The sequence below is a fragment of the Micromonospora sp. WMMD987 genome (assembly GCF_029581435.1).
Taxonomy (GTDB): domain Bacteria; phylum Actinomycetota; class Actinomycetes; order Mycobacteriales; family Micromonosporaceae; genus Micromonospora; species Micromonospora rifamycinica.
Genome location: NZ_CP120861.1, coordinates 115,343 through 1,038,088 on the forward strand (window position 1 = coordinate 115,343; position 922,746 = coordinate 1,038,088).

At 72.5% G+C, this 922,746-nt stretch carries 812 protein-coding genes, 9 tRNA genes, 13 pseudogenes and 2 riboswitches (2 of these 836 only partly in view); of the genes and pseudogenes, 451 read left to right on the forward strand and 383 right to left on the reverse strand.

The genetic code is table 11. The annotated features are described in order from the left end of the window. The 7 genes from O7612_RS00395 to O7612_RS00425 all read right to left on the reverse strand — a co-directional run. A protein-coding gene (locus tag O7612_RS00395; RefSeq protein WP_282269402.1) for a carbamoyltransferase C-terminal domain-containing protein crosses the window boundary here: on the reverse strand, positions 1-977 show its 5' portion. It extends 730 nt beyond the left edge of the window; only the first 977 of its 1,707 coding nucleotides appear in the window; it begins with the start codon at positions 975-977; the stop codon falls past the left edge of the window. Positions 978-981: 4 nt separating this feature from the next. Continuing rightward, positions 982-2,112, reverse strand: coding sequence for an arginine deiminase family protein (locus tag O7612_RS00400; RefSeq protein WP_282269404.1), 1,131 nt, complete (start codon positions 2,110-2,112; stop codon positions 982-984). 5 nt (positions 2,113-2,117) lie between these two features. Then, positions 2,118-3,302: an acyl-CoA dehydrogenase family protein gene (locus tag O7612_RS00405; protein WP_282269406.1), complete on the reverse strand. Its 1,185-nt coding sequence runs from the start codon at positions 3,300-3,302 to the stop codon at positions 2,118-2,120. Continuing rightward, on the reverse strand, positions 3,299-4,516 hold the full coding sequence (locus O7612_RS00410; protein WP_282269408.1) for a hypothetical protein: 1,218 nt from the start codon (positions 4,514-4,516) through the stop codon (positions 3,299-3,301). The genes O7612_RS00405 and O7612_RS00410 overlap by 4 nt, the downstream gene beginning before the upstream one ends. After that, the gene (locus O7612_RS00415) at positions 4,513-4,746 is read right to left on the reverse strand and encodes a phosphopantetheine-binding protein (protein WP_282269410.1); all 234 of its coding nucleotides are present in this window, start codon (positions 4,744-4,746) and stop codon (positions 4,513-4,515) included. Before O7612_RS00415 ends, O7612_RS00410 begins: the two co-directional genes overlap by 4 nt. Positions 4,747-4,867: 121 nt before the next feature. Further along, complete coding sequence (locus O7612_RS00420; protein WP_282269412.1) at positions 4,868-6,661, reverse strand: 2-isopropylmalate synthase; 1,794 nt, start codon at positions 6,659-6,661, stop codon at positions 4,868-4,870. Continuing rightward, positions 6,648-9,731, reverse strand: a complete 3,084-nt coding sequence (locus O7612_RS00425) for a non-ribosomal peptide synthetase (protein WP_282269414.1) — start codon at positions 9,729-9,731, stop codon at positions 6,648-6,650. The genes O7612_RS00420 and O7612_RS00425 overlap by 14 nt, the downstream gene beginning before the upstream one ends. Positions 9,732-10,227: 496 nt before the next feature. Here O7612_RS00425 and O7612_RS00430 point away from each other — a divergent pair, with 496 nt between their 5' ends. Then, the gene (locus O7612_RS00430; protein ID WP_282269418.1) at positions 10,228-11,010 is read left to right on the forward strand and encodes an alpha/beta fold hydrolase; all 783 of its coding nucleotides are present in this window, start codon (positions 10,228-10,230) and stop codon (positions 11,008-11,010) included. A gap of 45 nt (positions 11,011-11,055) precedes the next feature. On the opposite strand, the gene O7612_RS00435 is transcribed toward O7612_RS00430, so the two are convergent. The 4 genes from O7612_RS00435 to queC form a co-directional block, all read right to left on the reverse strand. Next, on the reverse strand, positions 11,056-12,378 hold the full coding sequence (locus O7612_RS00435) for an ATP-grasp domain-containing protein (protein WP_282269420.1): 1,323 nt from the start codon (positions 12,376-12,378) through the stop codon (positions 11,056-11,058). Positions 12,379-12,655: 277 nt separating this feature from the next. Continuing rightward, a complete protein-coding gene (gene queD / locus O7612_RS00440) occupies positions 12,656-13,012 on the reverse strand; it encodes a 6-carboxytetrahydropterin synthase QueD (RefSeq protein ID WP_282269422.1) in 357 nt (118 codons plus the stop codon). Next, positions 13,012-13,659, reverse strand: coding sequence for a 7-carboxy-7-deazaguanine synthase (gene queE, locus O7612_RS00445; protein WP_282269424.1), 648 nt, complete (start codon positions 13,657-13,659; stop codon positions 13,012-13,014). Before queE ends, queD begins: the two co-directional genes overlap by 1 nt. Continuing rightward, entirely contained in the window at positions 13,656-14,360 is a 705-nt protein-coding gene (queC, locus tag O7612_RS00450; protein ID WP_282269427.1) for a 7-cyano-7-deazaguanine synthase QueC, read from the reverse strand. Before queC ends, queE begins: the two co-directional genes overlap by 4 nt. A gap of 151 nt (positions 14,361-14,511) precedes the next feature. Between queC and O7612_RS00455 the strand changes: the two genes are divergently transcribed. The 12 genes from O7612_RS00455 to O7612_RS00510 all read left to right on the forward strand — a co-directional run bounded on the left by O7612_RS00455 (position 14,512) and on the right by O7612_RS00510 (position 26,923). Then, the gene (locus tag O7612_RS00455) at positions 14,512-15,171 is read left to right on the forward strand and encodes a flavin reductase family protein (RefSeq protein ID WP_282269429.1); all 660 of its coding nucleotides are present in this window, start codon (positions 14,512-14,514) and stop codon (positions 15,169-15,171) included. A gap of 245 nt (positions 15,172-15,416) precedes the next feature. Further along, a complete protein-coding gene (locus O7612_RS00460) occupies positions 15,417-15,788 on the forward strand; it encodes a DUF485 domain-containing protein (protein WP_282269430.1) in 372 nt (123 codons plus the stop codon). Next, positions 15,766-17,439: a cation acetate symporter gene (locus tag O7612_RS00465; RefSeq protein WP_282269433.1), complete on the forward strand. Its 1,674-nt coding sequence runs from the start codon at positions 15,766-15,768 to the stop codon at positions 17,437-17,439. The genes O7612_RS00460 and O7612_RS00465 overlap by 23 nt, the downstream gene beginning before the upstream one ends. 73 nt (positions 17,440-17,512) lie before the next feature. Continuing rightward, a complete protein-coding gene (locus O7612_RS00470) occupies positions 17,513-18,490 on the forward strand; it encodes an NAD-dependent epimerase/dehydratase family protein (RefSeq protein WP_282269435.1) in 978 nt (325 codons plus the stop codon). Positions 18,491-18,567: 77 nt separating this feature from the next. Then, complete coding sequence (locus tag O7612_RS00475; RefSeq protein WP_282269437.1) at positions 18,568-19,803, forward strand: LCP family protein; 1,236 nt, start codon at positions 18,568-18,570, stop codon at positions 19,801-19,803. 299 nt (positions 19,804-20,102) lie between these two features. After that, the gene (locus tag O7612_RS00480) at positions 20,103-21,311 is read left to right on the forward strand and encodes an LCP family protein (RefSeq protein WP_282269439.1); all 1,209 of its coding nucleotides are present in this window, start codon (positions 20,103-20,105) and stop codon (positions 21,309-21,311) included. Between the two features lie 202 nt (positions 21,312-21,513). Beyond that, on the forward strand, positions 21,514-22,455 hold the full coding sequence (locus O7612_RS00485; protein WP_282274098.1) for an LCP family protein: 942 nt from the start codon (positions 21,514-21,516) through the stop codon (positions 22,453-22,455). A gap of 203 nt (positions 22,456-22,658) precedes the next feature. Beyond that, on the forward strand, positions 22,659-22,994 hold the full coding sequence (locus tag O7612_RS00490; protein WP_282274099.1) for a rhodanese-like domain-containing protein: 336 nt from the start codon (positions 22,659-22,661) through the stop codon (positions 22,992-22,994). A 10-nt stretch (positions 22,995-23,004) separates the two neighbouring features. Then, positions 23,005-23,796 carry a glycerophosphodiester phosphodiesterase family protein gene (locus O7612_RS00495; RefSeq protein ID WP_282269440.1) on the forward strand — a complete coding sequence of 264 codons (792 nt, stop codon included), beginning with the start codon at positions 23,005-23,007 and terminating at the stop codon, positions 23,794-23,796. Positions 23,797-23,909: 113 nt separating this feature from the next. Beyond that, a complete protein-coding gene (locus O7612_RS00500; RefSeq protein ID WP_282269442.1) occupies positions 23,910-25,367 on the forward strand; it encodes an ATP-binding protein in 1,458 nt (485 codons plus the stop codon). A gap of 89 nt (positions 25,368-25,456) precedes the next feature. Continuing rightward, the gene (locus tag O7612_RS00505) at positions 25,457-25,870 is read left to right on the forward strand and encodes an ATP-binding protein (protein ID WP_282274100.1); all 414 of its coding nucleotides are present in this window, start codon (positions 25,457-25,459) and stop codon (positions 25,868-25,870) included. Between the two features lie 171 nt (positions 25,871-26,041). After that, entirely contained in the window at positions 26,042-26,923 is an 882-nt protein-coding gene (locus O7612_RS00510) for a DUF5926 family protein (RefSeq protein ID WP_282269444.1), read from the forward strand. Between the two features lie 8 nt (positions 26,924-26,931). Here the strand turns inward: O7612_RS00510 and O7612_RS00515 are convergent, their stop codons facing one another. Continuing rightward, positions 26,932-28,149: an arginine deiminase gene (locus tag O7612_RS00515; protein ID WP_282269446.1), complete on the reverse strand. Its 1,218-nt coding sequence runs from the start codon at positions 28,147-28,149 to the stop codon at positions 26,932-26,934. Between the two features lie 164 nt (positions 28,150-28,313). On the opposite strand from O7612_RS00515, the gene O7612_RS00520 reads away from it, so the two are divergent. From O7612_RS00520 to pheA, 4 genes are all read left to right on the forward strand, one after another. Then, positions 28,314-29,051, forward strand: coding sequence for a hypothetical protein (locus O7612_RS00520; RefSeq protein WP_282269448.1), 738 nt, complete (start codon positions 28,314-28,316; stop codon positions 29,049-29,051). 175 nt (positions 29,052-29,226) lie between these two features. After that, a complete protein-coding gene (locus O7612_RS00525) occupies positions 29,227-29,685 on the forward strand; it encodes a hypothetical protein (RefSeq protein WP_282269450.1) in 459 nt (152 codons plus the stop codon). A 29-nt stretch (positions 29,686-29,714) separates the two neighbouring features. Beyond that, positions 29,715-30,266: a hypothetical protein gene (locus tag O7612_RS00530; RefSeq protein ID WP_282269452.1), complete on the forward strand. Its 552-nt coding sequence runs from the start codon at positions 29,715-29,717 to the stop codon at positions 30,264-30,266. Positions 30,267-30,276: 10 nt separating this feature from the next. Next, on the forward strand, positions 30,277-31,233 hold the full coding sequence (gene pheA, locus O7612_RS00535) for a prephenate dehydratase (RefSeq protein WP_282269454.1): 957 nt from the start codon (positions 30,277-30,279) through the stop codon (positions 31,231-31,233). 82 nt (positions 31,234-31,315) lie between these two features. Here the strand turns inward: pheA and O7612_RS00540 are convergent, their stop codons facing one another. The 3 genes from O7612_RS00540 to O7612_RS00550 form a co-directional block, all read right to left on the reverse strand. After that, on the reverse strand, positions 31,316-32,035 hold the full coding sequence (locus O7612_RS00540) for an AIM24 family protein (protein WP_088643597.1): 720 nt from the start codon (positions 32,033-32,035) through the stop codon (positions 31,316-31,318). A 151-nt stretch (positions 32,036-32,186) separates the two neighbouring features. Then, positions 32,187-32,531: a metallopeptidase family protein gene (locus O7612_RS00545; protein WP_282274101.1), complete on the reverse strand. Its 345-nt coding sequence runs from the start codon at positions 32,529-32,531 to the stop codon at positions 32,187-32,189. A gap of 244 nt (positions 32,532-32,775) precedes the next feature. Then, a complete protein-coding gene (locus O7612_RS00550) occupies positions 32,776-33,207 on the reverse strand; it encodes an OsmC family protein (RefSeq protein WP_282269456.1) in 432 nt (143 codons plus the stop codon). Between the two features lie 252 nt (positions 33,208-33,459). Between O7612_RS00550 and O7612_RS00555 the strand changes: the two genes are divergently transcribed. The 3 genes from O7612_RS00555 (at position 33,460) to O7612_RS00565 (ending at position 36,039) form a co-directional block, all read left to right on the forward strand. Further along, on the forward strand, positions 33,460-34,167 hold the full coding sequence (locus tag O7612_RS00555; protein WP_282269458.1) for a hypothetical protein: 708 nt from the start codon (positions 33,460-33,462) through the stop codon (positions 34,165-34,167). Between the two features lie 238 nt (positions 34,168-34,405). Beyond that, positions 34,406-35,227 carry an HAD-IIB family hydrolase gene (locus O7612_RS00560; protein ID WP_282269460.1) on the forward strand — a complete coding sequence of 274 codons (822 nt, stop codon included), beginning with the start codon at positions 34,406-34,408 and terminating at the stop codon, positions 35,225-35,227. After that, on the forward strand, positions 35,227-36,039 hold the full coding sequence (locus tag O7612_RS00565; protein ID WP_282269462.1) for an HAD family hydrolase: 813 nt from the start codon (positions 35,227-35,229) through the stop codon (positions 36,037-36,039). The genes O7612_RS00560 and O7612_RS00565 overlap by 1 nt, the downstream gene beginning before the upstream one ends. A gap of 138 nt (positions 36,040-36,177) precedes the next feature. On the opposite strand, the gene O7612_RS00570 is transcribed toward O7612_RS00565, so the two are convergent. Beyond that, positions 36,178-36,777 carry a bacterial proteasome activator family protein gene (locus tag O7612_RS00570; RefSeq protein WP_282269464.1) on the reverse strand — a complete coding sequence of 200 codons (600 nt, stop codon included), beginning with the start codon at positions 36,775-36,777 and terminating at the stop codon, positions 36,178-36,180. A gap of 178 nt (positions 36,778-36,955) precedes the next feature. On the opposite strand from O7612_RS00570, the gene O7612_RS00575 reads away from it, so the two are divergent. Both O7612_RS00575 and O7612_RS00580 read left to right on the forward strand, forming a co-directional pair. Next, positions 36,956-37,801 carry an alpha/beta hydrolase gene (locus O7612_RS00575; protein WP_282269466.1) on the forward strand — a complete coding sequence of 282 codons (846 nt, stop codon included), beginning with the start codon at positions 36,956-36,958 and terminating at the stop codon, positions 37,799-37,801. Positions 37,802-37,831: 30 nt separating this feature from the next. Further along, complete coding sequence (locus O7612_RS00580; RefSeq protein WP_282269468.1) at positions 37,832-39,046, forward strand: ABC transporter substrate-binding protein; 1,215 nt, start codon at positions 37,832-37,834, stop codon at positions 39,044-39,046. A gap of 70 nt (positions 39,047-39,116) precedes the next feature. On the opposite strand, the gene ddaH is transcribed toward O7612_RS00580, so the two are convergent. After that, on the reverse strand, positions 39,117-39,950 hold the full coding sequence (gene ddaH, locus O7612_RS00585; RefSeq protein ID WP_348774256.1) for a dimethylargininase: 834 nt from the start codon (positions 39,948-39,950) through the stop codon (positions 39,117-39,119). A 59-nt stretch (positions 39,951-40,009) separates the two neighbouring features. Between ddaH and O7612_RS00590 the strand changes: the two genes are divergently transcribed. Beyond that, positions 40,010-40,468 (forward strand): Lrp/AsnC family transcriptional regulator, encoded by a 459-nt coding sequence (locus tag O7612_RS00590; protein WP_067301170.1) that lies wholly within the window; start codon positions 40,010-40,012, stop codon positions 40,466-40,468. An 18-nt stretch (positions 40,469-40,486) separates the two neighbouring features. Here O7612_RS00590 and O7612_RS00595 read toward each other — a convergent pair whose 3' ends face one another. The 3 genes from O7612_RS00595 to O7612_RS00605 form a co-directional block, all read right to left on the reverse strand. Continuing rightward, the gene (locus O7612_RS00595) at positions 40,487-41,599 is read right to left on the reverse strand and encodes a hypothetical protein (protein ID WP_282269476.1); all 1,113 of its coding nucleotides are present in this window, start codon (positions 41,597-41,599) and stop codon (positions 40,487-40,489) included. Positions 41,600-41,856: 257 nt separating this feature from the next. Then, on the reverse strand, positions 41,857-42,126 hold the full coding sequence (locus O7612_RS00600; RefSeq protein WP_282269477.1) for a DUF6457 domain-containing protein: 270 nt from the start codon (positions 42,124-42,126) through the stop codon (positions 41,857-41,859). Next, entirely contained in the window at positions 42,123-42,878 is a 756-nt protein-coding gene (locus O7612_RS00605; protein WP_282269480.1) for an NTP transferase domain-containing protein, read from the reverse strand. Before O7612_RS00605 ends, O7612_RS00600 begins: the two co-directional genes overlap by 4 nt. A gap of 219 nt (positions 42,879-43,097) precedes the next feature. Here O7612_RS00605 and fdhD point away from each other — a divergent pair, with 219 nt between their 5' ends. After that, positions 43,098-43,952 carry a formate dehydrogenase accessory sulfurtransferase FdhD gene (gene fdhD, locus O7612_RS00610; protein WP_282269482.1) on the forward strand — a complete coding sequence of 285 codons (855 nt, stop codon included), beginning with the start codon at positions 43,098-43,100 and terminating at the stop codon, positions 43,950-43,952. 277 nt (positions 43,953-44,229) lie between these two features. Here the strand turns inward: fdhD and O7612_RS00615 are convergent, their stop codons facing one another. After that, positions 44,230-44,403, reverse strand: a complete 174-nt coding sequence (locus tag O7612_RS00615; RefSeq protein WP_282269484.1) for a hypothetical protein — start codon at positions 44,401-44,403, stop codon at positions 44,230-44,232. Between the two features lie 113 nt (positions 44,404-44,516). Continuing rightward, entirely contained in the window at positions 44,517-44,906 is a 390-nt protein-coding gene (locus tag O7612_RS00620) for a hypothetical protein (protein WP_348774315.1), read from the reverse strand. Between the two features lie 481 nt (positions 44,907-45,387). On the opposite strand from O7612_RS00620, the gene O7612_RS00625 reads away from it, so the two are divergent. Together O7612_RS00625 and O7612_RS00630 are read left to right on the forward strand one after the other, a co-directional pair. Continuing rightward, positions 45,388-46,182, forward strand: a complete 795-nt coding sequence (locus O7612_RS00625) for a helix-turn-helix transcriptional regulator (RefSeq protein WP_282274102.1) — start codon at positions 45,388-45,390, stop codon at positions 46,180-46,182. Continuing rightward, a complete protein-coding gene (locus O7612_RS00630; protein WP_282269488.1) occupies positions 46,179-46,370 on the forward strand; it encodes a DUF397 domain-containing protein in 192 nt (63 codons plus the stop codon). The genes O7612_RS00625 and O7612_RS00630 overlap by 4 nt, the downstream gene beginning before the upstream one ends. Before the next feature lie 543 nt (positions 46,371-46,913). On the opposite strand, the gene O7612_RS00635 is transcribed toward O7612_RS00630, so the two are convergent. Beyond that, a complete protein-coding gene (locus tag O7612_RS00635; protein WP_282269490.1) occupies positions 46,914-47,960 on the reverse strand; it encodes a DUF4192 domain-containing protein in 1,047 nt (348 codons plus the stop codon). Positions 47,961-48,113: 153 nt separating this feature from the next. On the opposite strand from O7612_RS00635, the gene O7612_RS00640 reads away from it, so the two are divergent. From O7612_RS00640 to O7612_RS00660, 5 genes are all read left to right on the forward strand, one after another. Further along, positions 48,114-49,028, forward strand: coding sequence for a fructosamine kinase family protein (locus O7612_RS00640; RefSeq protein ID WP_282274103.1), 915 nt, complete (start codon positions 48,114-48,116; stop codon positions 49,026-49,028). Then, positions 49,025-50,038, forward strand: coding sequence for a GTP 3',8-cyclase MoaA (gene moaA / locus O7612_RS00645; protein ID WP_282269492.1), 1,014 nt, complete (start codon positions 49,025-49,027; stop codon positions 50,036-50,038). The genes O7612_RS00640 and moaA overlap by 4 nt, the downstream gene beginning before the upstream one ends. A gap of 1 nt (position 50,039) precedes the next feature. Then, positions 50,040-50,285 (forward strand): MoaD/ThiS family protein, encoded by a 246-nt coding sequence (locus O7612_RS00650; RefSeq protein ID WP_282269494.1) that lies wholly within the window; start codon positions 50,040-50,042, stop codon positions 50,283-50,285. Between the two features lie 11 nt (positions 50,286-50,296). Next, on the forward strand, positions 50,297-51,544 hold the full coding sequence (locus O7612_RS00655) for a metallophosphoesterase (RefSeq protein ID WP_282269496.1): 1,248 nt from the start codon (positions 50,297-50,299) through the stop codon (positions 51,542-51,544). Between the two features lie 127 nt (positions 51,545-51,671). After that, on the forward strand, positions 51,672-54,866 hold the full coding sequence (locus O7612_RS00660; RefSeq protein WP_282269499.1) for a UvrD-helicase domain-containing protein: 3,195 nt from the start codon (positions 51,672-51,674) through the stop codon (positions 54,864-54,866). A gap of 143 nt (positions 54,867-55,009) precedes the next feature. On the opposite strand, the gene O7612_RS00665 is transcribed toward O7612_RS00660, so the two are convergent. Next, the gene (locus O7612_RS00665; protein WP_282269501.1) at positions 55,010-55,747 is read right to left on the reverse strand and encodes an A24 family peptidase; all 738 of its coding nucleotides are present in this window, start codon (positions 55,745-55,747) and stop codon (positions 55,010-55,012) included. Positions 55,748-55,784: 37 nt separating this feature from the next. Then, a complete protein-coding gene (locus O7612_RS00670) occupies positions 55,785-56,759 on the reverse strand; it encodes an EamA family transporter (protein WP_282269503.1) in 975 nt (324 codons plus the stop codon). Between the two features lie 76 nt (positions 56,760-56,835). On the opposite strand from O7612_RS00670, the gene O7612_RS00675 reads away from it, so the two are divergent. The 3 genes from O7612_RS00675 to O7612_RS00685 all read left to right on the forward strand — a co-directional run bounded on the left by O7612_RS00675 (position 56,836) and on the right by O7612_RS00685 (position 60,909). Continuing rightward, entirely contained in the window at positions 56,836-57,435 is a 600-nt protein-coding gene (locus tag O7612_RS00675; RefSeq protein ID WP_282269505.1) for a hypothetical protein, read from the forward strand. Positions 57,436-57,571: 136 nt separating this feature from the next. Continuing rightward, positions 57,572-59,401, forward strand: coding sequence for a hypothetical protein (locus tag O7612_RS00680; protein WP_282269507.1), 1,830 nt, complete (start codon positions 57,572-57,574; stop codon positions 59,399-59,401). A gap of 263 nt (positions 59,402-59,664) precedes the next feature. Beyond that, positions 59,665-60,909, forward strand: a complete 1,245-nt coding sequence (locus O7612_RS00685; RefSeq protein ID WP_282269509.1) for an ATP-binding protein — start codon at positions 59,665-59,667, stop codon at positions 60,907-60,909. 8 nt (positions 60,910-60,917) lie between these two features. Here O7612_RS00685 and O7612_RS00690 read toward each other — a convergent pair whose 3' ends face one another. Further along, the gene (locus O7612_RS00690) at positions 60,918-61,463 is read right to left on the reverse strand and encodes an N-acetyltransferase (RefSeq protein ID WP_282269511.1); all 546 of its coding nucleotides are present in this window, start codon (positions 61,461-61,463) and stop codon (positions 60,918-60,920) included. 204 nt (positions 61,464-61,667) lie between these two features. On the opposite strand from O7612_RS00690, the gene O7612_RS00695 reads away from it, so the two are divergent. Together O7612_RS00695 and O7612_RS00700 are read left to right on the forward strand one after the other, a co-directional pair. Continuing rightward, positions 61,668-62,213 carry a DoxX family protein gene (locus O7612_RS00695; protein ID WP_282269512.1) on the forward strand — a complete coding sequence of 182 codons (546 nt, stop codon included), beginning with the start codon at positions 61,668-61,670 and terminating at the stop codon, positions 62,211-62,213. A gap of 204 nt (positions 62,214-62,417) precedes the next feature. Continuing rightward, the gene (locus O7612_RS00700) at positions 62,418-63,857 is read left to right on the forward strand and encodes a glycosyltransferase 87 family protein (protein WP_282269513.1); all 1,440 of its coding nucleotides are present in this window, start codon (positions 62,418-62,420) and stop codon (positions 63,855-63,857) included. Between the two features lie 124 nt (positions 63,858-63,981). Here the strand turns inward: O7612_RS00700 and O7612_RS00705 are convergent, their stop codons facing one another. The 4 genes from O7612_RS00705 to moaC form a co-directional block, all read right to left on the reverse strand. After that, positions 63,982-64,413, reverse strand: a complete 432-nt coding sequence (locus tag O7612_RS00705; RefSeq protein WP_282269515.1) for a molybdenum cofactor biosynthesis protein MoaE — start codon at positions 64,411-64,413, stop codon at positions 63,982-63,984. Next, on the reverse strand, positions 64,410-65,651 hold the full coding sequence (locus tag O7612_RS00710) for a molybdopterin molybdotransferase MoeA (RefSeq protein WP_282269517.1): 1,242 nt from the start codon (positions 65,649-65,651) through the stop codon (positions 64,410-64,412). Before O7612_RS00710 ends, O7612_RS00705 begins: the two co-directional genes overlap by 4 nt. A 146-nt stretch (positions 65,652-65,797) precedes the next feature. Continuing rightward, entirely contained in the window at positions 65,798-66,268 is a 471-nt protein-coding gene (locus O7612_RS00715; RefSeq protein WP_282269520.1) for a MogA/MoaB family molybdenum cofactor biosynthesis protein, read from the reverse strand. Beyond that, a complete protein-coding gene (moaC, locus tag O7612_RS00720; RefSeq protein WP_282269522.1) occupies positions 66,265-66,756 on the reverse strand; it encodes a cyclic pyranopterin monophosphate synthase MoaC in 492 nt (163 codons plus the stop codon). The genes O7612_RS00715 and moaC overlap by 4 nt, the downstream gene beginning before the upstream one ends. A gap of 708 nt (positions 66,757-67,464) precedes the next feature. Here moaC and O7612_RS00725 point away from each other — a divergent pair. The 5 genes and pseudogenes from O7612_RS00725 (at position 67,465) to O7612_RS00745 (ending at position 73,254) form a co-directional block, all read left to right on the forward strand. Further along, a complete protein-coding gene (locus O7612_RS00725) occupies positions 67,465-69,993 on the forward strand; it encodes a bifunctional diguanylate cyclase/phosphodiesterase (protein ID WP_282269524.1) in 2,529 nt (842 codons plus the stop codon). After that, positions 69,990-71,237 (forward strand): annotated as a pseudogene (locus tag O7612_RS00730) (glycosyltransferase 87 family protein); the annotation flags it as partial. The gene O7612_RS00725 and the pseudogene O7612_RS00730, both read left to right, overlap by 4 nt. Before the next feature lie 66 nt (positions 71,238-71,303). Continuing rightward, on the forward strand, positions 71,304-71,936 hold the full coding sequence (locus O7612_RS00735) for a phosphoribosyltransferase family protein (protein ID WP_282274104.1): 633 nt from the start codon (positions 71,304-71,306) through the stop codon (positions 71,934-71,936). Positions 71,937-71,965: 29 nt separating this feature from the next. Beyond that, positions 71,966-72,394, forward strand: coding sequence for a zf-TFIIB domain-containing protein (locus tag O7612_RS00740; protein WP_282269526.1), 429 nt, complete (start codon positions 71,966-71,968; stop codon positions 72,392-72,394). A 176-nt stretch (positions 72,395-72,570) separates the two neighbouring features. Then, complete coding sequence (locus O7612_RS00745; RefSeq protein WP_282269528.1) at positions 72,571-73,254, forward strand: maleylpyruvate isomerase N-terminal domain-containing protein; 684 nt, start codon at positions 72,571-72,573, stop codon at positions 73,252-73,254. Positions 73,255-73,275: 21 nt separating this feature from the next. On the opposite strand, the gene dnaB is transcribed toward O7612_RS00745, so the two are convergent. Next, complete coding sequence (gene dnaB / locus O7612_RS00750; protein ID WP_282269529.1) at positions 73,276-75,645, reverse strand: replicative DNA helicase; 2,370 nt, start codon at positions 75,643-75,645, stop codon at positions 73,276-73,278. Positions 75,646-76,043: 398 nt separating this feature from the next. On the opposite strand from dnaB, the gene O7612_RS00755 reads away from it, so the two are divergent. Next, positions 76,044-77,693 (forward strand): hypothetical protein, encoded by a 1,650-nt coding sequence (locus O7612_RS00755; RefSeq protein WP_282269531.1) that lies wholly within the window; start codon positions 76,044-76,046, stop codon positions 77,691-77,693. Positions 77,694-77,767: 74 nt separating this feature from the next. Here O7612_RS00755 and rplI read toward each other — a convergent pair whose 3' ends face one another. The 4 genes from rplI to rpsF form a co-directional block, all read right to left on the reverse strand. Continuing rightward, positions 77,768-78,214 carry a 50S ribosomal protein L9 gene (gene rplI, locus O7612_RS00760; RefSeq protein WP_282269533.1) on the reverse strand — a complete coding sequence of 149 codons (447 nt, stop codon included), beginning with the start codon at positions 78,212-78,214 and terminating at the stop codon, positions 77,768-77,770. 14 nt (positions 78,215-78,228) lie between these two features. Beyond that, a complete protein-coding gene (gene rpsR, locus O7612_RS00765) occupies positions 78,229-78,468 on the reverse strand; it encodes a 30S ribosomal protein S18 (protein WP_007073789.1) in 240 nt (79 codons plus the stop codon). Positions 78,469-78,509: 41 nt separating this feature from the next. Further along, positions 78,510-79,046: a single-stranded DNA-binding protein gene (locus O7612_RS00770; RefSeq protein ID WP_172898421.1), complete on the reverse strand. Its 537-nt coding sequence runs from the start codon at positions 79,044-79,046 to the stop codon at positions 78,510-78,512. A gap of 79 nt (positions 79,047-79,125) precedes the next feature. Continuing rightward, complete coding sequence (rpsF, locus tag O7612_RS00775; protein WP_067301247.1) at positions 79,126-79,416, reverse strand: 30S ribosomal protein S6; 291 nt, start codon at positions 79,414-79,416, stop codon at positions 79,126-79,128. A 593-nt stretch (positions 79,417-80,009) separates the two neighbouring features. On the opposite strand from rpsF, the gene O7612_RS00780 reads away from it, so the two are divergent. Together O7612_RS00780 and O7612_RS00785 are read left to right on the forward strand one after the other, a co-directional pair. Further along, positions 80,010-80,792 carry a deoxyribonuclease IV gene (locus O7612_RS00780; RefSeq protein WP_282269539.1) on the forward strand — a complete coding sequence of 261 codons (783 nt, stop codon included), beginning with the start codon at positions 80,010-80,012 and terminating at the stop codon, positions 80,790-80,792. 6 nt (positions 80,793-80,798) lie between these two features. Next, the gene (locus O7612_RS00785; protein WP_282269542.1) at positions 80,799-83,048 is read left to right on the forward strand and encodes a hypothetical protein; all 2,250 of its coding nucleotides are present in this window, start codon (positions 80,799-80,801) and stop codon (positions 83,046-83,048) included. 207 nt (positions 83,049-83,255) lie between these two features. Here the strand turns inward: O7612_RS00785 and O7612_RS00790 are convergent, their stop codons facing one another. The 3 genes from O7612_RS00790 to O7612_RS00800 form a co-directional block, all read right to left on the reverse strand. Next, positions 83,256-84,758, reverse strand: a complete 1,503-nt coding sequence (locus O7612_RS00790) for a glycosyltransferase 87 family protein (RefSeq protein ID WP_282269544.1) — start codon at positions 84,756-84,758, stop codon at positions 83,256-83,258. Positions 84,759-84,935: 177 nt separating this feature from the next. Next, on the reverse strand, positions 84,936-87,860 hold the full coding sequence (locus O7612_RS00795; protein ID WP_282269546.1) for a transglycosylase domain-containing protein: 2,925 nt from the start codon (positions 87,858-87,860) through the stop codon (positions 84,936-84,938). A gap of 197 nt (positions 87,861-88,057) precedes the next feature. After that, positions 88,058-88,504 (reverse strand): DUF5318 domain-containing protein, encoded by a 447-nt coding sequence (locus O7612_RS00800; RefSeq protein WP_282269549.1) that lies wholly within the window; start codon positions 88,502-88,504, stop codon positions 88,058-88,060. A 175-nt stretch (positions 88,505-88,679) separates the two neighbouring features. On the opposite strand from O7612_RS00800, the gene O7612_RS00805 reads away from it, so the two are divergent. Continuing rightward, the gene (locus tag O7612_RS00805) at positions 88,680-89,318 is read left to right on the forward strand and encodes a PadR family transcriptional regulator (RefSeq protein ID WP_089004113.1); all 639 of its coding nucleotides are present in this window, start codon (positions 88,680-88,682) and stop codon (positions 89,316-89,318) included. A 23-nt stretch (positions 89,319-89,341) separates the two neighbouring features. Beyond that, positions 89,342-90,421: an inositol-3-phosphate synthase gene (locus O7612_RS00810; RefSeq protein WP_067310760.1), complete on the forward strand. Its 1,080-nt coding sequence runs from the start codon at positions 89,342-89,344 to the stop codon at positions 90,419-90,421. 56 nt (positions 90,422-90,477) lie between these two features. On the opposite strand, the gene O7612_RS00815 is transcribed toward O7612_RS00810, so the two are convergent. From O7612_RS00815 to O7612_RS00825, 4 genes are read right to left on the reverse strand one after another with little or no spacing between them, the layout of a single operon-like run. Then, complete coding sequence (locus tag O7612_RS00815; RefSeq protein ID WP_067310757.1) at positions 90,478-90,864, reverse strand: hypothetical protein; 387 nt, start codon at positions 90,862-90,864, stop codon at positions 90,478-90,480. Next, positions 90,861-91,067 (reverse strand): ribbon-helix-helix protein, CopG family, encoded by a 207-nt coding sequence (locus O7612_RS00820; RefSeq protein WP_067310753.1) that lies wholly within the window; start codon positions 91,065-91,067, stop codon positions 90,861-90,863. Before O7612_RS00820 ends, O7612_RS00815 begins: the two co-directional genes overlap by 4 nt. 47 nt (positions 91,068-91,114) lie before the next feature. Then, positions 91,115-91,450, reverse strand: coding sequence for a hypothetical protein (locus O7612_RS29455; protein ID WP_084261413.1), 336 nt, complete (start codon positions 91,448-91,450; stop codon positions 91,115-91,117). Beyond that, entirely contained in the window at positions 91,450-91,752 is a 303-nt protein-coding gene (locus tag O7612_RS00825) for a hypothetical protein (RefSeq protein WP_067310750.1), read from the reverse strand. Before O7612_RS00825 ends, O7612_RS29455 begins: the two co-directional genes overlap by 1 nt. A 455-nt stretch (positions 91,753-92,207) precedes the next feature. Between O7612_RS00825 and O7612_RS00830 the strand changes: the two genes are divergently transcribed. After that, positions 92,208-93,062 carry a helix-turn-helix transcriptional regulator gene (locus O7612_RS00830; RefSeq protein WP_282269556.1) on the forward strand — a complete coding sequence of 285 codons (855 nt, stop codon included), beginning with the start codon at positions 92,208-92,210 and terminating at the stop codon, positions 93,060-93,062. Positions 93,063-93,066: 4 nt separating this feature from the next. Further along, positions 93,067-93,303 carry a DUF397 domain-containing protein gene (locus O7612_RS00835; protein WP_282269557.1) on the forward strand — a complete coding sequence of 79 codons (237 nt, stop codon included), beginning with the start codon at positions 93,067-93,069 and terminating at the stop codon, positions 93,301-93,303. A 122-nt stretch (positions 93,304-93,425) separates the two neighbouring features. Here O7612_RS00835 and O7612_RS00840 read toward each other — a convergent pair whose 3' ends face one another. Continuing rightward, complete coding sequence (locus tag O7612_RS00840) at positions 93,426-93,905, reverse strand: methylated-DNA--[protein]-cysteine S-methyltransferase (protein WP_067310772.1); 480 nt, start codon at positions 93,903-93,905, stop codon at positions 93,426-93,428. A gap of 71 nt (positions 93,906-93,976) precedes the next feature. Beyond that, positions 93,977-94,735 carry a hypothetical protein gene (locus O7612_RS00845; protein ID WP_282269560.1) on the reverse strand — a complete coding sequence of 253 codons (759 nt, stop codon included), beginning with the start codon at positions 94,733-94,735 and terminating at the stop codon, positions 93,977-93,979. Positions 94,736-95,083: 348 nt separating this feature from the next. Between O7612_RS00845 and O7612_RS00850 the strand changes: the two genes are divergently transcribed. After that, positions 95,084-95,605 carry a hypothetical protein gene (locus O7612_RS00850; protein WP_282269562.1) on the forward strand — a complete coding sequence of 174 codons (522 nt, stop codon included), beginning with the start codon at positions 95,084-95,086 and terminating at the stop codon, positions 95,603-95,605. A 27-nt stretch (positions 95,606-95,632) separates the two neighbouring features. Beyond that, on the forward strand, positions 95,633-97,153 hold the full coding sequence (locus O7612_RS00855) for a flotillin family protein (protein WP_282269564.1): 1,521 nt from the start codon (positions 95,633-95,635) through the stop codon (positions 97,151-97,153). A 55-nt stretch (positions 97,154-97,208) separates the two neighbouring features. Here the strand turns inward: O7612_RS00855 and O7612_RS00860 are convergent, their stop codons facing one another. After that, positions 97,209-98,666, reverse strand: a complete 1,458-nt coding sequence (locus tag O7612_RS00860) for a CCA tRNA nucleotidyltransferase (protein WP_282269565.1) — start codon at positions 98,664-98,666, stop codon at positions 97,209-97,211. A gap of 126 nt (positions 98,667-98,792) precedes the next feature. Here O7612_RS00860 and murJ point away from each other — a divergent pair, with 126 nt between their 5' ends. From murJ to O7612_RS00895, 7 genes are all read left to right on the forward strand, one after another. Next, positions 98,793-100,544 (forward strand): murein biosynthesis integral membrane protein MurJ, encoded by a 1,752-nt coding sequence (murJ, locus tag O7612_RS00865; protein ID WP_282269566.1) that lies wholly within the window; start codon positions 98,793-98,795, stop codon positions 100,542-100,544. A 461-nt stretch (positions 100,545-101,005) separates the two neighbouring features. After that, the gene (locus O7612_RS00870; protein WP_282269567.1) at positions 101,006-102,598 is read left to right on the forward strand and encodes a protein kinase family protein; all 1,593 of its coding nucleotides are present in this window, start codon (positions 101,006-101,008) and stop codon (positions 102,596-102,598) included. Positions 102,599-102,695: 97 nt separating this feature from the next. Next, positions 102,696-103,448, forward strand: a complete 753-nt coding sequence (gene sigM / locus O7612_RS00875) for an RNA polymerase sigma factor SigM (RefSeq protein ID WP_282269568.1) — start codon at positions 102,696-102,698, stop codon at positions 103,446-103,448. After that, positions 103,445-104,509 (forward strand): hypothetical protein, encoded by a 1,065-nt coding sequence (locus O7612_RS00880; RefSeq protein ID WP_282269570.1) that lies wholly within the window; start codon positions 103,445-103,447, stop codon positions 104,507-104,509. The genes sigM and O7612_RS00880 overlap by 4 nt, the downstream gene beginning before the upstream one ends. Before the next feature lie 176 nt (positions 104,510-104,685). Beyond that, the gene (gene trxB / locus O7612_RS00885; RefSeq protein WP_282269572.1) at positions 104,686-105,636 is read left to right on the forward strand and encodes a thioredoxin-disulfide reductase; all 951 of its coding nucleotides are present in this window, start codon (positions 104,686-104,688) and stop codon (positions 105,634-105,636) included. Positions 105,637-105,674: 38 nt separating this feature from the next. Next, positions 105,675-105,998 (forward strand): thioredoxin, encoded by a 324-nt coding sequence (gene trxA / locus O7612_RS00890; protein ID WP_067310719.1) that lies wholly within the window; start codon positions 105,675-105,677, stop codon positions 105,996-105,998. Positions 105,999-106,188: 190 nt separating this feature from the next. Next, complete coding sequence (locus tag O7612_RS00895) at positions 106,189-107,346, forward strand: N-acetylmuramoyl-L-alanine amidase (RefSeq protein ID WP_282269574.1); 1,158 nt, start codon at positions 106,189-106,191, stop codon at positions 107,344-107,346. 128 nt (positions 107,347-107,474) lie between these two features. On the opposite strand, the gene O7612_RS00900 is transcribed toward O7612_RS00895, so the two are convergent. Beyond that, on the reverse strand, positions 107,475-108,143 hold the full coding sequence (locus O7612_RS00900) for a GNAT family N-acetyltransferase (protein WP_067310713.1): 669 nt from the start codon (positions 108,141-108,143) through the stop codon (positions 107,475-107,477). Positions 108,144-108,443: 300 nt separating this feature from the next. Here O7612_RS00900 and O7612_RS00905 point away from each other — a divergent pair, with 300 nt between their 5' ends. Beyond that, entirely contained in the window at positions 108,444-109,751 is a 1,308-nt protein-coding gene (locus O7612_RS00905; protein ID WP_282269575.1) for a PLP-dependent aminotransferase family protein, read from the forward strand. Between the two features lie 7 nt (positions 109,752-109,758). Beyond that, positions 109,759-110,784 carry a D-alanine--D-alanine ligase gene (locus tag O7612_RS00910; protein ID WP_282269576.1) on the forward strand — a complete coding sequence of 342 codons (1,026 nt, stop codon included), beginning with the start codon at positions 109,759-109,761 and terminating at the stop codon, positions 110,782-110,784. Between the two features lie 70 nt (positions 110,785-110,854). Here the strand turns inward: O7612_RS00910 and O7612_RS00915 are convergent, their stop codons facing one another. From O7612_RS00915 to rpmH, 9 genes are all read right to left on the reverse strand, one after another. Next, entirely contained in the window at positions 110,855-111,628 is a 774-nt protein-coding gene (locus O7612_RS00915; protein ID WP_282274105.1) for a hypothetical protein, read from the reverse strand. Between the two features lie 2,140 nt (positions 111,629-113,768). Further along, positions 113,769-114,815 carry a ParB/RepB/Spo0J family partition protein gene (locus O7612_RS00920; protein ID WP_282269577.1) on the reverse strand — a complete coding sequence of 349 codons (1,047 nt, stop codon included), beginning with the start codon at positions 114,813-114,815 and terminating at the stop codon, positions 113,769-113,771. 27 nt (positions 114,816-114,842) lie between these two features. Next, complete coding sequence (locus O7612_RS00925) at positions 114,843-115,877, reverse strand: ParA family protein (protein WP_348774316.1); 1,035 nt, start codon at positions 115,875-115,877, stop codon at positions 114,843-114,845. Positions 115,878-116,923: 1,046 nt separating this feature from the next. Continuing rightward, complete coding sequence (gene rsmG / locus O7612_RS00930; protein WP_282274106.1) at positions 116,924-117,625, reverse strand: 16S rRNA (guanine(527)-N(7))-methyltransferase RsmG; 702 nt, start codon at positions 117,623-117,625, stop codon at positions 116,924-116,926. Positions 117,626-117,743: 118 nt separating this feature from the next. Further along, entirely contained in the window at positions 117,744-118,322 is a 579-nt protein-coding gene (locus tag O7612_RS00935) for a R3H domain-containing nucleic acid-binding protein (protein WP_282269583.1), read from the reverse strand. A 215-nt stretch (positions 118,323-118,537) separates the two neighbouring features. Beyond that, complete coding sequence (gene yidC, locus O7612_RS00940; RefSeq protein ID WP_282269585.1) at positions 118,538-119,533, reverse strand: membrane protein insertase YidC; 996 nt, start codon at positions 119,531-119,533, stop codon at positions 118,538-118,540. Between the two features lie 3 nt (positions 119,534-119,536). After that, a complete protein-coding gene (gene yidD, locus O7612_RS00945) occupies positions 119,537-119,788 on the reverse strand; it encodes a membrane protein insertion efficiency factor YidD (protein WP_231932846.1) in 252 nt (83 codons plus the stop codon). Positions 119,789-119,817: 29 nt separating this feature from the next. Continuing rightward, positions 119,818-120,249, reverse strand: a complete 432-nt coding sequence (rnpA, locus tag O7612_RS00950) for a ribonuclease P protein component (protein WP_282269587.1) — start codon at positions 120,247-120,249, stop codon at positions 119,818-119,820. A gap of 33 nt (positions 120,250-120,282) precedes the next feature. After that, entirely contained in the window at positions 120,283-120,420 is a 138-nt protein-coding gene (gene rpmH / locus O7612_RS00955) for a 50S ribosomal protein L34 (protein WP_007073824.1), read from the reverse strand. Positions 120,421-121,055: 635 nt separating this feature from the next. Between rpmH and dnaA the strand changes: the two genes are divergently transcribed. The 5 genes from dnaA (at position 121,056) to O7612_RS00980 (ending at position 127,572) form a co-directional block, all read left to right on the forward strand. Next, positions 121,056-122,867, forward strand: coding sequence for a chromosomal replication initiator protein DnaA (dnaA, locus tag O7612_RS00960; RefSeq protein WP_282269589.1), 1,812 nt, complete (start codon positions 121,056-121,058; stop codon positions 122,865-122,867). An 804-nt stretch (positions 122,868-123,671) separates the two neighbouring features. After that, complete coding sequence (gene dnaN, locus O7612_RS00965) at positions 123,672-124,805, forward strand: DNA polymerase III subunit beta (protein ID WP_282269591.1); 1,134 nt, start codon at positions 123,672-123,674, stop codon at positions 124,803-124,805. Between the two features lie 41 nt (positions 124,806-124,846). Next, a complete protein-coding gene (gnd, locus tag O7612_RS00970) occupies positions 124,847-125,719 on the forward strand; it encodes a phosphogluconate dehydrogenase (NAD(+)-dependent, decarboxylating) (protein WP_282269593.1) in 873 nt (290 codons plus the stop codon). Between the two features lie 16 nt (positions 125,720-125,735). Continuing rightward, on the forward strand, positions 125,736-126,869 hold the full coding sequence (recF, locus tag O7612_RS00975; RefSeq protein ID WP_282269595.1) for a DNA replication/repair protein RecF: 1,134 nt from the start codon (positions 125,736-125,738) through the stop codon (positions 126,867-126,869). 148 nt (positions 126,870-127,017) lie between these two features. After that, positions 127,018-127,572, forward strand: coding sequence for a DciA family protein (locus tag O7612_RS00980; RefSeq protein ID WP_282274107.1), 555 nt, complete (start codon positions 127,018-127,020; stop codon positions 127,570-127,572). 3 nt (positions 127,573-127,575) lie between these two features. On the opposite strand, the gene O7612_RS00985 is transcribed toward O7612_RS00980, so the two are convergent. Further along, positions 127,576-127,803, reverse strand: a complete 228-nt coding sequence (locus tag O7612_RS00985; RefSeq protein ID WP_282269597.1) for a hypothetical protein — start codon at positions 127,801-127,803, stop codon at positions 127,576-127,578. Between the two features lie 89 nt (positions 127,804-127,892). On the opposite strand from O7612_RS00985, the gene O7612_RS00990 reads away from it, so the two are divergent. Continuing rightward, positions 127,893-128,384, forward strand: a complete 492-nt coding sequence (locus tag O7612_RS00990) for a MarR family transcriptional regulator (protein WP_282269599.1) — start codon at positions 127,893-127,895, stop codon at positions 128,382-128,384. 41 nt (positions 128,385-128,425) lie between these two features. Here the strand turns inward: O7612_RS00990 and O7612_RS00995 are convergent, their stop codons facing one another. After that, complete coding sequence (locus tag O7612_RS00995) at positions 128,426-129,010, reverse strand: hypothetical protein (protein ID WP_282269601.1); 585 nt, start codon at positions 129,008-129,010, stop codon at positions 128,426-128,428. 526 nt (positions 129,011-129,536) lie between these two features. On the opposite strand from O7612_RS00995, the gene gyrB reads away from it, so the two are divergent. The 6 genes from gyrB to O7612_RS01025 all read left to right on the forward strand — a co-directional run bounded on the left by gyrB (position 129,537) and on the right by O7612_RS01025 (position 136,795). After that, complete coding sequence (gene gyrB, locus O7612_RS01000) at positions 129,537-131,483, forward strand: DNA topoisomerase (ATP-hydrolyzing) subunit B (RefSeq protein ID WP_282269603.1); 1,947 nt, start codon at positions 129,537-129,539, stop codon at positions 131,481-131,483. A 121-nt stretch (positions 131,484-131,604) separates the two neighbouring features. Continuing rightward, positions 131,605-135,387, forward strand: coding sequence for an intein-containing DNA gyrase subunit A (gene gyrA, locus O7612_RS01005; protein ID WP_282269606.1), 3,783 nt, complete (start codon positions 131,605-131,607; stop codon positions 135,385-135,387). Positions 135,388-135,391: 4 nt separating this feature from the next. Then, the gene (locus O7612_RS01010) at positions 135,392-136,291 is read left to right on the forward strand and encodes a DUF3566 domain-containing protein (protein ID WP_282269608.1); all 900 of its coding nucleotides are present in this window, start codon (positions 135,392-135,394) and stop codon (positions 136,289-136,291) included. A 142-nt stretch (positions 136,292-136,433) separates the two neighbouring features. After that, positions 136,434-136,507 (forward strand) — tRNA-Ile (locus O7612_RS01015). 50 nt (positions 136,508-136,557) lie between these two features. Then, entirely contained in the window at positions 136,558-136,686 is a 129-nt protein-coding gene (locus O7612_RS01020; protein ID WP_282269610.1) for a DLW-39 family protein, read from the forward strand. 36 nt (positions 136,687-136,722) lie between these two features. Further along, a tRNA-Ala gene (locus O7612_RS01025) sits at positions 136,723-136,795 on the forward strand. A 450-nt stretch (positions 136,796-137,245) separates the two neighbouring features. On the opposite strand, the gene O7612_RS01030 is transcribed toward O7612_RS01025, so the two are convergent. After that, positions 137,246-137,374 carry a hypothetical protein gene (locus O7612_RS01030; RefSeq protein ID WP_269458962.1) on the reverse strand — a complete coding sequence of 43 codons (129 nt, stop codon included), beginning with the start codon at positions 137,372-137,374 and terminating at the stop codon, positions 137,246-137,248. Positions 137,375-137,897: 523 nt separating this feature from the next. On the opposite strand from O7612_RS01030, the gene O7612_RS01035 reads away from it, so the two are divergent. The 4 genes from O7612_RS01035 (at position 137,898) to O7612_RS01050 (ending at position 141,473) form a co-directional block, all read left to right on the forward strand. Further along, positions 137,898-138,863, forward strand: a complete 966-nt coding sequence (locus O7612_RS01035; RefSeq protein ID WP_282269614.1) for an ABC transporter substrate-binding protein — start codon at positions 137,898-137,900, stop codon at positions 138,861-138,863. A 68-nt stretch (positions 138,864-138,931) separates the two neighbouring features. Further along, positions 138,932-139,765, forward strand: coding sequence for an ABC transporter permease (locus O7612_RS01040; RefSeq protein WP_282269615.1), 834 nt, complete (start codon positions 138,932-138,934; stop codon positions 139,763-139,765). After that, a complete protein-coding gene (locus tag O7612_RS01045; RefSeq protein ID WP_282269616.1) occupies positions 139,762-140,604 on the forward strand; it encodes an ABC transporter permease in 843 nt (280 codons plus the stop codon). Before O7612_RS01040 ends, O7612_RS01045 begins: the two co-directional genes overlap by 4 nt. Before the next feature lie 23 nt (positions 140,605-140,627). Beyond that, positions 140,628-141,473, forward strand: coding sequence for an ABC transporter ATP-binding protein (locus O7612_RS01050; protein ID WP_282269617.1), 846 nt, complete (start codon positions 140,628-140,630; stop codon positions 141,471-141,473). Between the two features lie 160 nt (positions 141,474-141,633). On the opposite strand, the gene O7612_RS01055 is transcribed toward O7612_RS01050, so the two are convergent. From O7612_RS01055 to O7612_RS01080, 6 genes are all read right to left on the reverse strand, one after another. Next, positions 141,634-142,431: an ABC transporter ATP-binding protein gene (locus O7612_RS01055; RefSeq protein ID WP_282274108.1), complete on the reverse strand. Its 798-nt coding sequence runs from the start codon at positions 142,429-142,431 to the stop codon at positions 141,634-141,636. Then, the gene (locus O7612_RS01060) at positions 142,428-143,492 is read right to left on the reverse strand and encodes an iron chelate uptake ABC transporter family permease subunit (protein WP_282269618.1); all 1,065 of its coding nucleotides are present in this window, start codon (positions 143,490-143,492) and stop codon (positions 142,428-142,430) included. The genes O7612_RS01055 and O7612_RS01060 overlap by 4 nt, the downstream gene beginning before the upstream one ends. Continuing rightward, positions 143,489-144,538 (reverse strand): iron chelate uptake ABC transporter family permease subunit, encoded by a 1,050-nt coding sequence (locus tag O7612_RS01065; RefSeq protein WP_282269619.1) that lies wholly within the window; start codon positions 144,536-144,538, stop codon positions 143,489-143,491. Before O7612_RS01065 ends, O7612_RS01060 begins: the two co-directional genes overlap by 4 nt. Next, complete coding sequence (locus O7612_RS01070; protein WP_282269620.1) at positions 144,535-145,479, reverse strand: iron-siderophore ABC transporter substrate-binding protein; 945 nt, start codon at positions 145,477-145,479, stop codon at positions 144,535-144,537. The genes O7612_RS01065 and O7612_RS01070 overlap by 4 nt, the downstream gene beginning before the upstream one ends. Positions 145,480-145,543: 64 nt before the next feature. After that, positions 145,544-146,395, reverse strand: a complete 852-nt coding sequence (locus tag O7612_RS01075; RefSeq protein ID WP_282269622.1) for a siderophore-interacting protein — start codon at positions 146,393-146,395, stop codon at positions 145,544-145,546. A 188-nt stretch (positions 146,396-146,583) separates the two neighbouring features. Next, positions 146,584-147,207, reverse strand: coding sequence for an NAD(P)H-binding protein (locus O7612_RS01080; protein WP_282269624.1), 624 nt, complete (start codon positions 147,205-147,207; stop codon positions 146,584-146,586). Positions 147,208-147,309: 102 nt separating this feature from the next. Here O7612_RS01080 and O7612_RS01085 point away from each other — a divergent pair, with 102 nt between their 5' ends. Further along, the gene (locus tag O7612_RS01085) at positions 147,310-147,735 is read left to right on the forward strand and encodes a helix-turn-helix domain-containing protein (protein ID WP_282269626.1); all 426 of its coding nucleotides are present in this window, start codon (positions 147,310-147,312) and stop codon (positions 147,733-147,735) included. A gap of 33 nt (positions 147,736-147,768) precedes the next feature. Beyond that, on the forward strand, positions 147,769-148,731 hold the full coding sequence (locus tag O7612_RS01090; RefSeq protein ID WP_282274109.1) for an L-threonylcarbamoyladenylate synthase: 963 nt from the start codon (positions 147,769-147,771) through the stop codon (positions 148,729-148,731). A 268-nt stretch (positions 148,732-148,999) separates the two neighbouring features. Here the strand turns inward: O7612_RS01090 and O7612_RS01095 are convergent, their stop codons facing one another. Next, positions 149,000-153,415, reverse strand: a complete 4,416-nt coding sequence (locus O7612_RS01095; RefSeq protein WP_282269628.1) for an HAD-IC family P-type ATPase — start codon at positions 153,413-153,415, stop codon at positions 149,000-149,002. 200 nt (positions 153,416-153,615) lie between these two features. Between O7612_RS01095 and O7612_RS01100 the strand changes: the two genes are divergently transcribed. The 6 genes from O7612_RS01100 to O7612_RS01125 all read left to right on the forward strand — a co-directional run bounded on the left by O7612_RS01100 (position 153,616) and on the right by O7612_RS01125 (position 157,775). After that, positions 153,616-153,876 carry a hypothetical protein gene (locus tag O7612_RS01100; RefSeq protein ID WP_067300884.1) on the forward strand — a complete coding sequence of 87 codons (261 nt, stop codon included), beginning with the start codon at positions 153,616-153,618 and terminating at the stop codon, positions 153,874-153,876. Positions 153,877-153,964: 88 nt separating this feature from the next. Continuing rightward, the gene (locus tag O7612_RS01105) at positions 153,965-155,335 is read left to right on the forward strand and encodes an MFS transporter (protein WP_282269634.1); all 1,371 of its coding nucleotides are present in this window, start codon (positions 153,965-153,967) and stop codon (positions 155,333-155,335) included. Positions 155,336-155,386: 51 nt separating this feature from the next. Next, entirely contained in the window at positions 155,387-156,022 is a 636-nt protein-coding gene (locus O7612_RS01110) for a GAP family protein (RefSeq protein WP_282269636.1), read from the forward strand. An 85-nt stretch (positions 156,023-156,107) separates the two neighbouring features. Further along, positions 156,108-156,893: an NAD(P)H-binding protein gene (locus O7612_RS01115; protein WP_282269638.1), complete on the forward strand. Its 786-nt coding sequence runs from the start codon at positions 156,108-156,110 to the stop codon at positions 156,891-156,893. A 37-nt stretch (positions 156,894-156,930) separates the two neighbouring features. Continuing rightward, the gene (locus O7612_RS01120) at positions 156,931-157,125 is read left to right on the forward strand and encodes a hypothetical protein (protein ID WP_067300874.1); all 195 of its coding nucleotides are present in this window, start codon (positions 156,931-156,933) and stop codon (positions 157,123-157,125) included. A gap of 101 nt (positions 157,126-157,226) precedes the next feature. Further along, positions 157,227-157,775 (forward strand): YbaK/EbsC family protein, encoded by a 549-nt coding sequence (locus O7612_RS01125; protein WP_282269640.1) that lies wholly within the window; start codon positions 157,227-157,229, stop codon positions 157,773-157,775. A gap of 90 nt (positions 157,776-157,865) precedes the next feature. Here O7612_RS01125 and O7612_RS01130 read toward each other — a convergent pair whose 3' ends face one another. From O7612_RS01130 to O7612_RS01140, 3 genes are all read right to left on the reverse strand, one after another. Further along, positions 157,866-158,498 carry a DsbA family oxidoreductase gene (locus tag O7612_RS01130; RefSeq protein WP_282269642.1) on the reverse strand — a complete coding sequence of 211 codons (633 nt, stop codon included), beginning with the start codon at positions 158,496-158,498 and terminating at the stop codon, positions 157,866-157,868. A 20-nt stretch (positions 158,499-158,518) separates the two neighbouring features. Next, positions 158,519-158,944, reverse strand: coding sequence for a SufE family protein (locus O7612_RS01135; protein ID WP_282269644.1), 426 nt, complete (start codon positions 158,942-158,944; stop codon positions 158,519-158,521). Positions 158,945-159,019: 75 nt separating this feature from the next. Continuing rightward, positions 159,020-159,439 carry a CBS domain-containing protein gene (locus O7612_RS01140; protein WP_067300861.1) on the reverse strand — a complete coding sequence of 140 codons (420 nt, stop codon included), beginning with the start codon at positions 159,437-159,439 and terminating at the stop codon, positions 159,020-159,022. A 173-nt stretch (positions 159,440-159,612) separates the two neighbouring features. Here O7612_RS01140 and O7612_RS01145 point away from each other — a divergent pair, with 173 nt between their 5' ends. Then, positions 159,613-160,347: a class I SAM-dependent methyltransferase gene (locus tag O7612_RS01145; RefSeq protein ID WP_282269649.1), complete on the forward strand. Its 735-nt coding sequence runs from the start codon at positions 159,613-159,615 to the stop codon at positions 160,345-160,347. 47 nt (positions 160,348-160,394) lie between these two features. Here the strand turns inward: O7612_RS01145 and O7612_RS01150 are convergent, their stop codons facing one another. Both O7612_RS01150 and O7612_RS01155 read right to left on the reverse strand, forming a co-directional pair. Beyond that, positions 160,395-160,589 carry a DUF397 domain-containing protein gene (locus O7612_RS01150; RefSeq protein ID WP_067300854.1) on the reverse strand — a complete coding sequence of 65 codons (195 nt, stop codon included), beginning with the start codon at positions 160,587-160,589 and terminating at the stop codon, positions 160,395-160,397. Next, positions 160,580-161,383, reverse strand: a complete 804-nt coding sequence (locus O7612_RS01155) for a helix-turn-helix transcriptional regulator (RefSeq protein WP_282269651.1) — start codon at positions 161,381-161,383, stop codon at positions 160,580-160,582. The genes O7612_RS01150 and O7612_RS01155 overlap by 10 nt, the downstream gene beginning before the upstream one ends. A gap of 221 nt (positions 161,384-161,604) precedes the next feature. On the opposite strand from O7612_RS01155, the gene O7612_RS01160 reads away from it, so the two are divergent. From O7612_RS01160 to O7612_RS01180, 5 genes are all read left to right on the forward strand, one after another. Beyond that, positions 161,605-161,949, forward strand: coding sequence for a hypothetical protein (locus O7612_RS01160; RefSeq protein ID WP_282269652.1), 345 nt, complete (start codon positions 161,605-161,607; stop codon positions 161,947-161,949). A 202-nt stretch (positions 161,950-162,151) separates the two neighbouring features. Continuing rightward, the gene (locus O7612_RS01165; protein WP_282269653.1) at positions 162,152-162,922 is read left to right on the forward strand and encodes an SGNH/GDSL hydrolase family protein; all 771 of its coding nucleotides are present in this window, start codon (positions 162,152-162,154) and stop codon (positions 162,920-162,922) included. A gap of 2 nt (positions 162,923-162,924) precedes the next feature. Beyond that, the gene (locus tag O7612_RS01170; protein ID WP_282269654.1) at positions 162,925-163,374 is read left to right on the forward strand and encodes a hypothetical protein; all 450 of its coding nucleotides are present in this window, start codon (positions 162,925-162,927) and stop codon (positions 163,372-163,374) included. Between the two features lie 167 nt (positions 163,375-163,541). Further along, positions 163,542-164,444 (forward strand): sulfurtransferase, encoded by a 903-nt coding sequence (locus O7612_RS01175; protein WP_067300838.1) that lies wholly within the window; start codon positions 163,542-163,544, stop codon positions 164,442-164,444. Between the two features lie 175 nt (positions 164,445-164,619). After that, on the forward strand, positions 164,620-166,251 hold the full coding sequence (locus tag O7612_RS01180) for a hypothetical protein (protein ID WP_282269655.1): 1,632 nt from the start codon (positions 164,620-164,622) through the stop codon (positions 166,249-166,251). Here the strand turns inward: O7612_RS01180 and O7612_RS01185 are convergent. Further along, complete coding sequence (locus O7612_RS01185) at positions 166,223-166,645, reverse strand: hypothetical protein (RefSeq protein ID WP_282269657.1); 423 nt, start codon at positions 166,643-166,645, stop codon at positions 166,223-166,225. The two genes, O7612_RS01180 and O7612_RS01185, sit on opposite strands and share 29 nt — an antisense overlap. A gap of 160 nt (positions 166,646-166,805) precedes the next feature. Here O7612_RS01185 and O7612_RS01190 point away from each other — a divergent pair, with 160 nt between their 5' ends. Further along, positions 166,806-167,420, forward strand: a complete 615-nt coding sequence (locus tag O7612_RS01190) for a TetR/AcrR family transcriptional regulator (RefSeq protein ID WP_282269659.1) — start codon at positions 166,806-166,808, stop codon at positions 167,418-167,420. A 172-nt stretch (positions 167,421-167,592) separates the two neighbouring features. Next, positions 167,593-168,930 (forward strand): biotin carboxylase N-terminal domain-containing protein, encoded by a 1,338-nt coding sequence (locus O7612_RS01195; protein WP_282269661.1) that lies wholly within the window; start codon positions 167,593-167,595, stop codon positions 168,928-168,930. Positions 168,931-168,963: 33 nt separating this feature from the next. On the opposite strand, the gene O7612_RS01200 is transcribed toward O7612_RS01195, so the two are convergent. Then, positions 168,964-169,890: a hypothetical protein gene (locus tag O7612_RS01200; RefSeq protein ID WP_282269663.1), complete on the reverse strand. Its 927-nt coding sequence runs from the start codon at positions 169,888-169,890 to the stop codon at positions 168,964-168,966. Positions 169,891-170,232: 342 nt separating this feature from the next. On the opposite strand from O7612_RS01200, the gene O7612_RS01205 reads away from it, so the two are divergent. Both O7612_RS01205 and O7612_RS01210 read left to right on the forward strand, forming a co-directional pair. After that, entirely contained in the window at positions 170,233-170,439 is a 207-nt protein-coding gene (locus O7612_RS01205; RefSeq protein WP_282269664.1) for a hypothetical protein, read from the forward strand. A gap of 183 nt (positions 170,440-170,622) precedes the next feature. Next, entirely contained in the window at positions 170,623-171,528 is a 906-nt protein-coding gene (locus O7612_RS01210) for a hydroxymethylglutaryl-CoA lyase (protein WP_282274110.1), read from the forward strand. 172 nt (positions 171,529-171,700) lie between these two features. Here the strand turns inward: O7612_RS01210 and O7612_RS01215 are convergent, their stop codons facing one another. Further along, positions 171,701-172,270 (reverse strand): snapalysin family zinc-dependent metalloprotease, encoded by a 570-nt coding sequence (locus tag O7612_RS01215; protein WP_282269667.1) that lies wholly within the window; start codon positions 172,268-172,270, stop codon positions 171,701-171,703. 201 nt (positions 172,271-172,471) lie between these two features. Here O7612_RS01215 and O7612_RS01220 point away from each other — a divergent pair, with 201 nt between their 5' ends. The 3 genes from O7612_RS01220 (at position 172,472) to O7612_RS01230 (ending at position 177,994) form a co-directional block, all read left to right on the forward strand. Continuing rightward, positions 172,472-174,004 (forward strand): acyl-CoA carboxylase subunit beta, encoded by a 1,533-nt coding sequence (locus tag O7612_RS01220; protein ID WP_282269669.1) that lies wholly within the window; start codon positions 172,472-172,474, stop codon positions 174,002-174,004. A gap of 71 nt (positions 174,005-174,075) precedes the next feature. Beyond that, positions 174,076-175,224: an acyl-CoA dehydrogenase family protein gene (locus tag O7612_RS01225; protein ID WP_282269671.1), complete on the forward strand. Its 1,149-nt coding sequence runs from the start codon at positions 174,076-174,078 to the stop codon at positions 175,222-175,224. A gap of 124 nt (positions 175,225-175,348) precedes the next feature. After that, complete coding sequence (locus tag O7612_RS01230; RefSeq protein WP_282269673.1) at positions 175,349-177,994, forward strand: helix-turn-helix domain-containing protein; 2,646 nt, start codon at positions 175,349-175,351, stop codon at positions 177,992-177,994. Between the two features lie 221 nt (positions 177,995-178,215). Here the strand turns inward: O7612_RS01230 and O7612_RS01235 are convergent, their stop codons facing one another. Further along, entirely contained in the window at positions 178,216-178,722 is a 507-nt protein-coding gene (locus O7612_RS01235; RefSeq protein ID WP_282269674.1) for a MarR family transcriptional regulator, read from the reverse strand. A 98-nt stretch (positions 178,723-178,820) separates the two neighbouring features. Between O7612_RS01235 and O7612_RS01240 the strand changes: the two genes are divergently transcribed. Together O7612_RS01240 and O7612_RS01245 are read left to right on the forward strand one after the other, a co-directional pair. Continuing rightward, positions 178,821-179,399, forward strand: coding sequence for a YceI family protein (locus O7612_RS01240; protein WP_067300802.1), 579 nt, complete (start codon positions 178,821-178,823; stop codon positions 179,397-179,399). A 235-nt stretch (positions 179,400-179,634) separates the two neighbouring features. Further along, positions 179,635-181,113 (forward strand): glutamate-cysteine ligase family protein, encoded by a 1,479-nt coding sequence (locus tag O7612_RS01245; RefSeq protein WP_282269679.1) that lies wholly within the window; start codon positions 179,635-179,637, stop codon positions 181,111-181,113. Between the two features lie 69 nt (positions 181,114-181,182). Here O7612_RS01245 and O7612_RS01250 read toward each other — a convergent pair whose 3' ends face one another. After that, the gene (locus O7612_RS01250) at positions 181,183-182,502 is read right to left on the reverse strand and encodes a hypothetical protein (protein WP_282269680.1); all 1,320 of its coding nucleotides are present in this window, start codon (positions 182,500-182,502) and stop codon (positions 181,183-181,185) included. A gap of 114 nt (positions 182,503-182,616) precedes the next feature. Between O7612_RS01250 and O7612_RS01255 the strand changes: the two genes are divergently transcribed. Together O7612_RS01255 and O7612_RS01260 are read left to right on the forward strand one after the other, a co-directional pair. Continuing rightward, on the forward strand, positions 182,617-183,300 hold the full coding sequence (locus tag O7612_RS01255) for a PASTA domain-containing protein (RefSeq protein WP_282269682.1): 684 nt from the start codon (positions 182,617-182,619) through the stop codon (positions 183,298-183,300). Positions 183,301-183,486: 186 nt separating this feature from the next. After that, on the forward strand, positions 183,487-184,227 hold the full coding sequence (locus O7612_RS01260) for a PASTA domain-containing protein (RefSeq protein ID WP_282269684.1): 741 nt from the start codon (positions 183,487-183,489) through the stop codon (positions 184,225-184,227). A 27-nt stretch (positions 184,228-184,254) separates the two neighbouring features. Here the strand turns inward: O7612_RS01260 and O7612_RS01265 are convergent, their stop codons facing one another. Continuing rightward, positions 184,255-184,803: a hypothetical protein gene (locus tag O7612_RS01265; RefSeq protein ID WP_282269686.1), complete on the reverse strand. Its 549-nt coding sequence runs from the start codon at positions 184,801-184,803 to the stop codon at positions 184,255-184,257. Positions 184,804-184,901: 98 nt separating this feature from the next. Continuing rightward, positions 184,902-185,186 carry a hypothetical protein gene (locus O7612_RS01270; protein WP_282269688.1) on the reverse strand — a complete coding sequence of 95 codons (285 nt, stop codon included), beginning with the start codon at positions 185,184-185,186 and terminating at the stop codon, positions 184,902-184,904. A 632-nt stretch (positions 185,187-185,818) separates the two neighbouring features. Between O7612_RS01270 and O7612_RS01275 the strand changes: the two genes are divergently transcribed. The 3 genes from O7612_RS01275 to O7612_RS01285 all read left to right on the forward strand — a co-directional run bounded on the left by O7612_RS01275 (position 185,819) and on the right by O7612_RS01285 (position 187,445). Next, positions 185,819-186,700, forward strand: coding sequence for a helix-turn-helix transcriptional regulator (locus tag O7612_RS01275; protein WP_282269690.1), 882 nt, complete (start codon positions 185,819-185,821; stop codon positions 186,698-186,700). Then, positions 186,670-186,891, forward strand: a complete 222-nt coding sequence (locus O7612_RS01280; RefSeq protein WP_282269692.1) for a DUF397 domain-containing protein — start codon at positions 186,670-186,672, stop codon at positions 186,889-186,891. Before O7612_RS01275 ends, O7612_RS01280 begins: the two co-directional genes overlap by 31 nt. Before the next feature lie 152 nt (positions 186,892-187,043). After that, entirely contained in the window at positions 187,044-187,445 is a 402-nt protein-coding gene (locus O7612_RS01285; RefSeq protein ID WP_282269694.1) for a hypothetical protein, read from the forward strand. On the opposite strand, the gene O7612_RS01290 is transcribed toward O7612_RS01285, so the two are convergent. From O7612_RS01290 to O7612_RS01305, 4 genes are all read right to left on the reverse strand, one after another. Next, positions 187,413-188,024, reverse strand: coding sequence for a hypothetical protein (locus O7612_RS01290; protein ID WP_282269696.1), 612 nt, complete (start codon positions 188,022-188,024; stop codon positions 187,413-187,415). The two genes, O7612_RS01285 and O7612_RS01290, sit on opposite strands and share 33 nt — an antisense overlap. A gap of 219 nt (positions 188,025-188,243) precedes the next feature. Next, entirely contained in the window at positions 188,244-189,050 is an 807-nt protein-coding gene (locus tag O7612_RS01295) for a WecB/TagA/CpsF family glycosyltransferase (protein WP_282269698.1), read from the reverse strand. Beyond that, complete coding sequence (locus O7612_RS01300; RefSeq protein WP_282269699.1) at positions 189,047-190,168, reverse strand: NAD-dependent epimerase/dehydratase family protein; 1,122 nt, start codon at positions 190,166-190,168, stop codon at positions 189,047-189,049. Before O7612_RS01300 ends, O7612_RS01295 begins: the two co-directional genes overlap by 4 nt. A 68-nt stretch (positions 190,169-190,236) precedes the next feature. Beyond that, positions 190,237-190,322: transfer RNA gene (locus O7612_RS01305), tRNA-Leu, on the reverse strand. A 227-nt stretch (positions 190,323-190,549) separates the two neighbouring features. Between O7612_RS01305 and O7612_RS01310 the strand changes: the two genes are divergently transcribed. The 7 genes from O7612_RS01310 to pknB all read left to right on the forward strand — a co-directional run bounded on the left by O7612_RS01310 (position 190,550) and on the right by pknB (position 199,627). Beyond that, the gene (locus O7612_RS01310) at positions 190,550-191,344 is read left to right on the forward strand and encodes a DUF3662 and FHA domain-containing protein (RefSeq protein WP_282269700.1); all 795 of its coding nucleotides are present in this window, start codon (positions 190,550-190,552) and stop codon (positions 191,342-191,344) included. A 6-nt stretch (positions 191,345-191,350) separates the two neighbouring features. Next, a complete protein-coding gene (locus O7612_RS01315; protein ID WP_282269702.1) occupies positions 191,351-191,839 on the forward strand; it encodes an FHA domain-containing protein in 489 nt (162 codons plus the stop codon). Then, the gene (locus tag O7612_RS01320; RefSeq protein WP_282269704.1) at positions 191,836-193,290 is read left to right on the forward strand and encodes a PP2C family serine/threonine-protein phosphatase; all 1,455 of its coding nucleotides are present in this window, start codon (positions 191,836-191,838) and stop codon (positions 193,288-193,290) included. Before O7612_RS01315 ends, O7612_RS01320 begins: the two co-directional genes overlap by 4 nt. A gap of 140 nt (positions 193,291-193,430) precedes the next feature. Continuing rightward, positions 193,431-194,810, forward strand: coding sequence for an FtsW/RodA/SpoVE family cell cycle protein (locus tag O7612_RS01325; RefSeq protein ID WP_282274111.1), 1,380 nt, complete (start codon positions 193,431-193,433; stop codon positions 194,808-194,810). Then, positions 194,807-196,312, forward strand: a complete 1,506-nt coding sequence (locus O7612_RS01330) for a penicillin-binding protein 2 (RefSeq protein WP_282269706.1) — start codon at positions 194,807-194,809, stop codon at positions 196,310-196,312. Before O7612_RS01325 ends, O7612_RS01330 begins: the two co-directional genes overlap by 4 nt. Before the next feature lies 1 nt (position 196,313). Continuing rightward, the gene (locus O7612_RS01335) at positions 196,314-197,825 is read left to right on the forward strand and encodes a serine/threonine protein kinase (RefSeq protein ID WP_282274112.1); all 1,512 of its coding nucleotides are present in this window, start codon (positions 196,314-196,316) and stop codon (positions 197,823-197,825) included. Further along, on the forward strand, positions 197,822-199,627 hold the full coding sequence (pknB, locus tag O7612_RS01340; RefSeq protein WP_282269708.1) for a Stk1 family PASTA domain-containing Ser/Thr kinase: 1,806 nt from the start codon (positions 197,822-197,824) through the stop codon (positions 199,625-199,627). Before O7612_RS01335 ends, pknB begins: the two co-directional genes overlap by 4 nt. Before the next feature lie 129 nt (positions 199,628-199,756). Here the strand turns inward: pknB and O7612_RS01345 are convergent, their stop codons facing one another. The 4 genes from O7612_RS01345 to O7612_RS01360 are packed head-to-tail and all read right to left on the reverse strand — an operon-like array spanning position 199,757 to position 202,935. Next, positions 199,757-200,407 carry an aminodeoxychorismate/anthranilate synthase component II gene (locus O7612_RS01345; RefSeq protein WP_282269710.1) on the reverse strand — a complete coding sequence of 217 codons (651 nt, stop codon included), beginning with the start codon at positions 200,405-200,407 and terminating at the stop codon, positions 199,757-199,759. 4 nt (positions 200,408-200,411) lie between these two features. Next, positions 200,412-200,690 carry a hypothetical protein gene (locus O7612_RS01350; RefSeq protein WP_282269712.1) on the reverse strand — a complete coding sequence of 93 codons (279 nt, stop codon included), beginning with the start codon at positions 200,688-200,690 and terminating at the stop codon, positions 200,412-200,414. A gap of 5 nt (positions 200,691-200,695) precedes the next feature. Then, the gene (locus O7612_RS01355) at positions 200,696-202,132 is read right to left on the reverse strand and encodes a class E sortase (protein ID WP_282269714.1); all 1,437 of its coding nucleotides are present in this window, start codon (positions 202,130-202,132) and stop codon (positions 200,696-200,698) included. Next, positions 202,129-202,935 (reverse strand): DUF881 domain-containing protein, encoded by an 807-nt coding sequence (locus O7612_RS01360; RefSeq protein WP_282269716.1) that lies wholly within the window; start codon positions 202,933-202,935, stop codon positions 202,129-202,131. The genes O7612_RS01355 and O7612_RS01360 overlap by 4 nt, the downstream gene beginning before the upstream one ends. A gap of 227 nt (positions 202,936-203,162) precedes the next feature. On the opposite strand from O7612_RS01360, the gene O7612_RS01365 reads away from it, so the two are divergent. After that, positions 203,163-203,426 carry a cell division protein CrgA gene (locus tag O7612_RS01365; RefSeq protein ID WP_282269718.1) on the forward strand — a complete coding sequence of 88 codons (264 nt, stop codon included), beginning with the start codon at positions 203,163-203,165 and terminating at the stop codon, positions 203,424-203,426. 288 nt (positions 203,427-203,714) lie between these two features. Next, entirely contained in the window at positions 203,715-205,934 is a 2,220-nt protein-coding gene (locus O7612_RS01370; RefSeq protein ID WP_282269720.1) for a (Fe-S)-binding protein, read from the forward strand. Between the two features lie 86 nt (positions 205,935-206,020). On the opposite strand, the gene O7612_RS01375 is transcribed toward O7612_RS01370, so the two are convergent. After that, a complete protein-coding gene (locus O7612_RS01375) occupies positions 206,021-206,701 on the reverse strand; it encodes a GPP34 family phosphoprotein (RefSeq protein WP_282269722.1) in 681 nt (226 codons plus the stop codon). A gap of 112 nt (positions 206,702-206,813) precedes the next feature. On the opposite strand from O7612_RS01375, the gene O7612_RS01380 reads away from it, so the two are divergent. The 4 genes from O7612_RS01380 (at position 206,814) to O7612_RS01395 (ending at position 211,672) form a co-directional block, all read left to right on the forward strand. Next, positions 206,814-208,154 carry a hemolysin family protein gene (locus O7612_RS01380; protein ID WP_282269724.1) on the forward strand — a complete coding sequence of 447 codons (1,341 nt, stop codon included), beginning with the start codon at positions 206,814-206,816 and terminating at the stop codon, positions 208,152-208,154. Further along, a complete protein-coding gene (locus O7612_RS01385) occupies positions 208,147-209,151 on the forward strand; it encodes a hemolysin family protein (protein WP_067300724.1) in 1,005 nt (334 codons plus the stop codon). Before O7612_RS01380 ends, O7612_RS01385 begins: the two co-directional genes overlap by 8 nt. 288 nt (positions 209,152-209,439) lie before the next feature. Then, on the forward strand, positions 209,440-210,327 hold the full coding sequence (locus O7612_RS01390) for a C40 family peptidase (protein WP_282274113.1): 888 nt from the start codon (positions 209,440-209,442) through the stop codon (positions 210,325-210,327). A gap of 155 nt (positions 210,328-210,482) precedes the next feature. Then, positions 210,483-210,619: riboswitch (cyclic di-AMP (ydaO/yuaA leader) on the forward strand. Between the two features lie 12 nt (positions 210,620-210,631). After that, positions 210,632-211,672 carry a C40 family peptidase gene (locus O7612_RS01395; RefSeq protein ID WP_282269728.1) on the forward strand — a complete coding sequence of 347 codons (1,041 nt, stop codon included), beginning with the start codon at positions 210,632-210,634 and terminating at the stop codon, positions 211,670-211,672. A gap of 82 nt (positions 211,673-211,754) precedes the next feature. Here O7612_RS01395 and dcd read toward each other — a convergent pair whose 3' ends face one another. Further along, complete coding sequence (gene dcd, locus O7612_RS01400) at positions 211,755-212,333, reverse strand: dCTP deaminase (RefSeq protein WP_282269730.1); 579 nt, start codon at positions 212,331-212,333, stop codon at positions 211,755-211,757. A 180-nt stretch (positions 212,334-212,513) separates the two neighbouring features. Between dcd and O7612_RS01405 the strand changes: the two genes are divergently transcribed. Beyond that, complete coding sequence (locus O7612_RS01405; protein ID WP_282269732.1) at positions 212,514-213,068, forward strand: pyridoxamine 5'-phosphate oxidase family protein; 555 nt, start codon at positions 212,514-212,516, stop codon at positions 213,066-213,068. Positions 213,069-213,140: 72 nt separating this feature from the next. On the opposite strand, the gene O7612_RS01410 is transcribed toward O7612_RS01405, so the two are convergent. Continuing rightward, entirely contained in the window at positions 213,141-214,178 is a 1,038-nt protein-coding gene (locus O7612_RS01410; protein ID WP_282269735.1) for a zinc metalloprotease, read from the reverse strand. 234 nt (positions 214,179-214,412) lie between these two features. Between O7612_RS01410 and O7612_RS01415 the strand changes: the two genes are divergently transcribed. Beyond that, a tRNA-Gly gene (locus O7612_RS01415) sits at positions 214,413-214,486 on the forward strand. A gap of 91 nt (positions 214,487-214,577) precedes the next feature. On the opposite strand, the gene O7612_RS01420 is transcribed toward O7612_RS01415, so the two are convergent. From O7612_RS01420 to O7612_RS01460, 9 genes are all read right to left on the reverse strand, one after another. Next, positions 214,578-214,925: a hypothetical protein gene (locus tag O7612_RS01420; RefSeq protein ID WP_282269737.1), complete on the reverse strand. Its 348-nt coding sequence runs from the start codon at positions 214,923-214,925 to the stop codon at positions 214,578-214,580. Positions 214,926-215,237: 312 nt separating this feature from the next. Then, entirely contained in the window at positions 215,238-216,401 is a 1,164-nt protein-coding gene (locus O7612_RS01425) for a site-specific integrase (protein ID WP_282269739.1), read from the reverse strand. Next, on the reverse strand, positions 216,401-216,571 hold the full coding sequence (locus O7612_RS01430; protein WP_255598827.1) for a helix-turn-helix domain-containing protein: 171 nt from the start codon (positions 216,569-216,571) through the stop codon (positions 216,401-216,403). The genes O7612_RS01425 and O7612_RS01430 overlap by 1 nt, the downstream gene beginning before the upstream one ends. Beyond that, a complete protein-coding gene (locus tag O7612_RS01435) occupies positions 216,564-218,408 on the reverse strand; it encodes a replication initiator (RefSeq protein WP_282269740.1) in 1,845 nt (614 codons plus the stop codon). Before O7612_RS01435 ends, O7612_RS01430 begins: the two co-directional genes overlap by 8 nt. Continuing rightward, entirely contained in the window at positions 218,405-218,974 is a 570-nt protein-coding gene (locus O7612_RS01440; RefSeq protein WP_282269742.1) for a DUF2637 domain-containing protein, read from the reverse strand. The genes O7612_RS01435 and O7612_RS01440 overlap by 4 nt, the downstream gene beginning before the upstream one ends. Further along, a complete protein-coding gene (locus tag O7612_RS01445; protein ID WP_282269744.1) occupies positions 218,971-219,162 on the reverse strand; it encodes a hypothetical protein in 192 nt (63 codons plus the stop codon). Before O7612_RS01445 ends, O7612_RS01440 begins: the two co-directional genes overlap by 4 nt. 5 nt (positions 219,163-219,167) lie before the next feature. Then, a complete protein-coding gene (locus tag O7612_RS01450; protein WP_067305988.1) occupies positions 219,168-219,422 on the reverse strand; it encodes a hypothetical protein in 255 nt (84 codons plus the stop codon). Beyond that, positions 219,419-221,035 carry an FtsK/SpoIIIE domain-containing protein gene (locus O7612_RS01455; RefSeq protein ID WP_348774291.1) on the reverse strand — a complete coding sequence of 539 codons (1,617 nt, stop codon included), beginning with the start codon at positions 221,033-221,035 and terminating at the stop codon, positions 219,419-219,421. The genes O7612_RS01450 and O7612_RS01455 overlap by 4 nt, the downstream gene beginning before the upstream one ends. Before the next feature lie 279 nt (positions 221,036-221,314). Further along, positions 221,315-221,710: a transcriptional regulator gene (locus tag O7612_RS01460; protein ID WP_104113758.1), complete on the reverse strand. Its 396-nt coding sequence runs from the start codon at positions 221,708-221,710 to the stop codon at positions 221,315-221,317. 225 nt (positions 221,711-221,935) lie between these two features. Between O7612_RS01460 and O7612_RS01465 the strand changes: the two genes are divergently transcribed. After that, positions 221,936-222,793 (forward strand): DUF4231 domain-containing protein, encoded by an 858-nt coding sequence (locus O7612_RS01465; protein ID WP_282269753.1) that lies wholly within the window; start codon positions 221,936-221,938, stop codon positions 222,791-222,793. 99 nt (positions 222,794-222,892) lie between these two features. Here O7612_RS01465 and O7612_RS01470 read toward each other — a convergent pair whose 3' ends face one another. From O7612_RS01470 to O7612_RS01485, 4 genes are all read right to left on the reverse strand, one after another. Then, entirely contained in the window at positions 222,893-223,660 is a 768-nt protein-coding gene (locus O7612_RS01470; protein ID WP_282269754.1) for a glycosyltransferase, read from the reverse strand. Next, entirely contained in the window at positions 223,657-224,478 is an 822-nt protein-coding gene (locus O7612_RS01475) for a GntR family transcriptional regulator (protein ID WP_282269756.1), read from the reverse strand. The genes O7612_RS01470 and O7612_RS01475 overlap by 4 nt, the downstream gene beginning before the upstream one ends. A 149-nt stretch (positions 224,479-224,627) precedes the next feature. Beyond that, positions 224,628-224,825 carry a precorrin-4 C11-methyltransferase gene (locus O7612_RS01480; RefSeq protein WP_282269758.1) on the reverse strand — a complete coding sequence of 66 codons (198 nt, stop codon included), beginning with the start codon at positions 224,823-224,825 and terminating at the stop codon, positions 224,628-224,630. A 139-nt stretch (positions 224,826-224,964) separates the two neighbouring features. After that, positions 224,965-225,270, reverse strand: coding sequence for a hypothetical protein (locus O7612_RS01485; RefSeq protein WP_282269760.1), 306 nt, complete (start codon positions 225,268-225,270; stop codon positions 224,965-224,967). A gap of 581 nt (positions 225,271-225,851) precedes the next feature. On the opposite strand from O7612_RS01485, the gene O7612_RS01490 reads away from it, so the two are divergent. Beyond that, complete coding sequence (locus tag O7612_RS01490; protein ID WP_282269762.1) at positions 225,852-226,274, forward strand: GntR family transcriptional regulator; 423 nt, start codon at positions 225,852-225,854, stop codon at positions 226,272-226,274. A 445-nt stretch (positions 226,275-226,719) separates the two neighbouring features. On the opposite strand, the gene O7612_RS01495 is transcribed toward O7612_RS01490, so the two are convergent. The 3 genes from O7612_RS01495 to O7612_RS01505 form a co-directional block, all read right to left on the reverse strand. Continuing rightward, positions 226,720-227,292, reverse strand: coding sequence for a protein-export chaperone SecB (locus O7612_RS01495; protein ID WP_282269764.1), 573 nt, complete (start codon positions 227,290-227,292; stop codon positions 226,720-226,722). Next, positions 227,289-227,804, reverse strand: coding sequence for a helix-turn-helix transcriptional regulator (locus O7612_RS01500; RefSeq protein ID WP_282269766.1), 516 nt, complete (start codon positions 227,802-227,804; stop codon positions 227,289-227,291). The genes O7612_RS01495 and O7612_RS01500 overlap by 4 nt, the downstream gene beginning before the upstream one ends. 137 nt (positions 227,805-227,941) lie before the next feature. Continuing rightward, entirely contained in the window at positions 227,942-228,301 is a 360-nt protein-coding gene (locus O7612_RS01505; RefSeq protein WP_282269768.1) for a type II toxin-antitoxin system RelE/ParE family toxin, read from the reverse strand. A 1,090-nt stretch (positions 228,302-229,391) separates the two neighbouring features. Here O7612_RS01505 and O7612_RS01510 point away from each other — a divergent pair. Together O7612_RS01510 and O7612_RS01515 are read left to right on the forward strand one after the other, a co-directional pair. Then, positions 229,392-229,532, forward strand: coding sequence for a hypothetical protein (locus tag O7612_RS01510; protein WP_282269770.1), 141 nt, complete (start codon positions 229,392-229,394; stop codon positions 229,530-229,532). 272 nt (positions 229,533-229,804) lie between these two features. Further along, positions 229,805-230,692: an LLM class flavin-dependent oxidoreductase gene (locus O7612_RS01515; protein WP_282269772.1), complete on the forward strand. Its 888-nt coding sequence runs from the start codon at positions 229,805-229,807 to the stop codon at positions 230,690-230,692. A 113-nt stretch (positions 230,693-230,805) separates the two neighbouring features. Here the strand turns inward: O7612_RS01515 and O7612_RS01520 are convergent, their stop codons facing one another. Next, on the reverse strand, positions 230,806-231,357 hold the full coding sequence (locus tag O7612_RS01520; RefSeq protein WP_282269774.1) for a phosphoribosyltransferase: 552 nt from the start codon (positions 231,355-231,357) through the stop codon (positions 230,806-230,808). Positions 231,358-231,564: 207 nt separating this feature from the next. Here O7612_RS01520 and O7612_RS01525 point away from each other — a divergent pair, with 207 nt between their 5' ends. From O7612_RS01525 to O7612_RS01540, 4 genes are all read left to right on the forward strand, one after another. Further along, a complete protein-coding gene (locus tag O7612_RS01525) occupies positions 231,565-232,206 on the forward strand; it encodes a septal ring lytic transglycosylase RlpA family protein (RefSeq protein WP_282273753.1) in 642 nt (213 codons plus the stop codon). A 91-nt stretch (positions 232,207-232,297) separates the two neighbouring features. Continuing rightward, positions 232,298-233,419, forward strand: a complete 1,122-nt coding sequence (locus O7612_RS01530; RefSeq protein ID WP_282269776.1) for a PP2C family protein-serine/threonine phosphatase — start codon at positions 232,298-232,300, stop codon at positions 233,417-233,419. A gap of 115 nt (positions 233,420-233,534) precedes the next feature. Continuing rightward, complete coding sequence (locus O7612_RS01535; protein ID WP_282269778.1) at positions 233,535-235,391, forward strand: acyl-CoA dehydrogenase; 1,857 nt, start codon at positions 233,535-233,537, stop codon at positions 235,389-235,391. A gap of 326 nt (positions 235,392-235,717) precedes the next feature. Further along, complete coding sequence (locus O7612_RS01540; protein WP_067300694.1) at positions 235,718-235,987, forward strand: DUF6458 family protein; 270 nt, start codon at positions 235,718-235,720, stop codon at positions 235,985-235,987. 17 nt (positions 235,988-236,004) lie between these two features. On the opposite strand, the gene O7612_RS01545 is transcribed toward O7612_RS01540, so the two are convergent. Further along, entirely contained in the window at positions 236,005-236,541 is a 537-nt protein-coding gene (locus O7612_RS01545) for a histidine phosphatase family protein (protein ID WP_282269782.1), read from the reverse strand. A gap of 123 nt (positions 236,542-236,664) precedes the next feature. On the opposite strand from O7612_RS01545, the gene O7612_RS01550 reads away from it, so the two are divergent. Continuing rightward, positions 236,665-236,955, forward strand: coding sequence for a DUF6458 family protein (locus O7612_RS01550; RefSeq protein ID WP_282269784.1), 291 nt, complete (start codon positions 236,665-236,667; stop codon positions 236,953-236,955). 101 nt (positions 236,956-237,056) lie between these two features. Here O7612_RS01550 and O7612_RS01555 read toward each other — a convergent pair whose 3' ends face one another. Beyond that, complete coding sequence (locus O7612_RS01555) at positions 237,057-237,734, reverse strand: hemolysin III family protein (protein WP_282269786.1); 678 nt, start codon at positions 237,732-237,734, stop codon at positions 237,057-237,059. 107 nt (positions 237,735-237,841) lie between these two features. Between O7612_RS01555 and O7612_RS01560 the strand changes: the two genes are divergently transcribed. From O7612_RS01560 to O7612_RS01570, 3 genes are read left to right on the forward strand one after another with little or no spacing between them, the layout of a single operon-like run. Continuing rightward, the gene (locus tag O7612_RS01560; protein ID WP_282269788.1) at positions 237,842-238,453 is read left to right on the forward strand and encodes an allophanate hydrolase subunit 1; all 612 of its coding nucleotides are present in this window, start codon (positions 237,842-237,844) and stop codon (positions 238,451-238,453) included. Then, entirely contained in the window at positions 238,450-239,298 is an 849-nt protein-coding gene (locus tag O7612_RS01565; RefSeq protein ID WP_282269790.1) for a biotin-dependent carboxyltransferase family protein, read from the forward strand. Before O7612_RS01560 ends, O7612_RS01565 begins: the two co-directional genes overlap by 4 nt. Next, a complete protein-coding gene (locus O7612_RS01570) occupies positions 239,282-240,031 on the forward strand; it encodes a 5-oxoprolinase subunit PxpA (RefSeq protein WP_282269792.1) in 750 nt (249 codons plus the stop codon). Before O7612_RS01565 ends, O7612_RS01570 begins: the two co-directional genes overlap by 17 nt. Positions 240,032-240,041: 10 nt before the next feature. Here the strand turns inward: O7612_RS01570 and O7612_RS01575 are convergent, their stop codons facing one another. From O7612_RS01575 to O7612_RS01600, 6 genes are all read right to left on the reverse strand, one after another. Beyond that, entirely contained in the window at positions 240,042-241,880 is a 1,839-nt protein-coding gene (locus O7612_RS01575) for an NHL domain-containing thioredoxin family protein (protein ID WP_282269793.1), read from the reverse strand. Between the two features lie 69 nt (positions 241,881-241,949). Beyond that, complete coding sequence (locus tag O7612_RS01580) at positions 241,950-242,132, reverse strand: hypothetical protein (protein ID WP_282269794.1); 183 nt, start codon at positions 242,130-242,132, stop codon at positions 241,950-241,952. Positions 242,133-242,787: 655 nt separating this feature from the next. Continuing rightward, positions 242,788-246,588 carry a HEAT repeat domain-containing protein gene (locus tag O7612_RS01585; RefSeq protein ID WP_282269797.1) on the reverse strand — a complete coding sequence of 1,267 codons (3,801 nt, stop codon included), beginning with the start codon at positions 246,586-246,588 and terminating at the stop codon, positions 242,788-242,790. 60 nt (positions 246,589-246,648) lie between these two features. Further along, a complete protein-coding gene (locus O7612_RS01590; protein ID WP_282269799.1) occupies positions 246,649-247,002 on the reverse strand; it encodes a hypothetical protein in 354 nt (117 codons plus the stop codon). 393 nt (positions 247,003-247,395) lie between these two features. Continuing rightward, entirely contained in the window at positions 247,396-248,268 is an 873-nt protein-coding gene (locus O7612_RS01595; RefSeq protein WP_282269802.1) for a transglycosylase SLT domain-containing protein, read from the reverse strand. Positions 248,269-248,318: 50 nt separating this feature from the next. Continuing rightward, positions 248,319-249,134: a hypothetical protein gene (locus O7612_RS01600; protein WP_282269804.1), complete on the reverse strand. Its 816-nt coding sequence runs from the start codon at positions 249,132-249,134 to the stop codon at positions 248,319-248,321. A gap of 267 nt (positions 249,135-249,401) precedes the next feature. Between O7612_RS01600 and O7612_RS01605 the strand changes: the two genes are divergently transcribed. Beyond that, positions 249,402-250,427 (forward strand): DUF2690 domain-containing protein, encoded by a 1,026-nt coding sequence (locus tag O7612_RS01605; protein ID WP_282269805.1) that lies wholly within the window; start codon positions 249,402-249,404, stop codon positions 250,425-250,427. Between the two features lie 44 nt (positions 250,428-250,471). Here O7612_RS01605 and O7612_RS01610 read toward each other — a convergent pair whose 3' ends face one another. From O7612_RS01610 to O7612_RS01645, 8 genes are all read right to left on the reverse strand, one after another. Beyond that, on the reverse strand, positions 250,472-250,684 hold the full coding sequence (locus tag O7612_RS01610; RefSeq protein ID WP_282269807.1) for a hypothetical protein: 213 nt from the start codon (positions 250,682-250,684) through the stop codon (positions 250,472-250,474). Positions 250,685-250,794: 110 nt separating this feature from the next. Beyond that, the gene (locus tag O7612_RS01615) at positions 250,795-253,602 is read right to left on the reverse strand and encodes a hypothetical protein (protein ID WP_282269809.1); all 2,808 of its coding nucleotides are present in this window, start codon (positions 253,600-253,602) and stop codon (positions 250,795-250,797) included. A gap of 410 nt (positions 253,603-254,012) precedes the next feature. Then, the gene (locus tag O7612_RS01620) at positions 254,013-255,398 is read right to left on the reverse strand and encodes a hypothetical protein (protein WP_282267338.1); all 1,386 of its coding nucleotides are present in this window, start codon (positions 255,396-255,398) and stop codon (positions 254,013-254,015) included. Positions 255,399-255,576: 178 nt separating this feature from the next. After that, the gene (locus tag O7612_RS01625; protein WP_172898419.1) at positions 255,577-255,714 is read right to left on the reverse strand and encodes a hypothetical protein; all 138 of its coding nucleotides are present in this window, start codon (positions 255,712-255,714) and stop codon (positions 255,577-255,579) included. A 220-nt stretch (positions 255,715-255,934) separates the two neighbouring features. After that, on the reverse strand, positions 255,935-257,530 hold the full coding sequence (locus O7612_RS01630) for a dihydrolipoamide acetyltransferase family protein (RefSeq protein ID WP_282273754.1): 1,596 nt from the start codon (positions 257,528-257,530) through the stop codon (positions 255,935-255,937). Positions 257,531-257,535: 5 nt separating this feature from the next. After that, complete coding sequence (locus O7612_RS01635; protein WP_282269812.1) at positions 257,536-258,525, reverse strand: alpha-ketoacid dehydrogenase subunit beta; 990 nt, start codon at positions 258,523-258,525, stop codon at positions 257,536-257,538. Next, positions 258,525-259,703 (reverse strand): pyruvate dehydrogenase (acetyl-transferring) E1 component subunit alpha, encoded by a 1,179-nt coding sequence (gene pdhA / locus O7612_RS01640; RefSeq protein ID WP_282269814.1) that lies wholly within the window; start codon positions 259,701-259,703, stop codon positions 258,525-258,527. The genes O7612_RS01635 and pdhA overlap by 1 nt, the downstream gene beginning before the upstream one ends. A 613-nt stretch (positions 259,704-260,316) precedes the next feature. Then, positions 260,317-260,880 (reverse strand): hypothetical protein, encoded by a 564-nt coding sequence (locus O7612_RS01645; protein ID WP_282269816.1) that lies wholly within the window; start codon positions 260,878-260,880, stop codon positions 260,317-260,319. 330 nt (positions 260,881-261,210) lie between these two features. Here O7612_RS01645 and O7612_RS01650 point away from each other — a divergent pair, with 330 nt between their 5' ends. Further along, positions 261,211-261,762 carry a phosphatase PAP2 family protein gene (locus O7612_RS01650; protein ID WP_282269818.1) on the forward strand — a complete coding sequence of 184 codons (552 nt, stop codon included), beginning with the start codon at positions 261,211-261,213 and terminating at the stop codon, positions 261,760-261,762. Positions 261,763-261,847: 85 nt separating this feature from the next. Here O7612_RS01650 and O7612_RS01655 read toward each other — a convergent pair whose 3' ends face one another. Continuing rightward, positions 261,848-262,534: an NUDIX domain-containing protein gene (locus tag O7612_RS01655; protein WP_282269820.1), complete on the reverse strand. Its 687-nt coding sequence runs from the start codon at positions 262,532-262,534 to the stop codon at positions 261,848-261,850. A gap of 76 nt (positions 262,535-262,610) precedes the next feature. Here O7612_RS01655 and O7612_RS01660 point away from each other — a divergent pair, with 76 nt between their 5' ends. Both O7612_RS01660 and O7612_RS01665 read left to right on the forward strand, forming a co-directional pair. Next, on the forward strand, positions 262,611-263,720 hold the full coding sequence (locus O7612_RS01660) for an SPFH domain-containing protein (RefSeq protein ID WP_282269822.1): 1,110 nt from the start codon (positions 262,611-262,613) through the stop codon (positions 263,718-263,720). Next, complete coding sequence (locus tag O7612_RS01665) at positions 263,717-264,628, forward strand: hypothetical protein (RefSeq protein WP_282269825.1); 912 nt, start codon at positions 263,717-263,719, stop codon at positions 264,626-264,628. Before O7612_RS01660 ends, O7612_RS01665 begins: the two co-directional genes overlap by 4 nt. Before the next feature lie 16 nt (positions 264,629-264,644). Here O7612_RS01665 and O7612_RS01670 read toward each other — a convergent pair whose 3' ends face one another. The 3 genes from O7612_RS01670 to O7612_RS01680 all read right to left on the reverse strand — a co-directional run bounded on the left by O7612_RS01670 (position 264,645) and on the right by O7612_RS01680 (position 269,525). Next, positions 264,645-265,871: a hypothetical protein gene (locus O7612_RS01670; protein WP_282269827.1), complete on the reverse strand. Its 1,227-nt coding sequence runs from the start codon at positions 265,869-265,871 to the stop codon at positions 264,645-264,647. A gap of 121 nt (positions 265,872-265,992) precedes the next feature. Further along, positions 265,993-267,654 (reverse strand): GTPase, encoded by a 1,662-nt coding sequence (locus tag O7612_RS01675; protein WP_282273755.1) that lies wholly within the window; start codon positions 267,652-267,654, stop codon positions 265,993-265,995. 17 nt (positions 267,655-267,671) lie between these two features. Next, on the reverse strand, positions 267,672-269,525 hold the full coding sequence (locus O7612_RS01680) for an ABC transporter (RefSeq protein ID WP_282269829.1): 1,854 nt from the start codon (positions 269,523-269,525) through the stop codon (positions 267,672-267,674). A gap of 208 nt (positions 269,526-269,733) precedes the next feature. Here O7612_RS01680 and dnaK point away from each other — a divergent pair, with 208 nt between their 5' ends. The 5 genes from dnaK (at position 269,734) to O7612_RS01705 (ending at position 274,529) form a co-directional block, all read left to right on the forward strand. Next, positions 269,734-271,611: a molecular chaperone DnaK gene (gene dnaK, locus O7612_RS01685; RefSeq protein WP_282269832.1), complete on the forward strand. Its 1,878-nt coding sequence runs from the start codon at positions 269,734-269,736 to the stop codon at positions 271,609-271,611. Positions 271,612-271,650: 39 nt separating this feature from the next. Next, a complete protein-coding gene (gene grpE / locus O7612_RS01690; protein WP_282269834.1) occupies positions 271,651-272,394 on the forward strand; it encodes a nucleotide exchange factor GrpE in 744 nt (247 codons plus the stop codon). Positions 272,395-272,475: 81 nt separating this feature from the next. After that, complete coding sequence (gene dnaJ / locus O7612_RS01695; protein ID WP_282269836.1) at positions 272,476-273,651, forward strand: molecular chaperone DnaJ; 1,176 nt, start codon at positions 272,476-272,478, stop codon at positions 273,649-273,651. A gap of 28 nt (positions 273,652-273,679) precedes the next feature. Beyond that, the gene (locus O7612_RS01700) at positions 273,680-274,123 is read left to right on the forward strand and encodes a MerR family transcriptional regulator (RefSeq protein WP_282269838.1); all 444 of its coding nucleotides are present in this window, start codon (positions 273,680-273,682) and stop codon (positions 274,121-274,123) included. Between the two features lie 196 nt (positions 274,124-274,319). Beyond that, positions 274,320-274,529: a hypothetical protein gene (locus O7612_RS01705; RefSeq protein ID WP_282273756.1), complete on the forward strand. Its 210-nt coding sequence runs from the start codon at positions 274,320-274,322 to the stop codon at positions 274,527-274,529. Positions 274,530-275,070: 541 nt separating this feature from the next. Here O7612_RS01705 and O7612_RS01710 read toward each other — a convergent pair. The 4 genes from O7612_RS01710 to O7612_RS01725 all read right to left on the reverse strand — a co-directional run bounded on the left by O7612_RS01710 (position 275,071) and on the right by O7612_RS01725 (position 277,924). Further along, positions 275,071-275,502 (reverse strand): hypothetical protein, encoded by a 432-nt coding sequence (locus O7612_RS01710; RefSeq protein WP_067307642.1) that lies wholly within the window; start codon positions 275,500-275,502, stop codon positions 275,071-275,073. A 173-nt stretch (positions 275,503-275,675) separates the two neighbouring features. Continuing rightward, positions 275,676-276,881, reverse strand: a complete 1,206-nt coding sequence (locus tag O7612_RS01715; RefSeq protein ID WP_282269843.1) for a cation:proton antiporter — start codon at positions 276,879-276,881, stop codon at positions 275,676-275,678. A gap of 5 nt (positions 276,882-276,886) precedes the next feature. Then, a complete protein-coding gene (locus tag O7612_RS01720) occupies positions 276,887-277,387 on the reverse strand; it encodes a TrkA C-terminal domain-containing protein (RefSeq protein ID WP_067307640.1) in 501 nt (166 codons plus the stop codon). 306 nt (positions 277,388-277,693) lie between these two features. Continuing rightward, on the reverse strand, positions 277,694-277,924 hold the full coding sequence (locus tag O7612_RS01725) for a winged helix-turn-helix domain-containing protein (protein ID WP_282269845.1): 231 nt from the start codon (positions 277,922-277,924) through the stop codon (positions 277,694-277,696). A gap of 584 nt (positions 277,925-278,508) precedes the next feature. Here O7612_RS01725 and O7612_RS01730 point away from each other — a divergent pair. Beyond that, the gene (locus O7612_RS01730; RefSeq protein WP_282269847.1) at positions 278,509-278,760 is read left to right on the forward strand and encodes a hypothetical protein; all 252 of its coding nucleotides are present in this window, start codon (positions 278,509-278,511) and stop codon (positions 278,758-278,760) included. Between the two features lie 62 nt (positions 278,761-278,822). On the opposite strand, the gene O7612_RS01735 is transcribed toward O7612_RS01730, so the two are convergent. Then, entirely contained in the window at positions 278,823-279,875 is a 1,053-nt protein-coding gene (locus tag O7612_RS01735) for a Fic family protein (protein ID WP_282269849.1), read from the reverse strand. A gap of 194 nt (positions 279,876-280,069) precedes the next feature. Here O7612_RS01735 and clpB point away from each other — a divergent pair, with 194 nt between their 5' ends. The 14 genes from clpB to O7612_RS01805 all read left to right on the forward strand — a co-directional run bounded on the left by clpB (position 280,070) and on the right by O7612_RS01805 (position 292,631). Further along, positions 280,070-282,661 (forward strand): ATP-dependent chaperone ClpB, encoded by a 2,592-nt coding sequence (clpB, locus tag O7612_RS01740; RefSeq protein ID WP_282269851.1) that lies wholly within the window; start codon positions 280,070-280,072, stop codon positions 282,659-282,661. A 168-nt stretch (positions 282,662-282,829) separates the two neighbouring features. Then, entirely contained in the window at positions 282,830-283,234 is a 405-nt protein-coding gene (locus O7612_RS01745) for a hypothetical protein (RefSeq protein ID WP_282269853.1), read from the forward strand. Between the two features lie 96 nt (positions 283,235-283,330). Beyond that, on the forward strand, positions 283,331-283,960 hold the full coding sequence (locus O7612_RS01750) for a DUF4178 domain-containing protein (RefSeq protein ID WP_282269855.1): 630 nt from the start codon (positions 283,331-283,333) through the stop codon (positions 283,958-283,960). Between the two features lie 2 nt (positions 283,961-283,962). Continuing rightward, a complete protein-coding gene (locus O7612_RS01755) occupies positions 283,963-284,553 on the forward strand; it encodes a DUF2617 family protein (protein ID WP_282269857.1) in 591 nt (196 codons plus the stop codon). Then, positions 284,550-284,975, forward strand: coding sequence for a DUF4247 domain-containing protein (locus O7612_RS01760; RefSeq protein ID WP_282269859.1), 426 nt, complete (start codon positions 284,550-284,552; stop codon positions 284,973-284,975). Before O7612_RS01755 ends, O7612_RS01760 begins: the two co-directional genes overlap by 4 nt. A gap of 41 nt (positions 284,976-285,016) precedes the next feature. Then, positions 285,017-285,439 carry a DUF350 domain-containing protein gene (locus O7612_RS01765; RefSeq protein ID WP_067309980.1) on the forward strand — a complete coding sequence of 141 codons (423 nt, stop codon included), beginning with the start codon at positions 285,017-285,019 and terminating at the stop codon, positions 285,437-285,439. After that, positions 285,439-286,218 (forward strand): hypothetical protein, encoded by a 780-nt coding sequence (locus O7612_RS01770; RefSeq protein WP_282269862.1) that lies wholly within the window; start codon positions 285,439-285,441, stop codon positions 286,216-286,218. The genes O7612_RS01765 and O7612_RS01770 overlap by 1 nt, the downstream gene beginning before the upstream one ends. Next, on the forward strand, positions 286,215-287,792 hold the full coding sequence (locus O7612_RS01775; RefSeq protein ID WP_282269864.1) for a polyamine aminopropyltransferase: 1,578 nt from the start codon (positions 286,215-286,217) through the stop codon (positions 287,790-287,792). The genes O7612_RS01770 and O7612_RS01775 overlap by 4 nt, the downstream gene beginning before the upstream one ends. A 35-nt stretch (positions 287,793-287,827) precedes the next feature. Beyond that, a complete protein-coding gene (locus O7612_RS01780) occupies positions 287,828-288,811 on the forward strand; it encodes a hypothetical protein (protein WP_282273757.1) in 984 nt (327 codons plus the stop codon). Positions 288,812-289,004: 193 nt separating this feature from the next. Then, a complete protein-coding gene (locus O7612_RS01785; RefSeq protein ID WP_282269866.1) occupies positions 289,005-289,883 on the forward strand; it encodes a hypothetical protein in 879 nt (292 codons plus the stop codon). A gap of 73 nt (positions 289,884-289,956) precedes the next feature. Then, complete coding sequence (locus tag O7612_RS01790; RefSeq protein ID WP_282269869.1) at positions 289,957-290,670, forward strand: hypothetical protein; 714 nt, start codon at positions 289,957-289,959, stop codon at positions 290,668-290,670. A 9-nt stretch (positions 290,671-290,679) separates the two neighbouring features. Continuing rightward, entirely contained in the window at positions 290,680-291,489 is an 810-nt protein-coding gene (locus tag O7612_RS01795; RefSeq protein WP_282269871.1) for an SDR family oxidoreductase, read from the forward strand. A gap of 167 nt (positions 291,490-291,656) precedes the next feature. Continuing rightward, the gene (gene pyrE / locus O7612_RS01800; RefSeq protein WP_067309992.1) at positions 291,657-292,196 is read left to right on the forward strand and encodes an orotate phosphoribosyltransferase; all 540 of its coding nucleotides are present in this window, start codon (positions 291,657-291,659) and stop codon (positions 292,194-292,196) included. Positions 292,197-292,253: 57 nt separating this feature from the next. Next, positions 292,254-292,631 (forward strand): metalloregulator ArsR/SmtB family transcription factor, encoded by a 378-nt coding sequence (locus O7612_RS01805; protein WP_007454255.1) that lies wholly within the window; start codon positions 292,254-292,256, stop codon positions 292,629-292,631. Positions 292,632-293,040: 409 nt separating this feature from the next. Here O7612_RS01805 and O7612_RS01810 read toward each other — a convergent pair. From O7612_RS01810 to O7612_RS01835, 6 genes and pseudogenes are all read right to left on the reverse strand, one after another. Further along, positions 293,041-293,814, reverse strand: a pseudogene (locus O7612_RS01810) (DedA family protein); the annotation flags it as partial. A gap of 228 nt (positions 293,815-294,042) precedes the next feature. Further along, on the reverse strand, positions 294,043-295,602 hold the full coding sequence (locus O7612_RS01815; RefSeq protein ID WP_282269876.1) for an LPXTG cell wall anchor domain-containing protein: 1,560 nt from the start codon (positions 295,600-295,602) through the stop codon (positions 294,043-294,045). A 188-nt stretch (positions 295,603-295,790) separates the two neighbouring features. Further along, a complete protein-coding gene (locus O7612_RS01820) occupies positions 295,791-298,304 on the reverse strand; it encodes a polynucleotide kinase-phosphatase (RefSeq protein ID WP_282269878.1) in 2,514 nt (837 codons plus the stop codon). Next, positions 298,301-299,740: a 3' terminal RNA ribose 2'-O-methyltransferase Hen1 gene (locus tag O7612_RS01825; protein ID WP_282269879.1), complete on the reverse strand. Its 1,440-nt coding sequence runs from the start codon at positions 299,738-299,740 to the stop codon at positions 298,301-298,303. Before O7612_RS01825 ends, O7612_RS01820 begins: the two co-directional genes overlap by 4 nt. Before the next feature lie 178 nt (positions 299,741-299,918). Next, the gene (locus O7612_RS01830; protein WP_282269881.1) at positions 299,919-301,451 is read right to left on the reverse strand and encodes an LPXTG cell wall anchor domain-containing protein; all 1,533 of its coding nucleotides are present in this window, start codon (positions 301,449-301,451) and stop codon (positions 299,919-299,921) included. Between the two features lie 133 nt (positions 301,452-301,584). Further along, positions 301,585-301,797 (reverse strand): hypothetical protein, encoded by a 213-nt coding sequence (locus tag O7612_RS01835; protein WP_067310009.1) that lies wholly within the window; start codon positions 301,795-301,797, stop codon positions 301,585-301,587. A gap of 122 nt (positions 301,798-301,919) precedes the next feature. On the opposite strand from O7612_RS01835, the gene O7612_RS01840 reads away from it, so the two are divergent. Both O7612_RS01840 and fbaA read left to right on the forward strand, forming a co-directional pair. Further along, positions 301,920-302,303, forward strand: coding sequence for a phage holin family protein (locus O7612_RS01840; RefSeq protein WP_282269884.1), 384 nt, complete (start codon positions 301,920-301,922; stop codon positions 302,301-302,303). 145 nt (positions 302,304-302,448) lie between these two features. Then, positions 302,449-303,471, forward strand: coding sequence for a class II fructose-bisphosphate aldolase (gene fbaA / locus O7612_RS01845; RefSeq protein ID WP_282269886.1), 1,023 nt, complete (start codon positions 302,449-302,451; stop codon positions 303,469-303,471). A gap of 137 nt (positions 303,472-303,608) precedes the next feature. On the opposite strand, the gene O7612_RS01850 is transcribed toward fbaA, so the two are convergent. Then, complete coding sequence (locus tag O7612_RS01850; protein ID WP_282269888.1) at positions 303,609-304,814, reverse strand: hypothetical protein; 1,206 nt, start codon at positions 304,812-304,814, stop codon at positions 303,609-303,611. Between the two features lie 372 nt (positions 304,815-305,186). On the opposite strand from O7612_RS01850, the gene O7612_RS01855 reads away from it, so the two are divergent. Continuing rightward, the gene (locus O7612_RS01855; protein ID WP_282269890.1) at positions 305,187-305,615 is read left to right on the forward strand and encodes a DUF3151 domain-containing protein; all 429 of its coding nucleotides are present in this window, start codon (positions 305,187-305,189) and stop codon (positions 305,613-305,615) included. A 75-nt stretch (positions 305,616-305,690) separates the two neighbouring features. Here O7612_RS01855 and O7612_RS01860 read toward each other — a convergent pair whose 3' ends face one another. Together O7612_RS01860 and O7612_RS01865 are read right to left on the reverse strand one after the other, a co-directional pair. Beyond that, complete coding sequence (locus O7612_RS01860) at positions 305,691-307,532, reverse strand: chromosome partitioning protein (protein ID WP_282273758.1); 1,842 nt, start codon at positions 307,530-307,532, stop codon at positions 305,691-305,693. Positions 307,533-308,124: 592 nt separating this feature from the next. Further along, a pseudogene (locus tag O7612_RS01865) lies at positions 308,125-309,009 on the reverse strand (hypothetical protein); the annotation flags it as partial. A gap of 386 nt (positions 309,010-309,395) precedes the next feature. On the opposite strand from O7612_RS01865, the gene O7612_RS01870 reads away from it, so the two are divergent. Then, entirely contained in the window at positions 309,396-310,685 is a 1,290-nt protein-coding gene (locus O7612_RS01870; protein ID WP_282269894.1) for an adenylosuccinate synthase, read from the forward strand. Between the two features lie 428 nt (positions 310,686-311,113). Next, the gene (gene purD / locus O7612_RS01875; protein WP_282269896.1) at positions 311,114-312,364 is read left to right on the forward strand and encodes a phosphoribosylamine--glycine ligase; all 1,251 of its coding nucleotides are present in this window, start codon (positions 311,114-311,116) and stop codon (positions 312,362-312,364) included. A gap of 106 nt (positions 312,365-312,470) precedes the next feature. Here the strand turns inward: purD and O7612_RS01880 are convergent, their stop codons facing one another. From O7612_RS01880 to O7612_RS01890, 3 genes are all read right to left on the reverse strand, one after another. Then, positions 312,471-314,036, reverse strand: coding sequence for an AMP-binding protein (locus O7612_RS01880; protein ID WP_282269898.1), 1,566 nt, complete (start codon positions 314,034-314,036; stop codon positions 312,471-312,473). A gap of 161 nt (positions 314,037-314,197) precedes the next feature. Then, a complete protein-coding gene (locus O7612_RS01885; protein ID WP_282269900.1) occupies positions 314,198-315,412 on the reverse strand; it encodes an acyl-CoA dehydrogenase family protein in 1,215 nt (404 codons plus the stop codon). Positions 315,413-315,414: 2 nt separating this feature from the next. Next, positions 315,415-315,867: an SCP2 sterol-binding domain-containing protein gene (locus O7612_RS01890; protein ID WP_282269903.1), complete on the reverse strand. Its 453-nt coding sequence runs from the start codon at positions 315,865-315,867 to the stop codon at positions 315,415-315,417. A gap of 77 nt (positions 315,868-315,944) precedes the next feature. Here O7612_RS01890 and O7612_RS01895 point away from each other — a divergent pair, with 77 nt between their 5' ends. Further along, a complete protein-coding gene (locus O7612_RS01895; RefSeq protein ID WP_282269905.1) occupies positions 315,945-316,586 on the forward strand; it encodes a TetR/AcrR family transcriptional regulator in 642 nt (213 codons plus the stop codon). Positions 316,587-316,753: 167 nt separating this feature from the next. Here O7612_RS01895 and O7612_RS01900 read toward each other — a convergent pair whose 3' ends face one another. The 7 genes from O7612_RS01900 to O7612_RS01930 all read right to left on the reverse strand — a co-directional run bounded on the left by O7612_RS01900 (position 316,754) and on the right by O7612_RS01930 (position 324,133). Then, the gene (locus tag O7612_RS01900; RefSeq protein ID WP_282269907.1) at positions 316,754-317,359 is read right to left on the reverse strand and encodes a DedA family protein; all 606 of its coding nucleotides are present in this window, start codon (positions 317,357-317,359) and stop codon (positions 316,754-316,756) included. A 48-nt stretch (positions 317,360-317,407) separates the two neighbouring features. Further along, positions 317,408-318,706 carry an adenylosuccinate synthetase gene (locus tag O7612_RS01905; RefSeq protein ID WP_282269909.1) on the reverse strand — a complete coding sequence of 433 codons (1,299 nt, stop codon included), beginning with the start codon at positions 318,704-318,706 and terminating at the stop codon, positions 317,408-317,410. Beyond that, positions 318,703-319,668 carry a hypothetical protein gene (locus O7612_RS01910; RefSeq protein WP_282269911.1) on the reverse strand — a complete coding sequence of 322 codons (966 nt, stop codon included), beginning with the start codon at positions 319,666-319,668 and terminating at the stop codon, positions 318,703-318,705. The genes O7612_RS01905 and O7612_RS01910 overlap by 4 nt, the downstream gene beginning before the upstream one ends. Positions 319,669-319,678: 10 nt before the next feature. Then, a complete protein-coding gene (locus O7612_RS01915) occupies positions 319,679-320,749 on the reverse strand; it encodes a serine/threonine protein kinase (protein WP_282269913.1) in 1,071 nt (356 codons plus the stop codon). Next, positions 320,746-321,498 (reverse strand): NUDIX domain-containing protein, encoded by a 753-nt coding sequence (locus O7612_RS01920; RefSeq protein WP_067303273.1) that lies wholly within the window; start codon positions 321,496-321,498, stop codon positions 320,746-320,748. The genes O7612_RS01915 and O7612_RS01920 overlap by 4 nt, the downstream gene beginning before the upstream one ends. A 146-nt stretch (positions 321,499-321,644) precedes the next feature. Next, positions 321,645-322,757: a MaoC/PaaZ C-terminal domain-containing protein gene (locus tag O7612_RS01925; RefSeq protein ID WP_282269917.1), complete on the reverse strand. Its 1,113-nt coding sequence runs from the start codon at positions 322,755-322,757 to the stop codon at positions 321,645-321,647. Beyond that, positions 322,757-324,133 (reverse strand): 3-oxoacyl-ACP reductase, encoded by a 1,377-nt coding sequence (locus O7612_RS01930; protein ID WP_282269919.1) that lies wholly within the window; start codon positions 324,131-324,133, stop codon positions 322,757-322,759. Before O7612_RS01930 ends, O7612_RS01925 begins: the two co-directional genes overlap by 1 nt. A 56-nt stretch (positions 324,134-324,189) precedes the next feature. On the opposite strand from O7612_RS01930, the gene O7612_RS01935 reads away from it, so the two are divergent. From O7612_RS01935 to purB, 5 genes are all read left to right on the forward strand, one after another. Next, on the forward strand, positions 324,190-325,482 hold the full coding sequence (locus O7612_RS01935; RefSeq protein WP_282269921.1) for an acetyl-CoA C-acetyltransferase: 1,293 nt from the start codon (positions 324,190-324,192) through the stop codon (positions 325,480-325,482). Positions 325,483-325,523: 41 nt separating this feature from the next. Next, on the forward strand, positions 325,524-325,745 hold the full coding sequence (locus tag O7612_RS01940) for a UTRA domain-containing protein (RefSeq protein WP_282273759.1): 222 nt from the start codon (positions 325,524-325,526) through the stop codon (positions 325,743-325,745). A gap of 19 nt (positions 325,746-325,764) precedes the next feature. Next, complete coding sequence (locus O7612_RS01945) at positions 325,765-326,478, forward strand: GntR family transcriptional regulator (protein WP_282269923.1); 714 nt, start codon at positions 325,765-325,767, stop codon at positions 326,476-326,478. A 360-nt stretch (positions 326,479-326,838) separates the two neighbouring features. Beyond that, on the forward strand, positions 326,839-327,237 hold the full coding sequence (locus tag O7612_RS01950) for a hypothetical protein (protein ID WP_282269924.1): 399 nt from the start codon (positions 326,839-326,841) through the stop codon (positions 327,235-327,237). A gap of 132 nt (positions 327,238-327,369) precedes the next feature. Beyond that, complete coding sequence (gene purB / locus O7612_RS01955) at positions 327,370-328,794, forward strand: adenylosuccinate lyase (RefSeq protein ID WP_282269925.1); 1,425 nt, start codon at positions 327,370-327,372, stop codon at positions 328,792-328,794. 51 nt (positions 328,795-328,845) lie between these two features. On the opposite strand, the pseudogene O7612_RS01960 reads toward purB, so the two are convergent. Together O7612_RS01960 and O7612_RS01965 are read right to left on the reverse strand one after the other, a co-directional pair. Next, a pseudogene (locus O7612_RS01960) lies at positions 328,846-329,411 on the reverse strand (YbjQ family protein). A 114-nt stretch (positions 329,412-329,525) separates the two neighbouring features. Continuing rightward, positions 329,526-330,209 carry a DUF1986 domain-containing protein gene (locus tag O7612_RS01965; protein ID WP_282269929.1) on the reverse strand — a complete coding sequence of 228 codons (684 nt, stop codon included), beginning with the start codon at positions 330,207-330,209 and terminating at the stop codon, positions 329,526-329,528. A gap of 466 nt (positions 330,210-330,675) precedes the next feature. Here O7612_RS01965 and purS point away from each other — a divergent pair, with 466 nt between their 5' ends. From purS to O7612_RS01985, 4 genes are all read left to right on the forward strand, one after another. Then, entirely contained in the window at positions 330,676-330,936 is a 261-nt protein-coding gene (gene purS / locus O7612_RS01970; protein ID WP_282273760.1) for a phosphoribosylformylglycinamidine synthase subunit PurS, read from the forward strand. Further along, on the forward strand, positions 330,933-331,616 hold the full coding sequence (gene purQ, locus O7612_RS01975; RefSeq protein WP_282269931.1) for a phosphoribosylformylglycinamidine synthase subunit PurQ: 684 nt from the start codon (positions 330,933-330,935) through the stop codon (positions 331,614-331,616). Before purS ends, purQ begins: the two co-directional genes overlap by 4 nt. A 67-nt stretch (positions 331,617-331,683) precedes the next feature. After that, complete coding sequence (gene purL / locus O7612_RS01980) at positions 331,684-334,539, forward strand: phosphoribosylformylglycinamidine synthase subunit PurL (RefSeq protein ID WP_282269933.1); 2,856 nt, start codon at positions 331,684-331,686, stop codon at positions 334,537-334,539. 4 nt (positions 334,540-334,543) lie between these two features. Further along, a complete protein-coding gene (locus O7612_RS01985; protein ID WP_282269935.1) occupies positions 334,544-335,299 on the forward strand; it encodes a 2-phosphosulfolactate phosphatase in 756 nt (251 codons plus the stop codon). A 138-nt stretch (positions 335,300-335,437) separates the two neighbouring features. Here the strand turns inward: O7612_RS01985 and O7612_RS01990 are convergent, their stop codons facing one another. Beyond that, positions 335,438-337,600, reverse strand: a complete 2,163-nt coding sequence (locus O7612_RS01990) for a carboxypeptidase regulatory-like domain-containing protein (RefSeq protein ID WP_282269937.1) — start codon at positions 337,598-337,600, stop codon at positions 335,438-335,440. A 150-nt stretch (positions 337,601-337,750) separates the two neighbouring features. On the opposite strand from O7612_RS01990, the gene O7612_RS01995 reads away from it, so the two are divergent. From O7612_RS01995 to amcA, 5 genes are all read left to right on the forward strand, one after another. Further along, positions 337,751-338,104: a sterol carrier family protein gene (locus O7612_RS01995; protein WP_282269938.1), complete on the forward strand. Its 354-nt coding sequence runs from the start codon at positions 337,751-337,753 to the stop codon at positions 338,102-338,104. Between the two features lie 168 nt (positions 338,105-338,272). Further along, positions 338,273-339,799, forward strand: coding sequence for an amidophosphoribosyltransferase (gene purF / locus O7612_RS02000; RefSeq protein WP_282269939.1), 1,527 nt, complete (start codon positions 338,273-338,275; stop codon positions 339,797-339,799). 59 nt (positions 339,800-339,858) lie between these two features. Continuing rightward, positions 339,859-341,013, forward strand: coding sequence for a phosphoribosylformylglycinamidine cyclo-ligase (gene purM / locus O7612_RS02005; RefSeq protein ID WP_282269941.1), 1,155 nt, complete (start codon positions 339,859-339,861; stop codon positions 341,011-341,013). A gap of 134 nt (positions 341,014-341,147) precedes the next feature. Beyond that, a complete protein-coding gene (gene amcB / locus O7612_RS02010) occupies positions 341,148-342,251 on the forward strand; it encodes a cyclophane-forming radical SAM peptide maturase AmcB (RefSeq protein WP_348774257.1) in 1,104 nt (367 codons plus the stop codon). Beyond that, entirely contained in the window at positions 342,220-342,453 is a 234-nt protein-coding gene (amcA, locus tag O7612_RS02015; RefSeq protein WP_282269944.1) for a multiple cyclophane-containing RiPP AmcA, read from the forward strand. Before amcB ends, amcA begins: the two co-directional genes overlap by 32 nt. Before the next feature lie 213 nt (positions 342,454-342,666). On the opposite strand, the gene O7612_RS02020 is transcribed toward amcA, so the two are convergent. Next, positions 342,667-342,882, reverse strand: a complete 216-nt coding sequence (locus tag O7612_RS02020) for a DUF3073 domain-containing protein (protein WP_282269945.1) — start codon at positions 342,880-342,882, stop codon at positions 342,667-342,669. 391 nt (positions 342,883-343,273) lie between these two features. Further along, positions 343,274-344,356 carry a Glu/Leu/Phe/Val dehydrogenase gene (locus tag O7612_RS02025; RefSeq protein WP_282269946.1) on the reverse strand — a complete coding sequence of 361 codons (1,083 nt, stop codon included), beginning with the start codon at positions 344,354-344,356 and terminating at the stop codon, positions 343,274-343,276. A 210-nt stretch (positions 344,357-344,566) separates the two neighbouring features. Here O7612_RS02025 and O7612_RS02030 point away from each other — a divergent pair, with 210 nt between their 5' ends. Together O7612_RS02030 and O7612_RS02035 are read left to right on the forward strand one after the other, a co-directional pair. After that, a complete protein-coding gene (locus O7612_RS02030) occupies positions 344,567-345,406 on the forward strand; it encodes a hypothetical protein (protein ID WP_282269948.1) in 840 nt (279 codons plus the stop codon). 251 nt (positions 345,407-345,657) lie between these two features. Beyond that, positions 345,658-345,867: a BldC family transcriptional regulator gene (locus O7612_RS02035; protein WP_007073996.1), complete on the forward strand. Its 210-nt coding sequence runs from the start codon at positions 345,658-345,660 to the stop codon at positions 345,865-345,867. Positions 345,868-346,013: 146 nt separating this feature from the next. Here the strand turns inward: O7612_RS02035 and O7612_RS02040 are convergent, their stop codons facing one another. After that, positions 346,014-346,394: a PPOX class F420-dependent oxidoreductase gene (locus O7612_RS02040; protein WP_282269950.1), complete on the reverse strand. Its 381-nt coding sequence runs from the start codon at positions 346,392-346,394 to the stop codon at positions 346,014-346,016. Between the two features lie 43 nt (positions 346,395-346,437). On the opposite strand from O7612_RS02040, the gene O7612_RS02045 reads away from it, so the two are divergent. Beyond that, positions 346,438-347,229: a methyltransferase domain-containing protein gene (locus O7612_RS02045; RefSeq protein ID WP_282269951.1), complete on the forward strand. Its 792-nt coding sequence runs from the start codon at positions 346,438-346,440 to the stop codon at positions 347,227-347,229. 32 nt (positions 347,230-347,261) lie between these two features. Here O7612_RS02045 and O7612_RS02050 read toward each other — a convergent pair whose 3' ends face one another. Continuing rightward, on the reverse strand, positions 347,262-347,567 hold the full coding sequence (locus O7612_RS02050; RefSeq protein WP_282269953.1) for a hypothetical protein: 306 nt from the start codon (positions 347,565-347,567) through the stop codon (positions 347,262-347,264). 166 nt (positions 347,568-347,733) lie between these two features. Between O7612_RS02050 and O7612_RS02055 the strand changes: the two genes are divergently transcribed. Together O7612_RS02055 and O7612_RS02060 are read left to right on the forward strand one after the other, a co-directional pair. Next, positions 347,734-348,591 carry a 3-hydroxyacyl-CoA dehydrogenase family protein gene (locus O7612_RS02055; protein WP_282269955.1) on the forward strand — a complete coding sequence of 286 codons (858 nt, stop codon included), beginning with the start codon at positions 347,734-347,736 and terminating at the stop codon, positions 348,589-348,591. Then, on the forward strand, positions 348,588-349,331 hold the full coding sequence (locus O7612_RS02060; protein WP_282269956.1) for an enoyl-CoA hydratase/isomerase family protein: 744 nt from the start codon (positions 348,588-348,590) through the stop codon (positions 349,329-349,331). The genes O7612_RS02055 and O7612_RS02060 overlap by 4 nt, the downstream gene beginning before the upstream one ends. 50 nt (positions 349,332-349,381) lie before the next feature. Here the strand turns inward: O7612_RS02060 and O7612_RS02065 are convergent, their stop codons facing one another. After that, complete coding sequence (locus O7612_RS02065; protein WP_282269958.1) at positions 349,382-350,734, reverse strand: ABC transporter substrate-binding protein; 1,353 nt, start codon at positions 350,732-350,734, stop codon at positions 349,382-349,384. Positions 350,735-350,917: 183 nt separating this feature from the next. On the opposite strand from O7612_RS02065, the gene O7612_RS02070 reads away from it, so the two are divergent. After that, positions 350,918-351,307: a hypothetical protein gene (locus tag O7612_RS02070; protein WP_282269959.1), complete on the forward strand. Its 390-nt coding sequence runs from the start codon at positions 350,918-350,920 to the stop codon at positions 351,305-351,307. A 162-nt stretch (positions 351,308-351,469) separates the two neighbouring features. Here the strand turns inward: O7612_RS02070 and O7612_RS02075 are convergent, their stop codons facing one another. After that, a complete protein-coding gene (locus O7612_RS02075) occupies positions 351,470-351,883 on the reverse strand; it encodes a hypothetical protein (protein ID WP_282269960.1) in 414 nt (137 codons plus the stop codon). Positions 351,884-352,007: 124 nt separating this feature from the next. Here O7612_RS02075 and O7612_RS02080 point away from each other — a divergent pair, with 124 nt between their 5' ends. After that, complete coding sequence (locus O7612_RS02080) at positions 352,008-352,736, forward strand: DUF2786 domain-containing protein (RefSeq protein ID WP_282269962.1); 729 nt, start codon at positions 352,008-352,010, stop codon at positions 352,734-352,736. Between the two features lie 60 nt (positions 352,737-352,796). Here O7612_RS02080 and O7612_RS02085 read toward each other — a convergent pair whose 3' ends face one another. The 9 genes and pseudogenes from O7612_RS02085 to O7612_RS02125 form a co-directional block, all read right to left on the reverse strand. Beyond that, a complete protein-coding gene (locus O7612_RS02085) occupies positions 352,797-353,321 on the reverse strand; it encodes an SRPBCC family protein (protein WP_067303349.1) in 525 nt (174 codons plus the stop codon). A gap of 251 nt (positions 353,322-353,572) precedes the next feature. Further along, a tRNA-Phe gene (locus O7612_RS02090) sits at positions 353,573-353,646 on the reverse strand. 102 nt (positions 353,647-353,748) lie between these two features. After that, positions 353,749-353,825, reverse strand: a tRNA-Asp gene (locus tag O7612_RS02095). 32 nt (positions 353,826-353,857) lie between these two features. After that, positions 353,858-353,930, reverse strand: a tRNA-Glu gene (locus O7612_RS02100). A gap of 143 nt (positions 353,931-354,073) precedes the next feature. Then, positions 354,074-354,862, reverse strand: coding sequence for a polysaccharide deacetylase family protein (locus O7612_RS02105; protein ID WP_282269964.1), 789 nt, complete (start codon positions 354,860-354,862; stop codon positions 354,074-354,076). Between the two features lie 64 nt (positions 354,863-354,926). Then, entirely contained in the window at positions 354,927-355,871 is a 945-nt protein-coding gene (locus O7612_RS02110) for a MerR family transcriptional regulator (protein ID WP_282269966.1), read from the reverse strand. Positions 355,872-356,073: 202 nt separating this feature from the next. After that, positions 356,074-356,604 (reverse strand): annotated as a pseudogene (gene idi, locus O7612_RS02115) (isopentenyl-diphosphate Delta-isomerase); the annotation flags it as partial. Positions 356,605-356,608: 4 nt separating this feature from the next. After that, on the reverse strand, positions 356,609-358,090 hold the full coding sequence (crtI, locus tag O7612_RS02120) for a phytoene desaturase family protein (protein ID WP_282269968.1): 1,482 nt from the start codon (positions 358,088-358,090) through the stop codon (positions 356,609-356,611). A 28-nt stretch (positions 358,091-358,118) separates the two neighbouring features. Next, on the reverse strand, positions 358,119-359,273 hold the full coding sequence (locus O7612_RS02125; RefSeq protein WP_282269970.1) for a polyprenyl synthetase family protein: 1,155 nt from the start codon (positions 359,271-359,273) through the stop codon (positions 358,119-358,121). A gap of 66 nt (positions 359,274-359,339) precedes the next feature. Between O7612_RS02125 and O7612_RS02130 the strand changes: the two genes are divergently transcribed. From O7612_RS02130 to O7612_RS02140, 3 genes are all read left to right on the forward strand, one after another. Then, complete coding sequence (locus O7612_RS02130) at positions 359,340-360,251, forward strand: phytoene/squalene synthase family protein (protein WP_282269972.1); 912 nt, start codon at positions 359,340-359,342, stop codon at positions 360,249-360,251. Next, positions 360,248-361,570 (forward strand): deoxyribodipyrimidine photo-lyase, encoded by a 1,323-nt coding sequence (locus O7612_RS02135; protein ID WP_282269974.1) that lies wholly within the window; start codon positions 360,248-360,250, stop codon positions 361,568-361,570. Before O7612_RS02130 ends, O7612_RS02135 begins: the two co-directional genes overlap by 4 nt. A gap of 115 nt (positions 361,571-361,685) precedes the next feature. Further along, positions 361,686-363,170 carry an FAD-dependent oxidoreductase gene (locus O7612_RS02140; protein ID WP_282269977.1) on the forward strand — a complete coding sequence of 495 codons (1,485 nt, stop codon included), beginning with the start codon at positions 361,686-361,688 and terminating at the stop codon, positions 363,168-363,170. 51 nt (positions 363,171-363,221) lie between these two features. On the opposite strand, the gene O7612_RS02145 is transcribed toward O7612_RS02140, so the two are convergent. From O7612_RS02145 to O7612_RS02155, 3 genes are all read right to left on the reverse strand, one after another. Beyond that, positions 363,222-363,977, reverse strand: a complete 756-nt coding sequence (locus O7612_RS02145; protein ID WP_282269979.1) for a crotonase/enoyl-CoA hydratase family protein — start codon at positions 363,975-363,977, stop codon at positions 363,222-363,224. 135 nt (positions 363,978-364,112) lie between these two features. Further along, the gene (locus tag O7612_RS02150) at positions 364,113-364,304 is read right to left on the reverse strand and encodes a DUF397 domain-containing protein (protein ID WP_282269981.1); all 192 of its coding nucleotides are present in this window, start codon (positions 364,302-364,304) and stop codon (positions 364,113-364,115) included. Then, positions 364,295-365,062 (reverse strand): helix-turn-helix transcriptional regulator, encoded by a 768-nt coding sequence (locus tag O7612_RS02155; protein WP_282269984.1) that lies wholly within the window; start codon positions 365,060-365,062, stop codon positions 364,295-364,297. The genes O7612_RS02150 and O7612_RS02155 overlap by 10 nt, the downstream gene beginning before the upstream one ends. A 296-nt stretch (positions 365,063-365,358) precedes the next feature. Here O7612_RS02155 and O7612_RS02160 point away from each other — a divergent pair, with 296 nt between their 5' ends. Continuing rightward, positions 365,359-366,198 (forward strand): Rieske (2Fe-2S) protein, encoded by an 840-nt coding sequence (locus O7612_RS02160; protein ID WP_282269987.1) that lies wholly within the window; start codon positions 365,359-365,361, stop codon positions 366,196-366,198. 147 nt (positions 366,199-366,345) lie between these two features. Here the strand turns inward: O7612_RS02160 and O7612_RS02165 are convergent, their stop codons facing one another. From O7612_RS02165 to O7612_RS02220, 12 genes are all read right to left on the reverse strand, one after another. Then, complete coding sequence (locus O7612_RS02165; protein ID WP_282269989.1) at positions 366,346-367,641, reverse strand: LysM peptidoglycan-binding domain-containing protein; 1,296 nt, start codon at positions 367,639-367,641, stop codon at positions 366,346-366,348. Between the two features lie 144 nt (positions 367,642-367,785). Further along, a complete protein-coding gene (locus O7612_RS02170; protein WP_067306433.1) occupies positions 367,786-368,217 on the reverse strand; it encodes a hypothetical protein in 432 nt (143 codons plus the stop codon). Beyond that, entirely contained in the window at positions 368,214-368,678 is a 465-nt protein-coding gene (locus O7612_RS02175; protein ID WP_282273761.1) for a TadE/TadG family type IV pilus assembly protein, read from the reverse strand. The genes O7612_RS02170 and O7612_RS02175 overlap by 4 nt, the downstream gene beginning before the upstream one ends. Positions 368,679-368,788: 110 nt before the next feature. Beyond that, complete coding sequence (locus O7612_RS02180) at positions 368,789-369,199, reverse strand: TadE family protein (RefSeq protein ID WP_282273762.1); 411 nt, start codon at positions 369,197-369,199, stop codon at positions 368,789-368,791. A gap of 98 nt (positions 369,200-369,297) precedes the next feature. Next, entirely contained in the window at positions 369,298-369,489 is a 192-nt protein-coding gene (locus O7612_RS02185; RefSeq protein WP_282269993.1) for a hypothetical protein, read from the reverse strand. A gap of 29 nt (positions 369,490-369,518) precedes the next feature. Further along, the gene (locus O7612_RS02190) at positions 369,519-370,382 is read right to left on the reverse strand and encodes a type II secretion system F family protein (protein WP_282269994.1); all 864 of its coding nucleotides are present in this window, start codon (positions 370,380-370,382) and stop codon (positions 369,519-369,521) included. After that, a complete protein-coding gene (locus tag O7612_RS02195; protein ID WP_282269996.1) occupies positions 370,379-371,278 on the reverse strand; it encodes a type II secretion system F family protein in 900 nt (299 codons plus the stop codon). Before O7612_RS02195 ends, O7612_RS02190 begins: the two co-directional genes overlap by 4 nt. Beyond that, entirely contained in the window at positions 371,275-372,831 is a 1,557-nt protein-coding gene (locus tag O7612_RS02200) for a CpaF/VirB11 family protein (RefSeq protein ID WP_282269998.1), read from the reverse strand. Before O7612_RS02200 ends, O7612_RS02195 begins: the two co-directional genes overlap by 4 nt. Next, positions 372,821-373,624, reverse strand: coding sequence for a ParA family protein (locus tag O7612_RS02205; protein WP_282270000.1), 804 nt, complete (start codon positions 373,622-373,624; stop codon positions 372,821-372,823). Before O7612_RS02205 ends, O7612_RS02200 begins: the two co-directional genes overlap by 11 nt. A gap of 2 nt (positions 373,625-373,626) precedes the next feature. Then, positions 373,627-374,277, reverse strand: coding sequence for an SAF domain-containing protein (locus tag O7612_RS02210; protein ID WP_282270002.1), 651 nt, complete (start codon positions 374,275-374,277; stop codon positions 373,627-373,629). Positions 374,278-374,371: 94 nt separating this feature from the next. Further along, entirely contained in the window at positions 374,372-375,241 is an 870-nt protein-coding gene (locus O7612_RS02215) for a hypothetical protein (protein WP_282273763.1), read from the reverse strand. Between the two features lie 245 nt (positions 375,242-375,486). Then, positions 375,487-376,050: a hypothetical protein gene (locus tag O7612_RS02220; RefSeq protein WP_282270004.1), complete on the reverse strand. Its 564-nt coding sequence runs from the start codon at positions 376,048-376,050 to the stop codon at positions 375,487-375,489. Positions 376,051-376,593: 543 nt separating this feature from the next. Here O7612_RS02220 and O7612_RS02225 point away from each other — a divergent pair. Next, positions 376,594-377,322 (forward strand): A24 family peptidase, encoded by a 729-nt coding sequence (locus O7612_RS02225; RefSeq protein ID WP_282270006.1) that lies wholly within the window; start codon positions 376,594-376,596, stop codon positions 377,320-377,322. 166 nt (positions 377,323-377,488) lie between these two features. Here the strand turns inward: O7612_RS02225 and O7612_RS02230 are convergent, their stop codons facing one another. Then, complete coding sequence (locus tag O7612_RS02230; protein WP_282270008.1) at positions 377,489-378,061, reverse strand: phosphatase PAP2 family protein; 573 nt, start codon at positions 378,059-378,061, stop codon at positions 377,489-377,491. Positions 378,062-378,291: 230 nt separating this feature from the next. Here O7612_RS02230 and O7612_RS02235 point away from each other — a divergent pair, with 230 nt between their 5' ends. Beyond that, positions 378,292-380,637: a glycosyl hydrolase family 65 protein gene (locus O7612_RS02235; protein ID WP_282273764.1), complete on the forward strand. Its 2,346-nt coding sequence runs from the start codon at positions 378,292-378,294 to the stop codon at positions 380,635-380,637. Here O7612_RS02235 and O7612_RS02240 read toward each other — a convergent pair. Next, the gene (locus O7612_RS02240) at positions 380,602-381,147 is read right to left on the reverse strand and encodes a hypothetical protein (protein WP_282270010.1); all 546 of its coding nucleotides are present in this window, start codon (positions 381,145-381,147) and stop codon (positions 380,602-380,604) included. The genes O7612_RS02235 and O7612_RS02240 overlap by 36 nt on opposite strands. A gap of 163 nt (positions 381,148-381,310) precedes the next feature. On the opposite strand from O7612_RS02240, the gene O7612_RS02245 reads away from it, so the two are divergent. Next, positions 381,311-382,093 carry an SAM-dependent methyltransferase gene (locus O7612_RS02245; protein WP_282270011.1) on the forward strand — a complete coding sequence of 261 codons (783 nt, stop codon included), beginning with the start codon at positions 381,311-381,313 and terminating at the stop codon, positions 382,091-382,093. A 25-nt stretch (positions 382,094-382,118) separates the two neighbouring features. On the opposite strand, the gene O7612_RS02250 is transcribed toward O7612_RS02245, so the two are convergent. Together O7612_RS02250 and O7612_RS02255 are read right to left on the reverse strand one after the other, a co-directional pair. After that, positions 382,119-383,345, reverse strand: coding sequence for an MFS transporter (locus O7612_RS02250; protein WP_282270013.1), 1,227 nt, complete (start codon positions 383,343-383,345; stop codon positions 382,119-382,121). Between the two features lie 4 nt (positions 383,346-383,349). Then, complete coding sequence (locus O7612_RS02255) at positions 383,350-383,823, reverse strand: Rrf2 family transcriptional regulator (protein ID WP_282270015.1); 474 nt, start codon at positions 383,821-383,823, stop codon at positions 383,350-383,352. Between the two features lie 200 nt (positions 383,824-384,023). Here O7612_RS02255 and O7612_RS02260 point away from each other — a divergent pair, with 200 nt between their 5' ends. Together O7612_RS02260 and O7612_RS02265 are read left to right on the forward strand one after the other, a co-directional pair. Then, complete coding sequence (locus O7612_RS02260) at positions 384,024-384,419, forward strand: transcriptional repressor (protein WP_282270017.1); 396 nt, start codon at positions 384,024-384,026, stop codon at positions 384,417-384,419. 435 nt (positions 384,420-384,854) lie between these two features. Next, positions 384,855-385,346: a hypothetical protein gene (locus O7612_RS02265; RefSeq protein ID WP_282270020.1), complete on the forward strand. Its 492-nt coding sequence runs from the start codon at positions 384,855-384,857 to the stop codon at positions 385,344-385,346. A gap of 106 nt (positions 385,347-385,452) precedes the next feature. On the opposite strand, the gene O7612_RS02270 is transcribed toward O7612_RS02265, so the two are convergent. The 6 genes from O7612_RS02270 to O7612_RS02295 form a co-directional block, all read right to left on the reverse strand. Then, positions 385,453-386,352 (reverse strand): hypothetical protein, encoded by a 900-nt coding sequence (locus O7612_RS02270; protein ID WP_282270022.1) that lies wholly within the window; start codon positions 386,350-386,352, stop codon positions 385,453-385,455. Further along, complete coding sequence (locus O7612_RS02275) at positions 386,349-387,347, reverse strand: hypothetical protein (RefSeq protein ID WP_282270024.1); 999 nt, start codon at positions 387,345-387,347, stop codon at positions 386,349-386,351. The genes O7612_RS02270 and O7612_RS02275 overlap by 4 nt, the downstream gene beginning before the upstream one ends. Positions 387,348-387,423: 76 nt before the next feature. Continuing rightward, positions 387,424-388,977 carry an aminotransferase class I/II-fold pyridoxal phosphate-dependent enzyme gene (locus O7612_RS02280; protein WP_282270026.1) on the reverse strand — a complete coding sequence of 518 codons (1,554 nt, stop codon included), beginning with the start codon at positions 388,975-388,977 and terminating at the stop codon, positions 387,424-387,426. Positions 388,978-388,997: 20 nt separating this feature from the next. After that, positions 388,998-390,326 carry an NAD(P)/FAD-dependent oxidoreductase gene (locus tag O7612_RS02285; RefSeq protein WP_282273765.1) on the reverse strand — a complete coding sequence of 443 codons (1,329 nt, stop codon included), beginning with the start codon at positions 390,324-390,326 and terminating at the stop codon, positions 388,998-389,000. Between the two features lie 264 nt (positions 390,327-390,590). Beyond that, complete coding sequence (locus O7612_RS02290; RefSeq protein WP_282270028.1) at positions 390,591-391,127, reverse strand: RloB family protein; 537 nt, start codon at positions 391,125-391,127, stop codon at positions 390,591-390,593. Positions 391,128-391,209: 82 nt separating this feature from the next. After that, positions 391,210-392,538: an ATP-binding protein gene (locus O7612_RS02295; protein WP_282270030.1), complete on the reverse strand. Its 1,329-nt coding sequence runs from the start codon at positions 392,536-392,538 to the stop codon at positions 391,210-391,212. Between the two features lie 341 nt (positions 392,539-392,879). On the opposite strand from O7612_RS02295, the gene O7612_RS02300 reads away from it, so the two are divergent. The 3 genes from O7612_RS02300 (at position 392,880) to O7612_RS02310 (ending at position 395,912) form a co-directional block, all read left to right on the forward strand. Continuing rightward, complete coding sequence (locus O7612_RS02300) at positions 392,880-394,181, forward strand: hypothetical protein (RefSeq protein WP_282270033.1); 1,302 nt, start codon at positions 392,880-392,882, stop codon at positions 394,179-394,181. A gap of 186 nt (positions 394,182-394,367) precedes the next feature. Continuing rightward, positions 394,368-394,862 (forward strand): hypothetical protein, encoded by a 495-nt coding sequence (locus tag O7612_RS02305; protein WP_282270035.1) that lies wholly within the window; start codon positions 394,368-394,370, stop codon positions 394,860-394,862. A gap of 159 nt (positions 394,863-395,021) precedes the next feature. Then, on the forward strand, positions 395,022-395,912 hold the full coding sequence (locus O7612_RS02310; RefSeq protein ID WP_282270037.1) for a MerR family transcriptional regulator: 891 nt from the start codon (positions 395,022-395,024) through the stop codon (positions 395,910-395,912). Between the two features lie 256 nt (positions 395,913-396,168). Here the strand turns inward: O7612_RS02310 and O7612_RS02315 are convergent, their stop codons facing one another. Beyond that, entirely contained in the window at positions 396,169-396,846 is a 678-nt protein-coding gene (locus O7612_RS02315) for a hypothetical protein (RefSeq protein WP_282270038.1), read from the reverse strand. Between the two features lie 355 nt (positions 396,847-397,201). On the opposite strand from O7612_RS02315, the gene O7612_RS02320 reads away from it, so the two are divergent. Together O7612_RS02320 and O7612_RS02325 are read left to right on the forward strand one after the other, a co-directional pair. Beyond that, positions 397,202-397,813 carry an RNA polymerase sigma factor gene (locus O7612_RS02320; RefSeq protein WP_348774258.1) on the forward strand — a complete coding sequence of 204 codons (612 nt, stop codon included), beginning with the start codon at positions 397,202-397,204 and terminating at the stop codon, positions 397,811-397,813. Then, complete coding sequence (locus O7612_RS02325) at positions 397,810-398,757, forward strand: CU044_5270 family protein (RefSeq protein WP_282270040.1); 948 nt, start codon at positions 397,810-397,812, stop codon at positions 398,755-398,757. The genes O7612_RS02320 and O7612_RS02325 overlap by 4 nt, the downstream gene beginning before the upstream one ends. Positions 398,758-398,915: 158 nt before the next feature. Here O7612_RS02325 and O7612_RS02330 read toward each other — a convergent pair whose 3' ends face one another. Together O7612_RS02330 and O7612_RS02335 are read right to left on the reverse strand one after the other, a co-directional pair. Continuing rightward, positions 398,916-399,098: a DUF397 domain-containing protein gene (locus tag O7612_RS02330; protein ID WP_282270041.1), complete on the reverse strand. Its 183-nt coding sequence runs from the start codon at positions 399,096-399,098 to the stop codon at positions 398,916-398,918. 10 nt (positions 399,099-399,108) lie between these two features. Further along, positions 399,109-399,990, reverse strand: coding sequence for a helix-turn-helix transcriptional regulator (locus tag O7612_RS02335; protein ID WP_282270043.1), 882 nt, complete (start codon positions 399,988-399,990; stop codon positions 399,109-399,111). A gap of 139 nt (positions 399,991-400,129) precedes the next feature. Here O7612_RS02335 and O7612_RS02340 point away from each other — a divergent pair, with 139 nt between their 5' ends. Genes O7612_RS02340 through O7612_RS02350 form a run of 3 tightly spaced genes read left to right on the forward strand, consistent with a single transcriptional unit; the run spans position 400,130 to position 401,725 of the window. Continuing rightward, positions 400,130-400,372, forward strand: a complete 243-nt coding sequence (locus O7612_RS02340; RefSeq protein WP_067306496.1) for a hypothetical protein — start codon at positions 400,130-400,132, stop codon at positions 400,370-400,372. Continuing rightward, a complete protein-coding gene (locus tag O7612_RS02345; protein ID WP_282270045.1) occupies positions 400,369-400,539 on the forward strand; it encodes a hypothetical protein in 171 nt (56 codons plus the stop codon). The genes O7612_RS02340 and O7612_RS02345 overlap by 4 nt, the downstream gene beginning before the upstream one ends. Continuing rightward, entirely contained in the window at positions 400,526-401,725 is a 1,200-nt protein-coding gene (locus O7612_RS02350) for a helix-turn-helix domain-containing protein (RefSeq protein WP_282270047.1), read from the forward strand. The genes O7612_RS02345 and O7612_RS02350 overlap by 14 nt, the downstream gene beginning before the upstream one ends. A 51-nt stretch (positions 401,726-401,776) precedes the next feature. Here the strand turns inward: O7612_RS02350 and O7612_RS02355 are convergent, their stop codons facing one another. From O7612_RS02355 to O7612_RS02365, 3 genes are read right to left on the reverse strand one after another with little or no spacing between them, the layout of a single operon-like run. Continuing rightward, on the reverse strand, positions 401,777-402,304 hold the full coding sequence (locus O7612_RS02355) for a hypothetical protein (RefSeq protein WP_282270049.1): 528 nt from the start codon (positions 402,302-402,304) through the stop codon (positions 401,777-401,779). Then, on the reverse strand, positions 402,298-402,669 hold the full coding sequence (locus tag O7612_RS02360; protein WP_282270051.1) for a hypothetical protein: 372 nt from the start codon (positions 402,667-402,669) through the stop codon (positions 402,298-402,300). The genes O7612_RS02355 and O7612_RS02360 overlap by 7 nt, the downstream gene beginning before the upstream one ends. After that, a complete protein-coding gene (locus tag O7612_RS02365; RefSeq protein ID WP_282270053.1) occupies positions 402,666-405,074 on the reverse strand; it encodes an AAA family ATPase in 2,409 nt (802 codons plus the stop codon). Before O7612_RS02365 ends, O7612_RS02360 begins: the two co-directional genes overlap by 4 nt. Positions 405,075-405,222: 148 nt before the next feature. Between O7612_RS02365 and O7612_RS02370 the strand changes: the two genes are divergently transcribed. Genes O7612_RS02370 through O7612_RS02385 form a run of 4 tightly spaced genes read left to right on the forward strand, consistent with a single transcriptional unit; the run spans position 405,223 to position 413,310 of the window. Further along, positions 405,223-407,259, forward strand: coding sequence for an SAM-dependent DNA methyltransferase (locus O7612_RS02370; protein ID WP_282270055.1), 2,037 nt, complete (start codon positions 405,223-405,225; stop codon positions 407,257-407,259). A 20-nt stretch (positions 407,260-407,279) separates the two neighbouring features. Further along, positions 407,280-408,896 (forward strand): class I SAM-dependent DNA methyltransferase, encoded by a 1,617-nt coding sequence (locus tag O7612_RS02375; protein ID WP_282270058.1) that lies wholly within the window; start codon positions 407,280-407,282, stop codon positions 408,894-408,896. Beyond that, the gene (locus tag O7612_RS02380; protein ID WP_282270060.1) at positions 408,889-410,064 is read left to right on the forward strand and encodes a restriction endonuclease subunit S; all 1,176 of its coding nucleotides are present in this window, start codon (positions 408,889-408,891) and stop codon (positions 410,062-410,064) included. Before O7612_RS02375 ends, O7612_RS02380 begins: the two co-directional genes overlap by 8 nt. A gap of 48 nt (positions 410,065-410,112) precedes the next feature. Then, positions 410,113-413,310, forward strand: a complete 3,198-nt coding sequence (locus tag O7612_RS02385) for a type I restriction endonuclease subunit R (RefSeq protein ID WP_282270061.1) — start codon at positions 410,113-410,115, stop codon at positions 413,308-413,310. 87 nt (positions 413,311-413,397) lie between these two features. Here O7612_RS02385 and O7612_RS02390 read toward each other — a convergent pair whose 3' ends face one another. Next, on the reverse strand, positions 413,398-413,607 hold the full coding sequence (locus O7612_RS02390) for a hypothetical protein (RefSeq protein ID WP_282270062.1): 210 nt from the start codon (positions 413,605-413,607) through the stop codon (positions 413,398-413,400). A gap of 314 nt (positions 413,608-413,921) precedes the next feature. Continuing rightward, positions 413,922-415,196 (reverse strand): glycosyltransferase, encoded by a 1,275-nt coding sequence (locus O7612_RS02395; protein ID WP_282270063.1) that lies wholly within the window; start codon positions 415,194-415,196, stop codon positions 413,922-413,924. 24 nt (positions 415,197-415,220) lie between these two features. On the opposite strand from O7612_RS02395, the gene O7612_RS02400 reads away from it, so the two are divergent. The 4 genes from O7612_RS02400 to O7612_RS02415 all read left to right on the forward strand — a co-directional run bounded on the left by O7612_RS02400 (position 415,221) and on the right by O7612_RS02415 (position 419,966). Then, positions 415,221-416,081, forward strand: a complete 861-nt coding sequence (locus O7612_RS02400) for a DNA-formamidopyrimidine glycosylase family protein (protein ID WP_282270065.1) — start codon at positions 415,221-415,223, stop codon at positions 416,079-416,081. 330 nt (positions 416,082-416,411) lie between these two features. Further along, a complete protein-coding gene (locus O7612_RS02405; protein ID WP_282270067.1) occupies positions 416,412-417,923 on the forward strand; it encodes a sugar transferase in 1,512 nt (503 codons plus the stop codon). Positions 417,924-417,963: 40 nt separating this feature from the next. Further along, the gene (locus O7612_RS02410) at positions 417,964-419,187 is read left to right on the forward strand and encodes a histidine kinase (RefSeq protein ID WP_282270069.1); all 1,224 of its coding nucleotides are present in this window, start codon (positions 417,964-417,966) and stop codon (positions 419,185-419,187) included. A gap of 17 nt (positions 419,188-419,204) precedes the next feature. After that, complete coding sequence (locus O7612_RS02415) at positions 419,205-419,966, forward strand: LytTR family DNA-binding domain-containing protein (RefSeq protein WP_282273767.1); 762 nt, start codon at positions 419,205-419,207, stop codon at positions 419,964-419,966. 130 nt (positions 419,967-420,096) lie between these two features. Here the strand turns inward: O7612_RS02415 and O7612_RS02420 are convergent, their stop codons facing one another. Together O7612_RS02420 and O7612_RS02425 are read right to left on the reverse strand one after the other, a co-directional pair. Next, positions 420,097-422,190, reverse strand: a complete 2,094-nt coding sequence (locus tag O7612_RS02420; RefSeq protein WP_282270071.1) for a choice-of-anchor D domain-containing protein — start codon at positions 422,188-422,190, stop codon at positions 420,097-420,099. A 146-nt stretch (positions 422,191-422,336) separates the two neighbouring features. Further along, positions 422,337-423,653, reverse strand: coding sequence for a hypothetical protein (locus O7612_RS02425; protein ID WP_282270073.1), 1,317 nt, complete (start codon positions 423,651-423,653; stop codon positions 422,337-422,339). Positions 423,654-424,027: 374 nt separating this feature from the next. Here O7612_RS02425 and O7612_RS02430 point away from each other — a divergent pair, with 374 nt between their 5' ends. The 4 genes from O7612_RS02430 (at position 424,028) to O7612_RS02445 (ending at position 428,606) form a co-directional block, all read left to right on the forward strand. Then, complete coding sequence (locus tag O7612_RS02430) at positions 424,028-424,384, forward strand: hypothetical protein (RefSeq protein WP_282273768.1); 357 nt, start codon at positions 424,028-424,030, stop codon at positions 424,382-424,384. Then, entirely contained in the window at positions 424,384-426,024 is a 1,641-nt protein-coding gene (locus O7612_RS02435) for a cation acetate symporter (RefSeq protein WP_282270075.1), read from the forward strand. Before O7612_RS02430 ends, O7612_RS02435 begins: the two co-directional genes overlap by 1 nt. A gap of 147 nt (positions 426,025-426,171) precedes the next feature. After that, positions 426,172-426,936, forward strand: coding sequence for an ABC transporter ATP-binding protein (locus O7612_RS02440; protein ID WP_067310440.1), 765 nt, complete (start codon positions 426,172-426,174; stop codon positions 426,934-426,936). After that, positions 426,921-428,606, forward strand: coding sequence for an ABC transporter permease (locus tag O7612_RS02445; protein WP_282270078.1), 1,686 nt, complete (start codon positions 426,921-426,923; stop codon positions 428,604-428,606). The genes O7612_RS02440 and O7612_RS02445 overlap by 16 nt, the downstream gene beginning before the upstream one ends. Here O7612_RS02445 and O7612_RS02450 read toward each other — a convergent pair. Continuing rightward, the gene (locus O7612_RS02450; protein WP_282270079.1) at positions 428,590-429,609 is read right to left on the reverse strand and encodes an EamA family transporter; all 1,020 of its coding nucleotides are present in this window, start codon (positions 429,607-429,609) and stop codon (positions 428,590-428,592) included. The two genes, O7612_RS02445 and O7612_RS02450, sit on opposite strands and share 17 nt — an antisense overlap. A gap of 364 nt (positions 429,610-429,973) precedes the next feature. On the opposite strand from O7612_RS02450, the gene O7612_RS02455 reads away from it, so the two are divergent. Next, entirely contained in the window at positions 429,974-431,113 is a 1,140-nt protein-coding gene (locus O7612_RS02455; RefSeq protein WP_282270081.1) for a tryptophan dimethylallyltransferase family protein, read from the forward strand. A gap of 19 nt (positions 431,114-431,132) precedes the next feature. Next, positions 431,133-432,530 (forward strand): tryptophanase, encoded by a 1,398-nt coding sequence (locus O7612_RS02460; protein ID WP_282270083.1) that lies wholly within the window; start codon positions 431,133-431,135, stop codon positions 432,528-432,530. A gap of 110 nt (positions 432,531-432,640) precedes the next feature. Here O7612_RS02460 and O7612_RS02465 read toward each other — a convergent pair whose 3' ends face one another. The 7 genes from O7612_RS02465 to O7612_RS02495 all read right to left on the reverse strand — a co-directional run bounded on the left by O7612_RS02465 (position 432,641) and on the right by O7612_RS02495 (position 439,621). Continuing rightward, on the reverse strand, positions 432,641-433,180 hold the full coding sequence (locus tag O7612_RS02465) for an ATP/GTP-binding protein (RefSeq protein WP_282270087.1): 540 nt from the start codon (positions 433,178-433,180) through the stop codon (positions 432,641-432,643). A gap of 35 nt (positions 433,181-433,215) precedes the next feature. Next, positions 433,216-433,581 (reverse strand): DUF742 domain-containing protein, encoded by a 366-nt coding sequence (locus O7612_RS02470; RefSeq protein WP_067310453.1) that lies wholly within the window; start codon positions 433,579-433,581, stop codon positions 433,216-433,218. After that, the gene (locus tag O7612_RS02475; RefSeq protein ID WP_282270088.1) at positions 433,578-434,009 is read right to left on the reverse strand and encodes a roadblock/LC7 domain-containing protein; all 432 of its coding nucleotides are present in this window, start codon (positions 434,007-434,009) and stop codon (positions 433,578-433,580) included. The genes O7612_RS02470 and O7612_RS02475 overlap by 4 nt, the downstream gene beginning before the upstream one ends. Beyond that, positions 434,006-436,399 (reverse strand): nitrate- and nitrite sensing domain-containing protein, encoded by a 2,394-nt coding sequence (locus tag O7612_RS02480; protein ID WP_282270089.1) that lies wholly within the window; start codon positions 436,397-436,399, stop codon positions 434,006-434,008. The genes O7612_RS02475 and O7612_RS02480 overlap by 4 nt, the downstream gene beginning before the upstream one ends. A gap of 408 nt (positions 436,400-436,807) precedes the next feature. After that, positions 436,808-438,721, reverse strand: a complete 1,914-nt coding sequence (locus O7612_RS02485; protein ID WP_282270090.1) for a GGDEF domain-containing phosphodiesterase — start codon at positions 438,719-438,721, stop codon at positions 436,808-436,810. After that, positions 438,708-439,331: a sigma-70 family RNA polymerase sigma factor gene (locus O7612_RS02490; protein ID WP_282270092.1), complete on the reverse strand. Its 624-nt coding sequence runs from the start codon at positions 439,329-439,331 to the stop codon at positions 438,708-438,710. The genes O7612_RS02485 and O7612_RS02490 overlap by 14 nt, the downstream gene beginning before the upstream one ends. Further along, positions 439,328-439,621 carry a hypothetical protein gene (locus tag O7612_RS02495; protein WP_282270094.1) on the reverse strand — a complete coding sequence of 98 codons (294 nt, stop codon included), beginning with the start codon at positions 439,619-439,621 and terminating at the stop codon, positions 439,328-439,330. Before O7612_RS02495 ends, O7612_RS02490 begins: the two co-directional genes overlap by 4 nt. A gap of 429 nt (positions 439,622-440,050) precedes the next feature. Between O7612_RS02495 and O7612_RS02500 the strand changes: the two genes are divergently transcribed. Then, positions 440,051-440,749 carry a hypothetical protein gene (locus O7612_RS02500; RefSeq protein WP_282270096.1) on the forward strand — a complete coding sequence of 233 codons (699 nt, stop codon included), beginning with the start codon at positions 440,051-440,053 and terminating at the stop codon, positions 440,747-440,749. A gap of 283 nt (positions 440,750-441,032) precedes the next feature. Beyond that, a complete protein-coding gene (locus tag O7612_RS02505) occupies positions 441,033-442,115 on the forward strand; it encodes an NAD-dependent epimerase/dehydratase family protein (RefSeq protein WP_282270098.1) in 1,083 nt (360 codons plus the stop codon). A gap of 437 nt (positions 442,116-442,552) precedes the next feature. On the opposite strand, the gene O7612_RS02510 is transcribed toward O7612_RS02505, so the two are convergent. The 3 genes from O7612_RS02510 to O7612_RS02520 all read right to left on the reverse strand — a co-directional run bounded on the left by O7612_RS02510 (position 442,553) and on the right by O7612_RS02520 (position 445,823). Beyond that, positions 442,553-443,302: a ZIP family zinc transporter gene (locus O7612_RS02510; protein WP_282270100.1), complete on the reverse strand. Its 750-nt coding sequence runs from the start codon at positions 443,300-443,302 to the stop codon at positions 442,553-442,555. A 542-nt stretch (positions 443,303-443,844) separates the two neighbouring features. Continuing rightward, positions 443,845-445,053, reverse strand: a complete 1,209-nt coding sequence (locus O7612_RS02515) for a GNAT family N-acetyltransferase (RefSeq protein WP_282270102.1) — start codon at positions 445,051-445,053, stop codon at positions 443,845-443,847. A gap of 50 nt (positions 445,054-445,103) precedes the next feature. Beyond that, positions 445,104-445,823: a protein phosphatase 2C domain-containing protein gene (locus O7612_RS02520; protein WP_282270104.1), complete on the reverse strand. Its 720-nt coding sequence runs from the start codon at positions 445,821-445,823 to the stop codon at positions 445,104-445,106. A gap of 63 nt (positions 445,824-445,886) precedes the next feature. On the opposite strand from O7612_RS02520, the gene O7612_RS02525 reads away from it, so the two are divergent. Next, positions 445,887-446,918 carry an AAA family ATPase gene (locus tag O7612_RS02525; protein ID WP_282270105.1) on the forward strand — a complete coding sequence of 344 codons (1,032 nt, stop codon included), beginning with the start codon at positions 445,887-445,889 and terminating at the stop codon, positions 446,916-446,918. Here the strand turns inward: O7612_RS02525 and O7612_RS02530 are convergent. After that, positions 446,903-447,469 (reverse strand): helix-turn-helix domain-containing protein, encoded by a 567-nt coding sequence (locus O7612_RS02530; protein WP_282270107.1) that lies wholly within the window; start codon positions 447,467-447,469, stop codon positions 446,903-446,905. The genes O7612_RS02525 and O7612_RS02530 overlap by 16 nt on opposite strands. 169 nt (positions 447,470-447,638) lie before the next feature. Between O7612_RS02530 and O7612_RS02535 the strand changes: the two genes are divergently transcribed. Continuing rightward, complete coding sequence (locus tag O7612_RS02535) at positions 447,639-449,045, forward strand: benzoate/H(+) symporter BenE family transporter (RefSeq protein WP_282270109.1); 1,407 nt, start codon at positions 447,639-447,641, stop codon at positions 449,043-449,045. Here O7612_RS02535 and O7612_RS02540 read toward each other — a convergent pair. The 4 genes from O7612_RS02540 to O7612_RS02555 form a co-directional block, all read right to left on the reverse strand. Next, a complete protein-coding gene (locus O7612_RS02540; RefSeq protein WP_282270111.1) occupies positions 449,028-449,387 on the reverse strand; it encodes a hypothetical protein in 360 nt (119 codons plus the stop codon). The two genes, O7612_RS02535 and O7612_RS02540, sit on opposite strands and share 18 nt — an antisense overlap. A gap of 44 nt (positions 449,388-449,431) precedes the next feature. Continuing rightward, on the reverse strand, positions 449,432-449,680 hold the full coding sequence (locus tag O7612_RS02545; protein WP_282270113.1) for a hypothetical protein: 249 nt from the start codon (positions 449,678-449,680) through the stop codon (positions 449,432-449,434). A gap of 79 nt (positions 449,681-449,759) precedes the next feature. Beyond that, entirely contained in the window at positions 449,760-450,230 is a 471-nt protein-coding gene (mscL, locus tag O7612_RS02550; RefSeq protein WP_067310153.1) for a large conductance mechanosensitive channel protein MscL, read from the reverse strand. 41 nt (positions 450,231-450,271) lie between these two features. Further along, positions 450,272-450,958 (reverse strand): FadR/GntR family transcriptional regulator, encoded by a 687-nt coding sequence (locus tag O7612_RS02555; protein ID WP_282270114.1) that lies wholly within the window; start codon positions 450,956-450,958, stop codon positions 450,272-450,274. Positions 450,959-451,178: 220 nt separating this feature from the next. Between O7612_RS02555 and O7612_RS02560 the strand changes: the two genes are divergently transcribed. Further along, positions 451,179-452,333: an MFS transporter gene (locus O7612_RS02560; RefSeq protein ID WP_282273769.1), complete on the forward strand. Its 1,155-nt coding sequence runs from the start codon at positions 451,179-451,181 to the stop codon at positions 452,331-452,333. Positions 452,334-452,342: 9 nt separating this feature from the next. Here O7612_RS02560 and O7612_RS02565 read toward each other — a convergent pair whose 3' ends face one another. Beyond that, positions 452,343-452,699, reverse strand: a complete 357-nt coding sequence (locus O7612_RS02565) for an STAS domain-containing protein (RefSeq protein WP_067310147.1) — start codon at positions 452,697-452,699, stop codon at positions 452,343-452,345. A gap of 158 nt (positions 452,700-452,857) precedes the next feature. On the opposite strand from O7612_RS02565, the gene O7612_RS02570 reads away from it, so the two are divergent. The 6 genes from O7612_RS02570 to O7612_RS02595 are packed head-to-tail and all read left to right on the forward strand — an operon-like array spanning position 452,858 to position 458,440. Next, positions 452,858-453,718 (forward strand): STAS domain-containing protein, encoded by an 861-nt coding sequence (locus O7612_RS02570; protein WP_282270115.1) that lies wholly within the window; start codon positions 452,858-452,860, stop codon positions 453,716-453,718. Continuing rightward, on the forward strand, positions 453,718-454,137 hold the full coding sequence (locus tag O7612_RS02575) for an STAS domain-containing protein (RefSeq protein WP_282270116.1): 420 nt from the start codon (positions 453,718-453,720) through the stop codon (positions 454,135-454,137). Before O7612_RS02570 ends, O7612_RS02575 begins: the two co-directional genes overlap by 1 nt. After that, entirely contained in the window at positions 454,134-454,550 is a 417-nt protein-coding gene (locus O7612_RS02580; RefSeq protein ID WP_282270117.1) for an ATP-binding protein, read from the forward strand. The genes O7612_RS02575 and O7612_RS02580 overlap by 4 nt, the downstream gene beginning before the upstream one ends. After that, positions 454,547-455,563, forward strand: a complete 1,017-nt coding sequence (locus O7612_RS02585) for a SpoIIE family protein phosphatase (RefSeq protein ID WP_282270119.1) — start codon at positions 454,547-454,549, stop codon at positions 455,561-455,563. The genes O7612_RS02580 and O7612_RS02585 overlap by 4 nt, the downstream gene beginning before the upstream one ends. Positions 455,564-455,586: 23 nt before the next feature. Next, positions 455,587-456,900 (forward strand): sensor histidine kinase, encoded by a 1,314-nt coding sequence (locus O7612_RS02590; RefSeq protein ID WP_282273770.1) that lies wholly within the window; start codon positions 455,587-455,589, stop codon positions 456,898-456,900. Between the two features lies 1 nt (position 456,901). Next, positions 456,902-458,440 carry a SpoIIE family protein phosphatase gene (locus O7612_RS02595; RefSeq protein ID WP_282270121.1) on the forward strand — a complete coding sequence of 513 codons (1,539 nt, stop codon included), beginning with the start codon at positions 456,902-456,904 and terminating at the stop codon, positions 458,438-458,440. A 386-nt stretch (positions 458,441-458,826) separates the two neighbouring features. On the opposite strand, the gene O7612_RS02600 is transcribed toward O7612_RS02595, so the two are convergent. Both O7612_RS02600 and O7612_RS02605 read right to left on the reverse strand, forming a co-directional pair. Next, the gene (locus O7612_RS02600; RefSeq protein WP_282270123.1) at positions 458,827-459,024 is read right to left on the reverse strand and encodes a hypothetical protein; all 198 of its coding nucleotides are present in this window, start codon (positions 459,022-459,024) and stop codon (positions 458,827-458,829) included. Positions 459,025-459,569: 545 nt separating this feature from the next. After that, positions 459,570-460,439 (reverse strand): AraC family transcriptional regulator, encoded by an 870-nt coding sequence (locus O7612_RS02605; protein ID WP_282270124.1) that lies wholly within the window; start codon positions 460,437-460,439, stop codon positions 459,570-459,572. A 31-nt stretch (positions 460,440-460,470) separates the two neighbouring features. Here O7612_RS02605 and O7612_RS02610 point away from each other — a divergent pair, with 31 nt between their 5' ends. Continuing rightward, entirely contained in the window at positions 460,471-461,040 is a 570-nt protein-coding gene (locus O7612_RS02610) for a TIGR03086 family metal-binding protein (RefSeq protein ID WP_282270125.1), read from the forward strand. Positions 461,041-461,128: 88 nt separating this feature from the next. On the opposite strand, the gene O7612_RS02615 is transcribed toward O7612_RS02610, so the two are convergent. Further along, positions 461,129-463,225 (reverse strand): S9 family peptidase, encoded by a 2,097-nt coding sequence (locus O7612_RS02615; protein WP_282270127.1) that lies wholly within the window; start codon positions 463,223-463,225, stop codon positions 461,129-461,131. An 83-nt stretch (positions 463,226-463,308) separates the two neighbouring features. Here O7612_RS02615 and O7612_RS02620 point away from each other — a divergent pair, with 83 nt between their 5' ends. Next, the gene (locus O7612_RS02620) at positions 463,309-464,736 is read left to right on the forward strand and encodes an FAD-binding oxidoreductase (protein ID WP_348774259.1); all 1,428 of its coding nucleotides are present in this window, start codon (positions 463,309-463,311) and stop codon (positions 464,734-464,736) included. Between the two features lie 33 nt (positions 464,737-464,769). On the opposite strand, the gene O7612_RS02625 is transcribed toward O7612_RS02620, so the two are convergent. Continuing rightward, positions 464,770-466,833: a SpoIIE family protein phosphatase gene (locus tag O7612_RS02625; protein WP_282270131.1), complete on the reverse strand. Its 2,064-nt coding sequence runs from the start codon at positions 466,831-466,833 to the stop codon at positions 464,770-464,772. 356 nt (positions 466,834-467,189) lie between these two features. Here O7612_RS02625 and O7612_RS02630 point away from each other — a divergent pair, with 356 nt between their 5' ends. Next, positions 467,190-471,554 carry a HAMP domain-containing protein gene (locus O7612_RS02630; protein ID WP_282270133.1) on the forward strand — a complete coding sequence of 1,455 codons (4,365 nt, stop codon included), beginning with the start codon at positions 467,190-467,192 and terminating at the stop codon, positions 471,552-471,554. Beyond that, positions 471,551-472,108, forward strand: coding sequence for a response regulator (locus tag O7612_RS02635; protein ID WP_282270135.1), 558 nt, complete (start codon positions 471,551-471,553; stop codon positions 472,106-472,108). The genes O7612_RS02630 and O7612_RS02635 overlap by 4 nt, the downstream gene beginning before the upstream one ends. Before the next feature lie 60 nt (positions 472,109-472,168). On the opposite strand, the gene O7612_RS02640 is transcribed toward O7612_RS02635, so the two are convergent. Further along, positions 472,169-472,675: a MarR family transcriptional regulator gene (locus O7612_RS02640; protein WP_282270137.1), complete on the reverse strand. Its 507-nt coding sequence runs from the start codon at positions 472,673-472,675 to the stop codon at positions 472,169-472,171. Positions 472,676-472,771: 96 nt separating this feature from the next. On the opposite strand from O7612_RS02640, the gene O7612_RS02645 reads away from it, so the two are divergent. Beyond that, positions 472,772-473,824: an ABC transporter ATP-binding protein gene (locus O7612_RS02645; protein ID WP_282270139.1), complete on the forward strand. Its 1,053-nt coding sequence runs from the start codon at positions 472,772-472,774 to the stop codon at positions 473,822-473,824. Next, complete coding sequence (locus O7612_RS02650; protein ID WP_282270141.1) at positions 473,821-475,413, forward strand: ABC transporter permease; 1,593 nt, start codon at positions 473,821-473,823, stop codon at positions 475,411-475,413. The genes O7612_RS02645 and O7612_RS02650 overlap by 4 nt, the downstream gene beginning before the upstream one ends. A 109-nt stretch (positions 475,414-475,522) precedes the next feature. Here the strand turns inward: O7612_RS02650 and O7612_RS02655 are convergent, their stop codons facing one another. Next, the gene (locus O7612_RS02655) at positions 475,523-475,855 is read right to left on the reverse strand and encodes an STAS domain-containing protein (protein WP_282270143.1); all 333 of its coding nucleotides are present in this window, start codon (positions 475,853-475,855) and stop codon (positions 475,523-475,525) included. A 168-nt stretch (positions 475,856-476,023) separates the two neighbouring features. Here O7612_RS02655 and hemL point away from each other — a divergent pair, with 168 nt between their 5' ends. The 6 genes from hemL to ccsB all read left to right on the forward strand — a co-directional run bounded on the left by hemL (position 476,024) and on the right by ccsB (position 482,181). Continuing rightward, positions 476,024-477,361: a glutamate-1-semialdehyde 2,1-aminomutase gene (gene hemL / locus O7612_RS02660; protein ID WP_282270145.1), complete on the forward strand. Its 1,338-nt coding sequence runs from the start codon at positions 476,024-476,026 to the stop codon at positions 477,359-477,361. A 64-nt stretch (positions 477,362-477,425) separates the two neighbouring features. Further along, positions 477,426-478,073, forward strand: coding sequence for a histidine phosphatase family protein (locus O7612_RS02665; RefSeq protein ID WP_067312243.1), 648 nt, complete (start codon positions 477,426-477,428; stop codon positions 478,071-478,073). Position 478,074: 1 nt separating this feature from the next. Then, positions 478,075-478,650, forward strand: a complete 576-nt coding sequence (locus O7612_RS02670; RefSeq protein WP_282270147.1) for a TlpA disulfide reductase family protein — start codon at positions 478,075-478,077, stop codon at positions 478,648-478,650. Next, positions 478,650-479,555: a cytochrome c biogenesis protein CcdA gene (locus O7612_RS02675; RefSeq protein ID WP_282270149.1), complete on the forward strand. Its 906-nt coding sequence runs from the start codon at positions 478,650-478,652 to the stop codon at positions 479,553-479,555. The genes O7612_RS02670 and O7612_RS02675 overlap by 1 nt, the downstream gene beginning before the upstream one ends. Then, entirely contained in the window at positions 479,555-481,171 is a 1,617-nt protein-coding gene (locus O7612_RS02680) for a cytochrome c biogenesis protein ResB (protein WP_282270151.1), read from the forward strand. The genes O7612_RS02675 and O7612_RS02680 overlap by 1 nt, the downstream gene beginning before the upstream one ends. Further along, complete coding sequence (gene ccsB, locus O7612_RS02685) at positions 481,171-482,181, forward strand: c-type cytochrome biogenesis protein CcsB (protein WP_282270153.1); 1,011 nt, start codon at positions 481,171-481,173, stop codon at positions 482,179-482,181. The genes O7612_RS02680 and ccsB overlap by 1 nt, the downstream gene beginning before the upstream one ends. On the opposite strand, the gene O7612_RS02690 is transcribed toward ccsB, so the two are convergent. Beyond that, positions 482,147-482,368, reverse strand: coding sequence for a hypothetical protein (locus O7612_RS02690; protein WP_067312258.1), 222 nt, complete (start codon positions 482,366-482,368; stop codon positions 482,147-482,149). The genes ccsB and O7612_RS02690 overlap by 35 nt on opposite strands. 151 nt (positions 482,369-482,519) lie before the next feature. Then, positions 482,520-482,996, reverse strand: coding sequence for a MarR family winged helix-turn-helix transcriptional regulator (locus tag O7612_RS02695; protein WP_282270155.1), 477 nt, complete (start codon positions 482,994-482,996; stop codon positions 482,520-482,522). Positions 482,997-483,059: 63 nt separating this feature from the next. On the opposite strand from O7612_RS02695, the gene O7612_RS02700 reads away from it, so the two are divergent. From O7612_RS02700 to mqnP, 3 genes are all read left to right on the forward strand, one after another. Next, positions 483,060-483,620 (forward strand): carboxymuconolactone decarboxylase family protein, encoded by a 561-nt coding sequence (locus tag O7612_RS02700; protein ID WP_282270156.1) that lies wholly within the window; start codon positions 483,060-483,062, stop codon positions 483,618-483,620. A gap of 567 nt (positions 483,621-484,187) precedes the next feature. Further along, on the forward strand, positions 484,188-485,648 hold the full coding sequence (locus O7612_RS02705; protein ID WP_282270157.1) for a menaquinone biosynthesis decarboxylase: 1,461 nt from the start codon (positions 484,188-484,190) through the stop codon (positions 485,646-485,648). Further along, positions 485,648-486,559 (forward strand): menaquinone biosynthesis prenyltransferase MqnP, encoded by a 912-nt coding sequence (gene mqnP / locus O7612_RS02710; protein WP_282270158.1) that lies wholly within the window; start codon positions 485,648-485,650, stop codon positions 486,557-486,559. Before O7612_RS02705 ends, mqnP begins: the two co-directional genes overlap by 1 nt. A 54-nt stretch (positions 486,560-486,613) precedes the next feature. On the opposite strand, the gene O7612_RS02715 is transcribed toward mqnP, so the two are convergent. Then, complete coding sequence (locus O7612_RS02715; RefSeq protein ID WP_282270159.1) at positions 486,614-487,573, reverse strand: terpene synthase; 960 nt, start codon at positions 487,571-487,573, stop codon at positions 486,614-486,616. A 228-nt stretch (positions 487,574-487,801) separates the two neighbouring features. Here O7612_RS02715 and O7612_RS02720 point away from each other — a divergent pair, with 228 nt between their 5' ends. Then, entirely contained in the window at positions 487,802-488,428 is a 627-nt protein-coding gene (locus tag O7612_RS02720; protein ID WP_282270160.1) for a UbiX family flavin prenyltransferase, read from the forward strand. Positions 488,429-488,499: 71 nt separating this feature from the next. Here O7612_RS02720 and O7612_RS02725 read toward each other — a convergent pair whose 3' ends face one another. After that, positions 488,500-488,766, reverse strand: coding sequence for a BldC family transcriptional regulator (locus O7612_RS02725; RefSeq protein WP_084261470.1), 267 nt, complete (start codon positions 488,764-488,766; stop codon positions 488,500-488,502). Positions 488,767-489,034: 268 nt separating this feature from the next. Here O7612_RS02725 and O7612_RS02730 point away from each other — a divergent pair, with 268 nt between their 5' ends. After that, positions 489,035-489,493 (forward strand): Lrp/AsnC family transcriptional regulator, encoded by a 459-nt coding sequence (locus tag O7612_RS02730; RefSeq protein ID WP_282270162.1) that lies wholly within the window; start codon positions 489,035-489,037, stop codon positions 489,491-489,493. Between the two features lie 189 nt (positions 489,494-489,682). After that, positions 489,683-490,774, forward strand: a complete 1,092-nt coding sequence (locus tag O7612_RS02735; protein WP_282270164.1) for a PLP-dependent cysteine synthase family protein — start codon at positions 489,683-489,685, stop codon at positions 490,772-490,774. A 145-nt stretch (positions 490,775-490,919) separates the two neighbouring features. On the opposite strand, the gene O7612_RS02740 is transcribed toward O7612_RS02735, so the two are convergent. The 4 genes from O7612_RS02740 to O7612_RS02755 form a co-directional block, all read right to left on the reverse strand. After that, positions 490,920-491,537: a putative glycolipid-binding domain-containing protein gene (locus O7612_RS02740; protein WP_282270166.1), complete on the reverse strand. Its 618-nt coding sequence runs from the start codon at positions 491,535-491,537 to the stop codon at positions 490,920-490,922. Positions 491,538-491,633: 96 nt separating this feature from the next. Continuing rightward, positions 491,634-493,475 carry a DEAD/DEAH box helicase gene (locus O7612_RS02745; RefSeq protein WP_282273771.1) on the reverse strand — a complete coding sequence of 614 codons (1,842 nt, stop codon included), beginning with the start codon at positions 493,473-493,475 and terminating at the stop codon, positions 491,634-491,636. 357 nt (positions 493,476-493,832) lie between these two features. Continuing rightward, the gene (locus tag O7612_RS02750; protein WP_282270168.1) at positions 493,833-494,225 is read right to left on the reverse strand and encodes a hypothetical protein; all 393 of its coding nucleotides are present in this window, start codon (positions 494,223-494,225) and stop codon (positions 493,833-493,835) included. A gap of 1,678 nt (positions 494,226-495,903) precedes the next feature. Beyond that, positions 495,904-497,472 carry a C40 family peptidase gene (locus tag O7612_RS02755; RefSeq protein ID WP_282270173.1) on the reverse strand — a complete coding sequence of 523 codons (1,569 nt, stop codon included), beginning with the start codon at positions 497,470-497,472 and terminating at the stop codon, positions 495,904-495,906. 242 nt (positions 497,473-497,714) lie between these two features. Here O7612_RS02755 and mqnE point away from each other — a divergent pair, with 242 nt between their 5' ends. The 3 genes from mqnE (at position 497,715) to O7612_RS02770 (ending at position 499,884) form a co-directional block, all read left to right on the forward strand. After that, positions 497,715-498,884: an aminofutalosine synthase MqnE gene (gene mqnE / locus O7612_RS02760; protein WP_282270175.1), complete on the forward strand. Its 1,170-nt coding sequence runs from the start codon at positions 497,715-497,717 to the stop codon at positions 498,882-498,884. 23 nt (positions 498,885-498,907) lie between these two features. Next, a complete protein-coding gene (locus O7612_RS02765) occupies positions 498,908-499,345 on the forward strand; it encodes a hypothetical protein (protein ID WP_282270176.1) in 438 nt (145 codons plus the stop codon). 230 nt (positions 499,346-499,575) lie between these two features. Further along, complete coding sequence (locus tag O7612_RS02770; RefSeq protein ID WP_282270177.1) at positions 499,576-499,884, forward strand: DUF4229 domain-containing protein; 309 nt, start codon at positions 499,576-499,578, stop codon at positions 499,882-499,884. 45 nt (positions 499,885-499,929) lie between these two features. Here O7612_RS02770 and O7612_RS02775 read toward each other — a convergent pair whose 3' ends face one another. Further along, entirely contained in the window at positions 499,930-501,303 is a 1,374-nt protein-coding gene (locus O7612_RS02775) for a peptidase C39 family protein (protein ID WP_282270179.1), read from the reverse strand. A 204-nt stretch (positions 501,304-501,507) separates the two neighbouring features. On the opposite strand from O7612_RS02775, the pseudogene O7612_RS02780 reads away from it, so the two are divergent. The 4 genes and pseudogenes from O7612_RS02780 to O7612_RS02795 all read left to right on the forward strand — a co-directional run. After that, positions 501,508-502,803, forward strand: a pseudogene (locus tag O7612_RS02780) (M14 family metallopeptidase); the annotation flags it as partial. 368 nt (positions 502,804-503,171) lie between these two features. Continuing rightward, on the forward strand, positions 503,172-504,110 hold the full coding sequence (locus O7612_RS02785) for an ABC transporter substrate-binding protein (RefSeq protein WP_282270180.1): 939 nt from the start codon (positions 503,172-503,174) through the stop codon (positions 504,108-504,110). 37 nt (positions 504,111-504,147) lie between these two features. Further along, positions 504,148-505,239 carry an iron ABC transporter permease gene (locus O7612_RS02790; protein ID WP_282273772.1) on the forward strand — a complete coding sequence of 364 codons (1,092 nt, stop codon included), beginning with the start codon at positions 504,148-504,150 and terminating at the stop codon, positions 505,237-505,239. Beyond that, positions 505,236-506,027: an ABC transporter ATP-binding protein gene (locus tag O7612_RS02795; RefSeq protein ID WP_282270181.1), complete on the forward strand. Its 792-nt coding sequence runs from the start codon at positions 505,236-505,238 to the stop codon at positions 506,025-506,027. The genes O7612_RS02790 and O7612_RS02795 overlap by 4 nt, the downstream gene beginning before the upstream one ends. Here O7612_RS02795 and O7612_RS02800 read toward each other — a convergent pair. From O7612_RS02800 to O7612_RS02825, 6 genes are all read right to left on the reverse strand, one after another. Then, on the reverse strand, positions 506,022-506,804 hold the full coding sequence (locus O7612_RS02800; RefSeq protein WP_282270183.1) for a VOC family protein: 783 nt from the start codon (positions 506,802-506,804) through the stop codon (positions 506,022-506,024). The genes O7612_RS02795 and O7612_RS02800 overlap by 6 nt on opposite strands. A 92-nt stretch (positions 506,805-506,896) precedes the next feature. Continuing rightward, on the reverse strand, positions 506,897-507,634 hold the full coding sequence (locus tag O7612_RS02805) for an ABC transporter permease (RefSeq protein WP_282270185.1): 738 nt from the start codon (positions 507,632-507,634) through the stop codon (positions 506,897-506,899). A 12-nt stretch (positions 507,635-507,646) separates the two neighbouring features. Then, positions 507,647-508,606: an ABC transporter ATP-binding protein gene (locus O7612_RS02810; RefSeq protein WP_282270187.1), complete on the reverse strand. Its 960-nt coding sequence runs from the start codon at positions 508,604-508,606 to the stop codon at positions 507,647-507,649. Further along, complete coding sequence (locus O7612_RS02815; protein ID WP_282270189.1) at positions 508,603-508,914, reverse strand: transcriptional regulator; 312 nt, start codon at positions 508,912-508,914, stop codon at positions 508,603-508,605. Before O7612_RS02815 ends, O7612_RS02810 begins: the two co-directional genes overlap by 4 nt. Beyond that, entirely contained in the window at positions 508,911-509,540 is a 630-nt protein-coding gene (locus tag O7612_RS02820) for a transporter (RefSeq protein ID WP_282270191.1), read from the reverse strand. Before O7612_RS02820 ends, O7612_RS02815 begins: the two co-directional genes overlap by 4 nt. Before the next feature lie 163 nt (positions 509,541-509,703). Further along, positions 509,704-511,665, reverse strand: a complete 1,962-nt coding sequence (locus O7612_RS02825) for an AAA family ATPase (RefSeq protein ID WP_282273773.1) — start codon at positions 511,663-511,665, stop codon at positions 509,704-509,706. 460 nt (positions 511,666-512,125) lie between these two features. Here O7612_RS02825 and O7612_RS02830 point away from each other — a divergent pair, with 460 nt between their 5' ends. Beyond that, complete coding sequence (locus O7612_RS02830; protein WP_282270193.1) at positions 512,126-512,977, forward strand: menaquinone biosynthesis protein; 852 nt, start codon at positions 512,126-512,128, stop codon at positions 512,975-512,977. A 131-nt stretch (positions 512,978-513,108) separates the two neighbouring features. Here the strand turns inward: O7612_RS02830 and O7612_RS02835 are convergent, their stop codons facing one another. Next, positions 513,109-514,062: a hypothetical protein gene (locus O7612_RS02835; RefSeq protein WP_282270195.1), complete on the reverse strand. Its 954-nt coding sequence runs from the start codon at positions 514,060-514,062 to the stop codon at positions 513,109-513,111. Then, a complete protein-coding gene (locus tag O7612_RS02840) occupies positions 514,062-515,045 on the reverse strand; it encodes a hypothetical protein (RefSeq protein ID WP_282270196.1) in 984 nt (327 codons plus the stop codon). Before O7612_RS02840 ends, O7612_RS02835 begins: the two co-directional genes overlap by 1 nt. 385 nt (positions 515,046-515,430) lie before the next feature. Here O7612_RS02840 and paaA point away from each other — a divergent pair, with 385 nt between their 5' ends. The 6 genes and pseudogenes from paaA to O7612_RS02865 form a co-directional block, all read left to right on the forward strand. After that, positions 515,431-516,501 carry a 1,2-phenylacetyl-CoA epoxidase subunit PaaA gene (paaA, locus tag O7612_RS02845; RefSeq protein WP_282270197.1) on the forward strand — a complete coding sequence of 357 codons (1,071 nt, stop codon included), beginning with the start codon at positions 515,431-515,433 and terminating at the stop codon, positions 516,499-516,501. Continuing rightward, a complete protein-coding gene (gene paaB / locus O7612_RS02850; RefSeq protein WP_282270198.1) occupies positions 516,498-516,809 on the forward strand; it encodes a 1,2-phenylacetyl-CoA epoxidase subunit PaaB in 312 nt (103 codons plus the stop codon). The genes paaA and paaB overlap by 4 nt, the downstream gene beginning before the upstream one ends. Before the next feature lie 55 nt (positions 516,810-516,864). Next, the gene (gene paaC / locus O7612_RS02855) at positions 516,865-517,590 is read left to right on the forward strand and encodes a 1,2-phenylacetyl-CoA epoxidase subunit PaaC (protein WP_282270200.1); all 726 of its coding nucleotides are present in this window, start codon (positions 516,865-516,867) and stop codon (positions 517,588-517,590) included. A 13-nt stretch (positions 517,591-517,603) separates the two neighbouring features. Next, positions 517,604-518,080 carry a 1,2-phenylacetyl-CoA epoxidase subunit PaaD gene (gene paaD, locus O7612_RS02860; protein WP_282270202.1) on the forward strand — a complete coding sequence of 159 codons (477 nt, stop codon included), beginning with the start codon at positions 517,604-517,606 and terminating at the stop codon, positions 518,078-518,080. Beyond that, positions 518,077-518,244: pseudogene (locus O7612_RS29460) on the forward strand (phenylacetic acid degradation protein); the annotation flags it as partial. The gene paaD and the pseudogene O7612_RS29460, both read left to right, overlap by 4 nt. Before the next feature lie 168 nt (positions 518,245-518,412). Continuing rightward, a pseudogene (locus tag O7612_RS02865) lies at positions 518,413-519,330 on the forward strand (2Fe-2S iron-sulfur cluster-binding protein); the annotation flags it as partial. A gap of 192 nt (positions 519,331-519,522) precedes the next feature. On the opposite strand, the gene O7612_RS02870 reads toward O7612_RS02865, so the two are convergent. Further along, a complete protein-coding gene (locus O7612_RS02870) occupies positions 519,523-519,900 on the reverse strand; it encodes a hypothetical protein (protein ID WP_282270207.1) in 378 nt (125 codons plus the stop codon). Positions 519,901-520,008: 108 nt separating this feature from the next. On the opposite strand from O7612_RS02870, the gene O7612_RS02875 reads away from it, so the two are divergent. The 23 genes from O7612_RS02875 (at position 520,009) to O7612_RS02985 (ending at position 546,457) form a co-directional block, all read left to right on the forward strand. After that, entirely contained in the window at positions 520,009-520,860 is an 852-nt protein-coding gene (locus tag O7612_RS02875; protein ID WP_282270210.1) for a helix-turn-helix transcriptional regulator, read from the forward strand. A 6-nt stretch (positions 520,861-520,866) separates the two neighbouring features. Continuing rightward, a complete protein-coding gene (locus tag O7612_RS02880) occupies positions 520,867-521,067 on the forward strand; it encodes a DUF397 domain-containing protein (RefSeq protein WP_282270212.1) in 201 nt (66 codons plus the stop codon). A 177-nt stretch (positions 521,068-521,244) separates the two neighbouring features. Further along, on the forward strand, positions 521,245-523,005 hold the full coding sequence (locus tag O7612_RS02885; RefSeq protein WP_282270214.1) for an ATP-binding protein: 1,761 nt from the start codon (positions 521,245-521,247) through the stop codon (positions 523,003-523,005). Between the two features lie 158 nt (positions 523,006-523,163). Beyond that, positions 523,164-524,354 carry a cyclic dehypoxanthinyl futalosine synthase gene (mqnC, locus tag O7612_RS02890; RefSeq protein ID WP_282270216.1) on the forward strand — a complete coding sequence of 397 codons (1,191 nt, stop codon included), beginning with the start codon at positions 523,164-523,166 and terminating at the stop codon, positions 524,352-524,354. Positions 524,355-524,841: 487 nt separating this feature from the next. Beyond that, positions 524,842-526,077, forward strand: coding sequence for an LPXTG cell wall anchor domain-containing protein (locus tag O7612_RS02895; protein WP_282270219.1), 1,236 nt, complete (start codon positions 524,842-524,844; stop codon positions 526,075-526,077). A gap of 220 nt (positions 526,078-526,297) precedes the next feature. After that, positions 526,298-527,008 carry a demethylmenaquinone methyltransferase gene (locus O7612_RS02900; protein ID WP_282270221.1) on the forward strand — a complete coding sequence of 237 codons (711 nt, stop codon included), beginning with the start codon at positions 526,298-526,300 and terminating at the stop codon, positions 527,006-527,008. A gap of 67 nt (positions 527,009-527,075) precedes the next feature. Next, positions 527,076-527,297 (forward strand): hypothetical protein, encoded by a 222-nt coding sequence (locus O7612_RS02905; RefSeq protein ID WP_282270222.1) that lies wholly within the window; start codon positions 527,076-527,078, stop codon positions 527,295-527,297. Positions 527,298-527,431: 134 nt separating this feature from the next. Beyond that, entirely contained in the window at positions 527,432-528,706 is a 1,275-nt protein-coding gene (locus tag O7612_RS02910; protein ID WP_282270224.1) for a geranylgeranyl reductase family protein, read from the forward strand. A gap of 136 nt (positions 528,707-528,842) precedes the next feature. Continuing rightward, positions 528,843-529,208, forward strand: a complete 366-nt coding sequence (locus tag O7612_RS02915) for an NADH-quinone oxidoreductase subunit A (protein ID WP_067300536.1) — start codon at positions 528,843-528,845, stop codon at positions 529,206-529,208. Between the two features lie 14 nt (positions 529,209-529,222). Further along, positions 529,223-529,900 (forward strand): NADH-quinone oxidoreductase subunit B, encoded by a 678-nt coding sequence (locus O7612_RS02920; protein ID WP_067300532.1) that lies wholly within the window; start codon positions 529,223-529,225, stop codon positions 529,898-529,900. Next, positions 529,897-530,628 carry an NADH-quinone oxidoreductase subunit C gene (locus O7612_RS02925; protein ID WP_282270227.1) on the forward strand — a complete coding sequence of 244 codons (732 nt, stop codon included), beginning with the start codon at positions 529,897-529,899 and terminating at the stop codon, positions 530,626-530,628. Before O7612_RS02920 ends, O7612_RS02925 begins: the two co-directional genes overlap by 4 nt. Next, a complete protein-coding gene (locus tag O7612_RS02930) occupies positions 530,625-531,950 on the forward strand; it encodes an NADH-quinone oxidoreductase subunit D (protein ID WP_282270229.1) in 1,326 nt (441 codons plus the stop codon). The genes O7612_RS02925 and O7612_RS02930 overlap by 4 nt, the downstream gene beginning before the upstream one ends. Positions 531,951-532,005: 55 nt before the next feature. After that, the gene (gene nuoE / locus O7612_RS02935) at positions 532,006-533,136 is read left to right on the forward strand and encodes an NADH-quinone oxidoreductase subunit NuoE (RefSeq protein WP_282270231.1); all 1,131 of its coding nucleotides are present in this window, start codon (positions 532,006-532,008) and stop codon (positions 533,134-533,136) included. Beyond that, a complete protein-coding gene (gene nuoF / locus O7612_RS02940; RefSeq protein ID WP_282270233.1) occupies positions 533,133-534,449 on the forward strand; it encodes an NADH-quinone oxidoreductase subunit NuoF in 1,317 nt (438 codons plus the stop codon). Before nuoE ends, nuoF begins: the two co-directional genes overlap by 4 nt. 55 nt (positions 534,450-534,504) lie before the next feature. Continuing rightward, positions 534,505-536,931, forward strand: coding sequence for an NADH-quinone oxidoreductase subunit G (locus O7612_RS02945; RefSeq protein ID WP_282270235.1), 2,427 nt, complete (start codon positions 534,505-534,507; stop codon positions 536,929-536,931). Further along, entirely contained in the window at positions 536,928-538,277 is a 1,350-nt protein-coding gene (gene nuoH, locus O7612_RS02950) for an NADH-quinone oxidoreductase subunit NuoH (RefSeq protein WP_282270237.1), read from the forward strand. Before O7612_RS02945 ends, nuoH begins: the two co-directional genes overlap by 4 nt. Position 538,278: 1 nt before the next feature. Next, the gene (nuoI, locus tag O7612_RS02955) at positions 538,279-538,917 is read left to right on the forward strand and encodes an NADH-quinone oxidoreductase subunit NuoI (RefSeq protein ID WP_067300509.1); all 639 of its coding nucleotides are present in this window, start codon (positions 538,279-538,281) and stop codon (positions 538,915-538,917) included. Then, the gene (locus tag O7612_RS02960) at positions 538,914-539,684 is read left to right on the forward strand and encodes an NADH-quinone oxidoreductase subunit J (RefSeq protein ID WP_282270239.1); all 771 of its coding nucleotides are present in this window, start codon (positions 538,914-538,916) and stop codon (positions 539,682-539,684) included. Before nuoI ends, O7612_RS02960 begins: the two co-directional genes overlap by 4 nt. A 114-nt stretch (positions 539,685-539,798) precedes the next feature. Continuing rightward, entirely contained in the window at positions 539,799-540,098 is a 300-nt protein-coding gene (gene nuoK, locus O7612_RS02965) for an NADH-quinone oxidoreductase subunit NuoK (protein WP_088959269.1), read from the forward strand. Between the two features lie 12 nt (positions 540,099-540,110). After that, positions 540,111-542,069 (forward strand): NADH-quinone oxidoreductase subunit L, encoded by a 1,959-nt coding sequence (gene nuoL / locus O7612_RS02970; protein ID WP_282270243.1) that lies wholly within the window; start codon positions 540,111-540,113, stop codon positions 542,067-542,069. Positions 542,070-542,133: 64 nt separating this feature from the next. Further along, positions 542,134-543,666 carry an NADH-quinone oxidoreductase subunit M gene (locus tag O7612_RS02975; protein WP_282270244.1) on the forward strand — a complete coding sequence of 511 codons (1,533 nt, stop codon included), beginning with the start codon at positions 542,134-542,136 and terminating at the stop codon, positions 543,664-543,666. A gap of 64 nt (positions 543,667-543,730) precedes the next feature. Further along, positions 543,731-545,284 (forward strand): NADH-quinone oxidoreductase subunit NuoN, encoded by a 1,554-nt coding sequence (gene nuoN, locus O7612_RS02980; RefSeq protein ID WP_282270245.1) that lies wholly within the window; start codon positions 543,731-543,733, stop codon positions 545,282-545,284. 90 nt (positions 545,285-545,374) lie between these two features. Then, positions 545,375-546,457: a polyprenyl synthetase family protein gene (locus O7612_RS02985; protein ID WP_282270246.1), complete on the forward strand. Its 1,083-nt coding sequence runs from the start codon at positions 545,375-545,377 to the stop codon at positions 546,455-546,457. 132 nt (positions 546,458-546,589) lie between these two features. Here the strand turns inward: O7612_RS02985 and O7612_RS02990 are convergent, their stop codons facing one another. Then, positions 546,590-547,780, reverse strand: coding sequence for an MFS transporter (locus tag O7612_RS02990; protein ID WP_282270247.1), 1,191 nt, complete (start codon positions 547,778-547,780; stop codon positions 546,590-546,592). Positions 547,781-547,936: 156 nt separating this feature from the next. Here O7612_RS02990 and O7612_RS02995 point away from each other — a divergent pair, with 156 nt between their 5' ends. After that, entirely contained in the window at positions 547,937-548,719 is a 783-nt protein-coding gene (locus O7612_RS02995) for an IclR family transcriptional regulator C-terminal domain-containing protein (RefSeq protein ID WP_282270248.1), read from the forward strand. A gap of 192 nt (positions 548,720-548,911) precedes the next feature. On the opposite strand, the gene O7612_RS03000 is transcribed toward O7612_RS02995, so the two are convergent. Continuing rightward, a complete protein-coding gene (locus tag O7612_RS03000) occupies positions 548,912-551,026 on the reverse strand; it encodes a PhoX family phosphatase (protein WP_282270249.1) in 2,115 nt (704 codons plus the stop codon). A gap of 235 nt (positions 551,027-551,261) precedes the next feature. Between O7612_RS03000 and O7612_RS03005 the strand changes: the two genes are divergently transcribed. Both O7612_RS03005 and O7612_RS03010 read left to right on the forward strand, forming a co-directional pair. After that, the gene (locus O7612_RS03005; RefSeq protein WP_282273774.1) at positions 551,262-551,756 is read left to right on the forward strand and encodes a sigma-70 family RNA polymerase sigma factor; all 495 of its coding nucleotides are present in this window, start codon (positions 551,262-551,264) and stop codon (positions 551,754-551,756) included. Continuing rightward, positions 551,753-552,454 carry a zf-HC2 domain-containing protein gene (locus O7612_RS03010; protein WP_282270250.1) on the forward strand — a complete coding sequence of 234 codons (702 nt, stop codon included), beginning with the start codon at positions 551,753-551,755 and terminating at the stop codon, positions 552,452-552,454. Before O7612_RS03005 ends, O7612_RS03010 begins: the two co-directional genes overlap by 4 nt. An 85-nt stretch (positions 552,455-552,539) precedes the next feature. On the opposite strand, the gene rarD is transcribed toward O7612_RS03010, so the two are convergent. The 4 genes and pseudogenes from rarD to eccE all read right to left on the reverse strand — a co-directional run bounded on the left by rarD (position 552,540) and on the right by eccE (position 556,010). Next, on the reverse strand, positions 552,540-553,463 hold the full coding sequence (gene rarD, locus O7612_RS03015; protein WP_282270251.1) for an EamA family transporter RarD: 924 nt from the start codon (positions 553,461-553,463) through the stop codon (positions 552,540-552,542). After that, positions 553,460-553,773, reverse strand: a pseudogene (locus tag O7612_RS03020) (hypothetical protein). The gene rarD and the pseudogene O7612_RS03020 overlap by 4 nt, the downstream one beginning before the upstream one ends. A 10-nt stretch (positions 553,774-553,783) precedes the next feature. After that, positions 553,784-554,170 carry a phage holin family protein gene (locus O7612_RS03025; RefSeq protein WP_282270252.1) on the reverse strand — a complete coding sequence of 129 codons (387 nt, stop codon included), beginning with the start codon at positions 554,168-554,170 and terminating at the stop codon, positions 553,784-553,786. A 79-nt stretch (positions 554,171-554,249) separates the two neighbouring features. Continuing rightward, positions 554,250-556,010 carry a type VII secretion protein EccE gene (gene eccE / locus O7612_RS03030; RefSeq protein ID WP_282273775.1) on the reverse strand — a complete coding sequence of 587 codons (1,761 nt, stop codon included), beginning with the start codon at positions 556,008-556,010 and terminating at the stop codon, positions 554,250-554,252. Positions 556,011-556,348: 338 nt separating this feature from the next. Here eccE and O7612_RS03035 point away from each other — a divergent pair, with 338 nt between their 5' ends. After that, a complete protein-coding gene (locus tag O7612_RS03035; RefSeq protein ID WP_282270253.1) occupies positions 556,349-556,666 on the forward strand; it encodes a WXG100 family type VII secretion target in 318 nt (105 codons plus the stop codon). 24 nt (positions 556,667-556,690) lie between these two features. Then, on the forward strand, positions 556,691-556,984 hold the full coding sequence (locus O7612_RS03040) for a WXG100 family type VII secretion target (RefSeq protein ID WP_282270255.1): 294 nt from the start codon (positions 556,691-556,693) through the stop codon (positions 556,982-556,984). Between the two features lie 64 nt (positions 556,985-557,048). Here O7612_RS03040 and mycP read toward each other — a convergent pair whose 3' ends face one another. Then, the gene (gene mycP / locus O7612_RS03045; RefSeq protein WP_282270256.1) at positions 557,049-558,299 is read right to left on the reverse strand and encodes a type VII secretion-associated serine protease mycosin; all 1,251 of its coding nucleotides are present in this window, start codon (positions 558,297-558,299) and stop codon (positions 557,049-557,051) included. A gap of 153 nt (positions 558,300-558,452) precedes the next feature. Here mycP and O7612_RS03050 point away from each other — a divergent pair, with 153 nt between their 5' ends. Beyond that, positions 558,453-561,674 carry an SseB family protein gene (locus O7612_RS03050; protein WP_282270257.1) on the forward strand — a complete coding sequence of 1,074 codons (3,222 nt, stop codon included), beginning with the start codon at positions 558,453-558,455 and terminating at the stop codon, positions 561,672-561,674. After that, positions 561,671-562,036 carry a hypothetical protein gene (locus O7612_RS03055; protein WP_282270258.1) on the forward strand — a complete coding sequence of 122 codons (366 nt, stop codon included), beginning with the start codon at positions 561,671-561,673 and terminating at the stop codon, positions 562,034-562,036. Before O7612_RS03050 ends, O7612_RS03055 begins: the two co-directional genes overlap by 4 nt. Before the next feature lie 19 nt (positions 562,037-562,055). Here the strand turns inward: O7612_RS03055 and O7612_RS03060 are convergent, their stop codons facing one another. From O7612_RS03060 to acs, 5 genes are all read right to left on the reverse strand, one after another. Next, positions 562,056-562,988, reverse strand: a complete 933-nt coding sequence (locus tag O7612_RS03060; protein WP_282270260.1) for an alpha/beta hydrolase — start codon at positions 562,986-562,988, stop codon at positions 562,056-562,058. Between the two features lie 135 nt (positions 562,989-563,123). Continuing rightward, a complete protein-coding gene (locus O7612_RS03065; RefSeq protein WP_282270261.1) occupies positions 563,124-563,525 on the reverse strand; it encodes a hypothetical protein in 402 nt (133 codons plus the stop codon). Between the two features lie 84 nt (positions 563,526-563,609). Next, on the reverse strand, positions 563,610-566,000 hold the full coding sequence (locus tag O7612_RS03070; protein ID WP_282273776.1) for an immune inhibitor A domain-containing protein: 2,391 nt from the start codon (positions 565,998-566,000) through the stop codon (positions 563,610-563,612). Positions 566,001-566,370: 370 nt separating this feature from the next. Then, complete coding sequence (locus tag O7612_RS03075; RefSeq protein ID WP_282270263.1) at positions 566,371-569,166, reverse strand: immune inhibitor A domain-containing protein; 2,796 nt, start codon at positions 569,164-569,166, stop codon at positions 566,371-566,373. Positions 569,167-569,396: 230 nt separating this feature from the next. Continuing rightward, positions 569,397-571,361 (reverse strand): acetate--CoA ligase, encoded by a 1,965-nt coding sequence (gene acs, locus O7612_RS03080; RefSeq protein ID WP_282270265.1) that lies wholly within the window; start codon positions 571,359-571,361, stop codon positions 569,397-569,399. 216 nt (positions 571,362-571,577) lie between these two features. Here acs and O7612_RS03085 point away from each other — a divergent pair, with 216 nt between their 5' ends. Further along, a complete protein-coding gene (locus O7612_RS03085) occupies positions 571,578-572,324 on the forward strand; it encodes an oxidoreductase (protein ID WP_282270267.1) in 747 nt (248 codons plus the stop codon). 184 nt (positions 572,325-572,508) lie between these two features. Here O7612_RS03085 and O7612_RS03090 read toward each other — a convergent pair. Then, positions 572,509-572,823 (reverse strand): annotated as a pseudogene (locus O7612_RS03090) (TetR/AcrR family transcriptional regulator); the annotation flags it as partial. 17 nt (positions 572,824-572,840) lie between these two features. Beyond that, on the reverse strand, positions 572,841-573,653 hold the full coding sequence (locus O7612_RS03095) for an HAD-IB family hydrolase (protein WP_172898412.1): 813 nt from the start codon (positions 573,651-573,653) through the stop codon (positions 572,841-572,843). A 1,072-nt stretch (positions 573,654-574,725) separates the two neighbouring features. Between O7612_RS03095 and O7612_RS03100 the strand changes: the two genes are divergently transcribed. Further along, positions 574,726-575,586, forward strand: a complete 861-nt coding sequence (locus O7612_RS03100; RefSeq protein ID WP_282270269.1) for a PmeII family type II restriction endonuclease — start codon at positions 574,726-574,728, stop codon at positions 575,584-575,586. Here the strand turns inward: O7612_RS03100 and O7612_RS03105 are convergent, their stop codons facing one another. Together O7612_RS03105 and O7612_RS03110 are read right to left on the reverse strand one after the other, a co-directional pair. Continuing rightward, positions 575,587-576,819 carry a DNA cytosine methyltransferase gene (locus O7612_RS03105; RefSeq protein ID WP_282270270.1) on the reverse strand — a complete coding sequence of 411 codons (1,233 nt, stop codon included), beginning with the start codon at positions 576,817-576,819 and terminating at the stop codon, positions 575,587-575,589. A gap of 435 nt (positions 576,820-577,254) precedes the next feature. After that, entirely contained in the window at positions 577,255-577,551 is a 297-nt protein-coding gene (locus O7612_RS03110; protein WP_282270272.1) for a hypothetical protein, read from the reverse strand. A gap of 305 nt (positions 577,552-577,856) precedes the next feature. On the opposite strand from O7612_RS03110, the gene O7612_RS03115 reads away from it, so the two are divergent. After that, on the forward strand, positions 577,857-578,621 hold the full coding sequence (locus tag O7612_RS03115) for a GntR family transcriptional regulator (protein ID WP_282270273.1): 765 nt from the start codon (positions 577,857-577,859) through the stop codon (positions 578,619-578,621). Positions 578,622-578,633: 12 nt separating this feature from the next. Beyond that, positions 578,634-579,296, forward strand: a complete 663-nt coding sequence (locus tag O7612_RS03120; RefSeq protein WP_282270274.1) for a YdcF family protein — start codon at positions 578,634-578,636, stop codon at positions 579,294-579,296. Between the two features lie 746 nt (positions 579,297-580,042). Here the strand turns inward: O7612_RS03120 and O7612_RS03125 are convergent. The 4 genes from O7612_RS03125 to O7612_RS03140 form a co-directional block, all read right to left on the reverse strand. Further along, positions 580,043-580,321 (reverse strand): hypothetical protein, encoded by a 279-nt coding sequence (locus O7612_RS03125; protein ID WP_282270275.1) that lies wholly within the window; start codon positions 580,319-580,321, stop codon positions 580,043-580,045. Continuing rightward, entirely contained in the window at positions 580,321-580,782 is a 462-nt protein-coding gene (locus O7612_RS03130) for a hypothetical protein (protein ID WP_282270276.1), read from the reverse strand. Before O7612_RS03130 ends, O7612_RS03125 begins: the two co-directional genes overlap by 1 nt. A gap of 347 nt (positions 580,783-581,129) precedes the next feature. Continuing rightward, entirely contained in the window at positions 581,130-581,999 is an 870-nt protein-coding gene (locus O7612_RS03135) for a Dam family site-specific DNA-(adenine-N6)-methyltransferase (RefSeq protein ID WP_282270277.1), read from the reverse strand. A gap of 86 nt (positions 582,000-582,085) precedes the next feature. Continuing rightward, the gene (locus tag O7612_RS03140) at positions 582,086-582,922 is read right to left on the reverse strand and encodes a hypothetical protein (protein WP_282270278.1); all 837 of its coding nucleotides are present in this window, start codon (positions 582,920-582,922) and stop codon (positions 582,086-582,088) included. Positions 582,923-583,344: 422 nt separating this feature from the next. Between O7612_RS03140 and ssd the strand changes: the two genes are divergently transcribed. The 7 genes and pseudogenes from ssd to O7612_RS03175 form a co-directional block, all read left to right on the forward strand. Beyond that, positions 583,345-584,448 (forward strand): septum site-determining protein Ssd, encoded by a 1,104-nt coding sequence (ssd, locus tag O7612_RS03145; RefSeq protein ID WP_282270279.1) that lies wholly within the window; start codon positions 583,345-583,347, stop codon positions 584,446-584,448. Continuing rightward, positions 584,445-585,650, forward strand: coding sequence for a TadA family conjugal transfer-associated ATPase (locus tag O7612_RS03150; protein WP_282270280.1), 1,206 nt, complete (start codon positions 584,445-584,447; stop codon positions 585,648-585,650). Before ssd ends, O7612_RS03150 begins: the two co-directional genes overlap by 4 nt. After that, positions 585,647-586,768 (forward strand): hypothetical protein, encoded by a 1,122-nt coding sequence (locus O7612_RS29465; RefSeq protein ID WP_348774260.1) that lies wholly within the window; start codon positions 585,647-585,649, stop codon positions 586,766-586,768. Before O7612_RS03150 ends, O7612_RS29465 begins: the two co-directional genes overlap by 4 nt. Continuing rightward, entirely contained in the window at positions 586,768-587,493 is a 726-nt protein-coding gene (locus O7612_RS03160) for a type II secretion system F family protein (RefSeq protein WP_282270281.1), read from the forward strand. The genes O7612_RS29465 and O7612_RS03160 overlap by 1 nt, the downstream gene beginning before the upstream one ends. A gap of 24 nt (positions 587,494-587,517) precedes the next feature. Then, positions 587,518-587,685: a DUF4244 domain-containing protein gene (locus O7612_RS03165; RefSeq protein ID WP_013283643.1), complete on the forward strand. Its 168-nt coding sequence runs from the start codon at positions 587,518-587,520 to the stop codon at positions 587,683-587,685. Beyond that, a complete protein-coding gene (locus tag O7612_RS03170; protein ID WP_282270282.1) occupies positions 587,685-588,050 on the forward strand; it encodes a TadE family type IV pilus minor pilin in 366 nt (121 codons plus the stop codon). Before O7612_RS03165 ends, O7612_RS03170 begins: the two co-directional genes overlap by 1 nt. Before the next feature lie 221 nt (positions 588,051-588,271). Beyond that, positions 588,272-588,634 (forward strand): annotated as a pseudogene (locus O7612_RS03175) (Rv3654c family TadE-like protein); the annotation flags it as partial. Between the two features lie 88 nt (positions 588,635-588,722). On the opposite strand, the gene O7612_RS03180 reads toward O7612_RS03175, so the two are convergent. From O7612_RS03180 to O7612_RS03190, 3 genes are all read right to left on the reverse strand, one after another. Then, positions 588,723-589,301 (reverse strand): hypothetical protein, encoded by a 579-nt coding sequence (locus O7612_RS03180; RefSeq protein WP_282270284.1) that lies wholly within the window; start codon positions 589,299-589,301, stop codon positions 588,723-588,725. 203 nt (positions 589,302-589,504) lie between these two features. Next, entirely contained in the window at positions 589,505-589,711 is a 207-nt protein-coding gene (locus tag O7612_RS03185; RefSeq protein ID WP_282270286.1) for a hypothetical protein, read from the reverse strand. 104 nt (positions 589,712-589,815) lie between these two features. After that, positions 589,816-592,194 (reverse strand): DEAD/DEAH box helicase, encoded by a 2,379-nt coding sequence (locus O7612_RS03190; protein WP_282273777.1) that lies wholly within the window; start codon positions 592,192-592,194, stop codon positions 589,816-589,818. Between the two features lie 197 nt (positions 592,195-592,391). On the opposite strand from O7612_RS03190, the gene O7612_RS03195 reads away from it, so the two are divergent. The 7 genes from O7612_RS03195 to O7612_RS03225 all read left to right on the forward strand — a co-directional run bounded on the left by O7612_RS03195 (position 592,392) and on the right by O7612_RS03225 (position 601,772). Next, positions 592,392-592,748 (forward strand): STAS domain-containing protein, encoded by a 357-nt coding sequence (locus O7612_RS03195; RefSeq protein WP_067300370.1) that lies wholly within the window; start codon positions 592,392-592,394, stop codon positions 592,746-592,748. Continuing rightward, positions 592,748-593,182 carry an ATP-binding protein gene (locus O7612_RS03200; protein WP_282273778.1) on the forward strand — a complete coding sequence of 145 codons (435 nt, stop codon included), beginning with the start codon at positions 592,748-592,750 and terminating at the stop codon, positions 593,180-593,182. The genes O7612_RS03195 and O7612_RS03200 overlap by 1 nt, the downstream gene beginning before the upstream one ends. Positions 593,183-593,495: 313 nt before the next feature. Further along, a complete protein-coding gene (locus O7612_RS03205) occupies positions 593,496-595,856 on the forward strand; it encodes a sodium-translocating pyrophosphatase (RefSeq protein ID WP_282270288.1) in 2,361 nt (786 codons plus the stop codon). Positions 595,857-595,962: 106 nt separating this feature from the next. Next, complete coding sequence (locus O7612_RS03210; protein ID WP_282270290.1) at positions 595,963-596,505, forward strand: hypothetical protein; 543 nt, start codon at positions 595,963-595,965, stop codon at positions 596,503-596,505. After that, complete coding sequence (locus O7612_RS03215) at positions 596,496-597,098, forward strand: hypothetical protein (RefSeq protein ID WP_282270292.1); 603 nt, start codon at positions 596,496-596,498, stop codon at positions 597,096-597,098. Before O7612_RS03210 ends, O7612_RS03215 begins: the two co-directional genes overlap by 10 nt. 407 nt (positions 597,099-597,505) lie before the next feature. After that, positions 597,506-600,343, forward strand: coding sequence for a type I DNA topoisomerase (gene topA, locus O7612_RS03220; RefSeq protein ID WP_282270294.1), 2,838 nt, complete (start codon positions 597,506-597,508; stop codon positions 600,341-600,343). Between the two features lie 655 nt (positions 600,344-600,998). Beyond that, positions 600,999-601,772: a DUF559 domain-containing protein gene (locus O7612_RS03225; protein ID WP_282270296.1), complete on the forward strand. Its 774-nt coding sequence runs from the start codon at positions 600,999-601,001 to the stop codon at positions 601,770-601,772. A gap of 796 nt (positions 601,773-602,568) precedes the next feature. On the opposite strand, the gene O7612_RS03230 is transcribed toward O7612_RS03225, so the two are convergent. Next, on the reverse strand, positions 602,569-603,876 hold the full coding sequence (locus O7612_RS03230; protein ID WP_282270298.1) for a D-arabinono-1,4-lactone oxidase: 1,308 nt from the start codon (positions 603,874-603,876) through the stop codon (positions 602,569-602,571). Positions 603,877-604,101: 225 nt separating this feature from the next. Between O7612_RS03230 and O7612_RS03235 the strand changes: the two genes are divergently transcribed. Further along, positions 604,102-604,677, forward strand: coding sequence for a TetR family transcriptional regulator (locus O7612_RS03235; protein ID WP_282270300.1), 576 nt, complete (start codon positions 604,102-604,104; stop codon positions 604,675-604,677). A gap of 108 nt (positions 604,678-604,785) precedes the next feature. Here O7612_RS03235 and O7612_RS03240 read toward each other — a convergent pair whose 3' ends face one another. Continuing rightward, positions 604,786-605,994 (reverse strand): amino acid deaminase/aldolase, encoded by a 1,209-nt coding sequence (locus O7612_RS03240; RefSeq protein ID WP_282270302.1) that lies wholly within the window; start codon positions 605,992-605,994, stop codon positions 604,786-604,788. 298 nt (positions 605,995-606,292) lie between these two features. On the opposite strand from O7612_RS03240, the gene tmk reads away from it, so the two are divergent. The 6 genes from tmk to ricT all read left to right on the forward strand — a co-directional run bounded on the left by tmk (position 606,293) and on the right by ricT (position 612,015). Further along, the gene (tmk, locus tag O7612_RS03245; protein WP_282273779.1) at positions 606,293-608,386 is read left to right on the forward strand and encodes a dTMP kinase; all 2,094 of its coding nucleotides are present in this window, start codon (positions 606,293-606,295) and stop codon (positions 608,384-608,386) included. Further along, positions 608,386-609,675 (forward strand): DNA polymerase III subunit delta', encoded by a 1,290-nt coding sequence (locus O7612_RS03250; protein WP_282270304.1) that lies wholly within the window; start codon positions 608,386-608,388, stop codon positions 609,673-609,675. Before tmk ends, O7612_RS03250 begins: the two co-directional genes overlap by 1 nt. A 108-nt stretch (positions 609,676-609,783) precedes the next feature. Beyond that, on the forward strand, positions 609,784-610,113 hold the full coding sequence (locus O7612_RS03255; RefSeq protein WP_067300639.1) for a YbaB/EbfC family nucleoid-associated protein: 330 nt from the start codon (positions 609,784-609,786) through the stop codon (positions 610,111-610,113). A 1-nt stretch (position 610,114) separates the two neighbouring features. After that, on the forward strand, positions 610,115-610,420 hold the full coding sequence (locus O7612_RS03260) for a hypothetical protein (protein ID WP_282270306.1): 306 nt from the start codon (positions 610,115-610,117) through the stop codon (positions 610,418-610,420). Beyond that, on the forward strand, positions 610,420-611,079 hold the full coding sequence (locus O7612_RS03265; protein ID WP_282270308.1) for a hypothetical protein: 660 nt from the start codon (positions 610,420-610,422) through the stop codon (positions 611,077-611,079). Before O7612_RS03260 ends, O7612_RS03265 begins: the two co-directional genes overlap by 1 nt. 75 nt (positions 611,080-611,154) lie before the next feature. Continuing rightward, positions 611,155-612,015, forward strand: a complete 861-nt coding sequence (ricT, locus tag O7612_RS03270) for a regulatory iron-sulfur-containing complex subunit RicT (protein ID WP_282270310.1) — start codon at positions 611,155-611,157, stop codon at positions 612,013-612,015. 150 nt (positions 612,016-612,165) lie between these two features. On the opposite strand, the gene O7612_RS03275 is transcribed toward ricT, so the two are convergent. Then, a complete protein-coding gene (locus O7612_RS03275) occupies positions 612,166-613,890 on the reverse strand; it encodes a metallophosphoesterase (RefSeq protein WP_282270312.1) in 1,725 nt (574 codons plus the stop codon). Positions 613,891-614,007: 117 nt separating this feature from the next. Here O7612_RS03275 and O7612_RS03280 point away from each other — a divergent pair. Continuing rightward, positions 614,008-614,081 (forward strand) — tRNA-Thr (locus O7612_RS03280). Positions 614,082-614,235: 154 nt separating this feature from the next. On the opposite strand, the gene O7612_RS03285 is transcribed toward O7612_RS03280, so the two are convergent. From O7612_RS03285 to O7612_RS03295, 3 genes are all read right to left on the reverse strand, one after another. Then, positions 614,236-615,153: a hypothetical protein gene (locus tag O7612_RS03285; protein WP_282270313.1), complete on the reverse strand. Its 918-nt coding sequence runs from the start codon at positions 615,151-615,153 to the stop codon at positions 614,236-614,238. Between the two features lie 3 nt (positions 615,154-615,156). Continuing rightward, positions 615,157-615,963 (reverse strand): MerR family transcriptional regulator, encoded by an 807-nt coding sequence (locus tag O7612_RS03290; protein WP_282270315.1) that lies wholly within the window; start codon positions 615,961-615,963, stop codon positions 615,157-615,159. Positions 615,964-616,701: 738 nt separating this feature from the next. Beyond that, entirely contained in the window at positions 616,702-617,037 is a 336-nt protein-coding gene (locus O7612_RS03295) for a hypothetical protein (protein ID WP_282270317.1), read from the reverse strand. Positions 617,038-617,278: 241 nt separating this feature from the next. On the opposite strand from O7612_RS03295, the gene O7612_RS03300 reads away from it, so the two are divergent. The 7 genes from O7612_RS03300 (at position 617,279) to O7612_RS03330 (ending at position 626,481) form a co-directional block, all read left to right on the forward strand. Further along, positions 617,279-619,294, forward strand: a complete 2,016-nt coding sequence (locus tag O7612_RS03300; protein WP_282270319.1) for a hypothetical protein — start codon at positions 617,279-617,281, stop codon at positions 619,292-619,294. Further along, positions 619,291-622,149 carry an ATP-binding protein gene (locus O7612_RS03305; protein WP_282270321.1) on the forward strand — a complete coding sequence of 953 codons (2,859 nt, stop codon included), beginning with the start codon at positions 619,291-619,293 and terminating at the stop codon, positions 622,147-622,149. The genes O7612_RS03300 and O7612_RS03305 overlap by 4 nt, the downstream gene beginning before the upstream one ends. Before the next feature lie 48 nt (positions 622,150-622,197). Next, on the forward strand, positions 622,198-623,595 hold the full coding sequence (locus tag O7612_RS03310; RefSeq protein ID WP_282270323.1) for a hypothetical protein: 1,398 nt from the start codon (positions 622,198-622,200) through the stop codon (positions 623,593-623,595). A gap of 11 nt (positions 623,596-623,606) precedes the next feature. After that, on the forward strand, positions 623,607-623,822 hold the full coding sequence (locus tag O7612_RS03315) for a hypothetical protein (protein WP_282270325.1): 216 nt from the start codon (positions 623,607-623,609) through the stop codon (positions 623,820-623,822). A 449-nt stretch (positions 623,823-624,271) separates the two neighbouring features. Then, positions 624,272-625,450: a PKD domain-containing protein gene (locus O7612_RS03320; RefSeq protein WP_282270327.1), complete on the forward strand. Its 1,179-nt coding sequence runs from the start codon at positions 624,272-624,274 to the stop codon at positions 625,448-625,450. A gap of 302 nt (positions 625,451-625,752) precedes the next feature. Then, on the forward strand, positions 625,753-626,298 hold the full coding sequence (locus O7612_RS03325) for a DUF6883 domain-containing protein (RefSeq protein WP_282270329.1): 546 nt from the start codon (positions 625,753-625,755) through the stop codon (positions 626,296-626,298). A gap of 15 nt (positions 626,299-626,313) precedes the next feature. Further along, positions 626,314-626,481: a DUF4926 domain-containing protein gene (locus O7612_RS03330; RefSeq protein WP_282273780.1), complete on the forward strand. Its 168-nt coding sequence runs from the start codon at positions 626,314-626,316 to the stop codon at positions 626,479-626,481. Positions 626,482-626,582: 101 nt separating this feature from the next. Here the strand turns inward: O7612_RS03330 and O7612_RS03335 are convergent, their stop codons facing one another. Next, positions 626,583-627,137: an SRPBCC family protein gene (locus tag O7612_RS03335; RefSeq protein WP_282270331.1), complete on the reverse strand. Its 555-nt coding sequence runs from the start codon at positions 627,135-627,137 to the stop codon at positions 626,583-626,585. Positions 627,138-627,256: 119 nt separating this feature from the next. Between O7612_RS03335 and O7612_RS03340 the strand changes: the two genes are divergently transcribed. Both O7612_RS03340 and O7612_RS03345 read left to right on the forward strand, forming a co-directional pair. Beyond that, positions 627,257-627,901 carry a TetR/AcrR family transcriptional regulator gene (locus O7612_RS03340; protein ID WP_282270333.1) on the forward strand — a complete coding sequence of 215 codons (645 nt, stop codon included), beginning with the start codon at positions 627,257-627,259 and terminating at the stop codon, positions 627,899-627,901. Between the two features lie 53 nt (positions 627,902-627,954). Next, positions 627,955-628,545, forward strand: a complete 591-nt coding sequence (locus tag O7612_RS03345) for an HAD family phosphatase (protein ID WP_282270334.1) — start codon at positions 627,955-627,957, stop codon at positions 628,543-628,545. Positions 628,546-628,712: 167 nt separating this feature from the next. Here O7612_RS03345 and O7612_RS03350 read toward each other — a convergent pair whose 3' ends face one another. The 3 genes from O7612_RS03350 to O7612_RS03360 all read right to left on the reverse strand — a co-directional run bounded on the left by O7612_RS03350 (position 628,713) and on the right by O7612_RS03360 (position 632,059). Then, entirely contained in the window at positions 628,713-630,968 is a 2,256-nt protein-coding gene (locus O7612_RS03350; protein WP_282270335.1) for a protein kinase, read from the reverse strand. Continuing rightward, entirely contained in the window at positions 630,965-631,354 is a 390-nt protein-coding gene (locus O7612_RS03355; RefSeq protein ID WP_282270336.1) for a hypothetical protein, read from the reverse strand. Before O7612_RS03355 ends, O7612_RS03350 begins: the two co-directional genes overlap by 4 nt. Before the next feature lie 84 nt (positions 631,355-631,438). After that, positions 631,439-632,059: a pyridoxamine 5'-phosphate oxidase family protein gene (locus tag O7612_RS03360; protein ID WP_282270337.1), complete on the reverse strand. Its 621-nt coding sequence runs from the start codon at positions 632,057-632,059 to the stop codon at positions 631,439-631,441. Between the two features lie 145 nt (positions 632,060-632,204). Here O7612_RS03360 and O7612_RS03365 point away from each other — a divergent pair, with 145 nt between their 5' ends. The 3 genes from O7612_RS03365 to O7612_RS03375 are packed head-to-tail and all read left to right on the forward strand — an operon-like array spanning position 632,205 to position 634,384. Beyond that, on the forward strand, positions 632,205-632,711 hold the full coding sequence (locus O7612_RS03365; protein WP_282270340.1) for a DUF2231 domain-containing protein: 507 nt from the start codon (positions 632,205-632,207) through the stop codon (positions 632,709-632,711). Next, on the forward strand, positions 632,708-633,247 hold the full coding sequence (locus tag O7612_RS03370; RefSeq protein ID WP_282270342.1) for an Hsp20/alpha crystallin family protein: 540 nt from the start codon (positions 632,708-632,710) through the stop codon (positions 633,245-633,247). The genes O7612_RS03365 and O7612_RS03370 overlap by 4 nt, the downstream gene beginning before the upstream one ends. A 6-nt stretch (positions 633,248-633,253) precedes the next feature. Further along, positions 633,254-634,384: a glycosyltransferase family 9 protein gene (locus tag O7612_RS03375; protein ID WP_282270344.1), complete on the forward strand. Its 1,131-nt coding sequence runs from the start codon at positions 633,254-633,256 to the stop codon at positions 634,382-634,384. A gap of 229 nt (positions 634,385-634,613) precedes the next feature. Here O7612_RS03375 and O7612_RS03380 read toward each other — a convergent pair. Further along, positions 634,614-635,459 (reverse strand): annotated as a pseudogene (locus O7612_RS03380) (glycosyltransferase family A protein); the annotation flags it as partial. Next, positions 635,456-637,414 carry a D-glycero-beta-D-manno-heptose 1-phosphate adenylyltransferase gene (gene rfaE2 / locus O7612_RS03385; RefSeq protein ID WP_282270345.1) on the reverse strand — a complete coding sequence of 653 codons (1,959 nt, stop codon included), beginning with the start codon at positions 637,412-637,414 and terminating at the stop codon, positions 635,456-635,458. The gene rfaE2 and the pseudogene O7612_RS03380, both read right to left, overlap by 4 nt. A gap of 157 nt (positions 637,415-637,571) precedes the next feature. On the opposite strand from rfaE2, the gene O7612_RS03390 reads away from it, so the two are divergent. After that, positions 637,572-638,117, forward strand: a complete 546-nt coding sequence (locus O7612_RS03390; RefSeq protein ID WP_282270347.1) for a type 1 glutamine amidotransferase domain-containing protein — start codon at positions 637,572-637,574, stop codon at positions 638,115-638,117. A gap of 174 nt (positions 638,118-638,291) precedes the next feature. Beyond that, positions 638,292-639,968 (forward strand): MDR family MFS transporter, encoded by a 1,677-nt coding sequence (locus tag O7612_RS03395; protein WP_282270349.1) that lies wholly within the window; start codon positions 638,292-638,294, stop codon positions 639,966-639,968. 64 nt (positions 639,969-640,032) lie between these two features. On the opposite strand, the gene O7612_RS03400 is transcribed toward O7612_RS03395, so the two are convergent. After that, positions 640,033-640,524, reverse strand: a complete 492-nt coding sequence (locus O7612_RS03400; RefSeq protein WP_282270351.1) for an NUDIX domain-containing protein — start codon at positions 640,522-640,524, stop codon at positions 640,033-640,035. A gap of 84 nt (positions 640,525-640,608) precedes the next feature. On the opposite strand from O7612_RS03400, the gene O7612_RS03405 reads away from it, so the two are divergent. Further along, positions 640,609-642,258, forward strand: coding sequence for a fatty acid--CoA ligase (locus tag O7612_RS03405; RefSeq protein ID WP_282270354.1), 1,650 nt, complete (start codon positions 640,609-640,611; stop codon positions 642,256-642,258). A gap of 201 nt (positions 642,259-642,459) precedes the next feature. On the opposite strand, the gene O7612_RS03410 is transcribed toward O7612_RS03405, so the two are convergent. The 10 genes from O7612_RS03410 to O7612_RS03455 form a co-directional block, all read right to left on the reverse strand. After that, the gene (locus O7612_RS03410; protein ID WP_282270356.1) at positions 642,460-643,473 is read right to left on the reverse strand and encodes an NADPH:quinone reductase; all 1,014 of its coding nucleotides are present in this window, start codon (positions 643,471-643,473) and stop codon (positions 642,460-642,462) included. A 10-nt stretch (positions 643,474-643,483) separates the two neighbouring features. Continuing rightward, the gene (locus O7612_RS03415) at positions 643,484-644,620 is read right to left on the reverse strand and encodes a glutathione-independent formaldehyde dehydrogenase (RefSeq protein WP_282270358.1); all 1,137 of its coding nucleotides are present in this window, start codon (positions 644,618-644,620) and stop codon (positions 643,484-643,486) included. Positions 644,621-644,662: 42 nt separating this feature from the next. Beyond that, positions 644,663-645,319: an HAD family phosphatase gene (locus tag O7612_RS03420; RefSeq protein ID WP_282270360.1), complete on the reverse strand. Its 657-nt coding sequence runs from the start codon at positions 645,317-645,319 to the stop codon at positions 644,663-644,665. Between the two features lie 618 nt (positions 645,320-645,937). Continuing rightward, a complete protein-coding gene (locus O7612_RS03425) occupies positions 645,938-647,725 on the reverse strand; it encodes an ABC transporter ATP-binding protein (RefSeq protein ID WP_282270362.1) in 1,788 nt (595 codons plus the stop codon). A 4-nt stretch (positions 647,726-647,729) separates the two neighbouring features. After that, a complete protein-coding gene (locus tag O7612_RS03430) occupies positions 647,730-649,673 on the reverse strand; it encodes an ABC transporter ATP-binding protein (protein WP_282270364.1) in 1,944 nt (647 codons plus the stop codon). Between the two features lie 5 nt (positions 649,674-649,678). Then, positions 649,679-650,653, reverse strand: coding sequence for a hypothetical protein (locus tag O7612_RS03435; RefSeq protein ID WP_282270366.1), 975 nt, complete (start codon positions 650,651-650,653; stop codon positions 649,679-649,681). Between the two features lie 28 nt (positions 650,654-650,681). Beyond that, a complete protein-coding gene (locus O7612_RS03440; RefSeq protein ID WP_282270368.1) occupies positions 650,682-654,170 on the reverse strand; it encodes an AMP-binding protein in 3,489 nt (1,162 codons plus the stop codon). After that, entirely contained in the window at positions 654,167-655,942 is a 1,776-nt protein-coding gene (locus O7612_RS03445) for a hypothetical protein (protein WP_282270370.1), read from the reverse strand. The genes O7612_RS03440 and O7612_RS03445 overlap by 4 nt, the downstream gene beginning before the upstream one ends. Positions 655,943-656,258: 316 nt before the next feature. After that, positions 656,259-657,083, reverse strand: a complete 825-nt coding sequence (locus O7612_RS03450; RefSeq protein WP_067300618.1) for a hypothetical protein — start codon at positions 657,081-657,083, stop codon at positions 656,259-656,261. 140 nt (positions 657,084-657,223) lie between these two features. Further along, positions 657,224-657,871: an FKBP-type peptidyl-prolyl cis-trans isomerase gene (locus O7612_RS03455; protein ID WP_067300252.1), complete on the reverse strand. Its 648-nt coding sequence runs from the start codon at positions 657,869-657,871 to the stop codon at positions 657,224-657,226. Between the two features lie 190 nt (positions 657,872-658,061). Between O7612_RS03455 and O7612_RS03460 the strand changes: the two genes are divergently transcribed. Then, positions 658,062-658,454, forward strand: a complete 393-nt coding sequence (locus tag O7612_RS03460) for a PPOX class F420-dependent oxidoreductase (RefSeq protein WP_282270378.1) — start codon at positions 658,062-658,064, stop codon at positions 658,452-658,454. 68 nt (positions 658,455-658,522) lie between these two features. Here the strand turns inward: O7612_RS03460 and O7612_RS03465 are convergent, their stop codons facing one another. Continuing rightward, positions 658,523-659,539 carry a Ku protein gene (locus O7612_RS03465; RefSeq protein ID WP_282270380.1) on the reverse strand — a complete coding sequence of 339 codons (1,017 nt, stop codon included), beginning with the start codon at positions 659,537-659,539 and terminating at the stop codon, positions 658,523-658,525. 83 nt (positions 659,540-659,622) lie between these two features. On the opposite strand from O7612_RS03465, the gene ligD (O7612_RS03470) reads away from it, so the two are divergent. Both ligD (O7612_RS03470) and ligD (O7612_RS03475) read left to right on the forward strand, forming a co-directional pair. Continuing rightward, entirely contained in the window at positions 659,623-660,561 is a 939-nt protein-coding gene (ligD, locus tag O7612_RS03470) for a non-homologous end-joining DNA ligase (protein WP_282270382.1), read from the forward strand. After that, positions 660,554-661,465, forward strand: coding sequence for a non-homologous end-joining DNA ligase (gene ligD / locus O7612_RS03475; RefSeq protein WP_282270384.1), 912 nt, complete (start codon positions 660,554-660,556; stop codon positions 661,463-661,465). The genes ligD (O7612_RS03470) and ligD (O7612_RS03475) overlap by 8 nt, the downstream gene beginning before the upstream one ends. 95 nt (positions 661,466-661,560) lie before the next feature. On the opposite strand, the gene O7612_RS03480 is transcribed toward ligD (O7612_RS03475), so the two are convergent. Beyond that, positions 661,561-661,842, reverse strand: a complete 282-nt coding sequence (locus tag O7612_RS03480; RefSeq protein ID WP_282270386.1) for a hypothetical protein — start codon at positions 661,840-661,842, stop codon at positions 661,561-661,563. 181 nt (positions 661,843-662,023) lie between these two features. Here O7612_RS03480 and O7612_RS03485 point away from each other — a divergent pair, with 181 nt between their 5' ends. Next, complete coding sequence (locus O7612_RS03485; protein ID WP_282270388.1) at positions 662,024-662,779, forward strand: TIGR03089 family protein; 756 nt, start codon at positions 662,024-662,026, stop codon at positions 662,777-662,779. 57 nt (positions 662,780-662,836) lie between these two features. Here O7612_RS03485 and O7612_RS03490 read toward each other — a convergent pair whose 3' ends face one another. Next, the gene (locus tag O7612_RS03490; RefSeq protein WP_282270390.1) at positions 662,837-663,094 is read right to left on the reverse strand and encodes a hypothetical protein; all 258 of its coding nucleotides are present in this window, start codon (positions 663,092-663,094) and stop codon (positions 662,837-662,839) included. Beyond that, positions 663,091-663,357 carry a DivIVA domain-containing protein gene (locus O7612_RS03495; protein ID WP_348774292.1) on the reverse strand — a complete coding sequence of 89 codons (267 nt, stop codon included), beginning with the start codon at positions 663,355-663,357 and terminating at the stop codon, positions 663,091-663,093. The genes O7612_RS03490 and O7612_RS03495 overlap by 4 nt, the downstream gene beginning before the upstream one ends. Positions 663,358-663,876: 519 nt before the next feature. Between O7612_RS03495 and O7612_RS03500 the strand changes: the two genes are divergently transcribed. Beyond that, positions 663,877-664,086 carry a winged helix-turn-helix domain-containing protein gene (locus O7612_RS03500; protein WP_282273781.1) on the forward strand — a complete coding sequence of 70 codons (210 nt, stop codon included), beginning with the start codon at positions 663,877-663,879 and terminating at the stop codon, positions 664,084-664,086. A 216-nt stretch (positions 664,087-664,302) separates the two neighbouring features. Here the strand turns inward: O7612_RS03500 and O7612_RS03505 are convergent, their stop codons facing one another. Beyond that, positions 664,303-664,599, reverse strand: a complete 297-nt coding sequence (locus O7612_RS03505; RefSeq protein ID WP_282270392.1) for a hypothetical protein — start codon at positions 664,597-664,599, stop codon at positions 664,303-664,305. A gap of 434 nt (positions 664,600-665,033) precedes the next feature. Beyond that, complete coding sequence (locus O7612_RS03510; RefSeq protein ID WP_282270394.1) at positions 665,034-666,713, reverse strand: DNA repair helicase XPB; 1,680 nt, start codon at positions 666,711-666,713, stop codon at positions 665,034-665,036. Between the two features lie 167 nt (positions 666,714-666,880). On the opposite strand from O7612_RS03510, the gene O7612_RS03515 reads away from it, so the two are divergent. Together O7612_RS03515 and O7612_RS03520 are read left to right on the forward strand one after the other, a co-directional pair. After that, positions 666,881-667,783, forward strand: coding sequence for a L,D-transpeptidase family protein (locus tag O7612_RS03515; RefSeq protein ID WP_282273782.1), 903 nt, complete (start codon positions 666,881-666,883; stop codon positions 667,781-667,783). Positions 667,784-667,925: 142 nt separating this feature from the next. Then, the gene (locus tag O7612_RS03520; protein WP_282270396.1) at positions 667,926-668,174 is read left to right on the forward strand and encodes a hypothetical protein; all 249 of its coding nucleotides are present in this window, start codon (positions 667,926-667,928) and stop codon (positions 668,172-668,174) included. Positions 668,175-668,189: 15 nt separating this feature from the next. On the opposite strand, the gene O7612_RS03525 is transcribed toward O7612_RS03520, so the two are convergent. After that, positions 668,190-670,655, reverse strand: coding sequence for a helicase-associated domain-containing protein (locus tag O7612_RS03525; protein ID WP_282270397.1), 2,466 nt, complete (start codon positions 670,653-670,655; stop codon positions 668,190-668,192). Positions 670,656-670,739: 84 nt separating this feature from the next. Here O7612_RS03525 and O7612_RS03530 point away from each other — a divergent pair, with 84 nt between their 5' ends. Further along, on the forward strand, positions 670,740-671,363 hold the full coding sequence (locus O7612_RS03530) for an HAD hydrolase-like protein (RefSeq protein WP_282270399.1): 624 nt from the start codon (positions 670,740-670,742) through the stop codon (positions 671,361-671,363). Between the two features lie 28 nt (positions 671,364-671,391). After that, the gene (locus tag O7612_RS03535; protein ID WP_282270401.1) at positions 671,392-671,778 is read left to right on the forward strand and encodes a cold shock domain-containing protein; all 387 of its coding nucleotides are present in this window, start codon (positions 671,392-671,394) and stop codon (positions 671,776-671,778) included. Here the strand turns inward: O7612_RS03535 and O7612_RS03540 are convergent. Further along, complete coding sequence (locus O7612_RS03540) at positions 671,739-672,626, reverse strand: 1,4-dihydroxy-6-naphthoate synthase (RefSeq protein WP_282270403.1); 888 nt, start codon at positions 672,624-672,626, stop codon at positions 671,739-671,741. The genes O7612_RS03535 and O7612_RS03540 overlap by 40 nt on opposite strands. Before the next feature lie 294 nt (positions 672,627-672,920). Between O7612_RS03540 and O7612_RS03545 the strand changes: the two genes are divergently transcribed. After that, positions 672,921-674,156 carry a hypothetical protein gene (locus O7612_RS03545; RefSeq protein ID WP_282270405.1) on the forward strand — a complete coding sequence of 412 codons (1,236 nt, stop codon included), beginning with the start codon at positions 672,921-672,923 and terminating at the stop codon, positions 674,154-674,156. A gap of 107 nt (positions 674,157-674,263) precedes the next feature. Here the strand turns inward: O7612_RS03545 and O7612_RS03550 are convergent, their stop codons facing one another. Both O7612_RS03550 and O7612_RS03555 read right to left on the reverse strand, forming a co-directional pair. Continuing rightward, the gene (locus O7612_RS03550) at positions 674,264-674,914 is read right to left on the reverse strand and encodes a futalosine hydrolase (protein ID WP_282270406.1); all 651 of its coding nucleotides are present in this window, start codon (positions 674,912-674,914) and stop codon (positions 674,264-674,266) included. Continuing rightward, positions 674,911-676,614 (reverse strand): MFS transporter, encoded by a 1,704-nt coding sequence (locus O7612_RS03555; protein WP_282270408.1) that lies wholly within the window; start codon positions 676,612-676,614, stop codon positions 674,911-674,913. Before O7612_RS03555 ends, O7612_RS03550 begins: the two co-directional genes overlap by 4 nt. 86 nt (positions 676,615-676,700) lie before the next feature. Here O7612_RS03555 and O7612_RS03560 point away from each other — a divergent pair, with 86 nt between their 5' ends. Continuing rightward, positions 676,701-677,576: a DUF3027 domain-containing protein gene (locus tag O7612_RS03560; protein WP_282270410.1), complete on the forward strand. Its 876-nt coding sequence runs from the start codon at positions 676,701-676,703 to the stop codon at positions 677,574-677,576. A 66-nt stretch (positions 677,577-677,642) separates the two neighbouring features. On the opposite strand, the gene O7612_RS03565 is transcribed toward O7612_RS03560, so the two are convergent. Then, a complete protein-coding gene (locus tag O7612_RS03565; protein ID WP_282270412.1) occupies positions 677,643-677,900 on the reverse strand; it encodes a DUF2530 domain-containing protein in 258 nt (85 codons plus the stop codon). Positions 677,901-677,989: 89 nt separating this feature from the next. Between O7612_RS03565 and O7612_RS03570 the strand changes: the two genes are divergently transcribed. From O7612_RS03570 to O7612_RS03585, 4 genes are all read left to right on the forward strand, one after another. Then, positions 677,990-679,468: an NCS2 family permease gene (locus O7612_RS03570; RefSeq protein ID WP_282270415.1), complete on the forward strand. Its 1,479-nt coding sequence runs from the start codon at positions 677,990-677,992 to the stop codon at positions 679,466-679,468. A gap of 123 nt (positions 679,469-679,591) precedes the next feature. Then, complete coding sequence (locus tag O7612_RS03575; protein WP_282270416.1) at positions 679,592-680,041, forward strand: MarR family transcriptional regulator; 450 nt, start codon at positions 679,592-679,594, stop codon at positions 680,039-680,041. Positions 680,042-680,107: 66 nt separating this feature from the next. Continuing rightward, entirely contained in the window at positions 680,108-681,412 is a 1,305-nt protein-coding gene (locus tag O7612_RS03580; RefSeq protein ID WP_282270417.1) for an MFS transporter, read from the forward strand. A 108-nt stretch (positions 681,413-681,520) separates the two neighbouring features. Next, positions 681,521-682,033 carry a hypothetical protein gene (locus tag O7612_RS03585; RefSeq protein ID WP_282270418.1) on the forward strand — a complete coding sequence of 171 codons (513 nt, stop codon included), beginning with the start codon at positions 681,521-681,523 and terminating at the stop codon, positions 682,031-682,033. Positions 682,034-682,189: 156 nt separating this feature from the next. Here O7612_RS03585 and O7612_RS03590 read toward each other — a convergent pair whose 3' ends face one another. From O7612_RS03590 to O7612_RS03605, 4 genes are all read right to left on the reverse strand, one after another. Then, positions 682,190-683,176 carry an aldo/keto reductase gene (locus tag O7612_RS03590; RefSeq protein WP_282270419.1) on the reverse strand — a complete coding sequence of 329 codons (987 nt, stop codon included), beginning with the start codon at positions 683,174-683,176 and terminating at the stop codon, positions 682,190-682,192. A gap of 59 nt (positions 683,177-683,235) precedes the next feature. Beyond that, positions 683,236-684,315: a septation protein SepH gene (sepH, locus tag O7612_RS03595; protein WP_282270420.1), complete on the reverse strand. Its 1,080-nt coding sequence runs from the start codon at positions 684,313-684,315 to the stop codon at positions 683,236-683,238. Between the two features lie 189 nt (positions 684,316-684,504). Beyond that, the gene (serC, locus tag O7612_RS03600) at positions 684,505-685,632 is read right to left on the reverse strand and encodes a phosphoserine transaminase (protein WP_067312524.1); all 1,128 of its coding nucleotides are present in this window, start codon (positions 685,630-685,632) and stop codon (positions 684,505-684,507) included. A gap of 263 nt (positions 685,633-685,895) precedes the next feature. Beyond that, positions 685,896-687,002 carry a citrate synthase 2 gene (locus O7612_RS03605; RefSeq protein ID WP_089004080.1) on the reverse strand — a complete coding sequence of 369 codons (1,107 nt, stop codon included), beginning with the start codon at positions 687,000-687,002 and terminating at the stop codon, positions 685,896-685,898. A gap of 272 nt (positions 687,003-687,274) precedes the next feature. On the opposite strand from O7612_RS03605, the gene pdxH reads away from it, so the two are divergent. From pdxH to O7612_RS03640, 7 genes are all read left to right on the forward strand, one after another. Next, positions 687,275-687,904: a pyridoxamine 5'-phosphate oxidase gene (gene pdxH / locus O7612_RS03610; protein ID WP_282273783.1), complete on the forward strand. Its 630-nt coding sequence runs from the start codon at positions 687,275-687,277 to the stop codon at positions 687,902-687,904. Further along, positions 687,901-689,196, forward strand: coding sequence for an MFS transporter (locus O7612_RS03615; protein ID WP_282270423.1), 1,296 nt, complete (start codon positions 687,901-687,903; stop codon positions 689,194-689,196). The genes pdxH and O7612_RS03615 overlap by 4 nt, the downstream gene beginning before the upstream one ends. A gap of 66 nt (positions 689,197-689,262) precedes the next feature. Continuing rightward, positions 689,263-690,192 carry an aldose 1-epimerase family protein gene (locus O7612_RS03620; protein WP_282270425.1) on the forward strand — a complete coding sequence of 310 codons (930 nt, stop codon included), beginning with the start codon at positions 689,263-689,265 and terminating at the stop codon, positions 690,190-690,192. A gap of 2 nt (positions 690,193-690,194) precedes the next feature. Then, the gene (locus tag O7612_RS03625; RefSeq protein WP_282270427.1) at positions 690,195-690,797 is read left to right on the forward strand and encodes a nitroreductase family protein; all 603 of its coding nucleotides are present in this window, start codon (positions 690,195-690,197) and stop codon (positions 690,795-690,797) included. Between the two features lie 180 nt (positions 690,798-690,977). Continuing rightward, the gene (locus tag O7612_RS03630; RefSeq protein ID WP_282270429.1) at positions 690,978-691,292 is read left to right on the forward strand and encodes a type II toxin-antitoxin system VapB family antitoxin; all 315 of its coding nucleotides are present in this window, start codon (positions 690,978-690,980) and stop codon (positions 691,290-691,292) included. A gap of 21 nt (positions 691,293-691,313) precedes the next feature. Further along, positions 691,314-692,477, forward strand: coding sequence for an acyl-CoA dehydrogenase family protein (locus tag O7612_RS03635; RefSeq protein WP_282270431.1), 1,164 nt, complete (start codon positions 691,314-691,316; stop codon positions 692,475-692,477). Positions 692,478-692,577: 100 nt separating this feature from the next. Further along, the gene (locus O7612_RS03640) at positions 692,578-693,345 is read left to right on the forward strand and encodes a DUF4230 domain-containing protein (protein ID WP_282270433.1); all 768 of its coding nucleotides are present in this window, start codon (positions 692,578-692,580) and stop codon (positions 693,343-693,345) included. Positions 693,346-693,738: 393 nt separating this feature from the next. Here O7612_RS03640 and O7612_RS03645 read toward each other — a convergent pair whose 3' ends face one another. Continuing rightward, complete coding sequence (locus O7612_RS03645; RefSeq protein WP_282270435.1) at positions 693,739-693,945, reverse strand: PspC domain-containing protein; 207 nt, start codon at positions 693,943-693,945, stop codon at positions 693,739-693,741. 809 nt (positions 693,946-694,754) lie between these two features. On the opposite strand from O7612_RS03645, the gene O7612_RS03650 reads away from it, so the two are divergent. From O7612_RS03650 to O7612_RS03695, 10 genes are all read left to right on the forward strand, one after another. After that, positions 694,755-696,125 (forward strand): L-serine ammonia-lyase, encoded by a 1,371-nt coding sequence (locus O7612_RS03650; protein ID WP_282270437.1) that lies wholly within the window; start codon positions 694,755-694,757, stop codon positions 696,123-696,125. Between the two features lie 59 nt (positions 696,126-696,184). After that, complete coding sequence (locus O7612_RS03655) at positions 696,185-697,012, forward strand: ABC transporter permease (protein WP_282270439.1); 828 nt, start codon at positions 696,185-696,187, stop codon at positions 697,010-697,012. Then, on the forward strand, positions 697,013-697,756 hold the full coding sequence (locus O7612_RS03660; RefSeq protein WP_067315695.1) for an ABC transporter ATP-binding protein: 744 nt from the start codon (positions 697,013-697,015) through the stop codon (positions 697,754-697,756). 41 nt (positions 697,757-697,797) lie between these two features. Next, positions 697,798-699,717, forward strand: coding sequence for a DUF5941 domain-containing protein (locus O7612_RS03665; RefSeq protein WP_282273784.1), 1,920 nt, complete (start codon positions 697,798-697,800; stop codon positions 699,715-699,717). 15 nt (positions 699,718-699,732) lie between these two features. Continuing rightward, positions 699,733-701,907: a bifunctional glycosyltransferase family 2 protein/CDP-glycerol:glycerophosphate glycerophosphotransferase gene (locus tag O7612_RS03670; protein WP_282270443.1), complete on the forward strand. Its 2,175-nt coding sequence runs from the start codon at positions 699,733-699,735 to the stop codon at positions 701,905-701,907. A 131-nt stretch (positions 701,908-702,038) separates the two neighbouring features. Beyond that, a complete protein-coding gene (locus O7612_RS03675) occupies positions 702,039-703,346 on the forward strand; it encodes an ABC transporter ATP-binding protein (protein WP_282270445.1) in 1,308 nt (435 codons plus the stop codon). 148 nt (positions 703,347-703,494) lie between these two features. After that, the gene (locus tag O7612_RS03680; protein WP_282270447.1) at positions 703,495-703,797 is read left to right on the forward strand and encodes a hypothetical protein; all 303 of its coding nucleotides are present in this window, start codon (positions 703,495-703,497) and stop codon (positions 703,795-703,797) included. Positions 703,798-703,934: 137 nt separating this feature from the next. After that, complete coding sequence (locus O7612_RS03685) at positions 703,935-704,402, forward strand: DUF4442 domain-containing protein (RefSeq protein ID WP_282270449.1); 468 nt, start codon at positions 703,935-703,937, stop codon at positions 704,400-704,402. A 49-nt stretch (positions 704,403-704,451) separates the two neighbouring features. Beyond that, entirely contained in the window at positions 704,452-705,201 is a 750-nt protein-coding gene (locus tag O7612_RS03690) for a beta-phosphoglucomutase family hydrolase (RefSeq protein WP_282270451.1), read from the forward strand. Next, positions 705,198-707,570: a glycoside hydrolase family 65 protein gene (locus O7612_RS03695; protein ID WP_282270453.1), complete on the forward strand. Its 2,373-nt coding sequence runs from the start codon at positions 705,198-705,200 to the stop codon at positions 707,568-707,570. The genes O7612_RS03690 and O7612_RS03695 overlap by 4 nt, the downstream gene beginning before the upstream one ends. Before the next feature lie 130 nt (positions 707,571-707,700). On the opposite strand, the gene O7612_RS03700 is transcribed toward O7612_RS03695, so the two are convergent. The 3 genes from O7612_RS03700 to O7612_RS03710 all read right to left on the reverse strand — a co-directional run bounded on the left by O7612_RS03700 (position 707,701) and on the right by O7612_RS03710 (position 708,679). Further along, entirely contained in the window at positions 707,701-707,880 is a 180-nt protein-coding gene (locus O7612_RS03700; protein ID WP_282270455.1) for a hypothetical protein, read from the reverse strand. Between the two features lie 89 nt (positions 707,881-707,969). Beyond that, positions 707,970-708,317, reverse strand: coding sequence for a thioredoxin domain-containing protein (locus tag O7612_RS03705; protein WP_282270458.1), 348 nt, complete (start codon positions 708,315-708,317; stop codon positions 707,970-707,972). Beyond that, on the reverse strand, positions 708,287-708,679 hold the full coding sequence (locus tag O7612_RS03710) for a MerR family transcriptional regulator (protein ID WP_282270460.1): 393 nt from the start codon (positions 708,677-708,679) through the stop codon (positions 708,287-708,289). Before O7612_RS03710 ends, O7612_RS03705 begins: the two co-directional genes overlap by 31 nt. A 122-nt stretch (positions 708,680-708,801) precedes the next feature. On the opposite strand from O7612_RS03710, the gene O7612_RS03715 reads away from it, so the two are divergent. After that, the gene (locus tag O7612_RS03715; protein WP_282270463.1) at positions 708,802-709,458 is read left to right on the forward strand and encodes a dienelactone hydrolase family protein; all 657 of its coding nucleotides are present in this window, start codon (positions 708,802-708,804) and stop codon (positions 709,456-709,458) included. Positions 709,459-709,574: 116 nt separating this feature from the next. On the opposite strand, the gene O7612_RS03720 is transcribed toward O7612_RS03715, so the two are convergent. Then, positions 709,575-710,741, reverse strand: coding sequence for an AI-2E family transporter (locus O7612_RS03720; RefSeq protein ID WP_282270465.1), 1,167 nt, complete (start codon positions 710,739-710,741; stop codon positions 709,575-709,577). Positions 710,742-711,032: 291 nt separating this feature from the next. Here O7612_RS03720 and O7612_RS03725 point away from each other — a divergent pair, with 291 nt between their 5' ends. Beyond that, positions 711,033-712,241, forward strand: a complete 1,209-nt coding sequence (locus O7612_RS03725; RefSeq protein WP_282270467.1) for a cytochrome P450 — start codon at positions 711,033-711,035, stop codon at positions 712,239-712,241. A gap of 19 nt (positions 712,242-712,260) precedes the next feature. Continuing rightward, positions 712,261-712,491 carry a ferredoxin gene (locus tag O7612_RS03730; protein ID WP_282270469.1) on the forward strand — a complete coding sequence of 77 codons (231 nt, stop codon included), beginning with the start codon at positions 712,261-712,263 and terminating at the stop codon, positions 712,489-712,491. Between the two features lie 51 nt (positions 712,492-712,542). Here O7612_RS03730 and O7612_RS03735 read toward each other — a convergent pair whose 3' ends face one another. The 5 genes from O7612_RS03735 to O7612_RS03755 all read right to left on the reverse strand — a co-directional run bounded on the left by O7612_RS03735 (position 712,543) and on the right by O7612_RS03755 (position 715,657). Beyond that, complete coding sequence (locus tag O7612_RS03735) at positions 712,543-713,145, reverse strand: hemerythrin domain-containing protein (RefSeq protein ID WP_282270471.1); 603 nt, start codon at positions 713,143-713,145, stop codon at positions 712,543-712,545. Between the two features lie 166 nt (positions 713,146-713,311). Further along, on the reverse strand, positions 713,312-713,731 hold the full coding sequence (locus tag O7612_RS03740; RefSeq protein WP_282270473.1) for a TIGR03618 family F420-dependent PPOX class oxidoreductase: 420 nt from the start codon (positions 713,729-713,731) through the stop codon (positions 713,312-713,314). 46 nt (positions 713,732-713,777) lie between these two features. Beyond that, positions 713,778-714,137 (reverse strand): YkvA family protein, encoded by a 360-nt coding sequence (locus O7612_RS03745; RefSeq protein WP_282270474.1) that lies wholly within the window; start codon positions 714,135-714,137, stop codon positions 713,778-713,780. A gap of 78 nt (positions 714,138-714,215) precedes the next feature. Next, positions 714,216-715,013 (reverse strand): hypothetical protein, encoded by a 798-nt coding sequence (locus O7612_RS03750; RefSeq protein ID WP_282270475.1) that lies wholly within the window; start codon positions 715,011-715,013, stop codon positions 714,216-714,218. A 251-nt stretch (positions 715,014-715,264) separates the two neighbouring features. Next, positions 715,265-715,657: a hypothetical protein gene (locus O7612_RS03755; RefSeq protein ID WP_282270476.1), complete on the reverse strand. Its 393-nt coding sequence runs from the start codon at positions 715,655-715,657 to the stop codon at positions 715,265-715,267. 240 nt (positions 715,658-715,897) lie between these two features. Between O7612_RS03755 and O7612_RS03760 the strand changes: the two genes are divergently transcribed. After that, on the forward strand, positions 715,898-716,524 hold the full coding sequence (locus tag O7612_RS03760; protein ID WP_282270478.1) for a lipocalin family protein: 627 nt from the start codon (positions 715,898-715,900) through the stop codon (positions 716,522-716,524). Between the two features lie 53 nt (positions 716,525-716,577). Here the strand turns inward: O7612_RS03760 and O7612_RS03765 are convergent, their stop codons facing one another. After that, complete coding sequence (locus O7612_RS03765; protein WP_282270480.1) at positions 716,578-716,901, reverse strand: MarR family winged helix-turn-helix transcriptional regulator; 324 nt, start codon at positions 716,899-716,901, stop codon at positions 716,578-716,580. Between the two features lie 222 nt (positions 716,902-717,123). On the opposite strand from O7612_RS03765, the gene O7612_RS03770 reads away from it, so the two are divergent. After that, entirely contained in the window at positions 717,124-717,825 is a 702-nt protein-coding gene (locus O7612_RS03770) for a carbonic anhydrase (RefSeq protein ID WP_282270481.1), read from the forward strand. A gap of 172 nt (positions 717,826-717,997) precedes the next feature. Here the strand turns inward: O7612_RS03770 and O7612_RS03775 are convergent, their stop codons facing one another. The 3 genes from O7612_RS03775 to O7612_RS03785 all read right to left on the reverse strand — a co-directional run bounded on the left by O7612_RS03775 (position 717,998) and on the right by O7612_RS03785 (position 721,140). After that, the gene (locus O7612_RS03775; protein ID WP_282270483.1) at positions 717,998-719,023 is read right to left on the reverse strand and encodes a hypothetical protein; all 1,026 of its coding nucleotides are present in this window, start codon (positions 719,021-719,023) and stop codon (positions 717,998-718,000) included. Between the two features lie 3 nt (positions 719,024-719,026). Next, positions 719,027-719,158, reverse strand: a riboswitch (cyclic di-AMP (ydaO/yuaA leader). Positions 719,159-719,324: 166 nt separating this feature from the next. After that, positions 719,325-720,668 (reverse strand): YibE/F family protein, encoded by a 1,344-nt coding sequence (locus tag O7612_RS03780; protein ID WP_282270485.1) that lies wholly within the window; start codon positions 720,666-720,668, stop codon positions 719,325-719,327. A 172-nt stretch (positions 720,669-720,840) separates the two neighbouring features. Continuing rightward, positions 720,841-721,140 (reverse strand): metal-sensitive transcriptional regulator, encoded by a 300-nt coding sequence (locus O7612_RS03785; protein WP_282270487.1) that lies wholly within the window; start codon positions 721,138-721,140, stop codon positions 720,841-720,843. A gap of 94 nt (positions 721,141-721,234) precedes the next feature. On the opposite strand from O7612_RS03785, the gene O7612_RS03790 reads away from it, so the two are divergent. The 5 genes from O7612_RS03790 to O7612_RS03810 all read left to right on the forward strand — a co-directional run bounded on the left by O7612_RS03790 (position 721,235) and on the right by O7612_RS03810 (position 724,944). After that, positions 721,235-721,441 carry a cation transporter gene (locus tag O7612_RS03790; RefSeq protein ID WP_282270489.1) on the forward strand — a complete coding sequence of 69 codons (207 nt, stop codon included), beginning with the start codon at positions 721,235-721,237 and terminating at the stop codon, positions 721,439-721,441. 34 nt (positions 721,442-721,475) lie between these two features. Then, positions 721,476-721,703 (forward strand): hypothetical protein, encoded by a 228-nt coding sequence (locus O7612_RS03795; RefSeq protein WP_282270490.1) that lies wholly within the window; start codon positions 721,476-721,478, stop codon positions 721,701-721,703. Then, positions 721,700-723,961 carry a heavy metal translocating P-type ATPase gene (locus tag O7612_RS03800; RefSeq protein WP_282270491.1) on the forward strand — a complete coding sequence of 754 codons (2,262 nt, stop codon included), beginning with the start codon at positions 721,700-721,702 and terminating at the stop codon, positions 723,959-723,961. The genes O7612_RS03795 and O7612_RS03800 overlap by 4 nt, the downstream gene beginning before the upstream one ends. Positions 723,962-724,127: 166 nt before the next feature. After that, positions 724,128-724,301 carry a CsbD family protein gene (locus O7612_RS03805; RefSeq protein ID WP_067315243.1) on the forward strand — a complete coding sequence of 58 codons (174 nt, stop codon included), beginning with the start codon at positions 724,128-724,130 and terminating at the stop codon, positions 724,299-724,301. A 130-nt stretch (positions 724,302-724,431) separates the two neighbouring features. Beyond that, positions 724,432-724,944 (forward strand): hypothetical protein, encoded by a 513-nt coding sequence (locus tag O7612_RS03810; protein WP_282270492.1) that lies wholly within the window; start codon positions 724,432-724,434, stop codon positions 724,942-724,944. A 25-nt stretch (positions 724,945-724,969) separates the two neighbouring features. Here the strand turns inward: O7612_RS03810 and O7612_RS03815 are convergent, their stop codons facing one another. Further along, the gene (locus O7612_RS03815) at positions 724,970-726,226 is read right to left on the reverse strand and encodes a DUF2786 domain-containing protein (protein WP_282270493.1); all 1,257 of its coding nucleotides are present in this window, start codon (positions 726,224-726,226) and stop codon (positions 724,970-724,972) included. A 166-nt stretch (positions 726,227-726,392) separates the two neighbouring features. On the opposite strand from O7612_RS03815, the gene O7612_RS03820 reads away from it, so the two are divergent. Beyond that, positions 726,393-727,271, forward strand: a complete 879-nt coding sequence (locus O7612_RS03820) for a DUF3152 domain-containing protein (protein ID WP_282270494.1) — start codon at positions 726,393-726,395, stop codon at positions 727,269-727,271. A 73-nt stretch (positions 727,272-727,344) separates the two neighbouring features. On the opposite strand, the gene O7612_RS03825 is transcribed toward O7612_RS03820, so the two are convergent. Beyond that, positions 727,345-727,773: an ATP-binding protein gene (locus O7612_RS03825; RefSeq protein ID WP_282270496.1), complete on the reverse strand. Its 429-nt coding sequence runs from the start codon at positions 727,771-727,773 to the stop codon at positions 727,345-727,347. A gap of 383 nt (positions 727,774-728,156) precedes the next feature. Between O7612_RS03825 and O7612_RS03830 the strand changes: the two genes are divergently transcribed. The 7 genes from O7612_RS03830 (at position 728,157) to O7612_RS03860 (ending at position 738,337) form a co-directional block, all read left to right on the forward strand. Beyond that, complete coding sequence (locus O7612_RS03830; protein ID WP_282270498.1) at positions 728,157-729,692, forward strand: glycosyltransferase family A protein; 1,536 nt, start codon at positions 728,157-728,159, stop codon at positions 729,690-729,692. A 445-nt stretch (positions 729,693-730,137) separates the two neighbouring features. Beyond that, positions 730,138-730,227 carry a K(+)-transporting ATPase subunit F gene (kdpF, locus tag O7612_RS03835; RefSeq protein WP_067312053.1) on the forward strand — a complete coding sequence of 30 codons (90 nt, stop codon included), beginning with the start codon at positions 730,138-730,140 and terminating at the stop codon, positions 730,225-730,227. Beyond that, positions 730,227-731,882, forward strand: coding sequence for a potassium-transporting ATPase subunit KdpA (kdpA, locus tag O7612_RS03840; RefSeq protein ID WP_282270502.1), 1,656 nt, complete (start codon positions 730,227-730,229; stop codon positions 731,880-731,882). The genes kdpF and kdpA overlap by 1 nt, the downstream gene beginning before the upstream one ends. Positions 731,883-731,905: 23 nt before the next feature. Then, positions 731,906-734,092, forward strand: coding sequence for a potassium-transporting ATPase subunit KdpB (gene kdpB, locus O7612_RS03845; protein WP_282270504.1), 2,187 nt, complete (start codon positions 731,906-731,908; stop codon positions 734,090-734,092). Then, complete coding sequence (locus O7612_RS03850; protein ID WP_282270506.1) at positions 734,092-734,973, forward strand: potassium-transporting ATPase subunit C; 882 nt, start codon at positions 734,092-734,094, stop codon at positions 734,971-734,973. The genes kdpB and O7612_RS03850 overlap by 1 nt, the downstream gene beginning before the upstream one ends. Before the next feature lie 143 nt (positions 734,974-735,116). Further along, on the forward strand, positions 735,117-737,657 hold the full coding sequence (locus O7612_RS03855) for a DUF4118 domain-containing protein (protein ID WP_282270508.1): 2,541 nt from the start codon (positions 735,117-735,119) through the stop codon (positions 737,655-737,657). Next, complete coding sequence (locus O7612_RS03860; protein ID WP_282270511.1) at positions 737,654-738,337, forward strand: response regulator; 684 nt, start codon at positions 737,654-737,656, stop codon at positions 738,335-738,337. The genes O7612_RS03855 and O7612_RS03860 overlap by 4 nt, the downstream gene beginning before the upstream one ends. 15 nt (positions 738,338-738,352) lie before the next feature. Here the strand turns inward: O7612_RS03860 and O7612_RS03865 are convergent, their stop codons facing one another. Continuing rightward, positions 738,353-739,069 carry a hypothetical protein gene (locus O7612_RS03865; protein WP_282270513.1) on the reverse strand — a complete coding sequence of 239 codons (717 nt, stop codon included), beginning with the start codon at positions 739,067-739,069 and terminating at the stop codon, positions 738,353-738,355. 66 nt (positions 739,070-739,135) lie between these two features. After that, entirely contained in the window at positions 739,136-739,525 is a 390-nt protein-coding gene (locus tag O7612_RS03870; RefSeq protein WP_282270515.1) for a DUF1304 domain-containing protein, read from the reverse strand. 136 nt (positions 739,526-739,661) lie between these two features. Between O7612_RS03870 and O7612_RS03875 the strand changes: the two genes are divergently transcribed. Next, positions 739,662-740,879 (forward strand): PP2C family protein-serine/threonine phosphatase, encoded by a 1,218-nt coding sequence (locus tag O7612_RS03875; protein WP_282270517.1) that lies wholly within the window; start codon positions 739,662-739,664, stop codon positions 740,877-740,879. A gap of 31 nt (positions 740,880-740,910) precedes the next feature. Here the strand turns inward: O7612_RS03875 and O7612_RS03880 are convergent, their stop codons facing one another. Together O7612_RS03880 and O7612_RS03885 are read right to left on the reverse strand one after the other, a co-directional pair. Beyond that, entirely contained in the window at positions 740,911-742,050 is a 1,140-nt protein-coding gene (locus tag O7612_RS03880) for a hypothetical protein (RefSeq protein WP_282270519.1), read from the reverse strand. A 246-nt stretch (positions 742,051-742,296) separates the two neighbouring features. After that, positions 742,297-745,302: a family 16 glycoside hydrolase gene (locus O7612_RS03885; protein WP_282270521.1), complete on the reverse strand. Its 3,006-nt coding sequence runs from the start codon at positions 745,300-745,302 to the stop codon at positions 742,297-742,299. Positions 745,303-745,563: 261 nt separating this feature from the next. Between O7612_RS03885 and O7612_RS03890 the strand changes: the two genes are divergently transcribed. Continuing rightward, entirely contained in the window at positions 745,564-746,235 is a 672-nt protein-coding gene (locus tag O7612_RS03890; protein WP_282270523.1) for a DUF305 domain-containing protein, read from the forward strand. Positions 746,236-746,300: 65 nt separating this feature from the next. On the opposite strand, the gene O7612_RS03895 is transcribed toward O7612_RS03890, so the two are convergent. Then, a complete protein-coding gene (locus O7612_RS03895) occupies positions 746,301-748,850 on the reverse strand; it encodes a hypothetical protein (protein ID WP_282270525.1) in 2,550 nt (849 codons plus the stop codon). Between the two features lie 417 nt (positions 748,851-749,267). On the opposite strand from O7612_RS03895, the gene O7612_RS03900 reads away from it, so the two are divergent. Next, positions 749,268-749,615, forward strand: a complete 348-nt coding sequence (locus O7612_RS03900) for an STAS domain-containing protein (RefSeq protein ID WP_282270527.1) — start codon at positions 749,268-749,270, stop codon at positions 749,613-749,615. A gap of 7 nt (positions 749,616-749,622) precedes the next feature. Here O7612_RS03900 and O7612_RS03905 read toward each other — a convergent pair whose 3' ends face one another. From O7612_RS03905 to O7612_RS03915, 3 genes are read right to left on the reverse strand one after another with little or no spacing between them, the layout of a single operon-like run. Then, positions 749,623-750,870 carry a PP2C family protein-serine/threonine phosphatase gene (locus tag O7612_RS03905; protein WP_282270529.1) on the reverse strand — a complete coding sequence of 416 codons (1,248 nt, stop codon included), beginning with the start codon at positions 750,868-750,870 and terminating at the stop codon, positions 749,623-749,625. A gap of 45 nt (positions 750,871-750,915) precedes the next feature. Further along, positions 750,916-751,467, reverse strand: coding sequence for a hypothetical protein (locus tag O7612_RS03910; protein ID WP_282270533.1), 552 nt, complete (start codon positions 751,465-751,467; stop codon positions 750,916-750,918). Between the two features lie 49 nt (positions 751,468-751,516). Continuing rightward, positions 751,517-752,101 (reverse strand): hypothetical protein, encoded by a 585-nt coding sequence (locus O7612_RS03915; protein WP_282270535.1) that lies wholly within the window; start codon positions 752,099-752,101, stop codon positions 751,517-751,519. Between the two features lie 259 nt (positions 752,102-752,360). On the opposite strand from O7612_RS03915, the gene O7612_RS03920 reads away from it, so the two are divergent. From O7612_RS03920 to O7612_RS03980, 13 genes are all read left to right on the forward strand, one after another. Then, positions 752,361-753,506 carry an efflux RND transporter periplasmic adaptor subunit gene (locus O7612_RS03920; protein WP_282270537.1) on the forward strand — a complete coding sequence of 382 codons (1,146 nt, stop codon included), beginning with the start codon at positions 752,361-752,363 and terminating at the stop codon, positions 753,504-753,506. Between the two features lie 26 nt (positions 753,507-753,532). Then, positions 753,533-754,189, forward strand: coding sequence for an ABC transporter ATP-binding protein (locus O7612_RS03925; protein ID WP_282273785.1), 657 nt, complete (start codon positions 753,533-753,535; stop codon positions 754,187-754,189). Continuing rightward, positions 754,186-755,439, forward strand: coding sequence for an ABC transporter permease (locus O7612_RS03930; RefSeq protein WP_282270539.1), 1,254 nt, complete (start codon positions 754,186-754,188; stop codon positions 755,437-755,439). Before O7612_RS03925 ends, O7612_RS03930 begins: the two co-directional genes overlap by 4 nt. A 558-nt stretch (positions 755,440-755,997) precedes the next feature. Continuing rightward, positions 755,998-757,317, forward strand: coding sequence for a cellulose binding domain-containing protein (locus O7612_RS03935; protein WP_282270541.1), 1,320 nt, complete (start codon positions 755,998-756,000; stop codon positions 757,315-757,317). Positions 757,318-757,551: 234 nt separating this feature from the next. Continuing rightward, positions 757,552-758,166 (forward strand): superoxide dismutase, encoded by a 615-nt coding sequence (locus O7612_RS03940; protein WP_348774293.1) that lies wholly within the window; start codon positions 757,552-757,554, stop codon positions 758,164-758,166. A 4-nt stretch (positions 758,167-758,170) separates the two neighbouring features. Next, the gene (locus O7612_RS03945; protein WP_282270544.1) at positions 758,171-758,431 is read left to right on the forward strand and encodes a superoxide dismutase; all 261 of its coding nucleotides are present in this window, start codon (positions 758,171-758,173) and stop codon (positions 758,429-758,431) included. A gap of 96 nt (positions 758,432-758,527) precedes the next feature. Beyond that, positions 758,528-760,120 (forward strand): ABC transporter substrate-binding protein, encoded by a 1,593-nt coding sequence (locus O7612_RS03950; RefSeq protein WP_282270545.1) that lies wholly within the window; start codon positions 758,528-758,530, stop codon positions 760,118-760,120. Next, the gene (locus O7612_RS03955) at positions 760,117-761,127 is read left to right on the forward strand and encodes an ABC transporter permease (protein WP_282270546.1); all 1,011 of its coding nucleotides are present in this window, start codon (positions 760,117-760,119) and stop codon (positions 761,125-761,127) included. The genes O7612_RS03950 and O7612_RS03955 overlap by 4 nt, the downstream gene beginning before the upstream one ends. After that, a complete protein-coding gene (locus tag O7612_RS03960) occupies positions 761,120-762,019 on the forward strand; it encodes an ABC transporter permease (RefSeq protein WP_282270547.1) in 900 nt (299 codons plus the stop codon). The genes O7612_RS03955 and O7612_RS03960 overlap by 8 nt, the downstream gene beginning before the upstream one ends. After that, positions 762,016-763,023, forward strand: a complete 1,008-nt coding sequence (locus O7612_RS03965; protein ID WP_282270548.1) for an ABC transporter ATP-binding protein — start codon at positions 762,016-762,018, stop codon at positions 763,021-763,023. Before O7612_RS03960 ends, O7612_RS03965 begins: the two co-directional genes overlap by 4 nt. Beyond that, positions 763,020-763,742: a dipeptide/oligopeptide/nickel ABC transporter ATP-binding protein gene (locus O7612_RS03970; RefSeq protein WP_282270550.1), complete on the forward strand. Its 723-nt coding sequence runs from the start codon at positions 763,020-763,022 to the stop codon at positions 763,740-763,742. The genes O7612_RS03965 and O7612_RS03970 overlap by 4 nt, the downstream gene beginning before the upstream one ends. 138 nt (positions 763,743-763,880) lie before the next feature. Beyond that, positions 763,881-764,414, forward strand: a complete 534-nt coding sequence (locus O7612_RS03975) for a SigE family RNA polymerase sigma factor (RefSeq protein ID WP_282270553.1) — start codon at positions 763,881-763,883, stop codon at positions 764,412-764,414. After that, positions 764,401-765,645, forward strand: a complete 1,245-nt coding sequence (locus O7612_RS03980; RefSeq protein WP_282270555.1) for a hypothetical protein — start codon at positions 764,401-764,403, stop codon at positions 765,643-765,645. The genes O7612_RS03975 and O7612_RS03980 overlap by 14 nt, the downstream gene beginning before the upstream one ends. 120 nt (positions 765,646-765,765) lie before the next feature. Here O7612_RS03980 and O7612_RS03985 read toward each other — a convergent pair whose 3' ends face one another. The 3 genes from O7612_RS03985 to O7612_RS03995 form a co-directional block, all read right to left on the reverse strand. Continuing rightward, positions 765,766-766,794 (reverse strand): ketoacyl-ACP synthase III family protein, encoded by a 1,029-nt coding sequence (locus tag O7612_RS03985; RefSeq protein WP_282270557.1) that lies wholly within the window; start codon positions 766,792-766,794, stop codon positions 765,766-765,768. Positions 766,795-767,024: 230 nt separating this feature from the next. Continuing rightward, the gene (locus tag O7612_RS03990; RefSeq protein ID WP_282270559.1) at positions 767,025-767,255 is read right to left on the reverse strand and encodes a hypothetical protein; all 231 of its coding nucleotides are present in this window, start codon (positions 767,253-767,255) and stop codon (positions 767,025-767,027) included. Positions 767,256-767,378: 123 nt separating this feature from the next. Beyond that, positions 767,379-767,738, reverse strand: coding sequence for a hypothetical protein (locus O7612_RS03995; RefSeq protein WP_282270561.1), 360 nt, complete (start codon positions 767,736-767,738; stop codon positions 767,379-767,381). Between the two features lie 231 nt (positions 767,739-767,969). Here O7612_RS03995 and O7612_RS04000 point away from each other — a divergent pair, with 231 nt between their 5' ends. Next, positions 767,970-769,463, forward strand: a complete 1,494-nt coding sequence (locus O7612_RS04000; protein WP_282270563.1) for an MFS transporter — start codon at positions 767,970-767,972, stop codon at positions 769,461-769,463. 73 nt (positions 769,464-769,536) lie between these two features. Here O7612_RS04000 and O7612_RS04005 read toward each other — a convergent pair whose 3' ends face one another. The 4 genes from O7612_RS04005 to O7612_RS04020 all read right to left on the reverse strand — a co-directional run bounded on the left by O7612_RS04005 (position 769,537) and on the right by O7612_RS04020 (position 774,482). Beyond that, positions 769,537-770,142, reverse strand: coding sequence for a response regulator transcription factor (locus O7612_RS04005; RefSeq protein WP_282270564.1), 606 nt, complete (start codon positions 770,140-770,142; stop codon positions 769,537-769,539). A 220-nt stretch (positions 770,143-770,362) separates the two neighbouring features. Then, entirely contained in the window at positions 770,363-771,151 is a 789-nt protein-coding gene (locus tag O7612_RS04010; protein ID WP_348774263.1) for an AfsR/SARP family transcriptional regulator, read from the reverse strand. 125 nt (positions 771,152-771,276) lie between these two features. After that, positions 771,277-772,005, reverse strand: a complete 729-nt coding sequence (locus O7612_RS04015; RefSeq protein WP_282270566.1) for an alpha/beta fold hydrolase — start codon at positions 772,003-772,005, stop codon at positions 771,277-771,279. A gap of 38 nt (positions 772,006-772,043) precedes the next feature. Beyond that, positions 772,044-774,482 carry a type I polyketide synthase gene (locus tag O7612_RS04020; RefSeq protein WP_282270568.1) on the reverse strand — a complete coding sequence of 813 codons (2,439 nt, stop codon included), beginning with the start codon at positions 774,480-774,482 and terminating at the stop codon, positions 772,044-772,046. A gap of 169 nt (positions 774,483-774,651) precedes the next feature. On the opposite strand from O7612_RS04020, the gene sbnA reads away from it, so the two are divergent. The 13 genes from sbnA (at position 774,652) to O7612_RS04085 (ending at position 800,473) form a co-directional block, all read left to right on the forward strand. Then, the gene (sbnA, locus tag O7612_RS04025; protein WP_067303214.1) at positions 774,652-775,662 is read left to right on the forward strand and encodes a 2,3-diaminopropionate biosynthesis protein SbnA; all 1,011 of its coding nucleotides are present in this window, start codon (positions 774,652-774,654) and stop codon (positions 775,660-775,662) included. Positions 775,663-775,694: 32 nt separating this feature from the next. Further along, positions 775,695-776,651, forward strand: a complete 957-nt coding sequence (locus tag O7612_RS04030; protein WP_282273787.1) for a TauD/TfdA family dioxygenase — start codon at positions 775,695-775,697, stop codon at positions 776,649-776,651. Further along, entirely contained in the window at positions 776,648-777,160 is a 513-nt protein-coding gene (locus O7612_RS04035) for a GNAT family N-acetyltransferase (RefSeq protein WP_282270572.1), read from the forward strand. Before O7612_RS04030 ends, O7612_RS04035 begins: the two co-directional genes overlap by 4 nt. 2 nt (positions 777,161-777,162) lie before the next feature. Then, positions 777,163-777,672: a nuclear transport factor 2 family protein gene (locus tag O7612_RS04040; protein ID WP_282270573.1), complete on the forward strand. Its 510-nt coding sequence runs from the start codon at positions 777,163-777,165 to the stop codon at positions 777,670-777,672. After that, positions 777,669-779,525, forward strand: a complete 1,857-nt coding sequence (locus tag O7612_RS04045) for a non-ribosomal peptide synthetase (RefSeq protein WP_282270575.1) — start codon at positions 777,669-777,671, stop codon at positions 779,523-779,525. The genes O7612_RS04040 and O7612_RS04045 overlap by 4 nt, the downstream gene beginning before the upstream one ends. Further along, positions 779,522-779,719, forward strand: a complete 198-nt coding sequence (locus O7612_RS04050) for an MbtH family NRPS accessory protein (RefSeq protein ID WP_282270577.1) — start codon at positions 779,522-779,524, stop codon at positions 779,717-779,719. The genes O7612_RS04045 and O7612_RS04050 overlap by 4 nt, the downstream gene beginning before the upstream one ends. Before the next feature lie 63 nt (positions 779,720-779,782). Further along, positions 779,783-780,814, forward strand: a complete 1,032-nt coding sequence (sbnB, locus tag O7612_RS04055; RefSeq protein WP_282270580.1) for a 2,3-diaminopropionate biosynthesis protein SbnB — start codon at positions 779,783-779,785, stop codon at positions 780,812-780,814. Between the two features lie 41 nt (positions 780,815-780,855). Further along, positions 780,856-781,923 (forward strand): 3-oxoacyl-ACP synthase III family protein, encoded by a 1,068-nt coding sequence (locus O7612_RS04060; RefSeq protein WP_282270583.1) that lies wholly within the window; start codon positions 780,856-780,858, stop codon positions 781,921-781,923. Further along, the gene (locus tag O7612_RS04065) at positions 781,913-783,820 is read left to right on the forward strand and encodes an HAD-IIIC family phosphatase (RefSeq protein WP_282270585.1); all 1,908 of its coding nucleotides are present in this window, start codon (positions 781,913-781,915) and stop codon (positions 783,818-783,820) included. The genes O7612_RS04060 and O7612_RS04065 overlap by 11 nt, the downstream gene beginning before the upstream one ends. Continuing rightward, positions 783,813-784,052 carry an acyl carrier protein gene (locus tag O7612_RS04070; protein WP_282270587.1) on the forward strand — a complete coding sequence of 80 codons (240 nt, stop codon included), beginning with the start codon at positions 783,813-783,815 and terminating at the stop codon, positions 784,050-784,052. The genes O7612_RS04065 and O7612_RS04070 overlap by 8 nt, the downstream gene beginning before the upstream one ends. Next, entirely contained in the window at positions 784,049-785,299 is a 1,251-nt protein-coding gene (locus O7612_RS04075) for an FAD-dependent monooxygenase (protein ID WP_282270589.1), read from the forward strand. Before O7612_RS04070 ends, O7612_RS04075 begins: the two co-directional genes overlap by 4 nt. A gap of 55 nt (positions 785,300-785,354) precedes the next feature. Then, entirely contained in the window at positions 785,355-791,525 is a 6,171-nt protein-coding gene (locus O7612_RS04080; RefSeq protein ID WP_282270591.1) for a type I polyketide synthase, read from the forward strand. Then, positions 791,522-800,473: a type I polyketide synthase gene (locus O7612_RS04085; RefSeq protein WP_282270593.1), complete on the forward strand. Its 8,952-nt coding sequence runs from the start codon at positions 791,522-791,524 to the stop codon at positions 800,471-800,473. Before O7612_RS04080 ends, O7612_RS04085 begins: the two co-directional genes overlap by 4 nt. Before the next feature lie 55 nt (positions 800,474-800,528). Here O7612_RS04085 and O7612_RS04090 read toward each other — a convergent pair whose 3' ends face one another. Beyond that, positions 800,529-801,449 (reverse strand): alpha/beta hydrolase, encoded by a 921-nt coding sequence (locus O7612_RS04090; protein WP_282270595.1) that lies wholly within the window; start codon positions 801,447-801,449, stop codon positions 800,529-800,531. 115 nt (positions 801,450-801,564) lie between these two features. On the opposite strand from O7612_RS04090, the gene O7612_RS04095 reads away from it, so the two are divergent. Further along, positions 801,565-801,774 carry a DUF5988 family protein gene (locus O7612_RS04095; protein WP_282270597.1) on the forward strand — a complete coding sequence of 70 codons (210 nt, stop codon included), beginning with the start codon at positions 801,565-801,567 and terminating at the stop codon, positions 801,772-801,774. Here the strand turns inward: O7612_RS04095 and O7612_RS04100 are convergent. Together O7612_RS04100 and O7612_RS04105 are read right to left on the reverse strand one after the other, a co-directional pair. After that, positions 801,740-802,855, reverse strand: a complete 1,116-nt coding sequence (locus O7612_RS04100; protein WP_282270599.1) for a sensor histidine kinase — start codon at positions 802,853-802,855, stop codon at positions 801,740-801,742. The two genes, O7612_RS04095 and O7612_RS04100, sit on opposite strands and share 35 nt — an antisense overlap. 320 nt (positions 802,856-803,175) lie before the next feature. Then, positions 803,176-803,859 carry a TetR/AcrR family transcriptional regulator gene (locus O7612_RS04105; RefSeq protein ID WP_282270601.1) on the reverse strand — a complete coding sequence of 228 codons (684 nt, stop codon included), beginning with the start codon at positions 803,857-803,859 and terminating at the stop codon, positions 803,176-803,178. A 228-nt stretch (positions 803,860-804,087) separates the two neighbouring features. On the opposite strand from O7612_RS04105, the gene O7612_RS04110 reads away from it, so the two are divergent. The 3 genes from O7612_RS04110 to O7612_RS04120 all read left to right on the forward strand — a co-directional run bounded on the left by O7612_RS04110 (position 804,088) and on the right by O7612_RS04120 (position 807,510). Next, a complete protein-coding gene (locus O7612_RS04110; RefSeq protein ID WP_282270603.1) occupies positions 804,088-805,449 on the forward strand; it encodes a glycoside hydrolase family 6 protein in 1,362 nt (453 codons plus the stop codon). Positions 805,450-805,558: 109 nt separating this feature from the next. Then, positions 805,559-805,945 (forward strand): nuclear transport factor 2 family protein, encoded by a 387-nt coding sequence (locus O7612_RS04115; RefSeq protein WP_282270605.1) that lies wholly within the window; start codon positions 805,559-805,561, stop codon positions 805,943-805,945. Positions 805,946-806,202: 257 nt separating this feature from the next. After that, the gene (locus tag O7612_RS04120; protein ID WP_282270608.1) at positions 806,203-807,510 is read left to right on the forward strand and encodes a hypothetical protein; all 1,308 of its coding nucleotides are present in this window, start codon (positions 806,203-806,205) and stop codon (positions 807,508-807,510) included. 77 nt (positions 807,511-807,587) lie between these two features. Here O7612_RS04120 and O7612_RS04125 read toward each other — a convergent pair whose 3' ends face one another. The 7 genes from O7612_RS04125 to O7612_RS04155 form a co-directional block, all read right to left on the reverse strand. After that, positions 807,588-808,232: a response regulator transcription factor gene (locus tag O7612_RS04125; protein WP_282270610.1), complete on the reverse strand. Its 645-nt coding sequence runs from the start codon at positions 808,230-808,232 to the stop codon at positions 807,588-807,590. 14 nt (positions 808,233-808,246) lie between these two features. Further along, positions 808,247-809,572 carry a sensor domain-containing protein gene (locus tag O7612_RS04130; protein WP_282270611.1) on the reverse strand — a complete coding sequence of 442 codons (1,326 nt, stop codon included), beginning with the start codon at positions 809,570-809,572 and terminating at the stop codon, positions 808,247-808,249. Between the two features lie 140 nt (positions 809,573-809,712). Beyond that, positions 809,713-810,483: an ABC transporter permease gene (locus O7612_RS04135; RefSeq protein ID WP_282270614.1), complete on the reverse strand. Its 771-nt coding sequence runs from the start codon at positions 810,481-810,483 to the stop codon at positions 809,713-809,715. Further along, on the reverse strand, positions 810,480-811,205 hold the full coding sequence (locus tag O7612_RS04140) for an ATP-binding cassette domain-containing protein (protein WP_282270616.1): 726 nt from the start codon (positions 811,203-811,205) through the stop codon (positions 810,480-810,482). Before O7612_RS04140 ends, O7612_RS04135 begins: the two co-directional genes overlap by 4 nt. A gap of 132 nt (positions 811,206-811,337) precedes the next feature. After that, positions 811,338-813,155 carry a hypothetical protein gene (locus tag O7612_RS04145; protein WP_282270618.1) on the reverse strand — a complete coding sequence of 606 codons (1,818 nt, stop codon included), beginning with the start codon at positions 813,153-813,155 and terminating at the stop codon, positions 811,338-811,340. Beyond that, positions 813,152-814,198, reverse strand: a complete 1,047-nt coding sequence (locus O7612_RS04150; RefSeq protein WP_067303160.1) for a macro domain-containing protein — start codon at positions 814,196-814,198, stop codon at positions 813,152-813,154. The genes O7612_RS04145 and O7612_RS04150 overlap by 4 nt, the downstream gene beginning before the upstream one ends. Beyond that, a complete protein-coding gene (locus O7612_RS04155) occupies positions 814,195-814,806 on the reverse strand; it encodes an NUDIX hydrolase (protein ID WP_282270625.1) in 612 nt (203 codons plus the stop codon). The genes O7612_RS04150 and O7612_RS04155 overlap by 4 nt, the downstream gene beginning before the upstream one ends. Before the next feature lie 131 nt (positions 814,807-814,937). Between O7612_RS04155 and O7612_RS04160 the strand changes: the two genes are divergently transcribed. Continuing rightward, the gene (locus O7612_RS04160; protein ID WP_282270627.1) at positions 814,938-817,064 is read left to right on the forward strand and encodes a toll/interleukin-1 receptor domain-containing protein; all 2,127 of its coding nucleotides are present in this window, start codon (positions 814,938-814,940) and stop codon (positions 817,062-817,064) included. A 28-nt stretch (positions 817,065-817,092) separates the two neighbouring features. Next, a complete protein-coding gene (locus tag O7612_RS04165; protein WP_282270630.1) occupies positions 817,093-817,344 on the forward strand; it encodes a RyR domain-containing protein in 252 nt (83 codons plus the stop codon). A gap of 25 nt (positions 817,345-817,369) precedes the next feature. Here O7612_RS04165 and O7612_RS04170 read toward each other — a convergent pair whose 3' ends face one another. The 11 genes from O7612_RS04170 to O7612_RS04220 form a co-directional block, all read right to left on the reverse strand. Continuing rightward, on the reverse strand, positions 817,370-819,829 hold the full coding sequence (locus tag O7612_RS04170) for a BTAD domain-containing putative transcriptional regulator (protein ID WP_282270632.1): 2,460 nt from the start codon (positions 819,827-819,829) through the stop codon (positions 817,370-817,372). 143 nt (positions 819,830-819,972) lie between these two features. Continuing rightward, on the reverse strand, positions 819,973-821,244 hold the full coding sequence (locus O7612_RS04175) for an MFS transporter (protein ID WP_282270634.1): 1,272 nt from the start codon (positions 821,242-821,244) through the stop codon (positions 819,973-819,975). Positions 821,245-821,272: 28 nt separating this feature from the next. Beyond that, complete coding sequence (locus tag O7612_RS04180) at positions 821,273-821,854, reverse strand: PadR family transcriptional regulator (RefSeq protein ID WP_282270636.1); 582 nt, start codon at positions 821,852-821,854, stop codon at positions 821,273-821,275. Between the two features lie 133 nt (positions 821,855-821,987). Beyond that, a complete protein-coding gene (gene dpgC, locus O7612_RS04185; protein ID WP_282270638.1) occupies positions 821,988-823,313 on the reverse strand; it encodes a (3,5-dihydroxyphenyl)acetyl-CoA 1,2-dioxygenase DpgC in 1,326 nt (441 codons plus the stop codon). Next, the gene (dpgB, locus tag O7612_RS04190) at positions 823,294-823,959 is read right to left on the reverse strand and encodes an enoyl-CoA-hydratase DpgB (RefSeq protein ID WP_282270640.1); all 666 of its coding nucleotides are present in this window, start codon (positions 823,957-823,959) and stop codon (positions 823,294-823,296) included. Before dpgB ends, dpgC begins: the two co-directional genes overlap by 20 nt. Before the next feature lie 56 nt (positions 823,960-824,015). Then, entirely contained in the window at positions 824,016-825,167 is a 1,152-nt protein-coding gene (dpgA, locus tag O7612_RS04195; protein ID WP_282270641.1) for a 3,5-dihydroxyphenylacetyl-CoA synthase DpgA, read from the reverse strand. 49 nt (positions 825,168-825,216) lie between these two features. Next, entirely contained in the window at positions 825,217-829,122 is a 3,906-nt protein-coding gene (locus O7612_RS04200; protein WP_282270643.1) for a non-ribosomal peptide synthetase, read from the reverse strand. Then, positions 829,119-829,934, reverse strand: coding sequence for a methyltransferase domain-containing protein (locus O7612_RS04205; protein ID WP_067303128.1), 816 nt, complete (start codon positions 829,932-829,934; stop codon positions 829,119-829,121). The genes O7612_RS04200 and O7612_RS04205 overlap by 4 nt, the downstream gene beginning before the upstream one ends. Beyond that, positions 829,934-836,236, reverse strand: a complete 6,303-nt coding sequence (locus O7612_RS04210; protein ID WP_282273788.1) for a non-ribosomal peptide synthetase — start codon at positions 836,234-836,236, stop codon at positions 829,934-829,936. The genes O7612_RS04205 and O7612_RS04210 overlap by 1 nt, the downstream gene beginning before the upstream one ends. Before the next feature lie 403 nt (positions 836,237-836,639). Beyond that, entirely contained in the window at positions 836,640-836,876 is a 237-nt protein-coding gene (locus tag O7612_RS04215) for an MbtH family protein (protein WP_197699983.1), read from the reverse strand. 295 nt (positions 836,877-837,171) lie between these two features. Further along, on the reverse strand, positions 837,172-838,005 hold the full coding sequence (locus O7612_RS04220) for a helix-turn-helix transcriptional regulator (protein ID WP_282270648.1): 834 nt from the start codon (positions 838,003-838,005) through the stop codon (positions 837,172-837,174). A 143-nt stretch (positions 838,006-838,148) separates the two neighbouring features. On the opposite strand from O7612_RS04220, the gene O7612_RS04225 reads away from it, so the two are divergent. Then, positions 838,149-838,928: an NAD(P)H-dependent oxidoreductase gene (locus O7612_RS04225; RefSeq protein WP_282270650.1), complete on the forward strand. Its 780-nt coding sequence runs from the start codon at positions 838,149-838,151 to the stop codon at positions 838,926-838,928. 14 nt (positions 838,929-838,942) lie between these two features. On the opposite strand, the gene O7612_RS04230 is transcribed toward O7612_RS04225, so the two are convergent. Beyond that, positions 838,943-839,491 carry a hypothetical protein gene (locus tag O7612_RS04230; protein WP_282270652.1) on the reverse strand — a complete coding sequence of 183 codons (549 nt, stop codon included), beginning with the start codon at positions 839,489-839,491 and terminating at the stop codon, positions 838,943-838,945. A 133-nt stretch (positions 839,492-839,624) separates the two neighbouring features. Between O7612_RS04230 and O7612_RS04235 the strand changes: the two genes are divergently transcribed. Beyond that, complete coding sequence (locus O7612_RS04235) at positions 839,625-840,800, forward strand: metallophosphoesterase (protein WP_282270654.1); 1,176 nt, start codon at positions 839,625-839,627, stop codon at positions 840,798-840,800. A gap of 280 nt (positions 840,801-841,080) precedes the next feature. Here O7612_RS04235 and O7612_RS04240 read toward each other — a convergent pair whose 3' ends face one another. From O7612_RS04240 to O7612_RS04260, 5 genes are read right to left on the reverse strand one after another with little or no spacing between them, the layout of a single operon-like run. Further along, entirely contained in the window at positions 841,081-842,043 is a 963-nt protein-coding gene (locus tag O7612_RS04240; protein ID WP_282270656.1) for an ABC transporter permease subunit, read from the reverse strand. Further along, positions 842,040-842,930 carry an ABC transporter ATP-binding protein gene (locus O7612_RS04245; protein WP_282270658.1) on the reverse strand — a complete coding sequence of 297 codons (891 nt, stop codon included), beginning with the start codon at positions 842,928-842,930 and terminating at the stop codon, positions 842,040-842,042. The genes O7612_RS04240 and O7612_RS04245 overlap by 4 nt, the downstream gene beginning before the upstream one ends. Next, positions 842,927-843,325 carry a winged helix-turn-helix domain-containing protein gene (locus tag O7612_RS04250; RefSeq protein ID WP_282270660.1) on the reverse strand — a complete coding sequence of 133 codons (399 nt, stop codon included), beginning with the start codon at positions 843,323-843,325 and terminating at the stop codon, positions 842,927-842,929. Before O7612_RS04250 ends, O7612_RS04245 begins: the two co-directional genes overlap by 4 nt. A 53-nt stretch (positions 843,326-843,378) precedes the next feature. Beyond that, complete coding sequence (locus O7612_RS04255; RefSeq protein WP_282270662.1) at positions 843,379-845,262, reverse strand: HAMP domain-containing sensor histidine kinase; 1,884 nt, start codon at positions 845,260-845,262, stop codon at positions 843,379-843,381. After that, positions 845,255-845,956 (reverse strand): response regulator transcription factor, encoded by a 702-nt coding sequence (locus O7612_RS04260; protein WP_282270664.1) that lies wholly within the window; start codon positions 845,954-845,956, stop codon positions 845,255-845,257. Before O7612_RS04260 ends, O7612_RS04255 begins: the two co-directional genes overlap by 8 nt. 104 nt (positions 845,957-846,060) lie before the next feature. On the opposite strand from O7612_RS04260, the gene O7612_RS04265 reads away from it, so the two are divergent. Continuing rightward, the gene (locus O7612_RS04265; protein WP_282270666.1) at positions 846,061-847,470 is read left to right on the forward strand and encodes a hypothetical protein; all 1,410 of its coding nucleotides are present in this window, start codon (positions 846,061-846,063) and stop codon (positions 847,468-847,470) included. Between the two features lie 626 nt (positions 847,471-848,096). Here O7612_RS04265 and O7612_RS04270 read toward each other — a convergent pair. After that, positions 848,097-849,359, reverse strand: a complete 1,263-nt coding sequence (locus O7612_RS04270; protein ID WP_282270668.1) for an ATP-binding protein — start codon at positions 849,357-849,359, stop codon at positions 848,097-848,099. Positions 849,360-849,447: 88 nt separating this feature from the next. On the opposite strand from O7612_RS04270, the gene O7612_RS04275 reads away from it, so the two are divergent. Beyond that, entirely contained in the window at positions 849,448-849,921 is a 474-nt protein-coding gene (locus O7612_RS04275) for a transposase (protein ID WP_282270670.1), read from the forward strand. A 238-nt stretch (positions 849,922-850,159) separates the two neighbouring features. On the opposite strand, the gene O7612_RS04280 is transcribed toward O7612_RS04275, so the two are convergent. The 3 genes from O7612_RS04280 to O7612_RS04290 all read right to left on the reverse strand — a co-directional run bounded on the left by O7612_RS04280 (position 850,160) and on the right by O7612_RS04290 (position 853,821). After that, entirely contained in the window at positions 850,160-850,807 is a 648-nt protein-coding gene (locus tag O7612_RS04280; protein WP_282270672.1) for a nucleotidyl transferase AbiEii/AbiGii toxin family protein, read from the reverse strand. Positions 850,808-850,809: 2 nt separating this feature from the next. Further along, complete coding sequence (locus O7612_RS04285) at positions 850,810-851,376, reverse strand: hypothetical protein (RefSeq protein WP_282270673.1); 567 nt, start codon at positions 851,374-851,376, stop codon at positions 850,810-850,812. A gap of 96 nt (positions 851,377-851,472) precedes the next feature. After that, positions 851,473-853,821 carry a DEAD/DEAH box helicase gene (locus O7612_RS04290; protein ID WP_282270674.1) on the reverse strand — a complete coding sequence of 783 codons (2,349 nt, stop codon included), beginning with the start codon at positions 853,819-853,821 and terminating at the stop codon, positions 851,473-851,475. A 61-nt stretch (positions 853,822-853,882) separates the two neighbouring features. Here O7612_RS04290 and O7612_RS04295 point away from each other — a divergent pair, with 61 nt between their 5' ends. The 4 genes from O7612_RS04295 (at position 853,883) to O7612_RS04310 (ending at position 856,902) form a co-directional block, all read left to right on the forward strand. Then, the gene (locus O7612_RS04295) at positions 853,883-854,194 is read left to right on the forward strand and encodes a hypothetical protein (protein WP_282270675.1); all 312 of its coding nucleotides are present in this window, start codon (positions 853,883-853,885) and stop codon (positions 854,192-854,194) included. Positions 854,195-854,200: 6 nt separating this feature from the next. Continuing rightward, a complete protein-coding gene (locus O7612_RS04300) occupies positions 854,201-855,352 on the forward strand; it encodes a hypothetical protein (protein WP_282270677.1) in 1,152 nt (383 codons plus the stop codon). Between the two features lie 126 nt (positions 855,353-855,478). Continuing rightward, positions 855,479-856,060, forward strand: coding sequence for an RNA polymerase sigma factor (locus O7612_RS04305; protein ID WP_282270679.1), 582 nt, complete (start codon positions 855,479-855,481; stop codon positions 856,058-856,060). Then, positions 856,057-856,902 (forward strand): hypothetical protein, encoded by an 846-nt coding sequence (locus tag O7612_RS04310; RefSeq protein WP_282270682.1) that lies wholly within the window; start codon positions 856,057-856,059, stop codon positions 856,900-856,902. The genes O7612_RS04305 and O7612_RS04310 overlap by 4 nt, the downstream gene beginning before the upstream one ends. 41 nt (positions 856,903-856,943) lie before the next feature. Here O7612_RS04310 and O7612_RS04315 read toward each other — a convergent pair whose 3' ends face one another. Continuing rightward, positions 856,944-857,228 (reverse strand): hypothetical protein, encoded by a 285-nt coding sequence (locus O7612_RS04315; protein ID WP_194821814.1) that lies wholly within the window; start codon positions 857,226-857,228, stop codon positions 856,944-856,946. Between the two features lie 717 nt (positions 857,229-857,945). On the opposite strand from O7612_RS04315, the gene O7612_RS04320 reads away from it, so the two are divergent. Together O7612_RS04320 and O7612_RS04325 are read left to right on the forward strand one after the other, a co-directional pair. After that, positions 857,946-859,241: an IS110 family transposase gene (locus O7612_RS04320; RefSeq protein WP_282270684.1), complete on the forward strand. Its 1,296-nt coding sequence runs from the start codon at positions 857,946-857,948 to the stop codon at positions 859,239-859,241. 194 nt (positions 859,242-859,435) lie between these two features. Beyond that, positions 859,436-859,511, forward strand: a tRNA-Arg gene (locus tag O7612_RS04325). Between the two features lie 162 nt (positions 859,512-859,673). Here the strand turns inward: O7612_RS04325 and O7612_RS04330 are convergent. Continuing rightward, positions 859,674-859,925: pseudogene (locus tag O7612_RS04330) on the reverse strand (transposase family protein); the annotation flags it as partial. Positions 859,926-860,237: 312 nt separating this feature from the next. Between O7612_RS04330 and O7612_RS04335 the strand changes: the two are divergent. After that, a complete protein-coding gene (locus O7612_RS04335) occupies positions 860,238-861,488 on the forward strand; it encodes an IS110 family transposase (protein ID WP_282273789.1) in 1,251 nt (416 codons plus the stop codon). Here the strand turns inward: O7612_RS04335 and O7612_RS04340 are convergent. The 5 genes from O7612_RS04340 to O7612_RS04360 form a co-directional block, all read right to left on the reverse strand. Continuing rightward, positions 861,434-862,039 (reverse strand): transposase family protein, encoded by a 606-nt coding sequence (locus O7612_RS04340; RefSeq protein ID WP_282273790.1) that lies wholly within the window; start codon positions 862,037-862,039, stop codon positions 861,434-861,436. The genes O7612_RS04335 and O7612_RS04340 overlap by 55 nt on opposite strands. A gap of 910 nt (positions 862,040-862,949) precedes the next feature. Next, on the reverse strand, positions 862,950-863,618 hold the full coding sequence (locus O7612_RS04345) for a spermidine synthase (protein WP_282270685.1): 669 nt from the start codon (positions 863,616-863,618) through the stop codon (positions 862,950-862,952). Positions 863,619-863,773: 155 nt separating this feature from the next. Then, on the reverse strand, positions 863,774-865,063 hold the full coding sequence (locus O7612_RS04350; protein WP_282270686.1) for a hypothetical protein: 1,290 nt from the start codon (positions 865,061-865,063) through the stop codon (positions 863,774-863,776). Between the two features lies 1 nt (position 865,064). Then, entirely contained in the window at positions 865,065-866,726 is a 1,662-nt protein-coding gene (locus O7612_RS04355) for a condensation domain-containing protein (protein WP_282270687.1), read from the reverse strand. 129 nt (positions 866,727-866,855) lie between these two features. Then, entirely contained in the window at positions 866,856-868,145 is a 1,290-nt protein-coding gene (locus tag O7612_RS04360) for an MFS transporter (protein ID WP_282270688.1), read from the reverse strand. A 612-nt stretch (positions 868,146-868,757) separates the two neighbouring features. Here O7612_RS04360 and O7612_RS04365 point away from each other — a divergent pair. The 8 genes from O7612_RS04365 to O7612_RS04400 all read left to right on the forward strand — a co-directional run bounded on the left by O7612_RS04365 (position 868,758) and on the right by O7612_RS04400 (position 884,184). Next, positions 868,758-871,091: a non-ribosomal peptide synthetase gene (locus O7612_RS04365; protein ID WP_282270690.1), complete on the forward strand. Its 2,334-nt coding sequence runs from the start codon at positions 868,758-868,760 to the stop codon at positions 871,089-871,091. After that, complete coding sequence (locus O7612_RS04370) at positions 871,088-875,200, forward strand: non-ribosomal peptide synthetase (RefSeq protein ID WP_282270691.1); 4,113 nt, start codon at positions 871,088-871,090, stop codon at positions 875,198-875,200. Before O7612_RS04365 ends, O7612_RS04370 begins: the two co-directional genes overlap by 4 nt. After that, a complete protein-coding gene (locus O7612_RS04375) occupies positions 875,197-876,600 on the forward strand; it encodes an FAD-binding oxidoreductase (protein WP_282270693.1) in 1,404 nt (467 codons plus the stop codon). Before O7612_RS04370 ends, O7612_RS04375 begins: the two co-directional genes overlap by 4 nt. A gap of 23 nt (positions 876,601-876,623) precedes the next feature. Beyond that, on the forward strand, positions 876,624-877,682 hold the full coding sequence (locus O7612_RS04380; protein WP_282270695.1) for an amino acid--tRNA ligase-related protein: 1,059 nt from the start codon (positions 876,624-876,626) through the stop codon (positions 877,680-877,682). A gap of 15 nt (positions 877,683-877,697) precedes the next feature. After that, positions 877,698-878,447: an alpha/beta fold hydrolase gene (locus tag O7612_RS04385; RefSeq protein WP_282270697.1), complete on the forward strand. Its 750-nt coding sequence runs from the start codon at positions 877,698-877,700 to the stop codon at positions 878,445-878,447. Beyond that, entirely contained in the window at positions 878,438-879,262 is an 825-nt protein-coding gene (locus tag O7612_RS04390; RefSeq protein WP_282270699.1) for an SDR family oxidoreductase, read from the forward strand. Before O7612_RS04385 ends, O7612_RS04390 begins: the two co-directional genes overlap by 10 nt. A 63-nt stretch (positions 879,263-879,325) precedes the next feature. Further along, positions 879,326-882,235 carry an amino acid adenylation domain-containing protein gene (locus O7612_RS04395; RefSeq protein ID WP_282270701.1) on the forward strand — a complete coding sequence of 970 codons (2,910 nt, stop codon included), beginning with the start codon at positions 879,326-879,328 and terminating at the stop codon, positions 882,233-882,235. A gap of 647 nt (positions 882,236-882,882) precedes the next feature. Then, positions 882,883-884,184 carry a helix-turn-helix domain-containing protein gene (locus tag O7612_RS04400; RefSeq protein ID WP_282270703.1) on the forward strand — a complete coding sequence of 434 codons (1,302 nt, stop codon included), beginning with the start codon at positions 882,883-882,885 and terminating at the stop codon, positions 884,182-884,184. 86 nt (positions 884,185-884,270) lie between these two features. Here the strand turns inward: O7612_RS04400 and O7612_RS04405 are convergent, their stop codons facing one another. After that, positions 884,271-885,131, reverse strand: a complete 861-nt coding sequence (locus O7612_RS04405; protein WP_348774265.1) for a sugar phosphate isomerase/epimerase family protein — start codon at positions 885,129-885,131, stop codon at positions 884,271-884,273. A 1,161-nt stretch (positions 885,132-886,292) separates the two neighbouring features. Further along, a complete protein-coding gene (locus O7612_RS04410; RefSeq protein ID WP_282270705.1) occupies positions 886,293-886,868 on the reverse strand; it encodes a hypothetical protein in 576 nt (191 codons plus the stop codon). 251 nt (positions 886,869-887,119) lie between these two features. On the opposite strand from O7612_RS04410, the gene O7612_RS04415 reads away from it, so the two are divergent. Next, on the forward strand, positions 887,120-888,358 hold the full coding sequence (locus O7612_RS04415; RefSeq protein ID WP_282270707.1) for a hypothetical protein: 1,239 nt from the start codon (positions 887,120-887,122) through the stop codon (positions 888,356-888,358). A gap of 105 nt (positions 888,359-888,463) precedes the next feature. After that, the gene (locus O7612_RS04420) at positions 888,464-890,155 is read left to right on the forward strand and encodes a choice-of-anchor D domain-containing protein (RefSeq protein WP_282270710.1); all 1,692 of its coding nucleotides are present in this window, start codon (positions 888,464-888,466) and stop codon (positions 890,153-890,155) included. A gap of 184 nt (positions 890,156-890,339) precedes the next feature. On the opposite strand, the gene O7612_RS04425 is transcribed toward O7612_RS04420, so the two are convergent. From O7612_RS04425 to O7612_RS04440, 4 genes are all read right to left on the reverse strand, one after another. Continuing rightward, positions 890,340-890,732 carry a PAAR domain-containing protein gene (locus O7612_RS04425; protein ID WP_067313414.1) on the reverse strand — a complete coding sequence of 131 codons (393 nt, stop codon included), beginning with the start codon at positions 890,730-890,732 and terminating at the stop codon, positions 890,340-890,342. 30 nt (positions 890,733-890,762) lie between these two features. Continuing rightward, positions 890,763-891,578 (reverse strand): response regulator transcription factor, encoded by an 816-nt coding sequence (locus O7612_RS04430; RefSeq protein WP_282270714.1) that lies wholly within the window; start codon positions 891,576-891,578, stop codon positions 890,763-890,765. Beyond that, entirely contained in the window at positions 891,575-892,921 is a 1,347-nt protein-coding gene (locus O7612_RS04435; RefSeq protein WP_282270717.1) for a hypothetical protein, read from the reverse strand. Before O7612_RS04435 ends, O7612_RS04430 begins: the two co-directional genes overlap by 4 nt. Before the next feature lie 112 nt (positions 892,922-893,033). Then, a complete protein-coding gene (locus tag O7612_RS04440; protein ID WP_282270719.1) occupies positions 893,034-893,654 on the reverse strand; it encodes a Pvc16 family protein in 621 nt (206 codons plus the stop codon). 178 nt (positions 893,655-893,832) lie between these two features. On the opposite strand from O7612_RS04440, the gene O7612_RS04445 reads away from it, so the two are divergent. From O7612_RS04445 to O7612_RS04515, 15 genes are all read left to right on the forward strand, one after another. Beyond that, the gene (locus O7612_RS04445) at positions 893,833-895,395 is read left to right on the forward strand and encodes a phage tail sheath subtilisin-like domain-containing protein (RefSeq protein ID WP_282270721.1); all 1,563 of its coding nucleotides are present in this window, start codon (positions 893,833-893,835) and stop codon (positions 895,393-895,395) included. Positions 895,396-895,451: 56 nt separating this feature from the next. Next, positions 895,452-895,934 carry a phage tail protein gene (locus O7612_RS04450; RefSeq protein WP_067313403.1) on the forward strand — a complete coding sequence of 161 codons (483 nt, stop codon included), beginning with the start codon at positions 895,452-895,454 and terminating at the stop codon, positions 895,932-895,934. Next, positions 895,921-896,337: a hypothetical protein gene (locus O7612_RS04455; protein WP_282270724.1), complete on the forward strand. Its 417-nt coding sequence runs from the start codon at positions 895,921-895,923 to the stop codon at positions 896,335-896,337. Before O7612_RS04450 ends, O7612_RS04455 begins: the two co-directional genes overlap by 14 nt. Positions 896,338-897,480: 1,143 nt before the next feature. Further along, entirely contained in the window at positions 897,481-899,907 is a 2,427-nt protein-coding gene (locus O7612_RS04460) for a DUF4157 domain-containing protein (protein ID WP_282270726.1), read from the forward strand. 64 nt (positions 899,908-899,971) lie between these two features. Continuing rightward, positions 899,972-900,457: a phage tail protein gene (locus O7612_RS04465; RefSeq protein ID WP_084261583.1), complete on the forward strand. Its 486-nt coding sequence runs from the start codon at positions 899,972-899,974 to the stop codon at positions 900,455-900,457. Further along, a complete protein-coding gene (locus tag O7612_RS04470) occupies positions 900,457-901,587 on the forward strand; it encodes a phage tail protein (protein WP_282270730.1) in 1,131 nt (376 codons plus the stop codon). The genes O7612_RS04465 and O7612_RS04470 overlap by 1 nt, the downstream gene beginning before the upstream one ends. A 13-nt stretch (positions 901,588-901,600) precedes the next feature. Beyond that, positions 901,601-903,538 (forward strand): phage baseplate assembly protein V, encoded by a 1,938-nt coding sequence (locus O7612_RS04475; protein ID WP_282270732.1) that lies wholly within the window; start codon positions 901,601-901,603, stop codon positions 903,536-903,538. 8 nt (positions 903,539-903,546) lie between these two features. Continuing rightward, positions 903,547-903,975 carry a GPW/gp25 family protein gene (locus O7612_RS04480; protein ID WP_282270734.1) on the forward strand — a complete coding sequence of 143 codons (429 nt, stop codon included), beginning with the start codon at positions 903,547-903,549 and terminating at the stop codon, positions 903,973-903,975. Further along, positions 903,975-905,915, forward strand: a complete 1,941-nt coding sequence (locus O7612_RS04485; RefSeq protein WP_282270736.1) for a putative baseplate assembly protein — start codon at positions 903,975-903,977, stop codon at positions 905,913-905,915. Before O7612_RS04480 ends, O7612_RS04485 begins: the two co-directional genes overlap by 1 nt. Then, positions 905,915-906,463: a phage tail protein gene (locus O7612_RS04490; protein WP_282270737.1), complete on the forward strand. Its 549-nt coding sequence runs from the start codon at positions 905,915-905,917 to the stop codon at positions 906,461-906,463. Before O7612_RS04485 ends, O7612_RS04490 begins: the two co-directional genes overlap by 1 nt. Further along, entirely contained in the window at positions 906,447-908,537 is a 2,091-nt protein-coding gene (locus O7612_RS04495) for a hypothetical protein (RefSeq protein WP_282270739.1), read from the forward strand. Before O7612_RS04490 ends, O7612_RS04495 begins: the two co-directional genes overlap by 17 nt. Positions 908,538-908,646: 109 nt before the next feature. Further along, positions 908,647-910,071 (forward strand): hypothetical protein, encoded by a 1,425-nt coding sequence (locus tag O7612_RS04500; protein ID WP_282270741.1) that lies wholly within the window; start codon positions 908,647-908,649, stop codon positions 910,069-910,071. A gap of 14 nt (positions 910,072-910,085) precedes the next feature. Beyond that, positions 910,086-910,856 carry a hypothetical protein gene (locus O7612_RS04505; protein WP_282270743.1) on the forward strand — a complete coding sequence of 257 codons (771 nt, stop codon included), beginning with the start codon at positions 910,086-910,088 and terminating at the stop codon, positions 910,854-910,856. A 114-nt stretch (positions 910,857-910,970) separates the two neighbouring features. Then, on the forward strand, positions 910,971-912,317 hold the full coding sequence (locus tag O7612_RS04510) for a hypothetical protein (protein WP_282270745.1): 1,347 nt from the start codon (positions 910,971-910,973) through the stop codon (positions 912,315-912,317). 11 nt (positions 912,318-912,328) lie between these two features. Then, positions 912,329-913,765, forward strand: a complete 1,437-nt coding sequence (locus tag O7612_RS04515) for a hypothetical protein (protein ID WP_282270747.1) — start codon at positions 912,329-912,331, stop codon at positions 913,763-913,765. Here O7612_RS04515 and O7612_RS04520 read toward each other — a convergent pair. Next, the gene (locus O7612_RS04520; RefSeq protein WP_282270749.1) at positions 913,755-917,291 is read right to left on the reverse strand and encodes a BTAD domain-containing putative transcriptional regulator; all 3,537 of its coding nucleotides are present in this window, start codon (positions 917,289-917,291) and stop codon (positions 913,755-913,757) included. The genes O7612_RS04515 and O7612_RS04520 overlap by 11 nt on opposite strands. A 480-nt stretch (positions 917,292-917,771) precedes the next feature. Between O7612_RS04520 and O7612_RS04525 the strand changes: the two genes are divergently transcribed. Together O7612_RS04525 and O7612_RS04530 are read left to right on the forward strand one after the other, a co-directional pair. Then, positions 917,772-918,398 carry a response regulator transcription factor gene (locus tag O7612_RS04525; protein ID WP_282270751.1) on the forward strand — a complete coding sequence of 209 codons (627 nt, stop codon included), beginning with the start codon at positions 917,772-917,774 and terminating at the stop codon, positions 918,396-918,398. 19 nt (positions 918,399-918,417) lie between these two features. Next, on the forward strand, positions 918,418-918,966 hold the full coding sequence (locus O7612_RS04530; RefSeq protein WP_282270753.1) for a hypothetical protein: 549 nt from the start codon (positions 918,418-918,420) through the stop codon (positions 918,964-918,966). Positions 918,967-919,073: 107 nt separating this feature from the next. On the opposite strand, the gene O7612_RS04535 is transcribed toward O7612_RS04530, so the two are convergent. After that, positions 919,074-919,670, reverse strand: coding sequence for an ATP-dependent Clp protease proteolytic subunit (locus O7612_RS04535; RefSeq protein WP_282270754.1), 597 nt, complete (start codon positions 919,668-919,670; stop codon positions 919,074-919,076). Positions 919,671-919,805: 135 nt separating this feature from the next. Then, the gene (locus tag O7612_RS04540) at positions 919,806-920,432 is read right to left on the reverse strand and encodes a helix-turn-helix transcriptional regulator (RefSeq protein ID WP_282270755.1); all 627 of its coding nucleotides are present in this window, start codon (positions 920,430-920,432) and stop codon (positions 919,806-919,808) included. A gap of 215 nt (positions 920,433-920,647) precedes the next feature. Between O7612_RS04540 and O7612_RS04545 the strand changes: the two genes are divergently transcribed. Next, entirely contained in the window at positions 920,648-921,664 is a 1,017-nt protein-coding gene (locus O7612_RS04545; protein WP_282270758.1) for a potassium channel family protein, read from the forward strand. Positions 921,665-921,748: 84 nt separating this feature from the next. On the opposite strand, the gene O7612_RS04550 is transcribed toward O7612_RS04545, so the two are convergent. Further along, positions 921,749-922,746 carry the 3' portion of a 2-oxoacid:ferredoxin oxidoreductase subunit beta gene (locus tag O7612_RS04550; protein WP_282270759.1) on the reverse strand. The gene runs 37 nt beyond the window's last position, so only the last 998 of its 1,035 coding nucleotides appear in the window; its start codon lies off the right edge, out of view; it ends in the stop codon at positions 921,749-921,751.

Here is a 922,746-nt window from a genome sequence, read left to right on the forward strand (position 1 = left end):
TCGAACCCGGACTCGGCCAGCAGCAGGGTGTTGGTCACGCAGTTGAGCGCCACCCCGCCGGCCAGGCAGAGGTTCGCCGAACCGGTGCGTCGCCGCAGGTTGTCGGCGAGGTGCAGCATGATCTCGTTGGTCTTGGCCTGGAGCGCCGCCGCGATGTGCTCGTGCACCGGCTCGATGTCGTCGCCCGGCCGCCGCGGCGGGATCCCGAACAGCTCGACCAGCCGGTCGTGGTAGGCGCTCGGCGGGTAGTACATGATCTCGGCGAAGCGGAGCGCATCGGCGTCCATGTCGAACCCGCCGTCCGGCGTCGGCCAGGCCAGCCGGTCGAAGGCCGCCCGGAACACGGCGGGGTCGCCGTACGCGGCCAGCCCCATAACCTTCGCGGCGTCGTACACCCCGAAGCCGAGCAACACCGAGATGGTCTCCCACAGGTAGCCCAGCGAGGCGGGGTACCGCACGTCGAGCAGCGACTCCAGGGACCGGTCCCGCCCGTGGTACAGCCGGGTCGACCAGGCGTCGTCGCCCAGCGCGTCCACCACCAGGACGGCCGCGTCCCGGTACGGCGAGGCGAGGAACGTCGAGGCGGCGTGCGCGGTGTGGTGCGGCACCCAGCGGAAGTCGCCCCGGAACCCGTGCTCGGCCAGCACCTGCGGGATCTTCGGCACGTTCGCCAGGAACCGGGCCCGGTCGCCGGCGTCGTTCCACGCCGAGGGCAGCCCCTCGGCGTGGACCCGCCGCATCTCGTCCAGGTCGGCCGCGCAGGTCGCCATGTCGACGTCGGCCAGGGTGATGCCGGCGTGGCCGAGGACGTAACCGATGGCCTGCATCGGCAGCTCGTGCGGGTTGTCCGAGCGGGCCTGCTTGCCGTGCTTGACCCGGTTGAAACGCTCCTCCTCGGCGGTGGCCAGCAGCACGCCATCCTTCAGCAGCGCCGCGGACGACTCGTGGTAGACGCTGTTGACACCGAGTATGTACACGGTCTCACCCCTTCAGGTTCGGGAAGTAGTCCTCGGCCCCGCCGGTGCGCCGCACGTCCCAGGTCGCGCAGTGCAGCGAGCCGCCGTACTCGTAGACCTTGCGGAACGGCACCTTGACCACCTCGAAGCCGCGTTCCTCCAGCAGGTCGTGCATGGGCTTCTCCTGCTCCTCGCACACCACCACGTCCGGCGCGATGCTCAGCACGTTCATCGACAACCACTTCGACGACTGGCAGTACAGCGGCATCTCGTGGTTGTCGGTGCTCGGCGTGGGGGCGTCCAGCAGCTCCCAGCCGTTGTCGAGGAACAGCCGCTCCTCGCCCTCGCGCAGCGGGCGGTCCGGGTTGGTCAGGATCAGGCCGGGCCGCAGCGGCACGAAGGTGCAGTCGATGTGCGACGGGAAGAAGTCCAGCGGGAAGTGGACGGTGTGCACCCGCAGGCCCTTGGGCTCCAGGTGCCGGCGGAGCCAGTTGATGCCCTGCCGGTTGGTCGTCATCGACTCCTGGACGATCACGTCCCGGCCGAACCGGCTCATGTCCGCGGCGTCGAAGACGACCTCGTCCTGGGTGACGCAGAACTCGAAGTTGTGCATCTCGGCGTGCCGCTTCTCCAGCGGCCAGTCCCAGAACTCCTGCCGGTACATGTCGTCGGCCATCGACGGCTTCGGCGCCGCCGTCCACACCATCTTCGGGTCGTTGTTCCAGTAGTGGTAGATGAGCGGCCGGTACGGCAGGTACTCGAAGAACCGTGCCCGGCGGGACATGGTGGCCTCGATGATCTCGTTGCCGATGGTGATCAGCACGTCCCGGGGGCAGACCCCGCAGTACTGGTTCGACACCTCGAAGGTCGGCGCCTTCACGGAGGTGGTGTAGTCGAACGCCTCGGGACGGCGGACCGTGACGCCGTACCCCTTGAGCACCTCGGCCAGGTGGTCGAGTTCCTCGTTCGCGCCCTTGACCATGTCGTCGGGCTTCGGCCCGGTGGGGAAGGGACCACCCGAACCGTCCCGCAGCTGGGGACGGGAACCGGGCTCCACGGGCTCGAAGGCAGCCCCGTCGGCGCGACCGACGATGATCTCCTCCAGCGGATCCCACTCGTTCCAGGCGTTCACCAGCGGGGGAACTGCTGTGGTCATGACTGTCACCTTCCGTTGTCCGAGGGCCCCGGGGCTTCCGATCGGCGCTGGGCGGCCCGCCAGGACGTCAGTGTCAGCTGGCTGATCTGTGTCTCCTGAATCTGCGAGGTGCCCTCGATGACGCACTGGATCTTGGCGTCCCGGAGGTGCCGCTCGACGCTGCTCTGCGCCGAGCACCCGTAGGCACCGTGCACCTGCACCGCGTCCGAGGCCACCGCGAAGGCGTTCTCCGACGCGACGTACTTGGCGATCAACGTCCGGCGCACCGCGTCCCGGTCCCCCGAACTCCGCGCCCGGGTCGCCGCCTCGCACTGCATGCGGGCGGCGTCGACCGCGCACACCATCCGGGTGACCATCCGGGCGACGAGCTGGTGGTCCCCGATGGGCGTGCCGAACTGTCGACGCGTGACCGCCCGGTCGAGGGAGGCGTCGAGGCAGGCCGCCGCCAGGCCGACACTGCCCCAGGCCGTGCTGAACCGGCCGTGGTCCAGCGCGGCGGTCGCCACCGCGTCGAAGGCGAGCGGCCCCTGGGCGACGACGTGCTCGGCCGGCACCGCACAGTCGTCGAAGCGGACGGCCGCGAGGTGGGAGGCGCGCAGGCCGAGCAGGTCCGCCTGCGGCGTGACGTGGACCCCGGGGGTGTCGCGTTCCACCACGATCGCCGCCACGTGCCCGTCCAGCCGGGCGAAGACCAGGAAGACGCCGGCCCGGGCGGCGAAGCTGATCCACGACTTCTCCCCGTTGAGCACCACGGATCCGCCCCGCCGTTCGGCGACCGTGGCCGCCGCGCGGGCGTCGCTGCCGGAGTGCGGCTCGGTGAGCGCGAACGACCCGTAGACGTCACCGGCGGCCAGCCGCGGCACCCAGCGGTCCCGCACCGGCGGTTTCGCCCACCGGTGCAGGGCGTGCGCCACCATGCCCTGCACGCCGATCAGGTTGCGGACGGAGCCGCACGCGCGACCCGCCTGCTCGTTGAACCGCCCGAGCAGGTCGGCGTCGAAGCCCCGGCCACCGGCCTGCTCCGGCAGCGAGGGCACGAGCAGCCCCTGGGCACCGAGCAGCCCGGCGACCTTCTCGTCCATCTCCTGCGCCCGGTCCCACGCCCCGGCGTTCGGCGTCACCACCCGGTCCAGCAGGTCCCGGCTCTGCCGCAGCACGTCGGCCCGCGACCCGTCCACGTCGACACTCACTGCGTCACCCCCACCCGGACCGCCTCCGGCCAGTTCCGCGGCTCGAGCCCGTGCTGCGTGACGAACGCGTACGCCAGGCGTTCCAGGCCGAAGCCGACGCAGCCGGTGTGCCCGGGGCCGCCCGCGTCGGCCCGGGTGATGTCGAACACCTCGCCGAAGTGGCTGCCGTGCAGGTTGAACGAGCCCACCGCGATGCTGCGCCCGTCGGCGACGTCGGCCACCAGCTCGTACTTGAGTTCCATCAGCCGCTGCGAGAGCACGCTGTCCTTGGAGGCGTCGCCGAAGAAGTGGTCGTTGGCGACCTCGCAGCGGGCGGCGAGCCCCAACTGGTCCACCAGCGCGAACGCCGCCTCCAGGAACCGCCGCCGGGACTCGACGACGTACTCCTCGGGGCCGAGGAACACCGTCTCCCGGATGGTGAAGTCCCAGAGCCGGTCCAGGCCCGACTCGTAGCGGGACTCGAACCGGAAGCTCTTGCCGCGCGAGGTCACCACCCGCCGGTCCACCGAGGTGCCGGCGAGCTGGTTGAAGGTGTGGTAGCACATGGTCGGCGGGAGGCAGTACCGGTCGTCCCGGCACAGGCTGAAGATCTCCGGCGTGATGCGCCGCCCGGCCTCGCGGTAGCGGCGCAGGAACGTCTCGTAGTTGTCCGCGTCGTTGTGCAGGCGCGTGACGAACATGACGAAGTGCGGGAACGACTCGAAGTAGCTCTGCCGTTCGAGCACCTCCAACGGGAGCAGCGTCGGGTACCGGTACTCGGTGCTGTCCGGCATGCCCAGCGCGATGGCCCGTACCTGCCGGTCCAGGTGGTCGACCAGCCTGATCATCAGGTCACCGAAGGTCATCGTGCCGGGGCCGGGCGCGTGCACGAGGCCGGCCCGCACCATCTCCGGCAGCGGATCCGGCCACTGTTCGCCGCGTCGCGCGGAGGTCCACAGCACCTTGGGCCGCCAGCTGCGCTGGACCCGCACCTCCCGCTCCACCACCCGGTTGATCTTGTCGGTGAGGTGCGCGACGGTGTCCGTGGGATCAGGGACGAGCGTCAGCTCCAGCGCCTCAACCCCCTCGTCGCCGCGCACGAACGCGAAGTCCCGGACGTCCGGACTGATGAAGTGGATCCGCTTGCCCAACTCGGCCTCGAGCCGCACCGGCAGTGGCCGGGACAGCGGAACGCGGACGGTCGGGGCCGTCAGGGCGGGTGGCGTCACGGTCACGGCCCGGTCAGCCGGAGCACGAGGGCGTCGATGTCCTTCACCGACCGGAAGTTCTCGAACACGAGGTCCTCACCGTCGATCTGGAGGTCGAAGGTCTCCTCGAGGAACGCCACGAGCTGGACGACGAACATCGAGTTCACCAGCCCCAGGGCGAAGATGTCGTCCTCGTCGGCCACCGGCTCGGCGATGTGCTCGGCCAGGAACTGGCGAATCTGGGCTGTGCGATCCACGCATCTCTCCCGATGTGGAATCCGGCGGCAACCCGCAGGCGCACCTGCGGGTTCGCCTCTGACAGTTCGTACCCGTGGCGGTACCCGGCGGGCGGCTCCACCGTCGCCGGTCCCGGGCGGCTCAGCTCCGGCCCGGGTGTCGGCGCAACGCTGCGACCACCACCTCGGCACCGCCGCCCGCCGTGTCCGTCGCCCGTCGCAGCGACCGGTGCGCGGCGAGCACGGCCAGGAAGATCGACTGTACGGAGTCCCCGCTGGTGGCGCACCCCCAGCCGGTACGGTCACCGACCGCGACCTCGGCGTAACACGCCTGCACGGTCCGGCCCGCCACCTCGGCGACCTGCTGCGCGGTCCGCCGGACCAGGCCCGTGGCACCGGTGGTCCGGGCGATCAGCTCGACGGCGTCGGTCGCCGGGTCGGTGGCGGACACCCGCGTGGTGACCGGGACGCCACCGAGCCGCAGCCGGGCCTCGTAGGCCCCGTCGTCGCCCGCGACCCACTCCTCGACCCGGTTGTCCGGCTCGTCGAAGAAGTACAGCTCCCGGAAGGCCGTCCACAGCACCGGCGGCGGGATCTCGCCGTGCGCCTCGGCCACCACCTGCACCGCCGCGGCGAAGTCCCGCTGGAGATCGGGCGGGGGGAACAGCCCGCTGACCGAACGGAGCACGTGCGCGATCCCGGACTTGCCCGACTGGCTGTTGACCCGGATCAACCGGTCGTACGGTCGGCCCAGGTCGGCCGGGTCGACCGGCACGTACGGCACCTGCCACCGCTTGACCTGCCCCGGCTCGGCCGGTGTCAACTGGACGTCGAGGCCCTTGCGGATCGCGTCCTGGTGGGTGCCGGAGAACGCGGTGAAGACGAGGTCGCCGCCGTACGGGTGCCGCGGGTGCACCGGCAGACCGGTGCACTCCTCGACGACCCGCCGCGCGTGGTCCAGCTCCGAAAAGTCGATCATCGGATCGACGCCCCGGGAGAAGAGGTTGAGCGCCAGGGTGACCAGACAGACGTTGCCGGTCCGCTCGCCGTTGCCGAAGAGGCAGCCCTCCACCCGCTGGGCACCGGCGAGGAGGCCCAGCTCCGCGGCGGCGACGCCGGTGCCCCGGTCGTTGTGCGGGTGCAGGGAGAGGATCACCCCGTCCCGCCGGTCGAGCGCGCGGTGCACGTACTCGATCCGGTCGGCGAAGTGGTGCGGCCCGGTGACCTCCACCGTCGCGGGCAGGTTCAGCACGACCGGCCGCTCCGGCGACGCCTCCCAGATGCCGGTCACCAGGTTGCACACCTCGACCGCGAAGTCGACCTCGGTGGAGGTGAACGCCTCGGGCGAGAACTGGAACCGGTACCGGCCCTGCGACTGCTTCTCCACCTGCCGCGCCGAAGCGGCGATCAGTTCGAGCAGTTCCTCACGGTCCCGGCGCAGCACGATCTCCCGCCACAGTGGCGCGGTCGCCACGCAGAGGTGCACGACCGCCGACCGGACCCCCTCCAGCGAGTCGATCGTCCGTTCGATGGCCTCCTCCCGCGCGGGCGTGAACACCACGATCGTGACGTCGTCCGGAACGAGGTCCCGCTCCGCCAGCATCCGGACGAACCGGAAGTCGAGTTCACTCGCGGCGGGGTAGCCGACCTCGATCTCCTTGTAGCCCATCCGGACCATCAGCTCGAACATCCGGAGCTTGCGCTCCGGCGTCATCGGCTCGACGAGGGCCTGGTTGCCGTCGCGCAGATCGACCGGCACCCACAGCGGCGCCTCGGTGATCTCGCGGTCCGGCCAGGACCGACCGACCCCCAGCCGCACCCCGGGGTCGCCGCTGGGCCGGTACTTCTCGTGGGGCATGCCGCTGGGCTGCTGGCGCTGCCAGAACGGCCGCCCGGTCACGGTCGCCCCGGTGTCTACCGCCTCACCGCTGCCCATCGTCCGCTCCCATCGTCGAGGCCTGCTCAGCAATGCTCGGACAGCGGAAGAAGTCGGCGAGCGACAGCGGGTAGCCGGCGGCGGAGAGCTGGCCGACGATCCGCAACGCCGCCAGCGAGTCCCCGCCCAGCTCGAAGAAGTCCGCCTCCGGTGGCAGGTTGGCCAGCCCGAGGACGCTCTCCCAGGCCTGGGTGACCGCGGCGAGCGCCGCCGTCGACGACCCCACCGGCACCGCCGCCGGGGCCTCGTCCCCGACCCGTCGGGGCCGGACCACCACGCCGGGGCGGTCGGGCGTGGTGTCGGCCTGGTGGGCGAGCTGCGCCAGGAAGGCCGCGACCATCCCCCGCACCTCCGCCGCGTCGACGCAGCCCCGGCCGAACTGGGCGAACACGTTCACCTCGTCGCCGCTGAGCGGATCGGCGAAGACACTCAACGGGTACGGGCACGAGTCGAGCCGCGGCTGCATCCGGGTGGCCCGGTCGCCGATGCCCAGCCGCAGCGGCAGCTCCAGGCTGAAGGTGCTGTTCACGATGTCGAACGCGAGCGGCGACGCGCTGCGTCCGGCGCGGGCGATCACGCTGAACGGCGCGTGGTGCTCGTCGGTCACCGCCAGCTCGGCCTCGACCGCCGCCAGGACGTCGGCGAAGTCCAGGTCCCGCAGCGGCACGGTCACCGGCAACGTGTTGACGTACATGCCGACCGACGAGGCGTCGCTGCTGGACCGTCCGTGTGCGGGCACGCCCACGGTCAGCGCGTCCTGACCGGTCCACCGCCCGGCCGCGATCATCCAGGCCGTCAGCATGAGGCGGAACGGCGTGGTGTGCGCGCGGACCGCCGCCTCCCGGAGCCGCTCGCCCAGCCGACCGGTGCTGCGGACCTCGATGGCGCTGCCGTCGGCCAGCTCGGGATCGAACTCGCGGCGCAGCCGGAGCGGCCGGTACGTGTCGCGCCGGCCCTCCCAGAACGCCACCACCTCGGCCGGGGTGTCGACAGTGGAGGGCTGCTCGTCGACCCGCGCCGGCCGTGCGGGCAGGACCCGGCCGTGGTAGCTCTCGGTGATCTTCTCCAGCAGACCCTGGATCGACACGCCGTCGGCGACCGTGTGGTGCAGGACGAGTTGCAGGACGGCGGTGTCCGTCTGCGCCACCGGAACCAACGCCACCCGCATCAGCGGCCCGGTGAGCAGGTCGAACGGCTCGTTGTACTGCTCGTCCGCGGTACGCATCGCGGCGGCGAGAGTGGCCACCGGGTCGAAGACCTGCACCAGGTCCCCGCCGGCGTGGCGGGCCTTGGCCTCGGCGACCAGCTCCAGTGTGCCGTCCCGGCCCTCCCGGAACGACGCGACGACCGAGGGGTGCGCCCGCACCACGGATCCGACGGCCACCCGCAGCCGCGCCTCGTCGAGGGCGCCCTCGACCACGAACGCGGCCGTGACGTTGTACCGGGGCGACCTCGGCGCGACGTGCCAGAGGAACCACAGGCTGCGTTGTTCCTGGTTGACGGGGAAGACGTAGGCGTGGTCGTCGGTGTCGGTGTCGACCACCTCGTCGACCGTCGCCACCGCGTCCCTGAGGGCGGCCTCGTGCTCGGCGCGCAACGCACGCATGTCCGTCTTGCCGTTGTGCGTCAGCGGCATCCGGTCGCGGAACAGCACCGAGGCGGGAACCGCAGCCCGGGGCAGCCGCGCCGCCACCCAGTCCTTGATCTCCCGGGCCGTGGTCCCGGCGCCGGCCACCACGGTGGCCGCGACCCGTAGGTTTCCCGACCTGGGGTGGGTCACCGTCAGCGCCACGGCGCGGTCCACCGCCGGGTGGGCGGTGAGCGCGGCCTCGATCTCGCCGATCTCCAGCCGGACGCCGCCGACCTTGATCTGACCGTCGGTACGACCGTGGAACTGGAGGGTGCCGTCCGGGTTCTCGGTGACCTGGTCACCGGTGCAGTAGTACCTGCGGGTCACGCCGTCGGGCCCGACGAGCCGGCGGAACTTCTCGGCGGTCAACTCGTCGTCGTGGAGGTACCCGCGGGTCACCTGCGGCCCTCCGATGCACAACTGACCCCGGGTGCCCGCCGGCACCGGCCGCAGTTCGTCGTCGACCACGGCGATGGACAGGCCGGGCAGCCCGACCCCGATGTCCGGGTAGGTGTCGGCGTTCGTCTCGTCGGCGGGCCGCACCACACCGCCGGTCGAGATCACCGTGCACTCGGTCGGCCCGTACAGGTTGACCAGGGGGAACGGGAGGGTGGCCGGGGGCCGCTTGCGGAGCCGGTCCCCGCCCGCGTACAGCTCGCGCAGGCTGGTCGGCTGCCCGGTCCAGTCCAGGGCGATGAGTTCCTCGGCCAACTGCGGGGACACGAAGGAGTGCGTCACGTCGTACCGCGCCCACGCCGTGCGCAGCGCCTGCGGGTCGAGCCGGAGCTCGTCGTCGACCACGTGCAGCGAGGCGTCCGCGGCGAACGCCACGAAGTGCTCCCAGATGGAGACGTCGAACCCGGGCGAGACGGTCACCGAGATCCGCGCGCCGTCGCCGAAGTCGTGGTCGTCGAGGCTCCAGCGCAGCAGGTGTTCGAGGTTCGCCGCGGTGCAGACGACCCCCTTCGGCACCCCCGTGGTGCCCGACGTGAAGATCATGTAGAGGGCGCGGTCGTCGGGTGCCGGAACGTCCAGCGCGGACCGGGCGGCCTCGACGTCCGTCGCGGTCACCCCCGACCAGGCGTCCGGCGCGAGGACCGCGCAGTCGACGGCGAAGGCGTCCGCCACGGTCGGCGCGGCGATCGCGAACGCCGGCCGCAACTGGCGCAGGATGTCGCGTCGGCGCAGCTCGGGAAGGGTCGGGTCGATCGGGGCGATGACACCGCCGGCCATCGCGACCGCCAGATAGGCGACCACCAGGTCGGCCGACCGGGGCAGGCAGACGGCCACCGGCGACTCGGCGGACGGATCCAGCCCCCGCGCGAGCAACGTGCTGGCCAGTGCCCTGGCCCGCCGACGGGCCTCGACCATGTCGAGGCGGACCGCGCCACTGACGACATCGGCGTTCGATTCCGGACGGCCCCACACGGCGCCGTCCACGAGAGGCGTTCCCCCGTACCTCAAAGTGGAGACTCCTCCAATTCACCCCGTGGGGTTTCGAGAGGTACCCACCGCAACGGCTGTGGAACCACGACGGCGGCTTGACGACCAGCTATACGTGGACAAGATCGTTCCTCGGCGAACCAGTTGGACCATGCCACAGCCGTCAGATGAGTGTCAATCACGTCCGGAGGGCCGGTCCGGCGGTCCGACGGCCGGCGTCGATCCGGTCGGCGCGGACGGACCCCGCCCAGGTCACAGGCCTCACCGGCGGCCCGCCGACCGGGCTGGGATCGGTTGCAGCACCTGCCGTGGCGCTGTACGTTCGAGCGGCGTCGGCTGTGGTGCGGCGGCGGCGCGGTGGAGCCTCGTCCCCACCGTCGGCGACGGCATCTGTGCGATCGGCGGGTCTCACATCGGGTCCGCAGACTCACCCGGGGGTGGCGATGTTCCTGTCCATGGTGTGGCCCGCGCCTTCGCCAGGTCGGGCACGGCCGTGACCGCGTTCGTCAGGACCCCCGCCGGCAAATGGCTGCGGCGCTACCACGCCGCGTCCGACAACCCGACCTGTCGACTGCTGCTCCTGCCCCACGCGGGCGGGTCGGCGAGTTACTTCTTCGGCTTCGCCCAGCTCCTCGCGGGCGACATCGACGTGCTCACCGTGCAGTACCCGGGCCGGATGGAACGGCACACCGAGCCGCTCGTCGGGGACATCGAGGAGTTGGCCAGGCAGTTGACCACGGCACTGGTCGAGCACGAGCTGACCGACCTGCCGCTGGCGTTCTTCGGCCACAGCATGGGCTCGCTCGTCGGCTACGAGACCGCGAGCCTGCTGGCGGGGAAGGCACACCCGGCGCGGCACCTGTTCGCGTCGTCCTGCCGGGCACCCAGCACCCTGCACGGCACAGCCGCCGTACGGACCACCGACGACACCATCATCGCCGACCTGAAGTCGTTGGGCGGCACCGACGCTGCCCTGCTCGACGACCCGGGGATGCGGGAACTCCTGCTGCCGATCCTCCGCTCGGACAGCCGGGCCGTGGAGCTCTACCGGGAACGCCCCCGCACACCGCTGCGGATCCCGGTGACCGCCATCCACGGCACCGACGACCACTGGGTCGACCAGCCGGCCGCCCAGGCGTGGTCGGAGGTGACCTCCGGTCCCTTCGAACTGCACCGGATGCCGGGCGGGCACTTCTACTTCTCGGAGCCGGACCACCAGGCGCAGATCGCCGACCTCGTCCGGGGCCGCCTGCTCGGCGTACCCCCGACGACCTGACGACCCGGCCCGGTGGCCCGCACCGACCGCCCTCGCGGTGGTCGGTCAGCCGGCGTCGGCGAACCGCAACCGGACCCGGCGCAGCGTCTCCTCGTAGAGGTAGGGGATCTCGGCCCGGTCGTTGCAGTGGTAGAAGACGTCGTAGCAGAACAGCCAACGCTCCCGGCCACTCTTGACGTCACGCGGCGGCACGATCGTGCCGGGCTGGAGGTACTCCAGGTCGAACGAGAACTCCGGCCGCTCCCGGCCCCACTCCAGGCCCTCGAAGCCGACGAACTCGCCCGCCTCGTGCGCGTTGACGAACACACCGAGCAGGAAGCCGCCCTTGCGCGGGTACTCGGTCGGCAGCGTCTCGCCCAGCGCGAGCTTGAGCGTCATCTCCCGCGGGTCGATCCCGAGGAACAGGTTCAGCATCTTCGGCACGCTGCCCCCGCCGATGCGGGAGTTCACCTCGATGATCTGGACCCGCTCCCCGTCCCACTTGCACTCGACGTGGACGAACGTGTCGTCCACCTCCAGCTTCGTCATAGCCTCCTGGAGCTGGCGATGGATCTCCGTCTCCTCCTCGGCGGACACGAACGGGGTGGGGCACAGGTTCGCCGTCTCGAAGTGGAAGTTGCCCTCCCGGTTGAACTTGTACTTCTCCTGGATCAGCAGGGGCACCAGCCGGCCGTGCTGGACGAACGCCTCGTACGACAGCTCCCGTCCATCGGTGATGAACTCCTCGACCAGGATCTGCCGCCTCGGATCCCATACCTGGTCGCCGTCGTCGACGGGGTTGAGGTCCTGGTCCTCGGCGAGCGCCGCGAAGGTGTCGCCGATCACCTCGTGCGCGGACTCCCGGTCCTGGACGAACCCGACGTAGCTGCTGGCCGCACCCCAGATCGGCTTCACCACGAAGGGCAGACCGATCTCCGCCACCAGCTCGTCGATCCGTTCCGGCGTGGCCTCGTCCGCGGAGAACACCGTGGCCCGCAACGGCATGGTGTCGGCCAGGACCCGGCGCAGCCTCGGCTTGATGCGGCAGTTCAGCTGGCCCACCATCCCGGGGAACGGCAGACCCAGCCGCTGCGCGGCACCGAACTGCGAGGACCACGTCCGGTCCCCGATGATGGAGAAGCGCAGACCGTCCGCGGCGTACGGCGCGAGTGCCGCGGCGAGCGCGTCCGCGGAGAAGACGTCCTCGCAGACCACCACCTCGTCCGCCGCGTCGGCGAGCAGGGGCGCGGCCTCGGCGGTCGAGAGCACCAGGATCCGGTGCCCCAGCCTGCGCATCTGCTGCATCCGTAGGTGGAGCTCCGGCCACATCTCCAGACCGGGCAGGGTGAGTTCGACGTAGTAGCGCGGAGCGCTGGTACCCGCAGGCATTGAGGTCACCTCTCAACGGACAGTCACGGACCCGCCCGCCGGACACATGCGGCCGGGGCTCGGCGGCGTGGGGTGAACGAGTCGTCGGCGGCGGCGCGCAGGTGTGTGGGAGACAGGGCGTGAGGAGAGGTCGGTGCCGACCTCGACGCGGCACTGCCGCCGTTCCCCGTTCGGCGCCGAGCCTACCCCGCCCGCCCCGGGGCGGCATCCTCGATGCACGTCGGGCGGCCGGGCCGGGTGGCCGGGTCGGCGAACACCGCACCGCAGCGGGCCAGCGTCACCGCTCTCCCCGGTAGACGCAGCCGGAGGTGCAGGTCTCGCGGACCATCACCGCCGAGAGCGGGACCTGGTCGACCAGCCGGTCCCAGATCCAGCGGGCCAGCACCTCGCTGGTGGGGTTCTCCAGACCGGGCACCTCGTTGAGGTAGTAGTGGTCGAGCTGGTCGCGCAGGGGCGCGAAGGCCTTCTTGAGATCGCCGAAGTCCATCACCCACCCCGCCGCCGGGTCGACGTCGCCCTCGACGTGCACCTGCACCCGGTACGAGTGGCCGTGCAGCCGGGCGCACTTGTGCCCGGCGGGCACGTGCGGGAGGCGGTGCGCGGCCTCGAAGGTGAACTCCCGGAAGATTTCCATCAGGCGATTCCTAGGTACTTGTGCGTCTGCAGACTCAACTGCCACTGCGGATGGTCGAGGCAGTACCGCACCGTGGCCTCGGTGTTGGCCACCCGGTCCGGACCGTCCATGGGCTGCAACAGGAAGTGCGCGAAGTCCAACCCCTCGAACCGGGTCGGTTCGGCACCGACCTGCGGATACACCAACTTGAGGTCGTGCCCACGGGTGAGCACGAGGTCGGCTCCCGCCTTGGGGCTCACGCAGATCCAGTCGAGTCCGGCCGGGGCCGGTCGGGTGCCGTTGGTCTCCACCGCGACCTCGAAACCCTCGGCGTGCAGGGCCTGCACGGCCGCCTCGTCGAGTTGCAGCAACGGCTCACCGCCGGTGCACACCACGTACGGCCGGCTGCGCGGGTGCCGCTGACCCTGCCACGCCGCCGCCACCGCGGCCGCCAGCTCGGCCGCCGAACGGAAACGGCCCCCGCCGGGGCCGTCCGTGCCGACGAAGTCGGTGTCGCAGAACCGGCAGACGGCCCGGTGCCGGTCCTCCTCCCGCCCCGTCCAGAGATTGCAGCTGGTGAACCGGCAGAACACCGCCGGCCGACCGGCGTGGGTGCCCTCACCCTGCAGGGTGTAGAAGATCTCCTTGACCCGGTACACCGGGCTCACCCGCCCGCCGAGGTCAGCGCCGGATCGTGGAGACCGAGCTCGGCGAAGCCCCGGGCACGCAGCAGGCACGAGTCGCACGTCCCGCACGCGCGACCCTCGACCGGGTCGTAGCAGCTGTGCGTCCAGGCGTAGTCCACGCCCAGCTCCAGGCCCCGACGGATCGTCTCGGCCTTGGTCAGCTGGATCAGCGGGGTGTGCACCCGCAGCCGCTGGCGGCCCTCGACGCCCGCCTTCGTCGCCAGGTTGGCCATCTGCTCGTAGGCGGCGATGTACTCCGGCCGGCAGTCGGGGTAGCCGCTGTAGTCGAGCGCGCTCACCCCGATGAACACGTCCGAGGCGTCCAGGGTCTCCGCCCACGCCAGGGCGAAGGAGAGGAAGATGGTGTTCCGCGCCGGCACGTAGGTGATCGGGATGTCCGTGCCGAGATCGTCCGCGGTGTCGTGGTGCGGCACCGCGAGCGCGTCGTCGGTCAACGCCGAGCCGCCGAACACGCGCAGGTCGATGTCGGCGATCACGTGCCGCGCCGCGCCGAGCCCCTCCGCCACCCGCCGGGCGGCATCGAGTTCCACCGTGTGTCGCTGACCGTAACGGAAGCTCAACGCGTAGGCCTCGTAACCCTCGTGCACCGCCATCGCGAGCACCGTCGCGGAGTCGAGCCCTCCGCTGAGCAGCACCACAGCCTTGCGCTTCGCCGCAGACATCTGCCGGCCTCCGCCTTCCCACTCGCGTCGGCGACACCGTGCCGCCCCACCCCGAAGCCCCGTCACGGGGTAGCGCCCCGGAACCCGGCTACTCTACGCAACCGGCCACGGGCAAGGGTACTGGGCTCGACCCCGTACGACCGTGCCGACCGTGGCCCACGGTCGGGACCGTCGGGCGCGACCCCGGGCCGGGACCGTCGGGCGCGACCACCGGGACCGCCGGCGCGACCCCGCCCCGGTCGGGAGGACCTGCCGCACCCTGCGGGGCGGCGGAGCCACAATGTTTCACGTGAATCCAAACCCGGGCGCCGAGATCCATCACACCGACCCGTTCGCGGTGCCGGCCGACCAGCGTTCACCGGTACGCCGACTGCGGGGCCGGCTGGCCGCGCCGGTGACGCTCTGGACGGCTCCCGGACCGGCCGGGCTGACCGTGTCGTCCACCCTGGTCGCCGAGGGGGAGCCGGACCGCCTGCTCGGACTGGTCGACCCGGAGTCGGAGCTGTGGGCCGCGGCCGAGGAGGCCGGCCGGTTCGCGGTGGCCCCGCTGGGTCCGCCCCACCGGCAGCTCGCCGACCGGTTCGCCGGCCTCTTCCCCTCCCCGGGTGGCCTCTTCGCCACCGACCGGTGGACCGAGACCGGCTACGGTCCGGTGCCCGCCGATGCCGGGAGCTGGGCCGGCTGCCGGCTGGACGCCGCCCGGGAGTACGGCTGGGCGCTGCTGGTCGAGGCCACCATCGAGACGGTGGAGATCGTCACCGACCTGCCACCGCTGCTGCACCACCGGGGTCGCTACCACCAGCTGCCCTGACCGGCCCCCACCGCGGAAGCCGGCGCGAGGGCCGGTGAGCGGGAGCCGGTGAGCGGGAGCCGGCGCGCAGGCCCGTGAACGAGAGTCGACGCGGGCCGGTGAGCGGGGTGACGCGGGTCACTGGGCGCAGATGGGGGACCGTTCGGCGCAGCTGTCTGCCGGGATCGATCTCGACCTTTCCCGGCAGGCAGTGGGCTATCTACGGTGCGCGAAACCCCAACGCCTGTGAAGGTGGTGATCCACAGATGTCCACGGACACACCCCCGCCCGCCCCCGCCGAGTCGGTGGCGGAGCGTTACCTGGCCGTACAACGGTCGGACGAGTTCGCCGGGTTGCGTCGCGCGCTACGCAGCTTCGTCTTCCCGATGACCGTCGCGTTCTTCCTGTGGTACGCGCTCTACGTGATCCTCTCCGCCTACGCGCGGGACTTCATGGGCACGAAGCTCTTCGGCAGCAACATCAACGTGGCGCTGGTCTTCGGCCTGCTCCAGTTCGTCTCGACGTTCCTCATCGCCTGGTTCTACTCGCGGTACGCCGACCGCAAGCTCGACCCGGTCGCCGACCGGATCCGCGCCGAGATCGGGGAGGTGACCCATGAATCCGGTCCTCGCGGTTGAGGCGGGTGGCGGCACCGCCCGCAACCTGACCATCACGCTGTTCCTGGTCTTCGTCGCGGTGACCCTGGCGATCACGATCTGGGCCAGCCGGCAGACCAAGACGGCCACCGACTTCTACGCCGGCGGCCGGTCCTTCTCGGGTTTCCAGAACGGCATGGCGATCGGCGGCGACTACATGTCGGCCGCGTCGTTCCTCGGTATCGCCGGCATCATCGCGCTGTACGGCTACGACGGCTTCCTCTACTCGATCGGCTTCCTGGTCGCCTGGCTGGTGGCGTTGCTGCTGGTCGCGGAGCTGCTGCGCAACTCGGGCCGGTACACGATGGCCGACGTGCTGGCGTTCCGGATGCGTCAGCGTCCGGTGCGTACGGCGGCGGCGGTCTCCACCATCACCGTGTCGATCTTCTACCTGCTGGCCCAGATGGTCGGCGCGGGCGCCCTGGTCGCGCTGCTGCTCGGGATCAAGCCGGGCACCACCTTCCTGGGCATGGACGCCGACACCGCCAAGGTGGCCACCATCATCATGGTCGGCGCCCTGATGATCATCTACGTGACCGTGGGTGGCATGAAGGGCACCACGTACGTCCAGATCGTCAAGGCGTTCCTGCTGATGTCCGGCGCGCTGGTGATGACCGTGCTGGTGCTGGCGAAGTACAACTTCAACCTGTCGGCGCTGCTCGGTGACGCCGCCGCGACGTCGGGCAAGGGCAGCGCGTTCCTCGAACCCGGGCTCCGGTACGGCGTCGAGGTGGCCGGCAACTCGACCCAGACCTTCTACAACAAGATGGACCTGCTGTCGCTCGGCATCGCCCTGGTGCTCGGCACCGCCGGCCTGCCGCACATCCTGATCCGCTTCTACACCGTGCCGACCGCCAAGGCGGCCCGCAAGAGTGTGCTCTGGGCGATCGGCATCATCGGCACCTTCTACCTGTTGACGCTGGCCCTGGGCTTCGGTGCGGCGGCACTGGTCGGCGGCAAGGAGATCATCGCGCAGGACAAGGCCGGCAACACCGCCGCGCCGCAGCTCGCCGAGGAGCTGGGCAAGTCCTTCCTCGGCGGCGACCTGGGCGGGGCGACCCTGTTGGCGATCATCGCGGCGGTGGCGTTCGCCACCATCCTGGCGGTGGTCGCCGGCCTGACCCTGGCCTCGTCGTCCAGCCTCGCGCACGACTTCTACGCCAACGTGATCAAGAGGGGGCAGACCTCCGAACGCCAGGAGGTGCGGGTGGCCCGGATCTCGGCCCTGGTCATCGGCGCGGTCTCGATCGCCCTGTCGATCTACGCGCAGAGCCTGAACGTGGCCTTCCTGGTGGCGCTCGCGTTCGCGGTGGCCGCCTCGGGCAACCTGCCGGCGATCCTCTACAGCCTGTTCTGGAAGCGCTTCAACACCTCGGGCGCGGTCTGGGCCATCTACGGCGGCCTGGTCTCCGCCGTGTTCCTGGTGTTCTTCTCGCCGGTCGTCTCCGGCGCACCGACCTCGATGTTCCCGGACCATGACTGGCAGTGGTTCCCGCTGTCGAACCCGGGCCTGCTCTCCATCCCGTTCGGGTTCCTCTGCGGTTGGATCGGCACGGTCATCTCCAAGGAGCACGACGAGGACAAGTACGCCGAGTTGGAGGTGCGCGCCCTCACCGGCGCGGGAGCGCACTGACCCGCCGGCACCAGGAGGCCCCCGCCGCGACCTGTCGCGGCGGGGGCCTCCGCCGCTGGGTAGGCTGGCCGCCATGAAGGTTGCCCAGCGGTTCGGAAGCGGTCACCGCGTCCTCGTCACCGGCGGTGCCGGGTTCGTGCCGTCGCACCTGGTCGACGCCCTGATCGGGCGCGGGTGCACGGTGGTCGTGCTGGACAACTTCGTCACCGGCTCCAAGGACAACGTCGCCCACCTGGCGGAGCACCCGCGCTTCACCCTGGTCGAGGCGGACATCTCCGAGGGCCTGCCGACCCACCACCCGGCGTTGGCCGCCCGGTTCGACGCGATCCTGCACATGGCGTCCCCGGCCAGCCCGACCGACTTCGCGAAACTGCCGGTGGAGATCCTCCGGGTCGGGTCGGTGGGCACCCTGCACCTGCTCGACCGGGCGACGGCCGACGCGGCCCGCTTCCTGATGGCCTCCACCTCCGAGGCGTACGGGGATCCGAAGGAGCACCCGCAGCGGGAGACGTACTGGGGCAACGTCAACCCGATCGGGGTACGCAGCGTCTACGACGAGGCGAAGCGCTTCTCCGAGGCGGCCACCATGGCGTACCACCGCAGCCGGGGGTTGGACGCGGCGATCGTCCGGATCTTCAACACCTACGGTCCACGGATGCGCCCGGACGACGGCCGGGCCATCCCGACCTTCATCTCCCAGGCGTTGCGCGGCGAGCCGATCACCGTGCACGGCACCGGTGAGCAGACCCGGTCGATCTGCTACGTCGACGATCTGGTGCGCGGCATCCTGCTGCTGCTCGACTCGACCGAGACCGGCCCGATCAACTGCGGCACCGAACACGAAATGACCATGCGGCAACTCGCCGAGACGATCGTGTCACTCTCCGGCAGCACCTCACAGGTGACGTACGTCACCCGCAGCTCGGACGACCCGGAGATGCGCCGCCCCGACCTGACCCTCGCCCAGGACCTGCTGGGATACCAGCCGACGGTCTCGCCCGAGGACGGCCTGCGACGCACCATCGACCATTTCCGCGACCAGCTAGGGTAGCTCCTCCACGCCACGCGGGGCACCGGACGAGCTTCACGTTCAGCGAACGCTCGACCCGCCTACGTACGCTGAAACGCATGTCAGCGACCTCGTCAGCCGGCGCTTCGCTCCCGTACCTGCACCGCAGCGCGGGCCGTGCCCCGGTGCCCGGCTCCGACCGGGGCGCCACCGGGCGCACCCGTCAGTCCGACGCGCAGTGGTACCCGTCGTACCAGGACGACCAGCCCCGGTCGGGCGGACCGGGCGGCCCCGGCACACCCGCCGGGCCGGGCGGGCCGGGGAACTACGGCCGGCGCGGGCCGCGACCGCGCTGGGGCCGGATCGCCCTGGTGGCCGGCGTAACCGTGCTGGTGGTGGCGTTGCTCGGGGGGATCGGGGCCTGGTTCTACACCCGCAACCTCAACGAGGACCTGGCCCGCACCGATCCGTTCTCGGAGATCACCGGTGGCCGACCCGCGAAGCCGGTCGAGGGGGCGCTCAACATCCTGCTGGTCGGCACGGACTCGCGGGATCCGGACGCCGCGGTCGACAAGCCGGGTGAGTGGCGGGCGGACACGCTGATCGTCATGCACATCCCGGCCGACCACAAGGAGGCCTACCTGGTCTCCGTCCCGCGCGACCTGTACGTGCCGATTCCGGAGAGCGCGGGCGCGGCCTGCGACACCGGTCGGCGTGCCAAGATCAATGCCGCGTTCGCCTTCGGTGGCCTGCCACTGGCGGTACGGACCGTGGAGTGCTTCACCGACGTCCGGATCGACAACGTGATGGCGATCGACTTCGGCGGTTTCAAGGAGGTCACCGACGCGGTCGGCGGGGTCGACCTGAAGGTGGAGCAGAGCATAACCTCGATCCACAAGCCGTACCGGAAGTTCACCAAGGGCACCATGCACATGGACGGCGCCACCGCGCTGGACTGGATCCGGCAGCGCAAGCAGTTCCCCCAGGGCGACTTCGCCCGGATGCGGCACCAGCAGGAGTTCCTGCGGGCGCTGCTGGACAAGGCGGCGAGCACGGGCACCCTGACCAATCCCAAGAAGCTGAACGCGTTCCTCCAGTCGGTGACCGACGCGGTGACCGTGGACAACGACTTCTCCCTCGGCGACATGGCCATCCAGTTCCGCAACCTGCGCGGCGAGAACCTGACGTTCCTCACCAGTCCGAACACCGGCAGCGACACCATCAACGGCGAGTCGGTGGTGGTGTCCGACCGGGAGAAGGCGTTGGCGATGTACAAGGCGATGTCCGCCGACACCATGGCGGACTGGGTGGCGGCCAACAACCAGAAGAAGGGTGCGACGGGCACCGGGAACTGACCGCCCGCGGTGGGGCGGCCCGTCGGGGCCGCCCCGTCACTGCACCCCCATGTCCCTGAGACGGGTCGGAGTCGATGCCGATGTGTCGGGCAGATGTCGACGAGCGTCATCGGAGGTCATTTCGCGACCACTTGATCATCGAGCGCCAACGGCTGTCCGGATGGATGACCTGACCCGAAAGGATGAATTCCGAAGGTAAAGGTCGGTTTCTCTGGGATTTGTGCGTGTGACGACCTCGCCTTGCCGGGAAGCGGTACGTAAAGTGGTTCCGCCCCCCGATCACGCGAGCTGGAGCACGCATGCCGGTTCAGACCAGCCCCCGCCCCACGTCGCTGAGCGCCGACCCCTACCGGGCGTCGGCCGCCGTCCCCTCACCGGGCGGTCGCGGCGGTCGGCCCTCCGGTACGGCCCGCAAGCGCACCCGGCGCAAGGACCCGCTGTGGGCCCGGTTGACCGTGGTCTTCGGCGCGGTGCTGATGCTGACCAGCGGTGTCGCGATCGTCGGCAGCAAGGCGCTGATCAGCCAGGCCACCGGCAACATCGCCCAGCGCAACCTGCTCGGCGGGGCGGGCAAGACCGAGGCCGAGGGCGGCGCCAACCTGGACGGCCCGATCGACATGCTGCTGCTCGGCGTGGACGCCCGGGAGCGCTGGGCCGCCGACGACGTCCGCTCGGACAGCATCATCGTGCTGCACATCCCGGCCAGCCACGACCAGGCGTACCTGATCTCGATCCCCCGGGACACCGAGGCGCAGATCCCGGCGTTCAAGAAGAGCGGGTTCAAGGGCGGCACCGACAAGATCAACGCAGCGTTCCAGGCCGGCGCCCGCAACGGCGGTGGCTGGGAGGGCGGCGCGCAGCTGATGGCCCAGACCATCAAGAACATGACCGGGGTCAGCTTCGACGGTGCCGCGATCATCAACTTCGGCGGCTTCAAGAACGTCATCGACACCCTCGGCACGGTGCGCATCTGCGTCAGCCACGAGGTGAAGTCGCACCACATGATGATCGTGGACGGCAAGCAGATGTGGAACGCCGACGCCAAGAAGACCGGCCGGCCGATGACCCCGGTGGTCTACAAGAAGGGCTGCCGGGAGATGAACGGCCTCCAGGCGCTCGACTACTCACGGCAGCGCTACGGCCTGCCGAACAGCGACTACGACCGGCAGCAGAACCAGCAGCAGCTGATCAAGGCGATGGCCCGCAAGGCGACCGACAAGGGCATGCTGACCAACCCGGTGAAGGTCAACCAGCTGATCAAGGCGGCGGGCAAGGCGTTCATCCTGGACACCGGCGGCGTGCCGGTCGCGGACCTGGTCTTCACCATGCGCGGGGTGACCGCCAACGAGTTGACCATGCTGCGCACCAACGGCGGCACGTTCAACGGCAACGCCAACAACCGCGAGGCGCTCAGCCAGCAGACCCTGGACATGTTCCAGGCGATCAAGGAAGACAAGCTGGCCGAGTTCGTCTACGCCAACCCGAGCGTGCTGTCCACCCGCAAGTGACCCGCCGGTAGTCCCGGCGAACCGGCCCGGCGGTCCACCGTCCCCCCGTAGCCTGACGTGAGAAGTATTCACGTTGAGCCACGGGGAGGACGCCACGGCCAGGTCAGCACGGTCCGACCGGGGGCGGGGCACCCCGTCCCCCGGCCGACGCGGGGTCCGCCCCCGCTGGTCGCGGGTGCTACTCGGCGTCGGCCTGGCCCTGGTGCTGCTCGCCGGCCTCGCCGTGGTCGGGGTACGGCTACTCGCCCACCGCTACGACCGGACGGTCAGCAGGGAGCAACTGCTCGCCCCGGACTCCCGGCAGTCCCGCACCGAACTGGACGCCGGCCTGAACTACCTGGTTGTCGGCTCCGACCGACGCGCCGGAGCGCAGCAGGCGGACCAGCGCTCCGACACCATCCTCATCGTGCACCTCCCGCCCGGCCTGCGGCAGGCGTACCTCATCTCCGTTCCCCGCGACCTGCTGGTCGCGATCCCGCCCGACGGCGCCGGCTGGGGCGGGGGACAAGACAAGATCAACGCAGCGTACGAGCACGGCGGCGGCGGGGAGGGCGGTACCCGGCTGCTCTCGGCCACCCTGACCCGGCTCACCGGCATCCGCTTCGACGGTGCCGCGCTCGTCGACTTCGCCGGCTTCCGGAAGGTCATCGACCTGCTGGGCGGGGTCCGGATGTGCGTCGACACCGAGGTCCGGTCGATCCACACCAACACCCACTTCCCAGTCGGCTGCCAGCAGATGGACGGCGCGACGGCGCTGGACTACGCCCGACAGCGCTACGACCTCCCGAACGGCGACTACGACCGGCAACGGCACCAGCAGCAGATGCTGCGCGCGATGCTGGACCGGGCCGCCCAGTCCCACCTGCGCAGCGATCCGGTGCGGCTGGACCGGGTGCTGCGGGCGGTCGGCGACTCGCTCACCGTCGACACCAACGGCGTACCCCTGGACGAGCTGGTCTTCGCGCTGCGCTCGCTGCCCGCCGACGCGCTGCACGGGGTACAGCTGCCGTCCTACCCGCAGACCATCGACGGCATCTCGTACGTGGTGCTGGACCACGGCGGCGGCGGGCTCTTCGACGCCGTCCGCACCGACCGGCTACCCGACTGGTCCCGGGCCAACCCCCGCTGGGTCAACCGGCTGTGACCGTCACCCCGGCCGCCGTCCCGGCCATCACCGGCCAACCGCCGACCCGGTCCACCGACCCACCGGCCCACCGCCGACCCGTCCCACCGACCCACCGCCGACCCGTCCCACCGGCCTGCCCGGCCCACCGCCGGCACCTCCACCGCCGCCACGCCGACCGCCGAGGTGCCGTTGCCGGCACCGAGGATCTAGGCTTGGTGACCGTGTTCGGATCCCAGGTTCCCAGCGTCCCCGTGACCGCGATCGACGACGACACCTACCTGCTCGACGTCCGCGAGGACGACGAGTGGGCGGCGGGCCACGCGCCCGGCGCCCATCACGTGCCGATGATGGAACTGCCGTCCCGGCTCGCCGAGGTGCCCACCGACCGCGACGTCGCGGTGATCTGCCGCTCCGGCGGGCGCTCCGCCCAGGTGGTCGGCTACCTGCTCGGCAACGGCTGGGAGCAGGTGCGCAACGCCGACGGCGGAATGCGGCAGTGGGTGGCCGTCGGCCGGCCGGTGGTCACCGGGGACGGGCAGCCCGGCCAGGTCATCTGAGCGTCGACGGATGGGCGATCCCCTGGTCTTCGCGCACCGTGGCGCGTCGGCCGACCTTCCCGAGCACACCCTGGCGGCCTACCTGCGGGCCCTCGACGAGGGCGCCGACGGGCTGGAGTGCGACGTCCGGCTGACCCGCGACGGACACCTGGTCTGCGTACACGACCGGCGCTTGAACCGGACCAGCAACGGTCACGGCCTGGTCAGCGCCCGCACCCTGGCCGAGCTGGAGACGTTGGACTTCGGTTCCTGGCACCCCGGGTGCACGCCGGCCGACGGCGACACGGCGCTGGACGACGCGCACACCCGGCTGCTCACCCTGGACCGGCTGCTGACCGCCGTCCGGGCCGCCGGCCGCCCGGTCCGGCTGCTGGTGGAGACCAAGCACCCGTCCCGCTACCGGGGGGACGTCGAGCGCCGGCTGGTCGCCCTGCTGCGCCGGCACGGACTGGCCGAGCCGGCCCCCGACGAGCCGGTCCAGGTCACCGTGATGTCGTTCTCCCCGCTGGCGGTGCGCCGGGTCCGCGAGCTGGCCCCGGCGCTGCCGACGGTGCTGCTGCTGGAGGTGCTGCCCCGCTGGCTGCCGCTCGGTCGGCTGCCGTTCGGGGCACGGATCGCCGGGCCGGGCATCGGCCTGGTGCGGTCCCGGCCGGAGCTGGTCCCCGCGCTGCGGGCCGCCGGCCACCAGGTGTACGTCTGGACGGTCAACGACCCGGCCGACCTGGCGCTGGTCCTCGACGCCGGGGTGGACGGGGTGATCACCGACCGGCCCGCGCACACCCTGGCCCGGCTCGGCCGGTGACGTCCGCCCCCCGGCCGGACCGGGCCGCCGACCGGTCGGGGCGGCACCGGATGCCGGAGCGGACCGACCTGCGGGGGGTGCCCGAAAGGTGTCGCACGGGGCACACTCGGGACATGCCGGAGCGCTCCGATCTCGCCGCCCTCATCGCCGACCACGGCGCGGTGATCGAGATGATCAACTCGGGCGAGGCCGGGCTGCCGGTGCTCACCGCACTGCTGGAGGCGGCCCGACCCGCGCTCGGCGCGGCCTGCGTGGCGTTCGTCGAGTTCACCCCCACCGGCGGCCAGGTGATCGCGGCCAGCGGCTGCGCCGAATGGGCCGTCGGCCGCCCGCTGCCCGCCTCCGACCCGGCCACCGTCTGCCTGCTCACCGGCCCCCGGATCCGGCAGACCAGGCTGGACCTCCTGGACGGCCAGCTCGCCGAGGAACTGGCCGCCCGCGGCCTGCGCCGCATGATCGTCGCCCGCGCCGAACTCAACGGGCTCACCGTCGGCAGCCTGCACGCCCTCTATCCCGACGACGACGAGTCCGAGAACCGGGTCCAGCACGCCACCCTCGGCTATCTCGCCTCCTGCATCGCCCACATGTACGGCGACCAGAGCGGCCTGCCGGTGCACGGCGACGGGCCGGTGGTCGCGGCGCTCGCCGACGGTCTGGCCGTGGTCGACCGGGACGGCCGGGTCCGGCTGTGGAACCCCGCCGCCGTCGAGGTCACCGGCCGCACCGCCGGCGAGGCGATGAACCGGCCGCTGCCGTTCCCGCTCCCCGCCGCCGGCCAGGTGCTCGACCACCAGCTCGCGGACGGGCAGTGGCTGCGGATCACCGCCGGTGAGCTGGCCGGTCCGGGCATGCTCCGGGTGGTCACCTTCCGCGACATCACCGACCAGCAGCGCCGCGACTCCGACCGCGATCTCTTCGTCGCGGTCACCAGCCACGAGCTGCGTACCCCGGTCACCGTCATCAAGGGGTACGCGGACACCCTCACCGACCACTGGGAGTCGCTGACCGACCACGACCGGCGGCAGGCGGCCCGGGTGATCGGTCAACGGGCCAACGAACTGGCCCGGCTGGTCGACCGGCTGCTCACCTCGGCCACCGACGTCCGCCCCGGCGACGGGCCGGCCGTCCCGTTCGATCTCGGCGAGGCGCTCCGGGCGGCGGTCCTGGACCTCCCCGGCGACCTGCGTCGCCGGCTGCTGCTGCGCGTCCCGGCCGACCTGCCCAAGACCGTCGGGGACCGGCACCGGCTGACCACCGTGCTGACCGAACTGTGCACCAACGCGGGAAAGTGGTCGCCGACGGACTCCCCCATCGAGGTGTCGGCGACGGCCGACAGCCGGACCGTGGCGTTCCGGGTGGCCGACCGGGGGGTGGGGATCCGGCCGGAACACGTGGAACGCGCCTTCGACCGGTTCTGGCAGGGCGAGTCCGGGGACCGTCGGGGTTATCCGGGTGCCGGACTCGGCCTCTTTCTCGTCCGCCGGATCGTTGAACAGCAAAATGGATGGGTATCCCTACGTCCACGAGACGGTGGCGGTACCGTCGCAGAGGTGCGGCTGCCGCGCCGGTGACCTGCCCACGGTGGGCCGGTGACACGCCGACGGACACAGGCCGAGAAGGAGCCGGGGTGTCGACGGGACGAGTCGATCGTTCGTGGTGCGTGGTGGTCCCCCACCACGCCACCGGAGCGCGGCTGGCCCGGCACCGGCTCGCCGACGAGCTGGCCGGGCTGGTCCCACCGGCGCTCCTCGCCGACCTGGTGGCCGTCCTGGCCGAGCTGGTCGGCAACGCGGTCCGGCACGCCGACCCGCTGCCCGGCGGGGTGGTCCGGGTCGCCTGGCGGTTGCGGCCCGGCCGCACCGGTCCACTGCTGTCCGTCCGGGTGACCGACGGCGGCGCCGAGGCCGGACCACGGATGCGGGCCGCTGGAACGGACGCGGTCGACGGCCGCGGACTGCACATCGTCGCCGGGCTGGCCAGCCGCTGGGGAGTCGACCGGGACGGTCTGGGGCAGAGTGTCTGGGCCGAGTTCGACCCGGCCGACTGTCGGCCGGACCTGATCTCCGCCGGCTGACCGCAGGCCGGGCCTGGTCCCGCCTCAGCCGGGCCTGATCCCGCTCAGCCCGACCTGGTTCCACTCGGGGTCCGGGTGGTCCCGCTCGGGGGTCTGATCCGGCCCGCCGGCCGGGCGGCGGGGGCGGGTCCTGCCCCCACGGCCGTCGGTCGGGCTCTAGGCTGTCTCGCCGTGAGCAAGCGTCGAAAGAACCAGCGCGTCGAGGCCGCTCCCCGCCGGGAGAAGATCCGGGACGTCTTCGTCCCCCGTCCGTTCGAAGGGTTGGCGGACGAACCGGAGTGGATCGCCCTGCGCGAACTCGTGCCGGCCGCCTCCGCGCCGCTGCGGCTCACCCCCGGACTGGTCGAGGAGCACGGCGACCGGCCGGTCACCCTGGCCACCGTGCTGCCGATGGCCGCCCCGGCGATGACCAAGCCGGACGGTCGGGTGTTCATCGGTCTCCAGCGGCACCAGCAGTCCGGGGACGTCTCCCGGGACCTGGCCGAGGCGCTGCTCTGCGCCCTGCGGACCGAGCCGGGCGGGCAGGTGACGGTGCCGCCGCTGCCCGGCCCCGGCCCCCGGCTCCAGGACATCCTGGTGGACGCCCCGCTGGACATCACCATGCACGAGGGTTTCGACTTCTGGCTCGATCCCGGCGCGGCCGACGACCCGACCGTGCAGGCGTCCCTGGAGCGGGCGAACGCGGCCGTCTACCCGACCGTCCGGCTCGCCGCGGCGCGGGCCGCGTACTGGTGCCGGGTGCCGGAGAAGGCACACGTGCGCTGGGTGCTCGGTGACGACGAGGACGCCGCGTTGGACACCCTCTCCCGGCTCTCCGCCTCGGGTGCCCTCACCCTGGGCGAGGGCACCAAGTTCGCCGGCATGTTCCGGGCGCACGGCCGGCTGGTGCCGGTCTGGGACCTCCCGGAGGACGTCCCGGCCGCCGAATGGGAGGAACCGGTGGCCGCGTTCGCCGGACGGTACGCCGACGCGCTGGCGGAGAAGGAGCCGCTGGACGCCGCCGGACGCCGGGCCCGGCAGGGGCTGCTGGGCCGCCAGCTCACCCTCCGCTGAGCACCCGCTCAGGCGCCCGGTGGGCGCAGCGGCTCGCGGACCAGCGGGCAGGACATGCAGCGGGGGCCGCCCCGACCGGAGCCCAGCTCCGAACCCGCGATCGGGACGACCTCGATGCCGGCGCGTTCGAGCTGGGCGTTGGTCTCCACGTTGCGTTCGTAGCCGACGCAGAGCCGGGGGGCCAGGGCGAGGGTGTTGTTGCCGTCGTCCCACTGCTCACGTTCGGCGGTCACCGGGTCCAGCCCGGTGTCGATGACCCGGAGCTGGTCGAGGTCCATCGCGTCGGCCGCCGCGCGCAGGAACGGCGCGGGGCCGTCCACCCGGGGCTCGCCGTCCGGGCCGGCGACCACCGTGTACGCCGACAGCGTGCTGGCCACGTTGGGGTACATCAGCACCGCGTCGACGTCGACCATGGTGCAGACGGTGTCGAGGTGCATGGTGGCCCGTTCCTGGGCGATGGGCACCACCAGCATGGTGTGGACGAGGCCGGCGGCAAAGACCTGCCGGGCCAGCCGTTCGGCGCCGGCCGGGGTGGTCCGCTCGCCCACCCCCACGGCGAGCACCCCGGGGGCGAGCAGCAGCACGTCGCCGCCTTCGAGGTGCTCCAGACCCGGGTGGTAGACGGCCCGGGTGCCGGCGAAGCGCGGGTGGTAACGGTAGATCGCGTCGGTCAGCGTGGTCTCCCGGCGGCGGGCCGGCATGGCGAGGCTGGTCACCCCGACCCGGTCGCCGATCCACAGTGACGAGTCCCGGGTGAAGAGCAGGTTGGGCAGCGGGTCGATGACGAAGTCGTGCCGGTCCATCATCGTCCAGACCAGACCGCCCGGGCGCTCGGCGCTGATCCGCAGCTCCTCATGGGCCAGGCCGGCGGTGAGCACGTCGGCGAGGGCGGCGGGATCGAGGTAGGCGAGGTGGTCGGCGACCCGCCGGCGCAGGGTGTCGCCCAGCCGGGGCGAGCTGAGCACCTGCTCGGTGAGCGCGGCGCGGGCCTCCGCGACGGCGAGCGTCTCGGCCAGCAGGGTGGCCAGGTAGAGCACCTCCACGCCCCGGCTGCGCAGCTCGGCGGCGAAGGCGTCGTGCTCCTCCTGTGCCCGGCCGACCCATGGGATAGCGTCGAAGAGCAACGAGTCGTTGTTGCGGGGGGTGAGGCGGGCAAGTTCCGGGCCCGGTCGGTGCAGCAGCACCGTGCCGAGTCGACCGACCTCGCTGTCCACGTAGTGGGTCACCCCCGCAGCGTAGGGCAGTGGTGAAGGGTGTTCAGCGGAAGAACTGAGGATGAATATGGCATTCATCCACACTCATTCCGGCGCTCCAACTTGCCGAACCCCCACAGTGGCGACGTAGGGTAGTGAGAACATAACTTTCGAGGGACCTTTTGCCGGAGGTCGCGATGACTGTCTTTCCCGCTCGTCGAGCCGTACCCACCCGGGCACTGCCGCCCGTGGCGGTGCCGCACCCCCGTCCCGACGGGTCGGCGACACTCGACCCGGCCCGGCCGACCCCGCTGGAGTGGGCCCGTCGTCGTCGGGCCGAGCGGGGTGCCCGCCGGTTGGAGGCCGCCGGTGCGCGGGCGCTCGGTCAGCTCGACCACCTCGGTCCCGCGTGGCACGTGGTCGAGTGGCCCCGCACCGACGTCTCGGACATGCTGCGTGACCACGGGCAGGAGGAACGCGCCGGTTTCCTCGCCATCGGTCCCAGCGGCCTCTTCGCGGTCAGCATCGCCGACCACGGCCGGGCCCGGGTCCTGGTCGCCGGGGACGTGGTGCAGATCAACGGCAAGCGCCCGCCCTACGTGGCCGAGGCCCGGCGGGACGCCAAGCGGGCGAGCAAGGCCCTCACCGAGGCGGTCGGGCTGCCGATCCCGGTGACCCCCGTGCTGACCTTCGTCGGCTCCGGCGTCATCAGCGTCTACGGCCTGCCGAAGGACTGCATGATGGCGACCCACCGGGAGCTGGACCGGCTCCTCGTCGCCGGCGGCAACCGGATCAGCCCGGCCACCGCCGAGAAGCTCTCCCGGGTCGCCCAGGCACCACAGACCTGGCACAACGGCACCTACCGTCCCGCCGGCGACTACCGGTGGTACGACGAGGGCCGAACGGCCGCTGACAAGCAGGCGGGTCGCCGGTAACGTCACCGGCGACGCCCCGCGGCACCGGTCCCCGCGACACTCCGGTCCGCGCCGTCGCCGGCCGCCCACCCGGGCACCCGCACCACCCACCGGCGGCTGGTGACTCCAGCGCGGTCGGCGACCGTCACGAAGACCGGCTAGCGTGGACAGACCGTCGGTGTACCTAGGAGGCGCGGTGGCCCACGTCGAACTCTCGCTCTCGGACGTGTTCGTGCCGGCCGCACGGACGCCGACAGAGTCGGGGTGCGACAACGTCGGGAAGTGGTCGGCCACCGTCTCGCACGCCGACGAGCCCTGCCTCCTCATCGACGCCGGCACCCGGGTGGTGGCCATCTCGGCCGCCGGCTGCGAACTGCTCTGTCTCGGCGCTCCCGAGGCCGTGGTCGGGCTGCCGCTGCTCGAAGGGGGCCTCCGGCTGCTCGACTTCACCGCCGCCCGGCACGAGCTGCCGGAGCAGGAGACCGACAAGATCCCCCCGCTGCTCGCCCTGCACTCCGGTCGGCTGGCCCGGGGGCTGCTCAGGGTCCAGCCCGCCGGGGACGACAGCACCTACGCGACCGTGGACGCCATCTCCACGCCGGTGCTCACCGAGGGGTCGGTCTCCGGCTCACTCACCTTCTTCTCCGCGATCTGACCACGCCCGAATCCCCCGAGGACCGGCCCGTGCCGCCCACTCCCGCGCCCCGTCCGCCGTGCCGCCGGTCGGTCACCGCCCGGCTCACCGTGGCGCTCCTCACCGTGCTGCCGTTCGCCGGGTGCGCCGCCCCGCCGGAACGCCGGGTGGCGGTCCCCGTCGCCCCGCCGGCACCGGTCGTGCCGCCGACCACGCCGCCCACCGCCCTGGCGGTGCTCCCCACCCTGTCGTCGACCGCCGTGCCGACCACCCCCGGCCCCACCGCCGCCGCGGTCGCGGTGGCCTGCGCCGGCCGCCCCTCGACCGACCGGGTGATCGGTCTGCTCCGCGGCGACGTGCTGCCCCGCAGCGTGTCGGTGCGCGCCGTGACGGGGCCGCTCTGCGCCGACGGCTGGCAGTACACCGTGCTGGCGGTCAGCGGGCACGAGGAGTTGCAGGCGGTCACCCGGGGGGAGCCGGGCGCGCTGGTGCTGGTCACCGCCGGTACGGACGTCTGCTCGATCGAGGTGAAGGCCACCGCGCCGCCCGCCATCCGGACGTTGGCCTGCGAGGCCGGGGCCGGAGCGCCACCGGGTGCGTAGGCTGGGCGACATGCCCGGAACCCCGCCGACCCGCTACGTCTACCTGGGCCCCGAGGGCACCTTCGCCGAACAGGCGTTGCGTACCCTCCCGGCCGCCGAACGCGGCAGCCGTACGCCCGCCCGCAGTGTCGGCGAGGCGCTGGAGAGCGTCCGGGCCGCCGAGGCGGACGCCGCGCTGGTGCCGCTGGAGAACTCCATCGGCGGCGCGGTCGGGGTGACCCTGGACGAACTGGCCGAGGGGGATCCGTTGGTGATCACCCGGGAGGTGATCCTGCCGGTGGAGTTCGTGCTCGGCGCCCGGCCCGGCACCCACCTCGACGGGGTACGCAGCGTGGCCGCCCACCCGCAGGCGTCCACCCAGTGCCGCAACTGGCTGCGCGCCCACCTCCCCGACGCGACGGTGATCGACGTGCTCTCCAACGGTGCGGCGGCGGCGGGTGCGGCGAACGGCGAGTACGACGCGGCGATCTGCGCCCCGATCGGCGCCGCCCGGCACCGGCTGACGCTGCTCTCCGACAAGATCGCCGACCATCCGGACGCGGTGACCCGCTTCGCGCTGCTGTCCCGCCCCGGTCCGCCGCCGCCGCCCACCGGGGACGACGTCACCTCGCTGGTCGTCTACATCGCCCACGACCGGGTGGGTGCCCTGCTGTCGGTGCTGATGGAGCTGGCCGTGCGCGGGGTCAACCTGACCCGGATCGAGTCCCGCCCCACCGGGGAGGCGCTCGGCCGGTACGTCTTCTTCCTCGACTGCACCGGTCACGTCGCGGACGCCCGGCTGGGCGAGGCGTTGCAGGGGCTGCGCCGGGTCTGCGCAGAGGTGCGGTTCCTCGGGTCGTACCCCCGGCACCGGTGGGCCGACGCGGCGGGTGACCGGCCGGTCCCGGCCCCCGCCGGCCTGTCGGACACCGACTACACCGACGCGGCGGCCTGGCTGGCCCGGCTGCGCTCCGGCGAACTGAGCTGACCCGGCCCGCCCGGGTCTCGACGGGCGGCGCGGCACGCGGTGGGGACGGCCCCGACCGGGACCACCCCCACCCCGGCGAAGATCAGCTGAGCAGGCCGCCGAGCAGGCCCTGTTGCTGCTGCTGGCCGCCGCTGCCCTGGACCGGCGGCTCCTCCGACGGCTGGACCACGACGAAACCCTGGCCGGCGAAGCTCATGGTGAACGCCTCACCGGTGCTGCGACCGAGCAGGGTGCCCAGGCCGAGCTGCTCCGCCCGGTGGTAGCCGGTCTGGAGGTTGGCCGACCAGCAGACGGCGGCCTGCGGGTCGACGTAGGTGGGCGCGTCGACGTTGAGCACGACCGGGGTGCCCTTGGTGGTGATGGCGATCCGGCCGTAACCGCTGAACACACAGTTGAACAGGCCGGACGAGGCCATCCCCGCGCCGCCGACCATCTTGATGTCGTACGACAGGGTGGAGTCGAAGGCCAGCACGCTGGACCCGTTGATCGACAGGGCGTCGCCCGGCTCCAGATCGATGATGTGCACGTCCTTGGCCAGCTCGGCGAGGAAGACGTCGCCGTGACCGCTGAGCTTCATCAGCGGCACTCCCTCGCCGGTGAGCCGCTGCTTGATGAACTTGCCGATGCCGCCCGAGCCGAGCGCCTGGAACTGCACCTGCCCCTGGTAGGCGACCATCGACCCGACCCGGGCCATCGCCTCGCCGTTGAGTTCGATCTTCAGCATCTTGGAGTTCTGCAGCCGCATGCCGGGCTGGGCGGACTCCTTCTCCAGGTTTTCTGCGGAGAACAGCGCGCTGCGCATTGGGTTTTCCTCCTGATTAGGGGTGTGCTCCCACAACGGTAGGCAGCCCCCGCAACAGGCCGCATCGGCCGAGCGGAGCGCAGGCCCGGCTGCACGCACGGAACCGGTCAGGGGTACCGGGACGTCCGGCCCGACAAGGCGGACGGCGCGCTCAGCCCCAGCCCAACGCGTGCAGCCGCTCGTCGTCGATGCCGAAGTGGTGGGCGATCTCGTGCACCACGGTCACCGCCACCTCGTCGACCACGTCGTCCTCGGTGGCGCAGATCCGCAGGATGGGCCGGCGGTAGATGAAGATCCGGTCGGGGAGCACGCCCGAGTAGCTCCAGCCGCGTTCGGTCAGCGCGTGCCCCTCGTAGAGGCCGAGCAGGTCCTCGCCGGCAGGTGGGTCGTCCTCGACCAGGATGACCACGTTGCTCATCAGCCGGAGCAACTCCTCGGGCACCTCGTCGAGGGCCTCGCCGACCAGCTCCTCGAAGCGTTCACGGCTCATCTCCACAGGCACCTAGCCCATTGTGCCCGACCCGCCGCCCGTCATCCGTCCCGTACGCCGACCGGCCCGGAACGCCCGACCGGCCCGGCATGTCAGTCCGGCCCGGCCGGAAAGGCCAGCACGGCCGGAAAGGCCAGCACGGCCGGAAAGGCCAGCACGGCCGGAAAGGCCGGCGCCCCGACGGGCTGCTGCGGAGCCGCAGCGGGCCGTCGGGGCGGTGCGGGTGAGCGGGGTCAGCGGGCGGAACGGGTCAGGAGGCGAGGCGGGCGGTGAGGCTGATCTGCGCGCCGGGGGAGAGCAGCCGCGAGATCGGGCAGTTCTCCTTGGCGGCCTCGGCCAGCTTGGCGAACTCGGCCTCGTCCAGGCTGGGCGCCCGGCCGACGGTCTCCAGCTCGATCCGGGTGACGGTCATCCCCGCGTCGGTCTTGTCGAAGTGCACCTTGGCGGTGGTCTCCACCGAGGTGTCGGTCGCGCCGGCGTCGGCGAGCTGCTTGGACAGCGCCATCGAGAAGCAGCCCGCGTGGGCGGCACCGATGAGCTCCTCCGGGTTCGTCCCCTCGCCCTCCTCGAAGCGCGACTTGAAGGAGTAGTTCCCCTCCAGGCCACCCTTGCCGGTGCGGACGGTCCCGGCACCCTCGGTGAGGTTGCCCTGCCAGCGTGCGGAAGCGGTACGGATAGGCATACCCCGAACGCTAGTCGAAACCACGGCCCGCGGCGACCGACCCGGGCGAGGCGACCGGCGGCGGATCCCGGCCCCCGCGCACCGTCGGCGGCGGGGCAGTTCGTCGATACGTCGCCCTCCCCCGACGCCGCAGGTCGTCGACACGGGAGCACTGACCTGCCCGGTACGCCGCTTCCGGGTGCCGGCGTTACCGGTCGGGACCGGACCGCCGTGGGATGATGCGGGTCAGGCCCGCGACGCGGAAGGTGGCCGATGTCCCAGGATCTCCCCATCCCGAGACAGGACGACCGCTCGGACGACACCTCCGTGCCGGGGTGGGGTGCCGCCGGACGGTCGACGAACCGACGGTTCGGGCAGTGGCCCACCGCGCTGCGTCGGGACCGACGCCTGCCCCCGGTGCTGGTCCTGCTCGGGGCGGTCGCCGCCACGGCGTCGATGGCCGGGGAGTGGCTGGTGATGACCGTGCCGAACGGCGGCCCCGAGGGCAGCAGCACCATCCGGGTACCCGGCGGGGTGGCCGAGGTGGGCGCCTTCGGTGTCGCGTACCTGGTGGGGCTGCTGCTGCTCAGTGTCACGGTGGCGCTGGCCCTGCGCGGGCGTCCGGCCAGCGGGCACGACGCCCGGGTGGCCGGTCTGGCGGTGGCGGGTGCCCTGCTGGTCCTGCTCACCGTCACCGCCTTCTCGTTGGACGACTCCGGGCAACGGGCGCTGTTCTACTCCCCGGAGGACGGCTTCCGGGTGGACCACGGCCGCGGGCTGGTGATGGCCTTCGTCGCCGTGGCGCTGGTCGGGGCGGCACTACTCGGCAGCGGCCGGCAACCGGACGACCGGCCGGGGGAGGCTGCCGGGGCCGGGCCGGTCGGGGTCGATCCCGGTCGGGACGATGACCGGCCGGACGCGCCCACCGACCTGACCGTCACCCCGACCGTCCCGTTCGCCCGCCGCGAACCCGACGCCTGAGCGCCCCGGCCGACCGGGCGTGCGGCCGCCGGGTCACCGGGCACCGGTCGCCGTCACCGGGCATTCGGCCGCCGGTCGCCCGTCACCGGGCATTCGGCCGCCGGTCGCCCGTCACCGGGCGTTGGCGGCCGGTTCGTCGGGAAGCCATGGTTGCGACCTGTCGGGCGAGGTACGGTTGCTGCCCGCCGTCACACCGGGTCGGACGACCGGTACGGACGGCGGCGGGCAAGGAGGAACGATGACCCGCCCGGGACTGCCCAAGCTCATCGCCACCGACCTCGACGGCACGCTGGTCCGCAGCGACGACACCGTCTCGGCGTACACCCACGGGGTGCTCGACCGGGTGCGGGCCGCCGGTATCCCGGTGGTCGGCGCCACCGGTCGTGGCCCCCGGTTGAAGGAACTCACCCGCAACGACATCCGGGCCGCCGACTATCTGGTGATGGCCGGTGGCGGCTGCGTGGTGGACCAGAGCGACCCGGCCGGCCCGGTGGTGCTGCGCGACGAGCGGCTGTCCGCCGAGGTGCTGGCCGCCCTGCTGACCGACCTGGAGGCCGTGGTCGGTCCACTGACCGTCATGGTCGAGGGGTCCGACGAACACGACGCGCCGCTGTGGGGGGACTACCACCCGGCCTGGCCCTACCAGGACCGGTTCGAGGCGCGCAGCCGCGCAGAATGTCTCTCCCACGACGTGATCAAGGCGTTCGTCCGGACCGCCGACCACCACGTGGACGAGCTGCTGGAGACCGCCCGACAGCTCGTCGGGCCGCAGGTGGCCAGCCTCACCCAGGCCGGCCTCGGCTTCGTCGAGATCTGCCCGCCGGGGGTGGACAAGGCCAGCGGCCTGAGCGTTGTCGCCGAGCGGCTCGGCGTCGACCCGGCCGACGTGCTGGTCTTCGGGGACATGCCCAACGACCTGCCGATGTTCGCCTGGGCCGGCTGGTCCCGGGTGGCCGTGTCCAACGCGCACCCGCTGGTGCGCTCGGCCGCCGACGAGGTGACCCTGCGCAACGACGACGACGGGGTGGCGGTCTACCTGGACCGACTACTCTCCCGGTGATGGGAGAGACACCACGGCTGGTCGCCACCGACATCGACGGCACCCTGCTCGGCGACGACCGACGGCTCAGCGCCCGCACCGCGGCGGTGCTGGAGCGGATCGCCGCGGCGGACATCCCGGTCGTGCTGGTCACCGGTCGCCCGATCCGCTGGCTCCAGCTGGTGTACGACCAGCTCTCCACGCCGCTGCCGGCGGTCTGCGCCAACGGCGCGGTGGTCTACGACCCGCACACCGACCAGGTGCTGCGAGCCGACCCGCTCGCCCCGGAACTGCTCGCCGAGGTGGCCCGGCGGCTGCGGGCGGCGGTGCCGGAGGTCAGTTTCGCGGTGGAGATCGTGGACAGCCGCCAGATGCGTCACGAGGCGCACTACCCGCTGCGCTGGGACGCCGACCACGAGGCCATCCGAGCCGTCGAGTCGCCGGAGGAGCTGGCCTCGGTGCCGGCGGTGAAGCTGCTGGCCCGCGCCGGCACCCAGGACCCGGACGCCTTCGTGCAGGTGGTGGCCGGGGCGCTGGAAGGGCTGGCCGAGGCGACCCACTCGTCGTACAGCGGGCTGGTGGAGATCTCCGCCGCCGGGGTGACCAAGGCGGCCGGGCTGGCCTGGTACGCGGACCGGATCGGCGTACGGCAGTCCGACGTGCTCGCCTTCGGTGACATGCCCAACGACGTACCGATGCTGACCTGGGCCGGGCGGGCGGTGGCGGTGGCCAACGCGCACCCCGCCGTCCTGGAGATCGCCGACGAGGTGACCGGGGCGAACACCGCCGACGGGGTGGCGGCGTACCTGGAGAAGGTCTTCGGGGTGGGCTGACCGGCCCGGGGCGTCGCCGCGGGCCGACGCTCCCGGGGCACGGCGGTCGGATCCCGGGTCGGACCGGCCGGCCGACCCGCTCCCCTGTCCGCGGATCGGGTCAGCGCGGCCGGGTGACCCGCTCACCCGTCCGCACGGTCAGAGGTACTGGCCGGTGTTGTGGCCCTCGCCGCCGGGCTGCTGACCCATGCCGGGCATGCCGGGGATCATCGCGCCCGGGCCGCTGGGCAGCGCGGGGCGGCCACCGGAGCGCATCTGCTCCAGTTGCATCCGGGCGGCCATCTGCTGGGCCACCAGGGTGGCCTGGATGCCGTGGAACAGCCCCTCCAGCCAGCCGACCAGCTGGGCGTGGGCGATCCGCAGCTCACCCTCGCTGGGTGCCTGGTCCTCGGTGAACGGCAGCGAGAGCCGTTCCAGCTCCTCGCGCAGCTCGGGGGCGAGACCGTCCTTCAGCTCGACGATCGACCGCTCGTGGATCTCCCGCATCCGGTGCCGGCTGGCGTCGTCGAGCGGGGCGGCCTTGACCTCCTCCAGCAGCTGCTTGATCATGCTGCCGATCCGCATCACCTTGGCGGGCTGCTCGACCAGTCGGGTCGGGTCCTCGCCGGCCTCGTCGGTCTGCATGGTGCCGACCGGACGGCCGTCCGGTCCGACCACCACCACGGTGCCCGACTGCCCGTCCGCGCGGCCCGGTTCGTCTTCTTGTCCAGTGGAGTGCGCTTCGGTCATGGCACCCATCTTTACCCACCCGCTCCGGGCGCACGCGCCCGGACCACCGCTGGTACGGGCACCGACGGGGCGGACCACCACCGGGCCGGACCACCACCCGGCCGGACCACCGCTGCTCCGGCACACCACCGGACCGGACCACCGCTGGGCCGACCGTCGCCGCCCCGGTCGCGCTACCGTCGCCGGCATGACCGTCGACCCGCGTGCGGTGCTCACCCGGCCCGCTCCACCGCCGGACCTGACCCTCCGCTACGGCGGACAGCCGGAACAGCTCGTCGACCTGCGCCGACCGGTCGGGGACGGGCCGGCCCGTCCGCTGGTGGCGGTGCTGCACGGCGGTTTCTGGCGGGCCGGGTACGACCGCACCCACACCGGCCCGCTCGCCGCCGCGCTGGCCGACCTGGGTTGGCCGGTGGCCCAGCTGGAGTACCGGCGTACCGGTCAGCCCGGCGGGGGCTGGCCGAACACCCTCGCCGACGTCCGGGCGGGGGTGGCGGCGCTGCCCGGGCTGGTGGCGGAGGCTCTGCCGGGACAGGTCGCCCCGGGGCCGCCGGTGCTGCTGGGGCACTCGGCGGGCGGGCAGCTCGCCCTGCACGTCGCGGCCCACGCTCCGCAGGACGTGGCGGGGGTGCTGGCGCTGGCGCCGGTCGCCGACCTCGCCGAGGCGTACCGGCTGGATCTGGACTCGGGGGCGGTGGCCGCGTTGCTCGGCGGCGGCCCTTCCGACCACCCGGACCGGTATGCGGTGGCCGATCCACGCAGATCGGTGTCGGCACGGACACGGACGGTCATCGTGCACGGTGGGAGGGACCGGCAGGTCCCGCTGTCCCTGAGCAGGTCATATGCTGCCACCGCACAGGCCGCCGGAGCCCCGGTCACCCTCGTTGAGCTGCCGGAATGCGAACACTTCGGGTTGATCGATCCGCTCTCGGCGGCCTGGCCGCAGGTAAGGGCTGCGTTGCAGTCGCTGCTTGAAGATCAAGATCCATTGACGCAGCGTCGCCCACCAGGTAGAACGCCGGAGGGGCGGTGACGCCCGGCAATGCTCCCGGAAGGATTTTCGGTGTCGCAGATGAACCGCAGGCGGGCCCTCCAGCTGCTGGCCGCGCTCGGTACCACCGGACTGGCCGCCGCCTGCGGCACGGACGACACCGAGACGCCGCCGGTGGGCAGCCCCGTCAAGATCGGCCTGATCAGACCGGAGAACGGTGACGGCAAGGCGATCGGCGAGGACATCGAGAACGGCTTCCAGCTCTTCCTGGCGATGAACGGGCAGCAGCTCGGTGGGCACCCGGCGACCGTGGTGACCGTCGACGAGGGCGACAACGCCAAGAGCGGGCAGGCCGCCGTCGACAAGCTGCTCAGCCAGAACGTGCTCGCCATGACCGGCGTGGTCAACTCGACCGTGATGTCCGGCATCCGGGACGCGGTGGAGAAGGCCCGGGTGCCGCTGATCGGCTCCAACGCCTCGCCGCCCAGCCTGCAGAGCGTCGTCTACATCTGGCGGACGTCGTACGTGCTGGACGAGCCGGGCCGGGCGCTCGGGTCGTACCTGCGGCGGACGCTGCCCGCCGACAGCCGGCTCGCCATCGTCGCCCCGGAGGGCACCGCCAGCCTCGACGTGATCAAGGGGTTCCGCGACGGCTTCGGCACCGACGACCCGCGGATCATCGGCGAGCCGATCCTCACCACCGCCAACCCCGCCCCGGGCGAGAACGAGTTCGGCGCGCAGATCAGCGAGGCGCTCAGCCGCCAGCCGGACGGGATCTTCTGCTTCTACTCCGGCACCGCGGGCGAACAGTTCATCCGGCAACTGCGCCGCAGCCGCTGGTTCGGCGACATCTACGCGCCCGGCTTCCTGACCGAGGGCAACATCCTCTCCGACCTGCGCTCGACCCTGGTCAACGCGGACGACAGCCTCAAGGCCGGCACCATCCAGACCGCGTTGAACTACTCGGCCGACCTCAACAACAACGCCAACCGGACCTTCGCCTCGGCGTACCGCAAGACCTACAACGTCTCCCCCAGCACCTACGCGATGGCCTCCTACGACGCCGCGCAGGTGCTCGACAAGGCGATCCGGCTTGCCGGCGCGGAGCCCAACCCGCAGCAGGTCAACCTGGCGCTGGGCAAGATCGGCCAGATCGACAGCCCGCGCGGGCCGTGGCAGTTCAACCAGCCACGTACCCCGCAACAGAAGTGGTACCTGCGCAAGGTGCAGTTCGACGGCCGGCTGCTCTCCAACGTCCTGATCAACGAGATCGCCACCCTCGGCTGAGCGGCACACCACGGCGGCCGGGCACCCCTCGTGGCGGGGTACCCGTCCCCTCGTGGCGGCTCCGGGTCGGTCAGGGGCGCAGCTCGGCGACGCAGCACTTGACGCTGCCGCCGCCCTTCTTCAGCTCGGCCAGCTCCACCGGCACCGGGGTGTACCCGGCCGCCTTCAGCTTCCCGGCCAGCCGGGTAGCGTCGCTGTTGAGCACCACGTTCGCCCCGTCGCTGACCAGGTTCAGGCCGAAGGCCAGCGCGTCCTCGTCGTCGGCGAGCACCGCGTCCGGGAAGAGCTGGGTGAGCACCCGCTGGCTGGCCGCCGAGAACGCCCCGGGGAAGTACGCGACGTTGCCGTCGTCGATCGAGGCGAGCGCCACGTCCAGGTGGTAAAAGCGCGGGTCGACCAGGCGCAGCGACACCACCGGGCGGCCCAGGGCCTCCTGCGCCTCGGCGTGCGCCGGCAGCTCGGTCCGGAAGCCGTACCCGGCCAGGATCAGCCCACCGTGCGCCTCCGGCAGGTAGGCGAAGTCGCCCTCACCCTCGTTGGTCTCGCCCGGCGCGATGAAGTGCCAACCGTGTTCCCGGTAGAACGCCCGGTGCGCGGCGGCCTCGGCGGACCGCTGCTCGTGCTTGAACTGCGCGCCGTAGACCGTCCCGTCCACCACGAAGGCCCCGTTGGCCGCGAAGACCATGTCCGGCAGCCCCGCCGCCGGGGTCAGCAGGTGCACCTCGTGGCCGAGACCCACCAACGTGTCCCGCAGCCGGTCCCACTGCTTGACCGCCAACGCCGCGTCGACGGCGGTGCTGACGTCCATCCACGGGTTGATGGCGTACTCGACCGCGAAGTGCTCCGGGGAACACATGAGATATGTCCGCTTTCGCGGCAAGCGCTGCTGCTCCACGGAGACCAAGGGTAGGTAGCGTAGAACTTTGGTAACAGCCAGAAGTATTGCTTCCCAGAGGCGGATCGTTGCAGATAGACGCGGTAGACCAGCGAATCATTGCGCTGCTCGTGGCGGACGCCCGGACCTCGTACGCCGACATCGGCTCCCGGGTGTCACTGTCCGCGCCGGCGGTCAAACGACGGGTGGACCGGCTCCGGGCCACCGGGGTGATCCGGGGCTTCACCGCCGTGGTGGACCCGGCCGCCGTCGGCTGGACCACCGAAGCGTTCGTGGAGCTGTTCTGCGCCGGCCGGACCACGCCCACCCAACTGGCGCTGGCCGCCCGGCGGCACCCCGAGGTAGTCGGCGCCTACACCGTCTCCGGGGAGGCCGACGCGCTCGTACACCTGCGCGCGGCCGACATCTCCCACCTGGAGGAGGCGCTGGAACGGCTCCGCGCGGAACCGTTCGTCACCTCCAGCCGGAGCACCATCGTGCTCTCCCGGCTGGTCGAGTCGCCCGGCGTCGGCCCGTCCACCCCCTGACGGCACCGGGACGGTGGATCAGAGGTACATGCCGGTGCGGTGCCCGCTGTCGCCCCGGCCCGGCTTGTCGCCCTCGCCGAAGAACCGCTTCCCGCCGAACTCGCCGTGCAACCGGTCGTCCAACTCGTCGGCGAGCCCGGTCATCACCTGCACCGCCAGCATCAGGTGGGTGGCCTGGAAGTTGCGGCCGAAGACCGGAATGGACGCCCAGACGGTGTCGTCGGCACAGTACAACCGGCCGATCGGCATCCGGTTGGTCAGCTCGGAGAGCTTCACGTACAACCGCTCCGTCGGTTCGACCTCGGTCAACACCGGCGAGAACACGTCGACCAGCGGCGGATTGTCCCGGACCCGGACGAAGACCATCGCCGACCCGGCCCGGATGTTGATGTCCCCGTCGGAGTCGATCTGGAGGTGGTCGGAGGTCGACTTCAGCATGGTCGACACCACCGTCCGGACCCGTTCCGGCAGGTCCAGCACCTCCTGGTCGCCGTTCTGGGCGCTCGCCGCCGCAGCCAGCGCCTCGTCCAGGTCGGCCTCGACGTCCCGGTCGGGGCCGAACTCGCTACGCGCGGTGCCGAGCGCCTCGATCGGCAACGACTCACCCTCGGCGTCCTGGCTGAGGTAGACCAGGAAGGCCGGGTGCGGGGCGCCGTACACGTCCCGCAGGGTGCGGGAGAACAGCCCGGCGAGCCTGCTGGCGTCGTCGACCGACCCGTCCAGCCCGAAGTCCTCGCCGGACCCCGTCACCACGCCGGGCGGCGACCAGCCGAGCGCGATCATGTCGGCCACCGCGGCGCGGTCCAGCCGGAAGCCCGGCGGCAGGGTGGCGTTGCCGACCGCCCGCGCGGAGATCCGGCCCTGCTCGCCCACGGCCACGTTGATCGAGTAGACCGCGTCACCCGTGCCGGAGGCGGTCGGGTCCAGGGTCAGTTCGAGCTGCGCCCCGGTGGGCAGCTCCCGCAGCCGGGCGGCCAGCGCCCGCGCGAACTCCCGCCACGCCTCGGTGACCTTGGCCCGCAGGTCGGCTGTGCTCGGCTCGTCCAGCAGGACCGAGTCGTGGTGATCGTGGTGCGCCGGCGAGGTGCCGGGCTGATCACCGGTCGGCTTCGAGGGGTGGTCCGCCGTCATGATCGCCTCCGTCCGTCAAGGTCACCCTACCCAGGCGGGCCGGAGTGCGAATCCACCACGACCGGCATCGGACACCGTGGCGGGGCCGGACTGTCGACGGGCCGATCCGGTCGGCCGTGGCGGGGCCGGACGGGCGACGGGCCGATCCGGTCGGCCGTGCCGGGGCCGGACGGGCGACGGGCCGATCCGGTCGGCCGTGCCGGGGCCGGACGGGCGACGGGCCGATCCGATCGGCCGTCCCGCGACGGACCGGCCGATCAGGGGGCGGCGGGGCCGTCGGGACGCCCACCGCCCAGCTCGACGGGCCATTCGGCGGCCAGCCCGCTGAGCCTTGCCGCCGCCGCGGCCGGGTCCGCGCCCCGTCCGACCGCCACCCCCAGCAGGTACGCGGTGACCGGCGCACCCGGTCGCAGCACCTGGTGGGCGACGTCCCGGGCCAGGTCCAGCACGGTCGGCACCGACACGTCGGCCGGATCGAGGCCCAACTCGGCGCAGGCCGCCGTCACCCAGTCGTCCAGCACGGTCATCGCTTCCACTCCTCCGCCCGGCGTACGTCAGCGTCAGTGTCGCAGTCGAACCACGGTGGCGGGCCGGCAGCCGACCAGACCAGCTCGCGCACGTTCAGCTCGCCCAGGAGTTCCCGCATCGACGCCCCGGCCAGCGCCCCGACCCGCCCGGCCCCCTCGCCTGTCCCGACAGGTCCGGCCCCCTCGCCCGTCCCGACCGTTCCGCTCCGGTCGCCTGTCCCGACAGGTCCGGCCCCGTCGACCGGCACAGCCTGCCCGGTGCATCCAGCTCGTTCGATCTCCTCGGCCCGGCGGGCGGCCACCCGGTCCAGCGCGGCGCGCAACGGCGACACCCGCCACACCCCGCACAACGGCTGCCGCCGCCCCCGGTCGTCGAGGAGGCAGACGCCGTCCGCCGCCCCCGGGCCGGACCCGGCGGCGAGCGCGTCGAGCAGCACACCGACGGCCGGTCGGCTGAGCAACGGCAGGTCGGCGGCGAGCAGGGCGACGACGGTCGTATCAGGGCCGAGCAGAGCCAGCCCGGCCGCCGTGGCGGCCACCGGCCCACCACCGGCCGGCTCCTCCCGGGTCACCAGCACGTCGGCCGGGAGCGAACCGCCCGATCCGACCAGCACCCGGGGTACGGCGTCGGCGACGGCGGCGAGCACCCGGTCCCGCATCGGCCGCCCGTGCACCGGCACCGCCGGCTTGTCCCGCCCGCCCATCCGGCGGGCCGCCCCACCGGCCAGCACCACCGCCGCGTACGCCGTCATCCGGTCACGGTAGCCGGCCGGTCCCTCCGGGCGGGGCCGTCAACCGGCCGGGCCGGGCATCGCCGCGCCCCGGTCACGCCCGGTCCCCACGTGCGGGAAGCGGACGGGCCGGGCCGTCGCCGTGCGGGAAGCGGACGGGCCGGGCCGTCGCCGTGCGGGAAGCGGACGGGCCGGGCCGTCGCCGTGCGGAGGATCGGGCGGGCGGGGCAGGATGGCGGGATGGGACGGGCCACTGACCGGCGGAGCGTGCTCCGGATCGATCTCGACGCGGCGGACGACGCCCGGATGGCGCTGCGCCGGCCGGACACCCTCGCCGTCGAGGAGCCGTTGGAGATCCGGGTCGGGCCGGGCGGCCCGGGTCGACGCCGGCCGCTGGCGGTGACCATGCGTACCCCCGGTGACGACCTCGACCTGGCCATCGGCTTCCTGCTGACCGAGGGGCTGATCCGCGGCGACGCCGACGTGCAGACCGCCCAGCTCTGTTCCGGGGCGGAGACACCCAACACGTACAACGTGGTCGACGTGGTGCTCGCACCCGGCGTGCCGGCACCGGCGGTCGACCCGGCACGCAACTTCTACACCACCAGCTCCTGCGGGGTGTGCGGCAAGGCCAGCATCGACGCGGTGCGTACCCGGTCCCGCTTCACCGTCGCGGACGACCCGCTCACCGTACCGGCGAAGCTGCTGGCCGAGCTACCCGACCGGCTGCGCGTCGCGCAGCGCGCCTTCGACCGCACCGGCGGCCTGCACGCGGCGGGCCTGTTCACCCCGGACGGCGAACTGGTGGTGCTGCGCGAGGACGTCGGCCGGCACAACGCGGTGGACAAGGTGATCGGCTGGGCGGTCCGGCAACGACGGCTGCCGCTTGCGGGTCACCTGCTGCTGGTGTCCGGTCGGGCGAGCTTCGAGCTGACCCAGAAGGCGTGGATGGCCGGGCTGCCGCTGCTGGCGGCGGTCTCCGCACCGAGCACCCTCGCCGCCGACCTGGCCGACGAGGCGGGGATGACCCTGGTCGGGTTCCTCCGTGGCCGCACCATGAACGTCTACACCCGCCCGCAGCGCGTCACCTCCTGACCCCGCAGACCGGTCTGACCCCGCACCCCGGTCCTGACGCCGGACCGTCGGCGTGGATGGTGGAGACCACGTCGGCCCAGACCGGCAACGTCGGCGTCGACGGTGGAGACACCTCGGCCCGGGACCGGCAACGTCGGCGTCGATGGTGAAGACCACGCCCGCCGGGAGAGTCGGCGTGGATTGTGGAGAGTTGTTGCCGCCCTGACGACAACAACTCTCCACAATCCACCGGCAGGCACTGCCACGCCAGCGGGGACACGTCGGCCGGGCCGGGAGGTCAGTGATCCGGCGGGCGGACCCAGGCCAGGAAGCGGTCGGTCACGTCGATCCGACGACCGTTGGCGAGCTGCGTCAGGTGTTCGGTCGCCTCCGCGCAGGCCCGGCACACCCACAGCGGTCGCAGCGGCAGCGGACAACCCGGCCAGCAGGCCGAGCAGGCCCGGCCGATCACCGTCGTACCTGGCGAGGAGGGCGAGTTTCGCCTCCCCGCACGGCCACGGGTTCGCGTCGACCCGGCCAGCCAGATCGGCCGCAGCGGCGTGTGCCGGCCGGGCAGCGGCACGGTCACCGCGTCCCCGCCGACCTGCACGCCCGCCCCCGACCGGACCGAACGCCCAGCGGGACGACCGCCTCCCGCGGTGGGATCGTCGCCCCACCCTGCCCGGCCGGGCCAGCCGGGACGGCCCGGGTGGCGACGCGTTCCGGCGGCGGCGGGGCTCGCCGGGTGGCGACGCGTTCCGGCGGCGGGGCGGGCCGGCGCACACCCGCCGGCATCAGGAAGAGGGTCCGCCGCCGGAACGCGTCGCCGGCAGCATTCAGCTGGTACGCGTCGATCCACACCCACCCGTCGTACGTGTGCCAGTCGGTCAGCACCCGGATGACCCGGACCGTGATCGGCCGGATGAACTGCACGCTGGCGGCACGCGACAGGTGAAGTACCTCTCCCGACCTGATCTGCGGGGCGGTCACCGTGGCCCCTGGTTCCGGCTGGACGACCACCGGTGCGTCGGCACGACGCCGAACATCCGACCCGGCCCCCGGTACGGCGGAACAAGCGGCCCGATCGGCCCGGGCACGATCGGGCGCGCGGGTCGCCCGGGGTCGGGTGCGGGCTCCGGGCCGGGCGCGGGCTCGGGGCTCCTGTCTGGCTCGGGGCTCTTCTCGGGCTTCGGCTTCTCCTTGGGCACGGCGTCTTCTCTGCGTCGGTGCGTCCCGCGTCGGTGTGGAGGAGGGGCCGGCCGCCCTTCCACGGACGGCCCCTCCGGCAGACGCCGCCGCCAGCTCTCGACCACTACCGACAGCGCCGCCCCGGTGACACTCTGATGTGGAGGTCACTACGCTCGGAAGGTGCGACGCAGGTTCGGGCTGAGCCGGATGAGGAGCTGCCGACGAGGTGGCGACATGAATGGTCGATCTTCAGATTGGGGCACCGTGCATGGCTGACGTACCAGATCCGCTCGCCGATTTCGTCGTTGCCGAGATTCGCCGCGCCCGGGGTGCCGCCGGGATGACGCAGGAGACGTTCGGGCGGGGTGCCGGGTTCAGCGCCTCGCACGTCAGTGCTGTCGAGGGGGGCACCCGGGCGCTGACCATTGATTTCATCAAGGGAGCTGACCGGGCGCTCAGCACCGGTGGGCTCTTCGAGCGGCTGGTGAGCAAGCTCGGCACACCGTCGTGGTTCCTGCCGTGGCTCGACGCCGAACGCAACGCGACCCAACTCAGATATTTCGAGCCGAACCTGATCCCCGGCCTACTACAAACCGAGTCCTACGCCCGCGCAGTGCTGAGACTCGATCCGCGTTTGACCGATAGCGAAGTAGATCGCCGAGTGGCGGCACGCCTGGAGCGACAACATGTCCTGGACCGAGCCGACCCACCCCAGCTCGTCGCAGTGATCGACGAAGGCGCAGTCCAGCGCGCCGGTAAGGGATTCGAGAAACTAATGGCCGAGCAACTCGACCACCTTGTAGCTTGTGCGGAACGACCGAATATCAGCATCCACATCGTGCCCATCGATGTTGTTCTCCATGCAGGTCTTTCCGGCCCCCTGTCGCTCGCGCATTTGGGTGATGGCGGTTGGGTTGGACACCTCGAAAACCAGTTGGGCGGCGATGTCGTAAGCCAGCCGGCAGACCTGGCTACGCTCTTCGAGCGGTGGGAGAGCATCCGGAACGAGGCGCTACCACGACGGCAGTCGTTAGACCTGATCATGGGAGTTGCAGGCCAATGAACCTGACTGATGCGCGGTGGCGGAAGTCCACCCGAAGTGGCACCAGCGGCGGAAACTGTGTCGAGGTTGCCGACAACCTTCCCGGCGCGGTCGCCGTACGGGACTCCAAGGACCCGGACGGGCCGGCCCTGACGTTCGCCCCGACCTCGTGGCGCACGTTCGTCGCCGGGTTGGCAGCTCGCGCCTGACCGAAGGCCCCGACGAAGCGCCTGTCCCGGTTCGGGGCAGGCGCTTCGCGTTGAGGATGCGTCGCCGGGTCGACCTGACATACATTCCGCGACAGCCTTATGCCTGCCAGGCATGAATATGACTGCTGGGCATACTCACCTCGGGGAACACATACCCCCGACCCTTTACCGACCGTGACCGACTGTCACCCCTCGCACGGTGGCTCTCCTCACCGACCGATCGCTGCGTCCCGGCCAGCGGAAGCCGCAGCCCGCAAGCCGCAGCCCGCAGCCCGGGGCCGTAAGCCACAAGTGCAGCCTCAAGCCGTCAGGCACAAGCGCAGCCCCGGACAGCAAGCCCACAAGCACAGCCCCGGGCCGCAGCCCGCAAGCGCAGCCCACAGCCCACAGCCCACAGCCCACGCAACGACGCAGCCCACGCAACGACGCGGCGCTCGAAACGCAGCCGGTCAGCGACGGCGCAGCCGGGCGTGCGACAGACCCGGGCCGGCCGGAACGCATCGGTTCAGAACACAGAGCAGATCAAAAGGCCAGCACAGCCGGTCAGCGGGGCCGGCGGGGCCGGCGACGACGGCGGCGCAGCACCCGCGGGTCGGTCACCGTCGGCCAGCCGTCCAGGTCGGACGGCGGCACCCCACGCCGCAACAGGTCGTCGAGGATGAGGGCGAGGGTGTAGTCGGGGCGGAGGGTCAGCGCCCGTTCCAGCGCCACGGCGGCGAGCGCGCCCTGACCGGCCCGCCAGGCGGCGAAGGCGAGCAGGCAGGCCGGGGCGGGGACCAACTCGTCCTCGGCGCGGCGCAGCACCTCGCCCCACAGGGCGATGTCCTCCTCCCGCCCGTCGGTGTGCTCCCACGCGTGGTCGCGTACCGGTAGGTGGGTCAGGAGCAGGGTCAGCCAGGCCACCTCGTCGTCGGTGAGCCGTTCGCCGTGTCGGTGCCGACGCTGGGACCGGCGTACCGCTGCCACGCCGGCCCGGCGGATCGTCCGCTCGCCGAACTCGTCGCTGGCGGGGGCCGCTTCCAGCAGTTCCAGCAGGCGTCGTTCGGCCCGGTCGCCGGCCCGGCGCAGCGCAGCCCGGTCGATGCCCTCGGCCGGAGCGACCTGGGCGGTGAGTGCCGCCCGGTCGGGCAGTGCCACCTGACCGGCGTAGACGGCGGCGGCGGCGACCTGGCTGGCGTCCGGGTCGTACGGGGTGCCGTCGGGCGGGCAGCAGTCCGGCGCTTCGCAGAGGTACGACCAGTAGCGGCGACCGGTGACCCGCAGCGCGTCGAGCACGGGCAGGCCGAGGTCCGCCAGCGCCGAACGGACGGCGTCCAACGTCGGGGTGACCCGTTCGGGCGGGCCGAACCCGATGACGGTGGCGGCGTCGGCGTGCTGCCGGGCGATGACGTCACCGAGATGTCCCGCCGGCAGCAGCGGGTCGGTGCCCGGGTCGGGCAGGTCGGCGCGGGCGGCGAAGACGATCCGCCGGCCCCGCATCGCCACCACCACGATGCTGTCGACCGGGTGGAACCCGAGCAGGTACGGAACGGCGGCGATCAGGTCGGCGGGAGAGCGGACGGTGAGCCGGGGGCGGTCGGTCGCGTTCATGTCCGGCAGCCTGCGGCCGGGCGGGACACCCAGGACAGGCCCTGTGGACGACACGCGACTTATCCACAGATACGGACGGTAGTCGTGCAGCTCACCGCGAACCGGGAGGCGACGCGGGCCACCGGGGTCGGTCCGAGGGGCTACCTTGCGCTGATGGACCTGGCGTACCTGCGGGCGCACCCGGAGCACCTGCCCACCTTCCTGACCCACCAGCGCATCCGGGAGACCCCGGTGGCGGGCGGGGACAGCTGCGTGGCCTCCCGGTTGACCCTGGACGACGGCCACTCGGTCTTCACCAAGACCTGGCCGGGGCGGGCCGGCCGACCGGTGCCGGAGGACTTCTTCGTCACCGAGGCCGCCGGGCTGCGCTGGCTGCGGGAGGCCGGCGCGGTAGCCGTACCGGGGGTGGTGGTGGCGTTGCCCGGGCTGCTGGCGCTCGACTGGGTGGAGCCGGGCGAGCCGACGCCGGAGGCGGCCGAGCGGTTCGGTCGGGAACTGGCCGGCACGCACCGGGCCGGCGCGGACCGGTTCGGGGCGGCCTGGCCCGGGTTCATCGGCACTCTCGCGCAGGACAACACCCCCGACGACGGGCCGTGGCCGGACTGGTTCGCCCGGCGGCGGCTCCTGCCGTACCTGCGGATGTCGGTCGACGGCGGCGCGCTCGACGGCGCGGACGCCACGCTGGTCGAGCAGGTGGTCGCGCGGATCGACGAGTTCGGCGGCGACGAGCCGGCGGCCCGGCTGCACGGCGACCTGTGGCCGGGCAACCTGCTCTGGGGTGCGGACGAGCGGGTGTGGCTGGTGGACCCGGCGGCACACGGCGGTCACCGGGAGACCGACCTGGCCCAGTTGGCCCTCTTCGGCGGCCCCCCGCACCACGACCGGATCACGGCCGGCTACCGGGAGGCCTGGCCACTGGCCGACGGCTGGCGGGAGCGGGTGCCGCTGCACCAGCTCCCGTTGCTGCTCGTGCACACCGCCCTGTTCGGTGGGGCGTACCGCGATGCGGTCGTCGGTGCCGCCCGAGCGGCACTGCGGGGTGTCGGCCGCGCTACGGTCGACGGGTGACCGCCGCCCCGACGACCGCCGGCGTCCTCGTCGACCGGTACGGCCGGATCGCCCGGGACCTGCGTGTGTCGCTGACCGACAAGTGCAACCTGCGCTGCACCTACTGCATGCCGGCGGAGGGGCTGCCCTGGCTGGCCGGGCCGCAACTGCTCACCGACGCGGAGATCATCCGGCTGGTCCGGGTCGCGGTGCAGCGACTCGGGGTGACCGAGGTGCGGTTCACCGGTGGCGAGCCGCTGATCCGGCCGGGGCTGGTCGGCATCGTCGCCGCCGTGGCCGCGCTCACCCCCCGGCCCCGGATCTCGGTGACCACCAACGGTCTCGGCCTGGACCGGCTCGCCCCGGCGCTGCGCGACGCCGGGCTGGACCGGGTGAACGTGTCGCTGGACACCCTGGACCCGGCCCGGTTCGCCGCGTTGACCCGGCGGGACCGGCTCGCCGACGTGCTCTCCGGGCTGGCCGGGGCCGCCGCCGCCGGACTCACCCCGGTCAAGGTCAACGCGGTGCTGATGCGCGGCGTGAACGACGACGAGGCACCGGCGTTGCTGCGGTTCGCCCTCGACCACGGTTACGAGTTGCGGTTCATCGAGCAGATGCCGCTGGACGCCCAACACGGTTGGGACCGGGCCACGATGGTCACCGCCGACGAGATCCTGGCGTCGCTGGCCGCCCAGTTCCCGCTCACCCCCGACCCGGTCGAGCGGGGGGCCGCCCCGGCCGAGACCTGGCTGGTCGACGGCGGCCCGGCCCGGGTCGGGGTGATCGGCACGGTGACCCGGCCGTTCTGCGGCGACTGCGACCGGACCCGGCTCACCGCCGACGGCCAGGTCCGCAACTGCCTGTTCGCCACCGAGGAGTCCGACCTGCGCGGCGCGCTGCGGGCCGGCGCGGACGACACCGAACTCGCCCGGCGCTGGCAGGCCGCCACGGTGGTCAAGCGGGCCGGGCACGGCATCGACGACCCGACGTTCCTGCAACCGGTCCGGCCCATGTCGGCGATCGGAGGCTGAGGTGCACCTCACCGTCCGGTACTTCGCCGGGGCGCGGGCCGCCGCCGGCCGCAGCGAGGAGACCGCAGCCGCCGGTCGCCCGCTGGACGAACTCCTCGGCGAACTCGCGCACCGGCACGGCCCCCGGCTGGCCGCGGTGCTCCAGGTGGCGAGTTTCCTGGTCGACGGGGTGGCCTGCCATGATCGTCAGACACCGTTGCCGGCCGGGGCCACGATCGACGTGCTGCCTCCCTTCGCGGGCGGCTGAGGGAGGCTGCCGTGTTGGCGATTCTGGGGTTCGTGGGCACGCTCGCGCTGATCACCGGGCTGATCCACTTCTACCTGTGGAAGCGGCTGGTCAAGGACACCACCGGCCCGGGCCGGTGGCGGCGGGTCGGCACGGTCGTCGCGCTGGTGCTGGCGGTGCTCGTCCCGGCGACGATGACCGGCACCCAGGTCGCCGGGGCGTTCTGGCTGGCCTGGCCCGGTTACCTCTGGCTCGCGGTGATGTTCTACCTGCTGATCGTGCTGGTGGTGCTGGAAGTGCCGATGGCGGTGACCCGGCTGGTGCTGCGTCGCCGCAGCGCCACCGCCGAGGCCACCGCCGCCGCCCCGGAACCGGCGCTGGTCGGTGCGGCCGGCAGCGCCGACCCGCCGGCCGCCGAGGCCGTGGACCGGCCCGACCACGACGAGTCCCGCCGGTTGCTGCTCGCCCGGGGGGCCGCGATCTTCGCCGGGCTCACCGCCACCGGCATCACCGGGTACGGGGTCCGCACCGCGCTGGGGCCGCCACAGCTCGACCGGGTACGCATCCCGCTGGCCAAGCTCCCCCGCAGCATGGACGGCCTGCGCATCGCCACTGTCTCGGACATCCACCTCGGCCCGCTGCGCGGTCGGGTGCACACCGAGCGGATCGTCGCGATGATCAACCGGTTGGACGCCGACCTGGTGGCCGTCGTCGGTGACCTGGTCGACGGCTCGGTCGCCGAGTTGGGCGAGGCCGCCGAGCCGTTGCGTGACCTGCGGTCCCGGTACGGCAGCTTCTTCGTCACCGGCAACCACGAGTACTACTCCGGCGTGGAGGAGTGGGTCCGCGAGGTCGACCGGCTCGGCCTGCGGGTGCTCCAGAACGAACGGCAGGAGATCCGGGCCCGGGGCGGGGTGCTCGACCTGGCCGGGATCAACGACGTCACCGCCGACGGCACCGGCGTCGCCGGCCCCGCCGACTTCACCGCCGCGCTCGGCGGCCGGGACGTCAGCCGCCCGGTGGTGCTGCTCGCCCACCAGCCGATCGCCGCCCGCGAGGCGGCGACGTTCGGCGTCGACCTGCAACTGTCCGGGCACACCCACGGCGGTCAGATCGCCCCGTTCAACCTGGCCGTCAAGCTCCAGCAGCCGGTGGTCTCCGGGCTCGGCGAGGTCGACGGCACCAAGGTCTACGTGACCAACGGGGCCGGCTTCTGGGGGCCGCCGGTCCGTGTCGGCGCACCGCCGCAGGTGACCCTGGTCGAGCTGCGCGCCCCGTGACCTGTCCGAACGGGTGGAGAGCCCGACTTATAGCGCGTCCGGCGGGTGGAGTCCAGCACCGGATTGCCCTCCTCACGCGTACGCGTGGCGGCAGGCGGGTAGTGGACCGGCCGTGACAGGATGCGGCGTGCCTCCGTTCAACGCCGCTCCCCCTGGTGGCGTCCCGCCGTTCGTCGCGGACCTGCACATCCACTCGAAGTACTCCCGCGCGTGCAGCCGCGATCTCACCCTGCCCAATCTCGGTTGGTGGGCCAGACGCAAGGGCATCGGGGTGCTCGGCACCGGGGACTTCACCCATCCCGCCTGGTACGACCACCTGCGGGAGACCCTGCAACCCGCCGAGCCCGGCCTGTACCGGCTCGGCCCGGAGGCCGAGGCGGACATCGCCCGGCGGCTGCCGCCCCGGCTGGCCGACGCCGCGGAGGCCGACCCGGTCCGGTTCATGCTGAGCGTGGAGATCTCCACCATCTACAAGCGGGACGACCGGACCCGCAAGGTGCACCACCTGATCTACCTGCCCGACCTGGACGCGGTGGCCCGGTTCAACACCGCGCTGGGCAGGATCGGCAACCTCGGCTCGGACGGCCGGCCGATCCTCGGCCTGGACTCCCGGGACCTGCTGGAGATCACCCTCGACGCCAGCGAAGACGGCTACCTGGTGCCGGCGCACATCTGGACGCCGTGGTTCTCCGCGCTCGGCTCGAAGTCCGGCTTCGACGCGATCGCCGACTGCTACGCCGACCTGGCCGGGCACGTCTTCGCGGTGGAGACCGGGCTCTCCTCCGACCCGGCGATGAACTGGCGGGTCGGCAGCCTGGACCGTTACCGGCTGGTCTCCAACTCCGACGCGCACTCCCCGCCGGCCCTGGCCCGGGAGGCCACCGTCTTCTCGTCGGCCCGTGACTACTTCGCCATCCGGGACGCGCTGCGGACCGGGGACGGGCTGGCCGGGACGATCGAGTTCTTCCCCGAGGAGGGCAAGTACCACGCCGACGGGCACCGGCTCTGCGGCGTCAACTGGTCGCCGGAGCGGACCCGGGCGGCCGGCGGACGCTGCCCGGAGTGCGGCAAGCCGCTGACCGTGGGGGTGCTCAGCCGGGTCGAGGAGCTGGCCGACCGGCCCGACGGGCACCGCCCGGAGCACGCCCGCGAGGTGACCCACCTGGTGCCGCTGGCCGAGATCCTCGGTGAGATCAACAAGGTGGGGCCCCGGTCCAAGAAGGTCGAGGGGAAGCTCAACGAGCTGGTCGCCGCGCTCGGCCCGGAGCTGGAGATCCTCACCCGTACCCCGGTCGACGAGATCGGCCGGGTCGGCGGGGAGCTGCTCGCCGAGGGCATCGGCCGACTGCGCCGGGGCGACGTGCGCCGGGTGCCCGGCTACGACGGCGAGTACGGCGTGATCACCCTCTTCGACCCGGCCGAGCTGGGCGGGGCCGCCGGCTCGGGGCAGGAGACGCTGTTCGACGTACCGGTGCCGGCGCAGCGCAGGCCGACGGAGCCGGCGGCGAAACCGAAGACCCGGCGACCGGCGGCGGCGAAGGCCGACCCGAAGCCGAAGCCCGCACCGGCCCCGCCGCCCCCACCGATCGCCTCGACCCCCTCGCCGCACGAGCCGTTCGAGCCGATGCTCGCCGGGATGGAGGAGGTCGGCACCGGCCTGCTGGATCGGTTGGACGCGATGCAGCGGGTGGCCGCCTCCGCGCCGGGCGGCCCGTTGCTGATCGTGGCCGGGCCCGGTACCGGCAAGACCCGGACGCTGACCCACCGGATCGCCTACCTCTGTGCCGAGCTGAACGTCTTCCCCGAACAGTGCCTGGCGATCACCTTCACCCGGCGGGCCGCCGAGGAACTGCGGCACCGGCTCGACGGGCTGCTCGGCCCGGTCGCCGAGGACGTCACCGTCGGCACCTTCCACGCGCTCGGGCTGAGCATCCTGCGGGAGAACGCCGGAGCGGCCGGCCTGCCGGAGGGTTTCCGGATCGCCGACGACGCCGAGCGGGCGGCGGCCCGGTCGGAGGCCGGCGACGACCCGGCCCGCTACACGGCGCTGCTGCGCAAGCAGGACCTGGTCGACCTGGACGAGCTGCTCACCCTGCCGGTCGCGTTGCTCCAGGGCGACAAGAAGCTGGTCCGGGAGTACCGGGAACGCTGGCGGTGGATCTTCGTCGACGAGTACCAGGACGTCGACCCCGTCCAGTACGACCTGCTGCGGCTGCTCAGCCCCGCCGACGGCAACCTCTGCGCGATCGGCGACCCGGACCAGGCGATCTACTCGTTCCGGGGTGCCGACGTCGGCTACTTCCTGCGGTTCTCCGAGGACTTCACCGACGCCCGGCTGGTCCGGCTCAACCGCAACTACCGCTCGTCCGCGCCGATCCTGGCCGCCGCCGTACAGGCCATCGCGCCGTCGTCGCTGGTCCGGGGCCGCCGGCTCGACCCGGCCCGGCTCGACCCGGAGGCCCCGCTGGTCGGCCGCTACCCGGCGGCGTCCGTCGCCGACGAGGCCGACTTCGTGGTACGCACCGTCGACGACATGGTCGGCGGCCTCTCCCACCGGTCGTTGGACTCGGGGCGCATCGACGGCCGGGCCACCACCCTGTCCTTCTCCGACATCGCGGTGCTCTACCGCACCGACGCGCAGGCCGCCCCGATCGTGGACGCCCTGGCCAGGGCCAACATCCCCGTGCAGAAGCGGTCCCACGACCGGCTCCGGGACCGGCCCGGTGTCCTCGCGATCGCCCGGGAACTGCGGCACGCCGACGGTCTGGCCGGTGGGTTGCCCGCCCGGGTCCGGCTCGCCGGCCAGGTGCTCGCCGAACGGTTCGCCGCACCCACCCTGGACGCCGCCGGCACGGTCCGCCCCGAGGACGTCCGCACCGCCGTCGACCTGCTCACCCCGCTGGCCCGACGCTGCGGCGACGACCTGGAACTCTTCCTCGCCCAGCTCGCCACCGGGGCCGAGGTGGACGCGCTGGACCCGCGCGCCGAGGCGGTCACCCTGCTCACCCTGCACGCCGCGAAGGGGCTGGAGTTCCCGGTGGTCTTCCTGGTCGGCGTCGAGGACGGCCTGCTGCCGCTGCGCTGGCCCGGATCGACACCCGACGACGACGCGATCGCCGAGGAACGGCGGTTGTTCTTCGTCGGGCTGACCCGCGCCCAGGACCGCCTCTACGTCAGTCACGCCGCCCGCCGGGTACGCCACGGCACGGAACGCGACTGTCGACCGTCACCGTTCCTGGACGTCGTCGACCCGGGGCTGTTCGAACGGTTCGGCGAGGCCGAGCCGCGCCGGCCGAAGGACCGCCAGCTCCGCCTGATCTGACACCCCCGCGTCGGGATGGCCCGCTGGTAGATCTTGGTGGGAAACGGCCCCCGGGAGGGCCGAAATCTTCCAAGATCCACCTTGCCTCCCTCGGGCGCGGCAGAGCCGGGCCGGAGTGGAGGGTCCGGCGGCGGGGGCGCCGGTCAGGTGAGGAGGACGGCGAGCCAGGCGCCGGCGAGCAGGGCGGGGCCGAAGGGCAGCGCGGTGTCCCGGCGTACCCGCCCGGCGGCCAGCAGCGCCAGCACCAGCACCCCGTTGAGCAGGTGCGGCAGGAACAGGCCGAGCCAGACGGTGGGCCAGCCCAGCCAGCCCAGCGGCAGGCCGAGCGCCGCCGCCAGCTTCACGTCCCCGAAGCCGAGCCGGGACCGGGGCAGCAGCGCCAACACCACGTACAGCAGGCCGGAGAGCGCGGCCCCGACCAGCGCGAGGAGCAGGCGGCCCGGGGTGCCGGCGGCGACGGCCGCACCGGCCAGGGCGACACCGCCGCCGAGGGCCGCCGCGCCGACCAGCGGGTCGGGTAGCCGCAGGCTGGTCACGTCCACCACCGCCAGCACCAGGCCCACGGCTGCCACCAGCAGGAACGCCGGTAGGGCCGGCTCGGCCCCCCGCACGGCGGCCAACCCGCCGAAGACCACCGCCCCCACCACCGCCACCCCGACCGGTACGACGCGGAGCGACCCGGCGGGGACAGCCGGGACGGCAGCGGCAGGCGCGACGGTGACGTGCGCGGTCGGTGGCGGGGTGGGATCCGGCGGGGCGGAAGGAGGGAAGGCGCGGGCGGTCCGGGGCGCGGCGAGGCCGACCAGGGCACCGAGCGTCGCCACGGCCGCCACCAGACCGGCAGGTGCCGCGGCTGCGGTCACCAGGATGGCGTACGTCACGGGGGAGTCTCCGGGCCGACGGGCACGGCACCCGACGCTACCGGCGCGACGACACGGTGACCGCCCCGCGACCGGTCACCCGGCGGGGCCGTTCGGTGGTCACCACCAGCGCCACGCCGGCCACGATCACCGCACCGCCGAACAGCACCTGGCCGGTGATCGGCTCGGCCACCAGCAGCGCGCCCAGGGCCACCGCCACCACCGGGTTCACGTAGGCGTAGGTGGAGGCCAGCGAGATGGGGGCGTGGGCCAGCAACCAGACGTACGCGGTGAAGGCCACCAGCGAGCCGGCCACCGTCAGGTACGCCAGGGCGAGCCAGGAACGGGTCGTCACCTGGCCCGGGGAGAATCCCCGCAGTTCGCCGCGAGCCAGGGCCAGCACGACGAGCACCACCGCCCCGGCGAACATCTCGTAGACGGTGGCGACGAACGGGTCGGCGGGCATCCGCAGCCGGTTGGACAGGAACGACCCCACCGACCAGCAGGTGGCCGCCGCGACCACGGTGAGCGCCCCGACCAACGGCACCGCACCGGAACCGCCCCGGGGCAGCACCAGCAGCACCAGTCCGAGGAAACCCAGCGTCACCCCGGCGAAGGTCCATCCCGGCGGGCGGTCCCCGGTGACCGTACGCAACAGCACCACCAGGAGCGGGACGGTGGCCACCAGCAGCGCGGCGATCCCCGACGGCACCGCCACGCCGGGCGGCCCGGACTCGGCCAGCACCACCAGGCCGTTACCCCCGGCGAGCAGCAGCACCCCGACCAGCGCGGCGGAGCCGAACTGTCGACGGTCGACCCGCAGCGCGCCCGGACCCCGGCGGAGCCGGAGGACGACCGCCAGTACCAGCGCGGCAGTGCCGAAGCGGGCCGCGGCGGAACCGAGCGAGGGCACCGACTCCACCACGACCCGGATCCCGAGGTAGGTGGAACCCCACAGGACGTAGACCAGGATCAGTGCGATCCAGATCAGGGCGGGCCGGGCGGGTGTCGCGGCCGAGGAAGGTGAGGTCATCGCGGGACCACGCTACGGTGACCACGTCGACGGCGTCCTTCGGATGGTCGGCATCTCGGCACGCGGGAGGACGGGCATGGCGAACTACGGACCACCGGGTGGTTCCCCGGAGCCGTGGGGTGGGCGACGCCCGGACGACCGGTGGGGGCCACCCGGGCCGGGGGAGTACGCGTCCACCGAGCGGTACCCGCCGGGTGCGTCCGGGGCGCACCCGGGCGACCCGACGTCGGGGCGCGGGCGCGGTTCGCTGATCACGGTGCTGGTCGTGCTCGCGGTGCTGGTTGTCGGCGGCGGCGCCCTGTGGTACCTGTACGGAAGCGGTGACGAGTCGCCGACCCCGACCGACGCCGTGCTGCCGACCTCACCCGTCGAGCCCGACCCGGCGACCACCGGTCCGGCAGCCACCACCCCCGCCCCCGCCTCGTCGGCCGATCCGCGTTTCGTCGAGGCGGGTCAGTGCGTCCGCAACGAGGGTGTGGTCGGCGGCAAACCGAAGCTGATGATCACCGAGTGTGTCCCGAAGACGTACGAGGTACTACGCCGTTTCGACGGGGCGACCAGTGGTGAAAGGGATGCCGAGGCGAAGTGCGCCAAGGTTGAGGGCTACACCAACTGGTACTTCTTCGACAGCGAGCTGGACACCCTCGACTTCGTCCTCTGCCTGAAGCAGCGCTGAGCCCACCCCTGGGGGAAAAATGTCAACCTTCGGCCCATCCACCTCCGGCCGCCCCGACGGGGATCCCCGGCCGCCGGCTCCCGACCCAGAGCCACCCACCGCGCCCCTCCCGCCCGCCGACCCGGAGCCGCCCACGATGCCTGTCGTCCCTTCCGGGTCGGAGCAGCCCACCGAGGGAATCCCGGCCGACCCGGAGCCACCGACGGCTCCGATCTCCCACGACCCGGCCGAGCCTCCGACCGCCCCCCTCGCCGGTAAGCAGGACGAGCCCCCGACCGCTCCGATCTCCGCACCGCCGCCGCACCCCGGCGACGAGCCGGAGACCGCCGTCATCCCGGGCGAGCCGGAGACCGTCGTCATCCCGCCGGGTTCGCCGGCCACCGCCGACGAGACGCCGACCACTGCGATGCCGCCGTCTCCCCCGGACCCGGCCGACGAACCGGCCACCGCAGCGATTCCTGGTGCCACGGACGACCAACCGACCGAACCCGTGGCCACCACGGCGGCCGGGGCGACGACCGGCCCCGGGTCCGGCTCGGCCGAGGCGGTGACGGCACCGATCCGGTCAGCGGAGGCGGAGGCACCGACCGTGCCCGGGTTGCGGGAGGCGGACGAGCCGCCCACGACCCTCCTCCCGGGTACGGAAGAGCCGCCGACCACGGCGTTGGCCGCGTCGTCGCCGGAACCGGCGACGACGCCCTTCTCGGCCAACCCGCCGGAACCCCCGACCGCACCCCTCTCCGCTACGCCACCGGAGCCACCGACCGCACCCCTCTCCGCTACGCCACCGGAGCCACCGACGGCACCGATCTGGGCTGGTCCGGCCGAACCACCCACCGCACCGATCTCGACTCCACCGGAACCACCGACGGCTCCCCTCGCCGCCGAACCCCCCACCGCACCCATCGCCGCCGAACCCCCCACCGCACCGATCTCAGCTCCACCGGAGCCTCCGACCACCCGGCTGCCGGTGTCCGGGGCCGGGCAGCCGGCCACCACCCAGATGCCCACGTCAGGAGCCGGGTACCCGCCCACCAGCCAACTACCGTCCTCCGGAGCCGGCTACCCCCCACCGTCCTCCGGGGCCGGCTACCCGCCACCTACCTCCGGAGCCGGCTACCCGCCACCTACCTCCGGGGCCGGATACCCGCCGCCGGACACCTATCTGCCCCCGACCGGCCAGCCGGCGGCTCCCTCGGGAGCCGGCTATCCGCCGCCGGGGCCGTTCCCGCCCGCCGGGCCGACCGCCGCACCGGCAGCCGGGGCGTTCGGCGCACCGCCCGCCGGGACATTCGGCGCGGCGGCGTCCCCGCCGCCGGCCGGCTTCCCCCAGCAGTCGTCCCCGCCGGGCTTCCCGGGACAGGCCGCACCCTCATCCGGCTTCCCGGGACAGGCCGCACCCCCGCCCGGCTTCCCGGGACAGGCCCCGCCCCCGCCCAACTTCCCGGGACAGGCCATGCCGGGCTTCCCGCCGCCGAGCGGGCCACCGGCGAAGGGCCGGGGTGGTCGGATCGCGTTGATCATCGGCCTGGTGGTGTTCCTGCTGCTCTGCCCGTGCCTGGGGGTTGCCGGCTGGTTCTTCCTGGCGTCCGATGACAACGCCGACCCGGCACCGGTGGCGAGCACGTCCACCGCGCCGACCGAGAACGGGCCGACAGAGGGGCCGACGGACGGGCCGACGGAACCGAGCGCCGAACCGACGACCGCCGAGCCGACCCCGGCCCAGACCCGGGCAGCGGACCAGATCACCAAGGGTGACTGTGTCGTCAACGACGGCACGGCCAACGACGCCGACCTGCGCAAGGTGCCGTGCGGTCCGGACACCTACGAGGTGCTGCTGCGGATCCCGGCCTCCACCAACGGGGAGCGGTGCCGGTCGTTGGCACCGGGATCGAACGCCAACTACGTGCACGACAACTCGGTGGACCTCTTCGATTACGTGCTCTGCCTGCGCAAAAAGAGCTGAACAGGCGAATCTGCGGCTGTCTAGCGTGGATGCTAGACAGCCGCAGATTCGCTTCGAGACCGGCATCGCACCGGTGCCGGGGCAGACCACAGGCGGACCAGCGGGCCGGGCCGACACCGGCGGGGGCGGACGGGCCGGGCGGTGGACGGCCCGGGTGGGCCACCCGGGTCGACAACGTCAGCGGTCGCGGTCCGCAGACACGCCGGTAGCCCCGTCTACGCACGTCTAGGCCGACGGCTAGACCGCCCGATACTGTGCGAGGCGTGGATCCGGTCCGCAACCCGTACGCCCCGGGTGCCGGTCAGCGCCCGCCCGAACTCGCCGGGCGGGGGCGGGAGCTGGACGTCTTCGACGTGGTGCTGGAACGGATCGCCCGAGGTCGCCCCGAACGCAGCCTGATGCTCACCGGCCTGCGGGGTGTCGGCAAGACGGTCCTGTTGAACACGTTGCGCTCGCAGGCGATCAACAAGCTCTGGGGCACCGGCAAGATCGAGGCCCGGCCGGACCAGTCCCTGCGCCGGCCGATCGCCGCCGCGCTGCACATGGCGGTCCGCGAGCTGGCCCCCCGGCACCGCGCGCCGGACCGGATCGACACCTTCCTCGGCGTGCTCAAGGCGTTCGGGCAACGTGGTGCGCCGGCCACCGGGCGGGCCGGCGCGGCCCCCCGGCTGCGGGACCGCTGGCAGCCCGGCATCGACGTGCCGGCCAGCAGCGGTCGGGCCGACTCGGGCGACATCGAGATCGACCTGGTGGAGCTGCTCACCGACGCGGCGGCGATCGCCGGGGACGTGGGCACCGGGGTCGCCGTGTTCATCGACGAGATGCAGGACCTCGGCGCGGAGGACGTCTCGGCGCTCTGCGCGGCCTGTCACGAGCTGTCCCAGCTCGGTGCCCCGCTGATCGTGGTCGGCGCGGGGCTGCCGCACCTGCCGGCGGTGCTCAGCGCCGCCAAGTCGTACTCGGAGCGGCTGTTCCGCTATCTGCGGATCGACCGGCTGGACCGGATCGCCGCCGACCGGGCGCTCTGCGCACCGGCCGGACGGGAACAGGTCGAGTACGAGCAGAAGGCCCTCGACCTGCTCTACGAGGCCTCCGGCGGCTACCCGTACTTCGTCCAGGCGTACGGGAAGGCGACCTGGGACCATGCTCCCCGGTCACCGGTCACGGACGCGGACGTCCGGGTCGCCGCGCCCGAGGCGGAGGCAGAGCTGGCGGTCGGTTTCTTCGGATCCCGGTTCGAGCGGGCCACCCCGGCCGAACGCGAGTACATGCGGGCGATGGCGGTCCTCTCCCCGGTGGCGGGTGAGGTCGACGGCGGTGGGCGGGACGACATGGACGCCGCCGTGTCGACCGCCGAGATCGCCCGCGCGCTGGGGCGCAAGCCGGCCAGCCTCTCCCCGGCGCGGGACGCGCTGATCAAGAAGGGGCTGATCTACTCCGGGGAACGCGGCACGGTCGCCTTCACCGTCCCGCACTTCGGCCGCTACCTGCGTACCCAACCGGCCTGACGGGGCGGTCAGACCCGGGACCAGGGCGGGGGGAAGACCACCTCACCGCGCGGTGGCGGCGGCGCGTGGCTGACCTCGGGCGGCAGCACCAACGCCTGCCACGGTTCCCCCAGCCCCGACCAGGGGCTGACCAGCCCCATCCGGTCCGCCCGGCTGAAGCCGAAACGCCGGTAGTACGCCGGGTCGCCGAGCACCACCACCAGCCGTTCGCCCAACTCGGTGGCGGCTTCCAGAGCGGCCTGCACCACCGCGGTACCGTGCCCGGCCCGCTGCCGGTGCGGCGCCACCGCCACCGGGCCGAGCACCAGCGCGTCGACCCGCGCCCGGTCGGCCTCGACCCGGACCCGGGTGAGCAGCGCGTACCCCACCACCTCGCCGCCGTACTCGGCGACCATCGCCAGCTCCGGCAGCCACGACGCGCTGCCGCGCAGCTCGTCCACCAGCGTGACCTCACCGGGGGTGGTGCCGTCGGGACGGGCGAAGGCGGCAGCCAGCACCCGGCGGACCGGGCCGGCGTCGGCCGTGCCCTCGGGGCGCAACCGCAGGGTCGTCATCCGCGCGACGTTACCGGTCGGGGCCGGTCCATCAGCGACGGTCGCGCCGCTCGGCGTGGCGGGCCGATCGCGTCCACCGGCCCGGATCCGCGACCCGACCGGGTGGGGATCGACGACGCGGACCGGTCCGGACCAGCGGTAACCGGACGCTCCGGATCAGCCGTTGCCCGGATAGCAGGGGTGCCGACGGGGTATGACTGAGCCATGAAACCCGTGCGCTCCCTCGCCCGTGTCATGTTGAGCGGCATCTTCGTGGTCAGCGGCGCCCGCAACTTCCAACACCCCCAGCGGCTCGTCCCGGCGGCCAGGCCGGTCACCGACCGGGTCGCCCCGCTGATCCAGCGGGCCGCACCGCAGTTGCCCACCGACACCGAAACGTTGATCCGCGCCAACGCCGCCGTGCAGTTCGCCGCCGGCCTGATGCTGGCCACCGGAAAGTTCACCCGGCCCGCCGCGCTGGTGCTCGCCGGCACGCTGGTGCCCACCACCGCCGCCGGTCACCCGTTCTGGGACGACGACGACCCGGCGAGGCGGAACAACAACCAGGTCCACTTCCTGAAGAACCTCGGGCTCTTCGGGGGCCTGCTGCTCGCCGCCGCCGACACCGAGGGGAAGCCGGGCCTGCGTTGGCGGGCCGGGCACCGCATCGGCCACTCCCGACGTTCGGTCGGTCGTGCGGTGCGTACCGCGCGGCGGGAGGCCCGGATCGCCGTCCGGTCCGCTGCCGCCGCCCGTCGACTTCCCGGCTGACCTGCGTCGATTCGGTCGCCACCCCCCGCAAGGCCACGAATTACCTGAACCGCCCGACACCCGTTAACGCGGTGGAAATGTCAAAAACTGGTGTGGGATCGGACACGGTCGGATAACGCGGGAGGCAGCAACGTGAGGCGCCGTTCTAGGCTCCCTACCGGACCTGGACGGGTAGGACGACCTTGGTACGGGGGTGGCCACGGTATGCCGACGACCGTCGGTAGACGTGCGGACCGCCTCGCCCCAGTCCGTCGCGCAACGCGTGGGATCGATCGTAGGACAGTCGTACGGACCGGCATCGTGGCCGCCGTCGCCTATGCCGCATGGCTCGCCATCGGTGCTTTCGGGCGGCCGTACAACTTCTTCGACATGAAGATCTACCACGGCGCGGTGGTGTGGTGGGCGAGCGGGCACGAGTTGTACGAGTTCATCGCGCCCACCACCACCCTGGGCTTCACCTACCCACCCTTCGCCGCACTGGCCATGCTGCCGATGGCCCGCCTGCCGATCGAGGCGGCCGGGTGGATCAACGCGGCCGGCAGCATCGCCGCGCTGGCGGTGGTCCTCGCCGCGCTGCTGCGGCCGATCGTCGACCGGCTCGGCTGGCCGCTCTGGTTCACCGTGGCCATCGCCACCCCGATGGCCACGGCCATCGAACCGGTCCGGGAGACCCTGGGGTACGGCCAGGTCAACCTGCTCCTGTTCGCATTGATCATGGCCGACCTGGTGGGGCTGCGCTGGCGTTCCCGGCGGGGCACCCACGGGCGTGACACCGACGGCCCGTTCCTGCGGCTGCTCTACAGCGGGTCCTGGGCGGGCGTGGGCATCGGCCTGGCCACCGCCGTCAAGCTCACCCCGGCGCTGTTCATCGCCTACCTGCTGATCACCCGGCAGTGGCGGGTCGCCGCCACCGCCGTCGGCACCACCATCGGCGTCACCCTGGGCAGCTTCGCCCTGGTGGGCACCGAGTCGCGGGCCTACTTCGGCGGGGTGCTGTGGCAGACCGAACGGGTCGGTGCCGCCGACATGACCCCCAACCAGTCGCTGGCCGGTCTGCTGGCCCGGCTCTACGACTCGATCGAGACGCCCGGCCTGCTCTGGCTGGCCTTCTCGGTGCTGGTCCTGGCCCTCGGGCTGTCCCGGGCCGCCAACGCCCGCGCCGACGGCGACGAGTTGACCGCGTTCACCCTGGTCGGGCTGACCGCCAACGTGATCAGCCCGATCTCCTGGTCGCACCACCTGGTCTGGGTCATCCCGGCGATCATCGTGCTCGCCGACGCCGCCGTACGCCGCCGCGAGGCGAGCCGGGGGCTGTCCCTGCGCACCGGCCAGCAGTCTTTCGGCGGGCCGCCCGGGGTGAACGGCCTGCGTCCGCCGATCTGGTACCCGACGCTGACCGGGCTGCGGCACGGGGCAGCGGCGGTCGGGTTGTACCTGCTCTTCCTGATCTCGCCGATCTGGCCGTACGAGCACAAGCTGCCCGAGGTGTCCCACTACCAGAACGGCCTGTTCGGCGCGCTGATGGAGAACTCGCTGGCGTTGGCGTTGATCGTCCTGGTCGCCGCCCTGCCCTGGCGTCCCGGTGCCGAGCCCGCCTTCTACGCCGACCGGCCGGCCCGCGCCGCCGTGACTGGTCGCCGCTGACCCCACCCGCCGCCACCGCCACAGCCGGTAGCCCGCAAAACCGCCACAGCCGGTGGCCCGCCGACACCGCCGTGGCCGGTCGCCGCTGACACCGCCCGCGCTGCCGGGCGTCGTCATGCCGCGGTCAGGGGCAGTTGACCCACTCCTCGGTGCCGTCGGCGAAGACCTGCCGCTTCCAGATCGGCAGTCGCGCCTTCACCTCGTCGACCAGCCGGGCACAGGCCGCGAAGGCCGCCGCCCGGTGTGCCGTGCTGACCGCCGCCACCAGCGCCACGTCACCGATGTCGAGCCGGCCGATCCGGTGCGACACCGCCACCGCGTAGACCTCGGGGTCGGCGGCGATCTCGGCGGCCACCGCGCGCAGCGTCTCGACGGCGCTCGGGTGCCCCTCGTATTCCAGCAGGGTGACCGGCCGACCGTGGTCGTGGTCGCGGACCACACCCTGGAAGGAGACCACCGCGCCGGCCCGGCGGTCGGCGACCGCGGCCTCGTGCGCGGCCAGGTCCAGCGGCTGGTCGGTGACGGTGAGCAGCTCCGTCGACGGTCCGGCGCTCACCACGTACGCTCCCCGGGCAGCAACGGCAGCGGCACCACCGGCACCCGGGATCCGACCTCGCCGGAGGTGCCCGGCCGGATCACCGCGAACCCGTCCGCGCCGGCCAGTCCGCGCAGCATCGCCGACCCGACGTGCCGGACCGGGTGCGCGGTGCCGGCGGCCCGGTCCAGCCGCACCAGGGCCAGGTGCGTGTAGTCCCCCCGACCGGGCACCGGCCCGGCGAGAGTCGCCTGCGGTAGCGCCGGCAGCGCCCGACCCTGGAGGCCGGCGAGCAGGGGCGCGACCAGCGACACCAGCGCGACGATCGCGGACTGCGGGTTGCCCGGCAGCCCGGCGACGAAACGCACCCGCCCGTCGGCGTCGACCAGCCGGGCCAGCAGCATCGGGAAGCCGGGCCGGACGGCGACCGTGTTGACCACGTGGTCGGCGCCGAGCGCCTCCAACGCGGGATGCAGGTGATCGACCGGGCCGTGCATGGTGCCGCCGGTGGTGCAGACCAGGTCGGCCCCGGCCAGCGCCCCGCGCAGGGCGGCCACGTGGGCGGGCAGGGTGTCCGCCACCGGGCCGACCACGTCGGAGGGCCGCACCTGGCAGCCGTAGCGGCGCAGCCAGGAGGGTACGGCGGGACCGAGCGCGTCGCGGACCCGCCCCGAACCGGGCGGGCCGGCGGTGAGCAGCTCGTCGCCGAAGACCAGCAGCGCGGCACGGGGCTGGCGGCGGACCCGGAGCTGGTCGTGGCCGCAGGAGGCGGCCAGCCCGATCAACGCCGGGTCGACCGGGGTGCCGGCCGGCAGCAGCTCCTCGCCGGCTACCGCCTCCTCACCCGGCTCACGCCACTCCGGACTGGGGCGGGGCGTGCCGGTCACCCGCCCGTCCGGGGTACGCGTCGAATCCTCGATCCGCAGGATGGCGGTCGTCCCGGCGGGGACCATCGCGCCGGTGGCGATCTCGACGGTGGTGCCGTCGGCGGTCAGCCCGGTCGGGGTGTGCCCGGCGAGCACCCGCCCGAGGACGTCCCACGGACCGGCCCCGCGCACCGCCCAGCCGTCCACGCTGGAGGTGGGGAAGGCGGGCAGGTCGGTCCGGGTGGTCAACGGCTCGGCCAGGGTGTACCCGTCGGCGTCGGCCAGTGCCCGGCCCACCGTGGGCAGGGCGGCGGCCAGGCCGACCGCGTACACCCGGGAACGGGCCTCGTCCCAGCCGGCCGGCGGCGGTGCGGCGACGGTTTCCGTGCTCACCGGGTCGGCCTCCGTTCGGACGGGACGCGGTGCTCCGCGTTCACCCCCGCGAGCCTATCGCCGCCGCCTCCCACCGCGGTCAGTGGTCGCCGCGCAGTTGGTCAGGGCTGCCGCCACCCGCGGCAGGTCGCCGCCGGGGCGGCCGGTCAGTGGTCGCCGCCGCGCAGCTGGTCCACCGCGTGGCCGAGGATCGGCCCGAGCACGGCCAACCCGTCCTGCGCGCCGCCCCGCGACCCGGGCAGGTTGACCACCAGCATCCGGCCCAGCACCCCGGCCAGCCCCCGGGACAGTGCCGAGGTGGGCACCCGGTCCCGGCTGTACGCGCGGATCGCCTCGGCGATGCCGGGGATCTCGTGGTCGAGCAGCGCCCGGGTCACCTCCGGGGTCCGGTCGGTGGGGGTTATGCCGGTGCCGCCGCTGGTCAGCACCACGTCGATCCCGTCGGCGTGGGCGGCCCGCAGTGCCTCGGCGACCGGTTCGCCGTCGGGCACCACCACCGGCTCGTCGACCTGGCAGCCCAGCTCGCGCAGGCCGGTGACGAGCAGCGGGCCGCTGGTGTCGGCGTACACCCCGGCGGCGGCCCGGTTGGACGCCACGACGACCCGGGCGCGGATCACGGCCGGTCCCGCGGGCGTACCCACTCGCCGGTCTTGCCGCCGGTCTTGCGCACCACCCGGACCGCGTCCACGGCGGCGGCCGGGTCGACCGCCTTGACCATGTCGATCAGGGCCAGCCCGGCGACGGCGACGGCGGTCAGCGCCTCCATCTCCACCCCGGTGCGGTCGGCGGTGCGCGCCGTGGCGGTGATCTCGACGGTGTCGTCGGTGAGCCGTAGGTCGACGGTGACGCCGTGCAGGGCGATCGGATGGCAGAGCGGGATCAGGTCGGGGGTGCGCTTGGCGCCCATGATGCCGGCGATCCGGCCGACGGCCAGCGCGTCGCCCTTGGGCAGCCCGTCGCGGCGCAGCAGCTCCACCACCTCGACGGTGGTGCGCAGCCGCCCGGCGGCCACGGCTACCCGACCGGACACCGGCTTGGCGGAGACGTCGACCATGCGGGCCGCACCCGCGGCGTCCACGTGGCTGAGCTGCGCGGGATCGGTCACGCTCGCCAGCCTAACGGTCGGGTCCGACCGGGGCGTACGTCCGGTTCGGGAGGATCGCACCGGGCGATGGGGAGCAAAAGGGTCGACGCCCTGCCGGACGATTCTTGATCCATCGTTCATCGTCGATTTCATCGGTCGCCACTAATAGGTTCTCCGCAGCCGGGGAGAGGGGGAAACACCATCACATCGGGGACCGGACACGGGAACGTCACCGCCGAGAAACCCTACGTCGCGCCCTGACCGCGAATCGCCGACCTCCACGTCGATGGCCGGTGGCACCATAGCGCCGACACGACTACCCTGCGTTCCGCAATCGGGTGATCCGTCGCACTCCCACGCCGGCCACCTCGAAGGAACCGAAACCGCCACCCCTCGCCCGATGTCGCAAAGCCGGTCGCTGCACCATTATCTAGCGTTAACGAGAACCGTCCGGAGCACTCAGCAGTCCGTTTCCCCACGGAAACAGAAAGTCACCAAGCTCCACTCAATTCTCATCTATCGCTCATAGTTACATTTATACCTCCAAAATCGGCCTAACCGCCCTTAGGCTGTCCCCTGTCAGATCCCGACCGCAAGGGTCGGCGCGACGATCAGGGGAGGTCGAACGCGATGTCCGCACACGAGTGGCTGTAGACGATTGTGGCGACGGCGTGACCACACGTAGCCTTGGCCCCTACTCAGCGACGCCGAGTGGTTGTCGAGGACGCGATGGCACGACCGGACGACGGCAAGACGGAGGCCGAGCGGCAGCTGACGCTGCACGTCGGCCTCGTCTGCGTGGTGGCCGCCACGGCGGCGACCGTCGCCCTCTACCAACTGGTCCACCTCGACCTGCGCGGTGACGACCTCACCCGATCCGTCGCCCTGGCCTTCATGGCCGCGCTCGGAGTCCGGATCAACTGGCAGATCCGCATCCGGGCCACCGTCCACGCGGTGTCCTGGAGCGAGACGGCGATCGTCCTCGGCCTGGCCGTCGCCCCGGCCCCGCTGGTCGTCCTGACCACCGGCATCGGCGTCGCGGTCGCCCTGCTCTCGATGAAACGCTCGCCGGTGAAGACCGCCTTCGGCATCGCCAAGAGCATGCTGCTGGCGGCGGGTGGGGGCCTCGCCCTGCACACCCTCGGCTGGTCGCCGCAGGACACCGACCTCCAGAACGTCATCGGCATGATCGGGCTCGCCTACGTCGTCGCGGTGGTCCTCGACGAGGCGCTGACCCTGCCGGTCATCGCGATGGCCACCGGCACCCCGCTGCGCAGGCTCTTCGCCGACGACCTCGGGCTCCGCCTGACCAGTGCGCTGGCCCGGTTCGTCCTCATCGCCGTCACCCTGGTCATCCTCCACGCCGACCCCCGGCTCCTGCTGGCCGTGCCGCCCCTGGTGCTCAGCCTCCACCTGTTCTATTCCCACCAGGCCAAATCCCGGACCGAGCAGCAGGCCTGGCAGCGTCTCGCCCGCACCACCGACGCGCTCAACGTGGTCGACCTGGACAAGGTCCTCACCACCGCCGTCACCCAGGCGACCGAGCTCTTCTCCGCCGACGAGGTCGAGATCGAGCTGCGCGACGCGGGTCGTACCGTGCGCGGTGCCAGCGGCACCATCACCTACGACGGTCCCACCGGCCCACCGAGCGAGATCGCGGGCACCGTGCTGCCCGCCCGCCTCGAAGGCCACGACCGGACCGCCGACGTCGGCATGCTGCGCCTACGGTTCCGCGGCCCGGTACGGCTCAACGAACGTGAGCAGTACACCCTGCGCACCTTCGCCTCCGCCCTGTGCACCGCCGTCCGCAACGCCCAGGCGTACGCCGAACTGGCCCGGGTGGCCGACGAACACGCCCACGCGGCCAGCCACGACGCGCTCACCGGCCTGGCCAACCGTCGGCAACTGCTGGACCGGGGCACCGAGCAGCTCGGCGCCCGGCACGCCGAGGGGGTGACCGCGCTCGTCCTGATCGACCTCAACCACTTCAAGGAGGTCAACGACACCCTCGGCCACGCCGCCGGTGACCAGGTGCTGATCCAGGTCGCCGACCGGCTGCGCGCCGCCGCCCACGACGAGGACCTGGTGGCCCGGCTCGGCGGCGACGAGTTCGCCGTGCTGCTGCGCGCCCTGCCCGCGCCCGCCGTCGCCGCCCACCGGGCCGAGATCCTGCTCGGCGCCCTGCACGAGCCGCTCGACGTGGACGGCATGCGGATCAGCGTGGAGGCCAGCGGCGGCATCGCGGCGGCCCCCGCCAGTGGCGGCATGCCGGAACTGCTGCGCCGCGCCGACGTCGCCATGTACCAGGCGAAACGGGCCGGTCAGCGGATCGCCACCTACGCGCCGACCCGGGACACCGCCGACCTGCGCCGGCTCACCCTCGGCGGGGAGTTGCCCCGGGCGGTGGCCGACCACGAGTTCACCGTCAACTTCCAGCCGATCGTCGACCTCGGCAGCGGCCAGGTGACCGGGGCCGAGGCGCTGGCCCGCTGGCACCACCCCCGGCACGGCACGATCGATCCGCTGCGCTTCATCGAGGCGGTGGAACGCTCCGGCATGCTGCCCGCGTTCGCCGAGGCCATCCTCGACCAGGCGCTCGTGGCCGCGGTCAGCTGGCGGACCGCCGGCTTCGACCTGCCCGTCTCGGTGAACGTCTCCCCCCGCAGCCTGCTCGACGCCCGCTTCCCCGGCGCGGTGCTGGCCCGGCTCCAGGCCCACGACTTCCCCCCGGACCGGCTGGTGCTGGAGCTGACCGAGACGCTCACCCTCAGTCAGCTCGACGTGGTCGACCGGGTGCTCAGCAGGCTGCGGGACTCCGGCGTCCGGCTCGCCCTGGACGACTTCGGCACCGGCTACTCCTCACTCTCCCTGCTCTCCCGCATCCCGGTCCACGAGCTGAAGATCGACCGCAGCTTCGTCACCGCGATGGAGGGCTCCGCGGAGGCGGCGGCCGTCATCCGCTCCACCCTCGACCTCGGCCGCAGCCTCGACCTGACGGTCGTCGCCGAGGGTGTGGAGAGCGAACCGCAGCGCCGGTCCCTGTGGTCCCTGGGCTGCGCCGCCGGCCAGGGACACCTCTTCGCCCGCCCCCTGCCGGCCGGGGTGCTCCTGGCCGCCCTCCAGCGCGGCTCCGGCGGCCGACCCGGCACCCTCGCCGCCCCGCTGCACGACACCGGCGCGGTCATCCGGCTGAGCACCCCCGGCCGCCGACAGCCCGCCCGGAACCGCCCGACGGGTCTGCCACACTTGCCGGCGTGACCCCCGCCGACCGAGCCGCCCGCAGCTGGCGGGCCGTCGACACCGCCGCCGGTGGGCTCGCCCTCGACCTCGGTCTCTACGCGCTCTCCGCCGCCTTCGCCGCGGTCACCGCCGTCACCTCCACCCTGACCCCGCACCGGGCCTGGGGGAGCGTCGCCGCCGTCGGCTACCTCGCCGCGACCCTCCTGGTCGCCGCCCAGTTCGTCATCCGACGCCGGTATCCCGGGCTGGCCGCCACCGCCGGCCGCGCCACGGTCACCGGCCTCGCCTGGGCCGGCACCGCCCTGCTCCCCCTGGTCGTCCAGGCCGGGCAGCGGGCGGCCGGGCGGACCGACCGGGCACAGGAGGAGGTGGTGGTGGTCGAGCAGGCCGGTAGCCGGCTCGCCGCACACGGCACCCCCTACCTGGGGCCGGACGCCATCGCCGCGCTACCCGCCGACGAGCGGCTGCTCGGCTACACCCCGTACCAGCCGGGGATGGCGTTGTTCGGGCTGCCCCGGGCCGCCGTCGACGCCTGGTGGACCGACTCCCGCGTCTGGTTCGCGCTGGTCACCGCCGCAGCCCTGGCCTGGGCCGTGGTCGCCCTGCGACGGTCCGACCGGCCTGCCGGGGGACGGGCCGGGGCACCGGCGGTGCTGCGTGGCGTGCAGGCGGCGACCGTACTGCCGATCTGTGCGCTCACCCTCGCCACCGGCGGCGACGACCTGCCCGTCCTCGCGCTCTGCCTGCTGGCGTTGGCCCTCGCCGCCGGCGGCCGGCCCGGACCGGTCGGGGTGGCCGTCGGGCTGGCCGGCGCCCTGAAACTCTTCGCCTGGCCGGTCGCGCTGGTCCTGATCTTCTGGGGGACGACCCGGCGGGCCGGCCTGCGGGTCGCCGCCGGGGCGCTCGGCCTGCCCGCCCTGGCCCTGCTCCCCGCCCTGCTGGTGGACCGGGACGCGCTGGTGGAGAACGTGTTCCGGTTCCCGCTCGGCCACGGCCAGGTCACCAGCCCCGCCCAGTCCCCGTTCCCCGGGCACCTGATCGCGACCGCCCTGCCCGGTGGCCGGTTCGTCGCCGCCGGGCTGCTGGTCGCCGTCGGCGGCGTGATCGCCGTCCGGCTCGTCCGCCGCCCGCCGCACCGGGCCGCCACCGCCGCGCTGATCTGCGGGTACGGCCTGCTCGCCGCGATCATGCTGATGCCCACCACCCGGTTCGGCTACCTGCTCTACCCGCTCGCCCTGCTGAGCTGGGTGCCCGCCCTGGCCACGCACCGGGCACCGGTTCCGCCGAGTCCCCGGCACGCCCCGCCCGCACGGCGTAGACCTGAGGACATGAGCAGCTACCGCGATCGTGCCGACGCCGGTCGGCAACTCGCCGAACGGCTCACCGCGCTGGTCGGCCGACCCGACGTCGTCGTGCTCGGCCTGGTCCGCGGTGGTGTCCCGGTGGCCCGGGTGGTCGCCGACCGGCTGGGCGCACCGCTCGACGTGCTGGTGGTCCGCAAGCTCGGCCTGCCCTGGGCACCCGAGGTGGCCTTCGGCGCGCTCGGTCCCGGCGGCGTCCGGGTCCTCAACGACCCGGTGACCGCCCGGCTCGACCCCGCCGAGGGTGCCGACGTGCAACGCCGTGAGCAGGCCGAGCTGGACCGCCGGGAGGCCCGCTACCGCGCCGGGAGGCCCGCACTCGACCTGACCGGACGGACCGCCCTGATCGTCGACGACGGCCTGGCCACCGGTGCCACCGCACGGGTCGCCGTACGGGTCGCCCGCCGGCTCGGTGCCCGACGGGTCGTCGTCGCCGCGCCGGTCGGTGCGCAGGAGGCGTACGAGATGCTGGCCGCCGAGGCGGACGAGGTGGTCTGTGCCCGACGCCCCGTCGACTTCGGCGCGGTCAGCGCCTACTACGACGACTTCCACGAGGTCGACGACGACGAGGTGACCGCGGCGCTGATCGCCACCGCCTGAATGCCGCCCCGACCGGGTACCGTCGAGCGATGCAGCTCACCTGTCCCAAGTGTCGCGGAGACATGCGCCAGTACGAGCGCAGCGGAGTCGTCATCGACCAGTGCGGCGAGTGCCGGGGGATCTTCCTGGACCGCGGCGAACTCGAGAAACTGTTCGAGGCCGAGGCGAACTGGCACCAGCAGCGCGGCACCCCCGCGCCCGGTCAGCCGGGGTCCGTCCCCGGCCAACAGCACGTCCAGACGCCCGGCGGGTATCCGCCGCCGCCTCCGCCGCCACCCGCCCCGAGTCACCAGCCGGGCTACGGCGCCGTACCGCCGCCCCCGCCCCCGCCGGGTTACCCGCCACAGCCGGCGTACGGCGGCCACAGCGGCTACGGCCACCCGCAGCAGCACCACGGCTACCACGGTCACTACAAGCGCAAGAAGCACAAGGGCTTCCTCGACGAGATGTTCGGCTGAGCGGTCCGGTCGGCGACCGGGCCGGCGGTTCGCCCGTCCGGCCCGGTCCCCTCGACGCGGCCCGCCCTGCGGCATCCCGGCCGGCAGCCGACGGTCGTCGACGCGGCCCGCACCACGCCGCCGTAGGTCCGGCGACCGCCGTGCCGTGCGGCGTCACGCGTGCGACGCTGCACGACATGACGTTCGTCGGGCAGCACACCGCGTTGGCACAGGCCTACGACGGCATCACCACGGTGGTCGCCGGTCTCGACGACGACGCCCTGCAACGGCCCACCCGGTGTCGCGGCTGGCTCGTCGCCGACCTGCTCTTCCACCTGCTCGGCGACGCCCAACGCGCCCTGGTCACGCTGGCCAGCCCCGCCGACGGTCCACCCGACACCGACGACGTCAGTTACTGGCGTTCGTTCCCGCCGGCCGGGTCGGCCGCCGAGACCACCCGGCACGCGTGGCACGTCCGCCGCTCGGCCGCCGCCTTCGACCGGCCCTCCGGCGTGGTCCGGATCTGGGCGGACACCGCACCGGCCGCCGTCCACGCGGCGGGCGTCGCCGACCCGCAGGGCTGCGTCACCACCCAGGGGCACGTGCTGCGGGTGTCCGACTTCCTGGCCACGCTGACCACCGAGGCTGTCGTGCACCACCTCGACCTGGTGCCCCACCTGCCCGACGCGCCGCCGCCCGGTCCGTCGGCCGTCGACGTCGCGGTCACCACCATGAACGGCCTGCTCAGCGACGACGCCGTCCGACCCGCCGACTGGGACGACCTGACGTACCTGCTCAAGGCCACCGGTCGGGAGCCGCTGACCGACCGGGACCGGGTGGCGCTGGGCGAGGCCGCCGGCTGGTTCCCGCTGCTCGGCTGAGTCACCGGCCCCGGCACCGGGTCACCCGATGGCCATATCGACGAATCGAGAGAGATGGAGCTGGGCCGCGACCGTTATGCTGTCGGTCGGACCATTCCTGTGCTTGGCAACTATGAAATCCGCCTCCCCGGCGCGCGGCGACTCCTTGTCGTAGTAGTCGTCGCGGTGCAACAGGATGACGACGTCAGCATCTTGTTCGATCGAGCCGGATTCGCGCAGATCAGACAATTGGGGTCGCTTGTCGGTACGTTGCTCGGGGCCACGGTTGAGCTGGCTCACCGCGATCACCGGGCACTCGACCTCCTTGGCCAGCAGCTTCAGGCCCCGGGACAGGTCCGCGACCTCCTGCTGACGGCTCTCGGTGCGCTTCGGGGAGGTCATCAGCTGGAGATAGTCGACCACGATCATCTTGAGGTCGTGCTTCTGCTTGAGCCGACGGGCCTTCGCCCGGATCTCCATCAGATTCATGCTCGGGGTGTCGTCCACGAACAGCGGCGCCTCGCTGATCTCGCCCATGCAGCGGGCCAGCTTGGTCCAGTCGTCGTCGGAGAGCTGACCGCTGCGCAGCACGTGCAGCGGAACCCGTGCCTCGGCCGAGAGCAGACGCATGACGATCTCGACCTTGCTCATCTCCAGCGAGAAGATGGCGGCGGCCTGGTTGGCCCGGATGGCGGCGTTGCGGGCGAAGTCCATGCTGGCCGTGCTGTTGTGGGTCGGGATCATCGACCGGCCGGCCAGGTAGAGGTGCTCCGGGTCGTCCACCGTCACGCACCGCACCGGCACGCTGGCCACCGGTCGGACGTCCACCACGTACCGGACGCCGGCCCGCACGTCGGCACCGGGCCGGCGGTGGGCGGCGTGCGCGGCGACCCTGTCCGCCCGCCGGAACACGGCGTCCGCGGTGGCGAAGTCGATCGTGTACGTCGTCGCCGACCGTTCGGTACGCCCGGGCACCGGCCGCGCGGTGACCGTGCAGTGGTGGCCGAGGCTCACCACGAGTTCCCGGACGTTCTCCGCCAGTCGCCGGGAGGTGCAGGAGTACCGGACACCGCCGGTCGGGGTGACCGTGCCGGCGGCGTCCAGCAGACCGGCGAGGAGCGCCCGCCGCTGCGCCTCGGAACCCCGCAGGTAGTCCCCGGGGATGTGCTCCTGCGGGTACCCGACCGGGTGGAGGGCACGCGGGAGGGAACCGGTGGGACGGCCCTCGTCGCCGAGCCGGCGGCCCAGGACGTAGGGCGGGACCGGCAGGTCCCGGGCGGGCAGCCGCAGCGGGGCGCAGGTGGCGACCGCGTGGCCGGGGCGCGCGTCCGGGCCGGTACGCAGCGTCGCGGCGATCTCCGCGGTGGTGAGCACGCCCTCGCGTCGGGCCGGGACCACGGCGGGGGCCGGACACCCGTCCCCGCCCGTCGGGCCGACCGCGGCCAGGACCCGTGCCGGTTCCCGCTCCGGGACCGCCGGGTGGGTGGTCTGCCACAGGTGCTCGGCGTCGGCGACGATCACACTGCCGTCGGAGAACTCGACCTCGTAGCAGGGTCGACCGACCAGCACGTCGAAGGCGGCGGTGACCGTGGTCGGCGTACCGTCCGCGGCGAGCAGCCGGTCACCGACCCCGACCTCGCCCATGGTGGTCCAGCCGTCCGGGGTGGGCAGCGGGGTGTCCAGCGCGAGCGCCTTGCCGAGACCGGGTCGCCCGGCCACGATGATGAGCTGCCCGGGGTGCAGTCCGTTGAGCAGCCGGTCCAGGTCGGTGAAGCCGGTCGGCACCCCGGTCATCACGCCGCCCTGCGCGCCGACCGCCTCGATCTCGTCCAGGGTCGGCTGGAGCATGTCGGCGAGTACCGCGAAGTCCTCGCTGACCCGCCGTTCGGTGATCTCGTAGACCGCCTGCTGGGCCAGGTCGACGACGTCGTCGACGTCCCGGCTGCCGCCCGCTGCGGTGCCGTAGCCGAGCTGCACGATCCGGGTGCCCGCCTCGACCAGCCGGCGCAGCACCGCGCGTTCGCCCACGATCCGGGCGTAGTAGGAGGCGTTCGCCGCCGTCGGCACGGCAGCCATGCAGGTGTGCAGGTAGGGAGCGCCGCCGACCCGGGCGAGGTCACCGGAGTCGGCCAGGGCCGCCGCGACCGTGATCCCGTCGGCCGGTTCACCGCGACCGTAGATGTCGAGGATGGCGTCGAAGATGGTGGCGTGGACGGGCCGGTAGAAGTCGGTGGACTTGAGGATCTCGACGACGTCGGCGATGGCGTCCTTGGAGAGCAGCATGCCGCCGAGGACGCACTGCTCGGCGGCGACGTCCTGGGGCGGGGTCTTGTCGAACTGGCCGTCGCGGGGCGGCGGGGCGGACTGTCCCGCGGTCCGGGGCTCCGCCCGCATGTCGTCGGTGACCGACACGGTTCCCCCTCCACGACCTCGATCTGGCTACGGCAGTACGGCGGCGGTGCGACACCTCCCGACCTGACCGGCCGGGTCGATCGGGGGCCATCACGCGACCGGTCGGTGCCCCACGATACGGACCCCGAGCTCAGCCCCTCAACCGGCGCGGTGGACGAGCCTCGGGACAACCTGTGGACGCGCGTGGACAACCATGTGCGCAGCGTGTGCACAGCCTGTGGAAAACTCGGCGGGAATTCTGCGGATCAAGGCGCTGACCTGCATCTTCACTATCCACACCCTGTGGACGAGAAATTTCCGGTAAGGCTGTTGGGTCGGTCTTCCCGTACTATCTCTGCGAAACGGCTACACCTGGACAGCGGATTGCACTTTCGGTTGAGAAGGGTCACGCTCCGGCCGTGAGTTACCGGGACTGGGAGCGCGGGGAGGGCAACCCGCGCGAGCGTCAGCCGATCGCCCCGTGGGACGACCTCGGCGACCCGGTTCCGTCAGATTCATCCACCTCGACGGACCGCTACCGTACGCCGAGCCGCCGACGGGCGGTCGAGCGTGGCCAGCGGGAGCCCGTCGACGCCTACCTGCCCCGCTGGGCGGTCGAGTCCGGGATCGCGCACGCCGACGGCCGGGGACGGCACGCCGCTCCGGACGACGACGAGGACGACGCCCGTCCGGTCTCCGGCCTGGGCCGCCGCGCGGCCCGGCGGCGGCGGGAGAGCGAACGGTGGGAGTCCCGGACGGTCGACGCGCCCTCCGGGGCCGACCACACCCGGGAGTGGACCTTCGACCGTCCCCAGGAGCAGGGGTACGTCGGCAGCCGACGGGCGGACTCCGGCGAGGACGAGCCGGTCTCCGGGGCGGCTCCGCCGGCCCGCCCGCGCCGCTCCCCGACCCGCCGCCCGGAGGTGGTCTGGTCCGGGGGCGACGACTCCGACCTGCCGGTGGAGGCCGCGCCCGAGCCGCCGCCCCGGCGGAGGCGACGCAACACCGACGCGTCCTGGGCGCGACCGTTGACCGACCCGGAGCGCCGTCCGGCGAGTGACCCGTGGAGCCGGCTCGCCGAGCCGGAGCCCGAGTACCGGCCGGCGGTCGATCCCTGGGACGCCTCCGGCCTGCACACCTGGCAGGGTCCGGCCGTCGACGACCGGTGGGACCGCCTCGGCGGGAGCTCGCGGTGGGAGCAGGGCGACAGCACCGGCCAGTGGGACCGGTTCACCGACACCGCGCAGTGGGACCGGACGGACGTCGGCCGGTGGGGTCCGGCGACGGGTCGGGCCGAGACGGACCGCCGGGACACCGGTGGCGTCGTCCGACCGGAACGCGACGAGGCCGGCCGGTGGGACCGGGACGGCCTCGACCAGCGGGACCGGGACGACGCCGGCCGGTGGGAGCGGTCGGTGCCGCCCCGGTCGGCGCAGCCGGTGACCGGGGGTGAGAGCTGGCCGTGGGGTACACAGCCGGAGGGGTTCTGGTCGGGCACCCGGCTGGCGGGGGACGATCCCCGCTGGATGGATCCGCCGGCCTCGGCGCCCCGGTCCCCGGTGGTGGGGTACACCGCGCCCAGGCCACGGGCGGCCCCCCGGCGTCGGGCCGAGCCGGTGTCCGGCCGGGCGGTCGCCGCGTCCTCGCTACGGGACCGGCTCGGCTCGGTGGGCGGCGGGTCCTGGAACCGTCGCCTGGAGGACGACCTGCTGGATCCGGACCCGGGTGGTCCGCTGCGTCCGCTGGTCTACACCGCCGCCTGCTACCTGGTGCCGGCGGTGCTGGTGTTCCTGTGGCTGTTGACGCTGGACGGCCAGCCCCCGGCCGGTTGTGTCACGGACATCAGCGGGGGTGGCTGCGAACCGCCCCGGGCGCACGCCTTCGGCTCCCTGGTCGCGGGTGCGCCCCGGTTCGGGCTGGCGCTGCTGAGCAGTCTGGTGGTGGCGGTGCTGCTGCGCCGGGTCGGAACGACCTGGCGGTCGGCGACGGTGGCGGTGGCGGCGTCGGTGGTCGGCGGCGGTCTCTCCACCGTGATGATCAGCGCGGTCACCGGTCAGCCGATCGGCTGACCGGCGCGACGTCCGCACAGGAAAGGCCCGCACCGGGTTCCGGTGCGGGCCTTTCCTGTGGCCGTGCCGCGGGGTCAGCCCTGGACGACGTTGAGGTCGAACGTGGCGGACACCTCGGGGTGCAGCTTGACCCGCACCGGGTAGGAGCCGGTCGACTTGATGTGACCGGGCATCTCCAGCCGACGACGGTCGAGGGCCGGGCCGCCGGCCGTCTTGACGGCGTCGACGACCTCGGCCGGGGTGACCGAGCCGAAGAGCCGACCACCGTCACCGGCGCGGACCTTCAGGCTGACCTTCAGACCCTCGAGCTGGTCCTTGACCTCGGTGGCGTGGCCCAGGTCCCGGATCTCACGGGCGGAACGCGCCCGCTTGATGACCGTGACCTGCTTCTCCGCACCCTTGGTCCAGCTGATCGCGAAGCCCTGCGGCAGCAGGTAGTTACGGCCGTAGCCGTTCTTGACCTCGACGATGTCGCCGGGGGCACCGAGACCGGAAACTTCCTGGGTCAGGATGATCTTCATGTCGGTGCCTCCTCTCAGCGGGCCGTGGCGGTGTACGGCAGGAGCGCCATCTCACGGGCGTTCTTGACCGCACGGGCGATCTGCCGCTGCTGCTGCGAGGTGACGCCGGTCACCCGCCGAGCGCGGATCTTGCCGCGGTCGGAGATGAACTTGCGCAGCAGCGCGGTGTCCTTGTAGTCGATGTAGGTGATCCCGTCCTTGTCGAGCGGGTTCACCTTCTTCTTTGGTTTGCGAAGTGCCGCAGCCTTGGCCATTGCACGTGCTCCTGGTTTGCGATCGCGGGCGCTCGGCGCCATTAGAACGGTGGCTCCTCATCAAAATTGGCGCCCGAACCACCGCGCGAGGAGGGGGCCGGCGCAGCCGAGGCCCAGGGGTCGTCGAAGTTGCCTCCGCCGCCGCCCTGGTTGCCACCGCCACCGGAGCCGAAGCCACCGCCGCCGCCACCGGAGCGCGACATCTTCTGCACCTTCGCCGTGGCGTAGCGCAGCGACGGGCCGATCTCGTCGACCTCGAGCTCGATGACGGTGCGCTTCTCGCCCTCGCGGGTCTCGTACGACCGCTGACGCAGCCGACCCGAGACGATCACGCGGGCGCCGCGCTGGAGCGACTCGGCGACGTGCTCCGCCGCCTGCCGCCACACGGTGCAGGCCAGGAAGAGCGGCTCGCCGTCCTTCCATTCGTTGGTGGTCTTGTCCATGAACCGGGGCGTCGAAGCGACCCGGAACTTGGCGACCGCCGCACCGGACGGGGTGAACCGCAACTCGGGGTCATCGGTCAGATTGCCGATGACCGTGATGGTGGTGTCTCCTGCCATGACCATCTCCTCGCACACTCATCGTTGCGTCGTACAGGCTCTCAGGACCCTCTGACAGCATCGACGAGGCTGATCCGGGCGAACCGGGGTTGAATGCTTAGCGCATCTCCGGACGGATGACCTTGGTGCGCAGCACGGACTCGTTGAGCCGCAGCTGGCGGTCGAGTTCGGCCACCGCCTCCGGCGTCGCCTGAAGGTCGATGACGGCGTAGATGCCCTCGGCCTTCTTGTTGATCTCGTACGCGAGGCGCCGGCGGCCCCACACGTCGGTCTTCTCGACCGAGCCACCCGCGGTCCGGATCACGTTCAGGTACGTGTCGAGCGAGGGTGCGACGGTGCGTTCCTCGAGGCTGGAGTCGAGGATCACCATGACTTCGTAATGACGCAAGACGTGCTCACCTCCTGTGGGCTAGGCGGCCACGGTCCTTCCGTGGCAGGAGGTCGTGCGTCGTGCCCGCCCGGTGTCGGGGGAACCCGACCGGACGCGGACAACCGGACCAGGATACCCGGTCGCGACGATCACGCCCGCGCAGGTCGCCCCGGCGGGCCGGGGACGGGCGACAGGGGCCGCCGCGACGCCCGAAGGCCGGCGGCGGCCCCTGTCCACGGGGCCGCGGGGCGTCCCGTCCGCATTCCTTGGGTGGGACCTGGGGAGGAACGACCACACCGATGAGGTTGGATCGAGGACACCCCGCGGAGCTTCATCCTGTTGTTATCCGACGATACAACGGCAGTCGTCACGAGATAGCCGAATTCAAACTATTCGTCCGGGATCCCGCTGTCGGCGGTTCGACCGGTCCCGGCGATTCCACCCGGCTCAACGAGCACCGGTGCCGGCGGGTGACGCGGCGACGACGACGGCCTGCCCGAGGACCACCGTGGCGTCGCGCGCCGGACCGTGCGCCCCCGCGTGGTCACCGGAGCCGACTTGCCCGCGACCGTCACCTGTCGGAGTCGGCGGTGGGACGTAGGCTCGCCTGCATGCGTATCGGAGCCCACGTCGACCAGGCCGACCCGCTGGCCGAGGCAACCAGCCGCGCCGCCGAGGCGGTGCAGTTCTTCCTCTCCGACCCGCAGGGCTGGAAGGCCCCGAAACCCCGGGAGGACGCCGACCGGTTGCGCGCCGCCGACGTCGACCTCTACGTCCACGCCCCCTACGTCATCAACGTGGCCACCCTGAACAACCGGATCCGCATCCCCAGCCGCAAGCTGCTGCTCGGCCACGCCACCGCGGCGGCCCAGCTCGACGCCCGGGGGCTGATCGTGCACGGCGGTCACGTCAACGCCGGTGACGACCTCGCGGTCGGCTTCGACAACTGGCGCAAGACCTTCGCGTACGCGGCGGACTCCGGCGGCTTCCCCGTCCCGGTCCTGATCGAGAACACGGCCGGCGGCGACAACGCCTGCGCCCGCCGGCTCGACGCGCTGGCCCGGCTCTGGGACGCGCTCGGCGACTACGAGGTGGGCTTCTGCCTCGACACCTGTCACGCGTACGCCGGTGGCGAGGAACTGCTCGACCTGGTCGACCGGGTGAAGGCGGTCACCGGCCGGATCGACCTGGTGCACGCGAACAACTCCAAGGGCGGGTTCAACTCCGGACAGGACCGGCACGACAACTTCGACAGCGGGGTCATCGACCCGGAGCTGCTGGTGGCGGTGATCCGGGCGGCCGACGCCCCGGTCATCGTGGAGACTCCCGGCGGACCGGACGGTCAGGGGGCGGACATCGCCTTCCTCCGCGAGCAGCTCGGCACGGGGGCCTGAGCGCCGATGACCACCAACGCGACCGGCGGCGGCCAGCCGCCACGGCAGACCGACGGGGCCACCCCCGGCCCGTCGGGCGCGGCGAGGCCGCAGCGGGACGACCGGACCGCGGCAACGGACGCCCCCCACAGCGCCGAGCCGGACACGGCGGACGATCCCGAGGCCGCCAGGACCGGGACCGGCAACGCCGAGCTCGACGGGACCACGGCGGACAGGCCCGAGGCCGCCAGGACCGGGACCGGCAAGGCCAAGCTCGACGGGACCACGGCCGACGAGCCCGCAGTCGGCAAGCCCGAGACCGGCACGACCACCACGGGCAAGCCCGCAGTTGCCAAGCCCGGGGTCGGCAAGACCGAACTCGACGAGACCAAGGTGGACACCCCCCGGGTCGGCAGTGCCCGGGTCGACGAGGCCAAGGACGCAAAGACCGCCGAGGCGGGTGCGACCGGCGGCGGGAGCGAGCCGGACCGGAAGGACCCCGCCGCCGAGGCCGACCCGTGGACCTCGTTCGCGCCGGAGCCGGAGCCGGTACCCGGTCGTCCCCGCCGGGCGGCCCGCGCCACCGGCCGGTTCCTGGTCCACGAGTGGACGCTCGCCGTCCTCGCCTCGCTCGCCCTCGCCGTGGGGATGACCTGGCCGACCCTGCGCTACCCGCTCTACACGCTCCCCCAGGACTACTGGGATCCGAGTCTCCAGGCCTGGCAGATGGCCTGGTCGGGGCATGCCCTGCGGACGAACCCGGGGCAGCTGTTCCAGTCCAACACGTTCTTCCCGGAACCCTGGAGCTTCGCCTTCTCCGACATGCTGCTCGGCTACGCACCGGCCGGCATGCTCGGCACCGGACCGGACGCCGCCGTGCTCCGCTACAACATCATGTTCGTGCTGGCGCACGCGATGGCCACCTTCGGGGCGTACGTGCTCGCCCGGCAGTTGGGCTCGGGACGGATCGGCGCGGCGGTCGCCGGGGTCAGCTACACCTACGCGCCGTGGCTGCTGGCCCAGGCCGGCCACCTGCACATCGTCTCCAACGGCGGCATTCCGCTGGCGCTGGCCATGCTGGCCCGGGGGCACGGTTGGTCGCTACGGCACGGTTACCGTCCGGAACGCCGCCGGGTCGGCTGGGCGTACGCCGGGTGGGTGGTGGCCGCCTGGCAGCTCAGCCTGGGCTTCGGCATCGGTCTGGTGTTCGCCTACGTCCTCGCGGTGACGCTGCTGGTCTCGGCGGTGGTGTGGTTCTGGCGGCGGCGGCGCGTACGACGGCCCTTCGGTCGGCGGCTGCTCGTCGCCGACCTGGCCGGCGGGCTGCTCTTCGCCGCCGTCGGCGCGCTGCTGGCGGTGCCGTACTTCAAGGTGGCCGAGCTGCACCCGAACGCGGAACGGACGCTCGGCGACATCGGCGTCTACTCGCCGCCGGCCAGTGGCTTCTTCACCGCGCCCGCCGAGTCGTGGATCTGGGGCGGGCTGCACGAGGGGGCACGAGCGACGCTGCCCTGGCACCCGGAGATGACCCTGCTGCCGGGCTTCGTGCTGTACGCGCTGGCGGCCGGCGGGCTGTTCTTCTCGGTGTGGCGGCTGCGCCACCGGCTGCTGCTGCTCGCCGGGGTACTGGTCACCATGGTGCTGGCGATGGGCACCGAGTTCTTCGGTGGCACCTTCACCTACGCGCCGCTCTTCGAGCACCTGCCGGGTTTCAACGGGCTGCGCACGCCCGGCCGGATGATGCTCTGGACGACGCTGCTGCTCGGCCTGCTGGCGGCCGGTACGGTGACCGCCTTCGCCCAGCGGGTCCGCGAACTCGGCGGTGGACGGGTGCCCGACCGGCCGGCACCGTGGTTGCGGCTGGCCACCCTGCTGCCGCTGCTGCTGGTCGTAGTGGAGGGGCTCAACGACACCCCGCACCCGGTGGTGCCGGAACAACCGGTGGCGATGCGCACGGTGGACGGTCCGCTGCTGGTGCTGCCCAGCGGTCAGAACCAGGACCAGCCGGTGATGCTCTGGTCGACCAGCCGCTTCCAGCAGGTGGTCAACGGCGGCAGCGGGTTCACCCCGAAGCAGCTCGACGACGTACGTCGGGTGACGGCGGCCTTCCCCGACCAGACCAGCGTCGACTACCTGCGCACCCTCGGCGTGCGCGACGTGGTGGTGCTGCGGGACCAGATCGCCGGCACCCCGTGGGAGGTGACCGTGGACGCCCCGGTCGACCAGTTGGGCATCACCCGCCAGCAGGTCGGCAATGCCGTGGTGTTTCGTCTCTGAGCTGGTTGCGGTGGGGCGGGCGGGGGGAGCCCAGCCGCTGGGTTGCGGTGGGGCGGGCGGGGGAGCCCAGCCGGCTCCGGGCGGTCAGGCTTGATCCCTGCGCCGGCTGGGCTCCCCCGCCCGCCTGACGGGCGCAGTGCCGTCTTGGACTTGCGCGTCCGGGGTGGTGGGGGTGGGGAGTTGGCGGGTCGGTGGGTGGGGTGGGGTTCAGGCGGGGGTTGGGTCGGGTTCGGGGGTGGGGGCCTTGCGGCGGAGTTTGGCCAGCCAGGGGGCGTCGGGGGCACCGTCCAGGACGCCGCCGTCCGGGTCGTCGGCGTAGGTCCAGCGGACCGCGTCGCGCTCCGGGTGCAGGATGTCCTTGACGATCAGGACGCAGAGCACCACCACCGTGCCGAGCCGCAGCGACGAGGCGAGCACGAAGACCCCCTCGGGGAAGACCGGGCGGCTGGTGGCCGAGCCGAGCAGTTCGCCGTAGAAGGCGGTGAAGTAGCACACCTCGGCGAGTTGCCAGGCGAGGAAGGCCCCCCACCGCGGTCGGGCGAGCACCGCCAGTGGCAGCAGCCAGAGCACGAACTGCTGGGACCAGACCTTGCTGAAGATCAGGAAGGCCGCCACCACCAGGAAGGCGAGCTGGGCCAGCCGGGGCCGGCGGGGTGCCCGCAGGGCCAGTACGGCCACGCCGACGCACGCCAGCCCGAACAGGGCGTACGACAGGTTGTTGAGGGTCGGGATGTTGGCGTTCAGCCACTGGAACGGACCCTGGTCGCCGGGGCCGCCGGTGTTCACCTTCCCGTCCAGGTACCGCCCGATGTACCACAGCGTGCCCCAGTCGATGGGCCGGGTGGTGTTCAGCTCGAAGAACCGCCCCCAGTTGTCCGGGTAGCGGATCGCGGTGGGCAGGTTCACCGCGACCAGCGCGACCGCGCCGGTCGCGGTGGCGGTCAGCGCGGCCCGCAGCCGGCCCGCGCGCAGAGCGAGGATCAGGATCGGGCCGAACAGGAACAGCGGCCACATCTTCGCCGCGCCGCCCAGGCCGAGCAGGAGCCCGGCCAGGACGGGTTGTCGTTTCGCCCAGGCAGCCAGCCCGAGCGCGGCCAGCCCGATGGCGAGGAAGTCCCAGTTGACGGTGGCGGTGAGGAACAGCGCCGGGGCCAGGGCGAAGAGTGCGGCGTCCCAGGGTCGTCGGCGGCGCAGGGCGAGGATCACCGCGGCGGTGGCGACGGCGAGCGCGCTGAGCGTCAACGCGTTGGCGTTGTAGAACCACCGCCCCTGGTTGATCGTCGGGTCGTCGACGCCGAGAGCGTGCACCGGCAGACCGAGCGCACCCATCATGTAGCCGGTGAGCACCGGATACTCGACCGGGTGGTCCCGGTAGGGGACCTTGCCCTCGTGCAGGCCCTCGGCGTAGTAGAGGGCCAGCACGTCGGTGTAGCACATCCGGGTGTACTGGATGTTGTTCTGCCAGGCGCCGTTCTGGCAGGGCGCCTTCTGCACCCAGTGCAGGGCCAGGGTCAGACAGGCCAGGGCCAGCACGATCCGGGCCGCCGTCCAGAACCGGCTCTCCCGACCGGCGGGCCGGTCCAGGGCGACGGCGTGGTCGCCGAGCGGGCCGCCGATCGCCTCGGCGGCGCCCCGGACGAAGCCGTCCGATCGGGACGGATGGTCACTGGTCCCGGCGTCGTCGATGCCGGCCGTGGGCTGGTTGCTCATGAGAATGCATCCTGCCCTATGAATGGCTCGTGGACGAGGAGCATGTTCCGGTCGAACGCCCCCGCGCGACGACAGCGGCAGTCCGGCCACCGGGTCGACCGGGAAACGCCGCTGCCGGCCACCGCGGATTCGCGGTGGCCGGCAGCGGTATCGACGGTCGTCAGCGCCGAGTTCGGGTCACTCCCGGGTGCGTGGGGTGGGCAGGATGCCGCCGCCGTTCCCCCCGTTCTGGCCGGGGAGATTCTGGTTGGGCGGGAGCGGCGGATTGCCACCCTGGTTGCCGCCTTGGTTTCCACCCTGGTTGCCGCCTTGGTTTCCACCCTGGTTGCCGCCCTGGTTTCCACCCTGGTTGCCGCCACCGAGTTGGCAGAGCAGGTCGGCGGGGGCGCAGTTCTGCCCGTTCTGGTTCGGCGGCGGGGGCGGGGGCGGCGGCGGGGTGCCGTTGCCGGACTCCGGGTCGCCGACCTTCGCTGCCGGCGGGAAGTCCAGCTTGTCCTCGCCCTTGAGCGCGCCGTTCATGACCCGTTCCCAGATCTCGCCGGGCATGGAGGAACCGGTCATGTTGGCGCCGTTGTTCAGCTTGATCGCTTCCCGCTTGCCCTTGTTGCCCACCCAGACGGCGGTGGCGAGCTGCGGGGTGTACCCGACGGTCCAGGCGTCACCGTTCTGGTCGGTGCCCTCCTTGAGCTCCCAGGTGCCGGTCTTGGCGGTCGCCTTCCGGCCGTCCGCCAGGGTGTGGTTGATCCGGCCCGGGTAGGCCTCCAACACGTCGGTCACGTCGGCGACCACGTCCGGGTTGATCCTCTTCTGCGGCTTGAGCTGCTCGCCGCCGAGCTTCTCCCACTTGCCCGTCTCCTTGTTCTGCTTCTCGGCGGAGATCAGGAAGTGCGCCTTGTTGTAGATGCCCTTGTTGGCGAAGGTGGCGAGGCCGTTGGCGTGGTCGAGCACGGTGATCGGGTACTGGCCGTAGGCGACCACGTGGTAGAAGGGGTCGGGTGCCAGGTCGGTGGCCTTCTCCTTGGTCAGGTCGTGCCCCTTGGGCGGGCTCACGTTGGTCTGCCACATCATGCCGACGCCGGCCTTGGCCGCCATGTCGACGATCTTGTCGGGGCCGATGTCCAGGCTGACGTGGTAGAACGGCACGTTCAACGACTTCAGCGTGGACTCCCGCAGCGTGCAGGAGTCACCACAGCTGGGATTGTCGGTGCCGGCGTTGCTGACCCGGAACTTCACGCCCTCCGGGGTGAAGGCCCGCCCCTTCCAGCGGGACTCGACGGACTTGCCGGCCTCCAGCGCCGCCGCCAACGTGTAGATCTTGAAACTGGAGCCGGGCGAGTGACCGCCGGTGACGTTGCCGTTCGTGTCGGTGTTCGTGCCGGCGTAGTCGGTGCCGGTGCCGTCGTCCCCGCCGTAGTAGCCGAGCACCCGGCCGTTGCGCGGGTCGATGGAGACCACCGCGGCCATCAGGTTCTTGCGGGCGCCGTCCAGCTCGGAACCCTTGGTGCTGCGCTGGGCGGCGCTGGTGACGGCCTTCTGCACCTTGGTGTCGATGGTGGTCCGGATCCGGTAACCACCCTCGCGGAGCATCGCCGAACAGCGCGGCTTGCGCTCGGTCACCTCGGCGTCGTTGTCGGTGCAGAGCTTCTTCTCCCGCATCTCCGCCGACACGTAGTTGATCACGTTGCCGATCGGGGTGTTGACCCCGAACTTGACGCCGGAGCGGGACTCCTTGGGGGTCTGCAGGGTCTTGGTGGGGTACTCCGTCGGATGCGCCGGTCGGCCGGGGGCGTCGACCCAGCGCATCTCGATCATGTTCTTGATGACGTAGTCCCACCGGTCCTTGGCGTCCGTCGGGTTGAGCGCCGGGTCGAACCCCTTGTGGGTGTTGCTCGGCTCCGGCTGCTTGATCAGCGCGGCGAGCACGGCGGCCTCGGCCACGTCGACCTTCGAGACCGACTTGCCGAAGTACGTCTGCGCCGCCGCCTCGATGCCGTACGCGTTGCGACCGAAGTAGATGGTGTTGAGGTAGTGCTCCATGATCTGTTCCTTGCTGAACTGATCATTGAGCTTGGAGGCGACGATCGCCTCCTTCACCTTCCGCGCATACGAGTCGTCCTGGAGGTTCTCGTAGGCGTTGCGGGCGTACTGCTGGGTGATCGTCGAGGCACCCTGCTTGTCGCCGTTGGAGAGGTTGTTCCAGGCGGCGCGGGCGATGCCCTTGTAGTCGACACCGGCGTGCTCGTAGAAGTTCTTGTCCTCCGCCGCCGCCACCGCGTCCCGCATGTGCTGCGGGATCTGGTTGATCGAGACGAAGGTGCGGTTCTGCTCGCCGACCTTGGCGATCACCGTCTTGTTGTCGCTGGCGTAGATCGTGGTGGCGAGCGGCAGCTTGATCTGGTTGGGCAGCACCACGGTGGTGGAGTAGTAGGTGAAGCCGACCACACCGAGACCGGCGAGCATGATGAAGACCGCGAAGCCGGCGATCAGCAGGTTGATCCGCTTACGCCGCTTGGCCCGCGCCAGCGCGTCCGGGTCACCCGGCCCGCGCCCACGCCCACCGCCGGCACCGCCACCGTGACCACGACCCGGCCCGTTCGGGCCGCCCGGCCCACCCGGCCCGCCGCCGACCTGCGCGACGCCGGCCCGCGCCACCGAGGCCCGACCCGCGGACCCGACCGACGCCGCGCCGACGCTGGCCCGGCCGGCCGAAGCCGTCCCGACACTGGCCCGGCCGGCCGGTCCACCCGCCGGGGAGACCGGCACCGAGGCCCGGCCACCGCCGCCCCATCCCGACGCCGGGGAGACCGGCACGGAGGCCCGGCCCGGCCCGGCCGGGGACACCGGCACCGAGGCCCGACCCGAGCCGGCCCGGCCGACCGAGGCCGAGCCGGCCGCACCGCCCGTCGCGCGCGGCGGGGGCACCGCCGCCGAGGCCCGCCCGCTGGACGCGGCACCGCCGACCGAGGCCCGGCCGGCCGGGGCCGCGCCCCGGGCCGCACCGGAGTGCCGGGGGTACGCGTCGTCCGCCCCCGGTCCGGGGCCGTTCGAACCCGGCACCTGGGCCCGCGCACGCGGGGAACTGGGATCGCCGTACGAGTTCATTCCTCACACCCTGCCGGTCGCGGTGGGACGCGGGGGCGCCACCACCGGGTTGCCGTGAGTTGACACACGCGCCCTGGGGCCGGGGAGAGCCCGGTGGCGCACTGAAATTTCTGCATCAATCGGGTCATTCGGGTCAACGAGCCGCCGGTCGCGGTGTCTGTGTCGTACGACACCGGGTTCGACCGGATCAGCAGGCTTCACCGTTGCGCCTCTCGCCTTCGTCCCTGGGTGGCAGCGGTGGCGGCGTCCGCCGCCCCCTGCTCCGGGCCGCCCTCGACCAGCCCGTCCCGGCCGAGCAGGAACTGCTCGACGAGGTGGTTCCAGTCACAGCCGAGGCACACCTCGACCACGAAGACCTGGAACTCACCCAACGTCATCGCCAGCACGGACAGTTCGGCCAGGGCCCGGGCCTGACCGGCGGACTGCCGGAGTTCGTCCCCGTAAATGTAGTGGACGTGGATCAGGTTCTCGCTCCGGCAGATCGGACACCGCTGGTCTGTCGGTTCCCCGTGGAAACGGGCCGCGCTCTTCAGGTACGGCGAAGCGTCGCAGACGTCGTGCGTGCCGACCCGCCCGGCGAGCAGCTCACGCAGCACTGCCCGCTTCTGGAGCGAGTAGTCGACCACCTGGCGAGACGTGCGCATGCGGCAAAGGGTACGCGCTCCGACCGGGCGGGGCGACCACCGTCACGATCCGTGAACGGGTTGCCGCGAAACGGGGGTTTGCCCGGATGGCCGGTGAGGTACTAGCGTGCGATGTATCGGTCCGATACATCGAGGCGGTTTACGGTCCGCTCCGAGGGTAAGGAAAGGGTGGCCCGTGCTGGAACTCGCCATCCTCGGCCTCCTCCAGGAGGCCCCGATGCACGGCTACGAACTCCGCAAGGAGCTCACCGCCAAGCTCGGCGCCATCCGGGCGGCGATCAGCTACGGCTCGCTCTACCCGACCCTGCGCAGGTTGCAGGCGGCGGGGTGGATCACCGAAGCCGCCGGGACACCGGCCACCGCCGAGGAGGTGCCCGCGCTGACCAGCCGCCGCGGCCGGGTGGTCTACAAGATCACCGCGGAGGGCAAGGAACGCTTCGCCCAGCTGATCGCGCAGGCCGGACCCGAGACGTACGACGACACGGGCTTCGGCGTGCACTTCGCGTTCTTCGCCCGCACCGACCAGGCGACCCGCCTGCGCATCCTGGAGGGTCGCCGGCGCACGATCGAGGAACGTCGCGAAGGCCTTCGGGACGTGCTGGGCCGGGCAGCCGAGCGCCTCGACGCGTACACCCTGGAACTGCAACGCCACGGGCTCGACGCCTGCGAGCGTGAGGTCCGCTGGCTGGAGGAGCTCATCGCCAACGAGCGCTCCGGCCGTGCCCCGGTCGTCCCGCGATCCGGAACGACCGACGGTCCACGAGACAACAACAGCCCGCCTCCGCCTGGAGCGTCCAGGAATGAGCGGCCGTGATGAAGAAGAAGGAGGCAGACGCTATGGGCTCCGTCCGCGTCGCCATCGTCGGTGTGGGTAACTGCGCCTCGTCCCTCGTGCAGGGCGTGGAGTACTACCGCAACGCCGACCCGAACGACCGCGTCCCGGGTCTCATGCACGTCACCTTCGGCGACTACCACGTATCGGACGTGGACTTTGTCGCGGCGTTCGACGTGGACGCCAAGAAGGTCGGCATGGACCTCGCCGAGGCGATCGTCGCCAGTGAGAACAACACCATCAAGCTCTGCGACGTGGCGCCGACCGGCATCACCGTCCAGCGCGGCCCGACCTTCGACGGCCTGGGCCAGTACTACCGCGAGATCATCGAGGAGTCCGACGCCGAGTCGGTCGACGTGGTCAAGGCGCTGCGCGACGCGCAGGTCGACGTGGTCGTCTGCTACCTGCCGGTCGGCTCCGAGCAGGCGGCGAAGTTCTATGCCCAGGCCGCGATCGACGCCGGCTGCGCCTTCGTCAACGCGCTGCCGGTCTTCATCGCCTCCGACCCCCAGTGGGCGCAGAAGTTCACCGACGCCGGTCTGCCGATCGTCGGTGACGACATCAAGAGCCAGGTCGGCGCCACCATCGTGCACCGCGCGCTGGCGAAGCTGTTCGAGGACCGCGGTGTCGAGCTGCTGCGCACCTACCAGCTCAACTTCGGCGGCAACATGGACTTCATGAACATGTTGGAGCGCAACCGGCTGGTCTCGAAGAAGATCTCGAAGACCCAGTCGGTGACCTCCCAGATCCCGCACGAGATGGTCAAGAGCGACGTGCACATCGGCCCGTCGGACCACGTGCCGTGGCTGGACGACCGCAAGTGGGCGTACATCCGCCTGGAGGGCCGTTCCTTCGGTGACACCCCGCTCAACGCCGAGCTGAAGCTCGAGGTGTGGGACTCGCCGAACTCGGCCGGCGTCATCATCGACGCGGTCCGGGCCGCCAAGATCGCCCTGGACCGCAAGATCGGCGGCCCGATCCTCTCGGCCTCCTCGTACTTCATGAAGTCCCCGCCGGTGCAGTACGCCGACCACGACGCGCACGCCGCCGTCGAGGGCTTCATCACCGGCGACGTCGAGCGCTGACGCACCGGCACCGCACCGCCGAGGGCCGGGTCCGCACGGACCCGGCCCTCGCGCGTTCAGTCCGCCATCTCCAGGTACGGCGACAGCCGCAGCGCCAACTCCTCGACCGAGTCGACCTCGCCACTGGTCAACGCCTCGGTCAACGCCATCCGGTCCTTGGCCGGCATGGTGAGACGCAGGCCGGAACGGGACAGCAGGATACGCACCGCGGCCCAGGCGAGCCCGGCGTTCCACAGGTCGAGGGGACGCCAGATCATCAACCCGTGCAGCAGCGCCGCCGCCTTGTCCAGGGCGGTCGGGTAGGCGGGCTGCCCGATCAACCGCGCGTGCGGTCGGACGGTCGCCGCCACCAGGATCCCGGCGTCGCGTACCTGACTCCGGGGGCCGGTGTGCTCGGCGAGCAGGGTCAGCAGGTCCTCGGCGTCCGGCCAGGGGTGGGTCATCTGTCCCCCAGCATCTCGAAGAACTCCGCGTCCTCCTCGAACACCCGGCGGGCGGCCTGGCGGGTCCACTCGTCCCGGTCGTGCCGGTCCAGGTAGGCCTGCACCGCCACCTCGACCGTCTTGTGCATCGACCGGTGCTCCGCCTCGGCGAGCTCCTTGAGTCGCTGCTCGACCTCGGGCTTCAGGTTCAGGGTGAAGGCCATACCAGATTTGTATAACTCGTCCGTGGGTTGGTCAACCACGCTCGGCGTCACGTCTCCTCCTTACCGGGTAGTCCGGGACGATGGTGGCGAGAATCGCTCGGATCAGGGCGGACGGGCTGTGCGTTCAAGCTGTTCTCGGCGGTGAGCCGGTCGAGCAGGTCCTGTCGGCTCGCCGCCCCGACGCCCAACCCGAGCGCCGCTAGGAAACCGCGCTCCACGAGCCGCCGCGACCGACAGGGGAACGGTTCACCACAGGTGCACCCGCCGTCGTCCGCGAGAAGATGACAGCGGTGCAGCCGGTGACTCAACCGCCAGATGGTCGGTGACACGCACTCGGCCGGCGGATCGGCCGGCGGCTCCTCCGGATCGAAGCTGAGCCGCATCAGCCCACCGCCGACCCGAGTCGCCACCGCCAGGCCCGACTGAGTAGCGGTGCCGGCCCGGTTCGCCCCCGCCGGTGTGGGGCGAGCCAGCGCCGCAGCGCGGAACGCCGCTGCGGCGGGACCGGGTCGAGCACCGGCAGACCCAACTCCACCAGGCGGTTCGCTGCCGCGTTGGCCGACGGACACGGTACGACGGTCAGGCAGACCCGGCACTGCTGGCTCTCGGGATCGGCGACGTGCGCGGCGATGATCTCGTGTGCGGCGCGGCTCTCCACCCGCGCCCGGGTTTCGTACAGGCCCACTGGCATCCCTTCGCCAAGGGGCGGACGCGCGGTCCCGGGGTCACCACCGCGAGGGGGATTCGCGGCGGGGTTCCGCACGTCCGCCCGGCTCGGGGCCGGTGGTGCGCCATCAGGTCAGCGCGTCACCGGCCCAGGAAACCGAGGGGGTACGCACCGCGAAGCGCGTCGGCACCCGCTTCGTGCGGGTACGACGTGGTAGACAGTCGGGGAGTCGTTCCCCGGGACGCCGACCATCGCGTTGCGCCTCCCGTTCGGCTCGTTCCCGGACCGGGGTGGGCATGCCGCCAAGCCGTCCCATCCCGGTCCGTCCTCGTCTCGACCGTCGATCACCTTCAGTAATCGCAGCCACACGCAGCATGCACGCAGCCAAGCTAATAAGCAAGATTGCGTATCAGCGATTCCTACTCCATGCTGTTCTGGCGTGACAGCGGTAGCTCGGCGGGCAGGGGTGCGAAATGATCAATGAACAGGCGGCGACGCTACGGGCGCAGTGGATCGGCCAGCAGCTTCGCGCGATGCGGGAGGGTGCCCGGCTGACCCTCAAGGACGTGGGCGACTTCATCAACCGCAACGCCTCCACCGTGAGCCGGATGGAGTCCGGGATCATTCCGCCCCGGGTGCCCGAGGTCCTCGCCTACCTCGACCTGTGCGGCGTCGACGACCCGCGCCGCCGTGACGACCTCAAGACCATGGCCCAGGACGCCTGGCAGAAGGGCTGGTGGGACGGGTTCAGCGCCAACGTCGCCGGCTCGCTGATCGACTGGATCTGGCTGGAGAGCCGAACCACCGAGATCAAGTCTTTCGAGGCGCTGGTCATCCCCGGCCTGCTTCAGACCAAGGCCTACGCCGAGGCCCTGATCCGGGCCTGGGACGACACGGCCACAGACGATGAGGTCGCCCGATACGTCGAGGTCCGGATGCAACGGCAGAGACGGCTGGAGGAACCCGACCCCGTCCGGTTCTCCACCGTCATTGACGAGGGTGCTCTCCGACGTGTCGTCGGCGGACCGGAGGTCATGCGCGCCCAACTCGCCCACCTCCGCATGGTGGCCGGCTGGCCGAACATCGAGGTCATGATCCTGCCGGCCAGCGCTGGAGCCCACCCGAGCCCGGACGGGACCTTCGATGTCTTCCGGATGCGCCGGCCCTACCCACCGACCGGCTGCATCTCCACCGCCGTGGGCACGGTGGTGGTGGAAGGGGCAAAGGCCGATTCGCTGCACCAGCGCTACGATCGGCTACGCCGGGCGGCGCTGCGCAACGGTGCCGTGCAGCGGGTTCTCTTCGATCTGGAAGCACATCTGGAGTGAGCGAATGGCGACCGTCGACCAACCAGCCGATACAGGGCTTCCGGTGGCCTGGCATGTCAGCACCCGCAGCGGTAGTGGTGGCGGTAACTGTGTCGAGGCCGGGCCGGTGCTGGACGGCAGTGGTCGCTTCGCCGTACGCGACAGCAAGGACCGTGGCGGACCGCTTCTGCTCTACCCCGCCGCCGGCTGGGCCGCCTTCGTCACGGACCTCCGCGCAGGTCGCCTCGCCCCACTCTCCTGACCCACCGGCCGCCGCACCTCCATGGTCAACTCCCTTGGGCCGATACTGCGGTAACCGCTCACCGCCGACACCGCTACATCGGCCCAAGGGCGAGGGCATGGGCGGGGCTGACCCGGAAACGATCAGGACCAGGCGCGGCGCAGGGCCACCCCCGCCTCCAACTCCAGCAGGGTCACCTTGCGGGGCAGCCCGCCACCGAAGCCGACCAGCTTGCCGCCCGCGCCGACGATCCGGTGGCAGGGCACGATCACCGGCACCGGGTTGCGGTTGCAGGCCACCCCGACCGCCCGCGCCGCGCCCGGGTCGCCGACCCGCCGGGCCACCTCGCCGTAGGTGAGCGTCTCCCCGTACGGGATCCGGGTCATCTCCTGCCACACGGCGCGCTCGAATTCGGAGCCGCGCGGGGCAGCTACCGGCACGGTGAACCCGGTCAGCTCACCGGCGAAGTACGCCCGCAGCTCGGCGACCGCCCGACCGGCCAGCGCGTCGCCGGGCCGGTCGGCCGCCGACGTGACCCGGCCGAAGTGCGCGCCGCAGACCGCTGCGTCGTCGGTGGCGACGGAGAACTCCCCGATCGGCGAGTCGAGCACGGTCCAACGCATGCCGGCCATTCTTCCCGCTCCGACCGGCACCGAAGGCGGCGGGCCGGTCGGGCGGCGGGCCGGAGGCTGCGCTAGCTGCTGTAGGAGATGGTCCATCCCTTGCCGTCGAAGACGGCCTTCGCGCTGGTCATGCCGGCGGGGTACAACACCTGTGCGGGCGTGGTGAGTTCGGAGACGTCCATCACCTCGCTGCTCTCGAAGCTGCCGAAGGCGACCCAGTAGGTGGGCTTCGGGTCGAACTCGACTCCGGCGTTCGTCAGGGTCGGCACGACGAAGGTGCCGGCCCCCGACATGCCGATGCCCACACTTCCCTGGTCCTGGTCCCCTGCCCCCGGGACCGTGCCGTCCTCCTTGATTATCAGGCTGCCATTCTTCCCGGAGGAGCTGGTCGGCCCGAATTCAAAACCGCCGCCGACGTAGGAGAGGGTGACCAGGTTGTTCTGGGTCAGGTCTGCGGAGAGGGTCTGACCGGCCACGAACTGCGTTCCGGGGACGAGTGTCCCGACCTGACCCCAGACGAAGTTGTAGTCGATGCTCCACTGGTATTCGACGGTCGTCGACGGGTGGCACATCTTCGACATCCAGGCAAGCGTGACCGCGTCGCTCGGGAGGACGGGCATCTCCTGGAAGAGGATGGCGTTCATGTCGTCCAGCGCCGAATTGTTCAGGATCGTAATGCTGTAACCGACCGGGGCCGCGCCGACCCGGGCGGCCCCCTCGCGCGCCCCGGCTGCTGCCCGGCTGGCCGGACCGGCACCGAGCAGTGCCGCACCCAGTCCTGCGCCCAGCGCGACCAGGCCGTCCCGTCGACTGATTCTGAATTCCTTCATGAACCCTCCTCGCTCGCGAGAACGCCCCTGCTGGCGCCCCCTGGAGAGGAGAGGTGCGCGTCAAGGTCAGAGTTTCCTGGATCTTCACCTCGTAATCAGCAATTCGGCGTTATCAATATGTTATGTATTCACCCCCCACCAGGGCAAGGGGTCTACCTATTATGCGGGGCAACCGATTCCCGCCCGCCAGAAATTGCGTGTACAAAAGTATCGGTTTTCGCACTGCACCGGGGAAGGTGCGGTGGGTGCGGTGTCGACCCGCCGGGCCGCCGGGGCGGGCCGATGGGCCGAACGGACGGTGCCGTCGCGCCGGAATGATCACGTCGGACGTTGCGTCCGGTCGCTACCGTGCAGGTCGTGGCCACGGGGACGCTCATCTTTCTGATCATCGGTGGCGTGGGCGTCGGTGTGCTGGCGCTGGCCCTGCTCGGCGGCGAAATCCTGCATTTCGGTCATCCTGACATCGACGGTCCGGTCTCCGTCGAGGCGGTCGCCGGCTTCCTCGGCGCGTTCGGCTTCGGCGCGGCCATCGTCAACGAACTGCTCGGTGGGCGTACCCCGGCGATGATCGCGGCGGCGGTCGGTGGCGGCGCGCTCGCCGCCGTGCCCACCGCGTGGCTGGCCGGGCGACTGAGCCGGGCGGCGCGGAACATGCGCACCGACGCCACCCCCACCCGGGACGACCTGGTGGGCGCACTCGGCCTGGTGGTCACCCCGATCCCGACCGACGGCTACGGCGAGGTGCGGGTACGCGTCGCCGGCCAGCCGGTGAAACTCAACGCCCGCGCCGACCGGCCCATCCCGCTCGGCGCGCAGATCTTCGTGGTGCAGTCGCTGAGCGAGACCAGCGTGCACGTCGAGACCTACTGACCCTCTTCTCGCAGAGACGGAACCACCATGCCTCTCCTCATCGCCATCGTCGGCGCGGTCGTCCTGGCCCTCGTCCTCGTGTTGTTCGTGCTCTCCCGGATCAAGGTGGCCGGCCCCAACGAGGCGTTCATCGTCACCGGTCGCAAGGGACGGACCACGCAGACCGCCGACGGCGGCCGGTCCACCGACAACTCCGGCCAGAAGGTCGTCCTCGGCGCGTCGGTCTTCGTGCTGCCGGTGGTGCAGAAACTCCAGTCCCTCGACCTGTCCAGCCGTCGCATCGACGTCGGCATCCGGGGCGCGGTCAGCAAGCAGGGCATCCGGGCCGACCTGCACGGCGTCGCCATCGTCAAGGTCGGCGGCACCGAGGACGCGATCCGGGCCGCCGCCCAGCGCTTCCTGCACCAGCAGGACGAGATCGACAACTTCACCCGGGAGGTGCTGGCCGGCGCGCTGCGCTCGATCGTCGGTCGGCTCACCGTCGAGGAGGTCATCCGGGACCGGGCCGCGTTCGCCAACGCGGTCGCCGAGGAGGCCGAGCACTCGATGACCAACCAGGGTCTGGTGCTGGACACCTTCCAACTCCAGGACATCCTGGCCGAGGGGTCGTACCTGCAGGACCTCGGCCGGCCGGAGGCGGCCCGGGTGCTCAAGGACGCGGCCATCGCCGAGGCCCGCGCCCGGCAGCAGGCCGAGCAGGAGCGGCTGCTGGCCGAGGAGGCGATCGCCGAGGCGAACCGGAACCTGTCGCTGAAGCAGGCCGGCATCCAGGCCGAGATCGACGCGGCGAAGGCCAAGTCGGCGGCGGCCGGGCCGCTCGCCCAGGCCGAGCGGGACCAGGCGATCCTCTCCGAGCAGCAGAAGGTGGCCGAGCGCAACGCCGAACTGAAGCAGCGTCAGCTCGACACCGAGGTGCGCAAGCCGGCCGACGCGGCCCGGTACAAGGTGGAGCAGGAGGCCGAGGCGGCCCGCAACGCGGCGGTGCTGAACGCCGACGCCCAGCGGCAGGCCACCATCGCCGCCGCCCAGGCCGCCGCCGAGCAGGCCCGGCTCACCGGTGAGGGCGAGCGGGCCCGCCGGGCCGCGCTGGCCGAGGCGAACGCCATCGAGGGCGCCAAGGAGGGCGAGGCCGAGCAGCGCCGCCGGTCCGCCATCGCCGAGGCGGTCGAGCGGGAGGGTCAGGCCGAGGCCACGGCCATCCTGGCTCGCGGTCAGGCCGAGGCCGACGCGATGGCCCGCAAGGCCGAGGCGTTCGCCGCGTACGGTGAGGCGGCCGTGCTCGATCTGCTGGTCAAGATGTTGCCGCAGGTGGTCGAGGCGGCCAGCGCCCCGATCGGCGCGATCGACAAGCTGACGGTGATCTCCACCGACGGGGCGTCCTCGCTGACCAAGTCGGTGGCCGGCAACGTGGCCCAGGGCCTCCAGCTCGGATCCGACCTCACCGGCATCGACCTGTCGGCCCTGCTGGCCAAGCTGGGCGCGGCGTCGGCCGGTTCCCCGGCCAACGGCAAGTCGCCGGTCGAGGGCAGCGCGGTCGAGACCCGCTGACCGTACGACGAAGAGGGGCCGTCCGGCACGCCGGGCGGCCCCGCTGTCGTTCAGCTCAGCGCAGGCCCTGCTCCCCGGCCCAGCGGAGCAGCTCCGCCTCGGCCTCGTCGCGGTCGAGCGGGCCGCGTTCCAGGCGCAGCTCCTTGAGGTGCTGCCAGGCCCGGCCGACCACCGGCCCCGGCGGCACGCCGAGCAACTCCATGATCGCGTTGCCGTCCAGGTCGGGCCGGACCCGGGCCAGGTCCTCCTCGGCGGCGATCCGGGTGATCCGCTCCTCCAGCGCGTCGTAGTCGGCGGCGAGCTGGGCCGCCTTGCGCCGGTTGCGGGTGGTGCAGTCGGAACGGGTCAGCTTGTGCAGCCGGTCCACCAGGTCACCGGCGTCGGTGACGTACCGGCGGACGGCCGAGTCGGTCCACTCGCCCCGGCCGTAGCCGTAGAACCGCAGGTGCAGGCCGACCAGCTTGGTGACCTGGGCTGTGACGTCCTTGGGGTAGCGCATCGCCTTCATCCGGGCCTTGGTCAGCCGGGCACCGACCACCTCGTGGTGGTGGAAGCTGACCCGGCCGTCCGACCCGACCGCCTTGGTCGCCGGCTTGCCCACGTCGTGCATGAGCGCGGCCATCCGCAGCACGAAGTCACAGCCGTCGGTCTCGTACGACACCGCGTTACTCACCACGGTCAGGGTGTGCTCGTAGACGTCCTTGTGCTGGGCGTGCTCGTCGATGGTCAGCTTGAGACCGGTCAGCTCGGGCAGGAACCGGTCGGCCAGCCCGGTGTCGACCAGCAGCCGCAGTCCGGTCACCGGGTCGGTGCCGCAGAGCAGCTTGGTGAACTCGTCGCGGATCCGCTCGGCGGTGATCCGGTCCAGGTCGGCGGCCATCGCGGTCATCGCCGTCCGCACGTCGGGGTGGACGGCGAAGCAGAGCTGGGCGGCGAACCGGGCGGCCCGCAGCATCCGTAGCGGGTCGTCACCGAAGGACTCGGCCGGGGTGCCGGGGGTACGGATGATCTTCGCGGCGAGGTCGTCCAGCCCGCCGTGCGGGTCGGTGAACCGGTGGTCGGGAAGGCTGACCGCCATCGCGTTGACAGTGAAGTCCCGCCGCCGCAGGTCGTCGGTGAGGCTGTCGCCGTACTCGACGACCGGGTTGCGGCTGACCTGGTCGTACGCCTCGGCACGGAAGGTGGTGACCTCCAGCCGGAGGCCGTCGCGCTGGCAGCCGATGGTGCCGAACTCCCGACCGGTCTCCCAGATCGACTCGGCCCAGCCCTTGACGATCCGCAGCGTCTGCTCGGGACGGGCATCGGTGCAGAAGTCCAGGTCGTCGCCGAGCCGACCGAGCAGGGCGTCGCGCACCGAACCGCCCACCAGGTGCAGCTCGTGGCCGGCCCGGGCGAACCGGCGGCCCAGCTCGTCGGCGACCGGGGAGACACGCAGCAGCTCGGCGACGGCGTTGCGCTGCGCGGTGGTCAGCTCACGGCGCTCGGCGGTGTGGGGTGCGGAGGCTTCGGACATGGGATCGCCAGCCTATCGGGCGGGGACCGGAACCGATCCGCCGGGCGTGGGTGTCGGGTGTGGGTTGACTATGGTCATGGGCGTGCGGACCGGTGCCGGCTCCGACGGATCCCTGGGAGGCTGGAGATGAGCGGCGGGCTCTACCGCAGCGCGAACGCCGCGCAGGGTGGCGACGGGCCCCGGCCGTACGACGGGGCGACGTTCATCTCCGCCGAGCCGTTGAACCAGCCGGGGGTGGCGGCGACCGAGCCGCCGCAGGAGGTGGTCGCCGAGACCAGCGCCGCGGCGAACAGCGCGGTGATGGCGGTCGGCAGCCTGGTCAGCCGGGGCACCGGCTTCGTCCGCAACCTGATGATCGGGGCCGCGCTGGGCAGCGCGGTCGGCGACGCGTTCACCACCGCCCAGTTCCTGCCCAACCAGGTGTACGAGTTCCTGCTCGGCGGCGTGCTGACCAGCGTGCTGATCCCGGTGCTGGTCCGCCGGAGCAAGGCCGACCCGGACCGGGGCGAGGCGTACGCCCAGCGGCTGCTGACCCTCGCGGTGCTGGCCCTCGCCGCCACCGTGGTGATCGCCCTGTTGCTGGCCTCGACCCTGACCACGCTCTACGCCGGTGGCAAGAACCGGGACTACACGGACCTGGTCACCAACCTGTCGTACCTGATGCTGCCGATGCTGTTCTTCACCGGCGTCAGCGCGTTGATCGCGGCGGTGCTGAACACCCGGGGGCACTTCGCCGCCCCGATGTGGGCGCCGATCCTGAACAACCTGGTGGTCATCGGCACCTTCGGCCTCTACATCGTGGTGTACGGCGCGCAGGCGCTCGGGCCGGAGGACATCGGCTGGGACCGGATCCTGCTGGTCGGCGGGGGCACCCTGCTCGGCGTGGCGGTGCAGGCGGCCGGGCTGCTGCCGGCACTGCGCAAGGTGGGCTTCCGGTGGAAGCTGCGGTTTGACTTCCGGGAGCTGGGCCTGCGCGAGCTGGCCCGGCTCGGCGGCTGGATGTTCTGCTACGTCGCGGTCAACCAGCTCGGCCTGTTCGTGGTGGTCAACCTGCTCACCCGGGCCGCCGGTGGCGACGAGGACAACGCCGGCCTGCTGATCTACAACAACGTCTTCCTGCTGCTGATGATGGCGCACGGGATCATCGCCGTCTCGATCATCACGGCGCTGATGCCCCGGATGAGCGCCGCCGCCGCCGAGGGCCGGTTCGCCGACGTCACCGCCGACCTGTCCCGGGGCACCCGGATGGTGACGGCGGTGCTCGCCCCGATCGCGGTCTGCTACGCGGTGCTGGCCGGCCCGGTCTCCGTGGTGGTCTTCCGGTACGGCGCGTTCACCGGCGACAACGCGCTGGCGACTTCGTTGGTGCTGCTGGTCGCCGCGCTGGGTCTGGTGCCGTTCGCGATCAGCCAGCTGTTCACCTTCGCCTTCTACGCCCTGCCGGACACCCGTACCCCCGCGCTGGTCAACATCCCGGTGGTGATCCTGCGGGTGGCCGTGCAGATCGGGGTCTTCGTCGCCTTCTCGGCCACCTTCGCGGCGGCCGGCATGATGCTCGGCAACGCCGTCTCGTACGTGGCGGCGGCGGTGTTCTCGGCGCTGCTGCTCCGGCCCCGGGTCGGCCGGATCGGGCTGGGCCGGATCATGCGGACCATGGGCAAGGTGCTGGTGGCCGCGCTCGGCGCGGCGCTGGTCGGCCTGCTGGTGGTGGGCCTGCTCCCGGGCGACCCGGGCAACCTGAGCTGGACGGCGGCGGCGGTGCGGCTGGTCGGCGGCGGGGTGGTGATCGGCGGGACGTACCTGGGCCTGGCGATGGTGCTGCGGATCGGCGAGATCACCGAGGTGGTCACGATGGTCCGCCGCCGCCTCGGCCGCTGACCCGCCGTTCCCGGCCTGCCGCCCGCCGGGCCGTCCCGGGCAGGGGACACGCAGGGTGAACGAGGATCACCAGCCTGGGGACACGCCTGTGGATAACGTGGTGAGCCCCCGGTCAGTCGCCGTTAAGGCCTGTGGATAACCAACCGTACGGCTGAGCATGTACGGCCGTTCGGGGGGAACCTGACATGCTGCCACCGGGTTGTCACCGGTGGGTCGGCCCGGGGACGGACCGTTTGCGACCAGCGTCTAGATTGGCGGGTACCGGTGCCGGCAAGGCGGACGAGAGCGATCGTAAACGGACATGGTCCCTCAAATGCGACAGCCCGTCGAGCGCGGCGGGAAGATGACATGTCGGGATGACGGGCGGTCCGGGTAAGGTCGCTTTCGACGGACACGGCAGGTGGCCGACGCCCGCGTCGACGCCGCCGGCCGGTTCCATCGACGGCGGAGCGGGAAGCCACATGCCCAGCAGCGCGGGTCCATCGATCGACACGATCACCGAGGGAGGACGGGTGACCCAGGTCGGCGAGGGTCAGGAGGCGGAGGAAACTGCTCCTCCCATCATGACCTTCGGTGCTCCCACAGCCGGTGAGATCCTCGCCGAGCGGTACGAGCTGGTCGAGCACATCAACAACGACAGTGCCGGACGCCTGGTCTGGCGGGGGGTCGACGTCGTCCTACGCCGGCCCGTGGCGGTCGTGCTCCGCTACCCCGGGGGCGACTCCGCCACCGAGATGCTCCAGGCCGCGGTCGCCGCCAGCCGGGTCATCCACCCCAACCTGGTCGGCGTCTACGACGCCATCGACGAGGACGTCCGGGCGTACGTCGTCCGGGAGTGGGTCGACGGTCGGTCCCTGCGGGAGCTGGTCGCCGACGGGCCGCTGGACCCGGCCCGGGCCACCGCCATCGGCAACGCGGTCGCCAGCGCCATCGCCGCCGTGCACGCCACCGGGATGGTGCACGGCAACGTGCACCCGGGCACCGTGATGATCAGCGACGACGGCCGGGTGGTGCTGGCCGACGCCCGTACCGACGGTGACGACAGCCAGGAAGCCGACATCCGCGCGGTGGGCGGCATCCTCTACCACGCCCTCACCGGGCACTGGCCGCACGCCGAGGCCCCGCTGCGCGGCGCGACCGCCGGGCACGGTCGGGCCGCCATTCCGGACGCCGTGCGCGACGCCAGCGGCGCCATCGCCGCCCCCCGGCAGGTCCGGGCCGGTGTCCCGGCGTACCTCGACGACCTGACCATGGACCTGCTCGACGCCGAGATCGCCCCGCCGTCGTCGGACGTGCTCTCGGCCGAACTGAGCCGCCTCGACATCCCCGCCGAGGACCACTTCCTCGACCAGACCGGCACCATCCGGTTCACCGCCGACGGGGTGGAGGACCGCTCGCCGCTGGCCGCCGCCGGTGGCCGGAAGGTCGCGATCGGCATCGCGGGTCTGCTGGTGGTCGCCCTGGTCGGCCTGCTCATCGGCATCAACACGCTGGGCGGCGAGGAAACCCCGGTGACCGAGCCGGTGGCCCGCCCCTCCACCAGCGCCCCGGTCGACGCCACCCCGGCGCCCGCCGTGCGCAAGCTGACCATCCAGGACATCCGGATCATCGACCCGGACAGCCGGCAGCGCAACGAGCTGGGCGACGCCGAGAAGATGATGGACGGCGACGAGAACAAGGGTTGGGAGACCGACACCTACTACTCGGCCAACTTCAGCAACTACAAGAAGGGCATGGGGGTCTGGATCGACCTCGGTGCCCCGCACACCGTCAAGTCGCTCACCGCGACCCTGTCGGACTCCGGCGTCTCCGCCGCGCTGTTCACCGGCACCGGCGACTTCCCGTCCACCTCCCAGGGCGACAAGGACCTGGTCAAGGGCTTCAAGACGCGGATCGGTCAGCCGTTCGAGCAGCACGACGGCACCAAGATGGCCTTCGACGGCTTCGACCCGGAGCAGAAGTACCAGTACCTGCTCTTCTGGATCACCGAGCTGCCGTCGACCGAACGTGGTTTCAAGGTGGGCGTCCAGGAGATCTCGGTCCAGGGATCGTGATCCACCGGCCGTCCCCCCGTCACCGCCGTCGGACGTGCTGATGGTCGGCCCCGGTGGGCACCCAACCGACCCGGCAGCCGGCGGGTCGGCGTCGGTCGTGCTCCCCCACACCGACACCGCCGACCTGGACCTGCTCCGCGCTCACGTGGCCGGCGACCGGGACGCCTTCACCGAGCTGTTCCACCGCCACCGCGACCGGCTCTGGGCGGTGGCCCTGCGGACCGTCGGCGACCGGGAGGAGGCGGCGGACGCCCTCCAGGACGCGTTGCTCTCCGCCCACCGCGCCGCCGCGCGGTTCCGGGGTGACTCCGCCGTCACCACCTGGCTGCACCGGATCGTGGTCAACGCCTGCCTGGACCGGATCCGTCGCCGGCAGGCGCATCCCACCCTCCCGCTGCCGGACGGCAACCACACCGACGGTTCCGGCCGGGTCGTCGGCGTCGAACCGGCCGCTCCGGCCACCGACCACGACACCGCCCTGGTGGTACGCCAGGCCCTGGCCGGGCTGCCGGTCGAGCAGCGGGCCGCGCTGATCCTGGTGGACGTGCAGGGCTACCCGGTGGCCGAGGTCGCCCGGATCCTCGGCGTGGCCGAGGGGACGGTGAAGAGCCGTTGCGCCCGGGGCCGGGCCCGCCTGGCCGGGGTGCTCGGGCACCTACGGACCGGCGACGACACGCCGACGTCCCGTCCCGCCGGCACCGGTCCGGCCGGGGCGGGCGGCACCGCTGACGGCTCTTCCCGGACGGGTCGGGACGTTTCCGACGTCACACCCGGGAACCGGCAGCCGGCCCACGGCGTCCGACCAGGGTCGGGGCAGACCCGGCGGGGCGCCATCCAGGAGGAGACGTGACGGGCCGGAAGCACGGTGCGGTCGACCACGACCTGCTCGCCGACTATGTGGGCGGGGCGCTGGACGGCACCCCGGAGCAGCTCGTCGTCGCCCGACTGCTGACCGAGGACCCGGCCTGGGCGCAGGCGTACGCCGTGCTCGCCCCTGCCGTGGCCCGGGTGCACGACGACCTGACGGGCTGGGGCGCCACCCTGCCGGAGATGCCACCGGTGGTGGTGGAGCGGCTCACCGCGGCGCTCGCCGGTGCCGGCCCGGCCACCACCGAAGCCACCGAAGCCACCCAGGCCACCCAGGCCACCCAGGCCGAAGCAACCACCGGAACCGGAGGGACCGAACGGACCGGAGGGGTCGTCGAGGCGGGCGACCGGCCGGGCCGGGCCGGTACGCCGGTGCCGGCGCAGCCGGGCGGTCGGCGTACCCCGGGCACCCGGGCCGGTGACGGACGGACCGATCCGTCCGGTCCCGGCCGGCGGCGGCGCTGGACCCGGCTCGCCGGGCCGGTCGGCCTCGCCGCGGCGGCCCTGGCCGCGGTCGGATTCGGCGTGGCGCAGCTGGTCGACGGCACCACCGGCCGGGAGTCCCCCGCCTCGACGATGGCCGGGCCGGCACAGGACAGCGCGGAGAACGCGGGACGCGGGTTCCGGTTCACCGGTGAGCCCCAGCGCAGCGGCGTCGACTGGTCCCCGGAGACGCTGGGCGGCAGCACGGCCGAGCCGCTGTCCCGGCTCGGCACCCCCCCGGCCCTCCAGCCCGGCGCCACCACCTGGGCCAGGCCGAACGCCCCGGAGAGCCCGCAGGACAAGCGCCGGTCGACCCCCGGCGGACTGGACCGGCTGACCGCACGGGCGGCCCTCGACACCTGCCTCGCCGAGATCTCGACCGAGCACGGGCGTGGACCGGTCACCGTCGAGGTGGTCGACTACGCCACCTTCAACGGCGAGCCGGCGCTGGTGGTCCGGTTCGCCGACCCCGGCGGCGACCGGTGGGCGTGGGTGAGCGGCGCGGAGTGCGGAGTGCCGGGATCCGGCGCGGACACCCGCTACCGGACGCGGGTAGGGTGAGGGCGCGGTCACCGCTCGTCCCGCATCGCGTGACGTGACCCACCGGACGAGGGGTCCGGGAATCTCCGGTTCGTACGATGACGTTCTGCAAGTCAGCCGCCGACGTCCTCAGCCGTCGGCGCTCGGATCGACGTCGGTACGCCGCCGATGTCGTACACACACATCGGGAGACGGCAGTGGACGAGGTCCGCAACCTGATCATCATCGGCTCCGGGCCGGCCGGGTACACGGCGGCGGTCTACGCCGCGCGTGCCAACCTCAAGCCACTCGTGATCGAGGGTGTCCAGTCCGGCGGTGCGCTGATGACCACGACCGAGGTGGAGAACTTCCCCGGTTTCGCCGACGGCATCCTCGGCCCCGAGCTGATGGACAACATGCGCAAGCAGGCCGAGCGGTTCGGCGCGGAGTTCCTGACCGACGACGTCACCCGGGTGGAGCTGAAGGACACCGGCGACACCGGTGCCGGCGCGCTGAGCACGGTGTGGGTCGGGCAGACCGCCTACCGGGCGAAGGCCGTCATCCTCTCCACCGGCTCGGCCTGGCGTCCGCTGGGCGTACCGGGCGAGCAGGAGTACCTGGGGCACGGCGTGTCGTCCTGCGCCACCTGTGACGGGTTCTTCTTCCGCAACCAGCACATCGTGGTGGTCGGCGGCGGTGACTCCGCGATGGAGGAGGCCAGCTTCCTGACCCGGTTCGCCGAGTCGGTCACCATCATCCACCGGCGCGACTCGTTCCGGGCCAGCAAGATCATGGCCGACCGCGCGCTGGGCAACGACAAGATCAGGGTCGAGTGGAACAGCACCGTCGAGGAGGTGCTCGGCGACGACGGCAAGGTGACCGGCGTCCGGATCCGCAACGTGCACACCGGCGACGTCAAGGTGCTCGACGTGACCGGCGTCTTCGTGGCGATCGGCCACGACCCGCGCAGTGAACTCTTCCGCGACCAGGTCGAGCTGGACGACGAGGGTTACGTGAAGGTGCAGGCGCCGAGCACCCGGACCAGCGTGCCGGGCGTCTTCGCCGCCGGTGACGTGGTCGACCACACCTACCGGCAGGCGATCACCGCCGCCGGCACGGGCTGTGCCGCCGCGCTCGACGCCGAGCGGTTCATCGCCACCCTGAGCTGAACGACCGCAACGCCAACAAACCGAGCAGGAGGGTCATAGTGGGAGCAACGAAGGTCGTCACCGACGCCAGCTTCACCGCCGACGTACTGAAGTCCGACAAGCCGGTCCTGGTGGACTTCTGGGCCGAGTGGTGCGGGCCGTGCCGCAAGGTGTCGCCGCTGCTGGAGGAGATCGCGGGCGAGATGGCCGGGCAGGTCACCATCGTCAAGCTCAACATCGACGAGAACCCGGAGACGGCCCGCGCCTACCGGATCATGTCGGTGCCGACCCTCACCATCTTCAAGAACGGCGAGCCGGTGCAGTCGATCGCCGGGGCCAAGCCGAAGGGCGAACTCGTCCGGCTGATCGAGTCCGCGCTGTAACCACCCCCGTACCACCGGAACCCCGCGACCCCCACCGGGTGCGGGGTTTCGTCGTCCCCCCGCTCGACCTGCGCGAACGTCGACCCCGCACGGTCCCGCCACGGTACGCTCCGTAAGCGCCAGTCCGACCGGACGCGCAGCGTGGCCGTCAGCGAAGGTGCCCGGCAGCCAACCTCCGAGGGGGTCCTGCGTGCGTCCGATCCGACCTGGTGACCGCGGACCGGCAGTGGCCGAGATCCGCGCCGTCCTGACCGGCCTGGACCTCCTGCGGGCCGTTCCGGGCGACGAGTTCGACAGCGCCACCGAACGCGCCGTCCGGGCCTTCCAGCAGTCCCGGGGGCTCAGCGCCGACGGCCGGGTCGGCGCGGAGACCTGGCGGGCGCTGGACGCCGCCCGCTGGCGGCTCGGCGCCCGCACCCTCTACCACGCGGTCCCCGAGCCCCTCACCGGCGAGGACGTCCGCTCGTTGCAGGAGCGGCTGCTGGAGATGGGGTACGACACCGGTCGCGCCGATGCCATCTACGGGATCCGCACCTCACGGGCGGTGGCGCAGTTCCAACGCGAGGTGGGGCTGAAGCCGGACGGCTCCTGTGGCCCGTACACGATGGGCGCGCTGCGGCGGCTCGGCCGCAAGGTGGTCGGCGGACGCCCCCAGTGGCTCCGCGAGTCCGACGCGATCCGGCAGTCCGGCCCGACGCTGGTCGGACGGACCGTGGTCATCGACCCCGGGCACGGCGGCGCCGACCCGGGGGTGGTGGTGCCCGACGGCGACCTGCGCTGGACCGAGGCGGACCTGGTGCACGACCTGGCCAGCCGACTGGAGGGCCGGCTCGCCGCGGTCGGGGTACGGGTGCAGCTGACCCGGGGTCCGGCGTCCCGCGCCTGCCTGCCGGACACCGACCGGGCGGAGCTGGCCAACTCGCTCGGCGCGGACGTGTTCATCTCGCTGCACACCGACGGACACCCGAATCCGGCCGCCGACGGGGTGGCGACCTACCACTACGGCACCGACAACGGCGTCACCTCGGCCACCGGCGAACGACTCGCCGGGCTGGTGCAACGGGAGATCGTCGCACGGACCGGGCTGCGGGACTGTCGTACCCACGCCAAGGCGTGGGACCTGCTCCGGCTGACCAGGATGCCCGCCGTCCGGGTCGAGGTGGGTTACCTGACCTCCCCGCAGGACCGCTCCCGGCTGGTCGACCCGCGGTTCCGGGACCGGCTCGTCGAGGCGATCGTGGCCGCCGTGCAACGGATGTTCTTTCCGGTGGAGCGGGACGTGCCGACCGGCTCGATCGACGTGAGCGAGCTGCGGGCCGTGGTCGCCGCGGGAGCGGCCCGCCGCTGAGCAGCCGCCGGAGCGGTCCGCCGCTGAGCAGCCGCCGGACACGGGCGGCGGCGCGACCGGCTCCGCACCGCCCCGGCGCTCCATCCGGTCGGGAACGGCCGGGCTCCGCGCAGCCCGGGGCGGTTGGCTCAGCCGGCGCTGGACCGGGTCGCCGGGGCGGGACGGACCGGGCGGAGCAGGCTCTCCGGACTCATCGAGCCGAGCAGCTTCTCCAACGCGTACTCGACGTCGGACTTCCAGCTCAGCGCGGTGCGCAGCTCCAGTCGCAGGCGTGGGTAGCGCGGGTGCGGGCGGACCGTCTTGAAGCCCACCGAGAGGAAGAAGTCGGTCGGTGCCACACAGGCCCGGACGGAGTCGTCCGGCTCGTCACCGAACTTCGCGTCGCCGAACGCCTCGATGGCCTTGATGCCCCGCTTGGTCAGGTCCCGGGCGACGCCCTGCACCAGCATCCGACCCAACCCGCCACCGGCGAACGCCGGCACCACGCTGGCGGTCATCAGCAGCGCCGCGTCCGCCGAGACCGGCGAGGTCGGAAACGCCATCGACCGGGGTACGTAGGCCGGCGGCGCGAACATCACGAAACCCGCGGGCATCCCGTCGACGTACGCCAACTTGCCGCAGGAACCCCACTCCAGCAGTGTCTGGGAGACCCATGCCTCCTTCTCCAGCCCCGGATCGCCGTTGGCGCAGGCCCGCTCGGCGGAGACCGGATCCAACTCCCAGTAGACGCACTCCCGGCACGGCCGGGGCAGGTCTTCCAGGGTGTCGAGGGTCAGACTGACCAGACGTCGCGACATCAGAGCATCCCCACACTTAGGCTCGGAGGCGAGACGGCCCACCACGCGTCCCCGAGTCGCCCGCTGCGTCCCCGACGAGCGATCGTACGCCGCCTGCCGACCGTACGGGAGGGGACGCGCGAATGGCCACCTGAGCGGGCGACGGCCGTCCGGGATGTGGACGGGCACCACATCGTGACCGTTGACCGGTCCACCGGGGACTACGATCGACCGACCGGCGTCCCCGCGCCGCCATGGTCGCCGGCACTGCGGGTACCCCAGCGGGCGGGAGCCCGACCGACACCCGATCGAGGTGATGTCATGACCGGAACGACGCTCGACGACTACACCGACCGGTACGCCCGACGGGTCCGGGGCATGACCGCCTCGGAGATCCGGGCACTATTCGCGGTCGCCAGCCGGCCCGAGGTCGTCTCGCTCGCCGGTGGCGCACCCTACATCGCCGCGCTGCCGCTGGACGCGGTCGGCGAGATGCTCGGCAAGCTCGGCTCCGAACACGGCGTCACCACCCTCCAGTACGGCATCGGCCAGGGCAGCCTGGAACTGCGCGAACGGATCTGCGAGGTGATGGCGTTCTCCGGCATCGACGCCTCCTGCGGCGCCTCCCCGGACGACGTGGTGGTCACCGTCGGCGGGCAGCAGGCGCTCGACCTGGTGGCCCGGCTCTTCCTCGACCCGGGTGACGTGGTGCTCGCCGAGGGTCCGACCTACGTCGGCGCACTCGGGGTGTTCCAGGCCGCCCAGGCACAGGTCGTGCACGTGCCGATGGACGACGACGGGCTGGTGCCGGAGGCGCTGGAGGTGGCGATCGCCGACCAGGCCCGCGCCGGCCGGCGGGTGAAGTTCCTCTACACCATCCCCACCTACCAGAACCCGGCCGGCGTGACGTTGAGCGAGGAGCGGCGGGAACGGGTGCTCGACATCTGCGAGCGCGCCGGCCTGCTGGTGGTCGAGGACGACCCGTACGGTCAGCTCGGTTTCGAGGGCGAGGCCCCCGCGCCGCTGCGGGCCCGCCGCCGGGACGGGGTGTTCTACCTGAGCACCTTCTCCAAGACCTTCGCCCCCGGGCTGCGGGTCGGCTGGATCCTGGCCCCGCACGCGGTACGCGACAAGCTGGTCATCGCCAGCGAGGCGCAGATCCTCTGCCCCAGCGCCTACGCGCAGGCCGCCGTCTCGACGTACCTGTCGACGATGCCGTGGCGCGAACAGCTCAAGGTCTACCGCGAGGTCTACCGCGAGCGGCGCGACGCGCTGCTCGGCGCGCTGCACGACCTGATGCCCGAGGGCACCACCTGGACCAGGCCCACCGGTGGCCTGTTCGTCTGGGCCAGCCTGCCCGACGGGCTGGACGCCAAGGCGATGGTGCCGCGTTCCATCGCCGCCCGGGTCGCCTACGTGCCGGGCACCGGTTTCTACGCCGACGGCACCGGCACCGGCAACATGCGGCTCAACTTCTCCTTCCCCACCCCCGAACGGATCCGGGAGGGGGTGCGCCGGCTGGCCCGGGTGATGGAGCAGGAGATCGCCATGCGGCAGGTCTTCGGCGCGGTCACCCCGACCGGGAGCCGGCGGGGCGGCCCGGACGTCCCGGGCCCCGACTTGGCATGATTCCCGCATGGCTGCCACTCCCGTCGAGCGTTCCCTCGTGACCGATCCCGCCGCCGTAGCATCCCCGGGCACCGGCCCGGCCGCCGCCGAGTTGCGCGTGCTGGTGCTCGCCGGTGGCCTGTCGTACGAGCGGGACGTCTCGCTGCGGTCGGGCCGGCGGGTGCTCGACGCGCTGCGCGGCACCGGGGTGGAGGCGGAACAGCGGGACGCCGACGTGGCACTGCTGCCCGCGCTGGCCGCCGACCCGCCGGACGCCGTGGTGATCGCCCTGCACGGCGCCACCGGTGAGGACGGCTCACTGCGCGGGGTGCTCGACCTCTGCGACGTGCCCTACGTCGGCTGCGACGCGCGGGCCTCCCGGCTCGCCTGGGACAAGCCGTCGGCCAAGGCGGTGCTCCGGGAGAACGGCATTCCCACCCCCGACTGGGTGGCCCTGCCGCACGACCGGTTCTCCGAGCTGGGTGCGGTGGCGGTGCTCGACCGGATCGTCCAGCGGTTGGGGCTGCCCCTGATGGTCAAGCCGACGCAGGGTGGCTCCGGCCTGGGCGCCGCCGTGGTCAGGGACGAGGCGGCGCTCCCGGCCGCGATGGTGGGTTGCTTCGCGTACGACTCGACGGCGCTGGTCGAACGGTACGTGCCCGGCATGGACGTGGCGGTTTCCGTGGTCGACCTGGGTGACGGGCCACAGGCGCTACCGCCGGTGGAGATCGTCCCCCGCAACGGTGTCTACGACTACGCGGCCCGTTACACCGCCGGCCGGACCACCTGGCACGCCCCGGCCCGACTCGACCCGGCCGTGGCGGGCGAGGTGGCCGAGGTGGCGTTGGCCGCGCACACCGCGCTCGGGCTGCGCGACCTCTCCCGCGTCGACCTGATCGTCGACCGGGACGGTCGGCCCCACGTGCTGGAGGTCAACGTGTCGCCCGGCATGACGGAGACCTCGCTGCTGCCGTTGGCGATCCAGGCGGCCGGACTGGACTTCGGTCAGGTTCTCGGCACCCTGGTCCGCCGGGCCGCAGCCCGCCGCAGCTGATCCTTCCGCCGTCGGTATCCGGCCGTTCGTCAGTGCCGGTCGGGGTGTTCTCCGCCGCTCCCGGCCCGGGTCACGTCGTGGTTCCGGTGGTCCGTTCCGGCTGCGTCCGTCCAACCGACTCCGAGGTGTCTTCGGGGTCCGCGCCGACACCGGCGTCGGTCCGGTTGGAACCGGTGTCGCCGGTCCGGTCGGGGCCGCTCCGGTCGGAACCGGTGGCGTCGGCGAGGTCGTGGGCGTCGGTCTCCGGGACACTGCCGGCCCCGGTGTGCCAGGTGCCGCCGGTTTCGGGGTCGCGGTTGACACCGCTTGGAGCGCCGGGCGAGGGCTCCTCCGCCCGACCGACCGGGATGCCCTCCGGCCCGGGATCCGTTGCGGCCTCCGCCGGCCCGGGCAGGGGGATCTCCTCCGCCGACTCGATCACCGAGACCGCTTCTCCGGCGGCAGCCGCAGCAGCCTCGGCCGACGACTGCGCGGCGATACTGGAGGGAGCCTGCCACTGGATGCGGGGCGGCTCGGCGAGGGGACGCCCTCCGAACTCGGCCAGCCAGGCCGCGACGTGGGCCAGGTTTTCCCGCCACTGGGATTCGGAGATGGGTGGCAGGATCGAGTCCCAGAGCGACAGGAACGTGCCGCGGAGCTGAAGCCGGCCGTAGGGCCGCGCCAGGAACCACATGTGCAGGTGGGCGGAACCGTCGCCCCAACGGTTGACGTGCACCCGGGCCACGCCGTCCAGCGAACGGATGGCGCGTTCCAGGCGGACCGTCATCACCCCGAGTTCGGCAGCGAGCAGGTTGGGTAGATCGCCCAGGTCGAGATGCGACCGCGACTCCAGGATCAACACCATCGGCAGACCGGTGGGACGGTCCATGGCCCGGACCCGCCACCGCTCGCCGACCCAGATGTACGCATCGTCCGGCGCATTGCAGGCGATGCACTCCCGCAGCCCCTCGCCCTTACGGGGTGGCTCGACCTCGACCGGCGCGTCGAGGGGCTTGACGCGAAGATCACCCTCGAAGGGGAACGACGGCCACTGGGTGAAGTCGGGAACCGAGGGGGAAGGGGTGGTGTCGTGCACGACGCTGACCCTAACCGAGACAGGGGACCGGTGTCCCTACCCCGAACGCCGCTGATCATGAGGGTATTTCGGTCAAGGACGCCGGCCGGCGAGCGCCGACGGCGGGGCGTCGGACCGGTTGTCCACAGGCTGATGAGATCACCACCACACCCCGTCATCCACAGGCTGAGGCGGCTCTGACGCGCTGTTTCACGTGAAACCGGTGCCGCCTGTGGAAAACTTCTGTGGATAACTTCGGCCGTCGTCCACAGCACTGTTCACAGGTGTCGGGGGTCCGATTTCCTCAACGACCGAGCGGCCGATCGGGCTGCTGGATGGGGGAGCATTTCTTCGCCCGGTCCGTCGATCCGGAGACCGGGCTCCTCCGTCCGGGCTCCTCCGTCCGGGCTTACTGACGGCCACGGGCCGGTCGAGCGCGACGGCGAACGATGGTCCGCTCCCTCGGGAGACGGCGCGATCAGGTGATGGGGTGGACTCGGCCGAATATCTCCGGTCACCGCCCCACTCCCTGGCTGGGCTCGGTTTCACGTGGAACCACCCGACTGCGGGTTCCTGTTCGAGGGGTCGGTCAGGTAGAAAAGCGGTCCGCCATCTCTTGCACGCGGTGGAGAGGTGCGGCCGGTTTCACGTGAAACGCCTGGGGTGGCTGGTCTCGCTGGGGAACCGACTCCGAGAGGATGGCCAACAACGCACGCTGTCCACCCCATCGAGTGGTTGACCCGGGGAGGCGGCAAGCACAGTTCGTTGGACCTGTCGCGCGCGGCGCCAAGGCGGCGGGCGGCGGGCGGCGGGCGGCGGGCGGCGGGCGGCGGGCGGCGGGCGGCGGGCGGATATTGCCACCTGTCGAGCCGGTGGTGTCGTGCCCCCGTCGGCGCTTCCCTTCGCTCGCGATCGACCGGCATCCCATCCGTCCCGCCGGTTGACTTCCCGCGAGTGCCTGCTGGACCTCCACCGGCCGCAGCCACACCTTCCTTCCCCGTATGTCGCCGGTCCGGCAACGAAGAACCCTGGCGTTACGGGGGTGCGGTGCTCGGCGAGACGCGACGATCGATGGACAGTCCGAGCGCATCGAGGATCGGGGTCTGCCGTATCACTGTCCCCCGTCCTGATCGGCATTCGACCCTGGTATTCCGCCGACAGGTCATCGGACCTGTGCCCCGCCGCCCCCGTGGTCGTGTGCAGTCCCGGTCCTGAATCAGCTCCAGGGCCGGCTCGGGGCGTCATGTTTCACGTGGAACGAAGACGTCGCCCTCCTGTCGGGAACACCGGGCCGCTTCGGGTGGGCCACTCCCGCATCCGTGGCATCGTCGAGCCGGTGGGGGGGCGGATCTTCCCGTTCAGAAGGCCGGTGAAGGCCAGGGCGGTGCTCCCAGAGCCGGAGCGGTCCGGGCGGCATGGTCTGGTTCCCCCTCAACGGCGGTACCTCCCCGTAGGAGGTCGAGAGGGACCGGGATTCGAGGCGTGCCCGTCGTCCACCCGTGGATCGGTCCCGATCCGACCGTCGTCACAGCCGACCGGCGCGAGCCTTCCGATCCACCCCTACCGGATGCCGGCAGTCCCCAGCGGCCTCAGATCAACGCAGCGGGCTCTTGTCGCCTTACGCCACCTCTCCACCAGGGGGCGATGAGTCAGGTGATCCAGGCGGATCTGAGCGGTCCGGGCGCTCACTGACAGCCTGGGTACTTCATCACCTCGCTGCGGGACGATGGGGTCGTCGCGTTCCAGCGCCGGGAAACCGGAGCGGACGGATCTGACCACGGGGCGTCCCTGCTCCGTCAGTCGGCCCGGCCGGTGCGAACACACCCTGGCGGTCCGCCTGGATGCGGGCCGGGGCCGCTTCGACATCCCCGACACGACGAAAGGGCCGCGCACCCGAGGCGGGTACGCGGCCAAGGACGACAGGACGGGGTCAGTCCTCGGACTCCGGCTGGCCCTCCTCGCCGACCCCGATGATGCCGACGATCCGCTCCAGATCGTCCACCGTGGCGAACTCGATGGTGATCTTTCCTTTGCTCCGGCCGATGTCCACCTTCACCCGGGTGTCGAACCGGTCGGAAAGCCGGTCCGCCAGGTCGGTCAACGCCGGCGCGTGCGGCTTCGCACGACGCTTGGCCGCCGGTGTCTTGGCCGGGCCGTCGTTGAGCGCCAGGGCCACGATCTCCTCGGTGGCCCGCACCGAGAGCCCTTCGGCGACGATGCGGAGTGCCAGCTGCTCCTGTGCCTCCGCCTCGTCGAGGCTGAGCAGCGCGCGGGCGTGCCCGGCGGACAGCACACCGGCCGCCACCCGGCGCTGGACCTGCGGGGGGAGGTTCAGCAGGCGGATCGTGTTGGAGATCTGCGGGCGGCTCCGGCCGATTCGGCGGGCCAGCTCCTCGTGGGTGGCGCCGAACTCCTCCAACAGCTGCTGGTAGGCAGCGGCCTCTTCCAGCGGGTTGAGGTTGGCGCGGTGGATGTTCTCCAGGAGGGCGTCCCGGAGCATCGCGTCGTCCTTGGTTTCCCGCACGATCGCGGGGATGCTCTCCCGGCCCACCGCCTGGGCGGCCCGCCAGCGCCGCTCACCCATGACGAGTTCGTACTTCTCGCCGTCGAGCTGCCGGACCACGATCGGCTGGAGGAAGCCGACCTCCTGGATGGAGGTCTTCAGCTCTTCCAGTGCCTCCTCGTCGAAGACGTACCGGGGCTGCTTGGGGTTCGGCACGATCGCGTCGACGGAGATCTCGGCGAATCGTGCGCCGGGCACCGGGCTGAGTTCAGGCTCGTCGGGCGGCGGTGGCGCGGCAGCCACCGGCGTCGGCACCACGATGCCCGGGTCGACCGGCTCGGCGGACGTCTCGATCACCGGGCGCACCGGGTCGACCTCCGTGGGCATGGTCGCCGTCGTGCTCTCCTGCACCGGCCCGGTCGGGATCAGCGCACCGAGCCCTCTACCCAGACCGCCCCGGGGACGGTTCTTCATACGACGCCTCCCAGCGACTCGTCCGCACTACGCATTCCGGCTCACCGGCTCCTTGGCACCACGCTCGGCGATCTCCTGGGCGGCCTCGAAGTAACTCGTGGCCCCCCGCGATCCGGGATCGTAGGTCATCACGGACTGGCCATAGCTGGGGGCCTCCGACACGCGGACGTTGCGGGGAATGACAGCCTGGAGCACCTTGTCGCCGAAGTGGTTCCGGACGTCCTGTTCCACCGCGTCGGCCAGCCGGGTGCGACGGTCGTACATCGTGAGCAGGATCGTGGACACCTCCAGCTTCGGGTTCAGGTGCTGGCGTACCAGATTGATGTTGTTGATCAGTTGGTTGAGCCCCTCCAACGCGTAGTACTCGCACTGGATCGGGATCAGCACCTCCTGGGCGGCCACCAGGGCGTTCACCGTCAACAGCCCGAGCGACGGCGGGCAGTCGATGAAGACGTAGTCGAAGTGCCCCGGATACGCCTCGATGGCCCGGTTCAGCCGGGACTCCCGGGCGACCACAGAAACCAGTTCGATCTCGGCACCGGCCAGATCGATGGTCGCCGGTACGCACCAGAGGTTGGGGATACCCTCGACCTCCTGCGCCACCTCTGCCAGCGGCACACTGTCGATCAGGCAGTCGTAGACGTCCGGAACCCCGGTGTGGTGCGGAACGTTCAGCCCGGTGGAAGCGTTGCCCTGCGGATCGAGGTCGACCACCAGCACCCGGTTGCCGTGCAGGGCCAGCGCCACCGCCAGGTTCACCGTGGTCGTGGTCTTACCCACGCCGCCCTTCTGATTGGCAACGCACATCACCCGGGTCCGCTCAGGACGGGGCATGGTCACCTCGCCACTCGGATTTAGGATCTGCACGGCGCGCATCGCCTCCATAGCCAACGGTGGATCATCCTCTTCGCGCGTCGGGGTTTCACGTGAAACGTACGCGGCATCCGGTGCGGGGACACCAACGACCCCCACTCCGGTTACCCCGGCGTCCACGACGGGGGCTGCGTCGGGCACCGACCCGGGGTGGGGCTGGGTGGGCACCGTCGGCGGGTTGCCGGTCACCGGTGCCTCGAACCGCGAGGGTGCCCCCGCGTTCCGGCGCACCGAGGCGGTCGCCCGCCCGTCCGGGGCATTGGGCGGCCGACCATCGGGGGCGGGCTGTATCACGGGCGGTGGCACGTACGAGTCGGGGGCGGGACGTGCCGCTCCCACCGCCGGCGGCTCGCGCCGCTCTCCGGGATCGCGGTCCGGCGGACGGATCGTCGGTTGTCCGCCGGTCGTCCACATCCGAGGGCCGGTTTCACGTGAAACAGGGTCCGGATCAGGGTCGGTCCGCTCGGGGCGGTTCACCCGTGGATCGTCGTATCTGCCGTCGTCATGCACCTGTCATCCCTACCCGCTCCGGATAGTCGGTCCACACCCCGTCTCGATGGCCGTACCCCCCGCACCGCGGAACGTACGGCCCGGCGGGGGCGATCGGGACCGGTGCGCCCGACGTCCGCCCGCCCCACACTATCGACGCGCGGCCAGCCTACGGGGGACGGGCACGGCGGGTCCATCGTGGTTCTCGACGGCATCGCGACCGATCGGATGGGCGCTGGTCAACCCGGGTGTTCCGGATGCGATCCGTTCCGGTGCTATCCCGCACGCGCGGGCGCTACCTTCAGGCGCTGTCCGGTGAACAGCTCGATACCGGTGCTCTCCCGCACGCGCGGGCGCCGCCCACGCGAAGGCGGACAGCGGCGGCGACCCGGGCTTCAGCCGGTTCATCCCGCACTCACGATGTGGCACCCGTCCAGTGGCGGGAGCGATCCGACGCCGGGCCTGCCCGAAGCTTGTCCGGCGGCGGGAGCGACCCGCGACCCGGCCTGTGCCCAGCACCCGCGGAGCACTACCCCGCTCGGCGGCGCTCGCGACCGATCCTCAGCCCGGGCTCCCACCCGAGCACTACCGGGTGTCGCCGGTCCGGCGGGGGCGATCCGTCGGACCCGGCGACACCACCGCCTCTGGCCGGACCCTCCTCTGACCCATTACCCGACGATCCATCGGCCGTGCGGGCTCGCGGACCGATCCGTGGAAGCAAGCGGACGGTCCGGAAGGGGGAAGATTCAGCGGGCGCGCTGCTGACCGCTCCGCGACCGTTTCGCCGTCTTCTTCACCGACGGTGGCCGGATCACCCGCTCCCGCACGATCTCTACCACCGTGGTCGGCGGGTCGAGCAGGCCCGCCCCGCAGAGGCGTACCGTCGGCTCGCTCCCGCCCAGCTTCGCCACCGCCCCGGTGTGCTCGGCGACCTCCTCGGCCGCGGAAGCGCCCTTGAGTGCGAGCAACCGGCCACCGCGGGATGCCAGCGGCAGGCTCCAGGCGGCGAGCCGGTCCAGCGGTGCCACCGCACGGGCGGTCACCACGTCGGCCGTGAACGGACCGACACCGCCCGCTCCGGAGGCCGCCTCGTCGGCCCGGCCCCGGAACACCCGGACCGTTCTGGCCAACCCGAGCCGCTCCACCGTCTCGACCAGGAACGAGGTACGCCGGGCCAACGGCTCGACCAGGACGACGGTCAGGTCCGGACGAGCGATCGCCAGTACCAGGCCGGGAAGCCCGGCTCCGGAGCCGACGTCGATCACACTGGCGTCCTGCGGTATCAGCTCGGCGACGGCCGCGCAGTTGAGCAGGTGCCGGTCCCAGATCCGGGGTGCCTCCCGGGGGCCGATCAGGCCGCGTATCACCCCGTCGGTGGCGAGCAGTTCGGCGTACCCGGCGGCCAGGTCGAGTCGCTCGCCGAAGAGTTCCCGCGCGGCGGTGGCCAACCCGGCCGGGAGCGTCGCGTCCTGCGCGGTCGGGGCGGGGCGCTCGGGCGGCGGCCCGGATGGCACGCCATCCGGGCCGGGAGCGGTGTCGGTCGTGACGTCCTCGGAGGTCACCAGTTCAGTCCGCCGGCCGGACGACGATGCGCCGGGTCGGCTCGACACCCTCGGACTCGCTCTCCACCCCGCTCATCGCGTTGACCACGTCGTGCACACACTTGCGCTCGAAGGCCGACATCGGCTCCAGCCGTACCGCCTCGCCGTGCTCCTTGACCTTCTCCACCGCGTTCTTGGCGACCGCGGCGAGTTCCTTGCGCCGGGTGGCGCGGTAGCCGCCCACGTCGAGCAGGAGCCGGCTCGGCGAGCCGGTCTGCCGGAACACGGCCAGCCGGGCCAGTTCCTGAAGCGCCTCCAGGGTGGCGCCCCGCTGGCCGACCAGGTTCTGCAACCGGCCGCCGACCACCTCGACCACCGGACGACCACCGGAGACCAGCTCGTCGATGTCGCCGTCGTAGTCGAGGATGTCGAGCAGCCCCTCGATGTAGTCGGCGGCGATCTCGCTCTGCGCGAACAGCTCGCCCTCGCCGGCGGACTTCTTCTCCTTGCCGCTTCCCTCGGTCTCACCCTCACCGGTCGCGGCGGTCGGGACGGTCTCCTCGTCGAGCGAGGCGTCCGCGCTGGGGATGCTGGTGTCGGTCACGGTGTCATCTCCGTACTAGCTCGGCCGGACCGTCGGGTCCGCTGGTTTCCCGGGCGACCGGCGGAAGGGGCCGGTTCGGTCACGGGCACGTCTGGTACGGGCGGGCTCGCCCGTCTCCGCGCTGGGCGCGGTGGGTTCCGGACCGGCGCCGGCCGGAACGGCGGCTGCGCGGTGCCGGAGGGCCGCCGTCGGTCCTGCGACGGCGGCCCGGTGGGTCAGCCCTGGCGCTTGGCCGGCCCCTTCTTCGGGTTGGCGGGCTTGGCACCCGGCTTCGGGCCGGCGACCTTGGGCGCGGCCGGCTTGGCCGGCACCTGCGCGGTGGGCTTGCTCCGGTTGAAGAGGCCGCCGGACTTGGCCGGCTGCACCGGCCCCCGGCCGGGGGTGGTCGCCGGCTTGTTGCCGGTGACCCCCTTGTTGGTCACCAGCGGCGGGAACTTGCGGAGCACCCACTGCTGCTGGCCGAGGGTGAACAGGTTGTTGGTCACCCAGTAGATGATCACGCCGATCGGGAAGATCGCGCCGGAGATCAGCAGGGAGAGCGGGATGCCGTAGAGCATCAACCGCTGCACCATCCGCTGCTGCGGGTCCTCCGCCCAGCCGGTCTTGAGGATCATCTGGCGGCTGGTCAGGTAGGTGGTACCCATCATGACCAGGACCAGGATGCCGGCGATGACCTTCACGGTGGTGCCGTTGGCACCGAGCCGGGCCAGCTCGTCGGCGGTGGAGCCGAACTTGCCGGCGATCGGGGCGGTGAAGATGGTGGCGCTGGAGGCGCTGTCGAACTGCTCGGCCGTCCAGCCGTAGAGGGTCTTGGCGTCCTTGGCCGGGTCGAGCCGGCGCAGCACGTGGAAGAGCCCCAGGAAGACCGGGATCTGGAGGAACATCGGAAGGCAGCCCATCAGCGGGTTGGCCTTTTCCTTCCGGTAGAGCTCCATCATCTCCTTCTGGAGCGTCTCCCGGTCACCCTTGTGCTTCTCCTGGAGCTCCTTGACCTTCGGCTGGAGCGCCTGCATCGCCCGCTGCGACTTGATCTGCTTGACGAAGACCGGGAACAGGATCACCCGAACGGTGACCACCAGGAAGACGATGGCGAGAATCCACGACCAGTTCGTGCCGAGGACCGCGGCGACCGGCACCCCGATGGCGTCCCACGCCGAGTGCCAGGTCAGCAGGATCCACGAGATCGCGTAGTAGATCCAGTCGAGACTCAATTCTCAGACTCCAGTCACGTCGGCGCGTCGGCGGCCGCCCGGCTCCGGTACCGGGTCGTGTCCACCAGGGTGGAAAGGGTGGCAGCGCGACAGCCGCCGGACGGTCAGGCCTGCTCCCCGGAGCGCGCCGTGGCGGGTCACCGCCTCCAGGGCGTAGGCACTGCACGACGGATAGAACCGACAGCGGGCGGGCAGCGCCGGGCTTATCCAACGACGGTACGCGATGATAGGGCCACTGAGCACCCGGGCACCCATGCTCCGGTGCGGCGCGACGGGTGCCCCGCTCACCGTGACCGCCGTCCCCGGGGCGACCGGGCGGCGGCGATCGCCGCGTCCAGGTCGCCACCCAGCCGGGCGTACGGCGTGCCGGCGGCGGCGGGCAGGGCGCGTACCACCAGGGTGCTGCCGGCCGGTAGCGCGGCCAGCCGGTCGCGCACCAGGTGCCGCAACCGGCGGCGGACCTTGTTGCGGACGACGGCGGGGCCGACGGCCTTGGACACGACAAAGCCGGCGCGGCTCGATCCGGAGATCATCTCCGGGTCGGTGCTCCGCGCCGGCTCCGACGAGGCTGCCCCGAGGGGTGTGCTCACGAGGGGTGTGGAGATCGCCGGCACCGTCAGGTGGACGACCACGGCACCACGACCGACACGTCGACCACCCCGGACCGCTGCGGCGAAGTCGTTGCTACGCCGCAGGCGTTGTGCGGCCGTCAGCACGACTGTCCACGTCCCCGGACCGGACCTGTCGGCTCAGGCCGACAGGCGGGCGCGGCCCTTGGCGCGGCGGGTCGACAGGATGGCGCGGCCGGCCCGGGTGCGCATGCGCAGCCGGAAGCCGTGGGTCTTCGCGCGCCGGCGGTTGTTCGGCTGGTAGGTGCGCTTGCTCACGTCAGGCTCTCCGTTTTCGTACGTCCCCGGCACGGGTTCGCCCGGGGTCGTGTGGTGGACCAGACCACCTCGGCGGTGGCCTCCGATCGGCACTGCCCGGTGGCGCGGAACCTCGGCGATGCGGGGTGGCGACCACGGACAGCAAGCACCCATCACCCTAGCAGAGGGCGACAGAGCAGCTGTTCCAGGCTACGCAGGGGGGCAATGACCGTCAAACTGCCCGGGGCCGGCGCGGCGGCCGCCCGGAGCCCCACCGGTCAGGCGTTCTGTCCCGGTGCCGGTGGGTGCGTCGGGGTGGTGGCGGTTGATGGCGGCCCGCCGTCGCTGTTACCGTGCGCGTTTGCGGTCAGCTTCCGGTGCGGGTTGTGGGCCGGCAGGCAAGACCGGACCCGGCAGTGGATCGTTCGGCACGGTGAACCCGCTTCAACGCCCTCCTCCGGCAGGGGGCAGGTCCGACCCGCGTCCGGCGGGCGGCCACAATCGGTCGGTACACAGGCTGTGGATAACTTGTGGATGCCGGTCGGTCAGCCGTCCGGTGGATGAGGGGCACCACCCGCTCGAACGCGGTGGCAGGCCCGGCACGACCGCTGGACCACAGCGGCGGCCGGGAGCAGAGGCGAGGGGGTGGCACGACGGTGGCCGGAACGATCGACCTTGCCGCGGTGTGGACCGCGGCGACGGACGAACTCGCCGACGAGATCATCTCCGCCCAGCAGCGCGCCTACCTCCGGCTGACCCGGTTGCGGGCGATCGTCGAGGACACCGCGTTGCTCTCCGTGCCGGACGCCTTCACCCGGGACGTGATCGAGACGCGGCTACGGCCGGCCATCACCGAGGCGCTCACCCGCCGGCTGGGTCGGCCGATACAGGTCGCGGTCACCGTGCGGATCCCCGAGGACGCCGCCGGGCGGCCCGCCGGCACCGTCTACCGCAGCGGGCCGGAGGTCGCCCCGACGGAGGTCGTCCCGGCCCTGGACGACTACCCGGGGTTCCGGCCGCCGGACTACGGCGAGCCGGATCCGCCCTACCAGCGGGAGGCGGACCCGTCGGAGCAGCCCGGGGAGCGGCCCGCCCCGGCCGACCCGCCGGAGCACGACGGGCACCGCCCGGCCCGGGTGCCGACCAGTCGGGACGGCGGCCAGGACACCCTCTTCGGTGCCGGTTTCGCCGAGCCGATGCGGGTGTCCCACCCCGGCCGGCCGCCCGAGCAGCGCGGCTTCACCGACTCCGGCCGCCCCGGACCGGACCCCGACCTGCGCGGCTACGAGCCCGCGTACCGGGACCAGGGCCGACCGCCGCGTGAGCAGCAGGGTCCGCGCGGGCTGCCCCGCGACGGCGCCACCGACAGCGGTCCCGGCCGCGCGGTCGACCACCGCCCGGGTGGCGGCGACCGACGCCCCGGCGGTACGGAGAGCAGCGGCAACCGGCTCAACCCGAAGTACATGTTCGAGACGTTCGTCATCGGCTCGTCCAACCGGTTCGCCCACGCCGCCAGCGTCGCGGTGGCCGAGTCACCGGCGAAGGCGTACAACCCGCTGTTCATCTACGGCAGCTCCGGGCTGGGCAAGACCCACCTGCTGCACGCCATCGGGCACTACGCCCAGACGCTCGGCAACGCCCGCTCGGTCCGGTACGTCTCGACCGAGGAGTTCACCAACGACTTCATCAACTCGCTGCGGGACGACAAGACCAGCGCGTTCCAGCGCCGCTACCGCGACGTCGACATCCTGCTGATCGACGACATCCAGTTCCTGGAGAACCGCGAGCGGACCCAGGAGGAGTTCTTCCACACCTTCAACACGCTGCACAACGCCAACAAGCAGATCGTGATCACCTCCGACCGCTCGCCGAAGCAGCTGGCGACGCTGGAGGACCGGCTGCGGACCCGGTTCGAGTGGGGGCTGCTGGCCGACATCCAGCCGCCCGACCTGGAGACCCGGATCGCGATCCTGCAGAAGAAGGCCGCCCAGGAGCGGCTCTACGCCCCGCCGGACGTGCTGGAGTTCATCGCCTCCCGGGTGTCGAACTCGATCCGGGAACTGGAGGGGGCGCTGATCCGGGTCACCGCGTTCGCCAGCCTCACCCGGTCCAACGTCGAACTGTCGCTGGCCGAGGAGGTGCTGCGGGACTTCATCCCGGACGGTGCCGGCCCGGAGATCACCGCCGACCAGATCATGGTCTCCACCTCCGAGTACTTCGGGGTGAGCCTGGAGGACCTGCGCGGACACTCGCGCTCCCGGGTGCTGGTGAACGCCCGTCAGGTGGCGATGTACCTGTGCCGGGAGCTGACCGACCTGTCGCTGCCCCGGATCGGGCAGGCGTTCGGCGGTCGGGACCACACCACCGTGATGCACGCCGACCGGAAGATCCGCCAGCAAATGGCGGAGCGCCGCTCGCTCTACAACCAGATCGCCGAGCTGACCAACCGGATCAAGCAGAACACCTGAGACGTACGCCACTTCTGCTCCGCCCCCCACGCCCGGCCGACCATCTCGGCCGGGCGTTTCCGTGTCGGTCCGACGGTGGCGACCGGCCGTCGGGAGGGTCGACGACCGGCACCGCGCGGGTCGCCGGGGGCGAAACGGTGGAATTTCCACGCCATCTTTGTCCACAGGACGATGCGGTTGTCCACACCCCCTGTGTCACAGCCGGTGGATAACCACGCTGTGTCCGGCGCCGGTTACCCACAGACTGTGGATAAACCCTGGGGACGGTGCTGTGGACGGCTGGGGACAACCCGCGCCCCGTCCACAGCCGACGGTCCGGCTGTGGGGAACCTGTTGAAGGTTCTGGGGACAACCCCGCTCCGGGTCGTCGTCGTCGTCCACAACCCTGGGGGTAAACCCGGTGGATAACCGGTGGATAACCGGTGGACGGCGGTGGACAACGGTGGGGACGCGGGGTGCCTGTGGACCACCGACCGGGTTTACCCCCGGGTTCTCCACAGCCAACCCACCGGTGGATAACCTGTCTGAGCTGCGAGGACGCGAGTTACCCACAGTTTGCACAGGTGCGATGAAGACGATGAGTTATCTCTTCTAAAGAATCAAAAACCAATCATCACCGTTGGACTTCCTGTGGACAGGGCCGCTGCGCCGTCGTCGACGGTCGCTCCGGCCGCAGCAACGGGGTCGGGCGCACAGCCGATGCCCACGCGCCCTAAGGTGCGAGGGGTACCCGCACGGTCGGGCGGGACGGTGGGCAGCGGTCGGCATGAGAGAGTTGGCGCTGACGTCGACGCGGAGGCATTGATGAAGTTCCGAGTGGAGCGCGACGCGCTCGCCGAAGCGGTGGCGTGGACCGCGAAGAGCCTGCCCAGCCGGCCGTCCGTACCGGTGCTCGCCGGGGTGATGCTCCGGGTCACCGACGGCAACCTCCAGGTCTCCGGCTTCGACTACGAGGTCTCCAGCCAGGTGACCGTCGAGGTGCAGGGGGACGCCGACGGCGCCGCCCTGGTCTCCGGCCGGCTGCTTGCCGAGATCACCAAGGCGCTGCCGGCCAAGCCGGTGGACATCGCCGCGGTCGGTGCCCACCTGGAGCTGGTCTGCGGCAGTGCCCGGTTCACCCTGCCGACCATGCCGGTCGAGGACTACCCCGCCCTGCCGGAGATGCCGGAGAGCGCCGGGACCGTGGAGGCCGCGGCCTTCGCCGCCGCCGTCGCCCAGGTGGCCATCGCGGCCGGCCGGGACGAGACGCTGCCGATGATGACCGGTGTCCGGCTGGAACTCTCCGGTGGCACCCTGGCGATGCTCGCCACCGACCGCTACCGGCTCGCCCTGCGGGAGATGGACTGGACCCCGGACGACCCGGAGATCAGCATCAACGCCCTGGTCCCCGCCCGCACCCTGAACGACACCGCGAAGGCGCTCGGCCCGCTCGGTGGTCAGGTGACCATGGCGCTGTCCCAGGGCGGTGCCGGCGAAGGGATGATCGGCTTCTCCGGTGGCACCCGCCGGACCACCAGCCGGCTGCTCGACGGCGCGAACTACCCGCCGGTCCGCTCACTCTTCCCGGCCACCAGCAACGCCGAGGCACGGGTTCCGGTCAGCACCCTGATCGAGGTGGTCAAGCGGGTCGCCCTGGTCGCCGAGCGGACCACCCCGGTGCTGCTCAGCTTCAGCTCCGACGGCCTGGTCGTCGAGGCCGGCGGCACCGAGGAGGCGCGGGCCAGCGAGGCGATGGAGGCCACCTTCACCGGCGAGCCGCTGACCATCGGCTTCAACCCGCAGTACCTGATCGACGGCCTGGCCAACCTGGGTGCCCAGTACGCCCTGCTGCGCTTCGTGGACGCCTTCAAGCCGGCGGTGATTTCCCCGGCCGCCGAGGATGGCGAGGCGATCTCCGGGTACCGGTACCTCATCATGCCGATTCGCGTCTCCCGCTGACCGCGCACCGGCACCACCCAGACGCACGGAGGTAGGGGCAGATGCAGCTCGGCCTGGTAGGACTCGGCCGGATGGGCGGCAACATGCGCGAGCGGTTGCGCGCCGCCGGGCAGGAGGTGGTCGGCTACGACCGTAACGCCGACCGCAGTGACGTCACGAGCCTCGCCGAGCTGGCCGACAGGTTGGCCTCACCCCGGGCGGTCTGGGTGATGGTGCCCGCCGTCGCCACCGACGAGACCATCGACGCCCTGGCCGAGGTGCTCGGCGAGGGCGACATCGTCATCGACGGCGGCAACTCCCGGTTCAGCGACGATGCCCCCCGGGCCGAACGGCTCGCCGCGCGGGGCATCGGCTACGTCGACGTCGGGGTCTCCGGCGGCGTGTGGGGCAACGTCAACGGCTACGCGCTGATGGTCGGCGGCGCACAGGAGCACGTCGACCACCTGATGCCGATCTTCGAGGCGTTGAAGCCGGCCGGGGACCACGGCTTCGTGCACGCCGGCCCGGTCGGCGCCGGCCACTACGCCAAGATGGTGCACAACGGCATCGAGTACGGCCTGATGCACGCCTACGCCGAGGGCTTCGAGCTGCTGTCAGCCGCCGAGATGGTGACCAACGTGCCGGGCATCATCAAGTCCTGGCGGGAGGGGACCGTCGTCCAGTCCTGGCTGCTCGATCTGCTGGACCGGGCACTGGACGAGGACCCGGCGCTGGCCTCGCTGACCGGGTACACCGACGACACCGGCGAGGGACGCTGGACGGTCGACGAGGCGATCCGGCTGGCCGTGCCGCTGAACGTCATCACCGCCGCCCTGTACGCCCGGTTCTCCTCCCGGCAGGACGACTCCCCCGCGATGAAGGCGGTCGCCGCGCTGCGCCAGCAGTTCGGCGGGCACGCCGTGCACAAGCGCTGAACGGCAGCCGCAGGCTGTGTACGTCCGCCGGCTCGAACTGGTCGACTTCCGCTCGTACGAGCAGGTCGGCGTCGATCTGGAGCCGGGGCCGAACGTCCTGACCGGCGCGAACGGCGTCGGCAAGACCAACCTGGCCGAGGCGCTGGGCTACGTGGCGACCCTGGACTCGCACCGGGTCGCCACCGACGCCCCGCTGGTCCGGCTGGGCGCCAGCTCGGCGGTGATCCGCTGCGCGGTGGTGCACGAGGGCCGGGAACTCCTGGTCGAGCTGGAGATCGTCCCCGGTAAGGCCAACCGGGCGCGGCTGGGGCGTTCCCCGGCCCGTCGCGCCCGGGACGTGATCGGCGCGCTGCGGCTGGTGCTCTTCGCCCCGGAGGACCTGGAGCTCGTCCGGGGCGACCCGGCCGAACGTCGCCGCTACCTCGACGACCTGCTGGTGCTCCGGCAGCCCCGGTACGCCGGGGTACGCGCCGACTACGAACGGGTGGTCAAGCAGCGCAACGCCCTGCTACGGACGGCGTACCTGGCCCGTAAGACGGGCGGGTCACGGGGCGGGGACCTGTCCACCCTGGCGGTCTGGGACGCCCATCTCGCGCAGCACGGGGCCGAGCTGCTCGCCGGCCGGCTGGAACTGGTCGCCGCGCTCACCCCGCACGTGGCGAAGGCGTACGACGCGGTGGCGGCCGGGGCGGGGACGGCGGGGATCACGTACCGGCCGTCGGTGGAGCTGGCCGGGGCGACCGTCGACCGGGCGGCGCTGGCCGGGGCGTTGACCGCGGCGCTGGCCGAGTCCCGGTCGGCCGAGATCGAGCGGGGCACCACGCTGGTCGGGCCGCACCGCGACGACCTCGTCCTCACCCTCGGCCCGCTGCCCGCCAAGGGGTACGCCAGTCACGGCGAGTCCTGGTCGTACGCGCTGGCCCTGCGGCTGGCCGGGTACGACCTGCTGCGCGCCGACGGGATCGAACCGGTGCTGGTGCTCGACGACGTCTTCGCCGAGTTGGACGCGGGCCGCCGGGAACGGCTGGCCGGGCTGGTCGGCGGGGCCGGTCAGCTGCTGGTGACCTGTGCGGTGGACGACGACGTCCCGGTGGCCCTGCGGGGTGCCCGGTACGCGGTGGGCGGCGGGACGGTGCGCCGTGTCGACTGAGCCGGAGCAGCCGGGCGGGACACCGGGCCGGTCGACCGGCCAGGCCCGGGGCGGGGCGCGCGGTGCGCGTACCCCCGGCGGCGGCGGGGGCGCGGACGCCGCGCGGGGCGGTCCGACCGGTGGCGGCGCGGACGCCGCGCCCGGTCCCGTGGTGTCGCCCGGTGCGGCCGGGCCGGGCGGGGCCGGCGACGGTCCGGCGGCGAGCGGGCCGGAACTGGCGCGGGCGGTCCTGGACGCGGCGCGGGCCCGCCGGGAGTCGGCGGCCCGTAACCGTCGGCCGGGGGTGACCGGCGCGGCCGACGGGGGCGGTCGGCGGCTGCGGGGCTACTCCGGCCCGGGGCCGGATCCGCGCGACCCGCAGCCGCTGGGGGCGGTGCTGGAGCGGCTGATGAAGGCCCGCGGCTGGCAGCAGCCGGCGGCCGAGGCGACCGTCTTCGGGGCCTGGGAGAGGGTGGTCGGGCCGGAGATCGCCCAGCACAGCCGCCCGGTCAAGCTGGAGGACGGCGAGCTGACCGTGGAGGCCCGGTCGACCGCGTGGGCCACCCAGTTGCGGCTGCTCGCCGCGTCGTTGCTGAAGCGGATCGCCGGCGAGGTGGGTCACAACGTGGTCCGCAAGCTGCACATCCACGGGCCGGCGGCACCGTCCTGGTCGCGCGGGCCGCGCCGGGTCCGGGGCCGGGGGCCGCGCGACACCTACGGCTGAGGCTCACCGCTCGGCGCGGCGGGCCTCCCGTTCGGCACGCTTGCGTTCCCGCTGCTCGCGGCTCCACTGCTTGCGCCGTTCCAGGTCGGCCTTCCAGGCGTCACGGGCCTGCCGGGAGCCGCCCTGCACCGCGCCGGCCACCTCCGGCGGGCCGGCCAGGTTCTTGAAGGCCCAGGCCAGGAGCCGGCCGCCCTCGCCGGGGGCCTTCGTCGCCGGCTTGTCCTCGCTCATCGGCACCGACCTCTCGTCAAGCATTGGTGTACAAACCATTGGTACACCAATTATTGGTACGCTCGCAACGGCGACGAGGAGGTGCACGGGTGGACGGCGAACCCGACGGGGATCCGCTGGCGTTGGAGGAACAGGTCTGCTTCGCGCTCTCGGTGGCCGCGCGCGGCGTCGTCGCGGTCTACCGGCCGCTGCTGGAACCGATGGGCCTGACCCACCCGCAGTACCTGGTCATGCTGGCGCTCTGGCAGCACGCGCCACTGTCGGTCCGTGAGCTGAGCCGGCTGCTCCAACTCGACCCCGGCACCCTGTCGCCACTGCTCAAGCGCCTGGAGGCGACCGGCTACCTGCGCCGCGAGCGGGATCCGGCCGACGAACGCAGCCTCGCCGTCTCGCTCACCACGAGCGGACGGGCGCTGCGGGCCCGCGCCGAGCAGATCCCCCCGGCGGTCGTCGCCCGCCTCGGCCTGCCGCTGTCCGAGCTCCGCGACCTGCACCGGGCGCTGACCCGGGTGATCGCCGCGGCCAACGGCGCGGTGCCGGCCGGGCCCCCACCCGCCGGGCCGGCGACGCCGGGCAGCTAGCCCTCGCGCACCGCGCGACCAGGAGCGTCAGCGAGGTGCGGTCAGGGCTGCACACCCGGTCGCCGGCCGGGCTCGGCGTCGGCGTAGACGGCGAAGCCCCGGTCGGCGCAGCGCCGGTAGAAGGCGGCCAGCACACCCAGCTCGGCGCAGGTGAAGTCCCACTGCGGCGGGTCGCCGCGCTCGTCGCGCAGCCGGTCGAGCCGGCTGCCCAGCCAGCGCAGCTGCTGCTCGGCGAGCCGGCCGTCACCGAGCAACGCGCGGAGCACCTCGCTGACCGACTCGAAGGTCACCGTCTCGCCGTGCGGCCGGTGCTGGACGACGAACTTCTCCACCCCGCCGGCGATCCAGGCGCAGCCGTCCGGGTCGATGACCGGGTCCTCGTCCTCGGCGGCGGCGTCGGTGGCGTAGAGCACGTTCTCCAGCCCGAGGATCAGGTCGACCAGCTCGGTGTACGCCGTGGCCCGGACCGTGCCGGTCTTGGCGATGTGCTCGGCGAGCGCGGCGGTCGGCGCGGAGATCCGGGGGATGTCCACGATCTCGCCGAAGTCGACGAACTCGGCCGGCGCGACCGGGTCGTAGAAGCGGCCGGTCCGCGGCCAGTGCACCGCGACATTGTCCAGCCCCATCTGGTGTCACCTCTCGAGAGCACGTGTCGGATCGATCGGGTCCATCGTCCCGGTTGCGGGTGGAAAAGATCAAGACGGGCAGCTTTGCCGCGCGCCGCAAAGCTACGGTACGGCCACCCCCGGGCGCGACCCCCGGGGTGGCCCGGCGGACCGGTCGATCCGGAGCGACGGGCACGGAAGGCGGACCCGGGCGTGTAGGGGGAGTAGCGGACAGCGAGATTCGGCCCGCTACGGGGGTCTCAGCCGCCTTCAAGGGGTGCCGAGTGGCGGTTATGTCGTGTGCGCACAGTAAGATTGAGAGCGAGACGACGACCTGACACGGAGCACCGGACAGGGGCACTCACCGGCCCTTGATCAACGTCCCGGGTCGGGTCTGGCCGATCGCGATCCGCGGGCAACCGCGGCGACCGTGTGCACGATCCGCGACCGCCCTCCGGGCGTCGTCCGTGCGCGCCGACGTCGCGTCCTGTCCGCCGAACCCGCGCTCCCGTGCCCCGGCGCGGATGGTGCGAGAAAGTGGCCGAGGGTGGCAGCGCAGGACAAGCAGGAGTACGGCGCAGAGTCGATCACCGTCCTCGAAGGGCTGGAGGCGGTCCGTAAGCGGCCCGGCATGTACATCGGGTCCACCGGCGAGCGTGGCCTGCACCACCTGGTGTGGGAGGTCGTGGACAACGCGGTGGACGAGGCGCTCGCCGGCCACTGCGACACCATCGACGTGGTGCTGCTCGCCGACGGTGGGGTCCGGGTCACCGACAACGGCCGTGGCTTCCCGGTCGACCTGCACCCGAAGCTCAAGAAGCCGGGCGTCGAGGTCGCGCTGACCGTGCTGCACGCGGGTGGCAAGTTCGACGGCAAGGCGTACGCGGTCTCCGGCGGTCTGCACGGCGTCGGCGTCTCCGTGGTGAACGCCCTGTCCACCCGGATGGCCGTCGAGATCCACAAGTCCGGCTTCGTCTGGCGGCAGCAGTACCACAACTCCAAGCCCGACCCGCTGGACAAGGGCGAGACCACCGACCGCACCGGCTCGGCGGTCTCCTTCTGGCCGGACCCGGACGTCTTCGAGACGGTCGACTTCGACTTCCAGACCATCTACCGCCGTCTCCAGGAGATGGCCTTCCTCAACCGGGCGCTCTCCATCCACCTGCTCGACGAGCGGGTCGCCGAGGGCGAGGAGGGCAAGCCCCGCGAGGTCACCTTCTACTACGAGGGCGGCATCGCCGACTTCGTCCGGCACCTCAACGCCTCGAAGAACGCCATGCACAAGACGGTGGTCGAGTTCGCCGCCGAGGAAGAGGGCATGTCGGTCGAGATCGCCATGCAGTGGAACGAGTCGTACGGCGAGTCGGTCTACACCTTCGCCAACACCATCAACACGCACGAGGGCGGCACCCACGAGGAGGGGTTCCGGGCCGCGCTGACCAGCGTGGTCAACCGCTACGGCAGCGAGCGCAAGCTGCTCAAGGGCGACGAGAAGCTCTCCGGCGAGGACATCCGCGAGGGCCTGGCCGCGATCATCTCGGTCAAGCTGGCCAACCCGCAGTTCGAGGGCCAGACCAAGACCAAGCTGGGCAACACCCCGGTCAAGAGCTTCGTGCAGCGGGTCTGCAACGACCGGCTGGTCGACTGGTTCGACCGCAACCCGGCCGAGGCCAAGACGATCATCCAGAAGGCGTCCCAGGCGGCCCGCGCCCGGATCGCCGCCCAGCAGGCGCGCAAGCTGGCCCGGCGCAAGTCGCTGCTGGAGTCCGGCTCGATGCCGGGCAAGCTGGCCGACTGCCAGTCCACCGACCCGCGCGAGTCCGAGGTCTTCATCGTCGAGGGCGACTCGGCCGGCGGTTCGGCCAAGCAGGGCCGCGACCCGCGTACCCAGGCGATCCTGCCGATCCGCGGCAAGATCCTCAACGTGGAGAAGGCCCGGATCGACCGGGTGCTCAAGAACAACGAGGTCCAGGCGCTGATCACCGCGCTGGGCACCGGGATCCACGACGACTTCGACATGGAGAAGCTGCGGTACCACAAGGTGGTGCTGATGGCCGACGCCGACGTCGACGGCCAGCACATCCAGACCCTCCTGCTCACCCTGCTGTTCCGCTTCATGCGCCCGCTGGTCGAACTGGGCCACGTCTACCTGGCCGCCCCGCCGCTCTACAAGATCAAGTGGAACAAGAAGGGCGACGACGCCCAGTACGCGTACTCCGACCGGGAACGCGACGGGCTGATCGCGCTGCGCCAGCAGAAGAAGCCCAACGCCAAGCCGGACGACATCCAGCGGTTCAAGGGTCTCGGCGAGATGAACTATCCCGAGCTGTGGGAGACCACGATGAACCCGGCCACCCGGACGCTGCGTCAGGTCACCCTCGACGACGCCGCCACCGCCGACGAGCTGTTCAGCGTGCTGATGGGCGAGGACGTCGAGGCCCGCCGCTCGTTCATCCAGCGCAACGCCAAGGACGTGCGGTTCCTCGACATCTGACCGGACGGTCGGCCGGTGGGACACCGGCCGACCGTCGTCCACCGGGTTATCCACAGCCTGGCCGGTTTCCACAGCGTTATCCACAGCACGAAAACGACTCTGAGTCTGATAAGGGTTAACAGTGACCGATACTCCCGAGTCCACCCCGAACGAGCCGGAGACCACCGAGACACCACTCGCGGCGGTCGTCCAGCACGACCGGATCGAGCCGGTCGGGCTCGAGGTCGAGATGCAGCGCTCGTACCTCGACTACGCGATGAGCGTGATCGTCGGGCGGGCACTGCCGGACGTCCGGGACGGGCTCAAGCCGGTCCACCGCAAGATCCTCTACGCCATGTACGACTCGGGTTACCGGCCGGACCGGGGCTACGTGAAGTGCTCCCGGGTCGTCGGCGACGTGATGGGGCAGTTCCACCCGCACGGCGACTCGGCCATCTACGACGCGCTGGTCCGGATGGCCCAGCCCTGGGCACTGCGCTACCCCCTGGTCGACGGCAACGGCAACTTCGGTTCGCCGGGTAACGACCCGGCTGCGGCCATGAGATATTGTCTGACAGCAGATGTCCGTGTTCGTACTGCCGGCGGCAGCGTCCGGATCGGCGACGTGGTGCCGGGCGCCGCGCCGAGCAGCGAGACCGATGTCGACCTCAAGGTCCGCGACCGCAACGGCGACCTGGTCCGTGCGTCGAAGTTCTTCCACTCCGGCGAGCACCCGACGCTGCGGCTGCGCACCCGCGAGGGGTACGAGCTGACCGGCACCCACAACCACCCGGTGCTCTGCCTGGTGGACGTGGCCGGGGTGCCGACCCTGCTCTGGAAGCTGCTCGCCGAGATCTCCCCTGGCGACCGGGTGGTGCTCCAGCGGACGGTGCCGGACGAGATCGGCTACCCGATGCTGGAGCACGTCGAGGCGGCCGTGCTGGCCGGCGCGTTCGTGTCGGAGGGCTGGGTCTCGGCGGGCCGCGCGGGCTTCAACAACGTGGACCGGGACTACTTCCTGCGCGTCGTCGCCGCCTACGACCTGGCCGTCGGTGGCCCCCGGTACGTCAGCGAGCGGGTGATCGCCTCGGGCAGCACCCTGCACGAGCTGGACGTGCAGGACCTGTCGGCGCTGCGCGCCAGCGTCCTCGGCGAGCTGACCGGTGCGCGTAGCGCCGCGAAGTTCGTGCCCGAGTTCGTCTGGCAGGGGCCGGCTGCGATCAAGCGGGCGTTCCTCCAGGCGCTCTTCGAGGGCGACGGGTCGTCCTCGCTGCTGCCCCGCAACACCATCCAGGTCTCGTACTCGACCCGCAGCGAGCGGCTCGCCCGCGAGGTGCAGCAGCTCCTGCTGGAGTTCGGCGTCGTCAGTCGCCAGTGCCGGTACGACGACGGCGAGATCAAGGTCGTGGTGACCAACCGCCGCGACGCCCGGATCTTCGCCGCCCATGTCGGCTTCCTCGGCCGCAAGCAGGCCAAGCTGGAGTCCGAGCTGGCTCAGGTGCCGGCGAGCAGCACGGCGCTGTCCAGCGACCACGTGCCGCTGGTAGGTGACTTCATCCGGGCGCACGGCGCGACCCGGTGGACCGAGCGCGACTGGCTGCGCCGGCACAACGTCGACCGGGTCGAGCGGTGGGAGCGGGACCGCGACGAGATCGCCGCCCGGATCACCGAGGCCGAGGTGCTCGACGTGGTCGAGCCGCTGGTCGACGGGCGGTTCTACTACGCCGAGGTCGCTGAGGTCGCCGATGCGGGCGTGCAGCCGGTCTACAGCGTCCGGGTGGACACCGAGGACCACTCCTTCGTCTCCGACGGCTTCGTCAGCCACAACACCGAATGCAAGCTGGACCCGCTGGCGATGGAGATGCTGCGGGACATCGACGAGGACACCGTCGACCTCCAGGACAACTACGACGGCCGGGCCAAGGAGCCCACCATCCTGCCGTCGCGCATCCCCAACCTGCTGGTCAACGGCTCCGAGGGCATCGCGGTCGGGATGGCCACCAAGATCCCGCCGCACAACCTGCGCGAGATCGGCGCGGCGGTGCAGTGGTGCCTGGAGAACCCGGACGCCGACGAGGCGACCACCCTCGAAGCGCTGCTGGAGATCGTCAAGGGTCCGGACTTCCCCACCCACGGGCTGATCGTCGGTCAGTCCGCCATCCAGGACGCGTACCGGACCGGTCGCGGGTCGATCCGGATGCGCGCCGTGGTGGAGGTCGAGGAGGACAAGCGGGGCCGGCCGGCACTGGTCGTCAGCGAGCTGCCCTACCAGGTCAACCCGGACAACCTGGCCGAGCGGATCGCCGAGCTGATCAAGGAAGGCAAGCTCGGCGGCATCGCCGACATCCGGGACGAGTCGTCCGGGCGTACCGGCATGCGGATCGTGCTGGTGCTCAAGCGCGACGCGGTCGCCAAGGTGGTGCTGAACAACCTCTACAAGCACACCCAGCTCCAGGAGACCTTCGGCGCCAACATGCTGGCCCTGGTCGACGGGGTGCCGCGCACGCTCAACCTGGCCCAGTTCATCCGGTACTACGTCGAGCACCAGATCGAGGTGATCCGCCGGCGGACCGCGTTCCGGCTGCGCAAGGCCGAGGAGCGGGCGCACATCCTGCGCGGTCTGGCCAAGGCGCTGGACGCGCTGGACGAGGTGATCGCCCTGATCCGGCGTTCGCCCACCGTCGACGACGCCCGGCAGGGCCTGATCCGGCTGCTGGAGATCGACGAGATCCAGGCGACCGCGATCCTGGACATGCAGCTGCGCCGGCTGGCCGCCCTGGAGCGGCAGCGGATCCTGGACGACCTGGCCAAGCTCGAGATCGAGATCGCCGATCTCAAGGACATCCTCGCCAAGCCGGAGCGGCAGCGGAAGATCGTCTCCGAGGAACTGAGCGAGATCGTCGCGAAGTGGGGCGACGAGCGGCGCACGAAGATCGTCCCGTTCGACGGCGAGGTCTCGATGGAGGACCTCATCGCCCGCGAGGACGTGGTGGTGACCATCACCCGTACCGGGTACGCCAAGCGCACCAAGGTCGACCTCTACCGCTCGCAGCGACGCGGCGGCAAGGGCGTGAGCGGCGCGACGCTGCGGCAGGACGACATCGTCAGCCACTTCTTCGTATGCTCCACCCACGACTGGATCCTGTTCTTCACCAACAAGGGCCGCGTGTACCGGGCCAAGGCGTACGAGTTGCCGGAGGCCAGTAGGGTGGCCAAGGGCCAGCACGTGGCCAACCTGCTCGCCTTCCAGCCGGACGAGCAGATCGCGCAGATCATCGAAATCCCGAACTACCAGGTGGCCCCCTACCTGGTACTGGCCACGAGAAACGGCCTGGTGAAGAAGACCCGACTCGAGGAGTTCGACTCCAACCGGTCCGGCGGCGTCATCGCGATCAACCTGCGCGATGAGGACGAGCTGGTCGGTGCCGTCCTCGCGGCACCGGAGCAGGACCTGCTGCTCGTCTCGAAGAAGGCGCAGGCGATCCGGTTCAACGCCTCCGACGAGGCGCTGCGCCCGATGGGCCGGGCCACCTCGGGCGTGATCGGCATGCGCTTCACCGACGACGACGTCCTGCTGGCCATGGAGGTCGTCCGGGAGGGCCTGGACGTCCTGGTGGCCACCAACGGGGGGTACGCGAAACGCACCCCCATCGAGGAATACCCGGTGCAGGGTCGGGGAGGTAAGGGCGTGTTGACTGCGAAGATCACCGAGCGCCGCGGTGGTCTGGTCGGCGCGGTCGTGATCGACCCGGACGACGAGCTGTTCGCGATCACCAGCAACGGCGGCGTCATCCGGACTCCGGTGAAGCCTGTACGCCGTACGCGTGACCGGAACACAATGGGGGTCAAGCTGATGGACCTCCCGGACGGCGTGACTATCGTGGCGATTGCTCGCAATGCCGACGAGCCTGACGAACAGGACTAGTTGAATGACGGAGACACAGGCGAAGTCGGGGAACAAGGGGACCTCGGCCAAACCGGTCGACGAGGAGGCCGCCAAGAGCGGTACCACCCCCGCCGGCCGCGCCGCCGTGGGTCGGGCGACCGTCCCCGCCGACGCGCCTGCCCCGAAGTTCACCCGGGCACCCGGCATGGCACCGCCGCCGGACAAGCCCGGTGAGGATTCGGGGACGACCGAGAAGCCCTCGACAGCGGGCACCGACGCGCCCTCCTCCGCCACCCAGCCGTTGGCTGCCGCGGCCAGGTCGAGCAACACCACACAGCCGATCTCACTCGGGGTCGCCGCCTCTCCGTCCACCACCGGCACCCAGCCGAAGGTCGGCGGCGGGTCGCGGCCGTCCCCCGAGGGCGGGCGTCCCGCCGGGGGCACCGCCGGCCGGCCGGCCAACGGCGGTGGCCTGCCCCCCGGCATCGGCGGCCAGGCTGCCGTCGGCGCCGCCCGGGTGGGCGACGCGGTGCGCGCCGCGCGCACCTCGGTCAGCTCGGCGGCCTCCCGGGGTCCGCGCCGGGCGCGGCTGAACCTCAAGCGGATCGACCCGTGGTCCGTGATGAAGTTCGCCTTCGCCGTCTCCGTGGTCCTGTTCATCGTGGTGGTCGTGGCGACCTCGGTGCTCTATCTCGCGCTGGACGCGATGGGGGTCTTCCAGAGCGTCAACGACAGCCTGACCGACCTGGTCAGCGCCAGCGGCGGGCAGGGCACCAGCGGTGGCTTCCAGATCACCGCCAAGGGCGTCATCCTGACCTCCGCCCTGATCGGGCTGGTCAACGTGGTGCTGTTCACCGCACTGGCCACGCTCGGCGCGTTCGTCTACAACGTCTGCGCCGACCTGGTCGGCGGGATCGAGCTGACGCTCGCCGAGCGCGACTGATCCGACCGCGCCCGACGGGCGCGACCGATCGGCCGGACGCCGGGGCACCGCGGCAGCGGTCGCCCCGGCGTCGTGCTCTGTCACCCGCCACCCCGATTTGGGAGCGGACGACGCGATGGGTTAATCTTGCTCGTCGCCACGCGGGGCTATAGCTCAGTCGGTTAGAGCGCAGAGCTGATAACTCTGAGGTCGCTGGTTCGATTCCAGCTAGCCCCACCGCAACACCGTTCCGCCGAGCAGTCGAGTCGAGCGCGAGGGGTCGCCCCATGTTCAAGAAGCTTCTGATCCTGGTCGGGATCGTCGGCGTCGCTGCGGTGGTGGCCCGGAAGGTCAAGGCGTCCAACGACGAGCGTGCCCTCTGGCACGAGGCGACCACCGCGCCCGATCTGCGCTGATCGGGCCGGCACCTGGCGGCGTCGTCGTCCGCCTTCGGGGCCCTAGCTCAACTGGCAGAGCACTGCCTTTGCAAGGCAGGGGTTAGGGGTTCGAGTCCCCTGGGCTCCACCCTTGAGACAACAGGTCAGCGGCCTGGTCGAGCATCATCGGCCGGGCCGCTTTTCGGTTTCCCGTCCCGGTCGGCGCTGCGGCCCGGGTCGGGCGGACGGAGCCGGCGGCATGCTTCGCCGGCAGGGGTCGCCGAGGTTCGGTGACGTCCGCGACACGCGTCCTGCCGTGGGGCTCGCGCCCGGGTGACCCCGTGCGCGCTGGGGTGTGGAGACCGCGCCACCTGCCCGGCTGGGGTTGCGGGTGGTGGAGTCGGGTCTCCCGCGCCGGGGCCGGTTCGGGCCGAGGGGGCGGAAGGTCGTCGCGGGTACGGGGCACATGCTGCCGCAGCTTCCGGCGGGTCTGGGGTGATCGACTACCGGCCCGTCCACCACGCGGTGGAGTCGAGTGGCCGGTGCGGTCGACGCTGCCGGATCTGGGCAGGGGGGTGCCCGGGGTGCGGGATCCCGATCAGAACGGGCAGAGCGCCTTGCCCGCGCCGGTGCCGGGACGGATGGCGGGGAACTCCGGTCCCTTCCAGTGGCCGATCGGCGCGCGGGTGATGGCGGGAACAGCCGCGAGGGGCTTCTCCACGCTCATGTCCACTCCCGGGGCCGACGGCATCTGGTGGAGAAGTTAGCCGCCGCTGCCGGCCGGGTCAACCGGGGAGACGTATCGTTATCTGCCCGCCGACCTGCCCGTTCGTCAGTTCGGCCAGCTTCTCGCCGTCCCTCCATATGGCGCAATGCGAGATAACATTCCGCATCTTGACAGGGGTTTTTGTGCCCCGTACCTTCGCTGCAAGTCGGCGAGGCGTCAGGGTGCTGCTGGGGTGCAGCCCGACCGCCCGAACCGACCGTGACCAGCGTTGCCCGGCCATGCCGTGACGCCGTCAGCGGTTCTCGCGGCCCTGATTGAGCACTTTCAATCTGGCAGTTCAGGCATTCAGCACCATCACCGAGTCGATGCAGCTCGCGTCGGACCGCGCCGCAGCAGTCAGGTGGCCGTCTCCCTCGCAGCGGAGCCGTCCCTTCGTATCCACCGAACGCCCTCCTCCCGACCCCGCCGGCACCGGCGGTGGAAGACGTCGAGGGCACGCGCGAAGTACCTGAGGAGCATCACGATGAACCCACGACGTACCGGTGCGATGGTCGCCCTCGCCGCGCTGCTCTTCACGAGCGCCTGCGGCGGGGCCGAAGGCGCCGCGGACAGCCCGGACGGCACCACGAAGGTCTCCGTCACGACGTTCGGCTGCGAGATCTGGAACACCTGGGCGATCGGGAAGGGCGTCTACGGCAAGCACCGGCTCGACGTCGAACTGGTCCGGTCCGGCGGCGGCTCGGCGGCGGTCGCCGCGGTCCTGTCCGGGGCGGCGGACTTCGGCTACGTCAACGGCTACACCGCGATCAACGCCTACAACACCGGCTTCCCCATCCAGATGGTGTCCGGCGTCAACGTCAACGCGTTGCCGCCGGCCAAGCCCGCGCAGGGCGTCTTCGTCGGCAAGGACTCCCCGATCAAGGCGGCCACCGACCTCGCCGGCAAGAAGATCGCGGTCAACGAGATCAACGGCATCAACCAGATCGTGACCGCGAGCTGGCTGAAGGCCAACGGGGTCGAGCCGGAGAGCGTCAGCTTCGTGGCGCTGCCCTTCGCCGAGCAGATCCCCGCCGTGCTCAGTGGACGGGTCGACGCCGCGCAACTGGGTTACTCGCTGCTGGGCAACAACAACGACAACGTACGCAGCCTGGCCGACCCCTTCGCCAGCAGCGACAAGATCTACATCGCGACCTACGTCGCCGCCAAGAGCTTCGTCGGCAAGGGCGACGCCGCCAAGCGCTTCCACGAGGCGATCACCGAGACCGCGCAGCAGCTCAGCGACCCGGCCAACACCGACGAGGCGTTCCGGTTGCTCTCCGAGTGCCAGAAGGTGCCGGCGGCGACCCTCGCCGCCCAACCCCAGAACGCCCTCGAAGCGGACGTCGACGTCGCCGCACTCGACCGGATGGCCCAGCAGATGGTCGACCTCAAGATGCTCCAGAAGAAGCCCGACCTGGCCCCCTTCGTCACCGACTTCGCGCGGTCCTGACCTGTCCGTCGTCGCGGTAGGCGGGCCACCATGAGGGGAGAGGACGGGACATGGCGTCGGACGTCCGTGTGATTGACCAGGTCGAGGCGGACGCCCGGCCCACCGGCGGGCCGGTCGCGGCCCGCCGGTGGGGCCCCACACCCGACTGGGTGCTGGGGGTGGCGGGCGTGGTGACCATGTTCGTGCTGTGGGACCTGGTGGTCCGGGCCGGGGCGGTCTCGGTGGACTCCCTGCCGTACCCGGCGGCCACCCTGCGACGGGCCGGCGAGCTGCTCGTCGACGCGACGTTCCTGACCGAGGTGGTGCAGACGCTGTGGGCATGGTTGCTCGCCATGCTCGCGGCCAGTGCGGTCGGTATTCCGCTGGGGCTGGTCCTGGGCTACTTCTCCGCCCTCTACCGGCCGTCGTCCTCGGTGGTGCACGCCGGCCGGTCGATTCCCTCGTCGGCGTTCCTGCCGATCGCCATCCTGATGTTCGGGCTGGGCACCCAGATGAAGGTGTCGCTGGCGATCTACGCGATCTTCTGGCCGATCCTGCTCAACGCGATGTACGGCGTGCGCGACACCGAGCCGCTCATGCTGGCCACGGGACGGAGCATGGGGTGGACGCGGACCCGGCTGCTGACCAGGGTGGTGCTGCCGTCGGCGGCCCCGTCCATCGCCACCGGGCTGCGGGTGGCCAGTTCGACGGCGCTCATCGTGGTGCTCTCGGCCGAGCTGCTCGGCGCCACCAACGGGGTGGGAACCGTGATCACCACCTACCAGCAGGCGCAGCGACCCGACTTCGTCTACGCGGGGATCCTGCTCGTCGGCCTGCTCGGGATGGGCCTCTACTACGGCTTCAACCTGGTCGAGCGCCTGGTGGTGCCGTGGGGCCAGGCACAGCGGGAGGGTGGGCGATGAGCGGGCAGGGGTTGCGTAGGCCGGTGGTCACGTCGGCACTGGCGGCGGGACGCGGAGTGCGGTCGCTGTGGCTGCTCGCCCTGCTGCTGGTGGTGTGGGAGGTCGCCGCCCGGATGGCGGGCTCCCTGTTCGTCCCGCCGGTGTCGCAGATCTTCGGAGCGTTCGTCGACACCTGGCTCTCCGCCTCGCCGTCGTCGCTGTTCCTCAGCTCCCAGTTCCGGGCCGACGTCCTGCCGAGTCTCGCGCGGCTCGGCCTGGGCTACGGCGCGGCGACGGTGCTCGGCGTCGGCGCCGGCATCCTGATCGGGGTGTGGCGGCCGGCCGGCGCGTTCTTCAACCCGCTGATCCGGCTGGGCATGTCGGTGCCGGTGACCGCACTGCTGCCCATCGCCATCGTGCTGTTCGGCATCACCAGCGGGATGAACGTCTTCCTCATCGCGCTCGGCTGCCTGTGGCCGATCCTGATCAACACCTACGACGGCGTCCGGGGCCTCGACCGGACGGTGGTCACCGCTGCCCGGAGCCTGCGGCTGACCCGGCGGCGCTACTTCCTGCGGGTCCTGCTGCCCGGTGCCAGTCCCGCGATCTTCGCGGGCATGCGGATCAGCATCGGGATCGCCCTGGTCCTCATGGTGATCTCCGAGCTGTACGCCGCCACGGCCGGCCTCGGGTTCTACATCGTGAGCCAGCAGCGGCTGTTCAACTTCCCGGAACTGTGGTCGGCGATCGTCCTGCTGGCACTGCTGGGCATCCTCTTCAACGCCATCTTCGCCCTGGTCGAGCGGGTGCTGCTCAGGTGGCACCGCAACGTACGCCCCGACGGCGCGGAAAGCCACTGACCGACACCACGTAGGAGCCCCGGATGAACCCCGTGACGACCCGACCGCACCAGCCCGGTGCCGCCCTCGACACCCCCGTGCTCAACGTACGCGAGTTGAGCAAGTCCTACCGGTCCCGCAAGGGCGACGTGCCCGCCGTACGCAGCATCGAGTTCGCCGTCCACACCGGCCAGTTCGTGTCGGTGGTGGGGCCCTCCGGCTGCGGCAAGACCACCCTGATGATGTGCATCGCCGGGCTGCTGCCCATCTCCGGCGGCGCGGTCATGTTCCGGGGGGAGCGCATGTCCGGTCCCCGCGACGGCGTGGCGGTCGTCTTCCAGGACTACAGCCGCTCGCTGTTCCCCTGGTTGACCGTCGAGAAGAACGTCGCCCTCCCGCTGCGCGACCGGGGCCTGCCCCGCGCCGAGATCCGACAGCGGGTGCAGGAGGCGCTGGAGATGGTGGGCCTGGCCCACGCCGCCGGGCTGCACCCGTGGCAGCTCTCCGGCGGCATGCAGCAGCGGGTCGCCATCGCCCGGGGCCTCGCCGTACGACCGGAAATGCTGATCATGGACGAGCCGTTCGCCTCGGTGGACGCCCAGACCCGGGCCAGCCTGGAGGACCTGCTGCTCAAGGTCTGGGCGGAGACCGGTACGACGGTGCTGTTCGTGACCCACGACATCGACGAGGCGGTCTACCTGTCCGACCGGGTGGTCGTGCTGTCGCAGGGGCCGTCCGTCGTCGTGGCGGACCTGCCGGTCACCCTCGACCGGCCCCGCGACCAGATCGCGACCAAGCAGACGGCCCTCTTCGGTGAACTCCGCGAGCACGTCTACTCCCTGGTCATGTCCTCCCAGCGGCGGACCTCCCTGTCGGGGGAGCCGAGCTGACCGGATGACGCCGGGCCGGCCCCGGATCGGCCCCGGATCGGCCCCGGATCGGCCCCGGGTCGGCTCAGCCCGGGGCAGCTCCGGACCGGCTCAGCCGGTAAGCGCCCGGGTTCGACTCGGCCGGTGGGCGGAACCGAGGTCGGCTCAGCCCGGGGTCGGCTCAGCCGGTGGCCGGTTCCCGGGTGTCGGCCGGTACGACCAGCGGGGATCCGGTGACCGGGTCGGGCACCACCTGGTTGGGCATCCCGAAGACCTCGGCGACCAGCCCGGCGCTGACCGTCGAGGCGGGATCCCCGGCGGCCACGATCCGGCCGTCGCGCATCGCGACCAGATGGGTGGCGTACCGGGCCGCGTGGTTGAGGTCGTGCAGCACGGCCACGACGGTGCGCCCCCGGGTGACCAGGCGGTGCAGCACGTTGAGCACGTCGATCTGGTGGGCGACGTCCAGGTAGGTGGTGGGCTCGTCGAGCAGGACGAGGGGCGTCTCCTGGGCCAGCACCATCGCGATCCACGCCCGTTGGCGCTGCCCGCCGGAGAGTTCGTCGACCCGACGGTCGGCCAGGTCGGTGGTACCGGTCGAGACCAGGGCGGCCTCGACGGCCGCCTCGTCGGCGTGGGAGAAACGGCGTAGCACCCGCTGGTGGGCGTAGCGGCCCCGGCCGACCAACTCCCGCACGCTGATCCCCTCGGGCGCGGTCATCGCCTGCGGCAGCAGCGCGAGCCGGCGGGCGCGTTCCTTGGCCGGTAGGCCGCCGAGGTCCGATCCGTCGAGCAGCACCCGGCCCGCGGCGGGACGCAGCAGTCCGGCGAGGGCCCGCAGCAGCGTCGACTTGCCGCAGGCGTTCGGTCCGATGAGCACGGTGAACGAGCCGTCCGGCACCGTGATCGACAGGTTCTCGCTGACGATCCGTTGGTCGTAGCGCAGGGTGACGCCCTCCGCCCGGAGCCGCCCGTTCAGCTGGTCGACCATCCGGTCCTCCTGATCTCGTGGACGAGCAGCCAGAGCAGGTACCCCCCGCCGAGAGTCACCGTGACCACCCCCACCGGCACGGTCAGCGGGATCACGTGTTGGGCGACCAGGTCGGAGCCGAGCAGCAGGACCGCCCCCACCACGGCGGTGGCGGCGAGGGGCAGTCCCGGTGCCCGGACGAGCCGGCGGGCGATCTGCGGGGCGGCCAGGGCGACGAAGACGATCGGGCCGGCGACGGTGGTGACCGCGCTGACCAGGGCGACCGCGACCAGGACGAGGGCGGCGCGGTGCCGGTCGACCGCGACTCCGCTGGCCGCTGCCACGTCGTCGCCGAGTTCGAGTTGGGCCAGGGCCGCCGCCCCCAGCGGGGTGACCGCCAGCAGCACCAGGACGACTCCGGCGGCGGGCCAGACCACGTCGGCGGTGGCGGTGTTCAGGGTGCCGGCACCCCAGGCGGCGGCGAAGAGGGCGGTCTCCAGGTCGGCGCGGAGCAGCATCCAGGTGTTGGCGGCGGCGAGCATCGAGGAGACGCCGACGCCCACCACGATGAACCGGAACCCGGAGAGCCCGTCGCGGTAGGCGAGCAGGTAGATCGCCAGCGCGGCCAGCAGGCCACCGGCGAGCGAGCCGAGCATCAGCAGGTGCCAGCCGCCACCGAGCAGCAGCAGGGCGACCAGCATGCCGGAGAACGAGCCGTTCGCCAGGCCGATGACGTCCGGGCTGGCGAGCGGGTTGCGGGTGATGGTCTGGAAGATCGCCCCGGCGACGCCGAGGGCCGCGCCGAAGGTGACGGCGGCGGCGACCCGGGGCAGTCGCCACTCCAGCACGACGGTGCGGGTCAGCCCGCCGATCCGGCCGCCGAGCACGCCGAGCACCTCGTCGAAGCGGAGGGGGAAGTCGCCCCGCCAGAGGCCGACCACCGCCAGCACCACGACGACGAGCGCGGCGGCGGCGCAGACGACGGCCTCGCGTACGCCGACGGTCACGTGCCGGCGGTCGGTGCCGAGCAGCAGCCGCCGCCCGGCGGTGCGGCGGACCGGGCGGCTCACAACGCGGTCGCCCGTCGGCGTCGGGCCAGGGCGATCAGCACCGGGGCACCCACGAACGCGGTGACGACACCGACCGGCATCTCGCTGGGCAGGACGGCGATCCGGCCGAGCACGTCGGCCAGCAGCACCAGCATCCCGCCGGCCAGCAGCGACCCGGCGAGGATGCGGCGCTGGTCGGTGCCGACGCCCCAGCGCACCAGGTGCGGCACCACGAGCCCGACGAACGAGATGGGGCCGGCGATGGCGCTCGCCCCGCCGGCGAGCAGGGTCACCGCGCCCAGCACGAGCAGCCGGGTCCGCACGAGGCTGACGCCCTGCGCCGCTGCCAGGTCCGGGCCGAGCGCGAGCGCGTTCAGGCTGCGGGCCGCGACCAGCGCGGTGACCAGCCCGACGGCGATCAGCGGCAGCACCGGCAGCACCACGGCGGTGTCGCGTTCGAGCAGGCTGCCGGCGTTCCAGCCGCGCATCCGGTCGAAGGTGTCGGGGTGGGTGAGGGTGATGCCGGTGGTCAGGCCGGCGAGCACGGCACCGGTCGCCACCCCGGTCACCAGCAGCCGGGTGGGGGTGGCCCGCAGGTCGGCGGCACCGCCGACGGCGTACACGGCGGTGGCGACCAGGAGCGCGCCGAGCAGGGCGAGCCACATGTAGCCGACCGGCGAGGTGATCCCGAGGAAGGCGATGCCCGCCGCGACGAAGGCGGCGGCCCCGGCGTTGACGCCGAGGATGCCCGGGTCGGCGAGCGCGTTGCGGGTGAACGCCTGCATCAGCGCTCCCGCTACGCCGAGGCCGGCACCGACCAGCAGACCGGCGAGGGTGCGGGGCAGGCGTTGCCCCCAGACCACGTACTGCGCGGTGTCGGTGCCGGCGCCCCGCAGCGCCGCCCAGACGTCCGCCGGGGGCACCGGGTTCGCGCCCACGAAGACCGACAACACCATCGACACCACGAGGACGACGACCGCACCGGCCAGCCAGCGTCGGGTGGTACGGCGACGCGCGGCACGGCCGGTGGTCGGCCGTACCGCGCGGTCGGGTGTGGTGGCGGTCAACTCGACGCGGTGAGGATGCGTTCGAGATCGTCGAGGACGGCCTGCCCGCCGACGGTGCCCACCCCGGTGATCCAGAACGACTGGTCGACCAGGTGCAGTCGGGGGAAGGCGGCGGCGTTGGCGGTGACCGAGGCGGGGATGGTGCTGCGGTCGTTGACGTCGACGGTGGTGACGAAGACGTGGTCGGCCTTGGCCTCCAGCACCCGCTCGGGGGAGACGTCGACCGAGATGGAGTTCTCCCAGTCGCGCTCGGGGGTCTTGAAGCCGACGCACTCCAGCGCGCTGCCCGCGAACGAGGTGGGGCCGTAGAGGGTGAGGACGCCGTCGCGGGGACGGATGAGCTGCGCGGTCTTCCCGGCGGTGCCGAACTTCTTGGCGATGTCCGCGCACCGCTGCCGGAAGCCGGCGAGGAGCTTGTCGGCGGAGTCCGCGCCACCGAGCGTGGTGGCGGTGAACTTCACGTTGTCCTGCCACGGGTCGGCCTGGGAGGCCATGAACACGGTCGGGGCGACGTCGGTGAGTTGCTGGTAGAGGGCGGAGTGCCGGGACTCGGTGCCGATGATCAGGTCGGGCTTGAGGGCCGCGATCTTCTGCACGTTGGGTTCCTGGACGGTGCCGACGGTGGTGATGCCGGCCGCCTTGTCGCCGAGGTACTTGGGCACGCCGGCGGCCTCGTTGAGCACGGCCGCGCCGACCGGGGTGATCTCCAGGGCGATGGCGGTGTCGAGCTGGACCGGTTCGAGCACGACGACCCGGGTCGGCGTGGCCGGTACGGCGGTCTTGCCGCGGGCGTGCTCGACGGTTCTGGTGTCGCCGCCGTCGCCGCCGTCGGCCGGGTCGGCGTCGGCGGAGCCGCAGCCGGCCACGACGAGCGCCGCCGCCGTGGCGGCGGTGAGGGCGAGGAGGCGTCGGCGGAGTGTTCGGGGGGCTGGCGTACGCATGGTGCGAGGTTCCCGTCTGGCTACTTACCGTAATTACCGACTAACATTTTTAGGTTAGCATTACCTAATCATCGATCTCGTCGCGGGTCGGCCGATCGTGCCAATATCCCTGAGTGTGGACCTGCTTCGGGTCGATCTGCGCCTCGGCACAGAGCATTCGCACCTGCGCAATCTTGCTACTCTCCGTAGCTATCCAGGCGTAAAAGTGCGCCCCGGACGCCGCTGCGGCCGGACCGTGCTCGGCCAACCAGTCGCCCACCATGGCGGTCAGCACCGCCCCACCCCGGGCTCCGGCACGCAACCGGACCTCGACCGGGTGGCCGGCGGTCACGTCGTCGAGCGTGGCGGCGTCCGCCGCGAGACCCGCCTCCAGCAGGACCGTGGCCCGCACCTGCGGCCCGAGGCCGGACAGGATGCCGCGTACCGCCGGATACGCCGTCTCGTCCGCCGCGATCAGCACCCGCGTCGCCGGCCCCGGCTCCCACTGCACGCCGTACCCGGGCTGACCGGCGCGGACGTGCGGGCCGGACAGCAGCAGCCGGTCCCCCGGCCGGGCCGTCGACGCCCAGCCGCTCGCCGGGCCGTGCGGCTGGTGCAGATAGAAGTCCAGGTCCAGCTCACCCATCGCCGGCCGGGTCCGGTACGCGGTATAACTGCGCAGCCTCGGGCGTTCACCGGCGGGAACGGCCCGCCACACCCGCCGCCACTCCCGCTCGGGCAGCCCCGCCCGCAACCCCGCCGGGTGGTCACCACCGACCGGCAGCAGGATCTTGATCCGTTGATCCAGGTGGTACGGGGCCATTTCCCGCAGCCCCTCGTCGCCGAGCGTGACCCTGACGAACCCGGGCGACAGCCGACGGGTCGCCGTCACCACCGTCCCGAACAGGATGTTGGGCGAGTTGCCGAATGCTGACATGCCGGCAGAGGTTAGCGGGTCCGACCTGGTCAGAGCATCGCCCCGGTGCGCGGGGTGACCCAGCCGCCGCTGCGGAGGAAGCCCGGGGCCAACGGCGGACACCTCCCCGGCGGGGGGGGTGTCACCCCGGGTCGCGTCGATCTCCAGGAGCCTGTCGCCGGCCGGGAGCGGACCCGCACCGGGGACCGTCACCCCTCCCGGACGATCACCGCCGCGCGGTGGTGATCGGGCTGGGCGACCACGTCGAGCAGCGCGACCGCGAAGTCCGGGTAGCTGATCCGGCTGCCCGGGTCACCGTGTCCGGCGAGCCGGTAGCGGCCGGAGCGGACGCCGTCACGGTCGAAGTCACCGGCGGGCGCGAGGTAGGTCCAGTCCAGCCCGGCGGTCCGCAGCTCGGCGAGACCGGCGGCGTGGCCCAGGTAGAAGGAGCGGTACTCGTTCGGGAAACCCGGCTCGTCCATCAGGGCCGCACCGGACGCCCCGGGCATGACCGCGGAGAGGCCGACCACCACCAGACGGCGTACGCCCGCCTGGGCGAGACCGTCGACCAGTGCCCGGGACGACGCGGTGAAGAAGTCGTGCGGTGGCACGGACAGGTCCACCGCGGCACTGACGGCGGCGTCCTGCCCGAGGGCCGCCCGCTCCACGTCCAACGGATCCGTCACGTCCCCGGCCACCACCCGTACGTCCCCCAGGTCCCGGTGACGTGCGGGGTCGCGTACCACGGCGGTGACCTGGTGGCCGCGTCGCCGCGCCTCGGCGACGACCTGCCATCCGGCCCGGCCGCCCGCGCCGAAGACCACGATCCGCATGGGTGAGCACCCTTCCTCAGGGCCGGTCCGGTGTGGTCCGGCCGAGGACCCGACGCTATCGAGGGACATGGTTACCACCCGGATACCGGCTATCGTGAGGCGATGAGGCCGCCCCTGCCCGCCGACATGTTCGACGAGTTGTGCCCGTCCTCGCTCAACCCGATCCGGTTCGGCGACAAGTGGGCGGCGCTCGTCATCCGCTGCCTCGAACACGGACCCCGCCGCTTCTCCGAGCTGCGCGTGCCACTGCACCGGGTCACCGCCACGGTGCTCACCCGGTCGCTGCGGTCCCTCGAACGCGACGGCCTGGTCCGGCGCACCGTCCAGCCGCCGCACGTCGAGTACGAGCTGACCCCGGTGGGCCGCAGCCTGCTCGAACCGATCGCGGTGGCGTGTGCCTGGACCGAACGGCACTGGGACGCGCTGCTCGACGCCCGGGAGTCGTACGACGCCGCCACCGGTCGCGCCACCGGGCGGCGGGTCGCGTCCCCGTCGGCCGGATCGCGGGCCTGGGAGGCGGCAGGCTAGCGTCGGGGCGTGACCATCGGATCTCCCCGCGTCCTGCCCGCCGAGCGTGGCCTCGCCGAGGCCGCCGCCGTGCTGCGGGCCGGCGGGCTGGTCGCCTTCCCCACCGAGACGGTCTACGGGCTCGGCGCGAACGCGCTGGACTCCCGGGCCGCGGCGCGGATCTTTGCGGCGAAGGCCCGACCGACCTTCGATCCGCTGATCACCCACCTGGCCGACGCCGCCGACCTGCCGGCCCTCGTCGGTGCGCTGCCCCCGGCGGTCGCCGCACTGGCCGAGCGGTTCTGGCCCGGCCCGCTCACCCTGCTCGTGGACCGGCCCGCCGCGATCCCCCCGATCGTCACCTCCGGCCTCGACACGATGGCCGTCCGGGTGCCCGACGAGGCGTCCGCCCGCGCGCTGATCAGGGCCGCCGGGGTGCCGGTCGCCGCGCCGAGCGCCAACCGCTTCGGGCAGCTCAGCCCCACCCGGGCCGAGCACGTCGTCCGGGGGCTGGGCGCGGCGGTCGACCTGGTGCTCGACGGTGGCCCCACCCGGTGCGGGATCGAGTCGACCATCGTGGACGCCCGCGGCCCGCACCCGGTGGTGCTGCGGCTGGGGGCGCTCGCCGTGGAGGACCTCGTCGCGGCGATCGGCCCGGTGACGGTCCGGCCGGGCAGCTCCGGGCAGCCGGTGGCCCCGGGTGCGTTGGCCGCGCACTACGCGCCGCGTACCCCGCTGCGTCTGCTGGGAGATGCCGGGCCGCCGCCGGCCGACGGAATCCGCCGGGGATTCCTGGCCTTTCGACATCCCCCGGCGGACTACGCGGCGGTCGAGGTGCTCTCGCCCGCCGGTGACGTGACCGAGGCCGCCGCCCGGCTCTTCGACGCGCTGCACCGGCTGGACGCGGCCGGGGTGACCGAGATCCTCGCCGAACCGGCCCCCGACGAGGGGGTCGGACAGGCGATCAACGACCGGCTGGGCCGCGCCGCCGCCACCTGGTCCCCGGCCGCCCCCTGATCCCCGCCGCGCGCCGTCCCGCCGTGCGCCGTCCCGCCGTGCGCCGTCCCGCCGTGCGCCGTCCCGCCGTGCGCTAACCCGCCGCGCAGCAACCCGCCGCGCAGCAACCCGCCGCGCAGCAACCCGCCGTGCGCCAACCCGCCGCGCAAGAACAAGGAAGTAGTGGTCATTCGGCCGCAGGACGCCACTACATCATGGTTCGGGCACGATCTTGCGGTGTCGGCGGCGGGGGTGGCGGCGGCGGGGGTGGTGGCGGCGGGGGTGGCGGTCAGCGGGTGGGCGGACCCGGCAGGTGCTCCACCAGGCGGGTCAGCGCGCCGTTGGCGAAGGTCGCGCCGAGCGCCGAACCGGCGGCGATGCCCCAGCCCACCGGGCCGAGCGGGGTGCAGCCGAAGAACTGGCTCACCCCGGGTGTCTGCACCACGGCGGCGAGCACCCCGACCGAGGCGGCGGTCGACGCGAGCACCGTCGGGCTGGTGCCGCCGGCCAGGACGGTCTGCCCCAGCTGGGTGCCGACCAGCGAGACCAGGGCCACCGTGCCGGCCCGCCGTTCCCGGCCGGTCCACCGGGCCACCGTCCAGCCGGCGGTCGCGCCGAGGGTGGTGGCGGCGGCACGCAACCCGATCTCCCTGTTCATGGTGTCGCCGAGGGAGGCGTCCGGCCCCTCGCGGAGCAGCCCGTCGGCATGGTCGGCGTCGGGTGGCCGAACCGCGATGGCCAGGGCCGGCGCCAGGTCGGTGAGCAGGTTGACCAGGAGCAGCTGCCGGCCGTTGAGCGCCGACCGGCCGGCGACGGCGGCGCTGAGCACGCTGAACCCGATCTCGCCGAGGTTGCCGCCGACCAGGATGCTCAGCGCGTGACGTACCGACGACCACATCGCCCGTCCCTCGACCAGGGTGGCGATGATGGTCTCCAGCCGGTCGTCGGTGACCACCAGGTCGGCGGCGGCGCGGGCGGCCGGGGTGCCCCGCTGGCCGAGGGCGATGCCCACGTCGGCCAGCCGGATCGCCGGGGCGTCGTTGGCGCCGTCACCGGTCATCGCCACGGTACGACCGCAGCGCTGCAACGCCTGGATGATCCGCACCTTGTGCGCCGGGGTGCACCGGGCCACCACGTCGGTGCGGCCCAGTCGCTCACCGAGCGCGGCGTCGTCCAACTCGTCCAGCTCGGTGGCGGTGACCACCCGCTGACCGTCGGCCTCCGGACTGATCGTCGCCGCGATCGCCGCGGCGGTGGCCGGATGGTCCCCGGTGATCATGATGGTGTGCACGCCGGCCTGCCGGATCCGGCGGACCGCCGGGGCGGCGCTCTCCCGCACCCCGTCGGCGAGGGCGAGGAAACCGACGAAGACCAGCCCGCGCACCTGCTCGTCGGTGACCTCCCCGGTGCCGGCCCGGCACTCCGCCACGGCCAGGATCCGGTGACCCGCACCGGCCCGGTCGGCGAGCGCGGTGTGCAGCCGGTTCCGGCGCGCGGCGTCCAGCGGCTCGTCCCGACCGCCCGGCAGCCGCCACGAACCACACCGGGGCAGCACCGTCTCCGGGGCGCCCTTCACGCTGAGCAGCAGTCCGTCGGCCGTCCGGCCGACCGTCGCGTGGTATCCCCGGGACGGCTCGAACGGCAGCCCACCGGCCGCCGACCAGTCGGACGCGCCGGTCTGCTCGGTCACCCCGGCCTGCCGTGCGCCGTACCGGACCGCCCGGTCGGTGTGCTGCGGCAGCTCCTGCGGATCGGCCGCGTACGGGGTGGCGCGCAGCCCGGCGGCGAGGACCCGGCGCAGTTCGTCGTCGAGCCGGTCGACGGGGGCGAACCGGTCGCCGTCGCCGACCCCGGCGAGCAGCAGCCTGCCCTCGGTGAGGGTGCCGGTCTTGTCGAAACACAGCACGTCCACCCGGCCCAGCGCCTCGATGGTGCGCGGATTGCGGACCAGCGCGCCGTGTTCGGCCAGCCGCCGGGCAGCGGCCAGCTGTGCCGCGCTGACCAGGAACGGCAGCCCTTCCGGCACCGACGCCACGGCCAGGTTCGCGGCGGTCGCCGCCGTCTGCCCCAGCGGTACGCCCCGCAGCAGCCCCGCCCCGGCCACCGCGACGGCCGACGCGACGGCCAGCGGGACCGCCGACCGGGTGAGCCGGCCGAGCCGGGCCTCCACGCCGCTCTCCGGCGGGGCCTGCCGGGCCAGCGCGAGGCTCCGGCCGGACTCGGTCCGTGCCCCGGTCGCCACCACCACCGCGGTACCCCGGCCGGTGGCGATGGTGGTGCCCTCGTAGAGCATCGAGGTGCGGTCGGCCAGGGCGGCGGCGACCACCGGGGCAGCCCCCTTGCCGACCGGCAGCGACTCGCCGGTCAACGACGACTCGTCGGCCTCCAACCCGTCGGCGGTGAGCACCCGGCAGTCGGCCGGCACCGCGTCCCCCGGCCGTACGGTCAGCACGTCGCCGCAGACCAGGTCCTCGGCGGCGATCACCCGTTCGGCTCCGTCCCGCAGCACCCGGGCGGTGACCGCCGACCGGGACAGCAGATCGGCCAGTGCCCGGTCGGTGTTGCGCTGGTGCACCGCCCCGACCAGCGCCGAGCCGCCGACCACGCCGCCGACCAGGGCCGCGTCGACCAGCGAGCCGAACGCCGCGGAGAGGACCGCGCCGGCGGCCAGCACCGGTGTGAGCGGGTTGGCCAGCTCGTCGACGAAGGCCCGGAGCAGTCCGACGGTGCCGGCCGTCGTCGCCGGGTCGGCGCGGTGCCGGCGCTGCGCCTCGGCGTCGGTCAGGCCCTCCGGGCCGGTGTCGAGCTGGCGCAGCACCGTCGCCACCGGCATCAGGTGCCAGGCGGTGCCGGCCGGTACCGGCGCGTCGGTCGGATCGGGCAGCCGGCGGGCCCGCCACACACCGTTGGCGAAGGCCAGCGCCGCCGCGCCGTTGACGGCGGCGAGGCTGCGGCCGGGCAGTTGCGGGGCCGGGGCGGTGAACGCGCCCAACGCGCCGAGCCCGGTGCCGGCCATGGCCAGACGGATGTTCTGCCCGGTCATCCGGCGGGCCACGCCGGCCGCCTCGATCAGCAGCGCGGGAATCCGCAGGTCGGTGCCGACGAGCAGATGGGCACCCCAGGGCGGCAGATCCTCGGGGGCGGCCACGCCGAGCCCGCAGTCGGAGCCGGCCAGCGCCACCCGGTCCCCGGAGACCAGCATCACCACCGCGCCGTCGCGTTGCAGGGTGCGGACGGACTCGGCGAGCCGGTCCCCGCCGGGCAGCACCGCGTCGGCGAAGCCGTACCGCTGCGCGTCGGCACCGGCGACCACCAGGCGCAGGCCGGCGTGCCGGGCGGCGGTGGGCAGCGCGTCGACGCCGGGAGCCGGTTCGGGGGCGACCCGGACGACGGCGGCGAGGCGGCCACCGTGGACGAGACCGAGCAGCGGGCCGCCCGCCGCACGCAGCCGTGCGCTGTCCGGGGTGTCCCCCGGGTCGGCGACGTCGAGGTCCGCCAGGGGACCGAGCCGCCAGCCCGCCGCCTCGTGGACGTCGTCCGGGTGGTCGGGGTCGAAGAGGGCGAACGCCCGCCCGGCCACCTCACCGGTGTCCGCGCCGGCCAGCGGGGCCAGGTCGGCGAGGACGCCACGGGCCGAGCCGAGCACGGCCGTGTCCAGCACCACCGTGTCGATCCGGTCGAGTTCCCGCAGCACGCTGCGGTCCATGGCGATCACGCCACGCCGGGCGAGCATCCGGCCGAGCTGGGCGGCGTACCCTTCGCGGCCACTGCCGGGGGCCTTGGGCAGGGCGGCGAGGCCGAGAGCGGCGGCCCGCTTCGGCCCGGCGACGGGCCACGCGGCGACCCCGGCGGCGGCCCCGGTGGCGAGCATCGTCGAGACGTACCGCTCGACCGGGCCGTCGGGGCGGGGGCAGGGCCGGTGGACCCCGGGCGAGCGGGCGACGGCCCGGTCCGGGTCACCGGTCAGCCCCGGCTCGGCCCGGGTCCAGGTGGCGAGCTGGGCGCGGGCCTCGCCCCACTGGACGATCCGCTGCGCGCCGTCCAGGACGATGCCGGCCCAGCCGCCGGTCAGGCCCTGCACGACCGCCTCGGCGAGCGGGAACAGCACCTCGGCGCGCGGGTCGGCACGCAACCCCCGGCCGGCGAGGTCGTGCAGCTTCGGGTGCAGGTCGACGGCGGTGAGCAGGCCGGCAACCTCCCCCGGCACCGGGGTGAACGGCAGGATCCGGGTGGCGGCGGAGATGGTCAGTCCCAGCGCGTCGGAGGCGAGCGCGCCGAGGGTCCGGGGGGTACGCGGCCCGTCCTCCGGCGGCTGCGGCGGTGGGATCTCCGGATCCGGCTCGTGCGGGCAGACCCGTTCGACCCGGGCCACCGTGTCGATCAGGTCGCGCAGTCTCGGCTTCGGCTCCGCGACGGCCACCACCACCCGGCCGGACGGGGCGTTCACCCGGGCCCAGGCCACCCCGGGGAGCCGTTGCAGCGCCACCTCGACCTGCCGGGCCAGCCGGTCGCCGCCGTCCTGGCAGACGCCGTGCACCTCGATGTGGTGCCGGCCGTCGCGGGACCAGACCCGGCGACGGGTCAACCCGGCCACCCGGGCCAGCCGGCCGGCGGCCGAGCCGACGCCACGGGACACCCCGCCGACCAGCGGCGGCACCGGCACCGACGGAAGGATCCGGCCGGTGACCCGACCCAGCGTGGTCATCGAGCGGTACGGCCGACTCGCCGGTCCTGCCCCCTGCCGCCGTACGCCATCTCGCCTCCCGCGTTCGTCAGGCGGCATGGCTTCCCGGCAGGGCGTCCGTTATGCCCCCCGGGTGGGGGAAGTTTCCGCCGGTGGCGGGGCATGGACGGCGGTGCCCGTGGAATCCGGCTGACGATCCGACGAGTCGGCGGGAGGCCGCGATGAGCACGATCACGAAGAACCTCAGTGGCAGCCGGGAGACGGTCCACGCGTACACCCGACGGGTGGAGGTGCCGATGCTGGGCGAGGTGGCGGTGCCACCACCGGACAAGATCGCCTACTACGCGGGGCTGGGGGTGCTCGCCGCCCTCCAGGTCATCGAGTGGCCGCTCGCCCTGGTGATCACCGCCGGTCACCTGCTCGCCGACCAGCACCTGTCGGGGTTGGTCAAGGGGATCGGGGAGGCGCTGGAATCGGCGTGACGAGATCGGTCGGCCCTTGACCTCAACCAGGGTGCAGGTCGCAGGCTGGGTCCATGCCTGTCGTACCGTCCCGGGCCGGGGTCGTCCGGTGACCGCCACCCTCGCCCCGGCGGCCCGCCTCTACGACCCGCGGCTGCGGGCGATGACGGTGGGCAGCGTCGCCCTGGTGTCGTTGCTCGCCTTCGAGGCGTTGGCGGTGGGCACCGCGATGCCCACGGTGGCCCGTGCGTTGGACGGGCTGGGGTTGTACGCGCTCGCCTTCGGCGGTTCGTTCGCCGCCGGGGTGCTCGCCATGGTGCTCTCCGGCATCTGGTGCGACGCCCGGGGGCCACGTGCCCCGATGTGGGGCGGGGTCGGGTTGTTCGTCGTCGGGCTGTTCGTCGCCGGGAGCGCCGACGCGATGGGCACGCTGGTGGTCGGCCGGGCGGTGCAGGGGTTCGGTTCCGGGCTGCTCTCCGTCGCGCTGTACGTGGTGGTCGGGCAGGCGTACCCGGAGGAACTGCGACGGCGGGTCTTCGCCGCGTTCGCGGCGGCGTGGGTCGTACCGTCGCTGGTCGGGCCGGCGGTGGCCGGGCTGATCGTCGAGCACCTGGGCTGGCGGTGGGTCTTCCTCGCCGTGCCGGTGGTGGCGCTGCCGGCGGTGCTGCTGGTCGAGTCGGGCCTGCGCACGCTCGACCGGCCGAAGCCGTCCGGGCCACCGGCGGGCGCGGTCGCCCGGATCGGCTGGGCGGCCGGAGCGGGGGTGAGCGCCGCACTGCTGCACCACGGGGGGCAGCAGCGCGGCGCGTCCGCCATGATCCTGGTGGCGGTGAGCCTGGCCGGCCTGGGGGTGTGCGCGCCCCGACTGTTGCCGGCGGGGTTCCTGCGCGCGGCCCGGGGCCTGCCCACGGTGGTGGGACTGCGCGGGTTGGCGGCGGCGGCGTTCGCGGGTGCGGAGGTGGTCATCCCGCTGATGCTGTCCCGGCAGCGGGGTTTCTCGCCGACCGCCGCCGGCCTGGTGCTCACCGTCGGGGCGTTGTCCTGGGCGGTGGGCTCCTGGACCCAGGGGCGACTGCCGGCGCCGCGCTCCTCGGCGACCCTGCCCCGAGCCGGCCTGGCCTGCGTGGCGGCGGGCACGGCCACGGTCGCCCTGGCCGTCTGGCCGACCGTGCCGGTGGCGGTCGGGGTGGCCGGCTGGGCGGTCGCCGGCCTCGGGATGGGCCTGGCCTACCCGTCGCTGTCGGTGCTGACCCTGGCCCTGTCGGCCCCCGGGGAACAGGGGCGCAACAGCTCGTCGCTGCAACTGGCCGACTCGTTGTTCACTGCCACCGTGCTGGCGTTGACCGGGGCGGTGCTCGCCGCCGGGACGACGCCCGGCCCGGCCGGTTACGCGGGGACGCTCGCCGTGGCGGTGGCCTGTGCGCTGCTCGGCGCGCTGCTCGCCGGCCGGGTGGTGCCGACCCGGGGGCGGACCGCCTGATCCGGGCGAATCCCGCCTGGCCGACCGGGGTGACCGGGAGGATGGGGAGCGATGAGCTTCCTGACGATCCTGCCGATGGCCGTGGTGATGGTGGCCGGTACGCAGCTGGTGGCGGCGGTCTTCCTCGCCTCCGGCGACCGGCCCCGCCAGGCGTCGTTGGGCTTCCTGTCCGGCGCGGCGATCGTGGTGTCCGCCGGGACCACCCTCGCCTGGCTGGTTTTCCGGGTGGTCAAGGGTACGGCCGGTGGGGGCGGCCACGGCAGGGTCGAGCGGGTCATCGACTGGCTGGTGCTGGGGCTGCTCGTGGTGCTGGCGGTGGTGGTGTTCGTCCGACGGCACTCGTCCGGCGAGCCGAGGTGGATGGGCCACCTCCAGCACGCCGGCTTCGGGTACGCGCTCCGGCTGGGCCTGCTGCTGTTCCTGGTGATGCCCTCCGACGACCTCACCATGGTGGCGGTGGGGGCGACGGCCGCCCGGCACGACCTGTCGTGGTGGCACCTGCTGCCGTTCATGCTGCTGACCCTGCTGTTGCTGGCCCTGCCGTTGCTGGCGTTGCTGCTGCTCGGTGACCGGGCGGACCGGGTGCTGCCCCGGATGCGCGACTGGGCGGACCGGCACTCGTGGATCATCAGCGAGGTGGTGGTCGCCTTCTTCCTCGTGCTGACCGTGGTCGACCTGCTCACCTGAGACCGTGGCCTTTCTCTGTCACGTTCCGGGTGGTCGGCTCGTCGGTCTGGTGGTCGGCTCTTCGGGCGCGAGGGAGGGGGACGGGATGCGGGTGCTGGTGACGGGTGCCGGCGGGACACTGGGGCGGGCGGTGCTGCCCCGGCTGCGTACCGACGGATTCACCGTGCGGGCGATGAGCCGGCGGCCCCGGCACGATCCGGCGGCGGACTGGGTGGTCGCCGACCTGGCCACCGGCGCCGGGTTGGCCGGGGCGGTCGCCGGGATGGACGCGGTGCTGCACCTGGCGTCCCATGCCGGTGGCGGTGCCCGGACGCACCGGGTCGACGTGCTGGGCACCCGCCGGCTGGCGTTGGCCGCCGCGGGCGCCGGGGTGGGCCACCTGCTGTACGTCTCGATCGTCGGCGTCGACCGGGTGCCGATCCCGTACTACCGGCACAAGGTGGCGGCGGAGCAGGTGCTGGCGGCCGGCCCGGTGCCGTGGACGGTGCTGCGGGCCACCCAGTTCCCGGCGTTCCTGGACCGGCTGTTGCGGACCACCAGCCGGCTCGGTCCGGTGCCGGGTGACCCGGCGGTGCTGGCCCAGCCGGTCGACCCGCGGGAGGTGGCCACCCGCCTCGCGGAGCGGCTGACCACCGGACCGCGCAACGGGATCGAGGAGTACGGCGGCCCGGAGGTGCTCCGCTTCGACGAGGCGGTACGGGCCTGGCGCGCGGCCCGACGGTCCCACCGTCCACTGCTGCCGGTGCGCCTGCCGGGGCGGTTGGGCCGGGAACTGCGGGCGGGTGGCCTGACCACGGGCGCCACCCCGACCGGACGGCGGACCTGGGCCGAATACCTGGCCGACACGTACGGGGGACCGGACCGAAGATGAGCCGGGCGCGGATTCGGTCCCCGCCTACCGTGACGCCATGCTGCTCTTCGTCGCCACCGTGCTGCTCTACGTCTTCGGCCTGGTCTTCCTCTACGGCGTGATCCGTCTCGCCGTGCGACACGGCATGGAGGACCTGGAGGCCCGCCGCCCGCAGTCGCTGCGGGTGGCCCGGTCCGCGTCGGCCGACGACCGGGCCTTCCTGCGGGAGAACTCCTTCCTCGGTGGCAACTGACGCGCCGGACCGGGTGGTCCGCAGGTGATGACTCACGACCCGGCCTGTGGACGCGGCCCGGTGGGCGGCGTGCGGTCCGGGGTGCGAGGATCGCTGCCGTGATGGGAACGTTGCAGACCGAGCCCGCCCGGACCCGCGTCGACCTGCTGGCTCCGCCGGTGACCGCCGCGCTGGCGCAGTGGCCGGCAGAGGCCCCGGTCGACGTCGACGAGGTGCTGGTCGCGCCGATCGACGCCACCCTCGCCGACACGGCGGCCTTCTGCGCGGCGTACGAGGTGGGGCTGGACGTGTCGGCGAACTGCGTGGTGATCGCCGGCAAGCGGGAGGGCGGGATCCGGTACGCCGCCTGTGTGGTGCTCGCCACCACCCGGGTCGACGTCAACGGGGTGGCCCGCCGGGCGCTGGACGTCCGCAAGGCGAGCTTCGCCCCGATGGCTGAGGCGGTCGAGTCGACCGGGATGGAGTACGGCGGGATCACCCCGATCGGGCTGCCGGAGTCCTGGCCGATCCTGGTCGATGCCCGGGTGATCGCCGCCCCGCACGTGATCATCGGCTCCGGCGTACGGCACAGCAAGATCGCCCTTCCCGGGCCGGCGCTCGGCGCGCTGCCGGGCGCACGGGTGATGGAGGGTCTGGCCCGGCCGGTCTAGTCAGCGACATTCATGGATGTTGTTGCACGTGAAACATGGCATCTGTCGATGCCTGCCTGCTCGCCGGCTGCCGATCGGGGTCGTCCGGCGTCAGGGGGTGGACTCGCGCTGGGCCACCTCGGTCAGGGCGGCGAGCAGGGTCTCCGGCTCCTGCGCCCCGGTGACGCCGTACCTGCCGGCGAGCACGAAGGTAGGCACGCTGCTCACCCCGAGCCGGTGGGCGGCGGCCAGATCGGCGGCCACCTCGCGCCGGCCCGCGTCGGACGCCAGGTGGTCGCGTACCTCGGTCTCGTCCAGCCCGACCGAGGTGGCCAGCGCGACCAGCGCCGACGGCGATCCGACGTCCACCCCGTCGGTGAAGTGCGCCCGGTAGAGCGCCTCGACCAGCTCGCCCGCCCGGCCGTGACCGTCGGCGAAGCGGACCAGCCGGTGCGCGTCGAAGGTGTTGGCGCTCACCGCCCGGTCGAAGTTGAGGGTCAGCCCCACCCCGGCGGCGACCCGGGTCACCTGGTCGGCCATCTGTTCCGCCCGTTCCCGACCGCCGAACTTCGCGGCCAGCGCGTCGAGTAGTGGCTGCGGCGCGGCCACCGGCGTCGGGTCGAGCTGGAACGGCCGGTACCGGACGGTCACCTCACCGTCGTACGACGCCAGGGCCTGTTCGAAGCGGCGCTTGCCGATGTAGCACCAGGGGCAGACCACGTCGGCGTAGATGTCGATCTCCATGATCGGAGACAACCCGCAGCTCAGCCGGCTTGTTCCCGAACCTGCCGCTTGAGTCGGGTCAGGATCGCCGTGCCGCCGCGCACCCGCAGTGGGCTGATCGCCTGGGCCAGCCCCATCCGTTGGTAGAGATCGTCCGGGACGCCCAGCACCTGCTCGGCGCTCGCTCCGGCCAGCCCTTCGGCGAGGATGCCGGCGAAGGCCCGGGTGGTGGGTGCCTCCGGCGGGCAGTCGAACACGGCGGTCACCGTGCGGTCCGGATTGACCTCGGCCCGCAGGAAGAACGCCGTCTGGCACTCGGGGACCTGTTCCAGATCGTCGCGGTCCACCCCGGCGGGCAGCGGCGGGATCACGTCGGCGTACTCCAGCAGCATCTCCAGCACCACGTCGCGGGGGGCGTCGGCGAACTCCTCGACGATCTCGGCCAGTCTGGTCGGCATCTCGGACATCCCGCCAGGCTACCGCCGCCCCGGCGCGGCCTACGGCCCATGCCGCCGCTCTCCGCGTCGGGGCGGCCACGCCGCTCAGCTGTTGGGGGCGGCTTCGCTGATGTCGGCGAGCGCCGAACTGGGGTCGAGCTGCATCGCCAGGTCGCCCAGGGAGACGATGCCGACGAGCTTGCGCTCGTTGTCACAGACCAGGATCCGACGGATGTTGCGCTCGCGCATCAACGCCACCGCCTCACCCGCCGTGGCGTGCTGCTCGATCATCACCACCTCCCGGGTGATGATGGAACCGATGGTGGTGGTGGTCGGATCACTGCACTCGGCGACCGCCCGGACCACGATGTCCCGGTCGGTCAGCAGGCCCGCCAGCGTCGAGCCGTCGGTGACCACCACGTCCCCGATGTCGGCCTCCTTCATCACCCTGGCCGCCTCGTCCAGGGTGGTCTCCACCGCGAGGTAGACCACCTGCTTCGTCATCACGTCACTGACCCGGTACATGGCAGCCCTCCGTACAACACCCGTGGTCGATCCCACTCCGGTACCCCGTGGCGCGCGCGCTACACCCCGTTCCCACGACCCGAACCGGCACCCACCACCCTGACCATCCCCGGGGCCGGGGTGGGGCGGGAAATCGGTGGACAGGGGGTTCCGGATTGCTGAGCATCGATGGCATGCGGCAGGACGAGATCTGGGACGCCGAGGCTGCTCGGCACTACGACACGCCGGGCACCGGGATGTTCGCGGCCGAGGTGCTGGGGCCGACGGTGGACCGGCTCGCCGCCCTCGCGGGGGACGGGCCGGCGCTGGAGTTCGCCATCGGCACCGGCCGGGTGGCCGTTCCGCTCGCCGCCCGGGGGGTGCCGGTGACCGGGATCGAACTGTCCGCCCCGATGATCGCGCAGCTCCGCACCAAGGTGGACGCACAGACCATCCCGGTGGTCGCCGGTGACATGGCCACCGCTGTAGCCCCGGGCGAATACTCACTGGTCTATCTGGTCTACAACACGGTCGCCAACCTGCTCACCCAGGCCGAGCAGGTGGCGTGCTTCCGCAACGCCGCCCGGCACCTCGGCGAGGGTGGCCGGTTCGTCATCGAGCTGTGGGTGCCCGAGCTGCGCAAACTTCCACCCGGGCAGCAGGCGGTGGTCTGGCACTCCGAACCCGGCTACCTCGGGGTGGACACCTACGACGTGCTGAACCAGCACCTGGTGTCGCACCACTTCCGGTTCGCCGACAGCCGGCAGGCGGAGCTGTTCCGTACCCCGCACCGCTACGTCTGGCCCGCCGAGCTGGACCTGATGGCGCAGCTCGCCGGGTTCACGCTGGAGAGCCGGCACGCGGACTGGGCCGGGAGCGAGTTCACCGCCGAATCCCGCTCCCACGTCTCCGTCTACCGCCTGCCCTAGCCGCACGCTCCCGACGTGGCGGGCCGCCCTCGGCGGGCCGGGGTGGGTCAGCGGGTGCCGACACCGTTGCCGGTGGCGGCGACGAAGGACCGCCAGGCCCGGCGGTCGAAGGTGAGGACGGGACCGGTCGGGTCCTTGCTGTCACGCACCCCGACGACGCCGGGTAGACCGTCGGCGACCTCGACGCACTCGCTGTTGCCGCTGCGGGTGGACTTGCGCCAGGTGGCACCGGTCAGCTCCATGACGTCATCACTTCCTTCATCAGCAGTGCCGACTGGTTGTGCGGCAGGGCCTCGCTGCGGACGCTCTCCCACCGAGCGATCAGGATAGTCAGCTCACCGTCCTTGTCGATCGTGGTGCCATCGAGCTGATTCTCCAGATAACCCACCCAACCGCTGTCGTTGCCGAGCGCCAGGGTGAACGGGCCGGCGAGACCGACGTGGGTGCTGACCTCGGCAGGTATCACGTGGATGCTGACGTTCGGCTGGTCGATGCACTCCAGCAGGTGGGCGATCTGCTGCACCATCAGGCCCCGGAAGCTCTCGTCCGCGCGCCGGAGCACCGCCTCCTCCACCACCGCGATCAGCTTCGGCGGCTGCGAACGAGTGAGCACGTTCTGCCGGTCCAGTCGGACCGCGAGCCGTCGCTCCACCTCGTCGTCACTGAGCATGTCGTCGGCCCGGATCACCGCACGGGCGTAGTTCTCCGTCTGCAACAGACCCGGGACGAGCGTCGGGTGGTAGCACCAGAGCTGCTGTGCCTGGCGTTCGGCCTCCAGCCAGGGCCGGAACCAGTTCGGTTGCGAGTAGCGCTCGGCCAGCCTGAGCAGCGAGGTGAGCAGCCCGCCGGTCGTCAGGACCTCGTCCGCCCGCTTCAGGAACAGCCTGTCGAACGGGCGTTGGCCCAGCTCGATGGCCGAGATCTGGGAGCCGGAGAAGTGGACCAGCTTGCCGAACTCCTCCTGGCTCAGCTCCGCGTGCAGCCGCAGTCTGCGCAGTTGTGCCCGGATCAGCTCGGCGGTCGGTTCACTTTCCACACGTCCTCCACGGTTGTCCCGGCCGCCTCCCCGGTCCGACCGGGCGGCCCTCCCCGTCGACCCGACCTCACCCGGGCCGGCGTCGATGCCTTCCGACAGTAGTGGTGCCATCACCAGAATGTCACCAGCGGGTCGCCTTCCGTCCGGCCCGCTGCGGGGCCGCCCGTGACCCCCCGTGCAGGGGCGGCCCCGTCCCCACCGCCATCAGGAGGTCGAGACCGGTGAACTCCCGTCGCTTTCCGGTGCCCCGCCTCGGCCCGTATGCCGACCGGCCCCGCTCCCACCCGCCGGGCTGCCCACCGCACCTGCCGCTGCGACCGCTGTGGGTGTGCCGGGCCTGCGGCGGCCCGTGGCCGTGCGCCGAGGCCCGGCTCCTGCTCCGCATCGAGTACGACACACACCTCGTCGACCTGGCCGTCTATCTGTCGGGGCTCTATCACGAGGCGAGCCACGACCTGTTCCGGCTGAACCCGCAGGACGGGCCGACGCCCCGTGACCTGTTCGAGCGCTTCGTCGCCTGGGTGCCCTACCGTCGGCGACCGGCCACCCCACCCCCGCCGGACTGAGCTGGCCGGGCCGGTCGGGGTGGCCGGGCCGGGCCGGGATCGACATCGCCCGTGGGTGGATCAACGGTGCGGCAGGTGAGTGGATCAAGGGTGCGGCGGGCGTCGATGACCTGGGCCACGTTCGGGTGGTGGGCGGCGGTGGCCCGGGACCGGCCGGTGACAGACTGGTCGCCGCAGGAAACGAAGGCATGAGGGGGGCGGCGTGCGCTGGCGGAGCTTCGTGGCGGTCGGGGACAGCTTCACCGAGGGCATGGACGACGCGTACCCCGACGGCACCTACCGGGGCTGGGCGGACCTGGTGGCGACCCGGCTGGCCGCCGAGGTCGGCCCGGACTTCGGCTACGCGAACCTGGCGATCCGGGGTCGGCTCTTCCCGAGTGTCGTCGCCGAGCAGGTGCCCGCCGCGCTCGCCATGAAGCCCGACCTGATCAGCTTCGCGGCCGGCGGGAACGACGTGCTGCGACGCACCTTCGACCCGGACGCGCTGGCCACCCGCTTCGACGAGGTGGTGGGCCGGTTGCGGTCCGTCGGCGCCGACGTGATCCTCTTCCGGTTCGCCGACGTGTTGGCCCGGCTGCCCGGCCAGCGCCTCGTCTCCCCCCGGATCGCGCTGATCAACCGGATCATCGGTGAGATCGCCGAGCGGCACGGCGCGATCCTGATCGACCTGTTCACCGACGACACGTACCGGCTCAACCCGGTGCTCTGGAGCCCCGACCGGCTGCACCTGTCCGCCGCCGGGCACCGGCGGGTCGCCGCCCAGGTGCTGACCACGCTCGGCGTGGGCTGTGACGAGGAGTGGCTGATGGTGCCGGAGCACCCGGCCGCCACCCCCTGGCTCAGCGCCCGCGCGGCCGACCTGAGCTGGGTCGGCCGGCACCTGGCCCCGTGGATCACCCGTCGGCTCACCGGCCGGTCCTCCGGCGACACGGTCACCGCCAAGCGCCCGATCCTCGGCCCGGTGGTCGACTGACCGTGCGCACCCTCCACACCGCCCCGCTGCTGCGCCGCACCGTCGACGACGGCGGACCGTTGCCGGGCTGGGCGGTGCTGGTCGACGGCGACCGGATCGAGGCGCTCGGCTCGGTCGAGGAGCTGACGCAGGCGTACCCGATGGTGCGGGTGCGGCGGTGGCCCGGCACGCTCGGGCCGGCACTGGTGCACGACGGGCCGCTGCCGCCGGCCCCCAGCCCGCGCGAACGGGTGCACGCCCTGCTCCGGGTCGGCGTCGGCGCGGTGCTCGCCGGGCATGTCACCGACCCGGCGGTACGGGCGGCGGTGGCCCGTACCGACGTCGCCGTCCTCGACGCGGCCCGGCCTCCCGTGCTGGCCGCCGGTGACCGGGCCGACCTGGCCGTCTTCGCCGACGACGGCCGCTGTCTCGCCACCATCGTCGCCGGTCGCCTGGTGCACCGCCGGGCCTGACCGTCCCGGCGGCGCGGTGCCGGTGCCGCGCCGAGCGGACCGGGGCCGGGGCCGGGGCCAAGGCGGGCCAAGGCGGGCCGGGGACCGGGGCGATCGGGACGCGACCGGGGGCCGGGGCGGGCCCGTTGGGCGGTCGGTGCCACGGATACCGGCGTAACTTGGGGATCATGTCTGTGCCGAGTGATCCGCATCCCCGCCTCCAGTCCTACGCCGACCCGCAGCGGCTGGTCACCACCGAGTGGCTGGCCGAGCACCTCGGCGACGAGGGTCTCGTCGTGGTCGAATCCGACGAGGACGTGCTGCTCTACGACACCGGTCACCTCCCGGGGGCCGTCAAGGTCGACTGGCACACCGAGCTGAACGACCAGGTCACCCGGGACTACCTGGACGCGGAGAGCTTCGCCGAGCTGTGCGCGGCCAAGGGCATCGGCCGGGACGACACGGTCGTCTTCTACGGCGACAACTTCAACTGGTGGGCCGCGTACGCGCTGTGGGTGTTCACCCTGTTCGGTCACGCCGACGTCCGGCTGCTCGACGGCGGCCGGCAGAAGTGGATCGCCGAGGGGCGTGAGCTGACCCGGGAGAAGACGGTCCGGCCGCGCGCCGACTATCCGGTGCCGCAGCGCAACGACGCGCCGGTCCGGGCGTACCGGGAGCAGGTGATGGCGCACGTGGCGGCGGGCCGGCCGCTGGTCGACGTGCGGTCGCCGGGCGAGTACACCGGCGAGATGCTGCACATGCCGGACTACCCGCAGGAGGGGGCGCTGCGCGGCGGGCACATCCCGGGCGCGGTGAGCAAGCCGTGGAAGTCCGCCGCGAACGACGACGGCACCTTCAAGTCGGCCGACGAGCTGCGGGCGATCTACACCGACCAGCTCGGGCTGAGCCCGGCCGACGACGTGGTGGCGTACTGCCGGATCGGTGAGCGGTCCAGCCACACCTGGTTCGTCCTGCACCACCTGCTGGGCTTCCCCCAGGTGCGCAACTACGACGGCTCGTGGACCGAGTGGGGCAACCTGGTCCGCGCTCCCGTGGTCCGGGGCGACCAGCCCGGCGGCCTGGCCGGCTGACCGCCCGCCGTCGCCGGTCCGGCGTTCCGACCCCGGGACGCCGCACCAGGGCGTCGGGGGCGTGGCACGGTCCGTCGGGTGGATGGCCGGCGGGAGATCGGCGGTATCACCGACACGCGGTCGCCGGGCGGGGGAACCTGCTGGTGGAACCCTGGTCACCCGGTGAGGAGACGGCGTGCACCGACCGCGACCCCGGCTGACGGCGCTGTGCGCCCTGGCCGCCGTGCCACCGGCTATCGAGGCGGTGGTGCTGGTCCGCCTCGGGTTCGTCGCCGCCCAGGGACTCTCCTCCCAGGTCACCGCCGTCTGGCCGTACGACACCTATCACGACCTGCGCTGGCTGTACGTCTACCACGACTCGTGGCCCGCATTCCTGGCCGGGCTGCTGCTGTTGGTCGGGTTCCGTGGGGTGCTCACCACCGGACTGGTCGCGCTCGCCTGGCCCGCCGAGGTGGCCCGTCCCGGCCTGCGCCGGCTGCTCCGGCGCAACCTCGGGCTGTCCGCGGTGGTCACCGTGCTGGTCGCGCCGTGGGCGCTGATCTCGGTGGCCGCGTCGGTGGTCGCGCTCTCCTGGGTGCTGCTCGCCTCGCTGCTGCCGATGTTCCTGCTCGCGCCGTTCCTGCAACGGGCTGCGGTGGCCGCGTCCTGGTGGCGTGGGCTGCCGTCGATCGCCCTGGTCGGCTGGTCCCTGCTGAACCTCGTGGTGATCACCGTGGCCGGCGCGCTGTGCTGGAGCGTCCCCGGCTGGTGGACGGTGCCGGTCGCGCTGCTCGCCGGGGTGGCCAACGGGCTGCTCTGGGAACGCACCGTGCACGTGGCCGTGCGGACGTCCCGGGTGCGGTGGAGCCGGGTGCCGGCCACCCCGATCGCGGTTCTGCTGGCCCTCGCCGTGCCGCTGGCCATCCCGGCACTGGTGCAGGTCGTCCCGGGCGGGGTGACGGTCGAACAGGTGGTGCTCGGGCAGCGGCTGCCACCGGACGTCGGGCACGCGGTGATCGTCCTCGCCGGGCACGGTTCCGCCTACGACGGGACGCCACCGGTCGACCCGAACGTGGAACGGTTCTCCTACCGGGGGCTGGCCGGGGACGGTCGGCCGCTGCCGTACCGGCCGAGGGAGACCACCCGGTCGCTGGAGAGCAGCGCCGCCCTGCTGGAGAACCAGGTGGACCGGCTGCACCGGCGTACCGGTCGGCCGGTCGCCCTGATCGGGGAGAGCGAGGGGGCGATGCTGGCCCGTACCTACCTCGCGCAGCGTCCGCACCCGACGGTCGACACCCTGGTCATGTTCAGCCCGTTGATCAACGCGGGTCGGGCGTACTACCCGCCGCCCGGCGCGGACCGGGGCTGGGGCGTGGTCACCGGCTGGCAGCTCCGCGCCCTGCTCGGAGCGATCAGGCTGGTCGGGGTCGACGACACCGGCCCGGACGACCCGTTCATCCGGTCGCTGCTGGACAACGCGCCCTTCTACCGCAACCAGTTGATGTGCCCGGTGCCGGGTGTCCGGATGTTGGCCTTCCTGCCGACCACCACGGCCACCGAGGCCCCTCCCGGCGACTACACCGGTATCCCGGTCTTCCAGATGCCCGGGGTGCACGGCGGGCTGCTGGGCCGGTCGCTGGTCCAGGACCGGCTGGTCCACTTTCTCGCCGGGCTGCCGGAGAGTCGGCAACGCCGGGAGTATCCGCTGCTCCAGCAGCTCGGTGCGGGCTGGCAGGCACCCCCGCTGGCCATCCGGGTCAACCCGGCGTGGAACGACCGGCGGCAACCGGACCCGTCCTTCACCGGGAGGGTCTGCCAGCCGTCCTGACCGGCGGATCCCGCCGCCCGGCGCGGCGGTGCCGGACGACCAGCCGCGCGGCGGCCAGGGTCAGGCCCACCACGATCAACGCCTCGACCGGGTGGTAGGGCGCGAACAACAGGTGGACGACGACGACCACCGCACCGACCACCAGGGCGGCCGTGACCCACCGGTGTCGGCCGGACGCGACGGCCAGACCGGTCGCCACCAGCAGCACCCCGCTCGCCACGTGCAGCCAGGCCCAACTGGTGAGGTCGTAGAAGACCAACCCGTCGGCGTGCAGCGAGGCGTACACGTCGCCGCTGTCGACGTCGCCGATCCCGGCCAGCAGGTCGAACATCCCGGCGCCGAGCAGCAGACCTCCGGCGAGCGGTAACGACCGGTCCCGTTGCCGCACCGTCATCCCGCCCTTCGTCGCGTGGACCGCTCCCCTCCAGGCTAGGGGTGGCGGGCCGTGCCGTCCGGCGATCGATGCCGTCGGACGTCGACCCGGCACCGTCCGCCTGGTGAACCGGCGGGTAACCGTGGCCCCCGCTGTCCGGGTCGAGGTCTACGCTTGCCGGGTGACGGTGGGGCAGCAGGCGAGGGGCAGCGTGGGCGGTGCGGGCCGGCGCCGGTCGAGGCGCGACGAGATCCTGGAGATCGCGGTCGGGCTCTTCGCCGCCCGCGGCTACCACGGGGTCTCCATGGACGACATCGGCGCGGCGGCCGGGGTGACCGGTCCCGCCCTCTACCACCACTTCGCCGGCAAGGAGGCGATGCTGGCCGCCGCGCTGATCCCGGTCAGCGAGGGGTTGCTCGACGGCGGGCGGGACCGGGCCGCCAGCCGTCCCGGCGACCCGCGCGGCGCGCTGGAGTCGCTGATCGACTTCCACGTCGACTTCGCGCTGGCCAACCCGGCGGTCATCGCTCTGCACCTGCACGAACTCGACCGTCTCCCGGACGAGCCGCGGCGGCGTATCCGCAGGCTCCAGCGGTTGTACGTCGAGGAGTGGGTGACCGTGTTGACCGCCCTGCACCCGGGGCTGCCCGACGGGGAGGCGCGGGTGCTGGCGCATGCCGCGTTCGGCCTGATGAACTCCACCCCCTTCCTCGGCGGCGAGGTCGACCGGCGGCGACGGGCGGCCCTGCTGCGGGCCGCCGCGCTGGCCGCCCTACTGGCCGAGACCGGCCCCTGACCGTGCCGCCCGGCCCCTGACCGTGCCGCCCGGCCCCTGACCGTGCCGCCCGGCCCCTGACCGTGCCGCCCGGCTGCCCGGGTGGTTCGTCGACACTCCGGCCCGACTCGTGGTCGCCGGCCCGATCGTGGTTCCCTGGCATCCGTCCCCACCCCTGGACGCTGGAGGAAACATGATCGAGTCGCTGTTGGTCGCCAACCGGGGCGAGATCGCCCGCCGGATCATCCGTACCGCGAAGCGGCTCGGTGTCCGTGCGGTCGCGGTGCACTCGGAGGCCGACACCGACCTGCCGTTCGTGGTCGAGGCCGACGAGGCGGTGTGCGTGGGACCGGCGAACCCGGCCCAGAGCTACCGCAACGTGGCGGCGATCCTGGCCGCCGCCGAGGCCACCGGCGCGCGGGCGATCCACCCCGGTTACGGCTTCCTGTCGGAGAACGCCGACTTCGCCCGTACCGTGCAGGACCGTGGGTTGGTCTGGGTCGGACCCGGCGCGGAGGCGATCACCGCGATGGGCGACAAGATCAACGCGCGGAACCTGATGGCGGCGGCCGGAGTGCCGGTCGCGCCCGGCACCACCGAGCCGGCCGCCGACCTGACCGTGGCGGTCGACGCCGCCGCCGGGATCGGCTACCCGGTGATGGTCAAGGCCGCCGCCGGTGGCGGCGGGATGGGCATGGCGGTGGCCGGCGACGAGGCCGCGCTGCGCACCGAGTACGACAGGGTCCGCGCGTTCGCCGAGCGGATGTTCGGCGACGGCTCCGTACTGATCGAGCGGTACTTCCCCCGGGTACGCCACGTCGAGGTGCAGATCCTCGGCCTGGCCGACGGCCGGGTGGTGGCGCTCGGCGAGCGGGAGTGTTCGGTGCAGCGGCGTAACCAGAAGCTGGTCGAGGAGTCGCCCTCCCCGGCGGTCTCGCCGGAGCTGCGGGCGCGGTTGCTGGCCGCCGCGGTGCGGGCCGGCGAGGCGGTCGGCTACCGCAACGCGGGCACCGTCGAGTGTCTGCTCGACCCGGCCACGCAGGAGTTCTTCTTCCTCGAGATGAACACCCGGCTCCAGGTGGAGCACCCGGTGACCGAGCTGGTCTACGGCGTGGACCTGGTGGAGGAGCAGTTGCGGGTGGCCGCCGGCCTGCCGCCGACCTTCGACCCGGACGCGCTGACCCCGCGCGGGCACGCGATCGAGCTGCGGATCAACGCGGAGGACCCGAAGCGTTTCCTGCCCGGCCCCGGTGTGGTCAGCACCTGGGTGGAGCCGACCGGCGAGGGGGTCCGGGTCGACTCCGGGTACGTCGCCGGCAACACCGTGACCCCGTTCTACGACAGCCTGCTCGCCAAGCTGGTGGTGAGCGGCGCGGACCGGGCCGAGGCGCTGTCCCGGGCGCGGACGGCGGTCGCCGGCTTCGCGCTGGCCGGTCCGAAGAACAACCTGCCCTTCTTCGCCGAACTGCTGGACAACGAGGAGTTCGTCTCCGGCGACTACGACACCGGCATCGTCGGCCGGATGCGCTGACCCGTACGGGCCTGACCACGCGGGGCCGCGTGGTCAGGCCCGCCGGACCCCGCCCGGCGGGTACGGCAGGGGCGTCGGTCGGTACGCCGGCGGGCCGACGCCGTCGACCCGGGGCGGCGGCGACACGACGTCGATCCGGGCTGGCAGTGACACGGTGTCGATCCGGGGCGGGCGGTGGTGCCGGCCGGCCGGAGCGTCGTTGGTCGGGATCGGGCCGGCCGGGAAGTGTCCGGGGTTGCGGTCCTTGCGGGCCGGCCCGTCCAGCAGGCTGGCCTCCCGTGCTGGCGACGTGCCCGCCGGTCGCCCGCCGCCGTCGAGCGGCCGGTCGTGGGGCCGCCCTCCGCGGGTCTCCCGGTCCCGGGTCTCGATGGCGGCGCGCAGCAGGTCGTTCTGTGCCTTCCGGACGGCGAGCGCGCGTCGGAGCGAGGCGTTCTCCGCACGGAGCCGGGAAATGATCTGGTGAGCGTCCTGCCCGGTGGGGTCCGTCCCGTCGGGGGCGGTCGCCGACGGGTCGACGCCCTCGGGTCCGGTCGGGCCGCCGACGGTCGGCAGGCGTCTCGTCGGCGGTTCACCCCGGGCCGCCTCGTAGAGCCGTTCGAGACGACGCAGGGTCGCCGCCCGGTCCGCCTCGGCGACCGTGTGCTCGACCACCAGCATGACGGTCTGCCACGGCGGCCCCTTCGTCTCCGTGGTGAAGTGCCGGGACAGCCGCTTTCGCCAGGTGGCCCAGGCGCGGCCGGACCGCTTGTCGCAGATCCGGGCGGCCAGCCGGCTCCAGGTGTCGACCGCGCCGATCTCCGGGGACAGCTCGACGAGGTCGCGGACGGCCAGCGCGTACGCGGGCACCGCCGTCGAGCCGTACCGGGACGCGTAGTCGGCGGCCAACCGCTCGCGCGGGACGAGACAGTGCCGCTGGTGCCGTCCCGTCGACGGGGTCGGCGTGCCGGTGTCGGAGGTCATCCGCGGACCTCTCGCGGAGCTGCCGGACCGGGGTTCGTTCGTATCCGCATCCCGCCATGATGACCGCCTTCTTCAATACCCGTGGCCGGTTTCTGGCCGGGTGGTTGTCCGGGTAGGACGCCGCGGTCGTGGTCGCGGTATCCGTTGCCCCTCAAGCGCCCGGCCACACTCCACTTTGGCCGGGTAGGGCCGGGTGCTGCCCGGCCAGAAGGGCGTGCTGGGCGGTCCGACCGGTCGTTGTGCCTGTCGTGCCGGGGCTGCCGTCGACGGGTGGGGCGGCCGGCCGGCACACCTCGGCCGGTGGGTTCCATCGGCGGGTACCGCGTCGCAGAGGTGGAGAAGATGGGAAGCGGAAGACCGATCGGGGGCGCGCGCCCGCGTCCGGACCGTCGTCGGGTGGGCCGGTGCCTGCGGTCGACGGCGCTCTTCGCGGAGGGGGCGGTGGCGATGGCGCTGGTGCTGGGCCGCGAGGACGCGGCCGGCTGGGCGGGTGCCGTCGCGGCGGCCCTGCGCAGCGCCGCCGAGCTGGTGGAGGGGCCACCGCGTTGATCACCCGGTGCCGGGCCGGCCCCGGCCCGGCACCGGGTCGGCGTGGCGGTCGTGGCCGGCGGAGTGGTTCCCTGGGGGGACCACCGGTCGTCCGGCGTCCTGCGTCGTCGTCACCCACGAGGGACGACGGCGGAGGACGACCCCCCGGCGACCCGATGTCACAGTGAGGTGACCATGAGTCAGATGCCAGCGGCGGTGTCGATCCGGGAGGTCGGACCGCGCGACGGTCTCCAGAACGAGGAGCCGGTCCCCACCGGGGCCAAGGTGCGCCTGCTCGACGCCCTCTCCGGCACGGGGGTGCGCCGGATCGAGGCGGTGTCGTTCGTGCATCCGAAGGCGATTCCGCAGATGGCCGACGCCGACGAGGTGTGGCGGCGGGCCGACCGGGTCGAGGGGGTCCGCTACTCGGCGCTGGTGCCCAACACCCGGGGTGCGCAGCGGGCACTGGCCGCCGGTTTCACCGAGATCGAGGTGGTGGTGTCGGCCAGCGACACGCACAACCGGCGCAACGTCAACCGGTCCACCGCCGAGTCGCTGGACGACATCGCCGGGCTGATCGACCTGCTGCACGTGGCGGGCGCGCGGGCCGAGGTGATCGTGGCGACCAGTTTCGGCTGCCCCTACGAGGGGGACGTCGACCCGGGGCGGGTCGCCGGGATCGTCGAGCGGGTGGTCCGCGACGGCGCCGACCGGGTCGCGTTCGGCGACACCACCGGCATGGGTACGCCCCGACGGGTCCGGGAACTGGTCACCGCCGTCCGTGACCGTGAGCCCGACGTGCCGGTGCTGCTGCACTTCCACAACACCCGGGGTACCGCGTTGGCGAACCTGCTGACCGCCCTGGAGCTGGGGATCACCGAGTTCGACGCCAGCGTCGGCGGCCTGGGTGGCTGCCCGTACGCGCCGGGGGCGAGCGGGAACCTGGCCACCGAGGAGGCGGTGCACATGCTGCACGACATGGGCATCGACACCGGCATCGACCTGGACGCCCTGATCGCGGTCGCCGAGTCGGCCGAGGAGATGCTGGGCAAGCGGTTGCCGTCCGGGGTGCTGCGGGCCGGGCCGCGTACCCGGCTGACCGCCCACTGAACGACGGTCGCCGTCGACCGGTCCTGACCGGCTCCGGTGTGTCGTCGTGGTGCGGTGGCCGCACAGGGGCGGGCTGGCCCGCGACCGGCGTGACCGGCGGGAGACGCGGGAGGCGCGACAGGCGCGGGAGGGGCCGGCGCGGTGCCGGCCCCTCCGTCGGATCGCCGGTGGGTCAGCCCACGGTGAGCAGGGCCGGCCAGCTGTCCTTGAAGACCTGGCTGCCGGTGCTGCTGCGGCGCTCGTTGGCGCTGAGGGTGCCGGCGAACAGGCTGCTGACCCGGTTCGCCTCGGTGGTGCTCGGGTACGGGTTGGTGCAGCTGGTGCCGGCGCTGCCGCCGGACATCAGGATCGCGCAGTTGCCGTTGTAGTTGTCGGGCAGGCCGAGGATGTGCCCGATCTCGTGGGTCATGATCCGCAGCGGGCTGTACTGGGCGGCCTGCTGGGTGTCGATGTAGACCCGGCCGTTGCCGAGGCTGGTGCGCTGGGCGTACGAGCCGCCGCCGGTGATCTGGTAGATCCGCAGGTTGGTGCCGCAGTTCGCGGTCAGCGTCAGGTTGGTGGTGGCGTTGTTCCAGATCGAGGCGGCCTGGTTGGCGATGCCCGCGTAGCTCGGTGCCTGGCTGGTGTTGTAGCAGATGGTCATCGCGGCGGAGGCGGGCGCGGGGTTGGCGACCGTGAGGCCGAGGGTCGCGGTGGCCGTCGCCAGGGCGGCGACGGCGAGGCGCTTGACGCGTGAGTTCATGGCTCACTCCAATCCGGAGGGGGTGTCAGGAGCGTAGCCACATCGATAGTTCACTATCAATATCTTGGCGGGAAGTCGGTCGGGTGGTGGGGTGGGCTCCGGATGCGCTAGCCTAACGATCGTTCAGGTCGGTTGGCGTGGCGACGACGACGCCGTACGGCGGTCGGGCGCGTCCACGGGGCGCGGGGCGAGGGGGTCGGCGTGACGCTCGACGGTGCGGCACTGGAGCAGCTACGCGAGCGGGCCCGCTCCGGCGGCGCCGACAAGTACCACGCGGCCAACGCCGGCAAGGGCAAGCTCTTCGCCCGCGAGCGGGTCGCCCTCCTGGTCGACGAGGGCTCCTTCGTCGAGGACGGCCTCTACGCCAACGCGCTGGCCGAGGGGCTGCCCGCCGACGGCGTGGTCACCGGCACCGCCACCATCGACGGCCGACCGGTCTGCCTGATGGCCAACGACTCCACGGTCAAGGCCGGCAGCTGGGGCGCACGCACCGTCGAGAAGATCATCCGGATCATCGAGCGGGCCTACTCGACCGGTGTGCCGATGGTCTACCTGGTCGACTCGGCCGGTGCGCGGATCACCGACCAGGTCGACCTCTTCCCCGGCCCCCGCGGCGCCGGCAGGATCTTCTGGAACCAGGTCCGCGCCTCGGGCGCGATCCCGCAGGTCTGCGCGCTGTTCGGGCCGAGCGCCGCCGGTGGGGCGTACATCCCGGCGTTCTGCGACGTGGTGGCCATGGTCGAGGGCAACGCCAGCATGTACCTCGGCTCCGACCGGATGGTCGAGATGGTCACCGGCGAGAAGACCACCCTGGAGGCGATGGGCGGGGCCCGGGTGCACTGCGCCGAGTCCGGCGTGGGCCACTTCCTGTGCAGGACCGAGGCCGACGCGCTGAACGTGGTGCGGGACTACCTCTCCTACCTGCCGTCGAACTGGCGGCAGCAGCCACCGGCCGCGCCGGCCGTCGCCGCGCCGGCCAGGGCCGATCTCGCCGCGCTGGTGCCGGCCAGCGAGCGGCAGGCGTTCGACATGCGCCGGTACGTCAAGGGTCTGCTCGACGAGGATTCGTTCTTCGAGATCCAGGCCCTCTGGGCCAGGGAGCTGACCATCGGTTTCGGCCGGCTGGACGGTCAGGTCGTCGGTGTGGTCGGCAACAACTCGATGTTCAAGGGCGGGGTGCTCTTCGTCGACTCGGCCGACAAGGCGACCCGGTTCGTGCAGCTCTGCGACGCGTTCAACGTGCCGCTGCTGTTCCTGAGCGACGTGCCCGGGTTCATGGTCGGCAGCGCGGTGGAGAAGCAGGGCATCATCCGGCACGGGGCCAAGATGATCACCGCGATCTCCGAGGCGACCGTACCCAAGATCTGTGTGGTGGTCCGCAAGGCGTACGGCGCGGGCCTGTACGCGATGGCCGGTCCCGGCTTCGAGCCGGACGCGACGATCGCCCTGCCCACCGCGAAGATCGCGGTGATGGGGGCCGAGGCCGCCGTCAACGCCGTCTACGCCAACAAGATCGCGGCGATCGCCGACGAGGCCGAGCGGGCCGCCTTCGTGGCCGCCAGGCGGGCCGAGTACGAGCGGGACATCGACGTGGTCCGGCTCGCCAGCGAGCTGGTGATCGACGCGATCGTCGAACCGCACGAGCTGCGGGCCGAACTGGTCCGCCGGTTCGCCGCCGCGCGGAGCAAGGACCGGCACTTCTCCCGTCGCCGGCACGGCGTCACCCCGGTCTGACCGGCCGCGCAACCCCACCCGCCGCCCCGGCGTCACGACCGCCCGGGGAGGCACCCGGACAGGAGGAACCGATGGACTTCCGGCTCAGCGAGGAGCAGGCGGCGCTGCGGGAGAGCGTGCGGGACTTCGCCCGCGAGGCGGTCGCCCCGGTGATCGCCGAACACTACGAACGGCACACCTTCCCGTACGAGATCGTCCGGCAGATGGGCAAGATGGGGCTGTTCGGCCTGCCCTTCCCCGAGGAGCACGGCGGCATGGGCGGCGACTACTTCGCGCTCTGCCTGGCCCTGGAGGAACTGGCCCGGGTCGACTCCAGCGTGGCGATCACCCTGGAGGCGGCGGTCTCCCTCGGCGCGATGCCGATCTTCCGCTTCGGCACCGCCGAGCAGCAGGCCCGCTGGCTGCCGAAGCTGCTCAGCGGCGAGGCCCTCGCGGGCTTCGGGCTCACCGAGCCGGGCACCGGATCGGACGCGGGCGGCACCCGGACGCGGGCCGTCCTGGACGGCGACGAGTGGGTGATCAACGGGTCGAAGGCGTTCATCACCAACTCGGGCACCGACATCACCGCCCTGGTCACCGTCACCGCGGTCACCGGCACCAATCCGGACGGCTCCAAGGAGTTGTCCACCATCATCGTGCCGTCCGGCACGCCCGGGTTCACCGTCGCGCCGGCGTACTCGAAGGTGGGGTGGAACGCCTCGGACACCCACGAGCTGACCTTCGACGACTGCCGGGTTCCGGCGGAGAACCTGCTCGGCGCGCGGGGCCGGGGCTTCGCGCAGTTCCTGCGGATCCTCGACGAGGGGCGGATCGCCATCGCGGCGCTGGCCGTCGGCCTCGCCCAGGGCTGCGTCGACGAGTCGCTGAGGTACGCCAAGGAGCGTCAGGCGTTCGGTCAGCCGATCGGCAGCTACCAGGCCATCCAGTTCAAGATCGCCGACATGGAGCTCAAGGCGCACACCGCCCGGCTGGCCTACTACGACGCCGCCGCTCGGATGCTCGCCGGTGAGCCGTTCAAGCGGCAGGCGGCCATCGCCAAGCTGCACGCCAGCACCGTCGCGGTGGACAACGCGCGGGAGGCGACCCAGATCCACGGCGGCTACGGCTTCATGAACGAGTACCCGGTGGCCCGGTTCTGGCGGGACGCCAAGATCCTGGAGATCGGCGAGGGTACCTCCGAGGTGCAGCGCATGATCATCGCCCGCGACCTGGGCCTGTGACCCTACCGACCGAGCGGGCCGGGCGCAGCGCGACGGCGGTGGTGTGTCGGGTATCCGCAGCCCTTCGTCAGTAGGCCGACGAAGGGCTGCTCGGCGTCGTATCCCGTCCGTACCCTTCCTGCCCATGACTCCGGATCATGATCACTCGGCGGACACGGGTGGTCCCACCCCGATCGGGGAGCTGTTGCGGTCCCACCGGCTGGCCGCCGGTCTCACCCAGGCCGACCTGGCGCAGCGGGCCGGGGTCGGCGTGCGGACGATCCGTGACCTGGAACGCGGCCGGTCCCACCGGCCGCAGCGGACCACCGTCGAGCTGGTCGCCGGGGCGCTCGGCCTGACCGGCGCGGCCCGGGCCGGTTTCCTCGCCAGCGCCCGCGGCACCGCCGCCGTCGACCCGGCCGTGCCGGCCACCACCGGGCTCCCGCACCGCCCGGCCCCCGCCGGCACCGCCCGCCGCGACCTGGACCTTCCGGGTACGCCGATCGCGCTCCCCCCGGCCGTCGAGCTGATCGGCCGGGAACGGGAACTGGACGAACTGACCGGGCTGCTGACCGGTGACGGCTGGCCGCCGGTGCTGAGCCTGGTCGGCCTGGCCGGGGTCGGTAAGACCGCCCTCGCCCTGGCGGTGGCGCACGCGGTGGCCGACGCCCATCCCGGCGGGGTGGCCGGGGTGCTGATCGGCGTCGGATCCGACGCCAACGACGTGCTCGCCGCGGCCTGCGCGGTGCTCGGCGCGGCCCGGCTCGCCGAGTTGGCCACCCGGCTCCGGGGCAGACCGGCGCTGCTGCTGGTGGACGCCGTCGAGCGGGCCCCCGATCCGGTGGCCGAGGTGCTGCACCTGCTCGTCACGGCGGTACCCACCCTGCGGGTGGTGGTGACCGGCCGGCATCCGGTCGGCATCCCGGGGGAACTCGTCCGCCCGGTCGCCCCGCTGGAGGTGCCCCCGGCCGGTGTGGTCGACCCGGACGAGCTGGCCCGCTGGCCGGCGGCGGCCCTGTTCACCGCCCGACTGACCCGCGTCCGCCCGGAGCCACCCGGCCCGGACGAGCTGCCCGCCCTCACCGCCCTGGTCCGTCGACTCGACGGGCTGCCACTGGCGATCGAGTTGATGGCGGCCCGGGGGCGCATCCTCGACCTGCCCGAACTGCTCGGCCGGTACGGCGACCGGGTGCTCGACCTGGCCGGCCCGGACCTGGGCGGGCGGGGCTGGGAGGCCGCGCCGCCGGGCCGTACCGCCGAACCGGCCCGGACGGCGGTGGCGGTGACCCTGCGGGAGGCGGTGGCCACCAGTTACCGGCTCCTCGACGCCGGGGAGCAGACCGCCCTGCGCCGACTCTCCGTCTTCGCCAACCGCTGGTCGGTGGAGCTGGCCGAGGAGTTGCTCGTCGACGAGGCCGACCGGGATCCGGCGTCGCCGGTCGATCCGGTGCCCCTGCTGGACCGGTTGGTCGAGTTGGGCCTGGCCAGTGTCCGGGGTGCCGGGCCGCTGCGGTTCCGCCTGCTCGACGCGGTCCGCGAGTACGCCATCGAGCAGGCCGCGGGCCGGGGCGAGCTGACCGCCGCCCGCCGCCGGCACGCGGTGGTGATCACCCGGCTGGTGACCCGTACCGCACCGGATCTGGTCGGGGCGCGACACTCCACCGCCGTACGGCGGCTCGACGAGGCGACCGGTGACATCGGCGCGGCGCTGGCGCACGCCGCCCGGGACGATCCGGACACGGCCCTGCGGCTGGCCGCCGCGTTGCCCCGCTGGTGGCGGATACGGGGGCGGGACGTCAGCGGCCGGCAGTGGCTGCGCCGGTTGCTCGCCGACCCCCGTACCGCGCACGCCGATCCGGTGCTGCGGGCGTGGGCGGCGCTCGGGGTGGCCCGGCTCGCCACGGGACGCGACGCGGCGGCGCAGGAGCTGCCTGCCGTGCGGGCCGCGCTCGCGGTGCTGGCCGGACGGGCCGACGTGTCCGGTGAGCTGGCCGCGCGGACCGTCCTCGGTACCCTGCTGGTCGCCACCGGCGGGTACGACGAGGCGGCCGAGCAGGCCCGGTCGGTGCTGACCCTGGCCACCCGGCACGGTCGGACCCGGGACATGGCGGTCGCCCAGCACCATCTGGCCTGGCACGAGATCCGTCTCGGTGACCTGCCGGCGGCCCGGCGTCGGCTCGCCGCGGTGGACCGGCTGGCGGCCCATTCCGGGGAGTCCCGGCTGCGCCTGCTGGCCCGCGCCGACCTGGCCGAGGTCGCCCGGCTGGCGGGCCGCTACGGCGACGCGGTGGAGCAGGGGCGGCGGGTGGTCGCGGCGCTGGCCGGGGCCAGTGATCCGGGGCACCGGCGGCAGGTGCTGGGCACGGTCGGGCTGGCGTTGGCCCGGTCGGGCCGGCTGGAGGAGGCCGCCGAGATCCTGGCCGAGCTGCGTTGCGACGGCCGGGCGGTGTCGTCCGTGTCCAGGGCCACCGTGGAGGTGGGGACGGCCGGGGAGGCGCTGCTGCCCGGGGGCCGTCCGGTCGGCGACGGGCCGGTCCGGGCGGAGGAGGGGGTGTGTGCGTTGATCGAGGCCACCATGGCGCAGCACCGGGGGGACCGGGAGCTGGCGGCCGAGTGGTTCGCCGTGGCGGTGGCCACCGGGGCGGCCGGGCAGGACCGGCGGGACGTGATCGAGGCACTGGTCGGGCTGGCCGCGAGCACCGGCTCCGCCGAGGCGCGCGAGCGGTTGGCGCTGGCCTGCCGGCACGCCGGCATCCGGTTGCTGCCGGCGGAGGAGCGGCTGCTGGGATAACTGCCGCACGGGTGGACGCGGGGGTGGCGCGAGCGAAGAAGCCCCCTGGTCAAACCCCTCGCTCAATCGCTCGCGCCGGCACCCCCCGGTGCTCCCCCCGCGCGATGAAGGCTAGTCAGCCGGGCCGTCCGTTTTGTGGTTATCAGCGCGCGTGCGTCCGGTGGCTCCGGCGGGTTCTGCCGCTTTTTCTGCCGGTGCGGTCGCGGCTTTCCGACAGTGGGTCAGCAGTCGGGTGGCGGCTCGTCGGTGGGTGCCCGGTCGGTGCTGCCGGCGGTGGCCCCCGGGTGGACCGCGTCGCGTACCTGACGCAGGCCGTCCAGCATGGCGGCGAGGGTCTCGGGGGCGAGCTGGCCGGTGAACCACTGCTCGATGATCCGTAGGTGGCCGGGCAGGGTCTCGTCCAGCCGCTTCAGGCCGGCGGGCGTGACCACGGCGTACGAGCTGCGTCGGTCGGAGGGGCACGCCCGGCGGCGGAGCAGGCCGTCGCGCTCCATCCGGTCCACCACCCGGGTGACCCCGCTGGTGGACAGCGAGGTCTGCGCGGCCAGGTCGGTCATCCGCAGTTGGTTGCCGGGCGACCGGGTCAGGCGCATCAGCACCTCGAACTCGACGGCGGAGACGCCGTGTTCCTCGTACTGCGCGGCGAACCGGGCGGTCAGGCCGGCGTGCGCCTCGACCAGGAGGCCGACGGCGGTGATCCGGGGATCGTCGAACACATTCTCGTCCACGTGGACATCCTAGCAGTGGTTGACACGGGGAATATTGCTGCGGTTATAGTTGCTCAAGCAGTCGTTGGGCTAGCAAACAATCTCCGGAGGGCAGTTACATGACCAGCACCGAGTCGGTTACCCGCGACTGGGACGGCCTCACCATCCCCGCCGCCGGCACCTACCTGCTGGATGCCGCGCACAAGCGGGTGGGCTTCGTCGCCCGACACATGATGGTCAGCAAGGTACGCGGTGAGTTCGCCGACGCGACCGCCACCATCACCGTCGCCGAGGACCCGTTGCAGTCCGCGGTCTCCGCCACCATCCAGGCGGCCAGCATCAACACCGCCCAGGCGGACCGGGACGGTCACCTGCGCAGCCCCGAGTTCCTCGACGTCGAGCAGTTCCCGACGCTGGAGTACCGCAGCACCGCCGTGAAGTCCCGTGACGGCAACGAGTTCGTCCTGCTCGGTGACCTGACCATCAAGGGCGTCACCCGCCAGGTCGAGCTGGAGGTCGAGTTCGAGGGCGTCGGCCGCACCCCGTTCGGCACCGACGTGTTCGGCTTCACCGCCAGCACCGAGATCGACCGCGAGGACTTCGGCCTGACCTGGAACGTCGCCCTGGAGACCGGCGGCGTGCTGGTCGGCAAGAAGATCAAGATCGAGATCGAGGGTGAGGCCGTCCGGCAGGCCTGATCCACCCGTCGTCCGAGGCCCCCGTTCACCGCGAGCGGGGGCCTCGACGCGTACGGGTGCGGATTGTCACTGTCCGGCCACGACGCCACCCGGTGCTGGTGGACGTCGGCTGGGTAGAGAAGCGGTAAGCGCATACCCGGTGGGCACTGGCCCCGGCGCGTGGGCGCTCCTATGGTGGTTCACACTGCGCGCCGGGACGCTCACCGTCCCGCGCGTCTCACGCCTGGAGGAAACAGTGGGTAGGGACGTCGAGCAGGGCGCGTTCTCCCGGGAGGACCGGGTCCGCTACCGGCAGAAGGTACGGCGTTGTCTGGACGTCTTCGCGCTGATGCTCGACGACTTCGGCTTCGACGCCGACCGGCCGATGACCGGCCTGGAGATCGAACTCAACCTGATGGATCCGGACGCCGAGCCGGCGATGCGCAACGAGGAGATCCTCGCGGCGATCGCCGACCCGCTGTTCCAGACCGAGCTGGGTCAGTTCAACCTGGAGCTCAACGCCGCGCCCCGCCTGATCGAGGGGGACGGCTTCGCCCGCTACGAGGACGACCTGTGCGGCAGCCTGACCCGGGCCGACGAGCGGGCGGCCAAGTCGGACACCCGGATCGTCATGGTCGGCATCCTGCCCACCCTCACCGAGCGGCACCTGGTGGCCGACAACCTCTCCACCAACGAGCGGTACCGGGTGCTCAACGACCAGATCGTCGGTGCCCGGGGTGAGGACATCGAGCTGGACATCCGGGGGGTGGAGCGGCTGCGGACGCACACCGACTCGATCGTGCCCGAGGCCGCCTGCACCAGCCTCCAGTTCCACATCCAGGTGGCGCCGGACAGCTTCGCCGACTACTGGAACGCCTCCCAGGCCATCGCCGGCGTCCAGGTCGCCGTCGGCGCGAACTCCCCCTTCCTGTACGGCCGGCAGCTCTGGGCCGAGACCCGGATCGCCCTGTTCCAGCAGGCCACCGACACCCGCCCGGACGAGCTGAAGGCCCAGGGGGTACGCCCCCGGGTGTGGTTCGGCGAGCGCTGGATCACCTCGATCTTCGACCTGTTCGAGGAGAACGTCCGGTACTTCCCGCCGCTGCTACCGATCTGCGCCGACGAGGACCCGGTCGAGGTGCTGCACGGCGGTGGCGTCCCGGAGCTGTCCGAGCTGCGGTTGCACAACGGCACCGTCTACCGGTGGAACCGCCCGGTGTACGACATCATGAACGGCCGTCCGCACCTGCGGGTGGAGAACCGGGTGCTGCCGGCCGGCCCGACCGTGGTCGACATGCTGGCCAACGCCGCCTTCTACTTCGGGCTGGCGCGCGGGCTGGCCGAGTCGGACCGGCCGATCTGGAGCCAGCTCAACTTCAGCTCCGCCGAGGAGAACTTCCACACCGCCGCCCGACGGGGCCTGGACGCGGTGCTGCACTGGCCCCGGCTGGGCGAGGTGCCGGTCGTCAAGCTGATCCTGGACACCCTGCTGCCGGCGGCGGCGACCGGGCTGGACCGGTTCGGTGTCGCCCCCGCCGAACGGGACCGGCTGCTCGGCATCATCGAGCAGCGCTGTAGTACCGGTCGCAACGGCGCGGTCTGGCAGACCGAGACGGTGCTGGCCGCCGAGCGGCACCGTCACCTGGACCGGGACGCGGCGCTGCACCACATGGCCAACCGGTACGCCGAACTCCAGCGCAGCAATGAACCGGTGCACACCTGGCCGGTCGACTGATCCACTCCGGGCCGGCACCCGCCCGCCGGGCCACGCGTCCCCGGGCGGGGCCGGTGCTTTCCGGGTCGGTCAGGGGGTGCGGCGACGCGGCCTGGGCGCGGCGGTCACCGGCGGGTCGACCGGCGACCCGGTGCCCTGCTCGGGAGCGGGAACGGCCGGTGCCCCACCGGCGGCCGTGGGATCCGTCGCCGTGGCCCGGCTCCGCCGGGCCGGCCGGACCCGGCCGACCGCCACCGGCGCGGCGTCCCCGACCGGCGCACCGTCACCCGGGGCGGCGTCCCCCACCCGGGTGGCACCACCGTCACCCGGGTCGGCACCGTCATCCGGGGTGGTCGAACGTCCGCCCGGGGTGGTCGTGTCCCCGGCCGGGGAGTGAGACGCCGGGGTGGCCGGCAGGTCGGCGGGGGCGTCCGGGGTGGACGGTGGGAGCGGACCGGGGCCGGCCGGCAGGTCGTCCGGGCCGCCGCCGCGCGGGTGGGGCACCACCGGCGTCGACCGCAGGGCGGCGTGCCGCTCGGCCCGCTGGGCGAGCGAGGCCACCAGGACCGACCCCGCCGCCCCGACGATCACCGCGTACGGTGCGACCAGGTGGGCCGAGACCTGGGCCGGGGAGATCGTGGCCAGCCGGGGGACGGCGAGGAAGTAGGCGACCGCGACGAGCAGCGGCCCGGCCGCACCGGAGACCACCGCACCGAGCCGTAGCTCCGCCGTCCGGGCGGCCCGCCGGGCGGCCAGCGCGCCGATCAGCAGCGCCGAGCCCAGGGCGAGCAGCGCACCCGGCCAGTAGAGGTGGTCCCGCAGCCAGAACCGCGGGCTGTCCTGGGCGATCTGCCAGATGCCGAGCTGGGCGCTGGTCAGCCCCCTGCCGGCGAGCACCCCGTCGACGACGGAGACCACGGCCAGCAGCCAGAGCCAGCCCACGGTGGCGATCACGTTCGTCGCGGCGGCCCGGGAGTGCAGCGTCCAGACCGCCGCCACCAGCCCCACCAGCACGCCGACTCCGGCGTAACCGGCCGCGACGGTCTGCGGCGAGAAGGTGTCCGGTACGGACGCGGCCCGGGACGGCACCGCGACCAGCAGCACGGTGATCAGCGCGCCGACCGCGCCCGCCGCCGCGAGGGTGACCCGGTGCAGGGTGCCTCCGGCGGGGTCGGCGTCGCCGCGTTCGTGCAGCCGCTGGGCGCAGACGGCCCCGGCGACGGCGGACACGGCGGCGATCCAGGTCGCCCAGGCGAGACTGGCGAACCAGGAGGGCTCGCTGGCCCCGGTGTCGACCGGCGCCCAGTTGATGATGCCCAGGCCGTAGCCGAAACCCAGCTGTGCGGCACCGACGCCGGCGGCGACGCCGAGCGCGGTGAGCACCGATCCTCCCCAGCCCCGTCCCGCCATGCCGGGGACTGTAGCGTTCCGCGGCCGGGGCGGCGAGTCCTACGACCGCCGGAGCACGCCCGGTGACCGGGTGGGCAGCGGCCGGTACCGTTTCGGGGACGAGGCGGGAGCGGCATGGACGACGAGTACACCGAACAGGACCGGGCGGACGACGAGCGTCCCGGACGGGGCCGGCTGCTGCTCGGCGGCGCCCTGGCGACGGTCCTGCTGGCCGCGGTCGGCGGCACGGTCGGGTGGGTGCTGGCGGATCCCGGTGACCCGCAGGATGCCGCCGCCCCGGGGGCGGCACCCCCCGGCTCGGCCAGCCCGCTCGACACGCCGACCACCGTCCTACCGACCACCTCACGGGCCACCACGCCTCCCGCGCCCACCACCCGGGGCGGTCTGACGGTGCCCCGACTGGTCGGTCTGGACTTCGAGAAGGCGCGGGAGGAACTGCACGACCGGAAACTCGGCTGGCGGCTGGTCTTCGGCACCGGCTCCGGCCGGTCGGTGACCCGGACGGTGCCCGCCCAGGACACGCCGGTCCGGCCGGGCACCACGGTGCGGGTCGAGGTCAGCGGTCCGGCCCCCGAGGTCGACGTGCCGGACCTGGTCGGCGAGGACTGCGACGACGCGGCCGACGAACTGGGCGACCTGGGGTTGTTCCCCCGCTACCCCACCGGCGACCGCGGTGAGGTCACCACCCAGGTGCCCGCCGCCGACACGACCGCCCACTGGAACGACCAGGTCTCCCTCACCTGCGGTGCCAGCCCGGCGACGTCGACCCCCGGGGCGACGCCTACGCCGACGCCGTGACGGACGGGTCGCCGCGCCGCTCCCGGTGGACGGGGGCATAGCCCGTTACCGTTGAGTCGGAGGCCACGTTCACCGGGCCGCACCCCACCCCGACCGGGCCGGTCGGCCGGGCGCGACGTGGTGGGCCGGGGACCACGACGCGGTGGGTCGGCACCGGACGCCCGCCGGGTGGCGAGAGGACGTGCGATGAGCGACGACCGCCGGGAGCCACCCGCCGACGACGCGACCCGACCGCTGCCACCGGGCGGCGACGCGACCCGGCCCCTGCCACCGACCGGTGACGCGACCCGACCGCTGCCACCGGGCGGCGGGACGACCGGAGCCGGAGCGGCCGGTCCGCCGGTGTGGTCCGGGCGGGCCGGGGTGCCACCGCCCCGGGACGCCGACGCCCGGGACGCCGCCGAGTGGTACGGCGAGGATCCGCGTGGCCGGCGGTGGTGGACGCCGATCCTGCTGGGCGTCCTCGGGCTGGTGCTGCTCGGGCTCGTCGGGGTGACGGGCTGGCTGGTCCTGCGGACGCCGGGGTCCTCGTCGGACGGGACACCGACCCCGCCGCCGACCGCCGGGTCCACCACGGGCGTCGCCCCGACCAGTGCCACCCCGAGCACCGCCGCCCCGACCACCGGGCCGCCGACGACTCCACCGACCACCGCGTCGACGACCGGTCCGGCCGGAATTCCGGTGCCGCCGCTGGTCGGGCTCCCCCGGGAGACCGCACAGACCCTGCTGGGCCGGCTCGGGTTGTCCTACCGGGTGCTGACCCGGGAGTCGGACCGGCCGCCCGGCACCGTCCTGGCCACCGACCCGGAGCGGGGTGAAATGGTGTCACCGGGCGACGAGGTGACCCTGGTGGTGGCGGCCGGGCCGTCGGCGTCGCCGACCGGGACCGGCGGCACCGCCACCCCGACGGCCACCCCGACCGGGTGACGGGCCTCCACCGGCGCGCGGGGTGGCTCACCACATCCGGCGTCTGGTGCCGACCAGGCCCAACCCGGCCAGCGAGATGACCAGTCCGAGCAGACCGGAGTAGAACAGGGAGCGGGCCACGGCAGCCGGGTCGTCCGCCGGTTGCCGGGGTCCGGTGACCGTGGAGGTGCCACCACCGACGCCCGACTGCCCGGTGTTCGGGGCGACCGCCGGGTCGTGGGCGTCGGTGGGCACGTTCCCGCCCGACTGCCCGCTGTCCGGGGCGACCGCCGGGTCGTCCCCGGTCGGGACGGCGTCCTGGTCGGGGACGGCAGGCTGGTCGGGGACCGCGGCCTGGTCGGGGACGGCGGCCTGGTGGTCGGCCTGCCCGCTGTCGGTGTCGGCGGGGTCGCCCCGCTCGACCACGGTGATCTCGGGAGCCGGCACCGGCTCGGCGAGGCGGGTGACCGGCTCGGCCGGGTAGCGCGTCACCACCACGAGGGTGGTGACCGTGCCGATCAGGGCGAGCAGCCCGAAGGCGTACCTGATACGGGACCTGTGGTGCCGCCGCGCGGCGGGCAGATCGACCATGGCCATCCCAGGTTCAGGGGCCGGAACGCGCGGGTGGAGACTTCGCCGGGGTGGGCGTACCGATCCTATGCCGGTGGTACGCCCTCCGGCCGGGCAATCGGAAGTCAGCCCACCGTGATCGGGGCGCGGTTGAGCGGACGTCGTGACCGTGCGGTGTGCTGACGTGGTACGGCGGCGGCCCGGAGCTGGGTCAGTCCGGCCTGCTGGACGAAGATCGACCGGCGGCTCACCGCGTCTCCCGACGCGTTCAGCTGGTAGCCGTCGAGCCAGAGCCAGCCGTCGTACGTCGGCCAGTCGAGCACCCGGATCACGCGGAAGGTGATCGGCCTGAGGAACTGCACACTCGCGGCGCGAGTGACGTGCAGAACGTCACCGGAGCGGGGAAGCACATGGGCTCCTGGGAGGGTATGGCCGGCGTCGCGGGCCGACCGGGGCGGGACGGAGGACGAGGTGCGGGTCCGGCGACGGGGTTGTGCCTCGCGGGCCGGTGCTCGGTGTGGTGGTGGTCGGGCCGTACCCGCTGGTGGTGGACCGCCACCCGACCATCACCCGCTGCTCACGGGACTAGCGCTCCCACCGCCGCAGCCTCCAGGCGTGCAGCGGCGGGGTTTTCAACCCGGGGGCAGGTCTCGTTGACACAACTCGGCCCGGCCACCCGCCGACCGGTTAATCCCGGGGTGATGATCACACCGTGAGATCGACCGGGGACGGTGAGTGACTCGAACCATACGGACAGACTGCATGAGCCTGGTGCTCTATGCAAGTTGCACGTCGACTTTTGCTGATAGGTGAGCGCGACACGTGAACCGGGCGCTTGATCACGCCATCCCCCGAGCGGCACACTGGACGCCGGTTCCGCCGCCGCGGCCGGTCGGTGACCGGGCACCACCCCTGCCGCGAACGATCGCCCGCCGCGCGTCGTCGCGCCCCCGGCGGGTGTGGACGCCGGCGCGACCGACCGGAGGTAACGGGTGAGCGCGAGGCGCCAGCTTTTCCCGTCAGCGGCACCCGGAGGAACCCGATGAGCGAGCGGCGGAGCCCGACCATCCGGCGTCGCCGGCTCGGGGCGGAGCTGCGCCGGTTGCGCGACGGCGCCAACATCACCATCGAGGCGGTCGCCGAGCAGTTGGAGTGTTCCGCCTCGAAAGTCTCCCGGATCGAAACCGGTCACACCTCGGCGACCCCCCGCGACGTCCGGGACATGCTCCGGATCTACGGGGTGGTGGGCACGGAGAGCGACGAGCTGGTACAGATCGCCCGGGAGGCCAGGCAGAAAGGGTGGTGGCACCCGCACCGCTCGGTACTGGTGGGTGCCTACGTCGGTCTGGAGGCGGCGGCCGGCTCCATCCGGACGTACGAGCAGCAGGTCATTCCCGGTCTGCTGGTCACCGAGGAGTACGCCACCACGATGATCCAGGCGGCCCGTCCGGATTTGAGCGCGGACCAGGTGCAACAACGAGTGCGTGTCCGACTGGGCCGTCAGTCGTTGTTGACCCAGGACGATCCGGTCGATCTGCGGGTGGTGCTCGACGAGGCGGTGTTGAGGAGGCCGGTGGGCGGCGACGCGGTGATGCGTGGTCAGCTCAGGCGGCTGGTGGAGGTGGCCGAACTGCCGAACGTGACGTTGCAGGTCCTGCCCTTCGAGGTGGGAGCGCACGCCGGCATGGACGGGCCCTTCACGATTCTCGGTTTCCCCGACTCGGTGGATCCGGATGTCGTGTACGCGGAGAACGCCACGGGTGGGCTCTTCCTCGAGAAGAGCGACGAACTGCAGAAGTACAAGTTCATCTTCGATCAGATTCAAGCAGCGGCCGAGCGACCGGAGGAGTCCATCGCACACATCGCAGAACTGGCAGAGGAGCCGTTGTGGAAATGGCGACCGAGAGGTTCCCCGAGGACCTGACGCAGGCAACGTGGTTCAAGAGCTCAAGAAGTGGGCCGAACTGCGACAACTGCGTCGAGGTAGCGTACGTGATCGGGGCGGTCGGGGTACGGGACTCGAAGGACAAGACAGGTCCCGCCCTCGTTTTCGCCCCCGGGGAATGGAACGCCTTCGTCGCCGATGCTCGGAACGGCGCGTTCGGCCAACACTGACCAACGCAGCGTGGCGTTGACCGCGGGCCGGTCGGGGACACTCCCCGGCCGGCCCGTCGCCACTGGCGTTCCGCATCGTTGAACCCTCGGTACGGCGCTGGTCGACGACCCGCCGCATCCAGCGGCCACCGAGCGAGGCAGGCGATACGCAGATGACGACGATCGGTTCAGACAACCTCATCAACGGACCGGGGAAGACCGAACGCTTCGGGGGCAAGTACCGCGGCGCACGGCGCGACACCATGCTCACCGAGGTCGGTGGCGTCGACAGCGAGATGGGGCACGACGGTGTCTGTGCGGCCGAGCACTCCGGGTCGCCACTGTCGATGTCCGCGCTCGATCCGAACCCGCTCACCGAGCCGTCGTTCCCGTCGGACGGCTGGCCGTCGGAACCATGCGAGTCGCTGGTCGACCACCCGCTGATGCGCGGTCTGCTCCTGGAACTGCCGCCGAAGGGGAGCATACCGCCGCCCGGGTGGCTGGACGCGTGGTTCGAGGCGACCCGGGCGATCCTGGAACTGCTATACGTGCAGGGAGCCGACTACAGCCGGTGAAGCGGTCAGCGTGGGACCGCCGGTGGGCAGCGTCCGCTCGGCGAGCCGGTTGTGCCGCAGGCCGTGGCGCACCCCGATGGCGAGGACGACCAGCCCGCCCAGGGTCAGCGCCACCCCGGTGAACCCGTTGTCGGCGGTGAGGTCCAGACCGGCGGCCCGGAGCAGGCCCGGAACGGTGGCCAGCGCGGTGACCTGCACCGGCAGGCCGACCAGCGGGTGCGCGGCCGAGGCCCGCAGACCGTACGGCGCGGGGGTGTCCGGCGCGGCGGCGAACGCGCCCGCGCCGGCCCGCAACCGACGGACCCGGCGCACCGTCCAGGCCAGCACGGCGAGCGCGGGCACGGCGACCAGGGGGAGCTGACCGGCGGCCCGGTCGACCACGGTGTCCCCGGCGCTGGTCAGGCCGGCGGCCAGCACCGTCATGGTCAGGCCGACCCCGGCGACGGAGAGGGCGAGCAACCACCCGCTGCGCCGCCGCAGGGCGCGGGCCCGGTCCAGCCGGGGGAGTCCGTCCGCCACGACTCCGGCGGCGAGCCAGACGGCGGCGATCGACAGCAGCACGATGAGATGCCCATCCATGGACACAGCCTTGCCCAGAACGGTGTCCGGCAAATCCGGGGCGGCCCCCGGGTTCCACCCCGAAGCGTCCCGTAGGGGACGGCCGTCGGTCCGGCGTGCCGATGAGCCGGGCAGTGCCGTACCGGGGGCACGGGGCCGGCGTCGGGCCGCGCCGACCGGTCGTCCCCAGGCCGCGAAGGTGGCCCGTCGTCCTCAGGCCGCGAAGGTGGCCCGTCGTCCTCAGACCGCGAAGGTGGCCGGTCGTTCGGTGGCCGGGGCCGGGGGCCGCGCCTTCCACAGGCCGGTCTTCTGGCCGGCGAGGCGGGTCAGGTAGGCGGGGTTGAGGATGACGTACCGCCGCCAGAGCCGCTTCGGCTCCAGGCCGAGCCGCCAGAACCACTCCAGCCCGGCCCGCTGCATCCACGGCGGCGGCTGCTTGAGCAGGCCGGCGTGGTAGTCGAAGGCCGCCCCGACGGCCATCAGCGGCATGTCGAGCAGGGGCCGCATCGCGTACGTGAAGACCTCCTGACGGGGGCAGCCCAGCCCGACCAGGACGAGCCGGGCACCACTGGACCGGATCCGGTCGGCGATCTCGGCGTCCTCGCCGGGCCGCACCGCCCGGAACTTCGACGGCTCCACCCCGGCGATCTTCAGGGCGGGGAACATCCGCTCCAGCGCCGGGAGCAGCTTCGCCAGGGTCTCCTCGGTCGAGCCGTACAGATAGACCGGGAGCCCCTCGTCGGCGAAGCGGCGCAGCACGTGCAGGGTCAGCGTCGGACCGTAGACCCGGTCCGCCAGGCCGGCGTGGTGCAGCAGGTTGAGCGCCCAGCGCACCGGCTGCCCGTCCGGGGTGACCACGTCGAAGGAGTTGAGCCGGGCGTTGTGCGCCGGGTCGAGCACCCCGGTCATCACCCCGTGCACGGCCAGCGCGGTCAGCGCCAGCGGCCGGCGTTCCCGGGCCGCCGCGACGACCTGCTCGGTCGCCGAGGCGTAGTCGGTGGCGTCGACCAGGACGCCGAGGACGTTCCGCTTGCCCTGTGCGGTCATGCGCCCGGCACCCACTTGTCGACGTTGGCCTGGTAGATCTCCTGCATGATCATCGGTACGTCGTAGACCTGCTTCCAGCCCGGGTAGTCGGCCTGGAACGCCTCGTTCGAGCCGATCCACCACTTGTGGTCGCCGATCCGGTTCGCGTCGACGTACTCGGTGATCATCTCCTGGCCGGTGATCTGCTCGGCCAGCGCGAACGCCTCCCGGTTGGAGGTGTTGGAGTGCCGGCCGCCGCCCAGGTTGTAGACCGCCGCCGAACGCGGGGCACGGAAGAACGCCTCGAACGCCGACACCACGTCGGAGCTGTGGATGGCGTCCCGGACCTGCTTGCCCTGGTAACCGAAGATCTTGTAGGTGCGGCGCTCCATGTTGGCCCGCATCACGTAGCCGAGGAAGCCGTGCAGTTCGGTCGCCGAGTGCGCCGGGCCGGTCAGCGTGCCGCCCCGGAAACAGGCCGTCCGCATGTCGAAGTAACGGCCGTACTCCTGCACCATCACGTCGGCGGCGACCTTGGAGGCCCCGAACACCGAGTGCAGGCAGGCGTCGATCGACATGTCCTCACGGATGCCCTGCTCGTACGGGTGCCCCGGGGTGATCTCCCACCGGGTCGCCTGCTCCACCAGCGGCAGGCTGTTCGGCCGGTCGCCGTAGACCTTGTTGGTCGAGCAGTGGATCAGCGCCGCCTCGATGCAGTGCTCCCGCACGTTCTGCAGGATGTTGAGGGTGCCGACCGCGTTGACGTCGAAGTCGGTGAACGGATCCCGCACCGCCCAGTCGTGCGACGGCTGGGCCGCGGTGTGGATGACCACGGCGATGTCCCGGCCGTACCGGGCGAAGAGCTTGGCGAGGGTGTCCCGGTCGCGGATGTCGAGGCTGTGGTGCGCGTACGCCGATCCCAGCTCGTCGGTCAGCCGCCGGACGTTCCACGCGGTCGAGGCCTCGGCCCCGAAGAACTCCTGCCGCATGTCGTTGTCGATGCCGACCACGTCCAGGCCGAGCCCGGCGAAGTGCCGAACCGCCTCGGAACCGATCAGACCGCCCGAACCGGTCACCAACGCGACGCTCACACGACACTCCTGGTCAAGGTAGGAGGCTGGCAAAAACCATCGGAGCATAGCCTGACGTCCGGTACGCCCTGATACGAAGCGAGGGCCCCGCATCCTGCGGAGCCCTCGGCTGTCTCTGGTGGGGATGGGGGGAGTTGAACCCCCACGTCCTTTCGGACACACGGACCTGAACCGTGCGCGTCTGCCATTCCGCCACATCCCCGTGGCACGACCGTCGAACGCGGTGCTGCGCGACGTCCCGCCGTGGCCGGCGCGACCCGAACATGCTACCGGGTACTGCGGTCTCGCCCCGACCGGCTACCGTTCTCCCGAGCGGTCACCCTTCGTGGCGGTCGAAAGAGTAGCACGGTTGCAAGAGCTGTTCCGAACGGGCCGCCGCGCGGTGGCCGAGCGGCGCGCGAGCTGCGCGCGCGCCGTCCAGATACCATCATGTCCTCGGAACCCGAGGAGGAGCCGGTGAGCGTGCTGCAACGCTTCGAGAAGCGTCTGGAAGGCCTGGTCGAGGGGGCCTTCGCCAAGGTCTTCAAAGGGGTGGTCCACCCCGTGGAGATCCTCAACGCCATGCAGCGGGAGGCCGAGGCGCACAAGGCCATCCTCGCTGGTGGCCGCACCCTGGTGCCGAACCGTTACGTGATCGATCTCTCGCCGTACGACCACAGCCGGTTGGCGCCGTACGCCGCCGCGCTGGCCCAGGAGCTGGCCCAGTCGCAGGCGGAGTTCATCGGCGAGCAGGCGTGGACGGTCTACGGCGACGTGATCGTCGAGGTCGAGCGGGGCGAGGGGCTGGACACCGGCATGTTCCGGGTCACCGCAGAGGTCTACACCGGTGGCGAGGTCGCCCCGGTGTCCTCGCCCGGCGGCTACGACCCCGGCCCGCCCGGCTACCCGTCGTACGACCAGGGTGGTGGCTACGGCCCGCCGCCGGGGCACGGTGGCGGCGCCCGCAACGTCCGGCTGGTCTCCGGCGACGGCCGCACCTACCCGTTGCAGATGGGTTCGACGGTCATCGGCCGGGGCGACCAGGCCAACCTGCGGCTGCCGGACGTCGGGATCTCCCGGCGACACGCCCGGCTGGACTTCGACGGCGGGCAGGTCGTGCTGACCGATCTCGGGTCCACCAACGGCACCATGGTCAACGGCCAGCGGGTCTCGGCCGTCGCCCTCAACCCGGGCGACATGATCCAGCTCGGCACCACGACGTTGACCTTCCGCGTGGACGGCTGACCCGCCTTGCCGGAACTCGTCATCACCGTCGCCCGGTTCGGGTTCCTGATCCTGCTGTGGATCTTCGTGTTCACGGTGGTCGGTGTCATCCGACGGGATCTCTTCGCGGGTGCCCGGTCGGGCCGGCTGGTGGCCGCGCCCCGCGCGGTCGGGGCCTCGACCCAACAGCCGACGGCGAAGCCGGCGAAGGTGAAGCGGGGTCGGGCGGCCCACCAGTTGGTGGTCACCGCCGGCCAGCTCGCCGGCACCCGGATCACCCTCGGCGAAGCGCAGATCACCATCGGGCGGGCCGAGGATTCCACCCTCGTCATCACCGACGACTACGCCTCCGCGCGGCACGCCCGGCTGGTGCCCCGCGACGGGCAGTGGTTCGTCGAGGACCTCGGTTCGACTAACGGCACGTACCTCGATCGCGCTAAGGTCACCGGACCGACCCCCGTCCCCCTCGGCGTGCCGATCCGTATCGGCCGCACCTCTCTCGAATTACGGCCATGACTCTGACCCTGCGCTATGCGGCCCACAGCGACCGCGGTCTGATCCGAGACGGAAACCAGGACTCCGTCTACGCCGGGCCGCGGCTCCTCGCCGTCGCCGACGGCATGGGCGGCATGGCCGCCGGTGACGTCGCCAGCAACATCGTCATCGGTGCCATGGCGCCGCTCGACGAGGACGTCCCGGGGGACGCGCTCGTCGACGCGCTGCGATCGGCCGTGGGCACCGCCAACCAGCAGCTCCGCGACACCGTGGACGCCAACCCGCAGCTGGAGGGGATGGGCACCACACTCACCGCGACCCTCTTCTCGGGCAGCAAGCTCGGCATGGTCCATATCGGTGACTCCCGGGCCTACCTGCTGCGCAACGGCGAGTTCGCCCAGATCACCAAGGACGACACCTACGTCCAGATGCTCGTCGACGAGGGGCGGATCAGCGCGGAGGAGGCGAGCAGCCACCCCCAGCGCTCGCTGCTCACCCGCGCCCTCGACGGCCGGGACATCGACCCGGAGTACAGCGTCCGGCAGGTGCTGCCCGGGGACCGTTACCTGATCTGCAGCGACGGCCTCTCCGGTGTGGTCAGCGCGGAGACCATCGGCGACAGCCTCCGGGAATACACCGACCCGCAGCAGTGTGTCGAGCGGCTGGTGCAGCTCGCCCTGCGCGGCGGTGGCCCGGACAACATCACCGTGATCATCGCGGACGCCACCGACCAGGACATCGTCGAGGCGAGCCCGATCGTCGGCGGGGCCGCGGCCCGGGACCGGGGGATGGCCACCGCGGCCGACGACTCCACCCCGGCGGCCCGCGCGTCGGCGCTCTCGGCACCGCGTCCGCCCGCTCCGGAGGACCCGGCGGCCCACCGGGACGACGACCCGGACCGCCCCCGCCGACCGCTGCGCACCGCGGCGATGCTGGCGGCGTTGCTGGTCATCCTCGGCGGGGGGCTCTTCGCCGGGTGGAGCTACACCCAGCGGCAGTACTACGTCGGGGCGACCGACAACGGGCAGCTCGCGGTCTTCCGGGGGGTGCCCGGCCAGGTGGTCGGCCTCGACCTGTCCAGCGTGCACTCGATCAGCCAGGCCAAGCTCGACGACCTCACCCCGGCCGCCCAGGAGCAGGTCAAGCAGGGCATCCAGGCCAAGAGCCAGACGGATGCGCAACGCCGGCTGGCCGAGCTGACCAGCGAGGACCCGACCAACCCGAACCTCAAGCCGGTCTGCCCACCGGCACCGTCGCTCGTCAGCGGCTCCCCGGTGCCGCCGACGCCCACGCCGACGCCCACTCCCGGGACGCCCACTCCCGGGACGCCCACCCCCGGCGTGTCCACCCCCGGCCCGACCGGCGTTCCGGGTGCCACCGGTACCCCCACGCTGCCCACCACACCCGACGCCTCGGTCTCCGACGCGGTTCCGCCGGCCGGAGACCCGGCGGGCTGCCGGTCGCCCGAGTGACGGTCGGCTGAGATCCGAGGGACACCTCCTTGACCGCAGCGGCCCAACCGGTAGTCTCGCCCGCCACGACGGGCGAGCGGCCCGGCGTACGCCTGGCGCGGTCCCGGCGTAACGCCGAACTGTCCCTGCTGTTGCTGGCGATGGTGCTGGTGGCCGCGTACGGGGCGATCGTCGAGGCGAACCTGCTCGACACCGTCACCCGTGACTTCTGGATGCCGGCCGCCGCGCTCGGGCTGGTCTTCCTGGGCATGCACCTGGTGATCCGCTGGCTCGCGCCGTTCGCCGACCCGGCGCTGCTGCCGGCGGTGGCCCTGCTCAACGGCGTCGGGGTGGGCTTCCTGCGCCGGCTCGACCTGGCCAAGGCCGCCCCCGCCGAACGGGAGACGCTGGCCATCTTCGCCGGCACCGGTGGCCGCCAGTTGGCCTGGACGCTGGCCGCGGTGATCCTGGCCGCCGGGCTGCTGGTGGTGATGCGCGACCACCGGGCGGTCTCGCGGTACGCGTACACCCTGGGGTTGGCCGGCATCGTGCTGGTGATGATCCCGGCGGTGCTGCCCGGCCGGTTCTCCGAGATCAACGGCGCGAAGCTGTGGATCCGGGTCGGCGGGTTCAGCATCCAGCCCGGTGAGTTCGCCAAGCTGGCGCTGCTGGTCTTCTTCGCCTACTACCTGGTCCGCAAGCGTGAGGTGCTGTCGCTGGCGAGCCGCCGGGTCCTCGGCATCGACTTCCCGCGTGGCCGGGATCTCGGCCCGGTGCTCGGGGTCTGGTTGATCAGTCTGCTGGTCCTGGTCTTCGAGAAGGACCTCGGCACCTCGCTGCTCTACTTCGGCATGTTCGTGGTGACGCTCTACATCGCCACCGAACGGGTCAGCTGGCTGTTGATCGGTCTGGTCCTCTTCTTCGGCGGGGCCTACCTCGCCTACGTGCTGGGCGGCACGGTGGGCGGCCCGTTCGCCAACTTCTACACCCGTGCCGAGATCTGGCTCGACCCGTTCGCCGAGCCGTACGACCGGGGTTACCAACTGGTGCAGGGGCTGCTCGGCCTGGGCAGCGGCGGCCTGTTCGGCTCCGGTCCGGGCGCCGGGGAGCCGTTGGAGATCCCCGAGGTGCAGAACGACTTCATCTTCGCCGGCATCGGCGAGGAGATCGGCCTGTTCGGGTTGACCGCGCTGCTGGTGGTCTACCTGCTCATCGTCGAGCGGGGGCTGCGGGCCGGGCTGGCGGTGCGGGACTCGTTCGGCAAGCTGGTCGCCGGTGGTCTCGCCTTCACCCTGGGGCTCCAGGTCTTCGTGATCGTCGGCGGGATCAGCAAGCTCATCCCGCTGACCGGTCAGACCACCCCGTTCCTGTCCGCCGGTGGCTCGTCGCTGATGGCGAACTGGCTGCTCATCGCGGTGCTGCTGCGGATCTCCGATGCCGCCCGGCGACCGGTGGCCCAGGGCGGCGGTCCGGCGGCCCGGCCGGGTGGCGGCCCGCCGGAACAGCTGCACGGTGCTCCCACGGAGGTGATCCGCCCGTGAACGCGCCCCTGCGCCGCGTCGGCGTCGTCGTCATGGTCCTGTTCGGTCTGCTCTTCGCCAACCTGAACTGGATCCAGGCCTACAAGGCAGACGAATACCGCAACAGCGACTACAACGGCCGGGTGCAGGTGGCCGAGTACGAGCGACGGCGGGGCAACATCGAGGCCGGCGGTACCGCCGTGGCCACCAGCAAGGAGACCGGCGGCAAGCTGAAGTTCCAGCGCAGCTACCCGGCGGGGACGAAGTACGCCCACGTGCTCGGCTACAAGCCGGTCAACCTGGGCGACACCGGCATCGAGCGGCTGGAGAACGACTTCCTCGCCGGCACCAGCGACGCCCTGCTCGGCAACCGGATCAAGGACATGTTCACCGGCGACGAGAGCGGCGGCGGCAACGTGCTGCTGAGCATCTCGAAGCGGGCCCAGGACACCGCCTACGAGCAGCTGCGCAACAACCGCAACGGGGTGAAGAGGGGGGCGGCGATCGCCATCGACCCGCGTACCGGTGCGGTGCAGGCGCTCGTCTCGATGCCCAGCTTCGACCCGAATCCGCTGGTCGACCACGACACCAACGCCGCCTCCGCGGCCTACAACAAGTACGAGCAGGACCCGGACGGCCCGCTGAAGAACCGGGCGTTGTCGGAGACCCTGCCACCCGGCTCCACCTTCAAGATCGTGATCGCCGCCGCCGCCCTGGAGAACGGGGTCGGCAAGGACACCGAGATCCCGGCCGGGCCGAGCTGGACCCCGCCGACCTCGGGCACGCCGATCAGGAACGCCCACCCGTCGATCTGCCCGGAGGCACAGGTCACCCTGATCGACGCGGTCACCGAGTCGTGCAACACCGGCTTCGCCCAGCTCGGCGTGCGGCTCGGAGCGGACACGGTGAAGGAGAAGGCCCGGCAGTTCGGCTTCGAGCAGGACGACCTGACCGTCGGGCAGCTCGGCGAGGGGGGCCTGCCGGTGGCGGCCAGCCGGACCGGCGACATGCAGAACCCCGACGGCGGCACCGACCCCGCCGCGCTGGCGCAGTCCTCGATCGGCCAGAACAACGTCCGGATGACCCCGCTCCAGGGCGCGCTGATCGCCGGGTCGGTGGCCAACAAGGGCCGGCAGATGCGTCCCTACCTGGTCAAGCAGCTCCTCGGGCCGGACCGCACCACCAGCTACTACAACGCCCAGCCGCGGGAGTTGCGCCAGCCGGTCAGCGGGCAGGTCGCCGACGACCTGCGGGACATGATGGTCAGCGTGGTGAAGAACGGCACCGGCAGCTCGGCGGCCATCGACGGCTACACCGTCGGCGGCAAGACCGGCACCGCGCAGTCCGCCCCGGGCCGGCCCGACCACGGCTGGTTCATCGGCTTCGCGCTGGACAAGAACGGCAACGCGGTCTCCGCGGTCTGTGTGGAGCTGGAGCAGGCGGACAGCGGCGGCAGTGCCGAGGCGGCCCGGATCGGCGGCAAGATCATGCAGGCGGCCATCGCCGATGCGGGGGGCCGCTGACATGCTCAGCCCCGGCGTGCAGCTCGGTAACCGCTACCGTCTCGACGAGCGGATCGCCAGCGGCGGCATGGGCGACGTGTGGCGCGGCACCGACCAGGTGCTGGGCCGTACGGTGGCGGTGAAGAGCCTGCTCCCGGCGCTGCTCGACGAGCCCGGCTTCGCCGAGCGGTTCCGCGGCGAGGCCCGAACGATGGCCACCATCAACCACCCCGGCGTGGTGGACGTCTACGACTTCGGCAGCGACCAGGAGATCGCCTTCCTGGTGATGGAGTACGTCGAGGGCGACGCCCTGTCCGCGACGCTCAGCCGGGTCGGCCGGCTCACCCCGGCCCGGACGATGGCCCTGCTCGCCCAGGCCGCCGACGCGTTGCACGCCGCCCACGAGAAGGGCATCGTGCACCGGGACGTCAAGCCCGGCAACCTGCTCGTCCGGCCGAACGGCACGCTGGTGCTGACCGATTTCGGCATCGCCCGGTCCGAGCTGGTCGGCCAGCTCACCGCCGCCGGCTCGGTGCTCGGCACCGCCTCGTACATCTCCCCCGAGCAGGCCACCGGCGCGGTCGCCACCCCCGCCTCCGACGTGTACGCGCTCGGTGTGGTGGCGTACCAGTGCCTGGCCGGTCGTCGGCCCTTCGAGGGTGACAATCCCCTCGAGATCGCGATGAAGCATGTCCGGGACACCCCCCGGGCACTGCCCGGCGACATCCCGCCGCAGGTCAAGGCGATCGTGGAGCGGGCGATGGCCAAGGAGCCCGGTCACCGCTGGCCGAGCGCCGCCGCCCTGGCCGCCGTCGCCCGGCAGGCCAAGCAGGTGCTCTCCCAGCAGGCCCGCGCGGGCGGTGGGCACCCCGGTCCGGTCTCCGGTGGCCCGGTGTCCGGTGGTCCGGTGTCCGGTGGCCCGGTCTCCGGAGCGCCGGCCTCGCCCGCCGGTCCGATGGCCCGCGCGCAGGTGCCGTCCGTGCCCCGGCAGCAGCCCGCCGCGCTGGCCCACCAGCAGCACCGCCCCCCGCAGGCCCGGCCGCCGGTCGGTGGACAGGCCAGACCGCCGGTCAGCGGGCAGGCCCGGCCCCCGATGGGTGGGCAGGCCCGGCCCCCGGTCCAGGCCCGGCACCCGCAGCCGCCGGTGGTCCAGCGTCCACCGGTCCCGGCCACCCCGAGCTACCAGCAACCCCGGGGTGCCGCGTCGGTGCCCCCGATGCCGGTCCGGTCCGACCGGCCGATGGGATACGCCCGGCATCCACTGCCGCCCCCCGCCCCGGAACGTGGTTCCCGGACGGGCATGGTGACCCTGGCCATCCTGCTGGCCATCCTGGTGCTGGTCTGTTCCGGGGTGCTCTCCTACGCGACGCGGAACAACCTGCTGAGCGGTGATCCGAGCGCGCCGCGTACGACGTCCGGCGCGCTGAGTGCCCACGAACGCGACGTTCCGGCCGGAACACCGTACCGTCGGGTGGTACGGCCCGGACCGGGTGCCGGCGAGACGACGACGAGCGAAGGACGACGAACGCGATGACAGCCCAGGCCCGCCTGCTCGGTGGCAGGTACCAGGTCGGCGAGCTGCTCGGTTACGGCGGCATGGCCGAGGTGCACCGCGGTCGGGATCTCCGGCTCGGTCGGGACGTCGCGATCAAGATGCTCCGGACCGATCTGGCCCGGGACGCCACCTTCCAGATGCGGTTCCGCCGGGAGGCGCAGAACGCGGCCTCGCTGAACCACCCGGCGATCGTCGCCGTCTACGACACCGGTGAGGAGACCGCGCCGACCGGCGAGACCCTGCCGTTCATCGTGATGGAGTTCGTGAACGGGCGGACCCTCAAGGAGGTCCTCGGCGTCGAGGGGCGGCTCCAGCCGCGCCGGGCGCTGGAGATCTGCGCCGACATGTGCGCGGCCCTGGAGTTCAGCCACCGGCACGGGATCATCCACCGGGACATCAAGCCCGGCAACGTCATGCTGACCCAGACCGGCCAGGTCAAGGTCATGGACTTCGGCATCGCCCGCGCGTTGGCCAGTGGTGCCACCACGATGACCCAGACCAGCGCGGTGATCGGTACCGCCCAGTACCTGTCCCCGGAGCAGGCGCGCGGCGAGGCCGTCGACGCCCGCTCCGACGTGTACGCCGCCGGTTGCGTGCTGTTCGAGCTGGTCTGCGGCCATCCGCCGTTCGTCGGCGACAGCCCGGTCAGCGTGGCGTACCAGCACGTGCGGGAGGCCCCGCCGACGCCCAGCGACATCAACCCGGACGTCACCCCGGCGATCGACGCGATCGTGCTGAAGGCGCTGTCCAAGAACCCGCTCAACCGCTATCAGAGCGCCGGCGAGATGCGGGCCGACCTGCTCCGCGCCGCCGCCGGTCGGCAGGTGATGGCCACCCCGGTGATGAGCCAGGACGAGACCACCCCGATGGCGGCGGCCGCGGCCGGCTACCCGACGCAGGTGATGGGTCAGCAGACCCGGCAGATTCCGGCGAGGGTCGGCGACCCGCAGCGCCGGAAGAGTTCCTCCTGGGTGATCGCGGCGTTCGCGGCGGTCGGCGTGCTGGCGGTGATCGCCCTGGTGGCGGCCCTGCTGATGAACGGCGACAAGCCCCGGACGAGCCCGGTGCCCAACCTTGCGGGCAAGACGCAGGCGGCGGCGTTCACCGAGATCCAGAACGCCGGGCTGGTGCCGGCGACCGGTGACCCGGTCTTCGACAGCACCTGCAAGAAGGGGACCGTCGCCAGGCAGGACCCGCCGGCGGGCACCCCGCTGCAGGAGAACCGTCAGGTGACGGTGAACATCTGCGGTGGCCCGCAGGAGGTCTCCATCCCGGCCGGGCTGGTCGGCTCGCAGTTCGACAACGTCAAGCCGCAGCTGGACCGGCTCAAGCTCGTCGTCGAACGCAAGGACATCAACAGCGACCAGCCGGCCGGTCAGGTCACCAAGGTGACGCCCGACTCCGGCAGCAAGGTCGCCGAGGGCACCAAGGTGACCGTGGAGGTCTCCCGGGGCAACATCCGGGAGGTCCCCCGGGTCACCGGTCTCACCGAGGACGAGGCGCGCAAGGAGCTGCAGGCGGCCGGCTACGAGGTCAGGGTGCGTGAGGGCGACGAGGTGCCGGCGGACCAGGCCGGCCGGGTGAGCGCACAGAACCCCAAGGCTGGCAGCAACCTGGCCAAGGGGCAGACGGTGACCATCGAGGTCTCCGTTCCCGAGCCCACCGAGGAGCCGCCCCCGCCGACCCCGACCACGCCGGCGCCGACGACCACGCCGCCCGGTGACGGTGGGGGTGGCGGGTTCCCGCTGCCCACGCCGCCGTTCCGGACCGAGGACCGGTGATCCGTACCCGGAGGTGACGGCCCGGCCCACCCGGGCCGGGGCCGATCGGCACCCGCCCGGGCCGGGCCGTCCCCAGGGTGACCCGCGGGTAGACCCGGCGCCCGGGCCGGTGCCGGCGGGGCGGTCGGGTCAGCCGGCGGCGAAGGCGGCCAGCCGGCGGGCGTCGACCTCGGCGGCCAGCCCGGGGGCGCGCTCCAGGGCCTCCGGGTGACCGCAGGCGGCCACCCAGTTCGCCAGCATCAGGTGGCCGCCCTCGGTGAGCACCGACTCCGGGTGGAACTGCACCCCCTCGATCGGCAGGGTCCGGTGCCGCATCGCCATCACCACGCCCGACTCCGTCCAGCCGGTGACCTCCAGCTCCGCGGGGAGCGTCTCGGGGAGCACCGCCAGCGAGTGGTAGCGGGTGGCGGTGAACGGGTCGGGGAGGCCGGCCAGCACCCCGACCGAATGGTGCCGTACCTCGGACGTCTTGCCGTGCAGCAACTCCGGTGCCCGGGTGACGGTCGCGCCGAACGCCTCACCGATCGCCTGGTGGCCGAGGCAGACGCCGAAGATCGGCAGCTCACCGCCGTACCGGTGGATGATGTCGAGGCAGTTGCCGGCACGGTCCGGGCTGCCCGGCCCCGGCGAGAGCAGGATGCCCGCCGCGCCGACCCGGCCGACCTCGGCGACGTCGATCTCGTCGTTGCGCCGGACCTCGCAGTCCACCCCGAGCTGGCCCAGGTACTGCACGAGGTTGAAGACGAAGGAGTCGTAGTTGTCGATCACGAGGACACGCATGGGCTCACCGGCTTGGAGAGGGGGCGGGCGGGGTGTTGTTCCGGTCGGTGTCGTACGGCAGCTCGTGCCCGTCGCCGGCCGGCGCGTCGGGGTCGACGGTGGAGTCGCCGCCCGGGTTGCCGGAATCCTGGGTGACCTGCACGTCGTCGAAGGGCAGCAGCGGCTCGGCCCAGGGGAAGACCACGTACCAGAGCAGCGCCACCGTCGCGGTGGCGAGCAGCACCGACCCGACCAGCTTGCCGGGCAGCCCGAAAGGCAACTTGCGCCAGATCCAGGAGTACATCGTCGTCAGCCCCGCAGTTCCGCCGGTGGACCCTCGGACTTGGGCTGCGCGTGGTCCAGCTCGGCGTGGACGATCAGGCGCTGGTAGTTGTCGAACTTCGGGTTGCAGGTGGTCAGGGTGAGCAGTTTCCGGGTCGCCTTCGCGTTCGGCTCGCCGGGCACCGGCGCGACCACCTCGACCTGGTCGGGCCGGACGATCCGGGACTGGTACACCTTGTAGACGTACCAGTCCTGCTTGCCCTCCAGGACGATCGCGTCGCCCACCTCCAGCTCGTCCAGCCGCCAGAAGGTGGCCCGGTTACGGTGCCCGGCGACGGAGAAGTTGCCCACCTCGCCGGGGAGGGCGCTCTTCGGGTAGTGGCCGGGGGCGTACCGGATGTCCTGCTGGGTGACGCCCTCGACGACGACCCAGTTCTTGTCGAGGCTGGGGATGTAGAGCCCGGCGATCGGCTTGCCCTCGGCCGGGGCGACCGGCTTGGCGCTCGGGCTGACCGTCGGGTCGCCGGTCGGCCCCCAGGCCTGGGCCAGTTGCTCGTTGAGCTTGCTCTGGTGGGCGTCGACCAGGGCGGACTTGCCCCAGATCTCGTACCCGGCGAAGAGGAGCACCACCAGACCGAAGGTGATCAGCACCTCGCCGCTGACCCGGACGCCGGTGCGCAGCCGGGAGCCGAAGGTGGGCCGGGTCAGCTCCGAGTAGACGCTCTTGTAGCCCTCGCCGGTCTGCTCGGGGCGGAGCTGGACCACCCGCTCGCCGCGCCGGGGCGGCGGTGGGGGCTCGGCGGGACCAGCGGAGCGGACGTCCTCGGGGACGGGTGGCACCGCGCCCATCAGGGCGGTGGAGTCCAGTGCCGGGCCGGTCGGCCGGGCCGGCACCACCGGCAGCAGCGCGGTGGCCGCCGGGTCCACGGCGGCCGGGTGCGGGCCGCCCGCGGCGCCGGACGGGCGCGGCGTTCCGTCCGGCGCGGCGGCCCGGAGCCGACCCGTCTCGACGGGCGGCACCGGACGCGGGGCGGCACCGGGGAGGCCGGGACCGTGCTGGGGTCCGGTCGCCGTCGGTGCGGGTCGGGCCGGCGTCGGGTGCCGCTCGGCGTTCTCCGGGTGGTGGCGTGGTGGTGTGCCGGGACGGTGCGGCGGGGGCGTCCCCGGCTGTGGGCGTCCGGCCTCCGCCGGGGTGGGGCGACCCGGCCAGGCGGGCGGCGGCTGGCGGGTCGGCAGCGCCGGGGCGGGCCAGGGGCCGGTCGGCCCCGACGGACGCCCGGGACCGGCCGACGCGGCACCGGCGGGTGCCGGGCCGGTGCGGTCGGGACCGGCGGGTGCGGGACCGGCCGACGCGGGGTCGGTGCGGGCGGGGGACGGGTCGGCGGACCGGTCGACCCTGGGCAGGAAGGCGGTCGGGCCGTCGTTCCGGTCGCCGTCGCGCGGTCCCCCACCCTGGTAGGTCATCGAGGCACCGTCGCCGATCGCAACGCGGTCGAGTCCTCGAACGCCGGCACGGAGACCGTGCCGACGTGCTCGGAGTAGCCGAGCTGGTAGTGGTCGACCGCCTGCTTGAACAACCCGACTCCCTGAGAGCCGGCGAGGGCCTGCTGGAGGGCAGCGGGATCGCCGATTGCTACGATCTTGAATGGTGGCGAGTGCACCCGGCCGTGCAGCAGCAGGGTGTTACCGACGCAGCGTACCGCGCTGGTGGACAGCACGCGGACGTTCATGATGGACATGGCCTCCGCGCCGCCGGCCCAGAGCGCGTTGACCACCGCCTGCACGTCGCCCTGGTGGACGACCAGGTCGTCGTTGGTGGCGCCCTTGGGCATGGTGCCGTCGCCACGTCGGGGCGCGTCGTTCAGCTCGACGGTCACCCCGGAGCCGGTGAGGGCGGTGAAGCCGGCCGCCTGTCGGAGCCCCCGGGCACGGTCGCGCTGCTCCTTGATCGGCGCGTCGGTGTCGGCCAGGGCCGAGGTGTCGGCCTCCACGTCGGCGCGGAGCCGGGCGGCCCGCAGCTCGCTGGCGGCCACCTGCTCCCGGCGGTCCTCGATGAGCTGGGTGAGCTGGGGCCGGCGGTCCTCCCGCAGGGCGGTGCCGCCCGCCGTGGTCGCCGTGGTGGTGAAGAGCAGCCCGGCGGCGGCGGCGATCAGCGGCACGCCGACCGACCAGCCCGGTCGGCGCTGCCTCGGCCGTCGCGGCAGGAAGGCGACGACCGCCCGACGCATGGCCTTCTGCCAGGACGCCGCACCGGATGTGTACTCCACCGAGCGTTCCTCTCCCGTCTTCTGGTGACGCCCGTCACGGGCGGGCGCGGTCGCCGGCGTCGCGTCGACCCGCCCGATCCGGTCACCGCGTGCACCGGATCGACCCCATTCATGGCCTGGAGCGGCCTTCCGGACTACGCTAGCTGTCGAACATTATTGGCCATGGACCGTCGCCCCCGCGCCCGGTTGTCAGGCCGGACGAGGTCGTCACCCCTCTGGAGAGCGTCGTGCCCAAGTCTCAGGTCCGTAAGAAGAAGGTGTACACCCCGCCGACGGACGTTCGTCCGACGACGACAGCGGCGACGCGCAAGCCTAGCCCGGTGTGGCTGCCGGCGATCGCCGTCGCGCTGATCGTCGGTGGTATCGGCTGGCTGGTGGTCTACTACCTCTCCGCCCAGGAATGGCCGGTCGCCTCGTGGGGCTACTGGAACCTCGCGGTCGGTTTCGGCGCGATGGTGAGCTCGCTGGTCCTGCTCTCCCGCTGGCGTTGAGCGCCGCGCTCCGGCGCGCTCCGCGACACGTGCCAGGTCACCCTGGACGCCCCCAGCCCGGCACTGCGGCGTCGGGAGCCCTATGGTGTCCGCAGGGCGGCGTGGCCTGGTGCGAGAAGATTCACGTTACCGTCGGGTAACTTTCGCGTAGGCTGCACTGCATGACCGAGCGGAGCGAGGTCATCGACCGGTCCGGTCGGGGGTGCGACGGCGGCACGCCGGCCACCCCCTGAGCCGGCCCCCGGTCGCCGAGCCGCTCGACAGGCAGCAGACCGGGAGGCCGACTCGATGGGCAGCGTCCAGATCGTCACCACGATCCTTGCCGCCGCCATCACCGCCGTGGCGGTGTGGCTCGCGGTACGCGCGGTGCGGAACATGGTGGCCGTCATCCGGCTGGGCCAGCCCGCGCCGGAGCGGTTCGCCGACAAGGGCGCCCGGGCCAGGACCATGCTGGTCGAGACGGCCGGCCACACCCGGATGCTCCGGTGGGGCGTGGTGGGTGCCGCGCACTGGTTCGTGATGGTCGGCTTCATCGTGCTGTCGCTGCTCGTGCTGGAGGCGTACTTCGAGGTCGTCTCGCCGACCGGTGGCCTGCCGCTGATCGGCGGTCTCGCCGTGTACGGCCTGGTCACCGAGGTGATCGCGGTGCTCGGCGTGGTCGGCATCGTGGTGCTGATCGGGATCCGGGTACGCAACCGGCCGACCCGTCCGGGCGGACGCTCCCGGTTCACCGGCTCCACCATGTGGCAGGGCTACTTCGTCGAGGCGGTCGTCCTCGCGGTGCTGGTCATGGGTTTCGTGATCCGGGGTTTCAAGGTCGCCACCGACCACTTCGAGTACCCGCTCTGGGCGACCCCGGTCAGCCACGCCGTCGGCGCGCTGCTGCCTGCCTGGCCGGCGGGCGTGAGCGTCGCCGCCCTCGTCAAGATCGCCATCTCGATGACCTGGTTGATCGTCATCGCGCTGAACGTGACCATGGGCGTCGCCTGGCACCGCTTCCTCGCGTTCTTCAACATCTTCTTCAAGCGTGAGCCGACCCGGCCCGCCGGCTCCGGGCTCGGCGCGCTGCGGCCGATGACGAGCCAGGGCAAGCCGCTCGACTTCGAGGAGGCCGACCCGGAGAAAGACCAGTTCGGTGTCGCGCAGGTCGAGCAGTTCTCCTGGAAGGGCCTGCTCGACTTCAGCACCTGCACCGAGTGCGGTCGCTGCCAGTCGCAGTGCCCGGCCTGGAACACCGGCAAGCCGCTGTCGCCGAAGCTGCTCGTGCTCAGCCTCCGCGACCACGCGTACGCCAAGGCGCCCTACCTGCTGGCCGGGGGCGGCAAGGACCTCACCGGCGAGGAGAAGGCGACCCAGGCGCAGCTCGCCCACCTCGACGTGCTCACCCTCGCCGAGGCCGAGAAGCCGCTGATCGGCGACGCCGAGGCCGGCGGCGTCATCGACCCGGACGTGCTGTGGTCCTGCACCACCTGCGGAGCCTGCGTCGAGCAGTGCCCGGTCGACATCGAGCACGTCGACCACATCGTCGACATGCGCCGCTACCAGGTGCTGATCGAGTCGAGCTTCCCGTCCGAGGCCGGGGTGATGCTGCGCAACCTGGAGAACAAGGGCAACCCGTGGGGCGCCCCGCAGAACACCCGCGAGGACTGGACCAAGGGGCTGGACTTCGAGGTGCCCCGGGTCGGCGCGGTCGACGACTTCGAGTACCTGTTCTGGGTCGGCTGCGCGGGCGCGTTCGAGGACCGGGCCAAGAAGACCACCCGGGCGGTCGCCACCCTGCTGCACGAGGCGGGCGTCTCCTTCGCCATCCTCGGCGAGGGCGAGACCTGCTCCGGCGACCCGGCCCGCCGGATGGGCAACGAATTCGTCTTCCAGATGCTCGCCCAGCAGAACGTCGAGACCCTCAACGAGGCGTTCGAGGGCCGGGAGAAGACCAGCCGGAAGATCGTGGCGACCTGCCCACACTGCTTCAACACCCTGGGCAACGAGTACGGCCAGCTCGGCGGCGACTTCGAGGTGGTCCACCACACCCAGCTCCTGGCCCACCTGGTCAGCACCGGTCGACTCACCCCGGTGCAGCCGGTCGACGGCGGGGTCACCTATCACGACCCCTGCTACCTGGGCCGGCACAACCGGGTCTTCGCCCCACCGCGGGAGGTGCTCGGCAGCGCCGTCAACGGCGGCAGCGGCGGCGGCGACAGCGGGATCGTCGAGATGCCGCGCAACAGCGAGCGCTCCTTCTGCTGCGGTGCCGGCGGTGCCCGGATGTGGATGGAAGAGAAGATCGGCAAGCGGATCAACGTGGACCGGGTCGAGGAGGCCATGTCCACCGGGGCGCGGACGGTCGCCGTCGGCTGCCCGTTCTGCTCGACGATGCTCAACGACGGGGTGAACGGCAAGGGGGCCGGCGAGCAGGTCGAGGTGGTCGACGTGGCCAGCGTGCTGCTCCGCTCGGTCAGGCCGGACACCGCGCCCGGCGAGAAGGAGACCACGCCGACCGCCGGCTGAGGTCGTACCGGCGGACCAGGCGGACGCACGACGGCGGCGGCACCGGACCGGTGCCGCCGCCGTGGTCGTCAGGACGCCCGTGGTGGTCAGGAGGACGTGGCGCCGATGATCGCCGCGGAGGTCGCCACGGTGGTGGCCGTCATGATCGCGGCCTGGGTCTCCTCGATCGCCTTCTTCGTCGCCGCGGACGCCCAGTCCCCGGCGGCGATCTCCGTGGTGCGGGCCTTGAGCCGCTCCTTCGGCAGCTCCCGGAAGAGCTTGCGGTCCAGCCCGACCGCGCGGGTCAGGCCGAGCAACGCGGCCGTCCGGGCCTCCACCGGGCCGTCGGCGAGCAGCGCGTCGACCATCCGCTGCCGGGCCGCCGTCTCCGCCACCGGCTCCGCGCCGGTCGGTGACGGATAGCGGGTACGCGGGAAGACCAGCAGCACCCGGTCGGACTCCCGGCGCAGCACCCCCGCGTCGACCAGGCCCGCCAGCACCCGGTCGGGCAGTCCCTTGGCCAGCCGGCTGATCCAGTCCTTCGGCCGGCGACGCCTGCCGTCGGCGGCCACCTCGGCGAGGGCGGCGTCGAGCACCTGGTGGCCGGTCGGCGTGGGGTCGGTCACCACCAGCCGGTCGTCGACCACCTCGACCCGACCGGCGAGGGCCAGCTCCAGCAGCACCGCCCCGGACAGCCCGTAGTCGAGGTGCGGCCGACCGAGCCGGTTCACCCCCTCGTCGTCGTAGGCGAGCAGGACCAGTTCGGCGGCGAGGGTGAGCGGTGCCATGCCGTCCACGCTAACCCCGTGGCGCGATCCCCGCAGACGGGCGGAGCCGACGACGGCTCCGGTGACCGTGAGCCACGCCCCGGTGACCGCGGGGCGCGGTCGTGGAACAATCATGCCCATCGACGGTCTGGTGCTCGGCACGCTGTTGCCCCTGGTCGGCTTCGTGCTGCTGACCGCCGGCAACGCGTTCTTCGTCGCGGCCGAGTTCGCCCTGGTCACCGTCGACCGGGCGGAGATCGACCGGCGGGCCGAGGCCGGTGACGCCACGGCCGCCACGGTCCGCCGGGCGCTGCGCGAACTCTCCTTCCAGCTCTCCGGGGCGCAGCTCGGCATCACCCTCACCGCGCTGCTCACCGGCTACCTCGCCGAGCCCGCCCTGTCCCGGCTGTTCGATCCGCTGCTGGCCCCGCTGGGCGGCGCCGACCGGTTCGGCCCGCTGCTCGCCCTGGCGCTGGCCACCCTGCTGTCGATGCTCTTCGGCGAACTGGTGCCCAAGAACCTGGCGCTGGCCCGACCGATGCCGGCGGCGCTGGCCACCGCCGGCCCGATGCGGGCCTTCTCCCGGGCCTTCGGTTGGCTGATCAGGGGGTTGAACGGCTCGGCGAACCGGCTGGTCCGCCAGCTCGGGGTGGAGCCGCAGGAGGAGTTGGCCAGTGCCCGGTCCCCCGAGGAGCTGGGTCTGCTCGCCGCCATCTCGGCCCGCGCCGGTGCGCTGCCGCCGGACACCGCCATGTTGCTGCGCCGCACCATCCGTTTCGGCGACAAGCGGGCCGCCGAGGCGATGACCCCCCGGGTGGACGTGATCGCGCTGCGGGCCACCGCCACCGTCGCCGAACTGCTGGACCTGTCCCGTCGGACGGGCCGGACCCGGTTCCCGGTCTACGAGGAGACCCTGGACCTGGTCACCGGGGTCGCGGCCGTGCCCGACGCGCTCGGTGTGCCGCTGACCGCGCGGGCCGGCACCACCGTCGCCTCGGTGGCCCGCGAGCCGGTGTACGTCCCGGAGAGCCTCGATCTCGACGGCGTGCTGGCGGCGCTGAAGGCCGCCGGGTCCGACCTGGCCATCGTGGTCGACGAGTACGGCGGCACCGACGGCGTGGTGACCGTCGAGGATCTGGTCGAGGAGCTGGTCGGGGAGATCGCCGACGAGTTCGATCCGGCCACCGTGGACGACGCCCACGCCACCGGCCTGACCGTGCCGGGCGGGGAACGGACCGTTCTGGTCGACGGGGTGCTGCGGGAGGACGAGCTGTTCGAGCAGACCGGTTTCCGGCTCCCCGAGGGCCCGTACGAGACGCTGGCGGGCTTCCTGATGGCCCGGCTGGGGCACATCCCGCTACCCGGCGAGACGATCCGGGCGGACGGCTACGCGTTCATCGTGGTCGAGGTGGAGCGGCACCGGATCGAACAGGTCCGGGTGGTCCGCCCCGAGGAGCCGCACGTCGATGACTGAGCTACTGGTCGCGGTGGTGCTGCTGCTCGGCAACGCGTTCTTCGTGGGCAGCGAGTTCGCGTTGATCGCGTCGCGCCGTACGGTGGTGGAGCCGTTGGCCGCGACCTCCCAGCGCGCCCGGTGGGCGCTGTCGGCGATGAACCAGATCCCGTTGATGATCGCCGGGGCGCAGCTCGGCATCACCGTCTGTTCGCTCGGGTTGGGCGCGATCGCCGAGCCGGCCCTGGCCCATCTGCTGGAACCGGTGTTCCACGCGGTGCCGTTGCCGGCGGGCGCGGTGCACCCGGTCTCCTTCCTGATCGCCCTGGCCGTGGTCGTGTTCCTGCACACCGTGGTCGGCGAGATGGTGCCGAAGAACATCACCCTGGCCGGTCCGGAACCGTCGGCGCTCTGGCTGGGGCCGGCGATGCTGGCGTTCTGCCTGGCCACCAAGCCGCTGCTGCTGGCGATGAAGTGGGCGTCCCGGCAGGTGCTGCGACTGTGGGCGGTGGAGGCCACCGACGCGGTGAAGACGGTCTTCACGGCCGAGGAGCTGGCCGGTCTGGTGGCCCAGGCCCGCACCGAGGGGCTGCTCGACGCCGAGGAGCACGCCCGGATCACCGGCGCGTTGGCGTTGCACGACCGGACGGCGGCGGACGCGTTGCAACCGTGGTCCACCGTGACCACCGTGGCCGAGGACGTCTCGCCGGCCTCGTTGGAGGTGCTGGCGACCAGCACCGGCCGCTCCCGCTTTCCGGTGGTGCAGCGTTCCACCCGTCGGGTGCTGGGTTTCGTGCACGTCAAGGACGTCCTCGGGTACGCGGGGGCGTCCCGCCGGGCACCGGTGCCGGCCGAGGTCTACCGGCCGCTGGCGGTGGTGCCGCCGGACCGTACGCTGGCCGATCTGCTGCTGGCGATGCGGCGCGAGCGGCGGCACATGGTGCTGGTGAGCGACGGTCGCCGTCCGCTCGGGGTGGTCACCCTCGACGACGTATTGACGGCCATTGTTGGGAATTGAGCGAGCACCCTTTGTGTGCAAGCGATTGCGCTGATGTGATGGATCGTCCACCCGCCTTGATTCCGTACCGTGACTCCCCCTAATGTTGCACCGGCCGCTGTGGGATGTCTGTCTCCTTCTTCCCCTTAGCGAGACGCCCGGCGGTCGGTTGCAAAGGAGTCGACGCCGGTGGCAACCATGCCCCCCCAACGTCACGTCCAGGGCCAGCCGCCCGTTCGGCCGGCGGTCCTCAGCCGGGTCGTCCGCCGCCTGCTCACCGTGGTCGCGGCGGTCGCCGTCGGCGCCGGGATGCTCGCCGCGCCGGCGTACGCCGCGCCGACACCCGAGGAGATCGAGGCGGCCCTCGACAAGCAGTGGGAGCAGATCGAACCGACCATCGAGAGTCACCACAAGGTCCAGGCGCAGCTGAAGGTCAACCGCAAGAAGGCGGCCGACCTCCAGAAGAAGATCGAGCCGCTGGCCCTGCAGAGCGAGCTGGCTCTCGGCCGCGTCGGTGACCTTGCCTCCCGCTACTACAAGTCCGGCCCCTCGCAGGAGCTGAGCGCCCTGCTCACCACCACCAAGCCGGGCACCCTCGCCACGCAGCTGACCATCCTGGACCGGCTCGCCGCCGAGCAGCGCCGTGAGGTCGAGGCCGTGCTCGTGGTGCGCCGCAAGTACGACGCCGAGAAGCAGAAGCTCGACACCCTGATCGCCGCCGAGGTGAAGCAGGAGAAGGAGCTCGCGGCCAAGAAGAAGCAGATCAACGCCGAGATCAAGCGACTCCAGGCGGCGATGCCGAAGACCACCGTCAAGGTGAACGGCTGCCCCACGATCAACGGCGTGGTCAGCTCCGCCGCCCGCACCGCGATCGCGACGGCCTGCGCGCAGGTCGGTGACCCGTACGTGTGGGGCGCCACCGGGCCGAACTCGTTCGACTGCTCCGGGCTCACCCAGTTCGCCTACAAGGCGGCCGGCATCTCGCTGACCCACTTCACCGGTGCGCAGTGGAACGAGGGCAAGGCCATCCCGCGTTCCGAGGCCCGTCCCGGTGACCTGGTCTTCTTCTTCAGCGACCTGCACCACGTCGGCCTATACCTGGGCAACGACATGATGGTGCACGCGCCGCGGACCGGTAAGCCGGTCCAGGTGGCCAGCATCAACAACATGCCGGTGGCCGGCTTCCGCCGCCCCTGACCAGCACATACGCCAACCCCCGGCCGATCGGGCCGGGGGTTGCGTGTTTTCCGGGCACGGAGTGTGCCGGCCCGGCGGGTTGCGGATCGATAACGACCGTCTCTACTCTGGTCAATCGTCGGTCGGCACCAGGTCCGCCCCATCCGGGGTGGCGTCGCCCGACACCGCCGAGTCGCCTCCGGGCGAGCCGGGGACCCAGGTACGCCGGGGTGAATCCGCGACCACCGCGGTAGGGCGCTCCCTTCCCGCCCGAACCCGTCAGCTAACCCGGTAGGCGGTCGAGGAAGAAGGAGCCCGGAGCCCGGTGGCACACCATGCCCCGCGCCCGCCGTCGCGCCGGTCGACCCAGGTCGCCCGGGACACGACGGTGCCGCGCCCACGCTGGTCCCGCTTCACCACCACCCTCGCCACCCTGGCCGCCGTCGCGGTCATCCTGACCGGTGGCGGCACGGCAGCCCACGCCGACCCCTCGGTCGCCGAGATCGAGCGGCAGATCGACCAGGACTGGAACAAGCTCGAACCGATCATCGAGCAGCACAACGCCACCCGCACCGACCTCGCCGCCAAGCGCCGGCAGGCCGACGCGCTCGGCAAGCGGATCGCGCCGTTGCAGCGCCGGGTGGACCAGGCGATGAACCAGGTCAGTGGCCTCGCCGTCCAGGCGTACAAGGGCGAGAACATGTCCACCGTCAACGCCCTGCTGGGCAGCCACAGCCCGAGCCAGGTGGTCACCCAGCTGGGCCTGCTGGACCGGTTCGCCAGCCGCCAGCAGCGCGAGGTGCGGACCGTCGCCGAGCTGCGCGACGAACTCGCCGCGACCAAGGCCCCGCTGGACGAGATGGTCGCCCAGCTGACCCGTACCGAGGCCCAGTTAGCGGCCCGCAAGAAGCAGATCAACACCGAGATCGACCGGTTGCAGAAGCTACGGCTCAAGGTCTACGGCAACGGCGGCGGTGGCAAGCTGCGCCCGGCCCCGTGCCCGGCCGGCTACCCCGGCGGCCCGTCCGGCACCGCGGTGAAGTTCGCCTGCGCCCAGATCGGCAAGCTGTACGTGTGGGGCGCGGCAGGTCCGAACAACTACGACTGCTCCGGGCTGACCATGGCCGCCTGGGCGAAAGCCGGGGTGTCGCTGCCGCACAACGCCCGGCAGCAGCGCCAGGTCACCGACCGGGTGAGCCGGGCCGACCTGCGCCCCGGTGACCTGGTCTTCTACTACGCCGACCTGCACCACGTCGGGATGTACGTCGGGGACGGCTGGGTCGTGCACGCCTCCCAGGCCGGTAAGCCGATCACCATGAAGCGGGTCGACGACGGGCCGGTCCACAGCTACGGCCGTCCCGGCTGAGTCGCGCGTCCGGTTCGCCGTCCCGGCTGAGCCGTGCCTCCGGGTCCGCGGCCCGGGGGCACGGGTCGGCCCGGCGGGATGGTCAGCGGGTCGGCCAGGTGCGCCAGTTCTGCCAGGACCGGCTCGGGGTCGGCCCACGCTGGCCCTGGTAGCGCGACCCGTAGACCGCGGAGCCGTAGGGGTGCTCGGCCGGCGAGGAGAGCCGGAAGATGCAGAGCTGCCCGATCTTCATGCCCGGCCAGAGGGTGATCGGCAGGTTCGCCACGTTCGACAGCTCCAGCGTGACGTGGCCGGAGAAGCCCGGGTCGATGAAGCCGGCGGTCGAGTGGGTGAGCAGGCCCAGCCGACCCAGGCTCGACTTGCCCTCCAGCCGGCCGGCGAGCTGGTCGCCGAGGGAGATGACCTCGAGCGTGGAGGCGAGCACGAACTCGCCCGGGTGCAGCACGAACGGCTCGCCCACCGGCACCTCGACCATCGAGGTCAGGTCGTCCTGCTGCACGGACGGGTCGATGTGCGTGTAGAGGTGGTTGTTGAAGACCCGGAACAGCTTGTCGAGGCGCACGTCGATGCTGGACGGCTGCACCAGACTCGGCTCGAACGGCTCCAGCGCCAGCGCGCCCGCCTTGATCTCGGAGACCAGGTCCCGGTCGGAGAGCAGCATCGGGACACCATAGCGAGCGCCCCGGCGTCGGCCGGCGGCCGGGCCGCCGACGCCTACCCGGACGGGGTACCGACGAACCTCGGTGCCGGCCGGCACCACGACGGGCGACCCGGCCAAAGACAGGCCGTTCCACCTGCGTGTCGGACTGATTTTCGAACGCCTGTTCGATAGAGTGTGAGCATGGCATCCTGGTCCGTTTTCGCCGCCGACGAGCCCCGACTCGCCGACGGGATCCGCCTTCTCCTTCAGCAGTACGGGCCGGGCTTCGGCTACCTGGCCACGGTCCGCGCCGACGGTGGGCCCCGGGTGCACCCGGTCTGCCCGGTGGTCACCGACGGCGGGCTCTTCTGCTTCGTCGTCGACTCGCCCAAGCGGCGTGACCTCGAACGCGACGGACGCTACGCGCTCCACTCGTTCCCGCCGGAGGACAGCGACGACGAGGCCTACGTCGCCGGCCGGGCCGAGCCGGTGACCGATCCGGCCCGGGTGGAGCTGGTCGCCGCGATCGGCCGGGCCGCACCGCAGGTCGACTGGCGGCTCTTCGAGTTCAGTGTCGACGTCGCGATGCTCACCCGCCGCGACCACGGTGGCCCGCTGAGCCCGCACGGCGGCCGACCCGCCGTGCAGGTCTGGCTCGACCCGACGGCGGGTCGGCCGGGCGTCTCCGGCCTGCCCGACCAGCGGCCGTCCCGGCGTGGTCGGCACGGCTTCGACACCCGTCGTACCGCTGCCTGAGCCCGCACACGACGGTGCCGGCCCCGCCCGGGAAGGGCGGAGCCGGCACCGTCGCGGCTACCGGCTACCGGGTCAGGCGGCTGCCCGGTAGGCGGTCCAGGCGTTAACCATCCGGCTGGCCTGGCCGGGGGTGAACTGGTACATGCACGAGTCGTAGGTGTAGTCCATGAAGTTGGTGATCGGGTCCTTGCCGGCCGCGGTGCAGGTGTCCCGGCCGGTCGGGCACTGGTAGGCCGGCTCGCGCTCGGCCGGGGTGTCCGAGACGCCGTCGCCCGAGCCCGAGCAACCACCCTGGAAGGTGTGGTAGAGGTTCAGCCAGTGGCCGACCTCGTGGGTGCCGGTGTCACCCAGGTTGTAGTTGGTGGCGGTGCCGTTCGGCAGCGACTCGCCGAGCACCACGACGCCGTCCATCACGTCCAGGGTGCGCTTGGGGAAGGTCGCCCAGCCGAGCAGGTCGTCGCTCAGCTCGCCCAGGTACATGTTGAGGGTGTTCTTGCCACCGGTACGCAGCTGGGTCTTCATCGCCCGCTCGCCCGAGGACCCCTGCACGATCGGGTACCAGGACGCGTTGGTGACCCGGTTGATCTTCTGGAGCTGGAAGGTGAAGCCGGTGGCCGCACCCCCGGTCGCGCCGCTGTACGCCTGGTTCAGCACGCTGATCTGCGAGTTGATCATCGAGTCGGGGATGTTGCCCCCGGCCCGGGTGCTGTCCCGCTGGATCACGTGCACGACGACCGGAATGGAGATCGGGGCCAACGCGACCGTCTGGCCCTCGGTCGAGCCGGTCCGGAGGCTGGACTTCGACCGCAGGGTGCTGTTGCGCAGGGCCGCGGCGAAATCCGCCTCCCGCTCCCTGACCTGTGCGGCGGTCAGCTCGTTCGGGTCGTGCCGCTTGTGGGCGGCCTTCTTGGCACCGCCGCGGACACGCGCGTCGGAGTGGACGTCCGCGTGGGCGTCGGCCGGCTCAGCGCAGGAGGTGCTGTCGGGGGCTGCGGAGTACGCGGAAGCCGCAGGCGCGACGCCCACCGCGGCGGTGCTCAGCAGCAGCGCGAAGGTCGTCGATGCGACGCCGGCGGCACGCCGGGTCAGCAGGTTGGGACGCAGTCCCATGGGCCCACCTCTTTCTGGCGGTACGACAGGGGGTATGTCGCACCGAGGTCGTGAACGTGGGGGTGACGTTACAACTGATCGACACGTTTGAGAACGTCACCAAGCGGCTTCTGTGAAACATCTGACCGTTTCATTTGCGCTGCTGGTGGCGGGTCGGTGACAGTCTGTCGTCGGGGGCGCGCGGGGGTGCCAGGGTGCGCGGGTCCGGTGACGTCAGGTACAGTGGTGCCGCTCGCGGGTGTAGTTCAATGGCAGAACATCAGCTTCCCAAGCTGACAGTGCGGGTTCGATTCCCGTCACCCGCTCCACGCACGAAGGCCCTGGTCAGGACGCAAGTCCCGAGCCGGGGCCTTCGGCGTTCCACGGTCAACGATCATGCGGCGTGCCATTAGCGTGCCATTACGGTCCGGCCGGTGGTTCCGGCGGCACCTCCTGGCTGCCGGGCCCGAGAGCTGTCGCCGGCTGCTGGCCACCCTGACCGCCACCCACGCCGCCCGGATTTCTGGTCGCCAAGCGGATGATCCAACGGATGACGCGTTCGATGATTCGCCAGGGTAGGAGCACGTCCCCCCAGCTCTTGATGTCGAACGCCTCGATGACCTGTGGAGCCTGGCGAAGCTGAGCTTCCCCGTTGGGGAGCCGGGCGATCGCGTAACAGAAGACGAGCCAGCTGATGAAGGAGAGGAAGACAAGTCCGGCAAGGGGGAGCAGAATCACGCAGAACGCGTAGATCATCTCCGAGGTCAAGGCGCTGATCCTTCGTAGTCGTGGGCTGATGAGTAGGCATGCGACTGATAGGCCCAACCACGGGCGTGCCGCAATGCGACCGTGAGGTCGCGGCTCCATCTCCCTTCGGGAAACTGGCCCTTTTCTCATCAGCGCTACGTGCGCCGGTATCGAGCGCCCTCGCCTCGGAGCCCCGGAAGCGGGCCCGTGGCGAGAGAACCCCATATCGAGTCACGTCTCGCTCACTACATGATGCCATGCCCGATCACCCTTCACCAGCGGGTCACCGGTGGCCCAAGCGGAGCGGTCCGCCGCGCCGCCTGGGCCACGGGATCAGTCCTTCGTCTTCTTCTTGGTCTTCGACTTCTTCTTGGTCTTCTTCCGTTCCGTGCGCACCGCCTCGTGCAGCGCCTGGGCGATGGCCCGGTCGGCTTCCGCCGTCGCGTGTTGATAGATCAGCGCAGCCTGCGGCGAGTCGTGCCCCATCCGGGCCATCAGGTCCCGGGTGCTTGCCCCGGTCTGGGCGGCGAGGGTGTTCCCGGTGTGCCGCAGGTCGTGGAAGTGCAGGTTCGGCTGACCGATCCGGGAGACGTTCGCCTTCCAGCCGATGAGCTTGTTCAGGTTGCCCCGCCAGATCGGGCGCCCACTCTCGGTGGTGAACACAAGCGCTTCCGGGTTGTCGTCGACCTCAGCGGCCAGGTGGTCACGGACGACCGCAATGACCGCCGGGGGCAGGGTGATCGTGCGCCGGCCAGCTCGGGACTTCGGTGGCCCGAGCACCAGGCCGACCCCGCGCTGTTCGGTGTACGCCTGCCGTACCCGGATGGTGCCGGCCACCGTGTCGACGTCCTGCCGTTGCAGCGCGGCGACCTCACCCCAGCGCAGGCAACCGAAGGTGGTGACGAGGACCAGGGCGCGGTACCGGGGCGGCACGATGTCGGCCAGCTTGAAGACCTGGGCGAGGGTGAGCACCGGCCTTTCCGCCGGCTTTTCCTGGTCGGCACCCGGGATGCGGCACGGGTTCCGGGGCAGGATCATGTCTTCCTTCACCGCCGTCATCAGCACCGCCCGCAGCAGCCGGTACGCCTTGGCCGCCATGCTCACCGAGTTGCCGTTGCCGAGCAGATCCGCCCGCCAGTCGCGGACCATCGGGGTGTCCAGTCGGCCCAGCTCCACCCCACCGAGGTACGGCACGATGTGCTTGTCGAGCAGCCACCCATACAGGTGCACGGTCCGGGGCCGCAGGTTCGGCCGCTGATCGATCCAGCGTCGCGCGTAGTCGGCAAGCTTGATCTTGGCCCGAGTCGGGTCGGTCCACTCGTGCCGGGCAATCTGCGCCTCGACCAGCGTGAGGTACCGATCCGCGTCGGACTTCCGGGCGAACGTCTCCGGCGCGTTGCGCATCTGCCCGTCCGGGCCGGGGTACCGGGCCTGATAGCGCCCCGAGGGCAGCTTGCGGACGCTGCCGAACCGGCGGTGACCTTCCTTGTTCGCCATCACGCCACCCGCTGAAGGTCGCGCCACACATCCGAGGCGGTCAGCGGCTCCACCCGCCCGGACTCGACGTGTGCGGCCAGGTCGACGGCCTTGATCCGAACGCTACGGCCGAGCTTGTGGAACGGGATACGCCGTTCGGCGACCAGCCGGCGGACGTAGCGCTCACTCATGTTGATCCGGGCCGCGGCCTGCTCGATGGTCAAAACCTCGTCCACTGTCGCCTTCCTCCCCGTCGTGCCGTGCGTTGTGCTGAGTTGCCGAAAGATCGGCCGACCCTTGGGCGGCCCGGTCCTTGGCGGCGAGTAGTTCGGACCGCCAGCGGGCGCGTTCGCTGATCGAGCGCATGAGCCGATGGGACAGCGGCCCCACGTCCGGGTCGTCGGGTCGGGCGAGTTCCCAGGCGTGCCGGACCCGTTCGACGGTGTCGCCCTGGTCGTCGACGAGCTGCCCGGGGCTGCCGGCCGGGCCGCCGTCGGCGGTGGCGCTGTTGGTGGTGACGCCGAGCAATGCCTGCACCCAGGCCCGGACGTCGTGCTTGTGGTCTCTGAGCGTCTTGCCGGACCAGTCGCGGGAGATGAGGATGCGTCGGCCGCCGATGCCGAGGGTGTCCCGCTGGTGGACCTTGCCCTTGCAGCGTCCCGGCTTGAGCTTCGCGTGTGCCTTCTTCGGTTGGATGCCGTAGAGCAGCCAGTTGGCGCACCGGTCGGTGCAGGGGGTGACGCGCAGTTCCCGCCAGAGCCGGTCGAGGTGTTTGCGTTGCCGGTCGGTGGTTGCCTTGTGCACGTCGCCGGTGTGCTTGGTGATGTACTTCGTGACGTACCGGATGGTCCGTTCGGCGTCGGTGGTGCCGGGCATGACGCCGCGTGCGTCGACCTGGGTGCCGAAGCGCACGACGTGCACCGGTTCGGCCTGCGGGTTCTCGTCGATGGCGTCGAGTGCTTCGCCCCAGGTGGTCAACGGGCACCGGGTGTCCGGGTCGACCCACGCCGAAGCGTCCTCGTTCCATACCGGGGGCCGGTCGGCGGTGTACTGCTGGACGTCGACCGCCGGCCACCACACCTGGTGATACGTCGCCGCCGCCACGGTGCGCAGGGTGTCGCGGGGAATCGTGCCCCGGATGGCGAAGTGCGCGTGAGGAGCGAGACGACGTTGCGGCTCGACGCAGCCGGCGTACTGGACGTTCCAGCCCTCACAGCGGCGCAGGTTCTGCCAGAACCGGTCGAGGAGTCGGGGGAAGTGGACGGCGTCCCAGGCGGCGCGGCGGTAGTCGTACCGGTCGGGGTTGACCGGGGTGCCGTCGGGCCGGACGGGGCCGTAGGAGTCGAGGGTGAGGGTCAGCCACATCGACGGCCGGTAGGTGGTGCCGTCCGCAGCGGTGTACGTCCTGCCGACCGTGCGCCGCTCGACCTTGCGGCGTGGCAGCTCGGGTGCGTCCTGCCGCCGTTTGGTGGAGCGCTTACGCCGGCGGCCGCTGTCGTCGTCGGCGTCCTCGTCGACGCCCGCGTGGGGTGGCCCTACCCGCCCGCGCAGGCCCTCCGCCGTGATGGCCTCTTCGACCTCGCGGATTCCCTCGTCGAGTTCTTCGACCTGCCCCCACTCGGCGGCGCGAATCGCCTCGTCGCGGGAGAACTCCAGGTGCGCGCGGAACAGGATGAGCGCCTTCTGTTCCTCGGTCGCCGGTTCCGGTGGCGGCAACGGCTCGTCGTCGCGGTGCCAGCCCTCGCGGATCTGGGCCTGCCGAAGTCGGCGGTTCTTCTTGGCGCACGGGGCGCACTTGTCTTCCCGGGTGGCTCCACAGGGCAGGTCGATGACCTCGGTCAGGCCGGTGTCGAGGTCGGTGCGGCGCATGGCGAGGGGGCGCACGCAGACGCCGTACTCGGCGGCGATCTCCTTGAGGACGTCGACCGAGCGGGGTAGCGCCATGCGGGCCGCCCGCGACCCCGGCCGAGGAGGCGCAGCCGGGGTTGGGGCGGCGGGTTCGAGGCCGGGCAGGGTGGGGGCGGTCATCGGATGATCCCGACGACGTGCGGCCGGTTCGAGGGGACGACACGTGGGGGTAGCACGGCCGCCGGGGCAGAGATGGCGGCCGGTGCCGGGACAGCCGGCGGCACGGGGTCAGCCGGGCGCTCGGGTTCGGTGGTGGCCTGCCCGGGGACCTCGTGCCGGTCGACCGACGGTTGGTCCGGTTCGGGAGCCGGTGGGGTGGCTGGGGCGTTGGACAGGACGACCTTGACCAGGGCGAGGAATGCCAGGGACGGCACGGCCGCGACGGTCCAGCCCCACACCGACGGTTCGGCTTCGGCGACCTGTGCGGCGAGGGACAGCAGGGCGAACGCGACCAGGAGTGAGCCGACCAGGCCGACGGGCCGACCGGCACGGCGGCGGGCGCGCAGTTCCAGGCCGAGGTAGATCGCCATCAGCTCGACGGCTACGGCGTTGGCCCAGCCGATCCAGTCGGGTTGGCCGTGGGTGACGGACAGGTCGTGGACGTGGGTGAAGGCGGCTGCGCCGGCCATGGTGCCGATGGCGAGCAGGATCACCAGGCGTACGGCGGTTTCGGTGCGTGCGGTCATCGCCACTCCTGCATTGGCTTGTCGCGGATGGTGAGGTCGATGCGGATGCGCCGGTCGGCCATGTCGGGGCGGCGGTTGACCATGTGCGCGAGGCCGTGCAGGGCGGCGGCGGTCTGGTCGGCGGGGCCGACGAGCCGGATGCGCAGCGGACGCCGGAACCGGTTGATGACGCGGGCAAGGGTGGTCATGACGGTTACCTCCGGGCCGGTCGGATGTCGGTGCGGATGTAGTCGGGAGGGGTACCGAGGGTGGCGACGGCTTCGGACAGGCAGCGCCACAGCGCCCACGCCTCATCGGGGGTCAGGGACATCCGCCGCCGGCCAGCACCGACCGCGAGATAGACGGGGTACGGGTCGGGTCGGTCGGGGTCGACGCGGACGGACACGGCGGTGACCGGTTCGGGGGTCCGCAGCCGGTAGAAGCGCCGGCCGTCGGTCGGGCCGGTCATCGGGGTTCACCCTGGTCGGCGTCGAGGATGGTGCGCAGCGCGTCGGGCAGCAGTGGCCCGTGTCGGGGCCGGGGCAGCGCCGGCCGGAGGGGTTCCGGGGTGGACTCGCGGCCGACCTGGGCGAGGATGTCCGCCGCGTCGGCCGGGGCCGGGTACCGGTGGGCCAGGTCGCGGATGTCGTCGTCGCTGACGTAGGAGAAGCGGACCCGCATCGGTTCCGGGGTGCCGTCGAGGATTACGTACCCGACGCCTTTGGCCCATCGGGGCATCTGGTCGGCGAGGGCACCCCGGTTGCGGGCACCGTCACCCAACACGAGATCAACCTGAGCGGCTTCGGTGAGCCCGAGGGCGATGCGGGTCGGGAACAGGTCCCGGAACGGCAACACCTCCTTGCGCGGGTCCTGCAACGCGGCCACCACCAGCACGCCGACCCCGGCACCCTGCGACAGCAGCAGCCCCAGCGATGACGCGATGCGTTTGCGCAGGTCGACGTCTTGCAGGTACGCGGTCAGTGCGGCCATCTCGTCGATGACGACCACGACCAGGGGGTCAGCCTCGGTCGGCGTGTGCACCCGCACGGTGCCGGCCAAGCGGGTCTGACGCTCCCGCATCACGGTCACGGCCTCGTCGAGGTGATCGGCCATGGCCTCGAACGACTTGCAGGCGAACCGGGCGAACAGCGGCCGGCCCATGGCGAACTCCATCCCGCCCTTGGGGTCGATCACCCACAGCCGCACCAGGCCCGACGTGATGCCACCGGCCAGCGACCGCACCAGTGACCACAGCACCGAGTCCTTCCCGGAGCGGGTGGCCCCACCGATCAGCACATGGGTGGCGAGCAGGTGCAGCGACCAGGTACCCAGGTCCTCCCGCCGCGCCAACGGCAGCGCCGTGAAGTCGGGGACGGCCGGGGTGTCGAACGGCGGCACCACCGGCCGCAGCGCATCGGTACGGACGAGCACCAGGTACACCAGCGTGGGCCGGTCCCGGAACCGCAGCCGGTCCACCCAGCCGAGCGGCAGCGCCCAGTAGCCGGTACGGGTCGGCGGGGTGTCGGGCCGCTCGGAGTAGACCCGGGCGTGCCGCCGGCCGAAGGCGTACGCGAGGTTCGCGGTGACCTGTTGGAAGTCGGCCGGGGTCTGTCCCCGGACCATGCGCACGGTCAGCACGTCCAGGGCCTGATCCGAGCGCACCCGCAGCAACTGCGGCAGGACCGGCAGGTGGTCATACATTGCGGCCAGGCCGCACAGGGTCATCGCTTCCTGCCAGGCCCGCCGGTAGACGACGACCTGACGGAACCGGCCAAGCAACGGCCCCGCGCACCACCGCCACCAGGACGCCTCATCGCGCCACCGCCACAGCGCCGACGCCGCCGACGCCAGGACCAGCGGCACGACCAGGCCCGGCCAGCCGTGCTCGACGTAGAGGACGACGGCGGCCACGACCAGGACCACGGCGACCGGGTGACGCAGGCACCACCAGCAGAACCGGGCGGCCCAGCGCAGCACCAGGCCGAGCACGACCAGCCACATCGGCAGGACGAACCGCTTCGGCCGGACCACCATCAGATCCCCGGCGGTCACCATCACCACCCCGCCACGAGGCCGGCGCATCATCGCCCACCCCGCAGCGACACGAACCGGCCCGACGCATCCCGGACCGGAGGAAACGGAAGAACGATCTGCCCGACACACCCGGCACACCGACCGTCGGCACCGGTGGCCGGGTCGAACCGGGACTGACACACCTCGCACCGAGGCGAAGCCGGGGCAGCCGAACGCCTACGCTTGGACACGTCACTACCTCTCTCGACAGAGCAGGGGAAAGAGACACCAAGGGGGCGGGGCTGCCGTCCGCCAAGACCAGACAGCCCCGCCCCCAACCACCAGCGGCTACGCCGCCGCCTTCTTCGCCACACCCGCCGGAGCACGCATCCCGGTCGCCCGCAGCGAGTACGCCATCCGGTTGTTGTTCGTCACGTACGGCGTGACCGTCATGCCCTCGAACTCCACCGCCTCGAACGGGGCACCCGTCGGCGGCACCGGCTGGTAGTCGGCGGAGATCTTGACCGTCGTCTCCCGGGAACGCTTGCCAAGCTCCGGGTCCAGGTCCATCACCCGCACCTGCCACACCCGCTGACCGGTCAACTTGTCCTTCGCCGGGCTACGCCGCCCGGTCTTCTCGTCGTAGTCCTCGACCTCACCCAGGGACTCGGGGACCAGGGCGCACCCCGCCGGGAAGACGTCCTCACAACGCACGGCGAACCTCGTACCGCCACGCAGAGCCATCGCTCAACCTCCAAGTTGTTGCCATGTCTGCCAAGTGGAGACTCCAAGGTAGACGCCACTTGGCAGACAAGTCAACAAGCTTCGCGCCCCCCTGCGGATCAGTCGACGTGCCGACTCCCGCACGAACCAATTGACATCAATGTGACAGAACCTTGCTTTTCGAACTATGCACGCGGGAGACTGGCCGGCCTTCACTGTCAGCGTCCGACCATGTGCGGAGTGTTTGTGACCACCCCTGATGACCCGCAGAGCCAAGCCCGACACAACGAGATGGAGGCGCGGCCTGTCAGCGCTTTCGAAGCTCAGGAGAGATACCGAGAAATCGGCAAGAACTACGAACTGGCAATTGATCAGCTCCGCACAGCCAGATCCGCCCAGTTCGCATACTGGATAATCCTGATTTCCAGCTTCGCGCTAATTGCACTACTTGCCTACTCGGTAGTTGTCGGACTATGGCACGAGAAGCCCGTCACAACCCGCTATGTAGGGCTGATTGCACTGTTGGTTTTGTGCATTGGCGTGGGTTGGCTCGTCCTCAAAAACCGCCGCAAGATAATTGAGTTCGATGTGATGGTGCGCAACCTCGGGCATGACCGCCAGAGTGCCGCCACTCGAATACCATCAGAGTCCCTGGAGTCGCTCCGCCTGTACCGGGAGGCGTCGCAGGACATTGTTGCACAGTTCCGCACCCGCGCTACTCGCAACCTCAGGGCACACAATACCGTTCAAGCCATTATCATCATCGGCTCCGTAGTCGCCTCCACCACCACGGCAGTCATGGCCGGGGAGCATCCGTTGAGCTGGGTTTCAACAGGTCTCACCGCCTTCATCAGCATCACCGCAGGGCTGGCTGCCTACTTCAAATTCCGCGAGCGCGGTTACAACTTGCAACTGACTGCCGATGAAATTGAGAAGCACTACAACGCCACACAGTTCCGTTTAAACGAATATGCAGAGCACGGCGACGGAAAGGAAGCGTCGAGGCTGCGCCTATTCGCACAGAATGTCGAGCGCTTGCGCGACGAGCAGCGCAAACGTGAACTCCAACTCGAACAGTCGCCAGGGCAGAAAGAGGAGCGATAAAGGGCCAGTCGGGAAGTATTGCCCAACGGGTGATGCTCCAGGCCTCAGTTTGACCTATGCCGCTTCGAGGGTGGATCCACCAAAGGCGGCGGCATCGGGCTACGTGGTGGCTTTGCCGCCGAAGCCGTGCGGGATCATCGAGGCCAGGGCGGCGGCTCTGGCCTCGATGATCCTCATGCGGGCTTGGTACTCGGCGGGTTCGCGGTGTGCGGCTTGGCTAGTGACCTGGCCGGGCCATTTGCGGTACAGCAGGCCGTACTCCCGGGTGAAGTAGCCGGCGGTGACGGCGTTGGCCGCCAGGAGCAGGCCGGTGTCTTCGGAGGCGGGTAGGGCCATCCAGCCGCCGAGGGCGAAGACAAGATCCCGCCGCAGGCACAGAGTCGCCGGGTGGACGGATGCCCGGTAGTCGTTGGCCTGCCAGAACGCCAGGACCGCGCCCCGGTCGATGACCCCGCCGGCCGGGTCCTTGTCCCATCCGGCGGTAGACCCGTCGGGCAGCAGATCGAGTACCCGCGAGGTGGTCCACCCGATCTGCGGGTACGCGTCGAACGCGGCGATGTCCCGCCCGAGCGCACCCGGGGTCAACTGGTCGTCAGCATCGAGAACCTTGATGAGGTCACCGTCAACCCGGGACAGCGCAAGGGTTCGGGCAACACCAGGCCCACCCGGACGCCCGGTGCCGAGGCTAATCCGTGGGTCGTCGGGCAGGACGTCGGCCAAGGCTCCGGTCTGTCCGTCTTCCTGGACGAGCCATTGCCACTCCCACCCCGGCGGCATCTCCTGCTTGGCCAGCGACTCGTACGCGCCAGCCAGGTACTCGATGCTGGGCGCGTGGACCGGGGTGATGACCGAGACGAGCTGCGTCACGTTTTCCACCGCTGGAGTTTGTGGGAGTAGACAAGCTCGGTCCGGTCCCCCGGCATCACCACGTCAGCCACCTCGACCACCCGGCCGGTGGTGTCGACGGATGTCTTCCGCACGGTGAGCACGGAGACGCCCGGGTCGATGTCCAACAGTTCGGCCTCATCCGGCGACGGGGGCCGGGCGCGGATCTCGTCGTCGATGCGGTCCAGCTCGATGCCGAGGGTGTAGAGCTGATGTTGCGTACCGCCCGGCCATGGTTCCTTGCCCGCGTCAAGCAGGTCCGGGTTCGCGGCCACCAGGTCATAAGGCAGATAGGAGTACGACACCGTCAGCGGCGCATTCTCGTGCCGCGACGATGTCCAGTACACCCGGCGCAGCAGCGACGTGCCCGGCTCGACCTGCAAAGCCGCCGCCATCTCGTCATCGGCGTTGACGCGGGTGTACTCGGCGTGGAACTTGAGATCATCGACGGTCAGGCCGGTGTCGTGCTCGGTCGCGCCGGTCTTCAACCGCTCGTCCTCGTCGAGCAGGACCCGGTCCTTCTCCCACTGGTACCGCTCGGTGTTGCGACGGCGTACCCGCTGGCGGGGTGCCCGCACGTAGGTGCCGCGCCCCTGCTCCGCGCGGACCAGGCCCCACTCGCGGAGCTGCCGGATGGCGTTGCGGACGCTCGTGCGGGACAGCCCGGACGACTCGGCCAGCTCGGTTTCGCTCGGCATCAGCGTGCCGGGGGCAAGCTCCCCGCTCATGATCTTCACCCGCAACTCTTCGGCGAGTTGCAGGTAGCGAGGGCGCCAGTCCCGGCCATGCACACCGGTCACCGTACCCCCTAGACGTTCCAACGTCTGCCAGGTGGTCCCCCCAGCCGGCCGCTCCGGCACCGCCGGCACCACCACCGCCCCTGCTCGCGGGGGCTGCCCACGACGCCCACCAGGACCACGCGCCCCAGCGCCCCGCCGGCTATTGGTGTTCACCGCGTCTCTCCCGTCCGCCCGTGTCGCCTGGCCTGTGCCTGCATGGCGTGTCGGGCGTGGGTCAGTTCCTCGATGAGCCGGTCGACGTGGGTGAGCGTCAGGAGCACGGTTTGCGTGGTGCCGTAGTGGGTCGCGTCGAGCTTGATCGCCGGGTCGCGGCGGGTGAACCGGTCGATGAGCAGTTGCAGACTCACCCACCCGGTCCCCTCCCGCCCGATCGTGGCCAGGTACCCCCGGTGCATCGGATCGTTCGGCCCACAACCCCGGCACCACGGCGGACACACCACCGGCCGAGGCGACGCCGGCCCCCGCCGGTTCATCATCGGAAAGCCGTCACTCATCGTCGGCCCCCTGCCCGCCGGCCTGCGCCAGCAACCCGCGCAACTGCTCCACCAGCTCGGCCGCTTCCGGCAGCGACAACTCCGCCCAGGCGTTCCCCGCCCGACACGACGCGTGCACGCACACCAGCGGCGCACCGGGAGTCTCCGCACTGATCAGGTACGTGACGACGAGCCCACTCGCCCGCTTCTCACCAACCCGGAGCATGTGGCCGCGATGACGACGGGCCATGTGCGCCATCACCGGCGGCACCAGATAGCCGCACCGCTCCGGCGTGCACCAGTCCGGATGACTCGTCACCGGGGCCGGCCTACTCGGGCGGGTCATCGTGCCCACCGCCCGCCATGCCCCCGGTGCGCCTGCGCCACCGTCATCAACGGCGCATACCGCAACACGGGAAGTTCCCGCGTGGCATCGACCGAGCACCACGGCGCAGGGCCGACCGATCCGCCAGCCGACGCCGACGGCGTGTTGCCGCTGGTGGCTGGGATCGGCGTACGTCGGCGAGGCCGCCAGGACGACAGCCAACCGCGTCGACGATGAGAGCCGGACATCGCACCTCCACAGGTAGACGAGGAACCGGCGGCCGACCACGAGCTTGGTTGTGGCCGACCGCCGGCCCGGATGAAGGCACGGCGCACCGTCCGACGCCGGACGGGTCGGGTATCGCCGAGCCAACTTGTCTACGCGGCTACCGCAACCGGTCCCACAGGACGCCGCGCATAGGTGCGGCCAGGGCCGACACCGCGACCACCCCTGACACGAGCCGTCACCCCGGCCGCACACCAGGAAACGTATCTACAAGTGGACGAGTTGTCTAGACGTCGACACGCGTCGCTTGCTTGGCACTTGGTACAACAAGTGCCAGGTACGGTGAACAGGTGCCCACCCCGCACTACGGACAACCCCGCTACCGCACCATCGCCGACGAACTCAGAGAGCGCATCGAGAGCGGGGTCATCCCGCCCGGAGCCCTTCTGCCGGCCGAGAGCGCACTTACCGCTGAGTTCAGGGCTGCACGCGGCACAGTTCGTCAGGCCATCGCCGTATTGCGCGAGGCAGGCTTGGTGATTACCGACCATGGGCGCGGGACATACGCGGGGCCCCGCCGAAACGCGTCAGAGCGGGACGGGAGTTCCGAGACGGAAACGCAACAGCGTCGAGTCGCCGCAGACGCAGAGCTGGCAGCCCTTTTCGCTGTCGAGGTGGGCACATCACTCTTGGAGCAGCAGAGCCTCACTCGAACAAGCGGGGTCGTCGGGACAGTCGTCAGAACCTATCGACTGCTTAGGACGGAGGCCTAGAGCACATCACACCTTCGTATGGCTTCGAGGTGGCCCTCAGCGGGTCGTGCGCGGCAGCCTGCGTGTGCGTCAGCCGTTCCGTTGGCCTACAGGCAACACGTTCTGCGGCTGGCACGGAGGGCGAGTAGTCTGGTGGGTCGCTGAATGACCACCGCTTTAAGCTGGCCGCGCCGCAAACCCTGAGTCCGTGCGGTGTAGGGGGCGAGGGGCGGCTACTGCGCCTTCGGTGGGAAATCCGGCTTCAGGATGGGTCAAGGACTCCGTCGTCGCGCCACCGTCCGCGCAGGCGATTACAGTAGCCCTTCCCGCCTGCTGTCCACCCTGGCAAGCCAAGCAAGACCGCCGCCCGACTCGCCATCGACCGAACGCGAGTCAAGGTCCGCTTGACGTGGCAGGCCGCACGGCGGCCCGGTTCCCATAGGGCGTCAACGGTGGACGGGACAGCTTACTTGCTAGCGCTGGCCTTTTTTGTGGTTCGCTTGCGTGGCGCTGCCGATCTACGTTTCGCGTCGTCCGGCTCCTTTGGAGCAACGGTCAAATCTGGAAACGGCAGGCGAAAAGTGGCGAGCGTAAGCGGCGGCAGCCCCATCCTGGAAGTCATATTCTGCACGAACTCTCTGGCGTATGGATATAGAGCCATAGTGCCCATGGTTTTAGCGAATGAGTCAAGCTCAGGAGGTTCAGGGCGTGCGCGATTCGCCGATTCAAGAGTATAGAGTGATCCGAGCTTGAAGCTGATTTTCGCTAGATCGGCGGTGTCGTCTTCCTTGGCAGTCGAACCGTCAATTATTTCTTGAATGACGACTTCGTACTTGATCTCTAGGATAAAGAAGTCCGCCCCGTCGTGATAGCTAACGGAGGGCTCCATTTCCAGTTGCCATGTCATCGCATTAGATTCGTCGGGGAAGCGGTCGAAGTGTAAAGTAGCGTCGAACAGCCGAACGTCTGCAATATCTGCCATGGCGGCAATTCTTGCAGCTTCTCGCTGAGCTACCGCCAGGTCAACTACTTCGCTCACAGTGCCCCAACCAAGCGCGTACGAGAGGAATCAAGATGCGCAACTGGCGCAGCAGGCGTGCTGCTGCGCCAGTTGCGAGCATTGGAACTGGCCAAGGCGGAAGTTCGGACTTCCTTCAATCTGGTCGAACTCGGCGATCGGGAGTAAAAGCGGGCGTCGCACCACGGCGAATCATGAGGCATATCAATCCCCACGACCAGGCGGACGGTCAGGGCTCGGGCGTACCGCTGAAGAGTCGAGAGATGCGGATCAACGTTGCCATTCTCAAGGTCAGAAACTGCCGACTGGGTCGTCTGCATTCTTTCCGCGACACTCTTCTGGCTGATCCTCAAGTCCTTCCGGACCTTGATGAGCTGCCGCAGAAGAGAATTTCGAGAGGCGGCGTCTTCATATGCAGCCGTGAAGCTCGGACTCCGAGAGGCCGCTTCGGCCAGAACTTCTCCAAGCTCGTCGTAGTCATCATCTTCGACGTCGAAGATGTCCGGTTCCGGCTTTGCGACGGCGTTCGACATGGAGATCCCCCTGCTTCGGGAGCGGGCGACTGGGTTGGTCACGGGTCTACGGTGCGTAACGACACTGTCCGCTATCGGTTACGACCGATAGTACAGTCCAGAGGCCGCGCATGCTATACGAATCTTCGTCAGGCTTCCTACTTGGCACCCCGGGCGCGCCACGCCTTCATGCGGGTCTCGGCAAGATCCAAGTCCGTCCCGCGAGCTTTGCGCTGATTCTTGTACACGCAGAGTGCCACCACGACGTACTTTGGCCCATCCTTGAAGAAGTACGCCCTGTAGGGGTTATTTCGGACCTGCACCCTGAACTCAAGTAGGCCCTTCCCTGCGGGGCGCACCTCACCGCGCTGCTCCATGCCGTGCTCGTACCGGGTGAAGAGCTCGCCCAGGGCTGCGCGCCCCTCCTCCTCCAGGTCGTAGAACTCCTCGCGAGCGACAGGCTTCCCGGTCTCCGACCTGTAAAACCGCACGCGTCGCACGCGAGGGGTGTCGTACATCCGGCTCGACTCCCTTCTGGCTGGTCCGCCCGGGGGTGGGGAAGGATCGTCGTTGGTCTTGCGCTTAGAGCGGGAGCTCGAAGTGTAGTCGGATGATCACCTGATGTCAGTGCCACCAGCAGGGGAGGCCCATAAGACATCAGACGCACGGCCAGGCAGTGGTGCCGACGCGCCGATGGGTCGCTGCCTAGGAGCGCTCAGCGTGACAGAACGTAGTCTGGATCGCTTGCGCTACGTCCACCCTGCGGTTGGTTGCTCGTGGGTCGCTGGCCTGTGTAGCGCGCAGAGCATCGCTAGCCTTAATGTGGGTCACATTTGTGCTATTCCCGGCATTGTGCGAACCCGTGGGAATCGGTGCTGCGGAAAGTTGCCGCTTGGCAACCATCGGTATCCCTTATCCGCATGCCCCGGCGGGGTCGAGTTGCTCGTACGCTCTCGCTTCCGGCAGTCGCGATGACATCAAATCGATCTAGACGAATGCAAAGATTTCTGCAAAGGGATACATTAAAGACAATTGTTAGATTTTGCTGATCCTGGACGGTAGGCGCTGGCCCCCTGCAAGATCTGTAGGTGAGGCTCGCGGTCCTATGTTGCTGAATAATTCTGTTCTGGATCAAGGCACCGCGCTGCGCGCGGTGCGGGCGCGGTGGCCCCGTCCGGCGGCAAGCCGCCCCGGTCGTCTACGACGCCGGGACGGGAAGCCGCCGACAGCCGACGGGCTGCCGCGCCCGCTGCACTCCGAATCCAGATGACGACGACGGCCAGGCCGTGACGATCGCCAGCGTGGTTGGCCCCCATCGAGCTTTTGGCGATCGGCTGCCGCACCGGCTTCGCCGGCTTGCCCTCGGCCTTCCTTGGTCACCACGCCGCGCTGGAGCCGACCACACCGGGTCTGCCTACGCTGTCGCCATAGACGCGGGCAGGGCGTGGCGGCTGTACCACCGGGTCGAGCTGGTCGGGCGAGATCGATGAGCAGAGTCACGACTTCCCGTGGAGGTACGGCCGGTTCCGTCCGCTGCCGGGGTTCGAGCCGCTACGCCCGCTCTTCGTCGCCCGGAGCGCCGCCCTCGATGCGGACGACGGCGAGGCCATGATCCGGATCGACGACGAGATCCGGTCCGCCCTCACGATGACCCATCCGGACGGCCGTCCGGTGGCCGAGTTCCTGCTCAGCATCGAGGACGACGAGGCCGGCTTCCGGTGGCACGACGAGCTGTTCGAGGACGGGTAGCCCGTGCCATTAGCGTGCCATTAGGGCAGGACAGCAGGGGTCAACCCAGGCCACCAGGGACCATCGCGACCAGGCCGCCGGCCCCACGACCTGCTGCCCATCGTCGATTCCCAAGCTGACAGTGCGGGTTCGATTCCCGTCACCCGCTCCACGCATGGAAGCCCTGGTCAGGACAGCGGTCCCGCCAGGGCTTCCGTCGTTCCGGGTGGCGTCCGAGCATGAATGGCGGGCCGCTGCGGCGAGGGCGGTGCCGTTGCCGACGACGTACCCTGGTGATCATGCGGATTGGCATCGTGGTCCTCCCCGACCAGCGCTGGGCGGAGTCGCGTCGGCGCTGGCAACAGGTCGACGAGTGGGGCTTCGACCACGCCTGGACGTACGACCATCTGGGCTGGCGGGATCTGGTCGACGGTCCGTGGTTCGACTCGGTGGCGACGCTGACCGCCGCGGCGATGGTGACCGAGCGGGTCCGGCTCGGCACCCTGGTCGCCTCGCCCAACTTCCGGCATCCGGCGGCCTTCGCCCGGCAGGTCACCACCCTCGACGACGTTTCCGGCGGGCGGCTGCTGCTGGGTCTCGGTGCGGGCGGGATCGGCTTCGACTCGGCGGTGCTGGGCGGGGAGACCCTGCCGCCCCGGTCGCGGGTGGACCGGTTCGGCGAGTTCACCGAGCTGCTGGACCTGATCCTGCGGGAGGACGGCACCACCTGGCGGGGGGACTGGTTCGCCGCCGTGGACGCCCGCAACAACCCCGGCTGCGTGCAGCGCCCCCGGGTGCCGTTCGTGGTGGCCGCCAACGGACCCCGGTCGATGCGGCTGGTCGCCCGGTTCGGTCAGGGCTGGGTCACCACCGGTACCGGTGAGGAGGAGCTGACGGCCTGGTGGGACGGGGTGGCGACGCTCTGCGCCCGGATGGACCGTACCCTCGACGAGGCCGGGCGTGACCCGGCCACCCTGCCCCGTTACCTCTCGCTGGACTCGGCGCCGGTCTTCTCGCTGCGGAGCGCGGACTTCTTCGCCGAGCAGGTGGCGCGGGCGGCGGCGCTCGGGTTCACCGACGTGATCACCCACTGGCCCCGGGCCAGCAGCTGGTACGCGGGGGACGAGGCGGTGCTGGTCGACGTCGCCACCCGGCTGTTGCCGGAGCTGCGGACGCCGTAAGGCGTGGGCTGTGGCGCACTGGTCCGGCGTGGTGCGAGGGGGTCGGTGCGGTGGCCTGCTCCCCGCGCACGCGGGGGTGGTCCGGCCGACGCCGGATGGACCTGCCGCCGTCGTCAGGTGGGCAGGTCGTCGCTGGTGAGCAGGCCGTGGACGCCCAGGTCGGCGGCGACCGGGGCGGGTAGGTCGACGACCACGGCGGCGCCGCCGAGCCAGTGGGCACCCCGGGCGGCGCAGAGGTCCCGGACGGTCCGTACCTGGGCGCCGGTGGCCACCCAGTCGTCCACCATGAGCACCCGGTCCCCCGCTCCGAGCCGGTCGTCGCGTACCGCCAGGTCGACCTGGCGGCCCCGGAAGTCGGGGGGACTCTGTGCCCAGGTCAGCGGGGCGGCGGGGAGTCTTCCGTCGCCGGGTTTGTGGGCCGGGACGAAGCCGACGCCGAGGGCGGTCGCGGCGAGTGGCCCGAGGATCAGGCCGGTCACCGCAGGGGCGACGACGACCGTCGGTCGGGCGGTACGGAACGGTGCGACCAGGGCCGGTCCGAGCCCGGCGAGCGTCTCGGGATCCCGCCACCAGCGGGAGGTGTCGCTGACCAGGTGGCTGCTGCCCGGCCCCGGATCGACCCAGGCGAACAGCTCGACCAGGCGGGTACGCAGCTCAGCGGTCATGTTCCCCATCCTCGGCGTCGATCACCGACGGCCGCCAGCCGGAATGCCATCGGTGGGATTCTGGCCCGTGCGGCCCAGCGGGCATCGGATGATCGGCTGCACGTATCGCTGCAATTCGGATCATAACCCCATGATCACGTTGACGTCGGAAGTGCTTCTTTCGTTACGGTCCGAGCCGTCATGAAGGCATACGAAAGGACCGAGCCGGTGGTCGGCAGGCACTCGCGTACCCGGATCTTCTCCTCGCCCGCCGGCATCGCCGCCACCGCTGCGGTCGGTGTCGCGCTCGCCGTCGGTGGCACGGTCGGGGCGGTCCGGTTGACCGCCGACGACGCGCCGGCCCCGGCGGTGGTGGACACGGTCACGCCCGGAGCCACCGTCACCACCGCCCCGCCGAGCCCGAGCCCGAGCGTCACCCGGACCCCGAGCGCCAGCCCGTCGCCGACCGTCACCGCCAGCCCGGGCGCGACCCGGACGCAGGCCGCCTCCCGGGGCAAGCCCCGCACGGCCGCGCCCAAGCCCTCCGCCACCACGAAGAAGGCGGCCGCCCCGAAGAGGACCGTCGTCGACAGTGGCTCCTGCGGCGCGTCCTTCTACGACGAGGGTCAGTTGACCGCCAACGGTGAGAACTTCGACCCGAACGCGCTGACCGCCGCACACAAGACCCTGCCGTTCGACACCAAGGTCCGGGTCACCAACCCGGCCAACGGCAAGTCCGTCACCGTACGGATCAACGACCGTGGTCCGTTCATCGACGGACGTTGTATCGATCTGTCCCGCGCGGCCTTCGCCTCGATCGCCTCGGTCGATGTGGGTGCGTTGACCGTCAGGTACGAGGTGCTCGGCTGACTGTGCGGCCGACCGGGCCGGCCCGGCCGGGCAGAACACCCTCAATCGTGGGGCTAGGTTCATTCTCCGGTCCGGTTCCATCAGGCATGCTGTGCACGTACGTAAACATGCCTTCCAGTCGGGTCGCGGCCCGCTGAGTCCCGGATCCCGCGCCGGCGTCGGCGCGGCCGTCGGCCTGCTCGCGGTCGTCTCGGCGATCGAGTCGGCCGACGGCTGGGCGGTCCACTACGTCGCGCTGATGACGGTGGCGCCGATCCTGGCGGCGGGTTTCGCCTCCTGGCGGGCGGTGGCCGGGGTGGGCTTCCTGGCCCTGGTGGTCGGGTCCGGGTTCGCGCTCACCGATCCGGCGATGGAGCTGACCACGGCGGTCGCCCTGGTCGGGATCGCCTTCGCCACGGTGGTGTCGGCCGGGGTGGCGGCGGTGCGGCAGGGGCAGGCCGAGCGGATCGGCGAGTTGTCCAAGCTGGCCTCGGTGGCCCAGCAGGCCGTGCTGCGTCCGCTCGGCCCGCAGGTCGGCACCCTGGCGGTGGCCGCCCGCTACATCTCTCCCACGGCCACCGCCGAGATCGGTGGCGACCTGTACGAGGCGATCGACACCCCGTACGGCGTCCGCATGATCATCGGGGACGTGCGGGGCAAGGGGCTGGACGCGGTCCGGCTCGCCAGCATCGTGCTCGGCTCCTACCGACACGTCGCGTACGAGCGGCCCGACCTGCGGGCGGTGGTGGCCGACCTGGACCGGGCGGTGGCCCGCAACGTGGGTGACGAGGACTTCGTCACCGCGGCCGTGGTCGAGGAGCGCGGCGGGACGCTGACCATCGTCAACTGCGGTCATCCGGCACCGCTGCTGCTGCGCCGGGGCGCGGTGATCCCGCTGGAGCCGCCCGCGCCCGCCCCGCCGCTGGGGTTCATGCCGGTGGTCCGGCCCCGGGTGGAGCGGTTGGAGCCGGGGGACCGGCTGCTGCTGTTCACCGACGGCCTCGGCGAGGCGCGACGGGACGGCGAGTTCTTCCCGACCGCCGACCGGGCCTGGCGGCTGCTCGGCCACGGCACGGTCGGCGACGGCCTGGCCTCGCTGGAGACCGCCCTGGTCGAGTGGGTGCACGGTCGGCTCGACGACGACATCGCCCTGGTCCTGATGGAGTACACCGGCCCGCGCAGCGGGGTGACCGTGGCGGTGCCCTCGTGGGAGGTCGGCGCGGCGGAGAGCTGAACCGCACAGGTGTAATCCCCGTCACGGTGATGATTGGGTTGTCGCTACCTACCCGTGAGTAATACAGTGGGTGTTACTGATCGGTAACACCTGTCCGGAAGCGGGGCCAGCGAACATGACCCACTACAAGAGCAACCTTCGGGACCTTGAGTTCAACCTGTTCGAGGTCTTCGGCGCGGACCGTACGTTCGGCCAGGAGCCGTACACGGACCTGGACGTCGACACCGCCCGCAGCTTCCTCTCCGAGGTCGACCGCCTGGCCCGCGAGGACCTCGCGGCCAGCTACACCGACAGCGACCGCAACCCGCCGGTCTTCGACCCGGCGACGCACACCGCGCCGCTGCCGGAGTCGTTCAAGAAGTCGTACCAGGCGTTCATGGACTCCGAGTTCTGGCGGCTGGACCTCCCCGAGTCCCTCGGCGGCAGCAGCGCCCCGCGCGCTCTCTGGTGGTCGCTCGCCGAGCTGGTGCTCGGGGCCAACGCCCCGGTCTGGATGTACGCCTCCGGCCCGTCCTTCGCGCACGTGCTGCACGTCGAGGGCACCGAGGAGCAGCAGAAGTGGGCCAAGCTCTTCATTGACCGGCAGTGGGCCTCCACCATGGTGCTCACCGAGCCGGACGCCGGCTCGGACGTCGGCGCCGGTCGGGCCCGCGCGATCCCGCAGCCGGACGGCTCCTGGCACATCGAGGGCGTGAAGCGCTTCATCACCTCCGGTGAGCACGACCTGAGCGAGAACATCGTCCACTACGTGCTGGCCCGCCCGGTCGGCGTCGAGGGCGTCGGCGGTCCGGGCACCAAGGGGCTCTCCCTCTTCGTCGTGCCGAAGTACCACTTCGACGGCGAGACCGGCGAGCTGGGCGAGCGCAACGGCGTCTACGCCACCAACGTCGAGCACAAGATGGGCATCAAGGTCTCCAACACCTGCGAGCTGACCTTCGGCGAGCACGGCACGCCGGCCCGGGGCTGGCTGCTGGGCGAGAAGCACGACGGCATCCGGCAGATGTTCATGATCATCGAGTACGCCCGGATGATGGTCGGCACCAAGGCGATCGCCACCCTGTCCACCGGCTACCTCAACGCCCTGGAGTACGCGAAGAACCGGGTCCAGGGTGCCGACCTGATCCAGCAGGCCGACAAGGCCGCGCCCCGGGTCACCATCACCCACCACCCGGACGTGCGCCGCTCGCTGCTGATGCAGAAGTCGTACGCCGAGGGCCTGCGGGCGCTGGTCTGCTACACCGCCACCTGGCAGGACAGGATCGCGATCGCCGAGGCGGCCGGCGACGAGCAGGCGACCATGCTGGCCAAGCGGATCAACGACCTGCTCCTGCCGCTGGTCAAGGGTGTCGGCTCGGAGCGGGCGTACGAGCTGCTCGGCCACGAGGCGCTCCAGACGTACGGCGGCTCCGGCTTCCTCCAGGACTACCCGCTGGAGCAGTACGTCCGGGACGCCAAGATCGACACTCTGTACGAGGGCACCACCGCGATCCAGAGCCTCGACCTGATCTTCCGGAAGATCGTCCGGGACAACGGCAAGGCCCTGACCACGGTCGCCGGTGAGATCCAGGAGTTCATCAGCACCGAGGCCGGCAACGGTCAGCTCAAGGAGGAGCGGCAGGCGCTCGGCCGGGCGCTGGCCGAGATCCAGCAGATCCTCGGCGTGCTGACCGGCTGGCTCGGCGAGGCCCAGGGCGGCGACGCCCGCAGCCTCTACAAGGTCGGCCTGAGCAGCCGCCGTTTCCTGCTGGCCCTCGGCGACCTGACGGTCGGCTGGCTGCTCCAGAAGCAGGCCGACGTGGCGCTGAAGGCGCTGGCCGGTGAGGTCTCCCCCGCCGACGAGGCGTTCTACACCGGCAAGGTGGCCGCCGCCCGGTTCTTCGCCCGCGAGGTGCTGCCCCGCATCGGTGCCGACCGGCGGATCATCGAGGGCGCCGACCTGGACATCATGGACCTTCCGGAGGAGGCGTTCTGACCCTTCCCCCGGGGTCGCGCCACCAGCGGGCCGGCACCCCGGCATCCCGACGATCGGATGCCGGGGTGCCGGCCCGTTCGGCTGGGCGTCACACCCGCCCGACCCGCACCCGGGGGGCCGGACGAGCCGGAACGTGCCCGTGCGGGAGTCCGGGGCTCAGAACCGTGCCCGTGCGGGGGGGCCGGGGGCTCAGGAACCGTGCCCACCCGGGAGTCCGGAGGGCTCCGGAACTGCCCGGTCCGATTCCGGTAGGCGGGCCGCTGGGCGGGTAAGCCGCGCGGGCCACGGGCACGCCCAACGGCCATCGCACGGGGGAGTGCAGGGACATGGGGATAGGAAGCGGCATCTTTCTCATCGCGCTCGGCGCGATCATGACGTTCGCCATCCGGGCCAACGTCTGGTGGATCGACCTGCGCGCGGTCGGCTGGGTGTTCATCCTGGCCGGGCTGGCCGTGCTGCTCACCACGCTGTGGTTCTGGCAGGACCGGCGCAAGCGGGCGCGCACGCTCATCGTGGAGGAGAACCGGCTCTCCCATCCGACCGCGATGATGCCGCCGCCGCCCGACCCGCCGCCGCCCACCGCGCCCCCGTCCTGACCCGGCACGAGCGCGGGTCAACCCCGCGCGGTGTGCCGGTCGACGATCGGGGCGTCGCCGGGGGTCAGTTCCGCCCACGGCGTCGCCACCCGGTGCACCACGAGATCGGTGGTGCGCAGCCCCTCCCGGTCGGCCCGTTCCGGGTCGAGGAGCGCCGACAGCAGCGAGATGCCCGGATTGTGGGCGACGAGCAGGACCGTGCGGGCCTCCGGTTCCACCGTCCGCACCAGGTCGAGCAGGTCGTCCGGGTGTGCCTCGTACGCGGCGGCGGCGTACCGCACCGCCGGTGCCGCCCCCGCCGGGGCGTCCTCCGGTGGGCACCCGGCGAGGCCCAGCGCCACGTCGTGCCAGGTCTGCCGGGTGCGGCGGGCCGCCGAACAGATCACCACGTCCGGCGGCAGGACCCGGCGGGCCAGCCATACCCCGGCGGCGGCGGCGTCCGCGTGCCCACGTGCGGTGAGCCGCCGCTCGACGTCGGGGCCGGCCCCGGATGGTTCGGCCTTGGCGTGTCGCAGCAGCACCAGTGTCCGGGTCTCGGCCCCACCGTCCGTCATGGGAACAGCTTGCCTGATTGGCGCGCGTGTCGCCTGGGTATGTCGATGGGGCCACTCGCTCATCGATGCCCTCGATGGCCGTGGCGGGTGGGTAACGCCAGCGGACAGCCAGGGAGGCATGTCATGGGCATCGGTGCCAGTATCTTCCTCATCGCGGTGGGCGCGATCTTCGCGTTCGCCGTCGACGCCGAATTGGGATGGCTCAACCTCGACGTGGTCGGCTGGGTGCTGATGCTCGCCGGTCTCGTCGGGCTGTTGACCACCCTCTACTTCTGGAACAGCCGCCGCCGGGCGGTCGTCACCACCGGGATTCGTCAGGACCAGGTCGTCGCCGACCGGGTCGTGCCGGTGCAGGGCGACCGGGTGGTGCGTGAGGAGTACCGCGAGTCGCGGGGGCCGGGCTACCCGGTCTGACCGCGCACAGGATGTCGAGGACCCCGCAACGGCGCGGGGTCCTCGAACTTTTCCCCGCCCGGGGTGCCCGCTTTCCTGCCGACGGTGCCCGGCCGGTGGGGTCAGCCGAAGAGGGCGAAGTAGATCGCGATGTGGTGGCATCCGGCGGCGACCAGGGTGCAGGCGTGGAAGAACTCGTGGTGGCCGAAGACGGTGGGCCACGGGTTCGGCCGGCGCAGCGCGTAGCAGACGGCACCGATGCTGTAGACCGCGCCACCGGCGGCGAGCAGCACCAGCACGGTGACCCCGCCCTGGCTCAGGATCTGCGGGAGGATCGCCACCGACACCCAGCCGAGGGCCAGGTAGAGCGGGGCGGAGACCCAGCGCGGCGCGTGCGGCCAGATCAGCTTGACGGCGACACCCGCCGACGCCCCGCCCCAGACCAGGCCGAGCATCAGGACGGCTGTCGACCGGTCGAGCAGCAGGACACAGAGCGGGGTGTACGTGCCGGCGATGAACACGAAGATCATCGAGTGGTCCATCCGGCGCATGATCTGGTAGCCGCGCTCCGACCACACCCGACGGTGGTAGAGGGCGCTGGTGCCGAACAGGCCGCAGACGGTCACGCTGTAGATCAGGCAGCTCACCAGGGGGGACCAGCCGGAACGGGTCGCCGCGACGGCACAGAGCACGATGCCGCAGACGAGCGCGACGAAGAACGCGTAGGTGTGCAGCCAGCCGCGCATCCGGGGCTTACCGATGTCGACCGGCTTGAGTCGAAGCGGTGCGGAGGTCGTCACGCGAATAGGTTACGACACCGTAGGTTACTTCTGGGTAGTGCGAACCGTCACCACGCCGGTCGAGTCCACCGACCCTGGACGGAGCATCGATCGGGGAGTATGGCGGAATGCGCATCCGACCCGTGGGCCGGCACGCCCTGCTGCTCGACTGCGACCACCCCGGCCAGGTGGAACAGTGGCGGGCCGAGCTGTGGCGCCGCCGCGCGGCCGGTGACCTGAGCGCCACCGAGATCGTCCCGGCGGCCGGCACCGTCCTGCTCGACGGGGTGCCCGACCCGGAGTCCGCGGCCGCCCGGATCGCCGGCTGGACCCCCGCCCCGGTCACCACCACGGCCGGCACCGCGACCCTCGAAATCCCCACCGTGTACGACGGGGAGGACCTTCCCCTGGTCGCCGGGCACTGGAGGCTGACCGTGCCCCAGGTGGTGCGCCGCCTGGCGGACACCGAGTTCCGGGTGGCGTTCTGCGGCTTCGCCCCCGGCTTCGGTTACCTGACCGGGCTGCCCCCGCGGTACGCGGTGCCCCGCCTGCCCACCCCGCGCCCCCGGGTGCCCGCCGGGTCGGTCGCCCTCGCCGGGCCGTACGCGGGGATCTATCCCACCGCCTCGCCGGGCGGCTGGCTGCTGGTGGGGCGGACCACGCTGACCCTGTTCGACGTGTCCGCCGACCCGCCGGCCACCCTCACCCCCGGTACCCGGGTCCGGCTGGTGACGGTGTGATCGAGGTACGGCGGGCGGGGCCGCGTACCACCGTGCAGGACCTGGGGCGGCCCGGCTGGGCGCACCTCGGCGTACCCCGGTCGGGGGCGCTCGATCCGGCGGCGCTGGCGTTGGCGAACCGGCTGGTCGGCAACCCGGCGGACACCGCCGGTCTGGAGCTGACCCTCGGCGGGTGCGAGCTGCGGCTGACCCGGGCCGGCACGGTGGCGGTGACCGGGGCCGACGTCGACGTCCGGGTCGACCGGCGGCCCGGTGACGTGGGCCGACCGCTCGCGGTCCCGGCGGGGGCGGTGCTGCGGATCGGCCCACCCCGGCACGGGCTGCGCAACTGGCTGGCGGTCGACGGGGGGATCGCCGTCGACCCGGTGCTCGGCAGCCGCGCCACCGACACCCTCTCCGGCCTCGGCCCACCCCCGGTCCGCGACGGCGACCGGCTCCCGCTCGGCCCGCCGGCCGGACCGCCCGCACCGGTGGACTTCACCGTCGGCCGACCGGTGCCGACGGAGCTGTGGCTGGCCCTGCGCCCCGGCCCGCGCGCCGACTGGTTCACCGCCGGGGCGATGGAACTGCTGCTCGGCACGGCGTACACGGTGAGTCCGGTGAGTGACCGGGTCGGTGCGCGACTGGTCGGCGCGGCGCTGCCCCGCGCGGTGGCCGGTGAGCTGCCCAGCGAGGGAGTGGTGCTCGGCGCGGTGCAGGTGCCCGCCGACGGCCAGCCGTTGATCTTTCTGGCCGACCATCCGACCACCGGCGGCTACCCGGTGATCGGCGTGGTGGACGACGTGACCGGGCTCGCGCAGGCCCGACCGGGGACTACGGTGAGGTTCCATGGACCTCAACGCTGACCTCGGCGAGGGATTCGGCATCTGGCGGCTCGGCGACGACGAGGCGCTGCTCGACCTGGTCACCTCCGCCAATGTGGCGTGCGGCTTCCACGGCGGCGACCCGTCGACCATGCGGCGGGTCTGCGCCGCCGCCGCCGAACGCGGCGTCGCGGTCGGCGCGCAGGTCGGCTACCGGGACCTGGCCGGCTTCGGCCGCCGGCACATCGCGTACGGCTTCGACGAGCTGCGCGACGAGGTGACCTACCAGCTCGGGGCGCTCGACGCGTTCTGCCGGCCGTACCGCACCCGGGTCCGCTACCTCAAGCCGCACGGCGCGCTCTACCACGCGGCGGCCACCGACGAGGTGCAGGCCGCCGCCCTGGTCGCGGCGGTCAGCGGGTACGACCACGAGCTGCCGATCCTGTGCGCGCCCGGCTCCACCCTCGCCCAGCTCGCCGTCGGCGCGGGACTGCGGGTGGTCGCCGAGGGCTTCGCCGACCGGGGTTACCTGCCCAACGGGACGCTGGTGCCGCGTACCGCGCTGGGCGCGCTGGTCACCGATCCGGAGGAGGTGGCGCTGCGGGCGGTCCGGATGGCCACCGAGCGGACGGTGGTGGCGGTCGACGGGACCGTCGTGCCGTGCCCGGTCGCCTCGATCTGCCTGCACGGGGACAGCCCCGGCGCGGTCGCCTCGGCCGCCCTGGTGCGGGCCGCGCTGATCGAGGCCGGGGTCACCCCGACCCCGTTCGCCTGACGGCTCGCGGTCAGGCGTCCAGGCCGCGCAGCACCAGCGGAACCCGGGTCGCGCCGTCGCCTGCCACCCGGACCGGGACGCCCCAGTCCTGCCGGGTCAGGTGGCAGGCGGCGTGCTCGACGTCGGCGTCGCAGGTGGCGGCCTGGGCGGTCACCTGGAGCACCCCCTGCGGCACGGCCGGGTCGATGACCAGCCGGCGGGACAGCTCGGTGCCGGTGCCCGCCCCCTCGACCAGCAGCTCCGGCGGCGAGGCCGAGACGACCAGCCGGGTCGACGGCCCGTACGTCTCGTCCAGCTTCTGCCCCGGCGCCGGCGTGAAGATCACCTCCAGGGTCACCTCGCCGGCCGCGACGTCGGTGGGTTGACGTTCCAGCCGGTGCCGGGGACCGTCCACGGTGTCCGCCCCGGCGGCGGTCAACGCGCCCGGGGCGAGCCGGGTCAACCGGTGCGCGGCCGACTCCACCACCAGCACCCCGCCGTCGGCGGTGAGCACCAGGTCGCTCGGCTCGGCCAGCCCGTCGGCCACCGTGGCGACCAGGCCGGTCGCCGGGTCGAAGCGGCGGACCGCGCCGTTGTAGGTGTCGGCGATCAGCACCGAGCCGTCGGGCAGCGCGCACACCCCCAACGGATGCTGGAGCAACGCCCGGTCGGCCGGCCCGTCCACGTGCCCGAAGTCGAACAGTCCCTGCCCGACGGCGGTGCCGAGCACGCCGTTCTGCACGTACCGGATGGCGCTGGTTTCGCTGTCGGCCACCCACAGCCGCGCGCCGTCGGCCGAGACGGACAGGCCGGACGGCTGGGCCAGCCACGCCTCGGTCAGCGGTCCGTCGCGCAGCGCCTCGACGGTGGTGCCCGCCCACATGCCGGCGGTCCGCTTGACCGGATCGAACCACCAGAGCTGGTGGATGCCGGCCATCGCCACGATGATCCGGTCGTCGTACCAGGCCAGGTCCCAGGGGGAGGAAAGGTCGACGGAGAGCGCGTCGTGGGCGTGGTCGTCGACCGTGGAGCGCCACTGCCGGCCGGTGCCGGCGACCGTGGTCACCTCGCCGGTGTCCAGGCGTACGCCGCGCAGCAGGTGATTGACGGTGTCGGCGACCAGCAGGTCGTAGCCGGCGACCTCGGCCACGTGTGGAGGCAGCAGGCAGAGCCCCTGCGGTTCGGCGAAGCCCGCCGAGGCGGCCGGCCCGTCGACCCGACCCCGCTCACCCGAGCCGATCCGCCGGACCAGCGTCTCGCCGTCCGGGGCCAGCTCGACCAGGCTGTGCCGGGCCGAGTCCGAGACCAGCAGGTTCCCACCGTCGAGCAGCACGGCCTTGCCGGGGAAGCGCAGCGTCGTCTCGGGTGGCGTCGGCGGCACGTACGGCCCGTCGCCCCGGTGCAGGGTGCCCTTGGCCTCGTGGGTGGCGATCAGGTCGTCGAGCAGCCGGACCAGCCCCTCGGCGTGACCCTCGCCGGCCATCGTGGCGACCACGTAACCCTCCGGGTCGACCACCGCCAGGGTGGGCCACGCCTTCGCCGCGTACTGCTGCCACATGTCCAGCTCGGGGTCGTCGAGCACCGGGTGGTGCACGCCGTACCGCTCGACGGCGGCGGCCAACGCGGCCGGGTCCTTCTCGTGCTCGAACTTCGGCGAGTGCACCCCGACGACGACCAGCACGTCGGCGTACTTCTCCTCAAGCGGGCGCAACTCGTCGAGCACATGCAGGCAGTTGATGCAGCAGAAGGTCCAGAAATCCAACAAGGCGATCTTTCCCCGCAGGTCGGCGAGCCTCAGCTCCCGCCCACCCGTGTTGAGCCACTGCCTGCCCCGCAGTTCGGGGGCACGTACGCGCGGTGTCGTTCCCATGCCCGTCAGCCTGCCACGTCACCCCGGGGCGGGCCGGGCATCGTGACCCGGCCGACGCATCGGCGCTTGCTAGCCCGCGCCGCCCTCGTTGCGCTCTCGGCGTTTCGCGGCGTAGGCGCGGACCTCGATGGCGTCCCAGATCCGGCCGACGGTCAGGGTGTCGATCGGGGCCGGAAAGTCCGGGCGGTCGACCAGGATCGCGGCGCGCTGGCGGGAGACGCCGAGATAGTCGGCGACCTCCGAGAGGGCCATCACACGCACGGTCGGACCATCCGGTGACACGGGTAGGCAACCTGTCACCGAGGGGGTTGACGACCTGCCTACGGGTCCGCCAAGGTTGAGCCTATGCCTCTACGCAGAGCGACCGAGCCGATACCTACTGATCTCGTCCACCGACGCCGCCGATGGTCCCGCGCATGCGTCTGTGGTCTTCGGTGGCGGCACTGCCCGGATCGCACACGGAGTCCGGAGCCGGCCGAGCCGACTCCTCTGCGCCCGGGATGGGCGAACGAGCCGACCCGCGCCTACCCGCAGCCCGGCCGGGGATCATGGGCGACGCGGGGTCAGGCGCACCATGCCAATGTGGGGCGGCACTGGTGACCGCCCACCGGCCGCAGCGTCCGGCGTGGTGCTGCGCGGCATGCCAGCAGCCGTATCCGTGTCCCGAGGCGCGGAAGGTTCTCGCGGCGGGGGATCTGTGGACAGCCCAGAGCTACCTGGCGAGCCTCTTCGTGACGGCAGTGGGTGATCTTCCGACGGTGCCGGTGGTGGATCTGTACGCCAGGTTTCTGCTGTCGGTGCCCGTCCGGGGCTCCAGAGCGGACCGTAGCCGTACCGGTTCTTCTGGCGGCCGTCTACGTGATCTGTGGTGACGGTGACCGGCCTCGGCGGTCAAGGTGGATACCAATCAGATGGTTCGGGTATTCGAGTAGCTGTTTATTTGGCGATCGACGGAAAGGGTGGCCTCGACGTGTGCCAGCAGGGTTTCATATACCTCGTCTGACACGGCTGCCCCACCGTCGGCGGAATAGTCGCATATCCTGGCGAGGTCTGGCAGGATGCCCGGCGCTAGTTCCGGACGCCTGCGGGACACATTGATCAGCGCGCTCTTGGCTTCGTAGCGTATCTGAAAACTGCTATCTACCAACAGTTTCAGAAGCAGGTTCTGAATTTCTCTGGAGGGCGTCGCGTAGCGAAACAGCCTTACTGCGACCGACCGCGTCTCCCCCAGTTCGGCCGTGGTGGCCAGGGTGGTCAGTGCCGTGGTGGCCCGTTCGGTGAGTGTGCCGGTTTCGGCCAGCGTCCGGATCGCCTGGATCTGTATGCGTGGTTGAGCGTGGGTGGTGGCGAGAGTGGCCAGTGCCGTGGTGACCGGTTCGGTGAGGACACCGGCTCCGGCCAGCGCCCGAATGGCTTGGAGCCGTATGTGCGGGTTGGCATGGGTGGTGGCGAGGGTGGTCAGTGCGGTGGTGGCCGGTTCGGTGAGTGCGTCGGCTGCGGTCAGCGCCCGGAACGCCGCGATCTGTACGTACGGGTCGGGGTGGGTGGTGGTGAGGGTGGTCAGTGCGGTGGTGGTGGGGTCCGCGAGTGGGCCGGCTGCGGTCAGCGCCCGGATCGCCTGAATCTGCACGTCCGGGTCAGGGTGGGTGGTGGCGAGGGTGGTCAGTGCGGTGGTGGTGGAGTCCGTGAGTGCGTCGGCTGCGGCCAGCACCTGGATCGCCTCGATCTGTATGTACGGCTGGGTGTGGGTGGTGGCGAGGGCGGTCAGTGCGGTGGTGGCCGGTTCAGTGAGTGCGCCGGCTGCGGTCAGCGCCCGAAATGCCTCGATCTGTACGTACGGCTGGGTGTGGGTGGTGGCGAGGGTGGTCAGTGCGGTGGTGGCCGGTTCGGTGAATGCGCCGGCTTCGGTCAGCGACCGAATCGTCTCGATCTGTACGCGCGGGTTGGTATGGGTGATGGCGAGCGTGGTCAGTACGGTGGTGGCGGTTCTGGTGAGAGCGCCGACGTCCGCCAACGCCCAGATCGCCTGGATCTGGACGTCCGGGTCGGGGTGGGTGGTGGCGAGGGTGGTCAGTGCGGTGGTGGCTGGTTCGGTGAATGCGCCAGCTTCAGCCAGCACCCGAAACGCCTCGATCTGTATGCGTGGTTGAGTGTGGGTGCTGGTGGCGACGGCGGTCAGTGCGGTGGTGGCGGGTTCGCTGAGCGCGCCGACGTCGGCCAGCGCCCGGAACGCCTCAACCTGTACGCGCCAGTAGGCGTGGGTGGTGGCGAGGGTGGTCAGTGTGGTGGTGGTGGGTTCGTTCAGTGCGCCGAGTCGGGCAGCGATGGCCGCAAGCTGGCACCAGCGCAGCAGAGTGACATCACCCGAAGGGACGGCACGGCTGTCCAGGGCAGCGCGGAATCGATCAGCGGCTCTGGTGCCGCCCAGCGCCGCGAACCGTTCCGACAGGGCGACGCGGTAGGCGGCGAAGCGGCATCGGCTGTGCTCCTGGTCGAACCACTCGTCGACCGCCTGGGTGATCACCGCGTCGATGGTCGACGTCTTCAGCGGCGTGTCGTCGGCCAGCACCCGGAGCATGAACAGGAAGTCCCGGCCGAGGAGTTCCTCGTACGGGCTCGGATCGCCCTCGGCCGGATAGACCGCCTTGGCCACCACCTCGTCGATCTGTTCGACGTAGTCGGTGCCGATCAGGCCGAGCGCGAGCAGGATCGGCTCCTCGTAGCGCGGGTCGTGCAGCCGGCGGCGGATCTCGCTGATCCGGTCGGTGGCCGAGCCCCGGAACGCCAGCGCCCGGCCGGCGTAGTACTCCTCGAAGGTCAGGTGGGCGAAGCCGTAGCGGCCGGGAGCACGCTCGACCAGCAGGCCGGTGTGCGTGTCGGCCTTGTCGACGAAGTCGAGCACCCCCAGCCCGGCGTCGGTGCGCAGCGGGTCGGCGGCTTCCAGCATGCGTCGATCCCACCCGGTGCCCTGGTGAGTTGCCCACAATGGGCCGAGGACGTCGAGTAGTTCCAGCCGGGTGGCGGCGCCCTCCGGGCGGTGCTCGTGCATCCACCAGCCCAGCTCGGTCAGCCACCGGGTCAGGATCCGCTCGTCGGGCAGGTCGGCCTCGGCGACCCCCTGGGCGCTGCGCCAGGTGCGCCCGAGCGCGTTGCACACCTCCACGTACGCCTCGACCCGCCGGTGCGGGAGCCGGCCGCTGGCCCGGTGCACCAGCACCAAAGCGGTCAGCAGCAGGGGGTTGGCGGCCAGCCGGCGTACCCCGGCGTTGGTGGTGAGGGCCTGTTCGATCGCGGTGGCCTCGCGTGCGCCGGCCAGCCGGGTGGCCTCGGCGGACCGGCCCGGGGTTTCGGCGCGCTCGACCTCGCGGCAGTAGACGTCGAGGAACCGGGTGATCGTCGGGTCGTCCATGTCCTGGAGCCGCACCGCGCGGAACGGGTCCGGCAGCGGGGCGGCCTGGTAGCCGGCGATCCGGCTGGTCACCACGAACCGGTTGCCCTGCCGGGCATGGGCGGTCACGAAGTTGGCCACCGCCGTGACCACGCCCCGGCGCAGCTCCGCCGAGGCAATCTCGTCCAAGCCGTCCAGCAGCACCAGGCAGCGGCCGGCGTCGAGCTGGCGGCGTAGCAGGTCGGCCAGCCCCGGCAGGGTGCACTCGGCGCGGCGGAGCTGGCCGGGCAGGAACTCGCCGATGCCCACCTCGGGATACCCCTGACGGGCGTACTCGCCGATGCGAAGGTAGATCGGGAACAGCGCACCCCGGCCCTGGACCTGCTCGCCGGCGATCAGCGCCCGGGCGTGGGTCAGGGCCAGGTAACGCAGCAGGGTGGTCTTGCCCGTTCCCGGGTCGCCCAGAACCAGCAACTGGGCGGCGTCGCGGACCGCGTCGAGCACCGGCTGCCGGGCCGGCTGGTCGGTTTCGGCGGCGAACCGGTGGCCGTACTCCGTCTGCAACCGGTCGAGGGCTGCCTCGAAACCGGTGTGGTCCAGCGTTCCCTCGGCCACCCGGGCGGCCAGCCGCTCCCGCTCGCGCTCGAACCAGGCCCGCGCCCGGTCGCCGGGATTGCGGTCCCGCTGCGCCTGCAACCCGACGAACACCTCGCCCAACGGAAGCTGCACGGTGGTGTTCCGGACCACCCCCACGGTACGCAGGTAGCGGTGCTGGTCGATCAGCCAGCGTAGGTAGGCGATCCGGTCGTCGTCGGTGGCGTCGACCGCGCCCAGGTGCTCGGCGATGCGGCTGGTCGCCTGGGCGGTCGACGCGGCATCGGAGCGGCCGAGCATCCCCTGGAGGGCCGTCTCGCGGCGTACCTCGGCGGCCAGCCCGTCGAGCAGGGCCTTGAACGCCGGCCGCAGCAGGCCGATCCGGTCGTACCGTTCGTCGTCGGAGGCGGCCGGCCCCAACGCGTCGACGGCCCGTTCCGCCAGCCGCACCGGCGAGGGCGGCACGCCGGGGACGAGTACCTTCGCCAGCTCGGGAGCGCCCTCGTGCGCCCAGAAGCCGTCGTTGATGTCGAACTCGGCCAGCCGGTCGCCGTACGACCGGTTCAGCTCGGTGAGGGCGCGGCGCAACGCACGCTCCAACGCCTTGTGCTCCGGGTCTCCCCAGACGCGGGCCTTGACCCCCTTGGCGGCGGCGGTGCCGATCTCCTTGCCGACCTGCGACAGGATCGACTTCGCCAGCGCCGTGGCCAGCGCGACAGGGTCCATGGCCGGCAAGTCTAGGCAGACCGACCACAAGGGATAGTCGTATAGCCGACCGGGGCCTGGTCAGGGGGTCAGGTCGACGGTGACGGTGACCCGGCCCCGGTCGTCCCGGCGGGCCACCCCGTGCCCGGCCCGGTCGACCCCGTCGAGGTTCAGCGAGATCGGGCCGCCCGCGCCCAGGAAGTTCCGCCACCACTGCTTGGCGTCGGGCATCGCGACCTGGATGACCACCTCATCACCGGTCTGCCGGTACGCGACGGGCGTGCTGAACGTCCGTCCGGAACGGCGACCGGTGTAGGTGACCACGGCCAGGTGCCGCCGGAGGAACCGCCCCCAGCGTGGCGAGGACCGCAGTGCCATGATCCGGGCGTTGAACGACCGGGCGAATCCCGAGGGGAACGATCCTCGATGACCCATTCGGGCCTCCGTCGTCGATGTGAAGCCTCTGCTCCGACCGTAACACCGACCGGTCCCGGGAACCTGAGGGAGAGTCACGAGCTCTGTCCGCTGCCGGGCCGGGAAGTGATGTCGGCGTACACCGGTATGCCTGTCAGTCATGTTTATGCCTGTCAGGCATACCGCTCTCTCCGGAAACGGTGGGTCGCCGACGCCGCGCCCGGAGGAGCGAGGCGTGGGTCGTCGCCGCCGTGGGATGTGTGGGTCGTCGTCACTCCCGGAAGCCGTGGGATGTGGGTCGTTGCTGCGTGGGGAGGGGCGCGGTCGTGGGGTCGCCGCGGTGTCGGGACGGCGGCGGTCACGACGAGCCGCGCGGGAGGGTCCGACCCTGCCCGCGCGGCCCGGACGGGAGGGTCAGCAGCGACCGACCATCGTCTTCACGTCGTAGGTGGTGTTGACCCAGGTGTCGGCCACGTAGCCGGTCACCCCCGTCGCCGGGTTGGTGATCCGGTCCCAGGTGGACGACGGCCAGTAGCCGCCACTGACGTACTCGCCGAAGGTGTAGCAGGAGATGTTCACCGTCGCGCCGTAGTTGACGGAACCGGCGATGCCGTAGGTGGTCCCCGGCCCGGTCCGGATGTTGAGGGACGGGTTGGCCAGGATCGTGCCGGTCACGCCGGTCGGCGGGTTACCGCCGCCGAGGCGGGCCACGGCGGCCTGCGCGGCGGACAGGTAGCCGGCGTACGCCCCGTTGTTGTACGTCGACCAGGGCTGCCAGTTGCTGCCGCCGCTGGAGATGCTGTAGGCGGCGTTGGCATTGCACTGGGCGTTGTAGGCGCAGCTGTCGGTGACGGTGGGGTGGTAGCAGTTGTTGATCTGCCACAGCCCCCGGTCCAGCGAACCGTTCGAGCAGCCGGCGGTGGGGCCGTTGCTGCCCACCGCCGACGGGTTGCAGGAGGACTCGGCCATCGCGACGGCCACAGCCGTGACCAGCGGGTTGTTCCGGAATCCGGCGGCCTGGGCGACCTGCGCGCACAGGTCGATGCCGACCGCGTTGACGCCCACCCGGTTCGCCTTCGCGCCGGTGGCGGGGCCGCCCACACTGGCCGGTCCGGCCTGGTCGTCGGGCCGGGGAGCCGGCGCGGTATGGGCGGCCGGGGCGGTGGTGGTGGGCGCGGCGGTGGCGGCGGCGGGCATGGTGCCGGCACCGGCCACGGCGACCAGCACCAGGCCGAGGGCCAGCCGCAGCGCACGCCGGGCGGCGGGGGTGGGAAGGGGGAGACGCATCATGATCCTTTCGGCGGACGACCGGAGGGGAGTCGGGCCGGGTGGGGGCGTCAGCGCCCGGTCCACTCCGGATCGGCATAGGACCAGCCGAGGTACGGCGCACCGGGCCAGGTCAGCGACACGCGGCGGACGGTGGCCGCCGAGGTGATGTAGTTGCCGTTGCCCTCGGAGAGCATCACGTGGCCGTAGTACCCGTTGATCGACGCGGCGGCGTAGAAGACCAGCGCGCCGGACGGCGGGGTGCCCGTGGTGCGGATCATGCCGCGCGAGAGCAGCGCGTTGTAGTGCACGATGGCGGACGCGTAGCCGCTGGCGGCCCGACCGTAGGCGTGCCCGACGAAGTTGTCGCACCAGCCGTCCCACGCGTGGTTGGAGTCGCCCAGGTCCCCGTTGGTGTACGCCTGGCCGATGACCGACCGGGCCCAGGCCATGGCCCGGTCCTCCCGGGTGCCGGTGGGCGGCGGGGTGGTGGTGCACTCCGGCTCACCGGGCAGGTACTGGTTGAACCCCGGGGTGTTGGTGTAGTAGTCGCTGATCCAGCCACTGGCCGGGGCGCTGATCCGGTGCCAGACGGAGTTGCCGGAGATGTTGCGTCCGCGTACCGCGCACTCGGCGGTGAATCCGGTGCCGTCACCGAGGACGGCCACCGTGCCGGCGTTCGCGTCGTACGGGCTGGTGCGCACCATCAGGCCCGCGCCGCCCGTGCCGGCGACGCTGTAGCCGGTGATGCCGGCGAACGACGGCGAGGCCGTACCCACCAGGACCATCGCCGTGACGCCGCAGGCGGCGAGGACCCGTCCGACGAGCCTCGGCAGCCGTCGACGGGGCGTCGTCCCCGAGGCGTTCGTGCCGTTCGTGTGGTACACGCGGTTCTCCTGTCGAGAGATCGGCACCGCCCCGGGACCGGCGCGGTGTTCCCGTCGGACGGTGACCCGGGTGATCCGTGTGTCCGGGGCGAACGTCGATACCGAACCGTTCGGATGCGTGCCCCACTCGACACTCCCCGTGAGATCATATTCACCGGCACCTATCAGGCGGGTGGCTGCTCCGGGGTCGATCCTGTCGTGACGCCCGCCTGTAAAGCACTGGCATGACGGACGTTGACACCAGGGTTTACACGCAGGGGAGGGTTCATGACGGGGCGAAGCGGACGACCCGACGGCCAGGTGCCCGGCGATACCCGGGACCACGACGGCGACACGCGGCACCGTGAGTTCGTCGCCGACCTCGCCCGGCTGCGGCGCGACGCCGGGCAGCCCTCCCTGCGGAAGATGTCCACGACCGCGCACTACTCGCACACCGCCCTGGCCGGCGTGCTGTCCGGCACCCGGCTGCCGTCGCTGGAACTGACCATGGCGTTCGTCCGGGCCTGCGGTGGGGACGAGGAGGCCTGGCGGGCCCGCTGGCACCGGGAGGCCGAACCGGACCACCGAGCCGAACGGGACCACCGAGCCGAACGGGACCACGGAGCCGAAGCGGACCACCGAGCCGAAGCGGACCACCGAGCCGAAGCGGACCACGGAGCCGAACCGGGCCAGGGGGCCGAACCGGCCACGGGACGACCGGCGGCGCAGCGACCGACGTCGACGCGGCGGCCGGTGCTGGCCCGCTGGGCGCTGGCCGCGACGGCGGGCCTGACGGTGCTCGTCGCCGGCTCTGTCGTTCCGCTGCTGGTCGGCACGGATATCGGCCCGGACCGACGGGCGGACCGGCCCACGGACACCTCGACCCCGGCACCCACGACCGCCGCCGTCGCCGTCGCGGACGGGGCGGACCCGCAGGAGGCGCGCTGTCAGGTCGACGCGCTCAGCGTGGAGACCGTCCCCGTCCCGGATCCCGACCCGAAGCAGCCGGCCTACGGGAGTCTGACGCTGCGCCACTCACCGCGCTGCCGGGCGGCCTGGCCGCTCTTCGTCTCCACCGAGCGGGTGCCGACCGGGGCGACCGTCCGGCTGGCCGCCACCCGCCCGTCCGACGGGGCGGCCAGCCGGTTCGACTATCCGTACATGGTGAAACGCCAGGTCTACAGCGTGTTCGGCAACGTGCTGCGGACCACCGAAGGCTGTGTGTCGGTCACCGTGGATATCACCGCGGCGGACAATCGCCGCCTGCTGGCGAGCGCGCGGACCCCCTGCGTACGACTCGGTGCCCGGACATGACACCGCCCCCCGCGTCCACGCGGGGGGCGATGGTCGGCCTGCGGTCAGACGTGCTGGGTCTCGGTCGTCGAGGGGTGCAGCTCGGCGGTGGTTTCGGTGACGAACCGGCCGGTGCTCGCACTGCGGTTGACCTCGCGGTCCCCGCCGCCGCCGACCTGCTCGGTGGTCGTGTGCCGGGGCTCCCGCTCGGTGGTGCTCTCGGTGACGAACCGACCGCTGCGGGCGCTGCGGTTGACCTCGTGCTCGTTGCCGGCCATGGGGGACCTCCTCGGGCTCAACGTCTGCGTGCCCTCAAGACTGCCCCGTGCGCGGCTCCCGAAACACCGACGGCGGGGCACGGTCGACCGTGCCCCGCCGTCGTACGTCGTTACTGCGCGGCGGCCGGCTTCAGGCAGAGCACCCGGTCGACCCCGCCGCCCTGGAGCACCACGTGCGGCTGGGTCGGGTCGGTGCACTTCTCCTTGGCGTCCACCTTGGAGACGACCGTGAAGGCACCCGGTTCGCTACAGCCCGCCGCGCTCGCGCCGGTGCCGGACTGCTTGACGCAGGAGCCGACGGCCGGGTTGAACGGGGCCGGCTCGTCGTCCGCACCGATCTTGCCGAGGAGCATCAGCAACCCCAGCGGGACGGCCAGGATCAGCACCGCCACGATCAGCACCAGGGCGAGCACCCGACCGTTACGCACCTTCGGCGTGGGCTGCTCGGCCTTCTGCTCCGGCTCGGTCTCCGGCTTGAACGCGTCGAAGCGCCCGTGCTCCGCATCGGACTCGACCGGCCAACTGGCGGTGCCGGGCTGCTGCCCGGCCGGACCGAACTGCTGACCAGCGGGCGGGAACTGCTGACCCGCGGGCGGGAAGGGCGACGCGTACCCGCCGTGAGCCGGGTCGTGTGCCGGGTGGCCGTATCCCGGCACGGGCGCGGTACCCGCCGGGGCACCGCTGGTCGGGCCGCCGCTGGTCGGGCGGCTGCCGAACGGTTCGGCGGGCTGGTCGGTCGGCCCGTGCGGCCGGGTGCCGTTCATCGGCCGGTTGCTGCCGGCCGGGTCGGCGAAGGCCGGGATGCCGCCGCCGAACGCGGGCGGGGCGGACGAGGGCTTCTCACCGCCGAAGCCGTGCGCCCGGTCCTGGTCGTCGAACCGGGACCGCTCAGGGCCGTCGAACGCGGGGTGCTCCGGGCCGTCGAACCGGGACTGCCCGGGACCGTCGAACCGGGGCCGGTCCTGGTCGTCGAAGTGGGAGTCGTGGTCGGGACGCGGGGCGTCGTGCTCCTCGGCCTCGTCCGCCGGCTCCGGGCGGGCCGGTCGCCCGTACACCCGGGGCTGCGGGACCACCGGACCACCCGGACGTGCCCCCTGGTCGGACGGGGGTGCGACCCGGCTGGCCGTCGGCACCGAGGCGCTGGCGGAGGCCCGGCCGACGGCGCCGGAATCCCCGCCGTCGGCGGCCGGCACCGGGGCGCGACCGGGACCGTCGGACTCGGGCGCGGTCCGCTGGGCGGGCAACACCGGCGCGGCCGACGGCGGCTGCTCTGCTGCGCCCCAGCCGCCCGCCTCGCGGCCGTGCGGCTGCTGCTCGGGGCCGCTCTGCTGGGCCGGCGGCACGTAGTCGGCCGGCGGCGCGGCGGCCAGGCTGGCCCCGGGGACGCGCTGCTCCTGCGGCGGGAGCGGCACCGCATTGGCCGGTGAGATGCCGGGGGCCGGCCCCGGCTGGTAGATCGGCTGGTCGTCGCCGCGACGTGGCTCCCAGCCGCTCTCGGCGGGCTGGGCGGCGGGCTCGACGCGGCCCCACGCCTGCCCGGGTGCCCACGGTTCGGCGTCCGGCACCACCGGACGTTCGACACCCGCCCGGTGCGGCGGCTGCGGGTCACCGGCCCAGGCGGGCGGACCGTCCGGTGCGGCGACCGACGTGGAGGCCCGGGCGGGCAGCTCCGGTGCCGGCCAGGCCGCCCCGGCCTCGGGACGCTCGTCCGGGGAGGGTACGGCGGCAGCACCCCGGGAACCGGCCTGTGGCGTCGGCCACTGCTGGCCCGGTGCCGGGTCGTCCTGGCGCGGCTGGTCGTCGTGGCCTGCCGCGGCGGGCCAGGAGTCGGGGGCCGGCTGTTCGCGGCGGCCCTCCCAGCGGGCCGTGGCGGGCTCGTCCGGTGCCCACTGTGGTGCCCGGTCGTTCGACGAGCCGTTCGGCCAGTCACCGGAGCGGCCAGCGTCGTCCGGGCCGGGCCGGTTGGCGGGCCAGCCGCCGGCCCGGGCCGGGTCGTCCCCGGTGGACCAGCCCTCGGCCGCCGGAGCGTCGGCCGGTGGCACCTGGGTACCCCCCTGGCCGCCGGCCTCCGGCTGCGGCCAGGCCGCGGTCTGGTTCGGAGTCTCCGGCTGTGGCCAGGGCGCGGTCTGGTTCGGAGCGTCCGGCTGCGGCCAGGGCGCGGTCTGGTTCGGCGCGTCCGGCTGGGCCGGTACGGGCACCGAGGCCCGACCGGCGGGACGGGGTGCCCCGTCGGGCTGGGACGCGGTGCCGGTCGCCCAGCCGCCGGAGTTGCCCGGCGCGTCCTGGGGGCCGCCCGGCCAGCCGTCCCGGGTCGGGGCGGCCCCGGCCCGGTCGTCGGCGGACCAGCCGTTGCCCCGGGCGGCGTCGACCCGGTCGTCGGTCGGCCAGCCACCGGCGCGGGGCGCGTCCTGCGCGGGTGCGGGCGCGGTGCCCCAGCCGTTGGCGCCGGGGATCGCGTCGTGCGGCGCGGAACCCTGGGCGGGCCAGCCGGCGGGCGCGGCCGGAGCGGGGTCGGGCGGGGCGGACCAACCGCCGCCGGCCGGGTTGTCGGGCTGCGGCACCCGGGCGGCACCACGGGCACCGGGCTCGGGCGGTGCCCAGGCCGGTTGTCCGGGCTGCCCGGCCCAGGCGGGGGACGTGGCACCGGCCGGCGGGGTCCACGCCTCGGTCGGCTCGGACTGCCGGGGAGCCTGCGGGCTGCCCCAGGCCGCCGGCTGGGCGGGAGGGGACCAGGACGGGCCGTTCGGCTCGGCCCGAGCGGTGGGGGGTGGCGGCGCCCAGCCCAGGTCGGGTGTGGCGGGGACGCCGTACCCGGGGTCCTGCTGCGGCTGCCGGTCGCCGTAAGACGCCGGTCCCCCGGAGCCCGGCGGCACCTCGTCCGGCTCCTGGCCGGGGCGATGCTGGCCCTCGGACGTCATGGGTGCGCCTCCTCCATCACATGTCGGCCGCCGATGCCGTCCGTCCGGTCGGCTGTGTCACCGGTGCCCGGCCGGTTCGGCCGTGCGGGCTCCCCGCACGGTATCCGGTTCGCGCGCGGGGCACCCAGGGAGCACCGGCCGTCACTCCGCGTCGCCGGACGGTGTCGATCGGCATCCATCCGGCGCGATCGGTGTCCAGGTCGGCGGGTGGCGACCGGAACCACCGTACCGGGCGTCGTGGCGAGGTGGAATCCCGGTCTCAACGGGTCCGGAACGCCGATGACCCGCCCGGGGTCCGGGCGGGTCATCCTCGTGTTTTGACCGTTGTGTGGGCAGGGTGGTCTGGCGGTGTGGTGTGGGTGTTCGTGGTGGTGTGGTGTGGGTGTTCGTGGTGGTGTGGGGGTGGGGTGTTATTTGCCCTTGTGGATGGCGTTGCGGCGGATGACGGGGTAGCGGGTTCGGCGTTTGCGGCGTTTTCCGGCGGGGCGTCCGGGTCCGGGGTGTCCGGGTTTCGGGTGGCCTGGTGGTTGCCAGGCGTTGCGGAGAGCGGGCGAAACCTGTCGGCGGGTCTGGCCGGGGGTGGGGGTTGTGGTGGTGGTGGGTTCCCAGGGCAGCCGGTGGTGGGTGAGGTGGGTGCGGGTGCAGAACAGGTGGAGGTAGGCGTAGGCGTGTAGGCGGAGCCAGGTGGTCAGGGTGTCGGGTTGGCGGGGGTGGAAGTCCGGGGCGTGGGCGGTGGTCTTCAGGTGGCGGAAGTAGTGCTCGATGTCGTAGCGGGTCAGGTAGGTCATGACAAGGGTGAGTAGGTCGCGGCGGGTGCCGGAGTACCAGAGTGCGAGGTCGCCGGCGCGGCGGCTGGGGCGTAGGTGCTGGACCCGGGCGAGGAGCACGGTGCCTTCCACGATCGGGAGGGTGGTCTGGCCGGTGAATCCGCGGCTGGCGCGGGTGAGTTTGGGGTGGACCTGGTGCCAGGCCCGGACGGTGACGGTGCCGTAGATGTCGAGTGGTCCGCTGACACCGGCGTCCGGGGTCAGGTCGGGTTCGCGCAGGGTCAGCCGGAATCCGTGTCGGCGGGGCCGGCCTCCGAGTGGGTGGGCGGCCCGGTGTTCGGGTCTGGTCCACATGGTCTGCGAGGTCGCGAGTCTGACCAGGACGTCCGCGGGAATCCTGCGTTCGCGGATCAGGTGGGTGATCCGGGCCGCGGGATAGCCGGAATCGAGGAGGAACAGCGACGGGTCGCCCGGGCGGGCGCCGTCGGCTGCGCAGATCTGTGCGATGTGGCCGACGGTGACCTCGACCAGGTCGTCGTCGGAGGTGATGCGGTCGGCCAGGACCGGCACGACCCACGAGTCCGGGGTCAGCGTCAACCGGACGACGTGCTGATACCGCCACCCGGTCTTGATCAGCGCCGCACCACGCGGGCCGCCTGGGGTGTACTGCGGTTGCCGGTCCGGGCTGGTGGCTGCGTTCGGCCGGGGCCACGCGGTGGTATCGACGGCATACACCCGGGGCAGACCGGACCGAGCGGCGATCCGGCACGCCGCCCGCAACGCCCGGCCGGTATCGATCTCGCCGTCGCGTAACGCCCGGTACGCCGCGGCGTGCCCGGTGACCGTGCCCAGCGACAGATGCGCCGGGCAGCCACACCGTCCCTGGTCCGCGGCCAGCTCATCGACCAGCGAGAACAACGTCCTCGACCGCGACACGAGGACACCCTCGTACAACTCCCGCCGCCACGCATCCAACAAGATCCGGCCCAGCTCGCTGTCACCGGCACCGGTAGCCGCTACGCTCCTCATCGAGAACCCTGCCCATTGATGATCTTTGTGTGAGAACTCAGATCATGGACAGGGTTCTCCCTGTTCCGCTAGACCTCGACCACCACAAATCCCCACGATGGTCAAAACACGAGGATGACCCGCCCGGGGTCCGGGCGGGTCATCGATCTGGAGGAGGGAGAGGAAGGTCGGTGCCGGGTCAGCTCATGTGACGCTGGGCGATCGCGATGATCTCGTCGCGGACCGCGGGCGAGTTGGCCGAGCGCAGCGCGTGCTCGATGGCACGGGCCCGACGGGTGGCGTCACGACGGGTGCGGATTCGCTCGATCATGCTCATGGTGTTTCTCCTCCGACTATTCGGTTGTCAGCCCCTTGATGACTCCATTGAACACCGATCGGCCGTCGTTCGCCATCGATTATTAGGTGAGCTGAGACACCTGCCTAAGGATCGAAGGTTCACAAGAGGCGTGGGTCACTGTTTCTTCCCCCAATAGCAACGGCCGGTGTGCCGGAGGTTCACCCCGGGCACACCGGCCGTCACCGGACGGTCACCGTCGTCAGGTCCAGGCGAGCAGCGCCGCCTCGGGGTCGGCGAGGAAGTCCCCGATGTCCCGGAGGAACTTCGAGCCCAACTCGCCGTCGATGATCCGGTGGTCGAAGGAGAGCCCCAGGGTGGTCACCAGGCGTGGCTTGACCTTCCCCTTGTGCACCCAGGGCAGTTCGCGGACCGCTCCGAACGCCAGGATCGCCGACTCGCCCGGGGGCAGGATGGGAGTGCCCGTGTCCACCCCGAAGACCCCGACGTTGGTGATCGTCAGGGTGCCGCCGGACATGTCCGCCGGGGAGGTCCTCCCCGCCTTCGCCGTCTGAACCAGCGCGGTCAGCGCGTCCGCCAGCTCGCGCAGCGTGAGCCGGCCGGCGTCCTTGACGTTCGGCACGATCAGACCGCGCTCGGTGGCCGCCGCGATGCCCAGGTTGACGTACTCCTTGACGACGATCTCGTCGCCGGCCCAGGTCGAGTTGACCATCGGGTGCCGACGGACGGCCAGCAGCACCGCCTTCGCGACCAGCAGCAACGGCGAAACCCGCACGTCACGCCACTCCCGACGGTCCCGCAGCCGGTCCAGCGCCTTCATGGCCCGGGTCACGTCCACGGTCAGGAACTCCGTGACGTGCGGAGCGGTGAACGCCGAGCGGGCCATGTTCTCGGCGGTGAGCCGGCGTACCCCCTTGACCGGGATACGCTGCTCGCGATCCGCGCCGAAGCTGGCCCCCGAGGTGCCCGACAGCGTCCCCGCCGCGCTCCCCACCGAGGCCGTGCCCCCCGCCACGACCATGCCACCGGCCACCGCGCCACCGGACACCGTTGTGCCGGCCGCCGTTGTCCCGGCCACCGCCCGCTGGACGTCCTCCCGGGTGATCGAACCGAGCGGACCAGAACCGACCAGCACCCCCAGATCGACCCCGAGGTCCTTCGCGAGCTTCCGCACCGGCGGCTTCGCCAACACCGGCCCCCCCGCGCTCCGTCGATCATGGACTCGTGGTGCCGAATTTGCGGTAACTGGGGCAGTTTTGTCCCCCACCACAACTCCATGATCGGCTGGGGCTGGGGCTGGGGCTGGGGCTGGGGCTGGGGCTGGGGGTGGGGGTGAGAGGGAGGGGGAAGGGGTGGGGGTGGGGGAGGGTGGGGTGGGGGGTTTGCGGGGGCGGCGTTTGGCGGGGGCGTTGCGGGGGCCGTAGCCGACCAGGACGGCGGTGCGGCCACCCGGGGCGACGCCGCCGATCAGGCCCGGCTCGACCATGCCCTCGGCCGGGGCGACCTGCACCGCGGCCAGTGACGCGGCCGACGGGGTGGGCAGGTCCGGCGTGGCGGTGGCGGTGGTGGACTCGGCGATCGGGCCGGCACCGGGGTCGGTGTCGATCGCGATGATCGGGGTGCCGACCTCGACGGTGCTCCCCTCCGGGTGGAAGATCGACCGCACCTCGCCGGCCCATTTCGCCGGGATCTCGACGGCCGCCTTGGCCGTCTCCACCTCGACGATCGGCTGGTTCAGCTCGATGACGTCGCCCACCTTGACCAACCAGGCGAGGATCTCACCCTCGGTCAGGCCCTCGCCCAGGTCGGGCAGGTTGAACTCCTTGATCCGGGACATCGCGCTCACCAGCCGAAGGTGCGGTCGACGGCGTCGAGCACCCGGTCGAGGTCGGGCAGGTACTCCTCCTCCACCCGGCTGGCCGGGTAGGGGGTGTCGAAGCCGGTGACCCGCAGCACCGGGGACTCCAGGGAGTAGAAGCACTCCTCGGTGATCCGGGCCGCGATCTCCGAGCCCAGCCCCAGGTTGCCCGGGGCCTCGTGGACGACGACGCACCGGCCGGTGCGCCGTACCGACTCGTAGACGGCGGTCAGGTCCAGCGGGGAGAGGGTGCGCAGGTCGACGACCTCCAGCTCCCGGCCGTCCTCGGCGGCGGCGGTCGCCGCGTCCAGCGCGGTGCGCACCATCGGGCCGTACGCCAGCACGGTCGCGTCGGTGCCGGGCCGCACCACCCGGGCGGCGTGCAGCGGGTACGCCCCGGACAGCGGGGCGTCCAATTCGACCGGACCCTTCTCCCAGTAGCGCCGCTTCGGCTCCAGGAAGACGATCGGGTCGTCCGAGGCGACGGCCTGCTGGATCATCACGTACGCGTCCTGCGGGTTGGCGCAGGTCACCACCTTCAGGCCGGCGGTGTGCGCGAAGTACGCCTCCGGCGACTCGGAGTGGTGTTCCACTGCGCCGATGCCGCCACCGTAGGGAATCCGGATCACCATCGGGATGGTGACCTTGCCCTGCGAGCGGTAGTGCATCTTGGCGACCTGGGACACGATCTGGTCGTACGCCGGGTAGACGAAGCCGTCGAACTGGATCTCGCAGATCGGCCGGAAGCCCCGGATGGCCAGGCCGACCGCGGTGCCGATGATGCCGGACTCGGCCAGCGGGGTGTCGATCACCCGCTGGTCGCCGAAGTCCTTCTGGAGACCGTCGGTGATCCGGAAGACGCCGCCGAGCTTGCCGACGTCCTCGCCCATGATGACGACCTTCGGGTCGTTCTCCAGCGCCCGGCGCAGGCCGGTGTTGAGGGCCTTGCCGAGGGTGAGCGTCTCCGTGGCCATCAGTGTGCGCTCCCCTCGAACGACTCCAGGTACCTGCTGAACTGCGCCCGCTGCGCGTCCACCTCGGGGGAGCCGTGCGGGTAGACGTGGTCGAACATCGACACCGGGGCCGGGTCGGGGAGTTCGAGCACCCGTTCGCGCAGGTGCACCGACTCGGCGCGGGCCTGCTCGTCGACCTCGGCGAAGAAGTCGGCGTCGGCGATCTGCTGCTTGTCGAGGAACGCCTTCATCCGGGCGATCGGGTCCTTGGCCTGCCAGGCCTCGACCTCGCTGGCGATCCGGTAACGGGTCGGGTCGTCGGAGGTGGTGTGCGCGCCCATCCGGTAGGTGAACGCCTCGATCAGGCTGGGCCCCTGGCCGAGCCGGGCGTTGTCCAGCGCGTGCCGGGTCACCGCGTACGACGCGAGCACGTCGTTGCCGTCCACCCGGACGCCGGGGAAGCCGAAGCCGCCGGCCCGCCGGTAGAGCGGCACCCGGGTCTGGCGCTCCAGCGGCTCGGAGATGGCGTACTGGTTGTTCTGGCAGAAGAAGACCAGGGGGGCGTTGAAGACGCTGGCCCAGACGAACGCCTCGTTGACGTCGCCCTGGCTGGTGGCGCCGTCGCCGAAGTAGGCGATCACCGCCTCGCCGTCCTCGGTGCCGGTGCGGCCGTCCATGTGGACGCCCATGGCGTACCCGGTCGCGTGCAGGGTCTGTGCCCCGATGACGATCGTGTACATGTTGAACTTGAACTCGTTCGGATCCCAGCCGCCCTGGTCGACGCCACGGAACAGGCCGAGCGGCATGATCGGGTCGATGCCCCGGCAGTAGAGGACGCCGTGCTCCCGGTAGGTCGGGAAGGCCATGTCCTGGCTGCGCAGCGCCCGCCCGGAACCGACCTGGGCCGCCTCCTGGCCGAGCAGCGAGGCCCACAGGCCCAGCTCGCCCTGCCGCTGCAACGCGGTCGCCTCGGCGTCGAGCTTGCGGACCAGGACCAGGTCGCGGTAGAGGCCGCGGTACTCCTCGTCGGTGAAGTCGACGCGGTACTCGGTGCCGTCTGGACCGACGGCGCTCTCGATCCGCTCGCCGGTCGGGGTGAGCAGTTGTACGAGTTCCGGCTCGCCGGTCGCGGCGGCTCGCCGGGACCGGGGTGCGGCTCGCCGGCCGCGGCTGGAGACCGCAGGGTCGCCCTTTGCCATCCGTCTCTCCCTGTCGTGTCTGTGCCCGAGCCGGGGGGTCACCCGTCCGCGCACAACGTGCGCCGGCCCGGCTGTTGCCGGACTGGTTCCTGGCGGCCGTGCCTAGCCCCGGTGGGGGTTGCCGTACGGCCTGAGCCGGATCCAAGGTCGAACCCGGTTCGGGAGCTGCGGCGACCAGCTACGCCTGCCACGGGGTACGCGGAGGTGCGGCTGCGTTGCCGTCGTGTCTGAATGATTGCAGAGGTGGTGAGCGGCCCCACAGTATGGTCCTCCGGCCGGTGGTGGCATGTCCGCTTCACGACCCGTGGACCTTTTTGTCGTGGCGGGCCTCCGGCCCGACGGACTTTTTGTGTGTCGACACGCCCCGGTGCCTGGTGAACTGGGCGTCACTGGGTCAAGCTGACCGGTAACGGTGGGCGTTTAGTGAAGAATGTCCGTTCAGCTTCCGCTGTCCGCCGACGATCGCGTCCGGGTCGACGAGGGGTGGTGCGGTGTCCGAACATGGTGACGGTCCTCCGGTACCGCTCCTCGGTCGGCACCGGGCCGGCGGCGGCAGCTACCGGCGGCTGACCGGCGTCCACCGCGCCCCCGGTCCCGCCGGGCCGCACCGCGGCTACCTGTTCACCGTCGCTCTGCTCGCCGGGGCCGCCTCGATGCCCGTGCTCGCCGCGATCAGCAGCGGATCAGCCACCGTGGGCAGCACCGCGCTCCCCGGTGGCGGCACCCCGTTCCTGCCCACCCCGTCGGTCGGCCCGGTGGTCGTCCCGGTGCCCGCCACCGGCCAGCCGGCCCTGCCGCCGACGGCACCGACGGGCGCACCGACCCCGTCCGCGCCGGCCGCCGCCCCGCCCACCGGTCCCACCCACCGTCCCGTTCCACCGCCGCGGGCACCCGCCGCCACACCACCGCCGATCCGCCGGACGTCCGCGCCCGATGTTCCGTCCCACCCGACACCCACCGCGGCACCCACCGCCGTGCCGAGTGTGGACCCGAGTCCGAGCGCCGCACCGACGACCACCTGCTCCGAGCCGCCGCCGGACCCGTCGCCGACCGCCGCGCCCTCCGGCACGCCGACGCCCGAACCCGAACCCGAGCCCACGGCGGCCCCCGAGCCGACGCCGACGCCCGGACCCACCCCCACGCCGGGGTCCACCGCGACGGTCGGTCCCCGCCCCACCGTCACCGTCACCCTGGTCCCCACCGCACGCCCCCGGCCCTCCGTGACGGCGGTCCCGGCCGACACCCCCCGCGCACGGGACGGGGCACGTCCGGTGCGCCGGACCGGCTCGTCCCCGGCCCGCCTCCCGGCCCCGGCCGCCGGGCCGTCCGCCACTCCCGCCCCCGCGCCGCAGGCACCCGCCGTACCCGCGTCGGCCGGTGACGACCGCGTGGCCCCGGAGGGTGCGGCGACCGTCGGCACCGCGGGCTGAGCGCGTCGCCGGTGTGGCGCGGACGCCGAGACCCGTCCCGCCGGCCGACGGGCGCGGCGACCCGGGTGGCCCGGTGGGTGACCGAGGTGACCGCGCCGGCCGTGCTGGTCACCGGGCTGACCGTGCTGATCGGCTGGCACGGCGGGGGCGGGGTACGGGGGCTGGGCTGGGGGCTGCTCGCCACGGTCTTCGCCGCCGGTGTCCCGTGCGCGTACATCCTGGGTGGGGTGCGGCGGGGGCGGCTCACCGACCGGCACATCGGTCGGCGGGAGCAGCGCCGGGTGCCGCTGCTCCTCGGCCTCGCCTCGGCCGTCGCCGGGTTGGCCCTGCTGGCGCTGCTCGGTGCGCCGCGGGCGCTGCTGGCCCTGGTCGCCGCCGGGGTGGTCGGCCTGGTGGTGGCGGTGTCGGTCAGCCACTGGTGGAAGATGTCGATCCACGCGGCGGTGGCCGCCGGCACGCTGGTGGTGCTGGTGCTCACCTTCGGCCCCCGGCTGCTGCCCGCCGTGCCGCTGCTCGGCCTGGTCGGCTGGTCCCGGGTGCGGCTGCGCGACCACACGGTCGCGCAGGTGGTGGTGGGAGCGCTGGTGGGCGGCCTGGTGGCCGGGGTGGTCTTCGGCACGCTCTCCTGACACCCCACGGGCTCAGCGGGCCACGGCTCAGCGCTCAGGGCAGCGCTCAAGGCCACGGCTCAGGTCAGCGCTCAGGGCTCAGGGCTCAGGGCTCAGGGCGGAGCATGGGCGGGTGCAGCCGGATGGCCGGACCCCGGCGGAACAACTGGGCCGGACGGCCCCGGTCGCCCTCGGTGGCCCGGCCGACGGGGCTGACGAAGCCGGGGGTGCCGGTGACCTTGCGGTGGAAGTTACGGGGGTCCAGCCGGGTACCCCAGACCGTCTCGTAGACGGCCCGGAGCTGGGCCACGGTGAACTCGGCCGGGCAGAAGGCGCTGGCCAGCGGGGTGTACTCCAGCTTCGCGCGGGCCCGTTCCAGGCCGTCGGCGACGATCCGGTCGTGGTCGAAGGCGAGTTGGCCGGGGGTGAGCCGGGTGACCGGCACCCACTCGGCCGAGGCGGCGTCCGAGCCCGCCACCGGAGTGGGCAGGTCGGGTAGCAGGGCCAGCCAGGCCACGGTGACCACCCGGCCGCGCGGGTCGCGGTCGGGTCGGCCGTACGTGCCGAGCTGCTCCAGGTGGCCGGCCGGCTCGGGGAGCCCGGTCTCCTCGGTCAGCTCCCGGACGGCCGCGTCGGGCAGGTCCTCGTCGATGCCGACGAAGCCGCCCGGCAGCGCCCACCGGCCCAGGTCCGGTGGGATGCCCCGGCGGACCAGCAGCAGGTGCAGCTCCTCGGCGCGCACGGTGAGCACCACCAGGTCCACCGTCACGGCGAAGGGCGGGTACTCGCTCATCTCTTTATCACCACCTTGACGATAACCTAGCAGAAGGTTTATCGTCGTGAAGACGAAAAAGGGGAGGGTGCGAGACATGGCCGACGTGACGAGACGACTCTTCCTGCGCCACCTGCGTGGAACCCCGACCAACTGGGTGCGCCTGCAAGCCGGTGGGCGGGTCCGGCGGGAGGGGACCGGCCAGTCCTTCTGGTACCGGCCGCTGACCGCCGTGCTCAGCGAGGTGCCGGTGGACGACCGCGAGCTACCGCTGCTGTTCCACGCCCGGACCGGCGACTTCGCCGACATCACCGTCCAGGCCACCGTGACCTACCGGATCGCCGACCCGGCCCTGGCCGCCGCCCGGCTCGACTTCTCGGTCGACCCGCGCACCGGTCGGCCCCGGGCCCGCCCACTCGACCAGGTGGCCACGCTGCTCGCCGAGCTGGCCCAGCAACCCGCCCTCGACCTGCTCGCCCGGGTGCCGCTGGCCGAGGCGCTGACCACCGTCGCGCCGGTCCGCGAGGCGGTCTCCGCCGCGCTCGACGCCGAGCCCCGGCTCACCGACATCGGCGTCGCCGTGGTCAGCGCCCGGGTGGTCGCCGTCCGGCCCGAACCCGAGCTGGAACGCGCCCTGCAGACCCCCACCCGGGAGGCGGTGCAGGTGCAGGCCGACCGGGCCACCTACGCCCGCCGGGCACAGGCCGTCGAGCAGGAACGCGGCATCGCCGAGAACGAACTCCAGAACAAGATCGAGCTGGCCCGGCGGGAGCAGCAGCTCGTCGAGCAGCACGGGGCGAACACCCGTCGCCGGGCCGAACTCGACGCCGCCGCCGAGCTGGCCACCGCCCACGGCAAGGCGGAACGGGAACAGGTCGCCAACGCCGCCGCCGCCGAGCGGGCCCGGGTGCTCGCCACCGCCGAAGCGGAGAAGGAACGCCTGCTCGCCGGGGGCGCCGCCGACCGGGAGCGGGTGCTGGCCCTGGCCAAGGCCGAGACGGTACGCGCCGTCGGCGCCGCCGAGGCCGAGGCCGAGGCGGCGAAACTGGCCGCGTACGCCGAACTGCCGCCGGCGGTGCTGCAAGCCCTCACCGTCCGGGAACTCGCCGGTCAGCTCCCGCAGATCGGCCAGCTCACCGTCACCCCGGACCTGCTGGCCGACCTGCTCGGCCGGCTCACCGGGCCGACCGCGACGGTCGACCGGTGAGCGGCACCCTGGCCCCCCGGGTGGTGGTGGTCCGCCGCCCCAGCGAGCTCGACGAACTGCTCGCCCGGCACGGCACCCGGGCGGCGGCCCAGTGGTACCTGCGCGCCCGGGGGCGGGACCTGGCCGAGGTGATCGAACGGCACGAGGCCCTCCAGGTGGCGCTGACCGCCGTCGCGGCCGCCGTCCCCGCCGGATGGCGACGCGGCACCGTGGACCGGGACGACCTGCCCCGGTTCCTGTTCGGCCCGGAGGACGTGGTCGTCGCCGTCGGCCCGGACGGCCTGGTGGCCAACGTGGCGAAGTACCTCGGTGGGCAACCCGTCGTCGGTGTCGACCCGGAGCCCGGCCGCAACGCCGGTGTGCTCGTCCGGTGCACCGGCGACCAGGTGGCCGCCCTGCTGCCGGCGGTGGTCGCCGGCACCGCGCCGGTGCGCCACCGGGTCATGGTCCGGGCCACCCTCGACGACGGGCAGGAGCTGGTCGGCCTCAACGAGGTGTACGTCGGGCACCCCTCCCACCAGTCGGCCCGGTACCTGCTCGACGTGGCCGGAGACGGCCGACCCCGCCGGGAACGGCAGTCCTCCTCCGGGGTGGTCGTCGGCACCGGTACCGGGGCCACCGGCTGGTGCGCCTCGATCGCCCGGGACCGACCGACCGCCCTCACGCTCCCCGCCCCGCAGGAGGCGGCCCTGTGCTGGTTCGTCCGGGAGGCGTGGCCCTCCCCGGCCACCGGCGTCGACCTGGTCGCCGGCCGTCTCGACGGCACCGGCGCGCTGGAGCTGACCGCCGAGTCCGACGGTCTGGTGGCCTTCGCCGACGGGCTGGAGGCCGACCGGCTGACGCTGCGCTGGGGCCAGCGGATCCGCCTCGACGTCGCCCCCGGCCGGCTGGCCCTGGTCGAACCCTGACCGGCGGCCGGCCCGGTCAGGGCGTGTCGTCGCCGAGGCGCTGCCGGTTGGCCTCGATCCAGGCGTCCAGGGCCACCGGGTCGTCCGGGTCCACGCCGTCGGCCATCAACTGGGCCACCGCCGCCGTCGCCGGGCTGCGCCGCTCGCCGGTCGAGTAGAGCCGGGCGAACTCGGGCACCAGCTCCTCGATCGCCTCGTCGGTCTGCGTACCGGCCCGCTCGGGCAGCCCCCGCCGTTGGGCCGCGAACGCCGCCCAGGCACGCAGCACCCGGGGCAACAGCGCCGCGTCGTCCATGTCCAGCACGGCCCGCCGGTGCACCCAGTCGAGCAGGAACAGTCCGGCCACCGCCGGGCTCCACCGCAGCGGGTCGGCGTCCGGGAAGCTCGCCGAGTGGTCGAAGAGCAACCCCAGGCAGAAGTGCAGCGAGGCCAGTTCGGCGTCGCCGTCGAGGGTGTTCAGCCGGTGCCGGGCCGCCGCGGGAGAGGCCAGGAAGGCGCGGACCAGTGTGGTGCGCTCGTCGGTGCCGAGCGGTTCCGCGGGCCAGCCGGCGGTGTCCGCGCTCGGCTCCGGCAGCACCGCCAACCGTGCCCCGACCAGCGCCCGGTCGGTGGCGAGCGATCCCTCGGCGGGCAGGTCGCCGAGGTCGTCGGTGATCGCCAGGTGGCGGCCCACCTCGCCGTGCATCCGGGCCGGGTCCTCCTCGCGGAACCAGGTCAGGTCGTCGTCGGCGCACATCTGCCGGACCTGCTCCAGAATCCGCTCGGCCGGTCCGCCGACGAAGACGTCCTTGGTGATGCCGATGTTGTGGTCGACCAGGGCGACCAGGGCGTGCTCCGGGCCGCCCGACGCGTCGTCGTAGGCGAAGGTGGCCAGGTAGGAGGTCTGGTCGCCGTACACGTCGCCGTACGACCAGGTGCCGGTGAGGTGGACCCGGCCGAGCTGAGCGGCCCAGGCCGGCGCCTGCGCGCCGGGGCGGACCTTGGCCGCACCCTCGGCATCCGGGACCAGCGCGGCGAAGACCTGACGGATGGTGGTGGCGGCGGCCGTACGGCGGCGGGAGGTGGCGGCGAGGAAACCGGAGACGAAGTCCCGGACCGCCGTCTCCCGGTCGGTCTCGGCGATCGCGTAGACGCTGCCCAGCAGCGCCGTGCCGAGCATCTCGGCGTCGAGCGCGCAGTCCAGCCTGGTCACGTCGCGGGCCGCGGAGAGCACCGCGTCGTAGGGGGTCTGTGGCGTGGCCATGGCACGACCCTACGCCGCCGGGCCGCCCCGGACACCCGTGCCGACGGCGGCGTTCAGCGGCGGCTGGCCGGGCGTCCGCCGACGGGCGGTGTGCGGCGGCCCACGTCCGGCCGCGGGCCGGTCACCGGGCGGCTTCCTCCCAGGACTGGCGGGCGAGGGCGTACCGGTCGAGGATGGCCCGTACCGGGACGAGGACGTACTCCGCGCCGATCCGGGCCACCTCGTCGGTGAGCCGCCGCTCGGCCCGCTTCCGGGCCCGCCGGGCCGCCCAGCGGATCACCGGCCGGGTCACCGCGGCCAGCAGCAGGCCGGCGAGCAGACCCCCGAGCAACAGCACGGTGGGCAGCGGCGCCTCCCCCACCCGGGGGTACTCCAGGGCCGGCAGCCCGAGGGCGCGCAGCGCATAGCCGAGCACCAGCCAGCCCAGTCCGGCCACGGCGGCGAGGGTGACCAGCCACTGGAGGGCACCCACCACCCGCCACCAGAGCGGCCGGCGGTCCATGCCCAGGTCGGTGCCGGCGACCGCCCCGTCCAGCGCGTCCGGCAGGTCGGCCAGCCTCGACCGGGCGGCGGCGGTCACCGCGACCGGCCACGGGGCCGGCAGCTCCCCGCCGGACCGGTCGGCGACCGCCCGGATGGCCAACCCGAGGGCGGACTGCTGGGCGGCCGTCGGCTCGGGCACCGAGGTCGCCGCGAGCACGGGCTCCCCCGCCCGCTGCGGGTCGGTGTCCGGGCCGGGCAGGTGCAGCCGGCGCAACGGATCGGGGCGCAGCCTGCGCCAGCCGCGTACCAGTGGCCAGCCGGTGGCCCCACCGGCCCGGTGCCGGTACGCCCCCTCGACCGCGCCCACCACCGCCGGCACCCCGGCCGCGTCGGCCAGCGCGCGGTCCAGGACTCGGACCGTCCCGGTGTCCGGGACGTGCCCCGGGGCCTCGACGGCGACGAGTTCGCCCAGCGTGGCCACCACCGTGTCGGCGTCACCGGAGAGCCGGCGCAGCGCCGCCTGCCGGTCCGACACGGCCCGTTCCAGCGCCTCCCGCAGCCCGGTCATCCCGGCGGGCTCGACCGCCGTGGTGGCCAGCAGCGGCACCCCGTCGAGCCCGTCGGCGTCGAGCAGCCGGCGCAGGTCGGCCAGCACCCGGGGCAACTCGGCCGGGGGCAACCGGTCGGCCTGGTTGAGCACCACCACGGTCACCTCCCGGTGCCGGTGGAACTCGCGCAGGTAACTGGTGTGGACCACCCGGTCGGCGTACTTCTGTGGGTCGACCACCCAGACCACCAGGTCGACCAGGCCGAGCAGCCGGTCCACCTCCAGCCGGTGGGACCGCTGCACCGAGTCGAAGTCGGGCAGGTCGAGCAGGATCAGGCCGTGCAGGGCGGACTCGTCGTCGCCGTCCAGCGCGCTCTCCCGGACGAACCGGTGCCGGGGCAGCACGCCGACCCAGTCGAGCAGCCGGTTGCCGCCGTCCAGCGGCCCCCACACGCAGGCGTGCGCGACCCCGGTGGTGGGGCGGCGCACCCCGACCGGGGAGAGTTCCAGCCGGGCCAGGGCGTTGAACAGGCTGGACTTGCCGCTGCCGGTCGCGCCGGCCAACGCCACCACGGTGTGGTCCCGGGACAGCGACAACCGGGTGCCGGCCCGTTCGACCAGGGTGTGCGCGCCCACCAACTGGCCGTCGGGCACCTCGCCGTCGACCACGTCGAGGAACCGGCGGATCGCGTCCAGTCGGCTCACCAGGGCGTCGGCGTCGACGCGGTGGTCACCCCGGAGCGCCCCGCGCATCCGGCCGACGATGTTGGTCAACGGGTGCCGTCCTCGGAGGTCGGTGTCGGGATCGGCAGGGCCTGGCCGGGCGAGCCCGCGAGCCCGCTGTGGTGCCGGGCCACCTCGACCCGGCCGGCGGCCCGGCGCAGCCCGGCGGCGTCCTGCGTGCCGGTCCGGGCCGCGTCGGTACGGCTCAGGTAGCGGGCCGCCTCCTCGTCGAGCAGCGCGCGGACCCGGTCCAGCAGGTCGCCCCGGGCCTTCGCGGCGAGGGTACGCACCGCCTGGTCGCCGAAGATCGCCTGGAGCACGGCCTGCGCGGCGACGGTGGTGCCCGCCCCGGTGGCCACCTCCAGCCCGGTCGGGATGAAGGCGGTGGAGGCGAACACGGCGATCATCACGGCCAGCCCGGTGGCGTTGACCGCGTACGCGGCCGTCCGGGCCACGAACCGCCGGTCGCCGCCCTCCTCGCGGACCAGCTCCAACACCGCGCGCTGCCAGTCCCGGACCAGCCGTTCGGCCCGTTCGGGCAGGTCGGCCCCGGCGTGCGCCAGCGGCGGGTCGAGCAGCGCGGCCCCGGCCGGATGGGCCTTCCAGACGGTGTACGTGTTTTCCGCCGCCTCGGCGGCCACCCCGCGCAGCAGCGTGACCAGCTGCGATTCGATGGCGTTGCGCAGCTCGGTGGCGGGGGTGGCGGGCCGGCCGGTGACGGCGGCCACGAGCCGGTCGCGCAGCCGGCCGATCCGGGCCTCCAGCGTCCGGAAGAACTCCCCGGTGCCGACGAACTCCTGCCAGCGGGCGAGCACCTCGCCGCGGAGCAACCGGCCGTCCTGCAACCCCTCGGCCACCGTACGGCGCGCACCCGCATAGGCGGACCGGACCCGGTCGTCCAGCGCGTCGGCGGCGGCCACCTGCTCGTCGGCCGCGTCGGCGAGCGCCTCCACGGTCGGGTGCAGCGAGGCGAGCGCGCCGTCGAGGGTCTGCCGGACCACGGCGGCGCGGGCCTCGGCGTCGGCGGCGAGCCCGGCGAACCAGCTGCCCAGGGGTGCGGTGACCCGGTCGGGCAGCAGGCCCTGGCCGTCGACCCAGGTCTCCGGCAGCACGAACAGCGGCGCCGCGCCCAGCTCCTGGGCGGCGAGCATCTCGGACAGGTGGGCGGCGATCTCGTCGGCGGCCTCGGGCGGCACCCGGTCGAGCACCATGGCGATCGCGGCCCCCCGGGAGCGGGCGGTGCGCAGCAGCTCCCACGGGACGGCGTCGGCGTACCGGGCGGCGGTGGTGACGAAGAGCCAGAGGTCGGCGGCGGCGAGGAGCTGGCCGGCGAGGGCCCGGTTGGCGTCGACCACCGAGTCGATGTCGGGGGCGTCGAGGAAGGCCAGCCCGGCGGGGAGCGCCGGGGCGGTGACCAGGTGCAGCGTGCCCGGATCCTCGCTGGGCTCGTTGGTGCGGGTCAGGCCGGGCAGCAGCTCGCCCTGCCGGAACCAGGCGGAGTCGGCCGGGTTGCAGACCAGCACCGGGGAGCGGGTGGTGGGGCGGAGCACCCCGGCGGCGCTCACCCGGGCCTGCACCAGGCTGTTGACCAGGGTCGACTTGCCGGCACCGGTGGAACCGCCGACGACCACGAGCAGCGGGGCGTCGAGCCGGGCGAGTCGGGGCAGCAGGTAGTCGTCGAGCTGGTCGGTCAGCGCACGGGCGGTGTGCCGGGCCGGCTCGGCCGAGGGCAGCGCCAGCGGGAACCGGGTCGCGTCGATCGCGGCCCGCAGGCCGGTGAGGGCGGCGGGCAGGCCGTCCCCGGCGGGTCCGGGTGGCGTTTCGTCGATCTCCGACGGCCCGGTGCGGGCGGCGACGGTGGGCGCAGCGGACCGGGTGGCGGGATCGCCGTGCGTCGTCACCGCTAAAGCGTGCCCGACCGAGGCAACAGAGACAACCGGAGGGTAGTAACGGACAGGTTGCGTCGGGTCGGCTCAACTCGACTTGCACTTTGGCGATCCCGTGGCACTATTGAGTCACGTTCACTCAACTTGTGGTGCGGTCGCTGCGGGCGACCCTCCCGGGCAGGCCCTCCGACCTGCCCACCCGTAACGAAGCGAGGAAGCGAAGATGGCACGTGCGGTCGGTATCGACCTCGGCACGACGAACTCCTGCGTCAGCGTTCTCGAGGGCGGTGAGCCCACCGTCATCGCCAACGCTGAGGGCTCGCGGACGACCCCGTCGATCGTCGCGTTCGCCCGTAACGGCGAGGTGCTCGTCGGCGAGGTCGCCAAGCGCCAGGCGGTGACCAACCCGGACCGGACCATCCGGTCGGTCAAGCGGGAGATCGGCACCAACTGGACCGTCGACATCGACGGCAAGAAGTACACCCCGCAGGAGATCTCGGCGCGCACGCTGATGAAGCTCAAGCGGGACGCCGAGGCGTACCTGGGCGAGCAGATCACCGATGCGGTGATCACCGTTCCCGCCTACTTCAACGACGGCCAGCGTCAGGCCACCAAGGAGGCCGGTGAGATCGCCGGCTTCAACGTGCTGCGGATCGTCAACGAGCCGACCGCGGCGGCCCTGGCCTACGGGCTGGACAAGGGCTCCAAGGAGCAGACCGTCCTCGTGTTCGACCTGGGCGGCGGCACCTTCGACGTGTCCCTGCTGGAGCTGGCCGAGGGCGTCGTCGAGGTCAAGTCGACCAGCGGTGACAACCAGCTCGGCGGCGACGACTGGGACCAGCGGGTCATCGACCACCTGGTGAAGACGTTCCGGGGCGAGCACGGCATCGACCTGGGTCAGGACAAGATGGCCCTCCAGCGGCTCCGCGAGGCGGCCGAGAAGGCCAAGATCGAGCTGTCCGCGGCGGCCACCACCAACATCAACCTGCCGTACATCACCGCCGGCTCCGCCGGCCCGCTGCACCTGGACGTGACGCTCAGCCGCGCCGAGTTCCAGCGGATGACGCAGGACCTGCTGGACCGCTGCAAGGGTCCGTTCGAGCAGGCCGTGAAGGACGCCGGCGTCAAGATCTCCGACGTCGACCACGTGATCCTGGTCGGCGGCTCCACCCGGATGCCGGCCGTCACCGACCTGGTCAAGCAGCTCACCGGCCGCGACCCCAACAAGGGCGTCAACCCGGACGAGGTCGTCGCCGTCGGCGCGGCGCTGCAGGCCGGTGTGCTCAAGGGCGAGGTCAAGGACGTCCTGCTGCTCGACGTGACCCCGCTGAGCCTGGGCATCGAGACCAAGGGCGGCATCTTCACCAAGCTCATCGAGCGCAACACCACCATCCCGACCAAGCGCTCCGAGGTCTTCACCACGGCCGACGACAACCAGCCGTCGGTGCTGATCCAGGTGTTCCAGGGCGAGCGCGAGATCGCGGCGTACAACAAGAAGCTCGGCACCTTCGAGCTGACCGGCCTCCCGCCGGCGCCGCGCGGCGTGCCGCAGGTCGAGGTCACCTTCGACATCGACGCCAACGGCATCGTCAACGTGCACGCCAAGGACCTGGGCACCGGCAAGGAACAGAAGATGACGATCACCGGCGGCTCCTCGCTGCCGAAGGACGACATCGAGCGGATGCGCCGGGACGCCGAGGAGCACGCCGACGACGACAAGCGTCGCCGGGAGGAGGCCGAGGCCCGCAACGTGGCCGAGGCGCTCCAGTGGCAGACCGAGAAGTTCCTCGCCGAGAGCGGCGACAAGCTGCCCACCGAGAACCGGGACCAGCTCAACGAGGCCCTCGGTGAGCTGCGCGGCGCGCTCGGCGGCCAGGACATCGAGAAGATCAAGGCGGCCCACGAGCGGCTGGCCCAGGTCTCCCAGCAGGCCGGTTCGCTGCTCTACTCGCAGCAGGCCGAGCAGGGCGAGCAGCCGGGCGAGGCCGGTCCGGGTGCCGGCGCGGCCGGCCCTGGCGCGGCCGGTGCGGCCGGCGGCCCGAAGGCCGGCGGCGCGGACGACGTGGTCGACGCGGAGATCGTGGACGAGGACAAGAAGTGACGGTCCACACCGGCACCGCACAGGGATCGAGGTAGTCGTATGACGGAGAAGCCACGAGCCGCCGACCCGGGCGCCTCCGGGTCGGCGCCGGGTGGCTCCGGGCCCGCCGACGACGGGCCGCGGGTCGTCATCCGGGACAACCGCAAGCTCGGCAAGACCGAGGAGACCCCCGCCGCCGCCGACGCCGGGGCGGACGTCCCCGCCGAGGGGCTGGTCGAGGACGCCGAGGTGGTGGTCGACGAGATCGAGGCCGAGGCGACCACGCTCGACGACCCGGCGCCGACCGGCCCGCCGGTGGTGGACGCCCCCGCCCAGCCGGTCGACGGCAGTGCGACGGGTTCGCCGCTCGGCGCCGAGCTGGAGGCCGTCCGTACCGAGTTGGACGAGCGGACCCGGGACCTGCAACGGGTGTCGGCCGAGTACGCCAACTACCGCAAGCGGGTGGACCGGGACCGGGGCGTGGTGCAGGAGCAGGCGACCGGCTCGGTACTCGCCGCGCTACTGCCGATCCTGGACGACCTGGACCGGGCGCGTGAGCACGGTGACCTGGTCGGGCCGTTCGGCACGGTGGCCGAACAGCTCACCACGGCGCTGGGCAAGTTCGGCCTGACGCCCTTCGGTGAGCAGGGCGACCCGTTCGACCCCACCCGGCACGAGGCGGTCGCGCACCAGACCTCGCCGGACGTCGACGAGCCCACCTGCGTGCAGGTGATGCGCCGGGGATACCTGCTCGGCGAGCGGCTGCTGCGGCCGGCCATGGTCGCGGTCGCCGACCCGGAATAGTGCACGGCCATCCGGTCGCCCCGCCCGCCGTCCCCGGCGGGCGGGGCGACCGGGCCACATCTCACTGAAGGGGGTGGACCGGTGAGCTCCAAGGACTGGATCGAGAAGGACTTCTACGCCACGTTGGGCGTGGAGAAGTCCGCCTCCTCTGACGAGATCAAGAAGTCGTACCGGAAGCTGGCCCGGGAATCGCACCCGGACCACAACCCCGGCGACCCGCAGGCCGAGGAGCGGTTCAAGGGCGTCTCCGAGGCGTACGCGGTGCTCGGCGACGACACCAAGCGCCGCGAGTACGACGAGATGCGCTCGCTGTTCGGCTCGGGCGCGTTCCGCCGGGGCGCGGGTCAGCCCGGCGGTGCCCCGTTCGACGTCTCCGACCTGTTCGGCGGTGGCGGTGGCGGGGACGGCAGGTTCGGCGGCGGCGGCTTCACCGACCTGTTCAGCTCGATCTTCTCCGGCGGTGCCGGTGGTCCCGGTGCGTCCCGGGCGCGTGGCCCGGCCCGGGGCCGGGACGTGGAGGCCGAAGTCTCCCTCGACTTCGGCGACGCCGTCCGGGGCGTGACCCTGCCGTTGAGCCTGCGGGCACCCGGGATCTGCGACACCTGCCACGGCAACGGCGCCAGGCCGGGCACCCAGCCGACCACGTGCCCGGTCTGCCGTGGTGCCGGGGTGACCACCCGTGACCAGGGGTCGTTCAGCTTCTCCGAGCCGTGCCGCAACTGCCAGGGCGTCGGGACGATCGTCGAGGAGAAGTGCCCCGAGTGCCGGGGCACCGGCGGGGTCACCAAGACCCGCACGCTGAACGTCCGCTTCCCCGCCGGGGTGGCCGACGGCCAGCGCATCCGGCTGACCGGGCGGGGCGAGCCGGGCCAGCGCGGCGGGCCGGCGGGCGACCTGTTCGTGCAGGTGAAGGTCCGCCCGGACGACCTGTTCGGGCGTACCGGCGACGACCTGACGCTGACCGTGCCGGTCACCTTCGCCGAGGCGGTGCTCGGCACCGACCTGCGGGTGCCCACGTTGGACGGCGCGGTGACCCTGCGCGTCCCGCCGGGCACCCCGTCCGGGCGGGTGCTGCGGGCCCGGGGTAAGGGTGTGGTCCGGCGGGACGGCCAGGCCGGCGACCTGCTGGTCACGCTGGACGTGGTGGTGCCGGCGACGGTGTCGGACGAGGCGCGGGCGGCCCTGGAGTCGTTCGCCGCCGCGACGCCGCCGGCGGCCCGGGAACATCTCGACGCGCGGGTGCGTCGGGTCGGTTGACCGGTGGACGGGTGCGGAGGTGAGTGGGATGTCGGACGGGTTCGTCGGTTCGGGTGACCCTGCCTACGAGGCCAAGGTGCTGATGATCTCGGTCGCGGCACGGATGGCGGGCATGCACCCGCAGACGCTGCGTCAGTACGACCGGCTCGGTCTGGTGCAGGCCGGTCGGGCGGCCGGTGGCGGGCGACGCTACAGCGTGCGCGACGTGGTGCTGCTGCGCGAGGTGCAGCGGCTCAGTCAGGACGAGGGCGTCAACCTGGCCGGGGTCAAGCGGATCATCAGCCTGGAGCGCCTGGTGGAGCAGGCCCAGCAGCGGGTGGCCCGGCTGGAGGCGGAGCTGGACGCCGCGTACCGGCGGATCGCCGAGCTGGAGACGCTGGCCAGCGGTTTCTCCCGCGGTGACCTGGTGCCGACCAGCCGTACCTCGACGGCGCTGGTGGTCTGGCGTCCCCGCCGCACCCCCGACCGCTGACCGCCGGCCCGCCCGGTGTGCCGGGTGGGCGCGGCGGTGCCCCGGTGCCGGACGCCGCCGTGTCGTGGTCGGCGGGCTGGACGGGTGGGCGTGGTGCCGGCGGGGATCGCGGATTCCGCAGCGGCACGGCGGCTGCTCCGCTAACCTCTCAATCAGGACCGACCGGATAATCCGGGCTCCGATGGCGGGGGGAACCGTGGCGGAATCGGCGAAGAAGGTGGCCCGGCAGGCCGAGAAGCGGCTCGACAAGGTGGCCGAGAACGTCCGGGAGCAGTTCGACCGGGTCACCGGGGGCAAGTTCTCCGACACGGTGAAGAACGGCAGGTTCGCCGACCCGGCCGACCGGGGCGTGGACCGGGGGCGGGCCGAGGAGCAACACCGGGACCAGGGCGGACCGGAACGCTGACGATCCACCGACGTGCGGGCCGGGATCCACGGGGGATCCCGGCCCGTTCGCCGTCCTGCCGCCCGATCACCCGCCTACCCGGACGACTCGCCCGCTGGGCCTCCGTAGATTGCAGAGAGTAACCTTCTGTAAGGTTGCCCATCGTGACCGAGGCGGCTCCCCCTGCCTGTCACCCTGCTCCGCTTTGCTCTGCTGCCATCGCGGCACCACCCAATTTGGCCTGCAGTTGAGCATTGAGAGCGCTCTCTGCTCGAATCAAGATGCGGCTACCCATCGTGACTGTCGCTGTCAGGGCGGCAGAGCAAAGGGTGCGGGGGTGGAGGGTGGGGGTGGGGCCTCGATGGCACTGCGTGATGGGCCGGAGTCGTCGTACCTCGCCGGGTCGCACAGTGGCCGCGGGGAGGGGGACGACGTGATCGCTCCGGCGGTTCGCCACCCCGGCCGGTCGCCGGGTGAAATGCGAAGGCGCCGGTACGACCGGAGGGGCCGCCGTCGGTGCCGGGCAGCCTACCCGCCGCTGCGGCCGGGCCGGGGTGCCCGGTCAGCCGAGGCGGCGGTTGTCCCGGACCAGGCCGCCCTCGCACCAGTCGTGGTAGGTGAAGAGTTCCTGCCGGGCCAGCAACACCCGGCTGTTGTGCGCCCAGTTGCGCACCAGCTCGTCGCCGTCGCGCTCGGCCTGCTCCACGAGCTTGCGGAAGCGCCGCCGGGGGTGGGCGCGGAAGTTCGTCCGGATGCCGTCGGCCGCGTAGATGTAGAGGCAGTGCAGGGCGAACCGGCGGGCCGGGCAGGCCGGATCCATGGCCAGCTCGAACAGGGTGGACACCAGGTGGTCACCGGCGACCAGCAGGTCCCAGTCCTGGGGCAGGGAGGTCAACGGCACCGAGTCGGGCTGGTACGCCCAGGCCCGTAGCTCCGTCGGCGACGGGTCGACGGGGTTGGCGAAGCCGCGGAACGTCGGACCCTGCGCGTTCACCGGCAACCTTCCGCTCGCAGCCGCGGGGGAGCCTCCGGCCACCCGCGGACCCTGGCTTGCTGGGGCGCAACGCTAGCCGTCGTCGCCCGGCCGGCGGAAGACCCCGCCGGGCGCAATTATGCAACGGAGTCCCTGGCCAGGCCGACGAAGTAGTCGACCTGGCCAGGGGATTCTCATTCGGTGGCGGCGACCGGTCTGGGGTTCCGGGCGGCGATCCGCCGCCGCAGCCGCTGCTTGAACCAGCGCATGTCGGGCAGCCGGGCGAGCATCGGCCCAGTGATCACGGTGATCAGCACGTACGCCGTGGCGAGCGCCGCCAGCTTGGGCTCGACGGTGCCGGCGGCGACGGCGAGGCCCGCGATGACGATGGAGAACTCGCCGCGTGGCATCAACGCGAAGCCGGCCCGCCAGCGGCCGGGCTCGGCGATCCCGGCCCGCCGGGCCGCCAGGTAGCCGGTGAGCAGCTTCGTCCCCATGGTGACCACGGCCAGCACGATCGCGGGCAGCAGCACCGGCGGCATGTCCCGGGGGTCGGTGACCAGGCCGAAGAAGACGAAGAAGACCGCGGCGAAGAGGTCCCGCAGCGGGGAGAGCAGCTCGGTGGCATGGTGCGCCACCGGCCCGGACAGGGCGATACCGACCAGGAACGCCCCGACGGCGGCGGAGACCTGGAGCCGGGCGGCGATGCCGGCGACCAGCAGGGTCAGGCCGAGCACCCCGAGCAGCAGGGCCTCCGGGTCCTTCGCCGACAGGGCGGCGGAGATCAGGTGGCCGAAGCGGATGGCGACCACCAGCACGACCACCACGGTGAACACCGCGATGCCCAGCGCCATCCCGCCCTTGACCAGGCCCACGCCGGCCAGCAGCGCGGTGACCAGCGGCAGGTAGAGGGCCATCGCCAGGTCCTCGATCACCAGTACGGAGAGGATGACCGGGGTCTCCCGGTTACCGACCCGACCGAGGTCGCCGAGCACCTTGGCGATCACGCCGGAGGACGAGATCCAGGTGATGCCGCCGAGTACCACGGCGGCCACCCAGCCCCAGCCGAGCAGCAGGGCGAAACCGAAGCCGGGCAGGGCGTTGAGCGCCGCGTCGATCAGACCGGCCGGGGCCGCCGAGCGCAGGTTGCCGACCAGCTCGTTGGCGCTGTACTCCAGGCCGAGCATGACCAGCAGCAGGATGACGCCGATCTCGGCGCCGACGGCGAAGAACTCCTCGCTAGCGGCCAGCGGGAGCAGACCACCGTGACCGAAGGCGAGACCGGCGAGCAGGTAGAGGGGGATGGGGGAGACGCCGAACCGGCGGCTGATCCGGCCGAGCAGCCCGAGCAGCAGCAGGAGCGCGCCGACCTCGATGAGCAGGGTCGTGGTTTCGTGCATCCGCCTCAGCCGTCCGGGTCACTGTCGGCGAGGATGGCGGTCACCCCGTCGAGACCCTGCCGGGTACCGACCACGACCACCACGTCACCGGCCGCGAAGCGGAAGGTGGGATCGGGCGAGACGTTGACCTCGCCCTGCCGGAGCACCGCCACGATCGAGGCGCTGGTGCGGGTGCGTGCCTTGGTGTCACCGAGCCGCTTGTTGACGTACTTCGACCCCGCCGGGATGGCGATCTGCTCGGTGAGCAGCCCGGCCGCCTGGTCGCGCAGACCGGAGAGCTGACCCAGCATCAGCGACGCGCCGAGGATGTCGGCCAGCGCCTCGGCCTCGTCGTCGGTCAGCGGGATGTCGTGCTGGCAGGAATCGGGATCATCCGGGTCGTAGAGGACCAGGTCGCGGCGGCCATTGCGGTGGGAGACCACTCCGAGCCGACGTCCGGACTCCGTCATCAGGTCATGACGTACGCCGATTCCCGGTAGGGCGGTCTGTTCGACACGTACTCGCACGGACGAGAGGCTATACCCTGCGCCCAAGCTGGGCCTGCTGGACGTCTGCCCTGCTCGCGCCGCCCCACCCTCACCACCGCCACCGCCCGTGTCCACCCACCCCTCGACGGGTCACCTTGCCTCGCCCGGTCACCCCTGCCCCGCCCGGCGCTGCTTCCGTCGCGCCCGGTCACCCCCGCCCCGCTCCCGCCCGACCCGGTCGCCGCGCCCGCGTCCACAGGTAGATCTTGGAAGTTTTCGGCCCCCAGGGGGGCCGTTTGCCACCAAGATTCACTCCGACTCGCCCCGGTTGGCGGGCCGGTCGGGTCAGGGCGTGGGTTTGCGCGGTGTGACGTAGGTTCCCTTGCCCTGGTGACCTTCGATGAGCCCCTCGGCCTGGAGGATCAGCAGTGCGGAGCGCACGGGTTCGGCGGACACCTCGTAGTGCGCGATCAACTCACGCAGGGACGGCAACTTGTCGCCCGGCGAGTACTCGCCGGAGGCGATCTTGTCGCGGATGTCTTGGGCGATGCGCTGACGGTCGGAAACTCGGGGCATGGCGGCAACTCCTGGTAGGCCCCAAGATCCTCCCATGGCAGGACGCGACCCGCCAAGACTTCGCGTGCTTTGCATGGTGAGTGGTTGTCTTCCAATGGTTTGCATTGTATGTTGCTTCGGCGGGGCCTTCAGCGGAAAGCCTGGTAGGCAAACCGGCCTCCGGTTGGCATCCGTGGGCTGGCACGACTGGTCCGACAAGGGCGCCGGTCGTGCCAGCCCTGAACGTGTCGATCAGGTGAAGCGGCTCTGTCGTCGTACTGCCGAGCAGGGCTGCGGCGGCAGGGCGGGCGGCCCGGTCGGACCGGTATTCCGACCGGGCCGTCCTTCCGCCCTGTCACCACCGCACCGACCCCTGTCACCACCACGCCGATCCCCATCGCCACCGCACCGACCCCTCGCACCAAGCCGATCCCTCGGAACAACCGACCGTTCAGGAGGAACCGTGATGACAGATCCACTCGTCGGGGGCGACGGTGCGGGGTCCGATCCCACTCGACAACGCCAGCGGGCCGATGGCGCTCGCATCCGGGACGACAGTTGCCGGGCGCCGTTCCGGCCCGCCGCGCCGACGGGGGGTGGCGGGGATGACCGGGCGGTACGTCGTACACCTGCCGGTCGTCGCCGCGGATCTGGAGCGGGCCAGGATGCTCGCCCGGACGGCGGCCCGCTCGCTGGCCTTCCTCGCCCACGTCGACCCCGGCGAGACCACCGTCTCGGCCGAGGACGATCAGGGGGTACGTCACCGGGTGTTCTGCGACGTCCGGCTGGAGACCGGCCGCCGGTGTGTGCTGCGGGCCGACCACGAGACCGCCTGCACCGCCCGCCTGCACCGCTGATCCGGGGCTGGTTGGTCGGTGACTGGCTGGCGGGGTACCGGTTGCGGGTGTCTTCCGCCGGATCAGGATGGCAGACGCCGCCAGGCCGCAGCCCGTCCCAGCCCTTCCGAGGCGATCGCGCCCTCACGACGTAGGCGGTCCAGCACGACCCGGATCGTCGGATCACTGATGCCGGGCAGTGCCGTGCGGATGTCGGCGACCCGGAAGATGCGCGGAGCGTGGTGGAGCACGTAGTCGAGCACCCGGTCCTGCTTCGAACCGTCCGCCCGATCCGATGCGGCTCGTTCGGCGAACGTGCGGTAGGCGTTCGCCATGATGTTGACGAAGTAGGTGAGCCACGGCCAGGGATCGGCCTCGCCGTCATGCCAGCCGTGGGTCGAGTCCAGCAGTGCCTGGTAGTAGCCGTCCGCGCTCACGGCGATCTGGTGCTCCAGGCTGACGTACCTCGACACCGAGTAGCCGGCATCCATCAGCAGCGCGTTGGTGAGTGCCCGGGTCACCCGGCCGTTGCCGTCCTCGAAGGGGTGTACGACGAGGAGATCGAGCACGAAGAGGCCGACGAGGAGCACCGGATGGTGACGTCGCGCTGTCCTCTCGGCGGTGTAACGCTCGATCAGTTCGGCCACGAAGTAGGGCGTGTCCGACGCTCGTACGGGGCGGAAGCGGACAGTCACTTCGCCGGTGGCGGTGCGGTCGACGACGACGTTGTCCTCGGTTTTGAACTGACCGCCTGGCGCGGCGGTGTGGGCGAAGAGCAACTTGTGCAGATGGAGCAGGAGGCCGGGATTCAGCGGTCGCCAGGCACCCTGGAAGAGGTAGTCCTGCGCGTCCCGGTAGCCGGCCAACTCCTGCTCGCTGCGACTTCTCAGGTTGGTTACCCGTCCGGCGAGGATGCGATCAGCCCGGGCGCTGTCGTTGACGACGATCCCCTCGATGGCCGACGAGGCGGTGATGCTCGCTACCCGGGCGCGGTCGGCCAACTGCTTGAGGAGCCCGGGTAGCTGGTCGCGGTAGAGATCCTCCGATCCTCGGCCGACGTCCACCGTGCCGAGTGCCGTTACGACCGGGCCGGGAACATGACCGATGCAGCGGTCCAGGTCGGCGAAGCTGAGCACGGCAGACTCCCAGAAAGTGCCTAATGAAGAAGTAGATTATTTAGTTTATTAGTTTCCTTGGGTACTTCGCTGTGCCAGGCCGGCGTGTCCGGTCCGGCTTGATGTGACCCACGCCACGTTGGCAGAGTTGAGTGGAATAGGCTCAACTCTGGTGGTGTCTCTTACTAGTGGACACGCCGATCCCGGGGGAGCCCATGAACACGGAACGACTCACCACCAAGAGCCGCGAAACCATCACGGGTGCCGTCGCGCTGGCCAACCAGCGTGGTCACGCCACCGTGGAATCCTGGCACCTACTGCTGGCCCTGCTCGACACCGACGGCTCGACCGCCGCCGGCCTGCTGCGCGCCGTGGGTGCCGAGCCCGCCGAGCTGCGCCGGGTCGCCCAACGTGCGGTCGACGCGCTGCCCGCAGCCCGCGGTTCCAGTATCGCCGAGCCCACCCTGGCCCGGGAGTTCGTCAACGCCATCGGGGCCGCCGAGCAGATCGCCCGGCCGCTCGGCGACGAGTACACCTCCACCGAGCACCTGCTCGCCGGCCTGGCCCGGGTCGGCGGCGCGGTGTCCGACGCGCTGAAGGCCGCCGGGGCCACCGAGGAGAACCTGGTCGCCGCGTTCCCGACCGTGCGCGGCGGGGACCGGCGGGTCACCACCGCCGACCCGGAGCAGACCTACCAGGCATTGACCAAGTACGGCGTCGATCTCACCGCCAGCGCCCGGGACGGCAAGATCGACCCGGTGATCGGCCGGGACTCGGAGATCCGTCGGGTGATCCAGGTGCTCTCCCGGCGTACCAAGAACAACCCGGTGCTGATCGGCGAGCCCGGCGTCGGCAAGACCGCGATCGTCGAGGGCCTGGCCCAGCGGATCGTCACCGGTGACGTGCCCGAGTCGCTGCGGGACAAGAAGCTGGTCTCGCTCGACCTCGGCGCGATGGTCGCCGGCGCGCAGTACCGGGGCCAGTTCGAGGAGCGGCTCAAGTCCGTCCTGGAGGAGATCAAGAACTCGAACGGGCAGGTCATCACCTTCCTCGACGAGCTGCACACCGTGGTCGGCGCGGGCAAGGGCGAGGGCTCGATGGACGCCGGCAACATGCTCAAGCCGATGCTGGCCCGGGGCGAGCTACGGATGGTCGGGGCGACCACCCTCGACGAGTACCGCGAGCACATCGAGAAGGACCCGGCCCTGGAGCGCCGTTTCCAGCCGGTGCTGGTCGGCGAGCCGACCATCGAGGACACCATCGGCATCCTGCGCGGCCTCAAGGAGCGCTACGAGGTGCACCACGGCGTCCGGATCACCGACGCCGCCCTGGTCGCGGCCGCGTCGCTGTCCGACCGGTACATCACCGACCGGTTCCTGCCGGACAAGGCGATCGACCTGGTCGACGAGTCCGCGTCCCGGCTCCGGATGGAGATCGACTCCCGGCCGGTCGAGGTGGACGAGATCGAGCGCGCGGTCCGCCGGCTGGAGATCGAGGAGATGGCGCTGGCCAAGGAGCCCGACGCCGCCTCCGCCGAGCGGCTGGAACGGCTGCGCAAGGAGCTGGCCGACAAGCGCGAGCAGCTCACCGCGCTGTCCGAGCGCTGGCAGACCGAGAAGAGCCACATCGCCAAGCTCTCCACCGCCAAGGAGGAGTTGGAACGCCTGGGCGGCGAGGCCGAGCGGGCGGAACGCGACGGCGAGTTGGAGCGCGCCGCCGAGTTGCGCTACGGCCGTATCCCGGCGCTCAAGTCCGACCTGGCCAGGGCCGAGGAGGAACTGGCCCGGCTCCAGGCCGACGGCGCGATGCTCAAGGAGGAGGTCGGCGCGGACGACATCGCCGCCGTGGTGGCCTCCTGGACGGGCATCCCCGCCGGCCGGCTGCTGGAGGGCGAGACCGCCAAGCTGCTCCGGATGGAGGAGTCGCTGGGCGGCCGGGTGGTCGGCCAGGCCGAGGCCGTCGGAGCCGTCTCCGACGCGGTACGCCGGGCCCGGGCCGGCGTCGCCGACCCGGACCGCCCCACCGGCAGCTTCCTCTTCCTCGGCCCCACCGGTGTCGGCAAGACCGAGCTGGCCAAGGCGCTCGCCGAGTTCCTCTTCGACGACGAGCGGGCGATGGTCCGTATCGACATGAGCGAGTACGGCGAGAAGCACTCCGTCGCCCGCCTCGTGGGTGCCCCGCCCGGCTACGTCGGGTACGAGGAGGGCGGTCAGCTCACCGAGGCGGTGCGCCGCCGGCCGTACTCGGTGATCCTGCTGGACGAGGTGGAGAAGGCCCATCCGGACGTCTTCGACATCCTGCTCCAGGTGCTCGACGACGGCCGGCTCACCGACGGCCAGGGTCGCACCGTGGACTTCCGCAACGCGATCCTGATCCTGACCTCCAACCTGGGCTCGTCGGTGATCGGTGACCTGACGCTCGCCGACGAGCAGCGCCGGGAGGGGGTGCTCGCGGTGGTCCGCTCGCACTTCAAGCCCGAGTTCCTCAACCGGCTCGACGACATCGTGGTCTTCGCCGCGCTGCGCGGGGACGACCTGCGGGCCATCGTCGACATCCAGCTCGACCGGCTGCGTCGGCGGCTCGGCGACCGCCGGCTGGCGCTGGACGTCACCGACACCGCCCGGACCTGGCTCGCCGAGCACGGGTACGACCCGATCTACGGTGCCCGGCCGCTCCGTCGCCTGGTCCAGTCGGCCATCGGCGACCAGCTCGCCAAGGCCCTGCTGGGTGGGGTGATCCGGGACGGCGACACGGTGCGGGTCGAGCTGTCCGACGGCAAGGACGGCCTGACCGTCACCGCCGCCTGACCCCCGATCCCACCGGGCCGACCCTGCCACCCGGTGGGGTCGGCCCGTCCACGCTGGCCCTCCCCGCCGACCGCCCTGGTGATCAGGAGGTTCACGTCGACCGCCGGCTTCCTTCTTGATCACCGCGGTGGGGGGTGGGTGGTGGCGGGGCGGGGAAAGGATGGGGGCATGTTCGGGATGCGGAAGAAGAGCGGCGATCCGGAACTGGACGCCGCCGTCCGGGAACTCGCCGAGGCGGACACCGTGGCCTTCGGCGGGGTGGGGTTCGCCGGCACGCTGCTGCCGGTGACCGAGGCGTACCGGCGGGTGGAGGAGGCGTTCGCGCAGCGCCCCCGGCAGGCCCGTGAACAGGTCGACTGGCTGCTGCGGCACGGCTCGCCCGCCGGCCGGGCCTACGCGGCGACGCTGCTGGAGGGGGTCGGGCGGGCGGCGGGCCGGGACGCCTGGGCGGCGCTGCGCGACGACGACGGGGAGTTCACCACCTTCGACGGCTGCCTGATGGGCACCACCACGCTGGGCGGGTACGCGGCCGACCGGCTGGCCGCCCGCCACCCCGACGGGGACGCCGAGTAGTTGACCGCTTACTCAGGATAGGTTGAGTTTCCCCAGGTGCGCGGGGTGCGCGGGGTTGTTACCGTCTCCGCCGACGCACTTGGGGAGGTGGTCGGGGTGAACGGTCCGATGGCGTACGTCGTGGCGACGCTGGGATGTCTGATCGGGGTCGCCGGGATCGTGGTGGCGGTGGTGGCCCTGCGTAAGGGGCGCAAGCCGACCCGCCCACCGGCGGCGGCGAAGGACCCGTTCCGCGACACCGACTCCGACGCGCTACGCGGTGACCCCCGCAAGCTCAAGCCCGGCGACATCGTCGAGATCCGCCGGGTGTCGTACGCGGTCCGTGGCTCGGTGCACCTGGTCGAGGGCGGCTGGAGCTGGGCCGAGCACCTGCTGGACACCGTCGAGGGGGACAAGCGCTGGCTCTCCGTCGAGGAGGACCCCGACCTGGAACTGGTGCTCTGGACGGCCGAACCGGCCGCGACGGTCACCCCGGGCGCACCCACCCTCGACTTCGCCGGCCGCCGCTACTCCTGGGAGGAGTCCGGTCAGGCCCGCTACTCGGCCACCGGCAGCACCGGCCTCGACCCGTACGGCACCGTCCGCTACCACGACTACCGGGGGCAGGGCGGCGAGCGGCTCTCCTTCGAGGCGTACGGCGAAGCCGGCTGGGAGGTGGGCCGTGGCGAGCGGCTGCACCGCGCCGACGTGATGGTGTACCCGCAGTCCGCACCGGAAGCGCCCTGATCGTGCTGGTCAGCCTGGACACCCCCTACGTCGACACCTGCGCCGCCGACCTGAGCCTGGCGCTCGGTGGCCCGGAACGCCCCGCGCTGCACGTCCGTGAGCTGACGCTGCCCGGCGGCGTCCGGCTCCGGCTGCGCCTGCTCGGCGCCTCCCACCAGGTCGTCCTGACTGTCCCGTCGGCAGGTGCCGCCGTGACCGCCCCCGGCCGGTCCGTCGGGGCGGGTGCGCTGGTCGAGACGGTCGCTTGCCTGCCCGGTCGACCCCCGCACCTGCCCGGCGACCTGCACGACGAGGCGGGCGGCTACCGGTTCACCGCCACCGTGCTGCGCCCCGCCGAGGGGGAGCTGCACACCCGGATCGCCGCGCTCCGCGCCGATCTGGCCGACGACCCGTACGCCCTGGTCGGCGTCTTTCCCGGCGACGAGGACGCGGTCACCGCGCTGGCGGTGAGCCCCGACGCGCCGGACGGGACGGTGGCCTGGCGCACCTGGCACGCGTACCCCCAGACCAACGAACTTGTCCTGACCGAGACGGCGGTGACGCTCCCGCACGATCGGCGAGCCCCGCAGTCGCGAACGGAGGTAACGCCGTGACGTACCGACGCTGGTTCGTGGTGGGGGTGGCCTTCGCGGTCATCGGTGCGCTGGTCGCCGCCTTCGCCATCTTCTACGGCAACTTCTCCCCCCGGGGTTACATCGAGGACCGTTACACCCGGGCGGCGAGCCGGGACATCGGGCGCGACGCCGTGGCGTACACCTCGAACCGGACCCCGAGCCAGGTGGCGAAGGACGTCACCGACGCCTGGAAGCCGGCCGACCAGTATGTCGACGGCAGCGGCGTCTACCTGCGCTACGACGACGACTCGCTGGTGATCCTGCCGATCGCCGCCGGCTCGCTGATCCTGCTGGAACGGATGCGCACCGCGTACCCGCGCTACCACTCGACGGTCGGCAACCACTGGGGCTGGGGGCGGGGCAGCACGGTACGCGGTGGCGGCCCCGGCTCCGGCAAGTAGCGCCCACCGATTCCCGACCGAACGAACCCCTGGAGCACGCTGTGCAGAACCTGGTCACCGACCTGCTGGTCACCCTCGCCTACGGGGTGGTCGGTGTCGTCCTGATGGCCATCGGCTACGTGCTGGTCGACGTGGCCACCCCGGGTAAGCTCCACGAGCTGATCTGGACCGAACGCAACCGCAACGCGGCGCTGCTGCTCACCTCGAACCTGGCCGGCGTCGGCATCATCGTGGTCGCCGCGATCGCCGCCAGCGAGGACGACTTCCTGCTCGGCCTGGTCGGTTCCGCCGCGTACGGGATCGTCGGGCTGGTCATCATGGCGTTGGCGTTCGTGCTGCTCGACGCGTTGACCCCGGGCAAGCTGGGCACGCTGCTGGTCGACCAGCAGCCGCACCCGGCGGTCTGGGTGTCGGCGGTGGTGCACCTCGCCACCGGCGCGATCATCGCCGCCGCCATCAGCTGATGACCACGGCGAAGCAGCCGGCTCAGCGGACCACGGCGAAGCAACCGACGCAGGCGAAGCAGAACTCGGGCGCCTGGGTGGTCTGGCTCGTCCTCGGCGTGATCGTGCTGGTCTGCGTGGGCAGCAGCGTCCTCAACCGGGACTCCGGGGGCACCACCGTGCCCGGCCCGGCGGCCGACGAGCGCGCCGACACCGTCCCGCTGCTCGTGCAGGCGGCCGACAGCCAGGGCATCTGCTACGGCTGGCGGCTGGAGCGGTCGTCCGGCGCGGAGGTCAGCGTCGGTTCCAACCTCGGCGACGGGGTGCCGGTGACCGGGGACGCCCGCTGCCCGCGCTGGGTGGAGGTCCGGGCCCGGATCATGTACACCTCGTCCAGCAGCGAGAGCAACGACTGGGCGACCGTCACCGTCTCCGGCTCCGACGACCTCGACCGGGCCGACCTGTGGGCGGTCGACAACGGGCTGGACCGGTTCGGGCTGGACACCGACACGTTCATCGACGATCCGGGGTGGGCGATCTGCCGGGCCGCGGTGACCCTGCCGCTGCTGGTCGCCGAGGCCGGCGTCGCCCCGCCCGCCGCCACCCCGACCGCCGGTCCGGCCACGCCGGCCGGCGCGCTGCCGGACGCCGGGAACGACTTCCTGCGGGACCGCTGGGGCTGGCTGCTCGCCACCGCCGGCCTGCTGCTGGTCGCCGCGCTGCTGATCACCGTCGGGTTCGTCCAGCGCGGCCGGCAGCGGGCGGCGACGCCGGCCGGGCGTTTCCGGGGGGCGCGGTGACCACGGTCGACGACACCCCGGCGGTCCGGCCGCGCTGGCGGCTGGCCCGCGCGTCGGTGCTGCTCGCCGTCTTCGTCTGCGCCGCCTGCGGCCTGGTGTACGAGTTGGCCCTGGTCGCGCTCGGCAGCTACCTGATCGGTGACACGGTCGGGCAGGCGTCGATCGTGCTCGGTGTGATGGTCTTCGCGATGGGGGTCGGCGCGCTGGTCGCCAAGCCGTTGCAGCCCCGGGCCGCCGCCGCGTTCGCGGTGATCGAGCTGACCCTGGCCCTGCTCGGCGGCCTGTCGGTGCTCGGCCTCTACGCCGCGTTCGCCTGGCTCGACCTGTACGGACCGGGGCTGGTCGGCACCGCGTTCGTGCTGGGTCTGCTGATCGGCGCGGAGATCCCGCTGCTGATGGTGATGCTGCAACGCATCCGTGAGCAGGCCGCCGGTAGCGCGGTCGCCGACCTGTTCGCCGCCGACTACGTCGGCGCGCTGCTCGGTGGGCTGGCCTTCCCGTTCCTGCTGATCCCGGTCTTCGGCCAGCTCAAGGGCGCCCTGGTGGTCGGCGCGGTGAACGCGGTGGCCGGGCTGGCGCTGGTCTGCACGGTGTTCCGCGCCGAGCTGAGCCGCCGGGCCCGGCTCGTGCTGGGCGCCGGCTCCGTCGTGGTCGCCCTCTGTCTGGGGTACGCCTGGGTCACCGCCGCCGACTTCGAGGTGACCAGCCGCCAGCAGCTCTACCGGGATCCGGTGGTGCACGCCGAACGTTCCCGTTACCAGGAGATCGTGCTGACCCGCTCGGTGCGCGAGATCGGCCACCCCGACACCGACCTGCGGCTGTTCCTCAACGGTGACCTCCAGTTCAGCTCGATCGACGAGTACCGCTACCACGAGGCGCTGGTGCATCCGGCGATGCGCGGCCCGCGCGGCGAGGTGCTGGTCCTCGGTGCCGGCGACGGCCTCGCCGTGCGGGAGATCCTGCGCTACCCGGACGTACGCCGGGTGACCGTGGTCGACCTCGACCCGGCGGTGGTGGCGCTGGCCCGCTCCGAGCCGCAGCTCCGCGCGCTCAACGGCGGTTCCCTCGACGACCCCCGGGTCCGGGTGCTGAACACCGACGCGTTCGGCTGGCTGCGTACCGCCTCGGAACGCTTCGACGTGGTCGTCGCCGACCTGCCCGACCCGGACGAGACGGCCACCGCCAAGCTCTACACGGTCGAGTTCTACACGCTGATCCGGGCGGTGCTCGCCGAGGGCGCCCGGCTGGTGGTGCAGTCCGGGTCGCCGTACTTCGCGCCCCGGTCGTACTGGTCGATCGAGGCGTCGGTACGCGGGGCCGGCTTCGCCACCGTGCCGTACCACGTCGACGTGCCGTCCTTCGGTGACTGGGGGTTCGTGCTCGCCGCCCCGGGCGGCACCCCGCCGCCGCTGGAACTGCCGGCCGACGCGCCCCGGCTGCGGTTCCTCGATCCGGCGGTACTGCGGGCGGCGGCGGCCTTCCCCGCCGACCGGGGCCGGTTGGACGTGCCCGCCTCCACCCTGCTGCGCCCCAGGGTGCTCGACTACGCCCGCAGCGAGTGGCGCGGCTACTAGCCTCGGACATGATGTCACCGTCGTTGCGCCGCCGGCTGCCACCGCGTGCGGTGGACGCCGCGGCGTACCTCCAGGCGTTCGTGCTGTCCGGGGTGGCGACGGTGCTGGTCACCCGGGCGTTCCTGCGGGCGACCGGCTACCCGCAGCTCGGCGGCGGCGGCCTGCACATCGCGCACGTGCTCTGGGGCGGCCTGCTGATGACCGTCGGCCTGGGCGTGGCGCTGGTCTTTCTCGGCGGGACCGCCCGGATGACCGGCGCGGTGCTCGCCGGGATCGGCTTCGGGCTGTTCATCGACGAGGTGGGAAAGTTCGTCACCGCCGGTACCGACTACTTCTACCGCCCGGCGGCCGGGATCATCTACGCGGTCTTCGCCCTGCTGGTGGTGATCACCCAGGCGCTGCGCGAACGGATCCGGCTGACCCCCGGGGAACGGGTGGCGAACGCGCTGGACGTGATCGTCGGCGGGGTCGGCCGGGGGCTCACCGACCGGCGGCGGGTGGCCACCCTGCGGCTGGTCCGGGGGGCCGGCCCGGAGGTCGAGTCGGCGGTGTCCGCGCTGCTGGACGTGGTGCCGCGCCGGGAACCACCGCCGCGGCGGTTCTGGCAGCCCTGGGTGGCCCGGCTGCGCGACCTGCTGGTCCGGCTGACCGCCCAGCGCTGGGTGGTCCTGCTGGTGGTGGCCTACCTGGTGGTCGAGCCGGTGGCGACGGTGGTGGCGGTGGCCACCGAGGGGGTGACCGGCGAGCTGGACCAGCTCGGCGAGTGGGGCGCGGTGCTGGGGGTGTCCGCCTCGGCGGTGGTCGCCGGGGTGCTGAGCGTCCGTGCCGCGTTCCTGCTCCGCAACGACCGGCGGGCCGCGTTCCGGCTGTTCAAGCTGGCCCTCCTGGTCGACCTGCTGTTCGGGCAGATCTTCAACTTCACGGTCAACCAGTTCGACGCGGTGACCGGGCTGGGGGTGGACCTGCTGCTGCTCGCCGTGGTGACCGCCGAACACCGCCGGCTGGTCCGCGACTCCTGATCCGGGCGTCCCGCGACTCCCGGTCCGGGGCCTCCCGCACCGGGCGGCGCGGCGGACCTGATCGGGTTCGGTCGCGGATCCGCTCCCGGATCGCCGGTGATTCGGCAGGTCGATCATCGGGTACGGCACCGTCGTACCCGGTACGACGGGCCTGTGGACGTTACCGTGGTGCGGTGATCTAGGAAGGAGAATCATGGTCGATTCCCACAGCACGCCCGCTCGGACCCGTCCGGGTCTGGTGACACTCTCCAGCTATCTGCTGATGCTCTTCGCGGCGCTCCAACTGATCGGGTTGATCCTGACCCTCGCGATCAGCGGCAAACTCCGTCAGGCGTTCGAGGACGCGTTCGAGGGGACCGCGAGCGAGGTCGAGGGGCTCGGCACCGCCGTCGTGGTCTTCGCCGTCGGCGCGTCCGTCGTGCTGCTGCTCATCGCGTTGGCTCTCGTCGTCCTGGCGATCTTCAACAACCGGGGCAAGAACGGCAGCCGGATCGCCACCTGGGTGGTCGGCGGCATCATGGTCTGCTGCGTCGGCGGTGGACTGGTCAACGGTGCCGCGGGCTTCAGCGGTTCCACCGGCTCCACCTCCGGGGACGCGCCGAGCGCCGAGGAACTCGAGCGCAGCATGAACGCCGTGCTGCCGTCCTGGTACAACCCGGTCAGCACCCTGCTCGGGGTGCTCAGCCTGCTCGTCCTGCTGGCGGCGCTGATCCTGCTCGCCCTGCCGAAGTCCAACGAGTTCTTCCGCAAGCCCAAGGCGGGCTGGGAGCCGCCGGTTCCGGGTGCCGCCTACCCGGCCGCGCCGGGCTACCCGGCGACCCCGGGCTACCCGGCCACGCCCGGCTACCCGCAGCCCGGTGCGCCCGGTCATCCGGGTGCCCCCGGCCAGCCCGGTGACCTCGGTCAGCCCGGTCAGCCGGCCGCCGGTGGTCCGGGTTCCGCCCCGGGTGCGCCGGACCAGTCCCCGCCGTCCGACGGCTCGTCCTGGTCGCCGCCGCCGTCGGGCGGGGAGCCGGACCGGCCCGCCGGAGGCAGCGGACCGGACGATCCGCAGCGGCCCACCGGTAGCTGACGGGCGCGTAACAACGACAGCGACGATTCCCTCCGAGTAGGTTGCACACCGGGGCCTACCGGAGGGAATCGTCGTGTCGTACCCGGATCAGGTGCCGGTTCGCCGGCCGGCGGCCGTCAGCGCGGCGACGGCACTGCTCGGGCTGATGGCGCTCGCCGCCGGGGCCTACGCGGTGACCGTCCTGCTCGCCCTGGGCGGCACGGTGGACCGGTTCCGTGCCGCCGCCCCCGCCACGGCCGCCGAGCCGGGGGACGTCGACGGGATGGTCCGACTGCTCCGGCTCAGCACGATCGGCGCGGCGGTGTTGACGGTGCTGGTGGGATTGTTGCTGGTCGGCCTGGCCGGCGGGCTGCTCGCCCGGCGGCGGGCGGCCAGGATCGGCGTCTGGGTGGTCTGCGGGCTGGGTCTGCTCGCCGGTGGGTGTGCGCTGGCCGTGCTGGCCGGGCAGCGGGCCGGGCCGGTGCGGTTGGGCCCTGGTGACCAGGGGGTGGCCGACCTGTTCGGCACCCTCGGGGAGGCCTACCCGTCCTGGTGGCTCCCGGCGAACGCGGGGGTTTCGGCGGGTCAGGCCCTCGGTTACCTTGTGGTGGCCGTGCTGCTGGGGCTGCCGTCGGCGAACCCGTGGTTCGCCGCGCACCGTTCGGTGCTCCCGGCCCCGGCCCCGGCCCCGGCACCAGGACCCGTGCCACCGCACGGCACCAGCCCCGCCCCCGTGCCACCCCACGGCACCACTCCGGTCCCCGCGCCACCCCACGGCACCGGCCCGCCGGTGCCGCCGCACCGCTGAGGAGCAACCGTGACCGCCGACCGATCGGCCCGGGGCCGCCGCGCCCTGATCACCGGTGCCACCGCCGGTATCGGCGAGTCGTTCGCCCGGCAGCTCGCCGCCGAGGGCTGGGACCTCGTCCTGGTGGCCCGGGACGCCGGCCGGCTCGACACCGCCGCCGCCGAGACGGCCGACCGGTACGGCATCCGGGTGGAGACCGTCCCGGCCGACCTGTCCACCGACGACGGATGCGCCCGGGTGGAACGGCGGCTCACCGCCGGGGATCCGGTGCACCTACTGGTCAACAATGCGGGGACCAGCCTCAGCCGGCCGTTTCTGCGCTCCACCGTCGCCGACGAGACCCAATTGCTGCGGCTGAATGTGCATGCGGTGTTGCGGCTCACTCTCGCGGCGCTCGGACCGATGACCACGCGCGGCGATGGGGCAGTGATTAATGTCTCTTCGGTCGCCGGATTCGGCCCGGTGATGCCGGGCTCCACCTATCCGGCCAGCAAGGCCTGGGTGACCAGCTTCAGTGAGTCGATCGGGCAATCGGTACGTGCGTCGGGTGTGCACGTGATGGCCCTCTGCCCCGGATACACCCGCACCGGCTATCACGAACGCGCCGGCATCGACATGTCCGCCATGCCGGGGTGGATCTGGCTGCGGGCCGACGATGTGGTCGCCGAAGCCCTTCGTGACCTGCGGAAAGGCAAAACCGTCAGCGTTCCCGACTGGAAGTACAAACTGGCCGTGGCCAGCCTGCGGCACGTGCCGCGCCGGCTGTTGCGCAGCGCCTTCCGGGACCGGCGGGGGCGGGTCGACCCGCCCGGACGGTGAGTCCCCGCCGCTGCCGGACAGCGTCCGGTCGGCCTGACATCGAACCACAACTCTGTCGGTGCGGTCGCGCAGCGTAGCCGTCCATCGCCAGTCATCGGTCGCTCATGCGACGGATCCGGGTGGGCCGCACACACGTCGTACAGACTTGAGCAGTACCCTCTATCGGCATGGGGGACCACGACGACCTGCGTAAATTCATCACTGACCTGGCTGTGGTCCATGGCCGGGTCGTGCTCTCCTCGGGGCGGGAGGCGGAGTGGTACGTCGATCTGCGTCGCGTGACTCTCCATCACCGGGCTGCTCCCCTGGTCGGTCGGGTGATGCGGGAGCTGACCGCCGACTGGAATTACGACGCGGTCGGTGGGTTGACCCTGGGTGCCGATCCGATCGGCATCTCGATGTTGCACGCCGCCGCGGAGACCGCTCGCCCCCTGGACGCCTTCGTCGTCCGCAAGGCCGGCAAGGCGCACGGTCTCCAACGGCGGATCGAGGGTCCTGAGGTGGCCGGCCGGCGGGTACTGGCGGTGGAGGACACCTCGACGACGGGCGGCAGCGTGCTGACGGCCGTCGAAGCTCTACGCGAGGCCGGGGCGGAGGTCGTGGGTGTGGCGGTCGTCGTCGATCGGGGCGCCGGCGACGTGGTACGAGCCGCCGGACTGCCGTATCGGGCGGCCTTTACGTTGGCTGACCTCGGCCTTGTGGCGTAAAAATTTGCCGATTCGGATCTGCTGATATGCAGGCGGATCGATGCTGCTGGTGGAAGGATGGAATACGTGGGAACTGCGTTGGCTGAAATGACCATGCCTCAGATCTCGCCGCTTGCCGGCGAGCCGATCGAACGTGCCGACGCCGAGCGGCTGGCGGGGGTCCTCAAGGCCCTCGCCGACCCCGCCCGGCTGCGGCTGCTCAGCCTGATCCAGTCGGCGCCCGAGGGCGAAGCGTGCGTGTGTGACCTCACCGCGCCGCTCGGCCTCTCGCAGCCGACGGTCAGCCACCACCTCCGCATCCTCACCGAGGCCGGCTTGCTGGAGCGGGAGAAGCGTGGTGTGTGGGCCTACTACCGGCTGGTGCCGTCGGCGATCGCCACGATCGCCGACCTCCTCACGCCGCCGCGCAAGCGGGCCACCAAGAAGGCCCGCTGACTGCACCCGTCGCCCCCGCCGGGGGCGGCGTCCGATGGCGTACCAGGGGTGGCGTCATCGGGTGGTGACGGCTGTCCGTCACCGGTCAGTTCGCTGATCCACCACCGTGCCCGCGGTGGCGTACGTGCACGCGACGGCCGGCCCTCTCCCCGGGGGCCGGCCGTTCGTCGTCCCCGGCTCCCGTCGGCACGCCGGGGTCGGGCTGGTCAGCCTGGTCGTCACCACCCACCAGGCGTCAGCGGCCCTGGCCGTGCTCCGGGTACCGGTCACCGCCCGGTGGCGGCTGGGGCTGACCGTAGGTCTGCGGCGGGAACTGCTGGTCGGGACCACGCGACTGGTCGGGCTGCCCGTACGGCTGCTGCCCCCCGCTGTGGGGCTGCGCGGACTGCGGCCGGTCGTGATGATGGTGGTGGTGCTCGACGGCCTCCCGGACGGCCTCCACCGCCCCCACGGCGCTCGCCGCGGCGACCACGGCGACGGCCTCACCGCGTCGGCGTGCCTTACGGTCCCGGAGGAACTCGAAGAAGATCGGTAGCACCGAGATCAGGATGATCAACGCGACCACCGGCAGGATGTACCGGTCGATCTTGTCGCCGATGGCGCTGTAGATCTGGTCGGCGAGCAGGTAACCGATCAGCAGGATGCCGTCCACCCAGAGGATCGCGCCGACGACGTTCCAGAGGAAGAACTGCTTCGCCGGCATGCCGAGCGCACCGGCCACCGGGTTCAGGAACGTCCGCACGATCGGAATGAACCGGGCCAGCACCACGGCCTTGGCCGGGCCGAATTTCTGGAAATAGAATTCCGCCTTCTCCACGTACTCCTTTTTGAAGAGCCGGGAGTTGGGGCGCTCGAACATCCGTCGGCCGTACCGGGCACCGAGCCAGTGCCCGAGCTGGGCACCGACGATGGCGCAGAGCGGCCCGCCGATCAGCAGCCCGGCCAGGGAGAGCCGGGTGCCACTGCCGAAGATCGCGTCGGCCACCGGCGACGCGGCCACCCCGGCCAGGAACAGCAGCGAGTCGCCGGGGAAGAAGAACCCCACCAGCAGGCCGGTCTCGGCGAAGAGGATCACCCACACGCCGACCAGACCGAAGGTCTGGAGCAGGTCCTTGGGGTCGAGCGGATTCAGCGCGACCGTCTCGGCGACCACCCGCGTCTTCTCACCTGTGTCCACGGCCACACACCATACCGAGCCCGGGGAGCGCCGGTCGCGGCACGCGCCCCTCCGGCCGGCGGCTCACCCCACCGGACCCACCCGGTCGGGCCACGACGTGCCGGACCGGGCCGGCTCCGAGCGTGCCGGGTCGGGCCGCCACGCGCCCGGCCGGGCCGCCCGGACACCGGGCCGGGCCGCCCGGACACACCGGGCCGGGCCGGAGCGCGCCCGGTCAGGCCGCCACGGCGCCGGTCAGGCTACGAAGCGCGACCGGCGACGCCGGGCCGCCAGGTAGCTGCCGACCCCGGCCACCAGCAGCAGGCCGCCGACGGCGGCCACCGGGCCGGTCCGGGAACCGGTGATCGGCAACGAGCCGTCGTCGCCGCCCTGGCCGCCCGAGGCGGGGTTGACCAGGATCCTGGCGGTGTCGTTGCGCGGGTCGAGGTCCTCGGTGTTCTGTGGGCCGTAGAGCAGCTCGGTCGTGCCGGTCAGGGTGCCCGCCCGGTCGATGCGGAACGAGAACGGCAGGGCGACCTTCCCGCCCTTGTGGATCACGTCGTACTGGTAGCAGAGGTAGGCGCGGGCACCCGGCCGGCCGCCCTCCTCGTCCTGGATGTCGGCATCGAGGCAGTTCTTGGGTGCCTTGACGGCGGTGACGCCCTTGGGCACGGTCATCTTGACGATGGTGTAGAAGTCGCGGCCGCCGTTGGACGACGAGGCCGGTCCCCGGTTGGTGTAACCGATCGTGACCGGCACGGTCTCGCCCACCCTGGCGGTGATGCGCACCTCGTCGGCGGCCAGGTCGGCCCGCTGGTTGCCGGTGACGGTCAACTCGACGGCGGTTTCGTTGTCGGCCGGCTCGACGTCGGTCTGCGCCGCCCGGGAGGTGCCGCCGGGCAGGCGCGCACCGGTCGGTTCCAGCCGCAGCACGCCGCCGGTGCCCTGCTGGTCGAGGGTGTACCTGGACTGCACGTCCGCCCAGTCCTGCGGGGTGAACCAGGTGGCGGTGCCGGGCTGCACGTTCGGTGCCGAGACGTCGCCGGGCACGGTGATCCCGAAACCGCTGTCGACCCGGAACGTCCGGCCCGGCGCGATCTCGTCGTCGAAGGTGCAGACGAACAGGTTCGGCGTGTGGTGCACCAGTCCGCCCCTGCTGCCGTACCGGCAGTTCTGGTAGCGCTTCGACGGGGTGAGCCCGTAGGCGGCCGACACCAGGAGCACCACCCCCCGCGCGGTCTCCTGACCCCGGTTGCCGACCGACAGCCCCACCGGCACCGTGGCACCGGGACCACCGGTCAGCGCCACCGCCGGACCCGCCACCAGATCGACCCCCTCGCCGACGCGGACCGTCGAGGCGGTGCTGCTCGTACCCGACGCGGTGGTCGTCACGGTGAACCGGATCCGGCCCTCCTGGCCCACCCGGGCACCCTCCCGGGGGCGCACCGACAACGTGAGCAGATCCGGTGCGTCCTCCTCGTAGGCCGGGCAGGTCAGCACGGTGCCGGCGCGGGTGCAGGCCGGGGCGGCGGGACCGCGCACCTCGGCGAAGGCGTCGATCGCGCCGTAGTCGACGGTGACGACGTAACCGTCCCGGACCCTCTCGCCCGACGTCCGCAGGACCACCGTCCGGTCGGGCCCGGCGGGAGCCAGGGTGACGTCGCCGGCGGAGGTGGTGAACCCGGCCGCCGTGACCCCGGCGGGCGGGCCTGCGGGGCTGGCCGGGGCGGCGGGGGCCGGAGCGGGAGCGGCGGCGACACACGCGCCCACCACACCGAGTCCAGCCAGCCAACGACGCGTCGCGTGCTTGCGCATCAGCGGATCCTGTCCTGAGGAAGGGGGCTACGGCGGTTGCCGCAGCCTAAGGAATCCGTCTCCGTCGGGGCGTCCCGCGACGACGGGTGGCGACGGAACGGGCCGAACGACCGACGATTCCGTCCCAACGGCCCGGGGCACCCCGCCCGGTCGACCCACCGCGACACCTCCCGCCCCGGGACGGGCGGTCAGAGCCGGGGGTCGACCGGCTCCGACTCGCAGGCGAGGATCGCGAAGACCAGCGCGTGCCGCCGCCACAGCGGAACGTCGGCGACGTACCCGTCCAGGGCGGCCAGGCCGAGCGCGTGCTCGCGCAGTGCCAGCCCCCGCTTGCGCCCCAGCGAACGACGACGCAGCGCGGCGAGCTGGGCCGGATCGGTGTACCCGGGACCGTAGATGATCCGCAGGTACTCCCGGCCCCGGCACTTGATCCCCGGCTGGAGCAGCGAACCCCGCGCCGACCGGGCGGCCGGACCGGCGTACGGCTTGACCACCATCCCCTCGCCGCCGGCCGCGGTCAGCGCCGACCACCAGTCGGTGGCCGTCGCCACCGCCGAGGCGTCGGCCAGCTCCACCACCTGCCGTCGGGTCGGGGTGAAGAACCCCGGGTCGGCCGCGCAGAGCCGGTCGGCCAACGCCAGGTGCCAGCCGTGGTCCCGGTCGGTGAAGGTCACCGACGCCCCGGCCAGCACCGCGAACGGCGCCAGCGTCACCCCGCGCAGCCCTTCGACGGGGGCCACGTACGCCCGGTAGGCCGCCGAGTACGCCTCGACCTCCGCCCGGCGGGCCGTCATCCGGTCCCGCAGCGCGTCCACCGGCAGCCCCCGGGCCGCCGCCGCGTCCAGCGCGTCCAGCGCCGCCGGTACCACCGCCCGACCGGCCGCGCCGACCCCGGCGTACTGCTCGCGGATCAGCCCGTCCGCCTTCGCCGACCAGGGCAGCAGCTCACAGTCCAGCAGCAGCCGGTCGGTGCCCAACTCGTCCCACAACCCGGCCGTGCCGACCGCCGCCCGGACCCGGTCCAGCAGCTCCCCGTCCAGCGGCGGGCCGAAGAACGGCCGACCGGTCCGGGTGTGCACCACCCCACCGCCGAACGGACCCGGCTCCCGCTCGACCAGCACCACCGCCCGGGAACCCATGTGCTTCTCCTCGCACACCACCCGTTCCACCCCGGCCGCCCGGTAGTCCGCGAACGCCTGCGCCGGGTGCTCCAGGAACCCCTGGACCGTCGACGTCGAACACGGGGCCATGGTCGGCGGCAGCCAGACCAGCCGGCCCGGGTCCACCGCGAACCGGCTCATCACCTCCAGCGCGGCGGCGGCGTTCTCCGCCGGCACCGTCAGCGTCCCGTAGGCGTGCTCCAGGTGCCGTCGTCCGGTCACGTCGGCCAGGTCGAGCACGGTGTCCGGGCGGGTCGGCGGGCTGACCAGCGGCCGGGCCGGGGCGTACCACTCCCGTCGGGCGTCGACCGAGACCAGCTCCCGTTCCGGGTAGCGCAGCGCGGTGAGCTTCCCGCCGAAGACGCAACCGGTGTCGACGCAGATCGTGTTGTTGACCCACTCCGGCACCGGTGTCGGGGTGTGCCCGTACACGACGGTCGCCGCACCCCGGTAGTCGCGCGCCCACGGGTAGCGCACCGGCAGGCCGTACTCGTCGGTCTCGCCGGTGGTCTCGCCCCAGAGCGCGAACGAACGGACCCGGCCCGACGCGCGGCCGTGGTAGGCCTCCTTCAGGCCGGCGTGCGCCACCACCAGCCGGCCGCCGTCCAGCACGAAGTGGCTGACCAGGCCGTCGATGAAGCTCGCCACCCCGGTCACGAACGCCGGGTCCTCGGCGTCGAGCTGCGCCATCGTCTCGGCCAGGCCGTGGGTGAGCTTGACGTCCTGGCCCCGCAGCTTGCGCAGCAGCTTGTGCTCGTGGTTGCCCGGCACGCAGATCGCGTGCCCGGCCGCCACCATGCCCATCACCAGGCGCAGCACGCCGGGCGAGTCCGGGCCGCGGTCCACCAGGTCACCCACGAAGACGGCGGTACGACCGGCCGGGTGCGCCGCGTCCACCGGGCGACCCGCGTCGTCGCGGTGCAGCACGAAGCCGAGCCGCTCCAGCAGCGCCTCCAGCTCCGCCCGGCACCCGTGCACGTCACCGACGATGTCGAACGGCCCGGTCAGCTCCCGCCGGTCGTTGAACAGCTTCTCCAGCCGGACCTGCGCGGCGTCGATCTCCTCGACCCCACGCAGCACGTGCACCCTGCGGAACCCCTCCCGGGCCAACTGCCCGACCGACCGGCGCAGGTCACGCTGCATCCGGGCGAGCACCTGCCGACCGTGCGTCCGGTCGGCGCGGGCCTGGGTCCGTTCCCAGGCCAGCGTCTCCGGCACGTCCAGCACGATCGCCACCGGGAGCACGTCGTGGTCCCGGGCCACCCTGACCAGCCCGGCGCGGGCGTGCGACTGGAGGTTCGTCGCGTCGACCACGGTGAGCCGGCCCCGCCGCAGCCGCACCCCGGCCACGTGGTGCAGCGCCGCGAACGCGTCGGCCGAGGCGGACTGGTCGTTCTCGTCGTCGGCGACCATCGCCCGGAACGCGTCCGAGGCGAGCACCTGGCTGGGCGCGAAGTGCCGGGCGGCGAAGGTGGACTTGCCCGAGCCGGAGACGCCCACCAACGCCACCAGGGCGAGTTCGGGAATGTCGAGGATGGTCATCGGGTCGCCTCCCGGCTGCCCACGGCGGTGAGGACGGCGAGCTGGGTGGGGTGGCCCAGCTCGGGGTCGTGGTCGCCGACCCCGCTGATCGTGGCGGTGTAGCCGTGCTCGGCGGCCACCCGGTCGACCCACCCGGCGAACTCGGCACGGGTCCACTCGAACCGGTGGTCGGGGTGCCGGAAGCCTCCCGCCGGCAGTCCCTCGTACCGCACGTTGTACTCGGCGTTGGGGGTGGTCACCACGACCGTGCCCGGCCGGGCGTGACCCAGCACGGCGTCCTCCAACGCGGGCAGCCGCGCCGGGTCGAGGTGCTCGACGACCTCCATCAGCACCGCCGCGTCGTAGCCGCGCAACCGGTCGTCCCGGTAGGTCAGCGCCGACTGCCACAACCGGATGCGGTCCTGCTGCCGCTGGGGCAACCGGTCCAGCCGCAGCCGGCGGGCGGCCGTGGTCAACGCCTGGGTGGCGACGTCCACCCCCACCACCTCGGTGTAGCGCCGGTCGGCGAGCAACGCGGTGAGCAGCGCGCCGCCGCCACAACCCAGGTCCACCACCCGGGTCGCGCCGCTGGCCGCCAGCGCGGCGAGCACCGCCTCGCGCCGCCGCACCGCCAGCGACGCCCGCCGGGGGTCGCCGTCCGCCGGGCCGGCGGCCTCGTCGACACTGTCGTCCGGCTCGGGTACGTCGGCCAGCCGCGACTCGGCCAGTCGGGCCAGCGCCTGCCCGGCCAGCGCCCGCCGGTGCGCCAGGTAGCGGCGGGTGATCAACGCCCGCTCGGGGTGGTCGGCCAGCCAGCCGGCCCCGGCCCGCAGCAGCTTGTCGATCTCGTCCGGGGCGACCCAGTAGTGCTTGGCGTCGTCCAGCACCGGCAGCAGGACGTACAGGTGGTTGAGGGCGTCGGCGAGCCGGACCGTGCCGGTCAGGCAGAGGTCGACGTACCGGCTGTCGCCCCATTCGGGGTGCTGCTCGTCGAGCGGGAGCGGGGCCGCGGTGACCGCCCAGCCGAGCGGGTCGAACATCCGTACCGCCAGCTCCGCACCGCCCCGGCAGCGCAGCACCGGCACCCGGATGCGCAGCGGGATCGCCGTGCCGGCCAGCTCCGGCCGCTCCCGGGACACCCCGCGCAGCGCGGAGCGGAACACCGTGGACAGTGCGGAGGACAACAGGCTGGACGCGGCGTAGGGGCGGTCGTTGACGTACTGCCCGAGGGTGAAGTGCTCGGGGGTGGACGTGGCCCGCCGCCGCCCCACCCCGAGCCGCCGTGGATCGACCTCGACCAGCAGGGCGGCGGTGCACCGCTGCTGGGTCGCCTCCGGGTAGAAGACGTGTGCGGTGCCCGCCGGCAGGTCGAACTCCTGCACCCGGTCAGGGTGCTTGACCAGCAGGTATCCGAGATCGGTCGCCGGCCGGTGGGTGGTGGTCAGGGTGAGCAGCACGCGCCCATGATCCCAGCGCGGCCGATCCGGCGTCGTCCTGATTTCCTCCGGGACCGCCCACCGTCAGGGGAACCGGCGGGCGCAGGTCCGTGGACGGTGCAACGGAACGCCCCGCCGACCGGGGCGGGTCGGCGGGGCGTCGGAGGCGTAGCGGAGATCAGGGGAGGTGCAGCGGAGATCAGGCCACGAAACGGGTCCGGCGGCGGGCCAGCAGGTAGCCGCCGACGCCGACGGCGAGCAGGAGGCCGGCGAGGACGACGAGGGGCACGGTGGCGTTGCCGGTGATCGGCAGCGAGCCGTCCCCGTCCGGCTCCCCGGCGCCGCCACCGTCGGTGGCCGGCAGGAACACGATCTCCGCCCGGTCGTTGCGGGGATCGGTGTCACCGTCGAGGGCGGTGGTGACCGCCCCGGTGGTCCGCCGGGTCAGCCGGTCGACGCGCAGCGTCATCTCGTACGCGTAGGTCTCCCCGGGACGGATGAGGTCTCCGTGGGCGATGCAGCCGTAGGACCGGGCACCGGGCTCGCCTCCGTCGCCGGTCCACTCCCCGTCGGAGAACGGGTGGCAGTCCCAGTGGATGTCGACCACCGTCAGGCCGTCCGGGATCTCGACGTGCACCAGGGGAGATTCCCGCCAGGACTCCACGATCGTCGGCCCCAGGTTGCGGAAGCCGATGGTCATCTTCACCCGGTCACCGACCCGCGCCCGGGCCTCGTCGCCCAGGGCGGTGCCGTCCGCCGTCCGGTCGCCGGTGATGCTCACCCGGAGGTCGGTCCAGCTGTTCCGGACAGCGGTATCGGTCCGCGCCGCGGACGATTGGGCGACCAGGCGCAGCTCGAGGCCGGTGCCGGGGGTGTCGGGCGGTTTCGGTGCGGTCGGGTCCTTCTCCACCAGCGCCCAGTCGTCGGCGGTCCACCACTGGAGCCGGTTGGTGAGCACCAGGCCGCTGCGGGCAATGCTGTTCATCCTGAACGGCAGCGGATCCGAGAGGCGGTAGGTGACGCCCGGTTCGAGTTCCGTGTCGAAGTGGCAGACGAGCGGGGTGCCCTCCTGCCACCGGCAGTTCCGGAAGTTGTCGCGGTACGTCAACAGCCAGTCCGGGCTCATGGTGAGCACGACACCGCGTTCAGGTCCGGGGCCGGCATTGCGGACGGTACTGGTGACGTCGAGCAGGTCGCCGGGCTCGGCGCTCAGCTCCGTCTTCGCTGCGGTCTGGAGGTCGACCCCCTCGACGACGGTCAACGTGGTGGTCCGGGTGCCGTGGGTCCCCGACAACGTCACGTCGAAGTGAAGCTCGACCCGGGTGTCCAGTGGCGCATCGGACCGGGCGTCGATCTGGAAGAACAAGGTGGGGTACACATTCGAGTTGGCCCGCGTGCCCTTTGGGGCGGTGCAGCTGAGGTGCTTGTCGGGTCGGGCGCAGCTCCAGCCGTCGCCCGAGGTGGTGAGGCGGCCGACCTTCTCCAGCTCGGACAGCTCCAGGTCGAGGTGGAGAGGCTCGGCATGGGGAACGAGGGTCTCGATGCGGACCTGGCCCGAGGTGCTGTGCCCGGGGGCGACCAGCAGGTCCCGTGATTCGATCCGCAGCTGGCCGGGTGTGGCGGCGGTGGAGGGGACCGCGCCAGCGGCCATGGCGGGTGTGGCCGCGGCGCCGCCGAACACGCCGACGACGACGAACGCGGCGAACCAGCGCCGCGGGTGGTGCCGGAGCATGACGACCGCCTTCCGGTGGGCTACGGAAAGTGGTCAGCCTCTCACGCTGCTCGTGCTTCCGTTGTCCCGCCACGCCCGCCGACGACGCCTTCCGGCCGTATCTCTCCCCCGCCGCGCCGACGTCCGCCCGCCGTCAGCGGTAGTCGTCCTCGTCGGCGGTGACCACCCGGGCCTGCTCCATCGCGTCCCAGTCGTCGACCTCCAGGCCCCGGTGCGGCTCGGCGTCGGTCTCGTCCGGGCCGATCACCGCGGCCTGTTCGACCGCGTCGGCCGGCTCGGCCTCCGGGTCACGTTCCTCCGGGTCGAGGTGGTCCGTCGGGGTGAAGTCCTCGTCGGGCTGAGCCATCGTCCCTCCCTGCTTCCGGTGGCCTACCCGTCCACCGTACGGGCTGGTGGGGGCGGTCGCCCGGCGGCGCGGGAACACCGGAACGCCCCACCGGGACGACCGGGCGGTGTCAGGATGGGCCGGTGGGCTTCCTGATCCGACTGGTGATCACGGCGATCGCGCTGTGGGTCACCACGCTGATCGTGCCCGGGGTCGACGTCTCCGGGCGCAACGGTGCGAACACCGCCCTCACCCTGCTGGTGGTGGCGCTGATCTTCGGCGTGGTCAACGCGGTGCTCAAGCCGGTGATCAAGGTGGTCGGTTGTGTGTTCTACCTGCTCACCCTGGGTTTGTTCGCGCTGGTCGTGAACGCCTTGCTGTTCCTGCTGACCGACCGGATCGCCCGCGCGGTCGACCTGTCGTTCCGGGTGGACGGTTTCTGGGCCGCCTTCTGGGGGGCCATCGTGATGGCGGTGGTGACCTGGCTGATCAGCGTCGTCGTGCCGGACCGTCGGGAGAGCCGGTGAGGCCGACCGGTGGACGGTCGCCGGGGCGGTGGTGTCCGCCGCCGCCTCCTGCGGGATACTGCCGACGGTGGACAGCGCGGTCCGGCGCACCGATGGAAGACAGCGGCCAGCGCGGCCGAGAGCGGTAAGTTAAGGAGCTTTTCACATGCCCATCGCTTCCCCCGAGGCTTACGCGGAGATGCTGGACCGGGCCAAGGCCGGCCGGTACGCGTACCCCGCGATCAACGTGACCTCGTCGCAGACCCTGAACGCGGCGCTGAAGGGCTTCGCCGACGCGGAGAGCGACGGCATCATCCAGGTCTCCACCGGTGGCGCGGAGTACCTGTCCGGCCCGTCGGTCAAGGACATGGTGACCGGCGCGGTGGCGTTCGCCGCGTACGCGCACGAGGTGGCCAAGAAGTACCCGGTCAACGTGGCGCTGCACACCGACCACTGCCCGAAGGACAAGCTGGACGGGTTCGTCCGGCCGCTGATGGCCATCTCCCAGGAGCGGGTGAAGGGCGGCCAGGAGCCGCTGTTCCAGTCGCACATGTGGGACGGCTCGGCCGTGCCGGTGGCCGAGAACCTGGAGATCGCCGCGCAGCTCCTCGACGAGGCCGCCAAGGGCAAGATCGTCCTGGAGATCGAGGTCGGCGTCGTCGGTGGCGAGGAGGACGGCGTCGAGAACGCCATCAACGACAAGCTCTACACCACCGTCGAGGACGGCCTGGCCATGGTCGAGGCGCTGGGCCTGGGCGAGAAGGGCCGCTACATGGCGGCGCTGACCTTCGGCAACGTGCACGGCGTCTACAAGCCGGGCAACGTCAAGCTCCGTCCGGAGATCCTCAACCAGATCCAGGAGGCGGTCGGCGCCAAGTACGGCAAGGACAAGCCGCTCAGCCTGGTCTTCCACGGCGGCTCCGGCTCGCTGCTGGAGGAGATCCGGGAGGCGCTCGACTACGGCGTGGTGAAGATGAACATCGACACCGACACCCAGTACGCCTTCACCCGGCCGGTCGCGGACCACATGTTCCGCAACTACGACGGCGTACTCAAGATCGACGGCGAGGTCGGCAACAAGAAGCAGTACGACCCGCGTACCTGGGGCAAGCTGGCCGAGGCCGGTCTCGCCGCCCGGGTCGTCGAGGCGTGCGAGCACCTGCGCTCCACCGGCACCCGGATGAAGTGACCCTTCCGCGTGTCCCGTCGACGGCCGGCTCCCCACGCGGGGAGCCGGCCGTCGACGTCCGCGGTGGTGACCGGGACGCTGCCCCGGCGGTGACCGGGACGGCTCTCAGCCGGTCACGGCGGTGACCGGGACGGCTCTCAGCCGGTCACGGTGAGGACCCGGACCGCCTCCCGCACGTCGTCGGTGAGGTGGATGCTGCCCGACAGGTCACCGAACGGCGACCCGGCGAACAGCGGCCGCAGCAGCGACTCGATCGGCAGCTCCCCGGTCCAGTACGCCCGGTCCAGGAAGACGTACGCGCCGCTCGCCCCGTCCGTGCCGTAGTACGTCTTCGTCGCCGCCTGGAAGACCTCCTGCACGGTGCCGGCCCGACCGGGCGCGAAGACGATCCCGCCCCGGGCCAATCGCAGGATGGTGTCCTCCCGGATGGCGTTGGAGAAGTACTTGGCGATCCGGCCGGCGAACAGGTTCGCCGGCTCGTGCCCGTACAGCCAGGTGGGGATGGCCAGCCCGCCGGACCGGGCCCAGTCCAGACCGGGGCCGCGCTGCTGCGGCACGGTGACGGCGTAGCGGTCCCGCACCGCCAGCGCGGCGGCCGTGTACCGGTCGTGGTCGGTGAAGTCGGGGGCCACCGCCAGCAGGTCGATCGCGGCGTCCAGCTCCCGCGCCGGCCGGGCCGCCAGGAAAGCGCCCAGGTTGGCCGCCTCCATCACCCCCGGGCCGCCACCGGTCACCACCAGCCGGTCGGCCCGCGCCAGCTCCCAGCCCAGCACCGCCGCCATCCGGTACGGCGCGCTGCCGCGTGGCACCGCGTGCCCGCCCATCACCCCCACCACCGACTGCGGCCCGTGGGTGGCCAGCCAGGTCCGGGTCGCGTCGGCCAGGGCGTTGTCCACCCCGTGGTCGTGCAGCCGCTGACCGAGCGCCTCCTTCACGTCCGGCAGGGCACCACCGTGGGCGCGGAAATGGTCGTAGACCCGGGTGTCGTACATCCCGGCGAACCCGGCGTCGGCGAACCCCTCGGCCAGGTCGGTCGGGGTGTAGAGGTGGGCCGGTTGGGTCGGGTAGGGCAGGCCGGAGAAGGGCGGGACCACGTTCGCCCCGCGTCGGACGAGGTCGGCACCGACCTCCCGACCGGCGAACCGGCAGCCCACGAAGAGGGTGCCGGCCACCTCGGTGGCGGTCAGATCGGGTATCGGATCGAGGTCGAGGCGCAGCCCCTGCACGGTCAACCCGGCGAGGCTGCCGGTGACCAGGTGCCGGTCGAACTCGGCCCGGGTCTCGATCTCGTCATGACTGGTGTCGTGCGGCGCGATGACGTCCGCGGGAGGTGGGGTCGGCACCCCGCCATCCTGCCCCCGGCCCGCCACCCCGGCGCGGCGACGGGGGGCAGACGACAGGAGCCCGGTGACCGAGGCCACCGGGCTCCTGCGTAACCGGGTCCTGGGGAGGCTCCGGATCCATAGTTGTAGTGGAAAAAATTACCGGGCGGCATGGGCCGCAGGGTCGACCGCCGACGACCGCCGGGATGGATCATCCGAGCCGGGAGGCCCACCGGCGGGGCCGCCGGGTCGGTACCCTCGGCCGAGGGTTCACCCGATCGGGCCGACGGTTCACCCGATCAGGTCCGGGCGTGACGTAGACCTCCACCGTTCAGCCAGCGTACCCACCCGACCCCCTCGCGCGGCGCGGTGCGAAGCGGGTTGAATGGGACGATGCAGAACCTGTTGCCGGAGCCTCCGGCCACCCTCCTGCCCGCTCACGAAGAGGCGGACGCCGCTCTGGCCACCGCCGCAGAAAAGGGCACCGACGAGGCGTACGCCGAGGTCGCGGCCCGCTTCCCCACCCACAGTGCGGCCTGGGCGGCGCTGGCCACCCTGGCCCTGGACAGCGGTGCGGTGATCGCGGCGTACGCGTACGCCCGCACCGGTTACCACCGCGGTCTGGACCAGCTGCGGCGCAACGGCTGGAAGGGGCACGGTCCGGTCCCGTGGTCGCACGCCCCGAACCAGGGCTTCCTGCGCTGCCTCTACGTCCTGTCCCGGGCCGCCGGGGAGATCGGCGAGGCGGACGAGGCTGCCCGGTGCGCCCAGTTCCTCCGTGACTGCGACCCGGCAGCCGGGGACGCCCTCGCCAGCGCCTGACCCGCCCGACGGGCCTCACCCTGTCGTGCGGCCCGCCCCGACTCCAGTCGGGGCGGGCCGTGGGTCCGGGGTGGTTCAGAGCCCCTCGGCCACCGCCGCGGCGATCTTCAGCCAGGCGTCCCGGGTGGCGGAGGAGAGCCCGCCGTACCGGATCGGCTCGCCGGTGTCGATCAGCCGCTCGTACGGCGCGAGCAGCACCGCCCTGGTCCGGGCGGCGAAGTGTTCCTGGATGGCCGGCAGGTCGATCTCCTTGCGGGACGGCGGCATGGACACCACCGTGACCGCCTGCCGGACGAGCCGTTGCCGGCCGCTCTGCTCCAGGTGGTCGAGCATCCGGGCGGCCGTCTCCGCCGAGTCGTTGCGGGCCGACATGGTGACCACCAACTGGTCGGTGGCGTCCATCGCGGCCTGCCAGTTCTGCGCCCGGACGTTGTTCCCGGTGTCCACGAAGATGAGCTTGTAGAACCGGCTCACCACCTCGCGGATCTCGGCGAACGCCGCCGCCGTCAGCATCTCGCCACCGGTGGCCGACTCGTCCGAAGCGAGCACGTCGAACATGCCCTCGCCCTGGGAACGGACGTACTGCGACAGGTCGCCGATCCGACCGTGCGGCCCCTGGAACTGGCCGAGGTCCCGCAGCATGTCCCGGACGGTACGGGAGTGGAAGTCCTGCTGCGCCCGCATGCCCAGGGTGCCCTGGGTCTCGTTGTTGTCCCAGGCCAACACGTAACCGCCGCGTTTCTGCCCGAAGGTCATCGCGAGCAGCAGGATGGCCACGGTCTTGCCGGCGCCGCCCTTGGGGTTGACCACGGTCACCTGGCGCAGCCCGCCGAAGTTGCGGCGCACCATCTCGATGTCCCGCTTGACCTCCTGCTCGTGCTGCCCCGGCGGGAGCCGTACCAGGCCGATCTTGTTGACCATGGCGCGGACGCCCATCGTGGCGACCGGGTCGGCCGGCCTGATCTGCCGGCGGCGGGCGAAGTCCTCGGCGGTCGGCGCGATCCCACTCTCCGGTGACCAGTCCAGATCCGGGTACCCGGTGAGGGCTGCCGGGTCGGGGTACGCGGCTGTGGGCGTCCCGCCGGGAGCCGGCTGTTCCGGCCAGGAGGGCCGGTACCAGCCACCGGGCGACCGCTGTCCGGGTGGCACCGGTCCCTCCGTTCCCGTCGACCCCGGCCGGCTCGATCCGGGATCCACCGGTCCGGTTGCGGGCGGGCTGGTTCCGCTCGGGTCGGGATGTGCCGGGCCGGGTCCGGTCGGGTCGGGATGTGCCGGGCCGGGTCCGGCCTGGCTGGTCGCGGTCGGGCCGGCGTGTGCCGGGCCGGGCCGGTGGGGAAGTGGCGGTGGTGAGGTCGGTTGGTGCGGCAGGGATGCGCCGGGTGCCGGGTGCGGGGGGACGACTGTCATGCCTGCCGCCGGTGGGTGCTCAACCGACGGCGTCGGTTCCGCTGGCGACCGACCGGGCACCGCCGCCGCATGGCTGGCCGCGTGAGCCGGTACGGCGGCACCGGACGCCACCTCTTCGGCTCCACCCCGTTCTGCTGCGCGGACCGGGTGCCCGACCGGACCAGACTCCTCGACCCTGCCGGGTTCCTCTGCTCCGACCGAGACTCGCTGAGGCGGTAGCGCCCACGGGGATTCACCCCGGCCGGCGTGCTGGGCCGGCACTGTCGCCATGCCCTCCGCTGCTGGACCGGGATCGTGGATCTTGGAGGATTTTGGCCCCTCCAGGGGCCGGAATCCTCCAAGATCTAACTCAGCCGGGTCGGTTCCGTTGGTCATGGCGTTCCCATTGCTCGGACGGGCCGGCGGGACAGGGCGAGGTGCACCGTCCGGCGGCTCCGCCTCGGTGGACGGAGCAGGCCCCGGGATGGGACCGGCCGGCTGTGACGGTGGGCCGGTGAGCGACGGGTCCAGGCTGAAGGGCAGATCGATCTCCACCGGACCGACCTGCTCCGGCCCCGCTGCGGACGGCTCCCGGGTGGCGGCACCTCCGACCTCCGACCGGGGGCCGCCGGAGGCGGGACGTCGGCCGTCGTACCCCGGTGGACCGTCGTACCGGGGGTGCCCCTCGTGCCCGGTCAGATCGCCGTACCCGGACCGGTTGTCGTGTCGATGTGGACCGTCGTCCGACGGGGTGCCGTACCCGTGGAAGCCGTCGTAGTCGTGCGGGAAGCCCGGGGCGGGAAACCGTGCCGGGTCCGGGTGGGCGGGCGTCCAACCATCGCCGGGCGGGCTCCAGCCATCGTCGGGCGGCATCGGCGCCACCTCCGCGGCCAGCGACGGGTACGCCGTCGGCGGATACACCGGTGTGGGCTCACCGGCCCACTGGGGCACCGGTTCGGTCGGGTCGGGCGGCCAGAGCGGTTCGATGTCCCGCGCCGGCCCAGGCTGCTGGCCGGACGGTCCTGCCCGGTCGGCGTTGTCGTCCACCACGGATCCCCCATTCCTCCCGTCGAGGATAGGCCGTCCCGCTCCCACTACGCCTGGTGACGGGGGCGGTCGGTGGTCAGCCCGTGAAGACCGCCCAGGCTGCGGGCTCGATCCACCAGGACCGCTTGCGGCTCAGCTCACCCTCGACCCCGTCGTCGAGGAAGGGCACCCGGTCGTCGCGGGGGATCACGGCCGCCGCCCGGCCCCGCGCGCGACGTACCTCGTACCGGATCTTCTTCTTCCTGCCCAACGCCGAGCGGGTCGGCACGGGAACGGCCACCGCGACCTCCACCAGACCGTCGGTCGGGTCGGGGGCGGTGAGCAGCGGTAGTGAGTCGAGGTGGGCGTATCCGCCGGCATTGCCGATCGCGCAGGCCAGGATCGGGTCCGTGCCGTCGGAGAGCACCGCGTCGTCCACCTCGACCCGGCCGCGCCAGAGCAGCGGCCGGCCGGCGTCGTCGGCAGCGCCGAGCAACGCGCCGTCCAGGGTCACCGAACCGCCGTCGTTACGCAGCAGGTCGAGCCGGCGTACGCCGCCGTCGAGCACCGCCGCGGCCACGGCCGCCGGATCCCGGGGCAGGCCGAGCTGCCCGGCCAGGTCCCGGTGCGGGCCACCCCGGGCGGGGTCGAGCGGGAGTACGCCGATCGGCGGCAGGTCGGGCACCGTCCGGTTACCGGCCAGCTCGGCCGGGCGGCGGCTCGGCGGTGGGGCGTACCGACGGACCAGCCGGCGCACGACGGCGCGTAACTGGGCGTCGCTGGCGGAGGCGACCACCAGCCGGATCTTGCTGTCCGGGTCGGGCCAGGTGAGGCCGTCGGGGCGGGCCGGGGCGTCCAGCCGGGCCAGCACCTCGTCGACCTCGGCGTCGGAACGGGCGGTGACGGTCTCCACCCGGGCACCCCGGGCGGTCAGCGCGTCCGCGCAGGCGAGCACCGGTACCCGTGGTGTCTCACACCGCTCCCCACCCCGCCCCCGGACGTCCCCGCTGCGCTGTCCGGCCGTGCCGGTCTGTCCGTGGCCGTCGCTCTGTCCGGCCGTGTCGGTCGGGGTGCCCGTGCTGGCGGGGGTGCCCGTGCTGGTCGGGGTGCCCGGTGGGTCGGTCGGCCCGTCGGACGGCTGCCCGCCCGGCGTCGGGGTGCCGCCACAACAGGCGTCGCCACTGCCACAGCCCCCGCCGGGGGCGTCCCGGTCCGAGCCGAGAGTGAGCAGCACCACGTCGTACACTCCGGCCTCCTGCCTTCCGACGCGAACCCCTGCTGGCCACGCCGTTCCTACTTGTTAGCCTGACACCCCGGGCTCGCCAACCGGTCGCCACCTGGCACCCGAGCCTTCTGGAGGCGGAAAAGATGCCAGCGATCGTGCTCATCGGTGCTCAGTGGGGCGACGAGGGCAAGGGCAAGGTTACCGACCTGCTGGGTGAGCGGGTCGACTACGTGGTGCGCTACTCCGGCGGCAACAACGCCGGCCACACCGTGATCACACCCGACGGGCAGAAGTACGCGCTGCACCTGATGCCGTCGGGCGCGCTCTCCCCGAGCGCGATGATCGTCATCGGCAACGGGGTGGTGGTCGACCCGAAGGTGCTGCTCGCCGAGATCGACGGGCTCGCCGAGCGCGGGGTGGACGTGTCCCGGCTGCGCATCTCCGGCGACGCGCACCTGATCATGCCGCACCACCGGGCACTGGACCGGGTGGTGGAGCGCTACCTCGGGTCGTCCCGGATCGGCACCACCGGGCGCGGCATCGGCCCGGCGTACGGCGACAAGGTCGCCCGGATGGGGATCCGGCTCCAGGACCTGCTCGACCCGGGCATCCTGCGCAAGAAGCTGGAACTCGCCCTGCGGGAGAAGAACCAGCTGCTGTTCAAGGTCTACAACCGTAAGGCGATCGACGTCGAGGAGACCGTCGAGGAGTACCTGCGGTACGCGGAGCGGCTCAGGCCGTACATCGCGGAGACCCGGGTGATGCTCTGGGACGCCCTCGACCGGGGTGAGACGGTGCTGCTGGAGGGTGCCCAGGCCACCATGCTCGACATGGACCACGGCACCTACCCCTTCGTCACTTCGTCGAACCCGACGGCCGGTGGGGCCTGCGTGGGCGCGGGCATCCCGCCGACCGCGATCACCGGGGTCATCGCGGTGAGCAAGGCGTACACCACCCGGGTGGGGTCCGGCCCGTTCCCGACCGAGCTGTTCGACGACAACGGGCAGCACCTGCGCAAGGTCGGCCACGAGTACGGCACCACCACCGGCCGGGAGCGCCGCTGTGGCTGGTTCGACGCCGTGGTGGCCCGGTACTCCTGCCGTCTCAACGGCGTCACCGACCTGGTCATCACCAAGCTGGACGTGCTCACCGGCCTGCCGAAGGTCCCGCTCTGCATCGGGTACGAGATCAACGGCGAGCGTTTCGACGACATGCCGATGACCCAGACCGACTTCCACCACGCCACCCCGATCTACGAAGAGCACGACGGTTGGTGGGAGGACATCAGCAAGGCCCGCACCGAGGACGAGCTGCCGGAGAACGCCCGCCGCTACATCGCCCGCATCGAGGAGATCACCGGTACCCGGGTCAGCGTGGTGGGTGTGGGCCCCGGCCGTGAAGAGAACGTGGTCCGCCACCCCCTCCTGCCCTGACCCGGCCCACCCCGCCCTCACCCGGCTGGCCCCGCGCGGCCTCGCCCGTTCCCGCCCGTTGACCACGAGGTCCACGTCACGAGAGTGCCTGACGTGAACCTCGTGGTCACCGATTGATGAGCGTCGGTTGTCCACAGGGTTGTCCACAGGGTTCGACGTCCCCCCACTGCCCGCCCGGCCACCCGTCCCGGCGGCGCTGACCAGCCCCGTCCCGGGTGCCCCCACTACCCCCCCTCGTGATCCACGAGCTGCACCCCGACACTGACCCCGGTCGATCATGGACTAGTGGTGCCATTTATGTCCTACAGTGCGGCTTTTGTTAGGCACCACAACTCCATGATCGACGCAGGGGTGGGGGTGGGTGGGGAGGGGTGGGGGGTGGGTGGGGGAGGTGGGGGTGGGGGGTGGGGTGGGTAGGATTCGACGCCGTGCGCGTACTTCTACTGGGTGGTGGCGGGCGGGAGCATGCGCTCGCCCTCGGGTTGGTCGGGGATCCGGCTGTCGAGGCCCTGTTCGCGGCGCCCGGTAACCCGGGGATCGCGGGTTTGGCGGAGCTGCGGCAGGTCGATCCGGTGGATCCCGCCGCCGTGGCCGCGTTGGCTGTGGAGGTCGGTGCCGACCTGGTGGTGATCGGGCCGGAGGCACCGCTGGTCGCCGGGGTGGCCGACGCGGTGCGCGCCAAGGGAGTGGCGGTGTTCGGGCCGTCGGCCGAGGCGGCCCGGCTGGAGGGTTCCAAGACCTTCGCCAAGGAGATCATGACGGCGGCCGGGGTGCCGACCGCCCGCGCGTACACCTGCACCGACGCGGAGAGTGTCGGGCGGGCGCTGGACGAGTTCGGCACGCCGTACGTGGTGAAGGACGACGGGCTGGCCGCCGGCAAGGGGGTGGTGGTCACCGACGACCGGGACGCCGCGCTGCGGCACGCGCGGGAGTGCGGCCGGGTGGTGGTCGAGGAGTACCTGTCCGGCCCCGAGGTGTCCCTGTTCGTGGTGACCGACGGGGTGGCCGCCCTGCCGCTGCTGCCCGCGCAGGACTTCAAGCGGGTCGGCGACGGCGACGCCGGCCCGAACACCGGCGGCATGGGGGCGTACGCGCCGCTGCCGTGGGCGCCGCCCGGCCTGGTGGACGAGGTGATGGCCGACGTGGTCCATCCGACGCTGGCCGAGCTGCGCCGCCGGGGCACCCCGTTCGTCGGCCTGCTCTACGTCGGGCTGGCGCTCACCGCCGCCGGTCCCCGGGTGATCGAGTTCAACGCCCGCTTCGGTGATCCGGAGACCCAGGTGGTGCTGGCGCTGCTGGAGACCCCGCTGGCCGGGCTGCTGCGGGCCGCCGCGACGGGCACCCTGGCCGGGCACCCGCCGCTGCGCTGGCGCGACGGCGCGGCCGTCACCGTCGTGGTCGCGGCCGAGGGCTATCCGGCCGCACCCCGTACCGGAGACGTGATCACCGGCGCCGACCACCCGGGCGTCATCCACGCCGGCACCGCCCGCCGGGCCGCCGACGGCGCGTTGGTCTCCGCCGGCGGCCGGGTCCTCTGCGGTACGGCCACCGGCCCCGACCTGACCGCCGCCCGTGATGCCGCCTACGCCCTGGTACGCGGTATCGAGCTGGCCGGTTCGCACCACCGTGGCGACATCGCCGCCACCGCGATCGACGGCCGGATCACCGTCCCCGACTGACCACCTCAGAGCAGGTCGAGGGCGGCGGCGATGACCCGCTGGGCGGTGGCGCTGAGCTCCTCGCCCTTGGCGTCGGTGCTGGTGATCGAGTACTCCACCCGGGGGGTCAGCCGTAGTAGCGGCGGAGTTCCCGGGTGAGCACCTTGCCGGTGGCGTTGCGCGGCAGGTACTTCACGAAGACCACATCCCGGGGTACGGAGAACCGGGCCAGGTAGTGCCGGACATACTCGCGTACCGCCTCGGGGTCGAGCGTGGCCCCCGGGTGCAGGGCGAGGAAGGCGGCGAGCCGTTGCCCGTACTGCGGATCCGGCACGCCGAGCACGGCGGCCTCGCGGACCTGCGGCAGTCGGGCGAGGAGGTCCTCGACCTCGGACGGGAAGACGTTCTCCCCACCGGAGACGATCATGTCGTCGGCCCGGCCGTCCACGAAGAGCAGACCCTCATGGTTGACCCGGCCGAGGTCGCCGGTGTCGAGCAGACCGTCGTGGGTCTCCCAGCGGACGCCCGAGGTGTAGCCCTCGAAGAGCATCTCGTTGCCCACCAGGATCCGGCCGACCCGCCCGGCCGGCACCGGATCCCCGTCGTCGTCGACGATCGCCAGCCGGGTGCCGTGCGGGGGGCGACCGGCGGTGGTGGGGGCCTGGCGCAGCTCGGTGGGGCCGGCGATGGCGGCCCAGGAGACCTCCGTCGAGCCGTACAGGTTGTAGATCACCTCGCCGTAGCTGTCCATGAACCGGGTGGCGAGGCCCCCGGGCAGCGCCGAGCCGCTGACCGCGACCACCTTCAGGGGCGGCCGGGGATCCGGTGGCGGCACGTCGAGCAGGCGTTGCAGCATCACCGGTACGGCGAAGAGCGCCTGACACCGGTGCGCCACGAGCGCGTCCAGCGTGGCGGCCGGGTCGAACCGGCGGTGCAGCACGATGGTGGCGCGCAGCGCGAAGGCGACCTGGAGTGCGGCGTACCCCCAGGTGTGGAAGATCGGGGCGGCGATCAGCAGGGTGTCCCGGGCGTGCAGCGGGATGCGGTCGATGATGGACACGAGCGGGCCGAAACCGGTGGGGACGGGCCGGCGGGCGCCCTTGGGCGCCCCGGTGGTGCCGGAGGTCAGCACGATGGTCCGGCCGTCCTGGGCGGGCGGTGCGGGCGGGTCGCCGGGGAGCGCGGCGGCGATCAGGTCGTCGAGGCCGTGTTCGTCGACCCGGCGCACCTCGGCGGGGACGCCGAGGATCCGCTCGGCGAACTCGGTGTCGTGCACCAGTACCCGGAGCCGCTGCTCCTCGGCGACGGTGACGAGCTGCGCGGCGGACAGCCCGGTGTTCACCAGCACCGCGTCCGCGCCGAGCAGGGTGGCGGCGACGATGCCCTCGATCAGCCCGTGGTGGTTGCGGCAGAGCAGCCCCACCCGGTCACCGGCCTGCACCCCGAGCCCGCTGCGCATCGCCCGGGACAGCCGTTCGGCCCGGTCCAGCAGTTGCCGGTAGGTGAGCTGGTCGCCGTGCTCGTCGACGACGGCGACCCGGTCCGGGTCGCGGGCGGCGGCCTGCCGCAGCTCGCCTGCCATTCCCCAGCCCCACCGGCGTAGCGCGGCGAGCTGCGAGGCGACCCGGACGGGGTGTCCGGGGTTGAGCAGTCCCCGTCTGGTCAACGTGGCCACGATGAACGGCAGGTCCATCCGGCGACCTCCTTCGGGGTGTGTCGTGAGGGCGGGCGGGTGCCCTCACCAGGGGTTCCTCCTCGATCATGCGCCAGTTCCGCCGGGCGGCCCAACCGCCGACGGGCGGGGGCCGCCCGGCGTGGACGGGGGGTGACCGGTCCGTCGCGCGGCGGCGACGGTCAGCGGATCTGGAGACCGGAGATGGCGCGGGAGATGACCAGCCGCTGGATCTCGGAGGTGCCCTCGAAGATGGTGTAGATCTTGGCGTCCCGGTACCAGCGCTCGACCGGGTGGTCGCGCAGGAAACCGGCCCCGCCGAGGAGCTGCACGGCCCGGTCGGTCACCGAGACGGCCACCTCGCCCGCCTTGAGCTTGGACATCGAGCCCTCGCCGGCGGTGAACGGCCGGTTGTTGCGGCCCATCCAGGAGGCCCGCCAGACCAGCAGCCGGGCGGCGTCGATCTCCATCTTCATGTCGGCCAGGGCGAACGCGACAGCCTGGTTGGCGATGATCGGCCGGCCGAACTGGACCCGTTCCTTCGCGTAGTCGAGGGCGTACTCGTAGGCGGCGCGGGCGACGCCGAGCGCCTGCGCGCCGACGGTCGGCCGGGACAGCTCGAAGGTGCGCATCGCGGCCTGGCCGCTGGCCCGCTGGCCGGACCGGGCGCGGGCCAGGCGCTCGTCCAGCGCCTCCCGGCCGCCGAGCAGGCAACGCCCCGGCACCCGTACGTCGTCGAGGAAGACGTCGGCGGTGTGCGAGGCGCGCAGACCCAGTTTCTTCAGCTTGCGGGTCGCGTGCAGCCCGGCCGTGCCCGGCGGTACGACGAACGCGGCCTGCCCGCGTGAGCCCAGTTCGGGCGCGACGGAGGCGGTGACCACGTGCACGCGTGCGATCCCGCCGTTGGTGGCGTACGCCTTCTGCCCGCTCAGCACCCACTCGTCGGTGGCCTCGTCGTAGACGGCGCGGCTGCGCATCGCCCCGACGTCGGAGCCGGCCTCCGGTTCGGTGGTGCAGAACGCGGCGACGGCGGGCTCGTCGGCGGTGCCGAAGCACTGCGGCACCCATTCGACGAGCTGGTCGGGGGTGCCGGCGCCGTAGATGGCGGCGACCGCGAGGGAGGTGCCGAAGATGCTCAGCCCGATGCCCGCGTCGCCCCAGAAGAGTTCCTCACTGGCGATCGGCAGGGACAGCCCGGTGGGGTCGGCCCAGCAGGTGGCGAGGAACTCGAAGCCGTAGAGGCCGATCTTCGCCGCCTCCTGGATGACCGGCCAGGGGGTCTCCTCCCGGGCGTCCCACTCGGCGGCGGCCGGGCGCACGACCTCGGCGGCGAAGCCGTGCACCCAGTCCCGCAGGTCCCGCTGTTCCTCGTTCAGGTCGAGCGAGAACTCGGCCATCGTCAGGCCTTGGGGATGTCGAACAGGTTGGCGATGTTGGCGGCCAGGCCCAGGTCGCCCTTGGCCTTGAGCTTGCCGGTCATGAACATCATCACCGGGTTGGCCCCACCGGAGACGATCCTGAGGAACTCGACCGGACCCATGGTGAGGCTGAGCTTCGGGTCACGGGCGGGGGTCTCCGAGACGGTGCAGGTGCCGTTCTCGATGACGATCTCGTAGGTGTCGGTGCCACCGTCGGGACGGCCGGTGATGTTCCAGTGCAGGACCGCGTTGGTGGCGCCGGCGCGGTCGGCGCGGAAGATCTGCGGCATCCGGCTGAAGACCTCGTTGAGCACCTTGCCGCGCAGCTCGCCGGACATCACCTCGGCGATCTTGGCGTCCGGGGTGGACTTGACCAGCTGGGCGAACTCCTTGGGTCCGTAGTTGGCGAAGTTGGCCGGGTCGAAGTCAGTCATGGAGATTGCACCTTCCGGGGCGGACCAATTTAGTTACTGTGGCGTAACCTTACGCACGAGTAGGTATGCTCGCAAGGGTGTCCAGCACCCCCAGCTTCAAGCGCCTCCCCCGGGCCGTACGCGAGCAGCAGATGCTCGACGCGGCGGTGAAGGTCTTCTCCCGACGCGGTTTCCACGCCGCCAGCATGGACGAGATCGCCGAGGACGCGGGCATCTCCAAGCCGATGGTCTACGCGTACCTCGGCACCAAGGAGGAACTCTTCATCGCCTGCCTGCACCGGGAGGCGGCTCGGATGATGCTCACCATCGCCGGGGCCGCCGCCCCCGACCTCCCGGCCGACCAGCGGCTCTGGCGCGGCCTGCGGGCCTTCTTCGGCTTCGTCGGCGCACACCGCGACGGCTGGGCCGTGCTCTACCGGCAGGCCCGGGGCTCCCCGCCGTTCGCCACCGAACTGGCCGCGATGCGTGCCCGGCTGGTCGAGGTGCTCGCCGGCATGTTCGACCACGCGCTGCGCGCCCGGGGCCGGGAGACCACCCCGACGGAGTTGGAGGTCGTCGCGTACGCCCTGGTCGGCGCGGGTGAGTCGTTGGCGGACTGGCTGGCCGACCATCCGGAGGCCGAGCCGGAGCGGACCGCCACCCGGATGATGAACGTCGCCTGGCTCGGCGCCGCCCAGCTCCTCGACGGCGTCACCTGGCGGCCCCCGGCCGACGACTGATCGCCACCGCGCGACCCGGCGGGGCCGGCCCGACAGCAGCCACCGTCCGACCCGGCGGGCCGGCGACAGCGGCCGTCGTGCGCCCGGCCGGGTCGGCTCGGCGGTGGGCACCTGTGCCCGCAGCCGGAGGGCTCAGCGGTGGGCACCTGTGCCCGCGGCCCGGCAGCTCAGCGGTGGGTGGCGGCGCGGTAGCGCAGCCAGCGGGCCAGCTCCAACAGTCCGGTGACGGCCAGGGAGAGGCCCACCCCGACGAGCAGGCCCCGGAGCGGATCCCGTTCGAAGGTCAGCCCGCCGAAGTAGCCGAGCAGGCCGCAGTACCCGCTCCAGATCACGGCGGCGACGGCGTCGAAGAGCAGGAAGCGGGGGAGCGGGTACCGGACGGCACCCATGGCGAGCGTGACGGCGGTCCGGCCACCGGGGACGAAACGGGACGTGGTGAGGATCGAGCCACCCCGCCGGTCCACCGCCCGGCGGGCCCAGTCCGAGCCGGCCCGCCGCCGGCTGCCGTCGGGCGAGCAGGCCAGCCGGCGTGCCCCGCCGCCCCGACCGATCCCGTACGAGACGTGGTCGCCGACGAGCGCGCCGAACGCCGCCGACGCGAGCACGGCGGCCAGGTTCGGCTCGCCGCTGGCCGCGAAGACCCCGGCGGTGATCACCACGGTCTCGCCGGGTACCACCGGGAGGAACGCGTCGACCGCGGTCACCACGATGATCACCAGGTACACCCAGGGTGAGGTGACGGTGTGGTGGAGCAGGTCGAGCACGGACTGCATGCCCCCATGCTCGACGCTGGACGACCGGCCCGGGGCCGAGTCGGCGGATCAGCCCACCGCCCGGGCCGGGACCGACGGGGAGTGCTCCCGCTTGTCGGCCGCGGTGGGACCGTGCGAGGTGAGCACCACCGGGACGGCCAGCGCCCCGGCCACCGCCGCCGGCCAGTCGGCGGGCGGGGCGTCGTACACCGGGCGGGCCCGCAGCAGCCGGGCGGTGAGGGCCGCCTGCCGGTCCAGGTCACCGGGCGGGCCGGGGCACAACCGGTCGACGCCCTCGTAGCGGCGGCAGAGCCGCAGCGCGGGCCGGTCCGGGCCGGGGCGGGCCAGGTCGAGGTGGGTGAGGGCGAGCCCGTCCGCCCCACCGGCCACGTCCAGGGCGTACCGGTGGGCCACGGCGTCGAAGTGGCCGAACCGGAACCGGCCCTGCCACGGGTTGGTCGGGTTGCGCGGGTCGGTCAACGGCAGGGACCGGTCCTCGGTGACCAGCGGACCCGGCCCGTGCCGGGTGGTCACCGTCCGCACCACCCCCAGCCGGTACGCCGACCCGGCCGCCCCCGCCTCGGCGAGCAGTGTCTCGGCGTTGGCGAAGGTGGTGGTGCTCCACGTGGTGTACGGGTGGAAGCCGTGCCACTCGTCCAGCAGCACCCCCTGCGCCCCCTCGAAGACGCAGGTCCCCGCCCGCAGCACCCCGGCCAGGTACGACCGGTCGACGATCGCCACCCGGTCGGCGAAGCCGGTGAACGCCGGCAGGCAGTCCGCCACCGGCGGGGCGTCCAGCGGGCCGAGTTCGGCGGTGAGCCGGTCCCGGAGCACGGTGAGCCGACGGCGCAGCAGTTCCGGATCCCGGCAGTCGGCCACCCGGGGGGCCTCGTGTGGGTGGGCGAGCCCGTACCGGACGGACTCGCCCACCCCCAGCCCGCAGGAGCCGTGCCGGGCGGCCCCCCGGGCGATCTCCCGGAGCCGGTTCGCGGCCCGGTGGTACGGCGTGGCCAGCAGCGCCTCCCCGTCCACGGTGAGCCGGTCGAGAGCGTCGGGCACCCCGACCGCGGCGAGGTGGTCGGCCTCGGCGGCCAGCGCCAACGGGTCCACCACCTGCTGCCGGGCCAGGTGGGTGCGTACCCCGGGGTGGAACGTCCCGGCCCCGAACTGGGCGAACGTGTGGTGCCTGCCGTCGGGCCGCACCACGTTGTGGGCGGCCTGCGCACCCCCGTTGAACCGCACCACGGTGTGCACGTGGCGGGTCGCGCAGAGCCAGTCCACGACGGTGCCCTTGCCGGCGTCGCCGTAACCGAGGTCGACCACGATCACGTGCCGGCCGGGCCGTCCGGGGGCGGGGAGGGCGGTCACAGCCGGGTCACCCCGCCGGTCCGGCGCGGTGCGCTCGGGGCCGGCAGCGTGGAGACCTCGGCACGCCGGCCGCCGCCCAGCGTGGCCAGCGCCTTGGACACGGTGCGGCCGGCGGTGGAGCCGGCCCGGTCCAGGTCGCGCAGCCCCTCGTCGAGGTCGATGGCCTGCTCACCGAGGCCGACGGTGAGCGCGATGGTCTCGCAGACCGCGTCCAGGTCGTCGAGGACGACGGCACGCTGCCCGAGCAGGTCCCGCCAGAAGTCGAGCACCGTGGCGTTGCCGGCGTAGTGGCTGCCGGCGGGGAGCAGGTAGTAGGTGTCCCAGCGGCGGGTCACCTCGTCGACGATCTGCCGCAGCGGCACGTCCTCGCCGAGGTCGTCGCCGATCAGCCGGCTCACCTCCCGCCGGCTCACCCGGGGGTACGCCAGCTCGTCGCCGATGATGAACAGGTAACCGCGCCGGCCCCGCTTCTCCCAGCTGTCGGTGACCGTGTGCCGGGCCATGAAGTACATCGCCAGCTCGTACGACTCGGTCATCTGACCGCCGCCGCCGCCCTCCAGCACGATCCGGCCGAGGTCGTCGTCCATCCGGTTGTCCGACTCGAACTGCCCCACCTGCAACGGCACCCGGTCGCAGGTGGCGTCGCCGATCGCGCCGAAGAGCACCTGCGGGTCGCGGGCGTAGCCCTGGCGCAGCAGCAGCCCGAGCAGCTGCGGCAGCTTGGCCTGGAGGGTGCGGGGCACGTGCCCCATCGAGCCGGTCACGTCGAACAGCACCGCGATGGGTGTCGACTGCGGGTGCTCGGCCGAATCCCGGCTCTCCCGGACCGCGCCGCGCGGGTCGAGCGCCGGGTGCACGGTGCGGGCCCCGCTGTCGCTGTAGGAGAAGGCGCTCTTGCCCTTCCTCTTCCGGTAGCGGTCGGCGGCGTCGTACACGTCGGTGGACCAGATTCCGCTGCCCATGGCAGCCTCCCTAGGGGTTGAGGGTGAACGGTCGGAAGGTGCGCGGCCCGTAGAGCCGGTCGAGCACCTCGTCGAGTTCGCCGAGCAGTCGCCAGGCGTCGTCGGGTCGGGCGGCCAGCGCCGGGCGGCGGCAGCCATCGGCGAAGGCGCGCAGTTCCCGGGGGGCGCGGTCGCCCATCAGCCAGCTCATGCACGTCGCGGCCATCGCCAGGTCGGTGCCGGGGCCGGCGGGCCGGCGGGCGGTGACCTCCGGCGGGTACCAGTCCTCGTGCCCGGGGACCAGCGCCGGGACGGTGCCGCCGTCGATGGCGGAGCAGCACCAGTCGACGAGCACCACGCCGTGCGCGTCCGGCTCGATCAGCACGTGCCGGGGGAGCACCGCGCCGTGCACCACGCCGGCCCGGTGGGCCAGGCCGAGGGCGACCAGCAGCCGCCGCCACATCCAGGCCGCGTCCCGGGCGTCCAGCCCGTCGGGGTACGCCCGGCGGACCGTGTCGAGGTCGTGCAGCCCCGGCACGGCGGCGAGCACGCTGATCCGGCGTTCCGCGCCACTGGCCGCGTCCCGGTGCCGGAAGGTGTCGACCAGCCGGGGCACGTACGGCAGGTGGCGCGGGTCGCCGCGCTCCTCGATCTGCCGCAGGGCGTGCGCCTCGCGGGCCAGCAGGTCGTTGTCGGCCGGGTCACGGGGCAGCTTGAGCAGGCGGTCCGCCCCGACGTCGTAGAGGTCGGCCAGGTCGCCGCGGTGGGCGAGGGCGCCGAGCCGGTACCCGCCGAGCACGACAGTGGTCCCGTCGGTGGCGGTGCGGCCGTCCGGTGCCGGTCGGCCGGAGGCGGCCGTCGGGTCGCCGGGGGTGCCGGTCGGGTCGCCGGGGGCGGCGGTCCGGGTGGCCTGCCAGCGGGTGGTGACCTGGACGAACGCGTCGGTGGCGGCGGCGCGTACCCGATGGTCGAGCGCGCCCAGCCGGTCGGGGTGCAGGGCCGCGACCAGCTCGCGGTAGCGCCGCGCCGGGGTGTCGACACCGAACAGCTCGGTGTCGGTGCGGGCCGTCGCGACCAGCCGGATCGCCTCGTCGGTCCTCACCGGACGGTCTCCTCCCGGGCGGGGCGCAGCAGCGCCGGGTGCAGCAGCCGGGCGTCGCCGGCCCGGTAGAGGCGGGCGCGGGGGCCGCCCCGGGTGCCACCGCGTTCGGTGCTGACGCCGGTGCTCTCCACGAAGCCGGGGACGGAGAGCACCTTGCGGTGGAAGTTGCCGGCGTGCAGCGGGTGCCCCCAGACCGTCTCGTAGACGCCGCGCAGCTCGGCGATGGTGAACTCGGGGCCGAGGAAGCGGGTGGCCAGCGGGGTGTACTCCAGCTTGGAGCGGGCCCGCTCCAGCCCGTCGTCGACGATCCGGGCGTGGTCGAAGGCGAGTTGCCGGCTGGGCAGGGCGGTGACCGGCAGCCAGCCGGCCTCGTCGGCGTCGGAGTCGGCGACCGGGTCGGGCAGGTCGGGGGCGAAGGCGAGGTGGGCGACGGAGACGATCCGCATCCGCGGGTCGCGGTCCGGGCTGCCGTAGCTGGCGAGTTGTTCCAGGTGGACGCGGCGCAGCCGGTCACCGCCGAGGCCGGTCTCCTCGGCGAGTTCGCGGCGGGCGCCGGTGGTCAGGTCCTCGTCGGGCTGGACGAAGCCGCCGGGCAGCGCCCAGTGCCCCTGGTACGGCGGTTGACCGCGCCGGATCAGCAGCAGGTGCAGCGCGCCCTCACGGATGGTCAGCGCCACCACGTCCACGGTGACCGCGGTCGAGGGGTAGGCGCTCGGGTCGTACCCGGCGAGGAATTCCTGCTCGTTCACCGCGTCCCTCTCAGATTGAGAATTACTCGTTCTGAGAACAACTTAGCTGACGAAAAAGTGCTCCGCAACCGGGGCAGCAGCCGACGGCGCTGTGCGTCCCGTCGCCTGGCCGCCCGGCACCGTGCCGGGCCGGACGGCGTCCGGCCTCAGCGGACGGTGCCCACCAGGTGCGGGCGGCCGTTCCGGGCGTCGTGCAGGGCGAAGTCCCAGCCCGGCGCGGCGCTGAACGCGACAGTCGAGGGCAGCGGCACCGGCAGCTTGAACGCCACCTCCACCGTGTACGCCTCCGGCAGCCGGCTCTCCAGCGCGGCCAGGCAGCGGGCCTTGCTCCACATGCCGTGCGCGATCGGCCGGGGGAAACCGAACAGCCGCGCCCCCAACCGGGAGGTGTGGATCGGGTTGTGGTCCCCGGAGACCCGGGCGTAGTCCGTACCCACCCGGGGGGTGAGTCGCCAGTGCGCGGTGGCGGCCGGCGGCGCGGGCCGCCCACCGGGGTCGCGTCCGCCGCCGCCGGCTCCCCGCTCCCGACCCAGGTACGTCGACACCCCGCGCCACACCTGCTCACCGTCGACCGAGCCGACCAGGACGACGTCGACCTGCCGCCCCCGGGCGTGCGGCCGCAGATTCCCGGCGTACGCGACGAAGTCCCACGGCACGTCGGCCGGGACCGGCCGGTGGACCGTGATCCGGTTGCCCACGTGCACCACCCCGGCCAGCGGGAACGGGAACTCCGGCAGGGTCATCAACCGCAGCGCCAACGGGAACCCCAGTACGTGCGGGTAGGTCGCCGGCAGCGCGTCGGCCACCCGGAAACCGCACACCCGGTCGTACTCCGCGAGATGTGCCCGGTCCACGGTGACCCCGGCGACGGCCAGCTCGACCGGGGGCGCGGCATCCGGCCGGCGGGAACGGCCGATCCCTGGCAACGCGTCGCGCAGCGCCCGCCGGCGGAGCGCACCCGGTCGGGGCAGCCCCGGAAGCACCACCCGGGGCCGGGCCGCAGGCCCGCCGTCGTGGCCGCCCGACCGGCCCGTCAGGTCCTCGGTGCCGGCCGCCGGGTCGGTGCCGGCCGGGGGCGTCAGGTCCCGGGTGGCGTACGCCGACAGGTCGTGGGTCTCGTCGGCGCTGTGGTCCGGCCCGGCGGCGCGGGCGGCGGCAAGGGCGGCCGGTGAGATGACCTCGGTCGGCCCATCGATCAGGTCGCCGACCGACAGTTCGCCGTCGTCGGAGTCCCCGGGTCGGTTCCTGCGCCGTGCCATCACGCCCCCAGCAGACTCTGGCCGCAGACCCGGACCACGTTGCCGCTGACCGCGCCCGAGGCCGGCCAGGCCAGCCAGCCGATCGTCTCGGCGACGTCCACCGGCAGGCCGCCCTGCGCCATGCTGTTCATCCGGCGACCCGCCTCCCGGATCACCAGCGGAACCCGGGCGGTCAGCCGGGTCTCGATGAACCCGGGGGCGACCGCGTTGACGCTGATCCCCCGCCCGGCCAGCGCCGGGGCGAGCGCGTCGACCAGGCCGATCACCCCGGCCTTGCTGGTCGCGTAGTTGGTCTGGCCCCGGTTGCCGGCGATCCCGGCGATCGACGAGACGGCGACCAGCCGCCCGCCCGCGGGGATCAACTCCCTTTCCAACAGCACGTCGTTGATCCGTTCCTGACTGGAGAGGTTGACGTCGAGCACCGCGTCCCACCGGTCGGCGTCCATCCGGCCCAGCGTCCGGTCCCGGGTGATGCCGGCATTGTGCACCACCACGTCGACCCGGCCGTGCCGGTCGGCCAGGTGGTCGGCGAGCCGGGCGGGCGCGTCCGCGCCGGTCAGGTCGAGCTGTACGGCAGTGCCGCCGATCTCGTTGACGACCGCCGCGAGGGCGTCCCCGGCCGCCGGGACGTCCAGCGCGACGACCTGCGCGCCGTCGCGGGCCAGCACCCGGGCCACCGCCGCGCCGATGCCCCGGGCCGCGCCGGTGACCAGCACCACCTGCCCGGCCAGCGGCCGGTTCCAGTCCGCCGGGACGGCTGCGGTCCCGGTGCCCACCCGGACCACCTGCCCCGAGACGTACGCGGAGCGGCCGGAGAGCAGGAACCGCAGGGTCGCCTCCAGGCTGGTCGCAGTGCCGGCGTCCCCGTCCGGGGTGACGTACACCAGTTGGGCGGTGACCCCCCGACCGAACTCCTTGCCGATGCTGCGGACCAGCCCCTCCAGGGACCGCTGGGCGGTGGCCTCCCGGGGTGAACCGCACCCGGCCGGCGGGGTGCCCAGCACGACCACCCGACCGCTGGGCAGGAGAGACCGCGCCTGCGGGTGGAAGAAGTCGTAGAGCTGGCGCAGGCCGGTGGAGTCGGTGATGCCGGTGGCGTCGTAGACCAGCGCCCCGTTCCCCGACAACCGGCCGGTGGTCGGGTCCGGGGTACTGCTCGCCGGGGTGTCGCGCAACTCGACCCCGGCGTCCAGGAGTATCCGGCCTACCTGCACCGCCAGCCTCGATCCGCCGGCCGCGCCGATCAGGGCCGGGCCGGGCAGCAGCGGGTCGCCGGGGGTGTACCGGCGCAGTCGCGGCGGGTCGGGCAGGCCGAGGCGCTTGACCAGCGCGCGGCCGGCCCCCGATCGGACGAAGCTCGCGTACCTGTCGGTCATAGGCGTAGCCTACTGGCCAGTAGGTTGTGGGCAAGTCCTGAAACGGAGGCGGGATCGTGCAGAGCATCCGGCGGGTCGCGGTCATCGGCGGCAACCGCATCCCCTTCGCCCGGTCCAACTCCCGGTACGCCAGCGCGTCCAACGCCGACCTGCTCGGCGCGGCGCTGGACGGGCTGATCGCCCGGTTCGGGCTGGCCGGTCAGCGGGTCGGCGAGGTGGTCGCCGGCGCGGTCCTCAAGCACTCGAAGGACTTCAACCTGACCCGGGAGGTGGTGCTCGGCTCGAAACTCGACCCGCACACCCCGGCGTACGACATCCAGCAGGCCTGCGGCACCGGCCTGGAGGCGGCCATCCTGGTCGCCAACAAGATCGCCCTCGGGCAGCTCGACGTGGGCATCGCCGGTGGCGTCGACACCACCTCCGACGCGCCGCTGGCGATCAACGAGGACATGCGCCGCACCCTGCTGAGGCTCAACAGCGCCCGGACCCTCGGCGAGCGGCTGAAGATCGCCGCCAAGCTCCGTCCGCACCAGCCGTTCCGGCCCGAGCTGCCGCGCAACGCCGAGCCCCGCACCGGGCTGTCCATGGGCGAGCACGCCGCCCGGACGGCGCTGCGCTGGCAGATCGACCGGCAGGCGCAGGACGAGTTGGCGCTGCGCTCGCACCAGCGCCTCGCCGCCGCGTACGACAGGGGGTTCTTCGACGACCTGATGACCCCCTACCTCGGGCTGACCCGGGACCAGAACCTCCGGCCCGACACCAGCCTGGACAAGCTCGGCGCGCTCCGGCCGGTCTTCGGCACCCGGGGCCCGGACGCCGCGCAGGCCACCATGACCGCCGGCAACTCGTCCCCGCTGACCGACGGCGCGTCCACCGTGCTGCTCGCCTCCGAGCAGTGGGCGCGCGAGCACCAGTTGCCCGTGCTGGCCTGGTTCTCCTGGTCTCAGACGGCGGCGGTGGACTTCGTGCACGGCGACGAGGGGCTGCTGATGGCCCCCGCCTACGCGGTGCCCCGGATGCTGGACCGGGCCGGGTTGACCCTCCAGGACTTCGACTTCTACGAGATCCACGAGGCGTTCGCCTCCCAGGTGCTGGCCACCCTGGCCGCCTGGGAGTCGCCGGAGTTCGGCAAGGACCGGCTGGGGCGGGACGCCCCGCTGGGCGCGATCGACCCCGACCGGCTCAACGTCAACGGCTCCTCGCTGGCCGCCGGGCACCCGTTCGCCGCCACCGGCGGCCGGATCGTGGCGACCCTGGCCAAGCTGCTCGCCGAGAAGGGCGGCGGCCGGGGGCTGATCTCGATCTGCGCGGCCGGCGGGCAGGGCGTGACCGCCATCCTGGAACGCTGAGGCGGCTTCCGTACGGGCTCACCTCGTCCGCAGCGGTCAGTCTGCTCGCCGAGCTGGGCTATCGTCCCGGGCGGGCCACGGAGGACGTCTACACCCGGCAGCCCACCGAATCCCAGCGGAGCGCGCTCGGGCTGACGGCCGGAGAGTGGGTGCTCGGCCTGACCCGGCTACTCAGCACCGCCGAGGGTGTGCCTGTCGAGTTGAGCGTCATGACGATGGTGCCGCAGGGCCGGCGCCTACGGTACGAACTGATCGTCGAATAGCGGATCGAGGGAGCGGCACATGGCCAGCGAAGGCGACGGCCGTCCTCGGCATGAGCAGATCGCGGCCGACCTTCGGGCCCGCATCATGTCTGGCGATCTGCCTGCCGGCTCTCAGCTGCCGTCGATCCCCACCTTGACGACGAGGTATGCCGCTGCCACGGCAACTGTCCAACGGGCACTTGCCGCCTTGAAGGCGGAGGGAGCGGTGCGCAGCGAGATGGGCAGAGGCGTCTACGTGCGCGACCGCCAGTCTCTCGTCATGGAGGCTTCGGCATATCTCGCGCCGCAGCCGAACGGGGTCAGCTATCGCCTGCTCGCCGTCGAGGAGGTGGAGCCCTCCCCGGAGGTGGCGCGGCTACTGGCGCTGGGCAGCGACGACACGGTGGTGCTCCGACAGCGGCTGATGCTGCACGGCGGGGAGCCGACGGAGTTGTGCTGGTCGTACTATCCGGCCTCGATGGCGCGGGGCACCGAACTCGCCGAACGCCGCAAGATCAGCGGTGGAGCCGCCCGGGTCCTGGCGGACCTCGGCCATCCGGAACACGAGGTGGTCGATCACGTGTCGGCCCGGATGCCGACCTCCGAGGAGGTGGAGAGGCTGGCGCTGCCACCGTACGTGCCTGTGCTGCGCCAGCTGCGGGTGGTTCTCACCGCGACGAAACAGGCTGTCGAGGTGTCGGTGCTGATCAAGGGCAGTCATCTGCACGAGCTTCGGTACGGGTTCCGTATCTGACGGTCCTCGATACCCGCCGGGGTACCTGCGCAGGGCCCGTGCGTCTGCTGACCACTGTGGTCGGACACTCGGCGCTCGCGCAGCTCAGGGCGGTGTTGCCGGGGCTCCCTACCGTGGTGTCAGCCCGCCCGGCGTCCTGGTGGCGGTGCCCCGTGGAGGAGCGTCATGCCTGGTCGTGCCCTGCTGCGTACCGCTGCCGTTGCTTTTGCCGTCGTGCTCGCGGCCGGCGGTTGTGCCCCCACCACGAGGCGTGTCGAGGGGCCCCCGGCGGTCGGGACGGCTGGCGGTCCGGCGGGGTCGGGCCACGCGAGGACCGGCTCCGGCGACACCGGCACGGTCACCGACGGCGGGGCCCCGGGCGTGGGGATCCAGGAGACCGTTCCCACCGGCAGCCCCACGGCCGGCGGTGGTGGGGACAAAGCCGGTACGACGGCGAGCGGCCCCACCATCAGCTCCTTCCGGGTCACCCGCAAGCCGAGTTGCCCGGCCGGCACCACCGTCAACCCGATCCCCGGCACTGGGGTAAGGATGGAGTGGCGGGTCGCCGACGCGACCTCGGTGGCCCTGTCGGTCGACGGCCCCGGCGTCTACCGCGACGACTACCCGTCGACCGGTAGCGAGGAGCTCACCTTCCCGTGCTCGGGTGGCGACGGTGACACCCAGCGGCACACGTACACGTTGACGGCGCGCAACGCGCACGGCAAGCAGACGAGGACCCTCGTGGTCACCGCCCCGGTGCACGACATTCCGAAGGTCTGACGCCGAACCCCGTGGCCCGCGTGGTCGGGCCGGCTCCCCGCCGGCCCGCGCCGACCGCCGCCGGGCGGTCCCGCTCCGCCCCTGGTCGGCCCGCCCAGGTCGACGGTCGCCGGGTAGGAGAGAATGAGGTACGTGACGACGATCCCGAACGTGCTCGCCCACCGGTACGCCTCACCCGAGCTGGTCGCCCTCTGGTCCCCGCAGGAGAAGGTCCGGATGGAGCGGCGGCTCTGGCTCGCCGTGCTCCGCGCCCAGCGGGACCTCGGCGTGGCGGTCCCCGACGGCGTGGTCGAGGCGTACGAGCGGGTGGTCGACCAGGTCGACCTGGCGTCGATCGCGGAGCGGGAGCGGGTCACCCGGCACGACGTGAAGGCCCGGATCGAGGAGTTCAGCGCGCTCGCCGGGCACGAGCACGTGCACAAGGGGATGACCTCCCGGGACCTCACCGAGAACGTCGAGCAGCTCCAGGTACGCGCCTCGTTGGAGCTGATCCGGGACCGGGTGGTCGCCGCGCTGGCCCGGCTGGCCTGGCTCGCCCACGAGCACAGCGGCCTGGTGCTGACCGGCCGTTCGCACAACGTCGCCGCGCAGGCCACCACGCTGGGCAAGCGCTTCGCCTCGGCGGCCGAGGAACTGCTCATCGCGTACGAGCGGCTGACGGACCTGATCGACCGGTACCCGCTGCGCGGCATCAAGGGTCCGGTGGGCACCGCCGCCGACCAGCTCGACCTCTTCGACGGGGACGCGGGGAAGGTCGCCGAGCTGGAGCGTCGGGTGGCCGGTCACCTCGGGTTCGCCCGGGTGCTGGACAGCGTGGGGCAGGTCTACCCGCGTTCGCTGGACTTCGACGTGCTCTCCGCGCTCGCGCAGGTGGCCGCCGCGCCGTCGTCGCTGGCCACCACGATCCGGCTGATGGTCGGTCAGGAGCTGGCCACCGAGGGCTTCAAGCCCGGCCAGGTCGGCTCCAGCGCGATGCCGCACAAGATGAACACCCGTTCGTCGGAGCGGGTGAACGGCTTCGCGGTGATCATCCGGGGTTACCTGTCGATGGTCGGCGAGCTGGCCGGCGACCAGTGGAACGAGGGGGACGTCTCCTGCTCGGTGGTCCGCCGGGTGGCCCTGCCGGACGCCTTCTTCGCCGCCGACGGGTTGTTCCAGACCTTCCTCACCGTGCTCGACGAGTTCGGGGCGTACCCGGCGGTGATCAGCCGGGAGCTGGAGCGCTTCCTGCCCTTCCTGGCCACCACCAGGATCCTGGTCGCGGCGGTGCGCCGGGGCGTCGGCCGGGAGGTCGCCCACGAGGTGATCAAGGAGCACGCGGTCGCCGTGGCCCTCGCCATGCGGGAGAAGGGCGCCCCCGACAACGACCTGTTCGACCGGCTGGCCGCCGATTCCCGCCTCGGCCTCACCCGCAGCGAGATCGACACCCTGGTCGCCGACCCCGCCACCTTCACCGGTGCCGCCCAGGCCCAGGTGGACGCGATCACCCGCCGCATCACCACGGTCGTCACCGCCCACCCCGAAGCAGCTACCTACTCCCCACCCCCCATCCTCTGACTTCCTCCCCCTCCGCTCCGGGTGGGGTGGGGTGGAGCGGTGGGGTGGTTTTCAGGAGTTGCGGGTGGGGGTTTCGGCGGCGGAGGAGAGGTCGGGGGCGCTCGCCGGCTCGGCGATGCCGCCGGGGGCCTCGGCGAAGCCGGGATCGTGCGCGGTCTCGGCGGCGACCAGGGGCTGGTCGTGCGGCATGACGTCGGGGACCTTGGGCACCACGATCACCGCCGTGCCGTAGGCGCAGATCTCCATCCACATCTCGCCGCAGTCCCGGCTGTCGAAGCGCATCCCCACCACGGCGTTCGCGCCGATGCGCAGGGCCTCCTCGCCGAGCCGGGCCACCGAGTCGGTACGCCACCGGGTGAGGTTGTCCGGGGCCATCGGGTCGTACGCGCCACCGCGCAGGTTCTTGACCCCCTCACGGTACGGATTCCGGGTCCGCGCCATCGACGACACCACTTCGCCGAGGATCTGGCGGATCTCGTAGCCGGGCAGTTGATCCGTCGTCACGACCAGCACGGTTCGATGCTGTCAGTAGCCGTACGGCGTCGAAGCGTCCTGTGCGCGGCTGGTCGGATGCTGCAAAACGAGGCGGCGCGGACGGCCGGCGCTGCACCGACCATCCACGCCGCCTCCGGTAGGTATCCGGCTGTACCCGGCGGTACCGGTCAACCCGGGACACCCGCCGACCCGGGCGATGCCCCCGTGTGCCGTCCGGCAGGGTGCCGACGGGCGCGTCAGACGCCGGCGGTCGAGGTGATCCAGGCCCGGTTGTACGCGACGCTGCCGTAGTTCTGGATGCTCGACCCGTCGGCGGTGGAGGCGACGCCGACCTGCCGGCCGTTGTAGAACTGCGGGCCGCCCGAGTCGCCCCGCCAGGCGTTGCCGTTGACCCGGGTGCTCCGGATCGCCTGGCCGCCGTACGCGTCGGTGGCGTTGGTGCTGGTCACCTGCACCGAGGCGGTCTTGAGCTGGCTGGACGCCCCGCAGCCGCTGTAGCAGGTCATGCCCCAGCCGTAGATCGTGTTGGTGGAGCCGACCGGCGGGTTGCTGCTGGCCAGGCTGACGGGGGTGTTGGTGACGGTGCTGGCGAGCCGGAGCAGGGCGAGGTCGTTGCGGGTGTAGGAGGCGCTGACGCTGCGGGTGGTGCCGCCGGAGGCGTAGTAGACGCTGCCGACCCGGACGGACATGGTGCCGCTGACGCAGTGCCGGGCGGTGAGCACCCACTGGGCCGCGATGACGCTGCCGGAGCAGGTGAACGACCCGTTGCTGAAGACGGCGGCGGCCCAGGGGGCGGAGGAGACGGTGCTGCCGCCGATGATCGGTTGCGGACCGGCCGGGGCGGCGGTGGCCCCGGAGGCGGTGGCCAGGACGCCGGCGAGGGCGGTGGTCAGCACGGCGAGGGTGGACCGGAGGCGCATGTCGGGTTCCCTTCACGTCGGGCAGCCCGGGGTCACCGGGCCGCGGTGGCCGGCGCGGGGCGGGGGTGGCCCATCGTGAACGCCGACCAGACATCGACATATGACGATTGAGGTTAGAGGTCGTCCGAATCACACACAAGCTCGTGATCGGGATCGGTCGTTGTGACAGACATGACTCGCGGGGCGCTCGTCCCCGTTTGTCGGATACCGGTCGCAAATCTGGCGTTGAGCCATGTATCGCCTGCTCAAATGGGTTGTGTCGAGTCGACGCGGCGACGATCGGCAACAAATCCGTATCAGGGCGGCAACGAACGGATCTCGGTCGGCCGCCCCGGTGGACGGTAATGTCGATCACTGCCTGAACCGCGCCCGGCCGGTGCGTCCGGACCGGAATCTGCCAGGTACGCTGGCTGCGCTCGCCCGTAGTGGGCCGGCACCCAACTGCGTACACAGTCAGGAGTGCCCAGTGCCTCGCGTCGTCGTCGACGTCATGCTCAAGCCCGAGATCCTCGATCCTCAGGGCCAGGCCGTCGCAAACGCGCTGCCGCGGCTCGGCGTCGGTGACGTCGCCTCCGTCCGCATCGGCAGGCGGATCGAGATCGAGTTCACCGGCGAACCGGACCTGGACCGGGCCCGGGAGATCGCCGACAAGCTGCTCGCCAACCCCGTCATCGAGGACTTCACGGTCCGGGTCGAGGCCGACGAGACCGCGGACGCACGCCCGTGACCGCCCGCGTCGGAGTGGTGACCTTCCCCGGCTCGCTGGACGACGGGGACGCCGCCCGTGCCGTGCGGATCGCCGGTGCGGAGCCGGTCCGGCTCTGGCACGGTGATCCCGAGCTGCACGGGGTGGACGCCGTCGTACTCCCGGGTGGTTTCTCCTACGGCGACTACCTGCGCTGCGGCGCCATCGCCCGCTTCGCCCCGGTGATGGAGACCCTGGTCGACGCCGCCCGGGGTGGCCTGCCGGTGCTCGGCATCTGCAACGGCTTCCAGATCCTCTGCGAGGCCCACCTGCTGCCCGGCGCGCTCACCCGTAACCAGCACCTGCACTTCCGCAACCGCGACCAGGTCCTGCGGATCGAGTCGGTCGGCACCGCCTGGACGAACACCTTCCAGCCCGGCCAGGAGATCCTCGTCCCGGTCAAGAACGGCGAGGGCTGCTACGTCGCGGACACCGCCACCCTGGACGCACTGGAGGCCGAGGGGCGGATCGTCGCCCGCTACGTCGGCGGCAACCCGAACGGCTCGCAGCGGGACATCGCCGCGATCACCAACGCCGCCGGCAACGTGGTCGGCATCATGCCCCACCCGGAGCACGCGGTCGAGGCGCTCACCGGCCCCTCCCTGGACGGCCTCGGCTTCTTCACCTCCGTGCTCAAGCACCTGGTGGGGACGCCGGCGTGACGGTGCACGGCGGGAACAGTCGGCTCCACCGCCCCCGGGGCGGGTACGAGCGCAGCGAGGAGAGGTCATGACCACCCACCAGGACCCGGCCGTCCGGGCCGCCGCGGGCTCCGTCCCGGCGGGGCCGCACGCGGCCGTCGCGCCGCCGGCCGCCGCCGGACGGCACACCGGTCCGACGCCGGTCACCGACTGGGCCGACGGCGTGGACACCGTGCAGCGGGCCACCGGCACCGGCGACGAACTCCAGCCGTACGCCGAGCTGGGCCTGCGCGACGACGAGTACGACCGGATCCGGCACATCCTCGGCCGCCGTCCCACCCAGGCCGAGCTGGCCATGTACTCGATCATGTGGAGCGAGCACTGCTCCTACAAGTCGAGCAAGGTGCACCTGCGCCAGTTCGGCGAGAAGGCCCCGCCGAGCGACCGGCTGCTCGCCGGCATCGGGGAGAACGCCGGGGTGGTCCGGGTCTCCGACACGCTGGCCGTCACCTTCAAGGTCGAGTCGCACAACCACCCGAGCTTCGTCGAGCCCTACCAGGGCGCGGCGACCGGCGTCGGCGGCATCGTCCGGGACATCCTGGCGATGGGCGCCCGCCCGGTCGCGGTGATGGACCCGCTGCGGTTCGGCGCGGCCGACCACCCGGACACCGCCCGGGTGCTGCCCGGCGTGGTGGCCGGCGTCGGCGGCTACGGCAACTGTCTGGGCCTGCCCAACATCGGCGGTGAGCTGGTCTTCGACCCCTGCTACCAGGGCAACCCGCTGCTCAACGCGCTCTGCCTCGGCGTGCTGCCGGTCGACCGGTTGCAGAAGAAGGACGCCGCCGGCCCCGGCAACGTCGTGGTGCTGCTCGGCGCGAAGACCGGCCGGGACGGCATCGGCGGTGTGTCGGTGCTGGCCAGCGCCACCTTCGACGAGGGCAGCGAGCAGCGTCGCCCGTCGGTGCAGGTCGGCGACCCGTTCATCGAGAAGCTGCTGATCGAGGCCTGCCTGGAGCTGTACGACGCCGAGCTGGTCGTCGGCATCCAGGACCTCGGCGGCGCGGGCCTGACCTGCGCGCTCACCGAGACCGCCGCGTCCGCCGGCACCGGCATGCGGGTCTGGCTGGAGCGGGTTCCGCTGCGCGAGCCGTCGATGGAGCCCCACGAGATCCTGGCCAGCGAGTCCCAGGAGCGGATGCTGCTGGTGGTCACCCCGGAGAAGCTGGAGGCGGTGCTCAAGACCGCCGAGAAGTGGGGGGTGCTGGCCACCGCGATCGGCGAGGTCACCGCGCCGTCGCCCGACGGGCGACCGGGTCGGCTGCTGATCACCTGGAACGACCACCTGGTGGTCGACGTGCCGCCGGGTTCGCTGGTCGACGACGGTCCGGTCTACGCCCGTCCGATGCGGGAGCCGGCCGACCTGATCCTGCTCCAGGCCGACCGGGCCGAGACGCTGCCCCGGCCGGGTGACCCGGACGCGCTCCGGGAGACCCTGCTCCGCATGATCGCCTCGCCGAACCTGGCCGACAAGACCTGGGTCACCGAGCAGTACGACCGCTACGTGCTGGGCAACACGGTGCTCGCCCAGCCGGAGGACTCCGGCGTGATCCGGATCGACGAGCAGAGCGGCCTGGGCGTGGCCCTCTCCGTCGACGGCAACGGCCGGTACGCCCGCCTCGACCCGTACCAGGGGACGAAGCTGGCGCTCGCCGAGGCGTACCGGAACGTGGCGGTGACCGGCGCGAAGCCGATCGCCGTGACCAACTGCCTCAACTTCGGCTCGCCGGAGGACCCGGGCGTGATGTGGCAGTTCGCCGAGGCCGTCCGTGGCCTGGCGGACGGCTGCCTGGAGCTGGGCATCCCGGTGACCGGCGGCAACGTCAGCTTCTACAACCAGACCGGTGCCGCCGCGATCCACCCGACCCCGGTGGTCGGCGTGCTGGGTGTGCTCGACAACGTGGCCGACCGGGTGCCGATGGGCTTCGTCCCCCGCACCAACGGCGACCACGACCAGGTCTACCTGCTCGGCGACACGCACGTCGAGCTGTCCGGCTCCGAATGGGCCTGGGTGACGCACGAGCACCTCGGCGGCATGCCGCCCCAGGTCGACCTGGGCCGGGAACGCCAGCTCGCCGAGCTGATGGCGGCGGCGGCCCGGGTGGGTCACCTCAGCTCCGCCCACGACCTGTCCGACGGTGGTCTGGCGCAGAGCCTGGTGGAGTCCAGCCTGCGCCGTGGTGTCGGGGTCCGGATCGGGGTGCCGGAGCGGTTCGCCGACGGTTCGCTGCCGTTCGTCTTCCTGTTCAGCGAGTCGTCCGGCCGGGCGCTGGTGACCGTGCCGCGCGGACACGAGAAGGCGTTCACCGCGCTCTGCGCCGAGCACGGCGTGCCGTGGGAGCTGATCGGGGTGACCGATCCGGCCGGCGGTGCCCTGGAGGTGCACGGCCAGTTCCGGATCGGGCTGGACGAGCTGCGGGCGGCGCACACCGCGACCCTGCCCCGGCTCTTCGGCGGCCCGGAGGCGGCCCAGGTGCAGGTCGAGGCGGCCCGGACCGGCACCACCACGATCGCGCCGGCCACCGCCGGGCAGCCGGTGGACGTGCCCGACCGGGAGCAGCCGGCGGACGCGGACGGGCCGGCGGTGCCGGGTGCGCCGACGGCCACCGGGCCGACGACCGCGTCGGCTCCGGACGCCCCTGCCGGCGTCGCGTCGGCTCCGGACGCCCCTGCCGGCGTCGCGTCGGCACCGGCGGCCTCCGGGCCGGGACCGGACGCCGGAGCGGCGTCGAGCGGTCCGGCCGGGGAGGACACCCCCGGCGCGGGTACGCCGGCCGGGCACGGTGCCGGTGCGGCCACGGCCGGGTCGACCCCGGCGGTCGACGCGGACGACACTGCGGCGGCCGGCTCCGGTGACGGGCAGCGTCCGACGCCCGACCAGCGCTGAGGCGGTGGCCCCGGCCGTCCATTCCCAGCCCGGATCGGGTGCCCGGTTCGACTGGGGGCTGACCGGGGCGGCGGAACTCGGCCGGGTCTGCGCCGTCCTGGTGGTGGTGGACGTGCTCTCGTTCACCACCGCCGTGGAGGTGGCGGTCGCCCGGGGGATGCGGGTCCACCCGTTCCCCTGGGGCGAGCAGGCGGCCGACTACGCGGTGCGGGTCGGTGCGGTGGCCGCGGTGGCTCGCCGGCAGGTCAACACCGACCATCCGTGGTCGCTCTCCCCGGCGAACCTGCTCAGCGCGCCGTTCGCCGCCGACCTGGTGCTGCCGTCGCCGAACGGCTCGGCGATCAGTGCCGCCGCCAGCGCCACCGGCCGACCGGTGGTCGCGGCCTGTCTGCGTAACGCCCGGGCGGTCGGGCGATGGCTGAGCCACCACGGGTACGGTGCGGCGGACGCCCCGGTCGGGGTGGTGGCCGCCGGTGAACGGTGGCCGGACGGCACCCTGCGGCCCTCGGTGGAGGACCAGTTGGGTGCGGCCAGTGTGCTGGACGCGATCTCCGACGTGCCCGGTGGACTCTCGGTGGAGGCCGCGATGGCGCTCGCCGCGCTGGCCAGTACCCCCGACGTGCCGGCGGCGGTACGCGGGTGCGTCTCCGGCCGTGAGCTGATCGAGGGCGGCTTCGCCGGGGACGTCGAGGTCGCCGTCCAGTGTGAGGTGTCGAGCGTGGTGCCGGTGCTCCGCCAGGGCGTCTTCTCGGCCGGTTGATCCGGCCCGGTCGAAACCGGCCCGGTCGAAACCGGCCCGGTTGATCCGGCGCGGTCGAATCCGGCGCGGCTTGAGCCGGTAGCGACAGCGGGCCGCCCGGGAGAATCCGGGCGGCCCGCTGCCGGCGTTGCCTGAGGGTCAGTCGTCCAGCCAGTCGAGGCGGCGTCCGCCGCGCTCCGGGGGCGGGCCGTCCGGCCGGGCCGCCCGGCCCGACGGGGCCTGACCGCCCGGGGGCTGGTCCCGACCGCCCTGGGTCTGGTCGCCGTAGTAGCCGCCCTGGTGCTGGCCGTAGCCCTGCGGGTCGTACCCGCCGCCGCGTTGGTGCGGCGGTTCCTGACCGTGGCCGCCCTGCGGCTGCTCGGCGGAGTAACCACCGGGCTGGTCGTATCCGCCCTGCGGGGAGCCGTAGCCGGGCTGCTGGTCGTAACCCGGCTGCTGGTCGTAACGGCCCTGGTGGGCGCCGCCACCGCGCTGGTCGTAGCCATGCTGGTCGTAGCCGCCCTGGTGGGCACCGCCCGGCTGGTCGTAGCCGCCGTGGTGGGCACCGCCCGGCTGGTCGTAGCCGCCGTGCTGGCCGCCGTAACCCTGGGCCGGGCCGGCGTCGTAGCCCGCCTGCTGGCCGTAGCCGCCGGTCGGCTCCGCGCCCCGGCCGTAGCCGCCCTGCTCGGGCTGACCGTAGCCGCCCGCGCCGGGCTGGCCGTACGCGTCCGGCTCCGGCTGGTAGGTGCTGGTCGGGTACGGGTCGGCGGCCGGCGCGTACGAGGTGCTGTCGCCGGTGTACCGGCCGGTGGGCTCGTCGTAGCGTTCGCCGGGGTATCCGCCGCCGGCCGGCTCCTGGGCCGGGTAGCCGGCCCCGGCGGTCGCGCCGTAGTCCCGACCCCCGTAACCACCGCCGGAGGCCGGTGCGTTCCCGTAACCACCGCCGGAGGCCGGTGCGTTGCCGTAGCCGCTGCCGGACGAGGGTGCGTTGCCGTAGCCGCCCGCGGGGGAGGCCGCCGCGCCGTAGCCGCCGGCGGCACCGTAACCGCCACCGGAGGAGGGCGTGCCGCCGTAACCGGCCTGCTGGCCGTATCCACCCTGGCCGGGAGGCTCCTCGCCGTAACCACCGGCACCGGGCCAGTTGTCCTGCGGGGCGCCGTAGGGCTGCGGGGGCGCGGCGTACGGGTCCGGCGGGACGTCGTCGATGATCGGCCGGTGCATCATCGTCGGCGCGTCGCTCAGCGCGGAACTGCCGACCATCGTCGGGTCGGGCCCCGCGCCGACCCGGTTGACCACCCGGGTCTGGTCGTCCGAGCCGCGTGGGCCGGGCACCCCGCCCGCTGCCGCCGCGGGGGCGTCCCCGTCGTCCGCGTCGGCGTTCTTGCGCCGGATCCAGAGCAGCACGATGGTGCCGACACCGGCCGCGACCAACAGGCCGCCGAGCAGGATGATCAGGAAGGAGCCGAAACCGCTGTCCTCGTCCTGGGAGGCGGCCTGCTGCTGTCCGCCGGCCGGGTCGGTGGTCTCCTCGGTGGTCTCCTCGGTCGTCTCCGTCGTCGGCGTCGCCTCGGCGGAGGCCGACGGGGTGGCGCTCGGGCTGACCTCGACCTTGAGCGCCAGGCTGATCCGCTGGTTGCTCAGACTCTGCCCGGCGCTGGCGCTGATCGGTTTGGTGGCGACCACACCGTCCTTGCTGGCCCCGAGCACCATTGAGCCGGGCGCGATCGGGTTCGCGGTGGAGCCGTTGATCCGGAAGTTGCCGCTACCGTCGCTGGTGGTGTTGAACTGCTTGCCGGTCGAGTCCTCCAGTCCCACCACCGCGTTGGGCACCGGGTCGCCGGTGGCGGTCACGACCACCTTGCCGGAGATCGACTTGACCGTCGGCTTGTCCTGCGGCGGGGTGGTCTGCGGAGCTGCCTTGGCCACCAGGGTGACGGTGGTGCTGGCGGAGTTCTCGCCACCGTTGGCGTCGACGGCCTTCACGGTGATCGTGGCGGAGCCGTTCGACGCGTCGTCGGCGAGGGTGAAGCTGGCGCTGGACCCGCCGCTCTGGTCGACCCTGTTACGACTGCAACCGTCCACGCACCGCAGCTTGCCGTTGCTGGAGGTGACGGAGACGTCGACCGGGGAGCCGTCACCCACGGTGAGCGAGTAGCTGACGCGGGTAGTCTTTCCGGCCTCGACGGAACTCGGAGACGCCGACACGTTGGTGACGTTCGGAGCGGCGAAGGCAGGTGTGGCGGGGACGGTGAGCAGGGCGCCGGCCACCAGCGCTACGACCACACCGGCCCGCTGCGTCCAGGCACGTCGGTGTGTTGACACGTCCACCGCCTTCCGGTCTGACTTCCCCGGCGGGGGCCGGGGATCATCACGGTACGAATACGCCGTCGGCAACTATGCCTTGTCTGACCGGATCGGCGCGACCCAGGGGCCAGCGTGGCACGGGACTACCTCAGGTCGTATCGTCCCGTCGTGTCCTCTCCGCACATTAAGTCCGCCGTGGTATCGGCGGCGCTGACAGCACTCGATGAGGGGCGTACGCCCGAACGGGCGGTGTACCGGGAAGCGGTCCGTGCCCTTCTGGCCGCCCTCGCGGAGCGTTCCCCCGGCCGATCGGTGGAGGTGCGCGTCCCCCCTTACGGCGCAGTTCAGTGCCTACCTGGTCCGCGGCACACCCGGGGCACCCCGCCGAACGTCGTGGAGATGGCGCCGCAGACCTGGCTGGCGCTCGCCACCGGCCGGTTGTCCTGGGCGGAGGCGGTCACGGACGGTCGCGTGCAGGTGAGCGGAAACCGGGCAGACCTCTCCGACCATCTGCCGCTCTAGCTGCGCCGTTCTCCCGGACGGGGTGACTGATCGGAGGCGGATCGTGACTTTCTGTATTGACTCGTGTTCGCGTACACTGTCAGGCGACGACAGTGGTCCAGGGCCGAAAGGCGCGGAGCAGCCCCCCGGCTCCGCCAGGCCAGTCCAGACCAGCATGAGGGAGCGGCAGTGCCCCGAGGCGATGGCCGGCTGAGCCACGACCTTGACCCCCAGCGACCCGGCCCCCAGGACGCGTGCGGCGTCTTCGGCGTCTGGGCACCGGGCGAAGAGGTCGCCAATCTCACCTATTTCGGTCTCTACGCACTCCAGCACCGGGGCCAGGAGGCCGCCGGCATCGCGGTGAGCGACGGATCCGGAGTGGTGGTCTACAAGGACCTGGGCCTGGTGGCCCAGGTGTTCGACGAGCCGACGCTCAAGAGCCTGCGCGGCCACCTGGCGATCGGGCACGCGCGTTACTCCACCACCGGCGGCTCGACCTGGGAAAATGCGCAGCCGACCATCCGGTCGACGACCTCCGGCACCACGATCGCCCTGGCGCACAACGGCAACCTGGTCAACACCGCCGAGTTGCAGAAGGAGGTCGCCGAGCGCGGCCTGCTCGACGACGGGGCGACCAACGACACCTCCCTGGTGACCATGCTGCTGGCCAGCCGCCCCGACCTGTCGGTGGAGGCCGCCGCGCTGGAGGTGCTGCCCCAGCTGCGCGGCGCGTTCAGCTTCGTCTTCATGGACGAGTCGACCCTCTACGCCGCCCGGGATCCGCACGGCGTCCGCCCGCTGGTGCTCGGCCGGCTGGAACGCGGCTGGGTGGTGGCCAGCGAGACGGCCGCGCTGGACATCGTCGGCGCGAGCGTGGTCCGCGAGGTCGAGCCGGGCGAGCTGATCGCGATCGACGAGGAGGGCCTGCGGTCCAGCCGGTTCGCCGCGCCGGAGCCCAAGGGCTGCCTCTTCGAGTACGTCTACATCGCCCGCCCGGACGCCACCATCGCCGGCCGCAACGTGCACGCCGCCCGGGTGCAGATCGGCCGGCAGCTCGCCAAGGAACACCCGGTCGAGGCCGACCTGGTGATCCCGGTGCCCGAGTCGGGCACGCCGGCCGCCATCGGCTACGCGGAGGCGTCCGGCATCACGTACGGCGCCGGCCTGATGAAGAACCCGTACGTCGGGCGTACCTTCATCCAGCCGTCGCAGACCCTCCGTCAGCTCGGCGTCCGACTCAAGCTGAACCCGCTGCGGGAGAACGTACGCGGCAAGCGGCTGGTCGTGGTCGACGACTCGATCGTGCGCGGCAACACCCAGCGGGCGATCGTCCGGATGCTCCGCGAGGCGGGCGCGCTGGAGGTCCACGTCCGGATCTCCTCCCCGCCGGTGAACTGGCCGTGCTTCTACGGCATCGACTTCGCCACCCGGGCCGAACTCCTGGCCAACGGGCTGGACAACGAGGGCATCCGGCGCTCGATCGGTGCCGACACCCTCGGCTACGTCTCGCTCCCCGGTCTCATCGCCGCGACCGAACAGCCCCGCAGCCGGCTCTGCCGGGCCTGTTTCGACGGGGAGTACCCGATCGACCTGCCGGCCGGGAACCTGATCGGCAAGCACGTGCTCGAAGGGGTGGGTCGGCGGGTCGCCGACGCCCCGGAGCACCACACACCACTCGTCGCCACTCCGGGCGGCGCGACCGCCCACCGCCCGTAGTACACCGGGGCCGTCCGGCCACCGTCGGCGCGGCACCGAGAACCACAAAGGGGAGAACCGTGACCTACGTGTCCGAGCGCAGCGGCGCAGGTAGTAGCCCGAACGGCGCCGGTGGCGACCGTCAGCCCTGGACGGCGGGCACCGGCCGCACCCTCCGCAAACGCTCGGTCTCGTACGCCGACGCCGGGGTGTCGATCGAGGCGGGCGACCGGGCGGTCGAGCTGCTCAAGTCGAAGGTGAAGGAGACCCGTCGTCCGGAGGTCATGGGCGACCTGGGCGGTTTCGCCGGCCTGTTCCGGTTGGACACCAAGAAGTACAAGAACCCGATCCTGGCCTCCTCCACCGACGGGGTGGGCACCAAGCTGGTCATCGCCCAGCAGCTCGACATCCACGACACGATCGGCATCGACCTGGTCGCGATGGTCGTCGACGACCTGGTGGCCTGCGGGGCCGAGCCGCTGTTCCTGCTCGACTACATCGCCACCGGCGAGGTCGTGCCGGACCGGGTCGCCGAGATCGGCGCCGGCATCGCCGACGGCTGCCGGTACGCCGGTTGCGCGCTGCTCGGGGGCGAGACCGCCGAGCACCCGGGCGTGCTGCGCCCCGACGAGTACGACGTCTCCGCCACCGGCGTCGGCGTGGTCGAGGAGAGCGAGATCCTCAGCCCGGACCGGGTCGAGGTGGGCGACGTGGTGATCGCGATGCGGTCGTCCGGGCTGCACTCCAACGGCTACTCGCTGGTCCGGCACGTGCTGCTGGGGGCCGGCCGGATGCGGTTGGACGTGGTGATCGACGACTTCGGCCGGCAGCGCACGCTGGGCGAGGAGCTGCTCACCCCGACCAAGATCTACGCGCAGGACTGCCTGAAGCTGATCACCGAGGCGGAGGTGCGGTCGATCGCCCACGTCACCGGCGGTGGCATCCCGGGCAACCTGGTCCGGGTGTTGCCCGAGCACGTCGACGCGGTGGTCGACCGGGCCAGCTGGAAGCCGCAGCCGATCTTCGACCTGATCCAGTCGAAGGGCCGGATCGACGACCAGGACATGGAGTCGACGTTCAACATGGGCGTCGGCATGTTCGCCATCGTCTCCGCCGAGGATGCCGACCGCGCGTTGGCCACCCTCGCCGGTCGGGGCGTGGACGCCTGGCACGCCGGCGAGATCATCGAGGGCACCGGCAAGGTCCAGATGATCGGTCAGCACACCCGGGGCTGACCATCTCGGCTCGATCTGCCGGACACCTGGTCGGGGGTTCACCCGAGCGGCCGTCGCCGCCTAGCCTGAAGGACACTTCGGGCACGGGAGGAGGGTCGATGGCTGCTCGGGCTCGGGCTCGGCCCGTGGCGGGTATGCGGGGCCTCGCGGCGGTTCCGTCGTACGTGGTGATGCAGCCGACGACGTTGTGCAACCTCGACTGCGCGTACTGCTATCTGCCGCACCGGGCCTCCGACCGGCGGATGCCGGTGGCGGTGGCCGAGGCGGTCGCCGCCGCGGTGACGCCGTGGGCGGCGCGCGGTCGCTTCTCGGTGGTCTGGCACGGCGGCGAACCGCTCGCCGCCGGCCGGGACCGGCTGGCCGCGCTGATGGCCCCGTTCCCCGCCGGGGTGGAGCACCACGTGCAGACGAACGCCACCTTGATCGACGATGCCTGGTGCGCGTTCTTCGTCGAGCACGGGATGCGGGTGAGCGTGAGCGTGGACGGCCCGCGCGCCCGTAACGACGAGCGGGTGACCCGGGCCGGTCGGCCGGCGTACGACCGGATCGTCCGGGGTGTCGCCGCGTTGCACCGGCACGGCCTGCCGTTCTCGGCGCTGGCGGTGGTAAGCCGGCCGACCCCGGGGCTCGCCACCGAGCTGTACGCGTACTTCCTCGACCTGGGCTGTGACGTCCTCGGCCTGAACATCGAGGAGACCGAGGGGGTCAACACCCGGAGCAACGCGCACGACGCGGCGGCGGTGACCGCCTTCTGGGCCGAGCTGGTGGCGGCCTGGCGGCGGACGCCCCGGGTGCACCTGCGCGAGGTCGAATGGTCGCTGCGGTACGCGGCGGCGGTGCTGGCCGGTGCGGAGGGCGACCTGCTGCCCCGGCAGCTCGACCCGATCCCGACGATCGGGTACGACGGCTCGGTGACCGTGCTCTCCCCGGAGCTGGCCGGCTTCACCGACGCCCGGTACGGCGATTTCAGCAGCGGTAACGTGCTGGCCACCCCGCTGGGGGAGATCCTGGCCGGCGCGACCGGCACCGACTGGGTGGGCGAGTTCCTCACCGGGGTCGAGGCGTGCCGGTCGTCCTGTGCGTACTTCGGCTTCTGCGGCGGCGGTCATGCGGCCAACCGTTACTTCGAGCAGGGACGGTTCGACGGTACGGAGACCGAGCACTGCCGTAACAGCAAGATCCGCCTACTGGAGGGAGTGTTGGAACATGCCCGAGACCACGAGTCACCGGCCGCCTGAGCGCGTCGGGACCGGCACGGACCAGGTCGCCGACCGGGTGCGGGCGGCCGCCGGGGAAATCTCCGCTCTGCTCCACGAGGCGGAGGCGGCGCGTCGTTTCCGGGCGGAGGCACCGGGCGGGGAGGGTGCCGGCGCGGTGTGCGCCTGGAACCACTTCGAGAACATCCCGACGTTCTACAACTGGAACAACCGACCACGCTGAGCGGGGCGACGACCGGCCGGGTGCGCGGGGGCCGGTGGATCGCCGACACCCGGCTGTGGGGCGGGCCGTGACCGCCGGGATCAGGGACCGCGCCGGCCGGCCGGAGGGTGCTCCGGGACGGCGAGGTCCCTGATCGTCGATGGTCGCGCCGTTCCGGTCGGGCACATGACTGAGCACGCGGAGAGTTGCCGCGTGCTCGATGTGACCCGGAGGTCAGCGGGTCGGAGGGGCCCAGGGGTCCGGCTCGTCGTCCGCGTGATCCTCGTCGTCGTCGACATACTCTTTGTAGTCGTCGTCGAAGTGCTGCTCAGACTTACCACCGGCACTCGCCAGTTCGCGCTGCAAGGCGGTGAGGTCGGTGTTCGGGGAGTGGTACTTCAACTCCCGCGCCACCTTCGTCTGCTTGGCCTTAGCACGGCCGCGCCCCATGGCTCGACCCCCTCGCACAGAATGCGGGGCAGCCCGAAGGCGGGCCCCGATGACGTCAGGCATCTCTCGTGGCTCTTACGGTACATGGGGATGCCACCGTTCGGCACCTCGGGTTACCGTCTGCCGGCCCTGCGCGTCGCAGTCACCCGGTCGTCACCGATCGTACCGGTAAGGGGTGGGTGCTGGAGCCGCCCGTGACACTCGACAAACCGCCAGAAAATCCGTAACGAGCAGTTCGTGGGGTGGACACCCCGAAGCCGGATGATCACCGCATCTCGCCCGGCTCGGGGGAATGGACGGCTCAGGGCACGGACGGCGGTCCCCGGGTGCGGGCCGCCCACCGCACCCGGGTGCGTGGGTGCGGGGCCGCCACCGCACCCCAGCCGCACAGTCAGCGCAGGTGGATGGTGCGCAGCCGGCCCACGTCGGCCATCCGGCGCTCGGCCAGCCGGTCCGCCGCCACCGCCGGCGGCACGCCCTCGTCGTCGGCGAGTCGCAGGATCTGCCGGGTGGTGTCGTAGATGCGGGTGGCCCGCAGCTTGGCCCGCTCGAAGTTGAAGCCGTCGATCTCGTCCGCGACCTGGATCACACCCCCGGCGTTCACCACGTAGTCGGGGGCGTACAGGATGCCCCGGTCGGCGAGCAGCTTCTCGATGCCCGGGTGGGCGAGCTGGTTGTTGGCCGCACCGGCGACCACCTTCGCCCGCAGCACCGGCACCGTGTCGTCGTCCAGCGCGCCGCCCAGGGCGCACGGGGCGTACACGTCGATGTCGGCGGCGACCAGCGCGGCGGTGTCGGCGACCAGGGTGACCCCGGGGTGGTGGACCCGTGCCCACTCCAGTGCCCGCGGATCGACGTCGGTGGCCACCACCTCGGCCCCGTCCTCGGTCAGGTGGCCGGTCAGGTGCTTGCCGACCTTGCCCAGCCCGGCCACGCCGACCCGGCGTCCGCGCAGGGTGGGTGCACCCCAGACGTGTTCGGCGGCGGCCCGCATGCCCTGGAAGACCCCCCACGCGGTGAGGACCGAGGAGTCCCCCGCGCCACCGTGCTCCACGCTGCGGCCGGTGACGTAGCGGGTCTCCCGGGCGACCACGTCCATGTCGGCGACGTAGGTGCCGACGTCGCAGGCGGTGTAGTACCGCCCGCCCAGGGACTGCACGAACCGGCCGTACGCGCGCAGCAGCGCCTCGCTCTTGACCTGGTCCGGGTCGCCCCAGATGACCGCCTTGCCGCCGCCGTGGTCCAGCCCGGCCAGGGCGTTCTTGTACGCCATCCCCCGGGACAGGTCCAGCACGTCCGCCAGGGCCGCCTCCTCGCTGGCGTACGGGTAGCACCGGGTGCCGCCGAGCGCCGGACCCAGCGCGGTCGAGTAGATGCCGATGATCGCCTTGAGGCCGCTCTGCTTGTCCTGGCAGAAGACGACCTGCTCGTGACCGGCGGATCCCGGATCGTCGGTGCTCGCGAATACGCCCATGGCTTGCTCCTGTGTCGGTGTGCGTCCTCGTGGGGCGCGGACCTGGTCGGGTGCCGGCGGGGATGCTGCCGACCCTGGTGAGCCTAACGGCGGTCGACGCGGGTGGCGTGGTCCGCGTGACGGCCCCGCGCCCACCGGCCCGCTCGGCCGGGGTCCGGCAGTGTACGACGACAGCGGCACCGGTGAGGGGTTTCGTGGGAGGATCGCGCGGTGCCGTCGCTCTTCGCTTCTTACCTGCGCGTGTACGAGCCGCTGACCGCCTTCGACCGGGACCGTCAGTCGTACTGGCGGCGCTACGTGCGGGAGGGGCGGGCGGTGGCCCCGTCGGAGGGGCCGGGCCGGCAACGGACCTCGGTCATGGCGGCGCTCGGTGCCGGGTGGACCCGGCTGCCCGAGCTGCCCGACGAGGCGTACGTCCTGGAGTCCGACGACGTGCTGCTGGTCTGCCCGTGGAACCTGCGGGTCCGGGTCGCCGAGGCGGCGCTGAGCGCCCGGGAGGGGGTGCCGTCGGTGATCGCCGACGCGTTCGTCCCGCCGGTCCTCGCCGGGCAGGCCAAGACCGTGGTGGAGGACTGGCGCAGCGGCGCGCGGGTGCTGGAGCACGGGGTGCCCCGGCTGCACGAGCAGATCGCCACCTGGGGCGTGCCGCTGCGGTGGTTCGTCCTGTTCGAGGCGGGCGAGCGGGACCTGGTCACCCAGCCGGGGCGGCGGACGTTGCGGTACCGGACGGAGATCTCCAAGGCCCGTCGGCGGGCCTCCCGGGCGCTGTCGGTGCTGAAGAAGTCGATCGGGGAGGCGCCGATCACCGAGGCGGTGGAGGAGGCCGCCCGGTGGTTGGAGGAGTTCCACCCGCGTTCGGTGGTCGAGCTGGACTACGGCGGCCTGGTCCAGTTGCTCTCCGACGAGACGCTGGCGGCCGACGACTCGCCGGAGCTGGCCGCGATCGGCCTGGCCGGGCTCTCCCGGGGCGAGACCGAGGAGGCGTCCGGCGCGTACGACCGGTTGGTCGCCCGGTGGCGGGCCATCCAGCTGCTGGAGCGGTGCAATTGACCATGAAACGCCCAGTCGGGGTGTCAATTATGAGTCACTCTCGTAGTTGACGCATCACGAACCGTGATCATGAGTCCGAATAAGGTACTTTCTGACGTGTAAAAGTCAGATAAATCGGGCATGGTTCATCCGTCCGTCTAGGGACCTTCGGCCGTTCGGCCCATGTCGGACATCGGGGACTAGCCGGACCATGGGAGACGCGTCGGCCGGCGGGACCCCGGCCGATGTCTATCCATGTGGAGGAGTGACCGATGGCATCGCGAACGCACGAACCAGAGCCGCTACTCACGCCGGCCGAGGTGGCGTCGATGTTCCGTGTCGACCCGAAGACGGTGACCCGATGGGCCAAGGCGGGGAAGCTCAGCGCGATCCGAACCCTGGGCGGACACCGTCGGTACCGTGAGTCGGAGGTGCGGGCGTTGCTACAGGGCCAGATCCCCCAGCAACGCCAGGGGGACTGACCCGGTCAGAACGTTTCGGCCTCAGGGGCGGGCGGGTGTCGCGGCAAGCGGCGATCCACCGCCCCTGAGTCGTGTCCACCCCCGGTCCGCCGCCCGCCGGTCCGCAGGGACCACCACCCGACCTCGCCCACCGGCCGGGCCGTCGGTCACCCGTCCAGGGTGATCCGGATGCCGACGGTGCCCGCCTCCCCCCGGCGCAGCCGGCTGCCGAGCAGGGTCAGCCGGCCCAGCAGGCGGTACTTGCGCCTGAGCAGCTGGCGCACCCGGTCGGTCTCCGCCGGCCCGCACAGCACCGCGTGAGCCGGCACCGCCGCACCCAGCGGGCGACCCCGCACGTCGCACGGGGCCACCGTCACCGTGCCGTCCCGCCGGATCCGCTTGACCTTCCCCGAGTCGGTGACCGTCCAGACCGCCAGGGCGTCGCCGTCGCGCACCGCCCAGACCGGCGTGGACACCGCGCGGCCGTCCTTGCGGAACGTCGTCAGCAGGACGTACTTCTCCGCCGTCAGGCGGTCCAGGTCGGTCACGCCGCCCAGGATACGGCGACCGCCCCCCGATAACGTGCACGTCGTGACCGGAGAACCTCGGCTGGGCGACGTGTTCGGAGAACTGCTGCGCGACGCGTACGCGGTGCACACCGGGGTCGGTCCCCGACCACTGGTCGGCGGGCGGCTGCCCCGACCGGTCATCGAGATCATCGAGCGGGACGACGGGCTGGTCAACGGGGCACCCGCCGCGCACTACCTGGACGGGCCGGAGCACTGGCAGCCGTACGACCACCGGGCCGTGGAGCGGACCCGGGGCGCCACCCTGGACGTCGGCGTCGGCGGCGGCCGGATCGCGCTGGTGCTCCAGGAGCGCGGCATACCGGTCACCGGGCTGGACACCTCACCGGGGGCGCTGCGGGTCAGCCGGCACCGGGGGGTCCGCGACCTCGTCCTCGGCACCGTCGACGAGCACGTCGCCGACGGCCGGCGCTACGACACGTTCCTGCTGCTCGGCAACAACCTGGGGCTGATCGAGGGGCGGGAGCGGGCCCCGGCGTTCCTCGCCGCCCTCGCCGCCCTGGCCCGTCCCGGCGCGCAGGTCATCGCGCACGGCACCGACCCGTACGGCACCACGGATCCGGTGCACACCGGTTACCACGAGCGGAACCGGCGGCGGGGTCGGCTCGGCGGGCAACTGCGGCTGCGGCTGCGCTACCGCGAACTGGGCACCGAGTGGTTCGACTACCTGGTCTGTTCCGCCGAGGAGCTGGCCGGACTGGTCCACGGCACCCCCTGGCGGCTGACCGACGTGGACGACCGCGACGCCCCGTACTATCTGGCCACCCTGCGGCTGGCGGAGCGCACCGGGCGGTGAGGCGGGGGCCTCGGCCGGCCCCCGCGTCCGCGTCAGACCTGGACGGTCGGGGGGAGCTGCTCCGGGGGCAGGCCGCCGTCGCCGTCGACCACCTCGTCCGGGGTGCCGTCCTCGTCGATGTCGACCATGGTGATGTCGACCTTGCCGTCGCCGTCGGTGTCGAACTGGAACAGGTCCGCCCGGCCGTCGCCGTCGGTGTCCACCACCCACACGTCGGTCTTGCCGTCGTTGTTGGTGTCGGCGCGGAGCAGGTCGACGCGCTCGTTGCCGCGCGTCTCCACGACCGCCGTGCCCTCGGTGGTGCCGCTGCCGTCCACGGTCTCCGGTGCCTGGCTCATGTCGACTGGTTCCTTCCCTTGACGTTGGGGCCGTCTGTACCCGGTGTGGCGGTGCCCCACGCATGCCGCCGGGAACGGTGCTGCATAGGGTCGCACCCATGGGCCAGCGGAGCGAGCGGCAGGGCGTGCCGGAGACCCCGCACGTCGCCGTGCGCGGGGAGGGAGCGTGATGGATCGTCTTGTCGTCGTCGGGGCCGGCACGATGGGGCTCGGCATCGCCTACGTGGCGGCCGGCGCGGGCTACGCCGTCGAGGTGGTGGAGGTGGACCGGAGGCAGGCGGAGGCCGCCGCCGTCCGCCTCGACGAGCTGTGTGAACGGGCGGTGCGGCGCGGGAAGCTCGCGGCCGACGAGGCCGCCGCGCAGCGGTCGCGGATCGTCCTGCGGGGCGCGCTCACCGAGGTCGCCCCGGCACCGGAGGTGATCGTCGAGGCGGTGCCCGAGCGGCCGGAGCTGAAGCGGTCGGTGCTGGCCGAGGCGGAACGGCTGGGGCCGGCGCTGCTGGGCAGCAACACCTCCAGCATCCCCATCGGCGAGCTGGCGCGGGGGCTGAGCCGCCCGGGGTCCTTCCTCGGGCTGCACTTCTTCAACCCGGTCTGGGCGATGGCCCTGCTGGAGGTGGTGGTCGGCGCGGCCACCGCACCGGAGACCACCGCGGCGGCCGTCGCGCTCGCCGGCAGGCTGGGCAAGGACCCCGTCGTGGTACGCGACCTGCCCGGCTTCGCCACCTCCCGGCTCGGGGTGACCCTCGGCCTGGAGGCGATCCGGATGGTGGCCGACGGGGTGGCCACCCCGGCCGACGTGGACAAGGCGATGGTGCTCGGCTACCGGCACCCGGTCGGCCCGTTGGAGCTGACCGACCTGGTGGGGCTGGACGTGCGGCTGGACATCGCCCGTACCCTCCAGGCCGCCTACGGCGACCGGTTCGCGCCGCCGCCGCTGCTGGTCGAGATGGTCGCCGCCGGGAAGCTCGGCAAGAAGTCCGGGCAGGGCTTCTACTCGTGGCAGGACGGTCGGCGACGATGAGCGGGCTGCGGGTGGAGGAACTGCCCGACCGGGTGGTGGTGACACTGGACCGGCCGGAGAAGCGCAACGCCATCGACGCCGACCTGATCGGCGAGCTGCACGACGTCTGTGCCGCCCTGGAGGCCCGGCCCCGGCTGCTGCTGCTCACCGGCGGCGCGGACGGTCTCTTCGCGGGCGGCGCGGACATCGGCCAGCTCCGCGAGCGGGGGCGGCTGGACGCCCTGGCCGCGATCAACTCGGCGGCCTTCGCCCGGATCCGGGCGCTGCCCATGCCGAGCGTGGCCGCCGTGGACGGTCCCGCGTTGGGTGGTGGCGCGGAGTTGGCGTACGCCTGCGACCTGCGGGTGTGCACGGCCCGCGCGGTCTTCGGCCAGCCCGAGGTGCGGCTGGGCATCCTGGCCGGCGCGGGGGCGACCCACCGGCTGCCGGCCCTGGTCGGCGAGGGGCGGGCCAAGGAGCTGCTCTTCACCGGCCGTCGGGTCGACGCCGGCGAGGCGCTGCGGATCGGCCTGGTGAACCGGGTGGTGGACGAGCCGGCGGAGCTGCTGCCCACCGCCCACGGACTGCTCGACGAGATGGCCGAGGGCTCCGCGTTGGCGCTGCGCCTGACCAAGCTGGCGGTGGACGCGCCGCCCGCCGCGCACCCGCAGCTCGACCTGGTCAGCCAGGCGGTGCTCTTCGAGGACGAGGAGAAGCACCGCCGAATGACCGAGTTCCTGGAGCGTCGTCGGCGGCGCTGAACGTCGGCGGGGGCGGTACCGGAGCCGGTACCACCCCCGCCGACGTCGGGTCAGTGCCGGATCGGCACGCCCGCGTCGGCCAGTGCCTTGATCAGCCCGGCGGACTCACCGAAGCCGATGACCAGCACGGCCTCCGGCCGGTAGTTCTTGATCTCACCGGCGAGGTTGCCGAAGTCGACCGGCGGTGCCTTCGCGTCGGCCGGCGGGTCGTAGGTGAACAGCTTCACCCGGTCGTTGCCGAAGCCGGCCCGTTCCAACTCGGCCCGGACGGTCTCCTGGAGGCCCTCGCCGTAGGAGTCCTTGCGGGCCACCACCACGATCTTGTGCGGGCCGTCGCGGAGGATCACGTCGGCCAGCGCCCGACCCTGGAGGCTGTCCGGCGGGGCGGTGCGGAAGTACAGGCCCTTGTCGTCGGCCTGGCTCAACCCCGCGTCGGTGTTGGACGGCGAGAACAGGATCTTGCCGGCCGCCACCACGTCGGGCAGCACGGCGGCGGAGATCCCGGAGGCGGCGGCCCCGATGATGACGTCGACCTTGTTCCTGACGTGTGCGGCCACGGCGGCCTTGGCGACGGCCGGGTTGGTGCCGTCGTCACCGTCGAACCAGGTGACCGGGTCGCCGAGCACCCCACCGGCGGCGTTGATCTCCTTGATCGCCAGCGCCACGCCGGCCGCCAGGGGCGGGTAGGCCAGGGCCAGGTCGCCGGTCTTGGGCAGCAGGCCGCCGAGGATCAGCGGGGAGCCGTCGCTGTCGTCGTTGCGGCCACCCCGCTGCTTCTTCGGCTTCGGGGCGGCCTTGGTGCTCACCCCGGACTCGTCGCCGGCACCGACGAACTCGGTCTTCGCGTCGTTGATCTTCTGGTTGTCGAAGTGCAGGGTGGCGTAGCTGGCCGTGGCCGGTTCCCCGATGTCGGTGAAGCCGGCGCGGTTCAGCGACGGGCCGCGGTACTCGATGTCCTGACCGTCCCGGGCCAGGGAGAGGCAGGTCGCCGCGTCCGTGCAGCGCTGACCGTTGGTGGTCACCCCGACGATCTGCTTGGCGATGGCGGCCGGCTCGGTGCTGCCGGCGAGCTGGGCGGCCAACGCGCTGATCATGACGGCGTCGTACGACTCCGCCGCGTAGAGGTAGTCGGTCAACTTCGAATCGACGGCGCGCAGCCGCTGCTTGAAGTCGTCGCTGAGGGGCGTCAGCGGGGTGGTGCCCTTCATGCCGTCGACCAGGTCGGCCCGGTCCTTCAGCTCGGCGGCGAAGGAGTTCTGCATGTTGCCGTCGGTGCCGTACAGGCGCACCTGCGGGGTGGCCGCCTCCTCGGGCTTGTCGGTCGTCCCGCACGCACTGACGGCGAGCAGGAACGACGCGCACGTCGCCAGGATGGCCGCGCGCGGGCCGCGTGTAACGAGCATGGTCGTCCTTCCTCCGGCGCAGGTCCGGTGCGCACCATAGCGTGCCAGCGACGACCGTGGGACCAGGGAGGCGGCCCTGGTCGCCGGCCCGACAGCCGCCGGTACGCTCCGTAACGTCGTCTCAGCAGGTGGTCACCGTTTTCGGCGCTCTCTCGCTTGACCTGCCGTCCTACTGTGCCCCAGGTGACCGATGTACCGGATCAGACGCTGGCCGACGCTACCGCCGTACTCGACTCGGCGCTATCCGGGGACGGGGCCGCGGTGGCCGGTGCCTTCGATGCCGTGGTGGACCGGTCCGGCCTCGCCGGGGCGTACACGGTCGCGTGGACCCTGGCCGCCACCATGGTCGGCGACCCGCCGCCGCCCGGCGCGTGCGCGCTGGACTTCCCGGGCATCGACGAGGCGGGGTACGACACCCGGTGGGTGGCCCGCTTCGTCAGCGCGTGCGCCAACGACGACGCCGACACCGGCGAGGCGCTGTTCGGGGCGGCGGTGGCCGACGGGCAGCTGCCGGACTGCCTGCTCACCCTCGCCGGCTCGACGGTGGCCACCCTGCGCAGCCGGGCCGGCTGACCGGACCACCCTGCGCAGCCGGGCCGGCTGACCGGGCGACCCTGCGCAGCCGGGCCGGCTGACCGGGCGACCCGCCGGTGACGGGCGTCGCGCCGGTGGCTGGCCACCGGCGGTGCGCCCGCCACCCGGCGGTGCGTCGGTCGTGGGCGTCACGCCGGCCGCTCAGAACGCGTGGTACGCCACCAGCGGCTCGTACTCGTAGCGCAGGTTGGAGAAGCGGACCTTGAAGTTCGCCCCGTCCTTCACGTTGGTGGCGACGGTGATGTAGTCCGACTTGGCCGGCAGGTACGTGAGGTAGTTGCACTTGTTGGTCTTGTCGATGAAGACCACGCACGCCTCGGTGCCGAACTCGCTGGTGTTCTTGACGTTGACGTCCCTGCACCGGGTGCTCGCCCGGTACGGGCCGGCGTCGCCGCCCCAGCCGCCGACCTGGAAGTACGACCGGACCGCCCCGCCGTAACAGGTGGCGGCCGAGGCGGAGAGGTTCGTCTCCGGGGCGGCCTGCGCCGGGGTGCCGACGAAGAGCAGCGGCAGGGTGGCGGCGATTGCGGTCAGGCGGGTGGGCCGGAATGCCATGCGTGCCTCCAGGGAAGAGGGTGGACCCTGAGTCGCGGACAGGGTGCGGTGAGTGGTGATGATAGCTGTCGATCTCTGATCCCGCTGTGACAGGTCCGCGAGCGAGCTGTGGTACCTGTGGGTCATGTCCGAGGCGATGCTCAGCAAGGTGCGCAAGCTGTTGGCCCAGGCGGAGGACGCGGCCTGCACACCCGCCGAGTCGGCGGCCTTCACCGCCAAGGCCACCGAGCTGATCGCCCGCTACGGTGTCGACCGCGCCCTGCTGGCCGCCCGCGACCCCACCACCGACCCGGTGGGCGACCGGGTGGTCGACGTCGTCGCCCCGTACGCCCGGGACAAGGCCGGGCTGCTCGCGGCGGTGGCCGACCCGCTGCGCTGCCGCTGTGTGCGCCGACCGGCCGGTCAGGGCTTCACGCTGCACCTGTTCGGCTTCGCCAGTGACCTGGAACGGGTGGACCTGCTGTTCACCTCGCTGCTGGTGCAGGCGGCGCACGGCCTCGCCGGCACCGTGGTCCCGCCCGGCGAGCACCCGGCGGCTTTCCGCCGGTCCTGGCTGGCCGGCTTCGCCCGGGTGGTCTCCGAGCGGCTACGGGCCGCCGAGGCGGGCGCGGCGGCCGACCGGGGCACCCCGTCGGTGGCGCTGGTGCTGGCCGACCGCTCGGACCGGGTGGCCCGCCGGGTCACCGAGGTCTATCCCCGGCTCCGCAGCGCGCCGATCCGCCGGCTCGCCGGCTCCGGCTTCGGCGCGGGCGCGATGGCCGGGCACCGGGCGAACCTCGGCGACCCGGACGCGGTGGGCGGCCCCACCCGCCGGCCGCACCTCGGCGGCCCCGACGCCGGCGCGGCCCGGTGAGCGGCGGCTCGGCGCGGCCCGGTGAGCGGCGGCCGGCCGGACGTCCACCCCCCGGGAGGGTCAGCGGGGGTCGGGGGCGGTACGGGTGAGCGTGGCCAGATAGCGACCGAGCAGCTCGTGCCAGCCGGCGGTCAACGCGGCGCGGTAGCCCTCGGCGGCCTCTCCGTGCCGGTCGAAGTGCCGGTGCTCCAGCTCGATGCGGGTCTGCCCCGAATCGTCCGGCAGGAACAGCACCTCCACCTCGCTGGCGCGGGCCGGGTCGGGCACCGGGAGGCGGTCGGGGCCGAGCTGCCAGGTGAAGACGAGCCGGCGCGGGGGATCCCAGGTGAGCACCCGGCCCCAGTCGCCCCGGAAGCCGTACGGGCCGATCTCGTAGAGCATGCCGCCGGCCCGGGGCTCCATCCCCAGCTCGGCCAGGGCCGCCGGCCCGGACCAGGTGTACTCGCGTACCCACCAGTCGGCCAGCGAGCCGGTGAACACCGCGAAGGCCTGCTCCGCGGTGGCGGGGACGAGGAGGACGGAGCGCAGCGAGTACCGGTCGACGTCCTGGTGGACGTCCTCCGGATTCACGTTCTCCTGTCCCATAGGCCCGGACCATACCGGCTGACGAAGCGCTGTGCAGCCTCGTGTACCTGCTCCTCCCGGACGGTGGGCAGTACCCCGTAGCTGCGCCGAGGGCCGGGCGGGATATCGCTGGTCATCGAGGTGTGGGGGTGCTGTCGGGGGTGAGGCGACGCCCGCGCGACGGGTCGACGGTGCCCGGGGGCCGGTACACAGCAAGATCCCCACCTGCGTTTCCGCTGGTGGGGACCTCTGTAGCCCGGCGAAAGGCTATGTGGCCAGGGGCGGGGTCGAACCGCCGACCTTCCGATTTTCAGTCGGACGCTCGTACCAACTGAGCTACCTGGCCTGGTGCTTCGGGACATGTTACCCGGAGGGCGGGGTCTCCGCCGGTGGGGTCGTTCGTCCCGATACGCAGAACGCCGCGCAATGGTGCACGCGGCGTCGGCGCTGGCGGTCCTGACGGGACTTGAACCCGCGACCTCCGCCTTGACAGGGCGGCGAGCACTCCAACTGCTCCACAGGACCTTGCTGATCTTGCCTCCGGCCGGGCCGGATCGTGCCCCCAACGGGATTCGAACCCGTGCTACCGCCTTGAAAGGGCGGCGTCCTGGGCCGCTAGACGATGAGGGCGGCCCCGCCATCATTGCACACTCGCAACTTCAAGCGGACTTGCTCCCATCCGGCCCCGCCGGAGGCATGAGAAGCATATGTCATCCCCCGCCAGACGACCAAACCGGTGTGCCCGTCCGGGAGCCGCCGGGCAAAGTGGCAGCTCAGCGAGGTGGCGCGATACCGAACCGGCGCTTCAGGTCACCGATGACGTGCGGTACGGCACCGAGCGTGCGGCTGCGGTCACCGCCCCCGTCGTGCATGAGCACCACCGCGCCGGGTCGGGCGGCGTGCTCCACCCGCCCGGTGATGACCCCTGACGTGGGCTTGGCCCAGTCCTGGGGGTCGACGGTCCAGTGCAGCGACCGCATGCCGAGTTCCTTGGCCACCTGCACCACCTCCGGCGTCCACCGGCCGCCGGGCTGACGGTAGAACGGCACCTTCGCCCCCGGGACGGCCTTGGTGATGGCCTGGTTGGTGCGGACCAGGTCGGCCCGGATGTCGGCGACCGGCCGGCGGCCCAGGTCGATGTCGTGCCGCCAGCTGTGGTTGCAGAGCTGGTGCCCCTCCCGGACGATCCGGGCCACCAGCTCGGGGTGCTTGCGGACCTGGGTGCCGACCACGCAGAACGTCGCCTTCACCTTGGCCGCCCGGAGCTGGTTGAGCACCTTCGGGGTCCAGGTCGGGTCGGGACCGTCGTCGAAGGTGAGCGCCACCGCGCGTACCCCGGTCGCCTTGCGCAGGCCGGCCGGGAGCACCTTCGGCTTCGGTCGCAGCCGGGGCTTCGGCTTGCTGGTGGGTGGCGGCGTCGGGGCGGGGGTCTGGGTCGGCTCCGGCGCGGGGGTGCTCGGCGCGGGCGCGGCAGCCGGCCGGACGTGCCGGGGCTGGTCTCCGCAGCCGGCGATCAGCAGGAGCAGGCCCAGGGCAACCGCCAGGACGGGGCGTGAACGCATCGTCACTCCGGGAGATGGGGGGTACGCGGACCGCCCCGACGGTAGTTCACGAAAGCGAAATGTGTCAGGGCCGGTCACCCCCGGTCGACTGGTCCAACGAATCCCGGACGGCCAGCGCGAGCGAGACGGCCTCGGCCAGGTCGACCGGGCGGACCACCCCGGCGGGCAGTGTGTCGGCCCGCCACCCCGGCCCGGCGGCGAGCACCAGCAGTGGGCGGCGGGGCACCGCGAGCAGGGCGGAGAGCTGCCCCGGGTCGGCGGTCGGGCGGGTGTGCGACCAGACCACCACGGCCGCCGGCCCGGTCCGGTTGACCGCTTCGACCAGCGCCGCCACCGGCACCCGGGCACCGAGCATCCGGTACGCCACCCCGGCCTCGGCCAGCGCCGCGGCCAGCGCCTCCAGGGGCAGGGTGTGCTGCTCCTCGTCGGCGCAGGAGAGCAGGATGCGGGCCGGTCCGGTGGCCCGGCCCGAGCGGGCGACGGCCGCGAACGCCTCGGAGACGCACCGGGACACCAGGTGTTCCACGTCGATCAGGCCGGCGGTGGCGACATGGCGCTCACCGATGCCGGCCAGCACCGGCCGGAGTAGCCCGTCCCAGGTGGCGACGACCCCGTCGGTGGCCAGAGCGTGCGAGATGGTGTCCCCGATCGCCGCCGCGTCCAGGCGCATCGCGGCCCGGGCCAGCCCCCGGGCCACCGGTCCGGCCCGGCCGACCGGGATGGTCTGCCCACCGCCATCGCGCCCGCTCCCGGCGCGCAGCCGCGACGCGACACCGGGGGCGGGGCTCTGTTTCGCCCAGCGGGCCGCCTCCGCCGGGGTGATCCCCTCGGCGGTGAGTTTCCGCATGATCTCCAGCCGGGCCAGGTCGGCTGGCGTGTACCGGCGGTGGTGACCGGGGACGTGCTGGCTGGGGCCGAGGCCGTAGCGCTGGTGCCAGGTGCGCAGCGTGGTGACCGCCACACCCAGCCGGCGTGCCACGGCCCCCGCGCTCAGCGGCTCATCGGCCACCCGACCGCTCCGACGCGTCGCCCACCCGGCGGCCGGACGGGGCGGTGGACCCGGCGGTGCCACCGGTGGCCACGTCGGAGCCGGCGGCCACGTCGGAGCCGGCGGCCACGTCGGAGCCGGCGGGCGGGGCGGTGCCGGTGGCCACGTCGGAGCCGGCGGGCGGGGCGGTGCCGGTGGCCACGTCGGAGCCGGCGGGCGGGGTCGGTCGGAGCAGGCGGCTCACCACCCCACCGAGCCAGGGCGCGTACGTGCGCGGGTCGGCGTCGATCTCGGTCATCAACCGGGTCGGGTCGACCCAGCGCAGTTCGGCCACCTCGTCCGGATCCGGCCCCAGGGTGAGGTCGGCCGGCACGTCGGCGCGCAGCACGTGGTCGTACTCGAACTCGACCCGACCGGTGGCCGGGTCCTCGGCGTAGTAGAGGTAGACCCCGACCTCGGTCAGCGACACCGGACCGGTGCCCAGCTCCTCGGCGAGCCGTCGGTTGGCCGCCTCGGCCAGCGGCTCGGCCGGCAGCGGGTGCCCGCAGCAGGAGTTGGCCCAGCGCAGCGGGAACCGGGTCTTCACCTCGGCCCGCCGTTGCAGGAGCACCCGGCCGTCCGGGTCGACCAGCAGCACCGAGAAGGCCCGGTGCAGCCGTCCGGGTGCCTGGTGGGCGGCGGAGACGGTGGCCTCGCCGAGGGCCCGACCGTTGTCGTCGACGAGTTCGACGAGGTGACTCTCCCGGGACTTCACGCGGTCACCGACCCGCGCCGGTGATGCGGTTGGCGGCGAGCTTGCCGGAGATCAGCACCATCGGCACGCCCACACCGGGCTGGGTGCCGGAGCCGGTGAAGACCACGTTGGGCAGGCTGCGGTGCAGGTTGGACGGGCGGAACGGCCCGGTCTGGAAGAGGCTGTGTGCGGCGGCGAACGGCGTACCGGCGGCCATTCCCTGTTCCTCCCATTCGGCGGGGGTGATCGTACGCAACACCTCGATGCCGGCGCCGAAGCCGACGTACCCGCGCTCCTCAAGGGTGGCGACGAGCTGGTCGGCGTAGCGTCGGCTCAGGTCGCCCCGCCAGTCGAACGGGGCGCGGTCGAGGTTGGGCACCGGGGCCAGCACGTAGTAGGTGTGCCGTCCGGCCGGGGCGACCGACGGGTCGGTCCGGCTCGGGTTGGTGACCAGCAGCGACGGGTCGGTCATCAGCTCGCCGCGCCCGATCACCTCGTCGAAGGTGCCCTTCCACGACCGTCCGAAATGGATGTTGTGATGAGCGATCTTCCCATACCCCTGCGTCGATCCGACGTGCAGGACCACGCAGGACGGGGAGTAGGTCAGCTTCCGCCGCCGGCCCTCGGGCAGCAGGTCGCGGTAGGCGACCGGCAGGTCCGGGTTGAGCACCACCACGTCGGCCGGGACCAGTTCGCCGTCGGCGGTGACCACGCCGGTGGCCCGGCCGTTGGCGGTCTCCACCCGGGCGACAGTGGTGTCGTAGCGGATCTGCACGCCGTGCTTCTCGGCCGCGCCGGCCATCCCCCTGGAGACGGCGTGGATGCCGCCGCGCGGGAAGTAGACCCCGGCCACCGAGTCGAGGTACGCGATGACGCTGTAGATGGCCAGCGCGTCGTGCGGCGCGAGCCCGGCGTACATCGCCTGGAAGGAGAAGATCCGCTGGGTGCGCGGGTCGGCGAAGAACTGGTTGATTTTGGTCTGGAGGCGGCGGAAAGCCCCGTTGGCCAGCAACTTCAGCAGGTTGCCGGTGAGCAGGTCGGTCGGGGCGTCCAGGTTGCGGTCGATGAAGTCGGCCCGCTCCCAGTTCCACAGGTTGCGGGCGTAGTCGACGAACCGCAGGTAGCCGTCGGCCTCGCGGGGGCCGCAGACCCGGGAGATCTCGGCCGCCATCCGGGTGGTGTCGGTGATCACGTCCAGGGTGGAGCCGTCCGGGTAGTAGGCCCGGTAGGCGGGGTCCAGCGGGGTCAGGTCGAGCCAGTCGTGCAGCTCCTCGCCGACCGCGCCGAGCGCCTCGGCGATCAGGTCGGGCATGGTGAGCACGGTGGGGCCGGTGTCGAACTCGTACCCGTCGACGCTGAGCCGTCCGGCCCGGCCGCCCGGCACCGGTTCGCGTTCCAGCACGGTGACCTGCCGCCCGCTGCCGGCCAGGTGCAGCGCGCACGCCAGCCCACCCAGGCCCGCGCCCACGACCACCACCCGGTCCGTACGTCCCGTCACGGTCCGCACGCGACCACCTCCTTCGCAAAGTTGCCCATCATGCCCGCCGTGTGGTGGCGGCGGTGGCGAGACCGGTCAGCGCGGTGCGCGCCGTCTCGTCGATCGACGCGGTCTCCAGCGCGGCCAGCGCGTCGGTGACCCGGTCGGAGATCATGCTCTCCACCCGGGCGACCGCCCCGGTGTCGGCGACGAGTTCGGCCAGCCGGGCCAGCTCCCGCCCGCCGGTGGCGCTGCCGGCCCGCTCCAGCGCCCGTCGCTGGCCGCCGGTGGCGAGCTGCCGGGCGAGCATCAGCAGCGCGGTCGGCTTGCCGGTACGCAGGTCGTCGCCGGCCGGCTTGCCGGTGGTCGCCGGGTCGCCGTAGACGCCGAGCAGGTCGTCGCGGAGCTGGAACGCCTCGCCGACGGCCAGCCCGTAGCGGGTGTAGGCGGCGATCAGCGGCGCGTCGGCGTCGGTGCCGGCCAGGCAGGCACCGAAGAGCAGCGGACGCTGGACGGTGTAGCTGGCGGTCTTGTACCGGGCCACCCGCAGCGCCCGGTCCACCGACCAGTTCGCCGCGTCGTTCTCGCCGAGCACGTCGAGGTACTGCCCGGCGATGGTCTCGACGCGCATCTGGTCATAGCAGCGCCGCACCTCGAGCAGCCGGGACGGCGGCACGCCGGCGTGGGCGAGCAGCCGGTCGGCCCAGACCAGGCAGAGGTCGCCGATGAGCACCGCGACCGACTCGCCGAACCGGCCCGGGTCGCCGCGGTGGCCGGCGGTGACGTGCCGGGCGGCGGCGGCCCGGTGCGCGGTGGGCAGGCCACGACGGGTGTCGGAGGCGTCCATCACGTCGTCGTGCACCAGGGCGAAGGTGTGCAGCAGTTCCAGGGCGGCCAGGGCGGGGAGCACCGGGGGCAGCGGTTCCGCGCCGCCCACCACCCCCCGCCAGCCCCAGTAGGCGAAGGTGGGGCGGACCCGCTTGCCGCCGGCCAGCACGGCGTCGCGGGCCGTGGCGGCGAAACCGCCCATCGCTGCGTCGATCTCGGTCAGCGCCTCGACCTCGGGGGCGAGGAACGCCGCCAGCGTGTCGTCGATGCTGTGGACCAGATCCCTGGCGAAAGCGGCCAGTACGCCGCGGACCGGATCGTCCGTCGCTCCCGGCTGTGCCGGCGCGACGCGGAGCGCGTTACCCGCAACTGCGTCGTTGGCCATGTGGGGGAGCGTACCCTAGGGTTACGAGTTGCGTCGATTGCTGCGTCGAATCCCGGAGGAGGTCCGGTGGACACCGATCTCACCGCCGCCTATGCCCGTTGCCAGGAGCTGCACCGACACCACGGGCGCACCTACTATCTCGCCACCCGGCTGCTCCCCGCATGGAAACGGCGGCACGTACACGCCCTCTACGGCTTCACCCGCTACGCCGACGAGATCGTCGACCGCACCGAGGACCTGCCCCCCGCGGAGCGCGCCGCCCGCCTGGACGCCTGGGGTTCCCGCTTCGTCGCCGGCCTGCACGGCGAACCGGTCGACGACCCGCTGCTGCCGGCCGTGTTGCACACCATCGCCGTGTTCGACCTGGACCGGGACGACTTCGCGTCGTTCCTGCGCAGCATGGCGATGGACCTGACGGTCATGTCCTACCCCACCTACGACGACCTGCTCGACTACATGGAGGGCTCGGCTGCGGTCATCGGCACCATGATGCTGCCCATCCTGGGCAGCTCCGACCCGGTCGCCGCCCGGGAACCGGCCCGCCAGCTCGGGTTCGCCTTCCAGCTCACCAACTTCATCCGGGACGTCGCCGAGGACCTCGACCGGGGGCGTACCTACCTGCCCGACGAGGACCTCGCCAAGTTCAACGTCACCCGCGAGGACCTGCTGGCCGCGCGGGCCGCCGGCCACGGCACCGACCGGATCCGCGACCTGATCGAGTACGAGGTGACCCGCGCCCAGGCCCACTACGCCGCCGCCGCGCCGGGTATCACCCTGCTCGCCCCCGCCTCCCAGGCGTGCATGCGCACCGCCTACGCGCTCTACGGCGGCATCCTCGACGAGGTCGCCGCCCAGGACTACGACGTGTTCGCCCGGCGGGCCGTGGTGCCCCAGCGGCGACGGCTGTCGGTGGCGGCCAGAGCGCTGCTCACCCGTACCGGCACCCCGGTCGTGGTGCCCGGCCCGGCGGTGTCGTGAGCGGCCGTACGGCGGTCGTGCTGTTCACCCGCGACCTGCGGGTGCACGACCACCCGGCACTGGCGACGGCCTGCGCCGCGTTCGACCGGGTGGTGCCGCTGTACGTCCTCGACCCGGCGCTGGCAGACCGCTCGCCCAACCGCACCCGGTTCCTGCACCAGTGCCTCGCCGAGCTGCGGGACACCCTGCGTGGGCTCGGCGGCGACCTGGTGGTCCGCCGGGGCGACCCGGTCGCCGAGACGATCCGGCTCGCCCGCGAGGTCGACGCCGAGGGGATCGGTCTGTCCGCCGACGTCAGCCGGCACGCCCACCGCAGGGAACGCCGGCTCCGCGCCGAGTGCGACCGGCACCGGCTGTTCCTGCGCCTCTTCCCCGGCGTGACCGTCGTCGAGCCGGGGGAGCTGCGGCCCGGTGGCGGCGACCACTACCGGGTGTTCACCCCGTACCACCGGGTCTGGTCGGGGGCGCGGTGGCGGGAGGAGCTGGCCGCGCCCCGGCGGGTCACCCTGCCCGACGGGGTTCCGGTCGGTCGGCTGCCGGCGCTGCCGAAGGGCGAGTCGCCGGCCGCCGCGCCGGGCGGCGAGTCCGTCGGGCAGCGCCGGCTCACGCAGTGGTTGCCCACCCTCTCCCGGTACGACGACATCCACGACGACCTGGCCGCCGACCAGACCTCCCGGCTCAGCCCGTACCTGCGGTTCGGCTGCCTGTCCCCGCTGGCGGTGGCGAACCGGGCCGGCGACCGGGCGCACCCGTTCGTCCGGCAGCTCTGCTGGCGGGACTTCTACCACCAGGTCACCGCGGCCTTCCCGGAGATCGCGGCGAAGGCGTACCGGCGCGGGGCCACCGAGGACTGGCGGTCCGACGCGGCGGCGCTTTCCGCCTGGACCGAGGGCCGGACCGGGATGCCGATCGTGGACGCCGGCATGCGGCAACTGCACGCCGAGGGCTGGATGCACAACCGGGCCCGGCTGATCACCGCCGGCTACCTGACCAAGGTGCTCGGCCTCGACTGGCGGCCCGGCCTCGCGGTCTTCTCCCGCTGGCTGCTCGACGGGGACGTGCCCGACAACTCCGGCAACTGGCAGTGGGTGGCCGGCACCGGCAACGACAGCCGCCCCTACCGGGGGCTCAACCCGGTCCGCCAGGCCGAACGCTACGACCCCGACGGCGGGTACGTCCGGCGCTGGGTGCCCGAGTTGGCGACGGTGGCCGGCAAGGCCGTGCACCAGCCGTGGCGGCTGACCCCCGAGGTCCGTCGTACGCTCGACTACCCGCCACCGCTGGAGGTGCCCGGCGCCGACCCGGTCTGGCTGCGCTGACTCCGCCGCGCGGCCCGGCCCGGATCCCACCCCCGTTCGGGTCGGCTGATCACCGGCGCGGGAATTGCGGGGCGGACCGGTGGTCGGGGGCGGGGTCGTGCGGAATGCTGGCGGGATGGCAGAGCCGGAACTGGTGGACGTGGTCGTGGTCGGGCTCGGCGTGGGCGGCGAGGAGGTGGCCGGGCGACTCGCCGAGGCCGGCCTCAGCGTCGTCGGCGTCGAACGGGACCTGGTCGGCGGGGAGTGCCCGTACTGGGGCTGCATCCCCAGCAAGATGATGATCCGGGCGGCGAACGCCCTGGCCGAGGCGCGGCGGGTCGACGGATTGGCCGGGTCGGCGCAGGTGCGCGCCGACTGGGCGCCGGTGGCGGCGCGCATCCGGGAGGAGGCCACCGACACCTGGAACGACCAGGCTGCGGTGGACCGCTTCACCGGCAAGGGCGGGCGGTTCCTGCGCGGCACCGGCCGACTCGACGGTCCCGGTCGGGTCCGGGTCGGTGACCAGGTGTTCCAGGCCCGGCGGGGCATCGTCCTCGGCACCGGCACCCGCCCGTCGATCCCGCCGATCGACGGGCTGGCGGGCACCCCGTACTGGACGAACCACCAGGCGATCGAGGCGGCGGAACTGCCGGCGACCCTGCTGATCATCGGCGGCGGGGCGATCGGGCTGGAGCTGGCACAGGTCTTCGCCCGGTTCGGGGTCGGGGTGACCGTGCTGGAAGCGTCCGGGCGGGTGCTCGCCCTCGAAGAGCCCGAGTCGTCCGAGGTGGCCGCCGCCGCGTTACGCGCCGACGGGGTGGAGATCGCCACCGAGGTGAAGATCGAACGGGTCGGCCACGACGGCGACGCGTTCACCGTGTACGCCGACGGCCGGTCGTTCAGCGCCGAGAAGCTGCTGGTGGTGACCGGCCGCCGGGCACACCTGGACGAGCTGGGGCTGGACACCGTCGGAGTGGACGCCACCCGGCGCTACCTGCCGGTGGACGACCGGATGCACGTCACCGACGGGATCTGGGCGGTCGGCGACGTGACCGGCGAGGGCGCGTTCACCCACATCGCCATGTACCAGGCGTCGATCGTGGTCGCCGACGTGCTCGACCACGCCCGGCGGGCCGAGGGCGGACCCGACGCCAGCGGTACGGCCAGCGTGGTGGGCGGCGCGATGGGTGCGGCCAGCGCCGTCGGGGGTTCGATGGGCGCGGCCGGCCCGAGCGGCGCGGCCGGCACCGTCCCCCGCGCCGACTACCGGGCACTGCCCCGGGTCACCTTCACCGACCCGGAGGTGGGCGCGGTCGGCCTCACCGAACGGCAGGCCCGTGAGCGGGGCATCAACGTGCAGGTCGGCTTCACCGAGCTGTCGTCGTCCACCCGGGGGTGGATCCACCGGGGCGAGCCCGGCGGCTTCATCAAGGTGATCGCCGACGCCGACCAGGGTGTGCTGATCGGGGCGACCTCGGTCGGCCCTGCCGGGGGCGAGGTGCTCTCGGCGCTGGTCGTGGCGGTGCACGCGGCCGTCCCGGTCAGCCAGCTCCGGCACATGATCTACGCGTACCCGACGTTCCACCGGGCCATCCAGAGCGCCCTGAACGACCTGAGCTGACCCCACCACGGCGGCCCGGCGCGACGTCTCCGTCGCGCCGGGCGGGTGGGCTCACGCGCCGTGCCGGCCGGCGCCGGCGGCGAACCGGGCCGCGCCGGCCGGTGCGTCCACCGCCAGCGAGTCCATCCCGTAGGCGAACTCGGTGGCGAGCGCCTCCGGCTCGGACCGGCCGGCACCGGCCAGCACCGCCGCCCGGTCGTTACGCAGGCAGGTCTGTGGATGGTCGGCGATCTCCGCAGCCAGCCGTTCGGCCGCCGTCCGCGCCTCACCCGGCGCGACCACCCGGTTGACCAGCCCCATCGCGTACGCCTCGTCGGCGGGCACCGGACGTCCGGTGAGGATCAGGTCCATCGCCCGACCCTCCCCGATCAGCCGGGGCAGCCGGACGGTGCCGCCGTCGATCAGCGGTACCCCCCACCGTCGGCAGAACACCCCCAGTACCGCGTCCGACTCGGCGATCCGCAGGTCGCACCAGAGCGCCAGCTCCAGGCCGCCGGCCACCGCGTACCCGGAGATCGCCGCGACGACCGGCTTGGACAGTGACATCCGGGTCGGACCCATCGGACCGTCGCCGTCGGGCTCGACCCGGTTGCCGCTGGGGGTGCCGATGGCCTTGAGGTCGGCACCCGCGCAGAACGTGCCGCCCGCGCCCCAGAGCACCGCCACCCGGGCGTCCGGGTCGGCCTCGAAGGCGCGGAACGCGTCGGCGAGCGCCCGCGCGGTCGGACCGTCGACGGCGTTGCGGGCCGCCGCCCGGTCGAGGATCACCGTGGTCACCGCCCCGTTGCGGGCAACATGCACAGCCATCCCCCGAGCATCCCCCCGCGTACCCCGCCCCGGCCACCCCCGCCGGTCCACGGTGGCGACGGTGCGGGTGCCAGGGAGTCGCTGCCGCCGACCGGCGAGGTCGAGTGGATCTCCCCAGGCGGCGGGCGGGGTGGGTCAGTGGCGGTCGGTGATCCGGGCGAGGAAGAGGTGCCAGGCGGTGGGGGTGAAGGTCAGGGTGGGGCCGTCGGGGTCCTTGGAGTCGCGGACGGCGACCACCCCCGGCAGGTTGCCGGCCACCTCGACGCAGTTTCCGCCGTTGCCGCTGCTGCGGGTGCTGCTGTGCCAGCGTGCGTCGTTCAGTTCCATGTCCGGGCCACCTTCGCGATCAGATCGACGGACTGCCAGTGGGACAGCGCTTCGCCGCGCACGTTCTCCCACGCTGCCATCATGGCCGCGAGGTCATCGAGATCGCTAACTACCTGCCCCTGGAGTTGGTTGTCGAGATAGCCGGCCATCCGGTGGTCCGGGTTGGTGGCGATCACGAAGGGCCCGTTCAGGCCGGCGTACGCGCCGACGGTGGCCGGCACGACGTGCACCCGGACGTGCGGCTGGTCGCAGGCCCCGGCGAGGGCGAGCAACTGCTCGTGCATGGTCTGCGGGCCGCCGACCGGCCGGTGCAGGACCGTCTCGTCGAGGACGACGGTGAGCTGGGGCGGATCGTCGCGCTTCAGGACGGACTGGCGGGCGAGCCGGGTGGCGAGGTGCCGGTCGACGTCCGCCCGGGGCAGGGTGCCGGCACCGAGCAGGACGGCTCGGGCGTACGCCTCGGTCTGGAGCAGACCGGGGACCACGGCGGACTCGAACGAGCGTAACGACAGGGCGTCGCGCTCGATCTCCTGCCAGGGGCGGAACCACATCGGCTCACGACGTCGTGAGGTGTCCGGCCAAATGTCCACGATGTCCCGCCGGAGCGCTTCCGCTGCGGCCACCCGGTGCCGGGCGTGCGGGATCCGCCCCTCACTCAGCCAGCGGCCCACCGTCTTGGGGTCGACACCCACGCGCTCGGCAAGGGATTCGGCGGTGTAGCCGGCTTCGGTGAGGGCGGCGCGCAGGGCATCGTTCACGACTTCTCCATCGGACGTCTCGAATTCTGCCCACCATACGCCTACGCAATGTATCTGTCTGACCACAAAGAGGCAGGCCCCGGTGCAAGGTGGTGCGGGTGGCGTCCTCCCCTGGCCCTGCCTCCGGGTGCCGGCGAGGAGAGAAGGCCGGGCGGTCCCGGCCGGTCCGGGGCGGCTGGCCGGCGGTCCACGGCCGTTCGGGGTGGGTCGGCCGGGCGGTCCCCGGTCGGTCCGGGCGGGCGGATTTCGTCCCGGCCGCCCGGTTTGCCGCTGGTTCAGCCGGGAAGTCGGAGAAGGTGCGAGCGTTGATGACGAAACTCGAACAGGCCACCGCGCTGGACCGGGCCGGCGACCGGTTGCAGCGTGCCGTCCAGGCGACCCTGCGCCCGCAGCGGGTCCGCGACCTGCTGCACGGCGTGTTCCTCGGCCACCCGCTGCACCCGGCGATGGTGCAGGTGCCGGTGGGTGCCTGGATCAGCGCGGCAGTGGTCGACCTGCTCCCCGGCCAGCGTCGGGCGGCCACCACCCTGGTCGCCCTGGGCACCGTGAGCGCGGTGCCCGCTGCCGTGGCCGGGCTCAACGACTGGGCGGAACTGTCCCGGGACCAGCGACGGGTGGGGCTGGTCCATGCCGCCGCCAACACCGTCGGCCTGACCCTGTACGCCGGTTCCCTCGCGGCCCGGTTGACCGGTCGGCACGGTGTCGGCCGGGCGCTGGCCTACCTGGGACTGGGCGCGGCCAGCGCCGGGGCGTACCTGGCGTACAAGCAGGGGGCGCAGGTCAGTCAGAGCGTTTCCGAGCTGCACCGGATGAGCGACGGCTGGCAGCCGGTGGCCGAGCTGGCCGGGCTGCCGCAGCGCACGCTGGTGACCCGCGAGGTGGACGACGTTTCGGTGCTCCTCTACCGGCACGGCGACGAGGTCACCGTGATGCTGGAGCGCTGCCCGCACCAGAGCGGCCCCCTGGGTGAGGGCGAGGTCCAGGAGATCGCCGGGCACGCCTGCGTGGTCTGCCCCTGGCACGGTTCGGCGTTCCGGCTCAACGGAGGCGAGGTCGTCCACGGCCCGTCCGCCACCGACCAGCAGGTCCTCCCGACCCGGATAGTCGACGGCACCCTCCAGACCCGCCTCCCCTGACCCTGCCCCTCCCAACCGGCCCCTGCCTCCCCGTCCTGTCGATCAGGAGGTTCGGGTCACGGTCGATCTCCACATCGACCCGAACCTCCTGCTCATCCGGACGAGGCCACCGGGGGCGGGTGGGGCGAGGCCAGTGGGACGGGGTGGTCAGTCGCGGCGGTGGCGGCCGGTCACCAGGTCGCGGGCGGCGGAGGCGCGGCTGCCGATCGAGCGGCCCGGGGGGCGGTCGGCGGAGGTCCGGGCGGCGACGATCCGGGCGGCCGAGGTGCGGCCGGCGGCCACCCGGACGGGACGGCGGCGCAGGCCGAGTACCGCGCCGATCTGTGCGCCGACGATGCTCGCCACCGCCAGTACCGCCGACACGGCCAGCGGTCGGTTGATCGTGTCTTCCGGGGTGGCCCGGGAGGCTCCGGCGGCCATCGCCGGTGGCACCCCGACGGGTCGCTCGGCCGGGGGCTGGGCGGTCTGCGGGGTGGCGGTCTGCGGGGTGGCGGGTCCGAGCTTCCTGGTCGGTTTCGGGGTGGCGGGCGTGCCCGGACCGGTCGGTTTCGGGGTGGCGGGAGCGACCGTACCGGCCGGCTTGCCCGGCGCGTCCGGCTGCTGCGGGCCGGCCTGGCCGGGGGTGGTGGCCGGTGGACGCGGGGACGGCTTGCGGGGCTTGTCCGGAACCAGGTGACCGCTGGCGTGCCGGCGGGCACCGGTGTCGTCGGCCTCGGCGGGCAGCTTGATGAGCTGACCCGGCCGGATCCGGTCGGCGTCGCGCAGGTGGTTGAGCCGGGCCACCTCGGGATAGCGGTCGAAGTCGTCCAGGTAGCGTTCGGCCACCTCGCCCAGGTAGTCGCCACGGGCCACCCGGTACACCGGCTTTTCGGCACCGTCGGCGGGACCGGCACCCGGGATGGGACCGAGACCGGAACCCGGTACGGCACCGAGGGCGGCACCACCGAGGCCGGCGCTGGGGGCGGCGCCCAGGCCGGTACGGGAGGTGTCGAGCGTCGTCGCCACGCCGGTTCCGGCGGCGGCCGGCAGGGGTTGGGTCAGGGTGGCCGCCGCGCTCGCCGCCGGGCTGGCCGCGATGATCAGGGCGACCGAGCCCAGCAGGGCCGCCGCCGCCCGCTGCTGCCGACCCATCCCGGGCAGCCGGGGCGTCTGTCGGCGGGTCACCTGGGCACCCAGCTCCACCAGCACCGAGAAGGCGAACGTCGCCCAGCCGAACCAGCCGACCAGTGCCAGCGCCCGGATGAAGAGCTGGCCGTCGTCCCGGCTGGTCAGCAGGGTGCCGACCTCGGTGAGGGTGGGCAGGTGGTCCGGCAGGGGGTTGCCGGCGAAGGCGAGCAGTGCGACCGGTGCCCCGGCCAGCAGCGCCACCAGGACCACCAGTGACCCGAAGCCGGTGAGCAACTGCCCGGTACGTCGGGCGGCGGAACCACGCGGTGTGGTCATGCTGCCCTCCTTCCTACGGTCTGCCGGTGCGGGGGCACCGGATGAGCGGGCCTACGGTCCGCCGGTGCGGGTCACCAGGTGAGCGGGCCTACGTTCTGGGAGCGGGGGAGTCAGGTCACGGTCGGGGAGGGTGCGGCAGGTGGGTCATGGTCGGTCGGTGAGGGTGCGGGCGGTCGCCTCGGCGGAGACGGTGACGGTGCGGTCCATGCCGATCAGGCCGAGCAGGTGCCGGCGGTAGACGACGGTGACGCGTACCCGGATCTGCTTCTCGCCGGCGACCACCGGGAAGCTGACCTGCTGGCCGGTCACGTCGGGGTTGCCGCGCAGGTACTGCGCGACGGCCGCGCGGGCACCCGGCTCGTCGATCACCTTGGGCCGGCCCTCGATGGCGGCGGCCCGGTCGATCACCTGCCCGCCGCTGCGGGCCGCCTCGGCGGCCAGGTCGTCGGCGCGTTGCAGGCTACGCAGTTGGCCCGCACCGTCGTACGCGGCACCGATGACCGCGAGTATGCCGAGCATGGTGACGGCGAGGAAGAGGCTGATCCGGCCCTCGTCGCCGGTCGGGCGCGCGGTCATCGCCGGGTCCGGTAACGGTCCAGGGGGGAGGCGAAGGTCGCCTCGACCCGCTTGTCGCCCATCGGCAGCCCGGGGAAGCGCATGCCGGCGAAGGAGACGGTGCAGCTCACCCGGACCCAGATGCTCACCGGTTCGCCGAGGGGGCTGCGGAACGCCGCGTTGACCGACGTGTGGTCGGAGTGCAGGGTGGACCCCCAGACCGTGACCTTGGGTGCGCTGGCGCAGTTGAGGCCACGCCAGTCGAGCTGCCGGCGGGCGGCGGCCCGGGCGGCGCTCTCCGCGGTGCCGGCGTCGCGGGCGATCGAGGCGGCCCGCGCGGCGTCGTGCGCCGCCGCCTCCACCGCCTCGTCGGCGACCGCGACCCGGCCGGCCACCCCGGCCACCATCAGCAGCGCGAGGAACGCCGGGGCCAGCACCGCCACCTCCACCGACACCGATCCCCGGGTACGCTCCGCGGCCAGCCGGGCCGACGGGCCGGCGGTGGACCGTCCGGTGGGGACGGCGGCCCGGTCGCTGCGTGCGGCCCGGCCGGTCAGCACGCCGCGCCAGGTGCGCCGGGGCGGGTCGGCGGTCACGGGTCGGTCCACCGTTCGACGGTGCCGTGGGCGGTCTGCCGCACGTCGAACCGGACGGCCGGGATGACGCTCAGGGACTTCCCGGTGACCGTGCAGGTCACCTCGGTGGCGGTGGTGGCACAGGTGGTCCTCGCGCCGACCAGCCAGTCCCCGGCGGCACCCAGGAAGTGCTTGGCGCGGGCCTCACCCGCCCCGGCCGGCGCCTGGAGGACCCGTTGCGCGTTCACCCCGCTCTGGGCGGCGTGCATCGCCGTGGACCGGGCCACGAACCAGGTGGCGATCTGGACGGAGCCGAAGAGCAGCACCAGCACCGCCGGCATCACCACGGCCAGCTCCACGGGGTTGGCCCCCCGGTCCGTACCCCCGACGGTGAGCCGGCGGCGGACGGCCCGGCCGGCGGCGCGCAGCCCGGTCGGGGCGGCGTGGCCGGCGTCGGATGCGCGCAGGGGTGCGCACCGGGACCGGTCTGTCAGGTCCCGGTGCGTACCGGCCAGGGGGACGCGGGTCACTTGCTCGGGATGTCGTTGATCCATCCCTCGGCCTTGGTCTTGACCAGGGCGGTGACGGCGATCCCGGCGGCGACCAGACCGGCGATGATCACGGCGGTGGGGACCGGGCTGTCCCCCCGTTCCGCCTCACGGCGTAGCTCGGCCAGGCGGGCCACTGTGGCGACGTAGAGGAAGGTGACGAGGTGCATGGCAGTACTCCTTGGGGAGGTGGGTTCGCTCAGAGGCGGGCGACGAACGGATAGAGGACGAACGCCAGCAGCACGAAGACCAGCAGCGAGCCGGGGATGTCCAGCCGGCTGGTGATGCCCTCGGCGCGGGCCAGGTTGTCGGTGCGGATCTGGTCGCGGAGCGACTCGGCGCGGCTGCGCAGCGTCTCGTGCACCTGCGCGCCCTCGCTGCCCGAGGACCGCATGATCGCTCCGACGTCACCCAGCTCCGCGATGCCGATCTTCTCGGCCAGCTCCTGCAACTCGTCCCAGGGCGAGTGCATCTGCATCTGGGCGATCCGCAGCGACTCCCGGATGCGGGCGAACACCCAGCCGTCGCAGACCGCCGCGGCCCGTTCCAGCGACTGCACCGGGCCGTGCGCCGCCGACAACTGCAACGCCACCAGGTCCAGGTAGGTGCAGACCGCCGCGCGGAACTCGTCCCGGGCGGCGTCCGCCTTGGTCAGCACCGCGCGGTGCGCGAGCAGCGCGCACACCAGCGCCAACCCCAGACTGCCCAGCACCGGTACGACCACCGGCATGCTCACCCCGGCCAGGAAGAGCAGCGCCCCCGCCACCGTGGGGGTGGCCAGCCCGACCAGCGCGGAGAGCAGGATCGACATGGTGTACTGCTCGGGGGTCTGGTCGAGCAGGGCGAGCTGGCGGTGTGGCGGGCGCAGCCAGCGGGAGAAGCCACCCAGCCAGTCCGGCCCCCGCCCGGCGGCGACGGTGACGCCCGCTGGCTGGTGCAGGCGGCGCAGCGCGGGGCCGAGCGCCGGGGAGGCGGGCAGCACCTCCCGCACCAGCAGGAACAGGCCGAGCCCGATGGCGGCCCCGCCGAGCACCGCGATGGTGAGCTGCCAGTTGAGCGTCATGCGACCAGCTCCGCCGGGTCGGGTCTGGGCAGGAACCGGGGCGGCGGCGGGGGCTGGCTCATCGAGCGCACCCAGACCAGCAGGGCGACGAACGCCGTCCCGAGCATCGCCATCAGCACCTGGCCGAAGAACGTCCCGTACGGCCGGATGTACTCGGTGTTGACCAGCCCGTACGCCAGCACCGCCAGGGTCATCCCGGTGAGGAAGCGGACCGCGAACCGGGGCTGGGTGCGCTTGGCCTCCACCTCGCGCCGGGTGGCCACCTCGGCGGACGCGGCGGCGGCGATCGAACCGAGCACGTCGCCGAGGCGCTCGCCCCGGTCGGTCAGGTGCAGGATCAGCGCGGCGACCACCTGGTCGCAGACCGGATCGCCGATCTCGTCGGCGAACGCCAGCAGGGCGGACCGGGCCGTCCAGCCGGCCTGGAGGCGGGCGGCGAGCAGCCGTACCTCGTCCTCGACCTCGTGCGGGACGGTGGCGATGGTGGTGATGATCGCCTGTTGGAGGCCCTGCCCGGTGTTGGAGACGTCCTTGAGCCGGCGGGTCCACTCGCCGACCGCCTCGATCCGGGCGATCGCCCGCTCCTCGGCCCGGCCCACCGCGAACAGCCACGGCACCCCCGGCACGGCCACCGCCACGATCAGCCCCACCACCGGCAGCCCGGTCAGCAGGAACGCCAGCGCCCCCGCCACCGCCGCCGCGCCCAACGTCATCTGGTGGGCGCGCTGGTCCCGGCGGTTGGTCCCCGGACCGAGCCAGAGCCGGCGCAGCCCGGTGGTCGAGGTCCGGGTCGGTCGGGTGGGCTCGGTGGTGCCGAACAGCGCCACCACGGCGAGCACCATCCCGCCGACGCAGGCCGCCCCGGAGACCACCGCGAGCAGTTCGATGGTGCTCATCGGCGCACCACCGGGGCGAGGCGGCTGTGCCGGGGGCGACGCCACGCGCCCGCCCCGGCCTCGATGAAGCGGGACAGCAGCCGGGCGTCGTAGCCGACCCGCAGCAGTTGACCCCGGACACGTTCCGGCAGGTGGCGGGGGATGGCCCGACCGTCCGGGCCGGGGCCGAAGACGGTGGTGGTGGTGATCCGGTTGGCGTCCCCGACGCCGATCACCTCCTCCACGTGGGAGACGAACCGGTGCTTGCGCCCGCCGATCGCGGTCTCGTCCTCGACGGTGACGTAGACGATCAGGTCGAGGGCGTTGCCGGCCATCCGGCGGGCCTGGTCGACGGTCATCTCCCGGCCGTGGGCCAGCGCCAGCTCGATGATCCGCTCGCTGACCCCGGCCGGGGTACGGGCGTGGATGGTGCACATCGACCCACGGCTGGTGGTCATCGCCTGGAGCATCGGCACGATCTCCCGGGACCGGACCTCGCCCACGATGATCCGCAGCACGCCCATCCGTAGCGAGACCGGGATCAGGTCGGCGATGCTCACCTCGCCGGCCGGGCGACCGTCCAGACCACGTTCGCCGTGCCCCTCCCGGGACTCGAAGCTCATCACCGCCCGGTGCTTGTCGCCGCGGCGGGCCGGCAGCAGCTCCCGGCTCTCCTCCAGCAGCACGTACGGTTCGTCGGGCGGGATCTCGTCCATCAGCGCCCGGATGACCGTGGTCTTGCCGGCCCCGGCCAGCCCGGCGACCATGATGTTCAACCCGGCCCGCATGGACGCGCGGAGGAAGTCGCGCAGCAGCGGGTCGATCATCTCGTCCAGGTCGGGACGGCTGCCGGCCAGGTCGTCGAGGCTGACGTCCAGCGTGTTGTGCTTGCGGATCACCGCGTACGGGCGGTGGCTGACCAGGAACACCGCCGCCAACCGGCTGCCGTCGGGCAGTTGCAGGTCCAGCGTCGGCTTGGAGGTGGACAGCGACCGCTCGGTGGCCCCGGCCCGGCGGGCCGCCGCCTGGAGGATCTCCACCAGCTCGTCGTCGCTGTCGGCGATCGGCTCGCCCCAGTCGACGCCGCCGCCGTGCCGGGTGATGCGCACCTGGTCGCAGCCGAGGATGTGCACCTCCTCGATGGAGTCGTCGACCAGCAGGGTCTGTAGCCGGCCCAGCCCGACCAGCTCGGCGGTCACCTGGTCGAGCAGGGTCCGTTCCTCGTCGGCGCTGAGCGGGGTGCCGGCCCGGCGTACCGCGTCGGCGTAGCCGGAGACCACGGCGACGGCGAGCCGGGCCCGCTCGACCTCTTCGGCGTCGGCGTCGAACTCCCGGCCGCGCTGCCACTGGGTGAGCCGTTCGCTCAGCTCCCGACGCAGTTCCCGGACCAGCGCGAAGTCGACCTTCGGCCGGGGCGGGGCTGCCGCGGGTGCGGGTGGGGCGGCGACGGCCCCGGTGGTCGGCGGCGGCACGGGGGTGTGGTGCCGGCCGTTCACCGGTGGCAGCGGCGGCACGGTGGAGGTGACCCCCGGTGCCGGGGTGCGCGGGTCGTGGGAGACCGGCTCAAACCGCATCCGGCACCCCCTGCGCCGGGGCGGGCCAGGCCAGTCGGGCCCGTCGTTGCTCCAGCAGCTCCCGGACCGGGGTCTCCAGCGCCGACGCCGCGCGCAGCAGCGGGCGTCCGGCGCGGACGGTGCCGCCGAAGCTGAGCGCCTGCGCGGTACGCCGGTCCTCCGGCATCCGGGCGATCACCGGCATCCCCAGGGCCTTGCTGATCTCGCCGTTGCCGTGGCCGTCGCCGACCACCACCAGTCGCAGCGTGCCCGGGGGCACCCGGTGGTCGGTGAAGTCCCGTTCGATGGCCCGGATCATCGACCGGGTGCCGGAGAGGGCGGGTAGCTGGGCGCGGGTCACCAGCAGCACCACGTCGGCGGCGCGCAGCAGCGGCCACGGCGGCCCGAAGACCTGAAGTCGTCCACAGTCGACGATCACATCATAGCCGGGGCGGCCCTTCTCCAGGGTGCGGAAGAAGTCGGCGAACCGCTGCCACAGCGGGGCGACGCTGCCGGCCTGCGCCGGGTCCACCACGCCGGGCAGCAGCAGCCGCTCCCGCCTCGGCGCGTCCAGGTCGACCAGTTGGGACCAGAACGTCGCCTCCAGGCTGCCGTCGCGCAGCTCACCGACGGCCAGCTCACCGATGCCGCGTGGTCCGTCGAGCGCGCCGCCCAGGTAGCCGGCGAGCACCGAGCCGCCGGCCGGGTCGCACTCGGCGAGCACCAGCCGCCGGTGCCAGCTCAGGGTGCAGGCCAGCGCCGTGGTGGTGACGCCGGGCGACCCCTTCGCCGAGACCAGCGCGATGATGGCCATGGTCAGGCCGCCTCGGTCAGCACGAGGGCGATCCGGTCCTGGGCGGCCAGCACCACCACCGCCGGGACGTCCCGGACGGCGAGCGCCAGGTAGACCACCACGTCGTCGTTCTCCGGGGTGACCGCGTCGATCACGGTGGCCGTGAACCGGGTGGTGGAGGACTGGTTGTCGGCGTCCTCGTCCGGGGTGCTGACCAGCAGCACCTTGTCACCGGGGTGCAGCTTGCGGGCCGGCACCTTGCTCGGCTCCAGGCCCAGCGCGATCTGCTGCTGCCCCTGGCCGAGCAGCGGGGCGTCGGTGAGCTGGGCCATGGTGAGCAGCGAACCGGGGACCAGCGACACGGCGGCCCGCTTGCCGACCACCTCGTCGCGCTTCTTCGCCGGCACCGGGGACAGCCCCGCGCCCCCGGAGACCCGCACGCTGACCAGGTCGTCGGCGGTCAGGATGCGGCCCACCTCGACCGGACGGGCGATCGCCAGGTAACTGCCGGTGGCCCGGACCGAGGTGACCGCGAAGGCCGCGCCGAGGCCACCCAGCGCGATCAGCAGCACGGCGAGGCCGAGCAGGCCGGGCCGGGTACGGCGCTGCCGGACCACCTTGGGCGGGGTGACCGGGGCATCCACCGGGACGCCGTTGCGGGTGGCCAGGCTCACTGGGAAATCTCCGTTCGGGACTGCGGGGCGGCCTCCAGCAGCCCGGCGGGCGGGCCGCCGACCACCACCCGCCAGGACGGTGCGCGGTGGACGCTCATCGGGTCACTACCTGGAGTTCGTTGATCTGGATGTCGATGACGCCGCTGGTGCGGGTCTGCGGGATGGTGCCGCTGCGGCCACCGCCCTCCCAGCGCACGTTCCAGAAGGTGGTGGCGCTGACCCGGTAGGTGCCGGCCCTGGGGTAGCCGTCGTAACCGCAGGTCGGCGACGGCTTGCCCGCCTTGGGGCCGGTCGCCTTGTACGGCGTGCCGGGGCCGGTGCAGGTGACCTTCCTGCCGTTGCCCATGTTCCACACGATCCGCTCGACCTCGGCGGTGATGGTGACGGTCAGTCCCCGGTCGCTGGCGGAGGCGGTCAGCGGGCCGAAGTAGTTCTGCCCGGTGCTGGCCCACATCCAGACCGGCAGGCCGACCAGGCCGGGCCCGACGCTGCGCCGGGGTGCCACCGACGTCCGGGGCGGCAGCAGGCTGATCGAGGCGAGCGCCCGGCGGGCCAGCTCCTCCGGGTCGGGCGGGGTGCCGAACCCGGGCGGCGGCCCGTCCAGCGGCACCACCGACTGGGCACCCAGGTCACCGCCGTTGCAGGTCTGGACGTACCACACCTGGCCCTCCGGGGCCTCGGGCTGCGGCTCGGCGACCTTGTAGTAGCAGCCGCTGCCGTTGTCGAACCAGCCGAGGAGCGGGTTGTAGCAGGGCAGCGGCTTGCCGTTCCACTGGCACTTCGGGGTGGCCCCGGGGCTGTTCGGGCTGCCCGGACCGTCGCCACCGCCCGGGTCACCGGGGGTGCCCGGGTCGTCGTCCCAGACGCTGCAGTCGTTCTGGCCGGGTGGGCACTCCACCCCCGGGCCGGCAGCCTGACCCGGGGCCGGCGGCGCGACCACGGCGACCAGCACGGCGAGCAGCAGGCCGGCGAGCGCCCGGCGGGGCAGGCCGCCGGTCTTGCCGGACAGCCCGCCGACGGGCCGCGACAGGCCGTGCCCGACGGGCCGCGACAGGATGCGCCGCGACAGGCTGCGCCCAGCGGGCTGCGACAGGCCGTGCCTGGTGGGCACCGGGCGGGTCGGGGTAGCGGTGCGGCCCGGGCCGGCGGGAGCGGGACGGGTGGGATCTGCGGGGGCAGCGGGGGTCGGCACGGGCGTTCCTTCCCGGGTCAGCATGGCTGGTCCTCGTGGGCGGCCCCGGAGCTGATCAGCCAACGGCCGTCCGGGTAGCGGGTCGCGGTGGCGGTCGCCAGGTGGCGGGTGCCGCCGGAGCCGGGCACCACCCGCTTGTCCTTGGCGTAGACCAGCTTGTAGCCGGTGGCGTCCAGGCAGTCCTGGATCTCCACGGTCGGCGGGTCGCCGTCCAGGCTGACGGTGGTGACGGAGGGGTCGGACCTGAGCGTCCCGGTACGGACCGCGCCGTGCCGGCGGGTGTCGTCGATGGCCACCCGGACCCGGGTGAGCAGCGGGTCGGCCAGGAACCGGGTCAGCTTCGGGTGGCGGGGGTCGCTGGTCCGGCTCGCCTCGCGGGAGGCTTCCAGATAGCCGGCGTACGCCGCCAGTGCGGCGCGCTCGGCGGCCCGTTCGGCCTCGGTGGGCTGGCGGGTGTCGCTGGCGGGGCGGGGAGTGGGTGCGGCGGTCGTCCCGGGTGGGTCGCCGCAACCGGCGACGGAGCCGGTCAGCGCGGCGACGACCAGGCAGGTGGTCCAGCGGCGGGAGCGCCCTGTACGCATTGCCGTGCCCCTCCTCGGTACACCCGGCGGCGGCGATGTGGTCGGCCTCCGGGTGTGCGGCGGTACGCCGGGACGATGTCGGTCGGACATCGCCGGGTGCTGCCGCATTTACCAGTGTGGATCATGTGTGACATGTGGAGTGTGTCGTCCGGTGCGGCCGGTGACGCGATTCTCGGGGTTGCGTCCCACCCAAGGGGCGAGCATAGGCTGACGTGCGCCGATACAACAGAGGCAATTCAACCGCACACTCTCAGTGATGGGCAGGAGTGACCGAAGGTGGGCGATGTCCATGGTGGTCGACCGGCGTCGGCGGTCTCGGCCGATCGTGGGCGGGTGCCCTCCGATCAGATCGGCCCGACCGGCGAACCGCCCGCGTCACCCGGGGATATGGGACGGGTGGATCGGAGTCGCCCGATACGTTCCCCGGCTGCCGCCGCCCCGGCCCCCGCGGTGCCCGGGGAGGTAAGGGTCGACCCGGTATCCACTCCGGACACCTCCCCGATATCGGACCGTTATCCGGACCCGGGCGGGAAGTCACCCTCCGTGTTCCCCGTCCGGCGGCTGGCGGCGACGCTGGCGGTCGTCCCGGTGCTCCGGGCGGCGGTCGCCCGGTACGCCGTACCGCCGGGGGTGGCGGACCGGACCGGGTGCGCGGGCTGCGGCGCTCCGGTCGGGCTGGACCGGCCACTGCCGGCGCTCGGGCCGGCGGCGCGTTGCCCGCGCTGCCGGGGGCGGATCGGCGCGGCACCGTTCGCGGTCGAGGCGCTGTCGCTGGTGGCCGTGGCGGTGCTGGTGCTGGTCGACGGGGCGGTGGCCGAGCGGGTGGCGCTGGCCTGGTGGCTCTGTTGCGCGGTCCCGCTGGTCCTGGTGGACCTGGCGGTGCACCGGCTGCCGGACCGGCTCACCTGGCCCGCCGCCGCCGGCACCTGGGCGTTGCTCGGGGTGGCCGCGCTGGCCGGGGCGGGAGCCGGGCCGTGGCTGCGCGCGGTGACAGCCGGTACGGCGCTCGGGCTGGCCTTCGCCGCCACCACGCTGCTGCTCGGCCGGCGGGGGTTCGGCCTCGGTGACGCCAAGTTGGCGCTGGGGGTGGGGGCGTTGCTCGGCTGGCAGGGCTGGGGCGTGCTGGTGACCGGCCTGGTGCTGACCTTCCTGCTGTCGGCGCTGGTCAGCGTGGCCCTGTTGGCGACCCGTCGGGTCGACTGGTCCAGCCACCTGCCGTTCGGCCCGTTCCTGGTCGCCGGCACCTGCGCCGCCCTGCTCCTGCCCGCCTGACCGCCTGGCGGCCCCAGGGGCCGGGTCGTGCCCACCGGCCGGCGACCCCCGGCCGGAGTCGTGCCCACGGGGCCAGGGTCGTGCTCACCGGGCCGGGGATCGTGCTCACCGAGCCAGGGTCGTGCTCACCGGGCCAGGGATGGTGGTCACGGGACCGGAGGCGCGCTCACGGGCGGGGGCGCGGGCCGGTGGCGAGCGGTTCCCGGCGGGCCGTGGCGGAGTGCCGGCGCAGCATCTCGGCGAGCGGGCGGGCGGTCAGCAGGGTGGTCAGCAGGGTGACGGCCAGGCCGAGGAGCAGGCCGGCGAGCACGTCGTGCGGGTAGTGCACGCCCACGAAGACCCGGGAGAACGCGGCGAGCAGGGCCAGCGGGGCGGCGAGCAGCCCCCACCGGGGGGAGAGCAGCCCGATCGCGGTGGCCAGCGCCCCGGCGATGGTGGCGTGGTTGCTCGGGAAGGACCAGTCACCGATGGCCGGGCAGGGTCCGGCCAGGACGGTGACCGCCGCCCGGCAGGGCCGGTCCTGGTCGACCAGCGACTTGAGCACCTCGCTGCACCCGTACGCCAGGACGACGGTGGCCGGCGCGACCAGGGCGACGGCCCGCCCCCACGGGTCGGCGCGGAGCAGCCGGGGTGCGGCGACGGCCACCAGCAGCAGGCCGAGCAGCAGGATCACCCCCTCGGTGAAGTGCACCGCGAACCACTGCACCGGGGTCGGGGCGGAGTCGGCCAGCTCGATCACATCGCGGTACCATTCCGCGCTGATATCGGGAATATCGGTTGTGCCGGTCCAGGACATGACTCACCTCACCAAAGATTAATACCGGTTCCAGATCCGTCATCGCGGAGAAAACCCCTGAACAGCTCACATCGTGCAACGGTGAGGGGTCGCTCCGGGCCTTCGTCACAGCCTTTTCACAGCGGCCCGGCGATTGGCGGTCCACCACCGCCGGGTACTCCTCCGCCGTGCAGATGGACGACACCTGGCAGCTCCGGCGCTCCACCACCGACCTGGACCGACTCGGCGAGACCGAGTCGGTCTTCGCGCTCGCCAACGGCTGGGTCGGCTGGCGGGGCACCCTCGACGAGGGCCAGCCGTACGGCATGCCCGGCAGCTACCTCAACGGTCTGCACGAGCGGCGGGAACAGAGCTACCCCGAGGACGGGTACGCCTTCCCGCAGGAGAGCGACACCGTGATCAGTGCGCCCAACGCCGCCCTGATCCGGCTCTGGGTGGCCGGTGAACCGCTGGACCTGCGCACCGGCACCGTCCGCACCCACGAACGGACCCTCGACCTGCGCGCCGGGGTGGTACGCCGGCACACCGAGTGGATCTCGCCGGCCGGGCACGGCGTGCGGATCCGCAGCACCCGGCTGGTCTCGCTGCCCCGGCAGGCGGTCGCCGCCGTCCACTACCAGGTCGAACCGCTCGACGACCGGCCGGTCGAGATCCGGGTCTGCTCGGACGTGCTGGCCAACGAGCGGGTGCCCGAACGCGGCGACGACCCCCGGGCCGCCTCGATCGTCCACGACCCGCTCACCGCCGAACTGCACCGCCCGGACGGTCACCGGGGCGTGCTGGTGCACCGCACCGACCGCAGCGCCCAACGGGTCGCCGTCGCGGTCACCCACGAGACGGAGATTCCGGCGGGCTTCACCGACGGCGACGACCACACCCCGGACCGGCTCCGGATGACCGTCGAGGGCCGGCTCGCCCCGGGGGAGCGGGTGCGGCTGACCAAGTTCGCCGCGTACGGGTGCGCGCCGGTCGACGACGGCACCCCCGACGAGCTGGCCGATCTGGTCACCGCCGAGGCCGACGCCGCCCGCCGGCACGGGTTCGACGCGCTGCTGGCCGACCAGCGGGCCGTCCTCGACGAACGGTGGCGCACCGCCGACGTGGAGATCGACGGCGACGCCGAGCTTCAGCAGGCCGTCCGGTTCTCGGTGTTCCACCTGCTCCAGGCCGGTCGACCCGACGGGGACCGGACCATCGCGGCGAAGGGGCTCACCGGCAACGGCTACGACGGGCACGTGCTGTGGGACACCGAGAGCTACGTGCTGCCGGTGCTGACGTACCTGCTGCCCGAAGTGACCCGGGGCGCGCTGCGCTGGCGGCACGCCCACCTGCCCGAGGCCCGGGAACGCGCCGCCGAGCTGCGGCTGACCGGCGCGACCTTCCCCTGGCGGACCATCGGCGGCCGGGAGTGCTCCGGCTACTGGCCCGCCGGCACCGCCGCGCTGCACGTCAACGCCGACATCGCCGACGCGGTGCTGCGCTACGTCACGGTCACCGGCGACCAGGCGTTCCTCGCCGACACCGGGCTGGAACTGCTGGTGGAGACGGCCCGGCTCTGGGCCGGCTACGGCCACTGGTCCGACGACGGCGCGTTCCACGTCACCGGGATCACCGGCCCCGACGAGTACGCCGCCCTGGTCGACGACAACGTCTTCACCAACCTGATGGTCCGGCGCAACCTGCGGGGGGCCGCCGACGCCGCCGAAGGGCACCCGGAGCGGGCCGCCGCGCTCGGCGTCGACCCGGCCGAGATCGCCGGCTGGCGGGCCGCCGCCGACGCCGTGCACCTGCCCTACGACCGCAAGCGCGGGGTGCACCAGCAGGCGGCGGGCTTCACCGACCAGCCCGAGTGGGACTTCGCGGCGATGACCGACGACGACTATCCGCTGCTGCTGCACTATCCCTATCTGGAGCTGTACCGGCGGCAGGTGGTCAAGCAGGCCGACCTGGTGCTGGCCATGCAACGCTGCCCGGGGGAGTTCACCGCCGAGGTCAAGGCCCGCAACTTCGCCTACTACCAGGCCCGCACCGTCCGCGACTCGTCGCTGTCGGCCGGCTCGCAGGCGGTGCTCGCCGCCGAGCTGGGCCACCTCGACCTGGCGTACGACCTGTTCGCCGAGGCGGCGCTGCACGACCTCGCGGACCTCGGCGACAAGACCAGCGACGGGCTGCACCTGGCCGCGCTGGCCGGGGCGTGGACCGCCGTGGTGGAGGGCTTCGGCGGGCTGCGCGACGACACCGGTGTGCTGGCGTTCGACCCCCGGCTGCCGGCCCCGATCGACCGGCTCGCCTTCCACCTGCGGTGGCACGGGCAACGGCTGCGGGTCACCCTGACCCGGGGCGAGGCCCGCTACGAGCTGCCCGACGCCGACCCGACGACGACCGTCGAGCTGCGGCACGCCGGGGAGCCGGTGACCGTCACCGGTCGGGCCGCGGTGACCCGGCCGATGCCGCCGGTGCCCGACCCGGGGCCGGAGCCGCCGTCACCGTCCGGCCGGCGGCCCGCCCGTCGGGCCTGAGCCGCCGCTGTGCCCGCCCGTCGGGCCTGAGCCGCCGCTGTGCCCGCCCGTCGGGCCTGAGCCGCCGCGCATCCGTTCCCGCACGGCGGCCAGCTCCTCGAAGGCGTACGCCCAGTTGTGGCACTTGAAGCTGCGCAGCCCGGTGACCGGGGTGTGGCAGTCGAGGCAGTGCACCCCGGCGATCGCGTCCGGGACCTCGGTGTTGACGTACCGGCGGTCGCCGAGGATCACCGTGGCGATCAGCGTCGGGTCGTGCACACCCTTGAGGGCCGAGGCGACGATGTCCAGCCAGGTGGCCCGGCGTCCGCACTTGGGGCAGTCCGGCTGGTCACCGCTGACCCACAGGGGTGCGCCGATGCTCTGCGCCGGCATCCCGAGGAGCTTCTCCAGCCGGCGTACGTCGTGTTCCGGGGTGGTCCAGCGGTGCCGCCCCGGCAGCGAGGCGGGTGAGTCGTACACGGCCCGGAACAGGGCCGGGTCCACCTCCACGGTCTCCCGGGCAGTGTCCATCGGGGCCTCCTCGGCGACAGGCGATGTCACCGTCATACCGGCCGGTGGCGGCTGTGCGCAGCCGGCTCGCCGACACGGCGGGTCAACATGTCGTCGCCCCGGGTGCTAGACATCGGGGTGTGCCGCCGTGCGGCGGTGGACCATGAGCGGAAGGGGAGGGCCGGTGACCGCGCCGACCGACGCCGAGCAGAGGCCGAACGTGGCCCGGATGTACGACTACTACCTCGGCGGGTGCCACAACTTCGCCGCCGACCGGGCCGCCGCCGAACAGATCCTGCGGATCTTCCCGGACACCGGGATCGCCGCCCAGGCCAACCGGCACTTCCTGCGCCGGGCCGTCCGGCACGCCGCCGAGCTGGGGGTACGCCAGTTCCTCGACATCGGTGCCGGGCTGCCCACCCAGGGCAGCGTGCACGAGATCGTCCGCCAGGTCGCCCCCGACTCGGCGGTGGTCTACGTCGACTACGACGAGGTCGCCGTCGCGCACGCCCGGCGGTTGTTGCCGGTCGACCGGCGGATCACCGCGGTCCGGGGCGACCTGCGCCGGCCGGACGAGCTGCTGGTCCGTCCCGAGGTCCGGGCGGTGCTCGACTTCGACCGTCCGGTCGCCGTGCTGCTGGTGGCGGTGCTGCACTTCGTCACCGACGCCGAGCAGCCGTGGGACGCGGTGGCCCGGCTGCGGGAGGCGACCGTCCCCGGCAGCCCGCTGGTCGTCTCCCACCTCACCACCGACGGTGCGCCGCCGCTGCCGACCGAGCAGGGCCAGGCGGTCTACCGGCGCAGCAGCGCCCCGCTGCTGCCCCGCCCGCACGCCGAGGTGCTGCGCTTCTTCGACGGGTACGACCTGGTCGAGCCGGGTCTGGTCCGGGTGGCCGACTGGCGGCCCGACGGGGAACCGCAGGAACGGGTCTCCCACGGCTACGCCGGGATGGGCCTGCGCCGCTGACGGCTCCGTCCCGCCGGGGCGCGGTTCACGGTGTCGTCGGCGGTCTCCGGGAGCCGGGGTGCCGGCCGAGGTGGAGGACCAGCAGCGCGACCAGCGCCCCGGCCACGCCGAGGGCGTACATGGCCGGCACGCCGGTGGCCAGCGTCGCCCCGCCGGCCGTGGTGCCCAGGCCGATGCCCAGGTAGATGGCGGACGAGTTCAGCGACACCACCAGCGGGGCCTGCTGCGGTGCGGCGCTGATCAGCCGGTGCTGCTGGGCTGGGGTCTGGCACCAGCTCGCCGCACCCCAGCCGGCCACCAGCAGGCCGACCAGGGCCGTCGGCGCGGAACCGGTGCCGCTGAGCGCGCCGAGCCCGGCCAGCGCGACGGCCAGCGTGGCGTACCCGACGGCCAGCACCGGCACCGCGCCCCACCGGTCGGTGGCGTAGCCGGAGGTCACGTTGCCGGCGACCGCCCCCAGGCCGTAGAGCAGCAGCATCAGGCTGACCTGGTACGCGTCGACGCCGAGCGCGCCGAGGGCCGGCGCCGCGAAGGCGTACACGGTGTAACTGGCGGCCATGCCGATCACGGTGAGGGGCAGCACGGTGAGCACGGCCGGGTGGCGCAGCGCGGCCACCCGGGCGCGTAGCGGCACCGTCGGGCCACCCGGCAGCGCGGGCATGGCCAGCCGGACGGCCACCGCGACGGCGGACGCCAGCAGGGCCACCGCGACGAGCGCGGCCCGCCAGCCGAGCCAGTGGGCGGTCAGCCCGCCGAGCGGGACGCCGAGGGCGGTGGCGACGGTGAGCCCGCCGATCACCACGGCCAGCGCCCGGCCCCGCAGCGTCGGCGACACCAGGGACGCGGCGGCGGCCCCCGCGTTGGGGGTGTACGCGGCGGCACCGGCGGCGGCGACGATCCGGCCGGCGACCAGCACCGCCAGCGTGTCGGCCAGCGCCGAGAGCAGGTTCCCGGCGGCGAGCACCAGCAGCGCGGCGACGAGCAGGGTCCGGCGGGGCAGCCGGGCGGTGACGGTGGACAGCAGCGGGGCGAGGATCGCGTACGAGATGGCGAACACGGTCACCGACTGGCCGGCGGCGGCGGTGGACACCCGCAGCTCGGCGGCCAGGTCGGGCAGCAGCCCGGCGACCACGAAGGCGTCGGTGCCGACGGCGAAGGTGCCGGTGGCGAGGATCAGCGTGAACCGTAGGCCCCGGCGGGGCGGGGTGGTGGTGGCCGACCCCGGGCCGGCGTGGGCGCGCAGGTGCGACATGAGGTCAGCGGGGTGGTAGCGCGGCGTAGCGGCGGCGGGTGCGTTCGGCCGCCTCCGCGGGGGCTGCGGCGAGCAGGTCGGCCAGGGTGTGACCGGCCAGCTCACGTCGCCAGGCCAGGTCGGCGCGGTGCATCACGGTGCTGATGGCGCACGGGACGCGGAACTCCGGCGCGGCGGGGTCCACCCCCGCGCCGCGTTGGCGGATCTCGGTGCAGCGGAACGGGTTGTCGGCACCGTCGATCGCCACCGTCACGGCCAGCACGGTCACCTCGGCCGGGGGCCGGGCGAGCCGGAACCCGCCGCGTGCGCCGGGCACCGACCGGAGGATGCCGGCCCGGGTGAGGGCCTGGAGGCACTTGGTCAGGTATGCCGGGGGTAGCGCGAACCATTCGGCGAGGCGGGCGGCGGGCATGGGGTGGTCGCCGATCCAGGCGAGGGTGAGGCAGCAGTGCAGCCCCCACTCGACCCGTTCACTCATCCGCATAACCAGGATATTACATGTCCTGATTCCGGTCGGGTGCCCGCGATACCGTGCCGATTCGGGGGGCAGAGGCTCCCTGCCTGCACACCGCATAATGGTGACGACCTCCGCGCGGACGGGCGGAGGCGCTGAGCAGCGACGGCCGCCGGCCGGGTGCCGGGGCGACGAGCGGAGACGGCGGTACGGTGACCCAGGCGATGCCGAACGTGACCCGGAACACCCGCCAGCGTGGCGAGGTGCTGGCGTTGCTGCGGGAGGTCGACGGCTTTCACACCGCGCAGCAGTTGCACCAGATGCTGGTGGCCCGCAAGGCCCGGGTCGGGCTGACCACGGTCTACCGCACCCTGCAACTGCTCGTCGACACCCAGGAGATCGACTCCACCCGGCTGCCCGGCGGCGAGCAGTTGTTCCGCCGGTGCAGCGAGAGCCGGCACCACCACCACCTGGTCTGCCGGCAGTGCGGCAGCACCGTCGAGGTGGCCGGGCCGGCGGTCGAGCGGTGGGCCGACCAGGTCGCCGCCGAACACGGCTTCACCGAGGTCGGGCACACCTTCGAGATCTTCGGTATCTGCGCGGGCTGCACCGCCCGCTGACCGGCGGCGCACACGCCGACGACGACCTTTTCGTTCCGCACAACGGCCTTTCCCCCGAATGCCGGCTTTTCTGGCTTTCCGCATAATGGCCTTTCGTCCGGACGTTGACCTTTCCGGCGTTCCGCATATCGTTCTTCTATCTGAATGTCGACCTTTCCGGCGTTCCGCACAACGACCCTTCGCCCGCACGTCGGCATTTTCGCCCGCACGCTGGCCTTTTGCCCGTACACCGGCCTTTTCGGCGGTCCGCACTCCGGTCGCCGGTGGCGGGCGCTACGCACGGTGCCGGACCGTGATCCCCCACCTTGATGGTTTCCTCGACCTGATCCGACTCATTGCCCGCCCGGGATGCCCGGTGGTGATTCCCGTGGCAAGCTCATCGACGAAAGTGATTCGTCCGCTGACAGTCCTGTCACTGTTCCCCCGGAGGCATTGATGAAAAAGTCGATCAGCGCTCTCGCCCTGCTGGTGAGCACGGCCGTGGTCGGCACGGCGACCCCCGCCGTGGCCGCTGCCGCCGACCAGGATTCGCACCGGCACTGCATCGCCAATCTGGACACCGGCCGGATCACCTGTGCCAGTGACCAGCAGCAGGCCCGCCGCCTCAGTGGAATCTCGGCGGCAGCACAGACGATTGCCATTTTCTACGACAGCACCGGATACAACACCGGGGCCGGCACGTTCACCTGGACCCAGTCCCGCGACTGCACCCCCGGTTACGACAGTGAATGGCAGTGGGACGACCTGAACAGCATCGGCTGGGGTAACCGGGTCAGCTCGGTGCACACCTACAACCAGTGCGACGTCAAATTCTTCAACAAGGTGAACTTCGGGGGGGCCGCCTCGACGTGGATCGACCAGTCGTCGAACCTCGCCAACATCGGCGACGGCTGGAACAACCGGGCGGGCTCGGTCAAGTTCTCCTGACCCGGACGGGCGACGCCGTACTGCCTCCCGGCCGGACGCCGGGAGGCAGTGCCCGGCCGTGGCATCGACCCGATCGTGGGTCTCCGGCCCGGACCGCGTTCGAGACCTAGCGTTGCCTGATCTCGCACCTCTCCGGGGGCGGCTCCGTGGTGTACCGCAGTTCGGCGCAGTACCGCAGCGAGCGGGCGGGTGACAGCCGCCATTCGTACCGGGCCGCCTGGAAGCCCATGTAGGTGAGGCGTCCACAGCACCGGAAGGGGGCGGTTGCGTTGCGCAGCAGGTGTTCCTCCGACACTCCGTCGATGCCGATATGCACCTTGAGCTGGTAGTCGACCACGCCGTGCGGGAACACTTCGTCGGTGTCGTACGAGGCTTCCAGCAGGAGGGGCAACTCGACCGTCTGGCCGGCGGTGAGGACGTGCGGCCGGTCGACGGACTCCCCGTCCTCCTCCCCGGCCCGGCTGCTTCGGGTGGTGGTGGGGGCCGGGGTGCCGTCGCGGCAGGCCAACTCCACGAAGGGGCCGTCCTGCTCGCTGAGCTGTACCTCGCCGACCGGGACCACCCTCGCCGACACCCCGTTCACGTCGAGGTTGCGCCGGGCGTGCACCGACAGGGTGTGGACCGGCTCGAAGCCCACCGGGATGCCCCCGTTGCGCTGCGCCCACTCGGCGAACCGGCGGCAGTCGTCGACCTGCGGCGGCGGACCCGCCTCGGCCAGGTCCCGGGTGACCTGGAAGGTCAGCTCGGTACCGTCCACGGTGCCGGTGATCCGGGCCGCCACGTCGACAGCCGGCCCGGAGTCGGAGGCCGGCACGCCGGACGAGTCCACCCCGCCGGACGGGCCGACCGGGTTCGACGGGCTGGACAGGTTCGTCGGCGGGGGCGGATCCGCCTGCCGCTTCCCGCCGTCCCGCGTGCCGAGCACCCGGACCACCCCGAAGGCCAGCAGCGCGGGCAGGACCAGGACGACGACGAGCAGGGCGGTCTGCCGCCGGCCGGTGTTCATGTCTTCCAGACCGGCGGGCCGGCACCGTCCGCCGTCCAGCCTCGGGTGAGGTGCACGTAGTACCGGTCCTGGTAGCGGGAGGCCAGGCCACTGCTGCGGAACGGCCGACCGTGGTCGTCGACCACCTGTACGCGCCGCTCACCCTGGAGATCGAGTTCCAGTTCGACCACCCATTCGCAGTACGACCGGTCGGTGTACGCCTGGACGTCGATGGTCAGCGGCTCACCCGGGGTCAGGGTCAACGTGCGACTGTCTACGTAGGCCGGGCCGAGGGTGTTGTTCTTCGGGTTGATCACACGGGCGATGCTGTCCGGCTCGTCCAGGTTGAAGCCGATCTTCAAGGGTTCTCCGTCGCCCTGGCTGGCCTGGAAGAGGAAGGTGCCGGAGACCGGCGCGGAACGCTTGAGCACCCGGGCACGGATCTGCCTGACGAACACCGGGCCGGTCCACTGGCCGATCGCGGAGATCCGGATCCGGGTGAGCAGTCGGGTGAGACGGTCACCGGAGAAAGTCACCACCCCGTAAACGACGTCCGGGAAGCCCTCCATACCCTCGTGGGGCGACCACTGCCTGGTGAGGAGCTGTTGCCGCTGGTCGCCGGTCAGTGGCACGGGCAGGATCCAGGCCACCGCCTCGTTGCTGCGGTTGTAGTAGTAGGCGTTGGCGGCGATCGGTGGCTTCCGTTGGGCCTCCGTCCGCTTGGCCTGCTCGACCGCGCGGTCGTCGCGTACCGCCTGCTCCGACGAGGTGATCCGGTTGGCGACCGCGCCGATCACCGCGCCGATCACCGCGCTGGCCGCCGTGCCACCCGCCGCCAGCAGCAGCTTCCGCCGGGTGGACCGGTCGGCTCCGGTCTCCGACTGTTCGTCCGACGGCGGTTGCGGTGGAGCCGCCGACTGCGGTGGCGCGGCCGGCGGTTGCGGCTGTGGCTGCTGGGGCGGGGGCTCGGCCGGCCTGCGCTGGCCCTTCGCCCGTCGGGGTTTGCGTGGTGGCACGCCGTTCACCTCCGCACGGCTGTCGATCCGACACGCTACGTCATGGCGGGCGGGGTTCGGCCCGGCAGGGCAGCCGTCAGCGGGGTGCGCTGCCGAACGCGCTGGACAGGTAGGCGCGGGAGTCGGCGAGCGCGCCCTCGATGATCCGGGCCGCCTCGCGGGCCTCCTCGGGCCGGTGCCCGGCCTGCACCTGGAGCCGGAACCGGGACGAGCCGGTCGGGGTCACCGGGAACTCCACCATGAACGCCAGCACCCCCCGGTCGAAGAGCAGCCGGTTGGCCGTCCGGGCCAGCTTCTCGTTGCCGATCAGCAGCGGCACGATCGGCGACGGCTCGCCCATGCAGGTCAGGCCCCGGCCGGTCAGCTCGTCGCGGAGGGCGTGGATGGCGGTGAAGAGCCTCGCCCGCAGCGCGTCGCCCTCGGGTGACCGGATGATCCGGGCGGCCTCCCGCACCACGGCCGTCTGCACCGGGGACAGCGCGTTGGAGAAGAAGTGCGAGCCGCCGAACATCTTGACGTACTGCTTGAGGGCCGGGGAGCGGGACGCGACGAAGCCGCCGTTGGAGCAGAACGTCTTGGAGAACGCCCCCATCACGATGTCGACCTCGCCGAGCAGGCCCTGCATCCCCAGCACCCCGGTGCCGCCCGGCCCCATCGAGCCGAGATCGTGTGCCACGTCGACCAGCAGCGTGGCGTCGTGCTCCCGGCAGACGCGTTGCAGGGTGACCAGGTCCGGCCAGTCGGCGTCCACCGAGAAGAGCCCGTCGGTGACCACGAGGATGCCGTTGCGGGTGTCGGTGGCCCGGATCTCGGCCAGGTGCCGGCGTACCGCCCCGACGTTGAGGTGTTCGTAGCGGACCACGTTGCGGGTGGCCGCCCGCGCGCCCTGCTGGAGGCAGGAGTGGGCCAGCCGGTCGATCAGGATGTGGTCGGACTGCCGGACCAGGCCGACGACCGCGCCGAAGCCGGCCGCCCAGCCGGTCGGGAAGAGCGTCACGTGCTCCAGCCCGACCAGCTCGCCGAGGGCGACCTCCAGGTCGTCGGAGATGCGGGTGTTGCCCAGCACCATCGGCGAGCCGGCGCTGTGCGGCCCGTAGTCGTGCATCGCCTTCGCCGCCGCCTCCCGGATTCCCGGGTGGGTGTTGAACGACAGGTAGTCCTGCGAGTTGAAGTTGATGCCCCGGGCCCGTCGGCCCAGGTCGTTGGTGATCTGGGCGACGCTGTCCGGCGCGGCCTCCAGCACCCGGGAGTACTGCCAGGTCTCGGTACGCCGGCGGGCCTGCACCCAGTCGTAGAAGTCCTCGGTACGGGTCAGCAGGTTGCGCCCGGCCGGTCGGTAGAAGTCGTAGGCGTTCTTGTCCAGCGCGTACTCCTCGTCGGGGTCGACGGGGTTGCGCAGGTGGGCCGGCTCCCACATCTCGGTCAGGTCCTCGACGAGCCGGGCCAGCTCGTCGTCGGCCCCGTCGAGGGCGGCGAGGTCGTCCCACGGGATGTGGGTGGCCCAGTTGCGGGTCATCTCGGAGACCTCCGACGCGGTACGCGCCATGGTCTCGACGTCCCCCCGTCGGGCCGCTTCGAGGATGATGCCGATCAGTTCGCCGTCTTCACGCTGGTCCAGCTCGATGGTCACGGTGTGGTCTCCCGGGTGCGTCAGGCGAACAGGTTCTGCTGGTAAGTGCGGGACGTCCCGGCGAAGTCGGCGAAGACCGCGTGGTCGGCGGACGACTCCTTGGCGGCGTCGTTGAGCAGGAAGAGGTTGGACGCCTGGAAGAACTCCGACACCGGGGCGACGTCGGCGTGGGTGGCGATGAACCGGTCGGTCTCCTGCTGGTTGCCGCGCAGCGCCACGAAGAGCTGCAACTCGTCGTGCCGGTACGGGCGCATCTCGGCCAGCGTGCACACGTAGTCGTGGTAGGCGGCGGCGTTCTGGCTGCGGCGGCGGCTCTCGTACCCGGTCATCGCCTCGTCGATGGACGCGGCCCCGCGCAGCCATCCGTCGAGTGCGGTGCTGGCCAGCTCGGCGTCGCGGAAGGCGTGGGTCATGCCGATCGCGGTGCACTGGTCCTTGGCCGACTCGGCGTCCCCGACGAGCACCCAGCCGGGGCCGTGCAACGGCCGCAGGAACGCCGACTGGTCCAGGGTGCCGTAGATGCGTTCCTGCCGGATCCCCTTGAGCCGGACGACGTCGCCCAGCTCGGGGCTGACAAAGTCCAGCGCCTTCTGGTAGTTGCCCGGCACGTCGGCGCGGAACTCCCGGGACCATTCGCTCGGCCCCCAGACCAGCACCATGTTCTGGTCGAAGTTGGTGGGCACCACCGCGCAGGCCAGCCGGCCGCGCCGGTGCAACTGGGCCGGGCCGAGGTCGAAGCCGGACCAGTAGCTCCAGTAGGCGAACGTGCAGCGGGGCCGCTCGTCGTACTTGGGCAGGTCGAGCGCGCGGGCGACGAACGAGTTCCGGCCGTCCGCACCGACGACGATCCGGGCGCGCTCCTCGACCGGTTCCCCGTCGGCGCCGCGCCCCCGGATGCCGACGACCTGGCCGTCCTCGACGATCAGCTCACGGACGGTGAAGCCGGTGCGCACCTCGGCACCGGCCCGGCCCGCCGCGTCGATCAGGATCTGGTCGAGCACCCGACGCCGCACCGAGGCGTAGCTCTGCACCACCCCCGAGTCGTCGCCGTGCAGGTCCCGGAAGTACTCCCGGAGCAGCTCGAGCGGCACCGACCCGGTGAGCCGGATGCCGTCGTTGACCACCTCGACGGTGGTGTGCGCGGGGGTCACCGCCAGCACCTCGTCGAGCAGGCCCCAGCGGTTGAGGTAGGACATCCCGTGCGGCCAGAGGAAGTGCGTCGAGATGACGTCGCTGGGGAAGGATGCCCGGTCCACCACCAGCACCCGGTGGCCCTGCCGGGCGAGCAGCAGCGCGGTGGACGAGCCCGCGCAGCGGGCGCCGATCACGATCGCGTCGTACATCTGTATCGGTCCTTCGTCGGCGGTGGCGGCGGGAGCGCCCGCCGGGGAGAGGCTGCCGGCAGGATTCCGCGCAGCTCACCCCGGGTGGCGTGCGGTGTCGGCCACCGGCGGTGGCTGGCCGAGCTGGACGCACGTACGTCCGTGCCGCCAGTCGGCGGAGAGCCTACCGTACGTCCACAGTGGATCTTCCGCGGAACAGTGTCGCCATTCCGACCGCCCCACCCGCCTGGTCCGCCCGGTCTCGGGGGTGTCGACCGGGCCGGGAGGTCGCTAGTACGCGCCGAGTGCTCGTAGCAGGTGGTGCATCCCGGAGGACGGGTTGTCGTCGGGAAACGCGGTGCCGTTGTTCGCGTGTCGCTTCTCCAGCGCCTCGGCTCGGCGGGCTGCCTGCTTTCGGCGAGACATGTAGATGCTGGCGTCGATGCTCTTGCCGGGGCGGCCGTCAAGGCTGCGGCTCGTCTTCTCGGCTTCGGCCGTGTCGATGAATCTGGTGTGCCCGCAGTGGTGCAGCATCAGCCACAGCTCGAAGCACGGGTTCGAGATCACCAGGCCGATACCCCTGGCCTGGGCGAGCTGCTTGGCGCGGAGCAGGTTCGGGTGGTTCTTCGGCCACTCCACATCGAAGATGCACCAGCACTCGTCCACCTCCGGGTCGGCCAGCCGGTCGGCGGCCATCTGCACGAGCGTGAGCGGGACGCCCTGGTCGGGGTGGATTTCGAGGTTCAGGGCGGTGTTGCCCGCGATCTCGGGCAGCCTCTTCAACCCGTTGACGTAGTCGGGCTCGGAGTTCTTCCCCTCGCAGAACACGACGACCGTGCGTAACTCCGGGCGTCGAGCGACGGTGCGCTTGAGGGGCTTTGATTCGCGGCGGCGTGGGCGCATCGTGTCGTCAGCCGATCAGACCGAGCGCCCGGAGGAACTCCGTCTGGTCGACCTGGGGGAGCGCACCGAACCGGCCGTGCAGGTAGGCACTCTCGAGGTTCTGCGATTTCCGTACCCGCTCACCGGCGAACTCGGCGAGCGCGCCGAGCCGGGTGGAACCGTCAGCCTGCTTCTCGGTGAGCCAGACCTCATCCCGGTTCAGGTGGTTGAGCAGGCTGGTGTCGTGCGAGGTGAAGATGAGCTGAGCACCGTGCGGGTTGGTGACCGGGCTCTGGAAGACCCGCAGCAGTTCAGCGGAGAGCGTCGGGTGCAGGCTGGCGTCCAGCTCGTCGAAGATGACGATCGACCCTGCCCGTAGCGCGGTCAGCACCGGGCCGATCAGGCCGAACCACGTCTTTGTTCCTTCCGATTCAGCGGAGAAATCAAGCGGTGTGGAGTCGTTGCCGGCCCTGTGTAGGAGACGTAAATGGCGTCGGGTTACGCTCGTGCCGGCGTCGGAGAAGACTTGCTCCCTAGTAACTACGACATCTTCGATGCCCAGATCGGCGAGACGTAGCAGTGCCAATGCCTGTTGTCGGTTGCTGAGAGCGGACCATTCTTTGTTCTCGCTGCCGGGTACGCTTTCTTCTTTGCTGGGCAGGGGCGGCAGCAATGGCTGGTCGTTGTCTGGTCCATCAAACCAACGGGTCGTAACAGTCCTGCCGGGATAAGGTGAACGCAACCTGTTAAGGAACGTCCCCGAACTGGCCCGGTGCGGCAGTTGGCCCAGTACCTGAATGTTGAGAATCTCCCTGGCGAAATTCGTGACGAGCGGTTCGTCGAAGCGTCGCGCGGCGGACAGGGCGAGCGTCCGTTCCGTCAGCAACTCGCGGGTTCCGGACAGTGCGCCCAGGCCGCGCTGGAGCTTGAGCTCGGAGCCCTCCCGCTCGAAGATCCGGCGACGCTTCCTCTCGGGATAGTGAAACAGCCCCTCGTAGCAGATGTGGTGGGCGTCGAGTTCGACGACGTATTCGAAGCGCACACCATCCACTGTGGTTTCTATGACGAACTCGCTGGAGCCGGTCGGCATCGGGCCGAAGGCGAAGGGCTCCAGCGGGATCTCGTCCTCCCACAGCCGGAGTGAGTTTTCCACCGCGTCACGTAGCCAGGCGAGGGCGGCGACGACGTTCGACTTGCCGGATGCGTTCGGCCCGTAGATCGCGGCCCGGGTCAGCAGGCTCTCGCCGAGGTGGGGTGCGTCCCGGGCCGCCTCGCGGTCGCGGTCCACCGCCACCATCGACAGCTCGACGCCCTCGGCGATCGACCGGTAGTTGCTGACCTCGAACCTGATGAGCACAGGTGCACGCTACCGCAGGTCAGGGTGCAATCAAGGCCGATGTTTCGCAGGATTGGGTCGAAAACCGGCCTGTTCCTGCATCCCAGGCGTGAGGTGATAGTCGGTCGGAGGGTCCACTGGCCGCAGTCGGCACGGCGGGCTTCAATAGTGGCCGACGAAGTTGATGAAGGCGCGCGTATAGACCGATGTATACCTTTTGACCATTTTTGAAGTAAATAGCGAACTATAGGAAACTATGAGAATTCAGGTCCCGCATTTGAGTGACTGAGCCGCTACTCTGTGTTGATTAATCGACACACAGGGGACTCAGAATGCTGACTGCCAGTTCTTGTCATTCGTCCGTGAAGCGACGCAGAATCGGGGCGGCCGTGCTGGCCGCTCTGGTGATGGTGCCGGTGCTGCTCGTCGGACCAGTGACAGCCGGTGCCGCGCCCACCGGCCCCAGCGCCGGCAGCGCCGACCTCCAGGCCACGGACAATCTCGACCCCGCGCTGCTGGCCGAGATGCGGCGGCAGGAGAAGCTCCAACCCGCTCTCACCGTCATCTGGGACGCTCGGATGCGGGATCCGCATTCCGGTTTCGCGGGGGTGGCGTTCGAGAATGACGGCCTCACTGTGTACTGGAAGGGCGCCCTGACGCGCGACATGTCCGCCGCGCTCGACGCCGGGCGGGCCTTCGGCCGCGTCGTGGTCAAGGCTGCCGCCCACTCGGAGGCGGAATTGCATGCCGCAGGGGGCAGGATCCATTCCGTGATCGACCGCCATGGCGGCGGCGACATCCAGTCGATCAGCTACGCCCCTGACGGCACCGGCCTTCAGATCACGCGCGGGCCGCAGGCGTCCCGTGGCGGCGTACCCACTGTCGGGGCTCGGCGCGGCGGCGCGGGCCGACTCTCCGTGGAGCGGGTTCTCGCGGAGGCCCGGGTGGCCGTGCCGGTCCGGGTGACCGATGCGACCGAGCCGTTCGACCTGCTCACCAGCCGGCTCGACGACTCCCCGCCGTGGAACGGTGGCGGGCGCTGGGAGTCCTGGCGCGGGAGCGACCACCGGATGAACTGCACGACGGGCTTCGGCGTGCACGCCGGCGGACGCAGCTACGTGCTCAGTGCCGGGCACTGTGCCACTCCACCGGACGATGCGTACCAGGGGAAGTTCGGCGGAGCTTTCGACGACATGGGTCCGGTGTACGACGACGACTGGCGTTCCGATCTGCTATTGATCAATGCACCCGGCTGGTACCTGATCTTCGATGGTTCTGCCACCACCTCGACGACCAAGGCGGTCCGAGGCTGGGGGTACTGGGCGGCGAACGAGCTGGTGTGCCAGTCAGGCATGGCCAGCGGCACCGTCTGTGGCATCAGGCAGCAGAGTTCGACCGACTTCCGCGTCAGTTGCAATACCCCCGACTCCGACGGCGACTGCGATTACGTGATCTACGGCGTGATCAAGAGTACGCAGGTGAACGGTTCCACCGCAGCGCGGGCCGGAGACAGCGGCGGTGCCGTTTTCACGCTCGACGGCACCGGCGTGCGAGCGAAGGGCATCGTGTCCGGGGGTGGGGGCACCACCCTCTACTTCCAGGACTGGGCAGACATCATTCGGGTTTACGGTGCCTATCCCAACACCAGTTCGTCGACTTCCTGACAGATCTTTTTCTTGGCGGGCCGGGGTCACTCGCAGGAGTGACCCCGGTTGATTTTTTCCGTCCGGTCAGGCCAGAGGCACCTATGATGTCCGTGGGGAAGAATCGGTGGAGGGTGGTCGTCGATGGCGTGGACGATCGACGCAGGGCACCTATTCAGGCGGTGGCGTCTCGCGGTAGCCGTGGCGGTGCTGGCCCTGGTTTGCCTCGGTTGGGCCTTCGCTCTGCTGCGTGGTCCCGAGGGGCCGGCACGCGCCGAGGCCCAGCCGGCGTCCCTGGACAACACCGAGGAAGGTCCCGCCCGCTGCCCGGATGCCTGGGACGAGCGCTCGTCGCCGTCCGGCGGCACGGCCGATCTGGTGCCGGCGGCGGCTACCGAGATGTTCCTCTGCACGTACCGGCACGACAGCGCCGAACCGCTACGGCTGGATGCCAGCCGGAGGAGCACCGAGCGCGTCGATGACCTCTCCTCCTACCTGAATGCTCTGCCCACCGATCCGCCCCGGGACGAGGTGTGTCTGCTCGGTGGGACTGTCGAGCACGGGATCGTCTTCGGCTATCCCCAGCAGCGGGTCGTGTCGATCCGCCTGGTCGACTGCGGCTGGCAGCGGGAGGGCGCGAGCAGGTACGGCGGTGACCTCCGCAAGGTCACCGCCTACTGGGGTGTCCGGTGGAACGAGTAACGCCCCGACGCCGCCCGAAGCCCGGCCTGTCGGCGGTCAGTGGAGATTCCCGGCGGCAGCTGGGGCCTGGCTCCGGTGGTGCCTGGATGAGGTTGTTGCACATGCCGTAGCGGCATGTGGTGGGGTCGGGGTACCACAGCACGAAAGGCTCGGTCTGCGATGTATCCCTCCCTCACGCCTCCCCGGCAGGTCAAGATCGGTGATGCCGCTGCGTTCGCCGGGATCACCCCACGCGCCATCCGTCACTACCACGAGATCGGTCTGCTGCCGGAGCCCGAGCGCGGCGGGGACGGCCGCCGCCGCTACGGCTATGACGACATGACCCGCCTGCTGTGGATCCGCAAGATGGCTGATGCCGGTATCAGCCTGGACGACATGCGGGTCGCCTTCGGCGAAGCCCGGGACGAAGCTGGAGCCGAAGCCCCGGACCGAGCCCCGGCTATCGAGTCGGTCCTGAGCAGGCTGGAGGAAACCTTGGCGTCGCAGGAGGCGGCCATCAAACGTCGGCGCGTGGCCGTCCAGCGCCTACAGGCGGTGGGCAGCCCGCTGGGGCTGCTCTCCGAACTGGTCACGGACCGGCTCAGCCACCTGCCCCCGGGAGCGTTGCGCCCCTCCGATCTGGATGCCCTGCTGGTCACAGAACGGATCTTCGGGCCGCTGGGCGCCGCCATCCAGGCCGGCACGTTCATCGTGCTGGCCACCCACCCCGACCTGCGGGCCGAGGAGGACCGTCTTGAGGCGGCCGAGGCCGCCCTCGACGACGGCGTCGAACCCGACGACCCGCGCGTCGAAGAGCTCGCCGTACAGCGATGCGCCCACCAAATGGCCCTGAATCAGGCCATCGAGGCAGCTGGGCTCGACGCGGCCGAGGAGAAGATCTTCGAAACCTACGACGCCGACCTGAAAGGTGAGGAGGGCACCCGGATGAGTGCCGCCACAGCGATCACCAAGATGCCCTACGACTTCTCTCCTGCCCGGATGCGCTGCGTGGAACTCGCCGGACAGCTCTTCGGCGAGGCCCTCGCCAATGCCCACTCCGCGGACAGCTGATCGCCACTGGGCGGACTGCCAAGCAGGCAGCCGGTCCGGGCCGCCGAGGCGAGGGCCGGGGCCAGCCGCCCAGCTTGCCGTTTAGTAGCGGTATCCGAGCGCGGTTGACACCGCTACTTCGCTCACAACCCATGCGGACCGATAGGCCGGGGCCGCTCAGTTCGCCGATGCGGTCACTTGTCCACGTCAGAAGACAGCCGGCCCGACAAGCCCTCGAAACCTGTGGATTACGCGACCAATCTTTGAAGATGAGGCGCTAACAGACCCGCACGCCGTCGATGATGTCGTTGTACGACATGCCCCCAATGCCGATATTGCTGTTCCAGTCGATCGCTTCGCTCGAGAAGAGCGTGACAAAGCTGCTGCCATTCCAGTTGGAGAAGGTGCTGACAGTTCCGTTCGTCTGATTGTTGACGTAGCCGGTAACCTTGTCGTTCCATTTTCCGCCTGTCGGATAGTTGATCGTCCCCAGGTCCCTGAATCCGCAGGTGTAGAAACTGATGCTGTACCCAACAAAGCCTTGATCGGCCCATAGGCACAAATATTGATAGGCGCACCCGTAGTGGGACGGTTCTGCGGCTGTGCCCTGCTGCGCGGTCGACGCGTGCGTCCGGGCTTCCGGAGGCCCGGCGGGTGCAGGTCGCTGGGGGTTGGGAGCTGCAAGAGCCGCCTTGACGGCAGCCTTCGAGAGTACCCGCTTGTTGCGTGGCTGACTCGCCGGCATGGTGATCTCGACGCCAGGGGCTATCAGAAGAGTGTCTTCACTCACCACCGTGGAGTCCGGATAGAGCTCCATCAGCGACTGGAGGGCTACCGACATGTTGGAGGCAGGGGTGGTGGGAGTGCCCGCGTGGGCGGGAGCACTGTTGGCGACAACGGCAACGGTGGTAGATGCGGCCAGCAGGACATGCATGATTCTTGTTGGCAGGATCATTGATGCCTTCCCCTAGGTCCTCGAAATCTCGAATTTGGCACGGTGGCGTTTCGTGTCGTTGCTTAGGCGGAAAACGCCTTCCGGCCCTTCAGATATGTTCACGCTAGCAGTGGAACGGCGATGTCTACTTCCTGTGCCACGAATAAATTAACATTGACGTAGGCTGTTGTTTAACAACTACTTAGGGTTGTTTATTGTTAAATGGGTGCGTGGGTTGAGGTCTGCCTGTCGAGCCTTGAGTGACACTCTGCTTCGGTAACGAAAGCATAACGATGATGCTGGTGGGCGGGGTGGAGCGAACCTGTGGGGCCTCTGTTGCATAGATGGATTGGCTACGACAGGTAGGAGGGCGGATTTGAAGCAGGTGATCAATACGGAAGGCAACGTCCGGGGCGACCCGGCCACGGGGGGGCGCACCGACGCCGAGGTCATCCAGGCGTCGCTGCTCGACCCCGGCCGCTTCGGAGTGCTGTACGAGCGACATGCCAGGGTCTTGCACGGCTACGCGTACCGGAGGCTCGGGAGGGAAGCTGCCGAGGATGTCGTCGCGGAGACCTTCCTGAAGGCGTTTCGCGCCAGGAGGACATACGACCCGGGTCACAGTGATGCTCGACCTTGGTTCTTCGCCATCGCGATCAGGGAGATCGCTCGCCATCATCGCGTCGAGCAGGCCAGGTATCGCACGCTCCTTCGCGCCGCACAGCACGAGAACGGGGAGAGTCTTGCCAATCAGGTCGCTGATGCGGTATCGGCGCGAACGTTGCGGGGGCCACTGATCGAGGCGCTCGCGAAACTCTCTCGTCGCGATCGGGACGTGTTGCTCATGATCGCATGGGCAGGCCTGAGCTACGAGGAGGTGGCCAGGGCGCTCCAGATACCACTCGGCACGGTTCGGTCGCGATTGCACCGCGCCCGCCAGAAGATCCGCAAGTATCTGCCCGACGACATCGTCCTGGAGTTGACGTGAAGGATCTGGACCTGATCAAGCAACTAGGGGAGGACCTCGCTCCGCGTCAGGACGAGCCACTTGCTGGGCTCCCTGCGGCAACCTTCCGCGATTCTCCTCCTAAGCGACCAGTCAAGATATGGCATGCCGGAATGGTGGGCCTTGCGCTGATGGGTGCTGCTGCGGCGGTGGCGATCGTTTGGCCGAGCCCGCAAACTTCGCCCGAGTCAACGGCCATCGACCCGGCCGCTGTCATCCTCAACAACGCAGCCGCTGTCAGTAGTCAATCAACTCTTCTGACCTTCCAGGGTGGCGAGTACATTTTCACCGAAACGGTCAGTAGTTACCCGAGTCAAGTTGAGCAGCCTGACGGCTCTTTCAAGATCGTCAGGGACAGCCCCGTCGTGACACAAATCTGGCTTCCGGTCAACCCTGCGAAGAGTGGTCAACAACGACAGCGCCCGAGAGAGGGAAGCGCTGAATGGGGACCGTGGCTTCCGGTCGCTCCGTGCCTGGAAGCGCAGAAATCGACTGTGCCAGAACGTGCACCCTCGACCTGCGTAAGAGGCCTTCTGCCAGAAGACTTCCCTACCGAGCCCGCAGCGGTGCTGGCCTGGCTCAAGGGGGACCGCCCAGACGGCTCGCCCAGCCCGACAACCTCTAGCGGCGGCACGATCGAGGGGCAGGATGCGCTGGCGCTCGAAACGGCAAGAACGCTTCTGGTGACCGGGACCTACCTGCTGCCGGAGCAACGCGGCGCAATTTTCAAGGCTCTGGCGCGGATCCCAGAAGTTGACACGATGGCTAACGTGCAGGACGGTTCGGGCCGGAAAGGCGTCGGCATCTCCGCAGGTGGTTTCGAGGCACTGGTATTTGACTCCAGTTCTTACGAATTCCTCGGCACCACCAGCTCGGCCGTCATGAAGCAAGCCACGACCACCGAAGTTGGCAGGCTACCCTCGTAGAGGGGGACGATTCTGGCCTGACCGGATCGCTCGAACTCAGGCGGACCCGGCGGGCCGAGGGCCGCCGGGCTTTCCGGCGGCCGGGAAAAGCAGCGTGCCCCGACCTCCGAGACGGGGGCCGGGGCAGGTCGCTGCCGCAGTCGGTACGACGGGCGGCGTCAGTTGTTCTTGAGGGAGTCGACGAAGGTACGCCAGCCCCGGGCGTCGAAGGCGAGGGTGGGGCCGGTCTGGTCCTTGCTGTCCCGGACGGCCACCCCGTCGCGGAGGTCGGCCACCTCGACGCACTGGCCGTTGGCGTCGCTTCGGCTGCTCTTGCGCCATTCCGCGCGTGAACGGTCCATTGCGCCTCCCCTATGTCATGTCCTTCGCGATGGCAGCGATCAGGTCCCGTGACTTGCTGGCGCTGAGCGCTGCCGCATGCAGGTGGGTATAGGTAAGCGTAACCCGCCGCAGGTCGTCCTCACGTTCGAGATAGGCGTCTCCTGCCTGGCTGACCACGTAGACGACCGGGCTGTGGATGTCCTCCGGGAACTCCAGGATCGAGAAGGAACCTACGGTGCCGGGGTGCCAGCCTTCCCCGAACGGCAGCACCTGAAGCTCGATGTTCGGCCGGTCGCTCATCTCGATGAGATGGTGGAGTTGGGCGCGCATGACCTCGGGGCCGCCGGTCTGGCGATGTAGCACACCCTCGTCCACGATTGCCCAGAGCTTCACCACCGGCTCATCGGTCAGGCAATCTTGCCTGGTCATCCGCACGGCGACTCGGCGACGCGCTTCCTCGCTCTGCCCCGGCCAAGCGGCGCTGGTGATCGCATAGGCGTAGGCCTCGGTCTGGAGCAACCCGGGCACAACGGCCAGCTCGAAGTTTCGGACGGCGGTCGCTGCGGACTCCAGGCCGATATACATGCTGTAAGGGTTGGGGAGCTGGCCGAACTTCGCCCACCAGCCACGCTCCTTGCCTTGGCGCTGGAGGTCAAGAGCGGTCTGCCGTACCCGATCGTCGCCGACACCGTAGCGGGTGAGCATCACGATCACATCGGCCCGACTGACGCCGACCACCCCTGACTCGATCTTGTAAATCTTCGACTCTGAGCAGCCCAGCTCGGTGGCAATCTCCTTGTGCGAGACGCCGGCTGCTTCACGGAGCCGATGCAGCTCTCGGCCGAGTTGCCACCGCGCGATCGTCGGACCAGTCGCCCTCGCCACGTCTACCTCCAAGGTCGCGAACACCATCAGTGTTCTCCTTTCCATCGCCAGGATCAAGAACGTGGGAGAAGATCAGTCCTCCAAAGAAATCTTCCATGGAAGTCTAGACTTCTCGGATCGGCGTTGTCACTCTTGGTGCAGAAGCAACTACATCCGGGAGGGGCTCATGGCTCGGCATGCGAAGGAACCGACGTACCCCGGTCTGCTGGCGCGGCTCTGGCGGCCGTTCCGGCGGCGGCGGGTCGACCCGCTCGACCGCCTCCGGCCGATGCCGAACCACGCGGAGCGCCTGGCGGCGTACCGGGTGAGGGGTGTGGCATCGGTGCCCCACCTGCCGCAACGGCCGTTGCTGCCGGAACGGCCGCTGTTGACGCTGGCGGGGGAGTACCGGGCGGGGTGCTGGTCGTGACGGCACGGCGCAGGCCCGACGGGGAGGACCGGGGCGAGCAGATCCAGGCGGCGGAACGCGAGGCGGCCCGGCAACGGATCCTCGCCCAGGCCGAGGCGGAACGGATACCCGCAGAGGAGACCACCCGGGCGGTACCGGATCGGCGGTGGCGTCGTGGACAGCAGTGAGCTGCTGCCGGTCGGCCGGCGGGTGGCCTACTGGCGGGGGCGGCGCAGGCTGTCGCAGCAGGTGTTCGCCGATCGGCTCGGCCGGTCGAAATCCTGGGTCGACAAGGTGGAGCGGGGCGTCCGGTCGCTGGACAAGGTGTCGACGCTGCGGGACATCGCCGCCGTGCTGCGGATCGACACCGCCGTGCTGCTCGGCCGGGACGCGCGACCCGCCACGGCGGCCGAGCGGGTCGCGGGGGTGGAGCGGATACGGGACGCCCTGTCGGCGTACGAGATCGCTCTGGGTCGACCGGCGGCCCGTGCCGTGCCGCCGGCTGACCGGGTGGTCCGGGACGTCGGGCATGCCTGGGTGCAGTTCCACCATGCCCGGTACCCGCAGGTGGTCGCCGTCCTGCCGGGTCTGCTGGCCGACGTGCAACGGGTCGCCGCCGACGACCACGAGCGGAGCCGCCCGCTGCTGGTGGAGGCGTACCGGCTCACCGCGTCGCTGCTGGTGAAGCTCGGTGAGGTCGACCTGGGCTGGCTGGCCGCCGATCGGGCCATGGCCACCGGGGCCGGCGACCCCCTGCTGGTGGCCGCCGCCACGGTGCAGCTCGGCCAGGTGTTCCGCGCCTCGGGGCGGGCGCGGGCGGCGGTGTCGGCGGCGCTCGCCGCCGCGTACCGGATCGCCCCGCCGGAACCCGACGACGGTGGCCCCGGCGAGTTGTCGTTGTGCGGGACGCTGCTGGTGCAGGCCGCCCTGGCGGCGTCCCGCCGGGGCGACGACCAGGCCGTCGCCGACCTCCTCGACGAGGCCGCCGACATGGCCGCCCAGGTCGGCGAGGGCCACGACCACCACCGGACCGCGTTCGGGCCGACGGCCGTCGACCTCGCCCGGACCGCCGCCGCCCTCGACCTGGGCCATGCCGGCGAGGCGGTGGCCTGGCACGAGAGGACGACCCGGCGGGACGCCTGGCGGTGGCTGCCGCTGGAACACCGGGCGGCGCACCTGGTCGACGCGGCCCGCGCCTACCTCCAGGCCGACGACCCGGCCAACGCCGGCCGGGTGCTGGCCGACGCCGACCGGATGGCCCCCGCCGAGGTACGCCACCGACCGGCCACCCGGGAGGTGCTCGCCCAGGTGGCCCGCGCCCGGCACGCCCCGGCCGACATCATCCGGTTGGCCGCCGCCCTCGGGGCGACCTGACCATGACCGGGCCGCACCTGTCGCTGACGCAGATCCGCAACCGGCTGATCCTCACCGCCCGAGCGGTCCTGCGCGACCACCGGCCGCAGCGGCTGCCGGCTTCGGCTGATCCTGGGCACGTATGAAGTTGGTGGCATCGACGGTGGCGCTGACCAGCGCGCAGGTCGTCGCGGTGAGGGCGAGCCAGAACGCTACGGTGCTCTTCCAGTCCTCGGCGATCCTCACCGTGACGATCTCGCGGGCCTCGGAGCCCTCGCCGGAGAGCTTCCCCCGAACGGTCGACGGATCCGGTTGACGACGCCAGCCGAACCGGGCGAAGAACTTGGCCCAGGTGTGGTTCGACCGGCCGCAGCCGAAGATCACCCCGTTGACCTTCCGTCCGCACAGGCCGCCCTTCTGGGTGGTCACGCCGCACGTCGTCGGTGCTTTCACCGCGAGCAGCCAGGCCGGGACGGCGATCGCGAGCGACGCCGACCAGGCAAGACTCATGAGGTCGAACGTGACGAGGTAGTAGACGACACCGACGATGGCCAGTGCCTCAACGCCGAGGATCAGCAGGGCGTGATCCCGCTTCAGCATGTGGGGACCTCCGAGTGGTCGAGGAGGGAGATGACGTCGAGAAGTTCGCTCCGGAGCCGGGCCAGCTCGGCTGCGGTGATGCCGAGTTCGTAGCAGTGGTGGTGACCGGCGCGGGACAGCGCCCACCACAGGTAGCTCGCCCGGTGCCCGAGCTCGGGGCCGGCGTAGTGGGCGAGCAGCAGCAGCTTCGGCCGCTGCGCCCTGGTCGCCCCGATCTCCGGGCAGACCCGGGCCCAGTACCGGTCCATCGCCGTTTCCAGTTCGTGGCGCAGCAGCCAGGCGCAGGCCCGCGGCCAGGCTCCCCGTGCGCCCCGGATGACGCTGGTGAGCATCCGGTCGGCGGTGGCGAGGTATGCCGACGTCATCGCAACCGCCGGACGAGCGTCGCGGTGTTGTCGACCATCGCCCGGACGGGCATCGTCTGATGACCGTGGACCGCCTGCGCCACCGCCTTGACCGTCCGGGAGGACTGCGCGCCGAAGTCACGGTCGAGACGGGCGAAGAGGTCCGGCCGGGGCACGATGCGGCCGAAGAGCCCGAGGCTGAGCCGGTCCTGGACGGTGTGCGCCCCGCCGAGTCCTTCCTGGATCTGCTGGTAGGGGGTGCCGCGCCGATGCTGGGCAGCCCGGTAGCGATCCATGCTCACCGACTCGATCGCGGACCGGCAGAACCCGCCGACCATCAGGTACTTCACCTCATCCGAGATCTCGGCGGCGACCACGGCGCGGGCATCGTCGAGGTAGCGGTCCGCCGGGTCGCAGACCGCCCGGACCTCGACGATCGAGCCTTCGCGTCGAGTCACTTCCCGGACGTCGGCCTCGATATCGAGCCGGCGGATCGCTTCCGGCAGCCGGTCGTCGTGGGTGAACACGATGACCTGCCGGGTCAGGGCGATCTCCCGCAACACCTCGGCCAGACCGTCGATCTTGGTGGGGTCCATGCTCTGTACCGGGTCGTCGATGATCACGAACCGGTGCGGGCTGGCCTCGGCGCAGGCGCGGGGCAAGAAGACCGCCAGGCCGAGGGCGTGCAACTCGCCCTGGCTCATCACCGCGAGGGCACTGGTTTCGACACCATCGGCGGCGACCGGAAACAGCACCCGGCGGGTGGTGTTCACCCCTTCCATGCGCAGGTGGCGCAGCTCGACGTTGCTCTCCTGCCGCAGCTTCTGCCAGATCCGGTCCGACTGCACGGCGAAGTCGGCCAGCCGATCGGCGCGCATCACCTTGTCGGCGTTGTCGAGCGCCGCCCGGGCACTCGTGAGCAGGGCGAGGGTAGGCGCTTCGGCGCGAACCAGGGCCGCGGCGTCGACCCAGCGGCGGATCGCGGCACCGGGCTCACGCCAGGCGTCGTGCCGCTGGGCGAGCCAGTCGGCCGCCGCTGACGCGAGGGCGGCGTGCGCTGCGACTACACCCTCCCAAGCGGCCGGGTCGCCAGCGAGCAGGGCGAGTGCCTCGTGCATCGCCGTGCTCTGCGCGGGAAGGTGGGCTGCCAGCGCGGTGGCGGCTGGTCCCAGGAGCCGATCCACTTCGCCGACCAGCCCGTCGACTCTCCGGCGGGCGTGCGTGTGCGCCTGCTCGGCCTTCTGTGCCGCCTCGGCGGCTGCGACCAGCCGGGCCAGTTCCTCCTCCGCCTGCCTACGCCAGTCCTGGTCGAGGGTGCCGGCGCGGCACACGGGACACGGGCCGTCGCCACGGTCGTGGTGCACGGCGAGCGCGGCCCGCAGCAACTGCGCGCTCCGGTCGGCGACGCCGCTGTCGGTGCCAGTCGCCTGCCGCATCGCCACCTCGGACTCGTCGAGGGACACGAGGGCCTGACCGAGGTCGGGCAACTCCTGCTCGGCGAGCCGTCGCGCGGCGATCACCGCAGGCTCGTCCGACGCGGTGGCCACACTGTTGGCAAGATCGGTCAGCCTGGTCAGATCGGCCCGGCCGGCCTGCCTGCCGAGGGCGCTCAGGGTGTCGCGGGCGCGCTGGTCGTCGACCTGGCCGAGCTGTTCGCGCAGCACGGTGAAGGCCGCCTTGAGTGCCTTGGCCCGGTCGTCATAGGCCTTGCGCCGTTGCCGCAGCCGGTTGTCGGTGTCGCGCAGCGGGCCGAGGCCGAGGATCGGCGCGATCGCGTCGTAGAGTTCGGCCGGCGTGGAGGTGATGACCCGCTCGAGGTCCCGGGCGGACAGGAACGGCCGGTACCGGGCTGCCTGGCCGATCCACTGCGGCACCTGACCGGGCGGCATCGCGGCGCCGTCGATGGTCGTGGTGACCGTCGCGCAGGTCAGGTCGGTGGTCCCGACCGGCCAGGTGCGGTGGGTCGTCGCCTGCTGGCCGGATTCGAGCCGGAGGCTGAGGCGGATCTCCGATGCGCCGTCGTGGTGCAGGTTCCGCCAGCCCTCGCGGAAGGCCGACGGGCGCTGCGCCCAACGCGGAGAGTCCTCGGTCAGCGTGTACTCGATGGCCTCGGCGAGGCTGGACTTCCCGGAGCCGTTGCGGCCCACGAAGACGGTCAGGCCGGTCTTGGGCAACCGCCCGACCGTGACGGGCTGGCCGATCCCCCGGAAGCCGGCGACCCGGATCTCCTCCAGGAAGGCCCGTGGCGTCGCACCTTCCACCTCGCCCGGGTCGCGTGACGGCGGCAGGTCCGCTCCCCGCAGCACGGCGTCGAGAACCTGCTCGCCCTGGAAGGCGGCACGTATCAGGTCGCTGACCTCGCAGGGCACGTGGGACCGCTGGAGACGGTCGGAGAGTTCCTGGTAGAGCGTGAGCGTGTCGTTCATCAGACCCCCTGATGTCGTTGGCGCATCGAGGGAACCGCAGATTGGACGTCTACACTTACCTGCTTGCTGTTATCCCGGGATAACAAGATGCCTTTCGATCCTTCTCCCTCGAACTCGTACCGTGACCACCAGCGCCGGGAGGTGAGCTATGAAGTCGGAGTTGATGTCGCAGCGCGAGATCGCGCTGCTCGCCCGGGTCAGCAAGCCGGCGGTCACCGTCTGGCGGCGGCGGCACCCCGACTTCCCCGCCCCGGTCCCGGGCGACCACGGCCAGCCCCTCTTCGCCGCAGACGCGGTCGTGACATGGCTGCTCCAGACCGGGCTCGGTCACGCCGAGCCGGACACCCTGCGTGCCGAGCGGTCCATGCACACGCTCGCGGCGTACGCCCGGCGGCACGGCGGCCGGCGCACCATCGTCGTTCTCGGGGCGGCGCTCTGCCTCCGCCACCTCGCCGGGCGGGCGCTGCCGGCCGATCCGCTGCCGCTGGCCCGTCGCCTCGATCCCGACGACGAACTCCTACTACACGAGCTGACCGGTGCGCCTGAGCCAGCCACGCTCACCGAGCTGATCGAGCAACTCATCGAAGGGGCCTTCGACCCGTGGCGAAGCTGCCGCTTCCTGCTCAGCTCGGCCAACCGCCTCGGCTGGCCGGAACTGACGGCGGACGCGCTCACCCCGGAGGCGGTCACCCTGATCCGCCAGGTCGCCGACCTGCCGGCCAGGCTGCGCGCCCACGGCACGGTCACCATCGCCGACGCGAACGCAGGCAGCGGCGACCTGCTGACCGCGATGTTGAGCGACCAGGATCGCGACAACCTGCGCGTCAACGCGTCCGTCGCCGACGACGAACTCGCCCGCCTGGTACGCCAGCAGATGTTCCTCGCCGAGCTGCCCGAGTTCCACTTCGACGTGCGTGCCGAAGCGCTCAGCGACGACTTCGCCGATCCGGACCTCATCATCACCCGGCTCCCCTACCAGCCGGCGGAGAGCCGCGACGCCCTCACCGACCTCAACCACATGGAGGCCATCGCCGATCTGCTCGGTCCGGGTCGCACGGCCGTCGTCGTCGGTCCCGCCAGCAGCCTCGTGGAGAGGTTGCGGGACGGGCCTGCGGTGGTACGCCGATCGGCGCTGCTGCGTAGCGGCCTCGTGGAGGCGGTCGTGCGGTTGCCCGGCGGTGTCTATCCGGCCCGGCCGGGTTATCCCGCCGCGCTGTGGCTGCTGACCCGGGATCCGATCCCCACCACCAGGGGCCGGGTGCTCCTCGCCGACCTCGGCGGCAGCACGCTCGACCAACCCACTGTCGAGTCCGCAGCCGAGGACATCCTGCTCTGGCGGGCCGAGGGACACCGCCGCGACGGTCACGATCCGCGGACCGGCCGGATCGTCTCACTGGAGAGCCTCGACCTGCATCGGGGTGCCGCACTCCGGCCGCCGGGACCGGCATCGGTCACCCTGCGGTCCAGGCTGGCCGCCGACCGCCCCGCGCTGGTCGGCGAGATCGAGCACCGTCTCGCCCAAGCCGAGCAGGAAGCCATCCGGTACGCGGGGGAGCACGGCCCGCTGAACACCGGGGCGGCACAGCGCGAGGGAGCCCTACCGCCGGAACTCTCCCTCGGCGCGCTGCGAACGGCTCGCCGGGTCCGCCAACTCACCGGGCACCGCCTTCAGGCCGAGCACGTCGGGCCGCGCGGTCACCACCGGGTGATCGGCGCGACGGAGGTTCTCGCCCAGGAGTCCGGGCGATGGATGGACCGGCTCGTCCTCGCCGCCGAGTATCCGCACGTCGCCTTCACCGAACCGGGCGACCTCGTGGTCACCAGCGTCCCCCGGTTCGGTGTCCTCCTCGACGACGACGGCTTCTCGGTGATCGAGTTCCCGGCCTGCGGGCTGCGCATCTCTCCCGGCGACCCGCTCACCCCCCGGGTGCTGCGGGCACTCCTGACCGCTGCCCGCAACACCGCCCGCAGCCCTGGCGCGGTACGCGGTTCACGACTGCGAGACACCATGATCCCTGACCTCAGCCGGGAAGAGGCGGGCCGCCTCGATGAAGTGCTGCGCCGGCTGGACGAGCGCGAACGGCTGCTGCACCGGCAGTCCAGCCTGCTGGCCGAGTTGCGTGCGCTCACCGTGGCCGGCTTCGCCGACGGCACCCTCACGACTCTGTACGGTACGAACTCCTGATCGAGAGAACGGAACACACAGTGCCACCACGTAAACGCGCCACCGGGCAGGCCGAACTGTTCGGCGTGTCCAGCACCAAGCAGATCCAGGACATTCTCTGGAAGGCCGCCGACAAGCTGCGTGGCTCCATGGACGCCGCACAGTACAAGGAGTTCGTCCTCGGCCTGGTCTTCCTCAAGTACGTCTCGGACGCGTTCGCCGAACGTCGCGACCAGATCGAGGTCAGCCTCGCCGACATCCCGGAGAACCGCCGCGCCGCCTTCCTCGATGATCGCGACGAGTACACCAGCGCCAACGTCTTCTGGGTTCCGGAGAGCGCCCGGTGGGACTACCTCGTGGAGAACGCGCCCGGTGGCGTCGGCGAACTGCTCGACGAGGCCATGGACGCGATCATGCAGGAGAACCGGGCGCTGAAGGGCGTGCTCCCGAAGATCTTCAACCGGGACAACGTCGACCAGAAGCGGTTGAAGGAACTCGTCGACCTGATCAGCGACGCCCGTTTCACCGGCCACGGCGACCGTAAGGCGCAGGACGTCCTCGGTGAGACGTACGAGTATTTCCTGGAGCGGTTCGCCCGCGCCGAAGGCAAGCGGGCAGGCGAGTTCTACACCCCGTCCAGCGTGGTGAGGATTCTCGTCGAGGTGCTGGAGCCTTACGAGGGCCGGGTCTACGACCCGTGCTGCGGCTCCGGTGGCATGTTCGTGCAGTCGAAGAAGTTCGTGGAGACGCACGCCGGGCGTGAGCACACCCACGACATCGCGATCTATGGCCAGGAGGCCAACGAACGCACCTGGCGACTGGCGAAGATGAACCTCGCCATCCACGGCATGGACCCGGTGGGCATCGGTGACCGCTGGGCCGACACGTTCGCCGACGACAAGCACCCCGACATGCGGGCCGACTTCATCATGGCCAACCCGCCGTTCAACATGAGCGACTGGGCCCGCCGCGAGTCTGATCCGCGCTGGCGCTACGGCACGCCGCCGCAGAGCAACGCCAACTATGCCTGGCTCCAGCACATGCTCTACAAACTGGGCGACCGGGGCAGTGCGGGCGTAGTGCTCGCCAACGGCTCGATGTCCTCCAAGCAGTCCGGTGAAGGGGAAATCCGCAAGGCCATGGTCGAGGCGGACATGGTGGCCTGCATGATCGCCCTCCCGCCGAACCTGTTCCGCACCACCGCGATCCCTGCCTGCCTGTGGTTCCTGACGAAGGACAAGACCCCGCAGGGCGCGAAGGCGCTGACCGACCGGCGCGGCGAGATCCTGTTCATCGACGCCCGCGCCCTCGGCACCATGGTCGACCGCACCGAGCGCGTCCTCACCGACGACGACATCGCCAAGATCGCCGACACCTACCACGCCTGGCGCGGCACCAAGTCCGCCAAGACCAAGGGCCAGACGTACGAGGACGAGCCGGGCTTCTGCTACTCCGCGACTCTCGACGAGATGGCCGCCCACGACCACGTGCTGACCCCCGGCCGCTATGTGGGTGCCGCCGAAGCGGAGGAAGACCCGGACGCCGAGCCATTAGCCGATCGGATCGAACGCCTCACCAAGGAGCTGTACGCCCACTTCGACGAGTCTGCTCGGCTGGAGACTATCGTCCGCGAACAGCTAAGGGGTATTGATGTCTGATTGGCGGACCTACGCCTTAGGGGATGTGGCAGAAGTTTTCGACGGACCTCACGCAACGCCCGCGAAGACTGACGAAGGCCCTTGGTTCCTGAGCATTTCTAGTCTCAATTCGGGACGTCTCGAATTGTCCGAATCGGCTCACCTTTCCGAACAAGATTTCGAGCGCTGGACTAGAAGAGTAACGCCCAGTCCAGGAGATGTACTTTTTTCTTATGAAACCAGGCTCGGTGAGGCAGCCTTGATGCCGCCTGGGATCAGGGCAGCGCTAGGCCGAAGGATGGGTCTACTTCGACCAAAACGCGATCTGGTCGAACCGAGATTCCTGCTGTTGGCCTACTTGTCACCGGAGTTCCAGCAGGTGATCAGGGCGCGGAAGATTCATGGAGCAACCGTGGATCGCATTCCGTTGGTAGATATCCCGAAGTGGCCCATCAGGGTTCCTGACATTTCGACACAGCGTCGCATTTCTTCTGTCCTGGGCGCACTCGATGATAAGATTGTGGTTGGTAATCGCATCGTCGCTACAGCCGACGCCCTTCGTTCAGCGCTATTGAAAGAAGCGCAGCGGCAGGGGTTAGACGATTTTGTCACAAAGCCTCTGTCGCAGGTGGCCGAGTTCATTAATGGTCGCGCCTTTACAAAGGGAGCCACCGGGCATGGTCGCATGGTAATTCGTATCGCTGAAATCAACTCTGGCCCAGGGCCGTCAACAGTATACAGTGACATAATGGTGAGCGAGAAGTATCTTGCCCGCCCCGGCGACATACTGTTCTCCTGGTCTGGTTCACTTACGGTTGCGCGCTGGTTTAGGCCGGAGGCAATTGTCAATCAGCATATTTTCAAGGTGATTCCTCGTGGCGGCAATCCAAAGTGGCTCGCCTTCGAAGCGGTGAAATCGAAGCTAGCTGATTATCGTGCCGTCGCCGCAGACAAAGCCACGACCATGGGTCACATTCAGCGACGCCACCTAGACGAGGAGGTGGTCGTGCCGACCCCCGAAGCCATCGACCGTCTCGACCCGCAGGCAGGGAACTTGTGGCAGCGCGCGTTGCTAGCCGAGCAGGAGTCGCTGACGCTGGCCGCGCTACGGGACAGCCTGCTGCCGGAGTTGATGTCGGGGCGGTTGCGGGTCAAGGACGCCGAGAAGGTTGTCGAAGAAGCGGTTTAGATAGACGAGGGTTTACGGGGAGGGGTTGGAATGGGATTCGACGGGCGAATGGACGAGGCTGGCTGGGAAGCGCTTGCGGTGGAGCAGCTCGGCGAGCTTGGTTGGGAACCGGGTGCTGGAAAGGACTTCGCGCCAGGCTCGGGGCAGCGGCGGAACTGGGCCGATCTGGTGCTCATCGAGGACCTTCGGGCTGCCGTCGAGCGGCTCAACCCCGAACTGCCGCCGGCAGCGATTGCCGATGCGGTGCAAGCCGCCACCGAGGCCCGCTCCCGGGAGGCGTTCGCCGAGAACCGGGAGGCGCACAAGCGGCTGGTCCACGGCATTCACTCGATCGTCTACACCGACGCGTACGGTGCCGAGCACAACCCCACCGTACGCCTGGTAGACCTGAACGACCCCGGCCCTAACGTCTACCGGGCGATCAACCAGGTCACGATCATCGACGGCGACTTCCGGCGGCGGCTCGACATCGTGCTCTACCTCAACGGGCTGCCGGTCGCCGTCGTCGAGTTGAAGAACGCCGCCGACGAGAACGCCACCCTCACCGGCGCGCACGCCCAGCTCCAGACGTACCTCGCGGAGTTCCCGCTCGCCTTCCAGCACACCGTGTTGTGCCTGGTTTCCGACGGGATCACCGCGAGGTACGGCACCCCGTTCACCCCGTACGAACACTTCGCGCCGTGGAACGTCGACGAGGAGGGTAAGCCCGTCGACACCACCACGCCCGACTACGACGGCCCGGAGGCGTTGGCGGTCGCCCTGCACGGCCTGTTCCACCAGCGGCGTTTCCTGGCGTTGGCCGGCGGTTTCGTCAACTTCACGGCGAAGGGCAAGCGGATCGCCAAGGCACACCAGTACTTCGCGGTCGTCCGGGCCGTCGAGTGCATCGTGCGGGCCTCGCGGAGCGACGGGAAGGCGGGCGTCGTCTGGCACACCCAGGGCTCCGGCAAGTCCGAGGAGATGGTCTGCACGGCGGCGCTGACCAGCCGTGAACCCGCGCTGAAGAACCCGACCATCGTGGTGCTCACCGACCGCACCGACCTCGACGATCAGCTCTACGACACGTTCCAGGACAGCCAGTTGCTGCTCGGCCAGGAGCCGGAGCAGGCCGAAACCCGTGCCGAGCTGCGGGACAAGCTGTCGAACCGGAACGCCGGCGGCATCATCTTCACCACGTTGCAGAAGTTCGGCCGGACGAAGGAGGAGCGGGAGGCCGGGCGGGCGCACCCGTTGCTCTCCGACCGGCGCAACATCCTGGTGATCGTCGACGAGGCGCACCGCAGCCACTACGACAACCTGGACGGCTACGCCCGGCACCTGCGCGACGCGCTGCCCCACGCCACGTTCATCGCCTTCACCGGCACGCCGATCGCCAGCGCCGAGGTGAACACCCGCGCCGTCTTCGGTGACTACATCGACGTGTACGACCTCAAGCGCGCGGTCGACGACGAGGCGACCGTGCGGGTCTACCACGAACCCCGGATCATCCCGGTGTCCCTGCCGCCGGACATCGACCCGGACAGCATCGACGAGCAGGTGGAGACGCTCACCGCCAGCCTGGACGACGCGGAACGGCGTAGGGCCGAGGCGTACGCGGCCACCATGAACACCATCTACGGTGCCCCCGACCGGGTCGAGACCCTGGCGAGGGACCTGGTCGAACACTGGGAGAAGCGGCGCGAGCTGATGCGTCCGCAGCTCGGCGTGCCGGGCAAGGCGATGCTCGTCTGCGCGACCCGGCAGATCTGCGTCCGGGTCTTCGACGCCATCAAGGAACTGCGGCCCGACTGGGTCGACCCGGCCGTCGACAAGGGCAAGATGAAGATCGTTTTTCACGGTGTGCCGAGCGACGAGGAGATGTTCCGCCCGCATCACCTGCGGCCGTCCCAACAGAAGACCATCCAGGGCCGTGCCAAGGACCCCGACGACCCGCTGGAACTGCTCATCGTGCATTCGATGCTGCTCACCGGCTATGACGCGCCACCGATCCACACCATCTACATGGACCGGCCGATGAAGGGCGCCACCCTCATGCAGGCGCTCGCCCGGGTCAACCGTCGCTTCCGGGAGAAGCAGGACGGGCTGCTGGTCGGCTACGCCCCGCTGACCGAGAACCTGCGGAAGGCACTCACCGAGTACACCCCCAGCGACCAGGAGGACCAGACCCTCGGCAGGCAGATCGAGCGGGCGATCAGCGAGGTGCACAACGAAATCTCCGCCATCGAGGCGATGTTGGCCCCGGTGAAGTGGCGGGCGATCGTCGACGACGAGAAGAGCCCGACCCGCTGGATTCGGGCGGTACGGAAGACCGTCAACTTCCTGCGCGACCCGCGTACCCCCGGCAACGTCGTCGAACCCGGCACGAAGCCGCTGCACCAGCGCTTCCGCGACTCGGCAGGCCGGCTGGAACGGTTCTACACGCTCTGCGCCACCAGCCGCGACTTCGTCAACCGGGCCGGTGACATCCAACGCCTGCGGCGTGACATCCACTTCTTCCGTGACGTCCGGGTCTGGATCGTGAAGGAGGAGGCCGCCGACCGGGACGCCCGGGGCCTGCCCAACACGGCCCAGGTGGAGCGGTACCTGTCCCAGCTCGCCGCCGAGGTGGTCGACGCCGCCGACATCACCGACATCTACGAGGAGGCGGGCCTCGGCAAACTCGACATCACCGAACTCAACGGGGTGGCCCTCCAGCGCCTCAAGGAGTCGGAGACGCCGCACCTGGCCGCCTCGGCGCTCCGTCGGCTGATCGAGCGCAAGATGCGTGAGGTCACCAAGCACAACGTGGTACGTCAGGAGCGATTCTCCGCCCAGCTCGAAGACCTGATGAACCGCTACATGCGCCAGCAGTTGACCAGCGCGCAGTTGATCGTGGAGCTGGTCGAGCTGGCCAAGCAGGTGTCCGCCGACGCCCGGCGCGGCCAGCAGTTCGACCCGCCGCTCAACCATGCCGAGCTGGCCTTCTATGACGCGGTGGCGCAGAACGGCGCGGCCACCGAGCTCATGGGCATCGGCACCCTGGCCGAGATCGCCCGGGAGCTGGTCAACTCGATCCAGTCGTCGATCACCGTGGACTGGTTCTCCCGCGAGCCGGTACGCGCCAAGCTCCGCAGCCACATCCGCCGGCTGCTCGCCCGCTACGACTATCCGCCGGACCACGAGCGCGCCGCCGTCGACCTGGTCATCCGCCAGATGGAAACCTTCGCCAACGAGTGGGCTCCGGGAGGGCAGACCGCCCGACGCTGACCGGGACATCGCCTGTCACCAAGCCGTACCGCCTGGTCATGATCCTCAATCCGGTGTACGGGATGCCGGCACCCTGGCAGAGAGGCTCTAACCAGCACCGGAAGCCGTGACCGACGAATCCGCCGACTCCGGCATCCGCCTGTCGGCGAGCAGCAGATCGAGGGGCGACACCTCGGGCGGGACGTCGTAACGGGGCAGCCGGTCGAGATCGTTCGTGGTCGTGCCCGTGAGACGGATCGCCCCTCCGGTCACCAGGGATTCATACCTGGAGAACTCCCGCACCGATCCGGTGGTCACCGTATTCCCCCTGATGTGAACTGTGCCCTTCTCGTACCAACGAGGACCATGCTGTGGGGCACGGCGGCTGCACGTGAACGCAGGCGATATGACTGTCCGGCATAAATATGCTGGTCAGTCATGTCACTTTAAGTGGACATGCCTGCCAGCCGCGACACGCCCGACCGCCGCTCCGACTGCTCTCCCCGCCCGCCGCACGCGAAGCTCTGGGCAGGCGGGCGTGAAGATCTTGGAAGGAAACGGCCCCTATGGGGGCCACTTGCTTCCAAGATCTCGCGGGGGAAGCGCCGACTGGCGGCAGCGGGCCAGCCGGGTCAGTGGGGGCGGGTGAGGGAGGCGTAGATGGCCAGGTGCCGCTTCAACACCACGTCCGGGTGGAAGGTCTGCTCGTACCGCAGCCGGGCCGGAGCGGAGAGCGCGGCGGCACCGGCCCGTGCGACCGGGAGCGCGGCGGCCAGCGCGGCCGGATCCGGCGGAACCACCCAGCCGGCGGTGCCGCCGAGCAGCCCGGCCGGCACCGCGACCGGACCGGCCGGCGGTGGGGGGTGGCCGGCGACGGCCGAGGCCTCGGCGGCCGGGCCGGTGCCGGCGGGCTCGTGCGGGACGTCCGCGCCGACCAGGTACGGGATGCCGCCGAGCGCGGTGCCGAGCACCGGCCGCCCGCTGGCCAGCGCCTCGATGATCACGGTGGGCAGTACGTCGTGCCACATCGAGGCGGCGATCACCACGGCGCTCGCCTCGACCGCGGCGCGTACCCCGTCCCGGTCGAGCTGGCCCAGGTAGACCACATCGGCGCGCTCGGCGGCGGCGGCCTCGACCAGCGGACGCAGCTCGCCGTCACCGGCCACCCGCAGCGTGCCCAGGCTGCCCACCGGGTGCCGCCGCCAGGCGTCCAGCAGCAGGTCCACGCCCTTCTCCGGGGTCAGCCGGGCCAGATAGAGGAACCCGTCACCGAGCGGCGTGGGGGCGCCCGGGTCGGGCACCGCGTTGGGCTTGACCACGATCCGTTCGGCCGGGATGCCGTAGTCGGTCAGATGGTCGGCGATGGCCGAGGTGAGCGCGATGAACCGGTCCACCGAGCGCCAGGTGCCCCGGTGCACGGCCAGGGTGGCCGCCATCAGCGCGCTCTGCGCCCGCGAGTCCCGGTAGCAGCGGTGCACGATCGACGGCACCGCCAGCGCCCGGCCCTTGCAGTCCTGGCAGATCACCCCGTCGCGGAAGTAGATCCCCGACGAGCAGACCTGCCGGTAGTTGTGCACCGTCTGCACCACCGGCACCCCGTGCCTGTGCGCGGTCCGCACCACCCAGGGCGAGAGCAGCGGGTACGGGTTGTGCAGGTGCAGCACGTCCGGCCGGTGCTCGGTGAGCAGCCGGGACAGGTCCTGCTGGGCGCGGGGGGCGTAGATCGGCGAGATCGGCAGCAGCGCCTTGGCCGACCTCGGCATCGACGGGATCTCGTCCGAGCTCCGGATGAACGGCAGCACCTCGACCCCGGCGGCGGTGAGCTGCCCGATCTCCGAGTCGACCATCGTGTTCTCACCCGACGGCTGGGCTTCCCGGTACCGGTTGTGCGCCACCACGATTCTCACGGGAAAGAAGGCTACCGTTGGCTCGTGCCCGAACTACCGGAGGTGGAAGCGCTCGCCGGTTACCTGCGTGAGCGTGCCGTGGGGCGACGTGTCGACCGGGTGGAGGTCGCCGCGATCAGCGCCCTGAAGACGTACGACCCGGCGCCCACGGCGGTGTCGGGCCGGGCGGTGGCCGACGCCCGGCGGCACGGCAAGTTCCTCGACGTGATCTTCGACGGTGACCTGCACCTGGTGGTGCACCTGGCCCGCGCCGGCTGGCTGCACTACCGGGAGGCGTTTCCGTCAACCGTCCCGCTGCGCCCCGGCAAGGGTCCGATCGCCCTACGGGTACGCCTCGACGACGGCTCCGGGTTCGACCTCACCGAGGCGGGCACCCAGAAGAAGCTCGCCGCCTACCTGGTCACCGACCCGGCGCAGGTCCCCGGGGTGGCCAAGCTCGGGCCGGACGCCCTCGACGCCGACCTGGCCACCTTCACCGAACGGCTGCGCAGCCGACGCGGGCAGGTCAAGGGGGTGCTGACCGACCAGGCGGTGCTCGCCGGGGTCGGCAACGCGTACTCCGACGAGATCCTGCACGCGGCGAAGCTGTCCCCGTTCGCGATCACCGACCGGCTCACCGACGACCAGCTCGCCACCCTGCACGCGGCGACCCGGACGGTGCTCGGCGACGCGGTACGCCGCTCGGCCGGGCACCGGGCCGCCGAGCTGAAGAGCGAGAAACGTTCCGGGCTGAAGGTGCACGCCCGCACCGGGCTGCCCTGCCCGGTCTGTGGCGACACGGTACGGGAGGTGTCGTTCGCCGACTCCAGCCTCCAGTACTGCCCCACCTGCCAGACCGGCGGCAAACCGCTCGCTGACCGTCGGTTGTCCCGTCTCGTACGGTGAGTCACGAACTGTCCCGGTTACGGAGAGGTATCGACCGTGGCGCGCGGAACCTCCCCGTCCGCGTGCTACCCCGGCGGCCGTCCATCGGTATAGTGGCTCGGTCCCCGGCTTCGAAAACTGACGTGAAGTCGGCCGGTTCCCTCGTCGGCGACGCCAGACGCACGGTCCCTCGGGACCGCGTTTGACCCGCTGCCAGCGTGGGGAGACGGGAACGGTGGGCGACCCGGGTTCCTCACGGCGAGTGAGCGGACCGGGTCATGCGGGAGGACATGGGTTGAGGTGACGACAAGCCTCCAGCGCCCGGTTACCAACACAGGCCGGAGCAAACTCGTGCGGCACGTCGACAGCTTCGAGATCCAGCCGCCGACACCGCCGTCACACAACGGGGTGCCCCGGTCGGCATGGGCTCGCGCCCGTCGTCGGGTGTCCCGCTGGCACCGCCCGTACACGGCGGCGCTGCTGCTGCTCGACTTCGCCGCCGTGGTGCTGGCCGACTGGATCGCCCAGGAGGCGTTCGGTCAGGCGCGGGCCGGCTTCTACAACGCACAGGCCGACCCGACCTGGTTCTACACGGTGGTCTTCCTGCTGGTGCCGCTCGGCTGGCTGGCGGCCCTGTGGGGCAACCGGGCCTACGACCGGCGTTACCTCGGGCTCGGCCCGGAGGAGTACAAGCGGGTCATCCGGGGTGGGGTCGCGGTCACCGCGACCGTCTCGTTCGTCGCCTTCGCCACCAAGACCGACCTGTCGCGTTACACGGTCGGTTTCGCCCTGGCCGGGGCGTTGGTGCTGGTGCTCCTCTTCCGGATCACCGCGCGGTTCGTGCTGCACCGCATCCGGGGTCGGGCCGGGCACGCCGGGCACCGGATGGTGCTGGTCGGCACCCTGCCGGAGTGCCTGGAGGTCTACGTCGCGGTCACCCGCAACCCGGCCGCCGGCCTGGTGCCGGTGGCCATCCACATCACCGACGGGTACGCCGCCGCCCGGGGCATCCAGACCCCCGTCCCGGTGTACGCCGGCCGGGACGTGCTGGCCCTGGTGCGGGAGGTCGGCGGGGACACCATCGCGGTCTGCGGGTCGGCCAGCGCCGAGCCGGGCGAGCTGCGCCGGCTGGCCTGGCAGTTGGAGGGTTCCGGCGTCGACCTGGTGGTCGCCCCGCAGCTCACCGACATCGCCGGCCCCCGGGTGCACATCCGTCCGATCGAGGGCCTGCCGCTGCTGCACGTGGAGGAGCCGACCCTGTCCGGGCCGGCGCTGCTGGCCAAGAACCTGATGGACCGGATCGCCGCCGGGCTGGGCCTGCTGCTGCTGGTGCCGGTCTTCCTGGCCATCGGGCTGGCCATCCGGCTCTCCGACCCCGGGCCGGTCTTCTTCCGGCAGCCCCGGGTCGGCCACGAGGGGCGTACCTTCCGGGTCTGGAAGTTCCGCACCATGTACGTCAACGCCGAGGAGCGGCTGGCCGGTCTGGTCGACCAGAACGAGACCGACGGCATGCTGTTCAAGATGCGGCAGGATCCCCGGGTGTTCCCGGTGGGCCGCTTCCTGCGCGCCTCCTCGCTGGACGAGCTGCCCCAGTTGATCAACGTGCTCTGGGGGGAGATGTCGCTGGTCGGGCCGCGTCCGCTGCCCGCCGACGACGGTGACTTCCTGGGCGACGTCCGGCGGCGGCTGCTGGTCCGCCCCGGGATGACCGGGCTGTGGCAGGTGTCCGGCCGCTCCGACCTGTCCTGGGACGAGGCGGTCCGGCTCGACCTCTACTACGTCGACAACTGGTCGCTGGCGTACGACCTGAGCATCCTGTGGCGGACGGTGGGCGTGGTGCTGGCCCGCAAGGGCGCGTACTGAACCCCTTGGCGTGGCGGCCCGGACAGGCCAGGATCGCGGGGTGGGTGGCAACCTCTCCGCCGTGGTCGGCGTCGTCTCACTGGTGACCGCGCTCGCCGCCGCGCTCTGGGCGGCGCTGCGGCTGCGCGGTCGACGCGGCATCGCCACCGCCACCCAACGGGCCACCTACGAGGTGCTGCACACCGCCGGCCTGGCCGCCGAACCGCTGCGCACCGGGTTGCACCAGGCGGGCGCGGCGAAGGCCGTACGCCATCTGCGGGCGCTGGTGGGGGCGGCCGGGCTGGCGCTGACCGACGCCGACACGCTGCTCGCCCTGGACGGGCGCGGCGGGCACCACGGCGACCAACTGCTCACGGCGGCCCGGCGGGTGGCCGAGACCGGCCGGTCGACCGTGCTGGGCGAGTCGGAGCTGCACTGCGACCGGGTGGACTGCCTGGTCCGGGGAGCGGTGGTGGCCCCCCTGTCGGCGGACGGCCGGGTGGTCGGGGCGCTGGTCGCGGTGGCCGACGGGCCGCCCGCGCCCGGCCTGGTACAGGCCACCCTGGAGACCGCGCACTGGGCCGGCAACCAGCTCTCGCTGGCCGAACTCGACTCGTCGCGGGAGCGGCTGGCCCGCGCCGAGATCCGGGCGTTGCGGGCGCAGATCAGCCCGCACTTCATCTACAACGCGCTGACCGCGATCGGGTCCTTCGTCCGCACCGATCCGGAACGGGCACGGGAGCTGATCCTGGAGTTCGCCGAGTTCACCCGTTACTCGTTCCGCGCGCACGGGGAGTTCACCACCCTCGCCGAGGAGTTGCGTTCCATCGACAGGTACCTGACCATCGAACGGGCCCGGTTCGGGGACCGGTTGCAGGTGCGGTTGCAGATCGCCCCGGAGGTGCTGCCGGTGACCCTGCCGTTCCTCTGCCTCCAACCGTTGGTGGAGAACGCGGTACGACACGGGTTGTCGCGCAAGCCCGGTACCGGCATGGTGAGCATCGAGGCCCGGGACGCGGGCGCGGAGTGTCACATCACGGTGGAGGACGACGGAGTGGGTATGGACCCGGCCACCCTGACCGCGGGAATCGCCGAGCTGACCCGGGCCGGCAGCGACCCGACCGACGACCCGGGCCAGCACGTCGGCCTCTCCAACGTCGACGAGCGGCTCCGCTCGGTCTTCGGCGACGGGTTCGGCCTGGTCGTGGAGACCGGCCCCGGCTCGGGCACGAAGGTGAGCCTGCGCATTCCGAAGTTCCACCCGGGCGTACGGGCCGGCGCGTGAGCGAGCGGGCCGGCACGGTGAACGCGGCCGGGTTCCTGCGGGTGCTGGCGGTCGACGACGAACCACCGGCGCTCGACGAGCTGGCCTACCACCTACGGGCCGACCCCCGGGTGGCCCGGCTGCACACCGCCGGGGACGCCACCGAGGCGTTGCGGGTGCTGCGGGACACCGACGTGGACGTGGTCTTCCTGGACATCCGGATGCCCGGCCTGGACGGCATGGAACTGGCCCGGGTGCTGCGGCGGTTCGCCCGGCCCCCCGCGATCGTCTTCGTCACCGCGTACGACGACGGCGCGGTGGACGCGTTCGACCTGGGCGCCACCGACTACGTCCGCAAACCGGTACGCGCCGAACGGCTGGCCGAGTCGCTGCGCCGGGTGATGGGCTCCCGGGTGGTGCCGTCGCACCCGGCGGCGCTGGCCCGCGCCGAGGACGACCCGACGATCCCGGTGGAGCTGGCCGGGACGACCCGGATGCTGCCCCGCTCGGCGGTGCGCTGGGTGGAGGCGCAGGGCGACTACGCGCGGCTGCACACCGCCGACGGTTCGCACCTGGTCCGGGTGTCGCTGGCCACCCTCGCCGAACGCTGGGCGGACGCCGGTTTCGTCCGCATCCACCGGTCGTACCTGGTGCAGTTGCGGCTGATCGCCGAGCTGCGTCTGGTCAACTCGGGGTACGTGGTGCTGATCGACGCCGCCGAGCTGCCGGTGAGCCGCCGGCACACCCGGGAGCTGAAGGACAAGCTGGTCCGGGCCGCCAAACAGGACTGGAACCGCTGACCTCCGGGCCGGCGGCCCGGCACCCGCCGGGCAGCGGCGACGGGCCGGTGTGGACGGCACCGCCGTGGCGGGAGACGACAGGGGGCGCCCCGACCGAGGTCGGGACGCCCCCACGTGCTCGTCCCCCGGGCTAGCCGACGGAGTGCGCCGACCAGCCGCTGCCGGCCACCGCCGGCTTGCCGGCCCGCCGGCTACCGGCCGCCGTGCCCGCGTACACCTGGAACGTGCCGGTCACGTCGGCCACCAGGTGGGTGCGGCCCGACAGGTTGTCGATGTAGAACGCATCCTGCGGGCCGAGCACCCCGAGCACCCCGTTGGAGACGACCTGACCCGGCGCGGGGTTCAGGTTGCTGGCGTTCGGCTTCGCCCGGCCGGTGTCGGCGGGCCAGACGGTGACGACCGTGTTGGTCGTCGGCGCGACCGCGGTGACGTTCATCGCCAGCACCTGGGTCGCGTCGGTCAGCATCGCGGCCGGCGCGGTGACCTTCCCCGCCTCGTGCGCCCCGAGCGCCGTCGGCAGGCCCTGCCCGATCCGGCTGTCCACGATCCGGGTCGGGCTCATCGGGGTGAACCGCATGCCGTCGACCTCGGTGCCGTCGTCGACCACCCCGACCAGGTCCACCACGATGTGCGTGGTCGCCGAGGTGTAGAAGCGGTAGCGGGCCGCGCCGGTAGCACCGTTGCAGCTCCCCTCCGGGCAGGGCATCGTCTTCACGTACGCCAGGTTCGGCACCACCTTGCCCGCCCCGTAGTTGACGGTGGACGCGTTGGGCCGGGGCACCTCGCCCGACCAGCTGGTGAGGAAGCCGGCCTGCTGCGGGTTCACCGCCGTGATGTTGAGGATCAGCCCCTTGACCTTGGGGTTGTAGGCGTGGAAGTCGATCCAGGCGTTGAACTCGCCCCCGGCGGGGATCAGCCCGCGGGTGCGGGTGTCCATCACCCGGTACGGCTCGTACCACTGCACCTGACCGCCCATGCCGCGCTCGAAACTCATGCTCTCGTCCCCGGCGTAGAAGCCGATCACGTCGATCACCACGTCGGTCTCACCGTTGCGGTTGTAGACCGACACGGCGCCGGTGGTGCCGAGCTTGACGGTGGTGTTGTTGGAACCCAGCCACCCCTTGGCGAAGTTGATCGTGGAGGCGGTCGGCAGGGCCTCCCCGGCCGGGTGGACGGTGACGAAGCCGTTCGCCGTGGGGCCGATGACGGTCACGTTCAGCACCACCGCGCCGATGCCGTTCCTCGGCAGCGTGTCCCGGCCGGCGACCTGGAGGAAGGCCGTCCGCCCGGCACCGATCTTGCCCTTCACCGTGCCGTTGCCGGTACGGGTGTCCATGATCCGGGTGGGCGTGGTCATCGGGTAGTAGGTGCCGACCACGCTGCGGATCGCCGACACCTCGACCGGAATGGTCCAGTGGCCGGTCGAGCTGTTGTCCGGCAGGCGCAGCGCCGCGACGAAGCTGCCCGGTGTCGTCGCCTTCGACACCACCGTCACCGTGCACTCGGCTCCCGCCGTGAGCGTCCGGCCCGCGCAGGTGTCGGCGGTCACCGCGAACTTCGCGGCGTGCTCCCCGGCGATCCCGGCCGCCCCGAAGGTGCTGGGCGTGCTGCCCAGTGCCCGCACCCGCACGGTGCGACTGCGCTGCTCGGCGACGTCCACCGAGCCGAAGTTCAGCCGGCCCGGGTCCGCCACCGGGGCCACGTAGTCCACCGCGGAGTTCCAGCGGAGCTCCCCGGTCATCATCTCGACGTCCCGGTCGCAGCGGAACTCGTACGAGGCGGCGAAGGCCGTCATCAGCCCGGTGTCCGCGTCGCGGGCCACCTCCCGGACGGTGATCGACCCGCTGCCGTAGGCGCAGCCGTTGCCGGCCGTACTCATGTCGAACAGCGCCTCACCGGCGGCCCGGCCGGCACGGACGGTCGGATACGTCTGGCCGGCGGTCCAGGTCTGGCCGGCGGGTGCCGCGGTGTCGATCCGGACGTACCGGTCGGGCAGGATCGCGGTGAGCCGGAGCCAGTCCCCGGCGCTGGCCGCCGCGTCCATGGTGGCGTTGGAGCTGTCGTAGACGGCGGACCCGGAGACCGGGGTGGGCTCGTGCAGTCCCAGATTGACGGTGAGGACGGTGTACGGCGCGGCGGGCGCGGCGAGCGCCACCCCCGGCAGGACGGCGAGCGCACAGGCCCCGGCAACGCTCATGCCGAGTAGCGCGCGAAAGATTCGCATGATTACCCCGTGGAAGAAGGAAGAAGGAAAGCCGGTGGACCGCACGGCACCGTCGCCGGTCAGCGGCCCTCGGCCGGCGGTTCGGTGAGAGGCGAGAGCGCCCCGACCTGACGGTCGGGGCGCTCTGCGGTGTTACCGGATGACGGTCAGCGCCGGTTGGCGGAGGGAACCGCGTCCGACTTGGCCGTCTTGGCCTGCGCCGTCTTGGCCGCGGCCGGGGCCGGGTAGTAGAACGTGCCGACCACGTCAGCGACCAGGTGGGTGCTGCCGGAGAGGTTGTGCACGTTGAACGCGTTGTTCGGGCCGATGACGCCGAGCACGCCGTTGGAGACGACCTGGCCCGCGTACGGGTTCAGGTTGCTCGTGTCGGGCTTGCCGATGCCGTCGAAGTCCGCCGGCCAGGTGGTGACGACCGTGTTGTTGGTCGGGGTGACGGCGGTGACGTTCATCGCCAGCACCTCGGTGTCCGGGGTGACCAGCGCGTCCGGCGCGGTGACCTTGCGGACCCCGCCCGCCGGGATGGCACCGGAGATGCCCAGGTTGGAGCGGCTGTCCACGATCCGGGTCGGGCTCAGCGGCGCGAACCGCATGCCGTACGGGGACTCGCCGTCGTCGACCACGCCGACCAGGTCGGTCAGGACGTGCGACGCCTGCGAGGTGTAGATCTTGAACTTCGGCGCACCGGGGGTGCACCAGTTGTACTGCTCGGTGCCGGTGCAGGGGGTGGTCTGCACGAAGGACAGGTTCGGCACGTTCTTGCCGGCGAGGTAGTTCACCGTCGACGCGGTCGGCCGGGCACCCGCACCGGACCACGCGGTGAGGAAGCCGGACTTGGCCGGCGAGACGGCGGTCAGGTTGAAGACCAGCGACTTGACGTGGGTGTTGTAGTCGTCGCCGAAGTCGAGCGAGTATTCCAGCACCTGACCGGCCGGGGGCTTGCCCTCCGGGTCCTGCCGGGTGTCCCAGAGCCGCTCCGGCAGGTACCACTCGTACTGGCCGCCGTTGCGGTTGGTGAGGGTGTCGTCGCCGGCGTAGAAGCCAACCACGTCCACGATCACGTCGGTCGAACCGCTGTTGTTGAAGACCGAGACCTGGCCACCCGCGCCGAGCTTCACGGTGACGTTGTTGGAGCCCAGCCAGTCCTTGGCGAAGTTCACCGAGGAGGCGGTGGGCCGGGACTCGCCGGTCGGGTAGGCGGTGAGGAAGCTGGCGGCGGTGGGACCGGTGACGGTCACGTTCAGCACGACCGCGCCGACGCCGCTGGCCGGTACGCCACCACGGCCGGCGACCTGGAGGTCGACCTTCTTACCCGCGCCGATCTTGCCGGCCGGGGCGCCGACACCACTGCGGGTGTCCAGCAGCCGGGCCGGGGCGACCGGGTAGTAGGCACCGGTCACGTCGTCGAGGGCCGCCGTCTTCTGCAGCGGCGCGGAGACCGGAGCCGCGGAAGCCGTACCCGGCACCACGGCCAGTGCACATGCTCCGGCGAGAGTGACGCCGAGGATAGTGCGAATTTTGCGCATAGAGACCCCGTGTTCGAAGAGGAAAGGATTGGCCGCCCCAGCGTAGGGGCCTGGATCAATGCCGGCAAGGCCGATACAGATGATCTCCGGGTGACGTTTCGGTTAGGACAAAGCGGACGTCGCGCCGTCTTCCCGCTCGGCATCGCGCCGTCATCCACAGGGCGGGCGTGTTGTCCACAGGTTGTCCACAACCCCCGGTGGACGACACTTGACAATCGGGCCGGGCCGGCGAGACTGCCCGGGTGACCGCCCACGACGATCCCGGACCGACGCCGCGGCCCGCCGGGCCACCGGCCCCCCGGCCGGGCGGCCGGGTGCGGATCGTGCTGGCCGGCGTCACCCGGCGGGACACCCGGGCCGACCACACCCGCACCGAGCTGGCCCAGCAGACCCGGGTCGGCGAGGCGCTGGTCCGGGGCCTGGTCCGGGCGCAGCTCACCCTCGCCCTACGGATGAGCCTGCTGGTGCTGATCGGGCTGGGCGGGCTGCCCTGGCTGTTCGCCATCGCGCCTCCGGTCGGCCGGGTCACCGTGCTCGGCGTCAACCTGCCCTGGCTGCTGCTCGGGGTGGTCTCCTTCCCCTTCCTCATCGCCGTCGGCTGGGCGTACGTGTGGCTCGCCGAACGCAACGAGCAGGACTTCGTCGACCTCGTCCAGCGGCCGGAACGCTGATGGGCAACGGGTACGTCGTCCCGGCGATCGTCGCGGTCACCCTGGTCACCGTCGGCATCGGCTTCTACGGCCTGCGGCTGGCCCGGACCACCTCGGACTTCCTGGTCGCCTCCCGGACGGTCAGCCCGACCTGGAACGCCGCCGCCATCGGCGGAGAATACCTGTCCGCCGCGAGCTTCCTCGGCATCGCCGGACTGGTCCTCAAGTACGGCGTCGACGTGCTCTGGTACCCGGTCGGTTTCGCCGCCGGCTACCTGGCGCTGCTGCTCTTCGTCGCCGCCCCGCTGCGCCGCTCCGGCGCGTTCACCCTGCCCGACTTCTGCGAGCTGCGGCTCGGCTCCCGCCGGCTGCGCACACTGGCCACCGTCTTCGTCATCTTCATCGGCTGGCTCTACCTGGTGCCGCAGTTGCAGGGCGCCGGGCTGACCCTGGCCACGGTGGCCGGCTCGCCGTACCCGGTGGGGGCGCTGCTGGTCGCGGCGGTGGTCACCGCCAACGTGGCGCTGGGCGGGATGCGGGCGATCACCTTCGTGCAGGCCTTTCAATACTGGCTGAAGCTGACCGCGCTCGCCGTACCCGCGATCTTCCTGGCCCTCCAGTGGCAGGCCGACGCCCGCCCGGCGGTGACCCCGCCCGACGGGCCGGCGTTCCGCACCGCGACCACCGTCGTGGTCGAGCACCGGGCGGCCCTCACCTTCGCCGACGGCACCATCCGGGAGGTACGCCCCGGCGACACGCTGAGCTTCGCCGCCGGTGACCCGGTGCCCGAGGTGTCCGGGGTCGCCACCGGGGCGGCCGACTGGCTGCTGCCCAGCGCCGCCGGGGACGACGACCGGGGCCTGTTCGCCACCTACTCGCTGATCCTGGCCACCTTCCTCGGCACCATGGGGCTGCCGCACGTGCTGGTGCGCTTCTACACCAACCCCGACGGGGCGGCGGCCCGCCGGACCACCCTGGTGGTGCTGGCCCTGGTCGGCGTCTTCTACCTGCTGCCCACCCTCTACGGCGTGCTCGGTCGGATCTACACCCCGCAACTGCTGGTCAGCGGGCAGACCGACGCGGTGGTGGTGCTGCTGCCGGAAGCGGCGCTCGGCACCGGAGCCACCGGCCGGCTGCTCGCCGCCCTGGTCGCCGCCGGGGCGTTCGCCGCCTTCCTGTCCACCTCGTCCGGGCTGCTCACCAGCGTCGCCGGGGTGATCTCCACCGACGTGCTCGGGCGCGGCTCGGTGCGTGGCTTCCGGCTGGCCACGGTGATCGCGGGCGGGGTGCCGGCGGCGCTCGCCCTGAACGTCTCCGGGCTGGACGTCTCCCAGGTGGTCGGGCTGGCGTTCGCGGTCGCCGCGTCCAGCTTCTGCCCGCTGCTGGTGCTCGGCATCTGGTGGCGGGGGCTGACCGACATCGGCGCGGCGGCCGGGGTGCTGGTCGGCGGTGGGGCGGCGATCGGCGCGGTGCTGGTCACCGTGCTCGGGCCGCCGCTGTCCGGCTGGCCGGCCACGCTCACCACGCAACCGGCGGCGTGGACGGTGCCGCTCGCCTTCACCGTGATGATCGCCGTGTCGGTGGCGACCCGACGCCGTACCCCGGTCGACGTCGGAGCCACCATGCTCCGGCTGCATGCGCCCGAGTCGCTCCGTTCCTGATGGTTCGTCCCTGGTGCCGGGTCGCGCCCGTCACCCGGCCCGGCCGGTGCCGGACGGTCCGTCACCGGCCGCCGTCCGTCCCGGGGATGAGCCGGGATCGTCCTCCAGCGGGTGCGGTCACCCGTCCGGCCCGGATACGGTCGTCGTATGACTGGTGAACACCCTGCGCTGGCGCTCCGTGGCCTGGCCAAGCAGTTCGACGGCAAGGTGGCGGTCGCCGGGGTGGACCTGGCCGTCCCCGCCGGCTCGTTCTACGGCCTGCTCGGCCCGAACGGCGCCGGCAAGACCACCACCCTGTCGATGGCCGTCGGGCTGCTCCGCCCCGACCACGGTCAGGCCTGGGTGCTGGGGCACGACGTCTGGGGCGACCCGGTCGAGGCCAAGCGGCTGCTCGGCGTCATGCCCGACGGGGTCCGGCTGTTCGACCGGCTCAACGGGGCGGAGCTGCTGGCGTACCACGGTCTGCTGCGCGGCATGGACCCGGCGGTGGTCGACCAGCGGGCCGCGGAACTGCTCGACGTGCTGGCCCTCACCGACGCCGGTCGGACCCTGGTGGTCGACTACTCGGCCGGCATGAAGAAGAAGATCGGCCTGGCCTGCGCGCTGCTGCACGGCCCCCGGCTGCTGGTGCTCGACGAGCCGTTCGAGGCGGTCGACCCGGTGTCGGCGGCGCTGATCCGCGACATCCTGCACCGGTACGTCGTCGGCGGCGGGACGGTGGTCTTCTCCAGCCACGTGATGGAGGTCGTCGAGCGGCTCTGCTCGCACGTGGCGATCCTCGCCGAGGGCACCATCAAGCGGGTCGGCACCCTCGCCGAGGTGCGCGGCGACCGTTCCCTGGAGGACGTCTTCGTCGAGGTGGTCGGCGGCCGGACGGCGACCGGTGAGGAGCTGGCGTGGCTGTCCCGGTGACCCCGGCCGAGCCGGTCCGCGCGGTCTCCCCGCGTCACTTCGTCCGGCTCAAGCTGCGGGTGATGGGCAACAACTTCCGGGGCCAGAACTGGCGGGTCGCGCTCTTCGTGGTCGGGGTGCTGGTCGGGCTCTGGTTCGCGGCCGGCGGGTTCCTGATGTTCGCCGCCCCCGGCTTCGCCGACGAACCCCGGTACGCGGTGATGGCGGCGGCGTTCGGCGGCGGGGTGCTGGTCCTCGGCTGGCTGCTGCTGCCGCTGGTCTTCTTCGGCGTCGACGAGACCCTCGACCCGGCCCGCTTCGCGCTGCTCCCGCTCACCCGCCGCACCCTGGTCACCGGCCTGTTCGCGGCGGCGCTGGTGAGCGTCCCGGTGTTCGCGGTGCTGATCGCCGTGGCCGGGCTGGTGGTCAGCGCCGCGCTGCTCGGTGGCGCGGCGGCCGGTGTCGTCGCCGCCCTCGGCGTGCTCGCCGGGGTGCTGCTCTGCGTCGCCGCCAGCCGCGCGGTGACCAGCGCGTTCGCCACCATGCTGCGGTCCCGCCGGGTACGCGACCTGGCCGCCGTACTGCTGGCGGTGGTCGCCGCCTCGCTCGGCCCGTTGCAGCTCGTGGTGCTGGCCGCGGTCCGCACCGCCGACTGGGACCGGCTGGTCGGGGTGGCCCGGATCGTCGGCTGGACCCCGTTCGGGGCACCCTGGACGATCGGCCTGGACGTGGCCGAGGGCCGGGCCTGGGCGGTACCGGTCAAGCTGCTGATCACCGCGGCGGCCATCGTGGTGCTGCTGTTCTGGTGGTCCCGGTCGCTGGAGTCGGCGATGGTCGGCGCGGCCGGCACCGCCCCGCAGAAGGCCCGACGCACCCCGACCGGCGGCGCGGTCGCCCAGCTCTTCCCCCGGGCCGTCGGCTGGACCCGCCGGGACCGGTTCGGCGCGCTGGTGGCCCGGGAGTGCCGCTACTGGTGGCGGGACGCCCGACGGCGGGCCAACCTGATCACCGTCGCGGTGGTCGGGATCTTCGTGCCGGTGATGGTCAACCTCGGCGGCGCGGGCTTCACCGCCGGCGCGGAGGGCTTCGAGTCCGCCGGGGATCCGTCGCCGGTGCTGCTCAGCATCTCGATGCTCTTCGTCGGGGTGCTCGCCTCGGTGACCCTGGCCAACCAGTTCGGCTTCGACGGCAGCGCCTACGCGGCGAACGTGGTGGCCGGGGTGTCGGGCCGGCTGGAGCTGCGCGCCCGGATGGCCGCCTTCTCCGTGTACGTGCTGCCGATGCTCGGCGTCGTCGCCCTGGTCATCAGCGCGGTGCTCGGTCGGCCGGAGTGGTTCGGGGTGGCGGCGGGCGCGCTGCTCGCCGCGTACGGGGCGGGCCTGGCGATCAACGGGTTCATCTCGGTGCTCGGGGCGTACTCGCTGCCGGAGACGAGCAACCCGTTCGCGATGAACAGCGGTTCCGGGATCGCCAAGAGCATGCTCACCCTGCTGTCGATGGTCGCCTCGGCGGCGGCGGCCGTACCGATGGTGGTGGCCGCCGGGCTGCTCGGCGACGGCTGGCTCTGGCTGGCCCTGCCGGTCGGCGCGGCGTACGGGGCCGGGGTGGCGCTGCTCGGGGCGTACCTGGCCGGGGACGTGCTGGACCGCCGGATGCCGGAGCTGTTGTCGGCCGTCACGCCCCGCCGCTGACGCCGGTCGGCGGGGAGCCCGGTTCCCGTCGCGGGGCGGGGGCGACAGGCTGCCGGGGTGGGGCTGGTCGCGCGGTATCCGCGCCGTCGCGGCCGACCACCGCCAGCCCGGCGACGATCGTCGCCATGCCGAGGAGGGTCCACCCGGTGGCCCGCTCGCCGAGGACGAAGATGCCGAGCGCGCTGGCCGTCAACGGCTCGGCGAGCCCGATGGCGGTGGCCGACGACACCGCCGTGGTCTTCAGGCCACGGATCCACACCAGGTACGGCACGGCCGTCGCGCCGATGCCGAGCCACAGGGCGACCCCGATGCCGTTCCAGGAGGCCAGCCACCCGAAGTCCTCACCCGCGGAGACGGCGACGATCGGCAGGCAGGCGAAACCGAAGAAGGTGCCGACCACCACCCGTCCGTCGACCCCACGGGACAGCAGCATCCGGCCGACGACCGTGTAGGTCGAGTAGGCGGTTGCGGCGGCCAGCGCGTACAGCACTCCGGAGAGGCGGACCACCACCGTGCCGCCGGGGACGGAGAGCAGCGCCAGCCCCGCGACGGTCAGCGCCGTCCCGGCCGTCCAGGCCCTACTGAGCCGCTCCTTGATCAGCAGTCCGAGCAGGCCCGTGATCAGGGGGGCGCTGCCGATCGCGATCAGTGTCCCGGTGGCGACGCCCGTGCTGCGGACGGCAGAGAAGAACAGCCCCTGGTAGGCGGCGACCGAGCTGACCCCGATGGTGGTGAGCCACCAGGTGGCGCGGGTCCAGCAGGCGGCCATCCCGGCAACCCCGCCGGCCAGCGCCCAGGTCAGCAGGACCAGACCGCCCGTGCAGAGTCGTACGGTGGCGACGCCGAGCGCGGAGGACTGCGGCGCGAGGGCCTGCGAGGCGCCGGTGGTGCCCCAGAGCACGGCGGCGACCAGCACCAGGAGGGTGCCCTGCCGGCCGGCGTCGGCGAACCGGTCGGCCCGCCGCTGGGCGGTGGCGTGGGAGGGTGCGGTGGAGTGGTCCATGTGGGTGCCCGCCTGTGGTGTCCGCGCGGTCGAGGAGATCGCGCACCTGCCGTACCTGCGACACCCTGCCTGACCCTCGGTGGATATGACAAGCACGCACGGTTGCCGGTCGCTGCCGTCGGGTGGTGGTCGGGTGGTCGATGTGGACGGTCGGTTGCTGAGTGGTGACTCGGGGAAACCGTGCGCGCAGAGCTGCCGGCGACGTGCGGTAACGTGTCGTTTACGCCACTCTCGGTGATCAAGGGGGGTGATTTGTCATCCTCGATCTTGTTATGTCGTTGCAAGTTGTGACTGATCTTGACCTTATTGCGAAATGATTCCTAAAGTCTCTTTCGATTGGTCGGCTGATCGGGAGAGATGACTGATGGACGAGGCGTCCCTTTCCGATCACCTGCGCGACCAGTTGCGACGCCTGTGCGGGGCCGTCGGGACCGGCGCGGCGGAGCCGCTGGAACTGCTGGAGAGCCTGCTCGGCCCGGCCGGTCAGCAGCCGTTGTCGGCCCCGCCGCCCTGGCCGTCCAACGTCGCCGACGACCACACCCCCGTCGAGTTCTCCGTCGCCTTCAGCCCCACCGAGCCGCCGACGGTGCGGATCCTCGGCGAGACGCTGGGAGCGCCACCCGGCCGGTTGGCCAACATGCTCGCCACCCAGCGGTTCCTGGACACCCACGCACACCGTGCCGGACTGTCGACGTCCCGGCTGGACTCGGTGCGGGACCTGTTCGCCACCCGCGACCCGCAGGGCGTGTTCGCCCTCTGGTGCTCGCTGGTGTTCCGCAACGGCCGGCGACCGGAGTTCAAGGTCTACCTCAACCCGGAGCTCAGGGGGGTGGACCGCGCACCGAGCCTGGTCTCCGAGGCGCTGCACCGACTCGGGCTGGGCCGGTCCTACCAGGCGATGCTCGACTACGGCATCCGGCCGGGGGAACTCGGCCACCGGGACCGGTTGACCTTCTTCGCCCTCGACCTGCACGACAGCACGCAGGCGCGGGTCAAGCTCTACCTGACCCATCACGACGTCCAGGTGCGGGACGTCGTCCGGGCGGCCGGCGTGGTCGACGACGCCGACGCCAGCCGGCTCGCCGAGTTCTGCGCGATCGCCGGTGGCGACCGGACCCGGTTCGTCGGCCTCCCCCTGGTCGGCAGCTACACCCTGGTCGAGGGGGTCGACCGGCCCGTCGGCTACAGCCTCTACGTGCCGATCCGGGGCTACGTCGACGACGACGAGGAGGCGTACGACCGGGTGGTCGCCGTGCTGGACCGCTACGGGTTCGACCGCGCCGTGCTGGACCGGGCGCTCGCCGCGGTGGCCCGTCGGCCGCTGCGCGACGGTGTCGGGCTGATCCCGCACCTGTCGCTGCGGCTGGGCGCACCCCGGCCCGGGGTGACCGTCTACCTGTCCGCCGAGGCCTACCAGGTGCGTCCGCCGGCCCGCCACCGGTTCTCGCTCGACGGCGCGACGCTGACGACCCCGACCGGCCGGACCGGAGCGGGACACCCCTGAATCCCCCGAGGAGCGAGCTGTGGTCGTGGACGCGCACAAGATGCTGCCCCCGTACCGGATCAAGGTGGTCGAGCCGATCCCCTTCCTGAGCGAGCAGGAGCGGCGGGCGGCCCTGGCCGGGGCGGGATTCAACCCGTTCAACCTGCGCGCCGACCAGATCACCGTCGACCTGCTGTCGGACTCCGGCACCGGTGCCACCTCGGCCGCGCAGGAGGCCGCCGCCGCGCTCGGCGACGAGTCGTACGCCGGGGCACGCTCCTGGTTCCGGTTCCGCGACGAGGTCCACGACCTCACCGGGTACCCGCACATCCTGCCGGTCCACCAGGGACGGGCCGGCGAACGCGTGCTCTTCGGCAGCCTGCTGAAGCCCGGCCAGCTCTGCCTCAGCAACACCCACTTCGACACCACCCGCGCCAACGTCGAGCTGGCCGGCGCCGAGCCCCGGGACCTGCCCTGCCCGGCCGCGTCCGACCTCGACAGCCCGGAACCGTTCAAGGGCGACATCGACCTCGACGCGTTGGCGGCCACCCTCGGCGGCCCGGAGCGGGACCGGGTCGGCCTGGTCCTGATGACCATCACCAACAACGGGCTCGGCGCGCAACCCGTGTCGGTCGCCAACCTCACCGCCGTCCGTGACCTGTGCCGTCGGCACCGGGTGCCGTTCTTCCTGGACGCGGCGCGGTTCGCCGAGAACGCCTGGCTCGTCGGGCAACGGGAGCCGGGCTACGAGGACTGGACGCCACGGCAGATCGCCACCCACACCTTCGGGCTCGCCGACGGCTGCGTGGTGAGTCTCAAGAAGGACGGTCTGTCGGCGATCGGTGGGCTCATCGGGCTGCGCGACGACGACGTGCACGCCCGGTGCGAGGCGAACCTGATCGCCACCGAGGGGTTCTCCACCTACGGCGGACTGGCCGGCCACGATCTCGAACGGCTGGCCCAGGGGCTGCGGGAGGTGGTCGACCCCCGGTACCTGGCGGCGCGGGCCGCCTCCACCGCCCGGCTGGCCCGGCTCATCAACGAGGCGGGGGTGGACACCGTCGCACCGCCCGGCATCCACGCCCTCTACCTCAACGCTGGCCGGTTGCTGCCCCACCTGTCGCCGCAGGAGTTCCCCGGTCACGCCCTCGGCTGTCAGCTCTACCTCGACGGCGGTATCCGCTGCGCGGAACTGGGTTCGCTCTACCTCGGCGGGATGGACGACCAGCACCGGCTGGTCACCCCGGCCCCGTTCGAGCTGGTGCGGCTGGCCGTCCCGCGCCGGGTCTACACCGACACCCACCTCGACTACGTGGCGGCCGTCCTCGCCGACATCGCCAAGGAACCCGAGCGGGTTCCCGGCTACCGGGTGGTCTCGTCGCCACCCCTGCTGCGCCACTTCAAGGTGCGGCTGGCACAGCTCCCCCGGAAGCGGTGAGCGACCGGGCGGTGGCGGCCCGGCGGCCGGTCGGGGCGGCGCGGCCCAGGCGGTCGGCCGGCGGCCCGGTGGCCCGGCGGCCCGGTGGCCTGTCGGCCCGGCGGCGGGGCTCAGGCGGTCGCGGGCAGCCGGGACAGCGCGTGCCGGACCAGCTCGATCAGCGCCTGCTTGCTGGAGGCCCGGTCGCGCGCGTCGCACCACAGCAGCGGCACGGTCGGGTCCAGCTCCAGCGCGGCGCGGATCTCCTCCTCGGTGTAGGGGCACTCGCCGTAGAACCGGTTCACCGCGGCGACGAAGGGGATGCCCCGGCGCTCGAAGTAGTCGACGGCAGGGAAGCTGGTGCCGAGCCGGCGGGTGTCCACCAGCACGATCGCGCCCACCGCGCCCTGGGCCAGCTCGTCCCAGATGAACCAGAACCGGTCCTGCCCCGGCGTGCCGAACAGGTAGAGCACGACGTCGTTGCTGATGGTGATCCGCCCGAAGTCCAGCGCGACCGTCGTGCTCGTCTTGCCCTCGATCCCGGTGATGTCGTCCACGCCGACGCTGGCCTGGGTGAGGACCTCCTCGGTGACCAGTGGCGGAATCTCGCTGACCGAGCCGACCAGGGTGGTCTTGCCGGTGCCGAAGCCGCCCGCCACGACGACCTTCACCGATTTTCGATCCACGTGGTATCAGTCCCTCTTGTCTAGATCCGCTGAAGTCCGGCGAGCACCGTCTCCAGCAGCCAGCGGTCGGCGATCTTCTCCTGTGCCGGCGAGCCGATGTCCAGGAACCCCTGCTCGTGCAGCACGTCGACCATCACCTTGGTGATGGTCAGCGGGCGGTGCAGGTAGGCGCCGATCTCGGCGATGGAGATCCAGCCGTTGCACTGGTGGAGGATGTCCCGGTACTCCAGCTCCAACCGGCTCGGATCGGCCGGCAGGGCGATCACCTGGGTGGCCAGGTCCAGGCTGGTGTTCCGGGGGCTGGTGCGGCCGTTGACGAGGATGTACAGCGGCACGAGCCGGCCGGCCTCCGCCTCGTCGTCGCCGTCCCACACGTCGTAGGTCATAGCTTCGATCCTGGTCGATCGACGAGTGCCCCGCTGTCCAGCCGGGCCTCCGAGCCGAGGTAGTCGCCGATCCGGGTCACCAGGCGGCTCATCTCGTACGCGACGGTGCCCATGTCGACGGACTGCTCGCAGAGCACCGCCAGTCGGGCGTTCTGGCCGGCGGCGGCGACGAACAGCGTCCGTCCCTCGTACTCGATGATCACCTGTTGCACCGGCCCGCTGTCGAAGCGCCGGCCCATCCCCGCCGCGATGCTGTGCAGGGACGACGCGCCGGCGGCCAGCAACTCCCCGGCGTCCTGCGGGAGTGACGTGGATTTCTGCACGATCAACCCGTCGGTGGACAGGACAACCGCGTAGACAACGTCAGGAACCTCCACCAGATCGTCGAGGATCCAGGTCAGATCGTTCTGCGATGCCGAGTGGGTCATACATTCCTGCCTTGGTCGTCTCTGCTGGCTGAGTCCCCGTTTTTCGCCGCCCGGCCAGCGGCCCAGGCCCGTTGGTACTTGGTGAACCGGTCCCGGGCCTCCTCGGGGGACCGGGTGGTCGTCGCCACGTCCGGCTTCTGGCCGGTCAGGCCGTCCTCCCGCAACTCGGGGGCGAGGTGTTGCTGCGGCCGGCGGTGCGGCAGCGGCGGCCGGTCGGCGACCTGGGGGGCGGCCGGGCCGCCACGGACCGCGCCGCGCTGTGCCGGAACGTCGGTCATGGTGCCCCCGGTGCGGTCAGCCCGTCGATCGCCGGACGGGTCGGCCGCTGCCCGGACCGGTCCGCCCGCTGCCGTCGTCGCCATCGCGGTGGGCCGGGCACCGGCGGCGGGGTGCAGCTCCCGCCGGCCGTTGCCGGCCGGCAGCACCGCGCCGAGACCGGGGCGCGACATCGCCGTGGCGACGGCACCGAGGGGTACGACGCCGGGGTCGGTGCGGTCCAGGTCACCGGTGAACGGGTCACTGGCGATCACGCGGTCGGGCAGCAGCACGATCGCCAACAGGCCGCCGTACGCCGAGGCGCGCAGGCTGACCTGGATGCCGTCGCGCTTGGCCAGCTCGGCCACCACGTGCAGACCGACCTGGGCACCGTCCTTGAGCGCCGTCACGTCCGGGGTGGGCGCCGTGGCGAGCAGCTCGTTCGCCTGCTCCAGGGCGTCCGCCCGCATGCCGACGCCGGCGTCCTCGATCTCCACCGCGATGCCGCGCTTGACCTCGATGCAGGTGACCCAGACGGTGGTCTCCGGCGGGGAGAACGTCAGCGCGTTGTCCAGCAGCTCGGCCACCAGGTGGACGGTGCCGGCCACCGCCGGGCCGACGACCGCCACGTCGGGCGCGCTGCGCAACGTGATGCGCTGGTACTGCTGGGCCTCCGCGAAGGCCGCCAGCAGCACCCTGCGTACCGGCACCGGGTTCTGGAAGCGCCGGCCGATCTGACCGCCGGCCAGGATGACGAGGTTCTCCAGGAAGCGGCGGGTCTGGGTGAGCTGGTGGTTGATGTCGAAGAGTTCCGCCAGCAGCTTCTCGTCCCCGATCCGGTTCTGCAGGTCCTCGATGACCTTCAGACCACGCTGCAACGGCCGCTGCGGGCGGCGCGCGACGCCCATCAGCATCGCGATACCCGCCGCCCGGGTCTTCGCCTCGTCGACGGCCGCGCCCGCCGCGGCCTGCAACGAACGGTTGATGACCTCCGCGACCCGGCCGATCTCGTCGCTGCCGTACTCCGGCAGGGGTAGTTCGGCGGCGAGGTCGACCTTCTCCCGGCGGCGGAGCCGGTCCATCATGGCCGGTAGTTTCTGGTCGACCACCGCCTCGGCGTCGCGGCCCAGTTGGGCGAGGCGGACCGACAGCGCCCGGTCGACCAGGATCTGCGACTGGCGGATCGCCCAGATGATCGCGGCGATGACGACGAGCAGCGCGACCAGACTGCCCAGGGAGGCGGTCAGCAGCTGGGTGTTGCCGGTGCGCAGCGTGCGGGCCGAGACCTTGTCGGCCTGGACGACGGTCAGGTTGATCAGGTCGTCGGAGACCTGCCGGGTGAGGGTTTCCCACTGGGTCCGGTTGAACGACAGCGCACGGGGTGCGCCGGAACGCCACGGTCCGTTGCTGACCACAGCCTTCTCCGCCGCGACGAGTTCCCGCCAGGCGCTGCTCGCGGTGATCGCGGCGAAGCGCTCGCGGGCCTCCGGCTCCAGGTGCGGCGCGACGTTGCCCAGGCCGGCGTGGTACGCCCCCACCAGGCTGACGAACTCGAGATGGTCTTCGGAGCTGAGCGTACGGGCACCGAACGCGCCGTCGATGGTGGAGCCGGCGCGCGACATCAGGTCACTGGCGCGGAAGGCCTCGGTCGCCGCGATGCCCCCCTGGGCGGCGGTGGCGTCGGGGACGATTCTCGCCTGGGTGTCGAACAGGCCGGTGGCGGCGTCGAGCAGCCGGTTGTAGAAGTCGTAGACCCCCGAGCCGTTGGCCGACCGGGAGTCGATGGTGCTCCGCACGCTCGGCAGCTCGTCCAGCAGGCCGGCCAGTGTCCTCCACCGCGACACGATCGAGTCCGGGGCGTTGGCCAGCGCGGAGTCGGCGACCGGCCGGAGGGCGGCCACCCGCTGGTCCGTCTGCTGCCGTTGCTCGATCAACCGGCCCAGGTCCCGGGAGGGCTGGGTCAGGTAGCTCACGCTCAGCCGCCGCTCCTGCTGGATCGAGGAGAGCGCCGAGACCGCCGGGATCGACACCTGCCGGACGCTGTTGGCGACCTGACGGTTGTAGAAACCCTGGAAGATGAGATAACCGGAGGCGACGAGCCAGACGACCAGGGCGACGACACTGGGAATGAGCACCAGCCTGATCACGCGGCGTTTGATTGACTGCGGTCGACCGGCACGTCCACCGGGAGTCGTCGGTGGAGCCTGATCGTCTGAGGCGCGGCGCGGGTCTTCGCGGTCGGCCTGTTTGTGCGCCAAGTCGTCGTATCCAATCCTGGTCAAGCCAAAGACACCAGACGTCGACGCCACTGGCCGACGCCGATGTGTGCCAACCTTACCGTCTGTCCGGTCCCGCGCCCGGCCGTGATTCGCCGACGGTGCACGGTTCCGTCCCCGCCGCGCAGGTCAGAGATCGATTCGGGAGTTGACCGACACGCCCGGTGGCGGGGGCGCCCCGGCGGTGACCGCCCGGCGTCCCCACCCGCCCGGCTCACCGGTCGACGTCGGGCGTGGGGCCGCCGGACGCCCGCCGCCGGCCCCCGCTCAGCCCATGGCGGTGTACTGCGGCGGCAGCCGTAGTTCGAGTTCGACCGTCTGGACCTGGTGTTTCGGGCTCACCGCGATCGGCTCGGGCCGCCCGGTCCGGTAGCCCTGGGCGAAGTCGACATCCCAGCTCCGCAGCAGTTCGAGTGTCGCGTCGTCCTGCACGTACTCGGCGGCGACGTGGATGCCGAGGGTGTGGCACAGCTCGGTCAGCTTCGACACGACCGCCTGGTCGGCCGGCGAACGACAGAGGTTGACGACGAACATTCCGTCGATTTTCACCAGGTCGACCGGGAGGTATTTCAAATGGGCGAGAGCGCCGTATCCCGTACCGAAGTCGTCGAGTGCCAGGTGGCAACCGGCCTGCCGGATCCCGGTGGCGAAGGCCAGGGCCTCGTTACGGTTCTCGACGAGGGCGGTTTCGGTGATCTCAAAGGTCAGACACTCCGGCTTGACCCGGTGCCGACGGATCGCCTCGTTCACGAAATCGAGCAGCCCCGGGTCGGCGAGTGACTTACCGGAAACATTGATCTGGTAATGGGAGGTCTGGGCACCGCGGCCGATCAGTGCCAGGGCGTGGTCGATGACCCACTTGTCCACGGCGAGAATCTCGCCGACCCGTTCGGCCATGTCGAGGAACGCCCAGGGTGCGGTCGGCTCCCCGATGTCGTTGCGCACCCGGAGCAGGATCTCGTGCCGGGTCACCTGGTTGAGACGCAGGTCGACGATGGGCTGGGCATAGAGGGTGAACCTGTCGGCCGACACCGCCCGGCGGACCCGGGAGCGGCAGCGGGTGGCCCGGTCGACGGCGGCGACCGGCTGGTCGAGGACCCCTACCCCGGTGGCGCTGCGACGGGCGTCGCGGGCCGCGTGCTCACCGTCGACGAGGAGGTCGAACCCGGTGTCGGGGACGTCGCTGCCGAAGTGCACCACGCCCGCCCAGGTGTTGAGGCGCAGGGTCCTGCCGCGGACCCCGAACAGGTGCCGCCGGAACGTGTCGACGAGCGTGTCGGCCAGCGTCCCGGCGGTCTCCGGGCACCCGTCGGCGCTGCCGAGCAGCACCCCCCACAGGCCGGAACCGACCAGGCCGCAGGTCGCCCCGGCGCCGACGGTCGTCCGCAGGAGCCGGGCGATCGCCGCCGCCAACTCGTCGTGGTCGTCGTCGGTGAGGGCGTCGGGCAGCCGGGTGGCCGGTTCGGTGGCCACGACGACGAGTGCCCCGCCGGTGCTCCGGCGTGCCCGGTCCACCTCGTCGATGAGGTAGCTCCGGGTGGGCAGCCCGGTCACGGTGTCCGGCACGGCCAGGTCGACGCAGAGCATCCCGTCGCGGACGGCGATCCGCCGCCGCTCCTGCCGGGCCAGCTCCAGCGCGGTGACGTCCTCTCCGGTCGCGATGATCCCCGACGCCCGGCCGGCGGCGGTGAGGATCTCCAGGTGGCAGCGGACGTGCCGGACGCTGCCCCCCGGATGGACCACCCGGAAGACGATCTCGTCCGGCCGGCCCCGTTCCCACGTCGCCCGGACGGCCCGCCGGACCCGGTCCACGTCCGCCGGGTGCACGAGCCGCAGCAGCGTCTCCGGGGTGAGGCGGAGCGTCCCGGGAGCCTGCCCGAAGATCATCGCCATCTCGTCCGACCAGCACAGCCGGCCCGGCCCGTGCCGCCGGCCCGCACCGGCCGTCCAGGTGATGGTGCCCTGCTTGGCTGACTGCGCGGCGCGGGAGACCCGGGTCGCCTCGTCGACGTCCCCGGTCAGCGGGTCGTAGAGGTCGCTGTCGACGAATATCCGGTGTCCGTCGGCGAGCGCCGCGTCGTAGCGCCCCTGCGCGGTCCGGGCGACGCGGCGGGCGCGGGCCAGTTCGAGCGGACCGGGCCGGCTCGCCTCGGCCAGCGCCAGGACGTCATCGAGATCCACGGCTTCCCCCCTGTCGCCGGCCGCCGTCCGGACCCGGGTAGCCGGCCTCCTCGGCCAGCTCGCGCAGCCTCCTGCGGGCCGCGACCTTGTAGGACCGGACGCTGTTCTCGGTCAGCCCGAGGAGCCGGGCGATCTCCGGGTTGGAGAAGCCCTCCCGGTCCATCTGGAACACCTCGGCCTGCCGGGCGGGAAGCTGGTGCAACCAGCTCCGTAACGCCTCCTGCGCCTCCCACACGTCGGCGATGTCGGGCTGCGGCGTCGGCGGCAGGTCCTCCGGCGCGACCGCGGCCTCACGCTGACGTCGGTGGCGGTCCTTGCGGATCTTGTACCGGGCGGTGACGATCACCCAGCCGATCGGCTTGGCGTAGTCGCGCAGCTTGTGCCACTGGACCCGCCCGTGCAGGTACGCCTCGTTGAGTGCGTCCTCGACCACCTCCCGGTCCGGGCACTCGGCCCGGAGGATCCGCTCCACGGTGTGGTACGAGTCCTCCGCGAAGGCGGCGAACTCCCGGTCGTGCTCGGCCTTGAGGCGGGCGGCGTCCGCCTGGCGCAACGCCTCCCTGCCGGCCGGCTCGGGGATCAGGGCCGCGGTGCCCTCGACCTCGATCATGCGGCCTCCCCCGGGGTCTGGCACCGCGGCCCGCCGCACCCGCCCAGCTCGACCGCACGGTGCCCGTCACGGTCACGCTCCACGATCCGCACCGTGTCGTGTCCGGTCGCGGCCAGCCCCACCAGCCCGTTCATCCGGGCCGCGGTGCGTGTCGAGGCCTCGCGTTCCGCTGACAGCCGGGTCCGGTGCGTGAGGTAGGCCCTCGTCGACCCCGCCGCCGCGGCGGCCATGGCCAGGGTCATGGCCACCACCTCGGGGTCGGAGAGCGTCTCCGCCAGCGCTTCGTTCATCGTTCTCCCTCGTCGCCCTCGCTCTGACAATTACTATCCGTGGCGGCGGGGAAAAGTAGATACCGCACTGTCCACAATCTTTCTAGAGATCGATGATCAAGCGGTTAGCCTGCCTATACAGCGAAAAGTCATGCATGTGGCACGCTGGGCGACGGGCTTCGGTCGGGTCCTCGCGGCAACCCACCGCCCAACATGACTACTCGCAGTCATGTATATGTCACCTCTGCGGGCCGTCGGTCCACCACCGTCGAGGGCGTGCACGGCTGGTCCGCACCTTTCCCGGGTACGAGGGAAACCGGCGGGGGGTCCTGGGCGTCCAGACGGTGCCGGGGCAATCACCGCCGGCCTGAGAGCACAGTGGACGATCCCGCTGTGCGGGCACAGTGGACGAGTCCGCGCACCCGCGCGGGAAGGTGGATGGAGCACAGCATGGTGAAGGTGAAGTGGGTTGTTACCCCGGTGGCGATGCTGGCGTGCCTCGGGACGCTGGTGGCCTGCGGGGAAGGTGCCGGGAAACCCACCGACGCCGCGTCCGGGACCGGCACGCCGTCGGCCACCGCGACCCCCTCCGGCCCGGCGACGACGGCCGCCCCGACGACGGCACCGGCGACGACGGCACCGTCGTCCAGGCCCACCGGGAAGCCGTCGGCCACCGCCGGGGCGGCCACCCCCGTGCTGTCCGGCAAGCGGGAGGTCACCATCGTCCGGGTGCAGTCGACCGAGTCCGGCGTGTCGATGGACGGCGGCACCCTGGTCGAGGTCGACGACGACAGTGGACGCCAGCTGTTCGTGCCGACCCCGACCGGGGGCGGCAAGTACCTGATCAAGTCGTACGGCCGGCGCGACAACCACCCCGCCAGCGACGACCCGGCCTGCTGGCAGGTGCTCAACCCCGGTGACGGCGGGCCGCTCACCGTCGAGGGGGCGGTCTGCGACGCCCGCAAGCCGACCCAGCAGTTCACCATCACCAGCAAGGGCAAGGGCGCGTACGCGATCAGCAACGCCTCGGCGTTCCTCCAGTTCTCGCCCAGTCGGGGCCTGATCCTGGAGGAGTTGGGCGACGCGCCGCTGCGCAGCACGTTCCGCCTGGTCGACAACGGTCCGGCCCGCACCCCGGCGGGTGGCTGACCCGACCGGGCAGCGCACGCCGACGCCCACCCAGCGCAGGGTGGGCCTCGGCCGCTGGTCCGGGGCGGGAATCGGCGGCCGGTCCGGGTCGGGGGTCGACGGGCCTGGACGGGTCGGGTGTGGGCCGGCGGTTCGGGTCGGGTGTGGTCCGGCACGGTCCGGGGCGGGAATCGGCGGCCGGTCCGGGAATCGGCCGCCCGTTCGGAATGGGTGTCGGCCTGCGGGACGGGGGTCGGCCTGCGGGACGGGATTGGAGTCGGGCGCAGCGGGTACCGCAGGCGGCATGCGGATCGTGATCGTGGGGGCCAGCGGCAACGTGGGCACGGCGGTGCTGCGGCGGCTGGGCCGGGAGCCGGGACTGGACCTGGTCGGCGTCGCCCGCCGGCTGCCCGGCCCGGACGCCGGCACCCCGTACGACGGGGTGCGCTGGCACTCCTGCGACGTCGGAGCGCCCGGCGCGGTCGACACCCTCACCGCGATCTTCGCGGGGGCCGACGCGGTGGTGCACCTGGCCTGGCAGATCCAGCCCAGCCACGACCAGCGCACGCTGCACCGGACCAACGTCGGCGGCAGCCGCGCGGTGACCGAGGCCACCGTCCGGGCCGGCGTGCCCGCCCTGGTGTACGCCTCGTCGGTCGGCACCTACGCACCTGGTCCGAAGGACCACCCGGTCAGCGAGCGGTGGCCGGCGACCGGGGTGCCCGGTTCCTCGTACAGCCGGGACAAGGCCGAGGTCGAGGCGATGCTGGACACCGTCGAGGCCGACCACCCACGGCTCCGGGTGGTCCGGCTGCGCCCCGGACTGATCTTCCAGCGGGACGCGGGCACCGAGATCACCCGGTACTTCCTCGGGCCGCTGGCCCCGGTGGGCCTGCTGCGGTACGGGCGGATTCCGCTCGTACCGGCCAACCGTCGGCTCCGGATGCAGGCGGTGCACGCCGACGACGTGGCCGACGCGTACGCGCGGGCGGTCCTCGGTGACGCGCGCGGCGCGTTCAACGTCGCCGCGGATCCGGTGCTGACCCCGGAGCTGGTGGCCCGGCACTTCAAGGGCTGGACGGTGCCGGTGGCCGCCCCGGTGCTGCGCGCCGCCGCGGCGCTGACCTGGCGGCTCCGGCTGCAACCGGTGGACGCGGGTTGGGTCGAGCTGGGGCTCGCCGCGCCGTTGATGTCCAGCGCGCGGGCCGAGACCGAACTCGGCTGGCAGCCGCAGGTCGACGCGGTGACCGCACTGCGGGACCTGTTCGCCGGGATGGCCGACGGTGCCCACACCGCCGGACCGCCGATGTCCGGTGTCGCCGACCTGCCCGGCCGTCCCGCCGGGCTGCTCCGGGGCCGCGTCCCCGGCCAGGGCGACCCCTACTGACCGACGACACCCCGCCCCCGGCTCGTGCGCGTCGGGCTTGTGCGCGCCGGGCTCGTGCGCGTCCGGCTTGTGCGCGCCGGGCTCGTGCGCGCCTGGCTCGTGCGCGCCCGGCTTGTGCGTGCCGGGCTTGTGCGTGCCGGGCTTGTGCGCGTCGGGCTCGTGCGCGCCTGGCTCGTGCGCGTCCGGCTCGATCACGCTGGATCCTGGTTGTAGTGGCATCCGCGGGGACGGAGACCACTACAACCAGGATCGAGCACGATCTTTCCTTGCGGGGACGCGGGGCAGGGGAGGGACACGGTACGCGGGTGTGGACTGGGTGTGAGGCGGGATGTGAGTGAGGTGGGGGTGTGGGTCGGTTGGGGTTGTGGGTGAGGTGGGGGTGTGGGTCGGGTGGGGATGTGAGTGAGGTGGGGGTGTAGGTCGGAGAAGGGTGGTGGTCAGGCGTGGGAGAGGGCGAACGCGGTGAGGAACCCGAGCACGGTGATCAGGCCGACCAGCAGGTGGGCGTCCTCGAACGCCTCCGGGACCATGGTGTCGGTGATCATCGCGAGGATCGCCCCGGCGGCCAGCGCGGTGATGGTGGCCAGCACCTCCGGCGGCGCACCGCCCAGCAGGGTGTGACCGAGCAGCGCGGCCAGCCCGCTGACCAGGGTGATCGCCGTCCACAGTGTGAAGACGTAGCGGCGGGAGCGGCCGGCCCGGCGCATCCCGGCGGCGCTCGACAGCCCCTCCGGCACGTTGCTGAGGAAGACCGCGACCACGGTGACCAGGCTCACCGGGCCGCCGGTCAGCAGGCTCGCGCCGATCACCACCGACTCGGGTACGCCATCCAGCAGCGCGCCCACCGCGATGGCCGACCCGGAGCCCGGTTGCTCCTGTTCGGAGGGTTGTTCCCCGCCGGACCGCTTCCGGTGCCGGGCACCCCGTCGGGCGAGGAGCAGGTTCGCCCCGGTGTACGCCAACGCCCCACCCGTCGCCCCGAGCGCGGTCGGCAGCAGCCCGCCCTGTTCGTGCGCCTCGGCGATCAGCTCGAACGACACCGCGGAGAGCAGCACCCCCGCCCCGAACGCCATGATCGACGCGACGACCCTGCGGGGCACCCGGGCGAAGAACCCGACGGCCGCCCCGAGCAGCAGGGCGGAACCGGCCAACAGGCCCCACGCCCCGGCTTGTAACCACTCCGGCATTCCGGGGAGGGTACCCAGCACCGGGCCGCGCCAACCGGCCCCGGCCCCGGCCCACCGCCGACGTCCGGCCGGGCCGACTACTGTCCGCGCCGGCTGGCCACGCGCTGTCCGCGCCGGCTTCCGTCCGCGCTGTCCGCGCCCAGTTCCGTCCGCGCTGTCCGCGCTGTCTGGGCCGGCCGTCGGTGCTGTTCGCGTCGACTTCTGTCCGCGCCGGCTTCTGTCCGCGCTGTCCGCGCTGTCTGGGCCGGCCGTCGGTGCTGTTCGCGTCGACTTCTGTCCGTGCCGGCTTCTGTCCGCGCTGTCCGCGCTGTCTGGGCCGGCCGTCGGTGCTGTTCGCGTCGACTTCTGTCCGCGCCGGCTTCCGTCCGCGCTGTTCGCGCCGACTTCTGTTCGTGCCGGCTTCTGTCCGCGCCGGCTGACCACGTGCTGTCCGCGCCGGCTTCCGTTCGTGCTGTCCGCGCCGGCTTCCGACCGGGCCGGGTGCCCGGTGACAGCCGACCGTGCCGGTTTCCGGCCGCGTCGGGTGGCCGGTGCTGGCCCGGTCAGAAGTCGGCGAACAGGTAGGGCAGCGCCCGGGGGAAGAGGCTCCGCAGCTCGGCCGCCGCCTCCGGGCCGACCTCGCCCAGCCCTCGCAGGTGCACCTCGGCCGGGTCGAGCACCCCGTAGACCAGCGCGGACAGCCCGGCGGCGGTGAGCGTGGCCGTGGGCGTCCGGCTCGCACCGGCCCCCTCCGACCGGCCGCCCGCGGTCGACTCCAGCCGGCCGGCGGTGCCGTCGAACAGGTGGGTGCCGCCCAGCCAGCGGTCGTCGACGAGGTTCACCCGGACCCGGCCGGGGCCGACCGGCAACCCGACGAGGGCGTCCATGCTCAGCAGCCGGGCCATCGGCGCCGACGAGCCGGGCCGGGCCACCCGGGCCTCCACGTGCACGGCCAGATCGGTCAGCCACAGTTCGGGCAGTTCGTCGGCCGGGATCCGGAGGCTGATCCGCTCCACCTGGTCGACGTGCCGGGCGAGGAACTGCAACAGCAGGGCGCGGGCGTACGGGTCGGCGGCGAGCAGGTCGTCCCCGACCAGCTCGCCACCGTGGTCGTCGATCCGGTACGTGAGCGCCCCGACCACGCTGCCGTCGATCGTCGCGGTGATCAGCCAGCGGTCGTCGCGGTCCCGCAGGCCGACGTCCCGGAAGTCGGGGAAGATCGAGAACCCGTGCCGCTCCCGCAGACACCGTTCGGTGAACGACCGGTAGCGGGCGTACCCGGTGCCGATCGACTCCCAGTCCACCGTGCCGGGCAGCTCGCTGCGCAGCAGCGGGGCCAGGTCGGCCGGGGAGAACCGGACGGTACGCGCCCGGGGCAGCCCCACGTAGCCGAAGCGCTCGTAGAAACTGGCCCGGAACGGGTACAGCGCGCTCACCGGGTGCGCGCCGTCGCGCATCTCGTCGAGGAGCTGGCACAGCAGGGCGCGGACGTATCCCTGCCGACGGGCCAACGGGTGGGTGGCGATGCCGGCCACCCCGGCCATCGGCAGCACCGCGCCGCGCAGGTTCTGCCGCATCGGCACCGCGCTGGCGGTGGCCCGCGCCTCGCCGCCCTCCTCGACCACCAGCGTCCGGTTGCCCTTGTTGTACGGCAGGTAGCGGTGGAAGGCGTCGCCCCGCTCCCGGCTCAGCGGGGTCGCCTCGAAGGCGTACGCCTGGAGCGGGAAGCTGGTGGTCAGTCGTTCCTCGGCTGCCAGGCGACGGATGAGCATCTGTCCATCCCAACCTGACCGGCGGTCCGCCGCAACCTGGTCGGCCCGGTTCAGCCCTCGGTCACGTCGGAGACGACCACGGTGACGTTGTCCGGTGCGCCGGCCTGGTGGGCCAGTTTCACCAGCTGCTCGCCGCAGTGCTGACGGTCCTGGTAGCCGATCAGCGCACCGTGGATCGCCGTGTCGGCCACGTAGTCGGAGAGCCCGTCGCTGCACAGCAGCACCCGGTCCCCGGAGAACACGGTCAGCACGCCGATCGCGGGGGGCGCGTCCGCGCCCTGCACGGCCCGGGTCACCAGGGACCGCTGCGGGTGGTGGCGGGCCTGGTCGGGGGAGAGCGCGCCCTGGTCGACCAGCGCCTGGACGAAGGTGTCGTCCCGGGTGAGCTGGGTCAGTTCACCGTCGCGCAGCAGATAGCAGCGGGAGTCGCCGACCTGGGCCAGGACCAGGGTGTCCCCGGCGAGCAGGGCGGCGGTCAGCGTCGTACCCATGCCCTCGCGGGCCGGGTCGGCGGAGATGGCGGCCCGGATGCGGCGGTTGGCGGTGGAGACGACGGCCCGCAACGCCTCGGCGGCCTCGTCGGTGCCGGTGGGCGGGACCAGCTCGTCCAGGATACGGATGACGATCTCGCTGGCCACCTCACCGGCGGGGAGCCCGCCCATGCCGTCCGCCACCGCGACCAGGCGTTCACCGGCGAGGGCGGAGTCCTCGTTGTTGGTGCGGACCAGGCCGACGTCGTTGATGATGGCCGAGCGGAGGATCAGCGTCATACGACCAGCTTGCCGGATACACCCTCCCTCCGTCTCTACGCACTAGTACGTAGGGTGGGAGAAATGATCCCGGTGTCGATGGTGGGTCGCGTCGGAGAGCTGGCGGAGCTCGACCGGGCGTGGTCCACCGTGGCCGGAAAGGGCCGGCCGTCGCCGGCCGTCACGGTGATCACCGGGGCCGCCGGGGTGGGCAAGAGTCTGCTGGTGGCGGCGGCTGTCGAAGGGCTCCACCCCCGACCGGCGGTGGTCCTCACCGGCACGGCGCGGGTGCACGATCCGGCCCCTTACGACTGGCTGGCGGCGGTGCTCAGCGGTCGTGACGTCGGCGCGCTCGACCTGCCGTCCGACGCGCTGGCCTGGCTGGCCCAGCAGCCGACCGCGCCGCGCGAGCGCTACGCCCCCGGCACCCTGCTCCGGCTCGCCGTGCGGACCGTCCGGTTGCTGGTGGGGACCGGTCCTGCCGTGCTGGTGGTGGAGGATCTGCACGACCTCGACCCGGCCAGCCTCAACCTGGTCGTCGAGCTGGCCACCGCGCCGCGCCTGCCGGCGCTGCTGGTGGTGGCGAGCCGCCCGCCGGCCGACGCGGTCGCGCCGGAACTCACCCGCCGCGTCCTGGCCCGGCTGTGCGGGGTACGCGGCGCGGTGCGCCAGCACCTCGGCCCGCTCGGCGTCGCCGAGGTGGCCGAGATCCTCACCCAGGTGTACGGCGGCAGCAGGCCCCCGGCCGGGGTGTGCGCCGCCGTCCGGCAACGTACCGGCGGCAACCCGTACGCGCTCACCGAGTTGCTGGCCGAGCACGCGGGACAGGGCCTGGCGGCGTTGGTCGGGGAGCCGTCGCCGGAGCACCCGCGGCTGCCGACGCCCCGGGGCGCGCTGCCCGACGTCGAGCTGACCGGCCGGGAGGTGGACGTGCTCGGGTGCCTGGTCGCCGGGATGTCCAACAAGCAGGTCGCGCGGGCGCTGGGCATCTCGGTCCGGACGGTGACCGTGCACGTGTCGAACCTGCTGCGCAAGACCGGCTCGGCGTCGCGGACCGAGGCGGCGCTCTGGGCGGTGCAGCACCGGGTGCCCGACGCGGGTCAGCTCCGGGGGTAGCGCACCAGCAGGCTGGCTGCCACCTCCTCGTCGCCGAGGGCGGCGTAGCCGTGCGGGACGTCGGAGGTCCAGCGGAGGTGGCCGCCGGCGGCGGCGGTCTGCGGGGCGTCGACCGGGCCGGCGCGTAGCACCCCGGCGAAGACGGTGACGTGTTCGGTGACGCCGGGGTGGTGGGCGGGGGAGATCTGCTCCCCGCCGGGGCGGACCCGCAGCCGGTACAGCTCGTAGCTGGCCTCGGTGTCGGTGAACGACTCGAGCAGGGTGGCGACGACCGTCGCCCCCCGGACGGTCGGGGCGTCGGCGGGCCCGGCGAGCACGGCCGCCAACGGCACGCCGAGCTGGGCGGTGATCGCGTAGAGCGTCTCCAGGGTGGGGTTGCGGGTGCCGTTCTCCAGGGCGGAGACGGTGGCCTTGCCGACCTTGGCGGCACGGGCCAGCGCGGAGAGCGAGACCCCGCGCTCGGTACGCAGCGCGCGGAGCCGCCGGCCGACCGCCCCGGCGTCGGCGTCGGCGTCGAGCGCGGGACGGCGGGCTGGGCGGGGCCGGGTCATGCCGCTATGGTGCTACACGGCCGCCGTTCCGTAAACGGAACGCGGGTCGACACGGCCGGGTGCGCCCGGGGTGGCCACGCCGGCCCGTCTGTCGCCGGCCGGTCGGTCCGCGGGTCGCCGGCCGGCCCCGCGGGTCGTCGGCCGGCGCGGGACGCGAGGGGAGGATCGGGTGGGGGATCGGCTGCAACCGGTGCTGGCCGGGGTGGTGACCGCCGTGGTCGGCTTCGCCAGCTCGTTCACCGTGGTGCTGGCCGGGCTGCGAGCGGTCGGCGCCAGCGAGGCGCAGGCCGCCTCCGGGCTGCTCACGGTGAGCGTCGCCGCCGGCATCTGCGCGACCTGGCTCGGGTTACGGCACCGGATGCCGATCTCCATCGCCTGGTCCACGCCGGGGGCGGCGCTGCTGGTCGCCACCGGTCCGGTCGCCGGCGGCTGGCCGGCAGCGGTGGGGGCCTTCCTGCTGTGCGGGCTGCTCATCGTCGCCGCCGGCCTCTTCCCCGCCCTGGGCCGGGCGGTGGCCGCCATCCCCGCACCGGTGGCGGCGGCGATGCTGGCCGGAGTGTTGCTGCCGCTGTGCACCGCCCCGGTACGCGCGCTGGTCGAGGTGCCGGCGTTGGCCGCGCCGGTGATCGTCACCTGGTTGGTGCTGCACCGGTTCGCCCGCCGCTGGGCGGTGCCGGCCGCGCTGGTGGCGGCAACGGTGGCGATCGCCCTGACCACCTCGGGGGTGGGGCTGGGCGTCGCCGACCTGCGGCCGGTGGTGTCGCCGACCGTGCCGACGTTCACCCTGCCCGCGCTGATCGGCCTGGCGGTGCCGCTGTTCCTGGTCACCATGGCCGCCCAGAACGTGCCCGGCACGGCGGTGCTGCGTGGCTACGGCTACCGGCCGCCGCTCGCCCCCGCACTGCGCGCCACCGGGCTGGCCACCGCGCTCGGTGCCGCCACCGGCGGGCACGCGGTCAACCTCGCCGCGATCACCGCCGCCCTCGCCGCCGGCCCGGACGCCCACCCCGATCCGGACCGGCGCTGGATCGCCTCGGTGACCGCCGGCATCGGCCTGGCGCTGCTCGGGCTCGGCGCGGGCGCGGCGACCACGCTGGTGCTGCTCTCCCCGCCGGTGCTCATCGAGGCGGTCGCCGGGCTCGCACTGCTCGGCGCGTTGGCCGGTGCCCTCTCCTCGGCCCTCACCCCTGCCCCGCAGCCCGCCCCGGCCGCCTCGGTCGCCCCCGACGCCGCTGCCAATGCCAATGCCGCCCCCGACGCCGCTGCCGCTCCCGACGCCGCTCCCGACGCCGCTGCCGCTCCCGACGCCGCTCCCGACGCCGCTGCCGCTCCCGGCCCTGCTGCCGCCCCCGCTGCCGCTCCCGGCCCTGCTGCCGCTGCCGCTCCGGCTGCCGATCCCGATGCCCGGAGCCGGGAGGCCGCGGTGGTCACCTTCGTGGTCACCGCCTCGGGGGTGAGCCTGCTCGGCGTGGGCGGAGCGTTCTGGGGACTGCTCGCCGGCTGGCTGATGCTGCTGCTCTTCCGCCCCCGCCGGCCCGCCCCTGACCGCAGGGGCGGGTCACTCCTCCGGCGGTAGATCGCCGACGGGGACGCTGAGGCGTACCTGGTCGTCGGTGACCGTGGCGATCTGGTCGGCCAGCACGTACACCGCGCCGGTGCGGGCCAGGCCGGTGGAGACCTTCAGGTAGCCGGTCCGCAGCAGCCGGGCGGCCAGGTCGGCCGGGACGTCGGGCTCCTCGACGGCCACCGACTCGATCAGCTCGTCCAGGCTGCCGCCGGGGTCGGCGGTCGCCGCCTGCACGGTCACCGCGTTGGGATCGCCCCGCTGGACCAGGTCGACGGTGCCGATCTCGACCCCCACCATGTCGACCACCCGCATGCCGGTGGTGATCCGCGAGAGGACCGCCTGCTCTGCCATGCCCTGCTGCTCCATCCCCGGGCGGTTCCCTGCCCCACCCACCGCTAAACCGGCGGGCCCCAGGCGCTGGGCGGTCGCGGGGACAGCTCCCGCCAGGTGTCCGCCCCCTCCAGCAGGGCGCGGACGGTCTCCTCGGCCTCGTCGGCGCTGCCGTACTCGTAGAACTGGGAGACGCCCTCCGCGCCGCCGGCCCGCTGCTCGACGTGCCACCGGTCGGCGTCGACCCGGAGGAACACGTCCCGTCGGGCCAGTCGTCCCCATTTGCCGTTCCACCAGTGCCTACGCTGCTCCATGGCCGGACTCTATCGAACATGTGTACGACAGGAGTCGGCCCCCGCGAGAATTCCGCGGGGGCCGATGTGCGTCGGTCGGTCAGCGCGTGGCGGGCGGCTCCGGGTGGCGGCCCAGCACGTCGTCGAGCGCGCCGCGCTGCCCCGGGGTGGCGTGGCCGCCGGCCAGCAGCGCGTCGCGGATCTCGGTGAGCAGCTTGACCTCCTCGCTCGGCGCGGCCGGCGGCGGCTCCTCGCCCCGCTTGCGCCGCTCGGCGAGCCGGTTCATCGGGTAGACGACCAGGAAGTACAGCGCCGCCGCCGTCAGCGCGAAGGTGATCGCCGCGTTGACGAAGGCCACCCAGTCGAACGGGACGCCCCGGAACGTCGGCGTGGAGCCGCTGAGGCCGTTCTTGTTGCCGGTGATCAGCACGATCATGACCCGGACCAGTGGTTCGAGGAACGACTTGGTCAGCTGGGTGACCACGCCCGTGAACGCGGCACCGATGACGACACCGACCGCCAGGTCGACGACGTTGCCGCGCATGATGAAGTCTTTGAAGCCCTTGAGCATCCCGCTACTCCCGTGCTGTTCGGTTCTCCGTCGGGGACAACCTATGCCCCGGACGGGGGCTCCAGAAAAGCACCGGCCTCGATCGCCGCCCGTCCCGGATCGCCGTCCCGGATCGCCGCCACCAGTCGGCCGTGGTCGACGTACCGCTGGGGTAGCAGGGTGTCGCCGATGGCGTGCGCGACGGTGCTGCGCAGGGCCGCGCCGACCGAGGCGTACAGCTCGGCCAGCATGCCGTTGTGGGCGGCGGCGACCACCGCCGTGTGCAGCGCGACGTCCGCCTCCACGAACTCGCCGACCCGGCCCGACCGCCAGGCGGCCTCCCGGGCGGCGAGCGCGCCGTCGAGCGCCACCAGGTCCTCCGGGGTACGCCGCAGCGCGGCCAACCGGGCCGCCTCGACCTCGAATGCCCGGCGGACCTCGACCACCTCGGCCATCCGGTCGTCGGTGAGTCGGCGGGCCACCACCGGGGCCAGCTCGTCGGTCGACACCACGTACGTCCCGGAGCCCTGCCGGCACTCCAGGACCCCGGCGTGCACCAGCGCCCGGACGGCCTCGCGGACGGTGTTCCGCCCCACCCCGAGCGCCGTCACCAGCTGCGGCTCGGTGGGGATCCGCCCGCCGACCGGCCACTCGCCGCCGAGGATCCGGCTCCGGAGCTGCTCGATGGTCTGCTGCACCCGTTGACCGCGCGGGGGCACGGCCGGGGAATCCACCGCTGGGGAATCCACTGACGGTGTCACCGGTTACACCAGCTGTCGAAATTCATCCCATGATTGTAGGTTCGAGGTCATGACCCCGCCAACCGCCAGCGTCGAGGCCACCGCCACCGGCCGGAACGACACCACCGTCGGCGCGGGCGGCACCGCCGAGCCACCCGCACCGGGCGTCCACCGGCCGACCCACCGTGCCCCGTCGCCGGTCACCGGTGGCGCGCTGGTGCTGGTCGGGATGCTGCTGGTCGCGCTCAACCTGCGGGCGGCGGTGACCAGCCTGGGTGCCCTGCTCGACGAGGTGCGCACCGGGCTCGGTCTCTCCGGCACGATGGCCGGACTCGTCACCACGCTGCCCACCATCGCGTTTGCCGGACTCGGCGCGCTCACCCCGTGGCTGATCCGCCGCTGGCCGGCGGCCCGGGTGCTGGTGGTGGCGATGCTCGCCCTCACCGTCGGTCAGGTGCTCCGGGTGGTCACCGACTCGGCGGCGGTCTTCGTGCTCACCAGCGCGCTCGCCCTGGCCGGCATCGCGGTGGCGAACATCCTGCTGCCGATGCTGGTCAAGCAGCACTTCCCGCACCGGACCGGGCTGGTCACCGGGGCGTACACGATGGCCCTGACGGCCGGCACGACGGTGGCCGCGGCCGCCGCCGTGCCGGTGGCGCACGCCTTCGGCTCCTGGCGGGCCGGGCTCGGGGTGTGGGCGGCGCTGGCGGCACTGGCCGTACTCCCGTGGGTGCCGCTGGCACTGCGGGCGCGGGCCGCCCGACGGGCCACCACCCCGGCGGCGGTCCCGTCGGTCCGCTCCCGGGTCCGACCGGCCCGCACCCGGCTCGGCTGGGCGATGGCGGTCTACTTCGGCGCGCAGTCGCTCAGCGGGTACGCCATCATGGGCTGGCTGGCCCAGCTCTTCCGGGATTCCGGCTTCCGCGCGGAGACCGCCGGACTGCTGCTCGCCGGGGTCACCGCGCTCGGCGTGCCGGTCGCCCTGCTGATGCCCACGCTGGCCGGTCGGCTGCGCACCCTGCGCCCGCTGGTGTTCGGGCTGACCGCGTTCTCGGCGGCGGCCTACCTGGGCCTGGCGTTCGCCCCCCGCGACGGGGCGGTGCTGTGGATCCTGCTGCTCGCCTTCGGCCAGGGCGCGTTCCCGCTGATCCTGACCACCATCGGCCTGCGCGCCCGGACCGCCGACGGGACGGTGGCGCTGTCCGCGTTCGCGCAGAGCACCGGTTACGTGATCGCCGCGCTCGGTCCGCTGCTCGTCGGGGTGCTCTACGAGGCGACCGGCGGGTGGACGGCGCCGATGGGCTTCCTGCTCGCCGCGCTCGCGGTGCAGACGACCGCGGGCATGGTGATCGCTCGTCCCCGGTTCATCGAGGACGAGCGCTGAGGAAACCGGTCAGGACGAGGCGGGGGTGGGGTCGCCCGCGACGGCCTCGTCGACCGTCGGGTAGGTGTGCAGCACCTCGACCAGGCCGCTGACCTCGAGGATGCGCAGCACCCCGCGCTGCGGGGCGGCCAACCGGACCACGCCGCCGGCCTCGTCGCAGCTGTTCTTGGCCCGGACGAAGACCGACAACCCGGTCGAGTCGCAGAACGACACCTCGGCCAGGTCGAACACCAGCCGGCTGCGACCCTTGTCGAGCAGGTCGGTGATCTGGTCCTGGAGCTGCGGTGCGGTCGCCATGTCGAGTTCGCCCGCGACCGACACGACGACGACGTCGCCGCGCTGTTCCGTGTGCACCGTCAGGGACATTCAGACCTCCTGTTATTGGTGAAACGGTATCCCACGAACGGCGGGACACGCCGGACGGGAGCGCTTCCGGTGGGACCGGTCATTCCTTTGCCGCGGGGCAACTACCGGCTCTGCCTCCGGTGATAGAGTCCGGCCGGTCCAGCTCACAGGAGGTAACCATGGCGTTGACCGCAGACGGAGGCGACCGACTCGTCGAGCTGCTGACCGGGCACGGTGAGCGGGTGGTTCAGCGGTGGACGGAGATCGTCACCGCCTCCCTGCGCGGCCGGCTCAGCCAGGCCGAGCTGCGCCTCCAGGTGCAGGAGCTGCACGCTAGCATGATCAATGCCGGCGGCGTCGGCCTGGCGGACCTCCAGTCACCCGGCGCGGGTGAGCTGCGGGCCGTGCTCGCCGAGCTGTCCCGCAGCCGGGCCCGGCAGAGCTTCACCGCCACCGAGACCGCGGTCAGCATCTACGCCCTCAAGGACGTCCTGGTCGAGCTGGCCGAGACCGACGGCGTGGAACTCTCGCTGCGGGACGTCATCGACTTCACCGGCCTGGTCGACCGGATGGGGCTGCTCACCTTCGAGACCTACGTGCAGACCCGCGAGGGCCTGATCGCCGACCAGGCCGAGCAGCTCCTCGAACTCTCCACGCCGGTGGTGAAGATCTGGGACGGCGTGGTCGCCGTGCCGCTGGTGGGCACCCTCGACTCGGCCCGCGCCCAGGTGGTGATGGAACGGCTGCTCCAGACCCTGGTCGACACCGGTTCGCCGTACGCCATCATCGACATCACCGGGGTGCCGGCGGTGGACACCCAGGTGGCCCAGCACATCCTCAAGACGGTGGTGGCCGCCCGGCTGATGGGGGCCGACTGCATCATCTCCGGCATCCGTCCGCAGATCGCCCAGACCATCGTCGCGCTCGGCATCGAGTTCGGCGACATCGCCACCAAGGCGAGCCTGGCCGACGCCCTGCGGCACGTGCTGCGGCTGACCGGGGTGGAGGCGTCCCGCCGCCACCGCAGCCGGGAGGCGTGATGGAGCGGGTGCCGATCCTGAAGATCGGCGACATCCTGCTGGTCTCCATCCAGATCGACATGTCCGACCAGACGGCGGTCACCCTCCAGGAGGACCTGGCCGAGCGGATCGTGGCGACCGGCTGCCACGGCGTCATCATCGACATCACCGCGCTGGACATCGTCGACTCCTTCGTCGGCCGGATGCTCTCCACCATCGCCTCGATCTCCAGGGTGCTCGACGCCGAGACGGTGGTCGTCGGGATGCGTCCCGCGGTCGCCATCACCCTGGTCGAGCTGGGCCTGTCGCTCAACGGCATCCGTACCGCACTGAACGTGGAGCGGGGCATGGAGCTGATCGCGGCGTCCCGCGACGATGACCTCGGGTACGACGACGACCCCGAGGACGTGGAGTCCGGGACGGCGGCGACATCGCCATGACCGCGGGCGTCGACCTGGGTCCGCAGACCCAGGCGATCACCAGTGACGAGGACGTCGTCCGGGTCCGTCAGCTGGTGCGTACCGTGGCGGTGGCGGTCCGGCTCTCCCTGGTCGACCAGACGAAGCTGGTCACCGCCGCGAGTGAGCTGGCCCGCAACACCCTCATCTACGGCGGTGGCGGCACCGCCGAGGTGACCGTGGTCGAGGACGGCCGGCGGCGGGGCGTACGGATCCTCTTCGCCGACTCCGGGCCGGGCATCGCCGACCTGGGCCTCGCCCTCACCGACGGGTACACCACCGGTGGTGGCATGGGCCTCGGCCTCAGCGGTTCCCGTCGACTGGTCGACGACTTCGACATCCAGACCGCCCCCGGCGAGGGCACCCGGATCACCGTCACCAAGTGGTCCCGATGAGCTACGACGTGGTGCCGGACGCGGGCCACTGGTACCGGCTGGAGAACGGCAGCGCGGCCAGTGCCGTCCGCCGCGCGGCGGAACGCCTCGGCGGCCAGCTCTGCCTCGGTGAGAACCGGGTCGGGGAACTGGCCATCATCGCCGCGGAGCTGACCAGCAACCTGGTGAAGCACGCCCAGGAGGGCGTCCTGCTGCTGCGCCCCGTGCGCGTCGGCGACGTCGCCGGGGTGGAACTGGTCGCGATCGACTCCGGCCCCGGGATGGCCGACCTGACGGTCTCCTCCCGGGACGGTCACTCCACCACCGGCACCCTGGGCATCGGCCTCGGCGCGATCACCCGGCAGGCGAGCTGGTACGACGCCTGGTCCCGGCCGGGGCGCGGCACCGTGTTCGCCGTGCAGGTGTGGGCCAGGGACGCGCGGGTGACCCCGGCCTGGGCGGCGGGGCTGACCCGGCCGATCACCGGCGAGCAGGTCAGTGGGGACAGCCACGCCGTGCGCAGCGGGCAGGGCCGGCACCAGGTGCTGGTCTGCGACGGACTGGGGCACGGGCCGTTGGCCAACGCCGCCGCCGAGGCGGCCGTCGCCGCCTTCCGGGCCGCCCCGGACGGGCCGCCCGCCACCGTCGTGACGCACCTGCACCGCGCCATGTCGCACACCCGGGGGGCCGCGGTGGCGGTGGCGGAGCTGGACCCGGCGGCGGGCCTGCTGCGCTACGCCGGCCTGGGCAACATCACCGGGACGGTGCTGGCCCCCGACGGCACCCGGCGGGGAATGGTGTCGCTGCCCGGCATCGCCGGCCACCAACGCCCGACGGTCCGTGGGTACGACTACCCGTTCCCGCCCGGCGCGCTCCTGGTGATGCAGAGCGACGGCGTGGTGGACCGGTGGCGGTCCGACGACTACCCGGGGCTGACCGGGCGGGCGCCGATCGTCGTCGCGGCGACCCTGCTGCGGGACGCCGGGATCCGTCGGGACGACGCCTGCGTGCTGGTCGCGAGAGCGCCGTCGTGACCGCCCGCGAGCCACTCCTGCGGATGGCGTTGCGGGTGGAACAGGACATCTTCGGGATCCGTCAGCGCGGCCGGGAGGTCGCCGCGGCGGTCGGCCTGGAGCATCAGGACCAGGTCCGGTTCGCCACCGCGCTCAGCGAGGTGGCCCGGGACCTGCTGCGGACGACGGACGGCGCGGACGTCAGCTTCGCCGCCGTGACGGAGCGGGACGGCCGGCGGTTCCTCAGCGTGGACCTCGCCCCGCTGCGTGCCCTACCGGGCAACCGCTACGAGCCGCAGTCCGGCGCGGTGGCGCGACTGGTGGACACCCTGGGACTGGCGGAGGCGCAGGGCGCTACCGTGGTGAGGATGTCCCGACGCGTCCCGGCCGCCGCCCCGGCGCTGACCCCGGCACGCCTGGCTGAGCTGGGCACCAGTGCCCCGGCCAGCGCCCTCGACGAGTTGGCCACCCAGAACGGGCAGCTCATCGCCGCGCTCGACGAGGTACGCAGCCAGCGCGACGAGCTGGCCGTGCTGAACGCCGAGCTGGAGGAGACCAACCGGGGCGTGATGGCGCTCTACACCCAGCTCTCCGAGGAGCTGGAGGAGACCAACCGGGGGGTGGTGGCCCTCTACGCGGAGCTGGACGAGAAGTCGGCCCAGTTGCGCGCGGCGAGCGAGTCGAAGAGCCGGTTCCTGGCCAACGTCAGTCATGAGCTGCGGGCCCCGGTGACCGCGATCATCGGGCTGGGGCGGCTGTTGACCGACCCGGCGTCGGATCCGCTCACCGCCGAGCAGGCCCAGCAGGTCGAGCTGATCCGCTCCTCGGCCGCCGACCTGCTCTCCCTGGTCAACGACCTGCTCGACCTGGCCAAGGCGGAGGCGGGCCGGATCGAACCGGAGTGGGCGGAGGTCGACCTGCGGGCGGTCTTCGGTCAGCTCCGCGGGACGCTGCGGGCGCTCGTCCTGCGCTCCGAGGTGGAGTTGCTGGTGGAGGAGCCGGCCCCGGGCACGGTGCTCCGCTCGGACGAGGTGCTGCTGGCCCAGGTGCTGCGCAACCTGCTGCACAACGCGGTGAAGTTCACCGAGCGGGGCGAGGTACGGATGCGTGCCGAGCGGGCCGCCGACCGGATCCGGATCCGGGTCTCGGACACCGGTCCGGGGATCCCCGCCGAGCTGCACGAACGGATCTTCGAGGAGTTCTACCAGGTGCCGGGGACCAGCCGGCGCAGCGGCACCGGGCTCGGCCTGCCGTACGCCCGGCGGTTGGTGGCCCTGCTCGGCGGCACCCTGTCGCTGACCAGCGAGCCGGGCCGGGGCAGCAGCTTCACGGTGGACCTGCCCGTGGCGGGGGTGTGACGTGGCCGGCGCTGCGGCGACGATCCTGGTGGTCGACGACAGCCCGACCAAGCGCTACCTGCTGGTGAGCTGGCTGACCCGGGCGGGTTTCACTGTCCGGGAGGCCGAGAACGGCACCGAGGCGTTGGCCCGGGTCGGGGTGGACCCGATCGACCTGGTGGTGCTCGACGTCCGGCTGCCGGATCTCAGCGGCTTCGAGGTCTGCGAGCGGATCAAGGCGGACCATCCGGCGATCCCGGTGATCCACGTGTCCGCGCACGCGGTCGACGTGGTGGACCGCACCCAGGGGTTGACCCGGGGTGCGGACGCGTACCTGGCCGAGCCGATCGAGCCGGAGGAACTGGTCGCCACCGCGCACGCGGTGCTGCGGTACTACCAGGCGCGGACCCGGGCCGAGCTGCTGGCCGAGCGGCTCACCGGGCTGGCCGACACCACTGTGGCGGTGCACGCCGCGTCCACCTTCGCCCGCCTGTTGCAGGAGGCGGCGGCGGGTGCGGCGCAGATCTTCCGCAGCCCGGCGGCGGTGGTCGCGGAGACCTTCGACGGGGACTGCCTGGCCGGCATCGCCGCCGGTCCGGGCGCGACGCCGGAGGTCGTACCGTGGGTGGTCGACGACACCGGCGTGCCGACCGGCGCGACCGTCCGGGTGGACGCCCCCGAGGGGTGGGGGCTGGTGCGCTGGCCGGTCGACGACACGGTGACCGTGGCCGCCGCCAAGCTGCGCGAGGACCGCGCCCCGCTCTATGTGGTGGTGCCCACCGCCACCCAGACCGCCCGGACGCCGGTGCTGGTGCAGCTCGCCCAGGCGGTCGCCTCGGCGGTGGAGGCGCAGCGCTCCTACGACGAGGAACACCGGATCGCGGTCACCCTCCAGCGCAGCCTGCTACCCCGCCGGCTGCCCGACGTGGCCGGTCTCGACCTGGCGGTGCGCTACGAGCCGGCCAGCGCGCAGACCGAGGTGGGCGGGGACTTCTACGAGCTGGTGATGCTCGACGGGAACCTGCTGGTGGCGATCGGCGACGTCGCCGGCCACTCGCTGCACGCGGCGACGGTGATGGCCGAGCTGCGGCACGCGATGCGGGCGTACGCGGTGGAGGGGCACCAGCCCGGGATGATCGTGGAACGGCTCAACGTGCTGATGCGGACGTTGCTGCGCAACGAGCTGGCGACCCTGTGCATCCTGCTGCTGCACCCGTCGACCGGTCGGATTCGGCTGGCCAGCGCCGGGCACCTGCCGGCGCTGGTGACGGTGGACGGTCGGGTGGAGTACGTGCAGCAGGCGGCCCCGCTGCTCGGGGTGCGCGCGGACCGGCCGGCGGACCTGGAGTTCACCCTGCCGCCCGGCGCGACCCTGGTGCTCTACACCGACGGGCTGATCGAGCGCCGGGACGCCACCATCGACGACGGCCTGGCCGCCCTGGCGGCCTGCGCGACGGTGGTCGACGACGACCTGGACGGCTTCTGCCAGCGGCTGCTGGTCGAGCTGGCCCCGCCGGAGATCAACGACGACGTCGCCGTGGTGGCGGTCCGCCGCCGCTGAGCGGTTCCGACTGCTCTCCGGAACTGCCCCACCATGCGGAGTGTCCTCGTGTGCTCGCCCCACCCGCCCCCGATGCGCGCCCCCGGGCGGCCGCTCGCCGGCTCGACCGAGCCACCGAGCGCGTGACACCCCACCACTGTCCTCATTGCTGAGGGTACTCAGGCCCGAACCCACTTTCGATGTTGCTCACCGTAATCGCAGGCCAACCCCCAATTACTCCTCCTTCATCCTTTGCTCTGCTGCCCCATTCGCGACAGTGCGATGAGCTGCGACTTTAGAATCACCGGAGACGTGTCGTGTTCCTGGCCCGACACGGGGAGTAGCCGTCGCCTCGATGGCAGCAGAGCAAAGCATGTGGGCGGGTCGTTGGTTGGTGGCGACTGTCGTTACTCATCGTCATCGTCATCGCCGTCGCCGTCGCCGTCGTCATCGCCGTCGTCATCGCCGTCGTCATCGCCGTCGCCGTCGCCGTCGCCGTCGTCATCGCCGTCGTCATCGCCGTCGTCATCGCCGTTGCCGTTGCCGTTGCCGTCGCCGTCGGTGGAGGTGGTCGCTGTGGGGATCGCCGGGAGGTGGGGACGCATCGGTGCTTTCGGGGTGCCGGGCGTCCGAGGAGGGTAACGGGCGGGGCGTCCGAGGGGGCGGGGCGTCGGAGGGGTCTGAGGGTCGGGGTGTCCTGGGTATCCGGCGCGTCAGGGCCGCCGGGAGCATCCCGCCGGTGCTGAGGTGGCGGGGAGCCGCCGGATCCGGCTGTCAGGATCGGCTGGTGCAGCGGCACGGTGACATGCGGTGGCGGTGATCCGCGCACCAGGATTGTGGAGAGTTCCTGCTGCTATGGCGACAAGAACTCTCCACACAGTGCAGCCGGCCACCGGCGTGGTTGCTGGCTGGACCGGGCGGTGGGGCCGTCGGTCGACCGTCGGGCGGACTGAGTGACCCGGCGGCAGGGCCGGTAGGGCCGGTAGGGCCGGCAGGGCCGGTAGGGTCGGCGGGGTCAGCCGGGTCAGCCGGGTCAGCCGGGCCGGCAGGGCCGGCGGCGGGTTGGCGGCGGGGCTGGTTCGCCTACATTCCGCGCTCGTCGGGCCGAAGCTGTCGGGTGCGGGTCGCTGGCCTTGGACGTGGGTGGGGATCAGCGCAGTGAGCGGGCGTAGCCGGTGGGGGTGCGGCCGGTGACGGCGGCGAAGTCGCGGGACAGGTGGGCCTGGTCGCTGTAGCCGAGATCGGCGGCCAGGGCGGCCCAGTCCGGCGACCCGGAGACGACCTGTTCGATCGCCTCCAGCAGGCGGTACCGGCGGATCACCCACTTCGGGCCGACCCCGACATGGTCCAGGAAGAGCCGCTGCAACCGCCGGACGGGGAGGTCGTGCCGCCGGGCGAGGTCGTCCACCCGTAGCAGGGTCCGGTCGGCGCGGATCGTCTCGGTCAGGGCGATCGCCTGGGCCGTCGCCGGGTCGGGCTGCGGTGCCCAGGTGAGCAGGAAGGCGTCCAGCGCCTGGCGGCGCTCGTCGTCCGTACCCCCGCAGCGCGGTGACGCCCCGGCGGACCCGGCGGCGGGTGGGACGGACGGCCCGGCGGTGGTTGCGGGTGGCCCGGCGGCGGGTGGGGCGGGTGACCCGGCGGTCGGGTCGGTGTCGAGCGGGACGCGCCGGTCGGTGAGTCCGGCGACCGGCCGACGCCAGAACGGGCGGAAGCCGCCGGGACGGAACTGGATGCCGCTGACCGCTCCGGTGCCGGTCAGGGTGATCGTGAACAGCCGTCGGCCGACCCCGGCCACCTCGGCGGTCTCCGGGCCGCCGGCATCCTGCCGGAAGACCACGTTGACCGCCGGGTGCGGCACCACCTGCTGCACGAACGGCGCGGTCAGCGCCCAGTCGACCAGCCAGTAGTGCTCCACCCAGGGGCGCAGCGCGGGGGCCGGCAGGTGCCGGCGGAACCGCACCTCCCGGCGCAGCCGGGCCGGATCGAGGATGCCCCGGTGATCCCCGCGTGGCTGTCGCATTCGTTCAAGACCACCTTCATACGCTGGCCGTATGCCAACGAAGACTAGTGAGCTGCTGGCCGCCGCCGTCCCGCCGACCGTGGCGTTGGTTCAGGGGACCGGCGACGACCAGCTCGACCTGCCCACGCCGTGCGCGGACTACACCGTCCGGGGACTGGTCAACCATGTGTACGACGTGGCGGTCAATTTCCAGCGGCTGGCCGCCCGGCAGGAGGCGGACTGGTCGGCCAAGACCGACCACGTGGCCGAGCCGGGCTGGCGGGACCGGTTCGCCGCCGAGGTGGCGCAGCTCGTCGTCGCCTGGGACGACCCGGCCAGCGAGGAGGGGGTCGTGCCGGGGATGGGGCTCTCCCGGTCGACGCTCGGCCTGATGGGCGTGGTGGACCTGGTGGTGCACGGCTGGGACCTGGCGCGGGCGACCGGCCAGCCGTACGAGCCGGCACCGGAGAGCGTCGCCGCGGTGCGCGACTTCATGGCCGAGATGGGGCCGATGGGCCGGCAGATGGGCGCGTTCGGCCCGGAGGTGCCGATCGACGCCGACCGGAGCGAGCTGGACCGGCTGCTCGGCAGCACCGGCCGCGACCCGGCCTGGACCCGCTGACCGGCCGGCCCGGCCGTCATCGGGGTACGTCGGGGCCGGGCGGGTCGTCGTCCGCCCGGCCCCCGTCGGTCGTGGTCACCGGCCCGGGTCAGGCCCGGCCCAGCCGGTCGAGGATCCAGGCGTTGACGAACGCCTCCTCGCGCCAGGCGTCGTACCGCCCGCTGGGGCCACCGTGGCCGGCGCCCATCTCGGTCTTGAGCAGGTAGTCGCCCTGCGGGGCCACCGCGCGCAGCCGGGCGATCCACTTGGCCGGCTCGTGGTAGAGCACCCGGGTGTCGTTGAGGCTGGTCACCGCCAGGATTGCCGGGTAGTCCAGAGGGGCGACGTTCTCGTACGGGGTGTAGGACTTCATGTACGCGTACACCTCGGGGTCGGCGAGCGGGTTGCCCCACTCCTCCCACTCGGTGACCGTCAACGGCAGCGACGGGTCGAGGATCGAGGTGAGCGCGTCCACGAAGGGCACCTGCGCCACGATCCCGGCGAACGCGTCGGGGGCCAGGTTGGCCACCGCGCCCATCAGCAGGCCACCGGCCGACGCGCCCCGGGCGACCAGCCGGTCGCTCGCCGTCCAGCCGGCCTTGACCAGGTGTCGGGCGCAGGCCACGAAGTCGGTGAAGGTGTTCTTCTTGGCCAGCAGCTTGCCCTCGTCGTACCACCGGCGGCCCAGTTCGCCGCCGCCCCGGATGTGGGCCACGGCGAAGACGACGCCCCGGTCGAGCAGGCTGAGTCGGGCGATGGAGAACCACGGATCCGTGCTGGCCTCGTACGAGCCGTAGCCGTAGATCACGGCGGGGGCGGAGCCGTCGCGCGGGGTGTCCCGCCGGCAGACCAGCGAGATCGGCACCCGGGTGCCGTCGTCGGCGAGCGCCCACTCACGGTGCTGCTCGTAGTCGGCCGGGTCGTACGCGTGGCCGTCCGGCCCGGGGAGCACCGGCTTGCGGCGGAGCAACGTCAACTCCCTGGTGACCAGGTCGTAGTCGTACACCGAGTCGGGGGTGACCAGCGAGGTGTAGCGGAACCGGAGCTGCCGGGTGCGGTACTCCGGGTTGCCGTCCAGCCCGACGCTGTGGATCGGCTCGGGGAACTCGATGTCGTGGCCGTCGCCGCCGCCGACCGGGAGCACCCGCAGCCCGGTCAGCCCGTTGCTGCGCAGCGAGACGACCAGGTGGTCGGCGAACGCGTCGACCGACTCAAGCCGGGTGCCCGGGCGGTGCGGGATCAGCGGCACCCAGTCGCCGGGCGCGTCCGCCGAGGTGTACGCCAGCGCGAAGTCCTCCGCGTCGTCGTTGTGCAGGATCAGGAAGCGGTGGCCGTGGTGCTCGACGCTGTATTCCACGCCCTGCCGGCGGGGCGCGATCACCGCCGGCTCGCCGGTCGGGTTGTCGGCCGGGATCACCCGGACCTCGCTGGTGACCTTGCTGTTGCTGTCGATCAGCACGAAGCGTTCGGAGCGGGTCAGCTCGACGCCCACCCAGAACCGCTCGTCCTGTTCGGCGTACACCACCACGTCCTCGCCCGACGGGGTGCCGACGGTGTGCCGCCACACCCGGTCGGGCCGCCAGGCCTCGTCGACGGTGATGTAGAACAGCACGCTCGCGTCGGCCGACCAGGCGGTGCCGTAGAAGGTGTCGGGCACCTCGTCGTCGAGCAGCTCGCCGGTGCTCAGGTCCTTGATCCGCAGGGTGAAGCGTTCGTCGCCGGAGAAGTCCGTCGAGTAGGCCAGCCAGCGGCCGTCGGGGCTGACGTCGAACGCGCCGAGGGAGAAGAATTCGTGCCCCTCGGCGAGCTGGTTGCCGTCGAGCAGCACCTCCTCACCGTCGAGCGGGGCGCCGTCCACGCTGACCGGGGGCGCGGTCTCGCCGTCGCGGACCGGGCGGCGGCACTGCACGCCGTACTGCTGGCCCTCGACCGTGCGGGTGTAGTACCAGTGACCCCCCTTGCGGGTGGGCACCGACAGGTCGGTCTCCTGGGTGCGCTGCCGGGTCTCGGTGAACAGCGTGCCGCGTAACGCTTCCAGGTGCGCGGTGCGCTGCTCGGTGTAGGCGTTCTCCGCGGTGAGGTGGGCGATGGTCGCCGGGTCGTCCTTGGCGGCCAGCCAGGCGTACTCGTCGACGACGGTGTCGCCGTGGTGGGTGCGCTCCGCGGGCACCTGTCGGGCGACGGGCGGGGTGGTCTCGGTGGTCACCCCGCCACGTTACCGGCCCGTCGCGCTGCGCGGCGCGGTCGAACCACCACCCACCGCTTTAGAACATGTGTACGATGACTGGCATGTCGACGGGAGCGGGTTCGGCCGGTGCAGCGGAGATCACCCGGCGGTTGGCCGGGATCTGCGGTCCCTCCTTCGCCCGGTTCGCGGGAGCGGCCGACGAGGTGGCCGGGCGGCTCGCCCGGTGGGTGGCCGTGCCCGGCGGGCCGGCTGCGGCGGCCGAGGTGCTGCGGCTCGCCGCCCGGCACGATCTGTCAGTGGTGCCCCGGGGCGCGGGCACCAAGATCGACTGGGGTGCCGCCCCCGCCCGGGTCGACATCATGCTCGACACCGGCCGGCTGGCCGGGATCGGTCACCAGCCGGCGGCCTCCCCGGTGGTCGAGGTGGGTGCGGGCACCCCGTTGCGGGCCGTGCAGGCCACCCTCGACCGCACCGGCCGTCGGCTCACCCTCGACCCGCCGTCCCCCGGAGCCACCCTCGGCGGGGTGCTCGCCGCCGACGAGTCCGGCCCGCTGCGGCACCGTCACGGCACCGCGTGCGCCCAGGTGGTCGGCCTGCGCTGGCTGGACGCCGCCGGCGAGCTGGTCAGTGCCGGGCGCAGCGCCGCCGAGTTGGCCGGTGCGGCGGCCCCGGTCGGCCTCGACCTGGGTCGGCTGTTCTGCGGCTCGCAGGGTGGCCTGGGAGTGCTCGTCTCGGCCACGCTGCGGGCCCCGGCGGTGCCGGCGGCCCGGCTCTGGGTGTCCCGGCCGGTGTGGACCCCGCTGGAGGTGCACGACCTGATCCGGGCGGTGCTCGCCGCCGACCTCGACCCGGCCGCCGTCGAGCTGGACCTGCCGGCTGCCGGTTCCCCGCCGGCTCCGGCCGTCGCCCCGGCGGCGGGGGCCACCTCGGGGCCGGCGGGCCGGCCGATGTCCGCCGCCGAGGCGGCGGCCCGTGCCAACCATCCCGCGATGGCCGGCCGGCGGGCGGATCCGCCGCCGGCCCGGGGCAGCGCCGGTGAGCTGACGATCCTGCTGGAGGGTGGCCGGTCCGAGGTGGCCGAGCGGGCCGACCGCCTGCTGGCGCTGCTCGGCGCTGCGGCGAGCAGCGCCGACCAGCCGCCGTCGTGGTGGCGGCGTTATCCGTTCGCGCCGGGCGACACCGCGCTGCGGGTCGAGGCACCCGCCACCGACCTGCACGCCGCGGTCTACGCGCTGCGGGACGCCGCCGGTGCGCCCCTGCCGGTGCGCGGCTCCGCCGGTCTGGGCGTGGTGCACGCCGCGCTGCCCGGGGCGTTGCCGGTCGACCGGGTGGCCGGCATCCTCGCCGCCGTCCGTGGGGTGCTGCTGGCCCGTCGGGGCCGGTGCGTGGTGGTCGCCGCGCCCCCGGCGGTACGCCGGGCCGTCGACGTGTGGGGTGAGGCGGCGGTGATCCCCCGGCTGCGGGAGGCGAAGGACCACCTCGACCCACACCGCCGGCTCGCCCCCGGCCGGCTCCCCGGCGGCCTCTGACCGACCGCCACCGCGTCGGGGGCGGCGGCGTACTCAGAAGGTGTCGTTGCGGAGCACCAGGATGGCGATGTCGTCGCGGGGCGACTCGACCGAGAAGTTGATCGCGGTGGCCCGCAACCGGGCCGCGATCACGTCGGCGGAATAGCCGGCCAGGGGCGCGGCGGCCTCGCGGAGCCGTTCGGTGCCGAAGAGTTCCCGACCGCGTCGCCGCTCGGTCACCCCGTCGGTATAGAAGATCAACGCGTCGCCCGGGGCGAGGGGGACCTCCGCCGAGGGCGAGGTGATCGAGTCGAGCAGACCGAGTGCGGTGCCCCCGGTGCCGACGAAGTTCGCCCCACCGGCACCGTGCAGCAGGACCGGCCGGTCGTGGCCGGCCAGGTGCAGCGAGACGTCGAGCCGGCCGCCGTCGCCCGGCCCGACCGCCGCCAGGGCGAGCGTGCAGTACCGCCCGCCACCCCGTTCGACCAGCGTGTCGTTGAGCCGGGACAACGCCTCGGGCAGCGGCTTGCCGTCCCCGACCAGCACCCGGATCACGTCCCGGACCAGCCCGGTCACCGCGGCGGCCTGCACGCCCTTGCCGGACACGTCGCCGATCACCACCAGCCAGCGCCCGTCCGGCAACGGCACCACGTCGTAGAAGTCACCGCCGACCTCGGCCTCGTCGCCGGTCGGTGCGTACTCGGCGGCGAAGCCGACACCCTCCACGACCGGGAGCACGGGCGGCAGCAGCGACTGCTGGAGGGTCTGCGCCACCCGCCGCCGTTCGGCGTGGATCCGGGCGTTCTCGATGGCGAGACCGGCCCGCCGGGCCACGTCCTCCAGCACCGCCACCTCGTCCGGGTCGTGCCGGTGCCGCTGGTGCCGCCCCACGGCCAGGGTGCCGAGTCGTTGGTTCCGGGCGACCAGCGGCACGGCGAAGCCCTCCATCGGCCCGCCGAGCGGCACCTGCGACCCGGTGCGCGACGCCTCCCGCAGCCGGGCCTGGACCGAGTCCGGCCCGGATTCCTGGAGGACCTTGTGCAGCTGGGGCAGGACCGACTCGTCGGCGTGACTGGACGCGGCCAGCCGGAGCCGACCCCACTCGTCGGTGGTGTGCACCGCGCACCACTGGCCCAGCCGGGGCACCACCAGTTGCGGGATCAGCGCCATCGTCAGGTCGACGTCGAGCGACTGAGCGAGCAGTTCGCTCGCCTCGGCGAGGAAGGTCAGCCAGGCCGAGCGGCGGACGTCCGCCCGGCGCAGCCGGTCGTTCTCCAGGTGCAGCGAGAGCCGTTCGGCGGCGAGCACGGCCAGCGGCCGGGCGTACGCCGAGGGTGCCGCGTCCAGCTCCAGTTCCCCGGCGTACGGCCGGTGCACCGCCAGCGGCACCCGGAGCAGCTCGTTGCCGGGGCGGGGCTGCCGGCCGTACCGGGCCAGCGTCTGTGGACCCTCCCCCTCGCCCCGGTCCAGCCGGATCACCCCGCCGGCCGCGCCCACCATCTCGGCCACCCGGGTGAGCAGGTCGGTGGCGAACTCGGGCAGCGGTTCGTCGGCGTACGGGTCGGGTCGGGTCTGGGTCAGCTCGCTCATCGCGGCGGCGCTCGGCGCGGTGGTCGCCGGGTCGCCGTCGGTCCGACCGGGCGGCGGGTACGGGGCGGACGGCCCGTCGCCGTGGTCACCGTGGCGGTCCAGCCGGAACCACACCCCCTTGCCGGTGGGTAGGTAGGTGGTGCCCCAGCGGCTGGCGAAGTGGTCGACCAGCAGCAACCCCCGCCCCCGTGCGGAGACCTCGCCGATCTCTTCGGTGTCGTTGCGGATACCGACCACCAGTTCGTCCACCGGCCCGGCGGCGAAGTCGGAGACCGTGACGGTCAGGCCGATCCGGTCGGCGACGACCTCGATGTCCAGTTCGGTGCGGGCGTGCTCGACGGCGTTGGTGGACAGCTCGGTGGTGAGCAGCAGCGCCTCGTTGAGCAGTTCGTCGAGGTCGGCCTCGGCGAGCACCGAGCGGACGACCGCGCGGGCGGCGGCCGGGGTGCGCCGGTCGGCGGGCAGCCGGACGCGCCGGACGTGCTCGTCCTGCCCTCCGCCCGTCCCGGCCCCCGGCTCCGCTGACACCCCCGTATCCTCTACCGCCGCCGGCCGGGTGCCAAGCCGCACCACGCACCGTCACACCTGCCGCACCGGTCGGCAGGCGCGGACGGCACAACCCGGTGGGCGGGTGCGGACGGCACAACCCGGTGGGCGGGTGCGGACGGCACAACCCGGTGGGCGTGCGCCGACGGCACCAGGTCGGCGTGCGCCGACGGCACACCCGGTCGCGCGGACGCGGGGGTGACAGCGGTGACGGCGGGCGGGAGATCCGCGGGGTTCCCCGTCGGGCACGTCGCAGCCACGACCCCGGTGGCGACCCGGGCACAATGAGGGGAAGCTGGCGTGTCGGCACGCCGGGGGACCTCCGAGCTGAGCGAGGAATGATGACCGCGAAACAGTCGGTGACAGCGGACGTGTCCGCTTCCGAGCATGACGCGCTCCTCGGTGAGCTGTCGGAGGCGCTGCGACGGGTCGGCCGGGGCGACTTCAAGGTCCGGCTGCCCCGGCGCGCGGGCGCGGCCGGTGAGGTGGCGGACGCCTTCAACGAGGTGGTGTCGCTCCAGGAGCGGCAGCACCTGGACCTGCGCCGGATCAGCCGGGTGGTGGGTCGGGACGGTCGGCTGACCGAGCGCCTCGACGAGGAGGGCCTGGACGGCTCCTGGGCGGAGGGGCAGCGGGCGGTCAACTCGCTCATCGACGACCTGGGCCGCCCGACCACCGAGATCGCCCGGGTGATCATGGCGGTGGCCGACGGTGACCTCTCCCAGCACATGGCGCTGGAGATCGACGACCGCCCGTTGCGCGGCGAGTACCTGCGGATCGGCCGGACGGTCAACACGATGGTGGACCAGCTCTCGTCGTTCTCCAACGAGGTGACCCGGGTGGCCCGGGAGGTGGGCACCGAGGGCAAGCTGGGTGGTCAGGCGGACGTCCGGGGTGTCGCCGGCACCTGGAAGGACCTCACCGACTCGGTGAACACCATGGCGTCGAACCTGACCGGCCAGGTGCGGTCGATCTCCCAGGTGGCGACGGCGGTGGCCCGCGGCGACCTGTCGCAGAAGATCACGGTGGGGGCGCGTGGCGAGGTCGCCGAGCTGACCGACACGATGAACTCGCTCACCGACACGCTGCGGCTCTTCGCCGAGCAGGTGACCCGGGTGGCCCGCGAGGTGGGCACCGAGGGCAAGCTCGGCGGGCAGGCCCAGGTGCCGAACGTGGCCGGCACCTGGAAGGACCTCACCGACAGCGTCAACTCGATGGCGTCCAACCTGACCAGCCAGGTCCGCAACATCGCCCAGGTGTCCACGGCGGTGGCCCGGGGCGACCTGAGCCAGAAGATCACCGTGGCGGCCCAGGGCGAGATCCTGGAGCTGAAGGACACCGTGAACACGATGGTGGACCAGCTCTCGTCGTTCGCCGACGAGGTGACCCGGGTGGCCCGGGAGGTGGGTATCGAGGGCAAGCTCGGCGGTCAGGCGCAGGTGCGCGGGGTCTCCGGCACCTGGCGGGACCTGACGGAGAACGTCAACCAGCTCGCCGGCAACCTGACCAGCCAGGTCCGCAACATCTCCCAGGTCTCCACGGCGGTGGCGAAGGGCGACCTGTCGCAGAAGATCACGGTGGACGCGCAGGGCGAGATCCTGGAGCTGAAGAACACCGTGAACACGATGGTGGACCAGCTCTCGTCGTTCGCCGACGAGGTGACCCGGGTGGCCCGGGAGGTGGGTACCGAGGGCAAGCTCGGCGGTCAGGCGCAGGTGAAGGGGGTCTCCGGCACCTGGCGGGACCTGACCGACAACGTGAACTCGATGGCGTCCAACCTGACCAGTCAGGTCCGCAACATCGCCTCGGTGACCACGGCGGTGGCCAAGGGCGACCTCGGGCAGAAGATCACAGTCGACGCCCGGGGCGAGATCCTGGAGCTGAAGTCCACGGTCAACACGATGGTGGACCAGCTCTCGTCGTTCGCCGACGAGGTGACCCGGGTGGCGCGCGAGGTGGGCACCGAGGGCAAGCTCGGCGGCCAGGCCCAGGTCCGTGGCGTCGCCGGCACCTGGCGGGACCTGACCGACAACGTGAACTCGATGGCGTCCAACCTGACGTCCCAGGTCCGCAACATCGCGCAGGTCTCCACGGCGGTGGCGAAGGGCGACCTGTCGCAGAAGATCACGGTGGACGCGCAGGGCGAGATCCTGGAGCTGAAGAACACGGTCAACACGATGGTGGACCAGCTCTCGTCGTTCGCCGACGAGGTGACCCGGGTGGCCCGGGAGGTGGGTACCGAGGGCAAGCTCGGTGGTCAGGCGCAGGTGAAGGGGGTCTCCGGCACCTGGCGGGACCTGACCGACAACGTGAACTCGATGGCGTCCAACCTGACCAGTCAGGTCCGCAACATCGCCTCGGTGACCACGGCGGTGGCCAAGGGCGACCTCGGGCAGAAGATCACAGTCGACGCGCAGGGCGAGATCCTGGAGCTGAAGAACACCGTGAACACGATGGTGGACCAGCTCAGCTCGTTCGCCGACGAGGTGACCCGGGTGGCCCGCGAGGTCGGCATCGAGGGCAAGCTCGGTGGTCAGGCGCAGGTGAAGGGGGTCAGTGGCACCTGGCGGGATCTCACCGAGAACGTCAACCAGCTCGCCTCGACGCTGACCACCCAGCTCCGGGCGATCTCCCAGGTCTCGACCTCGGTGACCCGGGGCGACCTGACCCAGCGGATCGCGGTCAAGGCGCAGGGCGAGGTCGCCGAGCTGAAGGACAACATCAACCAGATGATCGTCACCCTGCGGGAGACGACCAAGAAGAACGCCGAGCAGGGCTGGCTGGACTCCAACCTGGCCCGGATCGGCGGCCTGCTCCAGGGCCAGCGGGACCTGGGCGAGGTCTGCCGGATGATCATGATGGAGGTGACCCCGCTGGTCGACGCGCAGCTCGGCGCGTTCTTCCTGGCGGACACCTCCGACGGGGTGATGCGGCTGCGGCTGACCGCCTCGTACGGCTACGTCGCCCGGGGGCACGAGGTCACCTTCGGGCCGGGTGAGGGGCTGGTCGGCCAGGCCGCCCTCTCCCGCCGGACGATCCGGCTCAACGCGCTGCCCGACGGGCGGATCACCCTGCGGTCGGGGCTGGCCGAGACACTCCCGTCCGACCTGGTGGTACTGCCCATCCTGTTCGAGGGGGAGCTGCTCGGGGTGATCGAGTTCGCCAGCGTGGCCCGCTTCTCGGAGCTGCACCTGGCGTTCCTGGAGCGGCTGGTGCTCACCATCGGCGTCGCGGTCAACACCATCCAGGCCAACCGGCGTACGGAGGAACTGCTGGCCCAGTCGCAGCGGCTGGCGCTGGAGTTGCAGGACCAGTCGGCGGAGTTGCAGCGCACCAACGCCGAGCTGGAGGACAAGGCGCAGCTGCTGAGCGAGCAGAAGGGCAACATCGAGACCAAGAACCGGGAGATCGAACTGGCCCGGCTCGGCCTGGAGGAGAAGGCCCAGCAGCTCACCCGGGCGTCGGCGTACAAGTCGGAGTTCCTGGCCAACATGAGCCACGAGCTGCGTACCCCGTTGAACTCGTTGTTGTTGCTGGCCCGGCTGCTGGTGGAGAACTCGGAGCGCAACCTCACCCCGAAGCAGATCGAGTTCGCCCGGACGATCCACGGTTCCGGCTCGGACCTGCTGCGCCTGATCGACGACATCCTGGACCTGTCCAAGATCGAGGCCGGTCGGATGGACGTCGAACCGACGGAGATCCGGTTCGCCGAGATCCGCAACTACGTGGAGCAGGCGTTCGCCCCGCAGGCGGAGGACAAGAACCTGGACTTCCAGGTGCGGGTGGCCAAGGAACTGCCCCCGGCGCTGGTGACCGACGCCCAGCGGTTGCAGCAGATCCTGCGCAACATGCTCTCCAACGCGGTGAAGTTCACCGACAACGGCGCGGTCACCCTGCGGATCGGTCCGGCGGCGGAGAACGCGGTCTTCGACGTGCCGGCGTTGACCAACGCCCGGCAGGTGATCGCCTTCACCGTGATCGACACCGGCATCGGCATCTCGGACGACAAGCTCAGCATCATCTTCGAGGCGTTCCAGCAGGCCGACGGCACCACCAGCCGACGGTACGGCGGCACCGGGCTGGGCCTGTCGATCAGCCGGGACCTGGCGCGGCTGATCGGCGGCACGATCACCGTGACCTCCGCGCCGGGCCAGGGCTCGACGTTCACCCTCTTCGTACCGGACGTGCTGGCGCCGGACGCGGTGGTGGCCACGCAGCCGCCGTCGCCGGAGCGCGCGGGCCTGCCGTCGTCGCTGCTGATGCCGCCGATGGAGCTGGCCACGCCGGAGGCCCCGGCCACCCGGCGGTTGGACGGTGCCACCGTGCTGATCGTGGACGACGACGTACGCAACGTGTTCGCGTTGACCAGCGCGTTGGAACTGCACGGGATGACCGTGCTGTACTCGGACAACGGCGCGGACGGCGTCCGTGTGCTGGCGGAGCATCCGGAGGTGGACATCGTGCTGATGGACGCCATGATGCCCGACCAGGACGGGTACGAGACGACCCGGCAGATCCGCCGGAACCACCGCTTCGCCGACCTGCCGATCGTCTTCCTCACCGCCAAGGCGATGCCGGGTGACCGGGAGTCGGCGCTGGCGGCCGGGGGTAGTGACTACATCACCAAGCCGGTGGACCTGGACGGGCTGATCGAACGGATGGCGTCCTGGATCAGCGGCCGCCGAGACAGGGAGAATTCGTGACGCAGACGGCCAAGGCGCTGCTGGTCGACGACCGTCGGGAGAACCTGATGGCGCTGGAGGCGATCCTGCAGGGGCTCCCGGTGCAGTCGGTGGCCGTGGAGAGCGGTGAGGCGGCGCTGAAGCAACTGCTGGTGGACGACTTCGCGGTCATCCTGCTCGACGCCCAGATGCCGGACATGGACGGGTTCGAGACGGCCAGTCACATCAAGCGCCGGGAGCGGACCCGGCACGTACCGATCATCTTCCTCACCGCCGCCGACAAGGACGCCCAGTTGGCGCTGCGCGGCTACGCGGTGGGTGCGGTGGACTACCTGACCAAGCCGTTCGACCCGTGGGTGCTGCGGGCGAAGGTGTCGGTGTTCGTGGAGCTGTGGGTGAAGACCCGGCAGTTGGCGGCGCAGTCGGACGTGGTGCGCGAGCGCGACGCCCAGTGGCGGGTGCTCACCGACGCGGTGGACGAGGCGAGCACCCTGCTGCGCGCCGAGGACGATCCGCAGGCCCGGCAGCGCGCCCTGGACGTGCTGGAACACGCCCGCTGGGGTCACACCGCCTGACCGGGGCCGGACCGTCGGGGTGACACCCCGACCGGGCCGGATCGCCCGACCGGTGGTCGCTCAGGCGGCGGGCGGCTCAGCATGGCCGTTGGCGGCGCGGCGGGCACGCCAGCGCTCGCCGAGCGAGTCGAGTTCCTCCTGGACGAAGACGAAGAAGTCCCGCATCTCGCCCACCCGTTCACCGCCCGGGGTGGCCGTGCCGCCCAGCGCGTCCGCGCCCGCGTCGGCGATGTCGATGAAGTTCTTGTAGAGGCCGGTCTTGGTGATGGTCCCCTCGTACCAGGGGTCGTCCGGCATCCGGTAGTGGTCGCGCCGGGAGCGGGGGACCGGTTCGCGCACCAGCATGCCGAACTGGGTCAGGTGGCGTACCGCGCCGGAGACGGCCGCCGCGCTGACCCCCAGCCGCTCGCCGATCTGGGCGGCGGTCAGCGGGCCGTCGGCGCTCATCACGGTGAACAGGACCCGGCCGGCCATCCGGGGGAAGCCGACGTCGGCCCAGGCCATCGCCATCCGTTCCACGAAGAGGTGGACCTCTTCGTGCCGGCCGGGGTGGCGGTCGTCAGACATCGGCTCGGTGCTCCTCGGGTGTCGGGTGGTGCAGGCGATGGTGCCGTACCGGACACATGCTTCACAACATTGTGAAACAAGCGTAGCTTCTGAATTATGGAAAACCCGATAGCGGTGACCGGCCTGGTGAAGACCTTCGGCCGCACCCGGGCCCTCGACGGGCTCGACCTGAACGTCCGGGCCGGTGAGGTGCACGGCTTCCTCGGCCCGAACGGCGCCGGCAAGTCGACCGCCATCCGGGTGCTGCTCGGGCTGCTGCGGGCGGACGCGGGGGCCGTCCGATTGCTCGACGGCGACCCGTGGCGCGACGCCGTCACGCTGCACCGCCGCCTGGCGTACGTGCCGGGGGACGTCACCCTCTGGCCCCAGCTCTCCGGCGGCGAAGTGATCGACCTGCTCGGTCGGATGCGCGGCGGGCTCGACCCGAAACGCCGCGCCGAGCTACTGGAGTCGTTCGAGCTGGACCCCCGCAAGAAGGGGCGCACCTACTCCAAGGGCAACCGGCAGAAGGTCGGGCTGGTCGCCGCGCTCGCCTCCGACGTCGAACTGCTCGTCCTCGACGAGCCCACCTCCGGGCTGGACCCGCTGATGGAGGAGGTGTTCCAGCACTGGATCGACCGGGCTCGACGCGATGGCCGCACGGTGCTGCTGTCCAGCCACATCCTCGCCGAGGTGGAGGCGCTCTGCGACCGGGTGACGATCATCCGTAACGGCCGCCACGTCGAGACCGGCACCCTGACCGAGCTGCGCCACCTGCACCGCACCGCGATCGACGCCGAGCTGGCCGGTCCGATCGACGGCCTGGCCGCCCTGCCCGGCGTACACGACCTGCGGGTCGACGGGGAGCGGGTCCGCTTCGACGTCGACACCGTCGCGCTGGACGCCGCGTTGCGCCGGCTCACCGAGATCGGCGTCCGCAGCCTGGTCAGCCAGCCGCCGACGCTGGAGGAGCTGTTCCTGCGCCACTACGAGACGCCCGCCGCCGCGCCGCCCGCCGGTCCCGGGCCGTCCGCCCCGGCCGCGTCGGGCGGCGCCGCGTCGGGCGGCGCCGCGTCGGACGGGGCCGCGTCGGGCGGCGCCGCGTCGGGCGGGGCCGCGTCGGGCGGTGCCGGCTCGGGCGGCGACCGGCCGACCGGGGTACGCCGGTGAGCGCCCTCACCGGCACCGGACACCTGGTCCGGCTGATCCTGCGCCGGGACCGGATCGTCCTCCCGCTCTGGGTGCTGCTGCTGGCCGTGCTGCCGGTGTCGTACGCGGGCAGCTTCGCCACCCTCTTCCCGACCGCCGCCGAGCGGGCCGCGTACGCCACCGGCACCGCCCGCAGCCCGTCGGTGGTGGCCCTGCTCGGCCCGGTCTACGGCGACAGCGTCGGCGCGCTGACCGCCCAGCGCGCGGGCTTCCTCCAGGTGATCGTCGGGCTGGCCGCCCTGCTCACCGTCATCCGGCACACCCGCACCGAGGAGGAGGCCGGCCGGCGGGAACTGCTCGGCGCGACCGTCCTCGGCCGGTACGCGGGCCTCACCGCCGCGCTGCTGACGACGTACGCGGCCAGCCTGCTGCTCGGCCTGCTCACCGCCGGCGGGCTGGTCGCCAGCGGACTGCCGGCGGCCGGCTCACTGGCGTACGGGCTGTCGGCGGCGCTGGTGGGGGTGGTCTTCGCCACGGTGGGCGGGTTGGCCGCCCAGCTCACCGAGACCGCCGGTGGAGCCCGGGGGATCGCCGCCGGGGTACTCGGGGTGACGTTCGCGCTCCGGCTGGTCGGTGACACCGCCCGCGACGAGTGGCCGAGTTGGCTGTCCCCGCTGGGCTGGGCGCCGCGCATCCGTGCCTACGAGGGGGAACGCTGGTGGGTGCTGGTCCTGCCGGTCGCCTTGACGGCGCTGCTCGCCGTGGTGACGTACCCGGTCGCGGTGCGGCGGGACATCGGTGCCGGCGTGCTGCCGTCCCGGCGTGGTCCGGGCCGGGCGGGGTGGGCGCTGTCCGGACCGTTCGGCCTGGCCTGGCGGCTGCACCGGGGCCTGCTGCTGGGCTGGTCGGTGGGCTTCGGCCTGCTCGGGGCGACCATCGGCGGGGCGGCCGAGGCGGCCGGACGGTCGGTCGCCGGCAACGCCGCGCTGGAGCAGATGATGGCCCGGCTGGGCGGGGCGTCGGGGATGGCCGAGGCCTACCTGGGGGCGTCGTTGGGGATAGCCGGGCTGGCCGCCGCCGGCTACGGCATCCAGGCGGCGTTGCGCACACGGTCGGAGGAGGCCGCCGGGCGGGTCGAGCCGGTGCTGGCCACCGGGGTGCGCCGGTTGGCCTGGCTCGCCTCGCATCTGGCGTTCGCCCTGCTGGGGCCGGTGGTGGTGCTGGCGGTGACCGGGCTGGCGGCCGGGCTGGCCTATGGGTTGAGCGTCGACGACGTGCCGGGCCAACTGCCCCGGCTGCTCGGTGCCGGCCTGGCGCAGGTGCCGGCGGCCTGGCTGCTGGCCGGGCTGGCGGTGCTGCTGTACGGGCTGCTGCCCCGCCTCTCCCCGACGGCCTGGGCGGTGCTCGCGGTCTGTGTGCTGCTCGGCCAGCTCGGTGCGGTGCTGGAGCTGAGCCAGTGGCTGCTGGACCTCTCGCCGTTCACCCACACCCCGCAGGTGCTGCGGGCCGGTTGGAGCGCCACCCCGCTGCTGACGATGACCGGGCTCGCCGGGCTGTTCGCGGTGACCGGCCTCGCCGCCTTCCACCGCCGGGACGTGCCCACCATCTGACGGGACGTACCCCACCCGGCACGTGCCGGCCGCCGGTGCCCCGGCGGGACGGGGCCGGCCGCCGGGCGACCGGTGGCCGGTGGCCGGCCCCCGTCAGGCGCGGACCAGCTCAGGTGGAGGTCTCGTTGCGGATCATCAGGGCGGACCGGAGGCCGGTGATGTCGAGGACGCGGAGCAGGAAGTCGCCCACGTTGCTCAGGATCAGCAGGCACTGGGAGTGGCTGGCCTTGCGACTGAGCACCACCAGCGTGCCCAGGCCCTGCGAATCGCAGAAGGTCACCCCGGCCAGGTCGAGCACGATGCGTGGTGGAGGATCGGTGAGCACCTCGTTCACGACGGTCGACAACTGGGCTGCGGTGAGCATGTCGATCTCACCGGCCAGGCGCAGCACCACTTCGTCGCCCGTCCGGTGTACCGTGATGGACAGTTCGGCACGATCCACCCGGTCAGCCTATCGCGATCTCGGCGTCCCGGCCCGGTGAGGCGATCCGCCGTGCCGGCGAGGGCACCCGACCACCGGCGTCCCGATCCCGTCCGGCGGGTGAGCCGGGTAACCCCGCCCCGGGGTGCCTGCCGATTCCCCGTCCGGCGCTGACACAATGGCCGCATCGTGACCAATACCTTTTCCGCCGGCACCGGTCGCTACCCGGCCGACGCACCGGCCTCCGAGGCCCTGTTCGACCGCGCCCTGGCCATCGTGCCCGGCGGGGTGAACTCACCCGTGCGCGCGTTCCGTGCCGTCGGCGGCACCCCGCGCTTCATGGTCCGGGGGGAGGGGCCCTGGCTGTACGACGCCGACGGGCGGCGCTACGTCGACCTGGTCTGTTCCTGGGGGCCGTTGATCCTGGGCCACGCCCACCCCGAGGTGGTCGAGGCGGTCCGGGAGGCCGCCACCCTCGGCACCAGCTTCGGCACCCCCACCCCGGGCGAGGTGGAGCTGGCCGCCGAGATCGTCGACCGGACCCCGGTGGAGCAGGTCCGGCTGGTCAACTCGGGCACCGAGGCGACGATGTCGGCGATCCGGCTGGCCCGGGGCTTCACCGGTCGTTCCCGGATCATCAAGTTCGCCGGTTGCTACCACGGGCACTCCGACGGGCTGCTCGCCGCTGCCGGCTCCGGCGTCGCCACCCTCGGCCTGCCCGACTCGCCCGGGGTCACCGGCGCGGCGGCCGGCGACACCATCGTGCTGCCGTACAACGACCTGGCCGCCGTCGAGGCGGCGTTCGCCGCGCAGGGGCCGGACATCGCGGCGGTCATCACCGAGGCCGCCGCCGGCAACATGGGCGTGGTCGCCCCGCGTGACGGCTTCAACTCCCGGCTCGCGGCGCTCGCCCACGCGCACGGCGCGCTGCTCATCGTCGACGAGGTGATGACCGGGTTCCGGGTCTCCCGCTCCGGCTGGCACGGCCTCGACCCGTCCGACGCCGACCTGTGGACGTACGGCAAGGTGATGGGGGGCGGGCTGCCGGCGGCGGCGTTCGGCGGGCGGGCGGAGATCATGTCCCGGCTCGCCCCGGCCGGTCCGGTCTACCAGGCCGGCACCCTCTCGGGTAACCCGCTGGCCTGCGCCGCCGGCCTGGCCACCCTGCGGCTCGCCGACGACGCGCTCTACCGCCGGCTCGACGACACGGCCGCCGTGGTGGGCCGGCTCGCCGCCGACGCGCTCAGCGCCGCCGGTGTTCCGCACCGCCTGTCGTACGCGGGCAGCATGTTCTCGATCTTCTTCACCGACGCCGACGTGGTCGACTACGACAGCGCCCGCACCCAGCAGGTGCCCGCGTTCAAGGCGTTCTTCCACGCGATGCTCGCCGCCGGTGTCTACCTGCCGCCGAGCGCGTTCGAGGCGTGGTTCGTGTCGGCGGCGCTCGACGACGCCGCCCTGGAGCACATCGCCGCCGCCCTGCCGGACGCGGCGACGGCAGCGGCAGCGGCAGGCCACGGGGGGTAGAGCCGGTGAGCGCGAGGAGTGAGCCGGGTATGCGAGCCCCGCAGTCGCGAACGAGGGGGATGCAATGAGCAAGACCGTCGTCCACGTGCTGCGGCACGGCGAGGTGTACAACCCGGACCGGATCCTCTACGGCCGGTTGCCCGGCTTCCGGCTGTCCGAGCTGGGCGTGCAGATGGCCAAGGCCGCCGCCCAGGCGGTCGCCGAGCGCGAGGTCGTGCACGTGGTGGCCAGTCCGCTGGAACGCGCGCAGCAGACCGCCGAGCCGATCGCCGCCCAGTTCGGGCTCCCGGTCGGGGTGGACGAGCGGCTGATCGAGAGCGCCAACTGGTTCGAGGGCAAGAAGGTGTCGCCGGGCGACGGCTCGTTCCGCGACCCGCGTAACTGGTGGGTGCTGCGCGACCCGGTGACCCCGAGCTGGGGCGAGGCCTACCGGGCCATCGCCGAACGGATGTTCGCCGGGCTGCACGCCGCCCGGGTCGCGGCCGAGGGGCGCGAGGCGGTCATCGTCTCCCACCAGCTCCCCATCTGGACGCTGCGCCGCTACGTCGAGCGCAAGCGGCTCTGGCACGATCCGCGTCGCCGGGAGTGCGGGCTGGCCAGTCTCACCTCCTTCCACTTCGACGGGGCCAAGGTGGTCGGGATCGGCTACTCCGAGCCGGCCGCCCACCTGATCGCCATGTCGTCGACAGCCCGGACGGCCAAGGGGGCCTGAGATGCGCTTCCGGAGGCCGCTGGCCGTCCTGCTCGCCGCCGTCACCGCCGGGGCGGCGCTGGTCGGCTGCTCCTCCGGCACCGACGAGAGCCGGTGCGCCAACGACGGCGGCATCGTCGAGTGCGCCCCCGACCAACGTTCCGCCGCCCCGACGATCGCCGGTGACCTGCTCACCGGCGGCCGGTACGACACCACCCAGGCCCGGGGCCAGGTGGTGGTGCTCAACTTCTGGGGTTCCTGGTGCGCGCCCTGCCGGGCCGAGGCCGACGACCTGGAGGCCACCTACCAGGCCACCAAGAGTTCCGGGGTGACCTTCCTCGGCATCAACGTGCAGGACAGCCGGGACAAGGCGGTCGCCTTCGAGGAGGGCCGGGTGACCTATCCGAGCCTGTTCGACCCGGCCAGCCGGCTGGCTCTGGCGCTGGACATCCCGCCGAACACCATCCCGGCCACCGTCGTGCTGGACCGGCAGGGCCGGATCGCCACCGTGATCCGGGCCGCCGTCACCACCGACGGGCTGCGGCCGATCGTCGAGCGGATCGCCGCCGAAGAGCCGGCGTCGACCGGTTCCCGCTGATGGGCGAGACGTTCCGCGAACTCGCCCAGTCCGGCCCGCTGCTGCTGGCCATCGGCGCGGCGGCGCTCGCCGGGCTGGTCAGCTTCCTGTCCCCGTGCGTGCTGCCGCTGATGCCCGGCTACCTGTCGTACGTCACCGGCCTGGCCGGCACCGACCTGGAGGGCCGGGCCCGACCGACCTCCCCGACCGTCGGTGACCCGGGCGACGGCGACCCGGTCCCGACCGGTGGTGACCCGGCCCCGGGTGACGGCGACCCGGCCCCCGGTGGCCGCCCGGCCGGCGGGGTGGCGGTGGCCACCCGGACGGCCGCCCGGCCGGTGGCGGCGGTCAAGGGCCGGGTGCTGGCCGGGACGCTGCTGTTCATCGCCGGCTTCACCGTCGTCTTCACCGCCACCGCGATCCTCTTCGCCGGGTTCGGCCGGATCTTCTTCGAGTATGAGCGGACCTTCCAGGTCGTCATCGGCGCGCTGATCGTCCTGCTCGGGCTGAGCTACCTGGGGGTGCTCCCCGGGATGCAGCGGGAGCTGCGCATCCGTCGGCTACCGGCCGCCGGGCTGCTCGGTGCGCCGGTGCTCGGGGCGGTGTTCGCGCTGAGCTGGATGCCGTGCACCGGACCGACGCTGGGTGCGGTGCTGGGGATGGCCGCCACCGGTGGGCAGACCGACCGGGCGGTGGTGCTGGCGGTGGCGTACTGCCTGGGGTTGGGGTTGCCGTTCGTGGTCTTCGGGTTGGGCTTCCACCGGCTGCTGGGGGTGTTCCGGGCGGTCCGGCGCAACAGCCGGTGGGTGACCCGGACCGGCGGGGTGCTGCTGATCCTGATCGGCCTGGCGCTGGTCACCGGCGGTTGGCAGGACTTCGTGATCTGGTTGCAGACGACCGTCGGCCCCGGCGAGGTGAGCATCTGATGACGACCGTCGAGGACCGGCCGGCCAGCCCAGCGGCCGAGGCCCCGCGCCGCCGGCCGAACCCGCTGCTGGCCCTGCTGCGCAACTCGTGGCGGCAGCTCACCAGCATGCGTACCGCGTTGATCCTGCTGTTCCTGCTCGCGGTCGCGGCCATTCCCGGGTCGGTGCTGCCGCAGCGCGGGGTCAACCCCGAGAACGTCGCCCGGTACTTCGTCGAGCATCCCGAGCTGGCCCCGCAGCTCGACCGGATCGGCGCGTTCGAGGTGTTCGGCTCGGTCTGGTTCTCGGCCATCTACCTGCTGCTGTTCACCTCGCTGGTGGGGTGCATCCTGCCCCGGATGCGCGACCACCTGCGGGCGCTGCGGTCCCGGCCGCCGGCCGCGCCGAAGCGGTTGGACCGGCTGCCCCAGCACACCGTGCTGGAGGCGCCGGGGGCCGCCGACCCGCAGGCCATCGCCGCCGTGCTGCGTCGCCGCCGGTGGCGGGTGCAGGTGCGCGGCGACGAGGTCTCCGCCGAGAAGGGCTACCTCAAGGAGACCGGCAACCTGCTGTTCCACACCTCGCTGGTCGCCGTGCTGATCGGGGTCGCGCTCGGCTCGTGGTACGGCTGGCACGGCAACCGCCTGCTCGTCGCCGACGAGGCCTTCTGCAACACCCGCCAGCAGTACGCCGAGGCGAAGCTCGGCCCGCGCGTGGACAGCGCCGACCTGCCGCCGTTCTGCCTGACCCTGGACGACTTCGACGCCCGGTTCCTGCCGTCCGGGCAGCCGGAGAGCTACCGCGCCACGGTGACCGTGGACCGCCCCGACGGCTCGGATCGGCGGACCGCCGACTTCTCGGTCAACTCGCCGCTACGGCTGGGCTCCGCCAACGTCTACCTGCTGGGTCACGGCTACGCCCCGATCCTCAGGTACACCGACCGGTACGGCCGTAGCCAGACCAGCACGGTGCCGTTCCTGACCAGCGGCGACGCCAACCTCACCAGCGAGGGGGTGGCCGCCTTCCCGGACGCCAACGTCGACCCGGCGACCGGCCGGCGGGACGCCGACCAGCAGGTCGCCTTCGAGGGGCTCTACCTGCCGACCGCCCCGGACACCGGGCCGTTCGCGTCGTCGCGGTTCCCCGAGGAGCGCAACCCGGCCGTGGTGCTGGCCGCCTACCGGGGCAACCTGGGGCTGGACGCCGGCATCCCGGGCTCGGTCTACCAGCTCGACCAGCGGCAGGTGACCAGCGGCAAGCTCAAGCAGGTCGGCGACAGGAAGCTCGCGCCGGGCGAGACGTGGACCCTGGACGACGGCAGCAGGCTGGAGTTCCTCGGCACCAAGCGGTACGTCACCCTCTCCGTCCGGCACGACCCGGGCGAGGAGCTGATGCTGGGTGCCTGCGTGGTGCTGCTGGTCGGGCTGATGGGCTCGCTGTTCGGCCGCCGGCGGCGGGTCTGGTTCCGGGTGACGCCCCCCGACAGTGGATCTCCGACGGGCGGTAGTAGTTTGGTGGCGGCCGGTGGGTTGCCGCGCACCGAGCATCCAGGGTTCGCCGACGAGTTCGCGTCTCTCGTCGCGGCGGTACGCGACGACGGGCGGCCCGACCGGCCGGCGCGAGAGGGAGTCGAGTGATGTCCGCAGTCTCCGACCAGTTGGTGACGTTCGCGATCCTGGTGTACCTGGTCGCGATGATCAGCCACGCCGTCGAGTACGCCCTGGGTAACGTCCGTGCGGTGGCGGCCCGGGTCGCCCCGGCGCGGGAGCTGGTCGGCGCGGGCGTCGGTGGCCCGGGTGTCGACAAGGTCGACGCCGCGACCGCGACCCCCGCGACCAGGCCCCCCACCAGCGTGCCGCCGTCGAGCCGGCCGAGCCGGTCGGCGGGGCGGGCCCGGCTGGCCGGGCGGATCGCCGCCTGGTTGACCGTCCTCGCCGCCGCGCTGCACCTCGGCGCACTGGTCACCCGGGGGATCGCGGCCGACCGGATGCCCTGGGGCAACATGTACGAGTTCGTGCTGACGGTCACCTGGATCGGGACCGCCGCCTGGCTCGTGGTGCTCTGGAAGCGGCCGTCGCTGCGCCGGCTCGGGCTGTTCCTCACCCTGGTCATGGTGCTGCTGCTGGCCTTCGCCGAGCTGAAGCTCTACGTCCCCGTGGTGCCGCTGATGCCGGCGCTCCAGTCGTACTGGTTCATCATCCACGTGTCGACGATCGTCTTCTCCTCCGGCATCTTCCTGCTGGGCGTGGTGCCGGCCGTGTCGTTCCTGCTGCGCAACGGCTACGAGCAGGGGCGGCGTAGCTTCCCGTACACGCTGGCCCGGCGGCTGCCCGGGGCGGCCGACCTGGAGCGGCTGACCTTCGCGCTGCACGCCTTCGCGTTCCCGATCTTCACCTTCGCGGTGATCGCGGGCGCGATCTGGGCCGAGGCGGCCTGGGGCCGGGCCTGGGGTTGGGATCCGAAGGAGACCTGGGCGTTCATCTCCTGGGTGGTCTACGCCGGTTACCTGCACGCCCGCGCCACGCCCAGCGTCAAGCGCAACGTGGCGACCTGGATCGCGGTGCTCGGCTTCCTGACCGTGCTGATGAACCTGTTCGGGGTGAACTTCTTCTTCACCGGCCTGCACTCGTACGCCGGGGTGGCGTGAGCCGGCCGGTGAGCACCCGGTCGACGCCCAGGGTCACCTGGTAGGCGACCTCCGGCAGGTCGGCCAGGTCGAGGTGATCGGCCCGTAGGGCGAACTGGGCGTGCAGCTCCCGGGCCACCGCGTCCCGGATCTCCCGCTGGAGCGGGGAGAGACCGTCCGGATCGCCCACCGTGTACGCGTCGTCCATGCGTCCATCCTCGGCCGGAGGAACCCGGTGTGTCGACCCCGCACCGTCTGCAAAACGTATAACTACATCTCTAAGAAGTGTAGTTATAAGAAATGCGGAGGATGCGTGTGCCGGCCGGGCGCCCGTTGCCCCGATCGGTGCGGTGGCTCGTTCAACTGCCGAACCAGCCGGGGACGTCGAGGCGGAAGGTGTCCGGCGGGGTGACCGCGCGGAGGTCGTCCTCCAGGGCGGCCACCCGATCCGCGCCGAGCCGGGCCACCCAGTGCTCCCGTAGCGTGTCGAAGACCGTCGCCGAGCGGCGCAGCCCGTCGACGCCCTTGTCCGTCATCCGGATCAGCTTGCGTCGGGCGTCGGTCGGGTCGTCGGCGCGTTCCAGGTAGCCCAGGGTCACCAGTCGGTCGACGGTCTTGCCGGCGGCCTGCTTCGAGACGCCGAGGCGGTGGCCCAGGTCGGACGCGGTGGTGCCCTGTGCGCCGACGGCCTGGAGCACGAAGCCGTGTGCCGGCCGCAGCTCGGGGTGCCCCTGCCGGGCCAACTCGGCGTGCAGGTCGTCGACGAGGCTGCGGAAACCGGCGAGCAGCAGCAGCGGCAGCACGAAACCGGGGCGCTGAGGGTCACCCGTCGACATCTTCGACAACCTGGTTTACTGTTTCGACAACCACGTTGACTATCGTACGTGAGGGGTACCGTCATGTCCCGACCGACCTTCACCGTCCACACCCTCGACACCGTGCCCGACCCGGCCCGCACGACCATGGCCGGCGTGCACCGCCGGCTCGGCCACCTGCCCGCCGCGGTCGGGCTGATGGCCGACTCCCCGGAACTGCTCAAGGGGTTCCTGACCGCCTCCGCCACCTTCGAGGCCACCGACCTCGCGCCGGTCGAGCGGGAGGTGGTGGTGCTGACGGTCGCCACCCGCAACCGGTGCCACCTCTGCGTGGCGATGCACACCGCGACGCTGCACCGGCTGGGTGTCGCCACCGAACTGATCGCCGCGCTGCGCGGCGGCACCGAGCTGCCCGAACCCCGGCTGGCGGCGCTGCGCCGGTTCACTCTCGCCGTCCTCGACCACACCGGTGACGTCCCGGACGACGAGTTGGCCGCCTTCCTCGACGCCGGCTACCGGCCCCGGCACGCCCTCGACGTGGTGCTCGGGGTCGGGACGTACACCATCTCGACCCTCGCCAACCGGCTCACCCGCGCCCCGCTCGACCCGCCCCTGACCGCGTACGCCTGGGAGCCGGCGGCCTGACCGGGAAGCGGTCCAGGGTCGGGGGTGGCAGAGTGGGCATCTGGCGCGAGGTGCGCAGAACGAGAAGAAGGCCGTAGTTTCGCGCCACCGGCTGACCGGAAACCACAGTTCACCGACAGGCGCGGGTGGTCCAGCCGAGGAAGCGCTCGTACAGCGCGCCGGGTTTCGGGGTGTCGTGGGGTGGAGCCGGTCCAGGTCCTCGACGGCGGTGTACAACATCCCGGCCAGGCACCGAGCCGGTGAGCCACGACGAAGCCGAGCACGCCCTCGACGTGCTGCGCCGTGTCGTCGCCACCCGAACCACCGAAGGCCGGGCGGACGTGGCGTAACCCTTCGGCGAACGCCGCCGAAGTCTCCGAGATCTTGGCAGGAAGTGGCCCCTATGGGGGCCGTCTCCTTCCAAGATCTCTGAGCGGGGTGGCGGTCCGTCCGTGCGGGGTGGCGGTCCGTCCGTGCAGGTGGCGGTCAGCCCGGGTGGGGTGGCGTGCCGGTCCGGGTGGGGAGGCGCACACCGCTGGGGCGTACCCGGCGTGGGCGCTGCCGGCCGGGGTGCGGGAGACTGGCCGTATGGCGGCACGTGGCTTCCCGTACACCGATCTCAAGGACTTTCTCGCGGCGCTGGAGCGCGCGGGCGAGCTGCGGCGGGTGACCGTCCCGGTGGACCCCACCCTGGAGATCAGCGAGGTGGTCACCCGGACGGTCCGGGCCGGCGGGCCGGCACTGCTGTTCGAGCGGCCCACCCGGGGCGAGATGCCGGTGGCGATCAACCTGTTCGGCACCGAGAAGCGGATGGCGATGGCGCTCGGTGTCGACTCGCTGGACGAGATCGGCGCCCGGATCGGCGCGCTGATCAAGCCGGAGCTGCCGGTCGGCTGGTCCGGCATCCGGGAGGGCCTCGGCAAGGTCATGCAGCTCAAGTCGGTGCCGCCGCGCAAGGTCAAGACCGCCCCCTGTCAGGAGGTGGTCTACTCCGGCGACGACGTCGACCTGGGCCGGCTGCCCGGCCTCCAGGTCTGGCCCGACGACGGCGGGATCTTCCACAACTACGGGCTGACCCACACCAAGCACCCCGAGACCGGCAAGCGCAACCTCGGGCTCTACCGCCTCCAGCAGCACTCCCGCAACACGCTCGGCATGCACTGGCAGATCCACAAGGACTCCACCGCCCACCACGCGGTCGCCGAACGGCTCGGCCAGCGGCTCCCGGTCGCCATCGCCATCGGCTGCGACCCGGTGGTCAGCTACGCCGCCTCCGCCCCGCTCCCCGGCGACATCGACGAGTACCTGTTCGCGGGGTTCCTGCGCGGCGAGCGGGTCGAGATGGTCGACTGCCTGACCGTCCCGTTGCAGGTGCCGGCGCACGCGCAGATCGTCCTGGAGGGCTACCTGGAACCCGGCGAGCGGCTGCCCGAGGGGCCGTTCGGCGACCACACCGGCTTCTACACCCCGGTCGAGCCGTTCCCGGTGCTGCACGTCGAGACGATGACCATGCAGCGCAAGCCGGTCTACCACTCGATCGTCACGTCCAAGCCGCCGCAGGAGGACCACGGCCTCGGCAAGGCCACCGAGCGGATCTTCCAACCACTGCTCAAGCTGATGATCCCGGACATCGTCGACTACGACCTGCCGGCCGCCGGGGTGTTCCACAACTGCGCCATCGTGTCGATCCGCAAGCGCTACCCGAAGCACGCGCAGAAGGTGATGAACGCGATCTGGGGCGCGCACCTGATGTCGCTGACCAAGCTGATCGTGATCGTCGACGAGGACTGCGACGTGCACGACTACCACGAGGTCGCCTTCCGCGCCTTCGGCAACGTCGACTACGCCCGCGACCTGCTGCTCACCGAGGGGCCGGTGGACCACCTCGACCACTCGTCCTACCAGCAGTTCTGGGGCGGCAAGGTGGGCGTCGACGCGACCCGCAAGCTGCCCACCGAGGGCTACACCCGGGGCTGGCCGGAGGAGATGACCATGTCGCCGGAGGTCGCCGCCCTGGTCGACAAGCGCTGGAAGGAGTACGGCATCTGATGGCCACCGCCGTCGCGCCGGCCCCCCGCCCCGGCAGGGTCACGTCCTTCCTCAAGCTCGTCGCGATCGAGCACTCCGTCTTCGCGCTGCCGTTCGCCTACCTGTCGGCGCTGACCGCGATGCAGGTCAACGGCGGTCGGGTACGTTGGCTCGACCTGCTGCTGATCACCGTGGCGATGGTCGGGGCACGGACGTTCGCCATGGCGGCCAACCGGATCCTCGACCGGCGGATCGACGCGCGGAACCCGCGTACCGCCGGCCGGGAACTGGTCACCGGGGCGGTGAGCGTGCGGACGGCCTGGACCGGCGCGGCCGTCGCCCTGGTGGTCTTCCTCGCCGCCGCCGCCCTGCTCAACCCGCTCTGCCTGGTGCTCGCCCCGCTCGCGGTGATCCCGCTGGTGGTCTACCCCTACGGCAAGCGGTTCACCGACTGGCCGCACGCCATCCTGGCGGTCGCCCAGGCGGTCGGCCCGGTCGGCGCCTGGCTCGCCGTCACCGGCACCTTCGCCGGCTCGGGGCCGGCCTGGCTGCTCGGCGCGGCCGTCGGGCTGTGGATCGGCGGCTTCGACCTGATCTACGCCTGCCAGGACGACGAGGTCGACCGGCGGATCGGGGTACGCAGTGTCCCCGCCCGCTACGGCCGGCGCTTCGCCCTGCACGCCTCCACCGTGGCGCACGTGGTGACGTTCGCAATGTTCATCTGGTTCGGCGCGCTGGTCGGTTTCGGCTGGCCGTGGTGGATCGGGCTGGCGCTCACCGCGGTCGCCTTCGGCTACCAGCACGTGGTGGTCACCCCGACCGACCTCAGCAAGGTCAACCGGGCCTTCTTCACCGCCAACGGTTTCGTCGGCATCGCCCTGTTCGCCTTCGCCCTGCTCGACCTGCTGCTCCGCCTGGATCTCCGCCCCTGATCGCCGCCCTTCCCCACGGCCATCGGGCGCAGGCGAGGGCCGAGCGGGGCGGGGTCAGGGGCGGGTGGGGTAGCGGGCGCTTTCCAGGGTCCAGTCGATGGTGCCGCGCACCGCGTTCGCGACCCCGTCGAGGTGGGCGGTGACGGCCTCGTCCAGCCCCGGGCCGAACGACGGGACCGCCGCGCGCCGGGCCTGGAAACGGGCCATGGTGTCCCGCCACCGCTCGCCGACGAGTTCCACCGCCGTGTCCATCGGCACGCTCCGCTCGGCGGCCAGCGCCAGCACCAGGTTGTGCCCGCCCGAGGTGGCCCGGTCGCGCTCCATCGAGGCGAGGTCGTTGTACCAGGAGAGCAGGTCGTTGCCGAGCACACGGATCTGGTGGAGCAGCGGGTGGTGGTACACCGCGTCGGGCAACGTCCGGTCACCGACGAACTCGATCAGGGGGTACGACACGTAGGCCGCCGACGTGGCCCGGCGCAGCCTGACGTACTCGGTCACCCCGGGTGCCCGCCCGCTCTCCTTCGCCACGGCCTCCCGCCGGGTGCCGTCCAGGTGGTCGCCGACCGCGTCGGCGAACCGCAGCCGCCACCGGGCCGGCATCCGCCGTCGGGGTGCCCGCCACGCCTCCACCAGGAGCCGGCGCAGCGGCCCGCCGAAGCCGGGGTGCCGTCGTCGTGGACCGTCGTGCAGCAGGGTGAGCACTCCCGCCCGTAACACCCGGATCTGCTCCGCGGGCAGCCGGTCCGGCCCGTCGCAGGCGTCGTCCACCAGGAAGAACCAGGTGAACAGCGCGGTCACGGTACGCAGGTCCGGCTCGCTGGCGTCCGGGTAGAGGCGGCCGGCGTACCGGGCGAAGCCGGCCCGGTCGAGCCGGCTGATCGCCTCCGCGTCGAGCGGGAAACCCCACCGGGGCAGCCGGTCCAGGAGCCACTGCTGCACCCCGTCGGCGTACGGGGAGAGCCGGGACGGGATCGGGCACGCCGACCGTAACGACCAGAGGACCTCGCTGACCATGACCGGTGCCTCCCCCGTGCGGTGTGGATCAGCCGACGGCAGCATCGCAGGTCGTTGCCCGACGTGTCGCCCGGGTCCGGCCGGTGGGGTGGGGTTCGGGGCTTTAGGTGGGTTTTGGGCGCTGGAGCCGGGTCCACCCCGCGGGGCCGCAGTCCGGTGGGTCGGGTCGGGGGCGGTGTTTCCGGGGGTGCGCGTCGGCTGCCGGGGCACACCAGGCAGGCTGGACGGATGCGTGAACCATGGGTGGTGGGGGTGTCCGGCGCGTCCGGTACCCCGTACGCGGCGGCCGTCGTCCGGGGCCTGCTCGATGCGGGGCAGCCGGTGGACCTGATCGTCTCCCGGGCCGCCCGGCTGACCATCCTCGACGAGACCGGCCGGCCGTTCCGGGACGCCCACTGGGCCGAGGACCTCGCGGGCTGGCTGGGCCGGGACCTCGCCGCCGACAACGTACGGCACTGGCCCGCCGGTGACATCGCCGCCGGTCCGAGCAGCGGCTCCTACCGGGTGCGGGGAATGGCGGTGGTGCCGGCCAGCACGGCGGCCTGCGCGGGCATCGCCATCGGACTGTCGAAGGACCTGCTGCAACGCGCCGCCGAGGTCAACCTCAAGGAACGGCGTCCGGTGGTGCTGGTGCCCCGGGAGACCCCGGTGACCCGCAGCCACCTGGAGCACCTGATCGCGCTGCACGACGCCGGCGCGGTGGTGCTGCCGGCCAGCCCCGGCTTCTACGGCGCGGGGGCGTCCGCCACCGCGGCGCAGCTGGTCGACTTCGTCGCCGGCAAGGTCCTGGACGCCCTCGGCGTGCCGCACACCCTGTTCCGACGCTGGTCGGGCCAGATAGCCGCCGACCGCTGACCCGCCGCTCGGCTGCTCAACCGGAGGCGGGCCGGACCTTTCGGCCGGCCCGCGCGCCCGTCTCGCACCATTCAGTACATCCCGGCATTGGCCGGACCCGGCCCGGTCGAGGCGGCAGGCCCCACATTGCGTGGTTTGCCCATGTCGTCCGCCTCGTCCAACATGCCCTCCCCTTCCAGCAGGGCCCGCACCTCGGATTCCCGAAACCGGCGATGCCCGCCTGGAGTCCGGATGCTGCCTATCCGGCCGGCCGCCGCCCACCGCGTCACGGTCTTCGGGTCCACCCGAAACAACGCAGCGACCTCACCCGGTGTCAGCAGGCGATCTCCAGTGTCCACAGCCCCCTCCTCGCGTCGACGAAGCCCTCGGCTGAACACACTGCCCCCGGCCGGTGCGAGCCCAGAGCCGTCATGAGGGACGTATGGCAATTACAGCACCAGCGAACTGGCCTGTCCGCCAAACGCGAAAAACGCACGGAGTGAGAAGTTAGTAAATGGTACCGGCGCGACACTCCCTTGACCGTCGGTCTGCGAACTGTCACCTACTGTCATGTCCAACGGATGCCGGTCGTAGGACGTTACGCCGCAACGGATAGGCTCACCCTCCGTGGACACGATCGACCGGAGCCTCGTCGAACTGCTGCGCGGTAACGCCCGTCTGTCGTACGCCGAGCTGGCCCGGCAGGTCGGTCTCTCCGCGCCCGCCGTGCACGAACGGGTCGGCAAGCTGGAGTCCAGCGGGATCATCCGGGGGTACCGGGCCGAGGTCGAGCCGGAGGCGATCGGGCTCGGGGTGACCGCGTTGATCGGCATCGTCGAGGACTCCGGCGGGGACACCGACGACGTGCTGGAGACGTTCCGGCAGATGCCCGAGATCGAGTCCTGCTACTTCATGGCCGGCGTGGAGTCCTTCCTGCTCAAGGCCCGGGTCGGCACCATCGCCGAGCTGGAGCAGTTGATCGTCCGGCTGAGCCGTACCCCCGGGGTGGCCTCCACCCGCACCGGCATCGCGCTGTCGACGAAGTGGGAGAACCGGCCACCGCCGATCGAGCCGCCGGCCTCCTGACCGCCCGGCACGGCACCCGCCGGCCTCCTGACCGCCCGGCACGGCACCCGCCGGCCTCCTGACCGCATGGCACGGCACCCGCCGGCCACCCTCCTGCGGCCGTACGCCCAGCGTGGCCGCCCGGCGTACCCCGGCGGTGTCGCCGGGTTGCCCGGAACCCGAGCCGGCCTCGCTTGTACCGTTGCCGGCGTGACTCACTTGGACCGGTGCGACGAGGCCAGCCGGGCGTGGGTGACCGAGGCCATCGCCTCGGTGGAGGCCGACGCCAACCGGTCCGCCGACACCCACCTGCTCCCGTTCCCGCTGCCCCGCCAGTGGGGGATCGACCTCTATCTCAAGGACGAGTCGGTGCACCCCACCGGCTCGCTCAAGCACCGGCTGGCCCGGTCGCTCTTCCTCTACGGGCTCTGCAACGGCTGGATCGGACCGTCGACCACGGTGATCGAGGCGTCCTCCGGCTCGACGGCGGTTTCCGAGGCGTACTTCGCCCGGATGCTCGGGCTGCCGTTCGTCGCGGTGATGCCCGCCTCCACCTCACCCGAGAAGATCGCCCAGATCGAGTTCCACGGCGGGCGCTGCCACCTGGTCGACGACCCGGCCAAGGTGGTGGTCGAGGCGCGCTGGCTCGCCGAGGACAGCGGCGGGCACTTCATGGACCAGTTCACCTACGCCGAGCGGGCCACCGACTGGCGCGGCAACAACAACATCGCCGAGTCGATCTACGCGCAGCTCGCGCTGGAGCGGCACCCGGTGCCGGCGTGGATCGTGGTCGGCGCGGGCACCGGCGGCACCAGCGCCACCATCGGCCGGTACGCCCGCTTCCAGCGCCTGCCCACCAAGCTCTGCGTGGTGGACCCGGAGAACTCGGCGTTCTATCCGGCCTGGCAGGCCGCCGACTGGTCGGTACGCACCGGACGGGGCTCCCGGATCGAGGGGATCGGCCGCCCCACCGTCGAGGCGTCCTTCCTCCCCTCGGTGGTGGACCGGATGACCCAGGTGCCCGACGCCGCCTCGCTGGCCGCCATGCGGGCCGGCTCGGCGGTGCTCGGCCGGAAGGTCGGCGGCTCCACCGGAACCAACCTGTGGGGGGCGTTCGGGCTGATCGGGGAGCTGCTCGCGCAGGGCCGGACGGGCTCGGTGGTCACCCTGATCTGCGACGCCGGGGACCGGTACGCCGACACCTACTACGACGACGACTGGGTGGCGGGGCAGGGCCTCGATCTCGCCCCCTACCGGGCCACCATCGACCGTTTCCTGGCCACCGGCACCTGGCCGACCTGAGCCGGCCTGCGGGGGTGACCGCCGGACCCGGGGCGGCCGGTGCGACAGTACCCACCGGCTCCGACCGGCCCGGCCAGCTCCGGCCGGTCAGCTCCGGCCGGTCAGCTCTGGCCGGTCAGCTCTGGCCCGGCCAGCTCCGGCCCGGTCAGCTCAGGTCGGCCAGGCCGGGGTAGTGCCGGACCAGGCCGGTGTCGTCGACCGTCAACTCGGCGCGGAAGGTGTCGCTGGCGAAGCCCACCCGCCCCGGCCCGAGCGCCGTGTAGACCTGCTCACCGGCCACCACCTCCAGGCTCGGCACCAGCACCCAGGCCACGGTGATCCGGTGCGCGGTGCTGGAGGCGGCCCCGGCCAGCCCCAGCCGGCGGATCGGCAGCGTGTTGAACAGCGCCGAGCCGTCCAGGTCGACGTCGAGGGCGTCGTGCAGCCGATCGGTGTCCTCGATGCCGGGCAACCCCGTCGGCGGGCGGCCGGCAGCCCGCAGCGCCGCGTCCAGGTCACCCTGCTCACCGGTCTTCACCCGCCACCCGTCCGCGCCGCGTTCCAGCCGTACCGTTCGTGACCAGCCCGCCCCCTCGACCTCCACGGCGAGCGAGGTGGTGCCCCCGTCGGCGTCGGTCGCCAGCCGGTAGCGGCAGGTGTAGGGGATCGGGTCGACGGCCAGTTGGGTGCCGTGCGCGGCGAACCCGGGTCCGGCCCCGTCGTCGAGGACGGCGTGCTCGGCCCCGGCGGTGTCCGTCCGGCTCCAGAAGAGTGACCTCGGCATGCTCCGGACGTTACGCCAGCCGGGTTCCGACGGCAGCGCATGTGCGAACGCCGCCCCGGAGCAGGGGCTCCGGGGCGGCGTCGACAATCGGTGCGATCAGTGGGTACGCGCCGCCGGCCGGCCGCCGAAGCCCTGCCGGTCGTCGCGCGGCCGGTCGTCACGGACCCAGCCCCCGGTACGGAACCCGCCCCGACGGTCTGCGCCACCCGGCTCACCGCTGTGGAACCGGCGCTCCCCGGCAGACTGCTCACCTCGGGCACCCCGGTCGCCGAAGCGCTGCTCGCCCCGGTCGCCGAAGCGTCGGTCGGTGCGGTCGCCGTACCCCCGGTCGGTCCGGGTGCGGTCGCCGTAGGCACGCTCCCCGGCGGGCCGGTCGCGGTACCCGCGCTCGCCGGTGGGCCGGTCGCCGTAACCGCGTGCGCTGCCGGTCCGGTCGCCGTAACCGCGCTCGCCGGTGGGCCGGTCGCCCCGGGCGTCGGGTCGCTGTCCGGCGCGGTCGCCGAAGCGCCGCTCTCCCGTCGGCCGGTCGGTGCCGGGGTGCTCCCCGAACCGGCCCCCCGGCTCGCCGCTGCGCGGGTAGCTCCGCTCGCCGCTGCGCGGGTAGCTCCGCTCGCCGCCGTGACCCCGGCCGTCCCGGCTGCCGGCGTAGCTCCGGCTGCCGCCGTAGCCCCGGTCGCCGCCGCTCCGGGAGTCCCGGTCGCCGCCGTACCCCCGGGAGTCCCGGTCGCCGAAGCGGCGTGGCCGGTCACCGTGCCGACGCGGCTCGGGCTCCTCGCGGACCGGGACCGGGACGCCGCTCGGCTCACGGGCACCGGTCAGCTCGGCCAGCACCGCGTCGCCGACCCGCACCCGGGTCTCGGCCGGCTCCACGCCGGCCTTCTCCAGCATCGCCAGCGTCGTCCGCCGCTGCTTGGGCAGCACCAGCGTGGCCACCGCACCCGACTCGCCGGCCCGCGCGGTACGACCCGCCCGGTGCAGGTAGTCCTTCGGATCCTTCGGCGGGTCGATGTGCAGCACCAGGGAGACCCCGTCGACGTGGATGCCCCGGGCTGCCACGTCCGTGGCGACCAGCACGTCCATCCTGCCCTCGCGGAACTCGGCGAGGGTCTTGGTACGCATCCGTTGGGTCTTGCCGCCGTGCAGCCCGCCGGCCCGTACGCCCACCGCGCCGAGCTGCTCCACCAGCCGGTCGACCCCGAGCTGGGTACGGGCGAAAAGCATGGTCCGCCCGGAACGGGCCGCGATCGACGCCGCCACGGCGAACTTGTCGTGCGGCGGGATCAGCAGCAGGTGGTGGTCCATCGTGGACACCGAGGCGGTCGACGGTGCGGTGGAGTGGGTCACCGGGTCGGTCATGAACCGCCTGACCAGCGTGTCGACGTCACCGTCCAGGGTGGCCGAGAAGAGCAGCCGCTGGGCGTCCGCCGGGGTCCTGGCGAGCAACTCGGTGACCTCGGGCAGGAAGCCCATGTCGGCCATCTGGTCGGCCTCGTCGAGGACGGTCACCTCGACGTCGTCCAGGACGCAGACGCCCCGGTTGATCAGGTCGCCGAGTCGGCCCGGGGTGGCCACGACGATCTCGACACCCCGCCGGAGCGCGTCGATCTGCCGGTCGTACGGTACGCCGCCGACGGCGGTCTTGAGGAAGATCCCGACGGCCTTGCCGAGCGGCAGCAGCGCGTCGTTGACCTGCATCGCCAGCTCGCGGGTGGGCACCAGGACCAGGGCGCGCGGGTGCAGCGGCCGGGCCCGGTTGCGCTCGGCCAGCCGGGCGATGATCGGCAGGCCGAAGGCGAGGGTCTTGCCGGAGCCGGTCTGGCCCCGGCCGAGCACGTCCCGGCCGGCGAGGGCGTCGGGCAGGGTGGCCCGCTGGATCTCGAACGGGGTGGTGATGCCCTGCCGGGCGAGGGCGTCGACCAACTGCCGGGGCAGCCCCAGATCGGCGAAGCCGACGACGGGGGTGGCCGGGGCGGTGCCGGCGGCGTCACCGGTCGGAAGGTCGTGGGCGGACGGAATGGTGCCGGGGTCAACAGAGGTGGTCAAGAAATGCCTTTCGAGCGGGGCGCATCTTCGCGATGGCCCGCTGCGGCATGAGGTTCGCCGCCGGATCGCCCGCAAGATCGCCCAGGGGCACGCCACGCGCGCCGGGTCAGTGATCCCGACAAGTGTACGGCGATCCGGCGGTGTCGCCAGCGCACCCCGAGCCCGGAGTGGGCGGACTCACCCCGGCCGGTCGGCCCTGACGGCCCGGCAAGTCGCCCACCAGCGCATCCTTCCCGCCCCGATCGGGCGACCTCACTGGGACAGCATGTTGCCGACCAGACCGTCCATCACGTCGTTGGCGAGCAGGACGACCAGCACGCTGATCGCCACCAGCAGCCCCAGCGAGGCGGCGAGCACGATCACCACCCGGGTGGTCCGGGTCCGCGAGGGCGTGGCGTCGGACCAGCCCTGGGCCAGGATGTGCCCGGTCAGCGAGCCGGAGTTCTCTACCGGATTGGCCGGGAAGGCGACCGTGGCGTGTCCCGGCCCGTCGAGGCCGCCGCCGAAGCCGACGCTGGCCAGGTCGGGGCCACCCCGGTACGGCGTACCGGTGGTGGAGCGGGCGGCACCGGCGGTCTGCTGGCGTGGGCCGGTCGCCGACGGGGGTCCGCCGGGCACCGCGGGGGCCGACACCACCGGCAGCACGGAGGTGACGCTGTCGACCGACAGGTCGGTGACGACCGGTGACCGGAACGCCGGCCTGGCCGTGCCGGTCGTTCCCGTGCCGGCTGTTCCCGTGCCGGCTGTTCCCGTGCCGGCTGTTCCCGTGCCGGCTGTTCCCGTGCCGGCTGTTCCCGTGCCGGCTGTTCCCGTGCCGGCTGTTCCCGTGCCGGGACGGCCTGCGCCGGCTGTGTTCGGGGTGGCTGTTCCGGGGTGGGATCCTCCCGCTCCGGCCGGGTCCACCGGGGGTGGCGGGTGCGGGGTCGAACCCGCCGGGACCACCGGACCGGACGTCCGGGGCGCGGTCGACAGGGCGGGGACGGCAGGGGCCGGGCGCTCGGTGGCCGGTGGTGTGGCGGCCGGTGGTGTGGCACCGAGGGATGCCGGGGCCGTTGGCGCGACGGTGCCGGCGGTCGTGGGGACGACGGCGGAGGCGCTGGTCCGGAAGGTGGGCGCGGCGGCCGGGCGGCCGGGCATGGCTGGTGGCGGCGGGAAGGGGGGCGCGGGCATCGGGCCGGGCGGCGGAGGAGGCGGTGGCACCGCCGGACCCGGGGGCGGCACCGGCGGTCCGGGTACGGGCGGAACCGGGCCGGGTGGAACCGGAACAGGACCCGGCACCGGTACGGGAACCGGGTCGGGTGCCGGGCTCGGCGCGGGCTCCGGGGTGAACGGCGACGGGTTGGGGGCCGGTTCCGGGGTGAACGGCGACGGGCTCGGGTCCGGCTTCGGGGTGGGGCTCGGCGTCGGGTCCGGTTCCGGGGTGGGCGGCTGGACCGGCTGTGGGGGCTGCGCCGGCTCGGAAGGTTCCGGGCTGGCCGGTGCCGTCCGGTAGACCCCACCGGCCGTATCGCCGGATCGCGTTCCCGCGCCGGTCGCCGCGTCCTCGGCCTCGGCGGCGGAGATCCGGCTGAGCCCGGGAACGGAGACGCTGGCCCGTGCCGTGCCGCCGTCCGATCCGCCGCGCTGTCCGGGAACCACCGTCGGGGCGGCCGGTTCGTCGGCGGGGCGGCCGGGCCGGGACGAGGTGGAGCCGGACCCGCCACCCGTCCCGGAGGGCGGGGTCGACGTCCGGCCCGCCGGGTCGACGGTCGTAGCGGCCTGGTCGACGGCCCCGGCGGTTGTGGCCCCGGTCGCGGTGGCTGTGGCCCCGGTCGCGGTGGCCCCGGTCGTGGTGTTCGTGACCCCGGCACCGGTGGTTGTGACCCCGGCACCGGTGGTTGTGACCCCGGCACCGGTGGTTGTGGACCCGGACCCGGCACCGGCGACCTGGCCCACGGCCCAGGTGGCGGCACCGGCGGCCGGGGTGGACCCGTCGGCGCTGGAGGTCGCCGGAGCGCCCGCCCGGTAGGTGGTCGCGACGGCCGGTTCGGCGGGCGGTCCGCCGCCCTCGGGCGGGGCGGTCGCCGTGCGCACGCTGGCCGTGGCGCGGGCCGGCCGGTCAGCGCTGCCGGTGGGCTGGCGTGGGGTGTCGATGGCCGGATCGGGGACGGCTCCCTGGTCGACACGTGCCCCCGGAACCTCTTGTTCGCCCATGATCGCCCTCCGCGTGCCCTCGCACCCGTCCCGTGAACGGTGACCGGCTGTGCCTCGTGTCACCGTGCCACATCTCGTCCCGTCGGCACAGCCGGAGTGCCGACGGGGTCGGGGCGTGGCCGCCGGTCGGTCAGCTTCCGGTGCTCGCCGGGGCGGACGCCGACCGGCTGCTCTCCGCGGTGCCGGTGCTGACGGCCGTGGTCGGGGTGGCACTGGTGTCCGGCGTGTCGGTGCCGGAACCGGAGACGCTGGGCGTCGGGGCCACGCTCTTGGTCGGCGTGGGCGTCGGCGGCGGGACCGGCGGCTTCGTCGGCGGCTTGGTCGACCCACCGGTCGGCCGGGGCGTGGGGGTGGGGGTGGTGGGCTTGGGCGACGGCGTGGTGGGCTTCGGGGTCGGCGTGGTGGGCTTGGGCGACGGCGTGGTGGGTTTCGGGGTCGGCGTCGGGACCTGGGTGATCGGGGCGCCGGGGACGCTCACCGCGCCGACGACCCGGGTGGCGGCGTAGAGGCCGGACCACCTGACCTGGGAGATCTTGACCACGTCCCCGCTGCGCGGCGCCTGGACCATCCTTCCGTTGCCGATGTACATCGCGACGTGGTGGATGGTCGTCCAGCTGCTGCCCGAGGCGAAGAAGAGCAGGTCGCCGGGGAGCAGGGCGCTCTGGGCGACCGTCCGGCCACGGGTGGCGTAGTACTGGTCGCGGGCGACCCGGGGCAGGTCGTAGTAGCCGGCCGACCGGTACGCGGCCCACATCAACCCCGAGCAGTCGAACCGGTCCGGCCCCTCGGCCGCCCAGAGGTAGGGGTCGCCGAGTTGCGCCAGCGCGTACCGCACGGCGGCGAGCGCCTGCGGGCTGGCGTTCATCCCGGTGCTGCTCTGCCCCTCGACGTACGCCGCGCCCAGCTTCTGCTCGGCGGCCTCCTGCTGCTTCTCCAGCGCGATGAGCTGGGCCTGGTTGTCCGCCCGCAGCTTGGCGATCTTGGCGTCGTTGTCCCGCAGCGCCTTCTGCACCGCGGCGAACTGTTCCTCGGCCCGCCGGACCCGGTCCGTGGCGGCGGTGACCGCCTGGGCGGCGACCTGCTCGGCCGTGCGGGCCCGGGACAGTTCGCCGGCCGCCGCGGTGGTCTCGTCGTCGGCCTGCTCGCCCCGGGTCACCCGCTGGAGGACGCTCAGCCCGTGCAGGTCGCGGGCGAGTTCGCCGGGCGGCAGGGCGGCGGCGGCCTTGAAGGCGTTCGCGGCGACGGCGTTGGCCTGCTGCTCGGCTACGGTCAGCGCGCCCCGGGCACGGGTCAGCTCCGCCTGGACGCCGGTGAGCTGGATTCGCGCGTCGTCGCGCTGCTTCTGCAACTGGAGGAGCTGGTCGGCGAGCTGGCCGTTCTGGGCGGTCAGCGTGTCGATCTGGGACAGCAGCGGGCTGGTCGGGAGCCCGCCGACCGGCAGGGTCGGGTAGCCGGGCTGGCCGGAGGTCGGGTAGCCGGACGTCGGTGCGCCGGGTAGCTGCAGCCCGCCCGTCGCCACCGGCCGGGAACCGGTGTCCGGGACGGTGTTGGGCAGCGGCGGCTCGGCGTAGGCCGGGGTGGTCAGGACCATCGCGGCGACCGCGCCGAGCAGGGCCGACCAGAGCGCCGGACGCAGCACCGGGGAGACCAGTGGGCTCCTGCGTCGTCGCTGCCGTCGCCCGTGCCCGCTGTCGACCATGCCGCTCCCTGTTGCCGCGTGATGGCACCGCGCGGGGTGGGCGCGGCGACCGGGACGCGCCCAGCGTGCGCCGCGTCCCTTCCTGTCTTACCGCACCGGGACAACGATGTCGATGCGCAGCCGGCTTGGAGAAGCCTGGGAGTGCGGGTGAGGTACGTCGCTGGCGGTGCCCGTCCTGCCGACCGGTGGGTGGTCCGACGTACGCTCGATCGGACCGCAGGTGGAAGGGACGTGGCTTTTCGATGGACGCCGGACTCAAGCGTGAGCTGGAAGCGAAGGTGTACGCGGGGGAGCGACTGACCCGCTCGGACGGGATCGCCCTCTATGAGAGCGACGACCTGACCTGGCTGGGCCGGCTGGCCCACCACCGGCGGACGGAGTTGAACGGCGAACGGGTGATGTTCAACGTCAACCGGCACCTCAACCTGACGAACGTCTGTTCCGCCTCGTGTGCGTACTGCTCGTTCCAGCGCAAGCCGGGCGAGAAGGACGCGTACACGATGCGGATCGAGGAGGCGGTCCGCAAGGCCAAGGAGATGGAGGACGAGCAGCTCACCGAGCTGCACATCGTCAACGGCCTGCACCCCACGCTGCCCTGGCGCTACTACCCGAAGGTGCTGCGGGAGCTGAAGGCGGCGCTGCCGAACGTCAAGCTCAAGTGCTTCACCGCGACCGAGGTGCAGTGGTTCGAGAAGATCAGCGGCCTGTCGGCCGACGAGATCCTCGACGAGCTGATGGACGCCGGCCTGGAGTCGTTGACCGGCGGCGGCGCGGAGATCTTCGACTGGGAGGTCCGCCAGCACATCGTCGACCACGCCTGCCACTGGGAGGACTGGTCGCGGATCCACGCGCTGGCCCACGCCAAGGGCATGAAGACCCCGGCGACGATGCTGTACGGCCACATCGAGGAGCCCCGGCACCGGGTCGACCACGTGCTGCGGCTCCGTGAGTTGCAGGACGAGACCGGCGGGTTCGCGGTCTTCATCCCGCTGCGCTACCAGCACGACTTCGTCGACTCGGCGGACGGCAAGATCCGTAACCGGATCCAGGCGCGTACCACGATGGCGTCGCCGGCCGAGTCGTTGAAGACGTTCGCGGTCTCCCGGCTGCTCTTCGACAACGTCCCGCACCTGAAGAACTTCTGGGTGATGCACGGCCTGTCGGTCGCCCAGCTCTCGCTCAACTTCGGCGTGGACGACCTGGACGGCTCGGTGGTCGAATACAAGATCACGCACGACGCGGACTCGTACGGCACCCCGAACACGATGCACCGGGACGACCTGCTGCACCTGATCTGGGACGCCGGGTTCCAGCCGGTCGAGCGGGACACCCGTTACAACGTGGTCCGCGAGTACGACCGGGCACCCGCGCTGGCGTCCCGGCGGGCCGAGCCGCAGCAGGTCTGGGCCTGACCCGCCCGTATGCTCGGCACACCATGACCGGACGACAGCCGACCGCACAGCGGGGCGGGTTTCCCCGCCGGGACGCCGAGGGGCGCATCCTCACCCTGGGTGACCTGCTCGGGGTGAGCCTGGCCGGCTGGGTGATCGGCCTGCTGGCGCTGGTGCTCTTCGACTGGGCGTTCGCGGTGGCCGGCGCGGGCGACTTCGGCCGTACCAACGGGTGGCTCGCGGTGATCCTGCCGGCCTGGCTGTTCTGGGACGACTTCCGGGCCTGGGACTTCGGCGCGGCCCGGGTGGTCGCCGCCCTGTCCGCCGCGGCGGTCGCGGTGCTCGCCGGGCTGCTGGTGGCGGGCCTGGCCGCCGGGCTCGCGCCGCTGTTCACCGGCGGGCTGGCGGCGCTCGCGTTCACCGTCGGGTACGCGGTGCTCTGGTTCCAGGGCGTGCACTGGCTGGCCCGACGCACGGGCTGAACCACCGGCGTCGGGACACCCCGGGGCGGAAGCAGTGGAGTGGGGGAAGGACATTGAGCGCGAGGAGTGAGCGGGTTGTGCGAGCCCCGCAGTCGCGAGCCGAGGTCAACCCGTGAGCGCGAGGAGTGAGCGGGTTGTGCGAGCCCCGCAGTCGCGAGCCGAGGTGAATCCGTGAGCGCGAGGAGTGAGCGGGGTTTGCGAGCCCCGCAGTCGCGAACCGAGGTCAACCCGTGAGCGCGGCGGTCAAGTACACGTTGGCCAGGATCGGGTTGTTCCTGGTGGTCGTGGCGGCGCTGTGGCCGGTCGGGATGGACCTCTTCCTGAAACTGATGGTGGCGGTGATCTTCTCGGCCGCCGCGTCGTTCTTCCTGCTCCGGGGCTGGCGCGACCAGATGGCCGAGGAGGTGGCCGCCGCCGCCGGGCGGCGGCGGGCGGAGAAGGAGCGGCTGCGTGCCGCCCTGGCCGGCGACGACCAACCGACCGGCGTCGACCGGCCCGCCGGGGACGCGCGACCCGACGGGGACGACCGACGCCCCTGACCACCTCCGTCGGGCGTCCGCAGCGGCTGCCGGCCGGTCGGCGGGTCACCAGTTGGTCGAGCCCGGGACCGTCGGCCACGGGCGGCCGGTCGGCTTGATCAGGTAGACGATGCCGCCCGAACCGCCGGCCACCGTGCCGTCGGTCCGGTGCCGCTTGGTGCGCAGCCAGATCTGCTCGAACTGGTCCCGCCGGTAGACGGTGCGGACCTCGGCGTTGGACGCCGACGCCGGGTCGTTGACGATCACGTCGCCGTCGGCGGTGAAGCCGACGATCACGAACAGGTGCCCGGAGGTGCCGTAGTTCGACCCGTCCAGCTCGGTGTCGAGGAAGGACTGCGAGGTGATCACGGGCATGCCGGCCCGGATGAAGCGTTCCACCTCGTCGAGGGAGTGCAGCCGGGTCACCCGGGCCTCGATGCCGGGGAAGCTGGCCGCGTACGCGGTGTTGAACGGCCAGTTGCCGGTGCCCTCGTACTCGTCGTCCCAGGTCATCCGGGCGGCGTGGACGACCTGCGGGTCGGGGTGGCCGGGGTCGATCCAGGACAGGTCCGCGGCCGACGGCAGCCGGCCGTAGTACTCCAGCACCATCGTGGTGGACGTCGGGCTGCACCAGACCTGGCCCCCGCCGCCCCACTCGGGATAGCTGCCCCGGTGGACCATCTGGGAGCGGGCCGGCACCGGCAACTCGGTGCCCCAGGCGATGCCGCCCCGGCTCGGGACGACGGTGAACCGGTCCGGTACGTACGAGCTCATCGCGCCGAGCATCCGGACCCGGGGCGAGGTGGTCCGTCCGGGCGCGCGGTAGAGGGTGAGCCGTAGCTGGTACGACCGCAGCCGGATTCCGTCGGCGGCGGCGTCGATGGCGAAGGTGTCGGTCCAGACGCTGGACCAGGGGTCGCCCTGACCGTCCAGGGTGGCCCGGGTGACGTCCCGGTCACCGGCGGCCCAGCGGGCCATGACGTACCACGGGGTGTGCGTGCCGGTGGTGTAGGTGCCCTGGAGTTCGACCTGGAGCCAGGTACCGTCGGGGGTGTCGGCGTTCCAGGAGGCGACCAGTTCGGTGGCGTCGAAGCCGATGGCGGTGCGCGGTGAGGTCCAGGTGGCGTACTCCCAGGTGCGGGTGGTGCCGGTGTGCTCGTCGGTGAACGCGGTGGTGCCGGCGGGCCGGCCGATGGCGAGCCCGGCGCGGTGGCCGGGCACCGCGAACGTGCCCTGGTGGGTGCCGGCCCGCCAGTCCGGGTACCGGGACCACTCCTGGAAGGTGATCTGCTCGTCGTGGTCGCCGGCGGGCGGGCGACCTCCGGCGGGCGGGTGTGCCTCGGCGAGGCGGCCGACGGCGCGGACGGGAGCGGTGCTGGCGAGCAGGGTCAGGGTGGCGAAGCCGACGAGGGCGGCCGTGCGCAGGGCTCTGCTGGACATGGCAACTCCGCGGGGTGGGGAATCGTTGTCCTTCACTGTCCCGCTCGGCAGGAAGTTTCGCCAGGGTTTGCGGTAAGGAAAATAGTTGCCGAGAGGACGATCCGGTCGGGATGGCCTGAGATAGTCAAGGATATTGATATGACCATGTGACTCCTGGTGAAGTGTGCGCACAGCGGGATACCCCGTACCCCGAGGAGGATGTCCATGGCCTTCCGCGCCTCCACCTTCCGGCGTCGCCTGGCGCTCGCCGTCATCGCCGGCTTCGGCCTCACCGCCGTCGCCACCGGGCCGGTCTCCGCGCGCCCGGCCCCGGAACCCGAGCCCGCCGCCGCCGAGTACCGGGTGCTCGGCCCCCGTACCCTGGCCGACCGCAACGCCGTCGCCCGCACCGGAGCGGCGATCGACTCGGCCGAGCACGGTGTGCTGTACGTCTCGGCCACCCGGTCCGAGGCCGCCGCGATCACCCGGCTCGGCTTCCGGCTGGAGAAGGAGGCCCCGCCCGCTCCCGCCGAGGGTGCCGGCACCTACGCCTTCCCGCCGGCCGACTCGAACTACCACGACTACGCCGAGCTGACCGCCGTGGTCAACCAGGTGGTCGCCGACCACCCGGCCATCGCCCGCAAGATCAGCATCGGCCGGTCGTACGAGGGCCGCGACCTGATGGCGGTGAAGATCTCCGACAACGTCGGCACCGACGAGGCCGAGCCGGAGATCCTGTTCAACTCCCAGCAGCACGCCCGCGAGCACCTGACCGTCGAGATGGCGATCTACCTGCTCAACCTCTTCACCGACAGCTACAACAGCGACTCCCGGATCACCAGCATCGTCAACTCCCGGGAGATCTGGATCGTCCCCACCGTCAACCCGGACGGCAGCGAGTACGACATCGCCACCGGCTCCTACCGGTCCTGGCGCAAGAACCGGCAGCCCAACAGCGGCGCGGCGGCGGTCGGCACCGACCTGAACCGCAACTGGGGCTACAACTGGGGCTGCTGCGGCGGCTCGTCCGGCTCGCCGTCGTCGAGCACCTACCGGGGGCCGTCCGCCTTCTCCGCCCCGGAGACCAAGGCGCTGCGGGACTTCGTCAACAGCCGGGTCGTCGGCGGGGTGCAGCAGATCAAGGCGAACATCGACTGGCACACCTACTCGCAGCTGGTGCTCTGGCCGTTCGGCTACACCACGGCGAACACCCCCAGCGGGATGACCGCCGACCAGTACAACACCTTCGCCACCCTCGGGCAGCGGATGGCGGCCACCAACGGCTACACCCCCGAGCAGTCCAGCGACCTCTACATCACCGACGGCGACAGCCTCGACTGGATGTGGGCGACCCACAAGATCTGGGCGTACACCTTCGAGATGTACCCCGGGTCGTCCGGGGCCGGCGGCGGCTTCTACCCGCCCGACGAGGTCATCCCGGCCCAGACCTCCCGCAACAAGGAGGCGGTGCTGCTCCTGTCGGAGTACGCCGACTGCCCGTACCGGGTCATCAACAAGCAGAGCACCTACTGCTGACCCACCGGACGTGACTCCGGGTGGGGTCCCGTAAGCCCCCGACGGGACCCCACCCACCCCCACCGAGCAGACGATCTCCGCTGGTCGTGCGCTACCGTGGCACCCGATCGACCCGCAGCGAAGCCGGTGGGAAACCGGCGCTGTCCCGCAACTGAGATGCTCCACCGTGTCCCGGCCCCGCCGGGCCGCCCCGACGCCCGGCCCGAGTGGCCGGCGTCGTCGTGTGTGGGGACGAGCCAGGTCGCCTGCGGTCGGTCGCGACACGCGCTCTCGAGGAAGGGCGCCTCGCGGACGGGCACGCACCGCGGTTCCTGTCGGCGAAGCACCACGCTCCTCGACCGACAGGAGGACCGATGTCCCGACGTACCCCCCGGCTGTTCGCCGCGACCCTCGCGGTGGCGGCCCTCGCCCTCGGCGCGTGCGCCGAGAAGGCGTCCGACGACGCCCCCGCCACCGGTGGCAGCTCCGGCGCGGCGGCCTTCCCGGCCACTGTGGGCAACCTCACCCTGGACAAGCGGCCCGAGAAGATCGTCTCGTTGTCGCCCACCGCGACCGAGATGCTCTTCGCCATCGGCGCGGGCAAGCAGGTCACCGCCGTCGACGACCAGTCGAACCACCCGGCCGACGCGCCCAGGAGCGAGCTGTCCGGCTTCCAGCCCAACGCCGAGGCGATCGCCGGCAAGAACCCCGACCTGGTGGTGCTCGCCAACGACACCAACAAGATCGTCGCCCAGCTCACCGCGCTGAAGGTCCCGGTGCTGCTCACCCCGGCCGCGACCACCCTCGACGACACCTACCGGCAGCTCACCGACCTGGGCACGCTCACCGGGCACCCGACCGAGGCGGCCGACGTCACCCGCCGGATGAAGGACGACATCGGCAAGCTCACCAAGGACCTGCCGCAGCGGTCGACGAAGCTGACCTACTACCACGAGCTGGGGCCGGAGCTGTACAGCGCGACCAGCAAGACCTTCATCGGCTCGCTCTACACCCTCGCCGGGCTGGAGAACATCGCCGACGCCTCGGACGCCGACGGCAAGAACGGCGGCTACCCGCAGCTCTCCCAGGAGACCATCGTCAAGGCGAACCCCGACTTCGTTTTCCTGGCCGACGTGAAGTGCTGCCAGCAGAGCGCCGACACGGTCAAGGCGCGCAGCGGTTGGGCCGGCGTCACCGCCGTCAAGAACAACCAGGTCGTCGCCCTCGACGACGACATCGCCTCGCGCTGGGGGCCGCGCGTGGTCGACCTGCTCCGGTCGATCGTCGACGCCACCGCCAAGGTGCCGGCGTGACGGTCCACCACCGGTGACCGTGCGGTCCACCGACCCGGTGCCGGCCGGGGCCGCCGCACCCCGGCCGGCCGGCGGTACGCCCCGACCGGCCGGGCTGCGCAGGCGCTGGCTCGCCGCCGGGGTGCTCGCCGTGCTGGTGGCCCTGGTCGCCGGGGTGTCCCTCGGCCCGGTCGGCCTGCCACCCGGCAGCGTCGCCGCCGAACTGCTCAACCTGCTGCCCGGGGTACGCCTGGACAGCGGACTGACCGAACGCGAGATCGCCATCGTCACCGAGCTGCGGCTGCCCCGGGTGGTGCTCGGTCTGCTGGTCGGCGGTCTGCTCGCCCTGGCCGGCGGCTGCTACCAGGGGGTGTTCCGCAACCCGCTGGCCGACCCGTACCTGCTGGGGGTGGCGGCCGGCGCGGGGCTCGCGGTGACCGCGGTGATCACGCTGGGTGGCGTCGGGACGGGCGGTGCGCTGACCGGGATGCCGGTCACGATCCCGCTCGCCGCGTTCGTCGGCTCGCTCGGGGCGGTCGCCCTGACGTACCTGCTCGGGGCGGCCGGCGGGCGGGACCGGTCACCGGCCACCCTGATCCTGGCCGGGGTGGCGGTGTCGGCGTTCCTCGCCGCCGGGCAGACGTACCTGCTGCAACGGCACTCCGACGGGATCCAGCCGGTCTACTCCTGGCTGCTCGGGCGGTTGGGCACCGCCGGCTGGGGTGACGTCCGGCTGATCCTGCCGTACTTCGTGCTGACCGCCGTAGTGGTGCTGCTGCACCGGCGGGAACTCGACGTGCTCTCCGTCGGCGACGACGAGGCCGCCAGCCTCGGCCTGCACCCGCAGCGCTCCCGCTACCTGCTGATCGCCGCCGCCTCGCTCGGCACCGCCGCCGCCGTCTCCGCGTCCGGGCTGATCGGCTTCGTCGGGATCATCGTGCCGCACACCGTACGGCTGCTGGCCGGGTCGAGCTACCGGGTGATCCTGCCGCTGTCGATGCTCTTCGGCGGGGCGTTCCTGGCGCTGACCGACGTGGTCGCCCGCACCGCCGCCGCCCCCGCAGAGATCCCGATCGGCGTGGTGACCGCCCTGCTCGGCGGCCCGTTCTTCGTCCTGGTCCTGCGCACCGCCCGCCGGGTGTTCCCGTGAGTGTGCCGGCGGTGCAGGTGCGGGGGCTGCACGTCCGGCTCGGTGGGTCGGTGATCCTGGCCGGCGTCGACCTCACGGTCGGCGCGGGCGAGTGGGTCACCGTGATCGGGCCGAACGGCGCCGGCAAGTCGACCCTGCTGCGGGCCGTCGGCGGCCTGCTGCCCGCCCCGGGCGCGGTCTCGCTCTTCGGTACGCCGTCCGGCGCGCTACGTCGTCGGGACCGGGCCCGGGTGGTGGCGACGGTGGCGCAGTCCCCGGTGGTGCCGGCGGGCATGTCGGTGGTCGACTACGTGCTGCTGGGGCGGACCCCGTACATCGCCCCGCTGGGCCGGGAGTCGGCGGCCGACCTGGCCGCCGTGTACGACGTCCTCGACCGGTTGGACCTGACCGTGTTCCACCGGCGGGAGCTGGCCACCCTCTCCGGTGGGGAGCGGCAGCGGGTCTTCCTGGCCCGCGCGCTCGCCCAGGGTGCCACCCTGCTGCTGCTGGACGAGCCGACCAGCGCGCTGGACATCGGCCACCAGCAGGAGGTGCTGGAGCTGGTCGACCAGCTCCGCCGGGAGCACGGGCTGACCGTGCTGGCCACCATGCACGACCTCTCCGTCGCCGGTGAGTACGCCGACCGGATGGTGCTGCTCGCCGACGGCCGGGTCGTCGCGGTGGGACCACCTGACGAGGTGCTCACCGAGGAGCTGCTGTCCCGCCACTACCGGGCCCGGATCCGGGTCGTTCCCGGGGAGCACGGCCCCCTCGTGGTGCCCACCCGCCCGGCTCCGCCCCGGTCATGAGGAGCGGCTGCCGCGTCCGGTGCCGGTCTGGAGCAGGGAGAAGCGGGCGCCCTGGGGGTCGTGGAGAGTGGTGAGACGGCCCAGCGGGGTGTCCCGGGGCGGGCTGCCGATGGTGCCGCCGAGGGTGGTGGCCCGCGCGGCGGCGGCGTCCACGTCGGCCACCCCGAAGAACACCGACCAGTACGCCGACCGACCGGCCGGACCGTCGCCGGGTGGCGGGAGCATCCCCGCCACGATCCGTGCCCCGCACCGCCAGCCCGTGTGGTCGTACCCGGTGGCGGGTCGTTCCTCCGGGTGCCAGCCGAAGACCAGCTCGTAGAAGACCTTCGCGCCCTCCGGGTCGGGGCTGACCAGTTCGTTCCAGCACATCGCCCCGGGGGCGTCGAGCAACTCCGCACCGGGCATCCGCATGGGCTGCCAGACGCTGAACACCGCGCCGGCCGGGTCGGCGAAGACCGCCATCCGACCGGCGTCGAGGACGTCGAACGGGGCGACCAGCACCTGTCCGCCGGCCGCCTCGACCCGGATGGTGACCAGGTCGGCGTCGTCGGTCGCCACGTACGTCGACCAGACCGGTGCCTGGTCCGGCCCGGCGGGTGGGCCGGCGCCCGCCACCGCCCGGCCGTCCTTGCGGAAGGTGGTGTAGCCGGCCGCCCCGGGCTCCGGCGCGATCCGTCCGGTCCAGCCGAACAGCTCCGGGTAGAAGCGCCGGGCGGCGTCCAGGTCGGGGGTCGCCAGGTCGGTCCAGCAGGGCGTGCCCGCGGCGACGGTGCTCACGTCGACCCCTCTCGGCTGCGGGGGCGGGCCGGTGGCCGCCCTGCCGGCATCGTGGCACCGGTCGACGGCCGCCGGGCCGAACCGGCGAAAGGTCAACTGAACCGGCGACCCTCGTCCCGCCGGTAGGCGCCACCGGAGATCACGGCGAGCAGCACGACCCAGACGCCGAGCATGGCCAGGGCGAGCGGGTCGGGCCGCCAGTCGCCGACCGCCGCCCACATCAGCTCGACCGCACCCCGGGTGGGCAGGAACGGGGCGATCACCTTGATGAAGCCGGGTGCGTCGTCGGGGGCGGAGAGCAGGCCGCCGCCGAAGGCCAGCGGGAAGAAGACGACCTGCGCGACCACGATCGCCGCCCTGCTCGGCAGCGAGTAGCCGATGGCGAGGCCGAGCAGGGTGAACGGCACCGACACGACGGCCACGGTGACCGCGCCGAGCAGCAGTCCGGCCGGCGTGACCCGGGCGGCCGTGGCGACCGCCGCGATGATCACGACGGGCAGCATCGACAGGTACGTCAGCACCAGCCCGGCCAGGATCCGTCCGGCCAGCCGGGGCCCCGGACCGGCCGGCAGGGTCCGGGTGTACGGGTTCCACGGCTGGTCGCGGTCCTCGGCGACGCCGACGCCGTACTGGAAGATGTTGGCGCTCATCACGGCGAAGGTGACCATCGCGGCGGTGGCGTAGGTGGCGCCGGTCGGGTCGTCCCCGGCGAACGGGACGACGAAGAAGAGCATCGCGGCGGCGGGGAAGAAGGCGCTGCCCACCACGGCGACCGGGATGCGGAGGGTCTCCAGGAGCTGGTAGCGGGCGTGGACCAGGGTGAGCGGCACGGCGTCGACTCCTCAGGCGGTGGGTCGGCCGCCGACGGCGGCACTGGTGGCGGTCGGGGCCGGGTCGGTGGCGGCCGGGTCGGTGGCGGCCGGGTCGGTAGCGGCCGGGCCGGTGGCGGTGATGGCGAGGAAGGCCTCCTCCAGCGAGGTGGGGCGGACCTCCAGCTCGCGGAACGCCACCCCGGCGGTGACCAGGTCGCGGACCAGCTGGTCGGCGTCGGTGGTGAGCAGGTGGGTACGCCCGTCGGCGTGCTCGGTGGCGACCACGCCGGGCAGCGCGGGCAGGTCGTCGGCGGTCAGGCTGACCCGGCGGACGCCGACGATGCCCCGGATCGCCCCCACCGTGTCGTCGGCGAGCACCCGGCCCTGCCCCAGCACCACCACCCGCTGCGCCAGCGCCTCCACCTCTTCGAGGTAGTGGCTGCTCAGCAGGACCGTCCCGCCCTCGGCGTGGAACGACCGGATGGCCTCCCACAGGGTGTGCCGGGCCTCGACGTCCAGCCCGGTGGTGGGCTCGTCCAGGACGACCAGCCGGGGCCGGCCGACGAAGGCCAGCGCGACGGCGAGCCGACGCCGTTGCCCGCCGGAGAGCCCGCCAGTCTGCCGTTTCACCTGGCCGGTGAGGCCGAACCGGTCGAGCAGTTCGGCCCGGGGCACCGGGTCGGGGAAGTGCGCGCTGACGAAGTCGACCACCTCGCCGACCCGCAGGGTGCCGGGCAGCCCGGTCTCCTGCGGGGTGACCCCGAGCTGCCGCCGGGACGCCGGTCGGCGCGGGTCGCCGCCGAAGAGCTCGACCCGGCCGGCGCTCGGGCGACGCAGCCCGACCAGCATGTTGATCAGGGTGCTCTTGCCGGCGCCGTTCGGCCCGAGCAGGCCGACGAGTTCCCCGGCGGAGACGGTCAGGTCGACCCGGTCGAGGGCGAGGACGTCGCCGTACCGGCGGGTGGCCTGGTCGGCGTGGGCGAGGATCATCGGGTCTCCCTGGGGTCGGAGGGGTCGAGCAGGGCGCGGATGTTCTCGGTGTACTCCTCGAACGCCCGCCGTCCGCGCCGGCTGAGCCGGACCAGCGTGGTCGGGGTGCGGCCGCGGTGGGTCTTGTCGATCTCGACGTATCCGGCGTCCTCCAGCTTGCGCAGGTGGACGGAGAGGTTGCCGGCGGTCATCGCGAGCAGTTCCTGGAGGCGGGGGAAGGTGATCCGGTCGCCGTCGGCGAGGGTGGCCAGGGTGACCACCACCCGCAGCCGGGCCTGGGCGTGGATGACCGGGTCGAGTTCGCTCATCCGTGCCGCCGCCGGGCGAGCACGCCGGCCACCAGCAGCCCGCCGCCGCCGGCCACCGCGACGACCAGGGCGTGCCAACCGGGGCCGGCGATCACCCCGACGATGTTGACCGCGGTGAGCCAGACCCCGAGCCGGAACAGGGTGCGGTCGAGCCAGATCGCGCCGCCGGCCATGTGCAGGGCGGCGGTCAGCCCCACCGACAGCGCCGACCAGAGCAGCCCGGCGAGGTCGGCCGGCAGGCTGTCGGTGACCCGGCCGATCACCACCGACAGGCTGAGGAACCCCAGGCCCCAGGCTGTGCCGTACCACCTGCCGCGCCGGGCCGACTCGCCCGCGACGTGCCGGTAGGCACGGGCGCTGCCCACCCCGAAGACCACCGCGGCGGCGGCGAGCAGCGCGAAGAGCACCGTCAGCGGCAGCCAGGCGGGCATGTCGACCAGCGTCCGGCCGCCGGGGGAGAAGCGCAGGAAGTAGACCCCGAAGCCGATCAGCCAGGCGAATCCCCAGGGCCAGTAGTGCAGCCGGGGGTCGGGTTCGAGCCGCCGGACGGTGCTGGCCTGCTGTTCGCGGATCAGCCGCATGGCGTCGGCGGCGTCGAGCGGAGCGGTGTCCTCGTCCGGTGTCATGCAAACTACTTTAAAACACAAAGTCGAGCGGCCGGGTGGCCGGGTCGGCCACGGAGTGCCACGCGGCCCCCGGGTGCGTCCGACGGCACGGCAGCGCCGCCGACCGGCCCGGCCGTCGGTCAGGTCGGCGGTGGTCCGCCCGCAGTGGTGACGTCGGCGGCGGTCAGGCCGTCGGCGGTCCGGCCAGCGGACCGGGCAGCGGCGCGGTGTGCAACACCGACAGGCCGGACACGGCCCGGGTCAGCGCCACGTAGAGACGGTGCAGGCCGCGCGCTTCGGCGGCCACGATCGCGGCCGGCTCCACGACCACCACGTGGTCGTACTCCAGGCCCTTGACCAGGGTCGCGGGGACCACGGTGACCCGCGCCGGGGCCGCCGCGTCGTCGGCGGTCGCGGTCGGTACCCCGGCGGCGGCGAGGGCCGCGCGCAGCCCGTCCACCGCGTCGTCGGCGGCGATCACCCCGACCGAGCCGTCCCGCCCGAGCGCCGCGCGCACCTCGGCCACCGTCGCCGCCGCCAGATCGGCCACGGTACGCACGTCGAGCGCCCCGTCACCGCGCAACGACACCGCCGGGGGTACGTCCACAGCCAGCGCGGGCAGCAACCTGTTGGCGAACGCGACCACCACGGCGGGCACCCGGAAGCCGACGCTCAGCGGCACCACCGCCGCGTCCGGCTTGCCCAGGTGGGCCAACGACTCGCGCCAGTCGGTGGCGGCCCACGGGGCGGTGCCCTGGGCCAGGTCGCCGAGCAGGGTGATCGAACCGTGCTCACTGCGTCGGGCGATGGCCCGGCACTGCATCGGGGAGAGGTCCTGCGCCTCGTCGACCACCACGTGCCCGAACCCGGTGGCCCGTTCGATCAGCCCGGCCGCCTCGTCGATCAGCACCGCGTCGGCGGCGGTCCACCGGGTCGCCTTCGGCGTCCGGCCCAGCTTCGTCCCGCACAGCAGAGCCTGTTCGTCCGGGGCGAGCAGGCCGTCGGCGACGGTGGCCAGCAGATCCGGGTCACCGAGCACCGCGTGCACCAGCCCCTCCGGGGTGAGCGCCGGCCAGGCGGCGTCGAGGAAGGCGGTCACCGGCCGGGACCTCCCCATCCGACGCAGCCAGGCGTCGCCCGGCGACTCGGCGCGGCGGGCCTCGGCCTGACGTTGCAGCAACCCGACCACCCGGGCCCGGACCCGTTCCCGGCCGGTCCCGTACGGCAGCCCCTCCCGACGGGTCTCCTCGATCACCCGGTGCAGCGGGTCCAGGCCGATCCGCCAGCGGAACGACCCGTCCGACACCATGACCGGCTCGGTGGGGGCGGTGATCCGGGCGTCCGCCGCGCGCCGGAGCACCTCGGCCATCCGGGGGTCGTGCTTGAGGGCGGCCACCGCCGGGTCGTCGACCGCCCGGACGGGCACCCGGGCCACCAGCTCCTCCACGGTGGCCTGGGCCACCTCGACCTCGCCGAGGGCGGGCAGCACCGCCGCGATGTAGGACAGGAACGCCCGGTTCGGACCGACGACCAGCACCCCGGCCCGGCGCAGCCGCTCCCGGTGCAGATAGAGCAGGTACGCGGCGCGGTGCAGGCCGACCGCCGTCTTTCCGGTGCCCGGTGCGCCCTGCACGCAGATCGAGTCGGCCAGGTCGGCCCGGACCAGCTCGTCCTGCTCGGGTTGGATGGTGGCGACGATGTCCCGCATCGGCCCGACCCGGGGACGCTCGATCTCGGCGGTGAGGATCCGGCTGCCGGTGCCCAGTTCCTCGCCCCGGTCCAGGTGCTCGTCCTCGAAACCGGTCAGCGCCCCGGCGTCGAACCCGAACCGCCGTCGTACGGCGACCCCCTGCGGGTCGCGGGCGCTGGCCCGGTAGAACGAGCGGGACACCGGGGCCCGCCAGTCCAGCACCAGCGGCTCGCCCCGCTCGTCGGTGACGTGCCGCCGGCCGACGTGGTAAGCCCGCCCGGCGTGCTCCGGGTCGGCGGGGCCGAAGTCCAGCCGGCCGAAGAAGAGCGCGGTGGCCGGGTCGTCGGCCAGTTCGGCGACCCGCCGGGCCAGGTGCCGGCCGAGCTGTTCGGCCGTGTACGCGTCCCCGGCGACCTTGTCACCGGTGGCGAAGAGCGACTGGGCGCGGTCGCGCATCCGTCGCAGGGCGAGCCGGGAGGTCTCCAGGTGGGCCTGCTCGGCGGCGAGTTCGGTGTCGAGGTGTGCGGGTGCTGAGTGTGCGCTGCCGCGTTCGTCGGTTGCGGGCACGGTGGTCCTCTTCGGCGTCTCGATCGGCTCGCCCGCGTATCCAGGAAGGGTCCTTGGCGCGTGGGGACGTCCGCTGCGGTGGCTACCTCACCACGGCCGTCGAGCGGTCAACCAGCCTACGCGCCGTCCGACCCCCCGCTCCACCCGATTTCCCCGGGCCGGGCGGTGGGTCGGGCGGTGGTGGCGCGGATCCGCCGGGCGGCTGTCGTCCGGGCCGGTCGGTGAGCCCGGGCGGTGTGCGGATCCGCCGGTCGGGGGCGGGCTCGCCGAGACGGGGTGAGGTGCGGGGTTGGCCACTCCCCGGGGTTCCCGGTGAGCCACCCGGGACCGGCGGGGATACCGTCGGGTCATGGCTGAGCGCGTGGCACGCCCCCGGGTCGGGCACATCCAGTTCCTCAACTGCCTGCCGATCTACTGGGGGCTGATGCGCTCCGGCGCGCTGCTCGACGTCGACCTGCACAAGGACTCGCCGGACCGGCTCAGCGCCGCGCTGGTCGCCGGTGACCTGGACATCGGCCCGATCTCCCAGGTGGAATACCTGCGGCACGCCGACGAGCTGCTGCTCCTGCCGGACCTGGCGGTGGGCAGCGACGGGCCGGTGCTCTCGGTCAACGTGGTCTCCACCCGGCCGCTGGCCGAGCTGGCCGGCGGCCGGGTCGCGCTCGGTTCGACCTCGCGTACCGGGGTGCTGCTGGCCCAGCTCCTGCTCGCCGACCGGTACGGCGTCCACCCGGAGTACTTCCGCTGCCCGCCGGACCTGACCCAGATGCTGCTGGAGGCCGACGCCGGGGTGCTGATCGGGGACGTGGCGCTGCGCGCCCTCTACGAGGCGCCCCGTCGGGGGCTGGCGGTGACCGATCTCGGGCAGGCGTGGCGGGAGTGGACCGGCCTGCCGATGGTCTTCGCCGTCTGGGCGGTCCGCCGCGACTTCGCCACCGCCCACCCGGGCCTGGTCAAGGAGGTACACCAGGCCTTCCTGCGCTCCCGTGACCTGTGCCTGGCCGAGCTGGACCAGGTGGCCGAGGCGGCGGCCCGGTGGGAGCCCTTCGACGCGGCGACGCTGGCCACGTACTTCCGGGCGCTCGACTTCTCGCTGGGCGAGCGGCAGGTCGCCGGGCTGCGCGAGTTCGCCCGCCGGGTGGCGGCGACCGGCGAGGCCCCCGCCCTGCCCGACGGCGGCCCGGAGTTCTTCGCCGGCTGACCCGCCGGCTCCGGTGCGGCCCTGACCGGCCGGCTCCGGCGCTGCCCTGGACCCGTCGGCCCAACCGGTGCGGCTCCGGCCCCGCCGGTTCCCGCCCCCGACCGGCCGGGTCGATCAGGTGTTCGGCCCGGTCAGGTGCTGGGGCCGAGCAGGGCTTCGGTGATCTTCTGGCAGTTCTTCATGCCGTAGTCGTAGCCCAGCTCGATCGGGTAGCGGACCATCACGCCCATCGTCCAGGTGCTGCCGATGGCCAGGCAGTTGATGTGCATCTCCTGCTCGCGGGTCCGGTCGATCCAGCCGTTCTTGATGGCGATCTTCTTCCGCTCGGCGGCCGGGAACGCCTTGCGGATGCCGAAGTCCCCGGAACCCCGCACCAGCTTCATCTCGTTGAGCAGCCAGTTGGTCCACTTGGGGCCGGCGGCGCGGCCGTCGGCGATGCAGTTGCCGAGCCGGGCGGCGTCGCGGGGGGAGAGGTTGGTCCGGCTCCAGCCGCCGTCGGGGGCGACACTGCTGTCGGTGAGCTTGCAGATCGAGATCAGCCGCTTGATCGAGGAGGCCCGGCCGACGCCGTTGTAGAACTGCTCGGCCCGGGTGTTGTCGCTGTCCCGGATGATCCGGGTGGCGTCGGCGAGCTTGGCGTCGCTCGGGGTCTGCCCCGCCTCGGCCGCCCGGCGCAGGTAGTCGGCGACGATCCACGACTTGATCAGCGAGGCGGTGGTGCTGGTCTCGGCCATGTTGTCCGAGCCGATGATCGCGCCGGTCCGGCGGTCCAGCACGCTCCAGGCGTACCAGCCCTTGATGTCGAGGTCGAGGTCCCGGTCCGTGAAGGGCAGCGGGGTCAGCGACGGGGTGGGCGACGGTGCCGGGATGGGCCGGCTGCGGCGGTCGGCCGGCGAGTCGGTGGAGCGGGTCGCGGTGGACGCGTCACCCCACTTCGAGGCGGCGGTGGACTCCATCGGTGACCCGGGCAGGAGGCGTAGCGAGACCAGCACCAGACCGGTCAGGACCGCCGCCACGGCGACGATCTTCAAGGGTTGGTGTTCCCCCCGGCCGGTGGAGCGGCCAGGCCGTCGGCTGCCGGCCATCAGAGCTTCTCGACCGGCTGCGGCACCTTGAGCGCGGCACCGGGCTGGGGGGTGACCAGTTGGGTGGCGACGCTGGCGCAGACCTTCGCACCGTACGACAGCGGCTGTTTGATCGAGTAGCGCATCATCACGGCGAGGCTCCACTTGTCGGTCACGGCGAGGCAGCTGACGTGCCAGTTGACGTCGTAGCTGAGGGGGGTCCAGCCGTTCTTCATGGCGACCGGCCCCTGCGACTTGATCTCGGCGGGCAGCCCGTCGATGATGCCCCACCGGCCGCCGCCGGCGCGGGCCTGCTGCTTGGTCACGCTGCCCCGCACCTGGGCCATCTCGTTGAGCACCCACTTGGTCCAGATGGGGCCGGCGGCCTTGCCGTTGGCGACGCAGTCACCGAGCCGGGCGGCGTCGCGGGGGGACATCCGGGTGAAACTCCACCAGCCCTCGTAGCCGCGGACGTTGCCGGGCTTGGTGTCGGTGAGGCCGCAGATGTCGATCGCCCGCTTGAGCACCGGGCCGGGCTTTCCCCCGTCCGGTGCCCGGTACGACCCACCGGCCGCCGCATAGAGCCGGTTGGCCGCGTCGTCGTCGCTGTCCCGGATGGCCAGCCGCGCGTACTTCAGCTTGTCGGCCGGCGGCTTCCGCTTGTCGAGCTGGCGCAGGTAGTCGGAGACGATCCAGACCTTGAACATCGACTCGGTGGAACTGGTCGAGGTCATGTTCTTGGAGCCGGAGAGCTGGCCGGTCTCCCGGTCCATCAGCGACCAGCCGAAGAACTGGCCGTTGAAGTTGACCGTGACCGGAGCGGCGGCCAGGGTGGGGGCCGGCGGCGCGGTGGGCGCGGGGGCGGGCACCTTCTCCGCCGTGCCAGCGCCGCTGCCGCCGCTCGCGTCGTCGCCGGCGAGCTTGGCGTACGCGGTCGGCACCAGCAGTCCGGTGCCGAGCAGCACCGCCATGACGGCGAGCACCAGGATCACGCGAGATCGCATGAGTGGCGAGCTCCAGATGTCCGGGCCGGGGGGCCGGCTGTTTCCGACGGTGTCGGCTGGCACGGGTGTCGGCTCGATCGCCGAGGCCGGGGGATGGTGGCCTCTGTCTCCGGTGGCGATCGTCGTCAGCCGATCGGGGTGACCGGGGAAGTCTACGTCCGGACAGCCGAGTCGCCAGGTTTCGACGCCCGGCGACCCGCCGAAAAGTCTGGATAAAGGCAGTATGGAAGCCGATTACGGGCGCTCATCGCGGATCAGTGATTCGAGTCACAGTCAACAACCGACCGGAGATGTAACGGACAGTAGTTGTTTGGTAACACAAAGCGGTCGGCAAATCCTGTTACACCCTCTGGTGTTGCAAGAGGCGAGCTGTAACACTTATCGCATGTATGGCAACGACTTCGCCCCGCAGGAGGAAGCGCCCGGCGGTGGCCTGCTCGGTCAGGTCGAGGCCGCCGAGACGGCGCTGCGCGAGGCGGCGGCCCGCTCTCGGGGCGGCGCGCTGCCCGGCGACGACCCGGCGGCGTACTTCGCCGAGGTCATCGACGCCGACCACAAGATCGAACCGCGGGACTGGATGCCCGACGCCTACCGCCGGACGCTGGTCCGGCAGATCGCCCAGCACGCCCACTCGGAGATCATCGGCATGCAGCCGGAGGGGAACTGGATCAGCCGGGCACCCTCGCTCAAGCGCAAGGCCATCCTGCTGGCCAAGGTGCAGGACGAAGCCGGCCACGGCCTCTATCTCTACGCCGCCGCCGAGACCCTGGGCGTCAGCCGGGACGAGCTGGTGGAGCTGCTGCTCGACGGTCGGCAGAAGTACAGCTCGATCTTCAACTACCCCACCCTCACCTGGGCCGACGTGGGCGCGATCGGCTGGCTGGTGGACGGCGCGGCCATCGTCAACCAGGTCCCGCTCTGCCGCTGCTCCTACGGGCCGTACGCGCGGGCGATGATCCGCGTCTGCAAGGAGGAGTCGTTCCACCAGCGGCAGGGCTACGAGATCCTGCACACCCTGGCGCACGGCACCCCGGCCCAGCGGGCGATGGCCCAGGACGCCCTCGACCGTTGGTGGTACCCGTCACTGGCGATGTTCGGCCCGCCGGACGGTGACTCCACCCACTCCGCGCAGTCGATGGCCTGGAAGATCAAGCGGTTCTCCAACGACGAGCTGCGGCAGCGCTTCGTCGACATGTGCGTGCGGCAGGCCGAGATCCTCGGCCTCACCATCCCCGATCCCGACCTGCGCTGGAACGAGACACGGCAGGCGTACGACTTCACCCAGCCCGACTACGACGAGCTGATGCGGGTGATCAAGGGGGAGGGGCCGTGCAACCGGCAACGGATGGAACACCGCCGCCGGGCGCACGCCGACGGCGCGTGGGTCCGCGAGGCCGCCACGGCGTACGCCGCGAAGCAGCGGGCCGGCGCACAGCGGGAGCCGGTGGCGGCGTGAGCGAGCAGCGGGAAACGCCCCCGGCGACGGTGACCTCGCCGCTGTGGGAGGTCTTCGTGCGCCCCCGACGCGGGTTGTCGCACACCCACGTCGGCAGCCTGCACGCCCCGGACGCCGAACTGGCCCTGCGCAACGCCCGGGACCTCTACACCCGTCGGCAGGAGGGCGTCTCGATCTGGGTGGTCCCGGCCGGTGCGATCACCGCGTCCAGCCCCGACGAGAAGGACGCCTTCTTCGACCCGGCCGCCGACAAGGTCTACCGCCATCCCACCTTCTACGAGGTGCCGGACGGGGTGGCCCACCTGTGAGCGCGAGGAGTGAGCCGGGTTTGCGAGCCCGCAGTCGCGAACGGAGACCGGCCCTGTGAACGGCCCCTTCGACTTCACCCTCGCCCTCGGCGACGACGCGCTGGTGGCCGCCCAGCGGCTCGGCGAGTGGGCCACCCGCGCACCCGAGATGGAGGAGGACATCGCGCTGGCCAACATCGCCCTCGACCAGCTCGGCGCGGCCCGCCTGCTGCTGTCGTACGCGGGTGAGCTGGAGGGCGCCGGCCGGGACGAGGACGCGTTGGCGTTCCTGCGCGACGACCGGGAGTTCCGCAACTGTCTCCTGGTCGAGCTGCCCAACGGCGACTTCGCGGTGACCATGGTGAAGCTGCTGCTGCTCTCGGCGTACCAGGTGCCGCTCTACACCGCGTTGGCCGGCTGCGCCGACGAGCGGCTCGCCGCGATCGGGGCCAAGGCCCGCAAGGAGTCCGCCTACCACCTGGACCACGCCGCGCTGTGGGTGAAGCGGCTCGGCGACGGCACCGACGAGTCGCACCGTCGCGCCCAGGCGGCGGTGGACCAGCTCTGGCCGTACCACCACGAGCTGTTCACGGCGGACCCGGCGGCCCCGGTCGACCCGGCCGCCCTGCGCGCCGACTTCGACGCCGTGGTCTCCCCGGTGCTGGCCGAGGCCACCCTGACCCGGCCGGCGGACGGCTGGAAGCCGGGTGGCGGCCGGGCCGGCGTGCACACCGAGCACCTGTCCTTCCTGCTGGCCGAGATGCAGGTGCTGCACCGGGCGCACCCCGGGGCGCAGTGGTGAGCCGGGCGGGCCGGTGACCGACCCCAGGGCGGCCGTGGCGGCGGTGGTGGACCCGGAGATCCGGGTGATCACCATCGACGAGCTGGGCATCCTGCGGGCGGTCGACGAGGATCCGGCCACCGGCCGGGTGGTCGTCACGATCACCCCCACCTACACCGGCTGTCCGGCGATGGACGTGATCCGGGCCGACATCCGGCGGGCGCTGGCGGCTGCCGGGCACCCCGACGCCGAGGTCCGCACGGTCTTCAGCCCCGCCTGGAGCACCGACTGGATCTCCGACACCGGGCGGGCCAAGCTCGCTGCCGCAGGCATCGCCCCGCCGGCCCCGATCCGCTCGGCGGGTGCGGTGCCGCTGACCCTGGCGGTGCGTTGCCCCCGGTGCGGCTCGCCGGAGACCGAGCAGGTCAGCCGGTTCGGTTCCACCGCATGCAAGGCGCTCTGGCGCTGTCGTTCCTGCTCCGAACCCTTCGACCACCTGAAGGCGCTGTGACTGTCACCATCACCCGCCCGGTCCGTCGCCGGCCGTCGTTCCACCCGCTGGCGGTCGCCGCCGTCGAGCGGCTCACCGACGACGCCGTGGCGATCACCTTCGCGGTGCCGGAGGAGCTGCGGGCGACGTTCGCGTTCACCGCCGGCCAGCACCTGACCGTCCGGCTGCCCGCCGGCGCTGTCCCGTCCGCCGCCGTCCCGTCCGCTGGCACCGTCCCGGCTGGCACCGTCCCGGCTGGCACCGTCCCGGCTGGCACCGTCCCGGCCGGCGCTGTCCCGTCCGCCGGCAGCGCGTCGGCCGGTGCGGTCGAGGGGGCGGGCGCGGCCGGTGCGGACGTGCGGCGGTCGTACTCGATCTGCTCGACGCCGGACGACCTGGCCCGGCACGGCCGGTTGCGGATCGGGGTGCGGGAGATCCCCGGCGGCGCGTTCTCCGGTTACGCCTGCGGCGCGCTGCGGCACGGCGACACCGTCGACGTGCTGCCCCCGCTGGGGCACTTCACCACCGCGTTCGCCCCGCAGCGGGTGCGGCACTACGGCGCGGTGGCCGCCGGTTCCGGCATCACGCCGGTGCTCGCGCTGGTCGCGACCGCCCTGGCCGTCGAGCCGGCCAGCACCTTCACCCTGGTGTACGGCAACCGTACGGCGCGCACGGTGATGTTCGCCGAGGAGCTGGCCGACCTGAAGGACCGCTACCCGACCCGGCTGCACCTGGTGCACGTGCTGTCCCGGGAGCCGGGCGAGTCGCCGTTGCTGTCCGGCCGGATCGACGCCGACCGGCTGGGCCGGCTGCTGGACACCATCGTGCCGGGCGACGCTATCTCCGAGTGGTTCCTGTGCGGCCCGTACCAGCTGGTGCTGGACGCGAAGGCGGTGCTGACCGGCCGGGGGCTGCCCGAGTCGGCGGTGCACACCGAGCTGTTCCACGTCGAGGCCCCACCGGAGCCGGTCCGCCGGGCCGACGCGGCGGCCGGTGGCGCGGAGGTGACGATCATGCTGGACGGCCGGTCGTCGCGGTTCACCATGGGCCGCGACGAGCGGGTGCTGGACGCGGCGCTGAAGGTGCGCGGTGAGCTGCCGTACGCCTGCAAGGGCGGGGTCTGCTCGACCTGCCGGGCGAAGGTGGTCTCCGGCGCGGTGACGATGGCCCGCAACTATGCGCTCGAGCCGGACGAGGTGGCCGCCGGATACGTGCTGACCTGCCAGTCCAGCCCGACCACCGACACCCTGACGGTCGACTACGACGGGTAGCCCGGCCGGCATCTGCCGGGCTCCGGCCCCGGCTCCGGGTTCCGGTCGGTGATCGGCGGTTCGGGGTCCGCCCCTGACCGATGCGCCCCTGCCGGCGGTCTGACGTCTGTTGTCGGCCCTGTCGAGCTGATGACGATAGCGACTCGCCCGGGATCGATCGGTTTGTGCTGGAACCGCCATCCCGGCGACCGGTCAGTCGGTGCGGAGGTGGGCGGTCCAGTAGGTGAGGTCGGAGTGGTGCTCGACGAGATCGACCCGTTCGCCGCAGGCCTCCTCGATCAGCTTGACCGCCTCGTCCAGGTGCGACGGATTGCCGTCCCACTCCTCGTCACGGAACAGGTGCAGCCCGACCTCGCCCCGGTCGTCGCCGAGGGCCTGCGCGCCCTCGGGCGACACCAGCACCACCGTGTAGCGGGCGGCCTCCCGCTCGGCCTCGCTCGGCGGCTCCGGCTCGTCGCGCCTGCGTCGCCGGAACCGCTCGACCACCGACGGGATCGGACCGGGTGAGTCAGCCGGATCGTACGGCCGCAGCCAGGGAGGTGAGGGGCGGACGGTGTTCGAGGTGGTCATGTCGATACTCCTTCATCGTCGGGCGCAAGGCTTGGCTTCTCTAGCAATTTGCGACTATGGTTGCGTTGCTGAGGGTGAGCTGTCAATAGCGATCGGTGGGGAGTCCTGGTGGCGAAGCAGAGCGCGCCGACCGTGGTGGGCCGTGGGTTGGGTGGCGAGCTGCGGCAGGTGCGGCGGGCGAAACGCCTGACCGGCTCGGGGGTGGCAGCCCAACTCGGCTGGCAGCCGTCGAAGCTCTCCCGGATCGAGACCGGCCAGCAGGGCATCCGGCTGGAGGAGATCGCCGCGCTGCTGGCCATCTACGGTGTCGTGGGCGAGGAGCGTAAGCGGTTGCTCGACATGGCCAGGCGTGGCCGGGAGCCGGGCTGGTGGGAGACGCACTCCGCCGGCCTGACCCCGTGGTCGCGTACCTTCATCCGGTTCGAGGCCGAGGCGACCCGGATAGCGGGCTGGCAGCCGTTGCTGGTGCCGGGCCTGCTCCAGTTGCCGGAATACACCAGCGCCCTGATGAAGGCGTGCGGGGTGGCCCCGGCGGACGCCCAGGCGCGGGTCGCGGCCCGGCTGGGCCGGCAGGCGATCCTGGCCCGGGACGAGCCGCCGGAGCTGAGTCTGGTCATCGACGAGATGGTGCTCCGTCGGCCACTCGGCGGTCGTCGGCTGATGGCCCGGCAGCTCCACCATCTGATCGAGATGATGGATCGGCCCAACGTGACGCTCCGGGTGCTGCCGCTGGCGTGTGCCGGACACTCCGGGTTGGACGGAGCGTTCGTCCTGTTCGACTTCGAACGGCTCCCGCCGGTGGTGCACCTGGAGCACAAGATCTCCAGCATCTTCCTGGAGAAGCCCGATCAGGTGGACCTCTTCCGTCGGGAGGCGGATACGCTGGCGAGGTCGGCGTTGAGCCCGGCCGAATCGATGGAGTTGATTTCCCGGGTCGCGGTGGAGCACGAGCGGGAGTGAGCCCTGATGGTGATCGCAGAGTTGTCGGAGGCCACCTGGCGCAAGTCGACCCGCAGCGGCTCCGACACCGACTGTGTCGAGGTGGCCGCGGTGGCGCGGGTGGTGGGGGTGCGGGATTCCAAGGACCGGTCCGGTCCGGTGCTGGCCTTCGACCGGTCTGCCTGGTCCGCTTTCGTCGCCGACCTGCCGGCGCGCTCCGGGGTCTGAAGCCCTGCCTCCGGCCCTCTGGTCGCTGGGCGTTCAGCGGCGCGACACGGCCGGGCGGACCACGGTCTCGGCATGGCGGTGATGGGTGCTCCTCCGTCCCGCGCCGTTGCCGGGTTTTCCTGAAGTTTTGCGCTAGCCTTCCTGGGAAGGGCTTGATGAAACTGATGGGAAACCCTGATGGCCGGCCACGAACCAGCACAGGTACTCGCCCGCATCCTCGCCGGGGAAACCGCCGACTCGCTGGAGTCCAGGACGCTGGACTTCAAGCGGCAGGGCCGGTCGCGCGAGGATGCGCTCCGGATGCTGGCCTCGGCGGCGGCCTGTTTCGCCAACGACATCGGCGGGACGCTGGTGGTCGGGGTGCACGACAGGGTTGCCGGCGCGGACGCGTTCGAAGGCAGCGACCTCGACCCGGTCCGGGTCGTCCAGCGGATCTACGAGCTGACCGAGCCGTCGCTCATCGTCTCCAGCCACGAGATCGAGTACGCGGGGCGTCGGCTTCTCGTGGTCTCCGTTCCCCGCAGCCCTGACATCCACCAGGTCGATCAGCGCACGACCCATCGGGTCGGCACCTCCTGCGTGCCGATGACCGCCGCGCAGATCGCCTCCGCACTGGCCGACCGGCGCAGCGTCGACTGGTCCGCCGGTGACGCGGAACTCGACAGGTCGGACGTGTCGCCGGTGGCGCTCGACATCGCGCGGAGTCTGCTCCGGCAGAGCCCGGACCCGGCCCGACGGCGCTATGCGGCCGAAACGGACGGTGACCTGCTGCGGATTCTGGGCCTGCTCGGTCCCGAGGGGCGTCTCAACCGCGCCGGCGCCCTGCTGCTGGTGGATCCTGGTCCCCAGGAGGATGCCCGGGACCTCGCGGTCTACCAGTTCCGCAAGACTCCAGCGGGTGAGCCGACCGTCGTTCAGCGGATCACCGGGCCGCTGCTGCGCACGCTGGTACGGGTACTCGAGATCATCGACGCCCGGGTGGACAAGACGCCGGTCAACCTTCCCGGCGGTCAGCAGGTGCAGTTGGCCGACCTGCCGGAGGCGGCGGTCCGGGAAGCAGTGGTCAATGCGCTCGTCCACCGCGACTACCGCCTCGACGGGCCAGTGCGTATCGAGCACGCTCCCACTCGGCTGCTCGTGGCGTCACCTGGCCCGCTGGTTTTCGGAGTGACGGTGGAGAACATCCTGACCACCACCTCCCGGCCCCGGAACCCAGCGTTGGCCAAGGCTGTCCGGATCCTGGGGCTCGCCGAGGAGGCGGGGGTCGGTGTGGATCGGATGTATCGGGAGATGGTCAGGGTGGGCCACCAGCCGCCACGGTATGTCGAGGAACCCGACCAGGTGACCGTCACCCTGCTCGGTGGCGCACCCAATCGACACCTCACCCGCTACGTCGCCGCGTTGCCCGAGGTCGAGCAGGACGACGCCGACACGCTGCTGGTTCTCTACCACCTGTTGACCCATCGCGTCGTGTCCGCCGTCGACGCGGCGTCACTGTTGCAGAAGGATGTGGTCGAGACCCAGGAGGTCCTGCTGCGGCTGAGCACCGAGCCGGTGGCGATGCTGGAACCCACCCGGGAGACTGCCCGACGCCGAACCCCGAACTATCGGCTGCGTAGCTCGGTTCTGAGCGCACTCGGCCCGGCGGTCCGCTACCGCCGAGGGCAGGGTGACGACGCCGAGCGCAAGGTCGTCGAGCTGGTACGGGCTGCCGGCCAGCTCAACGCCCGGATGGTGCGGGTCGCCCTCGACCTCGACGCCCAGGCGACGTCACGGCTGCTCGGTGACCTGGTCGATCGGGGGCTGCTGGTCCGCGTCTCCGAGTCGCGCCGGGGGCCCTCGGTCACGTACGGTCCCGGTCCGGAGCTACCGGCCGCCGGACGACGCCGACCGGGGCGAAGCCGGTCGGGTGGAGTGGACGAGAATCCCCTGTTCTGAAACGGGACGACCGACCCGGTGCCGGGGGGGGACTGACGAAGAGCCGGGAGACCGACGACATCCGGGCCGGACCGGTGATGCGTGTCGGTGGTGCGGGGCACGTCACGGGTCGACGCACCACCGAAGGCCAGGGCGGAAGGTCGGCGTACGCTCGGGATGTGACGGCGAACCGGGAGATCGACGACATCCTGCAGCGTGGCGCGGACGGCGGGCGGATCACGCCCGAGGAGGCGCTGCTGCTCTACACCGAGGCGCCCTTCCACGCGTTGGGCGAGGCGGCGGACACGGTGCGTCGGCGGCGCTACCCGGACAACGTCGTCACCTACCTGATCGACCGCAACATCAACTACACCAACGTCTGCGTGACGGCGTGCAAGTTCTGCGCCTTCTACCGGGCACCCAGGCACGCCGAGGGGTGGACCCACCCGACCGAGGAGATCCTGCGTCGCTGCGGCGAGGCGGTCGAGCTGGGGGCCACCCAGGTCATGCTCCAGGGCGGCCACCACCCGGACTACGGGGTGGAGTACTACGAGGAGCTGTTCTCCTCGGTCAAGAAGGCGTACCCGCAGCTCGCCATCCACTCCATCGGGCCGAGCGAGATCCTGCACATGGCGAAGGTGTCCGGCGTCAGCCTGGACGAGGCCATCGCTCGGATCAAGGCGGCCGGGCTGGACTCGATCGCCGGGGCCGGGGCCGAGATGCTGCCGGACCGGCCGCGCCGGGCGATCGCCCCGCTCAAGGAGTCCGGCGCCCGCTGGCTGGAGGTCATGGAGCTGGCCCACCGGCAGGGCCTGGAGTCCACCGCGACGATGATGATGGGCACCGGCGAGACCAACGCCGAGCGGATCGAGCACCTGCGGATGATCCGCGACGTGCAGGACCGTACCCGGGGGTTCCGGGCGTTCATCCCGTGGACGTACCAGCCGGAGAACAACCACCTGAAGGGCCGCACCCAGGCCACCACGCTGGAGTACCTGCGCCTGGTGGCGGTGGCCCGGCTGTTCTTCGAGACCGTGCCGCACCTACAGGCGTCCTGGCTGACCACCGGCAAGGACGTCGGCCAGCTCTCCCTGCACATGGGGGTGGACGACCTCGGCTCGATCATGCTGGAGGAGAACGTCATCTCCTCGGCCGGCGCGCGGCACCGGTCCAACCTGCACGAGCTGATCGGCATGATCCGCTCGGCCGACCGGATCCCGGCCCAGCGGGACACCCTCTACCGCCGGCTCGCGGTGCACCACACCCCGGCCGACGACCCGACCGACGACCGGGTGGTCTCGCACTTCTCCTCGATCGCCATGCCCGGTGGCGGGGCCGGCCGCTCCCTGCCGCTCGTCGAGGCCCGCTGACCCCGCGTTTTCGTCACGGAGGGTAACCGGCTGGGTCGATGCGGTGACTGGCTGAACGGGTCCGACCGTCGGCCCGGGGGATATTCGTGGTCGCCGTTCGGGCGAGGTGCCGGGGGATCAGCCACCACAAGACCCGGCAATTGGGGCGGGCTGCGGCGCGCTGGACGCCGACCCGCCCCGTGCCGCTGCGGCGCGGGGGTTGGCGCGGCGCGACACCGCCCGCTAACGTGCGCCCGACGTACCTTCGTTTCCCCGTCGGGAGACCCGTACGAGCGTCGTACGTCCTCCATCGGCCCGGGAGGGCCGTTCATATAAAACGGGGGCGGGACGGGTGACCGTCCCGCCCCCGCTCCTCCTCCGTTCGGACCCCTCTGGAACGAAATCGCACGTCACGGGTGGCGCACCGGTGTCGATCTCGGATAACGTCCGCTCGGTTCGCCACACCGGTCACACCTTTCCCAGCAGTCCCTAGCCCCCCGGGGGATCGATGACTCTGTTCCACCGCTCGGCCCTGGCCCGCCTCGGCGCCGTGGCCCTGCTCGCCGTCGGTGGCCTGGCCACCGTCGCCGCCCCGGCCAACGCCGCCGACCAGGCGCAGCTCGACCTCGTCCCGCTCAGCTACCAGCTGGCCCTGGGCGTCAAGGAGGCCAAGGCCAAGCCGTTCAAGTTCTCCGTGCAGAACGTCCGCGGCACGGTCGACGCCAAGGACGTGAAGGTCACCGTCGAGACCGCGGGCCTCAAGCCGAACAAGGTCGGGGTACTCGTGCCGGACGGCTGTGCCGTCTCCGGCACCGCGTTCACCTGCTCGCTGTCCGACCTGGGCGGCACCACCGACAACATCGCCGGCGGCACCACCGAGGAGTTCGGCATCCCGCTGTTCGGCACCGACACCCGCGGCAAGGGTGGCGTCCTGAAGGTGACCGTGAGTGGGTCCAACACCACCTCGGACTCGGTCGACCACGACATCATGGTGGTCAAGCCCGGCTACGACCTGACCACCTGGGTGCAGGACGTCTACGCCGACGTGGTGGTCGACGGCGACGAGGCCGGCGAGAGCGGCCTGACCGGCGTCAAGCCCGGCGGGACCGCCCCGCTGGACTGGGCGGTCTACAACGGCGGCAGCCGCCGCGCGACCGGCGTCTTCTACGGGATCGCCCTGCCGGACGGTGCCAGCTTCGTCGACCTGCCGGAGAGCTGCGTCACGCAGGACCTGGGTGGTGTGGTGGCGTACTGCGAGGACGCCGGCGCGGTGCTGCGGCCGGGCGAGTTCTACACCGCCGACGTACGGGTGAAGGTCGGCGCGGGCGTCACCGAGAAGGTGCTCACCCCGGGCGTCCTGTTCGCCGCCGGGCTGACCGAGGCCGAGGGTACGCCGGAGGAGGAGCCGCAGGTCGCCAGCAAGGCGCAGCGCAAGGTCTTCACCGAGACCGACGACGGCGACAACACGTCCCTGTTCGACGTGTTCATCGACCTGAGCACCGGCCCGAGCCCGAGCCCCAGCCCGACCGGTGAGCCGAGCCCGAGCCCGAGCACCAGCGTCAGCCCGACGACCGGTGGCGGCACGGGTGGCGGCGACGGCGGTCTGCCGGTGACCGGCGCGCAGGCCACCCTGATCGGTGGCGTCGGTGCCGCCGTGCTGCTCGCGGGCGGGGCGCTGCTGATGCTCGCCCGTCGGCGTCGGCTCGTGCTGGTGGCCCCGGGCGACGAGAAGCCGCAGGGCTGAACGACGACGGGTCGGCGCACGGCTGAGCGGTAGGACACCGGGCGGGCGGGGTGGTCATCCACCCCGCCCGCCGCCTGTCCGGGTCACCCGCCCGGACCGGGACGGCCGGACCGGGGCGCTCGACGTGACGGGCGGGCCGGGGTGTGCGGCACGGCGGACGGGCCGTGCCGGAGGACGACCCCGCGCCGGGTGGGTGGGCGGTGGCTGGCAGAGTGGAGGGGTGAGCCGTACCCCGCAGGGCCAGCGCGCCGGCCTGGACAAGTCCCCACCCGAGGTCGCCGCGATGTTCGACGGGGTGGCGGCCCGTTACGACCTGACGAACACCGTGCTCTCCTTCGGGCAGGACCGGTCCTGGCGGCGGTCCACCCGGGCGGCGCTCGGGCTGCTCCCGGGTGAGCGGGTGCTGGACGTGGGTGCCGGCACCGGGGTGTCGACGCAGGAGCTGGCCCGCTCCGGGGCGTACGCGGTCGGGGTGGATCTGTCGCAGGGCATGCTGCACGCCGGCAAGCGGGTCCGGCCGGAGGTGCCGCTGCTGGCCGGGGACGCGCTGCGGCTGCCCTTCGCCGACGCCTCCTTCGACGCGGTGACGATCTCCTTCGCCCTGCGCAACGTCAACGACACCGACGCGGCGCTGCGGGAGCTGGCCCGGGTGACCCGGCCGGGCGGCCGGCTGGTGGTCTGCGAGTTCAGCACCCCGGTGCAGCCGGCCTTCCGTACCGTCTACCTGTCGTACCTGATGCGGTCGTTGCCGGTCGTGGCCCGGGCGGTGTCCAGCAACCCCGACGCGTACGTCTACCTCGCCGAGTCGATCCGGGTCTGGCCGGACCAGGCGGCGCTGGCGGCCCGCGTCGACGCGGCCGGGTGGGGACGGGTGGCGTGGCGCAACCTGACCGGCGGGGTGGTGGCCCTGCACCGGGCCGTCCGGCGGTGACCCTGCGTGCATAGCGATTTCCGCTTTATGTACGCTTTCGGGGCTTTCTGTCGGTAAAGTCGGCTGCATGACGGGAGCAGTGCCGACCGACCAACCGGCCCCCACCGACGGGGATGCCGCCGAGCTGGCTGCCCAGCTCAGAGAGCTGGCCGGCGTCGACCCGGCAGAGATCCGGCAGGTGGTGGCCGAGGTGCTGGGCGCACTCGACCGGGCGGCCGGTGGAGCGTTGCGTGACCAGCTCCCGGCCGCGATCCGGGCCGACGCGGGGCTCGACACCGCCCGCGGCTGAGCCCCGGACCGACTCCGACCCGCATGTTTCCGGGAAGTTAGGTATGCCTCACCCGGCAGCGGACCGACCACGGTCATAGACTCCAACCCGATCGGCTTGTGAAGCATTTCACGAGCGTGCGGGAGGAGGCGCAGATGACTTCGGTGGAGAACGACGCCGACGTGATCGTCGTGGGCGCCGGTCCCGGTGGATCGGCGACGGCGTACCACCTGGCGCGGCACGGCGTACGCGTGCTGCTGTTGGAGAAGACCGAGTTCCCCCGCGAGAAGGTGTGCGGGGACGGGCTCACCCCCCGGGCGACCCGGCAGCTCATCCGGATGGGCGTGGACACCTCGCCCGAGGCCGGCTGGCTGCACAACAAGGGCCTGCGGGTGATCGGCGGCGGGGTACGCCTCGAACTGGACTGGCCCGACCTGGCCAGCTTCCCCAACTACGGTCTGGTCCGGACCCGGCTGGACTTCGACGACCTGCTCGCCAGGCGGGCGGTCTCGGCCGGCGCGGAGCTGCGTACCGGCGTCAACGTCATCGGCCCGGTGCTCGACGCGGACGACCGGGTGACCGGGGTGACCGCCGAGGTCGGCCCCGGCCGGGAGCCCGCCACCTTCCACGCCCCGCTGGTGGTCGCCGCCGACGGCGTCTCCGGCCGGTTCCCGCTCGCCCTCGGCCTGGCCAAGCGGGAGGACCGGCCGATCGGGGTGGCCGTGCGCCGCTACTACCGTTCGCCGGCCAAGCACGACGACGACTACCTGGAGTCCTGGCTGGAGCTGCGCAGCAAGGACAGCGACGCGCTGCTGCCCGGCTACGGCTGGATCTTCGGTCTCGGCGACGGTCGGGTCAACGTCGGCCTGGGCGTGCTCAACTCCTCCTCCGCGTTCGGCAAGACGAACTACCGGCGGCTGCTCACCGACTGGCTGGCCAACACCCCGGCGGACTGGGGGATGACCGACGAGGCGAACGCCGACGGCCCGATCCTCGGCGCGGCGCTGCCGATGGGCTTCAACCGGGTGCCGCACTACACCCGCGGGGTGCTGCTGGTCGGCGACTCCGGCGGCATGGTCAACCCGTTCAACGGCGAGGGCATCGCGTACGCGATGGAGTCCGGTGAGCTGGCCGCCGAGGTCATCGTGCAGGCGCTGGCCCGACCGGCCGGAGCGGAGCGGGAGCGGGCGCTGACCGCGTACCCGCAGGAGCTGAAGGCCCGGTTCGGCGGCTACTACCGGCTCGGCGGGATCTTCGTCAAGCTGATCGGCCGGCCCGAGGTGATGAGGATGGCCACCCGGCACGGCATGCCGCACCCGATGCTGATGCGCTTCGTGCTCAAGCTGCTGGCCAACCTGACCGACCCCCGTGGCGGGGACGCGATGGACCGGGTCATCAACGCGATGGCGAAGGCGGCCCCGGCCGTGTGAGGCGTGACCGGGCCAGGGCCAACGACGGCCCCGGCACGGGCAGGGATCGACCCCCGCTGACGGCAGTCACGAGGGACGTGAATAGTGTGAATTTTGTCAAGCACCTGGGGCAGGGGAAGGACGAGCAGGAGAAAAGATGTCGCTCTCGCCTTACGCACCGATCATCGGGCTGTTCGCCCTCGCCGCGGCGTTCTCGCTGTTCTCCGTGGCCGCCGCCCGCTTCGCCGGTCCCCGGCGCTACAACAAGGCCAAGCTCGAGGCGTACGAGTGTGGGATCGAGCCCAGCCCCCAGCCGGTGGGCGGCGGACGGTTCCCGATCAAGTTCTACCTGACGGCGATGCTCTTCATCGTCTTCGACATCGAGATCATCTTCCTCTACCCCTGGGCGGTCTCCTTCGACGCCCTGCCGATCTTCGGCTTCGTGGAGATGGTCCTGTTCATCGTCGCGGTCTTCGTCGCGTACGCCTATGTGTGGCGGCGCGGCGGCCTGGACTGGGACTGAGGGAGGAACGTCAGATGGGCATCGAGGAGAAACTCCCCGCCGGCGTCCTGCTCACCTCCGTGGAGAAGCTGGTCAACTGGTCGCGGAAGTCGTCCGTCTGGGGCGCCACCTTCGGCCTGGCCTGCTGCGCCATCGAGATGATGGCGGCCGGTGGCCCGCACTACGACATGGGCCGCTGGGGCATGGAGGTCTTCCGGGCCTCGCCGCGCCAGGCCGACCTGATGATCGTGGCCGGCCGGGTGAGCCAGAAGATGGCCCCGGTCCTGCGCCAGATCTACGACCAGATGGCCGAGCCCCGCTGGGTGCTCTCCATGGGCGTCTGCGCCAGCAGCGGCGGCATGTTCAACAACTACGCGATCGTCCAGGGCGTCGACCACGTCGTCCCGGTCGACATGTACCTGCCGGGCTGCCCGCCCCGCCCCGAGATGCTCATCGACGCGATCCTCAAGCTCCGCGAGAAGATCATGTACGAGCCGCTCGGCCCCAACGGCCGCAAGATGCAGGCGGCCCGCCTGGAGCGCGGTGACGTCCCCGTGGTGCCGTACGGCTCGATGCCGTCGTCGTACCGCAACGACAAGGCCCGTCGTGCCGAGTGGACGAAGGCGGTCCGCGAAGGGCGCGAGGAGCAGCTGCGGATCGAGAACTGGATGAACGCCCAGAACCACCTCCAGACCCAGGCTGGCCCCAAATGAGCAACGACAGGAAGAACGACGGCGGGGTGCCGGTGCCGGTCACCCCGGCCGGTGCGACCAGCGGCGCTCCCGCCGAGCTGCCGCCGTCCAGCCCCGCCGGGCGCGGCATGTTCGGCATGCAGGGCAGCGGCGACGTCTCCGGCTACGGCGGCCTGGTCCGCCACCGCACCCCGATCGAGGAGGCCCCCCGGCCCTACGGGGGCTACTTCGACGAGGTGCGCGACGCGCTGGAGGAGGCGTACCCGCACTTCGGCGACGCGATCGAGAAGGTCGTCGTCGACCGGGGCGAGCTGACCCTGCACGTCCGCCCGGAGCGGATCGCCGAGGTCTGCCAGGTGATGCGGGACGACCTGGCGCTGCGCTTCGAGCTGTGCTCCTCGGTGTCCGGGGTGGACTACCTCGGTGCCGACGAGCGCCGGCTGCACGTCGTCTACCTGCTCACCTCGATGACCTACCGGCGTCGGGTCCGGCTGGAGGCCGCGGTCCCGGCCGACGACCCGCACCTGCCCAGCGTCACCGCCGTCTACCCGACGGCCGACTGGCAGGAGCGCGAGGCGTACGACATGTTCGGTGTCGTCTTCGACGGCCACCCCAACCTGACCCGGATCCTGATGCCGGACGACTGGGAGGGCCACCCGCAGCGCAAGGACTACCCGCTCGGCGGCGTCCCCGTCGAGTACAAGGGCGCGGAGATCCCGCCGCCGGACCGCCGGAGGTCGTACCAGTGACCACGTCCAACTACGCGACCGAGCGGGAGACCACCGAGGGCCGGGTCTTCACCGTCACCGGTGGGGACTGGGACCAGGTCGTCTCCGGCACCGACCCGATCAACGACGAGCGGATCGTCGTGAACATGGGTCCGCAGCACCCGTCGACGCACGGCGTGCTGCGGCTGATCCTGGAGCTGGAGGGCGAGACGGTCCGCGAGGCCCGGTCGGTCGTCGGCTACCTGCACACCGGCATCGAGAAGAACCTCGAGTACCGCAACTGGGTGCAGGGTTCGACGTTCGTCACCCGGATGGACTACCTCGCCCCGATCTTCAACGAGACGGCGTACAGCCTCGCGGTGGAGAAGCTGCTCGGCATCACCGACGACATCACCGAGCGGGCCACCACGATCCGCGTGCTGATGATGGAGCTGAACCGGATCTCGTCGCACCTGGTCTGGCTGGCCACCACCGGCATGGAGCTGGGCGCGATCTCGATCATGCTGTACGGCTTCCGCGAGCGGGAGTACATCCTCGACATCTTCGAGACCATCACCGGCCTGCGGATGAACCACGCGTACGTCCGCCCGGGCGGGGTGGCCCAGGACGTCCCGGACGCCGCGATCGTCAAGATCCGCGAGTTCCTCACGATGATGCCGAAGAAGCTCAAGGAGTACGAGGACCTCCTCTCCGGCCAGCCGATCTGGACCGAGCGCACCCAGGGCGTCGCGGTGCTCGACGTGACCGCCTGTGTCGCGCTCGGCGTCACCGGCCCGGTGCTGCGCTCCGCCGGCCTCGCCTGGGACCTGCGCAAGACCATGCCCTACTGCGGCTACGAGACCTACGAGTTCGACGTGCCGACCCACCCGGACGGCGACGTCTGGGGCCGCTACCTGGTCCGGCTGGCCGAGATCCGGGAGTCGCTCAAGCTGGTCGAGCAGGCGTTGGACCGGTTGCGGCCGGGCCCGGTGATGGTGGCCGACCGCAAGATCGCCTGGCCGGCGCAGCTCGCCATCGGCGTGGACGGCATGGGCAACTCGCTGGAGCACGTCGCCAAGATCATGGGTCAGTCGATGGAGTCGCTGATCCACCACTTCAAGCTGGTCACCGAGGGCTTCCGGGTTCCGCCGGGCCAGGTGTACGTCGGCATCGAAGCACCCCGGGGCGAGCTGGGCGTGCACGCGGTCTCCGACGGCGGCACCCGGCCGTACCGGGTGCACTACCGGGAGCCGAGCTTCGTCAACCTCCAGGCCCTTCCGGCGATGGCCGAGGGCGGCCTGATCGCCGACGTGATCGCCGGCGGCGCCTCGCTGGACCCCGTGATGGGTGGTTGTGACCGATGAGCGCGAGGAGTGCAGCGAAGCGGAGCCCCGCAGTCGCGAACGGGAGGCGACTCTGATGACGACGTTTACTGAAGAGACCCGGCTGCGGGCGCGGGAGATCATCGCCCGGTACCCGGCCGACCGGTCCCGCTCGGCGCTGCTGCCGCTGCTGCACCTGGTGCAGGCCGAGGAAGGCTACGTCTCCCCGGCCGGGGTGACGTTCTGCGCCGAGGTGCTGGGGCTGAACAAGGCCCAGGTCGGCGCGGTGGCGACCTTCTACACCATGTACAAGCGCCGGCCCACCGGTGACTACCTGGTCAGCGTCTGCACCAACACGATGTGCAACGTGCTCGGCGGCCAGGAGGTCTACGACACCCTGGTCGAGCACCTGGGGGTCGGGCACGACGAGACCACCGCCGACGGGAAGATCACCCTGGAGCACGCCGAGTGCCTGGCGGCGTGCGACTACGGCCCGGTGATGACCGTCAACTACGACTTCTTCGACGGCGTGGACCCGCAGGGCGCGGTCGGCGTGGTCGACGAGCTGCGCGCCGGGGGCCGGCCGATGCCGACCCGGGGTGCCCGGCTCTGCACGCTCAAGGAGATGGCCGTCCAGCTCGCCGGGTTCGCCGACGAGCGCGAGGGCGCGGTCGCCGACGGCGGGCCGGGTGCGGCCACCCTGCGCGGCCTGCGCCTGGCCGAGCAGCACGGCATCACCGCGCCGGGCTACGACCCGAAGACCCCGATCCGCAGCAAGGCCGAGGCCGACCGGGCCGCCGCCGAGGCGAAGGCGAAGACCGAGGCCGGCAAGGCCCCCGCGCCGGCCGCCCCCGCGCCGGCCGCCCCCGCGCCGGCCGCCCCGGCGGCGAAGCCGGAGCAGGTCACCGGCAGCACCGCGCCGGACGTCAAGGCCCCCGACGACAAGTCGCCGCAGGTACGTACCGCCGAGACCCGGCAGCCCGACGCGGCGACCGCCGTGCCGGACGCCCCCGGCACCAAGGTCCCCACGGACGGCGCACCGCCGGCGTCGCGCGACGCGCAGGCGGCGCAGGCGGCCGGGGTGGCCGCGAACGCACCCGCGGGTGACGGCAAGCCCGCCGGCGACGAGGCCGGAGCGCAGCAGCGCAACCTCAAGGAAGCCGAGGCGGAAACGGGCGCTGCCGGCGCGGGCTCCGCCGCCGCGAGCGAGACGGGGGTCCAGAAGTGACCGCTCCCCGGCCGGAGACCCTGGCCAAGCTGACCCCGGTGCTGACCCGGCGCTGGATCTCCCCGGACGCCTGGCGGATCGGCACCTACGAGAAGCTCGACGGCTACGCCGCGCTGCGCAAGGCCCTGAAGGCCCACCCGGACGACCTGATCCAGCTGATCAAGGACTCCGGGCTGCGCGGCCGGGGTGGCGCGGGCTTCCCCACCGGTCTGAAGTGGGGCTTCATCCCCCAGAACGACGGCAAGCCGCACTACCTGGTGGTCAACGCCGACGAGGGCGAGCCGGGCACCTGCAAGGACCTGCCGCTGATGACCCACGACCCGCACTCGCTGGTCGAGGGGGTCATCATCGCCTCGTACGCGATCCGGGCCAGCCGGGCCTACATCTACATCCGGGGCGAGGCGGTGCACGCCGCCCGCCGGCTGCGTAACGCGGTGGCCGAGGCGCAGGCCAAGGGCTACCTCGGGCGCAACATCCTGGGCACCGGGTTCGACCTGGAGCTGGTGGTGCACTCGGGCGCCGGGGCGTACATCTGCGGCGAGGAGACGGCGCTGCTGGACTCGCTGGAGGGGTTCCGGGGCCAGCCCCGGCTCCGGCCGCCGTTCCCGGCCACCCACGGCCTGTACGCCAGCCCGACGGTGGTCAACAACGTCGGCACCATCGCCAGCGTGCCGTACATCGTGCTGGGCGGCGCGGACTGGTGGAAGTCCATGGGCACCGAGAAGTCCTCCGGGCCGATGATCTACTCGCTCTCCGGCCGGATCGCCAACCCGGGCCAGTTCGAGTGCGGCCTGGGCGTCACCCTGCGCGAGCTGATCGAGCTGGCCGGCGGCATGCAGCCCGGTCACCAGCTCCGGTTCTGGACGCCGGGGGGATCGTCGACCCCGCTGCTCACCGCCGAGCACCTGGACGTGCCGCTGGACTTCGAGGGGGTGGCGGCGGCCGGCTCGATCCTGGGCACCACGGCCACCCAGATCTTCTCCGACCAGGACTGCCCGGTCTACGCGACCTACCGGTGGCTGGAGTTCTACCACCACGAGTCGTGCGGCAAGTGCACCCCGTGCCGGGAGGGCAACTACTGGATGGTCCGGGTCTACCGGCGCATCCTGGCCGGCCAGGGCACCCACGAGGACCTGGACACCCTGCTCGACACCTGCGACAACATCCTCGGCCGCTCGTTCTGCGGTCTGGGTGACGGCGCGACCAGCTCGGTGACCTCGTCGTTGCAGTACTTCAAGCAGGACTACCTCGACTACATCGAGGGGCGTACCGCGCCGAAGCTGTCGGACAAGCAGCTGGTGGGGGCGCACTGATGAGCGCGAGGAACGAGCTTGCGAGTCCCGCAGTCGCGAATGGAAGGCGACTCTGATGACCGACGTAGCCAAGCAGACCGAGACCGTGACGCTCACCATCGACGGTGTCGAGGTCACCGCCCCCAAGGGGGCGCTGCTGATCCGGGTCGCCGAGCAGTTGGGCACGGAGATCCCCCGGTTCTGCGACCACCCGCTGCTGGCCCCGGCCGGCGCCTGCCGGCAGTGTCTGGTCGAGGTGGAGGGCCAGCGTAAGCCGGTCGCCTCCTGCACCCAGACCGTTGCCGAGGGCATGGTGGTCCGCACCCAGCTCACCTCCCCGGTCGCCAAGAAGGCGCAGGAGGGGGTGATGGAGCTGCTGCTGGTCAACCACCCGCTGGACTGCCCGATGTGTGACAAGGGTGGTGAGTGCCCGCTGCAGAACCAGGCGATGTCCACCGGCCGTACCGACTCCCGCTTCCACGAGCACAAGCGGGAGTACGTCAAGCCGATGGAGATCAGCACCCAGGTGCTGCTGGACCGGGAGCGCTGCGTGCTCTGCCAGCGCTGCACCCGGTTCTCCGAGGAGATCGCCGGCGACAAGTTCATCGACCTGATGGGCCGGTCGTCCGCCGAGGAGATCAACATCTACCGGGACGACGCGTACGGCGCCGAGGGCGACTCCGGCGACGTCCCCTTCAACTCGTACTTCTCCGGCAACACGGTGCAGATCTGCCCGGTCGGCGCGCTCACCGGGGCGCAGTACCGGTTCCGGGCCCGCCCGTTCGACCTGGTCTCCAGCCCGAGCGTCTGCGAGCACTGCTCGGCCGGCTGCGCCCAGCGCACCGACTGGCGGCGGGGCAAGGTGCTGCGCCGGCTCGCCGGGGACGACCCGCAGGTCAACGAGGAGTGGAACTGCGACAAGGGGCGGTGGGGCTTCCAGTACACCCGCGCCTTCGACCGGCTCACCACCCCGCTGGTCCGCGACGAGAAGTCCGGTGAGCTGCGGGAGGCGTCCTGGAGCGAGGCGCTGACCCGGGCCGCCGACGGGCTGCGGGCCGCCCGCGACGAGGGCCGCGGTACGGCGGTGCTGACCGGCGGCCGGTTGACCGTCGAGGACGCCTACGCGTACGCGAAGTTCGCCCGGGTCGCCCTGAACACCAACGACATCGACTTCCGGGCCCGGCCGGTCTCCCGCGAGGAGGCCGACTTCCTGGCCAGCACCGTCGCCGGGGTCACCGACGTGACGTACGCGGACGTGGAGAAGGCGTCCACGGTGGTGCTGGTCGGGCTGGAGCCGGAGGAGGAGTGCCCGATCCTCTTCCTGCGGCTGCGCAAGGCGTACCTGAAGAAGAAGCTGACGGTCTACGCGATCGCCCCGTTCGCCACCCGGGGCCTGGAGAAGCTCGGGGCCAAGCTGGCCCGGGTGGTGCCGGGCGAGGAGGCGAGCGTGCTCGCCGAGCACGACACGGTGGCCGAGGCGCTCAGCGCCGAGGGCGCGATCCTGTTCGTCGGCGAGCGGCTGGCCGGCGTGCCCGGTGGCCTCTCCGCCGCCGCGGACGTCGCCCGGCGTACCGGCGCGAAGCTGGCCTGGGTGCCGCGGCGCGCGGGGGACCGGGGTGCGGTCGACGCGGGCTGCCTGCCCAACCTGCTGCCCGGCGGGCGTCCGGTGACCGAGCCGTCGGCCCGCGCCGAGCTGGGCGAGGCGTGGGACATCCCGGCCGGGGTGATCCCCAGCCAGGCCGGTCGGGACACCGACCAGATCCTGGCCGCCGCCGCGAACGGCCAGCTCGGTGCCCTGGTGGTGGCCGGTGTGGACCCGGCCGACCTGGCCGACCCGAGGCTGGCCGAGCAGGCCCTGGACGCGGTGCCCTTCCTGGTCAGCCTGGAGCTGCGCAACTCGGCGGTGGCCCGCCGGGCCGACGTGGTGCTGCCGGTGGCCCCGGTGGTCGAGAAGGCCGGCAGCTTCCTCGACTGGGAGGGCCGGCTGCGCACCTTCGAGGCGGTGCTGCACACCGCCGCGATGACCGACGCCCGGGTGCTGGACGCGATCGCCGCGCAGCTCGACGTCCGGCTCGGCACCGGCGACGTGTCGGGCATCCGTCGGGAGTTGGGCGCGCTGCCGCCGACCCGGGCGGACCGGCCGGTCAGCCCGTCGGTCGCCCCGGCGGCCGTGCCCCAGCCGGGTGCGGGCGAGGCGGTGCTGGCGACCTGGCACCAGCTGGTCGACCTGGGCAGCCTCACCGACGGCGACGAGCACCTCGCCGGCACGGCCCGCCCGCCGGTGGTCCGGCTGGGCAAGGGCACCGCCGAGACGCTCGGCGTGGCCGACGGTGACCCGGTCACGGTGGGCACCGACCGCGGTGCGGTCACCCTGCCGGCGGCCATCACCGAGATGCCCGACGGCGTCGTCTGGCTGCCGACCAACTCGCCCGGTTCGACCGTCCGGCGCAGCCTCGGCACCGCGTCCGGCACGGTGGTACGGATCTCCGGAGGTGCACGGTGAACACCCTCCTGGCGCAGGACCCGACGCTGGCCGACTTCGGCCGGGATCCGTGGTGGCTGGTCCTCATCAAGATCGTCTTCGCGTTCGTCTTCGGTCTGCTCGCCACCCTGCTCGGCGTCTGGTTCGAGCGGCGGGTCGTCGGCTACATGCAGGTCCGGCCCGGCCCCAACCAGGTCGGCCCGTTCGGCCTGCTCCAGACCCTCGCCGACGGCCTCAAGATGGCCTTCAAGGAGGACATCCTCCCGAAGGCCGCCGACAAGGTGGTCTACTTCTTCGCCCCGGTCATCTCGGTGGTCTGCGCGGTCACCGCGCTGTCGGTGATCCCGTTCGGCCCGATGGTCAGCATCTTCGGCCACCGGACCCCGTTGCAGGTCACCGACGTGCCGGTGGCGGTGCTGGTGCTGCTGGCGTGCTCCTCGCTGGCGGTCTACGGCATCGTGCTCGGCGGCTGGGCCTCCGGCTCGACGTACCCGCTGCTCGGTGGTCTGCGCTCCAGCGCCCAGATGATCTCGTACGAGGTCGCGATGGGGCTGAGCATCGTCGCGGTGTTCATGACCGCCGGCACCATGTCCACCAGCGGGATCGTCGCGGCCCAGGGGGACGCCACCCGGCTCACCATCGCCGGCGTCGAGATCCCGGCCCCCGGCTGGTACGCGATCCTGCTGCTGCCCAGCTTCATCATCTTCTTCATCGCCACCGTCGGGGAGACCAACCGGGCGCCCTTCGACCTGCCCGAGGCGGAGTCCGAGCTGGTCGCCGGCTTCATGACCGAGTACAGCTCGCTGAAGTTCGCGCTCTTCATGCTCTCCGAGTACGTCGCCATGGTGACCATGTCCGCGGTCACCACGACGCTCTTCCTCGGTGGCTGGCGGGCACCCTGGCCGATCACGCTGTGGGCGGACGCCAACACCGGTTGGTGGCCGATGCTCTGGTTCTTCGGCAAGGTGCTGCTGCTGGTCTTCGTCTTCGTGTGGCTCCGGGGCACCCTGCCCCGGCTGCGCTACGACCAGTTCATGCGCTTCGGCTGGAAGGTGCTGCTCCCGATCAACCTGGTCTGGATCCTCGTCCTGGCCGGGCTGCGCTCCATCGAGGACTGGCAGTCGCGGGACCGGCTGCTCGCCACCGCCATCGGCGCGGGCGTACTGCTGCTGGCGACGCTGCTGTGGCCGAGCCGCAAGCCGGCCCCGAAGCCGACCCCGCAGGAACAGGCCGACAACCGGCCGTACGGCAGCTTCCCGCTGCCCCCGCTGGATCTACAGGTACCGCCGAGCCCGCGCACCAAGCGTGTGGTCGCCGAGCGGGAGCCGGCCAACATCGCCACCGGCTCCGACTCTCAGGAGGTGTGACGTGGGCGCGATCACCGGAACGTTCAAGGGCTTCGGTGTCACCTTCTCGCACATGTTCAGGAAGGTCGTCACCACCGACTACCCGTTCAAGCCGCCGGTCTCGGCGCCGCGCTACCACGGGCGGCACATCCTCAACCGGCACCCGGACGGCCTGGAGAAGTGCATCGGCTGCGAGCTGTGCGCCTGGGCCTGCCCGGCGGACGCGATCTACGTCGAGGGTGGCGACAACACCGACGAGCAGCGCTTCTCGCCGGGTGAGCGGTACGCCAGCGTCTACCAGATCAACTACGCCCGGTGCATCTTCTGCGGGCTCTGCATCGAGGCCTGCCCGACCCGTTCGCTGACCATGAGCAACGAGTACGAGCTGGCCCGGGACAACCGGCAGGACCTGATCTTCACCAAGGAGCAGTTGCTCGCTCCGCTGCTCGAAGGCATGGAGCAGCCGCCGCACCCGATGCGGCTCGGTGACAGCGAGAAGGACTACTACGTCGGCGCGCTGACCAACCCGGGCACCTCGGCCGGTGCCGAGCAGTCCCCGATGGGGCCCGGCCGCTACCGGGTCGAGGAGCACCCCGGGGTGACCTTCCCGGGTGCCGAGCAGGCGGCCCAGCGGGCGGCGGGCAAGGGAGCCGGAGCATGAACACGTCCACGGTGCTCGCTGCGGCGGGCCAGGTGTCCGGGGGTGAGGAGGTCACCTTCTGGATCCTCGCCCCGTTGGCGCTGATCGGCGCGATCGGCATGGTGTGGGCGCGCAACGCGGTGCACTCGGCGCTCTTCCTGGTGCTCACCATGCTCTGCCTGGGCGTGTTCTACGTGCTCCAGGCCGGGCCGTTCATCGGCATGGTGCAGATCATCGTCTACACCGGCGCGATCATGATGCTGTTCCTGTTCGTGCTGATGCTGGTCGGCCGGGACGCCTCCGACTCGCTGATCGAGACGCTGCGCGGCCAGCGGGTCGCCGCGGTGGTGCTCGGGCTCGGCTTCGCCGGGCTGGTCGGCACCGGCCTGTACCGGGCGCTGGACGGGGTCGCGGCGGTCGGCCTGGAGCAGCCCAACGCGGAGGGCAACGTGCAGGGCATCGCCCGGCTGCTCTTCACCAAGTACGTCCTCGCCTTCGAGCTGACCTCCGCGCTGCTGATCACGGCGGCGATCGGCGCGATGGTGCTGGCGCACGTCGAGCGGCGCAAGGAAGACAAGATGGACCAGGTCGCCACCATGAAGGCCCGGTTCCGCCCCGGCAACTACCCCGGCCCGAAGCCCGGCCCGGGTGTCTTCGCCACCTCCTCCTCGGTGGCCACCCCGGCCCGGCTGCCCGACGGCCGGCTGACCGACCGCAGCACCCCGGCGATCCTGCCGCAGCGCGAGCTGACCGCCGAGGAAACCACCCTGAAGGGGACGGAACGGTGAGCGCGAGGAGTGCAGCGAAGCGGAGCCCCGCAGTCGCGAACGAAAGGCCGGTCCGGTGAGCGCGAGGAGTGCAGCGAAGCGGAGCCCCGCAGTCGCGAACGAAAGGCCGGTCCGGTGACCCCCGACTACTACCTGATCCTGGCGGCGGTGCTGTTCACCATCGGCGCGGTCGGCGTGCTGGTGCGGCGCAACGCGATCGTGCTGTTCATGTGCGTCGAGCTGATGCTCAACGCGGCCAACCTGACGCTGGTCACCTTCAGCCGGATCAACGGTGACCTCAACGGACAGATCATGGCGTTCTTCGTGATGGTGGTGGCGGCGGCCGAGGTCGTGGTCGGGCTCGCGATCATCATGTCGATCTTCCGGACCCGACGCTCCGCGAGCGTCGACGACGCCAACCTGCTGAAGTACTAAAGGGGCCCTGCGGTGGATGAGATTCTGACGTACGCCCAGGCAGAGCCGGCGGGTGCCGTCACCTACGCGGCGGCGGACGGCCTGCTGAGCAGCGTCTGGCTGCTGGTGGCGATCCCGCTGGCCAGCGCGGCGATCCTGCTGCTGCTCGGCCGGCGGGCCGACCGCTGGGGGCACTGGCTGGGTGTGGCCGCGATCGGTGCCGCGTTCGTGCTGGGGCTCACCTCGTTCTTTCAGCTGCGCGGGCTGGAGAACAAGTCCGTCGAGCTGAGCCTCTGGGACTTCATCACGGTCGGCGACCTGCGGGTGGACTTCGGTCTGCTCTTCGACCCGCTGGCCGCGGTCTTCGTCCTACTGATCACCGGGGTGGGTTTCCTGATCCACCTCTACGCGGTCGAGTACATGGCGCACGACGAGGGCCGGCGACGGTTCTTCGCGTACTTCAACCTCTTCGTCGCCGCGATGCTGCTGCTGGTGCTCGGCAACAACTACGTGATGCTCTACTTCGGCTGGGAGGGCGTCGGTCTGGCGTCGTACCTGCTGATCTCCTTCTGGTACGGGCGGCCGAGCGCGGCCACCGCCGGCAAGAAGGCATTCCTGATGAACCGGGTCGGCGACGCCGGCCTGGCGATCGGCATCTTCATCCTGTTCGCCACCCTCGGCACCACCCAGTACGACGAGGTCTTCAGCGGCGTCGGAGGGCTGGCCAGCGGCACGGTGCTGGTGCTGGGCCTGCTGCTGCTGCTCGGGGCGGCCGGCAAGTCCGGTCAGTTCCCGCTCCAGGCGTGGCTGCCGGACGCGATGGAGGGTCCGACCCCGGTGTCGGCGCTCATCCACGCCGCCACCATGGTCACCGCGGGCGTCTACCTGATCGCCCGGTCCAACCCGATCTTCTCGGCCAACGAGACGCTCCAGCTCGTGGTGGTCAGCGTCGGTGCGTTGACCCTGCTGATGGGCTGCGTCATCGGCGCGGCCAAGGACGACATCAAGCGGGTGCTGGCCTGGTCGACTGTCAGCCAGATCGGTTACATGTTCCTCGGTGTCGGCCTCGGCGGCGCGGCGTACGCGCTGGCCATCGTGCACCTGCTGGCGCACGGTTTCTTCAAGGCCAACATGTTCCTCGGCGCCGGCTCGGTCATGCACGGCATGAACGACCAGGTGGACATCCGCCGCTTCGGCGGGCTGTCGAAGTACATGAAGACCACCTGGATCACCTTCATGATGGGCTGGCTCGCCATCATCGGCATGTTCCCGTTCTCCGGCTTCTTCTCGAAGGAGCCGATCATCGTGGCCGCGTTCGAGCGGGAGGGCTGGACGGCCTGGCTGTTCGGCGGGGCGGCGCTGCTCGGCGCGGGGCTGACCGCGTTCTACATGACCCGGCTGTTCGTGCTCACCTTCCACGGGCCGAAGCGGTGGACCGAGGACATCGAGCACCCGCACGAGTCGCCGAAGCTGATGACCATCCCGCTGATCCTGCTGGCGATCGGCTCGGTCGGCGCGGGTTTCCTGCTCGCCACCTCCGTACCGGACTGGCTGACCGCCACCGCCGGGCTGGGCGGCGAGCACGCCGAGCACGCCGCGGTCCTGCCGCACTGGCTGCTCACCGCGCTGTCGCTGGTGGTGACGGTGCTCGGTGCCGGGTTGGCCTGGGCGCTGTTCCGCAACGGCACCGCCGTCGCGCCGCAGCCGGCCGGGGTGCTGGTCACCGCCGCCCGGCGCAACCTCTACACGGACGCCTTCAACGAGGTGGTCTTCGAGAAGCCGGGCATCTTCCTCACCCGGGCGCTGGTCTTCCTGGACAACCGGGGCGTCGACGGCCTGGTCAACGGCCTGGCCGCCGGGGTCGGCGGCGGGTCGGGTCGGCTCCGGCGCTGGCAGACCGGCTTCGTCCGGTCGTACGCGACCTCGATCCTGACCGGCGCGCTGCTCGTGGTGGCGGCGTTCCTGGCGGTGCAGGCGGGGTGGCTGGCGTGATCGACCTCAAGGCGACCGCCCCCGCCGGCGGACCCCGCATCCACGACGGAGATAAGGCCGCATAATGTCCAACTTCCCGTTCCTCTCGGTGCTGACCGTGGCACCGCTGGTCGGCGCCCTGGTCGTGGCCTTCCTGCCACGTCGCCGGCCCGACCTGGCCAAGCAGGTGGCGTTCGGCTGGTCGCTGCTGGTGCTGGCGCTGTCGGTGGTGATGTGGGTCTCCTTCTCCGCCGACGGTGACCGGCTCCAGTTCCGCGAGTCGTACCCGTGGATCCCCACCTGGGACGTCAACTTCACCTTCGCCGTCGACGGCATCGCCCTGGTCATGCTGATGCTGATCGCGGTGCTGGTGCCGCTGGTGATCCTGGCGTCCTGGCACGACGCCGACGCGTCGAAGCGCTCGGTACCGGCCTACTTCGCCCTGCTGCTCGTCCTCGAATCCACGATGATCGGCGTCTTCGCCGCCGCCGACGTCTTCCTGTTCTACGTGTTCTTCGAGGTCATGCTGGTGCCGATGTACTTCCTGATCGGCAGCTACGGCGGCCACCAGCGGCAGTACGCGGCGGTGAAGTTCTTCCTGTACTCGCTGGTCGGCGGGCTGTTCATGCTGGCCGCGGTGATCGGCCTGTGGGTGGTCGGCGGGAAGACCTTCGACTGGCAGACGCTCACCCAGGTGGACATCTCCACCGGCACCGAGCGCTGGCTGTTCCTCGGCTTCTTCCTCGCCTTCGCGATCAAGGCGCCGTTCTTCCCGTTCCACACCTGGCTGCCGGACGCCGGTCGGGCCGCCCCGGCGGGTGCCGCCGCGCTGCTGGTCGGGGTGCTGGACAAGGTCGGCACCTTCGGCATCCTGCGGTACTGCCTGCCGCTGTTCCCGGAGGCGTCGAAGTGGTTCGCCCCGTGGGCGCTGGCGCTCGGGTTGATCGGCATCCTCTACGCCGCGTTGCTCGCCGTCGGCCAGTCCGACCTGAAGCGGCTGGTGTCGTACACCTCGATCGCGCACTTCGGGTTCATCGGGGTGGGCATCTTCGCCTTCACCACCCAGGCGGGCACCGGCGCGGTGCTCTACATGCTCAACCACGGGCTCGCCACCGGCCTGCTCTTCCTGGTCGTCGGGATGCTCATCGCCCGCCGGGGCTCGTCGCTGATCTCCGACTTCGGCGGGGCGGGCAAGCTGGTCCCGCTGCTGGCCGGGGTGCTCTTCTTCGCGGGTCTCGCCTCGCTGGCGCTGCCCGGCACCGCACCGTTCGTCTCCGAGTTCCTGGTGCTGATCGGCACCTTCACGGTGAACAAGCCGGTCGCGGTGATCGCCACCCTGGGCATCATCCTGGCGGCGGCGTACGTGCTGTGGATGGTGCAACGCACCACCCAGGGCACGCTCAACCCGGAGCTGACCGAGGTCAAGGCGATGCACCGCGACCTCACCCTGCGCGAGAAGGCCGTGGTCGCCCCGCTGATCGCCCTGATCGTGCTGCTCGGCTTCTACCCCAAGCCGGTCACCGATGTGATCAACCCCGCCGTCCAGGCGACCATGCAGGATGTCGGCAAGACCGATCCCGCCCCTGAGGTCGGCAGCGTCCAGGAGGCTGCGAAGTGAGCGCGGGGAGCGAACGAGCGCAGCGAGTGAGCCCCGCAGTCGCGAGCGAAAGGCGGCATCTGCGATGACCGAACTGAAGTTGCCGTCGATCGACTACCCGGCGATCGCCCCGATCCTGATCATGCTGGGGGTGGCCCTGCTCGGCGTCCTGGTGGAGGCGTTCGTACCGCGCCGCCGCCGGCACCTGGTGCAGCTCACGCTCTCCCTGCTGGCGGTGCTCGCCGCGCTGGTGCTGGTGGTGCTCAACGCCGACGCCCGGCTGGTCACGGCGGGCGGGGCGCTGGCCGTGGACGGTCCCACCCTGTTCCTCCAGGGCACCATCCTGGTGCTCGCCGCGATGGCGCTGCTGCTGATCGGCGAGCGGTCGGTCGAGCGGGGCGGCGCGTTCGTCGCCCAGGCGGCGGTGACCGCCGAGTCGGCCGACGACCGCAAGCAGGCCGAAGGGCGCAACGGGGCCACCGAGGTCTACCCGCTGACCAGCTTCGCGATCGGCGGCATGCTGATCTTCGTGGCGGCGAACGACCTGCTGACCATGTTCATCGCGCTGGAGGTCTTCTCCCTGCCGCTCTACCTGCTCTGCGCGCTGGCCCGTCGCCGGCGGCTGCTGAGCCAGGAGGCGGCGATGAAGTACTTCCTGCTCGGCGCGTACGCCTCGGCGTTCTTCCTGTTCGGCGTGGCCCTGGTGTACGGCTTCACCGCCGGCATCCCGGGCCGCTCGGCCGGGGTCGACTTCGCCACCGTGCACGCCGCGGTGAACGAGTCCCCCTCCAGCGAGGTGCTGCTCTTCGCCGGGATGGCGCTGATCGCGATCGGCCTGCTCTTCAAGGCCGCCGCCGCCCCGTTCCACGTCTGGACCCCGGACGTCTACCAGGGTGCACCCACCCCGGTCACCGCCTTCATGGCGGCCTGCACCAAGGTGGCCGCGTTCGGTGCGCTGCTGCGGGTCTTCCACGTGGCGTTCGACCAGGCCGCCTGGGACTTCACCCCGGTACTCGGGGTGGTGGCGGTGCTCACCATGCTGGTCGGCGCGGTGCTGGCGGTCACCCAGACCGACATCAAGCGGCTGCTGGCGTACTCGTCGATCGCCAACGCCGGGTACCTGCTGGTCGGGGTGCTCGCCCCGACCGGTGCGGGCGTTTCCGGCACGATGTTCTACCTGGCCGCGTACGGCTTCTCGGTGCTCGCCGCGTTCGCCGTGGTGACCCTGGTCCGGGACGCCGACGGCGAGGCCACCCACCTGTCCCGCTGGGCCGGGCTGGGCCGCCGTTCGCCGTTCTACGCCGGGGTCTTCACCTTCATCCTGCTGGCCTTCGCCGGTATCCCGCTGACCAGCGGCTTCATGAGCAAGTTCGCGGTCTTCGGCCCGGCCCTGGAGAGCGGGCACGCCTGGCTGGTGGTGGCCGGTGTGCTGACCAGCATGGTGCTGGCCTTCCCGTACCTGCGGGTGGTGGTGATGATGTGGCTCTCCGAGCCGGGCGAGTCGACCCCGACCGTCGCGGTGCCCGGTGGGCTGACCGCCACCGCGCTGATGATCGGGGTGGCCGCCACGCTGATCTTCGGCGTGCTGCCGGCACCCCTGCTCGACCTGGCGACGGATGCCGCGGCCTTCGTCAGGTGACCTTTCCGCCCGGATCGTGGGGCCGGTGCGCTGGAGCGCGCCGGCCCCACGGCCGTATCCCCCGTCCGGAGCAGGTCGAACGGGTGTGGCATGGTTGATGGTGTGGTGATTCCGGCGGGGGAGCGTTCAGGCGTCGTCGGTTCCGGCGGGCGTCGGGGCCGGGCGGGCACGAGTCAGGTCGGCGCGCTCGGCGTGCATCTGGCCGATCCGCAGGTCGAGGCGTCCGTGCTGGGCCTGCTGGACGACGTCGAGGTGGAGTTGCGGGCCAGCGTGTCCAGCGCCGATCCGCTCGTCACCGAGGCGGCCCGGCACCTGGTGGAGGCGGGCGGCAAGCGGTTCCGCCCGTTGCTGGTGGCCCTGGGCGCGCAGTTCGGCGACCCGGCCGGCCCGCAGGTGGTGCCGGCCGCGGTGGTGATGGAGCTCACCCACCTGGCCACCCTCTACCACGACGACGTGATGGACGAGGCGGCCGTGCGGCGGGGTGCCCCGAGCGCCAACTCCCGCTGGACCAACTCGGTGGCCATCCTGGTCGGCGACTACCTCTTCGCGCGGGCCGCCGACATCGCCGCCGACCTGGGGCCGGTGGCGGTCCGCCTCCAGGCCCGCACCTTCGCCCGGCTGGTGCACGGGCAGATCGCCGAGACCGTCGGCCCCCGCACCGAGGACCCGGTCGACCACTACCTGCGGGTGATCGCCGACAAGACCGGTTCGCTGATCGCCACGTCGGCCCGTTTCGGCGGGATGTTCGGCGGGGCGACCGAGGTGCACACCGAGGCTCTCGCCGGCTACGGCGAGACCATCGGGGTGGCCTTCCAGCTCTCCGACGACCTGCTCGATATCGCCTCCGAGTCGACCCAGTCGGGTAAGACGCCCGGCACCGACCTGCGCGAGGGGGTGCCGACCCTGCCGGTGCTCTACGCGCTGGCCGGCGACGACTCCGACGCGGCCTCGGTGCGGCTGCGGGAGATCCTGGCCACCGGCCCACTGGTCGACGACGCGCTGCACGCCGAGGCGCTCGGCCTGCTCCGGGAGTCCGCCGCGCTCAAGCGCGCCCGGGAGACCGTCCGGAGCTACGCCGAGGACGCCCGCGCCCAGTTGGCCCCGCTACCGCGGATTCCGGCCCGCCGCGCGCTGGAATCCCTCTGCGACTACATCGCCGACCGCACCAGCTGACCCGAGCGCAGCCGCTGCCCGGACCGCAGCAGCTGACCCGGCCACACCAGCCCCCGGCCCACCGGCCGCGCGGCTTTGCCAGCGGATCCGGCCGCCCGGCCGTTACCAGCGGATCTGGCCGCCCGGCCCGCGTCAGCCGACGGCGGACCGGGTGAGCAGCCGGCTGCCGGTGAGCATGAGGACGGCCGCGACGACCATGGCGACCGCGGCGGTCAGCCACATCGCCGGATAGCCGTACGCCCCGGCCAGCGCGCCGAGGCCGAGCGGGCCGACGCAGCCGCCCGCGTACACCCCGGTCTGGGTGATCGAGGTGGCGGCGGCCGGAGCCTGCGGGTGCAGCCGGACCACCGCGAAGTTCAGCAACCCCGGCCAGGCCCAGCCCAGTCCGAAGCCGAGCACCACCCCGACGGTCAGCGGCCCCGGGCCGGAGACCGCCAGCAGGCCCAACCCGACGGCCCCGACCACCAGCATCGCGGCGATCAGCGCGACGTGGCCGCCTGCCTGCCGGTCGGCCAGCCAGCCGACGCCGACCCGGGCGGCCACGCAGACCGCGCCGCCCAGGGTGAGCACCAGTCCGGCCGGGCCGGGGGCGAGTCCCCGGTGCACCGACGAGTCGACCACGAAGGTGCCCAGCGCGTTGGCGGCCCCGGCCGCGAGGGTGGCCGCCACCCCGACCACCACCAGCGCCACCGTGGCCCCGCCACGGCGTTCCGCCGCACGCTCCCGCGCCGGTGCGGCTGTCCCCGGCGGTACGGCCGGCAGGGCGGCCAGCGCGGCGACGGCGGCGGCCACGAACGCCCACCGCCACCCGGCGGTGAGGGCGACCGCCGGCACCGCCGCCCCGGCCAGCAGCGTGGAGGCCGGAACGGCGGCCTGCTTCACCCCGAACGACAGGCCCTGCCGCCGGGCGGGCACGTGCCGGGCCAGCGCGGCGTTGCTGGCGAGTTGGCCCAGCGCGTTCGCGGTGGCGCTCAGCGCGAGCAGCGCCACCAGCACCGGGTACGACCGGGCCAGCCCGGCGATGGCGAGCAGGCAACCGGCGGCGAGCCCGGTGGCGACCCGGGCCACCACGACCGGGCCGACCCGTTCCACCAGCCGGCCGGACGGCAACGAGGCCAGCGCGCTGACCCCGAAGTACACGGAGACCGCCAGGCCCAGTCCGGCGGGGGAGAAGCCGAGATCGTCGCCCATCTGCACGGCGAGCCCGCCGACCAGGAAGACCGGCAGGACGCTGGCGACGGTGGTGGCGACCGCTCCGACGCTGGCCCGCAGGGGGCGCAGGGCCGGCCGGCTCGGCATGGGGCTGAGCGCGGTGGGGGTCATCGTGGCCCAACCTACGCGAGTCGAGTTCCTGACAACCGTCGGCGTGTCGCCGGGTGACCCGCCGTATACCGCCTGATCTGGCATCCTCCACCCGAACGGGCGTTCCGTCTCGGGCTGGTTTTTCATATGGTGTAATCCCCGGCTGCGGAGGTGGTTGTGCGTGACCCCCTGGCGGAACCTTCGGACCTCATCCGGAGCGTTTCCCGCGCGCTACGCGTGCTCGAGTCGGTCGGTCGTGCCCCGAAGGGGCTGACCGTCAAGCAGATCGCCCGACGGTGCGAGCTGACCGTCGCCACCACATACCACCTGGTCCGCACCCTGGCCTACGAGGGTTACGTGATCCGCCGGGAGGACGGCACCTACATCGTCGGCCTGGAGATCGCCGACCGGTACCGCGAACTGGTCACCGCGTTCCGTGGGCCGGCCTCCGTCGGCGAGTCGTTGCGGCGGGTCGCCGTCGACACCGGGTGGAGCCACTACCTGGGCCGGTTCGTCGGCGGCCAGGTGGCGGTCACCGCCGTCGCCGAAGGGGTCCGCTCGCCGTACCTGGAGGACATGGTCCCCGGCTTCGACGAGGGCGCGCACGCCACCGCCCTGGGCAAGGCGCTGCTGGCCACCCTCACCTCCGAGCAGCGCCTGCGCTACCTGCGCGACTACGGCATGCGGCCGTTCACCACCGCCACCCTCACCAGCCCCGAGGCGTTCGAGGCGGACCTGGCCGCCGGTGACCGGCGGGGGATGCAGCTGGAGCTGGGCCAGTTCCGGCAGGGGGTGGCCTGCGCCGCCGTGCTGGTCACCCCGGACAAGGACCTGGAACGTCGGGTGGTGCTGGCCTGCGCGTTGCCGGCCAGCGAGATGATGACCTCCGCCCGGGTGGTCCGGGCCAAGCTGCTCACCGCCGCCCGCGCCGTGGCCGACGGCATCGCCGCGGACGCCTGACCCGGCACGCGCGAGGCCCTGCTCCGGCCGCCGCCCCGGTGAACTCTCCTGCCGGAACCGGCGATATCCCTCCCTGGTCCGGCGCAGCGCAGGACCGTTCCGGACCCGCCAAGGCGAAAGGCCCCCTCCCGGACCGAAGCGGGAGGGGGCCCTCGCGGCCGGCCCGGCGGAGGGCCGGCCCGGACGGGTGCGTCAGCTGCCGATCGGGCCGCCGTCGAGCCGCCAGGCGACCGCCACGCCCGGCTTGGCGTAGTCGCCGTCCGGCCAGGTCGACGCCGGCTTCTCCACCGACGCACCGGTGATCTCGCCCGGGTGCTGCACCGCCACGAAGACCGACCGGTTGTCGCCGGTGATGAACGGCCCGCAGGTCTCCGCGCCCAGCGGCACGGTGAGGAACTGCTTCAGGTGCCCCCGTTCCGGCCCCTCGACGGCGGTGGCGAAGAGGCCGTCGTTGCTGCCCAGCGCGTTGCCGTCGGTGGAGATCCAGAGGTTGCCGGTGGCGTCGAAGGCGACGTTGTCCGGGCACGAGATCGGGGAGACCTTGGTCTTGTCGTACCCGGCGAAGTAGGTCGACGGGTCGGCCGGGTCGCCGGCGACGATCGGCAGCGACCAGGCGAAGGACTCCGCCGTGTTGTCGCCCCGGTCCTCGACCAGCTCCAGGACCTGCCCGTGCTTGTTGAGGTTGCGCGGGTTGATCTCGTCGGCGGCCGGCTTGCCGGCCTTGCCCCGGTCGGAGTTGTTGGTCAGCGCCACGTACACCTTGCCGGTGAGCAGGCTCGGCTCGACGTCCTCCGGCCGGTCCATCTTGGTCGCGCCGACCTTGTCCCCGGCGAGCCGGGTGAAGGTGAGCACGTCGGCGGCGGTCATCCCGTCGACGTACGAGCGGTTGCCACTGACCAACTTGATCCACCGGCCGGTGCCGTTGAACGCGCCGTCGGCGGGCAGCTTGCCCGAGCCGTCGATCTCGGCGGCGCTGGTCTGGCTGAACTGCGCCACGTAGAGGGTGCCCGACTCCAGCAGGGTCAGGTTGTTCCTGCGGGCCACCCAGGAGTCGCCCGGCATGAACTTCTTGTCCGAGACGAACTTGTAGAGGTAGTCGAAGCGCTCGTCGTCGCCCATGTACGCGACCACCCGCTTGTCGCGGGCCACGATCACGTTGGCACCCTCGTGCTTGAACCGGCCCAGCGCGGTGTGCTTGCGCGGGCGGCTCTCCGGGTCGAACGGGTCGATCTCCACGATCCACCCGAACCGGTGCGCCTCGTGGGGGTGCTTCGCCAGGTCGAACCGCTCGTCGGCCCGCTCCCACTTACGGCTGCCGCTCGGGTAGCGGGCGGCGGTGGTGATGCCGTACCGGTCGAACCTCGGCTTCAGCTCGGCGGGCGCGGCGTCCGCGCCGACGAAGTACTGGTTGAAGTTCTCCTCGCCGGAGAGCACCGTCCCCCACGGGGTGACCCCGCCCGCGCAGTTGTTCAGGGTGCCGACCACCGTGCGGCCCTTCGGGTCGGCGGCGGTCCGCAGCCAGGCCGAACCGGCGGCCGGGCCGGTCAGCTCGAACTTCGTGGCCAGCGCGGTGACCCGCCGGTTGTACGGCCGCCGGCCCTGGCCCACCGGCCGCCACCGCCCGCTGCCGTCCACCCGCTCCAGCTCCACCACGGACATGCCGTGCGCGGCCATCGCGGTGCGCAGCTGCTCGACGGTGAGGTTGTCCAGGCCGGTGAAGCCGGGGAACATCAGGTCCTCGTTGGTGTACTCGTGGTTGACCACGAGCAGCGCCCGCTTGCCCCGCCGGTCCAGCGGCAGCACCCCGACGAAGTCGTTGTTGTAGCCGAACTGCTTGGCCTGGGCGGCGGCGGTCTGCCCGTGCAGGTCGAACCGGGGCGCACCGGGCAGCACCGGGTCGCCCCAGCGGATGACCACGCTGTGGTCGTACCCGTTGGGCACGACCAGGGTGTCGAGCTGGTTCGGCGGGATCGGATTGAAGGTCAGCGCCCCGCTGCCGACGCCGCGTTGCGGCGCGGTCGGGTCGCCGACCTCCGGCACCACCGGGGTGGCCGGCGCGGCCCCGGCGGGAGCGGCCCCGGCCAGCGCACCGCCGAAGCCGAGCACCAGGGCGCCCACGGCGCCCGCCCGGACCACGCCCCGGCGGGAGACCTCGCCCTCGACCAGGTCGCCGAAGTAGGTGTTGCCGGAGGTGTTGGGCACCGGGTGGTCGCAGGCGTTGCCGCAGCGGTACAGACAGGTCATCGCGTCGCGGCTGCCGTGCCGGGTGGCACCGAGCAGCGGGAGCAGCCGGGGACGGTCGCTCATGGGAAGGAGCCTCCTGGAAGCAGGTCGGTGGCACGCCGTTTTCACCTGCTCGACGTGCGTACCGGGCGGACGCTGCCAGGACGGGGTGAGCGGGCACCGGACTCGGTGTGAACCGGACGTGAACAGCAGTGGCCGGTGAACCGATCAGCGTCACGAACCGTAATAACGGGCGGACACGTACGCCGGACTCGTCGCGGGAAGCGGAGGGACCACCATCAGCGACCACGACGCCCAACTGCTGCGCGCTCTGCACGACGAGCATGGCGAGGCGCTCTACACGCACGCGTTGCGGCTGGTCAACGGGGACCGGAGCCGGGCCGAGGACCTGGTGCAGGAGACCCTGCTGCGGGCCTGGCGGCATCCCGAGTCACTGGACCCGCGCCGCGGCTCGGTCCGGGCGTGGCTCTTCACCACCGCCCGGAACCTGGCCATCGACGCCTGGCGGCGACGCTCGACCCGGGTCGGCGAGGTGTTCACCGACGACCTGCCCGAGCCCTCGGGGGCGGTCGACGAGGCGGAGCGCGCGGTGGAGGCCTGGACGGTGGCGGAGGCGCTGAGCCGGCTCAGCCCCACCCACCGGGAGGTCCTGGTCGAGTGCTTCTACCAGGGCCGCTCGGTGGCCGAGGCGGCAGCCCGGCTGGGGGTGCCGCCGGGGACGGTCAAGTCCCGCACCCACTACGCGCTGCGTTCACTACGGTTGGCCCTGGCCGAGATGGGGGTGACCGGATGACCCGCTGCGAGTTCGCGCACGACGACGGCGCGTACGTGCTGGGGGCGCTCGCTCCCGCCGACCGGGCGGCCTACGAACGGCACCTCGGCGGCTGCGCGGCCTGCCGGGAGGCGGTGGCCGAGATCGCCGTGCTGCCGGGCCTGCTCGGTCGGCTCGACCCGACCACGCTGGAGGAGTTCCTCCCACCACCGCCGGAGATCAGCCGGGTGCCCGACCTGATCGCCGTCGCCCGGGAGCGGCGTCGCCGCGAGCGGACCCGCAACCGCCGCCGGTACGCCGTGACCGCGCTGGTCGCCGCCGCCTTCGCCCTGGTGCTCGGCTTCGGTGGGGCGTCCGCCCTGCGTCCGCCGGCCACGCCCACGCCGACCACCCAGGCGGTACGGATGGTCGCCATGGCGCCGGTCGCTGCGAAGACCCCGGCGGTGCACGCGGAGATCGGCCTGCGGGGCACCAAGTGGGGCACCGAGGTCACCATGCACTGCGGCTACGACGCGACGGTCGACTACGGCAAGGCGTACACGTTCCGGCTGCTGGCGCGCGGCCCGGACGACGCGACGGAGCAGATCGCCTCGTGGCTGGCCGCGCCCGGCGACGACGTGAACCTGCACGGCGCGACCCGGTTCACCGACGCCGAACTGGTCCGCTTCGAACTGCTGCGTTCCGACGGCACGATGGTGCTCAGCTACGACGTCCGCTGACGTCCCGGACCCGGCGGCTGGGTGCCGCCGGACGTCGACGACGGGTGCCCGACCGGCCCCCGGAGAACCGGCGGGCGGACCGGGCTCAGTGGTTGGTGACGGTCAGCGGGGCGGTGGCGCGGGCGACGGCCCGGATCCGCCGGCCGTGCCGCAGCGCGTCCAGCGTGAAGATCAACAGTGCGGCCCAGACCAGGGCGAAGCCGGCCAGCCGGGCCGGCGGCATCGGCTCGTGGAAGATCAGCACGCCGCAGCCCAACTGGAGGATCGGGGCCACGTACTGGAGCATGCCCAGCACGGTCAGCGGCAGCCGGTTGGCCGCGCCCGCGAAGAGCAGCAGCGGGATGGCGGTCGCCGCGCCCGCCGCCACCAGCAGCGCGGTGTGCCCGGCCGAGACGTGCCCGAACGTCAACCCGTCCCGGCTCGCCAGCCAGCCCAGGTAGGCCAGGGCGGGCAGCGCGAGCACCGCCGACTCGACGAACAGCCCCTCCGCCGCCGGCAGCCCGAGCTGCTTCTTGGCCAGCCCGTAGCCGGCGAAGCTGACCGCCAGGATCAACGCCAGGTAGGGCGGCCGACCGTAGTCGACGGTGAGCACCGCGACCGCCGCCGCGCCCACCCCGAGCGCCGTCCACTGCGCCGGGCGCAGCCGCTCCCGCAGCACCACCACCCCGAGCAGCACCGACACCAGCGGGTTGATGAAGTAGCCGAGCGCCGTCTCCACCACCCGGGCGGAGTTCACCCCGTAGATGTAGCTGCCCCAGTTCACCGCGATCAACGCCGCCGCCACCACGATCCCCGCCAGGGTCCGGGGACGACGGGCGAGCGACCGCAGGAAACCGACGTTGCGCAGCGCGGCGAGCAGCAGCGCGACGAAGAGCACCGACCAGATGATCCGGTGGGCCAGGATCTCCACCGGCCCCGCCGGGCGGAGCAGCTTCAGGTAGATCGGGAAGAAACCCCAGATCAGGTACGCACCGAAGCCGTAGAGATAGCCGAGTCGCAGCGGAGTCACGACCCCACCGTAAGGGGTGAGGCTGGCTCGGGCTCCTTTCCGGTGAGCGGGCTCACCGTTCGTTCGCCCACTCCATCCACCGCTCCGGCGGGACCGGGGTGAAACCCCGTTTCGCGTACACGTCGCAGAGCCGACCGAAGGTGACCCGGTCGGTGACCACCAGGGCGACCGCGACCCGCGCGCCGTCCCCCGGGCGGTAGACGCCGTACGGGATCGAGCCGGCGAAGGCCCGATCGGTCGTCTCCCGGGCGCGGCCGAGCGCCCAGTAGGCGTCGGTGGAGAGCCGGTGGTGCACCCGGTCCCGGTCGATCCGCTCCGGGTCAGTCGCGGTCGAGGATGGCGCCGAGAATCCAGGTCACGATGCCGACGAGGAGCGCGCCGAGCACCGCCTCCGGCCAGAACCCGTCCACGTGGAACGGCAGGTTCGCCTGGTCGGCGATCCAGCTGGTGAGCAGGAACAGCAGGCCGTTGACGACCAGCGCGATCAGCCCGAGGGTGAGCAGGTAGAAACCGCAGCCGACGGTCTTGATGATCGGCTGGAGCACGGCGTTGACCACGCCGAAGATCACCGACACCAGCACCAGGGTGACGATCGCCTCGCCGGCCGAGTCGGTGCCGAGCGTGATGCCGGGGATGAGCAGTGTCGCCAGCCAGAAGGCCACCGCCGTGGAACCCAGGCGGATCAGGAGACCCTTCAGAAGATCCATGGCGGGGATCGTGCCATGCGCGATCCACCCGGGGAACCCGTGGTGGCCTCCCGATTCTGGCCCGCCCTCACCTGGTCGGTCAGCGCCTTCCGGGACGGCCGACCAGCCGCGACTCGATCGGGGTGGGCGAGAGCAGCGCCCAGCGCAGCGCCCGCCGGTTGACCACCGCCACCATGTCGTCCCGGATCCGGGTCAGCCACTCCGCCGAACCACCCAGCCCCAGCGCCGTGCCCGCCAGGGCGGCCTCCGCCGGGTGGAGCGGTTGCAGCACCGCCAGATCGGCCCGGCCCAGGGTGTCCAGGTCCGCCGGGGTCAGCTCGTCCCGGACGACCAGGGTGGACACCCAGCCCGTCCCCGGAGCCGGCTCAGCCGCCGGGGTGCCGGCGTCGACCACCACCAGCAGCGGTCGCAGCGGTGCCCCGTCCGCGCCCACCGCCCGGCCGGTCGGCACCACCACGACCCCGCCCCGGTGGCCGTCGACCCCCCGGACGAACGGTTCCCAGGCCCGTGGTCGACCGGTCTGCACGACCACCCCCGCCCCCAACGCCATGGCCCGCAGCACCAGCAGCTGTGCCGTGGCCAGCCCACCGACCAGCACCAGCCGGGTGCCCTCGGCGCGGAACAGCCGGACCGTCACCGCGCCGCCGTGCCGGTCGGCCCCCACCACCAGCCCGGCCCGGTGCAGGGTCAGCTCCGGTGGTTCGGCCCCCGGCGCGGTCACCTCCGCCACCGTGGGTACCGCCAACGGCAGGGTCGCGGCCAGGCCGGGCAGGTGTGCCCCGTCGAGCCGGCGCAGTTCACCACCGGCGTCGGCGACGAGCCGGCAGAGCCCCTCGGCGGCGTGTTCCAGCGCGGCCGGCGTCGCGGCGGCCAGCCGTACCGTCAGCTCGGCCGGCACCGGCGTGGTGTCGTCGCCGGCGTGCGGGCCGGCGCAGAGTGACACGCTGGTGGCGGTCGCCGGCAGGGCCAGCAGCCGGGCCACCAGGAGACGGCCCGGATCGACCCGGGCCTCCGGCCAGCGGTCCAACCGGAAGGTCGCCTGGCACAGCTCACCGGCGTGCAGCACCGACCAGGTCTCCCGGACGGCGAACCCGGCGTGGTGGTGGGCGAGTTCGCCCAACACCCGCAGGACGGCGTGCTCGCCGAGGGGCCGGGCCGGCAGCGGCCCGACCCGGCGGACGATCCGCCGGACCGTGCCGGCGAGCGCCCGCCGCAGGTCGGCGTCGGACCAGCCGGGTACGCGCAGCACCCGGACCGCGAGCAGGGCGCGTTCCTGCCCCGGCAGCCGCCCCTCGGTCAGTTGCCGGTACGACGCGCCGGCCGGGCCGCCGGCCGCCCCGGCGGCCGGTGCGGGTACCGCGCACAGCAGCAACTGCACCCGTACGGGTGGCTGCTGCGCCCCGGCGGCCGGCAGTAGCGTGCCGGGTGCGGGGAGCGGCTGCGACCGGTCGCCGAGCAGGTCACCCGGGTCGTCGAGGTCGAGCAGGACGGTCAGTCCGGTGGGGTCGTCGACCATCCCGGCCGGGCCTGCGGCCAGTTCCACCGAGCCCAGCACGGCGTCCGGGAGCAGCAGGTCCAGCAGGGTCGCGGGGGAGGCGTCGGCGGGCAGTCCGCGCCGTCGGGTGACGTACCCGGCGGCGGTGCCCCACCAGTCGAAGAGCCAGCGGCCGCGCCAGCGTCCCCAGCCCAGACCGGCCAGCACCACCGCCCCGAGGGCGGCGAGGACGGCCGGTGCGGCCCCGCGACCGTACGCGGCCACCGGCAACGCCACGGCGACCTGCGCGGCGACCACCTGGCCGGCGCGGACGGCAGCGGTCGGACGGGGCGGACGCCGGTGCACCCGTGGCGGTGGCTGACGCCGGGCCGGACGATCGGTCGTGCTCGCCGTCACCACATCTCCTCCGTCGCGTCGTCGTCCGACCCCGGACCGGACCGAAAGCTACGACAGCGTGACCCATGGTAAGGGGCGTCGCGGTCCGATGGGGACCGTGTGGGCCGGTCGGGACGCGGTTGTCCACAGGGGTCGACGGCGGGGTAGCACAACCGCGATCGGGCGACTACCGTCAGCGACGAGTTCCGCCGACCAGGTGCGGGCAGGCCCGCTGCCGACGCGCGACGACCGTCCGGGGTGGACGGTGCGACGGTCGGCGTCTACCGGGGAGACGAGGTGACGTCCGGGTGTCCCAGACCCAGGCAGAAGCCGCGGTGATGCAGCACACCGCCGCGAAGTTCGAGCAGGTGGACCAGTCCCTGCAGGCCATGCTGACCGGCCTGATGGCCGAGTTGGCGGTGTTGCAGCAGGCCTGGCGGGGTGCCGGTGGGCGCTCGTTCGAGCAGGTCAAGCAACAGTGGGGGAGGGACCAGGCCGCCCTGCAACGGGCGCTGCGGGAGACCGCCACGGCCATCCGTACCGCCGGCCGGCAGTACGACGCCTCGGACACCGAGGCCGCCGGCCGGGTCGCCGGCACCGACCGCGGCATCCGACTGCCGCTCTGACCAGATCCGGGAAGGGAGCATCCGATGGACCACGGTGTGCTGGTCGTCAACTTCGCCGCGCTGCACCAGGCCGGCGCGGACATCCAGAAGGCGTTGAACACCCTCGACTCGCAGCTCGGCCAGCTCGAACGGGACGCCGCGCCGCTGGTCGCCGGCTGGGACGGCGAGGCCCGGCAGGCGTACGAGCAGCGGCAGGCCCGGTGGCGCTCCGCCTCGCAGGACCTCCAGGCGATGCTGCGCGACATCAAGCTCGCGGTGGACGACTCCGCCGCCGACTACCTCGACACCGAGAAGCGGAACGTCGGCCTGTTCCAGTGAACACGTCGGCCGCGCCGGTGCCGCCGGACGGCGACGCCCGACGATCCACCGTCGGACGTCGCCGTCAGGTGGACTCGGCCGGGTGCCAGCGGCGGCGGGTGCCCCGGGGGAGCACCACGGCCAGCAGGACGGCCACCCCCGCCAGCCCGCCGGTGACCGTGGCGACCAGCAGTGCCCGGTCCCGGGCCGCCGCCCGGCGGTGCTGCCGGGCCGGTAGCGCCGGGTCGACCCGTTCCGCCGGCAGGGCCATCGCCGGCCGGGCGGTCGACAGCGGGCCGGTGCCGGTCTCCACCACCGCCCGGTACGGGTTGAGCACCCCGGCCCCGTAGCCGTCCTGTGGCCCACCGGGTGCCGGATCGGCGGTGCCCACGATCCGGCGGGTCACCTCCAGGGCGCTCAGTTCCGGCCGGTACTGGCGTAGCAACGCCGCGGTGCCGGCCACGAACGGGACGGCGTAACTGGTTCCCTCGGCCCGCTGGTGGCCCTGCCCCGGCGCGGCCATCAGCACGTCGCTGCCCGGGGCGACCAGGTCGACGTACGGCCCGGTCTGCGAGAACGTGGCCCGGGTGCCGGTGGGGGTGACCGCCCCCACGCCGAGCACCCCGTCGTAGCCGGCCGGGTAGGGCAGCGGGTCGCCGCCGTCGTGCAGGTTGCCGGCGGCGGCCACCACGATCACGTCCCGCCGGACCGCGTAGTCGATCGCGTCCCGCACGTCCGGGTCGTCGGCGTACAGCACGACGGAGAGGTTGAGCACGTCGGCGTCGTGGTCCACCGCCCACCGGACGGCCCGGGCGAAACCGGCGGCGCTGACCGTGCGCCCCGACTCCCGCCCCTCGACGACCTGCTGTTCGCTCACCCGTACCGGCAGGATGCGGACCCCGGGCGCGAGCCCCCGGAAGGCCACCCCGGCACCTTCCCCGGCGGCGATGATGCTGGCCACTCCGGTGCCGTGCCCGGCGCAGTCACGCGTGCCGTCGCCGCCCGGGTCGAGGAAGTCCGCGCCGTCGAGCACCCGGTCCCGCAGTTGGGGGTGCCGCCGGTCGACGCCGGAGTCGATCACGGCGACGGTGACGCCGGCTCCGGTGGTCAGCGCGGTGAGCCGTTGCGGGGCGTACCGTTGCTGGGGCCAGGGCACGGCGGCGACCGGCCGGGCCGGCGCGGGCGGGTTGGCACAGGCCGGGGCGGCGCGGGCCGGGGCGGCGCGGGCCGGGGCGGCGCGGGCCGGGGTGACCGACGACACGGTGACCAGCGGTAGCGCGCTGAGCAGGGCTGCGGCCAGGATCGTCAGCGCCCGTCGACCGTCGGGTGGGAACATCGACCGCCTCCGTATCGTGACGACCTGGCCACCGCATGCTATCGCCTCGGCTGGCCGGTGGGTCGGTCGCCGACAGCGGCCCATTGTGATCTTGTTTGCACCTTGTAGGTTGTAGGCGACGCCTGTGGCCTGAACCGGGGAGGAGAGGTGGCCGTGACCGACTGGGAGCCGGCTACCGAGGCCGAGGCGGGCATGCGTGACGCGCTGCGCGTCGGTGACCAGGAACGTTACTTCCGGATTCTGGCCGGTACGGACCTCTTCCTCCCGGTCTCCGGGCAGGCGCTCGCCGGTGCGGCACCGATGGGCTGGGGCACCTGGACCACCGGCGGCCGGACGCACGTGTTGGCCTTCACCTCCACCGCCGCGGTGCACGCCTGTCTCGGCGTCTCCGCCGGCCCGTGCCGCCGCAGCCGCTACGCCGACCTGGCTGTCGAGTGGCCCAACCACGAGTGGTGGCTGGCGGTGAACCCGGGTCTGCCGATCGAGGGCTACCTGCCCGCCTGGTTCGTCTCCCAGCTCTCCCGGGGCGACGTCCGGCTGCCCGGCCGTGCCACCGGCGTGCGGTCCCGGCCGGAACACGAGCAGACGCCCGGCCGGAACCGGGTGGACGGGGCCTCCGACGGGGAGCCGACCGCCGACCTGTCGGCCGGTCCCGCCGGCTGGATACCGCCCCGGCCGGCACCCCCGGCCGGTACCGTTCCGCCGGCCAGCGCTGTTCCGCCCGGCGGGGGCGTTCCCCGCCCTGCGGGGGGTACGGCGTCGACCGGGGAGCGGGGTCGTCCGGTCACCCCGCCCGCCACCGGTCCCCTCGACGCCACCGGGGGCCACGTCGACGGTCGGCCCGCCGGCCCCGCTAGCCCCGCCGACCCCGCCGCGCGGCCCGGTCGGCCGACGACGGTCCCGCGCCGCCGGGTGCTGGCCGAGGAGCCCACCGGGTCGGCCAACGGGCGTGCCTCGTTCTTCGAACCGTCCAACACGCGGGGTGCGTCCCGGTCGCCGCGCGAGAATCCGCTGCGTGCCGGCGAGCGGGCCGTTCCACCGGCCCGAACCGGCCTGGGCGGCCAGCCCTTCCCGCGGCGACGTCCGGCACCTGCCGTGCCGGCCGAGGACGAGGCCACCCGGGCGTTCCAGGTCGGCAGCCCGGCCGAGCAGCCGGTCCGACCCGCCGCCGGCAACGGCACGACGACCGTCGGCCGCCGGCCGGACCCGTTGGCCGACGAGCCGACCCGGGCGTTCCGGGTGGGGCCGTCCGCGGCGGAGGCGCTACCCCGTCGGCGGATCCCGGACGGGGCGTCGGGCGCAGCACCGCCCCGACCGTCGACCGATCCGTCCGCTGCCCCGGCGGCCCCGGCCGGCCCGGTGCCGGACGAGGCCGAGGAGCTGTCGCCGTCGGCCGCCGAGCCGGTCTCCGCGCCGCCGGCGGCGCGTCGGGGGTTCACGCCCATCGTGATAGAGGGGGTGATCCTGGAGTCCCGCGACCTGCCCGTCGTGCCCGCCCCGGCCCCCGCGCCACCCGTCGTTCCGGTACCGTCGCCGGTTCCCCCGCCGCCGCCCGTCCCGCCGGTCGTCCCCTCGCCGCCGGCCGCGCCGGTCGGCTTCATGTCCCCGACCGCGCCGGGGCCGGCCACGGGTCGTCCGGACGCCGGGAGCACGGTCACCCGGACCGGGGCCGCCGGCCCGCTCGTCCCACCCGCCCGGCCGGTCGCCCCCGGACCGGTCTCCCCGCAGCCGTCCACCCGACCCCGGTCCGACCCCGGCGACCTGTGGACCCCGGCCACCGAGCGTGTCCCGGTGAGCGGGTCGTCGTCCCCCGCCGCCCCTGCGCCCGCACCGGAATCCACCGTCGCCGGTACGCCGGTCACGGCTCCGGACGCCTGGTCGACGACACCGGACGGGACATCCGTTCCGACGGGTGCGCCGGCCGCCCCGGTGGGTGCGCCGGCCGCCCCGGTGGGTGCGCCGGATACCTCGGCGGGTGCGCCGGCCGCCCCGTCCGTCGGGGGGCAGCCCGACAGCGCCGTACCGCCGGTGGTCGCGTCCCCCGGTGGCGTCGACGCACCGGGTACCGGCCCGGCCCCGACGGCGACCGGTGCGCCGGATTCGGCGGCCCCGGGCCAGGCCGTGCCGCCGGCCCCCGCGGCGCCGTCGGAGTCACCCGCCGCGCCGGTGGCACGCGCCGACCCGGACGACCTGTGGACGCCCGCCGCCGAGCGGGCCGGACGCGCCGCCGGACGGATCGGACCGACCGCCGCCGACCGGGCCGCGCCGGTCTCCCCGGCACCGGGGCCGGCCCCCGAGTCCACGCCGCCGGGATCGGCCCCCGAGTCCACGCCGCCGGGATCGGCCCCCGAGTCCACGCCGCCGGTCCCGCCCCCTGTCGCGGGCCCGGACGCCGCCACCTCCGTCGACGAGCTGTTCCAGCCGGCCAACGAGGTCGAGGAGAACCTGCTGGACGCGGCGGGCACCGGCAGCACCGACGGGTTCCTGTCCACCCTGCTGCTGGCCCGGGTGCTGCTCCCGGTCAATCCCGACTCGGCGTCCGGCAGCCGGCCCGGCGAGCCCGGCTTCGCGTGGCGCACCGTCACGACCGACGGCGAGACGTGCGTCGTCGTCTACACCTCACCGGAGCGGCTGGCCGAGCACGACGTGTCGCCGGTCGAGACGATCGGGGTCCGGTTCGTCCAGCTGATCCGGCGCTGGCCGGACCCGAGCTGGGCGTTCACCGTCAATCCCGGTACCCCGGTCGGGGCCAAGCTTCCCGGCGAGCAGATCGTCGCGCTGGCGAGTTGGGCCGCGGAGGTCGGGCTCGGCGACGAGGCGGACCTCGAACCGGTGGCCGCCGCGGCGCCGGCCGAGCGCACCCGGTACGCCCCACCGGCCACCGATCCGTCCCGGCCAGTGGTGATGCAGAAGGCGATCGCCCCGAGCCAGCTCGCCTACTACCTCGAACGTGGCTACGACCGGGTCTCCGGTTTCGTGCACCGGGCCGGCGAGTTGGCCCACCTGACCACCCCGGCCGAGTTGTACGACGCCCTGGGCCTGGGCTACCCGGACTCCCCCTTCACCCGGGATGCCGAGGCGGCCTACGTGCTGCGCTGGCCGGCGTACCGACCGAGCCTCTACCGCATCCCCTACGGCGGGCAGAACGAGGCGGCGATGCGGGCGATGGAGGGCTGGGTCATCGAACGCGCGCCGTTCCGGGGCAACGGGTTCGCGCCGGGGGAGAGCAGCGACGTGGTGGCCGAGTTCAAGGTGGACAGTGCCCGGCTGCCGCACGGCGCGCAGCTCTGGCGGATCGGCGCGGAGGGCACCGAACGGGTGATCGCCGTCCTGGACACCGACGCGCTGGTCTGGCGACGGATGGACCAGCAGTGATGCGCGACGGCTACGTGGCCCGGTGGCAGGGCAAGGAATACCAGGTCAGCCCGGACGGCGACCACGTGCGGATCTACCAGCCGGAGCCCGCCGACGGCTTCGAGGAGGTACGCCCCGGCCGGTACGTGCGGGTGGTGCCGGCCGGAGAGGTCGAGGGTCTGGCGTACGTGCGGACCACCTGCACCTGGCAGGGGCAGCCGTTCGTGGTGCTCGGCGAGCACGACGGCTGGCTGCGGGTCGAGTACACCGGTGGTCGCTGGCCGGTGGCGCGGGCGATGGGGCTCGAGGTCTTCGACTTCGGTGTCTACCAGGGTTGGGCACCGGCCGCCGAGGTCGCCGACCTGCGCGAACAGCGGGTCTGACCGCTGGCCGCCGGCCGGGTCAGGACTTGGTCCAGCGCAGGATCTCGCCGAGCACCGTGTCGCCGGCCTCCACGTGGGGGAAGTGCCCCACGCCGTCGAGCAGCCGCCACTCGTAGGGGGCGCTGACGTACCGGCCGGAGCCCTGTGCGGTGCGGGGCAGCGAGGCGACGTCGACCGCTCCGTGCAGTTGCAGGGTGGGCGTGACCAGTGGCTTCTGCATCAACCGGACGAACCGGTAGCCGTGCAACCGCAGCACCGAGCGGAAGGCCCACCGGTAGCCTTCCAGCGCGCAGAAGGCGGCCTGCGGGATCAGCATCGCCTCCTGGCAGCGCTGCGCGTAGCCGGCGAAGTCGGGGCCGGTGACCCACTGCGGGCCGCCCCAGCGGCGCAGCATCTCCCCGACCTCGGCGGCGCCGTTGCGGGTGAGCACGTGTTCGTACCGGGGGAGCTGGAACTTCAGCGCGGGGGTGGAGGCGGCGAACTGACCACGCGGGTCGGCGAAGATCGCCGCCCGCAGCCGTAGCGGGTGGGGTGCGCCGAGCACCACCAGCCGGCGGACCAGGGTGGGGTGGAACGAGGCGGCGGTCCAGCCGATCAGTCCGCCCGAGCCGGAGCCGACGATGGTGGCGGAGCGTTCGCCGAGACCGCGGATCAGGCCGGCGACGTCGGCGGCGAGGGTGTAGCCGTCGTATCCCCGGGGTGGTTTGTCGCTGGCGCCGTAGCCGCGCAGGTCCACCGCGACGGCCCGGAAGCCGGCGTCGGCGACGGCCGGCAGCATCGCGTGCCAGGCCCACCAGTGTTCGGGGAAGCCGTGCAGGAAGAGCACCATCGGGCCGGTGCCCGCCTCGACGACGTGGAACCGGCTGCCGTTCGCGCCGACGAACCGGTGTGTCCACGGCCCCTCGGTGAGGACGCGGGACTCGTCGACGGTTCCGCCACGCTGCTCGGTCATGGGGCACAGCCTAGGACCTCCGCGCCGGTCGATGGCCTGGCCGACCGTCCCGGTGACGGCGGACCGGCGGAGCCGGGGCGGCCGGGCGCGGTCCCCGGGGTGCCGCAGGGGCCGCCGGGACACCGCTGACCGGGGTCAGCCGACCGCGGTGATCTCGACGATGCCGACCGGTGTGCCGGGGCCGCAGGTCGCCTCCGGATCGGCCGGACCGACGGTGACCCGGACGGTGGTGCCGGTGGTGAAGGTGCCCATGCCGGGGCCGTGCAGCGCGTACTCCCGGCCGTCGTCGGTGACCAGGCCGTAGCACGGGCCGTCGCCGCCCCGGGTGATCCGGCCGGCGATCCGGTCTGGTCTGCGCCGGTCGGTGGGGTGCCGTGGGGGCGTGGTCGGGCGGCGTGGGACGGGTGGCACGGTGGCGGAGAGCGGGGCGGGCCTGCCGGCGGTCACCGCCGGTGTCCCTTGCGGACCGCTGGCCGCAGGTCGGGTGCCGGGGGAGGAGCCGGCGGGTGCGGTGGTCGGGGTCCGGTCGTCGCTCACGGTGCCTCCGGGAAAGGGCCGGTGCCCCGGGCAGGACTCCTGCCCGGGGCACCGGGTGTAGCGGGTGGTGCGCTGATCAGCGGATCAGGAGAAGCGAACCTTCACCGAGGTGCCGTTCTGCTCCACCACGCGGATCTTGGTACCGGTCGCCGGCAGCTTGACGCCGTGGTTCGGCAGCTCCGGGTACCAGTACTGCTTGGTGTCGTCGAACAGCGGCTGCGCGGCCTGGCCACGGACGTACTGCGGCACGCTGTTGATGTGCAGCGTGAACGAGTCCGCCTTCTTCAGGCTGAAGGTCGCGTCGTACACCTGGACGCGGGCCCGCCAGGGGGCACCGGTCAGGTTGTACAGCGGCTCCGGGTGCGCGTCGATGATCATGTTCCGACCCTCGCCCGGGTGGTCGAAGGTGTCGTTGTCGGCCCACCGGAGGTTCCAGTAGGAGATCAGCAGACCCTCCTGGTACGCGTAGTGGTCCACGTAGTCCGGGCGGGTGTTCGCGTAACCGAAGTAGTACGGGCCGGTCTTGAGGTACTGGTCGTACGACACGTAGGACCGGTTGCCGGCGATGTAGTAGTTGTCGAACTTCCGGATGTAGGTCTCGGCCACCACGCTGAACCCGTTCAGGGTCCAACCGGTGGCACCGGCCTCCGCACCGTCGCTGAGCACGGTCTGCCCGTCGGCGGTGATGGTGATCGCGTCACCGTAGAAGCCGCCCTCGGAGACGCCACCGTCGGTCTGGTAGCGCAGCCGGAACTGCACCGCCTTGCCGGCCGCCGCGTTCATCGGGATGTTGATGTCGACCCACTGGCCGCCGCTGGAGCCGTCCAGGGCGAAGCGCCCGGGGGAGATCTCCTTGAGGGCCTTGCCGTTGGCGGTACCCGGCAGGGTGGACCAGGTCTGGCCGCCGTCGGTGCTGGCCTCGAAGAAGAGGTAGTCGTAGTCCGCCTCGATCGAGTAACGACCCTTCATGGTGAGCGCGGCGCTGGTCTTCCCGGTGAGGTCGATCGTCCGCGTCATCGTGGTGTTCAGGTCGTCGTCGTTGCCGGAGAAGAACTGCTTCGTCCCCTCGAACGGCTTGCCGTTCTGGAAGGTGTACTCCCGCTGGGGCAGCACCACCACGGCACCCTGCGCCTTGTCGGAGTTGTACTCCTGCGGGCCCAGGTTGAGGGTCTTCTGCTGACCGGCCACCACGACCTCGTAGTCGAGCCAGCCGAGCTGGAGCTTGTTCCACGCGCCGAGGTCGCCGCCCCGGTCGCCGATGCCCTGGTCGTTCTTGGCACCGAGCCGGCTCTGGGCCATCAGGGTCCAGTGCTCGTTGTTGTTGTCACCGCTGTTGATGACGTTGTAGTCGTCCGGCAGACCGAGGTCGTGACCGTACTCGTGGTAGAAGACGCTCCGGCCACCGTTCTCCGGCTGGATGGTGTAGTCGCCGATCCAGACGCCGGTGTTGCCGATCTGGGTGCCGCCGCCGGGGAAGGTCGACGGGCCCGTGCTGCCCTGGTCCGAGGCGAAGGCGTACCACCGGTGGCTCCAGATGGCGTCCTCACCCTGGATCGGGTCGCCGTCGGCCTGGTCGCCGCCGGAGTGGACGATCTGGAAGTGGTCGATGTAGCCGTCGGGCTCGTTGAAGTTGCCGTCGCCGTCGTAGTCGTACCGGTCCCACTCGTCCATCGACTTGACGTCGGCGGCGATCTGGGCGTCGGTGCGGCCGGCCGCCTTCTGGTCGGCGACCCACTGGTTGGCGGCGTCCCGGACGAGCGCCCAGGTGTTGTTGCAGACGTTCGAGGCGCAGGGGTAGCCGTTGGAGCGGCCGTACCGGGCCTCGTTGTACTTCACCTTGACCCAGTCGGTGACCTCGCCCTCGACGCTGTAGCGACCCGAGGACTGGGCCTCGTAGTACTGCTTCAGCGACTCGTCACCCTGACCGGTGCCGAAGTAGATCTTCCGGTAGTAGTCGGCGTTGTAGTCCGGCTGCCAGACGGTGGAGTTGTCCACCGCCCGGTTGGGCGCCGGGATCTCGTTGTGCAGCGGTCCGTCGAACCGGGTCGGGCCGGGAACGGACGGAGCCGTGTCCTGGTCCGGGTAGCTCGGGTGCCGCTCGTTGCCGAACTCCGCGAGGATGACGAAGATCTTGTCCGTCTTCTCCCGGCCCAGTTCGACGTACTGGTCCTGCGTCTGGGCGACGCCCGAGGCCGTCGTCCGGGCGTTCCGCCCCGCAGCCTGGGTCTTGCCGACCTTGACGACCGTGCTGCCGTTGATCTTCTGCGCCTTGGTCTTGCCCGAGATGACCTCGCTGAGGCCCTCCTGGCGCAGTGCCCGCCGCTTGGTTTCGAGCGGGTTGGGCAGATCGTGGTCCGCGTGAGCGGGCTCCGCGATCGACGGGGCGGCCGTCGGGAGCTTCGGCGTCGGCGCGGCGCTGGCGGACGTACCCGTCACCAGACCTGTCGCCGTCAGCGAGAGCCCGAGCAGACCCACTGCGACTTTGCGCACGTGGTACCTCCGGTGTGAGGGAACCGGCCCAACGGGGGTACGGGCCGGCATGGGACGTCCCACTAGTGGGACCCATGGTGAACATAGACACTGCCGGGACGGGTGGGAAGATGTCCGCGTCGATTTGTTGCAAGATTTTGATGGGAACGCTTTTCACCGTCACACACCGGGTGTTCACCAACGGTCATGAGCAGCGCGGACGCCCCGCCCGGGAATCGTAGTGATGTATTTCGATTGGATTGCCGCGATGTGTGAAACAGCGGGCCGGTGGCTTCTCCGCCACCGGCCCGCTGTTCACCGATCTGTCAGTCGATGACCTTTACCACCGCATCGCCGGGAGTGGTCGACACGGTACTTAGTTCTTCGCCGGGACGATCTGGACGACCGCGTACGAGTTGTCCGGCGCGGCCGACAGGATCTTGATCGAGACCCCGTGCCGGACCCCGGCGTCGGACGGGTTGCCGGTGCCGAGCACGATCGCCCCGCCGCCCAGCGTCACACCGTAGAACTCGGTGGCCGGCGTGCCGTCCGGGTTCACCACCCGGGTGGTGTACGGCTTGTTCCGCCGCGACGGGACGACCACCGAGGCGTCGTTGTCCCGCGCGTACGGGGAGCCGTCGCGCATCTCGATGCCCGGGTACCAGCCCTTGGCGTCGCTGAACGTGGACATCGGACGCTGCCCGCCGAACTTGGTGCAGTACGCGCTGTAGGGCTCGTCCGCCGCCTCCAGGCACTCGGTGAACGGGTACGTCCTGTTCAGCGAGAACGCCGCGTTGGACGACTGCGGCCGGCTCGGCAGGTTGTCCAGCACCGACGGGTCCTTCGCCGCCGCCTCACCGGTCCGCCGCAGCGGGTCGTAGTGCGAGTCCACGATGAGCAGCCCGCCCTTGGCCCCGTAGCTGGGCAGCGCGGTCATCTGCCCGGTGACGTGGTTGACGTCGCCCAGCATGGTGTCCCGGTACCAGACCAGCATGCCCGGCGCGTTGTACGAGATCCGGTCGACCTTCCACGCCTCGTGCGAGTAGATGGTGTCGTAGGCGTACTTCAGGCCCCTGTCGAAGCCGTCGAAGTTGCGCCACTCGGCCAGGTAGTACTGCGCCTTGACCTGGGTGCCCGGGTCGATGTGCCAGCCCGCGCCGGTGGTGTCGGTGAAGGTGCCGACGGCCGGCGTCCAGCCGTTCGTGCCGCCCTCCACGTCGTCACTGAAGGTGGTGGCCCCGCCGCCGGTGACCGAGAGGTCGTCGGCGAACCAGCCCCGCTCCTGGAACGCCTCGTCGGTGGCGTACCGCAGCCGCACCTGGACGGTCGTCCCGGCGTACGCCGACAGGTCGACCCAGTCGTGCCGCCAGCCGTCGGTGGCGCCGGTCAGGCCGTACTTCTTGTTGCCGAAGTCGACCATACGGCCGTTCGGGTCGGCGTAACCGTCGTTCGTGGAGACCAGCGCGCCCGCCGCGTCGTACACCTTCTGCTCGGCCCAGGTGGCCCCGCCGTCGGTGGAGACCTCGACGAAGCCGTAGTCCCAGTCCTCCTCGATGACGTAGTTGTTCCACATCCAGAACTTCGCGTCGGTGGCGTTCGGGACGGCGACCTGCCGGCTGAGCCGGACGTCCGCCCACGCCTGGTCGGCGCCGCTGTACCACATTCCGGTGCCGCTGTGCGGCTCGGCGAGGGTGACCACCTTGTCCGGCAGGTCGATCTTGATGCCGTCCTGGGTGCCCACCGGGGTCCGCGAGGTCTGCCCGAGCGGTGCCGTCCGGGTCCGGGTGCCGGGGGCGAGGGTCAGCGGGTCGGCCCAGCCGAGCACCCACTTGTCCCAGATGCCCATGTGCACCGGTAGCGCCTGGAAGATCTCACCGCTGTGCGAGCCGGACGCCATCAGGTCCCAGAAGTCGACGTCCGAGTCGGCGTTGCCGGAGGTGTCGTAGAGGTCCGGCAGGCCCAGGTCGTGACCGAACTCGTGGGCGAAGACCCCGACCCCGGCGTCCTCCGGCTGCACGATGTAGTTGGACACCTTCAAGTTGGTGCCGGGGATGGTGTAGCCGCCGGCGACCGTGGAGGAGTGCGCCCAGACGGCGTACACGCCCTGGTCGCCGCCGCCGCGGGACTTGCCCTGCCCGGCGTGCACCAGCACCAGGTGGTCGATCACCCCGTCCGGCTCGTTGACGTTGCCGTCACCGTCCCGGTCGCCCTGGTCCTCGATGTCGTAGTCGGCCCACGGGAAGTCCGGGTCGGCCGCGGCCAGCGCGTCGATCGCGTCGGTGGCGAGCCGGCCCGCGCCCTGCGGGTTGTCCGGGTGGCCGTTCATCGCCTGCTCCCGGCCGGCGACCCAGGCCCCGCTGTCGTCCTGGAAGCAGCGCGAGGCCGCGTACCAGCCCTCCGAGTGCGGCACGGTGATCCACGGGCTGGCCTGCCCGTCCACCGTGTACGCGCCCTTGGACATCTCCAGGTACATGTTGTGCATGGTGCGACCGGACAGGTCGATGCCCTTCCGGCCGTCCGGTCCCTTGAGGTCCTTACGGACCCGCTCGGTGATGCCCTGCTTGGTGTAGAGCATCTTGTCGTAGTGGGTGGGCGAGAAGTCCGGCACCCACATCGAGTTGTTGTCCTCGTGCGGCAGGGAGGCCGGGTCGGGGATGTTGTTGTGCTTCGGTCCGTTCTGGACGGTGCCGGGCACGCAGGTGCGGTCCTCGAAGACCGTCTTCGGGACCATCACCCCGGTGAAGTCGTCGTCGGCCTGGTCGTTGAACTCCACCAGCAGGGTGAGCAGCTTGGCCGTCTGGGTGCTCTTGGCCTTCTTGAACGCGCGGGGGCTCTGCCCGGTCCGGATCGCCCGGGCCTCGTTGCGGGCCAGTTCCCGGGCGGCCAGCGGGTTGCCACCGGCGAACTTCCGGTCGTACGCGCGGGCCTCGTCGGCGGGCGAGGCGAGGATCCCGTCGGCGCCCCGCACCTCCTTGCCCGGGGTGTCCGGCTGCACCTCCGGCTCCGCGTAGTTGAGGTAGTGCTCGTCGGCCCCGATCCGGGTCGGCACCGCCGGGCCGGCGGGCCGGGCCGCGGCGCTGCCGGGCACGGTCAGCGAGGTGGCGACGAGGGCGAGGGTGGGCAGCGCGACGAGGAGGCGTCGGCGCGCTGCGGTGGACGGGAGAATGTTCATGCCACTCCGTTTCTCGGGCATGGGAGAGGGATCGCCGGAGGACGTGCGTCGAATCCGGTCGATGTCGCTGAACCTAGATGAGAAGGGTTCGCGACCGGAAGGGGCGGGCGTCGCCTCTGCCCGTTCAGCCCGAGCGGCCTCGGCCTACCGACCCATCCGTACCCCCGGAAAAAGGTCGGTGGGTGCCGGTCCACGCGGACCGGCACCCACCGACGGGGGTACGCCCGGCGTCAGTCCTCGTCGGACTTGCCGCCGCTGAGCCCGGAGGAGATCAGCTCCATCACCGAGGAGTCCTGGAGCGTGGTCACGTCACCGAGCGACCGGTTCTCCGCCACGTCCCGCAGCAGCCGGCGCATGATCTTGCCGGAGCGGGTCTTCGGCAGCTCCGGCACCAGCATGATCTGCCGGGGCTTGGCGATCGGGCCGAGCGTCTTGGCGACGTGGTTGCGCAGCTCGGTGATGAGCTGCTCGCCCGCCTCGCCCGAGGTGTCGGCGGTGCCGCGCGGGATGGCGAACGCGACGATCGCCTGCCCGGTGGTCGGGTCGGTCGCGCCGACCACCGCCGCCTCGGCCACCGCCGGGTGGGACACCAGCGCCGACTCCACCTCGGTGGTGGAGATGTTGTGCCCGGACACCAGCATCACGTCGTCGACCCGGCCGAGCAGCCAGATGTGCCCGTCGTCGTCCTTCTTGGCCCCGTCCCCGGCGAAGTACATCCCCTCGAACCGGGACCAGTACGTCTCGATGAACCGGTTGTCGTCGCCCCAGATGGTGCGCAGCATCGACGGCCACGGCTCGCGCAGCACCAGGTAACCACCGCCGCCGTTCGGCACCGACCGGCCCTGGTCGTCCACCACGTCGGCGGCGATGCCGGGCAGCGGGGTCATCGCCGAACCCGGCTTGGTCGCGGTGACCCCGGGCAGCGGGGAGATCATGATCGAACCGGTCTCGGTCTGCCACCAGGTGTCCACGATCGGCAGCTCCCCCCGGCCGACGTGCTGGCGGTACCACATCCACGCCTCCGGGTTGATCGGCTCACCGACGCTGCCCAGCAGGCGCAGCGACGACAGGTCGAAGCCCGCCGGGATGTCCTCGCCCCACTTCATCATGGTGCGGATCAGCGTCGGCGCGGTGTAGAGGATGCTGACCTTGTACTTGTCGACGATCTCCCAGAACCGGCCCTTGTGCGGGGTGTCCGGGGTGCCCTCGTACATCACCTGGGTCGCGCCGTTGGCCAGCGGCCCGTACACGATGTAGGAGTGCCCGGTGACCCAGCCGATGTCGGCGGTGCACCAGTAGACGTCGGTCGCAGGCTTCAGGTCGAACACCGCGTGCGCCGTCCACGCCGCCTGGGTCAGGTAGCCGCCGGTGGTGTGCAGGATGCCCTTCGGCCGGGCGGTGGTGCCGCTGGTGTACAGGATGAACAGCGGGTGCTCGGCGTCGAACGGCTGCGCGGTGTGCTCCGCCGGGGCCGTCTCCACCGTCTCGTGCCACCAGTGGTCCTTCGCCGACCAGGCGACCTCCTCGCCGGTGCGCCGGACCACCAGCACGTGCTCGATCGACGGGCAGTTCGCCACCGCCTCGTCCACCGTCGGCTTCAACGCCGACGGCTTGCCCCGGCGGTAGCCGCCGTCGGCGGTGATCACCACCTTGGCGCTGGCGTCCTGGATCCGGTTGCCCAGCGCGTCGGCGGAGAAACCGCCGAAGACCACGCTGTGGGTGGCGCCGATCCGGGCGCAGGCCAGCATCGCCACCGCCGCCTCGGGGACCATCGGCAGGTAGATCGCCACCCGGTCACCGGCGACCACCCCCAGGTCGGTCAGCGCGTTCGCCGCCTGGCAGGTCAGCCGGTGCAGGTCGGCGTAGGTGAGGGTGCGGGTGTCGCCCGGCTCGCCCTCCCAGTGGATCGCCACCCGGTCACCCAGACCGGCCTCCACGTGCCGGTCCAGGCAGTTGTACGCCACGTTGAGCTGGCCGCCGACGAACCACTTCGCGAACGGCGGGTTCGACCAGTCGAGCACCTCGTCCCACGGCCTGGCCCAGGCCAACCGGCCGGCCTGCCGCTCCCAGAAGGCGAGCCGGTCCGCGCCGGCCTCGTCGTACGCGCCGGCGGTGACGTTGGCCTCCGCGGCGAGTGCGGCCGGCGGCGGAAACTGGCGCGTCTCGTTCAGCAGGTTGGCCAAGGCCTCGCTCATGCGGTGACTCCTTCGTCGGGTGACCTGCGTCTCCTACCCGGCCGAGGTTAGTCCGGGCAGTTGGGGACCGCGACACCCCCGGTGTCGGCCGGCGCGCTCAGCGGCCGTCCCGGCGCGCTCGACGGCCCGACCTGCCCCGGCCTGATCAGGATCGGACGGGACGCCCCGTCGGTGGGTGGCGTCGGCCCGGAGTCACCCGGTCGTTAGCGTGGCGGGGTGACCACCGATCCGCTCGCGCCGCTGCTCGCGCTCGCCGACATCGCCCCTGCCGTCGAGCGCGCCCGCGAGCGGGTCGACCAGGCGATGCGGCACCGCGCGCTGCGTCGCCACGGTGGCCGGGTCGCGGCCGAGGTCGGCCTGCGCTGCGCGGTGGCCGGCGCCGCCCTCGAGGGGTACGACCACGAGCGCGAGGCGGTCCGCGCCGGCACCGTCACCGAGCCGGTGCTCCAGGGGGCGCTGCGGGTGGCCGGGGCGCTGCCCGGGTTGACCGAGTTGTGGCCGAAGGCCCCCCGGCAGGCGCTGGCCCGGCTGCACGTGCTCGCCGCCCGGGACGTGGTCGCCGAGGCCGAGCTGGGCCGTCCGGTCGCCGACCCGGTGGTGGCGGCCCGGCTCGACGGGTTGGCCGGGCTGGTCGCCGGGGGGACGACGGTCTCCCCGCTGGTCCTCGCCGCCGTGGTGCACGGTGAACTGCTCAACCTGCGGCCCTTCGCCGGCCCGTCCGGGGTGGTCGCCCGCGCCGCCGCGCGGCTGGTGCTGATGTCCCGGGGGTTCGACCCGCGCGGCCTGGTCGCCGTCGACGTCGGCCACCGGGAGCGGGAGCCGGAGTACGTCGGCGCGGCCGGGGCCTTCGCCACCGGCACCCCGGACGGGCTGCGCTCCTGGTTGCGGCACTACCTGAGCGCCGTCGAGGTCGGCGCGGACCAGCTCGTCGTCGTCGCCGACGAGATCGTCGCCGCCGGCTGACCGGCCGGGTACGGGCCGGTCCAGACGGCCTGACCTGCCGGTGACCGTGCGGTCCCGGTGGCGTACGGGCGGCGTCGGCGGCGCGGGGTCCGCCCCGGCGGCGGGCGGCCCCGGCGGTGCGAGGTCCGTCCCGGCGGTGCGAGGTCCGTCCCGGCGGTGCGAGGTCCGTCCCGGCGGTGCGCGGTCAGTCCCGGCGGGTGGCCCGGTTCACCCGGGAGCGCAGCGCCCGGCGGGCGACCGGTCCGAGGTCGTCGACGATCTCGATGAGCACGGCGAGCTGGTCGAGCGCCGCCGTCGCCTGTCGCGCCGCCGACCGGTCCACCCCGTCGTAGAGTTCCAGCCCGACGAACGCGGCGCAGACGGCACGGGCCAGGCCGGGCACGTCCGCGATCTCGGCGAACGGTGAGCCGGCGAGCAGCCGGCGCAGGACCGACTCGATCTCGTCCACCCAGAGCTGGAGCGCGGCGGCGGTGGGCGCGGCGAGCCGCTCGTCGGCCTGGGGGTGGTGCGGGTCGGTCAGGCGACCTGGGTGGCGCGGGTCCGGCGGTGCCGGCCGTACCAGGCGATGCCGATCGCCACCCCGACCCCGACCCCGAGCGCGGCGGCGGCCACCGGGACCGCCGGGCGCTCCCGCAGCCGCCGGCCCAGCGGGATCGGGTGCCGGAACTCCAGCACCGGCCAGGAGTTCTCCACCGCCAGCCGGCGCAGCGCCCGGTCCGGATTGACCACGCTCGGGTGACCCACGCACTCCAACAACGGCCGGTCACTGTACGAGTCGGAGTAGGCGTACGAGTCGGCCAGGTCGTAGCCCCGGGCGGCGGCCAGCTCGTTGACCGCCTCGACCTTGCTCGGGCCGGCCGCGTAGAACTCCACCTCGCCGCTGTACCGGCCGTCCTGGACGCTCATCCGGGTGGCGATCACGTCGGTCACCCCGAGCAGCACGCCGATCGGGCGGACCATCTCCTCACCCGAGGCGGAGACCAGCACGACGTCCCGCCCGGCGGCCTGGTGCTCCTCGATCAGCACGGCGGCTTCGGCGTACACGTAGGGGTTGATCAGCTCGTGGAGCGTCTCCGCGACGATCTGGCGGACCTGTTCCACCTGCCAGCCCTTGCAGAGGGCGGCGAGATAGTCCCTGGTCCTGGCCATGGTCTGCTCGTCGGTGCCGCCCAGCCGGAACATCAGCTGCGCGTACGCCGACTTCACGACATCCCGTCGGGTGATCAGCCCGTCCCGGTAGAACGGCCGACCGAACGCCAAGGCGCTCGACTTGGCGATGACGGTCTTGTCCAGATCGAAAAAAGCGGCACTTCGGCCCACGGCGCGCAAGTCTAGCCCGATGGTCTAGGGTCGGCGGGTGCCCCGGGGTCAATACCCCACCCGACCTGCGGGAGCACCTCCACCACCAATGCTCAACGTGAGCGCGGTCACACGCTGCGGTCACAATTTCGCACGGAGTGGGGTCGAGAACACTCGACGTGAACACTCCGCTCGGGCAGACTTGTCCGCACGACGACCATTCACGTCCCGGAAAGCTGACAGACTCTCGGCGGTCGCACCCCCCGTGACCGCCGGGCCGGTTCGGCTCAACCCCCCCGGAGCCGAACCTCCCGACGACCCCCGTCTCCCCCCGACGGGGGTCGTCCCTTTCCGGTGGGAGCGCTCCGCCCCAGATCACAGGTCGTCATCCTCCTTATCGAGGTGGCTCGGAGGTGGTGCTTCCCTGGCGGCAGGAAGCGGAGAAGCAGCAAGCCCGTGGAACATCTCCGGACGCGTGTCGCGCATCAGCCGACGGAGGACATCCGGCCGGCCGCCAGCTGTGGGAGGACTTTCCTTACATCTATCAAGGGCGGCCCTTGACGGGCCGCACGCGCCGCCGCCTGGGCGCGCGTCCGTCGCTGCGCTGGCGCTCCGCTCCGGTCACGCAACACGCCCGGCGGCTGGCGCGGAGGGCGGGTAGCCCGGTGGGCCACCGGATGACGACAGGCCGTTTCCCAGGGGGGTGGTGGGTCGGCAGCCGGCCGGGCCGCGCGGCGTAGGGGAGCGCACGCCGGGTTCGTCGGCGGCTGCCGGGTGGGTGGCGGGGTGGCGGTTACTGCGCCTCCGGCGGGGGCGCTCCGGCTCCGGGATGGCCGTGGGTGCGTCGGCGGCTTGCGGTCCGTGGGTGGTGGCGGTGGGAGCCATCCCGCCCGCCGTCGACCCGGGCGAGCCGAGCAGGCCGCCGCCCGACCCGCCAGCGTCTGACCATGTGTCAAGGCCGTCTTGACGTGGCGGGCCGGGCGGCGGCCCGCTCAACAGGAGTGCGGGTCGACGGCAGACGGGATGGATAGACGGTCCTATCTCTGGAGTGAGGCGTCAAGGCAGACTTGACGCCACCACATTCGTCCCCAGGAAGGCCGCAATGACCGGACAACCTGCCCAGCCCATCGCTGTAGAGCTCCTTGAGGTCGCGGAGGAACCTCTTGCCGCGCAGCAAGCGGCAACGTCCCACCAGGCCAACACGGAAGATCTAGAGGAACAGGTTGCGAACCTTTTGAGTATCAGCGCATCCCAAGCTAGCTTTTTGGTTGCTGAGGCGGAGCGCCTTTATATCGGTCGCATGCGCAAGCGTTTCTCGGAGCTTCGAGTATCCGAACGGCTAAAGAGAACTAACCCCTTCTTGCTTCGTATTCGAGGTGCGAAGACAGTCCAAGAGTGGGCGGCCTTGCAGATTCAATCCGCCCTTTATGCGTCAGAGGAAGAGGCTGTAGGGCACCTGTTGGAGGCGGTAGCGAAGGTCTGTTTCCCGGGTGCCAGGATCCCAGCTCACCCGGATGACTTTGACTTCGAGGTTTCGGGGTCGTCGAACGAAGTGCATGGGTATCAAGTCAAGATGAGCTGGGACTGCATGCCAATGAGCTCGCGGAAGAATCTGTCGAACACCATCGTCCGCGTGCGAGAGGAGCATGAGAAGGAAGGGAAAATCTTTGTCGGTTTTTTCGCCCCGTGTTACGGTCGGGCGAAGACGTCGAAAGCTCCCGGTCAGGAGTACGTTTCCCTTGCTAGTCGCGAGTTCTGGGAACAGGTCGGTGGAGGGGATAAGGAATATGATGTCCGCGTTGGAGAGGTCTGCGCCTTGCTTTGCTCCGAATTCAGGAGGGAGATCCTTGACACTCTTGTCCCCTCCCTGCTGACGGGGCTGGTTGCTGCGGCAACGCCTGAAATTGGAGATCGCGACGGCAATCTGGACTACGCGAAGCTATTCCGTCGTATCAACAAATAATTAGGCGGCGCTCAAAGCTGAGGATGGTGCGGCCTCAAGAACCTGTCGGATATGAGAGCCGAGCACTGCTGCAAGCCGGACCGGAACCGCGTTGCCAACTAGCTTGTACTGATCGCCCCCTCGTCCGCAGAACTGCCAGTCATCTGGGAAGGTCTGGATCCTGGCGCACTCCCTGACGGTGAGGGGGCGATCTTCTGTGGGGTGACAAAGCGACGTGCTTGCGTTCTGCGGCTCGGTGAGGATAGTCGGCGACGGGGTGTCGAACGCAAGTCGTCGCCAGTATCCCGAGCGCCCACCCTTAGCATAGAATGCCCGCCCCATAGACTCTTGTTGCAGATTCACCGGAAGATTTCGCCAGTTTCCTCCTTCTGGGATCATGCGCAGGTACTTGAGCTTTCTTTCGCTAAAACTAGCGCAATGTGAAGCGTCGTCCTTCAAGTCTGCGAGGCATTTTCCGATGGTCTCCCAACGTTGAAGGAAAAGTCCCCCTTCCTTTGCGTGCGTCGGCTCCGGAAAGGTGACTGGTGTTCCCTCCCGGTATCCAATGAGAAAAACGCGTTTCCTGGTCTGGGGTACACCATAGTCTGCGGCATTGATCTCGCGATATCCGATGCTATAGCCAATGGCTTCTAGCCTCTTCCATAGCTCACGAAAGAGGGAGCCGTGGAGCTCATCGATAATTTTGCCGTTGTTATTGTAAGGAAGCTGGCGCCACTTGATGGAAGCGGATAGTATGCCCTTCACGTTCTCCATTAAAAAGGCTTGCGGCCGAAGTTCGTCAACAAGTCGAATGAACTCAAAAACGAGCTCGCCCTTCCCTGGATCGTCCAACCCAAGTCTCTTGCCGGCAGTGCTGAAGCTTTGGCATGGTGGGCCGCCGGCTAGCAAGCCTACTTCACCGGGCTGCAAACCGGTTAGCTTATGAATAAGAGTCGCTGAGAGTTCTCGCGCGTCTCCATCCCATACAGGAAGACTCGCGCGATTCTTTCGCGCTGTCTCCACGGCCGCCGGCATGTTATCTGCAGCCATGCGCACGGAAAACCCGGCCTGCTCCAGCCCCAGATCAAGACCCATGCCCCCCGAGAAGACGGAGACGCAGGTGATAGCGTTCGGTGGCGGTAGTCTGACTGTCGGTCCGGAGGCTTCAACATGCACGTCGGGGAGACTACCCCAGCGATCTTCACGGACGGCCGAACCGAGAAGAGTCGTCGGCGGTGTGTGTACGACTCTCATCGACCCTCATCTCCTCCTAGTCGACCAGGCTGGCTGGAGGCAGCGACGAGGCAGCAAGCCACTCGATCCAGGCCGGTAAGACGCAGCAGAGGACGCTTGGCGTCAGCTGTGCAACCGCACTGATCGGCACCGACCGGCACGAGCCGACAGCGTCCGTCCGGCTCCCCCGACGGGGGTCGTCCCTTTGGCCAGGGTGCTGGCCGATCTTCCGTGCTCTCCGGCCGGAACTTGCTCGCGCGGACCAGGATTCGCGCCTGCTGGCCGCGCCGGCCGGTCCGGCCGAGCCGGATCCCCTCGATCCAGATCCACTCGTCGTGGGGCGGGCGGTGGGCCACCAGCCGTACCCCGGTCACCCACAAGGTGACCGGTCCGTCCGACGGCATCAGCCGCTCGGCCGCGCTGATCTCCAGCACCGCCCCGAGCCGTACCCGAATGTCAAACACCGCGTCCCCTCCTGGTCGGCCCCGCGTTCCTGCGCGGCGGCGTGCCCGCTGTCGTCGTGCTCCCGGTCGTCCGTGGCTGCACGCGCAGGCCGGCGATCTGCACGAAGACCTCACGCCGTGCCATTGCTTCACCGGTGGCCTGGTTGATCGAGTAGCCGGTGAGCCACACCCACCCGTCGTACGTCGGCCTGTCGTCCACCGACGTCACCCGCAGCCACAACGCCCGCTCGCCGGCGAACTGCACCGATGCCCGGTGGTCGATCAGGACCAGGTCACCCGGTGTGGGCACGCCCGGCCGATGCGGTGACGGGGTGCGAGGCACCGGGGTGGGCGGGCCGTTCACGGGACGGCGTTCGGGTCGCCGCCCCGCACCAGTACCCACCCCGGGCCAGCCTCGGTGCGCTGCTGATGATCCGGACAAGCTGGAAGTCCTCATCGCATTGCGCATCATGTTTCCCGCCGAGCCGATATTAGAACTAGCTCTATGTGACCCGATCGTCGAACTGATGTCAATAGAACTAGCTCTAATGCTCGTCGGTGAGGCACACTGTGCTGGCAGAGACAACTCGACCAGCGCACGGCCAGGAGGAGTGAGTGGGCATCGGGTACCGGGATCTGGCGACGCTCCTGCGGGATGCCATCCAACGCGGCGACTACACCGAAGGCAGCACCCTGCCGAAGCAGGACGAGATCGCCGCCGAGCACGGCGTCAACATCAACACCGTCCGGCAGGCAGTGCGACTGCTCGAAGCCGAAGGACTCGTCACGCCCGTCCGCAGACGCGGCACCGTCGTGCGACCACGGGTGGCGATGAAGCGGCTCGGCATCGACCGCTACGCCAAGAGCAAGTGGAAGTCAGGGCTCGTCGCGTTCGCCGCCGACCGCGAGGTCACCGGCCGCACCTGGACACCAGGCGACCAGACCAACGAGGTACGCCTGGCGAAGGCCGACGCCGAAACCGCCGAAGCGCTCGGACTCAAGCCCGGAGCATCCGTCTATGAACGCGCCCGCCTGGTCAAGGAATCCGACGTGCCCACCCACACCCTGACCAGTTACTACCGGCCGGAAGACGTGGAAGGAACCTCGCTGGTCGACCCGACACCCGGGCCAGCCGGACGAGGAGGAGGCTTCGCCATCCTCGCCGGCCGGGGACTGGAGCCGGACGTCATCACCGAAACCGTACGCGCACGGATGCCCACTCCCGAGGAGACCCAACTCCTCCAACTTCCGGCCGGCGAACCCGTCATGGTCCTGCACCGCACGACGTTCACCCACGACGGCCGACCTGTCGAGTTCGCCCGAGGGGTCCACGCCGCATCCCGCTTCACCTGGTCGTACACCTTCGAGATCCCCGACTGAGAGACCGGACGGATGCCGACGACTGCACCGACCATCCCCGCCGAACACCGTACGGACGTCGAACGCCTGTGGAACTACCACCACATGCACCACGAGATCCGGCCGGTCGACGTGGGTGTCGGACTCGGCAGCCACGACCTCGGAGTCGCCAGGATCGCCACCGACCTCTACCACCGAGGGATGTACCCACACCTGGTCTTCACCGGTGCCAACGCCCCGACCACCATCGGCACCTTCCCCCGAGGCGAAGCCGTCCACTACCGCGAGTACGCCATAGCCCACGGCGTGCCGGCCGACGCGATCCTCATCGACACGCAGGCCAAGAACACCGGCCAGAACATCGAACACACCCGCGCGCTCCTCGCCGACCACCAAATTCAGGCCCGATCGGTGATCCTGATGTCCCGCCCGTACCAACAGCGCCGCGCGTACGCCACCTGCAAGAAACTCTGGTCCGAGGTCGACGTGATCTGCGCGTCTCACCCGCTCTCACTCGACGACTACGTGACCAGCATCGGCGATGCCAAGAAGGTCATGGACATGCTGGTCGGGGACACCCAACGCATCGACAAGTATGCCGAACTCGGCTTCGCGATCCCCCAGCACGTCCCCGACGACGTCCGCGACGCCTACAGCCGCCTGGTCGACGCCGGGTATACGAGCCGACTCGTGTAGAGGAGCCGACCTACTGGCCCAGCGCCCGCCAACCAGCCTCCTCCACCTCAGGCGACACCACGACAGCCCACTCCTGGAACCGCCTCGACGACGCCCAGGCCGTCCTGCTCGATGGCGGACGGGATGGGCGGTGTTCGTCGCTAATCTGAACGACGAACACGCATCCACATGGTGGCCGTGCTAGTTCTTATGGGTTGAGTGTCGCCACAGCCGAAAGGCCTGCACCAGCGCATTAGCCACAAGAATCGTCGTCAGTAAGGGCAGTAGGTCAATTAGCCAGTCTGGTTTTCGCCATTCTCCTGGCTCGAATGCAAGCGTCACAAGGAAGGCAAAAGCGATTATTGCTCCAGCGAATTGTAGAGTAGTAATAAGTAGGAATCGGAGCGCTGATTGCATTTTGCTCCTTACTGGCTGTGCGACCATCCGGGGTGTCAGTATGCAGAACTACTTTCGACCTCCCAGTTTCACGGGTTGTCGCCGACGGTGGTGCCTAGATGTTGATGTACGGGTAGGTAGTGGTGCGGCAACCTGCGTCGCCACCTGCGCGGTATTGCAGGCACGCCTTCTTGTCGTGCCAGCGGATCCATTTGGTGTATAGCCGACAGTGTGGTCGACAATCGTCAACTTGAAAGTTGACGTTTCCTGGCACTGTTTAGTCTCGACGTTGAGGCGGTAGATTCGGCTTCGTAATTGGAGGCTGGTCGGCGAATTGGCGACTCATCTGGGTTGCTGAAGAGCGGGTTCTATCAGGCATCCGTGCCAGGTGTGCGAGCGTCTGGCTCTGGTGGCTGCTTCGAGACCTCATCGTTGAGGTACTGGAGTATGCGTTCGAGATCCTCTCGGTGGAGGCTGTCGGCGGTGAGTTCGATGACTTCGCCGCCATCTCTGGTGATGCGTAGGTTGACCTTGTTGCTATTTCGGTTTCCGCGGATGAGTTGGAACGCGCGTGCTGCCGATATGAGTGCTGCGGGCAGCGCGGCAGCAATGGCGACGATGGAGAACAGGGCGGGCGACAAGCTCGACATCACTTTACCTCCGCCACGACAAGGCATGCCATGCTCAGGATGATTGCTACCAGTGCGACTGTGAGTGAGAGTGTAACAACCAGACCTAGATCTACGGTTGCTGCTTCGCCGGGGGTTGCGGCAGCTTCGGCGTAGAGCCAGGTTGCGGCAACAATAAGGAATATGCCAACTCCGACGAGTAGCTGCTTAAATCCCCGCAGTTGCGGGTTTAGTCCTTTGTTTACCAAATCTCCGAGAGAGGCGGCGACGATCGCGGTCGAGACCAGCAGCAACTCCCCTCGACCGAGGATGACGTTTATTCCTGATCCGCCTCCGTGGAGGATTGACCCTAGCCAGTTGAAGCCAAGGGGGACGAGCGCAAATACGACTTCAAACAAGAACCATTTGGATAGCTTAAGGCCGACTTCCCTCATGTCGAGGCTCGCCGGCCTTCGCGTGACCTGCGCTGTAGGCGCAGCCATTTAGCCTCCTGCGTCACTGGGGTCCATCGTGGATGGGCGACCATACCCCTGGTGCTGGGCCGGATAGAAGCTTCCGACCGAAAGCTGTCTGTGGTGGGGTTTACTGAGACGTCACGATCCCCGACACTGACTGCCTCGACGGACGTGACCTGCGTATCCATACTCGATCATGCTCGGCCGCACGCCTCGTGCCTCTGACCACGCGATACGGCACTCGATCACACTCACTGCTGCCTCAGGTCGCTTTCACCGGCGCGGCGTCCCTATTCTGCGGGCCAGGTCGGCGATCGGTGCTGTAGAAGCACCCACATCGGGTTTGCCGTCCCCCTGGGGCCGGGCACCGGTCGTCAGCCCGCGAGTTGCCGCGCTGCGTCGGGCAGGTCGTAGTTCGTGACCACCAGGTCCCAGCTGCCCCGCTTGGTCGACTGGAGGTTGATGTCCCGACGGGTCGCCATCCTGGCCACCTGGAAGTCGTCGGCGAAGAGCCGCTGTACGAACGGGGTGTCGCTGTTGCTCAGGGTCACCAGGACGCCGCGTCCGCTCGCCCGTTTCATCGCCGCGCAGAGCCGGCGGTGGTCGTCCTCGCCGAACTGCCCGGGGGTGTAGCGCTGGAAGTCCGCCCAGCCGCCGAGCGGCGCGTACGGCGGGTCGAGGTACACCCAGTCGCCTGCGGTGGCCTCGTCGAGCTGTTCCTCGAAGTCGGCGACCCGGATGTCCTTGCCGTCGAGCATCCTGGCGGCTTCGAGGAGCGTGCGCCGGTTGTAGTAGGGGCGGTCGTAGGCGCCGTAGGGCGTGTTGAACTGGCCCTTCCGGTTGACCCGCCACAGTCCCCGGAACGAGGTCTTGTTCAGGTAGATCACCCGGGCGGCCCGTTCGACGTCCGGGAGGGTGGCGGGGTCCTGTCGTCGTACCGCCGCGAAGTGCTCGCGGGTGTTGGGGTACTCGTCGAGCCGACCCATCACGGCCTCCGCGTCCCGCGCGACGGCCCGGAAACAGGTGACCAGCTCCTCGTTGGCGTCGCTCAGCACCGCCGTGGCGGGATTCAGCTCGAAGAACACCGCGCCGCTGCCGAGGAACGGCTCGCGGTAGGTGCCGGTGAAGCTGGGCGCGGCGGCCACCAGCGTCCTGGCGTACCGCGTCTTCCCGCCGGCCCACTTCAGGAAGGACTTCCCCTCGCCGGGAAGGAGCCGCATCGGCTGTCGGCCGGTCGGGTGCATGGCCGGGATCGTACCGTTTCGGTGGTCCCGGTCCCGGCGGCGTGAGGTGGGTGACTGCCCCGGGGTCGGGCAGGGATCCGCCGCTCCTACCGCGCCACCGCCTTCATCGTCGTCCGGGCGGGCAGGAAGCAGGCCAGTCCCCGGCCGCGCTCGTCGGTGACCACCCACGGGTGGCCCACATAGGTCTGCTGCCGGTAGGACCGCCCGGCGTCGAGGACCTTGTACTGCCGTCGCTGGCCCTGGTAGTCGAGCCAGTAGACGACGACCCGGGAGCGTCGGGCGTTGACGAATTCGACGTACGTCGACGGCCCGTTGGCACTGGACCGCAGCGACCGTTCCTGGGACGCCGGCAGTGGGGTCAGTTCGCCCGGTCCGGGCTGGTTCGTCGGCGGTTTCGGGGTGGGCTGGGGCGGGGTGGTGGTCGGGCGCGGCGGCGGGGTGGTCGCGGCGGGGCGGGGGGCCGTACCGACGGCGGGCTGGCGGGTCGGCGCGGGCGGTGGCGGCGCGGCCGGCGACGCCGCGCGGGTAGCCATCGAGACCGGCGCGGGCGAGTAGTCGTCGATCGGGGTGGGGCTCTGCACGGCGGCGAGGTCCGGACCGGCCACGACTCCCGAGGGCGTCACGGGGAGCGCCGCCCCGCCGCGCCCCGCTCCGGACCACAGGGGCGACAATGCGAGGACGAGGCTGATGACCAGGCCGCAGGCCACTCCGGCCAGCAGCAGGGTCCGTCCGATGCCGTCGGATTCGACGGTGTGGACAGGAGACGGCAGCGGGGCGGCCGGTGACCCGGCGGCGGGGATGTCGATCGGGTGTCGGCCGGCCGGGGGGACGAGGTAGGTCGGAAACGCCTGGTGCTGCTGGGGCTCGGGGAGCCAGCCACCGATGCGCAGGGTGGGGGGTGTTTCGTCGGGTGAGTCGGCCATGGCCCCGGTTCCGAGAGCGGCGGATGCCACCGTCGCGGTGGCGTGCGGTGACGATTATCGGCGTACGACGCGGTATGTCGTCAATGAGCCGGCTGGAGATAACAGGACTTTTTTTCGTGTTCGTTCCCCGGAGGTCACCCGGGTAGCGGCGTCGATCGGCCGTGACCGCGCGCCGGATGGACCGCCCGGGGTGTCTCCGGTGCTGGTCAGAGCCTCCTACCGGGCTCGTGCGGGCGACGGAAGGTGGAGCAGGGGACCGCCGGCACAGCCGTGGTGTCGGCCGCCGGCCGTAGCAGATCCACAGCGGCGGCGGGGGTTGTCCACAGGCCGTCCCGTTGTCCACAGGGCGGCCGGTCCGAGCGGCACGGACCCGGTCACCCGGCGCAGGGTCTGTCCAGCACCCCCGACCGCTGGAGGCCGTGATGCCACCCCGTACCTCCCTCTCGCCGCACCGACGACTACCGCTGCTGGTCACCTCCGACGGTGACCTCCTCGACGAACTGCTGCGACTCGCCGCGGCGGGCGGTACCGAGGTCGAGGTGGCCGCCGATCCGGCTGCCGCCCGCGCCCGCTGGCTGCCCAGCCCGCTGGTCCTGGTCGGCAGCGATCAGGCGCAGGCCTGCCTGCGGGCCCGGCTGCCCAAACGACCCCGCATGGTGCTGGTCGGGCGCTCGGGTCAGCTCGACCCGGGCTGGGAGATCGCCGAGCTGATCGGTGCCGAACACGTCGCCACCCTGCCCGCCGCCGAGCCGTGGCTGGTCGACCGGTTCACCGGATGCGCGCCGGGCGGTGACGCGGCCGGTCCCGCCCGGACGGTCGCGGTGCTCGGCGGTCGGGGTGGCGCCGGCGCGAGTGTCCTCGCCGGTGGTCTGGCGGTCACCGCCGCCCGCGCCCACCTGCGGACCCTGCTGGTCGACGCGGATCCGCTCGGCGGCGGCCTGGACCTGGTGCTCGGCTGGGAGGGGCTGGACGGTCTGCGGTGGCCGTCGCTCACCGACGCCGACGGGCGGGTCGACGCGCCCGCCCTGGTCCGCGCCCTGCCGCACCGGGGTGACCTGGTCGTCCTCTCCTGGGACCGGGGCGAGCCGATGGTCCTGCCCGCCCAGGCGATGGCCGCCACCGTGGACGCCGCGCGGCGCGGCCGGGACTTCGTGGTGATCGACCTTCCGCGCCAGCTCGACGACGCCGCCGTGATCGCGTTGCAGGCCGCCGACCAGGCGTACGTGGTGGTACCGGCCGAGCTGCGGGCCACCGCCGCGGCGACCCGGGTGGTCGCCGCGGCGGCCCCGCACTGCGCCACCCTGGGGGTGATCGTCCGGGGCCCCGCCCCCGGCCGGCTGAAAGCGACCGAGGTGGCCCGGGCGGTGGGGCTCCCGCTCGCCGGAACACTGCGCCCCGAACCGGCCCTGTGCCGGGGGCTGGAACGTGGCGAGGCACCGGCCGCCGCCGGCCACGGCCCGCTCGCCGCCCTCTGCCGCCGGTTGGTCACCGAGCTGACCGGCCTGCCCGTGCCGGGTGCCGCATGACCGGCCGCTCGGAGGAACTCGCCGCCCGGGTCCGGCAACGGATGGCCGACGCGGCCACCCCGGTCACCCCGGCGGCGATCGTCTCCGCCGTCCGCGCCGACCCGTCCGCCGCCGTCCTCGGCGACACCGCGGTGCTGCGGATCGCCGACCGGGTGCACGACGAACTGGTCGGTGCCGGGCCGCTCGCCCCGCTCCTGGAGGATCCGCAGGTCACCGACGTGCTGGTGAACGGCGTCCGGGTCTGGGTCGACCGGGGTGCCGGGCTGCGCCAGGTGGCGGTGCCGCTCGGCACGGTCGACGACGTACGCCGACTCGCCCAACGGCTCACCGCTGCCGCCGGGCGTAGGCTCGACGACGGCTCCCCGTACGCGGACGCGCGGCTGCCCGACGGCACCCGGCTGCACGCCGTGCTGCCCCCGGTGGCGACCGACGGCCCATACCTGTCGCTGCGCACCTTTCGGCACCGCCCGTTCACCCTCGACGAGCTGGTCCAGCGGGGCACGGTGCCGCGTCCGGTCGCGCCGGTGCTCGCCGCCCTGGTCGCTGCCCGGCTGGCGTACCTGGTGGTCGGCGGCACCGGCTCGGGCAAGACCACCCTGCTCAACACGATGCTGGGCCTGGTGCCGGCGACGGAACGCATCGTGCTGGTGGAGGACGCCGCCGAGCTGCGTCCGGTGCACCCGCACGTGGTCGGCCTCCAGGTCCGGACGGCCAATGTGGAGGGCACGGGCGTGGTCGGGCTGAGCGAGCTGGTCCGGCAGGCGTTACGGATGCGCCCCGACCGGCTGGTCGTCGGCGAGTGCCGGGGTGCGGAGGTGGTGGATCTGCTGGCAGCGCTCAACACCGGCCACGACGGCGGGGCGGGTACCCTGCACGCCAACACCCCGGCCGACGTGCCGGCCCGGCTGGAGGCGCTCGGGATGCTGGGCGGCCTTCCCCGGGCGGCGCTGCACGCCCAGGTCACCGCCGCACTCCAGGTGCTGGTCCAGGTCCGGCGGGGCCGGCACGGCCGGTTGGTGGAGTCGATCTGCCTGCTGCTGCCCCAGGGAGCCGACCGGCTGGTCACGGTGGTGCCGGCCTGGGTACGGGGACAGGGCGTCGGGCCGGCGTGGCCGGCATTGGCGGCCCTGTTGCAGGATCGGGGAGCGCCCGTCCCGCCCCCGGTCCACGACCCTCCGCCCGCTGCGGCGGGGCCGGCATGACAGCCGGGGCGTGGCCGGTGGTGGTGCTCCTGGCCGGTGCTGCCGTGGTGGTCGCCTGGCCGGTACGCAGCAGCCGTCGCCGTCGTCGGCGTGTGCTCGGTCCGCCACCGGATTCCGTCGGGTCGCCGGAGTCCGCCGGCCGGATGCGTCTCTTCGACTGGACCGTCCGCCGGAGGCGCACGGGTCTCGTCGGAGTGCCCGGCCCCACCGGGTCGATCGGGACCGGGATGTCCACCGGGGCAACCGGTGAGGACCCGGACCGGGGTGCCTCCGCCGTCGCCGACGGTCGACCGGCGACCGGTCGACGACCGCTGTGGTGGGTGGCAGCCGGCCGCCCGCGTCGGGTCGTACTGCTGGTCGGGTTTGTGGGCGCCGGCACGGGCGGGCTCACCGCCGGGCCTGTCGCCGCCGCCCTGCTGGCCGGCTACGGGATGCTCGCCGCCCGCGCCGCGTACCGACGCCGGGCTGCCGGGCGGATCGTCCGGGAACGCCGCCGCCGGTTGGACCTCCTCGGCGCGTTCGCCGCCGACCTGCGGGCCGGCCTGCCCGCTCCGACGCTCGATCCCCTCCATCCACCGTCCGCCGTCGACCTCCTGGCCGGTCCCGGCCCGGCTCCGGCCTTCGGGAGCCGCTCGACCGCCGGCCGCCGCCCGGAGGCCGGTCCGCCGACCGGCGGCGGCCGGGCCGGGAGCAGCGGCGTGCCGGTGGGGTTTCCCTCCGCGCCCCGGCTGGGCGAGATGACCCCGGGTGGTCCCGACGACGATCCGACCGGGACGGACCGGCTCGAACGGCTGGCCCGGTCGGCCGTCCGGCTCGCGGACCGGACCGGAGCCCCCCTGGCCGAACTCCTCGAACGGGTCGAGGCCGACGCCCGGGCGTTCGATCGGGGACTGGCCGGTGCCGCCGCCCAGGCGGCGGGTGCCAACGCCACCGCGCTGCTGCTGGCCGGGCTTCCGTTGGGCGGCATCGCACTCGGCTACGGCATCGGGGTCGACCCGCTGGTGGTGCTGCTGCACACCCCGGTGGGTGCCGGGTGCGCCTTGGCGGCCATGGGACTACAGGTCGGCGGGCTGCTCTGGGCCGAACGGTTGGGCACCACACCCGGCGGGAGGGGCTGATGTCCCCGTCGGTGTTGTCGGCCGGTTGCCTGGTCCTGGCCGCGCTGCTGGTCGCCGTTCGCGGTAACCGGGCTGGTCGGCGGTGGCACCTGCTCACCGGCCGACGCTCCGGCCGAGGCCGGTCGGACTGGTGGCCGGACCGGACGAGGCTCGGTGCCGGGCTGGCCGGGCTGGCGGTCCTGCTGCTGGTGGGCGGCTGGCCCGGGGTCCTGGCAGGAGCGTTGACCGCCCCGCTGGCAGACCGCCTGCTGCGACGCGTCGAGACCCCCGCCGCCCGGACGTGCCGGCTGCGGGAGGCCGCCGACCTGCCGCTCGCCGCCGATCTGCTCGCAGCGGCCATGCGCGCGGGTGCCCCGGTCGACCGGTCCGTGCTCGCGGTGGCCGACGCGTTGGACGGTCCGCTGGCGGCCCGGCTCGGCCGGATCGGGCGGACACTGCTGCTCGGTGGTGAGCCACGGGAGGCCTGGGCGCACCTCACCCCGGTGCCCGGGGCGGACCGGGTGGTCGGTGCCGCGCTGCGTTCCTCCCGCAGTGGTGCGGCGCTCGCCGGTGCCCTCACCCGGGTCGCCGACGACCTGCGGGCCGACCGGTCCACGGCGGCGGAGGCGTCCGCCCGCCGGGCCGGCGTGCTGATCGTGCTGCCGCTCGGCCTGTGCTTCCTGCCGGCCTTCATTCTCGCCGGCCTGGTGCCGGTGATCGTCGCCGTCCTCGGCGACGTGCTGTGAACCATCATCGAGAAGGGACGACAGATGCGTAAACTCCTCACCCGGCTGCGCGGGGACGCGGGAATGAACACCGCCGAGTACGCGGTGGGCACCCTCGCCGCCGTGGCCTTCGCCGGCATCCTGCTCAAGGTGCTCACCTCGGGGAACGTCCAGTCGGCGTTGACCGCTGTCATCGACCGGGCGTTGAAGTGATGCCGCGCCGGCCGGCCGGTGCGGACCGGGGCTCGTTCACCGCCGAACTGGCGGCCGGTCTGCCGGCGCTGCTCCTGCTCCTGCTCGCCGGGCTCACCGCCACCGACGCGGTCACCACGAAGGCGGCCTGCCTGGACGCGGCCCGGGAGGCGGCGCTCGCCGCCTCCCGGGGCGGCGACGGCGTCAGCGCGGGCACCCGGATCGCCCCTGCGTCGGCGACCGTCTCGGTCGCAGTGGACGCGGACCGGGTGACCGCGACGGTACGCGCCCCCGTCCGGGCGCTCGGAGCACGGTTGCCCCGGCTTACGGTCGAGGCCAGCACGATCGCCGCCGTCGAACCGGGTGCAGCGGAGCCCGGACGGTGACCCCCGTCGCCACCCGGCCCGGCGACCGCGCCGAAATTCTCTCCGTGCCCGGCGACCGCTCCAACGGTCCATCCGGGGCCGACGCCCGCGCCCTCCGCGACGCAAGCGCAGGTGAGCGGCCGTGGTCCGGTCGGTCGTCGATTCAGCCCGGTGGGTGGCGGCAGCGCCGCGAGGGTCGGCGGGATGTCGACACGCAACCCGGTGGGCGGCAGCAGCGCTGCGAGGGTCGGCGGGACGTCGGCGCGGACCGGGGTGGGGCCAGTGTTCTGCTGCTCGCCATCGGCATGGTGTTCGTGCTGGTGGGTGGGTTCGGGGCGGCGATCGGCACGGCCCGGCTGGCCCGGCACCAGGCCCGAGTGGGTGCCGACTTCGGGGCATTGGCCGGGGCGGGCCGGGCGTGGCAGGGTGTCGAGCCGGCCTGTACGACCGCCGGGGAGGTCGTCCGCGCCAACGCCGCCCGGTTGGTGACCTGCCAGGTGGACGGGCTCGACGTGGTGGTCACGGTCGAGGTGGCGGTCACCCCGCTGCCGGGGCTCCGCCGGTCCGCCACCGCCACCGCCCGCGCCGGACCGGTCCGTGGCTGAGCACGGGGGACGCAGGCACCGGTGGGCGGGCCGACCGCTGTCCCGGGGGGCGTGGCGCGCAGTCGCGCACCCCGGGACAGCCGGCGGGTCAGCGGCCCTGGAGCGCGTCCAGACCGATGGCCATGGCGATCACCAGGCGACGGTCGATCTGCGGGTGCGGCACCTCGACGACGTAGCGGTCCCGCAGGCCCCACTGCTTGATCACCGAGAAGACCGGCTGGCCGCCGGCGGTGAAGTCGAAGTGGTACGGCAGCCACGACAGCGAGTCGACGAACCGGCGCAGCAGCGCCACCGGCATGCTGCGTTCCTGACCGGTGATCTGCGGCAGTCCGGCCTGCTCGACATGCCAGGTGGAGCGGAACAGCGACTGGGTGAAGTCCTTGCGGAACAGCCCGATCGGCGTGCCGGCATGGTCGGTCACGTCGTACGTGGCACCGAGGTCGAGCCGCTGACGGGCCTTGAAGCCGAGCAGTGGCTGCTGCTTGGAGTCGTCGGTGTAGATGGTGACCTGCTCCTTGAAGGCGAGCCGCTTCTGCTGCGCGAACGCCAGGAGCGCGCCCTCGGTGCCGTCCGCCGCCACGGCCCGGACCTCGTACTGGTTGACCATCATCCGAATCCGCTGCCGAACGTGGAACTGGTGCTGTGCCTGCAAACTGTCCAGTTGCATGAAAACTCCTCCGAAGGGTGCGCCGGAGTCTCGCACAGCCCGCTGGTCAGCGCCCGTCGACCAGCATCCGCCGGCCAGCGCCACCGGCCGGCATCCGCCGACCGGGGCCTACTGGTCACGCCCGTCGGCAGCACCACCGCCCACCGCGAACCGGCCACCGGTCAACGCCCACCGGCCACCGGTCAACGCCCACCGGTCACCGGTCAGCGTCCGTCGGCGGCGGTCGCCTTCAGTGCCCAGGTGTTGAGCACCTGGTGGATGCCGCGCAGGCGTTCGTTGATCTGGTCCAGGCGTTCCGCCTGGGCCAGGCTGGCCAGCGCGGCACCCAGCGCGATCAACTGGTCGGGAGTGAGGTTTTCCTGGTCGATGGTGTAGAGCAGGTCGACGGTCTCGGCAATGGTGTCGGCCACGGCTTCTCCTCCGGGTCGGGAAGAACGGCAGGGTCGGCGGTAAGGCGCACTTCCCAGTATCGATGGAAGCGCTCCCATGCATCAATGCCCACATGTTCCCCGACTCAAGCGTGATCCGGAAGGCGGGAGCGGTGAACTGTCTGTCTGGGTGGTGCGGAGGGCTCACCGGGAAGGTGGGTCAGGACCACGTCGAGGACCCTCACCGCATCCGGCTTGGACAGCGGGTTGTTGCCGTTACCGCACTTCGGGGACTGGACGCAGGACGGGCAGCCCGTCTCGCAGCCGCACTCGACGATGGCGTCCCGGGTGGCGCCCAGCCAGGCCGCCGCCGTCCGGTAGGCCCGCTCGGCGAACCCGGCCCCGCCGGGGTGGCCGTCGTAGACGAACACGGTGGGCGCCTCGGTGTCCGGGTGCAGGGCGGTGGACAGCCCGCCGATGTCCCACCGGTCACAGGTGGCCATCAGTGGCAGCAGCCCGATCGCGGCGTGTTCGGCGGCGTGCAGGGCGCCCGGTACGTCCGCCGTCTCGACGCCGGCCGCCGCCAGCGACTGCGGGGAGAGCGTGAACCAGACCGCGACGGTCCGCAGTTCCCGGGCCGGCAGGTCCAGCGGCCGGGTGTCGATCACCTCGCCGGTGGCGATCCGGCGACGCTGGTAGGAGACCACCTGGCTGGTCACGTCCACCTCGCCGAGGAAGAGTCCGACCGGCCCGGCGTCCAGGTAGGAGCGGACCGACACCACGGAGAGCGAGGTGACGTCCCGGGCGTGGGTGGACCAGTCCGGCTCCTCGGGGTGCACCAGCGCGCATCCGTCGTCGAGGTCCAGCGCGTCGACCAGGTACGACACGCCCTGGTGCAGGTAGACCGCCCCCGGGTGGACGAGGAAGTGCGCCGAGCCGCCGTCGACGGTGCCGAGCAGCCGCCCGGTGGACGCCTCCACCACGCAGACCGGCGAGCCGCCCTCGCCCCGCAGGTCGATCTCGGGCCGCTCCCGGTGCCGCCAGTACCAGCCGGTGGGGCGCTGCCGCAGGTCGCCGGCCTGGACCAGGTGGTCGACGGCCTCCTTCGCTCCGTCGCCGAAGAGTTCCAGGTCGGCCGGGGTGAGCGGGGACTCGGCGGCGGCGCAGGCGAGCTGCGGGGTGAGCACGTACGGGTTGGCCGGATCGAGCACCGTCGCCTCGACCGGGCGGCCGAACAGCGCCTCCGGATGGTGCACCAGGTAGGTGTCGAGCGGGTCGTCCCGGGCCACCAGCACGGCGAGCGCCTCGTCGCCGGAACGCCCGGCCCGCCCGGCCTGTTGCCAGAGCGATGCCCGGGTGCCGGGCCAGCCGCAGATCAGCACCGCGTCCAGCCCGACCAGGTCGACGCCGAGTTCCAGCGCGTTGGTGGAGGCCAGCCCGAGCAGGTCGCCGTGGAGCACCGCCCGTTCCAGTTCCCGGCGTTCCTCGCGGAGGTAGCCGCCCCGGTAGGCGGCCACCCGCTCGCCGAGGCCGGGCACCGCCTCGTCCAGCGCCCGCCGGGCGTTCGCCGCGACCACCTCCGCGCCGCGCCGGGACCGGACGAACGCGAGCGTGCGTACCCCCGCGGCGACGGTGTCGGCGAGCAGGTCGGCGGTCTCCCGCAGCGCCGACCTACGGACCTGGACGAGGTCCGCCGTCCTGGCGTCGGCGTCGGCCGGCGGTGGCAGCAGTGGTGGTTCCCAGAGCGCGAAGGTGACGCCACCGCGTGGCGAGGCGTCCTCGGTGACGGCGGTGACGGGCAGGCCGGTGAGCCGTCCGGCGGTCACCGCCGGTTCGCCCGACGTCGCCGAGGCGAGCAGGAAGACGGGGGTACGGCCGAACTGGGCGCACCGGCGACGCAACCGCCGCAGCACGTGCGCCACGTGCGAGCCGAAGACGCCCCGGTAGGTGTGGCACTCGTCGACGACGACGTACGTCAGTCGGCGCAGGAACCCCGACCAGTGCGCGTGCCCGGGGAGGATGCCGTGGTGCAGCATGTCCGGGTTGGTGAGCACGAACCGGGAGTGCCGCCGGATCCACTCCCGTTCGGCGCGCGGGGTGTCCCCGTCGTAGCAGGCGGGGCGTACCCCGTCGAGGTCCAGGCCCGCGACGGCGCGGAGCTGGTCGGCGGCGAGGGCCTTGGTGGGGGCCAGGTAGAGCACCGTGGCCCGGGGGTCGGCGAGCAGCGTGGCCAGCGCCGGGAGCTGGTACGCCAGGGACTTGCCGGACGCGGTGCCGGTGGCGACCACGACGTGCTGCCCGGCGTACGCCAGCTCGGCGGTCTCGGCCTGGTGCCGCCAGGGGGCGGTGACGCCGCGTCGGGCGAACGCCGCCCGCAGTTCCTCGGGTGCCCAGTGTGGCCAGGGCGTCTGCTGCCCGGCGCGGGCCGGCACCCGCTCGACGTGGGTGACCGGGTCGGCCGGGTGCCGGGTACGCAGCCGGTCCAACAGCTCGGCCGGGTGCCGGGTGGGCAGCCGGTCCGACAGCTCGGCCGGCGGTCGGCCGGTGCCGGAGGCTGCGGTGGCGGGGGCTGCGGGATCCACGTCCTGCACTCTCGCACTGGTGTTCGGTGCTGAACAACCGGGCCGGTGGGTATGGAGGAGCTCCGCCGGTGACCTCGCCGGGGCCTGTGGCGGGGATGGTTAGATGCCCAGGAGAGTTTACGGCTCTCGGAGGAGGACTGATGGAGCTGTCGCTGGCGACCCGCACCGTGGGGGAGCACACGGTGCTCGAGGTCGGCGGTGAGGTGGACGTCTACACCGCACCTCGACTGCGCGAACGGCTCCTGGAGTTGATCGACGGCGGGGCCCGGCGGGTGGTCGTGGACCTGGGTCGGGTGGACTTCCTCGACTCCACGGGCCTGGGCGTGCTGGTCGGCGCCCTGAAGCGGCTGCGTTCGGCCGGGGGTTCCTTCGCCCTGGTCTGCGGCAAGGAGCCGCTGCTGAAGATCTTCCGGATCACCGCGCTGGACCAGGTCTTCCCCCTGCACCCGACGGTGGACGCGGCGGTCGCCGCCGACCCCGCCGGCTCCGGCGCGTGATGGCGACGGTCCGGCTCTCCTTCTCGCCGGCCCCGGTGCACGTGCGCACCGCCCGTCTGGTCGGTGTCGCGGTGGCCCGTCGGGCCGGGGTCCGGGAGGACCTGCTCGACGAGGTGCGGTTGGCCATCGGTGAGGCGTGCACCCGGGCGGTGGCCCTGCACCATCAGTACGGCCTGACCGATCCCGTGCTGGTGGAGATGTCGGACTCCGGGGCGTACGCGGTGCGGGTGGTGGACCGGGCGCCGATCGAGGCGGGGCTGGGCCTGGCCGCGTTGAACGCCGACGAGCTGGCCAACGAGACGCTGACCGACGAGGCGTTGACCACCGGCGTGGGATTCGCGCTGCTCGCGGGTTTCGTGGAGGACCTTCAGGTCCGTCCGGTGGCCGAGGGGATCGGGACCGAGGTCCGGATGGTGTGGCCGGTCGGCGGCTGACCTCACGTTCTGTTCACGAGGCCGTGACCCACGGGGGTCGCGGCCTCGTGGTCGTGATGGTCTCCTATATCAGATTTTTCCTCATAACACAGTTACGAAGATCATCCGAACACGGCGTCCCCCTCATGTGACCTCCAACACTGGCCAGGGCTACAGTCTGTGAGTTGTCAGCACGTGACCCTTCCGGCAACCAGCGGATATGGATGTTGATCATCTTTTGTCGGCGCAGGTCGGGGCGCGTGCGCCACCGCATCCAGGCGTCGGTCATACGTCCACTGGCCGACGCGACAGTGTTCGGCACAGGAGGACACAGATGTCCGGGACTTTCGCCGCCGACAGCGGCGCGCTGTCCCTTACCGGAGCAAACCTGACGTACGTCGTCATCGCCGCGGTCATCGCGTTGGTGGCACTCGTCTTCGCCGCCGCCTTGACCAAGGCCGTGCTGGCAGCCGGTAAGGGCACCACCAACATGCAGGAGATCTCCGGCGCGGTGCAGGAGGGCGCCTCCGCCTATCTGCTCCGGCAGTTCAGGACGTTGGCGATCTTCGTGGTCATCGCCGTCGTGCTGCTCTTCCTGCTGCCGGTGCACGACACCGACGGCAGCGAACTGGCGGTGAAGATCGGCCGGTCGGCGTTCTTCGTGGTCGGCGCCCTGTTCAGCGCGTTCATCGGCGGTGCCGGGATGTGGCTGGCCACCCGGGCCAACCTGCGGGTCGCCGCCGCGGCCCGGGAGGCGGCCGGCGGCCGGGAGGCCGCCATGAAGATCGCCTTCCGCACCGGTGGCGTGGTCGGCTTCCTCACCGTCGGCCTCGGCCTGTTCGGCGCGGCGCTGGTGGTCGGCCTCTTCAAGGGCGACGCACCGACCGTGCTGGAGGGCTTCGGCTTCGGCGCGGCGCTGCTCGCCATGTTCATGCGGGTCGGCGGCGGCATCTTCACCAAGGCCGCCGACGTCGGCGCCGACCTGGTCGGCAAGGTCGAGCAGGGCATCCCCGAGGACGACCCGCGCAACGCCGCCACCATCGCCGACAACGTGGGCGACAACGTGGGCGACTGCGCCGGCATGGCCGCCGACCTCTTCGAGTCGTACGCGGTCACGCTGGTCGCCGCGCTGATCCTCGGCCGGGCCGCGTTCGGCGAGGACGGCCTGGTCTTCCCGCTGATCATCTCCACCATCGGGGTGCTGATCGCCATCGTCGGGGTCTTCATCACCCGGCTGCGCGCCTCCGACCGCAACGGCCTGACCGCCATCAACCGGGCCTTCTACCTCTCCGCGCTGCTCTCCGCGGTCCTGGTCGCGATCGCCGCCTTCCTCTACCTCCCGGCCACCTTCGGGGAGCTGGAGGGCGGGCTCACCGACGTCGACCAGAACCCGCGCGTGGTCGCCATCGGCGCGGTCGTCATCGGCATCGTGCTGGCCGCCGCCATCCAGGCGCTGACCGGTTACTTCACCGAGACCAACCGCCGCCCGGTGCAGGACATCGGCAAGAGTTCGCAGACCGGCCCGGCCACCGTCATCCTCGCCGGCATCAGCGTCGGCCTGGAGTCGGCGGTCTACTCGGCGCTGCTGATCGGTGCCGGTGTCTTCGGCGCGTTCCTGCTCGGCGGCAGCTCCATCACCCTGTCGCTGTTCGCGGTGGCGCTGGCCGGCACCGGCCTGCTCACCACCGTCGGCGTGATCGTCGCGATGGACACCTTCGGCCCGATCTCCGACAACGCGCAGGGTGTGGCCGAGATGTCCGGCGACATCGACGAGAACGGCGCCCGGATCCTCACCGAGCTGGACGCGGTCGGCAACACCACCAAGGCGATCACCAAGGGCATCGCGATCGCCACCGCCGTGCTCGCGGCCACCGCGTTGTTCGGCTCGTACACCGACACGCTGCGGACCGCGTACTCCGACGCGGGGGTGGGGGACGTCGGCACCGAGATCCTCAACGCGCTCAACGTGGCCAACCCGCGCAACCTGGTCGGTCTGATCATCGGCGCGGCGGTCGTCTTCCTCTTCTCCGGGCTGGCCATCAACGCGGTGTCCCGCTCGGCCGGCGCGGTGGTGATGGAGGTCCGCCGGCAGTTCCGCGAGCTGCCCGGCATCATGGACCGCACCCAGCGCCCCGAGTACGGCAAGGTCGTCGACATCTGCACCCGGGACGCGCAGCGCGAGCTGATGACCCCCGGTCTGCTGGCCATCCTCGCCCCGATCGCGGTCGGCTTCGGCCTCGGGCCGGGCGCGTTGGCGTCGTACCTGGCCGGGGCGATCGGGGCGGGCACCCTGATGGCGGTCTTCCTGTCCAACTCCGGTGGGGCCTGGGACAACGCCAAGAAGCTCGTCGAGGACGGTTCCTACGGCGGCAAGGGCTCCGAGTCGCACTCCGCGACGGTCATCGGCGACACCGTCGGTGACCCGTTCAAGGACACCGCCGGCCCGGCGATCAACCCGCTGATCAAGGTGATGAACCTGGTCTCGCTGCTGATCGCGCCGGCCGTGGTGGCCTGGAGCGTCGGCGACGACCGGAACACCCCGCTGCGCCTGGCGATCGCGGTGGTCGCCACCCTGATCGTGGTCGCCGCGGTGGTGTTCAGCAAGCGTAAGGGCGTCGCGATGGACTCCACCCCGGACGGTGGGGGCACCGGTTCGGGTAACGACCCCGAGCGGGTCGAACCGGCCAACGTCTGAGTGACGACGCAGCGGGTTCCCGGCCGTCCGGGAACCCGCTGCGCGGGCCGACCAGCGCGAAACCTGATCGCTGGCACAATCGCGCGAAGGCCGTACGCTGCATCGCATGCGTACGTGTCGGGCGAGTGCCGCCGGAAAGCTCACGGTGGTCCTCGCCACGCTCGTACTCGTCGTCGCCGGCTGCGGCGGCGGGCCCACCCCCCGGGCGTGGGCGGCCTCGGTCTGCGAGGCGCTCACCCCGTGGCGGGCCGAGATCAGCAAGCTCACCAGCAGCACCCACCAGCAGATGACCGCGCAGACCACCCCGGCACAGGCGAAGGAGAACCTGGTGCGGCTCTTCGCCGGTGCCGAGCAGGCCAGCGAGACGGCCCGCCGCCGGATCGCCGACGCCGGCATCCCGGAGACCGACCGGGGCGAGGAGGTGTCGAAGGCGTTCCGGGCGGCCCTGGAACGGATCAGGGACGCCTACGGACACGCCGGGGACACCATCGACGCCCTGGACACCGGGCAGGCCACCGCCTTCTACGACGGGGTCCAGGCCGCCGTCGACAAGCTCAACCAGGAGTACGACGCGAGCGCGCTGGACACCGGGCGGCTCAACTCGACAGAGCTCAAGCAGGCCTTCGACGAGGTTCCGGAGTGTCGCTGAGGCGTACCGACCCGCCCGGGGAACCGGTGCGTCAGTTGTCGCTGTTCGGCACGGAGGCGGCCGATCCCACCGTCGCCGACCTGGCCGGGCTGCTCGCCGGGCCGGGAGAGGTGCACCGGATGGGGCGCACCGCCCGGCTGTCCGTCGAGGTCGACGCGGCCTGGCGGGTGCACGTGCTCGTCGCCGAACTCGCCCGGCGAGGGCTCGCGGCGGGCTGGGAGGCGACCGGGGAGCAGCGTTACCGGGTGCGTACCTCGTACCTGACCACCCTGGCCCCGCTGGCGACGGCCTGGCTGGCCGGTGGGGTCAAGCGTCCGCCCGCCCACTTCCACCTGCACGGGCGGCGGCTGCGTCTCTGGCTGGCCGCCGCCGGCGCGGCCGACGACGCGGGCCTGCTGCTGCGCCTGGACCGTCGGGACGAGCCGTGGTGGCCGGTGGTGCGGGCCGCGCTCGCCGCGGTGGGCCTGCCGGCGGCGCTGCTGGAGCCGGACGCGGGCGGGCCGGCGTACCGGATCGGCGGCCGGCGGTTGGCCCGACTGGCCGAGCTGGTCGGCGACCGCCCGACGGCCGCCCCCGCCGACCTCTGGCCGTGACGGCTCCGGCCGTGACGGCTCCGACCGTGACGGCTCCGACCGTGACCGCCCGACCGTGACCGCTCCGGCCGTGACCGCCCGGCCGTGACGGTGGACTGTCCGATCAAGGACAGTGTTGCGGACGGTACACTGCTCGTCTCACTCTGTGAACAACGGGGTTGGCCCAGGTCGGAGGGCTGTCATCGTCACCGTGGCCCACTTCCGGCCCTACCCACGGTGTACGGTGGCGCCGTCCGGCCGCTGCGGCCGGCGCGGCGTCGGTGGTGCCGCCGCGCGGACGCTGTTTGCCGCCCCCGGGACCCGGAACCCGGGCGGCGCGTTACGTTGGACATCCGGACCGAGGGTGGTCCGGCGGGCGCAACACGGCCCGAATCGGGACCGGAGCAGGAGTGAGGTCGGGGAGAGACGTGCCGAGCAGCGCTGGAACCACCCGTCTGGTCATCGTCGAGTCACCGGCGAAGGCCAAGACGATCTCGGGCTACCTCGGCCCGGGGTACGTCGTGGAGGCCAGCTTCGGCCACGTCCGGGACCTGCCCCGCAACGCCGCCGACGTGCCGGCCAAGTACAAGGGCGAGCCGTGGGCCCGGCTCGGGGTGGACGTGGACAACGGCTTCCACGCCCTCTACGTCGTCTCCGCCGACCGTAGGCAGCAGATCAGCAAGCTGGTGAAGCTGGCCAAGGAGGTCGACGAGATCTTCCTGGCCACGGACGAGGACCGCGAGGGCGAGGCGATCGCCTGGCACCTGGTGGAGACCCTCAAGCCCAAGGTGCCGGTCAAGCGGATGGTCTTCCACGAGATCACCAAGCCGGCCATCCAGGCCGCGGTGGCCAACCCGCGGGAGATCGACCGGGATCTGGTCGACGCCCAGGAGGCCCGCCGCATCCTCGACCGGCTGTACGGCTACGAGGTCTCCCCGGTGCTGTGGAAGAAGGTCATGCCGCGGCTCTCGGCGGGCCGGGTGCAGTCCGTGGCGACCCGGATCGTGGTCGAGCGGGAACGCCAGCGGATGGCCTTCCGCACCGCCGAGTACTGGGACATCCTCGCCACCCTGGCGGTGGCGAAGCCGGGCGACGGCCCGCGCACCTTCAACGCCACCCTGGTCGCGCTGAACGGTGACCGGATCGCCACCGGCAAGGACTTCGAGCCCACCACCGGCAAGGTACGCCCCGGCGCCGGCGTGGTGCACCTCGACGAGAGCGGGGCGCGGGGCCTGGCCGCCCGCCTCGACGGGCGGCCGTTCACCGTCACCCGGGTCGAGGAGAAGCCCTACCGCCGCCGCCCGTACGCGCCGTTCATCACCTCCACCCTCCAGCAGGAGGCGGCCCGCAAGATGCGGTTCTCGTCGCAGCAGACGATGCGCACCGCGCAGCGGCTCTACGAGAACGGCTACATCACCTACATGCGTACCGACTCGGTGAACCTCTCCGAGACGGCCATCGCGGCGGCCCGCCGGCAGATCGTCGAGCTGTACGGCGAGCGCAGCGTGCCGCCGGAGCCGCGCCGCTACACCGGCAAGGTGAAGAACGCCCAGGAGGCGCACGAGGCGATCCGCCCGGCGGGGGACAACTTCCGTACCCCGGGCGACGTGGCCAAGGAGCTGTCCGGCGAGGAGTTCAAGCTCTACGAGCTGATCTGGCGGCGCACCATCGCCTCGCAGATGACCGACGCGGTCGGCTCCAGCGTCTCGGTGCGCATCCGGGCGGTCTCCGCCGCCCAGGAGGAGGCCGACTTCGGCGCGACCGGCAAGACCATCACCGACCCGGGCTTCCTGCGCGCGTACGTCGAGTCCAGCGACGACGAGAACGCCGAGGCGGAGGACGCCGAGCGGCGGCTGCCCACCCTGGTCAAGGACCAGCCGCTGACCGCCGACGAGCTGGCCGCGCAGGGCCACCACACCCAGCCGCCGTCGCGCTACACCGAGGCGTCGCTGGTCAAGGCGCTGGAGGAGCTGGGGATCGGCCGCCCGTCGACGTACGCGTCGATCATGCAGACGATCCAGGACCGGGGCTACGTCACCAAGCGTGGCCAGGCGATGATCCCGACGTTCCTGGCGTTCGCGGTGATCGGGCTGATGGAGCGGCACTACCCGCGTCTGATCGACTACGACTTCACCGCCAGCATGGAGAACGAGCTGGACGAGATCGCCGGGGGCGACCACGCCGCCGTCGACTTCCTCACCGCGTTCTACTTCGGCAGCAGCAACGGCACCGGCGACCAGGCCATCGCCCACGCGGGCGGGCTGAAGAAGCTGGTCACCGAGAACCTCAGTGAGATCGACGCGCGCAGCGTCAACTCGATCCCGCTGCACACCGACGACGAGGGGCGCGAGGTCGTCGTCCGGGTCGGCCGGTTCGGGCCGTACCTGCAGCGGGCACTGCCCGGTGAGCAGCCGATGCCGAAGGCCGACGGCGAGGAGGGCGGCGGCCAGGGCGACCGCGCCCCGATCCCGGAGGGGCTGGCCCCCGACGAGCTGACCCCGGAGAAGGTGCACGAGCTGTTCCTCGGCGGTGGCGGCGAGCGCAAACTCGGCGACGACCCGGCCACCGGCGAACCCATCGTGCTCAAGTCCGGCCGGTTCGGCCCGTACGTCGCCAGCGGCGAGCGCAAGTCGTCCCTGCTGCGGACGCAGACCCCGGACTCGCTCACCCTCGACGAGGCGTTGAAGCTGCTCAGCCTGCCCCGGGTGATCGGGGTCGCCCCGGACGGCGCCGAGGTGGTCGCGAACAACGGCCGCTACGGCCCGTACGTCAAGCGCGGTGACGAGTTCCGCTCGCTGGACTCGGAAGACAAGATGTTCACCGTCACCCTCGACGAGGCGCTGGCCCTGCTGGCCGCCCCGAAGACCCGCCAGCGTCGGGCCGCCGCGCCTCCGCTGCGCGAGATGGGCGTCGACCCGCTGACCGAGAAGCCACTGGTGATCAAGGACGGCCGGTTCGGGCCGTACGTCACCGACGGGGAGTTCAACGCGTCGCTGCGGCGCGGGCAGACCCCGGAGGAGCTGACCATCGAGCAGGCGTCGGAGATGCTGGCCGAGAAGCGGGCCAAGGGTCCGGCACCGAAGAAGGCGGCGGCGAGGAAGACGACGGCCAAGAAGGCCCCGGCCAAGAAGGCGACCGCGACCAAGGCGACGGCGACGAAGAAGACCGCCGCCGCGAAGTCCACGGTCGCCAAGAAGACCACCACCGCCAAGGCCACCACCGCCAAGAAGGCCGCCCCCCGCAAAGCCGCCACCACCACCGAGTAACCCTCCGGACTGCCGACTGCCGACTGCCGACTGCCGACTGCCGACTGCCGACTGCCGACTGCCCGCGCTGGCCGCCGACCGCCGAGCCGATTGCCGGCTGCTGGCTGCCGGCTGCCGGGCGTCGGCTGTTGAGCCTCGGCTGTCCGCGTCGGCTGCTGGGCCTCGGCCGCCTGCGTCGGCTGTCCGCGTCGGCTGCCTGATGTCGAGCGCCGAGCCGACTGCCGTGTCGATGGCCGACTGCCGTGGCGTGTGGTCGCTCGCGGGGGTGTCTTCCGGATCTTGGAGGGAAATGGCCCCCCTGGGGGCCATTTCCCTCCAAGATCTACTCCTTGTCCACAGGGGATGGCGGGCAGAGGTGGCGACTGGGCAGGGTTAGCGGGTGAGAGTTCGGCAGGAGGTTCGTGGTCGCGGTCCAGTGCGGGGCGCGGGGAGGGAAGTTCGCGCGGGTCCGGGTGTGCGGCCGGGATCCAGGGTCCGGGGATCGGCGGGGGCAGGGTTACGACGACCGCTTCCGGCGGACGACGCGGACGAGTTGACCTGGCTACGCTTCCGACAGGAAGACGTGATCAGTCTGGCCCAGGCTTCCCGACACCTGTCCCGTAAGGCGATCCGGCACCGAGTGGAGACAGGACGGTGGAGGCAGGCTCACCGGGCGGTGTTCGTGACACACAGCGGTCCCGTCAACGTCGAGCAGTTCCGCTGGATCGCGGTACTGGCGGCCGGGCCGTCCGCCCTGCTCGGTGGTCTCAGCGCAGCTCAGGCCGGTGGGTTGCGGGGGTTCCGTACTCGGCCGGTAGAACTGCTGCTCCCGGCGTCGGCACGCCGTGACGTGCTGCCCCAGGGGGTACGGGTGCACCGCACCACCGTTCTGCCCGCGCAGGACGTACTCGCCGTCGGGCAACCCCCGCGCACCATGCTGGCCCGGTCGGTCGTCGATGCGGCCCAGTGGGCGGCCAGCGATGACGAGGCGCGTGCCGTCGTGGCCGCAGCCTTCCAGCAGCGCCTGGTGGTCGGTGGGGAGATCCACGAGGTGCTGGACCGGTTGCCCCGGATGCGCCGCCGGTCGCTCGTGACCGCCACCGCCACCGACGCTGCCGGCGGCTCGCACTCGCTGAGCGAATTGGAGTTCCTCGACCTGACGCGTCGTGCCGGCCTGCCACTCCCGACCCGCCAACAGATCCGTTACGACCCGGCTGGCCGGCGTCGGTACCTCGACGCGTACTTCGCCAGGTGGCGCGTGCACGTCGAGATAGACGGCGGACAGCATCTGGACCCGGCCCACGCCTGGGCCGACATGCGACGGCAGAACTCCCTCTGGATCGAGGGTGACCGGGTGCTCCGCTTCCCCGCCTGGGCACTGCGTGCCCGCCCCGACGAGGTCGTCGCCCAACTCCGCGCCGCCCTCCGCATGGCCGGTTGGCCCGGCTGACCCTAGGTGATCAAGATTCCGGTTGGCCCGGCTGACCCGTCGGCGATCATGGTTCCGGTTGGCCCGGCTGACCCTAGGTGATCAAGTTTCTGTTTGGCCCAGCCGGCCCGTCCGATGATCACGAGCCGCTTGGCCTGGCCGATCCGCCTAGTGATCATGGTCCCGCTTGGCTCGGCTGAACCGTCCGGTGATCACCGACACCGCTTGGCCTGGCTGACCCTCTGGTTATCACGGTCCTGCGTGGCCTGGCTGATCTGCCCGGTGATCACGACTCTGTTCGGCCCAGCTGACCCGTCCCGTCATCACCGATCCCACCTGGCGGGCCGGGCGGCTGGCCGGCAGGCGACTCGGCCTGCCGACGGCTGACCAATAGCCAAATCCGGCGGGGCCGGCTGGCTGACCAGCGGGCGAACCAGCCCGCCGACGGTTGATCACTGGCCACCACAGCGATCGCCTACCGCCTGACTTAGAGGATCTTGGAGGGAAGTGGCCCCTATAGGGGCCACTTCCCTCCAAGATCCCTGTGAGCTGTGAGCTGTGAGCTGTGAGCTGTGAGCTGTGAGCTGTGAGCTGTGAGCTGTGAGCTGTGAGCTGTGAGCTGTGAGCTGTGACGGGAGCGGGGCGTGGGGCGTGGGGAGGAGAGTTGGGGGTGGGGAGAGGGAGAAGGGAATGGGGGTGGGGAGAGGGTGGATGAGAGAGGGTTGGGTCAGGGTGGGAGGGGTGGGAGCGGGGGTCAAAACGAGGCTGGGGTAGAACGTGGCTGGGTCAAAAGGGGCTGGGGCAGAACGGGGCGGGGTCAGGGGCCGAGGATGTGGTCCAGGTGGGGGTTGGTGAGGACGCGGCCGGGGTCGAGGCGGTCGCGGAGGTCCTGGAAGTCGGCGAATCTCGGATAGGCGGTCGCCAGGGAGGTCGCGTCCCGGTAGTGCAGCTTGCCCCAGTGGGGTCGACCACCGAGTCCGGCGGCGACCTCCTCGAAGGCCCGGAAGTACGGTTCGTAGGGCATGCCGACGTACTGGTGGACGGCGAGGTAGGCCGAGTCGCGCCCGTAGCCGTGGGACAGCCAGATGTCGTCGGCGGCGGTGAATCTCACCTCCACCGGGAAGAGCACCTTGAACGGCAGCCGGTCGACGATGCGGCGCAGTTCCGTCAGCGCCTGTGGCAGGGCGGCGCGCGGGACGCCGTACTCCATCTCGACGAAGCGGACCCGGCGCGGGGTGCAGAAGACGGTGTCGGAGCGGCCGGTGTAGGTGCGCTCGGTCAGGGCCCGCGCGGAGACCGCGCTGATGGCGGGGGCCAGCGTGGGTACGGCCCGGCCCAGCCGGCAGGCCCCGGCGAAGACCCTGTTGGCGAGGAGGTCGTCGTCCAGCCAGCCCCGCCAGCGCGGCAGTGGCCGGTCGTCGGCCGGCACCCGGTCGTTGGTCTTGAGCTGCACCCGGTCGGTGTACGGGAACCAGTAGAACTCGACGTGGTCGTGCCGGCCGACGAGTCCGGGCAGGTCGTCCAGCACCTCGTCCAGCGGGGCCGGCCGTTCGTGGGCGCGGAGGGTGAAGGCTTCCACGCAGCGTAGGGTGACGTCCACGATGACGCCGAGCGCGCCCAGGCCGACCCGGGCGGCGGCGAAGATCTCCGGATGCTCCTCGGTCGAGCAGTGCAGCACCTCGCCGGTGCCGGTGACCATGGTGAGCGCGTCGACGAAGGTGGACAGGCAGCCGTACGCGGCACCGGTGCCGTGGGTGCCGGTGGAGATCGCTCCGGCGATGGTCTGCGCGTCGATGTCGCCGAGGTTGGGCATGGCCAGGCCGTACTCGGCGAGCAGCGCGTTGAGCGCGCGTAGGGTCGTCCCGGCAGGTACGGTGACCAGCCGGGCGTTCCGGTCGATCCGGACGTCGGTCCGCAGTCCGGACAACTCCATCCGGCGTCCGTCGGACAGGGCGATGGGGGTGAACGAGTGACCACTGCCGACCACCCGGATCCGTTCACCCGCGCCTGCCACGTCCAGGACCGCCTCGGCTATGTCCTCGACGGTGGTAGGGCGCAGGATGGCGGTGGCGACGCTCTGTTGGTTGCCGGCCCAGTTGGACCAGGCGGTGGCGGTACCGACCATCGGCGCTCCTTGACATGAATGTGAACTGCCTTCATATCAGGAACGTTGTGCCTGGTAAATACCGCAATCGAGGCCCGCTCGTTGTACCGGTAGTCACGGCCTCGTGACATGTGGATATGTTCTTTCGTCGAAGGGGGGTGGCGTCGAGTGTCCACACCAGCCGCCACGACCGGGCCGCTGCGCCGCGTTCCGGTGCAGGGTCGAAGTGTCGCGCGCGTCCAGCGGATGTTGGACGCCTGTGCCGAGCTCGTCGACGAGGTGGGGTACGAGGGGCTGACCACCACGTTGCTCGCCGAGCGGGCCGAGGTGGCGATCGGTTCGGTCTACCAGTTCTTCCCGGACAAGCGGGCGATCGTGCAGGCGTTGACCCTGCGCACCATGGAGTCGTACCTCCAGCGGCTCGACGAGCGCTTCGCGTCGGATGACCTGACCCACTGGTGGGACGGCGTCGACGCCGGGATCGACGAGTACATCTGCATGCACCGTACCGTCCCCGGCTTCCGGACCCTGCACTTCGGCGACGTGGTCGACCTGCACCTGCTCGACGAGCAGCGGGACAACAACGGGGTGATCGCCGACCAGTTGGCCCGGGTGCTCACCGAGCGGTTCGGCATGACCGACGAGCCCCGGCTGCGGTTCTGCCTGGAGATCGCCGTCGAGGCCGCGGACGCCCTGATCAAGCTGGCGTTCCGTCGCAAGCAGGAGGGCGACGAGCGGGTCCTCGCCGAGGCCAAGGCGCTCATCCGGGAATACCTGCACCGGCACGTCGAGGCCCCCACCCAGCCGGCCGCCAAGCCCTGACCGACGCCCGGCGGCCCCGACGGGGAGCGACCCGCGTCGGCGGCCGCCCGACCGGGGCCGGTCAACGGCTCGACCGTCCGGCCGGGTGGATCCACCTCCCGGTCGTCGTCAGAGGAAGGCGTGACCCTCGCCGCGGTAGGTGGGCACCGTGGCGACGACCGTGTCGCCGTCGACCAGGTGAAGCTCGTTGACCCGTTCGCAGAGTTCGCCCGCCTTGGCGTGCCGGAACCACACCCGGTCGCCGATCCGTAGGTCGGCGGCGGCGGCGCCGGTGAGCGGGGTCTGCACCTCGCCCGCGCCCTCGCTGCCGACCAGGGCCAGCCCGGCCGGCAGCCAGGGTCGGGGCAGCCGGCTCGTCGCGGCCGGGCCGGAGGCGATCCACCCGCCGCCGAGCACGGTCACGATCTCCGGCGTCGGTCGGCGGACCACCGAGCAGGCGAAGAACGCCGCCGGGGTCGGCCGCCAGGCCCGGTAGGCGTCGAACAGCGTCGGGCCGTACAGCCCCGAGCCGGCGGTGACCTCGGTGACCGCGGGGTCGGCGCTGGTGGCGGCCACGCTGCCGGTGCCGCCGCCGTTGACGAACTCCAGGTCGGCGTGTTCGCGGACGGCGGCGACCGCCGCGCCCCGGCGGGCCAGCAGTTCGCGGTACGACCCGCGCTGGGCGATCCGGATGGCGGCGCTGAGCGCGGCCTGTCCGGGCGGGGCGTCCCCGAGGCCGGCGATCTGTGCCTCGTACGACATCAGGCCGACCAGCCGGAAGCCGGCCCGGCGGCCGACGGCGGCGGCGAGCGTGCCGGCGGCGCGGGCGCTGTGCACCGGCGAGCGGCGCACCCCGACGTGCACCCGCCCGCGCAGGGGTCGCCAGGAGGCGTCCAGGTCGAGGCAGACCCGCAGTTCGGGGCGGTGGCCCGGGGGGCACACCGTGTCGATCAGGTCCAGTTGCTCGGTGCTGTCGATCATGAGGGTGACCGCTGCGGCGAGCTGCGGCTCGGCGGCCAGTTCGGCGAGTGCCCCCCGGTCGGCGGTCGGGTAGGCGACCAGCGCGTCGTCGGTCGCGCCGCAGCGGACCAGCCAGTTCGCCTCGGCCAGGGTGAAGGCCATCACGCCGGCCCAGCCGGGCCGCCCGAGCGCCCGGTCGAGCAGGTCCCGGGCCCGGATCGACTTGCTGGCGGCGCGGACCGGTTTGCCGGCGCTGCGGGCGGCCAGCGCGGCGGCGTTGGCGTCGTAGGCGGTGAGGTCCACCACGGCGTAGGGCGGGTCGAGGTGGGCGGTCGCCTTGTCGAGGCGTTCACGCAGGGTGTTGCTGTCGATGGCCACGAATGCACGCTAACTGTCCGGACGGCAATGCGAAATACCCTCACGTACTACCGGGCTGCGGTCGATGGCATCAGCCGCCTAGGCTCGGCGAGCAGGAGAATGTCGCCGGTGGGGAGGCTCCCACCGGGTCTAGAGTGTTCCACCGGGACTGCCCAGAGTTGGGCCGGCACGTGGAGGTACGGCCATCGAAAGCCAGCAGCACGGCGAGTCGCCCGGCGCGTCGTCGTCCGGCACACCGCCCACCGGGGCCGCCCAGACCGACCGGTCCGGAACGGCGGCGATCCGGTCGGTACTGCGCATCCGGCCGTTCCGGCGGCTCTGGATCGTGCTGGGCGCGGCCTCCTTCGGTGACTGGCTGGGTCTGCTCGCCACCTCGGTCTTCGCCGCCGCGCAGGTGTCCGGCAGCACCGCGCAGGGCGCCGTGTTCGGTGGGGTGATCGCGATCCGGCTGCTCCCGGCGCTGGTGCTGGGGCCGGTGGCCGGTGTGCTCGCCGACCGGTTCGACCGGCGCTGGACGATGGTCATCTGCGACCTGCTGCGGTTCCTGCTCTTCGCCTCGATCCCGCTGATCGCGCTGCTCGGCGTCCGGGGCGGCGTGGTGGTCGGCTGGGCGGCGATCGCCACCTTCCTGATCGAGTCGATCACCCTGCTCTGGATTCCGGCCAAGGAGGCCGCGGTCCCCAACCTCATCCCCCGCGCCCGGCTGGAGACGGCCAACCAGCTCACCCTGATCACCACGTACGGCCTGACCCCGGTCGCCGCCGCGATCGCCCTGGCGGTGCTGGACCGCAGCGTGCGCGGGGTCACCGGCGGCGAGATGCCGAGCTGGGCCGAGCCGGCCCAGCTCGCCCTCTGGTTCAACTCCCTCTCCCGGCTGGCCACCGCGCTGGTGGTGGCCTTCGGCATCAAGGAGATCAGCCAGGCCCAGGCCCGGGAGCGGGGGGAGCGCGCCGAGCAGGGCATGTTCAGCCAGTTCACCGAGGGCTGGAAGTTCATCGGCCAGACCCCGCTGGTCCGGGGCCTGGTGCTGGGCATCTTCGGCGCGTTCGCCGGTGGCGGCATCGTGATCGGCACGGCCAAGTTCTTCGCCGCCTCGCTCGGTGCCGGCGACGCCGCGTTCTACATGCTGTTCGGCGCGATCTTCATCGGCCTGGCGATCGGCATCGGGCTCGGCCCGATGATCGTCCGGGACATGTCCCGCCGCCGCTGGTTCGGCATGAGCATCGTGCTGGCCAGCGCCTCCGTGCTGGTGCTGGCTTTCGCCATCCACCTGTCGATGGCGATCCTCGGCGCGATCATGGTGGGCGCTGGCGCCGGGATGGCCTTCCTCGCCGGCACCACGCTGCTCGGCGGTGAGGTCGCCGACGAGGTACGCGGCCGGGTCTTCGCCGTCGTGCAGATCGGCACCCGGCTGGTGCTGATCCTGGCCATCGCCCTGAGCAGCCTGCTGGTCGGGGTCGGCGGCTCGCGCCAGCTCACCATCGCCGACCTCGGCATCTCGGTCTCGTCCACCCGGCTGCTGCTGCTCGCCGCCGGCCTGGCCGGGATCTTCGCTGGGATCAGCGCGTTCGGTCAGATGGACGACAAGAAGGGCGTGCCGGTCCTGGCCGACCTGTGGGGCTCGATGCGGGGCCGCCCACTGCTGCCGGCCGAGCCGTTCGTCTCCAACGGGCTGTTCGTGGTCTTCGAGGGCGGCGAGGGCGGCGGCAAGTCCACCCAGTTGGAGACGCTCGCCGCCCGCCTGCGCGAGCAGGGCCGGGACGTGGTGGTGACCCGCGAACCGGGGGCCACGGTGATGGGCGAGCGGATCCGGGCCATGGTGCTGGAGGACTCCGGCGCGGACGCGCCGTCGCCACGCGCCGAGGCCCTGCTGTACGCCGCCGACCGCGCCCACCACGTCGCCACCGTGGTCCGGCCCGCCCTGATCCGGGGTGCGGTGGTGATCAGCGACCGGTATGTCGACTCCTCCCTGGCCTACCAGGGCGCCGGTCGTACGCTGCCGGTCGAGGAGGTCTCCTGGCTCTCCTCCTGGGCCACCGGCGGCCTCAAGCCCGACCTGGTGGTGCTCCTGGACATCGACCCGCGCACCGGCCTGTCCCGGGCGGCGGCCCGCAACCGGGGGGCCGACCGGCTGGAAGCCGAGTCCGTCGCCTTCCACGAGCGGGTCCGCTACGCCTTCCTCGACCTCGCCGCCAACGACCCGAAGCGTTACCTGGTGCTCGACGCCGCCCGCCCGATCGGGGAGATCGCCGGCCTGGTCGCCCGCCGGGTCGACGAACTCCTGGTGGACCCGGCGGGCATCGTGCACCCCCGGCCGGCGCACGGCCCGGACACCTCGGTCCAGCCCGAGTTATCCGAAACGGAGCTGGTGGGCGTGGAGCACCGCACCTGATGCCGGACGTCTTCGCCGATCTGGTCGGGCAGGACGAGGCGGTCGACACGCTCCGCCGGGCCGCCGCGTCGGCCGCCGCCGTGCTGCGCACCGCCCACCTCCCCGCGCCCGCGGTGGCCGCCGCCGACCCGGAGTACGACGAGCTGGCCGCCCTGGCCGACGACGACCCCGCCCCCGTCACGGCCGGGCCGGCCGGTGACCCGGGAGCCGGGATGACCCACGCCTGGATCTTCACCGGCCCTCCGGGTTCCGGTCGGTCGGTGGCCGCCCGGGCCTTCGCCGCGGCCCTCCAGTGCGGGCACGGCACCGGCTGCGGCACCTGCCCCGGTTGCCACACCACGCTCACCGGCACCCACGCCGACGTCCGGCTGGTGGCCCCCGAGGGGCTCTCCATCGGCGTGGGCGAGATGCGCGCCCTGGTGCTGCGGGCGGCGAGCACCCCGTCCGGTGGACGCTGGCAGGTGGTGATCATCGAGGACGCCGACCGGCTCACCGAGGCCGCCGGCAACGCGCTGCTCAAGGCCATCGAGGAACCGCCGCCCCGGACGGTCTTCCTGCTCTGCGCCCCGTCCACCCACCCGGACGACGTCTCGGTGACGATCCGGTCGCGCTGTCGGGTCGTACCCCTGCGGCAGCCCTCGGCGGCGGCGGTCGCCGAGGTACTGGTCCGGCGGGACGGCATCACGCCCGACGTGGCGCGGTGGGTGGCCGCCGCCGCGCAGGGGCACGTCGGGCGGGCCCGGCGGCTGGCCGCCGACCCGCAGGCGCGCGGACGCCGGGACGCGGTGCTGGCGGTGCCGCGCCGGCTGACCGGGGTGGGTACCGCGCTGGACGCGGCGTCGGCGCTGATCGGGGCGGCCGAGGCGGAGGCGGAGGCCGCGGTGGCGGAGACCGACGCGGCCGAGCGGGCCGCGTTGCAGACCGCGCTGGGCGCGGGCGGCACCGGCCGGGGCGCGGCGGGGGCCACCCGGGGTTCCGCCGGACAGCTCAAGGACCTGGAGAAGCGGCAGAAGTCCCGGGCCACCCGGGCGCAGCGGGACGCCCTGGACCGGGCGCTGGTGGACCTGGCCGGCTTCTACCGGGACGCGCTCACCTCGGCGCTGCGGGCACCGGTCGCCCCGGTGCACACCGACACCGCCGCGCTGGCCGAGGCGGGTGGGCAGAAGTGGGCACCCGAGGGCGCGTTGCGCCGGCTGGAGGCGGTGCTGGCGTGCCGGGCGGCGATCGAGGCGAACGTCAAACCCCGGATCGCCGTGGAGGCGATGATGCTCTCCCTCTGGCGCGGCTGACCCCCGTTTCCCGCCCATCGACACGTGTTGACGACGTGCGGTACGGTCCCGGTGAGCCGCGGTGATCGTGGTGGCACGCAGGGTGAGGTCTACCTGGGGGGAGATCGGATGCCGCGCGGCGAGATCGACGAGGCGTGGATCGAGGAGGCGGTGCGGCGGTACCGCCGGATCGAGTCCCTCCAGGCCGAGTTCGACCGAGCGGTCGACACCGTCGAGGTGACCGTCCGCTCGCCCGACGGGCTGGTCGAGGTGGTGGTGACCGCCGGGGGCCGGATCACCGACGTGCGTTTCCTCGGCCCGCTGCACACCCGGCATCCCCGCGACGTCGCCGGTTCGGTGCAGGCCGCCGTCACGGCCGCCGCCGACGCCGCCCAGTGGGCCCGGGAAAAGCTGCACAACGAGACCTTCACCGCCTACCGCCCCCTGACGGGGGCCTGAGATGGACGCCCTCCGTGCCCTCGCCGCCCGGCTCGACGAGGCCAGCGCCACCCTCGCCGCGCTGGCCCGGACGGTCACCGCGAGCGATCCGCCGCACCCGGCCTTCGGCGCGCACTCCGCCGGCCGCCCCGGTGAGGTCGGTCGGGCCCTGCACCGGCAGTGGACCACCGCCACCGACGGCCGGGCCCGCGAGGCGGGTGCCGCCGCCGCCCGGCTGGCCGCCGCCGCGTCGGCCGTCCGCACCGCCGCCGACCGCTACGCCACCACCGACGACGCCGCCCGCCGCCGGCTGGCCGGGGAGCCGTGATGGACCCGCTGGACCGGCTCGCCGAGCCCGGCCTGGACCTGCTCGCCCGGGTGGACACGCTGCTCGCCGCCGGTGCCCCCGAGGCGCATCCGGTCTGGCCGTTGCTGCGCCGGATGCAGCTGCTGCCGGGGGAGGCCCTGCGCGCCTTCCTCGACCTGCACCCCGCGCCGCTGGCGACCGCCGGGCACGCCGTGCGCCGGCTCGTCCGGGGGTACGACGACGCCTGCGCCGCCCTCACCGACCCGGGCATCTGGTCCGGTCCGGCCGGCTCGTCCTACGACGAGGCCCGCACCGCCCTGCTGCGTCACCTGGACGAGGGTCCGGAGAGCCTGGTGGGCCGGTTGGAGTCGACCGCCGGGTACGCCGACGCGCTGGCCGACTGGGTGGAGGGCAGCCGGCTGGCGGTGGCCCGGGTGCTGGCCGAGGTGCTCGGCTCCACCGAGGCGGTCCGGGTCCGGGCGGCGAGCGGCCCCGGTGCCGGATCGGCCGCCGGGGCCGGTGCGGCGGCCGAGATCGCCACCCGGGTGCTGTCGGTGCTCGGGGTGGCCTACGACGGGGCGGAGACGCTGCTGCGCCAGTGGTCGCCCAGCCTGGCCGAGTCGACCTGGCGGTCGACCGGCGGTCCGTCGTACCACGGCGGCCCGTTGCGGATCGGCTGACCGTGACCGTGACCCGATCCGGCTCCGGGAAGCCGCGTCCTGCCCGGTTCCGGCCGGCCGTCGTAGGCTGATGTCATGGGCATGCTCTGCGCGGTCAGCTTCAACCGGTACGGGCGGCTCTACTACCTCGATCCGGGGGAGTTCCGTCCGCAGGTCGGCGACCGGGTGCTCGTGCCCACCGACGACGGCCCCGAGGTGGCGGAGTGCGTCTGGTCGGCGCAGTGGGTCTCCGAGGAGACCTCCGGCTTCCCGAAGCTGGCCGGCCTGGCCGGTGACGACGACCTGCGCCGCGACGAGGTGCTGCGGCGGCGCAAGGCCGAGGCGAAGGTGGCCGCGAAGCGGCTGATCCGGGAGCACGGCCTGCCGATGAAGGTGGTGGCGGTGGACCATGTCCTGGCCGCCGCCGAGGGCACCGGTGACCGGACGACGGTCTACTTCACCGCCCCGCACCGGGTGGATTTCCGCTCCCTGGTGCGGGACCTCGGGGCGACCCTGCACTGCCGGGTGGAGCTGCGGCAGCTCTCCGCCCGGGATTCGGCCCGGGTGCAGGGCGGCATCGGCTCCTGCGGCCGGGACCTGTGCTGCGCCACCTTCCTCAACGACTTCGAGCCGGTGACCATCCGGATGGCCAAGGACCAGGACCTCCCGCTCAATCCGCTGCGGATCTCCGGGGCGTGCGGCCGGCTGATGTGCTGCCTCAAGTACGAGCATCCGTTGTACGCGACCTTCGCCGAGTCCGCCCCGGCGGTCGGCAGTCGCGTCACCACGCCCGAGGGGGAGGGCCGGGTGGTCGGCCACAGCGTCCCGAGGGACGCGGTGACCGTCCGGCTGGACGCCGACGGCTCGCGCTCGATGTGTTCCCGCGCCGACGTCTGCGGCTCCCGGAGCGCCTACGAGAGCCGTGACCTGACCGGCCCCGAGGGCGCGACGCGCTAACCGGCATACCCCACCCACCCCCGCGCCCCGACCCTCTCGGCCGGAGTTGATCAAAAGGTTTGCGTCACCGGGCGTGGTCAGACCGACGCGAACCTCTTGGTCAACTTCGACGGCCGAAGTAGCCGGGTGGCCGGACGGGGCGGGGGTGGGTCAGGTGAGGGTTACCGGGGGTTCGGCGAGGCGGGGGGTCAGCGGGGTGCCGGGGGCCAGCCAGGAGGCGGTGGCGGACTGGTCGGGGTTGAGCTGCCAGTCGTGGCAGACCCGGTCCACGGCGATCGGATAGACGGTCAGCGTGCCGTCCGGGTCGATGCGCATCCGCAGGAACGACTTGGCGTCCTCGATGCCCTGACCGGCGAAGAGTTCGTTGACGTTGACCCCGAACGCCCCCGCCACCAGCAGGTAGCCGGCCACCAGCTGGGTGGCGACCAGCCCGATCACCGGACCGTAGAGCACGGCGGCGGCGACCGCCGGCAGCGGCCACGGCCAGTGGTAGAACGGCAGGTGCAGCCAGGCCCAGGTGCCGGCGACCGCGAGCGCCACGTGCGCCAGCCCGTGACCGATGCCGAGCAGCCAGTGCCGGACGTGCCGTTTCCCGCTGGCACCGGGCGGCTGGGCGAAGAAGGCCGCGCCGAGCAGCGTCGCCGCCAACATGATCACCAGAGGGACGCTGAGCAGCCGCTGCTCGGTGCCGTTCCGATTGGCCGCGACGCCCGCCATGGCGAGCATCAGCAGCGTGTGCAGGGTGCCGAGCAGGGTGCCGAAGCCCGGGTTGCGCCGGGGCAGCCGGTGGAAGACCCCCCAGCCGTACCGGCGGGAGCGGGCCGCGTCCGGGAACCGGGCCACCAGGTCGTACGCCCGGGTACGGCTGGCCCGGCGGGACAGGGTGTCCTTCGGGGGAACCTCGATCCGCTCGGGCAGGGTGTGCGTCGGGTAGAGGTACGCGCCGCCCCCGCCGCACGTGATGAGCTGTCGCTCCGGCCCGGCGTACCGGGCGTAGTGGTGCAGGTCGCCGGAGAGCAGCAGCCGGACGTGCGCGCCGGTGGGCGCGATGATCGTCCGGACGAAGTAGTCGATCGAGTCGTACGCGGTGGGGTGATCGACGGACTTCACCCAGGTCGGGGCGGGCACCGCCAGGATCACCCGGGAGTCGGGGCCGAGCCGGCGGGCCACCTCGTCGAAGTACGACAGCTGCGGGTCGTCCAGGTAGGACCCCGACTGGTCGTCCAGGCCGAGCAGCCACCACCCCGCCGGCAGTTCCACCGCGAAGTACGACCGGGACTGGCCGGTGCCCCAGCCGCCGAAGTTCCGGTCCCGGGAGCGGACGAAGAGCCGAAGGAAGGCGGTCAGCCCGTCGTACCAGTCGTGGTTTCCGGGCACGGCGAACAGCGTCGGCCGCTGCGGCGGGGCGACCGGGAGCGCCGCCTGGTACGGCCCCTTGCACCGGTCCTCGTACGCCTCGTAGGCCGCCGACGGGTAGACCTGGTCGCCCCCCATCACCAGGGTCTGCGCCCGGGGCAGCCGGTGCCCGTCGACGGTCAGCTCCGGCTGGGCCAGCAGGTACGCCACCGAGTACGTGGCGTCGAACCCGTCACCCAGGTCGGCCACGTAGTCCAGCCAGAGCCCGCCGTCCGGCCCGATCTGTGTGCCGAACCTGGCGTCGAGCGCGTTCTGCAACTCCCGCTTGTCCAGGTACGCCCCGAACAGCATTGCCAGCAGGGTACGGATACCGGTGCTGATCAGCAGGAACGGCGCGAGCCAGGGGACCGGTCGGCGGGGGGTGAAGCCCAACTCCACCGGATCGGTGCCGCGCGGTCGTCGGACGGCCCGCTCACCGGGGGCGTGCTCGGCGTCCGGGTCGGCGTGGTCGTCGCTCACCCGGGCAGCCTAACTGCCGCGCCGGCCACCGATGCTTGTTGATCTCCGCTCGGTCGGGTGCGGGGTGGGAACCCCGTAGGCCCCGGGCCGGGGTGTGCCGTACACTTGGCGATCGTTGCCGCCTTAGCTCAGTCGGCTAGAGCGACGCACTCGTAATGCGTAGGTCGACGGTTCGATTCCGTCAGGCGGCTCAGAATGAGGCCCTGACCAGCAGTTTTGCTGGTCAGGGCCTCGTCTTTGTCGATGTGGTTCTGAGTCCCCTGCCCGCGATCAGGTTCAGCGCACCTGTCGGCGGGGTGCAGGGTCTACCTGGCCCTGCGCTTCCCGCGATCCTGAGGCGCGGTGTCAGCTGAGCGCGGTAGCCAGTTGGTCGTAGGTCGGGGCGAGGTGCCGCAACGTTCGGGCGGCGGATTCCGTGTGTCCGTTGACGATGTCGTGTTGGAGGCTGCCAACCAGCCGGGCCTGCCGGGTGGCGATGCCGGCGGCCTCGTCGCGGCCGAGGCCGGCCAGTGCGGTGGCGGCGTCGGTGAGCCGCCGGGCGCCGACCCGGATCGCGAAATGCGTCAGGTGAGCGTGCGTCTCGGGGTCGAGTCCGTCGGTCACCAGGTCGGCGAGGCGGTGCACCGCGGCAGCGCCGCCGATGGTGCCGGGCGGCACGGCGAGGTCGTCGCGTCCGCGCAGCCAGGCGACCGCGCCGGGCAGGGCCGCCCGCAGCGCTGCCTCGGTGGTGGTCTCGCGGACCCGCCGGAAGTGGCCACGCATGGTGTACGGCTCGGCGTAGTAGGAGGTGATCGTGTCGGCACGCCATGCGGCCAGGAAGTCCCGGGTCGGCAGGGTCGCGTAGGGGCAGCCGTACGGATCGTGGAACCGGACCAGCGTGTCGTCGGCCTCCAGGACGGCGACGAAGTGGTCCGACCCGATCGGTCCGGTCATTCCGGGCACGTGCCGCAGCAGGCCCATCTCCAGCGGTCCGGCCAGGACGGGGCCGGTCGTGACCGCTGCGGTGAGCATCGCCAGGGCCTGCTCGCTGTCGCCGGCACCTTGTCGTCGGCAGGTCCAGCCGAGCAGCGCGATCGCGTCGTCGATGCCGCGGTCGTCCCACCCGTACGGGTCGAACAGCGGCAGCCGTCCGCCGAGCAGATGCATGCCGAACGGCGAGCCGGTCAGCACTTCGATGATCGACGGGGAGGGGGCCGTCGGGCCGAGGGCCATCGCCAGCGAGTTGGCGTAGCAGTAGTGCCCGGAACCGATGTAGGGGTGCATGCTTCAGCTTTCTCCGTTGGTCGAGACGGGGTAGGTGACGTCGAGGAGCGCACCGTCGGTGCCGGGCCGGATCTCGACCGGGCTGGCGACGCTGATCAGGCGGTTCGTGTCGATCCATGCCTCCACCGTCTCGTAGGCGCGCAGGATGTCGGGGAATCCGGCGTCGGCCTCGGCGACCGGCAGGTAGACGTCGGTGCCGGCCGGCGACAGCCGGACCCGCAGGTCGTCGACGGGTTCGACGGCGCCGGTGAACGGCACCGCGACCTCGACAGGTCCGTCGCTGTCGTGGGTCACGAACCCGTGGAAGTGCACCAGGGTCGGCCCGTCGCAGGGCACACCGGTCGCCTGCAGCCGGGCACGGATGCGGTGCTGTGCGTCGGTGACGAAGGTGTCCAGTTCGCCGATGTGCACGCGTCGTTCCTGACCCAGCAGCTTGCGTGGTGGCCTCGATCGCAGCCTCGGAGTGGCGGTGACCGGTGCGGCGGCGCCGTCAAGGGCCTCGATCAGCTCGCGTCGACGGCGGAGCTGGGCCTCCTGGGCTGCCAGCCAGGCGCGAAGTTCGGCCTGGCGGGACTGCGGGCCGAGCTCCAGCAGGGTGGCGACGCGCGCCAGTGGCAGGCCCAGGACGCGCAGCCGGGCGATCAGCCGACCACGGGGAATCTGGTCACGGTGGTAGCGGCGGTAGCCGGTGGCCGGGTCGACACCTACGGGCACCAGCAGACCCTGCTCGGCATAGAGCCGCAGCGCCTTCGACGACAGGCGGGTCGCGGCGCCGAACTCGCCGGGCAGGATCAGCTCCACGTCGTTCACCCGCCCAGCCTGGGCCATTCCCCTGGGGCGAGGTCAAACACGTTCGCGGTCGTCCTCGTCGCCTGGGCGGTGCCGAGGCGAGACGAGGCCCTGTCCTGCCCAGTTCCCCGTGGTCGTTCTTCCCGACCACCCACCCGCCCTCGCAGGCGGTGTTAGCGGTCGACGTCGGCTCGCGCTGCCGTTGTCCTGGTGCGGCACGGTCGGCCGGATCGCGCTGCTCCACCTCGTGGTCGTGACCCGATCCACAGGGGACCGGCCCTGCCCGCACGTCGTCTTCTGCTGTCGTCCGCCGCCAGTGTCCTGCGTGCACTCACCGCCCGCGGCGGCGCGGGGGCAACCGGTTCCAGCCCGACCACGGCTGCGGCGACCTCGGTTTCCCCGTCGGCGTCCAGCCCTGGCCGGTCGAGCTGCCGAAGGGCATGACCTTCGGCAGCGTGGAGTGCGTGAAGGGCTGGGCGGGGGCCGAGGACCCGTGATGGCCTCTAACTGTTCCACCACACCACCGGTACGGGCTGGAAGTACTACGGCGGGGGCAGCGGATACGACTGCAGGAACCTGGGCATCACCGAACCGGCGCCATTCTGCACCTTCTGACCGCCCGTCGGGATAGGTCACCGCGCCGCATTCGCCGTCCCGACCGTGGGCGGGCCATTCGGTACGGGTTTTCCCCGCCGGGGAACACGGAAGAGTGGCCTCTCACCGGGCATCCCCGGTGTGCGGTCACCGTCGGGGTCGCGGCTATCCGTTCCCCTGTCGTCCACCGGCTGATCCCTGCGGATTCGTGCCGGTCCCTCCGCAGTCCGGGCAGATACGAGCCGGGGTGTGCCGGTCCTCAAAGCCGTCCCCGGTGAAGGTGTGGGTCCGCTCCGGCTCACGGTTCAACCAGCCGGTGCCCCGGCACCGTAGGCAGCGTCGGGCGGGCAGGTGCAGCTGGGGTTCCCGCTCTTCCCGGGTCAGGGAACGGGTCGCCGACCAGATGCTGATCACCATGTTGACCACCAGCGCCAGCACGGCGAGTACCAGCAGCACGGCCAGCGCTGCCGCGACCACGATCGCGAGCTGACGCAACTCCATGTGTCCCATCCTCCCACCGGACGGCCGGAGCCGTTCCCGGCACATCGGACGGCGACCCGGCGAACACCGTGGAGGGCGTCGGGGCTGTCCGGTCGACTCCGGTCGACGTTCGGCCGGGGATCGTCGTTGGTCGCCGGAAAATATCCGACGTTGCTATGTGTGCCCTTTTCAATTCGTTCGGTTGTTGGTTGACTGCTCGCCTAGCCAGTATCGCCCGCCTCGGAAAGCAGAAGTCGTAGCGATGACCGAAGTTGTCTCATATTCCGACCCGCTGTCGAAACTCGCCACCCCCGGCGAACGTCTGGGTTGGATCTTCAACGATCGTCACCTCTACCTGCGCCGCTATCCGGAACCTCCACCGCAGCCCCGTCAGGTGTCGACGCATCTGCACGAGCGCCTGGCGCGTGCCCAGCAGTGGACGACCAAGGGGGTGCTCTGGTCGCTCGGCGTGGGCACCGGCCTGGCCTTCCTGTTCTTCTGCTGTGGCGGTCTCACGAGCATGGGCGGTGGCAGCAACGACGGCGGCAGCCTGGTGTTCACCCTCCTGGCCTTCCTCGCGTTCGCCGCCGGTGTCGGGGGCGCGGTGCTGGCCGGTCTGGCGCCCTCGTTCGCCCGCAAGGCGATCGACAACGCCCGGCAGCAGGCCGAGCACGAGTACCACCAGGCGTACGCCGCGTGGGACGCCCGGCGGCAATGGCACGACCAGCAGGAACGGACGCGGGTCGACACCATGTACGAGTGGTCCGCCGCCAGCCCGGCGGCGAGCACCCGACGGGTCGACATCATCGGCGGCACGACGTACGGCTGGGAGGCGGTCCTCACCGTCTTCGGTGGATCGTTGCTCGCCACCCGCGGCCCGATGACCCTGGTCGACTTCACCGGCGAGGTGCCCTACGAGGAACTCAGGCGGCTCGGCGTGGATACCGGCCGGTCCGTGCAGGAGTGCCGGCTGCCGTCCCAGCTCGCCCGGCTCGACCTGGTCGGCGGTCTGGAGCCGAACCAGCTCGTCGACTGCCTGGTCGAGGCGATGTACGGCGACGCGCAGGGCCCCAGCCGGGCCGAGCGGTCGCAGGATGCGATGCTGCTGCGCGAGGTCTGCGACGTGCTGACGCCGAATCTCAGCATGGCCCGGCTGCTGGCCGCCCTGCGGGTGCTCACCGACCGGCCGGTGCAGGCCGCGCTCACGCCGGAGGAGAGCGAGCGCCTGCTCGACCTGCAACCGGACGACAGCCGCCGGCAGATGTACCCTCACCTGCGCCGGATCGAATCCTTCCTGCACCCGCTGGAGGCGATGGGCACCGAGGCGGGCGACCTCTCCAGCGCCGAGCTGACCTGCCTGATCGCCGACAGTGATGGCCGTAACGCCCAGAGCGAGTTGCTCAAGGACCTGCTCGTGCAGTGGCTGGCGCGGCGGGTGCTGCGGAAGAGTGTCCCGCTGGGCTCCCTGGTGGTTATCGGGGCGGACGAGGTGAACCACCGGGCGATCGAGAAGCTCAGCACCCTCTGCGAGCGGCGGAACATCCGGCTGGTGCTGTTCTTCGGCCACCTGCGGGAGGAGTCGCTGCACACCATCGGCGGCGGTGAGGTCGCCCTGATGCGGCTCGGCAACCACCAGGAGGCCACCCAGGCCGCGGACTTCATCGGCAAGGGGCACCGGTTCGTGCTCAGCCAGCTCACCCGCACCCTGGGCGGCAACGAAACGCACACGCTGGCCGACACCTACGGCGAGTCGGAGTCCCAGGGTGGCAGCTCCGGCACCAGCCGCAGCTTCATGACGGCCAGCACCCAGCGCGGCAGCAACTGGAACAAGACCCGGAACTGGAGCCAGACCGAGTCGGTCGCCAAGGGAACGAACTGGAGCGACGCCCAGGCGGCCCAGCGGGTGTACGAGTACGCCGTCGAGCCACGGGTGCTCCAGGACCTGCCCGAGTACGCGATGCTCCTGGTCAAGGCCGAGGGCCGGGGTTCGGTCGTACAGGCCGTCGAGGTCGACCCGGCGATCGTCACCCTCCCCCGGGTGTCGATGACGCCGGTCGACCTGCCACCGTTGCCGGACCCCGCCGAGGCGGTCATCCCGGCCAGCCGGCAGCCCAGCCAGGTCATCGTGTCGCAGCCGCAACCGCTGGCGGCCGCGGAGACCACCCCGCAGCAGGTCGCCGGGTCGGTGCTCCCGGGCTGGGGGGCCGCGCCCGGCCACCAGCCGCAGCCGGAGTACCGGCAGCGGCCGTACCAGGGACCATGGGGTGGGCCACGGTGACCGGTGCCGGTCCGCTGCTCGCACGGCTCGCGGTCAGTCGGGTCGTCGAGCTGCCGCGCCGGCCACCGTCCGGCCGCGACGACGCGGGAGCGGACGTCTCCCGGCGGCAACGGTTGGCCGGCATCGTCTCGGCCTACCATGCCGGCACGGCTCTGCTGCTCGGCTGGCACCGGGCCGCCGCCGCCGAGCCGGTCGAGGTGTTCGCGGCCGGCGGGATCAGCGGTGGGCCGGACCCGCGCGGGCTGACCCCGCTGTCCCTGCCACCGGGTGCGCTCGGACGCCCGTACGCCGGCCCGGACCTGCTCGGGAAGCTACGCGCGGTACCGTGCTGGACCCGGGTGGCCGGGTTGAACGACGGTCTCCTGACCGACGACCCGACGCTACGCGACGAGGACGTCCGACCCACGCTGGACGAGTGCCTGCTGCACGTCTGGCACCCCGGGTTCGCCTGGTTCGTGCTGGCCGAACCGGTGCCGCCGGCCGAGATCGGCACCGTCGCCCGGCAGGTCGCCCTCGAAGAGCGGCAGGCGCAGTCCAGGGCGCAGTCGCCGGAGCAGGCGGTCGCCGCGGCCCGGTTGCAACGCCGGCACCGGGAGCTGCAACAGGGCCGGTCCACCGGCATGTGGCGGGTCCACCTGCTGGCCGGGGGTGACTCGCCGGCCGCCGCCGGCTCGGTCGCCGGGCTGCTCTGCGCCTCCGCCGACCTGGGCCGTCAGCCGTACGCGCTGGCACCCACCGGGATCACCGGCGACCTGGACAAGGTCCTCGCCCTGGACGACGTACCCGACTCCCCGGTGCTGGCCGGCTCCCCGCTGGTCGCCTCGCTGGCGGTGGCGCCGGTCGAGGAGGTGCCCGGCCTGCGGTTCGCGATGCGCTCCGAGTTCGACGTCACCCCGGAGACGGCCGGTCAGGGGTCGGGCGCGCTGTCCCTGGGGGCGGTGCTGGACCGTTCCGGGACCGCTGTCGGTGCCCTGGAACTCCCGCGCGGCAGCCTGAACCGGCATGCCTTCGTCTGCGGGGCGACCGGCGCGGGCAAGTCGCAGACCGTGCGGCACCTGCTGGAGGGCGTTACCGCCCACGGGTTGCCGTGGCTGGTGGTGGAGCCGGCCAAGGCGGAGTACCGGCAGATGGCCGACCGGATCGGCGGGCCGCACGTGATCGCCATCCGGCCCGGCGACACCGAGGCGCCCCCGGCCGGCTTCAACCCGTTGCGCCCGGCCGACGGCTTCCCGTTGCAGACCCACCTGGATCTGACCCGGGCACTGTTCCTCGCCGCTTTCGCGGCCGACGAGCCGTTCCCGCAGGTCCTCAGCGCGGCGTTGACCCGCTGCTACGAGGAGCTGGGCTGGGACCTGGCGCTCGGCGAGGCCCGGGTGCCCGGTCACCACCCGCGCTATCCGACGCTGGGCGACCTGCAACGCACGGCGGAGGTGGTGGTCGACCAGATCGGGTACGGCAGGGAGATCACCGACAACGTCCGGGGGTTCATCAGGGTCCGGCTCTCCAGCCTGCGCCTCGGCACCACCGGCCGGTTCTTCGAGGGCGGTCATCCACTGGACCTCGCCGGCCTGATGCGGCACAACGTGGTCTTCGAGATCGAGGACGTCGGCGACGACCGGGACAAGGCGTTCCTCATGGGTGGCCTGCTGATCCAGCTCACCGAACACCTGCGGGTGCTGCACCGGCGGGATCCGTCGCTGGCCGCGCGGGGGCTGCGCCATCTCAGCGTGTTCGAGGAGGCGCACCGGTTGCTGCGCCGCACCGAGCAGCCGGGGCCGGCGGCGCACGCGGTGGAGTTGTTCGCCGCGCTGCTGGCCGAGATCCGGGCGTACGGCGAGGGGTTGGTCATCGCCGAGCAGATCCCCGGCAAGCTGGTGCCGGACGTCGTGAAGAACACCGCCATCAAGATCATGCACCGGCTGCCGGCCGCCGACGACCGCGCGGCGGTCGGTGCCACCGTCAACCTCACCGAGCGCCAGTCCCAGTACCTGGTCACCCTCCCTCCGGGGACCGCGGCCGTGTTCACCGACGGGATGGACCAACCCGTCCTGGTACGCATGCCCGACGGCACGCCCCGGGAACAGGGTGGCCGGACGCCGACCGCCCCGGTCACCGCGGTCATCGGCCGCCGGAGCGGGACGTGCGGGGCGTCCTGCCTGGGCGCGGCGTGCACGCTGCGCGACATGCGGACGGCGCAACACCACCTGGAGGACGAGCCCTGGCTGGCGGTGTGGGCCGAACTCGGGGTGCTCGGCCACCTGACCGGCTGGCCCACACCGGCCCTGCGGGCACACCGGCTCCGGCAGCTCCTCGACCTTCCGCCGCGGCTGCGGGAGTGCGCGCTGTCGCACGCGGTGGACGAGGCGGTGGCGGCCCGCTCGCCGGTGCTGTCGACGCGGTCGGACCCGGCGTCGGTCGCCCGGCACGTGCTCGACTCGATGGCCGGCTACCTGGACGGGGTGTTCGTCTGCGCGGACGAGGAGTTGGAGTTCCTGGCCCGGCCCTATCGGTGGTCCCGGCTCGCCGACATCCTGCACGCGGCGTCGACAGTGGACGCCTCGGCCCCACGGCACCCGCTGTCCACCTCGTGGGCCTCGGTGTACGGCCGGGAGATTCCCGGCGAGACCGTCGGTGTGCAGGCGGCGACGGTACGTCGGTGGCTCGACGACGACATCGCGGACCCGGCGGTACGGCGGACCGTGGCGCTGGGGACACGGACACCCGGGACGTTGGAACGGGCGGTGGGCGGGGTGTTCGAGGCGGAGGACTGGGCCGACCGGATCGGGTCCGTGCTGGCCGGCAACTTCGTCAGGTGCCACTGGCCCGAGCGCTACCTGGTGGCGTCCGGTGCCTGACAGGCGACCCGGGGTGCCCGGGTCGGGGCGCGGGGAGTCGGTGCGCTGATGGTGGAGAGCGTCCAGGAGACGAAGCCGCCGGAACCGCCCGCGAAGCCGCAGGAGGTGCCGAAGCCGACCGCGCAGTCGGAGCGTGCGGAGGCCCGGGATCCGGGTCGACCGGGCGAGTCGCAACTGTCGGCCCAGCAGGACGCGCGCGACGCCGCCCGGTCCGAGCACGCGGCGGCGACGGACGGGCGCGAGCCGGACGGGCCACGGTCCACACCGGAGGATCCGGCACAGCGGCCCCGCGACACCGATGCCGGGCAACGCCCGGACGGACCGCAGGACGCCCAGCGTCCGGACGAGTCGCAGGGTGGACACGGGTCGGACGAGTCGCAGGGTGGGCACGGGTCGGACGAGTCGCAGGGTGGACAGCGCCCGGATGAAGCGCAGGGTGTGCAGCGTCCGGTGGAGCCGCAGGACGGGCGCGGGCCGGACGAGCCGCAGGGTGCGCGGGAGTCACCGGAGGTCACCCCCGTGGAGCGGGATGCGGATACCCCGGTCGGGGAGCAGGTCGGAGAACATGCCGCCGTCCGGGAGGCCGCCGCCGCCGAGCGGGCCGAGGCCGTGGGGGACACGGATGGACCCGACGCCGCCGGACCACGGTCCGACCCGTTACCGGACCAGCCGGAGCCTGACCGGCCGGAGCCTGACCGGCCGGAGCCTGACCGGCCGGAGCCTGACCGGCCGGAGCCTGACCGGCCGGAGCCTGACCGGCCGGAGGCCGACCAGGGGAGGGCGCGACCTTCGGCGGAAGCCGCCGACGAGGCAGGCGACGCTTCGACCGCTCCTCCGGACGACTCCGCCGGTGACCGGGAGCGCGGCCGGGACACCGCCCCACAGCCCGATCCGGCCCCCGATCTGCCCTCCGACACGTGGGAACCGGGCACCGAAGGGGTCTTCCCCTCGCCGGGGAACGGCTCGACGGCCGTCGAGACCGCCGGGGAGGCCCGTGACCTCACCAGGGTCGGTGACAGCTCGGGACCGTGGTACGACGCCGGCACCAACCACCGGGAGGGTGGCGCGGTCCAGCAGGAGACCGGGGGATCGTGTGTGTCGGCGTCCGGGGAGATGCTCACCGACGGGCGGATCACCCAGTCGGAGCTGTTGACGAAACTCGGCGACTGGTCGAACCTGACCGCGCTGCGCAACGAGCTGAACGACCGCGACGGCGACGGCACCTGGACCGGCCACTATTTCGTGGACGGCAGCGATGCCGTGCGCCGGGCGTCTGAGGGTCCGATGGCGGCGCAGGTGCAGGCGCCGCGTGGTCCTGCGCACATGGTCCTGTTGGAACCGGGAGAGAACGGATCGTTCACCGTACGCGATCCCTTCGATGGCAGCTCGTACGATGTCGACGGTGCCTGGGTCGAGAAATACGTAGCGGGAGGGGTGTTCCGGTGAGCCCATCGCGGATGAGGCAACTGACCGCCGTCGCGGACGACACCTACGAGGTCGTGTTCGACGGCACCGTGGAACCGTCGACGGTGCTCTGCACGGTGGACATGTCCAGCGGCGTGCCCGGCGTGAGTGTGCGGCCGGACCCGTTCATGTCCGGTGACTACGGCGATCCACGGCCGATCATGGCGGCCGTCGTCGCGATGCACCGGGCACGCCACCCCGAGAGCTAGGACCTGCGTCGAAGTCGGTGCCGGGGCTTGAGCTGGTTTGAGGATCTTCGCGGGTCGGAGATCGAAAGAGTATGCCCTGTTCCGCCGCTGGCAGCGCGATGGCACCTGGCGGCAGGTGCTGACGGGGTGGCGATCCGTCCCTTCGTCGACGCTGACGACGAACGCCACCCACCGTTCGTCCGCATCAGGACGCCCATCAGCTTGTCACGAGTGCCGACCGTCGAACGAATGCAGACATTGGTGGGTTGAGATCTTACTCGATCTCGGCGGAGTGTCGAACTATCACTGATACATAGATAATGCCGCATCACCTCCAGAATCGGATGCGCACCGGAATGAATCATGAATGAGCCGTACCGCGCCATACGAATCATCACTCCGGACAATGCGCTCTGCTAACCTGGCACGGCCTACGGAGCGAAACCGGACGCTTACCGCAAGGAGTGGCAATGATCAAACCGGTGGTACTGAGGCTCTCCCTGGTTTTGGCTATCCTGACCGCGCTGGTCGGTGTCCGGCCGACAGCGGCCTTCGCCCAGCCCGCGAACGACGAATTCGCCAGCGCCACGACGATCGGCAGCCTGCCCTTCCAGACAACGCAGGACACCAGCAGCGCCACCACCGATCCGGCGGATCCCGGGGAATGCGGAGAGTATCAGTCCGTCTGGTTTACTTTCACCCCCACCAAGGACACCCTGATCCAGGCGAGCACCCTCGGGAGCGACTACAGCACGGTCCTGTCCGCCTGGAGTGGCCCCTCCGGGTCGCTGGACCTCGTAGCCTGCAACGAAAGCTACGGCGACGCGGATTCCCGGATCACCTTCACGGCCACCGCGGGCACCACCTACCACTTCATGGTCACCTCGTACTTCGAGGCGGAGGCCGGTGAGCTGACGTTCTCCCTCAAGCGGGCCAACCGGCCGAAGAACGACAGCTTCGCCGCCGCCAAGGTGATCGACAAGTTGCCGTTCTCACGCGCGGTGGATCTGGACACCGCGAGCATGGAGGTCGGCGAACCGACCGCCTGCCTCGCTGCGAAGCAGACGCGCTGGTACTCGTACACCCCCACGGTCACCCGCTCCATCACCGCCTCAGCGGGCTACTGGGGCTCGGTCGCCGGCTACAGCGGGACGTCGTTGACGAATTTAACCCTGCTGGGCTGCTCATTCCGGTACAACGTCCCGTTCACCTTCCGGGCGGAAGCTGGCACGACCTACCTGTTCCAGGTCGACCTGCGGTGCTGCCCGACCGAACCGAGCACGGGGCCGGCCGAACTCGACGTCCACGTCACGCCGAACCCGAATGCGGATTTCTCCTACAGCCCCACTGATCCGAGCACCCTGGACACCGTCTCCTTCCATGACTACTCGTTCGACCCCGGCCGGGTGGAATTCGCCTCACGGCTGTGGAAATTCGGTGACGGAACGACGTTCGAAGGGCTCTCTCCCACTCATCGGTACGCGGCCGACGGTGACTACCGGGTAAGTCTGACCGTCACGACCCTTGATGGCCGAAAAGGGAAGACGACCAAGGTCGTTTCGGTACGGACCCACGACGGGGCAGTCGCCCGTCCGGCCGCACCGGCCATGAATTGGCAGGACAGTCGATCAAGTTCTAGGACACGGTGACGGCCCGAGACCAGACTGCGGGAGGCATCGCGTTCCGCGCCGACGCGACCCTTGTCGACACGCCCGACGCACTCCCTGCCGACACCAGCTCGCTTTCGCGCACCATGAAGCGTTCTGAGCCTCACCGGCAGTAGGCCGATCTGCCGTCGGAGTTCCGTCGACCGACTTCGACACACGGCTCAGCCGTACGGTCGCGCAGGAACCTCGGCGGCGGGGCCGGTCCGCCGCCGAGGCGTCCCACCTGGAGAGCGTCCGTGCGCGATGATGGGTTTCCTGCCGGGTGTGGATGGGGGTCGGTCGCCGTGGTCGAGGACGTTCGTGAGATCGGCTCCCCTGCGGCGGAGCGCCCCCGCCCGACCCGTGAGGTGCCCGCCCCCACGGCCGGGGCGGGTGGTCCGGGACCGCAGGTCGACGAGCACGCGGCCATGCGCCAACTCGTCGCCCGCCAGTACGCCGACGCGCTCGGCAAGCGGTACGAACCGCCGCGTGAAGAGGCGGACGCCGACGAGAAGCCACGGTTCGAGAACGTGGAGATCGACAAGCGCAAGATCTCTGAATACGTGCTGAACGCCGAGCACCCGGACGGGCGGCACACGTTCCGGGTGATCAACTCGGCCACCGGATTGACGGCCGGGGACGCCGACCAGATCGAGGCGCAGATCAGGGCCGGCGTCAGGAACGGCACACCGCTCGCCGGCAAGAGCGATCAGTACGGCCAGCGCTGGAGCGTCGACGTGCCCATGACCGGGCCGGCCGGCACCATGACGGTGCGGACCGGATGGATCGTGGAGCCCGGCAGCGACCAACCACGCCTGACCATCGTTTCGCTCCTGCCGACTGGTAGGTGAGGAGAGGCCGTGAAGATGCTCGACGTGGTGCGGCTCAACAGTGACCTTCCTGAGGAAGGGCTGCCGGCGGGAGCCGAGGGCACGATCATCGAGGTGTACGAGAAGCCCGAGCCCGCGTACGAGGTGGAGTTCACCGACGGCACCACGGCTGCCGTGAAGCCCGAGCTGCTCAGTCCCCGCTAGTCGTCGCGGCGTGCTCCCGCCGGGGCGGTGGCGCGGGCGGGGTGTCCCGGGTCACGGGCGGCTACGGTGCTCCTCCGGCGGGGCGGACCGTCGGTGGACCCTCAGGGGCGGATCGGGGCGTCCGGTCCGGTGCCGGCCTTCTCGGCGGTGGTCCTGAGGTCGGTGAGCCACGCCTCCAGCCCGTACCCGAGATAGGCGGTGGAGGTCGCGGCGTCGGCCTCCACCTGGTCGCCGGTCCAGGTCTCCTCGGTGCGCACCAGCACGCCGTCGGCGACCTCGGTGAAGGTCCAGACGTGCACGCCGTTGTCGATGCGCAGTCCGTCGCCGATCGCCGGACCGGTCCACCGGATGCACCGGTACGGCGTCAGGTGCGTGACGGTGGAGGTGATGACCAGCGTGGTCGCCGGGGTGATGGGGGTTTCCGGGACCGGGGTGGTCCAGCGGAACGCCGACCCCGCGCGCAGTTCACCGGCGTCGAGGCGCTCGATGCCGGTGACCGGCGCCTGCCAGGTGGGCCAGCGCTCGACGTCGGTCTGGAGGTGCCACACGGTGTGCAGTGGCGCGTGGATCAGCGTCTCCGAGCGGTAACGGATGCGGGCGGCCGGGTCGACCCCCTGCCCGTCGCAGCTGATCACCGGTTGCGTGGTCGATGACATGGTGTCTCCCCTTCGGTTTGGCTATCTGGTGTCGCTCTGGTTAGAGACTATAACTGTCGTCCCGCTGCCGTCAATAGCAAAAGTGATAGCCTGTAACAACAGTGACGGTGGAGGCGTGAATGGGCACCGAGACGACCGGTCCGCGGGAGCGGTACCGCGCCCAGGTGCGGGCGGAGATCAAGCAACGGGCGTGGGAGCAGCTCGCCACGACCGGGGTGGCAGCGCTGTCCCTCAAGGCGATCGCCGAGCAACTCGGCATGAGCGGCCCGGCCCTCTACCGGTACTTCGCCAGCCGGGACGAGCTGATCACCGCCCTGATCCGGGACGCCTACCGCAGCCTCGCCGACGCGCTGCGGGCCGCCGCCGACGCCGGAGCGGACATCGCCGGGCTGGCCCACGCCGTACGTGCCTGGGCACTCGACGAGCCTCAGCGCTACCTGCTGGTCTACGGCACGCCCGTCCCCGGCTACCACGCACCCGACGACACCACCGCCATCTCGGGCGAGATCATGGCGACGGTGCTCGCCGTATACCGCCGGCGTGACGTCCCGCCGTCGGGGCGACGGTTCGAGACCCACCTCGACGCGCACCGCGGCTGGGCCGCCGACCCGACGGTGACCGCCGCGACGCTCCGTCAGGCCCTGGCCTTCTGGACGCGGGTGCACGGCGTGCTGTCGCTGGAGCTCGCCGGCCACTTCGCCGGGATGGGCTTCGACCCCGGCCTGCTGTTCGACGACGAGATCGACGACCTCCTGCGCCGCTGACAGCCCCACCTCGCCCACGGCGGGACGCCCACCGGCCTGGCTATCCTGGGCCGGTGCTGCTGCCCCTGCCGCCCGGTGACTTCCGGGCCTACCTCTTCGACTGCGACGGCACCATCGTCGACTCCATGCCGGTGCACCATCTGGCCTGGCGGGCGGCGCTCGACGAGTGGGGCTGCGACCTGCCCGAGGATCTCTTCTACGCCTGGGGTGGCCGCCCGGTGGCCGACATCGTCGTCGACCTCAACGCGCGGCACGGGCTGAGCATGCCGGTCGAGCTGGTGGCCCGTCGTCGGGAGGACGCCTACCAGAGCTTCCTGCCGCAGCTCACCGCCGTGCCGGGGGTGCTGGCGCACATCGAGCAGGCGTACCGGCGGGTGCCGTTCGCGGTGGTCTCCGGCAGTACCCGCGAGTCGGTGACCGCCTCGCTCACCGCGCTCGGCCTGCTCGACCGGTTCGACACGCTGGTGTGCGCGGAGGACTACGCGCGGGCCAAACCGGACCCGGAGTGCTATCTACTGGCGGCCCGGCTGCTCGACGTACCGCCGGAGCAGTGCCTGGTCTTCGAGGACACCGACCTGGGGGTCGCGGCGGCGACGGCGGCGGGCATGGCCTCGGTCCGCGTCCCGCCGCCCTGGCAGCGCTGAGCCCACCTGGCAGCGCCGCCCCGGTAGCGCTGAGTCCGCCTGGCAGCGCTGACCCGGCAGCGCTGAGTCCGCCTGGCAGCGCTGACCCGGCAGCGCTGAGTCCGCCTGGCAGCGCTGACCCGGCAGCGCTGAGTCCGCCCGGCAACACCGACCCGGCCGCCGGCCGGTCAGCGCTCCCCGGCCGAGATGGTCCGACGCAGCAGCTCGCCGATCCGGCGGGCCTCGGCGTCGGTGGGACCGGCGAGCGGGAAGACCCGGCGCAGCGTGGGTATGCGTTTGCTCTGCTCGACCCGGCTGCGGGGGTGCAGCACGATCAGCTCCGGGTCGACCGTGGTCATCCGACCGACCCGATCCCAGGCCAGCAGCCAGCGCCCGTGGAACCGGCGGTGCTGGTGGCTGGCCGGCACGACCAGCTTCAGGGCGACGGAGAGCGCGCCCTCCGGCTGCTGGCCGTTCGGCGCGTCCACCCGCATCCGGAGCAGGGTCAACCCGGTCCGGCTCTCCGCCTCGAACTGGTACGGCCACTCGCCGGAGGCCCGCCGGGGAACGACCCGGCTGGTCACGTACCTCAGTCGGGCGTGCTCCAGCACCTGGTGCATGAACGCCCCGTCGTTGCGGCGGACCTCGGTGGACCCGGGGGTGTCGGCGAGCGCCGCGAGCAGCGCCTGGCGTACCTCGGTGACGGTGGGCCGCCGGCTGGCCTTCGGCTGGGTGGCTTCGGCGTAGAGGCTGGTGACCGCCGCGACGAGGGCCGGGTCGAGTTCCTGGCCGGCGATGGCCTTGCGGAGCCGGCGGAGGTTGCCGGTGGCGTCGTCCCGGCGCGGGTCGGCGCTGGTGAAGACGTGGAAGAGCAGTTGGCCGAGGCCGTAGACGTCGGCCGAGGCGGCCTTGCGCAACTGCGGGTCGTCGTTGTCGGCCAGCTCCGGCGCGGTGTACCCGCTCTCGTCGATGATCAGCCTTGTCGACCGGGTCGCCTTGGGGAAGTACGCCAGGTCGAAGTCGGTCAGCACCGGTTCGGGGCCGCGCGGCGTCGGCCGGAGCAGCACGTTCGAGGGCTTGATGTCCCGGTGGGTGGTCTCCCGCTCGTGCGCGTGTTCCAGCGCGGACGCCACGTCGGCGAGCAGCCGTAACCGGTCGCGCGCGTCGTCGACCCAGTAGTTGGTCAGGTCACCCCCGGTGACCAGCTCCATCACGATCGCCGGGGGCACCTCCAGGTACTGCTGGACGGTCACGATGTTGCGGTGCTTCAACCGGGCCATCGCCCGGAACCCGCGGGCGAACCGGGCCAGCCGCTCGGACTCGTCGAGCCGGTCCGAGTGGTACGCCTTCCAGGCCAGGTCCGGCCCGCGTGACCCGGGACTGATCAGCTCCCACACCACGCCGAACCCGCCCCGGCCCAGCTCCCGGCCGATGGTCCCGCGGGCGGTACGGATGCCGGGGCGTACCGCCGCGAGGTCGGTGAACCGGGACCGGACCATCAGCCGGGCGCGCTGGAAGCGTTCGTCGCGGAGCAGGTCCGGCTGGCCGGCCTCCTGCCGGCGGAACCAGTCGGTGGTCTGGACCAGGGTGCCCTGCATCCGTTGCCAGCCGGTGCGGTCCCACTCGGCCGACGACGGGCTGATCAGCTCCCACGCCTCGTCGGCCCAGCGCTGCGCCTCCGCCACGATCTCCTCCCGGGCGGCGCCCTCGACCGGCGGGATGACCGTGGGCGGCTGCCCGCCGTCGACGATGACGAACGGCCCGAGATGGTCGGTGGACATCAGCGGGGTGGGCAGGTGCCGGGCCGCCAGGTCGGCGCAGACGGCGTCGAAGAGGCTGTTCGCCGTAGTCTGGCCACGGGTGTCCCGCGCGGCGAGCCCGGCCACCACGGCCCGGGTGAACGGGCTACCGGAGCGGCCGACGTCGGCGGCCTCGGCGAGCGGGTCGCAGGCGGCGATGACGGCCCGACGCTGCACCACGTCGCCGAACATCTGCACCGCCGCCCGGGCGTCCATCCCGGTGGCCCGCCGGTCGAGGGGTACGGGGTGGCAGCAGTCGAGCAGGATGAGCCACCGCTCGTCCCGGTCGTAGCGAGGCTGGCGGATGATGTCGGGGAAGTTCTGGATCGGCAGCCCCTCGTTGCCGGGTTCCCCGTCGACGGTGGCGAGCACGTTGATCCGGTCGTCGGCGGTGCGGCCGTGCCCGCTGAAGTAGAAGATCTTGAACGGGGCCGGATGGTCGCGGAGCTGCCGGATGGCGAGCTGCAACCGGGCCAGCGTGACCTGGTGGTCGACCAGCGGGGTGATGCTGGCCGCCGGGTCGATGGCGGTGACGGCGGCCGTCATCAGCGACACGTCGACGACCGGGTTGAGCAGTGGCTCGTCCGGATATGCGGCGATCCCGACCAGCAGCGCGGCCGTCGTCGGGGCTGCCGGGGTGGTCAACGCAGCTTGTCGAGATCGGTGAGTACGTCGTCGACCGTGCCGTCCAGCCGGTGTTCCCGGCTGCCGCCGTCGTCGGTGGGCAGGATGACGGTGATCCGGGCCCGCGCCGACGGGGCAGCCGGCTCGGTGAAGCGCTTCCGGACCAGGTCCACCAGGACGTCGACGAGAATGCCGGTGACGACCGCGCTGGTGCTGACCAGGACCGGCAGCACCAGCGCGGTCGTCGGGTCCTTGCTGCGGCCCAGGTCGTCCTCCGTGTACGGGGGGACCTCGACGGTCAACCCGGCGGCCTCCAACGCCCCGATCACCGCGGGGGTGGAGTCGGGCAGCACCCGCGCCTGCTCCGCCACCCCCGGAATGCCCCACCGGATGTCGACCTGTGCCACGACCGTCCCCTCTCGACGGTTCCACCGTAGGGGGGTGCGGCGACCCCGACCACGGTGATCACCGTCGGAAAGTCGACTGCGTGGTCAGCCCCGGTACAGCTTCTCCGCGTACCCGGGGCCGTAGTAGCGCTCCAGGTCGGCCAGGCTCTCCGCCGGGGCCTCCACCTCCTTGATCAGGCGGGCCCGGGACGGCAGCACGTCCGGCCGCCAGGTCTCCGGCCGCCACAGCTCGGCGCGGAGGAACGCCTTCGCGCAGTGGTAGAAGACCTGCTCGACGGCCACCTCGACGGCCAGCACCGGCCGGTGCCCCTGGACCACCATCTCGTCGAAGTAGGGCGCGTCACGGACCAGCTTCGCCCGCCCGTTGATCCGCAGGGTGTCCGTCCGGCCCGGGATCAGGAAGATCAGCCCGACGTGCGGGTTGTCGAGGATGTTGCGGTACCCGTCGGCCCGCCGGTTGCCCGGCCGCTCCGGAACGGCGATCGTCCGGTCGTCCAGCACCACCGTGAAACCGGCCGGGTCGCCCTTGGGGGAGACGTCGCAGCTGCCGTCCGCGCCGGCCGTGGCGACCAGGCAGAACGGCGAGGCGGCCAACCACTGCCGGTCCCGCTCGTGCAGCACGGCACGCTCCTTGACCGCCGCCCGGGGCATCGGTGCCCCCAGCAGCGCCCGCAACTCCTCGTGTGAGGTGATCTCCGCCGTCACGTCCGCCTCCCCCGTCCGTTGATCTCGGTGGCGGGCGGTGCGCACCGGCCGCCGTCCGTCAGCCTAGGCGGGCGTGGCGAGACCGGCCCCCGTCGGCGGCGGTTCCGGCTCACCCCGCCCCCCGACGAAGCCGTGGAGGGCCGCCATGGAGAGCCGACTGAAGGTGCTCGGGCACCCGGTGCACCCGATGCTGGTGATGTTCCCGGTCGCCCTGCTGGTGACCGGCACCCTCTTCGACGTGGTCGACACCGTCGGCGGCCCCGACTTCCTCGCCGAGGTGGCGTACTGGAACATCACCGTCGGCCTGGTCGGCGGCCTGCTGGCCGCGGCGGCCGGCACGTTCGACCTGCTGGCCATCCCGTCCGGCACCCGGGCCAAGCGGGTGGCGCTCACCCACGCGGCGGCGAACGTCGCGGTGATCCTGCTCTTCGCGGCCGTCTGGGCGGTCCGGATGAACGCCGGCTCCCGGGCGGCCGGCGGCGCGCTGATCGCCATCGAGGTGGTCGGCCTGGCCATCCTCGGCGTCAGCGCCTGGCTCGGCGGGGAACTGGTCGACCGGTTGGGCGTCGGGGTCGACCGGGACGCCGGCCTGGACGCCCCCAGCTCACTGCGGCCCGCCGTGGCCAGCCGACCGATGGGAGAGGTGCGATGACCGAGCAGCCGGACCGGGGGTGGCGCAGCCGGCCGCAGGACCGGGATCCCGGGGGCGAACTCCAGTCGCTGCACGCCGAGCTGAGTCGCCTGGCCGGCGGCCGGGCACCCGCGCCGGAGGTGGAACTGACCGAGGTGGCCGACGGCTGGGAGGCGGTGGTCCGGCTGCCCGGGGTGGCGCCGGAGGAGGTCGCCGTCGAGCTGGACGGGCGCGAACTCTGCGTCCGGGCGCGGTCGGAGGCCGAGGTCAACGCCGACCAGGGCATTCCCGGCGGTGTCGAGACCCGGGGCTTCGAGTACCGGGTGGACCTGCCGTCCCGGGTGGACCCGGACACCATCGACGCGGTGATGGACCACGGCCTGCTCCGGATCCACCTGCCCCGGGCGGCCCGGCCCGCGCCGCGCACCATCACCGTCGGCCGCACCGACCATCCACCCGACCCGACCCGTAGCGGTACGCCCATGGGCGCGGACCCGGCCGCCGACCGGGAACTGCACCGTCCGGGCACCACCGTCGACCCGCTCGACCGGGCGTAGGCCACGGTGGGCACCCTGACCCTGGGCGGTCCGGTGGGCGAGCGGGTGCCCGACGTGGCCCGGATCGCGGTGCTGCGGGCCAACGCGCTCGGTGACCTGGTCTTCCTGCTGCCCGCCCTGGACTCGCTGCGGGCGGCGTACCCGACGGCGGAGATCGTGCTGTTCGGAGCGCCCTGGCACGCGGCGCTGTGGCGCGACCGCCCCGGCCCCGTCGACCGGGTGCTCGTCGTCCCGCCGGCCCCCGGCATCCGCGACCCCGGCCCCGACGAGCCGCCGGGCTCGCTCGACGACTTCCTCGCCGACGCGGCCCGGGAGGGCTACGACCTGGCGTTGCAGGTGCACGGCGGCGGGGCGAACTCGAACCCGGTGATGAGCCGGCTGGGGGCCAGGGTCACCGCCGGACTGCGCGCCGAGGACGCCCCACCCCTGGACCGCTGGCTGCGTTACGTCTACTACCAGCCCGAGGTGATCCGCTACCTGGAGGTGGTGGCACTGGTCGGGGCGGAGCCGGTGACCGTCGTACCGACGCTGGCGGTGACCGACGCGGACCGGGCCGAGGCGCGGACGGCGCTGGGCGAGCCGGACCGGCCCCGGGTGGCGCTGCACCCCGGGGCGACCGACACCCGGCGGCGCTGGCCGGCGCGAAGCTTCGCCGAGGTGGCCCGGGTGCTGCACGACGACGGGTACGAGGTGCTGGTCACCGGCACCCCCACCGAGCGGGCGGTGGTGGACGAGGTGGTGGCGGCGGCCGGGGTGCCGGTCCGCCCGCAGGTCGGCACGCTCAGCCTCGGCGGGCTGGCCGCCGCGTACGAAGGCTGTGGGCTGGTGGTCTCCAACGACACCGGCCCGCTGCACCTGGCCGGTGCGGTGGGCACCCCGACGGTGGGCGTCTACTGGGTCGGCAACATGATCAACGGGGCGACGCCGCTGCGCGCCCGGCACCGCCCGATCGCCGCCTGGACGACACGCTGCCCGGTCTGCGGGGTCGACTGCACGCCGGGGATCTATCCGCACCGGCCGGGCGACGGCACCTGCCCGCACCGGGACTCGTTCGTCGCCGACGTGCCGGTGGCGGAGGTGCTGGAGGCCGCCGCCGACCTGCTCCGCCCCGGGCCGGGCGCGGCGACCGCCCGCTGACCGTGCCGTGCCCCCACCCGACCGGCGGACGGGTAGGGGTGCGGCGTCCGGGCCTGGTCAGGCCGGTTGTGTCATGGTGCGGCGTCGGGCCGGCTCAGGCCGGTTGGGCGGTGTCGGCGTGGGTCGGTCGGGTGGCGTCGGCGGCGGTCCGCCGGGCCGGGTCGGCGGCGGTCGGCCGGGTGGCGTCGACGTGCACCGGGTGGGCGGTGGTCGGGGTGGTGTCGGCGGCGACGACCTCCCAGGCCTCGACCGCCCGCTCGGTGACCGTGGTCGGCGACTCCAGGTGGTACGCGCCGCTGGGCAGCACGCCCGCGCCGCCGTACCGGGCCAGCACCGCGAGCTGGGCGGCGACGTCCTCGCCCTGGTGGTTCTCCGGCACCCGCCGCCAGAACTCGAAGCCGCCCGAGTCGACCAGCGCGGCCCGGTCGTAGAGCACGCAGCCGCCGATCCAGGAGACCTTGTACGCCCGCCAGGCCCCCGGCGGCAGGTCCAGCTGCTGCTGGATGTGCAGCAGGTTCGCGGCCGGGTGGATCTCCGACCGGCGCCACTGCGGTGTGCCGGGGCGGACCACTTCCGGGACGACCGGCCCGGTCCACTCCTCGTAGTGCCGGTGGGTGTCCGGGCGGACGTCGTCGGCGTACGACAGGCCGTGCACCGCGTTGCCGACGAACCCGCAGCCCAGCTCCCCGATCGCGGTGACCAGCTGGTGCACGGTGCCCGGTTCCAGCCAGACGTCGTCGTCGAGGCAGAGCACGTACCGGGCCGCCGACCGGCCCAGCAGGTACGCCCGGTGCTCGGCGAGCCCGCGCCGGGGCAGCCGACGGGTGAGCAGCACCGGGTGCCCCCGGTGGCGCAACGCCCGGACCATGGTGGCCACCGCCGGGTGCGCGTACGCCGGGTCGTCGTCGGACTGGTCGCTGACCACCACCCCGAAACCGGGCACCCCGAGCTGGGCGGCCAGCCCGGCCAGGGTGACCGCCAGTTCGGCGGGCCGGTTGCGGGTGGGGATCAGTACGTCGAGCGGCCGGGGTCGGCGGAACTCCCCGGTCGTGCCGAGGTCGAGCGGTCGGTTCACCTGGTCCCGCCGATCCGCTCCGCGGTCGTGGTCGGCGCGGCCGGCGTGGTCGCGGTGCCCGGTGCGGCCGGCGTGCCCGCCGGGCCGGGTGCGGTCGGCGTGCCCGCCGGGCCGGGTGCGGTCGGCGTGCCCGCCGGGCCGGGTGCGGTCGGCGTGCCCGCCGGGCCGGCCGCGGCCGGGGGGTCGACGGCGGGGTGGGTGGCCTGGGCGCGGATCCGGTCGATGATCGCCGAGGTGGACCGGTCCGGCACGTAACCGAGGGTGCGCACCTGTCCGCCGAGCCGGCGGACCAGCGGCGCCTCCGGGACCATCTCCGGCGGGTAGTCGCCGCCCTTGACGTACACGTCGGGTCGGACCGCCTCGATCAGCCCGGCCGGCGAGTCCTCCTCGAAGACCACCACGTGGTCCACGCAGGAGAGCGCGGCGAGCAGGGTGACCCGGTCCTCGACCGGGTTGACCGGCCGGTCGGCACCCTTGAGCCGGCGGACGCTGGCGTCGGAGTTGACCGCGACCACCAGCAGGTCGCCGAGGGCCCGGGCCTGTTCCAGGTAGCGCACGTGACCGGGGTGCAGCACGTCGAAACAGCCGTTGGTGAACACCACGGACCGGCCGGCCCGGCGGTGGTCGGCGACGATCGCGTCCAGCTCGCCGGTGCCGACCAGCGGCGGGTGCGCGGTGCCGTCGGGTGCGCCGCCGAGCGCGTCGAGCAGGTCCTCCCGGCGGCACACGCAGGTGCCGGTGTCGGAGACGGTGATGGTGGCGGCGAGCTGGGCCAGTTGGGCGGCGGTGGGTAGCGACGCCTCGGCGGCCAGCGCCAGGGTCATCGCCGCCAGGTAGGCGTCCCCCGCGCCGACGGCATGGCTGGCCGGCACCGGGGTGCTGTGGCTGCGTCGGGGTGCCCCGTCCGCGCCGCCGACGATGGCACCCTCGGTGTCCAGGGTCACCGCCACCACGTCCGCGCCGGTGTGCGCCCGCAGCTCGGCGAGCCGCGCCTGGGCCAGTACGGCCCGGTCGACGCCCGCGCCGACGGTGGCGTTGACGGTCACCCCGGCCCCGGTCACGCTCAGCCCGTCGCCGGTCAGCGCGACCCGGCCCTCGCCGGGGGTCGGTTCGCCCGTCGGGCCGGTCGGCGCCCGGCCGACCCCGCCCGGGGCGGTGCCGACGACCAGTTCCGACGGACCGTCCGCCGGGTCGTTCGGCGGGTGGTCCAGGTGCAGGTCGGTGCCACCGCCGGTACGGGTCGGGGCGGGCGGCACACCGAAGCCGGCCGCCGCCCGCGCCAGCAGCCGGGTCGCCTCGGCGAAGCTGGGGGTGACCACCGTCGGGTTCAGCCCTCGCCAGTCGGCGAGGTCGTGGGCGTCCAGGGCGACGGTGGCGTACCGGTGCCGGTGGGCGACCAGCCAGGCGCGCACCGGGGCGGGCAACGCGCCCAGGCCGTAGTCGCAGACGACCAGGGTGGGCGCGGCCCCACCGGTCACCGCCCGCAGCTCCTCGGTGGCGCAGCTCAGCGCGGTGACCAGCCGGGTGACCCCGTCGTCGTCGAGCGGTTCGTCGGGGTCGCCGGAGTCCTCCCGGAGCAGGATCTGGTTGCCGGCCAGCATGCGGCGCTTCACCGGGGTCGGCCGGTGCGGCTCGCTGACGGTACGGTCCCAGACGCCGGCCCGGTCCAGGCAGTCGTGCAGTTCGTCGCCGGCCACGTCCGCGCCGACCGGGGCGACCAGCAGTGCCCGCCCGCCGAGGGCGGCGACGTTGACGGCGGTGTTCGCGGCCCCACCGGCGGCGGTGATCCGCCGACGCAGGGTGAGGATCGGCGCGGGTGCCTCCCGGCAGAGCCGCTCCGAGTCGGCGAAGCGCCACTCGTCGAGCATGGCGTCGCCGACGACGAGGACGGCCCGGTCCCGCCAGCTCTCCACGACCGTGGCGAGCCTGCGCTGTTCCGCTGCTGCTCCTGCCATGCCCGCCGGGATCCCCCGGCCTGGCCTGGTCAAACCCGGCCTTCGGCGGGTCGGGCCGGTGGCGGGGGTGGTCGTCCGGCCACCGGGCGGGCAGCGTCACGTTTCGGGTCACCGGCCCCGGGAACGGTCCAGAGGTACCCGGAGAGGAGAAAACGACATGGCTACCACCACACTGCAGGGCAAGCGGATCGCGTTCCTCGCCACCGACGGGGTGGAGGAGGTCGAGTACGTCCAGCCGCGCGAGGCGGTCGAGAACGCCGGGGCGACCGCCGAACTGGTGTCGCTCGAGTCCGGCACCATCCAGGCGTTCAACCACCTGGACCAGGCCAAGACGTACGACGTGGACGTGACGGCGGCCGACGCGGACGCCGACGGCTACGACGCGCTGGTGCTCCCCGGCGGGGTGGCCAACCCGGACTTCCTGCGCACCGACCCGGACGCGGTCCGGTTCGTCCGGGCGTTCTTCGCGGCCGGCAAGCCGGTCGGGGTGATCTGCCACGGGCCGTGGACGCTGATCGAGGCGGGCGTGGTGTCGGGCCGGCGGATCACCAGCTGGCCGAGTCTGCGTACCGACCTCACCAACGCCGGCGCGACCTGGGTGGACGAGCAGGTGGTGACCGACGGCGGCCTGGTCAGCAGCCGTAACCCCGACGACCTCCCGGCCTTCTGCGCCGCGATCGTCGACCGGTTCGCCGCCGGCTGACCCGCGGGTGTCGGCACGGTCCACGACGGTGGACGTCGCCGGGGGAACGGGTCGCCGTTTCCCCGGCGACGACCGGGTTGTCGGCGGCGGGGCCGACCGGCCCGGCCATCACGATCGGGACGGTTTTCCCGGTGCGGGCAGGCATGTTCGCCCAGAAGCGGGAAAGAAGGCGGAATGACCGCCCAGACCCACGGCCACCCGGTGCTCCGGGCCCGCCAGCTCCGCCTGTTGATGTTCGGCCTGATGACCGGCATGCTGCTGGCCGCGCTGGACCAGACCATCGTCGGTACGGCACTGCCCACCATCGTCGGCGAGTTGGGCGGGATCGACCACTACTCGTGGGTGGTCACCGCCTACCTGCTCGCCTCGACCGCCTCGACCCCGCTGTACGGCAAGATGGCCGACCTGTACGGCCGGCGGCCGGTCTTCCTCTTCTCGATCGGCACGTTCCTGCTCGGCTCGCTGCTGGCCGGGTTGTCGCAGGACATGACCCAGCTCATCGTCACCCGGGGGGTGCAGGGCATCGGCGCGGGTGGCCTGATGACGCTGGCGTTCACCATCATCTCGGACGTGGTCTCGCCCCGGGAGCGGGGCCGCTACCAGGGGCTGTTCGGGGCGGTGTTCGGGGTCTCCTCGGTGGCCGGGCCGCTGGTCGGCGGCTACTTCGCCGAGACCAACTGGCGGTGGATCTTCTACCTGAACGTGCCGTTGGCGGTCCTGGCGATCGTGGTCTGCTACCACGTGCTCCGGTTGATCCCGTTCGAGCGGCGGGAGCACACCGTCGACTGGCTGGGGGCGGGGCTGCTGGTCGCCGGGGTGAGCGCGCTGCTGCTGGCGCTGAGCTGGGGCGGCAACTCCTACCCCTGGGGCTCCGCGACGATCATCGGGCTGTTCGTGGCCGGCGCGGTGCTCGGGGCGGCGTTCGTGTGGCAGGAGGCCCGGGTCGCCGAGCCGATCCTGCCGTTGGGGCTGTTCCGTTCCGCGACGTTCGCGCTGGCCAACTCGGCCGGCTTCGTGCTCGGTCTGGTGATGTTCGGGTCGATCATCTTCATCCCGCTCTACCTCCAGATCGTCAAGGGCGCGTCGCCCACCCGCAGCGGCCTGCTGATGCTGCCGATGATGGCCGGCATCATCGTCACCTCGATCATGACCGGCCGGGCGATGAGCCGGATCGGCCGGTACAAGTGGTTCCCGGTGGCCGGTTCGGGGGTGCTGGTCGTCGGCATGCTGCTGTTCACCCGGCTCCAGGTGGACAGCTCGCTCTGGGCGGCGTTCGGCTACATGGTGGTGATCGGCGTCGGGCTGGGCCTGTGCATGCAGGCGCTGATCCTCGGCGTGCAGAACGCCGTGGACGTGCGGAACCTGGGCGCGGCCACCTCCTCCGCGACGTTCTTCCGCTCGCTGGGCGGCTCGTTCGGGGTGGCCATCCTGGGTGCGGTGCTCTCCTCCCGGCTGGCCAGCGGGCTCGCCGACCGGCTGCCGGGCGCGATCGCCCAGCTTCCGGCCGAGCAGCGGGCGGCGGTGGCGGCCAGCGGCGGCACGGACATCTCGATCAACGATCCGGCGACGATCCTGGCCCTGCCCGGCCCGGTCCGGGCGGCCATCCAGGCGTCCTTCGTCGAGTCGCTGCACCTGGTCTTCCTGACCACCGGCCTGATCGCCCTGGTCGCCGTGCTGGTCACCCTGGCCCTGCCGAACGACCAGCTCCGGGGTGCCGGCCCGCAGGGGGCCACCGGCGGCACCGACCCGCTCGGCGGAACGGCTCCCGCCCCCGGCGGCAAACCCCTGACCAGGGAGTCCAGGGAGGAGGCCGCCGCCGACCTCAACGCCAAGTCGCAAACCATGCTCTGACCCTCTTGATCAACGGGGACCGGCGGGTCGGGTCGGCCGGCGGGGAGGGCGCAGCGGGCGGGGGCTACTTGAGGATCAGGCGGTTGGTCTGTTCGAAGACGGCCAGGTCGGCGAGGGTCTCCGGGACCGAGAGGGAGAGCGGGGCGGGGAACTCGTGCGGGTACAGGAAGGCGGCGTCGGTGGTCTCGTCGGTGACCCGGGCCAGCTCGCCGTCCCAGTCGTCGACCCGGAACGCGGTGGTGAAGATCTGGTAGGTGTGGCCGTACATGTTGGTGTGGGTGCGGTCGGGGCCGGTGTAGAGGGCGAAGGCGCTGACCCGCAGAGCGCTCAGCCCGGTCTCCTCGCGGACCTCGCGGACCGCGCAGTCGGCGATCGACTCGCCGAGTTCCATCGCGCCCGCCGGCAGGGCCCACTGGCCGTTGTCCGAGCGCCGGATCAGCAGCACCCGGCCGGTGTCGTCGCGCACCACGGCCCGCGCCCCGACGAACATCAGCGTCCGGTCGCCGGCCAGGGCGCGTAGCTGTCCCACGTACGAGTCGGCCCAGGAGATGCTCACCCGGACAATCTACGCAGCATTCCGGGGACGCTCGGACGTTCCGGGGGTTCCCAACGTGTGACCGGCGACACTAGCTTGTCACCCATGCGGAGCACGATGATGGACGCCCCCCTCCAGGTCGCCCGGATCCTCGAACACGGCGTCACCGTGCACGGCACGGCCGAGGTGGTCACCTGGACCGGGGCCGAGCCGCGCCGGATGTCGTACGCCGAGGTGGGGCGCACGGCGGCCCGGCTGGCCCACGCGCTGCGCGACGAGTGCGGGGTGACCGGCGACGAACGGGTCGCCACCTTCATGTGGAACAACACCGAGCACCTGGTGGCGTACCTCGCCGTGCCGAGCATGGGCGCGGTGCTGCACACCCTGAACATCCGGCTCTTTCCCGACCAGGTCGCCTACATCGCCAACCACGCGCAGGACCGGGTGCTGCTGGTCGACTCGACGCTGATCCCGCTGCTGGCCCGGGTGCTCGGTGAGCTGACCACGGTGCGGCACGTGGTGGTGGTCGGCGGGGGCGATCCCGGGCCGCTGCGGGAGGTCGCCGGGGACGGGGTCACCTTCCACCGGTGGGACGACCTGCTGGCGGGTCGCCCCGAGCACTTCGACTGGCCCGAGGTCGACGAGCGGGACGCCGCCGCGCTCTGCTACACCTCGGGCACCACCGGCCACCCCAAGGGGGTCGCCTACTCGCACCGGTCGATCTACCTGCACTCGTTGCAGGTGTGCCTGCCGGAGGGGTTCGGGCTCGGGCCGGGTGACCGGGAGCTGGCCATCGTGCCGATGTTCCACGCGATGTCGTGGGGGCTGCCGTACGCGGCGTTCCTGTCCGGCGCGTCGCTGATCATGCCGGACCGGTTCCTCCAGGCCGCGCCGATCGCCGAGATGATCGCGGCCGAGCGGCCGACCCTGGCCGGCGCGGTGCCGACCATCTGGAACGACCTGTTGGCCTACCTGGACACCCACGACGTGGACACCTCCTCACTCAAGGAGGTGATCGTCGGCGGTTCGGCCTGCCCACCGGCGCTGATGCACGCGTTCGCCGAGCGGCACGGTATCGAGGTGATCCACGCCTGGGGGATGACCGAGATGTCCCCGTTGGGGTCGGTGTCCCGGGCGCCGGCCGGCGCGACCGGGGACGACGCCTGGCGGTACCGCTACACGCAGGGCCGGATTCCGGCCGGGGTGGCGGCCCGGATCGTCGGCCCGCTGGGCGAGCCGCTGCCCGCCGACGGGACGTCCGTGGGCGAGCTGGAGGTGCGTGGCCCGTGGGTGACCGCCCGGTACGTCGGCGACGACGCCCCCGACCCGGAGAAGTTCCACGACGGCTGGCTGCGGACGGGCGACGTCGGCATGCTCTCGCCGGACGGATTCCTCACCCTCACCGACCGGGCCAAGGACGTGATCAAGTCCGGTGGGGAGTGGATCTCCTCGGTGGAGCTGGAGAACGCGTTGATGGCCCACCCGGACGTGCAGGAGGCCTGCGTGGTGGGGGTGCCGGACCAGCGCTGGGGTGAGCGTCCGTTGGCGACCGTGGTGGTCCGTGAGGGTGCGTCGACCAGTGTGGAGCAGCTCCGTACGTTCCTCGCCGGCTCGGTGGCACACTGGCAGCTGCCGGAGCGGTGGGCGGTCATCGACGCGGTGCCCAGGACCAGCGTCGGCAAGTTCGACAAGAAGATGGTGCGTTCGCGGTACGCCGACGGCGACCTGGAGGTACGGGAGCTGGCGGGGCCGTAACACTTTTCGGCGACTCGTCGCCGATGGGGTAGGGACGTCACTCCTGAAACATCCCTCCCCAGGGGCGGCCCCGGCGTTCGCACCGCGCCGGGGCCGCCCTTCCTTGCGGTTGACCCGCTATGTCATTGTTGCGAAACCTGCTGGCCTCTGTCCGGGTGATTGCGAAATGTCCTCGGATTCACCGGCCGGCGTCGTCCGGATCTACCGTCCGGTGGTGTCCAGCAGGACCTTGCCCACCACCGCGTCCTCCACCGCCTGGTGGGCGGCTGCGGCCTGGGCCAGCGGATAGCGGTGCAGCGGCAGGCCGGCCTCCTCGCCGACCCGTACCGCCCCCTGGGCGACCGCCGCCGCCACGTCGGTCACCGCCTGCGCCTTGGCCGCCTTCGGCTCGGTGTAGACCAGCACGAACTGCCAGCGGGCGTTCGGCACCATCAGCGGCCGGATCGGCAGGGTCAGCTCGTCGCCACCGTCGTCGGCGTAGACGCAGACCGCCCCGCCGGCCCGCAGCACCTGCACGTCGACGGCGGCGTTGCGGGCGGCGGAGACCTCGACGACCGTGTGCACCCCGTCGGGGGCGATCTTGCGGACCTCCTCGACCACGTCCTGCTCCCGGTAGTTGATCACGAAGGAGGCACCGGCCGCCGCCGCGAGCTGGGCCTTCTCCGGGCTGCTCACCGTCGCGATCACACAGGCGTCGGCCCACCGGGCCAACTGGATCGCCGCGTTGCCGACCGCGCCCGCCCCGCCCTGCACCAGCACCACGTGGTCGCCGAGCGCCCCGGCGTGCAGCGCGTCCGGCACGTACTCGCCGACGGTCAGGCAGCGGTGCGCGGTGAGGAACGGGATGCCCAGGCACGCGCCCAGCTCGAAGGAGGCGTCCCCGAGCGGCACCACCTGCCGGACCGGCACCACCGTGTACTCGGCGGCGGTGCCCCAGGGGCGCTGCCAGGCCGCCTCCCAGATCCACACCCGCTCACCGGTCAGCGCCCGGTCGACCCCCGCGCCGACCGCCTCCACCACCCCGGCTCCGTCCTGCCCCGGGGTCTGCCAGCCGGCCGGCAACGGCCACTGCCGCCGCGCTTTCCAGTCGGTCGGGTTCACCCCCGCCACCGCCAGCCGGACCAGCACCTCTCCCGGCCCCGGCTCGGGCACCGGCCGGTCGACCACCTGGAGCACCGACGGATCACCGGTGCGCTCGTACACGATCGTCTGCATCGCCGTCCCCTCAGGCCGCCGGTTTGAGCACCACCTTCGAGTAGCCCTCCTCGCGGCGGTCGAAACGTCGGTACGCGTCCGGCGCCGCGTCCAACGGCAACTCCTTGCTCACCACGAAGCTCGGCGTGGCCCGCCCCGCCATGATCAGGTTCCGCAGGTACTCGTTGTAGGTCTTCACGTTGGCCTGCCCGGTCCCCATCCGAAGGCCCTTCTCGAAGAGCTTGCCCATCTTGAACAGCAGCTCGCCCCTGCCGGAGTGCTCGTCGGGCGCACCCGGGTCGTTGGCCAGGTAGAGGCCGACCACGCCGATCGCGCCGGTCGCCCGGACCACCTCGACCAGGCTGTTCAGCACCGCCGCCGGCTGCTCCGTGTCGCCCTCCCCGGTGGCCTGGTAGCCGACCGCGTCCACCCCGTGGTCGGTGCCCACCCCGTCGGTCCGGTCGAGGATCTGCGCCACCGGGTCGCCGGCCGAGAAGTCGATCGGGGTCGCGCCGATCGACTCGGCCAACCGCAACCGGTCCGGCACCCGGTCCACCAGGAACACCTCGGCGGCACCCATCAGGACCGCCGAGTACGCGGCCATCAGCCCGACCGGCCCGCCACCCATCACGGTGATCCGCTCACCGGGCCGCAACCCGGTCATCGCCACCCCGTGGTAGCCGGTGGGGAAGATGTCGGCGAGCATCGCGTAGTCGTTCTCGTGCTCGGTGCCGGGCGGCAGCTTCAGGCAGTTGAAGTCGGCGAACGGCACCCGCAGGTACTCGGCCTGACCACCCCGGTACGGCCCCATCGCCACGTAGCCGTACGCGCCACCGGCGAAGCCGGGGTTGACGGTGAGACAGAAGCCGGTCTTCTGCTCCCGGCAGTTGCGGCAGAACCCGCACCCCACGTTGAACGGCATCGACACCCGGTCGCCGACCCTGATGCCGCGTACCCCGGTGCCGGCCTCGACCACCGTGCCCATGTTCTCGTGGCCGAAGACGATGCCCGGCTCGGCGAGCGTGCGTCCCTCGTACATGTGCAGGTCCGAGCCGCAGATCGCGGTCGTGGTGATCTGCACGACCACGTCGTCCGGGTGCTCGATGCGCGGGTCCTCGACGTCGTTGACCGCCACCTCGTGCGGCCCCTGGTACACCACAGCTCTCATGGTCCCGACGCTAGGCGGCCCGGCCGGGTCGCGGAGGCGGTTTCAGCCGAGCCGGTCCACCACCTCCGGGGTGAGGTCGTGCACCGACGGGAGCACCAGGGCGGCCAGCTCCGCCGCGTCCGGGTCCAGCGGGTACGACCCGTGCGGCACCGCGACCACCCGCATCCCGGCGGCGGCGGCCGAGCGGACCCCGTTGGAGGAGTCCTCCACGGCGGCACACCGGGCCGGGTCGACCCCGAGCCGCTCGGCGACGGCCAGGTACACGTCGGGCGCGGGCTTGCCCCGGGCGGTCCGCTCGGTCGACAGGGTGACCCGGAACTCGGCGGCGAGGTCCGCGGCGGCCAGCGCCGCGGCGATCAGCCGGGTCGGCGAGGAACTGGCCAGCCCCAGCGGCCACCGCGCGGCCAGCCGGCGTACCACCAGGTCGGCGTCGTCGATCAGCGGTACGCGCACCGCGTACCGCCGGGCCATCTCCTCGACCACCTCGGTGGCGACCTGCCCGGCGCTCCGGTCGACGCCCAGCTCACCGCTGAGGTACTCGGCCCACTCGCCGGTGCTCATCCCCATCAGCCGCCGCTGGGTGTCGGGCTGCCAGGTGCCGCCCCGCGCCGCCACGTAGGCCCGGCGCACCTCCTCCCAGACCGGCTCCGAGTCCACGATCACGCCGTCCAGGTCGAACACCACCGCATCCACCGTCACCCCGCCATCCTCCCCGACCCCACCCGCCGGTCTCGTGGTGCCCCCGGTGGGGTCAGCCCTCGGCGGCGGTGCTGGGGCGGTTCGTGGCGATCCAGGCCCGGACGGTCTCGCCATCCCAGACCCGGCCCATTTTCAAGGGGACGAGGGGATCGGGGAATCCCCTGCGGCCCATGATGATCGTGGCGCGCACTCCTTCTGCTGTGGTGGACCGATGACGAACCACGGACCCGTTCTGCCTGCCTGGACGTGTGCCGGGTGTGAATCGCCCTGGCCGTGTCCCACCCGCCGACGCGAGTCGATCGCGGAGTACGACCGAGCTCAACACCGTTGCGTCAGGTGGAACAACCAGCGCTGCCTCGCCGATCATGGAGTTGTGGTGGGTAACAAAAGACCCGTAAAACCCCCAAAATCGGCACCACAACTCCATGATCGCCAAGCGGGCTCGGCCCGCTGCCCGATCGGGCGCTTCCTGGCCCTGGTTGGCCAGCTGGCCACGGGGTTAACGCAACGGTGTTGCGACCGCCCTCCGGTGTCCCTCGCCCGCTACCTGGGCGGGCCGTGCGTCGTGACCGGGCAGCTAAGGGACCTGCGGTCCAGCTCGGAGGTACGGCCGGGAACTCAGCGGTAGGCGGCGGCCTGGGTGGCGTAGAGGGCGGCGTACACCCCGTCGAGGCGGATCAGCTCGTCGTGGGTGCCCAGCTCGCGTACCCCGCCGTCGCCGATCACGACGATCAGGTCGGCGCTGCGGACGGTGGAGAGCCGGTGCGACACGAACACCGTCACCCCGCCGCTGTCGGCGGCGACCCGGGCCGCGCCGTCGACGTACCGCGCGAACAGCCGGTGCTCGGCCTCGGCGTCCAGCGCCGACGCCGGCTCGTCCAGCACCATCAGCAGCGGAGCGTCGCGCATCATCGCCCGGCCGAGCGCGAGCTGCTGCCACTGCCCGCCGGAGGCGTCCACCCCGCCGTCGGCGTGGCTGCGCCCCAGCCGGGTGTCCAGCCCGTACGGCAGCTTGTCGAGGACGCTGCTGTGCGCGCGGGCCAGACCGGTGCGTACCGCGTCGTCGTCGGTGGCCCGGGGCAGGTCACCGATGCCCACCACCAGCCGGGCGGTCAGCTCCGGGCGGGCGTAGTCCTGGAACACGGCGGTGGTCCGCGCCCGCCAGGCGGCGAGGTCGAGGTGCCGCAGGTCCACCCCGTCGACCTCGATCGTGCCCCGGTCGGGTTCGTAGAACCGGTTGAGCAGCTTGACCAGCGTGGTCTTGCCGGCACCGTTCTCACCCACCACCGCCACCGTGGCACCGGCGGGCAGCAGCAGGTCGACGTCGTGCAGCACCGGCCCGGCCGCGCCGGGATAGCCGAAGGTGACACCCCGCAGCCGGATACCCTCCAGCAGGCGGGCCGGCGGGCGCAGCGGGATGGTGGGCGCGTCGGGTGGCGGGGCCGGCTGTGGCACCAGGTCGCGCACCTCGTCCAGCCGGCGCAGCGACCGGCCGCTGCGCGCGAGCTGCTGGGTGATCGTCACCGCGGCGGCCACCTGCTGGTTGAGCTGCGAGGCGAGCAGGACCGCCAGCACCACGTCACCGACGTCCGCGTGGCCACGGATCGCGTCGCGGACCACCAGGACCAGCGCGGCGACGTAGCCGAGACCGAACACGCCCTGCCCGGCCGCGCGCCACCACCCGGCGGCCAGCTCGCCCCGCCAGATCCGGGCGGTGGCCCGCTGCCAGTGCCCGGCGTACCGCTGTTGCAGGTGCCCGACCAGGCCCAGCAGCCGCAGCTCCTTGGCCGAGGCCGCGTCGGTGGTCAGCTCGAACAGGTGCCGGGCCTGCCGGGTGTCGACGATGCTCTCCTCGCGCGCCCGGTCGGCGGCGGCCTGCGCCCGCCGGCCCGCCAGCACCGGCAGCGCGGCCAGCAGCGGCAGCACCACCAGCGCCGGGTGGACCAGGGTGAGCAGCACGGTGGTCAGCAGCAGGCTGACCGCCAGCGAGCCGCCGGTCAGCAGCGCCTGCAACCCCTCGCCGACACGCTGCAACTCGTCCTGCGCCAGCGCCATCCGGTCGGCGCTGTCGGGTCGCTCGTGGTGGTCGAGGTACGGCGTGCCGTTGCTGATCTCGATGAGCTGCTCGTCGGTGCTCAGCACGTTGAGTTCGGACACCTCGAAGTACCCGATGTGGGCGAAGTGCGCGCAGGTCAGCGCCGCGATGGCGGCCACCGCGACGGCCAGCCCGGACCAGGCGGCCGATACGGCGTCACCGGCCGCCGCCGCGTTGGTGAGCTGCCGGAGCGCCACCGCGGCCAGCGGCAGCGCGACCGCGTTGCCCGCCATCAGCGCCAACGCCACGGCCATCCTGCGCCGGTCCTGCCGCCACGACAGCCGCATCAGACCGGTGATCGCCGTCAACATCGCCTCACCCCGGTACCTGTGTCAGTGGGTCGCTGTCGGCGTCGTCGGCGAAGCGCTCCGCCTGGAGCGTGAACATGGCGGCGTACCGGCCGTCCGCGGCCATCAGCTCGTCGTGGCTGCCCTGCTCGACGACCTGTCCCTGGTCGAGCAGGACGATCCGGTCGGCCCGCCGGACGCTGGACAGCCGATGCGAGATGAGGATGGTGGTCCGGCCCCGGGTCAGCTCGGCGAACCGGGCGAAGAACTCGGCCTCGGCGCGGACGTCCAACGCCGCGGTGGGTTCGTCCAGCACGAGCACGGTGCTGCCGTGGTAGAGCGCGAACAGCGCCCGCGCGATGGCGATCCGCTGCCACTGCCCGCCGGACAGGTCCAGACCACCCTCGTAGGCCCGCGACAGCAGCGTGTCCAGGCCGTCCGGCAACGCGTCGAGGGTGTCGAGCAGCCCCGCCTCCCGGGCCGCGCGGCGGATCCCGGCCCGGTCGTCGAGGTGCTCGACCGCGCCGAAGCCGATGTTGGCGGCGGCGGAGAGTTCGTAGCGCACGAAGTCCTGGAACACCACGGCGATCCGGCGCTGCCAGTCCCGGGCGGGCAGGTCGGCGAGGTCGACGCCGTCGGCGCGTACCGTGCCGGCACCGGGTGAGTAGAGCCGGGCCAGCAGCTTCACCAGGGTGGTCTTGCCCGCGCCGTTCACCCCGACCAGGGCGGTGCACCGTCCGGCGGGGATGTGCAGGTCCAGGCCGTCCAGCACCGGTCGGGCCGCCCCGGGGTAGCCGAAGCGGACCCCGGAGAAGTCGATCGCCGGAGCCGCAGCGGCCGGTGGCCCGGCCCGGCCGGTGTCGGCGGGTGGCCCAGCCTGGTCGGTGTCGGTGTCGGTGTTGCGCCCGGCCCGGCCGGTGTCGGCGGGTTCGGCGTAGCGGGCCATGGACCGCTCGAACGCCGTGACGGCCGTCTCGGCGTTCATGCCGTACTGGGTCTGGGTGTCGGAGTCCGGATAGAACTCGCCCAGCCGGATCAACGCCAGCACCGCCTGGAGCACCAGCGCCAGCCCGGCCAGGTCGATCACCCCGTCGGCGGCGCGTGCCCCGGCCAGCGCCAGCACGGCCGCGACGCCGGTCAGCCCGACGGCCGTGTACCCCAGGTAGGGCCGCAGGTAGATGCGTCGGCGTTCGGCCCACACCGGGGCCAGGGCGCGGCGGTAGACCTGCCGGTAGCGGGCGGTCAGCCAGTCGGTCAGGCCGAAGACGCGCAGCTCCTTGGCGGCGGCCGGACCCATCGCCAGCCCGCGCAGGTAGCGGCTCTCCCGGCGCAGGTCGGCGACGTCGCGGATGACCCGGGCATAGCGGCGCAGCCCGCCCCGCTGCCCGTGGCGGAACAGCGACACCACCAGCAGCATCGCCAGCGCCGCCCACGGCCCCAGCACCACCGCGACCACCACCGTGAACCCCACGACCTGGGTGTACGGCCCGACCAGCGCGATCAGCCCGGCGTACGCCGCGCCCGGGGTGCGGAACGCGAACCGCAGCTCGTGCCCGGCCTCGCCCAGCTCGTCCAGGACCGCCGGATCCTCCAGCGGGGTGATCTCCCGGGTCGACAGCGACGCGGCGATGAGCCGCCGGTACATGTGCCCGTCGACGCGCCGGGCGAGCTGCTCGGCGACCGCCTTCTGGGCCGCCTCGGCCAGGTGCAGCACGATCAGCGCCGCCCCGGCGACGGCCAGCGGCCACCACACCCGGGCCTGCGGTGCGGTGCCGTGCAGCACCGGCCCGATGCGGCCGACGGTGGTGCTGACGGCGATCGCGAAGACCACCGGCAGCACCCCCCGGACGACGCTGAGCGCGAGCGCGACGGCACTCCAGCCGGGGCCGGCGGCGGGCCACTGCCGGGCGATCCGTAGCCGGGCGAGCGCGGCCTCGCGTACCTGCCCGGTGCCGGTGGAGGGGGCGGCCATCGGGGTCAGCCGAAGACCTTCTCCCGCAGCGGCGCGGGCAGCTCCAGCTCCTGCCCGCAACTGCGTACCGACACCTGGTACGACTCCACCACCTCGGCGCTGTCCGCCACCGCCAGCTCCTCCTCGGTCAGGGCGGTCACCTGCCGCTCCCGGAAGCGGTACTCGTCGGCGTTGCCGTGCAGGCCGGGCACGACGTACGGCTCCGGCTCGACCGGGTTGTGGATCTTCGATTGGTCGGAGTTGAGGTCGCCGGCCGCACCCCAGCCGGTGAGCATCTCCGGCCGGTACAGGTGGTCGATGCCGAGGCGGGCGAACAACCGGGAGACCGTCTCCTGCGGGAACCGGCTGCACTCGTACGGGAAGTGCGTCACCGCCAGCCCCTCGGCCGCGGCGTAACGGCGCATCCGGGCGTAGTTCAGGGTGCTGAGCACGAAGTTCTCCACCACCCGTTCCCGCCCGATCCTGCCCTCCCACTTGGCCATCCACGAGTCGAGCGAGGCCCGCGGCTGCCGGTCCAGCACCAGCAGGCGCAGCCGGTCGACCGGCCAGCCGGCCTCGATCAGGCAGCGGGCCGGGTTGAACAGTGCCTCGAACGGCACGTACGGCCCGGCCATCTCCTTGGCGAACAGCACCGGCTCACCGTCGGGCAGCTTCCACGGGGAGCCCTCGCCGCCGGTCAGCGCGAACCGGCCGATGGTCTTGACCGGCTGGTAGTAGGCGGCGGCCCGGGCCATGCCGAACAGGTTGGTCACCGCCGTCGAGCCGACCCGGCAACGCCCCCAACCGAGCACCAGCAGCGGGTAGTCGGCCGGACCGCGCCCGGCGAACCCCTCCCGCAGGGTGCGCACGATCTGGGCGGTCACCTCGTCGACGGTGGTGGTGACGACCTGGTAGCGACCGTCGGGCGGCAGCGGGGTGCCGGTGAGCGCGGCGTCGTCGGCGGCGGCCAACCGGTGCAGCAGCGGGTAGCGGTCGGTCATCGGGGCTCCTTGCGGTGGGAGGGGCGGGTCAACCGAGGTCCAGCAGCGTGGCGACGTCCCGGACCGGCACCGGGCGCAGCACCGCCTCGCACAGCAGCGTCTCGACGCCCCGCAACGCCCGCAGGCAGGTGGCCTCGGGTATCCGCCGGGTGTCGGCCAGCAGGTGCAGCGCGCAACCGTCGGCGAGATGGGGCATGGCCAGGAAGAACGTCATGTCGTGCCGGGCGACGGCGGCGATCTGCCGCACCGTGGTCTGCGCGGCCAGGTCGCCCAGCGTCGCGCGGTCGGGCGGGTCCGTCGGCACGTCGAAGTCCCGGCCCATCCGGGAGTCGTTGAAGTACACCGACAGGTCGGCCCGCGCGCCCTCGGTCCGGATCAGGTCGTCCAACGCGTCCGGCGGGTAGGTGGCGTGGAAGTAGGACTCGGTTGAGTCGCGGTAGCAGCGTCGGACGGCCTCCTCGACGTCACCGTCCCCGACGTCGAACACCAGCAGCGCGTTCTGGGCGATGCCGGTGGCCAGTTCCCGCTGGCGGGGGGTGTTCCGGTTGCCCGCGATCAACTTGACCACGGCCCGGTCCCGGCCGGTCAGCGCCGCCTGGATCAGCAGCGCGGCGGTCAGCACCACCGTGGACGACGACGCCCCGGTGCGCTGGGCCAGCACGGCGGCGGCGACGGCCACCGCGCTGGACTCCATCCGCCAGGTGACGACGGGCAGCGCCGCCGCGTCCTGCTCCGGCCCGTCGAAGATCCGCTGCGGCACCGCGGGCAGCCGGTCCCGCCAGTAGGCCAGCGACTGCCGGGCCCGCCGCTGCCCGGCCGGTGAGGCCTCGTAGCCGGCCTGGTCCAGCGGCTGCCAGCCCGGCGCGGGTAGGGTGCGCCCGCCCTCGACCAGGGTGCGCAGCTCGGCCAGCAGCAACTCCAGCGACCAGCCGTCCAACGACACGTGCGACGCGGCCACGGCGACCGCCTCGACCAGGCCGTCGACGCGCAGCAGCGCCCACCGGACCGGCCACTCCCGATCCAGGTTGAACGCGCTGCCGGCCAACTCGGCGGCGGCGGCGTCGGCCGCCTCCGGCAGCGCCTCCGCGGTGGTGTCCCGCACCAGCGGCGGGTACGTCCCGTCGGCGCGCAGGTGCTGCCGGGGGCCGTCCGCGTCGTCGGTCATCAGGGTCCGCAGCGCCTGGTGCCGCAGCACCAGCGCCGACCAGGCGGCGGTGACCCGTTCGACCGGCACCGGGGCGGCCAGCCGCAGCACCCGCCGGATGTTGAAGTCCCGGCTGGCCTCGCCGAACCACTGCATGGGCCGGTACATGGCCGCCTGACCCCAGGTCAGCGGCGCGGAGCCGGTGGACGCCCCGGAGAACCGCGCCTGGACCGCCGGGTCCGGGGTCACCGGGGGCACCACGTCGGTGCGGGCGGACCGGCCCGCCGGCTCCACGGTGGGGGAGACCGGGGTCGCCACGGTCGCCGGGTGCCGGCCGTCCACCCCGGCGGCCAGCGCCCGGACCGTGCGCCGGTCGAACAGGTCGGCGATGCCCACCGGCAGGCCCAGCTCCTCGTCGAGCCGGGTGACGACCTCGACGACCTGCATGGAATCGCCGCCCAGCGCGAAGAAGTCGTCGTCGACACCGAGCCGGTCCACCCGCAGCACCCCGGCGACCACGGCCGCCACCGCCGTCTCCAGGTCGCCGGAGGGCGCGGCGTACGGGGTGTCCAGCTCGGGCCGTACCGTCGGCACGGTGGGCAGCCGGCGGGTGTCCACCTTGCCGTTCGGGGTGAGGGGGTACTGCGCCACGTACCGGAACCGGCTCGGAACGGACGCCTCCGGCAACAACCCGGCGGCGTGCGCGCGGAGCTGCGCCTCGGTGGGCCGCTGCTCCTGCTCGGACCGCAGGTACGCGACCAGGCGCAGGTCGTGGCCGTCGGGTTCGGCGATCACCACCGCCTCGGCGACACCGGGGCAGCGGCGCAACGCGTCCTCGACCGCCGGCGGCTCGACTCGCTGGCCACGGATCTTCACCTGCCGGTCGGCGCGGCCGAGCACGTCGAGCACCCCGTCGGCGGCCAACCGGCCGAGGTCCCCGGTGCGCAGCAGCCGTGCCCCGCCGCCCGCCGGGTGCGGGATCCACCGCTGGGCGGTCAGCACCGGCTGGCCGTGGTAGCCACGGCCGATGACGGCCCCGCCCAGGCAGATCTCGCCGGTCCGGCCCACCGGCACGGGCAGCCCGTCCTCGTCGAGGATGTGCACCTCGGCGTTGGGGATGGGCGCCCCGACCGGCAGCCGGCGGCCGACCGTACGGTCCGGGCCGATCCAGTACCAGGTGGCGCCGACGGTCTCGCTCATGCCGTAGTGGTTGCCGAAGCCGGACTTCGGGCTGTTGCCGATCCACCTGTCGAACTCGGGGGTCAGGTACAGCGGTTCACTGCCGATCATGACCTGACGGGCGACGTCGTCCACCCCGCCCAGCGCGGTCATCGCCCGCACGTGCGACGGGGTGAGCTTCAGGAAACCGCACGGCGCGGCGGCGGTCAGCGTGATCAGGTCGTCGAAGGCGACCGGCTCCGGCGCAACCTCCAGCTCCCAGCCCGCGACCAGGGCGGTGAACAGCGTCATCACCGAGCCGACGAAGTACAGCGGGGCGTGCAGGACCGCGCGTTCCCGCGGCTGGAAGGCGAACTCCCGGGCGCACCAGTCGACGTAGTTGACCAGTTGGCGGTGGGTGCCGAGCACCCCCTTGGGGGCTCCGCTGGTGCCCGAGGTGTACATGATGAACGCCAGGTTCTCCACCCGGCAGCCACCGTCGCCGTCGTCGCCGAGGGTGTCGGGCAGGTCGGTCACGTCGAGCACGGTCGCCGGATAGCCGGCGGGCACCTGCCCCCGGTGCCCCGGCCCGGTCAGCAGCACCGGATCGCCCGCGTCCGCCAGGATCCGGGCCCGCCGGTCCACCGGATCGTGCACGGACAACGGCAGGTACGCCGACCCGGCCGCCAGCACCGCGAGGATCGCCACCACCGCGTCCACCGACCGGGGCAGCAGCACCGCGACCGGCGTCTCCGGCCCCGCGCCGTGCGCCCGCAGCACCCGCGCGGTGTGCCGGACCCGGGCCAGCAGGTCACCGGCGGTGACCTCGACCCCCGCGAAGCGCACCGCGATCCGCCCGGGGTCGGCGGCCAGCGCCTCGTCGACGAGCACGTGCAGCGGCGTCCGGCCGAATGGACGGCGCGGTCCGGTGGCGACCGACCGCGCCGCGTCCACCGTGGCGGGTTCGGGCCGTAGGTCGCGGTCCGCGACGCCTACCGTGGCGGGTTCGGGCCGTCCGTCGTGCTCCGCACCGCCCGCGGTGGTCCGCAGCGAGGCGGGCCGCAGGTCGGTCCAGTGCCCGGCGACATGCTCCAGGCACCGCTCGACCGGACCGGTGAACACCGGCGTCCAGCCGCCCGGCACGGGCCGGTCCGCCGGCCACAGCGAGTACTGCCCCTCGTCGTTGACGACGACGTGGCGCGGGTCGGCGCTCACGCCGGCCCACCGACCATCTGCGCGTCCCCGGCCAGCCGCTCGACCGGTGTGCGCCAGGCGTTCGCCGTGTACCAGTCGCCGCCGAACGCGGCGATCGTCGGGGTCCAGCCGTCGTGCTCCTCGGCGTAGCCGGCGATCTCCCGCCACAGCACGTCCACCAACGCCGAGTACCGGCAGGCGATGCGCAGGTCCGCCAGGGTGAACGGCGGCCCGTCCATGCGTACCAGCCGGATGTCGAAGGCCCCCCGGTACTGCCGCCCGGAGACGGTGAGCGGCTGCTTCCACATCGCCGCGCCGGGGGCGCGCAGGGTGTACCGGACCCGGGCGGTGCTGTGTCCACCGTGGCGCAGGTCGCCCCACTCGCCGATGTCGGGGACCAGCGGCGGGAAGAAGTAGTGCCGCTGGCGGGGCACCTCGATCCGGTCGAAGTTGCCGGGCACGAAGTGCCAGCGGTTGTACATCATCCGTTGGGCGACCTGCCACAGGATGTCGGTGACGGCATCGGCGGGCAGGTCGGCGGCCATCTGCGGGCTGGGCAGCACACAGCAGAAGAAGTCCGGCTTCCGCAGGCCCGCCACGTCCTCGCCGTACCGCCCGGCCGGGCCGTTCAGCCGGGACAGGTCCCGGATGCCGCTGGACATGCCGTAGTCGGCGCGGGCGTCGACGACCGCGCCCAGCACGATGTCCTCCAGGATCCGGGTCAGGTCGCCCTCGTCGCCGTCGCGGTGCGCGGTCCGCAGGGCGGCGGCGGTGGCGTGCCGCACCAGGGCGGCGGGGTCGTCCCCGTCGAACGGCCCGGTCAGGGCGTGCAGCGTCCGGGGCAGTTCCGCGTGACCACGCTCCTGTTGCGCCCACGGCACCAGGTACTCGTCCTTGGCGTAGGTGAGCCCGTTGACCCGCCGGTACCGCATGTGGTCACCACCGTCGACCCGTTCGACCAGGTCACCGGCGAGCGCGGCCAACTCGGTCAGGGTCGCGGTGCTGAGCTGCCCGGTGACCGGTTCGCCGAGCACCCGCAGGTACGCCGCACAGCGGGTGGTCAGCACCCGGCGCAGGCTGACGGCGCTGAGCTGGCGGCCGTTGAACTCCTCGAACCGGACCGCCCGGCCGGTACGGAACAGTAGCTGGATCGCGCCCACGAACAGCCGTTCCTCGGGGCTCCAGTCGGCAGGTGGACGGTCACGCAGCGCGGGCAGCACGCCGTCGCGGATCAGGGTGCTGGAGCCGGAGTCCGACCGGGAGAACACCCGGCGTTGAATGTGGACCAGGACGGTCTCGACGCGCTCCACCCAGTCGATGACCTCTTCGAGCCGCTCCGCCAGGGTGCCGTCGGCGTGCCAGGTGGACAGGGTGTGGTCGATCTCGTAACGGTGCTGCTCCTCCTCGGCCTCGGCCGGCAGGCACTCCTCGTCGAGCATCTCGACCAGCCACTGCGGCAGGCTGAGTTCGGCGACGACCTCCTCGGTCGGCAGGTCGCCCCGCGCGGGTTCGTGGATGGTCAGCTTGCCGAGTGTCGAGTGGGCCAGCACGAACGGGGCGGGCGGTGTGTCGACGCCGGGCGGGGTCAGCCGCAGGTGCTGCCGGCCGAGCAGGTGCCGGACGATCGCCTGCTCGCGCAGGGTCAGCCCGTCGAAGGCGGACCGGAAGGGCACCTTGCCGGCCATGGTGAGCAGGCGCAGGACGCCGGTCTGCGCGCTGTCGCCGAACAGCTGCTCGGGGTCGCGTACGGTGCGTAGTTCCTGGCTCCACTGGTCGGTCTTCGTACGTCGCACGTTCACTACCTTTCGCGACCGGGCAGGCCGCGGCGTACGCGGGAGCCGGCCCGCGCGACGACCACCGTCGTGGTGCTCGATGGGCGTGCGGCGACCGGTAGCCGACCTGGAGAGTGCGGGACCGTAGCGGTGCCACGGTGGGGAGACGGCCTCCCACCTCGACGTGGGAGCGCTCCCGTCGCCGCAGTCTGCTCGACGTTAATAGTTGTGTCAATATCGCGTCGCCGGGCCGGTCGCCGGACACCCGGCATCGGGTCGCCGGGCAGGTCGTGGCACGCGCACCTGCGGGTCGCCGGGCAGGTCGCGGGGCGCGCGGTCAGGAGTGCAGGGCGGGCAGTCCGATGGGGTTGTCCGGGGGCAGGATCGTGTGACAGGCCCGGGCGACCGGGTCGAGCAGCTCGCAGAGCCGGTCCGCGCGGTCCGGGCCGAGGGCCTGCCAGGGGCGGGCCGCGGCGAGGTCGGTGGCCGCCTCGACGGCCCGGAAGCCGCTGCGTCCCACCTCGGTCGGCGCCCCGTCGGCGGTCAGCCAGCCCCGGGCGACCAGCCGGCCCCGGGCCGCGTCCCACTGCTCCGGTGTCCAGCCCCGGCCGAGCAGGTGCTCCGGCGGCTGGCCCCCGGCGACCCGGAAGGCCAACGTCTCCACCGGGTCCAGACCGGCGGCGACCAGGGCGGCCACGTGCCCGTCGCCGCGATGTTCACGCAGCGTGGTGGCGGCCTGCCAGAGCCGGGCCAGCGGGTAGTCGCCGCGCGGCAGGGCGGCGTTGGCCGCGCCGAGCACCCGGCCGGCGGTGTCGGCCGCGACGGCCGCCACCTCCAGCAGCTCAGCGGCCTCGGCCAGGTGCGCCTCGGGGAGTTCGTAGGTGAGTTCGGCGAGCGCCTGCACCGCCCCGGTGAGCCGGGAGCGCAACGCCTCCTCGGGGCTGGCGAGCTGCCACACCGCCGGCAGCGCCCGGCTGACCATCGGCGGAGCGAAGCTGAAGAAGGCCGCGATCACCGGAGCCGCGTCGACCGGGCCGAGGGGAGCGGCGCGACCCGCGAAGTAGCCCCGCCAGTAACCGCGCAACCCGATCGCCTCGTGGGCGGCGCGGGCCCGGGGATGGAAGTAGGTGATCGCGTGCAGGGGTTCGACGTGCGTCCACATCAGCCGGGCTGTCGGCCCGGGAACGTCCAGCGCCGGCACGCGCACCTCCGGTTCGGTGGGGGTCACCGTGGGCGGACCGGCCGCTCACGGTGACCCCGAACCTACTGCCGGTAGGTGTCGGGCCGGAAGACCCCTGTGGTCTACTGCACCGCCAGCACGTCGACGATGAACCGCAGCGGACCGGACGGTGCGCCCGGACGCTGCGGCTTGTCGCCGTACGCCAGGTCGGCGGGGATGTCGAGCTGGACCCGGCTGCCCACGGTCTGACCCTGCATGCCCTGGTCCCAGCCCGGGATGACGTTGCCCTGGCCGAGGCCGAACGAGAACGGCTCGGACCGCTTCCAGGAGGCGTCGAACTCCTCACCGGTCTTGTACGACACACCGACGTAGTTGACGGTGATCTGCTGACCGGCCTGGGCGGCCGGGCCGGTGCCCCGGATCAGCGGGGTGGCCTTCAACCCGGTCAGCTCGCCCTCGCCCTTGGTGGCCTGCGGCTTGGTGCACAGCGCCTGGTCGGCCCCCTCGGGCAACTTGGGGAAGTCGCCCGCACAGCCGGCGGGAGCCGCGGCCGGCTTCGGGTCGTCCTTCTCCCCGTTGCGGACCACCACGAACACCCCGACGATCACCGCGATGACGGCGACGCCGGCGACGGCACCCAGCCACGCCTGCCGGCGCTTACGCGCCTCGGCGGCCTTCTTCGCCGCCAGCTGGTCGGCGAGCCGCCGCTGTGCCTTCGTCTCCTTGCCCTGGCCCTCGCCCGCCGGACGGTTCTCCGTACGCTCGCTCACGTCCTCGACTCCCTGCTGATGTGGGTGGCCGGCCCGGCGACCCGGTGCCGTGGCCAGCGCACACGGTACCCGGATCGATGCCGTGGGTGGGCCGTCGGCCGGCACCGTGTCCCCGGATTCGACACCGCGTCCCGTTCCACCGGGGTCTTCCAGCGGGTGCCGGGGGCCGTCCGGCGGTAGGTTCTCGACCATGGCGATCCTCACCGACGAAGACAAGGCCCTGCTCTCCGAACCCCAGCTCGCCCACGTGGCGACCATCGAGGCGGACGGCACGCCGCACGTCACCCCGGTCTGGGTGGACGTCGACGGCGAGCACATCCTGTTCAACACCGCCCTCGGACGGCAGAAGTACCTCAACATCGCCCGCAACCCGGTGGTCGCGGTGTCGGTGGTCGACCGGGCCGACGACTTCCGCACCCTCTGGGTCCGGGGTACCGCCGAATTCGTCACCGAGGGCGCCGACGCGCACATCGACCGGCTGGCGAAGAAGTACCTCGGGCAGGACACCTACCCGTTCCGGCGGCCGGGCGAGGAGCGGGTGATCGTCCGGGTCACGCCCACCCGGAAGCTCGGCATGGGCTGACCGGCGGGACGCACCCCGGCGGGACGGCTCTCCCTGTCACGCCGGGGGCACCGTCGCGACCCGCCCGGTCAGGCGCTCTTTCGCGGAGCGTTCTTCTTCGTGGCGTTCTTCTTCGCCGGGGCCTTGGTGGCCTTCTTCTCCGTGGTCTTCTTCGCGGCGGTCTTCTTCGCCGGTTCCGCCTTCTTCGTCGGGGTCCTGCGGGCGGGGGTCTTCTTCGTCGGCCCGGCCTTCGCCGCCGGGGTCTTCGCCGCCCGCTGGGCCGACCGGGCCGACGAGATCGGCGTCGGCTCGTCGGCCGGTGCCTCGCCCCGGGCCACCCGGGCCCGCTCGACGGACGCCTTCAACGCCGCCATCAGGTCCACCGCGGCGGCCGGCGCGGCCTCCTCCTCCGCCGGCTGGACCACCTCACGCCCCTCCACCTTGGCGTCGATGACCTCCTGCAACGCCGCCCGGTAGTCGTCGGTGAAGGCGTCCGGCTGGAACTCCCCGGCCATCGAGTCGATCAGCGAGGCGGCCATCGCCAGCTCCGGCGGGCGGACCTTCAGGTCCTCGTCCAGGAAACCGAAGTCGGGGGTACGCACCTCGTCGGGCCAGAGCATCGTGTTGAGCAGCAGCACCCCGTCACGGACCCGCAGGGTGGCCAACTGCTCCCGCTGACGCAGCGCCACCTTGACGATCGCCACCCGCTCCGAGTCGGCCAGCGCGTCGCGCAGCAGCACGTACGGCTTGGTGGCGGTCCCCTCCGGCTCCAGGAAGTACGCCTTGTTGTAGAGGATCGGGTCGACCTGCTCGGCCGGGACGAACTCCAGCACGTCGATCGCCCGGGAACTGGTCAGCGGCAGATCGGCGAAGTCGGCGTCGGTCAGGATCACCAGCTCGCCGCCGCCCAGGTCGTACCCCTTGGCGATGTCGTCGTAGCTGACCTCCTCGCCGCAGACCGAGCAGGTGCGTTTGTAGCGGATCCGGCCGCCGTCGTCCCGGTGCACCTGGTGGAACCGGATGTCCTTCTCCTCGGTGGCCGAGTAGAGCTTCACCCCGATCGAGACCAGCCCGAACGACACCGCTCCCTTCCAGATCGCCCGCATCCCCGCTCCTCTCGCCGACCTGACCAGGATCGCAAACGATCGAAGCCCCCGCATCACCTTCCGTGTGCAACTACATTCGGAGAGTGCCCGGCGCTCCGTTGAAGCCGATGCTCGCGACGACCGGGCCGCTCCCGGTGGGTGCCGGCTGGGCGTACGAGTTCAAGTGGGACGGGGTACGCGCGCTCGCCGACCTGACCGGTGGACACCCGCACCTGTACGCCCGCTCCGGCGCGGAGATCACCACCGCGTACCCGGAGCTGGTGACCCTGGCCGAGCAGGTGGACGACGCGCTGCTCGACGGCGAGGTGGTCCTCTTCGACCCGGCCGGACAGCCCTCGTTCACCGCCCTCGCCGAACGGATGCACGTGCGGGACCGGGCGAAGGCGGCAAGACTGGCGGCGACCATCCCCGTCACGTACATGATCTTCGACCTGTTGCGGTTGCGGGGTGAGGACCTCACCGGGTGGCCGTACCACGAACGGCGGGCGGCGCTCGACGGCCTGGGGCTGGGCGCGGCCCGGTGGACGGTGCCCCCCTGCTTCACCGACGGTGCCGCCACCTACCAGGCGGCCGGCGAGCACGGGCTGGAGGGGGTGCTGGCCAAGCGGGCCGGGTCCGCCTACCGGCCCGGGGTGCGCTCACCCGACTGGATCAAGGTCAAACTGGAGGTGACCGGTGACTTCGTCATCGGCGGTTGGCGGCCCGGGGCGCGGAAGATCGGCGGGCTGCTGGTCGGGGTGCCGCGTCCGGACGGGCGGCTCACCTACCGGGGGCGGGTCGGCGGCGGGATCGGCGCGGCCCTGGAACGGGAACTGCTGCGCGAACTCGAACCGCTGCGGGTCGACGGCCCGCCGTTCGCCGGGGACGTGCCGCGTGAGGACGCCCGGGGCACGCTCTGGGTGACCCCCCGGATCGTGGTGGAGGTGAAGTACGGCCAGCGCACCCCGGACGGGCGGCTGCGGTTCCCCCGGATACTGCGGCTGCGCCCCGACAAGCCGCCCGGGGAGGTCGAGGATGCCTGACCGGGTGAGGGTCGAGGTCGACGGCCGGGCACTGGAGCTGTCCAACCTGGACAAGGTGCTCTACCCGGAGGTCGGGTTCACCAAGGGCGAGGTGATCGACTACTACACCCGGATCGCCCCGGTGCTGCTGCCGCACCTGGCCGACCGGGCGCTGACCCGGATCCGGTTCCCCAACGGCGTCACCGGCGGCTCGTTCTTCGAGAAGAACGCCCCCGCCGCCACCCCCGACTGGGTACGCACCGAGACGCTGCCCGTCCCCGGGTCGAGTAGGGGGCGGGAGACCATCGACTACGTGGTCGCCGACGACCTGCCCACCCTGGTCTGGCTGGCCAACCTCGCCGCCCTGGAACTGCACACCCCGCAGTGGCGGATCGGCGCGCACCCGGACCTGATGGTCGTCGACCTCGATCCCGGCCCCCCGGCGACGCTGCGGCAGTGCTGCCGGGTGGCGCTCCTGCTGCGCGACCGTCTCACCCGCGACGGGGTGGCCGCCCACCCGAAGACCTCCGGCAAGAAGGGCATGCAGCTCTGCTGCCCGATCAGCGCCACCCAGGACGCCGAGGTCGTCTCCGGCTACGCCCGGCGGATCGCGCAGGAACTGGAGCAGGCACACCCCGACCTGATCGTGTCGAAGATGGCGAAGAACCTGCGGCCCGGCAAGGTCTTCATCGACTGGAGCCAGAACAACGCGGCGAAGACGACAGTCGCGCCGTACTCGCTGCGGGCACAGTCGATGCCGGCGGTGTCGACGCCGCTGACCTGGGACGAGGTCGAGGCGGGGGCGGCCGGGAAGCGGCCTTCGGCGAAGCCGTACACGGCGGGGGAGGTGTTACGGCGGGTGGAGAAGTCGGGCGACCTGCTCGCCGCGCTGCTCGACGGGGGGCCGGCTTTGCCGGCAACGTGAGCCGTTTCGTGCCACGTGCCCCAGCGATCCGGCCGCCGGGGCTGCTCCAGCTGTTCCGGCCGTCGGGGCCGCTCCGGTTGCTGTGTTCGCTCCGGTCACCTGTCGATGACGGTGCCGTTCGCGTCGATGCCGTGGTCGCGCCAGTAGACGTCCCACTCGTCGTCGACGTGCTGCGGGACCTTGCCCTCCGGGTAGCGCACGTAGGGGGCGGTGGGCTCCTGACCGTCCGGGAAGCAGGCGCTACCGCCCTGCCCGCCCACCGCGATCGCCGGGTACTCGCCGTCGCCGCAGATGTTCTCCCGGTAGCCGCAGCCGCTGGTCAGCAGCAGCCCGCCCAGGCTCACTGCGGCAAGGACGACCGTGATCTTCGTTCGCATGGGTCGAGTCTTGTCGCGGCGGGTGCCGATGTCATGCGCACGCGTACTCACCTCTCGTCGAATCGGCTCCGGGGCTGCTCTGCTCGGCCTTTCCGCTCGCTGCTCCGCTGGGCCTGTCCGCTCGCTGTTTCCGATCGGCGGGCTCGGTAGGGTGGGGCGATTCGTCCGGACAGGAGGACCGATGGTTGCCCCGCTCACCGTCAGCACGTCGACCGATGCGCCTGAGCAGGCCGGGCAGCCGCTGCTGACCTACTACGACGACGCGACCGGCGAGCGGACCGCGTTGACCGCCAGCCAGCTCGGTGGCTGGGCGGCGCGCACCGCCGGGCTGCTGCGCGACGGGTGCGGGCTGGGGCCGGGCAGCCGGGTCGCGGTGCTGTTGCCGCCACACTGGCGTACCGCTGCGGTGTTGCTCGGGGCCTGGTCGGTGGGGATGGCGGTGTCGTTCCGACCGCGCGCCACCGCCGGGTTGCCGGTCCTCGAACCGGGCGGCGACCGACCGTACGACGCGGTGTTCGTCACCCCGGAACGTCTCGACGACTGGCTGGAGGACGTGCCCGACGGGGTGCACCGCTATCTGGTCGGCACCGGCCCCGGGACGCTGGCCGACGTGCCGGTGGGCTGGCTCGACTGGTCCGCCGAGGTGCTCCGGCACACCGACACCCCACCCGACTACGCCGCCGTGCACCCCGCCGCCCCGGCCACCCCGGACGGCACGAGCTACGCCGTCTGGGGACGCCTGGCCAAGGAGGTGGCCGCGCAACTCGACCTGCGCCCCGGTGACCGCCTGCTGGTCGACGCCGCCGAACACGAACAGCCGGTGAAGTGGCTGCTCGCCCCGCTCGCCGTCGGCGCGTCCGTGGTGATCTGCGCCAACCTGGACCGCGCCGGGTCGGCCGACCGGATGGCCGGCGAGCAGATCACCAAGGTGCTCTGACTCTGGCTGCCCCGCCTCCCCTTCGCGTTGCGCTCTCCGCTCCCGGTTCGGGCGGGGTTAGTGGAGGAGGGGGCGGCGGGTGCAGGGGGTGGTGTGGTCGGGTGGGAGGGTGCAGCGGGTTCCGCCGGGTAGGGGACGGTCGCAGAAGACCCAGTGGTGTACGTCCTGGTGGTCCTCGGGTGACACCGTTACGCCGCCGGGCTCGACGCGGGCGCTGAGCCGGGCCAGTACCCGGGCGGCGGTGCGGGCGAAGATCCGGGCGCGCAGCAGGTCGGGCGCGGTGACCGGCAGGTGGATCACCCAACGCTCGGTCATCGGTACCGGTGGTTCGCGGACTGGGCGCTCTGCCACGCGCGCAGTGCCCTTCTGATGCGGGCGTTCTCCTCCTGCGCCGCGACCAGGGCTGTCTGCGCGAGGGTGAGTTCGTCGGCGACCCGGTGCAGGAAGGCGCGGATCTCGGCGGGGTCGACGCCACGCCGACGATGGTTGAAGCAGCGCTCGCGGATCTGCCAGGGACGCAGCGGGGACGGACGCGCCGGCTGCTTCGCAGCCCACCCGCCCGGGGGCGGAACTGTCAGGGGCGTCAAGATCAAATGTTCATGAGAAGCACTCTCCTCGGCGTGTCGTGTGTCTCTCGGCAATTTGATCATGGGGTGGGTCGATGGTCCGTCGATCCGCTTCCGTGGTCGTGGGGCATGGTGCCGGCGGGTCAGCCGGCGGAGCAGGTGGCGCACGAGGTGACCGCCCTTCGGAGAGGCCGCAGGTCGTGGGGGAGGGGTGGCCCCGGCCGCTTGCGATCGGCGGGGACCACCCTGCTGCCGCCCGCCGGGCAAGCGGCAGTGCCGCGCCGGGGGAGCGCGGGGGAGAGGGTTCCGGCGGCGATGCGAGACCGGTACGAGAGGTGCCAACCGACCGCAACAGCACCGCATCACCGAGAGCGACGGTACGACCACCGAGTCACCTATGTCAAGCATGTCTCTGAGTCAGTGACCCACCTATGTCACCACTGCTACGTACGTTGCCTCTGCCGCAGCCACTGATCGATACTGAGCGGGCCAACCGACTGCAAGGGGCCCGCTGTGCCTATCCCGCCCACCATGGACGAACTGCTCGACGACCTGCTGAGAAAGATCCAAGAGGGGCGTTACCCTCCTGGATCTCAGCTCCCCCCGGGGCGGGACCTGGCGGACGCCTACGACGTTTCGCAGTCCACGATCAGTCGCGCGGTGGCAAGGCTGCGGGAGCAGGGTGTGCTGGTGGGGCGGCCGGGGCGCGGGGTGTTCGTGGCGGAGCCCACCCAGCGCTGACGGCTGCGGTGCGGGCGCTCGATCAGCGTGGCGGCGACGATCCTGAGCGCTGAAGGGCGGCGGTCCGGCGGCTGCCTGATGACGGCCGGACGGTGCCGGCCCGATCTCCGTCCCTTGATCAACTCGATGGGGGCGAGGTGGCGGTGCCCGATGTTGACTGACACCGCCACCTCGCCACCTGAGATGCTCATGGCGGGTGTGACCCGGCGGGTGGGGTCAGCAGGTGGTGTTGCCGGCGGGAACCCAGCCGTCGATGGACGGGTCCTCGGCACCGTGGCCGTAGATCCAGCTGTCGTTGTCCTCGGACCAGCCCTGGCCGTGCCAGCGGAACCCGCGCCCGGCGGTCAGGGTGCGCAGCACCTGGCCGTGCGGTGCCGTGCGCAGCCAGGTGTTCTGGGTGAGGTTGCAGACGAAGCCGGGGGCGTCGCTGGCCGAGGCCGGCGCGGCGGCCACGGCGGTGCCCGGGACGGCGACGACCGCGATCGTCAGGACGTGCAGAATCCGGCGCTTCACTCTGGTTCCCTTCGACGTGCCGACATCGACGGTCGACCGTCGACTGTGGACAGACTAACCGTCGCGGCGGACACCCGCCGGTCGGACGGAACGAGAGCATCCCGCCGACGAGAAGGCGGCGGAACGAGAGCAGCCCCGCCCACGAGAGCGCGGCGGAACGAGAGCAGCCCCGCCGACGAGAGGGCGGCGGAACGAGAGCAGCCCCGCCCACGAGAGCGCGGCGGAACGAGAGCAGCCCCGCCCACGAGAGCGCGGCGGAACGAGAGCAGCCCCGCCGACGAGAGGGCGGCGGAACGAGAGCAGCCCCGCCCACGAGAGCGCGGCGGAACGAGAGCAGCCCCGCCCACGAGAGCGCGGCGGAACGAGAGCAGCCCCGCCCACGAGAGCGCGGCGGAGCGACGGCGGCCCGGCCGACGGGGATGCGGCGGCGCGGGTCAGTCGACCGTGGGCAGCTTCGGGCCGAGGATGTCGTCGGCGTCGACGATGGTGTACGCGTACCCCTGCTCGGCGAGGAAGCGCTGGCGGTGCGCGGCGTACTCGGTGTCGATGGTGTCCCGGGAGACCACCGTGTAGAAGTGCGCCTGCCGGCCGTCGGCCTTCGGGCGGAGCACCCGACCCAGCCGCTGCGCCTCCTCCTGCCGGGAGCCGAACGTCCCGGACACCTGGATCGCCACCGCCGCCTCGGGCAGGTCGATCGAGAAGTTGCCGACCTTCGAGATGACCAGCGTGCGCAACTGGCCGGAGCGGAACGCGTCGAACAGCCGTTCACGTTCCTTGTTGGTGGTGGAACCCTGGATGATCGGCGCGTCCAGGTACTCGCCCAGCTCGTGCAACTGGTCGATGTACGCCCCGATCACCAGCACCTGGTCGTCGGGGTGCCGCTGCACGAGGGCGCGGACCACCGGCAGCTTGGTGCGGGCGGTCGCCGCCATCCGGTAGCGCTCCTCGGCCTCGGCCGTCGCGTACGACATCCGTTCCGCGTCGGTCAGGGTGACCCGTACCTCGGTGCACTGGGCCGGGGCGATCCAGCCCTGCGACTCGATGTCCTTCCACGGCGCGTCGTACCGCTTGGGGCCGATCAGGCTGAACACGTCGCCCTCCCGGCCGTCCTCGCGGACCAGGGTCGCCGTCAGGCCCAGCCGGCGGCGGGCCTGGAGGTCGGCGGTGAACCGGAAGATCGGCGCGGGCAGCAGGTGCACCTCGTCGTAGACGACCAGGCCCCAGTCGCGGGCGCCGAACAGGTCCAGGTGGGTGAACGCGCCGCCGCGCCGCGAGGTGAGCACCTGGTACGTGGCGATGGTGACCGGCCGGATCTCCTTGCGCTCACCCGAGTATTCCCCGATCTCCTCCTCGGTGAGCGAGGTGCGGGCGATCAGCTCCCGCTTCCACTGCCGCCCGGCGACCGTGTTGGTGACCAGGATCAGCGTGGTCGCCTTCGCCTCGGCCATCGCCGCCGCGCCGACCATGGTCTTGCCCGCGCCGCAGGGCAGCACCACCACCCCGGACCCGCCGGCCCAGAACGCCTCCACCGCCTCCCGCTGGTACGACCGCAGCGTCCACGGCCGGCCGCCGTCCTTGCCGTCCTCGGCCAGCGCGATCGGGTGCGCCTCGCCGTCGACGTAGCCGGCCAGGTCCTCCGCCGGCCAGCCCAGCTTCAGCAGGGCCTGCTTGAGCCGACCCCGCTCCGACGGGTGCACCCGGATCGTGTCGTCGTCGATCCTGTCGCCGAGCATCCCGGCGAGCTTCTTGCTCTTGGCGACCTCGATCAGCACCATCCGGTCCAGCCCCCGCAGCACCAGCCCGGACGCCGGGTCGTTGACGAGCTGGAGCCGGCCGTACCGGTCCATCGTGTCGGCCACGTCCACCAGCAGCGCGTGCGGCACCGGATAGCGGGAGTACTTCAGCAGCGCGTCGACCACCGCCTCGGCGTCGTGCCCGGCCGCGCGGGCGTTCCACAGCCCCAACGGGGTGAGCCGGTAGGTGTGCACGTGCTCGGGGGAGCGTTCCAGTTCGGCGAAGGGGGCGATGGCCATCCGGCAGGACTGGGCGTCCGGGTGGTCGATCTCCAGCAGCAGGGTCTTGTCCGACTGCACGATCAGTGGTCCACCGCTCACGCCAGGTCCTCTCCTCGGCCGGAATCCCCGACCCGTGGCGAATCCCCCGCAGGCCGACCATCCAGTGTTGCACGGGGGCGCGGTGGTGCCAGAAAATCCTCGCATCGGGTGCAACTATTCCCCGGCGACACACGTCTACCAGTGGGACGACCGATCTGGGGAGGCACATCATGCAGGTCCGTTACCGAGCCCGGGTCGTCGCCCTGGCCATGGTCACGCTGGTCGGCGCAGGGGGTTGCGCGCCCGATCGGCAGGCCGACCCGGGTGGCGTCGGTGCAGGGATCGCCCCGGTCGGCAGTGCGGAGCAGGTAACGGGGGCGGGTGCCGCCACCCTGCCCGACCGGCTGACCGGGTCCACCAGCAAGCCGCGCTCCCGGAAGTTGCAGCCGAAGGTCGCCGCCGAGCCGACCCGCACCACCAAGGCCCCGAAGACGTCGAGCGGACGCCGCCAGCCCAGCCCGACGAAGGCCAACCTGACCCGCTGCGAGCAGGGCGAACACCAGCGCGAGGTGGAGACGTACCTGGCCCGGCTGGGCGGGTTCGGCACGCTCACCGTGGACGGCCGGCAGACCGACGCCGACTGCGCCGCGATCAAGAAGTTCCAGCAGCGGTACGACATCCGACCCGCCGAGGGACGCGCCGGCCCGACGACGCTCGACGTGGCGAAGCGGCTGGCCACCACCGACGTCAAGCGCTGCTCCGCCGGCTCCGGCACCACCTTCTGCGTCGACCTGACCCGGCAGACCACCTGGGTGATGCGCGACGGCAAGGTGGTCGCCAAGCCCACCGTCACCCGCACCGGCATGGCCGGCTACGCCACCCCCGCCGGCACGTACAAGGTGAACCTGCGCAACCTCAAGGAGTGGTCCAACCCCTACGAGGTGTGGCTGCCCTACTGGCAGCGCTTCAACGGCGGGATCGGCTTCCACGAGACCACCACCTACCTGCACAACGCGGCGATCGGCTCGCACGGCTGCGTCAACCTGCTGCACGCCGACGCGGTGCGCTGGTGGGAGCTGGGCAAGGTCGGCTCCCGGGTGGTCCTGGTGGGCCGCCGCCCCGGCACCTGATCCTCTGCTCACCCCGCCCGTCTCGCCTCCGGCCCCTCGGTAGTTGTCCATAGGGGCCGGATCGGGGGTATTTCCCCCTGTCCGTCCTGGCCACCGGGTGCCACCCTGGAGGTCGGGGGCCGGATGGGGTGGGAGGGCTGGGATGACCGTCGATCACGAGATGATCTCCGAGGACGCGACGAACGGCGACCGGGTGCCACCGACCGAGGTCTCCACGGCCACCATGGTCGGGTACGCCGTCGCCGGGATCGCCGTCGTCGGCTGGTTCCTCTTCGGCTGGCTGGTGCAGCGGCAGGGCTTCATCGACTCGGTCGGTGAGGCCGCCGGCACCGGATTCGCCCTGCTCCTCATCGTCTCCGTCATCGGCACCGTACGCCGCAGCCGCCGCTGACCGGCGGCCCGGCGGTCACTCCTGCCGGACCGCCGCCGTGATCCGGTGCAGGGCGAAGGTGTGCAGCATCTCGGTCCGCTCGTCCTCGGCCCGCAGGTAACCGGCACCGATCGACACCGGCCGCAGCAGCCGGGACAGCGTCGCCCCGTGCGCGTCGACGTAACCCACCCAGACCAGCGCCTTGTCCCGGACCGCCTGCTGGAGCACCGCCAGCGCCTCGGTGTGACCGTGCGCGGGCAGCGGTCCGGCCGCCGCGCGGGCCGCGCCACCGCGTACCACCGCGGGAGCCCGCCGGGCCGCCCGCGCCGCCGCCTCACCCCGCCGGATCTGCTCCACCACCCCCATCAGCCGGGGCAACGCCAACCGGGGCGTACCCAGCGGATCGTGCGTCCGGCCGGTCGACGGGGTCCGGGTCGGGGCCCGCCGGACCCGGGGCCGGGCCAGCACCATCGTGCCGCTGGCGTCCTCCGGCACCGGGGCGTACCCGGCGTCCCGCAACGCGGTCAGCATCCGTCCCACCTGGTACGAGGTGCAGAGCACCGTCGGGGCCAGCCGGCGGAACGCCAGCGGCGTCAACCGCCGGTCGGCCAGCACCTCGGCGAGCAGCGCCTCGTCGTCACTGCGCACGTACCCACCGGCCGAGCCGACCCGCAACCCGCCGTGCTGACGGGCCACGTCGTCCACCAGATAGGTCAACCCCTGCGGGATCGGGGTACGGGACCGACGGCGGAACAGCTCGTGCAGGTCGTCGGCCGTGTAGCCGGAATCCAGCGCCCGGCGGACGCTGGCCGTGGTGACCCGGTACACGCTGGCCGCACCCGCCGACTCCGGCTCGCCCACCGCCTCCAGCTCGGCGGCCAGCGTCGGATCCGGCGGACCGGGCACCACCACGCTCAGGTCGGCCTGCACCAGGAAGTGGTCGACCGGGGCGGGGAGCAGGGCGTCCAGCGCCCGCACCGTGCTCGACGGGTCGCCACCCTCGGCGTCGGCGCGCAGCCCCAGCGGGTCGTCCCCACCCCGCTCGTCGGTGGCGGTGACGTCGGCGAGCAGCAGCCGCCCGTACGAGGTGAGCGCGCCGAGGCCGGTCACCCCGAGCCGGGCCGCCTCGGTCAGCACCTCCCGGTGTGCGGCCTCCCGCCCCCGACTGCGCCGGGGCGCCCGCCAGTCGAGCAGCGCCTGCACCTCCTCGGCGGTGGGGGCGGTGGCCGGTTCCAGCTCGGCCAGCACCTCGAGCACCGCCCGGCGGGCGGCCGGCGCACCGGCCCGTTCCGCCTCGGGGGAGAGCGCGCTGATCGGCCGGTCCCGGTCGTCACGCTGCCCGACCAGGCCGGCCTGCCGGCTCATCGTCAGCCAGGCCCGGGCCAGCTGCTCCCACCGGTGGGCCGGCGACACCGCCCGCCACACCTCGTACGCGCCGGTGGGCAGCACCTGCTGTTCCCCGCCGTACCGGCTGGCGGCGGCGGGCAGCTCCAGCTCACCGAGCAGCCCGGCCGCGTACGCCACCTCGACCAGCAACGCGGTCGTCGGCTCGTCCAGGGTCACCGAGCGGGCCAGGCGGCGCAGGTCGCGTACCCCGATGCCGCCGGAACGCAGCACCGGCGCGGGTTCGGCGGTCAACGCCTCCAGCAGCGCCTCGGTGTGCCGTACCACCTCCATGGTCTGGCCCACCCCGGCCGAGTCGACCGCCTTGGCCTCCCGGGGCGGCGCGTCGACCGGCGGCGGGTCGGCCCGCAGCGGGCCGAGCGGGCCGGTGTCCCGGCGCAGCAGCAACCCCACCTCCCGGGGCAGCTCGACCGTCCCGGCGGAGACCGCCACCAGCAACCGGGCCTCGACCAGCCACCGCACCGGCGACCCGGTCGCGGGCCCGCCGTTGGTCGGGTCGGGGGGCAGGTCGTCCTCCGCGCCGAGCGCGGGCGCCCGCAACGAGCCCGGCGGCACGCTGCCGACCGGCGGGCCGGCGGCGAGCCGGTCCAGGACCGCCCGCGCCGACGGGGGCGCGGCGAGCAGCGTCCGGCGCAGTTTCGCGGCGTCCGCGCAGAGCGCCGCCGCCCGCAGGTCCAGCTCCTCCGCGGGCCGGCCCAGCCCCGCCGGGTACGGGGCCAGCTCGTCCACGCTGCCGGTGATGCGCAGCGCCTGCTCCGGGCCGTACAACAGGAACCGGGCACGCAGCCGGTCGACCGCGCCCCGGACGGTGGCCGGCTCGGGCGGGTGCGGGCCGGCGGTGGCCAGGGCGAGCACCGCGTCGGGGGAGGTGGTGCCGTCGGACGGGTGCCGGGTGAGCCGGGCGGCGTCGAGGATCTGGAGGGTGAACTGGTCCAGCCCGTCGAGCGCGCGGGCGACCGACACCCGCGACTCGACCCGCAGGGCGAGCGCGGCGACGTCGGCCGGCACCGGTACGACGAGGTCGGGCCGCAACTGGAGCAGTGCGGCGAGGGCCTCGTCGGGCAGCGCACGCAGGTGGTCGGCGAGTGAGGTGGTCATCGTCGTTCCACGCTAGCCCGCTGCCGGGCGATCGCGCCCGCCGGACGTCCAGCTCGGACCGACCTGTCCGGGTACCTTCGCAGGATGTCCGCGCTGATGGTCGGGTTCGACCTCGACATGACCCTGATCGACTCCCGTCCCGGCATCGCCGCCGCCTACCGGGCGCTCACCGCCCGGACGGGCGTGCCGGTCGACGCCGAGCTGGCGGTCTCCCGGCTCGGCCCGCCGTTGCGCACCGAACTCGCCCACTGGTTCCCGGCCGAACGCATCGAGGAGGCGGTGACGGCCTACCGGGAGCTCTACCCGGCGTACGCGATCACCCCGACGGTACCGATGCCGGGCGCGCGGGAGGCGATCGACGCGGTGCACGCGCACGGCGGTCGGGTGATGGTGGTCACCTCGAAGATCGGCCGGCTGGCCCGGCTGCACCTGGACCACCTCGGGCTGGCGGTCGACGAGTTGGCCGGTGACCTGTTCGCCGAGGAGAAGGCGACGTCGCTGCGGGAGCACGGTGCCGCGCTCTACGTCGGTGACCACGTGGCGGACATGGTGGCGGCCGGGGCAGCCGGTGTCCCCGGGGTGGGGGTGGCCACCGGCCCCTGCCGGGCGGACGAGCTGCGGGGTGCCGGGGCACACGTGGTGCTCGACGACCTCACCGGATTCCCGGCGGCGCTCGGCCGGATCATCGGGCTAGCCTTGGAGCAGTAGACGTATCGAGCGAAGCAGGGGTTCCAAGGTGCCGACGGGGCGAGTGAAGTGGTTTGACGCGGCCAAGGGATACGGGTTCGTCACCAGTGAGGAGGGTGGCGACGTGTTCCTGCCGAAGGGCGCGCTGCCGGCCGGTGTCACCGACCTCAAGGGTGGTCAGCGGGTCGATTTCAGTGTGGTGGACAGCCGGCGGGGCACCCAGGCGATGGGGGTCAAGCTGCTGGATGCGCCGCCGTCCATGGCGGAGCTGCGTCGACGGCCCGCCGAGGAGCTGCACGGCCTGGTCGAGGACATGATCAAGGTGTTGGAGGCGAAGGTCCAGCCGGACCTGCGCCGGGGTCGCTTCCCCGACCGGAAGACCGCGCAGAAGATCGCTCAACTGGTCCACGCCGTGGCCCGCGAGCTGGAGGTCTGAGGCACCAGCCCGGCGTCGGCGGCCCGGCCCAGCAGCGCCTGCACGGCGGCGAACCCCGCGTCCCCCAGGTCGGCGGTGAACTCGTTGACGTAGAGGCCGATGTGCCGGTCCACCACGTCGGGCTCCATCTCCTGCGCGTGCTCGAGCACGTACCCCCGGCTGGCCGCCGGGTCGGCCCAGGCCTGGCGCACCGACTCCCGGATCCAGCCGGCGGCGGCCACCGGGTCGACCGCCCCCCGACGGGCCAGGATCGCCCCGAGCGGGATGGGCAGGCCGGTGTCGGATTCCCACCACTCGCCCAGGTCCACCAGCGCGGTCAGGCCGTACCGGTGGTAGGTGAACCGGGCCTCGTGGATCACCAGACCGGCGTCGTACCGACCGGCCGCCACGCCCGGCATGATCTCGTGGAACGGCACCACCTCGATCCGGGCCGGCGGCCGACCCGCCGACCAGAGCCGGAACAGCAGGTACGCGGTGGTCCGGTCGCCGGGCACCGCCACCGTGGCCCCACTCAGGTCGGGCCGGTCCGCCGGCCCGGCACCGGCCGCCGGGTCACCGGCGGCCCCCGCGTGGTGGTGTCCGGTGGTGCGGGTGAGCACGAGGGGGCCGCAGCCACGACCGAGCGCGCCGCCGCAGGGCAGCAGGTGGTAGTCGTCGAGCAGCCAGGGGAGCGCGGCGTAGCTGACCTTCACCAGATCGAAGGCACCCCGTTCGGCGGCGGTGTTGGTGACGTCGACGTCGGCGAAGGTCACCTCGACCGGCGGAGCCCCCGGCACCCGGCCGTGCACCAGGGCGTCGAAGACGAAGGTGTCGTTGGGGCAGGGCGAGATCGCCAGGGAGAGCGCCACCCGCCCACGGTAACCCCGTCCCGGCGACCGCTCCGCCGTCCCCACCCCGATGTGACGCCGGCCCCGGGGTACCTCCCCGGCCGCTCGTTCCGGGGCCGGGACCGGCGGGCGCGGGCGCGACAGTCAGCTCCGTAGGGGGCGGCCCCACCGACTTGTCCCCAGCTCCACCGGTTTTCCACAGGGTTGTCCACAGCCGGCGGTGCGGCTGTCCGACATTGCTCCCGGCGACCCGGTATTTTTCCCCGCGTCACCGGCTCCTCACTAGTGGTAGTCACCTTCCAGGGAGGGAACGCTATGAGGAGAATTCGGCTGTTGGCCGGTGCCACCGCCGCGGTGATGGCCGCCGCGACGCTGGCCGCGCCCGCGTACGCGGCGGATCCTGTCGCCGCCGACACGGGACGTGACAGCACCCAGGCGGCGATCCTGGCGTACCGGACCGTGTACCCGACGATCAGCGACAGCGCCGCCCAGCTCGCGGCGGCCCAGCAGGACACCCGTAAGCAGTTGCACGAGAAGCTGGCGGCGGAGCCCCAGACGTACGGTGGGGCCTACTTCGACCCGCCGTCCGGCGTCACCCACGTGGCGCTGACCACCCAGGCGAGCGCCGAGCGGGCGGTCGCGGCCGGTCGGGCGCTCGGGATCACCGTGTCCGCCAAGGTGGTGGCGCGCAGCTACGACGAACTGGAGCGGCTCGCCGCCTCGGTGCGCACCGGCACCGACCAGCTCGCCGTGGCGGCCAAGGGCCGGGTGGGCATCGAGGTGGCCAGCAACACGGTGACCGTCGCCCTGACCTCCCAGGAGGCGGCCAGCCTGCCGGGCAGCGCGATTCCGGGCTGGGTCACCATCGTGCCGGCGAGCGCGGACCTCGTCGAGCTGGACATCTGCTCCTCCCGGGCCGCCTGCAACGACAGCCTGCGCTCCGGGCTCTCGATCCGCCACTCCGGTGGTGCCTGCTCGATGGGGTTCACCGCCCGCAGCGGCAGTGTGCGCTACGCGTTCACCGCCGGCCACTGCAACATCGGCGCGTCGACCACCTGGTACACCGCCGGTACGTTGATCGGCACGATGTCCTCGGCCAACGCGATCAACTCCGGTGCGGTCGACGCGGGACTCATCAAGGTCACCAACTCCACGTACGCGGCGGACACCGTGGGGCGGATCGCCATCTCCGCCTCGTCCTGGGTGCCGGTCAGGGGCCGGGCGCACCACATGTCGTTCATCTGGGCCGGCGATGTCGTCTGCATCTCGTCCCGCTACCAGGCACCCGCCACGAGCGGCAACCCGTGCGGTGTCATCGCCAGTGTCAGTGACGCGGCCCAGGGCGGCCTGACCCGGTACGAGGGGTACGACCCGTGCCCCGGTGACAGCGGGGGCGGGGTCTACTGGCTGCCGTCGTCCGGCGAGCGGCACGCATTCGGCCTGCACAGCCGCAGCATCGTGGGGTGCAACAACACCGCCTCGACCAAGAAGAAGGCCTGGTTCAGCGCGGTGCCGAGATTCTGGAACACCATGAGCTACGACCTGGGTTGACGCCGGGCAGGCGACACGTTCCGGGCAGGGGTCAGGCAGACCCGACCCCTGCCCCGGGACGTCCTGGACCGGCCGCCCTGGTCAGGGCAGGGTCCGGGCCGCCCTGGTCAGGGCAGGGTCCGGGCCGCCCTGGTCAGGGCGGTGAACGCCTCGCGCATCCGCCAGCCGTCGCGGTCGCGGGGGCCGATCGGATTCGAGATCGTCCGCAGCTCGGCGAAGGGGACGCCGGCCTGCGTGGCGGCGACCGCCACCGCGTACCCCTCCATCGCCTCGGCCACCGCGTCGGGGTGCCGGTCGGTCAGGGCGGTGGCGCTCGCGGCCGTGCCGGTGACCGTGCTGACCGTGAGCACCGCCCCGACCACCGCCGCCGGCAGGGCGGCGCGCAGCCCGCCCAGCAGCGCCGGGTCGGCCTCGATGACGGGGCCGCCGCCGAGGAACTCCGCCGGCATGCCCAGCTCGTCGACGGGGATGAAGCCGTCGGGCGACTCCGCTCCCAGGTCCGCGGCGATGCTGTGGGAGGCGAGCACCGTGGCACCGACCGGTGCCCGACCGGCGAAGCCACCGGCGATCCCGGCGCTGACCACCGCACGGTAGGGCCGACCGGCGGCCTCGGCGAGAGCGAGCAGGCGGGCCGTGGCGGCACCGGCCACGGCCGGACCCACGCCGATCGCCCGGACCGTCACCGTCGGGTCGGCCAGCCCGGCCCGGACGGCCTCCGCCTCGGCCGGTACGGCGGTCAGCACCAACAGACCCGTCACGACACCGGCCCCGGCGACTCCCGCCGCTGTCCGTCGGCACCGCTGCCGCTGCCCGGGACCGCCGAGGACGGCCGGTAGATGTGGTAGCCCGGCGGGGCCAGCCCGTCGCCGTGGCGTTCGGGACCGGCCGCCCCGCGCGGGGCGGGGGAGGTCGGGGCGGCCCGCGCCGCCGCCTCGGTCGCCGCGTCGTCGGCACTGTCGCCCGGCGGGTCGGCCCGGGGGGTGACCGGGTCGGCGGCGGCGTCGCCGGTCGGGCGGCCGGTGGGGTCGGCGGCCGCGGCGGCGGCCCGGTCCTGGGCGGCCAACTCCTCGTCGGTGAGCGGCCGGCCCAGCAGCCGCTGGGTGCGCAGCCGGCCGGCGACGACGACGCCCCGGGCGGCGGCGAGGACGCCCACCCCGGCGGCGACGGCGATGCCGGCCCGGCCCTCGAAGGGGACCAGGCCGAGCCCTCCACCGGCGACGAAGGCGAGCATCAGGACGGTTTCCGAGTGGGCGAAGGAACTGGCCCGCAGCCGCTCCGGGATCCGTTCCTGGATCGAGGCGTCCACGGCGAGCTTGGCGATCCCGCTGGACAGGGCGGCGACCAGGCAGAACAGCGCCACCATCGGGAGCGAGAACTTCAGCACGGCCAGGATTCCCACCCCGGCCACGATGATCATCGTGCTGGACTGGATGGCCGCCGGGCGGTGGATCCGCAGCCGGGTGCCGACCGCGGTGGCCAGGAAGCCGCCGACCGCCAATGCCCCGCCGATGACGCCGAGCGACGTCTGGTCGTTGAGCCGCCAGCCGAAGAAGTCGTTGGTCAGGTCGCCCTTCTTCAGCGCGAAGGCCAGGAAGAGCAGCAGGAAACCGTAGAGCGCGCGGAGCCCCGCCGCGCCGACCAGGGTGGCGATCACCAGCCGGCCCGCCGGGCGTCCCCGGCCCAACGGGCGGTCGCCCTTGCGGCGCAGCGCCCGCAGGGGGCGGGGTACCCGCTCGGGCGGCTCGGAGTCGGCTCGGGGCGGCAGCCGCAGCGCGATCACCATGCCGGCCAGGAAGATGACCGAGGCGACGCGGAGCGGCCACTGCGGCCCGAACCAGAACGCCGCCAGGCCCAGCGGGACCACCAACGCTCCGGCCACCGTGCCGTAGACGCTGGCCCGCGCCCCCACCTGGGACAGTCCGATGCCCTCCGGCAGCAGCCGGGGCACCGCGGCGGACCGGGCCACCCCGTACGCCCGGGAGAGCGCGAGCACGCCGAACGCGGCGGGATAGAGCCCCAGGCTGCCGAGGTAGTCGGAGATCAGCCAGGCCAGGAAGGCCCGGCCGAGCATGGTGGTGGCCAACGCGTACCGGCGGCCGTGCCGGAAGTGGTCGAGCAGCGGGCCGACCACCGGGGCCAGCATCGCGAACGGCACCATCGTGACCAGCAGGTAGAGGGCCACCTTGCTGCGTGCCTCGCCGAGCGGGACGTCGAAGAAGATGGTCCCGGCCAGGCCGATGGCGATCAGGGTGTCCCCGGCGCAGGAGAGCGCGTGCAGGTCGAACAGGCGGACCATGCCGACCTCGCCGCCGGCCCCCCGGGCACGGGCCGAACCGGCCCGTCGGGTCACCCAGCGCCCGCCGTTGGCGGAGCCCCGCAGCAGCAGGCGGGTGGCCCGGATGCCGGTGCCCACGGTCCGGCCCAGCACGGACCGACCGGAGCGGGAGAACAGCGGCATGTGCACCATCCTCGCCCATCTGGTCCAGGTACGCCGCACCACGGGGGAAGACTCACTCGGGGAGTGCCTGTCGGTGCGTGTCGCGCATGGGGAACAATGGTCGGGTGACCAGGCCCGCTCCCGCCCGTGCCGCCCGCCTCGACCAGGTCTGCGCCGCCGCCGTCGAGGTGGCCCGCGACGCCATCACCGAGGTGGAGCCCGCCGACATCGGGGACCACCTGCGGGCCGTCGCCGAGGGTGACCGGGTGGTCACCCACTATTTCGAGTGTCTGCTCGGGGGTTACCGGGGCTGGCGCTGGGCGGTGACCGTCACCCGGGTGGCGCGCAGCCGGCACGTCACCGTCTGTGAGACGGTGCTGCTCCCCGGCTCCGACGCGCTGCTCGCGCCGGGCTGGCTGCCCTGGCAGGAACGCCTCAAGCCGGGCGATCTCGGCCCCGGTGACCTGATCCTCACCCCGTCGGACGACGACCGGCTGGCCCCCGGCTACCTGCTCTCCGACGACCCGGCGGTCGAGGAGACGAGCTGGGAGTTGGGCCTCGGGCGCCCCCGGGTGCTGTCCCGTGAGGGTCGGGCCGAGGCGGCCCAGCGCTGGTACGACGGTGACCACGGCCCGTCCGCGCCGATCTCCACCGCTGCCCCGGTCTCGGCCCGCTGCGGCACCTGCGGCTTCTACCTGCCGCTGGCCGGCGCGCTCCGGCAGGCCTTCGGGGCCTGCGGCAACTTCTATGCCCCCGACGACGGTCGGGTGGTCAGCGCCGACCACGGCTGCGGCGCGCACTCGGAGACCCTGGTGGAGACCGCCGAGCCGGCGATCGACGAGCTTCCCACGGTGTACGACGACAGCGCGGTCGAGTCGATGACGGTGGGCGTCGCGCCCGGCCCGGTGGAGACGTCCGCACCGGTGGAGGCGTCCGTGTCGGCGGAGCAGGCCGGGTCGGTGGAGCCGGTCGACCCCTCCTGAGCGCGGGGGCGGTCCGTCGCGGGGTGGTCCGCGCGGCGGGTGGTCGTCGGCGCGGCGGCCGGGCGGTCAGCCCTGACGGCCGGCCTGCCGACGGCGACGACGGTGGGCGTCGTGCCGCATCATCACGGCCAGACCGGGAAAGCCCCACAGGAATCCGGCCAGGCAGGTCCAGAGCCAGTCCTGGTGGCCGTGTTCGGTGAGCCAGTCACGGAGGAAGACCAGCAGGAACAGGCCGGCGACCGCCCAGGCGACCAGCCCGGCCACCGCGAACGGGACCATCGGCGGGTCGAGCGGCTCGGGTCGGGGTGGTTGCTCCTGCGGCACGGGCAGAAGCGTACCGCGAAGCACTTTCCCGGCCCGCCGCTGATCTGGGACGATGCGCGCGACAACGGAAGATCACCTGCGAGGACCTGATGGCCATTGCGCCGCCGGACAACGGCATCCCACCTGATCCCGCTCACCCTCGGAACGGTTTCGACCGGTTCTTCGAGATCTCCGCCCGTGGCTCGACGATGACCCGCGAGGTGCGGGGCGGCCTGGCGACCTTCTTCACGATGGCGTACATCGTGGTGCTGAACCCGCTGATCCTGGGCGGGGCCGTCGACGGTGACGACAAGTCGCTCTCGATTCCCGCGTTGGCCGCCGCGACCGCGCTGGTGGCCGGCCTGATGACGATCCTGATGGGGGTCGTCGGCCGCTTCCCGATGGCGCTCGCCGCCGGTCTGGGCGTGAACGCGCTGGTCGCGTTCGAGATCGCCCCGGAGATGACCTGGGCGGACGCGATGGGGCTGGTGGTGATCGAGGGTGTGCTGATCGCCATCCTCGTGCTCACCGGCCTGCGGACGGCCGTGTTCCGTGCGGTCCCCACCCAGCTCAAGACCGCCATCGGCGTCGGTATCGGGCTGTTCCTGACCATCATCGGGCTGGTCGACGCCGGTTTCGTCCGCCGGGTGCCGGACGCGGCGAACAGCACCGTGCCGGTGGGGCTCGGCATCAACGGCAAGATCGTCAGCTGGCCGATGCTGGTCTTCGTGGTGGGCCTGCTGGTGACGCTGGTGCTGGTGGTGCGCCGGGTCCGGGGCGCGATCCTGATCGGGATCCTGGCCTCGACCGTGCTGGCGATCGTCGTGGAGGCGATCGCCAAGGTGGGGCCGTCGTTCGTCGACGGCAAGCCCAACCCCGAGGGTTGGTCGTTGAACGTCCCGAAGCTGCCCGAGCGGATCGTGGACGTACCGGACCTCTCCCTGCTGGGCAACTTCAACGTGCTCGGCGCGTGGGAGCGGGCCGGCTGGCTGATCCCGCTGATGTTCGTCTTCACCCTGTTGATCACGGACTTCTTCGACACCATGGGCACGATGGTCGCGATCGGCCAGGAGGGGGACATGCTCGACGAGCAGGGCACCCCGCCCCGGGCGAAGGAGATCCTGCTGGTCGACTCGATCGCCGCGGCGGCGGGTGGCGCGGCCAGCGTGTCCAGCAACACGTCGTACATCGAGAGTGCCTCGGGGGTGGCCGAGGGTGCCCGGACCGGGGTGGCCAACCTGGTCGTCGGTGCCCTGTTCCTGTTGGCGATGTTCCTGTCGCCGCTGTCCACCGTGGTCCCGTTCGAGGCGGCCTCGACGGCGCTGGTGGTGGTCGGCTTCCTGATGATGACCGCGGTGCGGACCATCGACTGGACCGACTACGAGATCGCCATTCCGGCGTTCCTCACCATCACCCTGATGCCGTTCACCTACTCGATCTCCAACGGCATCGGCGCGGGCATCATCAGCTACGTGGTGCTGAAGCTGGCCAAGGGTCGGGCGCGGGAGATCCACCCGCTGCTGTACGCGGTGGCGGTGCTGTTCGTGCTGTACTTCCTGCGGGGCCCGATCGAGGCCGCGGTGCAGTAGCCCACCCGTCGCCCCCGGGGCGGGCGGCCCGTCGGACGCCCGCCCCGGGGCGGCGGAACTCCTCCTCGTGAGCATGGTCATATCGCGTGTCGTTAGCCAGGCTCATTAGTTAGGCTAACGACTGTGACGGAGCGGACGGTGACGGCGAACCGCGTGCCACCGGCGCAACTGGCACCCCAGTTGCGTGATGCGATCACCCGGCTCAACCGGCGGGTCCGGCAGGCCCGACCGGTCGGCGACCTGACGGTCACCCAGCTCTCCGCGCTCACCAGCCTCCGGCTGGCGGGTGCGCTGACGCCCCGGGAGTTGGCCGACGTCGAACGGGTCCAGCCACCGACGATGACCAAGATCGTCGCGAAGCTGGAGGAACGTGGCCTGGTGCGGCGGACCCCCCACCCGACCGACGGCCGGCAGGTCATCCTGGCGGCCACCGAGGGGGGCCGGGCCGTGCTCGACCAGTTCGAGCGGGTCCGCGACGAGTGGCTGGCCAGCCGGCTGGCCGCGCTCCCGGAGGACGACCGCGACACGCTACGGCGGGCCGCCGAGATCCTCCAGCAGCTCGCCCGCGACTGACGCCCCACCGGGTCCGCGCCGTCCGCCGTCGATGACGCGTACGCGACCCGAGGAGGCGCACCGAGAGTGCAGGCGAAGCTGAGCACGATGTTCCAGTCCCTGCGAGTCCGTAACTACCGACTCTTCGCCACCGGACAGCTGGTCAAACTGATCGGCGTCTGGATGATGTTCATCGCCCAGGACTGGCTCGTCCTTGAGCTCTCCGACAACTCGGCCACCGCGCTCGGCGTGGTGACCGCGCTCCAGTTCACCCCGGTACTGCTGCTCACCCTGCTCTCCGGCCGGCTCGCCGACCGGTACGACAAGCGGCTCCTGCTCTTCGTCGCCAACGCCTTCTGGACGGTGCTGGCGCTGGGGATGAGCCTGTTGGTGCTCACCGACCTGGTCCAGCTCTGGCACGTCTTCGCGTTCGCCGCGCTGCTCGGCACCGCCAACGCGGTGGAGACGCCGGTCCGGCAGGCGTTCGTCAGCGAACTGGTCGGCACCACCCTGCTGCCCAACGCGCTCTCCCTCAACGCGGCGGTGTTCAACTCGGCCCGGATCATCGGCCCGGCCGTGGCCGGGCTGGCCATCGCCGCCTTCGACGTCGGCCCGGTATTCCTGTTCACCGCGGTCAGCTCCATCGCGCCGCTGGCCAACGTGGTCCGGATGCGTCCGGCCGAGCTGTACCGCAAGGACCTCCCCCCGATCGGCGAACGGGACTCGGCGAAGGTCGTCGACGGGCTGCGGTACGTCCGGCGTCGCCCCGACCTGCTGTTGCCGATGGTGGTCATGTCGGTCATCGGCATGTCGCTGTTCAACTTCCAGCTCACCCTCGCGGCCCTCGCCAAGACGGTCTTCCACACCGGAGCCGCCTCGTTCGGCCTGTTCAGCACCGCGCTGGCGGTCGGCGCGCTGGCCGGGGCGCTCGCCGGCACCGGACGGCGCAGCCGCCCGTCGGTCTGGCTGGTGCTCGGCGCGGCGATCGGCTGCGCCGCCTTCGGCACCCTGGTCGGCTTCGCCCCGGCGTACTGGCTGGTGGTGACGTTGCTCCTGCCGACCGGGTTCTTCATGGTCTTCTTCGCCCAGGCGGCCAACCAGCGGGTCCAGCTCGGCACCGACGCCGCGTTCCGGGGACGGGTGATGTCCCTGTGGGTGCTGGTGTTCCTCGGCACCAACCCGGTCGGTGCACCGATCGTCGGTTGGGTCGCCGAGACCTGGGGCGCCGGGGCGAGCATCTGGATCGGTGGGCTCGTCTCGCTGGCCACCGCCCTGCTCGCGCTCGCCTGGCAGCTCCGCCGCTCCGGTGCCCGGCTGCGCTTCCGGGTGCTGCCGATGCCCCGCTTCTACGTGGTCTCCCGGCCGCGCCTGCTGACCCCGACCGGGCGGTGACCCGGACCGGGCGGTGACCCCGACCGCCCCCGCGCCGGACGGCTGCGACCGGTTCCGGACCGTGACAATGCGGTGGCGGACGGCCGCGGAGGGTCGTAGCGTCGAGGTGTGGCAGGCGGGAGGGCGCTGATGCTGGTGTTGGCACTCCTGGCCATGGCATGCCTGCCGGTGGCGTTCGCCCTGCTCATCTGTTTCGACGAGATCGCCGACCGGGTGGCGTGCGGCTGGTCCGAGTGGCGGCGTCGCCGCCGGGACCGCCGGACCATCGCCCGGCTCGACCGGGCCTTCGCCGCCGACGCGTCCGGCCTCGACGTCGACCTGACCGAGCTGGACCGGCCCGACCGCCGGCCGCTCGAACTCCTCGCCGCCGACCTGCGGCGGCTGGGTCACCACCGGCTCGCCGCCGGTGGTCGCTCGGTGGTCTACCGCTCGGTCATCGACGCGTACGACGACCGGCTCCGCGCCGCCTGCCGGGCGTTGGGGATGGTCGAGCACCTGGCCGAGCTGACCGGGGTCGACCGGGAGATCGAACGGGTCCGGGTCGAGGGGGCGCTGGCCGCCGCCGGGCTCGGGCTGCCGGCCGTCCGCGCCGACCGCCGGCCCCGCGACCGGCGGGCGTGAGACGCGCGCTCCACCACCCACCGTCCCGCTGGCCACCGTCCCGCTGGCCACCGTCCCGCTGGCCACCGTCCCGCTGGCCACCGTCCCGCTGGCCGCCGCCCCGCCCGCCGGGGACCAGCGGGCCAGGGGACCAGCGGGCCAGGGGATCAGGGCCGGTCACCAGGCCCAGGCCTCCGGCCCGGGGCCACCGTTGCCGACCGGCGGGAACAGCTCGTCGAGCCGTTGCTCCGTCGCCCCGTCGATCTCCACCGCGAGCGCGCCGAGGGCGTTGTCGAGCTGCTCCACGGTGCGCGGGCCGATGATCGGGGCGGTCACCCCGGGACGGGAGAGCAACCAGGCCAGCGCCACGTTCGCCGGGTCGTGCCCCAGGTCCGCGCAGAACTTCTCGTACGCCTCGATGGTCGGCCGGTGTGCGGCGAGCCCTTCGGCGGCACGCCCACCGGTGCCCCGCGCGGCGCTGCCCTCGGCCATCTTGCGCAGCAGCCCGGCCAGCAGCCCGCCGTGCAGCGGCGACCACGGGATGACCCCCAGTCCGTAGTGCTGGGCGGCCGGGATCACCTCCAACTCGACGTGCCGGGTGAGCAGGTTGTAGATGGACTGTTCGGCGACCAGGCCGAGGAAGTGGCGCTGCGCGGCGGCGGCCTGTGCCTGCGCGATGTGCCAACCGGCGAAGTTGGACGATCCAACGTAGATCACCTTGCCCTGGGCGACCAGCGTCTCCATCGCCTGCCAGATCTCCTCCCACGGGGTGCTGCGGGAGACGTGGTGCATCTGGTACAGGTCGATCACGTCGGTCTGGAGCCGACGCAGTGAGTCCTCGCAGGCCCGGACGATGTGCCGGGCGCTCAGGCCCCGCTCGTTGGGCCACTCGCCCATCGTGCCGTAGACCTTGGTGGCCAGCACGACCCGGTCCCGCCGGCCGCCACCCTGGGCGAACCAGCGGCCGATGATCTGCTCGGTGATCCCCTCACCGGTCTGCCAGCCGTACACGTTGGCGGTGTCGAAGAAGTTGACGCCGTGGTCGAGCGCCCGGTCCATGACCGCGAAGCTGGCCGGCTCGTCGGTCTGCTGCCCGAAGTTCATCGTGCCGAGGCAGAGCCGGCTCACCGACAGGCCGGTGCGTCCCAGATTGGTGTACTCCATCGGACCACCCTGACACGTGCCGGCCCGGTGTGCCGGTCGACGTCAGGATGGTCCATCGATCAGGATGACTCGCGGGCGGCCGGGCCGCTGCCGAACAGGACGTCGTCCCAGCTCGGCAGGCGCTTGCGCGGCTTGCCCGAGGCGTCCGCCGACTCACCGCCGGCCGCTGCCGCCGGACCGGTGCGTCGCGGCCGGAGCACCGCCAGCGACGGTACGGCCGGGACCTCCTTCGGCGCGTCCGAGTCGTCGTCGAAGGCGGAGCCCTGACCACCGCCGAGCAACGCGGCGGCGCCCCCGCCGACGACCCGCTGACGGGGTGCGTCGGAGCCGGCCGAGGCGGCCGGGGAACGCGGGTCGAGCCCCCGCCCCGAGGTGCCGCCGAGTGGCCGGTCCAGCGACGCGAGCAGGGCGTCCCGCCCTGCCCGGATCGGATCCCGGCCCGGACGTGCCTGGTCGCCGGCGGCCGGCAGGCCGTGACCGCCCCGGCTCGGCTCACCGCGCGACGGGCCGGGCAGGGCGTGACCGCTCCGCTCCGGTGCCGGCTCCTGGCCGAGGATCGGCGTGGGACGCTCGGCGCACAGGTACTGCGCCATGTCGTCGTGCGGGGCCACGTTCTGCCGGAGCTTGTCGAGATCCCAGACGGCCTGGGCGGTGGCCTTCCCGGACGGCCAGGTGGCGATGATCCGCCAGGTGCCGTCGTCGCGCCGGAAGGCGTCCCAGGAGATCTTCTCGGTGTCGATGCCGTGCTGGGCCAGCCGACCGTTGACCACCTCGGCCAGCGGGGTGGCCTTCTCGGCACCCTTGAGCCGGGTGCGCCGGGCGTGCTGGGCGAGCATGGCCCGTTCCTGAAGCACCGGGCCGGCGTAGCGCAGCACCCGGTCGACGGGGACACCGGCGATCCGGGCGACGTCCTCGGCGGACTCGCCGGAGCGGATCCGGGCCTGGATGTCGCGGGGGGACAGCGACGGGGTCGGGTCGGCGCTGGCGGGCACCACGGCGAGCGGCGGCGTACCGGGCTCGGCGTGCAGCACGGTCGCGATGCGTTCGTCGATGGGGAGGGCGAGCAGGCGCCCCACCTCGTCGGCGAGCACCAGCGCCTGGCCGTCCTCGGAGAGGGCGACGAAGCGTACTGGGCGCATGGCGTAGCCTCCGTCCCGCTTCGCTGGCCGTCACGCCACGAGCCGGCCACCCGGGCGTCCTCGCACCACCGTACGCTCATCTGCCCACAGGTGGGGGATGCGACTTGCGCATGTCGTGACTGAGCTGCGGCGATGATCACGGTGGGTGGCCGCGGCGGCTGTCGCGACCACCCACCGTGACGGGTGTGACTAGAGCCGCTCGACCACGTAGTCGACGGCGGCGGTGAGCGCCTCCACGTCGGCCGGCTCCACCGCCGGGAAGAGCGCGACCCGCAGCTGGTTGCGGCCGAGCTTGCGGTACGGCTCGGTGTCGACGATCCCGTTGGCGCGCAGCACCTTGGCGATCGCGGCGGCGTCCACCCCGTCGGCGAAGTCGATGGTGGCGACCACGTTGGAGCGCAGGGTCGGGTCGGTGACGAACGGGGTGGCGAAGTCGGCCCGCTCGGCCCAGCCGTAGACGATCTCGGCGCTCTCGGCGGTGCGCTTGGCCGCCCAGCTCAGGCCGCCCTGCGAGTTCATCCAGTCGGTCTGCTCGGCGGCCAGGAAGACGGTCGCCAGCGCCGGGGTGTTGTAGGTCTGCTCCAGCCGCGAGTTGTCGATCGCGGTGACCAGGTCGAGGAAGGCCGGGATGTACCGGCCGGACGACTTGATCTCGGTGGCCCGCTCCAGCGCGGCCGGCGACATCAGGGCCAGCCAGAGGCCACCGTCGGAGCCGAAGCACTTCTGCGGGGCGAAGTAGTAGACGTCGGTCTCGCCGACGTTGACGTCCAGGCCGCCCGCGCCGGAGGTGGCGTCGACCAGCAACAGCGAGCCCGGGTCGGCGTCGGCCACCCGGTTGATCGGCACCGCGACACCGGTGGAGGTCTCGTTGTGCGGGGTGGCGTAGACGTCCACCCCGGCCTCGGCCAGCAGGCCCGGGGCGCTGCCCGGCTCGGCCTTGCGGACGGTCGGCTCGCCGAGGAACGGCGCATCCTTGACCGACTTGGCGAACTTCGCGCCGAACTCGCCGAAGCTGGCGAACTGGGCCCGGTCGCGGACCAGGCCGAACGTGGCGACCTCCCAGAAGGCGGTGGCGCCGCCGTTGCCGATGACCACCTCGTAGCCCTCGGGGAGGGAGAAGAACTCGGCGATGCCCCGGCGCAGCCGGGCGACCTCGGCGCGGACGGTCTGCTGCCGGTGCGAGGTGCCCAGGTAGCTGGTCGCCACGTCGGCGAGCGCGGAGACCGCCGCGGGACGGACCTTGGACGGCCCGCAGCCGAACCGCCCGTCGGCGGGCTTGATGTCGTCGGGAATCCGGATGGTCGGTGCGTCAGCCACGGTTCTCTCGATCCTTCCGCATGGGCGAGGGCGGGGCCCTTCGACGGCGCGGACCTGCGGCGGACGCGCGCTGGGGCGCGATGCGGCCTGGTCCGGGCCTGGTCCGGCGACTCTGCCGGCCTTCATCCTCGCACCCGGGGCGGCCCGGCTGCCGGCTGGTCCCAGGCCTGCGCCTGAGGCGTCGGACACACCGGGGACGGGTGGCCGGCCCACGCGGAAGGGGCGTCGACCGCCGGTCGACGCCCCTCGCGGAGTACCCGTGCTCAGACGCCGTGCGGGATGGCGTCCCAGCCCTCCACCTGCTGCGGCTTGCGGGTCTCCGGCCCGACGTAACGGGCGGACGGCCGGACCAGCCGCTGGAGCTTCTTCTGCTCCAGGATGTGCGCGGACCAGCCGCCCATCCGGGCGCAGGTGAACATCGAGGTGAACATGTGCGCCGGCACCTCGGCGAAGTCCAGCACCACGGCCGACCAGAACTCGACGTTGGTGGCGAGGACCCGGTCCGGGCGGCGGGCCTGGAGCTCGGCCAGCGCGGCCTTCTCCAGCGCCTCGGCCACCTCGAAACGGGGTGCGCCCAGCTCGCGGGCGGTGCGCCGGAGCACCCGGGCGCGCGGGTCCTCGGCCCGGTAGACCCGGTGGCCGAAGCCCATCAGCCGCTCGCCCCGGTCGAGGACGCCCTTGACGTACCCCTCGGCGTCGCCGCTGCGCTCGACGGCCTCCAGCATGGTGAGCACCCGGGAGGGGGCGCCGCCGTGCAGCGGGCCGGAGAGCGCGCCGATGCCCGACGAGATGCAGGCCGCGGCGTCCGCGCCGGTGGAGGCGACGATCCGGGCGGTGAAGGTGGAGGCGTTCAGGCCGTGCTCGGCGGCCGAGATGAAGTACGCGTCGACGGCCTTGACGTGCCGGGGGTCCGGTTCGCCCCGCCAGCGCTTCATGAAGCGCTCGACGATCGTCTCGGCCTTGTCGATCTCCTTCTGCGGCACCGCCGGCAGGCCGAGGCCGCGGGCGGACTGGGCGACGAAGGAGAGCGCGGTCACCGAGACCCGGGCCAGGTCGGCGCGGGCCTGGGAGTCGGAGATGTCGAGGAGCTGACTGAGCCCCCAGTACGGGGCGAGCATGGCGACCGCGGACTGCACGTCGACGCGGATGTCACCGGAGTGCACCGGCACCGGGAACGGCTCGGCCGGCGGCAGGCCGGGGCCGAAGCGCCCGTCGACCAGCAGCGCCCAGACGTTGCCGAAGGAGACCTGGCCGATCAGATCCTCGATATCCACGCCCCGGTAGCGCAGCGCGCCACCCTCGCGGTCCGGTTCGGCGATCTCGGTCTCGAAGGCCACGACGCCTTCGAGGCCCGGTTTGAAGTCGGCCATGTCGTCTCCTGGCTTCTGGCTCGGTACGCCCGCCACGGGCTCGGTCCGGCCCGGTACCTTAGGCGACCCTCAGGGATGTGTTCGTGCCATCTTGCCTGGTGAGTAACCAGGTGCGCGACCCGCTGCGACTGTGCTGCACGCGACATCCCCGCCGCTGGACGTCGGAGCCCCTGCCGTGAGACTGATCAGTGGGCTGACCAGCGTCGTCAGGACGCGGCACGCCCGGCGAGGGGGAGAATGACGTGACGGGCGACACACCCGCCCTGGCGGGCATGCGCAACGAGTACGCCGCCGACCGGGGCCTCACCGAGCGGGAACTGGCCGCCGACTGGCCCACCCAGTTCGGCCGCTGGCTCGCCGACGCGGTCGCGGCCGGGCTGCCCGAGCCGAACGCGATGGTCCTCGGCACCGCCGACGCCGCCGGTCGGCCCAGCGGCCGGACCGTGCTGCTCAAGGAGTACGACCGGGAGGGTTTCGTCTTCTACACCAACCACGACTCGCGCAAGGGCGCCGAGCTGGCCGTCAACCCGTGGGCCAGCCTGGTCTTCCCCTGGTTCCCGATGCAGCGGCAGGTGGTGGTGACCGGTCGGGTCGGGCGCGTCGACCGGGCCGAGACCGAGGCGTACTTCGCCACCCGGCCGCGCGGCTCCCAGCTCGGCGCCTGGGCGAGCACCCAGTCCGAGGTGGTGCCGGACCGGGCCGCGCTGGAGGAGGCGTACCGGGTGGCGGCGGAGCGCTTCCCGGCCGGCACGCCGGTCCCGGCGCCCCCGCACTGGGGCGGGTTCCGGGTCCGTCCGGAGTCGGTGGAGTTCTGGCAGGGCCGGGCCGGCCGGCTGCACGACCGGCTGCGGTTCCGGCGGGTCGGGGGGGACGACTGGGTGGTCGAGCGGCTGGCACCGTGACCGCCGTCAGGGCGGCCCGGTCGGGTGGCGTCCGCCGCTGGGCGATCGACCTGCGCCCGCTGCGGATCCCCGCGTACCGTCGGATGTGGCTCGGCAACACGGTGGCGATGTTCGGCTTCCAGTTCACCGCGGTCGCCGTGCCGGTGGAGATGTACGAGCTGACCCGGAACTCGTTCTGGGTGGGCCTGCTCGGGGTGGCCGGCTTCCTGCCGTTGCTGGTCTTCGGACTGTGGGGCGGGGCGGTCGCCGACGCCCGGGACCGACGGCGGGTGCTGCTGGTCGGCTCGGGGCTGCTCTGGGTGTCGGTGCTCGGCCTGCTCGGGCACGCGCTGTCCGGCCTCGGCAGCCCGGTGCTGCTGCTGGCGCTGGTGACCGTGCACTCGATCGCGTTCGCCATCAGCTCGCCGGCCCGGTCGGCGATCCTGCCCCGGCTGCTGCCGCCCGAACTGGTCCCCGCGGGCAGCACCCTGAACTACACCACCTTCACCGCCGCGGCGGTGGCCGGTCCACTGGCCGCCGGCCTGGTCTTCGCCGCCTTCGGCACCGGTGCCGGGCTGCCGGTCGCGTACGCCGCCGACGCGGTGTTGTTCACCGCGCTGGTGGTGGCGACGCTGCGGCTGCCGGCGATGCCGCCGGCCCCACCCGCCGAGGGCGAGGCGCGGCGGGGCGGCCTGGCCGGCATCCTCGACGGCTTCCGCTACCTCGCCACCACCCCGGTGCTGCTCTCCTCGTTCGCCATCGACCTGATCGCGATGACCCTGGCCATGCCCCGGGCGCTCTTTCCCGAGGTGGCGCAGGAGCGGTTCGGCGGCGGCGCGGTGGTGGGCTGGCTCTACAGCGCGATCGCGATCGGCGCGATGCTGGGCGGCCTGACCTCCGGGTGGATCGGCCGGCTGCGCCGGCAGGGGCTCGCCCTGGTGGTGGCGGTGGTCGGCTGGGGGCTGGCCGTCGCGGCGGCCGGGCTGGCCCGCCAGCTCTGGCTGGTGGTGCTCCTGCTCGCGGTGGCCGGCGCGGCGGACCTGGTCAGCGCGGTGCTGCGGCAGTCGCTGCTGCTGGTCTACGCGCCGGACCGGATGCGCGGCCGGCTCCAGGGGGTGAACACGGTGGTGGTGGCCGGTGGTCCGCGCCTCGGCGACCTGCGGGCGGGGGCGGTGGCGGCCGGGTTCGGCCCCGGCGTCGCCTGGGTCGGTGGCGGGTTGCTCTCGGCGGCGTTGGCGGTGCTGCTGGTGGTCAGCTTCCCGGCCCTGCTGCGCTACCGGGCCGGCACGGCGACGGCACGGCAGGGCGGCTGATCCCCGCCCGGTGGGACGGTGCGCCGGGTCCGGCGGGCGGAGCAGGGCACCGACTAAGGTCACGGCATGGACAACGCCGCACAGCGCCCCGCCTCCGGTACACAGTGGACCATCGCCGCCGACGGCCACGAGGCCGTCATCGTCGAGGTCGGCGGTGGGGTACGGACGTTCCGGTGGAACGGGGTGGACTACCTCGATAGCTACGCCGAGGACGAGATCAGTCCCGGCAGCGCCGGACACGTGCTGGCCCCCTGGCCGAACCGGATCCGGGACGGGAAGTACACCTTCGGCGGCCGGTCGTTGCAGCTCGACCTGACCGAGCCGGCCCGCGGGGTCGCCCTGCACGGCCTGGTCAACTGGGTGCGCTGGGAGCTGGTCGAGGAGTCCGCCGACGCGGTGACCCTCGGCTACGACCTGCCGCCGACCCCCGGCTACCCGTGGCCGTTGCGGCTGCGCAGCCGGTGGAGCGTGGGGGCGGACGGGCTGCGTGCCGAGCACGAGGTGACCAACACCGGGGTCGAGACCGCGCCGTTCGGGTTCTCCGTGCACCCGTACCTGCGGCTGGCCGGGGTCGCGGTGGACGACCTCACGATGCGGCTGCCGGCCCGCAGCCGGCTCCAGGTCGACGCCCGGTTGCTGCCGATCGGGGCGACCCCGGTGGCCGGCACCGAATACGACTGGACCACCCCCCGGCCGATCGGTGAAGCGCAGCTCGACCTCTGCTTCGGTGACGTGATCCGGGACGACGACGGCGGCTCGTCGGTGACCCTGGCCGCCCCCGACGGCACGGACGGGGTACGGCTCTGGGCGGACCGGGAGTTCGGCTGGTGGCAGGTCTTCACCGGCGACGCGCTCACCGGGGAACGGCACCGCCGATCGGTGGCGGTGGAACCGATGACCTGCCCGCCGGACGCGTTCCGGTCCGGCCGGGACGTGATCGAGCTGGGCGCGGGACAGACCTGGCGGGGCAGCTGGGGCATCCGGCCCGGGGCCTGAGCATGGAGTTCGCCGAGGTGGTCCGGCGACGCCGGATGGTGCGCAACTACGACCCGGACCGGCCGGTGCCGCCGGAGGTGGTGGACCGGCTGCTCGACCACGCGGTCCGGGCCCCGTCGGCCGGCTTCGCCCAGGGCTGGGGTTTCCTGGTGCTGGAGGAGCCGGCGGACCGGGAGCGGTTCTGGACGGCGGCCACCCCGGACGGCGGTGGCCGCCGACGGTGGCTGGCGGGGATGCGCCGGGCCCCGCTGATCGTGGTGCCGCACGCCAACCGGACCGCCTACCTGGAGCGCTACGCCGAGCCGGACAAGGGCTGGACGGACCGCTCGGAGGACCGCTGGCCGGTGCCCTACTGGTACGTCGACACGGGTTTCGCCGCGCTGCTGATGCTGCTGACCGCCGTGGACGAGGGGCTGGGGGCGTGCTTCTTCGGCATCCCGCCCGACCGGGTGCCGCCGTACCGGGAGGCGTTCGGGGTGCCGGCGGAATACCATCCGATCGGTGCGATGACGGTGGGTTACCGGGCGCTGGACCACCGGTCACCGTCGCTGCGGCGGGGTCGCCGACCGGTGGACGAGGTGGTGCGGCGCGGTCGGTGGAGTTGATCCTGCTTCGTACCCTGCGCGGGTAGGTGTCGGGGTTACCGGAACCGGCAACGGGGAGCAGAACGTGGTGTGGCAGGGGCGGATAGGCTGGCACGGTCATCGGTGCCGCACGGTGCGGTATCCCGGCGTGACCCGGCACCACGCCGAGGGTCGGCCTGACCACGGGGAGGGGAGCGTGCCGTGATCTTCAGAGCGGTCCGGGACGGGCGTCCCTACCCGGAACACCACCTGACTCTCAAGCAGTGGGCGGAGATCCCACCGCGTCCGCTGCGGTTGGACCAGCTCATCACCACCAAGCGCGAGCTGGCGCTGGACAAGCTCCTCGCCGAGGACTCCACCTTCTACGGCGACCTGTTCCCGCACGTGGTGGAGTGGGGCGGCGGTCTCTACCTGGAGGACGGTCTGCACCGGGCGCTGCGGGCCGCGTTGCAGCAGCGCAACCAGATCCACGCCCGGGTGCTGGTCTTCAGCGGTCAGCCCGAGACGTCCGCCTGAGCAGTCGTTAGGGTGGCGACCATGGGCGCTGCGCTGGACCTGCTGGACGTCGACGCCTCGCTGAGCGGGGAGGAGCGGCAGATCCGGGCCGTCGTCCGCCGGCTCGTCGACGAGCGGGTCCGCCCGCACGTCGCCGGCTGGTACGAGGACGGCCGGGTTCCGGCGCGCGAGCTGGCCCGCGAGTTCGGCCGGCTCGGGCTGCTCGGCATGCACCTGACCGGGTACGGCTGCGCCGGCGCCTCGGCCGTGGCGTACGGGCTGGCCTGCCTGGAGCTGGAGGCCGGCGACTCCGGCGTCCGCTCCCTGGTGTCGGTGCAGGGCTCGCTGGCCATGTACGCCGTCTGGCGCTTCGGCAGCGAGGAGCAGAAGCAGCGCTGGCTGCCCGCGATGGCGGCCGGCGAGGCGATCGGCTGCTTCGGCCTGACCGAACCGGACCACGGCTCCGACCCGGCCTCGATGGTGACCCGGGCCCGCCGCGACGGCGACGACTGGATCCTCGACGGCGCGAAGATGTGGATCACCAACGCGCCGGTCGCCGACGTCGGGGTGGTCTGGGCGCGTACCGACGAGGGGGTGCGGGGTTTCCTCGTGCCGATGGACGCCCCCGGGGTGACGGCGCCCGAGATCCGCCGCAAGATGTCGCTGCGGGCCTCGGTGACCGGCGAGATCGTCCTCGACGGGGTCCGGCTGCCGGCGGACGCCCGGCTGCCCGGGGCGGTCGGGCTCCGGGCACCGCTGAGCTGCCTGACCGAGGCCCGGCAGGGCATCGTCTGGGGCGCGCTCGGCGCGGCCCGCGACTGCCTGGAGACCGCCCTGTCGTACGCCACCGCCCGGACCCAGTTCGGCCGTCCGCTCGCCGGGTTCCAGCTCACCCAGGCCAAACTCGCCGACATGGCCGTGGAGTGGAACAAGGGGCTGCTGCTCGCCCTGCACCTGGGCCGGCTGGCCGGGGCGGGGACGCTGCGGCCGGAGCAGGTCAGCGTGGGCAAGCTGAACAACGTCCGGGAGGCGCTGGCGATCGCCCGGCAGTGCCGGACGATCCTCGGCGCGAACGGGATCTCCGGCGAGTACCCGGTGATGCGGCACGCCAACAACCTGGAGAGCGTGCTCACCTACGAGGGCACCTCCGAGATCCACCAGCTGGTCATCGGGCAGCGGCTCACCGGGTTGTCCGCGTTCGGCTGAGACCCTCCGTCACCCGTTCGGGGCACTCGCCGCGCGGACGTCGCACGGTGGCCGTACCGTCATCGACAGAGGCACGTGTCTGACGAGGACGGTGAGGGCGATGGCCCGCGACGGTGAGACCCCCCAGAGTGAGTTCCCCGGCTACCCGACCGCCGACACACTGCGTACCCGGTCGGACGAGCCGGCCGACCCGGAAACCCCACCGGCCGACCCGCCCCGCGCCGGCGGCGGCCAGGCGCGGGGCCTGCTCTGGGTGCTCGGTGCGGCGGCGCTGGTCGTGGTGGTGCTGCTCGGTACCCAGCTGACCGGGATCTTCCCGGACTTCCGTAACCCCTTCGCCAAGGAGCAGACCGACCGCAGTCAGCCGCCGCTGCTCAAGTCGATCCAGGATCTCAGCCGTTACGTCGCGGCGGAGGGCAACTTCCAGGTCGTGGTCGACCTCCAGAACGACCGCAACAACGTGCCGGAGTTCCTGCTCAACCAGCGGACCCTCTTCGTCGGGGCGGGCAGCGTCGAGGCGTACGTGGACTTCGGCAAGATCGCCGAGGGGGCGGTGGTGCCGTCCGCCGACGGCAAGTCCGTCGAGGTCAAGCTGCCCGCGCCGCAGCTCGGCCAGACCAACCTCGACCTGGACAAGAGTTACGTCTTCGCCGAGGAGCGCGGCCTGTTCAACCGGATCGGCGATCTGGTCAAGGGCGACCCCAACCGGCAGCAGCAGGTGTACCGGATGGCCGAGGAGCGGATCACCACGGCGGCCCGGGACAGCGGGCTGACCCAGCGTGCCGAGGAGAACACCCGCAAGATGCTGGAGGGCCTGCTCCGCTCGCTCGGCTACGAGAAGGTCACCATCACCTACACCGCCCCCTGACCGGGGCACCCGCCACCCTCCCCTGGCCCCGGGTCTGCCCTGGCCCCGGGTCTGCCCTGGCCCCGGGTCTGCCCTGGCCCCGGGTCTGCCCTGGCTCCCGGTCTGGTCGGCCGTGGGTCTGACCTGGCTCGGGCTCTGGTCTGGCTCTTGGTCTGACCTGGCTCCCGGTCTGGTCTGGCTCCCGGTCTGACCTGGCTCCCGGTCTGGTCTGGCTCTTGGTCTGGTCTGGCTCCCGGTCTGGTCGGCCCCCGGTCTAACCCGGCTCCGGCTCTGGTCTGGTCGGCTCCCGGTCTGGCGGCGTTGGTGATCAAGGGGTTCACGTCAACCGATCGGGACTGACGCGAACTCCCTTGATCATCGGGGCACAACCCTGTCGGGCGGTGCCCGGCGCGGTCAGTGGGTGGCGGTGGCGTAGCGGTCCTCGTTGGGCATCAGGATCCACAGCACCAGGTAGACGATCACCTGCGTGCCGGGCAGCAGCAGGGAGAGCAGGAACAGCAGCCGGACCAGGGTGGCCGAGGTGTTGAACCGGCGGGCCAGGCCGGCACAGACACCGGCGAGCATGCGCCCCTCGCGGGGCCGGACCAGTTTGCGACTCATCGTCTGACTCCAGTCTGCGGCGATCCGCCGCGCTGTACTCCACGGTAGGAAGTGGCGGCCACCGTGCCCTCCGTCCCGAGGCTGATCCGGTGACCCCGTACCCGTAGGTGGTTACCCGAGTCGGCCTCGGCTGACGCCTCCCGCCGCAGCCCCGCCGCAAGCCGCCGCATCCCGCACTGCCTACCCGCGCCCACAGCCCGCACCGCCCGACCCGGCCGCCACAAGATCATGCTCGATCCTGGTTGTAGTGGCCTCGCCGCCCAGGGATGCCACTACAACCAGGATCGAGCATGATCTTGGCGCGGGGCGCGGGGCGCGGGGCGCGGGGCGCGGGGCGCGGGGCGCGGGGCGCGGGGCGCGGGGCGCGGGGCGCGGGGCGCGGGGCGCAGGGCGCAGGGCGCAGGGCGCAGGGCGCAGGGCGCAGGGCGCGAGGTGAGGCGTGCGTGCGGGGTGCGTGCGGGGCGCGGAGTGAGGCGTGCGTGCGGGGTGCGTGCGGGGCGCGGAGTGAGGCGTGCGTGCGGGGCGTGTACGGGGCGCGAGGCGCGGAGTGAGGCGTGCGTGCGGGGTGCGGGGAGCGTGCGGGGTGGGGGATGGGGGTGGGGGCGCGGAGTGAGGCGTGCGTGCGGGGGTGGGGCAGGGGCGTGTGCGGGGGTGGGGCGTGACGGGGGTGTGGTGGGCCGGGCCGGGTAGGCTCGCCGGTCGACGCCGCCCTTACCCCGGGCGGAATCCGCAGGTCGCCGGGGATCCCGGGTGACCATACGACCCGACCGGACCCGGGACCACCGGGGCGACGGCGAGGAAGAGCAGCGATGATCAGTGTCTTCGACCTCTTCAGTGTCGGCATCGGCCCGTCCAGTTCGCACACGGTGGGTCCGATGCGCGCCGGGCGCACCTTCGTCGCCGGGCTGAAGGCCGACGGGCTGCTGCACACCGTCACCCGGGTACGGGCCGAGTTGTTCGGCTCGCTGGGCGCGACCGGCCACGGCCACGGCAGCGACCGGGCGGTGCTGCTCGGGCTGGCCGGTGAGAGCCCGGAGACGGTGGACACCGACAGCGTCGGTCCCCGGGTCGCCGGGATCCGCGCCCACCGTCGGCTCGCCCTGCTCGGCACCCAGGAGATCGACTTCGTGCCGGACCGGGACCTGGTGCTGCACCGCCGCCGGTCGCTGCCGTACCACCCGAACGGGATGACCTTCGTGGCCTGGGACGCGGCCGGGGCCGAGGTCCGCAGCCGGACGTACTACTCGGTCGGTGGCGGGTTCGTGGTGGACGAGGCGGCGGCCGGTGCGGACCGGATCACGCCGGACAGCACGACCGTGCGGCACCCCTTCTCGACCGGGGCCGAGCTGCTCGACGTCACCACCGGCACCGGGCTGTCGATCAGCGCGGTGATGCTCGCCAACGAACTGTCCTGGCGCGGTGAGGCAGACGTCCGGGCCGGGCTGCTGGACATCTGGCGGGTGATGCGCGAGTGCGTGGCGCGCGGCGGCGAGCGGGACGGGGTGCTGCCGGGCGGGTTGCGGGTCCGCCGCCGTGCCGCCGAGTTGCGCCGCAGCCTGGAGGCCGACGCCGGTTCGACCGATCCGCTGCGCGCGATGGACTGGGTGACCCTGTTCGCGCTCGCGGTCAACGAGGAGAACGCCGCCGGTGGCCGGGTGGTCACCGCGCCGACGAACGGCGCGGCCGGCATCATCCCGGCGGTGCTGCACTACTACACCCGGTTCGTGCCGGGGGCCTCCGACGAGGGGGTGGTCCGGTTCCTGCTGGCCGCCGGGGCGATCGGGGTGCTGTTCAAGGAGAACGCCTCGATCTCCGGGGCCGAGGTGGGCTGCCAGGGCGAGGTCGGGTCGGCGTGCTCGATGGCCGCCGCCGGGCTGGCCGAGGCGCTCGGCGGCACTCCCGGGCAGGTGGAGAACGCCGCCGAGATCGGCATGGAGCACAACCTCGGGCTGACCTGCGACCCGGTCGGGGGGCTGGTGCAGATCCCCTGCATCGAGCGCAACGCGGTGGCTAGCATCAAGGCGATCACGGCGGCCCGGCTCGCGCTGCGCGGCGACGGGGTGCACCACGTCTCGCTTGACAAGGTCATCAAGACCATGCGCGAGACCGGGGCGGACATGAAGGTCAAGTACAAGGAGACGGCACGCGGCGGCCTGGCCGTCAACGTGATCGAGTGCTGAGGGGCGTTCGTTCACCGACTGCTAACCTGTCGTCCGTTGTTGTCAGGCGGGAGGCGACGGTGACCGCAGGCGTCACGGCGTTGTGGTCGCACCGCAACTCACTACGCATCCTGGTCAGACGCGATCTCGCGGTGAAGTACCAGCAGTCCGTGCTCGGTTACCTCTGGTCGCTGATCGAGCCGCTGGGGATGGGCGCGATCTACTTCTTCGTCTTCGGGGTGCTCTACTCCGGGCCGACCAACCGACACCTCGGTGAGGCCGCCGGGTCGTACCCGCTGTTCCTGGTCACCGGCATCTTCGCCTGGATGTGGACCAGTTCGGCGCTGAGCGAGGCGACCAACGCGCTGACCGGGCAGTCCCGCCTGATCACCACGATGAACCTGCCCCGGCAGGTCTTCCCGATCGGCCGGGTCACCGGCCGGTTCGCCGAGTACGTCGCCGGCCTGCCGATCCTGCTGGCCGTCGCCGCCGTCTACGCCGTGCACGGCCGGATCGACCTGGGCTGGTCGCTGCTGAGCCTGCCGCTCGCCGTCGCCGTGCAGGGCATCCTGCTGATCGGGCTGGCCCTGCTGCTGTCGGCGGTCAACGTGCTGATGCGCGACGTGGAGCGGTTCATGCGGCTGGTCATCCGGGTGCTGTTCTACGCCACCCCGATTATCTACCCGTTGAGCCTGGTCCGGGAGTCCGGCATGCCGGGCTGGGTGAAGGTGGCCTACGAGCTGAACCCGCTGGTCGGCATCTTCCAGCTCCAGCACGCCATCTGGTACCCGGACGAGTTCCCGGACGCCCGGCTGCTGACCACCACGGTCGTCGGTAGCCTGCTGGTGCTGGTGGCCGGCTGGTGGGCGTTCCGCCGGCTCGAACCGGCCGTGCTGAAGGAACTCTAGGTGCCGCCGATCATCGAGGCGCAGGGTCTCGGCATCCGTTTCGTCCGCAACCGCCGTCGGCAGCTGCGGCTGCGGGAGCTGTTCATCCACCGGGGCGGCCGGGCCACCACCGCCGGCCAGTTCTGGCCGCTGCGGGACGTCTCGTTCACCGTCGCGCCGGGCGACACGCTCGGCGTGATCGGGCGCAACGGCACCGGCAAGAGCACCCTGCTGCGGCTGATCGCCGGGGTGCTCATCCCCGACGAGGGGCGGATCACCGTCCGCGGCGACGTCGCGCCGCTGCTGGAACTCTCCGCCGGGTTCTCCAACGACCTGACCGGCCGGGAGAACCTCTACCTGGTCGGCGGGCTGCACGGACTCTCCACGGGCTACCTGCGGCGGCACTTCGACGACATCGTCTCGTTCGCCGGTGAGCAGGTGGAACGGGCCATCGACACGTCGGTGCGGCACTACTCGTCCGGGATGAAGGTCCGGCTCGGGTTCGCGATCATCTCGCACCTGCCGCACCCGATCCTGCTGATGGACGAGGTGACCGCGGTGGGCGACGCGGAGTTCCGCCGGAAGTGTTATTCGACGATCGACCGACTGCTCGCGGAGGGGCGCACCTTGGTGCTGGTGTCACACAACGAGAAGGACCTGACCCGGTTCTGCCGTCGGGGGCTCTACCTCGACGGCGGGCGGCTGACCGTGGACGGGACGGTCGCCGAGGCACTCGACGCGTACCACGCCGCGGTGCCGAGGTGACCGTGGCGATCGTGCTCGCCGCCGGTGCGCCGGCCGCGGGCCTGCCCACCGGCACGGGCGTACCCCTGGCCGACCGGCTCGCCGGGCAGTTGCGCGGGGCCGGGGCGGAGCGGGTGCACACCGTCACCGGCCTGGCCGAGCTGGCCGCCCTGGTGGACACGGTCACCGGCCCGGTCCTGGTCACCGGGGCCGACCTGGTCGCGCACACGGCCGTCCTGCGGCACCTGGCGACCAGCCCGGTCGGCCCGACGGTGGCCCTGGTGCTCACCGACCCGCCGGCCGCCGGCCGGACGGTGGTCCGCGAGGAGCGCGGGCAGGTGGTCGCCGCCGGCCCGGAGTTGCCCGACGCGACCGGCGTCTTCGGTGGCGCGCTGCGGGTCGGCGCGGACGACCTGCCGGCGCTGGCCGCCGCGGCCCGCTCGGCGGCCGTCGCCCCGGCGTCAGGTGCCGCCGTGGACCGGCTGTTCGCCGCGTTCACCGACCTCGGCACCCTGACCTTCGCCCACCGGGTACGCCTGCTCGTGGCGCACCGGGTCACCGACCCGGCCGGGCTGGCCGCCGCCGAGGCGGCCCTGGCCGGGGTGGACGAGGACCGGGCGGAGCTGCGGCTGTCGGTGAAGGAACGCGACGACTTCTTCACCACCTACTTCGTCAGCACCTGGTCGCCGTACGTGACCAGGGCGTGTGCCCGGCTGGGCCTGACGCCGACCGGGGTGACCATGGTCTCGGTGCTCTTCGCGGTGGTCGCGGCGGTGCTCTTCGGTGTCGGTGGCCGGGCCGCCCTGGTGGCCGGTGGGATCCTGCTCTACCTGGGGTTCGTGCTGGACTGCGTGGACGGGCAACTGGCCCGCTACACCCGGCACTTCAGCGCCTGGGGCGGCTGGCTGGACACGATGGCCGACCGGGCGAAGGAGTACCTGGTCTACGCGGGGCTGGGCTACGGCGCGACGCACGCCGGGTTCCGGTACGGCTGGGCGCTGGCCATCGCCGCGATGACGTTGCAGACCGTCCGGCACATGACCGACGCCTGGTACGGGGTGCTGCACGACGAGGCGGCCCGGCGTCCCCGCCCTGCCACCCCGGCCGCCGGGGGGATCGGCGGCAAGCTGAACGCCGCGTCGACCCGGGTGCAGGCGGACACCGGCTCGGTGTCGTACTGGTTGAAGCGGACGGTGGTCTTCCCGATCGGCGAGCGGTGGGCGCTGATCGCGGTCACCGCCGCGCTGTTCGGGCCGCTGGTCAGCCTGGTCTCGGTGCTGGTGTGGGGGGTGCTGGCGTTCGGGTACACGGGCGCGTTGCGGACCCTGCGGGCGCGTTGGATGTGGGTGCCGGTGCTGGACACCGTGGACGCGACGCTGCACCGCGACGACGGGCCGGTGGCGGCCCGGCTGCCGGTGGTCCGCCCGATGGGTCCGTTGACCCTGGCGGTGTTCGGGGCGCTCGGCCCGGCGGTGCTGCTGGTGGTGGGGCTGCTGCGGGTGGCCGGCGACGGCGACCCGGGCGGTCTGCGCTGGTGGCTGCCGGTGGCGCTGCTGGTGCTGCTGGTGGCCGGGCTGGGCGCGGGCGCGGCGCACAACGGACCGCTGGACTGGCTGGTGCCGGCGGCGCTGCGGGCCGGGGAGTACCTCTTCGCCGCGGTGGTCGGGGTGGTCGGCGGGGTGCCGGCCTGGCTGGTCTTCGGGTACGTCTTCGTGCTGACCGTGCACCACTACGACCTGACCGCCCGGTTGGAGAAGCGGCAGGCGGCCCCGCCGCTGCACCGGTGGACGCTGGGCTGGGAGGGGCGTTCGGTGCTGCTGGCGGTGGCGGCGATCGCCGGATTTGCCAGCCCTGTCATGGCTACACTCGGTGCGTACCTTCTGGTGGGTTTCGTGGCGAGTGTGGTGCTGGCCTGGGTCGTCCTGCCGGCCCGCGCGGGCCGCGCGGCGGCCGTACCCGTGCGGGGCGGTTCGCCGGGCTGAGACGGGGGCGGCCGGATGACGCTGATCAGCTTCGTCGTACCGGCCTTCCGGGTGCAGGGCTACCTGCGCGAGTGCCTGGACTCGCTGCTCGGCCAGCCGTACCGGGAGATCGAGGTGATCGGGGTCGACGACGGCTCCCCGGACGCCTGCGGCGACATCCTCGCCGAGTACGCCGCCCGCGACCCCCGGGTCCGGGCGGTCCGGCTGCCGGCCAACGTGGGGCTCGGTCCGGCCCGCAACGCCGGGCTGGACCGGGCCACCGGCGAGTACGTCTGGTTCCTCGACGGCGACGACTGGCTCACCCCCGACTGCCTGCCCGAGGTCGCCGACCGGCTCACCGCCACCCGCCCGGACGTGCTGCTGGTCGACCACGTGCGGGTGCACTGGGACGAACGCGCCACCCGCAGCGCCCTGGCGGACGTCTTCGGTGAACCGCCGGGCGTGGCGACCTTCCGGCTGGCGGAGCGGCCGGAGACGGTGCGCCTGCTGCACACCGCCTGGAACCGGTTGGTCCGCCGGGAGTTCCTGACCGGCCTCGGGCTGCGGTTCGCCCCGGGCTGGTACGAGGACGTCGCGTTCAGCTACCCGGTGCTGCTGGCCGCCGGGCGGATCGGGGTGCTCGACCGGGTCTGCGTCAACTACCGGCAGCGCCGCTCCGGAGCGATCACCCGGACCCTCGACGACCGGCACTTCGAGGTCTTCGACCAGTGGCACCGGGTGTTCGCCTTCCTCGACGACCGGCCGGAACTGGCCGGGCTGCGACCGGTCGTCTTCGAGCGGATGATCTGGCACTACCTGACCGTGCTCGGCAACGGCAACCGGATCGCCGCGCCGTTGCGGCCGGCGTTCTTCCGGCGGATCACCGCCGACCACCGGCGCTTCCGCCCGGCCGGGGGGTACCCGGTGCCGGACGGCCTGGACGGGCTCAAGCACCGGCTGGTCGCCGCCGGCCGGTGGCGTACCTTCCGCGCGTTGCGGACCGCCCACCAGGCCCGCGAGCGCGCCCGGAGCGCCGACCGGCAGGCCCGGCCGGTGGTCCGGCGGACCGCGCGGCTGGCCCGGGACGCGCTGCTGCACGAGTACTACCGGGCCGAGCTGCGCCGGCCGATCGACCCGACGCTGGCCGTCTACGCCGCCTACTGGTACCGCGGGTGCGCCTGCAACCCGGCCGCGATCGCCGCCGCCGCCCGCCGGTTGGCCCCGCACGTGCGGGGGGTGTGGATCGTCCGGCGGGACCGGATCGGCACCCTCCCGCCCGGCACCGAGTACGTCGTCGCCGGCACCCGTGACTGCCAGCGGGTGCTGGCCCGGGCCCGCTGGCTGGTCAACAACGTCAACTTCCCGGACTTCGTCCGCAAGCGCCCCGGCCAGGTGCACGTGCAGACCCACCACGGCACCCCGGTCAAGGTGATGGGGCTGGACCAGCAGCGGTACCCGCTCGGCGCGGTCGGGACGGACTTCGCGGGGCTGCTGCGCCGGGTGGACCGCTGGGACTACAGCATCACCTCCAACGCCTTCTCCACCCAGATGTGGGACCGCGCCTACCCGGCGGACTACGTCCGGCTGGAGGTGGGCTACCCACGCAACGACCGGCTGGTCACCGCCACCGCAGAAGAGGTGCGGGCGGTGCGGGCCCGGCTCGGCGTCGACCCGGGTGACCGGGTGGTGCTCTACGCGCCGACCCACCGGGAGCACCTGCCGGGTTACCGGCCGCCGTTCGATCCGTACCGGCTGCTGGCGGCGCTCGGGCCGGTCGGGCGGCTGCTGGTGCGTAGTCACTACTTCCACGACCGGGAGGGGCGGGACCGGCAGCGTACCGGGGGGCGGGTGCGGGACGTCAGCGACGTCGCCGCCGTCGAGGACCTCTACCTGGCGGCCGACGTGCTGGTCACCGACTACTCGTCGGCGATGTTCGACTACGCGGTGCTGGACCGGCCGATCGTGATCTACGCGCCGGACCGGGACGCCTACCGGCTGGCCCGGGGGGTCTACTTCGACGTCACCGCCGAGGCGCCGGGCGCGGTCGCGGTGACCTTCGACGAGCTGTGCGCGGTCTTCCGCTCCGGTGCGGTGACCGGGGCGTCGGCCGACCGGGCGCGGCGGGCGTTCCGGGAGCGGTTCTGCTCCTGGGACGACGGGCACGCCGCCGAGCGGGTGGTCCGCCGGGTCTTCCTCGGGGAACATGGGTGATCCGGGCGGATCGCCGTACTGGCCCGTAATAGGGCTGTCATCAGTCGAACATGGCACGTTTACCCGATGTGCTAACCCGATGATGCTCGTCACAGTCAACCCGGGGTTCGGCCAAGCTGGGGGAGGAGACGGTGACCACCGTCGCGCTGAAGGACGTCACAAAAGTGTTCCCGGACGGGACAGTCGCCGTCGACAACGTCAGTCTCGACGTCGTCGACGGTGAGTTCATGGTGCTGCTCGGCCCGTCCGGGTGCGGAAAGTCGACCGTTCTGCGGATGATCGCGGGGCTGGCCGAGCCGACCAGCGGGGCGGTGATGCTCGACGGCGAGGTCGCCAACGACCTGCCGCCGCGCGACCGGAGGATCGCCATGGTCTTCCAGGACTTCGCGCTCTATCCGCACATGTCGGTCGGTGACAACATCGGCTTCCCGCTGAAGCTGTCCGGGGTCGAGCCGGTGCCGCGGGGGGAGCGGGTGCAGGACGTGGCCAGCGCGCTCGGCATCGGCGACGTGCTCGCCCGCAAGCCGAGCCAGCTCTCCGGCGGCCAACGGCAGCGGGTCGCGATGGGCCGGGCGATCGTCCGCCGGCCGGGGCTCTTCCTGATGGACGAGCCGCTGTCCAACCTGGACAGCGGCCTGCGCGCCGAGCTGCGCGCCGAGATCTCCGCGCTGACCCGCGAGCTGGGGGTCACCACCCTCTACGTCACCCACGACCAGGCCGAGGCGCTGACCATGGCCGACCGGGTGGCCATCATGCGCAAGGGCGTGCTCCAGGACGTCGGCACCCCCACCCAGGTGTACGGCCGACCGGCGACCCTGTACGTCGCCGCCTTCCTCGGCAGCCCCCGGATGAACCTGCTGGAGGCGTCGGTCTACGTCCACCTCGACCGGTACGTCACGCTCACCCTCGGTGACCAGGCGCTCTACCTGCCGTGGGACGACATCCGCAGCCGCGCGGTGGCGCACTACCACGGTGAGCGGATCGTCGTCGGGATGCGGGCCGAGGCGCTCACCCCGGTCGCCCCGGACACCCCCGGCGACGTGCTCCAGGGCCGGGTCCGCTACCTGGAGCACCACGGGCACGAGTCGCTGGCCTTCCTCGACATCGGGGCCACCGCCATCATGGTGGACGAGATGAGCGCCCCCGCCGAGGACGACGCCTCGGGCCAGCGCGGACTGCGCCGGTTCGGTCAGGTCATGTCCCGGCTTACCGGGCGGGCCGGCGAGCCTGAGCAGCCCGCCCCGCCGACGCCCGGCGGCAACCGGGGCAGTGTGCTCAACGACCCCGGCCGGCACCACCGACGCCCCGCCGAGCTGGCGGTCCGGCTCGCGCCGTACCCGGCGATCTCGGCGGGTCATCCGATGGCGGTCGCGGTCCGGATGGACGCCCTGCACTTCTTCGACGAGCGCGGCGACCGGATCGACGTCGGCTGGCGCTGACCCGGCCGGCCCCGTTTCCGTCCGGCCGGGGCCTGCCGGACGGTTCCCACCCGGGCCGTCAAACGGCGGTCGACTATTCGGTAATCGATTGCCTACTCTGGGTGTCTGTGCGAGGTTCGGGGTGCCCCTCACACAGAACGGAGCTGTCATGCGCTTGGTCCACAAGATTCTCGCGGCCACCGCCGTCACCGGCGCGACCGCGGTGACCCTGCTGGCCGGTGCGGCCCCCGCGTCCGCCGTCGCCAACGGGGTCGGCTACTACTCGGGTTACGGGTCGGGCCCCTCGTCCACGTTCGCCGTCTGGTCGGCGGAGAACGACGCCAAGTGGAAGGCCCAGTTGGGCGGCTTCAACCCCATCATCGACTGCCGCACCATCTTCAGCAGCAGCACGAAGATCAGCGACTACACCTACACCGCCAACGTCCAGCTCCTCTGCTCCAACGCCAGCTGACGCCACCCCACACCGAGTGCGGCGGGGGTGCGTCGGCTGGTCGGCCAGCCCCCGCCCCCGGGTGGCTTCCCGCGCCGGCTGCCGGAGCGCGACCCGGTGGCCTTGTCCCTAAAGTTACTGAATAGTAACGTCAGGGCATGCTCATCGACTCGCGCCAGGTGGCGGCCGAGGTCCTCGGGGCCGTGCCGTTCGCCCGCACACTCGCGCTCGACATCGTCGAGGTCGCGCCCGAGGCTGAGGGCGGGGTCCGGGCGGTCGTCCGGCTGCCCGACACGCCGGCCACCCACAACCACGTCGGCGGCCCGCACGCCGGGGCCATGTTCACCCTCGGCGAGACCGCCTCCGGCGCGGTGGTGATGGCCGCGTTCGGGCAGGTGCTCGACCGGGCCACACCGCTCGCCGTGCGGGCCGACATCGCGTACCGGCGGGTGGCGATGGGCGAGGTGCTGGCCACCGCGCGGCTCGGTCGCACCCCGGCCGAGGTGCTCGCCGAACTGGACGCCGGGCAGCGCCCCGAGTTCCCGGTCGCGGTGGAGATCGGCACGCCCGACGGGACCGTCACCGCCACCATGACCGTCCTGTGGACGCTGCGCCCCAACCGCTGACCCGCGTGGCGGGGGTTTGCCCGGGTGGGGCGGTGGATAGATTCGTAGCGTGCTGGGCCTACCTGCTCATGTGACCGCCTGCCTCTTCGACCTCGACGGCGTGCTGACGCCCACCGCCCTGGTGCACAACGCCGCCTGGAAACAGACCTTCGACGACCTGCTGCGCCGGCACGCCGAGGCCGGCGGCGAACCGTTCCGGCCGTTCGATCCCGGCCCGGACTACCACCGCTACGTCGACGGGAAACCGCGCGCCGACGGGGTCCGCTCGTTCCTCGCCTCCCGGGGCATCACCCTGCCCGAGGGGAGCCCCGACGACCCGCCCGACGCGGAGACCGTCAACGGGGTCGGCAACCGCAAGAACGTCGTCCTGCTGGACCGGATCCGGCACGACGGCGTGGAGGCGTACCCGGGCTCGGTGGACTACCTGAAGGCGGCCGAGCGGGCCGGGCTGCGCCGCGCGGTGGTCTCGGCCAGCGCCAACTGCCGCGACGTGGTCGCCGCCGCCGGCCTGGAACCGCTGTTGGAGGTCAGGGTCGACGGGCTGGTCGCCCGCGCCCGGGGGCTGCGCGGCAAGCCGCACCCGGACACCTTCCTCGCCGCCGCCGAGCTGCTCGGGGTGGCCCCCGCCGACGCCGCCGTCTTCGAGGACGCGCTGGCCGGGGTGGCCGCCGGCCGGGCCGGCGGCTTCGGCCACGTGATCGGCATCGACCGGGTCGGCCAGGCCGACGAGCTGCGCGCCCACGGGGCGGACGTGGTCGTCACCGACCTCGGCGACCTGCTCACCGGGTCGGCCACGTGATCCGGGAACGGGCCTACCCGGTCGAACCCTGGCACGTCCGGGAGACCCGCCTCGACATGGACGTGCTGGCCCAGTCCGAGTCGGTCTTCGCGCTCTCCAACGGTCACATCGGGCTGCGCGGCAACCTCGACGAGGGCGAGCCGCACGGCCTGCCCGGCACCTACCTCAACTCGTTCTACGAGCTGCGTCCGCTGCCGTACGCGGAGGCCGGCTTCGGCTTCCCCGAGTCGGGACAGACGATCGTCAACGTCACCAACGGCAAGCTGATCCGGCTGCTCGTCGACGACGAACCCCTCGACCTGCGGTACGGCGAGCTGATCAGCCACGAACGTGTCCTCGACCTGCGGGCCGGCACCCTGCACCGGGAGATGCACTGGCGGTCGCCCGCCGGCCGGGAGGTGAAGGTCCGCAGCACCCGGCTGGTCTCCTTCACCCAGCGCTCGGTCGCCGCGGTCGACTACGAGGTGGAGGCGGTCAGCGGCCCGCTGCGGCTGATCCTCCAGTCCGAACTGGTCGCCAACGAGAGCCTGCCCGCACAGAGCAGGGATCCCCGGGTCGCCGCCGTGCTGGAGTCACCGTTGCAGGCCGAGGAGGAGCTGACCACCGACGACGGCGGCCTGCTCATCCACCGCACCAAGGTCAGCGGGCTGCGGGTGGCCGCCGGGATGGGCCACGACGTGACCGCCCCCGGCCGGACCACCATCGAGTCCGAGGGCTACCAGGACTGGGTCCGGACCACCATCGGCTGTGTGCTCCAGCCCGGCGAGACCCTGCGGGTGGTCAAGTACCTCGCCTACGGCTGGTCCAGCCGGCGCTCGCTGCCCGCGCTGCGCGACCAGGTCGGCGCGGCGCTTGCCGCCGCCCGGCTGACCGGCTGGGACGGGCTGCACCGGGAACAGCGCACCTACCTCGACGGGTTCTGGGACGCCGCCGACGTCCGGGTCGAGGGCGACCCGGAGGTGCAGCAGGCGGTCCGGTTCGGACTGTTCCACGTGCTCCAGGCCGGGGCGCGGGCCGAGCGGCGACCGATCTCCGCCAAGGGGCTCACCGGCCCCGGCTACGACGGGCACGCCTTCTGGGACACCGAGATGTTCGTCCTGCCGGTGCTGACGTACACCCAGCCGGGCGCGGTACGCGACGCCCTGTACTGGCGGCACGCCACCCTGGACCAGGCCCGGGAGCGGGCCCGCACGTTGAACCTGGCCGGCGCGGCGTTCCCGTGGCGCACCATCGAGGGGCCGGAGTCCTCGGCGTACTGGCCGGCCGGCACCGCCGCCTTCCACATCGCCGCCGACGTCGCCGACGCGCTGCGCCGCTACGTCCTGGTCACCGGCGACGAGCAGCTCGAACGCGACATCGGCCTGGAACTGCTGGTGGAGACCGCCCGGCTGTGGCGCTCGCTGGGGCACCACGACCGCAACGGCCGGTTCCACCTCGACGGGGTGACCGGCCCGGACGAGTACACCGCGGTCAAGAACGACAACATCTACACCAACCTGATGGCCCAGCGGAACCTGCTCGCCGCCGCCGACTGTGCGATGCGCCTGCGCGACGCGGCGCTCGACCTCGGGGTGACCGACGAGGAGGCGGCCGAGTGGCGCGACGCCGCCCAGGCCATGCACATCCCGTACGACGAGGACCTCGACGTGCACGAGCAGGTGGAGGGTTTCACCCGGCTCCAGGAGTGGGACTTCGCGCGCACCCCGACCGAGAAGTACCCGCTGCTGCTGCACTACCCGTACTTCGACCTGTACCGCAAGCAGGTGGTCAAGCAGGCCGACCTGGTGCTGGCGATGCACTGGCGGGGGGACGCCTTCACCGACGCGCAGAAGCTGCGCAACTTCCTCTACTACGAGCGGCGTACGGTGCGGGACTCGTCCCTGTCCGCCTGCACCCAGGCGGTGCTCGCGGCCGAGGTGGGCCACCCCGAGCTGGCCCACAGCTACCTGCGGGAAGCCGCGTTGATGGACCTGCACGACCTGAACGAGAACACCCGCGACGGCGTGCACATGGCGTCGCTGGCCGGGGCGTGGATCGCGTTGGTGGCCGGCTTCGGCGGGCTACGCGACCACGACGGCACGCTGTCGTTCGCCCCGAGGCTGTCCAGCGGGTTGAGCCGGTTGGAGTTCTCGTTGCAGTGGCGGTCGATGCGGCTGCGGGTGGACGTCCGACCGCACCAGACGACCTACTCGCTGCGCAACGGCGGTCCGGACACGGCCGTGGAGCTGCGGCACCACGGCGAGCCCGTCCGGGTCACCTCCGCCGCGCCGGTCACCGTCCCCGTGCCGCAGGCCAGGGCGGGCGGCCCCGAACCGGAGCAGCCGGCCGGCCGGTCCCCGCTGCTGCGCCTCCCGGAGTCCCGCGCCTGACGGTCTGCGCCTCCCGGGCGTCCCGCGCCTGACCGTCGACCCCGGTGCCCGGCCCGGCACGGCCGGGCACCGGTGGGGAGGGTCGCTGCCACTTCCGCGACGGCGACCCTCCCCACCGTGCACCCACCGGCTAGAACTGGGGGCCGTTGGACGGGCGGCCACCGGCGTCGCGGGGCGCGATCGCCCGCGGATCCTCCGGGGTACGGGCCTGCGCCGCCTCGTCCGCCCAGTCGGGAGCGCGCTCGGCGTCCGGTTCGGGTCGGTCCTGCGTGATGGTCCGGGTCTGCTGACGTGCCTTCCGCTTGGCCATGGCGAAACCTCGTGATCCGTGCGGGGCGCGGACGCGCCGGTGTCGACGTCACCCGCGTCTTCCCACCCGTCGCCATCGCAAACGGAGGTTCAGCCGTCGAGGTGGCGGGTGAAGGCGAGCCGCAGGTGGTTCTTCGGCCGGGCGCCGACGATCGAGCCGACCACCACCCCACCGACGAAGACCAGCAGGGTGGGCAGCGACAGCACCCCGTAGGCGCGGGCGGTGGCGGGATTCGCGTCGGTGTCCACCGTGACCACCAGCAGCCGGTCGCCGAACTCCCCGGCCAGTTCGGCCAGCTGCCGGGAGGTGCCGACGCAGGGCGGGCACCAGTCCGCCCAGAAGTCGACCACCACCGGTCGGTCGGCGGCCAGCACCGTGGCGGCGAAGGTGGCGTCGGTGACGGCGGTCAGTGCTCCCGCTGCCGTGTCCTGAGGCATGTTTCCTCCCGTTGCGTGATGGCCTGGGCGAGCTGTTCGTGCAGCTGGCGTCGTACCGTGCCGAGCCGGTCGAGGTAGGCGTCCACCTCGGCCAGCTTGCGGCGCAGCACGGCGACCGAGTCCGGGCAGGCGTCCCCGGAGGCGTGACCGGCCCGCAGGCAGGCCACGAACGGCCGGATGTCGTCGAGGCCGAAGCCGATCGCCAGCAGTGCCCGGATCTCGTGCACCACCCGCAGCTCGGCCTCGTCGTACACCCGGTAGCCGTTGGCCGACCGGCGTGGCCGGACCAGCCCGTGCGTCTCGTAGTACCGCAGCGTGCGGGTGCTCGTGCCGGCCCGTTCCGCCAGCTCACCGATCAGCATCCGACCTCCTCGGCCTTCCCCGGCGTCACGCTAGACCTTGTCGCCGGTGTCAAGGCAACGGGTGAGAGCGCCCACCGGGCGGGTAACCACCGCCGACCGCACGACCGGGAGGGGGCGGCACCATGGGGGTACGCGCCGAGGCGACGGTGTCGCTGCGGGACGCCAGGCTGCCGGCCGACGTCGACGGGCCGGACGACGCGACGGGCGTGGTGCTCTTCGCCCACGGCAGCGGCAGTTCCCGGCACAGCCCGCGCAACGTGGCGGTGGCCCGGGTGCTCCAGCGCCGGCGGCTGGTGACCGTCCTGGTGGACCTGCTCACCGCCGAGGAGGACGCGCTCGACGCCCGGACCGCCGAGCGGCGTTTCGACATCGACCTGCTGGCCGGTCGGCTCGCCGGTACCGTCGACTGGCTCACCGCCGAGCCCACGCTGGGTCGGCTGCCGGTCGGCCTGTTCGGGGCGAGCACCGGTGCCGCCGCCGCCCTGGTGACCGCCGCCGGACGCCCGGAGCGGATCGCCGCGGTGGTGTCTCGGGGCGGCCGACCGGATCTGGTCGGTCCGGCCCTGGCCGGGGTACGCGCGCCGACGCTGCTGCTGGTGGGCGGCCTCGACGACCAGGTGGTCGCGCTCAACGAGCAGGCCACCGGGCGGCTGGCCGCCCCGCACGAACTGCGGGTGGTGCCCGGTGCCGGTCACCTGTTCGAGGAGCCGGGCACCCTCGAACAGGTGGCCGACGCCGCCGCCGACTGGTTCGTCCGGCACCTGCCCGTCCCGGCCTGACCGCTGGGGACCTCCGGCGGTCAGGCCGGTCAGGCCGGGACGGCGGGTGGGTCGTCGGTCAGGCCGGGACGGCGGGTGGGTCGTCGGTCACGCCGGGACGGCGGGTGGGTCGTCGGTCACGCTGGGACGGCGGGTGGGTCGTCCCGGCCGTGGTGCGGGCGGTGCTGCGGCGGGGTCGACGCGGCCTGCTCGCGGTGCCGCTGGACGGTGTCGACCACCCGGTAGGCGACCGCCGCGATCGGCACCGAGACGAACGCGCCGGCGACCCCGGCGATCAGCGTGCCGGCCGTGACCACCACCAGGATCACCGCCGGATGGAGCTGCACCTGCCGCTTCATGATCAACGGTTCCAGCAGGTTGCCCTCGATCTGCTGCACGGCGATCACCGCCGCCAGCACCAGCAGCGCCGTGGTCGGGCCGTTGGCGGCCAACGCCACCAGGACGGCGACCGCGCCCGCCACCGTCGCCCCGATGATCGGGACGAAGCCGCCCAGGAAGGTGATCAGCGCCAGTGGCAGCGCCAACGGCACCCCGAGCAGCACCAGCGCCAGCCCGATGCCGATCGCGTCGATGGCCGCGATGATCATCGTGCCCCGGCTGTACGAGCCCAGCGTGCGCCAGCCGGCCCGGCCCGCCTCGGCGGTCACCGTACGGTTCGGGCCGGTCAACCGCCGCAACACCCAGTGCCACATCGACCGGCCGTCCTTGAGCAGGAAGAACAGCAGCACCAGGGCGAGCAGCGCGGAGCCGAACACCTCGGCGGCCGTCCGGGCCCCGCCGACCGGATCGGGGGTGCCGCCGCCCAGGCCGTCACGGACCTGCCCGACCAGCTTGTCGAGCTGGGCGTCACTGACCGGCAGAGTCCCGGTGACGAAGTCGCGGGACCGTTGCAGCCCCTCGTCGAGCTGCTGGCTCAACTCCCCGAACTGGGCGGCGGTCAGGTTCCACACCAGCACCCCCACCCCGACCAGCACCCCGAGCAGCAGCAGGACGGTCAGCAGCGCGGCGGGCGCCGCGGGCACCCGCAACCGGCGCAGGCCCAGCAGCACCGGGTCCAGCAGCGCGGTGAGGAAGAGGGTGACCGCCACCGCGATCGCCAGCGGGGCCAGCAGCACCGCGACCCTCCCCAGCAGGTAGAGCCCGACCACCACGACCACCAGGCAGGCGCTCCACACCACCGCCGTGCGGACCAGCCAGGGCAGCGACGCCCAGGTCTGCCGTGGGCTCGGCCGGGCGCCCGCAGCCGTCACCTCGGGCGTACGCCCGGCATCGTCCTCGACCACGTTGATCCTCCTCGGTCTCGGCGGGGTCGATACCCGACCGGGTCGGCCGCGACACCCGGTGACTCAACGTCGCGCCGGTCGGTCGGTTCCGGTCAGGACGGTCCCGCCCGGACGGTGGACCGCATGGCGCACGTCGGCCGGGCCGGCGGGACGCTGTCCAGGGGAGTGCGCCCCTGGTAACTATCGACAGATATCGCTACTATCCGCAGTCGGGGCATGACTCACCGTGGAGTTGTGTGGAGAGGGCCGGCACGCGGCACCCGCGGGCCGTCGACAAGAGGGAGCACCCCGGTGACCGAGACAACGCACGCGGCGATCGCCCGACCCTACCCGTTCAGCGATCCGCACCGGCTCGACGTCGACCCCCGCCTGGCCGAGCTGCGCCGCGACGAGCCGCTGGTCCGGGTCCAGCTCCCGTTCGGGGAGCCGGCCTGGCTGGCCACCCGGCACGCCGACGTGCGGACCGTCCTGGGCGACCTGCGGTTCAGCCGGGCCGCCGCCGTCGGACGCGACGAACCGCGCAGCGTCCCGTACCAGCGGGAGGCCGGCATCCTCGGGATGGACCCGCCCGAGCACAGTCGACTGCGCCGCCTGGCGGCCAAGGCGTTCACCGCCCGCCGGGTCGAGGAGCTGCGTCCGCGTACCCGGGAGCTGGCCGGGGAACTGGTGGCCGGCATGCTCGCCGCCGGGTCGCCCGCCGATCTGGTCACGCACCTCGCCACCCCGCTGCCCATCCGGGTCATCTGCGACCTGCTCGGGGTGCCGGTGGCCGACCAGGACCGGTTCCACACCTGGTCGGAGGCGATCGTGTCGACCACGTCGCTGCGGCCGGAGGTGGCGCAGAGCTACCTCGACCGGCTCCTGTCGTACATGGCGGGGCTGATCGCCCAGCGGCGGGTGACGCCCACCGACGACCTGATCGGGGCGATGGTCCGGGCCCGTGACGAGAACGCCGACCGGCTCACCGAGGAGGAGATGGTGCGCCTGGCGGCGGGGCTGCTGGCCGCCGGGCACGAGACCACCGTGACCCAGATCCCGAACCTGGTGTACGTCCTGCTCACCGAGCCGGACGCCTGGCGGCGGCTGTGCGCCGATCCGGCCCTGGTGCCGTCCGCAGTGGAGGAACTGCTGCGCTTCGTCCCGCTGGGCGCCACCGCCGCGTTCGCCCGGTACGCCCTGGTGGACGTCGAACTCGGTGGGGTGCTGGTCCGGGCCGGTGAGCCGGTGCTGGTCTCCATCCCCTCGGCCAACCGGGACGAGACCGTGTTCCCCGACGCCGACCGGTTGGACCTCGGCCGGGAGACGAACCCGCACCTCGCCTTCGGGCACGGGCCGCACCACTGCATCGGCGCCCAACTGGCCCGGATGGAACTCCAGGTCGTCCTGGAGACGCTGCTGGAGCGGGCACCCGGACTGCGGCTGGCGGTGCCCGAGTCGGCGTTGACCTGGAAGACCGGTCTGTTGGTCCGGGGCCTGACGGCGTTGCCCGTCGGCTGGTAGCGGAAGGAAGGTGGGGCAGATGGGGGAGCAGGGCTGGCGGGTGCGGGTGGACCCGGCCCGGTGCATCGGGGCGGGGATCTGCGCGAGCTACGCCCCGGCCCACTTCGTCCTGGTGGACGGGTTGTCCCGGCCCCTGGCCGAGCGGATCGCCCCGGCGGACCCGGTGCTGAACGCGGCCGAGTCGTGCCCGATGGAGGCGATCGTGGTGTCCGACGCGGCGGACGACGGCCGGATCGCTCCGGAACCGTGACCGGGCGGTGGTCGCCTCCGGCGGGGTACCCGGCGGCGACCACCGCCCCCCTCAGTCCTGCGGGTCGGCCAGCTCGGCCAGGGTGGTGGGTCGCCCGCTCAGCGCGTCCCTGATCCGGTCGACCAGGCCGGTGCCGGGATGGAGCAGCCGGTTCGTCGGCGGGTGGTCCGGGGTGCCGGGATGCGGACGGGTCGGCAGGTGCCCTTTCGCCGCCCGCACCCGCTCGGCCAGCTCGACGAGTTCCTCGTGGGCGACGGCGGCCCGCAGCCGGGGGAAGAGTTCCGCCTCCTCCTCGCGCACGTGGTGCCGGATGCTCTTGGTGAGATGGCTGATCAGCGGTTCGAAGCGGGCCGTGGACGGGTCCAGCGGCTCCAGTTCCTTCAGCGTCCGCTCGACCGCGGCGTGTTCGGCGATCTCGTGCTCGGTGATCCGGTCACCGTCCGGCAACGCCCGGCGGGCGGCCGGATAGACGTACATCTCCTCGGCGACCGCGTGCCGGACCAGCTCGGCGATCAGCACGTCGGCCAGTCCGCGGCGGTGTTCCGCAGTGCCCTGCCGGGACTCCAACTCCACGAGGATCGTCTCTATCTCGTGGTGGTCGGCGGTCAGGACATCGACGACGTCCTGCCCCGTGGTGGCCTGTGCGTTGCTCATCTCGGTGCCCCTTACCGGTTGCGGACGGATCGGCTCCCTGCCGGGGCCTGTACCCATCCCGGGTCGGCCGAACCCGTCACCGTCGATGAGTGAACGGCCACCGCCGCCGCCGTCGCGCCCGGTTCGTGCGGGTGCCCGGTCCGTCCGGTGGGGACGGACGCCGGAGCTACGCCGGAGGCGGGAGGGAACCGAGCAGGCGGGTCACCGTGATCTCGATGACCACCCGCTCCGGGTTGGGGCGCGGCTGCCGGTAGCGCTCGGCGTACCGGCGCTCCGCCTCGGCCACCGCGGCGGCGTCCGTGCGCAGCACCGCCCGCCCCTCGATGGTCAGCCACCGGCGGCCGTCGACGTGGCAGGCCGCCGCCGGCACCCCCGCCGGGCCGGCGGCGGCGACCAGCCGGGCCTTGGCCGAGCCGCCGGACGTGATCACCCGGGCCAGCCCGGCCGCCGGATCGTAGGTCACCCCGACCGGCACGACGTGCGGCGTGCCGTCGGCGCGCAGGGTGGTCAGCGTGGCCAGGTGCCGTTCCCGGCAGAACGCGAGGACCTGCTCGTCGTACCGGTCCAGCCTGTGCCTACCGGCCATGTCCGTCCCCCGTCTCGTGGCCGACGTCGCCCCGGCTCGGCCCTGATCATGACACGATCCGGCGGGACGGGCCCGGACCCGGCGGGACACCGGACCGGGCCGGGGTGCCCGGCTGGCCGGGCACCCGACGGTCGGTCGCCCGGCGTCGGTGGGCCAGCCGGGTCAGGTAGATCAGCGCGCCGGCCAGCACACCCATGTCGTCCAGGTAGATCGGGTCGGGCAACAGGTCGACGGGGAGGACCGTGTAGACCAACGCGCCGTAGAAGGCCACCCTGCCGCCCACGCCGAGCGTGCCCAGCAGCCGCCGGGTGCGCACCACCCGCACCGCCAGCAGCACCGCGCCGACCAACGTCGCCAGCGCCAGAAGGCCGCCGACCACCACGAGCGCCCACATCTGACGGGACATGCCCGCAACGCTAGCCGAGCGGCGCCCGCCGCGCCGCCGTCCGCCGCCGACACGGCGGGGCGGCCCACGGCGTTCGGGTCAGTAGGCGGCCACGGCGGCCCGGCCGCGGGCCACGGTGGGATTCTCCCGGGTGGTCTCCGCCGACGGGCGTGGGCTCTCCGACATCGGCAGCACCGACTCGGCCCGCTCCGGCTGGCGGTCGCGCGCGGCGAACGCCTCGTCCCGCAGGCTCCGGGCCGCCGCGCCGGCCAGGTCGGCGGCCCGCCAGGCCGCCTGCTCCCGGGCGACCGCCGCCCGGTGCCGGGCCGCCAGGTGGTCCCGCGTCGCGCGGCGCAGCACCAGTTCCTGCTCCACCGGGTGCCGGCGCGGATCCCAGCCGGCGCGGTGCGCGAAGACGTCGTCGAGCTGCGCGTCCGACAGCTCGCCCCGGCGGTGTGCGTCCACGGCGGCCCGGTGCAGCCAGCGCTCCCGGTCGGCGTACTCGGCCGGGGTCTGGCCGGTGTGCGGCAGCGGCATGACCGCGGCGGCGGCGAGCCGACGCAGGTGCGCCTCGGCCGCCTCCAGCGCCGTCCAGGCCGACTCGACCTCGTCCTGGGCGGCCAGCCACTCGGTGCGCAGCCGGTCGGCGGTGGTGCCGGCCCGCTCGGCCGCCACGGCGACCTCCTCGGCGTACCGGATGTGTTCCCGGACCTGCTCGGCGTGCTCGGGGTCGGTCGGCAGGGCGGCGGCCCGGAACCGACCGCCCACCGCCGGCCGGAGCCGGTCGGGACGGACCACCAGGGCCGCGACGGCGACGGCCGCGACAGCGAGCAGGATCAGCCAGATTCCGGCGGCGGCCGGGACGTCGGGTAGGACGGCGGAGAAGACGGTCTGCATCACCAGCACCTCACGGTGGGACAACGATGTGGACGGAGGGGATCTGGCCCGGTGGGGCGGGAGCCGCGGGCGGCGTGTCCTCGGTGGACCGGACCGGACCGGACCTGGCGTGGCCCGGATCCGGCCGGGCGCGGCTCGGATCAGGACCAGGCGTGGCCCGGACCAGGACCGGAGTCGGGCTCGGGCGCGGTCGGGTCGGCCCGGGCGCGACGGCCGGTCGGGCACGCAGGTGCCGAGGGGTGCCGCCCCGCTCAGCTCCGGGGCGGGCCGCGCCGGCCGGTGGCGTCCCGGGCCGGGTCCGGCGTCGCCACGTTCACCCGCGCGGCGGGCCGGACCGTGGGCTCGGCGGCCGACCCGGCCGGTAGCGGCCGGGTGGATCCGTGGGCGGGCCGCCCGGAACCGGGCCGGGCATCGGCGGGCCGGTCGTCACCGGGCCGGGTGTCGGTGGGCCGGGTGTCGGTGGACAGCGCAGCCACCCGGGACGTCACCACGGTCGGGCGGGGCGCAGCGGTGGCCGGGCCGTCGGTGGCGGCGGTGAACAGGCCGCCGAGGCCGACGGCGAGCACCAGCGCGGTAACCGCCAGCCGGGTCAGGTCGCGCAGCCTCGACACCCAGAGGGGCCGGGTGGAAGCTGGGCGGATCACCCGTCCAACCTATCCCCACCTGAGCGTCCGCGCAGCGGCGGCGACCCGGTCGGATCGGTGACCCGGGCCACGGTGTGCCCTGTGGACGGACCGTCCCCACCCGGGATACGTGCGCTGACCTGCCCCTGGATGCATCGACGGGGATGAGAATGCCGACAGTTTCCGCCCGGCCGGTCCGGGAACTCCGCCGACGGCGCGACGCCCGCCGCGCCGGGTCCGACAGACCGGAGGAGACCACCCATGGGAGTACGTCGTCAGGTCGCCGCAGCCGTCGCCACCGCGACGGTACTGACCACCGCCGTCGCCACCGCGACGGTGCTGGCCACCGCCGTACCCGCGCAGGCCGCGCCGACCGCCGTCGACACCGGACCGCTCACCCCGGTCGCCGAGGTCGACGTCGAGCGGTACGCGGGTGACTGGTACCAGGTCGCCGCCATTCCGGCGATCTTCGAGGTCCAGTGCTTCAAGAACGTCAAGGCCCGCTACGACGTCCAGACCGACGGCACCGTCGGGGTGCGCAACACCTGCCAGACCATCGTCGGCACCACCAGCGCGGTCACCGGTCGGGCCCGCAGCGAGAACCCGCCGGCCGACTCGGCGTTGACCGTGTCGTTCCTCAAGCTCGGCAGCCGCTGGATCTACCTGGGCGGACCGAACTACGTGGTGATCGGGCTCGACCCCGACTACCGGTGGGCGGTGGTCGGTGACCCGGCCCGGACCACCGGCTTCGTCCTGTCCCGGGAGCCGGCGCTGACCGGGGCGCAGACGGCGGCGGCGAAGGCGGCGCTCACCGCCAACGGGTACGACCTCTGCGACTTCCGCACCACCCGGCAGGACGGCGGCGGACAGGCCGGCAGCTTCTGCTGAGCGGCCCGTGACCCGACGGCCCGTCCACGCCCGGGGCGGGGCGGGCCGTCGGGTCAGGCGTCCCGGTCGGCGTGGTCGGGGGTGAAGAGGGCGAGCAGGGCGCCGACCTGACGATCGGCCTCGGCGGGGTGCCGGAAGTGCCCGCTCGGATCGATGGTGTACTCGTTGCGCCGGCCGACCCTGGTCCGCCGCAGGTAGCCGCCGGACTCCAGGTCGGTGACGATCGCCTGGGCGGCCCGTTCGGTCACCCCGACCTCCTCGGCGACGTCGCGGAGCCGGGCCGTGGGGTTGCGGGCGATGGCGAGCAGCACGTGACCGTGGTTGGTGAGGAACGTCCAGTTGCGGGCGCTCCCGGCGCTGCCTGTGGTATTCGCCATACCGGTCATCGTATGGCCCGAACCTGGGGAACCCGCCGCCGGCCGGCGTCCCCGCGTCCACCCCGGCCGGCTTTCGACCCGCCGTCGACATCCCGCCGACCAAAGCCTGAAACGTGTATCACGAAATCTTGACGTACCTTTAGCTGCGTGTGACCGTGGGAACACGGCCGTCGTCGCCGCCGGCCGGCGTGACCAGGCACTATCCCGGACCGAGGTGAGGCAATGGGCCCGATCACTCCGACCCAGGCGCTGGCCGAGTTACAGGCCGGCAACCGGCGTTTCGTCGCCGGCGAGCCCCGCCACCCCAACCAGGGCGCGGTCCACCGGGCCGCCGTCGCCGACGGCCAGCACCCCTTCGCGGTCATCGTCGGCTGCTCCGACTCCCGGCTCGCCGCCGAGATCATCTTCGACCGGGGGCTGGGTGACCTCTTCGTGGTCCGGACCGCCGGGCACACCGCCGGCCCCGAGGTGCTCGGCAGCGTCGAGTACGCGGTGACCGTCCTCGGCACGCCGCTGGTGGTGGTGCTCGGGCACGACTCCTGCGGAGCGGTGCAGGCCGCCCGGGAGGCGGCCCGCACCGGCACCCAACCCCCGGGGCACCTCTACTCGGTGGTCGCCGCCGTCGGGCCGAGCCTGCGCCGGGCGGCCCAGCAGGGCGTGCACGACATCGACGGGATCGTCGACATCCACATCGCGCAGACCGTCGAGGTGCTGCTCGGCAACTCTCCGGTGATCGCCGCCGAGGTGGCCGCCGGGCGGTGCGCGGTGGTCGGCATGTCCTACCGGCTGGCCGCCGGTGAGGTCCGCCAGGTGGCCCCGGCGCACGCTCCCGCCGCCGACGCGTCCGCCCTCACCGCCGCCGTCCCCGGCCCCGCCGTGGTGCCGGCGGACGCCGACGCCGCACCGGCGGCCGTCGCCGGCTGAGGCACATGGGCCGGCGGCCGTCGCCGGCTGGGGCAGATGGGCCGGCGGCCGTCGCCGGCTGAGACCCGCTCACGACGGAGGCCGCCCGGTTCGACCGGGCGGCCTCCGCCGTCAGTGCCCGCTCCGCCCACCGGGTCGGGGACGCGGTGGGCGGGAACCGGATGCCGCGTCGCTACAACAGGGACACGTGTACGTGGTCGGTGTGGTCGGACGGGCCGGAGTACGAACTCCATCCGTTGGCCGGGAACCAGATCTGCCGGTTCCAGATCACGTAGTAGATGCCCAGCCGGTCCGCGTTGCGGAGCAGGAACGCGGCGAGGTTGTTGCCGTACATCCGGGTGTCGTTGTTGTGCCACGGGCTGAAGCCGCTCTTCTGCAACGACCAGTCGCACGCCTTGCCCTTGGGGTGCTCCCAGGGGCCGCCGGGGCGGTAGCAGCCGACGAACCGGTTGAAGCCGGCCCGCTTGACCTCCTTGTACATGTGCAACGTGCGGGGGGTGACACAACCGGACGTGGTCGGGTCGTTCTCGCTGCACGACTCGGCACGCCAGTCGCCGTCCGCCGTCTGACCCGGGGCGATGCGGGCCACCGGTGAGGTGGCGTCGACCAGACCGCCGGTGAAGCCCCGGCCACCGACCAGGGCCAGCGCCTTGTCCGCCTCGGTCTTCTTCTTGGCCATCAGGTTGGTCTGCTTCTGCTGCTCACGGACCTCGGCGTCGACGGCGAGCTTGGCCTTCTCGGCCCGGGTCCTCACCTCGTTGACCTCGGCCAGCTTGCCGGCGTTGACCATGTTCAGCTCGTCCAGGGCGGCGGCCCGCCGGACGAAGGCGTCCGGGGCGTCGCTCTCCAGCAGGGCGGCGACCGCGCCGACGCGACCCGTCCGGTACGACTGGGCGGCGATCTCGTTGACCTGCGGGGCCAGCGCGGCCAGCTCCTGCTCGGCCTTCTCCACCTCGATGGCGTACTCGAGTTGGCGCTTCTTGGACTTCTCCAGCCGGTTCTTCGCCGCCGAGTACTCCCGGTTGGTGGCCTCGATGACGTCGGTGAGCAGCTTCGGCTCCTCGTCCTCCTCGTGACCCGAGGGGGAGGGCGCGTTGGGTGCCGCCGTCGCGGGGGCGGCGGTGGGCCCGGCGACGATCGCCAGGGCGGCGAGCACGGCCACTGCCGGCGTCAGCCAGCGGCGTAGGGGTGCCGTCACAGTTTTCCCTTCCGTCGACCGCCGACCGGGTTAGCTGACGGGTTCGGGACGGAAGTGGCCCCTACCGCTGGCGCGGATTCACCCCAGGTGCTCGGTTCCCCGGCTCGCCGTACGGCGATTGGGCGGTGGCCCCGCTGGCGCCGGTGGGCGCCTTCGGCGGTGACCGGCAGCGAGGTTACCCGAGAGTCGTAGCAGGAATCTACGGCCACAACACGGCGAAATGCGTATTTTCCCGATAGTGGGCGGTGACCAGCGGCGGGGTCGACAGTGGTGGTCCCCGCTCCGGTCACGTACCGCAGTGTCACCATGCCGCTTCCGTGTCGCTGTCGCGATCCGGCCATCGACCGGGGGCCGGGGTGGACGGTCCGCCGGGCCGGGACGCGCCCAGCGCCTCCCACGCCTCGGCGCGGTCCGGAGCCGGGCGCGGGGTGGGCGGCGGTCCGGCGGGGGTGGCGTCGGCGGGGCCGCGACCGGCGGTGGTGACCAGCGCGGCCAGCCCGGTCGTCAGCGGCACCGCCGCCACCAGGCCGAGGGTGGCCACCGCGCTGCGGACGATCTCCTGGGCCAGGAACTCGCTGGTGAGGATCTGGCCCACCGGCCGGCTGTCGGCGGTGAGCAGGAGCAGCAACGGCAGTGAGGCTCCCGCGTACGCCAGCACGATGGTGTTCACCGTGGACGCGATGTGCGCCCGGCCGACCCGGGTGGCGGCCCGGTAGAGCTGCAACCGGGACAGCCCGGGATTGGCGTGGGCCAATTCGGTGACGGTGGCCGACTGGGTGACGGTCACGTCGTCCAGCACGCCGAGCGAGCCGATGATGATCCCGGCCAGCAGCAGGCCGTGCAGATCCACGTCGCGCTGGTACATCGACAGCGTGGTGGCCTCCTCGCTGCCGTACCCGGTCAGGTGGGTGGCGGCGGTGGCCAGCGTGCCCAGGATCCCGGTCAGCACCAGGCTGCCCAGGGTGCCGAGGACCGCCACCGAGGTCTGCGCGGTGATCCCGTGGGTCAGGTACAGCACCACGAACATGATCAACGCCGCGCCGGTGATCGCGATGGGCAACGGCGCACCCCCGGCCGAGATGCCCGGCACCACGAAGGTCAGCAGGATGGCGAAGCTGGCCCCGAGACCGGCCAGGGCGGCCAGCCCGCGGAGCCGGCCGAACGCCACGATCGCCGCCGCGAACAGGGCGACCAGCCAGAGCAGCGGCGTGCCCCGCTGGTGCTCGGCGATGTGGTAGCTGACCGCCGTCGGGTCGGTCGGGTCGGTCAGCGCGACCAGCACCACCTCGTCGCCGACGGCCACGGTCGGTGCCCCCGGCCCGGACGGGACCGGCGTCTCGACCTGCCGGCCGGTGTCCGGCCCCTGCTCGACGGCGACCGTCACCGTGCCGCACGGGCCGGCGTCCGCCCCGGACGGCCCGTCGGGGGTCTGCGGGGCGGGCGGGCAGGGCTCGGTCACCACCCGGGTCACCGTGCCGTGGTGGCGGGGCACCTGCTCGCCCTGGTCGATCTGCCGGGTCTCGCCCGGCCAGAGCAGCAGGGTGGCGATCACCGTGACGACGATGAGCGGCACCACCGTCATGACGAGTATCCGCCGCACCCGGGGCGGGGTGGACGGAGCGGGACGGGTGTGGTCGGCGCCCATGCGTGCGAGTTCTCCCAACGGTCCGGGACGGGATACGGGTCAGCCGGCCGACCGGTTCATCCCGCGGGCGGCGGTCGTCGTCGGACGATGGTAGCCACCACCCCGGCCCGTCCGCCGGGTTCACCCTGCCCACGGTGTGCCGAGGGGCACGTTCGCCCCGGCGGCCGGTGGGTCAGCCGCGCTTCATCAGCCGGCCGACGGCGGCCATCATCTCGGCGGCCATCTCGTCGGCCCGGCCCTCGGCGGCCCCCTCGTGCATGCAGTGCCGGGCGTGGCCGTCGAGCAGGCCGAGGGCGACCTTGTCCAGGGCGGCCTGGACGGCGGAGATCTGGGTGAGCACGTCGATGCAGTACCGGTCGTCGTCGACCATCTTCTCGACGCCCCGGACCTGCCCCTCCACGCGGCGCAGCCGCGCGAGCAGTTGGTCCTTGCTGGCGGTGTAGCCCCGGACCGGGTTGCTCGGTGTGGTCATGGCGACCACGATAGCGTACCCCCGGGGGGTATGCTACGGTCGTCGGGCGAGGTACCCCTGGGGGGTATGTTGGAGGAGAGGGAGGGAGCGCGTCATGATCACGAGCTACCAGGTGAAGGGCATGACCTGCGGGCACTGCGTCAGCGCGGTGAGCGCCGAACTGGCCGCGCTGGACGGGGTGACCGAGGTGCAGGTGGACCTGGCCTCCGGCCGGGTGGCCGTCACCAGCGCCGGTCCGTTGGACACCGGGGACGTGCGGGCCGCCGTCGACGAGGCCGGCTACGACCTCGTCGAGGCGTGACCGGGCGGTCGCGGCGGGAGACCGGGGTGGACCGATGAACACGGCGACCAGACTGGGCGGCTTCGCCCTCGTGCTCGCGGCGGTGTTCGGCGCGGCGTACGGGGGCGGTCAGCTGGCCGGCCCCGTCGCGCCACCCGCCGACACCCGCCACGACCCCGCGCACACCCCGGCGTCCACCGCCGCCACCGACGTCCCCCGCCCGACGCCGACCGGCACCGACGGCCCCGGGCACCCGCACGGTCGACCGGAGGCGCCGCGATGACCCCCGCCACGGGGAACCCGCCCACCGCCCCGCACCTGATCGAACTCGCCATCGGCGGCATGACCTGCGCGTCCTGCGCCGCCCGGATCGAGAAGAAGCTCAACCGGATGGACGGGGTCGAGGCGAGCGTCAACTACGCCACCGAGAAGGCCACCGTCCGGTACGCCGACCGGATCACCCCGGACGACCTGATCGCCACCGTCGAGAAGACCGGCTACACCGCTGCCGTGCCGCCGCCGCCCACCCCTGCCGGGGCGGAACCGGCCGGCGAGCCGGTGGACGCGCTGGCCGCCCTGCGTACCCGGCTGCGGGTCTCGGCCGTGCTGACCCTGCCGGTGATTGTGTTGGCGATGGTGCCGGCCTGGCAGTTCACCTACTGGCAGTGGCTGTCGCTGACGCTGGCCGCCCCGGTGGTGGCGTACGGCGGACTGCCCTTCCACCGGGCGGCCTGGACTAACCTGCGGCACGGCGCGGCGACCATGGACACCCTGGTGTCGCTCGGCACCCTCGCCGCGTTCGGCTGGTCGCTCTGGGCGCTCTTCCTCGGCGACGCCGGGACGCCCGGGATGACCCACCCGTTCCGGCTGGACGTGACCCGCGACGACGGCGCCGGCAACATCTACCTGGAGACCGCCGCCGGGGTGACCGTGTTCCTCCTCGCCGGCCGCTACTTCGAGGCCCGTTCCAAGCGGACCGCCGGGGCGGCCCTGCGCGCCCTGCTCGAACTCGGCGCGCGGGACGTCGCCGTGCTGCGCGGTGGGGTGGAGGCCCGGATCCCGGTCGACCAGCTCGTGGTGGGCGACCGGTTCGTGGTCCGGCCCGGCGAGAAGATCGCCACCGACGGGCGGGTCGAGGAGGGCACCTCGGCGGTCGACGCCAGCATGCTCACCGGCGAGTCGGTCCCGGTCGAGGTCGGCCCCGGGGACGTGGTGGCCGGTGCCACCGTGAACGCGGGCGGCCGGCTGGTGGTCACCGCCACCCGGGTCGGCGCGGACACCCAGCTCGCCCAGATGGCCCGGCTGGTGGAGGCGGCGCAGACCGGCAAGGCGGCCGTGCAGCGGTTGGCCGACCGGATCTCCGGGGTTTTCGTGCCGGTGGTCATCGCGTTGGCCGTCGGCACGCTGGGCTGGTGGCTGGGGGCCGGCGGCGGCCCGACCGCCGCGTTCACCGCCGCCGTGGCCGTGTTGATCATCGCCTGCCCGTGCGCGCTCGGCCTGGCCACCCCGACCGCGCTGCTGGTCGGCACCGGACGGGGTGCCCAACTCGGCATCCTGATCAAGGGGCCGGAGGTGCTGGAGTCGACCCGGCAGGTCGACACGGTGGTGCTGGACAAGACCGGCACGGTCACCACCGGCCGGATGACCCTGGTCGACGTCCGCCCCGCCGGGGGGCAGGACCGGGCCGAACTGCTCCGGCTCACCGGGGCGGTGGAGGCCGGCTCGGAGCACCCGATCGCCCGTGCGGTGGCGGCCGGTGCCGCCGAGGCCGGTGGACTGCCGCCGGTCACCGGGTTCGCCGCCGTCGAAGGGCTCGGCGTCACCGGCACCGTCGACGGCCACGACCTGGTCGTCGGGCGGCCGGGGATGCTCCGCGAGCGGGGTCTGGACGTACCGGACGAGGTGGTCCGGGCGGTGGCCGAGGCGGAGGCCGCCGGTCGGACGGCGGTGGTGGCGGGTTGGGCCGGGCGGGCCCGGGGCGTCCTCGCGGTCGCCGACGTGGTCCGGCCCACCAGCCGGGCGGCGATCGCCGCGCTGCGCGCCCTGGGCCTCACTCCGGTGCTGCTCACCGGGGACAACGCCACGGTCGCGCGGGCGGTGGCCACCGAGGTGGGCATCGACCGGGTGACCGCCGGGGTGCTGCCGGCCGACAAGGTCGACGAGGTGCGCCGGCTCCAGGAGCAGGGTCGTACGGTCGCCATGGTCGGCGACGGGATCAACGACGCCGCCGCGCTGGCCCGGGCCGACCTGGGGCTGGCCATGGGCACCGGCACCGACGTGGCGATCGAGGCGTCCGACCTGACCCTGGTCCGGGGCGACCTGACCGCCGCGGTGGACGCGATCCGGCTCTCCCGGCGCACGCTCGCCGTGATCAAGGGGAACCTGTTCTGGGCGTTCGCCTACAACGTGGCCGCCCTGCCGCTGGCCGCCGCCGGACTGCTCAACCCGATGATCGCGGGGGCGGCGATGGCCTTCTCGTCGGTCTTCGTGGTCGCCAACAGCCTCCGCCTCCGCCGGTTCCCGGCGACCGTCCTGCGCTGACGCGGCCGTGGGCGCCGGATCGGGCGGTCCACGGCCGCCCACGGGCCGCGCCGGGTGACGCAGACCTCCTGATCGACCCGGTACGACGGTGGGCTGGGAGTTTTGGGGGTGGGGGGCGGGGGTAGTTCAGGTGGTGTTGGAAGACATGCTCATACGGGAGGTTCTCATGGGGTTCGACGACAAGATCGAAAACACGACCGAGAACACCGCCGGCAAGATCAAGGAAGGTGTGGGTCGGGCGACCGACAACGAGAGGCTGGAGGCCGAGGGTCGTAACGACCAGGCCAAGTCCAGCCTCAAGCAGGCCGCCGAGAAGGTCAAGGACGCCTTCAAGAGCTGATCCACGCCCTTCCGCACGCCGGACCGACACGTCGGTCCGGCGTGCGGCGTGTCGGGGGTGCGCCGCCGGCCCGCCGGGTCGTACGGCATCGTGTCCGGGGTACCGCCGCCACATCGAAACGGGGAAGTCGATGCACCGCAGCTCCGCCACCGCGTTCACCCTCGCCCTCCTCGTCGTCCTCGCCGCGGGTTGTGCGGACGACGAGCCCGACGCCGCCTCCGGCCCGTCGGCGGGTGCCACCGTCGCCGGCAGCGGGGAGGCCACGCCCGACTCGGTGACCCCCACCCCCACGGCCACGGCCAGCCCGACCACGGGCAGCGCGCTGAACACCGCGCAGGTCTGTCGCGCCGTGGACCAGTTGATCATCGACGGCAGCCGGCAGATCGTCGCCGACTCGACCGCGGCGACCCGCGAGGAACTCACCCCGGAACAGCTCAACGGCAAACTCAAGGGGCGGTTGAGCCGGCTCGCCGACGACGTGCGCGGGCAGGCCCGCCGGGCACAGGACGCGCGGATCAGGAAGCTGATCGACGACACCGCCGCGAAGATCGACGACGGGGCGGCCACCAAGAGCCCGGCGAGCTGGATGGGCAAGGAGTTCGTCGACATCCCGCCCCGGCTCACCCGCGACTGCCACGCCTGAGCACACCTGGCGGCCGGCCGGTGGGTCAGCGTCGGCCGGGCAGTGGCCGGTTCGCCGGGGCGTCGCCGGCCAGCGAGGCCCGGTCGGCGGCGGAGGTGCCGGACTGCCACCCCTCGGCGTCCCGCACGTTCAGCCGGGCCCGGGTGACACCGGGGAAGAGGGTGTCCATCCGTTCGCGTACCGCGTCGGAACGGGCGGCGAGCACCGGTAGCAGCCGGTCCGGCCCGGCGGCCGCCGTCGCCTGCCGGTTCGCCTCCTCGGCCGCGGCCCGCAGCCGTTCGCCGATCCGCTGGGCGAACGCGTGCAGGAACGCCTCGTCGTAGGCCCTGGTACGCCGGCCGCCGCCCCGGCGTTCCCGGCGTCCGCGCAGCATCGCGGCGGTGGCCTGCACCAGCAGCGAGGTGTGCAGCAGTTCCACGGCCGCCAGATCGGCGGGGAAGCCGAGCACGGTGGCGAAGCCGAGGTCGTCCGACCAGACCGACTCGCACCGGTTCGCCGTCGCCACCTCCTGCACCAGCAGCGCCTTCGCCCCCGCGTACGGCGCGTCGGTGCCGATCCGGATCCCGCCGGGCCGGTCCGGGTGGGCGGCATCGGCCTCGACCAGCGCCCGTTCCAGACTGTGCCGGGCGATCAACTCCTGGGCCTTGCCGGTGAACGCCTCCGCCTCGGCGGGGAAGGTGGTGGACTCCGCCTTGGCCAGCAGCGCCCGTACCCGGTCGAGGACGCGGGATCCGCTCGGCCCGGAGCCGGTCGCACCGCCGGAGCCGCCGGGCGGCGGGCGGAGTACCGCGACCGGCGGCAGTCCGGCCAGCAGCGCCAGCACCTCGACCGCGTCACGCACAGCGGTGATCCGGTCCACTCCCTCCCGGCCCGCCCAGCCGACCAGCCACCCGGTGTCGTCGTCGGCACGGAGCCGGACGTCCAGGTCGGCCAACTGGTCGTCCCACCACTGCGGCACCGGCCCGGGCTGGGCCGCGCGGTCGACGGCGAGCGCGTCGGCCAGCAGCCGCCCGGGGCGTACGCCGAGCCGGCGGGTCACGATCCGGGCCACGTCGGTCGGCTGCCAGCCACGCGGCCAGAGCCGGTTCAGGGCGGTGACCAGCCGGCCGCGCAGCGCGGCGTCCACCGCCGCCGGGCCGTCGGCGGTGTCCGGGCGGCCGTCGTCGCGGACCCGCGCCGGGCCGCCGCCGACCACCAGCAGGTCCAGCTTGCGCTCCGCGTCGCGTACGTCGGTACCGCGCACCGCCGCGACCGCGGCGGTGACGAGGGCGTCGGCGTCCACGGGGTTCCTTCCTCGGAACGGGCGACCGGGTGATGTCCGGATCGTCGGGAGTGTCTGCCCGGCAACGGTACCCGTACCCGGATTGCCTACCCCCGGGACTCATCCGTTCGGCCCTCCCGCCCGTACTCCTGCCCGGAGTGGACCGAGGTGGACGGGGAGGCGAACGGTGAGCACCCTGACGGTGAGCGAGGCCGCCGACCGGGGCAGGCACCGGGGACGCCGCCGGGGCGCCACCCCGGCGGGTGTGCTGACGGCGGTGCTGGTGGCGGCCGGGCTGGCCGCCGGTGGCGCGGTGGTGGCCCAGCGGCAGGGCGTCGACCTGGGGGCACTCGTCGGTGACGTACGCCGGGAACCGGTGCGTCCGGCCGCCGCCGGGGTGCCGCCGGCACCGGGCCGGGGGGAGGCCCCTGCCCCTGCCGCGGCCGGGTCGCCCGAGCCCGCGCCGGCGGTGCGCTACCCGCAGCGCGGCACCGGCACCTGGCGGACGGCGACCGCCCAGGGTGCGGTCGCCGGGCGGAGCGGCCAGTTGCTGCGCTACCGGGTGGCGGTGGAGGGCGGCATCGACGACGTGGATCCCGAGCGGTTCGGCCGGGAGGTGGCGGTGGTGCTCGCCGACCGCCGCGGGTGGACCGCCGGTGGCCGGTGGCGGCTGCAACGGGTCGGTGTCGACACCCCGGCCGACTTCACCGTGCTGCTGACCACCCCGGTCACCCGGGGTGAGCTGTGCGGGGACACCTCGGACCGGTACACCTCCTGCCGCAACGGCGACCGGGTGGTGATCAACGTGGCCCGGTGGGCGCGCGGTGTGCCGGATTTCCGGGGCGATCTGGGCAGCTACCGGTCGTACGTGCTGAACCACGAGGTGGGCCACCGGCTGGGTCGGGGCCACGAGCGCTGCCCGACGGCGGGTGGACCGGCGCCGGTGATGCAGCAGCAGACCCTCGGCCTGCACGGGTGCCGGCCGAACGCCTGGCCGATGGTGGGCGGCAGCCTGTTCACCGGCCCCGCCGGGGAGTACGACGACCCCATCCCGGCCGGCGACTGAGCCGCCCGGTCCCGGTCGTCGGCTGGGCCACCCCGGGGCCGGCCCGGTCGGCGGCTGGGCCGGCCCGGGCCGGTCAGCGGCGGGGGAAGGACGCCCAGATGTTCTTGGTGCGGTCGGTGGCGTACCAGCCGACCTCCAGGGACACCGCCATGGCGATCTGGAGCCCCCGGCCGCCCGCTCCCATCGGCCTGGTGTCGGCCAGCTCGGGGATGGTGCTGAGGTCGTGGTCGGCCACGTCGAGGATGAGCGACTCGTCGATGGTGAGTAACCGGACAATAGTTGGCGGAATGCCGTGTTTGAGGGCGTTGGTGGCTAGTTCGGTGGCGACCAGGACGATCAGTTCGGGCACCTCGTCCATGCGCTGCCCGTCGAGGAGCTGCTCGCCGGTGAGGGCCTCGTGCAGGGACGCCCGCAGCGCCCGCAGGTCGGCGGGGTCGGCCAGCTCCCAGCGGCGCAGTTCGGCCGCCTGCGGCGGGGGTGGCGAGGTGAGCAGCTGTGCCATGACCCCGGTTTACCCTGCGTAGCGGTCTCCTATGCCGCTCCGGCGGGTCGGGGATCCGTCGTCGCGCACAGCCGGCGGACGCGTCGTACGACCCCGGTCCGGACCGGTCGACGCCCGCTGTGCCGGTCGTCGGCGCGGGGCCGGGGAAATGTGGTTCGGACCACTGTCGAGGGTGGTGGGCCAGGCAGGAACGGGTGGTGCTCCGCCGGTCCGCCGACTACCGGAGGAATCAGCCGGTGCCGCCCTGCCGTCAGCGCTCACGGTCGCGTAAAGTCCGCAAACTGAACGGGCCATCTCGGCGACGGAACGCCCCGGTTGCGGGTGCCCGTCCGCACGGTTGGGCGCACTCCCGCGCCGGCTCGCGGACCGCCTCAGGAAGAGCCATGACCGCCAGTACGAATGCCCCGAAGGTGACCGTCGTGGTCCCGGCGTACAACTCGGGACCGCACATCGAGAACCTCGTCACCTCGCTGCTGCGGCAGTCGCTGCCGGCCGGCGAGTTCGAGGCGGTGTTCGTCGACGACGGCTCAACCGACTCGACCGGCGCCCGGCTCGACGAGCTGGCCGCCGCCCACCCGCACTTTCGGGTGCTGCACATCGACAACTCCGGCTGGCCGTCGCGGCCCCGCAACCTCGGTGTCCAGCACGCCCGGGGCGAGTACGTCTTCTTCGCCGACGACGACGACTGGTTCGGCGAGGAGGCCCTGGAACGCCTCTACGCCTGCGCCACCGCGCACGACGCCGACCTGGTCATCGGCAAGATGGCCGGGCACCGCCGGTCGGTGCCGCGGGAGCTGTTCCGGCGCAACCGGTTCGACGCCACCCTGGAGAACGCGCCCCTCATCGACAGCCTCACCGCGCACAAGCTGTTCCGGCGGTCCTTTCTCGTCGAACACGACCTGCGCTTCCCGGAGGGCAAGCGGCGGCTGGAGGACCACGTACTGGTCACCCGGGCCTACTTCCTGTCCCGGCGCACCTGTGTGCTGGCCGACTACGTCTGCTACCACCACCAGCGGCGGACCGACGCGGGCAACGTCACCGCCACCGCGCTGGAGCCGGCCGGCTACTTCGTCAACCTCCGGGAGGCGCTCGACATCGTCGACGCCCACACCACTCCCGGCCCGCTGCGGGACCGGCTGCACCGGCGGTGGCTGCGCAACGAGATGGTGTCGCGGCTGCGCGGCCGGCGGCTGCTCGACGCGCCCGCCGACTGGGTGGACCAGCTGGTGGACGAGGCACGGGCGGTGATCCGGGACCGGTTCGCCCCGGGTGTCGCCGCCGGTCTGCCGCCGTTGCAACGGATCATCACCCGGCTGATCGAGCAGGGCCGCACGGCCGACCTGCGCCGGCTGGCCCGGTGGGAGGCGGCCGTCCGGGCCACTGCCACCGTGCAACGGGTCGAACCGGCGGGCACCACCCTGACCGTCGCCCTCACCGCCGAACTGTGTTCCGGTGACCGGCCGCTCACCCTCACCGCCGACGGTGAACAGCGGCTGCTGGTGGTCCCGGTGGACGACCTCCCGGCCGACCTGCGGGACGCGACCACGGGGGTCAAGCAGTCCCGGCTCGACGTGGTCGCCCGGCGGCGGGACACCCGGGAGGAGTTCTTCGTGCCGGTGACCGGCACGGTGGAGCTGGTCCCGTCGGACGACGACACCGTGCGGCTGGTCCAGCACGGCACCGCCCGGCTCGACGTCGGCGAGCTCAACGGGGGCCGGAGCCGGGGCACCTGGGACCTGAAGGCCCGGGTCACCAGTTGCGGCTGGACCGAGGACACCCTGCTGCCGGTGGCGTTCCGCTGCGCGGTCGACGGCGCCCCTCCGGTCGTCGTGCCGCACCCGGGCAGCCTGCGTTTCCGGCTGCGCCGGGCGGTGGCCCGCCGGGTGCCCGAGTCGATCCGGCGGGCCATCCGTCGCTGACCGGTCCGGCGGGCCATCCGTCGCTGACCGGTCCGGCGGACCGGCCCTCGCCGACCGGTCCGGCGGACCTTCCGTCGCCGACCGGTCCGGCGGGCCAGCCACCGACCCGGACCGCCCGCGGCGGGACCGGCGTCGTCGTGACCACCCTCACCGGGACCGGCGTCGCCGCGACCACCCTCACCGCCCCGGCACCGCCGTGAGCACCGTCACCGCCCCGGACGGCCGGCGTGAAGAACGCGTCAAGAAACCGTGCTGGCCCGTCACGGTCGCGTTATGGACCCTGCCCCCACCGACGACGGCGCGTTGTGATTGCCCGGCGTGGCCGGAAGGCGGTCACGACGTACGCGTCCGTTGAGGGAGTCCGCGTGTCTGACGTGGTGTTCGTGCTGGTGACGGTGGTGCTGTTCGCGGCGCTCGCCCTCGTGGTGAGGGGCGTGGAGAAGCGGTGAACGCCGTCAACGCCGTCGGCCTGGTGCTGGCGATCGGTCTGGGTGTGTTCATGGTCGTCGCGCTGCTGTTCCCGGAGCGCTTCTGATGACCACGAGGACAGCCGGCATCATTTTCGTGTTGTCCCTGGTGGTCGCGCTCGCCGTCGCGTACCGCCCGGTCGGCGACCACCTGTACCGGTCGGTCGCCGGCACCCGCCAGTCCCGGGTGGAGCGTGGGGTGTTCCGGCTGGTCGGGGTGAACCCGGCCGCCGAACAGTCGTGGGGCGTCTACGCCCGGAGCGTGCTGGCCTTCTCCGCCGTCTCGGTGCTGTTCCTCTACGCCCTCCAGCGGTGGCAGAACCACCTGTGGCTGTCGCTGGGCTTCGACCCGGTGGTCCCGCACGGGGCCTGGAACACCGCGGTGTCCTTCGTGACCAACACGAACTGGCAGTGGTATTCGGGCGAGTCGACCATGGGGCACCTGGTGCAGATGGCCGGGCTGGCGGTGCAGAACTTCCTCTCCGCCGCGGTGGGTATCGCGGTGGCGGTGGCCCTGGTCCGGGGGTTCGCCCGCAGCCGTACCGGCGAGCTGGGCAACTTCTGGGTCGACCTGGTGCGGATCACGCTGCGGATCCTGCTGCCGGTCGCGGTGCTCGGCGCGCTGGTGCTGATGCTCGGCGGCGTGGTCCAGAACCTCTCCGCCGGCACCGACGTGACCACCCTGACCGGCGGCGGGCAGACCGTCCCCGGCGGGCCGGTGGCCAGCCAGGAGGTGATCAAGGAGTTGGGCACCAACGGCGGTGGCTTCTACAACGCCAACAGCGCCCACCCGTTCGAGAACCCCACCGCCTGGACGAACTGGGTCGAGCTGTTCCTGATCCTGCTGATCCCGTTCAGCCTGCCCCGGGTCCTCGGCCGGATGGTCGGGCAGCAGCGGCAGGGCTACGCCGTCGTCGCGGTGATGGCCGTCCTGGCGCTCGGCAGCGTCGCCCTCACCACCGGCTTCGAGTTGGCCGGGCAGGGCACCGTGCCGCAGGCGGTCGGCGCGGCGCTGGAGGGTAAGGAGGTCCGCTTCGGCGTGTCGGACTCGGCGACGTTCGGGGCGGTCACCACGCTGACCTCGACCGGTGCGGTCAACTCCTTCCACGACTCGTACACCGCGCTGGGCGGAATGATGACGCTGGGCAACATGATGCTCGGCGAGGTCGCCCCCGGCGGGGTCGGCGCGGGCCTGTACGGGCTGCTGGTCCTCGCGGTGATCACGGTGTTCGTCGCCGGCCTGATGGTCGGCCGGACGCCGGAGTACCTGGGCAAGAAGATCGGCACCCGGGAGATCACCTTCGCCTCGCTGTACTTCCTGGTCACCCCGGCCCTGGTGCTGGCGGGAACCGCCACCGCCTTCGCCACCGGCAACGACGCGACCGCGCTGAACACCGGCCCGCACGGCCTGACCGAGGTGCTCTACGCGTTCACCTCGGCGAGCAACAACAACGGCTCGGCGTTCGCCGGGATCACCGTGAACACCGCGTGGTGGAATACCGCGCTGGGCCTGTGCATGCTGCTGGGCCGGTTCCTGCCGATCATCTTCGTGCTCGCCCTGGCCGGCTCGCTCGCCCGCCAGGCACCCGTCCCCGCCTCCGAGGGCACCCTGCCGACGCACCGACCGCTCTTCGTCGGGATGGTCGTCGGCGTCACGGTGGTCCTGGTGGCGCTCACCTTCCTGCCCGCGCTCGCGCTCGGCCCGTTGGCCGAAGGGTTGTGACCCGTATGAGGAACAACGAGGACATGTCCGTTGCGTCCGTGACCACCGACGACGACCGGCCCGCCGTCGACAACCCCGCCGTCGACAACCCCGCCCGCCGGGCCGGTGGCGGCCTGCTCGACCCTCGGCAACTGGTCAGGTCGCTGCCCGGGGCGCTGCGCAAGCTCGACCCGCGCACCCTGTGGCGTAGCCCGGTGCTGCTGATCGTGGCGATCGGCGCGGTCTTCACCACCGTCCTGGCGGTCGCCGACCCGTCGGTGTTCGGCTGGGCGATCACCGGCTGGCTCTGGCTCACCGTGATCTTCGCCAACCTGGCCGAGGCGGTCGCCGAGGGTCGGGGCAAGGCGCAGGCCGCCTCGCTGCGGCGGGCCAAGCGGGACACCATCGCCACCCGCCTGATCGGCTGGGCACCGGGTGCCCGCGCCGACACCTACACCGACGAGGCGGTGCCCGCACCGGAGCTGCGGCAGGGGGACGTCGTCCTGGTGAGCGCCGGCGGGATCATCCCCGGCGACGGCGACGTCGTCGAGGGCATCGCCAGCGTCGACGAGTCCGCGATCACCGGCGAGTCCGCCCCGGTGATCCGGGAGTCCGGCGGCGACCGCAGCGCCGTCACCGGCGGCACCCGGGTGCTCTCCGACCGGATCGTCGTGCGGATCACCCAGCGGCCGGGGGAGAGCTTCATCGACCGGATGATCGCCCTGGTCGAGGGGGCCGACCGGCAGAAGACACCGAACGAGATCGCACTGAACATCCTGCTCGCCGCGCTCACCCTGATCTTCCTGCTGGCCGTGGTCACCCTCCAACCGCTGGCGATCTTCGCCAAGGGCTGGCAGGCCGCCGCCCCGGACACCGGGGCGGTCACCGGCACCGGGGTGACCGGGGTGGTGCTGGTGTCCCTGCTGGTCTGCCTGATCCCCACCACCATCGGCGCGCTGCTGTCGGCGATCGGCATCGCCGGGATGGACCGCCTCGTGCAGCGCAACGTGCTCGCGATGAGCGGCCGGGCGGTGGAGGCGGCGGGGGACGTCAGCACCCTGCTGCTCGACAAGACCGGCACGATCACCCTGGGCAACCGGCAGGCCACCGCGTTCCTGCCGGTCGAGGGGGTCACCGCCGGCGAGGTGGCCGCCGCCGCGCGGCTTTCCAGCCTCGCCGACGAGACGCCCGAGGGGCGGTCGGTGGTGTCGCTGGCCACGCGGGTCGACCCGGGTGCGCCGGAGCCGGACCCGCCGTCGTACGCCGACTTCGTGCCGTTCACCGCGCAGACCCGGATGAGCGGCGTCGACCTGACCCCGGAGGCCGCGCCGGCCCGCCAGGTCCGCAAGGGCGCGGCGACGGCGGTGCTGACCTGGATACGGGAGCACGGCGGCGAGCCGGGCGGCGGGACCGACCGGATCGTCGACGGGATCAGCGGAGACGGCGGCACCCCGCTGGTGGTGGCCGAACACGTGGCCGGGGAGCCGGCCCGGGTGCTCGGCGTCATCCACCTCAAGGACGTGGTGAAGGCCGGGATGCGGGAGCGGTTCACCGAGCTGCGCCGGATGGGCATCCGGACCGTGATGGTCACCGGTGACAACCCGCGTACCGCGCAGGCGATCGCCGACGAGGCCGGGGTGGACGACTTCCTCGCCGAGGCCACCCCGGAGGACAAGCTCGCCCTGATCCGCCGGGAACAGGAGGGTGGCCGGCTGGTCGCGATGACCGGGGACGGCACCAACGACGCCCCCGCCCTGGCCCAGGCCGACGTCGGCGTCGCGATGAACACCGGCACGTCGGCGGCGAAGGAGGCCGGCAACATGGTCGACCTGGACTCCGACCCGACCAAGCTGATCGAGATCGTCGAGATCGGCAAACAGTTGCTGATCACCCGGGGCGCGCTGACCACCTTCAGCATCGCCAACGACGTGGCGAAGTACTTCGCGATCATCCCGGCCATGTTCGCCGGCATCTACCCGGCCCTGGACACGCTGAACGTCATGCGGCTGGCCAGCCCGGAATCGGCGATCCTGTCCGCCGTCATCTTCAACGCCCTGGTTATCGTCGCGCTCGTCCCGCTGGCCCTGCGCGGCGTGCGGTACCGGCCGGCCGCCGCGTCGACGCTGCTCGGCCGCAACCTGCTGGTCTACGGCGTCGGCGGCCTCGTCGCGCCGTTCCTCGGCATCAAGCTCATCGACCTGCTCGTCCAGTTCGTCCCGGGGGTCTCGTGATGCGCCCACCTGCCTGGCTCGCCACCCACCTCGCCGCGCTGCGCGCCCTGCTCGTGTTCACCGTGCTGCTCGGGGTGGCCTACCCGCTCGCTCTGGTCGCCGTCGGTAGGCTCCCCGGCCCCGACGCGAAGGCGGACGGTTCGCTGCTGACCGTGGACGGCCGCAGCGTCGGCAGCGCCCTGGTCGGGCAGTCCTTCACCGACGCCGACGGCGACCCCGTCCCGCGCTACTTCCAGTCCCGCCCCTCGGCGGCCGGCGACGGCTACGACCCGACCGCCTCCGCCGCCTCGAACCTCGGCCCGGAGAGCGTGCTGGACACCCTCGCCGTCGACCCGGAGGACTCGACCCGGAGCCTGCTCAGCCAGGTCTGCGCCCGCAGCCTGGCGGTCGGTGCCCTCGACGGCGTGGACGGCCGGCGGCCGTACTGCACGCCGGACGGGGTGGGGGCGGTGCTGGCGGTGTTCCGCGCCGACGGGCTGACCGGCCCGGTCACCCGGGTGGTCAGCGTCAACCAGACCGCCCCGGCCACCCCGTTCGTCTCCTCCTGGCTGGGGGTGCCGGTGGAGCTGGCGCAGCCCGGCGAGGACTACCGGGCGGCCGGTGGACTGGTCACCCCGGTCCGGGGGGACGCCCCGGAGCACCCCGCCGTCCCCGCCGACGCGGTCACCGCCAGCGGCAGCGGCCTCGACCCGCACATCAGTCCGGCGTACGCCGGAATCCAGGTGGCCCGGGTGGCGCGGGCGCGGGGCGCCGACCCGGCGGTGGTCCGGCGGCTGGTCCGGGAGCACACCACCGGTCGGACGCTCGGCTTCATGGGCGCCCCCGCGGTGAACGTGCTGGAGCTGAACGTGGCCCTCGACCGGACCCTTCCCGTGCGCTGAGCCGCCCGACGCGGGTGGGACGTCACCCCCGCCCGCGTCGGACGGTCGGAGCGGGGCGCTGTGGCGGACCGGGGCCGGTCGACAGATCGGCGGAGCCGGCGGTCGCGCCCCCGGGGCGGTACGCCTAGCGAGAGGATGGTCCCGTGCCCCGAGGTGAACTGCGTATCTACCTGGGTGCCGCCCCGGGCGTCGGCAAGACGTACGCCATGCTGGAGGAGGCCCGGCGGCGTGCCGGGCGCGGCACCGACGTGGTGGTCGGCCTGGTGGAGACGCACGGGCGACCACACACCGCCGCGATGATCGGTGACCTGCCGGTGCTGCCTCGCCGTACGCTGCGGCACCGGGGCACCGAGTTCACCGAGCTGGACCTCGACGCTGTGCTGGCCCGCCGCCCGGAGCTGGTGGTGGTCGACGAGCTGGCCCACACCAACGTGCCCGGCTCCCGGCACGACAAGCGCTGGCAGGACGTCGAGGAACTGCTCGACGCGGGCATCTCGGTGCTGTCGACTGTCAACGTCCAGCACCTGGAGTCGATCAACGACGTGGTGGCCCGGATCACCGGCACCACCCAGCGGGAGACCGTCCCCGACGCGGTCGTCCGCGCCGCCGGGCAGGTCGAACTCGTCGACATGACCCCGGAGGCGCTACGCCGCCGGATGGCGCACGGCAACATCTACCGGCCGGACCGGATCGACGCGGCGCTGGGCAACTACTTCCGGGTCGGCAACCTCACCGCACTGCGCGAGCTGGCCCTGCTCTGGCTGGCCGACAAGGTCGACGACCAGCTCGACCGGTACCGGGCGCAGCAGGGCATCTCGGCCACCTGGGAGGCCCGGGAACGGGTCGTGGTCGCCCTCACCGGCGGCCCGGAGGGGGAGACGCTGATCCGCCGGGCCGCCCGGATCGCCGCCCGGAGCAAGGGGGCCGACCTGCTCGCCGTGCACGTGGCCCGTAACGACGGGTTGACCGGCGTGGACCCGGCCCAGCTCGCCCGGCAGCGGGTCCTGGTGGAGAGCCTCGGCGGCAGCTACCACCAGGTGCTCGGCGGGGACGTGCCGGCCGCCCTGCTCGACTTCGCCCGGGGCGTCAACGCCACCCAACTGGTGCTCGGAGCGAGCCGGCGTGGCCGGTTCGCCCAGCTGTTCGCCCGGGGTGTCGGCGTCACCACCACGGCCCGCTCCGGGGCGATCGACGTGCACCTGGTCACCCACCCGCAGGCCGGGCGGGGCCGGCGCGGGGCCGGGATGCCCGCCGCGCTGTCGCGTCGGCGTCGGCTGCTCGGGTTCGCTCTCGCCGGTCTGGGCCTGCCGCTGCTCACCCTGCTGCTGTCGGTGCTGCCGGACCTCACCCTGACCAACGACATCCTGATCTTCCTGGCCGCGGTCGTCGGGGTGGCGCTGGTCGGTGGGCTGTGGCCGGCGCTGGTCGCCGCGCTCGGCGGATCGTTGCTGCTGAACTGGTTCTTCACCCCGCCGTACCGCACGCTCACCATCGCCGAGGCGGACAACCTGCTCGCGCTGGGCGTCTTCGTCGCGGTGGCGGTCGCGGTGAGCGGGGTGGTGGACGTGGCGGCCCGGCGTACCCGGGAAGCGGCCCGCGCCGCCGCCGACGCGCAGACCCTGGCCACCGTCGCCGGCAGCGTGCTGCGTGGCGAACGACCGCTGCCGGCGCTGCTGGACCGGCTGCGGGAGACCTTCGCGCTGCGCGCGGTCAGCGTGCTGGAACTCGACCCCGACGCACGGGGGCGGCCCGGCCGGACCCACGAGGAGGCTGCCTGGCGTCGGGTCGCCAGCGTCGGCGTGGACCCGGCGGGCAGCCCCGGCGCGGGGGAGACCATTGTGCCGGTCGACGAGCGGCTGACCGTGGTGCTCAGTGGCCGCCGGCTGGAGGCCGCCGACCGGCGCATCGTCGAGGCGTTCGCCGCCCAGGCCGCCGTCGCGCTGCGTCAGGAACGGCTCGCCGAGGAGGCGGCCACCGCCCGGCCGCTCGCCGAGGCCGACCGGCTGCGCACCGCGCTGCTCGCCGCCGTCAGCCACGACCTGCGTACCCCGCTGGCCTCGGCGAAGGCCGCGGTGAGCAGCCTACGCAGCCCGGACGTCGACTTCGACCCGGAGGACCGGGCGGAGCTGCTCGCCACCGCCGACGAGTCGCTGGACCGGCTCGGCCGGCTGGTGGCGAACCTGCTCGACATGAGCCGGTTGCAGGCCGGCGCGCTGGGGGTCACCCGCGCCGCGGTCGGCCTGGAGGACGCCGTACCGCTGGCCCTGGACGAGTTGGGACCGGCCGCCGCCGACGTGCGGACCGACATCCCCGCCGACCTGCCGGCGGTCGACGCCGACCCGGGGCTGCTGGAACGGGTGCTGGTCAACGTCGTCGCGAACGCCCTGCGGCACAGCCCGCCGGGACGACCGCCCACGATCACCGCCAGCACCCACGCCGGGCAGGTGGAACTCCGGGTCGTCGACACCGGCCCCGGCATCCCCGAAGACCGCTGGGAACACGTCTTCCTGCCGTTCCAGCGGCTCGGCGACCGGGACAACCGGACCGGGGTGGGGCTCGGGCTGGCGCTGTCCCGGGGGCTGGCCGAGGCGATGGGTGGCAGCATCACCCCGGAGACCACCCCCGGTGGGGGACTGACCATGGTGCTGCGGCTGCCCGCCGCCGACGAGAGGCCGGACCGGTGACCCGCATCCTGGTCGTCGACGACGAACCGCAGATCCTCCGCGCACTGCGGATCAACCTGCGCGCCCGGGGGTACGACGTCGAGGTCGCCGGGACCGGCACGGCCGCGCTGAAGGCCGCCGCCAGCCACCCGCCGGACCTGGTGGTGCTCGACCTGGGCCTGCCCGACCTCGACGGTGTGGAGGTCATCCGGGGCCTGCGCGGCTGGACCACGATCCCGGTCATCGTGCTCTCCGGCCGGGCCGGCAGCGCGGACAAGGTCGCCGCCCTCGACGCCGGTGCCGACGACTACGTGACCAAGCCGTTCGGGGTGGACGAACTCCTCGCCCGGATCCGTGCCGTCACCCGCCGCCTCACCGCCGCGCCGGTCGACGCGACGGCGACCGCCCGGGTGGGGCGGCACACCGTCGACCTCGCCACCCGTACCGTCACCCGGGACGACGGCTCCGAGATCCGGCTCACCCCCACCCAGTGGGCGGTGCTGGAACGGCTGCTGCGCCACCCCGGGAAGCTGATCAGCCAACGCCAGCTCCTGCACGAGGTGTGGGGGCCGGAGTACCAGCAGGAGACCAACTACCTGCGGCAGTACCTGGCGCAGTTGCGGCGGAAGCTGGAGGACGACCCGGCCCGGCCCCGGCACCTGATCACCGAGCCGGGCATGGGCTACCGCTACCGCCCCTGACCGGTCGCGCCGCCCTCAGGCCGCGCCCCGGCCGAGAGCCTCGGCAGCCACCGCCCCGACGACCACCAGGCCGTCGGTGTTGCTCTTGCGGCTCGACCCCCTGATCACCATCATGGCCGACACCAGGTTGCCCCGGGCGAGGAAGGCCTCGCAGGCGACGAAGTCCGTTCCGCTGGCCCGCTCCGTGCGGTAGCAGTACCCGTAGCGGGCCTCCGTGCCCGGGTAACTCGGCAGGGTCGCCGGCCCGAGGATGTCGATCGACTCGTCCTCCGACTTGTACTTCTTGCAACTGCCGACCGCCTCCTTCACCTGGGCCAGCACGGTGGTCCCGGGGACGGTGTACGCGTGGGTGGTGTTGTTCACCCACAGTCCGTCAGCGGACCAGGTGCGGGAATGGCTGGCGTGCACCTGGCCGGCATCGGCCGCGATGTTCCGGCCGCACACGTCGGTGACCCAGAAAGTCTCCTTCTCGTCCCGCGACGGTTTACGCGCACCTCCGACCGCGACCAGACCCCCCGGGGCGATCAGCGCGGCGGTCGCCTGCTTCTGCAACGCCGGCAGATCCGGCACGACGGCGGTCGGAGTCGGGGACGCCGAAGTCGTGCCGGTCACGGTCGTCGGCGTCGCGCTCGACGGGGACGACGCCGCCGGATCGCTCCCACCGCAGCCGGTGATCAGGAGGGCGACGCCGCCGAGGACGGCGGTGGCCCACCGTGGGCGTGCTGGGGACATGGAGCGCTCCTGTCAGTCGTCGCGAAGGCAGCATCGTACGAAGACATCACCGAGCGCCGCTGTCCCCTATCCGAGGCTGAGCCCGATCGCCAGGGCGACGACGGCGAGCAGCGGGGGGACGAGCTGCTTGAGCGCGGCGCTGGCCTTCGACGGTGCCGAGACCAGCAGCACCAGACCGGCGGCGACCATCGACCCGGCGCCGACGAAGACCAGCGTCGCGCCGACGGTGTGCGCGCCCACGGCGTACGCGACGATGCCGACGACGACCGCGACGGCCAGGAACAGGTTGTAGAAGCCCTGGTTGAAGGCGAGCTGCCGGGTCACCTCCGCCTCCTCGCGGCTGGTGCCGAAGACCGCGCGGGCGCGGGCGCTGGTCCAGACGACGGACTCCAGGTAGAAGATGTAGACGTGGATGAGGCCGGCGATGCCGGCCAGGACGAGCCCTGTGACGACCACGACCCTGCCTCCTCGGTTCGCGCGGAACGGAGATGTCCGCCACCGTCATTCTTCCTGTCCGCCGTGCCCCCGAATCAGGTGGTGGCGGGTTTCCCGTGCGCCTCCTACGGTGGGGGAGACGTGGGGGAGGTTCAGGTTGCTCGACGCGGGTGACGCGGTGCGTCGGCTCCAGCTCACCGCACCCCGCAGCGGGCCGGACGACCTGCCCCTGCTGGTGAACCGGGCTGCGCCGGCCCTGGCCGCCACCGAGATCGTGATCTACCTGGCGGACTACCAGCAGGCCAGCCTGGTGCCGATGCTCGGTGCCGGTCTCGACCGCGGCGAACTGTCGATCGAGACGACCCTCGCCGGTCGGGCGTTCACCGGGCTCGACGTGCAGCGGGCACCCGACAACCCGGACCGGGTCTGGGTGCCGCTGCTCGTCGGGTGCGAGCGGATGGGTGTGCTGGAGATCGTCTCGCCGGCCGCCGGGGAGCGGGCCATCGACGAGCCGGCCCGGGAGCTGGCGACCTGCGTCGGTCAACTGGTGGTGAACCGCCGGCCGTACGGCGACGTGGTCGAGCGGCTGCGGCGTCGGCTGCCGATGCAGGTCGCCGCCGAGATCGTCTGGGGCCTGCTGCCCCCGCTGACGTTCGCCACCGACGACATGGTGCTCACCACCATCCTCGAACCGTGCTACGACGTCGGCGGCGACATCTTCGACTACGCGCTCAACGGCGACGTGCTCAGCATCGGGCTGTTCGACACCTGCGGGCACGGCATCAGGGCGAGCACCCTGGCCTCACTCGTGGTCAGCGCCTACCGCAACGCCCGCCGGTGCGGCCTCGACCTGGTCGACACCGCCCTCAGCATCGACAAGTGGATACGTTCCGAGCATCCACACCTGTTCGCCACGGCGCTCCTGATCGAGCTGGAGCGCAGCACCGGCCGGCTCCGGGTGATCAACGCGGGACACCCGGGCGCCCTGCTGCTGCGTGACGGCAAGGCGATCCGGGAACTGCCCGGCCCGACCGCGCTCCCGCTCGGCCTGGGCCACCTGGCGACCCGCCGCCCCGAGGTGTACGCGGAGGAGCTGCACCCCGGGGACCGCATCCTCGCCTACACCGACGGCATCACCGACGCGCGGGGCGGCGACGGGGAACGGTTCGGGTTGAAGCGGCTGGTCGACTTCGTCAACCGTGCCCTCAACGACCAGCTCGCCACCCCGGAGACGATGCGCCGGCTGGTGCGCGCGGTGGTCGCCTACCAGGAGGGACAGCTCGACGACGACGCGACGGCGCTGCTGCTGGAGTGGCGTCCGTCGCGTACCCCGCTGGCCCACCTGCCCGCGGACCGACGCGAGATGGGTGGGTGACCGCCGGCTGGCCCGGCACCGGACGACGGGGTCACCCGGCGGGTTCGATGTCCCGGTCGCTGGGGAGGGGCACCGGCACCGGGTCGGTCCGCTGGGGGCGGTCGGGCTCGGTGAGCTGGAGCAGGCGGTACATGGTGCGCCGCAGTAGCGCCGCGGCTTCGCCCGGGCGGGCGGTCACCGAGCCCAGCACTGCTGCCGGTTCGATCCCGCCGGTGAGAGCGAGCTGGGGCAGCAGGGGCCGGTGCAGGTCCAGCCGGGGCGCGTGGAGGGCGAGCAGGTGTTGCGGCGTACCGGGGGCGGGTGCCGGCTCCGGGGCGGTGAGTACCAGGGTCGGACGTCCGACCGCGGCGGCGTAGGCGGTGACGGAGCCGTGGTCACCGATGACGTGGTCGGCGGCGACCACCGGGGTCCGCCAGTCCTCGGTCGGCTCGGGTAGCAGCAGCCCGGCGTCGAGGCAGCTCCGGAGCCAGGCACGGATCTGGCGGTGCCCGTGAGCGGCCCAGATCGCCGGGTGCAGCAGCGCGGCGACCCGGTAGCGCTCGGCCGGGAGCTGTGCCATCACCTGCGGTAGCAGGTCGGGCCGACGTCCGAAGCTGCCGTCCGGGCCCCAGGTGGAGGCGACCACCACGAGTTCCTGGTGTTCGCCCAGCCCCATGGCCCGCCGGTAGTCCCGGCGGCGGGGCAGGCTGGCGACGAGCCGGTCGACGCAGGGGTCGCCGACGACCACCGCCGTTCCGAGCGCTTCCGGGCACTGCCGTCGCAGCACCTCCACCTCGTATTCGTGGGAGAGGGCGAGCACCGCCGGGAGCACCCGCCCGTCATGGGTGAGCCGCTGCGCGTCGAGACCGTAGACGGGGCGGTCGGCGGGTGCCGGTCCAGCGCTCGGGTCGGAGCGGACCCGCTTGCTGCGTCCGGCTCCGTGGGCGAGCAGCAGCAGGGGCGCGTGGAGTTGGTGCAGTCCGCCGTGGGCGGCGGCGAGGCCGAGGTCGAAGCGTTCCCGAATGGCCTGCTGCCAGGGCAGGACGAGCGCGCCGAGCCCGTCGAGGAGTTTTTCCACCTGGTGGTTGAAGACATCCGGGGCGATGGTGAAGACCACCTGTACCCGCGGGTCGCTCTCGACGTACCCGACGACGTCGAGCAACCGGTGGCAGCTCGCGAGGGTGTGGGTCACGACGAGCACCGTGTGGCAGCCCGATCGGGTCACCCAGCGGTCGGAGTCGATGCCGACAGGGGCGGGTAACCACGCCGACGTCATGGCTCGCCCCCTCGACCATCTCACCGTCCGATCAGGACACTACCGGTGAGGCGGGATTCCCGTCAGCGGCGAACGGTCCGCGCAACGGCGACAGCCGGCCGACCCACGACGTGGAACGGCCGGGACCGCCGTGACGGTCCCGGCCGCGTCTCCTGCCCGGGGTCACCCGTCGAGGGGCTTGATCCAGATGTTGCGGTACCGGACCGGGTTGCCGTGGTCCTGGAGCCGGATCGCGCCGGCCGCCGGACCCTCCGGCCGGCTGCCGCCGGTCGGGCCGAGGATCTCCACGTCGTCGTGCACGGTGACGCCGTTCCACACCACGGTGACCCGGGGGTTGGCCACCTTGACGCCGGCCGCGTCGTAGCGCGCCTGGCGGTACTCGATGTCGTACGTCTGCCAGGTCTGCGGCGGGCGGGCCGCGTTCACGTCGGGCGCCTTCTGGGTGTAGATGGCGGCGGCGTCGTTGTTCTGCGGCGGGTCGACGCCGAACGAGTCGAGCACCTGGATCTCGTAGCGGTCCTGGAGGTAGACGCCGCTGTTGGCACGCTGCTGGCCGGTCACCTCCGGCGGGTAGAGCGGCAGGTTGAACTCCACGTGCAGCCGGAAGTCGCCGAATGCCTGGACGGTACGCAGGTCGCCGCCGCGGACGGTCATGGTGTTGCCGTCGAGCGTCCACTCCGGTTCGCGTCCGTCGGTGTGCTGCCACTCGGTGAGGTCACCGCCGTCGAACAGGGTGATCCGTTCCCCGCGTGGCCGGACGGCGAGCACGTCGAGGTTGACGTGCCCGGAGTCGGCGCTCTCCTTGCGGTACTCGACGATGTTGCGGCCCCGGCGCAGGTGTGCCCTGGTGGTGACGGTGCCCCACTCCTCCCAGGTGACGGTGGAGGGGAAGACGGTCTGTCCGATCCGTTTGCCGTTGACGTACAGGCTGAGCTGTTTCGGGCCGGAGAACGGGTTGGGGCCGTTGCTGTAGCGCATCGCCAGGTCGTGGTTGCCGGCCTCGGCGACGTCGACGGAGATCCGGGTCGACGCGCCGTCGTCGGCGAACCCGGCGGCGAACCCGGCACCGGAGTAGGCGGCGTGGTCGGTGGCCATCCCGACGCCGACGGTTCGACCCTCCTCGGCCTCGAAGAAGGTCTGCGGCTGCGCCACCCGGCCGGGGATCTCGTTGAGGGTGTACCAGGCCTCGGTGTTCCACAGTTGCTCGCCGTCGGCGGCGGAGAACGGGCGCGGGGAGCGGACGTGCACCACCCGGTTCTCCTTGAGGCCCGGGATCCGCAACCGGACGGTGCGCCCGTTGGCCGCGAGCACCGCCCTGGTCACGGTGAGCTTCTCCAGGTCGAGCTTGGGACCGCCGTACTGGCTGGTCGCCCCGTAGCGCCACTGCGTCACCTGGTACGCCTCGGCGAGCCGCGCGGCGGTCTCGGCCGAGACCGGCTCGGTGTACTCCAGGTCGAACCCGTTGGCGGTGGCCCGCATCTGCTTGACCTCGAACGTCGAGGTGCCGTTGGGGGTGAGCTTCTGCAGGCCGTAGCTGAGTTTGCCCTCCTGGCCCCAGTTGCCGCCGGCCCCCACGCCGCCCACGTAGACCGCGCCGTCGGGGCCGAGGGTGACCTCGTTGACGCCGGCCTCCAGGCCCTGCGTGTGCCGGAACACCGCGCCCTGGTACTGCCCCTCCACCTCGTCGAGGTAGACCCGTTGCAGGCCGCCGTAGGTGACGTCGCCGACGACGAGCTGCCCGGCGTACGGCCCCTGGGTGAGCAGCACGGGGGTGGACGGCGAGTTGCCGACCTCGTTCTGCGGCAGCCAGACGATCGGTCGGGTCACCGGCTTGTCGTCGAACGGCCCGTCGGGGGTGGTGTAGTGGTTGAAGAAGGCCCCCTGCTGGATCTGGACCAGCTTGGACGCGGGCAGCCAGCCGCCCTGGTTGTCGGTGACGAGGACCTCGCCGCGCGGCCCCCAGCCGATCCCGTTCGGGGTACGCAGCCCGCCGGCCAGGTACGTGATCTTTCCGGTCCGGGCGTTGACCTTGATCGAGGTGCCCCGGTTCGGCGCGGGTTGCGGCACGGTGGTGGCGCCGCCCTGGTTGATCGCGACCGACAGGTTGAGGTGGAAGAACCCGTCCCGGTAGAGCAGGCCGAAGGCGAACTCGTGGAAGTTGCCGCCCCACGGCCAGGTGGCGACCGTCCGCCGGTCGTCGGCGACGCCGTCGCCGTCGGTGTCGCGCAGGGCGGTCAGCTCGTGTTTCTGGCTGACGTAGACGGTGCCGTCGACCACGGCGACGCCCTGCGGCTCGCGCAGCCCGTCGGCGAACCTGTGGTAGGTCACCCGGTCGGGGCCGGTCGCGCCGGTCGCCCCCTCGACCAGGTAGATCTCGCCGGTGGCGTTGTCGGTGCCGCCCCAGGTGCTCAGGACCAGACCGCCGTCGGGGCGGAACGCCATCCCGGTGACCTGTGGCCGGAACCCGTCGGGGCGCAGGTCGGTCAGGGTGTAGCCGGGGTGCACCCGGTCGAGCGGCAGGCCGTCGCCGGCCGAGTCGGTGGCCCCCTCGCAGTACTTCCAGCCCGGCGCGGTGACCCGGACGACCCCGGCGTCGGTGCTCAACGCGGAGTTCGGCACCAGGGTGAAGTCGGCGGCCCCCGGTGGCCGCCATTCCAGCCGTAGTACCTGGCCGCCCCCGTCGTCGAAGTGCTCGACGCGCAACGGGTGCGGGCCGGCGGTGAGGGTGGCCGAGCCCTCCTCGGCGGTCTCGCCGTGCAACCCGTCGTGGTCGACGACGACCGTGTCGCCGATGGTGAGCCGGGAGCCGTCGTCGCTGGTGAGGCGGAAGGCGTAGGTGCCGTCGGCGGGTGCGGCGAGGTTGCCGGTGACGTGGGTGACGAACCGGTCGGCGAGCCCGAAGTCGTCCGTGCTGGTCCAGTTGATCTGCGGCATGAGCTTGTCGACGTTCGGGGTCTGTGCGGGCTTGAGGGTGCACAGTGCCGACAGCGGGGTGCCCATGTCGTACGCGCGCAGGGTGACGCCGGGTTCCTGCGGTGGGAGGTCGGCGGCGACGGGTGCGGCGGTGGCCGGGGTGACGGAGGCGCTGGCGAGGACGGTCGCCAGGGCGGTGCCGGCGGCGACGAGGACGGGTCGACGACGCCAGCGCCGACGGTTCGGGGTGGTCAAGGTGCCTCCTGTGGGTCGGCCCGGCCCGGGAGGGACCGCGCCACTGTTTCCCGGTGGTGCTCCGGTGTGGAACCCGTCACACCGAAGATTGATCGCAGACCCTAGCACTTTTGATCGATTCGGGGAAACTTTTCGATGCGCTGACAAAAGTAGCCCGGGGTGGGCGGGATTCCACCGGCTCGTGGGCTGGTGGGTGGCCCGCGTTTCAGGCACTATGCCCATGGACTATGCGCAGCTCAAGCCCGGACTGGTAGGTGAATCGTGCCGCTGCCCCGTCGCGTGGTCGGATCCGGTGTGGTCGCCACTGTCGTCCTCGGCTCGGTGGTGGGCGCGGTCGTCTGGGCGGGCCGGGACGACCCGGCGTACCAGCCGCCGACATCGCGGGTGGTGCAGCCGGGAGCGCCCGGCCAGCCGGCCCGGGAACTGTCCGGCACCGACCTGTCGCAGGTCTCGCCGCCCGGGTTCACCGCGGCCGACAGCCTGTTCGTCCAGGGGATGATCCCGCACCACGCGCAGGCCCTGGAGATGACCGCGCTGCTGGCCGGGCGGACCACCAGCCCGGACCTGACGCTGCTCGCCAAGCGGATCGAGGTGTCGCAGGGCGACGAGATCGCGCGGATGCGGCAGTGGCTCGCGGAACGGAAGGTGCCGACCGCCGGCCCGCACGGCGGTGCGGCGCACGGCACGCTGATGCCGGGGATGCTCACCCCCGCGCAGTTCGAGCAGCTCAGGCAGGCGCGCGGCGCGGAGTTCGACCGGCTCTTCCTGACCGCGATGATCCGTCACCACCAGGGCGCGCTGTCCATGGTGGAGCAGCTCTACGCCAGCGGCGGCGGGCTCGAACCGGCCAGCGACCAGTTCGCCCGCGAGGTCAACGCCGACCAGGGCATAGAGATCCAACGGATGCGGCAGATGCTGGCCGGGCTGGGCTGAGCCCCGACCGGCCGGGGCCTGCCCGGTGACGCTGGGCAGACCCCGGCCGGGTGCGGCGGGACGGGTTACCGGTCGAGCTGGTCGATCAGCGCCCGGGCGTCGCGGACCAGCAGGGTGCGGGCACCCACGGCGTTGAGCGCGCCGGCCTGGTCGACGAAGGCGGTCAGGTGCCCGACCGCCGCCGCGGGCTGGCCGGCGGAGGCCGCCGCGTCGGCCCTGCCGAGGCTGGTGGTCAGCTTGTCGGCGTTGCCCGCGCTGACGGTTCCGGCGGCCCGGTAACCGTCCACGAGCGCCCGGAGGTCGGCGAAGGACGTCGTGGTGGTGAACGCGACGGACCGGGTGGTGGTGTTACCGGCCTTGTCCTTCGCGGTCACCACGAGGGTGTGGCCGCCCAGCGGGAGGCTGGACAGGGCGACCGTCGCCCCCCGGGCGACCCGCTTGCCGTCCAGCAGCGCGCTGTCCGGGTTGATGCCCGGCCCGGCGCCACCGTCGGTGACGGTCCAGTCCACCGTGACCGTGCCGGAGTCACCGTAGGACGTCCCGTCGGTCAACCCGGACACCTGCACGTCGGGCGCGGTCCGGTCGATCTTGAGCCACCGGCTGCCCTCCCGCGAGGTGTTGCCGGCACCGTCGACCGCCCGGAACCGCACCGTGCCCTTGACCTCGGCGTCGATCGTCGCGACCCCGCTGGCCGGCACGGCCACCCAGGTCGCTCCGTCGTCGACGGAGTACTGACCGGTCCAGAGACCGGCGGGCAGGCCGGTCAGGGTGAGCGTGACGGGACCGGTGTACCAGCCGTTGGCGCCGGTCGGCTCGGCCGGGCCGACCGTGGCGGCGACCCTCGGGTTGAAGGTGTCCGCCAGGTCCACGAGGGCCTGTCGCAGCGTGCGGTGCGGTGCGGCGTCCAGCTTGTCGGCCAGCGTCCGCAGCTGCCCCTCGGCGGCGAACCGCCGGCCGTCGGCGGCGAGCTCGCCGGCCCGGCGCAGGACCGTGTCGACCTCGGTGCTCAGGGCCGGGTCGATCGCCCCGGCCCGGACGAGCTGGTCGTGGTAGGCGCGGGCGAGCGCGAAACTCGGCGTCCAGGTGATCCTGGGCTGTCCCTGGGCGTTGAACCCGGCCAGTTTCACCTGGGCGGCGGCCTCGATCTCGGCCGCTGACAGGTGCGCGCTGGGGGTCAGCGCGAACACGTCGAGGCCACGGGCGATCTCGTTGCCGTAGAGGTTGCCGTTGTACCAGTACGCCGACCAGAAGCCGCCCAGCACGAGCGAGGTCGGGCTGACCGGCCCCCGGTCGAAGTACGCGATCTCGCGCGGCTGCTTCGAGTCGGTGAAGTCGAACACCGAGATGCCGCCCTGGTACCAGGCCTGCACCATGACGTCACGGCCGGGCACCGGGATCAGCGAGCCGTTGTGCGCGACGCAGTTCTCCTGGAGCGACTGCGGCACCGGCAGCTTGTAGTAGCTGGCGAAGGTCAGCTTCCGGTCGACGACGTCGAAGATGGCGTTGGCTCCCCACTGCGGCAGGTCGGTGTCCCGGCAACGTGCGCCGCCGCCACCGCCCCACTCGTCGGTGAAGATCACCTTGGTGCCGTCGTTGTTGAACGTCGCCGAGTGCCAGTACGCGAAGTTCGGGTCGGCCACCTCGTCGATCCGCTTCGGGTTGGCCGGATCCGAGATGTCGATCAGGATGCCGTTACCCTGGCACGCGCCGGCCGCCAGCCCGATCTCCGGGTACGCGGTGATGTCGTGGCAGGCGTTGGTGTTCGGCGTCGGCGACCAGGTGGACCCGGACGGGTGGCGGGGGGTCACCGGGCCGTTCTGGAGCCCGTCGACCCGACCGGTGACCGGGTCCTGGAACAGCCTCGGCTGGTTCACCACGGCGGCGTCCTGCGGAGCCGCCAGCGGCACCTTGATGACGTCGATCCGCCACCGCGACGGGTTCTCCCCGTCGGCGGCGTTGTTGTTGCAACCCTCCATCGTGGTCGCCGGCCGCACCGAGGTGGTGCCGGAGACGTAGACGTAGATGTTGGCCGCGTCGCGGGGGTCGGTCACCACCGTGTGCGTATGCGAGCCACGGCAGAGCTGGACGGCCGCCACCTGCGTCGGGTTGCGGACGTCGGTGATGTCGAAGACCCGCACGCCCTGGAACCGGGTGCCGACGTTGGGGTTGGTGCCGCAGTCGACCCGGCCGCGGGTCTCCTCGACCGACATGAAGAGCAGGTTGCCGTGGACGGAGAGGTCACCCTGCCCACCCGGGCACACCACGCTGGTGACCAGCGTCGGTTCGGCCGGGTCGGCCACGTCGGTGACGGTGAACCCGTTGTAGTTGCCCTGGAAGACGTACCGGCCGCCGAAGGCGAGGTCCGAGTTGTAGTACCCGCCGTTGCCCGGGTTCGTCGGGTCGACGAACCCGGCGGGCTTGTCGCGGTGCGCCACCTGCTCCAGGTTGCTGATCGCGGACTGGGCGTCGAGCCAGCCCGCGCCGAGACCGACGCGCGGGTCGGGCTCCGCGGCCGAGGCCGTGCCGGGGACCGCGCCGACCAGGAGCAGTCCGGCGGCTATCAGGCCGAGGGAACGCCGGACCCGGCGGACCCTGGGGGACGAGGGATGTGTCATGTATCGCCTTCCGATCGAAGGACCAACCGCGACGTCCAGGTCGGGGGAGAAACGCGCCGCGTGAGAGGGACCGTACCGATGATCAGTCGGTGGTCAAGACACCCATGTGAGTTATATGCATGTTTGCGGGACAAGGCCCGGCACAAATACTCTCGGGTGACTGCGCAGGTCACGACAGTTGTAGGAGCTCCCGGCCCACTCCTTGCGCCACTCGTCCAGCGGCCACCGGCTGCCCGTCGACCCACCGCCCGCCACCCGTCCACCCCGCACCCGCGCTCGTCGGGCCGTCGCCCGCTGCCCGTCGCGGCCGGCTCCCCCGGGCACGCGTCGCCGAGCGCCCGTGTCCGGATTCTGGCACCGTGGGTACGGCGTACCGCGTCACCGGAAGTCCGGTACGCCAGATCGAAGGGGGTTCACGTGGAATTCACGATGTCGACCCGCCAGGAGGGCGTCGGTACGGTGGTGGAGGTCGCCGGTGACCTGGACATGAGCACCACGCCACAGTTGCGGGAACGGTTACGCGAGGTGGTCGAGGGTGGCAACCGGGTCGTGGTGGTCGACCTGACAGAGGTCGGGTTCATGGACTCCAGCGGCCTCGGCGCGCTCGTGGTCGCCTACCGGGACCTGCGACAGCGCGACGGCTGGCTCGGGCTGGCCGGGGTCCGCCGGTCGGTCCGCACGGTGTTGTCGATCACCTCGGTCGACCAGGTCATCGGGGTCTTCGACACGGTCCGCGACGCCGAGGCGGCGGCCCCGGTGCGGTGAGCCGCCCTCAACGGAGCGGGGCGCTGGCCCGGCTGGTGTCGGCCCCGGCGGTGCTGCGGCGCGGGCCGTGGTCGCCGTACCAGTCGACGATCAGCAGGGTGGCGTCGTCGGCCAGCACCGGCCCGGCGGTGGCCAGCACCGCGTCGGACAGCGCCCGGACCGCCTCGCGGGGATGCAGCCGCGCGATGTCGAGCAGGGCGGCGGGCAGGTCGAGGGCGGCCGCGTTGCGTTCGCGCATCCCGTCGGTGACCACGACCAGCCGGTCGCCGGGCCGCAGCAGGACCTCGCCGCTGCGGAAACCCGCCTCGGGGAACATGCCCAGCGGGAAGTTGCCCGGCAGCTCCAGCGTCGTGGTCCGGCCGTCGCGGACCAGCATCGGCGGGACGTGGCCGGCGTTGAGCAGTTCGCAGCGCCCGGTCGTCAGGTCGATCCGGCCCAGCACGGCCGTCACGTACGCGCCACGGACGTTGGCGTGCTCGGCGATGGCCCGGTTGGCCTCGTCGGCCTGGGCCACCAGGCTGAGGCCGCGGCGGCGGGTGTTGCGCAGGCTACCGACGCCCAGGGTGGCGGTCAGCGCGCTGGCCACCCCGTGGCCCATCGCGTCGGTGACTCCGACATGCAGCACGTCCCGGGCCACGCTGTAGTCGAAGGTGTCGCCGCCGACGCTCGCGGCCGGTTCCAGCCAGCCGGAGAGGGTGAACGCGCCCGCCTCGCAGGTGAACGCGGCGGGCAGCAGGCGGCGTTGGATCTCGGCGGAGAGGGTGAACGGGGTGCTGCGCTGACCCCACTCGAACAGGTCGGTGTGCCGCCGGTTGGCGATCACCACGAACGCCAGGGCGTGCGCGGTCCGGGCGACCCGGGCGATCACCCCGGCGTCCGGCTCGTCCGGCAGGTCGATCTCCAGCAGGCCGATGGACTCACCGCGTTCAGTGACCGGCACGAGCAGCCGCCACCGGCCGTCACCGGGCAGCACCCGGGGGGTCTGCTGGCGTACCGCCTGCTCGTAGGGGCCGCCGTCGAAGGGCAACGCCTCGGCGGACTCGTCGCCCTGGAGACGACCGGGGCCGTCGGCGGACGGTTGGTGGGTCAGCCGGACCAGCGCCCGACCGCTGAGATCGGCGACCAGCAGCGAGACCCGGAGCGCGTTCAACGTCGCGGCGATGGCCCCGGTGACCGCCTCCACCGCCTCGACGGGCGCGGCGTCCTCGGCCGACTGGAGCATCTCGGCCAGCACGGCCTGCTCGCTGTCCTCCACCCGTCGAGCATAGGCACTCCGGGTGCCGGTCGCCTCACGGGCCGGTCAACGGCGGTCGAGGGCGGACTCCAGCCGGCGGATCAGCGTCTTGCGGCCCTTCCCGCCGCGCTCGGCGCGCAGCGCGGCCCGCAGCTGCGCGGTGTCCAGGTCGCGGACGTGCCGGACGGCCTCGGCGACGGGCAGCTCGGTGAGCGACCCGGCCGGCCCGGCGGCCCGACGGGCGCGGCTGGCCGGCCCGGTGTTGGCCACGTACTGCCGGCCGGCTCTCGACCCCCGGCGCTTCTTGGCGTCGGTCGCGCGTCGTTGCTCCGGGGTGAGCCGGTTCCAGGCCTGGTCGGGCAGGTAACGGTCGGTCTCGCCGTCGTGGCGGGCCCGGGTGGTACCCCGCCTGGTCCGCCACTTCTGCTCGCCCCACCGCCGCAGGGACTGCTGCCGCTCGTCGCGTGGCCCCTGGTAACCACCGCCGCGCTGCTGGTACTCCCTGGTCAGCAACTGCGACTTGCGCGCCGACCACTGGCCCGGCCGGCCGCCCCGGTCGCCCGCCCTGATCTCTTCCTTCAGGTGTTCCCGTAGCTCGGGTTTCGTGTACCGCGCCATGGGCGCGGGTTACCCGCGCCGGCCGGCGCTACTCGCGGTCGGGCGGTGCTCACCGGCTGAACGCCTCCCGGCGGCACGCCGTCATCTTCGGCGACTGGAAGTCACCGTTCGGGCCGACCTCGGTGATGCCGAACTCACCGTCCTCGTCGGGCGTGGTGAGGCGGTAACCGGCCTTCTCGGCGCACCGGTACCACTGGCGTTGGTTGTCCCGGAAGGTGGCGTTGTCCGTCCGCTTCTGGCGTTCCTCGAAGAACTCCGGTTCCTGCCCGCGGCACGCCGCCCGTACCCGCTTCGCCTCCGGGTCGTTCTGGCTCTCCCGCCAGATGACGCTGCGGCCGTCGGGGTAGCCGGGACCACCCTCCTTCGCCACACAGTCGTTCCACACCTTCCGCAGGGCCTCGATCTCGGCGGTGGTCGCGTCGAGGCGGATCAGCGGGCGCTGGTCCTCGACGGAACCGGCCGGTCCGTCCGGGGTGGCGGCCGGACTGCCCAGTGAGGCGACCCGGGAACCGTCGGCCGGTGGGCCGCCGGACCGGTCGTCGCCGTCCCCGGTGGAGCAGCCCCCGAGCAGGCAGCCGACCACGAGCAGGGGGACGGCGAGGCGACGGGTCCTGGTGACGAGCGAGTTCGACATGCGGGTCAGACTCGTGGCGCGATGTCAGGAACCTGTGTGGATCCGGAATCCTGACAGGTTCCTGAAGAACTCCGGCCACGCTGTCGGCGTGTCAGCAGAACAGCCACCAGCGCAGAGCCCCCGACGCCGCGTCGGCCGACGGGTCGTCGTCCCGGCGGTGCTGGTCCTGACGGCGTCCGCCGTCGGGGCCGGGGTCGCCTGGGCCGTCCACCGTGTCCCGCCGGAATCGTCGACGCGTCCCCCGGTCGCGGTGGAGACCGTGTCCGTCGTCCGGACCGACCTCTCCGCCACCGTCTCGTTGACCGGCACCCTCGGCTACGGCCGGGCGGCACCGGTGAAGGGCGGCCGGAGCGGGACGGTCACCTGGCTGCCCGAGGCCGGGGCGACGATCAGTCGGGGCCGGCAGCTCTACCGGGTCGACGACCAGCCGGTGCCGCTGTTCTACGGCGGTATGCCGCTCTACCGCGACCTGGCCGAGCCCGGCACGGTGGGCCGCGACGTGCGGATCGTCGCGACGAACCTCAAGGCGCTGGGCTACGAGATCGGCAGCCAGCCCGCTCCGGGGGAGAAGGTCCACCGTCCCGCCGCGGCGGGAAAGCCGACGGCACCGCCGGAGAAGCCGGCGTCGGGGGCGGGGGCGGGGAAATCGACGGCACCGTCGGGGAAGTCGACGGCGGGGTCGGGGAGGCCGGCGTCCGGGGCGGGCGGTCCGGTGGCGGACGCCACGCCGACCGTGGGCGGCACGGCGGCGACGGGCCGGCCCACGGTCGTCGTCCGCAAGGGGGACGGCGTCCTGACCGGATCGTTGATCCGGGCCGTCAAACGCTGGCAGCGGGACGCCGAGCTGCCGGTGACCGGCCGGATCGCGGTCGGCGACGTCGCCGTGCTGCCCGGCGCGGTCCGGGTGGACAGCGTCACCGCCCTGCGGGGGGACGACGCCGCCACACCGTTGCTGACCGTCACGCCCACCACGAAGGTGATCACCGTGCTGGCCGGGGCCACCGAGGCCGGCACGATCCACCGGGGCGACCAGGTGACGGTGACACTGCCGGGGGACGAGACGGTCGACGGCTCGGTCACCGCCGTCAGCACGACGGTCCAGCAGGACGGTGAGGCGGCCGGTCCGGGCGGGGCCGCGCCGAAACGGGCCGTCACGGTGACCGTGGACGACGACCTGGCCGGGATCGACGCCGCCGACGTGCAGGTCGACCTGGCCGGCGAGACGCGGTCGGACGTGCTCGCCGTCCCGGTCGGCGCGCTGGTGGCCCTCAGCGAGGGCGGTTACGCCCTGCAACTGACCGACGGTCGGCTCGTCGCTGTCACGACCGGCATGTTCGCCAAGGGGATGGTGGAGGTCAGTGGGGACGGCCTCAGCGAGGACCTGCGGGTGGTGACCACCTCGTGACCGTGTTGGCCGTACGCGACGCCACCATGCGCTATCCCGGCGGGGTCACCGCGCTGGCGGGCGTCTCGCTCGACATCGCCGAGGGGGAGATGCTGGCCATCGTGGGGCCGTCCGGCTCCGGCAAGTCGACGCTGCTCAACGTCATGGGCACCCTGGACCGGCCGACCTCCGGCACGGTGCACCTGGGCGGGCTCGACGTCGCCGGGCTCTCCGACCGGCGGCTCTCCGCCCTGCGCGGGCGCTGGCTGGGCTTCGTCTTCCAGCAGTTCCACCTCACCGCCGGGCTCACCGCCGCCGAGAACGTCGCCACCGGCCTGCTCTATGCCGGGGTGCCCCGCCGGCACCGCCGGCCGCTGGCCCTGGCGGCGCTCGACCGGGTCGGCCTGGCACACCGGGTCACCCACCTGCCGCACCAGCTCTCCGGCGGGGAACGGCAGCGGGTGGCGATCGCCCGCGCGCTGGTCCACCAGCCCGCCCTGCTGCTCGCCGACGAACCCACCGGCGCCCTGGACACCCGTACCGGCCGGACCGTCCTGGAGCTGCTGTACCGGCTGCACGCGGAGGGCACCACCCTCGCCGTCATCACCCACGACCGGGACATCGCCGCCCGGCTGCCCCGCCGGATCGAGATGCGCGACGGCAGCCTGGTCGCCGACTCCGGCCCGGCGGTGACGCCCCGATGACCGGACCCACCGACGCGGGTACGCCGTCGCACCCCCGTTCCGCGCTCGCCGCCGCCCGGCCGGTCCGGCTGGCCGTGACCGATCTGCTCGGCCTGGGGCTGCTGGGCATCCGTACCCGGCGGACCCGGGCCGCGCTGTCCGCCCTCGGCATCGCCATCGGCATCGCCACCATGATCGTGGTCACCGGCATCCCCGCCTCCAGCCAGGCCCAGCTGATGCGGGAACTCTCCGCGCTCGGCACGAACCTGCTCCAGGTCAACGCGCTGCCCGACCAGGAACCACCGGCGCTGCTGCCGGCCGAGTCGCCCGGCATGGTCCGCCGGATCGGCCCGGTGACCAGTGTCAGCGCGGTCGCCAACACGCACGCCCTGATCCGCCGCTCCGACCGTACCGACCCCGGCGACGGCTCCGGCCTGACGGTGCTGGCCAGTCAGCTCGACCTGCTCCCGGTCATCAACGCCCGGGTCGAGCACGGCAGTTGGCTCACGCCGGCCACCGCCCGGTTCCCCACCGTGGTGCTCGGCGCGGTGGCGGCGACCCGGCTGGGAGTGCTCGACGTGTCCCCGGGGGACGGCCCCGGCCAGCAGGTGATGATCGGTGACCGGTGGTTCACCGTCGTCGGCGTCCTGGCCGCCGTACCCCTCCTCCCGGAGATCGACCGGTCCGTGCTGGTCGGCTGGCCGGCCGCGCAGTCCGAACTGGGCTTCGACGGTCACCCGACCGTGCTGTACGTCCGCTCGCTGGAGCCCGCCGTGGAGCAGGTCCGGGCGGTGCTGCCGGAGACGGTGAGCCCGCAACGCCCCGCCGACGTACTGGTCAGCCGCCCCTCGGACGCCCTGGCGGCGAAACGGGCCACGGAGAACGCCTTCTCCGCGCTCTTTCTCGCCCTCGCCGCGGTGGCGCTGCTGGTGGGCGGGATCGGGGTGGCCAACACCATGGTCATCTCGGTGCTCGAGCGGCGGTCCGAGATCGGGCTGCGGCGGGCGCTCGGGGCCAACCGGGGCCAGATCCGGGGCCAGTTCCTCACCGAGTCGGTGGCGCTGGCGACGCTGGGCGGCGTCGCCGGGACGCTGCTCGGTCTGGCGGGCACCGTCGCCTACGCCGGGTACCACCACTGGCCGGTGGTGGTGCCGTTCTCCTCGACGCTGGCCGGGCTGGGCGGTGCCGTGGTGGTGGGCGTGGTGGCCGGCGTGTACCCGTCGATGCGGGCCGCCGCGCTGCCGCCGACCGAAGCGCTCGCCAGCGTCTGAGGAGTGGTCGGTACCGGTGGTCCGCCGGACCCGGCCGGTGTCGTCACGCAGCGTCCCCGCCGGGTGCGGATTCCGCAAAGTTGCGAGTTCCGCAATCGATAGTTTCGACGGTGCTCGGTCGGCCCCGGCGGGCTGCCGTGCTGGTCGGGGCGGTCGGGGGAGGGTGGGGGACGGTCCGGGAGTTGCGAACCCGGTGCCCTGGCGGGCCGCCGACGCCGCTCGCCCGGTTGAGTATGTTATCGATAACCTGCTATCTTTCGCCGCGGGAGCGAAGGGCACGCTTCCCGTCGCCTCAGTCAATCGGCAGCGGCATCCGAGGGCACCCCCTCCCGCCGTGCCGCCGGTCGGCGACCAGTCCGGGCCGCCCCACCGAGCCGCCGTGCCGCCTGCGCCGAACGGGCGCGTCCGCCTATCCGAGTCGACTCGCCGACCGCGAGGAGACGAGGTGCGAGCCGTCATCCGAACCCGGCTGCCCCCGCGGGGCGCAGCCGGCACCCGTCGGGTCGACCTCGCCACCACCACCACTGGGACAGAAGACCCATGGCAAGGAGCCAAGCAATGGTGAAACACAGACAGCTACTTCCCACCATCGCCGCCGCGGCCGTCCTCCTCGCGGCGACCGTCGGCGGCGCACTGAACGGCGGCCTGTCCGCGACGGCGGAGGCCGCGACGAACGGCACCCTCGCGGCGACCGCGGGCTGCGGCAAGGCCCCCACCCTGACCAACGGGACGCGCACCATCTCCAGCAGCGGCCAGAACCGCAGCTACATCCTGCGGATCCCGGACGGCTACGACCGTAACCGTCAGTACCGGCTGGTCGTCGGCTTCCACTGGTTGAACGGCTCGGCCCAGAACGTCTCCTCGGCCGGCTACTACGGCCTGCTGCCGCTGTCGAACAACAGCACGATCTTCGTCGCCCCCCAGGGGATCGACGCCGGCTGGGCCAACACCAACGGTCGGGACCTGACGCTCTTCGACGACATCACCCGGCAGGTCGAGAACGACCTGTGCGTCGACACCACCCAGCGGTTCGTGCTGGGCTGGAGCTACGGCGGGGCGATGAGCTACGCGGTGGCCTGTGCCCGGCCCACCGTCGTCCGCGCGGTCGCCGTGCTCTCCGGCGCCCAGCTGAGCGGCTGCAACGGCGGCACCCAGCCGGTCCCCTACTTCGGCATCCACGGCACCCATGACAGCGTGCTGAACATCTCCTCGGGCCGGTCCCTGCGGGACACCTTCGTCCGGAACAACGGCTGCACCGCGCAGAGCCCGCGCGAACCCGCCCGGAACACCTTCACCCACATCACCACCACCTACTCGGGTTGCCGCTCCGGCTACCCGGTGCAGTGGGCCGCGTTCGACGGGGACCACACCCCCAGCCCGGTCGACGGGTCGGGCACCCCCAACGACTCCCGTACCTGGACCTCGGGGGAGATCTGGCGCTTCTTCAGCCAGTTCCAGTCGACCACGCCGCCCACCACGGCCCCGCCGACGACTCCGCCGCCGACCACGCCCCCGCCCACCACGGCTCCGCCGACCACTCCGCCGCCGACCACCCCGCCGCCCACCAGCGGACCGGGCGGCTGCACCGCCACCTACAAGGCGGTCAACAGCTGGCCCGGCGGCTTCCAGGGTGAGGTCACCGTGGCCAACACCAGCAGCAGCGCCATCCGGGGCTGGACCGTGGGCCTGAGCCTGGCCAGCGGCCAGGCGATCAGCAGCGTCTGGAACGGGGTCAACACCGGCAGCACCGGTAACGTGACCGTCCGCAACGCCGACTACAACGGCGCGCTGGCGGCCAACGGCTCGACCACGTTCGGGTTCACCGCCACCGGCAACGGCAGCCCGCCGCCCGGCAACATCACCTGCGCCATCTCCTGACCCTGGGAGCCACGAGGACCCGGAGCCGACCGGCTCCGGGTCCTCGTGTCGTCGAGCGGCTCGCCGTTCGCACCGGTGTGGGCGTCGAGCCATCCGTACGGGGTGCGCCGGATCTTATTGCCAACTAGTGGCAACTGCGGAATAGTGGCATCAGTGGCGGGTGCCCGGGCCTGCGATGATCCGACCTGGCCCGAGTGCCCGCCCCGCCATGATCCCGATCCCGAGGAGCTGCTGGTGGGTCTCTACTCGTTGCCCGACATGCCGTACGACTACGGTGCCCTGGAGCCGGCGATGTCCGGCGAGATCCTGGAGCTGCACCACAGCAAGCATCACGCGGCGTACGTCAAGGGCAGCAACGACGCCCTGGAGCAGCTCGCCGAGGCCCGCGACAAGGGTGACTTCGCGGCCCTGGTCGGGTTGGAGAAGACGTTCGCGTTCAACCTGTCCGGGCACGTGCTGCACTCCATCTTCTGGAACAACCTCTCCCCGGACGGCGGGGACCGTCCCGACGGCGAGCTGGCGGCGGCGATCGAGGAGCACTTCGGCTCGTTCGAGGGTTTCGCCGGGCAGTTGTCGGCGGCGACCAAGGGCGTGCAGGGCTCCGGCTGGGGCGTCCTCGCGTGGGAGCCGCTCGGTCAGCGGTTGATCGTCGAGCAGGTCTACGACCACCACGGCAACGTGGGGCAGGGCTCGACGCCACTGCTGGTGTTCGACGCCTGGGAGCACGCCTACTACCTGCAGTACCGCAACGTCCGGCCGGACTACGTCGACCGGCTGTGGAACCTGGTCGACTGGACCGACGTCACTGCCCGCTTCGATGCGGCCCGCGCCGCCACGCCGAAGCTCTGACCGCGTGACCGGCCCGGTTCCGGTCGCCGCCGATCTCGTCCAGCGCGCCGCCGGGGTCATCGCCGCACGCCGTCGCGGTGACCTCGCCGGCGCGGAGACGTTGCTGGCCTCCTTCGACTCCGAAGCGGCCCGCACCCTCGGCTTCTACCTGCTCGCCGACCTCGCCCTCGGGCTGGTCCGCGCGCACACCGGCGAGTCCCTGGACGACCTGGTACGGCAGCTCACCCTGCTCGTGGCCGACACACCCCCACCGCCCGTCCCCTGATCCACCCCACGCCGCGCGAGGCGCCCCCGCGAACACCGCCGCCCCGGCGGCGTACGCCGGGGCGGCCCGCACCCGTGCCATCCCCAGGAGTACGTCATGGTCAAGCCCCGGTCCCTACGTGTTTCGGCGGTGATCGGCGTCGCGTTGCTCCTGGCCGCCGGCTGCTCGTCCGCGGTGCCGTCACCGGCCGGCACGGGCGGCGGGACGATCGTGGTGGCCACCGCGGGCGAGCCCGACACCCTCAACCCGGTGCTGAACTACGGCCCCGACGGCGCGTCGCTGATCTTCGACGGGCTGGTCGCCCGGGACGCCCGCAACGCGCTGACGCCGGCCCTGGCACGGGAGCTGCCGCAGGTGTCGGCGGACGGCCGGACCGTGACGGCGAAGCTGCGCGAGGGGGTGCTGTTCCACGACGGCAGCCCGTTCACCGCGCAGGACGTGGTCTTCACCTACCAGGCGGTGCTGGACCCGAAGGTCGACTCGACGCTCCGCTCGGACCTCGACATGCTCGCCTCCGTCACCGCCCCCGACCCGGCCACCGTGGTGTTCACGCTGAAGCACCCGTACGCGCCGTTCCTGCAACGGCTGGCGCTGGGCGTCGTCCCGGCGAAGGCGTTCGCCGGGCAGGACGTCAACAAGGCGGAGTTCAACCGTAAGCCGATCGGCACCGGCCCGTACCGGATGACGTCGTGGACGCCGGGGGACCGGCTGGTGCTGGCGGCGAACGACCGGTACTGGGGTGGCAGACCGGCGAACCCGGGCGTGGTGGTGGCGTTCGTCGCCGACGACAACGTCCGCGCGCAACGGATGCGGGCCGGGGAGTTCGACGCGGCCGAACTGCCGCCGAAGCTGGCCACCGGGTTCGACGGCCAGGCCGGTCAGCAGGTGCACAAGGTCCCTACCGCCGACTACCGGGGCGTGATGCTGCCCATGGGCAATCCGGTCCTGGGTGACCTGGCGGTCCGTCGGGCACTGCACGCGGCGGTGGACCGGCAGGCCATGGTGACCGGGGTCCTCGGCGGGGCGGGGGAGCCGGCGTTCGGCCCGGTGCCGCCCACCTCCGAGTTCGCCGAGCCGTCGGTCGCCGGGCGGCCCACCGCCGACCCGGCCGCCGCCACCGCGCTCCTCGACGCCGCCGGCTGGACGCCCGGCCCGGACGGCATCCGCGCCAAAGCCGGGCGGCAGGCCGCGTTCACCCTGATGTACCCGGCCACCGACAGCCTGCGCAAGGAACTGGCCCTGGCGGTCACCGCCGACGCCAAGAAGATCGGTATCGCGGTCAACCCACAGGGCCTCACCTGGGACGCGATCACCCCCCGGATGAGGACCGACGCGCTGATCATGGGGTACGGCACTCCGTACGACCCGGATTTCGTCTCCTACAAGCTGTTCGGCTCGGCCTTCGCCGGGCAGGGCTTCTTCAACCCCGGCTCCTACCGGTCCGCCACCGTGGACGCCGCGTTGCAGGCCGGCCGGGACAGCGCGGACCCGGCCGCCCGTCGGGCCGCCTACGCCACCTTCCAGAAGCAGCTCGCCACGGACGTGCCGTGGGTGTTTCTCACCTACCTGCAACACACCTACGTGGTGCGGGACGCCGTGGCGGGGGTGACGCCCCGGGTCGAGCCGCACGAGCACGACGTCGCCAACAGCCTCTGGTGGAACGTGCACACCTGGACGAAGACATCGTGACGACGACAACTCCGCCGGTCCGCCGTCGGCGGCTGGCCGGGGCCGGGGTCATGATCCGCCGTCGGCTGCTGGTGGCCGTGCCCGTGCTCGCCGCGACCAGCATGGGCATGTTCGCCCTCGGCGCGGCCTCCCCGATCGACCCGGCGCAGCAGTACGCGGGCGCGGCGGCCTTCACCACCAGCGAGGAGAACCTCGCGCAGCTCCGCGCCAACTGGGGTGTCGATGATCCGGTGCCGGTGCAGTACGCCCGCTGGGTCGGCAACCTGTTGCGCGGCGACCTCGGCTGGTCCACCAGCCGGCACGAGCCGGTCACCTCGGTGCTGGCCGCCCGCGCCGGTTGGACGCTGCTGCTCGTCGGCCTGGCCCTCGCCCTGGTCCTGGTGGCCAGCGTGCTGCTGGGCACCCTCGCCGCGTACCGGCGCGGGGGCGTCTTCGACCGTGCCCTGCGGTCCGTCGCGTACGCCGTGCAGTCGATGCCGGTGTTCTGGATCGGGCTGGCCGCGATCGCCCTGTTCGCCCTCACCCTGGGCTGGCTGCCCGCCGGCGGGCTCACCGACATCACCGCGACCGGCACCAACCCGGCGGACGTGGCCCGGCACCTGGTGCTGCCGGTGACCGTGCTGGCGATCTCCCAGGCCCCGTGGTTCGTGCTGTTCGTCCGGGACGCCGTCGCCGAGAGCCTGCGCGACGACCACGTGCTGGCCGCGCGTGCCCGGGGGCTACCCGGCCGTACCGTCCTGTTCGGCCACGCGTTGCGGACCGCGCTGCTGCCCTTCCTCACCCTGGTCGGCACGCACCTGCCCGAACTCGTCGGTGGCGCGGTGCTGGTGGAGACCGTCTTCTCGCTGCCCGGTCTCGGCGCGGTCACCGTGCAGGCCGCGCTGGGCGCCGACTTCCCACTGCTGGCCGCCACCACCCTGGCCACCACCGTCGTGGTGCTGGCCGCGAACCTGGCCACCGATCTCGGCTACGCCGCCGCCGATCCCCGGGTACGCCTCGATGACTGACCTCGCCCCGCCACCGACCAGCACACCGGCACGGCCCCGGCCGCCGCGCCGGCCGTCGGCGCTGCTGCGGGCAGGCCGTCCCGGCGTGCTGCTGGCCGTGGTGGTGCTCGTCGGAGCGGTCGCCGCCGGCCTGCTCGCCCCGGTCCTCTGGCCGCTCGACCAGAGCGCTGTCGACCTGGGCCGGATCCGGCTCGCCCCCTCCGCCGAGCACCCGGCCGGCACCGACGACCTCGGCCGTGACGTGGCGCTGCGCAGCCTCTACGGACTGCGCGTCTCGCTGCTCGTCGGGGTGGTCGCGGCCCTGGTCGCCACCGTCATCGGCGGCCTCGTCGGCGCGGTCGCCGGCAGCGTCGGCGGTCGGGTCGACCGGGCGCTGATGCGGGTCGTCGACACCATCGCCGCGCTGCCGCACCTGCTGCTGGGCATCTTCATCGTGGCGATGCTGCGCCCCAGCCTCGGCGCGGTGATCGCCTCCATCGCGCTGACGCACTGGCTGTCGACCGCCCGCATCGTCCGCGCCGAACTGCTCAGCCTGCGGAGCCGCCCGTTCGTCGAGGCCGCGATCTCCGGCGGCGCGGGCCGCGCCCGGGTGCTCACCCGGCACCTGCTGCCGCACGTGCTCCCGCGTCTCGCGCTGGCCACCACGCTGATGGTGCCGCACGCCGTCTGGCACGAGACCGCGCTGTCCTTCCTCGGCCTGGGCCTGCCACCGCACCTCGCCTCCATCGGCAACATGATCAACGACGGTCAGCGTTCCCTGCTCACCGGCGCCTGGTGGGCCAGCATCGTGCCCGGTCTCGCCCTGGTCGCCGTGACCCTCGCCCTCGCCGTGCTCACCGGTCGCTGGCGGGACCGCCTCGACCCCCGGGTACGAGCGGAGCTGCACCTGTGACCACGAGCGCCCCCACCAGCGTCCCCGCCGGCACCGGCCGGCGGCCCGCCCTGCTGTCGGTCGACGGGTTGACCGTCCGCTTCCGGCTCCCCGGTGCCGTCGTGCACGCCGTCACCGACCTGAGCCTCGACCTGCACGCCGGCGAACTGCTGGCCGTGGTCGGCGAGTCGGGCTGCGGCAAGTCCGTCCTCGCACACGCCCTGCTCGGCCTGCTGCCCCGCAACGCCACCGTCACCGGGCAGGCCCGCCTGCACCCGGCGGCGGGCGAACCGGTCGACCTGATCACGGCGGGGGAACGGCACCTCGCCCGACAGGTACGGGGTCGGGCCGTCGGTCTCGTCCCGCAGAGCCCGGCCACCGCGCTCACCCCCGTGCGCACCGGCCGGCGGCTGCTGGAGGAGACCCTGCGCGCCCACGGCCACTCCCGCCGGGCCGCCGCCGACGCCGCCGAACGGGCCGCCACCGACGTCGGCCTGCACCCGGCCGACCTCGACCGCTACCCCCACGAACTGTCCGGCGGGATGGCCCAGCGGCTGGCCACCGCCCTCGCGTTGGCCCCCGACCCGCCGCTGCTGCTCGCCGACGAACCCACCACCGGCCTCGACCGGCCCCTGGTCGACCACACCCTGGACCTGCTGCGCCGCCGCTGTGACTCCGGGGCGGCCGTCCTGCTGATCACCCACGACCTCGCCGCCGCCCGCCGGGTCGCCGACACCGTGGCCGTGATGTACGCCAGCCGCATCGTGGAACACCGGCCCACCCGGGCACTGTTCGACCAGCCCGGCCACCCGTACAGCGCCGGGCTGCTCGACGCCCTGCCCGAGCGGGCCTTCACCCCCGTGCCCGGTCATCCGCCGATGCTCACCGACCTGCCCGACGGCTGCCCCTTCGCCCCGCGCTGCCCCCGGGTCAGCGACTCCTGCCACACCCCGCCCCGGCTCGCCGACGACGGCGTGGGGCGACTCGCCTGTCACCACCCGCTGACCCCGGGAGCACCGACATGACGAGCACGGTCGACGACCCGACGGGCACCGCCGGCCCCGGGGGCGTCGCGTCCCCCGGCCTCGCCGCGCACCAGGTCACCGTCCGCTACGGCCGGCACCGGGTACTGGACCGCGTCGACCTGCACGTCGCCCCCGGCGAGACGGTCGGGCTGCGCGGGCCGTCCGGCAGTGGGAAGTCCACCCTGGCCCGGGTCCTCGCCCTCCTGCACGCCCCGGACGGCGGCCAGGTCACCCTCGACGGGCGGCCCGTCGGGGGCGTCCGGTACCGGGTGCCGGCCGCCGTGCGGACCCGCGTCGCGATCCTGTTCCAGAGCCCCCGGGCCGCCAGCGACCCCCGGTTGAGCCTGGCCGACCTCATCGCCGAGCCGCTGCGCGCCGTCGGCACCCCGGCCGCGCGGACGACCGCCCGGACCGCCGAACTGGCCGACCTCGTCGGGCTGACCCCGGACCTGCTGACCCGGCGTCCGCACGCGGTCAGCGACGGGCAACTGCAACGCGCCTGCCTGGCCCGGGCCCTCGCCCACCGGCCCGACCACCTGCTCTGCGACGAGGCCACCGCCATGCTCGACGCCTCCACCCAGGCCCACGTCGCCGCCGTCGTCACCGACTACCAACGCCGGCACGCAGCCGGCGTGCTGCTGATCACCCACGACCCGGCCCTGTTGGCCCGCTGGGCGACCCGGGTGGTGGATCTTCCGGGACCGCCGACCGGTCGGTGACCCGGTCCCGGCCCGCCGTCGGCGGGAGTGTGGCCGTCCCCGGTATCACGCAGAGTGATTCGGCAACTACTTCTCCGGGTGGTGCAACCCGTCGGGCCGGCGGCTCCGTTCTACCTCCGGCACGAGGAGGCGGTCGACGTGAGAGCCGAAGACGAGCAGGCATTCCGCGAGTTCGTGACGGCACAGATGCCGTCGCTGCGCAAGCTAGCGTACGTGACCTGCGGTGACTGGCACGCGGCGGAGGACGCCGTGGCCAACGCGATGGTCAAGCTCTATCCCCGCTGGCGGCGGCTGGAGCGGCCCGATCTCTACGTCAAGACCATGGTCTACCGGGCCGCGATCGACGAGACCCGCCGGCCCTGGCGGCGCGAGCGGTCGGCCGGTGACGCCATGCCGGACGTCGCGTTGCGGGATCCGGCCGGCGCGACCGACGAACGGATGCGCCTGCGGGCGGCGCTCGACACCGTGCCGGCGCGGCAGCGGGCCGCCGTCGTGCTGCGGCACTACCTGGGTCTGAGCCTGGAGGACACCGCGGGTGTCCTCGACTGCACGGTGGGCACGGCCAAGAGCCAGGTCTCCCGTGGGCTGGCGAAGCTGCGCGAGGCGCTCGCCGGCGAACACATCAATCTCACCGGGAAACCGATGGAGGAGTGGGTCAATGCAGTTGCGTGAAGTGGTGGACGTCGTGACAGCCGAGGAACCGCCGATGACCCGTACCGCCGACGACATCGTCGCGGCCGGGCGGCGGGCCGAGCGGCGTCGCCGGGCCGGATTCGCGTCGGCCGGCGTGGCCGGTCTCGTCGTGGTCGCGGTCGCCGGCGCGTTCACCCTGCCGACCCTGACCGCCGAGCGCGGCACCACGGCCGCGCCGGCCCCGGCCGGCGCGACGACGACGACCGGATCCACCAGGGCCGGGTGGCCGGCCGCCGCGCCGTTCACCTTCACCTTCCGGGGGTACGACGCCGGCACCCTGCACGTGCAGAACCCGATCGTCACGTCCACCGGCTACCAGATCGCCTCCGTGTACTCCGACGGCCACATCTCGAACGACCGGCCGGTCACGGCGGAGGAGATCGGGGCGGAGGGCGATCCCGTCGAGTGGAAGAAGCGGGCTGTCGGGGGGAAACCCACGCTGTGGGCGTATCTGACCGTCTACCGGCCGGGCGTCTTCGACCCGGCCGGGATCCGCAACGCCAGGAAGGTGACCGTTGCCGGGCACCGGGCCGTGCAGGCGAACCTGCCGGTCGGCCTCGACCCGGGCAAGCCGATCAGCGAGGGCAACAAGCTGCTCGCCTGGGAGTACGCCCCCGACGCCTGGGCCGCGGTGACGTCGGTCTCCAGCGACCCGGCGACGCCGAGCTTCCAGAACCTGGGCGGCCTGGTCGGCGGGCTGAAGCCGAGCCGGCCGACGCCGGCCCTGCTGCCGTTCCGGGTGGGCTACCTGCCGGACGGCTACCGGCCGTTGCAGACCGGCACGCACGCGATGCCGGGCCTGAGCGGCATCGCCGCGGCCCGCGCCGGTGACCACGGCGGCGCGACGTACACTCGGCCGGCCGCGCCCACCTCGGGGCTGACCGCGCCGTACGACGCGGTCGAGGGCGGCATCAAAGACGGGTTCCACATCTTCGTCACGCCGGCCCGCAGCTCGAACCAGTCCCCGGAGCCGGGTGTGACGAAGTGCCACCCCGGCTCGGACCGGCAGGTCCCGGGCGACGACGCCGCGGGTGGCGGCTTCTGCAACATCTGGAACGCCGACGGCACGGTCGTCCTCCAGGTCAGCGGCATGGGCCTCGGCAACCGGCTGCCGCTGGCCGAACTGGAGCGGATCGCCCGGGGGATCACCGTCGCCGACGTCCGGGACGAGTCGACCTGGACCCCCGCCGCGCAGGCCCTGCGGCCGTGACGACCACCACCCGGCTGCCACGGCGGCCGGTCCGGCGGTAGCGGCCGGGAGGAGCCCACCACCACGACAGCGGCCCGACGCGTACGCGTCGGGCCGCTGTCGTCGGGTCCGGACCCCGGTTCAGACGATCTCGATCACCGCGGCGGTCCACATGAAACCGATGCCGGCGCCGATGGTGACCAGCCGGTCGCCGGACTTCAGGCGGCCGGTCTCGTACAGGTGGTTGATGCCGGCGAACTGGTCGCAGTTCCCCATGTGGGCGTAGTCCAGGCCCCACTCGTACGTGGTGGTGGCCGGGTCGAGGTCGAGCGTCTTGTAGAAGCTCCACTCGGCGATCGGACGGATGAGCGTCGCGTGGACGAACCACTGCGCTTCCTTGAGGGTCATCCCGGCCTCGTCGAGGAGCTGTTCGAGCACCCCGGCGACCTTCTGGCCGACCAGCCCCACGGCGTCGTCGTAGGCGTCCTCGTTCTTCATCAGCCAGTCGTCCTTGCGGGCGGTCAGGTTGACCGGCTTCCCGTCGTCGAACGGCGTCCTCGACCACGGCTCGGGGCCGCGGTAGAGCGGTTCCAGGCTCGGCTCGGTGGCGCTGACCGTGCTGATCACCCTGGCGAATCCGCCGCGCTTGGAGAGCACGGCGGCGGCCGCGCCGTCACCGAAGACGGTCTGGTCGTCGCTGGTCCACCGGTCGATGAACGGCAGGTGGAAGGCGTCACCCGAGGTGATCAACGCGGCGGTGGCCGACGGGCGGGCGGTCAGGTGCGCGGCGGCGAGTTCGATGCCGCCGAGGAGGCCGTTGCTGCCCTGGCGGATCTCCATGGTGACCGACGCGCCGTTGGCGCCCACGGTCTCCTGCTGCACGTAGTGCGCCGGACTCCAGAACTCCCGGCCCTGGTGCCCGACGTAGGCGTGCAGCACGGCGTCGACGTCCTCGGGCCGGTGCTCCGACCGTGCCAGGGCCTGCCGGCCGGCCGAGGCCGCCATCACCGGACCGGACTCGTCGGGTCCGGCCACCCGGACAGCGCGGATGCCGTTGGTCACCGCGGCGGTCGCGTCGTAGACGCCGTCGGCGACGGCCTGCTCGGCGGTGTACACGTCCTCCGGCAGGTGCACCCCGAGTCCGGCCAGGTAGATGTTGTCCCAACGCACAGCGCCTCCTTGTGGTCGCACCTAGTGCACCGAGCATGGCCGTCCGGACTCGACCGGCCCTTGAGCGGCGGGCGTCGGCCGCCGCCGGCCGTGGTCGCGGTGGGGCGCACCTGTCGGCGGGGCCAATGTGGTCGCGATGGGTGTGCCCGGGGCGGCGGGCACGGGCCGGCCGGCGTGGGGGCGGGCCGGGTCGGTGTGGCGGGGCGGGTCGGTGTGGCGGGCGGGCCGGGTCAGCGGGGCCGGCCCCGACCGGGCGGCCGGCGTGCCGCCCGGCGCGGCGGCGACGCCAGTGAGCCGTACCGCAGCAGGCAGGGCTGTGGTCGGGTCGCCCGCACCCGGGGGGCCGCGCGCACCGTCAGGGGTACCGGGGAGGCCGCTTCGCCCACGCTGACCAGTCCGCGGGCGATACCGCCGACGAACCGCCGGATCATGCCGCCCAGGGTCGACCACAGCCGTTCCATGCGGTGAGGCTGCCCCAGCGCGCTGCACCGGCGCTGGAGCGCGTCGCCCAAGCGGCGCTTGAGGCGGGTACGGCACGGTGGGGTCCGTGCCGTACCCGACTGTGGCCGTCCGGACCGGGCGGGTCAGCGCAGCAGGCTCAGCACCAGCACGACCGCCGCCAGCGTGAAGAACAGGGGGAAGTCCGGGGGCAGGATGCCGCCGAGGTGCCGGTGGAAGCGCAGGACCAGCATCATGCCGAAGAAGGCCAGGGCGTACGCGGCACCGGCCGCGGCGGCCCACGGGTGCCACCATCCGGCGACCAGGGCCGCCGCCGCGGCGGCGTCGAGCACCCCGATGAGCAGGACCAGCCAGCGCTCCGGCCGGAAACCGAAGTGCCGGGTCAGCGGGTCGATGCCGGCCTCCATGCCGATGAACATGGCCAGCCCGTGCAGGACGAACTCCATGACGAGGATGGCGGAACAGACGGCGGCGATGATCCGCAACGTGGTCTCCTAGGCGGCTGTCGGGTCGGTCGGCCGTCAGCGGCTTCGATCGACATCTATTGCCCTGCCCCGCCCGGCGCCCTCCGTGTGCCAGACAAGATCAGGGTGTCTGAATTAGATCAGTGGCACGGGAAAAAATCAATGCTCTTGACAAAGAGCAGTGCTCACTGAATGATCGGTTCCGATACCGCCGCATGACATATCCGTCTGGGCAGGGCGAAAGGAAACGCCATGAGCGAGCAAGTCCAGGTCGCGGCCGGGCGGGAGTCGGCGTTGCACCGCCGCCGCTGGCTGATCATGTCCGTGGTGTCGGTCGGTCAGCTGATGATCGCGCTCGACACCACGGTCGCCAGCGTGATGGGCCCGCAACTGCAGAAGGATCTCGGGCTCTCCGCCACCGGCCTGCAATGGGTCTTCAACAACTACATCGTGCTGTTCGGCGGCCTGTTGCTGCTCGGCGGCCGACTCAACGACGTCATCGGACGCCGCCGGATGTTCGTCGGCGGGCTGGTGCTCTTCGCGGCCGGTTCGCTGCTCGCCGCGATGGCCAACACCGACACCCAGATCATGGCCGCCCGTGCGATCCAGGGCATCGCGGCGGCCGGTCTCTCGCCGGCCTGCCTGTCCATCCTGGTCGTCGCCTTCCGGGATCCCGCCGAGCGGACCAAGGCGTTCGGTGTCTGGGGCGCGGTCATCGGGGTCGGCGCGGGTCTCGGCACGCTGCTCGGCGGGGCCATCGTCGACGTCAACTGGCGGCTCGCGTTCTACATCAACCTGCCGATCGCCGTGGTGCTGCTGTTCGCCGCGTTCGCGCTCATCCCGGGCGGTGCGCCGACCGGTCCCCGTCCCAGGGCCGACGTGCTCGGCGGCCTGACCGGCACGCTCGGCCTCGGCGCGCTGGTCTTCGCCATCGTGAGCGTCAACGACCACGGGTGGACCGGCCCGCGTACCGTGGTGTCGTTCCTGGTCGCGGCGGTGATGCTGCCGGCGTTCGTGATGATCGAGATGCGGGCCGAAGCGCCGCTGCTGCCGCTGCGGCTGTTCCGCCTGCGCGGGGTGGTCGCCGGGAGCCTCGGCGAGCTGTTCACCGCCGGCATCATGATCCCGTGCTTCATGCTGCTGCCGATCTACATGCAGAGCGTCCTCGGCTACACGCCGATGGAGACCGGGCTGGCCTACCTGCCGACCACGCTCGCCATGATGATCGTCGCCGGGCCGCTGTCCAAGGCGATCCCGAAGATCGGTGCCCGGGTGCCGTACGTCATCGGCGCCGTCCTGCTGGCCGGCATGCTGGTCCTGCTGCTGCGCACGCCGGTCGACGCGTCGTACTGGTCGGTGCTGTTCCCGATCACCACGCTGCTCGGGGTCGGCCTGGTGCTCTGCCTCATCCCGACCCCGACCGTCGGCACGTCCGAGGCGACGGAGGAGGACGCCGGCACCACCTCGGCCGTGCTCAACGTCTCCACCCAGGTCGGCGGCGCGCTCGGTCTGGCGGTCGCGGCCACCGTGCTCCAGAACCGCATCACCGAGTACGCCGCGGACGGCCGGGTCGGCCCGGAGGCGCTCAACGACGCGCTCCAGGCCGGCATCGCGACCCTCTTCGTCTGGGTCGGGCTGAGCCTGCTGACCGGCATCATCGGCTTCCGTGGCCTGCCGCCGCGGGCCCCGGCGGACGCCGTGGCCGGCACGGACGCCGGTAGCCGCCCGGTCAAGGTCGCCGGCTGACCGACCGCATCCGGACGACGGCGGCCCGACCGATGGTCGGGCCGCCGTCGTCCGCCTACCGGGTCGCCGTGGCTCAGATCCAGCCGGCGTCGCGGGCGATGCGCACCGCGTCGACCCGGGTGCGGGCACTGAGCTTCGACGTGATCGACGTGAGGTTGTTCCGGATCGTCCCGATCGACAGGTGCAGCATCGAGGCGATCTCGCCGGCCGAGTGGCCGTGCGCGGTCTGGGTGAGGATCTCCGCCTCGCGGGGTGACAACGGGCTGAAGTCGCGTTCGTTGAGCGCCGCGAGGGCGATCTGCGAGTCGACCACCCGGCGTCCCGCCGCCACCTCGCGGACGGCCGCCGCCAGGCTGGTCGGCGGTGATCCCTTGAGGATGAAGCCGGTCACCCCGGCCTCGATGCTGCGCTCCAGCATGCCGGGCCGCCCGATGCCGGTCAGGATGAGGGTGCGACAGGTCGGCACCCGGTGGTGCAACTGGCGGGCCGCGCTCAGTCCGTCGAGGCCGGGCAGATTCACGTCGATGATGGCCACCTGGGGAAGGTGGGTGAGCGCCGCTGACAGGATCTTGTCGCCCCGCGACAATTCGACGACGACCTGGAAATCCGGCTGCAACTCCAGGAGGGCGACCAGTGCCCCCCGAATCATGTGGACGTCCTCGGCCAGCAATATCTTCAACCGCGACGATGACAACATCGCACCCTTTCTGTCATCGACTATGGCGGGACCGCACAGCCTCGTCGATGAGCGGAACGAAGGCGATGCGAAGACGGGCCTGGCTCCCGGCCTGGCCCGCTCGCACACGTTCTGATATCTATTGGTGTCAGTACACTACGCCCCGGATGCCAGTCGGTGGCCCTGTCGGGTCGATCAGATGACAGAAGATCGACCCGACAGGTCAGGCCATGGCCGTCAGGACGGGATCCCGCAGCGGCTGGCCGCCGCTGAGCATGACCTCCTGGAGGCGGCGCAGGCGGGGGGCCGGCTCGACGCCCAGCTCGTCGATGAGCAGCCTACGGATGCGCTGGAACTCCTGGAGCGCGCCGGTGATTCGGCCGGATTCGTACAGCGAGACCATGTAGTGCGCGGCGAACTGCTCGTTGATCGGGTGCCGGTTGGAGAGCGTGCGCAGCTCGCCGATGATCTCGTGGTGCCGCCCCAGGCGCAGGTCGGCGGCGATCCGCCGGCTGAGCGCGGCCTCCCGGGCGTCCTGGAGCGCCATCACCTCCAGGCCGAGCAGCGGACCGAGGGGGATGTCCGGCAGCATCGGCCCGCGCCACAGGCCCAGGGCCGAGCCCAGCAGTTGGCTGGTCAGCCGGTGGTCGCCCGCCTCGGACGCCCGGGTGCCCGCCGCGCAGAGGCGGCGGAACTCCTGGGCGTCGGTGACCGCGTGGCTCAGCGAGTAGCCGCTGCGGTGGGTCACCAGGATGTCCCGGGATCCCGTCGGCTGGTCACCGACCGCCCTGTCGATAAGTCGACGGAGTTGATGGATGTACGTATGAATAGTTGTCGTCGCGCTCTGTGGAGGGCTGTTCTCCCACAGTTCCTCGAATAGGTCTGCCTTCGTCATCAACCGATTCGGGTTGAGTGCCAGCAATGTGAGTATCTGGCACGGTTTGGCGGCGGTCGGCATGATCGACCGCCCGTTGTGAGATGCGGACAACGGACCTAACAAATCGATTCGCATGGCTCCCCCGATCTGCGCAAACGCACCTTCGGTCGAGCAAGAGCCTGCCCAGGGCGGGAGTCCCGGGCCAGTGACGGAATCACCACCTCACGTGAAAATCTCACGTGAGTGCTTCCTCCGGTCGATCAACGTGCTGCTCGGGCGGCCTGCGTGCCGAGTTCGGCGTGCAGCTCGGCGCGGAGCTGCCGGGCGAACTCGGGCATCGCGTCGTCGGCGAAATAGAAGTGCCCGCCCGGGAACAGACACTGCCGCAGCGGTACGACGGTCTCCTCCTGCCAGGCCGGCAGGCTGCCCAGCGGCGCGAACGGATCGTCGATACCGCCGAAGACGGTGACCGGGCAGGGCAGCGGAGACCGGTCGACCCGGGGCCGGTAGGACGCCACCGCCTCCAGGTCGGGCCGGACGATCCCCAGGAACTGCTCGCGGAGTTCCGGCACCTCACCGATGACGGCCGGCAGGCCGCCCAGCCCGACCAACGTGCTGAGCAGGCTGTCGTCGTCCAGCGTGACCAGCCGGGCGGGATGGTCGACCGGGCTGGCCGGCGCGCAGCGGCCGGAGACACCCACCCACACCGGCGGCCGACCCTGCCCGGCCAGCAGGCGGGCCACCTCGCTGGCCACGATCGCCCCCATACTGTGGCCGAAGAGCGCGTAACGGCCGTCCGCCAGCGGCGCGACGTCGGCCAGCACCCGGTCGACGACCCGGGTCATCTCCCGGTCCGGCTGCTCGCCGTGCCGGGAACCCCGGCCCGGCAGGTCGAGCAGCAGCACGTCCCAGTCGGCCGGCAACAGCCGGACCAGCGGGTAGTAGACCATCGCGGAACTGCCCGCGTGGTGCAGCAGGACGAGCCGCACGGCGGGGTCCTCGACCGGGCGCGGTCGGATGAACGGCCTCACCGGTCCGCCCCCGCCCCCGCGCTGACCGGAGCCCGGACGCCGGCCGCGCACGCCGTGGCGCTGACCGGCTCCGCACCGGACCGCTCCGCGATCGCCGCCGCCAGCTCGCCGAGCAACTCGGTCAACGGGCGGTCGACGGCGAACTCCGCCTGCATGTCCGGCGTCGCGAAGCGGTCCTCCACGCTGCGGACGAAGAGCATCGCGGTGAACGAGTCCCCGCCCAGGTCGGCGAAGGTGGCCGCCAGGTCCAGCTCGTCGGCCTTGAGGGCGGCGGCCAGCTCGTCGCGGAGGAAGGCGACGATCGCGTCGGTGCCGGCCACCGGGGACACGGCCGCCGACAGGGGCGACGCCACCGGGGCCGACGCCTCGTACCCGCCGGGGCGGGGCTCGTCGACCCAGTGCCGGCGGCGCTGGAACGGATAGGTCGGCAGGTCCGGCAGGTAGCGGGCACCCGGGGGGCGCAGCGGCTCCCCGTGCAGGTCGACACCGGCGCGGAACAGCTCGGCCAGCGCGTCCAGGAACACCTGTTCCGCCCGGAGCGGGTCGGCCGGGACGAGCACCACACGGCGGGTGCCGACACCCACCACCGCGACGTCCGCGCCGGTCGGGCCCGCACCGTGGCGCACCGGCACGCCCAGCGCGGTCAGCGCGGCCGACAGCCAGGCGGCCGGGTCGTCCCCGGGCACGCCGAGGCCGGGGAAGCGGTCCGCCAGCGGCCGTACGGCGGCGGCCAGCGTAACCGGGTCGCCGGTGTGCAGCAGCACCTCGCGGGGCACCTCGGTGACCGCGCCGGTCGGCAGGTCGACGGCGTTGCTCAGCGCGCGGGCCAACTCCCGCGCGGTGCCGCCGGTCACCGCGATCCGGTACGCCATCGGCGTACGTCCGGTCCGCAGGGTGTGGCAGATCGATCCGGCCGTCCGGTCGTCCGCCCGGTAGAGCCGGGTGCTGACCGTGGCGGCCAGCGTGCGCAGCGCCGGTTCGGTCCGGGCGGAGAGCACCAGCAGCTCGGCCCGTCCGCCCGGCTCGGCACGGTCGGTCGGCTCGGCCGGTGCCGGTGCCGGTGCGGACTGGAGCACGACGTGCGCGTTCGTGCCGCTGAGCCCGAACGCGCTGATCCCGGCGAACCGTTCGCCGGTCCAGTCACGCGGTTCGCGGACCACCTCCAGGCACTGCCGCGACCAGGGGATGAGCGGGTTGAGCGGACCCTCGCCCGGCGGCACGTCGGCGACCAGCCGACCGTGCCGGAGCATGAGCACCACCTTGATCAACGCGGCCATGCCGGCCGCCGCCTCCAGGTGGCCGAGCCGGGCCTTGACGCTGCCCACCCGCAACGGGTCACCGGTCGCCCGGTCGCGCCCGAACACGCCGTGCAGCGCCGCCGCCTCGATGGGGTCGCCGAGCGAGGTGCCGGTCCCGTGCGCCTCCAGGTAGGAGACCTGCGCCGGCGCGACGTCGGCGTCCCGGAGCGCGGCCAGGATCACCTCCTGCTGGGCGGGGCCGTTCGGCACGGTGAGCCCGGACGACGCGCCGTCGTGGTTGACCGCGGTGCCGCGCAGCACCGCCAGCACCGGGCGGTCCTCGGCGAGGGCGTCGTCGAGGCGCATCACCACCACGGTGGCGACGCCCTCGCCCCGGCCGTAGCCGTCGGCACCGTCCAGGAACGGCTTGGACCGGCCGTCCGGGGCGACCGCGCGGCTCTGGCACAGCGACACCATCAGCTGTGGCGAGAACAGCAGGTTCGCGCCACCGACCAGGGCGTACCGGCACTCCCGACCGCGTAGCGCGCGAGCCGCCGAGTGCAGCGCCACCAGCGACGACGAACACGCGGTGTCGATGCTGACGGCCGGACCGCGCAACCCGAGCGCGTAGCTGATCCGCCCGGCCGCGAAGCAGTGCCCGCCACCGGTGCCGTAGTACGGGTCGAGGCGTTCCGGGTCGCCGTCGGTGAACCGCTGCCCGTACTCGGAGGCCATGATGCCGACGTAGACGCCCGCGTCCAGCCGTCCACCACGGCGGACCGCGATGCCGGCCCGCTCCAACGCCTCCCAGGACGTCTCCAGCAGCAACCGCTGCTGCGGATCCAGCGACTCGGCCTCCCGGTTGGAGATGCCGAAGAAGTCGGCGTCGAAACCGGCCACGTCCCGCAGGAAGCCGGCCCGTCGGACGTACGACCGTCCGGCCCGGCCGACCTCCGGGTGGTACGCGGCCCGCAGCCCCGGCCGGTCGGCCGGGATCTCGCACGCCACCTCCCCGGTGCCGTCGAGCAGGTCCCAGTACGCCTCGGGGGTGCTGATCCCGCCCGGGAAGCGCAGCGCCATGCCGACCACCGCCAGGGGGGCGTGCCGCTCCTGCTCCAACTCGCGGACCCGCGCCCGCAGGGCACGGGACTGCCGTAACTGCTCCTCGACCAGGGCGCGCAACTGTGTGGAATCCACGTCGCTCCTCGCTTCTCGCTGACGGCCTCGCGGCACCGGTGCACGACTACGGCGGACCGTACCGACGCGTTCTTGAGACCCCCTGAGGTCCGCGCCGGGCGCGGAGCGTCAAGAGCCGCTCAAGGGGGCCCGGACAGACTCGGCCCCATCGACGGCAGGAGGCGCAGTCATGACCCGCAACACGGTGCAGGGCATCCTCGGGTGCATCGGCGGCACACCGCTGGTCGAACTCGACGGCCTGCTGCGTGACCGACCGGCCCGGGTGTTCGGCAAGCTCGAACTGGCCAACCCGGGCGGCAGCATCAAGGACCGCACGGCGCTGAACATGCTGTTGCACGGCATCCGTAGCGGCGAACTGGTCCCGCACCGGTCGGTGGTGATCGAGTCCAGTTCGGGCAACCTGGCGGTCGGCATCGCGCAGATCTGCCGGTACTTCGGGCTGCGGTTCATCTGCGTGGTGGACGCCAAGACCACCCCGCAGAACCTGGCGATCCTGCGCGCCTTCCAGGCCGAGATCGAGCTGATCGAGGAGCCCGACCCGGTCACCGGGGAGTTCCTGCCGATCCGCCTGCAACGGGTCCGCGAGCTGGTGGCGCGCGAGCCGCACAGCTTCTGGCCGAACCAGTACGCCAACCCGCGCAACCCGCAGGCGCACCACCGCACCATGCGGGAGATCGTCGACGCGCTGCCCGGCGACCCGGACTTCATCTTCTGCGCCACCAGCACCTGCGGCACGTTGACCGGGGTCACCGAGTACGTCCGGGAGCACCGGATGGGCACCACGGTCGTCGCGGTGGACGCGGTGGGCAGCGCCATCTTCGGCGACGAGAGCCGCCGCCGGTTGATCCCGGGCCACGGGGCCTCGGCCCCGCCGCCGCTGCTCGACCCGGCCAGCACCTGGCCCGTGGTGCACGTGTCCGATCTGGACGCGGTGGTCGGCTGCCGCCGGCTGATGGCGCGGGAGGCGATCCTGGCCGGCGGCTCCTCCGGCGCGGTGGTGTCGGCGCTGGAGCGCTACCGCGACCAGATCCCGGCCGGGGCCACCTGCGTGCTCATCTTCCCCGACCGCGGGGAGCGCTACCTCAACACGATCTATTCCGACACCTGGGTCCGGCAGAACTTCGGTGAGGTGTCGCACCTGTGGAAGGAATCCGGGATCGCAGCCGCCGGGCGGCTGTGACGACCGGCAGGCATTCGACGAGAGGGACGATGATGCGGATCTCCGCGCTTCCCGACGGTCTTCCGACCGTCATCGAGTACGACGGCAACGGCGCGATCCTCGACACGGTGCGCGACAACCGCGCCGCCATCCGGTCGCTCATCACCGAGCAGGGCGCGGTGCTGTTCCGCGGCTTCGACGTCGGCGGTGTCGAGGGGCTGCACCGCGTGGTGCGGGCGCTCTCCGGTGAGCCGCTGGACTACACCGAGCGGTCCTCGCCGCGCAGCAGCCTCTCCGGGAACGTCTTCACCTCGACGGACTACCCGGAGAACGAGGAGATCTTCCTGCACAACGAGTGCTCGTACCAGCAGAACTGGCCGATGAAGGTCTACTTCTACTGCCTCACCCCGGCCGCGACGCAGGGTGCCACCCCGTTCGCCGACGTCCGCCGGGTCCTCGACCACATCGACCCGGCGGTGGTCGAGGAGTTCACCCGCCGCAAGTGGTCGTACGTGCGCAACTTCGGCGCGATGGGCGGCACCTGGCAGTACTTCTACGACACCGACGACCGGGCCGAGGTCGAGCGGTACTGCGCGGCGCAGAACATCCAGGTCGAGTGGATCGGCGCGGACGGACTGCGCACCCGGGCGGTGCGCGACGCCGTCCGCCGGCACCCGGTCACCGGGGCCGAGGTGTGGTTCAACCACGCCACCTTCTTCCACGTGGACACGCTGCCGGCCGTCTACCGCGAGGAGATGCTGGACATGTTCGGGGCGGAGAACCTGCCGACGAACAGCTACTACGGCGACGGTGGGGAGATCCCGGCCGAGGTGACCAAGCACCTCCAGGAGGCGTACCGGGCCGCCAGCACCCGCTTCGACTGGCAGCGTGACGACCTGGTCGTCATCGACAACATGCTGACCGCACACGGTCGCGAGCCGTACACCGGGGCCCGGAAGATCGCCATCGCCATGGCCGAGGCGTCGGACGCGGCGGTCGGGACGCCGTGACCACCTCCGTCGGCCCGACGCTCGTGGTGCGCCCGGCGGTCCCGGACGACCTGGACGGGATCACCCGGATGGAGGTCGGGCCGGACACCACGTCGTACCTCGGCGTCACCGGCCGGGACTACCACCTGGCGGCGTTCGCGGACGCCGACCAGGAACACCTGGTCGCCGTGGTCGGGACGACGGTCGGCGGGTTCGTCCTGCTGGCCGGGCTGCGCGACGGCGGCGGTCGGGTGGAGCTGCGCCGGGTCGTGCTGGACCACGGGATCCGGGGCCGGGGCCACGGCCGGGCGATGTTCCGGGCCGCGGTGGCCCACGCCTTCGAGCGGCACGACGCCCGGTCCGTCTGGCTGGACGTCAAGCCGTACAACCACCGGGCCCAGGCGCTCTACGTCTCCGAGGGATTCCGCCCGGACGGCACGATCCCGGATCCGCAGCACCCCGGCGGGGTGCTGCTGCTGATGACACGGGCGCGCGACGACCGCGCCGCCGCAACCGAGAGTGAGGACTGAGGATGAGGGAGAAGCTGGCGCTCGTCGACCCGGACGTGACCGGATCGGCGTTCACCGCCGGTCACGCGGGCGACGCCGGATGCGAGCGGTGCGTGGCCGAGCTGACCGAGGCCGGCGACGATTTCGTCGGGGCGTTCGCCAAGCGTGACTACGAGCGGTTCATCGGTCACTTCATCGGCCCCAACGCCACCGGCCTGGGCGCCGACGGGACCGTCGGCATGAACCGCGACGCCTGGGGCCGGATCCTCCGGGAGTACTTCGAGGAGCCGACCTGGACGCTGACGGTCACCCCGATCAAGACCGTGGTCCAGCAGTGCGTCAGCGGCCAGATCCTCGAAGTGGTCCGCTTCGACTCGGCCGAGATGACCATCACCTTCGTGCACGCCACCTGCTGGCTGCGCGACCACGGCACGTGGAAGGTGGTGCTGCAGACCGAGGCCGGTCCGCTCCAGGACACCCAGGCGCTGCTGGACCGGGTGGCCGAGCAGCAGGCCGAGGCGGTCGGGTCATGACGCAGATCCTCCCCGCCCCGGTCGACGCCGGGCCGGCGCCGGACCGGCGCGGCCGACCCGAGTTCCACGGTTCGGCGGTGGCGGCGTTCCGGGAGGCGGTCGCGGCCCACCCCGACCGGGCCGCGGTCGTCGGCGTGGACGCCACGCTCAGCTACGCCGAGCTGGACGACCGCAGCGACCGGCTGGCCACCCTGCTGACCGCCCGTGGCGCCGGACCGGAGTGCGCCGTGGGCGTGCTGCTGCCCCGGACCGCCGACCTGATCGTCGCGATCCTCGGCATCCTCAAGGCCGGCGCGGTCTACGTGCCGTTCGACCCGGAGCAGCCGGCCCAGCGCCTCGGTCGGATCGTCCGGGACGCCGCGCCGGTCACCACGATCACCCACGCCGGCCTGGTCGGCTCGCTGCCCGAGGGGTCCGGACCCGATCCGGTGCTGCTCGACCGCACCGACTGGTCCGGGGTGCCGCGGTCGGAGCCGGTCGCCCTGCACCCCGACAACCTGGCGTACGTCATCTTCACCTCCGGCTCGACCGGGCGGCCGAAGGGCGTCGAGGTGTCCCACCGGGCGCTGGTCAGCTTCCTCAACGGCATGGAGCAGGGCGGTTTCTTCGGGCCGCCCGGCGCCCGGCTGGCCTGGAACGCCTCCATCGCGTTCGACGCGTCGGTGCAGGAGTGGGTGCGGGTCTTCCGGGGCGACACGGTCGGCGTGCTCACCGACGACATGCGCCGCGACGCCGAGGAGTTCGCCGAGTTCATCGTCGAGCGCGGGCTCACCGAGGCGGACATGACCCCGTCGCACGCGCAGATGCTCATCGAGGACCTGGCCGCCGTCGCCGGCCCGGAGCGGCACCTGCGGCTCTTCATCGCCGGCGAGGCGGTGCCCCCCGCCCTGTGGGCGCGGTTGCAGACGCTGGTCGGCGACGGCTCGGTCACCGCCATGAACCTGTACGGGCCGACCGAGGCCGCGGTCAACGTGGCCGGCACGTTCATCCGGCCCGGCGAGAGCCCGACCATCGGCCGCCCGCTGGCCGGGGTCCAGGCCCGCGTGGTGGACGCCGACCTGGTGCCGGTACCCGACGGCACCCCCGGCGAGCTGTGCGTGGCCGGACCCTACCTGGCCCGGGGCTACTCGGGCCGGCCCGGCCTGACCGCCGCGCGGTTCGTGCCCGATCCGCTGTCGACCGACGGCGCCCGGATGTACCGGACCGGGGACCGGGTGGTCCGGCGGGCCGACGGGGTCATCGAGTACATCGGCCGCACCGACGACCAGATCAAGATCCGTGGGCACCGGGTCGAACTCGGCGAGATCGAGTCGGTGCTCGCCGACCACCCGGACGTCAGCCGCGCGGTGATGCTCTACCACGGCGGGGAGGACGGCGGGCGGCTCTCCGCCGTGCTCCACCTGCGTCCCGGCGGCGACCTGGCGGCCGTCCGGGCGTACGCGGCGGGCCAGTTGCCGAGCTGGATGCAACCCGGCGACTGGGTGGTCGTCGACACCATCCCCCTGACCGTCGGCGGCAAGGCCGACCGCGGTGCCCTCATCCGACGGCTCACGTCCACCGAGGACGGCCCGGACGGATCCGACACTCCCGAGGAGACACAGATGAAGGTCGACGCCACGGACACCGTCCGTGAGGTGTGGTGCACCGTCCTCGAACTGGAGAAGGTCGACGAGGACGACGACTTCTTCCTCATCGGCGGCCACTCGCTCAACGCCATGCAGGTCGCCACCCGGCTGCGGACCAGCCTGGGCGGGGTCAAGGTGCCTACCCGGATGCTGTTCGAGCACCGTACGTTCGGCGCCTTCACCGCCGCCGTCAACGAGCGGGTGAACACCGCGGCGGTGTCGGCATGAGCGGCTGGCGGGTGCTGGTCAACCACGAGGAGCAGTACGGCCTGTGGCCGGCCGGTCGCCCCGACCCCGGCGGCTGGCGTCCGGCCGGCTTCGAGGGCACCGAGGAGGAGTGCGTCAGCCACGTCGACCGGGTCTGGACCGACCTGCGGCCGGCGTCGCTGCGACGCGCCACCGCCGGGCGGACCGGCAGCTAGGACCGGTCGGCCGGATCCCCTCCCGGCAGCGGACCATCCCGCCGTACGACGACTCAGGAGCTGATGAGCACCATGTTCCAGGTACCACCGTTCGCGATCATCTCCGGCCGGCAGGTGCACGACGTCCTGCACGGGCGGGAGCGCGAGGTCACCGAGCTGGTCGAAAGCGCCTACCGGCTGCACGGCGAGGGCGAGACGACCAACCCGGACTCCTACTTCCTGCGTTTCCCGGACCGGCCGCGGGACCGGATCATCGCCCTGCCCGCGTCGGTCCGGGGCAAGGTCGGCGTGCACGGCCTCAAGTGGATCTCCAGCTTCCCGGAGAACGTGGCGGCCGGCATCCCGCGCGCCTCGGCGGTGCTGGTCCTCAACGACTTCGAGACCGGCTACCCGATCGCCTGTCTGGAAGCGTCGATCATCAGCGCGGCCCGGACGGCGGCGTCGGCGGCGTCGGCGGCGGTCCGGCTCTCCGCGGCGCGCGGGGTCACCCCCCGCCGCCTCGGCGTGGTCGGCGCCGGCGTCATCGCCCGCTACACCCACCGCTACCTGCACGCCAACGGCCTGCGGTTCGAGTCGGTCGGCGTGCACGACCTGTCGGCGGAGCACGCCGCCGGCTTCGGCGACCACCTGCGCCGCTGCGGCGAGCAGGTGGTCACCCACGACCGTCTCGACGGGCTGCTGGCCGACAGCGACCTGGTGCTGTTCACCACCGTCGCCGGCGAGCCGCACGTGAGCGACCCGGCACTGTTCGGCCACGCACCGCTGGTGCTGCACCTGTCCCTGCGTGACCTCGACCCGGACGTCATCCTCGACGCCTGGAACGTGGTCGACGACGTCGAACACGTGATGAAGGCCGGCACCTCGGTCCACCTCACCGAGCAGCGGGTCGGCCACCGGGACTTCGTGGCCGGCACGCTGTGCGACGTGCTGACCGGCGGCATCACCCCGCCCGCGGACCGGCCGGTGGTGTTCTCCCCGTTCGGGCTCGGCGTCCTCGACCTGGTGCTGGCCAAGCACGTCTACGACCAGGTGAGCGCCGACGACGCGCTGGTCTGCGTCCCGGACTTCTTCCACGACGTCCAGCGGTACGGCTGAGCGCCTGATCACGACCGCCCGAACCCGAAGGCGAGACGACCATGAGACTGATCGCACTGAGCGAGGTGCTGCCCGGTGAGCCCGTCACCAACCGTGACATGGCCGAGCGTTTCGGCCTGCACGAGCGGTGGCTGGACTCCGTCACGGGCAACCGTACCCGCTACTTCTGCCGGCCGGACAGCCCCACGGGCGTACCGAAGACCACCGGCGACCTGGCCACCGAGGCGGGGGAGCAGGCCCTGGTCCGGGCCGGGGTGGACCCGGCGGCCATCGACTTCCTCATCCTCTCCACGGCCTCGCCGGACCACCTGATGCCGGCGACCGTCAACCTGGTCGCCGACCGGCTCGGCCTCAACGACCTGCCCACGTTCCAGCTGACCTCGGGCTGCGCGGGGGCGTTGCAGGGCCTCTACACCGCCCGTGCGCTGCTCGCCTCCGGTCTGCGCCGCGGCCTGGTCATCGGTGCCGACACCTGCCGCAACATGCTGCCGCCCGGCGACGCGGTGGCCCAGCTCCGACCGGCCGAGATGGTCAACTTCGCGATGTTCGGCGACGGCGGCGGGGCGGCCGTGGTGGAGGCCGGCACGGACGGGCCGGGGCTGCTCGTCGAGCACCTCTTCCTGCGGACCGTCGGCAAGGGCCGGGCACCCGCCCAGACCGTCCGCTGGTACGGCGTTGCTGGTGCGCCGCAGGTGCCCGACGCGCACGGCCGGACGGTGCGCGAGGCGATGGGCGAGGAGGACTACAAGGCGATCGAACGGCACGTGCCGGAGGCCGCCCGCGCCATCCTCGACGAGCTGGTGGCGGTCACCGGGTGGCGGCTGCCGGACGTCGAGCACGTCCTCACCCCGCAGCTCAACGGCGTGATGACCGAACGGATCCGGGACTACCTCGGGGTCGGCGAGCAGCAGGCGGTGTCCTGCGTGGCGGACACCGGCAACAACGGCAACGCGCTGCCGTTCATCCAGCTCAACCGGGCGCTACGGCGGATCCGCGGCGGGGTGGGCGGGGGCGGCCGGATGCTGGTGGCGACCGTCGAGTCGTCGAAGTGGGTGCTGGCCGGGATGGCCCTGCGCCACCGGGCGGAGGGTGGCCCCGATGTCGGTTGACCAGGGCACCCCGCCCGCGCCGACCACCGGCCGGGTCGCGCTGGCCGGGTTGCGGGCCACCCTCGCCGACACCCCGCCGGACCTGGCGACGGTCCGCGAGCTGCTCGACCGGGTACCCGATCCGCTCGACCTGGAGGCGGCCGGCCGTCTCCTGCGCGGAGCCCGGGGCCGGGCCGCGCTGGCCGACGCCGACCTGCCGAGGACGCGCCTGGCCCTGCTGGGCAGCTCCACGATGGACGCCCTGCCGCCGATGATCACGGCGGCGGCGTTCCGCCGGGGGATCCTCGCCGAGATCCGGATGGCCGGCTTCAACCAGTGGCAGCTGGAGATCGCCGCCGGGGCGCCCGAGCTGTCCACGCTGCGGCCCCGGCTGGTCGGCTGCCTCCTCGACGACGCGGCGGTCTTCGACCGGGTGGCCGACCCGGTCGACCTCGACGAGGTGGAGGCCCGCTGCGCGGCCTTCCCGGCGGAGCTGGCCGCCTGGGTCACCGCCGCCCGCGACACGCTCGGCGGGCTCGTCGTGCTCACCACCGTTCCGCTCCATCCGTTGCGGTCGCGCCGGCTGGTCAGCTACGCCGCCCGCGCCCGGCTCGCCGCCGCCTGGTCGACGATGAACGCCGGGCTGGCCGCGCTGGCCGCCGACCTGCCGTCGACCGTGGTGCTGGACCACGGCGACCTGGCCGAGGCGGCCGGCGGCATCTTCGCCGACCACCGGATGCGCCAGGTGGCCGGGCACGCCTACGCGCCGGGCTACCTGCTCGCGTACGCCGAGGAGCTGTCCCGGGTCGCCGCCGCCGACCTGGGCCGCGCCGCGAAGTGCCTGGTCCTCGACCTGGACAACACGCTCTGGGACGGCGTGGTCGGCGACGTCGGCACCGCCGGACTGCGGATCGGCGGCAGCTATCCGGGAACCGCGCACACCGAACTCCAGCGGCTGGCCCTCGACCTCTGCGCCCAGGGCGTCCTGCTGGCGGTCAGCTCCAAGAACGACGAGCCGGTCGCCGTGGAGGCGCTCGACAACCATCCCGAGATGCTGCTGCGCAGCGCCCACCTGGTGGCCCGGCGGATCGACTGGGAGCCCAAGGCCGGCAACGTCCGGGCGATGGCCGTCGAGCTGAACCTCGGCAGCGACGCGTTCGTCTTCGTCGACGACAACCCGGTCGAGCGGGAACTGATGCGCCGGATGGCACCGGAGGTCACCACCGTCGAGTTGCCCGACGACCCGGCGGGGTACGCCGCCGCGCTCGCCGCCCGGGGCGACTTCCTGGTGCTCTCGGTCACCGACGAGGACCGCGACCGCACCACCCTGTACCGCCGGCAGGCCCGACGGCGCGAGGTCGAGCAGCAGGCGACCAGCCTGGCCGACCACCTGGCCCGGCTCGGCACCCGGCTCACCGTCGAGCCGTGCACGCCGGTCAACGCCGGGCGGATCACCCAGCTCTTCGCCAAGACCAACCAGTGCAACCTCACCGGCGTGCGGTACGGCGCGGGCGAGGTGGACAGGTCCGGCACGGACGGTGCCCCCACCTTCTTCACGGCCCGCCTCGGCGACACGTTCGGCGACCACGGGCTGATCGCCGCGATCGCGCTGGACCGGGCCACGGACGGCAGCTGGCGCATCGGCAACTTCGTGCTCAGCTGCCGGGTGTTCAGCCGTGGGGTGGAGGGCACCCTGCTCGGGCTGGTGCTGCGCGCGGCCGTTGCGGCCGGCGCACCCGGCGTCACCGGCACGTTCCGGCCGACCGACCGCAACGGCCGGTTCGCCGACCTCTACCCCTCGCTCGGGTTCCACCCCACCGGCGACGCCGGCGGGTTCCGGCACGACCTGGCGCGGCTGCCCGACCTGAGTCCCTTCATCGAGATCACGCATGAACCGGAGGTGTTCCGTGTTGGCTGAGGACCTGGTGGTCGAGGTCATCACCGACCTGCTCGACCTGCCCGGCGGGACCGTCGCGGCGGACACCCCGCTGGCCGCGGTGGACGGCTGGGACTCGGTCAACGCGCTACGGGTGCTGGTGTACCTGGAGCGCGAGGTGGGCCGTCCCCTCGACTACGAGCGGTTCGCCGCGGTCGCCACCGTCGGCGAACTCGCCGAACTCGTCGACGCCGACGCGGGGATCCGCCGGTGAGCGCCGTGGAGGAAACCGACGTCCTGATCGTCGGTGGCGGCCCCGCGGGCGCCCTGCTCGGCTTCCTGCTGGCCCGCCGGGGCATCGGCGTCCTCGTGGTCGAGAAGCAGACGTCCCTGGAGCGCGACTTCCGGGGCGAGACGGTGGCCGCGCCGTCGGTGGTGACGCTGCGAAGGCTCGGCTTCGGCCCGGCGCTCGACGCCCACGGCTTCCTGCGGACCGAGGGCGTCACCATGCGCATGGAGGGCCGCCGGGTGATGCACGTCGACTACCGGCGGTTCGCGCTCGGCGAGGTGCCGGTGGACATCCCCCAACCCGCGCTCATCGCCATGTTCAGCGACGCGGCGGCGGAGTACCCGACGTTCGAGTACCGCTTCGGCACCTCGTTCACCGGGCTGCTGCGCGACGGCGAGACCGTCACCGGGGCCCGGCTGCGCCGCCGCGACGGCTCGACGAGCGAGGTCCGCGCCCGGCTGGTGGTCGGCGCCGACGGCCGGTTCTCCAAGGTGCGGCACGCGGCCGGCATCACCGCCGACGTGCAGCACATGGCCCGCGACTTCCTCTCCTTCAAGCTGCCCCGCCCGGCCGGCTGGGGTCTCCAGGCGGAACTGGTCGTCGACCGCGACCGGCACCTGGTGGTGCTCCCCACCTTCCCGGACTTCCTCCGGGTCGGCCACAACCTGCCCAAGCGGGGACTCGGTGCGCTGCGCGCCGCGGGCTTCGAACCGTTCAAGGCCGGCATCATGGCGCTCGACCCGCGGCTGGCCCCGGTCGTCGCCGAGCACCTCAACTCGTGGGACGACACGTCGTTCCTGGAGATCTTCACGGCCGAGGTGCCGGAGTGGACCCGCGACGGGCTGGTGCTGATCGGCGACGCCTCGCACACCTGCACCCCGATCCTCGGCCAGGGCGTCAACCTGGCCATCCAGGACGCCGTGGTGATCGCGCCGGTCATCGCCGACGCGCTGGCCACCGCCGGCCCGGTCCCCGCCGCCGCGTTCGCCGGGTTCGTCACCGAGCGGCGTCGCCACAAGGCGCACGTCACCAGCTTCCAACGGCTCCAGGAGAAGGCGCTGGCCACCGGCAGTACCCCCGGTGTGCTGCTGCGTCGCGCCCGGTACCGGCTGCTCGACGCCCTGCCGCTGAAGTACCGCATCTTCGGCGGCGTCCTCAACGCGCCCCACGGCATCGACCCGGCCGACCTGGCCGTGCCGGCCGGCGTGGGCCGGTCCGGCCTCGGCGTCTGACCCACCCGGCCCCACAAGCCCCCTTCCCGTTCGTCGACACCGAGGCGGTCCCGTGATGTATGACAACGACCCTGCCGGCGACCCGACCCAGCTCCTGGCCGTGGTGGGCATGGCCGGGCGGTTCCCGAACGCCCCCGACCTGGACGCGTTCTGGCAGCTGCTGGCCGACGGCGGCGACGCCATCCGGCCGGTGCCGCCCGAGCGCTGGGACGCCACCGCCCAGCTCGACCCGGAGCGGGCGGTGCAGGACGTCGGCGGCTTCCTCGACGACGTCGACCAGTTCGACCCCGGGTTCTTCGGCATCTCCCCCCGGGAGGCCGCGGACATCGACCCACAGCAACGGCTGATGCTGGAGGTGGCCTGGCGGGCGCTGGAGGACGCCGGCCAGCCGGCCGCCGCCCTGCGCGGCACCCGCACCGGCGTGTACGTCGGCGCGTCCTGGCACGACTACGAGATCCTCCGCAAGGAACGGGGTGCCACCGCCACCCAGCACAGCACGGTCGGCAACGCCCTGGACGTGATCGCCGCCCGGGTCTCGTACTTCCTGGGGCTCACCGGCCCGTCGCTGGTGGTGGAGACCGGTTGCTCGTCGTCGCTGGTGGCGTTGCACCTGGCCGGCCAGGCGCTGCGCACCGGGGAGATCGACGCGGCACTGGTCGGCGGGGTCAACCTGATCCTCGCGCCGGACGTCTCGATCGGGCTCACCCACTTCGGCGGGCTGTCCCCGCAGGGCCGGTGCAAGGCGTTCGCGGCGGACGCCGACGGGTTCGTCCGGGCCGAGGGCATCGCCGGGCTGTACCTCAAGCGGCTGGACCGGGCGCTCGCCGACGGCGACCGCATCCAGGGCGTCGTCGTGCGGACCGTGGTCAACAACGACGGCGGCGGGGACAGCCTGGTCACCCCGAACCCGGCGGGCCAGGAGGACCTGCTGCGCCGGGCGTACGTCGAGGGCGGCATCCCGCTGGACCGGCTCGCCTACGTGGAGGCGCACGGCACCGGCACCGGCCGGGGCGACCCGGTCGAGGCCGAGGCCCTCGGCCGGGTCGCCGGTCAGGCGCGGGACGCCTCCGCCGGCCCGCTGCCGATCGGCTCGGTCAAGACCAACATCGGGCACACCGAGGCGACCGCCGGCCTGGCCGGGCTGCTCAAGGTGCTGCTCGCGATCCGGCACCGCACCGTGCCGGCCACCCGGCACCACGGCGAGCTGAACCCGGGCATCGACTTCGCCGGTCTGCGCCTGCGGGTGGCGACCGGCCCGGTGGCGCTCCCCGACGAGCCGGTCTTCCTCGGCGTGAACTCGTTCGGCTGGGGCGGCACCAACGCGCACGTCGTCGTCGCCGACCCGCCGCGTGAGCCGGCCGGCGCCGAACCGGCGTCACCGACGCTCGGCGTCCCGGCCGTGCTGCCGGTCTCCGCGCACTCCTCCGCCGCCCTGGCCGAGCGGGTCCGGCAGGTGCGCGACCTGATCGCCCACGGCACCGACCCGGTGCAGCTGGCCGGCGCGCTCGCGCACCGCGCGGACCACTTCCCGCTGCGGGTGGCCGCGCTCGCCACCGATACCGCCGCGACGCTGGACCGGCTCGACACCTGGTCCACCGACCACGACGCCGACGTCGACGGGCTGGTCACCGGCCGTGCCGAGCCGGTCGGCCGGGTCGCCTTCGTCTTTCCCGGACAGGGCTCGCAGTGGGCGGCGATGGGCCGCGACCTGTACGCCGCCAGCCCGGTGTTCCAGTCGGTGGTGGACCGCTGCGCGCGGGCCATCGCGCCGCACGTCGACTGGGACCTGGCCGGGGTGCTGTCCGGGGCGGCCGGGACCGGCTGGACGTCCCGGGTGGACATGGTGCAGCCGGCGCTGTGGGCGATGTCGGTCGGGCTCGCCGAGCTGTGGCGGCACGCCGGTGTCACCCCGGACGTGGTGATCGGGCACAGTCAGGGCGAGGTCTCCGCCGCGACCGTGGCCGGGATTTTGTCCTACGAGGACGCCGCACTGGTCGTCGCCACCCGTAGCGCGCTCGCCGTACGGGCCTCCGGCCGGGGTCGGATGCTCTCCGTGGCGCTCGACCCGGAGGCGGCGCGGGCCGCGCTGGCCGGGTTCGAGGACCTGGTGTCGCTGGCGGTCGAGAACGGGCCGGCCTCCTGCGTGCTCTCCGGCGACGGCGACGCCGTGCTCGCGCTGCGCGAGATCCTGGAGGCGGACGGCGTGCACTGCCGGCTGGTCGACGTCGACTACGCCTCGCACAGCCCGCAGATGGACGCGCTCACCCCCGACCTGACCGCCGCGCTCGCCACGATCACCCCGGTCGACGGGACGGTCGAGCTGGTCTCGACGGTCCGGGGGAGCACCCTGTCCGGTCCCGAGCTGGACGCGGCGTACTGGGCCGAGAACCTGCGTCGGCCGGTGCGCTTCCTGACCACCGTCGACGAACTGGTCGACGGGGGCGTCACCCACCTGGTCGAGATCAGCCCGCACCCGGTCCTGCTGACCGCGATCGAGCAGATCGCCGCGTCGCGCCCGGTGCCGCCCCGGGTGCTGGTCACCCTGCGCCGCGACGCCGGAACGGTGGAGGACCTGGCCGCCGCGTTCGCCACCGCGTACGTGGCCGGGCTGGCCCCGCACGCCTACCTGCCACCGGGCCGGACCGTCCGGCTGCCCGGCATCGCCTGGCAGCGCACCCGGAACTGGACGGAGGGCGGCCGGCGGCGTGGCGGCCGGCTCGGGCTCGACGTCGCCGTCGTCCCGTCGGCCAGCGAGCCCGACCTGTGGCAGGGTGACCTGGAGATCGGCACCGGGAGCCACCCGTGGCTCGCCGACCACCGGGTGCACGACGCGGTGGTGGTGCCCGGCGCGGCGATGCTCGCCATCGCCCTGGCCACCGGTCGGTCCCGCACCGGTCAGGAGCCGACCGTGCTGCGCGACGTCCGGTTCAGCGCCGACCTCACCCTGACCGGCGACGCGACGGCCCAGGTCGGCGCGCTGTGGCGCGACGACGTCACCGAGGGCGGATCGTTCACGCTCTGCTCGCTGGCCTCCGACGGCTCCGGCTGGACCACCCACGCCACGGCCCGCGTCCAGCAGTCCGCCGCCACCACACCGGTGCCCTTCCCGGCCGGACTGGTCGGGCCGGACCCGGTCGGGGCGGACGACTTCTACGCGGCGTGCGAACGGCGCGGGCTGCGCTACGGTCCGGCGCTGCGGGGCGTCCGCCGGGTGTCGGTCGACGGTGCCCGCGCCCTCGGCGAACTGGAACTGCCGGCGAAGTGCCGGGCCGGCGCGTCGGCCGCCCTGCACCCCGCGCTGTGGGACGCGGCCCTGCAGGTCAGCCTCGCCCTCGACGAGGGCACCGGCACGGTGGTGCCGACCGGGGTGCAGCGGGTCGAACGGCACCGGGCCACCGTGCCGACGGCCGGCTGGTCGTACGCCGAGCGACGTGACGACGGCCGGTACGACGTGCACGTGTTCGACACCGGGCGCGAGCCGGTGCTCAGCATGATCGGCCTGCAGCTTCAGGAGTTGACGCTGACCGCCGGTGACGACCCGGACGCGGCGCTGCTGCACCGGCTGGCGTTCCGGCCCGCGCCCCGCCCCGAGCCGGCGACGCTGCCCGGCCGGTGGCTCGTCGCCGGGACCGGCCCGCTGGCCGCCGCCCTGCCCGGGGAGGAGTTGACCGACCCGGCCGACCTGGCCACGGCGGAGCCGGCGGGCGTCGTGTTCGTCGTCCCGACCGACGGGTCGCGGCAGCGTGCCGCGCTGGTCGGGCTCACCGAGCTGACCCGGGCCGCCGCGGCGCTGCCCATGCCGCCGCGGATCGCGGTGGTGACCACCGACGCCCAGGCGGTCACCGCCGACGACCTGCCGGATCCGGGAGCCGCCATGTTCTGGGGCTTCACCCGGGTGCTGCGCCGTGAACACCCGGAACTCGCCCCGACGCTCGTCGACGTCGACGCCACCGACGACCCGGTCGTGGCGGCGCTCGCCGTGGTCGCCGAGCTGGCCACCACCGACGGCGACGACCAGGTGGTGCTGCGTGGCGTGGACCGCTGGGTGGGCCGGATCGTGGTCGGCCGGGCGGAGCCCGACGAGGAGCCGCCCGCGTGGCGTACCCCGGTGCAGCCGTTCCGCCTGGTGCCGGCGCGACCGGGCCGGTGGGACGGGCTGGAGTTCCGGCCGCGCTCCCCGGGCGTCCCGGCCGCCGGGGAGGTGCAGGTCGAGGTGACCGCCGCCGCGCTCAACTTCATCGACGTGATGAAGGCGATGGGCACCTACCCGGACCCGGTCGGCGGGGAACTGCTCGGCGGCGAGTGCGCCGGACGGGTCACCGCCGTGGGCGCCGACGTCACCGGCTTCGCCGTCGGCGACCGGGTGGTCGCCTGCGCGTTCGGTGCGATCGCCTCGCACCTGACGGTCGCCGCCGGACGGGTCCGCGCCCTGCCGGCCGACCTCGGCGACGCCGAGGCCGCGGCGCTGCCACTGGTGACGCTGACCGCCTGGTACGCGCTGGCCGACCTGGGCCGGGTGCGGGCCGGCGAGACGGTCCTGGTGCACTCCGCCGCCGGCGGGCTGGGCCTGGCGGCGATCGGTGTCGCCCGCCACCTCGGCGCGGAGGTGCTGGCGACCGCCGGCACCGAGGAGAAGCGGGAGTACCTGCGCGGCCTCGGCGTCCGGCAGGTGTTCGACTCCCGGGACCTGTCCTGGGCCGACGAGGTGCTGGCGGCCACCGGTGGCCGGGGTGTCGACGTGGTGCTCAACTCGCTCACCGGCGCGGCGATCGACGCCGGGCTGGACGTGCTCGCCGAGGACGGCCGGTTCCTGGAGGTCGGCAAGAAGGACGTGTACGCCGGCCGCCGGATCAGCCTGGCCGCGTTCCGCAAGTCGGTCACTGTCGCGGCGATCGACCTGGCCGGTCTGATGGACCGCCGACCGGAACGGTTCGCCCCGCTGTTCACCGAGGTGTGGGACCTGGTGGCCGCCGGCAAGCTGCCGCGCCTGCCGGTGACCTGGTACGACTTCGCCGACGCCGCCGAGGCGCTGCGCACCATGGCCACCGGTCGGCACATCGGCAAGCTGGTGCTGGTGGATCCGACCACGGTCACCGCCGTGGTGCCGGAGCCGATGCCGGGTGGCCGGTTCCGGGCCGACGGCAGCTACGTGATCACCGGCGGCCTGGGCGCGCTCGGCCTGTCGCTGGCCGAGTACGTGGCCGGGCGCGGCGGTGGCGCGCTCGCCCTGCTCGGGCGGCGTGCTCCCGACCCGGACACCGGGGAGCGGATCGCGGCGCTCCGGGCGGCCGGCTGCGACGTCCGGGCGTACCCGGTGGACGTCACCGACCGGGCGGCGTTGGCCGCGGTCCTGGACCGGGTCCGCGCCGGGCAGCCGCCGATCCGGGGGGTGGTGCACGCCGCCGGTGTGCTGGACGACGCGACGGTCGCCACCCTGCGGCCCGAGCAGATCGAGCGCGCGGTGGCCCCGAAGGTGGACGGCGCACGGCACCTGGACGCGTTGACCACCGACGACCCGCTGGACCTGTTCGTGCTCTTCTCCTCGGCCGCCGCCCTGGTCGGCAACGCCGGCCAGGCCGGCTACGCGGCGGGCAACGCCTACCTGGACAGCCTCGCCGAGGCCCGCCGCCGTCGTGGCCGACCGGCGCTGTCGGTCCAGTGGGGACCGTTCGCCGACGTCGGCCTCGCGGCACAGGACGGCAACCGGGGCGATCGGCTGTCCGAACGCGGCATGGGCAGTTTCCCGGTCAGCCGGGCGTGGCCGGCGCTGGCCCGGTTCCTCGACGACGGTGAACGGGTCGTCGGCTACGTCCCGCTGAACGTGCGGCAGTGGTTCGACGCCTACCCGGACACCGCGGCGCTGCCGAGCTGGCAGGAGCTGCGGGCGGAGGGGGGCACCGCCGGCGGCGGGGACGGCACGGTGTTCCTGGAACGGCTGCACGGCGCGGCGGCGGACGCCCGGGTGCCGCTGGTGGAGGAGAAGGTACGGGAGCTGACCGGACGGGTCCTGCGCATCGACCCCGGCGCGGTCGACCAGCAGACCCCGTTCAAGGCGCTCGGGCTCGACTCGCTGATGAGCCTGGAACTGCGTAACCGGTTGGAGTCGGCGTTCGGGCTGAAGCTGTCGCCCACGCTGCTCTGGACCTACGGCACGGCCGGCGCCCTGGCCACCGTGCTGTGCGAGCAACTCCTCGACACCGCTACGGAAACGGAACGAGTGCAGTGACGACGACACCGGGCGGCCCGACGCCGCTGAGCCGTGCCCTGGACACCATCCGCAAACTCCGTCGGCAGCTCGACGAGCAGGGGAGCCGCCAACCGGTCGCGGTCATCGGCGTCGGGCTGCGGCTGCCCGGCGGGATCCACACCATGGACGGGTACTGGCAGGCGCTCACCGAGGGCCGCGACCTGATCAGGCCGATCCCGACGGCCCGTACCGAGCCGTTCGCCGACCAGTGGGCGACGCTGCCCCGCCAGGGCGGGTTCCTCGACGAGGTGCTCAGCTTCGACGCCGGGTACTTCGGGATCAGCCCGCGCGAGGCGGTGGCCCTGGATCCGCAGCACCGGCTGCTGCTGGAGGTGGCGGCGGAGGCGCTGGACCACGCGGCGACCCCGCCGGACCGCCTGGGCGACCAGCGGGTCGGCTGCTACGTCGGCATCACCCACCAGGACTACCGGGAGTGGGAGCCGTCGACCGCGGACGCCTACTGGGCGACCGGCAACGGCCACTGCTTCGCCGTCGGCCGGGTCGCGTACGCGCTGGGCCTCACCGGTCCGGCGGTGGCGGTGGACACCGCGTGCTCGTCGTCGCTGGTCGCCCTGCACCAGGCGGTGGCGGCGCTACGGGCCGGCGAGTGCGACCTGGCCCTGGCCGGCGGCGTCAACCTGATCCTGTCGCCGCGGTCGACCCGGCTGCTCGGTCCGGAGATGGGCGCGCTCGCCCCGGACGGGCGGTGCAAGGCGTTCGACGCCCGCGCCAACGGCTTCACCCGGGGTGAGGGCTCGGTCGTGCTGGTGCTCAAGCGGCTCGACGCCGCGGTCCGGGACGGCGACACCGTGCTCGCCGTGGTCAAGGGGTCCGCGCTCAACCAGGACGGCCGGTCCTCCGGGTTCACCGCGCCGAACGTGCTGGCGCAGACCGCGTTGCTGCGCTCGGCGCTGGCCGACGCCGGCCTCACCGCCGCCGAGATCGGGCTGGTGGAGACGCACGGCACCGGCACGGCGCTGGGCGACCCGATCGAGGTCGAGGCCCTGGCCACGGTGCTCGGACGCCCACGTGGCACGGACGCGCCGCTGCTGATCGGGGCCGCCAAGACGAACCTCGGCCACCTGGAGGCCGCGGCGGGCGTGGTCGGCATCCTCAAGGCGATCCTCTCGTTACGGCACGGGCAGGTGCCGCCGCTCGTGCACTTCGGCACGCTCAACCCGCGTATCGACCTGACCGGCACCGCGATCACCCTGCCCACCGAGGTGCTGGCCTGGGACGAGGCGGCTACGAATCGGCACGCCGGGGTCAGCTCGTTCGGGATGAGCGGCACGAACGCGCACGTCATCCTCGGCACCGCCGAGTCCGCCGGGGTGACCCCGCCGGCCCGTCCGGCCCCGCAGCAGGTGGCCGGCTTCGAGATCGGCGGGCACACGCCGGAGGCCCTGCGGACGCTCGCCGCCCGCTACCGGGAGCGGCTGGCGACCCTCGACGCGGCGGACTACCCGGCCTTCGCGTACACCGCCGGTCCCGGCCGTCCCCGGCACCGGGTACGCGCCTGGGTGGCCGCCACCGGACCGGCCGCCGCGGTGGAGGCGCTGACGGCGCTGGCCGCCGGTGAGCCGTCGCCCCTGGTGCACGACCTCGCCCCGGACGCCGAACCACCGGCCCCCGCGCCGGACCGCCGGGTGGTCGACCTGCCGGGTTACCCCTGGCAGCGGCAGCGGTACGCCCCGGCGACGCAGACCCCGCCCGCGTCGGGCACCCCCCTGCACGAGCTGGCCTGGCTGCCGCTACCGGAGCCGGGGCGGGTCGAGGGTCGTCCGGTCGTGGTGCTGGGTGACGACACGGAACTGACCGCGCTGATCGCATCCCGCGCCCGCGCGGCGGGCCGCCGGGTGATCCCGCCCGGTGCGGCGGGGCCGGCCGAGCCGACCTGCGTGCTGCTGGCGTACGCGGCACCGGCGCTGCCGGCGACCACCGGCGACGCCCGGTCGATCGACGCGACGGCGGCCCTGTGTGCCACGGTCACCGCCACGCTGCGCGAGCTGCCGGCGCACCATCGGGGCGTGCTGCTGACCCGGGGTGCCCGCCGGGTGGGCGGCGACGACGAGGTGCCGGCCACCGGGCACGGCGCGCTGCACGGCCTGGCCCCCGTGCTGGGTCTGGAGTCCACCGGGTACGCCGGGATCGTCGACCTGCCGGCGGACCCGGACGCGGCCGACGTCGACGCCCTGCTGCGGGCGCTGCCCGACGGCGGACCCGAGGATCTGCTCGCGGTCCGCGACGGGCGGGTGTTCACCGGCCGGTTGCGCCCCTCGGTGCCCACCGCGACCGCCGAACCGCAGCCGCTGCGGGCCGAGGCGACCTACCTGGTCACCGGTGGGCTCGGCGGGGTCGGCCGGGTGCTCGTCGACGACCTGGTCCGCCGGGGTGCCCGGCACCTGTCGCTGCTCGGCCGGCGGCCCGAGGACGCCCTGCCGGCCGCCGCGACCGAACTGCTCGCCCGGCTCCGGTCGGCCGGTGTCGACGCGCGTTACGCGGCGGTCGACTGTGCCGACCCGGTGGCGCTGGCCGGGGCGCTGGCCGTCGAGGACCGCCCGGTGGCCGGCGTGCTGCACGCGGCGGGCACGATCGCCCGCACCCCGCTGTCCGCGGTGGACGACGCCGCGTTCGCCGGGGCGCTGCGCGCCAAACTGGCCGGTGCCTGGTGGCTGCACCTGCTCCTGGCCGACCGGCCGCTGGACTTCTTCACCGTCGTCTCGTCGGTGTCGGCGCTCTGGGGCACCGACGGCTACGCCGCGTACGCCGCCGCCAACGGCGCGGCCGAACTGGTGGTCCGGCACCGCGCCGGGCTGGGTCTGCCGGCCGGCACTGTCGCGTACGGGCCGTGGGCCGGCGACGGCATGGTCGACGCCGACGCCCTCGCCGACCTGGCCCGGGGCGGCGTGGGCGCGGTACCGCCCGGGGACGGGGCCGCGGCGCTGGCCGCCCCGGCCACCGGGCCGGAGTCGTCCGTCGTGTGCTGCCCGGCCGACTGGGGCCGGCTGGACGCGGTGCTGGCCGGTCGCCACCCGCGTGCCCTGCTCCGTGAGCTGGCCCCGGTCACCCGACCGGCTGTCGCGTCGACCGCCCCGGTGCCGCTGCGGGACCTGCCCGAGCTGGCCCGGCCGGCTGCCGCCCGGGACGCGGTCCGGGAGGCGGTGGCCCGGGTGCTGGGTTACCCGACGACCGCCGAGATCCGCGACGACCAGGGTTTCTTCGACCTCGGGCTCGACTCGATGATGGCGATCGACCTGCTCGACGCGCTCGGCGGTCGGTTCGGGGTCCGGCTGGCGACGGCGGACATCTTCGACCATCCGACGGTGGCCGACCTGGGTGCGTTCGTCCTGGACCGGGTGACCGGCCCGACGGCCTCCGACCGGCGACCGTCGCCCCCCGTCCCGCCGTCGCCGGTGGCGGCCGGGACGCACCCTGCCGTGCCGTCGCCGGTGGCGGCCGGGACGGCTGCCGCGTCGCCGTCGCCGCTGGTGGCCGACGCGGCGGCCGCGTCGCCGCTGGTGGTCGGGGCGGCGGCCGCGTCGCCGCTGGTGGTCGGGGTGGCGGCCGCGTCGCCGCTGGTGGTCGGGGTGGAGCCGGCCGCGCCGTCGTCGCCGGTGGTCGGGGCGGAGCCGCTGCGGCCCGCACCGGCGCGGCCGGCGACGTCGGACCGGCCCGGACAGCCGGCCCCGGCCGCCGGTCCGATCGCCATCGTCGGCATGGCCGGGCGCTTTCCCGGCGCCGACTCGGTCGACGAGCTGTGGGACCTGCTGACCGGTGGCCGTGACGGCGTCGGTCCGGTGCCCGCGGACCGGTGGGACGGAGCCGCCCTGCACGACGCCGACCAGCTGCGGGCCGGCAGCATCACCACCGACCAGGGCGGTTTCCTCCGGGACGTGGACCGGTTCGACGCCGCCTTCTTCGACATTCCGGGCCGGGAGGCGGAGAGCCTCGACCCGCAGCAGCGGCTGCTGCTGGAGACGGCCTGGCACGCGTTCGAGGACGCCGGTGTCGACCCGCGCAGCCTGCGGGGCAGCCGTACCGGCGTGTTCGTCGGCATCTCCAACAGCGACTACGCGCGTCTGCTGGAGCGGGGCGGCCTGGACGGGCTGGACGCCTACTTCGGCACCGGCACCGCGCTCAACGCGGCGGCCGGCCGGCTCAGCTACCTGTACGGCTTCGAGGGTCCGGCGATGGCGATCGACACCGCGTGCTCGTCGTCGCTGGTCGCGCTGCACCTCGCGATCCGGTCCCTGCGGTCGGGGGAGTCGCGGACCGCGCTGGTGGGCGGGGTGAACGTCATCGCCGCGCCGGCCGCCTCGGTGGCGGTCAGCCGGGCGCACATGCTCTCGCCGACCGGTCGCTGCCGCACGTTCAGCGCCCAGGCGGACGGCTTCGTCCGCTCGGAGGCGGTGGCGATGGTGGTGCTCAAGCCACTCGACGAGGCCCGACGGGCAGGCGACCGGGTGCTCGCGGTGCTGCACGGCAGCGCGGTCAACTCCGACGGCGCGTCGACCGGGCTGACCGCACCGAACGGGCGGGCGCAGCAGGCGGTGATCCGGTCGGCGCTCGCCGACGCCGGGGTCGACGGGGCCGAGGTGTCCTACCTGGAGGCGCACGGCACCGGGACGGCGCTGGGCGATCCGGTCGAGGTCTCCGCCGCCTGGCGGGTGCTGGGCTCCGGCCGGCGACCGGACGATCCGCTGTACCTCGGATCGGTGAAGAGTAACGTCGGTCACTGCGAGTCGGCGTCCGGCCTGGTGTCGCTGGCCAAGACGGTGCTCGCCCTGCGGCACGGGCGCATCCCGGCCGACCTGCACTACGCCGAACCGAATCCGCAGATCGACTGGGCCGGCATGAACGTCCGGGTGGTGGACACCGCCGTGGCGTGGCCGGCGGCGGGTGGCCGGCGGCTGGCCGGGATCTCGGCGTTCGGCTTCTCCGGCACGAACGCGCACGTGATCGTCGGCGCGGCACCGGCCGCGGAGCCACCGCCGGCCGGCCGCCCACCGTTCGTCCTGCCGCTGTCCGGGTCGGACCCGGCGGGCCTGGAGCGGGTCACCGCGGCCTGGCGCGACGCGCTCGCCGGTGATCCGGCCGAGGAGCGGGTGGCCGCGCTCGCCGCGCTCGCCGGGTCGGGGCGGTCCCACCTGCGCGCCCGCCGGGCGGTCGTCGGCCGCACCGGCGCGGACCTGCTCGCCGGGCTGGCGGGGCCGCCGCCGCAGGTCGGCACCGGCCGGCCGCCCCGGGTGGCGTTCCTCTTCTCCGGCCAGGGCAGCCAGTACTTCGGGATGGCCCGCGAGCTGTACGAGACCGAGCCGGTGTTCCGGGAGCGCTTCGACGAGTGCGACACGCTGCTCACCCCCCAGCTCGGTGCCCCGCTCACCGAACTGCTCTGGACCGGTGCCGACCGGGAGCGGATCCACCAGACGGAGGTGACCCAGCCCGCGCTGGTCGCCCTGCACCTGTCACTGGTCGCCCTGTGGGCCTCCTGGGGGGTCACCGCGACCGCCGTGCTCGGCCACAGCGTCGGCGAGATCTCCGCCGCCGTCCACGCCGGGGTGCTCGACCTGGCCGACGGCCTGTTCCTGATCAGCCGGCGCTCCCGGCTGATGCAGCGGTCCGCCCCGGGCGCGATGGTGGCGGTGACCGCCACCGAGGCCGAGGTCGCCGACCGGATCGCCGGCCAGCCCCTGGACATCGCCGCGGTCAACGGGCCGCGCGCCGTCGTGGTGGCCGGACCGGCCGACGCCGTGGACGCGTTCACCGCCGCCTGCCGGGCCGACCGGATCGGGACGCAACGCCTGGTCGTCTCGCACGCCTTCCACTCCTGGCTGATGGAGCCGGTACTGGACGAGTTGCGGTCGGCGGTCGCCACGGTGACGCACCGGCCGCCGGTGCTGCCGATCGTGAGCAACGTGACCGGTCGGCCCGCCGAGGGCTACGACGCCGACTACTGGACCCGGCACGTCCGGCAGCCGGTGCGCTTCGGCGCCGGGGTGCAGGCGCTGCGCGACCTCGGGGCCGACGTGTTCGTCGAGATCGGACCGGGTCGTACGCTCACCGGCCTGGTGACGGCCGGCGGCCTGCTGCCGTCCGGGGGCGCGTTGCCGTCGATGCGGCGTGGGGCGTCCGACCGGGCCGTCCTGCTCGACGCGGTGGCCCGGCTGTACGAGCTGGGGCAGCCGGTCGAGTGGGCCGCGGTGCAGGGCCGGGCGACCGGGGCGGCACCGGTCTACCCGTTCGCCGACACCCGGTTCTGGGTGCCGTCGGCCCCGGCCCGGCCGTCGTCCGCGGCGACCGGTACCGGACCGCACTGGGGTGGCGAGGTCCAGTCGCCCGCGCTGCGGACCGCCCGGGTCTTCGAGTTCCCGCGCACCACCGCCTTCCCGGCCTACCTGACCGACCACCGCCTGTACGACACGGTGGTCACCCCGGCCGCCTCGCACCTGGCGACGGCGCTGTCCGCGCTCGCCGGGGGCGGCGCGGCGCTGACGCTCACCGACATGGTCTGCCCGAGGGCGTTGGTCGTCGCCGAGGGTGAGGAGTACCGGGTGCAGCTGGTCGCGGACACCGCGACCGGTCACCTCGCCGTGCACAGCCTGCTCGACGACGAGCGGCGGCAGTGGCAGGAGCACCTCTCCGGCCGGTTGACCGCCGACGGGGCGGGGCGGGCGGCCCCGACGGAGACGGACCGGGGGGAGTTCGTCACCGGTGCCGACCGGCACCTCTCCGGGACGGCGTTCTACGCCTACTTCGCGGCCCTCGGGTACACCCTCGGCCCGTCCTTCCGGTGGATCGCCGACGTGTGGATCCGGGGTGGGGAGGCCCTGGTCCGCTACGCGCCACCGGCGCTGCCCGACGATCCGGCGTGCTACGAGCTGTATCCGGGTCTCATCGACTCGTGCTTCCAGAGCATCGCCGGGTTCCTGGTCGACGACCGGGTCGCCGAGGCTGCGTCGCTGGCCATCCCGTTCTCGGCGGCCCGGATCGCCTTCCCGGCCGGCCCCCGGCCGACCGGTGAGCTGTGGGGGCACGTCCGGGTGCGGTCGGCCGAGCCGCTGGCCGGCGGGCGCAGCCGGGTGGACGCCGCCGACCTGCACCTGTTCACCGCCGGTGGCGAGAGCCTGATGGTGGTGGACGACTTCCGGGTCCGGCACGCGCCGCGTGAGCTGCTGCGGCAGAGCCTGCGCGAGGAGCGGTCCCACCTGTACACGGTGGACTGGACCCCGGTGGAGGTCGCGGAGCGTCCGGTCGGTCGGCGGCACGTCGTCGGGCTGACCGGCGCGGGTGCCTTCGTCGACGAGTTGGCCGCCGCCCTGCGCCGCGCCGGGCACACCGTCGCCCCGGACGGCCCGGTCGACCTGGTGGTGGACGCCCGCTGGGCCGGACCCGACGGGGCGGAGCCGCTGGAGGCGGTCCGGGAACTGGCCGGGGCACTGCGGGCGGGCCGCCCGACGGTGCCGTACGCGGTGCTCGCCCCGGCCGGCCCGGACGGGGCGCCGCTGCGGGAGACGCTGTGGGGTCTGCTCACCGCGCTGGAGACGGAGGAGCCGGACCGTCGGCTGCTGCGGGTCGAGACCGACCGGACGACGGTGGACCGGTTGGCGGCGACGCTGACCGGGGCGTTCGACGACGGGTGCACCGAGCCCCGGTTGCGGGTGGCGGCCGGAGCGGTCACCGGCGCCCGGCTGGTGCCGGCGCGACCTCGGCCCGCCGGTCGTGGCTGGCCGTCCGGGGTGCTGATCACCGGCGGTCTGGGTGCGCTCGGCCTGAGCACCGCCCGGCTGCTGGTCGAGCGGGGGACCAGGGCGCTCACCCTGGTGGGCCGGTCCGCGCCGGGTGCGGGTGCGCGCCGGGTCCTGGACTCGCTCACCGGGCAGGGCGTCCGGATCGAGGTGGTGCGGGGTGACGTCGCCGATCCCCGGGTGTGCGCCGAGGCGGTGGCCGCCGCCGACCGGCTCGGTCCGCTCGACGCCGTCCTGCACCTGGCGGGGACGACCGCCGACGGCGCGTTCGGTACGGCGTCGGCGTCGGCGTACGACGGGGTCTTCGCCGGCAAGGTGGACGGTGCGGCGGCGCTCGCCTCGGCGCTGCGGGGTCGGGAGCTGAGCGCCTTCGTGCTGTACTCCTCGGTCTCCTCGGTGCTCGGCTCGGCCGGTCAGACCGGCTACGCCGCCGCGAACGGCTACCTGACCGGGCTGGCCGAGGCGTTGCGGGCCGAGGGTGTCCGGGCGGTGAGCGTCGCCTGGGGACCGTGGGTGCCGGACGGCGAGCAGGGCCTGGCCGGGACCGACGTGGTACGGCGGGCGGCCGAGCGGTACCACGTCCGACCGTTGACCGACGGGGACGCCGCGCCGGTGCTGGCGGCGGCGCTGGACGGCGACCTGCACCGGTTGGTCGCGGTCGCGGTCGACCTGCCCCGCTACGCCGCGCTGGTCGCCGGCCATCCCCGGGCGGCCCTGGTGGCGGCGGCGGCACCGGAGCCGGCCGCCGCCGTGGACGCCGCGCCGCCGCCGTCGGGGTGGCTCGGGGAGCGGGTGGCCGACCTGGCGGAGGCGGACGCTCCGGGGGTGCTGCGCGACGCGGTGGCGACGATGGTGGCGGAGACCCTGGGCAGTCCGGTGCCGGTGGACGAGCACTCCGGCTTCGCCGAGCTGGGCCTCGACTCGATCATGGCGATCGACCTGCGGACCCGGTTGGCGTACGGCCTGGGCCGGGAACTACCGGCGACGGTGGCGCTCGACCATCCGACGGTGGTGGCCCTGAGCGCCTACCTGACCACGGAACTGCTCGGTGCCCGGACACCGGTGCCGCAGTCCCCGGCGCGTCCGGCGGGCCCGGTCGGTCCGGACGACGCCGTGCTGTCCGAGCTGTCCCTCGACGACCTGGTCGCCGCGGCCCGCGAGGACCTCGCCGCCGGCTGGTGAGACACGGAGCAGCCCGGTCACCCTCGCGGTGACCGGGCTGCTGCGTGCCGGGCGTTCAGCGGCCGGCGAGGGCGGCCACGCCGTCGACCACGTCGGCCCAGAGCGCCCGGGGGAGGACGCCGTGCCCGTATCCGGGAAAGGTCATCAACCGGGCGCCCGGGATGGCCTCGGCGGTGGCCCGACCACCGGCGACGTTCCAGATCCGGTCCGCCTCACCGTGCACCACCAGCGCCGGGAGGCGGAGTTCGGCGAGCTGGGCGCGGCGGTCCCGGGAGGCCATCAGCGCGGCCTCGTGCCGCAGCCGGCCGGCCTGGTCGTAGGCCCGGTCGAAGGCGATCCGGCCGCGTTCCCGCAACCAGCGTTCGTCCATGTCGTACCCGGGGGAGCCGATCAGGGCGAACAGGTCGACCATCAGTTGTCCGGCCTGCTCCCCGTTCTCGACCGGCCGGTCCTGGAGCCTCTGCAGGCGCATCGCGGTGCGCATGCTGAGCCGGCCGATCCGGGGCGACGCGGTGGCCGAGATCGACGTCAGGCTCAACACCCGCCCGGGGTGCTCGATCGCGATCTGCTGCGCGATCATCCCGCCGAGGGAGATGCCGACGACGTGCGCCCGCGGCCAGCCCAGCGCGTCGAGCACGGCGACCGCGTCGCCGGCCATGTCCGGCAGCCGGTACGCCGCCTTGCCGGGCCGCAGCATCATGCGCAGGATGGTGGGGCGGCCCGCCTCGTGCAGGTGGGTCGAGGCGCCCACGTCACGGTGGTCGAACCGGGCGACCGTGAAGCCCCGGCCGGCGAAGGCGGCGCACAGGTCGTCGTGCCACATGATCATCTGCATGCCGAGACCCATGACGAGCAGCAGCGGCTCACCGTCGGGGCGGCCCAGACTCTCGTACGCGATATGGATGCCACCCGGGCGGTCGGTGCGCGGCGACACCGCCGTGCCGGCCAGGCGGGCCTGCCCTGATTCGGTCGTCATGCCTGAAGGGTCCTCCGGAGCGCTTGAGCCGGAATCGAGTCACCGGATCAAGCCGCACTCCAGCCGCCCTGCATAGCGTGAGCAGCACAGACAGTTACTCGTCGAAGGGGTCACGATGGATGATCAGCAGGCCACCGTCGCCGCCGTGCTCGATGGCGGACCGGCCGACATCCCGGTCATGATGCGTACCTGTCACGTCACCGGCGACGCGGACACGGTCAAGCTCCCGTGGCTCAACGGGTACGAGCACTTCCACCGGACGACCGCGGGGTCGGACGGCCGGACGGTGTTCACCTGGGTCGGCCGAACGCGGATCGCCGAGTAGCGGTCGAATCCGCGAACTGCGGGTTGGCCGGGATCCGGGCGGTCACCACGAAGCGACCGTCGCGGGGGCCGACCTCCAACTCGCCCCCCACGATGTCGATGCGTTCGGCGAGCCCGGTGAGCCCGGTGCCGTACGAGAAGGGCTGGTCGAGTGCGCCGCCGGCCCCGTCGTCGGCGACCTGCACGACGAACGTGTCACCCTCGTCGACGACCGTGATCCAGCACCGTTGCGCCGAGGCGTGCCGGATCACGTTCGTCGTCGCCTCCCGGACCACCCAGCCGGCCGTCTCGTTGGTCAGCCGCGGCAGGGACAGCGGACCGGCCACGGTCACCGTCACGCCGCAGGCGGTCAGCAGGGCCTCGGAACTCTCCGCCTCGGCCCGCAGCCACACCGTGCGGTAGCCGGAGACGGCCGCGCGCACCTCCGCCAGGGCGTCCCGTGCGGTGGCGCTCACCTCGAGGATCTCGTTGACCGCCCGGTGTGGATCCCGGACGACCATCTGGGCGGCGATCTCGGCCTTCAGGGTGACCGCGGAGAGCCGTTGCCCGAGGATGTCGTGCAGGTCGCGGGCGATGCGCAGCCGCTCCTCGGCGATCGCGAGATGGGTCAGTTCGGTGCGTGCCTCCTGCAACTGCATGGACGTCTCGATCTGCTTGTAGACGGCCACCTGGGTGGCCCCGACGATCACCAGCAGGACCAGGAGTACGACGATCGAGCCGCGTTCGGCGTGCAGCATGAACTGGGCGATGAGGGTGAAGGAGCCGATGAGGCCGGTCAGGATCACCGGCCACCAGCGCAGCGGGAAGTTGATCAGCAGCATGATCGCGGCGAAGACACCCAGACCGGAGAACCAGTCGTAGTGCAGCGTGGGGACCATCAGCGCGCCCAGCGCCAGGGTGAGCAGGACGGTCAGCGGCGCGCGGTTGCCGTGCATCTGCGGGGTGTTGCGAATTATCACCCGGCAGTAGCCGGCGGCGAAAGCCAGCAGAACGGGTAAGAGCCAGATCGATGTGCGGCTGATCGCGCCGACCGGATAGGCCAGGAAGAGCAGGCAGGACAGGCTGAAGAACCGGACTTGCATACCTCGTCGTCGAATCGTCCAATCGCGATGGAAGACGCGCACGGGATCATTCAATCACAAAGTCCACGATGGATCTCTGTGCCGAGATTTGTCATCGGTGGGCGGGACGGTCAGCGCGCCGGACGACCGGCGGTGAGCCCGGCGTCGTCGCCGACCGACCGGCGGGCGGGTCGGTCGATGGGACCGACCGGCGTCGGGGCAGGTCGGGCGGCGCGACCGGCCGGTGCCGGGGAGGCCGTGGGGCGACCGGTGTCGGGGAGGCCGTGGGGTCGACCGGTGTCGGGGCAGGTCGGGCCGGGGGCCGGCCGGTGCCGGCGGGGTCAGGTCGTGAGACCGGCCAGGGTGGCCGCCTGGCCGAGCTGGAAGCTGAAGAAGCCGCGCCGGTCCCGGTCGACCGAGTTGGCGAGCTGGCCGAAGAGCTCGGCGTTGACCGCACCGCAGAGCATGAAGAACATCGTCGCGCTGTCGGCGAGGAGCCGTGGTGGCATGTCGTCGCCGAACCGGGCCGCCACGGTGGCCAGTTCCGTGGCGAACTCCCCGGTGAGGGGCTCGCCGAGTTCCAGCCGGCCGACCTGTAGCGCCTCCTGGAGGATCCGCCCGATCAGCAGGACGACCCGGGTGCCCGGACCGATGGTGTCCTCCGGCGCGCGGTAGCCGGGCACCGGGCTTCCGTAGATCAACGCCCACTCGTGCGGCACCGCCAGGGCGCGGTCGCGGACCGCGTGCCCGACGGCGAGCCAGCGGGCGAGCCCCGGGTCGGCACTCTCGGCGGCCTTCTCGGCGCTCTCCCCCAGTGCGTCGTACGCGTCGATGATCAACGCGGTGAGCAGGTCCTCCCGGCTGGGGAAGTAGCGGTAGACCGCGGACGAGGCCATCCCCATGTCGCGGGCGACGGCGCGCAACGACAGGTTGGCGCCGTCGGCGGCCAGGTGACGCCAGGCCACCGCCTTGAGCTCGGTGACGATCTCGGCCCGGACCCGGGCGCGGAACCCCGATGCCTTCATAGTTGTTAACTGTAGCACTGCTCTGGTTTTGGGCGGCTGCTCGCAAAGCGGTCAGTTGCCCCGGGCGTCGCGACCCGCGCCGGTCCGGTGTCGGTCCGGTCCGTCGGGCACGGGTGTCGACCGATTGGCGAGCTTGCATGTCTTGGCAGCGGGGGCCGCCTCCGCTAACGTCCATGGGAACGCTCCCATGAACTTAGATACATCGATGTGATCAGGAGGAAACACGTCGTGGCTATCCTCTTCCGCCGCCGCAGATCAGCGGCCGTCAGCGTGGCAGCCGTGGCCGGTGCCACCGTTGCCGCCGTCTGTATGACGGCCGGCGGCGCGTCCGCCGGCACCCTGTCCGGACCGCTCTACCGCGACCCGAGTTCGGCCGTCGTCCGCTGGGTCGCCGCCAACCCCGGCGACTCGCGTGCCGCGGTCATCCGCGACAAGATCGCGAGTCAGCCGCAGGCCCGCTGGTTCGCCAACTTCAACCCGTCGACCGCGCAGTCCGAGGCCGCCGCGTTCATCGGGGCCGCCAACGCGGCGCAGCAGATCCCGGTGATGGCGGTGTACCAGATCACCAACCGGGACTGCGGCGGAGCCAGCGCCGGCGGGGCGCCGGACCTCAACCAGTACCAGACCTGGGTGTCCAACTTCTCCCGGGGACTGGGCAACCGGACGGTCATCATCATCCTGGAGACCGACTCCCTCGCCCTGCTGACCTGCCTGAACAACAACGAGATCAACGCCCGCAACCAGGCGATCTCGACGGCCACCCGGACCATGAAGTCGGCCAACCCCAACGCCAAGGTGTACCTCGACGCCGGCCACTCCACCTGGAACAGCGCCAACGAGACCGCCAACCGGCTCCGGGCGGCCGGCGTGCAGTACGCCGACGGCTTCTTCACCAACGTGTCGAACTACAACCCCACCTCCAGTGAGGCGAACTTCGGCCGGTCGGTCATCTCCGCCCTCAACGGCATGGGCATCTCGGGCAAGCGCCAGGTCATCGACACCAGCCGCAACGGCGGCGCCAGCGGGGACTGGTGCGGCGACGACAACACCGACCGGCGCATCGGGCAGTACCCGACGACCAACACCGGCGACAACAACATCGACGCGTACCTCTGGGTGAAGCCGCCGGGTGAGGCGGACGGCTGCCGCTACACGGCCGGCTCGTTCCAGCCGGACCTGGCCTTCAGCCTGGCCAACGGCGCACCCAACCCGCCGACCACGACCCCGCCGACCACCGCGCCGCCGACGACCGCGCCGCCGACCACGGCGCCCCCCACCACGCCGCCGCCGGCGGGTGGCAACGGCTGTTCCGCGTCGGTGACGGTCAACCAGTGGTCCGGCGGGTTCACCGCGGACGTGAAGGTCACCGCGGGCGACAGCGGCATCAACGGCTGGACCGTGACCGTCAACCTGCCCGGCGGTGCCGCCGTCACCAGCGCCTGGAGCGCCCAGAACAGCGGCACCAGCGGAACCGTCCGGTTCACCAACGTGAGCTACAACGGCCAGGTCGGGGCCCGGCAGTCGACCAACTTCGGCTTCCAGGGCACCGGGACCGGCCCGGGCGCCACGGCCACCTGCGCGGCCAGCTGACCCTCCGGCACCGGCGGCCCGGCGCGGAGGACCCTCTCCGCGCCGGGCCACCGTCGCCCGGCACCCGTCCCCGCCGCCGGTCCGCGAGCTAGACTGGAGAGTGGACCTCATGCATCAGGAAATCTTCGAGCGGTACGTGTACGCCGGCGCGGTCGCCCGGGATCCGGATGCGATCGCCGCGATGTTCACCGAGGACGGTGTGTACGACGCACCGCTGGCACCCGAGGGTCACCCGCTGCACGGCCGCCTGGTCGGCCGCGAGGCGATCCGGTCCGGGCTCCGGAGGTACCACCGGCAGCCGGCCCACCGTGGCACGGTGCACCCGGAGGGATCCGGCTACGTCCTGCACGACACCCCGGATCCCGACGTGTTCATCGCCGAGGTCGACGTCGCGTTCGACGGGGCCGACGGGCGGCGCACGACGATGTCGCTCGTGCAGATCTTCCGCCTCCGGGCCGGGCGGATCGCCGTGCTCCGCGACTACTTCACCGAGTGACCGTCCCCCGCCACCGACGGTCGACCGGGCCGACCACATTGGCCGGGGCCGACCACATTGGCCGGGCCGACCACATCGGGCAGCCGCCCCGTGCCAGCGATGGCGGCCCGGCTGCCCGTCCGGTGCCGGCGGGACTGGGGGTTACCACCCCCCACGAGGCGGGTGGAAGCCACCTTCTACCGGCCCCGTCGCGCTCCTAGCGTGAAACCGACGAAGGGCGGCCGCAGGGGCAGCCCTGGTTTCCTGAGGAGCCGCTCATGGCATGGGGATTCCGGACCGCAGTGCTCGCCACGGTGATCGTCGGCTGTGTGACGGTCGCCCACCCGGCACCGTCCTCCGCCTCCGGCACCGTCGCACCGCGGGCTGAGCAGCGAGCCGACGGCCCGGCCCGGCTGCGGCTGCCGACGCCGACGGGCCCCCACCCGGTGGGTACCGTCGACCTGCACCTGGTCGACCGCTCCCGCACCGACCCGTGGACGGCCACCCCGGCCCCCCGCGAGCTGATGGTCAGCGTCTGGTACCCGGCCACCGGGGTGGACCGTTTCCCACGGGCACCCCACATGCTGCCCGGCGCGGCGGCCCACTTCGGTGGCACCGCCGGTGTCGGGGCCAGCCTGTACCGCATCCCGGCGGGCGCGGTGGACTTCGCCGCCACCCGGACCAGCGGCCACCGGGGCGCACCGCTGGCGCGAAGCGGGCGGCCGTACCCGGTGGTGTTGTACTCCCCCGGGGCCGGCGACCCGCGGACCTGGGGCACCACCCTGGTGCAGGACCTGGCCAGCCGCGGCTACGTGGTGGTGACCATCGACCACACCCACGAGGTGTCCGAGGTGGAGTTCCCCGACGGCCGCGTCGTCAGCACCCTGCTGCCGCAGCTGTTCGAGCAGGCGCAGCAGCCCGACGACTTCCAGCGACTCGGCGCGCGGGTGTTCGACACCCGGCTCGCGGACACCCGCTTCGTGCTCGACCAGTTGGCGGCCCTCGACCGGGGGGCGAACCCGGACGCGGCAGGCCGGCCGCTGCCCCGGGGCATGGCGGGTGCCCTGGACCTGAGCCGGACGGGCATGTTCGGCGTCTCCGCCGGCGGCATGACCGCGCTGCAGGCCATGAGCGACGACCCCCGCATCCGGGCCGCGATCGACATGGGCGGCAGCATCGAGTCGCCGATCATGCCGGATGCCCTCGCCCTGTGGCCGGTCACGCGTACCGGCCTGGACCGGCCGTTCATGCTCATGGGCGACGTCGGGACCGACCACCACCGGACGCCGTCCTGGCGGATGCTGTGGGACAACAGCACCGGTTGGCGCGTCGACCTGCGGCTCGACGGCGCGAAGGGCGAGAACGCCTACAAGGACGCCGTGCCGCTGATCCCGCAGATCGCCCGGCAGCTCGACCTCCCCGACAGCTTCGTCACCGACGCCCTGGGCGCCATCGCGCCGGCCCGGGCCGTCCGCAGCCAGGAGACCCTGGTCACCGCCTTCTTCGACAGGTGGCTGCGCGGCCGGGCCGGTCACGTGCTGGACGGCCCGTCACCCCGACTGCGCGACGTCGTCTTCGTCCCCTGACGCCAGCGCCGCGCCGCCGGCCGGCAGCCCCACCGGGGCTGCCGGCCGGCGGCGCATGCGGGTCCGGCCGCGTACGGTCAGCCGCCGAGATGACGCAGGACGGCCAGCACCCGGCGGTTGTCGCCGTCGGAGGCGGGCAGCCCGAGCTTCGCGAAGATGTTCGCCACGTGCTTCTCCACCACCCCGGGGGTGATGGCGAGTGCCGCCGCGATACCGGCGTTGGACCGGCCCTCGGCCATCGACGAGAGCACCTCGCGCTCGCGGGGGGTCAGCGACGCCAGCCCGAGCGTGTCCCGCCCGGCCCGCATCAGGTGGCCGACCACCTCCGGATCCAGCGCGGTGCCGCCGGCCGCCACCCGGGTCAGCGCCTCCACGAAGTCGGCGATGTCGGCGACCCGGTCCTTGAGCAGGTAACCGACCCCGCTGGGCCGGTCGGTGAGCAGCCGGGTCGCGTAGCGGGTCTCCACGTACTGGGAGAACACCAGCACCCCGACACCGGGGTGGTCGCGACGGATGTCGATCGCGGCGCGGAGCCCCTCGTCGGTGTGCGTCGGCGGCATCCGGATGTCGACCACGGCCACGTCCGGGACGACGGCGGCGACCGTGGCCCGCAACGTGGCCGCGTCGGCCACCGCCGCGCACACGTCGAAGCCCCGGTCGGTGAGCAACCGGACCAGACCCTCGCGCATCATCGCGGAGTCCTCCGCGATCACCACCCGCATGCCGTCGCCTCCGTTCACACCTGTGTGGGCAGTTCGATCTCGACCCGGGTCGGTCCGCCGACCGGGCTGTGCACCCGCAGCCGACCGTCCACGACGCTGATCCGGCGGGCCAGGCCGGTCAGGCCCGCGCCGGCCGGGTCCGCCCCGCCGGTGCCGTCGTCCGTGACGCTCAGGGTCAGGCGGCGACCCGAGCCGACGACGTCGAGCCGGACCCGGGTCGCGCCGCTGTGCTTGGCCGCGTTCGTGAGCAGCTCGGCGGCGCAGAAGTAGGCGATGGTCTCGATGGCGGGCGCCGGACGGTCGGTCAGCTCGACTGTCACCGTGACCGGGATCGCGCTGTCGGTGGCGAGGGTCGCCAGCGCGTCGCCGAGGCCGTTGTCGAGCACCGGCGGGTGGATGCCGCGGACCAGGTCGCGCAGGTCAGCGAGGGCGTCCTTCGCGCCCCGGTGGGCGAGCGCGACCAGCTCGCGGGCCTGCGCGAGGTCGGGCGGTGGGCCGTCGACGCCGAGCTTCTCGGTGGCCATGCCGAGGTGCATGGCGAGCGTCGCCAGCCGGATCTGCGCGCCGTCGTGCAGGTCCCGTTCCAGCCGGCGCATCATGGTGGCCGCGTCGTCGATCGCCTGTGCGCGGCTGGCCCGCAGCTCGCGGACCCGCTCGGCGAGCGGGGGTGGACCCAGCAGCCGGCGCATCGCCGCCACGTCCGCCACCGTGCCGGCCCGCATCACCCACGGGGCCACCAGGAGCATGGCGAGACCGGCCGCCGCGACGAGGAACGCGCCGGCGAGGGTCCGCGCGCCGATGACGCCGAACGGGGTGAGCGCCCACACCGGCCCGAGCCGGGTGCCGGGCGGGTGGTTGCGGAACAGCGGCCACCACAGCGGGTAGCTGAGGTTGACCGGCCCGAAGACGTAACAGAACACGCCGTAGCCCTGCGGGACGGCCAGGGGCACCTTGAGCAGGGCGTATCCGGCGGCCCGCCAGCCCGGCCCGTCGGCTACCAGCGCGCCGGGCCGCCGCGAGGGGCGGGGTGGCGGGGCTGCCACGTGCACGTCGAGCAGTCGGGCCGCGAGCCGGCGGAACCCGGCTCCCGCCGCGCGTCCGGTCGGGGCGACCAGGACGACCAGGAGCGCGACGGTGAGCGGGAGCAGCACCAGGAACAGCGGCGCGACGACGGGCGCGGGCTCGCGGGCCGGGGCACCGGTGGCCGAGAGGACGAGGACGCCCAGGGCGGGTACGAGCACCGGCACGGCCAGGACCGCGACCGCGCTGAGCACCCCGACCACGCAGAACACGGCCTGACGGAGGACCGCTGCGGTGAACGGGGCGCGCAGCACGGTCATCGGCCCATTGTCGCCGCCCCCGCTGTCCCCGTCACCACCACCATCGCCGCCCCCGTCGTCGGCCGCGCGGTGGCCGGTCCCCGGTCGGCCGGTCCCACGGGTGGTCCGTCCCACGGTGGTCCGGTCACACGGTGGTTCGGTCACACGTCCCGCGAACGGAGCAGGACGCCACCGCACAGGATCGCCACCGCCGCGTAGCCGCCCATCAGCAGCACGCTGACCCACCCGCTGAACAGCCCCGAGCCGGGCGAGAGCACCGCCACCGAGTTGAGCAGCATCAGCAGCGGCATGAAGCGTCCGACGACGATGCCGTCCTCGCCGAACAGCCCGACCACGATCGTGGGGACGAGCATCAGCCCGAACAGCGTGCCGATCGCGGCCCCCGAGTGCCGTACCACCGCCCCGATGCCGACCCCGATCAGCGCGGTGGCGGCCAGGTAGCCGCCGGTCAGCAGGACCGCCCGCAGGACCGCCGGATCCCCGAGGGAGGCGGTCGGGATGGCGGTGCCCCGGATGGCGAGCTGCCCGCCCAGGTAGCCGGCGAACGACCCGGCCAGGCCGACGGCGAGAGCCGCGCCACCGCCCACGGCGGCCTTCGCGGCCAGGACGGTCCGACGCCGCGGCACGGCGGCGAACGTCGAACGGATCTGCCGGGTGCCGTACTCGCCGGTCACCAGCAGGACGCCGAGCACGCCCAGGAGCAGTTGCGCCAGGATGGCGCCGCTGAGACTGTTGTTCAGGATCTGGGCGGTGGTGGCGACCGGCGTGTGGGACCGGTAGCCGAGGCCCACCCCCACCCCGGTCGCCGCCATCGACAGCACCGTGGCGGCCGACAGCCACCACGTGGACCGGACGCTGCCCAGCTTGATCCGTTCCATCCGGGCCACCTGCCGGAATCCGTAGCCGTTCATGACACCTCCGTGCCGCGGTAGTCGGTGGACTGCGAGGTGAGTCGGAGGAACGCGTCCTCCAGCGAGTCGTGGCGGCCCGCGAGTTCGGCGACGGTGGTCTCCGCCAGCAGTTCGCCCCGGCCGATGACCACCAGCCGGTCCGCGGTCAGCGCCATCTCGGCGATCAGGTGGCTGGACACGAACACCGTCCGGCCCTCGGCGGCCAGGGCGCGCAGCAGCCCCCGGATCCAGCGGACACCCTCCGGGTCCAGCCCGTTGACCGGCTCGTCGAGCAGGAGGACCCCCGGGTCGCCGAGCAGCGCCACCGCGACGCCGAGCCGTTGGCGCATGCCGAGCGAGTAGGTGCCGGTGCGCCGCTTCGCCGCCTCGGAGAGACCCACGAGCCGCAGCACCTCGTCGACCCGCGAGCGGGGGACGTCGTTGCTCGCCGCGAGCGCGGCCAGGTGCGCGTAGCCGCTGCGACCGGGATGGAACGCCCCGGGGTCGAGGAGCGCGCCGACCGACCGCAACGGCCAGTCCAGGTCGGCGTACGGCACCCCGCCGATCAGCGCCGCACCGTGGTCCGGGGCGTCCAGACCGAGGATCATCCGCATCGTCGTCGACTTGCCGGACCCGTTCGGGCCGAGGAAGCCGGTCACCGCCCCCGGCTCGACCCGGACGGTCAGCCCGTTCACGGCGACCCGGTCGCCGTACCTCTTGGTCACATCCCGTAGTTCGATCACGAGATCGACGTTAGGCACCACCGTCGGTGGTCAGAAGCCGGCAACCACCCGGCTCCTCCTGGTGGTTTTCCCCCATCGAACAGGGCGGCGGCCGTACGTCGGGTGTGCCCGCGCCGTGCGGGTGCGGGTGGCTCAGGGCGGGGAGCCCTGGTCGTCCGGTGGGGCGGGGCGGATCCGGGACCGGAGCCGGTCGAGCAGGAGCCGACCGAGCAGGCGTACCCGGTGCCAGCCGCCGAACTGCACGGCGACACACCCGACCACCGCCTCCCGCAGGGTGAACACCTGCCCGGCCCGGGGAAGCAGGAGCACCCGCCAGGACGCCGCCGTCGAGCCGAGGATCCCGGCTCGACGCTGCTGCGCGCGGTAGAGCCGGTCCAACTCGGCGACGGGGGTCGTGACGCGATGGGTGTCCCGCAGCCGCCGGTGCTGGTAGGCGAGGGCGGCGTGGACGTTGCCGGCCTCCAGGAACCACTCCTGGGTCTCGGCCGCCTCGGACTCCGGCCGGGAGGCGGCCGCCGTGGAGTTCCGCAGGCTTCCGGAGACGTCGGTGAGTCGCCGGAAGTCGTGCAGCCCGTCCCGCTGACGGGGTGCCGGCAACCAGCGGGCCGCGTCGCGTGCCAGCGGACCGCCCAGCCAGCGCAGGTCGGGCACCAGCCGCATGTGCTCGATCACCCGGGCCTCGGTCTCGGCGATCAGCCGTAGCTCCGCGTCGTTCGAGGCCCGCCGCCGGTGCCAGGTCAGCCACGCGTAGGCGGGCAGCAACCGGCCCTGGACCCAGAGGGTCGCCCCGATGCGTTCGGTACGGCGCAGCGACGGTGGCTGCCGTCGCCACCAGCGGCGCAGGTCGGCGTACCGGCCCTCCTCCCACATCAGGTCGGACCGGGCGAGGACCAGCTCGTCGGCGGCGATGTCCGGCTCCTCGGCGAGCAGCCGACGGACCTCGGGCACGAGACCGACGGCGCGGAAGTACCGGAAGGTGGCGGCCGTCCGGCGGCGATCGTCCACGGCGACGTCGACGGCGGGCGGTGGCCGCAGGACCGGCCGGGGCACCGGGTCGAAGCCCCAGCGGCCGGCGAGCCCGTCGAGCAGCGTGGTGGTCGGCCCGCAGAGGAACTCGACCGTGGCCCCGGCCCTGCGCAGGTGCCCGGCGAGGGAGGGCAGGAGCCCGTCCGGACCGTCGTACTCGACGTCGAAGACAGCGGTCGACGGCCGTGGGGTCGGCCGGTGCCAGGCACACGACGAGTGGTTGACCCAGTGGACGGTCAGACCGTCGAGCGAGCCCGGCGGGAGGTCGGCGACCGCCACGTCCACGTCGAAGAAGTCGCTGCCGCTGTAGCCGACCATGACGACCCGGCGGGCCGGGCCGCGCAGCCGGTCGACGAGCGCCGCCCGGTCGGCGGCGTCGAAGCCACGTTCGATGCGCGCCAGGGTGGCGCCCAGCCGGGCCGGATCCGACCCGTCGGAGAACGCGTTGTGGAAGTGGTGGAGCTGCCCGGGGTCCGGCGACCGGCCGTACCGGCCGACGTGGGCGCGTTCGACGCACAGGTCGAAGTTGGCGGTGAGCTGGCGTCCGCCGCCGTGCAGGTGGGCGGCGAGGAACCCGTGCACCGGGTTGGGCCGGGCGTCCCGCACGTCGGCGAGGATCTCCCCGATCAGGTCGGGGCTCTGCTGCGCACCGGCGCCGAGCGCGGTCTCCAGCCGGGGCAGCCGGGTCCGGGCCGGCTCAGCCGGGCACACCGACCCCCGCCGCCAGCCCAGCAGTTCGTGGTACGCGAGCACGACGTCCAGGGTGAACGGGCGGAACAGCGCGGCGAAGGCGCGCTCGGTGAGCTGCCAACCGGTCGGCAGGCAACTCGGCGCACCCCGGGAGACGCCGGCCCCGGTCCAGAAGAGCACACCGGCCGGGCCTGGTTCCGCGATCGTCCCGACCGCGTCGTCGAGCACGGTCATCCGGACTCGAGACCGCTGATGTCCCGGTGGTCGGTCAGCACCAGTCGGATGATCCGCTCCTCCAGGTCGGTGAAGGCGAGCAGGTGGACGGTGCGGACCCGGCTGGTGGGGTGGATCCGGAAGTAGTCCAGTGCCGCCTCGACCATGATCTGCGCGGTCCGCTCCAGATCACCACCGCCGTTGCCGGTGCCGAGCAGCGGCATGACGACCGTCCGGAGCTGCTCGCCCTGGGCGTTGAGCCGGTCCAGTTCGGCCAGCACGTTGCGCATGCAACCACCGATGTCGGACACCTGCCGGTAGCCGGTGCCCGGTGAGCCGTCCACCGAGGCGACGTGCAGGATCCGCTTGACGCCGTTGTCCCCGGCGAGCATGCCGGCGGAGGTGGTGAACACGGTCGCGGGGGCGACCGGGGTGCTCAGCGCCACCGTGCGCAGCTCGTCGTAGATGAGGTCGTCGACCAGGTTGCCGGCCGCGTCACGCCGGCCACCCCGGTAGCGGATCGTGCCGGAGATGGTCGGTTCCGTCGGGCGGGCCATCTCCATCCGGGTGTTCTCGGCGTTCACCCAGACGTCGATGCCGGTGACGTTGGCGATGTTGCCGGTGACGATGCCGAGCCGGTGCCGGCGGTCCTGACGGATGGGTGCCACCGTCCGGGTGGTGCGGTGTAGCCGTTGGGGCTGCTGGGCAGCCTCCACGATGGTCAGCCGCAGCCTCAGCCGGTCGACCTCCTGGCGGGCCTGGCGTACCTCGGCTTCGAGCGCGTCGCGCTTGCCGGCCCGGGTCAGCCACTGGAAGGAGAGGGTGATGGAGATCAGCACGAACGCCGCGGCGCCGCCGATGCTGAAGCCGAGGGCACGGCCGTCGGCGTACGATTCCGGAAAGATCGAGAACATCAGCAGCGAAACCGCGACCGCGTAGAGCAGCACCGACGGCAGCTGCATGGCGGCCTGCCGGCCGGCGCGTTGCGGCGCGGAGAACCAGACCTGTAGCAGAATGCCGATCAGCATCAGGGCGCCGGTGACGCCGAGCAGCGACGGATTCATGACCGTGACCTTTTCCGGTGCAGCCAGAGGAGCCCGGCCAGGGTCTTGGCATCCTGGATCGTGCCGCCGTCGAGCAGCGCCGAAAGGTCACCGAGTGGCACCACTCTACGGGCGATGTTCTCCGCCTCGTCGGCCCGACCGCCGCCCGCACCCACCCGCAGGCTGTCGTCGATCTCGGCGTAGAAGAGGGTGACGCGCTCCGACGATCCCCCGGGGGAGAGATGGAACGTGGAAATCCGCTCCAGAACGCGGACGTCGTACCCGATCTCCTCGCGGATCTCGCGGCGGACGGCGGTTTCCGGCGCTTCGTCGGCGTCGACCATGCCGGCCACCAGTTCGACCAACCATCCTGATCCGTGGCCCAGGGTCGGGAAGCGGAACTGTTCGACCAGGACGATTTCCCCACGTGCGGTGTCCACGACGACCGCTGCCACGGAATCGCCGCGATCGGCGTTGACGAGCGTGACCGGCCTGCTCCAGTCGTCGGACAGGGAGCGGTCCGCGTCGTAGGTGCGGTAACGGAGTCTGGCTTCCCGGATGGTGAAGATCGCGGTGGTGAGGAGCACCTGCTCGGAAAGGATCTCGACGTTCGGCTGGTGATCACGCACGGTGCCGCTCCTTGATCAAAAAAAGCGCGCATTCCTCACGAAGCGCGGCGCTTAACCTAAGCATAACTCCGGTTCCCACGTCGTTGATGTTGGAACGAGCTGTCGGAAAATGGCGTCAGAGGAGACCACAGATGCTCGACGAGCGCCCAGCGGCCTACTTCAGCCACAGCTACGACGTCCTGGACCGGCGGGTGACCGACTTCTTTCTCGAGGTGCTGTCGGAACGGTTCGCCCTCGCCGTCGACCCGCGCTCCGCAACCCTGTCCACGATGCACCTTGAGTTGATGATGCGACGAACCGCCTGTTTCGTCGCTGTGGTCACGCGTCGGGAAAATCAACCGCAGTACCGGTGCTCGCCATTCGCGGTGCACGAGTACGGCATGGCGGTCCTGGCGAACCGGCCGAGACTGGTGATACCGGAGATCAACATTCCGGCACGCCATTTCATCGGCGCCGACCTGGCCCGTCCGTTCAACCGCAACCGGCTCGCCGCGTACCGGATGCCCCTGGACGCCCTCGACGAACTGGTGGCCCGCGCCCGGGAACACACCGACGAGGTGGACCGCCCGTTGGGCGCGGCCGCGCTCGTGCTCCCACCGACCCCCGAGTACGCGGCGGCCGAGCCGGAGCTGCGCCGGCTCATCTCCCAGGCCGGTTGGCAGGTGGACGAAATCTCCGCGGCCCTGCTGCGCGACGAGGTCGACGCGGCCGGCGCGGCGACCCTGCTGGACCGGTACGACTTCGTCCTCCTCGACGTCCTCGATCCTCGGACACCGTCCTGGGTGCTGCCGTTCCTCCAGGCCCGTGGCGTGCCGACGGTCCGGTTGGTGTGCCACCGCGCCGACGACCCCATCCGGCAACTGCCCCGGCTCGCCGTGAGCCACGCGCTACAGGCGTCCAGCGCGGTCAACCGGCACGCGATCTGGTGGTCCGAGATGGACGTGCTGCTGCCGGAGCTGGGCCGGGAGATCGGCCGGTTGCAGATGCCCCGCCTCCCGTTCGCCGGCCTGCCCGAGGCCCGCCGGTACGTCTGGAGTCTCGGCCGGGACCAGGGGCCGGTCTTCCTCAGCAGCGCCCAGGGCGACAACGACTTCGCCCAGCTGATCGCCCAGGAGCTGGACCTGCGCAACGTCGAGCACTTCCACTACCTGTTCAACAGCGACCTGCCGCGGGGCAAGGCATGGGAGCACCGCCTGCTCGCCAAGGTGGGGGAGTGCCGGATCTTCGTGCCACTGGTGAGCCGGCACTACCTGGACAGCGCCTGGTGCCGGAAGGAGATGGAGATCGCCCTGGAGTTGAGCGGTCGGGGACGGATGCGGATTCTGCCGTACTTCCTCGACCATCACGCCGGTGCCAGCGTGCCGGTCCAGGGCGCCTCGGTGGTGCACCTGGACGCCGCCGCGCGGGTGCGACGCGTCGTCGACGACGTGGACCGGGCACTGACCGACCTGACCGACCGCCGGCACCGCCCCCGTATCGGGATCGCCGTGGCCGGCGGGCGGACCGCGCTGGACGTGGACGTCGTCGTGCTCGCCACCGGCCCGACGGAGTACGCGGCGGCGGCCCGCACCCTGCGCCACCCGGCCCCGGTGGTCGGCACGGCCGAGCACCCCAACCACTTCGACTGGCTCGGCGGCACGGTGGCCCGTCCGCAGGGCAGCGGCTACCAACTGGTGCTCTGCCGGGCCGGCACGGACGGCGGCCGGGAAGCGCTGCGCGCGGCCGTCGAGGCGTTCGGACCGGAGCACGTCGTGCTGCTCGGCACCGCGTCGGCCGTGGTGCCGGCCGACGTGGTGGTCGCCGACCGGATCTGCGGCTTCCACCGGTTGAGCATCGACAGCTCGTTCGTGCCCAGTCTGCACCGGGACTACCCGACCGATCCGGGTGTCGCGGCGTCGGCGGAGGGACTGCCGTCGGTGGTACGGGGAACGCTGGCCGTCGGGGACGAGGTGGTGCCCGCCCCGGACGCCTCCAGCTTCGCCCCGGTGCTGGACACCTGGCCCGACACGGTGGCGGTGGGCGTGCTGTCGGTGGACACCGTCGAGCAGTTGGAGGACTTCCGGTCCTACGGGCGGATCAGCCACTTCAGCGCGGTCGTCGGGGTCGCGCCACCCGACGCGGACGACGCCGCCCGTGCGGTGGCGGCGGAGCGCGCGTTCACCACCGTCAGCCGGTTAGTCTCTGCGCACTGGCCGCGACCGCCGCGCACCGACGCGGCAGACGAGGGGGCATCCGGTGTGGCATCCGCAGCCGATTGACACCAGTGGGGTCGAGGTGCCGCCGGAGGTGCGCAGGGAACGGGAGACGCTGTCCCGCCAGGCGCACGACATCTGGGCCGCGAAACGGCTCGCGGACGGCTGGCGGTACGGCGAGGCCCGCGACGACGTGGAGAAGACCCACCCGAACCTGGTCGCCTACGAGGATCTGGACGACGGCGACAAGTCCTACGACCGGGAGCTCATCGACGGGACGATCCGGCTGCTGATCAAGCTCGGCTTCCGGATCGAACGCGACCCCACCTCTGAGCAGCCCCGGTAGGCCCGCTCCCAGCCGGTGCGCGGGTTCAGCGCCTCGCCGGCCCGGTGTCGGGATCGTCCTCGACCAGGAGCAGGCCGGCACGCGGTCCGGCGGCGATGCGTCCGAGGTCGTCGAGTCGGAACCGGTGGGCGGGTGTGGGCGTCGCCGCGCGTGGCGTTTCGCCCGGGACGGGGCCGGTGCGGGCCAGGTACGGGAGTCCGTGGTCTTCGACCGTCGCGAAGAGCGCCTGCGACTCCTCGACGTACCGCTCGGCCCGGGTGAAGTCCTGCCGGTCACGGCTGCACGCGGCGAGCCGGTGCAGGATGGTCGCCTCGCCCAGCCGGTCTCCGGCCGAGCGGGCGCTGGCCAGCGCGACGAGTAGCAGCTCGTGCCACTCGGTGAGCGAGCGGCGCAGCCGGAACAGCGGGGAGACGGCGTCGACCAGCTCCCAGCAGGCCGCCGGATGCCCCTTCCCCGCAGCTCTGCGGGCGACCACGGCGAGCGCCGCGCGTTCACTGTCGAACCAGGTCAGGGGTGCCGTGCGGGCCAGCCGGGCCGGCTCCCCGCCGACCGGGTAACGCTCCGCGACGGCACGGTGCCGCATGCTTGTGTCGTCGCCGACCGCCCTGCGGGCCAGTTCGGCCAGGGTGAGCCAGGCGCCGAAGCCCCGGCTCCGGGCGGCGGTCAGCTCCGCCGGATCGTCCTCGGCGGTGGCGCGTTCCCGGGCGTAGAGGCGCACCAGGTGGTGCAGCCGGAAGCGGGCGCCGACCATGGGTTCGGCCCGGACCGCCTCCACCAGGTGCGCGTCGAAGAGTTGCTCCAGCAGTGCTTCACCCTCACCGGGGGAGACGTCCAGCGATGCGGCGGCGATCCCCGGGTCGGTGTGGGCGAGGTCGAGGTGACCGGTCAGGCGTAGCAGTCGCCGCGCGTCCTCGGACAGTCCGACGTAGCTGGCCGCCAGGCTCGCCCGTACGTCCCACTCGCGGTAGCTGAGCTGGTCCAATCGGCGGCTCTCGTCCCGGAGCATCCCGCGGAGCTTCTCCACGCTCCAGTGCGGCTTCGCGGCGAGCCGGGCTCCGAGGACGCGTAGGGCGAGCGGGAGGAACCCGCACTGACGGGACAGTTCGGCGGCGGCCGCCGGCTCGGCGTGCACCCGCTGGTCACCGGTCACCCGGGCGAGCAGTTCACCGGCCGAGGCGGGGTCGAGGGCCGCCAGCCGTAGCGTCGACGCACCGAAGGTCGACCCGAGGTGGGCGCGACCGTTGACGATCACCGCGCACTGCCGGCCCGCCGGCACGAGCGGGATGATCTGTTCGTCGGTGGCCGCGTTGTCGAGCACCACCAGGACCCGTCGCTCGGCGAGGAGATTCCGGTAGAGGTCCGCCCGTTCCTCGACGGTGTCGGGCACCGCCGTACCGGCCACCCCGAGTGCCCGGAGGAACCGACCGAGCACCTCGGCCGGATCGACCGGGTCACGGTGGTCGCAGCCGTGGAGGTCGGCGTACATCTGTCCGTCCGGGAAGCTCTCTTGGACGGTGTGCGCGACGTGCACCGAGAGGGCGGACTTGCCGACGCCGCCCGACCCGACCACCGTCACCACCGCCACCCCGGTCCGTGTCGGCGCGGTGAGCAGCCGACGCATCCGTTCGACCTCGACGGTACGGCCGGTGAAGTCGCTGATGTCCGGTGGCAGGAGTCGGGACACGTCGGCGTGCGGCTGCCTGCCGACCGGGCCGTCCGCGGACGCGGCCACCTCCTCGACCGGGTCCTCGTGGCCCTCGCGCAGTATCGACAGGTGTACGCGTTGGGTCTCCGGCTGTGGATCGGCCCCGAACTCGTCGGCCAGCCACCGCCGCCATCTCTCGTAGTGGCTGAGTGCCTCCGCGCTGCGGCCCACCCTGCTCAGGGCCAGCATGAGCTGCCGGACGAGGCGTTCGCGGGACGGGTTGGCCTGGGCGGTCGCCAGCAGTTCGTCGACGATCCCCCGCTGGTTGCCCTGGTCGAGTTCGAGGTCGAAGAGTTCCTCGACGGCGGTGAGGCGGGCGGACTCCAGCCGCTGGCAGACGGTCGCGTAGCTCTCATCGGGGACGTCCCCGCCGAGAACCGGACCCCGCCACAGGTCGAGTGCCCGACCGAGGGTACGGACCGCGCTCGCCGCGTCCGGCTCCTCCCGGGCGGCCTGGGAGAGGGCAAGGAAGTGCTGGGCGTCGACGGCGGACGGGGGCGACTCGAGCCGGTACTCCCCGCCCCGGGTGTGCAGGTGGACCAGGCCGCCGTCAGCGGTGTTGAGCACGGCGCGCAGCTCACTGATCCGGGTCTGCACCACCGCCCTGGCCTGCCTGGGCGGCGCGTCCCCCCAGAGCAGGTCGATCAGCTGACTCGTCGACACCGATTCGTTCGCCCGGAGCGCCAGGATGCCGAGAATGAGCCGTTGTTGCCGGCGGGCGAGTCGTATCGGCCTTCCCCGATGCCACAACTCGACCGGTCCGAGTACCCGAATTTCCACTATAGCCCCCGTTGAGTCCGCCAGTGCTGTGATCCGTCCTGGTCGCCTTTCCTTAACGTCCGCTCAGGACCACGATACTGATCGATTGCGTGGCCGGCATCCCGTGTATCCGGGTACGGCCGGACCGGTCTGTCGGGTGGGTGTCAGGGCGACTCGTCCGGCCAGCGGGCGGTACGGATCCGCCGGTCGGTCGCCGCGACCACGACGGTGATCGCCAGGAGGCCCGCCAGGCTCAGGATCGCGATCGACGACGGTATCCACCGCAGGAGTTGCCCGGAGAGGAACAGGCCGACCGCCGCGCCGGCGGTGAGGATCGTCATGAACGCCGAGATGGCCCGGCCCCGTTGCTCATCGGGTATCTGCCGGAAGATGAGAATGTCGACCAGCACCCGCATCGACGGCCCACCGAGACCGAGCAGGAACAGCGCGGCCGCCAGCCACCACGAACCCCAGGGCAGGGCCAGCGCCGCGATGGTGGCGACCGCCGTGCCGCCGAGCCAGAGCATGAGCGTGCCGGGCCCGAGCGCCCAGTGCAGCGGGCGGACCAGCAGCGTGCCGGCGAGCCCACCCAACGCGAGGCCGGCCGAGGTCAGACCGATCACGGTCGGGGACGCCCCCTGGCGGGTCAGCACCACGATGACGACGAGGATCAGCGGTGCGGTGACCAGGTTCAGCGCCGCGGCGAAGACGGTGGCCGCCCGTAGCGCCGGCACCCGCCAGAGCTGGGCGGGCCCGGCGAGCGCGTGGCGGAGAAGCCGGCCCTTCCCGGCCCCGGTGCCGGCCTCCCTGTCCCGGGCCGGGGGCCGGACGAACACCGCGCAGAAGGCGGACACCAGGAACGAGACGGTGCTGCCCAGGAAGGGCAACGCCGTCGCGGTGGCGTAGAGGAGGCCGGCCAGCGGAGGGCCGGACAGTGCCGCCGCGTGGGTACGGATCTCCTCCTGGGTCAGCGCGGCGGTGAGCTGCCTCGGCGGCACCACCGACCGGACGAGGAGCATCCGGGCCGAGCCGCCGAGCGGCTGGACCGCGCCGACCGCCACCCCGGCGGCCAGCAGGTGCGGCAGGGTGACCGCGTCGAGCGCGACCGCCACCAGGACGCTCGCCGAGGCCGTGGCCCGGACCGATTCCATGGTGATCAGCAGGACCCGCCGGTCGTACGCGTCGACGAGTGCCCCGGCCGGCAGACCGACCAGCAGGGCCACCAGCATCTGCACGGCACCGAACGTGCCGGCCCAGGCCGCCGAGCCGGTGGCGGCCAGGACCACCAGCGGGTAGGCGAGGTCGGTGATCTCCCGCCCGAGGAACGCGAGCGCGGACCCGCTCCACAGGAGCTGGAAGTTGCGGTTGCGCCGCAGCGGGGTTTCGTCGGAAGGTGCCGCGTCGAGAACGGTCGGGACGCCGGGTGGTGCCTCCATCACGTTGCTCCTGGCCTCGAAGGGGTGCTCATCGGGTGGCATCGTCGCCGGCGAGGATGCGGTAGACGTCGCGGCGGACCGACGCCAGCACCCGAGCGGTCCGGTCGAGTTGTGCGTCGGTGCCGGCGGTGGTGACCTGGTTGACGGCGGCGGTCAGGCCGTCGAGCGCGGCCCGGACCTCGACGACCGCGTCGGGCACCAGCCGGGCCGCCGCGGCCCACGGCTCGTGTGTCCGGGCGGGGTCGCCGGTCACTAACGCGTGGCCGGCGTCGGTGAGGTGGCAGCGGCGTTCGGCGCCGGTGCCGGTGGTGACGACCAGGCCCTCGTCCTCCAGTTGCGACAGCGCCGGGTAGACCGATCCGGGGCTGGGCCGCCACCGGCCCCCGCTGCGGTCGGTGATGGCCCGGATGAGCTGGTAGCCGTTGCCCGGCTGCTCGTGCAGCAGCGAGAGCAGCGCCGCCCGCACGTCTCCCCGGCGCATCCGGACCGGCCGTCGGACCCGGCCCGGCGGCGGTGGCGGTGGTGGTGGTGGCGGCAACGGTGGCAGCGGTGGTGGTGGCATGTCCGACGGGTCCGCGTCGGGCCCCAGGTGCACGTGCCGGTCCGTCATCGACAACCTCCACGGTACGCAGGACGAACCCCCCAACGATATATCGCTATGTATCGTCGGGGAAGGAGGTCGGCACCCGTGACCCGCCGACGTCGGAGGCCACCAGGTCCGCTCGCGCCCCGCGCCGTGCCGGTCAACGCGCCGGTGCCCCGGCGAGCGGGCCGGTGCTGAACCGGGTGACCTTGTCCAGCACGTCCCCGCTGTAGAGCCGCCGCGCCTGCTGGACGGCGAACTCGGCCAGATAGAGCCGGAACAGCGCCTGCGGCTCCTCGGCGAGGTTCAGCATCCTGCGGTTCGCCACCACCGCCGGACTGTCCATCCGGGTCACCTCCCGGACGATCGCCGCGTCCATCCCGTCCGCCGGTACGACCTCGTCGAACAGCAACCCGGCCGCCGGCTCGTCGGTGGTGACCCGCCGCCCGACGAGGACGATCTGCCGGGAGAGCCGGCCCCCGGCGACCCGGCCGAGCCGCAGGTTCCCCGCACCGGGGATGATCCCCTCCTGCGCGGCCGGGAGGCTGAAGAAGGCCCCCCGCTCGGCGATCACCCGGTCGCAGGCGAGCAGGATCTGCGCCCCGCCGCCGATCGCGAAGGTGTCCACTGCGGCGATCCACGGCTTCTGCACCGCCCCGTCGTCCCAGGCGTCGTCGCCTCCGCCGGTCAACCCGTGGACGATCTTGGCGAGGTAGCCCAACTCCCGGCGCAGCAGGAAGCCCAGGTACGAGATCCGTCCGGCGTGCAGGGACTTCAGGTTGATCCCGGCGCTGAACACCCGTCGACCGGCGTACCGGGGATGGGTCATCACGCCGCCCCGGAGCACCCCGACCCGCACCGAGGGGGCGAGCAGCGCCAGATCGACGGCGGTCTCCATGTCCTCGACCTGTTCGTTGTCCTCCGCGTTCAGGCAGTCGGCACGCCGCATCGTCAGGTGCGCCGCCCCGTCGCGGACCTCCACCCGGACCGAACGCAGCTCCACCGCGCCGGTCCGCAGCAGCTCCGGCAGCAGGTCACCGGCCCGGCGGGTGGGCCGCCGCATCGCCGCCAGCAGATGCGGGCCGGCCCGGTCGGAACGCAGCACGTGGCTGACCAGGATGCTCTGGTCGACGTCGAGGCCCTCCTTCTCAGCCGGCGGCCGGAGCAGTTCCGCGTCGGACCGGGCCGGGGTCGGCACCAGACCGGGCACCGCCGTGGCGGCTGCGGCGCACAGGTCGTCCAGCCGGAGGAACCGTCGGTGGCCGTCGGTCAGCTCGTCGTAGAGCTGGTCGACGGACGTCCGCAGGAACGCGTCCTTCAGGTCACGCGCCCGGCCGCGGGCCGCCGCGACCGCCTCCCGCTGCCGCGGTGAACGACGGCTCGGGGTGGGACAGCCGGCGAGGAGCCTGTCCAGTGCTGCCTCGGCGGCGGTGACGTCCCGCGCCCCGGCCAGCTGTCCGACCCGCTCAACCGGCGAAGACGACATCACGCGCCTCCTCGTCGTCCCCGTCGCGCAGGACCCGGTCACAGGCGGCCAGGTGCCGACCGAGAGCCTCCTCGAACGGGGTGGTGGTCGCGTCGAGCATCAACTGCCGCCGGACCGCGACGTCGGGCCCCGCGGCGGCGAGCGCGGCCACCGCCACGGCGACGGCGCCCGCGGGGTCGTCGGTCACCTCGTCGACCAGGTCGAGGGCGAAGGCCCGGTCGGCCGGGATCACGTTGCCGAAGAGGACGTCCCGGCGCACCCGGGCGTAACCGGCCTGGTTCACCAGCCGGTACAGCCCCATACCGGGCCAGACCCCTGACCCGGCGGCCGGCAGGTGCAGGCGGGCGTCGGTCGCCGCGATCCGGAGGTCGGTGGCGAGCAGGATCTCCACGGCGGTGCCGCCGCAGTCCTGCCGGGCCACCGCCACCGTCGGCGCGGCCACCCGTTCCCACCGGCGCAGGACGCGCTCCCACTTGTTGACCAGGCTCAGCGCCGGGTGCTTCCGGTCCGGGGGTGTCCCGGTGAGTTCGAGGACGGCGACCCGCCCGGCGGGGGCGTCCTGAACGGTGTCGATGAAGGCGTCGAGTGCGGCGACGACCGCCGCCGTGAGGGGCAGGGTGCCGTCGACGACGTGCTGGAGGGGCATGTCTTCTCCCAGGTCGGGTGGGGGCTCTTCACCCAGGTCGGGTGGGGACGGTCGGGTCACCAACGGACCAGGGCGGTCTCGATGGTGGAGCCCGGACCCATGGTCATGAACACGCCGTACTCGCCGGGGCGGACGGTGGCTTCGCGCAACAGCCGTTCGTAGGAGAACAGGAACGATCCGCTGGACAGGTTGCCGTAGTCGCGCAGCACGCTGATGGTGTGCCGCAGGTCGTAGCGGGTCAGGCCGAGGTTCACCCCGACGGCGTCGATGACCTTCTTGCCCCCCGAGTGGACCAGCCAGTGGGCGACGTCGTCCTGCCGCAACCCGGAACGGCCGAGCAGCCGGTCCACCGTCGCCCTGGCGTGCGCGCCGACCACGTACGGGATGTCGGGGTCGAGGTAGAAGCTGAAGCCGTTCTGGGCGGTGTCCCAGTCGTACCGCATCGCGTCCACCGCCTCGGGGATGATGCAGCTGGTGAAGTCGACGATCCGGGGCGTGGTCCGGTGGGGGACGGTGTCGTCGTCCCGACCGCCGGCGACCAGCGCGACCGCCGCCGAACCGTCCCCGAAGAGGCTGTTCACCACCGAGGTACGCATCGTGCTGTCGAAGACGTACGCCGCCGAGCAGGCCTCGATGCAGACCATCACCGCCAGCTCGCCCGGGTTGCTACGGGCCCAGCCAGCGACCACGTTCAGACTGTTCAGGCCGGCGTTGCATCCCATGCCGACCACGTCGGCGCGACTGACGTGCCGGTCGAGCCCCAACTCCCGGATGAGCAGCGCGCTGAAACCCGGGGTCAGGAAGCCGGTGGAGGTGACACAGCACAGGTAGCGCACGTCGGAGAGGTCCGCCCCGGTCTGCTTGAGGCACTCGTGCACCGCCCGGACGCCCATCGCCACGCCCTGCTGCTTGTGCTTGGCGAGGAGCTGTCCGGTGGTCTCCATGACGCGGGTGCCGTCCGGCCCCGCCTCGGGGAGGGTGAGGAACCGGCGCTCGATGGCGCTGTTGAGGTACACCGACCGGATGCGGGGATCGCGGACGTCGAGGATGTCCAGCAGTTCCCGCTGGGTGTATCCGGTCGGCGGGACGGCCGTGCCGACCGCGAGGACGCGGGCCATGTCGTGGGTTCCGAGCGCCGGCGGCGGCGCGGCGCGGAGCAGTCCCGGATGGGGCAGTGGCGCGGTCGCGGTGCTCACCGGTACGTCCACCCCCACATCCGTTTCCGGCTCCTGATCAGGCGTTTCGCGTTCCGGATGGTCACGAGTCGCTCATCCTTTCGGTGATGACGGGGCCGAGCACCGACATGGCCTCGGCCTTGACGATGTCGAGATGTCCGCAGTCCAGGTCGTGGAACTCCGCCGGCCCGGTCAGGTACGGCCGCCAGGCCAGGTCGGAGCCCCTGTGGTGCCGGGTGGCCACGAAGCCGAGCGCCGGCCCGTCGAACCGGCCCGGGGTGTGCGCGGCCATCGCCCGCAGGTTCGCCTTCGTCACTGCGAGCAGGCGGTCCACCGTCGGGTCGTCGAGGGACGCCAGCGGACTTCCCGCCGCGACCAGTGCCGCCCGGGGGTTCCCGTCGCCGACGGCCACCCCGTCCAGCCCGACGCGGCGGGCGTCGGCGTCGCTGACCGCGACGGGGCCGTCCCCGCCGGGATGCGCGTCGAGCAGGACGAGCAGGGCGACCTCCTCGCCCCGGGCGCGCAGCTCCACCGCCACCTGGTGGGCCACCGTCCCCCCGAACGACCAACCCAGCAACAGGTACGGGCCGGTGCCCCGGAGCCTGGTGACGGTCTCCCGGTACCCCGCCGCCAGGTCGGCCACGGTCCGGTCGTCGACCGGCCCGTCGGCGAGCCGGGGATCCTGCAGGGCGTACACGGGACGGCCGGCCGGGACGAACCGGGGCAGCGCCGAGTAGCCCCAGCCCAGGCCGTTGGCCGGAGGGAACACGAACAGCGGCGGCCGGTCGCCGTCGGCGCGGTAGGAGAGCACCGCCTCCAACCCGGTCGGTCCGGTGTGCTCCAGGACCCGGTCGACGACCCGGTCGAGCTGGGCGACGGTCGGAGCGGCGAAGACCGCCCGTACCCCCACGTCTACGCCGAGGACGGCGGCGATCCGGCTGACCAGGCGCGGAGTGAGCAGGGAGTGGCCGCCGAGGTCGAAGAAGCTGGTGTCGATCCCCGGGGTGGGCACCCCCAGCACCTCGGCGAACAGGTCGGCGAGGACCTGCTGCCGGGGGCTGGCCGGTGCCCTGCCGCCGGTGGGGCGGGGCGGCCGGGGCAGCGCCGACCGGTCCACCTTGCCGTTGGCGTTGGTGGGCAGCACGTCCAGCACGACCAGTGCCGAAGGGACCATGTATTCGGGAAGCCGGGCGGCCAGGTGGGTGCGGAGAGCCTCCGGGTCGGGATCGGCACCGGGCCGCCGGGCCACGTACCCGACCAGGGTCCGGTCGCCGGTCCCGGCCACCGGGGCCACCACCACCGACGCGGAGACGTCCGGATGGGTGTCCAACACGGCGCTGATCTCGCCCGGCTCGATCCGGTGACCACGGATCTTGATCTGGTCGTCGGAGCGGCCCACGTATTCCAGGTGCCCGTCGCGGGCCCAGCGGACCAGGTCGCCGGTGCGGTACATCCGGGATCCCGGTCGGCCGTACGGGTCGGCCACGAACCGCCCGGCGGTCAGCGCCGGCCGCCTCAGGTAACCCCGGGCCACCCCCGCGCCGGCCAGGTAGAGTTCGCCGACGGTCGCCTCCGGCACGGGCCGCAACGCATCGTCGAGCACGTATGCCCGGGTGTTGGCGATCGGCCGCCCGATCGGGGGTGCGCCGGGGCGTCCGTCGACGACCGCGGTGGTGGAGTAGACCGTCGTCTCGGTCGGTCCGTACAGGTTGACCACCTCACGACCGTGGTCGCGCATCCGTTCGGCGAGCCGCCGGGGCAGCGCCTCCCCGACGCTGAGCATGCGCAGCCCGCGCACCGCCTCCGGGGCGAGGCCGATCAGCACCTGCCACAGGCTCGGCGTGCCCTGCATGGCCGTGATCCCCCGACGCCGCAGCAGCGTCGCCAGCCCGGCGGGATCCCGTGCCGTGTCGCGGGGCACCAGCACCACCGTGGCGCCGGACACCAGTGGGCTGAGCAGCTCGACCACCGACGCGTCGAACGCGACGGTGACGGTCGCCGCGATCCGGTCGGCCGGGCCGAACCGCAGCCGGTCCCGCATCGCCAGGAGCAGGTTGACCAGGTTGGCGTGGGTGACCACGACCCCCTTGGGCCGCCCGGTCGAACCGGACGTGTACAGCACGTAGGCGGCCTGCCCCGGTCCGGCGGCCCCGTCGGCGGGGCCGGCGCACGGGGACAGCGGGCCGCTGCGCCGTCCGTCCAGCAGGAAGCGCGGGCAACCGTCCACGTCGGGCAGTCCGTCGCTGCTCGCCCGGTCGGTCAGGAGCAGTACCGGCCGGGTGTCGTCCAGGACGAACGAGATCCGCCCCGCCGGATACCCGGTGTCGATCGGCAGATAGGCCCCACCGGCCTTCCAGATCGCCAGGATCGCCACCAGGACCTGTTCCGTACGGGCCAGGGCCAGGGCGACGAAGCGTTCCGGTCCGACCCCGCAGCGGCGCAGCGACCCGGCGAGCAGCTCGGCCTGTTCGTCCAACTCGCGGTAGGTCAGCCGCCGGTCACCGGCCATCACCGCGACGGCGTCCGGGGTGACGGCCACCTGCCCGGTGAACAGGTCGGTGACCCGGACGTCGGGCACCGGACGGGCCGTGTCGTTGCGGCTCTCCAGCAGCCGGTGCCGATCGTCGTCGTCGAGCAGGTCGACCGCACCGATCCGTCGCGCGGGGTCGGCCGCCGCGGTCTCCAGCACCCGGGCGAGCTGTCCGGCCAGCAGCTCCGCCGACGCCCGGTCGAACAGGTCGTCGGCGTACTCGACGATGCCCCTGATCCCGGCCGGTCGACCCGCCTGGTCGAACTCCTCCGCCAGGTAGAACGACAGGTCGAACTTGGCCACGTCGTGTCTCGGACGGTACGGCGCACCGGGCAGCCCGAGCAGGCGCACGTCCCCGCTGCCGCCGCTGGCGAGCAGGAAGAACACCTGGAAAAGCGGGTGCCGGCCCAGCGACCGGGCCGGTTGGAGGTCCTCGATCAGCCGCTCGAACGGCAGGTCCTGGTGGTCGAAGGCGGCCAGGTCGGCGTCCCGGACCCGGCGCAGCAGCTCGGTGAAGGAGGGATCGCCGGAGGTGTCGGTGCGCAGCACCAGCGAGTTGACGAACAGACCCACCAGGTCGTCCAGGGCCTCGTCGAGCCGACCGGACACCGCCGTGCCGAGCGGGATGTCCGGGCCGCAGCCGAGCCGGGTGAGCAGCGTCGCGATGCACGCCTGGACCACCATGAAGACCGTCGCGTGCTCGCCCTGCCCGAGGTCCCGCAGCCGGGCGTGGGTGGCCGCGCCGACCGCGAACGGCACCGTGCCGCCCCGGTACGAGGCGGCGGCCGGGCGTGGCCGGTCGACGGGCAGGGGCAGCTCCTCGGGCGACCCGCGGAGGGTCCGCCGCCAGAAGTCGAGTTGCCGACGCACCTCGCTCGCCGGGTCGTCGTCGGCACCGAGCAGTTCCCGCTGCCACAGGGTGTAGTCGGCGTACTGCACGGGCAACGGCTCCCATGCCGGCGGGCCGCCGCCGAGGCGGGCCTCGTACGCCATGGTCAGGTCCCGGCTCAGCGGACCCATCGACGTGCCGTCGGCGGCGATGTGGTGCACGAGGAGGACCAGCAGGTGATCGCGGTCGTCCGTGGTGAGCAGCCACACCGCCAACGGCGGCCCGGTGACCAGGTCGAACGTCAGGCCACACAGCTCGGCGACCCGCGCGTCCACCCGGTCGGCGGCGACCCTCTCGTGAGAGACCTCGACCCGTGCCCGGGCGGCCGGCAGGACCTGCTGGACGGGCTCGCCGTCCACCTCGCGGTAGACGGTGCGCAGCACCTCGTGCCGGGCCACGACGTCGGCGACCGCCGCCCGTAGGGCGGCCGGGTCGACCGGGCCGGTGATCCGGTTCACCACCGGCACGTTGTAGGTCGCCGACGGTCCCTCCATCCGGCCCAGGAACCACAGCCGACGCTGGGCGTACGACAGGGGTATCGCGGTGCCGGTCGTCGGCCCGGCCGTCACCGTTTCCTCCAGACGGTGACGTGTGACTCGAAGTAGTCGTACTCCCGGGGGTTCTGCCGCAGGACGCCGGGTTCGTCGACCTCGGCGACCAGGTCGAAGTGGCCGGCGAGCAACGCCTTGAGGGCGGTCTCGCTCGGTGTGCCGGTGGCCGCGGACCCGAGCCACTCGTCGGGGTGGCTGTACTCCGGATACCACGACCAGGGGCAGGCGACCATCAGCAGCCCGCCGGTGCGCAGGATCGCCGTGGACCCGGTGAACTGTTCCAGGCACGCCGCCGGCCGGGCGACCCGGTCCAGCACGTTGGACAGGACGACGGCGTCGAACGGCTGCTCCCCGACCCGCAGCGCGTTGGCGTCGCCGACCTCGAAGGCCACCCGTGCCCGGTCACCCGGCTCGACGAGGATGGACACCTCCCGGTGGAACGGCCCCTGCTCGATGACGGAGAACGTGCCGCCGCCGTGGTGGGTCAGCGCCTGGGCGATCTCCACCGACCGGCGGCTGATGTCCACGCCGACCACCTGGTCGGTCACCCACGCGCCGAGGGCGTGGGTGACCCCGCCGACGCTGCACCCGACGTCGAGCGCGCGGGCGACGCTGGTGCCGGTGCGCTGGGCGCACGAACGCAGCAGGTCCGACAGGCGCTGGCAGTATCCGTGGGCCATGGCCAGGGGATGCCCGCTCTGGTGGAAGACGTCCTCGAGACTGCCGTAGTGCATGAGCAGGTACTTGGACAGGTCACGTGAGGCGTCGTAGGGGGCGCTGGCCTCGTGTTCGTACAGCTCGTCACCCTTGAGCAGGGCAGGGGGGAACATCACGGTACGTCCTTTCGATCGGTGTCACGGGCCGCCGACCGGGCCCGCAGCGTCGGTCGGGCCGGCCTGGCCGAGACCAGCCACGGCTCCAGCGCGCCGACGGTGGGGTTCTCGAAGAGCTGCCGGACGCCCACCTCGACGCCCAGCGCGGTACGGACCCGGTTGACCAGGCGGGTGGCGAGCAGCGAGTGGCCGCCGAGGTCGAAGAAGTCGTCGTCCACGCCGACCTCCGGCAGGCCGAGGACGTCGGCGAAGAGCCGGCAGAGCACCTCCTGCCGGGCGGTCCGCGGACCGGCCCCGGCGCCGGGGGTGTGGGTGGGTGCCGGCAGCGCCTTCCGGTCGAGCTTGCCGTTGGCGGTGACCGGCAGTGCGGTCATGGTGACGAAGGCGCCGGGCACCATGTAGTCCGGCAGCCGGGCACCGAGGTCACGGCGCAGGACGACCGGGTCGACGGGGTCTGCGGTGGGCACCAGGTAGGCGACGATCCGCTTGTCGCCGGGCTGGTCCTCGCGGACCACCACGGCGGCCTGCCGGACGTCGTCCCGGCCGGTGAGCGCGTTCTCGATCTCGCCCAGCTCGATCCGGTAGCCGCGCACCTTCACCTGGTCGTCGGTGCGGCCGAGGAAGAGCAGACTCCCGTCGGTGTTCCAGCGGGCCAGGTCACCGGTGCGGTACAGCCGGCCGCCGGGAGGCCCGAACGGGTCGGCGACGAAGCGGGCGGCGGTGGTCCCCGGCTGGCGCAGGTAACCACGGGCGGTACCGGACCCGGCGAGGTAGATCTCGCCGGGCACCCCGGCCGGGACGGGCTGGAGACGGCGGTCCAGCAGGTGCACGCCGGTGTACGCCATCGGACGTCCGAGGGGGACCGTCGCCGGCACGTCCTCCCCGTGCCGCCAGGGGTACTGGGTGACACACAGCGTCATCTCGGTGGGGCCGTAGGTGGTGCGGACCACCGTGTCGGGGCAGTGCTCGACGGTGCGCGCGACGGCCCGGGCGGAGATGACGTCCCCACCCGTGGTCACCTCGTCCAACTCCCGGAAGACGTCGACCAGTTCGTCGGCGACGACCCGGAACAGCCCGGCGGTGAGGCTCAACCGGGTGATGCCGTGGGTGCGGACCAGCCGCTGGAGCACGGCCGCCGCCACGGCGTCGGGCGGTGCCACGACGACTGTTCCGCCGTGCAGCAGAGGACCCCAGAGTTCCCAGGTGGAGGCGTCGAAGGCGTGCGGGGAGTGCAGCAGGATGCGGTCCCCGGCGTGCAGCGCCCAGCTGGGGTCGCGGACCAGGTCGACGACGCCCTGGTGGGTGATCTGGATGCCCTTCGGCTCGCCGGTGGAGCCGGACGTGTACATGACGTAGCAGAGCTGCTGCGGGTGGACCGGCGGGAGCGGCACCGCCGCGTCGGCGTCCCGGGGCGTCCCGGTCAGCACGACCCGGCCGGCGGCCCGCTCGTCGTTCGCCAGCTCGTGGGCCTGGAACGAGTCGTCCACCAGCAGGACCGGTGAGGCGGTGTCCGCGGCCACCGCGCGCATCCGCTGCACCGGGTAGGCGGTGTGGATCGGCAGGTACGCGCCACCGGCCTTGAGCACCGCGAGGAACGCGACCACGAGGTCCACCGACCGCTGCATGAGCACCGGTACGGGCGTTTCGTCGCCGACGCCGTTGGCGCGTAGCGTCCGGGCCAGCCGCTCGGCCCGGTCCCGCAGCTCGGCGTAGCTGAGGGTGACCCCACCCTCGGTGAGGGCGGGCGCGTCGGGCGTCCGTGCGGCCTGTTCGTCGAAGGCGGCGACCACGCTGCACGGCACCACGGGCGGGTCGTCGGCCTCGGCGTGCAGCTGCCGCCGTTCCCGGGTGGTGAGGACGTCCAGGCTGCCGACCGGGATGGCCGGTCGGAGCGCGACCTGCTGCAGGATCGCCACCAGCCGTTCCCCGAGCGCCGCGGCCGTCGCGGTGGTGAACAGGTCGGTGGCGAACGTGAGGGTGATCTGGAGGTCGGCGTCGACCGGTTCGTCGGCGACCGTGAAGTCGAGGTCGAACTTCGCGACCGCCAGTCTGGTCGGCTCCGGTGCGGTCTCCAGCCCGGGCAGCGGGGTCGAGGTGGGCGTGCGGTCGGCCCGGGACAGGGCGACCTGGAAGAGGGGGTGTCGGGCGAGGGTGCGGGTGGGTTGGAGGTGGGCGACGAGGCGGTCGAAGGGGAGGTCTTGGTGGTCGAGGGCGGTGAGGGTGGTGTCGCGGACGCGGTGGAGGAGGTCGGTGAAGGTGGGGTTGCCGCTGGTGTCGGTGCGTAGGACGAGGGTGTTGACGAAGAAGCCGATGAGGTTGTCGAGGGTGTCGTCGGTGCGTCCGGCGACGACGGTGCCGAGGGGGATGTCGGTGCCGCAGCCGAGGCGGGTGAGGAGGGTGGCGATGGCGGTTTGGATGAGCATGAAGAGGGTGGCGTCGTGGGTGCGGGCGATGGTGCGGAGTGTGGTGTGGGTGTGGGTGGGGATGGTGAGGTCGATGCGGCCGGCGTGGTGGGTGGGGTGTGCGGGGCGGGGGTGGTCGGTGGGTAGGGGCAGCTCGTCGGGCAACCCCGCCAGGACCGTTCCCCAGTGGTCCAGTTGCCGGCGCAGCTCACTGCCCGGGTCGTCGGCGTCGCCGAGCAGGTCGCGCTGCCACAGCGTGTAGTCGGCGTACTGGACGGGCAACGGCTCCCGGTCGGGTTCGTGCCCGTCGACCCGGGCCGCGTACGCGTCGGCGAGGTCCCGGCCGAGCGGTCCCATCGACGCGCCGTCACCGGCGATGTGGTGCAGGTTGACCACGAGCAGGTGCTCGTCCGCCAGGTCGTCGCGGCTGACCAGCCGGACCGTGAGGGGGGTTTCCCGGGCCAGGTCGAAGGCGCGGGCGGAGGCGGCGCGCACCGCCTCCTCCTGCCGCTCGGCGTCGGGCACCCGCTGGTGGATGAACTCGACCAGCCCCGGTGCGACAGGCAGCACGTGCTGGGTGGGCTCACCGTCCACCTCGACGTAGACGGTGCGCAGCACCTCGTGCCGGGCGACCAGGTCGTCGACGGCGGCGCGGAGGGCCGGTACGTCCACCCTGCCCGTGATCCTGGTGGTGACCGGCACGTTGTACGTCGCCGACGGTCCCTGCACCGAGTGCAGGAACCACAGTCGACGCTGGGCGAAGGACAGCGGCAGCGGGTCGGGCCGCCGGACGGCCACCGTCACCGGGGGACGGCGGGTGCCGGTGGTGAGCCGGGGTTCGAGGGCGGCGACGGTGGGGTTGGCGAACAGGTCCCGTACCCCGACGTCGACGCCCAGGACGCCGCGCACCCGGTTGACCAGGCGGGTGGCCAGCAGCGAGTGACCACCCAGGTCGAAGAAGTCGTCGTCGACGCCCACCTCGGGCACCCCGAGGACGGCGGCGAAGAGCTGGCAGAGCACCTCCTGCCGGGCGGTGCGCGCAACGGCCCGGCCGGCGGTCGGGTACCCGGGCGCGGGCAGGGCGTTGCGGTCGAGCTTGCCGTTCGGGGTCATCGGCAGCGCGGCCATGGTGACGAAGGCGGCCGGGACCATGTAGTCGGGCAGCCGGTCGCCGACCGCCCCGCGGAGCGCCGACAGGTCGAGGTCGTCGTCCTCGGGCACCAGGTACGCGACGATCCGCCGGTCACCGGGTTGGTCCTCGCGGACCACCACGGCTGCCTGGCGGACCCCGGGGTGGCCGGTGAGGGTGGTCTCGACCTCGCCCAGCTCGATCCGGAAGCCCCGGATCTTGACCTGGTCGTCGGTACGACCGAGGAAGTGCAGCCGCCCGTCGCGGTCCCACCTGACCAGGTCACCGGTCCGGTACAGCCGGCTCCCGGCCGGCCCGTACGGGTTGGCCACGAACCGGCTGGCGGTGAGCTCCGGCCGGTTCACGTAACCTCGGGCGAGGCCCTCCCCGGCCACGTACAGCTCCCCGGCCACCCCCACCGGCACCGGCCGCAGCGTCGCGTCCAGCGCGTAACAGGCGGTGTTCGCCACCGGCGTCCCGATGGTCACCGGCTGGCCATGGGGCAGGGGGCCGCCGCTGGCGCAGACGGTCACCTCGGTCGGACCGTACGAGTTGATCAGCCGGTGGTCGGCCGCCCAGGTGTCCACCAGCCACTGCGGGCACGCCTCGCTGGCGGTGATGACCGTCGCCCCGGCCGGCAGGATGCTCGTCGGCAACGTGGCGAGCAGGCTCGGGGTGACCGTGACGTGGGTGGTCAGGCCGAGCTGGTCGCGGTCGGCCTCCGCCGGCAGGAGCAGCCGTTCCGGGTCGAACGGTACGACCGCACCACCAGCGAGCAGCGCCATGTACATCTCCCACACCGACCCGTCGAAGCCGATCGAGGCGAGCTGGAGGATCCGGCTGCCCGGCCGGACACCGAAGTCCCGCCGGTAGCGGTGGGCCAGGCGACTGATCCCCCGGTGGGTGACGGTCACGCCCTTCGGCTGCCCGGTCGAACCGGACGTGTAGATCACATAGGCGCCGTGGTCCAGGGCGAGTGGCGGCCGTGGCTCGTCGGTGGGCAGGGTCGACACCTCCCGCCACAGGTCACCGCCGACCAGGACGGTCTTGGCCGCCGGGGAGCCCGGCAGGTGGGCGGGGTCGTCGACGAGGATGACCGCCGGCGCGGTCTGCCCCAGGACGAACTGCTTCCGGACGGTGGGGTACGCCGGGTCGACCGGCACGTAGCAGCCACCCGCCTTGGCCACCGCCAGCAGGCAGGTGACCAGCTCCACCGACCGGCGCATCGACACCGCGACGTGCACGTCCGGGCCGACGCCGTGCGCCGTCAGGTAGTGCGCCAACCGGTTCGCCCGCAGGTCCAGCTCGCGGTAGCTGAGCTGGCCGGCGGCGTGCGCCACCGCGACAGCGTCCGGGTTCCGGCGGACCTGGTGGGCGAAGAGCGCCGGCACGGTCTCCGGGACGACCCGGGCAGCCGAGGCGTTGAAACCGTTCAGCAGTTTCTCGCGCTCGCCCTCGGTGAGTACGTCGGTCGCCGTCACCCTGCGGGCCGGGTCGGTGGCGAGCTGCGTCAGCAGGTTCACCAGCCGCTGCCCGACCGCCGCCGCGCCGGCCCGGGTGAACAGGTCCTCCGCGTAGGTGAGGCTCAGCTCCAGTTCGCCGTCGTCGTGCGCGACGAAGCCGAAGAACAGGTCGAACTTGGCCGTGTCGAACGGCGGCTTCTCCGACCGCACGGACAGCGGGTCCAGGGTCAGCACGAGCCCCCGGTCGACGGCGAACGCGACCTGGAAGAGGGGGTGTCGGGCGAGGGTGCGGGTGGGTTGGAGGTGGGCGACGAGGCGGTCGAAGGGGAGGTCTTGGTGGTCGAGGGCGGTGAGGGTGGTGTCGCGGACGCGGTGGAGGAGGTCGGTGAAGGTGGGGTTGCCGCTGGTGTCGGTGCGTAGGACGAGGGTGTTGACGAAGAAGCCGATGAGGTTGTCGAGGGTGTCGTCGGTGCGTCCGGCGACGACGGTGCCGAGGGGGATGTCGGTGCCGCAGCCGAGGCGGGTGAGGAGGGTGGCGATGGCGGTTTGGATGAGCATGAAGAGGGTGGCGTCGTGGGTGCGGGCGATGGTGCGGAGTGTGGTGTGGGTGTGGGTGGGGATGGTGAGGTCGATGCGGCCGGCGTGGTGGGTGGGGTGTGCGGGGCGGGGGTGGTCGGTGGGTAGGGGCAGCTCGTCGGGCAACCCCGCCAGGACCGACCGCCAGTAGGTCAGCTGGCGGTTCGCCCGGCTGTCCGGGTCGTCGTCGGCACCGAGCAGGTCGCGCTGCCACAGGGCGTAGTCGGCGTACTGGATCGGCAACGGCTCCCACGCCGGGGCCGTCCCGGCGAGGCGGGCGGCGTACGCCGTCGCCAGGTCGCGGCTCAGCGGCCCCATCGAGGTCCCGTCGGCGGCGATGTGGTGCAGCGAGATCGCCAGCAGGTGCTCCCGCGCGTCCAGGCTGAACAGCCGGACCCGGACGGGCAGCTCGCGGGTCAGGTCGAACGGCTGCGCGCAGACCTCGACCAGGGCCTCGTCGGCCTCGTCGGCGGTGACCGCCCGGTGGGCGAAGTCGACCCGCACCCGGTCGGCCGGCAGCACCCGTTGCGACGGTTCCCCGTCGACCTCCACGTACACGGTGCGGAGCACCTCGTGCCGGCTGACCACGTCCCCGACGGCCGCATCGAGAGCCGCCACATCCACCGCGTCCCGGATCCGGGTGACCACGGGGATGTTGTACGTCGCCGAGGGGCCTTCGAGGCGGTCGAGGAACCACAGTCGGCGCTGCGCGAAGGACAACGGGACCATCACTGTTGCTCACTTTCCGAGTGGGGGAGGACGCGTACGGACCGCGCGGGGTTCAGGCCCGGACGGGGCCGGCCGGCGCGGGCCCCTCGCTGATCCCGGTCGGGCACAGGTGGCTCAAGGACGGGCGGATCCGCCGACGGCGCGACCGTCGTCGGGGCGGTGGTGGATCGGAGTCCGGCGCACCCGTGGTCGTGGGCGGAGCGCTCCGACGGCAGCCTGCGACCTCGTCGCCGTCACGCTCCTACGGCGGGCGGGGCCGGTACGGGGCGAATCACGTCCGCACCGGAGAAGCCCCTGTCGGGCCGCCCGGCGGCGAACGAGGGGGCCGCCGGGCAGGCGGGTGCGGGGCGGTTCGTGCTCTGCGCCTGTTGCCGCCCCGGGAGTCGAAGAGTTCGTCGCCGGGTCAGGTCCGCGGGGCCACGTCCGGTAGCTCGCCGGAGCGCATCGCCTCGACGAGACTGCGCGGTCGCATGTCCACCCAGTTCGTCTCCACCCAGGCGAGCGCCTCGGCGCGGCCCGCGTCGGCCAGGGCGACCGTCCAGCCCGCGGGCACCTCGGCGAAGACGGGCCACAGGCAGTGCTGTCCCTCGTCGTTCACCAGGACCATGAAGCGGGCGTTCTCGTCATCGAAGGGGTTCACTGGGTGCTCCTCGCGGGTCCACCTGGACAGCCGCCCGTAGGTCGGTGCGGCCCGGTAAATACTGGTGGTTGTCCTTCACCGCGAACTTCCCGGCGACTCACCGTCACTTATCCATCACTTACCATTACTGGTCACGGTGCGTGCAGGTACCGCGACCGCGCCGGTGAGCCGGTTGGCCAAGGCACTGGCGAAGGTGAATCCGACAGGGCGGCATCCGCCTTGGACGCCGAGCAGCGTCGGCTCCCCGGGCCGGAACACCCCTACAGCTATCTGACCGCGGCTCGGCTCCGCGCGCTCAGAGATCCCGCGCGCCGGGCGTTGGTCGTGGACACTCGAGGGAGGCCAGCAGGCGCAGCCCGTCTTCGGCGGGGCTTTCGGCCGGCGCCGACAGGACGATCAGTTCCCTGCCCGACCCGTCGGGCAGGGCGAAGTTCTCCTGGTGCAGTTCCAGCAGCCCGACCAGCGGGTGCCGGAAGGCCTTGGGTCCGTGTGCGCGGGCGCGCACGTCCGCCCGGGCCCAGAGGCGGCGGAAGCGCTCGCTGCCCATCGACAGTTCGCCGATGAGCGAGGCCAGGCGGGGATCGTCGGGGTGCTTTCCGGCGGCCAGGCGAAGGTGCCCGACCACGTCGAGGGTGCACGTCTCCCACTGCGCGTAGAGGCCCCGCACATCCTCTTCGAGGAAGATGTGCCGGGCGGTGTTCAGGCCGGTCGTGTCGCGGCCGTAGAGGAGCCCGGCGAGGCGGTTGCCGGCGACCACGTCCATCCGGTGGTCCATGATCAGGGCGGGGGCGTCGACGATCAGGTCGAGTACCCGGAGCAGCTCCGCCCGCAGGCGACCGGTCGGTGCCCTGGTGCGACGGCGGCGCTGCCGGGCCAGCCGGTACAGGTGACCGCGTTCGGTCTCGTCGAGTCCGAGGACACGGGCGAGCGCGTCGAGGACCTGTTCCGAGGGTTGGGTGGCGCGGCCCTGCTCCAGGCGTACGTAGTAGTCGACGCTGACCCCGGACAGGTGGGCGACCTCTTCGCGACGCAGCCCCTCGACGCGGCGCCGGTTGTCGGTCGGGATGCCGGCGACGGACGGGTCGACCCGGGAGCGCCGGGTACGCAGGAAGCCCGCGAGATCGTCCATGGCCTCCAGTATCGCTCCGGCGACACGGGTGCGGGTGGTCCTGCCGTTACCAGGAAGTCCCGTCCGACGGAACCGGCGTCCCTGAACGGCGCGGTCCCGGCCGTCGAGCATGGGTGGCGACACACGTCGTCGAAGGGACAGCCATGAAGACGCTCATCGTCTACGCCCATCCGGAGCCGCGTTCGCTGAACGGCTCGCTGAAGGATCTCGCGGTGTCCACACTCGAAGCCGCCGGTCACGAGGTGCGGGTGAGCGACCTGTACGCGATGAACTGGAAGGCCGTGGTGGACGCGGCCGACTTCGGCGGGTACGCCACGAGCCCGCTGCGGGTGACCCCGAGTTCGGGCCGGGCGTACGACGCCGGTGCACTCACCCCCGAGGTGCGGGCCGAACAGGAGAAGCTGCTCTGGGCCGACACGGTGATCTTCCAGTTCCCCCTGTGGTGGTACACCATGCCGGCCATCCTCAAGGGCTGGGTGGACCGGGTGTTCTCCTTCCACTTCGCCTACGGCGTGGGCGTGCACGACGAGACCCGCTACGGCGAGCGTTTCGGGGAGGGGACACTGCTCGGGCGGCGGGCGGTCCTCTCGGTGACCATCGGCGGCCCGGAGTCGCAGTACACGGATCGCGGGATCAACGGCCCGATCGAGGACCTGCTGTTCCCGATCCACCACGGCATCCTCTACTACCCGGGGCTGGAGGTGCTGCCGCCGTTCGTGCTGTACCGCGCCGACCGGATCTCCGGTGACGAATTCGCCGACGCCGCGAAGAGGTGGCAGGAGCGACTGTTGACACTGGAGACGACCGCGCCGATCGCGTTCCGGCGACAGAACTCCGGTGACTACGAGATCCCGTCACTACGGCTGAAGGAGGGCCTGGAGACGCCCGGTCGCAGCGGTTTCGCCCTGCACGTGCGGGATTAGCCGCCCGGGTCGGTTCACCACGTGGAGGAGACCGTGGCGGTGCCGACCGTACGCCCGGTGTGGTCGTGGGCGGTGACCGTCGGCGGCCGGCGGGAGGACCAGACCACGATCAGGTGACCGTGCCGGGGAACGGGCAGGTGGCGGCCGTCGGCACGGAGTTCGGCGACCCCGTGGCCGACGAGCACCGCCGACCCCCGTACCCATCGCGTCGCCCGGGACGGCGGGGAGCCACCGTCGCGCACGACGGCGGCACCCGCACCCGACATCACCTGGTACGGCCCGAGATCGTCGCGGGCCCGCTCGAACGCTCCCGCGGTGGGGCCCGCGTCCGACGATCCACCGCCGCCGAGCATCCGCCAGACGCCGTGGTCGTCGACGGCCAGCAGGTGTGTCTCGTCCCAGTGGCACCCGACGCCCCGACGCAGGAACCGGGTGGCGGCGACGTCGCCGTCCACGTCGACCGCGACCGGCGCGAAGCGACGGCGTCGACTCAGCCGCACGGGGCCGTCCGGCATCCCGGACGTGATCAGGCGCAGGCTCTCGGCCAGGGCGTCGTACGCCATCCGTCGACCGTACCCGAGCCGGGGCCCCCGGGTCGCGGGTCGACCACCCACGGGCGGAAGCGTCCCGGCTTCCGGGCGTGGTCGATCCGGCCCGGACCGTGTCATGCTGCACGGACCCGACGGGAGGACGGCGATGGCTGCTGGCGATGCCGTAGAGGTCCGGCCGGCGCGGGGGCTGCTGCGACCGCTGATGTCCGGGGCGACGCTGATCGCGGTCCTGGCGTTGCTGTTCGGGCTGCCCTGGTGGACGCTGACGGTGGCGGCGCGCTGGCCGACGCCGGTGGTGGCCGCCGGCACGGCGGTGTCCGTCGTCGCGGTGGTCGCGTTCCCCGTCCTGATGTATCTCGGGCACGGCCGCCGTCGGCTGGATGCGGCGGCCCGTGCGGGCGACACCCTCCTCGGCCTGGTCTGGATCCTCTTCGTCTGGGCGCTGCTCGGCAACGTGGCCCGGCTCCCGCTGGCCGCCGCCGGGGTCGCCGATCCGGTGCGGTCCCGGGTGGTGGCGGTCGGCGTGGCGGCCGTCTCGACCGTCCTGGCCGTCTGGGGGTACGTCGAGGCGATGCGGGTGCCCCGGGTCCGGCGGGTGGACGTCACCCTGGACCGGCTGGGTGCCGGTCTCGACGGGGTCCGGGTGGCGCTGCTGACCGACACCCACTACGGCCCGATCGACCGGGCCCGCTGGTCGGCCCGCACCATCGAGGTGGTCAACGGCCTGGCCCCCGACATCGTCTGCCACACCGGCGACATCGCCGACGGCACGGTCGAGCAGCGCCGGGCACAGGCGGCGCCGCTGGGTGCCGTGCGGGCGCGGCTGGCCCGGGTGTACGTGACGGGCAACCACGAGTACCACGGCCAGGCACAGGGCTGGGTCGACCAGATGCGGACCCTGGGCTGGGAGCCGCTGCACAACCGGCACCTCGTGGTGGAGCGGGGCGGCGCACGGCTCGTCGTCGCCGGGGTGGACGACGTGACCGCCGCCTCGTCCGGTGTCGCCGGTCACCGGGCCGACCACGCGGCGGCGCTCGCCGGCACCGACCCGCAGTTGCCGGTGCTGCTGCTGGCGCACCAGCCGAAGCAGATCGGCGACGCGGTGGCGGCCGGCGTGGACCTGCAACTGTCCGGGCACACCCACGGCGGTCAGATGTGGCCGTTCCACTACCTGGTCCGGCTCGACCAGCCGGTCGTGCAGGGCCTCAGCCGGCACGGCCGGACCCAGCTGTACACGAGCCGGGGGACCGGTTTCTGGGGCCCGCCGTTCCGGATCTTCGCGCCGAGCGAGATCACCCTGCTCACCCTCCGGGCGGGTTAGCCGGTCCTCGGCGATCACGTCCTCCGGTGGTCCCTGGTCAGGGCGGGGGCGTCGACGGTCGGGTCGGGCACGCGCAGCAGCCCATCTCTACCGGCTGATGTTCAGCAGCCCCGCCAGCGATCCCACGTGCCCGCCCGGGCTGCCCAGCCCACGCACTCACCGGTCAGCTCGGATCGGGCACCGGCGGCGCGCATCGGGTCGGCCCTGAGCGTACGAATGATCAACGCGGGGCCGGTCGGGCGGCGCCGTGGCGGCCGGCGTTCGCCGTGGGTCCGTCCGGTCAGAATGCGGGGCGGCGGATCCGCCAGAAGACCAGTGCCAGCAACAGCATGGCCAGCGCGACGAACGTGACGGTCTCGATGGTCTGGAAGGTCCAGTACCGTTCGACGGGTTGGTAGACGGTCCAGCGTTGGACACCGTGGTCGTGGAGATAGATGGTGGGGTCGCCGCCCCCCTCCCGGGCCTTCGCCTCCATGATCACGGCGCCGAGGCCGGTGACGTGGCGGCCGTCGGCGTCGACGAACCCCTGGTCGAGGATCATGTCCCGGGCGCTGGTCGTGCCGTCGGTGATATCGCCCGTTCCCGGTACGAAGGCCTCGACGCGGGTGACCGGTGTGAGGAAGTGCGGGCGGATCCAGCCGGCGACGGTGAAGCGTACGGCCAGGAACACCACGAACGCCACGGCGGCGGCCGGCAGGCTGCGGCGCAGCACCGGTCCGGCGGCGACGCCCAGCGCGAACGCGAACAGGGCGTACGCCATCGGCACGACGCCGGTCAGGTCGAAGCCGGTGATGTCGAACCCGCCCAGCAGGTCGAGTGGCTGCCGGTACCAGCCGACCACCGCGGACAGTCCGGCGGCGAGCAGCACGCAGACGGTGCCGAGCACCAGGATCTTGACGGCCAGCCAGCGCCTACGGGGCACCGCCTGGGTCCAGGCGAGCTGCCAGGTGCCCGCCTCCAGTTCCCGGGCGAGCAGCGGCGCACCGAGGAAACCGCCGATCGCGTACGGGGCGAAGTTGAGCAGGATCAGCACGGTGGTGCTGTAGCCGTGGTCCTGCTGTAGCCGGGCCAGAGCGGATCGGCAGCCCTGGTCCAGCGGTGGCACCAGACAGTGCGTCGGACCCATCGGGAACAGGGCGTGCATCGGCCTGCCGAGGGCGACCAGCGCCACCGCGATGAGGCCGACGAAGACCGTCAGCGCCAGGACCTCGGTGCGGTGCTGACGCCACATCGTCCACGTCATGCGGTCCGCTCCCGGTGTGCGGTGTCGAGGTCGGCGGGCCGGCGCAGGTAGGCCAGCACGAGTTCTTCCAGCCCGACGGGGTTCGCCTGCCAGCCGGGCATGACCGGTGTTGCCGCCTGGCGTACCAGCATGGTGGTGTGCCGGTCGCTGTGCCTGACCTCGATGACCGACGAGCTGCGGGCGTCCGCCACGACCCGTGGACCGACGAGCAGCCGGTGTTCGGCCAGCAGCGAGTCGATGTCGCCGTCGAGCACGACCCGGCCATGGTTGATCACCACGAGGTGGTCGCAGACCCGTTCCAGTTCGTGGATGGCGTGGGAGGAGAACAACACGGTCAACTGGCTGTCGGCGACCGCGCCCATCAGGGTCCGCTGGAACTCCTGCCGGGCCAGTGGATCCAGGCTGGACAGCGGCTCGTCCAGGACCAGCAGGTCGGGTCGCTTGGCCAGCGCCAGCGTGAGCGCCACCTGGGACTGCTGCCCGCCGGAGAGCGAGCCGGCGCGGGCCGTCAGCGGGATGCCCAGCCGGGTCAGGCGTCGTGCGGCCAGCTCGTGGTCGAAGCGCACGTTGCAGGAGCGGCCGAAGCGCAGCAGGTCCGCCACGCTGAACTGGCGGTAGAGCGGGTGGTCCTGGGCGAGGAAACCGATACGGGCCAGGGCTCGCACGCTGTTGGTGGCGGGCGATTCGCCGAACACCTCGACCGATCCTGTCGTGGGCGTGAGCAGCCCGACCGCCAGGCGCAGCAACGTGGTCTTGCCGGCGCCGTTCGGGCCGACCAGGGCGCTGACACGGCCGGGGGGCAGCTCCAGGGTGCAGTCGCGCAGCGCCCAGGCTCCGCGGTAGCGCTTGCCGAGGTTCCGGGTACGCAGCGCGGGGTGGTCCGTCATGCTGACTCCGCATTCGTCTTGGTCTGCTGGTGGACGCTGGCGAACAGGGCGGCGATCGCCTGATCGTCCAGCCCCGCGGCGTACGCCCTCCGCAGCCAGGTCTGTAGGCCGCCCCGCAGGGAGGTGTAGACGGCCGGGGGCACCGCGGCCGGCAACGTGTCGTTGACGAACGTGCCGTGGCCTGGCCGGCCGGTGACCAGGTTCTCCAGCTCCAGTTGGCGGTACGCCTTCGCCACCGTGTTCGGATTGATGGCCAGCGACTCGACCACCTCCCGGATCAGGGGCAGGCGGTCACCGGGCCGGAGGAAACCCAGCAGGACCGCCTGCTGGACCTGCTGGACCAGCTGCAGGTACGGCGGTACGCCGGAGCCGGTGTCGAGCCGGAAGTGGAACATCGAGCCTCCCTGCTTTACTAGGGCAGTAGTAAAGCGGTAGGGACCGCCCGCCGTCAAACCGCGTGTTCGCGGCCGGGTGGGACAGGTCCGCGAGGCGGATCGACCCGACCGGGCGGGGCTGGAAGGCGGAGGGTGAACACCGCCCCCGTCCCGGCGGTGCCGGAGACCGCCGCGGTGCCGCCGTGCAGCTCGGCGATCTTGCGGACGATGGCCAGCCCGAGGCCGCTGCCGCCCGTCCACCGGCTGCGGGACTTCTCGGCCCGCCAGAACCGTTCGAAGACGAGGTCACGCTGTTCCTCTGGAATTCCCGGCCCGGTATCGGCCACGGCGATCTCGACGTACGCCCCTTCGTGACGGGCGGAGAGGGTGACCCTGCCGTCGGCGGGGGTGTGCCGGATCGCGTTGGTGACCAGGTTGCCGATGGCCTGCCGGAGCCGGATCGGGTCGGCATCGAGCGACCCGGGTGCGGCATCGACGACCAGCGCGACCCCGGCGGCCTCGGCGGCAGGGGCGAAGGTGTCCGCGACCTCGCGCAGCAGTCTGGGCACCTCGACCTGTTGTCGGTGCAGGTGCAGTTCGCCCGCGTCGGCCGTCGCGAGGTCCTGAAGGTCGTCGATGACGTGCTGGAGCAGCAGCGCCTCGTCCAGCAGCGAGCTGACCAGGTCCGCGTCGAGTTCGACCACCCCGTCCTCGGCCGCTTCCAACCAGCCGCGGATGTTCGTCACGGGCGTACGCATCTCGTGGGCGATGTCGCCGACCATGTCGCGGCGCAGTTGCTCGACCCGGCACCGCTGTTCGGCCATCTCGTTGAACGCGGTGCCGAGCCGGGCGATCTCGTCGCGTCCGGCGACCCGGACCCGTGCCGTGGTGTCGCCGTTGCGCATCCGGCCGGCCGCAGCGGTCAACGCGTGCAACGGTCGGACCAGGCGTACCCCCACCAGCACCGTGACGCCGACCGCGACGAGCAGCACCACCGCGGCCAGCCCGGAGATCCGCAACCGGTTGGCCGGGGTGAGGTCGAAGGTGTCGACCCGCATCGGGGTACCCGGGTCGGTGACGAACAGCAGCGCGGGCGGCGCGACGTGGTCGGCGATCTGGGTGCGCCGTGCCGCGGAGACGCAGCCGTCGACAGCGTCGCGTCGCCCGGCGGTGACCGGGCCGGACCCGGCCGGGGTCCACCCTCCGTCGAGCGCGGTTCGCACCGCCGGTATCCGCTGGCGATCCAGGCAGGTGTTGACCAGGTCGTCGAGCTGGCCCAGCGCTCTCCGCTCGGTGGCGGTGGGCTCGGCCAGCGCGTCGAGTTCCCCGGCGCACCGGGTGCCGCCGGTGACGGTGCTGCCTCGGGACTCGATACGGGGCCGACCGCTCGGGGCGACGACGATCTCCGCGTCGGTGTGGACCGGGAGCGGCCCTTCCGCCGCGATCACCGGGACCGGGGCGGTGTCGACCGGACCGCGCAGACAGTCCCGTGCTCTCTCGGCGAGCCTGCGTAGCGCGGTCCGTTCGGCGACCGGCAGTTGGTACGGGCCGGTGGCCCGCGCGTCGATGCCGTCCTGTCCCGCCGTTCTCGCCAGATCGGTGTTGACGTCGAGCGGGTCGACGGTGGCGGAGGCCCGTTGCGGCAGGGCTCCCGCACCGGACGCGGCGAGCGGGGTGCGGTCGCGGTCGGTCAGGACGATCCGCCGCTCGGTGGCCGCCGCGAGGGACCGAACCAGGGGCAGTACGGCCGTCCAGTCCCGGTGCGTCGCGGCGTGCCCGAGCAGGGCGTCGTAGATCCTCGCGTCGTCGGCGAGCGCCCGGCCGCGTTCCTGTTGGAGCGCCCGGGTCGTGTCGCGTACGGCGAGCCAGGCGGTCGCCGAGATCGAGAGTACGGAGATCACCACGCTGAGGGCGAGCAACCGGACCAGGAGGCTGCCGCGTCCGGGCCGCTCAGCCATCGGCGAGCTTGTATCCGATGCCGTACACGGTGAGCAGCCGTCGCGGGCGGCGGGGATTCGCCTCGATCTTCCGGCGCAGGTTCATCACGTGCACGTCGACCGTGCGGGCCGTGATGTACGAGTCGAGCCCGTGCAGCCGGCGGAGCAACTGGTCGCGGCTGAACACCCTCCCCGGCTCCGCCGTGAACGCGCTCAACAGGGCGAATTCGCCCGGCGTGCACGACACCGGGACGCCTGCGACGGTGACCTCGTGGCGTACCGGATCGAGGAGGAGGTCGCCCACCCGCAGCACCGGTGCGACGGGCCGCACGGCCACGGGCGCCACCACGGACCGGGTCCGGCGGAGCAGGGTGCGCACCCGCGCCGCCAGTTCCCGCGGGCTGTACGGCTTCGTCAGGTAGTCGTCGGCACCCAGGTCCAGGCCGAGCAGCAGGTCGTCCTCGGTGCCCCGGGCGGTGACCATCAGCACCGGCACCTCCGAGTCGCGACGCAGGATGCGGCACACGTCCAGCCCGTCGACGCGCGGCATCATGACGTCCAGCACCAGCAGGTCCGGCGGGCAGTGGCGGATCTCGTCCAGCGCGGCCCGGCCGTCGTGGACCACCGACACCCGGTGGCCCTCGTGCTCCAGGTATCGCCGGAGCAGTTCGGCCTGTTTGGGGTCGTCCTCGGCGACCAGCACGTTCGCACTCACGGTGGGGAGTCTACGAGGCCTTTAGGCAGCGGAAACAGGTCGAGAACGGGACCATCACCGGATCACGACAGGTCTCTGACAAGTGACCGTCAGGCTCTGCGGCCATGGCACGAACACTCGTCTCACTACCGAACCCCGCACCCGTCGGCCCACCGCCGGACCGGGGCGGTGGAATCCCGGCCCCCGCCAGGGAGAAGAAGTCGGCACTGTCGAAGGGGCTGGTCGCGGTGGCCCTGGTCGCGGTGGCCTTCGTCGCCGCCGGCCTCGCGCCCACGTCGCCCGTCCAGGCGAAGGACCGCCGCTATCCGGTCAAGTCGCTCGACTACACCCTCGGCGACACCGCCTTCACGGTCGCCGGCTTCCACACCGACGGCCCGGACTCGCCCCTGGCGCCGATCGAGTTGACCGGCAAGGTGCACTACCCGGCCACCGGCAGGGGCCCGTTTCCGCTGGTCGTGCTCTCCCACGGCTACTGGTCCACGTGCGCGGACCAGGCCGCCGAGGACGAGGCGAAGCGCATCGAGGCGGAGTCGCCGACCGACTACTACGAGGATCCGCGCTGGTTGGCTGCCACCGGCCGGCTCTCGCAGTGGCCCTGCCCGCCCGGCATCGCGGCGCTGCCCAGCTACCGGGGTTACGACTACCTCGCCCGGGAGCTCGCCGCCCAGGGCATGGTCGCCATTTCGATCAGCGCGAACGGCATCAACGCCGGCCAGATCGGCACCGAATCCGACATCGCCCGCGCGAAGCTCATCAACAAGCACCTCGCGCTCTGGACCGAACTGGCCCGTACGGGCCGGGGCGCCCTGGCCGGCCACTTCAGCGGCCCGACCCCGAAGCTCACCGGCAGAATCGACTTTTCCCGTACCGGGACGCTCGGCCACTCACGTGGCGGCCGCGCCGTGGCCTGGCACGCCGCCGACATCCACCGCGCCGACATTCCGGCAGGCGTGCGGGTGGCCGGCGTCCTCGCCCTCGCCGCCGCCAATCCCGGCGCGGCCACCAACCCGGGTTCCCCGGATGCCAAGCTCTACCGGGTGACCTCGGCGCCCCTCGCGGTCTGGGTCGGCGGCTGCGACAGCGAGCAGGGCCTCGACTACGCGAAGCTGGCAACCGGGCACACCCGTAAGCCGATCTACACCTGGCACGTCCGCGGTGCCAACCACAACTTCCTCAACACCCAGTGGTCCCCCGAGAGCGGGCAGGTCGGGGCGGTCGACGACCAGGGCTTCGCCCCGGCACCGGGCTGGTGTGGCAGCCCGACCATCCCGGACTGGGATCCGGACAGCGGCACCCCGGAGCCGCCGATCGAGTGGTCGCACGTGACCCGCAAACTGACCGAGACCCAACAGCGTCAGGTCAGCATCGGGTACGTCACCGCGTTCTTCCGTTCCGCGCTGCTGGGCGACCGGCAGGCCGAGAAGATCATCAGCGGTCGCGTCGACCCGTACGCCTCGTTCACCGTGGTCGACGCGGAGAAAATCGTCCCCCAGCCTCGCCGAGGATCGAGGTAGCCGGCACGGCCGGTGAAGCCCGAGTCGTCGTAGACGGTTCGTGCCACGGCTTGAGGAACCGGGCCGGTCGGACGCGGTGACGGGGAGGAGCGCGTTCGCGGTCGACGCGGTCGGTATGGCGGCGGGGTGCGGGCGATCTCGGGGCGAGCGCTCCGCGCTCCTCCGCGGCAGACGCTGAGGGCGGGTGCATGGACGGCACGTCGTTGATCTTCGATGATGTGCTCGACGTGTGCCCGCCAGCGGCTGCCAACCCGGGTCACCCGGTGCCGACGCGGGTCACCGCAGCCGCTCGTCGCCGCAGGCGGGGGTTCGGGTGGGCGAGCTGTGGTCCTGGGCTGGGCGAACGGGGTCCGGGTGCCGTGGGTGGACGTGGGCCACTCCCTGCCACCCCAGGTGAACCCGCAGGTCGCTAGACTAGGCGCTCGCGCCCTCGTAGCTCAGGGGATAGCGCATCGGTTTCCCAAGACTGGCCTCCGCCGGTGTCCACAGGACGATGACCTGCGGATTTCCTATCGTCCCGTTACGTGCCGGTCGCTTCGCGGGCTCGCTGCGATCGCTTGCCGAAGATCAGCTGACCAGCGCTTCGGTCGGTGTCATGAACGCTGAGGAGCGGCCTGGGCGCGAGGTCAATCTGCTGTCGGGGCGCGAACCTGCCACAGGGCGCTGACCGGCATTGCGCGGAGTCTGTCGCCGAACGGCAGCGTGGAGGTTCCGGTGTAGAGGACGATGCCGGCGATGAAGTCGTCGCCGAGGCGGTCCGCGAGTCGGCGTAGCCCGCGGAAGTCCTCGGGCCCGATGGTGGTGGCTGCTTTGACTTCGATCCCGACTACCTGGCCGGATCTGTTTTCGAGCACCGCGTCGACTTCGTACCTGCTCTGGTCGCGGTAGTGGGACAGGTCGACGAACTGATCGGACCAGGTGAGCTGCCGGGACAGCTCGGACAGGACGAATGATTCGAGCAGCGGGCCGAACGGTGCGCCCGGCCGGAGCAGTGCCCGGGCGTCGGTCGCGATCTCGTTGGCCGCGATGCCCGAGTCGACGAAGATGAGTTTGGGCGCGGCGGTGGCCCGGGTGCCCAGGTTGCGGGACCAGCCCGGGATCCGCTTGATCAGGAAGATCTCTTCCAGGGCCTGGAGGTAGCGGGCGATCGTCGGTCGACTGAGCCCGAGGGCGGATTCCAGGGAGTTGGCGGCGATGATGGTCGCGGATCTGGCCGCAAGCAGGCGTACCAGTTTGCGTAGCTCGCCCTTGTGCTGGATGTCGGACAGCTGGCGGACGTCGCGGTCGATGAGCGCTTGGACGTAGGCGTCGAGGAATCGTTGGCGGCGGCGTGGGTCGGTGCGGGTGGTGGCCTCGGGTAGGCCGCCGCGCACGATCCTGGCCGCATAGTCGGCGCGGGTCACCTCCGACTCGTGTCGCAGGTCCGGGCCGAGCGTGAAGACGGCGTCGATGAATCCGTCCGGCTCGGCATCGAGTTCTCCCTGGGAGAACGGCCAGAGTTCCACGGTCTCCATCCGGCCGGGCAATGCGTCCGGGGCGGCAACCATGCCGAACAACCGAGACGAGCCGGTGAGCAGATACCGGCCCGGACGAGGGTCCTCGTCGACTGCTGCCTTGATGGCCAGCAGTAGTTCCGGAGCACGCTGGATCTCGTCGATGACCAGGAGTTCGGAGGAGTCCACGAACCCGACCGGGTCGGCGATCGCCGCCGCCCGGTCCTGAGCCCGATCAAGATCGCGGCGCTCGGCCAGGCGATCCCCGGCGACGAGGCGAACCAGGGTGCTCTTGCCCGCTTGGCGTGCTCCGCTGATCAAGACGACGCGGGTGTCCTCCAGGGCAGCGTTGACCTGTGCGGCGGCGCGGCGGGGGATCAGATGCGGTGTGGGCACTGCATCATCATAACGACCGCGTTTTCGATCTGCGAGGACACCGGCTTTCGATCTGCGAGGCAAGGTGCGTTCGGTACGCGGCTAATTGATGTTCGATCTGCGGGCCACGCGGGCGGGCCGGTTCGTGGAAGGAGTCCACGGCTACGTCGCGTTGTTGTGGGTCGCGGCGAGTTCGGGAAAGGCTTCCTCCCAGCGCTGGCGGATCGTCACCAGCCTGCCCGGCATCGGCACCACCCTCGCCGCCGAGTTCCTCGCCCACGCCGGCCCCCTCACCACCTACCCCAGCGCCGCGGCGCTCGCCGCGCACGCCGGGCTCGCGCACCGCGCTCCCCTGGTGGCGACTGCCGAAGGTGGGCACGCAGGCAGGGTATCGTTGATCTTCGATGATGTGCGCGACGTGTGCTCGCCAGCGGAGGTCACCCCGGGTCAACCCGCGCCGACGTGGGTCACCGCAGCCGCTCGTGGTCGCAAACGGGGTTCGTGTGCTCGAGCTGTGGCCCTGGACTGGGCGAACGGGGGTCCAGGTGCTGCGGGTGGACGTGGGCCACTCCCTGCCACCTGAGGTGAACCCGCAGGTCGCTAGACTAGGCGCTCGCGCCCTCGTAGCTCAGGGGATAGAGCATCGATTTCCTAAGACTGGCCTCCGCCGGTGTCCACAGGCCGGTGACCTGCGGATTTCCTATCGTCCCCGTTACGTGCCGGTCGCTTCGCGGGCTCGCTGCGATCGCTTGCCGAAGATCAGCTGGAACGTTGTGGGCCCTGTGGGTGCCGGCATGACGTAGCCGTGAGTCGGGGCCGAGTCATCGTTCCTCGTCGTCGAGTAGTTCGCGGCGCCACTCCGCGAATCGGCTTCGGAGTTCGTCCAGCGCTGGGCCGGTGACGCCGTACTGGGCGAAGTCGTCGGGGTCGAGGTGGGTGGCTTGTCCGAGGGTGTCGGCGAAGATGCGCGGGTCGAAGCCACGGTCGGCGCGCTGGGCCAGGGTGAGAAGGGCTTCGCGGGTGTAGCGGCCGGAGCGGAGGGTGGCGTCGATGTCGATGAAGTCCCGGGCGAACGCTCGCCCGTAGAGGGCGCTCATCTTGTTCGCTACTGCGTCGTCGGGGTGGAGGACGGGTCCGATCGCCATGAGGATCGGTTCGTTGGCGCGCCAGTCCACGCCGAGTTCGACCTTGGAAACCCGAATGCCGTCGGTGACGGCCAGCCGGGCGAAGGTGTCGTACTGGCGCTCGGTCTCGACGGTCAGGCTGTCGTCCCGGTAGGCGTGCACGACGGCGGTGACCGCGGAGGTGAACTCGTTGCGGCGGTCCCAGGCGGTGAACAGGTCGACGTCCTCGCTGGGCCGCTCGACAAGCCCGGCGGCCTGGACCGCGTAGCCGCCGGCCAGCGCGAAGCCGTATCGATCGGCCGCCGCGAGCCCGGTGCGGGCGAGGCGTTCGTGGAAGGGGTCCACCGCTACGCCGCGTTGCTGCGGGTCGCGGCGAGTTCGGGGAAGGCTTCCTCCCAGCGCTGGCGGAGCTGGGGCGGTAGCCAGAGGGTGGGCCAGAGCCGCCGGAGGAGGTCGGCGTCGAGCCAGGTGTTCAGGTCCTCGACGGTGCTGGCTTCGGTGAGTACCACCTTGTACATGCTGGCCAGGCGTGCGGGCCGGTCAAGGTCGTACTCGGCGTGCCCGGACCAGTCGAGATGACGCGGAAGCGTCACCATGCCGCCAATCGGGCCATGCAGCGCGGCCAGGGTTTCAGCCACCACGTAGGGCTTCCGGTCACCGTAGGGCCGGTAGTCCGCCGGCGGCTGGGGTGCCGTCCTGCGTCGGCTGATGTTGGTCGCCCGTCGGACTTCTGGTCGGAGCGCCTGACGGATGGTCTCTCGGCTGTATCCGGTGACCCGCTGCAGATCCACCGGCCGCCACCCGGCCGCGTGAAACGCCCGCAACTGCTCGTCCCGCTCGGTCAACGCCTGCGCCCGCGTCGCCTCGTACCGGGAGACAACCGCCTGCAGCTCATCCTCGGAGAACCGGCCCATGGCCATCAGCCTACTACGCTAGGCCCAGCAAGCTTGGCCTTTCATTCGCACCCTGTAACCGGCGGGCCCAGGCGTGGTGATCGCGTCGGGATGCACTCACGTTCTGGTGAAGCCGAGGGCCCGGTATCCGGGCATGCGGCGTAGGAGTGAGGCGGCAAGGATGGGTGTGGCCGGGTCGTGGTAGTCGTGGGCTTCGGCGAGGTCCTTGCCGGGTGCGGCGCGGATGACTCGGCCGGCGCATTGGACGAGTAGGCCGTCGTAGGAGATCGGGCCGGCGAGGAACAGGGTGTCGAGGGCGGGGGCGTCGAAGCCTTCACCGATGAACGGTGTGGTGCCGATGACAAGCAGGCCGTCGCCGGCCTTGGCGCCGTCGAGCCGGTCAACGACGGCCCGCCGTTCGCGGGTGCTCATCCCGCCTTGGAGCACGAGCGCCTGATGTCCGCGTGCGGCGAGCAGAGCGGTGAGTGCCTCGACCTGGGCGACGCGTCGGGTCAGCACGAGACAGTTACGGCCGCGGGTCAGGGCTGCGGCGACGTCATCGGCGATCTGGGTGTTACGGGGCTCGTCGAGGGCGAGTCTTCGGTGGACCTCGGCGAGCGCGCCGGGCGTGTCCAGGTCGATGTCGCCGGGTTGGAATGTGGTCTCGTGGATGAACAGCGCTCGCCGGGGTCCGGCGTCGGTGTGCATCGCGGCTGCGAGGGTGCCTGGTTCCTCGTCGGTCAGGGTGTGGCGGACGGGGCCGAGTTGCCAGGTGACGAGTTGGCCGAGGCCGTCGCGTCGGGTGGGGGTGGCGGTGAGGCCGAGCCAGAACTGCGCGGCGATCCGTTTGACCGAGTGCTCGTAGGCTGCGGCGCCGAGGTGGTGGCATTCGTCGACGATGACGTGCCCGTACCCCTGGGTCAGGGTGGCGACGTCGTCGCGCCGGGCGAGGGAGGGCAGCAGCGCGATGTCCACCGTGCCGGTGAGCTTGCGTCGGCCGCCGCCGAGTTGACCGGGCTTGACGTCGAGGAACTGTTGGATGCGGATGCGCCACTGGTCGGCGAGGGCTTTGCGGTCGACGAGGACGAGAGTGGAGGCGTTGCGCTCGGCGATCACGGCGCAGGCCATGACGGTCTTGCCGGAGCCGGGTGGGGCAACCAGGATCCCGTCGTCGTGGGCGAGAAGCGCGCCGACCGCGTTGGCCTGCCTGCTGGTGAGTTCGGCGGTGAACGCGGTGTCGATCTCGCTCCCGGAGTTCCGTGCGTCCGTGACGGCCAGCCGGGATCCGGCGCGTTCGACGATGGTGGCGATGGTGTGCCGCAGGCCCCGTGGGAGGACCAGGTGGTCATCGAGGGTGAGGTTGTAGCCCTGGATGAAGCGTGGGGTGTCCCAGGTGGACTTGCGGAGTCGCTGCAGTTCGTAGAACTTCGGGTTGGCCATGGCGGCGGCGTGCTTGAACGTCGCCAGGGCGGCGGGGGTGAGCTGTCCGGCGTCGATGCTCAGCCCGGCACCGGCCTCCGCGTGGACCACGGGAGGTAGCGGTGGATGGACCTGGGTCGCGGCGGACCGGCTCATCGTGGCGACGTCGGCACCGGTGACGGCTTGCTTCGCCTGCCGGGCGATCCGTTCGGCGTCGCCGGGGCTGAGCCGGTCCAGCGTCGACAGGAACGCCCACTGGTCCGCGTGCGGCTCGAGGATGCCGAGGTCGAGGAAGGTGGTCAGCCCGTCCTTGCGGCGGCGTCCCTGTAGGGGTGCGGCGATGAGGTTGCCGAAGCCCCCCTCGGGCAGGACGTCCTGGTTGGGGAACAGCCGGTCGTACGAGCGCAGATCCATCGACCCGCGCAGCACCATCGCCTCCCGCAGCAGGACCGTGCCGACGGCCCGCGCGGTGGCCGCGGCAACAGCACCGGTGAAGAAGACCCACACGTGGGCACCGCGGCCTGACTGGGAGATCTCCAACGCGGCGGGCACCGCGCTGGCCTGTGCCGCCTTCACGTACGCGAGGGCGTCGAGCATCGCCGTCGGCCCGTCAAAGTCGGCCACGACGAAGTGGCAGGTGTTGCCGGGCATCAGCGGATACAGGCCCATGAACACGTCCCCGACCAGATGCGCCGCGACGACCTCCGCCGTGCGGGGCAGGTAGGAGGCACCCCGCCGGTCCATACCCCTACGCCAACCACCGGCGACCGCAGGCATCCACCCGGCAGCACCGGTACGGGCGTTGTCCCACCGCACGGCGTACACGTCGACCCGGGCCCGGAACCGGTCGGCGAACAACGCCAGCTTGTCCCGAGTCGGCGAAGCCATCGTGACCAGCCCCGGCGGCTCCACCGGAGCGGACAACTGCTCCGGCGCCGCAAGCGTGTCCTGGCCGCGCAATTCCAGCAGACGCGCCAGCCGGGCGTTCTCCGCCCGTAACCGCTCCACCTCCCGGCGCAGATCAGCGAACTCGGCCACCGAATTCATGCCGACCATCCTCGCGTATCGGGCTCCCAACACCCCGACACCGGTCCGCTATCCTCCGCCGATGGCATCGAAAGGCAACGCCGCGCTGGAGGCGATGATCGAGGAAGCCACGGTCGACACGGACGGTTGCGAGGACGAGCTCGCCGGTCTGTTCACCATGATCGAGGAGCATCTGGCGGTGCCGTTCACCACCACCGTCCTCGGCGTCGAGGTCGCCGTGCGGAAGGTCGAGCTGGCGGCGGACAGCATCGTCGCGATCTGCGTCCGCGGCCGCCACCGGCAGCAGGTCGGCCTTCTCGACCTTCCGCTACCCACCCCCGCGCCGGACGGTGCTGGGTGGATCGACGCCTACCGGCACTGGGCCGGACGGTAGGCCACGGTGAGCGAGTACCAGTACTACGAGTTCACCGCCGTCGACCGGCCCCTCACCGGGCGGGAGCGGGCCGAGCTGCGGTCGCTTTCCACCCGGGCCGACATCACCGCCACCAGCTTCGTCAACACCTACGAGTGGGGCGACTTCAAGGGCAACCCGCGGAAGCTGATGGAACGGTACTTCGACGCGCACCTCTACCTGACGAACTGGGGCACCCGCCAGCTCATGCTGCGGCTACCGAAACACGTGCTCGACCCCGTCACCGTCTCCCAGTACTGCCAAGGTGACAGCGCATCCGCGTGGACCGCAGGCAAGCACGTCATCATCGACCTCCACGACGAGGACGAGGACGGCACCGACGAGTGGGACCTCGACGGCCACGGCCTGCTCACCTCCATTATCCCGGTCCGGGCCGGCCTCGCCGCCGGCGACCTGCGCCTGCTCTACCTGGCCTGGCTGCGCTGCGTACAGTCCGAGGACATCGCCGACGACGAGCCCGAACCGCCCGCCCCGGCCGGACTGGGCAGCCTCGACGCGTCCCTCACCGCCGTAGCCGAGTTCCTGCGCATCGACCCCGATCTGATCACGGCTGCGGCGGCCGGGTCGGTGCCGGTCGCCTCCGGTGAACCGCCCGCCGCGCAACTACGCACCTGGGTCGTCGGGTTGCCCGCCCCGGACAAGGACGCCATCCTGACCGACCTGATCACCGGCGGTGACAGCCACCTAAGCAGCCGACTGCTGCGCCGCTACCGCGACGCGCATCCCGCCGACGCGTCCACCCCGACGGCCGCCCGCACCGCCGGAGAGCTACTCGCCACCGCCGCCGACCTGCGCGCCGAACGGGAACGCCTCGACGCCGAGCGGCGTGAACGCGACCGGGTCCGCCGGGAACGGTCCGCGGCAGCAGCCCGGCAACGGCACCTCGACACCCTCGCGAGCGACCAACCCGCCGCATGGCAGCGCGTCGACGAACTCATCGCCACAAAGAAACCCCGCGAGTACGACAGCGCTGTGCAACTCCTCGTCGACCTGCGCGATCTCGCCGAACGCGACGGAGACAGCGGGCTGTTCCAACAGCGGCTGGCCGAACTGCGGGCGGTGCACGCCCGCAAGCCCAGCCTGCTCGAACGCCTCAACCTCGCAGGCCTCGGCACCTGACGCTTGGATCGCGGCCCGGTGAGTTGGCCACCGTCGCCGACGCGCGGCGTGGCCAGCCCTGAGATCAGCCTTCAGCTATGGATGGCCGATCTGCAACAGATCCCGCGTTGGCGGCCATAGTGTGGTGTGAGGCATCAGGTACGGCCGTCGGACGAGGAACTGTGGTCTTCGATCGCCGCCGGTGACGAGGCGGCTTTCGGTCGGCTCTTCGACCGGTACTCCCGTCCGGTCTACAACCACGCGTTCCGGCTGACCGGGTCGTGGTCGACGGCCGAGGACGTCACCCAGGCGACGTTCCTCGTCGCGTGGCGCCGCCGGCACGACGCGCGACTCGTGGACGGATCGGAACTGCCGTGGTTGCTGGTCGTCGCCACCAACGCGGTCCGCTCGGAGTGGCGGTCGGCGCGCCGGTGGCTGGCGCTGCTACGGCGTCTACCGGGAGAGCGGTACGCCGATGGTGACCTCGCCGAGGACGTCTCTGCGCGGCTCGATGACGAGCGGCGGATGGCCGAAGTCCTCGCGGTGGTGCGCCGGTTGCCATCGGCCGAGCGGGAGGCGGTGGCGTTGTGCCTGTGGTCCGGCGTTTCGTACCCGGACCCGGCAGCCGTGTTGGGCATCAGCGAGGTGGCGGTGCGGTCGAGGGTCAGTCGTGCGCGCAGCCGCCTGGCCCGTTTGATGCCGGAGGAGATTCAGGAGGGGAATCGGTGAACGACATTCTCGACCTGCCCGTTGAGCGGGACCTGCCACCGGAGGCAGCGCGCGCGATGCGGGCCCGGATCCTCGGCTTCGCGAGCCCGCCTCCGCCGCGTACCCCACGACTGCGGATCGCCATGGCTGCGGCGGTGCTGCTGGCCGTGGCGTCCGGTGCCGTATCGGTGGTGTGGGACCGGCCGGAGCGCTCGACCGTGCAGGTGTTGGCCATGGGGGTCGGGGAGCTGTCGCCGACGCTGCAGGATGCGGCCGAGCGGTGCCTGCAGTGGAACTCCCCACAACGACAGACCCGCCAGGCTCCAGGGGAGCGACCCGTTCCGGTGTCCCTGGCCGACCTGGCGGTGGCCACGGAGCGAGGTGACCGCGCGCTGGTGTTGTTCATGAATGACGTCGGCTACGCCACCTGTGACGTGGAGTGGGTGGGAACACCCCGGGAGTCCGGCGGGGGCGCCACTGAGCCGTGGCCGCACGGTGCCTGGCTGCCCGGGCCGGTGCAGCGGCTGCTGCTGACCTCCACCGAGTTCGACGGTGGGGACGTCAGCGTCAGCGGCCGGGTCAGCAGCCGCGTCCATCGGCTTGTGCTCGATCATGGTGACGGCCACACCACCACAGCGCGACTTTCCGAAGGCGCGTTCGGCCTGATGACCAGCGACTCCCGACTCGAGGTCGACAACGACCCTGAACTGGTCAGCTACGACGCCCACGGGACGGATATCGACAGACGTCCGCTGTTCCAGGCCGAAGACCAACACGAGCACTGCTATACGGGCCCGGACGGGAAGCGGATCTACGGCAAACCGACCAGCGGCTGCCGTCCTGCCGAGAAGTGGGGGCGTTAACCATGATCGTAGGGTGACTGCTGCCCCGGGGGCGGGGGTCGTCACTCGCGGGTCAGCCCCGGTGGCAGCGCGTCCTCGTCGGGTTGGACCTGGCGGGCGTTGGCCACGGGGTCGCGCTCCAGGGTGTGGATCAGTGGTGCCGGGCCGCCGAGGCAGGTCCAGGTGTCGTCCCACAGCGCGGAGACCAGCCATGACCGGTCGGCGGGGAAGAACAGGTCCGGTAGCGCGCCGTACGGGTCGCGGATGTGCCCACCGGTGCGCCAGGTGAGGGCTTGCTCGGGGCCAGCCTGGACCAGTACGTAGGGCCAGTTCCAGTAGAGGAACACCCTCGGGGCGTGGGGAAGACGACGTCGTGGGCGCCGGTGTGTCGAGGTAGGCCAGGCGCCACGGCTGGTCGGCGGTGTGCGTGGTGAGGTCCTCGATGGGGGCGTGCTCGTAGGCGGCGGCAGCGGTGACGTCGTCGGCTTGGTACGTGGTGGCGTAGGCGTCGAAGACCGGCGGTACGGTGGTGGTGATCGAGACGCCGGCAGTGGTGTGCCCGGCGATCCAGCTCACGTCGGCGGCGGCACCGACGCGCCAGTCCCGCCCGTCCTTGCTTACCTGCACACCGCTATTCAAGTCTCTGCGGCGACGGTTGGCGTGGAATCAGGCTGGTTGCGGAACGGCGGCCGGCGACCAGCCTTCATGGGCCACCATGCCGTATGCCTGCCCTGCGCGCGGTGGAGCGCTGATGCTCCGCAGGTCCCGCACATCGTGTCCGGGGTGCCGGCCGGCGACGGAGGCAGACTCGGTGTTGCCGCGCCCGCAGGGCCGGGGTGGGATGGCTGTGTGTGCCGCGCCGTGATCGTGGCTGAGCCTCGAGGTGCCCACCCACTTTCCCGCCTCGCGGGCGGGCCGGGTTGAACGGGCGCGGTCCTGGCGGCCGTAGACCTTGATGCCCAGGAGCGGTGGGTGAGGCTGCGTGTGTTTCATCGAGATCGCTTGGCTCACGGTAGGAGATGCCACCCGCCGCTTCGTCGTCTGCGAGATTCGGTAGACCGCTGATGGAGATCCGCGACCCGCGTTCGCCTCGTGAGAAGGTGCCGGCAAACCCGAACCCACAGACGACGGGCCGACCGAGAAGACCCGACCAAGTGAAGGAGCACGAGGTGGCGAAGCTGTGGATCGGCGTGGACATCGGCAAGACCCACCACCATGTGGCCGCCGTCGACGGCGACGGCCGGCTGGTCTACTCCCGCCGGGTCGCCAACGACGAGACCGCACTGCTCACGGTCATGGCCGAGGTGTCGACGTATGGCCGGCCGGTGTGCTGGGCCGTGGATGTCACCACCGGCCTGTCCGCGCTGCTGCTGACCCTGCTGTGGCGGCGTCAGGTCCAGATCCGCTACGTCTCCGGCACGGTCTCCTTCCACATGGCTGCCGCGTTCGCCGGGGAGAACAAGACCGACGCCCGCGACGCGGTGGTCATCGCCCAGACCATCCGCATGCGCCCCGACATTCCGATCCTGGAACCCTCCGACCGGCTCCTCGCCGAACTCACTGTCCTGACCAGCTACCGCGCCGACCTTGTCGGGCAGCGCGTCGCCACCCTGTTTCGGTTGCAGGAACTGCTCACCGGGATCAGCCCCGCCCTCGAACGGGCCGTGGACCTGAACCGGAAGGCACCGATGATGGTCCTGGCCTGTTGGCAGACACCGGCCGCGATCCGGCACGCCGGCGTCGACCGGATCACCGCTCTGCTCCGACGCGGCCACGTCAAGAACGCCGCCCAGGTCGCCGAGGCGATGGTCGCCGCTGCGCGACAGCAGACCGTCACCCTCCCCGGCCAACGATCCGCCGCCGTAGTCGTCGGGCAAATGGCCACCGAGATCCTCGCCATCGAACAACGTATCGCCGCCGTTGACGACCTCATAGCCGAGCAACTCGACCAGCACCCCCTCGCGCTGATCATCGGGAGTATGCCCGGCATGGGCCCCCTGCTCACCGCCGAACTACTCGTCCACACCGCCGGCATGACCGAGTACGACAGCCCCACCAAACTCGCCGCTCATGCCGGCCTGGCGCCGGTTTCCCGCGACTCCGGAACGATTTCCGGGAACCATCGGCCTGCCCGCCGATACCACCGGAGACTGCGACACATTCTATGGATGGCCGCGCTCACCGCCGCCCGAGAATGCCCCACCTCCCGCGCCTACTACGAGAAGAAACGCGCCGAAGGAAAGAACCACCGCCAAGCCATACTCGCCCTCGCCCGCCGACGCGTCGATGTCCTCTGGGCACTTATCCGCGACCGCAAGACCTTCAGTCGACCGGCAGTAACCGCCCCCGCCGCAGCCTGAAGCGGCTCGCTCTCCGCCGACACGAGCCCCTCGCGCCGGTCGCCGCACACCGCCTACCAAGATCACCCGGAGTCACATGGAGACTCGGGCTGTGGTCCTGGACTGGGCGAACGGGGGTCCAGGTGCTGCGGGTGGACGTGGGCCACTCCCTGCCACCTGAGGTGAACCCGCAGGTCGCTAGACTAGGCGCTCGCGCCCTCGTAGCTCAGGGGATAGAGCATCGGTTTCCTAAACCGTGTGTCGCAGGTTCGAATCCTGCCGGGGGCACCAGTGTGAGGTCCTGACCAGCGTTAGACCGGTCGGGATATCGATGTTCATTTGGATTGTTTTGAATCGTCCCCCGAAAACCCCACTAGCTTGATCTTTAACCTGCTGGGTGGCGGTGTCGACCCCGGATGATCATGACGACAGCCCTTGATCGATGAGCCGTTTTCATCCTGCGTAGCGGTTCGCTTCGACGTGGTGTAAGACGAGGATGGCCTGCACGATCGCGGTGGCGCGGTGCGGGCAGCAGCGCAGCTTGGCCAGGATCTTCCAGGTCTTGAGCGTGGCGATGGCCTGTTCGCCGCGGGCTCGGATCCTCGCGTGTGCCCGGTTGACCGCCTTCTGGCGGCGCGACAGTTTCGGCCGGAAGCGGCGCCGCTTGAACGGCGTGCGCACGCTGCCCCGGGCGCCCTGGTAGCCCTAATGGGTTCAGAGTGGGTCGGGCTTGTCGCGATTCCTTTGGTATCCCCGGCGCGTGACGCCTCATGACAAGGCGGGAGCTGCGGCGGGTCCGGCCCGCTCTGCCGGGTCGGGTCGGCTTGGATCTGTTCGTGGTTCGAGCCCGCCAGCACGGAAGATCCCTCGGTCATCCGGGGCCAGGAGCCCTCGAGGTAAGACGGGGAGCCGTGCCGGTTGCTGGGATCCAGGACGGCTCATCGGATGTCAGGCCATCGAGCCTTTCCATTAGGGCGCCGCGTGATCCCGACCAGGGCAAGGACCAGCCCAAATCCCATCATGGAGAACATGTTGAAGGTCACGTGCGGCATCGACTGGGCCGAGAAGCACCACGACATCGCGCTCGTCGACGAGAACGGCACCCCCGTAGCGAAGGCCCGCATCACCGAGTCCGTCGAAGGCCTCCAGACGCTCCTGGCGATGTTGGCCAATGCCGGCGACAGCAGCGGCTGCCTCATCCCGGTAGCGATCGAGACCCCGCGTGGGCTGCTGGTCGCAGCGCTGCGCGCCACCGGCCGCCCGGTCTACCCGATCAACCCGATGGCCGTCGCCCGCTATCGGGAACGCTACTCGGCATCGGGCAAGAAGTCCGACCACGCCGACGCGGTCGTGTTGGCGAACATCCTGCGGACGGACATGCATGTGCACCGGCCGCTGCCCGCCGACACCGAACTCGCCCGCTCGATCGCCGTCCTCGCTCGTGCCTGCCAGGACGCGACGTGGCGGCGCACCCGGGCCGGCAACGAGTTGCGGTCGCTGCTGCGCGAGTACTACCCGGCGATGCTCGAAGCCGCCGCCAACCGCAGCGGGAACCTGGCCACACCACTGACCCGGGCCTTGCTGGAGCTCGCCCCGACACCCGCCGCAGCAGCCACGCTGTCCAAAGCCCGTATCGCCGCCGGGCTGCGCCGAGCCGGCCGTTCCCGCAACATCGACGAGGTCGCCGCCGAGCTCCACGCCATCCTGCGCCGACCCCAACTGCGTCAGGATCCGCTCGTCGAGCAGGCGATGGGCGTCCAGGCACTGCGGTTGCTGGCCACGCTCACCACGGAGTGCGCGAGCATCGAGCACCTGGCGGCGGCCGTCGAGACAGCGTTCCAGCAGCATCCGGACTACGAGATCATCACCAGCTTCCCCGGCATCGCAGCCCAGGCCGGCGCCCGACTGCTGGGCGAGATCGGCGACGACCGCGACCGCTTCGCCGATGCCCGATCGTTGAAGGCTTTCGCCGGGACGCCACCCGTGACGCGTGCCTCCGGCCGCAGCCTGGTCGTCTCCCAGCGCCGGATCAAGAACGACCGACTCGCCGCTGTCGGCTTCACCTGGGGGTTGTCAGCGCTCCACCTGTCGCCCGGCGCGCGAGCCCACTACGACCGGCGCCGAATCACCGGCGACGGCCACGCCGCCGCCTTCCGCCACCTGTTCAATCGCTTCCTCGGCTGCCTCCACCACTGCCTCAAGACACGGGAGCACTACCGAGAAACGACGGCCTTCCCGACTCCGGCCAAAGCCCTCGCCGCAACTTGACAGTTACGCCCATCGGATGTCTTGTCGGCGAAGGTCATCACGTCGGCGCTGGCCAGCGCGTCGATGATTCCGTGGACGCGGGCGGCGGTGAGGTCGTGCGCCGAGCCCGGCAGTGCCGGTGACGCCCACACGAGCCGGCCCACAGCGTCGACGATGACCTGCACGTTCACGCCATGGCGCTTGTGCTTGCCGGAGTAGTACGGCCTCTGGTCAGCGACCCGGTCGATCGGAATCAGCGTGCCGTCCAGGATCGCGTACGCCAGGCAACGGATGCGCCGCATCGCCGTGGCCAGGTCCTCGGCGACTGCGGCGAGCAGCACGATCGCTTCCTGCACGTAGCGCCAGGCGGTGGCGACACCAACGGCGAACCCGGCGGCGAGCCGGGTGTAAGTGTCGCCGCTGCGCAGATGGGCCAGGGCGAGCAGTGCCTGCCGGCCCGGGTCGAGGCGCCGCCACCGGGATCGATGCTGGTGACGGTGCCGGCGGATGAGGTCAGCAAGGTGTTTCAGGGTGCGGCTGGACAGCGAGACCGTGGAAGGGTAAGACAGCACGGGCGAGGCTCCCGGTCGGAGCATCGGATCTTGGTCGACTGCTGTCTTACCTGGAGCCTCGCTCTCATCGACCTCCGGGCTCACCGCACCCACCCTGATCTGCAAGATCAGCTTGGAAAAGGCTCGATCATTCCTCTTGTCTGGAGAAGAAGATCGCGAACCAAGGGCTGTCCGGTGATCAGTGTGCACGATGCCGGAGCGTTCGGCGCGGTCGGGCGGCTGGCGGTGTTCCGGCGTGAGTTCCACGCCTGTCTGACCGGGTTCGGCGAGCGGCCTGGGGAAACGGGCCGGGAGCAATCCCGACACCGCGCCCCAGGCCGACTCAACCAGCGGGGTGGGAGCTGCCCGAGCGTTCACCGCCAGGTGGTCGACGGCTTGAGGAACCGGGACGAGTGTTCACCCGCCGGCCCGAGGCCGCCGCCGCGCGGCGGTTCGGGCCACCCGCCACCAGCGTCCGCCGCCGGCCCTTCCGATGTTCGTTCATGTCTGTTCTCCCAGGCATCGTCGGATCCGTTCGGTGGATGCGGCGCTGACCCGGAACTTCACATTGATGAAACTCGACGCTGATGTACATCAGTTCTGCCGCCTCGGGGGTCGGAGGCACTGTCGAAACTGGTAGATCGGCGGACCAGGCGATCCGGGTCAGCCGAGCCGGCCCAGTTGCTGTGCAGGCTTTCGCCCCGACGGCGCAACGCGCGGCAGGGCAGTCACCGCTGGTCCGGTGCGGGCTGTTCCCGGTGGCCTTGATCCGTACGTTTCGCCTCGAACCGGGCGGCGACGCCCGGGGAGACGCTGACGCGCGATGTCCGACGGCGCGCGCTGCGGCGGCCGGCCGTTCCTGCGCCGAGGGCGACGCCGGGCGCGGCGGTGGGGCCCGCGGCCGGCGATCCGGCGTACCGGTTGGCGTAGGCTACCGGTGGTCCGCGTCCGTCCGGCGGGCCAGGTAGACGACGTCCCGTTCGCCCCGGGTGACGTCGACCTCGTGGGTACGCACCGGTCCGATCACCGCCGCCAGTCGGCGGGCGTACGCCGGGGAGGCCGCTGCGCTCCACACCGCGAGGACGCCCCCGGGCGTCAGTCGACGGGCGAGCACGGCCAGCCCGTCGTCGGTGTAGAGCGCGAGGTTGCTGTCGAACACCGTCCAGTCGGGACCGTTGTCGATGTCGAGACAGATGACGTCGAAACACTCGTCGCTCGCGTGCAACCACCCCACGAGATCAGCGGTGACGATCCGTACCTGGGGGAGATCCAGCGCGCCCTCGCTGAACCGCCGTAGCGGGCCGTGGTGCCAGGCCACCACCGCCGGCTCGATCTCCACCAAGGTGACCTCGGCGGGTACGGCCGAGCGGACCGCCTCGGCCAGGGAGAAGCCGACGCCGAGCCCGCCGATCAACAGCTTCGCCCCGGCCGGGGCCGCGTCGAGCGCGAGCCGTACCAGGAGCCGCTCCGACTCGCCCGCACGCGTGTCCATCAGGAAGACGCCATTGCTGATCATCTCGTAGTGCTCGTCGCAGGCCCGCAGGACGAGTTCGCCTCGGTCGGTGACCACACGATCGACAGTGATCCTGGCGGCACTCATCGTGACATCGTAGGCGACCCTCCGCAGCGGACCTCGGCAGCCTGACCGGGGCCCGCCACGGCGACCGTCTGGCCCATGGGTGCCATGGCGACCGCCTCAGGCTCCGACTGCGCGACGGCCGTCGCCCGGCGTCGGCGTCGTTACGGCCCGTATCATCAGGTCTCCGCCAGTTCCAGCCCGTTCAGCCGGCGGGTGCCGTCGGCGAAGCGGATCTCGAAGGTGAGGGCTCGACGGGCCTGCTCGATCGTCCTCGCCACCGCGTCGTGGCTGTCGCACACCCCCGAGATCACGTCGAGGGTCCGGGTGGTGGAACCGCCGGGAAGGTCGTCCCCCGGGCGGAAGAAGGTCCGGTAGGCGGTCACCCCGGCCAGCCCCCGGACCGTGTCCGCCCCGTGCACCGCCAGCAGCCGGCCCGGCCGCAGCGGGGCGAGGTTGTTGTACTGGTAGTACACCCGGCCGCCGAAGTCGAACAGCGGCAGCAGTGGCCGTTCCCCGAGGGCGAGCAGGCCGCCGATCCGCGCGAGGTCGAGTCCGGTCGTCTCCCGGGACATCATGTTCACGTGGGCGGAGATCCGCCCGTTGAGTTCGATGATGCGCGGCCCCCGGGGGGTCAGCTTCACCTCGGTGTGCGCATAGCCGCAGTCGGACCCGACCGCCTCCAGCGCCCGCCCCACCAGGTCGCAGATCTCCTTCTCCTCGCCCGGCGGGAGGTGACTCGGCCAGACCCGGCCGGTCCCCCGGAACGGCGGCCAGACCGGTGTCTTGCCGGTGAGCACGAAGTGGGTGATCGCACCGGGGGTGCAGATGCTCTCGATCGAGACGTAGTCGCCGAACGGTTCACTCGGTCGGCCCTCCAGGAACTCCTCCACGATGAAGGGCGACCACGCCCCGTCGGCGACCAACCGCACCAGACGGCGGTGCACGTCCCGCACGTCCGCCGCCGACCGCACCGCCCAGGTGTCCCTGCTCGCCGAACCGGTGACCGGCTTGACGATGGCCGGGAGACCGACGGCACGCAGCGCCGGTTGCCAGTCGTCCAGCGTCGTCACCACCCGGGTACGGACGTTCTCGATGCCCGCCTCGGCCAGGATCCGGCGTTGCCGCCCCTTGTCGGTGAACACCCGGGCGGTCTCCGGTGACTGCCCCGGCAGCCCGCATACGGCGGCGAGTTCGGCAGTGGGCCGGATCATCCGCTCACAGAAGGTGAGTACGGCGTCCGGTGCGATCGACCGGATCAGCTCCGCGTCCGCCGTCGGCTCCTCGGTCAGCGTGCGGAGCTCCCCGAGGGTCTCCATCACCGGCCGGAGCTGCTGTACGTGCGCGGAGTCGTCGGGCACCAGGAACACGATGTCGCCCAGGTCGGCCAGGCCGGCACCGATCTCCCCGGCCGGAATGGCACCGGCGTCGTAGAGGACGGCGAACAGGGGTCGCGAGCGGGTCGGCACGTCAGCCTCCGATCCGGGTCGGCGCGGCCGGGCTGACCGGGTTCGCCAGCAGTGCTGCCAGGGCGTCGCGCAGCATGCCGGCGTACGCCTCGACCGCGTCGCGGGCGACGAACGCGCTGTCGAAGCCGATCCGCACCTGGCCCTCCGCCCCGACGATCTCGACGTTCACGTGGAACGGGAAACTCGGTTTGCCCTGTCGCCACCAGCTGCGGGTGGGCAGTCGCTCGAGCCGGTCGATGTCCTGCTGGGCGTGGAAGTTCATGAAGTTGAAGGTCACGTCGAAGGCCGGTCGTCCGAGGATCTCGACCAGCCTGGCCTGCGGGAACGCCTGATACGGGGCACTGTCCCGTTCGGCGTCGGAGGCCGCCCGGACCAGGTTCGCCCAGGTGGTGTCCACGGTGGCGAAGCGCACTGGCAGGGTGTTGAGGAACAGCCCGGTGACCAGGTCGGTGCCGACCCGGGCCGGGCGGGTGTTGAAGACCAGGCCGGTGACCACGTCGTGGTCCCGTCCGGCCCAGGTACCGAGTGCGCGGGCGTGCGCAGCCAGGGTCACCGACTTCACCGACACGCCGAGCATCCGGGCCACGCCGGTGAGCGACCGGACGGTCTCCCGGTCGAGGCGGAACGCGTACCGCTCGCGGGGATCGGCGATCCGGCCGGGCGTCCCCCAGCCGAGCAGCGGCTCCGGCCCGTTGGCCTGGGCCAGCCAGTGGGCCTCGGCGGTCGCCGAGGCTGCGGCCTGCCGCTCGAGGACGAGGAAGTCCTGGTGCACGTCCGGGGCGGTCGCGGGCAGGTCGGGCTCCCGCCCGGACAGGGCCGCGTCGTAGAGCATCATCAGGTCGACCCCGAGCCGGCTGAAGCTCCAGCCGTCGAGGACGGTGTGGTGGGCGGTGACGACCACGCGGAAGGAGGTCGGCAGCACCACCACATGCCAGCGGACCAGCGCCGGAACCGCCCAGTCGACCGGCGTGCCGAGTTGGCGGTCGAGCCACCGGCGGACCAGCGTGTCGGCGTGCGCGTCGTCGGTGGCGTGCTCGACGGTGAGCGTGGCCGCTCCCCGGGGCCACACCAGTTGCGTCGGCAGGGACAGCCCGCCGAGGTCGAACGACGTCCGCAGCGCCGGGTGCCGGTCCGTGAGCCGCGTCAGGGCGGTACGGAACGTGTCCTCGGCGAACGGCGCGCAGACCTCCCAGCCACCCGCTACGTGGTAGAGCATCGGGTCCTGGCTGACCTCGCAGAGGTAGAGCATGCCGACCTGGAGCGCCGAGGCGGGCAGGGCGTCGACGACACCCTCCGGGAGCAGGGCCCGGTCGGCGGCGTCCAGCAGCCCGAACGGCTGCCGTCGCTGAGGTTCGGTGGCCCGCTCCGGGTGCCGGGCGGGACGTGCCCCGACCAGGCCCGCCACCGTCTGGTGGACCAGCAGGTCCCGCAGGGCGATCGGCACCCCCCTGGCCCTGGCCTCGGCCACCACGCGCAGGGCGGTCAACGAGTCCCCGCCGAGGGCGTAGAACCGGCTGTCCGGCTCGACCCGCTCGACCGACAGCACCTCGCGGAAGACAGCCAACAGGATCTCCGTCACCGTGTCGTCGCCGAGGTCGGTGGATCCGGTCGTGGTCGTCGACGGCTGGTCCAGCCGGTCGACCGGAACCGTCACCTCACCCATGTCCGTTCCTTCCCTTCGCAGTCCGTTCCGGATCGAGTCGCGGGCCGATGGGCGCGCTCGGGTGCTCCGGTGCAGACGTTCGGTCTGCCCGGTGAAGGTGTCGGGGGAGGAGTGGCGGTCGGGGTGCGGCTACGGGGACGCCGCCGCGACCGTCGGCACCTCCCGCATCGTGCGGAGCGGTGAGAAGAACACGAAGAGCGCGGCGCTCCACATGCCGAGTACGCAGATCCACAGTGCCGGCCGCAGCCCGAGCTGCGCGCCGAGGGTGCCGCCGAACAGTGCCCCGAACGGGATGACGCCGTAGCAGATCCACAGGTAGACCGCGCTGACCCGGCTCAGCAGCTCGGGCGGGCAGATCATCTGGCGGTACGAGAGGGAGGCCGCGTTGAAGAGTGTCGAGTTGGCGGACATCGCGGCCAATCCGACAGCGAACATCGCCACGCCCCAGCCCGGCGTGGCGAGCGGCATGAGGAAGTAGAGCGGTCCGGGCAGCAGCATGGAGAGCCAGATGATCCGCGCGCTGCCGACCCGGGCGGCGATGCGGTGCGCGAACGCCCCCGCGCCCAGACCACCCACCGCCGACATGGTGAACACCAGACCAATCGCGGTCGACGAGGCGTGCAGCTCACGGAGCATGAAGGTGACCTGGATGGAGGAGGCCGCGATCACGAAGAAGTTGCACACGCTGGTGCAGATCAGCAGCCGGCGCAGGATGACGTCCCGGCGGACGAAGGTGAGACCCTCGCCCATGGCAGCGCGGAACGGCACCCGGGTCGACCCGCGCGCACCGGCGGCCGTGGCCCGGGGCACCCGCATCAGGCCCAGGGTCACCGCGCTCAGCGCCAGCGCCAGCACGTTGACGTACAGGCTGCGGGCCGCGCCGACCCAGCCGACCAGCATGCCCCCGAGTGCCGGCCCGAGCAGCTCCGCGAGCTTCTCGCACATGCCGAGCTTGCCGTTGCCGTCGATGAGCTGGTCCCGGTTGACCAGCCTGGGCAGCTGGCTGCGGTACGCCACCGTGAACAGCACGGTGAGCACCCCCGACAGGCACACGATGACGTACAGGTAGGCGAGACTCAGCCGCCCCGCGATGCTGACCAGGGGTACCGACAGCATCAGGAGCAGCCGCCCGACGTCACAGAAGATCATGATTCTGCGCTGGTCGAGGCGGTCCGCGAGCACCCCGGCGGGCAGCGAGAACAGCAGGTAGGGAAGCCAGCCGAGGGAGGTCAGCAGCGACACCTGGAAGGTGCTGGCCTTCAGGACGTCGAGGGCCAGGATCGGCAGTACCACCAGCGCGACCTGTGGACCCAACGTACCGGCGCCCTGCCCGACGAACAGCAGGACGAAGTTCCGGTTGCGCCAGAGCGACTCCCCTGGCTGGGCCACGATGTCGAGTGATGCTGCGGTCTGGGTCACTGCTGTTCATCCTGCCCTGGGTGGGTCTCCGTCGTGCGTGACTCTACCGTGCCGCTACGTTACCGCCGGTCCCGTTGATCCCGGGCCAAGTGCCGACGAGGTGCCGACCCAACTGCCGCGAACTGCCGCCACGACCGGACCCCGGAGCACCGTCACCGCCCGGTCCGGCACCCCGTCGGTGACCGTCCGCAGGCCGGTCACCACCCCGCCGACCAGCGCGGCAGCCATCCACACCGGACCCGGCCGGCGGCGCGGTGCCGAGCCAGTTGCCGGTGTTGTGCCGAGCGATGTGCCGTCCCCGGCCGGCACCGCCTCCTAGCATCGAACTCGGCTCGTGACCGTCCGTCGAACCCGGCGGCCGGCCACTCGTAACGCCCGGGTTCGGCGGGGCTGCGGCACCGTCGTCGAGGTGCCCACGAACCCGCCTTCCCTGCCCGCCTCCACCGCCGCCGCAGTCAGGAGCGTGAGGCCCAGCCACGCATCGAGTGCCGGGTGGCACCCCGCCGGCCGAACACACACGCGATCGAAGGTGGTGACATGGTCATCGGTGACGCGAGCCCCATGGCAGCGGACCCTCCATCCGGGTTCCCGTCTGGAGACCCGTGCCCGCTCGTGGGTGGCTGCGACACGTCCCGGCGGTCGCGGCGGCTCAGCCGGCCGCTGGCCGCCGGCCTGCGCGGGCGGGAGAACACGGTCCTGCTCGCCGCGACGCTGCTGCTCGTCCGCAGGTACGGCGACGGGGTGGCGTGCCGGATCGGGGTACGCCGGGCCGCCTGGTCGAAGCGGGACGACACGGTGCCGCTGGTCGGCGTCATGCCGGCCGCGACGACGCTCGCCACGCACCTGTGTACCGTCAGCGACCTGCTGGCCCGGGACGTGGTCGACCGGGCCGGTGACGGCGAACCGGACCGGCTGGTCTGCGTCCTGGACGGCCCGGCCGACGGCTGGTCCGCCGCCGACCTGGTGGTCTCCGGTGCGGTCACCGCAGACGACGTCACGGTGCACGTCGACCACCACGAGCACGTGTACGGCGCGGCCTTCGTCGACCGGCTACTGGACCATCTGGTCAACCTCGTCCGGGAACTCGTCGAACGGCCGGATACGCCGATCGGCGCGGTACGGATGCTGACCACCGAGGAGGAGGCCCGGCTGCGGACGCTCAACGACACCTCCCGGCGTTACCCGCGCGACGCCGCGATCTACGACCTCTTCGTGGCGCAGGCACAGGCCGGGCCGTCCCGGGTCGCGGTCCGCACCGCCGACGGTCCGGTCACCTACCGGGAACTCGAGGAACGCGCGCTCCGACTGGCCCGCGTGCTGTACACGCACGGGGTACGCCGGCACGACCGGGTGGCGTTCCAGTTGGCGAAGTCGCCCCTGCTGCTGACCGCCGTCCTCGCCATCCTCCGGCTCGGGGCCGCGTACGTGCCCATCGACCCGGGCATACCGGTGAACCGCCGGGACTTCCTGCTCACCGACAGCGGTGCGCAGCTCCTCCTGGTCGACTCGGCCGGGCCGGACACTGTGGTGCCGGTACTCGACCTCACCGGGGAGCACGACCTGACCGCCCTGGAGCCGTTGCCGGCGGTCATCGTCTCCCCCCTCGACACCGCGTACGTCATGTACACCTCCGGCAGCACCGGCCGACCGAAGGGCGTCTTGGTCAACCAGCGGGCCGTGGTCCGGCTGGTCCGGGACACCGACTACGTGGAGCTGTCCCCGGCCACGACCGTCCTGCAGACCGGCGCGATCGCCTTCGACGCCACCACCTTCGAGTTCTGGGGCGCGCTGCTCAACGGGGGCGCCCTGGCGCTGGAACCGATGTCCACGGTGCTCGAGCCGGCCTCGTTGCGGGCCGCGATCGACCGGCACGGGGTCACCACCATGTTCCTCACCACCACCCTGTTCCACCAGTTGGTCGAGGAGGACCCGACGGTCTTCGCCGGGTGTCAGGTGCTGGTCGGCGGGGAGATGGCGTCACCCCGGCACTTCGCCCGGGCGGTGGCCCGGTGCCCGCAGGGGCGCTTCGTCCACGTGTACGGCCCGACCGAGAACACCACCTTCTCGACCGGCCACCGGGTCGACCGGGAGTACCGGGGCCGGGTTCCCGTCGGCCGGCCGATCGCCAACTCGACGGCGTGGGTGCTCGACCCCGACGGCCATCCCCGGCCGTTCGACGTTCCCGGAGAGCTATACCTGGGTGGCGACGGGCTCAGTGACGGCTACCTCGACCGTCCCGATCTGACCGACCGCGCCTTCGTGACGCACCCGACCGAGGGACGTCTCTACCGCACCGGAGACGTGGCCCGCTGGCGGGCGGACGGGCTTCTGGAGATCATCGGCCGGATCGACCACCAGGTGAAGATCCGGGGTTTCCGCGTCGAGCTGGCGGAGGTGGAGAGCCGGATCCGGGACGTACCCGGGGTGCGCGAGGCGGCGGTGCTGCTGGCCCGGCTCGGCGACGGCATGTCCGTATTGCGCGCGTACTACACCGCCGTCCCACCCGTCGAACCGGCACGGCTCCGCGCGACCCTCCACGAGGAGCTGCCCGAGTACATGGTGCCGTCGACGTTCCAGCAGCTCGACGAGATGCCACGGAACCGCAGTCTCAAGATCGACCGGGCGGCGCTGGCTGCCCTCGAACCGGTCGACGACGACTCCGACCGCACCGGGCGGCCCCCACGCACGCCGCAGGAGAAGGCGGTGGCCCGCGTCTTCGCCGAGGTGCTGGGACGGGCCGAGGTCTCGGTCGACGACGACTTCTTCGACCTCGGCGGGCACTCGCTGCGGGCGATGCGACTGTGGAGCCGGCTGCGATCCACCCTCGGCGTGGAGATCGAGCTGCGTCAGCTACTCGACGCGCCCACGGTCGCCGGCATCGTCGCCAACCTCCGCGCGGCACCGGCTCCCACCGTGCCCCGGCCGCGACTGGTGCGGCGCTCATGATGGCCGTCGCCAGCGAGACCAGGGCCGGCGAGGACGCCGTGGACGTCTTCCCGCTCTCGTTCGCGCAACAGCGACTCTGGTTCCTCAACCGGCTCGAAGGACCGAGCGCGACCTACAACGTGCCGGTGGTGGTGCGGATGGTGGGCGCGGTCGACGTGCCCGCCCTCTGGGCGGCCGTGCACGACCTGGTGGAACGGCACGAGATCCTGCGTACGGTCTTCCGGGAGATCGACGGCGAGCCACGGCAGTGCGTGCTGCCCCCGGACGGCACGGGGCGGGCCGAAACGACGATCGAGGTGGACCGGGCCGCGTTCGACGCCACCCTGGAGACCGTGGTCGGGCAGCCGTTCGACCTGGCCGAGGACCTGCCGCTGCGGACGACCCTGCTGCGGCTGGCGGCCGACGAGCACGTGCTGGCCCTGGTCGTACACCATGTCGCCTGCGACGGCTGGTCACTGGCCCCACTGTTGAACGATCTCAGTCGGGCCTACAACGCCAGGCGGCAGGGGACCGCGCCCGACTGGGCGCCGTTGCCGGTGCGGTACTCCGACTACACGCTGTGGCACCGGGAGCTGCTGGGCCGCGACGACGACCCGGACAGCCTCGGCAACCGGCAACTGCGGTACTGGCGGGAGGCGCTGGCCGGGCTGCCCGAGGAGATGCCGTTGCCGGTCACCCGGCCGCGCCCGACCGCCGACGGGGCCCGGCCCGACGGACAGCCGACCAGCGGCGGGACGATCGAGTACACCGTCGGCCCGGGCCTGCACGCCCGTCTCGTCACGACCGGCCGCCGGCACGGCTGCACGGTGTTCATGCTGCTCCAAGCCGCCGTCGCGGTCGTGCTGACCCGCCACGGCGCCGGCACCGACATCGTGTTCGGCACCCCGGTGTCGGGCCGCACCGACGAGGCCCTCGACGATCTGGTCGGGTTCTTCGTCAACACCCTCGTGCTGCGTACCGACACCTCCGGCGACCCGACCTTCGCCGAGGTGCTGGGTCGGGTACGCCGGGCGAACCTGGACGCCTACCCGCACCAGGACATCCCTTTCGAACGACTGGTCGGGGCGCTCAACCCGGACCGGTCGCTGTCCCGGCACCCGCTCTTCCAGGTGATGCTCGCGCTGAATGAGGGGTGGCCGGGCGGACGGCTGCGGCTGGACGGTCTGCGGAGCACCCTGCTGCGACAGACCACCGGCACTGCCAAGTTCAGCCTCTCCGTCGACTTCGAGGACCGGCGGGACCCCGACGACCGGCCGGCCGGCCTGCGGGTGCTCCTGGAGTACGCCACGGGCCTGTTCGACGAGAGCGTCGTCCGGTCGCTGGCCGACCAGTTGATCCGCCTGCTCGACGTGGTGACCGGGGACCCCACGGTGCGCGTCCGCGCGGTACCCCTGCTGACGGCCGCCGACCGTCGCCGACAGGTGGTGCGGTGGGGCGGACCGCGCACCCCCGAGACGATGGTGGACCTCGCCGACCGGGTGCGCCGGTACGCGACCGCTCAGCCGGACCTGGTGGCCCTCTCCGACGGCGAGGTCCGGTACACGTACCGGGACCTGGCCGACCGGGTCGACCGGATCTCCCGGGCGTTGTCGGCGGCCGGGGCCGGACCCGACGACCTCACCGCGATCCTCGCCGACCGGAGCACCTGGTTCGTGGTCGCCGCGCTCGGGGCGCTCGGTGCCGGCAGCGGATACCTGGCCCTCGACGGGACGCTGCCGGTGGACCGGGCCGCCGACATGCTCGCCGACAGCGGTACCCAGTTCCTGCTGGCGGCCCCCGGCGGCACCGACCGCGCACGGGCGGTCCTGTCCCGGACGGCCGCCCAGGTGACACTGGTCCCGACCGACCTGTCCGGTCCGGCCGCCCCCGCCCCGGAGGCCTGGCACCCGGCCGCGTCGCCGCCGCACCCTGGCGCGCTCGCGTACGTGGTCTTCACCTCCGGCTCGACCGGCCGACCCAAGGGGGCGTTGATCCCGCACCGCGGACTGTGGAACCACCTGCTGGCGGTGATCGACCTGTACGGGCTGGACCAGCGGGACGTGATGGCCTTCAACGCCCCGCTGACGTTCGACGTGGCGGTATGGCAGGCCCTGACCATGCCGCTCGCCGGTGGTCGGGTGCACGTGCTCGACGACGACACCACCCGGGATCCGTTGGCGCTGGTCCGGTGCGTCGCCGACGAGGGCGTCACCGTCCTGCAGATCGTGCCGCAGGTGCTCCGGGCCATCCTCGAGATGTGGGACCTCGACCCGTCGACCGTCGACACCCTCCGGGGCCTGCGGTGGATGCTGGTGCACGGCGAGGAGTTGCCGCCGGAACTCGTCGACCGCTGGTTCGCCCGGCACCCGGACATCCCGCTGGCCAACGTGTACGGCCCGGCCGAGTGCTCCGACGACGTGTCGATCTCGGTGATCCGGGCCGACGACCCGTACCGCCGCAGCCTCGCCCCGATCGGTCGGCTGCTGCGCAACACCCGGGCGTACGTGCTCGACGACCACCTGCAACTCCTGCCGGTAGGCGTCGTCGGTGAGCTGTACGTGACGGGTGCGGGGCTGGCCCGTGGGTACGCCGGCCGCCCGGACCTGACCGCCCAGCGGTTCCTGCCGGACCCGTACGGCCGGCCCGGGGACCGGATGTACCGGACCGGGGACCTGGCCCGGTGGAACGCCGACGGTGAGTTGGAGTTCGCCGGCCGGGTCGACCACCAGGTGAAGGTCCGTGGTTTCCGGATCGAGCCGGGCGAGGTGCTGGCGGTCGTCGAGCGCGACCCGGCGGTCCGGCAGGCGTTCGTGATGGCCGTACCGGGTCGCGGCGGTGACCGGGTGCTGGTCGCGTACGTGGTCCCGGCGGCGGGTCAGGTCGTGGACGGTGCGGCGGTCCGACGCGCCGCCGGACGTCACCTGCCGGAGCACATGGTGCCGACCTTCGTCGTACCGGTCGACGAGTTGCCGGTGACCGTCAACGGCAAGGTGGACCGGCGGGCCCTCCCCGCACTGGACGTGGCCGCGCCGGTGTCGTCCCGACCGGCGCGCACCCCGCAGGAACAGCTCCTCTGCGAGGTCTTCGCCGAGGCACTGGGCCTGTCGACGGTCGGGGCCGAGGACAGCTTCTTCGACCTCGGCGGGCACTCGATGCTCGCGATGCGACTGCTCGCCCGGATCCGGTCGCTGACCGGGGTGCCGGTCACCATCCGGCACCTGTACGAGGCGCCCACCCCCGCCGGGCTGCTGCGGGCCGCCGGTCCGGGCACCGGATCCGACGACCGCGACCCGCTGCTGCCGTTGCGGGCCGGCAGTGACCCGCAGGCGCTGTTCTGCGTGCACCCGGCCACCGGGCTGGCCTGGAGCTATGCCGGAATGGCCGCCCACCTGCCGGCCGGGACGCCTGTCTACGGACTCCAGGCGCCGGGCCTGCTGCCGGGCAGCGACATCCCCGCCGACCTCGACGACATGCTCGACCGGATGCTGACCGAGCTGTGTCGGGTCCAGCCCCGGGGGCCGTACCGGCTGCTCGGCTGGTCGCTCGGCGGCAACCTGGCGCACGCGCTGGCCGGGCGGTTGCAGGCGGCCGGGGAGGAGGTCGACCTGCTCGCGTTGATCGACGCCTACCCGGGTGAGACGTGGCCGTACCCGCCGGGCGTCACCGCCCGGCAGTGGGACGAGTTCAGCCTGCTCAGCACGCTGGCGCCGGCACCGCCCGGCGCGGTCGACGCGACCGGCGACGCGTTCGCGGCGGTGCTGGCCGGGTTGCGGGTGGCCGCCCGGGAACAGCTCGGCGTGGCACCGGACCTGCTCGAGCGCCTGGTCACCGTCGGGGTGAACGCCAGCCAGCTGGTCGCAACCCACCGCCCCCGCCGGGTGACCGGTCGAATGGTGCACGTCACCGCCACGCTCAGCCGCGGTCCGACCCGGCCCGGCCCGGCGGCGTGGGAACCGTACGTCGACCTAATCGACCGCCGTGATCTGGAGTGCCGGCACGAGGAGGCGATGGATCCCGGTCCCCGTCGACAGGTGGCGGAGGTGATCACCGCCGAACTGCGGGGCGGCCCCCGCCGGAACGGTCACGCAGGTATCGGCAGCAACGGACAGGAAGGCGGTGGACGCGCATGACCGAGGTACTGGGCCCGGTGTCCGCACCGGCCACGCCGGGGTGGCTGCGGCGACACTTCGACGGACGGTTGGTGGAGCCGGGCGACGAGGGCTACGACGAACTGCGTGCGGTGTGGAACGGGATGCACGACCGCCGGCCGAGCCTGATCGCCGGCTGTGCCAGCACGGCCGACGTGAGCGCCGCGCTGCGGTACGCGGTGGCGACGGGACAACCGGTGACCGTACGCGGTGGTGGCCACAACGTCGCCGGCACCGCCGTCGCGGACGGTGCCGTGCTGATCGACCTGTCCGGGCTGCGGGAGGTCGTCGTCGATCTGGCGGCCCGGGTCGCCGTCGCCCAGGGCGGCTGTCTGCTGCGTGACCTCGACGCGGCGACGCTCCCGCACGGCCTGGCCTGCCCGGCCGGGGTGGTCTCGCACACCGGGCTGGGCGGGCTCACCCTCGGCGGCGGGTACGGGTGGCTCGCCCGCAAGTGGGGGCTCACCTGCGACCACCTGATCGCGGCCGAGGTGGTGCTGGCCGACGGCACCGTCGTCGAGGCCAGTGCGGACGAGTATCCCGACCTGCTGTGGGCGCTGCGCGGTGGGGGCGGCAACTTCGGCGTGGTCACCCGGTTCACCCTCCGGCTGCGGCCGGTCGGCCCGATCCACCACCAGACCGGGGTCTTCCCCCTCGACATGGCGCCGGCCGCACTCGCCGCGTACCGGGCGTTCGCGGGGGCACAGGAGCCGGGCATGCACGCGGTCGGCGCGTTCGGTCACGCCGGCCGGCGGGACTGGATCCCCGACCGGCTGCACGGGGTACCCGCGCTCTTCCTCACTGCGGTCTGGCTGGACGATCCCGCCGAGGGGCCGGCCCGGACGGCGCCGCTGTTCGCCGATCCGGCACCGGCAGCCACCCTGTCGCGCACCATGTCGTACGCGGAGCTACAGGCGCTCGGCGACCACAGCGAGCCGCACGGCAACCGCTACTTCACCAAGTCCTGCTACCTGACCGACCTGTCCGGCGGGCTGGTCGATGCGCTGCTGGCCAGCGCCGGGTCGATGCCCTCGGCGCTGTCCTCGATCGATTTCGAGTACCTGCGCGGCGCGATCGACGACGTGCCGGACGAGACGTCCGCGTTCCCCCGGCGGGACGCGCCGTACATCTGCACCCTGTCGGCGCAGTGGACCGATCCGGCCCGGGACGCGACGGGCGCGTCCTGGGCCCGGCACGGCATCGCGTCCCTCGGCGACTGGCAGTACGGCGGCACCTACGTCAACTACCTCCAGGACGAGCGGCCCGGTCGGGTCGCCGAGGTGTACGGGACGACCCGGTACGCACGCCTGGCCGAGGTCAAGCGCCGCTACGACCCGAACAACATCCTCGCCGGCAACCAGAACATCCCGCCCGCCGAGTGAAGACATACAGAACGGGAGTCTCCATGTCGCAGCTCGTGTCCGCCCAGCCGACCGTCGTTGCTCCGGGCACCTTCGACAGCAACGAACCCGGGGCCTTCGTGGCCGCGCTCCGTTCCCCGTGGTACGCCCTCGTCGCCGACCTGCACGACACGGTGCTCCGGGCCACCATGGACCACGCCCGGTCCCAGGGGCTCAAGAGTCTCTGGCTACCACTGACCACCCGGACGGTGACCTGCCCGACCGCGCTCGGGAGCGACTCCGAGGCGGTCAAGGTGAACGTCACCGGGGTCGACACCTACCTACAGGACTCGATGCAGTTCCTGCTCGAGTACGGCTGCCGGCTGGCCCCCGGCGGTTGCTACAACATCATGCCCTCGTTCCGGGGCGAGCAGCCGGACGCCACCCACCTCAACCAGTTCACCCACAGCGAGGCGGAGATCCCCGGCGACCTGGAGGACCTCATCCGGTACGTCGAGGGTTACGTCCGGGCGCTCGCGGCGGCCATCCTCGACGAGCACGGCGAGCGGCTCGCCGTGGCCCGGGGGGACGTCTCCCACCTGGAGCGCATGGTGCGCCGCTCGGCGGGGTTCGAGCGGGTCACCTTTGACGAGGCGGTCCGGATCGTCGGCGACGTGGACGGTTGTGTCCGGGACGAGGGCCAATGGCGCACCCTGACCCGCCGTGGTGAGCGGCTGCTGATGTCCCGGGTGGACGAGTTCGTCTGGGTGCACCACCTGGACACCCTCGCCGTACCGTTCTACCAGGCGTTCGGCGACGAGGACGGGCGTACGGCCCGGTGCGCCGACCTCTTCTTCGGGCTCGGCGAGGTGGTCGGTTCCGGTGAGCGGCACGCTGACGTCGACCAGCTCCGCAAGTCGATGGCCCTGCACGACGTCCGCGAGGAGGACTACGACTGGTACGTCCGGCTGCGGGCCGAGGCACCCCTGCTGACTTCCGGCTTCGGCATGGGCGTCGAGCGCTTCCTCATGTGGGTGCTGCACCACGACGACATACGTGACCTCCCGCTGGTGTCCCGGGTCAATGAGCCCGCCCGGTGGCCCGACGCCGTCGTCCGCCCCTGACGGAGGTGACGGCCGATGACCTCCGATGCCCCGATCGTGCTGTGCCTGCCGTACGCCGGTGCCGGCGCGAACGTCTTCCGGCCCTGGCAGGCGTTGGCCCCGGCCGGCCTGCGACTGCGCCCCCTCCAACTGCCTGGACGTGAGGAACGTACCGACGCCGAGCCGTACCGGGACGTGGGTGAGGCCGTCCGTGGCCTGCTGCCCGAGGTGGTCGCCACCCTGTCCGGGCGGGCCCCGGTCGCGGTGTTCGGGCACAGTCTCGGCGCTGTCCTCGCGTACGAGCTGGCCCGGGCCATCGAGGAACGGACCGAGCTGCCGTTGGTGCACGTCTTCGTGAGCGGTTCCCCGGCCCCGTGGCGGGGACGCGTCCCACAGGTCGTCACGCTCGACGACGACGAGTTCGTCGAGCGGGTGGAGAAACTGGCCGGGTACCGGCACGCCGCCTTCGACTCCCCGGAGTTCCGGGACCTGCTGCTGCCCACGCTCCGGGCCGACGTGGCGATGCACGAGGCGTACCGACCACTGTCGGACGAACCGATCCAGGCCCCGCTCACCTGCCTACGTGGCGAGACCGACGAGCTGGTGGCCGAGGCGGCGGCCCGACAGTGGGGCGGGGCCACCAGCGGCGGGTTCACCTACCGCTCGGTTCCGGGCGGCCACATGTACCTCACCGAGCGGCCGGAGGTGGTCGTCGAGCTGATGGCGACGGCGCTCCGGGTGAGCGTGCCGGGTGGCGACCGGGAGGCGGGTGCCCGATGCGGCTAGCCGGTAGGACCGTGCTGGTGACCGGGGCCGGTCGGGGACTCGGTCGCGCCTGCGCGGTGCGGTTCGCTAGGGAGGGGGCCGACCTGGCGCTGCTCGACTGTGGCGAGGACCTGGCCGAAGTCCCGTACCCGCTGGCCAGCCGGGAGCAGGTGGCGTACACGGCCGAGGTCTGCCGGCAGGCGGGGGCGAGCGTGCTCGCCCTGTCCGCCGACGTCCGGGACGGCGACGCGGTCACCGGGGCGGTGGCGACCGCCCTGCGACGGTTCGGGCGGATCGACGTCCTGGTCAACAACGCGGGGATCGCCGGGCCGTCCGGCAGGTCCGTGCAGGACGTCACGGAGGACGAGTGGCGGCTGATGCTGGACGTCAACCTCTCCGGGGCGTGGCGAATGATCCGGGCGGTGGCACCGGGGATGGTGCACCACCGGCAGGGCAGCATCGTGAACATCGCGTCCACCGCCGGGCTGGTCGGTTACCGGCACTTCGCCGGCTACGTGGCGGCCAAGCACGGGCTGGTCGGACTGACCAAGGCGGTCGCGTTGGACCTCGCCCCGATGCGCGTCCGGGCCAACGCGGTCTGCCCCGGGTCGGTACGCGACGCGCCGCACGTCGAGGGCCGGATGCTGGCCGAGATCGCCCGCAGCCTGGACGTGCCCGACGACGAGTACGAGCAGACGTTCGTCACCGCGCAACCCACCAACCGGCTGGTGGAACCGGAGGACGTGGCGGACGCGGCACTGTGGCTGGCCAGCGACGGTTCGCAGCAGGTGACCGGCACCACGGTCACGGTGGACGGCGGGTTCACCGCCCGGTGACCGGGCGGCGGGTCGGCACGGACCGGCGATGGCGGACGAACGACGGCCGATTCGGATGGAGACATGACTGATCAGCTCAGCACCCGCCGCCCTGCCCGGGTACTCGACGACCACGCCGAGCACGGCCTGGTCCTGCGGCTCACCACCGCAGAGTCGATCCGCGCGGCGCGGGAGAACTTGGAGCGGGCGGCGGCCGACACCGGACCGGGTGGTTTCTGGGTCGAGGCCTCGGCCGGGGACTCCGCCTCACCCGACACCGTCCGGCTGCGCCGCCGTGAGGTGCTGCGCCCGCTCGCCCCCGCCGACCCGGGCCCACGGATTGTGCTTACCTGCCACCGTGACGGCGTCGCCGACCTCACCGTGGTGGCCCGTCGCGGGCTGCTCGACCACGCCGGTCTGCGCGACGTCGCCCGGGCGCTGACCCGGCCGGGTTGCCAGGTCCGGGCGACGGCCGACCGGGCCGGCGAGGCATCGGTCCGGGGCACCATCGGATGGACTCCTGCGCCGGTCCGTCCGTGGGGCCTGGCCGCCGACGGACCCGTACCCCCGCCGGGGACGGGGGCGGACGCCCGGTGCGGGGTCGTGTTCCCGGCCGGGCAGCGGGGTGGCGCTGCCTGGGTACCGGCCGACGGGCCGCCGTGGCCCGGGGTCGCGCCCGATTTCGTGCTGGCCGCCGTCGCCGTGGTGCTGGCCCGCTACGAGGGCCGGGACACGGTCCGGGTCGCCGTGCTGGCCCCCGGTCCGCAGGGGGCGGTGACCGGCGCCCGGATGGTCCGGGTGGACGTCGGGGACACCCGGCCGGCGGCCGACGTGCTGGCACAGGTACGGGCGGAACTCGACGGCACCGGCGACACCGCCGATGACCCAGGCCCGGAGGAGTGCCCGTCGGTGTGTCTGGCGCTGATCGAGCCGCAACCGGACGAGTGGTACGTCCCGCTGCCACCGGACGCCGTTCCCCTCACGCTGGTCTGGCACGGCCAGCGGGGTCGGTTCGCCCCGGCCCTGCTCACGCACGACACCGGGGTGCACCCGGCGGTCGCGGCGGACGTCCAGCGGGCCGTCGCCCGACTCGCCGCGGAACTGGCCGACGATACCGGGATCCGGACCGTCGGCGACCTCGCCCTGCTCGACGGGGCCGAGGCCGCCGAGCTGGTGGCCCGTGGTCGTGTCCCCCGTCGGGCCGAGCGCCCGACCACCACCGTCCACGATGCCGTGTCGGCCGTCGCGCGGGCCCGGCCGGACGCGGTGGCGGTCCGCCACCAGGGTCGCGACCTCACCTACCGGGAGCTGGACGAACGCGCCACGGCCTGGGCCCGGGTGCTGGTCGCCGAGGGCGCCGGACCAGGCCGGTTCGTCGGGGTGTGCCTGAAGCGGACCGGGGACCTGGTGGTCGCGTTGCTCGCGGTCCTCAGGTCCGGAGCGGCCTACGTGCCGATGGATCCGCAGTCCCCGGACGAACGGCTACGGCACATCGCGTCCGACGCCGGGCTCGTCCTGGTGATCACTACCCTGACGGACTTCCCGGCCGCGCCCGGCACGGTGGTGGTCCGGCCGGCGGCGCTCACCGGACGGATCGACGGGGCCGTGGACACCCCACTGCCGGCGGCCGGCCCGGACGACCCCGCGTACGTCATCTACACCTCCGGCACGACCGGCCGGCCGAAGGGGGTCCTCGTCCCGCATCGCAACGTCTTGGCCCTGATGGCGGCGACCGCCCCGGGGCTCTCCCTGCGACCGGACGACACCTGGACGTTCTTCCACTCCGTGGCCTTCGACTTCTCGGTCTGGGAGATCTGGGGTTGCCTGCTCACCGGAGCGCGGCTGGTCGTGGTGCCCTACCTGGTCGCCAGGTCTCCCGAGGAGTTCCACGCCCTGCTGGTCCAGGAGCGGGTGAGCGTGCTCAGCCAGACGCCCTCGGCCTTCCTGGGGCTGCTCGACGTCGACGCCCGGGTGGGCGGACCGGTGCCCCGGCTGATCGTGCTCGGTGGGGAGGCGTTCGACCCGAGGACGCTGGGCGGCTGGTTCCGCCGTCACCCGGGCGGTGACGGCCGGCTGGTCAACATGTACGGCATCACCGAGACGACGGTCCACGTGACCAGCCACGAGGTACGGCCCTGGGATGCCGGCACCCGGCCGCACTGTGTAGGCCGGGCCATCCCGGGCTGGTCGGTGTCGGTGCGCGACAGCAGGGGGCGGCCCCTGCCCCCGGGCGCGGTCGGCGAGATCTACGTGGGCGGCGACGGGCTCGCGGTGGAGTACCTCAACCAGCCGACGCTCACCGCCGAGCGGTTCGTCGTCGACCCGGTCAGCGGGGAACGGCTGTACCGCAGCGGCGACCTGGGGCGGCTCCGCCTCGACGGTGCCCTCGACCACGCCGGCCGGCTCGACGAGCAGGTCAAGATCCGTGGGTTCCGGATCGAGTTGGGTGAGGTCCGGTCGGTGCTGCTCGCGGACGTGGGCGTGACCGAGGCGGTGGTCGCCGTCGAGGGCGAGGAGGACGGGCCGGCCCACCGGCGGATGGTGGCCTACTTGGTGCTCGCCCCGGGTGCCGGGCTGACCGAGGTGCGCCGGCGGATCGCCACCGTGCTGCCGGACTACATGATCCCCGCCGAACTGGTCGACCTGCCCGTGCTGCCGTTGACCCTGAACGGGAAGCTGGACCGGGCGGCCCTGCCCGCCCGCCGTCCCGCTGCGACCGGCACCGGTGGCGGAGCCGTGGCCCCAGGCGGCGACGACCCGGTCGACGCGATGCTCGCGGTCTGGCGGGACGTGATCGCCGCCGAGGTGGGCCCGCAGGACCACTTCTTCGAGGTCGGTGGCAACTCGCTGCTGGCGGTGCGGATGGTGACCGCGCTGCGGGGAGCCGGGTTCGGTTCGGTGAGCCTGGGGGACCTGTACCGCCATCCCACCCCGGCGGGTCTCGCCGGTTGGCTGGTCGGCTCCGCGACCGGTCGTGGTGGCGCCGCTCGTTGATCACGAAATCAGGTCGAGGGCGTGCCCTGTCCGAAAATAATGGGCCTTGCTTTCTGGTTCCGATCGCGCACATTCCGGCGGTAGCATCCACCGTGGCGACGTAAACGGAGTCGCGCCCACGATCCGGTTGAGCTCCCCGTCGGGGCAGGTGAATCCGGACGCGGTTCGTTGCTTCGCTGATCAATGCTGTAGTAACGGGGGAGATTGTCGTGCGTGGTTGCCCGGAAATTGTCTGCGGTGTCCCTTGCCTGGCCGAGCTGTGTCCGTCGAAAGCGCGGCGGACAGGCCGGACCCGGCACCGGCCGGTTGTCTCCTGATCCAACCGCCCGCGTCGGCGCGGGGCACGGCGACCAACGGCGATGGCGAAGAACCGCCTGCCGTGGTCCGCCCGTGCCCACCGGGCCGGCTGCTATCTGCCGAGGACGCGTGACGTCGCCATAGGCGGCATCGTTCCTGGCGTCCTCGTTCCTTGGCCCCGGCCACAGTGTGTGCCTGTGCCGACTCGACACGATCGGGTCGGGCTGCCGGTCACGGCTGCGGGCGTCACCCGCTCCTGACGGAACTTCGGCGAGGGAGAGCCATTCGGCCGTCACCCCGATCGGGTCGACGGCGTCGATCTCGTAGGACGATTGTTGCGGAGTTATCGAATGATCAGCGAAGCAAGGGTCGAGAACTTTGGACACCAACTTCTCCGGTACCGGCGGCGTAACCGGCTGACCCAGACCGCGCTCGCCGGCCTGTCCACGGTGAGCGTACGAGCCGTCCGGAACCTGGAACAGGGCCAGGTCACCCTCCCCCGCCGGGAGACCGTGCGACTCCTGGCCGATGCCCTCCGGCTGACCACCCAGGAACGCGCCTTCTTCGAACTCGCCGCAGGGTGCGGCGCGGACGACTCACTGCTCGAAACCCTTGTCGTACCGCCGACCGTGGTCCGTCCCCTGTACGGCCGTGAGTGGGAGATCGACACCGTGCTCCGGCGGGTGCTGAACGACCACCACCGGCTCAACGCGATCACCGGGCTGGGCGGTGTCGGGAAGACCCGCCTGGCCATCGCGGTCGCCAGCGCACTCCACTCGCTGAACGCCACGCCGGTGCTGTGGATGCCCATGCGGCCCGACGCCCTCATCACCACCGGCGCGACCCAGCGCCGCCACGACGACTGGACGTCAATGACGACCAGGCCGGAGGTGGAGCGGCTGTTGACCGAGCAGGGCGACGGCATCGGCCAGCTGGTCCGGCTCATCGGGGACCGGACGGTGCTGCTGGTGCTGGACGCGAACGACGCGGGCAGGGTCCGGCGGGACACCGTCTGGGCCCTGATTCGGGAATGTCCCCACCTGCGGGTCCTGGAGACCGCCCGGACACCTCAGGGCGTGCCCGAGGAGTACCAGCTCGCGTTGCGGCCCCTCCCGGTCGCGGCGACCGGCGACGAGGTCACCGTCCGCACCGCGCCGGCCGTGGCACTCTTCCTGGAACTGGTGGGCGACCTGGAACCGGGATTGACCATCGACGATGTCACGCTGTCGATCGTCACCGAGATCTGCCAGCGGCTGGACGGGGTGCCCCGGGCCCTCGAGGCCGCCGCGTCGTGGTTCACCATCATCTCCGTCCACGAGCTTCTGCACATGGCCCGCAGCGAGCCGCATCTGCTCGCGACCAGGCCCGGTGGAAACTTCGACCTCGAGGCGACAGTGCACGACGCGGTACTGGCCCAGCCGCAACCGTTCCGCGACCTGCTGGTCAGACTCGCGGCCTGGTCGGGCTCGTGGACCGTCGAGAACATCGTCTGCCGGATCGGGATCCCCCGTGCCCAGGCCGCGCACGCCGTGCGGGCCTTTCTCCAGTGTGGATTGATTAACAGGGCCGCTGGCGGTGCCGACCAGCTCGTGACGTTCAACGTGCTGAACATCGTCAGGGCGTTCCTCCAGCCCGGCCTGGTCACCGGGTAGTTCCGCCGTGATCTTGCGGCCCGGCCGGGCTGCTGGTGGCACACCCCGGCCGGGCCCGGGAGACGCGGGAGAGCAGTGGCGGCGCGCTACTCGGGCTGCCGGCCCGCCGCCCAAAGCCGACTGAGATGCGTGATGCCCGTGGTGACGCTCTCGTTGCGGGTCTCGAAGGCGATGAGACCCGACCAGTCCGCCTCCCGGATCACGTCCAGCACCTGCCGGATCGACAGGGTTCCGTCGGTGAGACCCAGATGGGCGTCCTGGTCACCGTCGTTGTTGCTCAATGACAGCGCGACGATCGACGAGGAGTAACCCGCGAAGGCGGGCAGGGCGAGTTCCTGGTTCACGTTCGCGTGACCGACGTCGAGAATGAACTTGATCTCCGGGATCGCGGCCTGGGCGGTCGCGTAGTCCGGTTCCCTGGTGAAGACGTACGAGAACGGCCGGTACCTCGGGTAGTAGGAGAGATTCTCCAGCCAGATCTCGACACCCTGCTCCGTCGCTTCCCGTACGACCACGGACAGCAGGGAGAGGAACCTGTCGAGCGCGGCGGCACGGTGTGCCTTGGTCGGCCGGGGTTCGACGAATGCGCCGCCGTGTACGACCAACGAGGTGGCGCGCAGGGCGGCGGCGAGTTCGACTTCGCGTCGCAAGTACTCCAGCGACGCGTCCCGGATCTCGGGGATCTCGGAGGCCAGGGGGGCGCGGAAGTTGCCGTGCAGAATCGGGGACATCCCGTGGTCGTCCGCAGCCGTGACCAGGTTCTTTATTCGGGTGTCAGACCACTCGCTCGGCATGTCCGATAATAGGCTTGCATCGATGTACCAGTGACTGCATCCCTCCTCGTGGGCGGCGGTGAGACCTTCTTCGGCGGCCAGGTACCGCTGGACCGCAACACCGGTGACAAAGGGCAGGGGCGACGTGTACGACGAAGCGCTCAACTGCTGCACCTACTTCCGGGACGGATGGTGGAATGCTGTGGAGAAGCCGCGACGATTCCTGCCTGGCGGACGCCAGTCGCCGGTCTGCGGCGCTCGTCGAATCGGCAGACATTTTCCGATCCCGGTGGCAGTCTAGGTAGCCGAATAATGATCGTTCGGCACATGCGCGGCATATGCAGCGGCAGATTAGCGGAAGTTTGCCCGGTCTTGACCGACTCGGTCCTGCCGACCGGGACCCGCCGGCCGGGCACCGTCAACAACCAGAGCCGCCCGGAGCGGACAAGGGCGGGGCTGGCCGGGGACGAGAGCCGACAACCGTGCGGCCGGTCTGGTGAGACCCCCTGGCACCAACAGCAGCCGTAGCCGTAGCCCTGCGCGCTCTCGCCGACGAGATGACCGTCGCGTGGGCGCTGGCCGTCGAGGTCCTCACGGCCGGATTCTGACTCCTGGCCCGGCGGGGTGCGCGTAGCTCGAACGAGAGCGGTTGGCGTGACGGTCACGCGGTGGCGGCCGACATCGGGTGTGGAAGGTCGCAGCGCTGAGCCTCCGGCCGCGTAAGCCACGACGAGCATCGGATCTGTGCTGCCTCCGGATGTATCAGCTTATGAGTAGTCGACATCGGGATAGGTGCTAATCGAAGTCTACCGATTGGCTCGGCTGCGGCGTCGCATATTGAAGCGAGTGAACGCTGGCGAGTGTGGGTAGGCGGGCGTGCGGGCGTGCAGTGTTGGAATGACAACCTGGTGGCGGGTGGGATGCGGTAACGCGCGGAAGCAGCCTGACCGCTGCCCCCGTTTACCCCCCGAAAACCATGGCCAGACGTTGGCGAACAGTAACAAGAGGCACTCAGTGTTTAGCCTGGTTTGTGCAGCTCAATGCCTGTTATCGACAATCAGCGACAAGCGCAGGGTGGCTACATATGGTAACCGTGTGTCGCAGGTTCGAATCCTGCCGGGGGCACCTCCTAGATCAGATGTTGTGCCCTCCGGCCTGCGAATATGCTCTTCCATTGATCGGTCGACCTATGCGGCGGCATGCCACCCTGAGCCCACCCGCTGGAGGCGTCGACGGCCCCGCGACAGTCCCCGGCTACCCGGTCCCCCATGCCACCGGACCGGCGGCAACGTCCGTACGTCGATGTCCTCCGGCCGCACGTCGTAGCCTCCAGCCTTATCCGGAGGTCGGGGCGGTACGGCGGCCAGTCCGCCGAACGACGTCCAGGAGCATGAGCGCTACCAGAGCGGTCGTGACGACCACGGCGATGTAGAAGCCCCAGGTCACGTTCGTCTCCCTGTCGTAGAGCCGGTCGCGCACGATGTCGCCGAACGTGACCCCACCCGCGATCCTGTCAGCGGCGACGACGCCGTAGCCGCCTGATACCTCCACGGACGGGATCGCCCACCAGGTGACGATCGCCACCACCAGACCTGCCGTCGCGGTGAGCAGAAACAGCCAGCGCAGCCGCGCCAGCAGTCTCGGCCACCTGTCGGTGAAGGCACCGCAGGCCAGATAGCCGACTACCGCGGCGACGACGAGCAGCACGGCCAGCGACCAACCGGTCGAGCTGTGCCACGCCGTAGCCGCGTTGACGTGTCGGGTTGGCTGTCCGCCGCCGTACCGGCTGACCATCCAGCTCAACCGGTACCAGGGGAGGAAACTGTCGACGAGCAGCAGCAGGCCGAGCGCCGCGATGGCGCGCTCCGGCCAGGTCGAGCGGACGGGGTGTTGCCGGACACCGAATCGCATGGACGAATGTTGGCCCACGCCGGGATTCCCGTTTCCCGGGGGTGGGGGCGGGGCTGAGGTGTGTCGCAGCGGTAACGGCCGTTGACCCACCACGGTTGCCGGCCGCGCCAGCGGGCGCCACCCGGTGAGGGCGTGCTTGCCCGTGGGGGCAGGGGGGACTGCCCCTAAGACGGCCGGCGGTCGCATGCCGTACCGGTAGGTATCGGGGCAGGGTGGCCAGGTCGACTGTCGCCGATGCGAAAAGAGCGGTCATGACCTGGCGAGACACCTACTGGGACGATGCCACGCAGAGTCCGGACTACTTCCGGTCCGTCGAGTTCGCCACCGTCCTGGACGGCGATTACGGCACCCGGATGTTCGGCCAATGGATCGAGCAGCTGCATCCGAACCGCCATGACCTGATCCGCAGCCTGGAGTACCTGCTGGTCACCTACCGGTACGGCGACGACGTGCGGGCGACGCTGGACACGTTCGAGCGCCAGCTGCCCCGGCCGTGGGACGACTGGGCGATGGCCACCGCCCTGGCGGAGACCGCCCGACGCTACCCGGACGTGCCGCTCGAACTCCGCGACGACGACGACTTCGCCGTGCTGGCCGCATTGTTTGGCGACGACGAGCAGCTCTTCGCGCTCTGGCGGGAGGAGGTGCAGCAGGCCGCCGTCATGGCGCTGTCCGCCCCCGAGGTGATCCCCGCCTTCGTGGCCTCCTGCCAGGAGCTCGCCGAGGAGGCCCACGGGTACGACAACGGCAAGGAGGAGGTGAGCGACCGGGAGGACGACCTGATCAGCTTCGACGAATCCAATCTCGACTGGCAGGTCGGGTATGCCGAATCCGACGACGACGAGCCGGTGGCGGCCACCGGGACACAGAAGTCGGTCCGGTTCGCGGAACCCCTGGTGGAGGGCGAGGACGCGCCCGGGTGGCAGGGCGGGCAGTTCAAGGTGGGGGTGGCCTTCACCCTGAACCCGGAGGCCAACTCCAACCTGGCCGGCCTGCACTCCTGGGCGCAGACCCAGGCCCTCGTCAGCCCGTGGGGGGTCGACGTGGACGAACTCGCCACCATGATCAATACGGCGATGAACGGGATGCCCAAGATGTACCGGGACGACCGGGTGACCATCCACGCCTTCCCGCAGTACGTCGCCATCACCGTCACGATCGACTCGGCCCTCAACGCGCACAACACCGGGATCATCGCCACCCTGACCGAGGAGGGGGCGTACACGCACTACGTGCAGTTCAAGGACCTGGTGATGTTCTACACCGACGAGAGTGACATGGACACCCCGATCTACAACGTGCTCAAGACGTTCGGGGATCCGTGGGCCGGCGGTACGGCCGAGAGCTACGTGGTGCGTCACGGCCGGGGCCGCAAGGCGTACTTCACGGTCGACCCGGTGAAGACGAGCCACGAGCAGAGCGTGGCGGCCGTGGTCCGGCGGTGTTCCGGCGGGCTGGACGTCCGGGTGCTGTCGGCCCGGCCGCAGTAGGGTGGACCGGGGCGGCCGGCCGTTGCCCTAACAGGCAGACAGGACTGCACGGAGAGCTTCCCGTGCGGCTGCGGGTGACCCGGTCGGGCCGCGTTCACTGTGCCCATGGCTGCATCAGCGTCCCGTTCCCTGCGCGCCGCCTCGGCGCTCGCTGTGGTGGCACTCCTGGTGGCCAGTGCACCGCCGGCCGCGTACGCCGAGTTCTTCGCGGCCCCGCGACCGGCCGGCGGTCCGGGGCTGCGGATCAGCGTGACCGACGGTGCCGCCCCCCTGGTCGGCGAGCCGGCGGGGACGGTCCTCGGGCTCACCCCCGGCGGGTCGGCGGTGGTCACCCGCACGGTGACCACCGCGACCGTCCCGCCCCGCCCCGACGTGGTGCTGCTCGCCGACACGACCGGCAGCATGCAGGCGGCGCTGAACGACGTCCGGGTCAACGCGAAGCGGATCGTCGAGGACATCAGCGGCGTCCAGCCCGACGCCCGCTTCGCGGTCGCCGAGTTCCGGGACGAGGGTGACGAGTTCGTCTTCCGGCTCAACCGGGACCTGACCGCCGTGCCGTCCGAGGTGCAGGAGGCGGTGAACGTCTGGACCGCCGACGGCGGTGGCGACGACCCCGAGGCCGGCCTGAACGCCCTGCACGCCGTCGCCACCGGAGCGGTCACCCTGCGGACCGAGAGCAGCCCGATCGTGGTGATCTTCGGGGACGCGCCGTCGCACGACCCGAGCGTCGGCCACGACCTCGCCGGCACGATCCAGGCGTTGACCACCCGGGGCGTGCGGGTCGTGGCCGTGGACGTCGGCAACCCGGGCAGCTACTCCCTCGACCAGTCCGGGCAGTACACCGAGATCACCCGGCAGACCGGGGGCGTCCTGTTCAACGCCGCCGGCCCGTCCGAGGTCTCGAACGCCATCCTGGCCGGCATCCGAGCCATCCAGAGCACCGTCGGCGCGCGCGTCACCGACTGCGACCCGCAGCTCTCGGCCTCGGTCACCCCGGCCGAGCGGACCGTCGACAGCGGCGGCGCCGTCGACCTCACCGTCACCGTCGCGGTCGATCCCGCCGCCCGCAACGGGGAGTACGCCTGCCGGCTCGAGGTGTCCGTGGACGGCATCGTCCAGGGCGAGCCGGAGCGGCTGACCGTGACCGTCAGCGGCGCGGCGCCGGACGTACCGGTGCTCTACTCCGACGCCGCCGCGCTCGACCTCGGGGAGGGGCCGCTCGGCGTACCCTCGTCGGCCCGGACGGTGACCCTCACCAACACCGGCGACTACCCGCTGACCGTGGCCGCCGCCCTCGCCGAACAGCCGCTCCCGGCGGTCTTCGCGGTCACCGGCTCCACCTGCGCCGGGGTGCTGGCCGTCGCCCGGTCCTGCGCGCTGTCCCTCACCGCCACCCCCCGGGCGATCGGGGCCGCGACCTCGGTGCTCAGCCTCGCCAGCGCCACCGACACCGGCGGGGTCGCCGCCCAGTCGCTGGCGTTGACCGTCTCGGGACGCAGCCCGACGTTGCAGTTCAACCCGGGCGTCGGTCGCCCCGGCCAGGTGGTCACCGCGCTCGGCCAGGGCTTCCCGGCCGGTGCCGAGGTGCTGGTCGGCTGGGTCGACGGCGCGGGCACGGTGACGGCGGTCGCCGACGCGTCCGGCCGGTTCGCCGTGCCGATGGTGGTCTTCGAGGAGGGACTCGCCGGCCCCCGGGCCGCGCTCGCCTCGGTGCCGTCGGTGGGCCAGGTGACCAGCGGCACGTTCCTGGTGCAGTCCGCGACCGGCCAGCCGGGGCCGTTCACCCGGCGACGCTGACCGGCCGACCCGCCGGCGCACTGACCGGCCCGCCCACCCGGCGACGCAGACCGGCCGGCCCACCCGCGCACTGACCGGCCGGCCCGCCCATGCGGCGACGCAGACCGGCACCCGCCAGCGTTCCGGGGGCAGGAATCGGCCCGGGATCACGGTCGCCGGGACGTGGCCGGCAGGGCGGTGCCGGTCAGCCGACCAGCACCTGGCCGGTGGCGATGATGCTGCCGGCCGGCAGCGGAGCGGGGTCGTTGCAGGTGTTGACCTTGTCGCCGTGCCGGGCCGCCGGCTTGCCGTTGATCAGCACCAGCGGGCTGCCGGCGAGGACCGTGCCCTGGTTGTTCGGCGGCGTCTGGAACGGCCCACCGGTCGGCAGGTGCGGCGGGGCGTTCACCGCGACGCTGCCGACCACCGCGGCCGGCTTACCCTCGATCAGCACGTCGGTGCTGCACCCGTTGGCGATGGTCCCGGCGAAGGGCATCGGAGTGGGTGTCGGCACCGGCCCGGTCGGTGACGGCACCATGATGATGTGCGTGTCGGTGCCGACCACCTTGTCACCGAGCTTCGCCGCGGGTACGCCCACGATGGATCCCTCCCTCGACCGGCGGATCGGTCAGATCAGCCCCTCGCGGATGGCGTGCGCGACCGCCTGGGTGCGGTTGCGGACGCCGAGCTGGGTGGTGATCTCGTGCACGATGTTCTTGATGCTGCGTTCCGAGTAGGACAGCTCCCGCGCGATCGTGGCGATGTCCGCCCCCGCGGCGATCATCCGGAGCACGGCGAGCTGGCGCGGTGACAGGGGCAGGATGGTCAGCCCCCGGGGCGCCAGCACGTGCCGTTGGGCCCGACCCACCCGGGTCAGCAGCGAGCTGAGCAGGTCGGTGGGGAGTCTCGCCTCACCCCGTGCGGCAGCCCGGATCACCTCGCGCAGCAGCGGCGCGGTGCTCTCGGCACGGCGTACCAGGCTCAGGCCGCCCGCCTCGATCGCCTGCAACCCGGCGCTGTCGTCGAGCTGCCCCACCACCAGCACCGGTCGGGGAGCCGGGCGACCGGTCACCGCGTCGAGCTGCGCCAGCAGCCAGTCGTCCACCGTGTCGGCGACGATCACCAGGACGTCCGGGCTGTCGTCGGGCTCGGCCAGCACCACCGGCCGCGCGCCGACAGGATCGTCGACCCCCGTCGTGCCGAGCTGGGCCGTGACCCCGGCCTGGGAGATCGGGTCGCGGGACCGGACCGCCGTGCGGATCGGCCCGACGCCCGGTGCGTCGGTGGCGCCTGGTCCTCCGGGGTCCGCCGCCGTGGTGACGGTTGGCGCGGCGGTGCGTGCCGCAGCGGCGGTGCCCGGTGCGGCGGTGCCCACCGCAGCGGCGGTGCCCGCTGCGGCGGGGTGCGGGCCGGGGGAACCAGCGGCGGGGTGCGGGTCGCTCATCGGCTGGGGGAGGGGCTCGGGGTGGACACGACCGGTACGAGCTGACCGGCGAAGTAGGCGGCCGGGGTGCACGCCGTGGTGCCCGGGTTCGCGCACTTCACCGCCACGGTGACCGGCTGGCCGGCGGAGAACCGCAGCGGCTGGACGAAGTGGTAGTCCAGGTCCCGGAAGTTGTTCAGGCCGGTCTCCAGCAGCACGGTGTCGCCCCGCCGTACCTGGAGCAGGCCGGCGTCGCCGTGCGGGTTCTGCAAAACGATGTCGGTCACCCAGAGCACCTTCTTGTCGGCCGGCTTGTAGGTGGAGAGGGTGAACTCGTTGGAGGTGGTCGGCGACGCGCTGGTCGCCACCCGGAAGTCGGCGGCGGTCTCCGGGTCGGCGTTGTCCAGCGTCCCGCCCTGGCTGCCCGGTCCCTTGCCGTTGCCGGAGCCGGCTGTCGGGCTCGGGGACGCGCTCGGCTTGGGCGAGGCACCGGCCGCGACGCTGGCGACCTTCTCCGCCTTCTCGGCGGTCTGCGCCGCCTCACTGGCCTGGGTCTTCACCTCGGCCACCTCCTGGGACAACTCCTTCGTCTCCACCTTGGCGGCCTCCTTGGCGGTGGACTGCACGGTGGGCTTGAGCACCGCGAACCAGAGCCCCACCAGGGCGACCGCCGCCGCGGCGGCGACCAGCACCACCCGGGGCGACCAGGCCGGCAGGACGGACCGCTGCACCAGCAACCCGTCGCTGGTGATCGGGTCGGCGTCGGGACGGGTGACCGCCACCTGGAACGGCAGGTTGCGGTCCGGGCCGAGCAGGAACCGCTTGCGGGGGCGTACCCGCAGCTTCACGAACGTGGCGGTGCCCGGACGCAGCACCGGCGCGGCCGGCAGCACCCGGAAGCTCAGCAGCCGGTCCGGATCGGCGGGCAGCACCTCGACCGTGGTCTCGACGTTGCCGGTGTTGTCGATCACCAGCTGGTGCCGGGCGGCGCGTCGCGCCTGCGAGGTACGGGGCACCAGCTCCGTCGCCAGCTCCACGAAGGGCAGCACGGTGACGGTGCCCTCCTCGACCACCGAGCCCTCCGGGTCCTCCCGCCCCCGGACCCGTACCCCGAAGTCGACGCTGCCGGCCGGCACGGTCGACGCACGCGGCGGCGTGAACGTCACCCGCGCCTCCTGCTCGGTGCCGGGCAGGAGGTTCATCGTCGCCGGCTCGACCTCGGCCCACGACGCGGCGTCGCCGACCACGTCCAGGGTGAACTGGTCCACGACGGCGGCGGTGTTGCGCACCCGGACGGTGCAGCCGACCGTGCCGCCGGCGGCGACGGTGAGGTCGGTCTCGACAAGTCCCACAGCGACACTCATGCGGGCAGTCTCGCCGCGCGGGTGGAGCCGGCAGAACCACGATCGAGGAACACCAAGGGGCAGCCGTGGCTACCTGAACGGGCAACCGGACGCCTGATCGGGCAGCGGGACGTCAACGCGGCTCGCTGATCCCACCCCGTGGCCGGCGGCCCGGCTGCCCGCCGCCCGGACCGCCGGGACGGCCACCACCGCTGTTGACGCTGACCTCGCGCGGAGGCGGCGCCAGGTCGGTCTCCGCCTCGGGCACGAACGGCACGAGCAGTTGCAGGTGCAGCCCGGTCCGGGCGCTCCCGCCGTGGGCCACCCACGCGGAGCCGGTGTCCCCCTCGCGCCGCGGCGCGCTGCGCACCACCACCGGCTGGTTGGCGCGGGCCACCGCGCCGGTCAGGAACCGGGCCGGCAGGGCGGTGCAGCTCGCGCAGCCGACCAGCAGCTCACCCAGCAGCCGGTGCTCCCGCTCGGTGTCGGCGGCCCAGGCGGTCAACAGGTAGCTGAAGCGGTACCGGCGGCCCGGTGGGCGACGTCCGACCAGCTGACCGTCGGCGTCGCGCAGCTCGTCCCAGGTTGCCGAGACACCCGCCGAATCCTCCTCGACGTCGAGCAGGAAGGCCGAGACCAGCTCACCGTCGGCACGCTGCGCGCACCGGTCCGGCGGGTCGAAGACGACCGGCACCTCCGGCGGCAGGTAGTGGCCCAGCCAGGCCCGGACGGACAGGTCGACATCCCAGATCATCAGCCCACCCTGCCGCTGCCCGGACAGCCCCGCGCCCGGCGGCCGGGCAGGCCGTCGGGGCGGATCGGTTGCCCTTGGGGGCAGAACTGCCTACCCCGGCGGCGGTCCGGCGGGCAGCCCTTCCGGCCGGTCGACGTTGGCAGGCTCGGTCCCATCACACCGTCGTACAGGAGGTTCGATGCCGACGTATCTGTCGCCGGGCGTCTACGTGGAGGAGGTTTCCTCCGGGTCGAGGCCGATCGAGGCGGTCGGGACGGCCGTCGCCGCGTTCGTCGGCTTCGCCGAGAAGGGGCCGGTCGACGAGCCCACGCTGATCACGAACTGGACGCAGTACACCCGCACCTTCGGGGGATTCGTGGCGGGCAGCTTCCTGCCGCTGTCGGTCTACGGCTACTTCCTCAACGGCGGCGGCTCCGCGTACGTGGTCCGGGTGGGCGGTGCCGGCGCGGACCCCGCCGACGACGCCAGCGCCGGTGAGTCGTACGCGGCCGCGGCCGTGCCGGCCGCCGGTGACAACGGCCGGCTCTCGTTCACCGTCCGGGCCGCCCTGCCCGGTGCTTCCGGCCAGGACCTCTCGGTCGAGGTGGTCGACGCCTCCGAGGGCGGCGACGACGCGTTCAAGCTCGTCGTCAAGCAGGCCGGCAAGCCGGTCGAGACGCTGGACAACCTGACCACCAAGCGCGGCGCGGGCAACGTGGTCACCGCCGTCCGCCAGCAGTCCAAGCTGATCCAGATCGAGGAGGCGAAGGGCGCGACCCTCGCCCCGCCCCGCCGCGGCGCCGAGGTCACCCTCGCCGCGCCCGCGCTGCCGGCCACCACGACCGGCACCGGCGACCTGCGGGTACGCGCCGAGGACTACGTCGGTGACGTCAGCGACCGGACCGGCTTTGCCGGGCTGGAGGCGATCGAGGACATCACCATGCTCTGCGTGCCCGACCTGGCCGCCGCCCACCAGCGGGGGGCCATCGACGACGAGGCGTTCAAGGCCGTCCAGTTGGCTATGATCGCGCACTGCGAACTGATGGGTGACCGGGTGGCCATCCTCGACCCGCCGCCCGGCCTGCACCCGCAGCGCCTCAAGGAGTGGCGGATGGACGTCGCCGGCTACGACTCCAAGTACGCGACGCTCTACTGGCCCTGGGTCAAGGTGATGGACCCGGCCCAGGGCCGGGCGGTCTTCATGCCGCCCAGCGGGCACGTCGCCGGGGTGTGGGCGCGTAACGACGACACCCGGGGCGTGCACAAGGCCCCGGCCAACGAGATCATCCGGGGCGCGCTGGCCCTGGAGAGCGGGCTCACCAAGGGCGAACACGACCAGCTCAACCCGATCGGGGTCAACTGCATCCGGGCCTTCCCCGGGCAGGGCATCCGGATCTGGGGGGCGCGCACCCTGTCCAGCGACGCCGAGTGGCGCTACCTCAACGTCCGGCGGCTGTTCAACTGGATCGAGAAGTCGATCCTGCTCGGCACCAACTGGGTGGTCTTCGAGCCCAACGACCCCCGGCTCTGGGACGCGGTGCGCCGGGTCATCACGATGTTCCTGCGCCGGGTCTGGCGCAGCGGCGCGCTGATGGGCGACACCTGGTCCGAGGCGTTCTTCGTCAAGTGCGACGCCGAGAACAACCCGCCGGAGAACCTCGACGCCGGCATCCTCACCGTCGACATCGGCATCGCCCCGGTCAAGCCGGCCGAGTTCGTGGTGTTCCGACTCTCCCAGCTCTCCCAGGGCACCGGCGACTGACCGGCCCCGGCGGCGAGCACCCGACCTGAGCGACGACGAGACCAGGAGAACCGAGCATGGCCGGTCAGGGCACCCAGGACCCGAAGCAGAACACCCAGATCATCAGCGCCGCCGTCTTCCGGCTGGAGGTGCCGGGCATGTCGGCGATCAACTTCGCCGAGCTGGTCGGGATCAGCAGCGAGGTGGAGAACGCGGAGTACATGGCCGCCGGCACGACCGGGCCGATCTTCTCCCGGCACTTCGGTCGGACCAAGCCGCCGACGGTCACCCTCAAGCGGGGCCTCGACCTCAACGGCGACCTGTGGCTCTGGCACCAGAAGGTCCGCAACCTCATGTACGACGCGTACCGGGACTGCGCGCTGAAGCTCTACGGCCCCGGTGACGACCTCAACGGCGACGCCCGGCTGACGTACATGATGACCAACGCCTGGCCGTCGCGGGTGGAGGTCAGCGGGGTCAAGGCCGGGGCCACCGACATCGTCTACCAGACGGTCACGTTGATGTGCGACGACCTGTTCGACTTCAATGCGCGGATCTAGCGTCGCCGAGCCCGCCGCCGGACCGGTGGCGGGCCTGCGGACCGAGTATCCGTTCGTGCTGCCGCGCGGGCTGGTCGACGACCGGGGCGGGGTGCACCGGGAGGGCGCCATGCGGCTGGCCACCGCCCGCGACGAGATCGACCCCCAGGGCGATCCGCGGGTACGCCAGAACCCGGCCTTCCTCGCCGTGCTGCTGCTCGCCCGGACGGTCACCCGGATCGGCGGGGTGAATGCCGTCGACGTCGACGTGATCGAGCACCTCTTCGCCTCGGACCTGGCCTTCCTCCAGGACCTCTACCGGCGGATCAACCAGCAGGGGCACACCGGGGTCGAGGTGGCCTGCCCCGGCTGCGGGGGGCGCTTCGCGGTGGACCTGGCCGGCGGCCGACCGGGCGGCTCCTGACCCACCCGGCAGCCCGACGCCGCACACCCGTACCGGAACCCGAAGGAGGTGGGCATGGCCTGGTCGTCACGGCCCGGACAGCCGTTCTGGCCGCGTCGCCGCCGGACGGTCGGGGCACCACCACCGGCCCCGGTCGCGCCACCCGTTCCGGTCGCCCCGCCGGTGCCCACCGACGGGTACCCGGCCCCCCCGGGCCTGCCGTTGCTGACCGTGACGCCCGCCTCGGCGATGGTGACCATCCCGCCGCCGGGGACGGCCACGGACGGCCCGTCGCTGCCCCCGACCGCCGTTGCGCCGACGTTCGCCGGGCCGGCCCCGGGAGCCGCCGCGCCGTCCGTCGGGCCGGTTGCGGCCACCGACCCGACCCCGATCCGGTACGACACCGCTGCGCCCGACCGCCCGCCGACCGCTCCGTCCGGGTGGACGCCGTCCGTTCCGTCCGGGTGGACGCCGCCCGCGCCTGCCGGGTGGACGCAGCCCGGTTCGGTCCGGCAGGCGGTGACCGGGTCGGGTGACCCGTGGTCGGTCGGTCCGGTGGTGTACCGGGCACCGCTGAGCGGGGACGACACCTCGCAGTTTCCCCGGGCGGGCGGCCACCTTCCGGGCACGCAACCGGCTGCCGGGACGCCGTCGCCATCCGGTCGGTGGGGCGGTCCGCCGCCGGGGGCCGTCCGCGAGCCCGACCGGCCGTTGCCGGCCGTGTCCCGGGCAGCGGACCCGACCACGGTGCAGGCTCCGGCCGACACGTACGGCCCGACCGCGATGCGGGGTCCGGCACCGAACTTCGGCCTGACTCCCGCTTACGGCCTTGCTTCCGGCCCGGGTCCGACCCTCGATCATGGCGTGACTCCAGGCCACGGCCTTGCTTCCGGCCCGGGTCCGATCCTGGACCATGGCCTGGCTTCCGGCCACGGCCCGGCCCTCGGCCACGGCCCGGCCCTCGGCCACGGCCCGGCCCTCGGCCACGGCCCGGCCCTCGGCCACGGCCCGGCCCTCGGCTACGGCCTGGCTCCGGGCTACGGTCCGACCCTGGACAATGAGCCGGCGCTGGTACGGGGAACGACGCCGAGTCCGGTCGGGGGCAGCGGTCCGACGCCGGGCGTGGCCCCGCACGTGGCCGGTGGTCCGCACCGGAGCCCGGCCGTGGAACGTGGCCCGATCGGGGCCGCGGACGGGCCCGGGGGAGAGGGCGCGGGGGCGACGGGTGGGCCGCAGGAGCCGCCCGGACGAACGGCCGCCGGGCGACCCGACGGGGCGGATGCCGCAGCGGCCCGGACCGCTGCGCAGTTCGCCGCCGCCGGCCTGCCCACCGCGCAGGTCTGGCCCCCGCCGGGGTTCGAGGTCGCCTACCTGGCGGCGGAGGCCACCCGGGCTGCCGAGGAGGCCCGGGCGTCGGACGGGGGACGTACCCGGTCGGCGCAGCCGGACACCGGCACCGGCCGGGGCGGGTCGACCGCCGCCCCGGGTCACGACGGTCGGAGCGACCCGGAGGAAACCCCGCCGTCGGCCGGTGAGGTGCGTCCGGTCGAGGTGGCCTTCGCCAGACGTCGGGGTCGTACCACCCGGCCGGTGACCGCCCGAACGGGCCTGGAGGCGACGTCCCCGGCGGCCCATGAGCCGGCTGGCACGACCGCCCCGCCCACCGCTGCTCCGGGACGGCTCGCCGGGTCCGCGGCCCAGGATCGGCCCGACCCGGGTAGCCCGGCCGACCTGGGTGGTGCCACCGGCAGCGACCGGAGCGTCCCCGCCGACCGTCGGCGGGACGGACCGGTGGGCGTCGGGCAGGACCGGCCGGTGGGTAACCGCCCGGAGGATCCGGCGCGGGCGACCGGGCCGGTCGACCACCGGGGCGGGATGCTGGACGAGGCCGGGGCCGGACCGGCACCCGCACAGCGGACGCAGCCGGCCGGGTCGGCTCCGGCCGGCGTGACCCCGCCGGCCACGGGTGCCACGACACCGACCCGGGGCGCGGACCCGGCCGGGCCGCCGCCGTCGCAGAGCCGGCCCGTCGCGGACCGGGCGACCCCGGAGAGCCGGCCAGACCCGGCGGGCCGCGACACCACGGACGACCCGCCGGGTTCGGCGGTGGGCCGCGACGCCACGGACGACCCGCCGGATTCGGCGGTGGGCCGCGACACCACGGACGACCCGCCGGATTCGGCGGGGCGCGACACCACGGACATCCTGCCGGCGGCGGGCCGCGGCACGTACCGTCCCGAGCCGGTGTCCCCGCCGTCGACCTTCTTCCTCACCCGGCGTCCGGAGCAGTCGCCGCCGACCGGGTCGCCGTCGGGAGTGGACCGGGATCACGGCCGGGCCGGTCAGGGGCGGCCGGGCCGGGGACAGGCGGAAGCGGTCCGGCACCCGCCCGTACCGTCGGTGGAGCAGGCCGGGTTGGTCGACCGGCCGGAGCCGTGGACGACGGCGGTCCCCACCGACGCGCAGGTCACGGCGTACCCCATGGGGGTCGTCACGGTCGCGCCGGCGGTGGCGGACGGACGGCCGGGCCCGGCACCGACCACGGTGGAGAGGGCCGCGCCGTTGGCGCACCGCGCGGCCCCGCCGCCCGCACCGCCCGCTCCGGTGGGCGTCGACGAGCTGCCGGAGCAGGTGCCGGCCGCTCTGGTGGACGGCTTCCGGCAGCAGTACGGCGTGGACGTCGCGGCCGTGCCGGTGTGGCGGGGTACGGAGGCCACCGCGGTGGTGCAGCAGGCCGGGGCGCGGGCGGCGACCCGGGGCGGTGAGGTGCTGCTGCCGGCGTCAGCCGGGCCACTGGACGCGCCGCCCGCCCGCGCGCTGCTCGCCCACGAGTTGGCCCACGTGGTCCAGCAGCGGGCGTTCGGGGCGGCACCGCCGGCCGAGTCGACCGGCGCGGGCCGGGACCTGGAGGCGCGGGCGCTCGCCGCCGAGCACGCCTTCGGCGGCGGCGGGCCGGGCGTCGGAGGTCCGCTGCCACCCGTGGCGCCGCTGACCGGGGGTGCCGCGCCGACACCCCCGGGCACCGTCGGCACCTGGGGGACCACCCCCGGTGGCGGCCTGACCTGGCAGGCGAACCCTGGTGCGGGCGGAGTACCCCCGGCCGCGCCGCCCGGCCCGCCGGCCGCCCACCCGCTCCAGCGGGCGTCCATGGACACCCCGGCGGCCACCCTCGACGACCTACGGGCGCTGGTGCGGGGCGAACTCGACCAGCAGCAGGACCAGGCCGCCGACCCGCCGGCCGGGCCGCCGCTGGACGCCCTGCGCGCCGAGGTGGCCGCCGCGACGGCACCGCCCGCGATCGACCGGGGCACGGGCCGGCTCGCCGAGGTACGCGACGCGGTGGAGCGGCTCCGGGCCGAGCTGCGCACGGTGGCCGACCGGGGACAGGCCACGGCGGCCCGGCTGGACCGGGACGCCGACCGGCTGCGCTCCCGGGCCGGTGACCGGTCCCCGGGCCGGCCGGTCGACCTGGAGAACCCCGACGACCTGGAGGAACTGGCCGGCCGCCTCTACGGGCGGTTACGCGGCCGGCTGCGGCAGGAGCTGCTGGTCGACCGGGAGCGCAGCGGACGGCTGACCCGGTTCCGCTGAGCACGACGGATGGCACCACCACCCGGATGCAGGGCCGGGACGAGGCGACGAGGAGGACGAAACGATGGCAGGCGGTCTTTCCACCGCGGCCCGCGTCATGGGCGGCTTCTTCGAGGTCACCGGCGTCAATCACCGGTACCTCGTGGTCATCGACGACGAGCGGTACAACCTCGGCTCCTGGTCCCGGGTCTCCGGGCTGGGGGTGACCTGGCAGGTCTGCGAGTACCGGGCCGGCGACAGCAACGACGTCTTCACCTACGTGGGTGAGCCGACCTACAGCCGGATCCGGCTCAGCCGGGCGGTCTGCTTCGACTCCCAGGTCGTCCAGGAGTGGCTCTGCCAGCAGGCCAACCGGTACCGCCCGCTCAGCGGCACGATCCAGCTCGTCGACAGCCTCGGCCTGAAGATCGTCGGCTGGGACCTGAAGCACTTCTTCCCGGTCGGCTGGTCGGTGTCGGAACTCGACCCGAGCCACAGTGGTGTCGCGGTGGAGACGCTGGAGCTGGCGCACACCGGTTTCCTGCACGACGACGTGAAGTTCTCGCTCTGATGGCGGCGATCTCCGCGGGGCAGCTCGGCGGGATGCTGGGCGACCCGAGCCAGACCGCGCAGGGTCTCGCCTCCGGCGGCCTGCTCCAGATGTTCCGGGACGGCCCCGGGGTCAAGCGGACCCTCAAGCTCGGCCTGGCGATGCGCTTCCAGGTGACCATCGGGGACGTCCCGATCGGCCTGTGGCGCTCCTGCCGGGGGCTGCGGGCCGACTTCCGGCCCGAGGTGGTCCGGGTGACCGGCGACTACGTCGGCCAGTACCACCTGCCCGGCGAGGTCAGCTACACCCCGGTCGTGCTGGAACGGGCGGTGCACCGGGAGAGCTCGGCGCAGCTGCAACAGTGGCTGGTCGGGGTGCTGCGGTCGTGGCAGGACGGCACCGGCGACGACACCCGGACCACCGCCCGGATCACCCTGCTCGACGCCGACGGCGAGCCGGTCAACAGCTGGCTGCTCTATGGCGTACGACCGTCGTCGTGGACCGGCCCGGACCTCTCCTCGGACAGCAACCAGGTCGCGGTGGAGCGGCTGGAGCTGGTGCACGAGGGCTTCTTTCCCGACCTGCAGGCCAAGGCGGAGACGGCCAGCCTGTCGTCCCCGTCGCTCGGCCGGGTCACGTTCTCCTACAACCCGGCCAAGATGGGCATCACCCGCTCCTCCCGGGCCAGCCAGCTCGTCGGCCGGGGCCGGGGCGTGGAGCTGACCTCCGACACCGCGTTGCGGGTGATGGCCGGCGAGGTGCTGCTGGTCGGTGCCGGGGTGGCCCAGGACGTGCAGAAGCTGATCGCCTTCTCCGGCCCGCCGAGCGTCGACGAGCAGAGCCGCAGCGCGTCCGGCATCGAGCTGCCCCGGCTGACCTTCACCTGGGGGAAGCTGTCGATGGCGGTCAACCTGAGCACGCTCAACGTCAACCTGACCCGGTTCGACGGCGAGGGCCAGCCGGTACGGGCCCAGGCCGCCCTGGACCTGATCGTGATCGAGGGGGAGATCTTCCCGAAGCGCGGCGGCCCGGTGCCGACCCGGGCGGTGCGGACCGATCCGGCGCAGTGGCGTCAGCGGGCGGTGGCCAGCGGGTTGGACGACCCGATGCGGGCACAGGCCCGGGGGGCCTCCACCGGGGCGCGGCGGTAGTGGGGGCCGGACGATGACCGCGATCGACCGGCACGGTCTGCTCTGGGGCACGGCGACCCTGCGCCCCCGGGTCACCGTGGGTACCGGCGGCCGGGCACTGCCCAGGGCCGCCGCCGACCAGCTGGTACGGGTGGTGGTGGACACCCAGGCCGCGCTGCCGGACATGTTCGAGCTGACCTTCGCCGACCTGGACGGCAGCCTGCTGCGCACGGCCGGACTGGAGCTGGGCACCGCTGTGCAGGTCTTCGGCCCGACCGGGGACGGCTCGGCCGAGCACCGGCTGATCAGTGGCGAGGTGACCGCGGTGGAGGGCCACTTCGTGGACCTCAGCGCCCACGTCGTGGTGCGCGGCTACACCCACGACCACCGGCTGCACCGGGTCCGGCGGACGCGGACCTTCCTCAACCAGTCGGATTCCGACATCGCCCGGCAGGTGGCGTCCGCCGCGAAGCTGTCGGTCGGCACGATCGACGCCACCACCGGCAGGCTGGCCCACCTGTCCCAGGTCGCGCAGACCGACTGGGAGTTCCTGAGCGCCCGGGCCCGGGAGATCGGCTACGAGATCGGCGCCGACGGGGACCGGTTCCACTTCCGGCGGGCGGCCACCGCCCGCCGGGCCGGCAGTCCGCTGCCGTTGACCTTCCGGGGCAACCTGCGTCGTTTCCTGCCCCGGGTGAGTGCCGGCAACCTCGCCCCCGAGGTGGAGGTGCGGGCCTGGGATCCGGTCGCGGCGACGGCGGTGGCGAGCCGTACCGCGACCACCGCCGAGCAGGTGAACCTGGCCGGCTGGACGCCGACCGGTGCCGCCGACACCTTCGTGCCCCGGGGCGCTGCGGCACCCGCGCGGGCCGGCAACAGCGCGGTCGGTGACGTGGGGCCGGCACCCGGACCCCGCGCGCACGTCCTGGTCGGCCGGGGCCTGCCCGTGCCCGGTCGGGCCGACGGCGCGGTCACCCAGGTCGCGAAGGGACTGGCCGCCAGCCTCGGTGGCGGGTTCGCCGAGGCGGAGGGGGAGGCCCTGGGCGACGCCCGGCTGGTCGCCGGGAAGGCGGTCAAGGTCGACGGGGTGCCGGCACCGTTCGCCGGCACCTGGACACTGAGCGCCGCCCGGCACGTCTTCGACGAGGCCGAGGAGGGCTACCGCACCGAGTTCACCGTCGGCGGCGCGGAGGACCGTTCGCTGCTCGGGCTGACGAACGTCGGCGGGACCGGCGTCGGCGGTGACCCGGGTGGTCCGGCCCGGATCGACGGGGTGGTCTGCGGGGTGGTCAGCAACGTCCGGGATCCGCAGAACCTGGGCCGGGTCACCCTCGCGCTGCCCTGGCTCTCACCGGAGCACGAGACCGACTGGGCGCCGGTGGGGCAGCTCTTCGCCGGCCCGACCGGGGGCGCCTTCTTCGTGCCCGAGCCGGGTGACCAGGTGCTCGTCGCGTTCGAGTTCGGTGACGTACGCCGGCCGTACGTGCTCGGCTGCCTGCCCAGCCGGCACACCGGGTACGGCCTGGACGGCGGTCAGACGTCGTCGACGAAGCCCGGGACGAGCGGGGTGAAGTCGGTGGGGCAGACCGGTTCGGTGATCCGACGCGGGCTGCTGTCCCCGGCCGGCAGCCGGTTGGTCTTCCACGACGAGGTGCCGCCCGGCGGCAAGGGCCAGCCCACCGCCGCCGACGTGGTGCTCGGCACGAAGGGCGACAAGTTGTCGCTGGCGATGGACCAGGTGGCCGGCACGGTGACCCTGCGGTGCGCCCCCGACAAGCCCGGCAAACTGATCATCGAGTGCACCGGGCAGACCGCCGTCGAGATCAAGGCGGGGCCGAGCGGCAGCCTCACCCTCGACGGCGGCACCAGCCTGAAGCTCAAGGGCAAGACGGTCGACATCAGCGGTACGCAGGTCAACATCAGCGGCACCGCGTCGACCGCCATCAAGGGCAAACCCATCCAGCTCAACTGAGGAGTGCCATGCAGGCCGACGTCATCGGCACCGGGTGTGCCTTTCCGCTGCGGGTCCAGCCCAACGGCCGACTCGCCATGATCAGTGGTACCGCTCTCCTGGAGCAGGCGATGTGCGTGATCCTGGCGACCTACCCGGGTGAGCGTCCGATGCGGCCGGAGTTCGGCTCCCGGCTGCGGGACTTCGTCTTCGAGCCGGTCACCGGGCAGACCCGGCGGGCGGTGGCGGTGGAGGTGCGCGCCGCGCTGGAGCGCTGGGAGACCCGCGCCGAGATCGACGACGTCACCGTCACCGAGGACCCGGCGGGCGGCGACGGCCTGCTGCACATCGAGGTCCGTTACCGGGTACGCGACACCGACGAGCCCGGCGTTCTCGGGCTCAACCTGCAGACCCTCCCCGGTGACCGGGAACTGACCGGGACGGGGGTGCTCGGCTGATGGCGCTGCCCGCCCCCGACCTCGACGACCGGGGCTTCGACGAGCTGGTCGGTGACGCCCGCCGGTTGATCGCCGACCGCTGCCCGGAGTGGACGGACCTGCACCCGGCCGATCCGGGGATCACCCTGATCGAGACCTTCGCGTCCCTGACCGACCAGCTCATCTACCGGCTCAACCGGGTGCCCGACCGGCTCTACGTGAAGTTCCTGGAGCTGATCGGGGTACGCCTGGTGCCGCCCACGGCCGCCCGGACCACCCTGACCTTCTGGCTGTCCACGCCGGCCCGCGCCACCCAGGTCGTCCCGGCGGGAACCCGGGCGGTGACCGTCGCCGACGGCGGGGATCCCCTGGTCTTCGCCACCCTCGCCGACCTCGCCGTGCCGCCGTGCGCGCTGACCCAGCTCCGGGTCCGGACCGCCGACGGGAGCACCGACCAGACCGGCGCGCTGGAACTCGGCGGCCCGGTGGCGGCGTTCTCCCCGGTGCCGCAGCCCGGCGACGAGCTGCTGATCGGGCTGGACCGTCCGGTCGGCGGCTGTGCGGTGCGGCTGGAGTTCGAGGGACGGGTCGACGGTGTCGGGGTCAACCCGCTGCACCCGCCGCTGCGCTGGGAGGCGCGCGGCGTCGACGGCTGGCTGGAGTGCGAGGTCGGCCTGGACGAGACCGGCGCGCTGAACCGGCCCGGGGCGATCCTGCTGCACGTGCCCGACGGCCACCAGGCCACCCTGGTCGACGGGGTGCTGGCCGGCTGGCTGCGGGCCCGGGTGGTGGCCCCGGAGGAGTGGCAGCCCGGCTACAGCGCCTCACCGGTGCTGCTCGGACTGGCCGCCAACACCGTCGGCGGCACCACCGAGGCGGTGCACGCCGACCTGGTGGACGACGAGGAGATCGGCGACTCCGAGGGGGTGCCGGGTCAGCGGTTCACGCTGACCCGCCGGCCGGTGCTGGTCGGCTTCGGCGACCCGGTGCTGGAGGTCAGTTCCGACGACGGCTGGCAGCGGTGGTCGCCGGTCGAGCACTTCGCCGGCAGCGGCCCCGACGACCGGCACTTCCTGCTCGACGGGGTGGCCGGTGAGGTGGTCTTCGGTCCGGCCGTCCGGCAACCCGACGGCACCCTGCGCCGCTACGGCGCGGTGCCGCCCCGGGGCGGCCGGCTGCGGCTGCGGCGGTACGCGGTCGGCGGCGGTAGCCGGGGCAACGTGGGCATCGGAGCGGTGACCGCCCTGCGGACCTCGATCCCGTACGTGGCCGGGGTGGAGAACCGCCGCCCGGCCAGTGGCGGGGTGGACGGCGAGACCCTGGACGAGGCCCGCCGCCGTGGCCCGCTGACCCTGCGTAGCCGCAGTCGCGCGGTGACCGCCGAGGACCACGAGGTGCTCGCCCGGGAGGCCGCCCCGGAACTGGCCCGGGTCCGCTGCGTGCCGAGCAACGGTGACGGGCCGCCGGTGGCCCGGATCCTGGTGGTGCCGGCGGCACCCGCCGAGGAGGGACGGTTGCGGCTGGAGGACCTGATCCCGGCGGAGTCGAGCCTCGCCCGGGTGGCCGAGCGGCTGGACGCCACGCGGCTGGTCGGCACCCGGGTGGTCGTCGAGCCGCCCCGCTACCGGGGGGTGACCGTGGTGGCCCGGGTGGTCGCCCGGCCGCGGGTGGTCGTCGAGCGGGTCCGGGCCGAGGGCCTGGCCGCCCTGTACGGCTTCCTCAGCCCACTGGTCGGCGGTGGTCCGGACGGCCGGGGCTGGCCGTTCGGGCGTCCGGTGCAGGCCGGTGAACTCTTCGCCGTGTTGCAGCGGGTGCGGGGGGTGGAGCTGGTGGAGGACCTGCGGCTGTTCACCGCCAACCCGGTCACCGGCGAGCGGGGTGCCGAGGCCGGCCGGATCGACCTGGAACCGGACAGCCTGGTCTTCTCCTTCGACCACCAGCTCCGGGTCGAGGAGAACTGATGCGCGGCCCGGTCGACGTGGCGATGCCGTACCCGATCGCCGGTTTCCTGCCCGCCCTGTTGCAGGAGGACGACCTGCTGGTGCGCTGGACCGAGGGGCTGGACCAGGTGCTCGCGCCGGTGGTGTCCACGTTGGACTGCCTCGACGCGTACCTGGACCCGTGGTTGGCCCCGCCGGACTTCCTGCTCTGGCTCGGTGAGTGGGTGGGTGCCCAGCTGGACGAGAACTGGCCGGTGGAGCGGCAGCGCGCGATGGTGGCCGGCGCGGTCGACGCGCACCGGCTGCGCGGGACGGTCGCCGGGCTGCGGACGGCCCTGGAACTGGCCACCGGCGGCGAGGTGGAGGTCCTCGACTCGACCGGGGTCTCCTGGTCCACCCGGCCGGAGCCGCTGCCGGCCTCGCTGCCGCCGGCCCGGGTGCACGTGCGCGTGCGGGTGGACGAGCCCGGGTCGGTCGCCGTGCACGCCCTCGACGAGCTGTGCCGCGCGGTCGTACCGGCGCACGTGACGACGACCCTGGAGGTGCTCCACCGTGATCATCTGTCGTGAGTGTGGGAACCACAACGGTGACGCGGACACCTTCTGCGGGTCCTGCGGCAGTTTCCTGGAGTGGACCGGCGAGAAGACCACGCCGAAGATCCCGGTCGAGACGGTGCAGGAGGCGGAGCGGGAGTTCCGGCAGAAGCCGACCCTCCTGCAACGCATCGCCGGGGTGATCGCGCCGGCTCCGGGCGGCTCCCCGGTGAACGAGGGGGTGGTGCGGGTCGGTGACCCGACGGGCCGTGGATCCGGCCCGCTCGGCGGCCCACCGGGGGTGCGCCCCGGACCGCCGGGGCTGGGTCCGCCGGGGGTGCGCCCCGGTCCGCCGGGGCTGGGTCCGCCCGGGGTACGGCCGGGTCCGTCGGGGCTGGGTCCGTCCGGTCCCGTGCCACCCGGTGCCCGGCCCGGCCCGCCCGGGGTACGCCCCGGTCCGCCGGGGCTGAGCCCGCCGGCCGGGCGTCCGGGGCCGCCCGGCCTGGGTCCGTCCGGTCCCGTGCCGCCCGGTGCGCGTCCCGGCCCGCCCGGGACGGCTCCCGTGGGGGGACGGTCGGGTCCGCCGGGGGTCGGCTCCGCAGGGGGACGGCCCGCGTCCGCGGCACCGCGCCCGCCGGGGGCGCGTCCCGGCCGGCCCGGGCTGCCCGGTGACCTGCCGGCGGGTGGGTCCGCCGGTGCCGGGGGTCCGGTCGCGGCGGCCGGCGCTCCGGCGGTCGCGGCGCCGCCGCGCCGGCTGCCACCGCCTCCGCCGGGAGTGCCGGCGGCCCGGCTGCCGGACCGGGCGGCCCGCACCGGTCAGCCCGCGTCCGGTCCGCCGGGGGAGCGGGTCGTTCCGCCCGCCCGGCCGACGGCCGACGGGCCGGGCGACAGCGACACCCCGGCCGACGAGGCGTCGTCGACCCACGACCTCCCGGCTGCCGGAGCGTCGTCGCCAGCGGACGGCACCCCGGTCGGTCCGCCGCAGACCGCCTCGACGGGTGCCGTGGTGCCGTCGCGCCGGTTGCCGCCACCGCCACCCGGGGTGGCCGGTGCCACCCTGCCGACCGTGCCGAGGAAGCCGGTGGCCCCGTCCGTGCCGGTCCGCCGCGACACGCGCGCCGCGCCGCACACCAGTGCCCTGGTCGCCCCCGACGGCTCGGCCGACCCGGTGCGGCCCGGGGCACCGACCACCGGCGGGCGGGCCGGTGCCCGGCCCGGGGCCACCACCACCGCGACCGCCACGCCCGAGGAGGTCAGTCCGCAGGCGGTACGGCCCCGGGTGGCCACCGTCGGCAACCGGGCAGCCACCCGGCGGCGGCAACCCGGTGACCTGATCTGCGGCGAGTGCGGCGAGGGCAACGCGCCGACCCGCCGGTTCTGTAGTCGTTGCGGGGACTCGCTGCGGAGCGCCGAGGTGGTCCGTCGACGCTGGTGGCAGCGCCTGCTGCCGCGACGTGGCCCCCGGGTCACCGCCGCCGGTGCCCGCCCCGGGACACCCGGCGGCGGTAGACCTGGCGGCGTCGGTGGCGTGTTGCACTCCATCTACCAGCGGTCGAACGCGGTGGCCGCGGTGCTGCTCTTCGCGATCGGGGTGGCGTACCTGATCTACCCGCCGCTGCGGGAGCGGATCAACGGGGCGGTCTCCGGACCGGTGACCGGGGCACGGGACTGGGCGGACCGGAAGATCAACCCGCGGTTCGTGGCCGTCCGCCCGGTGCAGGTGACCGGCGGGGCCTCGGTCCGCGACCACGGGCCGGAGCTGAGTGTCGACCAGTACCGCAACACGCACTGGCAGGTGCGCTGGGACAGGGAGAAGCCGCCGACGGTCACCCTGCGCTTCGCGGCCGAGGTCGACCTCGAGCGGCTGATCGTGACCGCCGGCACGGCCGAGGACTACACCGCGTCCCACCGGCCGAAGACCCTGCACCTGGTCTACTCCACCAACCGGTCGGACACCCTGACCGTCGAGGACACGGGGGAACCCCAGACGCTCACCCTCGACGGGGCCGACGGGGTGACGAGCGTGCAGATCCAGGTCACCGACGTGCACCGGGCCGAGAAGGGCACCGACGTGGCGGTCAGCGAGTTCGAGTTCTTCGCCCGGGAGTGAGCGGCGTCGGGCGGCACGTCACGCCGGGGCGCGGCATCCCGGCGCAACACCGCAACAACCACCACCGTCGGTCAACGGGTCGGCGGTCAGCCACGTCGGAGGTGCATCCGTGTCAGAAGTCGCCGTCGCCCTGAACACCACCGCGAACCTGATCGGGTTCGCGCAGGGTCAGGTCAAGGGGTTGACAGACGGGGTATTCCAGGTCAGCGGGTTCAGCAACGCCGGTTTCCTGCCGGAGGTGCCGCTGAACCAGTTGATCGCACCGGTGCCGATCGCCCGGGGCCAGCTCGTCATGGTCCGGGGCAGCCAGTCCCGGCAGCACGTCTACTGGCTGCGTTACCTGCGCCGGGGCATCGGGGTCACGGACAAGAAGCGGGTCTGCGTGGAGCTGCTGGTGCGGTTCACGACCTTCGACTACGTGCCGAGGGAGGGTGAGGACGGCCCGAGCGAGCAGGAGGCGACGGTGCTGCGCGACTATCCGTGTTGGGGGATCACCGACCTGAGCGTGTCGTTGATGGCGACCGGTCGGGGGCGCAACCCGTTCAACAAGTTCAACGAGTCCGGCAGCCTGACCTTCGACGTGGCCGCCGCCAACGACGGCATGCCGCACCTGCGGATCAACTACCGGGTGCAGCACCAGGCCAAGAATGTGTTCGGTGCGCCGCTCGGGCTGAGCCACAACGACGTCGGCGCGTTCCTGGTGCACAGCAACGGCAGCTTCGAGATCGACCCCGGTGAGGGGCGTACCGACAAGCACTTCCGGATCACCCCGCTCAGCGGCAGCGTGCACCAGCGTCCGACCCGGGTCGTGCCGGTGGACCAGGACGGCCGGGCAGCCACGACCACCGTGCTCAACGCGCAGCGGATCGAGCTGGGTGGGATCGACCACGGTGGCCGGATGCTCGACCCGCACGAGCACAAGGGCATGAAGGTGATCGGCTTCGACCGGATGGACGGCCCGAACACCATCACCGTCCGCAACGACGGTCGACAGCCGGTGGTTGCCTCGGCCGCAGAGGCCGACGGGTACGAGGCGGCGCTACGGCTGGAGTACGTCCGCGACGGCGCCGTGCTGGGCCGGAAGGTCCGCACCAAGATCAGGGCGTTGCTGCTGCTGCGGTTCACCCTGGTGCCGTACCTCACCGCGCCTGACGACCAGGGCAACCGGCAGATCGTCTACCAGAACGGGGTGCGGTACACCGCCTTCCGCAACGTCTCCCTGCGGGTGCTGGAGGTGGGGCGCGGCGACGCGGCGGTGGTCGGGGAGAAGGGCGAGAGGTACGACGTCGACGCGGTGAAGAACCGGCACCACGAGGAGTCGACGCTCTTCTTCGGGCCGTACGTGGAGGAGGTCCAGGGGCAGGTGGGCGTGCAACTCCGGATCGACTGGGCCGCCGAACACGCCGGTGCCGACGTGCGGTCCCGCAGCCACCACAACAAGGGGCAGTTCCGGCTCGGGGTCAACCAGTCCGGCAGCCCGGTGCTGCGCCTGCTGGACGCCGACAGCAACAAGTACTTCACCGTCACGGGCTGAGCGGGGGATCCACGATGAACTACCCAGAGGTTTTCGACACCACCGGCCCGGCCAGCCTCGACGACTCGTACGCCTATCTGAGCTGGGCGGCGGTCAGCGCGCACCACATCATCGCCGAGCAGCCGCAGACCGGGTGGGAGCTGTTGCCCGACCTGCTCGGGCAGGGCTGGGGCGACCCGGACTGGTACCAGCGCAACGAGTGGCTGGCCGACTTCTACGCCACCGTCTACCAGCGGGCCGGCTCCCTCGAACCGGTGGAGATCTTCGCCGTCGACGAGATGGGTGAGCCGGCGGCCGAGATGGCCCGGTTGATCGACGCGGTGACACAGGCGTGGGCTGCCGCCGCCTACCAGGCGGCCGAACACGACCAGCAGGGCTACGACCAGCAGGGCTACGACGGGCTGGCCTATGACAGGCAGTCCTACGAGCAGCAGTCCTACGACGGTCAGGCCTACGACGGGCAGCAGTCCTACGACGGGCAGGCCTACGACCAACAGGCCTACGACGGTCAGGTATACGACCAGCAGGGTTACGACGAGCAGGGGCAGGGCGGGCCGGTCGAGTCGGCGTACCCCGGTGAGGGGCACGGGCAGGACCCTGACGGGCCGGTCGAGCCGGCACCGGAGCCGCTGGCCGACCTCGACCCGGACGTCGCCCGGGAGGTGCTCGACCGGGTGCTGGACGACGAGGTGGACGATCTCTCCGAGGCCGACCAGCGCATCCTGGCCACGGTCCTGACGGTGGAGAAGTTCCAGTACCTGGCCCGCGAGTACGACCTGGTGTGATCCGCCGCCGTCGGGCCGGGAGCCGGTTCCCCGGCTCCCGGCCCGACACCCACCGGACACCGGTCACCGGCACGCCCGCCGCCCGTCGACCGGCCGAACAAGGGAACCCCCATCGTGCCCAGCATCGAGTACGAGCCGGAGGAGCTGTCCGGCAACCGGTTCACCGTGACCGGCTTCCGGGACGCCGGGCTGCCGGTCGGGGAACTCCTCGCCGAGGAGCTGTGGCCGGACGAGCAGGACGGCGCGGTGTGGCTCGACCGGGGCACCCGGACCCACCGGCACTGCTACTGGCTGCGGTACCACTACCGGGGACCGGGCCAGCGGAAGCTGGTCGCGGTGGAGCTGGTGATCCGGTTCAGCACCTTCCCGTACCAGGCCCGTTCCCGTGCCGACCGGTACTCGCCCCGCTCGGCGCCACCGGTGCTGGGCCTCTGGGGGATCGAGGATCTCAGCATCTCGCTGCGGGACACCGGGGCCGGCGGCCGCAACCCGTTCAACAAGTTCAACGACGCCGGTCACCTGGTCTTCGAGCCGAAGATCGTGTTCACCCCCGCCGGCACGGGTGCCGCGGTGCCGGCGATCCGGGTCGAGCACCGGGTGCGGCACGTGGAGAACCCGGTGCTCGGGGCCGCGATGGCACCGGGGTACGAGGCGACCGGGGCGCTGACCGTGCACAGTGACGGCGGGATCACCCTGGAGCCGGGGTCCGGGGCGACCGGATACTCGTCGTGGCGGCTCGTCCCGGTCAGCGGCACGGTGCACGGACGGCCGATCGTCGGGGCCGACCCGCCGCCCGAGCGCGGCCTCACCGTATACCGGGCGACCGACCTCTCGGTTCCGCCACCGGTCACCGCCCTGCGGGTGTCCACCGGTCGGGCCCGTCGGGGGGCGGTCGAGGTGCAGGGCTTCGAGCGGGTGGCCAGCCCCGAGCAGATCGAGGTCTGGCACACCGGCCATCCCCGCTGGTACCGGGCGTCGATGGGCGGTGACATCCGCGACGACGGCATGATCGTGGAGTACGCCCGGCCCGGTGACCGCGGCGACGCCCGCGCCGGCCGGGTCCGGGCCCGCCTGGCGTTGCGCCTGCTCACCTGCTCGTACCTGGTCGGCCTGAACGAGTTCGCCGATGCGGTGGTCTTCCACCACGGTCGTCGGCACCCCGGCTTCCTCGACGTGTCGCTGCGTCCCCTGCCCGACGACGCCGACCCCGACCCGGCCGGTGCCGCCGCGCCGACCGCACCGGTCGGTTCACGCCTGCGGTTCGTCCCCGAGTGGTACGACGGGGCCGCCGGTGACGTGCCGGGGCTGCTGGTCCGCTGGTCCGAGGAGGCGGTGGACCCGGCCGCCGGTCCCGCCGCACCGGTCGGCGGCTCGTTCCTGATCACCGTGGACGCCTCCGGCGGGCCGGTGGTGCGTTTCGGCGACGAGCAGACCTACCGGCACCTGACCGTGACGAGCTGAGGGGGCGCACCGTGCCGAGTCGGATGCGGCTGGTCGGCTACCGACCCGACCAACCGGTGGGCGACCCCTTCACGGTGACCGGATTCGGCGGTGCCGGCTTCCCGGAGCAGGCGACGCTGCGGGAGCTGGTCACCCCGGCGCAGCCCTACCTGGCCGGTGCCGGCATGGTCCGCGGCGACCAGCAGCGGCAGCACTCCTACTGGCTGCGCTACCTGCGCCGGCGGGGCGGCCCGACCGGTCCGAAACGGGTCTGCGTGGACCTGCTGGTCCGGTTCACCACCTTCGACTACGTGGTGACCGACACCGGGCCGGGGCTGATGCCGACCCGGCAGCACGCGCTGGCGGACTTCCCCTGCTGGGGGGTCGCCGACCTGAGCGTGTCACCGCACGCCGTCGGCACCGGCCGCAACCCGTTCAACAAGTTCAACGAGGTGGGCTCGCTGGTCTTCGACGCCCGGCTGGAGACCGGCCACGGGACGGTGCCGGCGATCCGGATCGGCTACCGGGTGCACCACGAGCAGACCACGGTCGACGGTGTCGTGCTGACCCCGGCCCACGACGAGGTGGGGTCGTTCCTGGTGCACAGCGACGGGCTCTTCGAGGTGGCCGACCAGTCGCTGGCGACCCGTACCCACTTTCTCGTGACCCCGGTCAACGCCGGGGTGCACGACCGGCCGCCGGTGCCGCCGCACGCCGCCCGCCGGCCCGGCGGCACCCGCCCGGCATGGCACGCGACCGGGCTCACCGCCACCCCGACCGTCCCGGCCGGCGTGCGACCGACGCCGTACGCCGACGACACCGCCGTGGTGACCGGTTTCCAGGGACTGGACGGTCCGGAGACCCTGGTGGTACGCGATGCCGACGGTCGGCCGCGGACGGCGATGCTGGACGCGGTGGCCCCGGAGCCCGGTGCGTTGCTGCTGACCTACCAGGCGGGGGCCGCCGACCGGGGGGCGGGTCGGGCCGGCTCGGTCCGGCTGCTGCTGGGCCTCCGGTTCACCGTGCACCGGTACCTGGTCGCCCCGGCCGGCGTCGACCGTGGCGGTGTCGACCGCCCACCCGAGGGCAGCGACATCGACGCCTACTACGGTGACGACCCGACGACCAACCGGGAGTCGTGGCCGGAGCTGTGGCACCAGGGCCGTCGGCACCCCGGCCTGCGGCAGGTCGCGCTCCTGGTGGCCGGAGCCGACGGCGGACCGGGCCGGGGCGGTCCCGACCCGGTGCGCAACAGCACCGGCTCCCGGATCCGACTGACCCTCACCCCCGACTGGGCACCGGGCGACGACGGCCAGCCGCCGGAGCTGCGGATCCGTTGGCGCGCGTCACACTGTGACGACCCGTCCCCCGTCGAGGGCCGGTTGGCGCTCCGGGTGGACGAGGCGGGTCGGCACACCCTCACCCCGCTCGACGAGGAGAGTCGCCGCCACTTCACCGTCACGGGTTGACCGGTAGGTCCTCGTCGACCACCGGCTGGACCCGCCGGGACAGCTCGGCCGTCTCCCGCCGGTACGCCGCCTGCTGGGCGGCGTCGACGCCACCGGCCGGGCCGAGCGCGACGAGCAGGCGCAGCGCGCGGACCTGGCCGAGCAGGTGACCGGTCTCCCGGTGGGTCGCCAGCGCCTCCTCGGCGGTCCGGGCCGAGGTCATCGGGCCGGTGGTCCGCATGGCCTCGGCCGCGACCAGCAGGGCGTGCCCCTCCCAGACCCGGTAGCCGGCGGTCCGGGCCACCCGCCGGGCCTGCCGGGCCAGCGCCAGCGCCTCCACCGGATCGGTGTCGCGGTACACCTCGGCCAGCCCGATCAGCGCCTCGACCTCCTCGCCCCGGGCACCGCCGGCACGGGCGAGTTCGAGCGCCCGCCGGTGTTCGGTGGTCGCGGCCGGATCGCCGTTGCGCAGGTGGATCGTGCCCAGCACGTTGCGGGCGGCGGCCTGCTGGGCGGTGTCGCCGATCAGGTCGGCGAGGGCCAGCGCCTCGGTGGCCAGCTCGGTCGCCGGCCCCAGCTCACCGGTCTGCACGCGCAGTGCCGCCAGCCGGCGCAGGCTCTCGGTCTCGGTCGGCCGGTAGCCGGTCCGCCGACTCAGATCCAACGCCTCCCGCAGGTGGTCGAGCGCCTCGCCGTGCCGGCCGAGGGCGTGCTGGACCTCGCCCAGGTTGCTCAGGCTGATCCCGGCGCTCATCCACATCCCGGTGCTGCGGGTCAGCGCCAGGGCCTGCCGGAAGACCTCGGCGGCCTCGCGGAGCCGTCCCATGTCGCGGTAGATGACCCCGAGGTTGCCGAGGCTGGTGCTGAGTCGTTCGGGGCCGCCCAGGCGCTCGTGGATGCTCACCGCCAGCCGGGTCAGCTCCGCCCCCTCGGCCAGCCGGCCGGCCCGCAGGTGCACCAGTCCGCAGGTGCCGTACGCCGCCGCCAGGCCCTCCGGCCAGGCCGCCCGGTGCGCCGCGTCGATCATCGCGGTGGCGTGGGACAGGCCCACCTCGTACTCGCCGCGGCGCAGGTGCAGACTGGCGAGCCCGAGCCGGCTGGCGGCCTCGCCGGCCTGGTCGCCGGCCTGCTGGGCGGCGCGCAGCGCGCTGGCCGCGGCGACCAGGCCGTCACTGTGCGGGCGGAACTGGTAGTAGCCGCGCAGCGCGTCCGGGATCCGCCAGGCGGCCGGATCGGCGTCGTTCTCGGCGGCGTGCGCGATCACCCGCATCAGGTTGGGGTGTTCGTCCTCCAGCCAGGCCATCGCCGCGGCGGCGTCCCGGAACGGCGGCGTGCCGGCGACCGGTCCGGTCCCGTCGGGGGGCAGCCGCACCAGGTGGGGATAGACCGTGGTGGCGGCGGCGTCGGCCCGCTGCCGGTACCAGCCGTAGAGGCGTCCGGTGGCCGAGCGCAGGTCCGCTGCGGGATCCTCCGCGTTGGCCCGCTCCAGGGCGTAGATCCGCAGCAGGTCGTGGAAGGCGTACCTGCCGGGGGTGACCTGTTGGACCAGGTGCGCGGCGGCCAGCCGGTCCAGCTCGTGTGCGGCGGCCGACTCGCCGATCCCGGCCAGCGCGGCGGCGGCGGCCACCGTGACGTCCGTGCCCGGTGCCGTCCCCAGCAGCCGGAAGAGCCGGCGGGCCGGGGTGGGCAGGGCGGCGTACGACAGGTCGAAGGCGGCCCGTACGGCCGCCTGGTCGTCGCCCTCGATGCGCAGGCCGGCGAGCCGGTTGCCGGCGGTCAACCGGGCGGTGTGTGCGCTGATCGACTGGTCGGGCTGGTCGATCAGGTTGGCGGCGGCGATCCGCAGGGCCAGGGGCAGCCGGGCACAGACCGTCGCCAGCTCGGTGATCTCGGTGGCGCGGGCGACCCGTCCGGTCGGGAGGATCCGGGTGAGCAGGGTGCCGGCCTCGGACGCGGTGAGGACGTCGAGGTCGATGCGCTGCGCGCCGTCGACCGCGACGAGCCCGCTGAGCCGGTCCCGGCTGGTGATCAGCGCCAGGCAGCCGGCGCTGCCCGGCAGCAGCGGGCGTACCTGGTCGGCGCTGGCGGCGTTGTCCAGCAGCACCAGCATCCGGCGACCGTCCAGCATGGTGCGTAGCAACGCGGCGGCCTGCCCGGAGTCGACCGGCACCTGCTCGGCCGGCACGCCGAGCGCGTGCAGGAACCCGGCGAGGGCCTCCGCCGCCCGGACCGGGCTGGCCGCCGAGTAACCGCGCAGGTTGACGTAGAGCTGCCCGTCCGGGAAGTGCCGGCGGACCCGGTGCGCCCAGTGCACCGCCAGGGCGGTCTTGCCGACCCCGGCCATCCCGGTGACGGCGGAGACGACCACCGGCCCGCCGGCCGCCGTCGCCCTGGCCAGCAGCGTGTCGAGGGTGGCCAGCTGGGAGCTCCGCCCGGTGAAGTAGGCGACGTCGGCCGGCAACTGCGCCGGGAGCCGGTGCCGGGGTGGGCGGGGCGGCGGTGCCTCGGCCCGGGGTGGTGCCGTCTCGGCGGCCCCCGGCGACGGGCCGGTGCCGGTCGTCGGGCTGCCCGCGCGGGCGACCGCCCGGGGCAGGTCCTGGCGCAGGATGCGCAGCTGCGCCTCGCGCAGCTCCGGGCCGGGTTCCACGCCGAGTTGCTCGGCGAGCCGGTCCCGCAGCCTGCGGTGCAGCGTCAACGCGCGGGCCTGCTGGCCGCAGGCGGCCAGGGCGAGCATCAGCCGGGCGTGCACCTGTTCGTGCAGCGGTTCGTGGCGGGCCACCGCGTGCAGCTCCCGGACCGCCCGCTCGGGCAGGCCCAGGTCGACGGCGAGCGTCGCGTAGGTGACGGCGGTGGCGATGCGCCGCCGGTTCAGGGCGGCGGCGGCCGGGTGCTGGGTCAGGCTCGGTGCGGCGTCGGCCAGCACCGGCCCCCGCCACAACGCCAGCGCTCCGGCCAACCGGTCCAGGCTCGGCAGGTCGCCCGCGACGCTGCCCTCGGCGCGTTCGATGGCGGTGGCGAACTGGCTCAGGTCGAGCTGGGAGGGGTCCACCCGGAGCCGGTACCCGCCGCCGACGTGGGTGATGGTGGTGCTGCCCCCGGGACGGTCCAGCACCCGGCGTAGCCGGGCGACGTAGGTGTGGACGAGGTTGAGGCAGCTGTCCGGCGGATCGTGACCCCAGAGCACGTCGACGATCTCGTGGCGGGACACGATCGCGTCCGGGTGCAGGGCGAGCAGGCCGAGCAGCATCCGCTGGCGGTTGGAACCGAGCGCGACCGGTTCGGCTCCGATCTGGATCCGCAGCGGGCCGAGCACGTCGATCCGGAGGGTCTGCGCCGGAGCCGGTGGGGCCGGCCCCGGTGGCTTCCGCTGGGGCAGGCCGACGGCGTCGGCGATGCGTCGGAGGGACTCGGCCCGGGGGTTGCGCACCCGACCCTGTTCGATGTCGCGCACCGCCCGGACACTGATTCCCGCCCGTTCGGCCAGCTGTTGCTGGGTCAGTCCGGCATCCAGTCGTCGTCGTCGGATCTCACCACCGCCGTCGGCCATCAACGGGCCTCCCTGTCATGGCTGCGCGTCCGTCCCACCAGCGCCGCCAGCACACGATTCTGCCGGTTGGCCGGTCGGATGACCATGATCTTCGACACTGAATCACCGGGTTCCAGCCAGGCCAAACCTGCCGATCGGGCAGTGCTGGCCGCCCTGTGGGGCAACGGTTCTGCCGGTTCTGCCGGTGCTCCGCCAGCTCACTTTCGGACATTCGTATATTTGGGCAGCTCAAAACGTTGTCGCGTGGCAAGGGCGTCGATGTGGCGGCGTCCAGTCGGCCTCCAGTGCGCGGCCGGCCGCCCTCTCTACCGTGGACCACGGACACCGCCACCACCCGTTGGCCGGTGTCCACTCGGCGAAGCGACTCCCACCCGGTCACGGAACCGTTCGGCACCGGCCTCCGGACCACCGATCTGTCCCCCTGCTGAACGGCAGCCTGGCAGTTGCCGCTCTCATCAGCCCGGAAGCTAAGGAACCGCCATGAACGGACGTGCCCGGACCTACATCCGTACCCCCGACCCGATCTCCACCGCCGGGATCACCGCGGCGCTGCGCGGCCGGGCCGAGATCGAGGTCGTCCCCGCCCAGATGATCACCGCCGAGACCGTCGGTGTGGTCGCCGCCGACACCCTCGACCACGAGACGCTCGACGTGCTCAGGGCCGTCCGTCGGTTGGGCTGCCGGCGTTTCGTGCTGGTCGCCGCCGTCGAGTCGGACTCGGCGCTGATCCCCGCGGTGGAACTCGGGGTACGCGCCCTCGCCTCCCGCGCCGAGGCCACCGGTCACCGGCTCGCCCAGCTCGTGGTCAGCACCGCCTCCGGTGGCGCGGCGATGCCCCCGGAGGTGCTCGGGCTGCTGGTCAAGCAGGTGACCCGGCTCCAGCAGACGGTGCTCGCCCCGCGCGGCATCGACGTCAACGGGCTCTCGGTCCGGGAGAGCGAGATCCTCCGGCTGGTGGCCGACGGGATGGACACCCGGGAGGTGGCGACCCGGCTGAGCTACTCGGAGCGGACCGTCAAGAACGTGCTGCACGACATCACCAGCCGGTTCCAGCTCCGCAACCGTACGCACGCGGTAGCCTACGCGGTCCGCGAGGGGCTGATCTGAGGCGACGAGGAGGACCGACGTGCCGCACACGCGCGCCGACGGGCCACGGGTGACCCGGGACGACCTGGGCGCCTGGCTGATCAAGGGCAACGCGGACCTGGTCGACCTCGCCGGGCGCTTCGCCCGTGACCCCCGGGTGACGAGCTGGTGCGTCCGCCCCGGCTACCGTGCCCGGCTGATGGCCGCCGGGCAGCCCGTGGTCTTCTGGGCCAGCGGCAGCCGGGGGCGGTTGCCGTACGGCGTGTGGGGGGTCGGGCTGCTCACCGGTGAGCCGACGCCCGGCGCGGACGTCCGGGCACCCTGGACGGTGCCGCTGGACCTGACGGTCCTGCCCGAGGCGGACCGGCTGCCCCGGGACCTGCTGCGGGCCGATCCCCGGCTGGCCGGGCTGGAGGTGTTCCGCCAGCCACAGGCGGCCAACCCGTCGTACCTGACCCGGGCGCAGTTCACCGCCCTCGCCGACCACCTGCCCGGCGCGGCGGCGGGGGGACACCACCGGCCGTCCCCGCGGAACCGGCCCGAGGTCGGTGCGGAGCCGGGCGCTACCAGCGCACCGGCAGCCTGGTGACGACCGCGCCGACCTCCCGCTGACCGGTGGGCGTACCGCCGCCGGCAGCCGCCAGGTCCGCCGCCGCCGGCAGCCGCGCCAGGTCCGCCGTCGCCGGCAGCCGGCGGTCAGCCGGGAAGCTGGTCGACCCGGGTGAGCACCTGGTCGATCAGGCCGTACTCCCGGGCCTGCTCGGCGGTGAACCACCGGTCCCGGTCCCAGTCGGTCTGGATCTCGTCGAGGCCGCGCCCGCTGTGTTCGGCGATCAGCTCCTGCATGGTCCGCTTCACGTGCAGCATGTTCTCCGCCTGGATGGTGATGTCGGCGGCGGTGCCGCCCATCCCCCCGGACGGCTGGTGCATCATGATCCGCGCGTGCGGCAGGGCGAACCGCTTGCCCGCGGCTCCCGCGCAGAGCAGGAACTGCCCCATCGATCCGGCGAACCCCAGGGCCAGGGTGGCCACGTCGTTGCGGACGTACCGCATGGTGTCGTAGACGGCCATGCCGGCGCTGACCGAGCCACCCGGCGAGTTGATGTAGAGGTAGATGTCCCGCTGGCTGTCCTCGGCGGCCAGCAGCAGGATCTGCGCGCAGATCTGGTTGGCCGAGGCGTCGGTGACCTCGGTACCCAGGAAGATGATCCGTTCCCGTAGCAGCCGCTCGAAGACCTGGTCGCCGAAGGCCGGCTGACCGCCGTCCAGCATCCGCACGTCGTACCCGATCATGATGACCACCCTCCGCGTTGCCGGTGGGCGACCTCGCTCCGCCCGGGGACCGGCGGGTCCAGCCTGCGCCGTCGGGCGGCCGGCACCCCAGCCTTTCTGCCCCCGGCAGATCCGCCCTCGGCAGAACCGGCCGGGCTAGCCGACGAGTGTCCGCCGCCGGCCCGCGCCGGCCCGTCGTCGCGCCGGCACCCCGGCGGTACGCGCGCAGCGGCGGCCGGCGGACACGACGGCGACCACCCGGACGGGCACGGCGACGGTCGTCACCCGGAACCCGGCCCCCGACCTGCCGACGGTCGCCATCGCGGCCCCGGCGGTGGTGGTCAACCCGGCTCCGCCGACGGTGACCGTCCCGGCTCCGCCGACGGTGGTCAGCCCGGACCCGGCGACGGTGACCATGCCGGACCCGGCGACGGTGACCACGCCGGACCCGGCGAGGGTCGTCATCGCGGAGCCGGTCCGGCCCTGGCGGGCGGCCGGTACCCGGTCCAGCCGGGCGAGGCCCCCGCCCGGGGGCACGGGAACCCGGCGCTCGACCCGGCGCAACTCGTCGCGGGCCTCTTCGAGCAGGTCGGACAGGTTGATGCCGAGCGCCCGGCAGATCGCCGCCAGCACCTCGGAGGAGGCCTCCTTGCGCCCGCGCTCGACCTCGGAGAGGTAGGGCAGGGACACCCCGGCGGCGGCGGCCACCTCGCGCAGCGTGCGGCGCTGACGCAGCCGTACCCGACGCAGCACCCCGCCGATCACCCGACGCAGCAGCGACATGCGGGCCTCCTCGTGGCCGGTGTCCGGAACCCTCCCCATCATGCCCTGTCGGCGGCCCCGGTAGCCGACCCGGCGGGGCCACACCGTCACTTCGTGCGCGGTGCCCGGGTGACGGGACGCTCACCGGTGGTGCGGTCGACGACCCGGCGGGTCGACCTGCCTGGTAACCGCTATGTTGTGCTCGTGCAGGCGACCCGGGGGGAGCAGGACCGACGGTGATCCATTTCCCGGCGCAGCGGCGGGGTCCGCTCAGCGCGTTGAGTCTCCGCCTGGCCGCCGCCCTCGGTCTGGTCCTGCTCACCGTCGCGGTGGTCTATCTGGACCGCGACGGCTACCGCGACGTGGACGAGAACGGGCTGACCCTGCTCGACTGCTTCTACTACGCGGTGGTCACCCTCTCCACCACCGGGTACGGCGACATCACCCCGTTCGAGCAGTCGGCCCGGCTGGTGAACGTCCTGTTCATCACCCCGGCCCGGGTGATCTTCCTGATCATCCTGGTCGGCACCACCCTGGAAGTCCTGACCGAGCAGTACCGGACCGGCCGTCGGCTGGGGCGGTGGAGGAGAACCGTGAAGGACCACGTCATCATCTGCGGCTACGGCACCAAGGGCCGCAGCGCGGTCTCCGCCCTGCTGGAGAACGGGCTGGACAAGTCCAGGATCGTGGTGGTGGAGCGCAGCGGCACCGCGCTGCGGCAGGCCACCTCGGCCGGACTGGTCGCCATCGAGGGTTCCGCGACCCGCTCCTCGGTGCTGGAGGAGGCGCACGTCCGCAACGCCAAGGCCGTCATCATCGCCACCGACAGCGATGACGCCTCGGTGCTGGTGGCGCTGACCACCCGGCAGCTCACCGCCGGTCAGGTACGGATCATCGCAGCGGTCCGGGAGGCCGAGAACGCCCCGCTGCTGCGGCAGAGCGGCGCGCACCACGTGATCGTGTCCTCGGCGACCGCCGGCCGGCTGCTCGGCCTGTCCACCTCGGCTCCGCCGCTGATCGACGTGGTGGAGGACCTGCTCACCCCCGGGCAGGGCATGGCGCTGGCGATGCGTTCCGCCGAGCGGCACGAGGTCGGCAAGTCCCCCCGCGAGCTGGAGTCCCTGGTCATCGCCCTGGTACGCCGCGGCAAGGTGGTCACCCTGGCGGACCGGGCCGGTGCGGTGATCGAGACCGGCGACATGCTCGTGCACGTCCGCGACGACCGGCCCACCGCCAACACCACCCCCTCCTGACTCCTGACACCGGGTAGCCGCCGCAGCGGCGAGTGGCCGGCCCCCTGGGTGGGGGAACGGCCACTTCGACGTGTCGACGGGCGACTAGCTGATGGTCCAGGTGTCGCCGGTGTGGAGGAGGTTGGTGAGTTGTTGTTCGGGGGTGTGGGTGGTGGTGTTTTTGGCGGTGGTGGTTTGTTGTTGGACGAGGTTGTCGTAGGTGGGGCGGGTGATGTGGCGGAAGATGCCGATGGGGGTGTTGTGGTGGTTGGGGGTGGGGAGTCGGGAGAGGGCGAAGGCGTAGGAGGGGTCGGTGATGGTGGTGTCGTGGGTGACGATGTTGTGGGGTGGGGTGGTGGCGGTGTCGTGGATTTCGAGGCTGAAGGTGTGGGGTGGGTGGGTGACGCAGTGTTGGTGGTTGGGGCCGAAGGTGATGGGTTGGCCGTGTTCGAGGGGGATGAGGTGGTGGTCGCGGGTGTCGGGGTTTTTGAGGGGGTCGAAGGCGCCGTCGTTGAAGATGTTGCAGTTTTGGTAGATCTCGACGAAGGCGGAGCCGTGGTGTTGGGCGGCGGCGCGGAGGACGGTTTGGAGGTGTTTGCGGTCGGAGTCGATGGTGCGGGCGACGAAGGTGGCTTCGGCGCCGAGGGCGAGGGAGAGGGGGTTGAAGGGGGCGTCGGCGCTGCCGGTGGGGGTGGATTTGGTGATTTTGCCGGTTTCGCTGGTGGGGGAGTATTGGCCTTTGGTGAGGCCGTAGATGCGGTTGTTGAAGAGCAGGATTTTGAGGTTGATGTTGCGGCGGAGGGCGTGGATGAGGTGGTTGCCGCCGATGGACAGGGCGTCGCCGTCGCCGGTGACGACCCAGATGGACAGGTCGGGGCGGGTGACGGCGAGGCCGGTGGCGATGGCGGGGGCGCGGCCGTGGATGGAGTGCATCCCGTAGGTGTTCATGTAGTAGGGGAAGCGGGATGAGCAGCCGATGCCGGAGATGAAGACGGTGTTTTCGCGGGGGATGTTGAGTTCGGGCATGAATTGTTGGATGGCGGCGAGGATGGCGTAGTCGCCGCAGCCGGGGCACCAGCGGACTTCCTGGTCGGATTTGAAGT

What these genes read in the sequence shown, in the direction of transcription:
- O7612_RS03285 (WP_282270313.1), bottom strand. Translation starts at nt 615,153, where the DNA reads ATGCACCCCTACATCGGTTCCGGGCACTACTGCTACGCCAACTCGCTG.
- O7612_RS04450 (WP_067313403.1), top strand. Translation starts at nt 895,452, where the DNA reads ATGGCCGGTCAGGGCACCCAGGACCCGAAGCAGAACACCCAGATCATC.
- O7612_RS00565 (WP_282269462.1), top strand. Translation starts at nt 35,227, where the DNA reads ATGGGAGAGACACCACGGCTGGTCGCCACCGACATCGACGGCACCCTG.
- O7612_RS03180 (WP_282270284.1), bottom strand. Translation starts at nt 589,301, where the DNA reads ATGCAACTGGACAGTTTGCAGGCACAGCACCAGTTCCACGTTCGGCAG.
- O7612_RS03710 (WP_282270460.1), bottom strand. Translation starts at nt 708,679, where the DNA reads ATGCTGATCGGTGAGCTGGCGGAACGGGCCGGCACGAGCACCCGCACG.
- O7612_RS02565 (WP_067310147.1), bottom strand. Translation starts at nt 452,699, where the DNA reads ATGTCCCTGACGGTGCACACGGAACAGCGCGGCGACGTCGTCGTCGTG.
- O7612_RS01320 (WP_282269704.1), top strand. Translation starts at nt 191,836, where the DNA reads ATGACTCTGACCCTGCGCTATGCGGCCCACAGCGACCGCGGTCTGATC.
- O7612_RS04455 (WP_282270724.1), top strand. Translation starts at nt 895,921, where the DNA reads ATGCGCGGATCTAGCGTCGCCGAGCCCGCCGCCGGACCGGTGGCGGGC.
- O7612_RS02540 (WP_282270111.1), bottom strand. Translation starts at nt 449,387, where the DNA reads ATGGCAGAGCAGGCGGTCCTCTCGCGGATCACCACCGGCATGCGGGTG.
- O7612_RS03205 (WP_282270288.1), top strand. Translation starts at nt 593,496, where the DNA reads ATGTCCGGGACTTTCGCCGCCGACAGCGGCGCGCTGTCCCTTACCGGA.
- O7612_RS01195 (WP_282269661.1), top strand. Translation starts at nt 167,593, where the DNA reads ATGATCGAGTCGCTGTTGGTCGCCAACCGGGGCGAGATCGCCCGCCGG.
- amcB (WP_348774257.1), top strand. Translation starts at nt 341,148, where the DNA reads ATGCGGGGCCTCGCGGCGGTTCCGTCGTACGTGGTGATGCAGCCGACG.
- O7612_RS02190 (WP_282269994.1), bottom strand. Translation starts at nt 370,382, where the DNA reads ATGACGCTCAACTGGCAGCTCACCATCGCGGTGCTCGGCGGGGCCGCC.
- dpgB (WP_282270640.1), bottom strand. Translation starts at nt 823,959, where the DNA reads ATGCCCCTCCAGCACGTCGTCGACGGCACCCTGCCCCTCACGGCGGCG.
- O7612_RS03310 (WP_282270323.1), top strand. Translation starts at nt 622,198, where the DNA reads ATGGTGGAGAGCGTCCAGGAGACGAAGCCGCCGGAACCGCCCGCGAAG.
- amcA (WP_282269944.1), top strand. Translation starts at nt 342,220, where the DNA reads ATGCCCGAGACCACGAGTCACCGGCCGCCTGAGCGCGTCGGGACCGGC.
- O7612_RS04235 (WP_282270654.1), top strand. Translation starts at nt 839,625, where the DNA reads ATGGCTGCTGGCGATGCCGTAGAGGTCCGGCCGGCGCGGGGGCTGCTG.
- O7612_RS04525 (WP_282270751.1), top strand. Translation starts at nt 917,772, where the DNA reads ATGAACGGACGTGCCCGGACCTACATCCGTACCCCCGACCCGATCTCC.
- O7612_RS01215 (WP_282269667.1), bottom strand. Translation starts at nt 172,270, where the DNA reads ATGAACTCACGCGTCAAGCGCCTCGCCGTCGCCGCCCTGGCGACGGCC.
- O7612_RS03125 (WP_282270275.1), bottom strand. Translation starts at nt 580,321, where the DNA reads ATGTCGAGCTTGTCGCCCGCCCTGTTCTCCATCGTCGCCATTGCTGCC.
- fbaA (WP_282269886.1), top strand. Translation starts at nt 302,449, where the DNA reads ATGCCCATCGCTTCCCCCGAGGCTTACGCGGAGATGCTGGACCGGGCC.
- O7612_RS01375 (WP_282269722.1), bottom strand. Translation starts at nt 206,701, where the DNA reads ATGGCACCGCTCACCCTCGCCGCCGAACTGGTCCTGCTCGCCTACGAC.
- O7612_RS00790 (WP_282269544.1), bottom strand. Translation starts at nt 84,758, where the DNA reads ATGAGCAACCAGCCCACGGCCGGCATCGACGACGCCGGGACCAGTGAC.
- O7612_RS03705 (WP_282270458.1), bottom strand. Translation starts at nt 708,317, where the DNA reads ATGCCTCAGGACACGGCAGCGGGAGCACTGACCGCCGTCACCGACGCC.
- O7612_RS00570 (WP_282269464.1), bottom strand. Translation starts at nt 36,777, where the DNA reads ATGGGTGCCATGACCGAAGCGCACTCCACTGGACAAGAAGACGAACCG.
- O7612_RS03740 (WP_282270473.1), bottom strand. Translation starts at nt 713,731, where the DNA reads ATGGCCGGTAGGCACAGGCTGGACCGGTACGACGAGCAGGTCCTCGCG.
- O7612_RS02335 (WP_282270043.1), bottom strand. Translation starts at nt 399,990, where the DNA reads ATGGTGTTCGCGACCTTGGAGGTAGACGTGGCGAGGGCGACTGGTCCG.
- O7612_RS04465 (WP_084261583.1), top strand. Translation starts at nt 899,972, where the DNA reads ATGGCAGGCGGTCTTTCCACCGCGGCCCGCGTCATGGGCGGCTTCTTC.
- O7612_RS04095 (WP_282270597.1), top strand. Translation starts at nt 801,565, where the DNA reads ATGGATGATCAGCAGGCCACCGTCGCCGCCGTGCTCGATGGCGGACCG.
- O7612_RS01030 (WP_269458962.1), bottom strand. Translation starts at nt 137,374, where the DNA reads ATGAGCGTGGAGAAGCCCCTCGCGGCTGTTCCCGCCATCACCCGCGCG.
- O7612_RS01430 (WP_255598827.1), bottom strand. Translation starts at nt 216,571, where the DNA reads ATGAGTGAGCGCTACGTCCGCCGGCTGGTCGCCGAACGGCGTATCCCG.
- O7612_RS01700 (WP_282269838.1), top strand. Translation starts at nt 273,680, where the DNA reads ATGTCGGACGGGTTCGTCGGTTCGGGTGACCCTGCCTACGAGGCCAAG.
- O7612_RS04400 (WP_282270703.1), top strand. Translation starts at nt 882,883, where the DNA reads ATGATCAGCGAAGCAAGGGTCGAGAACTTTGGACACCAACTTCTCCGG.
- O7612_RS00605 (WP_282269480.1), bottom strand. Translation starts at nt 42,878, where the DNA reads ATGACGGCGTACGCGGCGGTGGTGCTGGCCGGTGGGGCGGCCCGCCGG.
- O7612_RS01020 (WP_282269610.1), top strand. Translation starts at nt 136,558, where the DNA reads ATGTTCAAGAAGCTTCTGATCCTGGTCGGGATCGTCGGCGTCGCTGCG.
- O7612_RS01070 (WP_282269620.1), bottom strand. Translation starts at nt 145,479, where the DNA reads ATGCGTACGCCAGCCCCCCGAACACTCCGCCGACGCCTCCTCGCCCTC.
- O7612_RS03235 (WP_282270300.1), top strand. Translation starts at nt 604,102, where the DNA reads ATGTTGGACGCCTGTGCCGAGCTCGTCGACGAGGTGGGGTACGAGGGG.
- O7612_RS03810 (WP_282270492.1), top strand. Translation starts at nt 724,432, where the DNA reads ATGCACCGCAGCTCCGCCACCGCGTTCACCCTCGCCCTCCTCGTCGTC.
- O7612_RS02580 (WP_282270117.1), top strand. Translation starts at nt 454,134, where the DNA reads ATGACCGCGGGCGTCGACCTGGGTCCGCAGACCCAGGCGATCACCAGT.
- O7612_RS01265 (WP_282269686.1), bottom strand. Translation starts at nt 184,803, where the DNA reads ATGGCCATGGTCGATCTGCCCGCCGCGCGGCGGCACCACAGGTCCCGT.
- O7612_RS02500 (WP_282270096.1), top strand. Translation starts at nt 440,051, where the DNA reads ATGGTGAAGGTGAAGTGGGTTGTTACCCCGGTGGCGATGCTGGCGTGC.
- O7612_RS04210 (WP_282273788.1), bottom strand. Translation starts at nt 836,236, where the DNA reads ATGGTCCCGTTGTCCTTCGCGCAGCGCCGACTGTGGTTCCTCGACCGC.
- O7612_RS02895 (WP_282270219.1), top strand. Translation starts at nt 524,842, where the DNA reads ATGACTCTGTTCCACCGCTCGGCCCTGGCCCGCCTCGGCGCCGTGGCC.
- O7612_RS02185 (WP_282269993.1), bottom strand. Translation starts at nt 369,489, where the DNA reads ATGCACCTCGTCACCTTCCTCTACGTCGCCACAGTGGCCCGCCTGGCC.
- O7612_RS00815 (WP_067310757.1), bottom strand. Translation starts at nt 90,864, where the DNA reads ATGACCCACCCCTGGCCGGACGCCGAGGACCTGCTGACCCTGCTCGCC.
- O7612_RS03640 (WP_282270433.1), top strand. Translation starts at nt 692,578, where the DNA reads ATGGCCCGCGACGGTGAGACCCCCCAGAGTGAGTTCCCCGGCTACCCG.
- O7612_RS03730 (WP_282270469.1), top strand. Translation starts at nt 712,261, where the DNA reads ATGGGGGAGCAGGGCTGGCGGGTGCGGGTGGACCCGGCCCGGTGCATC.
- O7612_RS03520 (WP_282270396.1), top strand. Translation starts at nt 667,926, where the DNA reads ATGACCGTCGATCACGAGATGATCTCCGAGGACGCGACGAACGGCGAC.
- O7612_RS03590 (WP_282270419.1), bottom strand. Translation starts at nt 683,176, where the DNA reads ATGGAGTACACCAATCTGGGACGCACCGGCCTGTCGGTGAGCCGGCTC.
- O7612_RS02455 (WP_282270081.1), top strand. Translation starts at nt 429,974, where the DNA reads ATGGACGAGGCGTCCCTTTCCGATCACCTGCGCGACCAGTTGCGACGC.
- O7612_RS29455 (WP_084261413.1), bottom strand. Translation starts at nt 91,450, where the DNA reads ATGCGGCTCAGCTTCGATCCGGAGGAGCCGCCGGCCGATCCGCCGGCC.
- O7612_RS03025 (WP_282270252.1), bottom strand. Translation starts at nt 554,170, where the DNA reads ATGGATCTTCTGAAGGGTCTCCTGATCCGCCTGGGTTCCACGGCGGTG.
- O7612_RS02220 (WP_282270004.1), bottom strand. Translation starts at nt 376,050, where the DNA reads ATGCGTACAGGGCGCTCCCGCCGCTGGACCACCTGCCTGGTCGTCGCC.
- O7612_RS02645 (WP_282270139.1), top strand. Translation starts at nt 472,772, where the DNA reads ATGGAAAACCCGATAGCGGTGACCGGCCTGGTGAAGACCTTCGGCCGC.
- O7612_RS03750 (WP_282270475.1), bottom strand. Translation starts at nt 715,013, where the DNA reads ATGCAGACCGTCTTCTCCGCCGTCCTACCCGACGTCCCGGCCGCCGCC.
- O7612_RS03435 (WP_282270366.1), bottom strand. Translation starts at nt 650,653, where the DNA reads ATGACCGACCGCTACCCGCTGCTGCACCGGTTGGCCGCCGCCGACGAC.
- O7612_RS00740 (WP_282269526.1), top strand. Translation starts at nt 71,966, where the DNA reads ATGCAGCTCACCTGTCCCAAGTGTCGCGGAGACATGCGCCAGTACGAG.
- O7612_RS01450 (WP_067305988.1), bottom strand. Translation starts at nt 219,422, where the DNA reads ATGACCGGCCCGACCGACGGCCGGCGCTTCTACCGGCTGCGGACCCCC.
- O7612_RS01140 (WP_067300861.1), bottom strand. Translation starts at nt 159,439, where the DNA reads ATGTACCGGGTCAGTGACGTGATGACGAAGCAGGTGGTCTACCTCGCG.
- O7612_RS02675 (WP_282270149.1), top strand. Translation starts at nt 478,650, where the DNA reads ATGGGCGAGACGTTCCGCGAACTCGCCCAGTCCGGCCCGCTGCTGCTG.
- O7612_RS00640 (WP_282274103.1), top strand. Translation starts at nt 48,114, where the DNA reads ATGGACCTGGCGTACCTGCGGGCGCACCCGGAGCACCTGCCCACCTTC.
- O7612_RS03760 (WP_282270478.1), top strand. Translation starts at nt 715,898, where the DNA reads ATGGGAGTACGTCGTCAGGTCGCCGCAGCCGTCGCCACCGCGACGGTA.
- O7612_RS01545 (WP_282269782.1), bottom strand. Translation starts at nt 236,541, where the DNA reads ATGACGGACGGTGGGGCCGAGACCCGGACACTGGTGCTGCTGCGACAC.
- dnaK (WP_282269832.1), top strand. Translation starts at nt 269,734, where the DNA reads ATGGCACGTGCGGTCGGTATCGACCTCGGCACGACGAACTCCTGCGTC.
- O7612_RS02380 (WP_282270060.1), top strand. Translation starts at nt 408,889, where the DNA reads ATGTCTGATTGGCGGACCTACGCCTTAGGGGATGTGGCAGAAGTTTTC.
- O7612_RS00420 (WP_282269412.1), bottom strand. Translation starts at nt 6,661, where the DNA reads ATGGGCAGCGGTGAGGCGGTAGACACCGGGGCGACCGTGACCGGGCGG.
- O7612_RS01205 (WP_282269664.1), top strand. Translation starts at nt 170,233, where the DNA reads ATGGGAAGCGGAAGACCGATCGGGGGCGCGCGCCCGCGTCCGGACCGT.
- O7612_RS03300 (WP_282270319.1), top strand. Translation starts at nt 617,279, where the DNA reads ATGACCGAAGTTGTCTCATATTCCGACCCGCTGTCGAAACTCGCCACC.
- O7612_RS03260 (WP_282270306.1), top strand. Translation starts at nt 610,115, where the DNA reads ATGGACGCCCTCCGTGCCCTCGCCGCCCGGCTCGACGAGGCCAGCGCC.
- O7612_RS01095 (WP_282269628.1), bottom strand. Translation starts at nt 153,415, where the DNA reads ATGACCACGCTGGGTCGGGTCACCGGCCGGATCCTTCCGTCGGTGCCG.
- O7612_RS02825 (WP_282273773.1), bottom strand. Translation starts at nt 511,665, where the DNA reads ATGCGCGACCGCGCCCAGTCGCTCTTCGCCACCGGTGACAAGGTCGCC.
- O7612_RS01595 (WP_282269802.1), bottom strand. Translation starts at nt 248,268, where the DNA reads ATGCGTCTCCCCCTTCCCACCCCCGCCGCCCGGCGTGCGCTGCGGCTG.
- O7612_RS02050 (WP_282269953.1), bottom strand. Translation starts at nt 347,567, where the DNA reads ATGAGCCAGGCACCGGAGACCGTGGACGGCAGCGGCACCACCGAGGGC.
- O7612_RS02125 (WP_282269970.1), bottom strand. Translation starts at nt 359,273, where the DNA reads ATGGCCAACGACGCAGTTGCGGGTAACGCGCTCCGCGTCGCGCCGGCA.
- O7612_RS02340 (WP_067306496.1), top strand. Translation starts at nt 400,130, where the DNA reads ATGGCTCGGCATGCGAAGGAACCGACGTACCCCGGTCTGCTGGCGCGG.
- O7612_RS01570 (WP_282269792.1), top strand. Translation starts at nt 239,282, where the DNA reads ATGGACCTCAACGCTGACCTCGGCGAGGGATTCGGCATCTGGCGGCTC.
- O7612_RS04105 (WP_282270601.1), bottom strand. Translation starts at nt 803,859, where the DNA reads ATGAAGGCATCGGGGTTCCGCGCCCGGGTCCGGGCCGAGATCGTCACC.
- O7612_RS02600 (WP_282270123.1), bottom strand. Translation starts at nt 459,024, where the DNA reads ATGCGTCCCCACCTCCCGGCGATCCCCACAGCGACCACCTCCACCGAC.
- O7612_RS01355 (WP_282269714.1), bottom strand. Translation starts at nt 202,132, where the DNA reads ATGACCTACCAGGGTGGGGGACCGCGCGACGGCGACCGGAACGACGGC.
- O7612_RS03140 (WP_282270278.1), bottom strand. Translation starts at nt 582,922, where the DNA reads ATGGCCGACTCACCCGACGAAACACCCCCCACCCTGCGCATCGGTGGC.
- O7612_RS03530 (WP_282270399.1), top strand. Translation starts at nt 670,740, where the DNA reads ATGTCCGCGCTGATGGTCGGGTTCGACCTCGACATGACCCTGATCGAC.
- O7612_RS00855 (WP_282269564.1), top strand. Translation starts at nt 95,633, where the DNA reads ATGCCTCTCCTCATCGCCATCGTCGGCGCGGTCGTCCTGGCCCTCGTC.
- O7612_RS00600 (WP_282269477.1), bottom strand. Translation starts at nt 42,126, where the DNA reads ATGACCGTGCTGGACGACTGGGTGACGGCGGCCTGCGCCGAGTTGGGC.
- O7612_RS01620 (WP_282267338.1), bottom strand. Translation starts at nt 255,398, where the DNA reads ATGAGGAGCGTAGCGGCTACCGGTGCCGGTGACAGCGAGCTGGGCCGG.
- kdpB (WP_282270504.1), top strand. Translation starts at nt 731,906, where the DNA reads ATGTCCGTTGCGTCCGTGACCACCGACGACGACCGGCCCGCCGTCGAC.
- O7612_RS01820 (WP_282269878.1), bottom strand. Translation starts at nt 298,304, where the DNA reads ATGACCATCCTCGACATTCCCGAACTCGCCCTGGTGGCGTTGGTGGGC.
- O7612_RS01900 (WP_282269907.1), bottom strand. Translation starts at nt 317,359, where the DNA reads ATGCAGTCCGTGCTCGACCTGCTCCACCACACCGTCACCTCACCCTGG.
- sbnB (WP_282270580.1), top strand. Translation starts at nt 779,783, where the DNA reads ATGAGCACCATGTTCCAGGTACCACCGTTCGCGATCATCTCCGGCCGG.
- O7612_RS02490 (WP_282270092.1), bottom strand. Translation starts at nt 439,331, where the DNA reads ATGATCGAGGTCGAGGGCACCGCGGCCCTGATCCCCGAGCCGGCCGGC.
- O7612_RS00735 (WP_282274104.1), top strand. Translation starts at nt 71,304, where the DNA reads ATGAGCAGCTACCGCGATCGTGCCGACGCCGGTCGGCAACTCGCCGAA.
- O7612_RS01610 (WP_282269807.1), bottom strand. Translation starts at nt 250,684, where the DNA reads ATGGCCGGCAACGAGCACGAGGTCAACCGCAGCGCCCGCAGCGGTCGG.
- O7612_RS04240 (WP_282270656.1), bottom strand. Translation starts at nt 842,043, where the DNA reads ATGACGTGGACGATGTGGCGTCAGCACCGCACCGAGGTCCTGGCGCTG.
- O7612_RS02270 (WP_282270022.1), bottom strand. Translation starts at nt 386,352, where the DNA reads ATGAACACCGGCCGGCGGCAGACCGCCCTGCTCGTCGTCGTCCTGGTC.
- O7612_RS04250 (WP_282270660.1), bottom strand. Translation starts at nt 843,325, where the DNA reads ATGTTCCACTTCCGGCTCGACACCGGCTCCGGCGTACCGCCGTACCTG.
- O7612_RS03950 (WP_282270545.1), top strand. Translation starts at nt 758,528, where the DNA reads ATGGTCAAGCCCCGGTCCCTACGTGTTTCGGCGGTGATCGGCGTCGCG.
- O7612_RS01855 (WP_282269890.1), top strand. Translation starts at nt 305,187, where the DNA reads ATGCAGAACCTGTTGCCGGAGCCTCCGGCCACCCTCCTGCCCGCTCAC.
- O7612_RS01100 (WP_067300884.1), top strand. Translation starts at nt 153,616, where the DNA reads ATGAGCACGATCACGAAGAACCTCAGTGGCAGCCGGGAGACGGTCCAC.
- O7612_RS00800 (WP_282269549.1), bottom strand. Translation starts at nt 88,504, where the DNA reads ATGCGCACGTCTCGCCAGGTGGTCGACTACTCGCTCCAGAAGCGGGCA.
- O7612_RS02665 (WP_067312243.1), top strand. Translation starts at nt 477,426, where the DNA reads ATGAGCAAGACCGTCGTCCACGTGCTGCGGCACGGCGAGGTGTACAAC.
- O7612_RS01945 (WP_282269923.1), top strand. Translation starts at nt 325,765, where the DNA reads ATGGCCAGCGAAGGCGACGGCCGTCCTCGGCATGAGCAGATCGCGGCC.
- O7612_RS01460 (WP_104113758.1), bottom strand. Translation starts at nt 221,710, where the DNA reads ATGGCTCTGCGTGGCGGTACGAGGTTCGCCGTGCGTTGTGAGGACGTC.
- O7612_RS02495 (WP_282270094.1), bottom strand. Translation starts at nt 439,621, where the DNA reads ATGAACGAAGCGCTGGCGGAGACGCTCTCCGACCCCGAGGTGGTGGCC.
- O7612_RS00845 (WP_282269560.1), bottom strand. Translation starts at nt 94,735, where the DNA reads ATGAAGGAATTCAGAATCAGTCGACGGGACGGCCTGGTCGCGCTGGGC.
- dpgC (WP_282270638.1), bottom strand. Translation starts at nt 823,313, where the DNA reads ATGTCGTCTTCGCCGGTTGAGCGGGTCGGACAGCTGGCCGGGGCGCGG.
- O7612_RS03370 (WP_282270342.1), top strand. Translation starts at nt 632,708, where the DNA reads ATGACCGAGCAGCCGGACCGGGGGTGGCGCAGCCGGCCGCAGGACCGG.
- O7612_RS03320 (WP_282270327.1), top strand. Translation starts at nt 624,272, where the DNA reads ATGATCAAACCGGTGGTACTGAGGCTCTCCCTGGTTTTGGCTATCCTG.
- O7612_RS00475 (WP_282269437.1), top strand. Translation starts at nt 18,568, where the DNA reads ATGTCAGCGACCTCGTCAGCCGGCGCTTCGCTCCCGTACCTGCACCGC.
- O7612_RS04050 (WP_282270577.1), top strand. Translation starts at nt 779,522, where the DNA reads ATGAGCGGCTGGCGGGTGCTGGTCAACCACGAGGAGCAGTACGGCCTG.
- O7612_RS02360 (WP_282270051.1), bottom strand. Translation starts at nt 402,669, where the DNA reads ATGACGTCGGCATACCTCGCCACCGCCGACCGGATGCTCACCAGCGTC.
- O7612_RS00400 (WP_282269404.1), bottom strand. Translation starts at nt 2,112, where the DNA reads ATGACCACAGCAGTTCCCCCGCTGGTGAACGCCTGGAACGAGTGGGAT.
- O7612_RS01540 (WP_067300694.1), top strand. Translation starts at nt 235,718, where the DNA reads ATGGGGATAGGAAGCGGCATCTTTCTCATCGCGCTCGGCGCGATCATG.
- O7612_RS01505 (WP_282269768.1), bottom strand. Translation starts at nt 228,301, where the DNA reads ATGTACGACACCCCTCGCGTGCGACGCGTGCGGTTTTACAGGTCGGAG.
- dnaN (WP_282269591.1), top strand. Translation starts at nt 123,672, where the DNA reads ATGAAGTTCCGAGTGGAGCGCGACGCGCTCGCCGAAGCGGTGGCGTGG.
- O7612_RS02755 (WP_282270173.1), bottom strand. Translation starts at nt 497,472, where the DNA reads ATGGTCGACAGCGGGCACGGGCGACGGCAGCGACGACGCAGGAGCCCA.
- O7612_RS00910 (WP_282269576.1), top strand. Translation starts at nt 109,759, where the DNA reads ATGGCTGCCACTCCCGTCGAGCGTTCCCTCGTGACCGATCCCGCCGCC.
- O7612_RS00700 (WP_282269513.1), top strand. Translation starts at nt 62,418, where the DNA reads ATGCCGACGACCGTCGGTAGACGTGCGGACCGCCTCGCCCCAGTCCGT.
- O7612_RS02885 (WP_282270214.1), top strand. Translation starts at nt 521,245, where the DNA reads ATGGCCGGCCACGAACCAGCACAGGTACTCGCCCGCATCCTCGCCGGG.
- O7612_RS00690 (WP_282269511.1), bottom strand. Translation starts at nt 61,463, where the DNA reads ATGACGACCCTGCGGTTGCGCCCCGAGGGCACGGCCGACGCCGGCCCG.
- O7612_RS03100 (WP_282270269.1), top strand. Translation starts at nt 574,726, where the DNA reads ATGACCGGACAACCTGCCCAGCCCATCGCTGTAGAGCTCCTTGAGGTC.
- O7612_RS03480 (WP_282270386.1), bottom strand. Translation starts at nt 661,842, where the DNA reads ATGCGAACGAAGATCACGGTCGTCCTTGCCGCAGTGAGCCTGGGCGGG.
- O7612_RS01550 (WP_282269784.1), top strand. Translation starts at nt 236,665, where the DNA reads ATGGGCATCGGTGCCAGTATCTTCCTCATCGCGGTGGGCGCGATCTTC.
- O7612_RS03625 (WP_282270427.1), top strand. Translation starts at nt 690,195, where the DNA reads ATGGAGTTCGCCGAGGTGGTCCGGCGACGCCGGATGGTGCGCAACTAC.
- O7612_RS02025 (WP_282269946.1), bottom strand. Translation starts at nt 344,356, where the DNA reads ATGGGCGTATTCGCGAGCACCGACGATCCGGGATCCGCCGGTCACGAG.
- pdxH (WP_282273783.1), top strand. Translation starts at nt 687,275, where the DNA reads ATGCGCAACGAGTACGCCGCCGACCGGGGCCTCACCGAGCGGGAACTG.
- O7612_RS03460 (WP_282270378.1), top strand. Translation starts at nt 658,062, where the DNA reads ATGGCGATCCTCACCGACGAAGACAAGGCCCTGCTCTCCGAACCCCAG.
- O7612_RS04065 (WP_282270585.1), top strand. Translation starts at nt 781,913, where the DNA reads ATGTCGGTTGACCAGGGCACCCCGCCCGCGCCGACCACCGGCCGGGTC.
- O7612_RS03410 (WP_282270356.1), bottom strand. Translation starts at nt 643,473, where the DNA reads ATGCAGACGATCGTGTACGAGCGCACCGGTGATCCGTCGGTGCTCCAG.
- O7612_RS02815 (WP_282270189.1), bottom strand. Translation starts at nt 508,914, where the DNA reads ATGAGCGAACTCGACCCGGTCATCCACGCCCAGGCCCGGCTGCGGGTG.
- O7612_RS01815 (WP_282269876.1), bottom strand. Translation starts at nt 295,602, where the DNA reads ATGCGCAAGCACGCGACGCGTCGTTGGCTGGCTGGACTCGGTGTGGTG.
- O7612_RS03395 (WP_282270349.1), top strand. Translation starts at nt 638,292, where the DNA reads ATGACCGCCCAGACCCACGGCCACCCGGTGCTCCGGGCCCGCCAGCTC.
- O7612_RS01350 (WP_282269712.1), bottom strand. Translation starts at nt 200,690, where the DNA reads ATGTACTCCTGGATCTGGCGCAAGTTGCCTTTCGGGCTGCCCGGCAAG.
- O7612_RS01770 (WP_282269862.1), top strand. Translation starts at nt 285,439, where the DNA reads ATGACCACGGCGAAGCAGCCGGCTCAGCGGACCACGGCGAAGCAACCG.
- O7612_RS01785 (WP_282269866.1), top strand. Translation starts at nt 289,005, where the DNA reads ATGGTCGATTCCCACAGCACGCCCGCTCGGACCCGTCCGGGTCTGGTG.
- O7612_RS01675 (WP_282273755.1), bottom strand. Translation starts at nt 267,654, where the DNA reads ATGCGCGGGGCGCTCCGGGGTGACCACCGCGTCGACGCCGACGCCCTG.
- O7612_RS00550 (WP_282269456.1), bottom strand. Translation starts at nt 33,207, where the DNA reads ATGCCTATCCGTACCGCTTCCGCACGCTGGCAGGGCAACCTCACCGAG.
- O7612_RS04135 (WP_282270614.1), bottom strand. Translation starts at nt 810,483, where the DNA reads ATGAACGGCTACGGATTCCGGCAGGTGGCCCGGATGGAACGGATCAAG.
- O7612_RS02420 (WP_282270071.1), bottom strand. Translation starts at nt 422,190, where the DNA reads ATGCGAATCTTTCGCGCGCTACTCGGCATGAGCGTTGCCGGGGCCTGT.
- O7612_RS03780 (WP_282270485.1), bottom strand. Translation starts at nt 720,668, where the DNA reads ATGGGCGCCGACCACACCCGTCCCGCTCCGTCCACCCCGCCCCGGGTG.
- queD (WP_282269422.1), bottom strand. Translation starts at nt 13,012, where the DNA reads ATGGAAATCTTCCGGGAGTTCACCTTCGAGGCCGCGCACCGCCTCCCG.
- O7612_RS02590 (WP_282273770.1), top strand. Translation starts at nt 455,587, where the DNA reads ATGGCGTTGCGGGTGGAACAGGACATCTTCGGGATCCGTCAGCGCGGC.
- O7612_RS03545 (WP_282270405.1), top strand. Translation starts at nt 672,921, where the DNA reads ATGAGGAGAATTCGGCTGTTGGCCGGTGCCACCGCCGCGGTGATGGCC.
- O7612_RS02525 (WP_282270105.1), top strand. Translation starts at nt 445,887, where the DNA reads ATGATCCCGGTGTCGATGGTGGGTCGCGTCGGAGAGCTGGCGGAGCTC.
- O7612_RS02925 (WP_282270227.1), top strand. Translation starts at nt 529,897, where the DNA reads ATGAGCAACGACAGGAAGAACGACGGCGGGGTGCCGGTGCCGGTCACC.
- O7612_RS01130 (WP_282269642.1), bottom strand. Translation starts at nt 158,498, where the DNA reads ATGGAGATCGACATCTACGCCGACGTGGTCTGCCCCTGGTGCTACATC.
- O7612_RS00835 (WP_282269557.1), top strand. Translation starts at nt 93,067, where the DNA reads ATGGCGACCGTCGACCAACCAGCCGATACAGGGCTTCCGGTGGCCTGG.
- O7612_RS02195 (WP_282269996.1), bottom strand. Translation starts at nt 371,278, where the DNA reads ATGAGCACCATCGAACTGCTCGCGGTGGTCTCCGGGGCGGCCTGCGTC.
- O7612_RS01260 (WP_282269684.1), top strand. Translation starts at nt 183,487, where the DNA reads ATGAGCGACGACCGCCGGGAGCCACCCGCCGACGACGCGACCCGACCG.
- fdhD (WP_282269482.1), top strand. Translation starts at nt 43,098, where the DNA reads ATGGGACGGGCCACTGACCGGCGGAGCGTGCTCCGGATCGATCTCGAC.
- O7612_RS03010 (WP_282270250.1), top strand. Translation starts at nt 551,753, where the DNA reads ATGACCCGCTGCGAGTTCGCGCACGACGACGGCGCGTACGTGCTGGGG.
- O7612_RS03425 (WP_282270362.1), bottom strand. Translation starts at nt 647,725, where the DNA reads ATGTTGACGGCGATCACCGGTCTGATGCGGCTGTCGTGGCGGCAGGAC.
- O7612_RS02720 (WP_282270160.1), top strand. Translation starts at nt 487,802, where the DNA reads ATGCGTGAACCATGGGTGGTGGGGGTGTCCGGCGCGTCCGGTACCCCG.
- O7612_RS02520 (WP_282270104.1), bottom strand. Translation starts at nt 445,823, where the DNA reads ATGACGCTGATCCTCCGCTCGGCCATCATCAACGACGTCGGCCTGGTC.
- O7612_RS03935 (WP_282270541.1), top strand. Translation starts at nt 755,998, where the DNA reads ATGGTGAAACACAGACAGCTACTTCCCACCATCGCCGCCGCGGCCGTC.
- O7612_RS04150 (WP_067303160.1), bottom strand. Translation starts at nt 814,198, where the DNA reads ATGAATCCGTCGCTGCTCGGCGTCACCGGCGCCCTGATGCTGATCGGC.
- O7612_RS04245 (WP_282270658.1), bottom strand. Translation starts at nt 842,930, where the DNA reads ATGACGGACCACCCCGCGCTGCGTACCCGGAACCTCGGCAAGCGCTAC.
- O7612_RS00495 (WP_282269440.1), top strand. Translation starts at nt 23,005, where the DNA reads ATGGGCGATCCCCTGGTCTTCGCGCACCGTGGCGCGTCGGCCGACCTT.
- O7612_RS01255 (WP_282269682.1), top strand. Translation starts at nt 182,617, where the DNA reads ATGGACGACGAGTACACCGAACAGGACCGGGCGGACGACGAGCGTCCC.
- O7612_RS01635 (WP_282269812.1), bottom strand. Translation starts at nt 258,525, where the DNA reads ATGGCCACGGAGACGCTCACCCTCGGCAAGGCCCTCAACACCGGCCTG.
- O7612_RS02945 (WP_282270235.1), top strand. Translation starts at nt 534,505, where the DNA reads ATGACCGACGTAGCCAAGCAGACCGAGACCGTGACGCTCACCATCGAC.
- O7612_RS02785 (WP_282270180.1), top strand. Translation starts at nt 503,172, where the DNA reads ATGTCCCGACGTACCCCCCGGCTGTTCGCCGCGACCCTCGCGGTGGCG.
- O7612_RS02880 (WP_282270212.1), top strand. Translation starts at nt 520,867, where the DNA reads ATGGTGATCGCAGAGTTGTCGGAGGCCACCTGGCGCAAGTCGACCCGC.
- O7612_RS01660 (WP_282269822.1), top strand. Translation starts at nt 262,611, where the DNA reads ATGGCCGACGTGACGAGACGACTCTTCCTGCGCCACCTGCGTGGAACC.
- O7612_RS02105 (WP_282269964.1), bottom strand. Translation starts at nt 354,862, where the DNA reads ATGCGTTCACGCCCCGTCCTGGCGGTTGCCCTGGGCCTGCTCCTGCTG.
- O7612_RS02435 (WP_282270075.1), top strand. Translation starts at nt 424,384, where the DNA reads ATGGGCAACGGGTACGTCGTCCCGGCGATCGTCGCGGTCACCCTGGTC.
- O7612_RS03170 (WP_282270282.1), top strand. Translation starts at nt 587,685, where the DNA reads ATGCCGCGCCGGCCGGCCGGTGCGGACCGGGGCTCGTTCACCGCCGAA.
- O7612_RS03255 (WP_067300639.1), top strand. Translation starts at nt 609,784, where the DNA reads ATGCCGCGCGGCGAGATCGACGAGGCGTGGATCGAGGAGGCGGTGCGG.
- O7612_RS00985 (WP_282269597.1), bottom strand. Translation starts at nt 127,803, where the DNA reads ATGAGCGAGGACAAGCCGGCGACGAAGGCCCCCGGCGAGGGCGGCCGG.
- O7612_RS03570 (WP_282270415.1), top strand. Translation starts at nt 677,990, where the DNA reads ATGGCCATTGCGCCGCCGGACAACGGCATCCCACCTGATCCCGCTCAC.
- ligD (WP_282270384.1), top strand. Translation starts at nt 660,554, where the DNA reads ATGCCTGACCGGGTGAGGGTCGAGGTCGACGGCCGGGCACTGGAGCTG.
- O7612_RS00635 (WP_282269490.1), bottom strand. Translation starts at nt 47,960, where the DNA reads ATGAACGCGACCGACCGCCCCCGGCTCACCGTCCGCTCTCCCGCCGAC.
- O7612_RS03805 (WP_067315243.1), top strand. Translation starts at nt 724,128, where the DNA reads ATGGGGTTCGACGACAAGATCGAAAACACGACCGAGAACACCGCCGGC.
- O7612_RS04490 (WP_282270737.1), top strand. Translation starts at nt 905,915, where the DNA reads ATGCGCGGCCCGGTCGACGTGGCGATGCCGTACCCGATCGCCGGTTTC.
- O7612_RS01385 (WP_067300724.1), top strand. Translation starts at nt 208,147, where the DNA reads ATGACTGAGCTACTGGTCGCGGTGGTGCTGCTGCTCGGCAACGCGTTC.
- O7612_RS02680 (WP_282270151.1), top strand. Translation starts at nt 479,555, where the DNA reads ATGACGACCGTCGAGGACCGGCCGGCCAGCCCAGCGGCCGAGGCCCCG.
- O7612_RS04535 (WP_282270754.1), bottom strand. Translation starts at nt 919,670, where the DNA reads ATGATCGGGTACGACGTGCGGATGCTGGACGGCGGTCAGCCGGCCTTC.
- O7612_RS02605 (WP_282270124.1), bottom strand. Translation starts at nt 460,439, where the DNA reads ATGCGACAGCCACGCGGGGATCACCGGGGCATCCTCGATCCGGCCCGG.
- O7612_RS00830 (WP_282269556.1), top strand. Translation starts at nt 92,208, where the DNA reads ATGATCAATGAACAGGCGGCGACGCTACGGGCGCAGTGGATCGGCCAG.
- O7612_RS03650 (WP_282270437.1), top strand. Translation starts at nt 694,755, where the DNA reads ATGATCAGTGTCTTCGACCTCTTCAGTGTCGGCATCGGCCCGTCCAGT.
- O7612_RS03795 (WP_282270490.1), top strand. Translation starts at nt 721,476, where the DNA reads ATGAACACGGCGACCAGACTGGGCGGCTTCGCCCTCGTGCTCGCGGCG.
- O7612_RS03250 (WP_282270304.1), top strand. Translation starts at nt 608,386, where the DNA reads ATGCCGGACGTCTTCGCCGATCTGGTCGGGCAGGACGAGGCGGTCGAC.
- O7612_RS02260 (WP_282270017.1), top strand. Translation starts at nt 384,024, where the DNA reads ATGCCGAACGTGACCCGGAACACCCGCCAGCGTGGCGAGGTGCTGGCG.
- O7612_RS03735 (WP_282270471.1), bottom strand. Translation starts at nt 713,145, where the DNA reads ATGAGCAACGCACAGGCCACCACGGGGCAGGACGTCGTCGATGTCCTG.
- O7612_RS03405 (WP_282270354.1), top strand. Translation starts at nt 640,609, where the DNA reads ATGCGGAGCACGATGATGGACGCCCCCCTCCAGGTCGCCCGGATCCTC.
- O7612_RS01745 (WP_282269853.1), top strand. Translation starts at nt 282,830, where the DNA reads ATGTTCGGGATGCGGAAGAAGAGCGGCGATCCGGAACTGGACGCCGCC.
- O7612_RS04090 (WP_282270595.1), bottom strand. Translation starts at nt 801,449, where the DNA reads ATGACGACCGAATCAGGGCAGGCCCGCCTGGCCGGCACGGCGGTGTCG.
- O7612_RS02620 (WP_348774259.1), top strand. Translation starts at nt 463,309, where the DNA reads ATGTCGACGGGAGCGGGTTCGGCCGGTGCAGCGGAGATCACCCGGCGG.
- O7612_RS02715 (WP_282270159.1), bottom strand. Translation starts at nt 487,573, where the DNA reads ATGGTCAGCGAGGTCCTCTGGTCGTTACGGTCGGCGTGCCCGATCCCG.
- O7612_RS02775 (WP_282270179.1), bottom strand. Translation starts at nt 501,303, where the DNA reads ATGTCCAGCAGAGCCCTGCGCACGGCCGCCCTCGTCGGCTTCGCCACC.
- O7612_RS02140 (WP_282269977.1), top strand. Translation starts at nt 361,686, where the DNA reads ATGGCAGAGCCGGAACTGGTGGACGTGGTCGTGGTCGGGCTCGGCGTG.
- O7612_RS00905 (WP_282269575.1), top strand. Translation starts at nt 108,444, where the DNA reads ATGACCGGAACGACGCTCGACGACTACACCGACCGGTACGCCCGACGG.
- O7612_RS04355 (WP_282270687.1), bottom strand. Translation starts at nt 866,726, where the DNA reads ATGGGTGAGGTGACGGTTCCGGTCGACCGGCTGGACCAGCCGTCGACG.
- O7612_RS04430 (WP_282270714.1), bottom strand. Translation starts at nt 891,578, where the DNA reads ATGAGCGACCCGCACCCCGCCGCTGGTTCCCCCGGCCCGCACCCCGCC.
- O7612_RS01050 (WP_282269617.1), top strand. Translation starts at nt 140,628, where the DNA reads ATGAACCCCGTGACGACCCGACCGCACCAGCCCGGTGCCGCCCTCGAC.
- O7612_RS02740 (WP_282270166.1), bottom strand. Translation starts at nt 491,537, where the DNA reads ATGCCGAGGTCACTCTTCTGGAGCCGGACGGACACCGCCGGGGCCGAG.
- O7612_RS04505 (WP_282270743.1), top strand. Translation starts at nt 910,086, where the DNA reads ATGAACTACCCAGAGGTTTTCGACACCACCGGCCCGGCCAGCCTCGAC.
- O7612_RS02475 (WP_282270088.1), bottom strand. Translation starts at nt 434,009, where the DNA reads ATGACCCACTCGGCATCGCAGAACGATCTGACCTGGATCCTCGACGAT.
- O7612_RS02200 (WP_282269998.1), bottom strand. Translation starts at nt 372,831, where the DNA reads ATGCGGTTTGAGCCGGTCTCCCACGACCCGCGCACCCCGGCACCGGGG.
- O7612_RS04410 (WP_282270705.1), bottom strand. Translation starts at nt 886,868, where the DNA reads ATGCGATTCGGTGTCCGGCAACACCCCGTCCGCTCGACCTGGCCGGAG.
- O7612_RS02690 (WP_067312258.1), bottom strand. Translation starts at nt 482,368, where the DNA reads ATGGACGACGCGTACACGGTGGGCGATCCGGACGGTCTCTCCCCGCTC.
- O7612_RS02080 (WP_282269962.1), top strand. Translation starts at nt 352,008, where the DNA reads ATGTCCGAGGCGATGCTCAGCAAGGTGCGCAAGCTGTTGGCCCAGGCG.
- O7612_RS01370 (WP_282269720.1), top strand. Translation starts at nt 203,715, where the DNA reads ATGGGCAGCGTCCAGATCGTCACCACGATCCTTGCCGCCGCCATCACC.
- O7612_RS01110 (WP_282269636.1), top strand. Translation starts at nt 155,387, where the DNA reads ATGAGCTTCCTGACGATCCTGCCGATGGCCGTGGTGATGGTGGCCGGT.
- O7612_RS01335 (WP_282274112.1), top strand. Translation starts at nt 196,314, where the DNA reads ATGCTCAGCCCCGGCGTGCAGCTCGGTAACCGCTACCGTCTCGACGAG.
- yidD (WP_231932846.1), bottom strand. Translation starts at nt 119,788, where the DNA reads ATGGGTGCCCGGGTGCTCAGTGGCCCTATCATCGCGTACCGTCGTTGG.
- O7612_RS03500 (WP_282273781.1), top strand. Translation starts at nt 663,877, where the DNA reads ATGGACGAACTGCTCGACGACCTGCTGAGAAAGATCCAAGAGGGGCGT.
- O7612_RS03450 (WP_067300618.1), bottom strand. Translation starts at nt 657,083, where the DNA reads ATGTGGACGCACGTCGAACCCCTGCACGCGATCACCTACTTCCATCCC.
- O7612_RS03990 (WP_282270559.1), bottom strand. Translation starts at nt 767,255, where the DNA reads ATGGAACGGCTGTGGTCGACCCTGGGCGGCATGATCCGGCGGTTCGTC.
- O7612_RS03970 (WP_282270550.1), top strand. Translation starts at nt 763,020, where the DNA reads ATGACGAGCACGGTCGACGACCCGACGGGCACCGCCGGCCCCGGGGGC.
- O7612_RS00695 (WP_282269512.1), top strand. Translation starts at nt 61,668, where the DNA reads ATGAAACCCGTGCGCTCCCTCGCCCGTGTCATGTTGAGCGGCATCTTC.
- O7612_RS02310 (WP_282270037.1), top strand. Translation starts at nt 395,022, where the DNA reads ATGTATCCCTCCCTCACGCCTCCCCGGCAGGTCAAGATCGGTGATGCC.
- O7612_RS00435 (WP_282269420.1), bottom strand. Translation starts at nt 12,378, where the DNA reads ATGCCTGCGGGTACCAGCGCTCCGCGCTACTACGTCGAACTCACCCTG.
- O7612_RS02630 (WP_282270133.1), top strand. Translation starts at nt 467,190, where the DNA reads ATGATGACCGCGAAACAGTCGGTGACAGCGGACGTGTCCGCTTCCGAG.
- O7612_RS03930 (WP_282270539.1), top strand. Translation starts at nt 754,186, where the DNA reads ATGACCGGACCCACCGACGCGGGTACGCCGTCGCACCCCCGTTCCGCG.
- O7612_RS04470 (WP_282270730.1), top strand. Translation starts at nt 900,457, where the DNA reads ATGGCGGCGATCTCCGCGGGGCAGCTCGGCGGGATGCTGGGCGACCCG.
- O7612_RS00840 (WP_067310772.1), bottom strand. Translation starts at nt 93,905, where the DNA reads ATGCGTTGGACCGTGCTCGACTCGCCGATCGGGGAGTTCTCCGTCGCC.
- O7612_RS01085 (WP_282269626.1), top strand. Translation starts at nt 147,310, where the DNA reads ATGAGGCCGCCCCTGCCCGCCGACATGTTCGACGAGTTGTGCCCGTCC.
- O7612_RS03135 (WP_282270277.1), bottom strand. Translation starts at nt 581,999, where the DNA reads ATGCACCCGACCGGCCGACAGCCGATGCGGCTCCTTCCCGGCGAGGGG.
- O7612_RS01200 (WP_282269663.1), bottom strand. Translation starts at nt 169,890, where the DNA reads ATGACCTCCGACACCGGCACGCCGACCCCGTCGACGGGACGGCACCAG.
- O7612_RS02170 (WP_067306433.1), bottom strand. Translation starts at nt 368,217, where the DNA reads ATGACCGCGCGCCCGACCGGCGACGAGGGCCGGATCAGCCTCTTCCTC.
- O7612_RS01295 (WP_282269698.1), bottom strand. Translation starts at nt 189,050, where the DNA reads ATGACCGCACAGGGCAAGCGGAACGTCCTCGGCGTCCTGGTCGACGCC.
- O7612_RS02440 (WP_067310440.1), top strand. Translation starts at nt 426,172, where the DNA reads ATGACTGGTGAACACCCTGCGCTGGCGCTCCGTGGCCTGGCCAAGCAG.
- O7612_RS01425 (WP_282269739.1), bottom strand. Translation starts at nt 216,401, where the DNA reads ATGGCGAACAAGGAAGGTCACCGCCGGTTCGGCAGCGTCCGCAAGCTG.
- O7612_RS02610 (WP_282270125.1), top strand. Translation starts at nt 460,471, where the DNA reads ATGCCAACGAAGACTAGTGAGCTGCTGGCCGCCGCCGTCCCGCCGACC.
- ccsB (WP_282270153.1), top strand. Translation starts at nt 481,171, where the DNA reads ATGTCCGCAGTCTCCGACCAGTTGGTGACGTTCGCGATCCTGGTGTAC.
- O7612_RS00780 (WP_282269539.1), top strand. Translation starts at nt 80,010, where the DNA reads ATGCGTATCGGAGCCCACGTCGACCAGGCCGACCCGCTGGCCGAGGCA.
- O7612_RS01185 (WP_282269657.1), bottom strand. Translation starts at nt 166,645, where the DNA reads ATGACGGTGCGGCAACGGGACCGGTCGTTACCGCTCGCCGGAGGTCTG.
- O7612_RS04230 (WP_282270652.1), bottom strand. Translation starts at nt 839,491, where the DNA reads ATGGCGTACGACGCCCTGGCCGAGAGCCTGCGCCTGATCACGTCCGGG.
- O7612_RS02065 (WP_282269958.1), bottom strand. Translation starts at nt 350,734, where the DNA reads ATGCTCGTTACACGCGGCCCGCGCGCGGCCATCCTGGCGACGTGCGCG.
- O7612_RS00785 (WP_282269542.1), top strand. Translation starts at nt 80,799, where the DNA reads ATGACCACCAACGCGACCGGCGGCGGCCAGCCGCCACGGCAGACCGAC.
- O7612_RS02570 (WP_282270115.1), top strand. Translation starts at nt 452,858, where the DNA reads ATGGCGTTGACCGCAGACGGAGGCGACCGACTCGTCGAGCTGCTGACC.
- O7612_RS04415 (WP_282270707.1), top strand. Translation starts at nt 887,120, where the DNA reads ATGACCTGGCGAGACACCTACTGGGACGATGCCACGCAGAGTCCGGAC.
- O7612_RS01585 (WP_282269797.1), bottom strand. Translation starts at nt 246,588, where the DNA reads ATGGACCCTGTCGCGCTGGCCACGGCGCTGGCGAAGTCGATCCTGTCG.
- O7612_RS01805 (WP_007454255.1), top strand. Translation starts at nt 292,254, where the DNA reads ATGGAATACGTGGGAACTGCGTTGGCTGAAATGACCATGCCTCAGATC.
- O7612_RS04295 (WP_282270675.1), top strand. Translation starts at nt 853,883, where the DNA reads ATGGCATCGAAAGGCAACGCCGCGCTGGAGGCGATGATCGAGGAAGCC.
- O7612_RS00520 (WP_282269448.1), top strand. Translation starts at nt 28,314, where the DNA reads ATGACTGTCTTTCCCGCTCGTCGAGCCGTACCCACCCGGGCACTGCCG.
- O7612_RS01715 (WP_282269843.1), bottom strand. Translation starts at nt 276,881, where the DNA reads ATGCACGAAACCACGACCCTGCTCATCGAGGTCGGCGCGCTCCTGCTG.
- O7612_RS01580 (WP_282269794.1), bottom strand. Translation starts at nt 242,132, where the DNA reads ATGGCCCTCTCGGAGGTCGCCGACTATCTCGGCGTCTCCCGCCAGCGC.
- O7612_RS04225 (WP_282270650.1), top strand. Translation starts at nt 838,149, where the DNA reads ATGAAGACGCTCATCGTCTACGCCCATCCGGAGCCGCGTTCGCTGAAC.
- O7612_RS02450 (WP_282270079.1), bottom strand. Translation starts at nt 429,609, where the DNA reads ATGGACCACTCCACCGCACCCTCCCACGCCACCGCCCAGCGGCGGGCC.
- O7612_RS03915 (WP_282270535.1), bottom strand. Translation starts at nt 752,101, where the DNA reads ATGTCGAACTCGCTCGTCACCAGGACCCGTCGCCTCGCCGTCCCCCTG.
- O7612_RS04380 (WP_282270695.1), top strand. Translation starts at nt 876,624, where the DNA reads ATGTCGCAGCTCGTGTCCGCCCAGCCGACCGTCGTTGCTCCGGGCACC.
- O7612_RS01240 (WP_067300802.1), top strand. Translation starts at nt 178,821, where the DNA reads ATGACCAGCACCGAGTCGGTTACCCGCGACTGGGACGGCCTCACCATC.
- O7612_RS02560 (WP_282273769.1), top strand. Translation starts at nt 451,179, where the DNA reads ATGCTGCTGGTCGCGCTCAACCTGCGGGCGGCGGTGACCAGCCTGGGT.
- O7612_RS02705 (WP_282270157.1), top strand. Translation starts at nt 484,188, where the DNA reads ATGGCGGCACGTGGCTTCCCGTACACCGATCTCAAGGACTTTCTCGCG.
- O7612_RS02035 (WP_007073996.1), top strand. Translation starts at nt 345,658, where the DNA reads ATGGCATCGCGAACGCACGAACCAGAGCCGCTACTCACGCCGGCCGAG.
- O7612_RS04115 (WP_282270605.1), top strand. Translation starts at nt 805,559, where the DNA reads ATGCATCAGGAAATCTTCGAGCGGTACGTGTACGCCGGCGCGGTCGCC.
- O7612_RS03120 (WP_282270274.1), top strand. Translation starts at nt 578,634, where the DNA reads ATGCCGACGACTGCACCGACCATCCCCGCCGAACACCGTACGGACGTC.
- O7612_RS03465 (WP_282270380.1), bottom strand. Translation starts at nt 659,539, where the DNA reads ATGCGGGCGATCTGGAAGGGAGCGGTGTCGTTCGGGCTGGTCTCGATC.
- O7612_RS00680 (WP_282269507.1), top strand. Translation starts at nt 57,572, where the DNA reads ATGCCTGTCGTCCCTTCCGGGTCGGAGCAGCCCACCGAGGGAATCCCG.
- O7612_RS00625 (WP_282274102.1), top strand. Translation starts at nt 45,388, where the DNA reads ATGGCTGACGTACCAGATCCGCTCGCCGATTTCGTCGTTGCCGAGATT.
- O7612_RS04485 (WP_282270736.1), top strand. Translation starts at nt 903,975, where the DNA reads ATGGCGCTGCCCGCCCCCGACCTCGACGACCGGGGCTTCGACGAGCTG.
- O7612_RS01615 (WP_282269809.1), bottom strand. Translation starts at nt 253,602, where the DNA reads ATGACGTCCGAGGGCCAGCATCGCCCCGGCCAGGAGCCGGACGAGGTG.
- queC (WP_282269427.1), bottom strand. Translation starts at nt 14,360, where the DNA reads ATGTCTGCGGCGAAGCGCAAGGCTGTGGTGCTGCTCAGCGGAGGGCTC.
- O7612_RS02975 (WP_282270244.1), top strand. Translation starts at nt 542,134, where the DNA reads ATGTCCAACTTCCCGTTCCTCTCGGTGCTGACCGTGGCACCGCTGGTC.
- dcd (WP_282269730.1), bottom strand. Translation starts at nt 212,333, where the DNA reads ATGCTGCTCTCCGACCGGGACCTGGTCTCCGAGATCAAGGCGGGCGCG.
- O7612_RS04265 (WP_282270666.1), top strand. Translation starts at nt 846,061, where the DNA reads ATGGCACGAACACTCGTCTCACTACCGAACCCCGCACCCGTCGGCCCA.
- O7612_RS00595 (WP_282269476.1), bottom strand. Translation starts at nt 41,599, where the DNA reads ATGACGGCGGACCACCCCTCGAAGCCGACCGGTGATCAGCCCGGCACC.
- O7612_RS03605 (WP_089004080.1), bottom strand. Translation starts at nt 687,002, where the DNA reads ATGGCCGACTTCAAACCGGGCCTCGAAGGCGTCGTGGCCTTCGAGACC.
- O7612_RS03910 (WP_282270533.1), bottom strand. Translation starts at nt 751,467, where the DNA reads ATGGCGCGGTACACGAAACCCGAGCTACGGGAACACCTGAAGGAAGAG.
- O7612_RS02700 (WP_282270156.1), top strand. Translation starts at nt 483,060, where the DNA reads ATGTCCCGACCGACCTTCACCGTCCACACCCTCGACACCGTGCCCGAC.
- O7612_RS01380 (WP_282269724.1), top strand. Translation starts at nt 206,814, where the DNA reads ATGCCCATCGACGGTCTGGTGCTCGGCACGCTGTTGCCCCTGGTCGGC.
- O7612_RS03075 (WP_282270263.1), bottom strand. Translation starts at nt 569,166, where the DNA reads ATGAACATTCTCCCGTCCACCGCAGCGCGCCGACGCCTCCTCGTCGCG.
- O7612_RS03160 (WP_282270281.1), top strand. Translation starts at nt 586,768, where the DNA reads ATGTCCCCGTCGGTGTTGTCGGCCGGTTGCCTGGTCCTGGCCGCGCTG.
- O7612_RS00820 (WP_067310753.1), bottom strand. Translation starts at nt 91,067, where the DNA reads ATGGCCTTCACCCTGAACCTGAAGCCCGAGGTCGAGCAGCGACTCAAG.
- O7612_RS03745 (WP_282270474.1), bottom strand. Translation starts at nt 714,137, where the DNA reads ATGTCCCGTCAGATGTGGGCGCTCGTGGTGGTCGGCGGCCTTCTGGCG.
- O7612_RS03555 (WP_282270408.1), bottom strand. Translation starts at nt 676,614, where the DNA reads ATGCCGCTGTTCTCCCGCTCCGGTCGGTCCGTGCTGGGCCGGACCGTG.
- O7612_RS01275 (WP_282269690.1), top strand. Translation starts at nt 185,819, where the DNA reads ATGAGCGAGCGGCGGAGCCCGACCATCCGGCGTCGCCGGCTCGGGGCG.
- O7612_RS03265 (WP_282270308.1), top strand. Translation starts at nt 610,420, where the DNA reads ATGGACCCGCTGGACCGGCTCGCCGAGCCCGGCCTGGACCTGCTCGCC.
- pyrE (WP_067309992.1), top strand. Translation starts at nt 291,657, where the DNA reads ATGGGGGACCACGACGACCTGCGTAAATTCATCACTGACCTGGCTGTG.
- O7612_RS01405 (WP_282269732.1), top strand. Translation starts at nt 212,514, where the DNA reads ATGGCATCCTGGTCCGTTTTCGCCGCCGACGAGCCCCGACTCGCCGAC.
- pknB (WP_282269708.1), top strand. Translation starts at nt 197,822, where the DNA reads ATGACAGCCCAGGCCCGCCTGCTCGGTGGCAGGTACCAGGTCGGCGAG.
- O7612_RS03415 (WP_282270358.1), bottom strand. Translation starts at nt 644,620, where the DNA reads ATGAGAGCTGTGGTGTACCAGGGGCCGCACGAGGTGGCGGTCAACGAC.
- O7612_RS02960 (WP_282270239.1), top strand. Translation starts at nt 538,914, where the DNA reads ATGAACACGTCCACGGTGCTCGCTGCGGCGGGCCAGGTGTCCGGGGGT.
- murJ (WP_282269566.1), top strand. Translation starts at nt 98,793, where the DNA reads ATGAGCGGCGGGCTCTACCGCAGCGCGAACGCCGCGCAGGGTGGCGAC.
- O7612_RS03490 (WP_282270390.1), bottom strand. Translation starts at nt 663,094, where the DNA reads ATGACCGAGCGTTGGGTGATCCACCTGCCGGTCACCGCGCCCGACCTG.
- O7612_RS00860 (WP_282269565.1), bottom strand. Translation starts at nt 98,666, where the DNA reads ATGTCCGAAGCCTCCGCACCCCACACCGCCGAGCGCCGTGAGCTGACC.
- O7612_RS00470 (WP_282269435.1), top strand. Translation starts at nt 17,513, where the DNA reads ATGAAGGTTGCCCAGCGGTTCGGAAGCGGTCACCGCGTCCTCGTCACC.
- O7612_RS02835 (WP_282270195.1), bottom strand. Translation starts at nt 514,062, where the DNA reads ATGGCCGGCAGCCGACGGCCTGGCCGCTCCACCGGCCGGGGGGAACAC.
- O7612_RS01510 (WP_282269770.1), top strand. Translation starts at nt 229,392, where the DNA reads ATGATCCGGATCGACGACGAGATCCGGTCCGCCCTCACGATGACCCAT.
- O7612_RS03825 (WP_282270496.1), bottom strand. Translation starts at nt 727,773, where the DNA reads ATGGCACAGCTGCTCACCTCGCCACCCCCGCCGCAGGCGGCCGAACTG.
- O7612_RS01390 (WP_282274113.1), top strand. Translation starts at nt 209,440, where the DNA reads ATGCTCGCCGCGCCGGCGTACGCCGCGCCGACACCCGAGGAGATCGAG.
- O7612_RS04520 (WP_282270749.1), bottom strand. Translation starts at nt 917,291, where the DNA reads ATGGCCGACGGCGGTGGTGAGATCCGACGACGACGACTGGATGCCGGA.
- O7612_RS01300 (WP_282269699.1), bottom strand. Translation starts at nt 190,168, where the DNA reads ATGCTCCGATGGTTTTTGCCAGCCTCCTACCTTGACCAGGAGTGTCGT.
- rpsR (WP_007073789.1), bottom strand. Translation starts at nt 78,468, where the DNA reads ATGGCCAAGGCTGCGGCACTTCGCAAACCAAAGAAGAAGGTGAACCCG.
- O7612_RS04345 (WP_282270685.1), bottom strand. Translation starts at nt 863,618, where the DNA reads ATGAGTGCCGCCAGGATCACTGTCGATCGTGTGGTCACCGACCGAGGC.
- O7612_RS04080 (WP_282270591.1), top strand. Translation starts at nt 785,355, where the DNA reads ATGTATGACAACGACCCTGCCGGCGACCCGACCCAGCTCCTGGCCGTG.
- mqnE (WP_282270175.1), top strand. Translation starts at nt 497,715, where the DNA reads ATGGACGCCGGACTCAAGCGTGAGCTGGAAGCGAAGGTGTACGCGGGG.
- O7612_RS01725 (WP_282269845.1), bottom strand. Translation starts at nt 277,924, where the DNA reads ATGCCCCGAGTTTCCGACCGTCAGCGCATCGCCCAAGACATCCGCGAC.
- O7612_RS03830 (WP_282270498.1), top strand. Translation starts at nt 728,157, where the DNA reads ATGACCGCCAGTACGAATGCCCCGAAGGTGACCGTCGTGGTCCCGGCG.
- O7612_RS02165 (WP_282269989.1), bottom strand. Translation starts at nt 367,641, where the DNA reads ATGACCACACCGCGTGGTTCCGCCGCCCGACGTACCGGGCAGTTGCTC.
- O7612_RS03785 (WP_282270487.1), bottom strand. Translation starts at nt 721,140, where the DNA reads ATGACCACACCGAGCAACCCGGTCCGGGGCTACACCGCCAGCAAGGAC.
- rfaE2 (WP_282270345.1), bottom strand. Translation starts at nt 637,414, where the DNA reads ATGGCAGGAGCAGCAGCGGAACAGCGCAGGCTCGCCACGGTCGTGGAG.
- O7612_RS04100 (WP_282270599.1), bottom strand. Translation starts at nt 802,855, where the DNA reads ATGCAAGTCCGGTTCTTCAGCCTGTCCTGCCTGCTCTTCCTGGCCTAT.
- O7612_RS02830 (WP_282270193.1), top strand. Translation starts at nt 512,126, where the DNA reads ATGGCTGAGCGCGTGGCACGCCCCCGGGTCGGGCACATCCAGTTCCTC.
- O7612_RS03800 (WP_282270491.1), top strand. Translation starts at nt 721,700, where the DNA reads ATGACCCCCGCCACGGGGAACCCGCCCACCGCCCCGCACCTGATCGAA.
- O7612_RS02240 (WP_282270010.1), bottom strand. Translation starts at nt 381,147, where the DNA reads ATGGACACTGCCCGGGAGACCGTGGAGGTGGACCCGGCCCTGTTCCGG.
- O7612_RS00795 (WP_282269546.1), bottom strand. Translation starts at nt 87,860, where the DNA reads ATGAACTCGTACGGCGATCCCAGTTCCCCGCGTGCGCGGGCCCAGGTG.
- O7612_RS04445 (WP_282270721.1), top strand. Translation starts at nt 893,833, where the DNA reads ATGCCGACGTATCTGTCGCCGGGCGTCTACGTGGAGGAGGTTTCCTCC.
- O7612_RS01010 (WP_282269608.1), top strand. Translation starts at nt 135,392, where the DNA reads ATGACGGAGACACAGGCGAAGTCGGGGAACAAGGGGACCTCGGCCAAA.
- mscL (WP_067310153.1), bottom strand. Translation starts at nt 450,230, where the DNA reads ATGCTCAAGGGCTTCAAAGACTTCATCATGCGCGGCAACGTCGTCGAC.
- O7612_RS01310 (WP_282269700.1), top strand. Translation starts at nt 190,550, where the DNA reads ATGTCCTCGGAACCCGAGGAGGAGCCGGTGAGCGTGCTGCAACGCTTC.
- O7612_RS03670 (WP_282270443.1), top strand. Translation starts at nt 699,733, where the DNA reads ATGACGCTGATCAGCTTCGTCGTACCGGCCTTCCGGGTGCAGGGCTAC.
- O7612_RS01670 (WP_282269827.1), bottom strand. Translation starts at nt 265,871, where the DNA reads ATGGCCACGCCACAGACCCCCTACGACGCGGTGCTCTCCGCGGCCCGC.
- O7612_RS02915 (WP_067300536.1), top strand. Translation starts at nt 528,843, where the DNA reads ATGTCGCTCTCGCCTTACGCACCGATCATCGGGCTGTTCGCCCTCGCC.
- O7612_RS03340 (WP_282270333.1), top strand. Translation starts at nt 627,257, where the DNA reads ATGGGCACCGAGACGACCGGTCCGCGGGAGCGGTACCGCGCCCAGGTG.
- O7612_RS02575 (WP_282270116.1), top strand. Translation starts at nt 453,718, where the DNA reads ATGGAGCGGGTGCCGATCCTGAAGATCGGCGACATCCTGCTGGTCTCC.
- O7612_RS01455 (WP_348774291.1), bottom strand. Translation starts at nt 221,035, where the DNA reads ATGCGCCGGCCTCGTGGCGGGGTGGTGATGGTGACCGCCGGGGATCTG.
- O7612_RS03485 (WP_282270388.1), top strand. Translation starts at nt 662,024, where the DNA reads ATGGTTGCCCCGCTCACCGTCAGCACGTCGACCGATGCGCCTGAGCAG.
- O7612_RS00810 (WP_067310760.1), top strand. Translation starts at nt 89,342, where the DNA reads ATGGGCTCCGTCCGCGTCGCCATCGTCGGTGTGGGTAACTGCGCCTCG.
- O7612_RS02695 (WP_282270155.1), bottom strand. Translation starts at nt 482,996, where the DNA reads ATGTCGACGGGTGACCCTCAGCGCCCCGGTTTCGTGCTGCCGCTGCTG.
- O7612_RS03620 (WP_282270425.1), top strand. Translation starts at nt 689,263, where the DNA reads ATGGACAACGCCGCACAGCGCCCCGCCTCCGGTACACAGTGGACCATC.
- O7612_RS01870 (WP_282269894.1), top strand. Translation starts at nt 309,396, where the DNA reads ATGCCAGCGATCGTGCTCATCGGTGCTCAGTGGGGCGACGAGGGCAAG.
- O7612_RS02365 (WP_282270053.1), bottom strand. Translation starts at nt 405,074, where the DNA reads ATGAACGACACGCTCACGCTCTACCAGGAACTCTCCGACCGTCTCCAG.
- O7612_RS04160 (WP_282270627.1), top strand. Translation starts at nt 814,938, where the DNA reads ATGCTCGACGAGCGCCCAGCGGCCTACTTCAGCCACAGCTACGACGTC.
- nuoE (WP_282270231.1), top strand. Translation starts at nt 532,006, where the DNA reads ATGACGACGTTTACTGAAGAGACCCGGCTGCGGGCGCGGGAGATCATC.
- O7612_RS02020 (WP_282269945.1), bottom strand. Translation starts at nt 342,882, where the DNA reads ATGGGGCGCGGCCGTGCTAAGGCCAAGCAGACGAAGGTGGCGCGGGAG.
- O7612_RS02810 (WP_282270187.1), bottom strand. Translation starts at nt 508,606, where the DNA reads ATGATCCTCGCCCACGCCGACCAGGCCACCCGCCGGTACGGCGACGTC.
- O7612_RS00870 (WP_282269567.1), top strand. Translation starts at nt 101,006, where the DNA reads ATGCCCAGCAGCGCGGGTCCATCGATCGACACGATCACCGAGGGAGGA.
- O7612_RS01075 (WP_282269622.1), bottom strand. Translation starts at nt 146,395, where the DNA reads ATGTCAGCATTCGGCAACTCGCCCAACATCCTGTTCGGGACGGTGGTG.
- O7612_RS02150 (WP_282269981.1), bottom strand. Translation starts at nt 364,304, where the DNA reads ATGGAACTGAACGACGCACGCTGGCACAGCAGCACCCGCAGCAGCGGC.
- O7612_RS01630 (WP_282273754.1), bottom strand. Translation starts at nt 257,530, where the DNA reads ATGTCCCGGATCAAGGAGTTCAACCTGCCCGACCTGGGCGAGGGCCTG.
- O7612_RS00555 (WP_282269458.1), top strand. Translation starts at nt 33,460, where the DNA reads ATGTCCCAGGATCTCCCCATCCCGAGACAGGACGACCGCTCGGACGAC.
- O7612_RS04275 (WP_282270670.1), top strand. Translation starts at nt 849,448, where the DNA reads ATGTTCGATCTGCGGGCCACGCGGGCGGGCCGGTTCGTGGAAGGAGTC.
- O7612_RS02530 (WP_282270107.1), bottom strand. Translation starts at nt 447,469, where the DNA reads ATGACCCGGCCCCGCCCAGCCCGCCGTCCCGCGCTCGACGCCGACGCC.
- O7612_RS02670 (WP_282270147.1), top strand. Translation starts at nt 478,075, where the DNA reads ATGCGCTTCCGGAGGCCGCTGGCCGTCCTGCTCGCCGCCGTCACCGCC.
- O7612_RS02545 (WP_282270113.1), bottom strand. Translation starts at nt 449,680, where the DNA reads ATGGAGCAGCGTAGGCACTGGTGGAACGGCAAATGGGGACGACTGGCC.
- O7612_RS01655 (WP_282269820.1), bottom strand. Translation starts at nt 262,534, where the DNA reads ATGAGCGAGTACCCGCCCTTCGCCGTGACGGTGGACCTGGTGGTGCTC.
- O7612_RS00465 (WP_282269433.1), top strand. Translation starts at nt 15,766, where the DNA reads ATGAATCCGGTCCTCGCGGTTGAGGCGGGTGGCGGCACCGCCCGCAAC.
- O7612_RS02920 (WP_067300532.1), top strand. Translation starts at nt 529,223, where the DNA reads ATGGGCATCGAGGAGAAACTCCCCGCCGGCGTCCTGCTCACCTCCGTG.
- clpB (WP_282269851.1), top strand. Translation starts at nt 280,070, where the DNA reads ATGAACACGGAACGACTCACCACCAAGAGCCGCGAAACCATCACGGGT.
- O7612_RS04045 (WP_282270575.1), top strand. Translation starts at nt 777,669, where the DNA reads ATGACGCAGATCCTCCCCGCCCCGGTCGACGCCGGGCCGGCGCCGGAC.
- O7612_RS01345 (WP_282269710.1), bottom strand. Translation starts at nt 200,407, where the DNA reads ATGCGTGTCCTCGTGATCGACAACTACGACTCCTTCGTCTTCAACCTC.
- O7612_RS01325 (WP_282274111.1), top strand. Translation starts at nt 193,431, where the DNA reads ATGGTGCTGGTGGCCGCGTACGGGGCGATCGTCGAGGCGAACCTGCTC.
- O7612_RS03330 (WP_282273780.1), top strand. Translation starts at nt 626,314, where the DNA reads ATGCTCGACGTGGTGCGGCTCAACAGTGACCTTCCTGAGGAAGGGCTG.
- O7612_RS02905 (WP_282270222.1), top strand. Translation starts at nt 527,076, where the DNA reads ATGACGGGAGCAGTGCCGACCGACCAACCGGCCCCCACCGACGGGGAT.
- O7612_RS04480 (WP_282270734.1), top strand. Translation starts at nt 903,547, where the DNA reads ATGCAGGCCGACGTCATCGGCACCGGGTGTGCCTTTCCGCTGCGGGTC.
- O7612_RS01880 (WP_282269898.1), bottom strand. Translation starts at nt 314,036, where the DNA reads ATGGACCTGCCGTTCATCGTGGCCACGTTGACCAGACGGGGACTGCTC.
- O7612_RS04290 (WP_282270674.1), bottom strand. Translation starts at nt 853,821, where the DNA reads ATGAATTCGGTGGCCGAGTTCGCTGATCTGCGCCGGGAGGTGGAGCGG.
- O7612_RS02505 (WP_282270098.1), top strand. Translation starts at nt 441,033, where the DNA reads ATGCGGATCGTGATCGTGGGGGCCAGCGGCAACGTGGGCACGGCGGTG.
- nuoN (WP_282270245.1), top strand. Translation starts at nt 543,731, where the DNA reads ATGACCGAACTGAAGTTGCCGTCGATCGACTACCCGGCGATCGCCCCG.
- O7612_RS02840 (WP_282270196.1), bottom strand. Translation starts at nt 515,045, where the DNA reads ATGCGATCTCGCGTGATCCTGGTGCTCGCCGTCATGGCGGTGCTGCTC.
- O7612_RS04385 (WP_282270697.1), top strand. Translation starts at nt 877,698, where the DNA reads ATGACCTCCGATGCCCCGATCGTGCTGTGCCTGCCGTACGCCGGTGCC.
- O7612_RS02250 (WP_282270013.1), bottom strand. Translation starts at nt 383,345, where the DNA reads ATGTCGCACCTGCGCGCCCACGCCGGCCCGGGGTCGGCCACCACCACC.
- ssd (WP_282270279.1), top strand. Translation starts at nt 583,345, where the DNA reads ATGCCACCCCGTACCTCCCTCTCGCCGCACCGACGACTACCGCTGCTG.
- O7612_RS01835 (WP_067310009.1), bottom strand. Translation starts at nt 301,797, where the DNA reads ATGGCTCAGCCCGACGAGGACTTCACCCCGACGGACCACCTCGACCCG.
- O7612_RS02370 (WP_282270055.1), top strand. Translation starts at nt 405,223, where the DNA reads ATGAAGTCGGAGTTGATGTCGCAGCGCGAGATCGCGCTGCTCGCCCGG.
- O7612_RS03130 (WP_282270276.1), bottom strand. Translation starts at nt 580,782, where the DNA reads ATGGCTGCGCCTACAGCGCAGGTCACGCGAAGGCCGGCGAGCCTCGAC.
- O7612_RS01435 (WP_282269740.1), bottom strand. Translation starts at nt 218,408, where the DNA reads ATGACCGCCCCCACCCTGCCCGGCCTCGAACCCGCCGCCCCAACCCCG.
- O7612_RS03685 (WP_282270449.1), top strand. Translation starts at nt 703,935, where the DNA reads ATGCTCATCGACTCGCGCCAGGTGGCGGCCGAGGTCCTCGGGGCCGTG.
- O7612_RS00630 (WP_282269488.1), top strand. Translation starts at nt 46,179, where the DNA reads ATGAACCTGACTGATGCGCGGTGGCGGAAGTCCACCCGAAGTGGCACC.
- O7612_RS04205 (WP_067303128.1), bottom strand. Translation starts at nt 829,934, where the DNA reads ATGTTCCCCCCTGCCCTGCTCAAGGGTGACGAGCTGTACGAACACGAG.
- O7612_RS03060 (WP_282270260.1), bottom strand. Translation starts at nt 562,988, where the DNA reads ATGACCGAGCAGCGTGGCGGAACCGTCGACGAGTCCCGCGTCCTCACC.
- O7612_RS00575 (WP_282269466.1), top strand. Translation starts at nt 36,956, where the DNA reads ATGACCGTCGACCCGCGTGCGGTGCTCACCCGGCCCGCTCCACCGCCG.
- O7612_RS00725 (WP_282269524.1), top strand. Translation starts at nt 67,465, where the DNA reads ATGGCACGACCGGACGACGGCAAGACGGAGGCCGAGCGGCAGCTGACG.
- O7612_RS01890 (WP_282269903.1), bottom strand. Translation starts at nt 315,867, where the DNA reads ATGACTGACTTCGACCCGGCCAACTTCGCCAACTACGGACCCAAGGAG.
- O7612_RS03525 (WP_282270397.1), bottom strand. Translation starts at nt 670,655, where the DNA reads ATGACCACCTCACTCGCCGACCACCTGCGTGCGCTGCCCGACGAGGCC.
- O7612_RS03390 (WP_282270347.1), top strand. Translation starts at nt 637,572, where the DNA reads ATGGCTACCACCACACTGCAGGGCAAGCGGATCGCGTTCCTCGCCACC.
- O7612_RS02145 (WP_282269979.1), bottom strand. Translation starts at nt 363,977, where the DNA reads ATGGCTGTGCATGTTGCCCGCAACGGGGCGGTGACCACGGTGATCCTC.
- O7612_RS01290 (WP_282269696.1), bottom strand. Translation starts at nt 188,024, where the DNA reads ATGGATGGGCATCTCATCGTGCTGCTGTCGATCGCCGCCGTCTGGCTC.
- O7612_RS04375 (WP_282270693.1), top strand. Translation starts at nt 875,197, where the DNA reads ATGACCGAGGTACTGGGCCCGGTGTCCGCACCGGCCACGCCGGGGTGG.
- O7612_RS04180 (WP_282270636.1), bottom strand. Translation starts at nt 821,854, where the DNA reads ATGACGGACCGGCACGTGCACCTGGGGCCCGACGCGGACCCGTCGGAC.
- O7612_RS01625 (WP_172898419.1), bottom strand. Translation starts at nt 255,714, where the DNA reads ATGAGCATGATCGAGCGAATCCGCACCCGTCGTGACGCCACCCGTCGG.
- O7612_RS04145 (WP_282270618.1), bottom strand. Translation starts at nt 813,155, where the DNA reads ATGACCGTGCTCGACGACGCGGTCGGGACGATCGCGGAACCAGGCCCG.
- O7612_RS03000 (WP_282270249.1), bottom strand. Translation starts at nt 551,026, where the DNA reads ATGAGCGACCGTCCCCGGCTGCTCCCGCTGCTCGGTGCCACCCGGCAC.
- O7612_RS02255 (WP_282270015.1), bottom strand. Translation starts at nt 383,823, where the DNA reads ATGAGTGAACGGGTCGAGTGGGGGCTGCACTGCTGCCTCACCCTCGCC.
- O7612_RS03700 (WP_282270455.1), bottom strand. Translation starts at nt 707,880, where the DNA reads ATGGCCAAGCGGAAGGCACGTCAGCAGACCCGGACCATCACGCAGGAC.
- O7612_RS04175 (WP_282270634.1), bottom strand. Translation starts at nt 821,244, where the DNA reads ATGGAGGCACCACCCGGCGTCCCGACCGTTCTCGACGCGGCACCTTCC.
- O7612_RS04040 (WP_282270573.1), top strand. Translation starts at nt 777,163, where the DNA reads ATGAGGGAGAAGCTGGCGCTCGTCGACCCGGACGTGACCGGATCGGCG.
- O7612_RS03765 (WP_282270480.1), bottom strand. Translation starts at nt 716,901, where the DNA reads ATGGCGAATACCACAGGCAGCGCCGGGAGCGCCCGCAACTGGACGTTC.
- O7612_RS01730 (WP_282269847.1), top strand. Translation starts at nt 278,509, where the DNA reads ATGACCGGGCGGTACGTCGTACACCTGCCGGTCGTCGCCGCGGATCTG.
- O7612_RS03210 (WP_282270290.1), top strand. Translation starts at nt 595,963, where the DNA reads ATGCGTACGTGTCGGGCGAGTGCCGCCGGAAAGCTCACGGTGGTCCTC.
- O7612_RS01115 (WP_282269638.1), top strand. Translation starts at nt 156,108, where the DNA reads ATGCGGGTGCTGGTGACGGGTGCCGGCGGGACACTGGGGCGGGCGGTG.
- gnd (WP_282269593.1), top strand. Translation starts at nt 124,847, where the DNA reads ATGCAGCTCGGCCTGGTAGGACTCGGCCGGATGGGCGGCAACATGCGC.
- O7612_RS04000 (WP_282270563.1), top strand. Translation starts at nt 767,970, where the DNA reads ATGAGCGAGCAAGTCCAGGTCGCGGCCGGGCGGGAGTCGGCGTTGCAC.
- O7612_RS01605 (WP_282269805.1), top strand. Translation starts at nt 249,402, where the DNA reads ATGACGGGGCGAAGCGGACGACCCGACGGCCAGGTGCCCGGCGATACC.
- grpE (WP_282269834.1), top strand. Translation starts at nt 271,651, where the DNA reads ATGACGGAGAAGCCACGAGCCGCCGACCCGGGCGCCTCCGGGTCGGCG.
- O7612_RS03960 (WP_282270547.1), top strand. Translation starts at nt 761,120, where the DNA reads ATGACTGACCTCGCCCCGCCACCGACCAGCACACCGGCACGGCCCCGG.
- pdhA (WP_282269814.1), bottom strand. Translation starts at nt 259,703, where the DNA reads ATGGCAAAGGGCGACCCTGCGGTCTCCAGCCGCGGCCGGCGAGCCGCA.
- O7612_RS02515 (WP_282270102.1), bottom strand. Translation starts at nt 445,053, where the DNA reads ATGCTCATCCGTCGCCTGGCAGCCGAGGAACGACTGACCACCAGCTTC.
- O7612_RS04540 (WP_282270755.1), bottom strand. Translation starts at nt 920,432, where the DNA reads ATGTCGCTGCTGCGTCGGGTGATCGGCGGGGTGCTGCGTCGGGTACGG.
- O7612_RS04435 (WP_282270717.1), bottom strand. Translation starts at nt 892,921, where the DNA reads ATGAGTGTCGCTGTGGGACTTGTCGAGACCGACCTCACCGTCGCCGCC.
- O7612_RS01080 (WP_282269624.1), bottom strand. Translation starts at nt 147,207, where the DNA reads ATGCGGATCGTGGTCTTCGGCGCGGGCGGCCGGGCCGGATGGCAGGTC.
- O7612_RS03850 (WP_282270506.1), top strand. Translation starts at nt 734,092, where the DNA reads ATGCGCCCACCTGCCTGGCTCGCCACCCACCTCGCCGCGCTGCGCGCC.
- O7612_RS01930 (WP_282269919.1), bottom strand. Translation starts at nt 324,133, where the DNA reads ATGACCGACAGGTACGCGAGCTTCGTCCGATCGGGGGCCGGCCGCGCG.
- O7612_RS02985 (WP_282270246.1), top strand. Translation starts at nt 545,375, where the DNA reads ATGGTTGATGGTGTGGTGATTCCGGCGGGGGAGCGTTCAGGCGTCGTC.
- pheA (WP_282269454.1), top strand. Translation starts at nt 30,277, where the DNA reads ATGCCCGGAACCCCGCCGACCCGCTACGTCTACCTGGGCCCCGAGGGC.
- purL (WP_282269933.1), top strand. Translation starts at nt 331,684, where the DNA reads ATGACCACCCACCAGGACCCGGCCGTCCGGGCCGCCGCGGGCTCCGTC.
- O7612_RS03165 (WP_013283643.1), top strand. Translation starts at nt 587,518, where the DNA reads ATGCGTAAACTCCTCACCCGGCTGCGCGGGGACGCGGGAATGAACACC.
- O7612_RS02060 (WP_282269956.1), top strand. Translation starts at nt 348,588, where the DNA reads ATGAGCGGGCTGCGGGTGGAGGAACTGCCCGACCGGGTGGTGGTGACA.
- O7612_RS01440 (WP_282269742.1), bottom strand. Translation starts at nt 218,974, where the DNA reads ATGACCGCACGCACCGAAACCGCCGTACGCCTGGTGATCCTGCTCGCC.
- O7612_RS01175 (WP_067300838.1), top strand. Translation starts at nt 163,542, where the DNA reads ATGTCTGTGCCGAGTGATCCGCATCCCCGCCTCCAGTCCTACGCCGAC.
- O7612_RS03895 (WP_282270525.1), bottom strand. Translation starts at nt 748,850, where the DNA reads ATGACACATCCCTCGTCCCCCAGGGTCCGCCGGGTCCGGCGTTCCCTC.
- O7612_RS00915 (WP_282274105.1), bottom strand. Translation starts at nt 111,628, where the DNA reads ATGGTGTTGATCCTGGAGTCGCGGTCGCATCTCGACCTGGGCGATCTA.
- O7612_RS00675 (WP_282269505.1), top strand. Translation starts at nt 56,836, where the DNA reads ATGGCGAACTACGGACCACCGGGTGGTTCCCCGGAGCCGTGGGGTGGG.
- O7612_RS00920 (WP_282269577.1), bottom strand. Translation starts at nt 114,815, where the DNA reads ATGAAGAACCGTCCCCGGGGCGGTCTGGGTAGAGGGCTCGGTGCGCTG.
- O7612_RS01590 (WP_282269799.1), bottom strand. Translation starts at nt 247,002, where the DNA reads ATGGGTCATCGAGGATCGTTCCCCTCGGGATTCGCCCGGTCGTTCAAC.
- O7612_RS01285 (WP_282269694.1), top strand. Translation starts at nt 187,044, where the DNA reads ATGACGACGATCGGTTCAGACAACCTCATCAACGGACCGGGGAAGACC.
- O7612_RS02330 (WP_282270041.1), bottom strand. Translation starts at nt 399,098, where the DNA reads ATGGACCGTTCACGCGCGGAATGGCGCAAGAGCAGCCGAAGCGACGCC.
- O7612_RS02640 (WP_282270137.1), bottom strand. Translation starts at nt 472,675, where the DNA reads ATGTCTGACGACCGCCACCCCGGCCGGCACGAAGAGGTCCACCTCTTC.
- O7612_RS01925 (WP_282269917.1), bottom strand. Translation starts at nt 322,757, where the DNA reads ATGGCACGGCGCAGGAACCGACCCGGGGACTCCGACGACGGCGAACTG.
- O7612_RS03295 (WP_282270317.1), bottom strand. Translation starts at nt 617,037, where the DNA reads ATGGAGTTGCGTCAGCTCGCGATCGTGGTCGCGGCAGCGCTGGCCGTG.
- ricT (WP_282270310.1), top strand. Translation starts at nt 611,155, where the DNA reads ATGGGCATGCTCTGCGCGGTCAGCTTCAACCGGTACGGGCGGCTCTAC.
- O7612_RS04130 (WP_282270611.1), bottom strand. Translation starts at nt 809,572, where the DNA reads ATGACCGTGCTGCGCGCCCCGTTCACCGCAGCGGTCCTCCGTCAGGCC.
- O7612_RS03635 (WP_282270431.1), top strand. Translation starts at nt 691,314, where the DNA reads ATGGGCGCTGCGCTGGACCTGCTGGACGTCGACGCCTCGCTGAGCGGG.
- O7612_RS04255 (WP_282270662.1), bottom strand. Translation starts at nt 845,262, where the DNA reads ATGGCTGAGCGGCCCGGACGCGGCAGCCTCCTGGTCCGGTTGCTCGCC.
- mycP (WP_282270256.1), bottom strand. Translation starts at nt 558,299, where the DNA reads ATGTTCCCACCCGACGGTCGACGGGCGCTGACGATCCTGGCCGCAGCC.
- O7612_RS02470 (WP_067310453.1), bottom strand. Translation starts at nt 433,581, where the DNA reads ATGACCTACGACGTGTGGGACGGCGACGACGAGGCGGAGGCCGGCCGG.
- O7612_RS02205 (WP_282270000.1), bottom strand. Translation starts at nt 373,624, where the DNA reads ATGGCCATCATCGCGCTGGTCTCGGCGAAGGGGTCGCCCGGCGTCACC.
- O7612_RS02385 (WP_282270061.1), top strand. Translation starts at nt 410,113, where the DNA reads ATGGACGAGGCTGGCTGGGAAGCGCTTGCGGTGGAGCAGCTCGGCGAG.
- O7612_RS03365 (WP_282270340.1), top strand. Translation starts at nt 632,205, where the DNA reads ATGGAGAGCCGACTGAAGGTGCTCGGGCACCCGGTGCACCCGATGCTG.
- O7612_RS03150 (WP_282270280.1), top strand. Translation starts at nt 584,445, where the DNA reads ATGACCGGCCGCTCGGAGGAACTCGCCGCCCGGGTCCGGCAACGGATG.
- O7612_RS00995 (WP_282269601.1), bottom strand. Translation starts at nt 129,010, where the DNA reads ATGGGGCTGGACAATGTCGCGGTGCACTGGCCGCGGACCGGCCGCTTC.
- O7612_RS03200 (WP_282273778.1), top strand. Translation starts at nt 592,748, where the DNA reads ATGGCGACGGTCCGGCTCTCCTTCTCGCCGGCCCCGGTGCACGTGCGC.
- O7612_RS03645 (WP_282270435.1), bottom strand. Translation starts at nt 693,945, where the DNA reads ATGAGTCGCAAACTGGTCCGGCCCCGCGAGGGGCGCATGCTCGCCGGT.
- O7612_RS02235 (WP_282273764.1), top strand. Translation starts at nt 378,292, where the DNA reads ATGGACGACACCTGGCAGCTCCGGCGCTCCACCACCGACCTGGACCGA.
- O7612_RS01560 (WP_282269788.1), top strand. Translation starts at nt 237,842, where the DNA reads ATGCGCATCCGACCCGTGGGCCGGCACGCCCTGCTGCTCGACTGCGAC.
- O7612_RS02315 (WP_282270038.1), bottom strand. Translation starts at nt 396,846, where the DNA reads ATGATCCTGCCAACAAGAATCATGCATGTCCTGCTGGCCGCATCTACC.
- O7612_RS04060 (WP_282270583.1), top strand. Translation starts at nt 780,856, where the DNA reads ATGAGACTGATCGCACTGAGCGAGGTGCTGCCCGGTGAGCCCGTCACC.
- O7612_RS04440 (WP_282270719.1), bottom strand. Translation starts at nt 893,654, where the DNA reads ATGATCTGGGATGTCGACCTGTCCGTCCGGGCCTGGCTGGGCCACTAC.
- O7612_RS03040 (WP_282270255.1), top strand. Translation starts at nt 556,691, where the DNA reads ATGGACCACGGTGTGCTGGTCGTCAACTTCGCCGCGCTGCACCAGGCC.
- O7612_RS04125 (WP_282270610.1), bottom strand. Translation starts at nt 808,232, where the DNA reads ATGCGGGTGGTGATCGCGGAGGACTCCGCGATGATGCGCGAGGGTCTG.
- O7612_RS04395 (WP_282270701.1), top strand. Translation starts at nt 879,326, where the DNA reads ATGACTGATCAGCTCAGCACCCGCCGCCCTGCCCGGGTACTCGACGAC.
- O7612_RS02910 (WP_282270224.1), top strand. Translation starts at nt 527,432, where the DNA reads ATGACTTCGGTGGAGAACGACGCCGACGTGATCGTCGTGGGCGCCGGT.
- rplI (WP_282269533.1), bottom strand. Translation starts at nt 78,214, where the DNA reads ATGAAGATCATCCTGACCCAGGAAGTTTCCGGTCTCGGTGCCCCCGGC.
- O7612_RS01410 (WP_282269735.1), bottom strand. Translation starts at nt 214,178, where the DNA reads ATGGGACTGCGTCCCAACCTGCTGACCCGGCGTGCCGCCGGCGTCGCA.
- O7612_RS00900 (WP_067310713.1), bottom strand. Translation starts at nt 108,143, where the DNA reads ATGTCGCGACGTCTGGTCAGTCTGACCCTCGACACCCTGGAAGACCTG.
- O7612_RS03925 (WP_282273785.1), top strand. Translation starts at nt 753,533, where the DNA reads ATGCGCTATCCCGGCGGGGTCACCGCGCTGGCGGGCGTCTCGCTCGAC.
- O7612_RS04420 (WP_282270710.1), top strand. Translation starts at nt 888,464, where the DNA reads ATGGCTGCATCAGCGTCCCGTTCCCTGCGCGCCGCCTCGGCGCTCGCT.
- O7612_RS01125 (WP_282269640.1), top strand. Translation starts at nt 157,227, where the DNA reads ATGGGAACGTTGCAGACCGAGCCCGCCCGGACCCGCGTCGACCTGCTG.
- O7612_RS01225 (WP_282269671.1), top strand. Translation starts at nt 174,076, where the DNA reads ATGGACTTCCGGCTCAGCGAGGAGCAGGCGGCGCTGCGGGAGAGCGTG.
- O7612_RS02510 (WP_282270100.1), bottom strand. Translation starts at nt 443,302, where the DNA reads ATGCCGGAGTGGTTACAAGCCGGGGCGTGGGGCCTGTTGGCCGGTTCC.
- O7612_RS00460 (WP_282269430.1), top strand. Translation starts at nt 15,417, where the DNA reads ATGTCCACGGACACACCCCCGCCCGCCCCCGCCGAGTCGGTGGCGGAG.
- O7612_RS02355 (WP_282270049.1), bottom strand. Translation starts at nt 402,304, where the DNA reads ATGCTGAAGCGGGATCACGCCCTGCTGATCCTCGGCGTTGAGGCACTG.
- O7612_RS01250 (WP_282269680.1), bottom strand. Translation starts at nt 182,502, where the DNA reads ATGGCGGGACGGGGCTGGGGAGGATCGGTGCTCACCGCGCTCGGCGTC.
- O7612_RS01520 (WP_282269774.1), bottom strand. Translation starts at nt 231,357, where the DNA reads ATGACCGCTGAGCTGCGTACCCGCCTGGTCGAGCTGTTCGCCTGGGTC.
- O7612_RS03680 (WP_282270447.1), top strand. Translation starts at nt 703,495, where the DNA reads ATGCGCTTGGTCCACAAGATTCTCGCGGCCACCGCCGTCACCGGCGCG.
- O7612_RS03790 (WP_282270489.1), top strand. Translation starts at nt 721,235, where the DNA reads ATGATCACGAGCTACCAGGTGAAGGGCATGACCTGCGGGCACTGCGTC.
- O7612_RS02265 (WP_282270020.1), top strand. Translation starts at nt 384,855, where the DNA reads ATGAAAAAGTCGATCAGCGCTCTCGCCCTGCTGGTGAGCACGGCCGTG.
- O7612_RS02765 (WP_282270176.1), top strand. Translation starts at nt 498,908, where the DNA reads ATGACCGGACGACAGCCGACCGCACAGCGGGGCGGGTTTCCCCGCCGG.
- O7612_RS04370 (WP_282270691.1), top strand. Translation starts at nt 871,088, where the DNA reads ATGATGGCCGTCGCCAGCGAGACCAGGGCCGGCGAGGACGCCGTGGAC.
- O7612_RS01830 (WP_282269881.1), bottom strand. Translation starts at nt 301,451, where the DNA reads ATGCTCCGGCACCACCCGCGGCGCTGGTTCGCCGCGTTCGTCGTCGTC.
- kdpA (WP_282270502.1), top strand. Translation starts at nt 730,227, where the DNA reads ATGACCACGAGGACAGCCGGCATCATTTTCGTGTTGTCCCTGGTGGTC.
- O7612_RS04220 (WP_282270648.1), bottom strand. Translation starts at nt 838,005, where the DNA reads ATGGACGATCTCGCGGGCTTCCTGCGTACCCGGCGCTCCCGGGTCGAC.
- O7612_RS01045 (WP_282269616.1), top strand. Translation starts at nt 139,762, where the DNA reads ATGAGCGGGCAGGGGTTGCGTAGGCCGGTGGTCACGTCGGCACTGGCG.
- sbnA (WP_067303214.1), top strand. Translation starts at nt 774,652, where the DNA reads ATGACCCGCAACACGGTGCAGGGCATCCTCGGGTGCATCGGCGGCACA.
- O7612_RS01035 (WP_282269614.1), top strand. Translation starts at nt 137,898, where the DNA reads ATGAACCCACGACGTACCGGTGCGATGGTCGCCCTCGCCGCGCTGCTC.
- O7612_RS00560 (WP_282269460.1), top strand. Translation starts at nt 34,406, where the DNA reads ATGACCCGCCCGGGACTGCCCAAGCTCATCGCCACCGACCTCGACGGC.
- O7612_RS01910 (WP_282269911.1), bottom strand. Translation starts at nt 319,668, where the DNA reads ATGGGCAGCGGAATCTGGTCCACCGACGTGTACGACGCCGCCGACCGC.
- O7612_RS02870 (WP_282270207.1), bottom strand. Translation starts at nt 519,900, where the DNA reads ATGACCACCTCGAACACCGTCCGCCCCTCACCTCCCTGGCTGCGGCCG.
- O7612_RS04320 (WP_282270684.1), top strand. Translation starts at nt 857,946, where the DNA reads ATGGAGATCCGCGACCCGCGTTCGCCTCGTGAGAAGGTGCCGGCAAAC.
- O7612_RS03715 (WP_282270463.1), top strand. Translation starts at nt 708,802, where the DNA reads ATGGGGGTACGCGCCGAGGCGACGGTGTCGCTGCGGGACGCCAGGCTG.
- paaA (WP_282270197.1), top strand. Translation starts at nt 515,431, where the DNA reads ATGTATGGCAACGACTTCGCCCCGCAGGAGGAAGCGCCCGGCGGTGGC.
- O7612_RS03560 (WP_282270410.1), top strand. Translation starts at nt 676,701, where the DNA reads ATGGGGAACAATGGTCGGGTGACCAGGCCCGCTCCCGCCCGTGCCGCC.
- O7612_RS04010 (WP_348774263.1), bottom strand. Translation starts at nt 771,151, where the DNA reads ATGCGAATCGATTTGTTAGGTCCGTTGTCCGCATCTCACAACGGGCGG.
- O7612_RS01150 (WP_067300854.1), bottom strand. Translation starts at nt 160,589, where the DNA reads ATGGAGCTGACCGGTGCCACCTGGCGCAAGTCCACCCGCAGCGGCAAC.
- O7612_RS01145 (WP_282269649.1), top strand. Translation starts at nt 159,613, where the DNA reads ATGCGGCAGGACGAGATCTGGGACGCCGAGGCTGCTCGGCACTACGAC.
- O7612_RS04475 (WP_282270732.1), top strand. Translation starts at nt 901,601, where the DNA reads ATGACCGCGATCGACCGGCACGGTCTGCTCTGGGGCACGGCGACCCTG.
- O7612_RS01230 (WP_282269673.1), top strand. Translation starts at nt 175,349, where the DNA reads ATGACTCCGGATCATGATCACTCGGCGGACACGGGTGGTCCCACCCCG.
- O7612_RS03335 (WP_282270331.1), bottom strand. Translation starts at nt 627,137, where the DNA reads ATGTCATCGACCACGCAACCGGTGATCAGCTGCGACGGGCAGGGGGTC.
- sepH (WP_282270420.1), bottom strand. Translation starts at nt 684,315, where the DNA reads ATGCGCCCAGTACGCTTCGTCGCCCTCTCCGAGGACGGCCAGGCGCTG.
- O7612_RS01210 (WP_282274110.1), top strand. Translation starts at nt 170,623, where the DNA reads ATGCCAGCGGCGGTGTCGATCCGGGAGGTCGGACCGCGCGACGGTCTC.
- O7612_RS01575 (WP_282269793.1), bottom strand. Translation starts at nt 241,880, where the DNA reads ATGGGAACGACACCGCGCGTACGTGCCCCCGAACTGCGGGGCAGGCAG.
- O7612_RS29465 (WP_348774260.1), top strand. Translation starts at nt 585,647, where the DNA reads ATGACAGCCGGGGCGTGGCCGGTGGTGGTGCTCCTGGCCGGTGCTGCC.
- O7612_RS04285 (WP_282270673.1), bottom strand. Translation starts at nt 851,376, where the DNA reads ATGGGCCGGTTCTCCGAGGATGAGCTGCAGGCGGTTGTCTCCCGGTAC.
- O7612_RS00540 (WP_088643597.1), bottom strand. Translation starts at nt 32,035, where the DNA reads ATGCGCAGCGCGCTGTTCTCCGCAGAAAACCTGGAGAAGGAGTCCGCC.
- O7612_RS00500 (WP_282269442.1), top strand. Translation starts at nt 23,910, where the DNA reads ATGCCGGAGCGCTCCGATCTCGCCGCCCTCATCGCCGACCACGGCGCG.
- O7612_RS02990 (WP_282270247.1), bottom strand. Translation starts at nt 547,780, where the DNA reads ATGACCCCCACCGCGCTCAGCCCCATGCCGAGCCGGCCGGCCCTGCGC.
- O7612_RS00670 (WP_282269503.1), bottom strand. Translation starts at nt 56,759, where the DNA reads ATGACCTCACCTTCCTCGGCCGCGACACCCGCCCGGCCCGCCCTGATC.
- O7612_RS01135 (WP_282269644.1), bottom strand. Translation starts at nt 158,944, where the DNA reads ATGTCCGAGATGCCGACCAGACTGGCCGAGATCGTCGAGGAGTTCGCC.
- O7612_RS01500 (WP_282269766.1), bottom strand. Translation starts at nt 227,804, where the DNA reads ATGTCGAACGCCGTCGCAAAGCCGGAACCGGACATCTTCGACGTCGAA.
- O7612_RS02820 (WP_282270191.1), bottom strand. Translation starts at nt 509,540, where the DNA reads ATGACACCGGACGAGGACACCGCTCCGCTCGACGCCGCCGACGCCATG.
- O7612_RS01445 (WP_282269744.1), bottom strand. Translation starts at nt 219,162, where the DNA reads ATGACCACCCTTGCCCGCGTCATCAACCGGTTCCGGCGTCCGCTGCGC.
- acs (WP_282270265.1), bottom strand. Translation starts at nt 571,361, where the DNA reads ATGAGCGAGGCCTTGGCCAACCTGCTGAACGAGACGCGCCAGTTTCCG.
- O7612_RS01535 (WP_282269778.1), top strand. Translation starts at nt 233,535, where the DNA reads ATGACCCACTACAAGAGCAACCTTCGGGACCTTGAGTTCAACCTGTTC.
- O7612_RS01885 (WP_282269900.1), bottom strand. Translation starts at nt 315,412, where the DNA reads ATGGCCGAGTTCTCGCTCGACCTGAACGAGGAACAGCGGGACCTGCGG.
- O7612_RS00480 (WP_282269439.1), top strand. Translation starts at nt 20,103, where the DNA reads ATGCCGGTTCAGACCAGCCCCCGCCCCACGTCGCTGAGCGCCGACCCC.
- O7612_RS03865 (WP_282270513.1), bottom strand. Translation starts at nt 739,069, where the DNA reads ATGTCCCCAGCACGCCCACGGTGGGCCACCGCCGTCCTCGGCGGCGTC.
- mqnP (WP_282270158.1), top strand. Translation starts at nt 485,648, where the DNA reads ATGGCCACCGCCGTCGCGCCGGCCCCCCGCCCCGGCAGGGTCACGTCC.
- O7612_RS02075 (WP_282269960.1), bottom strand. Translation starts at nt 351,883, where the DNA reads ATGGCATTCCGGCCCACCCGCCTGACCGCAATCGCCGCCACCCTGCCG.
- O7612_RS04120 (WP_282270608.1), top strand. Translation starts at nt 806,203, where the DNA reads ATGGCATGGGGATTCCGGACCGCAGTGCTCGCCACGGTGATCGTCGGC.
- O7612_RS03980 (WP_282270555.1), top strand. Translation starts at nt 764,401, where the DNA reads ATGCAGTTGCGTGAAGTGGTGGACGTCGTGACAGCCGAGGAACCGCCG.
- O7612_RS03105 (WP_282270270.1), bottom strand. Translation starts at nt 576,819, where the DNA reads ATGAGAGTCGTACACACACCGCCGACGACTCTTCTCGGTTCGGCCGTC.
- O7612_RS00745 (WP_282269528.1), top strand. Translation starts at nt 72,571, where the DNA reads ATGACGTTCGTCGGGCAGCACACCGCGTTGGCACAGGCCTACGACGGC.
- O7612_RS04030 (WP_282273787.1), top strand. Translation starts at nt 775,695, where the DNA reads ATGCGGATCTCCGCGCTTCCCGACGGTCTTCCGACCGTCATCGAGTAC.
- O7612_RS01965 (WP_282269929.1), bottom strand. Translation starts at nt 330,209, where the DNA reads ATGCGCCTCCGGTCCACCCTCGCCGTGCTGACCACCGCCCTCGCCGGC.
- O7612_RS01280 (WP_282269692.1), top strand. Translation starts at nt 186,670, where the DNA reads ATGGCGACCGAGAGGTTCCCCGAGGACCTGACGCAGGCAACGTGGTTC.
- O7612_RS01120 (WP_067300874.1), top strand. Translation starts at nt 156,931, where the DNA reads ATGCTGCTCTTCGTCGCCACCGTGCTGCTCTACGTCTTCGGCCTGGTC.
- O7612_RS03230 (WP_282270298.1), bottom strand. Translation starts at nt 603,876, where the DNA reads ATGGTCGGTACCGCCACCGCCTGGTCCAACTGGGCCGGCAACCAACAG.
- O7612_RS02085 (WP_067303349.1), bottom strand. Translation starts at nt 353,321, where the DNA reads ATGGGACAGGAGAACGTGAATCCGGAGGACGTCCACCAGGACGTCGAC.
- O7612_RS03430 (WP_282270364.1), bottom strand. Translation starts at nt 649,673, where the DNA reads ATGGCCGCCCCCTCCACCGGCACCGGGCAGGTACGCGAGGCCGCGCTC.
- O7612_RS03770 (WP_282270481.1), top strand. Translation starts at nt 717,124, where the DNA reads ATGGGCCCGATCACTCCGACCCAGGCGCTGGCCGAGTTACAGGCCGGC.
- O7612_RS03315 (WP_282270325.1), top strand. Translation starts at nt 623,607, where the DNA reads ATGAGGCAACTGACCGCCGTCGCGGACGACACCTACGAGGTCGTGTTC.
- O7612_RS03195 (WP_067300370.1), top strand. Translation starts at nt 592,392, where the DNA reads ATGGAGCTGTCGCTGGCGACCCGCACCGTGGGGGAGCACACGGTGCTC.
- O7612_RS02585 (WP_282270119.1), top strand. Translation starts at nt 454,547, where the DNA reads ATGAGCTACGACGTGGTGCCGGACGCGGGCCACTGGTACCGGCTGGAG.
- O7612_RS04390 (WP_282270699.1), top strand. Translation starts at nt 878,438, where the DNA reads ATGCGGCTAGCCGGTAGGACCGTGCTGGTGACCGGGGCCGGTCGGGGA.